Origin of the sequence: Sulfurimonas sp., assembly GCF_029027585.1 — a bacterium.
GTDB lineage: Bacteria > Campylobacterota > Campylobacteria > Campylobacterales > Sulfurimonadaceae > Sulfurimonas.
Genome location: NZ_CP093397.1, coordinates 115,343 through 1,038,088, shown reverse-complemented (window position 1 = coordinate 1,038,088; position 922,746 = coordinate 115,343). Strand labels below are relative to the sequence as shown.

Annotated in this window: 904 protein-coding genes, 30 tRNA genes, 9 rRNA genes, 1 other RNA gene and 28 pseudogenes (2 of these 972 only partly in view); 635 read left to right on the top strand and 337 right to left on the bottom strand. The window is 31.5% G+C overall.

What is annotated here, in order from left to right:
* The 14 genes from MOV50_RS05425 to MOV50_RS05360 all read left to right on the top strand — a co-directional run.
* Nucleotides 1-364: the 3' portion of a hypothetical protein gene (locus MOV50_RS05425; protein WP_321779379.1), read on the top strand. The gene continues 131 nt to the left of window position 1, outside the view; 364 of the gene's 495 nt are visible here — the last part of the coding sequence; the start codon falls outside the window, past its left edge; its stop codon occupies nt 362-364.
* 56 nt (nt 365-420) lie between these two features.
* Nucleotides 421-1,059, top strand: a complete 639-nt coding sequence (locus MOV50_RS05420) for a hypothetical protein (protein WP_321779378.1) — start codon at nt 421-423, stop codon at nt 1,057-1,059.
* A gap of 103 nt (nt 1,060-1,162) precedes the next feature.
* Nucleotides 1,163-1,621, top strand: a complete 459-nt coding sequence (locus tag MOV50_RS05415) for a hypothetical protein (RefSeq protein ID WP_321779377.1) — start codon at nt 1,163-1,165, stop codon at nt 1,619-1,621.
* 154 nt (nt 1,622-1,775) lie between these two features.
* Nucleotides 1,776-2,963, top strand: coding sequence for an exonuclease SbcCD subunit D C-terminal domain-containing protein (locus MOV50_RS05410; RefSeq protein ID WP_321779376.1), 1,188 nt, complete (start codon nt 1,776-1,778; stop codon nt 2,961-2,963).
* Complete coding sequence (locus MOV50_RS05405) at nt 2,960-6,541, top strand: AAA family ATPase (protein WP_321779375.1); 3,582 nt, start codon at nt 2,960-2,962, stop codon at nt 6,539-6,541. The genes MOV50_RS05410 and MOV50_RS05405 overlap by 4 nt, the downstream gene beginning before the upstream one ends.
* A gap of 57 nt (nt 6,542-6,598) precedes the next feature.
* Nucleotides 6,599-8,071 carry a dGTPase gene (gene dgt / locus MOV50_RS05400; RefSeq protein WP_321779374.1) on the top strand — a complete coding sequence of 491 codons (1,473 nt, stop codon included), beginning with the start codon at nt 6,599-6,601 and terminating at the stop codon, nt 8,069-8,071.
* Nucleotides 8,072-8,082: 11 nt separating this feature from the next.
* On the top strand, nt 8,083-8,718 hold the full coding sequence (locus tag MOV50_RS05395; RefSeq protein ID WP_321779373.1) for a hypothetical protein: 636 nt from the start codon (nt 8,083-8,085) through the stop codon (nt 8,716-8,718).
* 49 nt (nt 8,719-8,767) lie between these two features.
* A complete protein-coding gene (locus MOV50_RS05390) occupies nt 8,768-10,255 on the top strand; it encodes a DUF2779 domain-containing protein (RefSeq protein WP_321779372.1) in 1,488 nt (495 codons plus the stop codon).
* Nucleotides 10,248-11,687 carry a dGTPase gene (dgt, locus tag MOV50_RS05385; protein ID WP_321779371.1) on the top strand — a complete coding sequence of 480 codons (1,440 nt, stop codon included), beginning with the start codon at nt 10,248-10,250 and terminating at the stop codon, nt 11,685-11,687. Before MOV50_RS05390 ends, dgt (MOV50_RS05385) begins: the two co-directional genes overlap by 8 nt.
* A 2-nt stretch (nt 11,688-11,689) precedes the next feature.
* The gene (locus MOV50_RS05380; RefSeq protein WP_321779370.1) at nt 11,690-12,619 is read left to right on the top strand and encodes a WYL domain-containing protein; all 930 of its coding nucleotides are present in this window, start codon (nt 11,690-11,692) and stop codon (nt 12,617-12,619) included.
* A 117-nt stretch (nt 12,620-12,736) separates the two neighbouring features.
* Nucleotides 12,737-14,215: a hypothetical protein gene (locus tag MOV50_RS05375; RefSeq protein WP_321779369.1), complete on the top strand. Its 1,479-nt coding sequence runs from the start codon at nt 12,737-12,739 to the stop codon at nt 14,213-14,215.
* Complete coding sequence (locus MOV50_RS05370; protein ID WP_321779368.1) at nt 14,208-14,960, top strand: hypothetical protein; 753 nt, start codon at nt 14,208-14,210, stop codon at nt 14,958-14,960. The genes MOV50_RS05375 and MOV50_RS05370 overlap by 8 nt, the downstream gene beginning before the upstream one ends.
* Nucleotides 14,947-19,308 carry a hypothetical protein gene (locus MOV50_RS05365; RefSeq protein ID WP_321779367.1) on the top strand — a complete coding sequence of 1,454 codons (4,362 nt, stop codon included), beginning with the start codon at nt 14,947-14,949 and terminating at the stop codon, nt 19,306-19,308. Before MOV50_RS05370 ends, MOV50_RS05365 begins: the two co-directional genes overlap by 14 nt.
* A complete protein-coding gene (locus MOV50_RS05360) occupies nt 19,301-20,344 on the top strand; it encodes a Wadjet anti-phage system protein JetD domain-containing protein (RefSeq protein ID WP_321779366.1) in 1,044 nt (347 codons plus the stop codon). The genes MOV50_RS05365 and MOV50_RS05360 overlap by 8 nt, the downstream gene beginning before the upstream one ends.
* Before the next feature lie 131 nt (nt 20,345-20,475).
* On the opposite strand, the gene MOV50_RS05355 is transcribed toward MOV50_RS05360, so the two are convergent.
* The 3 genes from MOV50_RS05355 to MOV50_RS05345 are packed head-to-tail and all read right to left on the bottom strand — an operon-like array spanning nt 20,476 to nt 22,601.
* A complete protein-coding gene (locus MOV50_RS05355) occupies nt 20,476-22,068 on the bottom strand; it encodes a relaxase/mobilization nuclease domain-containing protein (protein WP_321779365.1) in 1,593 nt (530 codons plus the stop codon).
* On the bottom strand, nt 22,062-22,370 hold the full coding sequence (locus MOV50_RS05350) for a hypothetical protein (protein WP_321779364.1): 309 nt from the start codon (nt 22,368-22,370) through the stop codon (nt 22,062-22,064). Before MOV50_RS05350 ends, MOV50_RS05355 begins: the two co-directional genes overlap by 7 nt.
* A gap of 30 nt (nt 22,371-22,400) precedes the next feature.
* Nucleotides 22,401-22,601, bottom strand: coding sequence for a helix-turn-helix domain-containing protein (locus MOV50_RS05345; protein WP_321779363.1), 201 nt, complete (start codon nt 22,599-22,601; stop codon nt 22,401-22,403).
* Between the two features lie 202 nt (nt 22,602-22,803).
* Here MOV50_RS05345 and MOV50_RS05340 point away from each other — a divergent pair, with 202 nt between their 5' ends.
* Nucleotides 22,804-23,211: a hypothetical protein gene (locus tag MOV50_RS05340; protein WP_321779362.1), complete on the top strand. Its 408-nt coding sequence runs from the start codon at nt 22,804-22,806 to the stop codon at nt 23,209-23,211.
* A complete protein-coding gene (locus MOV50_RS05335) occupies nt 23,204-23,533 on the top strand; it encodes a hypothetical protein (protein WP_321779361.1) in 330 nt (109 codons plus the stop codon). The genes MOV50_RS05340 and MOV50_RS05335 overlap by 8 nt, the downstream gene beginning before the upstream one ends.
* Before the next feature lie 13 nt (nt 23,534-23,546).
* Here MOV50_RS05335 and MOV50_RS05330 read toward each other — a convergent pair whose 3' ends face one another.
* Nucleotides 23,547-23,684 (bottom strand): hypothetical protein, encoded by a 138-nt coding sequence (locus tag MOV50_RS05330; protein WP_321779360.1) that lies wholly within the window; start codon nt 23,682-23,684, stop codon nt 23,547-23,549.
* A gap of 2 nt (nt 23,685-23,686) precedes the next feature.
* The gene (locus tag MOV50_RS05325) at nt 23,687-23,833 is read right to left on the bottom strand and encodes a hypothetical protein (protein ID WP_321779359.1); all 147 of its coding nucleotides are present in this window, start codon (nt 23,831-23,833) and stop codon (nt 23,687-23,689) included.
* 91 nt (nt 23,834-23,924) lie between these two features.
* Between MOV50_RS05325 and MOV50_RS05320 the strand changes: the two genes are divergently transcribed.
* Complete coding sequence (locus MOV50_RS05320) at nt 23,925-24,245, top strand: hypothetical protein (RefSeq protein ID WP_321779358.1); 321 nt, start codon at nt 23,925-23,927, stop codon at nt 24,243-24,245.
* Nucleotides 24,246-24,292: 47 nt separating this feature from the next.
* Here MOV50_RS05320 and MOV50_RS05315 read toward each other — a convergent pair whose 3' ends face one another.
* The 5 genes from MOV50_RS05315 to MOV50_RS05295 all read right to left on the bottom strand — a co-directional run bounded on the left by MOV50_RS05315 (nt 24,293) and on the right by MOV50_RS05295 (nt 26,104).
* Complete coding sequence (locus MOV50_RS05315) at nt 24,293-25,501, bottom strand: tyrosine-type recombinase/integrase (RefSeq protein WP_321779357.1); 1,209 nt, start codon at nt 25,499-25,501, stop codon at nt 24,293-24,295.
* 193 nt (nt 25,502-25,694) lie between these two features.
* Nucleotides 25,695-25,783: transfer RNA gene (locus MOV50_RS05310), tRNA-Ser, on the bottom strand.
* A gap of 34 nt (nt 25,784-25,817) precedes the next feature.
* Nucleotides 25,818-25,891: transfer RNA gene (locus tag MOV50_RS05305), tRNA-Cys, on the bottom strand.
* Between the two features lie 18 nt (nt 25,892-25,909).
* A tRNA-Leu gene (locus MOV50_RS05300) sits at nt 25,910-25,996 on the bottom strand.
* Nucleotides 25,997-26,029: 33 nt separating this feature from the next.
* Nucleotides 26,030-26,104 (bottom strand) — tRNA-Gly (locus MOV50_RS05295).
* Nucleotides 26,105-26,304: 200 nt separating this feature from the next.
* Here MOV50_RS05295 and ilvD point away from each other — a divergent pair.
* Genes ilvD through infC form a run of 3 tightly spaced genes read left to right on the top strand, consistent with a single transcriptional unit; the run spans nt 26,305 to nt 30,332 of the window.
* A complete protein-coding gene (gene ilvD / locus MOV50_RS05290) occupies nt 26,305-27,993 on the top strand; it encodes a dihydroxy-acid dehydratase (protein ID WP_321779356.1) in 1,689 nt (562 codons plus the stop codon).
* A gap of 15 nt (nt 27,994-28,008) precedes the next feature.
* On the top strand, nt 28,009-29,817 hold the full coding sequence (gene thrS / locus MOV50_RS05285; RefSeq protein ID WP_415846380.1) for a threonine--tRNA ligase: 1,809 nt from the start codon (nt 28,009-28,011) through the stop codon (nt 29,815-29,817).
* Nucleotides 29,818-29,840: 23 nt separating this feature from the next.
* Complete coding sequence (gene infC / locus MOV50_RS05280) at nt 29,841-30,332, top strand: translation initiation factor IF-3 (protein WP_321779641.1); 492 nt, start codon at nt 29,841-29,843, stop codon at nt 30,330-30,332.
* Nucleotides 30,333-30,348: 16 nt separating this feature from the next.
* Here the strand turns inward: infC and MOV50_RS05275 are convergent, their stop codons facing one another.
* Nucleotides 30,349-30,525 carry a hypothetical protein gene (locus MOV50_RS05275; RefSeq protein ID WP_321779355.1) on the bottom strand — a complete coding sequence of 59 codons (177 nt, stop codon included), beginning with the start codon at nt 30,523-30,525 and terminating at the stop codon, nt 30,349-30,351.
* 61 nt (nt 30,526-30,586) lie between these two features.
* Entirely contained in the window at nt 30,587-31,903 is a 1,317-nt protein-coding gene (locus MOV50_RS05270) for an MFS transporter (RefSeq protein WP_321779354.1), read from the bottom strand.
* 78 nt (nt 31,904-31,981) lie between these two features.
* On the opposite strand from MOV50_RS05270, the gene rdgB reads away from it, so the two are divergent.
* Nucleotides 31,982-32,569 carry an RdgB/HAM1 family non-canonical purine NTP pyrophosphatase gene (gene rdgB / locus MOV50_RS05265; protein ID WP_321779353.1) on the top strand — a complete coding sequence of 196 codons (588 nt, stop codon included), beginning with the start codon at nt 31,982-31,984 and terminating at the stop codon, nt 32,567-32,569.
* Between the two features lie 203 nt (nt 32,570-32,772).
* On the opposite strand, the gene MOV50_RS05260 is transcribed toward rdgB, so the two are convergent.
* Both MOV50_RS05260 and MOV50_RS05255 read right to left on the bottom strand, forming a co-directional pair.
* Nucleotides 32,773-33,546, bottom strand: a complete 774-nt coding sequence (locus MOV50_RS05260; RefSeq protein ID WP_321779352.1) for an undecaprenyl-diphosphate phosphatase — start codon at nt 33,544-33,546, stop codon at nt 32,773-32,775.
* Nucleotides 33,547-33,560: 14 nt separating this feature from the next.
* The gene (locus MOV50_RS05255) at nt 33,561-34,337 is read right to left on the bottom strand and encodes a transposase (protein WP_321779351.1); all 777 of its coding nucleotides are present in this window, start codon (nt 34,335-34,337) and stop codon (nt 33,561-33,563) included.
* A gap of 140 nt (nt 34,338-34,477) precedes the next feature.
* Between MOV50_RS05255 and MOV50_RS05250 the strand changes: the two genes are divergently transcribed.
* The 39 genes from MOV50_RS05250 (at nt 34,478) to MOV50_RS05060 (ending at nt 70,578) form a co-directional block, all read left to right on the top strand.
* On the top strand, nt 34,478-35,605 hold the full coding sequence (locus MOV50_RS05250) for a pyridoxal-phosphate-dependent aminotransferase family protein (RefSeq protein WP_321779350.1): 1,128 nt from the start codon (nt 34,478-34,480) through the stop codon (nt 35,603-35,605).
* Nucleotides 35,606-36,454 carry an ATP phosphoribosyltransferase regulatory subunit gene (locus tag MOV50_RS05245; protein ID WP_321779349.1) on the top strand — a complete coding sequence of 283 codons (849 nt, stop codon included), beginning with the start codon at nt 35,606-35,608 and terminating at the stop codon, nt 36,452-36,454. It begins immediately after the preceding gene.
* Between the two features lie 24 nt (nt 36,455-36,478).
* Nucleotides 36,479-37,735 carry an adenylosuccinate synthase gene (locus tag MOV50_RS05240; protein WP_321779348.1) on the top strand — a complete coding sequence of 419 codons (1,257 nt, stop codon included), beginning with the start codon at nt 36,479-36,481 and terminating at the stop codon, nt 37,733-37,735.
* 18 nt (nt 37,736-37,753) lie between these two features.
* Complete coding sequence (locus tag MOV50_RS05235; RefSeq protein WP_321779347.1) at nt 37,754-38,176, top strand: flagellar export protein FliJ; 423 nt, start codon at nt 37,754-37,756, stop codon at nt 38,174-38,176.
* The gene (locus MOV50_RS05230) at nt 38,173-38,682 is read left to right on the top strand and encodes a MotE family protein (RefSeq protein ID WP_321779346.1); all 510 of its coding nucleotides are present in this window, start codon (nt 38,173-38,175) and stop codon (nt 38,680-38,682) included. Before MOV50_RS05235 ends, MOV50_RS05230 begins: the two co-directional genes overlap by 4 nt.
* A gap of 62 nt (nt 38,683-38,744) precedes the next feature.
* Nucleotides 38,745-39,296 (top strand): DUF507 family protein, encoded by a 552-nt coding sequence (locus tag MOV50_RS05225; RefSeq protein ID WP_321779345.1) that lies wholly within the window; start codon nt 38,745-38,747, stop codon nt 39,294-39,296.
* On the top strand, nt 39,296-40,420 hold the full coding sequence (carA, locus tag MOV50_RS05220) for a glutamine-hydrolyzing carbamoyl-phosphate synthase small subunit (protein WP_415846379.1): 1,125 nt from the start codon (nt 39,296-39,298) through the stop codon (nt 40,418-40,420). The genes MOV50_RS05225 and carA overlap by 1 nt, the downstream gene beginning before the upstream one ends.
* A 214-nt stretch (nt 40,421-40,634) precedes the next feature.
* Complete coding sequence (ccoN, locus tag MOV50_RS05215; RefSeq protein WP_321779344.1) at nt 40,635-42,128, top strand: cytochrome-c oxidase, cbb3-type subunit I; 1,494 nt, start codon at nt 40,635-40,637, stop codon at nt 42,126-42,128.
* A gap of 15 nt (nt 42,129-42,143) precedes the next feature.
* On the top strand, nt 42,144-42,836 hold the full coding sequence (gene ccoO, locus MOV50_RS05210) for a cytochrome-c oxidase, cbb3-type subunit II (RefSeq protein WP_321779343.1): 693 nt from the start codon (nt 42,144-42,146) through the stop codon (nt 42,834-42,836).
* A gap of 12 nt (nt 42,837-42,848) precedes the next feature.
* Nucleotides 42,849-43,052 (top strand): cytochrome c oxidase, cbb3-type, CcoQ subunit, encoded by a 204-nt coding sequence (locus tag MOV50_RS05205; protein WP_321779342.1) that lies wholly within the window; start codon nt 42,849-42,851, stop codon nt 43,050-43,052.
* A gap of 9 nt (nt 43,053-43,061) precedes the next feature.
* Entirely contained in the window at nt 43,062-43,985 is a 924-nt protein-coding gene (locus MOV50_RS05200; protein ID WP_321779341.1) for a c-type cytochrome, read from the top strand.
* Nucleotides 43,986-43,996: 11 nt separating this feature from the next.
* Nucleotides 43,997-44,230, top strand: coding sequence for a DUF4006 family protein (locus MOV50_RS05195; protein ID WP_321779340.1), 234 nt, complete (start codon nt 43,997-43,999; stop codon nt 44,228-44,230).
* A 110-nt stretch (nt 44,231-44,340) separates the two neighbouring features.
* Nucleotides 44,341-45,045, top strand: coding sequence for a 3-dehydroquinate dehydratase (locus MOV50_RS05190; RefSeq protein WP_321779339.1), 705 nt, complete (start codon nt 44,341-44,343; stop codon nt 45,043-45,045).
* Nucleotides 45,032-45,538: a FixH family protein gene (locus tag MOV50_RS05185; RefSeq protein ID WP_321779338.1), complete on the top strand. Its 507-nt coding sequence runs from the start codon at nt 45,032-45,034 to the stop codon at nt 45,536-45,538. The genes MOV50_RS05190 and MOV50_RS05185 overlap by 14 nt, the downstream gene beginning before the upstream one ends.
* Nucleotides 45,539-45,567: 29 nt before the next feature.
* Nucleotides 45,568-47,913 (top strand): PD-(D/E)XK nuclease family protein, encoded by a 2,346-nt coding sequence (locus MOV50_RS05180; protein ID WP_321779337.1) that lies wholly within the window; start codon nt 45,568-45,570, stop codon nt 47,911-47,913.
* An 18-nt stretch (nt 47,914-47,931) separates the two neighbouring features.
* Nucleotides 47,932-48,831, top strand: coding sequence for a DNA damage-inducible protein D (gene dinD, locus MOV50_RS05175; protein ID WP_321779336.1), 900 nt, complete (start codon nt 47,932-47,934; stop codon nt 48,829-48,831).
* A 21-nt stretch (nt 48,832-48,852) separates the two neighbouring features.
* The gene (locus MOV50_RS05170; RefSeq protein WP_321779335.1) at nt 48,853-49,992 is read left to right on the top strand and encodes a 5-methylcytosine restriction system specificity protein McrC; all 1,140 of its coding nucleotides are present in this window, start codon (nt 48,853-48,855) and stop codon (nt 49,990-49,992) included.
* The gene (locus tag MOV50_RS05165; RefSeq protein ID WP_321779334.1) at nt 49,985-51,502 is read left to right on the top strand and encodes an McrB family protein; all 1,518 of its coding nucleotides are present in this window, start codon (nt 49,985-49,987) and stop codon (nt 51,500-51,502) included. Before MOV50_RS05170 ends, MOV50_RS05165 begins: the two co-directional genes overlap by 8 nt.
* Nucleotides 51,495-51,890, top strand: a complete 396-nt coding sequence (locus MOV50_RS05160; protein WP_321779333.1) for a type II toxin-antitoxin system PemK/MazF family toxin — start codon at nt 51,495-51,497, stop codon at nt 51,888-51,890. The genes MOV50_RS05165 and MOV50_RS05160 overlap by 8 nt, the downstream gene beginning before the upstream one ends.
* A 91-nt stretch (nt 51,891-51,981) precedes the next feature.
* Entirely contained in the window at nt 51,982-54,711 is a 2,730-nt protein-coding gene (locus tag MOV50_RS05155; protein ID WP_321779332.1) for a RecB-like helicase, read from the top strand.
* Between the two features lie 2 nt (nt 54,712-54,713).
* The gene (locus tag MOV50_RS05150) at nt 54,714-55,304 is read left to right on the top strand and encodes a LysE family translocator (RefSeq protein WP_321779331.1); all 591 of its coding nucleotides are present in this window, start codon (nt 54,714-54,716) and stop codon (nt 55,302-55,304) included.
* Nucleotides 55,305-55,386: 82 nt separating this feature from the next.
* Nucleotides 55,387-55,809: a 50S ribosomal protein L13 gene (rplM, locus tag MOV50_RS05145; RefSeq protein ID WP_321779330.1), complete on the top strand. Its 423-nt coding sequence runs from the start codon at nt 55,387-55,389 to the stop codon at nt 55,807-55,809.
* Between the two features lie 10 nt (nt 55,810-55,819).
* The gene (rpsI, locus tag MOV50_RS05140; RefSeq protein WP_321779329.1) at nt 55,820-56,212 is read left to right on the top strand and encodes a 30S ribosomal protein S9; all 393 of its coding nucleotides are present in this window, start codon (nt 55,820-55,822) and stop codon (nt 56,210-56,212) included.
* A gap of 138 nt (nt 56,213-56,350) precedes the next feature.
* Nucleotides 56,351-57,706 carry a hypothetical protein gene (locus tag MOV50_RS05135; protein WP_321779328.1) on the top strand — a complete coding sequence of 452 codons (1,356 nt, stop codon included), beginning with the start codon at nt 56,351-56,353 and terminating at the stop codon, nt 57,704-57,706.
* A 10-nt stretch (nt 57,707-57,716) separates the two neighbouring features.
* Nucleotides 57,717-59,225: a peptide-binding protein gene (locus tag MOV50_RS05130; RefSeq protein ID WP_321779327.1), complete on the top strand. Its 1,509-nt coding sequence runs from the start codon at nt 57,717-57,719 to the stop codon at nt 59,223-59,225.
* Nucleotides 59,226-59,263: 38 nt separating this feature from the next.
* The gene (locus tag MOV50_RS05125) at nt 59,264-60,049 is read left to right on the top strand and encodes an MATE family efflux transporter (RefSeq protein ID WP_321779326.1); all 786 of its coding nucleotides are present in this window, start codon (nt 59,264-59,266) and stop codon (nt 60,047-60,049) included.
* A complete protein-coding gene (locus MOV50_RS05120) occupies nt 60,012-60,578 on the top strand; it encodes an MATE family efflux transporter (protein ID WP_321779325.1) in 567 nt (188 codons plus the stop codon). The genes MOV50_RS05125 and MOV50_RS05120 overlap by 38 nt, the downstream gene beginning before the upstream one ends.
* 115 nt (nt 60,579-60,693) lie before the next feature.
* Entirely contained in the window at nt 60,694-61,005 is a 312-nt protein-coding gene (locus MOV50_RS05115; protein ID WP_321779324.1) for a hypothetical protein, read from the top strand.
* A complete protein-coding gene (locus MOV50_RS05110) occupies nt 61,002-63,182 on the top strand; it encodes a hypothetical protein (RefSeq protein ID WP_321779323.1) in 2,181 nt (726 codons plus the stop codon). Before MOV50_RS05115 ends, MOV50_RS05110 begins: the two co-directional genes overlap by 4 nt.
* Nucleotides 63,183-63,193: 11 nt before the next feature.
* On the top strand, nt 63,194-64,474 hold the full coding sequence (locus MOV50_RS05105; protein WP_321779322.1) for a DUF2130 domain-containing protein: 1,281 nt from the start codon (nt 63,194-63,196) through the stop codon (nt 64,472-64,474).
* Nucleotides 64,475-64,486: 12 nt separating this feature from the next.
* Nucleotides 64,487-65,143, top strand: a complete 657-nt coding sequence (locus MOV50_RS05100) for an HAD family hydrolase (RefSeq protein ID WP_321779639.1) — start codon at nt 64,487-64,489, stop codon at nt 65,141-65,143.
* A gap of 68 nt (nt 65,144-65,211) precedes the next feature.
* Entirely contained in the window at nt 65,212-65,769 is a 558-nt protein-coding gene (locus MOV50_RS05095) for a pyruvate flavodoxin oxidoreductase subunit gamma (protein WP_321779321.1), read from the top strand.
* Nucleotides 65,770-65,779: 10 nt separating this feature from the next.
* On the top strand, nt 65,780-66,172 hold the full coding sequence (locus MOV50_RS05090) for a 4Fe-4S dicluster-binding protein (RefSeq protein ID WP_321779320.1): 393 nt from the start codon (nt 65,780-65,782) through the stop codon (nt 66,170-66,172).
* A gap of 2 nt (nt 66,173-66,174) precedes the next feature.
* Nucleotides 66,175-67,398, top strand: a complete 1,224-nt coding sequence (locus MOV50_RS05085; RefSeq protein ID WP_321779319.1) for a 2-oxoacid:ferredoxin oxidoreductase subunit alpha — start codon at nt 66,175-66,177, stop codon at nt 67,396-67,398.
* 10 nt (nt 67,399-67,408) lie between these two features.
* Nucleotides 67,409-68,365: a thiamine pyrophosphate-dependent enzyme gene (locus MOV50_RS05080; RefSeq protein ID WP_321779318.1), complete on the top strand. Its 957-nt coding sequence runs from the start codon at nt 67,409-67,411 to the stop codon at nt 68,363-68,365.
* Nucleotides 68,366-68,567: 202 nt separating this feature from the next.
* Nucleotides 68,568-69,074: an S-ribosylhomocysteine lyase gene (gene luxS, locus MOV50_RS05075; protein ID WP_321779317.1), complete on the top strand. Its 507-nt coding sequence runs from the start codon at nt 68,568-68,570 to the stop codon at nt 69,072-69,074.
* A complete protein-coding gene (locus tag MOV50_RS05070) occupies nt 69,075-69,377 on the top strand; it encodes a hypothetical protein (RefSeq protein ID WP_321779316.1) in 303 nt (100 codons plus the stop codon).
* Between the two features lie 5 nt (nt 69,378-69,382).
* Nucleotides 69,383-69,829 carry a hypothetical protein gene (locus MOV50_RS05065; RefSeq protein WP_321779315.1) on the top strand — a complete coding sequence of 149 codons (447 nt, stop codon included), beginning with the start codon at nt 69,383-69,385 and terminating at the stop codon, nt 69,827-69,829.
* The gene (locus MOV50_RS05060; RefSeq protein ID WP_321779314.1) at nt 69,829-70,578 is read left to right on the top strand and encodes a tRNA (5-methylaminomethyl-2-thiouridine)(34)-methyltransferase MnmD; all 750 of its coding nucleotides are present in this window, start codon (nt 69,829-69,831) and stop codon (nt 70,576-70,578) included. The genes MOV50_RS05065 and MOV50_RS05060 overlap by 1 nt, the downstream gene beginning before the upstream one ends.
* On the opposite strand, the gene ribE is transcribed toward MOV50_RS05060, so the two are convergent.
* Together ribE and MOV50_RS05050 are read right to left on the bottom strand one after the other, a co-directional pair.
* Nucleotides 70,575-71,186 carry a riboflavin synthase gene (gene ribE, locus MOV50_RS05055; protein WP_321779313.1) on the bottom strand — a complete coding sequence of 204 codons (612 nt, stop codon included), beginning with the start codon at nt 71,184-71,186 and terminating at the stop codon, nt 70,575-70,577. The two genes, MOV50_RS05060 and ribE, sit on opposite strands and share 4 nt — an antisense overlap.
* Nucleotides 71,187-71,194: 8 nt before the next feature.
* Nucleotides 71,195-71,878: a tetratricopeptide repeat protein gene (locus tag MOV50_RS05050; protein WP_321779312.1), complete on the bottom strand. Its 684-nt coding sequence runs from the start codon at nt 71,876-71,878 to the stop codon at nt 71,195-71,197.
* Between the two features lie 88 nt (nt 71,879-71,966).
* Between MOV50_RS05050 and mnmG the strand changes: the two genes are divergently transcribed.
* The 5 genes from mnmG to MOV50_RS05025 all read left to right on the top strand — a co-directional run bounded on the left by mnmG (nt 71,967) and on the right by MOV50_RS05025 (nt 77,427).
* Nucleotides 71,967-73,859, top strand: a complete 1,893-nt coding sequence (gene mnmG / locus MOV50_RS05045; protein ID WP_321779311.1) for a tRNA uridine-5-carboxymethylaminomethyl(34) synthesis enzyme MnmG — start codon at nt 71,967-71,969, stop codon at nt 73,857-73,859.
* A complete protein-coding gene (locus MOV50_RS05040; protein ID WP_321779310.1) occupies nt 73,846-74,652 on the top strand; it encodes a hypothetical protein in 807 nt (268 codons plus the stop codon). Before mnmG ends, MOV50_RS05040 begins: the two co-directional genes overlap by 14 nt.
* Nucleotides 74,653-74,713: 61 nt before the next feature.
* A complete protein-coding gene (gene petA, locus MOV50_RS05035; RefSeq protein ID WP_321779309.1) occupies nt 74,714-75,244 on the top strand; it encodes a ubiquinol-cytochrome c reductase iron-sulfur subunit in 531 nt (176 codons plus the stop codon).
* A 14-nt stretch (nt 75,245-75,258) separates the two neighbouring features.
* Nucleotides 75,259-76,473 (top strand): cytochrome bc complex cytochrome b subunit, encoded by a 1,215-nt coding sequence (locus MOV50_RS05030; RefSeq protein WP_321779308.1) that lies wholly within the window; start codon nt 75,259-75,261, stop codon nt 76,471-76,473.
* Nucleotides 76,474-76,482: 9 nt separating this feature from the next.
* Entirely contained in the window at nt 76,483-77,427 is a 945-nt protein-coding gene (locus MOV50_RS05025; protein WP_321779307.1) for a c-type cytochrome, read from the top strand.
* Between the two features lie 202 nt (nt 77,428-77,629).
* On the opposite strand, the gene MOV50_RS05020 is transcribed toward MOV50_RS05025, so the two are convergent.
* On the bottom strand, nt 77,630-78,094 hold the full coding sequence (locus MOV50_RS05020; RefSeq protein ID WP_321779306.1) for an RDD family protein: 465 nt from the start codon (nt 78,092-78,094) through the stop codon (nt 77,630-77,632).
* A gap of 264 nt (nt 78,095-78,358) precedes the next feature.
* Here MOV50_RS05020 and MOV50_RS05015 point away from each other — a divergent pair, with 264 nt between their 5' ends.
* The 5 genes from MOV50_RS05015 to MOV50_RS04995 all read left to right on the top strand — a co-directional run bounded on the left by MOV50_RS05015 (nt 78,359) and on the right by MOV50_RS04995 (nt 83,184).
* Entirely contained in the window at nt 78,359-79,693 is a 1,335-nt protein-coding gene (locus tag MOV50_RS05015) for a hypothetical protein (RefSeq protein ID WP_321779305.1), read from the top strand.
* Nucleotides 79,694-80,182: 489 nt separating this feature from the next.
* Nucleotides 80,183-80,863 (top strand): hypothetical protein, encoded by a 681-nt coding sequence (locus MOV50_RS05010; protein WP_321779304.1) that lies wholly within the window; start codon nt 80,183-80,185, stop codon nt 80,861-80,863.
* A 4-nt stretch (nt 80,864-80,867) separates the two neighbouring features.
* On the top strand, nt 80,868-81,833 hold the full coding sequence (moaA, locus tag MOV50_RS05005) for a GTP 3',8-cyclase MoaA (protein WP_321779303.1): 966 nt from the start codon (nt 80,868-80,870) through the stop codon (nt 81,831-81,833).
* A gap of 3 nt (nt 81,834-81,836) precedes the next feature.
* Nucleotides 81,837-82,598 (top strand): 7-carboxy-7-deazaguanine synthase QueE, encoded by a 762-nt coding sequence (locus tag MOV50_RS05000; RefSeq protein WP_321779302.1) that lies wholly within the window; start codon nt 81,837-81,839, stop codon nt 82,596-82,598.
* Nucleotides 82,599-82,602: 4 nt separating this feature from the next.
* Nucleotides 82,603-83,184 carry a 6-pyruvoyl trahydropterin synthase family protein gene (locus tag MOV50_RS04995; RefSeq protein ID WP_321779301.1) on the top strand — a complete coding sequence of 194 codons (582 nt, stop codon included), beginning with the start codon at nt 82,603-82,605 and terminating at the stop codon, nt 83,182-83,184.
* On the opposite strand, the gene MOV50_RS04990 is transcribed toward MOV50_RS04995, so the two are convergent.
* The gene (locus tag MOV50_RS04990; RefSeq protein ID WP_321779300.1) at nt 83,171-84,394 is read right to left on the bottom strand and encodes a molybdopterin molybdotransferase MoeA; all 1,224 of its coding nucleotides are present in this window, start codon (nt 84,392-84,394) and stop codon (nt 83,171-83,173) included. The two genes, MOV50_RS04995 and MOV50_RS04990, sit on opposite strands and share 14 nt — an antisense overlap.
* 37 nt (nt 84,395-84,431) lie before the next feature.
* Here MOV50_RS04990 and MOV50_RS04985 point away from each other — a divergent pair, with 37 nt between their 5' ends.
* The 12 genes and pseudogenes from MOV50_RS04985 (at nt 84,432) to MOV50_RS04930 (ending at nt 94,402) form a co-directional block, all read left to right on the top strand.
* Complete coding sequence (locus tag MOV50_RS04985; protein ID WP_321779299.1) at nt 84,432-84,839, top strand: hypothetical protein; 408 nt, start codon at nt 84,432-84,434, stop codon at nt 84,837-84,839.
* Complete coding sequence (locus MOV50_RS04980) at nt 84,830-85,507, top strand: 16S rRNA (uracil(1498)-N(3))-methyltransferase (protein ID WP_321779298.1); 678 nt, start codon at nt 84,830-84,832, stop codon at nt 85,505-85,507. The genes MOV50_RS04985 and MOV50_RS04980 overlap by 10 nt, the downstream gene beginning before the upstream one ends.
* Nucleotides 85,508-85,612: 105 nt before the next feature.
* Nucleotides 85,613-85,813 (top strand): 50S ribosomal protein L31, encoded by a 201-nt coding sequence (rpmE, locus tag MOV50_RS04975; RefSeq protein ID WP_321779297.1) that lies wholly within the window; start codon nt 85,613-85,615, stop codon nt 85,811-85,813.
* 12 nt (nt 85,814-85,825) lie between these two features.
* Nucleotides 85,826-86,641 (top strand): 16S rRNA (cytidine(1402)-2'-O)-methyltransferase, encoded by an 816-nt coding sequence (gene rsmI, locus MOV50_RS04970; protein ID WP_321779296.1) that lies wholly within the window; start codon nt 85,826-85,828, stop codon nt 86,639-86,641.
* 29 nt (nt 86,642-86,670) lie between these two features.
* The gene (gene rlmB, locus MOV50_RS04965) at nt 86,671-87,351 is read left to right on the top strand and encodes a 23S rRNA (guanosine(2251)-2'-O)-methyltransferase RlmB (protein WP_321779295.1); all 681 of its coding nucleotides are present in this window, start codon (nt 86,671-86,673) and stop codon (nt 87,349-87,351) included.
* Complete coding sequence (locus MOV50_RS04960) at nt 87,348-88,160, top strand: hypothetical protein (protein WP_321779294.1); 813 nt, start codon at nt 87,348-87,350, stop codon at nt 88,158-88,160. Before rlmB ends, MOV50_RS04960 begins: the two co-directional genes overlap by 4 nt.
* On the top strand, nt 88,154-88,990 hold the full coding sequence (locus MOV50_RS04955; protein ID WP_321779293.1) for a hypothetical protein: 837 nt from the start codon (nt 88,154-88,156) through the stop codon (nt 88,988-88,990). Before MOV50_RS04960 ends, MOV50_RS04955 begins: the two co-directional genes overlap by 7 nt.
* Before the next feature lie 46 nt (nt 88,991-89,036).
* A pseudogene (locus MOV50_RS04950) lies at nt 89,037-90,253 on the top strand (LL-diaminopimelate aminotransferase).
* Nucleotides 90,253-91,512, top strand: a complete 1,260-nt coding sequence (locus tag MOV50_RS04945) for a homoserine dehydrogenase (RefSeq protein ID WP_321779292.1) — start codon at nt 90,253-90,255, stop codon at nt 91,510-91,512. Before MOV50_RS04950 ends, MOV50_RS04945 begins: the two are co-directional and overlap by 1 nt.
* 10 nt (nt 91,513-91,522) lie before the next feature.
* Nucleotides 91,523-93,595, top strand: a complete 2,073-nt coding sequence (locus MOV50_RS04940) for a molybdopterin oxidoreductase family protein (protein ID WP_321779291.1) — start codon at nt 91,523-91,525, stop codon at nt 93,593-93,595.
* Between the two features lie 192 nt (nt 93,596-93,787).
* Nucleotides 93,788-94,066: a type II toxin-antitoxin system RelE/ParE family toxin gene (locus tag MOV50_RS04935; protein ID WP_321779290.1), complete on the top strand. Its 279-nt coding sequence runs from the start codon at nt 93,788-93,790 to the stop codon at nt 94,064-94,066.
* A gap of 36 nt (nt 94,067-94,102) precedes the next feature.
* Complete coding sequence (locus MOV50_RS04930) at nt 94,103-94,402, top strand: HigA family addiction module antitoxin (protein ID WP_321779289.1); 300 nt, start codon at nt 94,103-94,105, stop codon at nt 94,400-94,402.
* 9 nt (nt 94,403-94,411) lie between these two features.
* Here MOV50_RS04930 and MOV50_RS04925 read toward each other — a convergent pair whose 3' ends face one another.
* A complete protein-coding gene (locus MOV50_RS04925) occupies nt 94,412-95,173 on the bottom strand; it encodes a hypothetical protein (protein ID WP_321779288.1) in 762 nt (253 codons plus the stop codon).
* Between the two features lie 294 nt (nt 95,174-95,467).
* On the opposite strand from MOV50_RS04925, the gene MOV50_RS04920 reads away from it, so the two are divergent.
* The 6 genes and pseudogenes from MOV50_RS04920 (at nt 95,468) to MOV50_RS04890 (ending at nt 99,079) form a co-directional block, all read left to right on the top strand.
* A complete protein-coding gene (locus MOV50_RS04920; RefSeq protein WP_321779287.1) occupies nt 95,468-96,157 on the top strand; it encodes an NYN domain-containing protein in 690 nt (229 codons plus the stop codon).
* A gap of 64 nt (nt 96,158-96,221) precedes the next feature.
* Nucleotides 96,222-96,476 carry a hypothetical protein gene (locus tag MOV50_RS04915; RefSeq protein ID WP_321779286.1) on the top strand — a complete coding sequence of 85 codons (255 nt, stop codon included), beginning with the start codon at nt 96,222-96,224 and terminating at the stop codon, nt 96,474-96,476.
* Complete coding sequence (locus MOV50_RS04910; RefSeq protein ID WP_321779285.1) at nt 96,460-96,840, top strand: PIN domain-containing protein; 381 nt, start codon at nt 96,460-96,462, stop codon at nt 96,838-96,840. The genes MOV50_RS04915 and MOV50_RS04910 overlap by 17 nt, the downstream gene beginning before the upstream one ends.
* Nucleotide 96,841: 1 nt before the next feature.
* Nucleotides 96,842-97,171, top strand: a complete 330-nt coding sequence (locus MOV50_RS04905) for a YraN family protein (RefSeq protein WP_321779284.1) — start codon at nt 96,842-96,844, stop codon at nt 97,169-97,171.
* Nucleotides 97,172-97,221: 50 nt separating this feature from the next.
* A pseudogene (locus MOV50_RS04900) lies at nt 97,222-98,638 on the top strand (aldehyde dehydrogenase family protein).
* Complete coding sequence (locus tag MOV50_RS04890; RefSeq protein ID WP_321779281.1) at nt 98,639-99,079, top strand: DUF523 domain-containing protein; 441 nt, start codon at nt 98,639-98,641, stop codon at nt 99,077-99,079. It abuts the pseudogene before it with no gap.
* Here MOV50_RS04890 and MOV50_RS04885 read toward each other — a convergent pair.
* Nucleotides 99,073-99,852, bottom strand: a complete 780-nt coding sequence (locus MOV50_RS04885) for a flagellin (protein ID WP_321779280.1) — start codon at nt 99,850-99,852, stop codon at nt 99,073-99,075. The genes MOV50_RS04890 and MOV50_RS04885 overlap by 7 nt on opposite strands.
* 118 nt (nt 99,853-99,970) lie before the next feature.
* Between MOV50_RS04885 and alaS the strand changes: the two genes are divergently transcribed.
* The 11 genes from alaS to MOV50_RS04830 are packed head-to-tail and all read left to right on the top strand — an operon-like array spanning nt 99,971 to nt 112,916.
* Nucleotides 99,971-102,559 carry an alanine--tRNA ligase gene (gene alaS, locus MOV50_RS04880; RefSeq protein WP_321779279.1) on the top strand — a complete coding sequence of 863 codons (2,589 nt, stop codon included), beginning with the start codon at nt 99,971-99,973 and terminating at the stop codon, nt 102,557-102,559.
* Nucleotides 102,559-103,041 (top strand): hypothetical protein, encoded by a 483-nt coding sequence (locus MOV50_RS04875; RefSeq protein WP_321779278.1) that lies wholly within the window; start codon nt 102,559-102,561, stop codon nt 103,039-103,041. Before alaS ends, MOV50_RS04875 begins: the two co-directional genes overlap by 1 nt.
* 1 nt (nt 103,042) lies before the next feature.
* Nucleotides 103,043-103,588: a septum formation inhibitor Maf gene (gene maf / locus MOV50_RS04870; RefSeq protein ID WP_321779277.1), complete on the top strand. Its 546-nt coding sequence runs from the start codon at nt 103,043-103,045 to the stop codon at nt 103,586-103,588.
* Nucleotides 103,585-104,682 (top strand): aminotransferase class I/II-fold pyridoxal phosphate-dependent enzyme, encoded by a 1,098-nt coding sequence (locus MOV50_RS04865; RefSeq protein WP_321779276.1) that lies wholly within the window; start codon nt 103,585-103,587, stop codon nt 104,680-104,682. The genes maf and MOV50_RS04865 overlap by 4 nt, the downstream gene beginning before the upstream one ends.
* A gap of 25 nt (nt 104,683-104,707) precedes the next feature.
* Complete coding sequence (locus MOV50_RS04860; protein ID WP_321779275.1) at nt 104,708-105,721, top strand: DNA adenine methylase; 1,014 nt, start codon at nt 104,708-104,710, stop codon at nt 105,719-105,721.
* On the top strand, nt 105,718-107,076 hold the full coding sequence (locus MOV50_RS04855) for a hypothetical protein (RefSeq protein ID WP_321779274.1): 1,359 nt from the start codon (nt 105,718-105,720) through the stop codon (nt 107,074-107,076). Before MOV50_RS04860 ends, MOV50_RS04855 begins: the two co-directional genes overlap by 4 nt.
* 3 nt (nt 107,077-107,079) lie before the next feature.
* Nucleotides 107,080-108,834, top strand: a complete 1,755-nt coding sequence (locus tag MOV50_RS04850; protein ID WP_321779273.1) for an AlwI family type II restriction endonuclease — start codon at nt 107,080-107,082, stop codon at nt 108,832-108,834.
* On the top strand, nt 108,831-109,715 hold the full coding sequence (locus MOV50_RS04845; RefSeq protein WP_321779272.1) for a Dam family site-specific DNA-(adenine-N6)-methyltransferase: 885 nt from the start codon (nt 108,831-108,833) through the stop codon (nt 109,713-109,715). Before MOV50_RS04850 ends, MOV50_RS04845 begins: the two co-directional genes overlap by 4 nt.
* Before the next feature lie 23 nt (nt 109,716-109,738).
* Nucleotides 109,739-110,428 carry an ATP-binding cassette domain-containing protein gene (locus MOV50_RS04840; protein ID WP_321779271.1) on the top strand — a complete coding sequence of 230 codons (690 nt, stop codon included), beginning with the start codon at nt 109,739-109,741 and terminating at the stop codon, nt 110,426-110,428.
* Entirely contained in the window at nt 110,425-112,425 is a 2,001-nt protein-coding gene (locus tag MOV50_RS04835) for a penicillin-binding protein 1A (protein WP_415846378.1), read from the top strand. The genes MOV50_RS04840 and MOV50_RS04835 overlap by 4 nt, the downstream gene beginning before the upstream one ends.
* On the top strand, nt 112,422-112,916 hold the full coding sequence (locus tag MOV50_RS04830; RefSeq protein ID WP_321779269.1) for a hypothetical protein: 495 nt from the start codon (nt 112,422-112,424) through the stop codon (nt 112,914-112,916). The genes MOV50_RS04835 and MOV50_RS04830 overlap by 4 nt, the downstream gene beginning before the upstream one ends.
* Here MOV50_RS04830 and MOV50_RS04825 read toward each other — a convergent pair.
* Nucleotides 112,913-113,668: a hypothetical protein gene (locus MOV50_RS04825; RefSeq protein ID WP_321779268.1), complete on the bottom strand. Its 756-nt coding sequence runs from the start codon at nt 113,666-113,668 to the stop codon at nt 112,913-112,915. The two genes, MOV50_RS04830 and MOV50_RS04825, sit on opposite strands and share 4 nt — an antisense overlap.
* A 130-nt stretch (nt 113,669-113,798) precedes the next feature.
* Here MOV50_RS04825 and MOV50_RS04820 point away from each other — a divergent pair, with 130 nt between their 5' ends.
* From MOV50_RS04820 to MOV50_RS04805, 4 genes are read left to right on the top strand one after another with little or no spacing between them, the layout of a single operon-like run.
* Nucleotides 113,799-113,993: a hypothetical protein gene (locus MOV50_RS04820; RefSeq protein WP_321779267.1), complete on the top strand. Its 195-nt coding sequence runs from the start codon at nt 113,799-113,801 to the stop codon at nt 113,991-113,993.
* 19 nt (nt 113,994-114,012) lie between these two features.
* Complete coding sequence (locus tag MOV50_RS04815) at nt 114,013-115,137, top strand: Na/Pi symporter (protein WP_321779266.1); 1,125 nt, start codon at nt 114,013-114,015, stop codon at nt 115,135-115,137.
* A gap of 47 nt (nt 115,138-115,184) precedes the next feature.
* Nucleotides 115,185-115,547, top strand: a complete 363-nt coding sequence (locus MOV50_RS04810) for a hypothetical protein (protein ID WP_321779265.1) — start codon at nt 115,185-115,187, stop codon at nt 115,545-115,547.
* Entirely contained in the window at nt 115,544-115,744 is a 201-nt protein-coding gene (locus MOV50_RS04805) for a hypothetical protein (protein ID WP_321779264.1), read from the top strand. The genes MOV50_RS04810 and MOV50_RS04805 overlap by 4 nt, the downstream gene beginning before the upstream one ends.
* A gap of 15 nt (nt 115,745-115,759) precedes the next feature.
* Here MOV50_RS04805 and MOV50_RS04800 read toward each other — a convergent pair whose 3' ends face one another.
* The 7 genes and pseudogenes from MOV50_RS04800 to MOV50_RS04770 form a co-directional block, all read right to left on the bottom strand.
* Nucleotides 115,760-116,107, bottom strand: a complete 348-nt coding sequence (locus MOV50_RS04800; protein WP_321779263.1) for a sensor histidine kinase — start codon at nt 116,105-116,107, stop codon at nt 115,760-115,762.
* The gene (locus MOV50_RS04795) at nt 116,070-116,453 is read right to left on the bottom strand and encodes a hypothetical protein (protein WP_321779262.1); all 384 of its coding nucleotides are present in this window, start codon (nt 116,451-116,453) and stop codon (nt 116,070-116,072) included. The genes MOV50_RS04800 and MOV50_RS04795 overlap by 38 nt, the downstream gene beginning before the upstream one ends.
* A gap of 77 nt (nt 116,454-116,530) precedes the next feature.
* Nucleotides 116,531-116,686, bottom strand: coding sequence for a hypothetical protein (locus MOV50_RS04790; protein WP_321779261.1), 156 nt, complete (start codon nt 116,684-116,686; stop codon nt 116,531-116,533).
* Nucleotides 116,687-116,697: 11 nt separating this feature from the next.
* Nucleotides 116,698-118,355, bottom strand: a pseudogene (leuA, locus tag MOV50_RS04785) (2-isopropylmalate synthase).
* Nucleotides 118,356-118,683: 328 nt separating this feature from the next.
* Nucleotides 118,684-119,589: a HAMP domain-containing sensor histidine kinase gene (locus MOV50_RS04780; RefSeq protein ID WP_321779260.1), complete on the bottom strand. Its 906-nt coding sequence runs from the start codon at nt 119,587-119,589 to the stop codon at nt 118,684-118,686.
* 56 nt (nt 119,590-119,645) lie between these two features.
* A complete protein-coding gene (glnA, locus tag MOV50_RS04775) occupies nt 119,646-121,076 on the bottom strand; it encodes a type I glutamate--ammonia ligase (protein WP_321779259.1) in 1,431 nt (476 codons plus the stop codon).
* Nucleotides 121,077-121,177: 101 nt separating this feature from the next.
* Nucleotides 121,178-122,086: an AEC family transporter gene (locus MOV50_RS04770; protein ID WP_321779258.1), complete on the bottom strand. Its 909-nt coding sequence runs from the start codon at nt 122,084-122,086 to the stop codon at nt 121,178-121,180.
* 168 nt (nt 122,087-122,254) lie between these two features.
* Here MOV50_RS04770 and MOV50_RS04765 point away from each other — a divergent pair, with 168 nt between their 5' ends.
* The 7 genes from MOV50_RS04765 (at nt 122,255) to MOV50_RS04735 (ending at nt 126,087) form a co-directional block, all read left to right on the top strand.
* On the top strand, nt 122,255-123,022 hold the full coding sequence (locus tag MOV50_RS04765; RefSeq protein ID WP_321779257.1) for an outer membrane protein: 768 nt from the start codon (nt 122,255-122,257) through the stop codon (nt 123,020-123,022).
* Between the two features lie 34 nt (nt 123,023-123,056).
* On the top strand, nt 123,057-123,377 hold the full coding sequence (locus MOV50_RS04760; protein ID WP_321779256.1) for a thioredoxin family protein: 321 nt from the start codon (nt 123,057-123,059) through the stop codon (nt 123,375-123,377).
* Nucleotides 123,374-124,192, top strand: coding sequence for an SDR family NAD(P)-dependent oxidoreductase (locus MOV50_RS04755; RefSeq protein ID WP_321779255.1), 819 nt, complete (start codon nt 123,374-123,376; stop codon nt 124,190-124,192). The genes MOV50_RS04760 and MOV50_RS04755 overlap by 4 nt, the downstream gene beginning before the upstream one ends.
* A gap of 58 nt (nt 124,193-124,250) precedes the next feature.
* Entirely contained in the window at nt 124,251-124,508 is a 258-nt protein-coding gene (locus tag MOV50_RS04750) for a hypothetical protein (protein ID WP_321779254.1), read from the top strand.
* The gene (locus MOV50_RS04745) at nt 124,498-124,791 is read left to right on the top strand and encodes a type II toxin-antitoxin system RelE/ParE family toxin (protein WP_321779253.1); all 294 of its coding nucleotides are present in this window, start codon (nt 124,498-124,500) and stop codon (nt 124,789-124,791) included. Before MOV50_RS04750 ends, MOV50_RS04745 begins: the two co-directional genes overlap by 11 nt.
* 170 nt (nt 124,792-124,961) lie before the next feature.
* Entirely contained in the window at nt 124,962-125,486 is a 525-nt protein-coding gene (locus MOV50_RS04740; RefSeq protein WP_321779252.1) for a hypothetical protein, read from the top strand.
* Between the two features lie 97 nt (nt 125,487-125,583).
* Nucleotides 125,584-126,087, top strand: coding sequence for a YbjQ family protein (locus tag MOV50_RS04735; RefSeq protein ID WP_321779251.1), 504 nt, complete (start codon nt 125,584-125,586; stop codon nt 126,085-126,087).
* A gap of 105 nt (nt 126,088-126,192) precedes the next feature.
* On the opposite strand, the gene MOV50_RS04730 is transcribed toward MOV50_RS04735, so the two are convergent.
* Nucleotides 126,193-126,942 carry an RNA methyltransferase gene (locus MOV50_RS04730; protein WP_321779250.1) on the bottom strand — a complete coding sequence of 250 codons (750 nt, stop codon included), beginning with the start codon at nt 126,940-126,942 and terminating at the stop codon, nt 126,193-126,195.
* 96 nt (nt 126,943-127,038) lie between these two features.
* On the opposite strand from MOV50_RS04730, the gene MOV50_RS04725 reads away from it, so the two are divergent.
* Nucleotides 127,039-127,290 carry a hypothetical protein gene (locus tag MOV50_RS04725; protein ID WP_321779249.1) on the top strand — a complete coding sequence of 84 codons (252 nt, stop codon included), beginning with the start codon at nt 127,039-127,041 and terminating at the stop codon, nt 127,288-127,290.
* Nucleotides 127,291-127,295: 5 nt separating this feature from the next.
* Here the strand turns inward: MOV50_RS04725 and MOV50_RS04720 are convergent, their stop codons facing one another.
* Nucleotides 127,296-128,024 (bottom strand): YaaA family protein, encoded by a 729-nt coding sequence (locus MOV50_RS04720; protein WP_321779248.1) that lies wholly within the window; start codon nt 128,022-128,024, stop codon nt 127,296-127,298.
* A gap of 79 nt (nt 128,025-128,103) precedes the next feature.
* On the opposite strand from MOV50_RS04720, the gene MOV50_RS04715 reads away from it, so the two are divergent.
* The 22 genes and pseudogenes from MOV50_RS04715 (at nt 128,104) to MOV50_RS04610 (ending at nt 151,456) form a co-directional block, all read left to right on the top strand.
* Nucleotides 128,104-128,808: a FecR family protein gene (locus MOV50_RS04715; RefSeq protein WP_321779247.1), complete on the top strand. Its 705-nt coding sequence runs from the start codon at nt 128,104-128,106 to the stop codon at nt 128,806-128,808.
* A gap of 5 nt (nt 128,809-128,813) precedes the next feature.
* Entirely contained in the window at nt 128,814-130,859 is a 2,046-nt protein-coding gene (locus MOV50_RS04710) for an adenylate/guanylate cyclase domain-containing protein (RefSeq protein WP_321779246.1), read from the top strand.
* Nucleotides 130,860-130,871: 12 nt separating this feature from the next.
* Nucleotides 130,872-132,794, top strand: coding sequence for an HD domain-containing phosphohydrolase (locus MOV50_RS04705; protein WP_321779245.1), 1,923 nt, complete (start codon nt 130,872-130,874; stop codon nt 132,792-132,794).
* Nucleotides 132,795-132,850: 56 nt separating this feature from the next.
* Nucleotides 132,851-132,927, top strand: a tRNA-Thr gene (locus MOV50_RS04700).
* A gap of 48 nt (nt 132,928-132,975) precedes the next feature.
* Nucleotides 132,976-133,060: transfer RNA gene (locus tag MOV50_RS04695), tRNA-Tyr, on the top strand.
* Between the two features lie 11 nt (nt 133,061-133,071).
* Nucleotides 133,072-133,147 (top strand) — tRNA-Gly (locus tag MOV50_RS04690).
* A 158-nt stretch (nt 133,148-133,305) separates the two neighbouring features.
* A tRNA-Thr gene (locus MOV50_RS04685) sits at nt 133,306-133,380 on the top strand.
* 178 nt (nt 133,381-133,558) lie between these two features.
* Nucleotides 133,559-134,758, top strand: coding sequence for an elongation factor Tu (gene tuf / locus MOV50_RS04680; protein ID WP_321779244.1), 1,200 nt, complete (start codon nt 133,559-133,561; stop codon nt 134,756-134,758).
* A gap of 61 nt (nt 134,759-134,819) precedes the next feature.
* The gene (gene rpmG / locus MOV50_RS04675; protein ID WP_321779243.1) at nt 134,820-134,972 is read left to right on the top strand and encodes a 50S ribosomal protein L33; all 153 of its coding nucleotides are present in this window, start codon (nt 134,820-134,822) and stop codon (nt 134,970-134,972) included.
* Between the two features lie 37 nt (nt 134,973-135,009).
* Nucleotides 135,010-135,085, top strand: a tRNA-Trp gene (locus tag MOV50_RS04670).
* A 65-nt stretch (nt 135,086-135,150) separates the two neighbouring features.
* The gene (gene secE, locus MOV50_RS04665) at nt 135,151-135,330 is read left to right on the top strand and encodes a preprotein translocase subunit SecE (RefSeq protein ID WP_321779242.1); all 180 of its coding nucleotides are present in this window, start codon (nt 135,151-135,153) and stop codon (nt 135,328-135,330) included.
* Nucleotides 135,331-135,339: 9 nt separating this feature from the next.
* Nucleotides 135,340-135,866, top strand: a pseudogene (gene nusG / locus MOV50_RS04660) (transcription termination/antitermination protein NusG).
* A gap of 86 nt (nt 135,867-135,952) precedes the next feature.
* Nucleotides 135,953-136,378 (top strand): 50S ribosomal protein L11, encoded by a 426-nt coding sequence (rplK, locus tag MOV50_RS04655; protein ID WP_321779241.1) that lies wholly within the window; start codon nt 135,953-135,955, stop codon nt 136,376-136,378.
* 82 nt (nt 136,379-136,460) lie between these two features.
* Nucleotides 136,461-137,159 (top strand): 50S ribosomal protein L1, encoded by a 699-nt coding sequence (rplA, locus tag MOV50_RS04650; protein WP_321779240.1) that lies wholly within the window; start codon nt 136,461-136,463, stop codon nt 137,157-137,159.
* Nucleotides 137,160-137,295: 136 nt separating this feature from the next.
* Nucleotides 137,296-137,781: a 50S ribosomal protein L10 gene (gene rplJ, locus MOV50_RS04645; protein ID WP_321779239.1), complete on the top strand. Its 486-nt coding sequence runs from the start codon at nt 137,296-137,298 to the stop codon at nt 137,779-137,781.
* A 41-nt stretch (nt 137,782-137,822) separates the two neighbouring features.
* Nucleotides 137,823-138,191: a 50S ribosomal protein L7/L12 gene (rplL, locus tag MOV50_RS04640; protein WP_321779238.1), complete on the top strand. Its 369-nt coding sequence runs from the start codon at nt 137,823-137,825 to the stop codon at nt 138,189-138,191.
* A 255-nt stretch (nt 138,192-138,446) separates the two neighbouring features.
* A complete protein-coding gene (rpoB, locus tag MOV50_RS04635; protein ID WP_321779237.1) occupies nt 138,447-142,595 on the top strand; it encodes a DNA-directed RNA polymerase subunit beta in 4,149 nt (1,382 codons plus the stop codon).
* The gene (rpoC, locus tag MOV50_RS04630) at nt 142,588-147,105 is read left to right on the top strand and encodes a DNA-directed RNA polymerase subunit beta' (protein WP_321779236.1); all 4,518 of its coding nucleotides are present in this window, start codon (nt 142,588-142,590) and stop codon (nt 147,103-147,105) included. Before rpoB ends, rpoC begins: the two co-directional genes overlap by 8 nt.
* A gap of 198 nt (nt 147,106-147,303) precedes the next feature.
* A complete protein-coding gene (gene rpsL, locus MOV50_RS04625; RefSeq protein WP_294963212.1) occupies nt 147,304-147,678 on the top strand; it encodes a 30S ribosomal protein S12 in 375 nt (124 codons plus the stop codon).
* 240 nt (nt 147,679-147,918) lie between these two features.
* On the top strand, nt 147,919-148,386 hold the full coding sequence (gene rpsG / locus MOV50_RS04620) for a 30S ribosomal protein S7 (RefSeq protein WP_321779235.1): 468 nt from the start codon (nt 147,919-147,921) through the stop codon (nt 148,384-148,386).
* Between the two features lie 225 nt (nt 148,387-148,611).
* Nucleotides 148,612-150,699, top strand: a complete 2,088-nt coding sequence (gene fusA, locus MOV50_RS04615) for an elongation factor G (RefSeq protein ID WP_321779234.1) — start codon at nt 148,612-148,614, stop codon at nt 150,697-150,699.
* A gap of 91 nt (nt 150,700-150,790) precedes the next feature.
* Complete coding sequence (locus MOV50_RS04610) at nt 150,791-151,456, top strand: hypothetical protein (RefSeq protein ID WP_321779233.1); 666 nt, start codon at nt 150,791-150,793, stop codon at nt 151,454-151,456.
* Here MOV50_RS04610 and MOV50_RS04605 read toward each other — a convergent pair.
* Nucleotides 151,438-152,160, bottom strand: coding sequence for an arginyltransferase (locus tag MOV50_RS04605; RefSeq protein WP_321779232.1), 723 nt, complete (start codon nt 152,158-152,160; stop codon nt 151,438-151,440). The genes MOV50_RS04610 and MOV50_RS04605 overlap by 19 nt on opposite strands.
* Before the next feature lie 42 nt (nt 152,161-152,202).
* On the opposite strand from MOV50_RS04605, the gene MOV50_RS04600 reads away from it, so the two are divergent.
* Complete coding sequence (locus MOV50_RS04600; RefSeq protein ID WP_321779231.1) at nt 152,203-152,529, top strand: hypothetical protein; 327 nt, start codon at nt 152,203-152,205, stop codon at nt 152,527-152,529.
* 33 nt (nt 152,530-152,562) lie between these two features.
* On the opposite strand, the gene prfB is transcribed toward MOV50_RS04600, so the two are convergent.
* Nucleotides 152,563-153,663, bottom strand: coding sequence for a peptide chain release factor 2 (prfB, locus tag MOV50_RS04595; RefSeq protein WP_321779230.1), 1,101 nt, complete (start codon nt 153,661-153,663; stop codon nt 152,563-152,565).
* A 51-nt stretch (nt 153,664-153,714) separates the two neighbouring features.
* On the opposite strand from prfB, the gene panC reads away from it, so the two are divergent.
* On the top strand, nt 153,715-154,536 hold the full coding sequence (gene panC / locus MOV50_RS04590; protein ID WP_321779229.1) for a pantoate--beta-alanine ligase: 822 nt from the start codon (nt 153,715-153,717) through the stop codon (nt 154,534-154,536).
* Here panC and MOV50_RS04585 read toward each other — a convergent pair.
* The 4 genes from MOV50_RS04585 to flgB are packed head-to-tail and all read right to left on the bottom strand — an operon-like array spanning nt 154,513 to nt 157,541.
* The gene (locus MOV50_RS04585; protein ID WP_321779228.1) at nt 154,513-156,273 is read right to left on the bottom strand and encodes a penicillin-binding protein 2; all 1,761 of its coding nucleotides are present in this window, start codon (nt 156,271-156,273) and stop codon (nt 154,513-154,515) included. The genes panC and MOV50_RS04585 overlap by 24 nt on opposite strands.
* 3 nt (nt 156,274-156,276) lie before the next feature.
* Nucleotides 156,277-156,585, bottom strand: coding sequence for a flagellar hook-basal body complex protein FliE (fliE, locus tag MOV50_RS04580; protein WP_321779227.1), 309 nt, complete (start codon nt 156,583-156,585; stop codon nt 156,277-156,279).
* A 14-nt stretch (nt 156,586-156,599) separates the two neighbouring features.
* Complete coding sequence (gene flgC, locus MOV50_RS04575; protein ID WP_321779226.1) at nt 156,600-157,097, bottom strand: flagellar basal body rod protein FlgC; 498 nt, start codon at nt 157,095-157,097, stop codon at nt 156,600-156,602.
* A gap of 15 nt (nt 157,098-157,112) precedes the next feature.
* Nucleotides 157,113-157,541, bottom strand: a complete 429-nt coding sequence (gene flgB, locus MOV50_RS04570; RefSeq protein WP_321779225.1) for a flagellar basal body rod protein FlgB — start codon at nt 157,539-157,541, stop codon at nt 157,113-157,115.
* Between the two features lie 172 nt (nt 157,542-157,713).
* Here flgB and MOV50_RS04565 point away from each other — a divergent pair, with 172 nt between their 5' ends.
* A complete protein-coding gene (locus MOV50_RS04565) occupies nt 157,714-158,127 on the top strand; it encodes a type II secretion system protein (protein ID WP_415846377.1) in 414 nt (137 codons plus the stop codon).
* 77 nt (nt 158,128-158,204) lie between these two features.
* On the opposite strand, the gene MOV50_RS04560 is transcribed toward MOV50_RS04565, so the two are convergent.
* Nucleotides 158,205-159,797 (bottom strand): IS1182 family transposase, encoded by a 1,593-nt coding sequence (locus tag MOV50_RS04560; RefSeq protein ID WP_321779223.1) that lies wholly within the window; start codon nt 159,795-159,797, stop codon nt 158,205-158,207.
* Between the two features lie 228 nt (nt 159,798-160,025).
* On the opposite strand from MOV50_RS04560, the gene MOV50_RS04555 reads away from it, so the two are divergent.
* Together MOV50_RS04555 and MOV50_RS04550 are read left to right on the top strand one after the other, a co-directional pair.
* Nucleotides 160,026-160,469 carry a type II secretion system protein gene (locus tag MOV50_RS04555; RefSeq protein ID WP_321779222.1) on the top strand — a complete coding sequence of 148 codons (444 nt, stop codon included), beginning with the start codon at nt 160,026-160,028 and terminating at the stop codon, nt 160,467-160,469.
* A gap of 16 nt (nt 160,470-160,485) precedes the next feature.
* Nucleotides 160,486-162,351 carry a primosomal protein N' gene (locus tag MOV50_RS04550; RefSeq protein WP_321779221.1) on the top strand — a complete coding sequence of 622 codons (1,866 nt, stop codon included), beginning with the start codon at nt 160,486-160,488 and terminating at the stop codon, nt 162,349-162,351.
* Between the two features lie 5 nt (nt 162,352-162,356).
* Here MOV50_RS04550 and MOV50_RS04545 read toward each other — a convergent pair whose 3' ends face one another.
* A complete protein-coding gene (locus MOV50_RS04545; protein WP_321779220.1) occupies nt 162,357-162,923 on the bottom strand; it encodes an NUDIX hydrolase in 567 nt (188 codons plus the stop codon).
* Nucleotides 162,916-164,100, bottom strand: coding sequence for a peptidoglycan DD-metalloendopeptidase family protein (locus MOV50_RS04540; RefSeq protein ID WP_321779219.1), 1,185 nt, complete (start codon nt 164,098-164,100; stop codon nt 162,916-162,918). The genes MOV50_RS04545 and MOV50_RS04540 overlap by 8 nt, the downstream gene beginning before the upstream one ends.
* Before the next feature lie 113 nt (nt 164,101-164,213).
* Between MOV50_RS04540 and MOV50_RS04535 the strand changes: the two genes are divergently transcribed.
* From MOV50_RS04535 to MOV50_RS04525, 3 genes are read left to right on the top strand one after another with little or no spacing between them, the layout of a single operon-like run.
* Entirely contained in the window at nt 164,214-164,987 is a 774-nt protein-coding gene (locus MOV50_RS04535) for a plasminogen-binding N-terminal domain-containing protein (RefSeq protein WP_321779218.1), read from the top strand.
* Entirely contained in the window at nt 164,984-166,369 is a 1,386-nt protein-coding gene (locus MOV50_RS04530) for an FAD-linked oxidase C-terminal domain-containing protein (RefSeq protein ID WP_321779217.1), read from the top strand. Before MOV50_RS04535 ends, MOV50_RS04530 begins: the two co-directional genes overlap by 4 nt.
* A 9-nt stretch (nt 166,370-166,378) precedes the next feature.
* A complete protein-coding gene (locus MOV50_RS04525; protein WP_321779216.1) occupies nt 166,379-167,212 on the top strand; it encodes a YihY family inner membrane protein in 834 nt (277 codons plus the stop codon).
* Here the strand turns inward: MOV50_RS04525 and MOV50_RS04520 are convergent.
* The 4 genes from MOV50_RS04520 to MOV50_RS04505 are packed head-to-tail and all read right to left on the bottom strand — an operon-like array spanning nt 167,159 to nt 173,991.
* A complete protein-coding gene (locus MOV50_RS04520; RefSeq protein WP_321779215.1) occupies nt 167,159-168,421 on the bottom strand; it encodes a ComEC/Rec2 family competence protein in 1,263 nt (420 codons plus the stop codon). The genes MOV50_RS04525 and MOV50_RS04520 overlap by 54 nt on opposite strands.
* Nucleotides 168,422-170,902, bottom strand: a complete 2,481-nt coding sequence (gene dnaB / locus MOV50_RS04515) for a replicative DNA helicase (RefSeq protein ID WP_321779214.1) — start codon at nt 170,900-170,902, stop codon at nt 168,422-168,424. It abuts the gene before it with no gap.
* Entirely contained in the window at nt 170,902-171,963 is a 1,062-nt protein-coding gene (ispG, locus tag MOV50_RS04510; RefSeq protein ID WP_321779213.1) for a flavodoxin-dependent (E)-4-hydroxy-3-methylbut-2-enyl-diphosphate synthase, read from the bottom strand. The genes dnaB and ispG overlap by 1 nt, the downstream gene beginning before the upstream one ends.
* Before the next feature lie 36 nt (nt 171,964-171,999).
* Nucleotides 172,000-173,991 carry a TonB-dependent receptor gene (locus MOV50_RS04505; protein WP_321779212.1) on the bottom strand — a complete coding sequence of 664 codons (1,992 nt, stop codon included), beginning with the start codon at nt 173,989-173,991 and terminating at the stop codon, nt 172,000-172,002.
* A gap of 82 nt (nt 173,992-174,073) precedes the next feature.
* On the opposite strand from MOV50_RS04505, the gene MOV50_RS04500 reads away from it, so the two are divergent.
* Entirely contained in the window at nt 174,074-174,238 is a 165-nt protein-coding gene (locus MOV50_RS04500; protein WP_321779211.1) for a hypothetical protein, read from the top strand.
* Here MOV50_RS04500 and MOV50_RS04495 read toward each other — a convergent pair.
* Entirely contained in the window at nt 174,188-175,183 is a 996-nt protein-coding gene (locus MOV50_RS04495) for an agmatine deiminase family protein (protein WP_321779210.1), read from the bottom strand. The two genes, MOV50_RS04500 and MOV50_RS04495, sit on opposite strands and share 51 nt — an antisense overlap.
* Nucleotides 175,184-175,199: 16 nt before the next feature.
* Between MOV50_RS04495 and MOV50_RS04490 the strand changes: the two genes are divergently transcribed.
* Nucleotides 175,200-176,201 carry an alanine racemase gene (locus MOV50_RS04490; protein WP_321779209.1) on the top strand — a complete coding sequence of 334 codons (1,002 nt, stop codon included), beginning with the start codon at nt 175,200-175,202 and terminating at the stop codon, nt 176,199-176,201.
* Here MOV50_RS04490 and MOV50_RS04485 read toward each other — a convergent pair.
* Genes MOV50_RS04485 through MOV50_RS04465 form a run of 5 tightly spaced genes read right to left on the bottom strand, consistent with a single transcriptional unit; the run spans nt 176,198 to nt 178,485 of the window.
* Nucleotides 176,198-176,713 carry a C40 family peptidase gene (locus tag MOV50_RS04485; protein ID WP_321779208.1) on the bottom strand — a complete coding sequence of 172 codons (516 nt, stop codon included), beginning with the start codon at nt 176,711-176,713 and terminating at the stop codon, nt 176,198-176,200. The genes MOV50_RS04490 and MOV50_RS04485 overlap by 4 nt on opposite strands.
* Nucleotide 176,714: 1 nt before the next feature.
* On the bottom strand, nt 176,715-177,107 hold the full coding sequence (locus MOV50_RS04480; protein ID WP_321779207.1) for a hypothetical protein: 393 nt from the start codon (nt 177,105-177,107) through the stop codon (nt 176,715-176,717).
* Complete coding sequence (locus tag MOV50_RS04475) at nt 177,107-177,337, bottom strand: PP0621 family protein (protein ID WP_321779206.1); 231 nt, start codon at nt 177,335-177,337, stop codon at nt 177,107-177,109. The genes MOV50_RS04480 and MOV50_RS04475 overlap by 1 nt, the downstream gene beginning before the upstream one ends.
* On the bottom strand, nt 177,337-177,918 hold the full coding sequence (gene rsmG / locus MOV50_RS04470) for a 16S rRNA (guanine(527)-N(7))-methyltransferase RsmG (RefSeq protein WP_321779205.1): 582 nt from the start codon (nt 177,916-177,918) through the stop codon (nt 177,337-177,339). Before rsmG ends, MOV50_RS04475 begins: the two co-directional genes overlap by 1 nt.
* Nucleotides 177,919-177,933: 15 nt before the next feature.
* Nucleotides 177,934-178,485 (bottom strand): PAS domain-containing protein, encoded by a 552-nt coding sequence (locus tag MOV50_RS04465; protein WP_321779204.1) that lies wholly within the window; start codon nt 178,483-178,485, stop codon nt 177,934-177,936.
* Nucleotides 178,486-178,574: 89 nt separating this feature from the next.
* Here MOV50_RS04465 and MOV50_RS04460 point away from each other — a divergent pair, with 89 nt between their 5' ends.
* Nucleotides 178,575-179,018 carry a hypothetical protein gene (locus MOV50_RS04460; protein WP_321779203.1) on the top strand — a complete coding sequence of 148 codons (444 nt, stop codon included), beginning with the start codon at nt 178,575-178,577 and terminating at the stop codon, nt 179,016-179,018.
* Here the strand turns inward: MOV50_RS04460 and ribA are convergent.
* Nucleotides 179,015-179,578 carry a GTP cyclohydrolase II gene (ribA, locus tag MOV50_RS04455; protein ID WP_321779202.1) on the bottom strand — a complete coding sequence of 188 codons (564 nt, stop codon included), beginning with the start codon at nt 179,576-179,578 and terminating at the stop codon, nt 179,015-179,017. The genes MOV50_RS04460 and ribA overlap by 4 nt on opposite strands.
* 109 nt (nt 179,579-179,687) lie before the next feature.
* Here ribA and hemB point away from each other — a divergent pair, with 109 nt between their 5' ends.
* Both hemB and argF read left to right on the top strand, forming a co-directional pair.
* Complete coding sequence (hemB, locus tag MOV50_RS04450; RefSeq protein WP_321779201.1) at nt 179,688-180,659, top strand: porphobilinogen synthase; 972 nt, start codon at nt 179,688-179,690, stop codon at nt 180,657-180,659.
* A 56-nt stretch (nt 180,660-180,715) separates the two neighbouring features.
* Nucleotides 180,716-181,636: an ornithine carbamoyltransferase gene (argF, locus tag MOV50_RS04445; protein WP_321779200.1), complete on the top strand. Its 921-nt coding sequence runs from the start codon at nt 180,716-180,718 to the stop codon at nt 181,634-181,636.
* Between the two features lie 10 nt (nt 181,637-181,646).
* Here the strand turns inward: argF and MOV50_RS04440 are convergent, their stop codons facing one another.
* Nucleotides 181,647-182,501, bottom strand: a complete 855-nt coding sequence (locus tag MOV50_RS04440) for a nitrate- and nitrite sensing domain-containing protein (RefSeq protein ID WP_321779199.1) — start codon at nt 182,499-182,501, stop codon at nt 181,647-181,649.
* Between the two features lie 50 nt (nt 182,502-182,551).
* Nucleotides 182,552-183,520, bottom strand: a complete 969-nt coding sequence (trpS, locus tag MOV50_RS04435) for a tryptophan--tRNA ligase (RefSeq protein WP_321779198.1) — start codon at nt 183,518-183,520, stop codon at nt 182,552-182,554.
* Nucleotides 183,521-183,628: 108 nt separating this feature from the next.
* Here trpS and hpf (MOV50_RS04430) point away from each other — a divergent pair, with 108 nt between their 5' ends.
* The 4 genes from hpf (MOV50_RS04430) to MOV50_RS04415 are packed head-to-tail and all read left to right on the top strand — an operon-like array spanning nt 183,629 to nt 185,104.
* Nucleotides 183,629-183,958: a ribosome hibernation-promoting factor, HPF/YfiA family gene (gene hpf / locus MOV50_RS04430; RefSeq protein WP_321779197.1), complete on the top strand. Its 330-nt coding sequence runs from the start codon at nt 183,629-183,631 to the stop codon at nt 183,956-183,958.
* Between the two features lie 18 nt (nt 183,959-183,976).
* Nucleotides 183,977-184,369, top strand: a complete 393-nt coding sequence (locus MOV50_RS04425; protein ID WP_321779196.1) for a hypothetical protein — start codon at nt 183,977-183,979, stop codon at nt 184,367-184,369.
* Between the two features lie 35 nt (nt 184,370-184,404).
* Nucleotides 184,405-184,575, top strand: a complete 171-nt coding sequence (locus tag MOV50_RS04420) for a hypothetical protein (RefSeq protein ID WP_321779195.1) — start codon at nt 184,405-184,407, stop codon at nt 184,573-184,575.
* A gap of 13 nt (nt 184,576-184,588) precedes the next feature.
* Entirely contained in the window at nt 184,589-185,104 is a 516-nt protein-coding gene (locus tag MOV50_RS04415; RefSeq protein ID WP_321779194.1) for a CopD family protein, read from the top strand.
* Nucleotides 185,105-185,121: 17 nt separating this feature from the next.
* Here MOV50_RS04415 and der read toward each other — a convergent pair.
* The 3 genes and pseudogenes from der to MOV50_RS04400 all read right to left on the bottom strand — a co-directional run bounded on the left by der (nt 185,122) and on the right by MOV50_RS04400 (nt 187,697).
* A pseudogene (gene der / locus MOV50_RS04410) lies at nt 185,122-186,590 on the bottom strand (ribosome biogenesis GTPase Der).
* A 124-nt stretch (nt 186,591-186,714) separates the two neighbouring features.
* Nucleotides 186,715-187,116: a hypothetical protein gene (locus MOV50_RS04405; protein WP_321779193.1), complete on the bottom strand. Its 402-nt coding sequence runs from the start codon at nt 187,114-187,116 to the stop codon at nt 186,715-186,717.
* The gene (locus tag MOV50_RS04400) at nt 187,116-187,697 is read right to left on the bottom strand and encodes an LPP20 family lipoprotein (protein WP_321779192.1); all 582 of its coding nucleotides are present in this window, start codon (nt 187,695-187,697) and stop codon (nt 187,116-187,118) included. The genes MOV50_RS04405 and MOV50_RS04400 overlap by 1 nt, the downstream gene beginning before the upstream one ends.
* 124 nt (nt 187,698-187,821) lie before the next feature.
* Here MOV50_RS04400 and MOV50_RS04395 point away from each other — a divergent pair, with 124 nt between their 5' ends.
* Nucleotides 187,822-188,268: a phosphoribosyltransferase gene (locus MOV50_RS04395; RefSeq protein ID WP_321779191.1), complete on the top strand. Its 447-nt coding sequence runs from the start codon at nt 187,822-187,824 to the stop codon at nt 188,266-188,268.
* 43 nt (nt 188,269-188,311) lie between these two features.
* Here MOV50_RS04395 and MOV50_RS04390 read toward each other — a convergent pair whose 3' ends face one another.
* Together MOV50_RS04390 and MOV50_RS04385 are read right to left on the bottom strand one after the other, a co-directional pair.
* Nucleotides 188,312-188,638, bottom strand: a complete 327-nt coding sequence (locus tag MOV50_RS04390; protein WP_321779190.1) for a cytochrome C — start codon at nt 188,636-188,638, stop codon at nt 188,312-188,314.
* Nucleotides 188,639-188,661: 23 nt separating this feature from the next.
* Nucleotides 188,662-189,414, bottom strand: coding sequence for a TerB family tellurite resistance protein (locus MOV50_RS04385; protein ID WP_321779189.1), 753 nt, complete (start codon nt 189,412-189,414; stop codon nt 188,662-188,664).
* A 56-nt stretch (nt 189,415-189,470) separates the two neighbouring features.
* Here MOV50_RS04385 and MOV50_RS04380 point away from each other — a divergent pair, with 56 nt between their 5' ends.
* From MOV50_RS04380 to recG, 8 genes are all read left to right on the top strand, one after another.
* On the top strand, nt 189,471-190,376 hold the full coding sequence (locus tag MOV50_RS04380) for a DMT family transporter (protein ID WP_321779188.1): 906 nt from the start codon (nt 189,471-189,473) through the stop codon (nt 190,374-190,376).
* Nucleotides 190,377-190,430: 54 nt separating this feature from the next.
* Nucleotides 190,431-191,222, top strand: a complete 792-nt coding sequence (gene kdsA / locus MOV50_RS04375) for a 3-deoxy-8-phosphooctulonate synthase (RefSeq protein ID WP_321779187.1) — start codon at nt 190,431-190,433, stop codon at nt 191,220-191,222.
* A 9-nt stretch (nt 191,223-191,231) separates the two neighbouring features.
* Nucleotides 191,232-191,696, top strand: a complete 465-nt coding sequence (gene ribH / locus MOV50_RS04370; RefSeq protein ID WP_321779186.1) for a 6,7-dimethyl-8-ribityllumazine synthase — start codon at nt 191,232-191,234, stop codon at nt 191,694-191,696.
* Nucleotides 191,696-192,094 (top strand): transcription antitermination factor NusB, encoded by a 399-nt coding sequence (gene nusB, locus MOV50_RS04365; protein WP_321779185.1) that lies wholly within the window; start codon nt 191,696-191,698, stop codon nt 192,092-192,094. The genes ribH and nusB overlap by 1 nt, the downstream gene beginning before the upstream one ends.
* Before the next feature lie 11 nt (nt 192,095-192,105).
* Nucleotides 192,106-192,555, top strand: coding sequence for a DUF302 domain-containing protein (locus MOV50_RS04360; RefSeq protein WP_321779184.1), 450 nt, complete (start codon nt 192,106-192,108; stop codon nt 192,553-192,555).
* A complete protein-coding gene (locus MOV50_RS04355; RefSeq protein ID WP_321779183.1) occupies nt 192,540-193,589 on the top strand; it encodes a dehypoxanthine futalosine cyclase in 1,050 nt (349 codons plus the stop codon). Before MOV50_RS04360 ends, MOV50_RS04355 begins: the two co-directional genes overlap by 16 nt.
* Nucleotides 193,589-194,869: a pitrilysin family protein gene (locus MOV50_RS04350; RefSeq protein WP_321779182.1), complete on the top strand. Its 1,281-nt coding sequence runs from the start codon at nt 193,589-193,591 to the stop codon at nt 194,867-194,869. Before MOV50_RS04355 ends, MOV50_RS04350 begins: the two co-directional genes overlap by 1 nt.
* An 80-nt stretch (nt 194,870-194,949) precedes the next feature.
* The gene (gene recG / locus MOV50_RS04345; RefSeq protein WP_321779181.1) at nt 194,950-196,737 is read left to right on the top strand and encodes an ATP-dependent DNA helicase RecG; all 1,788 of its coding nucleotides are present in this window, start codon (nt 194,950-194,952) and stop codon (nt 196,735-196,737) included.
* On the opposite strand, the gene hpf (MOV50_RS04340) is transcribed toward recG, so the two are convergent.
* From hpf (MOV50_RS04340) to fliW, 8 genes are all read right to left on the bottom strand, one after another.
* Nucleotides 196,729-197,262 (bottom strand): ribosome hibernation-promoting factor, HPF/YfiA family, encoded by a 534-nt coding sequence (gene hpf, locus MOV50_RS04340; protein ID WP_321779180.1) that lies wholly within the window; start codon nt 197,260-197,262, stop codon nt 196,729-196,731. The two genes, recG and hpf (MOV50_RS04340), sit on opposite strands and share 9 nt — an antisense overlap.
* Nucleotides 197,263-197,321: 59 nt before the next feature.
* Nucleotides 197,322-197,804, bottom strand: a complete 483-nt coding sequence (locus MOV50_RS04335; protein WP_321779179.1) for a hypothetical protein — start codon at nt 197,802-197,804, stop codon at nt 197,322-197,324.
* Nucleotides 197,780-198,727, bottom strand: coding sequence for a type II secretion system protein (locus tag MOV50_RS04330; RefSeq protein ID WP_321779178.1), 948 nt, complete (start codon nt 198,725-198,727; stop codon nt 197,780-197,782). The genes MOV50_RS04335 and MOV50_RS04330 overlap by 25 nt, the downstream gene beginning before the upstream one ends.
* Nucleotides 198,727-199,377, bottom strand: coding sequence for a type II secretion system protein (locus tag MOV50_RS04325; protein ID WP_321779177.1), 651 nt, complete (start codon nt 199,375-199,377; stop codon nt 198,727-198,729). Before MOV50_RS04325 ends, MOV50_RS04330 begins: the two co-directional genes overlap by 1 nt.
* Entirely contained in the window at nt 199,371-204,098 is a 4,728-nt protein-coding gene (locus MOV50_RS04320) for a LamG domain-containing protein (protein ID WP_321779176.1), read from the bottom strand. The genes MOV50_RS04325 and MOV50_RS04320 overlap by 7 nt, the downstream gene beginning before the upstream one ends.
* A gap of 363 nt (nt 204,099-204,461) precedes the next feature.
* Nucleotides 204,462-205,613 (bottom strand): type II toxin-antitoxin system HipA family toxin, encoded by a 1,152-nt coding sequence (locus MOV50_RS04315; protein ID WP_321779175.1) that lies wholly within the window; start codon nt 205,611-205,613, stop codon nt 204,462-204,464.
* Entirely contained in the window at nt 205,600-205,845 is a 246-nt protein-coding gene (locus tag MOV50_RS04310; protein ID WP_321779174.1) for a helix-turn-helix transcriptional regulator, read from the bottom strand. Before MOV50_RS04310 ends, MOV50_RS04315 begins: the two co-directional genes overlap by 14 nt.
* A 73-nt stretch (nt 205,846-205,918) precedes the next feature.
* Nucleotides 205,919-206,299: a flagellar assembly protein FliW gene (fliW, locus tag MOV50_RS04305; RefSeq protein WP_321779173.1), complete on the bottom strand. Its 381-nt coding sequence runs from the start codon at nt 206,297-206,299 to the stop codon at nt 205,919-205,921.
* A 122-nt stretch (nt 206,300-206,421) separates the two neighbouring features.
* Here fliW and bamD point away from each other — a divergent pair, with 122 nt between their 5' ends.
* Both bamD and lon read left to right on the top strand, forming a co-directional pair.
* Nucleotides 206,422-207,315 (top strand): outer membrane protein assembly factor BamD, encoded by an 894-nt coding sequence (gene bamD / locus MOV50_RS04300; protein WP_321779172.1) that lies wholly within the window; start codon nt 206,422-206,424, stop codon nt 207,313-207,315.
* 17 nt (nt 207,316-207,332) lie between these two features.
* Complete coding sequence (gene lon, locus MOV50_RS04295; protein ID WP_321779171.1) at nt 207,333-209,756, top strand: endopeptidase La; 2,424 nt, start codon at nt 207,333-207,335, stop codon at nt 209,754-209,756.
* A gap of 5 nt (nt 209,757-209,761) precedes the next feature.
* Here the strand turns inward: lon and MOV50_RS04290 are convergent, their stop codons facing one another.
* The 6 genes and pseudogenes from MOV50_RS04290 to uvrC all read right to left on the bottom strand — a co-directional run bounded on the left by MOV50_RS04290 (nt 209,762) and on the right by uvrC (nt 217,162).
* Complete coding sequence (locus tag MOV50_RS04290; RefSeq protein WP_321779170.1) at nt 209,762-210,139, bottom strand: response regulator; 378 nt, start codon at nt 210,137-210,139, stop codon at nt 209,762-209,764.
* 12 nt (nt 210,140-210,151) lie between these two features.
* Complete coding sequence (locus MOV50_RS04285) at nt 210,152-213,283, bottom strand: response regulator (protein WP_321779169.1); 3,132 nt, start codon at nt 213,281-213,283, stop codon at nt 210,152-210,154.
* Between the two features lie 3 nt (nt 213,284-213,286).
* Nucleotides 213,287-214,225: an Hpt domain-containing protein gene (locus MOV50_RS04280; RefSeq protein ID WP_321779168.1), complete on the bottom strand. Its 939-nt coding sequence runs from the start codon at nt 214,223-214,225 to the stop codon at nt 213,287-213,289.
* Nucleotides 214,176-214,904 (bottom strand): hypothetical protein, encoded by a 729-nt coding sequence (locus MOV50_RS04275; protein ID WP_321779167.1) that lies wholly within the window; start codon nt 214,902-214,904, stop codon nt 214,176-214,178. Before MOV50_RS04275 ends, MOV50_RS04280 begins: the two co-directional genes overlap by 50 nt.
* Nucleotides 214,905-214,913: 9 nt before the next feature.
* Complete coding sequence (locus MOV50_RS04270) at nt 214,914-215,327, bottom strand: PAS domain S-box protein (protein WP_321779166.1); 414 nt, start codon at nt 215,325-215,327, stop codon at nt 214,914-214,916.
* A gap of 57 nt (nt 215,328-215,384) precedes the next feature.
* A pseudogene (gene uvrC / locus MOV50_RS04265) lies at nt 215,385-217,162 on the bottom strand (excinuclease ABC subunit UvrC).
* Nucleotides 217,163-217,249: 87 nt separating this feature from the next.
* Here uvrC and MOV50_RS04260 point away from each other — a divergent pair.
* The 12 genes from MOV50_RS04260 to MOV50_RS04205 all read left to right on the top strand — a co-directional run bounded on the left by MOV50_RS04260 (nt 217,250) and on the right by MOV50_RS04205 (nt 232,153).
* The gene (locus MOV50_RS04260) at nt 217,250-217,396 is read left to right on the top strand and encodes a hypothetical protein (protein ID WP_321779165.1); all 147 of its coding nucleotides are present in this window, start codon (nt 217,250-217,252) and stop codon (nt 217,394-217,396) included.
* Entirely contained in the window at nt 217,396-218,832 is a 1,437-nt protein-coding gene (nadB, locus tag MOV50_RS04255) for an L-aspartate oxidase (RefSeq protein WP_321779164.1), read from the top strand. The genes MOV50_RS04260 and nadB overlap by 1 nt, the downstream gene beginning before the upstream one ends.
* Before the next feature lie 9 nt (nt 218,833-218,841).
* Entirely contained in the window at nt 218,842-220,215 is a 1,374-nt protein-coding gene (gene nhaD, locus MOV50_RS04250) for a sodium:proton antiporter NhaD (RefSeq protein WP_321779163.1), read from the top strand.
* A 138-nt stretch (nt 220,216-220,353) separates the two neighbouring features.
* A complete protein-coding gene (gene guaA / locus MOV50_RS04245; protein ID WP_321779162.1) occupies nt 220,354-221,904 on the top strand; it encodes a glutamine-hydrolyzing GMP synthase in 1,551 nt (516 codons plus the stop codon).
* A gap of 69 nt (nt 221,905-221,973) precedes the next feature.
* Complete coding sequence (locus MOV50_RS04240) at nt 221,974-223,752, top strand: AAA family ATPase (RefSeq protein WP_321779161.1); 1,779 nt, start codon at nt 221,974-221,976, stop codon at nt 223,750-223,752.
* Complete coding sequence (locus tag MOV50_RS04235; RefSeq protein WP_321779160.1) at nt 223,749-224,555, top strand: HNH endonuclease; 807 nt, start codon at nt 223,749-223,751, stop codon at nt 224,553-224,555. Before MOV50_RS04240 ends, MOV50_RS04235 begins: the two co-directional genes overlap by 4 nt.
* Entirely contained in the window at nt 224,545-225,180 is a 636-nt protein-coding gene (locus MOV50_RS04230; protein WP_321779159.1) for a uroporphyrinogen-III synthase, read from the top strand. Before MOV50_RS04235 ends, MOV50_RS04230 begins: the two co-directional genes overlap by 11 nt.
* A gap of 259 nt (nt 225,181-225,439) precedes the next feature.
* Nucleotides 225,440-226,705 (top strand): phosphoribosylamine--glycine ligase, encoded by a 1,266-nt coding sequence (gene purD / locus MOV50_RS04225; protein WP_321779158.1) that lies wholly within the window; start codon nt 225,440-225,442, stop codon nt 226,703-226,705.
* 12 nt (nt 226,706-226,717) lie between these two features.
* On the top strand, nt 226,718-227,167 hold the full coding sequence (locus tag MOV50_RS04220) for an RDD family protein (protein ID WP_321779157.1): 450 nt from the start codon (nt 226,718-226,720) through the stop codon (nt 227,165-227,167).
* Nucleotides 227,160-229,325, top strand: a complete 2,166-nt coding sequence (locus tag MOV50_RS04215) for an LPS-assembly protein LptD (protein WP_321779156.1) — start codon at nt 227,160-227,162, stop codon at nt 229,323-229,325. Before MOV50_RS04220 ends, MOV50_RS04215 begins: the two co-directional genes overlap by 8 nt.
* A 3-nt stretch (nt 229,326-229,328) precedes the next feature.
* Nucleotides 229,329-229,979, top strand: coding sequence for a phosphoribosyltransferase family protein (locus MOV50_RS04210; RefSeq protein WP_321779155.1), 651 nt, complete (start codon nt 229,329-229,331; stop codon nt 229,977-229,979).
* Between the two features lie 2 nt (nt 229,980-229,981).
* Complete coding sequence (locus tag MOV50_RS04205) at nt 229,982-232,153, top strand: polyribonucleotide nucleotidyltransferase (protein ID WP_321779154.1); 2,172 nt, start codon at nt 229,982-229,984, stop codon at nt 232,151-232,153.
* 47 nt (nt 232,154-232,200) lie between these two features.
* Here the strand turns inward: MOV50_RS04205 and MOV50_RS04200 are convergent, their stop codons facing one another.
* Nucleotides 232,201-232,596: a Fur family transcriptional regulator gene (locus MOV50_RS04200; RefSeq protein WP_321779153.1), complete on the bottom strand. Its 396-nt coding sequence runs from the start codon at nt 232,594-232,596 to the stop codon at nt 232,201-232,203.
* Nucleotides 232,597-232,703: 107 nt separating this feature from the next.
* Here MOV50_RS04200 and MOV50_RS04195 point away from each other — a divergent pair, with 107 nt between their 5' ends.
* The 6 genes from MOV50_RS04195 (at nt 232,704) to MOV50_RS04170 (ending at nt 237,139) form a co-directional block, all read left to right on the top strand.
* Entirely contained in the window at nt 232,704-233,564 is an 861-nt protein-coding gene (locus MOV50_RS04195) for a metal ABC transporter solute-binding protein, Zn/Mn family (RefSeq protein WP_321779152.1), read from the top strand.
* 4 nt (nt 233,565-233,568) lie between these two features.
* Nucleotides 233,569-234,303, top strand: coding sequence for an ABC transporter ATP-binding protein (locus MOV50_RS04190; protein ID WP_321779638.1), 735 nt, complete (start codon nt 233,569-233,571; stop codon nt 234,301-234,303).
* Nucleotides 234,297-235,112 carry a metal ABC transporter permease gene (locus MOV50_RS04185; RefSeq protein WP_321779151.1) on the top strand — a complete coding sequence of 272 codons (816 nt, stop codon included), beginning with the start codon at nt 234,297-234,299 and terminating at the stop codon, nt 235,110-235,112. Before MOV50_RS04190 ends, MOV50_RS04185 begins: the two co-directional genes overlap by 7 nt.
* A 53-nt stretch (nt 235,113-235,165) precedes the next feature.
* Nucleotides 235,166-236,515: a DUF1007 family protein gene (locus MOV50_RS04180; RefSeq protein ID WP_321779150.1), complete on the top strand. Its 1,350-nt coding sequence runs from the start codon at nt 235,166-235,168 to the stop codon at nt 236,513-236,515.
* A 152-nt stretch (nt 236,516-236,667) separates the two neighbouring features.
* Complete coding sequence (locus MOV50_RS04175; RefSeq protein ID WP_321779149.1) at nt 236,668-236,982, top strand: F0F1 ATP synthase subunit C; 315 nt, start codon at nt 236,668-236,670, stop codon at nt 236,980-236,982.
* 73 nt (nt 236,983-237,055) lie between these two features.
* Nucleotides 237,056-237,139: transfer RNA gene (locus MOV50_RS04170), tRNA-Leu, on the top strand.
* A 23-nt stretch (nt 237,140-237,162) separates the two neighbouring features.
* Here MOV50_RS04170 and ffh read toward each other — a convergent pair.
* From ffh to MOV50_RS04100, 14 genes are read right to left on the bottom strand one after another with little or no spacing between them, the layout of a single operon-like run.
* Nucleotides 237,163-238,518 (bottom strand): signal recognition particle protein, encoded by a 1,356-nt coding sequence (ffh, locus tag MOV50_RS04165; RefSeq protein WP_321779148.1) that lies wholly within the window; start codon nt 238,516-238,518, stop codon nt 237,163-237,165.
* Nucleotides 238,519-238,566: 48 nt separating this feature from the next.
* Nucleotides 238,567-239,301 carry an RNA pseudouridine synthase gene (locus MOV50_RS04160; protein WP_321779147.1) on the bottom strand — a complete coding sequence of 245 codons (735 nt, stop codon included), beginning with the start codon at nt 239,299-239,301 and terminating at the stop codon, nt 238,567-238,569.
* A gap of 1 nt (nt 239,302) precedes the next feature.
* Entirely contained in the window at nt 239,303-240,469 is a 1,167-nt protein-coding gene (gene waaA, locus MOV50_RS04155) for a lipid IV(A) 3-deoxy-D-manno-octulosonic acid transferase (protein WP_321779146.1), read from the bottom strand.
* A gap of 3 nt (nt 240,470-240,472) precedes the next feature.
* Nucleotides 240,473-241,186 carry a zinc ribbon domain-containing protein gene (locus MOV50_RS04150; RefSeq protein ID WP_321779145.1) on the bottom strand — a complete coding sequence of 238 codons (714 nt, stop codon included), beginning with the start codon at nt 241,184-241,186 and terminating at the stop codon, nt 240,473-240,475.
* A 24-nt stretch (nt 241,187-241,210) separates the two neighbouring features.
* Nucleotides 241,211-241,933 carry a Nif3-like dinuclear metal center hexameric protein gene (locus tag MOV50_RS04145; RefSeq protein WP_321779144.1) on the bottom strand — a complete coding sequence of 241 codons (723 nt, stop codon included), beginning with the start codon at nt 241,931-241,933 and terminating at the stop codon, nt 241,211-241,213.
* Nucleotides 241,933-244,947: a caspase family protein gene (locus tag MOV50_RS04140; protein ID WP_321779143.1), complete on the bottom strand. Its 3,015-nt coding sequence runs from the start codon at nt 244,945-244,947 to the stop codon at nt 241,933-241,935. The genes MOV50_RS04145 and MOV50_RS04140 overlap by 1 nt, the downstream gene beginning before the upstream one ends.
* Nucleotides 244,947-245,540, bottom strand: a complete 594-nt coding sequence (locus MOV50_RS04135) for a tetratricopeptide repeat protein (RefSeq protein ID WP_321779142.1) — start codon at nt 245,538-245,540, stop codon at nt 244,947-244,949. Before MOV50_RS04135 ends, MOV50_RS04140 begins: the two co-directional genes overlap by 1 nt.
* Nucleotides 245,541-245,553: 13 nt before the next feature.
* Nucleotides 245,554-246,408, bottom strand: coding sequence for a M23 family metallopeptidase (locus MOV50_RS04130; RefSeq protein WP_321779141.1), 855 nt, complete (start codon nt 246,406-246,408; stop codon nt 245,554-245,556).
* Nucleotides 246,408-246,860 carry an SsrA-binding protein SmpB gene (gene smpB, locus MOV50_RS04125; RefSeq protein ID WP_321779140.1) on the bottom strand — a complete coding sequence of 151 codons (453 nt, stop codon included), beginning with the start codon at nt 246,858-246,860 and terminating at the stop codon, nt 246,408-246,410. Before smpB ends, MOV50_RS04130 begins: the two co-directional genes overlap by 1 nt.
* 2 nt (nt 246,861-246,862) lie before the next feature.
* Nucleotides 246,863-247,282 (bottom strand): hypothetical protein, encoded by a 420-nt coding sequence (locus MOV50_RS04120; RefSeq protein ID WP_321779139.1) that lies wholly within the window; start codon nt 247,280-247,282, stop codon nt 246,863-246,865.
* 47 nt (nt 247,283-247,329) lie between these two features.
* Nucleotides 247,330-248,100 carry a 4-(cytidine 5'-diphospho)-2-C-methyl-D-erythritol kinase gene (locus MOV50_RS04115; RefSeq protein WP_321779138.1) on the bottom strand — a complete coding sequence of 257 codons (771 nt, stop codon included), beginning with the start codon at nt 248,098-248,100 and terminating at the stop codon, nt 247,330-247,332.
* A gap of 8 nt (nt 248,101-248,108) precedes the next feature.
* Nucleotides 248,109-248,339: a carbon storage regulator CsrA gene (csrA, locus tag MOV50_RS04110; RefSeq protein WP_321779137.1), complete on the bottom strand. Its 231-nt coding sequence runs from the start codon at nt 248,337-248,339 to the stop codon at nt 248,109-248,111.
* Nucleotides 248,333-249,157, bottom strand: coding sequence for a tRNA pseudouridine(55) synthase TruB (truB, locus tag MOV50_RS04105; protein WP_321779136.1), 825 nt, complete (start codon nt 249,155-249,157; stop codon nt 248,333-248,335). The genes csrA and truB overlap by 7 nt, the downstream gene beginning before the upstream one ends.
* Complete coding sequence (locus MOV50_RS04100) at nt 249,154-251,202, bottom strand: ATP-dependent helicase (RefSeq protein ID WP_321779135.1); 2,049 nt, start codon at nt 251,200-251,202, stop codon at nt 249,154-249,156. The genes truB and MOV50_RS04100 overlap by 4 nt, the downstream gene beginning before the upstream one ends.
* Nucleotides 251,203-251,338: 136 nt before the next feature.
* Between MOV50_RS04100 and MOV50_RS04095 the strand changes: the two genes are divergently transcribed.
* The gene (locus MOV50_RS04095) at nt 251,339-252,241 is read left to right on the top strand and encodes a LysR family transcriptional regulator (RefSeq protein WP_321779134.1); all 903 of its coding nucleotides are present in this window, start codon (nt 251,339-251,341) and stop codon (nt 252,239-252,241) included.
* A gap of 7 nt (nt 252,242-252,248) precedes the next feature.
* On the opposite strand, the gene MOV50_RS04090 is transcribed toward MOV50_RS04095, so the two are convergent.
* The gene (locus MOV50_RS04090; protein WP_321779133.1) at nt 252,249-252,704 is read right to left on the bottom strand and encodes a hypothetical protein; all 456 of its coding nucleotides are present in this window, start codon (nt 252,702-252,704) and stop codon (nt 252,249-252,251) included.
* Nucleotides 252,698-253,273 carry an aminotransferase class IV gene (locus MOV50_RS04085; RefSeq protein WP_321779132.1) on the bottom strand — a complete coding sequence of 192 codons (576 nt, stop codon included), beginning with the start codon at nt 253,271-253,273 and terminating at the stop codon, nt 252,698-252,700. Before MOV50_RS04085 ends, MOV50_RS04090 begins: the two co-directional genes overlap by 7 nt.
* Before the next feature lie 83 nt (nt 253,274-253,356).
* Here MOV50_RS04085 and MOV50_RS04080 point away from each other — a divergent pair, with 83 nt between their 5' ends.
* The 13 genes from MOV50_RS04080 (at nt 253,357) to rrf (MOV50_RS04020) (ending at nt 266,691) form a co-directional block, all read left to right on the top strand.
* The gene (locus MOV50_RS04080) at nt 253,357-253,614 is read left to right on the top strand and encodes a hypothetical protein (RefSeq protein ID WP_321779131.1); all 258 of its coding nucleotides are present in this window, start codon (nt 253,357-253,359) and stop codon (nt 253,612-253,614) included.
* A 283-nt stretch (nt 253,615-253,897) separates the two neighbouring features.
* A complete protein-coding gene (rpsP, locus tag MOV50_RS04075) occupies nt 253,898-254,119 on the top strand; it encodes a 30S ribosomal protein S16 (RefSeq protein ID WP_321779130.1) in 222 nt (73 codons plus the stop codon).
* A gap of 1 nt (nt 254,120) precedes the next feature.
* Entirely contained in the window at nt 254,121-254,357 is a 237-nt protein-coding gene (locus MOV50_RS04070; RefSeq protein WP_321779129.1) for a KH domain-containing protein, read from the top strand.
* A complete protein-coding gene (gene rimM, locus MOV50_RS04065) occupies nt 254,341-254,883 on the top strand; it encodes a ribosome maturation factor RimM (protein WP_321779128.1) in 543 nt (180 codons plus the stop codon). The genes MOV50_RS04070 and rimM overlap by 17 nt, the downstream gene beginning before the upstream one ends.
* Entirely contained in the window at nt 254,883-255,602 is a 720-nt protein-coding gene (trmD, locus tag MOV50_RS04060; protein ID WP_321779127.1) for a tRNA (guanosine(37)-N1)-methyltransferase TrmD, read from the top strand. The genes rimM and trmD overlap by 1 nt, the downstream gene beginning before the upstream one ends.
* Nucleotides 255,599-255,958, top strand: coding sequence for a 50S ribosomal protein L19 (gene rplS / locus MOV50_RS04055; RefSeq protein WP_321779126.1), 360 nt, complete (start codon nt 255,599-255,601; stop codon nt 255,956-255,958). Before trmD ends, rplS begins: the two co-directional genes overlap by 4 nt.
* A gap of 81 nt (nt 255,959-256,039) precedes the next feature.
* Nucleotides 256,040-257,152, top strand: a complete 1,113-nt coding sequence (locus tag MOV50_RS04050; protein WP_321779125.1) for a M20 family metallopeptidase — start codon at nt 256,040-256,042, stop codon at nt 257,150-257,152.
* Nucleotides 257,153-258,061, top strand: coding sequence for an ATP-grasp domain-containing protein (locus MOV50_RS04045; protein ID WP_321779124.1), 909 nt, complete (start codon nt 257,153-257,155; stop codon nt 258,059-258,061). It abuts the gene before it with no gap.
* Between the two features lie 15 nt (nt 258,062-258,076).
* Entirely contained in the window at nt 258,077-260,671 is a 2,595-nt protein-coding gene (locus MOV50_RS04040) for a M14 family zinc carboxypeptidase (RefSeq protein ID WP_321779123.1), read from the top strand.
* Nucleotides 260,672-261,196: 525 nt separating this feature from the next.
* Nucleotides 261,197-262,716, top strand: a 16S ribosomal RNA gene (locus MOV50_RS04035).
* 130 nt (nt 262,717-262,846) lie between these two features.
* Nucleotides 262,847-262,922: transfer RNA gene (locus MOV50_RS04030), tRNA-Ala, on the top strand.
* Nucleotides 262,923-263,321: 399 nt separating this feature from the next.
* Nucleotides 263,322-266,227, top strand: a 23S ribosomal RNA gene (locus tag MOV50_RS04025).
* Between the two features lie 348 nt (nt 266,228-266,575).
* Nucleotides 266,576-266,691, top strand: a 5S ribosomal RNA gene (gene rrf / locus MOV50_RS04020).
* Together the 16S, 23S and 5S rRNA genes with 1 tRNA gene alongside form the textbook arrangement of a ribosomal RNA operon.
* A gap of 62 nt (nt 266,692-266,753) precedes the next feature.
* On the opposite strand, the gene aat is transcribed toward rrf (MOV50_RS04020), so the two are convergent.
* From aat to MOV50_RS04000, 4 genes and pseudogenes are all read right to left on the bottom strand, one after another.
* Nucleotides 266,754-267,443, bottom strand: a complete 690-nt coding sequence (aat, locus tag MOV50_RS04015) for a leucyl/phenylalanyl-tRNA--protein transferase (RefSeq protein WP_321779122.1) — start codon at nt 267,441-267,443, stop codon at nt 266,754-266,756.
* A pseudogene (locus MOV50_RS04010) lies at nt 267,424-269,615 on the bottom strand (AAA family ATPase). The gene aat and the pseudogene MOV50_RS04010 overlap by 20 nt, the downstream one beginning before the upstream one ends.
* Nucleotides 269,612-269,911, bottom strand: a complete 300-nt coding sequence (locus MOV50_RS04005; protein WP_321779121.1) for an ATP-dependent Clp protease adaptor ClpS — start codon at nt 269,909-269,911, stop codon at nt 269,612-269,614. Before MOV50_RS04005 ends, MOV50_RS04010 begins: the two are co-directional and overlap by 4 nt.
* A gap of 3 nt (nt 269,912-269,914) precedes the next feature.
* On the bottom strand, nt 269,915-271,156 hold the full coding sequence (locus MOV50_RS04000; protein WP_321779120.1) for an aminotransferase class I/II-fold pyridoxal phosphate-dependent enzyme: 1,242 nt from the start codon (nt 271,154-271,156) through the stop codon (nt 269,915-269,917).
* 83 nt (nt 271,157-271,239) lie between these two features.
* Between MOV50_RS04000 and bioD the strand changes: the two genes are divergently transcribed.
* The 18 genes from bioD (at nt 271,240) to dxs (ending at nt 289,626) form a co-directional block, all read left to right on the top strand.
* The gene (bioD, locus tag MOV50_RS03995) at nt 271,240-271,887 is read left to right on the top strand and encodes a dethiobiotin synthase (RefSeq protein WP_321779119.1); all 648 of its coding nucleotides are present in this window, start codon (nt 271,240-271,242) and stop codon (nt 271,885-271,887) included.
* A gap of 15 nt (nt 271,888-271,902) precedes the next feature.
* A complete protein-coding gene (locus tag MOV50_RS03990) occupies nt 271,903-272,778 on the top strand; it encodes an aspartate carbamoyltransferase catalytic subunit (protein WP_321779118.1) in 876 nt (291 codons plus the stop codon).
* On the top strand, nt 272,768-273,706 hold the full coding sequence (locus tag MOV50_RS03985) for an aminodeoxychorismate synthase component I (RefSeq protein WP_321779117.1): 939 nt from the start codon (nt 272,768-272,770) through the stop codon (nt 273,704-273,706). The genes MOV50_RS03990 and MOV50_RS03985 overlap by 11 nt, the downstream gene beginning before the upstream one ends.
* Before the next feature lie 17 nt (nt 273,707-273,723).
* A complete protein-coding gene (locus tag MOV50_RS03980; protein WP_321779116.1) occupies nt 273,724-275,061 on the top strand; it encodes a HAMP domain-containing sensor histidine kinase in 1,338 nt (445 codons plus the stop codon).
* 400 nt (nt 275,062-275,461) lie between these two features.
* Nucleotides 275,462-276,442, top strand: a complete 981-nt coding sequence (locus MOV50_RS03975; RefSeq protein WP_321779115.1) for a transaldolase — start codon at nt 275,462-275,464, stop codon at nt 276,440-276,442.
* A complete protein-coding gene (locus tag MOV50_RS03970; RefSeq protein WP_321779114.1) occupies nt 276,439-277,626 on the top strand; it encodes a PilT/PilU family type 4a pilus ATPase in 1,188 nt (395 codons plus the stop codon). Before MOV50_RS03975 ends, MOV50_RS03970 begins: the two co-directional genes overlap by 4 nt.
* 53 nt (nt 277,627-277,679) lie before the next feature.
* Nucleotides 277,680-278,216, top strand: a complete 537-nt coding sequence (locus tag MOV50_RS03965) for a 50S ribosomal protein L25/general stress protein Ctc (RefSeq protein ID WP_321779113.1) — start codon at nt 277,680-277,682, stop codon at nt 278,214-278,216.
* Nucleotides 278,217-278,333: 117 nt separating this feature from the next.
* A complete protein-coding gene (gene pth, locus MOV50_RS03960; protein WP_321779112.1) occupies nt 278,334-278,891 on the top strand; it encodes an aminoacyl-tRNA hydrolase in 558 nt (185 codons plus the stop codon).
* A 21-nt stretch (nt 278,892-278,912) separates the two neighbouring features.
* A complete protein-coding gene (locus MOV50_RS03955) occupies nt 278,913-279,983 on the top strand; it encodes an LptF/LptG family permease (protein WP_321779111.1) in 1,071 nt (356 codons plus the stop codon).
* Nucleotides 279,984-280,098: 115 nt separating this feature from the next.
* Nucleotides 280,099-281,307, top strand: coding sequence for a diaminopimelate decarboxylase (gene lysA / locus MOV50_RS03950; protein WP_321779110.1), 1,209 nt, complete (start codon nt 280,099-280,101; stop codon nt 281,305-281,307).
* A 4-nt stretch (nt 281,308-281,311) separates the two neighbouring features.
* Entirely contained in the window at nt 281,312-282,103 is a 792-nt protein-coding gene (locus MOV50_RS03945; RefSeq protein ID WP_321779109.1) for an HAD-IIA family hydrolase, read from the top strand.
* A complete protein-coding gene (pheA, locus tag MOV50_RS03940) occupies nt 282,100-283,191 on the top strand; it encodes a prephenate dehydratase (RefSeq protein ID WP_321779108.1) in 1,092 nt (363 codons plus the stop codon). Before MOV50_RS03945 ends, pheA begins: the two co-directional genes overlap by 4 nt.
* Nucleotides 283,181-284,275, top strand: coding sequence for a histidinol-phosphate transaminase (gene hisC, locus MOV50_RS03935; protein ID WP_321779107.1), 1,095 nt, complete (start codon nt 283,181-283,183; stop codon nt 284,273-284,275). The genes pheA and hisC overlap by 11 nt, the downstream gene beginning before the upstream one ends.
* Nucleotides 284,276-284,293: 18 nt before the next feature.
* A complete protein-coding gene (gene fliF, locus MOV50_RS03930) occupies nt 284,294-285,994 on the top strand; it encodes a flagellar basal-body MS-ring/collar protein FliF (RefSeq protein WP_321779106.1) in 1,701 nt (566 codons plus the stop codon).
* Nucleotides 285,991-287,016: a flagellar motor switch protein FliG gene (gene fliG, locus MOV50_RS03925; RefSeq protein ID WP_321779105.1), complete on the top strand. Its 1,026-nt coding sequence runs from the start codon at nt 285,991-285,993 to the stop codon at nt 287,014-287,016. Before fliF ends, fliG begins: the two co-directional genes overlap by 4 nt.
* 7 nt (nt 287,017-287,023) lie before the next feature.
* A complete protein-coding gene (gene fliH, locus MOV50_RS03920; RefSeq protein ID WP_321779104.1) occupies nt 287,024-287,797 on the top strand; it encodes a flagellar assembly protein FliH in 774 nt (257 codons plus the stop codon).
* A 7-nt stretch (nt 287,798-287,804) separates the two neighbouring features.
* The gene (locus MOV50_RS03915; RefSeq protein WP_321779103.1) at nt 287,805-288,491 is read left to right on the top strand and encodes a 1-deoxy-D-xylulose-5-phosphate synthase N-terminal domain-containing protein; all 687 of its coding nucleotides are present in this window, start codon (nt 287,805-287,807) and stop codon (nt 288,489-288,491) included.
* On the top strand, nt 288,436-289,626 hold the full coding sequence (gene dxs / locus MOV50_RS03910) for a 1-deoxy-D-xylulose-5-phosphate synthase (protein WP_321779102.1): 1,191 nt from the start codon (nt 288,436-288,438) through the stop codon (nt 289,624-289,626). The genes MOV50_RS03915 and dxs overlap by 56 nt, the downstream gene beginning before the upstream one ends.
* Here the strand turns inward: dxs and pgeF are convergent.
* Nucleotides 289,618-290,343 (bottom strand): peptidoglycan editing factor PgeF, encoded by a 726-nt coding sequence (gene pgeF / locus MOV50_RS03905; protein ID WP_321779101.1) that lies wholly within the window; start codon nt 290,341-290,343, stop codon nt 289,618-289,620. The genes dxs and pgeF overlap by 9 nt on opposite strands.
* A gap of 32 nt (nt 290,344-290,375) precedes the next feature.
* Between pgeF and ovoA the strand changes: the two genes are divergently transcribed.
* From ovoA to MOV50_RS03885, 4 genes are read left to right on the top strand one after another with little or no spacing between them, the layout of a single operon-like run.
* On the top strand, nt 290,376-292,475 hold the full coding sequence (ovoA, locus tag MOV50_RS03900; RefSeq protein ID WP_321779100.1) for a 5-histidylcysteine sulfoxide synthase: 2,100 nt from the start codon (nt 290,376-290,378) through the stop codon (nt 292,473-292,475).
* On the top strand, nt 292,472-293,656 hold the full coding sequence (locus MOV50_RS03895) for a PatB family C-S lyase (RefSeq protein WP_321779099.1): 1,185 nt from the start codon (nt 292,472-292,474) through the stop codon (nt 293,654-293,656). The genes ovoA and MOV50_RS03895 overlap by 4 nt, the downstream gene beginning before the upstream one ends.
* 18 nt (nt 293,657-293,674) lie before the next feature.
* Complete coding sequence (locus tag MOV50_RS03890) at nt 293,675-293,893, top strand: hypothetical protein (protein ID WP_321779098.1); 219 nt, start codon at nt 293,675-293,677, stop codon at nt 293,891-293,893.
* 5 nt (nt 293,894-293,898) lie between these two features.
* Nucleotides 293,899-294,318, top strand: coding sequence for a hypothetical protein (locus MOV50_RS03885; RefSeq protein ID WP_321779097.1), 420 nt, complete (start codon nt 293,899-293,901; stop codon nt 294,316-294,318).
* Here MOV50_RS03885 and MOV50_RS03880 read toward each other — a convergent pair.
* Nucleotides 294,299-294,472, bottom strand: coding sequence for a uracil-DNA glycosylase (locus tag MOV50_RS03880; RefSeq protein ID WP_321779096.1), 174 nt, complete (start codon nt 294,470-294,472; stop codon nt 294,299-294,301). The genes MOV50_RS03885 and MOV50_RS03880 overlap by 20 nt on opposite strands.
* 79 nt (nt 294,473-294,551) lie before the next feature.
* Between MOV50_RS03880 and MOV50_RS03875 the strand changes: the two genes are divergently transcribed.
* The 3 genes from MOV50_RS03875 (at nt 294,552) to MOV50_RS03865 (ending at nt 296,200) form a co-directional block, all read left to right on the top strand.
* On the top strand, nt 294,552-295,244 hold the full coding sequence (locus tag MOV50_RS03875) for a dUTP diphosphatase (RefSeq protein WP_321779095.1): 693 nt from the start codon (nt 294,552-294,554) through the stop codon (nt 295,242-295,244).
* 6 nt (nt 295,245-295,250) lie between these two features.
* Nucleotides 295,251-295,820, top strand: coding sequence for an ABC transporter ATP-binding protein (locus MOV50_RS03870; RefSeq protein ID WP_321779094.1), 570 nt, complete (start codon nt 295,251-295,253; stop codon nt 295,818-295,820).
* Between the two features lie 89 nt (nt 295,821-295,909).
* Entirely contained in the window at nt 295,910-296,200 is a 291-nt protein-coding gene (locus MOV50_RS03865) for a hypothetical protein (protein WP_321779093.1), read from the top strand.
* A 162-nt stretch (nt 296,201-296,362) separates the two neighbouring features.
* On the opposite strand, the gene crcB is transcribed toward MOV50_RS03865, so the two are convergent.
* Genes crcB through MOV50_RS03830 form a run of 7 tightly spaced genes read right to left on the bottom strand, consistent with a single transcriptional unit; the run spans nt 296,363 to nt 301,495 of the window.
* A complete protein-coding gene (gene crcB / locus MOV50_RS03860) occupies nt 296,363-296,749 on the bottom strand; it encodes a fluoride efflux transporter CrcB (RefSeq protein WP_321779092.1) in 387 nt (128 codons plus the stop codon).
* Complete coding sequence (locus tag MOV50_RS03855) at nt 296,718-297,416, bottom strand: lysophospholipid acyltransferase family protein (RefSeq protein ID WP_321779091.1); 699 nt, start codon at nt 297,414-297,416, stop codon at nt 296,718-296,720. Before MOV50_RS03855 ends, crcB begins: the two co-directional genes overlap by 32 nt.
* Entirely contained in the window at nt 297,394-298,530 is a 1,137-nt protein-coding gene (locus MOV50_RS03850; protein ID WP_321779090.1) for a hypothetical protein, read from the bottom strand. Before MOV50_RS03850 ends, MOV50_RS03855 begins: the two co-directional genes overlap by 23 nt.
* On the bottom strand, nt 298,527-299,201 hold the full coding sequence (purQ, locus tag MOV50_RS03845) for a phosphoribosylformylglycinamidine synthase subunit PurQ (RefSeq protein WP_321779637.1): 675 nt from the start codon (nt 299,199-299,201) through the stop codon (nt 298,527-298,529). Before purQ ends, MOV50_RS03850 begins: the two co-directional genes overlap by 4 nt.
* Nucleotides 299,202-299,215: 14 nt before the next feature.
* Nucleotides 299,216-299,458 (bottom strand): phosphoribosylformylglycinamidine synthase subunit PurS, encoded by a 243-nt coding sequence (purS, locus tag MOV50_RS03840; protein ID WP_321779089.1) that lies wholly within the window; start codon nt 299,456-299,458, stop codon nt 299,216-299,218.
* 3 nt (nt 299,459-299,461) lie between these two features.
* On the bottom strand, nt 299,462-300,175 hold the full coding sequence (gene purC / locus MOV50_RS03835) for a phosphoribosylaminoimidazolesuccinocarboxamide synthase (protein WP_321779088.1): 714 nt from the start codon (nt 300,173-300,175) through the stop codon (nt 299,462-299,464).
* A gap of 6 nt (nt 300,176-300,181) precedes the next feature.
* Nucleotides 300,182-301,495, bottom strand: a complete 1,314-nt coding sequence (locus tag MOV50_RS03830) for a S41 family peptidase (protein ID WP_321779087.1) — start codon at nt 301,493-301,495, stop codon at nt 300,182-300,184.
* A gap of 134 nt (nt 301,496-301,629) precedes the next feature.
* Here MOV50_RS03830 and MOV50_RS03825 point away from each other — a divergent pair, with 134 nt between their 5' ends.
* The 6 genes from MOV50_RS03825 (at nt 301,630) to hisD (ending at nt 306,103) form a co-directional block, all read left to right on the top strand.
* Nucleotides 301,630-302,034 carry a hypothetical protein gene (locus tag MOV50_RS03825; RefSeq protein ID WP_321779086.1) on the top strand — a complete coding sequence of 135 codons (405 nt, stop codon included), beginning with the start codon at nt 301,630-301,632 and terminating at the stop codon, nt 302,032-302,034.
* 81 nt (nt 302,035-302,115) lie between these two features.
* On the top strand, nt 302,116-302,556 hold the full coding sequence (locus MOV50_RS03820) for a hemerythrin domain-containing protein (RefSeq protein ID WP_321779085.1): 441 nt from the start codon (nt 302,116-302,118) through the stop codon (nt 302,554-302,556).
* Between the two features lie 17 nt (nt 302,557-302,573).
* A complete protein-coding gene (locus tag MOV50_RS03815; protein ID WP_321779084.1) occupies nt 302,574-303,854 on the top strand; it encodes a hypothetical protein in 1,281 nt (426 codons plus the stop codon).
* A gap of 22 nt (nt 303,855-303,876) precedes the next feature.
* Entirely contained in the window at nt 303,877-304,392 is a 516-nt protein-coding gene (locus MOV50_RS03810; protein WP_321779083.1) for a shikimate kinase, read from the top strand.
* On the top strand, nt 304,385-304,810 hold the full coding sequence (locus tag MOV50_RS03805; RefSeq protein ID WP_321779082.1) for a thioredoxin family protein: 426 nt from the start codon (nt 304,385-304,387) through the stop codon (nt 304,808-304,810). Before MOV50_RS03810 ends, MOV50_RS03805 begins: the two co-directional genes overlap by 8 nt.
* Nucleotides 304,811-304,813: 3 nt before the next feature.
* A complete protein-coding gene (hisD, locus tag MOV50_RS03800; protein ID WP_321779081.1) occupies nt 304,814-306,103 on the top strand; it encodes a histidinol dehydrogenase in 1,290 nt (429 codons plus the stop codon).
* A 102-nt stretch (nt 306,104-306,205) separates the two neighbouring features.
* On the opposite strand, the gene MOV50_RS03795 is transcribed toward hisD, so the two are convergent.
* Entirely contained in the window at nt 306,206-306,925 is a 720-nt protein-coding gene (locus MOV50_RS03795; RefSeq protein ID WP_321779080.1) for a response regulator transcription factor, read from the bottom strand.
* 92 nt (nt 306,926-307,017) lie between these two features.
* Between MOV50_RS03795 and MOV50_RS03790 the strand changes: the two genes are divergently transcribed.
* Entirely contained in the window at nt 307,018-307,497 is a 480-nt protein-coding gene (locus MOV50_RS03790; protein ID WP_321779079.1) for a DUF2231 domain-containing protein, read from the top strand.
* On the opposite strand, the gene MOV50_RS03785 is transcribed toward MOV50_RS03790, so the two are convergent.
* From MOV50_RS03785 to MOV50_RS03775, 3 genes are read right to left on the bottom strand one after another with little or no spacing between them, the layout of a single operon-like run.
* Nucleotides 307,498-309,519, bottom strand: a complete 2,022-nt coding sequence (locus MOV50_RS03785) for an ATP-binding protein (protein WP_321779078.1) — start codon at nt 309,517-309,519, stop codon at nt 307,498-307,500.
* The gene (locus tag MOV50_RS03780) at nt 309,512-310,081 is read right to left on the bottom strand and encodes an SCO family protein (RefSeq protein WP_321779077.1); all 570 of its coding nucleotides are present in this window, start codon (nt 310,079-310,081) and stop codon (nt 309,512-309,514) included. Before MOV50_RS03780 ends, MOV50_RS03785 begins: the two co-directional genes overlap by 8 nt.
* On the bottom strand, nt 310,081-311,466 hold the full coding sequence (locus MOV50_RS03775) for an HD domain-containing phosphohydrolase (protein ID WP_321779076.1): 1,386 nt from the start codon (nt 311,464-311,466) through the stop codon (nt 310,081-310,083). Before MOV50_RS03775 ends, MOV50_RS03780 begins: the two co-directional genes overlap by 1 nt.
* 271 nt (nt 311,467-311,737) lie before the next feature.
* Between MOV50_RS03775 and MOV50_RS03770 the strand changes: the two genes are divergently transcribed.
* From MOV50_RS03770 to MOV50_RS03760, 3 genes are read left to right on the top strand one after another with little or no spacing between them, the layout of a single operon-like run.
* Entirely contained in the window at nt 311,738-312,376 is a 639-nt protein-coding gene (locus MOV50_RS03770) for a 4Fe-4S dicluster domain-containing protein (RefSeq protein WP_321779075.1), read from the top strand.
* Nucleotides 312,376-313,281, top strand: a complete 906-nt coding sequence (nrfD, locus tag MOV50_RS03765) for an NrfD/PsrC family molybdoenzyme membrane anchor subunit (protein WP_321779074.1) — start codon at nt 312,376-312,378, stop codon at nt 313,279-313,281. Before MOV50_RS03770 ends, nrfD begins: the two co-directional genes overlap by 1 nt.
* A 10-nt stretch (nt 313,282-313,291) precedes the next feature.
* The gene (locus tag MOV50_RS03760) at nt 313,292-316,729 is read left to right on the top strand and encodes a molybdopterin-dependent oxidoreductase (protein WP_321779073.1); all 3,438 of its coding nucleotides are present in this window, start codon (nt 313,292-313,294) and stop codon (nt 316,727-316,729) included.
* 74 nt (nt 316,730-316,803) lie between these two features.
* On the opposite strand, the gene MOV50_RS03755 is transcribed toward MOV50_RS03760, so the two are convergent.
* Complete coding sequence (locus MOV50_RS03755) at nt 316,804-317,301, bottom strand: redoxin domain-containing protein (protein ID WP_321779072.1); 498 nt, start codon at nt 317,299-317,301, stop codon at nt 316,804-316,806.
* 79 nt (nt 317,302-317,380) lie between these two features.
* On the opposite strand from MOV50_RS03755, the gene MOV50_RS03750 reads away from it, so the two are divergent.
* A complete protein-coding gene (locus MOV50_RS03750; protein ID WP_321779071.1) occupies nt 317,381-317,872 on the top strand; it encodes a nitrous oxide reductase accessory protein NosL in 492 nt (163 codons plus the stop codon).
* 12 nt (nt 317,873-317,884) lie between these two features.
* Here the strand turns inward: MOV50_RS03750 and dnaK are convergent, their stop codons facing one another.
* Nucleotides 317,885-319,774, bottom strand: a complete 1,890-nt coding sequence (gene dnaK / locus MOV50_RS03745; protein ID WP_321779070.1) for a molecular chaperone DnaK — start codon at nt 319,772-319,774, stop codon at nt 317,885-317,887.
* 165 nt (nt 319,775-319,939) lie between these two features.
* A complete protein-coding gene (grpE, locus tag MOV50_RS03740) occupies nt 319,940-320,497 on the bottom strand; it encodes a nucleotide exchange factor GrpE (RefSeq protein ID WP_321779069.1) in 558 nt (185 codons plus the stop codon).
* A gap of 181 nt (nt 320,498-320,678) precedes the next feature.
* Here grpE and MOV50_RS03735 point away from each other — a divergent pair, with 181 nt between their 5' ends.
* On the top strand, nt 320,679-322,676 hold the full coding sequence (locus MOV50_RS03735; RefSeq protein ID WP_321779068.1) for a hypothetical protein: 1,998 nt from the start codon (nt 320,679-320,681) through the stop codon (nt 322,674-322,676).
* Here the strand turns inward: MOV50_RS03735 and MOV50_RS03730 are convergent.
* From MOV50_RS03730 to MOV50_RS03720, 3 genes are all read right to left on the bottom strand, one after another.
* Nucleotides 322,668-323,243, bottom strand: a complete 576-nt coding sequence (locus MOV50_RS03730) for a ComF family protein (protein ID WP_321779067.1) — start codon at nt 323,241-323,243, stop codon at nt 322,668-322,670. The genes MOV50_RS03735 and MOV50_RS03730 overlap by 9 nt on opposite strands.
* A 1-nt stretch (nt 323,244) precedes the next feature.
* Nucleotides 323,245-325,035: a translation elongation factor 4 gene (lepA, locus tag MOV50_RS03725; protein ID WP_321779066.1), complete on the bottom strand. Its 1,791-nt coding sequence runs from the start codon at nt 325,033-325,035 to the stop codon at nt 323,245-323,247.
* 75 nt (nt 325,036-325,110) lie between these two features.
* Nucleotides 325,111-326,760: an arylsulfatase gene (locus MOV50_RS03720; RefSeq protein WP_321779065.1), complete on the bottom strand. Its 1,650-nt coding sequence runs from the start codon at nt 326,758-326,760 to the stop codon at nt 325,111-325,113.
* Nucleotides 326,761-326,863: 103 nt separating this feature from the next.
* Here MOV50_RS03720 and MOV50_RS03715 point away from each other — a divergent pair, with 103 nt between their 5' ends.
* The gene (locus tag MOV50_RS03715; protein WP_321779064.1) at nt 326,864-328,939 is read left to right on the top strand and encodes a multiheme c-type cytochrome; all 2,076 of its coding nucleotides are present in this window, start codon (nt 326,864-326,866) and stop codon (nt 328,937-328,939) included.
* Nucleotides 328,940-328,941: 2 nt separating this feature from the next.
* On the opposite strand, the gene MOV50_RS03710 is transcribed toward MOV50_RS03715, so the two are convergent.
* Together MOV50_RS03710 and MOV50_RS03705 are read right to left on the bottom strand one after the other, a co-directional pair.
* Entirely contained in the window at nt 328,942-329,868 is a 927-nt protein-coding gene (locus MOV50_RS03710) for a ribose-phosphate pyrophosphokinase (protein WP_321779063.1), read from the bottom strand.
* Nucleotides 329,869-329,942: 74 nt separating this feature from the next.
* Entirely contained in the window at nt 329,943-330,344 is a 402-nt protein-coding gene (locus MOV50_RS03705) for a Fur family transcriptional regulator (RefSeq protein ID WP_321779062.1), read from the bottom strand.
* A 116-nt stretch (nt 330,345-330,460) separates the two neighbouring features.
* On the opposite strand from MOV50_RS03705, the gene MOV50_RS03700 reads away from it, so the two are divergent.
* Both MOV50_RS03700 and MOV50_RS03695 read left to right on the top strand, forming a co-directional pair.
* A complete protein-coding gene (locus MOV50_RS03700) occupies nt 330,461-331,120 on the top strand; it encodes a ferritin family protein (RefSeq protein WP_321779061.1) in 660 nt (219 codons plus the stop codon).
* Between the two features lie 72 nt (nt 331,121-331,192).
* On the top strand, nt 331,193-331,570 hold the full coding sequence (locus MOV50_RS03695; protein ID WP_321779060.1) for a hypothetical protein: 378 nt from the start codon (nt 331,193-331,195) through the stop codon (nt 331,568-331,570).
* On the opposite strand, the gene MOV50_RS03690 is transcribed toward MOV50_RS03695, so the two are convergent.
* Nucleotides 331,571-332,800: a DEAD/DEAH box helicase gene (locus tag MOV50_RS03690; protein ID WP_321779059.1), complete on the bottom strand. Its 1,230-nt coding sequence runs from the start codon at nt 332,798-332,800 to the stop codon at nt 331,571-331,573.
* Nucleotides 332,801-333,140: 340 nt separating this feature from the next.
* Here MOV50_RS03690 and MOV50_RS03685 point away from each other — a divergent pair, with 340 nt between their 5' ends.
* On the top strand, nt 333,141-334,838 hold the full coding sequence (locus MOV50_RS03685) for a methyl-accepting chemotaxis protein (protein WP_321779058.1): 1,698 nt from the start codon (nt 333,141-333,143) through the stop codon (nt 334,836-334,838).
* A gap of 262 nt (nt 334,839-335,100) precedes the next feature.
* The gene (locus tag MOV50_RS03680) at nt 335,101-335,709 is read left to right on the top strand and encodes a hypothetical protein (RefSeq protein WP_321779057.1); all 609 of its coding nucleotides are present in this window, start codon (nt 335,101-335,103) and stop codon (nt 335,707-335,709) included.
* A gap of 14 nt (nt 335,710-335,723) precedes the next feature.
* Here the strand turns inward: MOV50_RS03680 and MOV50_RS03675 are convergent, their stop codons facing one another.
* The 3 genes from MOV50_RS03675 to MOV50_RS03665 form a co-directional block, all read right to left on the bottom strand.
* Nucleotides 335,724-336,965 (bottom strand): hypothetical protein, encoded by a 1,242-nt coding sequence (locus tag MOV50_RS03675; protein WP_321779056.1) that lies wholly within the window; start codon nt 336,963-336,965, stop codon nt 335,724-335,726.
* Nucleotides 336,966-337,204: 239 nt separating this feature from the next.
* Nucleotides 337,205-337,606 (bottom strand): hypothetical protein, encoded by a 402-nt coding sequence (locus tag MOV50_RS03670; RefSeq protein WP_321779055.1) that lies wholly within the window; start codon nt 337,604-337,606, stop codon nt 337,205-337,207.
* A 68-nt stretch (nt 337,607-337,674) separates the two neighbouring features.
* Nucleotides 337,675-338,079 carry a hypothetical protein gene (locus MOV50_RS03665; RefSeq protein ID WP_321779054.1) on the bottom strand — a complete coding sequence of 135 codons (405 nt, stop codon included), beginning with the start codon at nt 338,077-338,079 and terminating at the stop codon, nt 337,675-337,677.
* A gap of 438 nt (nt 338,080-338,517) precedes the next feature.
* On the opposite strand from MOV50_RS03665, the gene MOV50_RS03660 reads away from it, so the two are divergent.
* Complete coding sequence (locus tag MOV50_RS03660; RefSeq protein WP_321777146.1) at nt 338,518-339,723, top strand: IS3 family transposase; 1,206 nt, start codon at nt 338,518-338,520, stop codon at nt 339,721-339,723.
* Here the strand turns inward: MOV50_RS03660 and MOV50_RS03655 are convergent.
* The 3 genes from MOV50_RS03655 to MOV50_RS03645 form a co-directional block, all read right to left on the bottom strand.
* Nucleotides 339,663-340,139 carry an integrase arm-type DNA-binding domain-containing protein gene (locus MOV50_RS03655; RefSeq protein ID WP_321779053.1) on the bottom strand — a complete coding sequence of 159 codons (477 nt, stop codon included), beginning with the start codon at nt 340,137-340,139 and terminating at the stop codon, nt 339,663-339,665. The genes MOV50_RS03660 and MOV50_RS03655 overlap by 61 nt on opposite strands.
* Before the next feature lie 185 nt (nt 340,140-340,324).
* Nucleotides 340,325-340,699, bottom strand: a transfer-messenger RNA (tmRNA) gene (ssrA, locus tag MOV50_RS03650).
* A gap of 91 nt (nt 340,700-340,790) precedes the next feature.
* A complete protein-coding gene (locus tag MOV50_RS03645) occupies nt 340,791-342,839 on the bottom strand; it encodes a methyl-accepting chemotaxis protein (RefSeq protein WP_321779052.1) in 2,049 nt (682 codons plus the stop codon).
* A gap of 140 nt (nt 342,840-342,979) precedes the next feature.
* Between MOV50_RS03645 and MOV50_RS03640 the strand changes: the two genes are divergently transcribed.
* The 7 genes and pseudogenes from MOV50_RS03640 to MOV50_RS03610 all read left to right on the top strand — a co-directional run bounded on the left by MOV50_RS03640 (nt 342,980) and on the right by MOV50_RS03610 (nt 351,108).
* Complete coding sequence (locus tag MOV50_RS03640; RefSeq protein WP_321779051.1) at nt 342,980-345,397, top strand: hydrogenase small subunit; 2,418 nt, start codon at nt 342,980-342,982, stop codon at nt 345,395-345,397.
* A complete protein-coding gene (locus MOV50_RS03635; protein WP_321779050.1) occupies nt 345,397-347,052 on the top strand; it encodes a nickel-dependent hydrogenase large subunit in 1,656 nt (551 codons plus the stop codon). The genes MOV50_RS03640 and MOV50_RS03635 overlap by 1 nt, the downstream gene beginning before the upstream one ends.
* A 118-nt stretch (nt 347,053-347,170) precedes the next feature.
* Entirely contained in the window at nt 347,171-347,521 is a 351-nt protein-coding gene (locus tag MOV50_RS03630) for a hypothetical protein (protein ID WP_321779049.1), read from the top strand.
* Nucleotides 347,511-348,743 (top strand): hypothetical protein, encoded by a 1,233-nt coding sequence (locus MOV50_RS03625; RefSeq protein ID WP_321779048.1) that lies wholly within the window; start codon nt 347,511-347,513, stop codon nt 348,741-348,743. Before MOV50_RS03630 ends, MOV50_RS03625 begins: the two co-directional genes overlap by 11 nt.
* A gap of 768 nt (nt 348,744-349,511) precedes the next feature.
* Nucleotides 349,512-350,132 (top strand): annotated as a pseudogene (locus MOV50_RS13485) (HD-GYP domain-containing protein); the annotation flags it as partial.
* Nucleotides 350,133-350,348: 216 nt separating this feature from the next.
* Nucleotides 350,349-350,813 carry a YaiI/YqxD family protein gene (locus MOV50_RS03615; RefSeq protein WP_321779046.1) on the top strand — a complete coding sequence of 155 codons (465 nt, stop codon included), beginning with the start codon at nt 350,349-350,351 and terminating at the stop codon, nt 350,811-350,813.
* A complete protein-coding gene (locus MOV50_RS03610) occupies nt 350,806-351,108 on the top strand; it encodes a hypothetical protein (protein WP_321779045.1) in 303 nt (100 codons plus the stop codon). The genes MOV50_RS03615 and MOV50_RS03610 overlap by 8 nt, the downstream gene beginning before the upstream one ends.
* A gap of 6 nt (nt 351,109-351,114) precedes the next feature.
* On the opposite strand, the gene MOV50_RS03605 is transcribed toward MOV50_RS03610, so the two are convergent.
* The 4 genes from MOV50_RS03605 to mraY form a co-directional block, all read right to left on the bottom strand.
* Nucleotides 351,115-351,190 (bottom strand) — tRNA-Phe (locus MOV50_RS03605).
* Nucleotides 351,191-351,232: 42 nt separating this feature from the next.
* Nucleotides 351,233-351,308 (bottom strand) — tRNA-Phe (locus MOV50_RS03600).
* Between the two features lie 41 nt (nt 351,309-351,349).
* A complete protein-coding gene (murD, locus tag MOV50_RS03595) occupies nt 351,350-352,552 on the bottom strand; it encodes a UDP-N-acetylmuramoyl-L-alanine--D-glutamate ligase (protein WP_321779044.1) in 1,203 nt (400 codons plus the stop codon).
* Nucleotides 352,553-353,614 (bottom strand): phospho-N-acetylmuramoyl-pentapeptide-transferase, encoded by a 1,062-nt coding sequence (gene mraY / locus MOV50_RS03590; protein WP_321779043.1) that lies wholly within the window; start codon nt 353,612-353,614, stop codon nt 352,553-352,555.
* A 229-nt stretch (nt 353,615-353,843) separates the two neighbouring features.
* On the opposite strand from mraY, the gene MOV50_RS03585 reads away from it, so the two are divergent.
* From MOV50_RS03585 to accA, 8 genes are all read left to right on the top strand, one after another.
* On the top strand, nt 353,844-355,262 hold the full coding sequence (locus MOV50_RS03585; protein ID WP_321779042.1) for an FAD-dependent oxidoreductase: 1,419 nt from the start codon (nt 353,844-353,846) through the stop codon (nt 355,260-355,262).
* Nucleotides 355,263-355,310: 48 nt separating this feature from the next.
* Entirely contained in the window at nt 355,311-356,039 is a 729-nt protein-coding gene (locus MOV50_RS03580) for a Rieske 2Fe-2S domain-containing protein (protein WP_321779041.1), read from the top strand.
* A gap of 8 nt (nt 356,040-356,047) precedes the next feature.
* Complete coding sequence (locus tag MOV50_RS03575) at nt 356,048-356,461, top strand: hypothetical protein (RefSeq protein WP_321779040.1); 414 nt, start codon at nt 356,048-356,050, stop codon at nt 356,459-356,461.
* Nucleotides 356,462-356,512: 51 nt separating this feature from the next.
* Nucleotides 356,513-357,988 carry a 2,3-bisphosphoglycerate-independent phosphoglycerate mutase gene (gene gpmI / locus MOV50_RS03570; RefSeq protein WP_321779039.1) on the top strand — a complete coding sequence of 492 codons (1,476 nt, stop codon included), beginning with the start codon at nt 356,513-356,515 and terminating at the stop codon, nt 357,986-357,988.
* Between the two features lie 22 nt (nt 357,989-358,010).
* The gene (fabG, locus tag MOV50_RS03565) at nt 358,011-358,757 is read left to right on the top strand and encodes a 3-oxoacyl-ACP reductase FabG (protein WP_321779038.1); all 747 of its coding nucleotides are present in this window, start codon (nt 358,011-358,013) and stop codon (nt 358,755-358,757) included.
* 71 nt (nt 358,758-358,828) lie between these two features.
* A complete protein-coding gene (acpP, locus tag MOV50_RS03560; RefSeq protein WP_321779037.1) occupies nt 358,829-359,056 on the top strand; it encodes an acyl carrier protein in 228 nt (75 codons plus the stop codon).
* Between the two features lie 93 nt (nt 359,057-359,149).
* Nucleotides 359,150-360,367, top strand: coding sequence for a beta-ketoacyl-ACP synthase II (locus MOV50_RS03555; RefSeq protein WP_321779036.1), 1,218 nt, complete (start codon nt 359,150-359,152; stop codon nt 360,365-360,367).
* Nucleotide 360,368: 1 nt separating this feature from the next.
* Complete coding sequence (gene accA / locus MOV50_RS03550; protein ID WP_321779035.1) at nt 360,369-361,304, top strand: acetyl-CoA carboxylase carboxyl transferase subunit alpha; 936 nt, start codon at nt 360,369-360,371, stop codon at nt 361,302-361,304.
* Here the strand turns inward: accA and MOV50_RS03545 are convergent.
* The 6 genes and pseudogenes from MOV50_RS03545 to MOV50_RS03520 all read right to left on the bottom strand — a co-directional run bounded on the left by MOV50_RS03545 (nt 361,296) and on the right by MOV50_RS03520 (nt 365,648).
* Nucleotides 361,296-362,099, bottom strand: a pseudogene (locus tag MOV50_RS03545) (3'-5' exonuclease). The gene accA and the pseudogene MOV50_RS03545 overlap by 9 nt on opposite strands.
* Nucleotides 362,089-362,673 carry a phosphoribosylanthranilate isomerase gene (locus MOV50_RS03540; protein WP_321779034.1) on the bottom strand — a complete coding sequence of 195 codons (585 nt, stop codon included), beginning with the start codon at nt 362,671-362,673 and terminating at the stop codon, nt 362,089-362,091. Before MOV50_RS03540 ends, MOV50_RS03545 begins: the two are co-directional and overlap by 11 nt.
* Before the next feature lie 89 nt (nt 362,674-362,762).
* Nucleotides 362,763-363,404 (bottom strand): ribulose-phosphate 3-epimerase, encoded by a 642-nt coding sequence (gene rpe, locus MOV50_RS03535; protein WP_321779636.1) that lies wholly within the window; start codon nt 363,402-363,404, stop codon nt 362,763-362,765.
* Between the two features lie 54 nt (nt 363,405-363,458).
* Nucleotides 363,459-364,160, bottom strand: a complete 702-nt coding sequence (locus tag MOV50_RS03530) for a chemotaxis protein CheX (RefSeq protein ID WP_321779033.1) — start codon at nt 364,158-364,160, stop codon at nt 363,459-363,461.
* Nucleotides 364,161-364,233: 73 nt separating this feature from the next.
* On the bottom strand, nt 364,234-364,854 hold the full coding sequence (locus MOV50_RS03525) for a hypothetical protein (RefSeq protein ID WP_321779032.1): 621 nt from the start codon (nt 364,852-364,854) through the stop codon (nt 364,234-364,236).
* The gene (locus MOV50_RS03520) at nt 364,851-365,648 is read right to left on the bottom strand and encodes an HDOD domain-containing protein (RefSeq protein WP_321779031.1); all 798 of its coding nucleotides are present in this window, start codon (nt 365,646-365,648) and stop codon (nt 364,851-364,853) included. The genes MOV50_RS03525 and MOV50_RS03520 overlap by 4 nt, the downstream gene beginning before the upstream one ends.
* A gap of 150 nt (nt 365,649-365,798) precedes the next feature.
* Between MOV50_RS03520 and rpmB the strand changes: the two genes are divergently transcribed.
* The 3 genes from rpmB to argJ are packed head-to-tail and all read left to right on the top strand — an operon-like array spanning nt 365,799 to nt 368,304.
* Nucleotides 365,799-365,987, top strand: coding sequence for a 50S ribosomal protein L28 (rpmB, locus tag MOV50_RS03515; RefSeq protein ID WP_013326380.1), 189 nt, complete (start codon nt 365,799-365,801; stop codon nt 365,985-365,987).
* A gap of 18 nt (nt 365,988-366,005) precedes the next feature.
* Nucleotides 366,006-367,136, top strand: coding sequence for a potassium channel family protein (locus MOV50_RS03510; RefSeq protein ID WP_321779030.1), 1,131 nt, complete (start codon nt 366,006-366,008; stop codon nt 367,134-367,136).
* Nucleotides 367,129-368,304, top strand: a complete 1,176-nt coding sequence (gene argJ / locus MOV50_RS03505) for a bifunctional glutamate N-acetyltransferase/amino-acid acetyltransferase ArgJ (RefSeq protein ID WP_321779029.1) — start codon at nt 367,129-367,131, stop codon at nt 368,302-368,304. Before MOV50_RS03510 ends, argJ begins: the two co-directional genes overlap by 8 nt.
* Before the next feature lie 9 nt (nt 368,305-368,313).
* Here the strand turns inward: argJ and MOV50_RS03500 are convergent, their stop codons facing one another.
* The 5 genes and pseudogenes from MOV50_RS03500 to MOV50_RS03480 form a co-directional block, all read right to left on the bottom strand.
* Complete coding sequence (locus MOV50_RS03500; protein WP_321779028.1) at nt 368,314-368,925, bottom strand: trimeric intracellular cation channel family protein; 612 nt, start codon at nt 368,923-368,925, stop codon at nt 368,314-368,316.
* 10 nt (nt 368,926-368,935) lie between these two features.
* Entirely contained in the window at nt 368,936-369,463 is a 528-nt protein-coding gene (locus MOV50_RS03495) for a gamma carbonic anhydrase family protein (RefSeq protein WP_321779027.1), read from the bottom strand.
* Nucleotides 369,464-369,465: 2 nt separating this feature from the next.
* Nucleotides 369,466-371,567: pseudogene (locus MOV50_RS03490) on the bottom strand (RNA degradosome polyphosphate kinase).
* Nucleotides 371,564-372,217 carry a nitrilase-related carbon-nitrogen hydrolase gene (locus tag MOV50_RS03485; protein ID WP_321779026.1) on the bottom strand — a complete coding sequence of 218 codons (654 nt, stop codon included), beginning with the start codon at nt 372,215-372,217 and terminating at the stop codon, nt 371,564-371,566. Before MOV50_RS03485 ends, MOV50_RS03490 begins: the two are co-directional and overlap by 4 nt.
* Nucleotides 372,174-372,845: a hypothetical protein gene (locus MOV50_RS03480; protein ID WP_321779025.1), complete on the bottom strand. Its 672-nt coding sequence runs from the start codon at nt 372,843-372,845 to the stop codon at nt 372,174-372,176. Before MOV50_RS03480 ends, MOV50_RS03485 begins: the two co-directional genes overlap by 44 nt.
* Before the next feature lie 83 nt (nt 372,846-372,928).
* Here MOV50_RS03480 and yajC point away from each other — a divergent pair, with 83 nt between their 5' ends.
* From yajC to MOV50_RS03410, 14 genes are all read left to right on the top strand, one after another.
* Nucleotides 372,929-373,195 carry a preprotein translocase subunit YajC gene (gene yajC, locus MOV50_RS03475; RefSeq protein ID WP_321779635.1) on the top strand — a complete coding sequence of 89 codons (267 nt, stop codon included), beginning with the start codon at nt 372,929-372,931 and terminating at the stop codon, nt 373,193-373,195.
* Entirely contained in the window at nt 373,185-374,750 is a 1,566-nt protein-coding gene (secD, locus tag MOV50_RS03470; protein WP_321779024.1) for a protein translocase subunit SecD, read from the top strand. The genes yajC and secD overlap by 11 nt, the downstream gene beginning before the upstream one ends.
* A gap of 2 nt (nt 374,751-374,752) precedes the next feature.
* Nucleotides 374,753-375,724 (top strand): protein translocase subunit SecF, encoded by a 972-nt coding sequence (gene secF / locus MOV50_RS03465; protein ID WP_321779023.1) that lies wholly within the window; start codon nt 374,753-374,755, stop codon nt 375,722-375,724.
* A 149-nt stretch (nt 375,725-375,873) separates the two neighbouring features.
* Nucleotides 375,874-377,466, top strand: coding sequence for an IS1182 family transposase (locus MOV50_RS03460; RefSeq protein ID WP_321779022.1), 1,593 nt, complete (start codon nt 375,874-375,876; stop codon nt 377,464-377,466).
* A gap of 152 nt (nt 377,467-377,618) precedes the next feature.
* Complete coding sequence (locus tag MOV50_RS03455) at nt 377,619-377,957, top strand: DUF6394 family protein (RefSeq protein WP_321779021.1); 339 nt, start codon at nt 377,619-377,621, stop codon at nt 377,955-377,957.
* An 8-nt stretch (nt 377,958-377,965) separates the two neighbouring features.
* Complete coding sequence (gene leuS / locus MOV50_RS03450; protein WP_321779020.1) at nt 377,966-380,434, top strand: leucine--tRNA ligase; 2,469 nt, start codon at nt 377,966-377,968, stop codon at nt 380,432-380,434.
* Between the two features lie 2 nt (nt 380,435-380,436).
* Nucleotides 380,437-380,940 carry an LPS assembly lipoprotein LptE gene (gene lptE, locus MOV50_RS03445; RefSeq protein ID WP_321779019.1) on the top strand — a complete coding sequence of 168 codons (504 nt, stop codon included), beginning with the start codon at nt 380,437-380,439 and terminating at the stop codon, nt 380,938-380,940.
* A 15-nt stretch (nt 380,941-380,955) separates the two neighbouring features.
* Complete coding sequence (locus MOV50_RS03440; protein WP_321779018.1) at nt 380,956-381,186, top strand: hypothetical protein; 231 nt, start codon at nt 380,956-380,958, stop codon at nt 381,184-381,186.
* 86 nt (nt 381,187-381,272) lie between these two features.
* Entirely contained in the window at nt 381,273-382,502 is a 1,230-nt protein-coding gene (locus tag MOV50_RS03435) for a diguanylate cyclase (protein WP_321779017.1), read from the top strand.
* A 2-nt stretch (nt 382,503-382,504) separates the two neighbouring features.
* On the top strand, nt 382,505-383,656 hold the full coding sequence (locus tag MOV50_RS03430; protein WP_321779016.1) for a bifunctional folylpolyglutamate synthase/dihydrofolate synthase: 1,152 nt from the start codon (nt 382,505-382,507) through the stop codon (nt 383,654-383,656).
* Between the two features lie 7 nt (nt 383,657-383,663).
* Nucleotides 383,664-384,620 (top strand): M23 family metallopeptidase, encoded by a 957-nt coding sequence (locus MOV50_RS03425; RefSeq protein WP_321779015.1) that lies wholly within the window; start codon nt 383,664-383,666, stop codon nt 384,618-384,620.
* On the top strand, nt 384,617-384,955 hold the full coding sequence (locus MOV50_RS03420; protein WP_321779014.1) for a polymer-forming cytoskeletal protein: 339 nt from the start codon (nt 384,617-384,619) through the stop codon (nt 384,953-384,955). Before MOV50_RS03425 ends, MOV50_RS03420 begins: the two co-directional genes overlap by 4 nt.
* Nucleotides 384,956-385,008: 53 nt before the next feature.
* Nucleotides 385,009-387,999 (top strand): DEAD/DEAH box helicase, encoded by a 2,991-nt coding sequence (locus MOV50_RS03415; protein WP_321779013.1) that lies wholly within the window; start codon nt 385,009-385,011, stop codon nt 387,997-387,999.
* A gap of 89 nt (nt 388,000-388,088) precedes the next feature.
* Nucleotides 388,089-388,898 carry a TIGR00282 family metallophosphoesterase gene (locus tag MOV50_RS03410; RefSeq protein ID WP_321779012.1) on the top strand — a complete coding sequence of 270 codons (810 nt, stop codon included), beginning with the start codon at nt 388,089-388,091 and terminating at the stop codon, nt 388,896-388,898.
* Nucleotides 388,899-389,060: 162 nt separating this feature from the next.
* Here MOV50_RS03410 and MOV50_RS03405 read toward each other — a convergent pair whose 3' ends face one another.
* The gene (locus MOV50_RS03405) at nt 389,061-389,516 is read right to left on the bottom strand and encodes a hypothetical protein (protein ID WP_321779011.1); all 456 of its coding nucleotides are present in this window, start codon (nt 389,514-389,516) and stop codon (nt 389,061-389,063) included.
* Between the two features lie 90 nt (nt 389,517-389,606).
* Between MOV50_RS03405 and MOV50_RS03400 the strand changes: the two genes are divergently transcribed.
* The 9 genes from MOV50_RS03400 to MOV50_RS03360 all read left to right on the top strand — a co-directional run bounded on the left by MOV50_RS03400 (nt 389,607) and on the right by MOV50_RS03360 (nt 406,417).
* Nucleotides 389,607-391,433 carry a transporter substrate-binding domain-containing protein gene (locus MOV50_RS03400; protein ID WP_321779010.1) on the top strand — a complete coding sequence of 609 codons (1,827 nt, stop codon included), beginning with the start codon at nt 389,607-389,609 and terminating at the stop codon, nt 391,431-391,433.
* A complete protein-coding gene (locus MOV50_RS03395) occupies nt 391,414-391,968 on the top strand; it encodes a HAMP domain-containing sensor histidine kinase (RefSeq protein WP_321779009.1) in 555 nt (184 codons plus the stop codon). The genes MOV50_RS03400 and MOV50_RS03395 overlap by 20 nt, the downstream gene beginning before the upstream one ends.
* Nucleotides 391,961-392,647, top strand: a complete 687-nt coding sequence (locus tag MOV50_RS03390; RefSeq protein ID WP_321779008.1) for a response regulator transcription factor — start codon at nt 391,961-391,963, stop codon at nt 392,645-392,647. Before MOV50_RS03395 ends, MOV50_RS03390 begins: the two co-directional genes overlap by 8 nt.
* Nucleotides 392,648-392,739: 92 nt before the next feature.
* Nucleotides 392,740-394,758 carry a TolC family outer membrane protein gene (locus MOV50_RS03385; protein ID WP_321779007.1) on the top strand — a complete coding sequence of 673 codons (2,019 nt, stop codon included), beginning with the start codon at nt 392,740-392,742 and terminating at the stop codon, nt 394,756-394,758.
* Nucleotides 394,758-395,909 (top strand): OmpA family protein, encoded by a 1,152-nt coding sequence (locus MOV50_RS03380; RefSeq protein ID WP_321779006.1) that lies wholly within the window; start codon nt 394,758-394,760, stop codon nt 395,907-395,909. The genes MOV50_RS03385 and MOV50_RS03380 overlap by 1 nt, the downstream gene beginning before the upstream one ends.
* A 21-nt stretch (nt 395,910-395,930) precedes the next feature.
* Nucleotides 395,931-398,093, top strand: a complete 2,163-nt coding sequence (locus MOV50_RS03375) for a type I secretion system permease/ATPase (protein ID WP_321779005.1) — start codon at nt 395,931-395,933, stop codon at nt 398,091-398,093.
* On the top strand, nt 398,086-399,429 hold the full coding sequence (locus tag MOV50_RS03370) for an HlyD family type I secretion periplasmic adaptor subunit (protein WP_321779004.1): 1,344 nt from the start codon (nt 398,086-398,088) through the stop codon (nt 399,427-399,429). Before MOV50_RS03375 ends, MOV50_RS03370 begins: the two co-directional genes overlap by 8 nt.
* 2 nt (nt 399,430-399,431) lie before the next feature.
* The gene (locus MOV50_RS03365) at nt 399,432-400,019 is read left to right on the top strand and encodes a response regulator transcription factor (RefSeq protein ID WP_321779003.1); all 588 of its coding nucleotides are present in this window, start codon (nt 399,432-399,434) and stop codon (nt 400,017-400,019) included.
* A gap of 107 nt (nt 400,020-400,126) precedes the next feature.
* Nucleotides 400,127-406,417: a cadherin-like domain-containing protein gene (locus MOV50_RS03360; protein ID WP_321779002.1), complete on the top strand. Its 6,291-nt coding sequence runs from the start codon at nt 400,127-400,129 to the stop codon at nt 406,415-406,417.
* A gap of 3 nt (nt 406,418-406,420) precedes the next feature.
* On the opposite strand, the gene MOV50_RS03355 is transcribed toward MOV50_RS03360, so the two are convergent.
* Nucleotides 406,421-407,389 (bottom strand): hypothetical protein, encoded by a 969-nt coding sequence (locus MOV50_RS03355; RefSeq protein WP_321779001.1) that lies wholly within the window; start codon nt 407,387-407,389, stop codon nt 406,421-406,423.
* A gap of 126 nt (nt 407,390-407,515) precedes the next feature.
* Here MOV50_RS03355 and MOV50_RS03350 point away from each other — a divergent pair, with 126 nt between their 5' ends.
* The 11 genes from MOV50_RS03350 to MOV50_RS03300 all read left to right on the top strand — a co-directional run bounded on the left by MOV50_RS03350 (nt 407,516) and on the right by MOV50_RS03300 (nt 416,438).
* Nucleotides 407,516-409,423: a propionyl-CoA synthetase gene (locus MOV50_RS03350; RefSeq protein ID WP_321779000.1), complete on the top strand. Its 1,908-nt coding sequence runs from the start codon at nt 407,516-407,518 to the stop codon at nt 409,421-409,423.
* Nucleotides 409,420-410,292 carry a methylisocitrate lyase gene (gene prpB, locus MOV50_RS03345; RefSeq protein WP_321778999.1) on the top strand — a complete coding sequence of 291 codons (873 nt, stop codon included), beginning with the start codon at nt 409,420-409,422 and terminating at the stop codon, nt 410,290-410,292. Before MOV50_RS03350 ends, prpB begins: the two co-directional genes overlap by 4 nt.
* A 23-nt stretch (nt 410,293-410,315) precedes the next feature.
* On the top strand, nt 410,316-411,467 hold the full coding sequence (gene prpC / locus MOV50_RS03340) for a 2-methylcitrate synthase (RefSeq protein ID WP_321778998.1): 1,152 nt from the start codon (nt 410,316-410,318) through the stop codon (nt 411,465-411,467).
* A gap of 17 nt (nt 411,468-411,484) precedes the next feature.
* Complete coding sequence (gene acnD, locus MOV50_RS03335) at nt 411,485-414,073, top strand: Fe/S-dependent 2-methylisocitrate dehydratase AcnD (protein WP_321778997.1); 2,589 nt, start codon at nt 411,485-411,487, stop codon at nt 414,071-414,073.
* A gap of 9 nt (nt 414,074-414,082) precedes the next feature.
* Nucleotides 414,083-415,264, top strand: a complete 1,182-nt coding sequence (gene prpF / locus MOV50_RS03330; RefSeq protein ID WP_321778996.1) for a 2-methylaconitate cis-trans isomerase PrpF — start codon at nt 414,083-414,085, stop codon at nt 415,262-415,264.
* Nucleotides 415,265-415,335: 71 nt separating this feature from the next.
* Entirely contained in the window at nt 415,336-415,563 is a 228-nt protein-coding gene (locus MOV50_RS03325; protein WP_321778995.1) for a hypothetical protein, read from the top strand.
* 5 nt (nt 415,564-415,568) lie between these two features.
* Entirely contained in the window at nt 415,569-415,784 is a 216-nt protein-coding gene (locus MOV50_RS03320; RefSeq protein WP_321778994.1) for a hypothetical protein, read from the top strand.
* 38 nt (nt 415,785-415,822) lie between these two features.
* Nucleotides 415,823-415,899 (top strand) — tRNA-Arg (locus tag MOV50_RS03315).
* An 18-nt stretch (nt 415,900-415,917) separates the two neighbouring features.
* Nucleotides 415,918-415,994: transfer RNA gene (locus MOV50_RS03310), tRNA-Met, on the top strand.
* Nucleotides 415,995-416,161: 167 nt separating this feature from the next.
* The gene (locus MOV50_RS03305) at nt 416,162-416,302 is read left to right on the top strand and encodes a hypothetical protein (protein WP_321778993.1); all 141 of its coding nucleotides are present in this window, start codon (nt 416,162-416,164) and stop codon (nt 416,300-416,302) included.
* 60 nt (nt 416,303-416,362) lie between these two features.
* Nucleotides 416,363-416,438: transfer RNA gene (locus MOV50_RS03300), tRNA-Arg, on the top strand.
* Nucleotides 416,439-416,465: 27 nt separating this feature from the next.
* On the opposite strand, the gene MOV50_RS03295 is transcribed toward MOV50_RS03300, so the two are convergent.
* On the bottom strand, nt 416,466-417,737 hold the full coding sequence (locus MOV50_RS03295; protein ID WP_321778992.1) for a DEAD/DEAH box helicase: 1,272 nt from the start codon (nt 417,735-417,737) through the stop codon (nt 416,466-416,468).
* A gap of 76 nt (nt 417,738-417,813) precedes the next feature.
* Here MOV50_RS03295 and MOV50_RS03290 point away from each other — a divergent pair, with 76 nt between their 5' ends.
* Nucleotides 417,814-419,595, top strand: a complete 1,782-nt coding sequence (locus tag MOV50_RS03290; RefSeq protein WP_321778991.1) for a hypothetical protein — start codon at nt 417,814-417,816, stop codon at nt 419,593-419,595.
* On the opposite strand, the pseudogene trpA reads toward MOV50_RS03290, so the two are convergent.
* Both trpA and MOV50_RS03280 read right to left on the bottom strand, forming a co-directional pair.
* Nucleotides 419,590-420,336: pseudogene (gene trpA / locus MOV50_RS03285) on the bottom strand (tryptophan synthase subunit alpha); the annotation flags it as partial. The gene MOV50_RS03290 and the pseudogene trpA sit on opposite strands and share 6 nt — an antisense overlap.
* A gap of 10 nt (nt 420,337-420,346) precedes the next feature.
* Nucleotides 420,347-420,763, bottom strand: coding sequence for an Hpt domain-containing protein (locus tag MOV50_RS03280; protein WP_321778990.1), 417 nt, complete (start codon nt 420,761-420,763; stop codon nt 420,347-420,349).
* Nucleotides 420,764-420,803: 40 nt separating this feature from the next.
* On the opposite strand from MOV50_RS03280, the gene panB reads away from it, so the two are divergent.
* From panB to MOV50_RS03265, 3 genes are all read left to right on the top strand, one after another.
* Entirely contained in the window at nt 420,804-421,595 is a 792-nt protein-coding gene (panB, locus tag MOV50_RS03275; protein WP_321778989.1) for a 3-methyl-2-oxobutanoate hydroxymethyltransferase, read from the top strand.
* Between the two features lie 13 nt (nt 421,596-421,608).
* On the top strand, nt 421,609-422,622 hold the full coding sequence (gene ruvB / locus MOV50_RS03270; RefSeq protein WP_321778988.1) for a Holliday junction branch migration DNA helicase RuvB: 1,014 nt from the start codon (nt 421,609-421,611) through the stop codon (nt 422,620-422,622).
* 96 nt (nt 422,623-422,718) lie between these two features.
* The gene (locus MOV50_RS03265) at nt 422,719-423,774 is read left to right on the top strand and encodes an AI-2E family transporter (RefSeq protein WP_321778987.1); all 1,056 of its coding nucleotides are present in this window, start codon (nt 422,719-422,721) and stop codon (nt 423,772-423,774) included.
* A gap of 4 nt (nt 423,775-423,778) precedes the next feature.
* Here the strand turns inward: MOV50_RS03265 and MOV50_RS03260 are convergent, their stop codons facing one another.
* From MOV50_RS03260 to MOV50_RS03250, 3 genes are read right to left on the bottom strand one after another with little or no spacing between them, the layout of a single operon-like run.
* Nucleotides 423,779-424,663 carry a lipid A biosynthesis lauroyl acyltransferase gene (locus MOV50_RS03260; protein ID WP_321778986.1) on the bottom strand — a complete coding sequence of 295 codons (885 nt, stop codon included), beginning with the start codon at nt 424,661-424,663 and terminating at the stop codon, nt 423,779-423,781.
* Complete coding sequence (gene waaC / locus MOV50_RS03255; protein WP_321778985.1) at nt 424,653-425,654, bottom strand: lipopolysaccharide heptosyltransferase I; 1,002 nt, start codon at nt 425,652-425,654, stop codon at nt 424,653-424,655. Before waaC ends, MOV50_RS03260 begins: the two co-directional genes overlap by 11 nt.
* 5 nt (nt 425,655-425,659) lie before the next feature.
* The gene (locus tag MOV50_RS03250) at nt 425,660-427,498 is read right to left on the bottom strand and encodes a PilZ domain-containing protein (RefSeq protein ID WP_321778984.1); all 1,839 of its coding nucleotides are present in this window, start codon (nt 427,496-427,498) and stop codon (nt 425,660-425,662) included.
* Nucleotides 427,499-427,559: 61 nt separating this feature from the next.
* Between MOV50_RS03250 and MOV50_RS03245 the strand changes: the two genes are divergently transcribed.
* The 9 genes from MOV50_RS03245 to pssA all read left to right on the top strand — a co-directional run bounded on the left by MOV50_RS03245 (nt 427,560) and on the right by pssA (nt 435,850).
* Nucleotides 427,560-428,945, top strand: a complete 1,386-nt coding sequence (locus MOV50_RS03245) for a FlgO family outer membrane protein (RefSeq protein WP_321778983.1) — start codon at nt 427,560-427,562, stop codon at nt 428,943-428,945.
* Between the two features lie 231 nt (nt 428,946-429,176).
* Nucleotides 429,177-429,656, top strand: a complete 480-nt coding sequence (locus MOV50_RS03240) for a hypothetical protein (RefSeq protein ID WP_321778982.1) — start codon at nt 429,177-429,179, stop codon at nt 429,654-429,656.
* Nucleotides 429,657-429,660: 4 nt separating this feature from the next.
* Nucleotides 429,661-430,578, top strand: coding sequence for a PDC sensor domain-containing protein (locus MOV50_RS03235; RefSeq protein WP_321778981.1), 918 nt, complete (start codon nt 429,661-429,663; stop codon nt 430,576-430,578).
* The gene (gene hisH, locus MOV50_RS03230) at nt 430,562-431,173 is read left to right on the top strand and encodes an imidazole glycerol phosphate synthase subunit HisH (protein WP_321778980.1); all 612 of its coding nucleotides are present in this window, start codon (nt 430,562-430,564) and stop codon (nt 431,171-431,173) included. The genes MOV50_RS03235 and hisH overlap by 17 nt, the downstream gene beginning before the upstream one ends.
* A 4-nt stretch (nt 431,174-431,177) precedes the next feature.
* A complete protein-coding gene (gene hisA, locus MOV50_RS03225) occupies nt 431,178-431,888 on the top strand; it encodes a 1-(5-phosphoribosyl)-5-[(5-phosphoribosylamino)methylideneamino]imidazole-4-carboxamide isomerase (protein ID WP_321778979.1) in 711 nt (236 codons plus the stop codon).
* Between the two features lie 71 nt (nt 431,889-431,959).
* Entirely contained in the window at nt 431,960-432,331 is a 372-nt protein-coding gene (locus MOV50_RS03220) for a chemotaxis response regulator CheY (protein ID WP_321778978.1), read from the top strand.
* A gap of 2 nt (nt 432,332-432,333) precedes the next feature.
* A complete protein-coding gene (locus MOV50_RS03215; RefSeq protein ID WP_321778977.1) occupies nt 432,334-433,161 on the top strand; it encodes a 50S ribosomal protein L11 methyltransferase in 828 nt (275 codons plus the stop codon).
* A 15-nt stretch (nt 433,162-433,176) separates the two neighbouring features.
* Nucleotides 433,177-435,150: an ATP-dependent zinc metalloprotease FtsH gene (gene ftsH / locus MOV50_RS03210; protein ID WP_321778976.1), complete on the top strand. Its 1,974-nt coding sequence runs from the start codon at nt 433,177-433,179 to the stop codon at nt 435,148-435,150.
* Complete coding sequence (gene pssA, locus MOV50_RS03205) at nt 435,131-435,850, top strand: CDP-diacylglycerol--serine O-phosphatidyltransferase (protein WP_321778975.1); 720 nt, start codon at nt 435,131-435,133, stop codon at nt 435,848-435,850. Before ftsH ends, pssA begins: the two co-directional genes overlap by 20 nt.
* A 3-nt stretch (nt 435,851-435,853) precedes the next feature.
* Here the strand turns inward: pssA and MOV50_RS03200 are convergent, their stop codons facing one another.
* From MOV50_RS03200 to MOV50_RS03190, 3 genes are all read right to left on the bottom strand, one after another.
* Nucleotides 435,854-438,190: a hypothetical protein gene (locus MOV50_RS03200; RefSeq protein ID WP_321778974.1), complete on the bottom strand. Its 2,337-nt coding sequence runs from the start codon at nt 438,188-438,190 to the stop codon at nt 435,854-435,856.
* A 71-nt stretch (nt 438,191-438,261) separates the two neighbouring features.
* Nucleotides 438,262-439,512: a serine--tRNA ligase gene (gene serS, locus MOV50_RS03195; protein ID WP_321778973.1), complete on the bottom strand. Its 1,251-nt coding sequence runs from the start codon at nt 439,510-439,512 to the stop codon at nt 438,262-438,264.
* An 11-nt stretch (nt 439,513-439,523) separates the two neighbouring features.
* Nucleotides 439,524-440,435 carry a methylenetetrahydrofolate reductase gene (locus MOV50_RS03190; protein ID WP_321778972.1) on the bottom strand — a complete coding sequence of 304 codons (912 nt, stop codon included), beginning with the start codon at nt 440,433-440,435 and terminating at the stop codon, nt 439,524-439,526.
* A gap of 64 nt (nt 440,436-440,499) precedes the next feature.
* Between MOV50_RS03190 and serB the strand changes: the two genes are divergently transcribed.
* The gene (gene serB, locus MOV50_RS03185; protein ID WP_321778971.1) at nt 440,500-441,138 is read left to right on the top strand and encodes a phosphoserine phosphatase SerB; all 639 of its coding nucleotides are present in this window, start codon (nt 440,500-440,502) and stop codon (nt 441,136-441,138) included.
* Nucleotides 441,139-441,453 carry a hypothetical protein gene (locus MOV50_RS03180; protein ID WP_321778970.1) on the top strand — a complete coding sequence of 105 codons (315 nt, stop codon included), beginning with the start codon at nt 441,139-441,141 and terminating at the stop codon, nt 441,451-441,453.
* Here MOV50_RS03180 and MOV50_RS03175 read toward each other — a convergent pair.
* The 4 genes from MOV50_RS03175 to rpsF form a co-directional block, all read right to left on the bottom strand.
* Nucleotides 441,434-443,143, bottom strand: a complete 1,710-nt coding sequence (locus MOV50_RS03175) for a hypothetical protein (RefSeq protein WP_321778969.1) — start codon at nt 443,141-443,143, stop codon at nt 441,434-441,436. The genes MOV50_RS03180 and MOV50_RS03175 overlap by 20 nt on opposite strands.
* Nucleotides 443,144-443,244: 101 nt before the next feature.
* A complete protein-coding gene (rpsR, locus tag MOV50_RS03170; RefSeq protein WP_321778968.1) occupies nt 443,245-443,508 on the bottom strand; it encodes a 30S ribosomal protein S18 in 264 nt (87 codons plus the stop codon).
* A gap of 57 nt (nt 443,509-443,565) precedes the next feature.
* The gene (locus MOV50_RS03165) at nt 443,566-444,129 is read right to left on the bottom strand and encodes a single-stranded DNA-binding protein (protein ID WP_321778967.1); all 564 of its coding nucleotides are present in this window, start codon (nt 444,127-444,129) and stop codon (nt 443,566-443,568) included.
* A 31-nt stretch (nt 444,130-444,160) separates the two neighbouring features.
* Complete coding sequence (rpsF, locus tag MOV50_RS03160; protein WP_321778966.1) at nt 444,161-444,631, bottom strand: 30S ribosomal protein S6; 471 nt, start codon at nt 444,629-444,631, stop codon at nt 444,161-444,163.
* Nucleotides 444,632-444,857: 226 nt separating this feature from the next.
* On the opposite strand from rpsF, the gene MOV50_RS03155 reads away from it, so the two are divergent.
* Entirely contained in the window at nt 444,858-445,865 is a 1,008-nt protein-coding gene (locus MOV50_RS03155; protein WP_321778965.1) for a divergent polysaccharide deacetylase family protein, read from the top strand.
* Nucleotides 445,865-446,638 carry a DNA-processing protein DprA gene (locus MOV50_RS03150; protein WP_321778964.1) on the top strand — a complete coding sequence of 258 codons (774 nt, stop codon included), beginning with the start codon at nt 445,865-445,867 and terminating at the stop codon, nt 446,636-446,638. The genes MOV50_RS03155 and MOV50_RS03150 overlap by 1 nt, the downstream gene beginning before the upstream one ends.
* 2 nt (nt 446,639-446,640) lie before the next feature.
* Here the strand turns inward: MOV50_RS03150 and queA are convergent, their stop codons facing one another.
* From queA to hemW, 4 genes are read right to left on the bottom strand one after another with little or no spacing between them, the layout of a single operon-like run.
* Entirely contained in the window at nt 446,641-447,672 is a 1,032-nt protein-coding gene (gene queA, locus MOV50_RS03145; protein WP_321778963.1) for a tRNA preQ1(34) S-adenosylmethionine ribosyltransferase-isomerase QueA, read from the bottom strand.
* Nucleotides 447,673-447,707: 35 nt separating this feature from the next.
* Entirely contained in the window at nt 447,708-448,523 is an 816-nt protein-coding gene (tatC, locus tag MOV50_RS03140; RefSeq protein WP_321778962.1) for a twin-arginine translocase subunit TatC, read from the bottom strand.
* Complete coding sequence (gene tatB, locus MOV50_RS03135) at nt 448,516-448,911, bottom strand: Sec-independent protein translocase protein TatB (RefSeq protein ID WP_321778961.1); 396 nt, start codon at nt 448,909-448,911, stop codon at nt 448,516-448,518. The genes tatC and tatB overlap by 8 nt, the downstream gene beginning before the upstream one ends.
* 47 nt (nt 448,912-448,958) lie before the next feature.
* Nucleotides 448,959-450,014: a radical SAM family heme chaperone HemW gene (gene hemW / locus MOV50_RS03130; RefSeq protein ID WP_321778960.1), complete on the bottom strand. Its 1,056-nt coding sequence runs from the start codon at nt 450,012-450,014 to the stop codon at nt 448,959-448,961.
* A 56-nt stretch (nt 450,015-450,070) separates the two neighbouring features.
* Here hemW and MOV50_RS03125 point away from each other — a divergent pair, with 56 nt between their 5' ends.
* The 6 genes from MOV50_RS03125 to folP are packed head-to-tail and all read left to right on the top strand — an operon-like array spanning nt 450,071 to nt 456,645.
* Entirely contained in the window at nt 450,071-452,620 is a 2,550-nt protein-coding gene (locus MOV50_RS03125; RefSeq protein ID WP_321778959.1) for an EAL domain-containing protein, read from the top strand.
* A gap of 45 nt (nt 452,621-452,665) precedes the next feature.
* Nucleotides 452,666-453,136: an RNA pyrophosphohydrolase gene (locus tag MOV50_RS03120; protein WP_321778958.1), complete on the top strand. Its 471-nt coding sequence runs from the start codon at nt 452,666-452,668 to the stop codon at nt 453,134-453,136.
* The gene (locus MOV50_RS03115) at nt 453,137-454,348 is read left to right on the top strand and encodes an aspartate kinase (RefSeq protein WP_321778957.1); all 1,212 of its coding nucleotides are present in this window, start codon (nt 453,137-453,139) and stop codon (nt 454,346-454,348) included.
* 6 nt (nt 454,349-454,354) lie between these two features.
* Nucleotides 454,355-454,909 carry a HobA family DNA replication regulator gene (locus MOV50_RS03110; RefSeq protein WP_321778956.1) on the top strand — a complete coding sequence of 185 codons (555 nt, stop codon included), beginning with the start codon at nt 454,355-454,357 and terminating at the stop codon, nt 454,907-454,909.
* Nucleotides 454,896-455,513: a DNA polymerase III subunit delta' gene (locus MOV50_RS03105; RefSeq protein WP_321778955.1), complete on the top strand. Its 618-nt coding sequence runs from the start codon at nt 454,896-454,898 to the stop codon at nt 455,511-455,513. Before MOV50_RS03110 ends, MOV50_RS03105 begins: the two co-directional genes overlap by 14 nt.
* Complete coding sequence (gene folP / locus MOV50_RS03100) at nt 455,503-456,645, top strand: dihydropteroate synthase (protein ID WP_321778954.1); 1,143 nt, start codon at nt 455,503-455,505, stop codon at nt 456,643-456,645. The genes MOV50_RS03105 and folP overlap by 11 nt, the downstream gene beginning before the upstream one ends.
* On the opposite strand, the gene MOV50_RS03095 is transcribed toward folP, so the two are convergent.
* From MOV50_RS03095 to MOV50_RS03055, 9 genes are all read right to left on the bottom strand, one after another.
* Nucleotides 456,642-458,288 carry an inorganic phosphate transporter gene (locus tag MOV50_RS03095; protein WP_321778953.1) on the bottom strand — a complete coding sequence of 549 codons (1,647 nt, stop codon included), beginning with the start codon at nt 458,286-458,288 and terminating at the stop codon, nt 456,642-456,644. The genes folP and MOV50_RS03095 overlap by 4 nt on opposite strands.
* Before the next feature lie 87 nt (nt 458,289-458,375).
* On the bottom strand, nt 458,376-458,918 hold the full coding sequence (locus MOV50_RS03090) for a peptidylprolyl isomerase (protein WP_321778952.1): 543 nt from the start codon (nt 458,916-458,918) through the stop codon (nt 458,376-458,378).
* The gene (locus MOV50_RS03085) at nt 458,911-460,404 is read right to left on the bottom strand and encodes a hypothetical protein (RefSeq protein ID WP_321778951.1); all 1,494 of its coding nucleotides are present in this window, start codon (nt 460,402-460,404) and stop codon (nt 458,911-458,913) included. The genes MOV50_RS03090 and MOV50_RS03085 overlap by 8 nt, the downstream gene beginning before the upstream one ends.
* A gap of 48 nt (nt 460,405-460,452) precedes the next feature.
* Nucleotides 460,453-460,737 carry an HU family DNA-binding protein gene (locus MOV50_RS03080; protein ID WP_321778950.1) on the bottom strand — a complete coding sequence of 95 codons (285 nt, stop codon included), beginning with the start codon at nt 460,735-460,737 and terminating at the stop codon, nt 460,453-460,455.
* Nucleotides 460,738-460,834: 97 nt separating this feature from the next.
* On the bottom strand, nt 460,835-461,068 hold the full coding sequence (locus tag MOV50_RS03075; protein WP_321778949.1) for a hypothetical protein: 234 nt from the start codon (nt 461,066-461,068) through the stop codon (nt 460,835-460,837).
* Between the two features lie 3 nt (nt 461,069-461,071).
* A complete protein-coding gene (locus tag MOV50_RS03070) occupies nt 461,072-461,314 on the bottom strand; it encodes an XRE family transcriptional regulator (RefSeq protein WP_321778948.1) in 243 nt (80 codons plus the stop codon).
* Between the two features lie 219 nt (nt 461,315-461,533).
* Nucleotides 461,534-463,210: a flagellar assembly protein A gene (locus MOV50_RS03065; protein ID WP_321778947.1), complete on the bottom strand. Its 1,677-nt coding sequence runs from the start codon at nt 463,208-463,210 to the stop codon at nt 461,534-461,536.
* Nucleotides 463,211-463,225: 15 nt separating this feature from the next.
* Nucleotides 463,226-463,867 carry a hypothetical protein gene (locus tag MOV50_RS03060; protein ID WP_321778946.1) on the bottom strand — a complete coding sequence of 214 codons (642 nt, stop codon included), beginning with the start codon at nt 463,865-463,867 and terminating at the stop codon, nt 463,226-463,228.
* Between the two features lie 10 nt (nt 463,868-463,877).
* Entirely contained in the window at nt 463,878-464,531 is a 654-nt protein-coding gene (locus MOV50_RS03055; RefSeq protein WP_321778945.1) for a hypothetical protein, read from the bottom strand.
* Nucleotides 464,532-464,619: 88 nt separating this feature from the next.
* On the opposite strand from MOV50_RS03055, the gene fbaA reads away from it, so the two are divergent.
* Complete coding sequence (fbaA, locus tag MOV50_RS03050; RefSeq protein ID WP_321778944.1) at nt 464,620-465,699, top strand: class II fructose-bisphosphate aldolase; 1,080 nt, start codon at nt 464,620-464,622, stop codon at nt 465,697-465,699.
* Here fbaA and MOV50_RS03045 read toward each other — a convergent pair.
* Entirely contained in the window at nt 465,696-466,013 is a 318-nt protein-coding gene (locus MOV50_RS03045) for a hypothetical protein (protein WP_321778943.1), read from the bottom strand. The genes fbaA and MOV50_RS03045 overlap by 4 nt on opposite strands.
* Nucleotides 466,014-466,083: 70 nt before the next feature.
* On the opposite strand from MOV50_RS03045, the gene cmoA reads away from it, so the two are divergent.
* Nucleotides 466,084-466,791: a carboxy-S-adenosyl-L-methionine synthase CmoA gene (gene cmoA, locus MOV50_RS03040; RefSeq protein ID WP_321778942.1), complete on the top strand. Its 708-nt coding sequence runs from the start codon at nt 466,084-466,086 to the stop codon at nt 466,789-466,791.
* Between the two features lie 6 nt (nt 466,792-466,797).
* On the opposite strand, the gene MOV50_RS03035 is transcribed toward cmoA, so the two are convergent.
* Together MOV50_RS03035 and nth are read right to left on the bottom strand one after the other, a co-directional pair.
* Complete coding sequence (locus MOV50_RS03035; protein WP_321778941.1) at nt 466,798-467,037, bottom strand: hypothetical protein; 240 nt, start codon at nt 467,035-467,037, stop codon at nt 466,798-466,800.
* Between the two features lie 26 nt (nt 467,038-467,063).
* Nucleotides 467,064-467,705: an endonuclease III gene (nth, locus tag MOV50_RS03030; RefSeq protein WP_321778940.1), complete on the bottom strand. Its 642-nt coding sequence runs from the start codon at nt 467,703-467,705 to the stop codon at nt 467,064-467,066.
* A gap of 60 nt (nt 467,706-467,765) precedes the next feature.
* On the opposite strand from nth, the gene MOV50_RS03025 reads away from it, so the two are divergent.
* Genes MOV50_RS03025 through MOV50_RS03015 form a run of 3 tightly spaced genes read left to right on the top strand, consistent with a single transcriptional unit; the run spans nt 467,766 to nt 471,518 of the window.
* Nucleotides 467,766-469,703, top strand: coding sequence for a response regulator (locus MOV50_RS03025; RefSeq protein ID WP_321778939.1), 1,938 nt, complete (start codon nt 467,766-467,768; stop codon nt 469,701-469,703).
* 52 nt (nt 469,704-469,755) lie between these two features.
* Complete coding sequence (locus tag MOV50_RS03020; RefSeq protein WP_321778938.1) at nt 469,756-470,592, top strand: peptidyl-prolyl cis-trans isomerase; 837 nt, start codon at nt 469,756-469,758, stop codon at nt 470,590-470,592.
* 59 nt (nt 470,593-470,651) lie between these two features.
* Entirely contained in the window at nt 470,652-471,518 is an 867-nt protein-coding gene (locus MOV50_RS03015; protein WP_321778937.1) for a 1-aminocyclopropane-1-carboxylate deaminase, read from the top strand.
* On the opposite strand, the gene MOV50_RS03010 is transcribed toward MOV50_RS03015, so the two are convergent.
* Complete coding sequence (locus MOV50_RS03010; RefSeq protein ID WP_321778936.1) at nt 471,508-472,188, bottom strand: nitroreductase; 681 nt, start codon at nt 472,186-472,188, stop codon at nt 471,508-471,510. The genes MOV50_RS03015 and MOV50_RS03010 overlap by 11 nt on opposite strands.
* Nucleotides 472,189-472,340: 152 nt before the next feature.
* On the opposite strand from MOV50_RS03010, the gene MOV50_RS03005 reads away from it, so the two are divergent.
* From MOV50_RS03005 to ruvX, 9 genes are read left to right on the top strand one after another with little or no spacing between them, the layout of a single operon-like run.
* A complete protein-coding gene (locus MOV50_RS03005; RefSeq protein ID WP_321778935.1) occupies nt 472,341-474,860 on the top strand; it encodes an ATP-dependent Clp protease ATP-binding subunit in 2,520 nt (839 codons plus the stop codon).
* A gap of 25 nt (nt 474,861-474,885) precedes the next feature.
* On the top strand, nt 474,886-475,239 hold the full coding sequence (locus tag MOV50_RS03000) for a hypothetical protein (protein WP_321778934.1): 354 nt from the start codon (nt 474,886-474,888) through the stop codon (nt 475,237-475,239).
* Between the two features lie 59 nt (nt 475,240-475,298).
* Entirely contained in the window at nt 475,299-475,433 is a 135-nt protein-coding gene (rpmH, locus tag MOV50_RS02995) for a 50S ribosomal protein L34 (protein ID WP_207561291.1), read from the top strand.
* A complete protein-coding gene (gene rnpA, locus MOV50_RS02990) occupies nt 475,421-475,765 on the top strand; it encodes a ribonuclease P protein component (protein ID WP_321779634.1) in 345 nt (114 codons plus the stop codon). The genes rpmH and rnpA overlap by 13 nt, the downstream gene beginning before the upstream one ends.
* Nucleotides 475,766-476,101, top strand: coding sequence for a membrane protein insertion efficiency factor YidD (gene yidD, locus MOV50_RS02985; RefSeq protein ID WP_321778933.1), 336 nt, complete (start codon nt 475,766-475,768; stop codon nt 476,099-476,101).
* Nucleotides 476,095-477,762: a membrane protein insertase YidC gene (yidC, locus tag MOV50_RS02980; RefSeq protein ID WP_321778932.1), complete on the top strand. Its 1,668-nt coding sequence runs from the start codon at nt 476,095-476,097 to the stop codon at nt 477,760-477,762. The genes yidD and yidC overlap by 7 nt, the downstream gene beginning before the upstream one ends.
* Nucleotides 477,755-478,657 (top strand): Jag N-terminal domain-containing protein, encoded by a 903-nt coding sequence (locus tag MOV50_RS02975; protein ID WP_321778931.1) that lies wholly within the window; start codon nt 477,755-477,757, stop codon nt 478,655-478,657. Before yidC ends, MOV50_RS02975 begins: the two co-directional genes overlap by 8 nt.
* The gene (gene mnmE / locus MOV50_RS02970; RefSeq protein WP_321778930.1) at nt 478,658-479,998 is read left to right on the top strand and encodes a tRNA uridine-5-carboxymethylaminomethyl(34) synthesis GTPase MnmE; all 1,341 of its coding nucleotides are present in this window, start codon (nt 478,658-478,660) and stop codon (nt 479,996-479,998) included.
* Between the two features lie 4 nt (nt 479,999-480,002).
* Complete coding sequence (gene ruvX / locus MOV50_RS02965; RefSeq protein ID WP_321779633.1) at nt 480,003-480,410, top strand: Holliday junction resolvase RuvX; 408 nt, start codon at nt 480,003-480,005, stop codon at nt 480,408-480,410.
* On the opposite strand, the gene MOV50_RS02960 is transcribed toward ruvX, so the two are convergent.
* Nucleotides 480,388-481,008: a hypothetical protein gene (locus MOV50_RS02960; protein ID WP_321778929.1), complete on the bottom strand. Its 621-nt coding sequence runs from the start codon at nt 481,006-481,008 to the stop codon at nt 480,388-480,390. The genes ruvX and MOV50_RS02960 overlap by 23 nt on opposite strands.
* Nucleotides 481,009-481,122: 114 nt before the next feature.
* Between MOV50_RS02960 and ilvC the strand changes: the two genes are divergently transcribed.
* Nucleotides 481,123-482,145, top strand: coding sequence for a ketol-acid reductoisomerase (gene ilvC, locus MOV50_RS02955; RefSeq protein WP_321778928.1), 1,023 nt, complete (start codon nt 481,123-481,125; stop codon nt 482,143-482,145).
* Between the two features lie 266 nt (nt 482,146-482,411).
* Here ilvC and MOV50_RS02950 read toward each other — a convergent pair whose 3' ends face one another.
* Nucleotides 482,412-482,798 (bottom strand): hypothetical protein, encoded by a 387-nt coding sequence (locus MOV50_RS02950; RefSeq protein ID WP_321778927.1) that lies wholly within the window; start codon nt 482,796-482,798, stop codon nt 482,412-482,414.
* Nucleotides 482,799-482,905: 107 nt separating this feature from the next.
* Between MOV50_RS02950 and MOV50_RS02945 the strand changes: the two genes are divergently transcribed.
* Genes MOV50_RS02945 through MOV50_RS02925 form a run of 5 tightly spaced genes read left to right on the top strand, consistent with a single transcriptional unit; the run spans nt 482,906 to nt 487,167 of the window.
* Entirely contained in the window at nt 482,906-483,535 is a 630-nt protein-coding gene (locus tag MOV50_RS02945) for a class I SAM-dependent methyltransferase (protein ID WP_321778926.1), read from the top strand.
* Nucleotides 483,532-484,722, top strand: a complete 1,191-nt coding sequence (locus MOV50_RS02940; protein ID WP_321778925.1) for a hypothetical protein — start codon at nt 483,532-483,534, stop codon at nt 484,720-484,722. Before MOV50_RS02945 ends, MOV50_RS02940 begins: the two co-directional genes overlap by 4 nt.
* Nucleotides 484,709-485,500 carry an ABC transporter permease gene (locus MOV50_RS02935; protein WP_321778924.1) on the top strand — a complete coding sequence of 264 codons (792 nt, stop codon included), beginning with the start codon at nt 484,709-484,711 and terminating at the stop codon, nt 485,498-485,500. The genes MOV50_RS02940 and MOV50_RS02935 overlap by 14 nt, the downstream gene beginning before the upstream one ends.
* A gap of 3 nt (nt 485,501-485,503) precedes the next feature.
* On the top strand, nt 485,504-486,247 hold the full coding sequence (locus MOV50_RS02930) for an ABC transporter ATP-binding protein (protein ID WP_321778923.1): 744 nt from the start codon (nt 485,504-485,506) through the stop codon (nt 486,245-486,247).
* Nucleotides 486,244-487,167, top strand: a complete 924-nt coding sequence (locus tag MOV50_RS02925) for a hypothetical protein (protein WP_321778922.1) — start codon at nt 486,244-486,246, stop codon at nt 487,165-487,167. The genes MOV50_RS02930 and MOV50_RS02925 overlap by 4 nt, the downstream gene beginning before the upstream one ends.
* A gap of 39 nt (nt 487,168-487,206) precedes the next feature.
* Here the strand turns inward: MOV50_RS02925 and holA are convergent, their stop codons facing one another.
* From holA to MOV50_RS02910, 3 genes are read right to left on the bottom strand one after another with little or no spacing between them, the layout of a single operon-like run.
* The gene (gene holA, locus MOV50_RS02920) at nt 487,207-488,175 is read right to left on the bottom strand and encodes a DNA polymerase III subunit delta (RefSeq protein ID WP_321778921.1); all 969 of its coding nucleotides are present in this window, start codon (nt 488,173-488,175) and stop codon (nt 487,207-487,209) included.
* Complete coding sequence (locus MOV50_RS02915) at nt 488,168-490,108, bottom strand: ribonuclease R family protein (RefSeq protein ID WP_321778920.1); 1,941 nt, start codon at nt 490,106-490,108, stop codon at nt 488,168-488,170. Before MOV50_RS02915 ends, holA begins: the two co-directional genes overlap by 8 nt.
* A gap of 7 nt (nt 490,109-490,115) precedes the next feature.
* Nucleotides 490,116-490,916 carry an HDOD domain-containing protein gene (locus tag MOV50_RS02910; RefSeq protein WP_321778919.1) on the bottom strand — a complete coding sequence of 267 codons (801 nt, stop codon included), beginning with the start codon at nt 490,914-490,916 and terminating at the stop codon, nt 490,116-490,118.
* A gap of 120 nt (nt 490,917-491,036) precedes the next feature.
* On the opposite strand from MOV50_RS02910, the gene MOV50_RS02905 reads away from it, so the two are divergent.
* From MOV50_RS02905 to purL, 3 genes are all read left to right on the top strand, one after another.
* Nucleotides 491,037-491,363 (top strand): hypothetical protein, encoded by a 327-nt coding sequence (locus MOV50_RS02905; RefSeq protein WP_321778918.1) that lies wholly within the window; start codon nt 491,037-491,039, stop codon nt 491,361-491,363.
* 11 nt (nt 491,364-491,374) lie between these two features.
* The gene (locus tag MOV50_RS02900; RefSeq protein ID WP_321778917.1) at nt 491,375-491,902 is read left to right on the top strand and encodes a transcription elongation factor GreA; all 528 of its coding nucleotides are present in this window, start codon (nt 491,375-491,377) and stop codon (nt 491,900-491,902) included.
* Between the two features lie 62 nt (nt 491,903-491,964).
* Nucleotides 491,965-494,181: a phosphoribosylformylglycinamidine synthase subunit PurL gene (gene purL, locus MOV50_RS02895; protein WP_321778916.1), complete on the top strand. Its 2,217-nt coding sequence runs from the start codon at nt 491,965-491,967 to the stop codon at nt 494,179-494,181.
* A gap of 8 nt (nt 494,182-494,189) precedes the next feature.
* On the opposite strand, the gene MOV50_RS02890 is transcribed toward purL, so the two are convergent.
* Nucleotides 494,190-494,348, bottom strand: coding sequence for a hypothetical protein (locus MOV50_RS02890; protein WP_321779693.1), 159 nt, complete (start codon nt 494,346-494,348; stop codon nt 494,190-494,192).
* A gap of 27 nt (nt 494,349-494,375) precedes the next feature.
* Nucleotides 494,376-495,094: pseudogene (locus tag MOV50_RS02885) on the bottom strand (6-phosphofructokinase); the annotation flags it as partial.
* A 192-nt stretch (nt 495,095-495,286) separates the two neighbouring features.
* Here MOV50_RS02885 and MOV50_RS02880 point away from each other — a divergent pair.
* Nucleotides 495,287-497,482: a response regulator gene (locus MOV50_RS02880; protein WP_321778915.1), complete on the top strand. Its 2,196-nt coding sequence runs from the start codon at nt 495,287-495,289 to the stop codon at nt 497,480-497,482.
* A 75-nt stretch (nt 497,483-497,557) separates the two neighbouring features.
* Complete coding sequence (gene purH, locus MOV50_RS02875) at nt 497,558-499,096, top strand: bifunctional phosphoribosylaminoimidazolecarboxamide formyltransferase/IMP cyclohydrolase (protein WP_321778914.1); 1,539 nt, start codon at nt 497,558-497,560, stop codon at nt 499,094-499,096.
* On the opposite strand, the gene MOV50_RS02870 is transcribed toward purH, so the two are convergent.
* Nucleotides 499,093-499,971 (bottom strand): GGDEF domain-containing protein, encoded by an 879-nt coding sequence (locus tag MOV50_RS02870; protein WP_321778913.1) that lies wholly within the window; start codon nt 499,969-499,971, stop codon nt 499,093-499,095. The genes purH and MOV50_RS02870 overlap by 4 nt on opposite strands.
* 132 nt (nt 499,972-500,103) lie before the next feature.
* On the opposite strand from MOV50_RS02870, the gene MOV50_RS02865 reads away from it, so the two are divergent.
* The 4 genes from MOV50_RS02865 (at nt 500,104) to MOV50_RS02850 (ending at nt 502,909) form a co-directional block, all read left to right on the top strand.
* Complete coding sequence (locus MOV50_RS02865; RefSeq protein ID WP_321778912.1) at nt 500,104-500,373, top strand: helix-turn-helix transcriptional regulator; 270 nt, start codon at nt 500,104-500,106, stop codon at nt 500,371-500,373.
* 120 nt (nt 500,374-500,493) lie between these two features.
* Nucleotides 500,494-501,564 (top strand): methyl-accepting chemotaxis protein, encoded by a 1,071-nt coding sequence (locus MOV50_RS02860; RefSeq protein ID WP_321778911.1) that lies wholly within the window; start codon nt 500,494-500,496, stop codon nt 501,562-501,564.
* A gap of 94 nt (nt 501,565-501,658) precedes the next feature.
* Nucleotides 501,659-502,519 (top strand): J domain-containing protein, encoded by an 861-nt coding sequence (locus tag MOV50_RS02855; RefSeq protein WP_321778910.1) that lies wholly within the window; start codon nt 501,659-501,661, stop codon nt 502,517-502,519.
* A 12-nt stretch (nt 502,520-502,531) separates the two neighbouring features.
* A complete protein-coding gene (locus MOV50_RS02850; RefSeq protein WP_321778909.1) occupies nt 502,532-502,909 on the top strand; it encodes a heat shock protein transcriptional repressor HspR in 378 nt (125 codons plus the stop codon).
* A 1-nt stretch (nt 502,910) separates the two neighbouring features.
* Here MOV50_RS02850 and murA read toward each other — a convergent pair whose 3' ends face one another.
* Entirely contained in the window at nt 502,911-504,173 is a 1,263-nt protein-coding gene (gene murA, locus MOV50_RS02845; RefSeq protein WP_321778908.1) for a UDP-N-acetylglucosamine 1-carboxyvinyltransferase, read from the bottom strand.
* A gap of 90 nt (nt 504,174-504,263) precedes the next feature.
* Here murA and MOV50_RS02840 point away from each other — a divergent pair, with 90 nt between their 5' ends.
* The 28 genes and pseudogenes from MOV50_RS02840 (at nt 504,264) to ccoS (ending at nt 529,851) form a co-directional block, all read left to right on the top strand.
* Nucleotides 504,264-504,692: a hypothetical protein gene (locus tag MOV50_RS02840; protein WP_321778907.1), complete on the top strand. Its 429-nt coding sequence runs from the start codon at nt 504,264-504,266 to the stop codon at nt 504,690-504,692.
* A complete protein-coding gene (locus MOV50_RS02835; protein ID WP_321778906.1) occupies nt 504,685-505,224 on the top strand; it encodes a hypothetical protein in 540 nt (179 codons plus the stop codon). The genes MOV50_RS02840 and MOV50_RS02835 overlap by 8 nt, the downstream gene beginning before the upstream one ends.
* Nucleotides 505,218-505,913, top strand: a complete 696-nt coding sequence (locus MOV50_RS02830; protein WP_321778905.1) for an exonuclease domain-containing protein — start codon at nt 505,218-505,220, stop codon at nt 505,911-505,913. Before MOV50_RS02835 ends, MOV50_RS02830 begins: the two co-directional genes overlap by 7 nt.
* Nucleotides 505,910-506,278, top strand: a complete 369-nt coding sequence (locus MOV50_RS02825) for a hypothetical protein (RefSeq protein ID WP_321778904.1) — start codon at nt 505,910-505,912, stop codon at nt 506,276-506,278. Before MOV50_RS02830 ends, MOV50_RS02825 begins: the two co-directional genes overlap by 4 nt.
* A complete protein-coding gene (gene rsmD / locus MOV50_RS02820) occupies nt 506,268-506,867 on the top strand; it encodes a 16S rRNA (guanine(966)-N(2))-methyltransferase RsmD (RefSeq protein WP_321778903.1) in 600 nt (199 codons plus the stop codon). Before MOV50_RS02825 ends, rsmD begins: the two co-directional genes overlap by 11 nt.
* Nucleotides 506,868-506,902: 35 nt before the next feature.
* Complete coding sequence (locus tag MOV50_RS02815) at nt 506,903-507,949, top strand: flagellar basal body P-ring protein FlgI (RefSeq protein ID WP_321778902.1); 1,047 nt, start codon at nt 506,903-506,905, stop codon at nt 507,947-507,949.
* Nucleotides 507,950-507,959: 10 nt separating this feature from the next.
* Complete coding sequence (locus MOV50_RS02810) at nt 507,960-508,262, top strand: rod-binding protein (protein WP_321778901.1); 303 nt, start codon at nt 507,960-507,962, stop codon at nt 508,260-508,262.
* Nucleotides 508,263-508,330: 68 nt separating this feature from the next.
* Nucleotides 508,331-508,543, top strand: a complete 213-nt coding sequence (locus MOV50_RS02805; protein ID WP_321778900.1) for a flagellar biosynthesis anti-sigma factor FlgM — start codon at nt 508,331-508,333, stop codon at nt 508,541-508,543.
* Between the two features lie 20 nt (nt 508,544-508,563).
* The gene (locus tag MOV50_RS02800) at nt 508,564-508,992 is read left to right on the top strand and encodes a hypothetical protein (protein ID WP_321778899.1); all 429 of its coding nucleotides are present in this window, start codon (nt 508,564-508,566) and stop codon (nt 508,990-508,992) included.
* A gap of 1 nt (nt 508,993) precedes the next feature.
* Nucleotides 508,994-510,874, top strand: a complete 1,881-nt coding sequence (gene flgK / locus MOV50_RS02795) for a flagellar hook-associated protein FlgK (protein WP_321778898.1) — start codon at nt 508,994-508,996, stop codon at nt 510,872-510,874.
* A gap of 26 nt (nt 510,875-510,900) precedes the next feature.
* Nucleotides 510,901-511,677 (top strand): ABC transporter permease, encoded by a 777-nt coding sequence (locus MOV50_RS02790; RefSeq protein WP_321778897.1) that lies wholly within the window; start codon nt 510,901-510,903, stop codon nt 511,675-511,677.
* Between the two features lie 2 nt (nt 511,678-511,679).
* Entirely contained in the window at nt 511,680-512,699 is a 1,020-nt protein-coding gene (locus MOV50_RS02785; RefSeq protein ID WP_321778896.1) for an AI-2E family transporter, read from the top strand.
* Nucleotides 512,700-512,752: 53 nt separating this feature from the next.
* Nucleotides 512,753-513,596: pseudogene (gene galU, locus MOV50_RS02780) on the top strand (UTP--glucose-1-phosphate uridylyltransferase GalU).
* A gap of 3 nt (nt 513,597-513,599) precedes the next feature.
* Entirely contained in the window at nt 513,600-514,169 is a 570-nt protein-coding gene (locus MOV50_RS02775; protein ID WP_321778895.1) for an aminodeoxychorismate/anthranilate synthase component II, read from the top strand.
* Nucleotides 514,170-514,219: 50 nt separating this feature from the next.
* Nucleotides 514,220-515,359: a hypothetical protein gene (locus MOV50_RS02770; protein ID WP_321778894.1), complete on the top strand. Its 1,140-nt coding sequence runs from the start codon at nt 514,220-514,222 to the stop codon at nt 515,357-515,359.
* 85 nt (nt 515,360-515,444) lie between these two features.
* Nucleotides 515,445-516,170 carry an ATP-grasp domain-containing protein gene (locus MOV50_RS02765; RefSeq protein WP_321778893.1) on the top strand — a complete coding sequence of 242 codons (726 nt, stop codon included), beginning with the start codon at nt 515,445-515,447 and terminating at the stop codon, nt 516,168-516,170.
* Nucleotides 516,167-516,775, top strand: a complete 609-nt coding sequence (locus tag MOV50_RS02760) for an ATP citrate lyase citrate-binding domain-containing protein (RefSeq protein ID WP_321778892.1) — start codon at nt 516,167-516,169, stop codon at nt 516,773-516,775. Before MOV50_RS02765 ends, MOV50_RS02760 begins: the two co-directional genes overlap by 4 nt.
* Before the next feature lie 10 nt (nt 516,776-516,785).
* Nucleotides 516,786-518,600: a citrate/2-methylcitrate synthase gene (locus MOV50_RS02755; protein ID WP_321778891.1), complete on the top strand. Its 1,815-nt coding sequence runs from the start codon at nt 516,786-516,788 to the stop codon at nt 518,598-518,600.
* Nucleotides 518,601-518,673: 73 nt separating this feature from the next.
* Entirely contained in the window at nt 518,674-519,348 is a 675-nt protein-coding gene (locus MOV50_RS02750) for a type II secretion system protein (RefSeq protein WP_321778890.1), read from the top strand.
* A gap of 525 nt (nt 519,349-519,873) precedes the next feature.
* Nucleotides 519,874-521,393: ribosomal RNA gene (locus MOV50_RS02745) — 16S ribosomal RNA — on the top strand.
* Nucleotides 521,394-521,657: 264 nt separating this feature from the next.
* Nucleotides 521,658-521,734: transfer RNA gene (locus MOV50_RS02740), tRNA-Ile, on the top strand.
* Nucleotides 521,735-522,113: 379 nt separating this feature from the next.
* Nucleotides 522,114-525,021, top strand: a 23S ribosomal RNA gene (locus MOV50_RS02735).
* A 348-nt stretch (nt 525,022-525,369) separates the two neighbouring features.
* Nucleotides 525,370-525,485 (top strand): 5S ribosomal RNA (gene rrf, locus MOV50_RS02730).
* 168 nt (nt 525,486-525,653) lie between these two features.
* Nucleotides 525,654-526,241 carry a D-sedoheptulose 7-phosphate isomerase gene (locus tag MOV50_RS02725; protein WP_321778889.1) on the top strand — a complete coding sequence of 196 codons (588 nt, stop codon included), beginning with the start codon at nt 525,654-525,656 and terminating at the stop codon, nt 526,239-526,241.
* A gap of 6 nt (nt 526,242-526,247) precedes the next feature.
* Nucleotides 526,248-526,772 carry a D-glycero-beta-D-manno-heptose 1,7-bisphosphate 7-phosphatase gene (gene gmhB / locus MOV50_RS02720; RefSeq protein ID WP_321778888.1) on the top strand — a complete coding sequence of 175 codons (525 nt, stop codon included), beginning with the start codon at nt 526,248-526,250 and terminating at the stop codon, nt 526,770-526,772.
* The gene (locus MOV50_RS02715; protein ID WP_321778887.1) at nt 526,756-527,241 is read left to right on the top strand and encodes an asparaginase domain-containing protein; all 486 of its coding nucleotides are present in this window, start codon (nt 526,756-526,758) and stop codon (nt 527,239-527,241) included. Before gmhB ends, MOV50_RS02715 begins: the two co-directional genes overlap by 17 nt.
* A gap of 43 nt (nt 527,242-527,284) precedes the next feature.
* Nucleotides 527,285-529,632: pseudogene (locus tag MOV50_RS02710) on the top strand (heavy metal translocating P-type ATPase).
* Nucleotides 529,633-529,635: 3 nt separating this feature from the next.
* Nucleotides 529,636-529,851: a cbb3-type cytochrome oxidase assembly protein CcoS gene (gene ccoS / locus MOV50_RS02705; RefSeq protein WP_321778886.1), complete on the top strand. Its 216-nt coding sequence runs from the start codon at nt 529,636-529,638 to the stop codon at nt 529,849-529,851.
* A gap of 85 nt (nt 529,852-529,936) precedes the next feature.
* Here ccoS and MOV50_RS02700 read toward each other — a convergent pair.
* Both MOV50_RS02700 and MOV50_RS02695 read right to left on the bottom strand, forming a co-directional pair.
* Nucleotides 529,937-530,225 (bottom strand): annotated as a pseudogene (locus MOV50_RS02700) (c-type cytochrome).
* A gap of 208 nt (nt 530,226-530,433) precedes the next feature.
* Nucleotides 530,434-530,721, bottom strand: coding sequence for a cytochrome C (locus tag MOV50_RS02695; RefSeq protein ID WP_321778885.1), 288 nt, complete (start codon nt 530,719-530,721; stop codon nt 530,434-530,436).
* A 111-nt stretch (nt 530,722-530,832) separates the two neighbouring features.
* Here MOV50_RS02695 and rfaD point away from each other — a divergent pair.
* From rfaD to MOV50_RS02680, 3 genes and pseudogenes are all read left to right on the top strand, one after another.
* A pseudogene (gene rfaD, locus MOV50_RS02690) lies at nt 530,833-531,841 on the top strand (ADP-glyceromanno-heptose 6-epimerase).
* Complete coding sequence (rfaE1, locus tag MOV50_RS02685) at nt 531,841-533,265, top strand: D-glycero-beta-D-manno-heptose-7-phosphate kinase (protein ID WP_321778884.1); 1,425 nt, start codon at nt 531,841-531,843, stop codon at nt 533,263-533,265. Before rfaD ends, rfaE1 begins: the two are co-directional and overlap by 1 nt.
* A complete protein-coding gene (locus tag MOV50_RS02680; protein ID WP_321778883.1) occupies nt 533,265-533,864 on the top strand; it encodes a YfaZ family outer membrane protein in 600 nt (199 codons plus the stop codon). Before rfaE1 ends, MOV50_RS02680 begins: the two co-directional genes overlap by 1 nt.
* A gap of 22 nt (nt 533,865-533,886) precedes the next feature.
* Here MOV50_RS02680 and waaF read toward each other — a convergent pair whose 3' ends face one another.
* Genes waaF through MOV50_RS02650 form a run of 6 tightly spaced genes read right to left on the bottom strand, consistent with a single transcriptional unit; the run spans nt 533,887 to nt 538,728 of the window.
* The gene (waaF, locus tag MOV50_RS02675; protein ID WP_415846376.1) at nt 533,887-534,888 is read right to left on the bottom strand and encodes a lipopolysaccharide heptosyltransferase II; all 1,002 of its coding nucleotides are present in this window, start codon (nt 534,886-534,888) and stop codon (nt 533,887-533,889) included.
* Nucleotides 534,885-535,370: a sulfatase-like hydrolase/transferase gene (locus tag MOV50_RS02670; RefSeq protein ID WP_321778882.1), complete on the bottom strand. Its 486-nt coding sequence runs from the start codon at nt 535,368-535,370 to the stop codon at nt 534,885-534,887. Before MOV50_RS02670 ends, waaF begins: the two co-directional genes overlap by 4 nt.
* The gene (locus MOV50_RS02665; protein WP_321778881.1) at nt 535,345-536,799 is read right to left on the bottom strand and encodes an LTA synthase family protein; all 1,455 of its coding nucleotides are present in this window, start codon (nt 536,797-536,799) and stop codon (nt 535,345-535,347) included. The genes MOV50_RS02670 and MOV50_RS02665 overlap by 26 nt, the downstream gene beginning before the upstream one ends.
* Nucleotides 536,799-537,461: a phosphatase PAP2 family protein gene (locus MOV50_RS02660; RefSeq protein ID WP_321778880.1), complete on the bottom strand. Its 663-nt coding sequence runs from the start codon at nt 537,459-537,461 to the stop codon at nt 536,799-536,801. Before MOV50_RS02660 ends, MOV50_RS02665 begins: the two co-directional genes overlap by 1 nt.
* 8 nt (nt 537,462-537,469) lie before the next feature.
* Nucleotides 537,470-538,579 carry a glycosyl hydrolase gene (locus MOV50_RS02655; RefSeq protein WP_321778879.1) on the bottom strand — a complete coding sequence of 370 codons (1,110 nt, stop codon included), beginning with the start codon at nt 538,577-538,579 and terminating at the stop codon, nt 537,470-537,472.
* On the bottom strand, nt 538,576-538,728 hold the full coding sequence (locus MOV50_RS02650; RefSeq protein WP_321778878.1) for a hypothetical protein: 153 nt from the start codon (nt 538,726-538,728) through the stop codon (nt 538,576-538,578). Before MOV50_RS02650 ends, MOV50_RS02655 begins: the two co-directional genes overlap by 4 nt.
* Nucleotides 538,729-538,790: 62 nt before the next feature.
* On the opposite strand from MOV50_RS02650, the pseudogene MOV50_RS02645 reads away from it, so the two are divergent.
* A pseudogene (locus tag MOV50_RS02645) lies at nt 538,791-540,117 on the top strand (UDP-glucose dehydrogenase family protein).
* Nucleotides 540,118-540,120: 3 nt separating this feature from the next.
* Nucleotides 540,121-541,101 carry a glycosyltransferase family 9 protein gene (locus MOV50_RS02640; protein WP_321778877.1) on the top strand — a complete coding sequence of 327 codons (981 nt, stop codon included), beginning with the start codon at nt 540,121-540,123 and terminating at the stop codon, nt 541,099-541,101.
* Here MOV50_RS02640 and MOV50_RS02635 read toward each other — a convergent pair.
* Nucleotides 541,070-541,576 carry a hypothetical protein gene (locus tag MOV50_RS02635; protein WP_321778876.1) on the bottom strand — a complete coding sequence of 169 codons (507 nt, stop codon included), beginning with the start codon at nt 541,574-541,576 and terminating at the stop codon, nt 541,070-541,072. The two genes, MOV50_RS02640 and MOV50_RS02635, sit on opposite strands and share 32 nt — an antisense overlap.
* 98 nt (nt 541,577-541,674) lie before the next feature.
* Nucleotides 541,675-541,815, bottom strand: coding sequence for a hypothetical protein (locus MOV50_RS02630; protein ID WP_321778875.1), 141 nt, complete (start codon nt 541,813-541,815; stop codon nt 541,675-541,677).
* A 55-nt stretch (nt 541,816-541,870) separates the two neighbouring features.
* Between MOV50_RS02630 and MOV50_RS02625 the strand changes: the two genes are divergently transcribed.
* Together MOV50_RS02625 and MOV50_RS02620 are read left to right on the top strand one after the other, a co-directional pair.
* Nucleotides 541,871-542,053, top strand: a complete 183-nt coding sequence (locus MOV50_RS02625) for a hypothetical protein (protein ID WP_321778874.1) — start codon at nt 541,871-541,873, stop codon at nt 542,051-542,053.
* Between the two features lie 288 nt (nt 542,054-542,341).
* Complete coding sequence (locus MOV50_RS02620) at nt 542,342-542,914, top strand: glycosyltransferase (protein ID WP_321778873.1); 573 nt, start codon at nt 542,342-542,344, stop codon at nt 542,912-542,914.
* A gap of 95 nt (nt 542,915-543,009) precedes the next feature.
* Here MOV50_RS02620 and MOV50_RS02615 read toward each other — a convergent pair whose 3' ends face one another.
* Nucleotides 543,010-544,311 (bottom strand): PIG-L family deacetylase, encoded by a 1,302-nt coding sequence (locus MOV50_RS02615; protein ID WP_321778872.1) that lies wholly within the window; start codon nt 544,309-544,311, stop codon nt 543,010-543,012.
* Between the two features lie 51 nt (nt 544,312-544,362).
* Between MOV50_RS02615 and MOV50_RS02610 the strand changes: the two genes are divergently transcribed.
* The 10 genes and pseudogenes from MOV50_RS02610 (at nt 544,363) to MOV50_RS02565 (ending at nt 551,295) form a co-directional block, all read left to right on the top strand.
* Entirely contained in the window at nt 544,363-545,106 is a 744-nt protein-coding gene (locus tag MOV50_RS02610; RefSeq protein ID WP_321778871.1) for a glycosyltransferase family 2 protein, read from the top strand.
* Nucleotides 545,096-545,512: a glycosyltransferase gene (locus MOV50_RS02605; RefSeq protein ID WP_321778870.1), complete on the top strand. Its 417-nt coding sequence runs from the start codon at nt 545,096-545,098 to the stop codon at nt 545,510-545,512. The genes MOV50_RS02610 and MOV50_RS02605 overlap by 11 nt, the downstream gene beginning before the upstream one ends.
* 71 nt (nt 545,513-545,583) lie before the next feature.
* Nucleotides 545,584-546,204: a glycosyltransferase family 4 protein gene (locus MOV50_RS02600; protein ID WP_321778869.1), complete on the top strand. Its 621-nt coding sequence runs from the start codon at nt 545,584-545,586 to the stop codon at nt 546,202-546,204.
* Entirely contained in the window at nt 546,201-547,022 is an 822-nt protein-coding gene (locus tag MOV50_RS02595; protein WP_321778868.1) for a glycosyltransferase, read from the top strand. The genes MOV50_RS02600 and MOV50_RS02595 overlap by 4 nt, the downstream gene beginning before the upstream one ends.
* Nucleotides 547,015-548,256, top strand: coding sequence for an O-antigen ligase family protein (locus MOV50_RS02590; RefSeq protein WP_321778867.1), 1,242 nt, complete (start codon nt 547,015-547,017; stop codon nt 548,254-548,256). Before MOV50_RS02595 ends, MOV50_RS02590 begins: the two co-directional genes overlap by 8 nt.
* Nucleotides 548,257-548,374: 118 nt before the next feature.
* The gene (locus tag MOV50_RS02585) at nt 548,375-549,229 is read left to right on the top strand and encodes a glycosyltransferase (protein WP_321778866.1); all 855 of its coding nucleotides are present in this window, start codon (nt 548,375-548,377) and stop codon (nt 549,227-549,229) included.
* Nucleotides 549,230-549,538: 309 nt separating this feature from the next.
* Entirely contained in the window at nt 549,539-550,534 is a 996-nt protein-coding gene (locus MOV50_RS02580; RefSeq protein ID WP_321779631.1) for a DegT/DnrJ/EryC1/StrS family aminotransferase, read from the top strand.
* Nucleotides 550,531-550,665, top strand: coding sequence for a hypothetical protein (locus tag MOV50_RS02575; RefSeq protein WP_415846375.1), 135 nt, complete (start codon nt 550,531-550,533; stop codon nt 550,663-550,665). The genes MOV50_RS02580 and MOV50_RS02575 overlap by 4 nt, the downstream gene beginning before the upstream one ends.
* Nucleotides 550,635-550,937: pseudogene (locus MOV50_RS02570) on the top strand (GDP-mannose 4,6-dehydratase); the annotation flags it as partial. The gene MOV50_RS02575 and the pseudogene MOV50_RS02570, both read left to right, overlap by 31 nt.
* On the top strand, nt 550,930-551,295 hold the full coding sequence (locus tag MOV50_RS02565) for an FdtA/QdtA family cupin domain-containing protein (RefSeq protein ID WP_321778865.1): 366 nt from the start codon (nt 550,930-550,932) through the stop codon (nt 551,293-551,295). The pseudogene MOV50_RS02570 and the gene MOV50_RS02565, both read left to right, overlap by 8 nt.
* A 20-nt stretch (nt 551,296-551,315) precedes the next feature.
* On the opposite strand, the gene MOV50_RS02560 is transcribed toward MOV50_RS02565, so the two are convergent.
* From MOV50_RS02560 to MOV50_RS02525, 8 genes and pseudogenes are all read right to left on the bottom strand, one after another.
* Nucleotides 551,316-552,197: a glycosyltransferase family 8 protein gene (locus MOV50_RS02560; RefSeq protein ID WP_321778864.1), complete on the bottom strand. Its 882-nt coding sequence runs from the start codon at nt 552,195-552,197 to the stop codon at nt 551,316-551,318.
* Between the two features lie 43 nt (nt 552,198-552,240).
* Nucleotides 552,241-553,293, bottom strand: a complete 1,053-nt coding sequence (locus MOV50_RS02555; RefSeq protein ID WP_321778863.1) for a glycosyltransferase — start codon at nt 553,291-553,293, stop codon at nt 552,241-552,243.
* Nucleotides 553,290-554,296, bottom strand: a pseudogene (rfbB, locus tag MOV50_RS02550) (dTDP-glucose 4,6-dehydratase). Before rfbB ends, MOV50_RS02555 begins: the two are co-directional and overlap by 4 nt.
* Complete coding sequence (locus tag MOV50_RS02545; protein WP_321779630.1) at nt 554,293-554,535, bottom strand: sugar nucleotide-binding protein; 243 nt, start codon at nt 554,533-554,535, stop codon at nt 554,293-554,295. Before MOV50_RS02545 ends, rfbB begins: the two are co-directional and overlap by 4 nt.
* Nucleotides 554,536-554,570: 35 nt before the next feature.
* The gene (gene rfbD / locus MOV50_RS02540) at nt 554,571-555,158 is read right to left on the bottom strand and encodes a dTDP-4-dehydrorhamnose reductase (protein WP_321778862.1); all 588 of its coding nucleotides are present in this window, start codon (nt 555,156-555,158) and stop codon (nt 554,571-554,573) included.
* Entirely contained in the window at nt 555,151-555,726 is a 576-nt protein-coding gene (gene rfbC / locus MOV50_RS02535; RefSeq protein ID WP_321778861.1) for a dTDP-4-dehydrorhamnose 3,5-epimerase, read from the bottom strand. Before rfbC ends, rfbD begins: the two co-directional genes overlap by 8 nt.
* Nucleotides 555,723-556,613 (bottom strand): glucose-1-phosphate thymidylyltransferase RfbA, encoded by an 891-nt coding sequence (rfbA, locus tag MOV50_RS02530; RefSeq protein WP_321778860.1) that lies wholly within the window; start codon nt 556,611-556,613, stop codon nt 555,723-555,725. The genes rfbC and rfbA overlap by 4 nt, the downstream gene beginning before the upstream one ends.
* A gap of 16 nt (nt 556,614-556,629) precedes the next feature.
* A complete protein-coding gene (locus MOV50_RS02525; RefSeq protein WP_321778859.1) occupies nt 556,630-557,496 on the bottom strand; it encodes an NAD-dependent epimerase/dehydratase family protein in 867 nt (288 codons plus the stop codon).
* A gap of 114 nt (nt 557,497-557,610) precedes the next feature.
* Between MOV50_RS02525 and MOV50_RS02520 the strand changes: the two genes are divergently transcribed.
* The 9 genes and pseudogenes from MOV50_RS02520 to lgt all read left to right on the top strand — a co-directional run bounded on the left by MOV50_RS02520 (nt 557,611) and on the right by lgt (nt 570,996).
* A complete protein-coding gene (locus MOV50_RS02520; RefSeq protein WP_321778858.1) occupies nt 557,611-559,545 on the top strand; it encodes an LTA synthase family protein in 1,935 nt (644 codons plus the stop codon).
* A gap of 8 nt (nt 559,546-559,553) precedes the next feature.
* Entirely contained in the window at nt 559,554-561,263 is a 1,710-nt protein-coding gene (locus MOV50_RS02515) for an ABC transporter ATP-binding protein (RefSeq protein WP_321778857.1), read from the top strand.
* Between the two features lie 66 nt (nt 561,264-561,329).
* Nucleotides 561,330-562,697, top strand: a complete 1,368-nt coding sequence (gene hemN / locus MOV50_RS02510; protein ID WP_321778856.1) for an oxygen-independent coproporphyrinogen III oxidase — start codon at nt 561,330-561,332, stop codon at nt 562,695-562,697.
* Nucleotides 562,698-562,700: 3 nt separating this feature from the next.
* Nucleotides 562,701-563,981 (top strand): (Fe-S)-binding protein, encoded by a 1,281-nt coding sequence (locus tag MOV50_RS02505; RefSeq protein WP_321778855.1) that lies wholly within the window; start codon nt 562,701-562,703, stop codon nt 563,979-563,981.
* Between the two features lie 26 nt (nt 563,982-564,007).
* Nucleotides 564,008-567,500: pseudogene (locus MOV50_RS13480) on the top strand (N-6 DNA methylase).
* Complete coding sequence (locus MOV50_RS02480; protein WP_321778851.1) at nt 567,493-568,560, top strand: ATP-binding protein; 1,068 nt, start codon at nt 567,493-567,495, stop codon at nt 568,558-568,560. The pseudogene MOV50_RS13480 and the gene MOV50_RS02480 overlap by 8 nt, the downstream one beginning before the upstream one ends.
* On the top strand, nt 568,554-569,303 hold the full coding sequence (locus tag MOV50_RS02475) for a hypothetical protein (protein ID WP_321778850.1): 750 nt from the start codon (nt 568,554-568,556) through the stop codon (nt 569,301-569,303). Before MOV50_RS02480 ends, MOV50_RS02475 begins: the two co-directional genes overlap by 7 nt.
* The gene (gene rhuM / locus MOV50_RS02470; RefSeq protein WP_321778849.1) at nt 569,296-570,132 is read left to right on the top strand and encodes a RhuM family protein; all 837 of its coding nucleotides are present in this window, start codon (nt 569,296-569,298) and stop codon (nt 570,130-570,132) included. Before MOV50_RS02475 ends, rhuM begins: the two co-directional genes overlap by 8 nt.
* A gap of 33 nt (nt 570,133-570,165) precedes the next feature.
* Nucleotides 570,166-570,996, top strand: a complete 831-nt coding sequence (lgt, locus tag MOV50_RS02465; RefSeq protein ID WP_321778848.1) for a prolipoprotein diacylglyceryl transferase — start codon at nt 570,166-570,168, stop codon at nt 570,994-570,996.
* On the opposite strand, the gene MOV50_RS02460 is transcribed toward lgt, so the two are convergent.
* On the bottom strand, nt 570,993-571,487 hold the full coding sequence (locus tag MOV50_RS02460) for a DUF2062 domain-containing protein (protein ID WP_321778847.1): 495 nt from the start codon (nt 571,485-571,487) through the stop codon (nt 570,993-570,995). The genes lgt and MOV50_RS02460 overlap by 4 nt on opposite strands.
* 78 nt (nt 571,488-571,565) lie before the next feature.
* Here MOV50_RS02460 and MOV50_RS02455 point away from each other — a divergent pair, with 78 nt between their 5' ends.
* Nucleotides 571,566-572,858 carry a DEAD/DEAH box helicase gene (locus tag MOV50_RS02455; protein ID WP_321778846.1) on the top strand — a complete coding sequence of 431 codons (1,293 nt, stop codon included), beginning with the start codon at nt 571,566-571,568 and terminating at the stop codon, nt 572,856-572,858.
* A complete protein-coding gene (gene truC, locus MOV50_RS02450) occupies nt 572,851-573,603 on the top strand; it encodes a tRNA pseudouridine(65) synthase TruC (protein ID WP_321778845.1) in 753 nt (250 codons plus the stop codon). The genes MOV50_RS02455 and truC overlap by 8 nt, the downstream gene beginning before the upstream one ends.
* Here the strand turns inward: truC and MOV50_RS02445 are convergent.
* Together MOV50_RS02445 and MOV50_RS02440 are read right to left on the bottom strand one after the other, a co-directional pair.
* A complete protein-coding gene (locus MOV50_RS02445) occupies nt 573,557-573,835 on the bottom strand; it encodes a heavy-metal-associated domain-containing protein (RefSeq protein WP_321778844.1) in 279 nt (92 codons plus the stop codon). The genes truC and MOV50_RS02445 overlap by 47 nt on opposite strands.
* Nucleotides 573,819-576,323 (bottom strand): hypothetical protein, encoded by a 2,505-nt coding sequence (locus tag MOV50_RS02440; protein ID WP_321778843.1) that lies wholly within the window; start codon nt 576,321-576,323, stop codon nt 573,819-573,821. The genes MOV50_RS02445 and MOV50_RS02440 overlap by 17 nt, the downstream gene beginning before the upstream one ends.
* Before the next feature lie 101 nt (nt 576,324-576,424).
* On the opposite strand from MOV50_RS02440, the gene MOV50_RS02435 reads away from it, so the two are divergent.
* On the top strand, nt 576,425-576,868 hold the full coding sequence (locus MOV50_RS02435; protein WP_321778842.1) for a hypothetical protein: 444 nt from the start codon (nt 576,425-576,427) through the stop codon (nt 576,866-576,868).
* On the opposite strand, the gene MOV50_RS02430 is transcribed toward MOV50_RS02435, so the two are convergent.
* The gene (locus MOV50_RS02430) at nt 576,851-577,144 is read right to left on the bottom strand and encodes a hypothetical protein (RefSeq protein WP_321778841.1); all 294 of its coding nucleotides are present in this window, start codon (nt 577,142-577,144) and stop codon (nt 576,851-576,853) included. The genes MOV50_RS02435 and MOV50_RS02430 overlap by 18 nt on opposite strands.
* 52 nt (nt 577,145-577,196) lie before the next feature.
* Here MOV50_RS02430 and MOV50_RS02425 point away from each other — a divergent pair, with 52 nt between their 5' ends.
* The 6 genes from MOV50_RS02425 (at nt 577,197) to MOV50_RS02400 (ending at nt 582,836) form a co-directional block, all read left to right on the top strand.
* Complete coding sequence (locus MOV50_RS02425; RefSeq protein ID WP_321778840.1) at nt 577,197-578,075, top strand: radical SAM protein; 879 nt, start codon at nt 577,197-577,199, stop codon at nt 578,073-578,075.
* 2 nt (nt 578,076-578,077) lie between these two features.
* The gene (locus tag MOV50_RS02420; RefSeq protein ID WP_321778839.1) at nt 578,078-578,410 is read left to right on the top strand and encodes a YqiA/YcfP family alpha/beta fold hydrolase; all 333 of its coding nucleotides are present in this window, start codon (nt 578,078-578,080) and stop codon (nt 578,408-578,410) included.
* A gap of 418 nt (nt 578,411-578,828) precedes the next feature.
* Nucleotides 578,829-579,917: a site-specific integrase gene (locus MOV50_RS02415; RefSeq protein ID WP_321778838.1), complete on the top strand. Its 1,089-nt coding sequence runs from the start codon at nt 578,829-578,831 to the stop codon at nt 579,915-579,917.
* Between the two features lie 713 nt (nt 579,918-580,630).
* Nucleotides 580,631-580,921 (top strand): hypothetical protein, encoded by a 291-nt coding sequence (locus tag MOV50_RS02410; RefSeq protein WP_321778837.1) that lies wholly within the window; start codon nt 580,631-580,633, stop codon nt 580,919-580,921.
* A gap of 132 nt (nt 580,922-581,053) precedes the next feature.
* Nucleotides 581,054-582,259 (top strand): IS3 family transposase, encoded by a 1,206-nt coding sequence (locus MOV50_RS02405; RefSeq protein WP_321777146.1) that lies wholly within the window; start codon nt 581,054-581,056, stop codon nt 582,257-582,259.
* Nucleotides 582,260-582,470: 211 nt separating this feature from the next.
* Nucleotides 582,471-582,836: a hypothetical protein gene (locus tag MOV50_RS02400; protein WP_321778836.1), complete on the top strand. Its 366-nt coding sequence runs from the start codon at nt 582,471-582,473 to the stop codon at nt 582,834-582,836.
* 41 nt (nt 582,837-582,877) lie between these two features.
* On the opposite strand, the gene MOV50_RS02395 is transcribed toward MOV50_RS02400, so the two are convergent.
* Together MOV50_RS02395 and MOV50_RS02390 are read right to left on the bottom strand one after the other, a co-directional pair.
* The gene (locus MOV50_RS02395; RefSeq protein ID WP_321778835.1) at nt 582,878-583,192 is read right to left on the bottom strand and encodes a hypothetical protein; all 315 of its coding nucleotides are present in this window, start codon (nt 583,190-583,192) and stop codon (nt 582,878-582,880) included.
* A 3-nt stretch (nt 583,193-583,195) separates the two neighbouring features.
* Nucleotides 583,196-583,627: a hypothetical protein gene (locus MOV50_RS02390; RefSeq protein WP_321778834.1), complete on the bottom strand. Its 432-nt coding sequence runs from the start codon at nt 583,625-583,627 to the stop codon at nt 583,196-583,198.
* Between the two features lie 154 nt (nt 583,628-583,781).
* Here MOV50_RS02390 and MOV50_RS02385 point away from each other — a divergent pair, with 154 nt between their 5' ends.
* Nucleotides 583,782-584,459 (top strand): hypothetical protein, encoded by a 678-nt coding sequence (locus tag MOV50_RS02385; RefSeq protein WP_321778833.1) that lies wholly within the window; start codon nt 583,782-583,784, stop codon nt 584,457-584,459.
* On the opposite strand, the pseudogene MOV50_RS02380 reads toward MOV50_RS02385, so the two are convergent.
* Nucleotides 584,399-585,606, bottom strand: a pseudogene (locus tag MOV50_RS02380) (IS3 family transposase). The gene MOV50_RS02385 and the pseudogene MOV50_RS02380 overlap by 61 nt on opposite strands.
* Before the next feature lie 204 nt (nt 585,607-585,810).
* Here MOV50_RS02380 and MOV50_RS02370 point away from each other — a divergent pair.
* The 24 genes from MOV50_RS02370 to MOV50_RS02255 all read left to right on the top strand — a co-directional run bounded on the left by MOV50_RS02370 (nt 585,811) and on the right by MOV50_RS02255 (nt 606,798).
* Nucleotides 585,811-586,266 (top strand): hypothetical protein, encoded by a 456-nt coding sequence (locus tag MOV50_RS02370; RefSeq protein WP_321778831.1) that lies wholly within the window; start codon nt 585,811-585,813, stop codon nt 586,264-586,266.
* Nucleotides 586,267-586,455, top strand: a complete 189-nt coding sequence (locus MOV50_RS02365) for a hypothetical protein (protein WP_321778830.1) — start codon at nt 586,267-586,269, stop codon at nt 586,453-586,455.
* Nucleotides 586,456-586,458: 3 nt separating this feature from the next.
* Nucleotides 586,459-586,677 carry a hypothetical protein gene (locus MOV50_RS02360; RefSeq protein WP_321778829.1) on the top strand — a complete coding sequence of 73 codons (219 nt, stop codon included), beginning with the start codon at nt 586,459-586,461 and terminating at the stop codon, nt 586,675-586,677.
* A 2-nt stretch (nt 586,678-586,679) separates the two neighbouring features.
* Nucleotides 586,680-587,117, top strand: coding sequence for a hypothetical protein (locus tag MOV50_RS02355; protein WP_321778828.1), 438 nt, complete (start codon nt 586,680-586,682; stop codon nt 587,115-587,117).
* Between the two features lie 9 nt (nt 587,118-587,126).
* Nucleotides 587,127-588,404, top strand: a complete 1,278-nt coding sequence (locus tag MOV50_RS02350) for a hypothetical protein (RefSeq protein ID WP_321778827.1) — start codon at nt 587,127-587,129, stop codon at nt 588,402-588,404.
* The gene (locus MOV50_RS02345; RefSeq protein WP_321778826.1) at nt 588,397-588,714 is read left to right on the top strand and encodes a hypothetical protein; all 318 of its coding nucleotides are present in this window, start codon (nt 588,397-588,399) and stop codon (nt 588,712-588,714) included. Before MOV50_RS02350 ends, MOV50_RS02345 begins: the two co-directional genes overlap by 8 nt.
* Before the next feature lie 27 nt (nt 588,715-588,741).
* The gene (locus tag MOV50_RS02340) at nt 588,742-589,131 is read left to right on the top strand and encodes a hypothetical protein (RefSeq protein ID WP_321778825.1); all 390 of its coding nucleotides are present in this window, start codon (nt 588,742-588,744) and stop codon (nt 589,129-589,131) included.
* Nucleotides 589,132-589,407, top strand: coding sequence for a TrbC/VirB2 family protein (locus MOV50_RS02335; RefSeq protein WP_321778824.1), 276 nt, complete (start codon nt 589,132-589,134; stop codon nt 589,405-589,407).
* Nucleotides 589,408-589,410: 3 nt separating this feature from the next.
* Entirely contained in the window at nt 589,411-589,701 is a 291-nt protein-coding gene (locus tag MOV50_RS02330; protein ID WP_321778823.1) for a hypothetical protein, read from the top strand.
* Nucleotides 589,691-592,027 (top strand): hypothetical protein, encoded by a 2,337-nt coding sequence (locus MOV50_RS02325; protein WP_321778822.1) that lies wholly within the window; start codon nt 589,691-589,693, stop codon nt 592,025-592,027. Before MOV50_RS02330 ends, MOV50_RS02325 begins: the two co-directional genes overlap by 11 nt.
* Entirely contained in the window at nt 592,020-592,889 is an 870-nt protein-coding gene (locus MOV50_RS02320) for a hypothetical protein (RefSeq protein WP_321778821.1), read from the top strand. The genes MOV50_RS02325 and MOV50_RS02320 overlap by 8 nt, the downstream gene beginning before the upstream one ends.
* A gap of 151 nt (nt 592,890-593,040) precedes the next feature.
* Nucleotides 593,041-593,958 carry a type IV secretion system protein gene (locus MOV50_RS02315; RefSeq protein WP_321778820.1) on the top strand — a complete coding sequence of 306 codons (918 nt, stop codon included), beginning with the start codon at nt 593,041-593,043 and terminating at the stop codon, nt 593,956-593,958.
* Nucleotides 593,959-593,969: 11 nt separating this feature from the next.
* Complete coding sequence (locus MOV50_RS02310; protein WP_321778819.1) at nt 593,970-594,098, top strand: hypothetical protein; 129 nt, start codon at nt 593,970-593,972, stop codon at nt 594,096-594,098.
* 2 nt (nt 594,099-594,100) lie between these two features.
* Nucleotides 594,101-594,760, top strand: a complete 660-nt coding sequence (locus tag MOV50_RS02305) for a type IV secretion system protein (RefSeq protein ID WP_321778818.1) — start codon at nt 594,101-594,103, stop codon at nt 594,758-594,760.
* Nucleotides 594,757-595,974 carry a TrbG/VirB9 family P-type conjugative transfer protein gene (locus MOV50_RS02300; protein ID WP_321778817.1) on the top strand — a complete coding sequence of 406 codons (1,218 nt, stop codon included), beginning with the start codon at nt 594,757-594,759 and terminating at the stop codon, nt 595,972-595,974. The genes MOV50_RS02305 and MOV50_RS02300 overlap by 4 nt, the downstream gene beginning before the upstream one ends.
* Nucleotides 595,967-597,097, top strand: a complete 1,131-nt coding sequence (locus MOV50_RS02295; RefSeq protein ID WP_321778816.1) for a TrbI/VirB10 family protein — start codon at nt 595,967-595,969, stop codon at nt 597,095-597,097. The genes MOV50_RS02300 and MOV50_RS02295 overlap by 8 nt, the downstream gene beginning before the upstream one ends.
* Nucleotides 597,098-599,293, top strand: coding sequence for a hypothetical protein (locus MOV50_RS02290; RefSeq protein WP_321778815.1), 2,196 nt, complete (start codon nt 597,098-597,100; stop codon nt 599,291-599,293).
* A gap of 5 nt (nt 599,294-599,298) precedes the next feature.
* A complete protein-coding gene (locus MOV50_RS02285) occupies nt 599,299-599,808 on the top strand; it encodes a hypothetical protein (protein WP_321778814.1) in 510 nt (169 codons plus the stop codon).
* Entirely contained in the window at nt 599,786-600,277 is a 492-nt protein-coding gene (locus MOV50_RS02280) for an ATPase, T2SS/T4P/T4SS family (RefSeq protein ID WP_321779628.1), read from the top strand. The genes MOV50_RS02285 and MOV50_RS02280 overlap by 23 nt, the downstream gene beginning before the upstream one ends.
* On the top strand, nt 600,274-601,917 hold the full coding sequence (locus MOV50_RS02275) for a type IV secretory system conjugative DNA transfer family protein (RefSeq protein ID WP_321778813.1): 1,644 nt from the start codon (nt 600,274-600,276) through the stop codon (nt 601,915-601,917). The genes MOV50_RS02280 and MOV50_RS02275 overlap by 4 nt, the downstream gene beginning before the upstream one ends.
* Before the next feature lie 8 nt (nt 601,918-601,925).
* Nucleotides 601,926-605,327, top strand: a complete 3,402-nt coding sequence (locus tag MOV50_RS02270; protein WP_321778812.1) for a relaxase/mobilization nuclease domain-containing protein — start codon at nt 601,926-601,928, stop codon at nt 605,325-605,327.
* A gap of 118 nt (nt 605,328-605,445) precedes the next feature.
* Nucleotides 605,446-606,099 carry a ParA family protein gene (locus MOV50_RS02265; RefSeq protein ID WP_321778811.1) on the top strand — a complete coding sequence of 218 codons (654 nt, stop codon included), beginning with the start codon at nt 605,446-605,448 and terminating at the stop codon, nt 606,097-606,099.
* 1 nt (nt 606,100) lies between these two features.
* Nucleotides 606,101-606,340 (top strand): hypothetical protein, encoded by a 240-nt coding sequence (locus MOV50_RS02260; protein ID WP_321778810.1) that lies wholly within the window; start codon nt 606,101-606,103, stop codon nt 606,338-606,340.
* Between the two features lie 185 nt (nt 606,341-606,525).
* Nucleotides 606,526-606,798 (top strand): hypothetical protein, encoded by a 273-nt coding sequence (locus MOV50_RS02255; RefSeq protein WP_321778809.1) that lies wholly within the window; start codon nt 606,526-606,528, stop codon nt 606,796-606,798.
* Between the two features lie 6 nt (nt 606,799-606,804).
* On the opposite strand, the gene MOV50_RS02250 is transcribed toward MOV50_RS02255, so the two are convergent.
* Together MOV50_RS02250 and MOV50_RS02245 are read right to left on the bottom strand one after the other, a co-directional pair.
* Complete coding sequence (locus MOV50_RS02250) at nt 606,805-607,551, bottom strand: hypothetical protein (protein ID WP_321778808.1); 747 nt, start codon at nt 607,549-607,551, stop codon at nt 606,805-606,807.
* 912 nt (nt 607,552-608,463) lie between these two features.
* A tRNA-Met gene (locus MOV50_RS02245) sits at nt 608,464-608,540 on the bottom strand.
* A 137-nt stretch (nt 608,541-608,677) separates the two neighbouring features.
* On the opposite strand from MOV50_RS02245, the gene groES reads away from it, so the two are divergent.
* The 3 genes from groES to MOV50_RS02230 all read left to right on the top strand — a co-directional run bounded on the left by groES (nt 608,678) and on the right by MOV50_RS02230 (nt 613,167).
* On the top strand, nt 608,678-608,938 hold the full coding sequence (gene groES, locus MOV50_RS02240; protein WP_321778807.1) for a co-chaperone GroES: 261 nt from the start codon (nt 608,678-608,680) through the stop codon (nt 608,936-608,938).
* Between the two features lie 172 nt (nt 608,939-609,110).
* Entirely contained in the window at nt 609,111-610,754 is a 1,644-nt protein-coding gene (gene groL, locus MOV50_RS02235; RefSeq protein WP_321778806.1) for a chaperonin GroEL, read from the top strand.
* Nucleotides 610,755-610,911: 157 nt separating this feature from the next.
* Nucleotides 610,912-613,167: a glutamine--tRNA ligase/YqeY domain fusion protein gene (locus MOV50_RS02230; RefSeq protein ID WP_321778805.1), complete on the top strand. Its 2,256-nt coding sequence runs from the start codon at nt 610,912-610,914 to the stop codon at nt 613,165-613,167.
* Nucleotides 613,168-613,201: 34 nt separating this feature from the next.
* On the opposite strand, the gene MOV50_RS02225 is transcribed toward MOV50_RS02230, so the two are convergent.
* The 11 genes from MOV50_RS02225 to MOV50_RS02175 form a co-directional block, all read right to left on the bottom strand.
* A tRNA-Asn gene (locus tag MOV50_RS02225) sits at nt 613,202-613,276 on the bottom strand.
* Between the two features lie 25 nt (nt 613,277-613,301).
* A tRNA-Asn gene (locus tag MOV50_RS02220) sits at nt 613,302-613,376 on the bottom strand.
* A 56-nt stretch (nt 613,377-613,432) separates the two neighbouring features.
* Nucleotides 613,433-614,365, bottom strand: a complete 933-nt coding sequence (locus tag MOV50_RS02215; protein ID WP_321778804.1) for a radical SAM protein — start codon at nt 614,363-614,365, stop codon at nt 613,433-613,435.
* A complete protein-coding gene (gene hemE / locus MOV50_RS02210; RefSeq protein WP_321778803.1) occupies nt 614,366-615,406 on the bottom strand; it encodes a uroporphyrinogen decarboxylase in 1,041 nt (346 codons plus the stop codon).
* A complete protein-coding gene (locus MOV50_RS02205) occupies nt 615,406-615,918 on the bottom strand; it encodes a YqhA family protein (RefSeq protein ID WP_321778802.1) in 513 nt (170 codons plus the stop codon). The genes hemE and MOV50_RS02205 overlap by 1 nt, the downstream gene beginning before the upstream one ends.
* A gap of 5 nt (nt 615,919-615,923) precedes the next feature.
* A complete protein-coding gene (locus tag MOV50_RS02200) occupies nt 615,924-616,958 on the bottom strand; it encodes an aspartate-semialdehyde dehydrogenase (protein ID WP_321778801.1) in 1,035 nt (344 codons plus the stop codon).
* A gap of 9 nt (nt 616,959-616,967) precedes the next feature.
* Nucleotides 616,968-618,110 carry a sigma-54 dependent transcriptional regulator gene (locus MOV50_RS02195; RefSeq protein WP_321778800.1) on the bottom strand — a complete coding sequence of 381 codons (1,143 nt, stop codon included), beginning with the start codon at nt 618,108-618,110 and terminating at the stop codon, nt 616,968-616,970.
* A gap of 13 nt (nt 618,111-618,123) precedes the next feature.
* On the bottom strand, nt 618,124-618,534 hold the full coding sequence (locus MOV50_RS02190; protein WP_321778799.1) for a hypothetical protein: 411 nt from the start codon (nt 618,532-618,534) through the stop codon (nt 618,124-618,126).
* Nucleotides 618,483-619,070: an LPP20 family lipoprotein gene (locus MOV50_RS02185; RefSeq protein ID WP_321778798.1), complete on the bottom strand. Its 588-nt coding sequence runs from the start codon at nt 619,068-619,070 to the stop codon at nt 618,483-618,485. Before MOV50_RS02185 ends, MOV50_RS02190 begins: the two co-directional genes overlap by 52 nt.
* Nucleotides 619,071-619,111: 41 nt before the next feature.
* Nucleotides 619,112-621,595, bottom strand: coding sequence for a DNA gyrase subunit A (gene gyrA / locus MOV50_RS02180; protein WP_321778797.1), 2,484 nt, complete (start codon nt 621,593-621,595; stop codon nt 619,112-619,114).
* Between the two features lie 57 nt (nt 621,596-621,652).
* A complete protein-coding gene (locus MOV50_RS02175; protein ID WP_321778796.1) occupies nt 621,653-622,234 on the bottom strand; it encodes a DMT family transporter in 582 nt (193 codons plus the stop codon).
* A gap of 358 nt (nt 622,235-622,592) precedes the next feature.
* On the opposite strand from MOV50_RS02175, the gene MOV50_RS02170 reads away from it, so the two are divergent.
* The 5 genes from MOV50_RS02170 (at nt 622,593) to MOV50_RS02150 (ending at nt 626,811) form a co-directional block, all read left to right on the top strand.
* A complete protein-coding gene (locus MOV50_RS02170; protein ID WP_321778795.1) occupies nt 622,593-623,846 on the top strand; it encodes an ammonium transporter in 1,254 nt (417 codons plus the stop codon).
* Between the two features lie 58 nt (nt 623,847-623,904).
* Nucleotides 623,905-624,243: a P-II family nitrogen regulator gene (locus tag MOV50_RS02165; RefSeq protein WP_321778794.1), complete on the top strand. Its 339-nt coding sequence runs from the start codon at nt 623,905-623,907 to the stop codon at nt 624,241-624,243.
* Nucleotides 624,244-624,357: 114 nt separating this feature from the next.
* Complete coding sequence (locus MOV50_RS02160) at nt 624,358-625,533, top strand: ammonium transporter (protein ID WP_321778793.1); 1,176 nt, start codon at nt 624,358-624,360, stop codon at nt 625,531-625,533.
* A gap of 54 nt (nt 625,534-625,587) precedes the next feature.
* Nucleotides 625,588-626,256 (top strand): TonB family protein, encoded by a 669-nt coding sequence (locus MOV50_RS02155; RefSeq protein ID WP_321778792.1) that lies wholly within the window; start codon nt 625,588-625,590, stop codon nt 626,254-626,256.
* A 147-nt stretch (nt 626,257-626,403) separates the two neighbouring features.
* Nucleotides 626,404-626,811, top strand: a complete 408-nt coding sequence (locus tag MOV50_RS02150; RefSeq protein WP_321778791.1) for a cytochrome C — start codon at nt 626,404-626,406, stop codon at nt 626,809-626,811.
* Here the strand turns inward: MOV50_RS02150 and MOV50_RS02145 are convergent, their stop codons facing one another.
* The 3 genes from MOV50_RS02145 to MOV50_RS02135 form a co-directional block, all read right to left on the bottom strand.
* Nucleotides 626,812-627,081, bottom strand: coding sequence for a hypothetical protein (locus MOV50_RS02145; RefSeq protein WP_321778790.1), 270 nt, complete (start codon nt 627,079-627,081; stop codon nt 626,812-626,814).
* 377 nt (nt 627,082-627,458) lie between these two features.
* A tRNA-Glu gene (locus tag MOV50_RS02140) sits at nt 627,459-627,533 on the bottom strand.
* Between the two features lie 20 nt (nt 627,534-627,553).
* Nucleotides 627,554-627,629, bottom strand: a tRNA-Lys gene (locus tag MOV50_RS02135).
* A gap of 44 nt (nt 627,630-627,673) precedes the next feature.
* Between MOV50_RS02135 and MOV50_RS02130 the strand changes: the two genes are divergently transcribed.
* The 13 genes from MOV50_RS02130 to MOV50_RS02070 all read left to right on the top strand — a co-directional run bounded on the left by MOV50_RS02130 (nt 627,674) and on the right by MOV50_RS02070 (nt 641,770).
* Entirely contained in the window at nt 627,674-628,696 is a 1,023-nt protein-coding gene (locus MOV50_RS02130; protein WP_321778789.1) for a VWA domain-containing protein, read from the top strand.
* On the top strand, nt 628,693-630,138 hold the full coding sequence (locus MOV50_RS02125) for a VWA domain-containing protein (RefSeq protein ID WP_321778788.1): 1,446 nt from the start codon (nt 628,693-628,695) through the stop codon (nt 630,136-630,138). The genes MOV50_RS02130 and MOV50_RS02125 overlap by 4 nt, the downstream gene beginning before the upstream one ends.
* Nucleotides 630,119-631,222: a hypothetical protein gene (locus tag MOV50_RS02120; protein WP_321778787.1), complete on the top strand. Its 1,104-nt coding sequence runs from the start codon at nt 630,119-630,121 to the stop codon at nt 631,220-631,222. The genes MOV50_RS02125 and MOV50_RS02120 overlap by 20 nt, the downstream gene beginning before the upstream one ends.
* 55 nt (nt 631,223-631,277) lie before the next feature.
* Nucleotides 631,278-632,219, top strand: a complete 942-nt coding sequence (locus MOV50_RS02115; RefSeq protein WP_321778786.1) for a hypothetical protein — start codon at nt 631,278-631,280, stop codon at nt 632,217-632,219.
* A gap of 15 nt (nt 632,220-632,234) precedes the next feature.
* Entirely contained in the window at nt 632,235-633,575 is a 1,341-nt protein-coding gene (locus MOV50_RS02110; RefSeq protein WP_321778785.1) for a hypothetical protein, read from the top strand.
* An 11-nt stretch (nt 633,576-633,586) separates the two neighbouring features.
* Nucleotides 633,587-634,591 carry an LPP20 family lipoprotein gene (locus tag MOV50_RS02105; RefSeq protein WP_321778784.1) on the top strand — a complete coding sequence of 335 codons (1,005 nt, stop codon included), beginning with the start codon at nt 633,587-633,589 and terminating at the stop codon, nt 634,589-634,591.
* Nucleotides 634,592-634,627: 36 nt separating this feature from the next.
* Complete coding sequence (locus tag MOV50_RS02100; RefSeq protein ID WP_321778783.1) at nt 634,628-635,359, top strand: hypothetical protein; 732 nt, start codon at nt 634,628-634,630, stop codon at nt 635,357-635,359.
* 38 nt (nt 635,360-635,397) lie between these two features.
* Nucleotides 635,398-636,345, top strand: a complete 948-nt coding sequence (locus MOV50_RS02095) for a MoxR family ATPase (RefSeq protein WP_321778782.1) — start codon at nt 635,398-635,400, stop codon at nt 636,343-636,345.
* A gap of 9 nt (nt 636,346-636,354) precedes the next feature.
* Nucleotides 636,355-637,185 carry a DUF58 domain-containing protein gene (locus MOV50_RS02090; RefSeq protein WP_321778781.1) on the top strand — a complete coding sequence of 277 codons (831 nt, stop codon included), beginning with the start codon at nt 636,355-636,357 and terminating at the stop codon, nt 637,183-637,185.
* A complete protein-coding gene (locus MOV50_RS02085) occupies nt 637,186-637,590 on the top strand; it encodes a hypothetical protein (RefSeq protein ID WP_321778780.1) in 405 nt (134 codons plus the stop codon).
* A gap of 73 nt (nt 637,591-637,663) precedes the next feature.
* Nucleotides 637,664-638,512: a VWA domain-containing protein gene (locus MOV50_RS02080; protein WP_321778779.1), complete on the top strand. Its 849-nt coding sequence runs from the start codon at nt 637,664-637,666 to the stop codon at nt 638,510-638,512.
* Nucleotides 638,512-640,365, top strand: a complete 1,854-nt coding sequence (locus MOV50_RS02075; RefSeq protein ID WP_321778778.1) for a VWA domain-containing protein — start codon at nt 638,512-638,514, stop codon at nt 640,363-640,365. The genes MOV50_RS02080 and MOV50_RS02075 overlap by 1 nt, the downstream gene beginning before the upstream one ends.
* Entirely contained in the window at nt 640,343-641,770 is a 1,428-nt protein-coding gene (locus MOV50_RS02070) for a BatD family protein (protein ID WP_321778777.1), read from the top strand. The genes MOV50_RS02075 and MOV50_RS02070 overlap by 23 nt, the downstream gene beginning before the upstream one ends.
* Here MOV50_RS02070 and MOV50_RS02065 read toward each other — a convergent pair.
* Nucleotides 641,767-642,597, bottom strand: a complete 831-nt coding sequence (locus tag MOV50_RS02065) for a prephenate dehydrogenase (RefSeq protein WP_321778776.1) — start codon at nt 642,595-642,597, stop codon at nt 641,767-641,769. The genes MOV50_RS02070 and MOV50_RS02065 overlap by 4 nt on opposite strands.
* Nucleotides 642,598-642,696: 99 nt before the next feature.
* On the opposite strand from MOV50_RS02065, the gene bamA reads away from it, so the two are divergent.
* Nucleotides 642,697-644,940, top strand: coding sequence for an outer membrane protein assembly factor BamA (gene bamA / locus MOV50_RS02060; RefSeq protein WP_321778775.1), 2,244 nt, complete (start codon nt 642,697-642,699; stop codon nt 644,938-644,940).
* Between the two features lie 3 nt (nt 644,941-644,943).
* Here the strand turns inward: bamA and MOV50_RS02055 are convergent, their stop codons facing one another.
* Nucleotides 644,944-646,404 (bottom strand): Ppx/GppA phosphatase family protein, encoded by a 1,461-nt coding sequence (locus MOV50_RS02055; RefSeq protein WP_321778774.1) that lies wholly within the window; start codon nt 646,402-646,404, stop codon nt 644,944-644,946.
* A gap of 11 nt (nt 646,405-646,415) precedes the next feature.
* Entirely contained in the window at nt 646,416-646,667 is a 252-nt protein-coding gene (locus tag MOV50_RS02050) for a YfhL family 4Fe-4S dicluster ferredoxin (RefSeq protein ID WP_321778773.1), read from the bottom strand.
* A 144-nt stretch (nt 646,668-646,811) separates the two neighbouring features.
* On the opposite strand from MOV50_RS02050, the gene MOV50_RS02045 reads away from it, so the two are divergent.
* Genes MOV50_RS02045 through MOV50_RS02035 form a run of 3 tightly spaced genes read left to right on the top strand, consistent with a single transcriptional unit; the run spans nt 646,812 to nt 648,437 of the window.
* The gene (locus tag MOV50_RS02045; protein ID WP_321778772.1) at nt 646,812-647,138 is read left to right on the top strand and encodes a hypothetical protein; all 327 of its coding nucleotides are present in this window, start codon (nt 646,812-646,814) and stop codon (nt 647,136-647,138) included.
* Nucleotides 647,139-647,146: 8 nt separating this feature from the next.
* Nucleotides 647,147-647,497 carry a hypothetical protein gene (locus MOV50_RS02040; RefSeq protein WP_321778771.1) on the top strand — a complete coding sequence of 117 codons (351 nt, stop codon included), beginning with the start codon at nt 647,147-647,149 and terminating at the stop codon, nt 647,495-647,497.
* A gap of 25 nt (nt 647,498-647,522) precedes the next feature.
* Nucleotides 647,523-648,437, top strand: a complete 915-nt coding sequence (locus MOV50_RS02035; protein WP_321778770.1) for a nitrate reductase — start codon at nt 647,523-647,525, stop codon at nt 648,435-648,437.
* On the opposite strand, the gene MOV50_RS02030 is transcribed toward MOV50_RS02035, so the two are convergent.
* Nucleotides 648,419-648,676 (bottom strand): GIY-YIG nuclease family protein, encoded by a 258-nt coding sequence (locus MOV50_RS02030; RefSeq protein ID WP_321778769.1) that lies wholly within the window; start codon nt 648,674-648,676, stop codon nt 648,419-648,421. The genes MOV50_RS02035 and MOV50_RS02030 overlap by 19 nt on opposite strands.
* 38 nt (nt 648,677-648,714) lie before the next feature.
* Between MOV50_RS02030 and MOV50_RS02025 the strand changes: the two genes are divergently transcribed.
* Both MOV50_RS02025 and MOV50_RS02020 read left to right on the top strand, forming a co-directional pair.
* On the top strand, nt 648,715-649,665 hold the full coding sequence (locus MOV50_RS02025) for a 5'-nucleotidase (RefSeq protein WP_321778768.1): 951 nt from the start codon (nt 648,715-648,717) through the stop codon (nt 649,663-649,665).
* Nucleotides 649,666-649,788: 123 nt separating this feature from the next.
* Nucleotides 649,789-650,538, top strand: coding sequence for a response regulator (locus MOV50_RS02020; RefSeq protein ID WP_321778767.1), 750 nt, complete (start codon nt 649,789-649,791; stop codon nt 650,536-650,538).
* Between the two features lie 3 nt (nt 650,539-650,541).
* Here MOV50_RS02020 and MOV50_RS02015 read toward each other — a convergent pair whose 3' ends face one another.
* The 5 genes from MOV50_RS02015 to pepN all read right to left on the bottom strand — a co-directional run bounded on the left by MOV50_RS02015 (nt 650,542) and on the right by pepN (nt 658,110).
* A complete protein-coding gene (locus MOV50_RS02015; RefSeq protein WP_321778766.1) occupies nt 650,542-652,824 on the bottom strand; it encodes a hybrid sensor histidine kinase/response regulator in 2,283 nt (760 codons plus the stop codon).
* 25 nt (nt 652,825-652,849) lie between these two features.
* Entirely contained in the window at nt 652,850-653,653 is an 804-nt protein-coding gene (locus MOV50_RS02010; protein ID WP_321778765.1) for a peptide deformylase, read from the bottom strand.
* A gap of 67 nt (nt 653,654-653,720) precedes the next feature.
* Entirely contained in the window at nt 653,721-653,924 is a 204-nt protein-coding gene (locus tag MOV50_RS02005; RefSeq protein WP_321778764.1) for a hypothetical protein, read from the bottom strand.
* Nucleotides 653,925-653,963: 39 nt separating this feature from the next.
* Nucleotides 653,964-655,430, bottom strand: a complete 1,467-nt coding sequence (locus MOV50_RS02000) for an NAD(P)/FAD-dependent oxidoreductase (protein ID WP_321778763.1) — start codon at nt 655,428-655,430, stop codon at nt 653,964-653,966.
* A 142-nt stretch (nt 655,431-655,572) separates the two neighbouring features.
* Nucleotides 655,573-658,110 carry an aminopeptidase N gene (pepN, locus tag MOV50_RS01995; RefSeq protein ID WP_321778762.1) on the bottom strand — a complete coding sequence of 846 codons (2,538 nt, stop codon included), beginning with the start codon at nt 658,108-658,110 and terminating at the stop codon, nt 655,573-655,575.
* 92 nt (nt 658,111-658,202) lie between these two features.
* Between pepN and MOV50_RS01990 the strand changes: the two genes are divergently transcribed.
* Complete coding sequence (locus tag MOV50_RS01990; RefSeq protein ID WP_321778761.1) at nt 658,203-658,970, top strand: transporter substrate-binding domain-containing protein; 768 nt, start codon at nt 658,203-658,205, stop codon at nt 658,968-658,970.
* Nucleotides 658,971-659,080: 110 nt separating this feature from the next.
* Here MOV50_RS01990 and MOV50_RS01985 read toward each other — a convergent pair.
* Nucleotides 659,081-659,416, bottom strand: a pseudogene (locus MOV50_RS01985) (type II toxin-antitoxin system VapC family toxin); the annotation flags it as partial.
* 81 nt (nt 659,417-659,497) lie between these two features.
* Between MOV50_RS01985 and MOV50_RS01980 the strand changes: the two are divergent.
* Nucleotides 659,498-660,703 (top strand): IS3 family transposase, encoded by a 1,206-nt coding sequence (locus tag MOV50_RS01980; RefSeq protein WP_321777146.1) that lies wholly within the window; start codon nt 659,498-659,500, stop codon nt 660,701-660,703.
* Here the strand turns inward: MOV50_RS01980 and MOV50_RS01975 are convergent.
* Complete coding sequence (locus MOV50_RS01975) at nt 660,643-661,164, bottom strand: hypothetical protein (protein ID WP_321778760.1); 522 nt, start codon at nt 661,162-661,164, stop codon at nt 660,643-660,645. The two genes, MOV50_RS01980 and MOV50_RS01975, sit on opposite strands and share 61 nt — an antisense overlap.
* Before the next feature lie 110 nt (nt 661,165-661,274).
* Here MOV50_RS01975 and MOV50_RS01970 point away from each other — a divergent pair, with 110 nt between their 5' ends.
* From MOV50_RS01970 to exbD, 7 genes are all read left to right on the top strand, one after another.
* Nucleotides 661,275-662,645 carry a phosphomannomutase/phosphoglucomutase gene (locus MOV50_RS01970; protein ID WP_321778759.1) on the top strand — a complete coding sequence of 457 codons (1,371 nt, stop codon included), beginning with the start codon at nt 661,275-661,277 and terminating at the stop codon, nt 662,643-662,645.
* Nucleotides 662,645-663,775 (top strand): hypothetical protein, encoded by a 1,131-nt coding sequence (locus tag MOV50_RS01965; RefSeq protein ID WP_321778758.1) that lies wholly within the window; start codon nt 662,645-662,647, stop codon nt 663,773-663,775. Before MOV50_RS01970 ends, MOV50_RS01965 begins: the two co-directional genes overlap by 1 nt.
* An 86-nt stretch (nt 663,776-663,861) precedes the next feature.
* On the top strand, nt 663,862-664,869 hold the full coding sequence (pyrC, locus tag MOV50_RS01960) for a dihydroorotase (RefSeq protein WP_321778757.1): 1,008 nt from the start codon (nt 663,862-663,864) through the stop codon (nt 664,867-664,869).
* Nucleotides 664,862-665,515: a response regulator transcription factor gene (locus MOV50_RS01955; protein ID WP_321778756.1), complete on the top strand. Its 654-nt coding sequence runs from the start codon at nt 664,862-664,864 to the stop codon at nt 665,513-665,515. The genes pyrC and MOV50_RS01955 overlap by 8 nt, the downstream gene beginning before the upstream one ends.
* The gene (locus MOV50_RS01950) at nt 665,505-666,335 is read left to right on the top strand and encodes a HAMP domain-containing sensor histidine kinase (protein ID WP_321778755.1); all 831 of its coding nucleotides are present in this window, start codon (nt 665,505-665,507) and stop codon (nt 666,333-666,335) included. The genes MOV50_RS01955 and MOV50_RS01950 overlap by 11 nt, the downstream gene beginning before the upstream one ends.
* Nucleotides 666,335-666,784 carry a TonB-system energizer ExbB gene (exbB, locus tag MOV50_RS01945; protein ID WP_321778754.1) on the top strand — a complete coding sequence of 150 codons (450 nt, stop codon included), beginning with the start codon at nt 666,335-666,337 and terminating at the stop codon, nt 666,782-666,784. Before MOV50_RS01950 ends, exbB begins: the two co-directional genes overlap by 1 nt.
* Before the next feature lie 4 nt (nt 666,785-666,788).
* Complete coding sequence (exbD, locus tag MOV50_RS01940; RefSeq protein ID WP_321778753.1) at nt 666,789-667,181, top strand: TonB system transport protein ExbD; 393 nt, start codon at nt 666,789-666,791, stop codon at nt 667,179-667,181.
* On the opposite strand, the gene MOV50_RS01935 is transcribed toward exbD, so the two are convergent.
* The 5 genes from MOV50_RS01935 to plsY all read right to left on the bottom strand — a co-directional run bounded on the left by MOV50_RS01935 (nt 667,182) and on the right by plsY (nt 670,456).
* The gene (locus tag MOV50_RS01935; protein ID WP_321778752.1) at nt 667,182-667,400 is read right to left on the bottom strand and encodes a hypothetical protein; all 219 of its coding nucleotides are present in this window, start codon (nt 667,398-667,400) and stop codon (nt 667,182-667,184) included.
* Entirely contained in the window at nt 667,384-668,700 is a 1,317-nt protein-coding gene (locus tag MOV50_RS01930) for a HAMP domain-containing sensor histidine kinase (RefSeq protein WP_321778751.1), read from the bottom strand. Before MOV50_RS01930 ends, MOV50_RS01935 begins: the two co-directional genes overlap by 17 nt.
* 39 nt (nt 668,701-668,739) lie before the next feature.
* Complete coding sequence (gene hsrA / locus MOV50_RS01925) at nt 668,740-669,414, bottom strand: homeostatic response regulator transcription factor HsrA (RefSeq protein ID WP_321778750.1); 675 nt, start codon at nt 669,412-669,414, stop codon at nt 668,740-668,742.
* A gap of 101 nt (nt 669,415-669,515) precedes the next feature.
* Complete coding sequence (locus tag MOV50_RS01920) at nt 669,516-669,845, bottom strand: dihydroneopterin aldolase (RefSeq protein ID WP_321778749.1); 330 nt, start codon at nt 669,843-669,845, stop codon at nt 669,516-669,518.
* Entirely contained in the window at nt 669,842-670,456 is a 615-nt protein-coding gene (plsY, locus tag MOV50_RS01915; RefSeq protein ID WP_321778748.1) for a glycerol-3-phosphate 1-O-acyltransferase PlsY, read from the bottom strand. The genes MOV50_RS01920 and plsY overlap by 4 nt, the downstream gene beginning before the upstream one ends.
* 97 nt (nt 670,457-670,553) lie before the next feature.
* On the opposite strand from plsY, the gene nadA reads away from it, so the two are divergent.
* The 16 genes from nadA (at nt 670,554) to MOV50_RS01835 (ending at nt 685,073) form a co-directional block, all read left to right on the top strand.
* The gene (nadA, locus tag MOV50_RS01910; protein ID WP_321778747.1) at nt 670,554-671,552 is read left to right on the top strand and encodes a quinolinate synthase NadA; all 999 of its coding nucleotides are present in this window, start codon (nt 670,554-670,556) and stop codon (nt 671,550-671,552) included.
* Nucleotides 671,549-672,364, top strand: coding sequence for a carboxylating nicotinate-nucleotide diphosphorylase (nadC, locus tag MOV50_RS01905; RefSeq protein ID WP_321779627.1), 816 nt, complete (start codon nt 671,549-671,551; stop codon nt 672,362-672,364). The genes nadA and nadC overlap by 4 nt, the downstream gene beginning before the upstream one ends.
* Before the next feature lie 104 nt (nt 672,365-672,468).
* The gene (gene flhB / locus MOV50_RS01900; RefSeq protein WP_321778746.1) at nt 672,469-673,518 is read left to right on the top strand and encodes a flagellar biosynthesis protein FlhB; all 1,050 of its coding nucleotides are present in this window, start codon (nt 672,469-672,471) and stop codon (nt 673,516-673,518) included.
* Between the two features lie 17 nt (nt 673,519-673,535).
* Nucleotides 673,536-674,225, top strand: a complete 690-nt coding sequence (locus MOV50_RS01895; RefSeq protein ID WP_321778745.1) for a phosphoesterase — start codon at nt 673,536-673,538, stop codon at nt 674,223-674,225.
* Nucleotide 674,226: 1 nt separating this feature from the next.
* Nucleotides 674,227-675,597, top strand: a complete 1,371-nt coding sequence (locus tag MOV50_RS01890; RefSeq protein WP_321778744.1) for a M23 family metallopeptidase — start codon at nt 674,227-674,229, stop codon at nt 675,595-675,597.
* A 4-nt stretch (nt 675,598-675,601) separates the two neighbouring features.
* Nucleotides 675,602-676,486, top strand: coding sequence for a UDP-3-O-acyl-N-acetylglucosamine deacetylase (lpxC, locus tag MOV50_RS01885; protein WP_321778743.1), 885 nt, complete (start codon nt 675,602-675,604; stop codon nt 676,484-676,486).
* Nucleotides 676,479-676,940, top strand: coding sequence for a hypothetical protein (locus tag MOV50_RS01880; RefSeq protein ID WP_321778742.1), 462 nt, complete (start codon nt 676,479-676,481; stop codon nt 676,938-676,940). The genes lpxC and MOV50_RS01880 overlap by 8 nt, the downstream gene beginning before the upstream one ends.
* Nucleotides 676,941-676,948: 8 nt before the next feature.
* Nucleotides 676,949-677,830: a homoserine kinase gene (gene thrB / locus MOV50_RS01875; protein ID WP_321778741.1), complete on the top strand. Its 882-nt coding sequence runs from the start codon at nt 676,949-676,951 to the stop codon at nt 677,828-677,830.
* Nucleotides 677,831-677,861: 31 nt separating this feature from the next.
* Nucleotides 677,862-678,125, top strand: coding sequence for a DUF448 domain-containing protein (locus MOV50_RS01870; protein ID WP_321778740.1), 264 nt, complete (start codon nt 677,862-677,864; stop codon nt 678,123-678,125).
* Nucleotides 678,109-680,736 carry a translation initiation factor IF-2 gene (infB, locus tag MOV50_RS01865; RefSeq protein WP_321778739.1) on the top strand — a complete coding sequence of 876 codons (2,628 nt, stop codon included), beginning with the start codon at nt 678,109-678,111 and terminating at the stop codon, nt 680,734-680,736. The genes MOV50_RS01870 and infB overlap by 17 nt, the downstream gene beginning before the upstream one ends.
* 12 nt (nt 680,737-680,748) lie before the next feature.
* Nucleotides 680,749-681,105, top strand: a complete 357-nt coding sequence (gene rbfA / locus MOV50_RS01860) for a 30S ribosome-binding factor RbfA (protein WP_321778738.1) — start codon at nt 680,749-680,751, stop codon at nt 681,103-681,105.
* On the top strand, nt 681,105-681,554 hold the full coding sequence (locus MOV50_RS01855) for a ribosome maturation factor (RefSeq protein WP_321778737.1): 450 nt from the start codon (nt 681,105-681,107) through the stop codon (nt 681,552-681,554). The genes rbfA and MOV50_RS01855 overlap by 1 nt, the downstream gene beginning before the upstream one ends.
* A complete protein-coding gene (gene ribD, locus MOV50_RS01850) occupies nt 681,548-682,558 on the top strand; it encodes a bifunctional diaminohydroxyphosphoribosylaminopyrimidine deaminase/5-amino-6-(5-phosphoribosylamino)uracil reductase RibD (protein WP_321778736.1) in 1,011 nt (336 codons plus the stop codon). Before MOV50_RS01855 ends, ribD begins: the two co-directional genes overlap by 7 nt.
* 3 nt (nt 682,559-682,561) lie before the next feature.
* Nucleotides 682,562-683,281 carry a bifunctional demethylmenaquinone methyltransferase/2-methoxy-6-polyprenyl-1,4-benzoquinol methylase UbiE gene (gene ubiE / locus MOV50_RS01845; RefSeq protein WP_321778735.1) on the top strand — a complete coding sequence of 240 codons (720 nt, stop codon included), beginning with the start codon at nt 682,562-682,564 and terminating at the stop codon, nt 683,279-683,281.
* Nucleotides 683,282-683,292: 11 nt separating this feature from the next.
* Complete coding sequence (gene xseA, locus MOV50_RS01840; RefSeq protein WP_321778734.1) at nt 683,293-684,477, top strand: exodeoxyribonuclease VII large subunit; 1,185 nt, start codon at nt 683,293-683,295, stop codon at nt 684,475-684,477.
* Nucleotides 684,474-685,073, top strand: a complete 600-nt coding sequence (locus tag MOV50_RS01835; RefSeq protein WP_321778733.1) for a hypothetical protein — start codon at nt 684,474-684,476, stop codon at nt 685,071-685,073. The genes xseA and MOV50_RS01835 overlap by 4 nt, the downstream gene beginning before the upstream one ends.
* A 6-nt stretch (nt 685,074-685,079) precedes the next feature.
* Here MOV50_RS01835 and sppA read toward each other — a convergent pair whose 3' ends face one another.
* The gene (gene sppA, locus MOV50_RS01830) at nt 685,080-685,949 is read right to left on the bottom strand and encodes a signal peptide peptidase SppA (RefSeq protein WP_321778732.1); all 870 of its coding nucleotides are present in this window, start codon (nt 685,947-685,949) and stop codon (nt 685,080-685,082) included.
* The gene (locus tag MOV50_RS01825) at nt 685,949-687,169 is read right to left on the bottom strand and encodes a metal-dependent hydrolase (RefSeq protein WP_321778731.1); all 1,221 of its coding nucleotides are present in this window, start codon (nt 687,167-687,169) and stop codon (nt 685,949-685,951) included. Before MOV50_RS01825 ends, sppA begins: the two co-directional genes overlap by 1 nt.
* Before the next feature lie 85 nt (nt 687,170-687,254).
* Here MOV50_RS01825 and aroQ point away from each other — a divergent pair, with 85 nt between their 5' ends.
* From aroQ to MOV50_RS01745, 16 genes and pseudogenes are all read left to right on the top strand, one after another.
* On the top strand, nt 687,255-687,737 hold the full coding sequence (gene aroQ / locus MOV50_RS01820; RefSeq protein WP_321778730.1) for a type II 3-dehydroquinate dehydratase: 483 nt from the start codon (nt 687,255-687,257) through the stop codon (nt 687,735-687,737).
* Between the two features lie 10 nt (nt 687,738-687,747).
* The gene (folK, locus tag MOV50_RS01815; RefSeq protein WP_321778729.1) at nt 687,748-688,233 is read left to right on the top strand and encodes a 2-amino-4-hydroxy-6-hydroxymethyldihydropteridine diphosphokinase; all 486 of its coding nucleotides are present in this window, start codon (nt 687,748-687,750) and stop codon (nt 688,231-688,233) included.
* Nucleotides 688,230-689,501 carry a flagellar biosynthesis protein FlhF gene (gene flhF, locus MOV50_RS01810; protein ID WP_321778728.1) on the top strand — a complete coding sequence of 424 codons (1,272 nt, stop codon included), beginning with the start codon at nt 688,230-688,232 and terminating at the stop codon, nt 689,499-689,501. The genes folK and flhF overlap by 4 nt, the downstream gene beginning before the upstream one ends.
* Nucleotides 689,498-690,382 (top strand): P-loop NTPase, encoded by an 885-nt coding sequence (locus MOV50_RS01805; RefSeq protein WP_321779626.1) that lies wholly within the window; start codon nt 689,498-689,500, stop codon nt 690,380-690,382. Before flhF ends, MOV50_RS01805 begins: the two co-directional genes overlap by 4 nt.
* A gap of 33 nt (nt 690,383-690,415) precedes the next feature.
* A complete protein-coding gene (locus tag MOV50_RS01800) occupies nt 690,416-690,751 on the top strand; it encodes a hypothetical protein (protein ID WP_321778727.1) in 336 nt (111 codons plus the stop codon).
* Nucleotides 690,748-691,431, top strand: coding sequence for an RNA polymerase sigma factor FliA (locus MOV50_RS01795; protein WP_321778726.1), 684 nt, complete (start codon nt 690,748-690,750; stop codon nt 691,429-691,431). Before MOV50_RS01800 ends, MOV50_RS01795 begins: the two co-directional genes overlap by 4 nt.
* Before the next feature lies 1 nt (nt 691,432).
* On the top strand, nt 691,433-692,527 hold the full coding sequence (gene fliM / locus MOV50_RS01790; protein ID WP_321778725.1) for a flagellar motor switch protein FliM: 1,095 nt from the start codon (nt 691,433-691,435) through the stop codon (nt 692,525-692,527).
* A gap of 4 nt (nt 692,528-692,531) precedes the next feature.
* Nucleotides 692,532-693,404, top strand: coding sequence for a flagellar motor switch protein FliY (gene fliY / locus MOV50_RS01785; protein WP_321778724.1), 873 nt, complete (start codon nt 692,532-692,534; stop codon nt 693,402-693,404).
* A gap of 2 nt (nt 693,405-693,406) precedes the next feature.
* A complete protein-coding gene (locus MOV50_RS01780) occupies nt 693,407-694,171 on the top strand; it encodes a TIGR00730 family Rossman fold protein (protein ID WP_321778723.1) in 765 nt (254 codons plus the stop codon).
* A 1-nt stretch (nt 694,172) separates the two neighbouring features.
* Nucleotides 694,173-695,206 (top strand): annotated as a pseudogene (mnmA, locus tag MOV50_RS01775) (tRNA 2-thiouridine(34) synthase MnmA).
* Between the two features lie 542 nt (nt 695,207-695,748).
* Nucleotides 695,749-697,268: ribosomal RNA gene (locus tag MOV50_RS01770) — 16S ribosomal RNA — on the top strand.
* Nucleotides 697,269-697,532: 264 nt separating this feature from the next.
* A tRNA-Ile gene (locus tag MOV50_RS01765) sits at nt 697,533-697,609 on the top strand.
* Between the two features lie 378 nt (nt 697,610-697,987).
* Nucleotides 697,988-700,895 (top strand): 23S ribosomal RNA (locus tag MOV50_RS01760).
* Between the two features lie 348 nt (nt 700,896-701,243).
* Nucleotides 701,244-701,359 (top strand): 5S ribosomal RNA (gene rrf, locus MOV50_RS01755).
* A gap of 184 nt (nt 701,360-701,543) precedes the next feature.
* The gene (locus MOV50_RS01750; protein ID WP_321778722.1) at nt 701,544-703,646 is read left to right on the top strand and encodes a tandem-95 repeat protein; all 2,103 of its coding nucleotides are present in this window, start codon (nt 701,544-701,546) and stop codon (nt 703,644-703,646) included.
* Nucleotides 703,647-703,680: 34 nt separating this feature from the next.
* A complete protein-coding gene (locus MOV50_RS01745) occupies nt 703,681-704,547 on the top strand; it encodes a hypothetical protein (protein WP_321778721.1) in 867 nt (288 codons plus the stop codon).
* On the opposite strand, the gene MOV50_RS01740 is transcribed toward MOV50_RS01745, so the two are convergent.
* The 5 genes and pseudogenes from MOV50_RS01740 to MOV50_RS01720 form a co-directional block, all read right to left on the bottom strand.
* Nucleotides 704,544-705,152, bottom strand: coding sequence for a response regulator transcription factor (locus MOV50_RS01740; protein ID WP_321778720.1), 609 nt, complete (start codon nt 705,150-705,152; stop codon nt 704,544-704,546). The two genes, MOV50_RS01745 and MOV50_RS01740, sit on opposite strands and share 4 nt — an antisense overlap.
* Nucleotide 705,153: 1 nt before the next feature.
* Nucleotides 705,154-706,320 (bottom strand): HlyD family type I secretion periplasmic adaptor subunit, encoded by a 1,167-nt coding sequence (locus MOV50_RS01735; RefSeq protein ID WP_321779692.1) that lies wholly within the window; start codon nt 706,318-706,320, stop codon nt 705,154-705,156.
* A 14-nt stretch (nt 706,321-706,334) separates the two neighbouring features.
* Nucleotides 706,335-706,490 carry a hypothetical protein gene (locus MOV50_RS01730; RefSeq protein WP_321778719.1) on the bottom strand — a complete coding sequence of 52 codons (156 nt, stop codon included), beginning with the start codon at nt 706,488-706,490 and terminating at the stop codon, nt 706,335-706,337.
* A 1-nt stretch (nt 706,491) separates the two neighbouring features.
* Nucleotides 706,492-708,648, bottom strand: coding sequence for a type I secretion system permease/ATPase (locus MOV50_RS01725; RefSeq protein ID WP_321778718.1), 2,157 nt, complete (start codon nt 708,646-708,648; stop codon nt 706,492-706,494).
* Nucleotides 708,649-708,662: 14 nt separating this feature from the next.
* A pseudogene (locus tag MOV50_RS01720) lies at nt 708,663-709,250 on the bottom strand (TolC family protein); the annotation flags it as partial.
* 111 nt (nt 709,251-709,361) lie between these two features.
* Here MOV50_RS01720 and MOV50_RS01715 point away from each other — a divergent pair.
* The gene (locus MOV50_RS01715; protein ID WP_321777475.1) at nt 709,362-710,567 is read left to right on the top strand and encodes an IS3 family transposase; all 1,206 of its coding nucleotides are present in this window, start codon (nt 709,362-709,364) and stop codon (nt 710,565-710,567) included.
* Here MOV50_RS01715 and MOV50_RS01710 read toward each other — a convergent pair.
* Nucleotides 710,507-711,010, bottom strand: a complete 504-nt coding sequence (locus tag MOV50_RS01710) for a TolC family protein (RefSeq protein ID WP_321778717.1) — start codon at nt 711,008-711,010, stop codon at nt 710,507-710,509. The two genes, MOV50_RS01715 and MOV50_RS01710, sit on opposite strands and share 61 nt — an antisense overlap.
* 131 nt (nt 711,011-711,141) lie before the next feature.
* Between MOV50_RS01710 and MOV50_RS01705 the strand changes: the two genes are divergently transcribed.
* Nucleotides 711,142-714,168 (top strand): MutS-related protein, encoded by a 3,027-nt coding sequence (locus MOV50_RS01705; protein ID WP_321778716.1) that lies wholly within the window; start codon nt 711,142-711,144, stop codon nt 714,166-714,168.
* Nucleotides 714,169-714,172: 4 nt separating this feature from the next.
* Nucleotides 714,173-714,487, top strand: coding sequence for a hypothetical protein (locus MOV50_RS01700; protein WP_321778715.1), 315 nt, complete (start codon nt 714,173-714,175; stop codon nt 714,485-714,487).
* Between the two features lie 48 nt (nt 714,488-714,535).
* On the opposite strand, the gene MOV50_RS01695 is transcribed toward MOV50_RS01700, so the two are convergent.
* Genes MOV50_RS01695 through MOV50_RS01685 form a run of 3 tightly spaced genes read right to left on the bottom strand, consistent with a single transcriptional unit; the run spans nt 714,536 to nt 716,425 of the window.
* The gene (locus MOV50_RS01695) at nt 714,536-715,465 is read right to left on the bottom strand and encodes an SPFH domain-containing protein (RefSeq protein ID WP_321778714.1); all 930 of its coding nucleotides are present in this window, start codon (nt 715,463-715,465) and stop codon (nt 714,536-714,538) included.
* A 12-nt stretch (nt 715,466-715,477) separates the two neighbouring features.
* Nucleotides 715,478-715,912: an NfeD family protein gene (locus MOV50_RS01690; protein ID WP_321778713.1), complete on the bottom strand. Its 435-nt coding sequence runs from the start codon at nt 715,910-715,912 to the stop codon at nt 715,478-715,480.
* Nucleotides 715,913-715,915: 3 nt separating this feature from the next.
* A complete protein-coding gene (locus tag MOV50_RS01685; RefSeq protein ID WP_321778712.1) occupies nt 715,916-716,425 on the bottom strand; it encodes a hypothetical protein in 510 nt (169 codons plus the stop codon).
* A 238-nt stretch (nt 716,426-716,663) separates the two neighbouring features.
* Between MOV50_RS01685 and MOV50_RS01680 the strand changes: the two genes are divergently transcribed.
* The 15 genes from MOV50_RS01680 to MOV50_RS01610 all read left to right on the top strand — a co-directional run bounded on the left by MOV50_RS01680 (nt 716,664) and on the right by MOV50_RS01610 (nt 730,842).
* Nucleotides 716,664-718,979 (top strand): hypothetical protein, encoded by a 2,316-nt coding sequence (locus tag MOV50_RS01680; RefSeq protein WP_321778711.1) that lies wholly within the window; start codon nt 716,664-716,666, stop codon nt 718,977-718,979.
* A 127-nt stretch (nt 718,980-719,106) separates the two neighbouring features.
* Nucleotides 719,107-719,454 carry a hypothetical protein gene (locus MOV50_RS01675; protein WP_321778710.1) on the top strand — a complete coding sequence of 116 codons (348 nt, stop codon included), beginning with the start codon at nt 719,107-719,109 and terminating at the stop codon, nt 719,452-719,454.
* Between the two features lie 3 nt (nt 719,455-719,457).
* Nucleotides 719,458-720,552 (top strand): succinyl-diaminopimelate desuccinylase, encoded by a 1,095-nt coding sequence (gene dapE / locus MOV50_RS01670; RefSeq protein WP_321778709.1) that lies wholly within the window; start codon nt 719,458-719,460, stop codon nt 720,550-720,552.
* Nucleotides 720,553-720,930 (top strand): RidA family protein, encoded by a 378-nt coding sequence (locus tag MOV50_RS01665; protein ID WP_321778708.1) that lies wholly within the window; start codon nt 720,553-720,555, stop codon nt 720,928-720,930.
* 149 nt (nt 720,931-721,079) lie between these two features.
* The gene (locus tag MOV50_RS01660) at nt 721,080-721,328 is read left to right on the top strand and encodes a hypothetical protein (protein WP_321778707.1); all 249 of its coding nucleotides are present in this window, start codon (nt 721,080-721,082) and stop codon (nt 721,326-721,328) included.
* A gap of 91 nt (nt 721,329-721,419) precedes the next feature.
* Nucleotides 721,420-722,019 (top strand): TetR/AcrR family transcriptional regulator, encoded by a 600-nt coding sequence (locus MOV50_RS01655; protein WP_321778706.1) that lies wholly within the window; start codon nt 721,420-721,422, stop codon nt 722,017-722,019.
* The gene (locus MOV50_RS01650) at nt 722,013-723,074 is read left to right on the top strand and encodes a TolC family protein (RefSeq protein ID WP_321778705.1); all 1,062 of its coding nucleotides are present in this window, start codon (nt 722,013-722,015) and stop codon (nt 723,072-723,074) included. The genes MOV50_RS01655 and MOV50_RS01650 overlap by 7 nt, the downstream gene beginning before the upstream one ends.
* Nucleotides 723,055-723,240, top strand: a complete 186-nt coding sequence (locus MOV50_RS01645) for a hypothetical protein (protein WP_321778704.1) — start codon at nt 723,055-723,057, stop codon at nt 723,238-723,240. Before MOV50_RS01650 ends, MOV50_RS01645 begins: the two co-directional genes overlap by 20 nt.
* Complete coding sequence (locus MOV50_RS01640; RefSeq protein WP_321778703.1) at nt 723,237-723,989, top strand: efflux RND transporter periplasmic adaptor subunit; 753 nt, start codon at nt 723,237-723,239, stop codon at nt 723,987-723,989. The genes MOV50_RS01645 and MOV50_RS01640 overlap by 4 nt, the downstream gene beginning before the upstream one ends.
* A 5-nt stretch (nt 723,990-723,994) precedes the next feature.
* A complete protein-coding gene (locus MOV50_RS01635; RefSeq protein ID WP_321778702.1) occupies nt 723,995-727,036 on the top strand; it encodes an efflux RND transporter permease subunit in 3,042 nt (1,013 codons plus the stop codon).
* Between the two features lie 13 nt (nt 727,037-727,049).
* A complete protein-coding gene (locus MOV50_RS01630; RefSeq protein ID WP_321778701.1) occupies nt 727,050-728,045 on the top strand; it encodes a lipid A deacylase LpxR family protein in 996 nt (331 codons plus the stop codon).
* A 74-nt stretch (nt 728,046-728,119) separates the two neighbouring features.
* Entirely contained in the window at nt 728,120-728,707 is a 588-nt protein-coding gene (locus MOV50_RS01625; RefSeq protein WP_321778700.1) for a TetR/AcrR family transcriptional regulator, read from the top strand.
* Between the two features lie 5 nt (nt 728,708-728,712).
* Nucleotides 728,713-729,306: a hypothetical protein gene (locus tag MOV50_RS01620; protein WP_321778699.1), complete on the top strand. Its 594-nt coding sequence runs from the start codon at nt 728,713-728,715 to the stop codon at nt 729,304-729,306.
* A gap of 8 nt (nt 729,307-729,314) precedes the next feature.
* The gene (locus MOV50_RS01615) at nt 729,315-729,590 is read left to right on the top strand and encodes a hypothetical protein (protein ID WP_321778698.1); all 276 of its coding nucleotides are present in this window, start codon (nt 729,315-729,317) and stop codon (nt 729,588-729,590) included.
* Nucleotides 729,583-730,842, top strand: coding sequence for a nickel-dependent hydrogenase large subunit (locus MOV50_RS01610; protein WP_321778697.1), 1,260 nt, complete (start codon nt 729,583-729,585; stop codon nt 730,840-730,842). The genes MOV50_RS01615 and MOV50_RS01610 overlap by 8 nt, the downstream gene beginning before the upstream one ends.
* Before the next feature lie 91 nt (nt 730,843-730,933).
* Here MOV50_RS01610 and MOV50_RS01605 read toward each other — a convergent pair whose 3' ends face one another.
* The 3 genes and pseudogenes from MOV50_RS01605 to ileS form a co-directional block, all read right to left on the bottom strand.
* On the bottom strand, nt 730,934-731,737 hold the full coding sequence (locus tag MOV50_RS01605) for a hypothetical protein (RefSeq protein ID WP_321778696.1): 804 nt from the start codon (nt 731,735-731,737) through the stop codon (nt 730,934-730,936).
* A gap of 183 nt (nt 731,738-731,920) precedes the next feature.
* Nucleotides 731,921-733,264 (bottom strand): Asp-tRNA(Asn)/Glu-tRNA(Gln) amidotransferase subunit GatA, encoded by a 1,344-nt coding sequence (gene gatA / locus MOV50_RS01600; protein WP_321778695.1) that lies wholly within the window; start codon nt 733,262-733,264, stop codon nt 731,921-731,923.
* Nucleotides 733,265-733,373: 109 nt separating this feature from the next.
* A pseudogene (ileS, locus tag MOV50_RS01595) lies at nt 733,374-736,134 on the bottom strand (isoleucine--tRNA ligase).
* Between the two features lie 122 nt (nt 736,135-736,256).
* On the opposite strand from ileS, the gene MOV50_RS01590 reads away from it, so the two are divergent.
* The 7 genes from MOV50_RS01590 to MOV50_RS01560 all read left to right on the top strand — a co-directional run bounded on the left by MOV50_RS01590 (nt 736,257) and on the right by MOV50_RS01560 (nt 738,136).
* On the top strand, nt 736,257-737,345 hold the full coding sequence (locus tag MOV50_RS01590) for a CinA family protein (RefSeq protein ID WP_321778694.1): 1,089 nt from the start codon (nt 736,257-736,259) through the stop codon (nt 737,343-737,345).
* 75 nt (nt 737,346-737,420) lie between these two features.
* Nucleotides 737,421-737,496 (top strand) — tRNA-Lys (locus MOV50_RS01585).
* A gap of 14 nt (nt 737,497-737,510) precedes the next feature.
* Nucleotides 737,511-737,587 (top strand) — tRNA-Asp (locus MOV50_RS01580).
* A 186-nt stretch (nt 737,588-737,773) separates the two neighbouring features.
* Nucleotides 737,774-737,849 (top strand) — tRNA-Val (locus MOV50_RS01575).
* A 26-nt stretch (nt 737,850-737,875) separates the two neighbouring features.
* Nucleotides 737,876-737,951, top strand: a tRNA-Glu gene (locus MOV50_RS01570).
* Nucleotides 737,952-737,968: 17 nt separating this feature from the next.
* Nucleotides 737,969-738,044, top strand: a tRNA-Val gene (locus MOV50_RS01565).
* Between the two features lie 15 nt (nt 738,045-738,059).
* Nucleotides 738,060-738,136 (top strand) — tRNA-Asp (locus MOV50_RS01560).
* Nucleotides 738,137-738,225: 89 nt separating this feature from the next.
* On the opposite strand, the gene MOV50_RS01555 is transcribed toward MOV50_RS01560, so the two are convergent.
* On the bottom strand, nt 738,226-739,338 hold the full coding sequence (locus tag MOV50_RS01555; RefSeq protein WP_321779691.1) for an FtsW/RodA/SpoVE family cell cycle protein: 1,113 nt from the start codon (nt 739,336-739,338) through the stop codon (nt 738,226-738,228).
* 48 nt (nt 739,339-739,386) lie between these two features.
* Between MOV50_RS01555 and MOV50_RS01550 the strand changes: the two genes are divergently transcribed.
* The 9 genes from MOV50_RS01550 to MOV50_RS01510 all read left to right on the top strand — a co-directional run bounded on the left by MOV50_RS01550 (nt 739,387) and on the right by MOV50_RS01510 (nt 749,246).
* A complete protein-coding gene (locus MOV50_RS01550; protein WP_321778693.1) occupies nt 739,387-740,364 on the top strand; it encodes an RluA family pseudouridine synthase in 978 nt (325 codons plus the stop codon).
* Nucleotides 740,312-741,658: a hypothetical protein gene (locus tag MOV50_RS01545; protein ID WP_321778692.1), complete on the top strand. Its 1,347-nt coding sequence runs from the start codon at nt 740,312-740,314 to the stop codon at nt 741,656-741,658. Before MOV50_RS01550 ends, MOV50_RS01545 begins: the two co-directional genes overlap by 53 nt.
* A 10-nt stretch (nt 741,659-741,668) precedes the next feature.
* Nucleotides 741,669-742,841 (top strand): tRNA (guanosine(46)-N7)-methyltransferase TrmB, encoded by a 1,173-nt coding sequence (gene trmB, locus MOV50_RS01540; protein WP_321778691.1) that lies wholly within the window; start codon nt 741,669-741,671, stop codon nt 742,839-742,841.
* On the top strand, nt 742,834-743,505 hold the full coding sequence (locus tag MOV50_RS01535) for an ABC transporter ATP-binding protein (protein ID WP_321778690.1): 672 nt from the start codon (nt 742,834-742,836) through the stop codon (nt 743,503-743,505). The genes trmB and MOV50_RS01535 overlap by 8 nt, the downstream gene beginning before the upstream one ends.
* Nucleotides 743,492-744,304 (top strand): FtsX-like permease family protein, encoded by an 813-nt coding sequence (locus MOV50_RS01530; RefSeq protein ID WP_321778689.1) that lies wholly within the window; start codon nt 743,492-743,494, stop codon nt 744,302-744,304. Before MOV50_RS01535 ends, MOV50_RS01530 begins: the two co-directional genes overlap by 14 nt.
* Nucleotides 744,301-745,524, top strand: a complete 1,224-nt coding sequence (locus MOV50_RS01525; protein WP_321778688.1) for a M23 family metallopeptidase — start codon at nt 744,301-744,303, stop codon at nt 745,522-745,524. The genes MOV50_RS01530 and MOV50_RS01525 overlap by 4 nt, the downstream gene beginning before the upstream one ends.
* Nucleotides 745,525-745,606: 82 nt before the next feature.
* A complete protein-coding gene (locus tag MOV50_RS01520; protein ID WP_321778687.1) occupies nt 745,607-745,978 on the top strand; it encodes a hypothetical protein in 372 nt (123 codons plus the stop codon).
* A gap of 35 nt (nt 745,979-746,013) precedes the next feature.
* Nucleotides 746,014-747,483: a threonine synthase gene (gene thrC / locus MOV50_RS01515; protein WP_321778686.1), complete on the top strand. Its 1,470-nt coding sequence runs from the start codon at nt 746,014-746,016 to the stop codon at nt 747,481-747,483.
* A gap of 65 nt (nt 747,484-747,548) precedes the next feature.
* Nucleotides 747,549-749,246 (top strand): methyl-accepting chemotaxis protein, encoded by a 1,698-nt coding sequence (locus tag MOV50_RS01510; RefSeq protein ID WP_321778685.1) that lies wholly within the window; start codon nt 747,549-747,551, stop codon nt 749,244-749,246.
* A gap of 6 nt (nt 749,247-749,252) precedes the next feature.
* On the opposite strand, the gene MOV50_RS01505 is transcribed toward MOV50_RS01510, so the two are convergent.
* Nucleotides 749,253-750,011 carry a pyrroline-5-carboxylate reductase gene (locus MOV50_RS01505; protein WP_321778684.1) on the bottom strand — a complete coding sequence of 253 codons (759 nt, stop codon included), beginning with the start codon at nt 750,009-750,011 and terminating at the stop codon, nt 749,253-749,255.
* A gap of 54 nt (nt 750,012-750,065) precedes the next feature.
* Here MOV50_RS01505 and MOV50_RS01500 point away from each other — a divergent pair, with 54 nt between their 5' ends.
* The 4 genes from MOV50_RS01500 to MOV50_RS01485 all read left to right on the top strand — a co-directional run bounded on the left by MOV50_RS01500 (nt 750,066) and on the right by MOV50_RS01485 (nt 753,384).
* A complete protein-coding gene (locus tag MOV50_RS01500; protein WP_321778683.1) occupies nt 750,066-751,298 on the top strand; it encodes a glutamate-5-semialdehyde dehydrogenase in 1,233 nt (410 codons plus the stop codon).
* A 71-nt stretch (nt 751,299-751,369) separates the two neighbouring features.
* The gene (locus MOV50_RS01495) at nt 751,370-751,708 is read left to right on the top strand and encodes a hypothetical protein (protein ID WP_321778682.1); all 339 of its coding nucleotides are present in this window, start codon (nt 751,370-751,372) and stop codon (nt 751,706-751,708) included.
* Nucleotides 751,709-751,843: 135 nt separating this feature from the next.
* Nucleotides 751,844-752,953, top strand: a complete 1,110-nt coding sequence (locus tag MOV50_RS01490) for a hypothetical protein (protein WP_321778681.1) — start codon at nt 751,844-751,846, stop codon at nt 752,951-752,953.
* A 125-nt stretch (nt 752,954-753,078) separates the two neighbouring features.
* Nucleotides 753,079-753,384 (top strand): metal-sulfur cluster assembly factor, encoded by a 306-nt coding sequence (locus tag MOV50_RS01485; protein WP_321779690.1) that lies wholly within the window; start codon nt 753,079-753,081, stop codon nt 753,382-753,384.
* Here the strand turns inward: MOV50_RS01485 and MOV50_RS01480 are convergent.
* On the bottom strand, nt 753,381-754,481 hold the full coding sequence (locus MOV50_RS01480) for a response regulator (RefSeq protein ID WP_321778680.1): 1,101 nt from the start codon (nt 754,479-754,481) through the stop codon (nt 753,381-753,383). The two genes, MOV50_RS01485 and MOV50_RS01480, sit on opposite strands and share 4 nt — an antisense overlap.
* Nucleotides 754,482-754,602: 121 nt before the next feature.
* Here MOV50_RS01480 and rsmH point away from each other — a divergent pair, with 121 nt between their 5' ends.
* The 28 genes and pseudogenes from rsmH to MOV50_RS01345 all read left to right on the top strand — a co-directional run bounded on the left by rsmH (nt 754,603) and on the right by MOV50_RS01345 (nt 786,355).
* Nucleotides 754,603-755,529, top strand: a complete 927-nt coding sequence (gene rsmH, locus MOV50_RS01475; RefSeq protein WP_321778679.1) for a 16S rRNA (cytosine(1402)-N(4))-methyltransferase RsmH — start codon at nt 754,603-754,605, stop codon at nt 755,527-755,529.
* Nucleotides 755,526-755,804, top strand: coding sequence for a hypothetical protein (locus MOV50_RS01470; RefSeq protein ID WP_321778678.1), 279 nt, complete (start codon nt 755,526-755,528; stop codon nt 755,802-755,804). Before rsmH ends, MOV50_RS01470 begins: the two co-directional genes overlap by 4 nt.
* Nucleotides 755,805-755,813: 9 nt before the next feature.
* Nucleotides 755,814-758,927 (top strand): efflux RND transporter permease subunit, encoded by a 3,114-nt coding sequence (locus MOV50_RS01465; RefSeq protein WP_321778677.1) that lies wholly within the window; start codon nt 755,814-755,816, stop codon nt 758,925-758,927.
* A 67-nt stretch (nt 758,928-758,994) separates the two neighbouring features.
* Nucleotides 758,995-759,071, top strand: a tRNA-Ile gene (locus tag MOV50_RS01460).
* An 823-nt stretch (nt 759,072-759,894) separates the two neighbouring features.
* Nucleotides 759,895-765,234, top strand: a complete 5,340-nt coding sequence (locus tag MOV50_RS01455) for a calcium-binding protein (RefSeq protein WP_321778676.1) — start codon at nt 759,895-759,897, stop codon at nt 765,232-765,234.
* A gap of 117 nt (nt 765,235-765,351) precedes the next feature.
* A complete protein-coding gene (locus MOV50_RS01450; RefSeq protein WP_321777247.1) occupies nt 765,352-766,944 on the top strand; it encodes an IS1182 family transposase in 1,593 nt (530 codons plus the stop codon).
* 10 nt (nt 766,945-766,954) lie between these two features.
* Nucleotides 766,955-772,420, top strand: a complete 5,466-nt coding sequence (locus MOV50_RS01445; RefSeq protein WP_321779689.1) for an Ig-like domain-containing protein — start codon at nt 766,955-766,957, stop codon at nt 772,418-772,420.
* A 159-nt stretch (nt 772,421-772,579) separates the two neighbouring features.
* The gene (locus tag MOV50_RS01440) at nt 772,580-772,732 is read left to right on the top strand and encodes a hypothetical protein (RefSeq protein WP_321778675.1); all 153 of its coding nucleotides are present in this window, start codon (nt 772,580-772,582) and stop codon (nt 772,730-772,732) included.
* Nucleotide 772,733: 1 nt separating this feature from the next.
* Entirely contained in the window at nt 772,734-773,594 is an 861-nt protein-coding gene (locus MOV50_RS01435) for a hypothetical protein (RefSeq protein ID WP_321778674.1), read from the top strand.
* The gene (locus MOV50_RS01430; protein ID WP_321778673.1) at nt 773,563-775,491 is read left to right on the top strand and encodes a hypothetical protein; all 1,929 of its coding nucleotides are present in this window, start codon (nt 773,563-773,565) and stop codon (nt 775,489-775,491) included. The genes MOV50_RS01435 and MOV50_RS01430 overlap by 32 nt, the downstream gene beginning before the upstream one ends.
* Nucleotides 775,436-776,314 carry a hypothetical protein gene (locus tag MOV50_RS01425; protein ID WP_321778672.1) on the top strand — a complete coding sequence of 293 codons (879 nt, stop codon included), beginning with the start codon at nt 775,436-775,438 and terminating at the stop codon, nt 776,312-776,314. The genes MOV50_RS01430 and MOV50_RS01425 overlap by 56 nt, the downstream gene beginning before the upstream one ends.
* 31 nt (nt 776,315-776,345) lie before the next feature.
* Nucleotides 776,346-776,609, top strand: coding sequence for a hypothetical protein (locus MOV50_RS01420; protein WP_321778671.1), 264 nt, complete (start codon nt 776,346-776,348; stop codon nt 776,607-776,609).
* 82 nt (nt 776,610-776,691) lie between these two features.
* Entirely contained in the window at nt 776,692-777,669 is a 978-nt protein-coding gene (locus MOV50_RS01415; RefSeq protein ID WP_321778670.1) for an Ig-like domain-containing protein, read from the top strand.
* The gene (locus MOV50_RS01410) at nt 777,653-779,308 is read left to right on the top strand and encodes an Ig-like domain-containing protein (RefSeq protein ID WP_321778669.1); all 1,656 of its coding nucleotides are present in this window, start codon (nt 777,653-777,655) and stop codon (nt 779,306-779,308) included. Before MOV50_RS01415 ends, MOV50_RS01410 begins: the two co-directional genes overlap by 17 nt.
* A 116-nt stretch (nt 779,309-779,424) precedes the next feature.
* The gene (locus MOV50_RS01405; RefSeq protein WP_321778668.1) at nt 779,425-780,429 is read left to right on the top strand and encodes a calcium-binding protein; all 1,005 of its coding nucleotides are present in this window, start codon (nt 779,425-779,427) and stop codon (nt 780,427-780,429) included.
* A 167-nt stretch (nt 780,430-780,596) separates the two neighbouring features.
* Nucleotides 780,597-780,851, top strand: a complete 255-nt coding sequence (locus tag MOV50_RS01400; protein ID WP_321778667.1) for a calcium-binding protein — start codon at nt 780,597-780,599, stop codon at nt 780,849-780,851.
* Nucleotides 780,839-781,738 carry a TolC family protein gene (locus MOV50_RS01395; protein ID WP_321778666.1) on the top strand — a complete coding sequence of 300 codons (900 nt, stop codon included), beginning with the start codon at nt 780,839-780,841 and terminating at the stop codon, nt 781,736-781,738. Before MOV50_RS01400 ends, MOV50_RS01395 begins: the two co-directional genes overlap by 13 nt.
* Entirely contained in the window at nt 781,645-781,908 is a 264-nt protein-coding gene (locus MOV50_RS13475) for a TolC family protein (protein ID WP_415846392.1), read from the top strand. Before MOV50_RS01395 ends, MOV50_RS13475 begins: the two co-directional genes overlap by 94 nt.
* A 64-nt stretch (nt 781,909-781,972) precedes the next feature.
* Entirely contained in the window at nt 781,973-782,146 is a 174-nt protein-coding gene (locus tag MOV50_RS01390; RefSeq protein WP_321778665.1) for a hypothetical protein, read from the top strand.
* The gene (locus tag MOV50_RS01385; RefSeq protein ID WP_321778664.1) at nt 782,131-782,340 is read left to right on the top strand and encodes a hypothetical protein; all 210 of its coding nucleotides are present in this window, start codon (nt 782,131-782,133) and stop codon (nt 782,338-782,340) included. The genes MOV50_RS01390 and MOV50_RS01385 overlap by 16 nt, the downstream gene beginning before the upstream one ends.
* Before the next feature lie 23 nt (nt 782,341-782,363).
* The gene (locus tag MOV50_RS01380; RefSeq protein WP_321778663.1) at nt 782,364-782,870 is read left to right on the top strand and encodes an ABC transporter transmembrane domain-containing protein; all 507 of its coding nucleotides are present in this window, start codon (nt 782,364-782,366) and stop codon (nt 782,868-782,870) included.
* A pseudogene (locus tag MOV50_RS01375) lies at nt 782,827-783,320 on the top strand (ABC transporter transmembrane domain-containing protein); the annotation flags it as partial. The gene MOV50_RS01380 and the pseudogene MOV50_RS01375, both read left to right, overlap by 44 nt.
* A gap of 30 nt (nt 783,321-783,350) precedes the next feature.
* A complete protein-coding gene (locus MOV50_RS01370; protein ID WP_415846391.1) occupies nt 783,351-784,229 on the top strand; it encodes a peptidase domain-containing ABC transporter in 879 nt (292 codons plus the stop codon).
* A gap of 2 nt (nt 784,230-784,231) precedes the next feature.
* The gene (locus MOV50_RS01365; RefSeq protein ID WP_321778660.1) at nt 784,232-784,471 is read left to right on the top strand and encodes a hypothetical protein; all 240 of its coding nucleotides are present in this window, start codon (nt 784,232-784,234) and stop codon (nt 784,469-784,471) included.
* Nucleotides 784,461-784,781 (top strand): biotin/lipoyl-binding protein, encoded by a 321-nt coding sequence (locus tag MOV50_RS01360; protein ID WP_321778659.1) that lies wholly within the window; start codon nt 784,461-784,463, stop codon nt 784,779-784,781. The genes MOV50_RS01365 and MOV50_RS01360 overlap by 11 nt, the downstream gene beginning before the upstream one ends.
* Nucleotides 784,782-784,794: 13 nt before the next feature.
* Nucleotides 784,795-785,157 carry a hypothetical protein gene (locus MOV50_RS01355; protein ID WP_321778658.1) on the top strand — a complete coding sequence of 121 codons (363 nt, stop codon included), beginning with the start codon at nt 784,795-784,797 and terminating at the stop codon, nt 785,155-785,157.
* A gap of 380 nt (nt 785,158-785,537) precedes the next feature.
* Complete coding sequence (locus MOV50_RS01350; protein WP_321778657.1) at nt 785,538-785,681, top strand: hypothetical protein; 144 nt, start codon at nt 785,538-785,540, stop codon at nt 785,679-785,681.
* A 509-nt stretch (nt 785,682-786,190) separates the two neighbouring features.
* Nucleotides 786,191-786,355: a hypothetical protein gene (locus MOV50_RS01345; protein ID WP_321778656.1), complete on the top strand. Its 165-nt coding sequence runs from the start codon at nt 786,191-786,193 to the stop codon at nt 786,353-786,355.
* 112 nt (nt 786,356-786,467) lie between these two features.
* Here the strand turns inward: MOV50_RS01345 and MOV50_RS01340 are convergent, their stop codons facing one another.
* Genes MOV50_RS01340 through MOV50_RS01330 form a run of 3 tightly spaced genes read right to left on the bottom strand, consistent with a single transcriptional unit; the run spans nt 786,468 to nt 787,219 of the window.
* Nucleotides 786,468-786,617 (bottom strand): hypothetical protein, encoded by a 150-nt coding sequence (locus MOV50_RS01340; protein ID WP_321779688.1) that lies wholly within the window; start codon nt 786,615-786,617, stop codon nt 786,468-786,470.
* Between the two features lie 58 nt (nt 786,618-786,675).
* Nucleotides 786,676-787,077 (bottom strand): response regulator, encoded by a 402-nt coding sequence (locus MOV50_RS01335; protein WP_321778655.1) that lies wholly within the window; start codon nt 787,075-787,077, stop codon nt 786,676-786,678.
* Nucleotides 787,058-787,219, bottom strand: a complete 162-nt coding sequence (locus tag MOV50_RS01330; protein ID WP_321778654.1) for a hypothetical protein — start codon at nt 787,217-787,219, stop codon at nt 787,058-787,060. Before MOV50_RS01330 ends, MOV50_RS01335 begins: the two co-directional genes overlap by 20 nt.
* Before the next feature lie 108 nt (nt 787,220-787,327).
* Between MOV50_RS01330 and thiS the strand changes: the two genes are divergently transcribed.
* Nucleotides 787,328-787,528 carry a sulfur carrier protein ThiS gene (gene thiS / locus MOV50_RS01325; protein WP_321778653.1) on the top strand — a complete coding sequence of 67 codons (201 nt, stop codon included), beginning with the start codon at nt 787,328-787,330 and terminating at the stop codon, nt 787,526-787,528.
* Nucleotides 787,529-787,530: 2 nt separating this feature from the next.
* On the opposite strand, the gene acpS is transcribed toward thiS, so the two are convergent.
* From acpS to MOV50_RS01305, 4 genes are all read right to left on the bottom strand, one after another.
* Nucleotides 787,531-787,887, bottom strand: a complete 357-nt coding sequence (gene acpS / locus MOV50_RS01320; protein ID WP_321778652.1) for a holo-ACP synthase — start codon at nt 787,885-787,887, stop codon at nt 787,531-787,533.
* 196 nt (nt 787,888-788,083) lie between these two features.
* A complete protein-coding gene (locus MOV50_RS01315; protein ID WP_321778651.1) occupies nt 788,084-788,395 on the bottom strand; it encodes a DUF86 domain-containing protein in 312 nt (103 codons plus the stop codon).
* 28 nt (nt 788,396-788,423) lie between these two features.
* The gene (locus MOV50_RS01310) at nt 788,424-788,726 is read right to left on the bottom strand and encodes a nucleotidyltransferase family protein (RefSeq protein ID WP_321778650.1); all 303 of its coding nucleotides are present in this window, start codon (nt 788,724-788,726) and stop codon (nt 788,424-788,426) included.
* Nucleotides 788,727-788,749: 23 nt separating this feature from the next.
* Nucleotides 788,750-789,031 (bottom strand): nucleotidyltransferase family protein, encoded by a 282-nt coding sequence (locus tag MOV50_RS01305; RefSeq protein ID WP_321778649.1) that lies wholly within the window; start codon nt 789,029-789,031, stop codon nt 788,750-788,752.
* A 272-nt stretch (nt 789,032-789,303) separates the two neighbouring features.
* Here MOV50_RS01305 and MOV50_RS01300 point away from each other — a divergent pair.
* A pseudogene (locus tag MOV50_RS01300) lies at nt 789,304-790,488 on the top strand (IS3 family transposase).
* A gap of 12 nt (nt 790,489-790,500) precedes the next feature.
* On the opposite strand, the gene MOV50_RS01295 reads toward MOV50_RS01300, so the two are convergent.
* Genes MOV50_RS01295 through MOV50_RS01285 form a run of 3 tightly spaced genes read right to left on the bottom strand, consistent with a single transcriptional unit; the run spans nt 790,501 to nt 791,389 of the window.
* Entirely contained in the window at nt 790,501-790,932 is a 432-nt protein-coding gene (locus MOV50_RS01295; RefSeq protein ID WP_321778648.1) for a hypothetical protein, read from the bottom strand.
* Nucleotides 790,925-791,128 carry a hypothetical protein gene (locus MOV50_RS01290; protein WP_321778647.1) on the bottom strand — a complete coding sequence of 68 codons (204 nt, stop codon included), beginning with the start codon at nt 791,126-791,128 and terminating at the stop codon, nt 790,925-790,927. The genes MOV50_RS01295 and MOV50_RS01290 overlap by 8 nt, the downstream gene beginning before the upstream one ends.
* 51 nt (nt 791,129-791,179) lie before the next feature.
* Nucleotides 791,180-791,389: a hypothetical protein gene (locus MOV50_RS01285; protein WP_321778646.1), complete on the bottom strand. Its 210-nt coding sequence runs from the start codon at nt 791,387-791,389 to the stop codon at nt 791,180-791,182.
* Between the two features lie 188 nt (nt 791,390-791,577).
* Here MOV50_RS01285 and MOV50_RS01280 point away from each other — a divergent pair, with 188 nt between their 5' ends.
* Genes MOV50_RS01280 through MOV50_RS01270 form a run of 3 tightly spaced genes read left to right on the top strand, consistent with a single transcriptional unit; the run spans nt 791,578 to nt 792,385 of the window.
* Complete coding sequence (locus MOV50_RS01280; RefSeq protein WP_321778645.1) at nt 791,578-791,808, top strand: hypothetical protein; 231 nt, start codon at nt 791,578-791,580, stop codon at nt 791,806-791,808.
* 23 nt (nt 791,809-791,831) lie between these two features.
* Nucleotides 791,832-792,200: a plasmid mobilization relaxosome protein MobC gene (gene mobC, locus MOV50_RS01275; RefSeq protein ID WP_321778644.1), complete on the top strand. Its 369-nt coding sequence runs from the start codon at nt 791,832-791,834 to the stop codon at nt 792,198-792,200.
* A gap of 2 nt (nt 792,201-792,202) precedes the next feature.
* Nucleotides 792,203-792,385, top strand: coding sequence for a hypothetical protein (locus tag MOV50_RS01270; RefSeq protein ID WP_321778643.1), 183 nt, complete (start codon nt 792,203-792,205; stop codon nt 792,383-792,385).
* 58 nt (nt 792,386-792,443) lie between these two features.
* On the opposite strand, the gene MOV50_RS01265 is transcribed toward MOV50_RS01270, so the two are convergent.
* The 8 genes from MOV50_RS01265 to MOV50_RS01230 all read right to left on the bottom strand — a co-directional run bounded on the left by MOV50_RS01265 (nt 792,444) and on the right by MOV50_RS01230 (nt 796,719).
* The gene (locus MOV50_RS01265) at nt 792,444-792,635 is read right to left on the bottom strand and encodes a hypothetical protein (protein ID WP_321778642.1); all 192 of its coding nucleotides are present in this window, start codon (nt 792,633-792,635) and stop codon (nt 792,444-792,446) included.
* Between the two features lie 35 nt (nt 792,636-792,670).
* Nucleotides 792,671-793,351: a metallophosphoesterase gene (locus tag MOV50_RS01260; protein ID WP_321778641.1), complete on the bottom strand. Its 681-nt coding sequence runs from the start codon at nt 793,349-793,351 to the stop codon at nt 792,671-792,673.
* 16 nt (nt 793,352-793,367) lie between these two features.
* Nucleotides 793,368-793,715, bottom strand: coding sequence for a hypothetical protein (locus MOV50_RS01255; RefSeq protein ID WP_321778640.1), 348 nt, complete (start codon nt 793,713-793,715; stop codon nt 793,368-793,370).
* Between the two features lie 86 nt (nt 793,716-793,801).
* A complete protein-coding gene (locus MOV50_RS01250) occupies nt 793,802-794,023 on the bottom strand; it encodes a hypothetical protein (RefSeq protein WP_321778639.1) in 222 nt (73 codons plus the stop codon).
* Between the two features lie 11 nt (nt 794,024-794,034).
* On the bottom strand, nt 794,035-794,367 hold the full coding sequence (locus tag MOV50_RS01245; RefSeq protein WP_321778638.1) for a hypothetical protein: 333 nt from the start codon (nt 794,365-794,367) through the stop codon (nt 794,035-794,037).
* Complete coding sequence (locus tag MOV50_RS01240; RefSeq protein ID WP_321778637.1) at nt 794,368-795,291, bottom strand: hypothetical protein; 924 nt, start codon at nt 795,289-795,291, stop codon at nt 794,368-794,370.
* An 11-nt stretch (nt 795,292-795,302) separates the two neighbouring features.
* A complete protein-coding gene (locus MOV50_RS01235; protein ID WP_321778636.1) occupies nt 795,303-796,367 on the bottom strand; it encodes a DUF6765 family protein in 1,065 nt (354 codons plus the stop codon).
* A 1-nt stretch (nt 796,368) separates the two neighbouring features.
* Nucleotides 796,369-796,719, bottom strand: a complete 351-nt coding sequence (locus MOV50_RS01230; RefSeq protein WP_321778635.1) for a YegP family protein — start codon at nt 796,717-796,719, stop codon at nt 796,369-796,371.
* A 219-nt stretch (nt 796,720-796,938) separates the two neighbouring features.
* On the opposite strand from MOV50_RS01230, the gene MOV50_RS01225 reads away from it, so the two are divergent.
* Together MOV50_RS01225 and MOV50_RS01220 are read left to right on the top strand one after the other, a co-directional pair.
* A complete protein-coding gene (locus MOV50_RS01225; protein WP_321778634.1) occupies nt 796,939-797,988 on the top strand; it encodes a WYL domain-containing protein in 1,050 nt (349 codons plus the stop codon).
* A 137-nt stretch (nt 797,989-798,125) separates the two neighbouring features.
* Complete coding sequence (locus MOV50_RS01220) at nt 798,126-799,331, top strand: IS3 family transposase (protein WP_321777146.1); 1,206 nt, start codon at nt 798,126-798,128, stop codon at nt 799,329-799,331.
* A 58-nt stretch (nt 799,332-799,389) separates the two neighbouring features.
* Here the strand turns inward: MOV50_RS01220 and MOV50_RS01215 are convergent, their stop codons facing one another.
* The 4 genes and pseudogenes from MOV50_RS01215 to MOV50_RS01200 all read right to left on the bottom strand — a co-directional run bounded on the left by MOV50_RS01215 (nt 799,390) and on the right by MOV50_RS01200 (nt 804,323).
* A complete protein-coding gene (locus MOV50_RS01215; protein WP_321778633.1) occupies nt 799,390-801,045 on the bottom strand; it encodes an Eco57I restriction-modification methylase domain-containing protein in 1,656 nt (551 codons plus the stop codon).
* 15 nt (nt 801,046-801,060) lie between these two features.
* Nucleotides 801,061-802,266, bottom strand: a complete 1,206-nt coding sequence (locus MOV50_RS01210) for an IS3 family transposase (RefSeq protein WP_321778632.1) — start codon at nt 802,264-802,266, stop codon at nt 801,061-801,063.
* A gap of 190 nt (nt 802,267-802,456) precedes the next feature.
* Nucleotides 802,457-803,641: pseudogene (locus MOV50_RS01205) on the bottom strand (IS3 family transposase).
* Between the two features lie 184 nt (nt 803,642-803,825).
* Nucleotides 803,826-804,323, bottom strand: coding sequence for a hypothetical protein (locus MOV50_RS01200; RefSeq protein ID WP_321778631.1), 498 nt, complete (start codon nt 804,321-804,323; stop codon nt 803,826-803,828).
* A gap of 480 nt (nt 804,324-804,803) precedes the next feature.
* Here MOV50_RS01200 and MOV50_RS01195 point away from each other — a divergent pair, with 480 nt between their 5' ends.
* The gene (locus MOV50_RS01195; RefSeq protein WP_321778630.1) at nt 804,804-805,067 is read left to right on the top strand and encodes a hypothetical protein; all 264 of its coding nucleotides are present in this window, start codon (nt 804,804-804,806) and stop codon (nt 805,065-805,067) included.
* Nucleotides 805,068-805,113: 46 nt separating this feature from the next.
* Nucleotides 805,114-805,653, top strand: coding sequence for an RsiV family protein (locus tag MOV50_RS01190; protein ID WP_321778629.1), 540 nt, complete (start codon nt 805,114-805,116; stop codon nt 805,651-805,653).
* Nucleotides 805,654-805,954: 301 nt separating this feature from the next.
* Here MOV50_RS01190 and MOV50_RS01185 read toward each other — a convergent pair whose 3' ends face one another.
* The 8 genes from MOV50_RS01185 to MOV50_RS01150 all read right to left on the bottom strand — a co-directional run bounded on the left by MOV50_RS01185 (nt 805,955) and on the right by MOV50_RS01150 (nt 813,895).
* The gene (locus MOV50_RS01185; protein ID WP_321778628.1) at nt 805,955-807,052 is read right to left on the bottom strand and encodes a site-specific integrase; all 1,098 of its coding nucleotides are present in this window, start codon (nt 807,050-807,052) and stop codon (nt 805,955-805,957) included.
* A 143-nt stretch (nt 807,053-807,195) separates the two neighbouring features.
* Nucleotides 807,196-807,756, bottom strand: coding sequence for a flagellar basal body-associated protein FliL (gene fliL / locus MOV50_RS01180; protein ID WP_321778627.1), 561 nt, complete (start codon nt 807,754-807,756; stop codon nt 807,196-807,198).
* 66 nt (nt 807,757-807,822) lie between these two features.
* Nucleotides 807,823-808,473, bottom strand: coding sequence for a carbonic anhydrase (locus MOV50_RS01175; protein ID WP_321778626.1), 651 nt, complete (start codon nt 808,471-808,473; stop codon nt 807,823-807,825).
* Between the two features lie 9 nt (nt 808,474-808,482).
* Nucleotides 808,483-808,743, bottom strand: coding sequence for a hypothetical protein (locus MOV50_RS01170; RefSeq protein WP_321778625.1), 261 nt, complete (start codon nt 808,741-808,743; stop codon nt 808,483-808,485).
* Nucleotides 808,744-808,814: 71 nt separating this feature from the next.
* A complete protein-coding gene (gene radA, locus MOV50_RS01165) occupies nt 808,815-810,161 on the bottom strand; it encodes a DNA repair protein RadA (protein ID WP_321778624.1) in 1,347 nt (448 codons plus the stop codon).
* Nucleotides 810,162-810,241: 80 nt separating this feature from the next.
* Nucleotides 810,242-812,359 (bottom strand): hypothetical protein, encoded by a 2,118-nt coding sequence (locus MOV50_RS01160; RefSeq protein ID WP_321778623.1) that lies wholly within the window; start codon nt 812,357-812,359, stop codon nt 810,242-810,244.
* 92 nt (nt 812,360-812,451) lie between these two features.
* The gene (ftsY, locus tag MOV50_RS01155; protein ID WP_321778622.1) at nt 812,452-813,330 is read right to left on the bottom strand and encodes a signal recognition particle-docking protein FtsY; all 879 of its coding nucleotides are present in this window, start codon (nt 813,328-813,330) and stop codon (nt 812,452-812,454) included.
* 10 nt (nt 813,331-813,340) lie between these two features.
* Nucleotides 813,341-813,895 (bottom strand): TlpA disulfide reductase family protein, encoded by a 555-nt coding sequence (locus MOV50_RS01150; RefSeq protein WP_321778621.1) that lies wholly within the window; start codon nt 813,893-813,895, stop codon nt 813,341-813,343.
* 61 nt (nt 813,896-813,956) lie between these two features.
* Here MOV50_RS01150 and MOV50_RS01145 point away from each other — a divergent pair, with 61 nt between their 5' ends.
* Genes MOV50_RS01145 through MOV50_RS01135 form a run of 3 tightly spaced genes read left to right on the top strand, consistent with a single transcriptional unit; the run spans nt 813,957 to nt 816,408 of the window.
* Nucleotides 813,957-814,532 (top strand): 5-formyltetrahydrofolate cyclo-ligase, encoded by a 576-nt coding sequence (locus MOV50_RS01145; protein WP_321778620.1) that lies wholly within the window; start codon nt 813,957-813,959, stop codon nt 814,530-814,532.
* Between the two features lie 15 nt (nt 814,533-814,547).
* Nucleotides 814,548-816,116: a ribonuclease Y gene (gene rny / locus MOV50_RS01140; protein WP_321778619.1), complete on the top strand. Its 1,569-nt coding sequence runs from the start codon at nt 814,548-814,550 to the stop codon at nt 816,114-816,116.
* 40 nt (nt 816,117-816,156) lie between these two features.
* Nucleotides 816,157-816,408: a hypothetical protein gene (locus MOV50_RS01135; protein ID WP_321778618.1), complete on the top strand. Its 252-nt coding sequence runs from the start codon at nt 816,157-816,159 to the stop codon at nt 816,406-816,408.
* Here MOV50_RS01135 and MOV50_RS01130 read toward each other — a convergent pair.
* Complete coding sequence (locus MOV50_RS01130; RefSeq protein WP_321778617.1) at nt 816,400-817,137, bottom strand: competence/damage-inducible protein A; 738 nt, start codon at nt 817,135-817,137, stop codon at nt 816,400-816,402. The two genes, MOV50_RS01135 and MOV50_RS01130, sit on opposite strands and share 9 nt — an antisense overlap.
* Nucleotides 817,127-818,020: a cation diffusion facilitator family transporter gene (locus MOV50_RS01125; protein WP_321778616.1), complete on the bottom strand. Its 894-nt coding sequence runs from the start codon at nt 818,018-818,020 to the stop codon at nt 817,127-817,129. The genes MOV50_RS01130 and MOV50_RS01125 overlap by 11 nt, the downstream gene beginning before the upstream one ends.
* 76 nt (nt 818,021-818,096) lie before the next feature.
* Between MOV50_RS01125 and cmoB the strand changes: the two genes are divergently transcribed.
* Both cmoB and MOV50_RS01115 read left to right on the top strand, forming a co-directional pair.
* A complete protein-coding gene (gene cmoB, locus MOV50_RS01120; protein ID WP_321778615.1) occupies nt 818,097-818,987 on the top strand; it encodes a tRNA 5-methoxyuridine(34)/uridine 5-oxyacetic acid(34) synthase CmoB in 891 nt (296 codons plus the stop codon).
* Nucleotides 818,984-819,472, top strand: a complete 489-nt coding sequence (locus tag MOV50_RS01115; protein WP_321778614.1) for a PaaI family thioesterase — start codon at nt 818,984-818,986, stop codon at nt 819,470-819,472. The genes cmoB and MOV50_RS01115 overlap by 4 nt, the downstream gene beginning before the upstream one ends.
* On the opposite strand, the gene MOV50_RS01110 is transcribed toward MOV50_RS01115, so the two are convergent.
* Together MOV50_RS01110 and MOV50_RS01105 are read right to left on the bottom strand one after the other, a co-directional pair.
* On the bottom strand, nt 819,373-820,080 hold the full coding sequence (locus tag MOV50_RS01110) for a class I SAM-dependent methyltransferase (RefSeq protein ID WP_321778613.1): 708 nt from the start codon (nt 820,078-820,080) through the stop codon (nt 819,373-819,375). The two genes, MOV50_RS01115 and MOV50_RS01110, sit on opposite strands and share 100 nt — an antisense overlap.
* Entirely contained in the window at nt 820,080-820,673 is a 594-nt protein-coding gene (locus MOV50_RS01105; protein ID WP_321778612.1) for an MBL fold metallo-hydrolase, read from the bottom strand. The genes MOV50_RS01110 and MOV50_RS01105 overlap by 1 nt, the downstream gene beginning before the upstream one ends.
* Nucleotides 820,674-820,789: 116 nt before the next feature.
* Here MOV50_RS01105 and MOV50_RS01100 point away from each other — a divergent pair, with 116 nt between their 5' ends.
* From MOV50_RS01100 to MOV50_RS01075, 6 genes are read left to right on the top strand one after another with little or no spacing between them, the layout of a single operon-like run.
* On the top strand, nt 820,790-821,596 hold the full coding sequence (locus MOV50_RS01100; protein ID WP_321778611.1) for an NAD+ synthase: 807 nt from the start codon (nt 820,790-820,792) through the stop codon (nt 821,594-821,596).
* Between the two features lie 17 nt (nt 821,597-821,613).
* On the top strand, nt 821,614-822,735 hold the full coding sequence (locus MOV50_RS01095; RefSeq protein WP_321778610.1) for a DegT/DnrJ/EryC1/StrS aminotransferase family protein: 1,122 nt from the start codon (nt 821,614-821,616) through the stop codon (nt 822,733-822,735).
* Between the two features lie 5 nt (nt 822,736-822,740).
* Nucleotides 822,741-823,646, top strand: a complete 906-nt coding sequence (locus tag MOV50_RS01090; RefSeq protein WP_321778609.1) for a tetraacyldisaccharide 4'-kinase — start codon at nt 822,741-822,743, stop codon at nt 823,644-823,646.
* Nucleotides 823,646-824,497, top strand: a complete 852-nt coding sequence (gene argB / locus MOV50_RS01085; protein WP_321778608.1) for an acetylglutamate kinase — start codon at nt 823,646-823,648, stop codon at nt 824,495-824,497. Before MOV50_RS01090 ends, argB begins: the two co-directional genes overlap by 1 nt.
* Before the next feature lie 58 nt (nt 824,498-824,555).
* Nucleotides 824,556-824,783 carry a CopG family transcriptional regulator gene (locus MOV50_RS01080; RefSeq protein WP_321778607.1) on the top strand — a complete coding sequence of 76 codons (228 nt, stop codon included), beginning with the start codon at nt 824,556-824,558 and terminating at the stop codon, nt 824,781-824,783.
* Nucleotides 824,783-825,034: a type II toxin-antitoxin system RelE/ParE family toxin gene (locus MOV50_RS01075; protein ID WP_321778606.1), complete on the top strand. Its 252-nt coding sequence runs from the start codon at nt 824,783-824,785 to the stop codon at nt 825,032-825,034. Before MOV50_RS01080 ends, MOV50_RS01075 begins: the two co-directional genes overlap by 1 nt.
* Nucleotides 825,035-825,139: 105 nt before the next feature.
* On the opposite strand, the gene MOV50_RS01070 is transcribed toward MOV50_RS01075, so the two are convergent.
* Nucleotides 825,140-825,604, bottom strand: coding sequence for a DUF6232 family protein (locus MOV50_RS01070; protein WP_321778605.1), 465 nt, complete (start codon nt 825,602-825,604; stop codon nt 825,140-825,142).
* Between the two features lie 206 nt (nt 825,605-825,810).
* Between MOV50_RS01070 and MOV50_RS01065 the strand changes: the two genes are divergently transcribed.
* The 13 genes from MOV50_RS01065 to MOV50_RS01005 all read left to right on the top strand — a co-directional run bounded on the left by MOV50_RS01065 (nt 825,811) and on the right by MOV50_RS01005 (nt 836,738).
* Nucleotides 825,811-826,092: a DUF2018 family protein gene (locus tag MOV50_RS01065; protein ID WP_321778604.1), complete on the top strand. Its 282-nt coding sequence runs from the start codon at nt 825,811-825,813 to the stop codon at nt 826,090-826,092.
* Nucleotides 826,093-826,097: 5 nt separating this feature from the next.
* On the top strand, nt 826,098-826,514 hold the full coding sequence (locus tag MOV50_RS01060) for a hypothetical protein (RefSeq protein WP_321778603.1): 417 nt from the start codon (nt 826,098-826,100) through the stop codon (nt 826,512-826,514).
* Between the two features lie 9 nt (nt 826,515-826,523).
* Entirely contained in the window at nt 826,524-827,411 is an 888-nt protein-coding gene (locus tag MOV50_RS01055; RefSeq protein ID WP_321778602.1) for a polyprenyl synthetase family protein, read from the top strand.
* Complete coding sequence (gene hemA / locus MOV50_RS01050) at nt 827,411-828,718, top strand: glutamyl-tRNA reductase (RefSeq protein ID WP_321778601.1); 1,308 nt, start codon at nt 827,411-827,413, stop codon at nt 828,716-828,718. The genes MOV50_RS01055 and hemA overlap by 1 nt, the downstream gene beginning before the upstream one ends.
* Nucleotides 828,715-830,010 (top strand): proline--tRNA ligase, encoded by a 1,296-nt coding sequence (gene proS, locus MOV50_RS01045; RefSeq protein WP_321778600.1) that lies wholly within the window; start codon nt 828,715-828,717, stop codon nt 830,008-830,010. Before hemA ends, proS begins: the two co-directional genes overlap by 4 nt.
* Before the next feature lies 1 nt (nt 830,011).
* Nucleotides 830,012-830,452, top strand: a complete 441-nt coding sequence (locus MOV50_RS01040) for an FxsA family protein (protein ID WP_321778599.1) — start codon at nt 830,012-830,014, stop codon at nt 830,450-830,452.
* Nucleotides 830,406-831,242 (top strand): DsbA family protein, encoded by an 837-nt coding sequence (locus MOV50_RS01035; protein WP_321778598.1) that lies wholly within the window; start codon nt 830,406-830,408, stop codon nt 831,240-831,242. Before MOV50_RS01040 ends, MOV50_RS01035 begins: the two co-directional genes overlap by 47 nt.
* Nucleotides 831,243-832,202, top strand: coding sequence for a hydroxymethylbilane synthase (gene hemC / locus MOV50_RS01030; RefSeq protein WP_321778597.1), 960 nt, complete (start codon nt 831,243-831,245; stop codon nt 832,200-832,202).
* Between the two features lie 126 nt (nt 832,203-832,328).
* On the top strand, nt 832,329-832,622 hold the full coding sequence (locus MOV50_RS01025) for a nucleotidyltransferase family protein (protein ID WP_321778596.1): 294 nt from the start codon (nt 832,329-832,331) through the stop codon (nt 832,620-832,622).
* The gene (locus tag MOV50_RS01020) at nt 832,612-833,037 is read left to right on the top strand and encodes a DUF86 domain-containing protein (RefSeq protein ID WP_321778595.1); all 426 of its coding nucleotides are present in this window, start codon (nt 832,612-832,614) and stop codon (nt 833,035-833,037) included. Before MOV50_RS01025 ends, MOV50_RS01020 begins: the two co-directional genes overlap by 11 nt.
* Nucleotides 833,038-833,056: 19 nt before the next feature.
* On the top strand, nt 833,057-834,871 hold the full coding sequence (locus tag MOV50_RS01015; RefSeq protein WP_321778594.1) for a menaquinone biosynthesis decarboxylase: 1,815 nt from the start codon (nt 833,057-833,059) through the stop codon (nt 834,869-834,871).
* Nucleotides 834,872-834,888: 17 nt separating this feature from the next.
* Nucleotides 834,889-836,268, top strand: a complete 1,380-nt coding sequence (gene argH / locus MOV50_RS01010) for an argininosuccinate lyase (RefSeq protein WP_321778593.1) — start codon at nt 834,889-834,891, stop codon at nt 836,266-836,268.
* Between the two features lie 5 nt (nt 836,269-836,273).
* Nucleotides 836,274-836,738 (top strand): OsmC family protein, encoded by a 465-nt coding sequence (locus MOV50_RS01005; RefSeq protein ID WP_321778592.1) that lies wholly within the window; start codon nt 836,274-836,276, stop codon nt 836,736-836,738.
* A 207-nt stretch (nt 836,739-836,945) separates the two neighbouring features.
* On the opposite strand, the gene MOV50_RS01000 is transcribed toward MOV50_RS01005, so the two are convergent.
* On the bottom strand, nt 836,946-838,133 hold the full coding sequence (locus MOV50_RS01000; RefSeq protein WP_321778591.1) for a transglycosylase SLT domain-containing protein: 1,188 nt from the start codon (nt 838,131-838,133) through the stop codon (nt 836,946-836,948).
* Nucleotides 838,133-838,489: a histidine triad nucleotide-binding protein gene (locus tag MOV50_RS00995; RefSeq protein WP_321778590.1), complete on the bottom strand. Its 357-nt coding sequence runs from the start codon at nt 838,487-838,489 to the stop codon at nt 838,133-838,135. Before MOV50_RS00995 ends, MOV50_RS01000 begins: the two co-directional genes overlap by 1 nt.
* Before the next feature lie 139 nt (nt 838,490-838,628).
* Here MOV50_RS00995 and pheS point away from each other — a divergent pair, with 139 nt between their 5' ends.
* The 7 genes from pheS to serA all read left to right on the top strand — a co-directional run bounded on the left by pheS (nt 838,629) and on the right by serA (nt 847,936).
* Nucleotides 838,629-839,621, top strand: coding sequence for a phenylalanine--tRNA ligase subunit alpha (pheS, locus tag MOV50_RS00990; protein ID WP_321778589.1), 993 nt, complete (start codon nt 838,629-838,631; stop codon nt 839,619-839,621).
* A complete protein-coding gene (gene pheT / locus MOV50_RS00985) occupies nt 839,618-841,951 on the top strand; it encodes a phenylalanine--tRNA ligase subunit beta (RefSeq protein WP_321778588.1) in 2,334 nt (777 codons plus the stop codon). The genes pheS and pheT overlap by 4 nt, the downstream gene beginning before the upstream one ends.
* On the top strand, nt 841,948-843,228 hold the full coding sequence (gene aroA / locus MOV50_RS00980) for a 3-phosphoshikimate 1-carboxyvinyltransferase (RefSeq protein ID WP_321778587.1): 1,281 nt from the start codon (nt 841,948-841,950) through the stop codon (nt 843,226-843,228). The genes pheT and aroA overlap by 4 nt, the downstream gene beginning before the upstream one ends.
* Before the next feature lie 19 nt (nt 843,229-843,247).
* Complete coding sequence (locus MOV50_RS00975; RefSeq protein ID WP_321778586.1) at nt 843,248-844,084, top strand: 4-hydroxy-3-methylbut-2-enyl diphosphate reductase; 837 nt, start codon at nt 843,248-843,250, stop codon at nt 844,082-844,084.
* Nucleotides 844,085-844,159: 75 nt separating this feature from the next.
* Nucleotides 844,160-845,818 (top strand): 30S ribosomal protein S1, encoded by a 1,659-nt coding sequence (locus MOV50_RS00970; RefSeq protein WP_321778585.1) that lies wholly within the window; start codon nt 844,160-844,162, stop codon nt 845,816-845,818.
* A 1-nt stretch (nt 845,819) separates the two neighbouring features.
* Nucleotides 845,820-846,299: a hypothetical protein gene (locus MOV50_RS00965; protein WP_321778584.1), complete on the top strand. Its 480-nt coding sequence runs from the start codon at nt 845,820-845,822 to the stop codon at nt 846,297-846,299.
* 38 nt (nt 846,300-846,337) lie between these two features.
* Nucleotides 846,338-847,936 (top strand): phosphoglycerate dehydrogenase, encoded by a 1,599-nt coding sequence (gene serA / locus MOV50_RS00960; protein WP_321778583.1) that lies wholly within the window; start codon nt 846,338-846,340, stop codon nt 847,934-847,936.
* A 13-nt stretch (nt 847,937-847,949) separates the two neighbouring features.
* On the opposite strand, the gene MOV50_RS00955 is transcribed toward serA, so the two are convergent.
* From MOV50_RS00955 to MOV50_RS00880, 16 genes are all read right to left on the bottom strand, one after another.
* Nucleotides 847,950-848,729: an ABC transporter permease gene (locus MOV50_RS00955; RefSeq protein WP_321778582.1), complete on the bottom strand. Its 780-nt coding sequence runs from the start codon at nt 848,727-848,729 to the stop codon at nt 847,950-847,952.
* Nucleotides 848,730-848,741: 12 nt separating this feature from the next.
* Nucleotides 848,742-849,341 carry a hypothetical protein gene (locus MOV50_RS00950; RefSeq protein ID WP_321778581.1) on the bottom strand — a complete coding sequence of 200 codons (600 nt, stop codon included), beginning with the start codon at nt 849,339-849,341 and terminating at the stop codon, nt 848,742-848,744.
* Between the two features lie 86 nt (nt 849,342-849,427).
* Complete coding sequence (locus MOV50_RS00945) at nt 849,428-850,222, bottom strand: hypothetical protein (RefSeq protein ID WP_321778580.1); 795 nt, start codon at nt 850,220-850,222, stop codon at nt 849,428-849,430.
* Between the two features lie 52 nt (nt 850,223-850,274).
* On the bottom strand, nt 850,275-851,261 hold the full coding sequence (locus tag MOV50_RS00940; RefSeq protein WP_321778579.1) for an ABC transporter ATP-binding protein: 987 nt from the start codon (nt 851,259-851,261) through the stop codon (nt 850,275-850,277).
* A gap of 1 nt (nt 851,262) precedes the next feature.
* Nucleotides 851,263-852,219 carry a tungstate ABC transporter substrate-binding protein WtpA gene (gene wtpA / locus MOV50_RS00935; RefSeq protein WP_321778578.1) on the bottom strand — a complete coding sequence of 319 codons (957 nt, stop codon included), beginning with the start codon at nt 852,217-852,219 and terminating at the stop codon, nt 851,263-851,265.
* An 11-nt stretch (nt 852,220-852,230) separates the two neighbouring features.
* Nucleotides 852,231-853,460, bottom strand: coding sequence for a molybdopterin molybdotransferase MoeA (locus tag MOV50_RS00930; RefSeq protein WP_321778577.1), 1,230 nt, complete (start codon nt 853,458-853,460; stop codon nt 852,231-852,233).
* The gene (locus tag MOV50_RS00925) at nt 853,453-854,433 is read right to left on the bottom strand and encodes a cysteine desulfurase (RefSeq protein ID WP_321778576.1); all 981 of its coding nucleotides are present in this window, start codon (nt 854,431-854,433) and stop codon (nt 853,453-853,455) included. The genes MOV50_RS00930 and MOV50_RS00925 overlap by 8 nt, the downstream gene beginning before the upstream one ends.
* Entirely contained in the window at nt 854,426-854,800 is a 375-nt protein-coding gene (locus tag MOV50_RS00920) for a winged helix-turn-helix domain-containing protein (protein WP_321778575.1), read from the bottom strand. Before MOV50_RS00920 ends, MOV50_RS00925 begins: the two co-directional genes overlap by 8 nt.
* A gap of 45 nt (nt 854,801-854,845) precedes the next feature.
* Nucleotides 854,846-855,133: a ModE family transcriptional regulator gene (locus tag MOV50_RS00915; protein WP_321778574.1), complete on the bottom strand. Its 288-nt coding sequence runs from the start codon at nt 855,131-855,133 to the stop codon at nt 854,846-854,848.
* The gene (gene fdhD, locus MOV50_RS00910; RefSeq protein ID WP_321778573.1) at nt 855,126-855,914 is read right to left on the bottom strand and encodes a formate dehydrogenase accessory sulfurtransferase FdhD; all 789 of its coding nucleotides are present in this window, start codon (nt 855,912-855,914) and stop codon (nt 855,126-855,128) included. The genes MOV50_RS00915 and fdhD overlap by 8 nt, the downstream gene beginning before the upstream one ends.
* A gap of 86 nt (nt 855,915-856,000) precedes the next feature.
* A complete protein-coding gene (locus MOV50_RS00905; protein ID WP_321778572.1) occupies nt 856,001-856,894 on the bottom strand; it encodes a formate dehydrogenase subunit gamma in 894 nt (297 codons plus the stop codon).
* 8 nt (nt 856,895-856,902) lie between these two features.
* Nucleotides 856,903-857,511 carry a formate dehydrogenase FDH3 subunit beta gene (gene fdh3B / locus MOV50_RS00900; protein ID WP_321778571.1) on the bottom strand — a complete coding sequence of 203 codons (609 nt, stop codon included), beginning with the start codon at nt 857,509-857,511 and terminating at the stop codon, nt 856,903-856,905.
* 9 nt (nt 857,512-857,520) lie between these two features.
* The gene (locus MOV50_RS00895; RefSeq protein WP_321778570.1) at nt 857,521-860,352 is read right to left on the bottom strand and encodes a formate dehydrogenase subunit alpha; all 2,832 of its coding nucleotides are present in this window, start codon (nt 860,350-860,352) and stop codon (nt 857,521-857,523) included.
* A 17-nt stretch (nt 860,353-860,369) separates the two neighbouring features.
* On the bottom strand, nt 860,370-860,573 hold the full coding sequence (locus tag MOV50_RS00890) for a twin-arginine translocation signal domain-containing protein (RefSeq protein ID WP_321778569.1): 204 nt from the start codon (nt 860,571-860,573) through the stop codon (nt 860,370-860,372).
* A 96-nt stretch (nt 860,574-860,669) separates the two neighbouring features.
* The gene (locus MOV50_RS00885) at nt 860,670-861,443 is read right to left on the bottom strand and encodes a molecular chaperone TorD family protein (RefSeq protein ID WP_321778568.1); all 774 of its coding nucleotides are present in this window, start codon (nt 861,441-861,443) and stop codon (nt 860,670-860,672) included.
* A complete protein-coding gene (locus MOV50_RS00880; RefSeq protein WP_321778567.1) occupies nt 861,440-863,140 on the bottom strand; it encodes a 4Fe-4S binding protein in 1,701 nt (566 codons plus the stop codon). The genes MOV50_RS00885 and MOV50_RS00880 overlap by 4 nt, the downstream gene beginning before the upstream one ends.
* 269 nt (nt 863,141-863,409) lie before the next feature.
* On the opposite strand from MOV50_RS00880, the gene MOV50_RS00875 reads away from it, so the two are divergent.
* Genes MOV50_RS00875 through MOV50_RS00860 form a run of 4 tightly spaced genes read left to right on the top strand, consistent with a single transcriptional unit; the run spans nt 863,410 to nt 866,896 of the window.
* On the top strand, nt 863,410-864,417 hold the full coding sequence (locus MOV50_RS00875; protein WP_321778566.1) for an ABC transporter substrate-binding protein: 1,008 nt from the start codon (nt 863,410-863,412) through the stop codon (nt 864,415-864,417).
* Nucleotides 864,414-866,000, top strand: coding sequence for a HAMP domain-containing sensor histidine kinase (locus MOV50_RS00870; RefSeq protein ID WP_321778565.1), 1,587 nt, complete (start codon nt 864,414-864,416; stop codon nt 865,998-866,000). Before MOV50_RS00875 ends, MOV50_RS00870 begins: the two co-directional genes overlap by 4 nt.
* Nucleotides 866,001-866,663 (top strand): response regulator, encoded by a 663-nt coding sequence (locus tag MOV50_RS00865; protein ID WP_321778564.1) that lies wholly within the window; start codon nt 866,001-866,003, stop codon nt 866,661-866,663.
* Between the two features lie 38 nt (nt 866,664-866,701).
* The gene (locus tag MOV50_RS00860; RefSeq protein ID WP_321778563.1) at nt 866,702-866,896 is read left to right on the top strand and encodes a sodium-dependent tyrosine transporter; all 195 of its coding nucleotides are present in this window, start codon (nt 866,702-866,704) and stop codon (nt 866,894-866,896) included.
* Between the two features lie 181 nt (nt 866,897-867,077).
* On the opposite strand, the gene MOV50_RS00855 is transcribed toward MOV50_RS00860, so the two are convergent.
* Nucleotides 867,078-867,299, bottom strand: coding sequence for a CopG family transcriptional regulator (locus MOV50_RS00855; protein WP_321778562.1), 222 nt, complete (start codon nt 867,297-867,299; stop codon nt 867,078-867,080).
* 213 nt (nt 867,300-867,512) lie between these two features.
* On the opposite strand from MOV50_RS00855, the gene MOV50_RS00850 reads away from it, so the two are divergent.
* The gene (locus MOV50_RS00850; RefSeq protein ID WP_321778561.1) at nt 867,513-869,105 is read left to right on the top strand and encodes an IS1182 family transposase; all 1,593 of its coding nucleotides are present in this window, start codon (nt 867,513-867,515) and stop codon (nt 869,103-869,105) included.
* Between the two features lie 76 nt (nt 869,106-869,181).
* Here MOV50_RS00850 and MOV50_RS00845 read toward each other — a convergent pair whose 3' ends face one another.
* Complete coding sequence (locus MOV50_RS00845) at nt 869,182-869,385, bottom strand: hypothetical protein (RefSeq protein WP_321778560.1); 204 nt, start codon at nt 869,383-869,385, stop codon at nt 869,182-869,184.
* Nucleotides 869,386-869,601: 216 nt separating this feature from the next.
* On the opposite strand from MOV50_RS00845, the gene selD reads away from it, so the two are divergent.
* The 3 genes from selD (at nt 869,602) to selB (ending at nt 873,975) form a co-directional block, all read left to right on the top strand.
* Nucleotides 869,602-870,636 carry a selenide, water dikinase SelD gene (selD, locus tag MOV50_RS00840; protein ID WP_321778559.1) on the top strand — a complete coding sequence of 345 codons (1,035 nt, stop codon included), beginning with the start codon at nt 869,602-869,604 and terminating at the stop codon, nt 870,634-870,636.
* Between the two features lie 161 nt (nt 870,637-870,797).
* A complete protein-coding gene (gene selA / locus MOV50_RS00835) occupies nt 870,798-872,147 on the top strand; it encodes an L-seryl-tRNA(Sec) selenium transferase (RefSeq protein ID WP_321778558.1) in 1,350 nt (449 codons plus the stop codon).
* Nucleotides 872,140-873,975 (top strand): selenocysteine-specific translation elongation factor, encoded by a 1,836-nt coding sequence (gene selB / locus MOV50_RS00830; protein WP_321778557.1) that lies wholly within the window; start codon nt 872,140-872,142, stop codon nt 873,973-873,975. Before selA ends, selB begins: the two co-directional genes overlap by 8 nt.
* A gap of 28 nt (nt 873,976-874,003) precedes the next feature.
* Here the strand turns inward: selB and MOV50_RS00825 are convergent, their stop codons facing one another.
* Genes MOV50_RS00825 through MOV50_RS00805 form a run of 5 tightly spaced genes read right to left on the bottom strand, consistent with a single transcriptional unit; the run spans nt 874,004 to nt 879,390 of the window.
* Complete coding sequence (locus MOV50_RS00825; protein WP_321778556.1) at nt 874,004-875,140, bottom strand: efflux RND transporter permease subunit; 1,137 nt, start codon at nt 875,138-875,140, stop codon at nt 874,004-874,006.
* The gene (locus MOV50_RS00820) at nt 875,100-875,684 is read right to left on the bottom strand and encodes a hypothetical protein (RefSeq protein WP_321778555.1); all 585 of its coding nucleotides are present in this window, start codon (nt 875,682-875,684) and stop codon (nt 875,100-875,102) included. Before MOV50_RS00820 ends, MOV50_RS00825 begins: the two co-directional genes overlap by 41 nt.
* On the bottom strand, nt 875,684-877,279 hold the full coding sequence (locus MOV50_RS00815) for an efflux RND transporter permease subunit (protein WP_321778554.1): 1,596 nt from the start codon (nt 877,277-877,279) through the stop codon (nt 875,684-875,686). The genes MOV50_RS00820 and MOV50_RS00815 overlap by 1 nt, the downstream gene beginning before the upstream one ends.
* A gap of 9 nt (nt 877,280-877,288) precedes the next feature.
* The gene (locus tag MOV50_RS00810) at nt 877,289-878,035 is read right to left on the bottom strand and encodes an efflux RND transporter periplasmic adaptor subunit (protein WP_321779687.1); all 747 of its coding nucleotides are present in this window, start codon (nt 878,033-878,035) and stop codon (nt 877,289-877,291) included.
* Nucleotides 878,035-879,390, bottom strand: coding sequence for a TolC family protein (locus MOV50_RS00805; RefSeq protein WP_321778553.1), 1,356 nt, complete (start codon nt 879,388-879,390; stop codon nt 878,035-878,037). The genes MOV50_RS00810 and MOV50_RS00805 overlap by 1 nt, the downstream gene beginning before the upstream one ends.
* Before the next feature lie 338 nt (nt 879,391-879,728).
* Between MOV50_RS00805 and MOV50_RS00800 the strand changes: the two genes are divergently transcribed.
* A complete protein-coding gene (locus tag MOV50_RS00800; RefSeq protein WP_321778552.1) occupies nt 879,729-880,049 on the top strand; it encodes a hypothetical protein in 321 nt (106 codons plus the stop codon).
* Complete coding sequence (locus MOV50_RS00795; RefSeq protein WP_321778551.1) at nt 880,049-880,675, top strand: type III pantothenate kinase; 627 nt, start codon at nt 880,049-880,051, stop codon at nt 880,673-880,675. The genes MOV50_RS00800 and MOV50_RS00795 overlap by 1 nt, the downstream gene beginning before the upstream one ends.
* Here MOV50_RS00795 and MOV50_RS00790 read toward each other — a convergent pair.
* A complete protein-coding gene (locus tag MOV50_RS00790) occupies nt 880,644-881,081 on the bottom strand; it encodes a MarR family winged helix-turn-helix transcriptional regulator (protein ID WP_321778550.1) in 438 nt (145 codons plus the stop codon). The genes MOV50_RS00795 and MOV50_RS00790 overlap by 32 nt on opposite strands.
* A 119-nt stretch (nt 881,082-881,200) precedes the next feature.
* Between MOV50_RS00790 and MOV50_RS00785 the strand changes: the two genes are divergently transcribed.
* Both MOV50_RS00785 and MOV50_RS00780 read left to right on the top strand, forming a co-directional pair.
* Nucleotides 881,201-881,719: a YceI family protein gene (locus MOV50_RS00785; protein ID WP_321778549.1), complete on the top strand. Its 519-nt coding sequence runs from the start codon at nt 881,201-881,203 to the stop codon at nt 881,717-881,719.
* Nucleotides 881,720-881,728: 9 nt separating this feature from the next.
* A complete protein-coding gene (locus MOV50_RS00780) occupies nt 881,729-882,193 on the top strand; it encodes a hypothetical protein (protein WP_321778548.1) in 465 nt (154 codons plus the stop codon).
* A gap of 16 nt (nt 882,194-882,209) precedes the next feature.
* Here the strand turns inward: MOV50_RS00780 and MOV50_RS00775 are convergent, their stop codons facing one another.
* Complete coding sequence (locus MOV50_RS00775) at nt 882,210-882,707, bottom strand: hypothetical protein (protein ID WP_321778547.1); 498 nt, start codon at nt 882,705-882,707, stop codon at nt 882,210-882,212.
* An 84-nt stretch (nt 882,708-882,791) separates the two neighbouring features.
* Here MOV50_RS00775 and hisG point away from each other — a divergent pair, with 84 nt between their 5' ends.
* Genes hisG through MOV50_RS00760 form a run of 3 tightly spaced genes read left to right on the top strand, consistent with a single transcriptional unit; the run spans nt 882,792 to nt 884,441 of the window.
* A complete protein-coding gene (gene hisG, locus MOV50_RS00770) occupies nt 882,792-883,415 on the top strand; it encodes an ATP phosphoribosyltransferase (RefSeq protein WP_321778546.1) in 624 nt (207 codons plus the stop codon).
* Nucleotides 883,408-884,088 (top strand): class I SAM-dependent methyltransferase, encoded by a 681-nt coding sequence (locus MOV50_RS00765; RefSeq protein ID WP_321778545.1) that lies wholly within the window; start codon nt 883,408-883,410, stop codon nt 884,086-884,088. Before hisG ends, MOV50_RS00765 begins: the two co-directional genes overlap by 8 nt.
* Nucleotides 884,089-884,111: 23 nt before the next feature.
* Nucleotides 884,112-884,441: a hypothetical protein gene (locus tag MOV50_RS00760; RefSeq protein WP_321778544.1), complete on the top strand. Its 330-nt coding sequence runs from the start codon at nt 884,112-884,114 to the stop codon at nt 884,439-884,441.
* Between the two features lie 23 nt (nt 884,442-884,464).
* Here the strand turns inward: MOV50_RS00760 and MOV50_RS00755 are convergent, their stop codons facing one another.
* The 4 genes from MOV50_RS00755 to amrB form a co-directional block, all read right to left on the bottom strand.
* Nucleotides 884,465-885,457 carry a hypothetical protein gene (locus MOV50_RS00755; RefSeq protein WP_321778543.1) on the bottom strand — a complete coding sequence of 331 codons (993 nt, stop codon included), beginning with the start codon at nt 885,455-885,457 and terminating at the stop codon, nt 884,465-884,467.
* Nucleotides 885,458-885,523: 66 nt separating this feature from the next.
* Nucleotides 885,524-885,892: a nitrous oxide-stimulated promoter family protein gene (locus MOV50_RS00750; RefSeq protein WP_321778542.1), complete on the bottom strand. Its 369-nt coding sequence runs from the start codon at nt 885,890-885,892 to the stop codon at nt 885,524-885,526.
* Between the two features lie 84 nt (nt 885,893-885,976).
* Nucleotides 885,977-886,237 carry an AMMECR1 domain-containing protein gene (locus MOV50_RS00745; protein WP_321778541.1) on the bottom strand — a complete coding sequence of 87 codons (261 nt, stop codon included), beginning with the start codon at nt 886,235-886,237 and terminating at the stop codon, nt 885,977-885,979.
* Nucleotides 886,173-887,423, bottom strand: coding sequence for an AmmeMemoRadiSam system protein B (amrB, locus tag MOV50_RS00740; protein WP_321778540.1), 1,251 nt, complete (start codon nt 887,421-887,423; stop codon nt 886,173-886,175). Before amrB ends, MOV50_RS00745 begins: the two co-directional genes overlap by 65 nt.
* Before the next feature lie 56 nt (nt 887,424-887,479).
* Here amrB and MOV50_RS00735 point away from each other — a divergent pair, with 56 nt between their 5' ends.
* On the top strand, nt 887,480-888,124 hold the full coding sequence (locus MOV50_RS00735; protein ID WP_321778539.1) for a class I SAM-dependent methyltransferase: 645 nt from the start codon (nt 887,480-887,482) through the stop codon (nt 888,122-888,124).
* Here the strand turns inward: MOV50_RS00735 and MOV50_RS00730 are convergent.
* Nucleotides 888,111-889,223 carry a metallophosphoesterase gene (locus MOV50_RS00730; RefSeq protein ID WP_321778538.1) on the bottom strand — a complete coding sequence of 371 codons (1,113 nt, stop codon included), beginning with the start codon at nt 889,221-889,223 and terminating at the stop codon, nt 888,111-888,113. The genes MOV50_RS00735 and MOV50_RS00730 overlap by 14 nt on opposite strands.
* Before the next feature lie 93 nt (nt 889,224-889,316).
* Here MOV50_RS00730 and MOV50_RS00725 point away from each other — a divergent pair, with 93 nt between their 5' ends.
* Nucleotides 889,317-889,940 carry a YceI family protein gene (locus MOV50_RS00725; RefSeq protein ID WP_321778537.1) on the top strand — a complete coding sequence of 208 codons (624 nt, stop codon included), beginning with the start codon at nt 889,317-889,319 and terminating at the stop codon, nt 889,938-889,940.
* A gap of 34 nt (nt 889,941-889,974) precedes the next feature.
* Here the strand turns inward: MOV50_RS00725 and MOV50_RS00720 are convergent, their stop codons facing one another.
* The 11 genes from MOV50_RS00720 to MOV50_RS00670 all read right to left on the bottom strand — a co-directional run bounded on the left by MOV50_RS00720 (nt 889,975) and on the right by MOV50_RS00670 (nt 901,547).
* On the bottom strand, nt 889,975-890,991 hold the full coding sequence (locus tag MOV50_RS00720) for a cytochrome-c peroxidase (protein ID WP_321778536.1): 1,017 nt from the start codon (nt 890,989-890,991) through the stop codon (nt 889,975-889,977).
* Nucleotides 890,992-891,092: 101 nt separating this feature from the next.
* Nucleotides 891,093-892,028, bottom strand: a complete 936-nt coding sequence (gene pdxA / locus MOV50_RS00715; protein ID WP_321778535.1) for a 4-hydroxythreonine-4-phosphate dehydrogenase — start codon at nt 892,026-892,028, stop codon at nt 891,093-891,095.
* 66 nt (nt 892,029-892,094) lie between these two features.
* The gene (locus MOV50_RS00710; protein ID WP_321778534.1) at nt 892,095-892,919 is read right to left on the bottom strand and encodes a Bro-N domain-containing protein; all 825 of its coding nucleotides are present in this window, start codon (nt 892,917-892,919) and stop codon (nt 892,095-892,097) included.
* Between the two features lie 256 nt (nt 892,920-893,175).
* Nucleotides 893,176-893,682, bottom strand: coding sequence for a hypothetical protein (locus tag MOV50_RS00705; RefSeq protein ID WP_321778533.1), 507 nt, complete (start codon nt 893,680-893,682; stop codon nt 893,176-893,178).
* 80 nt (nt 893,683-893,762) lie between these two features.
* Entirely contained in the window at nt 893,763-897,269 is a 3,507-nt protein-coding gene (locus MOV50_RS00700) for an Eco57I restriction-modification methylase domain-containing protein (protein WP_321778532.1), read from the bottom strand.
* A gap of 5 nt (nt 897,270-897,274) precedes the next feature.
* Nucleotides 897,275-898,060: a pyridoxine 5'-phosphate synthase gene (locus MOV50_RS00695; RefSeq protein WP_321778531.1), complete on the bottom strand. Its 786-nt coding sequence runs from the start codon at nt 898,058-898,060 to the stop codon at nt 897,275-897,277.
* 9 nt (nt 898,061-898,069) lie between these two features.
* Nucleotides 898,070-898,765, bottom strand: a complete 696-nt coding sequence (locus tag MOV50_RS00690) for a lysophospholipid acyltransferase family protein (RefSeq protein WP_321778530.1) — start codon at nt 898,763-898,765, stop codon at nt 898,070-898,072.
* A 126-nt stretch (nt 898,766-898,891) separates the two neighbouring features.
* Nucleotides 898,892-899,596 (bottom strand): hypothetical protein, encoded by a 705-nt coding sequence (locus MOV50_RS00685; protein ID WP_321778529.1) that lies wholly within the window; start codon nt 899,594-899,596, stop codon nt 898,892-898,894.
* Between the two features lie 29 nt (nt 899,597-899,625).
* Nucleotides 899,626-900,027 carry a hypothetical protein gene (locus tag MOV50_RS00680; protein ID WP_321778528.1) on the bottom strand — a complete coding sequence of 134 codons (402 nt, stop codon included), beginning with the start codon at nt 900,025-900,027 and terminating at the stop codon, nt 899,626-899,628.
* Entirely contained in the window at nt 900,008-900,826 is an 819-nt protein-coding gene (locus MOV50_RS00675; protein ID WP_321778527.1) for a thioredoxin domain-containing protein, read from the bottom strand. Before MOV50_RS00675 ends, MOV50_RS00680 begins: the two co-directional genes overlap by 20 nt.
* Nucleotides 900,827-900,974: 148 nt before the next feature.
* A complete protein-coding gene (locus tag MOV50_RS00670; RefSeq protein WP_321778526.1) occupies nt 900,975-901,547 on the bottom strand; it encodes a YceI family protein in 573 nt (190 codons plus the stop codon).
* A gap of 222 nt (nt 901,548-901,769) precedes the next feature.
* On the opposite strand from MOV50_RS00670, the gene MOV50_RS00665 reads away from it, so the two are divergent.
* Nucleotides 901,770-902,339 carry a TetR/AcrR family transcriptional regulator gene (locus MOV50_RS00665; protein WP_321778525.1) on the top strand — a complete coding sequence of 190 codons (570 nt, stop codon included), beginning with the start codon at nt 901,770-901,772 and terminating at the stop codon, nt 902,337-902,339.
* A gap of 122 nt (nt 902,340-902,461) precedes the next feature.
* Entirely contained in the window at nt 902,462-904,237 is a 1,776-nt protein-coding gene (dsbD, locus tag MOV50_RS00660; protein ID WP_321778524.1) for a protein-disulfide reductase DsbD, read from the top strand.
* On the opposite strand, the gene MOV50_RS00655 is transcribed toward dsbD, so the two are convergent.
* The 8 genes from MOV50_RS00655 to MOV50_RS00620 all read right to left on the bottom strand — a co-directional run bounded on the left by MOV50_RS00655 (nt 904,224) and on the right by MOV50_RS00620 (nt 910,210).
* Nucleotides 904,224-905,006, bottom strand: a complete 783-nt coding sequence (locus MOV50_RS00655) for an acyl-ACP--UDP-N- acetylglucosamine O-acyltransferase (RefSeq protein ID WP_321778523.1) — start codon at nt 905,004-905,006, stop codon at nt 904,224-904,226. The genes dsbD and MOV50_RS00655 overlap by 14 nt on opposite strands.
* A gap of 282 nt (nt 905,007-905,288) precedes the next feature.
* Complete coding sequence (locus tag MOV50_RS00650; RefSeq protein WP_321778522.1) at nt 905,289-905,873, bottom strand: Gfo/Idh/MocA family oxidoreductase; 585 nt, start codon at nt 905,871-905,873, stop codon at nt 905,289-905,291.
* A 3-nt stretch (nt 905,874-905,876) separates the two neighbouring features.
* The gene (locus tag MOV50_RS00645; protein ID WP_321778521.1) at nt 905,877-906,968 is read right to left on the bottom strand and encodes a DegT/DnrJ/EryC1/StrS family aminotransferase; all 1,092 of its coding nucleotides are present in this window, start codon (nt 906,966-906,968) and stop codon (nt 905,877-905,879) included.
* Between the two features lie 11 nt (nt 906,969-906,979).
* Entirely contained in the window at nt 906,980-908,026 is a 1,047-nt protein-coding gene (gene lpxB, locus MOV50_RS00640) for a lipid-A-disaccharide synthase (RefSeq protein ID WP_321778520.1), read from the bottom strand.
* Nucleotides 908,023-908,385, bottom strand: coding sequence for a c-type cytochrome (locus MOV50_RS00635; protein ID WP_321778519.1), 363 nt, complete (start codon nt 908,383-908,385; stop codon nt 908,023-908,025). Before MOV50_RS00635 ends, lpxB begins: the two co-directional genes overlap by 4 nt.
* A gap of 25 nt (nt 908,386-908,410) precedes the next feature.
* Nucleotides 908,411-908,926, bottom strand: a complete 516-nt coding sequence (locus MOV50_RS00630; RefSeq protein WP_415846374.1) for a methylated-DNA--[protein]-cysteine S-methyltransferase — start codon at nt 908,924-908,926, stop codon at nt 908,411-908,413.
* The gene (locus MOV50_RS00625; protein WP_321778517.1) at nt 908,923-909,483 is read right to left on the bottom strand and encodes a methyltransferase; all 561 of its coding nucleotides are present in this window, start codon (nt 909,481-909,483) and stop codon (nt 908,923-908,925) included. The genes MOV50_RS00630 and MOV50_RS00625 overlap by 4 nt, the downstream gene beginning before the upstream one ends.
* Nucleotides 909,484-909,628: 145 nt before the next feature.
* Entirely contained in the window at nt 909,629-910,210 is a 582-nt protein-coding gene (locus tag MOV50_RS00620; RefSeq protein ID WP_321778516.1) for an NAD(P)H-dependent oxidoreductase, read from the bottom strand.
* 144 nt (nt 910,211-910,354) lie between these two features.
* On the opposite strand from MOV50_RS00620, the gene MOV50_RS00615 reads away from it, so the two are divergent.
* The 14 genes from MOV50_RS00615 to MOV50_RS00550 all read left to right on the top strand — a co-directional run.
* Nucleotides 910,355-911,572 (top strand): M48 family metallopeptidase, encoded by a 1,218-nt coding sequence (locus MOV50_RS00615; RefSeq protein WP_321778515.1) that lies wholly within the window; start codon nt 910,355-910,357, stop codon nt 911,570-911,572.
* Complete coding sequence (gene prmC / locus MOV50_RS00610; protein ID WP_321778514.1) at nt 911,569-912,399, top strand: peptide chain release factor N(5)-glutamine methyltransferase; 831 nt, start codon at nt 911,569-911,571, stop codon at nt 912,397-912,399. The genes MOV50_RS00615 and prmC overlap by 4 nt, the downstream gene beginning before the upstream one ends.
* Before the next feature lie 9 nt (nt 912,400-912,408).
* The gene (locus MOV50_RS00605; protein WP_321779686.1) at nt 912,409-912,888 is read left to right on the top strand and encodes a DUF4149 domain-containing protein; all 480 of its coding nucleotides are present in this window, start codon (nt 912,409-912,411) and stop codon (nt 912,886-912,888) included.
* Between the two features lie 35 nt (nt 912,889-912,923).
* Nucleotides 912,924-913,601: a nitrous oxide reductase accessory protein NosL gene (locus MOV50_RS00600; RefSeq protein WP_321778513.1), complete on the top strand. Its 678-nt coding sequence runs from the start codon at nt 912,924-912,926 to the stop codon at nt 913,599-913,601.
* Nucleotides 913,594-913,914: a hypothetical protein gene (locus tag MOV50_RS00595; protein ID WP_321778512.1), complete on the top strand. Its 321-nt coding sequence runs from the start codon at nt 913,594-913,596 to the stop codon at nt 913,912-913,914. The genes MOV50_RS00600 and MOV50_RS00595 overlap by 8 nt, the downstream gene beginning before the upstream one ends.
* Nucleotides 913,907-915,088: an ABC transporter permease gene (locus MOV50_RS00590; RefSeq protein WP_321778511.1), complete on the top strand. Its 1,182-nt coding sequence runs from the start codon at nt 913,907-913,909 to the stop codon at nt 915,086-915,088. Before MOV50_RS00595 ends, MOV50_RS00590 begins: the two co-directional genes overlap by 8 nt.
* 46 nt (nt 915,089-915,134) lie before the next feature.
* Nucleotides 915,135-916,409 carry an ATP-binding protein gene (locus tag MOV50_RS00585; RefSeq protein ID WP_321778510.1) on the top strand — a complete coding sequence of 425 codons (1,275 nt, stop codon included), beginning with the start codon at nt 915,135-915,137 and terminating at the stop codon, nt 916,407-916,409.
* On the top strand, nt 916,402-917,607 hold the full coding sequence (locus MOV50_RS00580) for a WD40 repeat domain-containing protein (protein ID WP_321778509.1): 1,206 nt from the start codon (nt 916,402-916,404) through the stop codon (nt 917,605-917,607). Before MOV50_RS00585 ends, MOV50_RS00580 begins: the two co-directional genes overlap by 8 nt.
* A gap of 166 nt (nt 917,608-917,773) precedes the next feature.
* Complete coding sequence (locus MOV50_RS00575; protein WP_321778508.1) at nt 917,774-919,573, top strand: caspase family protein; 1,800 nt, start codon at nt 917,774-917,776, stop codon at nt 919,571-919,573.
* Nucleotides 919,574-919,575: 2 nt separating this feature from the next.
* Nucleotides 919,576-920,244 (top strand): ABC transporter ATP-binding protein, encoded by a 669-nt coding sequence (locus MOV50_RS00570; RefSeq protein ID WP_321778507.1) that lies wholly within the window; start codon nt 919,576-919,578, stop codon nt 920,242-920,244.
* The gene (locus MOV50_RS00565) at nt 920,241-921,200 is read left to right on the top strand and encodes a hypothetical protein (protein WP_321778506.1); all 960 of its coding nucleotides are present in this window, start codon (nt 920,241-920,243) and stop codon (nt 921,198-921,200) included. The genes MOV50_RS00570 and MOV50_RS00565 overlap by 4 nt, the downstream gene beginning before the upstream one ends.
* Nucleotides 921,200-921,640 (top strand): hypothetical protein, encoded by a 441-nt coding sequence (locus tag MOV50_RS00560; RefSeq protein WP_321778505.1) that lies wholly within the window; start codon nt 921,200-921,202, stop codon nt 921,638-921,640. The genes MOV50_RS00565 and MOV50_RS00560 overlap by 1 nt, the downstream gene beginning before the upstream one ends.
* 12 nt (nt 921,641-921,652) lie before the next feature.
* Complete coding sequence (locus MOV50_RS00555) at nt 921,653-922,285, top strand: Crp/Fnr family transcriptional regulator (RefSeq protein WP_321778504.1); 633 nt, start codon at nt 921,653-921,655, stop codon at nt 922,283-922,285.
* A gap of 9 nt (nt 922,286-922,294) precedes the next feature.
* Nucleotides 922,295-922,746, top strand: the start of a protein-coding gene (locus MOV50_RS00550; protein WP_321778503.1) for a dihydroorotase. Its footprint extends 766 nt past the window's final position; the window shows 452 of its 1,218 coding nt (coding positions 1-452); the start codon lies at nt 922,295-922,297; the stop codon falls past the right edge of the window.

The window sequence follows — 922,746 nt, the reverse complement described above, 5'->3', positions numbered from 1 at the left end:
ATATGACAAGGTTACTTATAAGAATGGTACTTTGCTTGGCACAGATAAAGATAACTTTATAATTTCCATTGGAGGACATCAACAAAAATATCTTATTAAGTCTTTGGAATTTATACATTATGGATTTAAAAACTTGACACTCAAATTTAAAGATGAAAAAAAGATAATTATTTTTAAAGGTATTTCTACAGCTGAAGTAATAAAAGAACTAGAACCATTATTTGACCTACTAGATGAAGAAAAAGTAATTGTAACTTTACATGCAACTAATGAAGTAAACGAATGGTTTGAAAAATATCTAAAAGGTGAAACTAAGAAGAAAGTTGCGAAAACATCTATTAAAACGGTAAATAAGCCATATTAATGATTAAAAGGATTATATTAACCCTAATTATTCTTATTACAGTTATCTCTGTTTCTATGGAATATTATAAAGGAGTTCAGAAAAATAAATATTTTAAGAAAATAAAGGAAGAAGAGCATCAGTTAAATATGACAAATCTAAACCAATACGGATTTTACATATCTGAGCATAATAAAATATGTTTTGATGATAGTTGTAAAAATTATGTTAAAAGAGAAATAGGCATAAATAGAGATGCCGTTCCATATGATTACTGGAAACATATTTTTCATGCAGATAAGTCAATTGCACATGGAAGTGATTTTGAAAAAATACTTATATTTTCAGCATCAAAATCAATAAAAGACTTTAAAATATTTGCTGAAGATATTATCCATTCAATAAATAGTAATTGTTTGCTGTCTGATGAAGACTTAGAAGCTATAAAGTCAGTAAAATATTTTTCTAGTATACGATTTAAACAAATAGACAATAGACTTAAACTATTATCAAAAAATATGCATAAAATGAGATATAACAATCGAATTAGTAAGGCTACAATTAAAAATATGAAAGTGAATTTTATAAAGAATAAAAATGAGTATAACAAATTATGGAGATTTATTGATAAAAATAAAGTTAATGATAATGGACTGTGTACAAAACATAGAGCTAGAGAAATAACAAATGCAGAAAGAAGAAAATATGAAATTTGATAGACAGTAGATAAAATATTACATATTGCCATACTTATTAATCTTAGAAATTTTATTTGTTATACTAATTTAATCTTTATAATCAAAGAGGAGTAAAGTACTTATGGATGATAGTAATTTGATGTTGGATTATTTGAAAATATTTGAGTTGCATAATGTAGAAATATTGTATTATGATACATATAATGACTCTGATAATATTAGTACTAAAATAAAACTTGGTCTCTCAACAAAAGTTAAATATGTATCTAAAGAACAATTAATCTCTTTTTTAATATTGAGTAGCTTTTTTGATACATGGTTAGTAAGAGATATAGATATAGTTTATGATGAAATAAAATCAGAGATTTACAGAAAAGGAAGTGATGAACATGCTAATGAAAAAGCTCTTATCAATAGTGTACTATCCCAATATTTTCATAACTATATCAAGGAGTATGAGGTTGAAATATATTGCGAATTAGAAAGAGAGAAATCATCTTTTTATATTTATAAATACAAGGCAGAGAGAGATAATTTAAAATATATTCATCATAATAATTATGTTGTATCAAAAATTTGAAGTAAAAATTCTTTTTGTTAGTGGGACTTGATTAACCTAGCTTATGATGTTAAAAGATAAATTATAGAAGGTACCAAGCAATATTTAATTCTTATAGTGATAGCATTTACAAATATAATTTAAAATATTTAGTTTATCAAGGATTCAACTTAGAATGAAAATTCTTCATACATCAGATTGGCATTTAGGTCAAAGCTTTATGGGTAAAAGTCGCCAAGAGGAACATCAGGTATTTTTAGATTGGTTACTTGTAACTATTGCATCTGAGGAGATTGATACTCTTATTGTTGCAGGTGATATTTTTGATACAGGTACACCACCTAACTATGCACTAGAACTCTACTATAATTTTCTTACAGAACTTTCTTTATCTTCATGTGAAAATATTATTATTACAGCTGGTAATCATGATTCTATTGCTACTTTAAAAGCTCCTAAACAACTGCTTCAAGCACTAAATATTCATGTCATTACAAGTGGTGATGAAAATGAGAATGAAGTAATTGAAATTTTCAATAAAGAGAAACTTGAGGGGATTGTTTGTGCAGTTCCATACTTACGAGATTATGTAGTTCGTCAATCAGTAAGTGCTGAAACTATGAATGATAAAGAGTCCTCATTTACCCAAGGGATAAAAGAGCATTATGATAATGTTTATAAGGAGGCTTTAAAGCTTTCAATCGAAAAAGATATCCCAATCATAGCTACTGGACACTTAACAACTGTGGGTAGTAAAACAAGTGAATCTGAGAGAGAAATATATATAGGTGGTACACTAGATATAGATAGTGATTTTTTAGGTAAACATTTTGATTATGTGGCATTGGGACATCTCCACATTAACCAAAAAGTCGGATGTGAGCATGTGCGATACTGTGGTTCTCCTATACCTTTGAGTTTTAGTGAATCAACATCACAAAAGAAAGTAAATATTGTAAAGTTTGAAAATAAAATCATGACAGTTACTGAGTTAGATATACCACTTTGTAGACCTTTATTAGTTCTTCGTGGAAATGTTACATCCATTTTAAAAGAATTTGAGAGTGTTGAAGATAAAAGCACTTGGATAGAATTACATCTTAATGATGAAAATCCTTTCCATGCGAATCAAGTCATTAGAGATAAGGCAGAAGAGTTAGAGCTTATACTTTTAGCGGTAAAGATAGATAAAACAGAAAAAATACTCCATGCAGAAGACTTTGATGTCATAAGTCTTGATGAGTTAAATCCCTTAGATGTATTTGAACGCCGTATGGAAAAAGATGCCTTAGAAGATGAAGATTTTGTAAAAGAGCTTGTAGTTAACTTTAAACAAATTGTGAGTGAGGTTCAAAACTCATGAAAATACTCTCAATAAAATCTCTCAATATTAACTCTCTAAAAGGTACAACAGAGATTAACTTTGCAGAGCTTACAAAGGATAGTGCTCTTTTTGCTATAACAGGACCAACTGGCTCTGGAAAAAGTACTATACTTGACATCATCTCTTGTGCTTTATATGGACGAACAGCAAGACTAAAAAATCCAAATGACTTAATGTTACGACACTCAGGTGAGGCTTTTTGTGAAGTTAATTTTGAGATAAGAGGTAAAGTATATCGTTCATCATGGACACAAAAAAGAGCACGAAAAAAGCATGATGGTGCATTTCAAACGGCTAAGATGGAACTTGTTGATTTAGAAGAAGATAAAATTTTACCTTTAAAATCAAAAGAAGTACCTAAAAAAATAGAAGAACTATCTGGTTTAGATTTTGGTCGTTTCACTCAGTCTATGCTACTTGCTCAAGGTGGGTTTGATGCCTTTTTAAAAGCAGATGAAAAAGAGCGTTCAGCACTACTTGAAAAGATAACAGGAACACAAATTTATGCAGAAATTTCAAAAGCTATTTTTGAAAAGCATCGCAACTATCAACAAGAGATGGATTCTGACCAAAAAATTTTAGAATCTATAGAACTTTTAGAACCAGAAGTTGTTGAAGTAAAGCAGCAACAACTTAGCAAAAACATTGTCCAAAAAAGAGGGAGCGATGAAGAGCTGAAAAAACTTACAGTAGCACTAAATTGGCTAGAAAAACTCTCAGAACTTACAAAGGAGAGTAAAAAGTATGAAGATGAGTTTAAAGAAGCTACAAAGTCAAAAGAGGAACATAAAAACTTTTTTGAAAAATTGGCTTTAGCAAACAGAGCACTTAATGTCTCTTCTACTTTTACATCTTACACTCAACTTCAAAAGAGTGTTACTACAGATAAGGCTACATCCACAAAACTCACTCAAGAACTCACTCTTCTTGATAAAGAGATAAAAAATAAGGATAAAGAGTACTCTACTTTAAAAAAGGAGTTTGAAAAAGATAATGCTGAATTTGAAGCACAAAATCAGAAGCTAAAAAAAGCTCGTGAGATTCAGACACAAGAGAAAGAGACTCAATTAAACCTTACTAAAGAAGAGAGTTTACTAAAGAGTAAGAAAGATGATTTAACGCAGATAGTAGATACTTTAAATTCAATTGTTAAAGAGTATGACGATATCCAAAAACAAGTAGATATTAAAAAGGCTTATTTATTTGCTAATAATAAAGATGAAAAATTGGTATCGGTTATTGGGATAATAGAACAGAATATCCAAGAGTATAAAAAAGAGAAAAAAAGCTTTACTGATAATCAGAATATGCTGGAAGCTTCTAGTAGTACACTTCTTACTCAAGAGACAAATTATAATCATAAAAAAGAAGAAGTTGATAAGTTATCTGTCATTTTTAAAGATATAGAACTTACATATACAACATTAGAACAAAACACTCTTGATGACTTTAAAATAGAAGAGAGTGCTAAAAAAACTTTAGATGAGACACAAACTCTAGTGAGAACATTAGAGAGTTATACTAAGGTAGTTCAAAATAAAGATGAAGAGTTTAAAGAGTATGAAAAAAATAGTGATTTAGTAAACTCCCTTAGGGAGACTCAAAAAGTGTCCGAGCAACATATAAATGAAATCAAAAAGCATATAGGGACACTTCGAGAAAAACAAGAAAAAGAGCAACTCCTTAAAAAATATGAAGAAGATAGAAATAATCTTGTTGATGGTGAAGCATGCTTACTATGTGGTTCTCTTGAACACCCATTTATAAATGCTTTAGATGAAACTCAGATAGATAAAACTAAAGAGATGATAGTAAGCCAAGTTAAAGAGTTAGACAATCAAGAGAAGGCTCTTAAAGAGTTAGAATTACGAATAGGTGTTGCACAAACAAAACAAGAGACATCAAAACTTGAAATTCAAAAGTTAGAACAAGAGATAGGCACTCTTAAAAATCTCTTTAAAAAATACTCTTTTGAACCTACGAATGATAGTAAAATTGAACTCAAAGAAAAAGAGGAAGAACTTGCTAAAAAACTCGATGTTGTAAAGCAAAACCGTATTAAAAAAGATGAATTTTTAAAACAGAGAGATAGTACTAGTAGAGAGCTTCAAACACAAGAGAAATTACTAAACGAGATAAAAAGTGTTTTAGAGAAACTTAGCAGTGAAAAAGAGCAGTTGATTTTAGCTCTAAAATCTAATGAATTAAAAATTAACGAATTTATAAAAACTTTAGAATTTCATGTAGAAGAGTTTGGACTAAAACTAGATTTAGAAAAAATAGATACTCAGTATGCAGATTTAGTGGATAGAAAAGGGCTTTATGTAGAAACAGTAGAGGCTTTAACAGAATTAGAGTCAGAGTTAAATAGATGCAATGTAAGTAAAAAAGAGAGCGAAACGAAAGTTGCTTTAATAACTAAAGAGATAGAAACAGCAGAATCAAATTTAAAAGAGTTGAAGCTAAACCTTAGTGAGTTGTCTTCTAAGCGAATAGAGATACTTAATGTAGCTGATTTAGATGTTCATGAACAAGAGATTACTGCTAAGTATAAAATGGCTTTAGAGAGAGAACAGCTCTGTAAAAATGCTCTAAATGAATGTAAAGTAAAGAGCGAAGAGCGATTAGCCAATAAAAAAAGTTTAGATATAAAAATAGTAGAAGATGAAAAAAAGCTATATATATTAAAAGCTGAACTAGAAGAACTATACAAGCAAAACAACTTTAAAGACACCAAAGAATTTCAAAATGCAATGCTTGATACAAATGAGAGGGAAGAATTATCTATTGTATGTAAAACAATAGAAGATAGATATAAACAAACGCAAACTCTTAAAACACAAACAATAGAAAAACTGAAAGAACACGAGAAAGAACCTCTAAGTGATAAACCAATAGAAGAACTAGAAATTTTACAAGCATTATTAGGACAAAAAATAGATGCCTTACAAGAGAGTATAGGAAGTGACAAAAAAGAGTTAGAACTTAACCAAGAAAATAGCGATAAACATAAAGAGCGAATAGTATCTCTACAAAAGAAAAGAGAGTCTTTTAAAGTCTGGGTAAAACTAAATGAACTTGTAGGATCAGCAGATGGGACAAAGTTTAAAAAGTTTGCACAAGGCATAACTCTAGACCAACTTATAAACCTAGCAAATCAGCACTTAATACTACTGAGTTCTCGATACACACTAGCTAGAAACCAAGACAAACTTTTAGAACTTGAGATAATAGATGCTTACCAAGGGAATGTAGTTCGCCCTGTAAGTACTTTATCTGGTGGAGAAAGCTTTATAGTAAGTCTTGCATTAGCACTTGGCTTATCAGAACTCGCAAGCCAAAAAATAGCCATAGATTCTCTCTTTTTAGATGAAGGCTTTGGGACACTTGACGAAGAGAGTTTAGAGACAGCACTGAATGCGCTTAACCTCTTACAAAGTGGTGGAAAAATGGTTGGTGTTATCTCACATGTGGAAGCGTTGAAAGAGCGGATACCTTTACAGATAAGGGTTATTCCTAATGGGGATGGGACTAGTTTTGTTGAGATTGATAAATGAAAACTAAAGAGATGTTTGAATGGGTTATAGAATTATAAAATTGAAAGGATGATATGGATGATAGATTATAGTACGAAAATAACATGTGTAAAAAAAGAAAGAAACATTGATACTAATATTGATTGGGCAACGGAAAGTAATCGTGGAAGAATTGTAAATTCACCTGCTATTAGACGACTACAACAAAAGACTCAAGTTTTCCCACTAGAAATAAATGCGGCAGTTAGAAGTAGACTAACTCATTCCCTTGAAGTACAACAAAATGCTAGATACCTTGCTAGAAGTATATTAGGAAAACTTGAAAAAGAAAATAAGATAAATGACTATAAACTAAATGGATTAGAACATGCATTTGTTTCAACATCTGAGATGGCAAGCTTAATGCATGATATCGGTAATCCACCTTTTGGTCATTTTGGGGAATTAGCAATTAATGAATGGATGAAAGAAAATATTGAAAAATGTTTCAATGATTCTGTAGGAAATATTCCAAGAGAACTTACAGAACTAACAGAATTATTGCATAAAGATATTTCAAATTTTGAAGGTAATGCTCAAGGAATTAGAATTGTGCATACTTTACAAGATTTAAATTTGACTTTTTCTCAAACTGCTTCAATTTTGAAATATACACGTGCTGCTTATGAAGATAAACCTGATGAACAAAGTCCTTATAGTTACTTAAAGAAGAAGCCAGGATACTTCTTTAGTGAAGAAGAATTTATAAAAGAATTAATAAATGAATTAAATATTAATGAAGGATGTAGATTTCCATTAACTTATATAATGGAAGCAGCTGATGATATATCTTATGGTATTGCAGATTTAGAAGATGCTGTTGATAAGGGGATTTTATCCTTAAAAAAGTTATATGAAAGTATTATAAATGAAGCCGATAAACTCATAGAAGAAAAAAATGAAGATGGTCAGTATATAAAAGAAATTGCTTATAAAAAGTACAATGAAGCAAAAAAAGAAAAGTACATTAAAGTTAATAAATTTATTGTAAGTTTTAGAGTTACATTGGCAAATGAACTTGTTGATTTTGCTTCAGATGTTTTCATTCAAAACCATAATAAGATATTTAATGGAACTTATAATAAAGCTTTATTAGAGGGTAATAACTCTAAATATGATACAGCATTAAAAGTGCTTAAGAATGTTGCAACCAAATATGTATTTAAAAACTCAGAAGTTGAAGCTTTAGAATTAAAAGGTAAATCAGTGATTAAAGGTTTATTCACATGTTATAGAGAAATATTGTCAATAAAATATGATGATTTTAAGTTGATTCTTAATGATGAAAAAAATGATTTTGCTTCAACTTCTAGATTATTTAGAAGATTATCAAATAAACATATTAATGCATATGTAAAATCTTTAGCGAAATTAGAAGAAAAAAACCTAACACAAATAGAATTTAATATTTATGAATGGTATTACAGAACAAGATTATTGATTGATTTTATAACTGGTATGACAGATGAATATACAATAGCAGAGTATCAATTATTAACAGGAATAAAATAAAAGGGATTAACATGAAGATAGATAATATAAAACTATATGAATTTTTGCATGAAAAAGAGATAACTCATTTTTTTCATGCAAATACTTTAACTACATCTTTAACCTTTATAGAAAATAATGGTTTAATGTCAAGAGGTTTAGTTGAAAAACTTGGATTAAAACAAACGATACAATGTTCAGATGATAAAGATGAAAAATTTGATGTGTGGGAGGATATATTTATTGATACAATGGATTTACATGGATACTTTCCAAGACAAAACCTTTATGGCCCTATTGTATTTAAATTTAATATAGAATTTTTATTAGAAGATAAATTAGACATTTGGATTACTAAGGATAATCCAATTTATTGGACTGATAAATTAACAATGCAAGATAAATATTTTCAAGATATAAATGACCTTAAAGTAAATTGGGATAATTTTGATAGACAGAAAAAAATGTTTACAATAAAAAATACATCAGAAGCAATTTTATTTGATTTTTTAGAAAAAATAATAGTAGATAACCCAAATATTGAGTTGGGTGATGAAACGCACGTATTTAATGAAGTTGTTCGAGAACTAAAAAAAATACTTTTGTTGAAGATAAATATGAAGAAAGAAACTGTTTATCATCATGTTTTTGTCAAAAAAATTATTTAAATGATATTGATGATAAGAATCTTCGTAGATTATTTTTAAGGAACTAATAATGAACTTCTCAAAATCCCTATATACAAAAGCCATCCAATGCCCAAAAGCCTTATGGCTAAAAAAGTACAAAAAAGAAATTTTAACACCCCCTGATGCCACAGCACTCGCAAGGTTTGAAACTGGAAATGTTGTTGGAGAACTAGCTTGTAAGCTTTTTCCAAATGGAAGAGAAGTTATTTATAATCCTGATGACTTTAATAGCATGGTTGAAACAACAAAACAGTGGATGGATGATGGATTAGAATATATCTATGAAGCTACTTTTATTTATGAAGGTATATTAGTTTTAGTAGATGTTTTAAAAATAACACCTAATGGGTTAGAGATATACGAAGTAAAAAGTTCAAGTAGTGTAAAAGATATTTATCTGCATGATGTTTCTATACAGTTGTATGTACTTAAACAGCTTGGACATAGCGTGATTCGTAGTAATGTTGTACATATTGACAACTCTTATGTTCGAGGTGATGAGCTTGATTTAAATGAACTATTTAAGATTGTGGATGTTAGTGATGAAGTAAATGCCTTACAAGTTGAGATTCCTAAAAGACTTGAAGAGTTTGAAATATATCTAGCTGATAGAGATAACGAACCAGATATTGATATTGGAAGTCATTGTAATAAGCCTTATGAGTGTGATGCAAAAGAGTATTGTTGGAGGGTTCAAAGAAAAATACCTGAGTATTCAATGTTCAATATTTTTAATCTTGGCAGTAAGAAACAAATAGAACTTTATGAACAAGGTATAGTTAATATAGAAGATATTTCTGATGATTATCCTGTGACAGCAATACAAAAACAAAAGGTTCAAAACTGGAAAGAACAAGCAACGTATATAGATAAAGAAAAGATAAAAGATTTTCTTGATACTTTGAGTTACCCTATCTATCATCTTGATTTTGAGACCTTTCAGCAAGCGATTCCAGAGTGGAAAGGTATTAGTCCATACCAACAGATACCTTTTCAGTATTCACTTCATATAGAACATGAGGATGGACGGTTGGAGCATAAAGAGTTTTTAGCTATTGATGGTATAGACCTTCGCTTCGAATTGGCAAAAAAACTTGTAAAAGATATCCCTACTGATGTAACAGTCTTAGCTTACTATATGAGTTTTGAAAAAGGTGTTATTGAAAATTTAGCAAAACTTTATGATGAGTTATCAAGTCATTTGCGTGAGATAAATGAGAATGTATGTGATTTAATTGTGCCTTTTAAAAAGCAATATTATATGACACCTCTAATGAAAGGAAGTAATTCAATTAAAGATGTATTACCTGCCTTAGTCCCAGAAATGAAACAAGCTTATAAAGACTTAGTTGGTATTAAAAATGGTGGTGAAGCAATGAATGCTTTTCCAAAACTTTCCAGTATGAGTCCAGACGAAAAAGAAGAAACTCGTAATGCCTTACTTGAATATTGTAAGCTTGATACATTAGCTATGGTGGAAGTTCTTAAAAAATTAAAAGAGGTCGTTAATGATTGATTATAGTAAAAAATTTACATTAGACAGAGAGTTTTATCCTTCAAAATATATAGATGTTTCTATTGAAAGTGATAGAGGACGCATACTATCTGCACCTGCATTTAGAAGATTACAAAAGCGAACACAAGTCTTTGCTTTAGAGTTAAATGCTTCTATTCGTACAAGGCTTACGCACTCTCTAGAAGTTGGACAAACAGCTCGTTTTATAGCTAAAACTATTTTTTCAAAATTAAAAAAAGATGGACTTGAAAAATATAAACTTGAAGAGTTAGAAAATGCTTTTGTATCAACAGCTGAGATGACAAGTCTTCTTCATGATATTGGAAATCCTCCTTTTGGACACTTTGCTGAACAAACGATAAATAAGTGGATGAAAAATAGTGCCCTTCCAATACTAGAAAATTTTGAAACAAGTTCTCAAGAGATGATAGAACTAAAAGAGATGCTTACAAAAGATATATGTAACTATGATGGTAATGCACAAGCGATAAGAGTCATTACTAAATTACAAAGACTTAATCTATCATATACTCAAATACTATCAGTTCTTAAATATACAAGAGGTGCTTTTGAAGATAGAGTTAAAGGTGGTGCTTTAGATTACCTAAGAAAAAAGCCTGGATTTTACTACAGTGAGAAAGACTTTATAGAAAAAATTCAAAAAAAGTTAGATGTAAAAGCAGGTCATAGATTTCCTATAACTTACATTATGGAAGCGGCTGATGATATTTCATATCTTACGGCTGATTTAGAAGATAGTGTTGAAAAAGGAATACTGAGTTTAGATGAAGTTTACAATATGATAAAAAGTGAATGTGAAAAGGAGAACGAAAATTACTTACTTGAAATAATAGACGATAAGTACGAAAAAGCAAAAAAGAATGAAGCTCCATATCAATTTAGTATGTTTTTTACACTTTTTAGAGCTCAACTTGTTACTTCGCTTGTCTATCATGTTGTGGATATTTACATAGATAATCATGAAGCAATCTTTAATGGAGAGTTTAATTCTGCATTACTTGAATACGATAAAGAAAGTAAGTACTATAAAGCTATTGAAATATTACAAAATATTTCAGTTAAATATATTTATCAAAATAAAGATGTGCAAGAGTTGGAGCTACAGGGTTATAGTATTGTGAATGGATTATTAAACATTTATAAACCTCTTATAGAACTTAGTTCAAATGATTTTAGTGCATTATTAGAAGATGAAAGAATAGATTGTTTTTTATCTATGAGACTTATTAAAAGGGTGTCGGCTAAACAGATAGTAGCATATCAAAATGATGTCAAAGGGTTAGATAAAGAAGATAAAGAGAAATATAAAATACTTGAATGGTATTATAGAATACGATTGCTAACTGACTATATAAGTGGTATGACTGATGATTTTGCATTAAAAGAGTTTCAAACTTTATCGGCTATGTAAATATGAAAAAGAATAATTTAGCCTTTCTTCAAATTGAGATGATGCAAAAACTTTTAAATAGTGAGGCTATTAATGTTCAAGTACTTCAAAAACAATATGGAATCCCTGAGCGAACAATTAGAGATAAGATTAATAAAGTAATCAAGCCTCTTTTCCCAGACTTGATATATTCTGAAAAAGGAATTGGTTGGGCTTCAAAAGAAAATTTAAATGAAAAAACTATTTTAAAAGCTGAAGAGCTAATTGCATTACAAACCTTAAAAAATTATGCTGTGGGACTAGATGAAGAAATTGCAATTCCCTCATTAAAACTTTTAGGAAAATTTGAAAAAGGTTTATTCACACATGAAGTCATTCATAGAACAAAAAAAGAAAAACTAGATAAAGAAAATGAAATAGTTATGACTATTTTAATGAACGCAATAAGACAAAAGAAAAAAGTTTCATGTATTTACAATAGTAAGCCACGAATTATTGAACCACTTATGGTCGTTATGCTCGAAGGTTATTGGTATTTACACCTGTTTGATATACAAATTGATACGGAATTTAAAAAAGCAAAAAACTTTCATATAAAATCAATTGAATCAATCTCTTTATTGGATGAGTATTTTCAATATCCAAATATTAGTTTTTTTAAAAAATTAAAAACAAGTATTAATGCTTATTTTGATTCGGAAAGTGATTATATAGCAGTCGAACTCTTAATACATAAAAATATTGTTAAATATTTTAACCGTATTCCAATATCTTCAAAACAAAAAATTTATGGAAATACAAATAGTGAATATATGACTTTAAGTATTGAAGTAACGAACTTGAACGAACTTGTGCCAATTATTCAACAATATTTACCTAATATAAAAGTAGTATATCCACCTGAACTGGATGAATTAATAAGAAAAAATATTTCAACTTATCAAAATGAATAAGCCTAAAAGTATCTATCGGCAAAATTGTATGCCGATAGATACTTTATACTTTTAAAATAGATAAGTATTTATAAAGTAGTAGAAAAATATTATTTTGAGGTAAAGGACTGAAGTACGATGACAAATTTATTTGAAAATCACGATGAATTAGAGCAACTTAGTAATCAAAATAAACTTGGTTTTCGAGAAAAAGACCTTTTGAAACAGATAAGAAATCATCAGCTATTTCGTCCTTTACATGAATTAGAAGCGACAAAAAATAGTTATAATCGTAATGATATTAATATATTAGAGAATATAGATACATTATTTCTTAGTAATTATCTTTTTGACTTAATCTCCGATGGAATGATTTTTGGAGATGGAGTAGAGAGAAATATACTTATTCATGATGCAAGAGTACAAATCAAAACAATGGATTCTAGTTTATCATCTAAAATTACTTCTGAAGTAGTAGAAACAATACTAGATTTTATTAGTAATAAAAAAAATGGATTTAAAATATTTGAGATGTCTTATTTTGATCCTATTGAGAGAAAAAACTCAATTAGAAAATTCCGTTTAATTGCTTTGAAAGAATGTGATGATGGAAGATGGAGATACTACTTAACAAAAGAAGGTTTCACTGTTTATTTGTCTATGTTGGAAATGGATTCAGACATGGAGATTGCATTAAATGATTTTCGTATTCAAAAATTACTAGAACGTGAACGTTTTTCTGAAGCTGTCAGTATTGCTAAGGTAAATAGGAAGAGAACAGTCGAACATAAACAAATGCTACAAATACTAATGCGTAAAATACAACGTGATGTGCGGCAGATTGATTGGAAAGAGGATGTTAAAAGTAAATTAAATAATTCTCAAGAACATATACAAGAACGAATAGATGAAGAATTAAAGATGGCAAAAATAGTTCGGGAACAGATTGAAAATGGAAATCTGTCCAGCGTAAATAGAGAACAGCTATTAATACTTCAAGAAACGGTAAGTGCTTGTCAAACAGCACATCAAGATCTGTTTCAACAACTAATACCTTTTCATGAACAATACCTTGAATTTCATAGTAGAACTTTAAATGTTTCTAGGTCAGTTAGTCAACCAAATTTTGAACAAGATTTATTATATGAATACCTCTCTCTTCCAATTGATAAGCTCAGTTCAGTTAGTTTAAAAATATCGTTATCTTCTACTCTAGCTAAACAAGCAAAAATTTTTGATCCTATGTTATTGATTGAATATATTGATAAGTTATCTATAAAAGAAAAGATGAATACTGAAAAATTATCAGAACCGGAATATGAAGAAGTATTTAAAGTTCCATCAATGTTTTCAAAAAATCTTATGGCAGAGATGAGAAAGTATTTTAAGGAATCAATTACAAAAAAAGAATGCATAGATTTTAACGCATTACTTGATATAGCAAAAAATGAAGGTAAAAATACCAAAGAAATTGCTTATTTATCATTTTTATTAATAGATCAGTTTGAAACTGCCAATAAAAATCAGCTAGTTCTTTTGAAAAAGTCAAATACTAAGCTTAATGATAACCCATATATACAAGGGGATAATTTAATAATGGAGAACCAAAATGGCTAATTATAATCTAAACGATATATATGATGCATCAGCTTTGATTAAAAAAGGACTTTCTAGAAAGTTATCACCTACTTCTGATTTAGAATATAAACGTCTAATTGACAAGATATATTCAGTCGATGAATTCGCTAGATTAGTACGTAAGATAGCAGAAGGTTTATCTTTAGATGTTGTAGAAATAGGCGAGTTTGGAATAGTACTTAGTGTTTTAGATTTAAATAGTTCTTTTTCTATGAAGCTAGATGAGTATCGTAAAGAGTTAGGTGCAGAGGATGATTCTAAACAAGATAGTAGTTCCAAAAGAGCACTTTTATCATTGATATTAATTGCTATACCAGCAACATTTTATCCTACAGCTGAAACGCTAGAAGAAGATGATGGCTCTATTGCAAAGATAGCAACTGTTAAGGAAGTTGTGACTGTTATACGATTATTATCTGAGCAACTTCTTTCAAATCAGACTGTTGAGCTTGTTCAATATTTAAAAGACGGAGCTTCATATGTGAACTCCTTACCTGATAGTATTCCAAGTCAAAAACAAGATACTTTTTCAAGTATGTATGGAGCAACCTCTATTATAATGAAACACTTGACAGAAGAAGGGTTGCTCTATTATCAAGAGGATTTAGATGAAGGTTTTTATAGTATTCGACAAAAGTACAGAGCACTTCTTCAAAATAGATTAGCTAATAGTCTTTTAGAAAGTTTAATGCTACTTAGGGAGAGTGAAAATGTTACCGATTAATACAGTATATTTAGATAACGTTGGTTTTAAAGAGGCTTATTTTTTAGATATAAATCTTGATTTTCACAATCCAAATTCTTCTAATAAAAAATCTTTAGATACATTAATAAGTTTAGAGAATACGGGTGGAAAATCTAGTATGATTAGTTTTATATTAACAATGTTTGTACCGAAAAAAAGCCGTTTTGTACAGCATATTCAAGAAAGTAATCACAAATTTGAGGATTATTTTTATCCGACTCCTGGTCTTATCCTATTAAAGTTAGAGCTACCAGAAGATAAGGGAAGACTACTTATAGATGAAAATAATTATCTAATATTAGGTCAATATGTTACCGTATCACAAAATAAGACTAGTCGTTATTTCTTTTCATTTGAGTCTACACCCTCATTAAAGTTTGAGGATGTTCCATCATTGTCAAAAGAAGGAAAAGACTTTAATGAAGATAACATAACAAAATGGCTTAACGAAGGTCATCAAAAGAACTCTACTTTTTTTCATACTGATACTCATCATAAATGGGTTGATAAACTAAACACTATGGGGATAGATACATGGTTAGCGGAAAAGCAAGTCGAGTTTTGTAGTGCAGAAGGTGGTATAAAGGAATTTGTAAATTTTTCATCTGAAGCCGATTTTTTAAAAGAATTTTTTTACATGGCAATCTCTGAAGATGCTACAGAAAATATCAAAATAAGTTTAAAAGATACATTACAAAAACTAAGTAAAATGCCTCAAAATAAAGAAAAAGTAGAACACCTAAATAAATTGTTAGATAACCTACAGAATTTTAAAAAAGAATCTGATAAATATATCATATCAGCAAATTATTACGAAAATTCACAAGTCAATATTCATATGCATTACAATGCTATTGATGAAAAGAAAATAGAACTTTCAGAAGAAGCAATAGTTTTAGAAGAGGCTACAGAATGTATCAAACAAAGTGTTATTGAATGTCAAGAAAAGATACAAAATAGTGAAAAATATATTGAATCTTTGACACTTCAAAAATATACATATGAAATAGAAGAAAAAAGTGATGACTTAGAGAAGAAAGAAGATGAGTTACGTGAGGGTAAAGTTGAGCTTGGTTCATATAAGGTAGCTCGACCTAAGTTAAAAGTTAATTCTTTATCTAAAATAATTGAAGGTCTTGAGGAAAGCATTTCAAAAGCAAGTGAAGGATTGGAACCTTTACGCGAGATATTGTATCAATATGCATGGGAATATACATGTAAAATAAAATACTTAACTAACTTAGAAAAAAAAGAGCAAAAAGAGTTAGAACAAAATAGTAGTATATTAGATTTAAACATTAAAAAACTCACATCTGAATTAAAAGAACTAAAAGAAAATAATAAGAAACTTATTGAAAATAAATCTACTAAAAAAACTTTAATAGAAAGTCGACAAAATGCATTAGATAAGTTAATAGAGAAAATGTATGTTGAAACCAATGAAACAGTTGAAAATAGGCTAAAAATAAATAGAAAAGAGCTAGAAAGTGTTAAAGGTGTAATAGATACGATAGGACAAGATAAGAAACAAAAAAATAAAAATAAAAATCTATTAAGTGAAAAAATTACTGACATTAGACTAGAACAACAAAAACAAGTAACGAATTGTAGAGATGTTGAAAAAAACATTGAGAAGGAAGAACAATCTCGCTTTAAAATACTAGAAAATGCGTTAATAAAACAGCTAAATGATTATGAAGAAGTTGAAGTTATATCAACGACACTTTTATTAAAAGTAAAGAAGCAGTTGGAAATAAATATAAGTGACCTGAAAACAAATGAGATTTTGCATTCTAAAATTGAAGAAGAGATTCAACTACTTCAAAAAACTGGTTCAAAACTTATTGATGGACAGGTGCAAAAGCTATTAGAACTATTACATGCAAAAGGGATAAGTAATGCAAAGCTTTTTCCACATTATCTTGCAGATATATATAAGGATGATTCACAGAAGATAAAAAATAAAATAGAAAGTAATCCGGGAATATTTTTAGGAATTGCTGTAAATACATTAGATGAATTGAATAAAGCTCAATTATTATCGGGGGAAATTAATTTTTTAAGTAAACCGATTGTAGTCTCATTGACTAGTTGTATAGATAGTCTAAGTGACGCAGAGAGTATTATTATATCTGTGCCTTCTAATAAAATTTATTCTCAAAAAGAGTTACCAGCATATATAGATAAACTTCAAGAACAGGCAGATAAACTTTTTATTACTATTGAAGAAAATGGAAATAAAGTTGATGGTATAGAGAATTTAAAAAGAGATTTAACTGAATATTTCAGTAGTTATGGGAATGGTAGGATTGAACAAATTAAACATAATTTTACACAATTAAATACTCAATTAGAAGAACTAAAAATTAGTTTAAATATAGAAGAAGCAATAGAAATAAAATTACAAGAAACTATGGAGTTATTAGAAGAGAAAGAGGAAAAACAAGGAGAGAAAAAATCTAAAATAAATATATCTATTTCTCAGCTAAAGACATTTTACAATGAACATGATAAAAATCATGAAACAATAAAACAAGAATACCAGATCTATTCTAATGAATTGGATGAAAATATAGAGCTTCTTGATTCAACTGAAATAGAATTAAGCACTGAAGGGCAGAAGAAGATTGATATTGAAAAAAAATTAGATACATCTACAAATACACTTGAAATCTTATCACAAGAGTTGGAAGCTATAACAGCAACATCAGACAATGTTGGAAAAACTATAGATGAGGAAGAGTTAGCATTAAATGATAAATCCAGTTATAAACAAAACTATGAAGATGCTCAAAATATACTAAGAAGAGAAGAAAACAAAGAAGGACTTAGTGATTTAAATAGTAGGCTAGAAATGCTCTCTTCTAATCTAGAAGAAGCAAGGACTGAATTATATCAAGTAGAGAAAGCTAATGATTACAATATAGGTAAAGTTGAAGTATTTGTAAAAGTTGAAGATGAAAAAATCTTACAAAAGATTAAAGAATTTGAGAAAAAAATATCTACTTTAAAAATTAAAATATCTCATTTAGATATGGATAAAAAAGTTTTAATAAAGAGTCAAAAAGAGTACATAAGAAATCTAAAATATCCAGAAAATAGTATTGTACCTATAACTGAAAGTCTAAAAGATGTAGAAACTCAACTAATTAATAAAAATATAGAGTTTGAAAAAAGTAAAAAGAATAAAGAAGTTTTTACTGAAAAACAGAAACAAAATGAATTGAAAAATACTGTACTGTTTAGAGAAGTTGAAAAAATCGATGCTTATATAAAGAGATTAAACGATCATATAGATAATACGATTTTAAAAAATACTTTTGAAGTTACTCTTCCAGATGGAATAGATTTATATGAACCTATAATCGATAAGTTGATATCTGATGTGAAAAATAATAAACAAATTTTTGATACATTAAAAGAACAGATACAAATAATATTTGACAAAGTTACAAAACAAGTCCAAAAAGAAGATTTTAAAAAATTAATGCCAAATGTATCTTATAATATTGCACAAAACAGTGCACTAATAGCGACAAAAAAAGCGGTCGAATTAGTGAAAAAAGTAAGTGAAAATATTGAAATTTTAAATGATGCACTCTCTAAAGATAAGGAAGATTATAATATCTTGTTGAATATGTTATTAGGTCATGTAGAATTAGGGATTTCAAAATTAAAAAGTGCTGTTAAAAATTCAATTTTGCCAGAGTCTTTACCGGCAATCGGTAATAAAGCAGCATTAAAAATGGGATCAAAACTAAATAATAAAAATCAAAAAGAGAGAGAATCTGGATTAAGGATATATATTGATGAGTTACTAGAAGTGAAAACAGATACTAATCACTTTCGAATTCCATCTGTAAATTCTCAATCAAAGGATGAAGTAACCACTGAGTTAGTGTATGCTGTATTAGGTTCCAAAAAAGATAAGGTTGGTATCCAATTGATTAATATTAGTAACCCACAAGACTACTATTCGATTGATAAAGTTCCGGGAAGTGGAGGACAGCGGTTAACTTCTGCATTGTTACTTTATTTAATTATGGCACAGATGCGAGCACAAAGTAAAACTGGAAATCGACAAATTCAATCAGGTGGATTTTTATTGTTAGATAATCCATTTGGAGCAGCAAGCAAGCCTGAACTAGTCGCTTCACAAGTTAAAATGGGAGAAAAACTTGGATTTCAATTAATCTATGCATCTGGGATTCAAGATCATAATGCACAATCATTTTTTAAACATAGAATTAGTTTAAGTCATATGAAAAATGATATAGCTAATAATAGAAAATTAATAGCTATTGAAGAGACCATTAATTATGAATAATCTTGAAAAATTTTATATAGAGTTAAATAAAAGTAAAAGAGTAAAAATAGCATTTAATGATGTATTACACATCTATAATACAGTCTATCCAGAACATAAAAATAGTACTGATAAAAATCAACGTATTCTTATATTACTGAATATTCTAGAAAAAAACAAACAAATTGCGTTTCCTAAAACTAAGTGGAATAAAAGAGTTTTACCTCATATACCTGAGTACATAAACTTACTTGGAAAAGAAACAAATAAACAAAAAATAGATTTACTAAAACAAAATTCATGGGTACCAAAACTATATTTTGCTGTAAAAATTAATAATTTAGAGCAACTTAAAACATTAGAGAAAATTAATGAGTTTTATATTTCAAGAAATTATGAAGAGCTATTAGTAATTCCTATTAGAGAAAGGTCTATGGAAATATTTAATGATGAAAAAAAGCTTGATTCTTTACATAAAAAAAGTCTTCTTTTTGATGGTAAATTAACTTTGAAAGATTTGAAATGTGAAGATATCGCTCCTCCACTTTATTATGAGGTTATGCCTGACTGTATTGGTAAGCCTGCTCTTATTTGTGAAAATAGTAACTCTTTTCATAGTTTTAATAGATGGAATAAGCAAAGTGAAGTTTATGGTGCAATTATTTATGGGAATGGAAATGAATTTCGTAAAACACATCATTGGCTAAATGAGATACAAAAAAACTATCAAATTTCTAAATTTTTTTACTTTGGAGATATTGATCCAATAGGACTAGAAATCCCATATTATGTTAATAGAGACAGAGTAAATGAAAAAATGACATCAATTTTCCCCGCTAAGAAATTATATCTTGCTTTATTAAAGTCACAGAAATCCAATATAATTAGTAAGAAAAATGCAAATAAAAATATTACTAATGATATTTTCAACTGGCTTGAATCAACTGAAATGATAGAAGTAATAAAAAAATTATTTGTAAATAAACTAAGAATTCCTCAAGAAGCAATTAGTTATGAAGATTTAAGTCAATTTAGTTTTTACGACCCCATAAAATAAACTATAGAGAGTGTAAACCAACCTCTTCTCTATTAATTACTCAGTATATCTTTCAGTCAATAATTTTAAAATATACTAAGTACTCTAAAAAAAAAGCTTAGTTCTTGCGGTTTACTTTGTCATTTGATATTCTAAAACGGCTGTCTTCCCCATTCTAGCAATTCATCGACATAATCAAGAGTAGTTACCTCTCTGTGATTGTTACTTTTTACTCCTGTATCACTTGTTTCTTTTGCAATATCTCTGATAATTCTGTTAATTGTTGAGATATTTGTGTTGAATTGTTGTTCAATCTCCTTACATTGCTCTCCAATAGTGTCAATCTTTTTTCTATGTCGCTCTCTATGGACTCTTGCCTCTCCCATTCTTTGCATAGAGAGTTGAGCTTTTCTATATAAAGCCTCTTGTCCTGATTGAGTGAGTCTATGAGTGCTTTCTCGTTCAATTCCTGTTTGTGAATTTTTTTCAGTAATGTTTCTGTTAATTGCTCCATTTAATCCTCCAGTTTGAAGTAATAGTGTTGTGTCTTCTTTAAGTAAGTAAAATCTTTCAAGTGTATAATCATATACTTGCCATCTTTTTGTTCTAGTCTGTATTTGCTTGGAATCAGCCATTTGCTTACTTGATTTTGTGTGTATATCTGATAACTCATCAAAGATATTCCTATTATTGATAATACTATTAGTAGCAAAGTTAGTTTGAGTAGTTGTAACTCTTTTGCTTTGAATAAATTTTTCCTTATGAGCAAGGCTTTTTTTATTTTGTTGTTGAATGTTGTTAAGTCTTGCAAAAGCTCTTTTTCTTGAAGAATTGTACCTTTTCTCAATCTCTCCTGTGCGTTTTTTAAGTGCGATTTTGAGTTCATGTAGTACTCTGTTATACTCATGTTCATTTGACTCGTAGCTTCCTCTATATTGCTTGTTATCAGAGATTTGCTTTCTTCTATTTTCTCTACTATATTTCCAAAATTTTTCATTGTATATATCCCCTTTTAATCTAATCTTTCCAGATTCATTCTTTATTGTTATGTAGTAAAAATCTTTACTGTAGTCATGTCCTTCATTGATTACTTCAAGTTCTAGATTTTCTAGAAACTGCTTGATATCATCTACATTTTCAATGAGTCCTGCTTGATGAAGTTCTTTAACTACATTGTTGATTTCTAATCTGTACTTTTTTCTAGATATTGGTTCAGAAAAATCAATTTTTTCTTTCTTGTGCCGCTCAGACCATGTATCTATATGAAAATCTTGCTCTTCTTTTATAAGTTGCCTATTGTTTTGAGGGCTTTCTAGTTTATATTTCATATCAAGTATATTGCGAATGAAATTAACCCTATAGCGGTCTCTTTTATCTAGGTAAAGCTGTAACTGAGTCCTTGTATACAAGTTGAATTTTGGTATTCGAACATGTATATGAGAATCATCTGTATCGAGATGAAGTACAGCATCAAAATGATACTCATACCTCTCAAATCCATGCATAAATAACTTTTCAAAATCAGATAAGGCTTTATCCATAAATTCTAAATCAGGTTTACCTTTAAAACTTAAAATGATAGAGTAAGCATTTTGTCGATAATTTGGAAAATTTGTTATAATATCTCCAAGTTGAATATCGCCTCTAAGTACTTTAATCTTTTTATGGTCCCTTCGTTTCTTTCTTGTACCATTTATAACATAGTTACCCCATCCATCATTGGTTCCATTAAAACTTATTAACATTTTAGTCTCATCACATGTTGATATATATTCATAAGTATGAAAGTGTTAATTTCAACATCAGATACCATGGTTGCGGCTATTTTATTGAGGCTTATTGAGATTTCATTCAGCTCAAATAATAAACTTGGGTCTACTTTTTGAAAGTTACTAATTGAGCGACTTGGTGGAGGAGCTTCGATAGAAAAATCAAACTTTTGACGAATAAATTCAGCAATTGTAATATTTTTCTTCATTGCATTTTGTTTGATGTGTTCATAATCTTCAAGTGAAAAATTTACTTTAACTTGTTTTAATTCTGACATTTCATACTCCGTTTTGGGACTTTGATTAACCTAGTTATTTCTATCTTTAATGAGTTGGTCTATTTCTATTTTTGAAAAAATTGTAACTTTTTCAGTAAGCTTAATAGGTGTTATAAGTCCATCCTTAGCCATTTTCCAGACACTTGACTTATTTATGGATAAATAACTAGCTAAATCCTTAGCTCGAAAATAGATAATCTCATCCTGAAGTTTTTCAATATTATTTTTCATAATTTTCCTTTGTCTTAATTAAGAAAATTTTATTACATGTTTTTATGGTTTGCCATTAAATTATGTTTACTTTTTAAGGAATTTTTTGCACTTTTTGTGAAAATTGTATAATTTGAGTCTTTTTTAGAAGTTTATGAGGAATATTTTGAAAAATATACTTTTTATATTAGAATAGCAATTAAATAAAAGAGAGCAAAAAAAAATGATAAAAACAGTCTGGAAAATTTATTATTGGTTGATGCTTTTAGCTAGTATATTTATAGTGAGTACTTTTGTATTTATGTCCATCACTGATATAAATGAGATAAAAACTATTTTAGATGGAAACAATATATTTACAAATTTATATGATATTTTCTTCATATTGCTGTTTTTTACATCTGTTTTAGGGCTAAGAGGTTTTATATATGACAGAATATACTTCATAAAAGAATTGTGGAAATTTATATTTTTTATGATTTTAGTTGAGTATATAGGAAATAAAATTTACACATTTAATGATTATGATAAAGTAGAATTTATAATATATACAGTTATGACATTACCAATACTATATGCTTTATATCAATATATATACAAAATGAATGATTTATGGAAAAATAATGACTAAAACTCAAAAAATACTTTCAATACTTTCTACATTAACTATTGGTGCAGTTGGTGGTCATCATATCGATGATATAATTGAAAAATACAATTTAGAAGTAGGTCGCTACCCAATACAAATTGAATACCTAATTACTGATAGTTGTCTATCCATAGATGAAAAACCTATCCCTTATGTTCAGTATGAACGAAAATTAGAAGATTGTACATGTGCCTTGGAAGAAAGTGAATTTCAATATGACTATACAAATTATAAATTAGATGAAAATGAGTTTTTAAAGATATTTAAAAAAAGTTTTAAAGAGTGCAGAACTGTGAGGAGATAATCCTCAACAGTCATTAATCATTTTCATCGATATAATCATCGTTATTAGGGTTATGAGAATCAGCCCAGTCATCCATATCTGAATCATTATTTGGATTGTTAATGTCAGAGTATAAATCTAACTCTTCTTGGTTCATATTTGAAGTGTCCATAATTACTTTACTCCTTTATTCAAATTTTTGTCAGCAGTACTTTGTGCTCTAGCGGGAAAGCTTTTTTTAGATGTGTCAGTACCATTTTTTGCAGCTCCTGATTGAATTCTAGCTATATCAGCCTTGGTCATTGGTGTTTTCTTTGCCATAGTTGGCTCCTTAAAATATTTTTCCTAAACTTTTGTTTAAGATGGTAGAATTATAAAATAATCTTAAGGGACTTTAGGGGACATACTAGAAATGAAAATTAATGATAAACAGAATGAACTTAGAATTTGGATTGATAAAATAGGCTTGAAACAAAAACATTTTGCTGAGTTGTATGCTATGGATTTATACCATGAACCTTCAGAAGATGATATGCGAATTTTTTATGAAAAGTTTAAAGGACACATGAAAAGAGATACAACAAAAATAGCAGTAATAGACAGATACTTAGATTTTTTATTTACTCTCGACGAGTTTAAAGACACAAGTTATGTAAAACCTAAATTTAATTTTAAAAATAAACTTAGTAAAGCTTTTATCCAAAATATGAAAGATATAACAAAAGATACTTAAGTAAATTATTTGGGACTTTGATTAACCTAGCCTATATCATCCTATCTTTAAACTTTATCAAGATAATCACTCCACCATTGCATGAGTTTTGTTCGTTCATCAAGATACTTAGCTCTATTATAAGCTTGGCTAACAGTACTCCCTACACTATGTGCAAGTTGCGTTTCAATAATTTCAGATTTAAAACCACTTTTTTGATGTGCGATAGTTGAAAACATAGCTCTAAAACCATGAGGAGTGAACTCATCTTTTGTATATCCCATTCTTCGGATGGCTCCAAGTAATGCTCCATCGCTCATTGGTGTTGTCTTGCTCTTTACACTTGGAAAAATATAAAGACTATCGCTTGAGTATAAGTGCATATCTTTTAGTAATGTAATCACTGTATCAGTAAGTGGAATTATGAACTCATTTTTAGTTTTCATTTTCTTAGCAGGTATTGTCCATAGTTTAGCTTCAAAATCTATCTCACTCCATAAAGCCAAACGAATATTTATAGACCGTACAAAAGTATAAGCCATCATCATAAGGGCTTGTTTTGTAGAGTACTCTCCATTATAATCATCAATAGAAAGTAATAAGTTTTTAATGCCATTGTCATCTGTGATAGTTGGATAATGATTTTCTTTTGATTTTCCAATAATCTCTACCAAGTCAATATCCATTGCGGGATTTCGTTGTGCTTTAGCATTTGCAACAGCCCATTTAAAAGTTTTGCTGATTGAGTGATAAACTTGCTTTGCACTGTTTCTGATATTTCTCTTCATCATTATCTGTAAAATGCTTATTATATCTTTTGCTAAAACATCATCTATTGGTTTATCTCCTATATAAGGAAATACATCATTTGCTAAACCTCTATAGCTTCTTTTGTAATGGCTTTCACTAATGTCATCTTCAATTTTAGCCAGTCTCTCTAAAGCTATTTTTTTAAATGTGTAGTGATTTTTTAATTCTTCTTGCTCTTGGGATACTTTTTTATTTTTTATTATTTCACTAGGATTAATACTATTTGCAATTTCTGTTTTATATTTTTCTCTTAGTTCTCTAGCTTTTGATAGGGACACACTTGGATAAGCCCCTAAAGATAATTTTTGTTCTTTATTATCAAAGCGATATTTTAGTTTCCAATGCTTACCACCTGCTTTTGTGACTAAGAGGTATAGACCACCACCATCGGATAGCTTGTAGTCTTTATCTTTAGGTTTTGTTGTTTTAATTTTTGTGTCAGTTAGTGGTGTTGTAGTTCGTGCCATAAAAACTCCCTTTTGCAAATTAAAGGGGCTTATTTTATTTGTTAAAGGGCTTTTAAATATTAAGCCCTTAAATTAGCCCTAAAAAGTTGAGATTACTATAGCATACATTGAATTAAGTTAGACTAATAAAAATATAGAAGCTCGTGTTTAAGGGGTTTATTTAGATGTTATTGGATTGTATTAGATTGAGAAGTGGTGGACCCTCAGAGATTCGAACTCTGGGAGGTATAACCCTCGCTGGTTTTCAAGACCAGTGCATTCGACCAACTCTGCCAAAGATCCACTTTTTGTATTTGTAAGTTTTAAAGTATAAAACTGGAGGTGCCACCCAGATTTGAACTGGGGATAGCAGCTTTGCAGGCTGCGGCCTTACCACTTGGCGATGGCACCAGTTATCTTTCATATCAATGGTGCCCGGGGCCGGACTTGAACCGGCACAGTATTGCTACCGGGGGATTTTAAGTCCCCTGCGTCTACCAATTTCGCCACCCGGGCATGTATGAATGAATTCACAGTTTATAATTTAAATGGAGCGGGAAACGAGGTTCGAACTCGCGACCCCGACCTTGGCAAGGTCGTGCTCTACCACTGAGCTATTCCCGCAATTTTTGTCACTTATGTTTTTAAGTGAGCGGAATTATAGCCGTTTTATTTATGTTTGTAAAGAGTTTTTTAACCAAATATAAAAAAAAATGGTATAATCGCGTTTATAATTTAAATATACATATATTTTGGGCTTCCTGCCGAAGGTTGCTATGCCCTTTGGGTAAAAACAAGTGTTCAGAAAAAAATTAAGGATTCTTATGAGAAGTGACATTATCAAAAAAGGTTTTGACAAGGCACCACATCGCTCACTGCTTCGTGCAACAGGTTTAAAAGATGAAGATTTTGACAAACCGTTTATAGGAATTGCCAATAGTTATATTGACATTATTCCTGGGCATTTTTTCTTGCACGAATATGGCGAAATTGTAAAAAAAGCTATTCGTGAAGCTGGTGGTGTTCCATTTGTCTTTAACACGATAGGCGTTGATGATGGTATAGCTATGGGACATGAGGGAATGCTTTATTCTCTTCCATCTCGTGAGATTATTGCTGATTCTATAGAAACAGTTATGAATGCTCACCAGTTAGATGCAATGATATGTATCCCTAACTGTGATAAAATCGTTCCAGGTATGATTATGGGGGCACTTCGTGTAAATGTTCCTACTATTTTTGTTTCAGGCGGTCCTATGGAAGCTGGACATAAAAAAGATGGTACGCCAATCGACCTTGCTACTGCATTTGAAGCAGTTGGTCAACATGCCGAAGGAAAGATGACAGACGAAGAACTTTATGAGATTGAGTGTGAAGCTTGTCCAAGTGGTGGAAGCTGTTCTGGTATGTTCACCGCTAACTCTATGAATACTCTCTGTGAAGCTATGGGCATTGCACTTCCAGGTAATGGAACTATTTTAGCAATGACTCCTGAGCGTATTGAGCTTGTTAAAAAAGCAGCAAGACGCATAGTTGAGTTAGCAAAAATGGAAAATAATTCTGCGTATAATATGAAAAATATTTTAAATGAAAAAGCCATTCATAATGCATTTGTTGTAGATATGGCTATGGGTGGAAGCTCAAATACTGTTCTTCACCTTTTAGCAATTGCTAGAGAATCAGATATAGAATATAAAATAGAAAATATCAATAAAATAGCAGATAAAGTTGCACATATTGCTAAAATATCTCCATCATTAACAACTGTTCATATGGATGATGTTGACAAGGCTGGTGGTGTAAATGCAGTTATGAAAGAAGTAAGTCGTCGTAGTGGACTTCTTCATCTTGATTCTCTTATGATTTCAGGTGAAACTTTAGAAGAAAGAATAGCAGATGCAGTTATTTTAGATGAAAATGTTATTCATACAAATGAAAATGCTTACTCTCAAGTTGGTGGTCTTTCTATTTTATTTGGAAACCTTGCTTTAGAGGGTGCGGTTGTTAAAACGGCAGGAATCGAAGCAAATATGAGACAGTTCAAAGGAACTGCTGTATGTTTTGACTCTCAACCAAAAGCTATTGCTGGGATTATGAGCAAAAAAGTAAAATCTGGTGATGTTGTAGTTATTCGATACGAGGGTCCAAAAGGTGGTCCTGGTATGCAAGAGATGCTAGCTCCAACTGCTCTTATCCAAGGGATGGGACTTGGTTCAAGTGTTGCACTTATCACAGATGGTCGTTTTTCAGGGGCTACAAAAGGTGCATCTATAGGTCATGTTTCTCCTGAAGCCGCTGAAGGTGGAATGATTGCTTTAATACAAGACGGTGATGAGATAGAACTAGATACTGATAAGCACCTATTGCAGTTAAATGTAAGTGAAGATATTTTAGCTAAAAGAAAAGCTGCATGGAAACTTCATAAAAATGAAGTTAAATCCAAGTGGCTTAAGAGATATCAACTACTAGTTTCAAACGCATCTAATGGTGCAGTATTAAAAACTGAACTTTAAAAAGGAAAATAATAAGTGAACGCAATCGCTATAAAACACAATGATCAAATCATTGACTTACAAACTGCTGAAGAACTTGGGTTTGAAGGTGAGCAGATTCATCTTGATAACTCAGAGGACTCTTTAGAAGTTCTTCGTCACTCAACAGCACACTTGATGGCTCAAGCTATTAAGTCACTCTACCCAGATGCTCTCTTTTATGTAGGACCAACTGTAAAAGAAGGTTTTTACTATGACTTTAAAACGGAGTCTGAGATAGGTGAAGGTGACCTTAAAAAGATTGAAAAACAGATGCTCTCTTTTGCTAAGAAAAAGTATAAAATAGAAAAATACTCTATATCTATGGAAGAAGCAAAAGAAAAATTTAAAGATGATCATTTAAAATTGGCTGTAATGGACAGAATTACAGATGATACTGTTAGCATCTATAAACAAGGTGAGTTTGAAGACCTTTGTAGAGGTCCACATCTCCCATCTATTGGACTTATCAGATATTTTAAACTAACTAAAATATCTGGTGCTTATCTTGGTGGAGATTCTAAAAATGAGATGTTAACTCGTATATATGGTATAGCATTCGCAGATAAAGAATCGCTTAAAGCTCATATGACGATGTTAGCAGAAGCTGCAAAGCGTGACCATAGAAAGATTGGTGCAGAGATGAAGCTTTTCACTTTCCGTGAAGAAGTTGGAGCAGGTTTCCCTATTTGGCTTCCTGCTGGTGGAAGACTTCGTGCAAGATTAGAGAGCCTTCTTTATAAGGCACACCGTAAACGCGGTTATGAGCCAGTTCGTGGACCAGAAATGCTAAGAAGTGATTTATGGAAAATTTCAGGTCACTATCAAAACTATGGTGAAAATATGTATTTCACAAAGATTGATGATATAGAGTTTGGGATTAAACCTATGAACTGTGTTGGTCATATAAAAGCTTATGAAGATGAACTTCACTCTTATAGAGATTTACCAATCAAGTATTTTGAATATGGGGTAGTTCATCGCCACGAATTTACGGGTGCTTTACATGGTTTATTTAGAGTTCGTGAATTTACACAAGATGATGCTCATATCTTTTGTACAACAGAGCAGATTGAAGAACAAATCATAGAAGTTGTTGATTTTGTAGATAAAATTATGACTACTTTTGAATTTGAATATAAGATGGTGATTTCAACTAAACCCCAAAAAGCGGTTGGAAGTGATGAAGCTTGGGAAGTATCTACTCAGGCACTTAAAAATGCGATGGATAAAAACTCTTTAGCTTATGAGATTGATGAAGGTGGAGGTGCATTTTATGGTCCCAAAATCGACATTAAAATCACAGATGCCATAGGTCGTGAATGGCAATGTGGAACAATTCAGTTAGATTTTAATCTACCTGAAAGATTTAAACTTGAGTATAATGGCGAAAATAATGATAAAATACAGCCAGTAATGATTCACAGAGCAATTTTAGGTTCTTTTGAGCGTTTTATTGGTATATTAACGGAACATTATGCTGGTGAATTTCCAATGTTTATTGCTCCAACGCAAGTTGCTATTGTACCAATTGCTGATACACACAATGCTTACGCTAAGGAACTATCAGATAAACTTATCGACATAAATGCCGATAGTGAGATATACAACAAAAATGACTCTTTAAATAAGAGAATCAGAATAGCAGAAAAAACGAGAGTTCCTATGCTTGTTATCATAGGTGATGAAGAGATTGAAGGTAAAACTGTTGCGATTCGTGATAGAAGAACTAGAGAACAATACAATCTAAGTGAAGAGGAATTCTTGAAGCTTATACAAACTAAAATAAATGAGGTAAATTTTTGAGTAATAGAAAAGACCGTGTAATAATGAATGACGATATTCGTGCATCTGAGTTAAGATGTAATATAGATGGTGGAGAATCTTTAGGGATTATCTCAACTGATGAAGCAATGGACAAAGCAAATGAATTAAATCTAGATTTAGTTCTCATAGCACCAGAAGCGAAACCACCAGTTGCCAAGATTATGGACTACGGTAAATATAGATACCAAAAAGAAAAACAACTCAAAGAACAAAGAAAAAACCAAGTTAAAATTGTTGTTAAAGAGATTAAATTATCTGTAAAAATTGCTGAAAATGATGTGGCTTATAAAGTTAAACATGCAAGAGAGTTTTTAGAGAAAGGTTTTCATGTTAAGTTTCGCGTATTTTTAAGAGGTCGTGAAATGGCACATCCAGAAGCTGGAAAAGAAGTTCTTTTAAGAGTTTGGCCAATGGTTGAAGATATAGGTGTTATGGAAAAACCACCTAAATTTGAAGGTCGTTACTTTAATATGTATGTTACTCCTCAAAAGTAGTTATTAAAAAGTATCGTTAAATTTTTGTATAATCAACACCCTCTTCGCAAGTAAAGATGAGATTTTGAACAATTTCATCTTCATTTGTTTTTCCTTCACCAAATTCATCTAAAAATTGCATCTCAATTTTTTTATCTTTTTGAGCGGTTATTTCGCCATAATTTAAAAGATATTCAATAGTTAAATCATTCATAATGTATCCCTTTATGAAAAGATACAAAAAAAAAGTGTGAAAAGAGTGTAGAGCTAAAATCTTACTTAGAGATTTTTGCTTTTAACTCATCTTCGTTTATAGCTGAAGTCACATATTTAATAACTACAAGTTTTTCATTTTCATTTATATACCATTCTGCGATATGCTCATGTTCTAGTTCTTCAAGCTTAGTTGCATCTACGCTATCTTGAGATAAGTATAGATGCGAGTGTTTTATTGGGTTTTGTAATTTTAGAGTCCATAGCAACCAAATAGTAGCAGTTACGGCAATAGAGATACCAATAGTTTGTCTATCGCTAATGTCGAGCATCAGACCTGTAAAAGTACCACCTACAAAGGTAGCAAAATAAGCGATAGAGTTAGAAATACCTAAAGCTGCACCTTTTTGATGAACTTTTGCAAATTTTGTTATCATTGATTGAACTAAAGGTTCCATCATATTAAAAGCTATAAAGAACATTGAAACACCAACTATAAACATAGTGCTGTTTGTTGTAAGTCCCATAGTCAAAAAAGCTCCAATGAACAGAACAATAGAGATGAGAAATATCTGTTTTGGTTTGTTGTACTTTTCACCAAATACTGCCGCTGGTCCCATAGCGATAAGACCAAGAACCATAGCAGGAAGATAAGCCATGTATAAATCTGACTTTTCCCAAGCAAAAGCATCACTAGTAAGAATGATGGGAATAAGAACAAAAGCAGCTGTCATAAGACCTTTTTGCATAGCGTTTATGATAATCATATTTAAAAGATTTGGGTCTTTTAAAATATCTGAAGTTTTTACTACACCATGATAAATATGTTTGATTCTTGGTGGTGTTGGAACTTTAGTAAAAAGAATAGCGATAGATAAAATAGATAAAACAGCAGTTATGATAAAAAGAGTATCAACACCATATGAAGCACCTATGATTGGACCAAGTCCCATAGCAAGTGCAAAACTCATAGCGATAGAGCCTCCCATGATAGCCATAGCTTTACCACGAATTTTCTCTTCAACTAAATCTGAAATCATTGCTGTTATAACAGAACCAATAGCACCAGCACCTTGAAGAAATCTACCAAACATTAGAGTGTATATATCAGTTGAATATGCACAGATAAGTGAACCAACAAAAAATATGAGAAGACCAACTAAAATGGTTGGTTTACGACCTATCTTATCACTCATTGTTCCAAAAGGAATTTGAAAAATTGCTTGAGTTAAAGCATATCCACCAACTACAACTCCAACAAGCATAGGAGTTGAGCCTTCAAGTTCAAGCGCATATATAGAAATAACTGGTAAAACTAAAAAAAGACCTAAAAATCTAAGTGATAGTATCGCGGATAGAGGGAAAACTTTTTTAAACATGTGTTGCCTTAGTAAATTTAGTATATAATCATAAGATTATATATAAAAAATTATTACATTTAGTATAAGGAAAAAAAATTGAAATTAGTTTTAGCTACATCTAATAAAGGAAAAGTTAGAGAGATAAAAGCACTATGTGAAGATTATGAAGTAGTGGCATATAGTGAACTTATAGAAGAGTTTGAAATAATCGAAGATGGAGATACTTTTAAAGAAAATGCACTTATAAAAGCAAGAGCAGTATTTAAAACACTTGGGGATGAAGAAGCAATAGTTTTATCTGATGATAGTGGGATTAGTGTTGATGTATTGAATGGGGAACCTGGCATCTATAGTGCTAGACATGCAGGTATAGATGCAAATGATAAAGATAATTTGTATAAACTTATAGATGATATAAAAGCTAAAGGTGTAAAAGAATCATCTGCTCACTATACAGCAGCGATAGCGATTGTTACAAAAGATTATGAATATTGTGTTCATGGTTGGATGTATGGTACGGCACACGCTGAAGCAAAAGGTGATGGTGGTTTTGGATATGACCCTATGTTTATTCCACTTGGATACGATAAAACTTTGGGTGAATTAGATGAAGAAATTAAAAAAAGTTTATCTCATAGAGCTAAAGCTTTAAGTTTGGCAAAAAAGATTCTAAAAACATTATAATAAAACTCCGTCCTTGGAGTTTGTAGCTAATAGTTTATTCCCTTAATAGCTTCACGATTATAAAAACTTTTTACTTAGCGCATAAAAAGAATACTCTAATCTACTTAGAATATTTTGTAAATGGGCGTTATATCCGCTAATTGCTTGCATGATATCTCCTTTAACAATAATATTAAGGAAGACAAAGCAAATACTATTCCAGTCTAATTAAAAACGATTAATAACAGGACTCCAAAAATAATTCGATATATTCCAAAAGCAACAAAGGTAAAGTTTTCTAGAAATTTTAAAAATAGTTTAATAGTTACAAAAGCAACTAAAAATGAAACAACAAAACCAACTGCTAAAACGAGAAGGTTTGCTTCATCAAACTCATGATAATGTTTTAGTAAATCATAAGCAGTAACAGCACTCATAACAGGAAAAGCAAGTAAAAAACTAAACTCTGCACTTGCTTTTCTACTGATGTTAAGAAGTAAAGCCCCGATGATTGTAGAACCAGCTCTACTTGTGCCAGGTATGAGAGCAAATACTTGTGCAAAACCAATTATCATAGCTTGTTTTGTAGTTATCTTTTCTACATCAGTTATCGTTTTAGAGCTATGCTCTTTTATGAAAAATTTCTCAACTATTAAAAAAACAATACCTCCTACTATAAACATAACTGCAACTATATTGATGCTAAAGAGTGCTTTTATTTGTGAAGAAAAAATAAAGCCGACAACGCCAATAGGAATAAAAGCTAAAAAAACTTTACTCCATAAAGAAATTTTACTAAGAGTAAATTTGTCTTTATAGTTGAAAAAGACTGCTAAAATCGCAGAAAACTGAATGATAACCGAAAAGGCTTTTGTAACAGAAGTTTGCTCAATTCCTAAAAATTCACTAGCAACTATTAGATGCCCCGTAGAAGAAATGGGTAAAAACTCCGTAAAGCCTTCGATAATTCCTAAAATAATAGCGTCAAAGATATTCATATTTATCCTTAGGGTCAGGTGTCAAATTTCAAATTTTTAATGTTGAAAGAAACTAAAGAAGAAGTTACTCCAAGCTCTTTAGCAATACTAGTTTGAGAGTATCCATCTAAGTAAGCTTTTTTCATAGCAATATTTCTTTGCATTTTATTCATAGTTACAGAAAAATAGTTTTCTAATTTTTTACTTCGTTCTTGTATTACATCAGTACTATTTTTATTTAACTTTTTACTCTTTTCTTCTTCTAGCGCTTCAATCTCAGCTTCACTTAAAGGCTTGTCTAAAAAATCAGCTAGTTCTTTTACGCTGTATTGCTCAAGCATCACAGAGTTTTTGGCACAAGGTACAATCTCCATCTTAGAGAGTATAGTGCTACCTAGTGCATAAGGGTACTCCCCAATTTCGCTACTCATTTTTGCTTTTATTGGATTATACTCTATATATTTGATAGTTTGGTAAAGGTAGGTGTCTTGGAGTATGTACCAAGATTTAAAGCGTCCTTGCCAGAGATGACCAGTTCGTTTATACTTTTTGTTAAAATAAATTGCATAGTTTGCATTGATTTGTCGCATAAATAAAGAGAGATTTTCTTTAGAGTTTTCTATTAAAAGATGATAGTGATTATCCATCAGACAGTAGTCATGGGTAATAACATCATGTAACTTACACGATTTGCACAAGATTGCCAAAAACATATCTTTATCTTGTGAAGTTGCAAAAATGTTAGTTCTGTTTACACCTCGGTTAACAATATGATGATAACCTGCAAGGTCTATTCTTGGTCGTCTAGCCATTTTTATAACCCTAATTTATTTTAATATGATTATAGCATAATTTGAAATTTGGTTCCTGACCCTATGACCAAATGGGAATTTAAATTTATTTCGATATAATACGAGGTTTTTATAAAAATATAAACTTCGTAGGAATATAAATGTTACTTTTTACGCCTGGACCAACTCCAGTATCTCAGAATGTTCGTAATGCAATGAGTGATGAAACTATGCACCATCGTACACCAGAATTTGAAGCAATTTTTGAGCAAACAAGAAAACATCTTTTTAATCTTTTTGCTACGGATGAAATTGTTATGCTTGCGTCTACTGGTACAGGTGCTATGGAAGCAGCTGTTATAAACCTTTGTCACAAGACTCTTCTTAGTGTAAACTCTGGAAAGTTTGGAGAAAGATTTGGAAAAATCGCTCTTGCTAATGGACTAAAAAATATAGAGATAAAAAATGAGTGGGATACACCTGTAAGTGTAGATGCTATTGTTGAAATACTAAAAACAAATAGCGATATAGATGCTATAGCAGTTCAGATTAGTGAATCAGCAGGAGGGCTTCGTCATCCTGTTGAAGAGTTAGCAAAGGCTGTAAAAGAGATAAATCCTAAGATTATGATTATTGCTGATGGTATTACTGCTGTTGGTGTTGAGAGAATAGATGTGTCAAATATTGACTGTCTTATTGCTGGTAGTCAAAAGGCACTTATGCTTCCTCCTGGTCTTTCAATTTTAGGACTTAGTAATGCTGGAATTGAAAAAATTGGAACAGGAAAAGGTTACTACTTAAACCTTGCATCTGAGATAAAAAAACAACGCCAAAACACAACAGCATATACAGCTGCAACTACTTTAATCATAGGACTTTTAGAAGTTTTACAGACAATAGAAAGGCAGGGTGGTCTTGGAGTTCTTTATTGTAATACTGCAAGACGCGCAAAAGCTACAAGAGCTGCACTTGAAGCGATAGGTTTGCATATCTATCCTTCTACTCCAGCAAAAAGTATGACGACTATTGATGACCCCGATGCTTCAAAAATTCGCTCTAGCTTAAAAGAAGAATATGGTGTAAATGTGGCTGGTGGACAAGACCATCTTAAAGGTAAAATATTTCGTATAAATCAGATGGGATTGATTGAAATATATGAGTCTCTTTGGGTAGTAAATTCCATAGAACTTATATTGCACCGTATGGGGCGATTAGAATATGCAGGAATTGCCTCTAAGGTATATAATGAAACTTATTTTAAGTCTGCATTAGAAAAAAAAGAGATATAAATGATACTAGAGCATGAGATTCCTAATGGAACAAAACTTTACTTTGCAAATAGTGCAAAAGTAAAAAGAAATATAGAAAACATTGCTAGTGAGATTCTTTATGATAATGGATTCCAAGAGATTGTAACTCCTCTTTTTTCATATCATCAGCATCTAAGCATCGCTGATGACAAAGAGTTAGTACGAGTAAATGATGCTCAAAACAACTCTTTATCACTTCGTGCTGATTCTACAATTGATGTTGTAAGAATAATCCAAAAGAGATTAGGTAAAAATACAGAACAAAAGAAATGGTTTTACATTCAACCAGTATTTCGTTTTCCAACTCAAGAACAGTATCAAGTTGGTGCTGAGTTTATGGATGAGAAAAATCTTTCATCTGTTGCAAACTTGGCTGTAAATATTTTTGATAAGTTAGAACTAAAACCTTTAATGCAAGTATCAAATATCAAGATACCAAAACTTTTAGTTGAGATGTTTGATGAGTTAACTCTTGAAGATTTTCGCCATATTAACATAGAGAAGTTTTTAAACTTAAAAGTTGAGTGGTTAAACAAGCTTGTTTATCTTCAGTATGTTGAGAGTATTGATGAAGTGATAGATATAGCACCAGAGTCAATCAAAATAGAGTTGATAAAAATGAAAGAGTTATGCTCCCAGATGTCATACAAAAATAGTGTTTTAGCACCAATGTATTATGCAAAAATGCTTTATTATGATGAGTTGTTTTTTAGATGTATAGAAAAAAATGAAGTATATGCAAGTGGTGGAAGATATAAAAATGAAGATTTAACATCGGTTGGATTTGCTATTTATACAGATGCACTTTGTGAAAATTTAACAAAATAAGATTTAAGAGAAAAAGAGGAAAATATGAAAAGAAATCAAGCAGACTTAATAGTAGGAATCCAGTGGGGCGATGAAGGTAAAGGTAAAATAGTTGATAAACTAGCACAAGAGTACGACATGGTTTGTAGAAGCCAAGGTGGTCACAATGCTGGGCATACTATTTGGGTAGATGGAGTTAAATTTGCACTTCATCTTGTTCCTTCAGGTGTTTTAAATCCTCATGCTATCAATGTTGTTGGTAATGGTGTAGTTTTATCCCCAGAGTCTATCATCAAAGAAATGGTACAGTTTGAAGGTCTTGAAGGTCGTCTTTATATTTCAGATAAAGCTCATCTAAATCTTTATTATCATGCTTTAATAGACCAAGCAAAAGAAAGACTAAGAGGTGACAAAGCTATTGGTACAACTGGAAAGGGAATCGGACCTGCTTATGCAGATAAGATTAACCGTACAGGTTTTAGAGTTGGAGAGCTTTTAAACCCTAGTAAACTTTGTGCATCTATCATTGAGTACTTTGAGCAAAATAGACAAATTTTTGATATTTATGAAATTCCAACACCAAAAGCAGATGAACTGCTTAAAGAGTTAGAAGGATTTAAAGACAAACTTGCTCCTCACATAACAGATACAACTCAGATGGTTTGGAAAGCACTAGATAATAATAAAAAGATTTTATTAGAAGGTGCACAAGGTACACTTCTTGATATTGACCATGGAACTTACCCTTTTGTAACTTCATCAGCGACTGTATCAGCAGGTGCTTGTACGGGTTTAGGTATCAATCCTAAAGACATAGGAAAAGTAACAGGAATCGTAAAAGCTTATTGTACTCGTGTTGGTAATGGACCATTTCCAAGTGAAGACTTTGGCGAAGATGGAAAAAGACTAGGCGTTCAAGGACATGAGTTTGGAACAACAACAGGACGAGCTAGAAGATGTGGTTGGTTTGACGCAATAGCTACAAGATACGCAAGTCGTTTAAATGGTTGTGATGAGTTAGCGCTTATGAAACTTGATGTTTTAGATGGTTTTGATGAAGTAAAAGTATGTATAGCTTATGAATTAGATGGAAAAGAGATAAATTATCTTCCATCAAATCTTGAAGATGTAACACCAATCTATAAAACTTTTAAAGGTTGGGATAACTCAGTTGGTGCTAGAAAGTTTGAAGACCTACCACAATCGGCTCAAGATTATGTTAAAATTATTGAAGAAATTTCACAAACAAAAGTTGGAATTATCTCAACTTCACCAGAAAGAGAAGACACGATAATTCTTTAACAAAAGGAAAGCATTAATATGAAAACTCGCTTTACTCCATTAGTCAAGTTGAAAAAAACTACAATGGAAAAAAGTGAGAGTTTAGTGCAAAAAGCCAATGCTGACTTAAATAGTGCGGCTATGGCATTACAAATTGCTTACAATTCTTTAGATGATATTGAATCTCCTACAAGTGGTTCAATGTCTGACTTCTTAGCATCTAGGAGCTTGCTTTCTAGCGGTAGGGGTTTGATAGAGCACAACAAAGAGTGGGTAAATTTTGCTTCAACCCAAGTTGGTCATGCTAAAGAACAACTCAAACTTGATATGATTGAGTTTGAAAAGTTTAAATATTTAGAACTTCAAGAAATACAAAAAAAGATAAAAAAGATAAAAAAGCAAGAGGCAAAAGATTTAGATGAAGTTGCTTTAATGACATACTCTTACAAGGAAAAACATTGAAATTAGTTATACTTTTTATATTAACCTTTACCTCTCTTATGGCAATTCAAACAAGTGATAGACTCTTTGACTGTACTGAAATCTTTAAAGAAAGAAAGAGTGAACTTTTAGTTGAATTAGAGCGAATAGATGAGCAAAAACAAGCTCTTAGTGCATTGAAAATTGCAACAGAAGAACTACTTTTAAAAAAAGAGGTCAGACTAAAGCAAAAAGAGGAAGTTGTAGATAGAAAATTGAGTGAAGTAACTACAAAAGAGGACTCTATTAAAAAAATGCTCAAAAGAAATGAAGAAGTTTTAAAACAAACAAAAAACATTAAAATGGATAAAATCGCTCAAACTTTTGCAAAAATGAAACCAGCAGCATCTGCAAATATTCTCTCAGATATGGACACCAAAGAAGCGGCTTCTATACTTGCTTCACTTAAACCAAAAACAGTTGGAAAAATTCTTACTAAAATGGATTCAAAAAAAGCCTCAGAACTAACATTGATTTTAGCAAGATAATCAAAAACTAATTATAATTATTGTATCATTTCTAAAAATTATTTAACAATTAGGGTTGCAATATGAAAATTTCTTTAAAAACTATACCGCATATATCAAGCAGAATCGCAATCGATTTAAATAAAAGTGGCGTTGTGACTATGACAAAGGGTCTAGAAGCAGTTGCACACGAGGCAGAAAAAATACTTCTTTTTAGTGTTAAACAAGAGATGGCCCTTGAAGATAAAGCTGATGAGATTTGTGAAGAAAATGAAGAAGAGATAGAGTTTCAGCTTGTAGATGAAAGACAATTATTTTTTATGATTAAGAAAAAATTAGCACCAGAATTTGGAGTGATTCTTAACTATGAAGAGAGATATTCAGATATTTCTCATAAGATTTTGGATGAACTTTATGAAGAAGATTTAATTCATTTTGATGTAACTGAAAATAGAATAAAAAACATCATTTATAGTGCAATAACATCTTTTATAGCAGATGCATCTGAGATGGATGACGCTGTTATGGATAAAATCCGTTCTTACAAAAAAAGATATATCCCTGGAACTGTTGAGTTTGAAATTTTATATGAAAAAATTTATAGAGAAGAGTTAAACAAAAGAGGCATGGAATAATGAAAGCCTATGTTTATCTTGAGAATGGAACTTTTTTAGAGGCAAAAAGTTTTGGAGCTGAGGATACTGTTGTTGGAGAGATAGTATTTAACACATCAATGAGTGGTTATCAAGAAATCATGTCTGACCCATCTTATGCTGGCCAATTTGTTACATTTACAATGCCAGAGATTGGAAATGTTGGTGTAAATGATGAAGATATGGAAAGTTCAAAAGCTCATGCAAAAGGTATGATAGTTAGAAAATATCAAAAAAGATACTCTAACTTTAGAGCAGAAGAATCTTTAGAAGCCTTTTTGGTCAAACACAATGTAATGGGCATTTGTGACATCGATACACGATTTTTAACTAAGATGATAAGAAAAGAGGGTGCTATGATGATGGTAGCATCTACTTCTATTAGTGACAAAGATGAACTTAAAAAGATTTTAGAAAACTCTCCTCGCATACAAGATGTAAATTATATAGAACAGGTTAGTACAAAAAAAGTTTATAAGCATGAATGCTCAACTTACTCAAACCCAGAGTTTAAGTATGAAGAAGCTCCAAGCATTCAAGCAAAAATCGCAGTAATCGACTTTGGTGTTAAACGAAATATTTTAAATGAGATTGTAAGTGCGGGCATTGGTGTTGAGGTTATTCCAAACACATTTAAAGCTGAGGATTTGATAGATAGTTACAAGTCTAAAGAAATAGATGGAGTGTTTTTATCAAATGGACCTGGTGATCCACTTGTTTTAAAAAAAGAGCAAGAGCAGATTAAAAAACTAATAGATGCTAAGATTCCAATGTTTGGCATTTGTTTAGGTCATCAACTTCTTTCTATCTCACATGGTTATGATACTTTTAAATTAAAATTTGGTCATCATGGTGGAAATCATCCTGTGAAAAATGAAAAAACAGGCTTAGTGGAGATTACTGCACAAAATCACAACTACAATGTTCCAAATAATATTATAGAAATAGCAGAAGTAACTCATACAAATCTTTTTGACAATACTATTGAAGGTTTAAAATATAAAGATTCTCCAATCTTTTCAGTTCAACATCATCCAGAAGCTAGTCCTGGACCAAAAGAAAGCCAATATATCTTCAATGAGTTTCTATCTCTAATAAAAAGATAGCATAAATATTTCTTATATTTATGTTATTTTTCCTTCTTTCTTAAACTTAAATAAAATTACCAAAGTAAACAAAAAAACCAATAAACTTTCAAATTTGTCACAAATATGTCATTTTTTAAGATACATTAAACAATTATATTGATATAGTGATAAAGTTAATTGGTTTAGTGATTTTACTAGACTTAATTGCTTTGAATCTTTAAGGAGGCTATATATGGAGAATCGTCCATTAGAGTACGACTATACGGTTGCAAAGATGTTCATGGTTTCAACAATTGTTTTAGGAATTGTTGGCATGCTCGTCGGTGTAATCTTAGCATTTCAACTTGCTTTTCCAGGGTTAAACCTGATGTTAGGTGAGGGACTTGCTGAGTATACAAACTTTAGTCGTCTTCGTCCACTGCACACAGATGCAGTAATTTTTGGTTTTACACTAAGTGGTATTTTTTCTACTTGGTATTATGTTGGTCAGCGTGTTTTAAAAGTGTCAATGGCAGAGTCAAGGCTATTGATGTTTTTAGGAAAATTACACTTTTGGTTATATCTTGTGGGAGTAGCAGCGGTTGTTGTTTCACTATTAATGGGTATTACAACTTCAAAAGAGTATGCTGAATTTGAATGGCCTATTGATATCGCTATCGTTATCGTTTGGGTTATCTTTGGTATGAGTATTTTTGGTCTTATCGGTATTCGCCGTGAAAAATCACTATATATTTCAATTTGGTATTATATTGCTACATTCCTAGGTATAGCTATGCTTTATCTTTTCAACAATATGGAGATTCCTACTATTTTAGGTACATCTGCTGCTGGTGAAACAGGAATTGGTGCATGGTATCATTCAGTATCTATGTATGCTGGTACAAATGACGCTTTAGTAGAATGGTGGTATGGACATAATGCAGTTGCATTTGGTTTTACTGTTCCTATTGTTGCAATGATTTATTACTTTTTACCAAAAGAATCAGGTCAAGCAATTTATTCTTATAAGTTGTCTTTACTTTCATTCTGGGGTTTAATGTTTGTATATTTGTGGGCAGGTGGTCATCACCTTCTATATTCTACGGTTCCTGATTGGTTACAAACAATGGGTTCGATTTTTTCAGTAATTTTGATTCTTCCTTCATGGGGTTCAGCGATTAATATGCTTCTTACAATGAAAGGTGAGTGGCAACAAGTTGCGGCATCTCCATTGATTAAGTTTATGGTTCTTGGTTCTACATTTTATATGTTCTCAACTTTAGAAGGTCCTATTCAAGCAATAAAATCTGTTAATGCAATCGCACACTTTACCGACTGGATTGTTGGGCATGTTCATGATGGTACTCTTGGTTGGGTTGGTTTCATGATTATGGCTGCACTTTACCACATGGCTCCTCGTGTATTTAAGCGTGAGATTTACTCTAAATCGCTTATGGCTACACAATTTTGGATCCAAACTTTAGGTATTGTTTTATACTTTACTTCTATGTGGATTGCTGGTATTACTCAAGGTATGATGTGGAGAGCTCACGATGAATTTGGTAACTTAGCTTACTCTTTCATTGATACGGTTACTATTCTTCATCCTTACTATGCTATTCGTGGTGTTGGTGGATTATTATATCTAGTTGGTTTCTTTATGTTCGCTTATAACATTTATAAAACTATGTCTGCTCGTCCTGTTGAAGAGTCAGAACTTCAATCAGCATCGCCTATGGGCGCTTAATAGAAAGGATTAATTATGTTTCATTGGTTAGAAAAACATCCGTTCTTTTTTGCAGTAGCGGTGTTCTTAACAATTGCGTTTGCAGGTTTAGTTGAAATACTTCCAAACTTTGCTCAAGCTTCTCGTCCGACAATCGGTACTGCACCATACTCTACTTTAGAGTTAGCAGGTCGTCATGTTTATATTAAAAATAGTTGTAATGCTTGTCATTCACAGATGATTCGTCCATTTAAATCAGAAACTGACCGTTATGGTCACTACTCTTTGAGTGGTGAGTATGCTTATGACCGTCCTTTTCTTTGGGGTTCAAAAAGAACTGGTCCAGATTTAATGCGTGTAGGTAACTACCGTACTACTGATTGGCACGAAAATCATATGAAAGATCCAGCTGCTGTTGTGCCAGGTTCAATAATGCCTGCATACCGTTGGATGTTTAGCAATGCTGCTGATATTGATACTGCTTTTGCAGAACAATTAACAATAGCACAGTTCTTTTCAGTTCCTTATAATAAACCAGTTCCTATGAAAGATGGTTCTAGTTTAGTAGTTAAGATGGGTGGTAGTGTTGCAGACGCACATGCTATTGCGTTGGCTGAAGCAAAACTAATTGTTGCAGATATGAAAGATCAAGATGTTAAAGATGCAGTGGCTAATGGTGAGATTCCTGAAATAGTTGCTTTAATTGCATACTTAAATAGTCTTAAATAGTAAAGGTTTGTAATGGATATTGCTCAGCTACAGGCTTATGGTTATTTTGGTTTAGTTGTTTTTTTAGTTATTGCGCTTTATGGTTATATATATCATTTATACAGTGCAAAAAAAGATGTTAACGGGATTGACTATGAAGAGTATAGCAATATGGCATTACACGATGATGTAGATGATACACCAGTATTGTCTTCGTCAAAGACAGAAGAGAAATAGGAGAGATATATGAATAAGCTTTATCTTTGGGGAATTATCATTACAGTAGCAATGCTTGGATTTACTTACATGTCTGTAGGTATGTCTGAGGGCGGTCTTAATGGTGATATAGTAAACATACTAACAGTTGCGGCTGCAGCTGCTCTTGTAATTATTACAGTTTTTGTTGTAATTAAGTATGTTCGTCAAATGCAAACAGATACTGCTGAAGGTCAATTGGCTGATGAGCAGTGGGATGGTATTGGCGAGTATTTAAATGAAGTTCCAAAAGGCTGGGCAATTATGTTCTTGCTTACAATGGTTTGGGGTATGTGGTATTTTACAATAGGTTATCCTGTAAATGCATATTCACAAATAGGTGAGTATAATGAAGATGTTGCAGTACATAATGCTAAGTTTGAAGCGCAGTATAAAGATATTACTGGTGATAGATTAGTAGAAATGGGAGAGTCAGTATTTTTAGCTGAATGTAAAGTATGTCACGGTCTAACGGCTGATGGTATAGATGGTAAGGCTGCAAATCTTAATGTAAGAATTGAAGCTAAAACTGTTAAATTTGCAGTAGAAAATGGTTCAAATAATCAACTACTTGGTATGGAAATGCCAATGCCTGATCGTAATGGACTTTTTAACGCTAATACAGGTGCTCTTATTACAGATGCTGAAATAGATGCAGTTTCTGCGTTCGTTGCAAATGGTATGACTGGTTCAGGTGCTGATACATTTGCTGGAACTTGTGCTGCTTGTCATGGCGAAGATGGTAAAGGTATGGAATATGTTGCTCCTAGTGTAGCTACATTTACTCCAACACTTGTTACTAATATTCTTAGTCATGGTAAAAAAGGCGCTATTGGTAAAATGCCAGCATTTGATAGACTTAATGCTAAGCAAAAAGAAGCAGTTGGTGCATACATCACTAGCTTAAGTAAATAAGGGAGTCAGGTATGAATGAAAATAGAAGCGTATTTGCTCTTGATGGAATTACAGGAATGTTAATTGCAACTGTATTGTTACTAAGTATTTTAGTTGTTCTTACAGTTTTAGGTCTTGGTGTTCAAAGTGCAAATGCAACTAATTATTATGAAATAAAAAATGAAACAAAAATAGGTTCAGGTATAGGTTTTGGTGAAGGTCATACAACATCAAAAGTATCTGATCATATTATTGATGCGAAGTAAGGAGTGTAAAATGGAAAAAATTATTACAGTCGGCCTAATTATTATGGCAGCTTACACAGCATATGTGGTTTTAACACCAAACCATTTATTTATCGGTTAGGAAGATTTCATTGAAATTTTCAAGAGGGCTTGCGGCCCTCACTATTTTTGCAGTTTTTCACACATCATTGCTTGCAGAATATTTATATAAAGATACAGTAATTTTTAACCCAGCTTTTAAAGTAGAGGTTGAAAAATTAGGTTCAGAACTGTATGAAAAAACAGGAATATCTTTAATGCTAGTTATGCTTAAAGAGATACCAAATGAAAAAGGTATAGTCGAGTATGAAAGAGAGTTGTTAAAAACTTTTTCTTCTCCAACTATCTTGCTTACATTTTCAGAGATGAACTCTAAGGTAGATATCTTAGTAAATGACAGCTCTTTATATAAGTATTTTGATAAAAAACAGGTACTAAGTCCTGTCGCTTCTCCTGTTCAAGCCTTTGTTATGGCACTATTTTATAGTGATAGTTTTGCAAGGTTTAAAGATGTGGCATCTAGTCATAGTGGTACGATAATTCCACTACTCGCAGGAAAAGCAAAAAAAGGTGAAGTCTTAGGTAAGTATAGCGCGGCTATGTTTAATGGGTATGCGGATATTGCAGAGCAAATCGCAGACTCTAAAGGTATTGTTTTGCAAAATGCTGTAGGAAATGCAAATCAAAACAGCATACTATTTGTAAAAGTATTATTTTACGGTTTTTTAGTTTATGCTATATTTATGTACATAAAACGAAGAATATTTATAAGAAGGCAAAAAATTGAGCAAAAGTAAGGGAATGATTTGGCCTTATGCCATTGGAATATCTATAGCACTAGTTTTTGGAGCTTGTATAGCAACAATTTTTATAACAAGTCAGCGTCCAGTTGAAAAAAGTGATACTTATATGATGGGTTATCATGAAGCAGATGCCAAAGCAAATGAACTACTTCAAGCTAGAATAGACTTTGATAAAGAGTATAAAGTAGAGTATGTTACTGATGGACTAAACTTAAAAAGTACGATTATAAAATATAAAATTACTAATCTTGATTTAGTAGCGATACAAAACGCAAAAATCCAAGTAGTTGTAACCAGACCAAATAATCATAAACACGACCAAACTTTAACTTCTTCAACGCTAATCGATGGCGTTTATACTTTTGAAGCGATAGAGTTGCCTGTTGAAGGTAGATGGGATATTATGGCAAAAATAAGTGTTGGAGATAAACAAAGATACTTTAATGTTAAGGCCGATACAAGAGCAAAAGAGGCATTTGAGTACTAAGCTAGAGCCTGTTAGGCTATAATGCAAGTATGAATAACACCACAATAGTTTTACCTTCTGCTCGTGCGATTCGCCACGAGCAACTATTAAACACCAAACAAACACTTTTCCTTCCAAATCATATAACAATGCATGAGTTTATATCTAAGTTATGTATAGTTAAAGATTTTAAGATTATAGATGATGATAGTAGAGTTTTACTTTTGCTTGAAGCCTCTGACTTTAACTCTTTTTCAAATCTTAAAATAGAGCGAAACTTTTTTACATTTACTAAAAATTCATCATATATATTTAAATTTTTTCAAGAGTTAGCGCACGAACTCTATGACATAAATACTCTTGATACATCTGATATATATGCCGAATATGAAGAGCATATTAGCATACTTCAAGAACTACATAAAAGGTATGAGCATCTATGCACAAAGAAAAAAATACTAGATAAAATCTTTTTACCAAAACTTTATGAATTTAACAAAGCTTATGCATTAGGACATAAAAATATCCAACTTCATGTAGATGGGCATTTGACAAATTTTGAGTTTGAACTACTTGAGAAATGTTGTGAATTTAGTAGTGTTGAGATAATTTTTAAAACATCAAAGTTTAACACTAAGATGCAAAATAAATTTTTAGAACTAGGCATAGAGTTAGATGCTGGATATGATTATAAAATATCACTAAACGCAAAAGAGATAATCTCTAAAACAAAAATCCACAAAAATAGAAATATTAGTTGTGAGTCTTTTAGTGAGGCGATACTTCAAGTTGCGTACATAAAAAAGAGAGTTTATGACTTTATGCAAAAAGGTTACGAAGCACAAAAAATAGCTGTTATATTACCAGATGAAAAGTTTGCGTATAAACTAAAAATATTTGATGAAAAACATAACTTTAACTTTGCCATGGGAGAGTCTTTTTCAAAAACAAATATATATGAAAAGATAGATGCTACTTGCACTTTAATAGAGCAAATATCTGAGGAAAATAGTGCAAGACTTTTAAGGGTTGGCGATGAGATATATAAAGAGCTATTTCCACATTATCATAAAAAGGTGCATGAAGTAGATGTTCTTAGTTTACTGCAAGGTTTTTTAGAGTTTTGCCAAACTACAAAAGAAGAAAAAAAGATATATAAGGCAGAAGTTTATACTCTTAAAAACATACTTCTAAGTATGAAAGACATGAGTATCAAATCTTTGCTATCACTCTTTTTGCAACGCTTAGCATCTAGGAGTTTAGATGATATTCGTGGTGGAAAAATAACTGTTATGGGAGTTCTTGAAACTCGTTCAGTTTCTTTTGACGCTGTTGTTATAGTAGATTTTTCAGATGCCAATGTTCCAAAAAGAAGTGATAAAGATATGTTTTTAAACACTCAAATAAGAGAGATGGCGAATCTTCCTACTATGAGTGATAGAGAAAATCTTCAAAAACATTACTATGAGATGCTTATAAACTCTTCAAAAGAGGTTTGCATCTCTTATGTCGAGTCTGAGCAAAGTAGTGGCTCTCGGTTTTTAAAGCATCTAGGCATAAAATCTAAAAATAGTTTTGAAAAAGAGTATGCAAAGATACTGTTTGACAAAAGAAAAGATAAAAAGCAAGAAGATATAGAGATACTAAGAGAGTATAGTTTTAAAAATGTAAAACTATCCGCGACCAAACTAAAAACTTTTTTAACATGTAAACGAAAATATTTTTATAAGTATGTTGAGGAGATAAAAGCTCATGATATACCAAAAGATATGCCTGAGGAATGGGAGATAGGAACAGCTGTTCATAATGCTTTAAACACTCTGTATTCCAAAAAACCATTTTATACAGATGCGGATGCTTTAAAAATAGACTTGGATAAAGAACTAGATGCAGTATGTGGGAAAAGTGAGTTAGATATATACCTCATCGAGATGCAAAAAAGAAAGATGATAGAGTTTGCTCATAATGAGATAAAAAGATTTCGTGATGGATATAAAGTAAAATATTGTGAAAAAAATCTGACTTGTAATTTTGCAGGTATGACTCTTAGCGGATTTGTTGATAGGATAGACGCCAAAGATAATGAGTTGTTTGTTCTTGACTACAAAACAGGAAACTACCCAATATACAACGCTAAAAACTTCACAGAAGCAACAGACTTTCAGTTGGAGTTTTACTATCTTCTAGCATCTACTTTAGGTAAGGTTTCATTTTGTGGATATTATGACCTAAAAGATAGCAAGATAGTTCCAGAGGCATTTTTAGAAGAAAAACTAGAAATTTTAAAAGCGATTATAAGTGATTTGTTAAACATAGAAGAAGTAAACTTTGAAAAATGTGAAGATACTAATAGCTGTAAGTTTTGTGAGTATAAGATTATGTGTGGGAGAGAATAGTGTTTAAAATATTACAAAATGACATGCTTTTTAACAAAAGTGCTTTTAAATGCTATGGTACTAAAAGTATCAAGGGTAGATAATATGGATAATATAGAACAAATACATCATCAATCATTTGAAGATATAAAGCAAATAGATAAAGATGGAAATGAGTTTTGGTACGCTAGAGCTTTAGGTAAACTACTTGGATATAGTGATTTTAGAAACTTTGCAAATGTAATTGAAAAAGCAATAGAGGCTTGTAAAAATAGTGGTCAAGACATCTCAGAGCACCTCGTTGAAGTCAACGAGGTGGTTTTTGGTGGTTCTGGTGTATCTAACCCTTATCCATCTTTTGCATTATCAAGATATGCTTGTTACTTAGTAGTTCAAAATGCAGACCCTAGTAAACCAACAGTAGCCAAGGGACAAACTTATTTTGCAATACAAACAAGACGACAGGAACTACAAGATGATGAGGCTTTTTTACAGCTCAAAGAGGATGAAAAAAGACTTTTTTTAAGAAATGAACTCAAAGAGCATAATAAACAACTTGTTGATGTTGCATTTAAATCTGGAGTAGAAACAAGTTTGGATTTTGCGATATTCCAAAATCATGGATATAAAGGTTTGTATGGTGGACTTGATGCAAAAGGCATACATCAAAAGAAGAAACTTAAAAAATCTCATAAGATACTTGACTATATGGGGAGTACAGAGCTAGCCGCTAATCTATTTCGTGCTACACAAGCAGAAGAAAAACTAAAAAAAGATGGTATTAAAGATAAATATAGCGCAAACCAAATACATCATGAGGTAGGAAAAAAAGTAAGACAGACCATTAAAGAGTTAGGTGGAACAATGCCAGAAGATTTGGATGTTCCACAAAAAAGTATCACTAAGATAGAAAAAGAACAAAAAAAGATTGGAAAATAATATTATGTGTGGGAGAGAGTAGTGCAAAATATCATCTATGAATATAGTGAAATTAAAGATGATAAACTTAAAAAACATATAATAGATTCTCCATCTTTACACAAATATTTTAAACCAACTTGGAATAAATTAAAATCTAAACATTATTGTGGAATCTTAAATTTTGAAGGGGAAGATTATTATTTACTTCCAAAGATTTGTAAAAAAGATGCAGAGGCAAATTTAGATATTTTTATCTATATGTTGATGAAGTCTTATGACATAAAACTTGAAAATGAAGATATGGCATCTTGTAAAAACAACTCTCATAATATCTTAGAAGTTTTTATACAAATCTTTGCAAAAAATCTTTTTAAAGAGTTTCAAAGAGGTGTTTATAAAAAGTATACAACCAAACAAGAAAATCTAAAAAAACTTCGTGGAAAATACTTAATAAATGAAAATTTAAAATACAACTTTACAAATGAGAAAATTTATTGTGAATATGATGAATTTAGTGAAGATAATAAGCTAAATAAATTCTTTTTATTTGCCGTAAAAACTTTACTTAGATATACAAAAAATAAAAAACTTTTAAAAGAGTGTGAGCTTATACTCAATGAAGTTGAGTTTAGACAGTTTGATATAACTACCTTAAAAATCAACTTTGACAGACTAAACATAAGATTTAAAGATAGTTATGAGTTTGCGATACTACTTCTTAGTAAGTCTATTCCACTGTTTGCTAAAGATAAAAAAAGTTTTGCATTTTTGTTTGATATGAATAATCTTTTTGAAAACTTTATAGGTAAAATATATGAAGATATAGATGCTTCTACTAAACTACAAACTCAAAAAGATTTTGGAAATCTACGCTTAAAACCTGACATCATAACTTCAACCATGATAATAGATACAAAGTATAAAAAAGTTAAAAACAGAGATGATTTAAACACAGCTGATAAGTATCAAATGTTTACCTATGGAACCAATTTTGAAAAACAAAATACAATGCTTTTATACCCTCAGCATCTAGAGAATGTAAGTGAAGACTTAAAACTAGGAATAGATGATAAAATGGTGGGATTAAAGATGAGAAGTATTGATTTGGAATTTAGTGGTGGGTATGGTGAGTTTTTGAGTGAGATTGGAAAAAGATTGGAGAAAATAAATTATGTATAAATTAAATGGTAAAGATATAAAGTATTTAAACAGATTGGTTTTAGAAACTGTAAAGCAATATATACAAGATAATGAAAAGATAACATACAGTGAACTCAAAGACATATTTAAAGATGATATACAAGGTTCTTATGGTGTTTTGAAAAATGAGACTGACTTAGAAAATTTAAAAAAATATGTAATAGATATTCCAAAACGATTCTTTATGAATGAGGCTGAAGTAATCCATTTAAATAATGCTGAAAAGATTTATGTTTGTAAAGGTTGGGGTGATGATTATACAGATAGTAATGGAAACTATAAAAGAGGAAATAAAAAAGCTTTTATAGAGCTAATTGATAATTTGAATTATGATTTAATAATAGACCAAAAGAATAAAAAAGATGATTCTTCTATAAAAGTTGCAATTGATAAATTTATTAACACTTTAAAGATAAATGAAAGCAATGAGCCTCAAGTTGGTTTAGAGTTACATACTCCAAGTAGAAGTAAAAAATATTATGTATATACGAATAATAATAAAAATATAATTACTAAACCTATAGATGGAAATAAACAATTTACTCAACCAATCCCAGTAATAACTAGATATATTCAAACTGGCAAAATAAATAAAGATAATGATAGTTCTTATGTTATTCCGATTGGTAATTATATTAAAGAAAATTATTTGAATACTCTAGATATAGTTAATAGTAGTAAAAAAGATATAGTTAGAAATATTATCCTATACGGTGCTCCCGGAGTTGGAAAAACTCACAATTATCAAAACTTAATATCTATGATAGAAGATAATAAAAGTCAAAAAGAAATATTTGATACTATCTCACATAATGAAAAAATAGATTTAAACAATGATGTTTTTCAAAAAATAAAAGAAGAAAAAAGAGTAGAGTTTATAACTTTTCATCAAAGCTATTCTTATGAAGATTTTATAGAAGGGTTTCGCCCTAGTGATGATGGTATAAAATTAGAAGATGGAATTTTTAAAAAACTTTGTGAAGAAGCAGGTCATAATAAAGAGCAGAACTTTTATATAGTCATAGACGAAATAAATAGAGGAAATATTTCTAAAATCTTTGGAGAACTAATCACTCTTATAGAAGAAGATAAAAGAGATGTTTATGAAGTAACTTTATCTTACTCTAAACAATCGTTTTCAGTACCTTCAAATCTTTACATCATTGCTACTATGAATTCCACAGATAAATCAATAGCAACAATAGACATAGCACTAAGAAGAAGATTTACATTTTTAAAAATGAAACCAAATTTAGAGTTAGTCACATATCCAGAGGCAAAAGATATGATGCAAAAACTAAATGAGTATATATCTAAAAACTTGAATGAAGATTATCAACTAGGGCATAGTTACTTTATGAAAATTCAAAATAATGATGATTTAGAGTTTGTCAAAGAGTATAAAATAAAACCTCTTTTAGAAGAGTATTTTTATGCTGATGAAAAAAGTGCTGATGAGATTATGTCTGAGGCTTTGAGTGATGGATAAACGATTTGATGAGTGGAATAAAATAAAAAAAGAATTAATTACAAAAGATAAAAATTTAGTATTTAAAACTAGAGAAATTTTTTGGGTAAAAGTTGGTCAAAATGTTGGATATGAAACGGATGGTAAGGGTATAGAGTTTTTGCGTCCTGTTTTAATTTTAAGAAAATTTTCTAAAGATAGTTTTTTAGGAATACCACTTACTACATCACATAAAGAAGATATGTTTCATTATAAGTTTATGCTAAATACTAATAGTAAAATAAATTATGCAGTATTATCGCAGGTGAAGTTATTTGATGCAAGAAGAATATATGTAAAATTAGGGAAAATATCTGTTGATGATTTTGAAAAATTAAAGGTTAAACTAAAAGAATTGATTTTTGAATGATATCCCCTACAAAAAGAGGGGTACTTGCTAGGCAAGTTGGTGTTAACTCTAATTATAACAAAAATAGATAAAAATAACAAATGGTGAGAATATGAGTAACTTTAAAAACAACCTAGCCTACGAAGCGAGTGCTGGAAGTGGTAAGACCTTTATGCTTGTGGTGCGTTATCTTAGTTTGCTGTTTAAAGGTGCTTCGGCATCTAAGATATTGGCTCTTACTTTTACAAATAAAGCGGCTTTTGAGATGAGTGAGAGAATTGTTTTGACTTTAGAAGAGTTGGCGAGTCGTGGTGAGTTGGATGTTATCTCTGAGGTTACGGGATATTCAAGAGAGCATCTGTTGGAGCGTCGTAAAAGTGTTTTAGATGAGTTTTTAAATGCAAATACTAAAATTATGACAATAGATAAATTTTTCTCTCAGATTTTACGAAAGTTTTCACTCTATGCTTCTTTGATGCCAGACTTTACAACCATGAACTCACAGCATGAACTTAAACTGCTTTCACGCTTTTTAAGTGAAATTAGAGATGCTAAGAAAAAAGATATACTCATTACTTTATCACTCCAGTCAAAAAAAAGACTTGGAGATATATTTTCACTTTTAGATGAGTTTTATATAAAACAAGAAGAGTTATCTCACCTAAAATTTAAAAAAGAAGAGTACCAACACTACGAAGCGATAGCTCTAGATGCTCTAGAAGGTTTACAAAATATTGTAAATAATTGTAGCGAGGCATCTGCGAGTTTGAAAAAAGCTGTTTTGGCTGAAGGTTTTGAAGAGTTAAAGGAAAAAACTTGGGTAGCAAAACCAACTTTAGAATACAGGGTTTTTAAAAAATGTTTTTCTCCTGAAATGGACATATATCTGAAAACAATTCAAGAAGCAGTTAAAAATCACACACAAGCAAAAGAGCAGAACTTTTTTTATGCTTTAAATGAGTTAGTTAGCATCTATACAAAAGCGAAAAAATCTTTGTATTGTGAAGATAGTGAACTAAGTTTTAATGATGTGACTGTTTTGGTGCATCATATTTTAAATCATGCTATTGATAGTGAGTTTTTATATTTTAGACTTGATGCAAAAATAGAGCATATTCTTTTAGATGAGTTTCAAGATACAAGTATTTTACAGTATGAAATTTTAAAACCTTTGATAGGTGAGATAGTATCTGGTAATGGGGCAAGTGAAGATGGAAGTTTCTTTTTTGTTGGAGATGTCAAACAGTCTATCTATCGTTTTCGTGGTGGAGTGAGTTCTTTGTTTGGCGAAGTTGTAAAAGAGTGTCGCACTGAAGTTGAGCCATTGCTTGTAAATTATCGTTCTCAAAAAGAGGTCATAAACTTTGTAAATGAAACCTTTAAAGACAAAATAAAAAACTATGCACCCCAAAGTGTACAAGCAGATGCAGATGCTGGTTATGTGGAAGTGCTTTGTAGTGAAGAGATTTTACAAGAGAGTTTAAAGCAAGTAAAGAACTTAATCTCTCTTGGAGCAGATATAAATGAAATCGCCATTCTTTGTGCTACAAATGGAGATGGTGAAAGTATAAAACAGCTTTTACAAGATGAAAAGATTGAGGTAGTAACGGAAACAACTACAAAACTGATAAATCAAAAAAGTGTAAAAGCAGTTTTAGAGTATTTTAAATATTTGTATTTTCAAAAAGATATATATAGACACAACTTTTTTGTCCTGATTGATGAAGAGATTCAGGAGTTAAAAAAGCTTGATTTTTCTAAAAATAAACTATTAGATATTGCAAAAAAAATCATACAAGAGTATAGACTTTTTAGTGATGATTTTCATTTGATTCGTTTTTTAGATGTTTTAGGCAAATACGAAGATATAGAAGCACTACTTTTTGAATACGAAAGGCTAGATGCTAGTGGTGCGGCATCTGATTTGAATGGTGTAAAAGTTTTAACTATTCACAAGTCAAAAGGTTTGGAGTATGAGCATGTTATAGTGATGGATAGATTAAAAAAAGTACCACCTGCAAGAAATAGTATTATTTATGAATATGACGGTATAAAACTACAAAATGTATATCTTCGCTCAAAAGGTAGAGATGCCATAGATACATCTTATGCACTTGTGCTTGAAAAAGAGAAGACTTTGGTAAAAGAGGACTCTTTAAATGCTCTGTATGTTGCCTTTACTAGAGCAAAAAGAAACCTTTTTCTTATTTCTAAAATGAAAAATTCTATTTTTGATATTTTAGAATTTAGTAGTTTTAGCAGTGGAAAACTATCTTTATCAAGTGTTAGTGATAGTGTAGATGCTAAAACAGTACAAAGGGTAGCATCTATGGAGTACAAAGAGTTGTATTACGGAACTCAAAGTGATATCTTAAAACTTCAAGACAATAGTGAAGAAGATTTAAAAGCCATAAACTTTGGTTTAGCACTTCACTATATGCTCGAAATGTTAGGTGATTTTACTCAAAAAAGCATAGCAGATGCTTCTCATATGATGATAAATAAATATGGCTTTTCGTTAGATGCAAACGAGATAAACGATATACAAAATAGAGTGTCAAATTTATTAGCATCTAGTGAGTTTTTATTTTTAGTATCTGGAGAGTGTTACAAAGAAAAAGCCATCAGGTATAAAAATAATCTTCGTTATATTGACCTTTTAGTTAAGAGTAAAGATGGAAGTTGGAATATTGTTGATTATAAAAGTTCTATGAATTTTAAAGAACATCATCTAAAACAAGTTAGGTATTATGTAAGAGCAGTTAAAGAGATAACAGGAGATGAAGTAGAAGGTTATATCTGTTATCTTATTGCAAATGAAGTAAAAATTATTAAGGTTTAAGTGTGATATTATCTTTTTTTGAAGGCTTTTTGTTGGGACTTGGGGCGGCTGTTCCTCTTGGACCTATAAATATACTCATTATGAATGAAGCAATTAAAAAATATAAAAATGGTGTTATGATAGGTCTTGGTGCGATGAGTGCTGATATGACTTATCTTTTTTTGATTGTTTTTGGTCTTATCTCTTATTTTAATCATCCAGAAATTTTAAAATACTTATCTATTTTTGGAGGTCTTTTTTTAATTTACTTAGCTTTGAATATATTTAAAAGTAAAGATAACAAGATTGCTAAGGTAAGTGAAAATATAGCAGATAAAAGTAGTATAAAGTTATACTTTAAAGGTTTTGCATTAACTTTTATAAATCCATATACAATAGGATTTTGGTTAAGTGTGTCAGGACATGCAGCTAGTAAAGAGTTAAGCATCTACGCAACACTTTTGGGAATGATAAGTGCAATTTTACTTTGGATAATTATAATGCCTTATTTTGTTCATAGGTCTAAGCATAAAATTTCTCAAAGAGTTTCGTATTGGATAAGTGTAGTATCTTCAATTATTTTACTAGGCTTTGGTCTATTTATGTTGTTTTAAACCTTAAACAAACCAAAAATTAAGCTAATTATAAGTTTATGAGGTTATACTTCCGTCACTAAATAAAACAAGAGGTTTTTGAATGAAATTTACAAAAATTGCAACTCCTGAACAGATTGACCAGAAATGGGTTCTAATCGATGCTGAGGGTAAAACTTTTGGTCGTATGATGACTGAAGTAGCTACTATTCTTCGTGGTAAGAGAAAAGTTTGTTGGACTCCAAATATTGACTGTGGTGACTATGTTGTTATCATTAACGCATCTAAGGCTCATTTTAACGGTCTTGGTAAAATTAACAATAAAGAGTATTTTTCTCATTCTGGTTACTTCGGTTCAACTAAGAGTGTTAAAATGACTGAACTTTTAGAAAAAAATCCTGAGAAGTTATTTAAATTAGCTGCTCGTGGTATGCTTCCTAAAACAAAACTAGGCGTTAAAATGCTTAAAAAATTAAAAATATATGCAGGTGCTGAACATCCTCACACTGCACAACTTGCTAAGTAAGGATTGATTTATGGCAACAAGAATATATGCAACAGGTAAGCGTAAAGCATCTATAGCAAAAGTATGGTTAACTCCAGGAAGTGGTAAGATTACAGTAAATGGTCTTTCATTAGACGCATGGTTAGGTGGACTTGAAGCTAAGAAGCTTCGTGTTAAACAACCATTAGTTCTTTCAAAACAAGGTGAATCGGTTGATATCGTAGCTACTACTTTAGGTGGTGGTTTTGGTGGTCAAGCAGATGCTCTTCGTCATGGTATCTCAAAAGCTCTTGTAGAGTTTGATCCAGCGATTAAAGCGATCCTTAAACCAGAAGGTATGATGACTCGTGACTCTCGTGTTGTTGAGCGTAAGAAACCAGGTAAGCGTAAAGCTCGTCGTTCTCGTCAGTTCTCAAAACGCTAGTATTTTCTACCCTTTTTTACCGATGCTTTTGCATTGGTAAAATCTTTATCCTTTCATAACAACAAATTAACACTTTTTTTTATATAATACACTTAAATAATTAAAAGGTATATTTATGAAAAAAATTATCATAGCTATTTGTGTAGTTATCGCAACAGTAGCAATCCTCCCCTTGTTGGCAACAAAGTTACTCAAGAAATTTTAACAACTAGAATAGATGTTTTAACTTCTAATGGGCTAGAGCTTAAAAATGCTAAAACAAACTCAACTTATCTCAAAACTAAAAATCATTATGAATTTTTACTCTCAGATGCTCCAAAGTTTATAAACTATTTAAATCAATATTCTGATGTTCAACTTCCTCCTTATGTAGATGCCATGATAGGTGGTGTGCTTGTTGGCGTGGATATTGAGTATAGTAACTTTCCTTTTGGTAGTGATATCTTAGTAGATATTTATCCTCTTTCTTTATCTGCAAATATGCAAAAAGAGATGCAAGAAGAAGATGCAAATTTTTATAAATATATAAAAAATCTTCTTGAGAGTAAGGGTGTTTTATATCATATAAGTTATTCACTTGCAGATAATTCTTTTTCTGGTTTTATCAAAAATATGGATGAAAATTATACTTTTGATAATGATACAAAGATGATTTTTAAACTAAGTGAAGCAACTTACTATGGTAAGGGTCCTCTTATTGCTCCAAAAAGTTTACAATCTCATATTTTAAAAATCAACCTAGAAATTAGTACAAAAAATGAAAAGATAAACTTGTTAATGAAAAATATCGCGTCTTCTTCAACTTTTGCCTCGAGTAGTACTTATGTATCTAGTGCAACTATTGAAACTTTTTCTATGAATATAAACGAGAAAAAAGGTGATATAACAACAATTGAAGTAGATGATGCTAAGTTTAATATTTCATCAAATACTCAAGGAGAAAAAGCAGAGTTTTATGCAAAAAGTTCTTTAAAAGAGTTTGAAATAAAATCAAAAAAAATAAATCTACTTTTATCAAAGCTTAACTACGATGTTGCTTTAACTGGAGTAGATAAAATAGCTTATGAGAAGTTTAGAAAACTAACTCTACACACAAAATCAAGTTATTCTAAAAAGTTTGAAAAAAAGATACAAGAGGCAGTAACAACAATTTTTTCAAAAGGCTTAACGCTCAATATCGCAGATTTTTCAATAAAAAAGTTCTCTTTTGATAATCAAGTTCCTATTGATGGCTTTAGTTTGATGAGTAAACTTGTTGTAAAGCAAGACCAAAATCTTGCAAAAAATATAAATAATTCTCCAGAATCATTAGTGAAAAATATTAAATTTGACTCAACCATAAAATTTTCAAAAGATTTTTTTATATTTATAAATAAAAAAGTACCAGTAACAAGTATGGCTAAATCTTTTGCTAAAGAAGAAGGTAATAATTTTGTTTTTGTAATTAAGTTTATAGATGGGCATCTTAGTGTAAACGATAAGCTAATAAAGTAAAAGCTATATAGTGCGATTTTTATTACTCTTTTTTTTATCTTTAAATATATTTGCTTCTACCTTGCATCTAGCAACATCAGCAAATCCTTCAAGATTAAATCCGCTACTCGCAACGGACTTAAGTTCTTCAGAGATAGCAGGATTTTTGTTTAACGGTTTAGTTAAGTTTGACAAAGATTCTTCTACTATCATCGGTGATTTGGCAAAAGAGTTTTACTATGAAAATGATACGACTCTTATTTTTAAACTACATAAAAATGTACTTTGGCATGATGGAAAAAAATTTAGTGCAAAAGATGTTCTTTTTACATATAAAACTTTAATCTCTCCAAGTGTTGTTTCTCCATACAGTGCAGCTTTTCGTTTTGTAAAAGATGTTCAAGTCATAGATGCTTATACTTTACGAGTGACTTATAAAAAACCATATTTTAAAGCCTTAGAAACTTGGATGATGGGTATTTTACCAGAGCATATTTTAAAAGATGAAAAAAACTTGATGAATTCCAAGTTTAACATAAACCCTATCGGTACAGGTGCCTATAAACTTCACCAACTAGAACATTCAAAAAATATAATTTTAGTAGCTTTTGATGATTATTTTGAAGGTAGAACAAAAATAGACAGAATCTCTTTTCATGTAATAGCAGACCCAATGACTCGCTTTTTGATGCTAAAATCAGGTGCTTTAGATATTGGTGGCATCGAGCCGATGCAGTATGAAAGACAGTTAAATGATGACTTTTTTAATAAGTTTAATATTTATGAAGAGATAAGTCACTCTTACACTTACTTAGGCTTTAATTTAAGAAAAGAAAAATTTAAAAATCCAAAAGTTAGACTTGCTCTATCTTTGGCGATAAATAGAGAGGAGATAGTTGATATCTTGTTCTTTAAACATGCTAAAGTTTGTACAGGACCTTTTCTCCCCGCTACAAAAGCTTTTAATCAAAATGTAAAAGCACCAAAACAAGATATACAAAAAGCAAAACAACTCTTAAAAGAAGCAGGTTATGATGAAAAAAATCCTTTTACTTTTGAGATAGTAACTTCAAATTCTAGTGCCATAAGACCTTACGCTGCACAGATACTTCAGCACCAGTTAAAAAAAGTTGGAGTTGAGGTTACTCTTCGAGTTATGGAATGGCAAGCATTTTTAAATATGGTAGTTTTTCCAAATAAGTTTGATAGTGTACTTCTAGGTTGGGGACTCTCTTCAACTCCAGACCCATATCTTTTTTGGCATAGTGACAATGATAAAAAGGGTGGCTTCAATCTCATAGGATATAAAAATCCAAAAATAGATAAGATGATAGAAGAATCACAAAGCATTATAGACAGAGAAAAACTAGGAAAGCTTTGGCGAGAAATGTTTAAAATTATAGTTAAAGACAACCCATATTTATTTTTATATATTCCAAATTCTATAACAACTGTAAATAAAAATATAAAGAATGTTGAGCCAAGTCTTAGTGGCATCTGGCATAATTATAGAAAATGGGAAAAAGATACTTACAAATAAGTTGCAGACCATAAATTATTTTAATAAAGAAGTGTAAGATGCATATAGACCTAACTCAAGGTGTAATAAAAGATCATATTGTAAAACTGGCAGTGCCGGCTGTTATTGGTTACTTTTTTCATACTATGTTTAATGTTACAGATACCATTTTTGCAGGTATGATATCTACACAGGCTCTTGCCGCATTATCTTTATCTGCGTCTATATTTTTTATGGTTTTGGCAATAGGTATCGGTATGAGTGAAGCCGTAACTTCTATAATAGGAAATGCCTTAGGTAAAAAGGATATAGCTAAAGCTCAACAAGTTCTGCTTAACTCCTTGGTCTTTGCCACTTTACTTTCCATAGTTTTAGCTATTGTGGGTATTTTTAGTGTTCCTTACCTCATAGATGCTCTTGGTGATCCTTCTTACACAAAAGAAACACTTGAGTATATAAATATTATTTTGTATGGCTCTATATTTTTTGTAGGGTCTTTTTTCTTAAATGCTATATTAACTGCTACTGGAGATACAGTTTCTTTTAGAAATATCCTTATTTTCACAGCCTTTTTAAATATTTTTTTAGATTATATTTTTATAAAAGTTTTTAGCATGGGCGTTAGTGCTATTGCTTTAGCAACTATAATTTCAGAAGCTATTACTCTTATTTATCTGTTTTATAAAGTAAGAAAAACTAAACTTTGGTGTGGATTTTCTGAGTTGATATTTGATATAAAACATTATGAAAGAACTCTTAAAACAAGGCTTTCCACCAAGTGTAAATATGTTTATGATGGCATTTGGTATGTACATAATAACCTATTTTGTGGCACCCTTTGGTAAAGAGGCAGTAGCGGCATTTGGTATAGGTATGAGGATAGAACAGATATTTTTAATGCCAGTTATCGGTATAAATATAGCTGCTCTTGCCATCATCTCTCAAAACAATGGTGCTAAATCTTACAGTCGTATTCCTAAGACTGTTAAACTGTCAGTTCGTTATGGATGGATAATCTCAACCATAGGAGTTAGTTCTTTTTTACTATTTGCAAATTATTTTGTTTCGCTGATGACTTCTGATCCACTAGTTATAAAAGAGGCTGCTTTGTACCTTCGTGTAGCTGGTTTTGCTTCTTATGGTTTTGTTGTAATCTTTGTCTATATCGCGATGCTCCAAGGTATAGCAAGACCAGCTATCATCTTTCCTCTAAGTGTTTTTAGGCAACTCATAGCCCCTGTTGTTCTTTTTAGCATCTTAAGTATTTTTAACTTTGGTATCTTTTCTATGTGGCTAGGGCTAGATATAATCATCTTTAGCTCAGCCCTCTTTTTATGGTTTTATGGAGAAAAAAAATTGAAACAGCTTCGCTAGAAGTAAATCTAACGAGTCATTAGACAAAATATATAATTGTTTATTTATGATAAAATATGATGAATGGAATCACCTCTGAACTGAAAAGATAAGTAGTAAAATTAAAGGAAAAAAAATGTTAAATATATTTATTGAGGCGATAAAAGAAAAAAAGTTGATAGAAGTCACTTTTATTGCAAAAAAAGACAATGTGAATAGAACAAGAAAATGCGTACCTTTTGATTATGCTTGTGGTAAACGAGATAAAAATCAGATACAAAAATATCAGCTATATGATTTAGATAGTCCTAACGGAAGACATAATTTGGCACTAGAAGAAAATCAAATAATCAATTTGGTAAAATTAGATGAAATTTTTAATCCAGCTGACTATATCTCTTGGGAAACTAATTGGGAAATAGCTAGAGATTGGGATGAATATTCATGAATGAAATTAAAGTAGAACTTGAAAATTGTTATGGAATTAACAAATTAAGTTATACATTTGATTTTAGGGATAGAAAAATTTATTCTATCTATGCTCCCAATGGGGTGATGAAAACATCATTTGCCAAAACATTTAAAGACCTTAGTCAAAATAAAGATTCACTGGATCTAATGTTTCCTGACAAAACTACAATCAGAAATATAAAAGATGAACTAGGTACAGACATTTTACCTGATAATATATTTGTAATAGAATCATACAAAGAACAATTTTCTGATGGTAAAATATCTACTTTACTTGTAAATGAAGAATTAAAAACTAGATATGATGAGATACATTCTGTAATTGATGAAGCAAAAAAATTATTATTTGTAGAACTTAAAATATTATCAGGTTTAACTAAAACAAGTGATAATATTCAAAAAGAAATTATCAATAGTTTTGATAGTGATTTTTTTGAAACACTTGAAGAGTTAGAGGAAACTATTCTTGCTGGTGAAGCAGAATATAGTACTATTAAATATAATGAAATTTTTAATAGTAAAGTACTTACATTTTTAAAGACTACTGGGGTTAGTGATATTATAGTTGAATATATTGAAAGATATAATGAGTTGTTAAGTGATTCACCATACTTTCAATCTACATTTAATCTATCACATGTAACCAAAGTGCAAAAGCAACTTGAACAAAATCATTTTTTTACTGCGGGGCATTCTGTAAATATGTTCGATGGAGAGAATACTACTACTATACCTAATACTGCCGAACTGGAAGAACTAATTAGAGTAGAAAAAGTAGCAATATTTAGCGATGCGAGATTACAAACTATATATAATAAGATAGACACTAAAATAAAGAACAAAGAACTAGAACAGTTCCGTGACTACCTATTAACTAATAGAGAAATATTAACTGAACTTGTTGATATAGATAGTTTTTCAAAAAAGCTTTGGATTTCTTATTTTATTACCAATGCAGCTTTATATACTGCTCTTTTGGCTAAATACCGTATAGGGAAAGAAGAAATAGCAGAAATAGTACAAAGTGCAAAAGAGCAGGAAACTACTTGGGAAAATGTAATAAAAATATTTAATGAAAGATTTTCCGTTGCATTTTCATTAAAAATAAATAATCAAGATGATGTAATTCTGAAAGATACAACACCTAGTTTAGATTTTATTTTTAAAGACTTATTAACAGGAGAAACAGTAGAAAAAACTAGGAGTGAACTTTTTGAGGTTTTAAGTTTAGGAGAAAGAAGAGCTTTTTATTTGTTAAATATAATTTTTGAAGTTGAAGTTAGAAAGCAGAATCAACAAGAAACTCTTTTTATAGTTGATGATATAGCAGACTCTTTTGATTACAAAAACAAATATGCGATTATTGAATATTTAAAAGATATATCTAAATTTGATTTCTTTTCGCAGATAATACTAACTCATAATTTTGATTTTTACCGAACAATTAGTAGTCGTCTACTTATTTCAGGAAATAAAAAACTAAATGTTTTAAAAACTAATCAAAAAATAGATTTACTCCGAGAAAAATATCAAAACAATCCATTTCTGCATTGGAAAGATAACTTAGAAAAAAATGATATTATGTTAATTGCATCAATCCCTTTCATAAGAAATTTATCTGAATATTGTACTGGTACAAATAGCAATGAATATAATAAATTAACATCATTATTGCATGTCAAAGAAGATACAAAAAATTTAAATATTACTGATTTAGGAGTAATATATAAAAATATATTAATTGATAAAAGTACATTGGTATTAAACAATGGGAATATAAAAGTTATTGATTTAATATATAGTCTTAGTGATGAGATAGTCATAGATACCAGTGAAATAATGGAATTAGAAATTAAAATTGTATTAGCAATTGCCATAAGATTAAAAACAGAAGATTTTATGATATTAAGTATTTCTGATGATACATTTATGACAGAAGTATATTCAAGTGGGAAAGCACAGTTTTATCCAATCTTTACAGAATATCAGAGAAAATTTAGTACAGAAAAAAATTCTATAAAATTAATAGAGCAAGTTAATTTAATGACACCTGAGAATATACACCTAAATGCTTTTATGTATGAACCAATTTTAGATATGTCTAATCATCATCTAAAAAAATTATATACTGATATAAGTGATTTATCAAATTAAGGAAACTTATAATGCCAACTAAAACAACAATAAAATGCCCAAATTGTAACACAGATATAGATGTAAACGATATACTTTATCATCAATTAGAAGATGAACTGAAACAAAAAAATATATCTGAACAAAAAAAACTAAGAGATGAAGTAGAAGCTAAACGAAAAGAGTATAAACAAGCATTTGATACTTTAAAAGTTCAAGAAGAAGCCATCAAAGAACAACAAGAGAAGTTTGATGAAGAGCTCAAAAAAGCGACACAAATACAACTAAAAATTGAAAAACAGAAACTTCAAGAGAGTATAAAAAAAGAGTTAGAAGAAGAACAGAGTGAGTCTATTGCATTACTAAAGAAAGAACTTGATGAGAAGTCAAATCAAGTAAAAGAGTTAAATAAGTCTAAGGCTGAGATAGAGAAGTTAAAAAGAGAAAAAGAAGAGATAACTTCAAAGGTTCAAGCAGAAGCAGAGATAGCTTTAACTCAAAGGCTTCAAGTTGAAAAACAGGCGATTCAAAAAGCTTCAGATGAACAAAATGAACTTAAATTAAAACAAAAAGAAGAACAACTCAAGCAACTTCAAGAGCAGTTACAAATAGCACAAAGAAAAGCTGAACAAGGAAGTATGCAACTCCAAGGTGAAGTTCAAGAGTTGGCGATAGAAGAGTATCTTGCAGATAAGTATCCTTTTGATGTAATTGAGGAGATTAAAAAAGGAGCTAGGGGTGCTGATTGTATTCAAATAGTGCATACTAGAGAAGTTCAAAACTGTGGAAAGATTTATTATGAGAGTAAACGGACTAAGGATTTTCAAAAAACTTGGATAGAAAAGTTTAAAGCAGATATGCGAGAAAAGAGTGTAGATGTTGGCGTTTTAGTAACAGAGGTTTTACCATCTGCTTTGGAGAGAATGGGTTTAGTTGATGGTGTTTGGGTTTGTACTTTTGAAGAGTTTAAAGGTTTATCTTCTGTGTTAAGAGATGGTGTCATCAAAATAAATCACGCTAAAAAAAGTGAAGAAAATAAAACAGATAAGATGAGTCTGCTCTATGGCTATTTAACAAGTACAGAGTTTAGTATGCAGATAGAAGCAATAGTTGAAGGCTTTACAACCATGAAAACTGACTTGGAAACTGAAAAACGCTCAATGGCTAGGATTTGGAAACAAAGAGATAAGCAGATAGAAAAAGTTCTTGACAATACTATTGGTATGTATGGTTCCATAAAAGGTATAGCAGGGAACGCTATAGGTAATGTTAAGGCTTTGGAATTACCTTATAGTGATGAGGAAGATGTATAGATGCAAAAAAAAATGATTATACTTTTTGACTTAGATGGGACACTTATAGATTCTACAGATGCTATAGTTAGTACCTTTCATCACTCTTTTGATGTTCACGAAACCACTCATCCCTCTGATGAAAAGATAATGGCTCTTATTGGTTATCCTCTTGATATTATGTATGCTAAATTAGGAATAAATGAAGAAGAAGTTTGGGATTTTGTTGCTACATATAAAGAAGAGTATAGAAAAATTTCTACCCTAAAAACCACACTTTTAAAAAATGCAAAAGAGGCTGTGAAAGAAGCAAGTGAGTTTGCAACACTTGGAATAGTAACAACAAAAACTGGTAAATATTCTAAAGTTCTGATGGAGTATTTTGACCTGATGCAATACTTTGAAGTTTTGATAGGTAGAGAAGATGTAGAGTTTCCAAAACCAGATGCCCAGCCAATAATAAAAGCTTTAGAAATACTAGATGCAAAGGGCAGAGAAGTCTGGATGATAGGCGATACAAAATTAGACCTCATTTCTGCTAAAAATGCAAATGTAAATTCCATCGGAGTTTTAAGTGGTTATGACAATATAGATGTTTTAAAACAATATACAAATATAATATTTAATGATTCACTTGAAGCTATTAGGCATCTAAAGAATAAGAATATATCAACTTTCAACTACTCTTAAGAGCAACTTCTCTAAAATACGCTACATTAGAACTGAAAATTCTTATACAATAAAAAGAAGGAGAATATATGCTAGAAATTAGATGGCATAGTCGTGCTGGTCAAGGTGCTGTAACAGGTGCAAAAGGTTTAGCAAATGTTATTTCTACAACTGGTAAAGAAGTACAAGCTTTCGCCTTTTACGGGTCTGCTAAGCGTGGAGCTGCGATGACAGCCTATAATCGTGTTGATGATAAAGTTATTATGAATCATGAAAAATATATGGAACCAGATTATGTATTTGTTATTGATCCTGCTTTAGCACTTACTACTGATGTTACTATTAGTGGTAAAGAAAATACAAAATATATTATTACTTCTCACTTAAGTACGGAAGAGTTAATTAAAGCTCAACCAAAACTAGAAGGAAAAGAAGTTTATACTGTTGATTGTATTAAAATTTCTCAAGAAACTATTGGTCGTGCGATTCCAAATACACCAATGCTTGGTGCGTTTATGAAAATTTCTGGGATGTATGATATAGAATTTTTTAAAGAAAGCATGAAAAAAGTTTTAGGTAAATTACCACAGAAAATTATTGATGGTAATATGCTAGCAATTCAACGCGCATATGACGAAGTAAAGTAAAGGAGTTATGATGATGAAAAAAGGATGGGATGAGTTTGAAATCGGAGCAATGCTTCGTACATTCGATGGAAGCATTACGGACATTGCTGCAACTAGTCAAGAAGATCGTTCTTACTCACAAAGTAGTTCATATACAGCAAGTGTTGCTGATTGGCGATTAATTAAGCCAATTTTTAACAAAGATTACTGTATTGACTGTCAATTTTGTTGGATTTATTGTCCAGATGTTTCAATTATATCAAGAGATAAAAAAATGGTTGGTATAGATATGGACCACTGTAAGGGTTGTGGAATTTGTGCTGAGGTTTGTCCAACAAATCCAAAATCACTTATAATGTTCCCAGAACAAGCAGAAGAAGAAGCAGAAATCACTTCGTGGCCTGCAAAAGATGAGGAGAAATAGTAATGGCATTTGATAAAATGGAATTAATCGATATAGAAGTATGGGATGGTAACTTTGCAGCGGCACAAGCACTAAGACAGTGTCAGGTTGATGTTGTTGCGGCTTACCCTATTACTCCATCAACTCCTATTGTTGAGGGTTATGCAAAATTCAAGTCTGATAACTATATTGAGGGTGAATTTGTAATGGTTGAGTCTGAGCATGCTGCAATGTCTGCATGTATTGGTGCTTCTGCGGCTGGTGGTCGTGTTGCAACTGCTACATCTTCTCAAGGTCTTGCTCTTATGGTAGAAACACTTTACCAAGCATCTGGTATGCGTTTACCAATAGTTCTTAACCTTGTAAATCGTGCATTAGCTGCACCACTAAATGTTAATGGTGATCACTCTGACATGTATTTATGTCGTGACGCTGGTTGGATTCAACTTGGTGCCTTTTCTCCACAAGAAGCTTATGACTTAAACTTCGTTGCTTTTAAAGTTTCTGAAGACCATGGTATTAGACTTCCAATAGTTGTAAATCAGGATGGTTTTATGACATCTCATACAGCTCAGGGTGTAAAAACTATGGATGATGACACAGCATTTAATTTTGTTGGTACTTATAAACCAATGAACGATATGCTTGATTTTGAACATCCTGTAACTCATGGAGTACAAACTGAAGAAGATTGGCACTTTGAGCATAAAGCTCGTCAACATAATGACCTTATGACAAAAGTAAGCCCTAAAATTGATGAAGTATTTGCAGATTTTGCAAAGCTAACTGGTCGTCAATATAATCAAGTTGAGTGCTATGATATGGAAGATTCTGATGTTGCAGTATTTTGTTTAGGTACTTCAGTTGAAACAGCTCGTGAAGTTGCAACTGAGATGAGAGCAAAAGGCATTAAAGCTGGTGTTGTAGGTCTTCGTGTAATTCGTCCTTTCCCATTTATGGCAGTTCGAGCAGCACTTGAAAATATAAAAGCAGTAGCAGTTCTTGACCGTTCATCTCCAAATGGTGCGGCAGGAGCAATGTTTAACGAGGTTGCTGGTTCACTTATCAATACTGATTCAAAAGTATTACTTTCTGGATATGTTTATGGTCTAGGTGGTCGTGACTTAACTAAGAAACATTTAGTTGATCTTTATACTGAGCTTCAAGCAAATGCTGACGCTGGTAAATTAACTACTCAACAACAACAGTTTATCGGTGTTCGTGGACCGAAACTAACATACTTATAAGGAGAAGAAAATGAGTGAAATGAAAAAAATTAAAAATTTAAAAGAGTTCTCAACTTCTGCTGATAGATTTGAAGGTGCAAACCTTTTATGTCCAGGTTGTGCTCACTCTATCATTGTTCGTGAAGTTTTAAATGCAACAAATAACGATTTAGTATTAGCTGCTTCAACTGGTTGTCTAGAAGTTTGTACTGCTGTTTATCCATATACATCTTGGGATGCATCTTGGATTCATATCGGTTTTGAAAATAGTTCAACTGCTGTTTCTGGTGCTGAAGCAATGTACAATGCACTTAAAACAAAAGGTCGTCTAAAGCAGCCTGATCGTAAACCTAAGTTTGTAGCTTTTGGTGGAGATGGTTCATCTTATGATATCGGTTTTCAGTGGATTTCTGGCTGTATGGAAAGAAACCACGATATGATGTATGTTGTTCTGGACAATGAAGTATATGCAAACACAGGTGGTCAGCGTTCAAGCTCGACTCCTATTGGTTCATCTGCTACAACTTCACCTGCTGGTTCAATCTCTTATGGTGAAAAAAGAAACAAAAAAGATATGCTAGGTATCATGGCAGCTCATAATATTCCATATGCAGCGCAAGTTGCTCCAAATAAATGGAAAGATATGATTAAGAAAATCCAAAAAGGTTTTGCAACAGAGGGTGCCGTATTTATCAATGCAGTATCTCCATGTACAACTGAGTGGAAATTTGATCCTAAAGATACAATGCTGTTAGCTGATTTATCAACTGATTCATTAGTATTCCCACTTTATGAAGTGATTCAAGGTAAAGAGTGGAATATCACTTACAGACCTAAAAATGTTGTGCCTGTTGAAGAGTATTTAGCAGCACAAGGGCGTTTCAAGCACCTTTTTAAAGATGAGTACAAGTACTTAATCAAAGAGTGGCAAGAAAGAGTAGATGCTAACTGGGCGTATCTACAACGCCGTGAAGAAGCAAAAGTTTAAAAAAAGCTTTTAGCTTAGGCGCATCTTGCGTCTAACTCAGACACGGCAGGCTATTAGCCTAGCCTTAGTCTGAGTTAAACACAATCTGCACCAAATCTAAAACTTTTTAGATTTTCTAAATAATCTTTTAACTTCAATAAATCTAAATCAAAATCTGATACAATACCTTAAATAAATATGAAATAAAATTAAGGAATTATATATGCCATTATTAGACTCTTTTACAGTTGACCATACAATCATGCCAGCTCCTGCTGTTCGTAAAGCTAAAGGAATGAAAACTCCATCTGGAGATGATATAACAGTTTATGATTTGCGTTTTGTAAAGCCAAATGAAGAAGTGCTTTCATCAGAAGGTATTCACACTTTAGAGCATCTGTTTGCTGGTTTTATGAGAGATCATTTAAACTCTAAAAATACTGAAATCATTGACCTATCGCCAATGGGATGCAGAACAGGTTTTTATATGAGTGTGCTTGGTACACCAGATGAAGAAGTAGTCGCAGATGCATGGGAAGCTTCTATGAAAGATATATTAAATGTTAAAGAACAGAAAGATATACCAGAATTAAATATTTATCAATGTGGAACTTACAAAATGCATTCTCTCTCAGATGCAAAAGATATAGCATCTACCATTCTTCGTAAAGACATTGACATAATGGATAACGATGCTCTAGCTTTGGATTTATCAAAAGTAGACCAATAGATGTATATCTTACTGCCTATGGATTCTGAAGAAGTACAAGTTGCTACATTAACAAGACTAGACGATGTGAAAATTTGGACTCAGATACTTGTTGAAGAAGGTGAGTTGGTTGAAGTACTTCACGCAAAAGAAAAAGATGGTTTCCAAAACTTTAGTGAGTGTGTTGTTGTGGTAAATGACAATGAATATGTTTGGCCGTTTATGGAGCTTAACATGATGGTTTTAGTTGCACACACGCAAAGAAGTATAGATGCTATAGTTGAAGCATATCTTTTTAAAGAACTGCACGATTTAGCTTACTAAATATTATGAATTTAGAACAGTTTTCTCAGCTTTTTACTCCTTTACCAGGGAATCATTACTTGGAAGTTTGCACAAAAGAAGATGAAGTGACTAAACTTTTATCTTCTATGATGGATAAAGTAGATGGGGAATTGAGTGTAGTTTTATATGATGAGCAAAACCTAAATTTCTCACAACCCTTTCGTGCGATGCCAAGAGAGCATGATATGGTTATATTAAAAGATGTTTTTTCAAAACATGAAAATCAAAAAATGATTTTAAAACTCTCCTACTTAACACTTGCTAACACAGCGAATGTAATCATTTTAGAAAAAAAAGGCATCTTAGACCTAGAAGCGATTAAAACTCTCTTGGAAGAGATGGAGTTTCGTGCAGCAAATGAGATAGATATTATAGATGGATATGATCTCATTATGGCAAAAAAGATGCATATGTGGGGCAATGGTCTTTAATGTCATTTAATGACAAGTTGCATAGAATAATTTTAAGTGATGATGGAACATATACAGCTTATTCAAAAGAATACGATGAACATTATCACTCAACAAAAGATGGTGCTTTAAACGAGTCACTTTTAAAGCATGTTGAACCAGCATTTAGTATTTTAAAAAATAAAGATGAGATAAATATTTTAGATATTTGTTATGGGCTTGGTTTTAACACTTTAGCTACTCTTTATTATCATAAAAAAAACTCTTTGATTTCTAAAATAAATATTTACTCTCCAGAACTAGATGCCACTCTTTTATCTTCTTTAAATAATTTCACATATCCAAAAGAGTTTGAAAATTTAAAAGAGATTATTTATAAGCTTTGCGAAGATGGTATTTATGATGATGAGTTTTTTCATATAGAAGTTTTTGTAGGAGATGCAAGAGAGTATGTTAGAAAATTCACAAACAAATTTGACATAGTCTATCAAGATGCTTTTTCACCAAGTTCAAATCCGACTCTTTGGACTTTGGAATATTTTGAAGATTTGAAAAAAGCTATGAGAGAAGAGGGTATCTTAACAACTTATTCTATTTCCTTAGCAACTAGACTTGCTCTTTGGCAGAATGGTTTTAATATCTATATAAATAGTTCCAAAAATATAAGAGCTTCAACGGTAGCATCTATACAAAAATTGCAAAATTTCAAAGAAGTAGATATGCCTCATAAAATATCTTGTAATCCAGATGCTAAACCACTAAGAGATTAATATCTAGCGCTTATAGCATCTACATCGTCCCAACTAAGAGCACCTTTCTGATGAGAGATTATGTGTGAAACATATCTTGCAAACATATCTGTTTCTATATTTACTTTTGTTCCTTTTTTATAGTTTTTAAAGAGTGTTTCTCTCATTGTAATGGGGATGATAGTTAGTCTAAAATTATCGATATTTACATCATTAACAGTTAAACTTACTCCATCAATGGTAATAGAACCTTTAGGTACAATATAAGGAATAGATTTTTTATCAACATTTATAAAGACATCAAAAGAATTTCCGCTATTTCTTACTTCTTTTATAGTTCCAATAGCATCTATATGTCCTTGAACTATATGCCCTTCAAATCTATCGCCCATCATCATTGCCGGTTCTATATGAACTTCATTTTTAAAGTTTTCTAAGGCTAGATGCTTTTGTGATTCTGGAGATAGTTCTACACTAAAACCATCAGAAAAAAGTTTTACAACACTTAAGCACGCACCATTTATAGCTATGGAATCACCAAGTTTTGCTTTGTATTTTGACCTTATGCTTAAGTCACTTCCGATGAAGCTTTTAATTGTTGCTATTTCTCTTATTAAACCTGTAAACATACTTTCTCCTAAAAAACTATTTTACCATCATTTTGCAAGTTTTTGATGATTTCTTTGGCTTTAGTGTGACCCTTATAAGCAGCTTTTCTACACAAATCAAGTGCCTTATCATGGTCTTGTTCACAGCCAAAACCTTGATCATAAAGTTGACCTAAATTATATAAACCTTCTCCAATGCCACCATCTGCCGCTTTTTTAAAACATAAAAAGCATCTAGATTCATCTACTTCTACACCATGACCATCTTTATATAGTACACCAAGATTATTAAAAGATTCAAGATGTCCTCTTTTTGCTCCCTCTTCATACCAAAAAGCAGCTTCTGAGTAGTTTTGTAAACACCCAAGACCACGCTCTAACATAAGAGCTACTTCATACATAGCAGGTGGAACTTCTAACTCAGCTGCCTGCATGTGAAGTTCATGAGCCTTAAACTGGTCATGCTCTACGCCACATAAACCATTCATATATAAAATAGCTAAATTAAAAATAGCATAAGGTTGTTTAAGCTCGGCTGCCTTTTCATAGTACTCAACTACTTTTTTATCATCTCTTTGGCAAGCTATAGCATTTTGATACATAAATCCTAGAGATGTCATAGCATCTGCATTTGTAGATGCTAACTCTGTGTAAAGCTCAAATGCTGTTTTAAAGTCTTCTTTGTTATATGCTTCATGTGCTTTTTTTATCATAATTATTTAAATACCTCGAGTAATCTTTATATATTATGCAAATCATACTGAAAAATGATAAAATTCGATTTAAATAAGGAAATTATAAATGAATTATGATGTAATAGTAGTTGGTGGTGGACATGCTGGTATAGAAGCGGCCCTAGCATCTGCGAGAATAGGTAACAAAACTTTAATGATTTCAATGCTGGCAGAAAATGTTGGAGCGACAAGCTGTAATCCTGCTATTGGTGGTTTAGCAAAAGGACATCTAGTTCGTGAGTTAGACGCACTTGGTGGCGAAATGGGCTTACTTACTGATGAAGCAGGGATACAGTTTCGTATATTAAACCAAACTAAAGGTCCAGCAGTTCGTGGAAGTCGTGCGCAAATAGATATGGACAAATACAGAGTAATCGCTAGAAATACTATTTTAAATACTTCAAATTTAGATTTAGTTCAAGAAATGGTTGAAAGTTTAATCATTGAACAAGAAATTGTTAAGGGTGTAAAAACTGACCTACTTAATGAATATAGAGCAAAAAAAGTCATCATAACAAGTGGAACATTTTTAAAAGGCATTATTCATATTGGTGAAGTGCAACAGGTTGGTGGTCGTTTTGGTGAACAGACAAGTGTTGGGCTTAGTGATTCTCTTAGAGATGATTGTTCATTAAATATGGCAAGACTTAAAACAGGAACTTGTGCGAGAATAGATAGTTCAACTATTGATTTTAGTGTTATGGAAGAACAAGGTGGAGATGAATTACCAAGTCCATTTAGTTTTAGAACATCTCGTGAGGAGTTTAGAGCAACAAAAAAGCAACTTCCATGTTTCATAGCTTACACAAATGAAAATACTCATAATATCATAGAATCAAATTTTTATAGAGCACCACTTTTTACAGGTCAAATAGAAGGAAAAAGTCCAAGATATTGCCCAAGTATTGAAGATAAAGTTAGTAAGTTCCGTGATAAAGATAGACATCACCTTTTTATAGAACCACAAACAATGGACAACACAGAGTGCTACATAAATGGTATGAGCACATCTTTACCTCCAGAAGTTCAAAGAGAGATGATTCAATCAATAGAGGGTATGCAAAATGCAAAAATTGTGCGTTATGGCTATGCCATAGAGTATGATTTTGTAGATCCAAGAGAACTTAAACACTCTCTTGAAACTAAAAAAATAAGCGGACTCTATTTAGCTGGACAAATTAATGGAACAACAGGTTATGAAGAAGCAGCCGCACAAGGGCTTATGGCGGGGATAAATGCATCTCTTTCGCTTCAAGGTAAAGAGCCTCTTATACTTAGAAGAGATGAAGCCTATATAGGTGTTTTGATTGATGATTTAGTAACAAAAGGAACAAACGAGCCTTACCGTATGTTTACTTCTCGCGCGGAGTATAGACTTTTACTTCGAGAAGAATCAGCAGATACAAGACTTAGTAAATATGGACATGAACTAGGTCTTTTAAGTGATGAGTTTTATGAGGGTGTTAAACTGAAAAACAAACAAATTAAAGAGGGTGCTTTACTTTTAGAAAATACAAAGTTTACTCCAAATAAAGAGTTTATATCTGTTTTAGAGGAAATGGGAGAGGCACCTATAAAAGATATATCAACTGCACAACAACTAGTTGCAAGAAAATCGTTTGATGTGGCGAAGATGATAAAAATAGTTCCAGAATTAGCGATACATAATGATTATATAAAAGAAGAAATTTTTGTAGAAGGAAAGTATTCTCGTTATGTTGAGAAACAAACTCAAGAGATACAAAGAATGAAAAAGTATTTAAAAATCAAGATTCCAGATGGGTTTGATTTTAAAATAGTAAGTGGTTTATCTAATGAAATAGTAGAAAAACTTGAAACTTTTAATCCTCCAACTCTTCAAGCTGCGATGCAAATAAGTGGTATAACCCCAGCAGCAATAGAGATACTTCATATATATATAAAAATTGCACAAAAAAGAGAGAGAAATGCACAATCCTAAAATATACTACTATGTACACACAGGGCATCGAATAGGTTTAGATAGGTTTAGAAGAGCGTGTACAATACTTAGACTTTTTAAAGATGTTGATATAACACTTCTTTGTTCTGATTTTCGTATAGCGCAAGTTGCTTGTGACTTTGGGATTGAGAAAAGTGTAGGGATTGATGTTGTTAGAAATATTCCCCAAATTGCAAATAATGGGGATAAACTTATTTTTGATTCTGATGAAGCAAACCCAATAATGCTTGAAGATATGAAACAATATTTTTCTTCTTTTTTACATATAAAAAATGAGATGGTAGTAGTAGATGATAAATATTTCGAGAAGGTCGATAAAACTATAGAGATGTCACTTTTTTTTGGTGATGATGATTATGAAAAAGATTTAGAGAAAAATTTTTCTTTTTTTGATGGATTAGATTTAGACTTACAGTTAGGATTTTATTATTTTTTAGATTATGAAGATATGCTAAGAGAAAAATTTCCTAAACATCATGAGTTTGAAGAATATGATGAACTGATTACAAAATCAAAAATTTTAATCACACCATCCCCTCAAGCTGTTTTAGAAAATCTTGCATCTGGAGGAAAACCTATTTATATTCAAAGAGAAGATTATACTGATAAGTATCAAAAAATATTTGATAAACTAAATATTCCTGTTATAAAAGGTTATGATAAAAAAGAACTTGTGATGGTGCTAGAAGATTTACACACTCGTGAGTATTACCAAGTGCAACAAAAGGGCTCTCAAACATATAAATTTATAAAAGAAAACTTAAATTTATGATTACTTAAAAGTAATTTAGTATATAATAAGCCTTTAAAAATTCACACTAAAGTGAGCAGATATGCAAAACAGTAGCCGTAGAGGTTTTATGGGGAAAGCATTTGGTGCCGTTGCGGCAGTAGGTGCAGTAGGTTCATTGGTTGCAATGAAGAGTAGTTGGGATCCACTTCCAAGCGTTAAAGCAGCAGGTTTTACAACTCTTGATATGAGTATATATGAAGAGGGTGTTATGGTTACAGAGAAATGGAGAGGGAAGCCAATCTTTGTACTTAAAAAATCTGCAGCAGTAATGGAAACAGAAAAGGGCAACGAAGCAGCTGAAGCTAGAAACATTAAAATTGGCGATGCTAACTTTATGGTTGCTATTGGTCTTTGTACACACCTAGGCTGTATTCCAGCATTTAGACCAGCAGAAAATGATTTTTTATGTGCATGTCATGGTGGACAATTTTACGCATCTGGTCTAGTAAAAAAAGTACCACCACCACGCGGCTTAGATATACCTCCATTTAAAATTGAGGGAAATACATTGGTTTTAGGTGAAGTTGGTCCAGAGTTCAAAAAGATGAAAGAAACTGGCGTTACGCTATAGAAAGGGGAGAGTAAATGGCACATTTTACAAAGGCAACAAGTGTTAAAGATTGGTTAAACCAACGATTGGCAATTGAAAAAGTTGAAAAAGTTATGGCATCTGAGTATTGGATTCCGAAAAATATAAACTTCTTGTGGGCGATGGGTATGGTTCTTGTAATCACTTTCGTTTTTCTTTTAGTTTCAGGTATATTCTTATTGATGTACTATGTACCAACTGTTGAGGGTGCATTTTACAGTGTAAACTACACTATCATGAGAGAAGTTGGTTTTGGTTGGTTATGGCGACATGTTCATGGTGTTGCGGCATCTGTTGTTTTCTTAATCATGTATATTCACATGTTTACAGGTATCTACTACGGTTCTTATAAAAAAGGTCGTGAGATGATTTGGTTAACGGGAATGTTATTATTTATCGCATTTTCAACTGAAGCATTTTCAGGGTATATGTTACCATGGGGTCAAATGAGTTACTGGGCAGGTATGGTTATTACTAACCTTTTCTCTGGTGGTTCTTTACACGCTGATGGACTTGTTGAGTGGATTCGTGGGGATTATGTTCCTGCTCAAGCATTCTTAGGTCGTTTCTTTATGCTTCATGTACTTCTTGTACCTATAGCGATTATGGGTCTTATTGGTCTTCATTTTGCTGCACTAAGAATTCCTCATGTTAATAATCAAGATGGTGAAGAGATTGATTTTGATGCTGAGTCTAAAAAATATTTAGCTGGCGATAAAGCTGGTAGTAAAGTTATGCGTTTTGCAAATGACTTTATGTCTAAAGATATGATGGTTGTTGGAATTTATTTAATATTCTTCTTCTATCTTGTGTTTTATAACTATGGTTTCGCTATGGACCCTGTAAACTTTGACCCTGCTGATGGACTTAAGACACCAGCACATATTTATCCTGAGTGGTACTTCTTATGGTCGTATGAAATTCTTCGTCCATTCTCTATTGATACAGGTTTAATATTATTTGCTTTTGCACAAGGTATCTTTGTTGGTTTACCATTCTTAGATAGAAGTCCAAATGCTGTTCCTGCAAACCGTCGTGGACTATTTAAAATATGGTTCTGGTTAATGCTGAGTAACATGATTGTTCTTACGGCTATGGGTAAATTACCTCCAGAAGGTATATTTAGTCAAATCGGTTTAGTTTCGGCTATATTATTTGTTGCTATGTGGGTAATTTTACCAATCATTACAACATTTGAAAAAAAGTTATAGGGAGATAAGATGAAAAATAAAGAACCATTAATATTAGCAGTCGTTGTATTCTTTTCGCTTGTAACTTACTATTTGGTTGAGCCTTATGCTCACCATGTAATGCACAAGCATGTAGATTCTCAAAATTTCACATATTCAGATTTACCTGAGATTACAAAAACAGGAAATGCGGTAAATGGGAAAGAATTAGTAACAAATGCAGGTTGTACAGGTTGTCACTCTATAACTAAAGAAGGCATTCATGCTCCTATGGATGCAGTTATGGCAGCTGGAAGTTATGGCGTTAATCCACCAGATTTAAGTAATGTAGGTGTAATTTATGATGCTAAATTTTTAGCTGACTTGATTAAAAATCCTGCACACGCTTTAAATGTTGAACATAAATTCGATGAGGCTAAAGGTCAGATGCACCCAATGGTAGCATTTTATGGAATGGGTGGAGATATAGACCAAGAAATAGCTGATACGGTAGCTTATCTTAAGTCAATCGCTGTTAGTGAATCTGAAGTAACACCTCCTATGGCGTTTGAGAATGCTTGTGGTAGGTGTCATGCAGTCAAGTATGAAAAATGGACTCAAATAGGTACTAAACCTAGATTTAAACATGAAAAAGATTCTTTAGCTTTTGATATTAAAGTATTAGAGTATCAAGATTCACTTAAAGCTTATATGGGTAAATTACCACCAGATTTAAGTATGTACATTCGTTCTCGTTCACAACAGTACATAGAAACTTTTGTTGAAAATCCTCAAAACCATTTAGCAGGAACTTCTATGCCTCGTGTTGGTATAACAGCTGATAGTATGGATAAAATCGTTGAGTATATGTTAGATTCTGGAGATACTAAACGCCATGAAAGAGCGTCGGTTGGAATTAAAGTTATGCTTTATACTTTTATATTCGCAATCTTTGCTTTCTTATGGAAAAAACAAGTTTGGAAAGACTTACATTAATTAAATAGCAAAAGGAACTCGTTCCTTTTGCTTCGCTTCGACCGCTCTGGTCACTGAAGCTTGACTCCTTTGGAGTCAGAAATTTATTTTACTTCCGCTTGAGTTACTTTTGTGTTAAAGCACTTATCTTCGTCATTGCGAGGAACGAAGCAATCTAAACATTTAGACTGCTACGCTCGGAGTGACAATCGATATCAATTTTTTACTTTTTTTCTACAACCACTAAAGTTCCACTTATTAAATCATGTAAACTTCTTCTATCTTTTCTATAAAACGAAACAAGCAAACCTAAAACAGTAGTAGCAGTAAATAAAAATGCTACAAATCTTAACATAGCTCTAAAAAAACTAATGTACTCACCAGTTTTTGCATTAACTACTTTTAAATCATAGGCTTTTTTACCAGGAGTTTGTCCAAGTTTTGTTAAAAATATACTGTATACAATTCCATAAGTAAGAGTTCCAAGAAATGGAGCAAACTCAGATGCTTGAAGTGCATCTTTACCACTTACAATGACATAAGTAACTACAAACATAATTGGCATATAAATCATAAACATATCAGTTATAAAGGCTTTTATTCTATTTACAACTCTAGCATGTGTGTATTTTGGCTTGATTTGGTCAGTATTTTGTTTATTTTTATTTTTAATATTTCTAAATCTCATAAGATGATTATAGCAAATAAGGTGTTTATTTTGTATTAGACTTTTTGTATGATAATATTTGGAAGTTAGTAATATAGCGAAAAACTACAAATAATGAATGACAATTCATGAATAAATAGCGAAATACTCCTAAAAAGTAAACAAATAGCAAATAATACATATAATTTCAACTTAATTTAAAAAATGTCCTTGTATAATAAACCCTAGAAGCTACTATCACTTTTTTATCAAAGTCTTAGTGCTGAATAAAACAGGAGAATTAATATGAAAAAAACTTTAGTTTCTTTAGCGGCAGCGTCGCTAATCGTTACATCTGCAATGGCTGCAGATAAGGGTATAGATATCGTTACAACTGGTCAAGCGGTTGTTTATTATGAGACAGGTTCAGATAATGGAACTGATGGTAAAAAACTTTTCGATAGCTCTACTGATAATGGTGCTTCAACTGGAAATGTTGGTGTTCAGTTGAATTTAGATGCTGACCTTAAAAATAACTTTACTTTTGGTTCTCAACTTACTTACTTAGGTACTATGGGTTTAGAAAAAAATCTTGTAAATGGTGTTAAGCAAGGTGGTGGTGTAACAACTTCAAGTAATGATGCTCAAAACCAAATAGCATTAACAAAAATCTTTGTTGCTAAAAAACTTGGTAAGACTACTGCTAAAATAGGTCGTCAAGAGCTTCCTAAATCACTTTCTCCTTTTGCTTTCTCAGAAGGTTGGAATGTATTTAAAAATACTTTTGATGCTATCTTAGTTGTTAATAGTGATATTCCAGATACTACTTTAGTTGGTGCATATGTAGCAGGTGGTAACAGATCTACAGATATTAACACTCTTGGTAATATTAATGCTAATGCAAATACTGGTACAGTAGGTGGAAATACTACACTTGCTGTTCAAGGTACTGCTTACATGGTTACTGTAGCAAATAAGTCTATTCCTATGACTGCTATTACACTTTCATATTACAACTTAGCTAAAGTAGCTGCTTTAGATCTTGGTAATAATGGTGCAACAGCTCTATGGGCAGATGTAAAAGTAGCTGGAAAAGATTTACCTCTTGGACTTAAGTTTGGTCTTCAAGCTGGACAAATAAGTGGTGGTAAACTATCTTCTGTAGATGTTGCTACAACATCTGCTATGGGTATTAAAGTTGGTTTAAAACCAATGGATTCTTTATCTTTTTGTTTAGCTTATACATCAGTTGATGGTGATGATAATAAAGCAAATCATGTTCTTAAAAATACTGGTGGTATAAAAACTCCTTTATACACTCAAATGGTATATAATCAAGATGCAATTGCTTTAGATGCAAATACTTTTATGGTTAAAGGTGTTTATAACACTGGGGACTACGGTAAAATCATTGCTCAGTATGCTGCTACTTCTGCTGGTAAATCTAATCTTATGAATAATACGGCTGGTAACAAAGAGACTGACTATGGTGAGTTTGATTTAATTTATAAAGTTAAAGCTGGTGGTATTCAATACTTCGCAGCATGGGTTAACCGTGCATGGTCAGAAAAAGCTACTGTAGCAAAGCGTGAGTATGATTCACAAAATAAAATTCGTGTTTGGGCTCGTTACAACTTCTAATAAGCACTTAGCTTAATAGACGCGATTTATCGCAAAACTTTATTCTCACGCTTTGCGTGGGAATACCTTCTTACATTAATTTTACTCAAAACTCTTTATGGTATAATTGTTAAATGGCACAAATAGATGAAATAAGAGAAGAACTCAATTATTTAAAAGTATGGTTAAGCATTATAGTTATCACTACTATTAGTTTAATGCTTGGTTGATTAATAATTATGAAACAGCAACAACTATAAAAGTTGTTAGCGGACTTATCTCTATTATTTCATTGACTATTTCTGTTATTATTATTGACAAAAAAATAAAAAATAAAATAAAAAGCTTAAAGGATTTATAATGGAACTTATTGTTATAGCAACTATTGCTTTTTTTATTGGGACTATAGTTTATATTGGTACAAATGCAGGTGAAATAACTAGCTAAGCTTAATTTTACTCAAAACTCTTTATGATATAATCTATTTTATATTAAACAAAAGAGAAACTTATGAAAATCACAAAAATTTTACTACTGTTAATCACCCTTCTGTTAGTTAGTGCTTGTGGAAATAAAACACCTTTCAAAGAGCAAAAAGTGCTTGAAAAAGCTGCATTAGTTTATATATATGCAAATGTAGAAATAAGATCAGACGATGGAAGTAGTGATCCAGAGTATAGTATTCGTATTAATAATAAACCATATATGCAAAGACTAAAAGAGGGTGAATATATTGTCTTAAACCTAAAACCTCAAGCTATGACTATTTCAGCTACAAAAAAACAGATATCTGAAAAAGTATTAAAAATGAACTTTAAAGAAGGAAAAACATATTATCTTAAAATAAGTTCTTCAGAAGATGGTATTGTTAATTTTGAACAAATAAATAATTCTATTGGTTCAAAAGAGATAACTAAAACAGGGCTTGCAGGTTCTTCGGAAGAATCTAGTGAAAATATCATTACAGAATTTGTAAACCCTAAAGAAAAAGAATCTATGGAAGTTAAAGCTGCTGTAGCACCTGCTGTTGTCCCTGTTACAACTCCACAGAAAGTAACTCTTCCTCCTGCGGTATCTTCTCCTCAAGTTTCAAAAACAGATGAAATTATGAAGGCTTTCGAGATGAAAGAAAAAGGTATAGTTACTGATGAAGAGTTCAAAGCTTTAAAAATAAATATATTAAACAAGTAGATAGATGCTAATAGATTCTTATGACAGAGTAGTTGATTATTTAAGAGTTTCAGTAACAGAACGATGTAACTTTAGATGCCAGTACTGTATGCCAGAAAAACCATTTTCATGGGTTCCTAAAGAGAATCTTCTTAATTTTGAAGAACTTTTTGAGTTTATGAAGATAGCAATAGATGAAGGCGTAAAGAAAATTCGCATAACAGGTGGAGAACCACTTTTACGAGAGGATTTAGATAAGTTTATAAATATGATTTATACTTATAAGCCTAGTATAGACTTAGCAATGACTACAAATGCCTATCTCTTAAAAGGAACTGCACAAAAGTTAAAAGATGCAGGACTCAAACGCATAAATGTAAGCATAGATACACTAAAACCTGAAGTAGCTAAAGATATAGCACAAAAAGATGTTTTAAAAAATGTTTTGCAAGGCGTTGAAGAAGCACTAAAAGTTGGACTAAAAGTTAAAGTAAATATGGTTCCGATGAAAAATGTAAATGCAGATGAAATCATTGATGTTTTAGAGTATTGTAAAGAGCGTTCAATGAGCATAAGGTTTATAGAGTATATGGAAAATTCTTTTGCATCTAAAGAGATAAAAGGTTTAAAATCTGATGAGCTTTTAAATATTTTAAGAACAAAGTATGAGTTTAGTGATGATGGCTTTGATGGCTCTTCCCCTTCGCATTATTTTACTATGAAAGATGGTTATAGATTTGGAATTATAGAGCCTTATGCAGATGATTTTTGTAAACAATGTAACCGCATAAGACTTACCGCAGAAGGTAATCTTATCCCTTGTCTTTACTTTGATGAAGCTATAAGTATATCAAAAGCTATAAAAGCGGGAGATATTAAAGCAGCTGCCCAAGTACTTAGGGAAGTTGTTAGAACAAAGCCTGAAAAGAATCGCTGGGGTGGAGATGACGCGGAAGTTTCTTCTCGCGCTTTTTATGAAACTGGTGGCTAGTAGTTGCTCTATTTAGTAGAACATTTTTACTCCATTCAAGGGGAAGGGCGTTATGTTGGCGCTCCATCTGTCTTTTTTCGCTTTGGTGGATGTAATCTTAAGTGTGAAGGTTTTGGATGCAAAGAAACAGCACCAGATGGAACTTCAATACTTGGTTGCGACACAGTTTATGCAGTAAATAAAGAGCATTTTTCTAAAAACTGGATAGTTATAAATCAAGCACAAGAGCTTTTAAATATTTTAAATCTTTACGATTTGCCTTCACGACCTGTGGATATTGTATTAACAGGAGGAGAGCCTCTTTTAAATCTAAATGATAAAATATTTTTAGAATTTTTGCAAAAACTTCATAAAAAAGGTCATAGAGTTACCTTTGAAACAAATGCTACTATAAATATAAATTTTGAAAAATATCCTATCTATAAAGAGTTTATTTTTGCTTTGTCTGTAAAACTATCTAACTCAAAGGAAGAGCTACAAAAAAGAGTTAAAGGAGATGTTATTTACTCCATAGCATCAAATGCATCAGAGGCTTTTTTTAAGTTTAGCATAGATGCTGAGTCTATAACTTTAGGGCTTGAAGAAGAGATAGAAAATATTTTAATGCACTCAGCATCTACACAAGTTTACTGTATGCCTTTGGGTGGTAATAAAGAAGAAGTAGAGTTAAATACACCTGCACTTATAGAGTTTTGTAAAGCAAAAGGTTATAATTTTTCTGATAGACTTCATATAAGAATATGGGATATAAATAAAGGAGTTTAGATATATGATAATAAGAAAACTTTTTAAATTTGAAAATGCTCATATAGTTCGTGGATGCTCAACTATAAAATGCAGAAGTTCTTTGCATGGTCATTCTTATAGAGTAGAGCTTCTTTTTGAATCAAACTTTTTAGATAATGGTCAAATGGTTTATGATTTTGGACTTATGAAGCAAAATATGAAGGCTTTGATTGAGAGTTTTGATCATAGCATCGCTGTTTGGAGTGGGGATACACAAGAGTATAAAGATGACATGAAGAAACATTCCACTAGATGGGTTGAGCTTCCCGTATCTCCTTCTTGTGAGCAGTTCTCTCGAGTAATTTTTGTGATGATAGATAGACTCCTACAACTTACATCGTGTGTAAATGGCGAAAAAGAAGTTAAGTTAAACAGTATCATAGTACATGAAACACAAACGGGTTATGCTCAAGCTTTTAATCAAGATGCTTATTCAAAAGAGATGGGTTATATACAGCTTGAAGATATAATATTTTCAGATGAAGTTAAAAATGATTGGGTGGATTCTAAGCTGTGGGAGAAGATAAAAAAAGGTGAGAGTTTTTTAAATCCTAAAGAGGTTTAGTTAGTAAATCCACCATTTCTTTAGAAGTAAAACACCATCTAATAGGAATAATTTTTACACTATCTTCAGATGCGATAAAGTCAACACCTTCATCTATCATAATATAAGAGTTTGAAGAAGCCAGAGGACTAACCATTCCAGGGGCGAATTTGTTACACGCTTCAAAACTCACACCATCAAAAAACCCAGGAACTAAAGTTATTCGTCCTTTTTTAAGCTTATAGTTGGTCTTCATTTTTGTTTGAATTGTATTTATATATTTAGCTATGTTACCGCTAAGTGCTAAAATAATACTTTGAGCAAAAAGTTCAAAGTTTAAAGATGCAGCAAGAGGATTTCCAGGAAGATTTAAAACTAAAGTATCATTAATCGTACCAAAAGTCGTAGGTTTACCGGGTTTGATTTGTACTTTATCAAAATATGTTTGCATACCAAACGCACTAAAAGCCTCTTTGGTATAATCTGCATCGCCAACACTAACTCCACCTGAAGTTATGATAAGGTCGCTATTTAAAGCACTCTTGATATGCTCTTTTAAATCCTCTAAAGTGTCTTTTGCCGTTCCTATAAAATCAACCTCACATCCAAGCTCAAGTGAACGAGAAAAAAGTGCAGGTGTGTTTGTGTTGTAAAGTTGATATGCTTCAACGCTCTCAAAGTGCATCTTAAGTTCACTCCCTGAAGCAAATAGAGCGATACGAGGTTTTTTATATACTTTTACATGGCTGATACCCTGAGATGCCAAAAGAGTGATTTGGTGCGCTTGTAGTTTATCTCCACTTTTTAAAAGAATCTCACCGCTTTTAATGTCTTCGCCGCAAAGTCTTATGTGTTTTGAAGGAGTCAAAGTTTGAGGTAATTGCACTCCTCCTTGACACTCTTTTGTATCTTCAATAGGAACGATTAATTCACAGCCCTCAGGAATTTTAGCACCAGTCATAATCTTTATCGCATAATCATTTTTGAGAACTTCACTAGAGTTGTCCCCTGCAAAAATAGTATGTTCAACTTTAACGCATTTACCAGCATCTATGCTTTTTACAGTGTAACCGTCCATTGCAGAGTTATCGTAAGGAGGAAGATTATGAGTAGCTATAATATCTTGAGCTAAGATGCAACCGAGTACCGATTCTATGGGTAATATTTTCAATGATTTTTTCTTAGAATTTTTGTAGATTATTTCAAGTGCTTTTTTTATTGTAACTTCCATAACTCTTCTTTTAGTTGATTTGTTGTAGTATTCCACTATGAATGAAATGTATGATATGAGTATTGTAACACATAACTTTGGTGTTTTTGGAATTTTAGGAATGATTTTTATCCATCTTTTTATGCTCCTTAGAGCAGATGATATAAAAAAATATGCAAGATTTATGTTGCTTTTTATGCCTATTGGCATCACAACGATTGGAACAGTTATCTTTACTGGTGTTATTATGATGGCAGCAAAGCATCTAGACTTTACAATAGAAAATATTATTATGATAATTTTTGCAATAGCTTTAATAGTTTTAGAAAATAAACGCTCAAAAAGTTTGCAAAAATTAGATAAAAGGGATGCTTATTCATTAGAGTATTATAAAGCAGGTGCATATAGAATATTTGCGATGGAGATATTTTTAACCTTGTCTATCTCTATTTGGATGTGGATTTGATATATATCTTAAGTGATGAAGCTTCAAAAAATAGCTTTGTTGTTAAAGGTGAACTTCATAAGTACCTCGTAAAAGTTCGCCGTCATGCTCTTGGAGATAGGCTTGACTTTAGAAATCCAAATGAGATGAAGACTTTATATGCTTATGAGATAGTAGAGCTAGATGCTAAAAGAGTTGTATTAAGTCTAATAAGCTCTAAAGAAAAAGAAGTAAAAGCTAAAAAAAGTCTGCATCTAGCTTGGTGCGTGATAGATGCTAAGTCTATAGAAAAAGTTTTGCCAAGTTTGAGTGAGATTGGAGTAGAAAAAATCTCTTTTATATCTTGTGAGAGAAGTCAAAAAAACTTTAAGTTAGACTTTGCTAGATTTAAAAGAATCCAAGAAGCATCTGTGCAACAATCTGGAAGAAGCAGTTTTATAGAGTTTGACAGATACAAAAGTATAAAAGAGTTTATCGGTGAGTTTCCTGATACAAAAGTTTTTGATTTTTGTGAAAAAACTCTAACAGAAACAAGTGATTTTAAAAGAGTTTTAGTAGGTTGCGAGGGTGGTTTTTCTAAGAATGAGAGAGAGTTTTTAAAAACTCAAGATAGCTTTAGACTTGACACTCCTATGGTTATTCGTTCTGAGAGTGCTGTTGTTGCCGTGGCTAGTAAGATAATATTGTAAACTAAGATAAATTTCGATATAATTCGAGTTCTTAAAATCTGCACCCATACGGATTTAAAAATATATAGATATACGCATACAAATCGTGTATCAAAAGGTAAAAAAATGAAAAAAGATCTTCACCCTAATTTAGTAACTTGTACTGTAACTTGTGCATGTGGAAACAGCTTTGAAAACAAAAGCCAACAAGATATATTGCGTATTGATATTTGCAATGAATGTCACCCATTTTTCACAGGTTCTGAGAGAATGGTAGATACAGCAGGTCGTATTGAGAAATTTAACGCGCGTTACGATAAAAAATAGACAAGATATTTCTTGTTAAAACTAATTCCAACTCCGATTGGAAATATTGGCGATATATCACTTAGAGCTATCGAAGCTTTAAGTGAAGCTGATATACTACTTTGCGAAGATACTCGCGTTACAAAAAAACTCATACACATTTTAAAAGAGCGATACAACACTTCGTTTAAAGAAAATCAACAATTTATCTCTCTTCATTCACACAACGAAAAAGAGTTTTTAGAAAAACTAGAGCCTTCTTTTTTTGATGCAAATGTAGTTTATGCTTCAGATGCTGGGATGCCAGGCATTAGTGACCCAGGGCAACTTTTAGTAAAATATGCACAAGAGAATAATGTTGAGTATGATGTTTTTCCAGGGGCAAATGCACTTCTTACTGCTTTTGTAGCAAGTGGTTTTGTTCAAACAAAAATGTTGTTTTGGGGATTTATACCTCATAAAGGACAAGATAGAATATCTTCACTTCAAGGTGCTTTATATAGTGGTTTTACAACCATACTTTATGAATCCCCACATCGCTTAGAAAAACTTTTGTTAGAGATAAAAAAAGAAGATAATGAAAGAAAAATCTTTTTAGCAAAAGAGTTAACTAAAAAATTTCAAAACTATTTTTATGGAACAGCAGAGGAAATCTTGACTACTCTTGATTCAAACTTTCGTGGAGAGTGGGTTGTTGTTTTAAATGCAGATGCTACTCAAAATAGCAGTGCTGTTTCTCAGGTAGATATACTAGAACTTGACCTTCCTAAAAAAGTTCAAGCTAAACTTATATGTAAAATAACGGGCGAAAATACCAAATCTTGCTATCAAAGACTATTAAAACTTTAAAATAAACACTTTTTTAGCTAAAATAGCTCATGTTAATTTATGCTAAGCAACCAGTCAATTATATAATAAAAAATTATCCAAATAAAATCAAGATTTTGTACCTCGCAAAAGAGATAGAAAAAAAAGAATATTCAAGATTAATGAAGATGAATTTTGAAGTTAAACGCATCCCTTCAGATGCTGCAGGGAAGATGTGTAAAAATGCCATGCATCAAGGAATATTAGCCGAAGTTGATGATTATGTTCCCTTTGACGCAAGTTCTTTTTTAGATAAAAACTTTGTTTTAATATTATCAGGTTTAACTGATGTTGGAAATATTGGTGCTATTGTGAGAACGGCTTATGCTATGGGTGTAGAAGGCATCATAGTTAGTGGGATAAGAAACTTAAATCTTGAGCCTATTCTCAGAACTAGTACGGGAGCACTTTTTGATATGCCTTTAGCAATAGAGCATAATATTCACGATGTTATAAATAACCTAAAAACATCTGGGTTTTGCGTCTATGGTGCTGATATGAATGGAAATGACATAAGAGATGTTAAAGTAAAACAAAAGAGAGCTTTAGTTTTAGGTAGTGAAGGTGAAGGTTTAACTTCGAGAATTATTTCAAAGTTAGATGAAGTTGTTAGTATAAAAATGTCACATGAATTTGATTCTTTAAATGTTAGTGTGGCAGGAGCTATTTTGATGGATAGGATGAGAATATGAGTAATGGATTTGATAAGTTAAAGAGCATTGGCGCACAAAAGATACACGAACAAACGCATATAGCTAGACATAATGCTCAAGCTATTTTACATGAAAATTTTGAAAAAATGACAAAGATTCAAGCTTTAGGCTTTATATCAATCCTTGAGAGAGAGTATGGAGTAGATTTAACTTCTTTAAAAGCAAAAGCAGAAGAGTTTTTTCATGTTGAAGAGAGTGTTGAAGTTCCTGAAGTACAAAAAAATACAAAAGTTTTTGTAGCACCAACAAAGAAAAAAAACTATACTTTAGTTTATGTTGGTATAGCTTTGCTTATTTTTGTAGTAGCAGTTTTTTTCACTCTTGATTTATCATCAACAGCAGCAATCAAAACTTCATCCCACTCTATTGATAATAGCGCGATAGAGAGTGCTAGAGAGAATATCAAAGGTAATATATTTGAAGAAGAAAAAGTTGAAGATAAAAATAATACTTTAGAAGTTGTTGTACTTAAAAAAGACTCAGATGTACTTGAGGTTTTAGAGGTTGAAAAATCTTTTAAAATAATTCCAAAATCTCAACTTTGGATAGGTTATATTGACCTTGAATCTTATACAAAAAAACAAAAATTATTTAAGGGTGAGCTTGATATTGACCCAAATAAAGATTGGATTTTAACACTTGGTCATGGTTATGTTAAAGTAGTTATAAATGGAGAAGTTACAGAGTTTACAGATAAGTTAAATATCAGACTTTTGTATAAAGATTCTAAAATTTCAAAAATCAGTTTTAAAGAGTTTAAGGAGTTAAACAGAGGCAATAAATGGTAAAACTATTTTTGGCTCTTCTTTTGAGTTTATCTGCTCTTGTATCAGATGAGGTAAAAGAAGTAGATGCTCTAACACAAAAGATACAAACTTTTATAGAGCCGCAAGTTTATGAACAAAACAAAGCTTACATCAATATTTTATTTACTCCTTCATCTCAATATTATCTTGGAGAGAGAGTAGATGCTGTCAAAGTTACACAAACCCTAAAAGACAATGGTCTTTTAAATCTATTTTTTAAAAAACCAAGTGAATTAACCTTACATTTTAAAACAAGTGGTTCGCCTCTATTTTTTGTTAAAATCATGGGTGATACACTCAGAAATATAGGTTATTACAGATATGTAACTCAAGAATCAAACCTTGATAATACAGAGTTTACTTGGACAATTTCACTAATATCAGAATATGCAACAGACCCTCGAGTTTTACAAAATGAGTTAGCAAAAAGTGGATGTGTCATAGTAGATATAAATCGAGAAAAACCAACAGAGTGGACTTATGTTATAGATATGAGAAATGGACGGCTAAATGTTGAGCTTCTTGAAGAAGATATAGAGGTAAAACTAAAACGGTCACTTTACGCTAAATGGGTAGATGTTTCAAATATAAAAAAACTTCGTATAACTTCATCACCAAGGAATAGTTGGTACCCATATATCGCTTATTATGACAGTTCTATGCATCTTTTAAAAGTTATAAAAAGAGATAGAAGAAGAAGTAAAATACTTTTAAATATGAAAGAAAATACCTATTATTTAAAAATTTCTGATATCTATACTCTTAAAAATATTAGAGATGATTTAGTTCTTACACCCATTGGCTCAAGGTAAAGTTTTTTTTCGCTAAAATATCATCAATAATTTATAGGAAATAAATATGTTTGATGAAATACAATTTGACAAAATGAAAAGATTACCAAAGTATGTTTTTGCTGAGGTAAATGACCTTAAAATGCAACAAAGAAGAGCCGGTGCTGATGTCATCGACTTTTCAATGGGTAACCCCGATGGCGATACTCCTGAGCATATAAGAGAAAAACTTGTAGAATCTGCTAAAAAAACAAAAACTCATGGTTACTCGACCTCAAAAGGTATCCCTAAACTCTTAAAAGCTATTGCGGATTGGTATGAACGCAGATATGATTGTGTATTAGATCCTTCAACTGAATGTGTTGCAACAATGGGCTCAAAAGAGGGTTATGCACATCTTACTTATGCTATAACAAATCCAGGTGATGTAGCTGTTGTTCCAGACCCAACTTATCCTATTCATGAATATTCTTTTATCTTAGCAGGTGGAAATGTTGTTAAATTTGGTATAGAGTTTGATGAACATTACAGAGTAGATGAAGATAAATTTTTTCAAGACTTAGATCGTGTGTTTAAAGAAAGTTCTCCTAAGCCAAAATATGTATTAGTTAATTTTCCTCACAATCCAACAACAGCAACAGTAACTCAAGAGTTTTATGTTCGTTTAGTTGCTATGGCAAAAGAGAAAAGATTTTATATAATTTCAGATATAGCTTATGGAGATATAACTTTTGATGGTTATGTGACTCCGTCAATTATGAGTGTTGAAGGTGCAAAAGATGTAGCGGTTGAGAGTTTTACTCTTTCAAAGTCATATAATATGGCTGGTTGGAGAGTTGGTTTCTTTGTTGGAAATGAAAAACTTATAGGTGCTTTGCAAAAAATAAAATCGTGGTTAGATTATGGAATGTTTACTCCAATTCAAGTTGCTGCAACTGTTGCACTAAATGGTGACCAACAATGTGTTAGAGATATTACAGCGAAATATAACCATCGCCAAGAAGTGTTGATAGAAGCTTTTGATAGAGTTGGTTGGCATCTAAAGAAAAATGAAGCTAGTATGTTTGTTTGGGCAAAATTACCTAAGTGTGTTGAGCATTTAGGTAGTCTAGAATTTTCAAAAGACTTCTGATGGAAGCAGGTGTTTGTGTTGCTCCGGGGATTGGGTTTGGTGCTTATGGTGAGAATTATGTTCGTATAGCTTTGATTGAAAATGATAACAGAATTCGTCAAGCAGCTAGAAATATAAAAGAATTTTTAAAACAGTTTGAGGACAAAAAATAATGATAAAAGTTGGAATAATCGGTGTTGGAACTGTAGGAACAAGTGTAGTTCAAATACTAAAAGATAATGCTGATATTATTTCTGCTCGTGCAGGACAAGAGATAGTTGTAAAAAGTGGAGTTGTTAAAAACCTAAAAAAAGATAGAGGTTTAGACATAAAACTTACAGATAATGTAGATGATATTTTAAATGACCCAGAAATAGATGTTGTTGTTGAGCTTATGGGTGGGGTTGAAGAGCCATTTGAAATAGTAAAACGAGCATTAAAAAGTGGCAAAGCAGTTGTGACTGCAAACAAAGCACTTTTAGCATATCATCGTTATGAATTACAAGCTATTGCTAAAGATATAGCTTTTGAGTATGAAGCATCTGTTGCGGGTGGTATTCCTATCATCAATGCTCTTAGAGATGGTTTATCTGCAAATCATATAGAGTCAATTGTTGGAATCATGAACGGAACTTGTAACTACATGATGACTAAGATGACAAATGATGGTGTTGATTATGATGCTATTTTACAAGAGGCACAAGATTTAGGGTATGCAGAAGCTGACCCTTCGTTTGATGTTGGTGGTTACGACGCTGCTCATAAACTTCTTATCTTAGCATCTATTGCTTATGGCATAGATGCCAAACCTGAAGATATCTTAATAGAAGGTATCCAAAATGTGAGTCAAGATGACATAGCCTTTGCTAAAGAGTTTGGTTATGCTATAAAACTTTTAGGAATAGCAAAAAAAGATGCTAATGAAGTAGAACTTAGAGTTCATGCTTGTTTGATTAGCAAAGATGAAATGATTGCTAAGATAGATGGAGTTATGAACGCTATAAGTGTTGTTGGCGATAAAGTCGGCGAAACTTTGTATTATGGACCAGGAGCTGGTGGAGATGCAACTGCAAGTGCGGTTGTTGCAAATATTATAGATATAGCAAGAAGTGGAAAATCTACTCCAATGCTAGGCTTTGATAAGGCTCTTGATGGTAAGCTTACTTTAAAAGCAACAGATGATATAAACTCAAAATACTACCTTCGTATAAATGTGTCAGATAAGACAGGAGTGTTAGCAAAAATTACTAAAATATTTGAAGATAATAATATTTCAATAGAAACGATGCTTCAAAGACCAGCTTTAGCGTCTTCTGCAAACTTACTTATTTCTACTCATATTGCATTGGAAAAAGATATTCAAAAAATGATAAAAGATATGGAAAGCTTAGAATTTGTAAACTCAACTCCTGTAATGATTAGAATAGTTTAAAGGAATAAGCATGGATAATATTAAAACAATAGATAGTGTATGTACTTACTGTGGTGTTGGCTGTGATATAGCAGCGAATGTTAATACTGATACTAACAAGATTGAGAAAATATTTGCTCATGCAGATGGAGTTGTTTCTCAAGGTAAGCTTTGTATAAAAGGCAAGTATGGCTATGATTTTGTAGATGCTCCTGATAGACTTAGAATTCCAAGAATTAAAAAAAGTTTTTTAGAGAAAAATCCAGCAATAAAAAATGTAATCGGTTCAAAACTTGTTGATTACAATGATGAATGGTATGAGTGTGATTTAGAATCAGCTACAACGGCAACAACACTCAAACTAAAAGAGATACAAGAGAAATATGGTAGAAAATCTGTTTGTTCTATTGGTGGGGCTAGAACTTCTTGTGAAAGTTCATACCTTTTTCAAAAATTTACTCGCCATACTTTGAACTCTCCTCATGTTGATAACTGTGCAAGAGTTTGTCACTCTCCTTCTCTTAGTGGTATGAGAAGAACTATAGGAGAAGGTGCTGCTACAAATCCTTATAACGATATCTATAACACAGAGTTTATGATTGTTATAGGTTCAAACACAACAGAAGCTCACCCAATCATAGCAAATCGTATCCTTGATGTAGCTAGAAAAGATGATAATTTAGCTGTTTTTGATGTTAGAGAAATCAAGCTTCATAGAACAGCAAAATACAAAGCAATTATCCCTCATGAAGCTAACCTCCTTGTTTTAAATATGTTAGCTTATGTTATTATTGACGAAGAGTTATACAGTGAAGATTTTATAGAAAATAGAACAAATGGTTTTGAAGAGTTTAAAGAAAGTATTATGAATGATCCTTTTGCAAACCCTGAGTATTTTAATGAAATAGAAGGTTATGAATACCTTTGTAAAATGATAAGAAAAGTTGCACGGGAATATGCACTTAAAAAATCAATGATTTTTTGGGGCTTAGGTATTACTGAGCATCTAGACGGTTCTTATGCTGTTATGGCTATCACACATCTTTCCCTGATGACAGGAAATATTGGAAAACAAGGAGCAGGTCTTATGCCTCTTCGTGGTCAAAATAATGTTCAAGGAACCTGTGATATGGGAATGCTTCCTTATTATGCACCTGATTATCAAGAGCCAAAAGAAGTTGGTTTGATGACTCCTCAACTAGTTGATGGGATGCTTCAAGGTAGCATAAAAGCTATTTTAAATATTGGAGAAGATTTAACTCATATACATCCAAATCTAAATAAAATAGATAGAGCTTTAGAAAAAGTAGAACTCATTATGGTTCAAGAACTTTTTATGACAGATGTTGCTAAACGAGCAGATATAGTTATTGGTGTAAAATCAGCTTATGAGAAAACTGGTGTTTATGTAAATGCTATGCGTCGCTTGCATCTAAGCCAACCACTTGTTAAATGTGACCTTCCTGATGACTGGGAAGTTTTACAGATGCTAGATAACAAGATGGGTGGAGCATATAACTACAAAAACTCAAATGAGATTTGGGATGAAGTAAGAGAAGTTGCATATCGTCGTTTTAGTGGTGCTTCATATCTCAGACTAGAGCGACATAGAAAACGAGGTTTACAGTGGCCTGTACATACAGAAGATACACCTATACTTCATCAGTTAGATTTTAGAACAGAAGATGGGCTAGGTCAATTTTTATATAAACAGTATAAACTTCGTGGAATGATACAAGAGATAACTACAAACACGCTAACAGGTTATCACCTAACAACAGGAAGAACACTGGCTCAGTATAATAATGCTTCTCAAAGTTCAAGAACACATAGTTTAAATAAAAGATATAGTGAAGATGTTTTACTTGTAAATGAAGATGATGCAGCTGATTTTACGGCACAAAGAGTTATCTTAAAAACAGAGTTTGGACAAACAACCCCACTAACAATAAAACTAACAAAAAAGATACAACCAAAGACACTATTCGTAACCTTTCACCACGCAAAATCAAAAATAAATGCCCTCTTTGGAGATAAGTGTGATGAACTCATAATGACTGCTGCATTTAAATCTGTTAAGGTTGAGGTTATTAACTGTATATAAATGGTAGTTTTATAGGCTTAACTAGTGTTATTTGCACTAAGCATTATTACTACAGAGTTTATGTGACTTATTAATCAAACTAAGAAAAATTGGTAAAATTTTACTTGAAAATACATACCCATTTATTGAATATTTACAGATAGTTTATAGGAATTAATATTGCATGGTGTGCAATATATGTTATAATATCCTATGATTAAATCATTTATACACAAAGGACTTCAAAAGTTCTATGAAAATGGTATGACAAAAGGCGTTCAGTCTGAGCATATTAAAAAAATTAAGATGCGATTACTTGCTTTAGACACAGCACTAATTATTGAAGATTTAGCATTACCAGGTTTTAATCTTCATAAATTAAAAGGCAATAGAGCAGAAATATATTCTATAAAAGTAAGTGGAAACTGGAGAATTACATTTCGTTTTGAAGATGGAGATGTAGAGATTGTTAATTATGAGGATTATCACTAATGATGAGAACTAAAGTTCAATGCAGGGAGGCACTAAATGCCGAGTCGTAAAATGTATAACCCACCACACCCAGGCAAATTTATAAAAGAGGTCTATTTAGATGAATTGGGTATAAGTGAAAGAGAAGTTGCACTTAAATTAAAAGTTGCACCATCAACTTTAAATCGTTTAATAAAGGGACAAACAAACCTAAGTCCAGAGATGGCATTGCGTTTGTCTATTACTCTTGGAAGAACTCCAGAAAGCTGGCTTTTGATGCAAGATAATTATAGTTTATGGCTCGCAAAAAAAGAACTAAATTTAGATAATGTAGAAAAACTTTTGGTTTGTGCTTAAATAGATGGGTTATAAGCTTAGCCCGTCTTGATATTTTCCTAAAATATCTACAATGACTTTTCTCATTCTTTGCTCATCATTATTAGTGATATAGCTATATTTTTCTATAATTTCTTCATATATTTTAGTAGATTTAATTTCGTTATAACCTTTTCTTGATGATTTTCTATCTTCTTGAGGTAATAAACTATCAAAATAATCTCTTTTTCCTCGTATAGTATTTGGTTTAACATTTAAAACATCTCCTATGGCATCTATAGCTTTAGCGGAACTAAGATGTAATCCAAAAAGGTATTCGTGGTCAAACCTACTTAAATAGTAAGCAATAGTTAATAAGTCTTTATTGGCAATATGAGGTTCTTCATTGTTTTGAAGTATATAAGTAGTTGCAACTCCTAAAACTCCAGCTGCTAACATCCCCATAGGTCCAGCTTTCATTAGCACTCTTGCTCCTGCTGATGCTGATAAACCACCAGCTACGGAATTTAATAATTTATTTTCATCGGTTAAAGATGAGTTTTTTAAATGATTTTCTAAAGCACCAAACATAGAAAAAAGTTCTAGTTTGTCTTCCATCTTAAACCCACCACTCATTAGTGATTTTTTAAGTATATTTTCAATATCGTTAAGTGAAGATGAGAGTTCATCATCATAAGAAAGTGCATTTTTGATAGCACCAAACCTAGATGCTATTTCAAATATATCATTATCAATATTATCTTTTTTAAGTATGTCTTTTAAACTTGTAATATTTTGAATTGTCTCGTTCATATATATAAATCCTTAAAAAAGTATATCAAAAAAGATAAAATAAGTGCAAATATATACTTACTACTTAATTTAAGCAATAGTTAATATTTTATTGTTTATACTTAAGAAGTGAATTCACAAAATATAATTAAAAAGGAGCTAAAAATGGGAAAATCAACATGCACACCACCGAATGGTCCAAGTACAACTGGGAATCCATCTGGTGGCGGTAGAGGTAATTGTCCGTCTAAGTAATTAGATTAATATGCAAGTGTGTTGAGATTACTTCAACACACTTATAAGTAGGAAATAAAAATGACTGCAAACAAAAAAATAGCACTTTTTATAGATTGTGAAAATATAAGTCACAAACATATAGAAGTAATAATAGAAGAGTTGGCTAGTTATGGTGAAGTGAATATTCGTAAAGCTTATGGGGATTGGACAAACCCTTCTTTGAATGGTTGGAATGATAAATTATTTGATTATTCACTCGAGCCTATTCATCAACCTCCATATACAACAACTAAAAATGCATCTGATATTAAAATGACTGTTGATATTATGAAAGTATTGTGTCAAAATAATAGTATAGATTATGTTGCATTAGCTACTAGCGATAGTGACTTTACACCACTTATTACAGAAATAAAATCTCAAGGTATCCAAGTTATTGGGTTTGGAGAGGAAAAAACAAGTAATGTTTTACAAAAGGCTTGTAGTGAATTTATAGAAGTTGGTGTAAAAATAGAAAGTAATAATCTAGAAAAAAATAAGAAGTTGATAAATATACTTCTAAATGCAGTTCGTCATAAAAAAGGGGATGATGATTTTGCCTATGTAGCAGAAGTTGGCACATATCTGAAAAATCAAAATTCTTCTAATGCAAATAAGTATGGTTTTAAAACATGGGGTGAAATTTTTAAAAATCTTAGTAGTGTTTTTGAGATTAATATGCTAGAAAAGAATGGAAAGAGAAGTATAATGGTTGTAAAAATAATATAAATTATTTGACAAGTTTCTTCTATTTATATATAATAAATCTAGTATATATAAAAGGATTTTTATTATGTTAAGTATAGGAATAGGCGAAATACAAAAAAATAGTTCTGTTTTTTCAAACCTAACTGAAGCTATGCAGATAATAGATAAAAGAAAAAAACAAGTTTTAGCAATGGTGTACCCTTTACAAAGTCAAAGTGTAATAGATACTTTAGCGGGAAAATATAAAGACAAGATTCAACCAACAACTTTAACTTTTGAGCAAATCAAAGAATCAGCAATAAAATCAGCAATGGAAGATAAGTATGGTTTATCTTCTTGATACAAATATAATCATAAGATTTTTAGTAGGTGACCATAAAGAGCATCTAGAAAAAAGTATAAAAATTTTTAAAGATATAGAGAAAGCCAAACTTCAAGTTGAAATATTAGATGGCGTTTTGATGGAAGCTTATTTTGTTTTGGTTAAATTTTATAAATTACCAAGAGTTGAAGTAATAAATGATTTAAAAACTATATTAAGTTTGAATGGTGTAGTCAATAGCAATAAAGTCATAATATATGAGGCCTTAAACATCATTGAAAATAAAAATATAGACTTTGTAGATGCTATGATATGTGCAAAAAGTAAATTACAAGGGTTTGGAAAATTGAGTTTTGATAAAGATTTAAAAAAATGCAAATAAAATGAGTAGAGCCAAAGGGAATATAGCAGAAGATAAAGCTTGTAAGTTCCTTGATGAAAATGGTTTTATGATCGTAGAGAGAAATTTCTACTCTCGTTTTGGGGAGATAGATATTATCGCATCTAAAGATGAAGTCCTCCACTTCATCGAAGTAAAAAGTGGACTCGATTATGAGTCTGCCATCCAAAATATCACCCCTTCAAAACTTCGTAAATTTATAAAAACTATTCATGTGTATATGAAAAAAAATACTCTTGATGTTGACTTTAGTGTAGATGCTATAGTCGTAACTCCTAATGATATTGAGTTTGTGCAAAATATAACTTTTTAAACTTCAAAGATAATTAGATATAATTTCTTTATATAATTTGAGGAAATAAAATGAATGCAAAGATATTTTTTGGCTCAACAGAGGCTACTAAAGAAAACTTGAGTGAAAGAAAAAGTCCATTTAGTTCAGAGGTGGTTTCTACCGCTCCTATTTGTAACGAGGCAGATGCTTTAAAAGCTTTAAAAATTGCGCAAATTGCTACAAAAGAAGCTAAAGCATCTACACTCTCTCAAAGATGTTCTTGGCTTTTAGATGTTGCATCTAAACTCAAAGAGAACAAAGAAGATATAGCACAAACTATTACTGATGAAGTTGGTAAACCAATTACTTTTGCTCGTATTGAAGTAGATAGATGCATCGAAACTGTGACTTTATCTGCTGAGACGATGCGTACTATGCATGGCGAAACAATCAATACAGATGCTATGCCCAGTGGTAAAAAAACTATCTCTTATTTTTCTCGTGAGCCTATCGGAGTTGCTGTCGCCATTACTCCTTTTAACTTTCCTCTAAATCTCATAGCACATAAGTTGGCTCCTGCTTTAGTTGCAGGAAACTGTGTAGTTTTAAAACCAACTCCTGAAGCACCGTTAACAGCGTACAAATTTGCAAAATTTTTCATAGATAGTGAGTATGCAGTTAAGGATGCTTTGAGTGTAGTTTATGGAGATGCTGAGGTGGGAAGTGCTTTAATCACAAGTGACATACCTCGTGTTATAAGCTTTACAGGAAGTGTTCCTGTTGGAGAAATCATTGTTAAAAGTGCAGGAATTAAAAAAGTTTCACTTGAACTTGGCGGAAATGCAGCAACTTACATAGATGCTAGTGCGGATTTAACTTTGGCAGCACAGCGTTGTGCTTTAGGTGCATTTGTAAATTCTGGACAAGTTTGCATTTCTCTTCAGCGTATTTATGTTGATGCTAAGGTTTATGATGAATTTGCATTTAAGATGGCAGAAGAAAACAAAAAAACTTGTAGTTGGTTCCCCTTATGAAGATGATACTTTTATGGGTCCTCTCATAGATGAAGAAGCTGCAACTCGCGCAATGAACTGGGTACAAAGTGCCATAGATGAAGGTGCAAGAGCACTTCTCCCGCCTAAGTGTGAAGGAGTTATGTTTGAGCCATGTGTGATGGCAGATGTTAGGGATGATATGGCAATAGTATGTGAAGAAGTTTTTGCACCAATCGTTTCTCTTGTTAAAGTTGATAGTTTTGATGATGCGCTTCCTCGTATGAACAACTCTCCGTATGGGCTGCAGTCTTCTGTATTTACAAATGATTTGAGTTTAACAAAACGGGCAATTAGTGAGCTAGATGCTGGTGGAATTATTATAAATGATATGCCAACTCTTAGGTTTGATATTCAGCCTTATGGTGGTGTAAAACTTAGTGGAGTAGGGCGTGAAGGTCCTAGATTTGCCATCGAAGAATTTACTGAGATAAAGTCAGTAGTGATATGTTAGATGAGTAAAAAAAAAGTAATCATTTCTGCTTGTTTGCTCGGGCATCTGTGTCGTTATGATGGTAGAACAAAAGGCATAGATGCCATAGTAAAAAAGTTTAAAGATTATGAAATCATTCCTTTTTGTCCAGAAGCACAAGTTTTTGGAACTCCAAGAGAGAAGATAAGTGTAGTCAAGCTAGATGCCAAACATAGAATTATTACAGATAATACGAACAAAGATGTAACGCAACTTTTAAAAGATGAAATAAACTCATTTATAAAACTTTATCCAGATGCAGATGCCATAGTTCTAAAATCTAAAAGCCCAAGTTGTGGTTATGCAACTACACCGATAATGAATAAAGAAAAAGAAGTGGTTAATCTTGGCAACGGGATTGCTGCGGAAATCTTTTTAAAAGAATATACAACTATAAAAATAAAAGACGAACTAAACTATTGAAATAGTTTTAAAATATTTGCTTGGACTACATTTTTTTGAGCAAGAGCAAAGACACCAGTTTGATCTAAAATTTTGTTCTTATTAAAATTTGCACTCTCTTGTGCAAAGTCCAAATCTCTGATTTGTGACTCTGCTGAGGCTATGTTTATTCTTGAAACAGATATATTTCTTACATTTGATTCTAAAGCATTTTGCCCAGCACCTAAGTTACTCATGATTAAACCTACAGATTCCAAAGCTTTATCAATATTTTTTAAACTATCTTCTATCTTACTACTATCTAAAACATCTACTGAAGGAAGGATTGAAGAGGCATTGCCAAAGTCTATATGAATTTCTTCTCCAGCATTTGCACCTGTTTGAAATGAAAATTCGCCTTTTTCTTGAAGTATATTTATGCCGTTGTATGATGTTGTATTTACAATATTGTTTGCAGAAGAGAGAAGTTTATCTATCTCATTTTGTATAATACTTCTGTTGCTACGATTCATAATACCATTAGATGCTTTGAGTGTTAATTCTCTTATGTCATTGAGTATATTTGAATACTCTTGCATAGCTCCATCTGCTATTTGAACCATACCTATTGCATTGTTAGTATTTTGTATTGCTTGACCTAAACCACGAACTTGAGCAGACATTTTATCCGCAATAGACATGCCTGAAGCATCATCTGCGGCACTATTTATTCGTGAACCTGAAGATAGTTTAGTTAGGTTTGAGTTAAGGTTTATGCTTGAGTTTGCTAGGGCATTTGTGTTTGAAACATTCATAAAAAATCCTTTGGATTTAGGTTACATTAGTACAGTATACATCTTTTTAACTTAGAAAATATAAAAGATTAAAACTGTTTTAGATATAATCGCTTAATTTTATAAAAGAGAATAATAGATGGACATTAGAGAAGAGTATTTAAAATATTTTGAGTCAAAAAATCATGAACGAGTAGCATCTGCACCTTTAGTGCCAGAAGATGCAACACTTTTGTTTAACAATGCAGGAATGGTACCTTTTAAGTCGATTTTTACAGGTGAAGTTCCACGACCTACAAACCCAAGAGCATCGTCATGTCAAACATGTTTAAGAGCGGGTGGAAAGCATAATGACTTGGAAAATGTTGGGCATACTGCTAGGCATCATACATTTTTTGAGATGCTAGGAAACTTTAGCTTTGGAGATTACTTTAAAGAAGAAGCGATTGACTATGCTTGGGAATTTTTGACTGAGGTTATTAAACTTCCTGTTGATAAGCTTTGGGTAACAGTTCATGAGAGTGATGATGAAGCTGAAAAACTTTGGAAAAAACATGTTCCAGCAGATAAGATTTTAAGACTAGGAGATGCAGATAACTTTTGGTCTATGGGAGATACAGGAGCGTGTGGACCATGTTCTGAGATTTTTTATGATCAAGGTGAAGAACACTTTAATGGCAAAGAAGATTATCTTGGTGGAGAAGGCGATAGATTTTTAGAGATTTGGAATCTTGTTTTTATGCAGTATGATAAATCATCAGATGGCTCAATGACTCCACTTCCAAAACCTTCTATTGACACCGGTATGGGACTTGAAAGAGTTGTTGCCATAAAAGAAGGTAAGCGTTCTAACTATGACTCATCACTTTTTATGCCAATCATAAACAAGGTACAAACTCTTATAGGTAAAGAGTATAAGTACGCAACAGGAGCTTCATATAGAGTTATCGCTGACCATATTAGAACGGCACTTTTTCTTTTAGCTCAAGGAATAAACTTCTCAAATGAAGGTCGTGGTTATGTGCTTCGTCGCATCTTGCGTCGTGCTGTAAGACATGGTTATCTTCTTGGATTTAGAGAAGCTTTTATGTACAAACTTGTTGATAGTGTTGTAGAGATTATGGGTGGAGAGTATGACTACCTAATCACAAAAGCAAATGTAGTAAAAGAACAAATTCAACTTGAAGAAGCTAGATTTTTTAAGACTATTGAGTCAGGAATAGAGCTTTTTGAAGAAGAGTTAAAAAATACAAAAGACAAGGTGAATGTCGAAGACAGAGAGAGTACCCTGGGGTATATTTTTAGTGGTGAGGTTGCTTTTAAACTTTACGATACTTTTGGTTTTCCACTAGACCTAACAGAAGATATGCTTAAGGGTAAAAACCTAGATTTAGATTCTGCAAAATTTGAAGAGTTGATGCTTGAACAAAGAACTCGTGCAAAAGCTGCTTGGAAAGGTAGTGGAGATTCTCAAGCACATGGAGATTTTAAAGAACTTTTAGAAAAATTTGCTGAAAACACTTTTGTTGGTTATGAATTTTTAGCTCATTCTGGAGAAGTATTAGCACTCTTAGATGCACAATTTAAACATGCTGATATACTTCAAGTAGGTGAGAGCGGTTGGGTTCTTTTAGATACAACTCCATTTTATGCAGAGAGTGGTGGACAGATGGGAGATAGCGGAGAGTTAGAAGGTTTTGCTAAAGTAGAAGATACTAGAAAATTTTTCGGCTTAAATCTTTCACAAATCACTCTTAGTAAAACTCTAAAAGTTGGAGATGTAGTTGAAGCAACAGTTGATATTTCAAGAACAGAAATCATTAAACATCACTCAGCGACTCATCTTTTACATGCTATTTTATACGATGTTTTAGGTGAACATATTTCTCAAGCAGGTTCACTTGTAGAAGACAAGAGACTTAGGTTTGACTTTTCTCATCCAAAAGCTTTAACACATGAAGAGTTAGTAGAGATAGAAACAAGAGTAAATCGTGATGTTTTAAGAGCTATCCCTGCAAAAACAGAAGTTATGTGCATAGAAGATGCTAAAAAGTCAGGAGCAAAAGCTCAGTTTGGCGAGAAGTATGGCGATGAAGTTCGTGTTGTAAGTTTCTCAGATGCTTCAGTTGAGTTTTGTGGTGGTGTTCATGTTGATAATAGTGCAAATATTGGTTCATTTATCATTACAAAAGAGAGTGGAGTTTCTGCGGGTGTTAGACGCATAGAGGCTGTTGTTGGTCACGCTGCGTATGAGCATTTTTGTGAGCAAAGAGTTATGATAAAACGCGTTGAGGCTGAAGTAAAAAACCTAGATATTATGGCTGGGATTTCAAGACTAAAGTCAAACATAATAGAGTTAAAAACAGAGCTTAAAGAGTCTTTGGAAAGTGTGAAAGTTGAAATAACTTCAAATGAAGTAAACGGTGTAGCTGTTGTTGTTGAAGAACTTCCATCTGGAGATATAAAAGAAAAGATAGATGAACTTAAAAACCAAAATGAAAAACTTTGTGCAATGCTTTTTCAAGTTAAAGGGGATAAAGTTCTTATAGCTGCTGGTGTTAAAGGTGCAGATGCTAAAGCTGGAGATTGGATTAAAAAAATTGCCCCAATCCTTGGTGGTGGTGGTGGCGGTCGTCCTGACTTTGCACAAGCTGGTGGAAAAGATAAAACTAAACTTCCAGATGCAAAAACACAAGCACTTGCATACATAACAGAGGTACTTTCTTAATGCAGGAAATCTTTGCTGAATACAAAACTTTTATAGTTTTTTTACATGTTATCTCAGCTGTTGTATGGGTTGGTGGTATGATAGCTATGCGTTACGCCGCTCATCCATCATTTATAAAAATAGAATCACCACACAAAAGACTAGAGAGAATAGCAGATGCACTAAAGAGACTCTTTTGCATCGCTGCTCCCTTTGTATTACTTCTCCTTTTTACAGCCATATTTATGATAAAAGGCTACTCAATTTCAGATAGTGAATTCAAACTCTTCGCCTACGCAAAAGAGGGTATTTGGACAATAATGTTTCTTAATCTAGGTCTTATGATTAGACGAAGAAATAAAGCAGAAAAAGCTCTTAATAATGGAGATTTTGTTCTTGCGAAAAACCAATTAGAACTCATAGGTAAATATATGGTACCTCTAAATATTTTGCTTGGTGTAACGGCTATATTTATAGGTTCTTACTTTTCTTCAGTACTTTAAAATGATACGACTTGCCTCTTCCTCATACACTCGTGCGATGCTTTTAAAAAAAGCCGGTATTGAGTTTTTACAAGAATCAAAAGAATTTGATGAAGATTCCATCATCGCATCTAGCCCTAAAAACTTTGTATATCAAGCAACTTTAGGAAAATATGAAGTAAATATAGAAGCTTTTGGAATTGAGGATTATCCTCTTTTAGTGGCAGATACAGTTGTAACTGCAGATAATAAAATACTTAGAAAAGCTAACTCACTTGAAAGTGCAAGAGAGATTTTGATGACTCAAAGCGGAAGTATTACTAGCATCGTAACTTGCATGATTTACCACTCAAAACATAAAAAAATTATAGATATTTCACAAACTGATTATCTTTTTAGTGAGTTTGATAAAGATGATTTAGAGAAGTATTTACGAAATGGAGAGTGGAGAGGAAAAGCTGGTGCTTGTATGGTTGAAGGTTTTTGTAAATCATACATAAAAGAAGTACGAGGCTATGAGAGTACGGCGATGGGATTAAATGTTGAACTACTAAAGGCATTTTTATGAACTACTATGAAAATGAGATAAAAGCACTAAAAAAATCAAGAAGATTTCGTACAAGAGAAGTAGTTGACAATGATATTTTAGATTTTGCATCTAATGACTACCTAGGACTTTCGCATAATAAAGAACTTCATAAACAAACTTGTGAGGCATTATCTAATGAGCCTTTTCACAGTTCAAAAGCCTCTCTTTTAGTAAATGGTTATCATCAAATTCATAAAGATTTTGAAGATGCTCTTTGTGAGGCAAATGGTTTTAAGAGCGGAGTGATTTTAGGGAGTGGATTTAATGCAAATATAGCACTTATTGAGGCTCTTGTAAGAAGTGGCGATGAACTTTTTATGGACGAGTTATATCATGCATCTGGAGTATTGGCATCTAGACTAAATGGCATAAAAGTTCAGTTTTTTAAGCATAACGATATGCAAGATTTAACTCAGATGCTAGAGTCTTCAGATGCTTCGAGGAAAATAGTAGCAGTTGAGGGCATCTACTCAATGGATGGAGATTTAGTAGAGATAGAAGTTTTTGAAATTTGTGATAGTGCAGATGCTATACTCATAGTTGATGAAGCACATAGTAGTGGAGTTGTTGGAGATAGCTTGATGGGAGTTTTTGACCTATATAACATTGAGATAAAACCTAACCATATAAAAATGGGAACTCTTGGAAAAGCTTATGGAAGTTTTGGTGCGTTTATCTTAGCATCTAAGCATATAATAGAGTATCTTATAAACCGTGGGAAACCTATCATCTATGCAACTTCACTTTCTCTTTATGACACTCTACTCGCTCATAATGCTTTAAAATATATACTAAAAAATAAAGAAATTATAAAAGATGAAATCAGACTAAGACAGATGATAGTTTTACAAGAACTAGGTGTTAAAGTTGATGGTTTAATCGTTCCAATAATGATAGGTGACAATGAAAAAGTGATAGAGATAAAAGATGAAATGCTAAAGAGTGGCTATGCAATAGGTGGCATTCGTCAGCCAACAGTAAAGAGTGCAATAGTTAGACTAATCGCAAGACTTGGTCAGAGTGAAGTAGAGCTAATAGCTCTATGTAAAGAACTGACTAAAATAATCAAATAATATGTCAAATTAAAAAGGAAAATTTTTGTACAAAATATCGCAACGAAGATACCTTGGTAACAAAAATTCAATACTTGATTTTATAGATGACATCATAAAAAAAGAAGTTGGAGAGTTTGACTCATTTTGTGATATATTTTCAGGAACGGGTGTAGTTAGTTCATACTTTAACGATAAAAATAAAAAGATAATCTCCAATGACTTACTCTATCAAAACTTTGTATCTCTAAATGCTTTTTTAAATTATGAAGATTTTGATGAGACTAAGTTACAAAGAATCATAAAAGAGTTTAACGCATCTACGACCTCAAGAGAGAACTACTTTTCTAAAAACTTCGGCGGAAGATATTTTTCAAAAAAGATTGCAAAAAAAATCGGTTTTATAAGAGAAGAGATAAAAAGATTTTTTTTAGAAGATGCTATAAACTTAAAAGAAAAACATATACTTTTAACCTCGCTTAACTATTCTATTGACCGCATAGCAAATACTGTTGGGCATTATGATGCTTACATAAAAAAAGAGATACGAGAGCAAAAGTTCGAGATGAAGATGCTAGATATAGATTTGGATAAAAATAGAAGAAATGAAGTTCATAATATAGATGCTAATATGCTCATACGAGATATAGAATGTGATGTGCTTTATTTAGACCCTCCCTATAATTCAAGACAATATTGTGATACTTACCATCTACTTGAAAACTTAACACAATGGAAAAAACCAGAAGTTTTTGGAGTAGCAAAAAAGTTTGACCGTTCCAAAATCAAAAGTGAATACTCACTTAAAAGTGCAGCCGATAGTTTTGATGACTTGATAATAAATGCAAAATGTAAATATATCTTGCTCTCATACAACAACATGGGTGATAGAGGTAACTCTAGAAGTAATGCAAAAATATCTGATGAAGAGATAATAAAATCTATGTCAAGACGAGGGAAAGTAAAAGTTTTTGAGAAAGACTATAAGGCATTTACAACTGGTAAAAGTAAGCATGATGATAATAAAGAGAGAGTATTTTTTGTGAAGGTCGAGCGTTGACTTGCAATCATCATAATTGTGATTACAGCAAATATGAAAATGATTTATGTATATTTCATTGCGATAAGCAAGAATGGGTAAATGAAGACTATGAAATAGATGATACTCTTGAAAAATGGGACAAATATAAAATAGAGTTTTTTTGGGAAAAATTCAATAGTTTAGAAGAAAATCAATTAAATCAGTATATTTTTCCTTATTTCAGTAATGAAGAATATAAAAAGGATGAAGTATCTTTTGAAGAATGTTTATTTTTGGATGATGTAATAATAAAAAATTATGTAAAAAATAAATTAGAGTTTAATAATTGCACATTTAAGTCTTCAACAATAAATATAAAAAATGATATGGAATTCTTTATATTTAATCAAAGTCTTATTGAAAATAATAGTTGTGTTATAGAAATACAAGAATCAAAGATAATTAATAGTGAAATATCAAATTTAAAAAATAAATTTTGCACCTTTATTTTTCAAAATTGTATCTTAGAGAAATGTAAATTTATTAAGTCAGAAACTAAAGTTTTAAATATGAATAATGTAAAACTTGTTGAAAAATCAACATTAATAATAGAGAATATAGTTGTTGAAAAGTTTTATTTGGAAAAAGTATCTCAAAAAGCTGATTATATACAATTCAATAACATTAAAATATTAAAATATTTGAAATTTCATAAAATAGAATTTGCAAATACTTATTTTAATAACTTTAATATTGAAGAGATTACGGGAAGTATTACAATAGACAAGACATCTTTTGATGGTGCAAAATTTAATTTATTTTTATGGGGTAATATTTCGAAAATAAACGCTAGTCGGGATACATTTAGACAATTAAAGTATGTTTTAGATGAGCAAGAAGATTATATACAAGCAAATAACTTTTTTGTTATGGAGATGAAAAAGTATAAGGAAGAATTAAAAACTAAGTCTGGTGTATATTGGCAAGATAAATTAATATTTTCAATTAATGAGCATATATCAGACTTTGGGAGAAATTGGTTTTTAAGTATGTTGTGGTTTTTAGCAATAAGCTTATTTTTATTAAATATATTAAATTTACATTGTAGTAACGATTATAACCATATTTTCCCATATAGTATATCTTTATTTTTAATATACTTAGGGTCAATTAAAAATAAATTATTTAACATAACAGCTATTATGTTAGTCTTTAATTTATACTATTCTTATATGGTTGATTATAATTCATTTAATCAGTTTGCTAATTTTTTAAATTTAAAATTACAGAATGAATTTAAAAATTATAGTTTTTTATGGTTTATGCATAAACTTTTGGCAAGTTTTGTGCTTTATCACTTCGTGATTGCTATACGAAGACAGACAAAAAGGTAAGTTATGAAAAAAATATGGTCAATTTCTACAACACTTAGAAATCCTGAAAGATTAAGAAATTTTCTCATTACACTTAAAGAGATGCAAGGTGAAGTTTGGAATAAAAAAACTCAGTTAGAATTTCAAATCCGTCTAATAAAAAATAGATTTTATGGATTTGGAAATACTCAGTTTTATAATGGATTAACTCAAGAACAAATAGACTTATTAGAAGATATAAACAAAAAAATATCAATGGATGAAGCTAAAGATATTTTTGAATCTAAAAACTATGTTGGTGCAGATATGAGGGGAAGAAACTCATACAAAACTTTAGAGAAAATGGGTTTAGCTGCTATTGTAGATGCTAAAGTTTATATCACATCTTTAGGAGAGTATTTGCTTTCAGACTCGTATGATTTAGGTGAATTGTTTTTTAAAAGTTTTTTAAAATGGCAATATCCAAATCCAGTTGATAGAGAATTTTCTGATAGTTCAATTTATAATATTAAACCATTCATCTTAAGCTTACAACTTATAAATAAAGTTAATGAACTCTGTAAAGAAAATAATTTAAAAGAAAAAGGTGTATCAAGAGAAGAGTTTGAGATATTTGTTCAGACATTAACTAGCTATAAAGAGTTAGAAACACAAGCTAAATATTTAATAGAATTTAGAAAAAAATATGAAAAAATAAAAGAGCATAAAGTAAAAAAAGAGTTTGTTAAAAGCTATAAAGATGACTTTTTACAAGATTTTTCAAATGTAGATAATTTAAAAGATTATGCAGACAATACAATAAGATATTTTAGACTTACAAGACTAATATATATTCGTGGTGGAGGTTACTATATAGACTTAGAACCACGAAGAATGGTTGAAATAAAGGCCTTGTTAAATAGTTATGATGGAAGAGCAGAAGAGTTTTCTAAAGAAAAATATATTAGATACATTTCAGATATTAACTTGCCTGTTTTACCATGGGAAACACAAGAGTCAAAGAAAAAAATATCTGAAATTATAGTTACAGAAATAGATAAACTTCAAGAAGAACTTTCAATTAGCAATAGCCTAGATGCTATGAGTATTAATGAACTTAGAACTTATCGTACCAAGCTACAAAATTTAAAAATAAAAAAAGAGCTTCAAAATATTTCTAAAATAGATGAAACCATAAATAACTTAATAAATATTAGAAATTTAGATTTAAAACCTAGTATTGCTTTAGAAAAATATATCACAATGGCACTAAATATTATAAATGATGCAAAAGAAATAAAAGCAAATTCATTAGTTGGTGATGATAATGAGTTTATATTTACTGCTCCTGCAAACAAGCCAGATATTGAGTGTTATTATGAAAGTTTTAATAGCATCTGTGAAGTTACAATGCTCGCAGGGCGTGACCAATGGCATAATGAAGGTCAGCCTGTTATGAGGCATTTTAGAGATTTTGAAAACAGCTCAGACAATGAAGAAAACTACTGCATCTTTGTAGCACCGAAGATGCATCGCGATACTATAAATACTTTTTGGTTTTCTATAAAGTATGAGTATGAAGGAATAAAACAGAAGATAGTACCTCTAACAATTTCACAAATTATAAAAATATTGGAATTTATAAAAGTTTTAAAACAACAAAATAAACCTTTTTACCATTCTCAATTTCAATCTTTTTTACAAAGTATTGTAAGTTTAAAAGATGAAGTGAATACTTCAGATGAGTTTTTAAGAGCAATTCCAAAAGTATTAGAAGATTTTATAGGTAATATTGCATGAACTATATAAAATCCCCACTAAACTACACAGGCTCAAAGTATAAACTTTTAAAACAAATTGAGCCACTTTTTCCAAAAAATATAGGTACTTTTGTTGATTTATTTGCGGGTGGGTGTAATGTCGCTGTTAACGCAGATGCCAAGAAGGTTATTGCTAATGATATTGATGCAAATATTATAGAATTGTACAGATATTTTAAAGAAAATAAAGCTGATGAAATCATTAAAGATATAGAAAAAATCATTATAAAATATAAGTTATCAAATACTTCAAAATATGGATATGAAAAGTATAATACTAACTCAAGTGTGGGTGTTGGAAAATATAACAAACCCTTTTATGAAAAATTACGAGCCGATTATAATAAAAATCCAACCCCTCTCATGTTTTATATAACGCTAATTTTTGCATTTAATAATCAGATACGCTTTAACTCAAAAGGTGAGTTTAATACTCCTGTAAATAAAAGAGATTTTAACAAAAATATAAAAAGAAATTTGGAATTATTTGTAGATAAGTTAAGTGCTTTGGACATCACTTTTATTTCACAAAATTTCAAGGATATAAAAGTTTCAAAAGATTCATTTGTGTATATTGACCCACCTTACTTAATAACACAAGCCACTTACAATGAAAATGGAGCTTGGAATGAAGAAAAAGAGTTGGAACTTTTAAACTATATGGATACTCTAGATGCTAGAGGTATTAAGTTTGCCCTTTCTAATGTTTTTGAAAATAAGGGAAGAGTAAATGAACTTTTAATCAAGTGGAGTGAAAAGTATAAAGTTCACAAACTAGAACATAATTATCATAACTGCAATTATCAATCAAAAAATAAAAAGATAAATAGCACAATTGAAGTTTTAATCATAAATTATTAGGTATAAATTAGATAAAATAACTTATGAAAATCCAAAAGTTAAAAATTACTATTGATGATAAGAGTTTAGTGGATATAAGTTTTAGTATATCTTCTTCTTTGGCTCTTGTAGGACAGAGTGGAAGTGGTAAAAGTTTAACTCTTAAAGCACTTTTGGGAATGTTACCAAATACAATGAAGTGTGAGTTAGAAGTTCAATCAGAGTTTGAGTTAAAAGTAGGTAGCAATATTTCTTTTGTGCCTCAAAACCCTTTTACAGCTTTATCACCACTTACAAAAATAAAAAAACAGTTTTTTGTAGATGAGAAAAAAATAGAAGAGCTTTTTTCTCAAGTTGGTTTAGATATAGAATTAGCAGATAGATTTGCTCCAGAACTTTCAGGTGGACAACTTCAAAGAGTTGTCCTCGCTATGGCAATAGAACATAATCCAAAGCTTATACTTCTTGATGAGCCGACAACAGCACTTGACCCTCAAACAAGAGTTTTAATCTTAGACTTGTTAAAAGAGTTACAGCAGCTTCATGGCTTTAAGATGCTTTTAGTAACACATGATATAACTTCAGCAAAAGCACTTTGTGAAGATATCTGTGTTTTAAGAGATGGAAAAATTGTAGAAGATGGAAAAATGAACGAAATTTTGTTGAACCCTCAAGAGGCTTATACAAAAACATTAATAAATGCAGGTTTTGCAAATAGGGAATTTAGAAGATGATGAAAATGAAGAATATATTTTTTGGTATTTTACTACTTGGATTTTTATCTCCATTTTTAGTTTTAGGATATTTCTTGATGGCGTATAACTATGATATATCTACTTTAACAAATTATAAGCCAGAAGTAACAACAAGAGTTTATGATAAAAATGGCGATAAAATAGCAAATATTTTCAATAAAAAACACAGATATTATGCAACTTTTTCTCAAATACCACCAAAAATTATTGAAGCACTTGTTGCCATTGAAGATACAACTTTTTTTGAGCATCCCGGGATAAATATAGATGCTATTTTTCGTGCTGCCATAAAAGTTATAAGAGCAGGGAGAGCAGTTGAAGGTGCAAGTACAATTACTCAGCAGTTAGTCAAAAATGTACTTTTAACAAGAGAGAAAAAACTCTCACGAAAGATAAAAGAGGCTATTTTTGCTTTAAAACTTGAAAATGCTTTAAGTAAAGAGCAGATATTAGAGTGCTACTTAAATGAGATATATTATGGTCATGGATATTATGGTATAAAAACAGCAGCAGATGGATATTTTCATAAGAAACTTGATGATTTAACTTTAAAAGAGATGGCTATTTTAGTAGGACTTCCAAAAGCACCAAGTACATATGCTCCTACAAAAAATTATGAAATTTCTATGGGTAGAGCAAATCGTGTGATAACTAGAATGCGTACACTTGGTTGGATAGATGAACTTGCTTATCAAGAGGCTTTAGCTGAATCTCCTGAAGTTTTTAATGATACTCTAACTCAAAACAGAGCACCTTTTATCGTTGACGAAGTTACAAGACGCGCTAGAGCTTTAGGAGTTGATGACATTAAAACAGGTGGTTATGAGATATATACTACTATCGACTTAAGGCTTCAAGACGCAGCAAGAGTAGCACTTAAAAATGCTTATGGTTTGTCACTAGAGCGTATAGAAGCTTATAAGATAAAAGATCAAGAGATACTTCTAAAAGACCCAACATGGGAAATAGCAGGAGATACAAATACTACTCTTTTAAATGGAGCACTTGTTTCACTTGACTCAAAAACAGGAGATATTTTAGCTCTTGTTGGTAGTGTTGATTATAAAGTTTCATCATATAATCGTGCTACTCAAGGGCGAAGACAACCTGGGTCTGCTTTTAAGCCTTTTATCTATCAAGTTGCAGTTGATTTAGGTTATTCTGGAGCGACTAAACTTGTAGATATTGCTAGGACATACAAGTATGAAAAAGATGGCAAAGAGATGAAATGGCAACCAAGAAATTATGAAAAAAACTATAAAGGTCTTATAAGTTTACGAGAAGCTTTGATCCATTCGAGAAATCTAGCAACTATTAACCTTGTAAATGATATAGGTCTTCCTCAGCTTTTAAGAGAGTTTGAGAAATTTGGTATAGAGAACTTACCTCATGACCTTTCTATCTCCCTTGGGACTATCTCTTTATCTCCCTTACAACTTGCAAAATATTACACTTCGTTTGCAAATCATGGATTGCAAGTTCAACCACACCTTATCAACATCATAGATAAAGGTGGACATATTATATATAAAAAACTAGAAGAAACTAAATTTATTACTGAACCAACTCAAGCATATATAATGACAACAATTTTAAGAGATGTAGTTAATCGTGGAACAGGTAGAAGAGCGAGAGCAAGAGGCATAGAACTTGCAGGTAAAACGGGTACAACAAACAACAATGTTGATGGTTGGTTCGCGGGTTACTCTCCTACTGTTGAAACTATTGTATGGTTTGGAAATGATGATAATACTCCGATGCATAGATGGGAAACAGGTGGGAAAATTGCGGGTCCTGCCTTTTCACAATTTTACCAAAGTCTTTTAAAATTATACCCTCAGATACAAAGAAAGTTTATTGCACCTGAGGGAATAATAGAAGTAGAAGTAGATAAAAGAAAAGAATATTTTAGTGATATATCTAAACCACCACGCATAGAAAATGAAGTAAATCCAGAAGAGGAGTTGTTATTTTGATAAAAAACATTATTGTTTCGCTTATTTTATTAAGTAGTATTAGTCATGCAGAGTTATTTGAAAAAGGTAATTTAGGTTTAGGTGTTATAGTTGGGGGAGGTTCAATTAATGTTAATCGTAAAACTCAAAATTACACCATTGCTGGAGTAAGTGCTGAGTATTTTGTTATGAATGATTTATCTGTTGGGTTTGGTTATGTTGGTTGGTTTGGTGCTACACCTTCTTTAAATCAAATTACTTTGCCTGTAAATTATTATGTACCATTAAGTGAAAAGTTTCGACCGTATGTTGGAGCTTTTGTAAGAGAAACTTTTGTTAGTGATGGTTATGATGATTATTTTTCTTATGGTGCTAAAGTTGGTTTGGCATATACAATTTCTAAAAAATCGTATATTGGTGTCGCATGGGTAAATGAGTTCTACGATAATAGTTCTATATTTAAAGACTCAAGCACTTCTTATCCAGAAGTTACTTTCGCCTTTTCATTTTAGTCTTGGTCTTTAGGTTTTTTTAGAGCTTTTATATTGATTTTTCTTCCAACTTTTTTTGGAGGATAACTTGAATCTCTTGCACTTCCATCGTAACGGTGGTTTCTATCTCCACTTTTGCCTGAAAATATAGCTTTTCCATTGTCATCTTTTCCTAAAAATTTATTAGGAGCTTTTTTCTTTTTTTCCCATTGGGTTGCTTTTTCATCATCTTTTTTATAATCTCGTTTAGGTTTGTCACTTTTTGGTTTTGGTGTACCTACTTTTTCATCATAGTTTTTTTTGGCAATCTCTTTGATTCTTTCTTTTGAGAGAGGTTTTCTAGCTTTTGGATCCGTTTCTTTTATCTCTTTTTGAGGGTATTCATAACCGCTAACAATCTCTTGTTTTATAACACGACCTAAAAGAGTTTCTATTGGATAAAGTAGTTTTTGTTCACTTTCATTTAGAAGTAAAACAGCATTTTTTGTTGTATGAGATAATCTAGCTATATATATAACAGCTTTTAATGGAACATCAAAACTGATAAGAAGTGTACAAGTTAAATTTTTATCTTTAATAAGTGTTTTATCATCTATTACTTTGATACCCTTTAGAGTTTCTTCTAGGACTCTTGTATCACCTGAAGTTACTACGATTATATCTTCCTTAGTATTTTGAGCAACTAAGTCATGAGCAAGAGCTAATTTCTTATCATTAGGACATGGGTGAATCTTATGGTTATTCGGTTTAATAGTTGGTTTTGTTGATGACATTTTATATCCTAAAGAAGTATTTATGCAATTATATCCCATACCTACATAAATTATGCTATTTAATTTTTTATAATGGAGATAGTGAGCTTTTGAACCATTATATTAGATGGATATAGTGGTATAATAGAGCATGAAAAAATATTTTTATCCACTCTTTTTACTCCTATTAGCCTATGTCTTATTTTCAAGTGACGATGCAAAACTTATTATTGCAGGTATCGCTGTCTTTTTAATAGGCATGGTTTTTATGGAGGATGGTTTTAAGCTTTTTAGCGGAGGTTTAATGGAAAAAGTTTTGAAAAAAAACAACTTCATCTGTACCTAAAGCTATCGGTGCTGGTTTTGTGGCAACTGCAATAGTGCAGAGTTCTTCTCTTCTTACCATCATAGTCATCTCTTTTTTAAGTGCAGAACTTATTTCGCTAAGTGGTGCTATTGGCGTTATTTTTGGCTCAAACATTGGAACAACAACGACAGCTTGGATAGTATCTTCTTTTGGAGTGAAAATAAAAATAGCACAGTTTGCACTTCCCATGATAATCTTTGGAGTAGTTTTCAGGTTTAACGATTCTAAGTCATATCAAGGATTAGGAACTATTTTAGTTGGACTTGGATTTGTATTTCTAGGTATTGCCTATATGAAAGATGGTTTTGAAGCTTTGAACAATGGTATCAATCTAGCTTCTTATGCAATGGATGGTTATCTTGGTGTTTTAGTTTATGTTCTAATTGGTTCTATCGCAACCGTACTTATTCAATCTAGCAGTGCTACAATGGCTCTTATAATAACAGCTTTAGCTACTGGACAGATTGAGTACTTTAACGCACTTCAACTTGCCATTGGAGCAAATATTGGTACAACAGTCACTGCAATACTTGGTTCTCTCAGCTCAAATGCGAATGGAAAAAGATTAGCCATTGCTCATTTGATATTTAATACAGTAACTGCTTTTGTAGCAATAGTCTTTTTGTATCAACTTGCTTCTTTAGTTGGATTTTTATCAAATGTAGTTGGTATTGCAAGTGATGATTATGCTATGAAATTAGCTCTTTTTCACACTATTTTTAATCTTTTAGGTATATTAATAGTTGCACCATTCACATCTAAACTTGTAAAATTTTTAGAGTCAATTTTTGTAATAGAAGAAAATGTGGATATAGCAAAATACCTTGATGATGTAGTTATAAATGTTCCTGAAGCTGCCATAGAAGTTATAAGAAAAGAGGTGATTCATCTTTATGATAATGCTGTAGAAGTTCTCTCTCATGCTCTCTCTCTTCACAGACATCAATACTTAGGTTGTAAAGACATATCTAGTGTCATAAAGCACTCAGATAAAGATATTCATACAGATATAAATACTTTTTATGATAAAAATATAAAAAAACTCTATGGTCAGATAATTCATTATGCGACTATCGCACAAACAGATATGAGTGAAAATCAAAAAACAAGGTATATGAACTAAAAGTTTCATGTAGAGATATTGTTGAGTCCATAAAATCTGTAAGAGAGTTGCAAAAAAATATAAAAGTTTATTTAAATGGTAATAATGAAATAATGAAAGATGAGTATAATTTTTTGAGAAAAGAGATAGCTGGGACAATAGATGCTATTAATAAAATTAGAAAGCTTGATGATGATTTGGATGTTTTATCTAGCATAGAACTGTTAAAACAAGAAGTTGATAAGTTAGACTTAATCCAAAGTGGTAAAATAGATGAATTAATTAGAAATAATCTAATTAAGAAAAAAATGTCAACTTCACTGATAAATGACAGTTCATTTACCTATGAAATATCTAAAAATTTAATCCACACAGCTTCTATCCTCTGGATAAAAGATAGTGATATACAAAATTTAAGGAGTGCTTCATGAATATAGAAAAATTATTTAGAAAAGCTGAAAAGTTTTTTGTGCTAGATAGTGAGATTCAAGAGGGTAAAGAGAACAAAAGAGAGAAGTTAGAACGCTCATTTTCAAAAAAAATAGCAAATATAAAAAAGAAAATTAAAAAAACAGAAGACTCCACTGAGAAAAAAAAGTTAAAAAAAACAATTAAGTGTTTTCAATGAGTTTCTTGATAAATTTTAATTTTTAATAGTTATTGTAAAAAGTGCGCCATTTTCAGTGTTTGTGACGCTTATAGCACCTTCATGTTTTTTAACTATTTGCAAACTCATATACAGACCTATGCCTGTACCTTTGCCATCAGCTTTAGTTGTGACATTTGGCTTAAATATATCAGCTATAACACTCTGTGGAATTCCAAGGGCGTTGTCTTTAAATTCTATGATATTATTGTCTGCATCTATATATGTTTTTATATCAATCGTTCTAGATTTTATATTATGCGTAGCGGTATCCTTTAGGGCATGTTCATTAAAAGCATCTATACTATTACTTATAAGATTTAAAAAAAAGATGTTTAAATTCATTGATAAGACCATAGATGCTAATATTGTCTTGAATTTCTATATTTAGATTTATATTATTTTTAATTAGTTCATCTTTCATTAGTATCTCAACACTTTGTATGCAATCATCGATAAAAAAATCTGCATTTTCTTTTGAAGGTCTGAAAAAAGTTCTAAACTCATTTAGAGTATTTAGCATGTGAGCTATTTGCATCTGAGTCGTTTGTGTCATATCTTTTATGTAGTCATTATCAACTATTCCATCTTTAAAATCATTTTCTAACATATCATTCATCATGCTTAGAGAGTTTAAAGGCTGCTTCCATTGATGAGCAACAGCATCCATCATCTCTCCCATAGCAGCCATTTTTGATTGTTGAGATAGTAGCTTATCTTTTTTACTACTAGATGCTTGAACAATAACAGAACGCTTATCTATTTGTTTTAGAAAGATAGAGTTATTTTTTTGTATCTTTTGAGTTTTCTTTTTTGATTTTGATAGATTTCTATAAGACGGTGGGTTTGCTCTCTAAGCCTATGGTTAGAGAGCCTTGAAAGAAGAATGATTTCATCAATGAGTTTTTGATTTTCATCTTCCATCTAAGTTTTACTTAACTAAAAGCTCTATTTAATGCACAAAACATAGCTTTTACAGATGCTGTTGCTATGTCATTATCTCTACCAACGCCATAACAAGATAAAGTTTCTTTTGTTTGTATTTCTATATATGCAACGGCTAAAGCTGAACTTTTATCTCCACAGGAGTGTTCAGAGTAAGAGTTTATAGTAAACTCATTTTTATAGTCTTTCATAAGAGCATTTTTACAAGCATCTATGGGACCATTTCCTTCTCCTGATGCTACTATCTGCACTCCATTATAACTGTAAGTAAGCGTACAAGAAGATAGTTTATTATCAGATTTTACTCTAAAATCAACAAACGAAATATGTTCTTTTGCTCTAAAGTAAGTGTCTTTAAATATCTCTAAAATCTCTTTAGCATCTAGCTCTTTACCTTTAGCATCTGTAACACCCTGAACTATCTTTCCTATTTCAGGGTGCATAGCTTTTGGTAGGCTATAAGCAAAGTTTTTCTCTAGTATAAAAGCTACTCCGCCTTTACCAGATTGTGAGTTTATACGAATGATACTCTCGTAACTTCTTCCAACATCCTCCGGGTCTATTGGTAAGTATGGAACTTCCCAAAACTCATCTTCTTTATTTTTTTGATAAGCTAAACCTTTGTTTATCGCATCTTGATGTGAGCCAGAAAATGCAGTGTAAACTAACTCTCCAACATAAGGGTGACGAAAGTGTGTATCTATTTCAGTACATCTCTCAACAACATCTAAAACTTCATTTATATTTGTAAAATCAAGTTTAGAGTTTAAACCTTGAGTTGTCATGTTTAAAGCTAAGGTAATAATATCAACATTTCCTGTTCTCTCTCCATTACTTAAAAGTGTTCCTTCAACTCTATCTGCTCCAGCTAAAAGAGCCAACTCAGTAGCTGCTACAGAAGTTCCTCTGTCGTTATGCGTGTGAGTTGAAATGATGACATTTTCTCTATTTTCTAAGTTATTTGCCATCCACTCTATTTGGTCAGCGTAAATATTTGGAGTTGCCATCTCAACAGTTGCAGGAAGGTTTATGATAACTTTTCTTTGTTCACAAATCCCCCACTCTTTTGTAACTGCATTTGAGATTTCTACTGCAAATTCTAACTCTGTTCCTGTAAAACTTTCAGGTGAGTACTCTAAAAATATCTCTCCATCATGAGTCTTTTCATACTTTTTTACTAATTTCACACCTTCTAATGCTAGTTCAATTATCTCTTTTTGACTCTTGCCAAAAACTATTTTTCTTTGAGCAGTAGAAGTAGAGTTGTATAGATGCAAAGTCGCTTTTTTAACACCCTTAAGTGCATCAAAACTTTTAGCAATCAAATGCTCTCTTGCTTGAACTAAAACTTGAACTGTTACATCATCTGGTATAAGATTATCATCAACCAAACGGCGTAAAAAGTCAATTCTACTTTTGAAGCAGATGGAAAACCAACTTCTATTTCTTTAAATCCAAGTTTTAATAAGAGTGCGAAAAGTTCAAGTTTTTTGTTCATGTCCATAGGGTTGATAAGTGCTTGATTTCCATCTCGTAAATCTACACTACACCATAATGGAGCTGAAGTAATTGTTTTAGTTGGCCAAGAACGATTTGGCAAATCTATTTGTGGGTAAGGCTTGTATTTACCTTGTTTTATCTGACTCATAATTGAATCCTTACTTGAAATTTTGATAGGCACTCTTATAAGTTACAGACCATAAATAACTTCATACTCAATGAGAAGAGAAGCTATAAGATACAAGGCGAAAGTTCGCATGAGCTACTAGTAGCTTAAAGAGCTTTTAACGAAGTAGCTTGTAGCTTCTCTTCTCACCCGAAGGGCAACATTTAAAAGATTCATCTTCTGCGTTAAACTTTCTTTAACGATACTCGTATCGCCAAAAAAAGTTTGTCTTGAACCTAAACCTTTTAAATATTGTTGAGAATGAAGTTATTTATGGTCTGTAACTTTAGCTATCTTAATCGCAATTATATCAAATAAATGGTTGGTGTAAGATTATTGTAAAAAAAGCACCTTCATCAGTGTTGTGAACATTAATAGTGCCATTGTTTTTTGTAACGATTTGAGAACTCATATAAAGACCGATTCCTGTGCCTTTTCCTTCTGCTTTTGTTGTTACATTAGGTCTGAAAATATGGTTGATTATATTTTTTGGAATTCCTCCAGCATTATCTTCAACTTCAATATATATGTTTTTACCTTCTTTGTAGGCTCTGATATTAATTTCTCTTGCAGATATATTTTTTTCATTAAAAGCGTCAATAGAATTATTTATTAGATTAATGAAAAGATGTTTAAACTCATTTTTATTTCCAAAGATACTTATGTCTTCATCTATATCTATTTTTATATGTAGGTTTTGAGTGATTAACTCATCTTTCATAAGAATTTCAACATTTTGTATAACGCTACCTATTTGAAAGTCTTCATTTTTAGTAGAAGGTCTTAAAAAGGTTCTAAATTCACTAAGAGTATTTACCATGTGGTCTATTTGTAAATGTACTGTTGTATCTAAATCATCTATATATGAATCGTTTACATGACCAGTGCTATAATCATCTCGAAGTATATCTACCATCATACTTATGGCATTTAAGGGTTGTTTCCATTGATGTGCGACAGCATCTATCATCTCACCCATAGATGCTAAACGAGATTGTTGTTCCATAAGTTTATCTTTTTTATTATGAGATAATATATTTCTTTTATCCCATTTTTTTAAAAAAAAGTCATTTTCTTTTGTAATTTTATTATTTAGGTTTACTTGTTCGTTGTAGATATTTATAAGGGTTTTTATTTTAGAGTAGAGTTCTTTATCAGCATTTTTAGAGAGTTTAACAATTTCATCGATTAGTTCTTTAGAAATATTTTCTTGCATGATACTCTATTTTTTAGTATATTGTATCAAAAAATGAGGCAAAAGCCTCATTTAATTTAGCATTGGTAAGTAGTTTTAAACTCATAAGCAGTTGGACGACCTTCATCTGGCCATACATCACGCTCAAATCTATAATGTTGATAAGCATCTATAAACTCTTGAGTAAATACAGGTTTTAAGAAGTCATTATCACTGATTAGACCTTCTAATGCTTCACGAAGTGTATGTGGCATCTGAGGAATGTTTTTCTCACGAATCTCATCAAGAGAAAGCTCAAATAAATCTTCATCCATTGGACCAACAGGAACAGTTTCTTTTTTGATACCGTCAAGTCCAGCCATCATCATTACAGCAAATGCTAAGTAAGGACAAGCAGTAGAATCTGGAAATCTCATCTCGATACGAGTAGCCATTTCACCAGCACCATAAGGAATACGACAAGCAGCAGAACGATTTTGAGAAGAGTAAGTCAAGATTGAAGGAGCTTCAAACCCTGGTAAAAGTCTTTTGTATGAGTTAGTAGTTGGATTTGTAAAAGCTGAAACAGAAGCAGCATGTTTAAAGATACCACCAGCATAATTAACAGCCATTTGACTTAAGTTTGCATACTGACCTGGAGCATAAAAAAGATTTTTGCCATCTTTCCAAAGTGATTGGTGAACATGCATACCATTTCCGTTGTCACCATAAAGTGGCTTAGGCATAAATGTAGCAGTTTTACCATTGAGGTGAGCTACCATTTTTACAACATATTTGTATTTTTGAACATTATCAGCAGCACCGATGATGTCAGAGAAAACAATTCCAAGTTCATGTTGACCTTGTGCAACTTCATGGTGACCAAGCATTACTTCAAGACCAACTTGCTCTAAAATTTGCATCATTTCAGCTCTCATATCAACAGCAGAATCCGTCGGTGCTACTGGAAAGTAACCACCTTTAGTTCCTGGTCTATGACCAGTATTGTACATATCTTTATACTCAGTATTAGAGTTCCAGCCACCCTCTTCAGTATCGACTTTATAACCAGCTTGATTGATATTATCAACAAAAGTTACATTGTCAAAGATAAAAAATTCATTTTCAGGTCCAAAGTAAGCAGTATCAGCTATGCCAATCTCTTCAGCATGTTTAAGTGTTGCTTTTGCGATTGAACGAGGGCATCTTTCATAAGCTTGATCTTTGTAAATATCATAAACATCACAAATTACAATAATAGTAGGGTCAGCAGTAAATGGATCTAAGAAGGCAGTTCCAACATCAGGCTTTAATAGCATATCTGATTTGTTTATTGGTTGCCATGCCTCGATTGAAGAACCATCAAATGGTAATCCATTCTCAAGTTGAGTAGCATTAACAGCACTCATTCTATAACTGATATGGTGCCATGCACCTTTAATATCTGTAAATCTAAAGTCTACAAATTGAACATCATTTTCTTCACAAAAAGCAAAAAACTCTTCTGTATTGTTAACAAATTTTCCCATTCATTTTCTCCCGAAATTAAAATTTGATATTAGTATATCTCATTTACATTTAATCAAAAGATAATTTTTGTTTAAATTTTAACCAATAACTAAATAATGTTTCATAAATACTCTAAAGCCTTGACAGCTATAAAAATTACGCCTAAAAATATAATAGATGAAATGAAGACTAAAGCAGTTACAACTTTTGGTTTGCAATCATACAGAGATGCTAAGTTTACATTTGCAACTGCAAGAGGCATCATAAGTTCTATAAAGATTATGCCTTTTATCATAGAATCAAGTTCTAAAAAGTAAAGAACTATGAAGGCTATAAGTGGCAAGAGGATAAACTTGAAAGTAATTACCCAGATTATTAGGCTTTTACTAACTTCTTTTATTTTAGTTCCATAAAGATAGATACCAAATAAAAAGAGTTGCATAGTCATAGATGCGTATGCTCCCATCATTAACATATTTGCTATTGCACCTGATGGTTTGTACCCGTAGATGCTAAGAAGTATAGCAATGATAGATGCCCATAAAATAGGAAGTTTTATGATGTTAAAAAGTGAGGTTTTTATGTCATAAGTGCTACGAGAGTAGTAAAAAACACCAACAGTGTAAACTACAAAAACATTCACAAGGTTTACGACAGTGGTATATGGAATGGACTCTTCTCCAAATATAGCTATGTTTATCGGGATTCCTAAGTTCCCAGTATTACCTATGATGGCTGCAACTGTTGCTATGGAGTACTCTTTTGGTGAAGAGAAGAGTTTTTTTGCAACAAAAATAGATACTAAAAGTAAAATTAGAACGATACCTAGATAAATACTTGGAGCATATAAAAGTGTAATATCGATAGGGCGAATAAGAAGTCCCCAAAAGGTTAAAAAGACTTGTAAAAAATATATATTTATAAGGTTTATGGTTTTATCATCAATTTTTTCTTTAAAACTCAGCTTTGCTATAAAACCGATCACGATGAAGATGTAGATGCTAAGAATAGAAAATATTATTGAACTCATGATAGTATTATAACTATTATATTATAGAATTTGAAAAAGAATTTAACTATCATATTTGCATTGATTATCATAATTTTTTTTAGATAAAAATTAACTAAAGTTATTATATGCTATAATGAAGTATTATAAATATAATAGAAAATAGTTATAAAAGAGTATAGTTAAATATTGAAGTACAAGGTTGAAATAATGGTAAAAAATATTTTAAGAGTTAAAAAATCTTATATGCGTTATCCCTATAAATTATTATTAGCATTAGGTCTTTTTATAAATACAAGCAGCGTATATGCAGAAGATTTTAATCCATATTATGTTGAATTATTTAGTGGACAGGCAGTAAGTATTTATGGTGGTCCTAATTCTGGACCAGATACTTCAGGCGGTTCTTTTAATGGGCGTATGAGTGATATAAATCTTCATGTTAATACAATGAATGGAGTTCGTATTGGTTATAGAGTGTCAAATAATTATCGCTTTGATATTAGCTACTACAAAATAAAGAGTAATTTGGATTGGACAACTAACTTTCCAGGAAATCATCACACTGAATTTATCGCAGATATGGATTCACGATTAATTTTGCTTAGTGCTTATTATGATTTTACTACCATAAATTCTTTTTCACCTTACATCGGAGTAGGCATTGGTCAGTCAAGAAATGAATTTAAATCTGGAGAGGAATTCAGCAACGGTAAGCATCTTACTTATCTAAAGGATAAAACTACAATAGGACTTTCTTATCGCCTAGCAGTAGGCATCGACTATTTATTAAGTCAAAATCTATCATTTACTGCTGATTTATCATTAGTAAATATAGGTGATGCCTCTTCAGGTGATGAAAGAACAGCAGGAAATACAACGCATTCAATCGGAGTTTACAAATTTGAAGATATGTGGATAAGAACGATAAGCATTGGCTTAAAATATCATTTTTAAATTATAATGAGATTATATTTGTTATAATTTCATCATGCAAACAATCCAAAATATTCAAAAATGTATAAATGAAAATATAGCGGTTATGGTTTACTTTTCTGCTCCGACTTGTAATGTCTGTCATGCACTAAAACCTAAACTTTTAGAGGCAATAGATGCTAACTTTAAAGAGTTTAAAATTCAGAGTGTGGATATCTCGTTAAATGAAGAAATAGCTCCTCATTTTGGAGTTTTTAGTATTCCTACTGTTTTAGTTTTTCTTGATTCTAAAGAGTTTTTACGAAAATCTCGTCACATGAGTGTTGATGAGGTTATTCGTGAGATTAAAAGACCTTATGAGATTATGACTTCATGAAAAAAAATATCTTAATAACTGGTTGTTCTAGTGGTATCGGGTATGATACCGCTCATTATTTACATCAAAATGGCTACAAAGTTTACGCAACTGCCAGAAAAGAAGAAGATGTAAAAAGATTAAGAAGTGAAGGTTTAGATGCTTATTTACTTGATGTTACTTCTTCTTCAAACATTAAAAAGATACTAGATTTTATAACTAAAGATAAAGAACTTTATGCAGTTTTTAACAACGCTGGATTTGGGCAACCTGGAGCAGTTGAAGATATAACAACAGATGCACTAAAAGAGCAGTTTGAAACAAACTTTTTCGGACTCCATGAGCTAACAAGACAAAGTCTTAAAATTATGCGAAAACAAGGATATGGAAGAATTTTACAACACTCTTCTGTTTTGGGAATTATCTCTCTTCGTTTTAGAGGAGCTTACAATGCATCTAAGTATGCCATAGAAGGCTTATGTGACACACTTCGTTTGGAACTTATGGATACAGATATATTTGTCTGCACCATAAATACAGGCCCTGTTAGGTCTGACTTTAGACAAAATGCTTTAAAAATGTTTAAAAAAAATGTCATTTCAAAAGGCAGTATTTTTGAGAGAGAGTACAACGAAGAACTACTAGAATCAAAAGAAGAAAAAGAAAATGACCCCTTCACAAAAAACTCTGTCGTTGTTATAAAAAATATAGTTCATGCTCTTGAAGCTAAAAAACCACAAGCAAGATATTATAACACTCTAGCTACTCATATACTAGGTGCGTTGAAAAGAGTTTTGACTACTAGTATGCTTGATAAGATTTTGATAAAAATCTAATTTGAGAACTAGATTTTTTTTGCTATAATAGATAAAATTAAAATATAAGGAGTATATTATGCAAACAATGGCAGTAGAAGTTCAAGATGATTATGTGAATGATTTTATGAATTATGTTAATAATCATAGTGACCGCATAACTATATCAAAGGATAAGAACTTAGAATATGATCCTTATTTTTACGAAAGACAAAAAGAACTACAAAAAGATTTAGAAGATATTGAGAATGGGAAAGCTGAGTTTTTAACTCAAGAACAGTATGATGATGAAATGAATACTTTTTTCAAAGAACTAAAATCAAAATATGACAATTAAGCGTTTAAAAAGATATAAAAACAATCTTTTTCAAATTCTAGACTATATAGCACAAGACAAACTAAGTGCAAGTGAAAATTTTAAAAATGAGTTAGATGAATTAATCAACAACTTACCAAACTTTCCATACAAATTTAGAAAATCAAAATATTTTGGCAATGATAGTATAAGAGATATGATTTACAAAGGATATACAATAGTATATAAAGTAGATTTAGAAAAAAATCTGATTAGGATTATCAGAATATTTAATAAAAATAAGCCTCCTACTAAAATTAAATAGCTCTGATAAATAGGGTAAGTTACATGACCACAAGTATGCTTGAGAAAGATTTAATCACATTAATATTTTATCGTTCCTCTTATTAATGATAGAATTATTTCTTATGTATTTTCGTTGTGACATACAAATGTCAGAATAGATACTATGAAATTTTATATAAGGAATTTTTAATGTTTAAAAGTATATTGATAGTGAGCATTATGCTCATAAGTAGTTTAGTTCAAGCAGATTCAGTAGAACTACAAAAAATGAAACAAATGTTATCTCAAATGGATAATCCACCAGCATCTATGCTTCAGATGGTTAAAGATTTGGAAAAAGCAGAAAAAAGATCAAATAAAGGTAAGCGTGTTAAGAGTAAATCCTTAAGTGAATTTTCTTGTAAAGATAATATAGCTGGTGTATATAAAAGTAGTAATGGCAACCAAATAGTTACAATTAATTCACGAGGAACAGGAAGTTTTGTTCAATATACCTATGATGCAAAGTATAAAGATTATCATGGATACAAGGGCGAAGTTGATTTTGATTGGTCAACAACAAAAACAACAATGAGGTTTAATTATACATCTAAAATGAGAACAACTCAGAAAGAAACCGGTAGAGTTAAAGCTAAGAAAATAAAAAGTGGTACTGTTAGCTGTGAGTTTGCAGGTTCATATATTGATATTGGTGGAGTTATGTATTATCGATAAAATACACTTTAGTCACAAGAAATATAGTAAATTACATCTCATGAGAGATGTAACCAGAAAAAAGAGATAATTGTAAATAAATTGATAAGGAATAAAAATGCCTAAGTGCATAAAATGTAATTATAACTTTCCAGAGAAAGAATTAAATGATGGGTATTGCACGGACTGTGTAAGTCCTGAAGTTATTAGAAAAGAACAAATAGTAGAAGTGATAAGAAGAGAAAAATCAAGAAGAGAGGAAGAATTAAGAAAAGAAAAAATAGATTCCATTTTTGTAACAACGGAAACTTTTATTGATGTGCCAATAGAAAAAAGAATTTGTATCGTTTCTGCACAATGTGTATATGGAATAAATATTATAAAAGATTTATTTAATTTTGTAAGAGATATTGTAGGTGGTAGAATAGGCTCAATTGAATCAGGTTTAAATCAAGCAAATGAAACTATTTTAAAAGAATTAAAAGAAAAAGTAATTTTAAATGGTGGAGATGCAATAATAGGAGTTAAAATAGAACACACTTATAATAATGCTAATGGTGGTTCAATTTTATCTGTATTTGCTACAGGTACAGTTGTGAAATTTAGTTTAATGAAAAATTAAATAATCTTGATAGAGTTATATCGTTCCATCTTTTCAAGATGGAATGCCTACAAATAATGAGATACATCACAGCTCAGGAGAGCTGTGACGAGGAGTAATCCAACCTTATCTCATAAAAGCCAAAAGTGAAGCAGTTACTGCTACATTTAGTGACTCAACGCCTCTTTGCATTGGGATGGAGATGGAGTTGTTACAAAGTTTTTCAACTTCTGGGCTTATCCCATCGCTTTCATTTCCTAAAACGAAGATAGATTTTTTTTCTGCTTTAACATTATAGATGCTATTCTTTGCATGAGAAGAAAGAGCGTAGATACTAGTGTCCTTTAGCTTTGGTAAAATTTCATCAAGTGAGTAACAGTAGTAAATAGGAAGTTTAAAGAGAGTCCCAGCACTAGCTTTGATTACAAGTGGAGAAATTTTTGCAGAACTTTTCTTAGGTAAAATTATTCCATCTACATTTCCAGCAGCACAAGAACGGATAATCATTCCAAGATTTTGTGGATTTTGGATACCATCTAAAGCGATAAGCCTAAAGTTATTAAGGTTTTGTATTTCATTTGCACTCTTATAAGTTTGTGCGATTATATCTATGGCGACACCTTGGTCTTGTTTAGCATTTTTACTTATTCTAGAAAGAGAGTTCTTTTCATGGTAAGTTATCTCTATATTTCTTGTGTTTGCTAGACTTAAAATAGTTTTTATAGCGCCATCTGGTTTATTGCTAGATGCAAGGTGTAGTTTATGCACCTCTATGCTGGAGTCTTGCAAAGCTTCTATAACAACATTCCTTCCATAAAGTGTAATAATCTTTTGGAAATATGCTTTTTTGTCTTTATACTCTTGTGAATCTTCCACAATTAATCCTTCTTTTAGTTATAAACGACATTTTACACTATTTTTACACTTTATTTTTTTATAGTTCTATTATAAATAAAAAGAAGGAGTTTTAAAATGACAACGATTAGCATAATTAACGGAACTATTATAAAAGATGGACGCTTTGTTGTTCCACGAGAGTGTCAAGTTGGCGTTAGAGTTGAGAATGTTTTTGATTACTTTTCTAAAAATGCGATAGATTTAGACTACAAAGTTCATGATGGTTTAGTTAGTGTTTGGACAAACAACTACTACGCAAAACAAAAACTAATCAAAGCTCTTTTAGAAGATAAAATGATACGCCCAAGTCAACTGCTTAGTGCGTAAGTTATTTATTGCACAATATCATAAATAATTTCAGTTTTATTTTTTATAACTTTTATCTCTTTAATGTTTAAACCCTCAATTTCAAGTGACATAAACTCTTCCATAGAATGTATGTCTCGTTTTGCTAATTCTCTTAAAACCAAACCTCTATAAGCTTTTGCCCAGTGACTTACCGACTTACCATTTTTTAAAAATTTTAAAGTTGTATAGGGTTTTGTAACCTTGTAAAATTTCTCATAATATCCAGCACGAAGGTCTAAAATCTCATCTTTACTTAAAAATAAATCTAGCTGATAAGAAAATCTATCTTTATAAAATTTATCAGGAATTATATCTCCAATATCATTACCTTGTTTTACCTTGTAGTTTGCGATAGTATCTCCACCTAAAATAGGACCGTAAAGGTTTGAAAATATTATGGTGTTTAATTTTAAATATTTGTGTGCAGATGCATCTAGAGAGTTATAATCTAAATAATTATAAGCTACACCTTTGTATCTTTGTATGGCACTCATAAGACTAGAGTTGCATACATCGTTCATATAGATTTTACAATCATCAAATTTTTTAAAACCAAATAATTTTTTTATTTGAGTTTCATCAGAGTTTAAAACTATTTTATTGTACTCATCTAAAATATTTTTCCTTGCTTCATTTGAGCCAAGAAGTGCTCTTTTTGACTCACTGCCGCCACTGTTTTTTCCTTCAGAGGGTGAAAATAATATTTTTAGCATTTATAAATCCTTATTTAAGAGAGTCCAATTATATCAATTTAAATGATATAATAGGTAAAAATAATTATAGGGGTTTATTGTGAAAAGATTTTTATTGTCTATTGTTATGGTTTTAGTATGTCTTACAAATTTAGATGCAAGTGTTAGCATTGGAAGTGTAAAAAGTATAGATGGAAATGTTAAAATCAAAAATGAAGGATCATTTAAAAAGAGCAAAGTAAAAGTTGGCTTAGAAATCAAAAAAGGTGATTTGATAACTACTGGTAAAAAAGCGAGTGCTGTCATTAATCTTAGCGATGGCTCTACTTTAGTTCTTGATAAAAGTTCAACTCTGTTTTTTGCATCTGTAAAACTTACTGAACAACTTCAAGGTAGAGTTTACTATAAAATCACTTCTAGAGATTCCAAAAATGCCATTAAAGTTAAAACACCATTTGCAATTATCGGCATCAAAGGAACAACTTTCGTGGTAAGCGTTGGTGAAAAATCTTCTGTAAAATTAAAAGAAGGTTTAGTTGGAATCCAGAGCATAAAAGAGGAGTTTGAGCTTTATAGAAAGGCTATAAGAGCAGAGTATAATAACTATGTTTCTAAGCAACAGAGTGAATATGAAAAGTTTTTAAGTGAACAAAACAAAGGTAAAGCTGAACTAACAAAAGAGTTTGACCTTCAAGCTGGAAATACTATTGTTTTTGATGGGCAAAAAGTTGATGAGAAAACTTTTTCTAAAGATGATGATGCTGAATTTGAATATTTTGAAAAACTTATGGGTTCTATAAAGTAAAATAAATGAAAGAAAAAGCTCTTTATCTTGGTGTTTTAATACCTATATTGATATTAACTCTTTTACTTCAAATATATAAAGTAGAGCCATTTGAGAGTTTTTCTCTTCGTTTTAATGATGTAAATTTCGATCTTCAAGAAAAAAAACCAAATCCAAACATAGTTTTTGTTGCAGTTGATGAACCTAGCGTAAATGAATATGGTAGATGGCCATGGGATAGAGAAAAATTAGCAAAAGGCATAGATGCCTTAGTCCAAGCAGATGTAGTTTTGATGGATATGATTTTTTCAGAACCAACAACATTGGGACAAGACAGCATACTAGGGGAGTCACTTAGTTCTTTAAATGCAAGTGTATGTGGCTTTTTTTTAAGAAATAATGCTACTCAAGATATAACTGATGATGAGCTTGATATCTTGAGTGACTCATCTTTAGACCTGCTTCAATCTCAAATAGCACAATATTCTAAGCCAAATTTTGCTTCAGCTCCTTTTGCAGAGATAAATATTTTGAGTATTTTAGAATCTTGCACAATGTCAGGGAGTTTTTCAACAGTTAGAGCGAGTGATGATAAACTTCGAGCTTATCCAATTTCTATGTATTTTCAAAACCTTTTATATCCATCTTTGGGTGTTCAGGGATTAAGACTAAAACTTAATGAAGATATTCAGAGAGTTGATGATTATCGTGTAAAAATAGGGGAGAAAGAGATTCCACTTAATAGTGAGGGTTTAATTAGATTAAACTTTTATAATGAAGAGCAATATAAAATAGTATCTTTTTTAGATGTGGCTAAGGGCATTATAAAACCAGAATATTTTAAAGGAAAAATCGTTGTACTTGGTATAACAGAAGTTGGTGCGGGTGATGTGGTAAGTACACCTATTGGTTCTATACCAGGACCTTTGCTTCACTATACTTTTATTTCAAATTTTTTAGAAAATCATCTAATTAGAGAGCCGAAAAATGTAACTTTATATCTTATAGTTTTTATGGTTCTACTTCCATTTTTATTGATTTTTGTATTTAAAAAGATTTTACATAGAGCGGCTGTAAATATTAGTGTATATTTACTTTTATATGTTTATATAAGGTATTTATTTGTAGAACAAATGATTTATATCGACCTTTTTTATCCTCTTATTTCCTTATTTTTGAGTTTAGTTGCAGTTGAAGCAGTGGCATTTAATATTCAAGAAAAAAGTTCAAAGTTTATGAGAGGGGCTTTTTCCTCTTATCTGTCTGGTGATTTACTTGACCAACTCATAGCTAACCCAGATGCTTTGAGTTTAGGTGGAGAGAGTAAAGAACTTAGTATCTTATTTAGCGATATTCGTGGGTTTACTACTATCTCAGAGTCTATGGACCCTGTAAGTTTGATTAACCTTTTAAATAGATATTTTACACCAATGACAAATTCTGTTTTAGAAAATGGTGGAATGCTTGATAAATATATAGGAGATGCTGTTATGGCATTTTTCAATGCACCTGTTAATATAAAAAAACACGCAGATGCCTCTTGTACAACTGCTTTAGAAATGATTCAAAGATTAGAGATTTTAAATGTTGAACTAGAAAAAGAAAACATTAACGCTATCAAAATTGGTATCGGTATAAATACAGCAGAGGTGGTTGTAGGAAATATGGGTTCTGATAGTAGATTTAACTATACGGTTATTGGCGATGGAGTCAATCTAGCATCTAGAGTAGAGGGTTTAACAAAAAACTATGGTGTTGATATTTTGATAACTGAGTTTACAGTAGCAAAAATAAGTGAAGAGTTTATATATAGAGAAATAGAACCAGTTAAAGTCAAAGGTAAAGAAGAGGCGGTGCTTCTTTATCAACTGATGAAAAATGATGATGAATCAAAAACTATTAAAGAGTTGTATGATAAAGCATTGAGTGTTTACAAGAGCGATAAGCTTGAAGAAGCACAGATGCTATTTAGTTCTTTGGTTGATAAGTATGATGATAATCCATCAAAGTTTTTTTTAAAGAATATAAAAGATGGACAATTGTGGGGCATCCATAAAATGACTACAAAGTAGGGAGAATAGATTATGAAACATGCAAGAAGTTTGGGTGCAAATGAAATATTACAACTTATATTTACCTATTTGACAGAAGTATCTTCTTTAAGAGAGTACGACGAAATTATAATGGTTTTAGCGAATATGGGTCGAGCTTTGACATCTTCTGATAGATGTACTGTATGGATTGTTGATGAAGAAAAACAAGAAATATGGACAAAAGTAGCGCATGGCATGGATGCTATAAGACTGCCTATGGATTCTGGAATTGTAGGAAGTGCAATCTCAACTCAAAAAAAGATTTTAATAGATGATGTTTATGAAGATGATAGATTTAATCCAGAAATAGATAAAAAAACAGGCTATGTTACAAAAAGCATGATGGTTATTCCTATGTTTGATAATGATGATGAAATCATAGGGGCATTTCAAGTTATAAATCATAAAGGTGCTAAAGGTATTTTTGATGGTAGAGATATGGAACGCCTAATGTTGGCTAGTACTTACGCTGCTGAAACTCTAGTATCTGCAAGATTGACAAATGAGATAGAAGATACACAAAAAGAAGTTGTTTTTACCATGGGAGCGATTGGTGAGAGTCGAAGTAAAGAAACAGGAAATCATGTAAAAAGAGTTGCTGAGTATTCTAAAATTTTAGGTCTTGCATATGGTATGGATGAAAAAGAGGCTGAGCTTTTAAAACAAGCTTCTCCTATGCACGATATTGGAAAAATTGCAATTCCAGATGCAGTTTTAAAAAAACCAGGTAGATTTAATGCGGAGGAGAGAAAAATCATGGATACTCATGCTGAACTTGGCTTTGGCATGATTAAAAATTCAGATAGACCATTACTCAAAGCTGCAGCAATAGTAGCTTATGAACATCATGAAAAATGGAATGGAAAAGGTTATCCAAATGGACTTAAAGGTGAAGAGATTCATCTATATGGACGCATAACAGCCTTAGCAGATGTTTTTGATGCATTAGGTTCAGATAGAGTTTATAAAAAAGCATGGAGTGATGAGAAGATATTTAAACTTTTTAAAGAAGAAAGAGGGGAGCATTTTGACCCTAAACTCATGGACCTATTTTTTACAAACTTAGAAGAGATACTTGCGATAAGAGAACATTTTAAAGATGAGTATCAAGAACAAGTTGTGAAAGAAAATCTGAATGAGAAAAAGATTAAAATTCTTGGAGCATATGGAACAAGAGCTAAAGGTTTTGGAACAAGTTCATTTTATTTAAATGATAAAAATGTCATAGATGCTGGGAATGTACTCGTAACAATGAATGAAGAATCAGCAGATATAGAAAATATTTGGCTGACTCATTCTCATCTTGACCATATTAGTGATATAGCATCTATACTTGATAATTATTACTCTATTAGAGAAAAAACATTAAATATTATGGCTCTTCCTCAAACTATCAAAGCACTAAAGAAACATTTTTTCAATGACTTGATTTGGCCTGATTTTTCAAAAATATCATTAAAAGGCTCAAGTGACGCATCATTAACATACACCGAAATAGAACTAGATAAAGAGTACAGCATAGGAAGTGGTGAGTCGATTAAAGCTTTTAAAACAGATCATACAGTTCCAAGCTGTGGTTATATATATAAAAAAGATGACAGCTCTGTTTTAATAACAGCAGATACTTATGATTTAGATAATGTAATAGAGATTATTCAAAACAATAAAGATATAGCATCTATGGTTATAGAATGTTCTTTCCCTTCAGATATGCCAAAACTTGCATTTGACTCTAAACATTTAACTCCAAAATTACTTTTTGATGCATTAAAAGAGTTAAAAAGAGATGATGTGAACTTATATATAAATCATATTAAACCAACTTTTTTAGATAAAGTTGTTAAAGAAATAGAGCAATATTGTGGTAAATGGAAGCCTATTATTTTAAAAGATGAAGATTTTATAAAATTTTAGTAAATATCTCTTGACATTGAAAATATTTTGCACTATAATTCTGACTCAATTTCGATGCTGACATAGCTCAGTTGGCTAGAGCAGTTGATTTGTAATCAACAGGCCCGGGGTTCAAATCCTCGTGTCAGCACCATTGAAATAGAATATTAGAAACAGTGTTAGACCAGATATAATTACAAATGGTGAGATAGTCAAGTGGCCAACGACGGCAGACTGTAAATCTGCTCCCTATGGGTTCAGAGGTTCGACTCCTCTTCTCACCACCATCAATGAAGCTGCGGGAGTAACTCAGTGGCTAGAGTTCCTGCCTTCCAAGCAGGCTGTCGCGAGTTCGAATCTCGTCTCCCGCTCCATTGAACCAATTATCTTCTGGAAGCTGAAGTACAATTTCAACGAATTAACTTCATATATAGTATATTATATAGATATCTATATAGCTTTAAAACTAATCACAAAAAACTAGTACTGAAATAAAAAATTATGCAATTATTGCTTAGTATTGCGCACAAGAGCTGTCGTGGCTCAGGGGTAGAGCACTTGCTTGGTAAGTAAGAGGCCGTGGGTTCAAATCCCACCGTCAGCACCATTGTTGTAAATAATAAAATGAGCAAAAGACCATTTTATTAGCATGGACTTTAGTCCCTACAACCCCCTAAAGCTACAAAAAGTAAACTTTTTGAGAATACTTTAGGAAAGTTAAGCAATAATTGAATGATTTTTGGGTATAATCCCGTTTCAATTCACAATTAAAGTCGGAGGACACTATGGCAAAAGAAAAGTTTGAGCGTAATAAACCGCATGTAAACATTGGTACTATTGGTCACGTTGATCATGGTAAAACAACATTAACAGCAGCAATTACTGCAGTATTAGCAGTAACAAATGGTGCAGAACTTATGGACTATGATCAAATAGATAATGCTCCAGAAGAAAGAGAGCGTGGTATTACTATCGCTACATCACATGTTGAGTATGAAACTGACATTCGTCACTATGCGCATGTTGATTGTCCAGGTCACGCGGATTATGTTAAGAACATGATTACAGGTGCTGCACAAATGGATGGTGCTATTTTAGTTGTTTCTGCAGCTGATGGTCCTATGCCTCAAACTCGTGAGCATATCCTTCTTTCTAAGCAAGTTGGTGTTCCATATATCGTTGTTTTCATGAACAAAGAAGATATGGTTGATGATGAAGAACTTATGGAACTAGTAGAGATGGAAATCCGTGAACTATTAGATATGTATGACTTCCCAGGTGACGATACTCCAATCGTAGCTGGTTCTGCAACTATGGCTCTTGAAGAAGCTAAAACTGGTACTCTTGGTGAGTGGTCAGCAAAAATTCAAGAACTAATGAAACAAGTTGATGAGTATATTCCTGAACCAGTTCGTGAAACTGATAAAGATTTCTTAATGCCTGTTGAAGATGTTTTTTCAATTTCTGGTCGTGGTACAGTTGTTACTGGGCGTATCGAGCGTGGTACTGTTAAAATCGGTGAAGAAATAGAAATCGTAGGTATTAGAGATACTCAAAAAACTACTGTTACTGGTATTGAAATGTTCCGTAAAGAAATGGATGAGGGCGTTGCAGGTGATAATTGTGGTGTTCTAGTTCGTGGTATAGGTAAAGACGATGTTGAGCGTGGTCAAGTACTTTGTAAGCCAGGTACAATTACTCCTCACACTACATTTACTGCTGAGATTTATGTACTAAGTAAAGATGAAGGTGGAAGACATACTCCATTCTTTAACGGTTACCGTCCTCAGTTTTATGTTCGTACAACTGATGTTACAGGTGCAATCACTTTACCAGAAGGTACAGAAATGGTTATGCCAGGTGATAATGTTAGTATTACTGCTGAACTTATCCACCCAATTGCAATGGAACAAGGTACTAAGTTCGCTATCCGTGAAGGTGGTAGAACAGTTGGTGCTGGTGTTGTTGCAGAGATTATAAAATAATAACATCTATACTATAACCAAAATGGGTGAAGCCCATTTTGGAATTTAAAGGTAAATTAAAATGAGAGAAGCAATTCACTTAGGTTGTGAGAAATGTACTAGAAGAAACTATCACACAACTAAAAATAAAAAAATACATACTGAAAAATTCTCAGTAAAAAAATATTGTAAATTTTGTCGTGAACATACTGTTCACAAAGAGATGAAACTGTAACAAAAGTCTGGAACTTACTGCAAGTAGGTTTCACTTTAGGCGCATAGCTCCAATGGTAGAGCACCGGATTCCAAATCCGGGTGTTGCGGGTTCGAGTCCCCCTGTGCCTGCCATCATTAATTATTAGTAAAGCTACAGAGCTTTATTAATAATTAATGCACTTTATTAGGAATGTTTGATGAATTTAGGTTTACATATAAGAAACGCAAAATCAGAACTAGCGAAGGTAATTTTTCCTACAAAAGGACAAGTTAAACAAGCTTATATTTCTGTTATTATTGTAGTTACTGTAATAGCAGCTTTTTTAGCTTTAGTTGACTTACTAATGTCATCAGTTATGTCAGCGATTTTAGGTTAAGGGATAGATATGGCACATCAATGGTACTCAATCCAGACTTATGGAAACGATAGACTAGTAAGAGATGCAATCTTAAATATGATAGAAGAGATGGGTTTGCAAGACTTTATAGCAGAAGTAATAGTTCCTACTGAAGATGTTATCGAAGTAAAAGATGGTAAAAAAAAGATAACAGAACGCTCTTTATATTCTGGATATGTTTTTGCAAATATTGACCTAAATACTGAAGTTCAACATTTAATCCAATCACTACCAAAAGTTTCAGGTTTTATTGGCGAAGCAAATATTCCAACACCACTTAGTGAGCATGATATTAATGTAATCTTAGATCGTGTAAATAATCGTGCTGCTCCAAAACCAAAGTATTTTTTGATAATGGAGAAACTGTTCGTATTATTGAAGGCCCATTCGCAAACTTTACAGCAACTGTAGATGAGTATGATTTAGAACATGGAACTCTAAAACTAAATGTATCTATTTTTGGAAGAGCAACTCCAGTGGATATTTCTTATACTCAGGTAGAGAAAATTATATAAATATTACTGTGCTAAATTTAGATTTTTTTGAAATTTAAGTTTAGCACAGTCTAAAAACGACAATAAAATAGAACAAGGAAATAAATATGGCAAAGAAAATAACAGGTTACATAAACCTACAAATTGATGCTGGTAAAGCAAATCCTGCTCCACCAGTTGGACCAGCACTAGGTCAACGCGGTGTTAATATCATGGAATTCACTAAAGCATTTAATGAAAAAACAAAAGATTTAATGGGCTTTAAAGTTCCTACTGTAATCACAGTATATTCTGATAGAAGTTTTACATTTATTACAAAGCAACCAACAGCAGCAGCATTAATACTTAAAGCTGCGAACCTTAAAAAAGGTACAGATAACCCTATTAAAAATAAAGTTGGGAAATTAACTCGTGCTCAGTTAATGGAAGTTGTTGAGAGAAAAATTGTTGATTTAAATACTGATGACTTAGAGATGGCAGCAAATACTATTTCAGGTACAGCAAGATCAATGGGTGTAGAAATAGTAGACTAATAGTTGGTGTAAAAACCTTACTATTAATCATAACCACAATGATTTAAAATTTTGTGGAAGAATTTCATAGGAGAATTTGAAAATGAGTAAAAGATATAAACAATTATTAGAAAAATTTGATAATACAAAAGCATACGGTATCGTAGAAGCATCAGAAACGGTAAAAAATTTGAAAAGTGCAAAGTTTGATGAAACTATTGAAATTGCAATGAACTTAAATGTTGATCCTCGTCATGCTGATCAAATGGTTCGTGGTGCTATTGTACTTCCAAATGGAACTGGCAAAACAGTTCGTGTTGCAGTTTTTGCAAAAGGTGTTAAAGCTGATGAAGCTAAAGCAGCAGGTGCTGATATAGTTGGTACTGATGATTTAGTAGCTGATATTAAAGCAGGAATCTTTAACTTTGATGTTGTTGTTGCTGCTCCAGATTGTATGGGACTTGTTGGACAGATTGGTCGTATCCTTGGACCAAAAGGTTTAATGCCGAACCCTAAAACAGGAACTGTAACTCCAGATGTTGCAACTGCTATTAAAAATGTTAAGGGTGGACAAGTTAACTTTAGAGTTGATAAAAAAGGTAATATTCATGCAGGTATTGGAAAAGCAAGTTTTGATTCAGCTCAAATTGCTGAGAATTTAACTTCTTTTCTTGCTGCAATTAATAAACAAAAGCCAGCTTCTGCAAAAGGTCGTTATATCAAAAATGCAGCTCTTAGTTTAACTATGAGTCCAGCTGTTAAACTTGATTTAAACGAAGTTGCTGATATAAAAGCAAAATAAGTAGTTTTTAGTGTCCTATATTTAGGGCACTATAAAGTTACTTCGTTAGTAACTGCATTTTATGGACTAAAGATAACGGGAGTCGTGAGGCTTAATATATCCTGTTTGAAGTGTTGTCTGGAAAGGAGAAAATTCTATGACAAAAACACAAAAAGCTGAAATTATTGAAGTTCTTTCAAGTGAATTCAAAACTGCTCAATCTGTAATCTTTTGTGATTACAAAGGTTTAAGCGTTGTTGAACTTGAAGGTTTAAGAAAGATTGCTCGTGAAAAAGAAGCAAAAGTACAAGTTGTTAAAAACACTTTAGCAGTACTTGCACTGAAAAATGCTGATTTAATAGGAGTTGAATTACAAGATACAAATATTCTTATTTGGGGTGAAGATTCTGTTGCTACTTCTAAAGTAGTTTCTGAATTCGCTAAAGATAATGAAAAATTTGTAATTAAGTCTGCTTATATTGATCGTGAAGTTGCTGACACTGCTAAAGTTGAAGCATTTGCTAAACTTCCAGGCCGTGATGAGCTTCTTGGAATGCTTGCTGCTACTTGGATGGCACCTATTGCAAACTTTACTATCGGACTTAATGCTCTTAAAGAGAAAAAAGAAGAAGAAGCTGCGTAAGCAGTTAACAATATTAATAAAATAAAATTAAGGAATTACACATGGCTGTAACTAAAGAAGACGTATTAGAATTTATTTCTGGACTATCTGTACTTGAGCTTTCTGAGCTTGTAAAAGAATTTGAAGAAAAATTTGGTGTATCTGCACAACCTGTTGCTGTAGCTGGTGGAGCTGTAGCTGGTGAAGCTGCTGCTGAGAAAACTGAATTTGATGTAGTATTAACTAATGTTGGTGCTAAGAAAATCAGTGTTATTAAAGCTGTTCGTGCTTTAACTGGCTTAGGACTTAAAGAAGCAAAAACTGCTTGTGAAGAGTTACCATCTACAATCAAAGAAGGTGTAGATAAAGATACTGCTGCTGAAGCAAAAGCTACTCTAGAAGAAGCTGGTGCAACTGTAGAAGTTAAATAACTAGGTCTAAAGACCTGTCATAGAAAAAGAATTTTTTGCTAAAGCATTATGCCAACTTTCACTAAATGAAAGTTGGTAAACTCTTTTTCTATGTATCCTTTTAAGCGGGCGCTTTTGCGAAGAGATTTCGACCTCTTTGCAAAAGTGCCCTTATGTCGTTTATAAGCACTGTAACTAAATCTATCTAAGGACGCTTAGTATAGATACCCCTCTTAGTCAAAATGATTAAGTTAATTAACAATTCGAGGTACCCTAATGTTAAACACTTTATACTCCGGAAATCGTCTTCGTGTAGACTTCTCAAAAACTCCTCAACAGATAGAAGTACCAAACTTACTACAACTTCAACAAAGTTCATATGATAAGTTTTTAATGCTAAATGCAAAAGATAGATCAGAAAGTGGTATTGAAACAGTATTTCAATCAGTTTTTCCTATTCATGACACTCAAAACAGACTTACTGTTGAGTACCTTGGAAGTGAAATAGCAAATCAGAAATATACTGTTAGAGAATGTATGGAGCGTGGTCTTACTTACGCTGTTAGTTTAAGAATGAAGACTCGCCTTGTACTATGGGATAGAGATGAAAACACTAAAGAAAAACTTGGTGTAAAAGATATCAAAGAACAAAATATTTTTGTTCGTGATATTCCGCTTATGACAGACAGAACATCATTTATTATTAATGGTGTTGAGCGTGTTGTTGTAAACCAACTTCACCGTTCTCCTGGTGTAATTTTTAAAGAAGAACAATCAACAACAGCTGGAAATAAGCTTATATATACTGGACAAATTATTCCAGACCGTGGTTCTTGGTTGTACTTTGAGTATGATCCAAAAGATATTTTATATATGAGAATCAACAAGCGTCGTAAAGTTCCTATTACGATTATGTTTCGTGCTTTAGGTTATTCTAAGCAAGATATATTAAAACTTTTTTATCCTATTCAAACAATTAGTATAGATGAAAATAAATTTTCAATCGATTTCAATCCTAGTGATTTTGCTTCAAGATTGGTTTTTGATTTAGTTGATACAGATGGAAACACTCTTATTACTGCTGGAAAAAGACTCTCAGTTAAAAAAGCCCAAAAGTTTATAGAAGATGGACTTAAATCAGTTGAGTATCCTCTTGAAACTCTTCTTGAGCGTTATCTAGCAGAGCCTATTATAGATCCACAAACTGGTGAAATTCTTTTTGACACGATGACTCATATAGATGAAACAAAACTTAAAAAGATGGCAGAAATTGGCGTAAGTGAATTTAAAATTGCTAATGATTTAGCAAATGGAGTAGATAGTTCTATAATCAATGCCTTTAATGCAGATGCTGATTCTCTTAAACTTCTAAAACAAACTGAAGAAATTGAAGATGAAAATGATTTAGCTGCGATTCGTATATATAAAGTTATGCGTCCAGGTGAACCTGTAACAAAAGAAGCTGCAAAAATCTTTGTAAACCAACTTTTCTTTGATCCAGAAAGATATGACTTAACTAAAGTTGGTCGTATGAAAATGAATCATAAACTTGGGTTAGATATTCCAGAATATGTAACTGTTTTAACTCATGAAGATATTATTAACTCTGTTAAGTATGTTATTAAAGTTAAAAATGGTCAAGGTCATATTGATGATAGAGATCATCTTGGTAATCGACGTATTCGTTCAATTGGTGAGCTTTTAGGTAATGAGTTACATAATGGACTTATTAAAATGCAAAAAGCAATTCGTGATAAACTTTCAACTATGAGTGGAGTTATGTCGGAGTTAATGCCACATGATTTAATAAACTCAAAAATGATTACTTCAACAATTATGGAATTTTTCTCTGGTGGGCAACTTTCTCAGTTTATGGATCAAACAAATCCACTATCTGAAGTTACTCATAAGCGTCGTCTTTCAGCACTAGGAGAAGGTGGTCTGGTTAAAGAAAGAGCTGGGTTTGAAGTTCGTGATGTTCATCCAACTCACTATGGTAGAATTTGTCCAGTTGAAACTCCAGAGGGTCAAAATATTGGTCTTATCAATACGCTTGCTACTTATGCAAAAGTAAATGCACATGGTTTTATTGAAGCTCCTTATAAAGTTATGAAAGATGGAAAAATTACTGATGAAATAATTTATCTTACAGCTACTCAAGAAGAGGGCGTGAAAATTGCTGCTGCTTCAAATAAGCTAGATAAAGATGGTCAGTTTATTAGTAATATAGTTACAGTTAGACAAGATGGTGAAATTTTAAATCGTCCAGCTAGTGAGTGTGAATATGCTGACCTTTCTTCTCATATGGTTGTAGGTGTAGCAGCTTCACTTATTCCATTCTTAGAACATGATGATGCCAATCGTGCTCTGATGGGTTCAAATATGCAGCGTCAAGCAGTGCCACTTTTAAGACCAACTTCACCAATGGTTGGAACAGGTGTTGAAAAACTTGTTGCAAGAGATGCTTGGGAATGTGTAAAAGCTAAAAGAGCTGGTATAGTTGAAAAAGTAGATGGTAAACATATCTATGTTATGGGCGAAGAAGATAGTGAGATATATATAGATTATTATCCATTAACAAAAAATCTTCGTACAAATCAAAATACATCTTTCTCTCAAAAACCAATAGTAAATGTTGGACAAAAAGTTGTAAAAGGTCAAGTTATTGCAGATGGTCCGAATATGGATCAAGGAGAGTTAGCACTTGGTGTTAATGCGATGGTTGCTTTTATGCCTTGGAATGGATTTAACTTTGAAGATGCTATTGTTATCTCAGAGAGGTTAATTCGTAAAGATGCTTTTACATCAGTTCATATTTATGAAAAAGAGCTTGAAGCTAGAGAACTTAAACATGGTGTTGAAGAGATTACTCGTGACATTCCTAATGTTAGAGATGATGAGTTAGTTCATCTTGATGAGAGTGGTATAGTTAAAATTGGTACTGAAGTAAGTGGTGGCATGATTTTAGTTGGTAAAGTTTCTCCAAAAGGTGAAGTTAAACCAACTCCAGAAGAACGATTGCTTCGTGCAATTTTTGGAGAAAAAGCTGGTCATGTTATTAACAAATCACTTTATTGTCCTCCATCTATGGAAGGAATTATAGTTGATGTTAAAATCTTTACTAAAAAAGGTTATGACAAAGATGCAAGAGCATTAGAACTTGAAAAAGAAGAGAGAGATTATTTAGAGCGAGAGCATTATGACCGTCTTCTTATGATAGATAAAGAAGAGATGCTTCGTGTTTCTAAACTTTTAACAAAAGAGGCACTAATTTCCGATATTAAAATTGGTGAAACTGAGTATAAAAACGGAGATATTATAAATGCTGATGATTTAGTTGAAGTAAATCGTTTTGCAATGAACGCTATTGTTAAATCTTTTTCTCAAACGATTCAAGATGAATACAATAAAACTAAAAATTATTTTCAAAAAGAAAAAAGACTTTTTAGAGATGAACATGAAGAAAAACTCAATATCTTAGAAAAAGACGATATTTTAGCAAATGGCGTTGTTAAGTATGTAAAAGTTTATATAGCAACAAAACGCCAACTAAAAGTTGGTGATAAGATGGCTGGACGGCATGGAAATAAAGGTATCGTTTCCATTATAGTTCCTGAAGTTGATATGCCTTATATGGAAGATGGAAGAAGCGTTGATGTTTGTTTAAATCCTCTAGGTGTTCCATCTCGTATGAATATTGGACAAATTTTAGAGATGCATCTAGGTATGGCAGGTCGTGAACTTGGTAACCAAATATTAGAGCAATTTGAAACAAAACAAAAAGATTTTATAGATACTCTTAGAAAAAAAATGATTTCAATTGCTGATGTTGCTGGCATGATGAATGCAGTAAAAGTAATTGGTGATATGAATGATGAGAAATTTTTAGGATACGCTAGAGATTGGGCTAAAGGTGGTGTTAGATTTGCTACTCCAATTTTTGAAGGTGTAAATCAAGCAGAGTTTGATAAGTTGTTTGAACTAGCGCAAATGGATGCTGATGGTAAAACTGTACTTTATAACGGTTTAACAGGTGAGAAGATTAAAGAAAGAGTAAATGTAGGTTATATGTATATTCTTAAACTTCATCACTTAGTTGATGAAAAGATTCATGCTCGTTCAACTGGACCATATTCACTTGTAACTCAACAACCAGTTGGTGGTAAAGCACTATTTGGTGGTCAGAGATTTGGAGAGATGGAAGTATGGGCTCTTGAAGCTTATGGGGCATCTGCAGTTTTAAAAGAGATGTTAACTATTAAATCAGATGATGTTGATGGGCGTGTTCGTGCTTATAAAGCGATTACTAAAGGTGAGTTAATCCCACCTTCTGGTATCCCTGAAACATTATTTGTATTAACAAAAGAGCTTCAAGCATTAGCGCTTGATGTAGAGATTTTTGACGAGGTGGAAGACGATGAGTAAATTAGTACCTATTGAAGTAACAGAAGATAAAAGACCTAAAGATATTAAAAAGCTACAATTTCGTTTAGCTTCTCCCCAGAAGGTAATGTCTTGGAGTCATGGTGAAGTAAAAAAGCCTGAAACTATTAACTATCGTACCCTTAAACCAGAGCGTGATGGACTTTTTTGTGCAAAGATTTTTGGACCAGTACGAGATTATGAGTGTCTTTGTGGTAAATACAAAAAGATGCGCTATAAAGGCGTAGTTTGTGAAAAATGTGGTGTTGAAGTAACAAGTACAAAAGTTCGACGAAACCGTATGGGTCATATCGAACTTGTAACTCCTGTTGCACACATTTGGTATGTTTCTTCTTTACCTTCTCGTATTGGTACTCTTCTTGGTATCAAGATGAAAGACCTTGAGCGCGTACTTTATTATGAAGCATATATTGTTGAGAGTGGTGGCGAAGCATATTATGATGCTGAAGCAAAAACTCCAGTTTTAAAATATGATGTTTTAAACGAAGAACAATATAGAACACTAGTTCAAAGATTTGACGCACTTGGTTTTAAAGCTCGTATGGGTGGAGAAGTTGTTCGTGACTTACTTGATTCTATTGATTTGGTTGATTTATTTACTCAACTTAAAGAAGATATAGAACTTACAAAAAGTGAAGCTAAAAGAAAAACTATCGCAAAAAGACTTAAAGTTATTGAGTCATTTTTAAATAGTGGAAACAATCCAGCATGGATGATGTTAACAGTTTTACCTGTTCTTCCACCAGATTTAAGACCTCTAGTTTCTTTAGATGGTGGTAAATTTGCTGTTTCTGATGTAAATGACCTTTACCGTCGTGTAATAAACCGTAACCAAAGACTTAAACGATTAGTTGAACTTGAAGCTCCAGAAATCATCGTAAGAAATGAAAAAAGAATGCTTCAAGAGTCTGTAGATGCATTATTTGATAATGGTCGTCGTGCTAATGCTGTAAAAGGTGCTAACAAAAGACCACTTAAATCTTTAAGTGAAATCATTAAAGGTAAGCAAGGGCGTTTCCGTCAAAACTTACTTGGAAAAAGAGTTGATTTTTCTGGTCGTTCTGTAATTGTTGTTGGACCATATTTAGCTATGGATGAGTGTGGACTACCTAAAAAAATGGCTCTTGAGCTATTTAAGCCACATCTTATTGCTAAACTTGAAGACAAAGGTTATGCTACAACTGTAAAAGCTGCTAAAAAAATGATAGAAGCTAAAACAAATGAAGTTTGGGAATGTTTAGCTGAGATAGTTGATGGTTATCCTATACTACTTAACCGTGCACCAACACTGCATAAACTTTCTATTCAAGCCTTTCACCCTAAACTAATTGATGGTAAAGCTATTCAGCTTCACCCTTTAGTTTGTGCTGCATTTAATGCCGATTTTGATGGGGATCAAATGGCTGTACATATACCTTTAAGCTCTGCAGCAATTGCTGAAGCTAAAGTTCTTATGTTGGCATCTATGAATATACTTTTACCAGCTTCTGGTAAGGCTATTGCTACTCCTTCACAGGATATGGTTCTTGGAATTTACTATATAACACTAGAGAAAAATGGAGTAAAAGGTTCAAATAAATTATTTGCAAATGTAGATGAAGTTAATATTGCTTTAGAAAATGATGCTCTTGATTTACATGCAAAAGTTAGAACTAGAATTGATGGTAGAATCATTCATACTACTGTTGGGCGTATGTTATTAAAAGCAGTTATTCCTGATTTTGTTCCTATAGAACTTTGGAATAGAGTTATGAAGAAAAAGTATATCAATGAAGTTGTTGATTATGTTCAAAAACATGGTGGTATAGGTATTACTTCTGGATTTTTAGATAAGCTAAAAGATTTAGGTTTTAAACATGCTACTGAAGCTGGTGTTTCTATCTCTATCGATGATATAAGAATTCCTTCTACAAAAGAAGAAAAAATAGCTTCTTCTAAAAATAAAGTTGCAGAGATTCAAAAACAATTTGAAGCTGGTCTTTTAACAGAACAAGAAAGATATAATAAAATTATCGATGTTTGGACAGATACAAATAATACTCTAGCGACTCAGATGATGGAACTTGTTCAAAATGATAAAGAAGGTTTTAACTCAATCCATATGATGGCTGATTCTGGTGCTCGTGGTTCGGCTGCACAGATTCGTCAGTTAGCTGGAATGCGTGGTCTTATGGCTAAACCTTCTGGTGATATTATTGAAACACCAATTATCTCTAACTTTAAAGAGGGACTTAATATTATTGAGTACTTCATTTCAACTCACGGTGCTAGAAAAGGTCTTGCCGATACTGCACTTAAAACAGCAAATGCTGGTTACTTAACTCGTAAACTTGTTGATGTTGCGCAAAATGTTAAGATAGTTGAGCATGACTGTCATACTCACGAAGGTATAGAAATTTCAGATATTTCCGACCAAAATACTTTAATAGAATCTTTAGAAGATAGACTAAATGGTAGAGTTTTAGCTGATGATGTTATTGATCCTATTTCAAATGAGATTTTGTTTGCTGAGGGAACTTTACTAGATGAAGTTAGTGCGAAAATTATAGCAGAAGCTGGTATAAAAACTGCACATATTAGAACTCCTACTACTTGTAAAAGCGAAGGTGGCATTTGTGCTTTATGTTATGGTGTAAATCTTGCAACTGGGCATATTGTTCGTAGAGGTGAAGCAGTTGGAATTATTGCTGCTCAAAGTATTGGTGAACCTGGTACACAGCTTACTCTTAGAACATTCCATGTTGGTGGAACTGCATCTTCTACTGCTCAAGAGCGTCAAGTTGTAGCATCTAGAGAAGGTTTTATCCGTTACTATAATGTTAAAACTTATATCTCTAAAGAGGGTAAAAACATAGTAGCAAACAGAAGAAATGCTGCTGTACTTTTAGTTGAACCAAAAATCAAAGCTCCATTTGCTGGTAAGTTTGAAGTTCAAACTGTACATGATGAAGTAATTGTAAGTATTGTTGGTAAAGATGAAACTGTCCGTTACTCACTTCGTAAAGTTGAAATTGCAAAAGCAAATGAGTTAGCAGGAGTCGCTGGACAGGTTGAAGGTAAATACTATTTTCCTTATGAAAATGGTTCAGAAATTACGGAAGCTGAGTCGATAGTTGAAACAATTAAAGACGCTTGGAATATACCTTCTCGTATTCCTTACGCATCAGAAATTTCAGTTAAAGATGGAGCCCCCGTAACTCAAAAAATACTTTCAAAAGAAGATGGTATAGTTAAGTACTTTTTACTTAAAGGTGATTATCTAGAGAGATTTGAAGGTATGAAAGCTGGATATGAAGTAGTAGAAAAAGGTCTATTTGCAACTGTTGTTGATTCAAACAACCGTGAAGCAATAAGACACTATATCGCTCGTGGTTCTGTTATTGTTGCAGATGATAATTCTGAAGTTGAATCATCTACACTTATAGCAAAACCAAAAAATGATGAATCAACTGTAATAGCAGAGTGGGATCCATACTCAAATCCTGTTATATCTGAGGCAAATGGTGTTGTTAAGTATGAAGATATTATCATCGGAACTACTGCAACAGAACAGATGGATGAACTTACTGGTAAAACGCGTTTAATGATAAATGATCATATATCAGCAGACTATAAACCTTCTATTGTTTTAGCAACAGAAGATGGGGAAGTTTTAAGATATGCTATTGAAGCAAAATCATCTCTATTTATTGAAGATGGACAGAATGTTAAAATCGCAGATTTAATTGCTAAAACACCAAAAGCACTTCAAAAATCATCAGATATAACTGGTGGTCTTCCACGAGTAAGTGAGTTATTTGAAGGTCGTCGTCCAAAAGCGACAGCTCTTATATCAGAAATTGATGGAACAGTTAGTTTTGGAAAACCTCTTCGTGGTAAAGTTCGTATTGTAATAGCATCTGAGAATGGAATTGTTAAAGAATATTTTGTTGATAAATCTCATGAATCAGTTGTTGCTCTTGGTGACTTTGTTCATGCTGGTGAACGATTGACTACTGGTATTATATCTTCACATGAATTACTTCGTATTATGGGTGTTAAAGCACTTTATAACTACCTAGTATCTGAAGTTCAGCAAGTTTATCGTTCTCAAGGTGTTAATATTGCCGATAAGCATATTGAAGTTATTTTTACTCAGATGCTAAGACAAATCAGAATTGTAAAATCTGGTGATACTAAGTTTATTCAAGGTGATTTGATTTCAAAAGCTAAATTTAAAATAGAAAATGACAAAATCATTCGTCTTGGCGGTCGTCCAGCGATTGCTGAGCCATTCTTAGTTGGTATTACAAGAGCGGCAGTTGCAGCAGACAGTATTATCTCAGCAGCGTCATTTCAAGATACAACAAAAGTTTTAACAGAAGCAGCAGTTTCTGCAAAAGTTGATGATTTAAATGACTTAAAAGAAAATGTTATCATTGGTCGTACTATTCCTGTTGGAACAGGTATATATAAAGATCAAGAGATAGTTTTTGATACAGAAGAAGAATAGTTAACTATTAAATCTTCTAGTTTCCAAGCTTTGCTTGGAAACAAATACTTCAATAAATTTCCCATTATAAATATCAAATATTAATCTACACTTAAAATAAGCTAACTTTAATCACTTTTTTTGTATTATTACGCGTTTATAACCCTCTAAGAATAGATGGTTAAATTCTACTGGAAAAATTTAAGTAAAAGGAATTGTATGCCTACAATCAATCAATTGATTCGTAAAGAGCGTAAGCGCGTGATTAAAAAATCAAAATCACCAGCTCTTGTATCGTGTCCACAGCGTCGTGGTGTTTGTACTCGTGTTTACACAACTACACCAAAAAAACCTAACTCGGCTTTAAGAAAAGTTGCAAAAGTTAGATTAACTTCTGGTTTTGAAGTAATTTCATATATCGGTGGTGAGGGTCATAACCTTCAAGAACATTCAATTGTTCTAGTTCGTGGTGGTCGTATTAAAGATTTACCTGGTGTTAAGTATCATATCGTACGTGGTGCATTAGATACTGCTGGTGTTGCTAACCGTATGGTTGCTCGTTCTAAATATGGTACAAAAAGACCTAAAAAGTAATAAATTACTTTTCAGGAACCGCTACTAATTAGATACGCGAAACGAACAAAGTCCGTTTCACTACGTTAACACTGTGTTCTCTTCAGCAGAGGGCTCGCGAAATTAGTTTCGTTTTAAACTATAGTTTGAAAGTGTATAAGAGCTGATAGAAACACATTGAGTATTAGTCTTTGACTAAGAAGAGATGACAGAGAACATATATTCTCTGAGTAAATTTGAAAAACAATTGAAGGAAAAACAATGAGAAGAAGAAAAGCTCCCACTCGTCCAGTTATGCCAGATCCAGTTTATGGAAGCAAAATACTGACGAAATTTATAAATAAAATCATGTTAGATGGTAAAAAATCTAAAGCAGAAAAAATCATTTACAGTGCGATGGATATCATCAGCTCTAGAGGTGAAAAAACTGGTATAGATACATTTAATGATGCTATTGAGAATATTAAACCTATTATAGAAGTAAAAAGTCGCCGTGTTGGTGGTGCTACTTATCAAGTTCCAGTAGAAGTAAGACCAGTTCGTCAACTTTCACTATCAATCAGATGGTTGATAGACTCATCTCGTAAGAGAAATGAAAGAACTATGGCTGAGAGATTAGCGAATGAATTAATGGATGCATCATCTGATAAAGGTAATGCATTTAAGAAAAAAGAAGATACTTACAGAATGGCAGAAGCTAATAAAGCATTTGCTCACTACCGCTGGTAGTAGTTACTATTTTCTAACGACAAGGGAAGGTAACACACTTTGGCTTTTATTCTATGCTTCGAAATGGCATAGAACACATGAGCCACGGTGCTGTCGGGAGCTAGTCCCATAAATTCCCTTGTCTGTGTTAACAATATATATAATTATAAACCTCTTTTATAAGAAAATCAAAGTTTTTTTATAAAAGAGGTAATCTCTACAACAACTTAAATAAGGTATTAAAACATGGCAAGAAGTCACAAATTAAATGATGTAAGAAATATTGGTATTGCTGCACATATTGATGCAGGTAAAACTACAGCAACTGAAAGAATTCTTTTTTATACAGGTGTTGAACATAAAATCGGTGAGGTTCATGATGGCGCTGCTACTATGGACTGGATGGAACAAGAGCAAGAAAGAGGTATTACAATTACTTCTGCTGCTACAACTTGTGAGTGGGAAGGTAAACAGATAAATATTATCGATACTCCTGGGCATGTTGACTTTACTATTGAAGTTGAGCGTTCTATGCGTGTTCTTGATGGTGCTGTTTCAGTATTTTGTGCTGTTGGTGGAGTTCAACCTCAATCAGAAACAGTGTGGAGACAAAGAAACCGTTATAAAGTTCCATCAATTGTTTTTGTTAACAAAATGGACAGAACTGGTGCAGACTTCTTTGAAGTTGAAACTCAAATCCGTGAAAGACTTAAAGGTAACCCTGTGCCTATTCAAGTGCCTATCGGTGCTGAAGCTGAGTTTGATGGTGTTGTTGATTTAGTTAAAATGAAAGCTATCGTTTGGGATAAAGATGCTGCTATGGGTTCTAACTACCATGTTGAAGAGATTCCAGCTAATTTAGTTGATGTTTGTGATGAGTATAGAGAAAAAATGCTTGAGTCTATCTCTGAAGTTGATGGAAATGAAGATTTTGCTGAGAAATTTTTAGAAGGCGAAGAGGTTACTGAAGAAGAGATTAGTGCTGCTATTAAAGCTGCTACATTAAGTATGGCAATTGTTCCTATGACTTGTGGTACTGCATTTAAAAACAAAGGTGTTCAAACTTTACTTGATGCTGTTGTTGCATATATGCCTTCTCCAGTTGAATCAGCTGCTATCAAAGGTACTTTGATGGATGATGAAGAAGTTGAAGTAGAAGTAGAATCAAGTGATGATGGTGATTTCGCCGCTCTAGCTTTTAAAATCATGACTGACCCATTTGTTGGTGTTCTTACTTTTATCCGTGTATATCGTGGAGAGTTAAGTGCTGGTTCATTTGTTCACAACACTACTAAAGATAAAAAAGAAAGAATAGGGCGTATCGTTAAGATGCACGCTATCAAAAGAGAAGAAATTAAAACTATCTATGCTGGTGAAATCGGTGCAGTTGTTGGACTTAAATCAACTACTACTGGTGATACTCTTTGTATTGGCGAGAAAGTTGTTCTTGAAAGAATGGACTTTCCAGAGCCAGTTATCTCTGTTGCTGTTGAGCCAAAAACTAAAGCTGACCAAGAAAAAATGGGTATCGCACTAAGTAAGCTTGCTGCTGAAGATCCTTCTTTTAGAGTTCATACTGATGAAGAAACTGGTCAAACTATTATCTCTGGAATGGGTGAGCTTCACCTTGAAATCCTTGTAGATAGAATGAGAAGAGAATTCTCTGTTGAAGCAGAAGTTGGTGCTCCTCAGGTTTCTTACCGTGAGTCTATTAGAGATGAAGTAGAGCAAGAGTATAAATATGCTAAACAATCTGGTGGTCGTGGTGCATTTGGTCATGTATATCTTAGAATCAAGCCAGGTGCTCCAGATAGTGGATTCGTTTTCAACAATATTATTAAAGGTGGAGCAATTCCAAAAGAATTTATTCCTGCTGTTGAGAAAGGTTGTAAAGAAACTATGGCTACTGGTGTTCTTGCTGGTTATCCTATGGAAGATATTGAAATCACTCTTTATGATGGTTCATATCACGATGTTGATTCAAATGAAATGGCATTTAAACTTGCTGCATCTATGGGTTTCAAAGAGGGTTGTCGTAAAGCTAGACCAGCTATCTTAGAGCCACTTATGAAAGTTGAAGTTGAAGTTCCTGAAGATTATATGGGAGATGTTATCGGTGACCTTAATCGCCGTCGTGGACAAGTTAATAATATGGGTGACCGTTCTGGTAACAAAATTATTGATGCATTTGTACCACTTTCAGAGATGTTTGGTTACTCAACTGACCTTCGTTCTGCTACTCAAGGTAGAGCAACTTATTCTATGGAATTTGATCATTATGAAGAAGTTCCAAGAAATGTATCTGAAGAGATTCAAAAAAAGAGAAACGGTTAGTTCTGGCACTAAACTTTCTTTCTTTTTTAGCTCTTAAGTTTTACTTAAGAGCTAAATTGTCGATATACTTCCAAAATATATAGGTCGATTTATGAAAAAAGCAATACTTTTATTTATACTCTCAACATTTTTATTCGCTCAAAATCCTAATGTTTATTCTGTTTTAGGAGATGTTATCTATGACAATGTTTCCCAAATACAAAAACTAATATATATACAAAAATACTCAAGATTTGAAAATAAAATAAATCAATACATAGTAGATGTCCAAGATGTAAAAGAGATGGGTTTTGCGATAGATATGGGTGATAAAGCTCAAGATAAAACAATTTATCTTAAAAAAATAAGAAAACTTTCAAAAACAAATGATTTTTTCCATAGAGATATTATAAAAACTTACGAAGCATCTATAAAAGATGAAAATAATGAACTTTTTTCACAAGTGATAAACTCAGGTCTATTTGATAGTGATAAAAATAAAGATGAAATAATGCGATATTATTTTACGCATATTGATGAGATAAATACATTTGGTGTGATACAAAAGTATTTAGATGAAGATGAAGAACTAAGAAAACAACAAGTCAAATCAAAAAAGATAGTTTTTACAAAAAAAGAGATTCAAGAAGCAAAAATAAGACGCATTCGTTTAAGAGATAAACAAAAGCAAGAAGAAATACAAAAGAAATTACAAGCAGAACTTATTCAAAAAAAGAGTGATATTCGTAAAGAACAGGTTCAAGAGTTAGCTAAATAAGTAAAATTTTTATCATCATCTGGTCGTCCATCTAATGTTAAAAAAGGCTTATAGTCTGACTTATAAGATAATGATGGACAGTCTTTTACATAATAACCTAAATATATCCAATCTCTTTTAGAATCAATGGCAAATTTTATTTGAAGCAATAGAGATAATTTCCCAAGTCCATATTTCATATAATCAGGGTCATAGTAAAAATATATAGACGAAATTCCATCTTCTAGTATATCGATTAAGTCAATGCCGATTAATTTATCTTCGTCATAGTATAAAACTTCATAACCAAATCCATTATGTCCATCAACAAAGGAACTGTAATAGTTCTGAGGATTTGTTTTAGTGTATTCCCAGCCTTTTTTTTCTTTCATATGTAGATGATATTTTTCAAAAAGATTTAGATGTGCTTGTGTCATGGTAGGCGTTTGAATATAACTTTTTATAAAGGAGGCTTTTTTTATAATTCTTCTATGTGATTTGCTAAATTCAAAATTATTGACATCTATTTTTATACTTTTACATTCATCGCAGTCTGAGCAAATCGGTCTAAAATACATTTTTCCAAATCTTCTATAACCACGCTCAATCAGGTCTTGACATTTTATATTATCACAGCCATCAATAACTTTGTAGTGCATAGTTTGCTCATTATCTTTAAGATAAGAACATTTATCGTTTAGTAAAAACTCTTTAAGTAGATTCATAGTGTGATTTTGACATAATTTGTATTAAAAAAAAGGTAACTATTGGAATTTTTTATAAAACATAAAATTATTATACTTAGAAGTTTAGGTGCTTTTATGCTTTTAGTTGGTTTTGTTGTGCATTTTTGGGTAACACCAAAAGAAGGTTTAACAAAAAATGAGATTGCAGCACGAAATGTTGCTAGAATGGAAGCTAAAGCATCTGGAGGCAGTTCTAGTTCTAAAAAATCCACAAAAAAAGATGATTCTAAATTTTTAAATGAGATGAAAAGTACTCAAGCTAAGCAGATGCGTTACTTGACAATCATCGTAATGATTTTAGGAGTTGGTTCTTTAGGGTATAGTTTTGTGAAGAAGAAGGAAACTTAAAGTTACACCTAGGGAGAGGAGGAGCTAGAGTGTTTATGTACCTCTGTTCATAGAAATGAGGACGCCTTCTATAAGTTTGTCCATATCTCCATCTAAGATGCCAGATATGTTTGATAAAGCTTCATTACTTCTTGTATCTTTGACTTGTTGATATGGTTGCATCACATAAGAACGGATTTGATGTCCCCAGCCTATCTCACTTTTTGCAACTCCGTCTAACTCTGCTTTTTGAGCTTCAAGTTCCAACTCATAAAGACGAGATTTTAGCATCTTCATTGCAGTTGCTTTATTTTTATGCTGACTTCTATCATTTTGACATTGAACAACTACTCCTGTTTGTATATGAGTTAAACGGATAGCAGATTCAGTTTTGTTTACATGTTGTCCACCCGCACCACTTGCTCTATATGTATCTACGCGAATATCTTTATCTTCTATAACTATATTTATATCATCATCAATTTCTGGAGAAACCATAACCGAGCTAAATGAAGTATGTCTTTTTGCATTTGAGTCAAAAGGAGAGATGCGAACAAGTCTATGAATCCCATTTTCTACTTTTAAATATCCATAAGCATTTTCACCTTTGATGATGATAGAAACATCTTTTATACCTGCTTCATCTCCAGCTTGATAGTCCAATACTTCTACACTAAAACCTCGTCTAGCTGCAAACATTTTATACATTCTAAGCAACATTGCTGCCCAGTCTTGAGATTCTGTTCCTCCTGCTCCTGGATGAATAGACAAAATAGCATTATTAGAGTCACTCTCCCCGCTTAGAAGCACTTCTACTTCCATATTGCGTATGAGTTGTTCTAACTGGGATGCCTCATCATAACAAGCCTCTATGGACTCTTCATCTTTTTCTTCTTTTGCCATATCGTATAGTTCGCTTGCATCTACTATGGCATCTTTAGCTAAAAAGTATTTATCTAGTTTTCTTTGAAGTTGAGTCTTTTCTTTTTGAATTTTTGCAGCATAACTAGCATCTAACCAAAAATCTTGTTCATTTTCAAGACTCTTTATAGCATCTAGTCTTGTTTGAATTTTTTGAGGTTCTACAACACCTGTGATATTATCCATTTTGAAATTCAAATTTTTTAAAAGTTCTGTATATTCGTAATTATCCATATTCTTGTCCATATATTGTATAATTGCGATTATATAAAACTTAGGCTTAAAATGAAGATTATATCAACACCGTTAGAACTAAAACGATACTTAAAAACTATAAATAAAACTATTGGCTTTGTTCCAACAATGGGTGCTTTACATGAGGGACACATATCTTTGATAAAAGAGGCAAGAAAGCAAAATGAGCTTGTTGTTGTATCTATTTTTGTAAATCCTACACAATTTTCAAAAGATGAAGACTTAGATAAATATCCTAAAAAAGATGGGGCAGATAAAAAAATATGTGAAATTAGTGGAGTTGATATTTTATTTTTTCCAAATGCAAAAGATATCTATGGCTCTGATGAAGTAAGTCTAATGGCTCCAAAAGTTCGTGGTTTTGTACTAGAGGGTTTAACAAGACCATCACATTTTAATGGAGTCTTAACAGTTGTGATGAAGCTTTTAAACATTGTAAATCCAACTAAGGTATATTTTGGAAAAAAAGATGCTCAACAGCTAAACCTTATAAGTTTAATGGTTAAGCAGTTGTTTATGAGTGTGGAGATAGTCGCAGTTGATACAGTTCGTGAAAGTGATGGTTTGGCACTTAGCAGTAGAAATATTTATCTAAGTAAAGATGAAAGAAAAGAAGCACTAAAAATCTCATCAGCACTTTATTTAGCTAGAAATCTTATCACAAGAAATATTTTAGAAGTAGAGGTTATAAAAGAGCAGATGCTAAACTCTCTTCAACCATTAGAAATTTTTTATGTTGAGATATTAAATCATGATTTTGAGATAATTAAAAAAGTAGAAGTTGGAAGAAGTTTAGTGTTAGTTGAAGTTAGAGTAGGTGAAACCAGATTACTTGACAATATCTGGCTTTAAGTAACCCTCTTCAACCATAATATCGACAATTTTTTTATAAACTGGCACAGCAGTAGCCGCTGCAAACTGACTACTTCTAGGTTGTATAACTATAACGCCCATAGTATATTTGTTTTGTTTGTCATTAGAAAATCCTAGAAAAGCAGTGTTGTATTTGTTTACATACTTTCCTTTTTCAACTATATGCGCAGTTCCAGTTTTACCACCTATGATAAGACCTTTAGTTTTTGTTTTTTTACCTGTTCCTTTATTTACTGTTTTGATTAAAATATCTTTTATTCTTCTTGCAGTTGAGCTTTTTATAACTTGAATTTGCCTCTCTTGCTCAACTGCTATGATATTACCTCTAGCATCTATAAACGAATCTACAATTTTAGGAGTCACCAATCTACCATTATTGTTAAAAGCACTATACGCGCGTATGAGTTGCATAAGATTTGCTCTCATTCCATAACCATAAGAACAAGTGGCTTTATATATTTGGTTGTTAAGTTTTGTCGAACTTGGAATAGAACCTACTTTTTCATAAATCATATCTGGTGTAGATTTTTGTGAAAAGCCAAACTCTTTAAGTCCATCGTGAAACTCTATGCCATTTAATTTTTGAGCTAGTTGAGCGATTCCAATATTTGAAGAGTGAACGATAACATTCTCAGCACTTAACCAATCAAATTTATGCTCATCTGTGATAACTTTATTGCCTATTTTAAAGTGTCCATTATGCCCATTTACTAAATCATAAGGATTTACCAAACCCTTATCTAAAAGCAAGGCAAAAGTAATAGTTTTTATAACACTTCCTGGCTCAAAACTATACTCGGTTACAGCACTATTTAAAGATGGGTAATCACTTCTTTTTATATTTTTTGGTAAAAATCTATTTGAAGATGCCAATGCAATAACTTTTCCATTGCTAGAGTTCATAACTGCTATTATGATTTGGTTTGCATCAAGTTTTTTTTTCATAGAGTCAAGCATTTTTTCTACTCGTATTTGAAAACTTATGGGGATATTTAGTTTAATGTCTAGCCCATTTATACTGTTTTTAGTAAAACTTTCTTTATTTAAAATGATATAGCCATTTACATCTCTTTTGCCTTGACTTATCTCATTTTGTCTAGGACTTAGAGCGTCTTCAAAGCTTTTTTCAATGCCCTTAACACCTTTTATGTAGGTATAACCATTTTCTTCAAGTTTATGTGGGTAACCAATGATGGGAGTTAAAAGATTTCCATAAGGGTATTCTCTACTTTCTCCACTCTCGATGATACTTAAACCGTGAAGAGTTGTTTTTCTTGTGCGAGGATTTTTTCTTTGTACAAACACTTTGTATCTTTTAAGTTCAAAGCGTAGCTTTTTTAAGTACTGTGCTCTTTGCTCGGAGATGTTGTAACTCAAAACAACTACACCTTTTTTTTGTTTAAGTCGTTTTTTTATCTCCGAAGTACTTACACCTGAGTAGATGCTAAAGAGTTGTATAAAAAGTTCTTTTTTTTGTGGGTCGATATAGTAAGTATTTACAATAGCTTTGTAGAGTTTTTTAGTTGTTGCCACATGAAAACCATCTGCACTAATGATGGCACCTCTTTGGGCTTTAGATGAGTTTTTCGTATATAAAGATGGAAGGTTACGAGATTTTACGACATGAACTAGCATGATTGTTAAAAAGATAAAAAAACCAAGCCCAATAAGACCAAAAAGAAGAAATATTTTTTTACTTTTATTTTGATTATCCACTGATTATAACTGTGTTCTTCCTAGTTCTTTGTAAGCATTTAAAGCTTTGTTTCGGATTTCTAGCATAAGTTTCATACTTGTTTCAGCTTTATTAATTGCAAGGGCTGCTTGATGAAGGTCTTTTACTTGTCCTGTTGCCATCTCGCCAATCGCAACTTCACTTTTTTCTTGAATCTCATTTACTTCATTTAATGCAGATTTTAACTGCTCGGCAAAAGCTGCTCCACCAGTGGCTTCAGTCTTGCTTTTTTGTTTTAGTAAGTCGGCTGTTGATGTACCCGATATGCTGTTTATTTTTCCAAATTCACTCACAGTTTATTCCTTCCTTAGCCTATTCTCAATAATGAAATCGCAGAATTTGCCATACTTTTTGAACTCTCAAATGCAGCTACATTTGCTTGATAAGAACGAGTTGCTTCTACTAAATCGGCCATTTCGATAACAGGATTAATATTTGGATACGCAACATAACCATTTGTATCTGCATCTGGGTGAGATGGGTCGAACTTTAGATTTGGTTTCGAATCGTCTCTTGAGATTTTATCAACGATTACACTCATTATAGCAGGATTTACTTTGTTGCCAAAATCGCCTTCATTTAACGGGTCTTCAAACTTAACACTGTTTGTCATGCCACTTATAGCTTTGTTAAATTGCTCACTAAAGTCTATAGCTTTAAAAACAACCTGTTTTCTTCTGTAAGGTCCACCTTCTTCAGTTCTGGTTGTTTGTGCATTTGCGATATTTTGAGAGATGACATTTACACGAACTCTTTGTGCGCTTAAACCGTAACCGCTAATATCAAAACTACTTAAAAAACTCATCTTAGTATCCTTTTACTATGTTTTCTTAGATGCTTCTATAACACTTTTAAAAATATTACTATCTTTTTTATTTGCTGCAACGAGAGCATTAAACATGATAGAATTTTTACTCATTTCTGTTGTTTCTATATCTAAATCAACACTATTCCCATCATTTCTCGCCATATGTCCATCTCTGAAAAAGACTTGAGGTTTAAATGAAGATTTTTCATCTTTAAAAGGAATATGCGCGCCATCTGTTTGAGCAAGTTCTAGTTTATTATTACGCTTATTTAAAAGTTCAGCTTTTTTTGCCGCAAGAGCGTCACCAAAATTCACATCTCTAGGTCTATAAAAAGGAGTATCAACATTTGCAATGTTTGAAGATATAAGCTCTTGACGCATAGCTCTAAAGTCAAGTGCATCTGAGATTAAACTGTGTGTTCTTGAAATTTGAATGCTCACAAGTGACTCCTTTTATACATATAGTATTTGTAAAGCAACTTTAGTTCCATAAAATGCTAGTGATATCTTAAGCAAATTTTAATGTAAAATACTAGATAATGACTACAAGGTTACTAGAGTAACTCATATTTTTTTAATTTAAGGAGTTCTTATGAAAAGAGCTGGTTTTACTATGATCGAATTGATCTTTGTTATCGTTATTTTAGGTATTTTAGCAGCGGTTGCGCTTCCTAAGTTTATTGGTGTTTCTGAGCAAGCTGAAGCTGGAAAGTGTAAGGCTGCTGTTGGTACAATGAACAGAACAGTTGGTCCAGCATTATGGTCTGATTCTTTATTGAATGGTAATAAAGGTTCGTTAAAAGCTGGTAGTACAGCACCATATAATAATACAGCCGGTGCAGCCGGTGCAATAGCTCTACAGTTCGAAATCCCAACTGCGTGTATTACTGCTTCTGGTACTATTCCTTTAACTTGGCTTGCTGATGGTAATGGTACTGGTATTGCAATTGGTGGAAAAACTTATTTTGTAGGTTTTACTGACGGTAATAGTACATCTGCTGCTACTTGGGTATGGCAACAACAGTAAACTCTTTACTCGTTCCACCTCTCCCGAGACTGTGAAATAACAACAGTTTATTTTACGGTCTCCAATGGGATGATTTTTTATCTTAAAATTACAGCTTTTCTACTTTTAAATTTAAGCATAAAGTAAATTCTAAAAAAACAAACTACATATAATAAAGAGTTAGCTATATATTGAGCTATTTCTTCTTTTATGGAACTTATATCTCTATTTTTTAAAGCTATCATCAGTTTTTGAAATAGATTTATACCTATCAAATTTAAAAGTCTTTTAAAGTTATAGCTAAACATGATAAGTGCATTTTCACCTGATACTTTTTCTTTGCCACGAACAAGATAATGATCCCAACCTAAAGTTCTTTTAATTGTTCCAAATGGATGTTTAACTATTGAACCTCTTTTTTTGACTATTACTTTAGATTCTTCAGTTTGCATCTTTTTATTATGTGCTTCTGTTATATACTCATGTTCCCATCTATATATTTGTTTATATGGTGCTTTTGTAGGTATACATTTATCTTTGAGAGGACAAGCTTTACATATTGCACTTGTACCTGTATAAATGAAATTAACTTTATCATTCTTTATTTGTGGTGCAATTCTTTTTTTAAGTTGATAATTATTAGGACATATATAGCAATCATTGTTATCATTGTAAATAAATTCATCTCTTGTAAATTTACCTTTGTCTTTTTGAACTTGTCTCATATTTGCTAAAGGAACAATAGCATTAATATTATCTTCACTACATTTTTTAAATTCTTTAGCACTATAATATCCTGTATCAGCTACTATCTTTAGTTTATCTACTCCTAAATTTTCTTTGGTCTCTTTCGCCATCTTATGCAGTTGTGCTCTATCGCTACCTACTGTTGAAATATCAGTAGCTACTATGAATTTAAATGAATCATCTACAACTATCTGTGAATTATATGCCATAAGGTTATGTGCAGGTTTTTTCATAAGAGAAGCATCTGAATCTGTTTTATTATATTGAGTTTTACCCATCTCTTCTAAAAGTTTTAAGTTTTTAGATAACTCTTCTTGTTGATATTTTAGTTTTCTTAAATCTTTTGGTAGTTTATTAATGATACTTGATGGTTGTTTCTCTTTATCTGCATACTCTAGTGATTTGAGATACTCTTCTATTTCAGTTTCAATTTTAGTTAAATCTTTATCCAGTGTCTTTTTCAATATTAGTTGATTTTTAGAGGCATTCGCTCTTAAAAATGCTCCATCAACAGCTTTTAATCCATCCCCTATTAAATCTATATTTTTACATAAAACTACAAACTCTTTAAATACTTGTTTTAGTGCTTTTGGATTCCTTGCTCTAAACTCTGATATAGTTCTATATGTTGGTTTTAAGTCTTGTGCTAGCCATATTAGTTCTAGGTTTCTTTTACACTCTTTTTCTAATGCTCTTGAACTTCTTATCTTATTTAGATAACCATAAATATATATTTTTAACAGTAGTTTAGGACTATAAGCTTTTTGTCCATCTGCTCTATCACTTTTTCTTGTATTTGAAAACTGCAGTTTAGTTAAGTCTAATAATTCTACATAAGAATCTATTGCTCTTACATTGTTATCTTCATCTACATAATCATCAATACTTGGTGGAAATAATAATTGCTGATTTCTATTTAAACCTTGTTTATATAGTTCACTCATTAGTTGCCTTAAAAGCCTAAATACAGGGCTTTGTTTGGTGTTATTATACTGAAAAATTGATTTTAAATTGCTTGATTGGATGTGTTTATATGAATGAGACTGGAAATAGTAGTTATTTCACAGTCTCTCCCGAGGTGGAATACATATTAAAACAATTCATGAAACACATTAAACAAACCCCCAAAATAATTTAGATATAATCTACTCCAATATAAAATAGGATAAATTATGAAAACAGCTTTCACTATGATAGAACTCATCTTTGTTGTCGTTGTCTTAGGAATTTTATCAGCTATTGCACTCCCAAAATTTGCATCTACAAAAAATCAAGCTGATATAGCTTCTGGACGGGCTGATGTTTCTGTTATTCGTTCTGCTATTGTAAGTGAGCGACAAACCCAACTTGTAAAAGGTGTTAACAGTTACATACCAAAACTAAGCCCAACCGGTGAAACTACAACCTTATTTAAAGGTGATGGGACTAGAAGTCTTTTGTTGTATGGTATTAGCGCTGGAACAGGCTCTGGTGACTGGAGCGTAGTTACTGGTTCAGGTGAAAAACAGTATCGATATCTTGTAAATGGAGTGACAACAACATTTGATTATAACAGTACATCTGGGATATTCGGCTGTGCAGCTGGTACAGGTAAATGTAACGCTTTAGTAAACTAAATTCTAGAGGATTATTTTGTATTTTTATGAAGTGTCAATCCTCTCTTCCCCTCTTAATCCTTTAACTTATCATTTTTCTTTATCTTTAGAAATTGGCACTATTGTAAATGTTGTTCTTAGAAATAAAGAAGTTAAAGCTACTATTATTTCTAAATGTGAAAAACCAGAATTTAAAACTATTGAGATTTTGAGTGAGAGTGAGTTTTTTTATTCACTTAAGCAGATGGCATTGGCTAAGTTTATTTCCACTTATTATGTTTGTTCTTTGGGTGAGGCTCTTGGGGTTATGACTGCGTTTTCTCGTTCCATCTCTCCTGAGATGGAACGCACATACATTAACTCATCTAGTTCCACCTCTCCCGAGGTGGAACTAACTCTTTCTTCAAAACAAACAAAAGCTCTAGACTTTCTAAAACAACATAAAACTTCTTTACTCTTTGGAGATACAGGAAGTGGAAAAACAGAAATATATATGAAATATTTTCAAGAGATAATAGCATCTGGTAAACGATGTATTTTTTTAATGCCTGAGATATCTCTTACTCCTCAAATGAGTCAAAGGTTAGAAGAGCATTTTGGGACAGATGTTATTATGTGGCACTCAAAATTAACTGCTCTTCAAAAGAAAAAAGCTCTTAAAAAAATTTATGATGGAAGTGCAAAAATAGTTGCTGGTCCTCGCTCAACACTTTTTTTACCAATAAATGACTTAGGCTTAATAGTCGTAGATGAAGAACATGATGATAGTTATAAATCATCTTCAAGACCAAGATATAATGCAAAAGATATAGCTATTTATATGGGTAAACTGCATGATATTCCCGTAGTTTTAGGAAGCGCTACACCATCTCTTAACTCCTTTGTTAAATTTCCATATTTTAGACTTAAAGGTGGATTTTTCAGTGCTAAAAAAGAGTTTATTTATGAAAAATCTAGTGAGAGTTTATCGCCTTTAATCATGGAGCATCTAGCCTCAACCATAAAAGCTAAAAACCAAGCGATAGTCTTTGTACCAACAAGAGCAAATTTTAAGTATCTTATTTGTGAGGATTGCGGACATACAGCACAATGTGTTTTTTGTAGTATTGGTATGAGTATACATCAAAAATCACGAGCATTAAAATGTCACTACTGTAACTTCACTCAAGCAATACCTCAAATTTGTAGTGAGTGTAAAGGAGCTTCTCTTATAAGTTCTAGACTTGGAACAGTTGAGGCAATAAAGCTTATACAAGAACAACTCACAGATGCCAAGATAGAGCAGTTTGATAGAGATGCAATTACCACAGCAAACAAACTAAAAAAAGCACTTAAGCGTTTTAATGAGAGAGAAACTGATATGCTTGTAGGAACGCAGATGCTAAGCAAAGGGCATGATTATCATGGAGTTACTTTAGCGGTGGTTCTAGGACTTGACAATATGTTAAATATGAGTGATTACAGAGCAAGAGAAAAGGCTCTGTCTTGTCTTATACAAGTATCAGGAAGAAGTGGTAGAGCAAAAGATGCAAAAGTTTTGATTCAAAGTTTTAATGAAGAGTTTTTTTCTACTTTCATAGATGATTATGAAGCTTTTTTGCAAGAAGAAAAAATCTTTAGAGTAGGGCTTTATCCACCATATAAAAAGCTTTGTCGGGTTTTGTTTAGTCACAAAAATGGAGCAAAAGCACAAGAAGAGATGCGAGAGATGAAAGATGATTTAGTTAAAATTTCAAATATAGAAGTTGTTGGTTTTGGGAAATGTGGAGTTGAGCGGATTGCAAATAAGTACAGATTTGAGATACTCCTTAGAAGTGATAAAAGCACGGATATTATAAAAGCTGTGTCTAGATGCAAGACTGGTTTAGCTGAGATTGATATGGATCCTATTGAATTTGGATAAGGATGTTATTGCGTTAATATATTATCAAAAAACCAGTAAAAAGACATAATCATACTAGGTGTTTTTTGTTTATCTTCATCAAACATAAACTCTTTTGCTTTGTTTATCGGAAGATATATTACTTCTATTTCTTCATCTTCTAAGCCACCACCATTATTTACTTTCATAGTCTCATCACATTCAGCATAAAATAGTGTTTGTTTAGTTCCAGAGATGCCAACACTTGTGTAAAATGAAGTTATTTTTTGTAAATTTTGCACAGGTATATCATAACCACACTCTTCTAAAATCTCTTCTTTTGCGATTTGAACTATTGAAGTGTCTTTATCTATAAGTCCCGCACAAAGTTCATACATCATTCCATCTTTCTCATTTGCATGAAGAACTGGGATGCGGAGTTGTTTTACAAGAACAAAGGCTTTTTTTGTTTTATGATAGATTAAAATTGAAACACAGTCAATCGTTTTAACCGATTCCCACTCTTTCTTTTTGCCATTTTGAGTGTAGTTTATCTTTACAGGTATTACAAATTTTGGATTTTGCAGTTTTGTTATAGAGTCTATTTTATTCACAATATGCTCCATTATAAAAGTAGCAAAAACTTTCTACTTTTTGAGGTTTAGTAAATGATGTTTCATTTGCTAGATGCAAAGCAATGCTCTCATTATAATTTTTCTGAAGCTTCAAAAAGGCTTTTTTCTCTTTTCCTTTTAATTTTTTTGTAGTAACTTGAACAACACGAAGAGGGTTTATAGCTCGACCTCTTTTTCTAAGCTCGAAGTGAAGGTGGGGACCAGTTGAGCGACCAGTGCTTCCAACATAGCCAATAGTATGACCTTTTTTTACATACTTTCCTCGTCTTATTCCTCTACGAAATGATTTTAAGTGAGCGTATCTTGTTTCGTATCCATCAGCATGTCTGATTTTTACAAGTTTTCCATAAGTTCCAAGTCTAGATGCATAGATAATTCTTCCGCTTCCAGCGGCAATAATTGGTGTTCCACGCCTTGCAGCATAGTCGATTCCAAGATGCGCTTTCCATTTATGTAGGATTGGATGCCATCTTCTTTTTGTAAAGTATGAAGAGATTCTTGCCCCTCGAACTGGACGAGCCAGTAAAAAACCTTCAACCTCATGCCCTTTTTCATCATAATATCGACCATCGCCATTTAAGTAGATAAAGTGTTGTTTTTTTCTCATCTCAATCATAGCAGTTTTTAGTATAGGCATCGAAAAAGGACGACCAAGACGATATTTTTGCTCATAAATAAGAACAAGTGTATCGCCAACCCTTAAATCTCTTTTAAAGTTTAGCGAATTTCTAAAATTTGAAACAAAAATTTGTGCAAGTTTTTTTGAACCAGTTGCTTTGATGATGTCATAATATGGAGAATTTTTTATTTTTAGTGTGAAGGCTTCTACTTTAGAACTGCTAATTATAGGAATTGCTTCAAAATGATAAAGATTTTTGTTTTTATAGATATGAATCTGTAGTTCATCATTTAGTGGAAGTAAGACTTGTTCTATCCTTCCCTCACTATCTCTTAATATTTGACAATGAACACCTGTTCGCATCTCTTCTGTTAATCTTTGGTCATCTATATCAAGCTCATAGTATAGTCTTTTAACAGGTAAGTTTTGTTTTTCCAAAAAGATAAGATAAGTTTCGCCTTTTATCCATCTAAAACGCTCAACTTGTGAGCCAAAAAGAGCAGTTGTAAGTAAAAAAAGTATAAAAAATCGTATCATCAAAATCCTAAAATCTTAAATATTAAAAAATAATCTGCAAACTCTAACAAAACTTGGCTTAGTGAGAGGTTTATTTGATATAATCGCATTAATAAATTATAAAAAGAGAGTTAATGAAGCATATAATTTTAATATTGGTTTTTGTATCTAGTTTAATGGCGGGAGTTGTAAAATCTCCACTTGTTAGCATCGACGAGCAAAATAGTTTGGCAACGATAAAAATAAATAAAATTGACATGGGTATGAGTGGTTTTATTTCTCATATTATTGCAGATGGTCATAGTGTAATTTTGAAAAATATAGAAGTAATTTCGTATGATAAACAAAGTAAAATAGCGACACTAAAAATGACACCTTATGATGCTCTAAGAAACAACTCTTTACCAAGTGGTAGATGGAGTGTAAAGGTTGGAGATACTGCAATCTTAGCTTTTGGTTACACAAGAGGTGTTTTAATCGCTCCAAATGATGAGATTTATTATAGAATTACAAAAAGTGTGAAGCACCTACAATGGGTTCATCCTGATATTTTCGCAACTATTTTATCTTTTAATGGTCATCCAACACCACTTCGTGAAGATTTTAAAAAGCTTTCTATTGCAACTTCTGTTGGTTTAGTCTTTTTCTTTTTAGATGAAAAACTTTATACAGTTGACTCTAAAAGTTTTAAGATTTTAAATGTTACAGATGCACATCTAAAGCAAGAGAGTATCAAACTTCCATTTTTCTCAAGAGTTGATAATATAGAAGCAAACTGGTTTGGAGCTGGAAATGATGAGTTAGAAGTGTATGAACCATATTATTTTGGACTTTTGAGTGAAGCAAATCCAGAGAACGAAAAGTTAAAAGAAGCAATTAAAAACTTTAACATGAAGGCTAAAAAATGATAGATGCAAAAGACATAGAACATTTTACTTCAATAGTTTCAAGTGAAAACATCTACATTGATAAAGCACATTTAATCGCTTACTCTTATGATGCAACAAGAGAGCATTTTGAGCCAGATGCTGTTATATTTCCAAGAAACGAAGAAGATATAAGTGCAATTTTAAAACACTGTAATGAAAAAAGAATAGTTATTGTTCCTCGTGGAGCAGGTAGTGGTTTTACAGGTGGTGCCTTGCCAAGTAGTGGTGGGATTGTTTTGGCTTTTGAGAAGCATATGAATAAGATTTTAGAGATAGATATGAAAAATATGGTGGCTATCGTTCAACCTGGGGTTATTAATATGGATTTGCAAAAAGCTGTTGAAGAGGTAGGACTTTTTTATCCACCAGACCCAGCATCTCAAGACTACTCAACAATCGGCGGAAATGTAAGTGAAAATGCTGGTGGTATGAGAGCTGCAAAGTATGGAATTACAAAAGATTATGTAATGGCAACTCGCGCTGTTTTACCAAATGGCGATGTTATTAAAGCAGGAAAAAGAACCATAAAAGATGTAGCAGGTTATAACATTAGCGGAATTTTAATAGCATCTGAAGGTACTTTAGCGGTTTTAAGTGAAATAACTTTAAGACTAATTCCTAAACCAAAGTTAACTAAAACTGCAATGGGAATTTTTGATAGTGTTAGTGAAGCTATGGAAGCAGTTTATAAAACTATGGCAAGTGGAATTACACCTGTTGCAATGGAGTTTTTAGACAACTTAACCATACGAGCGGTTGAGAAAACTTTCAACAAAGGTTTACCAGTAGATGCTGGGGCACTTTTAGTTACAGATGTTGATGGAAACTTAGTAGAAGATTTGGATTTTCAGTTAGCTCAAATAGAGAAAGTTTTTTGTGAAAATGGTTGTAGGGAATTTAAAATTGCTAAAGATAAAAAAGAGGCGGCTGATATTTGGTTTGCAAGAAGAAATGCATCACAGTCTTTAAGTATTTATGGAAGTAAAAAACTAAATGAAGATGTAACAGTTCCTCGTGCGGCTTTACCTGAACTTTTAGAAAAATTTTACGCCATTGCTGATAAGTACAAGATAAATATACCATGTTTTGGTCACACAGGTGATGGAAATGTTCATACAAATGTTATGGTAGATGGAAGTGACCCTGAGCAGGTTAAAATTGCTTACAAGGCGATAGAGGAAGTTTTCCAAGCAACTATTGACTTGGGTGGAACTTTGAGTGGTGAGCATGGTATAGGACTTGCAAAAGCTCCCTATATGAGTATGGCTTTTACAGAGCAAGAGATGAATCTTTTTAAGTCTATAAAAAAAGCTTTTGACCCAAATAATATTTTAAATCCTGCTAAGATGGGACTAAACTAAAGGCTAAATATGAGTGAAAACAGAGAAAAACTAAACTATATTTACAGACATACAAAGTTTTTTCTTAGCACATTTATAGATAAAGAACTAACTCTTTTTGCTGCAAGTCTTAGTTACTATACTATTTTTACTATTATCCCGCTACTTCTTATAATGCTTACACTTTTAACTTCTCTGCCAAGTTTTGCAGAACATTATGAGAGTATAAAAACATTTATATTCTCAAATCTTATGCCTGTAAATTCTGAAGCTGTTATGGGGCATATAGATGGTTTTTTGAAAAACTCTGCAAAGATGGGGGTTATCGGTCTTGTGATGATTTTAGTTGCTTCACTTTTGTTTTTTAAGAACTTTGAGTTTATAGCAAACAAGATTTTTCATGCAAAACAAAGAACACTTTGGGAGTCAGTTACAACTTACTGGACTATGTTAACTCTAACCCCTATTGCATTAGGTGCGTCTTTTTATATAACCGCAAAATTAGCTGTTGTTATAGAGTCAAATGAGATTACATCTGGCATAAATATTCTTCCTCTTGTTCCTTATATTATCATTTGGGCGTTGTTTTTTCTTATTTTTCAAATTGCAGCAAATACAAAGATAAATCCAAGAGCATCTTTGATTAGCTCTTTTATCATTGCTATCGTATTTAGTATTTCAAAAAATGCTTTTATAGAGTATGTTTTTTACAATAAATCATATACAACTATGTATGGTTCGTTTGCTATTATGATGTTTTTATTTTTATGGATTTATGTTTCTTGGATTATTTTCATTTATGGCTTGAAGCTATGTTACATGATAAATCGCGTATATGAAAATAAGCAGAGCAAAACTAAGTAAGAGCCAAATAATACTCTTTTTAAAAATACTTAAAATTGAAATAAATACAAATAAAACAAGATATAAATAGTCAAGTTTTATAGTAGTTTGATTTTGTTGCAAAAGTAAAAAAGAGTTTAACAAGCCATCAAACAAATCTCCAAAGCCAACAAGATGCAAAACAATACTAAGTGGATAAAAAATACTAAAGAGTGTTGTCCATAAAATGGATAGTGGATGATAGATGCTAAAACTTCCAAAGATAGATAGAGATAATGGTAACATCATAAGATACACCCAAAATGGAACTAAGACAAACTGTAAAATTTTGTTTAGATGCTTAAAGTGAATAAGAAATAAAAAGATATAAAATACACCACTTACAGATAGCCAAAAACCGAGTGCGAAAAAAAGTTTTGGTGCAAAAGATAAGATTAAAATAATTGTTAAAGCTAAGGTTTGCATCGAGATTATTTTTATACCTCTGTCATAAAGTATGAAACCAATAAGTAGCATAACAAAAGAGCGAAGTAAAGAGGGTGGCGAATCTAAAAATAAAAGATATGAAAATAAAAAAGAAACGACAAGTAAAAATAGATGAGTTTTTGAGTTTGTATAGGGAAAATATCTATTTTGAAAAAAAGTATAAATAGGGCGAAATAAGAAAAAGAGTAGGGCACTTAAAACTCCTAAATGAAAACCACTTATAGCTAAAAGGTGTGATACTCCAAGAGTTGAAAAAGTAGTTTGTAAGTTTTTACTTAGCGAGGAGGCAGTAAATAAGGCTTGATAAATCTTTGTTATATTTTCATCTTTATGTTTAGATGCTATGAAGGAGTTGAGTTTTTGTTTTAAAGTTTGTTTTTTATCTATGAACAAAACTTTACTAAAGGCATAAAAACTTGTAAGGTATTGGTGAAAATTTAACTCTTTTGGATAGATTTCAAGATGTAGTTTTTTTCCTTTAACTTCTTGAAATTTTTTTCTTGCACTTGTATAAAAAATAGAGCCATGATCAGTTTTGAGTTTTAATATTTGATACTCTTTTTTACCTTTTGTTTTTGAGTATTGCTTTAAAACAGTGGCGTTAACTAGGGCAGAGTCAAAACGAGTTAGTTGTTTATAGTTTTTGTAGTCTATGAGAAGAGAATAGGTGAAAATAAAAAGGCAAAAAAGTAAAAAGGAGAGGAACTCTTTTTTTGTAAAAAGTTCAACTCTCTCTAGACGCATCTAAAGAGGGGGCATTGAAATGGAGTTATTTCCAATATCGATATTTGCAGAACGAGTATCAATATTTTCATAGCTTGTTTCAACTCCTGCTGAGAATTTAGGAGCATCGACAAAGCGAGTAAGTTTTTTCTGAAAAACAAGTTTCACATGTCCTGTTGGACCATTTCTTTGTTTTCCGATGATAATTTCTGCATCTTCTTCATCTTTTTCTATATATTCAGATATAAACTCTTTACCATCATTTTTAGCAGCTTTTTCTCGCTCTTTTTCTTCTTTATAAAGATAAACATCATCACGATAAACAAAAAGAATAATATCTGCATCTTGCTCAATAGAACCAGACTCACGAATATCGCTCAGCATAGGTCGTTTATCATTTCTAGCCTCAAGAGTACGGTTAAGTTGAGAAAGTGCGACTATTGGCATGTCTAACTCACGAGCGAGCATTTTTAAGCCACGAGATATTTCAGAAACTTGTAAATGTCTGTCTTGTGTTCCGACACCACTCATAATTTGTAAATAATCAATGACTGCTATTTCTATTTCTGGGTGCTGATTTTTAAGTTTTCTTAGTTTAGAACGAAGTTGATTTATATTTATACTTCCTTGGTCATCAACAAATAGTTTGGCACTATTCATTTTATCTATCGCACCATGCAGTGAACTCCATTGTTCATCGTTCATATCACCAAGACGCAGTTGGGTAAGAGGTATAGATGTTTGAATACTAAGAAGTCTTAACATAAGTTGTTCTGCTGGCATCTCTAAAGAAAAAAATGCCACACCTTTACCCTGAGTTATAAGAGAATTTACTGTGTTAAGCACAAATGAGGTGTTATGTGTAACTGTCATATCTTCTAGTAAGAAAAGATGGTTTCCATCAATTGTAAATCCGTAATAATCATCTACTTTATCATACTCTACATTTATACCAGTATGTTGAACATCTCTTTTTGCAAGTAGTTTTCTTGCTTTTTTTCTTGAGATTTTTGTTGGAATTTTGTCTAAATCACCAACAATACGAAGACGATAAACATCACATTCATAATTTATTTTTTTGATTCTTGCTTTTTTTGTTTTTAAAGAAACTCGAAAGCCAAGAGAGTCTGCAAGATATTTTATCTGATGCGATAATCGTTCATCTTTTTGAACTATCTCAAATACATTAAATTTAGCATCATAGTAACCATCGCTATCTAGTAAACCTGCTAAAAGTTTAAGTCTATTTTTCTGTGAATTTTGTATATAGTTATGTGGGATATGCTTATTATTTAAAACACCTAAATCTCTTAACTTTTTTTGTAAGGATATATCTTTGTATTTAGATACACCTCTTTGACCTGATGTTATACTGTACATAGGACATTTGTCTTTAGGAGTTTGCTCTGATAGTTGTAAGTTTAGCTCGTTTGCATATTGACTAAGGTACTCAATGATTTCGCTGTCCATTGTTGCAATGGAAACATTTGAACTTGTTCCATCACCAAGCCAAAGACCTAAAAAATAAGGATCGATGTCAAGTTTTTGTTTTTTAAATTCGATGCCAACTTTATAGCCTTTGTAGTTTGTATGAAATTTATTTGACTTTTTGTTGTAATCTTTTATGGATATATTTAATACATCTCCATGTTTATGCTTACCTTCGTTACGACTTCTTTTTAGAGATAATATATGTGATTCATTTACTCTATAGTCTATCCCCTTATTTTGCCGTACCCAGTACATTTTTTCCCGTCCACGAGCAAGTGAAAGTACATTTCTAGGTGTTGAATCATTACCCATTATCTGGTCACCAACTTTTATATCTTCTACATTTTTAAGAGTCCCATCAAACATCACTATTTTTGTTCCAAGACCAAGACATTTCCCCATCGCAGGTCTTGCAGCGATGATAACTAAGTCACCTTTACCAAAACCTGTTGTCATTTTGTTTAGTTCATGAAAGCCTGTATCTACTCCTACAAGAACACTATTTCCTCTATCTTTCATCTCTTGTATGTATGCCATTGTGTCAAATGTCATTTGAGGAGAGTCTTTAAAATCACTTGTTTGGTTGTCTTGAGTTATCTCATAAAGTTTTTTCTCTACAATATCAATAACTTCAGCAGATGGAAGTTCTTCTTCAACGGTAACTCTTTTTATCTCTGTTGTAAGTGTGAGCAGGTGACGCTTTAAAGACTTATCTTTTATCTCATCAACATAAGCTTTTGTGTTTGAGATAGGGTTTGCAGACAAAATCTCAAGCATAACTTGTTCATCAAATTTTTTGATTTTTATGAGTTCTTTTTTTATAAACTCTTCATCAATAGGTTGGTCTTTTTGCATAAGAGCAGTCATGGCTAAAAATATATCTTTATGCGCAGGAAGATAAAAATCTTCTTCATTTAAGGCTACACTTAACTCATCAAACTGCTGAGGTTCAAACACTATTGAGCTTAAAATACTTCTCTCAAATGCTAAGTTATATAGGTTGTCTTGCATTATTCTACTTCCTTAGCCATATTTTCAATTTCACTCACAAATCTATCAACAAGTTCACTTTCATTTAGATTTGCAACAACTTCGCCTTTTACCATGACAAGACCTTTGCCTTTTCCATAAGCTATGGCTACATCAGCGTGAGCGGCTTCTCCGATGGCATTTACTACGCATCCCATTACTGAAACATTTAGTGGTGCTTTTATGTGTGCAGTTCTTTTTTCTATCTCAGCAACAGCACTTACTAAGTCAGCTTCGATTCGACCACAAGTTGGACAAGAAATGATGTTAAGACCATCTGGCATCGCTCCACTATCTTTTAGAATTGCACGAGTTACATTTATTTCTTCTTCAAGTTCCCCTGTGATAGATACTCTCATAGTATCTCCGATGCCATCTAGTAAAAGTGTTCCAAGTCCGATAGCACTTTTTACAGTTGCATGAAAAAGAGTTCCAGCTTCTGTAACTCCAAGATGAAAAGGGTAGTGATTTTTAGGTCTTAGCATTCTGTACGCATCTACTGTTCTTTGTACATCACTAGCTTTTAGTGAGATTTTTATATCGCTAAAACCTAAGTCTTCTAAATATTTGATATTGTACTCAGCAGATGCAACCATGCCTTGGGCTGTTTGTCCATACTTGTTTAAAAATTCTTTTTCTAAACTTCCTGCATTAACACCGATGCGAATTGGAATATTTCTAGCTTGACAAGCTTTTACAACTTCTTTTACTTTTTCTTTTGAGCCAATATTTCCAGGATTTATTCGGATGCAGTCAACAACTTCAGCAGCGATTAGAGCGTATTTATGGTTAAAGTGGATATCTGCAACAAGAGGGAGGTCTATTTGCTCTTTTATACTTTTTAAGGCAAGAGCATCTTCCATGTCAGGAACAGCACAACGAACGATGTCACAACCTGCAAAGTGAAGTCTTTTTATCTGCTCAACCGTAGATGCTATGTCAGCAGTTTTTGAGTAAGTCATAGACTGAGTTGATATTGGGGCATCGCCACCAACACCAACATCACCTACAAATATTTTTTTAGTTTTAACTCTATTTATCATAAAAAGATTTTATCTTTTTTGATATAAGAGAGTGCTTTAGAACTTAAAAGTTAGGTTAGTATATATGTACCTTCCTGGTTCATTAAGAAGCATAATATCTGTTGCTCCGCCAGCTACTAGAGTTAAATCAGCATAAGTATTACTCTGTGCATAAGTTTCATCAAATAGATTATTTACACCAAGAGTAAAATCAAAGTTTTTATTTATAGCATGTTTTATTTTTAAGTTAAGTATCGCCCATGAACCTAACTCTTGCTCACCGTTGTCAGAGTCATAATTACTCCATGTATCAGAAGCTTGTACTTCAACAGTTGCGATTGAGTTGTTTTTATACTCATAATTAAGAGCTATATTTCCTCTAAGTGGTGCCATATCTGATAAGTCTTTATCAGTTTGTCCTGCTAATGCTTTATCTTTTTCACCTCTTTTGTATGATACACCTGCATCTACAGTTACAGAATCAGTCGCATAAACAGAAGCACTTAACTCTGCTCCATAAACTGTTGCATCTATGTTGTTAAAGTTGTTTTTAGTAACTGCTACATTATTTGCTTGTTTTTGGTAGTAGATATAGTCACTAAGCATTGAGTAAAAACCTTTAATTTTTAGTTTAAATGTATCGTTGTCAGTTTCATATCCAAAGTCAACTTCTCTATTTGTTGTCTGTTTTAGCTCAGGAGTACCAACTTGGTTTGGACCTTTTCTAAAGTATAATTCTCTAGCATCTGGAACACGAGAAGCTTGACCAAAACCTATAAATAGTTTATTGTCTTTGTTTAGGTTATATGCAGTAAAAATATTTGCATTTAGTGCTGAGTAGTTTTGAGTATCGCCATTAGCATCATCTGATTTTATCTCAGTTGAGTCATATCTAGCACCAAAAGAAACATTAAAAGCACCATAAGCTTTTTCTACTTTTGCAAAAACTGCCATATTTGTAGTATCAGTCTCCGCGATGCTAGTTCCTTTAGTAGCTCCTGTATTGTTATTAATATAATGACCTTTCCAAGTTCTATTACTTGCATCTAAACCAACTAAAAGCTTATGATTAGCGATGTCAAATGTATTTTTAAGTTTTATACCTTGCATAGTAGTCTTCATATGGTTAGTAGTATTTGTCATACCTCCTAAGCCTGCATTTCTATACTCTGTACTCATTGGATGATCAACATCAGAGTAGTAATATTGTAAATTAATATTCTGATATATATCATTTACTTTATCCACATTGTACTCTACGCTGTATATATTTGAATCATCTCTAATAGCATCCATTGGAGTATTTGGATATAAAACATCGCTACTTCTGTTAGCAGTGTAACTCAGACGAAGTTCTTGATCTTGTGCAGTAGTGATGAAAGCTTTAGACATAATAGAATCTTTTTTATACGCTCTCATATCTTCATATTTAGTTTGATATTTATTTCCATTTACTGAAGCATTCTTTTTAGTCTGTTGTGAAAGAGTATCTCCATTACCATCTTTGTACTGGTCACTTGACTCACTAGAACCGCTCACTAAAACTCTGATAATATCATTTCCTCCACTTATAGTTACACCAACTTTTGTATAGTTAAAACTTCCATAACCAAAGTTTACTTCACCATGAAGTTTTTGTGTAGGAGCTTTTGTTTTTATTTTTATACCACCACTCATAGTACCAAAAGTCTCAACATCATAAGGACCTTCTATGACCTCTATTGTTTCGATTTGATTTGCAAGAACATGAGAAACAGGCGGATCCATTCTGTTTGGACATGCTCCACAAACTTTTGTTCCATCAACTTCAACAGAGATATTATCTCTTTTTTGACCGCGAATATAAACATCATTTGCGATACCACTACGGCGGTTCATATCTATACTTGGTACGCTTGTACTTAGTGCTTGAGCTAAATCTGCTGATACTTGAGCATTTTGGCTAACTTGAGTTATGACAGTTGATTCTATATTTATTGGAGTGAGTTGTACTTCACCTGCATAAATAGAAACAATAGCAACTAATGAAAGAGGTATAATTTTATTCATCTAAAAACCTTAAAATTTAAATTTTGTAATGATATAAAAATAGCGTTACGAAAGTGTTAATTAATTTTTTATACTATTGCGCATGAGTAAAATACAAAAAGTAAAAAGAGTAGTTTTAATAGCCCTAAGTTTTGGTCTTGCGACCTATTTAATAATGAGTGGTTCAGCAATGCTAGATAAAGAAGAAAAAGCTTCTTTAGTTGAGGTGAATGCCACTAGCGAAGTTCATAGTGACGCAGTGAAGTGAACCTCGTTGTTTAATGAGAGTAGAGCAATCAATACCAATGATTTCTCTGTTTTTAAAGGTATTTTTGAAAATCTCTAAAGCATCTGTGTCTTGTTCGACTCCATAAGTAGGAACTAAAACAGCACCATTTATAAAGAGAAAATTTGCATAAGTTGCGGGTAATCTTTTTTTATTTTCATATATTGCATCTGTCATTGGAAGTGCGATTAAGTTAAGTTTGAGTCTAGATGCAAATTCTTTAAGTTCATCTTCCATCTTTTTCAACTCTACAAAGTGTTCATCATTCGCATCTTCACATTTAACATACATAATGGTTCTAGCATCTACAAATCTTGCAAGTGTATCTATATGAGAGTCTGTATCATCTCCTGCTAAATAGCCATGATTTAAGTATAAAATTTCATTTGCTCCAAACTCTTTTTTTAGTTTTTGTGTTATTTCATTTTTGCTTAACTTTGGATTTCTATTTTTGTTTAACATACAAGCAGAAGTTGTAAGAATCAGCTCATCTCCATTACTCTCAATCGCTCCACCTTCTAAAACAAAGTCTATTGTTTGCATCTGAGCTTTGTAATGTTTTTTTAGATAAGAAGTTAAAAGGTCATCTTTTTTATAGTCAAATTTCTCGCCCCAAGCATTAAATGTAAAGTTAAGTAGTTTTATTTCATTAGCATCTATGATAGATATAGCAGAACAATCCCTCGCCCAAGTATCATCGCTTTCATATTCTACAAAATGAAGATTACTGTTTTTACTAAAAAGCTCTTTTACAGCTTTGATATTTTCACAAATAACTAAACATTTTTGGTATTTTATAATTGCGTTGATGATGTTTATAAAAGTGTTTTGCACCTCATCTAAATACTCTAACCAATCAGTTTTTTTATGAGGAAATATTACTTGAATAAAACTTTGTTCTTCAAATTCTGCGATTAGGCGTTTCATAGTGTATAATTCCTTTATGGCTTACATAACTTTAAATAAAAACAATTTTTTTAATAACCTTGATATTATCACAAATCAGACTAAAAGCAAAGATAAAGTAGCGATAGTTTTAAAAGATAACGCTTATGGACATGGACTTCTTGAGATTGCTCTTTTAGCTCAAAAGTATGGCATAAAAAAAGCAGTTGTCCGCTCCGAGATAGAAGCAAAAAAAATAGAGAAGTTTTTTGAGTATATCTTAGTTTTAGCAGATTATCCTTCACGAGCAAATGAAAAAATGAGATATACCATTAACGATATTAATTCAATACAAAAGTTTACAAAAGGGACAAAAGTAGAGTTGAAAGTTGACACAGGAATGCATAGAAATGGCATCGATATGAGTGAACTAAGAGAAGCATTTTTAAAAATCAAAGAGGCAGGGCTTAATTTAGAAGCAATTTTTATGCATCATAGAAGTGCTGATGAGTTAAGTAGTGAATGGTTTTGGCAAAATAGTAACTTTAAAAAGATTAAATATCAGGCAAAAGAGTTAGCTACTGAGTTTGGTTTTGAGCCACTTAGATTTCACTCTGCAAACTCAGCATCTATACTTAGAACTTCAGATTTTGATGAAGATATGGCAAGAGTTGGCATCGCTGCTTATGGTTGTCTAGATGCAAATGAAAAACTATTACCTGTTCTTTCTTTACACGCAGATAAAATATCTTCACGAAATGTAAAAAAAGGTCAAAAAATTGGTTACGGTGGAACTAAAACTGTTCAAAAAGATTGTACCGTTTCAAACTATAACTTTGGTTATGCAGATGGATTTTTTAGAACACTCTCAAACAACTTTACAACTCCAGATGCAAAAGAGTTAGTTGGAAGAATATCGATGGATAACAGTTCATTTATAAGTGAAGATGAAAAACTTTTAATTTTTAATGATGCACGAGTTGTTGCTCCGTTAGTTGGAACTATATCTTATGAAATATTAACATCTCTAAAAGCGGATTTAAAAAGAGAGATAGTTTAAGGTAAAATTCTTCGACTTTGCCAGTATCTACTTTTCCAGTAAGGGTTACTTAAACTAGAGATGCTAACCCCATTTTTTTGTGAAGCGTGCATAAACTTGCCTTTTTCTATAACTATACCAGCGTGTCTTGAGTTATAACCTATTTTAAAAAATACTAAATCTCCCTCTTTTGTAGAATTTTTACTAATTAAATAACCTTTTTTCACTTGGTTTTTTGTAGTTCTAGGTAGTCTTATATTAAAAGCATCTCTGTAAACGATTTGAATAAGAGAAGAACAATCAAGTCCATATTTATTCATACCACCATATTTATAAGGGGTTCGATACCATTTTTTATATTCATGGTAAAGAGCAGTTGTTATCCAATTTTGTTTTTTAGGTTTGTATTTTGGTGGAGCATAATTTTTTTGAGATTTTGAAGAAGTTTCTTGATATGAGTGTTGTCTTAGTGTTCTTGAGGAACAGCCACTAAAAAGAATGAGTATAGATGCTAAAAGTAAAAGATGAAACATCTCAAGAGTTTATTTTAATAATAGCATTTGAAAAGATAACACCATCTACACCAATTATAGCTAATTCTTCAATCTCATTTTCATCTAAGACATGAACTAAAATTTTTGCATCAAAAAGGTAGTTATTTGCAATATTTTGAGCTGTTTTTGCTAACTCTTTGGGTATTACTATAAAACTAGCATCTAAAGATGAAGCATAGATTAGTTGAGTTATATCATTAATGCCTAGTGCTAAAATAATTCCGTTTGTTGTTGCATGATTTATAGTTTCTAAATTATCTTCACTAAAATCAAGATATATGGTTGAGTTTGGAGGTGTTTTAGAAATAGCATCTATGTTTGTAACATGGTAAAACGAATCATTTTGTATAAATCTGTGTCCATATATTAGCATTATGATTTCTCCACACACTCTTTTGAGCAATAGTATTTATTGCTACTTAAAATTGTATCATCAAGTTCACAATAGATGCCACATTCAACACACTCTACCAGCTCATTACTAGGTTTTCTTTCTTTATGTTGAGTACCTTTTTTACTATGAGATACAGCAGGTTTTTTCTTTATAAAAACAAAGTAAACAAAGGCAATAACCCCAACAACAAGTAAAAATTTCAATATCATTATATATCTTCTCCAATTAGTAAATAGTGTCTATTCTTAGTTTTTATGATTTTATGTTTGATACTCTCATCAATCTCATCATAAACTTTTTCTCCCTTATAAAAAAGAAGCTTTGAGTTTTCATCTCTAAAGTTTTTACTCAAATTAAGTAACATTTTTGTGTCAGTTACTGCTCTTGAAGTTACAAGAGAAAAGATTTTACTTGGCATGTCTTGGACTCTTTTTTTAACAACCCTAACATTTTTAAGACCTAAGTCAGCTTTTATAAATTGTAAAAAACTAGCTCTTTTTTTTAAAGGCTCTACTAAGGTGACCTCCGTGTTTGGCATACCAAATGCGAGTATCATACCAGGAAATCCAGCCCCTGTCCCAATGTCTAAAAGAGTTTTTGTTTCTTTTAAAAAACTAAGAGGAAAAATGGCATCGTAGATAAAAGCATCTATGGTTTCTTCATCTTTTGCACCAGTCAAATTATGAATTTTATTCCATTTAAAAAGATGTTCTTTGTATTTTTGAATATTATAAAAAAAGTCATCAGGTAGTTGTATATTGTCTTTTTGTAGAGTTGTTTTTAGATTCAATTTATTGCCTTGAGATTATGAAAACATACTTGATAGTGATTTAAAAAAACCACCTTCTTCAACTAATTCTTTTATAAATTCATCATAGTTTATTTTATTTCTATCTAAAAATCCTAGAAAATATTTTAAAGAATCACTAACACCATCTTTTTTTTCTATTTCAAGAAGTTTTTTATAAATAAGAGTCATTTTGTCTATCGCTTTTTGAGGAGGTACTCTTTGAAACGAGGTATAAGCAATAATATTATTTGTTTTATGGTCTCTTTTTATTTCAAATTCTGCAACAACCCAGTAATAATGTCCATCTTTTGTTAGATTTTTTATAATGCTAGTGATACTTTTACCTTTACTAAGTCTATTCCACATCATTTTAAATATTGCTTTTGGCATATCTGGATGTCTAATGATGTTATGTTCTTGATCTAAAAGTTCAGATTCTTTATAACCAGAAACTTTGCTAAAGTAATCATTAACTTCTATAATGATTCCTTTTTCGTCAGTTTTAGAGATTAAATATTTTTTTGTACTAAAATTTACTTCATTATTCGTGGGTATAGGGCGTTTCAAAACAAGACTCCTGAAAAATTTAGATTATTATATACTTTTTTTAATAAAATTATGTAATAATAAGAATAAAATTAATTAAGTGTGTACATATGGACAAAGTAAAGACAATAGAATCATTTCAAAACGCTAAAAAAGCCTATGAAGAACAGATGGAAAAACTAGAAATTGCTATGGACGGTTCAGACATCAAAATTCCAACAGCAGCTTTGCAAACAGCCTATGTTTTTGGAGAGTGGTTTTATTTAAAAAATGAAAACATAAGATGTATATTGGGCTCACTTTTTTACGATAAGATAGAAACACTTCATGTAAGATGGCATGAAGAATTTGTAAAAACATTTGATATTTTTTTTCAAAAACAAAAGAAAGGTTTTTTTCAAAATGCATTTGGAAGTTCTAAGGTAACAGGAATGGAACTAGAAAAAGCAAAAAGTTACCACAGGGAACTAAAAGGCATTACAAAAGAACTTATAAAGACCATAGATTCTTCTGAGCGAAGACTTAGTGCTTTAGCGGAGTCTAAATTTAGCTAAAGTAGATGCCCAAGTTCATCTTTTTTTACATTTAAATAATCTTCATTATGGGTGTTTGACTCTATAATGATAGGTACTCTTTTTACAATTTCAATATCACTAATTGAACTTATTTTATCTGGATTATTTGTAAGTAGTTTTATCTTTTTTATGCCAAAATGATGTAAAATAAATGTAACCACTTCATAGGTTCTTTCATCAGTACGAAAGCCTAGTTGATGGTTTGCTTCTACTGTATTTAGTCCATCATCTTGAAGAGCATAAGCATTTATTTTGTTTAAGAGACCTATATTTCGTCCTTCTTGACGCAAATAAATAACCATACCGTTTGTTTTATTTGCTAGTTTAAGCGCGAATTGGAGTTGTTCTCCGCAGTCACACTTTAAACTTCCTATGGCATCTCCGGTTAAACACTCTGAATGAACTCTAACTATTGGAACTTCGTCTAAGTTATCTTTGTATATTACAAGATGCTCTTTTTCTCCTTCTTTAAAGGCTTTTACTTTGAAGTTACCAAATTTTGATGGTAGGTTTGCTATCTGTGAAATCTCTATATTCAATTAATGTACCCTAACTTAACATTAAACCCAACTATGAATAGACTTCTTGCATAATCTGGGTTAAAACGATAAAATAAATTTTCAAAATTATAGCTAAAAAAGGTTTATTATGTTTCAAAGATTTCGTAGAACTCGTTTAAATAATCATCTTCGTGCCTTAGTAAGAGAAACAAGTGTTAGTGTAAATGACTTTATTTATCCACTTTTTGTTCGTTCAGGTGAAAATATTAAAACAGAAGTAGCATCTATGCCTGGGGTATTTCAGATGAGTTTAGATGAAATTTTAAAAGAGTGTGGAGAGTTAAAAAAGTTAGGACTCTACTCTATTATTTTATTTGGTATTCCTGATGTAAAAGATTCTATTGGTTCTGATTCTCTTTGTGAACACGGAATCATAGCATCTGCTATTCGTGCCATAAAAAAAGAACATCCTGAAATGTTTGTTGTTACAGACCTTTGTTTTTGTGAATATACAGACCATGGACATTGTGGAATTATAGATGCTAAAAACGAAACAGTAAATAATGACGCAACTTTAGAAATATCAGCACAGCAAGCTCTTATACACGCAAAAGCTGGAGTAGATATGATAGCACCTTCAGGAATGATGGATGGAATTATACAAACACTTAGAGCTGCGCTAGATGCTAATGGTTATGAGAATTTACCAATCATGGCATACTCTACAAAGTTTGCATCTGGATATTACGGACCATTTAGAGATGTTGCAGAATCTACTCCATCTTTTGGTGATAGAGCTTCTTATCAAATGGATCCAGCAAACAGACGAGAAGCTATAAATGAATCCATTTCAGATGAGGCGCAGGGAGCAGATATACTTATGGTTAAACCTGCTCTTGCTTACTTAGACATAGTTCGTGAAATCAAAGACAATACTTCCCTTCCTATGGCAGTTTATAATGTAAGTGGCGAATACGCAATGTTAAAAATCGCAGGTTTAAATGACTTAATAGATTATGAAAGAGTTGTTATGGAAACTATGATTTCTTTTAAAAGAGCAGGAGCAGATATAATTATTTCTTATCATGCAAAAGAAGTTGCTAAAATGCTTCAAAAGTAAAATTAGGGTATAATAAATGCTTTTTTAAATAAAGTATTTTAGTAAAAGGATTTTTATTGCGACATTTTTTAACATTACAAGATTTTACAAAAGAAGAGATATTAGAGATTATCGATATAAGCCTTGAAATAAAACAAAATCTTAAAGAAAAAGTTTATAAAAAAGAGTTAGAGAATCAGACCCTTGCAATGATTTTTGAAAAAAGTTCAACTAGGACTAGAGTTAGTTTTGAAACAGGTATGTCACAGTTAGGCGGTCATGCGCTATTTTTATCAAACCGTGATATTCATTTAGGTCGTGGAGAACCCATTAAAGACACAGCAAGAGTAATAAGCTCTATGTGTGATATGGTAATGATTAGAACTTTTGAGCAATCGATGATAGAAGAGTTTGCAAAATTCTCAAAAGTACCTGTTATAAATGGCTTGACAGACTATTTTCATCCTGTACAACTTTTAGCAGATTATATGACTTTAGTGGAATATGAAGCAAGTGAAAATATTATTTGTGCTTATATTGGCGATGGAAACAATATGACTCACTCTTGGATGATTCTTGCGGCAAAACTTGGCTTTGAGCTTAGAATAGCAACTCCAAAAGGTTATGAAGTTGATGAGGATGTTTTGCAAGTTGCACTTCTTTTAGCAAAAGAAAGTGGAGCTGTTATAAAAACTATGCATAATCCTTGTGAAGCAGTAAAAGGTGCAAGTGTGGTTACAACAGATACTTGGACTTCGATGGGTAAAGAAGAGGAAAAAGAACAACGCATAAAAATATTTAAAGGTTTTATGGTAAATGATAAAATGATGCTTTTAGCTAAAAAAGATGCTAAGTTTTTACACTGTTTACCAGCTTATAGAGGCTTGGAAGTAAGTGAGAAAATCTTTGAAAAACACTCGAAAATTATCTTTGATGAAGCAGAAAATAGACTTCATGCTCAAAAAGGATTAATGGTTTGGTTAGATAGACAAAGATAAAATCTTCTGTCTAAATCCATCCTTTGGAATCTTCTAAAATAACTTTATTGTTAATGTTATAAACTTCAATAAGTAAAGAAATTAAATCCGTACCTTGGTTAAAATATTTGTTGGTATTTAAATTTATCTCTTTTTTTCTTAAAACATTTGTTTTTGTTAAATAAATATAAGCCTTGCTATCTTGTTCAATTTGAGCGAGTTTTATAGAAATGTCTGCTTCAAAATGACTTTTATTTTTAGATATTACAACTTGCATATCTGCTAATAACTTTGAGTTTAAATTTTCTATCTCATGTATTATTGCTAGCATCTGAGCATTTTGCTTTGGAGTAATCTTTCTTTTTGCAACTATACCAGAACCCATACCTCGCATCTGTCCAACATACTCAGTAAAAGGTAAAATAACTTCCATCATAATAGTTGATAGTTCCTTACCTAATAGATTTAAATCTTCAGAACCACGCTTAGAAACACTTTGTGCAAGCATTAAAGTTTGTTCTATTAATTCTGTATATTTGCTAAATACACCAGCAGGCTCTCTATTAAATGCTACTCTATTAAGTGATATTAATGATTGAGATATTGAAGTTGCTCTAGAGTTTATAATAGGGTCAGCAGCTAATGGAAGTGACTCCATTATTCCTATGGCTTTTTTCATATTTTTTCTTGTTCCATAAACTAAAAGCATAGAAGTTGTATTTCCATTGAGGTAATTATTTGTTAAACCTCTTGTTTTTTGAGTTGCTATTACTAAATCTTTAAGAGCACCAATGTACTTTGAATTTTCTTCTTGCCCAGAATTACTAAATAAAGATTTGGCATTTAGGGTAAATATCAAACTCATTATTATAAGAAGTATACGCATTATTTTATCCTTAGTCGTTTAAATGTTTATATTGTATCACTTTTTCTTTATTAGTAACTAATTCCTGTTGCATTTCTTATTTTTTCTATCATTGGAGAGGCTACTTTTTTTGCTTTTTTTGCACCATGCTTTAAAATATCTCTGACTTCATCTTGATTTTTTTCATAGTAAGAGCGTTTTTCTCTAAATTCTGCAAAATATTTCCACATAACTTCAGCTAGATAGAGTTTAAAATGACCATGACCTTCTTTGCCACTTTTGTATCTGTTTTGAAGTTCAATAAGTTCATTTTGATTTAAAAAGAGTTTTGCCATGTTGTAAACATTACAGTTTTTATACTCTTTTGGCTCCTCCATTGCTACATTTTCAGTCACAATCTTTTTGATAGTTTTTAATTGCTTTTTTTGTTCCCCAAAAATATTTACAATATTTCCATAACTCTTTGACATCTTTTGCCCATCAACACCTGGAACAGTTTGTACTTCTTCTTGAACTCTAAACTCAGGAACTGTTAAAATATCTCCATATTTATTGTTAAATTTAATTGCCACATCTCTAGCGATTTCAACATGTTGAATTTGGTCTTTTCCAACAGGGATAATTTCTGAGCCAAAGATTAAAATATCTGCTGCCATAAGAACAGGGTATGAAAATAAAGAGTGATTTGTAGCTTGTCCTCTGGCAGTTTTATCTTTGTAGCTGTGAGCTCGTTCAAGTAAACCCATAGGAGTGTATGAAGATAGAACCCAGTAAAGTTCAAGTACTTCTTTTACATCTGACTGAACCCAAAATGTTGATTTATTTGGGTCGATTCCAAGTGCTAAAAAATCTGTCGCACATTGCATTGTAAGTTCACTTAACTTTTTGCCATCATTGATACTTGTTTGTGCATGATAGTTTGCGATAAAAGCAAAAGTATCACTATCTTTTTGAGCATCTACCATCTGCTTTATGGAGCCAAAATAATTTCCAATATGTAAATCTCCAGATGGTTGAATACCCGTTAAAACTCTCTTCATATTTTAAAATCCTAAATTTATTTCTCGTATTATACCAATCTCAGCTTTATTTTGTTATTATAATCTTCTATATAAAGTGGCAAGAAGCCACTTAACAAAGGATTTATTATGAATGTACAAATTCGCGCAAAAGATATTACACTTCACGCTAAGAACAAAGCTCACATCGAGTCTGCTATACAAGGCTTTTCAAAATACACGCTAGATATAACTACTGTTAATGTCAATGTAAAAGCTGAGAAAAAAGGTGTTTCTATAGAGTTTGATATTCATATCGCTCATGCTTCTCCCGTTGTAATAAACCAAGCTGATGACAATTTAGATACTGCTATTGACTTAGCGATAGACAGAGCTTCAAAAGCACTTCGTCGTTTACATACAAAAGTGATTGACCACTCCAAAGGTTCTATCAAAGATATAAAAACACTTGACGCATAGTCTTAATTAGGAATTTATTTGAAATATTTAGTTTTATTGTTTTTGTTTTTAAGTTTGAGCGCAGATAAGGATTATTCCCTTAGACTTGCTCATGGTAAGGTTACAGATAGTACTTTTGGGGAGGTTCTTTTTTTAGATATTAAATCATATCCGCAAGATTTAAAAGTAACTGCCTTAGATGGCGGATATGTTTTAAAAAAACGGGCTTTTGATTTACCGTTTGATATCTACGGGCGAGCTGGTTTTGCTCAGTTTGATGAGGCAGGTTTGCAAGATAATATATATGAAGGAACTCTTTATATAAAAGCTTATTGGAATATAGATTTTTACAAAAATAGAGTTAGAATAGGTCTAGGTGAGGGAGTTTCTTACACAAGTGGAATTCTTTATGTAGAAAAAAAGAGGCATTAGACAATAATGACAATAATTCTAAAATCTTAAACTATATGGAAGTGAGTGTTGATTTTGATTTAGCAAAACTGATAAGGTATAAGCCTTTAGATGAACTATACTTAGGTTTTACTCTAAAACATCGTTCCGGTGTCTTTGGTTTAATTAATGATGTTGAAAAAGGTGGTTCTAACTATTATACTATTTCAATAGAGAAGAATTTTTAATTAGATGAATATTATGGATTATTATTTATGGATAGTTGTATTTCATATCATGGCAGTCATATCATGGATGGCAATGCTTTTTTATCAACCAAGATTATATGTATATCATACAGAGTATAAAAACAAACCAGAATTTGTGGAAGTTGTAAAGATTCAAGAGTATAAAATGTATAAATACATAGGACTTCCTGCAATGTGGGCAACGGTAATTAGTGGGGCTTGGATGCTGCTACTTAGACCAGATTTATTAGAAAATGATATATGGATGTATGCTAAAATCTTGGTAGTTATTGTGTTGATGGTTTATTCATTTTCTTTAGAATATTACAGAGTCCAACTTGAAAAAGAAAACTATTCTAAAAGTGGAAATTTCTTTAGAGCTTACAATGAAGTGCCAACTGTATTGTCTTTGTTGATTGTAGGGTATGTAATTACTAAAACATTTTCTTTTGCTTTTACTTTTATAACATTGGCAATTGGGGCTTTTGTAATTTATAGAGTTATAAAACAAACACCTAAAGACGCATAGAAGGAACTATTTTCCTTCTACTTCTCACCTTTCTTTTTAGCTTTAAAAAGAACTGGTGTTCCAGTAAAGTTAAAAGCTTCTCGTAATTTATTTGTCAAATATCTTCTATATGTAAAGTGAAGACCACTTGGTTTGTTCATAATAATTGCAATTTTTGGGGGTCTTGTTTCATACTGTGTTGCGTAGTAAATTCTTATAACTTGCCCACTTACACTTGGTAAAGTATGGCGTCTTAAAGCTTTTTCTACAACTTCATTTATTTTTGAAGTGGAGATGCGTTGAGAGTAGTTTTCATTTATCTCTAAAATCATTTCATGTAGTTTATCAACTCTTTGGTGTGAAAGAGCAGATAAAGTGATAATAGGTGCATAAGCTAAAAATTTAAATCTATCTCTAACTTCTTTTAGGATTTTATCATGATCTTCTTTTTTAGAGATATCCCATTTGTTTAAAACGATGATAGATGCTAATCTATTGCTATCAACCAAACCAGCAATTTTTTCATCCAAATCTAAAAATGGTTCACTGGCATCTAAGACAATTAGAGCCATATTCGCACTTTCTAGCATCTCTGTTGTTCTCATAAGAGCATACTTCTCAATACCTAAAATTTTACCTCTTCGTCTTAACCGGCAGTATCAACAAAGGTTATTTGCTTGTCTTTGTAATCTACTGTTTCATCAATAGGGTCAATTGTAGTTCCAGCCACACTACTAACAACAGAGCGTTCTTCACCTAGAAGAGCATTTAAAAGTGAACTTTTCCCAACATTTGTTCGTCCGATAATTGCGATTTTAATGTGGTTTACATCATTTTCATCAAACTGTTTTATTAAGTCATTTTGAGCAAAAATAGAGTTATCTACTTCTTCACTTTCATCCCAATATGTAAAACCATCATCTTCTTCATCTGTATGAGAATATTTAGCAAAAAAATCATCATCACTAATCTCATCTTCTGTGACTTTAGTTAGCTCTTGTTCTTCGCCATCTTCTTTTACGATATCACTATCTGGAACTTTAGAAACTATCCACTCAAGTAGTTCAACTGTGTTTCTGTTGTGCGAAACAGAGATACCAAATATAGCATCTGTACCAAATTCATAATAATCCCAAAGTTTTTCTTTCATTTTATCGTTATCTATTTTGTTAACAACTAAAGCCATATCTTTACCCATAGCTTGAAGTTCATAAAAAAGTTTTTTATCTTCGTCTTCTGGAATTCCTTTTCCATCAACCATGTAAAGTATGATATCCGCTTTGTAAGCGGCTTTTAGTGACATCTCTTTAATCTTATCAAATAACTCACAACCCTTATCTAGTCCACCAGTATCTAGAAGTTCAACTTGTTTATTTATAATAATTGCATTTTTTCTTTTCACATCTCTTGTTGTTCCAGCTTGTTGGGATGTTATAGCATCTCTTTTTTTGATTAGACGATTAAAAAGTGAGCTTTTCCCAACATTTGGACGACCGATAATTGCGATTTTTTTTCATGAGTTAGAACCTTGTAGATAGAAGTAGAAATATTTATGGAAGTATATCTAAAAAGTGAAAGTATGTCATTGTGAACGAAGTGAAGCAATTTATGTAGCGTAAAAAAGCTACAAATTAATCTATAACCATCCACACAAAAAGTTCACCAGAGATTTTATCTTGATAAATCTTTTGTATATGTGCAGTAATCATGTTATTTGTTTGGTAATTAGCACCAACATTTATCCTAGTGTTTCCTTTGCCATTTGTATAACTTTCTTGTTTTGTCATACTCATTTGAACCTTTACTCCTCTTTGGAGTGAAAGTTCATCTAAAGCACGAGTAATAGCGAGTCTTCGTTGGCTTGACATTTTTTGATCATAAGTTCTCATAGAACTTCCAACTGCACCATTCTTACCATCTTGATTTGGATTTAAAATCCAAGTCGGAGTGCCATTAGATGCGCTTGGAGCAGGTTGTGAATTACAACCTACTAGAACAAAAAGCAGTAAAAAAGAACTTAATAACTTAATCATTATTCAGTTGGAAATTCTTTATCTAGACCTTCTAAAGCATTCTTAGATTGAAATTGTTGCCATAGAGCTTGGTCATTTTTAAAACTTGTTTTAATAGCTTTTTTAACTTCACCATTTACTGTAGCTTCAGGAACTGTAACTAACATATATAAAGCACCAGATGGAGCAGTCCAAGCGTCAACAGCTTTTGAACCTTGTAAATCAACTTTTGCAATTTGTTTTGAAACAGCAGTATTTACTTGATCAATAGTTTCTCCTTCACCTACACCAGTTGTGCGAGTAAAAGTTTCTACTTTGTCTTTTACTTGAGATTTGATTTGTTGAGCTAAGTCTGAACGACCATTTGCTAAAGCAATTCTTCTCATATGTCCCATGCCAGCAGCACTTTTTTGAGCTATACCAACACCAGCATAAGCACCTTCAACCATAGGAACACAAGCCCATTTTGGAGCTAATTGTTTCTCTACTCTACAACGATTATCAAACTCTTCTTCTTGTGGTTCCGGGGCACTACCACCACATCCTGTAATTGTTGCAGCTATTAAACCTGCTAATGCGATTGATGATAAAGTTTTGATCATTTTGATCTCCTTTTTTTATTATAATTGATTATACTATTAGTAATCTTAAACAATATTTATTAACTATGAAATTCTTTTAAATTTTCTTTTAAAGACCTCGATTAAATTTCAGTATAATACTTCCATGAAATATTACTCCTATGAAAATTTTAAATGTGACACAAAAAAGTTACTTTTAGATGTAAAAATATTTGAAGCAGAAGTTATTGTTGGCATTGCTAGAGGTGGACTAACCCTATCTCATGCTTTAGCAGAAGGTTTAGATATACGAGAAGTTCAAACTCTACGAACCGAACTTTACGATAAAACTTGCAAAAGAGAGATGCTTAGTATCTTTGGAGATTGTAATTTTAAAAATATTTCTAGAGTATTAGTAGTTGATGATATAGCAGATAGTGGAGATACATTAAAAGCTATTATGGGGTATCTAGAATTAAAACATGCAAAGATAGAGTTTAAATCAGCAACTCTATTTTATAAAAAAACATCTGTTTATGAGCCTGATTTTTGGATAAATGAAGCAGAAGAATGGATAGATTTTTTTTGGGAAAGAGATTTCAAGGTGAATTGAGCCTTAGCTCAAGAGAGAATAGCCTGGGCTGTAAACCTTTACTTCAATGACCCTTATGCTCTTTAGCAAAATCAGTTTCGTAAATATAAGTAGAAATTTCTTTTAAACTTTGTAAATCATAGTGTAGATAAGGCATAAGTTCATACCTTTTTACAGCCTCTAGCATTATAGAAGTTTCTTCTTTGGGATTTTGTACCCACTCTGACATATATGCGACGAAATCTTCTTTTTTAGGAAATGATATTAAATATTTTTCTTTTATTTGCATTATAGAGGGAGCGGACACAGCTTTGGTTTCAATATGGCAAGCTATACAGTTGCCATGAAACAAAAGTGAACCATAATCACTAGCAGATAAATTTAGTGACAATAGAAGTAAAAATAAAAAGTTTTTTATTTTTTGACCTTTTTTATCATCTCATATGCCTGATTTATTTCTTGTGTTTTTGCAGTTGCTTTTTGCATATAATCTTCACCTTTGTTTTGAGATTTTATGATGTCTGGATGATACTTTCTTATGAGTTTTCTGTATGCTTTTTTGATAACACTCATTTCATCACTCTCATTTACACCTAAAAGTTTATAAGCATCTGTGATATTCGCTTTAGGGTGGATGTTTTTCATCATTTTTTCAAATTGGTCAAATATTGCATGGTAAGCATCTGGGTCAAACTCAAAAGCTTGTGCTATTGTTTGTAAAACATCATCTTCACTTTGTGAAACTTCGCCGTCAATGAAGGCTAGTTGGATTAAAAAGCCCATGAACTGTTGTTCTTTCGCTTTATCTCTTCTTATCGCTTGACCTAGAGCTTGAGCCACTTCTTCTAGATTGTCACTTCTATCTTTTTCTTCATCAAAAATCTGTTTTAGTATATCTTTTGTTTTGCTTGGTTCTGGGAAAACTGCAGAAATATCATCAAACATTATGCCAATAAGTTGGGCTTCAAGTGCATCTACTTTTCCATCTGCTTTAGCAACTTTTGCAACTAAAGCTACAAAAAGACCTAAGTCACTTTTTTGTAAAGATTCTTTAGAAATAGAGAAGTTTTTAAAAGCTTCTTGAGAGTAGTTTGTAAAACGAGCGTAACTTTTAAAAACCTTGTATAAAATATATCCAATGATAAATAAAATTATTAAATTTCCCATAATTTTTCCTGTGTAGATTAGTTTATTTTGTGATTATATAAAATGCAAGTTAATAGATGGGTATAATTGCATCTATGAAACTAATAAAAAATTTAAATAATGGCGTAAAGTATATGCTGATGGCATCTTTTACTTTTGCCATAATGGGTGCATTAGCAAAGCTTGCATCTGGACACATGTCTTCACTCGAAGTTGTGTTTTTTAGAAATATATTTGGTGTCGCTCTTATAAGTTATGCAATATATAAAAAGCCAATGACTCATAGCGGAGGGAAACCTTATTTACTTCTTTTTCGTGGAACCATGGGTTTTACTGCACTTCTAGCATACTTTTACAACATAGCAAATATACCGCTTGGAGATGCTGTAACCTTTAGTAAAACTGCTCCAATTTTTACCGCTATTTTTGCTTGGTTTTTTTTAAAAGAAAAACTTTCTACTTCTGCTTGGTTTGCTATATTCATAGGCTTTGGTGGGATAGTTCTTATTACTCAGCCAAGTAGTATGGGTTTTACTAAGTATGATTTACTTGGTATATTTAGCGGAATTGGAGCGGCTTTAGCTTACACTTCAGTTAGAGAACTTAGAAAGTTTTATGACACAAGAGCCATTGTTTTATCTTTTACTCTTGTTGGAACTATTGGACCGATAATCCTTTTTATACTCTCAGAATTTATAACAAATCCAGACTTGGATTTTATGCTTGGTAAGTTTATTATGCCAACTGGCATTGTTTGGTTATATGTTATTGGACTAGGTATTTTAGGAACTTTTTCTCAGTATTTTATGACAAAAGCTTATGGCGAAACTAAGGCAGGAATAGTTGGAGCTGTAAGTTATACAAATATTATTTTTGCTATTTTAGTTGGTATGATGCTAGGTGATTCTTTACCAAATATGACAACAACAATAGGCATAGTTCTCATCGTCTTTGCAGGGATAATGGTGGCTAAGGCTAAGTAACTTTAGATTAATTCCAATATGATATAATCTTCCTTTATTTTTATGGGAGAATATATGACGCTATTAACAGGACCTTGTGTTATTGAGAGTGAAGAAAATATTTTTAAAATAGCTAAATCGTTAGAGAAATATTATAATGATGATACGATTGATTTTTATTTTAAAGCTAGTTTTGATAAGGCAAATAGAACATCTTTAGAGAGTTTTCGTGGGCTTGGAATCCAAGAAGGTTTAAGAATCTTACAAAAAGTAAAAGATGATTTTGGATACAAAATCGTTACTGATGTGCATGAATCTACTCAAGTAAATGCAGTTGCCCAAGTTGCAGATATGTTGCAAATCCCTGCTTTTTTATGTCGTCAAACTGATTTGTTAGTTGCTTGTGCAAAAACAAGCCGTAAAATAAATATTAAAAAAGGGCAGTTTTTAAGCGGAGATGCAATGGAGTATCCAGTTTTAAAAGTACTTCAAACTCGCGGATGCCCAGATGCTACTTATGAAAACTCACTAAAACATGGTGTTTACCTTTGTGAGAGAGGAAACTCTTTTGGTTATGGAAACATGGTTGTAGATATGAGAAACTTAGTAACTATGAGAGAGTTTGCACCCGTAATATTTGACGCAACACACTCAGTTCAGATGCCAACAGCAAAAGATGGTAAAACTGGTGGAGATAGTTCAATGGTTCCATACTTAGCATCTGGAGCAGCAGCGGTTGGGGTAGATGGTTTTTTTATGGAAACGCATTTTGACCCAAGTATCGCTCTAAGTGATGGACCAAATATGGTAAAACTAGAAGAGTTAGAAACTCTAATAACAAGAATTAAAAAAATACAAGAAATTTAAGGAATAAGAATGAAATTAGTTGAAGGTAAATTAAAAGTAATAAACGGCAAAAAAATTGTAATAGTTAGCACAAGATGGAATCATTTTATAGTTGATAGATTAGTTGAAGGTGCTGAAGATGCATTTTTGCGTCATGGTGGAAACGAAGATGAATTAACTCATGTTTTAATCCCAGGAGCATTTGAACTTCCAATGGTTGTTGACCAACTTTTAGCAAGTGGAAAATATGATGCAGTTTGTGCTTTGGGTGCAGTTATCAGAGGGGCGACTCCTCATTTTGATTATGTTGCTGCTGAAGCTACAAAAGGTATAGCTACTATGAGTTTAAAGTATCAAAAACCAGTTTCTTTTGGACTTTTAACAACTGATACGATTGAACAAGCGATAGAAAGAGCTGGAACAAAAGCTGGAAACAAAGGTTTTGAAGCGATGACAACTGTTATTGAGATGCTAGACCTTTATGAGAACATCTAATGGCGACTAGACATCACGCTCGTATGGCTGTTGTAAGCCTACTTTATGCTTATGATTTAGGAAATGGAAATATTGCTGAGCATACAGATGAAATCTTAGAAGAAAAAAAAATTCGTAATAAACAAAGAGATTTTGCACTTGGACTTTTTTCAGGTGTAATGGATAATCTTGAAGCTTGTGATAAGGCGATAATAGAACACTTAAAAGAGTGGGATTTTGATAGATTAGGAAGTATAGAAAGAGCTACTCTTAGACTTGCAACTTTTGAGATTTTGTTTGGCGAGTTAGATTCTGCTGTTGTTATAAATGAAGCTGTAGAAATTACAAAAGCATTTGGAACTGAACAATCTCCAAAATTTATAAATGGTGTTTTGGACGCGATATCAAAAGACACATAAGGATATAAATAATGAAAAAGTTAATCTTAGTATTTGTTTTAGCGATAGTTACAAGCTTAAGTGCAAGTGATATAATTGTAAAACAAAGTAATTGTAGCGTTGATAAAACAGTTAAAAATATAAAAAAAATCGTAAAGAAAAAAGGCTTAAGTGTTTTTGCAACTATCAATCATAAAGGTAATGCAAAAATGGTAGGTATGAAACTTCGTGCTTCAAAAATGGTAATCTTTGGAAATCCTAAACTTGGAACTGCTTTAATGAAGCAAGATATGAGAGTAGGGCTTGACCTACCTCTTAGAATATTAGTTTTTAAAGATAAAAATGGCAAAGTTCAAATGGCATACAGAGATGGTTCTTGGTTGGCTGACAAACATATTATAGATGCTCCTAAAAAAGTTCAAAAAATAAACAAAGGCATGGACAATATAACTACAAAAGCTGGACAATGCAAAAAAGGTTAAGTAAAAAAGAAGCCCTTGATTTAATCAAAAATACCGATTTAAAAACACTTGGAAAAATGGCAAGTGCGAGAAAAAAAGAGCATCATCCAAAGGGTATTACAACATTTGTAATAGATAGAAATATCAACTATACAAATATTTGCTGGGTTGATTGTAAATTTTGTGCTTTTTACAGACATGAAAAAGATGTAGATGCTTATGTCTTAACCTTTGGGGAGATAGATGTTAAGATAGATGAACTTCTAGAAATTGGTGGAACACAAATCTTGTTTCAAGGTGGAGTTCATCCAAAACTCAAAATAGAGTGGTATGAAGATTTAGTCGAGCATATTCATACAAAATACCCAACTATAAATATTCATGGTTTTTCTTCTATTGAGATTGATTTTATAGCCAAGGTTTCTAGAATTAGCGTTGAAGAAGTTTTAGAGCGACTAAAAGTTAAAGGTTTGGCATCTATACCAGGAGCTGGAGCAGAGATACTTAGTGATAAAGTTCGAGATATTATCGCGCCTAAAAAGATAGATAGTGAGGTTTGGATAGATATACATAGAAAAGCTCATAAACTCGACATCATGAGTACTGCAACTATGATGTATGGAACTGTTGAGAGTGATGAAGATATTATAGAGCATTTTGATATGGTTAGAAAACTTCAAGATGAAACAGGTGGTTTTAGAGCTTTTATCATGTGGAGTTTTCAAGGGCAAAATACTGAGCTTTTACGACTTATCCCAGATATGGAGAAACCTACTTCAAATAGATACTTAAGACTTTTAGCTGTTGCTAGATTATACCTTGATAATGTACCTAATATTCAAAGTTCTTGGGTTACTCAAGGTGCATACATCGGTCAAATGGCACTTAGATTTGGAGCAAATGACCTAGGTTCAACTATGATGGAAGAAAATGTTGTAAGTAGTGCAGGCGTTACAAATACAATGGCAAAAGAAGAGATGATAGAGCTTATACGAGATATTGGCGAAACACCAGCTGTAAGAAATACAGCCTACAAAATACTAAAGAAGTTTTAATGAAATACCTTTTAATATTACTAATGACAGGACAGATGATAATGGCAACAACAATACAATATTTGCAAGTAGATGGGTTAAAAATACCTTTGATTTATGAAGAAGATAAAAGACTACCTCTTGCAACAATGCAGTTTATTTTTCAAAATAGTGGAAGCATAACGGATACAAAAAAAGCAGGTTTAGCAAGATTTAGCGCTAGAGTGATGAGTGAGGGAACTAAAAAATTAGGCTCATCTGCTTTTGCAGAAGTTTTAGAGAGCAAGGCTATTCACATATCAGCATCTGCTGGTAAGGAAACCTTTGTTGTTGAAGTTGGATGTTTAAAAGGTGAGTTTACTCAAGGACTTAAATATTTTGACGCTTTACTAAAAGACCCTAACTTTAGTGATGAGGTTATGAGTAAAATCGAAACAACAACCATCGGTTCATTAAGTGCAAAAGCAAATGATTTTGACTATGTAGCATCTAATGAACTCAAGGCTATTTTGTTTAAAGGCACACCTTTAGCAAATCCATCTTCTGGAACTATAAAAAGTGTTGAGAGTATAAATTTAGATGATGTGAAAGGCTTTGTAAAAGAGCATCTAGTGAGTTCTAGACTTATTGTAGTTCTTGGTGGAGATATAGATATAAATAGTGCAAAACTTAAAATCAAAAATATTATTAAAGCTATGCCAAAAGGTGAGATGGAAGCTTTAAAACATTATGAAGTAAGTAAAAAAGCAACTCAAAGCATCTTAAAAAGAGATACTAAGCAAGCTTATGTTTATTTTGGTTCACCTTACAATATGAGAGTTGATTCTGAGGATTATTATAAGGCTAGAGTCGCAACTTTCATACTTGGAACAGGTGGTTTTGGTTCAAGACTTATGGAAGAGATACGAGTTAAAAAAGGTTTGGCATATTCGGCTTATGCAAGAGTAAGTGTTAGTAAATCAAGCTCATATATGACTGGATATTTACAAACAAAACTAGAGTCACTCGAAGATGCTCAAAAAACTGTTAAAGAAGTTGTAGCTAAGTTTGTAAAAGATGGTGTTACAAAAGAAGAGTTAGAACAAACTAAAAAGTTTCTTTTAGGAAGTGAGCCATTAAGAGTTGAAACAATGGGACAAAGACTTAACAGAACTTTTATGGAATTTTATAAAGGTCAAGAGCTGGGACATTCAGCACAAGAACTTAAAAAGATTAAAAAACTAAAACTTAAAGATTTAAATGAATTTATCAAAAGTCATAAAGAGATTTTAGAAATGAGTTTTGCTATAGTTACAAAATAAAATTCAGAAATATTGCAATTTGCAATATTTTACAGAGAGGTTTATAAAAAGAGCTATTATTAGTAACTCAAGGAAATTAAATGAACCTCACAAAAGATATTCAAACAAAATTTTCAAAACTAAAGATAAACTCTTGGTGTGAACTCTCTCTTATGCTTCCACATTCTTATGAAGACTTAACCTTAAAAAATACTATAGATATGGGGAAGGCTCAGCTTATAGATGCTAGTGTTGAGTCAGTTTTTCGCTCACCTAATACAATCCAAATAACTTTTTATGCACACAATCTAGGACATACTATAAATGGTGTTTTATTTCGTCCAAAACCTTATATGATGCATCAGTTTAAAGTTGGAGAAAGGGATTATTTTTATGGTGTTATCGACTGTAAAGTTGGTAACTGTAGTATGAGTATGCCAAGGAAAATCAGCACCATAGGCTCCATAACCCCAAAATATAAATCAACTCTTAGAAGTGATGTTATGCTTCGTTTAGTGCAAAATAACCTTACTTTAGAACTACTAAAATCAGAAGGTTTAAAAGAAGAAGTAGCACAAGAGATTTTAAAACTTCACTTTCCAACAACTATGATAAACTTAAAAGAGTTAGATAAAAAAAGTATAGATGCTTTAAAGTACTTAGAGCTTTTTATCTATATGAAGTTGTTAGCATCTAAGCGAAGATATTTTGAGCCTCTTGTAAGGGTAGATGCAACTTATGATGATTGGACTTCATCATTACCTTTTAAGTTAACCAAAGAGCAGATGCTAACCATAAAAGATATAAAAAATGATTTTGCCAAAGATGTCGCTTCAAAACGAATGATAGTTGGTGATGTTGGTAGTGGAAAAACTATGGTTATCTTAGCATCTGCATATATGATGAGAAAAAGTTATTCAATCTTAATGGCACCAACTACTTTGTTAGCAAATCAACTGTTTGAAGAAGCACAAAAGTACCTTCCAAATATGACTACTATTTTAGTAACCAATAAAACAAAAAAAATAGATTTAAGTGAGTATGATTTTATCATAGGAACTCACGCTCTTTTATATAGAGAATTGCCATCTGCTGGTTTGGTTATGGTAGATGAGCAGCATCGTTTTGGAACACAGCAAAGAAATATGTTAGAAAAACTTGTTAGTTCTAAAGAAAAAAAACCACACTTTTTACAGTTTAGTGCAACACCGATTCCAAGAACACAAGCGATGATTGAAACTGCGCATATAGATGTAAGTTTGATTACTACAACTCCTTTTAAAAAAGATATAACTAGTGAAGTGATTCATAAAAATGATTTTTCTGAGTTACTAGAACGAATAAAAAAAGAGATAGCTAAAAATAATCAAGTTCTTTTAGTTTATCCACTTGTTGAGCAAAGTGAAGTTTTAGAGTATCAAAGTATAGATGAAGCTCGTGGATATTGGGAAAAAAACTTTGATGATGTATATGTGACGCATGGAAAAGATAAACATAAAGAAGAAGTACTTTTAGAGTTTAGAGAAAAAGGAAGTTTACTTATAGCTACAACTGTTGTAGAAGTCGGTATATCACTTCCAAGGCTTTCTACGGTGGTAATTGTAGGTGCTGAGCGTTTAGGTTTATCAACCCTGCATCAACTTAGAGGTAGGGTGAGTAGAACAGGATTAAAAGGGTATTGTTATTTATATACAAATCAAAGTTCATCAGATAGGCTTGATGAATTTGTAAAAACTACTAGCGGTTTTGATATAGCAAATTTGGATTTAAAATTTAGAAAAAGTGGTGATTTGCTTAGAGGAAGTTCTCAAAGTGGAAGTCAGTTTAAGTGGATTGATTTAGCACTAGATGAAGATGTTGTACGAGCGGTAAAAAAGGACTTAATATAGTCCAAATTTACCATCGTTTCTTTTGTAAAGAACACGAGTTTTACCTTCGTTATCTAAGAAGATTTCAAACATTTTGTTACTATCTTTTAGGTCTGTTAAAACATCTTCAACTTCACGAGGTTTATAGAGGTCAAGCTCAACTGGTACGATTTCATCTTCACCAGCCTCTGCTTCTTCTTTGAGGTTTACATTTTCAGCTTTGATTTCATTTAAGCCAACTTTACGATGTCCAACATCTTTGTCATGCATACGACGAATAGCTTTTTGTGCTCTACTTGTTGCCATATCAATAGCAGCATATAAATCATCATCACTCTGTTTTATAATAATAGAGTTTTTATGTGCAAGATTTATAACAAACTCAACACTTGAATGTTCTTTACCTTTTTTTGTTTGAGCAGATGCTACAACATTTACAGAGATAATATCCATATTGTACTTGCTAAGTGTTTCTATAGAAGTTGTCATGTGAGTTTTTATTGGTTCAGTTAGTTCTAGTTGTCTTCCTGTAAGGGAAATATTCATAAAAGAATCCTTTTAATATTTTAATTTTGTGATTATAACATTAAAAGGTTTATGTAAAACTATAATTTTTGAAGGCTTCTTCTAAAATATCGTATAGGTTCTGTTGTCCCAGCTGGATTTGCTGTTACAGTTATGTCCATTAGGACTGTTCCATTAGTATCAGTTGTGTTGATGTCAAAGTATTTTGTTCCTCCAGCTGATATAGGTGGATCGCATGGAGATGGAGTAGTATAAACATAATACAAACTTACATTGATATCATATATACCATCGTGAGTAAAATTTAGATTTGGTGGGGTACATGGAGGATTTTGAGATATCTTAAGCATAATATACTCAGCTGTACTATGAGAAAGTAGTATTGATTGTTCATAAAGATATAAGTCTGTAGTTCTTTTTGATGTTTGGGTTGCAAGGGATAAAGATAGAGCCATTACAGTAGCAATAACAACAAGAACAATTATTGCCATCATCATTGCCATACCATTTTTAGAAGTTTTTGTGTTTTGAGAAGTTCTTAAAAAACAGTTTTTTCTTTGCATATTGAATACTCCTCATTTGTTAATAAGCTTTTTGTACAAACTTGTATTTTTATTAGTGAACCTATAGATCTAAATTGAAATGAACTTACATTTTCCATAATTATGCTATCTCTTCCATGAGTATTGTAAACTTCACCTTCCCAAGGTTGATAGTCATACCAAAGAGTTAAAGTTCCAGTATTACTTGTGTTATTATAATCACGAAGTTCTACAGCATAAGCAGTCCATGCCAATTTATAATACTCCCAAATACCAACTCCTGAAAAATTAATGGCACCACTATCTGGAATAAATTGATTTATTTGTCCAGTTAATGTTATAGGATGCATACTGTGATTTTGGTCTGTTATGTTTACATCATATCCCCAAGCAGTTTCAGGTTGTAAAGGTGTTGTTGTCATGGGAGAAGAGCCAATAAAATAAATTGCACTATTATTTATCCCAGAGTTGCCATCTGATAAGCTATTTATAAGATTATTGATTGCTGTTGTATTTGTCTCTTTTGATACTAATGTAGTTGCATTACTATCATCTAGGTCTATAATTCCACTCCAGTAAGGTAGAGTATCTCCTCTAAAGCCTGCTATATCGGCACTTATCCACTCAAGAACTGTAGCATTTACATCACTAACACTATTTTGAAGAGATTGTGGTGTACCAGGATAGCCAGCTGTTGTATTTCTCATGATGCTAGACTCTTTGATTCGATGTTGAAGTCTTGAGGAAATAAACTCAACTGATGAAGCACTATTAGATTGTAATTCATTATTGATTTTAGAGAAAATAAAATTGTTGTATGCTTGAGCTAAAAACTCTACTCCAAATTTTGCTAAGATTGCCATGATAACTATAACAAATACGAGTTCAATCATTGTGAAAGCTTTACGAAGATGCGTCCTTACTTTTTTTTCTTTAAGATTCATTAGTAAGTCCTAGGTAGTGTATATGCAACTTCACCAATGTTTGCACTATATGTTTTTAAGCGAGTGATAACTGTAACATTGTCATCAGCATCTAAAACTGTTATGATTATCTCTTTCATGTTTGGGTCATTACCTGTTCCATCTTCAAACTCTGCACCAGCTCCTGTTCCTCCATTTGTAACAGTTAAAGTGGAATTGTAAAGTTTTTTGTAACCCTCTGCTGATGTGGTTGCACCAACTATATATACTGATTGAGCTCCATGTGCAGCTTCGTGAAGTGAATCACTATGAAATCCAGTTATATCAGGGCGTAGACTTAAATCTTCTAAGCATCTTCTATGGATATGTCCAACTCTTCTATTTGGTGTACCAAGAGCTGTACACCCACCAATTGCGGTATTTACAACTCTAGCATTATCTGAATCAATCAACTCATCATCCATAGAATTTTCATCCCACCTGTATGTGCTTGCTTCATTTAGACCAGCAACGGATACAAAAATAGCCTCTTGAACAAGACTATCTTCAATTGTTTTAAGAGTAATTTGAGTCATCATCGGCAGTGACATTACCGATATAGAGATAATAACAATAGCAAATATCAGCTCTATCATAGTAAAGGCAAGTTTGTGAGTGTTTTTATTTACCACATTGTTCTCCTATTTGTTATGCCTTTTGCTTTAGTTGTAGTAGTTGTGTTATTTTCAGCTTTACCACTCCAAGCACCAGCTTTACTAAAGTTAACTTGAAATTTATTACTTGTTGCTGAGGCATTATTTTCATCATAAATAAGCCAAGAATCTGGAGTATTTTTCATGTCTGCTAGATATGGGTAAGTTATTCCATTGTACTGTAGATAATACTCAAAATTAAACACACCACCACTTCTGCCTAAACCATTAGTTACAAATCCAGCATCTTCACTAACTGGTCCAATAAGTCCGTCGTTGTTTCCTTCCCTATGCCATGAGTTAGCGAACCATCTTATATCGCCTGTTCCATTATTATTAAAGGCAGGTACTAAAGGAGGGTTATCACTATAGACTTGGTATATAAGTCTTGGGTTATTCGCATCAGGGCTTGCACTCGTAATACATGGACCCGTTACATGACAAATCTTAGTTATAGCCCTTTTAGGACCTTGTGCACGACCATAAAACATGGTAGCATTTACATCAATAATATGAGAAGCATCTGTCCCAATTTGTAAAACTGTTGTTTGATCAGAAACATTTAAATCATTCACATTTACAACAAAAGGATTTTTTGTAGCATTTACATCTCTCTCAAAGTTGAATTTTATTTGAAAGTCTGCACTTCCATTATGATCAGTTGTAAAAACTTGAGTTGGAGGAATAAGAAGACCTCCTTTTAAAAGGCTTGCAGTAGAGTTTACATCAATCGCACCGGTTGTGATAAAGTCTTTATAAATGATTTTGCCAATAGGATTTGGAAGAGTTAAGGTTCCACTTGGAATGGTATAGGCAAAATCAATATTTACATTACTTGCATAACAATCTTTAGAGTAATTGAGAGTAGGAGCATTTAGATGGTTTTGAGCAGTTGCACGAAAATTGAGAGTAACTGCCATATTTGTTAAATCATTAGATAGGTATGTGTAACCTGTTGCACTATTATGATTTATATTAGTTGGAGGTGTTGTAATATTAAAATGATGAGGTTTTATAAGTAAGTTAATAGCATTTGGAGTTATAAATCTATCTATATCTGGAGTATCATCTTTATCAACTAAAGCAAACTCTTGACCATCTACTTCTTGAAGTCTAAAACTATATTCACCAACATCACTAAGAGTATAAGTATGAGAATCTCGCCCATTACTAAAGCTATAAGCAGATTGATTTGTATCACTAAGGTCATCAGTACTACAATTTAAACCAAGATTTATTAGAGTTACATCTGTATCTAAATTATTAAAAGACACATTGTAGTCAGGAGCTATATTACCAGTAAAGTCATTAGCAAGATAGCTTATATTTGAATCTTGAGCTTTAACTATAAGCTTTCCCCCACTCTGAATTCCATCTAAGCTTCCAATTGCAAAATTATTTGGTCTAATCGCAAAATCATTCGATTCTGCTACTTGACATGGGCTATTGGGATTTCCAAGTGCATCATACCCAGTAGTACATGTCGCTTTTGTATTTGTTCCACTACCTGTTATGTTCCAGCAAGTATTCCAAAAGTTATTATAACTGCAATATTTAAATTGAAATACAACCCTTTTGTGTACGCTAGTTACTAATGACAATGCATTGTCAAGGGCTATAACACCTCTTGGATTTCCAGCAAGATTAAAATTATTATTAGTTCCGATTTGTCCATAATATTTTAAATCAGTAACATTAGTGACTGGAAGTCCGTTTATCTCTGATTGTTCTATTTTTGTCAGAAAAATTCCTGCACTTATATTTTGATCATCTACTATTTCTGCTCTGTTTTGACTTAGAAGTAGAATATCAAAGTTTTTTGCTTCATTAAGAATTTTTGTAGTTATATTTAAGTCACTTGGAGTTGTTATAGGATAGCCACTGCTAGTGTCTATTGCAGGATTTGGACGATCTATAATTGTAAATGGACCTTCTGTAAGTCCATAACGACTAACTCCAAGGTAATTATCCCAAGACATACACAGATAATCATAATATGAGTAGAATGCATTATTGTCATCATTATGGTAAACATTACCGTTGCTATCAGAAATAAAGTTAAGCCAAGCATCTTGTGTATAGTTACCATTTGGCTCATAGTAAGGGGCTCTATGTACACTTGTTCCACCCCCTCCAATACCAGGAGCGGTCACACTGAATTCTGGAGTACCATCATTTTGATTTGTTAAGTAGTTACCTGCACCCACATCAGCTATCCACCATTGATTACCATCTGATATAGCTGATAAAGAAGGGTCAGTTGGATTGTTTTCTATCATATCTCGGAGTGTAGTTCTCCATCCCATAATGCCCATAGTTCCATCATCAGGAGTAAGAAGACTATTGGTATAGTCTGTACAAGTAGAAGCGCCTGAAGCTATTCCAGAGTTCATGCATCTTCCAGTCATATTATTATTATTGGACCAAGAAAGTGATCTGCCATCAGCATAATGGTTTCCACTTTGTGGAAAGTAAAGTCCAAATGGTCCATAAGGCCAAATCTCATTATATCCTTCACCCTGAATATAGTATTCTTTTGATGGAGTATTGGTGTATATTTTATATTTTTCACGGATAGTACCTGTATAGTTTATCCATTCAGATTTATTATCAAATAAATATGTTCTTGTTCTTTGAAATGTATCCTTTGTATTTGGAACAAAAAATAAAAGACCAAGTTGAGAACAAGTATCATGATATATATTTGGATGTGTGCGAACTTGTGACATAGTTTTTATATCATTTTTGGAATTAGTTACTTTTGCATCAAGAGCCATAACAAATGTCCAAGCTTGTTTAATATCTTCTTGATATTTACAATATGCTACAAATGGTCTAAATTTTGTTGTGATTAAATCCCCAATAACTCTTCCACCCTTGTCTGGATCTACCCAAAAATAACCGTTTGAGGCACCACCTAATGTTGGCAGATGAGTAGCGTCATCTGGAACCTTTTGAAAAATTTGTCTGCAAGTTTCTTCAAGAATTTCACTATTATAAGCTCCAGTAATTGATCCATTTGTTGTTCCCATAATATCTGAAAATGTTAAATATTTATAGTTTGTTAGTAGTTTAAGTTGCATTTGTTCAACTTTACATCGTCCGTTTGTATAATCAAGTGTATTTATTTTAACAGCTTGATTCCATGCACCTTTACGAAGTTTACCATTATCACAATTTGATAAAGTTGTATTAGTCCAGTCAATGGAAAATGGAGTACCTATAAGATTAATATTACTAAAGTATCCTTGATTACTTGAACCTTCTGCTACTGAACTTGGTATTACTTTAATTGTGCTTCCAGATATAGATATCTGTAAAAAATTAAATGAATTTGCTGCTTCATTTATTCTAGAATTATCCGCTTCAGTATAGTAGTTAGAGGAAGGTAAGTCATCTTTAAATACGAAGTTATTATAGTGATTCTTAAGAGGTAGAGCAATTAAATCTCTAGGTGCTTTAGTACTAGTCCTATCACAATAGATTTCATAAGAATTAGAGTCATCTCCTCCATCAGGATCAACTATATGAAAACCTTCTCCAAGTCCATTTATTCTACAATAACTCGGAACACATGACTGGCAAACTCTTGATTTTAGAAGATAAGTAAATCCAGCTTTTTCATATGTAAATATTTTGTTTACAAATGTGCTGGTAAGAGTAGTGTTGAAGATTTTAATTTCGTCAATGAGACCAGAATAAGATCCATTAGCAAGAAGAAAATCATCGCTGCTAGCATCTTGTAAATTACCAGTGGCATTAACATCATCAGCATATTCAACACCATCAACATATAGCTTTAGTGATGGTGAGGCTGATCCATTGTAAGTAGCAGTTATGAAGTGCCATGAGTTATCTCTAACACTTACCGCTGAGTTAACAGAGATATTTGAAGAAGCTTTAACTGAAAGGTTTAATTTATTATTCGCCAATATTTGTAATTTAAAGTTATCTTTTGTAATAATGATACTTGTACTATTGTCATCACTTGATGGTTTTATCCAAGCACTGACACTGAACTTATCATTTGTTGTTCCAAAAATATCATTAAAATTACTGCCCATAGAGATTGAATCATCAACACCATCAAAAGAAGCACTAGAACATAAAATTAATTCATTTGAGTCTAATGATGTGCCGTTGTAGCTTACCCCATGTATAGATCCTATGGAGTCTGTAACTTCATTGCTCGAACCATCATAATAACATTCATCAAAACGGTATTCCGCATTTAGTATTTCAATGTTGATTTGAACATAATCAAGTTCTACTTGTTCACCAGCACCAGTAGTATTTGGATTAAAAGCTAAAATTATTTTACCTGTCGCATCTGTAGTTGCTGTAAATGATTCTGCATATGTTCCGTCTAGTGGAGAATAACTTTTTACATTAGTGCCATTTACAAGTGTGTTAAAATAATCTTGACTGCCTCCAGAATTCTCCCAGCCACCAGAAGTTCTATATCTTATATTTAAAGTAACAGTTCGGTTAGCATATAAAGTCCCAAAATTATAAGTTTTAGTAGCTGTATTATCCTTTGTAATAACTAACCATCCTCCAGCACTTGCTGAAACACCTGTACCAGTATAACCATCTGTACTACTATTAAATGTATCATTTGACAATTCTAACGCTGAGAGAGGAATAAAAAATAAAGCAAGTAGTAGCAGGAAAGAAAATTTTGTATTAAAAGTTTTCATAATGGTCTCCTTGAAGTAAAGTAAATGAGTGTACCAAAAAATAGGGCTCAACACTAAAATATTTATATATAACTACATTATACTACCATAAAAGAAAAAGAAAGCTTAAAGTAAATTAAGGTATAAGAATAATTTTTTCTATTGTAAGTTTTATTTTTGGTAGGTGTATTCTTAGAACTGTTTCAAGTATCTAATCATCTTTTTGAGATACAAAATACTCTATATCTATGATTGATTATAGTCTATTTTTTATATAGCTATTTGTTCTTCCTTTAAACATATTTGAATTTTTTCTAGTTTTGCAAATGCGTCATCTTTAAAAAAGATAGAATGATTTTTTTTATATTTATTATCAAAGTTCTGTTAAAACTTATCTTTCCAGCATTCTTTTAAAGAAGTTAAAAAATCTATAACTTTTTTGTCTTTACTTTTATAATCATCTATCTCTTTTTTTGTTTTTTTTATAGCATTTTCACATTCGCGTAGTATATTTTCATAATCATTTTTAGATAGCCCACAACTTCCAAAAGCAAATTTTCTATATGTTTTTTCTTTGAACCAAAGCTTAGCATCGCTAAGTTTAAGGGCAGGTATATCTTTTTTTATATAGATAGTTGTTGTTATAACATCGTATATTGGAGCAAGTGTGGCATCTTGGTAATCATTGTTATAAACAACACCATAATTTTTTAAATGTCCATCACCATTTTGTAAAAGATGATTCATGATTATGGCTTTAAAAAATATTTTAATAGAAATTTTTCTTTTTTGTGGAGGGATAATATCTTTTATAACTCTAACACACTCTTCATAACTCCCGTCATATTTTTCATCAGTGCCTCTTGCGGTAAGGACACACATATCTTCAAAGCCAAAGTAACTACCATCATCTTTAACATCAAATCTTTTCATAATAAACATGCTTCTATCATCACTTAAATGAAAATCTGGAGTAGGCAAGTTGGCATTTTGTACAGCTTTCATGCAAAAGTATTCATTAAGAGCCAATTCTGGATAGTTTATTTCAAAAGATTTGACTATGTAATGCTCAAATTTCATTGTTGTTTTGTTATGTGCACTTAGAAGTAGCTTTGGTTGTACCCCTGATATACCAGAGCGTATTGCAAACTTCTGCATTAATTCTTCAAATAGATTTTCTTTATTATTTTTCAAAATGCTATCTAGAGTAAGATTTTCTTCTGTATGAAGTAGGGTGTTAAACTTCACACGCCCTAGCATATATGGACCGATTAGTTTTAAAAAGTTTATATCATCCATCTTTTGTATTTTAGAAAAATGATTTTTGATGACATCTTTTAATGCACCTTCAGGCATGTTCATTTGAAATATTGGATGAAGCTTTTTTGACACCCAACTCTCATTACGGATGGGCATGGTTAATGATACTAATTTTTTTGCTTGGTTATTGTAGTTAAAAATGTATTTTTCATCTTCATAACTTAAGTATCCGCTAGGAGATTTATTTATAAAAACTTTTAAGTTATTTTCTTTCATCTTGAAGTTCTTCTAGTGTTTTTGGACGATTTTTTAAGCGAATACTAAACTCATAACCAAGCAAATCCAATATATTTTCTACTTTTTTAATTCCTACTTCATCAACAAAGCCATTTTCTATTTTAGAGATGGTTCTTTTTGTGATATTTGAAAATTTTTGCATATCATTTTGAGAGTAATTTTGTTCTTTTCGTAATGATTTGATTTTGTTAGATAGCTCAAGAAGTGTCAAAATTTATCCTAAAAAGAGAAGTATAATTCTCATTATATAAATAAATAGCTTAAAAAAGAATTATACTTCTTTTTTATTTATCCAAAAAAGTAGAAATTTTCTCAGCGATTCCATATTGTGTTGATTCTGCTAGTATGATTTGAGCAACTTTATTGTTGTCAGTGTTAAACACTAGAGGACCGATGAAATTTATGACAGAGTTTTCTATTGGAGTTTGTAGGAGTACAATATTTAATATTAAAAGGTTTGATTTTTCATCTATATCTAGTTTTTCTTTTATATGTGTTGGAACTTCAAAATCATATTCTCTTAGAACAAAAGGGTCGATAAGAGTAAAAGAGATATGCTCATCTTCCACTGAACGCATCTTCATAAAAATATCATCTATTTTTTGTAGCTCAACTTGTTTTATATTGTCAAATCCTAAAAGAGGTACACTAATGTCAAATTTCATAAAAAACCTTTTGTAAATATTTATTATTATAGCAGTTTAAAGCATAAAATGTACCTAGTTTAATAAGTGTTATATATCTTTTGGATAAAATACAAACTTATTAATTAGAGGAATATAATTTAATGAAATTTATAAAAAGTTTTTTACTAATCTTAATTGCTACTATATTATTTTTTAGTGGATGTTCAAAAGAGTTAGAAGAGTATAACAAACCAGCAGTTTATTGGTATGGAAAAATTATTGAAAATATTTCAAAAAGAGATTTAGAAAAAGCTGACGAATATTATAGTTCCCTTCAGGGCGAACATATTGGTTCACCACTTCTTCCCGAAGCTACAATGATTTTAGCAATCGCTCATATGCACTATGAAGAGTATCTCCTTAGTGAGCACTTTTTAAATGAGTATGTAAAAAGGTATGCAACAGTTAACGAAAAAGAAGATGCAGATTTTTTAAAAATAAAAGCAAAATATATGGCTTTACCAAACCCAAGGCGTGATCAAGCACTTATAAGTGATGCTATAAAAGAAGCGCAAAAGTTTAAGTATAACTATCCGAACTCTATGTATTACGCGGTAGTTGATACTATGCAAACAAGGCTTTTTATGGCCGAAGCTGCTCTAAATGAAACCATAGCAGACCTTTACGATAGGTTAGATAAACCAAAAAGTGCAGCACATTATAGAGCTATAAAACCACAACCATGGATAAAATGGGATGAAATAGATAGAGCAAATAGTGCTTGGTATAGAGAGTGGTTTGAAGGAGATGGGACTTCTAGTTGGTATGCTTTTATGATACCAGATACAAAAAGTGTTGTTTCAAGAAACTCAGTTCCTGATAGTGGTTTAGAGAAGAAAATTGAGCAAGTACAAAAAGTTCAACCTCAAAAACAAAAACAACAACTTAGTACATTTCAAGAGAGTGAATTAGCAAAAGCAAAAGAGTTAAGAGATAAAGGCATCTTAAGTGATGCAGAATATCAAACATTAAAAGAAAAAATATTAGAACTTTAATAAATTAGGATTTATATATGAAACTAAGTAATTATGGAGATTTTCCAGCAGATATACCTGTTATAGCAGAAGATGAACTTTTTTTATACCCATTTATGATTTCACCGCTTTTTTTAAGTGATGAAAACAATATAAATGCAGCGACAATAGCGATGGAAGATAGCTCTTTAGTAATAGTGTGTCCAAGTAAACCTTCAAAAGAGGGTGAACGCGAATATGACTCACTTTATGACGCTGGTGTTGTTGGATCTATCATGAGAAAAGTTGCCTTACCAGATGGAAGAGTCAAAGTTTTGTTTCAGGGACTTGCTCGTGCAAAAACTCTATATCAAGTACAAGCGACTCCACTAATCGCTAATGTTGCGATACTTGAGGCTGAAAATGTGGAGTCTTTAAAGATAGACGCTATTTTAGAAATAGTTAGAGAAAAGGTTAGAACGCTTTCAGGAGTTAGTAACTACTTCCCACCAGATTTACTTAGAACCATAGAAGAAAACCATGACCATAATCGTATTATAGACTTGATATGTAGCAGTGTTAAGCTAAAAAAAGAACAAGCATATAAACTTTTTGTTGAGGTAGATACTGAAAAAAGATTTTTACTTTTGATAGATTATCTTATAGATGAAATAGAAGCAAATAAACTTCAAAAAGAAATAAGAACGAAAGTTCATACGCATATAGAAAAAGTAAATAAAGAATACTTTTTAAAAGAGCAGTTAAAACAGATTCAAAAAGAGTTAGGAACTGATACAGCAAGAGATGAAGAGATAGAAGAGTATCGAAAGAAGCTAGAGGCTAAAAAATCTAAAATGGGTGAAGACGCTTTTAAAGAGATTTTAAAACAGATAGATAGATATGCAAGGATGCATCCAGACTCTTCAGATGCATCTATGACTCAAACATATTTAGACTGGACTTTAGAGATTCCTTTTGGTGATTTAGCAAAAAAAGCACTAAAAATACAAGATGTAGAAGCACAACTAAATGAGGACCATTTTTCACTAAAAAAACCAAAAGAGCGTATAGTTGAATACTTCGCGGTAAAAGAGTTACTTGAACTTAGAGGTTTAGGTAGTGATAGTGCAGGGGCAATTCTTTGTTTTTCAGGACCTCCTGGAGTTGGTAAAACATCTTTAGCTAACTCAATAGCTGAGGCTTTAAAACGACCACTTGTTCGCATAGCACTTGGTGGACTTGAAGATGTAAATGAGCTTAGAGGACATAGAAGAACTTATGTAGGAGCGATGCCAGGGCGAATAACTCAAGGGCTTATAGATGCTAAAAAAATGAATCCTGTAATTGTTTTAGATGAGATAGATAAAATCGCTCGTACTGGTAGAGGTGACCCAACTGCTGCACTTTTAGAGATTTTGGACCCTGAGCAAAATAAAGAGTTTAGAGATTATTATCTTAACTTTGACATAGATTTGAGTAAAGTTATTTTTATAGCAACGGCAAATGATGTTGGACGAATACCGGCTCCTCTTCGTGATAGAATGGAGTTTATTACAATCAGTTCATACACTCCACAAGAAAAATATGAGATAGCATCTAGGTATCTGCTTCCACAAGAGTTAAAAAAACATGGACTTAAAAAGAGTGAAGTCAGCATCTCAAAACCCGCTTTAAAAGAGTTGATACATAGTTATACTAGAGAAGCAGGAGTTAGAAATCTTCGCAGACGCTTAGCAGATATGAGTAGAAAGATAGCAAGACAGATGCTCGAAGATGCATCTACTCAAAAAGTATCTGTATCTCTTAAAAATTTAAAAGACTTTTTTGATAAAAATATATTTGAAATAGAAAAAACAACTAAGATTCCTATAGTTGGTGTAGTCAATGGACTAGCATGGACTGCTGTTGGTGGAGATGTTTTAAAGATTGAAAGTATTCGTATCAAAGGTAAAGGCACTATGCAACTAACAGGTAGCCTTGGCGATGTTATGAAAGAGAGTGCAAGAATTGCAATGAGTGTTGTTAAAACTCTTATAGATACTAAAAAATTAAAAATCGACTCTAAAAATATTCCACTTACATTTAAAGAAAAAGAAGATAAGATAAAAGTAGATGTGAGCGAAGTATATAGACGCTATGACCTGCATATTCATGTTCCAGATGGAGCAACGCCTAAAGATGGACCAAGTGCAGGGATAGCGATGGTGAGTGTTATATCTTCCATATTAAGTGGAGATAAGATTCGCTCTGAAATAGCAATGACTGGAGAAGTTTCTTTAAGTGGAGATGTTCTTCCTATTGGTGGATTAAAAGAGAAGCTTATAGCTGCTCATAAAGCTGCAATGAGTATAGTTTTAATACCGCAAAAAAATTATGAAAGGGATTTAGAAGATATTCCTAAAGAGGTAAAAGATTCTTTAGAAATCATCGGAGTTAGTAGAGTGGAAGAGGTACTTAAGTACATTTTAGTGAAGGAGTCTTAAGACTCCTAAACGATTACAGTTGAAATTTTCTCAAACAAATCAGCATTTCTAATAGGTTTCATTAAAAAGCTATTTGCTCCAAACTCTAAAGCTTCACTTTTTTTCGTTTCATCTGTTGTAAGGACTATGATAGGAAGTTGTCTTAGATTATCATCCGCGCGAACAACTTTTAGCATTTCAATACCACCCATTACCGGCATGATAATATCTAATAGTATTAAGTCTATATCATCTCGTGATTTTAAAACTCCAATGGCATCTGAACCATTTTTAGCTTCTAAAACTTCTTTTACATTTCCGCTTTTCATCAGCATCGATTTAAGTAGTTTTAGATTTATCATATCATCATCAACAGCTAAGACGATTAGGTTATTTTTTAACATAGTTTATTATCCTTAAATAAATTTTTCAAATATTTGGCGAAGTAAATTTTTGTTTACAACGCTTTTAATTGCTTCATCAACGAATTGCTCAAAATTAGAGTCATCTCCATCACTAATAAGAACTAGGGTAGATGCCAGTTCTTTTTGTTTTACAATACCTGAGAATTTTTCTACTTCTAAGCCTTCTAAATCCTCATCAAAGAGAACAAGTTTATATGAATTTTCTTGCGTTAGTTCATTTAACTCTTGTGCTGAGTGTGCTACTTCATATGAGTAACCTAAAGTTTTTAGAAGTTGAACATAAAGTTTTGACTCAAATTGACTTTCTTTTGCAAGAAGTATGTCTGCTTTATATGCCACTTCACTTACAACTTCTTGCTCAATAACTTCTTTTTCTTCTTCTTGTACCATATCATCAATGATAAAGTCAGATAAAAAGTGATTTAGTAAAGAAATAATTTCTGAACGAACTAGTGGTTTTGTGGTATATTCATCAAGACCAGCTTCTAAGAAGCGCTCTCTATCTCCTTTTAGAGCATTCGCTGTTAATGCAATGATTGGAACATGTGATTGATTGAAATCTTCTTCATATTCTAATATTTCAGCAGTTGCTTCAACGCCATCAAGTATTGGCATCTGAATATCCATAAAGATTAGATCGTAGTTTCCATCTTTTCTTTTTTGAAAAGCCTCAAGTCCATTACTTGCTATATCAATGGTTAGTCCTATATCTTCTAGTGTTCTTTTGATTAGTTTTTGATTGATTATATTATCTTCAGCAATCAAAACATTAGCTTGAAATTTTGAAGTCTTTTTATTGAATTTTTTATGATTTAATTTTTTAGAATCAAAACCTTCAGATGCATAATTTTCAAGCGTCAATTTAACTTTTGAAATATTTAATGGTTCATAAATAGTTTTAAATACATCTATGTTTAGAGAATCCACTTTTCTCATAAAGTATGTTTTTGTAAGTAGTACAAGTGCTTGAGGTAAGTTTGAATACTCTATAAGCTGACTTTCTTTTGTATAATCATAATCAACAAATACTAAGTCATAATTTACCTGTCTTTGAAGTGTTTCAAGTTCATTGATATTTTCAAAAGCAGTATATCTAACACCATAAAAATCAAGATACTCTTTTAAGTAAATCTCTTGTCTTTTTGCTTTGTGAGAATTTTTTAGAACAAGCGCATTTAGATTTGAGTAGATTCCAGCAGAACTTTCATTTAGCGTTTCAACTTTTTCAAAATCTATATTAAAGAAGAATGTTGTTCCATCTCCTGCTTCACTATGAAGGTCAAGTTCCCCACCCATAAGCTCAATAAATCTAGAAGAAATAGTAAGACCGAGTCCTGTACCACCATATTTACGAGTAATTGATGTATCGGCTTGAGAAAAGGCTTCAAAGATTTTAGATTTTTGCTCATTTGTTACACCAATACCACTATCTTGAACTTCAAATCTAACTCTAGTTTGTCCTTCTTGATCGCCTTCGATAACTCTAATGTCAACATTGATAGAACCCGCACTACTTGTGAATTTTACAGCATTAGAAAGTAAGTTAATGATAACTTCTTTAATTTTTGTAGGGTCACCTTTTAGAGGATGTTCAAGTTTAGGGTCGATAAAACAACCAAGATTAATATGCTTTTCACTTGCACGAACGGCATAAACTTCAACAGCACTTTCAAACTCACTAATAGGGTTAAAGACGATATCCTCAATCTCTAGTTTATTACTCTCAATTTTAGATAGGTCAAGAATATTATTGATAATTTCAAGAAGATTTTCAGATGATTTTTCAATGATTTCAACAAACTCTGTTTGCTCTTCACCTAAGTTTGTATCTTTTAAAAGTTCTGTAAATCCAACAATGCCATTTAAAGGAGTTCTAATCTCATGTGACATGTTGGCAAGAAACATTGATTTTGCTTCACTTGCTTCTTGTGCAGATTCTTTATCTTCCCTTGTTTGTTCAATGATTCTCTCGAGTAAGTTGTAGGCTTGAGTAGTTCCATCTGCAGTATGAAGATTTATAATTGTTTTTTCTTCATCTTCGCCAACACTATCTTCTGCAACCCTTTTTAAAACATCTTCAAGGTTTTTGATATTTTTTGTAATCTCATTTGAGAGGAAAAAACCAAGAATACCAAGTATTAATGAGATAAGCCAAACAGCTAAAGTTATACTAAGAAATTGTAAAGCAGTTTCTCTTACGGTGATGGCTCTAACATCCATCTCTTGTAAAATTAAGTCTTCTGCATTTGAGATAATATTTATTTTCTCTGAGTGCATTGCAAACCACTCTTTCGCACTTATCTTATACTTCCTGCTTTTAGTATCATTAATTATTGTTGTTCTCTCATTATTGATTTTTTTATAAAGTTTTATAGATTCTTTATTTTCAAAAAGCTCGTTAAGCTTAGACAATAATTCTGGATTATGAAGTGTTTTATATGAGAGAGCATCTGCTTTACCAATAACTGATACCCACTTGTTTAAATCTTCTTTTGTAGGAGCCAAACCACTAGAGATAATATATGACATAAAACCTCTCTCTCTACCACTAAACTCTTTAGCATCTACCATTTCTATATATATAGTATATAGTTCGTTGATTTCTTGATCTGTTTGATTTTTTATGAGTTTCTCTAGTTGAGTTATAAGTTTTTCTTGAATGTTGCTATATATATTTGTAAATGCTTCATTAAACTTGATGTTTTTGGCATCTACAAGTTTTCTTACATTTATAAGTCTAAAAAGAACATTTTCGATAGAGTGAATATTTTGACAACCAATACAATTCTCTTTACCTTTTTGGTGGTCATGCAAAGCTTTGTTGTAAGTTGAATCTTCTATATAAAGATTGATTTTTGTGTCTACAATGCTTCTTTGAATCTTTAAAGATTGAAGTGTTCCTTTTGATGAATCACCGATATACATAGCAGTCATTCCACGCTCTCTAGCGATATTACCAATAATGTCATTTAGTTGAGTGTTTTCAGATAATTTTTCATGAATAAGTTCCGCACTTTGAAACTTTGTGTATGAATCATAAAGGTAATAACTAGCTAGTGAAAACAAGATAAAAATTGGAAAAAGACTGATTGCCTTTAGTCTGTTTTTTAGTCCGAACTGCATCTGTTAAGCCTCACTTTGAGATAATTTTTCTAATGTAGTACGAACTTTAGAAATAGACTCTTTTACTGCTTCTATATTTTGAGAACCAATAATAGACTCAAGGTTTTTAGATAAAGCGTCTATGCGCATATTTTCACTTATGCTTTTTAATTTCTTAGCAATTTTTTTACATTTTTGTAAATCATTTTGCTCTATCGCTTCTTGTACATTATCGCAGGTTTTATTACCCTCTTGTATATAATCATCAAAAAGAACCTTAAAATCTTCTATATCTATGCCAATTTCATTAGCGGCTAAAGTTTTAGAGTAAGAAGGTTCTGCTAATTCTTGAGAGATTTCTAAATTATTATCAAACTCATCTAGTTCTAAGTCCAAATCTAAATCTAATTTTACTTCTTCTATTTCTATTTTTTCAATAACATCTTTAATAGGTGCTTTAGCTAATTTTGAAATATTAGGTATATCTATCTCTATTTCTTGTTGTTCTTGTATTTTTTCATCTTCATCTTTAAAACTCAAGATTAAATCGTCATCAACTTCTTCTTCCTCTTCCTCTTGGACTGGTGAAGGCTTAGCTTGCTTAAAAGTTTTACCTGAGAGTTTTTCTACGATAAGGTAAAAAGTGTCTATATTTGTTTTTATCTTATCAGTATTATCTGAAGTGTTGATAGTGGTTAAGACTTCAAAAGCATCTTCTATGCGAAGATTTGCAGCAACACCTTTTAGTTTATGAGATAGTATTTTTACTTTGTCTATATCATCACTATTCAATGAATCATATAATGATATTTTAAATTCTTCTGCTTGATTTATAAAGTCTTGAATAAACTCTTCTATCAAATCAACAGGAAGACCAAGTTCTTCAGATGCTAAGTGTGGGTCATACAGATAATCAGAACCAACATCTGAAGCCTGAGAAAAAAACAACTGTTTTCTGTTCATATTCCTCATCTACTTCTTCTATTTCTATTTCTTGATGAGTTTCTTCAATCTCATCTATTTCTAAAAGTTCATCTTCAAAGTCTATTTCTTTATCTTCGTAGATATCATCAACTACCATCGGATTTGTTTCAAGAGTATCGTAAGTTTGAGTAGCACCTACTTCATATGGGTCATGTGTGACTTCTACTTCTTCAAGAACCTCTTGAGTTTGAGTTTCTGGTTTATAAACTTTTTCGTTTTGAGAATTTTCACTAAATTGTGGAGCATTAAAAATAGCAGCTTTTTGTGTAGAAACTCTTGGTGCTGGTTTCTCAAGTACATCGTCAGCAACATGTTCATTTTCTTTATGAGATAAAACTCTTAAATTAACAAGGTTAATAATGTACGCTTTTTGAGAAGGGTCATCAACTAAAAAGATTGTTTTTATATCAAGAGTACATCTAAAGTTTTTTCCATTCACATGTATGATTACTTTTGAATCTTCACTGCCTTCTGCACAAGTAACAAAGTCTATCCAGTGAACATGTTTAAAGTTATGTACAAAACCAGGTGTTTTTACAAAGAGGTCTGCAAAATCAGCCGATTCACTTCTTAGTTGTGCAAAATCTGAGAATCCTAAAGCTTTTAAATCAAGCTCATCAATTCCTAAAAATTCTTTTTGATAGTTATAAATTAACATTAGTTTCCCTTAGTTTTGAGTTTTAAGCATTTTTTTGTAAATTTCTTCACTTTCTTCAATATCTTTTCTTGGAGCACTTTTTCTAGCCGCCATATAACCAGTAACTTCTTCATTGTTATTGTAAATAGGTGTGATTTCCGTATATACCCAATAGTATAAACCATCTTTACGAAGGTTCTTGACTAAACCATTCCATGATTCTCCACCAAGAAGAGTATCCCACATCTTCCCAAAGATAGACTTTGGCATATCAGGATGTCTAATAATATTATGATTGCTTCCAACCAGCTCACTCGTTTTATAACCAGAAACCTCACAAAATTTTCTATTTGCAAAGGTTATGAAGCCCTTTAAATCAGTTTGACTTATAATCGCACTACCTTCGAAAACATACTCTTCATCAACAGGTGTCACTTTATCCATAAACATACCTCTATAATATTTTGATAATAATATATCATAATAGATGCAAATATATACTTATTTATAAATATTTTTTATAATTTTGGCATCTTTTATGTTTAAAATAGAAGCTATTTCTTCAAGAGGGAGTTTTTTGAGAGCTTCAAATGTTGTAAAATGATTTAAAAGTTTTTTTATCTTTGCTTGTGAAATGCCTTTTAGATTTAGAAGTTTGCTCTCTTTGTCTAGTTTTAATTTTGTTTTTTTATGAAAACTTATTGCACTTCTGTGTGCTTCATCTCTTAGATTTTGTACCCATTGAAGTCGTTTGTCTGAGTTTTTTAGTTTAAAACTCTCATTTTTTGTATGTAAAATATCATTTGCTTTACCTTTAGCCCGATGACTTTTTGCATCTATTTTTTCTTTAGATATAGCAATAGCATCTATAAATACTCCAGATGAAGCAATAATCTCAGATGCTAACTTTAAAAGAGTAGAGCCTCCATCAATTATCCATAAGTCAGGAGGAGAATTTTTAGAAAAACTTTCTACTCGTCTAGTTAATGTTTCTCGCATCTGGGCATACTCATCTTTTGCATCTAGATGATATGTTCTGTAACTTTTTTTATCAAATGCTCCATCTTCACATACAATCATTGCGCCAACAGTAGCAATTCCAGACATATGTGAGTTGTCAAAAACTTCTACTCTTTTAGGAATTCTATTTAAACAAAGAAGTTCTTGAAGTTCGTATAGTACTTTTGTGTTAAATGAATTTTTATCTTTTTTAATAATTCTTTTGCATTTAAAATTGCTAAGTCGATGAGTTGTTTTTTCTTACCTTGTTTTGGTACTTTTATAGAAGCAGTTTTTTCAAAAATAGTGCTCAGATAAATCTGTATGGCTTTTAAACCTTCAAATTCTAAAGCAACTAAGATTGGTGCAATAATAGGTGGTTTTTCTTTTGAGTAAAAGTCTAAAATTGCGCGTTGGTAAAGCTCAGATGCATCTATGCCTTCATTTAACTGTATATAATCATGTGTAGATGAGATAATCTTTCCATCTCTCATAAATATTCTAACGATAACTGCTCTTGTATTAGAGTTTTGTAAAACGAAAATATCGTAATTTTCATTTGTTGCAAAGTCTATTTCACTCTTAATCTCAGAACGAGAAATTTTCTCTATTCTATCTCTGAGTTCTCCTGCTTCTTCAAAGCGTAAGTTTAAAGCATAAAACTCCATCTGTTCTTGAAGTTTTTTTATTAAAAATCTTTTGTTTTGTATGAGTTTAACAGCTAAATCTAACTCTATTTTATATCTTTGTTCTGAGATTGGAAGTTCACAAGGACCAAGGCATTTGTCTATTTGATGATAAAGACAAAGTTTTTTTGACTTTAAAGAGCCTTTTTTTTGAACAAGTTTACAAAGTTCATAAATAGAGTTTAAAATATCCCTCGCTCCGATGGAGTAGGGACCAAAATATTTTATATCTTTAGCATCTATGATTTTTCTAGTGATTTCAAACCTTGGATATTTTAAAGAGTTATCTACATATATATATGGGTATGTTTTATCATCACGAAGTAAAATATTGTATTTCGGATTGAGCTGTTTTATGAGTGAGTTTTCAAGTATGAGTGCGTCATGTTCAGAGTTTACTACTATGTAGTTCATAGAAGTAGTTTGACTTATCATCTTTTGTATTCTAAGTGAAAGTTTAGAGTTGAAGTAACTCTTAACTCGTTTTTGTAGGTCTTTTGCTTTACCTATATAGAGTAGATTCCCATCTTTATCAAAGTATTCATAGATGCCAGCAGATGATGGAAGTTGATTTATGGTTTGTTTAAGAGTCATTTAAAGCACTTTTAATGCTTTGTGTATTATCATCGAACTATTATTTAGTTTAAAAAATTGAGGCTTGTTTTGAATAGATTTAAAAATTTGAAGAGTATTTTTCATTTGCTAATTATAGCGATGTTTATGTTTAGTGTAAATGGATGTGGTTATAAAGGAGCACCTTATTATGAAGAAGATGCACCTGTAAGTGATGAAAATGTTAAGTTTATCATCAAAGAGCAAAAGAAATAATGCAGTATGATGTAATAATCATAGGAGCGGGAGTTGCAGGGCTTTATGCGGCTTTACACATTCCAAAATCAAAAAAAGTTCTTATCATTAACAAGAGAGAAACATTTAAATGTAACAGTTTTTATGCTCAAGGTGGTGTTGCTCTTGCAAAAGATAAAGATGATGTTTCCCTTCATATAAAAGATACCCTAGATGCTGGAACGGGGCTTTGTGATAAAGAAGCTGTAAATATTTTAAGTAAAAAATCAAAAATAGTTATAGATGATTTGATAGATGCTGGTTTTGAGTTTGATAAAGATGAAAATGGAGATTTGCTTTATACCAAAGAAGCAGCTCACTCAACAAACAGAATACTTCATGCTGGAGGAGATGCAACAGGTCGGCACATGCACTACTTTTTGTTAAAACAAAATAAACATATTTTACTTAGTGATGCACGAGTTGTTGATTTGCTTATTAGTGGTGGAGTTTGTTATGGGGTAACTGTACTAAAAAATAGAGAAAGTGAAAATATCTATGCAAGAGATGTCATCATAGCTAGTGGTGGAGTTGGTTCACTTTTTGAATATCATACAAATGCCCCTTGTATCAGTGCTGATATGCAAGGTCTTTGCTTGATAAAAGGCATAGAATTAGAGCATATGGAAATGATGCAGTTTCATCCAACAGTTTATGTAAATAGTAACAATGTCCAAAAACAACTTTTAACTGAAGCCCTAAGAGGCGAGGGTGCTACTATCGAAGATGAAGATTCAAAAAGATTTCTGTTTGAGTATGATTCACGGGGAGAGTTAGCATCTAGAGATATTGTTAGTAAATCTATTTATGATTATTGTAAAAAAACAAATAAAAAAATATACTTAAATTTTCAAAATTTTGATTATCACTACTTTATGCAAAGATTTCCAAATATTTATAATAATCTTCAAGACATAGGTTTTGATGTTCCAACTCAAAGAGTACCCATTTCACCTGCATTTCATTATGCTATAGGTGGAATAAAAACAGACTTGAGTGGAAAAGTCCCAAATATTGAAGGACTTTATGCAGTAGGTGAAGTCGCATCTGTAGGTGTTCATGGAGCAAACAGACTTGCATCAAACTCTCTTTTAGAAGCTTTGGTTTTTGCAAAAGAAGCAGTAACTGAAATATTACAAGATACTCAAACAAAAGAGATGTTAAAGTTTGAAGTGAGTGATGAGGTAATGAGTTTAAAAGAAGATAAAGCTAAAAAGAACTTATTGCGTTTTATAATGTGGGAGAAAGTATCAATTGTTAGAACAAAAGAAGGATTAAATGACGCTTTAGAGCAAATTAATGCTCTTTTAAAAGAAAATATTGGTAAACTACTGAAATTTCGTTTACTTACGGCAAAAGAGATTATTCGTTCTAGTTTAGCTAGAGAAGAATCTCTCGGAGTTCACACAATTATTTAAGGAGATGTGATGTTTAAAATTTTGTCGCTATTAGGTTTAACTAGTGTAGCAGCATTTGCAACGACTGCTGCACATGCAGCAGGTCATGCGGTTGATTTGGCAACAGAGCCATTTGGTTGGTTATTGTTAACAATATTTGTAGTTGGGTACTACTTTATTGCAGCAGAAGAAAAGTACAGTATAAATAAGGCTAAACCAGCCCTGTTTACAGGTACTTTTATGTTTATGCTTTTAGGTGCATATTATGCTTATAATGGTTTAAATTTTGCGGCTTTTGATACAGAGATAGCGCATCTTATTTTAGAAATAGCAGAGATTTTCTTCTTCTTATTTGTTGCGATGACTTTCATTGAAGCACTAATAGAAAGAAATGTTTTTGACGCACTTAAAGAGAAGTTACTTGGTGCTGGATATAACTATAAAAAGTTATTTTGGGTAACAGGTATTTTAGCTTTCTTTATCTCCCCAGTTGCTGATAATCTAACAACAGCTTTAATTCTTTCAACTGTTCTTTTAACTATTGAAAAAGACAACAAGGCTTTCCTTATCCCAGCGGCAATAAACATAGTTGTTGCAGCTAATGCTGGTGGTGCTTGGTCACCATTTGGAGATATTACAACTCTTATGGCTTGGTCTGCTGGAAAGGGAACCTTTGTTGATTTCTTATTTTTATTTCCTGCTTCTATTATTGGTTGGGTTGTTACAGCATTTTTACTTTCTCGTTTTGTTCCAGAAGGTCACCCTAAGAAAGTTGAAGGTGCGGAGCCAGTTCATATCCATCGTGGTGGAAAAGTAATTATATTTTTAGGAGTATTTACTATCTTTTCGGCAGTTATGGGTAAACAAATAATGCACTTACCTCCAATGTGGGGAATGTTATTTGGACTTTCACTCTTACAACTGTACGCATATACTCTTAAAAGATATCATGACCATGATATTCAAATATACAAGTCAGTTTCAAAAATTGAAAATGATACTCTACTGTTTTTCTTCGGTATCTTAGCTGCTGTTGGTGCATTGCACTTTGCAGGTTTCTTAGGTCACGCTGTTAAACTTTATGAGATGTTTGATCCAACTTATGTAAATATTGGTGTAGGTTTCCTTTCTGCAATTATTGATAATGTTCCTGTTATGTCAGCTGTACTAAAAGCTTCTCCAGATCTTCCACTTGCTCAATGGATGCTAGTTACTTTAACTGCTGGTGTTGGTGGTAGTCTTATTAGTTTTGGTTCGGCAGCAGGTGTTGGTGTTATGGGTAAACTTCATGGCATCTACACTTTTGGTGCACATATGAAATATTCTTGGACAATTCTAATTGGTTATGTTGTATCTGTTTCAGTTTGGTATTTTCAATATGTAATACTAGGAATAGGTGGTTGATTTAACTAAATCTTTTACTTTTTATTCCCAAGCAAAGCTTGGGAATACCTCATTTTTTTTATCTTCTAAATTCTACATTAACCTAAGTTATTGTATTCTTTCACACTTATTTATCATATTTATTAAAAGGTTTTTTCAATGACAAATGTTAGTATTATAGTTTTAGATTTTGGTTCTCAATACACACAACTTATAGCTCGTCGTCTTCGTGAAGATAAAATTTATTGTGAAATTCTTCCATATCATACTTCAGTTGAAGAGATTAAAGCAAAAAATCCTCAAGGAATCATTTTAAGTGGTGGTCCATCTTCCGTTTATAATGAAGATGCTTACAAAGTAGATAAAGGTGTTTATGAGATGGGTCTTCCAATTTTAGGCATCTGTTACGGAATGCAAAGAATAGCAGTTGATTTTGGTGGGAGTGTAGTTCGCTCAAACCATCACGAGTATGGAAAAGCAGAACTTACCATAAATAATATAGGTAAAAATTGTTCCCCTCTTCTTGAAGATTGTGATGATAACGCTATTGTATGGATGAGTCACTCTGATAAAGTTGATGAATTGCCAGAAGGTTTTAATCCAATCGCAACAAGTGCAAATTCTCCTTATGCAGCAATTGCAAATGAAGAAAAACGAGTTTATGCAATGCAATATCATCCAGAAGTTCAGCATTCCGAAGAAGGTTACTTAATGCTTCGTAATTTTGCAAGAAATATTTGTGGTGTTAGTGTAAAATGGAAAATGGAACATTTCTTAAAAGAACAAATCAAAATGATTCGTGAAAAAGTTGGAACAGGAAAAGTTCTATGTGGCTTAAGTGGCGGAGTTGATAGCTCTGTTGTTGCTGCTATGCTTTATGAAGCAATAGGCGATCAACTTATCCCTGTTTTTGTTGATAACGGATTGCTTAGGAAAGGTGAAAGAGAACAAGTTGAAGAAGTTTTTAAAATAAACCTAAAAACTCCTTTAATTACAGTAGATGCTGTTGATAACTTTTTAGGTAAATTAGAAGGTATCTCAGATCCTGAAACTAAGCGTAAAATTATTGGACATACTTTTATAGAAGAATTTGAAAAAGAAGCTAAAAAACATGATGGAATTAAGTTCTTAGCTCAAGGTACTTTGTATCCTGATGTTATTGAGTCTATCTCTGTAAATGGGCCATCTGAAGTAATTAAGTCTCATCATAATGTTGGTGGTCTTCCTGATTGGATGGACTTTGAACTAATTGAGCCACTTCGTGAACTATTCAAAGATGAAGTTCGTAAAATTGGTTTAGAGCTTGGCCTACCAGAGGGTATGATTAACCGTCATCCATTTCCTGGACCTGGGTTAGCTATACGAATTATGGGTGATGTTAATGTACCTGATTTAACTATTCTTCGTGAAGCAGATGTTATCTTACTAGATGAGTTAAAAGCTAGTGGTTACTATGCTAAAACTTGGCAAGCATTCGCAGTTTTACTAAATGTAAAATCTGTTGGAGTTATGGGTGATAATAGAACTTACGATAATACTGTTTGTGTTAGAGTTGTTGAAGCTGTTGATGGAATGACTGCAACATTTGCTCATCTTCCACATGATTTACTTGAAAGAATCTCAAGAAGAATAATCAATGAAGTTGATGGTATCAATAGAGTTGTTTATGATATATCTTCTAAGCCACCAGCAACTATTGAGTGGGAATAATTTCTTCAATGCCAAGACAAATACTCTCGTTCCATATCTCCTGATATGGAATGTAAATAAAGGTATATAATGACTATAGATAAAGATGAAATAGAAAAATATATATTTGACCCACAAAATCCTCAACAGTGTAAATCATATAAGTTATTGCTAAATATAGCTAAACAGGATAGCCTAGTTTATGTTTCACCAGATTTTGTAGCTTCAGAATATGCGGATTTAATTATCAATAACTCTTTTAAAAGTAAACTTTGGGATATACCAGAAAATTTTAATAATTTAACAATAATTGAAAAAATCAACTTATATAAAAAATCTTTATCTATTAAGGAGTATATAGAGCATATTGACTCTTTACACATTGATTCTAAACAATTTAAATATAATAAAATATTCACTTCATTTATTGATTTACACCCATCTTTATTTATAAAAAAAATGAAAAAATATAATAGTAATTTACTGAGTGATAAATTATATTATGACCAAAATTATAGTTTTGCTGGATATACATCATTTAAAAGTAGTCACAGTTTTGTTCAGAATTATTTTGGACATAAGATATTCTTTACAAATAATATGAATGATTTAGATAGCTATGAGGCTATTATTGATATATCAAGTATTGTAGTAACATCTAATAATTATATATACAATAAGCTAATTAATGATAGTGAAAATATAAAACCAATTTATCTTAAGAAACTAAAAGATATAGACTTACTTTTAGAAGTATTGGAAAATGATTTAAAAAAAGAAAAATCTAAAAATATTAAAAAAGAGGACATATCAACTATTGATAAAATAAAGATAAAAAACTTTTTCAGTATCAAAGATTTACAACTAGACAATCTAAAAGACAAAAAAGAGATTTACATACTCGGTGAAAATGGGGATGGAAAAACTCTACTACTACAAGCGATTGCCATAGCACTAAAAGGTGTTCAAAAAGATGGACAAGAGAGATTTCGTAAGATAAAAGATGAGTTTGAACTAAAAATTACTAATAGTAATAAAAAAATATATAAATCAGATGAAAATATATATAAGAATATGTTTGCGTATGGCTCAAGTAGAAATAATAATTGTCAGATAAAAGATGATGAAGTTGGCTATTTAACTCTCTTTGATGGTAGTTTAGATTTAAAAGACCCTGTTAAGTGGTTGCAACTTCTTGATTATAGTGAAAGTAAAAATGAAAATAATATTATATCAGTTGTTCAAGCTAAAAAGCTTATTCAAGAACTACTAAACAAAGAAGTTGAGATTGATATTAGTCCAACAGATGTTATTTTTACAGAAAAAGGCTCTAAACAAATAGAGTTTGATAGACTCTCAGCAGGATATAAAGGTGTAATAACAATAATATGTGATATGTTAGTTAGATTATCAGAAAATCAACCATATATTATAGATATAAAAGAATATCAAGGAATAGTACTTATAGATGAAGTAGAGTTACATCTGCATCCAATATGGAAATATGATTTTATGAACAAATTAAGAGGACTCTTTCCATTAATACAGTTTATAGTAACAACCCATAGTCCAACTGTTATACTTGGAGCTAGTAAAGAAGCTGTGTTTTATAAGATATATAAAGAAGATGGAGAGGTTTGTATATCAAATCAGATGCTAAATGAAGGCTACACAAACAATAGTCTAATTTCTTCACCACTTTTTGATTTAAAAAATATTACATCAAGGGATTATGATAAAAGAGTCAGCGGTGATGATTATATTTACGATAAAATACATCAAGTTATATCAAAGAAAATAGAAAAAAATATAAATATTGATGAAGAAGAGATACTTAAACTTATAGATGAAGAGTTAGATAAGATATGATTAAAGTTGAAAAAGACTTTAGTGATGTTCCAGAAATTTTAAATAATCAAAAAAGAGAAGATGCTTTCAATAGTAATGTTTCAGATGAAGCATTTAATCATGGCAAAACTTTATATAAACCTCAGGAATTAAAAAATAGACTTCATGTAATTTACAATAAAAAATGTGTCTATTGTGAAGATACTCTTTTAAACTCTCCAAAACATATAGAACATTACAGACCAAAAGATATATATTTTTGGTTGGCTTATAGTTGGGATAACTTACTACTTTGCTGTACAAGTTGTAATGGTTCAAAAGGTGTAAATTTTGAAACAAGAAATCAAAGAGTAACCTATAATAGTGAAATATTTGAAAATATTCATAATCTAGGTAATAGTTATGATGAACTAGAAAAACCAATGCTTATAAATCCTGAAAAAGAGGATATTCAAGCAGATTTGATTTTTAACAGAGATTCTAATATCTCTTCAGAGAATCCTAGAGTAGACTATACTATCGAAACTTGTAATTTAAATAGAGAAGAGCTGAGAGAATTAAGAGAAGAGATAGTTGAAGATTTTATAGGTTTAGTTAATGAATATCATCTATTATTTGATGAAAACAATAATCAAGGTAAAAGAGAATCAGTTAAAGGCTTAATTCTTATCGTGAAGCAATTTATACAAAAATGTAATAAAGAAAAAAAGTTTTACTCGTTAAGATATTTTATCTTAAGTAATATAGATATATTTGTTCAGAATATCGAGATGAAATCAATTGTAAACTCATTGATTGTTAAGTTGAGAACTGATGAAAACTAATATCTATCTTTTTGCTACTTCAAAACATCAAGATGCAATAAGCGTAAAATCTTTAGAAGTTAAGTTTTTAAAACCTTCTATTGATTTTAGTGCTTATGATTACCTCATAATTACCTCAAAACAAACAGTTAAAGCATTAGAACAATATGATAAAAAAGATTTTATAGATATACCCGCTTTGTGTGTATCTAAAAAAACTGCTGCATCTTATGAAAACTTTGGTGGAAATATTTTAGATATTGGCGACGGCTATGGCGATAATCTAGTTAAAAACATAAAAGAAAAGTCTAAAGATAAAAAATGGCTTTATTTAAGAGCAGAGCTTATAGCATCTGACTTTGTGCTTAGATGCCAGGATGATGGATATGATATAGATGAAGAGATATTATATGCAAGTCAGTGCTCACAAGAAGTACTAGATGTTAATATTTGTAAAAATGCTACTCTAATTTTTACTTCTCCTTCTGCTATTACATGTTTTTTAAAAACACATACTATTGATTCGTACGCAAAAGTAGTTGTGCTTGGAAAAACTACTGCAAAATCATTACCTAAAAATATTAAGTATCAAATATCTCAAAAAACATCTATTGAAAGTTGTATGGAACTAGCGATTACACTTTAGCTACAAATCAAGAATTTTTTAGTATAATATATTCATAGTCTGAGTAGTTCGATATATCGTAATTATGAGGGTTCTACATTTTCAATTAGTGAACTAGTAGAGTTATTGTGAGTCGGTGTTATCGTTTGAGATATGTTAACTCTGTCAAGATAATGTGGCCAATAGATTTCTCTCTCTTCACCCAAATTCGGCTTTTAGAACCAAGCCTGTGCGAAACGGCTACTTGGGCTTTTATAACTTTTAACTAGGAAAACAATCAATGAAAATATTAATACTAGGCGCTGGTGGTAGAGAATATTCTATTGCAAGAGCAATTTTAAATGAAAAACAAGAACATGAATTATTTTTTATGCCAGGAAATGGCGCTACAAAAACATTAGGTACAAATTTAGATATTAAAGATTATAACCTTTTAGCAGATTTTGCAAAAGATGAAAAAATAGACTTAACAATTGTTGGTCCTGAAGCTCCATTAGTAGATGGAGTTGTAGATATATTTAAAGCAAAAGATTTAACAATTTTTGGACCAAGTAAAGAAGCTGCTCAACTTGAAGGCTCAAAAGTATATATGAAAAACTTTTTAGCAAAATATGAAATACCAACTGCAGCATATATAGAAACAGATTCTATCGAAGATGCTTTTAAATTTACAGATACTTTATCTACTCCAATTGTTGTAAAAGCAGATGGATTATGTGGTGGTAAAGGTGTTATTATTGCACAGACTCACGATGAAGCAAAAGTTGCAATATCTGAGATGCTAAGTGGAAAAAGTTTTGGAGATGCAGGACTTAAAGTGATAGTTGAAGAGTTTTTAGATGGTTATGAACTTTCAATGTTTGCTATTTGTGATGGTGATGATTATATTTTACTACCTGCTGCACAAGACCATAAAAGACTTTTAGATGGAGATGAAGGACCAAATACTGGTGGAATGGGTGCTTATGCTCCAACACCTTTAGTTGATGAAGAACTTTATCAAAAGGTTAGAGATAGAGTTATCGTGCCAACATTAGATGGAATGAAAAAAGAGGGTGCACCTTTTGAAGGAGTTCTTTTTATAGGTATCATGGTTGTAAATGGCGAGCCAATTACACTAGAGTTTAATGTTCGTTTTGGTGATCCAGAGTGTGAGATACTTATGCCTCTTATGACTTCGAGTGTTAGCGATATGTTTTATAAAGCTGCAACAAATAAACTTAGTGATTTAAAAGTAGAATTTTCATCTCAATATGCAGTCGGTGTAGTTATGGCTAGTGGAAATTATCCTTATGGAAGTTCAACCCCTGCTGAGATTATTTTAGATGAAGTTAAACATCAAGAGATAGAAGATTTTACACACATATCTTATGCTGGAGTAAGTGAGGAAGATGGCAGACTTTATGCTGATGGTGGAAGAGTTTTAGTTTGTGTTGGCTTAGGCGATAGCATAAAACAAGCAAGAGACAGAGCATATCTTAGATGCGGACAAGTACACTATATGGGTAAAAAAATCAGAACAGATATAGCTTATCAAGCTCTTTAGGAGAAAATTTTAGTGAATGAAGAAATAGAGAAAAATCTTTACCGTGAAGGAATCGTTTTAGCACAAAATAAAAAAAGAGCAATGGCATTTTTTGTAGATGAAATGCTACTTTCTTTTTTACTTGTATTTGCTTTATGGGATTCATTTCAAAGTGCGCAAACTATGGAAGAGTTGATAGGTATAACAAATACTTTTGTATTAGAATATATGTTTATGAAGATTGTTTACCAAGCTTTTTTTGTTATGCAATACGGGGCGACTCTTGGAAAAATCCTTATGAAAATAAGAGTCATTGAAGTAAAAAGTATGCAAACGCCAAATGTCATAGTCGCTTTAAATCGTTCTATCTTTCGTGTTATATCGGAGATGATTTTTTATCTTGGTTTTTTATGGGGACTACTTAATCCAGAACGACAAACTTGGCATGATAAAACAGCACGAACCTTGGTTGTAGATGCTTAAACTCCTCGCTTTAGTTGTTTTTTTAACTACTTATCTTTTAGCAGATTCAAAAGTTGAAATATATGCAACAAAAATGGAGTCTTCAAAAAATATTGTTAATGCATCTGGGGGAGTTACCGTTGTATATAAAGATTATTTTTTAAGTGCAGATAGAGCTGTTTACAATAGGGAAAGTGGAGAGTTAGAACTTTTTGAAAATGTTCGTGCAAATCAGGGTAAAGAGTATCAACTTTTAGGAAAGTATGCGAAATTAAATATAGCAAAAAAAGAGAGAATATTTAAACCTTTTTTTATGCTTGATAAAAGTTCACAAGTTTGGATGAGTGCTGATGAGGGTTGCGCAAAAGGCAAAGACTTCAGTATAAAGTCTGGAGTTTTAAGTGGATGTAATCCAAGTGACCCACTTTGGAAGATGCACTTTTCATCTACTTCATATAACTCAGACACTAAGTGGTTGCATATATTTAATGCAAGAATTTTTATTTATGATATACCTGTTTTTTATTCCCCATATTTTGGTTATTCCCTTGATACAAAAAGAAGATCAGGACTTCTTTCTCCTGCTATGGGAATCTCGGATATAGAAGGCTTTTACTATGAACAACCTATCTACATTGCAGAACAAAGTTGGTGGGATTTAGAGTTAAAGCCACAAATCAGAACAAACCGTGGAGCAGGAGGATATTCAGTATTTAGATTTGTTGATTCAAAAGTTTCAAAGGGTGAGTTTAAGACTGGTTATTTTGCAGAAAAAGATGATTATTTTGTACAACAAAATTTAGCACACGACACGCACTATGGATATAACCTTCTTTATAGCAATACAGATGTAATAAACCAATGGTTTGGCACAAGTTTTGAAGGTCAGTCTAGCTTATATATGGATGTAAATGGTATGAATGATGTTGATTATATAAATCTTTCAACAAATGATACAACTGATAATATAACATCAAAACAGGTTCTTTCAAGAATAAATATTTTTTACAATACACAAGATAATTATTTTGGAACCTATTTTAAATACTATCAAGATTTAGCAGAAGTAAATAATGAAGCAACTCTACAGAAGATTCCTACATTCCAGTACCATCGTTATTTAGATACACTTTTTGGGGACCACTTAATATATAATGTTGATATGCAAGCTAATAATATATACAGAGAAGTTGGAAAACATGTAACACAAACAGATTTAAATATCCCCATAACACTTCAAACAGAGTTGTTTGACGAGTATTTAAATGTTTCTTACAAAGCTTATTTTTATGCTCAGTATTCAAAATTTAGTGGAACAGAAGAGGTTGTTAGTGGAGAGTATAATAACGGATATTTTGCTAGAAATTATCATATATTCTCAGCATCTACCCAAGTGAGTCGTGCTTTTGATAGTTTTACACATGTTGCTGGTTTTGGTACAAGATATACGACAGGTGGGGCAGAATCAAGAGATGGTTTTTATGAAGATAACCAAAATTTTTGTTCCGACCCTGCAAATCAAGGCTTAAAAAGATGTGAATTTTATAATATTAGTGATATTGAAGAGCAACTTCAACTTGATTTTACTCAGTATTTTTATGACACAACAGGCTCTCAAATAATTTACCATAGAGTTGCTCAAAGTATCTCTTATGATAAGGCACAAAGTAGTGTTGGAGAACTTGAAAATGAACTAGATTATCAGATCACAAAAAGTATAAAATTTTATAATAACTTTTTTTACAATTACGATGAAAATTCATTTTCAAAAATGTATAATCAAGTTTCTTACAATGGAAATGGATTTAATGTTTCTCTTTCGCATCTTTACAAAGATACATTTTTACAGCCCACTTCAGACACTACTCCATACACAAGTTACATAACATCAAGTGCAACTTATGATTATAATAAACATTATTCGTATAATCTAAGATATAATTATGATTATGAGAGTGGTTTAAAGAAAAGTGCTGAAATCGGGTTTTTATATAAAAAAAGATGTTGGGATTTTGGTTTGAGATATGTTGAAAATAATAGACCTATCTTAAATGAAACTGGTTCAAGTTCCATTTATGATAGATATATCTATTTTACAGTAAATCTGAAACCGATGATGGCATCTGGTGGTGCTCCACTTTTTGACTATAAATTACCACAAACAATGCAAGGACTTTAAGTGATGAAAAAGTACAAACATATACTTAAAAATAGACAAGACGCAGCTAACCAACTAATTGATATACTGCCAATGCAAAAGCTTAAAGAAGAATCATGGAAGATGGTGGCTGTTTCAAGTGGTGGTTTAGAGTTAGCTCACTTTATAAGAAAAAAACTTCCTAATAAGATAGACTTTCTTTTTTCAGAGTCTATAATGGCTCCAAATAATGATACATGTGAAGTTGCTAGAGTAAGTGAAAGAGAAGAGATAGTCATAAACGAGAAGTTAGTAAAAGCATTTGATATAGGCTATGATTATATTTATGGAGAAGCTCATAGAAAGCATGAAGAACAGATTTTAAGTTATGTTTACCAGTATAGAAAAGGAAGACCTTTTTTTAGTGTAAAAAATGAAATTGTTATGCTTATTGATGAAGGAAGTGAATCAGGTTTAAAACTGATGACTGCAATAAAAACTATTTTGGCTATGAAGCCAAAAGCTGTTTATATTGCCGTAGCAGTTTTACCAAAAGATACGCTAGAGTTACTTGAGCCATATGCTGATGAGATATTCTTTTTACATGATATAGGTGATTATGTAGAAACAACTCTTTATTACGAAGAGTTAGAAATTGTTGATGAAGAAAAATTAGAAAAATACTTAGAGGATTAAAAATGAAATATGATGTAAATTTAGAGTTAGAAAATAGAGTAGAAGATTACTCGTTTGGTGATGTTGCAAAACAAGCGAATGGTGCTGTTTGGTTAAAGTCTGGCGATAGTGTTATTTTAGCAACAATTGTTATAAATGAAACAGAGATAGTAAAAGAAGATTTTTTACCTTTAACAGTTCAGTATATTGAAAAAACATATGCAGCTGGAAAGATTCCAGGAGGATTTTTCAAGAGAGAAACAAAACCGAGTGATTTTGAAACTTTAACATCTCGTATAGTTGATCGTTCTCTTCGCCCACTTTTTCCTAAAGGTTTTGGGCATCCAACTCAAATCACTATAATGGTATTTAGTGCAGGTTCAGATGCTGACTTACAAGTCTTAGCATTAAATGCAGCATCTGCTGCTCTTTATATCTCAGATATAGATATCAACACTTCAGTTTGTGCTGTTCGTGCAGCAAAAGTAGATGGAGAGTTAGTTTTAAATCCAACTCTTTCACAGCTTAAAAACTCAACGCTTGACTTGTACTTGTCTGGTACAAAAGATGACCTTTTGATGATTGAGATGCGTTCACTTTCTTCAAATGAAGAGCAAATTCAAGATAACTTTGTAATCGACCCAATGATAGACCCAGTTATGAGTCTGCCAAGTATATCAGTACATACTTCAAATGCATTAGCTGAAGATGAACTTATAAATATTTTTGAAAAAACACAAGAACTTCTTTTTGCAACAAATACTCAATATGAGAATGCATTCGCACCTTACAAAAAAGAAACACCAAAACTTGATTATAAAGCTCACTCACTAAATGAAGAGATGGCTACATATTTAAGAGATAAGCATCTAGGGGATATTGCAGATGCTATGAATCAAATGGCTAAAAGTGAGCGTTCAACTGCACTTAGACAACTTAGAAAAAAAATTATTCTTGTAAAAGATGAGTGGGATGAGTTAGAACTTAAAGATGCGATAGAAAAAGTAAAAAAAGAGCAAGTTCGTTCTCAAATTTTAAATGAAAGAGTCCGTGCAGATGGAAGAAGTTTAACAGAAATTAGACCAATAACCATAGATACAAATATTTTACCAAAAGCTCACTCATCATGTTTATTCACTCGTGGACAAACTCAAGCTTTAGTAGTTTTAACTATGGGTAATTCAAAAGATGCACAAATGTTTGAAAGCCTTACTGACGATGGAACTCAAAATGAAAACTTTATGGTTCATTATAACTTTCCAGGTTTTAGTGTAGGAGAAGCTTCTCCAATCTTGGGTACGAAAAGAAGAGAGTTAGGACATGGAAATCTAGCTAAAAGAGCTTTAGAGCCGATAGTTGATTTAGATGGTCAAACAGTGCGTATGGTTTCTGAAATTTTAGAATCAAATGGTTCATCTTCAATGGCAACAGTTTGTGGCGGTTATATGGCTCTAAAAGCGGCAGATATAGACACAAATGAGATTGTTGCAGGTATTGCTATGGGTATGGTTAGCGATGGTGATAAGTATGCTATTCTTTCGGATATTATGGGACTTGAAGATCATGATGGAGATATGGACTTTAAAGTGACAGGTTCTAAAGATGGAATCACTGCAATGCAGATGGATATTAAACTTGGTGGAATTTCTTTAGATATTTTAAAAGAAGCACTTTATCAAGCAAAAGAGGGTAGAAGCCATATTATTGACATAATGATAGATGCTGAGTCAAAGATAGAATTTAATGACGGAGTTTTACCAAGTACAGACTTTTTTCATATAGACCCAAGTGTGATTGGTGAAGTTATTGGTCAAGCTGGTAAAGTTATTCGTGAAATAATAGAAAAGTTTGAAGTTGCTATAGATATTGATAAAAAAGATGGAAAAGTAAAAGTTACTGGTAAAAATAAAACTGGTGTTTCAGGAGCAAGAGAGCATATTGAAGGAATCGCTAATGCTCCAAAGATTGAGAAAATCAAATACCAAGTAGGCGACAAGTATGAAGGTACTGTTAAAAAGATAGTTGATTTTGGAGCTTTTATAGGTCTTCCTGATGGAACAGATGGACTTCTTCATATCTCTAAAATTTCTGATAAAAGAGTTGAAAAAGTAAGTGATGTTTTAAGTGAAGGTGAAAAAATTACAGTTGAAATATTAGAATTTAAAGGAAATAAAATTTCTTTAGGTCGTGCTTAGAATTTTTTTAAAAGAGTATTTGTCTATGGAAATACTCTTTTCTCCATCTACTTTGTTATAATAATATTTTCTAAATTTGTCTCATTACAACTCCTACATAGACCTTTATAAATAACATCTGAAACACTATACCCTTCAAGTTTTGTGGGTAAGGTATTTTCTAAACATTCTATATGATTACAAGTATTGCAGATAAAATGAGAGTGAGGAGAACCTTGTATTTCGTAGTATCTCTTCTTATCATTTGACTCAAAACTATTAACAATAGAATTACTTTCAAATTTTGAAATATTTCTATAAAATGTTGCTTTGTCCATATTTATTTTATGCTTTATATCTTCAAATGATATAGGTCTTTTTTCTCTGTCAAGTATTTCTAAAAGCTCTTTACGCGCAGATGTGAGTTTTAAGTTTTTTTCTTCAATAATATTTGTGATTTGCATAGTTGTATTTTAGCATTTTAAATCTTTAGTAAATCTAAATGCGACTAAGTTGCATTTAAGTTCTATGCTAGTACAATTTCAGGTAAATTTAATTACAAGGTATCCAGATGAAGAAAATCATATTGTTAGTTTTTATACTTTTTAATGCTATTGCTTTTGCAAAGCCTGCCATAGTTGTTAGTATCCTTCCAGAAAAAACTTTTGTACAAAAAATTGCAAAAGAGATGGTAGATATAACTGTAATGGTAAAACCAGGAAGTTCGCCACACTCTTATGAACCAAAAGCATCACAAATGATAGTGATATCAAAAGCTGATATATACTTTAGCATAGGTGTTAAATTTGAGGAGACTTGGATAGATAGGTTTAAATCACAAAATGCTAATTTAAAAATTGTAAATATTAGCTCTGATGTTCCAAAAATACAAATGAGTGAACATCATCATGACGGCGAGCATCATAACGAAGAAGAAAAACATCATGATGCAACTGACCCGCATACTTGGACTTCACCTAAAAATGTATCTATTATGGCACATACTATTTATAAAGCTTTAGTAGAATTAGACCCTAAAAATAAACAATCTTACAAATCAAATTTGGATGATTTTATTAAAGAGATTGAAGATACAGATAAACAGATAAAACATGCACTAAGAGATATAAAACCAAAGAGTAAGTTTATGGTTTTTCATCCTTCGTGGGGATATTTCGCAAATGATTATAATCTTGTACAGATAGCTGTTGAAGTAGATGGTAAAAAACCAAAAGCAAAAGAGATGATTATGATTATAAAAGAGGCTAAAGAGGAGAATATAAAAGTTATTTTTACTCAGCCTGAATTTTCTGATAAAAGTGCTCAAATAATTGCAAAAGAGGCTAAGGTAAGTGTAGAAAAAATCTCTCCATTAGATGCCAACTGGTCTCTAAATTTAATTAACATGGCAAAAATAATTGCAAAAAAATGAAAATATACCAGTAATAGAGATAAAGAATCTTTCTTTTGCTTATGCTGAAGAATTGGTTTTACAAGAGATAAACCTTAATGTTTATGATAAAGATTTTTTAGTTCTCATTGGTCCAAATGGTGGAGGAAAAAGTACTCTAATGAAACTTATCTTAGGTATAAATAATATCCAAAATGGTTCTATAAACTTTTTAAATAAACCTTCTAATAATATGACTAGTATTGGTTATGTCCCACAAAACACTAATATAAATGTGAACTTCCCAATTAAAGTAATAGAAGTTGTTATGATGGGAGGTGACTCTAAAAAATCTTCTATTTTTGGTTACAGAAAAGAGGAAGTAAATCATGCAATAGTGATACTCAAACAAGTTGGAATGCAAGATTATGCTAATAAAAAAATAGCCTCACTCTCAGGTGGTCAGCGTCAACGAGTAATGATAGCTAGGGCACTTTATTCTAACCCAAAAATTCTTTTACTTGATGAACCAACTTCAAGCATAGATGCCCAAGGTCAAAAGAAAATTTATGAGTTAATAAAAGAGTTAAGTAAAAAAGTTGCCGTTATAGTTATTAGTCATGATTTATCAGTTATTTTAGACTATGCCACTAAAGTTGCACATGTAAATAAAAAACTCTCTTATCATGATTTAAGTTTTTTGAAAAAAGAGTTTAAAACAAGTAATAATCATATCTGCGAAGTGGAACTTTTGCAGATGCTTGGGAGATGTAAATGTTAGAAGCTTTATCTTATGAGTTTATACAAAATGCTTTAATCTCTGGAGTGTTAGTTAGTTTTGCAGCTGGAATAATTGGCTCACTTATCGTAGTAAACAGAATGGTATTTTTAGCTGGTGGAATTGCACATGCCGCTTATGGAGGAATTGGAATAGCTGTTTTTACTGGAATACCTATATTTTTAGGAACAGCTATTTTTGCTATTATTGCAGCACTATTTATGGCCTTTGTAACTATCAATCAAAGAGAAAAAATAGATATATTTATAGGACTTATCTGGGCTGTTGGAATGGCAATAGGGATAATCTTTGTAGACTTAACACCGGGATATAATGTCGACTTAATGAGTTATCTTTTTGGTTCTATTTTAGCAGTAAATAGTGATGATTTATATTTTATGAGCTTCTTGCTTGTCATAATACTTTTTGTTGTTACATTTAAGTATCGTGATATTTTAGCTGTATCTTATGATAGTGAATATGCTGCATTAAGTGGTATAAATGTAAAGTTTTACTATACACTTATACTTATTTTGTCTGCATTGACTATTGTAGTTACCATAAAAATTGTCGGACTTATTTTGGTTATTGCTTTACTTACTATTCCTATATATATAGCTCAAAATTTATCTTCTTCACTTTATTCTATGATGTTGATTTCAGGGTTTATTGCTACTTTCTTTACAATGGTTGGTCTTTGGTTATCATATAGTTATAATTTAACATCTGGTGCATCTATAATTTTGGTGTCGGCATTTTCACTTATTATTTTTATGATTGGATCAAAATTAAAATTAAAAAATTTATATTAAGTTATTTTCTTATTTTTCAAACGCTTCTTTTTGGTTGTGCCACATGTCAGCTAATGATTCCTTCTGCTGAAGTAGATATAGATTTAATTGTAGAAAATAAAAAACTTACAAATATTCATGTAGAGTGGAAATTTTCTGATATTTATTCAAATGAGATTGTAAAGCAATATGACAAAAATAAGAATGCTAAACTTGATAAAGATGAATTAAATAGTGTATTAAAAGCTAAACTTGACTACCTAGTTCCTAAACAGATGCTAACAAAAATCCAGTATGCAAACTATGAAGATAACTATAGCTCAGTTATAAGAGCAGAGTATAAGAATTTTGATATAAAAATGATAGATAATATTCTTTTATTTTCTTATGAAGCATATTTAGATTTAGAGATAAAAGAGAAGATGATGTTATCGTTTTTATTTGAAGATGATGAATCGTTTTTTAACTTTATGACTTCATCTATTGATGTTCATTCAAGTGAACTTTATTATGAAAAGAATTTATATCTTTTTACTGCTTCTATATTTTTTAGCTATTCTTCATTAGATAAAATACAAAAAGAGGTAAAAATAGTAAAGGAGAAGCATAAAGTAAAAATTACGGAACCTTTAAAACAAGAATATAGCAAAATAGAAACTATTCAAGAAAATTTACTCAAAAGTAGTATAAGTAAGATTAAGTCTCTATTTGAATCTATTAAAGATGAAAAAAATCCTTTTACATATACGCTTTTGCTATTTTTTGCTTATATTTATGGAGCTATTCATGCTTTAGGACCAGGTCATGGTAAAACACTTGTTGGAAGCTATTTTTTATCAAATGATCGTTCATATTCTAAAGCTTTGTTTATATCATTAGCTATAGGGATTGTTCATACATTTTCAGCTTTCTTACTTACTCTAGTAATATATTACATTGTAGACACATTTTTGGCTAAGTTTATAGATGAAAGCTTATATTACACAACAAAAATATCAGCACTAGTTATTATTAGTATAGCTCTTTATCTCATATATAATAAATATAAAGCTTATAAGAAAATCCAAAATGCAGCCAAATACAGCTTTAGTGCAAATCCTCATGTCTCAACATGTTCTTGTAGTTCATGTAAAGTGGATAACAATTCAACAGATATGGCTCTCATAATATCCGCTGGAATCATTCCATGTCCTGGAACTGTGACAATTTTTATATTTTCTCTTTCTCTTGGACTTTATTATGCGGGGTTTTTATCTGCATTTGTAATGAGTTTAGGAATGAGCACAATCATATTTTTGTCTGCTCTAATAAGTGTTGCAATTCGTAAGAAAACATCAAACTATAATGATAATTTAAAAAAATATTTAGAATACGCAAGTTTAGGCATAATTCTTTTACTAGGATTATTTTTATTAATCGCATAATATCTTGTTTAAACTCATTTTTATTACTTTTTTAGTATAATTCGCCATCAATTTCTAGTAGGGAAATCGTTGCATTTATGTATCGGTTGCGCCATGTTAAAAATGGCGTTACGCTATCCGAACGATATTGTAATAATTTATTGGAGATTTATATGAAAAAAATTCTTTTTCTTTTAGTAGCACTTTCTGTTGCTGCATTCGCGTCTGATGGTGATGTTGCTAATCAAACACTTAAAGCTTATTCTATGATAGCTGCTGGTCTTGGTCTTGGTCTTGCTGCTCTTGGTGGAGCTATCGGTATGGGTCATACTGCTGCTGCTACTATCGCTGGTACTGCTCGTAACCCAGGTCTTGGTGCTAAACTTATGACTACAATGTTTATTGCTCTTGCAATGATTGAAGCACAAGTTATTTATGCACTAGTAATTGCACTAATCGCACTTTACGCTAACCCATATTTAGGCTAGTCTTAGACTAAACTAAATATACCTCAAGCTTAACTCGTTTTTCGGGTTAAGCTTTTTTTTTACTTATTTTTTTGCGACCGTGGTGGAACGGTAGACACGCAGGCTTGAGGGGCTTGTGCCTAACGGTGTGAGAGTTCAAATCTCTCCGGTCGCACCATTTTCAAATTAACACTAACGATATTATCTAGGAATAGCTCCCATTCCTCCAGGACCACCCATTTGTCCCATCATCGCTTGTAAGTCTTGCATGCCTTTTTTGCCTGAAAACTTTTTAGCCATTTTACCAGCGTTTTTAAACTGTTTAATCATACGGTTTATCTCTGCTTGAGTTAAACCACAACCTGTTGCGATTCTAAGTTTACGAGAGTTATTTAGTAGGTCTGGATTTTCTCTCTCTTTCATTGTCATAGAAGATACCATTGACTTTATATTTTTAAGTTCACTTGAGTTTTCCATATCAAAATCTTTAAGAGCTTTTGACATATTTCCCATACCTGGCATCATTCCTATGATAGACTTCATGCTACCCATTTTTTTCATACTTTCCATCTGTTGTAAAAAGTCATTGAAATTAAACTTACCTTTTTTGATTTTTGCAGTTAGCTTTTTAGCTTGTTTTTCATCTATGATATTTGCAGTTTTTTCAGCTAACCCTTCAATGTCACCAAAGCCCATAAGACGATTTACGATTCGTTCAGGTATAAATACTTCTAAATCTTCCATCTTTTCACCGTTACCGATAAATCTTAGAGGAACTCTTACTTGGGATGAAAGACCAAGAGCTACACCACCTTTAGCATCTCCATCGTATTTAGAAAGTATTACGCCATCGATGCCTATTTTTTCTTTAAAGCTTGTGGCAGTTCTTACTGCATCTTGACCAGTCATTGAATCAGCAACATAAAATATTTCACTTGGATTTGCTGCTTTTTTAACAGCGTCAAGCTCATTCATTAGTTCATCATCTACCGCTAAACGACCTGCTGTATCGATAAGCACAACATCATAGATGCCATCATTTGCTTTTTTAAGAGCAGCTTTTACAACATCAACTGGATTTTTAAGTGTTTCATCTTCAAAAAGTTCTACTTCTATTTGAGTAGTGATTTGGCGAAGTTGTTCAACTGCTGCTAGACGCTGTAAATCGGCGGCAACTATAAGAACCTTTTTTTGTCTATTTTTTAAATAAGTTGCAAGTTTACCAGTTGTAGTCGTTTTACCAGAACCTTGTAGTCCTGTCATAAGTATAACAGTTGGAGGATTTGGAGCAAAGATAAAGCCTTTGTTCCCACCTACTTCTAAGAGTTCATAAAGTGTAGCTCTTAGTGCATCTAAGAACTGGTCTTTTCCGATGCCATTTTCTCTTGTTTGAGATTGAACATCAGTAATTAACTGCTTAACTACTTTATGATTTACATCTGCTTTTAAGAGTGATTTTTTAAGCTCATTTAGTGCTTTTGTTAGTGCCTTATCATCATCAAATGTACGAATTTTTCTGATAGCCGCTGTAAATGAACTTGTTAGTGAGTCAAACATAAAAATACCTTCTTAAATTGGTGTAAATTTTTTTGGATTATAGCAAAACTATTGAAAATCAACAAATATTTTAGGCTCTGGTGCTATAAACTCCATACCTAGTAGCCTAACTTTGTGAGCATGAAGCATAACTCTTTTAGCGCGTCTTCCACCGTATTGCTCATCACCTACTATTGGATGGTCTATATAGCGTAGATGTGTTCTTATTTGGTGTGTTCTACCATTATGAATGATGCATTTAATTTTTGTTTTATTTGCACTTACAATATCTGGAAAAAACTCAGTTCTTGCTGGTTTGCCTTTTCCCGAAACATTTGAGTATGCTTTATTGTTTTTTCTTTGAGTTAGTATTGGTTTATCAACTTCTATTGGCTCACTGATGATACCTTCAACCCACGCGATATACTCTTTATAAACAGTATCTTTTTTAAACTCTTTTATCGCTTTTTGTCTAAAGTCTTCATCTTTTACAAGCATCAAAACGCCACTAGTTTCACGGTCAAGTCTGTGTAGTAATACAGCAGGTTTAAGTTGCCTTTCTATCTCATCGGAGTTTACATAAGCTGGTTTATCTATAACTATAATATCATCATTTTCAAAAATAGGTTTCATTTTTTCTATTTTTTGAACTCTGAAACTAGTTTTAGCATCTAACTCTCCACGAGCGATGATTACCTTTTTGTTTCCAACATAAACTAAACCTCTATCTATCATAGATTTAGCTTGATTATTTGATACGCCTTCTTGTAAGGCTAAGATTTTATATGCTTTTTCATTTGCCATTTTATTTTCCTAGTATTTTATTTATTATTGGTTTTAAATTTATTTTTTCTTCTACCATTGAAGGAGGCAAGTCCTTAGATGCAAAGAGTGCTTCATCTATTTTTTGTGCATCTACATATTGAACATGATGAACATATTTAAAAAGTTCTTTTTGGTCGTGAAAATGCTTTCCTGTAATTATTTTACAGCCAAAAAAAGCAGGTTCTAGTGGATTGTGTCCACCAACATCATTTCTAAAAGCACCACCGAGTATAGCTATGTCACTTATCGCATAGATATTGTTTAACTCGCCCATAGCATCTACTAAAACTAAATCAGAGTCAAAGTTATTTGTATTAGAAAACCTTGATAAACTTAGTGAGTTTTCATCAGCATATTTTTTCATTGTGCTAAAAACGCTTTGGAACCTTTCTGGATGCCTAGGTACTATAATTAGTTTGGCATCTACTTCTTTTTTATACTTTACAAATGATTTTAAAATCGACTCTTCTTCGCCTTCATGTGTACTCCCTGCAACAATGCATTGAACTAAAGGTTTTTTATAATCTTTTGTTTTTATAACTTTTGCGGCTAACTTTATATTACCAATCACTTCAATATTTTTTGCCCCTAAAGCGATAAAACGGTTTTTATCCACTTCACTTTGAGCATAAATAATCTCTACATTAGCTAAAAGCTTTTTATAAAACCAAGTAAATTGCAAGTATTTTTTTACACTTTTATCTGAAATACGAGCATTTAGAAGAATTACTTTAGTTCCTTTAGAAGTTGCTACTACAAAAAGCATATACCAAAACTCAGCCTCTAAGACTATAAGTAATTTTTGCTTTTTTATCCAAAAAGGAAGTAGCATCTCATATGGTAAATACCTAACATCAGCCTTATACTTTTTTACCTCTGTTTGTCCCGTATGTGTTATGGTTGTTATGTTAATCTTTACGCCATTTATAAGCTCAAGTAAAGGTTTTAATGCCTTTGCTTCACCAAGTGAACATACATGAAACCAAACTCCATCTTCATCTTTAAAAGAAGGGTTATTTAAAAGAAAAAAACGAGAAGGGATTGATTCTTTGTATTTTGATTTAAAGGAAAGGTATATTAAAAGTGGAAGTGCTACAACATATAGCACAACACTTAAAATATAGTAAAGTGCTGTAAATGGCTTCAAGCCTTACTCGTTAGATTCTACCACATGAAGAATACGACCACAGTGTGGACAAGTTGTAATGTCTTCAGCTTTTATAACATCTGCATAAATTTTATCATTAATTGTCATATAACAACCCATACAAGCTTGATCTTCAACTGGTACAACAGTAGTGTTTCTAGCCCAACGACGAATCTTTTGGTAAAAAGTAAGACCTTTTTGGTTTATAGAACCTAAAAGTTTTTCTTTTTGTATAAATACTTTTTGTCTATCTTTATTGATTACTTCTAGTTTTTTATCAACTTCAGATTTTACAGTTTCAAGATTTGCATCTATCTCATCAAGAGAAACTTTTGCAACTTCAACTTGTTCTTTTTTAGACTCAATAATTTTTTCTAGTCTTGCTATCTCTTCGTTTGCAAAAGTTACTTGTTCTTTTGCTATTTCTTCTTCAAGTTGAAGAGATTTCATTTCTCTCTCAGTTTTAACTTCACCACTTTTTCTAGAGTTGTCTTCCAATTTTTGTGAAAGTTCTGCTAAGTGAAGTTCATTTTTATGCTTTTTAAGTTGCTCATCTTTGATTTCATTAGTAAGATTTTCAATATCAGTATCGATACTTTTCTTTTTTGCTAATGCAGCTTCATATTTAGAGTTTGCTTCTTCGATTTGTGGCTCAAATGCATCTATCTCTTTATCTACATGAGAGAGGTCTATTAGTTGTTTAAGATGTTGATTCAATCAATCTCCTTTAGGATTTATACTTTATATGTATGTAAATGGGTTCTTTGATGATGCAATTATAGCTTCTAAACCTAAATTTTTCAAATAAGGATGTAAAATTTGTGAAAAAAAGCGTTCACTTTCAAAATGTCCTATATCAATAAGTGACAAATTAATGCTCTTAGCCTCCATAGCATCGTGGTATTTGACATCTCCTGTTAAAAAACAATCTGCTTTTACATTTTTTATCAAAGAGCATCCAGAGCCTGTTGTTAAAGCTACTTTTTTTAAGCTTTTTGCTCCTTTTACACATTTTGCATGAGGAAGACCAAATACTGATGATATTTTTTTTGCAAATTCATCAAACTCTATATCCACATCAAAGTAAGTAATAAATCCATCTTTATTTGAAATTTTATAGCCTAAAATTTCTTTTACTACATAATCATTTAGATGCGTTATATCAAAATTTGTATGCATCGCAATGTTAGAAATATTTTTTTGTATCATTTTTTGAATGAGATTTGCTGGGTATTTATTAAATTCTAGTTGTTTTAATCCACCAAAAATAATAGGATGATGCGTTATTAAAAGAGTGTCGTTGTCCATAGAGTCAATAAGTTCTTCATCAACATCTATGCTTAAAACTATTTTTTTTACTTCTTGATTAAAATCTCCAAGTAATAAACCTGAGTTATCCCAGCTTTCTTGTAGTTCAAACGGAGAGAGTTCATCTAAAAACGAGTATATTTGTGAAATTTTCATTACCTAACTCCAATAGCAAAGTCAGGAACAGACCTAGGCATAATAGTAGTTGGTTTTTGCTTACCATTAGTGAGTTTTTTAACTCTAGTGGTAATATATAAATCTATCTCTTTTATAGTTACTGTTCCATCATTATCATAATCAGCTTTCATTTTATCAAGTCCATCTATAAAACTCTTTGTAAAAGCACCATGTCCCCACTCTTTTTTTTCATAAGAGTATCCACTTCCTGTTGTAGCTGTCATGATAATACTACCACTACCAGAATTAATGATACTCTTAATAGCGCTTGTTATATCTCTTCTAGTTCCTGTAATGTTTCCACTATGACAAGTATCTGCAAGAAGTATAACTTTAGATGGAAGGTTACTTATTGTGTCTTCTATCTCTATCCATTTAACTGCTGTTCTTCTTAGTTTATCTAAGTTTGCATCATGACTTAAAAAGTAGTAAGAACCTTTTTCATCATTTACTCCATGCCCTGCTATAAAGATAATAACAACATCTTTACTTGTTGCCTCTTTATCTATCCAGTCTAGACCATCAAGTATATTATCACTATGAGCTTGTTTGTTTATAAGAGTTTTAACTACAACTTTTTTATATATCTTACCTTCTTGTTTTTTAAACATTTTAGCCATAGCTTTTGCATCTTTATCTGCAACACCTAAGTTATACTCAGGATTTTTATATTTACTTACCCCAATACTTAACATATATAGAGTTGGTTTATATATATTTTTAGTTTTTGAGGTTTTTGTTGCATAGACTAGAACTTCATCACTCATAGCAAATTTATTTCTTGCTTTTATGCTTATGATATTTTCTCCACTATCTAACTCTATTGTTATACTTTTATAGTTATTACTTTGTTTTCTTTTTATTCCTCTTTTACTTAGGCGTTCACCATTATGTAAGATTATGATATCTTTTATTGGTTTGTCACTATCCACACTAAACTTAATGGTTATAGCTTTTTTATTAGTTCTTATATTTGAGTTAGAAAGTAGACTTATAACAGGAGGAAGAGATTCTTGTATATTTATAGTTTTAACTTTTTTAGTTCTACTTGCGTAAGCGATAGCTTTTTTTTCACTACCAGTTTGAATAGCAAGAGAGATTATATCTGGACGATATAGAGTATTAAAGTATTTATCACTTCCTACATATCTTGCTTCTTTATTTGCTCCCTGATTTATATGATAACCTACATATTTATCTCCACCTACTGAGGAGTTAAAGTAACCACTTTTTGTCCATGCTACCCATTCGTTATCTTTGCTTACGAAGATATTTAGGATTGGTTCTAGGATTTTAGTTTTTGCTATTAGTTTCTTAGCATTATTATTATCATTATTTTCTATAAGTTTGTTGTAGAATCTTCTTACATCTCTCTCGTTTTGGAGTTTATAGTTTGGGTAGTTTTTTGATATCCATTTGTGCCATTTAGTGCTAAACCAAGATAACTTTACTAAAGAACCTTTCATCTCATCTAGTTTACTTAAATCCCATAGTTTTATTGTTTGATCTCCACTTCCACTTACTAGTCTATCTCCATCAATAGATATAGACCAAACTGTACTTGTGTGACCTACGAGAGTTGCTACATTTTCACCCTGCTTATTATAAACTCGTAAGTCGCCATTATTTCCACCACTTATGATATAATCTTTATACCAACCATAGCATCTATGTCTAAAACCATTTGTTGAGTTCTTTGTTATAGTTTTTTTTATTTTGCCATTTTTTCTTATTTGTAAAGTTCCACCGTTATAGCCATAATCGCCACCTTTAATATGTTTTAAAGAGTAGCTTCCATTTGTCGTTATATTTCTTTTAAAGTTTCTCGTATCTTTTGATATTTTAAAATTTTTTAGATTTATTGATTTTGTAAATGTAGACATTTTATTTGTTTTTGATATATCAGGTTTTGTTCCCCAAGCAATTTTATTGCCTTTTAAACCAACACTCCAAACTCTTTGTCCAACGCCAGATATTTTTCTTTTTACTTTTCGTGTCTTTATATCCCAAATGTATATTTCACTGTTGTTTCCCCCAGCACTTACAGCAGTTTTGTTGTTTAAAAATGCTACTGCTATAGTTGTATTGTTGTGTTTTTTAAATGAGCTTACTGTGGTGTAATTATTACTCGCGTCATATACTCTTACCACTCTTGGTGATTTACCTGTGCCTGTAATGAGAAATTTACCATCCTTGCTATAAGCGAGTCCTACAGGTTTATTAGTGCTTTTTATAACTTTAATTAGTTCTAAATCAAAATCATATATATATATAGCTTTAGCTTTTCCAGTAAATGCAATATGTCCACCGTTAGCGTTCGTCGTAGCGATATATTTAAGTCTTTTATCAATAGAAATACTATTTATAATTTCTTGCTCCTGTATATCATACAGAGCTATTTTATAATCATATCCTGATGTTATTGCAAAATAAGAACTGCCATTTTTTATAATTTTTACACCTTTTACTGCATCTTTGTGAAAAGTGATTGTATCTTTTAGTGAAAAATTATTTGAAACATCCCAAATTTTTGCTGTGTCATCATCTGAGCCTGATATAAGCAGTTCTCCATCACTTGAAAAGCCCAAATCAAAAACAACACTTTCGTGTGACTTTAATATTTTTATGATTTTACCTGTTTGATAGTCATATATTCTTATTTGTCCATGTTTAAGGTTTGAAGAAGCGTGAGTGTTGTCAAAGTAACCACCAACGGCAAGATACTTATCATAAGGGCTTAGTGCCATTGCAAATATCATACCTTCAGAACCACTTCCTATTTGCCCTAAAATCTTTCTTTTTTCTACTCCAGACACAGCATCCCAGACCCGTATAGTTTTATCATCACTTGCAGTTATGATTTCACTTTCATCTCTAGAAATAATAATGTCTTTTATAAGACCTGTGTGACCTTTTGTATCAAGTTTTAAAATAGCTCCAGTTTGTGAAAATAAGTTTACCCATACAATGATTAAGAATATAATCTTTTTCATTATAATTTTTCTAACTCTTCTTTTGCTTGAGTAAATTCAGGATTAATTTCTAATGCTTTTTCATACATTGCTTTTGCTTCTTCTAAGTGTTTCATCTCAGAAAAAAGATTTCCAAAGTTATAGTAAGTTATTGCATTCTTATCGTCTATCTCTAAAGAAGCGTGTAGATGTAATTTTGCTGATGTGAATTCCCCATTATCTTTGTAGATGCTAGCCATTGAGTTATGAATAAATTCATTTTCTTTATCTACTTCAAGAGCTTTTTTATAATAGTTTAACGCTTCATCATTATCATTTGTTTGATGAAGAATATAGCCCATTTTAAATAAAATCTCTGAATCATGTGGTTTTTTAGAATCGGCTTCATTAAGAAGTGCTAAGGCTCTTTGAAAATCTTTTTCCTCAAAAGCCTCGTCAGCTTTTTGTACTAAAGCTTCTGGGTCAAAAGGTGAGAAAGCATTTGCACTTTTTGTTTCATCTTGAGTATAATTTTCTCCTTCACCTTCTGGGTCTTGAAGTGTTTGTATATGTTCATAAATTTTAAATGCAAAAAAAGCTGAGGCTCCAAGCATTAGAAGTTGAAATACTGACATTGTTTATCCTTGATTAAAATAGATTTTTATTTATTAACTTTATAAGTTGAAGTGGGTCAACCTGCTCTCCACCAACTCTTGCACTAAAATGTAGATGAGGTCCTGTTACTCTTCCGCTAACTCCAGAAAGTCCAATTACTTCTCCTTTTTTTACAAAAGCACCTTTTTTTATGCTAAATTTACTCATATGATAATAGCAAGTGTAGATGCCATGCCCATGATCAATTATAACGCTTCCACCTGAATAAAACCTATCTTTTACTAAAACGATTTTTCCAGAATTACTAGCAATTATGGGAGTTCCTATCTTTGCTCTATAGTCTGTTCCGCTATGATAACCTTTTAAAGTGTTATTATAAACTCTAGCTTTTCCAAATGAGCTTGTTATTTTACTCTGCATCGGAGTGATAAATTTTGAAGAAATATAACTTTTATTTGTTGCGTGATTATAAATACTCATTGCTTCTTTATACTCTATTGAAGCTCTTTTTTTATCTTTTTTATTTAGAGTTACTTTAGATTTTTGTACTTTTATATTTTCTTTTTTATATTGCCCATCTATGACTTTAAAAAAAAAAGTTTTAGTTTTTATGTTTCCGTTTTCTTCATAAAAAACCTTAGCTTTTAAATTTGTGGGTTTTTTATAGTAGTTTATTGGGATTAAAGAATATAGTTTTTTTGCATCTGAGGGATGTTGGTAGATTTTATAATTCTTTTTGGCTAAAACAACTTTAGTATATTGTATGTTTTTTTCTTTTTTAAACTCTAAAACTGTGGTCTTTCCATTTGCTATCTCAGAGGTGTATATATCTATGTTAAAAGGAAAAAGTGTAGATGCTAAAAGTAATAAAAGAAAAAAATATCTCATTAGTAATCCTTCATCGCCCTAGCTATATCCCGTTTCATATCTTTAGCTTTTAAGTCTTGTCTTTTGTCGTGAAGCTGTTTGCCTTTTGCGATGGCAATTTGGATTTTCACAAGATTTCTCGCATTAAAGTATAACTGAAGAGGAACTATGGTGTAACCATCTTTTTCAACTGCAGTTTTCATCTTTTGTAGCTGTTTTTTATGTAAAAGCAGTTTCCTGCTACCTCTTTCTTCATGAGTATAGTAATGATGTGTAGTTTCAAGTCTTCCAATATGAGCATTAAATAAAAATGCTTCACCTTGAACAAAACGAATAAAACTATCTTTGAGATTTACTCTATTTGCTCGAATACCTTTTACTTCACTTCCTTGAAGTACTAAACCAGCTTCAAATTTTTCTTCTAAAAAGTAGTCAAAGTAGGCTTTTTTATTTTTTGCTACTGTTTCACCCATGTTTAGTCACGAACTATGTTATGACAGCGAAAACAAGCATGTTCTATATATGTATATGCTCTTTGAGATTCTTCTCTTCTGATTTGTCCAGATTGGCCATATTTATTGTCTATTGCATCTCTGATGATTTGAACATTATGAGCGATGATTTGTGCACTCATTACAGCTTCTTTAGCCTTGTTTTTTTTATCTTTTGGAAGCATTTTTGCAAAGTTGTCTTTGTTTCCAAGAAGTTCCTCTGCATGTTTAGCAAATTTATCAATGGCTTCTTTTACCCCTTGCTTATCACTTGAAATAAAACCTTGTTGAACATCTCTTAGTTCAGCATTTAAAAGTAACATATTTGATTTTAAGTCGTATGCAGACAAAGAGCTAAGGGAGATAGTTAGAGCAACTAAACTAGTGATTATTATTTTTTTCATTTTTTACCTACTGTTTATAAATTTTATATTTTATTGTAGCGTAATTTTTAGCTTAGTAACTTAAAAAAGCTACTTCCGCTTCCACTGAAAAAATATCCCTGTTTGTAGTGATTTTTTAATTCTTTATATTCTTCAAGAGCAGGTTTAAACAGGTCGTTTGCTTCATCTGCTTTTATCTCATTTAAGACATATAATGAGCTCATGTTTTTTAATTTTTCTATTTCAGTGGCATCTATCGGGGCATAAAAGTTTTCTCTATAACTTTTGTAAACTTTTGGAGTACTGATTTCTACTTTTGGAGTAAAAATTTCAAAATCAAGTATATCTTCTTTATATTGCTCTACTATCTCGCCGATTCCACTAACATTTGCACTTTCATATCCGTAGATAAAAAATGCTACATCAGCTCCAACTTTTGAACCAATAGATGCTAATTCATTTTGGCTAAGTCCTAGATGTAAAACTTCATTACACATGTGAAGGTAAGTAGCAGCGTCACTACTTCCTCCTCCCAAACCAGCAAAAGCAGGAATTTTTTTTTCAACTTTAATGGCGTAGCTTTGCATTAGTTTTTCTAAAGAGTCAGACTTTATGCTTTCTTTTAGGGCTTTGTAGGCTTTATATATGGTGTTTTGCTCTACTGTACAAGAAAAATCTCCAATTATCTCAAAGTCGATTGTAGTTTTTTTTCTAAAAGAGAGTTCATCATAAAGAGAATTTACCTTCATAAATCTTGAGATGATTTCATGGTAATCACCTCTCATTCCTGTTATTTTTAGAAAGATATTGACTTTAGCAAAAGCTTTGTAGATTTTCATAATATGTTTTATTTTTTAATAATTTTACTAAGTAAACTTAAATCATTTTGATTGGGTTTTTTAGATGCTGCAATATTTGAGTCTTTCACATCTTCTAAAAGTTCATTTCTAACTATGGAAATATCTCTTGGAGCATCTATGCCAAGTTTTACTACACCTTTGTCAATAGAGATGATTTTTATGGATATATTGTCGCCAATGCTGATGGATTCATCTAACTTTCTTGCTAATACTAACATACGCTTACCTTGTTTAGTTCATATTTTACTATGTTATTTTGAATGTTTATGATTGAGATATTATCACCATTATCTATCCAATAATATCCATCTTTTTTTATATCTAAATCATCTAAAGCAAGAACTCTTCCATATTTCAAATTATCACTATTTCCTAGATAAAAATTTTGTTTAATGTTAAGAGATTTTTTTATATCAAGAGCTTTTTCTCCATCGTAAGTAAATTGTCCTTCATTAAGTCTTTGTAAAGCACTAAGACTTCCATACTCAACGCCTAGTTTTTTAGCGATAATAAGCCCGAGTGAGCGGATATAAGTACCTTCTGAAACAGTTGTTTGGAAAGTTACAAAAGGGTGTGAATAGTTGATGAGTTTACTTTCATAGATGCTAGAGTTAATCTTGTTAAGTGTAAACTTTTTACCTGCTCTTGCTAAGTCATAAGCTCTTTGTCCCTCTATGCGTTTTGCACTAAAAATAGGAGGTTCGTATATCAAATCACCTTTTAAAGACTCTACAACTTCTTGTATTTTTGCATGATTAAATTCTTTAAGTATTTCAACATGTTCTATCCTCTCTGTATCAAGAGAGTCACTTTTTGCTCCTAACCATAAAGTAGCTCTATATTTTTTTGGTGTTTTATTTAAAAATCTGAAAAGTTTTGTATGAGAGCCAAAGCCAACTATAAGTACACCTTTTGCAAAAGGGTCCAGAGTTCCTGTAAATCCAGCTTTTTTTGTTTTGTATTTTCTTTTTAGGCTTGATAAAAAATGATTAGAACTTATCCCTGTTGGTTTATTTGCAACAAAGAGTCGGTTCATAAGCGCTCAACAAAAGAGGCTAAAATGTCCCTTGAAGTACCTGCGAAGTTTATATTTAGTTTAAACTCTCTTCCGCTTTTACTGATGCCAATAACTCTTCCCGTGCCAAAAATTTTGTGACGAATTAAATCACCTTTTTTAAAGGCTGTGTTTTTTTCAACTTTTAAAGAGCCTTCACAAAGACCAGCTTCATTAAAAAATCTACTTTTTTCTAAATCACTTCTTCTACCTTTGTAAAATCTACTAGATGCATGAGAAAGAGTTAAAGTTGTTTTTGCTCTAGTAAAGGACACATAACCCAAGCGTCTTTCTTCTTCTAAGTCACTGCCATCTCCAACTAGAGGTAAAAAGCCTTCTTCAAGTCCAATGATAAAAATATGCTCAAACTCTAAACCTTTTGAAGCGTGAATACTCATCATATAGATGCTTCTGCCTTCCACTTGGTCTTGTTCACTTTGAAGTGTAAGTTCATTTAAAAACTCGTCAAGACCAGACTCTGGAGATTTTTTTACAAAGTCACGAAACAAGCCATAAAATTCGTCCATATTTAAGATTCTATCTGCCTCATCAGCCATTCCAGCATAGATATCTTTTAAGTGAAATGTTTCTTCTAGTGCATCTATAAACTCATAGGTTGATTCTATTGCAACTTTTGATACTTTTTGAAGGTTTTTTATAAAAGTTTTTAGAGTTTTTGCATTTTTCTTTCTGACTAAAACTTCTAAATCAGTGACAGATGTTTTTTTAACATACTCATAGATAGAACTTTCATTTGCATGAGCCGCTAACTCAATTTTATCTATACTTGCTTTTCCTAAACCTCTTTTTGGTTTGTTTACAACTCTTTTAAATGAAAAATCATCATGGAAATTGGTTATAACTCTAATGTAGCTTATAAGGTCTTTAATCTCTGCTCTATCATAAAATCTGAGTCCACCAACTAGCTTATAAGAGATGCCAGAGCGATTTAAACCATCTTCAATAGAACGACTTAATACATTTACACGATATAAAATAGCTATATCATTTGCATTAACTCCAGAATCTAAAAGTTTAGTAATTTTAGTTGCAATTTTTCTTGATTCTTCATTTTCATCGTGAGAGTTTAAAACAGTAACATCTTCTCCCGCTCCACAAGTAGGTATGAGTTTCTTTCCTAAACGAGAACGATTGTGTTCTATGAGAGCATTCGCAACTTTTAAGATAGGTTCACGAGAACGATAATTTTCTTCAAGTTTAAAAGTATTTGTACCAGCAAAATCTTGGTCAAATTCCATAATATTTCGTATATGCGCTCCACGCCAACCATAGATGCTTTGGTCATCATCTCCAACAACACAAAGATTATTATGAGAGCAACATAATTTTTGTAAAAGTTTTAGTTGTAGCTCATTTGTATCTTGATACTCATCTATCATAATGTAACGATATTTTTGAGATGTTTTTTGAGCTAAGTCAGGATTTTGTTCTAAAAGTTTGTATGTTAGAGCAATCAAATCATCAAAATCTACTAAATTATTTTCTAATAAATATGCTTCATATGCTTCATAAACTTTTGCAATTTGTTGATAGTTGTAAAGTTCTGCTTGTTTGTACGCATCATCTGGAGTTAAAAGAGAGTTTTTATATCTTGAAATTTCACTAGCTATTAAAGGTGTCGGTATTTCTGAATTTATTTTTTTAATTATTCGTTTTTTATCATCTGTATCAATCACAACAAAGTTATTTTCTCTTTTTAAAAGATGAATATTAAACTTTAAAAACAAAAGTCCAAATTTATGAAAAGTACAAAGAAGTGGAGGTGAAGAAACATTACTAATCATAGACAATGCTCTATCTCGCATCTCCTTAGCAGCCTTGTTTGTAAAAGTAAGAGTTAGAGTATTAGATGCAGGAATACCAAGCACCTCAATGAGATAAGCTAAACGAGAAACGATGGTAGTTGTTTTTCCACTACCCGCTCCTGCTAAAATTAGAACAGGACCTTCTGAGTGTTTTACGGCTTTAGTTTGAGATTCGTTAAGTTTGTTAAATATTTTTTCCATTGTCTGCCAACTATTTGTATTATTTATGGTCTATAGCTTAATTATAGCCAAATTGTTATAAATTATAACAATACTATTGCATTAATTATAATTTTGAGTTATAATTTTTATATTATATGAACTTATAGGAATTATTATGTTAAAAGATTTTGCGAAATTACAAACCTTCTTGATGGTTATTAAAGAAAAGAGTTTTTCTAAGGCATCTGCAAAGTTAGGTATTTCACAACCCGCGGTTACTCAGCAGATAAAATTTATTGAAGATTATTTAGATACAAGAATAGTTGAGAGAAAAAAGAATGGTATTTTACTAACTAAAGAGGGTGAAGACCTGTATAGAATAGCAGTTAAACTTGAAAAAGCAATATCTAGTAGTGAAAAAGAACTTTTAAAAATTATAAATAAAGAATTCACTTTTATTATGGGAAGTTCAAATGCAATAGGAAACTATATACTTCCAAATTATTTAGGTGAGATTAAAAAAAGACTTGATAATGAAGTTTATATACAAATAGGACTTTCAGAGGATGTTATAGGACAGCTTGAAGATAAAAAAATTGATCTTGCTTTAATAGAATCTCCAGTTTTTAAAGATGGAATAATATTTAGAGAATGGGTTGAAGATGAGTTAGTTATTTTTTCAAATCAACCACTTAAAAAGCAACTAACAGCAGATGATTTACTTGACTTTGATTGGATTTGTCGTAACGAAGAATCACATACAAGAAAACTAACAGCTGAAGTATTTGAAGAGATAGGTGTTCAGTGTGCTAACTTTAATGTTCTTGCTGTATTAGCATCTCCAACTGCTATAAAAGAGTCTATTTTACATGCAGATAAAAACTCTTCAAGACCGTTGGTTTCTGTAATGTCACGACATGTAATTCAAAGTGATATACAAGATGGAAGACTTTATGAGGCCAGAATTAAAAACTTTAAATTACAAAGACATTTTTATATAGCATATTTAAAAGAGAGAAAACATGACGCTTTTGTTGATAATGTAGTTCATTATCTACTCTCTATAAATAAGGTTTAAAACTCTTTTATTTAACAAACTTAGAGTTTTCTGGGTTTGATAAAAAAGAAGCCATAGAGTTTTGAACTCCTTTTGGACTTGACTCTACCTTCTCTTGAGCTAAAGCCTTATGAGTTGCTAGATTTATAAGTAGCGGTGTTTCATCAACGATGATTTGTAAAACACTCAAAAGAGGAACGCTTACTATACTTCCAAAATTATCAGTTCCAAAACCAGCTTCAAAGATTAGATGCCCATCTTGAATATTTGCACTCTCAAAAGTATAACCTGCTAAAAAAAACAGAGTTAAAGGTCTAAATTCATCTGCTATATTTTTAGGTAATTTAGGTTCGAAATAAACATCTTCGATATTACAAAGAATTCCAAAATTTTGCTCTTTTTGAAAAAAATGAATTATTAGTTCTTCTATATGTTTTTTCATTAATTTTGAAAAATCTATATCGTCTATGGCATTGTCTAACAAATAATATCCTTTAAATTATATTTTTGTATTATATCAAAATCTATCATAGCATTAAGAAGAGCAAGCTTTGTATAATCTTTCAAATCATCAACTTTTATATTTGTTTCTTGTAGTCTTCCTTCATCTAAAAGCCTTTGTCTTGTTGTTCCATTTAAAAGAGGTTTTGATGGAGTAAACCAGATGCCATCTTTAAATAAAGCGATATTCGCGATGCTTGTGTCACAAACAAGATTATTTTTAACTATAAGTATATCGTCACAGTTTTGTTTTTTTTCAAAAAGTTCATTTATGACTTCTCTGGAAGTTGATTTATGAAAATATTCTATTTTATTGTCATATATTAATTTAAGAGATTTGATTTGTTTTTTTATGTAGAGCGTATAAGAAATATCTACTATATTTTCATTATAAATCAAACGACATTTGTAGATGCCATCAGATGGAGGTTTTAAATATTCACATAAATTATGAAAAGTATAGATGCCAAATGATTTTAAAACACTTTCATATCTCTTTTGATGATATCCTAGATGCAATAATCTTCCATCAACTGATTTTATAGTTTCCAAAAAAGTGTTTTTAATGAGAATTTCCTTTTTTAAAAGTTTAGCTTTATATTTTTTATTGTATCGTATTTTCTCAAAGGAGAATAATGTCAGTATATATAAGTGATGGAAAAAAACTCATAGATATTGAGTATGATGATATACCAACAATAAATGATATGGTTGATGGTATGAGAGTTCTCTCAACTGACAAAAGAGCCGAAGATGAAAATGCTTTGTTTATGCTCGAATCAGATGGAAATATATGTTGTTATGTTTTAGATGAAATATTTATAGTTGGTAAGGTTGATGGTTTTGAAAATTTGGTAGATGCCATTAAGGCTTGGAACAATAATGAGATATAAAATGTTATGGACTAATACATAAACTTTACATTTGAAAAATACTTAGCTATAATTCCGCTATCGTTTTGGCTCTCAAAATAATCCCTCTGTGATTGTGAGCTGTACATAACGCCAAATTAGGCGGTAAGAGGCACAATAAAATTACATAATTATTTTTATTCTGCAAAAATACCACCAAACATTTATTAATATTTCGAGAGAAATACCTTTAGTGCCATAGCGGCTAGCGTAGATATCTGAGTTTTACTCAAATATCGTTCAAATAATATATTTAGGAAGACAAATGACAGTAATTAGACTTACTCGTATGGGAAGAAAAAAACAACCATTTTATCGTATCGCGGTAACAGATAGCCGTAAGCGTAGAGACGGTGGTTGGATTGAACTTATTGGACACTATAATCCAATGACAAAAGTATTAGTTGTAGATAACGAGAGAGTTGACTATTGGTTAAGTGTTGGTGCTCAAATGAGTAACAGAGTTAAAAAGATAACTGGTCGCTAAGATGATTAGTGAATTTGTCGCACAATTTGCAAAACTTATAGCAACTTATCCAGATGACATAAAAGTGCAAATTAAACAAAGCGATGAAGTAACTCAAATAGTTCTTTTTGCTAATCAAGCCGATGTTGGTAAACTGATTGGTAAAGAGGGCAAAATGATTGGTGCGATAAAAACTGTTATCTCTGGTTGTAAAGCAAAAGATGGCGTAAGTTACAGAATAAATGTCGAGCCAAATTAAAGAAGTAAGACTTCATATCGCAACTATTGGCAAAACTGTCGGTATAAAAGGCGATATGAAATTTCATATCAAATGTGATTTTCCCGAACAATTTCAAAATAATTCCACATTTTTGACAAATAAAAATACTACAATAACTTTAAGCGAAGTAAACCATAACAAAGCTCAGGTGAAAATTGCAGGTGTTTTTAGTGTTGAAGATGCTAAACAATACACAAATCTAAAACTCTATACAACAAGAGAAGAAACAAGAAAAAATTGCCACTTAGAAAAAGGTGAGTTTTTTTGGTTTGATTTAGAGGATTGTGAAATTTATGAAGATGGTAAATGTATAGGAAAAGTTGATGATGTGGAGCGTATAGCAGTTACAAATTATCTAAATGTTTTTACAAGTGATGAGTTGATAAAAAAAGGCTTACCAAAGAAATTTTTAATCCCTTTTCATAAACCATTTATTTTAAATACAGATATTGATAAAAAAATCATCACGACAGATGGTGCATTGGATATTTTAGAAGCTTCATAATGAAATTTACTTTTGTAACCTTATTTAAAAATCTTGTTAATGGATATTTTTCTGATTCTATACTAAGTAGAGCAATAGAGAAAAATATTATAAATATTGAGTATCTAAATCCAAGAGATTTTAGTGATAATAAACATTTTAAAGTTGATGACACAGCAGTTGGTGGTGGAGCAGGTATGGTTATGAACCCACAACCTCTTTATGATTGTTTAGATTCTTTAAAAAAGAGTGATGAAGATACACATATAATCTTTTTAACCCCAGTTGCAAAGCAATTTACTCAGCGCGATGCAAAAAGATTAGCAAAAAAATCCCATATAGCTTTTGTGAGTGGAAGATATGAAGGGATTGATGAGAGAGTTCTTGAAGAGTATTGTGATGAGGTTTTTTCTATCGGAGATTACATACTTACGGGGGGAGAACTTCCATCTTTAGTTATATGTGATTCAATCTCGAGAAATGTTGCTGGAGTTTTGGGAAATAGTGATTCTTTAAGTGTTGAGAGCTTTGAAACGCCACTTTTAGAAGCACCTTCTTTCTCAAAACCGCAAAATTATAAAAACAATAGTGTCCCTAAAGAATATTTAAAGGGAAATCATAGTAAAATCCGCTCACTAAAATTAGCTCTGTCTGAATGTAAAACTAAGTTTTTCAGACCTGAGCAGTTATTAAAGCATAAAATTGCTTCTAAAATGACAAATAAAGGAACTCAAAGATGAGAAATAAATATATAGAAAACTTTGAAAAAGCACAAGTAGCTGAGAAAACACTTCCCCAATTTCGTGCTGGTGATACTGTTCGTTTGGCAGTAACTATTAAAGAGGGTGATAAATCTCGTGTGCAAAGCTACGAAGGCGTTTGTATTGCAAAAAGAGGTCAAGGTACTGGAAAAACTATAACAGTGCGTAAAATTGGTGCTAATGGTATTGGAATTGAAAGAATTTTCCCAATCTACTCTGATTCAATCAATGAGATAAAAGTTATTCGTCGCGGTCGTGTTCGTCGTGCTAAACTATTTTATCTTCGTGATCTTGCAGGTAAAAAAGCTCGTATTAAAGAACTTAGAAGAAAATAATCTTCTAAGTTTCAACTCTCTTTCTACATAAAATCTAAACTCTTTACAATTTTTAAATAAACATATAGTACAATCTATTATATGAACTACTTAAATGATTTAAAAACAATAATCAATATGAATTCTTATACAAAAAATAAAACTGGTGTGGATAAAGTTGGTGAAATATTTGATGAATGGTTTAAAGATTTAGGTTTTGAACTAAATATTCACAATAGAGGTTCCATAGGTAATCATAGACATTATATTTCTGCCTGCGATAAAAACTCAAAAAAATTACTTCTTCTTGGGCATTTAGACACCGTATTTCCTCCAAATAAATTTGAAGATTATTCTGAAGATAAAGAGTGGATTTATGGACCAGGAGTTTGTGATATGAAAGGTGGAAATATTGTAGTTCTTCAGGCTCTTCGCAATTTAAATAAAAAAAAAATAGATATAAAAAATATAGATGTTTTATTTGTAAGCGATGAAGAAACAGGAAGTGATGATTCAAAATATTTAACAGCAACATTGGCTAAAAAATACGATTATTGTTTTGTATATGAAGCAGCAGGTAAAAATATGGAAGTAGTAACTGCTAGAAAAGGTGTTGGAACTTTTTTTATTGATATACAAGGCAAAGCTGCTCACGCTGGAAATCATTATATAGATGGGCATGATGCAAATTTAGAAGCCACTTATAAACTTCAAAACTTAGTAAAACTTACTAATTTAGAAAAAGGAACAACGGTAAATGTTGGTAAGATAGAAGGAGGCATAGGAGCAAATACTATTTCTCCTCATGCAAATTTAGTTTTTGAGCTAAGATATAAACTTTTAGATGAAAAACAAAGAGTTTTAAAAGAGATTGATAAAATAGTTCAAACATCATTTGTAAAAGGAACTATATCTACTCTAAGTGGTGGCATTCAAAGAGATGTAATGCAAACATCACAAGAATCTTTGGAGTTAATAAAAAACATAAAAAACATTACAAATACTACACTTAAACATGAAGAGAGGGGTGGAGTAAGTGATGCAAATATTGTAAGTTCATGTGGAGTTATTACTCTTGATGGTTTTGGACCATTTGGCGATGGTGATCATACTCTAAAAGAGAGAGCAAATAAAAAAAGTTTTGAATCTAGGATATCCTTAAGTGAAAAGCTTTTTATCTATTTTATAAAAAATTCAGATTTTAAAGGGGCATAGATGAGTAATAGAAAAATTGGAATGTGGCTTTATAGTAATGGTGGTGGTGATAAAATCACTAAAAAAATTGTAAAAAAGTTAAAAGATAGAGATATAGATACTATCGGTGATATTAACTTAAGACATGCAATCGCTAAAAATGGACATATTTTACATAATGATATAAAACTAGATAAACTTAATCTTTTTTTCTCTTATAATGCTGGTGAACAAACGCAGTATCAAATGTATTTATACCAAGCTTTAAACCGGGTCATTTCTACTATTAACTCTTACGATTCTTTCGCGTTAACTGAGGATAAATTTCATACTTCATTTATTTTGAGAAAGGCAGGAATTCAAACAGCAGATTATAAATTATGCCATAGAGATGATGGACATCACTTAAAAAAAATTATCAAAAAATGGGATAAAATGGTTTATAAACCTACTGATGGTTGGGGTGGAGTAGGTTTGACAAAAATAGAAAGTGAAGCAAACTTAGATATGTTAATGCCTTTTTTAAATCAAATGGATTTAAGATATTTTTATGTAGAAAAATTTATAAAATATGATAATACTGATTTTAGAGTTGATATTGTAGATGGTAAATTTGTATCTTGTTATGGTAGAAAAGCAAATGGAACTGACTGGCGAACAAATGTAACTGCTGGTGGTTCTGTATTTATGAGAGAAGCAAATGAAGAGATTAAAAATATAGCTATAAAAGCTTGTGCGGCATGTGATGTAGATATTGGTGGAGTTGATATAATATATGATTTGGAAAAAGAAGAGTATATAGTTTTAGAAGTAAATGGCATACCAGCATTTGCAACACCAGAACAAGAAAAAATGGGCTTAGATTTTAATAATAAAAAAATAGATTTAATAGTAGATTTAATAGATAAAAAAACAAAGAAAAATAAATAATTTTAGGATAACAATTTGAGAGAACAATATAGTTCATATGATGAGTGTGTAGCATTTTTTAAGGATGCACAAAAAAATAATCCAAACCTTTTTCAAGTTCGAACAATTGGTACAACATGGGAAGACCGAGAGATAATAGCTGTGAGTGTTACAAAAAATGTTGATAATCATTTAGATAAACCAGCACTTTTTTTTACGGGAACTGTTCATGCAAGAGAATGGATAGGAATAGAGTTAAGTATAAGTTTTGCTAAATATATAATAGAACATATTGATTATGACCCACAACTAAATGAAATTCTTGATAGAGCAACTTTATATATGGTTCCTTGTGCAAATCCAGATGGATTTGAGTATTCAAGAAATCATTTTTCATTTTGGAGAAAGAATAGAAGAAAAAATGCTGATGGTAGTTTTGGAGTTGATTTAAATAGAAATTTTTCTGTAGGTTTTACACCAAATAAAGATACGAGTTCAAATGTCTATTCTGGACCATCTGCCTTTAGTGAACCTGAAACAACAGCACTTAGAGATTTTGTAATAGAGCATAAGAATATTACTATAGCTCTAGATTATCATTCTCAAGGAAATGTATTCTTTCCTGCACACAACTTTATACACGAAGATGCTATTGATGCTATTGATTTAAATCTTTTAGCAGGTAATATGGCAGAAGAGATTAGAAAAAGGTCTGGTCGTGAATATGGCATTCATATGGGAAAACCTCCAGTTCATCTTATTTCTGGAAGTGGTAGAGAGTTTTATTATTCGCAAGGTGCTCTTAGTCTTGTTGTTGAAGTCGGAACAAGAAACATTAGTGATTATAAAGAACATATGAGTGAAAATATTGATGAAAATCTTCCTGCATTAATGATAGCCTTGTCTGAAGCAAAAAATTATAAAAAAGAAAATGCTCTGCCTAGAGTTGAAAATTTTGTTGCAAGTGAAATTACTTTTAAAGAAGTAGAACTTAGTTGGGATTATGCAGATGATGAAACTGTTTACTTTGAAATATATCGTTCAAAAAAACAAAAAGGTTTTTCTCAAGTGTCAAATAGGATTGGTACAACAAAGTTAAAAACATTTATTGATAAAAATTTGAAATCTTCAAGAAATTATTATTATTATGTAAGAGCAGTTTGTAAAGCAAAATTTATCAAATCTCCATATGCTCAAATTTTAGGTGTTAGAACACAACCAGCAGAAAATATGTTTTCAAAAATTTTATATCCATTAGCAGACAAAGTCGGCTATGTTGGAGAAAAAACAAAAAAAAATACAGATCATTATGGAAATAACTCTATGTTTGTTGGAGTGTCTGAGAGTAAGGGTGAATGTTTTGGAGTTTGTGGATTTTCACTCTCTAGCATACCCAAAAATGCCATCATAACTAGTGCATCTATCTCTTTTTATCCGATGAATAGAGTTTCTGTACAGGTAGAGAGTTTTGGGGAGTGGAGAGTAGGACAGATAGATGAGCGAACAATTGATAATATAAGTAGCTTTGATGAGATAAAAAATGTTAAGTCATTAAGTTATATAGATAGACCAACAGGTTCTGCACAGTTGTCACAAGGCATCTGGAGAACATATACATTTGCATCGCAAGAATTAAGAGTTTTGCAAAAATCTCTTTTACGCTCAGAGGCTCTTTTTAGGTTTGATGGTCCATCTACTCTTCCAATCGATCGTGCTTCTCAGTTAATGCAGTGGGATATAGGGTATGGTAAATTTAGTGGAGGTCTTACTTACAGACCAAAACTAGACATATCTTATACTGTTGATGAAGCTAAAATTGAACTAAAATCATCAAGAGAGTTTACAGCTATTAATGACAAAATATTAGAAAGTAAATTGTTAGCAGGTTATGATGAAAATTGTTTTAAAAAGTATGCTTGCTTAGAGTTTGATTTATCTCAATGGCCTGAAATGGATAATACAATAATATCAAGTGCATATTTAGAAATTGAAGCAATTAAAATAGACTCTAAAAATACTCTGCGTTTTCACATAGAGATGATTGTTCCAAGTGATGGTGTAAATACATATGAGAAAATTCAAAAAAGAGAAATTATTGAGAGAATAGGTTACGATGTAAGTGTTTTAGATGTTAAATCTGAACCAATTCAACGATTTGTCTTTGATACATATGCAATTAATGAAATGGCGGAGAATGTTTCTAAAAATGCAAAAGCATATTTTGTTATCTCTGCTACATCTCAAGTATTTTTGAAAAACCAAGATGTAAAATTTATGGATACTAAAAGAGTTAAAAGACCTTCATTGGTGATTAAGTATATTAAAAAAAGAAGAAATCCTCCGCAACAGGTAGAAAATTTAACTTATTCAATTGAAAGTAATATAATAAAATTAAAATGGGATTTACCAAATGATGATGGGTATAAAGGTGCTATTGTTGTGAAAAACCCTTTTAAAGTACCTTGTACTGCTTATGATGGGCAGAAATTATATGGCGGAATGGATGATTATACATATGATAATTTTGGAGATAAAGATATGCATAAATATTATGCAGTTTTCTCTTATGATGATGTTCCAAACTTCTCTGAGCCTGTTTTTATAGAGATAAATTCTAAGGAAAAAAGTTAATTTTCAATTAACTTTTTCCAAATCCCAAAACAATTTCGAAACATTAAGAACAGACTAAGCAACACTTGTCTATAATTCCCGTCCACAAACACAGACACCTAAAGTTTAGGAGTCAAGAGCCATAAGAGGTTCAGAGATGTTTGAGATCATTGAAAACTAAGCAAGTAATAGACTTAATAATAACTATTAAGTTGGAAATGTTACTTAGAAATAACTAATATAACAACAACCGTCTATTCTATTAGTTACCAGATATAACTTAGGTTATGTTTGGTTCCCAAATAGTAATAGATACTATACAAAAAGTCGTAACTAATACTTTAAGCAGTAGTTAGTTTAGACTATAAAACAATCAAAGCCAATGAATTTTAATTCTTGGGCAAAAGATCAGTAATACTTAGCAATAAGTACTTTACATGATAAAAGTTTCTAAACTCCAAACATCAATTCTCAAACTACTTGTTAGTTTGTAGCTTTAGTGCAAGGAATTGAAACGGGACTTGTTCCGTTTCAAGGAAACAGATAATTATGGAGAGTTTGATCCTGGCTCAGAGTGAACGCTGGCGGCGTGCTTAACACATGCAAGTCGAACGGTAACAGAACTAGCTTGCTAGTTGCTGACGAGTGGCGCACGGGTGAGTAATATATAGTTAATCTGCCTCGAAGATTGGGATAGCCATTGGAAACGATGATTAATACCAAATAGTCCTTCTCTACATAAGTAGAGTTGGTAAACGTTTTTTCGCTTCGAGATGAGACTATATCCCATCAGTTAGTTGGTAGTGTAAGAGACTACCAAGGCAATGACGGGTAGCGGGTTTGAGAGGATGATCCGCCACACTGGTACTGAGACACGGACCAGACTCCTACGGGAGGCAGCAGTGAGGAATATTGCACAATGGGGGAAACCCTGATGCAGCAACGCCGCGTGGAGGATGACGCATTTCGGTGTGTAAACTCCTTTTATATGTCAAGAAAATGACGGTAGCATATGAATAAGCACCGGCTAACTCCGTGCCAGCAGCCGCGGTAATACGGAGGGTGCAAGCGTTACTCGGAATCACTGGGCGTAAAGGACGCGTAGGCGGGTTGGTAAGTCAGATGTGAAATCCTACAGCTTAACTGTAGAACTGCATTTGAAACTACTAACCTAGAGTATGGGAGGGGGAGATGGAATTAGTGGTGTAGGGGTAAAATCCGTAGATATCACTAGGAATACCGAAAGCGAAGGCGATCTCCTGGAACATTACTGACGCTAAGGCGTGAAAGCGTGGGGAGCAAACGGGATTAGATACCCCGGTAGTCCACGCCCTAAACGATGAACACTAGTCGTCGGGATGCTTGTCATCTCGGTGATGCACTTAACAGATTAAGTGTTCCGCCTGGGGAGTACGGTCGCAAGATTAAAACTCAAAGGAATAGACGGGGACCCGCACAAGTGGTGGAGCATGTGGTTTAATTCGAAGATACGCGAAGAACCTTACCTAGCCTTGACATTGATTGAACTCAGTAGAGATACAGAGGTGCCCTTCGGGGAGCATGAAAACAGGTGCTGCACGGCTGTCGTCAGCTCGTGTCGTGAGATGTTGGGTTAAGTCCCGCAACGAGCGCAACCCTCGTCTTTAGTTGCCAGCAGGTTAAGCTGGGCACTCTAAAGAGACTGCCTTCGCAAGGAGGAGGAAGGTGAGGACGACGTCAAGTCATCATGGCCCTTACGGCTAGGGCTACACACGTGCTACAATGGGGCGTACAGAGAGTTGCGATACCGCGAGGTGGAGCTAATCTCTTAAAGCGTCTCTCAGTTCGGATTGGAGTCTGCAACTCGACTCCATGAAGCTGGAATCACTAGTAATCGTAGATCAGCAATGCTACGGTGAATACGTTCCCGGGTCTTGTACTCACCGCCCGTCACACCATGGGAGTTGATTTCACCCGAAATTGGGAAGCTAACCTTCGGGAGGCTACCACTTACGGTGGAATTAGCGACTGGGGTGAAGTCGTAACAAGGTAACCGTAGGAGAACCTGCGGTTGGATCACCTCCTTTCTAGAGTAAAGAGTAAACATTCATTTGTTTATCTTACAAAGAAAATCTCACGAGAGATATGTTGTTATTAATGTTTATTACTTGCTTAGTTTTCAGTGATTTATGGAATTTACTATTATTACATAAAAGTGGGGGATTAGCTCAGCTGGGAGAGCGTCTGCCTTGCACGTAGAAGGTCAACAGTTCGATCCTGTTATTCTCCACCATTTTTGGAAATTCATACTACAAGAAGCTTAATAAAAGAACTAAAGAAATTTAGCTTTTTTATTAGACTTCTATTTATATTAGTCTTGTTCATTAAATTATAATTGTTAAAGTCAACATATAATAATAAGAAACGAATCGTATATTAAATTATAAGATAAGTCAATTATTAATTATAAACTAAATAACTACAATAAACAAATTACTAACTTGATTATTTGTTGAATATATATTTAGCTTTAGTGACCACAGCGGTCCAAGCGAAATTAAGGAACTTGTACCACAAGGGCATAAGCATTTCTTAATGGGAATATAAATGATACATTAACCAAGGTAGTGAACGCAAATTAGAATAACAAAGAGTAAGAGTTAAATCTTATTCAAACATTTTAATATTAATTAAAAAAGATATTAAGGGCCATAGGTGGATGCCTTGGCTAGTAGAGGCGATGAAAGACGTATTAGGCTGCGAAAAGCCTCGGGGAGCTGCCAAAGAGCTTTGATCCGGGGATTTCTGAATGGGGCGACCCAGCATGGAGCGATTCATGTTATCATATTTATATGAGGCGAACTCAGGGAAGTGAAACATCTCAGTACCTGAAGGAAAAGAAATCAAACGAGATTCCGAGAGTAGCGGCGAGCGAAATTGGATTAGGGCACTTAGTGATAATATAGATGTTAGCAGAACACTTTGGAAAGAGTGAGCATAGAGGGTGATACTCCCGTAAGCGAAAGCATTTATATGATACTAGACTAAGGAACGAGTAGGTCGGGACACGTGTTATCTTGACTGAATATGGGGGGACCACCCTCCAACCCTAAATACTACTACTAGACCGATAGCGAACAAGTACCGTGAGGGAAAGGTGAAAAGGACCGCGGTGAGCGGAGTGAAATAGAACCTGAAACCTATGGCTTACAATCATTCGGAGCACTATTGTATTACTTCGGTAATACAAGTGTGACGGACTGCCTTTTGCATAATGAGCCTGCGAGTTGTGGTATCTAGCAAGGTTAACCTAACGGGGAGCCGTAGCGAAAGCGAGTCTTAATAGGGCGACATAGTTAGATGCTGCAGACCCGAAACTAAGTGATCTATCCATGAGCAGGTTGAAGCTGGTGTAAGAGCCAGTGGAGGACCGAACCCGTACAGGTTGAAAACTGTTGGGATGACTTGTGGATAGGGGTGAAAGGCCAATCAAACTTAGTGATAGCTGGTTCTCTCCGAAATATATTTAGGTATAGCCTCGAGCATTAGCATACAGGGGTAGAGCACTGACAGGGCTAGGGCTGCTTACCGCGGTACCAAACCCTATCAAACTCCGAATACTGTATGTGTAACCTCGGGAGTCAGGCGTAGGGTGATAAAATCCTATGTCGAGAGGGGAACAACCCAGACTAACAGCTAAGGTCCCAAAGTTTTATCTAAGTGGAAAAGGATGTGGAGTTGCTGTGACAACCAGGAGGTTGGCTTAGAAGCAGCCATCCTTTAAAGAAAGCGTAACAGCTCACTGGTCTAGCGATTCTGCGCCGAAAATATAACGGGGCTAAGATAAACACCGAAGCTTTAGATTTGGTATAACTACCAAGTGGTAGGAGAGCGTTCCATTCAGCGCTGAAGGTATACCGGTAAGGAGTACTGGAGCGGATGGAAGTGAGCATGCAGGCATGAGTAGCGAGAAAAGGAATGAGAATTTCCTTCGCCGTAAACCCAAGGTTTCCTACGCGATGCTCGTCATCGTAGGGTTAGTCGGGACCTAAGTCGAGTCCGAAAGGGGTAGACGATGGCAAATAGGTTAATATTCCTATACCGACATTACATCATTTGAGTGATGGGGGGACGCATAGAGTTAAACGAGGTCACTGATGGAATAGTGGCTCGAAGGAAGTAGGTTGAGAAGTAGGAAAATCCGCTTCTCATGCAACCGAGATCTTACAGGCAGTTCAATCTCTTCGGAGAGCGAACTGAATCGTTGATACTGTCGTGCCGAGAAAAGCCTCTAAACGAGATGTAATGTTGCCCGTACCGTAAACCAACACAGGTGGGTGAGATGAGTATTCTAAGGCGCGTGGAAGAACCATTGTTAAGGAACTCTGCAAACTAGCACCGTATCTTCGGTATAAGGTGTGCCTTAAGTGTTAGGGAATTTACTTCCCAAAGCATTACAAGGTCGCAGCAAAGTGTCCCTCCCGACTGTTTACCAAAAACACAGCACTCTGCTAACTCGTAAGAGGATGTATAGGGTGTGACGCCTGCCCGGTGCTTGAATGTTAAAAGGATTGCTTAGCTTTGCGAAGGCATGAATTGAAGCACAAGTAAACGGCGGCCGTAACTATAACGGTCCTAAGGTAGCGAAATTCCTTGTCGGTTAAATACCGACCTGCATGAATGGCGTAACGAGATGGGAGCTGTCTCAACAATGGATCCAGTGAAATTGTAGTGGAGGTGAAAATTCCTCCTACCCGCGGAAAGACGGAAAGACCCCGTGCACCTTTACTATAGCTTGACACTGCTATTGGGATATTCATGTGCAGGATAGGTGGGAGCCATTGATTCATAGTCGCCAGATTATGATGAGGCAATCTTGAGATACCACCCTTGAATATTCTGATAGCTAACTCGGTACGATTATCTCGTGCGAGGACAATGTCTGGTGGGTAGTTTGACTGGGGCGGTCGCCTCCTAAAGAGTAACGGAGGCTTACAAAGGTTAGCTCAGAGGGGTTGGAAATCCCTCGTAGAGTATAATGGCATAAGCTAGCCTGACTGTAAGACATACAAGTCGAGCAGAGTCGAAAGACGGTCATAGTGATCCGGTGGTTCTGTGTGGAAGGGCCATCGCTCAAAGGATAAAAGGTACGCCGGGGATAACAGGCTGATCTCCCCCAAGAGCTCACATCGACGGGGAGGTTTGGCACCTCGATGTCGGCTCATCGCATCCTGGGGCTGGAGCAGGTCCCAAGGGTATGGCTGTTCGCCATTTAAAGCGGTACGCGAGCTGGGTTCAGAACGTCGTGAGACAGTTCGGTCCCTATCTTCCGTGGGCGTAGGAGAGTTGAAGAGAGCTGACCCTAGTACGAGAGGACCGGGTTGGACGTACCACTGGTGCACCAGTTGTTCTGCCAAGAGCATCGCTGGGTAGCTACGTACGGATGAGATAACCGCTGAAAGCATCTAAGCGGGAAGCCAACTCTAAGATGAACTCTCCCTGAAGATCGCAGTAAGACTAACTGCTTGATAGGCTGGATGTGTACGCAGAGCAATCTGTTTAGCTGACCAGTACTAATAGATCGTTTGTCTTTTTTATACATTTCTTTAATTAGAAATACAATTCGTTCACTACCTTGTTTAGTGTATTAGCGCTAAAGCGCAGAAGTTATTTAGTTCTTTGAAGATGTAAACTTAATAGGCAGTTTTAACTGTTTGTTTAGCCTTACAGAGGTCACAGCTTTAATATTTCATTGCTTTGCAATAAAATATTCAACCAATGACCCCGATTATCTACTAAGATGGTGTTGTACCCCACTTACGCTTTAGCGACGGGAGTATCGGCTTTTAGAGCCAGACTTTAGCAATTAATATTTAATGAGTACTCACTCATATTGACTCATACAGTCACATATAAAAATACTTAGGTATCTTTATATGTGATTGTCTAGGTGGCTATAGAGAGAGGGAAACGCCTGGTCCCATTCCGAACCCAGAAGCTAAGCCTCTCATCGCTGATAATACTGCAGATTGCATCTGTGGGAATGTAGGTCGCTGCCTAGTTGATCATTTCTTACTTACTTCTTAAACTATTTTTACTAATACCTTCTATTTTTTTTACTTTTTTATTCTATTAAACTTTTATTTATCTCCCAGACATTATCTATTTTATCCATATTTACTTTTAACAATCTATTTAGGAAGTACTCTCTTTTTACTTCTTTGGCACCTAAACTCTTAAGATGCTCAGTTGGCACTTGACAATCTATAAAATCATAACCCCATTCTTTTAAATGTTTTATTAAAACTGCATAAGCAGATTTTGAAGCGTCATTTACACTAGCAAACATTGATTCACCACAAAATACTTTTCCGACTACTACACCATATAAGCCACCAACTAGTTCGCCATCTTTGTAACTTTCTATTGAATGAGCTATACCCATATCGTAAAGTGTTGAGAAAGCTTCTATTATTTCATCACTTATCCATGTACCATACTGGTCATTTCTTGGAGTTGATTTACATTTTTGCATAACTTCTTGAAAGTTTGAATCAAATTTATAATTAAATTTTTTCATACTCTTTTTTAGTGATTTACTTAATTTAAAATCATCTAGTTCCATAATTAGTCTAGGGTTTGGTGACCACCATAATATTGGATCATCTTTAGAGTACCATGGAAATATTCCATTTTGATAAGCTCGAATTAGTCTTGATGGATTTAAGTCACCACCCCAAACTAAAATACCATCTTCATTCGCATCATTTGGATCAGGAAAAGCTAAATCATGCTTATTTAGTTGAGGAATCATCTAGAACTTTGAATTTTAAAATTAGTTTTTTATTAAAACTTACTTGTACTTTACCACCATGCTTCAACTTACCAAATAAAATTTCATCACTTAGTTTATTTGTAATATTATCTTGAATATACCTTTTTAATGGTCTTGCTCCCATCTCTTTAGAATATCCATTTTTAGCAATGAAGTCTATCGCGTTTAGTGAGGCTGATATAGATATCTTTTTCTTTATAAGTTCAAGGTTTAATTCATTAATGAACTTTTGTGCAATACTTTTAACCGTATTTATATCTAATTGCTCAAACTCTACAATAGCGTCTAGTCTATTTCTAAATTCTGGTGTAAAAAATGAGTTTAAATCTTCATCTTTTGATAAAGAGGTGTCTTTATTAAATCCCATTACTGCCCTTGAACTTGAGCCTATATTTGATGTCATGATAAGAATTACATTTTGAAAATTTGCTTTGTATCCATTGTTGTCAGTTAGAGTAGCATTATCCATTATTTGAAGTAAAATATTTACTAAATCTGGATGTGCTTTTTCTATTTCATCAAGAAGTAAAACTGTATATGGATGTTTTTTTATCGCTTCTGTGAGTAAACCACCTTGTTCAAAACCTACATAACCAGGAGGTGCTCCAACTAATCTACTAAGAGCGTGTTTTTCCATATATTCACTCATATCAAAGCGTTCAAAGTTTATGCCAAGAGTATTACTAAGTGATATTGCTAGTTCTGTTTTTCCAACACCAGTAGGACCAGAAAAAAGAAATGAGGCTATTGGTTTATTTGATGGAGTTAGTCCAGCTTTTGAAATTTTAATTGCTTTAGTAACTTCTTTTACTGCATTATCTTGCCCAATAACTAAAGCCATTAAATCTTTTTCCAAGTTTATTAAAGAACTATTTTCATCTTTTGTTATTTTTGAATTTGATATACCAATAATAGAGGTGATAGTTTTTTCTATATCATAGCCTGTGACTTTTTTGCGTTTAATTTTTTTTAAATGAAAACTAGCGGCAGTTTCGTCTATCAAGTCTATCGCGATGTCTGGTAAAAATCTATCTGTTATATATCTTTTTGATAATTCAACTGCATTTTGTAGAGCTTTTGCTGTATATGTGACTCCGTGGTGCTCTTCATATTTACTTTTTAAACCTTTTAAAATTTTAATAGAAGTTTTGATTGAAGGTTCATTTATATCAACTTTAGAAAATCTTCTGCTAAGTGCTTTGTCTTTTTCAAATCCATTTCTGTATTCTGCAAAGGTAGTAGCACCCATGCATCTAAGCTCTCCAGATGCTAGGGCAGGTTTTAGCTGGTTAGCTGCATCCATCGTTCCACTTGTAGCTCCTGCACCTATAAGAGTGTGAATCTCATCTATGAAAAGAATAGCATTTGAGTGTAATTTTAGTTCATCCATTACACCTTTGAGGCGTTTCTCAAAATCACCTCTATATTTAGTTCCTGCTAAAAGAGCACTCAAGTCAAGTGCAAAAAGTTCAGCTTCTTTTATGATTTTTGGAACATTACCACTTGAAATATTTAGAGCTAAACCTTCAGCTATGGCAGTTTTCCCAACTCCTGCTTCTCCGACTAAAATAGGATTATTCTTTTTTCTTCTGCATAAAATTTGAATAACTCTTTTTATTTCATTACTTCTACCAATAACAGGATCGATTTTTCCACTTTTTGCTTTGTTTAATAGGTTTATAGTATATTTATCTAAAAAAGATTCATTATCTTCTTTTTCTTCATCTTTTTCAGTATGTGAGATAATTTCTAAAATATCTAAGCGTGATATTTGATACTCATCTAAAAGCATATAACTAAAAGTATTTTTTTCCTCAAAAAGAGCAGCTAGTAAATCACCAACATCAGCACTATCTTGATTTGCACTTTGTATATGTCTAATCATATTATCAACTAATCTTGAAAGTGCAACACTCTCATAAGGATCTTGTGAAATTTCCTTAGGCAAAGTGTCAATATTTGTGATTATATAATCTCCAAGAACTTCTTTCATCTTAGTTACATCACCACCACATGTTTGTATGATGTTTGAACCATCTTTTGAACTAAGAAGTAAATAAAAACATGTTCTATTGTTAAATATTCATGTCTTAATCCCTTCGCATAAAGAATTGATTTTTGAAATATATCATTTAAATTAGTACTTATCATTCTTGCTCCATTACAGCTTTTAATGGAAATCCATTATCTTTAGCTTTTTGATGAACTTGTATTATTTTTGTTTCTGCGATTTCATGTGTATAAACACCACATAAACCTTTTTCTTTTTTATGAATATCAAGCATAACATTTTGAGCATCTTCATAGTTTTTATAAAAAATAGTTATGAGTATTTCAATTACAAATTCCATAGAAGTATAATCATCATTTAATAAATATACTTTGTACTTTTTAGGATGTTTAATTTTTACTTCATTAAGAAGTTCTATATCTGTATGTGTTGGCATGAGTTAAATCCCTTGTTGTGCGGCTTGAATAAAATCATCAATTATGTCTTGAGGATTTTCTAAGCCTATTGAGATTCGTATTAAACCTTCACTTATACCTAAAAAGTCTTTTGCAGGCTCATCAAAATCTGCATAAATTGTAGATGCCATATGAAGTGCTAAGGTTCTACTGTCTCCAATATTTGCTGTTAAAGTTGCTAGTTTAGTTTTGTTCAAAAAATTAAATGCTTTTTCTTTTGATAGCATATCGATAGTAAAGAGTGTTCCACATCCGTCTTTAAAATCATTTAAATATCTTTTATTGTGTGGATGCTCTTTTAGAGATGGATGATTTATATTTAATTCTGCTTTGTTTAAGGCTAAAACTATTATCTCAACACTATTTGATACTCTTGATAGGCGTAGTGGAAGCGTTTCAAGCCCAAGCATAGTTTGGTATGAAGCATTCGCATTTGCACTCATTCCAAAATCTCTTAATGCTCTTTTTTTTGCATTTGCTATTAGTGCAATTTTGCCAACGCCTTTTATAAATTTGGCTAAAAAAGGGTATCTTGAACTGTTTAATTTATCATTATCTTTTATAGCACGAAACACCGCGCATCCACCAAGAGCAGATGAATTTCCTGAGATAATTTTTGTAGTTGAGTAGATGCTAATATCTGCTCCTAATTTTAAAGGAGATACACATAAAGGAGTAATAGTATTATCAACCATAAATATTACCCCCTTATCGTTTGCTATTTTTGCTATTTGTTTTATGTCAGGTAATCGCATATTTGGATTACCAACGCTTTCTAAAAATATGATTTTTGTTTTATCATTTATTGCTTCTTTTATCTCTTTTATCTCATCAACATCAAAGAAGTTTGTTTTAATTCCAAACCGAGTTAAAGTTTCACTAAAAAGAGCATAAGTTCCACCAAAAAGACCACCAATAGAAATGATTTCATCGCCCATAGAAACAATTGACATAGTCGCTAATGTAATAGCTCCCATGCCAGAACTTGTTGCTACTGCGCCAACTCCTCCATCCATCTCAGCCATGATAGTTTCAAGTTTTGCTGATGTTGGATTTCCCATACGAGAATATAGAGGTTTTTTTACACTACCATCAAATATACCCTCTGCTGTTTGTGCTGTACCATAAGCAAAAGATGCCGAGTTTATTAGTGCTGGACTAACAGCGCCTTCTTTGTTCCCAACTTTTTGAACAAATTTTGTACAAAATTCTTCATAATTCTTCATTTTTTAGATACCTTTTTATAATACTGGATTATAGCGAATAAGGGATAATTAATAGTTAAAGTTAATTGTCATATAATCCCAATATGAAAAAACAAATTTTTGTAACAGCGACAAATACAGATATAGGTAAAACATATACAACAAAACTACTTTTAAAAGAGTATGCATCTAGGGGTTTAAGAGTTGGTGTAATGAAACCTATTGAAACCGGTGTATTGGATGGTTTTTGTCCAGATGGGGAAGAACTATTGAGTTTAGTTAAAGAGTTGAATATTGAGTTTAAAGATATTAGCGTAAATGATATTGTACCAATTCAGTACGAATTAGCAGCAGCACCATTTGTGGCATCTAGAAACACTCCATTAGATTTAAAAAAAATTGATAATACAATACAAAAATTAGAAAATTTATGTGATGTTTTGATAATAGAAGGAGCTGGTGGGCTTTATGTACCAATAGATGAAAATACAATGATAATAGATTTGATAAAATACCTAGATGCGTCTACACTTCTTGTTACTCATTGTTCTCTAGGTTGCATAAATGATACTTTGTTAAGTAAAAAAGCATTAGAGAGTAAAAAAATTAAACATACGATAGCGTTTAATATTCGAGATGATGAAGCTAGTTTTTCAAAAATTTCTCAACCATATTTTCAAAAAAGTGGTTTTAAAGTTATGAAAGTAGGTCAAAATATTGACACGATTTGTGATGTCTTGTATAATCTCTAAATTAAAAGGATTCAGATGCAACACTTGATTCGTACAGATGACTTTAGTATAAAAGAGATAGAAGAGCTTTTTGAAGATGCAAGAAAGTTTAGTGATGGTAAATTTTATAGAATTTTACAAGATAAAATAATAATAACACTTTTTTTTGAAAACTCAACTAGAACTAGAAGCTCTTTTGAAATAGCTGCAAAAAGATTGGGTGCTGAGATGGTGCATCTAGACTTAACAAAAAGTTCAACAAAAAAAGGTGAAACTTTAGTTGATACTGCTATGAATCTAGATGTTATGAATCCTCATGCCATAGTGGTAAGACATCAAAACTCTGGTGTTCCTAAAATTTTATCAAATCATACAAAAGCATCTATCATAAATGCAGGAGATGGTGCACATTCCCATCCAACTCAAGCACTTTTAGACCTCTTTACTTTAAAAGAACATTTTGGTGATGTAAGGGGTAAAAAAATTGCGATAGTTGGTGATATTAAAAATTCAAGAGTTGCAAACTCAAACATTGAACTTCTTTGTAGATTTGGTATGGAAGTTATTCTAGTTGCACCACCTCATTTTTTACCAAAAACCACTCTTAGAACAACACATTTCTTAAATGAAATAGTTGATGAAGTAGATGTTATTATGAGTTTAAGAACTCAAACAGAACGACACTCTTCCCAAAGTTACGCTTCTTTAAAAGATTATGCAAGTGATTTTTGTATAACTACGGAGTTAATAGGAGATAGAGATATTATACTTCTTCACCCTGGGCCTGTTCATAGAAACATAGATATATGCGACGCTCTTTTAGCAGATGAAAGATGTAAAGTCCTGCAACAAGTCACAAATGGTGTATCAATAAGAATGGCGGTACTAAAAAAACTTATACATGACAATTAATGAGTTGAATAGACTAGCAAAAGATAGAGTACCATTTCTTTTTATAAGTGATTTTTTAGCGCAAAATATAAAAGTGATTCCTTTAAATGAACTTTATTTACATGATATAGATTTTTGCATAGATGAAAATTATAAGTATAAAAAGCATAGTGAGTTTTTTGAAAAAGAATCTACAGATTTTAATAGTTATAAAGAAAAATTTGAAAATATTATCCAAGAAATAAAATCTGGAAATACTTATCTTTTAAATTTAACTGCTCCGACTGAGGTCAAATCTGACTTATCACTTAAAGAGATTTACCTTCTTGCAAATGCTCATTATAAACTAAGATATAAAGATAAGTTCGTTTGCTTTTCTCCTGAAAAATTTATACAAATAAAAGATAATAAAATCAATGCATACCCTATGAAAGGGACAATAGATGCTTCTTTAGTAGATGCTAAGCAAAAGATACTTAAAAATGAAAAAGAGATGGCAGAACATATTATGGTTGTAGATTTATTGAGAAATGACCTCTCCATAGTAGCAAATAATGTAAAAGTACAAAAATTTAGATATGTCCAAGAGATTGATTCGGGAGAGAAAAAACTTTTGCAAGTTAGCTCACACATTAGTGGTGACATAGGAGATGATTGGAGAGAAAATCTTGGAAATATTTTAAACTCTTTACTTCCAGCGGGCAGTATAAGTGGAACACCAAAAAAAAGCACTTTAGAGATAATAAAAAAGACAGAAGCATATGATAGAGGTTATTTTAGTGGTATTTTTGGCATTTTTGATGGAGAGAGTTTTGATAGTGGAGTGATGATTCGTTTTGTGCAAAAAACTAAAAATGGATATATTTATAAAAGTGGTGGAGGCATAACTTTAGATAGTGATGCATCTGATGAATATAGTGAATTATTAGATAAAATATATCTGCCATAGATGATAGGAGAGAGAGAATGAAAAGATTTAATTATGATGATTTTTTTACAAGTGGATGGAATTTTAACGATAATCAAAGGGACATGCAATCTAGATATCAAATGGTAAATATTGGTTTAGTTTTATCTTCTGTTGCACTAGCCTACGGAATAGTTGGTAATTTAATTAGAGATATCTCAGGTCTGATTCCGTTAGAGATGTTTTTAATTTTTATGAATCTTATGCTTTTTTTTATATTGAGAAAATATAGAGGCTTATTTGAAGAAGTTGCTTTTGTTTTAACAGCACAGTTTTCTTTTCTTTTTCTTTTCCTTGTATATATCAGTGAACCAAGTGCTTTAAAACATATATGGCTTTTTACATACCCCATAATCCTTTTGTATTTTCAAAATACAAAAAATAGTATTTATTGGTTGAGTGGAATAATAATTTTATTGGTTATTGCCCCATTACAAGGGTTTGTAGAAGTTGAGTATTCTCTTTATCAGGTTACATATATATCATTTGTTTTAATAATATTAAGTATTATTGTTCACTTTTACCAGATTAAGATGGACCAAGCAAAGAAACTCATTTTAAAACAACAAGATATGCTTCGAAGGTTCAATCTTGAACTCGCCGATCAACTAGAAGAGTTAAAAGCAAAAGATAAACTTCTTACAGCTCAGTCAAAACAAGCAGTAATGGGAGAGATGATAAGTATGATAGCTCATCAATGGCGACAACCTTTATCAACAATCACATTACAAATATCAAAATATCAAATAAAACAATTAATCAATGGAGATTCTCAAGATAAAGAAGTAGATAAAACACTTAGTGAAATTAGCGATACTATAATGTACCTCTCAGAAACTGTTGATGATTTTCAAACTTACTTTAGACCAAATAAAGAAGTTTGTAGCATTGATGTAGCCCAACTACTCCAAAAAGCAATCAACTTCTCTACTCTAAGAACAAAAGAAATAGGTGTTGAAATACTCTTAGAAAATATAAATGAAATTAGTATAGATACATATGTAAATGAAGTTGTACAAGTTGTACTTAATATTTTAAATAATGCCATAGATGCACTCATCGAAGCCAAAAGAAAAACCCCACAGATAAGTATAGTTGTTCAAGATGAAAGATATAGTGTAAAAATAAGCATAAAAGATAATGCAAATGGCATAGATATTAAAAATATAGATAAACTTTTTGAACCTTATTTTAGTACCAAAGGAAAAAATGGAACAGGACTTGGTCTTTATATGAGTCAGATGATTATGCAAAAACAATTTGATAGTGATATAGAAGTTAAAACATCTAGTAGAGGTTCAGTGTTTAGTTTTAGACTTCCAAAAACAATAGACTAAATGCTTCTTTTTAAAAATACTATTTTTTTTGCAGTAGCGTTAATATTTCATAATATATTGTTATACTTTTTCTTTGTTGATTTTTATGCTTTGTACTTTATAAGTTTAGTTGTTTTTGGATATTTTTTATATAAATATTATGCTCATTTTTCTTTATTAGTATTTTCTTTTATTAGTATTTTTTGTATAGTCATTATAAATTTAAATATTTATAAAGAGTTTATTTTTGAAGTTACTCTTTATTTTGATTTGATAAAAGAGAGTATCTATGTAAATAGTGAAGTAATGTATATTTTACTACTACTTCATTACTTTCTTTTATTAAATTTAAAAAAATTTGATAATTTTTGAGATATAATAAGTCAGAGAGCAAAAAAATTATATAAAGGTTGGTATTAGTATGTATATTAAAGATTTAAAATTTTCATTATGGGCAGATTTTATAGAGAGAGATTATTTGGACAATGAGTTTAAAGACTTAATAGAAAAAGGCATAATAAATGGTGCAACTTCTAATCCAGCAATTTTTAAAAATGCTATTTTAAACTCATCAGCATATAAAGAACAACTAAAATCTCTTAAAAAGTTAAGTCCAAAAGAGAAGTATGAAGCACTTGCAATTTATGATATAAAAAAAGCAGCAAGTATTTTACAAATACTTTATAATGTTGGAAATGATGGTTATGTAAGCATAGAAGTTGACCCTTTTCTTTGTGATGACGCAGATGCTACAATAGAAGAAGGAAAAAGACTTTTTGCTGAGATAGGTTATAAAAATGTAATGATTAAAGTTCCAGCAACAAGAGCAGGATATGTTGCAATGGAAGCCTTGAGTAGTGAGGGTATTCCAGTAAATGCAACTTTGGTATTTAAAAAATCACAAGCAATATCTTGCGCTGAAGCTTTTGAGCGAGGCAATAAAAAACATGGACAAAAAGTTGATACAGTTATAAGTATTTTTGTAAGTAGAATTGATAGAGCAATAGACCCAATACTAAGAAAAAAAGGTTTAGATGAAGCTCTTGGTGGCATCTATAATAGTGCAAATATCTATGCAACAATACAAGATATGAATGTAACAGGTTGTAGAGCACTTTTTGCAAGTACTGGGGTTAAAGGTGATTCATTACCTCCAGAGTATTATGTAGAAAAGCTATTAGCGTTTAACAGTATAAATACAGCTCCAATAGATACTATACTGGCTTTTGATAGAGATGGAGTAAAAGAAAAAGCTCTACCTATCTCAAATCAAGTAATTAAAGAGTATTTTGATGGAGTTATTAACGCAGGTATTGATTTTGAAGCAGTTCTTGATAAGCAAATTGAAAATGGATTAGAGTCCTTTAAAGGTGCTTTTAGTGAGATTTTGGATTCTTTATGAGTACTGAAGTAGATGTTAGCAAGTTAACCTTTGCACAATTAAATAAAGTTAGAGCCTATTTAAAAAAGATGATAGAGCTTGGGGGAAGTGACCTTCATATAAAAGCAAATTCTGTGATTCGTGCAAGAATTAACGGAAATATTGTTCAATTTGCTGGAGATATTTTTGCTAAAGATGATGCACTTACTTTTGCAAAAGAGTTGCTAAAGGGAAGATTTGGAGAGTTTATAGAAAATAAAGAGATAGATTTAGTTTATCCTTTTGATGAAAGAAATCGTTTTCGTGTAAATGTTTTTTTTCAGATGGATGGAGTGTCTGCTGTCTTTCGTGTTATTCCTGTAAAAATACCTTCGATGGAAGAGTTACACTTTCCTGATATTTTAAAGAGTTTTACACAAAAAGAGAGAGGACTTGTGCTTGTTACTGGAGTAACCGGTAGTGGTAAGTCAACAACTCTAGCATCTCTTATAAATGAGATAAACTTTACAAAAAGAAAACATATTATTACTATTGAAGACCCTATTGAGTTTGTTCACAAAGATAAGGGTTGCATCATAAATCAGCGTTCAGTTGGTCAAGATACACTCTCTTTTGGTGCAGCTTTAAGAGCATCTCTTCGTGAAGACCCTGATATAATCTTAGTTGGGGAGATGCGTGATAGAGAAACGATAAACCTTGCACTTCATGCGGCAGATACAGGGCATCTAGTCTTCTCAACTCTGCATACTATAGATGCTAAAGAAACTATCAACCGTATCATTGCAACCTTTCCAACTGAAGAGCAAAATCGTGTAAGAATGTCACTCGCAGGTGTAATTCAAGGTATAGTTTCTCAAAGACTTATTCCAACCATAGAAGGGGGAAGACGAGCTGCTATGGAAGTTTTAGTCCGAACACCTACTATAGAAAAACTTATTATGGAAAATAGAGATTATGAGATTAGAGATGCTATTGAAAAAGGGAAAGCGCATTATAAATCACAAAGTTTTGATCAACATATTTTAGAACTATATGAAGAAGGTATCATCACAAAAGAAAAAGCCAAAGATTATGCAACAAGTGCATCTGATTTGGAGTTAAGAATGAGTGGTTTGACTTCTGCTAAAACAACTAAACATACATCTTCTGATGAAAAAGGAAATATCGAGATTGATAAAAGTGATGATATTTTTGATTTAAAGTAGAGTTTAAAGCAAAAACAAGTATAATCCCAAACATTTTTTATTAAGGATTTAATATGTTAGAAGGCGTAATTAGAGAGAGTATTGGCAAAAAGGGCACTAAAGCACTTCGTCGTGATGGATATCTAATTGCTAACATTTACGGAAAAGGGCTTGAAAATATCAATGCTGCATTCAAAATGAATGAATATATCCGTAGTGTTCGCAACAAAGATAATTTAGCATTTGCTATCAAGGTAGATGGTAAAGAATTGAGCGTTGTAGTTCAATCATATGAGTCACAAGCAGTAACAGGTAAGCTTTTACATGTTGATTTAATGGTAGCACAAGCAGGTCTCCAAACAACTTATAATGTTCCTGTTGTAGCAGTTGGTGAAGCGGTAGGGCTTAAAAATCAAGGTCTTCTTCATATAGCAAAACCTCGTTTAAGAGTAAAAGCTGCCATTGAAAACCTTCCAAACACAATAGAAATCGATGTTACCAAAATGGATGTAGGTAATTCTAAACTTGTTCGTGATTTAGATGCTATCCCTAATGTTACTATCTTAGATTCAGATCGTGTAGCATTGATAAGTATTATCAAAGCTAAATAAATACATCATGCTAAACACTATAATGAGCGAAGCCCATTATAGTGGCAGGGACAAATGTCCCTACAACCCCCTAAAGCTACAAAAAAAAAGTTTTTTTGAGATTTTAAAGGGCTTTAAATGCTTATAGTCGGTCTAGGTAATCCTGGGGCGACTTATGCACAAAATCGCCATAATATTGGTTTTATGGTTATAAATGAGCTTATTTTAAGACAAAATGCTCAAAAACTATCTTCTTCATCGTTTAATGGTGAACTCTTCAAATTTAAAAATCATTTTTTATTAAAACCACTTACTTTTATGAATCTTTCTGGCAATTCAATACAAGCCGTAAAAAAATTTTATAAGATTGAAGATGTTGTTGTAATACATGATGATTTAGATTTAGAATTTGGGACTTTGCGTTTTAAAAGTGGAGGTGGTCATGGTGGTCATAACGGTTTAAAATCAACAGATGAAAAAATATCCAAAGAGTATAAAAGAGTAAGGTTGGGTATAGGTAAACCAGAGCATAAGGGAGAAGTTTCTTCTTATGTTTTAGGAGATTTTACTATTAAAGAAAAAGAGCATTTAGAGAGTTTAATCACTAGAACTTGTGAAGCAATAGAGAGTCTTTTAGAAAATTCTTTAGAAGATGTGAGTTCTAAATATACAATTAAAAAATTTCAGATAAAATAAGAATATACGAGAAGGAATAATGTGCTAGCATTCAAATATATATCTGTTCATTATCTTAAATATTTCATGATTATTTTGATTGCACTTGTGATGTTTTTAGTCGGTTTTGATTATATGGACAATGCCGATAAACTATCCTCTTCAGCTAACTTAGTGCTGATTTATTTGGTTTACAAGATATTTTTTGCCATCGATATGCTTCTTCCACTAGCTTTAATATTTGCAATGATAACAACTAAAATCTTTCTTATTCGCTCAAATGCTCTTGTGTCTTTTTATTCACTTGGTTACACAAGAGTTGATGTACTAAAGCCTTTTGTTGTTGTATCTACTTCTATCATAGTTCTTTTCATATCTCTGCATGCTCTTCCTAGTTTTTCTCGTGCAGATGAATTTTCAAATAATATTCGTGAAAATGCAGCCTATCTTAGTCCTACAAGGGATCTCTTTTTTACTTATGAAGACAAATATGTATATTTTTCTAAATTATTACCTTTGCAAGAAAAAGCAGAAGGTATAAGAGTTTTTAGTATAAAAGACAATATGTTAAAAGAAGTCATCGTAGCTTCAAGTGCGATGTATAGAGATGGTTATTGGTTTATTAAAGATGCTGACATCATTACAAGACCTGATGATATGAGTTTTGATTCAAAAGGTATGGGAGTAAAGCATCAAACAGGTTTGAAAATCTTAAAAGGATTTAGACCTAAAATACTAGATCAAGTATATGAAGGAAAAGTTAACTTTACCATTACAAATGCAATAGAAGCGCTTGTTTTACTTAAAAATCAAGGCGTTAATACCGACAGCATTAAAGGTGCTCTTTATAAGATTTTTATATATCCATTCTTTGTACCTTGTTTAGTGGTTATTATCTTTTTCTTTGTTCCAATAAGTGTAAGGTTTTTAAATGTTTCACTTTTTAGTTTTGGTGCAATTTTAGCAACACTTCTTGTTTGGGGAATTTTGTTTATGCTTATAGAACTTTCAAATAATAAAACACTCTCGAGTGAAGTAGGAGTGGTAGCACCAGTTGTCTTCTTATTGTTTGTAGCAATACGACAATGGAAAAAATATCGTTTAGCTACTTAGAGGATGTTCAGTTACTTTTGATATAAAGCTTCTCCTTTTGTGAGAGATATTTTTTATAACAAAAATATAAGCACTTTTTAGATAAAATCTCTTAAAAAAGATTTGGAAATTATAAATGAATTTTAAAGAATTGGCATCTAAGTATCAAACTCCATTATATATTTATGATTTTAATTACATGAGTAAACAATATGACGAGTTAAAAGATGCATTTAAAGCAAGAAAATCTATCTTGGCTTACGCAGTTAAAGCAAACTCAAATTTAAGTGTTGTAAAACATTTTGCAAAAATGGGAAGTGGTGCTGACTGTGTTTCTATCGGAGAAGTGCGTCGTGCTTTTTTAGCGGGTATACCAGCATATAAAATCATCTTTTCTGGTGTCGGTAAAAGTGATGATGAGATTCGTGAAGCGATAAAAAAAGATATTTTATATATTAATGTAGAAAGCGAAGCAGAGCTTAAACGAGTAGAGTCTATTGCCAAAGAGTTAAGTAAAGTTTCTCGAATAAGCATTAGAGTAAATCCAAATATTGACCCAAAAACTCATCCATATATTTCAACAGGACTTCACGACAATAAGTTTGGAGTAGAGATAGACACAGCTAAAAGAATGTATATATTTTCAAAAAATTCTGAGTCTTTAGAACCTGTAGGAATTCACTTCCATATCGGTTCACAGCTCACGCATCTAGAGCCTATTTATGAATCAGCAGTTATAGTTGCAGATATGGTTCGTTCATTAGAAACAATCGATATTAAACTAAAGTTTTTTGATGTTGGTGGCGGACTTGGAATTAAGTATGACGATGAAGTCACTATTGAGCCTTATGAATATGTACAAGCAATTTTGGGAACTCTTAAAGGTCTGGACTTGACTGTTATCTGTGAACCTGGAAGATTTTTAACTGCAAATGCAGGATACTTTTTAACAAAAGTTCTTTATGAAAAACAAAATGGCGATAAAAAGTTTGTAGTAGTTGATGGAGCTATGAATGATCTTCTTCGTCCAGCATTATATAGTGCTTATCACAAGATAGAAGCTATTACAGATTCTACTTCTGCTCCAAGAGCAGTTGATATTGTTGGTCCAGTTTGCGAGAGTGGAGATTTTTTCGCTAAAGATTATCTACTTCCTGAGTTAGAACGAAATGACTTAGTAGTTATTCATAGTGCGGGAGCTTATGGTTTTGGAATGGGTAGTAACTATAATACGCGTGGGCGTAGTGCTGAGGTAGCAGTTATTGATGGAGAGTCAAAGCTTATACGAAAAAGAGAAAGCTTTGATGATTTGATAGCTTTAGAAACAGATTATATAAAAGATTAATAATTTGTATTTCATAGATGTTCAAGGTACTCTTATTAGCGATGCAGACAAAACTCCCATAGCTGGTGCTTTAGAGTTTATTCGCAGTTTAAATGAGAAAAAAGTGCCATATATGATAGTTACAAATAACACTAAAAAATCATCATCTGATTTTTATCAATATTTAAAATCTCTTGGTTTTGAGTTTGAACTTTCTTCATATATAGACCCTTTGATGATTTTAGAATCTTGTGTATCTAAACAAAGAGTAGCTGCTTATGGCTCAAAAGCTTTTTTACAAACTATAAAAAATATGAGTTATGTTTTAGACTATGAAAAACCTAAAACGGTTTTAGTCGCTATTAAAGAAGATTTTAAAGCTGATGAATATGCTCAAATGATAGATTTTTTACTTGATGGTGCAGAGTTGATTGGAATGAATGAAACTTCTATTTATGCTCAAAATGCTAAAAGATACCCTGGGGTAGGTGGAATTTTGAAAATGTTGGAATTTGCAACTTCTACCTCATACAAAGTTGTGGGAAAACCAAGTTTAGCTTTTTATGAAGAAGCATTAAAAGGGCTGCAACTTCAAGATGAGGATGCCACTTTTAGTAAAATAACAATGATTAGTGATGATGTTAAAGGTGATTTGGGTGGAGCAAAAGAGATGGGTATGAAAACTATTTTTGTGACAAGTGGAAAGTATAAAACTGCACAAGAAATTATTCCATCTTTAAAGCAAGAACTAAGACCAGACGAAATATTTGCAGATATGCAAGAGATATTAGAACAAAATCAAGGACATAGCAGATGAAAACTTTAGATGATTGTAGAATTGCAATAGACGCTATTGATAATGAAATTTTAAAACTTTTAAATGATAGAATGAAAGTTGTTGGTAAAGTTGGTGAGATTAAGAGTGAATCAGGTGGAACCATTTATAGACCTGAGAGAGAAAAAGCTATCATTGATAGGTTAGAAGGACAAAGTAAAGAAAGTGAAGGCGTTTTAAATAGAAATGCTATTGAAGCGATATTTTTAGAAATATTTGCAGTTTCAAGAAACTTGGAATTACCAGAAAAAATAGCTTACCTTGGACCAGAAGGTACCTTTACTCATCAAGCGGCAGAGAGTCGTTTTGGTGCTATGAGTGACTATATATCACTAGGTTCAATTTACTCTGTTTTTAAAACACTTGAAGCTAAAAGAGCTAAGTTTGGTGTAGTTCCAATAGAAAATTCAAAAGATGGTATAGTTGGAGAAACTCTTGATTTACTAGCAAAAAGTAGTGTAAAAATAGTAGCAGAACTTTATATGCCTATTCATATGTCGTTTGTTACAAAAGCAACTTCAATAGAAAAAATTACAAAAATTTACTCAAAAGACAAAGGTTTTGGACAGTGTAGAGAATTTTTAGCAGAGCATGGTTTAGTTAATGTTGATCAAATTCCTGTTGATTCAACCGCAAAAGCTGCTATTTTAGCATCTGAGGACCCAGATGCTGCAGCGATTTGTAGTCATATAGCTGCAAAACTATATGGTGTGCCAACAATGTTTGAAAATATTGAAGATGCTCATGATAGTAGTACAAGATTTGTAATACTTAGTGATTTTAAAAATGCTAAAAGTGAAGATGACAAAACTTCGATTTTAGTAAGGTTAAAAGATGGTGTAGAAGCTGGTGCATTAGTGCATTTTTTACAAGATTTTGATGAAGAAAATATAAATCTATCAAAAATCGAATCTCGTCCCTCTAAAGATAAAAGTGGGTTTGGATATTGGTTTTATATAGATTTTTATGGGCATATAGATGAGAAAAGAATACAAAGAGTTCTGGATAAACATGGTAGTGAAGTTACATGGTTAGGCAGTTATGTAAATGGAGATAATAATGAAGTTTAATAAACAAATGAAAGATATAAAAACTTATGAAGCTGGAAAGCCAATAGAGTTAGTTGTAAGAGAGTTTGGTATCCAACCACAAGATATTGTGAAACTTGCAAGTAATGAAAATCCTAATGGATGTTCACTCAAAGTTCAAGAAGCAATTGTCAAAATAGTTTCAAAAATGGCACTATATCCAGATGACTCTATGATGAGTTTAAAGCAAGGATTGAGCAAAAGATTTCAAGTGCAAGATGAAAATATTATTATTGGTTCAGGAAGTGACCAAATAATAGAATTTTTAATTCACGCAAAAGCAAATTCAGAGTCTAAAATTTTGATGAACTCTATAACATTTGCAATGTATGAGATTTATGCCAAACATGTTGGAGCAGAGATTTTAAGAACTAGTACGGTTGAACATGATTTAGATGAGTTTTATAAAATTTATAAACAAGAGAAACCTTCCATAATATTTTTATGTACTCCAAATAATCCAACAGGAGATGCTATAGATGCTAAAGCCTTATTTGACTTTATCAAAAAGATAGATGATGATACTTTAGTAGTAGTTGATGGTGCTTATATGGAATACGCTTTAGTTAAAGATACTTCTAAATATGTCCAGCCAAAAGATTTACTTAAAGAGTTTAGTAATACTATATATTTAGGTACTTTTTCAAAAGCTTATGGATTAGGTGGGATGAGAGTTGGTTATGGAGTAGCAGATGCTAAAATCATTAAAGAGCTTTATAAACTTAGACCACCATTTAACATAACAACTTTATCTTTAGAAGCAGCTACAATCGCTTTAGAAGATGAAGAGTTTGTTAAAAATAGTATAGTTGACAACTTTAAAGAGATGAAACGCTATGAAGAGTTTGCAAAAGAGCAAAAAATAGATATAATTGAGAGTTATACAAATTTTGTTACATTGTGTCTAAATTCAAACCAAAAATCTTCACAAATTGCAAGTGAGCTTTTGCAACAGGGAATGATAGTTAGAGATTTAAGTGGTTATGGAATGAATGCGATCAGAGTAACAGTCGGAACAGCGGAGCAAAATAGTAGATTTTTTGCTTTAACTTGCGAAATTTTGTAATTATAAAATGGGAATTTGATGGATTTTAAGGTACTTTTTTCACAGTTAGTTACCCTTTTTGATAAGTTAACTAAACAACAAAGAATTATTATCTCTGCGGCTGTTATAGGTATAGTTGCATTTTTAATTTTTATGGTTGTTTTTACTGCTCAAAAAGATACAAAAGATAAATATGAAATCCTTTTTAGCGCACTTAGTTCTGAGGATGCAGCTAAAGTTGTAGAACAGCTTGAAAAAGACGGTATCGTATATAAACTAGAAGATAATAATGTTATAAAAGTACCTAAAGATGTTGTTTATAAAGAGCGTATTGTAATTGCATCTATGGGTATTCCTAAAAATAAAGGTGTGGGTTTTGAACTGTTTGATACACAAGAATTTGGTGCAACAAAGTTTGACCAAGATGTAAAATATCTTCGTGCATTAGAAGGTGAACTTTCTCGAACAGTAAACTCTCTTGGACCAATAGAATCATCAAGTGTAAGCTTGGCTCTTCCAAAAGACACACTTTTTGTGGCTAAACAAGTTGAGCCTACTGCTTCTGTTATGGTGCAGATTGTGGAAGGTAGAAGGCTCTCATCTAGGCAAATAAGAGGTATAAAAAACCTTATTTCGTCATCTGTACCTAAACTTACATCAGCAAATGTTATGCTTATAAATTCTGATGGTGAAACTTTAGGTGATGAAGATGAGATGGCTCAAATGGGTGAACTCTCAGCGGTTCAACAAAAATTTAAAAATAAAGAAGAGAAAAAAAGACAGAGAAAAATCATAGATGTTATTTCTCCTTTTGTTGGTGGAAAGCAAAAAGTAGTTGCCCAAGTTACTATAGAGTTCGATTTTTCTATTAAAAACTCAACATCAGAAGTATTTGACCCTGAAAATGTGGTAAGAAGTGAGCAAGTCAGTGAAGAGAAAAAAGAGGGTGGTTCATCACAACAAATCGGAGGAGTACCTGGAACTGTAAGTAATATAGGTCCAGTACAAGGTCTAAAGTCTAATAAACCTAGTGAAAAATATGAAAAAAATACTGGAACAACAAATTATGAAGTTGGAAAAACAGTTTCAACTACAAAGTCACAATTTGCTCGCATCAAAAGAATTAGTGCAGCGGTAATAATAGATGGAAAATATAATTATAAAATAGATGATGAAGGTAACCCAACAGAAACTCTTGAGTATGAAAAAATTCAAGAAAGTGATCTAGAAGCTCTTTCTTCTCTCGTTAGTCGCTCTATTGGAATCGATGAGGTAAGAGGTGATATAGTAAGTGTAAAAAATTTACGATTTACAAGAGATATCTCTCCTGTTGAGATTGATGGAGTTTCTAAAGCTGTTAATTTTAGCGAAACTTATTTAGCACCTTTTTCTGGTTTGTTTAAATATCTTTTTGTAATGATATTACTTTTAATACTTTATAAAAAAATCATATCTCCTTTTGCTGCTAAAATGCTTGAAGTATCAAAAGAAGAAGATGAGCAAAGTCGTCCAACTTTGGATATAGAAGATGATGAAGAAGAAGATTTGGTCGAAAAAGTTCAAAAAATGCGTAAAAAAGTTGAAAGTCAGCTTGGTGTTGGAGAAGGTTTTAATGAAGATGAACTCAAACATGAAGTATTACTAGAAAAAATTAGAACTATGGTAGAAGAAGGACCAGAAGAGGTAGCAGCACTATTGCAATCACTTCTTGTTGAAGAAGAAGGAGTTGTAAAACCATGAATTTATCACCAACACAACAAGCAACCTTTGATGAAATGAGTATGGCGGAAAAAGTTGCAATTTTATTAATGCTACTTGGTGAAGAATCTACAGCATCAATTTTTTCCAACTTAAGTGTAATTGCGATAACAGATGTATCAAAATTTATCGCAGGAAATAGAAGTATAGATAAAGCGATAGGAACAGCAATTTTAGAAGAATTTCATGCTATCTTTCAATCTGGTCAGTTTCTTACAACTGGTGGCATGGAGTATGCAAGAGAACTTCTTTATAGAACTCTTGGTGCAGAAGAAGCAAAAAAGGTCTTAGAAAAGCTTTCAAAAAGTATGCAAAATACACAAAATTTCTCATACCTTTCAAAAATCAAGCCTCAGCAACTCTCAGACTTTATTGTCACAGAGCATCCTCAAACAATTGCTCTTATATTAGCGCATATGGATGCAACAGAAGCCGCAGATACTATACAATATTTTCCAGATGATTTGCGTTCTGAAGTTGCTATGAGAATGGCAAAACTTGGAGATATCTCTCCTTCAGTTATTAAAAGAGTTTCTGCAGTTTTAGAGTCTAAACTAGAATCTCTTGCTTCATATAAAGTTGAAGTTGGTGGTCCAAGAGCGGTTGCAGATATTTTCAACCGTCTTGGTGCAAAATCTGCAAAAGCAACTCTTGCTCAAGTTGAACAAGTAGATGAAGAGATGGCAACTTTAATCAAAGAGATGATGTTTACTTTTGAAGATATTGTGACACTTGATAAAAATGCTATAACAGAGATTTTAAAAACGGTAGATAAAAAAGACTTAATGCTAGCTCTTAAATCTTCAGCAGAAGAGTTGAAAGAAAAATTCTTTACTGCTATGAGTGAGAGAGCTAGAGAAGCATTTGAAGAAGAGATGCAATTTCTTGGTGCCGTTAAAATGAAAGATGTTGAGAGTTCTCAAAGAATGATAGTTGAAGCTGTTAATACACTTGCTGAATCTGGTGTTATTCAGATGGGTTCTACTGATGAGATGATAGAGTAGGTATAAGATGGAAAGTGTAATTTCAAATCAAAATATGAATAATCATAGTGTAGATAAGTACAATTTTAAAGTTTTAAATCTTGGAGCTGGTGAAGAAGAGCAAGATGACTCATTTACTAAAGATAAAAATCCTGGTTTAAGAGATAGTGATGTAGATTCAAGCTCTTTAAGTAACTCTTCTAAAGAATCTCTTATCGAATCATTAATGAAAAAGACAGATGAAATGTCATCGAATTTTATAAAGTTACAGATGAAACTAGAAGATATGAGTGAAGAACATAAGGTAGAAATACAAAAGATTAAAGAAGAATCATTTAACGAAGGCATACAAGAAGGTAAAACACAAGCCTTTAAAGATGAAGAAGAAAGTATGGCAAATGGTTTAGCTCAGTTTAGTTCTTCTGTTGCAACACTAGAAAATAGTGCAGCTGAATATGAAAAAGCACTCGAAGGGATAAAAAGTGAACTTATTAGTGCGGCACTTGATATTGCTAAAGAAGTTGTAAATGTTGAGTTGGGCGATAACTCTACAAAAATAGCTCAAATTTTATCAAGTGAATTGATAAAAGAGTTGCAAGGGGCATCTAAGGTAACTCTTAAAGTAAATCCTAAAAATCATGGAGAAATTTCTCAAAGTGTTGGATCATTAGAACATATTGAAGTGATTTCAGATAGTGCTGTAAGCGAGGGTGGTGTCATAGCCATTAGTGATGCAGGAAATATAGACGCTCAAATATCAAAAAGATTTGAGAGAGTTAAAAGAGCAGCCTTAAGTGAATAGAGTATAGATGGATATTAAATCAAAAAATATAGAAGAATTAGAACATCTTTGTGGTGATATAAGAGAAGAAATACTAAGAGTAGTTAGTAAAAATGGTGGTCATTTAAGTTCAACACTTGGTGCAACAGAGCTTATTGTAGCGATGCATAAAGTGTTTGACTCAAAAAAAGACCCTTTCATTTTTGATGTGTCTCATCAAGCTTATGCACATAAACTTCTAACTTCGAGATGGAAAGAGTTTGATACTTTGCGAGAATTTGGTGGTTTATGTGGTTACACAAAACCATGTGAATCTGAGCATGATTATTTTGTAGCAGGGCATAGTTCTACTTCTATATCTTTAGGCGTTGGTGCTGCAAAAGGCATCGCTATTAAAGGTGAAGAGGACTCAAGAATCCCTGTTGTTATGATAGGTGATGGTTCTATGACTGCTGGAATGGTATATGAAGCATTAAATGAGTTAGGCGATAGAAAATACCCTATGATAATCATACTTAATGATAATGAAATGAGTATCGCAAAACCTATTGGAGCATTAAGTAGAATCCTTAGTTCTGCAATGGCTGGTTCTTTTTACCAAAAGTTTAAAAAACATACTGAAAATTTTGTTGATAACTTTGGAGATGGAGCACATTATCTTGCAAAAAAAGATGGAAGAGAGTTTAAAGCTAATAACTCCTGGGATAATGTTTGAAGAGATGGGGATAAACTATATTGGACCCGTTGATGGACATAACCTTAAGCAACTAATATCAATCTTTCAAAAAGCAAAAAAACTAGGTCAGCCTGTAATTATACATGCTCAAACTATTAAAGGTAAGGGTTATGATATCGCTGAGGGTAAAGAGGAAAAATGGCATGGAGTTGGTCCATTTGATTTGAATGATGGAAGCAGTTACAAAAAAAGTTCTGAGAAAAGTGCTACTCAAATTTACACAGAATCATTACTTCATCTAGCAAAAGAAAATGAAAAAATTGTTGGTGCTACTGCTGCGATGCCAAGTGGAACAGGATTGAGTGAACTCTTAGAAATTTATCCAAATAGATTTTGGGATGTAGCAATCGCAGAACAACATGCAGTTACTTCTATGAGTGCTTTAGCAAAAGAGGGTTTTAAACCTTTTTGTACAATCTACTCAACCTTTTTACAGCGAGGTTATGACCAAGTTATTCACGATACCTGTCTTATGGACTTACCTGTTGTTTTTGCACTTGACCGTGCGGGTATAGTTGGTGAAGATGGAGAAACCCATCAAGGTGTTTTTGATATATCTTTTTTAAGAGCAATCCCTAATATGACACTTTTTGCTCCAAGAGATGAGAAGTCATTTCATCAAGCTATGGCTTTTGCATCTAAGTATGAGCATCCATGTTCTTTGAGATATCCAAGAGGCTCATTTATAAAAACAGATTTGACACAATCAAATGAATTTAAGCTTGGAACTTCACAACTTCTAAGTTCTAATGATAGTGATATTCTTTTTATCGGTTATGGTAACGGAGTAGGTCGTGCTTATGAAACATCAAAACTATTAAAAGAAGATGTGAGTATTTTAGACTTAAGATTTGTTAAACCATTAGATAAAGAGATGCTAAGAGATATGGCAAAAAAACATAAAAAATGGTTTATATTTTCTGATAGTTCTAAAATGGGTGGAGTTGGCAGTGCAATTTTAGAATTTTTAGCTCAAGATAAGATTAGAGATATAGAATTAGAGAGTTTTGAATATGAAGATGCGTTTATAACTCATGGAAATACAAAACTTGTTGAAGAATCATTAGGAATTTTACCAAGACAACTAGCAAGAAAGGTTGAAGAGTTACTTTAGCAAGATAACTCCACAAAACCTTCCACTTTTTTTATCTGCTCTATAAGAAAAATACTTTTTGTCTTCACAACAACTGCACTCATTACAAATTTCAATATTTTGCTCTTTAACCCCAGCATCTAGGAGTTGAGTTTTTAAGATTTTACTAATATTTAAGTAGTAATTTTTATCTTTTTTCTCTATGGCATAGTTCAAGTTTAGTTCACAAGATTCTTTATATATTTCATCTCCAACTTCATAACAGCATTTTTTTATACTTGCTCCAATAGACACAATTATATCTTGAGCGTTTGAATTATAATTTTCTTTAAAAGAGTTGATTACATTCTTAATAATATTACTAAATGTACCTTCTCTCCCAGCATGAGCAACAGCGATAATATTTTTTTTAGTATCAAAAAAAAGTAAAGGAGAACAATCAGCAACCATTACCATTAAAGGTGTATTTAGTTTATCTGTTATAAGAGCATCGCAAGTTGGAGGGTTGTCGAAGTTATCTTTTACATCTACAAGGTGTACTATATTTGAGTGAATTTGTTTCATATGAATAAGTGTTTTCTTGTCGTAATTTAATTTCTTAGCTAAGACAGTATGATTTAGTTGCACGACTTTTGGATTGTCATTTACATGAAAGGCTAAATTGCCAGATACTTTAGTTGTAAAAGCATGTGTGATATTTGATACATTATTTAATACTTTACTATGATAGAATTGCATATAATTATTATAGCAGATATAAAGGAATATTTTTGAATAATCTTAGTAGATACCCAGTAACGCTAGATGGGAATGACATACAAAAAAAACGACAAGAAATTAAAGAGTATTTTAACAATACTTGTAATCTTTACGAAAAAGTATTTGAACTCTTAAAAAATGATGATGTGTTTTATAAAAAGTCAGAACTAACTCGTCATCCTATGATATTTTATTTTGGACATACAGCAACTTTTTTTGTAAATAAACTAATAAATATGAAGATAATAAACAAAAGAATAGATGCAGATTTTGAGGCAATATTTGCCGTTGGCGTTGATGAAATGGCTTGGGATGATACAGAGGCTAAAAACTATGCTTGGCCGAGTGTCGATGCGGTTAGAGAGTATAGATGCAAGATAAAAGAGCTTGTAAATGATTTGATAATGAGTATGCCTTTAACTCTCCCTATAAAACAAGATAGTGATATGTGGATAATACTGATGGGCATAGAACATGAAAGAATCCATATAGAAACTTCACTTGTTCTTCATAGACAGATGCCACTAGAGTGTATAAAAGAAGTTAAATGCTTTAGTGAATGTTCTCATAGCGCAGATGCACCAATAAATGAGATGATAAACATAGATGCCCAGCAGATAAAACTAGGTAAAAGTAAGGCACATAATCTTTATGGCTGGGATAATGAGTACGGAGAGTATGAAGAAGAAGTAGGTGAGTTTAAGACTTCAAAGTTTTTAGTATCAAATGAAGAGTATATGAAGTTTGTAGATGCAAAAGGTTATGAAAAAGATGAGTATTGGGATGAAGAAGGTTTAGAGTTTTTAAAAAGCTCAAAAGTTAAATTTCCAGTTTTTTGGATAAAAGAAAATGGAGTTTATAAATATAGAACTTTGAGTAAAGTTATTCAGATGCCGATGAATTTTCCAGTTGAGGTAAATGCACTAGAAGCAAATGCTTTTTGTAGATATAAAAGTTTAGTAGATAATGTTACATATTCCCTTCCAAGTGAAGCGGAATATATGGCAATTTATAATCGTTCAAATTTACAAGATTTACCAGAATTCCATGAGAGTAGAGCAAACTTAAACTTTTATCATTATGGTAGTTCTTGTCCTGTAAATGAGTTTAGTTTTAATGGCATCTATGATGTTGTTGGAAATGTTTGGCAGTGGAGTCGTACCCCAATCTTTGGCTTTGATGGCTTTGAAATTCATGAAGCTTATGATGACTTTTCTATTCCTACTTTTGATGGTAAACACGCACTTATCTTAGGCTCATCATGGGCTAGTAGTGGAAATTTAATAATGAAGCATTCCCGTTATGCTTTTAGAAAACATTTTCCTCAATTTTCTGGATTTAGGTATGTTATTTCAAATAGTGTAGAGTATAAAGAAAAATATATATATGAAAGTGATGAACTTGTATCTCAGTATTGTGAATTTCAATACAGCGATGGGTATTTTGGAGTTAAGAATTTTGCTATTGAGATGGCAAAAATTGCTTCAAAATTTTCGGGTAAAAAAACGAAAGCATTAGATTTGGGTTGTGCAACAGGACGAGCTTCGTTTGAACTTGCAAAGAGTTTTGATAAGGTTGAAGGGATTGACTTTTCGGTTCGTTTTATTCAGGTTGGCTCAAAGCTTAAAGAAAAAGGTTTTGTGGCTTTTCATACAAAACAAGAAGGCGAGTTAGTAGAAAATAAAAAAGTTACAATAAAAGAGTTGGGATATGAAAACCTAAGTCAAAAAGTTTCATTTTGGCAAGGAGATGCTTGTAATTTAAAATCTAATTTTAACTCTTATGACATGGTAATGGCAACAAACCTTATAGATAGACTTTATAACCCAAGACTTTTTTTAGATAGTATTGATGAAAGATTAAATGATGATGGCATTTTAATCATAGCATCTCCATATACTTGGCAAGAAAGTTCTACAAAAAAAGAGCTTTGGCTTGGAGGATACATAGATGCTAATGGTGAAAACATTAAAACCTTAGATAGTTTAAAAGAGATACTTTTAGAAAAGTTTGAACTTATTCACTTACAAGATTTGGAGTTTGTTATAAAAGAAACTAAAAGAAAATACCAACATACAATATCTGAAGTCAGTGTTTGGAAAAAAAGATGAAATATGATTTTACTTCATCAGCATCTAGAGAAAATTCAAATGCAGAAAAATATACTTTAAGAGAAAAATTATTTGGTTCAGATGAGGTCTTGCCTGTTTGGGTGGCAGATATGGATATTGATACACCAGAGTTTGTACTTGAAGCAGTTAAGCAGAGGTTAAAGCATCCAATAGTTGGTTATGAAGAAGTTCCCACAAGTGCATTTGAAGTGCAAATAAAGTGGATGGATGAGAAACATGGGGTAAAGTTTGAGCTTGAAGATTTACTTTACTCTCATTCTGTTGTGGCATCTATGAGTGTTGCCATAGATGCTTTTAGTGAAATTGGCGATAAGGTTATCGTGCAAACTCCAATCTATCCGCCATTTTTTCATAGTGTAAAAGAACATAAAAGAGAACTTTTAATAAATCCTTTAAAACAGATGAGCGATGGAAGATACACCTTTGATATAGATGATTTAAAATCAAAGGTAGATGCCAATACTAAACTTCTGCTTTTATGCTCACCTCATAATCCTGTTGGAAGAGTGTGGTCAAGAGATGAACTAACAGAGATTTTAGAGATTTGTTTAGAAAATAATATAGTTGTTTTTAGTGATGAAATACACTCAGACTTAGTATATGCTCCAAACAAACATATACCTTTTGCATCTATAAGTAAACAAGCAAGAGATATAACTATAACTGCCATTGGTGTTGGAAAAACATTTAATATGGCTGGTTTTGCTATGAGTAGTGTTGCGATTACAAACAAAAAGTTAAGAGAAAAATTTACACAAAGTTATAATCGTGTGCATTTTGCACAGGGAAGTGTTCTTAGTCATGTGGCATTTCAAAGTGCTTATAAAGATGGTTCTCAGTGGCGAGATGAGTTAGTAGAGCATCTAGGTAAAAACTACAAAAGTTTAAATGAACTATGTCAAAAATACAAAGATAAAATAAAACTGATTCCTATTGAAGCAACTTATTTGGCATGGTTAGATTGTCGTGGAATGAACTTATCCGATAGAGATTTAAGAAAGTTTTTTACTCAAAAAGCCAAATTAGGTTTAAATGCAGGTCTGAGTTTTGGTAGAGAAGGAAGTGGTTTTATGAGGCTTAATTTTGCTGTATCAACTTCGCAGATGCTAGAAGTGATTAAGCGATTAGACAAAGCACTTAGGATAAAATACAAAAAATAACTTTATTTAGGGATAAAGATGATAAATATAAACTGGGTAGAATTTAAAGAGTATAAGCAACACGCAATAAAAGAGAATAATTTTGAGATGCTTATAGATTTTTTAAGAAGTTACTACAACATGTCAAATCCGACTGATGTGTATGATACATTAAAAGCGGATGGAACGGGTAGATTAATGTTAGAAAAAAGAGATATCGTAGATGCCGAAGGTTTAGAAAACTTCATGTTTCAATAGTATTTATGGAAGATGATTTAAAAAAAATTATAAATTTTATAGATAAGCATCATGTTTTGAGTCTTGCATCTACAGATGGAAATATTATCAGTGTTTGTAATCTTTTTTATGCCTATGATTCAAAAGAACTTTCTTTTATAGTTGCAAGTAGTGATGACACAACACATATACAAAATATTTTAAAGAATTCAAGAATTGCAGGAAGTATAGTTTTAGAAACTACGATAGTTGGAAAAATTCAAGGTTTACAGTTTAAAGGTGAGTTTTTATCACTTAAGGATAAAAAATTAAAAAAATTATATTTTAAAACTTTTCCTTATGCTTTAGCTTTAAGTCCAAAACTTTGGCAAATAAAAGTAGATTATTTTAAAATGACTGACAATACTTTAGGCTTTGGTAAGAAGATTATTTGGCAAGAGGCTTAGCTCTAAATAAATTACAATCACTCCCGCTACTTTGAAAAACGACAATAGATGGAATCTGTTGTGCTTTAAAACCATAAGCTTTACAGCCATGTGGTTTATCCTTCTCCCAAGTAACAAAATAATGGATACATATTCTACAATTAATTCTTTTCATAAATCTCTTCTTTTTAAGTGTAGAATTCTAGCATATTAGGTAAAATAGAAGATTAAATTTACTAAAAGAGATACTAAACATGGATAAAATATTATTAATGCTTCAGCTCCAAGCACAACTCAATGATTCAACAAATGGAGAACAATGGGTTAAGGGTATCACAAAAAATTCTAAAACGATTAACTGGAAGAGATGCATATATATGGAATGCGCAGAGATGATTGATAGTTTTTCTTGGAAACATTGGAAGAGTATAGATAAAGAAGCAGATTGGGATAATTTACAAATAGAAGTAGTTGATGTTTGGCATTTTATGATGAGTTTAGCGATTGAAAATTATTCAGCAAATCTAAAAGGTGGTATCGAAGATTTAGCCATAAATATTTCAAACCTTGAAGCATTTAGTAAACTAGAAAATAAAAATAAACTTTTTGGTTATCAAGATGATGTAATCATAAAAGTAGAGAGTATTATGCGAACTTCTTTAAGTTTACAAGAGTTAGATTTAGATGTTTTTGTGGAGGACTTTTTTACCCTTGTTACGCTCAGTGGGCTTGACTTAGATACTCTTTACCGTCTTTATGTAGGTAAAAATATTTTAAACCAATTTCGTCAAGATAATGGTTATAAGGAAGGTTCTTACATAAAGATGTGGGACGGAGTAGAAGACAACATTATAATGAAAAAAATCTGGGAAGAAAATAGCAATATTAAACCAGAAGTTCTATATAAAGAACTAACAAAATTATATATTGCATTAAATAAAAGATAAAAATAGTTGTGTAATATTTTAGAAGTTAAAGAACTCTCTTTTGGTTATACAAAAGACTCTTTACTTTTTGACAAGTTAAGCGTTACCCTAAAAAAGGGTGAAATAAAAGCTATAGTTGGAGAAAGTGGTGCTGGAAAAAGTACACTTTTTGAGCTTATACTTGGTAACTTAAAACCACTTCATGGAACTATAAAATGCGAAGAAGCATCTCAAGTTTATCAAGACCCATACAGCTCGTTTCATCCAAGCTACTCTTTAATCAATCAGATACAAGATGTTGCCTCAACGCAAGATATTGATAAATATTTAAAAAGTATGAATCTTGAAGAGGAACTTCTAACAAAACTTCCACATGAACTCTCAGGTGGACAGCTTCAACGCGCATCTATACTAAGAGCTATGCTTATGCGACCCTCTTTACTTTTGCTTGATGAACCGACATCAGCACTTGACAATGTCATACAACTAGAGGTTATGAATATGCTTATGAGTTCTCTTGAAGAGATGGGAATGTTACTTATCACTCACGATTTAGAATTAGCTTCTTGGTGTGCTGATGAAATTATTATGATTTAAATGTAGAAATATTATTTCACTTAACATTATTATTATATATTATTAGGTATTATATTTGTAAATATAATTTAATAGATAGGAAAATAAAAATGAATAATAAGTTGTCTATAATGACATTTTTTACAATTATTATAATAGCGATTTTATCAAGTGGGTGTTCAACAGTACAGGTAGCTAAGGACTCCAAGGGAACAGGAACAAAAAAAATATATACTAAGTCGAAGTTAGAAGTCTGGAGTGCAATGAAAATAGCGGTTGTAAATACAGGTGGTGAAATAGTAGAAGAAGATACTAACAAATGTTCAGTTCTCGCTAAGTATGGTGTTAGTGCTTTTAGTTGGGGTGAAAGAGTAGGGGGTGTTTTGTTATCCAATTTCTAAAAATAAGATTGAAATAGAAGTCGTTTCAAAAGCCGCTGTTTTTACAAATATAACTGCTTCTGATTGGACTAATAAAATATTTACAGAAATGGATTCTCAGTTAAAATAAAATATCATTGTTCAAATAAGTATTTAATATTTCTGTAATTTTTAATTCTAAAGTTACTTCAAAAAATATTTAGCAAGATAAAAACCCCCACCTGCCATAAAAATAGTTCCAAAAGCATTTAGTGAAATATTTGTTAAAGCCAACAAGATGTGACCACCTTCAAGTAGTAAAAAACTCTCAATTGCAAATGTTGAGTAAGTTGTTAAAGCTCCAAGTATTCCTGTTGAGAGGAATGATTTAGCAGGCATAGAAAAGATAGAAGTGTACATAAAGTAAGCGATAAGTAAGCCCATAATAAAGCTACCAACAAGGTTCACTCCAAGTGTTCCAAAAGGAAGATCGTGTGGTAGTTTATGTGAGATTAAACCATTGAAGTAAGCTCTTAATACTGCACCTATAAAACCGCCACTACCTATGGCTAGGATTGTTTGCCAACTCATTGTCGTACACTCCTTGCATCTGAACTCTTAAATCAGTTAACCAGTTTTTATTGCTTTTATCGGCATAAAAAGAGTCTAAAAAAATCACTTTTACTTTCCCAGGTTTATAGTAAAATCTTTTTAAATCATAATATTTGGCAGTTTGCATTAATATGATTGGTTGAACTTTTAGTTTTAACTTATCAGCGATAACTTTAGCTCCTGATTTAAAAGGAAGCATTTTGCCTTTTGTTGAGCGTGTTCCTTCTGGAGCCATTGTTACAACTCTTCCTTTATCTATTCTATCTTTAGCAGCTCTAAGAAGTTTAATAAGTGAAGTTTTACTTTCTCTCTCGACAGGAATATCTTCGTTAAACTTTAAAACTAAACCAAAAAGAGGGACACTAAAGAGTGATTTTTTAGCTACCCAAGATATGTCACTCCGCGTACTTGTTTCAATTACACCAATATCTAAATCACTCTGATGATTAAACAAAAACATTTGAGCATCTAGGTCTTCTTTACCTATTATTTCAGTTGAGTAAAATATACTCAAACGCATAAACCATGAAGAAATTTTTCTAGTATATGGACGAGGTAGTAAGTAGTAAAATATTACTTGAAGAAGTAAAGATGTAAAGATGATAATAGTAGCGTATAGCCAACTAATTTGAGCAAATATCTTCATTTCTCACCCAACCAATTTTTTGATTTTGAAGTTTTACTTTTATAAACTTCTTTACACTTCCTTCTTTTTGTAAACGGTACTCTCGATTTGTGACCTCAAAGACAGTTCCATTTTGCACAGGAAGAAGATAAATTGCAGCACCTACCTTTATGCAGACTTCTTTAGATGGGATTGCTAAATATGCAATATACGCTAAAGGAATGATAACAAATACTAAATAGATATATTTTTTTCTGAAGATAATAAATAGAGTTGCTAAAAGTGCAAAAGCAGCAGCTATTTTCATTTTTAGTATCTCTTTTGATTGGTCTTTTGGCTTTAAATCACTTTGAGTTGTTACACTATCATCACTCACAATTATAGGAATACTTATAAGCGAAAACCCATTTCGTTTAAGATTAAAAAATGAAAAAGAAAAATGTTCTAGTTTTTTGTCAATTATTATATAGTAAAGTAGTTTGGAGTCAAAATATGATTCAGTCATTGACTCAACTCCTTGTTTAAAAACATTTTGGAGTTTAAAAGCGGTTAAGTCACAGTTAGTTGCAATAGCACTAAAGATTATTATATTATGTTGTTGGTCATAAGTAGTCGTTTTGTAGTTTAAAAGTTCAAAAGAATTAGCTACTATATTTGCAAAATCTTTTTTAGGATTTAGTGTAACTACTTCTAATTCGTAAGTTTTTAATATTGTTTTTTTGTAAATTGTTTTGTCGTTGTCATGTAAAGTTGCAGTAAATTCAGGAAGTGATGCAGAGCTACCAAGAACTAGAAAATAAAAAGTATCATAAAAATATTTAGAATCTTTATCTCTATATGGGATAGAGTTAAGCGCTCTTAGTCCATCATGATTTGTAAGTTCATAAGTTATATTTGTAAAGTTTTTTACAGTGGAGAGTGTTTTTAAAGTTAAAGAAAATATCTCACCTTTAATAACTCTAGTAGGTGCTTTTTCTATGTTTAAATATAAAACTTTTTGTAAATTATTTTGGTTTAGAGTTTGGTTTGATTCACTTTCATTATGAGAAGATATTATATCTTGTATAACATCTGTGTTTTCATTAGAGCTTAGAGTTGTTAAAAGCAACAACCCTAAAAAGAATAACCGTATCACGCTTCAGTAAACCCTTGAAGCATTTTGATACCATCATCGCTTCCAAGAAGTAACTCCATTGCACGCTCAGGATGAGGCATAAGTCCAAATACATTTCTTTGCTTGTTGCAAATTCCAGCAATAGACTCAACACTTCCGTTTGGATTTTTGATTTCACCAGATGCATCTGTGTATTTTAAAAGAATTTGATTGTTGTCTTCTAACTCTTTTAATCCAGAAGCTTCAATAAAGTAGTTTCCATCATGATGAGCAATAGGAATATTTACTATCGTCTCATTGTTTAATTTTTCCAGAAAAATATTATCATTATTTATAACTTTTAAGTGATGGTATTTAGATATAAAATGTAGATGTTCATTTCTTTTTAGTGCTCCAGGAAGAAGCCCTGCTTCTGTTAAAACTTGAAAACCATTACAGATGCCAAGAACTTTTCCACCATTATTTGCATAAGTTTCAACTGCTTTCATAACAGGGCTAAATCTTGCAATAGCACCACTTCTTAAGTAATCTCCATAGGAAAATCCACCAGCAACTACTAAAAGGTCAGTATCACTTGGAATAGACTCTGATTTATGCCAGATTAGTTCAGTTGATGCACCTAAAGCTTCAAAAGCATGTTGAGTATCATACTCGCAGTTAGTTCCAGGAAATTGAAGAATAGAAACTTTTATCATTTATATCTCCTTTATACTAGTTCAATATCGTAATCTTCAATTACTGTGTTTGCTAAAAGGTCCTCACACATTTGAGTTACATCTTTGTTGGCTTTTTCTTTGTCATCAGTATCTAGTTTTAAGATAATTTGTTTACCAACACGAACATCATTTACACCATCAAAGTGAAGTGAATCAAGAGCATGATGAACTGCTTTACCTTGAGAGTCTAAAACTCCCGCTTTTAAACTAATATTTACTATTGCTTTTATCATAATCTATTTTCCTAATATTCTATTTAATACTTCTTCATAAGCCACAGTTAAACCACCTAGACCTTGACGAAATCTATCTTTATCCATTTTTTCGCCACTCTCAATATCCCAAAAACGGCAATTATCTGGAGAAATTTCATCAACTAAAAGGATGTTACCTTGAGCATCTTTTCCAAACTCTAGTTTAAAATCAACTAGGTTAAGACCAATACTTGCAAAGTAAGGCTTAAGTATATCATTTACTTGACGAGCCATTCTTCTAAGTTTATCAAGTTCATCTTGGTGCTCAACTAACTCAAGTATAAGACAATGTTGGTCATTTAATTTAGGGTCACCTAAATCGTCATCTTTATAGTCAAATTCAACTAAAGTAAAAGGGAGAACTTTTCCATCTTCTATACCAAGGTTCCTAGTAAGACTTCCTGTTGCAATATTTCTAACGATAACTTCGATTAAAATAACATCAACTTTAGTATGAAGCATATGATTGTCATCTAGCATCTCCACAAAATGAGTTTGTATGCCGTTGTTTTCTAAAAGTTTAAACAGTTCAGTAGAGATTTTATTGTTAAGTGCACCTTTACCAGCAGCACTTGATTTTTTTTCACCATTAAAAGCAGTTAAGTCATCTTTAAATTCAGAAATTACTAGATTTTCATCATCAGTTAAAAAAAGTCTTTTTGCTTTTCCTTCGTATAGTAGTTCTCTCTTTTGCATCTGTTCTTATCCTTTTACAATTATTAGTGCTTTTATGATGTCAACTGATTCTTTTAGCTGAATATCTTTGTATAACATTTTTTTTGTAATTATATCTTTTTTAGCTTTAGCTTTCTTCTTCTTATCTTTCTTTTTACCATCTACTTTTACAAGTTCTTTTTCTAGATGTTTTTTTAAGTCTGCTTCTTTTATAGAAAAAGAATTTTCATGAGTTTTTACTTCACCTGCTTGAACTTCTATGTCTGGTGTAACTCCAACTGCTTGAATAGTTCTGCCACTTGGAAGATAGTATCTTGCTATTGTTAATTTTATAGCCTCTTTGTCTGTTATAGGAAGAACAACTTGTACACTTCCTTTTCCAAAAGTTTTTTGTCCTAGAATTACAGCGCGTTTATGGTCTTGAAGTGCTCCACTTACAATCTCAGATGCACTTGCACTTCCCCCATTTACTAAAACGATTAAAGGTACTTTTGTTAAAGTATTACTAGCAGATGCTTTGTACTCTTGCTTGTTTGATTCTTTACGACCTTTTTGAGAAACGATTTTACCCTTATCTACAAAAATATCAACAAGTCCAACTGCTTGGTCAAGTAGTCCTCCCGGATTGTTTCTTAAATCAAGAATAATCCCTTTTGTTACAGCTTTTTTCTTTTTGATAGCCTTTGCTACATCTTCAACAACTTTTCTATCAAAGCTAGTAACGCGAATATACTGAATATCTTTACCAATAGTTTTTGTATATACTGATTGGATAGTTATAATACCTCTAATAATATGAACAGGAAGAGGTTTCGCTTCCCCTTTTCTTACTATTGTGATGTCGATAGGTTCACCAACTTTTCCTCTCATGATTGAAACAGCTTCATCTATTGTCATGTTCAGAGTTGACTCTTCATTTATTTTTAAAATTATGTCACCAGATTTCAGTCCTGCTTTATCTGCTGGAGTTCCTTCAATTGGTGCGATTACAGTAAGTGCTCCATCTTTTATGCCGACAGTTATACCAAGTCCACCAAATTCACCACTTGTTTGAACTTTAAGTTTTTTATAATCTTTTTGAGTTAAAAAGTTAGAGTGTGCATCTAAGTTGCTCATCATTCCTTGAAGTGCTTTGTCCATTAGTTCTTCGATTGTTATATCATCTACATTGTATTGTTCAACAATACTTATGACTTTTGTAAACTTAGCTAAGGCTTGAAGTCTTGAAGCTTCTTCTTTTGCAGTGTCGGTTGGTTCTGCAAATAAGTTTGCAGAAAAAAGTAGCGAAAATACTACTACTACTGTCGCAAATCCCATAGTTATATATTTTTTATTTTTCATATTTTATTCCTAGTCTGTTTAAAAGAGATATTATAGTAAAAAGCTGTTTAAATAACAAATCTAATTTAGCTACTTAATAACTTAAAATGTATATGGTGTTACAATTATCTTAACTTATATATAAAGGGTGAAAAATGAATTCAATATCATTTCTGATTTTAGTTGGGGTAATCTTATCTTTAGGTGCATTTTTATATTTTGAAGGTTTAGCTATAAAAGCTAACAAAGCTTCGTCTGATGCAAGTGACAGTCTGAGTGAGAGCTTTAAAAAGTATGACACATCTCGATATGTAGCAATGTTTTTTGCTTCTAGTTTTTTTATTACACTGATTTTAGCAACTGTCGGACATAAGCCAGATTATGGACTGATTGAAGCTTTATTATATATCTTTGTTACAACTTTTGCAGGTTCAACACTTATTTTTGTTATGAAATTGCAAAAAAATTTATTGATTAAAGTATTTGCTACTTTTCTTTATGGAGTTCCACACATTGGAGCGTCGGCACTTGCCTTTCTACTAACATATTTAATTTTTTAAACTATTGTATTGATGACTAATAATTAAATATTAAATTTTTTTCAATATAATACAAAAAAATTAATACAATAGGTATAAAAAATGAGTACAATAAAAGAATATTTAACAACTGACCATACCAGATGTGATGAACTTTTTGCTGCAATGGAAGATAGTGCTAGTAAGTTTATAAAAGATGCTAAAGTAGCTTACAAAGCATTTGCAGACTCTAGTGAAAGACACTTCCAAATGGAAGAAAGAGTTATGTTTTTAGAGTTTGAAACAAAGACGGGAATGACTCAAGGTCCAACAGCGATGATGCGTCATGAACATGAACAGATGCGAACTCTTGTTTCGCAAATGGGTGAAGCCATAGAAGATGAAAAAAAAGATAGATTTTTTGGACTTTCAGAAACTTTAATGATTTTAATGCAACAACACAACATGAAAGAAGAACAGATGCTCTACACAATGGCTCAACAACATCTTAGTGCTGATTCAGACAGAATAGTAGATATGATGGAGTCTATGCTTGTTGAGTAGTTTTTTAGGATTTTTTTATGGAACTTAATGGATTATCGATTGATCAAGCTCCTCCCATATCAGCACCAGTAAGATTTTATTTAACAGCACCACTTTTTGCGATATTAGCTGGTTTTTTTATATTTTTTAGTGAAGCAGATTTATTGATGACAAGGTACTCAATAGACTCCATTATAATCACACACTCTTTAACTGTGGGCTTTTTAGGTTTCATAATGCTTGGTTCATTAACTCAGATGCTACCTGTTTTAGCTGGTGTAGTGATTCCAAAAGTTAATATCGTTTCAAAATTTGCACATATATTTTTAGTTTTTGGTTTGATTTTGATGATGCTTGGACTAAGCTTGGAAAATACTACAGCCAATCTTTTTGCTATGGGGCTTCTTGGAAGTGGTTTTGCTATGATGATAAGTGTAATTGTTATGGCAGTTATAAAAGTTAAAAACTTTAACCCAACAGTAAAAGCTATGAGTGTTAGTTTGTTTTTTGCATCTTTTACAGTTTTAATGGGAATTTTCTTGTTATATACTTATGTCAATGATGATATTTCTCAATACAGAAATATGATAGCAAATGTTCATAGTGTTTGGGGTATTTTTGGTTTTGCGAGTATCTTAATTATTGGTGTCACATTTCAAGTTTTGCCGATGTTTTATGTAGCTCCAAAGTTTAAGCAGTTTTGCAAAAGAAAGGTAGTTTGGCTAATCAGTGTAGGTCTTTTTATTTGGTTAATTACTAGTTTAGTTTATGAGCCACTTACTATTATAGGCAAGGCTTGGATTGCAACATTTTTTTGGGCATTTTCCACAACAGTATGGTTAAAATTATCTCGTCGTAAACGACCTATTAGCGATGTTACAGTTTGGTACTGGAGAAGTGCAAGTGTTTTACTTACGCTAGGTGCTTTTCTTTGGATATTTGATGAGTATTTTAGACATGAGTATATAGTTATGGTTAGTATTTTGCTTGGTGGTTTTATACTTTCTATAATGATGGGGATGCTTTATAAAATTATTCCTTTTCTTGTATGGTTTCATCTAAACGCAAAAGGGTATATGACTATACCAACGATGAATGAGATGATAAATAAAACACTCGGAAGAATTCAGTTTATTCTTTTCATCGCTTCATTAGTAGGTTTTGTTGTTACTTTTTATATCCCGATTTTACTAAAAATATCGGCAGTAAGTTTTATAGTTAGTATGATGATTTTACAATATAATGTCATAGCACCAATGCTTATATACAAAAAGATTATAAAAACAAAACCAGATTTTGATATGAGTGCGTTTAAGTAATGGGACATAAATAAGGATATTAGTGGAAAATATTATTTTGATTGGCTTTATGGGAGTTGGGAAGGGTAGTGTGGCTAGAGAAGTTATAAAACATTCTAACTACATGACCCTGGATACAGATGATTTAATAGAAAGCATAGAAAATAAAAAGATAAATAAAATCTTTAGTGAAGATGGTGAATCGCACTTTAGAAATCTTGAAAAAGATGTGGCTATTTGGCTTGAGTCTAGTGTGAAAAATACTCTCATCTCAACAGGAGGCGGTTTTTACAAACAAAAGAATTTAAGAAAGATAGGAATCGTTGTTTTACTTGACTCACCTTTTGACAAGATTATTAAACGCATTAAAAATCACCCAAATGCATTTAAAAAACTAAAAAAAAGACCATTACTACAAGATTTAGAAGAAGCAAAAAAACTATACGATGAGCGTCGTCCTGAGTATCTAGCTTTAGCAGATATAGTTATAGATGTTACAAAAAAAAGTGTAGTAGAATGTTCAAAAGAACTTCTTAAAAAGGTAAAAAATAATGCGTAATTTATTAGTATATTTACTTCTTACATTTGCTTCAACTCTTGTGGCAAGTGAGATTAACTGGGCAAAAGATTTTAAAGCAGGCATAAAAGAAGCATCTAGGTTTAATAAGCCTGTTTTATTTATATCTTCAAGACATACTTGTAGATACTGTGTAATATTAGATAACACAACTTTAAAAAATAAAAAAGTCATAGATTCGCTAAACAAAGACTTTACCTCAATTATCTCATATAGTGATGAAAATGATTATATGCCAAAAGAACTTTACCAACCAGGGACTCCAGCAATTTGGTTTTTACTTCCTTCAGGTGAACCAATGTATCAGCCAATCATGGGGGCTATTGGAGCAAAAGATTTTTTAGAAGCTTTGAGTACAGTAAAAAAAGAGTTCGATGACTCTAAAAAAATAGGAAAATAGATTATGATGTTTATAAATACAAAAGATGAAAAGTTTACAAGCAGTTTTAATGAGCTTCTTTTAAGAGGGAAGATGGATATCGATGAGGTTAGTTCTGTTGTAGGTACTCTCTTAAATGAAATCAAAACTGATAAAAATAAAGCTTTAAAAGAGCATATTACTAAGTTTGATAACTGGACTCCAAAAACCGATGAAGATTTTAAAATCTCACAAGAGTCAATGAGTAAGGCATATAATAGTATAGATGCTAAACTAAAAAGTGCCTTGCATTTAGCATATGACAGAATCAAAATCTACCATGAAAAGCAAAAACCAAAATCTTGGTTTGATACAGAAGAAAATGGAACTATTTTAGGACAAAAAACGACTCCTGTTGATAGTGCTGGTTTATATATCCCTGGCGGAAAAGCTGCTTATCCATCTTCACTTTTGATGAATGTTATTCCTGCGCAAGTTGCTGGAGTTGAAAAAATCATAATTTGTACTCCTGCTCCTAAAAATGAAGTCAATGAGCTTTTACTCGCTGCTTGTCACTTATGTGGAGTAAGTGAAGTTTACAAGGTTGGAGGAGCTAGTGCAATTGGTGCTATGGCCTATGGAACTCAGAGCATTCCTAAAGTTGATGTTATAACAGGTCCAGGAAATATTTTTGTAGCAACTGCTAAAAAAATGGTTTATGGCGATGTAAACATTGATATGATAGCAGGACCTAGTGAGATAGGAATTTTAGCAGATGATAGTGCAAATGCCTCGCATTTAGCAGTTGATTTGTTGTCTCAAGCAGAGCATGACGAGATGGCAAGTTCTATACTGATAACTCCTTGCCAAAAGTTAGCTGATGCGGTAGTTATTGAGATAGAAATCTGGCTTAAAAAACTTCCACGAGAAAAAATAGCTAGAAAATCCATAGAAGATAGAGGTGCTATCATAGTAACTAAAGATATGGATGAGGCTATAAAACTTATGAATGAGATAGCGCCTGAGCACCTTGAAATTGCAACAGATAATGCATTTGAATTTTTACCATTCATAAAGCATGCTGGAGCAATCTTTTTAGGTCATAATACTCCTGAAGCAATCGGAGATTATGTTGCTGGACCAAATCATACTCTTCCAACAGGAGGAACAGCAAAATTTTTCTCTCCTCTTGGAGTTGAGAATTTTATGAAAAAAACTTCAATCATTTCTTTTTCTAAAAAGGGCATAAATGAGATAGGAGAAGCATGTGCACTTATCGCAAATACCGAAGGTTTAACGGCACATGAACAATCTGTAAGGGTTCGATTAACTTAATATTTTAGATAATTCATTTTTCTCTAATGTAGATACTATAATAATGTTTATAGAGTATGATGAGAATGCAGAAGTTGAAGATGAGGGAGATATGGAGTTTTTTTAAAGGTTTATACTATAACCTAGTTCTTGAGTGTTTGAGATGAAATCCTGAGGAGTTTTTTTTCTCAATCGTTTAACCAAGCTTTTGATGGAATCGTTAGAAAATTCTTTGTCTGGTTTTTCATAATACAGGTGGTTAAATATTTCAACAGCACTAAAAGACTGCGTTGGATTTTTTATGAGTAGATGAAGGAGTTTTAGTTCCATAACACTAAGTTCAATTTTTGTACTGTTAAATAAAAGTATGGATTTAGTTATATTATATTTAAAACCTTCACTTAGAACTACGATATTATCATTTTTAAATGAGTTACAAACTTTATGTAGTATTTCTAACAGTTCTTGTGAAGAAAGTGGTTTATGCATAAAACCTTCTACACCGAGATTGATTAAGTCGATTAAATATTCTTTATCATTATATGCTGAAACAACAATAATCTTTTGTTCTTTATGAAGCTTGAATATTTCTTTGCTTAATGATATCCCATCGAGTAGTGGCATCTGTATATCGGTGACAACAATATCATAAAACACATCATTTTTTTTATAATAATCTTGATATAAATTAAGTCCATCTAAGCCATCTGTTGCAGTATCTACTTGTTTAAAAAGATTGTAAAATATATAAGATGTTTTATCTCGTAGTATTTTATCATCTTCTACATATAACAAAGACAGGTCTTGTGATAATTGTTTTAAAATGTTGAAATTTAAAGACATGCAGTATTCTACTCTTTTTATTTTAATTTTTCTTTATAAGCTAATATTTTATAATTTATTTGTAAACTTTATGAATAAAAAAAGGATTTCTTATGATACATCCAGCAACAGCACATTTTGCGATTGTGCTTCCTCTTATATCCTTAGTTATCGGCTTAGCTTACTTGATAAAACCTAGTGAAGCGATGTCTAAACTCTCCACACGCTTTATCTTAGCATCTGCTGTTTTTATAATTATAGCTTTTTTTACAGGAAAGGGTGATGGAAGTGAAGTTTATATGTTTATCTCAGGAGAAGGACAAAAACTTCTTTTAGAGCATAAACAGTTTGGACTATACTTAGCAATAGCTATGGGGATTAGTGCGGTTATAAAATTTTATGGCTGTGCTACTAAAGCTTTTAAAGCAGAACTGTTTGCCATTCTTTTAGTGGCTTTTGTTAGTGGAGGTGTTTTGTACCAAAGTAAAATGGGAGGAGAACTAACTTACACTTATGGCGCACATGTTCTAAAACACTCAGATGGAATGGACTGCCTTGATGACCCAGAGGAGTTTTTAGAAGAAGATGAATAATTAATCTATAAACATAGCTAGTAATAGATCACATTCTTCTATATCAAAACTATCTATTGCTGAAGATAGTTTTGTTGCAATATTTTTAAAATTTTCTACCTTGTCCTTTTTACCATAAGACTCAAGTTCATATGCAAATTTTTGTATCATTTGCATGTCCCCAGCAACTTTGGTGTTTTGGAGTAGTTTAGATAAAGATGGATAATTTTTTAAAGAAATAGCATCTTTTTGTATTTTTATCTGCTTTTGGTTATCTTCTAAAAACTCCGTGTTAGACTTTAAATATTTACTCATTGAGAGTAAAAGAGTGTCTTTTTTTAGAGGTTTATGTATAAAGTCATCAAAAATATCATGTTTTGGATTGTCTAAATTAAAAACAACAGAAGTAGTAATAGCTATAACGGGAATAGTGGAAAAACTTTTTATTTCATTTGTTGCTTCGATGCCATCTTTGTTAGGCATCTTTATATCCATGAGAATCAAATCAGGTTTATCCTCTTTAGCAATTTTTACCGCTTCTTCGCCATCTTTTGCAAGTAGTAATTTTAAAGGGGTGTCTTTTAAATACTCTACTATTAAATATCTGTTTAAATCAATATTATCTGCTATTAAAACAGTTGCTTTAAAAAAAGTAATGATTTGATTTTGTTTTAAGTGTATGGCTGGTATTTGTTTTGTGATTTGTATATCATGCAAGGTTACTATAAAAGTAGAACCTACATCTATTGTACTTTTTAAAGTAATTGTTCCATTCATCAGAGTTACGAGTTGTTTGGTTATTGCTAGTCCAAGACCTGTTCCTCCGTACTGTTTATTGCTTTGGTTTGTATGTTGAGCAAATGCTTCAAATATTCTAATTTGCTCATTTTTATCCATACCTATCCCGCTGTCTTGAACTTCTAAAATAAGATTTATTTTATTGTTATTGTTATTTTTTGAGCAAAATATATTTAAATTTATATAACCTTCAGTAGTGAATTTTATGGCATTGCTAACAAGATTGAGAAGTATTTGTCTTGTTCTTACTTCATCTAAAAGTAAGGTTTGTGGTAGTGAATCTTTTATAGTTACATTTAATTCTAATGCTTTTGACTTTGCTTTATGATAAAAAATATTTTTTATCTCATCTGCAATATCTCTTATATCTGTTGGAACATGCTCAATTTCTAGTTTTCCAGCCTCAACTTTAGAAAGGTCTAAGATATCATTTATTATTGAGAGTAAAATTTTAGAGCTGTCTTTAACAGATTTCATATAACTTCTGTTTTTTGCGTCTTTAAGTCTTTTGTCTAGTAAGTCTGTAAAGCCTATAATAGCGTTCATAGGTGTTCTTATCTCATGGGACATATTAGCTAAAAACTCTGACTTCATGTTGTTAGCTATGTCTGCTTCTTCTTTTGCATCTTGGAGTTCGAGTGTTCTGAGTGAAACAATACTCTCTAGGTTCCTATTTATAGATGACAGGGCTTCTTTAGTTCTAAATAATTCTCTATGTGTTTTATCCATACTTTTTACAATTTTATATAAAATAAACCACTCAAAAATAACAAAGGCAGCATGAAGCAAAGTGATATCTAAACCGCACCCGTAGTTAAATACTACAATAGGTGTATCATAAAAGGTAATATTAAACTCTTGAAGATAGTTGAAAATCAAATGATGAACTATTATAAATATTGAACCAAGAGAGATAACTTTATAATCTTTGTAAATAACTAAAAAAGATAATACTCCAAAAATATGAAAGTGCATCTCTATTCTTCCTAAACTTTGTTGTATCATAATGATAGAAAATGTTAAAAGAACTAAACTAATCACATATCTATAATTTTGTGTGCCTCTAAATAGTTGATAAGAGAGTAAAGTAGCAAGTGACAAAAGCCCCCCACCTATGATACCTAGTGCGTAAGCATTAAATAAAAAACCTGTTATAAATCCAACAATAAACCAGTGAAAAAATACAAGTTTAAGCATAAATAGGTCAGCATCTGAAGACCTACTAGAATTCTCAAAATCACTCATATCTTAACTCCTTTATATCTTGTTTAATTTGTTTGATGTCGTAAGGATAAGCATTATAAATATATCTTATCTCTTTTTTGCCTTTACTTTTTTTAACTAGGTATAGATTTGTTGTATGGTCGTACTCTGTATTTTCTAGTAAGCTTTGTGAAAAGTAAACATTAAAAACTTTTGTATAATCTCTTAGAATAGTTTGATTTAAGTAGATGCCTTTAAATTCTATATTAAAAAATTCAGCAAATCTTTGAGGTAGTTCCTCATCTTTTGGCATAGATATATCAACAAAAATAACACCAACTTTTTGTTTTATGTTTTTTTCTAAAGTATCGTAGAGTTTTTGTATGTCAAAAAGTTTTGGCATGCATATATCTGTACAACCAGAGTAGCCAAAAAATACTAACTCAATATCTTGCTCGTCACTAAGAATCATAGGTAGCGTAAATTCTTTGTTTAGTTTGGTTCTAGAGATTCCTTTTGTAAAAAATATTGGTATAATCATAACAGATATAGATATAGCAACTACAAAACCTATTATCAAAACAGCATAGATTTTTTTTTGCATTATTTTTTGTATTTATTTTTTATTTTTAGTATTTTATCTATATTTTCTAAAAGTAGATTTACAAGTTTTGGCTCAAAAGCTTTTGAACTTTGCTCTTTTATAAAATTTATCGTTTCCTCAATACTCCAAGCTTTTTTATAAACTCTATCATGGCTAAGTGCATCAAAAACATCTGCTATCGCCGTTATTCTTCCAAATATATGAATATCAGTACCACTAATTCCTCTTGGATAACCTGAACCGTCCCATTTTTCATGATGTTCATAAGAGATGAGTGCTGCTGTTTGTAAAAGTTCATGTGTAGATTTACTAAAAATTTCCCAACCAAAAGTTGTGTGATTTTTCATAACTTGCATCTCTTCATCTGTCAATTTGGCAGGTTTTAAAAGTATAGAGTCAGGAATAATAACTTTCCCAATATCATGCATAGGAGATGCCATCTTTAAAAGTGCTGTATCCTCTTCGTTACAACCATAAGCTTTTGCAAGTATTTCAGAAAAAAGTGAAACTCTGTTTACATGGTCACCAGTTTCTTTAGAACGCCATTCTCCAAGTTCACCTAGTGTGTGTAAAACTTCTTCTTGAGTAGCAATGATGTCATTTTTTAATTCTATCTCTTTACTTATATCAGTTCTTATGCTTATGTATTCAGTTATATCATTATTGTAGTTAAGTATAGGAATTATCGTTGCTTCAAAATAATAATAACTTCCATCTTTAGCAACATTTTTAACTAAACCAGTCCAAATATTTTTATTTTTTATTGTATTCCACAAATCTTTATATATTTCATTTCCTACATCAGGGCTTCTGAAGATAGAATGGTTCTTCCCTAGCATCTCTTCTCTTGAGTATTTAGTAAGTTCACAAAATCTATCATTTACATAAGTTATATTTCCATTAAGGTCTGCTTTTGACACAGAGGTACTAGCATCTACTGCAAATTTATACTGTTGTAGCAGTATTTTAGTTTCATTTACTTCGTGTTGCAGTTCTTTTTTTGTATTAAAGAGAGTGACATGAGTTTTAACACGATGAAGAAGTTCCTGTTCATCAAAAGGTTTTGTTATATAGTCTTCTCCACCATACTCAAAACCTTTTCTTATGCTTTCTTTATTAGCATTTGTACTTAAAAATATTATAGGAATCTCTTTTGTTTTTTTATCTTCTTTTATTATTGTAGCTGTTTCATATCCATCTAAAATAGGCATATTTATGTCTAGTAAAATTAGAGAATATTCACGGAGTTTTAGTTGCTCAATGGCATGTTTTCCACTTGTCGCAAAAAAGATATTGTAAAGAGATGTAGATTTTAGTACATTTGCAGCTAATTGAATATTTTTAACATTATCATCAACTATTAAAATGTTATTTTTTATAGACATACCAATATGATATAGCAATAACTATTATAAATTTATTAAACTAAATGTTCAAGTTTAGGTTCATTAAATAAAATAATTTTATAAGGGTTCTTATTTTTTTAAGATAAACTCGAAAATTACTCAAAACAAAATTTTATCAAAATTTTATCACTTTTTAAGAATAGATTTAAGCTTATTTTGGATATTATTTTTATGAATGAGAGGTCTATTTTACTTATAATAAGTGCTTCTTTTAATACATATAATATAAGATAATAAATAAGGAGAATATATGCAATTAGGTTTCCTCGTCGACCTACATCTTTGTATGGGATGTAAAGGTTGTGAAATCGCATGTAAAGTGGAAAATGAAGTTCCACTTAGTACATGGAGGCTTCGTGTTAAGTATGTAGATGTTGGAACTTTCCCAGATACAAGAAGAACATTTACACCCCTTAGATGTAATCACTGTGAAAATGCTCCTTGTGAGAGAATTTGTCCAGTATCGGCACTGCATTATTTAGATAATGGAATTGTAAACATTGATAAAGAGCGCTGTATTGGCTGTGCAGGCTGTGTTATGGCTTGTCCTTATGGAGCAATCTATATAGACCCACAAACGCAAACTGCTGATAAGTGTACTTATTGTGCCCATCGTGTTGCTTCATCAATGATGCCAGCATGTGTTGTCGCATGTCCTGTTCAAGCAAATATTTTTGGTGACTTAGATGATCCAGCTTCAAATATATCTAAATATATTCAAGTTAATCAGAGTAATGTTCAAGTTCGTAAGCCAGAAAAAGGGACAAACCCTCATCACTTCTATACAAATGCAGGTAATGTAAATCTTAATCCTCTCGCATCTAGAAGAGAAGAAGGTTATTCACTCTTTGGTAAAATAACAACACTTCCAGTAGGAGGACACCACTAATGGCAACACATGAAATATTAGCAGCAACAAATGCTGTGGTAACTTTAGATATAGCAATCCCAGGTATAGTATGGCCTTGGCTTGTAACAGTTAATATGTGGGCAAAAAGTATCGGTACTGGTGTGATTTTTATGTTATTTATGCTTGTTAAAAAGTATCCAAATCAAGCTGTTGGACTCAAATTTCCAACTACTGTGGTTTCGATAATTTTTATTCATATCTTTTTACTTTTCACATTGGCAGATTTACATCAGCCATTTAGAATGTGGCATATATTTTTCTATCCTAGTTGGAGTTCAGCTATTACCGTTGGTGCATGGATGGCGACTGCTTTTGTAGGCTTGTTATTTTTACTAGCATATGTAAGTTATGTACAAAAAAACGATGCAAGATTTGATAAAGTTTTAACTTGGGTTGTATTACTTGCGATTCCTGTAACACTTTATACAGCGGGACTTATGTCACAATGTACAGCAAGAGAACTATGGCAGATGCCAACAGAATCAGCTCAAATGATTTTTGCAGCACTTCTTTCAGGTTCAGCATTTATGATTTTACTAGGTGGAAATAAACTAAACTATGAAGCTAAAAGTTCTTTAGCGGTTGTTCTTGGTTTAAGTGCATTGATGTCTTTTATCATGTATATGTCAGAGTATGTGTTTGGACCGATGAAAGCAGAAGAAGTAGCAGCAGTTCTAGAGTATATAAAAGGTGATGGACCTTATACTGTAATGTTCTGGTTAGGTCAGTGGATAGCTTACCTGTTACCAATGTTATTAATAATGTTAAGTAGAGCTTCAAAAAGCGAAAATATTTTAAAACTTGCAGCGATTTTTGCGCTGATAGGTCTGTGGTTAGTTAAACATGTTTGGCTTACAATACCACAGTTATTACCAATGAGTTAGGGAGAAATAGATGTATTTACAAAGTAGAAGAACATTTTTAAAAGGTGCTGCATTTAGTGTTGCTGGTGCTGCTATTGCTAAAGGGGTGTTTACGACAGATGCTCTTGCAGAGTCTATAACTGATAGCAAATTTACAAATACTCCAGACTCATTATCTTTTTATCCTCCGATGGAAGAGTGGGCTGACTTTAAAGAGTTAGATGGAGATGATTGGAAAAGAGGTGGAATAGATCGTAAGGGTGTAAGAAGCGAATCTAACCCAGACGGTATAGAAGTAAATGATTATATGATTATTCCAACAGCATGTTCAAACTGTGAGGCTTCTTGTGGTTTAACTGCTTGGATAGATAAAAAAACATTTACAGTTAAAAAGTATATGGGAAATCCTTTGCATCCAGCTTCTCGTGGTAGAAACTGTGCAAAAGGTTACGCAACTCAAAGTCAAATGTATGATCCCGATAGAATAGCTTTTCCACTAAAAAGAGCGGCTGGTTCTGCTCGTGGTGAAGGTAAATGGGTTCGTACGACTTGGGATGAAGCAATGACTACTATCGGTAAAAAGATGGGTGATACATTAGCTAAAGGTGATGAGTTATCTAAAAAAACTGTAATGTTTCATGTTGGTCGTCCAAATGAAAACGGTTTTACAGGTAAGGTTTGGCATACACTTGGCTGTGATGCTTTTAATTCTCATACAAATATCTGTTCTTCTGGTGGTCGTACACCGACAATTCACTGGGCAAATGATGATAGAAGTTCCCCAGATTGGGCAAATGCAAAGTTAATTTTTCTTAACTCATCTCACGCGGCAGATGCAGGACACTACTTTCAACAATCAGCTTCATTTATTGCAGATGCTAGAAAAAAAGGTGCTAAGCTTGTAGTTATGGACCCTAGACTTTCTAACTCTGCTGGTATGGCTGACTTATGGATAGCTCCATGGCCTGGTAGTGAACCTTTAATCTATCTTTACTTAACGCAAAGAATTTTAAACGAAGGTAAAGTAGATAGAGATTTTGTAAAAAAATGGATGAATTGGGAAGTATTTTTAAGTAATAAAAAATATTTAGACTTTATGGTTGAAAAAGGGTATATTGCTAAAGCACCTACAAAAGTAGAGTTTGATACATTTTTAGATACTTTACAAGAACTTTATACTCCATATACATTAGAAATGGTTGCAAAAGAAACTAGAGTTCCTTCACATAAACTAGAAGAGTTATATGATATGTTCATCTGGGCTGGTACATCAGTTTCTTCATACTTTTGGAGAGCTTCTGCTGCTGGTAATCGTGGTGGTTGGATGAGTGGTAGAACTGGTTTTTTACCTATTGCGCTTCGTGGTGCTATTGGTCCTGAAGGTGGAACATTTTTCCATCACTTCCATGTTATCTCAGTTGCAGGAAAAGGTGGAAGTGCAACAGTTGGTCAAGGAAAACGCGGTTCAAATATTCCTAAAGTTGATGTTTATAATGAGCTTTCTTTCCCACCAGAGTGGCCTCTTTCAACTTATGAGATGTCATTTTTACTTCCTCACTTACTTGCAGATACACAGTGGCAAGAAAAATGGAAAGCAAAAGGATTAACTGTTCCTACTAAACTTTCAGTTTGGATTCCTCGTATGTATAACCCTGTTTGGATTAATCCAGATGGTTTTAGATGGATTGAAACTATTAAAGATGAGAAAAAAATGGAGTTAACATTTAACTTATCTCCTGTTTGGTCTGAAACAAACTGGTATGTTGATTACATCTTGCCAGTTGGTTTAGCTGGAGAGCGACATGACCAACATTCTGAAGCAACGATGCCAGCAAGATGGACATCATTTCGTCAGCCTGTAATGAGAGTTGCACTAGAAAAATCTGGCTGGAAACCTAAAAATCCTGCAAGAGCTACATTAGAAGCGCACATAAAAGCAGGTCTTGGTGAGGTTTGGGAAGAAAATGAGTTTTGGTTTGATATGTGTGTTAATTATATTGACCCAGATGGAAAAATCTTTATTGACGACGCAAAAACAAAATCAATTCGTTCAATGTGGGAGTCTAAGAAAACTCCTGGAACTCCAGTTACTATTGCTGAGTGGTATGACGCGGCATTTGGTGATAATTTACCAAACCTTAAAGCGACTGCAACTTCAGACTCAAGATATAAAAATGAAGAGTTTCCTGTTTATGCATATATGCGTGATCATGGTGCTTGGATGGAAGAAAATAACATCTATTCTGCTCAAGAAAAACCTGTAAAGTATGATGGAAGAACATTGATTTCTCATGGTCATAAATATGATAAGAGAGATTTAACTATTGATAGAAAAACAGGTGTTATATATGTGAAAGACCATAAAAGTGATACAAAATATAAAAATGGTATGAAACCTATTGCTATTGAAGTAGATGGCAAAATGGTTGAAGGTTTTGCAACTTTAGATAAAAAACTTGACTTCTTTTGTGAGTGGTTAGCAGATGATTGGAAATGGCCAGAATATGCAATTCCATTTTATCCAAGAACTCCAAAAGAGAAAAAAGAGATGGTACATATTGTATCTCATGTTGACCATTCTTTTATGACAGAGAAAAATTCTTATGCATTAAATACAGTTTTCCGCTTGCCGTATAATATTCATACTCGTTCTGCTAACTCTAAGCATCTAATGGAAATCTCACAAAATCATGACCCGATTTGGATTTCAACTCCAGACGCTGCAAGACAAGGTTTTAAGCGTGGAGATTCTATTCGTGTAAGAATTACAGATAGTGTTACAGGTTTAGAATCTGGTTATTTTGTAGCGATGGCTGTTCCTACCGAAGGTGTTTTACCCGGAACTTTAGCTTGTTCACATCATGGTGGTAGATGGAAACTTATAAACTCTGTGACTATACCAAATGGTGTTACAGATGGAAGAGTTGACTCACAACCAGTTGTAAGAAATATGAATGACCCTAAATTTATGGCTCATTCTCCTAGTAATGTTGGTAAAGATGGTGCGCAAATAAAAATCGAAGATTATACAGGTAGTTCTGGAATTAACAGTTTTGGTGTTCCAACTGCTGAGCTTCAAATGGATGGTAAAGAGGGTAAACTTAAATATGTTGAAGGTATAAAACCTTTTGCATCTGAGAGATTTGCTGAATATAATCGTGATAGTGGAAATATCTGGTGGGATGGATTAAGTGGTTCATGGCAAAATGCTGTTGCTGCCCCTCATCCAGACCCAATTTCTGGTATGCATTGTTGGCATCAAAAAGTTATCTTAGAACCTGCAAAAGATGGGGATAAGATAGGTGATATCTATGTAAATTATGAAAATAACTTTAAAATTTATCAAGGTTGGAGAGATGATTTAACTCGTGGTTTAGATGAAAACTCAGTTAAACGCCGTCCTCAACATATTAAGCGTCCGTGGGTTCCACTTTCGGATAAAGCATACGCTGTAAATATTTCAAAATAATATTTATAAGATTGCTTCGTCGTACCTCCTCGCAATGACTCAATCAAGTTCCATCTCTCCCGAGATGGAACTAGTTATAGTCCTGCCCACAACATTCTTAACCATAAACCCCAAGTAGATGTATAACCAACTTCACTAAAAACTAAGTTTTTATTTTTATCATATATAAAAGTAGTTGGATAAGCTGCTATTTTAAACTCTTTTGCAAAAAAGCCATCATTGTCATTTAAAACTTTATAGTCTAAGCTATTATCATACATATACTTTCTCAAATCATTGTTATCGCCAGAACTAACAGCGATGCTTAGAACTTCAAAATTCTCAGAAATGGTTTGTATATTTCCTGATTCTATTTTACAAATTGGACACCAAGTAGCCCAAAAGTGAATTAAAATAGGTTTATCTTTTGCAAATGTATATGCTTTGGCATCTATTAGTTTTACATTTATATTTTGCAAAGCTTCTTTGTTTAAATCGCTACTTTTATATAAACTTATAGCGTTCATCAAAACTATCATAAATAAAGAAAAAGTAAGTATTTCTTTTGCATAGTGTGTTAGTTTATTTCGCATAATATTTTCCATAATTTTTTTGTATTTTAACACTTTAGTAACACTTTATGGATAATATAAATAAAAATAGGAGAAAAAAATGTTTAAAATTTACATGTTAGTAGTTTTGGCTTTAGTTTTTGTAGCTTGTGGTGTCGATAATAAACCAAAGGTAAAATCAGGGATGTTTCAATCGGTAAATACTCAAGATGCAACTTTAGTTCAAAGTGGTAAAAATAAACACTCGTGCAATAGATGTGGAATGAATTTAGTTATGTTTTATAAAACATCGCATAAGGCGTTACATAACAACAAACCTATTCAATACTGCTCTATTCATTGTTTAGAAGAACATCTAGGTGAGGAAGTTACTCTTAAAAATCCACAAGTAGTTGATGTAGCTACTTTAAAATTTATTAATGTTGGAGATGCTTACTATGTTGTCGGAAGTAAAAAGAGAGGTACTATGAGTAAAATAAGTAAGTACGCTTTTTTAGATAAAAAAATGGCTAAAAAGTTTCAAGATAAATATGGCGGTAAAATTATGCGTTTTAATGAGGCTTTAGCTGTAGCTAAGAAAGACTTTAGATAGAGAGGGAAATCCCTACTCTATCTCAGCGTCTATAACATCTTCGTCTTTTTTCTTTTTAGCTTCATCTTGGGCAGTTTTTTCACCACCTTGCTCTTTATCTTTGTACATTTGCTCAGCCATTTTATGAGAAGCTTCTGTAAGTGTTTTCACTTTTTCTTCGATTTGCTCTTTAGTAGCAGACTCATCTTTTAAAACTTCTTTTAACTCAGTTACTGCAGTTTCAATTTTAGTTTTTTCCTCTGCGTCTAATTTATCGCCCATTTCTGTAACAGATTTTTCAGTTTGAACTATAAGTGCATCTGCTTGATTTTTCAAATCAACCATTGCTTTTCTCTCTCCATCAGCAGCTTTATTCTCTTCTGCATCTTGAACCATCTTGTTAATCTCTTCTTCACTAAGTCCTGAAGAACCAGAAATCGTGATTGACTGAGATTTACCAGTTCCTTTATCAGTTGAACTAACTGTTAAGATACCATTAGCGTCTATATCAAAAGTTACTTCGATTTGAGGGACACCTCTTGGAGCTGCTGGAATATCTCCAAGCTCAAAAAGACCAAGAGATTTGTTATCTTTAGCAAACTCTCTTTCCCCTTGACCAACAGATATAGAAACAGCTGGTTGATTATCTTCTGCAGTTGAGAAAACTTGAGATTTTTTAACAGGAATCGTAGTTCCTTTTTCAATAATCTTAGTCATAACTCCACCAAGAGTTTCAATTCCAAGAGATAAAGGAGTAACATCTAAAAGAAGAACATCTTTAACATCTCCTCTTAAAACACCACCTTGAATAGCAGCACCAGCGGCAACAACTTCATCAGGATTAACACCTTTATTTACATCTTTACCGCCAAAGTATTTACTTACAGCTTCAGTTGCCATTGGAACACGAGTTGAACCACCAACCATGATGATTTCTTTGATTTCATTGTTATCTAAATCAGATTCTTCCATAGCTACTTTAATGTGATCAATAGTTTCTTCAACTAAATCAGAAATCATACCTTCAAATTTAGCACGAGTAAGTTTTACAACTAGATGCTGAGGTCCAGCTTCTGTCATCGTGATAAATGGTAAGTTTATCTCAGTTTCTGTAGCTGAACTTAACTCTTTTTTAGCATTTTCTGCAGCATCTTTTAATCTTTGAAGAGCCATCTTGTCATTTTTAAGTTCAATTCCATGAGAAGCTTTAAACTCATCATTTAACATATCAACAATTTTGTTATCAAAATCATCTCCACCTAAAAATGCATTACCATCAGTTGCTAAAACTTCAAAAGTACCATCAGATATCTCTAAAACAGTAACATCAAATGTTCCACCACCAAGGTCATAAACAAGTACATTTTCTTCTTTTTTACTATCTAAACCATAAGCTAAAGCAGAAGCAGTTGGCTCATTAATAATTCTAAGAACATTAAGCCCAGCGATAGTACCAGCATCTTTAGTTGCTTTTCTTTGTGCATCATTAAAGTATGCTGGAACTGTAATAACAGCATCTGTTACTGTTGAACCTAAATAAGCTTCTGCATCCTCTTTAAGTTTGCTAAGGATTTTAGCTGAAATTTCTTGAGGTGTGTAGATTTTTCCTGCTACATCAACAGCAGCTGAACCATCTTTATCTACGATATTGTAAGTTACTTTATCGTGAGCTTCTTTAGCATGTTCCTCATTCATCATAAGCCCCATAATTCTCTTAATAGAAGAGATTGTTTTTTCAGGGTTTGTGATTGCTTGACGCTTTGCTGGATCTCCAACTAAAACATCACCTTTATCTGTGAAAGCAACTACTGATGGAGTTGTATTTTTCCCTTCTGCATTAGGGATGATTTTCGCTTCACCACCCTCATAAACTGCTACACACGAATTTGTTGTTCCTAAATCTATACCTATAACTTTGCTCATTATATTTTCCTTTAATTTTTTTTAAAAATTTAAGGGAACCATTTATTCCCTTTTGTTACGCCAAAGGAAGTAATTCCTTTGACTACGCTAACGCTAGGTTTTCCTCGGCGGAAAGCCCACGACACCTTGTGTCTTTTACTTAATTGTTTAGTTTTATATACGAATCTAATTCGCAACAATTACCATTGCTTCACGCAGTGGTCTGTTTTTATACTTGTAACCTGTTTGAAAAGTTTGAACAATTTGTCCAGACTCTACCTCCTCACTATCTACTGTTTGAACAGCGTTGTGAATATTTGGGTCAAATGGCTCATCATGTGAAACCATTGTTACTCCATGCTTTTCTAAAGAAGTTTTAAATTGCTTAAGTGTAAGCTCCATACCTTCTTTTAGCTTTTCAAAATGCTCAACAGGATCAGTTACACTTTCACTAGAAGTGATTGCCATATTTAATGCATCTAAAACAGGAATCATATCTTTAGCAAACTTCTCATTTGAGTATTCTACCGCTGTATATTTTTCGCGTTCAAGTCTTTTTTTGATGTTATCAAAATCAGCATGAACTCTCGCATATTTGTCTTTTAAAGCTATCAGTTCCTCTTGTAGAAGGTCAAACTCATTCTCAACAGCTTCTGCTTCAGCTTCTGCCTCATCACTTGTTATTTCTTCTTCTTGATTTACTTCAAGTTCGTCTTGTAATTCTTCTTCGGATTCTTTTGACATAGTTGTTAAATCACTCCTTATATTAAAAAGATATTACCATTATACACATTGAGTGTAACAATGTCAAGTATATCTTAAATGTTTTTACTTAAGAAAGTTTAGTCTATCTCTATCAAGTACGAAAAATAACTCTTTAAAGTGAATTATTGTAAAATATTAGATTAAAAATATGGAGATTATTATGAAGTATTTAACATGGTTTGGTGGGCTTTTAGCGAGTTTGATTATAGGAATTTATATTTTAGTTTTTACATCTTTTGGAAATTCAATATTTCAACCAATTATAGAGTCAAAGATAAAAGAGCAGACAAAATTAGAAAGTAAACTTAGTAAATTTTCACTTAATATGAGTGAATTTTCCATAGTATTAGAACTTGATAGGGACAATATTATATATGTAAATGGAAATTATTCACTCTTTTCAAAAGCGTTTAATATACTATATAAAATAGAGATGGATAAACTAGCTAGTTTAAAGCCACTAACAAATGCACCATTAAAAGGAAAGTTTCATACAGATGGAAATGTAAAAGGTGACATGTCATACTTTGTGGTAGATGGCAAAAGTGATGTAGCATCTAGTGCTACAACTTATCATGTAGAACTTACAAATCTTAACCCAACTTCAATAATAGCAAATATAAAAGAGTTAAAATTAGCAGCCTTTCTTGAGATGCTAGGAGAGAAACAATATGCAAGTGCTGATGTAAATTTAGATGTAAATTTTAAAAATATTACACCTCATGCTTTAGATGGAGATATCAAACTAGCTACAAAAGATGGAAAAATCAATACTAAAGTTATGAAAAAAGATTTCCATATTGTAGTTCCTCCTACTAATTTTACGATGAACCTAGATGCAAAACTAAAAGGTGATGATGTAAACTATACATATACATTTTTATCAAATCTTTTTAAAGTAAATAGTTCAGGGAAAGTTAGACCAACACCTTTATATATAAATATAAAGTATGCTTTTGATGTAAAAGAGTTAGCTCTACTAAAGCCAATAACTGGTGCTGATGTTAGAGGTGCTTTTAGACTTGATGGTAAAGTAAATGGTTCAAAAAGCAACTTGATAGTAGATGGTAAAAGTGATCTTGCATCTTCAGATACAAATTTTGAAGCAGTATTAAAACAGTTTATATTATCAAAAGTAAAGTTTAGTATGAAAAATCTTAAACTCTCTCGTGTATTATATATGGTTAAACAGCCTCCTTACGCTGAGGGTATTTTTTCTTTAGATGTAGATATTAAAGATGCAAAAAGTGGAAAATTAGATGGGATAATCTTAACAAAAATAAAAAGTGGACGAGTAAATTCTGCATATATGACAAAAGCCTATGAGTTTGAAACTCCGATGCCAAAGACTACATTCACTATGAAAACAGATACAAAACTTCAGGGAAATATGATAAATACTAAGATAGATTTAGATTCTAGCCTTGCAAACCTTAAGATTAAAAAAGCGAGTTTTAATTTAGATGCTAAGTCATTAGTGAGTGATTATGCAATGCAGATTCCAAACCTTGATAAGTTCTTTTTTGCTACAAATCAACATATGAAAGGAAGTATGCTTATAAATGGGGAACTTAAAAAAGCTAAAGATTTGGACTTAAATATACATACCAAAGTAGCAGGTGGTAAGATAGATGCAACTTTGCATAATGATGATTTTCATGCAGATATAAAAAGTGTGCAAACTCTAGATGCTCTACATATGCTTATATATCCAGAGATATTTAAGTCATCTCTAGATGCTAAACTTGATTATAATCTTTTAAGTAAAAAGGGTGACTTTAAAGGATATTTAACAGAGGGCACATTTACTAAAAATCAAGTGTTAACTCTTGTAAAACAATATGCACATGTTGATATGTATGCTCAAAGGTTTAAAGGTGATGTAAGTGCAAAAATAAATAAAGAAAAAATCTTAGCATCTATGCATCTAAAATCAAACACTTCATCTATAAAAACAAAAGATACAAAGTTAAATACGCTAAGAAAAACTATAAACTCTAAGATAGAAATAGTTGCTAATTCTAGTCCTATAACAGTAGAACTAAATGGAAATATATCAAAACCAAAGGTCAAGATAGATGCCAATAAGTTACTAGAAAAAGAAGCCGAAAAAGCTGTAAAAAAAGAAGTTGGTAATTTTCTTAAAGGATTATTTTAAACTTGCATCAGCCAAAGTAAGACAAAACAGAACTTCTTTTTTTGAGTTTTGTATTACCTGTGTAGCTTGAGTTAGTGTTGAGCCCGTTGTTATGATGTCATCTATTAAGATGATGTCATTTAAACTTGAGTTATGAAAGCTAAAATTTCTTGGATTTAAAAGTCTAAACTCTTTACTTTTACCAGAGTAAGATATATCATTTTTTGCTCTAAGTTTGTTGTATTGTGGATTGATGTATTTGTTCTTAAGTGCTTTATTTAAGATTGCAGTATGAGAGTAGCCACTTTTTACATTATCATCAACTGCTATGGAAGTTATGGTATCTGTGTATTGAAACTCTTTAGCGAATTTGACAAATGAGTTTAAAGCTAAAATATTGTAAATATAATATCCTAAGTCTGTATGCTTTGTATGTAGTAAGTCTTTAATATCTTTGTATTTATAAAAAGAGATAACTTCTATGTTGTTTAAGATTTTTCGTTTATAGATGCTAGGAGTTAAAAATGTTTCTTGACAGGAAGTGCAAATATGTGCAAAAGACAATTTTTCGCACAATAAGCATTTCATTTTAGTCCATTTTAAGAACTGACATAAACGCCTCTTGAGGAAGTTGAACTTTACCAATAGACTTCATACGCTTTTTACCAGCTTTTTGTTTTTCAAGCAGTTTTCTCTTACGAGTAATATCTCCACCGTAACATTTTGCAGTAACATTTTTACCCATAGACTTTACAGTTTCTCTAGCAATGATTTGAGAACCTAGAGATGCCTGAACTGCAACTTCAAAAAGTTGTCTTGGAATTTGCTCTTTCATGTTTTTAACTAAAATACGACCACGAGAAAGAGCTTGATTGCGAGGTACTACGATACTTAATGCATCTACAGCTTCTCCAGCTACTTTGATGTCAAGCTTAACTAGGTCACCAACTTTAAATTCAATAGGCTCATAATCAAAGGATGCATAACCTTTTGAGATAGACTTTAAAGTATCGTAAAAATCCATAACTATCTCATTCATAGGTACTTCATACTCAAGCATAACTCTATCTTCATTTAAGTATGTCATCTTAGTTTGAGTCCCACGCTTATTTATAAGTAGTGTTATGATATTTCCTAAATACTCAGCAGGAGTTATTACAGTAGCTCTAACATAAGGCTCTTCAATTCTATCTATACGATTAACTTCTGGTAGTTGTGAAGGATTTTGAACATTTATAAAATCACCATTACTTAGATAAACATTATAAATTACAGATGGGGCAGAAGCGATTAGGTCAAGATTAAACTCTCTTTCAAGACGCTCTTTGATAACTTCCATATGTAACATTCCAAGAAAACCAACACGGAAACCAAAACCAAGCGCTACTGAAGTTTCAGGTTCATAAGAGAGAGAACTGTCATTTAGTTTTAGCTTATCAAGCGCATCTCTTAGGTCTTCAAATTTATCAGTATCTATAGGAAAAATTCCTGCAAATACAAATGGTTTTGCAGGTTCATATTTTCCAACAGGCTCGGCAGTTGGGTTTCTTACATCAGTAATAGTATCACCAACATTGATAACACTTACTTCTTTAAGTCCAAGAACAACTATACCAATCTCACCACACTCAATAGTTTTAGTTTTGATTTTTTTCATAGGATGGGGGTACATTAAGTCAAGAATGTGGTGCTCTTCACCATTACTCATAAGCTTAATATTTTGCCCTTTTTTTACTTGACCATCAAAAACACGAACAAGTGCAAGTGCACCTAAATACTGGTCAAACCAAGAGTCATAAATGATGGCTTTTGTAGTTGCATCAGGGTCACCAACAGGAGCAGGGATTCTATCTACAATAGCATCAATTAACTCACGAATCCCAACACCAGTTTTTGCAGATACTAAACAAGCATCAGTTGCATCAATTCCGATAGAAGTCTCTATCTCTTCGGCAACTTTATCAGGATCAGCGGCAGGAAGGTCTATTTTGTTAATGACAGGAATAAGTTCTAAATCATTATCTAAGGCTAAGTAAACATTTGCAATTGTTTGAGCCTCAACACCTTGCGCGGCATCAACAATAAGTAAAGCGCCATCAGAAGAAGCAAGTGATTTTGCTACTTCGTAAGAGAAGTCAACATGCCCTGGAGTGTCTATGAGATTTAAAATATAATGTTCACCATCTTTAACATAGTTAAGTCTAACACTTTGTGCTTTAATGGTTATACCGCGTTCTTGTTCGATGTCCATTGTGTCCATCATTTGTGTACCCATTTCTCGTTCACTAACGCTTCCACACTCTTGAATGATTCTATCAGCAAGTGTACTTTTTCCGTGGTCGATATGAGCAATAATAGAGAAGTTTCTAATGTTTTTCAAATAATCTATCCTATTTAGAAATAATTACGCGATTATACAAAAATTGTTCTAATAGAGTTGTTAAGTGGTTTTAACTTACTTATTTCCAAATAAACCACCTACAGGAGGGATAACTCCTACTGATTTTGAATACTCATGCCAAGCTTCAATAAGACGCTGTCGTAATTTTGGTTTTTTTATAGATAAGTCATTGCTTTCACCTGGATCAACACTTAGATCGAAGATACGCCATTTACCAGAACCAAAAGGTTTACTAATCCAGATTCCTTTGTAATCACCTATTCTAATCGCCTTAAAATTATTATATTCCCAACCAATAGCTTCATCTGATTTGTGGACAGTAGAACTATTTTTAGATAGTAATGGAATCATTGATTTTCCACGAGGTTGTTTAACAGCTTTACCTTTGTATGTGGCTGGATATTTTGCTCCTGCAAGTTCAAGTAAGGTAGGAGCTAAGTCCATCACATGAGCCATACTATGCATAGTTTCGCCTTTATACTTAACTCCTGCACCGCTCATTATTAGTGGTGAACGAATACCTCCTTCAGCGAGAAAATTTTTATAAAGATAAAAAGGAGTTGAACTGGCTTGTGCCCAGCCTGGACCCTGTGCGATGCGAGAACCTTTTTTGCCCCAGTTAGAAAAACGGTTATCAGAATTTTTTTCTATCCATGCTTTATCTGTATTTGGATAACTATCCATCTCAAAGCCATTTGCACCATTATCTGAAAAGAATATAACAAGAGTATTTTTTTGTTTTCCTGAGTCTTTTAGGTACTTTAACACGCGTCCTATATGATAATCTATATTTTCTATCATTGCAGCATAAATTTCCATTTTACGCATTTGCATCTTTTTTTCGTTAGTAGTGAGTTTGTCCCATTTTTTAACTTTACTTATCCATGGACCCAATGTAGTGCTTTTTGGGATAATGCCAAGTTTTTTCATTTTTGCAAGACGCTTTTTGCGTAGGTTATTATAACCCTTATCGTATTGCCCTTTATATTTGTCAAGCCATTCATCAGGTACATGTAAAGGGTCATGTGGTGCTGTAAATGAGAGATATGCAAAAAATGGTTTGTCATCTTTTTGTTCATCCATGTATTTTATAATTTGCTTCGTATAAAATTCTGTTGAGTAAAAACCTTGTGGAACATGAGTTCGTATGCCATCTTCTCGATAAGTTGGTGTATAGTTTGCATACATCATCCACTCATCATCAAAGTGACTAGTTCCACCTTGAAGCATAGTATAAACTCTTTGAAACCCACGCTTAGAAGGATCCTGACTTGGTTCTTCTCCAAGGTGCCATTTACCTGCCATATAAGTGTGATAACCTGCTTGTTTTAAAAGAGATGCTATTGATACAACACTATCATTTAAGTAACCTTCATATCCAGGTTTTCCAACTTGATTTGGCGTAAGTAACTCGTTCATATTACCAAGTCCAGCAACATGATTATCATTTCCTGAAAATAACATAGAACGAGTAACTGAGCAACTAGGTCCTACATAAAAATTTGTAAATTTAACACCTTGTTGGGCAAGTGAATTGATATTTGGAGTCTTTATTTCACCTCCAAAGGGAGAAATATCAGAATATCCCATATCATCAACAGCAATTAATAAAATATTTGGTCTTTCTTGTACTTTAGTTGATGTTGCAAAACTACTACTTAACGATATAGAAAGTAATGTAAAAATTAAAATTACAGATTTCATTGATGACCTTTGAATGTTTTATTATAATTGATTATATTAGCATAAAGTGAGATAGACTTTGTTTAGTTTTGCTACAATATTCTAAAACTAAAGAGTCTTGAATTTGAAAGTTATATTTTTCGTCATAAGTTTATTTTATTTATCTATACTTTATGCTTCTCCTAAATATATAGGAGATAAAAGTTGTGCAAAATGTCATGCTGATATTTATAAACAATGGAAGGGCTCTCATCATGACTTATCTATGCAAGTTGCTAATGAGAAAACAGTATTAGGTAATTTTAACAATGCATCATTTATTTCAAAATCAAAAATCAAAACAACATTTTTTAAAAAAGATAAAAAGTTTTTTGTAAATACAGATGGAGAAGATGGAAAACTTCATAATTATGAGATAGCTTATGTCTTTGGTGTATATCCTTTACAACAATATATGATTAAATTCCCTAAGGGAAAGATACAAGTACTAGATATTGCATGGGATAGTAGGAATAAAAAAGATGGAGGTCAACATTGGTATCACCTGCATCCGCATGTAGAAATAAAATCTGATGACATACTGCATTGGACTTCACCTAATCTAAACTGGAATTTTATGTGTGCTGATTGTCATAGTACAAATGTAAAAAAGAATTATAATCCTAAAACAAAAACATTTAATACTACTTTTGATGTTATCAATGTCTCTTGTGAGTCTTGTCATGGACCAGCATCAGGACATGAAAAAATGATTAATTCTGGAAAAAAAGGAAAAAATGGCTTAGCTTTTCATCTAAAAAAATCTTCTGAGCTTGATGTATGTGCAAAATGCCATTCCCGTCGTACACCCTTAGATGATGATTTTTCACCAGGAGATAACTTTTTTGATCATTATAAAAATGTAAACCTAAATGAGGGACTATACTTTTCAGATGGTAAGATAAAAGATGAAGTATATGTATACAACTCTTTTAAACAATCCAAAATGTATGAGCAAGGAGTAAGTTGTTCCGACTGTCATAATCCTCACTCACTTGAACATAAGGCAGTAGGTGAGAAAGTTTGTTATCAGTGCCATACTCCAAAAAAATATACTGAAAAAAAACATCACAAACATAAGGTTGCTTCACAAGGAAGTAGTTGTATAAGTTGTCATATGCCATCTCGTGTCTATATGGGTGTAGATGAGAGGAATGATCATAGTTTTAGAGTCCCAAGACCAGATTTATCTGTGGGTTCTGATATACCGAATGCTTGTAATAACTGCCATAAAGATAAGAGTGCTGACTGGGCTACTGAGGCTATGTTAAAATGGTATAAAAAAGTACCAATTGGAAAACAGAATTTTTCTCATGCTTTAGAGGCTTTGCGTAGGAATGATAAAAATGGACAAAAGTATTTGTATGATGTTCTTATGTCAGACGCACCAAATATTGCAAAGGCTACTGTTGTAGAATATCTTGGAAATTACAAATCACTGAAATCTTATAAAAAGATTTTAGAGTTGTTGAAAAGTGATGACCTTGAGATAAGACTAAATGCTCTTCATTCTCTTGAATCTTATCCTATCAAGTATCGATTGGCTCTAACTTTTAATCTATTAGAAGATAAACGAAATATTATTCAGATGGAAGCGACTAGGCAACTTTTAAATTTGCCAAAAAAAACTTTTGATATACACCAGAATAAGATTTTTAATAAGTATATAAAAAAGTATAAAAGGATGCTACTTTTTAATGCAGATAGAGCACAAACTCAAAATAATCTCGCACATTTATATACTAACTTAGAAGAGTTTGATAAAGTAGAAGAATCTTACACAGAAGCTCTTAGAATTGAACCTATGTTTATGCCAACTTACATAAATTATGCTTACTATTTTCAAAAATTAGGAGAAGAGAAGAAGGCTCTTTTTATTTTAGAAAAAGCTTTAGAGATAGAGAATAAAAATGCTGATATATATCATGCTCTTGGATTATGGTATATACGAAATAAAAATAATAATAAGGGATTGCACCTATTGCAAAAAGCTGCAAAACTAAGCCCTACAAATGTAAAATATGTTTATGTGTATGCCATAGCACTAGCAGAGGTAGATAAAAAAGCTGCTATTGTTGTGCTAGAAGATAATATTAAACTCCATACTGGAAATAAAGAGTCTATATTAGCTCTTAAATATTATAAAAGCTTAGCCTTTTAGATTTATTCAAAAAGTCCGTTTACACTTTCGTTATGATAGACTCTACGAATTACCTCTGCAAAGAGTGGTGCAACTGTTAATACTTTTATATTTTTATGGGGTTTTGTTTCTAGCGTATTTGTAATGATTAGCTCGTCAAGCTCACCATGTTCTAAGTTCTCATAAGCTTTTCCACTAAGAACACCATGAGTAGCACATGCCATAACTGAAGTTGCACCTTTGTTTTTAAGTGCAGTTGCTGCTTTAACCATTGTTCCAGCAGTATCAACCATATCATCTATCATAATGATATCTTTACCTTCAACATCACCGATGATATTCATCACTTGTGCATGATTTGCTTTTTCACGGCGTTTATCAACGATAACCATTTCTAAACCCATGCGTTTTGCGAAGTATCTAGCTCTTGCAACTCCACCAATATCAGGAGATGCAATTATAGGATTTTTAAGATTTTTACTTTTTATGTAGTGCTCAAAAGTTATGGAACCATAAAGATTATCAACAGGGATATCAAAGAAACCTTGAATCTGTCCAGCATGAAGGTCGATAGTTATAACTCTGTCAATTCCAGCAGTTTCATAAAGGTTAGCAACAAGTTTAGCTGTAATTGGCACACGAGGTGCAGCTTTTCTGTCTTGTCTAGCATAGCCATAGTAAGGAACAACAGCAGTTATGCTTGAAGCAGAAGACCGCTTTAGAGCATCTGTTATGATTAGCAGTTCCATTAGGTTGTCATTTGATGGAGAACCAGTTGATTGAACTATAAACACATCTCGTCCACGAACACTTTCATCTATTTGAACTGAGATTTCTCCATCGCTAAACTTCTTAATAGTAGCATTTGATAGCGAAATATCAAGAACTTGACAAATTTCTTTTGCAAAATCAACACTAGCACTTCCAGCAAAAATTTTATAACCACGCATAGGATTCCTTATCTTTAAAAATTAATAGTGGATTATATAATAATAGTGCTGAGGAGTTTTTAAAATCTAAAGACTTATCGACATTTTTTGCAAATTCCAGATAATACTAAATCAGTTTTAGATACCAAAAAATCACTTTGTGCCTGAGCTTCATCTAAAACGGTTTGTAGTTCTAAGTCTATATCTGAAACTTCATTACATGTTTGGCAAACTAAATGTGAATGTACTTTTTTTGTTAGTTCATAAACAGATTTATTGTTAGGAATTTTCACTTCTTGAATAAATGAATTTTGAAGCATTAAGTTTATGTTCTTATATATAGTAGCAAGTGAGATAGAGTTAAATTTTTTGAGCATTATAGTATATAGGGCATCTATGTTTATGTGTCTATGTGTAAACATAGCATCTGAGATAGCTAGTCTTTGCGGTGTTGCTTTTAAGTTATGTACTCTTAATTCATCTGTAAAGTTAATCATGTCAAAATTATACACTATATATGTTTAAAGGATAAAAATTATATTTTAAGTTTAATAATAGTATAATTTAACAAAGGATAAAAATTATCCTTTAGAATTTAATTTTGGAGAAAGAAATGAAACAGTATCAGTCATATAGATGTAACAAATGTGGTAATGTAGTAGAGGTTCAAAATGTTGGTGGTGGAGAACTTCACTGCTGTGGCGAAGCTATGGAGATGATTACTCCTAATTTAACTCTTGTTAACTTGATTAAATCTTTTGCAGGTGAATCACAAGCTAGAAATAAGTATGAGTACTTTGCAAAAGCTGCTCAAAAAGAGGGTTATAGAGATATTGCAGAACATTTCCAACGCGCTGCGAACAATGAAAAAACTCACGCTAAAATGGAACTTGCTCTTCATAATAGAATGGTGAGTGATAGTGAAAACAGTTTTGGAAATACTAAAGAAAACCTACAATCAGCGATAGATGGAGAGAGTTATGAAAATGTAACAATGTATCCTGATTTTGCAACTATTGCAAAAGAAGAGGGTTATAAAGAAGCTGCACAACTATTTAAAGGCATCTGTAAGATAGAAGTAGAACATGAAAATATGTTTAAAATGCTTTTAGACAGACTTGAAGCAGATGCAGAGTTTAAGAGTGAAGATGCCCAAGAATCATGGATTTGTGAGATCTGTGGTCATATTCATTATGGGAAAAAAGCGCCAGTAAAATGTCCTATTTGTAAGCATGATGAGAAGTATTTTTCAAGATTAAACTCTAAAAAGTAAGTTTTTAAGGCTATTCAACAATACTAAAGTTCTTGTTTTATATGATACGCCATATAAAACAAGGAACTATCAATGAAAATCATCACACTATCTCTTATTTTTGCAATAAGTTTATTATCAGCTAATGAAACAACTATAAATCTTAAATGTTACCCATACCAATTTACGGTGGGTGGTAAAGTTACAAGAACACTAACAAAACACCAAGCAGAAGAGTCAGGTCTTGCAAATACTATATCTTATAATGAAGAAAATATGAAATTACAAAATGCTAGTACAACTATAGAGCTAAAACATGTTGATACTCAAATAGAAGAAAATATTTCTGTTGAAATATACAAGGATGTAAATAGTAATGTTATGTGTAAAATAAATCCAAAAGATAGAAATACACTAGCGATGGATTGGGGAAGTAGAGTAATAATCAATTATAAATGTGAAGTACAATAGTTACTTTAACAACTTCTCTCTAAGTTTATCTTTTTTACTTTTTTTCTTGCCCTTTATAGGGGCGGGACCTTTTTCTTTTCTCGGTGTTTCTCCAGTAAGTTCAAATCCAGCTATTTGTTCTCTTTTTATTTTTACCTTACATTTTTTTTCTATGATTTTAAAGTGTTCTTGATTCTCGTGCGATACAAATGAAATCCCAAGACCTTCTTTACCTGCTCTAGCAGTTCGCCCAATACGATGAATATAGTCTGTCGGAGAACGAGGTAAATCAAAGTTTATAACACAATCAATATTTTGTATATCTAAACCTCTTGCAGCAATGTCAGTCGCAAAAAGAATATTTATCTTTTTATCTTTAAACTCACGCAGTGTGTAAGTTCTATCTTCTTGAGATAAATCACCATGAAAAGACTCAGCTAAAAAACCATACTTTCTAAACTTATGTGCTATGTTGTCCGTTGCTCTTTTGTTAGCCATAAAGACAAGTACATTTTTTAATTTTTCAGTTTTAATGAGATGTCTTAGTAGAGGACCACGATTTACTTGATCTACCTCTATGACTCTTTGGGTTATAGTATCTACTGTTGGTACAACTTCATCAATACTAACTTGGGTAGCATCTTTTGTTATCTTAGATGCTATGTTTAAAATTTTATCTGGATAGGTTGCTGAGAAAAGAAGATTTTGTCTTTTGCTTGGAATGGCATCTAGAACTAGGTTTAACTCTTCAGAAAATCCAAGAGTTAACATCTTATCTGCTTCATCAAGAACAAAATACTCTAGATGCGAAAGGTTCATCTGTTTTTTACTAAGAACATCTAAAAATCTACCAGAAGTAGCTACTAATATTTCACAACCTTGCTGAATATCGTAAAGTTGATCGCCAATACCTTCTCCACCTATAAGACTAACAATCTTAGGAGCTTTTGTCATAAACTCACAAAAAGTTTCAAATGTTTGAGAGATTTGAAGGGTTAACTCTCTAGTTGGAGTTAAAACAAGGACTTTAATTTTCATCTTGCCTTGAGGTCGATTTTTTTGTAGTTTTTCTAAAATAGGAAGAATATAACTAGCACTTTTACCACTACCTGTTTTTGCTCTTGCCATAATATCTTTGTTATCAAGAATAAGAGGAATAACTTTTTCTTGGATAGGAGTAGGTATTTCAAAGTTATATTTGTTAAGTGCTTGCAGTATGTTCGAAGAGAGTTTGAGTGAAGAAAAAGTCATTTATTGGTTCCTGAAATTATTTTAAATATTTTTAACAATATCTCAATTAAATCTTTATTATAGAGCTTAGTGTAGTTTTTCTTTTAATGAATAATAGTCATATTTATAAGAGTTGTCAAGAGCAAATTCACATTATTTATTTAGTTTTACAAACATAAAAATATTTAAATCACAAGGACTGACAATATTTTATCTTATTCCATATTCTCCTTAGTTGGACTCGTAAAATTTTCAAAAGAGTTTTTGAAAAATATTATTAACAACTGTTTTATGATAAAATAGGTTAAATAAAGTAGTTAATAATTAATATTTTAAGTGATTATTAAAAAAGGATAATATGATGAGTTTAAGAATTGGAATATTTATGATAGCGATGGTTTCTGCTATCATTGTGGCGTTTTGCGTAGGTGCATTGTACTTTTATGGTATAGCTAATGATAAACAACATTATTTATCAGAGCAGCAATATAAATCATATGTGATTGCTAAAGAAGTAGCTGCAGTTTCAGCTAGTTTGACAAATATGGCAAGAACTTATGCGAAGACAGGGAATTCAAAATATTTAGATAAATATAATACTTTTTTAGCATGGCGTAGTGCAAAAATCTCTCGCCCCAATGATGGAGTTGATATATATAAAGGTGAAACTATTTCACAAGATGACATTATGAAAAAATTACAATTTACACAAGAAGAATTTTCACTATTGGCTGAAGCAAGTAAGTTCTCTACTGAGTTGGTTAATATAGAAGTGCAAGCAATGGCTACAATTACAAAGGGAGACTTTGTTGAAGGACCAGCTACTCCTCTTGCAAATGAAACTTATGACGCTTTTGCTGTGCGATTATTGTTCGATGACAATTACCACAATGAGTTAGTTAAAATAGGTACACCAATTAAAAAGTTCTTTATAAAATTAGAAAAAAGAACAACAGCTCAACTTAAAAAGGCGAAAGATAACGCAAACTTTTGGTTAGTAAATATTTATATAGCAATGTTTCTTATTATTTGTTTCATGTTTGTAATCGGTGTATTCATGATGACACGAATCATTAAACCAATCAATAAACTTGAAGCTACTATGGTACAAGTTACCAAGAACAATGACTTAACAATAAGAGCAGAAACAAACGCTCCACAAGAGCTTTCTCATATGGCAACAGTATTCAATGAATTATTAGATCAAGTATTAAGCTTAATAGACAATTCCAAAAAATCATCTACTGAAAATGTTTCTATATCCCATGAGCTATCAACAACAGCAGATCAAGTAGGAAAAAATGTTGAAAATTCTGTAGTATTGGTAGAAAATTCAAATAAGCAAGCGATTAAAGTACAAGAAGAGATATTAAGTGTTATGGAAGACGCAAAAGAAAGTAAAAAAGAGATAGACCAAGCAAACAAAAAACTACAATCTGCAAGAGAAGATATAATAACTCTAGCTAAAAATGTACAAAGTAGTGCAGAGTCGGAAGAAGAGTTAGCAAATAAAATGGAAGAGTTATCTAGTAGTGCAGAAGAAGTTAAAAATGTCTTAGGAGTTATAGAAGATATAGCAGAACAAACAAATTTACTAGCTTTAAATGCTGCTATAGAAGCTGCAAGAGCTGGAGAACACGGGAGAGGATTTGCAGTTGTTGCTGATGAAGTTAGAAAACTAGCAGAGAGAACACAAAAAAGTTTAACAGAGATCAACACTACAATAAGCTTAATAGTTCAATCAATAGTAGATGCTAGTGCACAAATGAGTAGTAACTCTAAAGGGATACAAGAGTTATCAACTATAGCTATAAAAGTTGAGGTAGCGATAAATAGTTCTGTAGATATAGTGGATAAAGCGTCTAAAACAAACGATAGAGCAGTTGTTAGGTTTGAAGAGACAAATAAAAGTATAAATTTAATAGTAACTCAAATGAAAGAGATAAATGAGTTCTCATCAAATAATGCTAGAAATGTTGAAGAGATATCAAGTGCATCTAATCATTTAAATTCATTAACAGATAAGCTCAAATATCAGCTTGATACATTTAAGACTTAATCGGGAGAGCATTAAAAATTATTTTAAAGTTTTGTAATTTAGGGGTTAAGTGAGAAATAAATGGTGGAGCTGTGGTCTACTAGATAACATCCTGTAAATAGCTAATACAAGGGGTTTTAAAAAAAATTACATTTACTAATGTACCTTTTAATGTACCATATTGACAGAGCTTAAGGTAAGTTTATTGTAGTTCTTTTATAATAAATTTTATAGTAAAAAATATGTTAAAATATGACAAAATAAAAAAAGGTGGGGGAGTACAATGAAAGAAGTAAATGATGCACTATTGTATAAATATCCAAACTATACACTGTTACCAAAAAAAGAACTAGTCATAATTGAGGAACTTAGGGAAGTTATTTATAAGGATATGGAAGCGATAAATAATCGTTTCAAATTAAAAAATAGTATTCTAACTTCACTTATATATGTTGTATTTATTGTCCTTCCTCCTGTTGGATGGATTTTAATAGCTGTGATTGAAGTAATGAGACGTATGAGAAAAAACTATCTAAAGAATACAAGAATATGGGAGCCTTCCTTTGAAATAATAGACCCTCTATATCAAAAAGGTCATAATGAGATTTTTGATAAAATAAAAATATTTTCACAAGCACCAGCAAACGAATACACAAATTTAGGAATAGTAAAAACAGAGAATGATACAGAAGAGAGAGCAACTAATACACTTTTATTTAAAGCATATAATATGGGAGCCGATGCAATAATAAATTTTAGTATAAATTCTACATCAACTACCTCCATTTCTTCAATGGACAAACAATTTAAAAGTGATAATTATACAGTGAATACAAATACTGAAGAAAAATATATGGCATATGGAGATGCAATTAAATACCTCAAAAGGTAAATATTAATTTTCTCTTAGGGCCTTGGAGATATTCCCTTCTGTAGTTCACTCGTTTGTTCTTGAGATATTTTTAGGAAAGAGCTGTAAAGCTTGTCATATTCCATTTGTAAAGTTTTATATTCTTTTGAATTTTTAGGGTTAGGTAAAGGTTTATTTTTAAGTACCTCTATTTCTCTTTTTAATTCTTTATTTTCAAATTGTAAATCACTAAGTTGTTTTCTCATTATTTGTCTATCGCTTCCTCTGTAGCTTAGTAGCTCTTGTTTAAATATATTGATAGTTCTTTCTTGTTTTTGTAATTGATAATCTTTTGCTTCAAGCTCTTCTTTTAATTTATTAATTTCTTGTGCTGCTAAATCAGCTAACTTTTTTATTTTGTCATTTTCATTGGTGCTTGATATGTTTTTTTTAGGTGCTTTTAGCTCTTTTTGTAATTGTAATATTGTGAGGTCTTTGTTTTTTATTTTGTCATTTAGCTTTTTATTTAGTGCTTCAAGCTTTGCATAATCAGCTCTTTTAGCTCCCCAAACCTTTAGTTCGGCTCTTAGCTTACTAATCTCTAATTTGAGTTCTTTTTGTTTGGCTTGATGACTTTCAGGTTCTGGAGTAATCCAACTTTTTATATTGGTAATTATATTAGGATAAGGAGATAGCCTTAGCCTTTGTTCTTGTAGTCGTTTGGCTTGTGCCTTGTACTCATAAGTATTAAGCCTCTTCGGGCGAGGTTTACGCTCTCTTGTGTAATTAGTGCCCCTCTGCATGTTTAAAATTTGAGCTGTTTGGTTCTGTAGCTCTGATAAGTAAGATTGTGAGAGTTTACGACGGATAGAATTACCCTGAGAATCTATTCCCATAAACTCAATATGAGCATGATAATTTTTTACAGGTATTCCATCATCCGAAATATGTCCTTCATCTCTATGAATTGAAGCTTGAATGATTCTAGTATCAAGGGATTTTTCTAAATATTCTAGCAATGGTTTTAAATTTTTAGCTTTGTGGTCATGGTTTAAATTTACGATTGCACTTAACTGTGTAATCGTTTTTGAATGTAGTTTTTTACGAGTTGGATGATTTTTTAAATATGATTGAGTGCGTTTTGCAAGTTCATTTTTATATAAAATAATTGCATCTTTTGCACTTTTTGAATGCCAGTTTTTAGCTTCAAAAATAGAATTTTTTGTTGGTCTAGTTCTATCATTATGCCCAAAAAACCCCATTTTTCCAGCTTCGATGTGAATGGATGAAATTGACATTATTTATATTTCCTTAGATAATTTTTTGAGTACTCTTGTGGTCTCACAAAACCCACTTTATTTCCGTTAGGTAATGTGTAGTGGGTACCCACTACACATTAGTATCAACAAGTTGAACTAATGAGTGTGGGAAAATTTATACCACAAGGGTATTAATTTGAATAAATGAACTTGTTCATTTATTCATTTTTTGAGGTATAAAAAAAAGAGTGTTTATTATATGATTTGTTATATGAAAATTACGGTTTTAACTCAATGTTATTTTCTTCAATTTCGTAGTTTTCAAAATGATTTATTTTTTGAAGAGGGCTGATAATATCAAAAATTTTACGACGCTCTTCTTCGTCAAAATTAAAAAAACTAAGTATAAAATTTGATTGAGTTTCAAAAGTTTTTATTATTTCATTTTCATTTTTTTTATCAATTATTTTTCTAAGGTTTCTAATTTTTGATATAGTGTTTTGTTGTTCTAGTTTTGATAAATCAAAAAAATAAGAGATAAAATCTCGAATAGATTCTTCTCCCTTTTTTTTAAAATGTGAGGTTTGAGATTGCATCGTTTTCTTTAAAATATTTAAACTCACATGCTTAATTATTCCTTCAATTTCGCACTCTTCTAAATTGATTTCATTTTCTATCATTTCTTATCCTTGTTTTTGACTTTGTCATTATTATATTTTTGTATTAAGCTTTTTTATTTTGTCACATTTTAAAATGTGACATTTGGTATCTCGTCATTTATGATAAAATTCTCATTCTTTTTTGAGAATGATTCTAATTGTTTTAGTTGTTGCTCTTGCTTTTCTTTTTTTTTCTTTGCAGAAATTTTCCCAGCTATCCGATTTTTTTCAACTTTTTCATCATATGGAATCATCAAATTTATCAACATTGGAGAAAAAAATTGTGTACCGTTTTCATCTTCTTTTATATCAAAATAGTCATAATTTTTAATTATGGTACTCAAAATGGGAAGTGAAATATTAAATTCAATTGCTAATAAATCCAAATCATTTAATGGATATTCATAGTTTGGCTCAGATTTTAGATGTTCTATTAAAATAACAATCGCGCCGTATCCAACACCACCAGGAAAGTCTGACATCGCTCTTTTCATTTGTCTTTGATTCCGTAAATCTTGATGTGGAAAATATGGTACCGGTTTATGAGTCGACATTTAACATCATTTTATCAATTTCGATTTTATCAAATACGGTAATTCGTGTAGAAATTTTTTTGATTTTATTCGTCCATCTTTTACCATTTTCCACAAAGTTGAAATTCCAATTCCCGTGTACGTCGACAAGCTATCAACTCTCATCCATCTAATTTCATTTTGCATCTCTAATTTCCTTTTTAAATCTTATAGAATTTAATAAGATTTATTGAGTTTGTATGAGAGTATTATAAAATTATATAGGCATGGTTTTCCAAAAATTTGGTTCTTTTTTGTCTCTTTTTTTTAGGTATAATGAACCCCTAAAACTGAACCAGTAAAATTTGTTTTCTTATTTCAAAAATGATAAAATTGAAATAGAGAATATAGGAATTAAATATGAGTGCAAAAAGAAAAAGTTATAGTGCAAATTTTAAAGCAAAAGTAGTACTGGAAGTTTTAGAGGGTGAAAAAACTGTTAATGAAATAGCTAGTGGATATGAAGTCCTACCTCTAAGTTTAAGAAATTGGAAAAAACAGTTTCTTGAGAATATGTCATTAGCATTTGATAAAAGTACTGTTGTAAAAGAATACAAAGATGAAATTGATACTCTTAAATATGAAAAAGATGCAATTGCAAAAAAACTTGGAGAGACAATTGTTGAGAAGGATTTTCTTGTGGAAAAGCTAAAAAGCTTGGCCTCATCTAAAGAGAGAAAAACTCTACTTGATGCTAAGCATAAATTATCACAGAATAAGCAGTGTCAATTGCTACAGGTAAGTAAGTCGAGTTTGTACTATACTCCAACTAAACCGTTTAGTAGAGGTAAAGACTTGAAAATATTAGATGCTATAAATAATATATATTCAGACTTTCCATCATATGGAAGTAGAAGAATTCATGCTCAACTTTTAAGAGATGGGTATAGCATAGGGAAAAAGTTCGTTAAGAAAGCTATGAAGTATATGGGTATAGAAGCCTTGTATCCTAAGCCTAAGACCACTACAGCAAACAAAGAACATTATAAGTATCCATATCTCCTAAAAGATTTTAGAGATTATGCTGGACGTGTTGTAATTGAAAAAACTAATCAAGTCTGGAGTACAGATATTACTTATATCAAACTGGAAAAAGGCTTTGTATATTTAGCCGCAATAATAGATTGGCATAGTAAAAAAATACTCTCATGGAAACTTTCTAACACAATGGATATTTCCTTAGTTAAAAGTGTGTTAAATGAAGCACTCGCATTTTATCCTAAACCAGAGATATTTAACACAGACCAGGGAAGTCAATATACTTCAAAAGTTCATGTTGATATTCTCAAAAAACACAACATTAAAATTTCAATGGATGGAAAAGGTAGAGCTACTGATAATATTTGCATCGAAAGATTCTGGCGAAGTATTAAGTATGAAGAAATTTATCTGAATGAATATAAGAATATAAAATCTCTCAATCGAGCAATAAAAATATATATGAACTCTTACAACAAAAAAAGATTACATTCGGCGATTGGATATAAAACTCCAAATGAAGTTTATTATAAAGCTGTCAATAATTTAGATCCTAAAGGAGCAAAACTGTTACCACTGGTATCGTAAAGAGGTAAAATAAGAAAACTTGTTTTACTGGTCTTGAAAAAGGGAACCATTATACTATAAGCAAGTTCTTTCTCTTGTTTTATAAACCACTCGTCAACTACTTTATCAAATATTCCATCTTGGGCAATTTGTAGTTTTATCTTATCTTCTTGTTTTTTATCTATGGGGTCTATTTCTTTAGATATTAGTTCTCTGTAATTTTGTGCTTTTTCTCGTGCCAAGGTTAAAGGTACATCAGGAAATTTTCCAAAAGATGATTTTCTTCTTTTTAATTTTGTTGGACTAGTAAATCTGAATTCCCATAGTTTAGTTCCATCTGTTTTGATGAGTAATGATAAGCCATTACCATCTGCTACTGTGTAGGGCTTGTCTTTAGGTTTTAGTCTGGAGAGTGTAACAGCTTGTAATTTAGACATTTAAAATCCTTTTTGGTACATTTTAGAGAGTGATAAAGAAGTTATTATCGTAATGTACTAAATTATGTACCATTAGCAGGTACATTGTATTGCAGTAGCTTAGACTAACTGAGATTAACAAATGCTTAAAAAGTGTTTACTTTAGGGGTCTATTAGATTATATTGGAGTGTATGAGATTAAATATTGGTGGAGCTGTGGAGAATCGAACTCCAGTCCGAAACCACGCTACTCCTGACCTCTACATGCTTAGAAAAGCCGTTAAAGTTTAATTCTGCTTCACACAACTTGCAAAGCTACACAGAACGAGCCTCAAGGTTCATCTTAAGCTGAGACAGACTTAACATATATCTACATAGGGGTTATACTTCGAATCCGACTTATCTAGAGTCCATCGGTGAAGCAGCCCGTCCTCTAAGAGGGGGTAAAACTTAAGCTACTGCTAAAGCTGGGCGATAATTTGTATTGTTTGCGTTTAAGCAATTTTAAGCCGTGTAACGGAAGTGCTCAGTCCGACATGCAGTCAAAAGCTACTTGATCCCGTCGAAACCAGGTCAGCCCCATATATTCGAAGTATAACATATAGTTTGTAAAAATGACTATTATTTTTTGGATTTGTCCTAGCCCTCGGGTAGAGGTACTAGGACAATCTTTTAAGTATGAAATGTTTCAAGTTTTGAATTTAGCTCATTTGTAAGTGTATTTAAATGTTCAGCTGCCGAGGCAATTTCTTCAACACTTCTAGCATTTGTAGCTGAGAGTTCATTTATTTTCTCTACTTTAGTTACAATTATTTTTACATTTTTACCAGTGCTTTCAAAGTCTTTTACAGTTCTATCACTTGCATCAACTGCTTCATTAACTATAACAACTGTTGAGTTGATTCTGTCTTCAACTGTTTGTGCGATATTTGCAAGCTTTTGTATTTCATTTGAATTTGCACTCATTTGAGTAGAAGCGTCATTGATAGATTGAACAACAACATTTATAGTTGCATTTATCTCTGCTAATGTTTTTTGAGTTCTCTCTGCTAGTTTTCTAACTTCATCAGCAACAACTGCAAACCCTCTACCATGATCGCCTGCTCGAGCTGCTTCTATAGCAGCATTTAAAGCAAGTAAATTAGTTTGATCTGCTATATCGCCTATAATAACTAACACATTTTTAACTTCTTCTGCATCTTTTGAAAGAGTTTCCATATTTTGGGAGAGTTCCGCCTCTGTTTGTGCAGTGTTTTGAACCTTTGATGTTAAAGATATGATGTCATCTCTCGCAGTTCCTAGATTTTCATTCGCTTCAACAATATCATTCTTAGATTTCTGAGCTTCAGAAATGGCATTTATTATTTCATTTTGCACTGATTTTGCTTGGACTGTTGCTTCTTCTATTATATTAACAGAATTTTCAACATTATTTCCAACACTTAGGGCAGTAGTTGAAAGCTCATGAGAAATTGAAGAATTTTCAGTAGAAGAAGTTTTAGAAGTAGCTATTAGTTCTTGTAAAGAGCTAAGTAAGGTATTAAGGCTTTTACCCATATCCATAATCTCTTGTGGAGCGTTTATATCTACTCTTTGCTTTAAATCATGATTAGAAGAGATTTCAAGTATTTTTATTTTAAATGCATTTAATGGTTTAATAACACTTATTGAGATAATAAAAAACGCAATTGCAATGACAATTAGTAAGATAATAAAAGCACCTACAATAAGAGTGTTTCTTATAGCATTTGGAATTATTAAAACTTCTGCTTCATCTATTTCACTTAGTATTGCCCAATTTAAATCTTGACCTACTTTAATTGGAGCATAAGAAGATAATACAGGATTACCATTATAATCGATAACTATTTTTGTGTCTTTTTGACCATTTAAGGCACTTCTACTTGCTTGTGTATCACAACTACCTGTAGTTGGATTGGCGAATGAAGCTTTTAGAGAGTGACCTTTAGGGTCTAAGAAGCTATCGCTTCTCATAAGCTTATCTTGACCAACTAGATAATCTTCTTGAGAATTTCCGTAACCATGTCTAAATTGCATGATTTTATTTATCGTAGCATCTGAAATTTGAAATACTAAAATTCCTTCAAAATGTCCATCTTTATCAATTATAGGAGCACCTAAAAACATAGCTGGAGCACCATTACTTGGGGCATAAGGTTGCATATCTACAAATACAGCTCTTTTAAACTCTTTTACTTTTTTAAATACTTCAGCAAGTCCACTATTTTTTAAACTTCCTGTTATAAGATTTGCACCATAATCAGATTCTTTTGATACTGTATAGATAACATGACCATCTTCTGGATCAATCAAAAATAAATCATAATAACCATACTCTTTTATATATTTATTAAAGAATTCTTCATGTGGAGCTGTTGCTTTTATAACTTCTGGGTTAGTTATCGGAAATGCACCTTTTGGATCTATAAATAGCTTATTATCTAATCCATTTAAACTATTTACTAAAGCTTCTACATTATCACTAGATACAATGATATTAATATCGCTAATTCTTTCTTTAAAGAAATTTTGAATCTGTTCAGCTTTAGAATCTCTCGCTGATGTTAAGCTATTGTAGCTTTTTTCCATTAAAGCATCTTTACTTTTACTAATTGAAGCAAAGGTAAGGATTGCAGACAAAGTAATTAAAGAAATAATTACGAGCGCTAATATCTGTGTCTTTATAGATAAATTTTTCATGTTGTAACCTCCGAATTAAATATTATTTTTTATTATAGCGAATAATACCTTTAAACTTAAATTATTTATATATAACATCGATTCAAGACAGTTTTATTATTTATAGTGTAAGCTTGTTGTAAACAATACTAGGAATTTATATGAGAGTCATAATTGTTGGTGGTGGCATCGCTGCTGTATATTTAGCAAATAACCTAAAAAAACTTGGTTCGCATCTGGAAATCACTATCTTAAGTGATGAAAAGTATATGCCTTATGACAGGATTCATCTTTGTCGTTTAGTTGATGGCTCACAAATAACTTCGGACATCTCTTTAACTCTTGACCCTATGCTAAAGGTAGAGTTAAATCAAAAAATAATTAAAATAGATAAAAAAGCTAAACGAGTATTTTCTCATACTTCCATGTTTACTTATGACAAACTTATCATGGCAACAGGCTCACTTCCTATCTCATTATTTAACAACGAGGGTATTTCAAATGTAGCCATTTTTAGAAGTGCAGACGATTGTACTCTCATAAAAGATGGCATAAAGAGTAGAGAAGTAGTTATAGTTGGTAGTGGTCCGATTTCTCTTGAGCTTTTAGAAACTCTAAGCAAGATGCCAAATGTCTTAAAAATCACGCTACTCATACGAGCTAAGCATCTATACTCTAAGCATCTAAGCATAGATGCTATAAAAATCATACAAGACTGTTATTTAAGTAGTGGAAAAATCAACATATCTTATGAAGATGAGATAGTTGATAAAGTTATAACAAATGGTGAAGTCACACTTCTTAAAACTAAAAAACTAAATATACGAAACCCTTTTATTATATTTGGCATTGGGATTAAACCAAATATACAAGAGTTTAGAGATGAGCTTAGGTGTAACAGAGGTATCTTAACAAACAGGTATATGCAAAGTGAAGATGAAAATATATATGCTGTTGGTGAATGTGCTGAGGTAGAAAAGTTTGGTTTTGTTGCTGGACATGTTAAAGAGTGTACTTCTCAAGCTGATTGTGCGATTTCACATATTTTACAAAGAGAAGTCAAAAAGTTTGAACTTGAAGTTAGTATAGATATGCTAAAAGTTGGAGAGTTCGATTTAGTTGAAGTGAATTCTGCTAAGTTTACAAATGAGTATGAAAAGATACTGATAAGTTCTAAAAAAGACAATAGAATTGATGAATATTTTGTAAATGATGATAAATTAACAAGGTTTATAGGAATAAACTCAAATGTAGATATTGCATATATACAAACTCTTATAGATAGTGGTGAAAAAGTTGATATTAATTATCTTTATGAAAATAGACTAATTGGTGAGAGAGGAAGACTTGTTTGTAGTTGTGAGCATGTATATGTCCAAGATTTAGTAGATATAGTAAAACAAACAGGAATCACCTCCTTTGGAGAGCTTTCGGACTTTAGTGAGGCTGGACGAGTTTGTGGTAGATGTAAAATAATGGTTCAAGATATTATAAAAGAATCTCAACATTTAATAGACCCAACTATGCCACGAAAAACGCCAGAGGATTTAAAAAGAGAAAAAGAGATAGCTAAAGTTCAAAAACGACTAGATAAATTTAATACTCTAAATCCTATAAATAAACTGACTACAAAAAACTTAGAAGCGGCGATGGAGTCTCTTGATATAGCAAAATCGGAAGTAAATAGTTGGGTTTCAATGGTCACAGCAAATATGCAACTTCATCCAAATTTTGAACAGGTTGTAGATGCTGGAGTGACAATGCTAAATAAGATTCCTATTATTTGGTTAGAGTTAAGTGATTGTAGTGGAAATTCAGAAGCATTTATAAAATCAGCAAATCCAAGTATAGAAGATTTAATCTTTGATTATATTTCACTTGATTATCATGAACTACTTATGAGTGCAAGTGGTGAACAAAGTGAAACAATTTTACAAGATATTGTTAAAAATCAAAAAGGTGAATACATCTTAATAGTTGAAGGTGCCGTTCCCTTAGCAATGGATGGAAAATTTCTAAGAATAGGTGCAGATGCTAAAACAGGAATAGAGCTTTTACGAGAGTGTGCAAAAGATGCCGCTTTAGTTTTAGCTGTTGGAAGTTGTGCTTTAGATGGAGGTATCGTAGCAGCAGCACCAAATCCAACAGGGGCAGTGGGAGTCGCTGAAGCATTAAAAAGAGATGATATTATAAACCTTCCAGGATGTCCTGCAAACCCAACAAATATAGTTGGAACACTATTGTCATATATAATGTTTGAAGAGTTGCCAAGTTTAGATAAATTTAATCGACCTTTATGGGCTTATGAAGGTAGAGTTCATGATAATTGTGAGAGAAGAGGTCATTATGAGTTAGGAGAGTTTGTGCAAGAGTGGGGAGACGAAGGTGCTAAAAAAGGATACTGTCTTTTTGAGATGGGATGTAAAGGTCCTTATGCAAATGTTAATTGTCCAACAATGAAGTTTAACCAAGGTACAAGTTGGCCAGTTCAAGCTGGTCATGGTTGTATGGCATGTACAGAAATTGGCTTTGTGGATAAATTTGCAAATGAGCGAGTCTATAAAGAGGATGATAAATAATGAAAAAAATAGTTATAGACCCAATAACAAGAATAGAAGGTCATCTAAGAGCTGAAGTAGAAGTTGATAAAGATGGCGTAGTTCAAGATGCTTTTGTAAGTGGACAACTTTTTCGTGGCATTGAGATTATTTTAAAAAATCGTGACCCTAGAGATGCAGGACTATTAGCAGGAAGGATATGTGGTGTTTGTACAAACTCTCATTTTCGTGCGGCTGTTAGTTGTGTTGAAGATGCTTACTCTTTAAAGCTTCCTAAAAATGCCGAGATTATTCGTGATTTAATGGCGATGGCTCTTTTTATTCAAGACCATGTTGTTCATTTTTATCAACTTCATTCATTAGACTTTGTAGATATAACGACAGCCCTAAAAGCAGATGCAAAACTAACTTCAAAAGAAGCGCGCAAGTATCATGAAAAACCTTTTAGAAATTCGCATTCGCATTATGAGGCTGTTTTAGATAAGTTGGCAAAATTTGTAGAAGCTGGAAAACTTGGACCATTTGCAAATGCGTATTGGGGGCATAGTGCTTATAAACTAACTCCTGAACAAAACCTTATTATGATTTCTCATTATTTTGAAGCTTTAAAATTTCAAACGAAAATCAGTAGGGCAGTAGCTATTTTTGGTGGAAAAACACCACACCCTCAAAGTATTGTTGTTGGAGGGATTACAAGTGTTGCAGATATGTTAAACCCGCAAAGACTTAATGATTATCTATTTATAATTAAAGAAGCTAAGGAGTTTATAGATAGAGCGTATTTACCAGATGCTAAACTTTTAGCTATTGCTTATAGAGATGAGATAAAAGTAGCAGACGGTAGAGCAAATGGTAATTTTTTATCTGTTGGTGGTTATGAATTTGATGATAAAAGTTTATTTTGTTCTGGTGTAATTTATAATCATGATTTTGAAGATATTTCAGAGTTTGATGAAAGTAAGATAAGCGAAGAGATAGACAGAGCTTGGTATAAAAATAAAGCTCTTGACAACGAAGTAGAATATACTGATGTAAATGAAGACGGCTCTTTAAAAACTGCTAAAAATGATGATAAATATTCATGGATAAAAGCTCCTAGATATGACGAGAAAGTAATGGAAACAGGACCTTTGGCAAGAGTAATTATCAGCTATAAAAAAGACAATATTCTTATAAAATCTTTTGTAGATGAGTTTTTAGAATCTACGGACTTAGAACTTATGGATTTGTCTTCTACTGTTGGAAGAAATGCTGCTAGGGCAATTGAGACGACTTATATTTGTGAGTATATTTTTAAATTGGTTTCAAGGTTAATACAAAATATAAAATATTATGACACAGATACTTGGGTGAAGTTTGATTTTGACTCTCTAAAAAAAGAGGCAAAAGGAAGAGCATTTTTTGAAGTGCCAAGAGGTATGCTTAGTCATTTTGTAAATATAAAAGATGCAAAGATAGAAAACTTCTCAGTAATTGCTCCAACAACATGGAACGCAACTCCTAAAAACTTTGATGGAGTTAGAGGAGCTTATGAGGAAGCTTTGGTTGGCTTAAAGATACAAGACACTTCCAAGCCACTAGAGGTTTTAAGAGTTCTTCACTCATTTGACCCATGTTTAGCATGTGCCGTTCATGTTATGAATATAGATACGGATATGCAAGCACATAAAATCTAATATGGAATAGTTGGAATTAATATTTAGTAGTATTAAAGAATCTAATAGTTATACTTGTACAGCTTAACATTAGGTTCTTGGAACTAGTATGAAATTATTTATAAGTATACTTTTTTTAATGTCCACACTATGCTCAGATATGAAAGTGTATGTATCGCATAATAGTGAAATTGATAGTATATCAGTACAAATTTTAAAAGACTTATATTTAAAAAAAACGAAATTATTAAATAATAAACCCGTTGTTGTTTATGATAATGAAGATGAAAAAAGCGAATTTTATCTTAAAATTATAAATAAAACTGATGGTCAACTACATGCCTACTGGATGAAACAGATATTTTCTGGTAAAAATGTACCTCCCAAAAAAATAATACCTTCTGAAATTATTTCAACTTTAAAAAATAATCCATCGGCAATAGTTTACTCAGAAATTGATTTAGACGCAAAGGTGATTTATGAATATTAAACAAATTATTATATTCTTAATTTTTACAACTTCTCTTGTATCAGAGGATCAATTTAATACAAGATTCAATTATTTTGGAAACTTGAGTGCTAGTAAATTAAGTAGTTCTGGATTTTATCTTAATAATTATAGTCATGATAGCGTAAGTAGTGATTTGAGTCTTACTCCGTACTCCAAGGCTGGAGCGCAAATTAGCATAAATAATAATAATTTTACTTTTACAGCACAAGGCTTGATAAGAAAAGAAAATGATAATTATAAAGTAGAACTGACATGGTTAAATTTAAAGTATGATATTGATGATAATTTTGCTATTCGTGGAGGTCGAATTCAAACAAAAATGTTACTTCATTCAGAATCTTTAGATATTGATTATTTACAATTATGGGCTAAGCCACCAGTAGAAGTTTATAATTTGATGCCCATAAGAACATATGATGGTATAGAATTAATATACGATAAAACTTTTAATGATTATACTTTAAGTATATCAGCCGTAGGTTTAGCTTCTTTTAGCGATAATATTAATGGTAGTATAGAAGAAGTAGTTATAGATGTAGATGATTCACACTCTTTTGCATTAGAATTGAGCAGTGATATGTTTAAATATAAAGCTTCATATACAAAATCAAAAGTAAATATCGAAGATGATGCAACAACTAAAACTATTGTAAATGGATTAAGTGCTTATGGAAATGATATGGATAGATTTACTTATGAAAACAGAACTATATCAGTTTATTCATTGGGATTCCAATTCAGAAATAATGATTTTACTTTAGATAGTGAGATAGCCTATTCTCAAACGAATAGTTTACTTGCAAGCTCAATAGGAGCTTATATGATGGTTGGGTATAAAATAAATGATTTTACCCCTTATATTATGTATGCAGAAAATCAAAATGATAAAAGTCATTATGATACAAGTAGCATAAAAACATCAGATGCAACAAGTAAAGCGTTAAAAAGAAAATTGGATGATCTTCTTTATTTGGGTAATTTTTCTCAATCAACAGCTTCTTTGGGTGTGAGGTATGATATTAAAATAGGAATGGCACTGAAGATGCAAATAGATAGAATGTCCTCTACTAACTATGGGAGTATATCGTCTTCTACAGTTCAAAGTGTTGGTTATGAAAAGTTTGGTGTTATATCCCGTGAATCTGGCACAGAGGACAAAGATATATACGCCTTTAATGTCAGTTTTTGTTTTGCTTATTAAATGTCAAATTTAACAATATCCCAAAAGTTATTAGGACTTTTTTTAATAAATATTATTATTATTGTTGTGATTATTGCCAATAGCTATGTGTTTACCAATAATAATGCTTCAAACCTTAAGTCCTTAAAGGAAAAGGCATTACCAGTTTCTTCTTTATATACTAATAATCTTTATCTACTAAAAGCTATTAGAAATGCTTTTTTGGATAGTTCTGTTACGAATGAAAAAGAAATCTTAATGAATACCTTGAAGTTTAAAAAAAAGGTTATAAATAATTTAAAAAAACTAAATAAGTATGATGTTACTACTAAAAAATACGAAGAAGGATTTAACAAGTACTTTGATTATGGGTATAGTTTTTCTTCAAATATATTAGAAGGCAAAGCATTTAATATGTCAGATGCTATGGCTTTACAAGAATATTCAAATGAAATATTTTTATTGTTTGAAGAGGTAGAATATTTTTCAAGAGAAAATATAGTACTCTCTTTAAAAGAGGTTTCAAACAATACAAATTCGTTTTTCAAAAATTCTATTATTATTTCACTTATTGGTTTTATTGTTATGATTTTAGCGGGTTTATATGTACATAGACTTATATATCATAGGTTTAAAAACATCTTAAAGTCAGTTGAAAACTTAACAAAAGAAGATCCTGACTTCACATTAAGAATAGATAGTGAATATAATGATGAAGTTGGACAATTGATAAACTTGTATAACAAACTTTCAGATAAGCTTGAGATTGCTTATCATCAAAATTCACAAAATTTTTTAACAGAGATAGCGGAAACTCAAAAAGAAGTAATCTTTACTATGGGGTCTATTGCTGAGAGTAGGTCAAAAGAAACAGGAGACCATGTTAAGAGAGTCGCTGAATATAGCAAAGTTTTAGCTCTTTATTATGGTTTGAATGAAGATGAAGCCGAAATGTTAAAGCAAGCAAGTCCTATGCATGATATAGGTAAAGTGGCAATACCTGATGAAATTTTAAATAAACCTGGACGCCTTGATGATGAAGAAAAAAAGATAATGGAAGAGCATGTAATCCTTGGGTATGACATGCTTAAACACTCTCATAGAGCACTTCTAAAAACTGCCGCTATTGTTGCCCTAGAACATCATGAAAAATGGGATGGAACAGGATACCCAAATGCTAAAATAGGTGAAGATATCCATATCTATGGTCGTATAACAGCTTTAGCTGATGTATTTGATGCTTTGGGTTCAGATAGAGTATATAAAAAAGCTTGGAATGATGAAAAGATTTTTAAATTATTTAAAGAGGAAAGAGGAAAACATTTTGATCCAAAACTAATGGATATATTTTTTGAGCATATAGATGAATTTCTAATAATTCGAGATAAATTTAAAAAAGATAAAGACTAATAGTCTTAACAAGTATGAGATGCAATTCTTAAAACCATTTATAAAGAAAAAATAGTACAATAATATTAATGGAGTTAGAGGAGCCTATGAGGAAGCTTTGGTTGGCTGAAAGATACAAGACACTTCTTTGACCCATGTTTAGCGTGTGCTGTTCATGTTATGGACTTTGGTAGTGCAAATTTAAATAAGTTTAAGGTTTAGAGTTGGTAATAAAAAATGATTAATATATATGTAGATGGCGATGCTTTCCCAAATCTTTTAAAGCCGATTTTATATCGAGCCATTCAAAGACTAAAAATATATACTTATGTTATAGCTAATAAAAAAATAGATATTGGTAAAAGTGATTTTATAAGTTACCTGATAGTAGATGCAGGAGCTGACGAGGCGGATGATAAAATAGTAGAGATGCTAAAAGTTGGTGATTTAGTAATTACTGCGGATATTCCACTTGCAGATAGAGTTATCACAAAAAATGCTCATGCTATAGACCATAGAGGTGAACTATATAGTATAGACAATATAAAGCAATACCTTGCCATGAGAGATTTGATGGCGCAGATAAGAGATAGTGGAGAGCTTACAAAAGGACCAAAACCATTTAACACAAAAGATGCACAACAGTTTGCAAATCAATTAAACTCTTTTTTAAGCAAATTAAATAAGACTAAACATGAGTGAAGAGATTTTATATTCAATCATAGGGATAATTGGACTGATAGGTATAGTCATTTTTACGCTAAGTAATACTAAATCAACAAAAATTCAAACACCAACACAAACAAAACAGGATATCATTGATAGATATAAACAAGAACTCATAAAAGCATTGACTCCATTAAAAGATGATAAACAAGCAAGAATTTCTAAAAAAAATGAATTGTTAAAAAAGTTTAATCAAGAGTTAGCATTAAATATCTACTTTGATAAAAGTGAAATTAGAGAAGTAATATTAGAATTATTAAAGGATAGTTAATAAAGGTGGTGGCCAATCTCGGAATCGAACCAAGGACACACTGATTTTCAGTCAGTTGCTCTACCGACTGAGCTAATTGGCCACGGTAAATATTGTAAGTTAAAAAAGTAATATCTTTAAAAGGTGGTGGCCAATCTCGGAATCGAACCAAGGACACACTGATTTTCAGTCAGTTGCTCTACCGACTGAGCTAATTGGCCATCTTTTAAAGAGCGAAATTATATCTTGGTCGTACTGAAAGTTAGCTTATATCTTTAACAGCTTGTTTGAACTCATCACCGCGCTGTGCATAAGAGCTAAATTCATCAAGGCTAGAAGCTGCTGGAGAGAGTAGAGCGACTTCATCTATTTTTAAATTTTTATCTATTTTAGATATAGCATCTAGGAGGTTTGAGCATAGTTTTGAGTTAATTTTATATTTGTTGCCAAGAGAGAAAAGTTTATCTTTATTTGAGCCAATAGTATAGATGCAAATATCTATATTTTTTAGATATTCAAAAAGTTCATTAAGCTCAACACCTTTGTCATCTCCACCTAAAATAAGATGAATTGATGAGTTCTTATATCTAGCTAGTGCGGCTATGGTTGCATCTATATTTGTTGCTTTTGTATCATTTATCCATAAGCGATTTTTGGAGTCTTTTAGCTCCTCTTGTCTATGTGGGTCAAGTTCAAAAGAATTTATCTTTGTATAGTTTACTCTATCAAAAAGTATCTTATCGACTGCCATTGCTAGAAGCGCATCTGCTAAAAAAGCACCTTTAAAGTTAACTTTTTTCATATCTATATCAAAATACTGTGCTAAAGAACTTTCATCTTCATAGCTTATGATATGAGCGTTTGTTTGAATGTCTTTATATTTATGTGGAACTATTGCAATTTCGCCTTCTTGCATTGTTAAAAGTGGTTTTAACTTAGCATCTTCGTATTCTTTCATGCTTCCATGCCAACTTAAGTGGTCAGGGTTGATAGGAAGTAAAACATATATATTTGGACTCGCTTCATTTGTGTAGTGCATGGTAAAAGAACTAGTTTCTAATATCCATACTTTAGCATCTAGACTTAACTCAGCTAAAGGAGTTCCAATATTCCCACCTGCTTGTGAACCTTTGTCTTTTAAAAGATGTTGCATCATCTGCGTGGTAGTTGTTTTACCGTTTGTTCCACTTATCCAGATTTTAAGAGGTGGAGTATCTTTAAAGTAGTCATATTCACTTATAAGATTTTTAGCTTTTTGTATAAGTGCGTTTGAAGGAGCAATACCAGGTGAGGGAATTTCAAGTGAAGAGTATTTTGCATTAAACTCACTAGCTGGATTTACTTTAAAACCATTTTCATCACGAAAAGGTTTAGTGCATTTGTCATCATAAAAAACAGCATTTTTTGCTACTTTTGCGATGGCCTTTGTAGTTTTTCCATAGCCAAAGAGAGAGATTTTTTGCATCTAACGAATCTTTAGACTTATGAGAGCTATAAGGTTTGAAAGAATAGATATAATCCAAAATCTTACAATGATTTTATTTTCCGTCCACTTTTTCATCTCAAAGTGGTGATGTATTGGAGCCATTAAAAAGACTCTTTTTTTACGAAGCTTATAACTTCCGACTTGTAAAATTACAGAAACAGTTTCTATCACAAAAATGGAGCCAATAAGAAGTAGTAAAATCTCACTTTTTGATATGATGGCAAGATAACCAAGAAAAGCACCGATAGTAAGAGAACCACTATCTCCCATAAAAACTTCCGCAGGGTGACAGTTATACCATAAAAAGCCAGTTAAAGCTCCCATCAAAGCACTAGCAACTACTGCAACTTCTCCAACATTAAAATGTGGCATCAAAAGATAAGATGAGATAGTTGCATTTCCTGTAATGTAGATAATAATGCTAAAAGAACTGAGTGCCGCTAAAGAAGGAACTGTTGCTAAGCCATCTAGTCCATCTGTTAAATTTACTGCATTTGAAGTTGATATGATTACTAAGGACCAAAAAGCAATAGAGTAGATTCCCATGTCAAGAATAGGCATTTTGATAAAGGGAAGATATAGCTCAGTGTTAAAATCTGAAAAAATACATAAAAAAGATGTAACAATTAGGGACGCTAGTATTTGAAGTGCTAATTTTGTTCTTGCTTTTAGTCCAGCTAGATTTTGGCTTTTTTTAATCTTTGCAAAGTCATCTTGAAAACCAATAAGGGCAAAAAGTATAAGAGTTAAAATGGCTCCAAGTGCATAAGGATTTGAAAATTTAATAGTAAAAAGTGAAGCGACTATAGTAGAGCCAATAAAGACAATACCACCCATAGTTGGAGTCTTTGCTTTTTGTTGATGCGACTCTGGTGCCAACTCGTTAATAGGCTGTACGCTTGAAGTTCTTTGCGCCCATTTTATAAAACGAGGAAGTAAAAAAAGTGTAAAAAACAGAGCAATAAAAAATGAAATTCCTGCTCTAATAGTGATATACCCAAGTATATGAATGTCTAAAATGTCGTGAAGAAAGTATAACAAATTTTGTCCTAATAATATAAATAAATCGTATAATATTTTAAATTAGATATTATAGTATAACTTATTTAAATCTTCGTAAAGTTATCAAAATATAATCACAGCTTATTAATAAAAAAAGATGAGATGTTTAAAATTTATAACTAATTGTTATTTATAAGCTTTATGTTATATAATAAAATATAATATCTTCTCAGGTAAAATCTAAGACTTAAAATATAAAGGGGAAGAAATGAATATGAATCGTAGAGATGCACTAAAGATAGGTGCAGTTAGCGTTGTTGCGGCAGCAACAGCTTTAAGTGTAACAGGATGTGGTAAAGCTGAGGCTGCTCCAGCGGCGGCAAACTCAAATGCAAGTTCTAGTAAAAATATTCTTGGTAAACATCAAGTAGTAGTTATTGGTGGTGGTTTTGGTGGTTTAACAGTTGCCAAAAACTTAAAGAAAAAAGATAAGAATATTGATGTTCTTGTAATAGAAAAAAATGACACATTTATGTCTTGTCCATTTTCAAATACATATTTAGGTGAATTAAAAGATATTAACTTAGGTACTTTTATACATGATTATGCTCAGCCAGTTCAAAAGTATGGTTATAGTATGTTGCGTTCTGAAGTTGTTAGTATAGATGCTAAAGCAAAAGAAGTTACAACTGCACATGGTACAGTTGGGTATGATATCTTAGTTCTTTCTCCTGGTATTGATTACAATTATGAACAACAATTTCCAACATTCTCAAAAGATAAAATCGCTCAAATCCAAAGAACTGCGCCAGGTGCTTTGATTCCAGGTAGTGAACATGTTATTTTAAAAAGAAGTTTATCTGATATGGAAGATGGTAATGTCATTATCACAGTTCCATCAGGAAAATTCCGTTGTCCTCCTGCTCCTTTTGAGAGAGCTTGTATGATAGCTACTTATATGAAAAAAGAAGACATTCAAGGTAAAGTAATTATTCTTAACCCTAGTGCTAAAATAGCAAAAGGTGCTGCATTTAAAGAAGCATGGAATGACTTATATGGTGATAGAATAGTGCATATGGATAATTGTAAAATTGATGATGTTGATGTTGATGGTAAAACTATCTCTTTCACGCAACAAGTTGCAACTGGTAAAAAAGATGAAGATGGACTAGCAATCACTAAAGCTATTAAAAAATCTGAAAAGTATGAAGTTCTTAACCTTATCCCTAACAACAAGTCAAATGCTGTTGTAGCTATGTCAGGTGTGGCAACTACACAAGATTCATTTGGTAAAGTTCTTATGAATGGTTGTTCTTTTAGAACAAAATCAGATGAAAATATTTATGCTGTTGGTGATGTTGTAGGTCATGGTATTCCACCAAGTGGTCAAACTGCTGTATGGGCAGGTAAACAGTGTGCAGATGAAATCGTTCATAGAATTCAGAAAAAATCATTTACTTTAGCTGTTAAATCTAAATCAGTTACTGCTGGTAATGTTTGTTACTCAATGGTAAGTGATAATCCAGAGGAAGCTATTATGGTTACACATGATTTCTCATGGACAGGAAAAATCATTAAAGGTAAAGGTCATGTACCTAAAGCTCCAAGTGGAAAATTCCGTTCAACAGGAACTGCTAAAGCTACTCATGATTGGTACAATGGAGTTATGAGAGATTTATTTAGTTAATCAAATAGAAGAGTTCTAAACTCTTCTGTTTTCAAATAAAGGATTTTTGTGGATAGAAGAAATTTTTTAAAAATAGTAGGTACCACAGGGGTACTTATAGCAGTATCTCCTTCAAGTATTAACTCTACGCTATATGCTAGCGATGGTTCACTTTTTATCACTTATGAAAAAATACAGCTCTTAGATGCCCATGGCAAACCAATTAAAGCTAGTTCACTTAAAAAAGAAACGAATTATGTTTTTAATTATCCTTATGTTTCAACTCCTGTAATTTTATTAAATCTTGATGAAACAACAAAAAAAGATGTAAAGTTAAAAAGTGAAGATGGAGAAGAGTATATTTGGAAGGGTGGAGTTGGTTCAAAAAATACTATCGTTGCTTTTGTGGCAATATGCTCTCATCAATTAGCTCACCCAACACCAGAAGATAGTTTCTTGCAGTATTGTCAAAAAGATAAAAAAACAATGGCTTATAAAGAAGGAGGAGTAATGGTTTGTTCTTCTCATCTTTCGGCATTTGATGTGAAAAGTGGCTGTAAAAATCTTTCAGGACCTGCTGAACAACCGTTAGCTAGTGTAATTATAGAGATAGATGAAGATGATACTCTTTGGGCATCTGCGGTTTTAGGACCAGATAAGTTTCATGAATATTTTAAGGCTTACAAGCCAGAACTAAAAAAATTCTATGGTGGAAAAAGAAAAGGTAAGAAAAAAGTTAAAAATTCAGCAACTCTTTTAGCCTTATCAGATTACACAAAAGAGATAGTTCAATATTAAGGGGTAATATGAAGATAGTTAAATTTTTATTGATTTGGGCTTTGGTGGCAACATCTTTATTCGGTTCAAAACTTGAACAAGCACAATTGAAATCGGATATGAGAACTATGCTGAGTGCAATGGAAGATTTACAAAGGGCAGGTTTTTATAATAACAAAAAAGGTGTTAGAGAATCTGCAAAAAAACTGATTGATAATTTGGATTCTTTGATAACATCAGATGCAAGTGCATATCTTCCAGATGCTGTGGCAGATGCTGGTAAATTTGCTAAAAAAAGAGCAAAAATGATTAAAATGTATGCAAATGATTTAGTTGAATCAACACAAGATGGTGATTATGATGAAGCAATAGAAGATTATGCTCAAATACTTACTCAATGTACATCTTGTCATAGTCGCATTAGAAAGAGAGTTTGGAAATAAATCTAAAATAATTGTATAATCTCAAAAACTTTCTTTTGTAAAGGAACTATATTGAGTAAAAAAGCCATTTTAGTTATAACAGATGGGATAGGTTTTAGTTCTAAAACAAAGCATAATGCTTTTTATAATGCAACTAAACCTACATACGATAAATTATTTGATGAAACACCTCATTCTCTTGTTGATACTTCTGGTTTAAGTGTTGGCTTACCAGAAGGTCAAATGGGCAACTCTGAAGTTGGACATATGAGCATAGGAAGTGGGCGTGTTTTATACCAAGATTTAGTAAAAATTTCATTGGCTATTAGTGAGAATACACTTGAAAAAAATGAAATACTTAAAAATCTTTTAAACTCTTCACAAACACTACATCTTATAGGTCTTATGAGCGATGGTGGAGTTCACTCTCACATAGACCATTTTATGGAAATCGCCAAGATTGCTGAGAAAAATGGAAAAAAAGTTTTTTTGCATCTAATCACAGATGGACGAGATGTTTCTCCAACTTCTGCTCAAAAATACTTACGAATCGTTGAGAAACATTTAAGTGAAAATATTCAAATAGCAACTATGTCTGGTCGTTTTTATGCGATGGATAGAGATAATCGTTGGACAAGACTTCAAAGAGCGTATGAAGCCATTGTAGAAGCAACTCCTAAAACAGACTTTGAGCCAGCTGGTTATATAGGTTCATCATATGCTCTTGGTGAAACTGATGAGTTTGTAGAACCAACTGCTTTTGAAGGGTATGACGGACTTAAAGAAGGGGACAGCGTTTTAACTATTAACTTTAGAAGTGATAGAATGAGAGAGTTAGTTACAGCTTTAGGAAGTGCTAGTTTTTCACATTTTACAAGAAAAATACTAAATATAAATCTAGCAACAATGACAGAGTATGATAAAAGTTTTTCATATCCTGTTTTATTTTTAAAAATTGCTCCTAAAAATACCTTAGCTGAAGTTATCTCAGCAAATGGACTAAAGCAACTTCACACAGCAGAAACAGAAAAATATGCTCATGTAACTTTCTTTTTAAATGGTGGGATTGATGAACCGTATGCAAATGAAACTAGAGTTTTAATACCTTCTCCTGATGTAAAGACTTATGATGAAAAACCACAAATGAGTGCACAAGAAGTGGGGGAAGCTGTTTTAGATGCAATGAATGAAGCTTATGACTTTGTAGTTGTGAATTTTGCAAATGGAGATATGGTAGGTCATACAGGTGATGAAGAAGCGGCAAAAGTAGCTGTTAATACTGTGGATACAGAACTTGGAAAAATCATCCAAAAAGCAAAAGAAAATGATTATGCTGTTGTAATTACCTCTGATCATGGAAATTGTGAAGAGATGAAAGATGATGATGGTAATGTTTTAACAAATCATACAGTTGGAAAAGTTTGGTGTTTTGTAATAGCAGATGGAGTAACAAAGGTAAAAGAAGGCGCTTTAAATAATATCGCACCAACAGTTTTAAAACTGATGGATATAAAAATACCATCTGAAATGGATTCAAGTTTAATATAAATAAAATTAAGGAATTTAGAATATGAAATTTAGTGGAAAAAATGTTTTAGTTACAGGTTCGAGTCGTGGTATTGGTGCAGAGATTGCAAAAACTTTAGCTTCTTTTGGTTTAAAAGTTTGGATAAATTATAGAAGTGGTGCAGTTCAAGCAGATGCAGTAAAAGAAGCGATAGAAAAAGAGGGTGGAAGGGCTGCTGTTATTGGTTTTGATGTAAGCGATGAAAGCGCTTTTACAGATGCTATAAAGACAATAGTATCAAGTGACGGAGAACTCTCTTACCTTGTAAATAATGCTGGAATTACAAACGATAAACTAGCTCTTAGAATGAAAGAAGCAGACTTCATGAGTGTTATAAATGCAAATCTCACTTCTTGTTTTATAGGTTGTAGAGAATCTATGAAGGCGATGAGAAAGAAAAAATTTGGAGCAGTTGTAAACATAGCTTCCATAGTTGGTGAAACAGGTAACGCGGGACAAACAAATTATGCAGCATCTAAGGGTGGAGTAATAGCCATGACTAAAAGTTTTGCAAAAGAAGCAGGGACAAGTGGTATCCGTTACAATACAGTAACTCCAGGTTTTATAGCGACAGAGATGACAGATGCTTTAAGTGATGAGATTAAAGAAAATTTTACTTCAAACATTCCAATGAAACGCTTCGGAAACGCAAGTGAAGTAGCAGAGGCAACAGCTTTTTTACTCTCAGACCATGCAAGTTATATAACAGGTGAAACATTAAAAGTAAATGGTGGATTAAATATGGCATAAACTTTGATATGTAAATATTAAGGTATATATGTTATAATTTCGCGATTTTATACTAAAAAATAGGAGCTATAATGGCACTTTTAGAAGATATTAAAGAAGTAGTAGTTGAGCAATTAAGCGTTAACCCAGATGAAGTAAAAGAAGATGCTAAGTTTGTTGAAGATTTAGGTGCTGATAGCCTTGATGTAGTTGAATTGGTAATGGCTCTTGAAGAGAAATTTGACATTGAAATTCCTGATGATGAAGCAGAAAAAATTCAAACTGTTAAAGATGTTGTTGAGTATATAGAAAATAAATAATCAACAATAGAATATTTTTCAAATTCAGCATTAGCCTTTGTGCTTTGCTGAGTTTTATAAAGTATTTTATAATTTATCATGGAGGTTTTTTAAATGAGAAGAATAGTTGTAACTGGTATGGGCATGATAAATGCGGTTGGAAATGATAAAGAAAGTTCATTTAAAGCTATCTGTGAAGGCGAATGTGGGATAGATATAATCACAGCATTTGATACTGAAAAGTACAGTGCTAAAATTGCAGGTGAAGTAAAAAACTTTGATCCTGCAACTGTTATGGCACCAAAAGAAGTTAAAAAAGCTGATAGATTTATTCATCTTGGTTTAAAAGCAGCTCAAGAAGCTATGTTAGATGCTAATTTACCTGATGATACTGATATGGAGAGATTTGGAATTAGTGCGGGTTCTGGTATTGGTGGTCTTCCTTCAATTGAAAGAAATTCTATTATTTTAGAAAATCGTGGACCTCGTAGAATAAGCCCATTTTTTATTCCTGGAGCGTTAGTAAATATGCTTGGTGGATTTGTTTCTATTGAACATGGGACAAAAGGTCCAAATTTATCAAGCGTTACGGCTTGTGCAGCAGGAACTCACGCAATAAGTGAAGCGTGTAAAACAATTATTTGTGGTGGTGCTGATAAGATGCTTGTTGTTGCAGCAGAATGTGCAATAACTGGTGTAGGTATCGGTGGTTTTGCAGCGATGAAAGCATTATCAACAAACAATGAAAATCCTAAAAATGCATCTCGTCCATTCGATAAAGAACGAGATGGTTTTGTTATGGGTGAAGGTGCAGCTTCTTTAATCTTAGAAGATTATGAAGACGCACTTGCTCGAGGAGCAAACATATATGGTGAGATAATTGGTTTTGGTGAAAGTGGAGATGCTAATCACATAACTACTCCAAGTCTAGATGGTCCTGCTCGTGCTATGAAAGCAGCATATAAAATGGCAGGTGAGCCAAAAATCGACTATGTAAATGCTCACGGAACAAGTACAGCAATAAATGATAAAAATGAAACTGCCGCAGTTAAAGACTTGCTTGGTGGGAAAGAAAACTGTCCTCCAATGAGTTCTATAAAAGGTCAAATAGGACATTGTCTTGGAGCCGCTGGTGGTATAGAAGCCGTAACATGTTTAATGGCAATGAGAGATTCAATTATCCCTCCTACGATTAATTACAATACACCTGATGAAAATTGTGACTTAGATGTTGTTCCTAATGTTTCACGAAAAGCAGAATTAAATGTAGTAATGAGTAACTCTTTTGGTTTCGGTGGAACTAACGGTGTTTTAATTTTTAAAAGGATTTAATTTGGCAACATTTTTAGATTTTGAGAAAAAAATAAAAGTAATTCAAGAAGATATAATTTCTGCTCGTGTTAGACATGATGAAAGTGCAGTAAAAACTCTTGAAGCGGATTTAGATAAAGCAGTATCAAAGATATTTACTACTTTATCTCCATTTCAAAAACTTCAACTTGCTCGACATGTAGATAGACCTTACGCATTAGACTATATAAACTTAATAATGCGAGATAAGTATGAGATTCATGGGGATAGACACTTTCGTGATGATGCTGCTATCCTTTGTTATCTTGGTTATATTGGTAATGAAAAAGTTATGGTTATTGGTGAGCAAAAAGGTCGTGGTACTAAAAATAAAATAAGAAGAAATTTTGGTATGCCACACCCTGAAGGCTATAGAAAAGCTCTTCGTGCTGCAAAAATGGCAGAAAAGTTTAACATACCTGTTTTGATGCTAGTTGACACACCAGGTGCATATCCAGGTCTTGGTGCAGAAGAAAGAAATCAAAGTGAAGCTATTGCTAGAAATCTTTTAGAATTTTCTCAGTTAAATACACAAACAGTAGCTATAGTAATTGGCGAAGGTGGTAGTGGTGGAGCTTTAGCTATAAGCGTTGCCGATAAATTTTCAATGATGCGTTATTCTGTATTTAGTGTTATCTCACCAGAAGGTTGTTCAGCAATTTTATGGAATGACCCTAAGAAAGTTGAAGCTGCTACAAATGCTATGAAAATCACAAGTGAAGATTTAAAAGAGTTAAATCTTATTGATGATATTATTGATGAACCATTAATTGGTGCACACAGAGATAAGCAAAAAGCTGCTGAAGCAATATCTGATTATTTTTTACAAAGTTTAAAATCTTTGAGAGATATGTCGGATGAACAAAGACTAGAAACTAGATATAACAAATTAATAAAAGTAGGGGCTTACTCAGAGTAAGTCTTTTTCTTCAATTTTTAAAGGATCAAATTTTGGTCTTTTAAGCCTTTTAGCCTCTTTAGAGTACCTTATCAAATCTTCTACAAACCTTACACTTTTACCAATATTTTTTAATGACAAGATAAAAAGTTCATATGTTGTTAAAACATCACTCATAGCTCTATGATGTGTGGCATCTGGATGTAAGTTTAATGATTCGTTTAAGTATGACAGAGCATATCGGTATGACTCAATAGTTCTTTCAGCTAAAGCTAGAGAGCAAAGGGAACGATTTAAGAGAGGTTCTTGACCGATTTTTTGCAAACTCAAAGATATGAATTTATAGTCAAATTTAACATCATGTGCTACAAAAAATACTATCACCCAAAAAAACTTTAAAATCATTTAGAACTTTTTTAAAGTTGGAGCATTTTTTGTATCTTTTACTGAGATTCCTGTTATTTTAGTTATATGTTCATTTATCTCTTTACATTTTACAAGTGATTCAAATCTTTGAGTTATTGCACCATTCTTTACTTTTATTGCTGCTATTTCTATGATTTGATGTTTGTCTATTTTTGAACCATTAGTTTCTATATCAACTATGCAAAATTCAGCTTTTTTAAGAGTTATAAACTTTGTCGCAAAGTAAAAACAACCAAGCTCTTTAACTATCTCTAAGCCTTGAGCATGCCAAAGTTCAAGAGATAAGTCTATGTTTTCATTAAGCTGTTTTTTTAAAATATCTAGGGCTAAGCCTTTTGAAGAAAGTTTGTGAATGCTTTTTGCATCTAGATGCAAATCATTACTTAGCATTTAGTATAAAGTCTTTTACTTTTTGTTTGTCTTTAATGCCCTTAGATAACTCAACACCACTACTTACATCAACACCATAAAAACCATACTTTTTAACAGATGCTACATTGGAAGCATCTAGACCACCAGCAAGAATAATTTTAGAACAATCAATATTCTTGAACCACTCTATATTTAGTTTTTTTCCTTCTCCGCCGTAAGATTCACAGTAAGCATCTACGAGTCTATATTCATTTGAGTATTTCAAAATATCTTGTGTGTTTTTTGCTCTGATTACTTTGATAAATGGCACAAAAAGTTGCTCATATACAGAAGTTGGTACATCAAAATGAAGTTGCGCCAAGGTACAGCCTGACTCTTGCATATATGAGTTGATGATTTGAGCATCTACATTTACAAAAAGTCCAACTTTCTCAACAAAGGGAGGAAGTTTCGATATGATTTTTTTCGCATCTAGGGGTGAAATATATCTAGGTGATTTTCCATAAAAAACAAAACCGAGGGCATCTGCTCCAGCATTTATAGCATCTATAGCATCTCCATAAGAGGTAATTCCACAGATTTTAACCTTCATGATTGCGTCTTCTTTTTTAGCAACAAAGTCACTAGAAAATTCCTATCACTAAAGCTACGGCTATCGCCGAGAGGTTATTATATGTCATATTAAATTTGTAAACTCTTTATAGCTTCTTTCTTAGAAGAGTGTTTAAAGACATAGTTTCCAGTTACAACAATATCAACACCAACATCTTTAAGTTGTTGAATATTTTTATCATTTACTCCACCATCAACTTCAATAAGACAGTTTGGATTTATCTTATTTCTCATCTCATTTAGTTTCGCAGCTTTTGGTATTACGCTATTTATAAAACTCTGTCCACCAAATCCTGGATTAACACTCATAAGCAAAACCATATCTAGGTCTTGGAGTAAATACTCAACTGACTCAGGTGGTGTGTGAGGATTTAAAACAATGGCTGGTTTTATTCCAAGTGAGCGAATTTTTTGTATAAGTCTATGAGGATGTTTTTCTTCTTCTATATGAAAAGAGATATATTCGGGTTTTAACGGAGCAAAAAGTTCAACAAAAAAAGTGTTATTTTGAACCATAAGGTGAATATCAAGAGGTTTAGTAGCACATTTAGCAATTGAGGAAACTACAACAGGACCAATAGTTAAGTTTGGAACAAAATGCCCGTCCATTACATCAACATGAACTAAATCACAACCTGAATTACAGATTTCTTCAACATCTCTTTGAAGATTACCAAAGTCTGCCGATAAAACACTAGGAGCTACTTTCATCATTTTCTAAATACCTCTTTATTTTCAATTATGAAATTGTATCAAATTAGACTTTTATCTAGTTAAGAAAAATAAAAATTTATCATTATCAAAGGCTAAATCTACTTGTACGCCTTTTCTTCCCTCAATAACTTCAAGAAGACTATCAACATCATGGTAAGTTCTAGGCAGTGTAATATCAACGCTGATATGTACATCAGCAAGCATAGTTTTAATCTTACCACCTATAATATTTACAAGTTCTGCAAGTGTGTCAAGAATGAGCTCAATATCATCTGTTTTTTCACCAATAAGAAGTTCACAAGCTTTTTTAGCAATCTCTTTTGGAAAGATTAAAATAACCATGCCATCTATATCTCCATAATAACCGATAGAACTTGCAATTTTATTTTCTTTATCATTTATCTCAATATTGTGTATTTCAGCAGATTGTTTTACTGCTTTAGAATTTGTCATCATCTCAATGGTCATAACCGTGGCATCTATAAATTTTGGTAATTCTGTAACTATTTGTTTGTTTATTACTCTTTTGTTTTTAATATTTGCAGCACTACTTGCGCCTAACTCTTTTAAAAGTTCTTTATTTTGTAAAATATCATCCATATGTGCATAAAAAAGAATCCCAGAATCTTCAAGATTTTCTTTAAAAGCATCTTGAGTCTTTTCAAAAGAGAGTCCAACAAAACAGATGGAAGCATTATATTCAGCAGCAGAACTAGCTAGTCTTGAAAAGAAGTTCATTGCGTGAACATTCATACTTATAACTTTATAAGCGTCGAATATAAATAGTCTAAATCCGACATTTAAAGAGTTGTTATGGTATTCAATATTAAATTTTATCCCCTATCTCAGCATCTAAAAAAGATGAAATTGTATAAATTATTGCATTGCCTGTTACTCTTGTTGCAATTTTTTGTCCCATTTGCCCTAAAAAAGTATTGTCAATAATAAAATCATAAGTTTCTTTTTTTTCTGATTTTTCTCTAAACTCTTTTTCACTTTGAGCTATAACGGGATTGTGCCCGTTGTCATGTAACTCTATCGCCATTGCTGAGCGTTGTGATTTATCATCACTAAAAAGTAAAACATTTTTATTCAGATTTTTAAAACTTGAAGAAAATAACATAGCAATTTCTCTAGATTTAAATAAAGAAAAGTTGATTTTATCTTTATAAAACACTTTTATAGCATTGTATTTTTTTTCATCATAATCACAAAAACCAACTGTTGCATGATTAGATTGACGAACTTTTGAAAAAACTTTCATAAAAACATCAAGACCATTTTTGTTAAAAAAGACAACCTTTTTTAAAGAAACCAAAATCATATCAACTTTTAAATCAGCCGTTGCTTGTATATCATCTAAACTTAAAAATGATTCTCCGCTACCACCATCTAAAAAGCCTTGAGGCGTAAATAAGCCAATACCTTCTTTTATAATCGCTCTCATGATACTTCCATTAACGCAGCAAAATCTTCGTATATATCACCAACATAATCAACTTGAAATTCTATAAAGTCATTTAACCCAGCTTCTATAAATATAGGTTTAGATAACTCATAAAAAAGTAGTAAATGCATCCATTTGCCTAGCGTATTTATCTGTTCGTCTTCGGCTGCTTTTATCCCAGAAGATGCTTGAATGATTTGTGCAATATTTTGTGGCATCTCCCATTTCTCAGCAATTTGTTCACAAATATCAAAAATTCCAACGCCACTTAAACGAGTCAATATAGTGTTATAGTCGAGTTCTTTGGCACTTCGTAGGAGAGTTACATCTTGAATCTTTTCACAAAATAGAGCCTCTGTAATAATGACACTCGCTGGAAGTAAGGTAATGGAAGCACTAATATCTTTATCTTTGATATTTAGATGCTCTAAAATAATTTCCCAATTTTTAGACAATCTTGCTTGAAGTTCATGAAAGACTCTGGCATTTAGTTTAAAAAGTACCCATTTTGCAGGACTAAGAAGTGTGGTCATATAGTTGTAAACACTTTGTTGGGAACCTGAAACACCTAGTATCCCAAAGATTTGAGAAGTGTCACTTACTTCATTTGCAAAGCCATAGATTGGTTTGTTTACTAAATCTTTTAGATAAGTTGAAAGAGCAGGATCGCTTTTGGCAACGATGGCAGCTTTAGATAATTCGCCATTATTTAAAAAAGTTAGTGTGTCTTTTAATGCCTTAGGTCTTGGTGGAATCTTGTCTATGTAAGAATCGATTTTATCTTTTGTTATCATATGTACATTTTATCTTGAAAATAATAAAATAACAATTAAACATAAGTTATATGTCATAAATATATAAATTGCAAAAATATCTTTAAGCTGAAGTTTTGCTTGCGTTTGGTATAATTCGCAACTTTAAATATATACACAAGGAAGCTAATTATGGCAAGAAGATGTGCTATTAGTGGCAAAGGCCCTATGAGCGGAAACAATGTTTCTCATGCAAAAAACAGAACAAAGCGTCGTTTTTTATTAAACCTAAGAACAGTGCGTATCACATTAGAAGATGGTACTACGAAAAAAATTAAAATCTCTGCAAGAGAGTTACGCACACTTAAGAAGAACTCGTAAAGAGAATAGGAAATTAAGTTGAATCTTTTACAAAGGATTCGTACCTTCCTACATTGGGAGTCCGCTCCCAAACCTGATGTAAATCTCCTTCCAGAAATTTACTCTCACCTCAAAGCATTTCGTCTACCCCTAATTTTAACAGTACTAATCATGTTAGCTGGAACAATCGGCTATGTAATTATAGATGGTTTTACTCTTATGGATGCTATCTACCAAACTGGTATTACCTTTACTACTGTTGGATTTGGAGAGATTGCTCCGATTTCAAATATAGGTAGAATTTTTACAATTACTTTAGTTATTTCGGGGTTTGCAATATTTTCTAGTGCTATTGGTATTTTGGTAGCGGAGTTAAATAGAGGAACAATAGTTGCCATTTTAAAGGAGCGAAGAATGTTATATGAAATAGCAAGGTTGAAACAGCATTTTGTTGTCTGTTATCATAATGCTTATACTCTTGAAGTTACAAAACAGTTAAAAGCTAATCATATTCCTTTTGTTGTTGTTGATCCAAGACCTGAGATTCATGAGTGGGCGATTGAGCATAATTATCCTCAATACTTAAAAGCAGAACCACATGCTGAACTCTCAATGTTAAAAGCTCACTTAGCATCTGCAAAAGGTCTTATAACTCTTTCAGATTCAATAGCAGATAATATTGCTCTAATAGCATCAGTAAGACTTTTTGAAAAAGAGCATTTTTTACCAAGACCGTATTATGTGATTTCAGCAGCAGAGTCTATGAGTGATGTTGAAAAACTTAAAAAACTAGGAGCTGATACTGTTGTTTCTCCAACAAAACTTACTGCTCAAAGAGTAAGTGCAGTTGCAGCAAGACCAGATATGCAAAATCTTTTAGAAGAGTTTTTATATAAAAGTGATAACCCTCTTGATATGGAAGAGATAGAAGTTCCAAAGTATAGTTGGGCAGTGCTTAAAAAATTAAAAGAAACGCATATTCGTCAGATTACAAATACTTCTGTGATTGGCATAACAAAAAAAGATGGAAAGTTTTTAACTATGCCAAAAGGCGATGTTCTTATAACAAGTGAGTGTAAGTTGCTAATCATTGGGACACAAAGTGATATAAATACAACTAAAGAGTTATTAAGAAGAAGAGAGAAGCCTAAGGAGCTAAGATTTGTATAAAATTGTTCAAACAAATGCTGGAGTTTGTGCTCCAGATGGCTTTTTTGCAGATGGGGTAAGTGCAGGATTAAAACCAGAAAATGCACTTGATATGGCATTTATATATAGTGATAAAGAATGTGAAGTAGCATCTGTATTTACTACAAACAAAATGTATGCTGCTCCGATAAAACACTTTAGAGCAAAAAAAGATTTTAAAACAAATTTTGTACTTATTAACTCTAAAAATGCGAATGCGATGACAGGACAAGCTGGGTTTGATGATATTGATGAGATACTGAGCCATTGTTGTGATATGACTAATCCTATCATGAGTTCAACTGGTGTAATAGGGGTTAGACTTCCAAAGCAAAAAATCACTGATGGAATGAAACTTTTTGATTACACAAAAAAAGAATCAAGCAAAGCATCTAGAGCCATAATGACAACAGACGCATTTGCAAAAGAGATAGCTTTAAAAGTTGAGCTTGATGACGGTAGTTCTTTTTCTATTGGAGCGATTGCAAAAGGTGCTGGTATGATTAACCCAGCAATGGCGACTATGTTATGTTTTATAACCACAGATGCTAATATCCCAAAAATACAGATGCAAGAGATATTAGATGAAGTTACAAAAACAACTTTTAATGCGATAAGTGTAGATGGAGATACTTCCACTAATGATACAGTTTTACTTTTAAGTAATGCAAAGAGTACAGCTTTTGACGCAGACGCATTTAAAGAAGCACTCTTTAAAGTGATGCATTTTTTAGCTCTTGAAATGGTTCGAGATGGCGAAGGTGCGACTAAACTTGTTACATACAAGGTAAGCGGTGCAAAAGATGATAAAGAGGCGGAGATAGTAGCTAAGACACTTTCAGATTCACTGCTTGTAAAAACTGCTCTTTATGGTGAAGACCCAAACTGGGGAAGAATAGCATCTACTGTCGGAGCAAGTGGAGTTGAAGCTTATGAAGAAAAACTAAAAATTTCTTTTGATAATCATTGTGTTTATGACAAAGGACAACTTTATTTTGATGAAGAGATGGAGAAAAAATGTGCCATAGTTATGGGGCATAAAAAATTTACAATCTCTTGTGACTTAGGTGTAGGTGAAGGAAGTTTTAAAACTTATGGTTGTGACTTAGGTCATGAATATGTAAAAATAAATGCGGATTATAGAACTTAGTAAACTTCTTTAACTAAGTTTTGGAAGTTGCCAGTGTCTTTTAAATGCAAGTAGTCTTAAGAGTATAGAAAAAATGGCTACGACTAAGATAGTCATTTCATTTAGGTAACCAACTATTTCTAAAGTAGCTAAGGTGAAAGCAACTATAACTGCGATTGAACCGTAAAAGTCACTTATAAGAACTGTTGGAACTTGATTTATCATTATATCTCTTGTAACACCCCCACCGACTGCAGTAATAAAACTTAAAACTATGATGCCAAAGAAGTTGTAGTCTGCATTTATGGCTAAAAGAGCACCTGTGATACTAAATGCAACAAGACCGATAGTATCACTTACAACAAATATCCACTTTTGATCTAATGATGGTTTCTTATATATCTTAAATATGTAGGCAATAAAAATTGTTGAGGTGAGTGTTATGGCAGGATAGATGGAAGTAAAAGCAAAAGGAGTTGAGCTTAAAATAGAATCTCTAATGATTCCACCACCAAGAGCTGTAAGAGCAGCAGCTATAAAGATACCTAAAATATCTAACTTATTTTTAACACCAATTAAAAAACCACTTGTTGCAAAGGCGATTATTCCAATAATATCTGCAAATATAAAAAAATCAGGCATCTATAAAATCTTACTCAATATACCCATTTTTAAATTCCACATATCTTGAAGCTGAAGCATAAAGTTCTTTAACTTCTTCATCAGTTAATTCTCTTACAAGTTTAGCAGGACTTCCCATGATAAGAGAACGAGGTGGAAAAACTTTATTTTTAGTTACAAGAGAACTAGCTCCAACAATACTCTCTTTACCAATGACAGCACCATCAAGTATAGTGGCGCTCATACCTATAAGGCAAGCGTCCTCAATGGTACATCCGTGAAGCATAACCCTATGCCCAACTGTTACATCATTTCCGATTATAGTTGGATTTCCATCGCTTCTATCTTCTTTTTTGTAGTGAGTTACATGCACCATACTAAGGTCTTGGATACTTACTCTGTCACCGATTTTTATATAATGTACATCGCCTCTTACTACGCATCCAAACCAGATAGAACAATCACTTCCACAAGTTACATCTCCGATGACATCTGCAGACGGTGCAATCCATGTTTTTTCCCCTAGTTTAGGACTTGTATTTTTGTAATTTAGTATCATTTTCAACTCTCCATAAATAGTTTTGATGTGATTTGTGAAACACTTCTTTGAGTTTCTTTTTTGCTTGCTTTTGAAATTTTGTTTACATACTCTTCTAAAAGTTTATGATTATTTATTATTTTTTCATCTTCGTGAGCTTTGACTTTTATGTATGAGCCATCACTTTGAAGTTCGTGCGCTAAAACATTGTCTGAGCATTGAAGTTTTAGTATTTGAATGATTTGGTTTTGAGATTCTTCATCTTTTATGGCAGTTAAAAGCTCTATGCGTCTAACTAGATTTCTTGGCATCCAGTCAGCAGAAGAGATATAAATCTTAGCACTATCATTTTTAAAGTAAAAAACTCGAGGGTGTTCTAAATATTTTCCTAAGATAGAAATAACTCTAATATTTTCACTCACACCTTCGATACCTGTTTTTAAACAGCAGATGCCACGAACAATTAAGTCGATTTTTACTCCTGCTTGACTTGCTTTATACAACGCTCTGATAACATCTTCATCAACTAAAGAGTTTACTTTTGCAATGATTTGTCCATCTATGCCTTTTCTTGTTTCGTTATGAATTAGTGAAAGTATTTTTGGTTTTATTTGTGCAGGTGACATATAAAGCTCATCAAGTTTACCTTTTTTACTAAAACCTGTTAAAAAAATGGAAAAATCTTGTTAAGTCATTTGTGATTTCATCTTTTGAGGTCATATAGCTTATATCTGTGTAGATTTTTGCAGTTGAAGGGTTATAGTTCCCTGTTCCTAAATGAGCGTATTGTTTTAATTTGCCATTTTTTCTTCTTGTAACAAGTGCTGCTTTTGCGTGAACTTTAAATCCACGGATTCCGTAGATAACATGCGCTCCAGCTTTTTCAAGTGCCTTTGCCCAAACAAGATTTGTTTCTTCATCAAACCTAGCTTTAAGCTCAACCATAACTGTAACTTGTTTTCCACTCTCTGCTGCACTTATGAGTGCTTGGACTATTGGTGAGTTTGTACCTGAACGATATAGAGTCATTTTAATAGAAACAACATCAGGGTCTTTTGAAGCAGTTTGAATCAGTCTTATCACAGGCTCAAAACTATGATATGGATGATACAAAGTAACATCTTGTTTTTCTAAAGTTAAGAAAATGTTTTCTGTAATATCCATTGGTGGTATATTTTTTGGCTTAAAAGGAGGTAATAATAGATGAGCAAAAGATATATTTCCAACTATCTGCCAAAGACTAGAGAGGTTTAAAAAGGTATGAAATTTATAAATATCATTTTTGTAAACATTTGCATGACGATTAAAGAAGTTAATAATCTCTTCATCGGTATCACTCCCAACTTCAAGTCTTACCATCTCTCCTTTACGGCGAAGCTTTAAACCCTCTTCTAAAATCTCCATAAAGTCATCGGCTTCCTCTTCTTCTATCTCCATGTCTGCATTTCTTGTAACTCTAAAAGATGCATATTTTAAAAGAGTATAACCAGGAAAAAGATCATCTACATGTTGTGCGATTAAAGATTCAATAGGAACATAAGTATCATGATTAAGTTCAACAAATCTACTTAAAACTCTTGGAACTCTAACGATTCCAAATCTTTCAATAGAGTTGTCATCAATATCACTCAGTTTTACAATAAGTCCAAAACTAAGGTTATTTAAATTTGGAAAAGGGTGTGTGGCATCTATGGCAATAGGAACTATAACAGGGTAAATATTTTCTTTAAAATATCTATCTAAAGTATGCTTTTCGCGTTGATTTACATCAGCGTATGATTTTACACTTATTCCTTCATCTTCAAGTTTTTTTAAAATGCCAACAAGACAATGCTCTAAAACTTGTTGTTCTTGATGAAGGTATTTTCTTATTTCACGAAGTTGTTGCAAGGGAGTTAGTTTATCTGCTCCAGAAACTATAATTCCAGCGGCAAATAGTTTTTTTTAGACCTGCTATGCGAATCATATAAAATTCATCTAAGTTTGTTCCATAAATTGCTAAAAATTTTAATCGTTCTAAAAGTGGAAGTGATTCATCTTGGGCTTGTTTTAAAACTCTTGTATTAAACTGTAACCATGAAAGTTCGCGGTTATTATAAAGGTCTGGATTTTTTAAATTTATCATAAGATAACCTGTAAATTTTTTTTTATTATTATATCTAAGATATGATTATCTAATAATTCCAGTACCTTTGTAGTTGGCTGAATGGTAGATAGTGACATCATTTTTTCTTGCATAGTATCGCATAAGAAGTTTTGCAAAGTAGGTTCTATTGATGGAGAAAACCAAGCATTATTACTTGTTGCTATGACAAAATCAACTTCTCCTTCGTAAATTTCTTGGCATGTAGCTTCGTAGCAAATAGCATTTCTAAACTTTACTCCTTTGATTTTAAAGTCTGTTGGTGAAGTAGCTCTCACAAAGTCAGATGCACCAGAGAAAAAAGTATCATTTATGATTTTTTTTGCAAATTTTGGGAGTGGTATATATTCGCCAAATGGAACTAATACAAGTTTTTTAGCCATTGAATACTTTTCGTTTTCAAATAGGTAAGTAACATTATAACTTTTAGAATTTTCCTTATAAAGTGCACCAGCAACAATGCTTATATCTTTTGAAAGAATTAAAAGTTGGTTGATTAGTTTTGGATTTTTATTCATATACAAAGGAAATACAGATTCTGGAAAAACTATAACTTCATAACCTTCATTTATCGCAGTTTGAATCTCTTTATAGATGAGTAAAACAGTAGGTTTTAACTTTCTCGTAACCACTTTTTTCTTGTTTTATATCTGTTGTAACAAGTTTTATTTTAAGTTCTGTGAGTTTTTGATTTGCTGGATTAAAGTTTATTGCTAAGAGTAGTAAAACAAAAGAGGCATATTTGTAAGGCTTTTTGATGTAATATATAAGTGATAGTGCTAATAGTATAGATGCTAATTGGTACTTATAGATGCCAATATAACTATCTACAAAAATTAACTCTATTTGTAGCCAGTTCCAATCAAAAGGCTCAAAAAAACAAAGTGCAAATAGTAATATTGCTCTAATATAAACTTTATTTGTAAGTGCTAAAACACCAAAAAATAGCATATAAATTATACCAAAAGCAAAGGTAATGATTGGTGTCATATATGCAACACCTTGATACTCAAAACTATAACCTATCCAGTAAAACCAAAGAAGCCCAATAGCAAATCCTGCGACAAAAATTGATTTTTTTGGAATGTACAAAAAGAGGGTCAAAGCACTAAGACCAAAGAAGGTATTTAAGATTTTAATAGTAAAACCGAAATGTTCTAAATATATAAAAGCACTAAATAAAGATGCTGTTAATACTCCTAAAATAAGTTCATAAAATAGATTATTATTTTTTTGTAAATTTTTAATTTTTTTTAGCATGTCTAATTATAGTCAATTTTCAGTCACCCCTTATAATATTTTATGTATAATCGCCCAAATTTAATTAAAGGATTTCCATGCCAATGGATATAATAACTCAATTAGCACCGTTCATATTTTTAATAGCAATCATGTATTTCGTGATTATTCGCCCACAACAAAAAGAGGCAAAAAAAAGAAAAGCGATGTTAGCCGCTTTAGCAAAAGGGGATAAAGTTTACACAAATGGTGGCTTTATTGTAGTGATTCATAAAATTGATGAAGATATTATAAGCGTTAAAATGAATGACGATGTAATCGTTAAAATGTCAAAAGATGCAATCTCTAAAAAGTACGAGGATGAAGCTTAATTACCGTATAGTCGTTTTCGCTTTAGCAATAATTTTTGGTCTGTTTTTCTCAGCACCATCTCTACTTCAACTCCAAGATGGCAAAAAAGTCACTTTAGGACTTGATTTACAAGGTGGTTTGCATATGCTTCTTGGTGTAAAAACTGAGGAGGCTACAAAATCTCGTATAAAATCAATCGCAGCAAGTATAAAACACTTTAGTGATAGAAATGATATTTTAGTAGATGAGTTAAAATTTGATGAATCTTCTATATCGTTTTCACTTCTAGATAGTGATGATGTAAAGCAGATGCAAGAATTTTTAAGTGAAATAGATGGCTCAAATATTTCTGTTAGTGCTGAGGCATTTTCTCTAAGTTTAACGCCTGAAGAAATTGTAAGAACTGAAAAACTAGCAATAGATCAAGCGATAGAAACGATAAGAAATAGACTTGACCAATTTGGTTTAGCTGAACCTGTTGTAGCAAGACAAGGTGAAGAGAAAATTTTAGTTCAGTTAGCAGGTATTAAAACTCAAGAAGAAGAACAACGAGCAAGAGAGCTTATCTCCCGCGCTGCAAAGTTAGAGCTTATGGCAGTTGATGAAGATAGGAATGCGCGAGTTGGTGTTATGAGTGATTCAGATGCTGCTGAGTATGGCGATATTATTTTATCAGATGTTAAAGACCCAAATAGAAAGTATTTAGTTCGTGAAATTCCTATCTTAGATGGAAGTATGCTTACAGATGCATCTATGGGATTTGATCAAAGTAACAGACCTCTTATTAACTTTAAGTTAAATGCAGAAGGTGCTGAAATATTTGGTGATTTTACAGGTAGAAGTGTTGGAAAAAGATTAGCAGTTGTGCTAGATGGCAAAGTTTATTCTGCTCCAAATATTAACGAACGAATTGGTGGAGGAAGTGGTCAAATTTCTGGAAACTACACAGTTATGGAAGCAAAAGATTTAGCTATTGCTCTTCGCTCTGGTGCTCTATTAGCTCCTATTTATCTTATGGAAAAACGCTCTGTTGGTCCAAGTTTGGGTGCAGATAGTATTAAGGCTAGTATGATTGCTTTGATTGGTGGTTTTGTTTTAGTAATCATTTTTATGATGGCTTACTATCGCATGGCAGGCGTTATAGCAAATATTGCATTAATTGCAAACTTGTTTATAATTTTAGCTGTTATGAGTCTTTTTGGCGCAACTTTAACTCTTCCTGGTATGGCAGGTATCGTTCTGACTGTTGGTATGGCAGTAGATTCCAATGTTATTATTTCTGAGAGGATAAGGGAACTTATTTATCAAGGTAAGTCAATTCATAAAGCTATAGAAGAAGGTTATGCAAATGCAATGAGAGCTATCTTAGATGCAAATATAACAACTCTTATAGCAGCAGTTGTTCTGTATGCTTATGGAACGGGTGCTATTAAAGGTTTTGCTATAACTATTAGTATCGGTATTTTAGCGTCTATGCTTACTGCGATATTAGGAACTCATGGCATCTATGAAATGCTTGAGAGTAAAATACAAAAATCAAAAAATAACCGTTTTTGGTTTGGAATTAAGGGTTAATTATGGAATTTTTTAGATATACAAGAACCTTTAATTTTATGGGTAAGTCTAAAATTGCGATGATTCTTTCAGTGATTTTAGTTTTAGCTTCTTACGCACTTTTGGCAACAAAAGGTCTAAACTACGGTGTTGATTTCGCTGGTGGAACTATCGTTCAAGTTAAGTATGATACAGTCGCTCCAATTAAAGAGATGCGAGAGAAATTAAAGGGTAATGAAATCTTTAGGGGAGCATCTATTACAGAATTTGGCTCTCCAGATGAAGTTGTTATCCGTATGAAGAGTACAAGCGGAAGTGTTACGGTAGATATTGGTGATATGACAAGAGAAGCACTAAAAGGTAGTGGAAATTTTGAAATTCGCCGTGTAGATATTGTAGGTCCCACAGTTGGAGCAGAGTTAAAAGAAAAAGGAATGATGTCTTTAGTATTAGCAATGTTTGGCATCTTGGTTTATGTAGCATTTAGATTTGAGTGGCGTTTTGCTGTTGCATCTATCTTCGCGCTAATACATGATATTTCTTTAGCTTTAGGTGCTATAACACTTGTTGGGTTAGATGTAAACCTTGATGTTTTAGCCGCACTTCTTACGATTTTGGGTTATTCACTTAACGATACTATTATTGTCTTTGACCGTATTCGTGAAGGTGTTACAAGTTCAAAAAATACAGACTTGACTGAGATTATTAATGAATCAGTTACAAGAACCTTGGCAAGAACAACGCTAACTTCACTTACAACTTTCTTTGTTGTATTTACGCTATTTATGTTTGGTGGTGAGATTATCCATGCCTTTGCATTTACACTTCTTGTGGGTATTATAGTTGGTACATACTCATCTGTTTTTGTAGCATCTCCTATACTTCTTTGGTTTGGTTTTGATGTTAAAGGTTACCATATTAAACTGGCATCCAAAGCAAAAAGAGAAGTAGAAAAACAACGCATGCGTGACCAGTACGAATCTGGAGTAATGTAAGTTTTTTAGTTCCCTCTCTTGGGAGACTGTGAAATAACTACTATTTCCAGTCTCATTCATATAAACACATCCAATCAAGCAATTTAAAATCAATTTTTCAGTATAATAACACCAAACAAAGCCCTGTATTTAGGCTTTTAAGGCAACTAATGAGTGAACTATATAAACAAGGTTTAAATAGAAATCAGCAATTATTATTTCCACCAAGTATTGATGATTATGTAGATGAAGATAACAATGTAAGAGCAATAGATTCTTATGTAGAATTATTAGACTTAACTAAACTGCAGTTTTCAAATACAAGAAAAAGTGATAGAGCAGATGGACAGAAAGCATATAGTCCTAAAATGCTTCTAAAAATATATATCTATGGCTACCTCAATAAGATAAGAAGTTCAAGAGCATTAGAAAAAGAGTGTAAAAGAAACCTAGAACTAATATGGCTAGCACAAGACTTAAAACCAACATATAGGACTATATCAGAGTTTAGAGCAAGGAATCCAAAAGCACTAAAACAAGTATTTAAAGAGTTTGTAGTTTTATGTAAAAATATAGATTTAATAGGGGATGGATTAAAAGCTGTTGATGGAGCATTTTTAAGAGCGAATGCCTCTAAAAATCAACTAATATTGAAAAAGACACTGGATAAAGATTTAACTAAAATTGAAACTGAAATAGAAGAGTATCTCAAATCACTAGAGTATGCAGATAAAGAGAAACAACCATCAAGTATCATTAATAAACTACCAAAAGATTTAAGAAAACTAAAATATCAACAAGAAGAGTTATCTAAAAACTTAAAACTTTTAGAAGAGATGGGTAAAACTCAATATAATAAAACAGATTCAGATGCTTCTCTTATGAAAAAACCTGCACATAACCTTATGGCATATAATTCACAGATAGTTGTAGATGATTCATTTAAATTCATAGTAGCTACTGATATTTCAACAGTAGGTAGCGATAGAGCACAACTGCATAAGATGGCAAAAGAGACTAAAGAAAATTTAGGAGTAGATAAACTAAAGATAGTAGCTGATACAGGATATTATAGTGCTAAAGAATTTAAAAAATGTAGTGAAGATAATATTAATGCTATTGTTCCTTTAGCAAATATGAGACAAGTTCAAAAAGACAAAGGTAAATTTACAAGAGATGAATTTATTTACAATGATAACAATGATTGCTATATATGTCCTAATAATTATCAACTAAAAAAAAGAATTGCACCACAAATAAAGAATGATAAAGTTAATTTCATTTATACAGGTACAAGTGCAATATGTAAAGCTTGTCCTCTCAAAGATAAATGTATACCTACAAAAGCACCATATAAACAAATATATAGATGGGAACATGAGTATATAACAGAAGCACATAATAAAAAGATGCAAACTGAAGAATCTAAAGTAATAGTCAAAAAAAGAGGTTCAATAGTTGAACATCCATTTGGAACAATTAAAAGAACTTTAGGTTGGGATCATTATCTTGTTCGTGGCAAAGAAAAAGTATCAGGTGAAAATGCACTTATCATGTTTAGCTATAACTTTAAAAGACTTTTAAATTTGATAGGTATAAATCTATTTCAAAAACTGATGATAGCTTTAAAAGATAGAGATATAAGTTCCATAAAAGAAGAAATAGCTCAATATATAGCTAACTCTTTATTATATGTAGTTTGTTTTTTTAGAATTTACTTTATGCTTAAATTTAAAAGTAGAAAAGCTATAATTTTAAGATAAAAAATCATCCCATTGGAGACCGTAAAATAAACTGTTGTTATTTCACAGTCTCTCCCGAGATGGAACTAGATTTTCTATCCACATAATTTTCCTTTCAGTCACCCCTTAAGATACTTTTTGTATAATTACTTCAATAAAATTAAGGAATTGTGATGGATTGGGGCAAAGTTATTTATGTGTTTTTCTCTTTAATGAGTTTAACATCAATCGCGGGATTTTTATATGAGCATAGTGCAGTTGCACTTTTTGTAGCAGGTAGTTTAAACTTAGTTTCAACGGTTTTAAAAATAGGTGTAAGAAATTTACTCTCAGCTGAACTTTTAGCATCATCTTTAGTTGCAGATTTACACTTAATTCCAGCATTTATATATTTGGAAGTTATTGGAAACTTAGAGTGGGCAATTGCTTTAACGATAGGGGCTTTAATAGCTAACCTATTTTCAGTAGGACTTATTTATATCGAGAGTTCAAAAATTCACGATGAGTATTAGGAGTAAAGTTGGAATATAACTCACAACTTATAGAAAAAAAATGGCAAAATTATTGGGCAGAACATAAAAGTTTTGAGCCTAGTGAAGACTTTACAAAAGAGAAAAAATATATACTAAGTATGTTTCCCTTCCCAAGTGGAAGACTCCATATGGGACATGTTAGAAACTATTCTATAAGTGATGCTTTTGCGCGTTTTCATCGTCAACTTGGGAAAAATGTACTTCACCCTATAGGCTTTGATAGTTTTGGTATGCCAGCTGAAAATGCTGCTATTAAAAATAATGCAAATCCAAAAACTTGGACTTATGACAATATTGACTATATGAAAGGTGAGTTTAAATCACTAGGTTTTTCTTTTTCAAAAACAAGAGAACTTGCAACTAGTGATGAGCTTTATACTAAGTTTGAGCAAGGTTTTATTATCGATATGTTTGAGAATGGACTTTTATATCGTGAGAAAGGTTTACTAAATTGGTGTCCACATGATAAAACTGTTTTAGCAAATGAACAAGTTGTAGATGGATGTTGCTGGAGATGCGATACACCAATAGTCAAAAAAGATATGAATCAGTACTATTTTAAAATAACAAAGTATGCAGATGAACTTCTTGACTCGTTAAAAAAGCTAGATGGTGGTTGGCCAAAACAAGTTTTAACTATGCAAGAAAACTGGATAGGAAAATCAAATGGTTTAGAATTTGACCTATTCTTTGATGAGAATTCACTATCTATTTTGGATAATGAATTTAAAAGCTTTGATGTATTTACAACTCGTCCTGATACTATTTATGGTGTTTCATATACTGCACTTGCACCTGAACATCCAATAGTTAATTATATGATTGATAACAATCTTTTAAATCATGATGGAAAAGGGCTTGATAGAATTTTTCAAATTAGAAAAATGAAAGATACATCTTCTATTGATCGACAAAAAGTGAAAGTGGGCGTTCCTCTTGGACTTGATGTTATTCATCCCCTTACAGGTAAAAAAGTACCAGTTTGGATAGCTAACTTTGTTCTTATGGATTATGGTTCAGGAGCTGTTATGGCTGTTCCTGCCCATGATGATAGAGATTTTGATTTTGCAAAAAAATATAACTTAGAGATAAATGCCGTTATCAATCCTAAAGAGGGTGAACATGATTTTACAACATCTGCGTTTACAGATGCTGGAGTACTTTTTAACTCAGCTGAATTTGATGGACTTAATTCTAAAAAATCTCAATACAACATCATAAAGTATTTTGAAGAAAATAAAATAGGTCAAAAAACTACAAATTATAAACTAAAAGATTGGGGTGTTTCTCGTCAGAGATATTGGGGTGCTCCTATTCCTTTTGTTCATTGTGATTCTTGTGGTTTAGTGATGGAGAAAAAAGAAAATCTTCCTATTGCACTTCCAGCACATGTTGAGATAACAGGAGAAGGAAATCCTCTTGATAAGCATCCAACTTGGAAATATTGTAAATGTCCAAAATGTGGTATAGATGCTATAAGAGAAACAGATACGATGGATACTTTTGTTGAGTCTTCTTGGTACTTTTTGCGTTTTTGTGCGTCAGAGGTAAATTGGGAAAAAGAGGCATTTTCAAAAGAGCAGATAAAGTATTGGATGGGTGTTGACCAGTATATTGGTGGCATTGAACATGCTATCTTGCATCTACTCTATGCTAGATTTTTTACTAAAGTTTTTCGTGATTTAGGTTATATTGATTTTGATGAGCCGTTTGACAACTTATTAACTCAAGGTATGGTTTTAAAAGATGGTGCTAAGATGAGTAAGTCAAAAGGAAATACAGTTGACCCAGATGCTATCATACAAAAATATGGGGCTGATACTGCAAGACTTTTTATACTTTTTGCTGCTCCTCCAACGCAAGAGTTAGAGTGGAATGATAATGCTGTTGAGGGTGCTTACAAATTTATAAAACGATTTAACGATAGAAGTTCAAATATTGTTAAAACAGACACAATACCTTTAATCGAACATACTACGCTTAGTAAAGATGAAAAATATGCTAGAAAAAAAGTTTATGAAGCCTTAGTAAGAGCAAATGAAGTGTATAATGAAAAATATACTTTTAATACTTTAATAGCTGGGTCTATGGAAGCGATGAACGCACTTAACTCTCAAAATAATTCAGATGTATGGAGTGAAGGTTTTTGGATTTTAAGCTCGATTTTAGAGCCTATTATTCCACATGTTTGTTGGGAGATAAGCAGTGAAAATTTTTCTTTAAATAATTTAAGCTCTCAAAAAGTTTTAGATGAAGTTTTTGTTGAAGACTCGATTACTTTAGGTGTTTCAATAAACGGAAAAAGAAGATGTGAAATAGAGGTAGCGGTTGATGAGTCAAAAGAAAATATCATATCACTTGCTAAAGAAAAAGCCGGGAAATGGCTAGAAGGAAAAGAGATAATTAAAGAAATTTTTGTCCCTAAAAAGCTTGTAAACTTGGTTGTTAAAGGTTAAATATGAAATTTTTATTGACTCTTTTGATACTTATATCCTTTGCATCTTGTGGGTATAAACCAAGCTCAAAACTCTCTCGCGAGGTAATGGGAGAAAAGATAAGTACAAGTATTATTATTTCTGCTCAGGATCCTGAAAATACTGTAATAATTAAAGATGCAGTAGATGAAGCAGTTATAAAAGTATTTCATGCCTCTTTGCGTAAAAAGTCAAACTCTGATACTCACTTAGATTTAAGTATAGCTTCTCCATCATACACGCCTATTGTTTATGATACAGATGGTTTTGTTATTGGTTATAGAATGAGTGTAAGTTTGAGTATAATTAGGTATCATAGTGGTCTAAATAAAAAATATACTGCTTCTGGAACATATGATTTTTCAGTAGAAAAAAATGCGGTTGTAACAGATCAGCAAAGATTTGATGCAATTAGGTTTAGTGCCGCAAAAGCGATTCGTTCATTTGTTGCTCAAGTTTCGGCAGAAGGTGCAAGAGCAAAAAAGTAAAATAAGGGGTTAGTTATGACAATTCAAAGTATTATAAAAAAGGCTGTAAAAAGACTTGAGTTAGAGAGTAAGTTACTAACGCCAGATTTTTATGCTGAGGCATTTTGTAAAGAAGCAAAAAAAGCTGGAATGCAAAGTGAAGATTGTAATCATATAGAAAAATTATCTAAAACCTTAAATAAAGATATTCAAAAAGAGTTAAAAAATTATCGCATACAAACAATGGGTGAATTATCTCGTTTTTAATTTCCAAACTAAATAGAACAAATCCTACAATATGCTCAGAGTTATTAGAATCTCAAATTATTTTAACAAAAAGAATACTGCAAGTTGTGGAAGTTTTACATAATGAACAAGCAAGTGAATTGGCAAAACAGAGTATTAAACTTATTAGCTCAAACCCTACAACAATAGAGCTTGAACAATTCAGACAACATTGGGTTAATTTTATAACAACATATGATGATAATTTTTTAAATAAACTGAGCGGTTTTGGAAAAATTGATAGTTCAAATTTAAAAAAGACTATTGAAAATTTAAATACAAATATTTCAACTTCAAATGAAAGTGAAAATAGTAATGAACTTGTAAGAATTGCTTCTCTTTTAGTTTCTTCTTTTGTGCCTTCAATAGCTTCAAGTGTAAATGATAAAATAGCAATGCTTAGTCAAAAAATAAAATCAAACCCAACTCTTTTAGATAGTGTAAGTATAGAAGAAGAGGTTAGAATGATTATATCTCTTAGAATAGCTCTTGACAAAGAGAGTGTAAAAGAGATGGTAGAGTCTATCGATGGGGTTTTAGATAAATTATCTCTAAGGCTAATAGAGATGATAGAGCGTTCTGATGATTCAACCATAGAAATTCAAAAGATTAAATTTGATTTAGAAAATTATAATGATGATAGCAGTAAGAATTTTAAACTCTCACATAAAAAACTTTTAGGAATAGCAACTGCCTTAGAAGAAACTACTCAAACCTTGAGTAAAGATTTGAAAAATCATAGCACTGAAGTAAATGCACTAAGTGTAAAAGTGAAAAAACTTGAACAAGAACTTGAAAGTGCTAAACAAGCTTCAAAAGAAGATTTTTTAACAAAACTTTACAACAAAAGAGCCTTAGATGAGTTTATGAATGTTAAGGAAGCAGAGTTTACAAGATATGCACATAATTTTAGTGTAGTAATGTTTGACTTAGATAAGTTTAAAGATGTAAATGATAACTATGGACATGAAGCAGGGGATGCTGTTCTTTCTGCTTTTGCAAAGATACTTAAAAAAGAAGCAAGAAGTGTAGATATTGTAGGTAGATTTGGTGGAGAAGAATTTATGGCACTTCTTAGTGAAACTGGGACAAATGGTGGCGTTATCTTTGCTGAGAAAGTAAGAAAACATGTAGAAAAAGCTCGTTTTATGTACAAGGGCACGAGAATTAGAGTAACGGTTAGTTGTGGAGTTAGTGAGAGAAAACGAACTGCTTCACTACAAAATGTTATAACTGCAGCAGATAAAAACTTATTTAAAGCAAAAAAAGCTGGTCGTAATCAGGTGGCATATAAGTAAGCATGTTACTAGAAGATTTTTTATTCACTAAGCCTCTTTACTATGAAAGAATAGATTATACTCGAATGCCTAGAGTTTATAGTAGAGTTAAAACATTTTTAAATATTCCAAAAATCATACATCTTGTTGGAACAAACGGTAAGGGAACAACAGGGCGGTTTTTAGCTACTGCTTTATATGCATTGGGCTTTAAAACTATGCATTATACCTCTCCTCATATTTTAAAGTTTAATGAAAGGATTTGGATAAATGGAAGAGATGCTGATGATAAACTACTCCAAGATGCACATTTAAACTTACAAAATATTTTAACCCCATCTGAGTCAAATGAACTTTCGTACTTTGAATATACAACGCTACTTTGTTTAGTAGCTTATCAAGAGTGTGAATATCTTGTTATGGAAGCTGGTTTAGGTGGAGAATACGATGCAACTGCAGTTTTTGATAAGATTTTAACACTTGTTACACCTATCTCTTTTGACCATGAAGCTTTTTTAGGCTCAAGCATAAAAGAGATAGCATCAACAAAATTAAATTCCATACAAAACAATGCAATTTTGGCAAAACAAATAGAAGAAGAAGTTTATGAAGTTGCAACGCTTATAGCAAAAGAGAAAAATCTTAATATTAAAAATTATAATGAACTACTCTATGATAATGATAAAGAAAAAATAAACAAGATTGCAAAATCATTAAAACTTGAAAACTACTTGATAGAAAATTTATCACTTTGTATTAGTGCTTTGAATTTTTTAAACATAAAATACAGAGAAAGTAATTTTTTAAATTCTAAACTTTTTGGACGATTTACCTATGTTAAAGAGAATGTGATTGTTGATGTTGGACACAACCCTTTAGCTGCAAAAGCCATAAAAGATGCATTAATACCAGATAAATTTATTTTGGTATATAATAGCTACAAAGATAAAGATTATAAGAAAATACTCCAAATTTTAAAACCAATCATCAAAAGTGTGCAAATTATTGCTATAAATGAGCAAAGAGTGGCATCAAATGAGCAACTTAAAAAAACTTTAAAAGATTTAGAGATACAATATTGTTCATTTGAAGAAATAACACAAGATGAAAAGTATTTAGTATTTGGTTCTTTTAGTGTTGTAGAAGCATTTATGAATATAAACAAGAGAGCGTAGCTAATATATGAATGATCATTTTACTATTACCATAAACGATGACAATGGTGTAAAACAGTATAACTTGCATCATATAGTAAAAAAAGCAATTCTTTATGCCGTTTCTTTTTTGGGTTTTATAGGCTTGATTGCAGTAGGAACTATTTTATATTTAAACTACTCAGTAGATGAGATAGAAATAAAACGCCAAAATACACAAAATGCTTATGATAGATTAAAAATTAAAAATGATAAACTTGATAAAAGTATTAAAGATACACAGCTAGCCTTAATCGCAAAAAAACGAGAATTGAGTGCGGTTTCTGACTCTTTGTCGGAGATTGAAATTTTGATTGGTCTTTCTCCAGTTGCAGATATGTCACTTCAGCAAAGAGTAAACTTAACAAAAGTAAACTCTCAACAGATGGCTACTTTGATGCAGTTCATACCAAGTGGTTCGCCAATTAACTATAGAGGGGTAACTAGCAAGTTTGGTTATAGAACACATCCTACTTTAAATAGAAAAGAGTTTCATCGTGGTTTAGATATGAGAGCGAAGATGAACACACCCGTTTATGCAACAGCAGATGGTATAGTAGAATGGGCAGGAACTCATAAAAGAAGTGGTTTTGGTAAGCTAGTTATCTTACAGCACAATTATGGTTTTAGAGCATACTTTGGTCATTTAAACAAGATTGTGATAAAATCAGGTAAATTTGTAAAAAAAGGCGATTTAATCGCATATACAGGTAATTCAGGCATGAGTAGCGGACCGCATTTACATTATGAACTAAGATTTATTCAACGCGCAGTAAATCCTTTTTATTTTGTAAAATGGAATGTAAAAAACTATAAAGAGATATTTGAAAAGGAGAAAAAAATACCATGGCAATCTTTAATAACGGCGACAGCACACATCAAGGTACCAAACCCGACACAAACACTACCATTATCACAGCTGGCTCTACAATTAAAGGGGAGATGAATCTCTCTTGTAATTTATATGTAGATGGCGAATTTGAAGGTATAATTCACTCTAAAAAAGAGGTGAATATCGGAAAAAATGGTCACATAAAAGGTGATGTAACAACAAAAAGACTTGTAGTTCAAGGCTATATAGAAGGTAGCGTTAATGCTGGTAGAGTAGAGATTAAAGCTGCTGGACGAGTTAATGGAACGATAGAGTCTTCTGAACTTGTCATTGAGGCAAAAGGTATTTTTGAAGGAAATAGTGTTGTTAAAGGTGCATCTCCTGTTCCAACACCAGAAGCATTACAAGTTACACAAGAACCAACTCTAAAACAAACTTCAGCAAAATAAACTTCTTCCTATGCTTTGCATAGGAATCAATTCATAAACCCTCTAGGAAAAAAATGTCACAAAACATACTATTTGAATATTTTAAAGAAAATAAGAACGATGATATAGAAGTTTTAATATGTGAAGATTTTAAAGAGGCTCAAAACTTACAAAGCGTAGCAAATTTTTTTAACAAAGAAGTTGTTGTTTTTCCAGATTTTAGACCGAGTTATGGAGATGATTTGCGTGTTTACACACAAGAACTTCATCAACTTTTCTCAGCATTAAAATTATATAACACATATAAAAAAAAGCCCTTAATCATTTCTCCGTTAAAAACATTACTGTTTAATCTTCCACATGAATCTTTACTTCAACAAATAACAATAGAATTTGGCTCAAGTATTAATCTAAAATCATTTAAAGAACAGATGCTGTTTTGGGGTTATAGTTTTGTTGATATGGTTCAAGTTGAAGGGGAAATATCTTTTCGTGGAGATATTATAGATATATACACTCCAAATTCAAAAATGCCTATACGAATATCTCTTTTTGATGAAGAGATAGAACAGATAAAACAGTTTGAATTAGAATCACAAAGAACGCTAAAAGAAGAACTAGATACTCTCGTTATTGCTCCAGCTTTTTATTCTTTAAATGAAGATGAATTTAATGCAATAGATGAAAAAGTAAAAGAAAGTGAGTTTGACTCTTTAGTAAAAGATGTTGCATCTTTGGGTTTTTGGTATTTAGAGGATAAGGCTTCAAATTTTGTACATAACAAAAAAGTAAAACTAATCAGAAACTTAGATACTTTACTTGTAGATGCATATGCATTAAATAATCCTATTGTTCCAAGGGATAGTTTTAATGTAGAAATTTTGACAAGTAGCGATAATTATAAAGAATTGATTGTTACAAATGTCCTTACTCTTATCAAAGTTCATAAAGATAAAAAGATAACAATTATCGCGGCAAATGAAGCTCTTATGAAACAAGTTGGGCTTTTTAATTTAAATAATATAAAAGAGATATATGCACCATATATTTTAAACATTCTTACTAAAGATGAACTAATAATCTCTTTAAATAAAGCAGATAAAATAAGGCGAAGAAGAAAAAGTTCCATAATGCTTGATGATTTAAAAACTGGTGATTATGTTGTGCATGAAGATTATGGTGTTGGAATATTTGAAAAGATAGAGCAAACAGAAATTTTAGGTGGGATAAAAGATTTTATAGTTATCAAGTATGTTGGTGATGATAAAATACTTTTACCTGTTGAGAACTTAGACTTTATAGACCGCTACATTGCATCTGGCGGTTCTACACCTATGCTTGATAGACTTGGTAAAGGAAGCTTTGGTAAGTTAAAAGAAAAAGTCAAAAAACGACTTATGGAGATAGCTGGTCAGATTGTAAATACAGCAGCAGCAAGAGAACTTATAAAAGCACCAAAAATGAGTATTGCAAAATCTCACCTGAAAGATTTTCAAAAACTTGCAGGTTTTGTTTATACGGATGATCAGAGTAAATCGGTTGAGGAGATAATATCTCAGATGTCTAGTGGTCATATAATGGATAGACTTTTAAGTGGTGATGTTGGTTTTGGTAAAACCGAAGTTGCATTAAATGTGATATTTACAGCTTTTAAATCAGGTTTTCAATCAGCTTTAATAGTTCCAACAACTCTTCTTTCAGCTCAACATTATCGCTCTTTAGATGAGCGTTTCGCTGATTTGGGACTTCGCTATGCAAAACTAGATAGATTTGTAAGTACAAAAGATAAAAAGAATGTTATTAAAGGTCTGGCATCTGGGGAGATTGATGTTGTAGTTGGGACACACTCGCTGTTTGGTTTAACTTTTAAAAATTTGGGTGTAGTGATTATAGATGAAGAGCATAAGTTTGGAGTTAAACAAAAAGAAAAAATCAAAGAGATTTATCATAATGTGCATCTATTATCTATGAGTGCGACACCAATACCTCGCTCATTAAATCAAGCACTAAGCTCTATTAAAACGATGAGTCAGCTTTTAACTCCACCAAGTGAGCGACAAGGTGTGCGAACTTTTGTAAAAGAGTATAATGAAAAACTTATAAAAGAAGTTATACTCAGAGAGTTAAGACGCGGTGGACAGATTTTTTATGTTCATAACTCTATAGACCATATGCCTATAAAACTTGGTGAACTTAAGGCAATTTTACCAGATTTGAGAATCGTAATGTTGCACTCAAAAATCTCTGCCATTCAAACCGAAAAAGAGCTTTTAAAGTTTGAAGCTGGGGAGTATGACTTGATGATTGCCACTTCCATTATAGAATCAGGTATTCATATGCCAAAAGTAAATACTATGATTATAGATGGTGCAGATAGATTTGGGATTGCCGACCTTCATCAGCTTCGTGGTCGAGTAGGGCGTGGTCATGTTGAAGGCTTTGCCTATTTTATAGTCCAAGATAAACAAAACATTACAGATGAAGCAAAAAAAAGACTTTTAGCCTTGGAGTCAAACTCATTTTTGGGGAGTGGTTCAGTTTTAGCATATCACGATTTAGAGATTCGCGGTGGTGGAAACTTAGTAGGAGATGCTCAAAGTGGACACATAAAAAATATAGGGTATTCTCTTTATCTTAGAATGTTAGAAGATGCTATAAAACTACTTAGTAATACGATGGAGAGCGAGAGAGCAAAGGTTGATATAAAACTTAGTATTTCTGCATATATCTCTGATGAAGTAGTAAAAGAAGATAGACTTCGTTTAGATATATATAGAAGACTCTCTCAGTGTGAAGAATCTGTTGAAATTTATGAGATAGAAGAAGAAATAATAGATAGATTTGGAGAGTTAGACAATCCAACAAAACAATTTTTTGAACTAATGGTTATAAAACTTTTAAGTTTAGAGAAAAAGATAAAAAGCATTATGAACTATGGACAAAATATTACTATTTCATATACAAATAACTCAAAAGAGAGCATAAAATCAAATTCTAAAGATGATGATGACATCATAAAAGCAGTGCTTTTTTATCTTAGAAACAATAAACCAAAGGTGTTATAAATGAAACAAAATGTTTCTCTTGCCAAAGGCAAAGCTTTAGTGATAGGAATTTGTTTGTGGACTTGTTCGCAAACAAAGGAGATAGATAGATGAGAGTTGTGTTTATAGGCGATATAGTTGGTCGCCCTGGAAGAGATATGCTAAAAGAGCATCTGAAGAAAATAAGAGAAGAATATAAAGTTGATTTTGTAATAGCAAACTATGAAAATGCATCTCATGGTTTTGGAGTGACTTCTAAAAATGCTAATGAACTTCTTTCTTATGGAGTTGACTGTATGACAGGAGGTAATCACTCTTGGGATAAAAAAGATGTAGAGGTACTTTTTGATACACATGAAATACTAAGACCGCATAACTATCCTGATGAAGTTGGCGGAACTGGCTGTAAAGTTTATGAAATTGCGGGAGAAAAGCTAGGTGTTTTAAATTTAATGGGACACTACTCAATGCCACTTGTTGATAATGCTTTTAGAAAGGCTAAACAGAGTGTAAAAGAATTAAAAGAGCAGGGTGTTGAAAATATCTTTGTAGATTTTCATGCAGAAGCGACAAGTGAGAAACGAGCAATGATGATTTTACTTCAAGGTAAAGTGAGTGGTATCATCGGTACTCATACTCATGTAAGTACAGATGATTTTCAAATAGCTAATGGAACAGCTTATTTAAGTGATATTGGTTTAACTGGTTGTAGAGATAATGTTATAGGAATGGATTCCAAAGTTCCACTAAAGCAGTTCTTAACCGGCTTGAGAGGACATTTTGATGTGCCAAAAAAATGTAAAAAAATACTTCAAATAGCTATTATGGATTTTAGTAATGGCAAATGTTCTAATGCTTTTAAATTAAAATATTTTTGTGATGGTAGAGTTATAAAAACGCAAGCTTGGATAGAAGAATAATTTTAGACTAAACACAAATAGTATAAAAAATAGTTCTAATAGTGATAAGTATGTTTATCTTAGTGAATGTGTCTGATTATTCTCGCTCAAATGCAGCAGCTAAAGATGTGTTTAAAGACCTCGATTGTGATTTTGGAGATTGTTGTCAAGGGCGGAGTTAAATTAGGCAGTAATTTGGTAGTATTTATCGTTTGATATGTAGGTGTTTACCATTTTATGACGCATCTTTTGTTCTTGTAGCATCTGAATATTATTTGGAAGAGTTGTATTTAGCATAGGTGTTTGGTTTTGCGTCATTTTTGGTTCAAGTAAAAATGAAAATATCTTTGAGTTATCTGCATAAGCATCTTGTGCATTTTTTACAGCTTTGTTTTTGTTATATTTATCTTTTATTTTATTTTCAAAAGAATCTTCTAATTTTTGTTTATTGCTAAAAGTTTTATAGTTTGAGATGTAATTTATCGGAAATTTTTTAGTGTTTGAAGATTCTAAAACTGTATTTTGAAGAAGTTTAGATTCAAAAGAGATTTTAGGAGTATTTTGACTCTCACTTTTATCAGTAGAAGTTTTTTGTATGTTATTTGTACTAATATATGTGCTGTACGAAGATACAAACATAACATCACTCCTGACTTTTATCTGCTAGTATTATAAATCAAAATTGCTTATATATATCTAAAGCAAAGTTTTAAAAGATATAATTAACTTATGAATAAACTAAAGTTAATTTTATTTTTTCTCTCAATCTTTCTTTATGCAGATGCAACTACTACTAAATTATTAAACCTAACTCAAAAAGAAAAAGCATTTATAAAAAAACATCCAAAGATAACGCTTGGAACTGATAAAAGGTGGGAACCTTATGTCATAGTCGATAAAAACGGCGTTATCAGTGGTTATGATGTTGATGTGTTAAATCTTATCAATGAAGTAAGTGGAGCAAACTTTTCTCTTATCATTGGAGATTGGGCACAGATGCAACAAATGGCGAAAAACAAAGAAATAGATGGCTTAAGTACGGGAGGCATCCATAAAGAGCGAAATAGGTATCTGAATTTTTCAGATATTTATATCAAGATGCAAAAGATGCTTATAGTATCTTCGGCAAACCCCAACAATATTCACACCGTAGATGACCTTGAAGATAAAATTATTGCTATACATAAAAGTAATTTAGTAGATGAAAAAATAAGTCGTAAGTTTAAAAACTCTCAAGTTTTAAGCTTCGAGGAACTTGAAGATGTGATAAGTAGTGTTGTTACTGCTAAGGCAGATGTCATGTTTGGAGATGGCTCAACCTTTTACTTAGCAAATAAAATGGGTTTACCGTATTTAAAAAGAGAAGGGACCTTAAATGAAAGCCTGAAACTATCTTTTGGTGTTAGAAAAGATTGGCCAGAGGCTATAATGATTATAAATAAATCTTTAAAGGTTATAGGAGAACATAAATTATTAGAAATAAAAAATAGATGGTTTTTTGATAGAAATGATAAAAAAGAAAAAGAATTATCAAAAGCTGAACAAAAATATCTAAAAGATAAAGTAAATCTTAATATTTGTGTTGATCCGAACTGGATGCCAATAGAAGCAATTATAAATAATAAATATGTTGGTATCGGTGCTGATTTTATAAGATACTTTAAAAAAGAGCTTGATATAGATATAAGAGTTGTAAAAACACAGACATGGAGTGAGTCTATAAAGATGATGCAAGAGAGGAAGTGTGATGTTTTACCTTTGGCATCTTCACTAAATACAAAGTTAAAAAACTTAAATTTTACATCTTCATATCTTCAAGTTCCTTTGGTCATAGTAACAAAAAAAAGCACGCAGAGTATTATCGATATTAGTTTTATAAAAAAGCAAAAAATAGCAATTATTAAAGATTATGCGATTGGGGATATTATAAAAAATGCTTATCCAAATTTAGAACATATTGAAGTGAGTAGTATGAAAGAGGGCTTAGAAAAAGTTAAAAATAATGAGGTTTTTGCGTTTGGAGGCAATTCTTTAACAATGCAGTATTATTTTAAAGATAATGATGATGAAGAACTAAAAATAAATACATATTTTGATGAGAAGCTTTTGCTTAGTTTTGCTACAAGTAAAGAAGATATAATCTTACATACAATTTTACAAAAAATCATAGTAAAAATAACAAATGAACAAAAAGAAAGTATTATGAAAAAATGGTTTTTATTTGAGAATGAAAAAGAGTTTGATTACGCTCTTTTTTATAAGCTAATGGTAGTGTTTTTTGTCATTTTTGTTGTTCTTATGTTTAGAAGTTATAATATAAAAAAGTTAAATACAGAGTTGACAAAAAGAGTAGAAGAGGAACTACAAAAATCAAGAGATAAAGATAAAATGCTCTTTCATCAAAATAAACTAGCATCTATGGGTGAGATGCTAGAAAATATTGCTCATCAGTGGAGGCAACCACTCTCTCAAATAAACTCTTCTGTACTATTGATTGATACTGCTTTGAGTGAAAAAAACGGTTTAAAACCCAGAGGTGGAAGAAAGACTTCTTGAGATAGAGTCTTTAACTAAATACTTGTCAAATACAATAGATGATTTTAAAGACTTTTTTAGTGATGATAAAGATAAGAAAACCTTTTCTCTTAAAAGTATGATAGAGAAGTCTGTTTATATAGTTAAAGGTGGATTTACAAAACATGAGATAGAGATAGAAGTAGATGTTCACAACGATTTTATGTGCCATAGTTATGAAAATGAATTGCAACAAGTTTTAGTGGTAATTTTAAATAATGCCAAAGATGCCCTTGTAAATAGAAATAGTTATCAAGCTCTAATCTCTGTAACAGTTAGAATTGAAGGAGAGTTTTATATAATTGAGCTTTGTGATAATGCTGGTGGAATTTCAAAAGAGATAAGAGATAAAATATTTGAACCATACTTTACTACAAAACATAAATCTCAAGGAACGGGACTAGGACTATATATGGCAAAAAAGATAATTGGGGAGAGTTTAGGTGGAGAATTGAGTGTGAGTAACAGAGAATTTGGAACATGTTTTGAGATAAAAATAAAGGTTGGAGTTGAATAATACAAAAGAGAATTACTCGATTTTATATATTGAAGATGAAAAAGAGATTCGGGAAAATTATGTAAGGTATTTGAAAAATCATTTTATAAATGTTTATGAGGCTGGAGATGGAGAAGAGGCTTATGAAATATACAAGAGTAAAAAACCTCAAATAATGATAATAGATATAAATATACCTAAGCTAAATGGGATAGACCTTCTTAAAAAGATACGAGAAAATGACTACACCACAAAGGCAATAATTTTGAGTGCACATACAGAGTTAAACTATCTTCTAGATGCTACTGGGCTTGGTTTGACAAAGTACCTCGTAAAGCCTGTTACTAGAAAAGAGTTAAAAGACGCACTAAGTTTTGTCATAGAAGAGTTAACCAAATATAGCATATTTTCAAAAAAAGTTTTAATATTAAAAGATGGATATAGATGGGACTTTGAAAAAGAAGAACTACGCACAAATGAAACGATACTCTTAACAGATAAAGAAAGACAAATCTTATCTTTGCTTTTCTCAAACATAAATATTACTTATAGTTATGATGATATCATAGGAAATGTTTGGGATAGTTATGATGATGATAGAGTTGCTGCACTAAAGACAATTATAAAGAATCTAAGAAAAAAGTTACCAAAAGAAACTATAAAAAATGTGTTTGGAGTAGGTTATACCATAGAAATTTAATAAAAAACATCAAACTAGCCACAAACTCACTACTTCCTCACTTTTGTTAGTTAGAATACCGCTGATATAGCAAATAATAAGGGGAATCTAGAATGTTAAAAAAATCTTTTATCATCTTTAGTGTAGCAAGTTTTATATTTTCATCATCACTTTTTGGCTTAAGTCTTAAAGAAAGTGTTGTTGAGGTTTTAAATACAAATCCAGTTATTCAAGAGAGATTGAAAAACTTTAGGGCTACGCAACAAGATTTAAATATAGCAAATTCTGAGTATTATCCACAGCTTGATTTTAGAGCAGTTGTTGGATTTAACAAAGCGGGAGCATTAAAAAATGGAGATAATTCAGATTATAGTCATAATATAGTTGAGCAAGATTATGGAAATTATGAAACATCTTTGACTTTTACTCAAAATCTTTTTGATGGTTTTGGTACTACTCATAAAGTAAATTATGAAGAAGCTAGAATCTTAGCATCTGCGTATAACTACATAGAAAAATCAAATGATATAGCTTTTAAAATGATAGATGCTTATGTAAATGTTATGCGTTCACATGAACTTACTCAAACAGCTAGAGAAAATGTACAGATAAATGAAAATATTTATAAAAAAGTTAAAGATTTGTTTGAGTCAGGATTGACAACTGATTCTGAAGTTAAAAAAATCCAATCTTCACTTTCACTAGCTCGTTCAAACCTGACAGTACAAAAAAACAACGCAAGAGATGCAGAGTACTCTTTTAGAAGAGTTTTAGGTCGTATGCCTTTAGTTCACGAGATGCAAAGACCAGAGTTTAATGTTGGGATGCCAGAGAGTATCCAAAGAGCTGCGATGTATTCTGTTGAACATAACCCTTCACTTTTAGTTAGTAGATATAATATCAAAGGTGCTCAGGAATTATACAAACAACACAAAAAAGATTACTATCCAAAAATTGATTTTGAAATGAGCCAGTTTTATAATGATGTTGAAAAAAGAAATGCATTTGATTCCCCAGATGATAGATTTCGTGCTCGTTTAGTGCTTAACTATAATATTTTTCGTGGTGGAGCAGATAAAGCAAATATCCAAAAGCATCTAAGTAAAATAAACCAAGAGATAGAGATAAAAAGAGATTTAAAAAGACAAGTGATAGAAGGTTTAAATCTTTCTTGGAATGCTTATCAGATGATTGGTGAACAGCTAAAAGATTTAAGAGATTATAGTTCATTCTCAGAGAGTACGCTTAGCCTATATGAAGAAGAATATGATTTAGGTCGTCGTTCTTTACTTGACCTTTTAGCATCTCAAAACGATGTGATAAACTCTAGAAGTCAAATCATTAAAGCTGAGTATGACCAACTTTTTGCAAAGTATCGTATCTTAGACGCTATGGGACTTTTAGTAACTGCAGTAACTGGCGATGTTAATAAACATGCTGCAAAAGTAAACCTTTATAGTGGTTCTGAAGCCTTAGAAATCTTAGATACTCTTCCTGTAAAACTAGATTCAGACAATGATGAGATTCCTGATAATATAGATCTTTGTGACAACTCTTTAAAAGCTAACAATATTATGCCTTATGGTTGTAAAAAAATGATGAGAGATAGTGATTCTGATGGTGTTATAGATGCCAAAGATTCTTGTCCTCTTACTCCAATAAATGCGAAAGTTTCTCCAGATGGTTGTGCACTTGACAGTGACTTTGATGGTGTAAAAGATTATGCGGACAAATGTCCTAAAACACCAATTGGATATACGGTTGATGAAAAAGGATGCACAATATCATTGAGTTTAAGAGTTAATTTTTCAGCAAGTAGTTCTAATATTCCAAGTGATTCAAAAACAGAAATAGATGTATTGGCGGGATTTTTAAAAGCAAATTTAGATTATAATGTACATATAATAGGGCATACAAACAACATAGGTGATGCTAGCGCAAATCTTAAACTTTCAGATAGTAGATCTAAAGCTATAAAAAAAGCTTTACAAAATCAAGGTGTTAATACACAAAGACTCAGTAGTGAAGGTCGTGGAGAAGAAGAACCAATAGCAAGTAATGAAACAGCCGAAGGCTTAAACTTAAATCGTCGTGTTGACATTGAGTTAAGCAAAACAAGTGAGGAGATATAATGAAATACTTACTAATATTAATCTTTGCATACTCTTTGTTCGGGGGAACTTATGATTATGACTATAAAATAGAGCAAGAGTCTAATGTTTCTAAAATGAAACTAGATGCTTTAATGTATGGTGATTTTAAAGAAATTATCAGATTTGAGCCTTTAATTTTTGATGAAGATGATTTAGAAGATGAGATGAATGAAGATACAAATACTACACAACTTCAAGATATAACAAATACTCTTAAAAAGTATATTGTAAGTGGGGAGAGTGTTCGTATTAGCATTATAGGACATACTCCAGAAGCACAAACTATCATTTCAAGTTATGAGAGAGTAGAAGTTGACACTAAACAAACAATGGATCTTAGTAGAAAAAATGCTAAATTTATTCAAGATGCTTTAGTGAAAAATGAAATCAATGAAGAACTTATGATTTTATCTTATCGTGGTGGTAAAGATATGGCTTTTAGTGATGCATTGACACAAGGAAAAGAGCTTTCAAATCGCGTAATGGTTACTTTATATGTAATGTTCCCTGAAGATATTGATAGTGATAAAGATGGTGTTTTTGATAGTGTGGATAGATGCCCAGCGACGCCAAGGGGAGCAACTGTAGATAGTTATGGTTGCCCTGTTGATAGTGATAAAGATGGGGTTATTGATTATAAGGATGAATGTCCTAAAACACCTATTGGTGTGGAAGTAGATAAAAAAGGATGCCCGTTAGATAGTGATGGCGATGGGGTTGTTGATTATAAAGACAGATGTCCAGATACACCAAAAGGCGTTAGTGTTGATCCAACAGGATGTGCTCTAAGTAAAGAGTTAGCAATAACATTTAAACCAAATTCAGATAAGATACTAAAATCTTCTTATGAGAAGGTAGTTGCCTTTGCTGTTTTCTTAAAACAAAATCCTGTGTTTAATGCCAAAATCATTGGTCATACAGATAGTACTGGTAAAGCAGAACTCAATATGAGGTTATCTCAAAGAAGAGCAGCTGCAGCAAAATCTGCACTAATATATGAGGGTGTTGAAGCATCTAGACTTACTTCTAAAGGTAGAGGTGAGCTGGATCCAGTTCAAAGCAATAGAACAAAAGAGGGTAGAGCAATTAATCGTCGTATAGAGGTTAAGCTTTCTTATAGCGCACAATAATAAAAAAACGAAGGTAGAGTAATGAATGAAAGAGTTGGAATATCAGTTAAAGAAGATTCATTACTTGACTCTCTTGTTTTATATACAAAACTCTTTCATAAGCCTTTTAGCGCAGAAGCTTTACTCGCGGGGCTTCCTGTTTATGCAAAAGATGGAAACTCAAAACTTTTTTCAATCGGAACAAAATCAAAATCACTTTTTTCAAGAGTTGCTACAAGGGCAGGTTTAAAATCAACTCTTATAAAAAGAGAAATCCCTGCAATGCTTCAACTCCATCTACCGATGATTATTCTCTTAAGCAATGATAATTCTTGTATATTAGAGAAGTTTTCTGAAGATAGAAGCGAAGTTAAAATTATATATCCAGATGGAGAAGGCTCACAAGAGTGGGTAAAAGTATCAGAATTAGAAAAAGAGTATTTGGGTTATGGATTTTTACTTAAAAAAAGGTTTGAGTATGATTCTAAAAAATCTCGCACTTTAAATGTAAAATCTAAACACTGGTTTTGGAGTACGCTTAATCTTTCTCGTACTATATACAGAGATGTTTTATGGGCGTCACTTCTTATAAATGTTTTTGTTTTAGCAACTCCACTTTTTACCATGAATGTTTATGATAGAGTTATCCCAAACAATGCTCAAGAAACTTTGATGGTCTTTACTATAGGCATAGTTTTTGTTTATGTTTTAGATTTTTTCTTAAAAATCACTCGTGGATATATGCTTGAGTTGGCTGGAAAAAAGAGTGACATCATTATGTCAAGTATAATTTTTGAGAAAGTTCTAAATTTAAAAATGGCAGTTCACCCTCAGTCAGTTGGCTCTTTTGCAAATAATATGAAAGATTTTGAGTCAGTTCGTTCATTTTTTACAACTGCTACTATGACGGCTATAATTGACCTGCCTTTTGCGATAATCTTTTTAATGGTTATTTACTATATAGGTGGTTTTCTGGTTTTTGTTCCAATGACTACTATGTTTCTTATCTTAGCTTACGCTCTTCTTATTAGAAAACCATTAAGAGAGTCAATAGAAAGTTCACATGAAGCAAGTGCAAAGAAAAATGGTATCTTGATTGAAACTCTTCAAAATATAGAAACTGTAAAGTCTATGAGTATGACAGGTAAACAGCAGTGGGAATGGGAAGAAACAACAGGGGAGATAGCAGAAAAAAATCTTAAATCTCGTATATTATCTTCTTCTATTCCAAATGTCACAAACTTGTTTATTCAGCTAAATACTGTTTTCGTAGTTGTTTTTGGAGTATATCTTATTCAAGAGTTTGAGCTAACTATGGGTGGACTTATTGCAGTTGTGATTTTAACTTCAAGAACAGTTGCTCCTATGGGTCAAGCTGCTGGTTTGATTTCAAACTACTCAGATGCTAGAAGTTCTTATGATACTTTAAATAATATAATCTCTCAAGATATGGAGAGAGAAGAGGGCGAAGAGTTTGTTGAACGACCGAGTTTTAGTGGAAAAATAGAATTTAAAGATGTGACTTTTACATATCCAGATGCAGAGATGCCAGCAATACAAAATGTAAGTTTTGTAATAAATGCAGGTGAAAAAGTTGCAATTATTGGTCGCATAGGTTCTGGAAAATCAACAATTGCCAAACTAATACTTAAGCTTTATGACCCAGATAGCGGAACTATACTTATTGATGATATTGATATCTCTCAAATTGACCCAGCAGATTTACGCCGTTTTATTGGTTATGTTCCTCAAGATGTAAATCTTTTTAGAGGTACTATAAAAGATAACATAGTATCTTCTGATTTACATCCTGATATAGGAGATGTTATCTATGCTTCACAAATAAGTGGAGTTGATGATTTTGTTAGAACACATCCAAGAGGATATGAGATGCAAATAGGTGAAAGAGGTGCAGGTCTTTCAGGTGGACAAAGACAAAGTGTAGGTGTTGCTCGAGCTTTAATGCAAAACAGTTCTATCATGCTTATGGACGAACCTACAAACTCTATGGACCAAACAACTGAAAATGGCATAATGAAAAGGTTTAATGTTGAGTTTAAAAAAGAAACTTTAATTCTTGTTACTCAAAAATTAGGACTTTTAGCTTTAGTAGATAGAGTTATAGTGATGCATCATTCAAAGGTTCTTTTAGATGGACCAAAAGATGAAGTTACTGCGCAATTAGGGGGTGGAAAAAATGTTTAAGAAAAATGAAGTTGAAAAAAACTTATCCGCTCAGGATTATGAGTTTATGCACTCTTTAAGTGCTGCTGTTATTCAAGTTACCCCTGCTACTCTTAGAGTTGTATTATATTTTTGGATTGTGGCTATTGCTATATTTTTAGCCTGGGCAAATTTTGCTCTTATTGATGAAATTGCTAGGGGAGATGGTGAGATTATTCCAAGTGGAGAGAATCAAATGATTCAAAATCTTGAAGGTGGAATAGTTGAAGATATCTTAGTGAGAAAAGGACAAAATGTAAAAAAAGGACAAATCCTTTTAAAAATTAACAATGAAAAATCTCGTTCATCATTTAGCTCAAACGCGATTAAAGCAGATGCTATTGAAGCTAGGATTCATAGATTAACAGCAGAATCAAGTGGAGAAAAATTTAAAGTAGATAAAGAGTTAAAAGAAAGAATACCTATTTTTGTAAATAATGAAGAGAGTTTATACAACATTAACAAAAGACAACTAAACTCAAAACTAAATGCATTAAGAGAACAACTTGTTCAAAAAAGACAAGAACTCTCAGAAGCAAAAACTCAAGAAAAACATCTTAAATCATCAACAGAGTTAGTTACAAAAGAAGTAAGAATGACAAGTCCTATGGTTGCTCGAGGGGTTAGTTCAAAAAGAGATTTTTTAAAACTACAAAGAGAAGCTAATGAGATAGAAGCTAGATATAGTGCAACAAAAAAATCTATTCCAAGGTTAAAATCAGCTATAAAAGAAGTTAAAAGTAGGATTAATGAAACAAAGTTAGTTTATAAAAGTGAAGCAAAAGTAAAACTAAATGAAGCAGTTGCTGAGTTAAGAGGTTTAAGAGCGAACTCGACTGCGCTCAAAGACCAAGTAAGTCGTACCATAGTTCGCTCACCTATGAAAGGAATAGTTCAAGAATTATTTGTTCATACTATTGGTGGTGTTATCAAACCAGGGGCAGATATAATCGAAATAGTTCCAAGTGATGATGCCTTGTTAGTTGAGGTGAAAATTAAACCTTCAGATATAGCTTTTATATATTTTGGACAAAAAGCAATAGTTAAATTTTCTGCTTATGATTTTTCTATTTATGGTGGTTTAGATGGAGAGGTTGTTTTAATTAGTGCGGATACTGTAACAGACCAAAAAGATAATGTTTTTTATACAGTTAGGATTAAAACAGATAAAAATTTTATTGGTGATGTATCTAAGCAGCTTAAAATAATCCCTGGAATGACAGTAAGTGTTGATATTATAACAGGACAAAAAAGTGTGCTTGATTATATACTCAAACCTATTTTAAAAACAAAACAATACACATTTACGGAGAGATAAGCATGGATATTATACTTTATAGTGATGATATAAATTTACTTGAGTATTGGGAAAAAGCTATAAAAAAAGACTATGTAGTTTTTGATGAATTATCAGAGTTGCAAAACTCTTTTGGGAATATTGTAATTGTTAACTATTCAGCTTTTAATTCTAAGGGAAAAGAGATGATTATACAATTGAGTAAAAATGATAATCTTGTTTTAGTTTTACATCGTGTACCAGATATTAAAGTTGCAAGAGAGGTTCTAGCTCTTGGTGCAAAGGCTTATGGAAATGCACTTATGCAAGAACATTTTATACTTTCTGCAATCCAAACGATGAAAGAAGGTATGATTTGGTTGCATCCAGAGTTTACATCTCTACTTATAAATCAAATACCAGTTCAAGAATCAAGAGATGTTTCTTTTATACTTGTAAAACTAAGTGAGAGAGAAAAAGAAGTAGCATTGCTTCTTAAAGATGGTGATACATACAAAAATGTTGCTCAAAAATTAGAAATCACTCCAAGAACAGTTAAAGCACATGCTCAAAGCATCTATAAAAAACTTTATGTAAAAGATAGACTAGCTTTAGCTCTACTTCTAAAATAAACTACACCTCTAAGCTTTCTTTATTGTCCATAGGGACAATATCAATATATATATTTTTGTAATATACTTGTTATAGTAAGTAATAATCTATAGTTAGGAGAATTATTATGTCAGCAAAAATATTAATGATAAACGGTTCACAAAGTAAGTTTTTTACAAAAGATGCACAAGGAAATATTACAGAATTAAAAGAGGGCGATACAATAGATGAAAATGCCATAGTATATGGAGATAAAAGTAATCCTTCAAGTGCAAGTATAGAAATAGCTATGAATAATGGTGCAGGAAATGTTGTTTTAAGTGGTGCTCAAGAACAACTATTTGATAAATCTATGACAGATGAGCCTAGCATGGAAGGTGGTTTAGCAGACAAAAGTTTAAAAGAGTTAGATGATGAACTTTATGCAAAAGATGAAGAGTCTGATACAAAAGAAGAAGATTTAGGTATTTTAGATGAAACTGCTGCTGGAGAAGAACAAGCCAAACAAAATGAAGGTGGAGAGAGTGTTTTTGAGTATAGAGATGCCAACTCAACTCGTGCAGCTTCAGGACTTCGTGATGCTTCTTTTGGTGCTGATGCAAATGAGAAAAATCCAGATGGTAATGAACAAAAACCACCTTTAAATACTGAGATAAGCATAGAGGGCACAACTTTAGTTGCTGAAGGTAATAGTGCTACATATACTTTAAATGTTACAGATGCTCCATTAACTGACCTTTTTGTAAGTGTAAGAATTTCTCATATTGATACAAATAGTAATGATATTGTAAGTGAAGTGGTTATTGTTAAGATAGATGCCAATACAACAAGTGGAACTTTCACGATAGATAATTTTGATAGCCTTTTAGCTGAGAGTGATGAAGATTATAGTGTTACAATTATAAGTGCAACAGGTGGTGGCTATGACTCCTTAACTGTTGGAAATGACAAAGTAATAACTACAATAACTGATGATGATGTGGCTATACAAGCTAGTAATGATAGTGCTAGTGCCGCAGAAACTGGACATGAATTTATTAATGCTGAAGATGAAGCCAATGATACAAGAGAGGCATCTGGAAATGTTCTAGCAAATGACACAAGCAATAATGCTACAACTATTACGCAGATTAGTTTTGGTGGGGTTGTTGTAGATATTCCAACAGATGGAACTGATATTAGTATAGATGGTGAATATGGAACATTAACTATCAATAACAATGGAGTATTTACCTTTGTAGTAGATGACAGTGACTCAGCAGTAGATGCTTTAAATATTGGGGATAATGTAACAGATGGTTTTGTTTATACGATTAGTGACGCACAAAATCCTGACATAAGTGCTAACATAGAGATTAAAATAGATGGGATGGATGATGCTCCTGTTATAAATTCTATTAGTGCAAACAATCAGCCCTTACATATTGTTGATGGACTTTTAGACATTAATGATGATGGCATAGCAGATGTTATCTCTCCTGAGGATTTAGTATCAAGAGATAAAGGACTTCTGTTTAATGAGAGTAATGGAAACATAACTATCGATATGGGAACTGGTGATTCTTCTTTAGCAGTTGATTATCATGGTGGAACTGCTGGATATAAAAATATTTTAGGTTTTTATGAAAAAGATGCAGATGGAAATATAGTAGATGTTAAAGTTATTTATGTTGATAAAGGAGATGATGATGGTCAAGGTGGTAATTTTGATGCTTTCTTAGGAAATGATTCTCTTAGTCTTGGTACTTTAAATAACCTAAGTGGAGAAGTTGGTTTTTTTATCATTCCAAATGGATATTCAAATGCAAGTATAAAAAATGCAATAGATAATGGATTTGAAGTTTCTATAGACCCAACAACCTTTCAAGTTATTTTTACAAATCCTAATGATTCAACAGATACTGCTAGTTTAAACAAAGCTTACTATACAGATAATGACATGAGTACAGATGGACGCGACCATGCGATTATTACTAAAAATCCTGATGGTGGTTTAACTATCGGTATGGAAGATTTACCACAAGGTGGAACTGACCAAGATTATGATGATGTTGTTTTTACTATTAAACCTTGTGCAACACTTCATAGTCCTACTCAAACTACACTATTTAGTGAAGGTTTTGAAGGGGTAAATCAAGGTGCTGGTGATACAAATGGTAGAGCTTGGTATGTTGAGCATGGAACAGATGGAGATAATGTTTTAGTTAGTAATAGTGGACATGAGTGGAGAATGAATGACGCAGGATTAGAAATGCGTACAGATGATGGAATTCATGGTTTAGATACAGCAGATGGTTCAGGCACTTATGTTGAACTTGATACACATTCACAAAATTCAAATAGTTCAATTACAACAGATGTTAATTTAGGACAAGGCAACGATACTTTTACTTTATCATTTAATTTTATGCCTAGACCAGGACAAGCTGATACAAGTGATATGAAGTTTTCATTAGACGGCAAAGAAGTAGCTATAAATGTAGATGCTCAGGGAAACATAACTTATGAAGCACCAAGTGGTGTTGAAGTTAAGATTACGCCAGTTGATGGCTCATCATGGTTTAAGATAAGTGCTACTTTTAGTGGGATTGAAACTTCAAGTGCAGAATTAAATTTTCAAGCAGCAGGGAATGAAGATTCTCTTGGTGCATATATAGATAATATTGAGCTAGTAGGAACTGATTATAGTACAGCAAACACAATCTTAACAGATGTATCTCTTAGTGATGTTGATGATGCTAACTTAGAAAGTGCTGTATTGACCCTTACTAACTTTAAAGTTGGAGATGTGATAGATGCAGACAATCTTCCAAGTGGCATAACTGCAACGGTAGTTGGCGGAGTTGTAACTCTTAGTGGAAGTGCTAGTGTATCAGACTATGAGTTGGCACTAGAATCACTTACTTTTGGAACTACAAGTGAAGATAGAGAAGTAAGAGAGTTTGAAATAGTAGTATTTGATGGAGATAAACATAGTAATACGATGAATGTATCTCTTGATATTGGTGGATGTAGTTTAAATACAGGAGAGTATTTAAATACAACTACTGCAGTTGATAATTATGGTTTTCAAAATTCAGAACAAGGTGAGTTTGAAGTGACTTCTTTTGGAGATGCTGATCAATCAGAACCAGATATTACAGCACTTAGTGATGGTGGTTTCGTTGTAGCATGGACCGAAGTAAGTGGAACAACTTATAACGGTGCTGAGTCAAATGACTTAAACAATGATGGTGATGTTAAAGACAGTGGTGAAACAGTTTGGACAAGAGGAACTGTAAATCATGATGTATTTATCCAAAGATATGATGCAGATGGAGAAAAAGTAGGAGACGCTACTAGAGTAAATACTTTTGTAGAAAACACAAATGAAGAGGGTGGTAGAAGTCAGCATGATGTAAATGTAGTTGGACTTGAAAATGGAAGTTATTTAGTGACTTGGACTTCTGATGACCATAATATAAATGTAGATAATTGGGACAATGGCTCAAGATATATACAAGGTCAAATCTACGATGTAAATGGTAGCCCTATTTGTGAAGAGTTTACAGTAGCACGAGCAGAGTATGACCCAATTATAGGTTTACCAGATGGTGGGTTTATAGTTACATACTCAGCAGATGCAAGACTAGATAATACAGACCATGGTCGTATTGATAATCCGATTTTTAGTGATACTCATGATGGAAGTGGTTTTGCAGTAGTTGCACAGCGTTTTGATGCACTAGGTAATAAAGTTGGAGATAGTATTGTTGTAAATCAAACAATATTAAATGACCAAATAGATTCAGACATAGTGATGCTTTCAGACACTTCAGCAATCATGACTTGGCAATCAGAAGGTACAGATGGAGATGGTTATGGTGTTTATGCGCAAAGACTAGAACTTACTAATGATGGTTTAGTTTTAGTTGGGCAAGAAATAGCTGTAAATCATACAACTAATGGTAATCAAACAGATCCAGAAGTAACAGCCTTAGATAATGGAAAAGCAGTTATTACTTGGGAGTCAGAAGGTCAAGGAATAGTTGCTCAGATTTTAGATACGGATGGAAGTAAAGTAGGAAATGAAACTATTATCTCAGATAATGGGATAAATCCTGTTATCACAGCTTTGCAAAATGCAGTAATAGTAGTTTATGAAGATAATGGAGCAATTTACTCTAAAACATTTGATGAAAATACAACTACAATGCCAGATGCTGTACTTATAAGTGATAGTGTAAGCGGACAGTCTGAGCCAAGTATTACAACTTTAGAAGATGGTGGTTATGTTATCTCATGGCAAAATGGAGATGGCATCTCTGCTCATAGATTTACGGCAAATGGAAAAGAGTTTATTCAGAGTGATTTTGATATGAATGAAGATAGTTCTATAACTATCGATGTAGCGACATTACTTGTAAATGATTCCGACATAGAAGGTCATTCTTTTAGTTTAACTTCAGTACAAAATGCAGTTCATGGAAGTGTAGTTTTAAGTGCAGATGGATTAAGTGTTACCTTTACTCCAGATGAAGACTACAACGGTAAAGCAACATTTGATTATACGATTACTGATGAGTTAGGTGCAACAGATAATGCAACTGTTCATTTAGATGTAAAACCTATGGGTGAACCAACTGTTTTTGTTGGAACTTTATGTAGTTCAGATATTCATAGCAGTAATGTAACTGTAAATGAAGGTGAAGATTTAATCTTTGGTGTTAGACTTAGTGGAGTTGAGGCTTCAAGCATACTTACTCTTGCTTTGGCTGATGGATCTGCTATAGATGCTGATTATAATGAATCAACATACAAATATAGTTTTGATGGACAAACTTGGAATGATGTACCAGCAAATGGAGAGATAGCAGTTAACGCAGATACTAAAGGTGTAATGGTTAAGATTGATAGTGTTACCGATAGTCTTATTGAAAATAGTGAAAGTTTTACATTAAGTGCGACATTAAGTGGCGGTGAAACAGCAGTAGGAACAGGTACTATCTTAGATGTTCAAACTCCTCCAACTGCTGATGAGGTCACAACAACTTCAAATCTAAACTCTGATGATACAGCTTTAAGAGATTTTTCAAATGATACTAATACGCCAGATATAAATGATATAGCATTTTTCAAAAAGTTTGATGTTGGTGGAGGTTTAGATGGTAGTGGAGCTGAAAATGATTTAGCAGACCCTGCTGATTTAGGTGGCGGAGATGCTCAAAGTTTAGAGAGTTCTTTAAGTTATGAGATAACTCAACTAGCATCTGAGAATTCTTATGGTGACCTTTACTTAGAAGCAAATGGTTCATTTACAAAAATCACAGATGCCAATATGCAAACCATGACTTTTGGTAATGGAGATAATGTATATTGGGTTGCAACACATGAACAGGTTCCAACAGATGGAGATGTTATATCTCTTGGTGGGGCAGATGATTTTGGAAGCGTACAAAGTGTAACTGATAGCTGGTCAAGTGTTAGTCTAAAAGCAATTGGATTAGATGGAGAAGAATCAGTAGTTACCTATAATTCAAGAGATGGAGTTGGTGTACAAGGTGTAGCAGGTGGAACAAATAATCAGATAGGTTATGATGCAAGAAGTGAAAATACAGAAACAATGATAGTTGATTTTGCATCTACTGTGACAAGTGCAAAAATAGGAATTACACATTTATATAATAACGGTAGTGAATCAGAAGTTGGTGTTGTAGATGCTTACCTTGATGGGAATAAAGTTGGCTCTTTTACATTTTCAAATAATGCAGGAGATAATAATTTTACTCCTGATTTTGTTTTAAGTACACAAAATATTGGCTCTGGAAATAGCGGAACTTCTCAAGCTGGTTATTTTAATATAGAAGGTTTAGCTTTTGACCAGTTACAATTTAGTGCAAACCCTTATGTAAATCAAAATGGCGTTGGAGATTCTAGTGACTATTTCTTAGCAAGTATTGATGTAAATGAAGTGGCAGATGCTCAGTATCAGTATAAAGTAACGGATGAATCAGGTTTAGAATCAGATGTTGTTGATGTTGTAATAGATGTAGAAACTAGTACGCCAATGCATCTAAATGAAGTTCAAACAGTAAATAATTTTGATACCGTCATCTTAGAAGATGGGATTAAACTTGATTTTTCAGATGATAACTTAGAAAGAATTGAAAATATTGAAGAGATTCAAATGAATGGCAATGCAGAGATTATCCATCTTTCACTTGAAGATATTCTTGACATGACAGAACCTTCAAATAGTTTAATTATTACAGGTAATGATACTGATAGTTTTGATGCAAGTAACCTAAATGAAAGTGGTGATTGGACGCAAACATCAATGGTTGATAATGGAGATAATACAACTTATAGTTACTCTCATTCAGATGGATACAGTGTAGAACTTACTATTGATGAAGAGATTATAACAACAGGCATGTAAAACTTAACTTACTCTTTGTCCCTCTCTTGGGTCAGAGAGTTTTTCTTGCATAGATAAACTCATATTATTTTTAAAAAGACCACCATAAAAAGTTTGTCTATTTATTTCTTCGTAAGCTTGACTAAGTGATAGATTTGACTTTATAGCATCTCTTAATATTCGTAGTATATTAGTTACATCGTTTGGATTAACATGAGTCGGTGCTTCGCTTCCAAAAGTAAAATGTTTGTGAATTCTCTCTATTAGTTTTTTATTGCTAACTTCTATAAAAACAGAGTTAAGTGGAGATTTGAAAAACATCACTTGCTTTTTAATATTAATAGAGATATACATACTATTAAAACCATATATCTTTCTAGAAAAAGAATCAAAAAGGTATAGGTGCTTGTTATAGTTGTCATTGAAACTATCATGCATCAGGTCTAAAATGTGTATTTTTTGTTCTCTTGTATAAAAATTACCTATTTGTGAAAAACAAAAGTTCAAAAGAGATTCTATGGAGTACCACTCCGTTGTTTCAAAAGAATAAGCGAGCATTTTAGTGATTCTCTCTTTTTTAAAGTTTTCTACTTCTAAACTGTTTTGCGTTCTGTAAACTTTTGTAATAGTCGTATCTCTATACATTGGACCAGGAAATTGTGGGTGAATGACAAATCTTTCTTTATCTTCACTTGCTAAGATATATTTCAATCCACCCAAATAACCCTCATCAATAATCTTTAATTCTTCTTTTGGAATCTTAGAAATCATATCTAAAAAATCACCTTCTTGTGTTTCTTCTTCCCAAATATTATCTGGATATCTGAAAAATGAAGATATGTTGTCTAAAACTTCTGAACTTGGCTCTTTTTGTGAGATTTTATCTATCCAAGAGGTTACAGTTCTTCTATCTTTTTTAATAATTGAAGCAAATTTTGAGATGCTAAGTTGAGAGCGATTATAAATTTGTATGATTTTTTCTACTGTTTTCATAGTATATTGTACAATTTTTGTACAAATATTGCAAATTGTACAAAAATTGTATTTTGTCCATAAATCTTGTACAAACATAAATCATATATAAGAGGTATAATTTTTCTAAATTAAAAGGAGATAGTTATGGGAGCAATTTACGACAAAATGTACAAAGAATCACTGAGCGATCCTGAGAAGTTTTGGGCAGAGGCAGCAACAAAAGTTCATTGGTATCATCAGTGGGATAAAGTACTAGATGTAGTAAACGGACATTACAGATGGTTTGTTGGTGGCTGTATGAATACTTGTTACAATGCACTTGATTTACATGTTGACAATGGAAGAGGTGACCAAGCAGCACTTATATATGATTCTCCAGTAACGGACACTAAGAAAACTTATACATATGCACAACTTCGTGATAGAGTAGCAAAAACTGCTGGTATTCTTGTAAATAAAGGTGTTGTTAAAGGCGATAGAGTTGTTATCTATATGCCAATGATTCCAGAAGCTGTTATAGCGATGCTTGCATGTGCTAGAATCGGTGCTATTCACTCTGTTGTTTTTGGTGGTTTTGCTGCACATGAACTTGCAACTAGAATCGATGATGCAAAACCTAAAGTTATTATGAGTGCTAGTTGTGGTATTGAGGTAAGTCGTGTGATTCACTATAAACCTCTTTTAGATGAAGCAATCAAAAGATCAACTCACAAACCAACATGTTGTATTATCCATCAAAGACCTCAAGAAATAGCGAATATGCTTCCTTGGAGAGATGTGGATTGGGCTGAGGAAGAAGAAAAAACTGCTGCAGTTGATTGTGTTCCATTAGATGCTATTGACCCACTTTATATTCTTTATACATCAGGAACTACTGGTAAACCAAAAGGTGTTATTAGAAGTAATGGTGGACATGCTGTTGCTATGAAATGGTCTATGGATAATGTTTACAATGCTAAAGCAGGTGATGTTTTTTGGGCAGCTAGTGATGTTGGTTGGGTTGTTGGACATTCATATATAGTTTACGCTCCATTAATGAATGGTTGTACAACTATTGTTTATGAAGGTAAACCTGTTAGAACACCAAATCCAGGAGCATTTTGGAGAGTCTGTGAAGAACATAAAGTAAATATACTTTTTTCAGCACCAACTGCTTTTAGAGCAATTAGAAAAGAAGATCCAAACGGTGAATGGGTTAAAAAATATGACCTTAGCAGTGTAAAAGGTCTTTTTGTAGCTGGTGAAAGATGTGATTCTCCAACTTTAGAGTGGATGAAAAAAGTAACAGGTAAAGAAGTGACTGATCACTGGTGGCAAACTGAAACAGGTTGGGCAATCGCTGCAAATCCAATGGGCTTAGACCCTATGAAAGTAAAACCTGGAAGTCCTACAAAACCAATGCCAGGATTTAATCTTCAAGCATTAGATGCTGATGGTAAGCAATGCAAACCAGGAGTATTAGGAAATCTTGTACTTAAATTACCACTACCACCAAGTTGTCTTATGGGAGTTTGGGAAGATGACGCAAGATATAAACGCTCATACTTAGACTTTTATCCAGGATATTATTTAACTGGAGATTCTGGATATATCGATAAAGATGGATATGTTTGGGTTATGGGTCGTATGGACGGAGTTATCAATGTTGCTGGACATAGACTCTCAACTGGTGAAATGGAAGAGATAGTAGCAAAACATCCTGATGTAGCAGAGTGTGCTGTAATCGGTGTTGATGATGCCTTAAAAGGTGAAGTTCCTATGGGCTTTGCAGTTTTAAAAGAAGGTATAGAAAGAGATAATCAATCTTTATGCGAAGGAATTGTTCAACTTGTTCGTGATGAAATTGGAGCAGTTGCTAGTTTTAGAATTGTAACTATTGTTTCAAGACTACCAAAAACAAGAAGTGGAAAAATTCTTCGTGGAACTATGCGAAGTATGGCAGATGGAAAAGAGTGGAATATGCCTTCAACTATTGAAGATGAAGATGTATTACCAGAGATACAAGAAGCTATAAAAGCTCTTGGATACCCAAAAAAGAAGGAAGAAGCATGAGTGCAGGAAAAAAATTTAGAGAAGCGTTAAAAGATCAAAGTCCATTACAAATATTAGGTGTTATAAATGCATATAGTGCTATTCAAGCAGAGCGTGCAGGAGCAAAAGCTATGTATCTTTCAGGTGCTGGTGTTGCAAATGCTAGTTATGGTTTACCAGATCTTGGTATGACAATGCTAGAAGATGTATGTATTGATATTAGAAGAATTACAGGTAGATGTGATGTGCCACTTTTAGTAGATGCAGATACTGGTTGGGGTGGAGCTTTTAACATTTCTAGAACAGTAAGAGAGATGACAAAAGCAGGTGCAGCAGGATGTCATATAGAAGACCAAGTTGCTCAAAAAAGATGTGGACATAGACCAAATAAAGAGTTAGTTAGCATTGATGAGATGTGTGATCGTATTAGAGCGGCAGTAGATGGAAAAACTGACCCTGATTTTGTAATCATGGCTAGAACAGATGCACATGCTAGTGAAGGTCAAGAAGAAGCACTAAAAAGAGCTAAAGCTTATGTAGAAGCTGGTGCAGATATGATTTTTGCTGAAGCAATCCATACACTTAAAGAGTATGAAGATTTTACAAATGTTATTAAAGTTCCAGTTTTAGCAAATATTACAGAATTTGGTGCAACTCCAATGTTTACAGTTGAAGAGTTGGCAAGTGTTGGTATAAGCATGGTTCTTTACCCACTTTCAGGATTTCGTGCTATGAATAAAGCAGCTCTTAGTGTTTTTGAAGCTATCTTAAACAAAGGTACTCAAAGTTCAGTAGTTGATATTATGCAAACTAGGATAGAACTTTACGATATGTTAGATTATCATGCTTATGAAGATAAACTAGACGCACTTTTTTCACAGAATAAATAAGAATAAACTATAAAGGATAAATTATGAGTACAACTACAACAGGATTTAAACCTAAAAAATCTGTTGCCTTATCTGGTACAACTGCAGGTAATACTGCAATCTGTACAGTTGGTATAACAGGAAATGATTTACATTACCGTGGATATGATATATTAGAATTCGCAACACAAGCTGAATTTGAAGAAATTGCATACTTAATAGTTCATGAAAAATTGCCAAATATTGCAGAACTTGCAGCATATAAAACAAAACTAAAATCTCTTCGTAATATTCCAGATGCAGTAAAAGTTATTTTAGAGCAACTTCCAAAATCAACACACCCTATGGATGTAATGAGAACAGGTTGTTCAGCTTTAGGTTGTATAGAACCTGAAGCCTTAGACCATAACAAAGAAGAAGCCCAAGGTTTAGTGGATAAGTTAATGGCATCTTTTGGTTCAATGCTTCTTTATTGGTACCACTTTAGCCATAACAACAAAAAAATTGAGTTAGAAACTGATGATGATACTATCGCCGCTCATTTTTTACACCTACTTCATGGAGAAGTGCCTAAAGAATCATGGGTAAAAGCTATGCATATCTCTCTTATCCTTTATGCAGAACATGAGTTTAATGCATCTACTTTTGCAGGGCGTGTTATAGCAGGAACATCATCTGATATGTATTCAGCAATAACTGGTGCTATTGGTGCTCTTAGAGGACCAAAACATGGTGGAGCGAATGAAGAAGCTTTTAGAATCCAACAACGATATGCTTCAGCAGATGCGGCAGAGAAAGATATAAAAGAGAGAATGGCAAGAAAAGAAATCGTTATCGGGTTTGGACATCCTGTATATACAACAAGTGATCCAAGAAATGTTGTTATTAAAGAAGTTGCAAAAACACTTTCAGAAGAAAACAATGATATGCTAATGTATGAGGTAGCCGAGAGAATAGAAACTGTTATGTGGAATGAGAAAAAAATGTTCCCTAACTTAGACTGGTTTTCAGCAGTTTCATATAATCAAATGGGAATTCCAACAGATATGTTTACTCCTATATTTGTTATTGCTCGTGCATCTGGATGGGGAGCACATGTTGTTGAACAACGAGAAGATGGAAAAATTATTCGTCCTTCTGCACAATATATAGGTCTTGAGGACTTGAAATATGTTCCATTGGATGAGCGAAAATAAAAAGGAAACTATAAATTATGAGTAATAATTATCTAAAAAAATTAAATGGTACAGATTTAAAATATTATGATGTCAAAGAAGCTGTTGAAGAGATTCAAGCAGGTTCTTTTGAGAAGCTAAACTACACTTCGAGAGTTCTAGTTGAAAATCTACTAAGAAAGTGCCCAAGTGAAGATTTAAAAGATTCACTTATACAAATTATTGAGAAAAGAACTGACAAAGATTTTCCTTGGTACCCAAGTCGTGTTGTAACGCATGATATTTTAGGGCTTACTGCTTTGGTTGATTTAGCGGGTCTTAGAGAAGCTATTGCAAAAGAGGGTGGGGATCCAACTTTAGTTAATCCTGTTGTTCCTACTCAGCTTATTGTTGATCACTCTTTAGCAGTTGAATGTGGTGGATTTGATCCCCAAGCATTTGATAAAAATAGAGCAATTGAAGATAGAAGAAATGCAGATAGATTTCACTTTATTAACTGGACAAAAATCGCATTTGATAATGTAGATGTTATCCCTCCAGGTAATGGAATCATGCATCAAATAAATCTAGAAAAAATGTCACCTGTTATCCACGCGATAGATGGTATCGCATATCCAGATACACTTGTTGGAACAGATAGTCATACTCCTCATGTAGATGCACTTGGTGTAATGGCAATCGGTGTTGGTGGGCTTGAAGCTGAAAATGTTATGCTTGGAAATCCATCATTTATGAGAGTTCCTGAAATCGTTGGTGTAAATATCGTAGGAAAAAGAGCAGAGGGTATTACAGCAACTGATATTGCTTTAGCTATGACTTGTTTCTTAAGAGAAAATGATGTTATCTCTTCTTTTTTAGAGTTTTATGGAGAGGGTTTAAGCTATTTAACTTTAGGTGATCGTGCTACTATCTCAAATATGACACCAGAGTATGGAGCGAGTGCGGCAATGTTTGCTATTGATAATCAAACTCTTGATTATTTAAAACTTACAGGTCGAGAAGCTAAGCAAGTTGAGTTAGTTGAAATCTACGCTAAAGCAAATGGACTTTGGGCAGACTCATTGGTAAATGCCGAGTATGTAAGAAGATTAGAATTTGATTTATCAACTGTTTCAAGAAGTTTAGCTGGACCTTCAAAACCACATAAACTTGTACCAACTTCAACTCTAGAAGCTGAAGGAATTACAAAAAAAATTGAAATAACTGAAGATGAGATGCCTGATGGTGCGGTACTAATCGCGGCTATCACATCTTGTACAAACACAAGCAATCCTAGAAATGTTATTGCAGCGGGGCTATTAGCCAGAAATGCTAACAAACTAGGACTTACAAGAAAACCATGGGTTAAATCATCTTTAGCTCCGGGTTCTAAAGTGGTTGAATCCTACTTAAAAGACTCAAATCTTTTAGGAGAACTTGAGCAGTTAGGTTTTGGTATAGTTGGTTTTGCATGTACAACTTGTAATGGAATGTCAGGTGCACTTGATCCTAAAATCCAAAAAGAAGCAGTTGATAATGATATTTATACAACAGCTGTTTTATCTGGAAATAGAAACTTTGATGGAAGAATTCACCCATATGTGAAAGAAGCATTTTTAGCATCTCCTCCGCTAGTTATCGCTTACGCCCTTGCTGGGTCTATTAGATTTGATATAGAAAAAGACTCACTAGGTAAAGATGCTAATGGTAACGATATTTCGCTAAATGATATTTGGCCAAGTGATGAAGAGATTGATGAAGTTGTAAAAGCATCTGTAAGACCAGAAATGTTTAGTGAGATTTATGACCCAATGTTTGCTAAAGATGTAATGGAAGATGTAAAAGTAGATCCTTTTTATAACTGGAATAAAAAAAGTACATATATAAACAAACCTCCTTATTGGGATGAAGAATTTATGGGTAAACCAGCGCTTAAAAATATGCGTCCTTTAGGAGTTTTTCCTGATAATATTACAACCGACCACTTATCTCCTTCAAATGCTATCTTACCAAATAGTGCAGCGGGTGAATACTGTGCAAAAATGGGACTTCCTGCAATAGACTTTAACTCTTATGCAACTCATAGAGGGGATCATAATACAGCACAAAGAGCAACATTAGCAAACCCTAAACTCTTTAATGAGATGGTAAAAGATGAAAATGGTGAAGTTATACAAGGCTCACTGGCTAAGATAATGCCTGAAGGTTTAGTAACTAGAATGTGGGAAGCGATAGAAACTTACATGGACAGAAAACAACCTCTTATTATCATAGCAGGGATTAATTACGGTCAAGGAAGTTCAAGAGATTGGGCTGCTAAAGGTGTAAGACTTGCAGGTGTTGAAGTTCTTGTAGCTGAGAGTATCGAGAGAATCCATAGAACAAATCTTGTTGGTATGGGTGTGTTACCTCTGCAGTTTAAAGATGGAGATACTAGACATACTTATAATATAGATGGAACTGAAACTTATGAAGTTCAAGGTGATATAAGTCCACGAACAACATTAGAAGTGATTATGACAAGAGCAAATGGAGAAGTAGTAAATATTCCTGTGACTTGTAGACTAGATACTAGTGCTGAAGTTGAAGTATATAACGCAGGCGGAATCCTTCAAAAATTTGCTAAAGATTTTGTTAAAAACAAATAAGGAAAAAAGATGAGTGATGCACCACAAATAAAAATACCTGCCACATATATGCGTGGTGGTACAAGTAAGGGAACATTTTTTAAAGTTTCTGACTTGCCAAAACTAGCACAAGAAAACCAAGAAGCAAAAGACAAACTTCTTTTAAGGGTTGTTGGTTCTCCTGATCCTTATGCCAAACAAATAGATGGAATGGGTGGTGCGACTTCAAGTACTTCTAAAACTGTTCTGGTTGCAAAAAGTACAAAGCAAGACCACGATGTAGATTATACTTTTGGTCAAGTTGCAATTGATAGACCTTTTGTTGATTGGAGTGGAAACTGTGGAAACCTTTCAGGTGCAGTTGGCTCTTTTGCTATTAAAAGTGGACTTGTAGATGAAGATAGACTTGTTGAAAATGGTATAGCTGTTATTCGCATCTGGCAAGTAAATATTAAAAAAACTATTATCGCCTATGTTCCTATGAAAAATTCTGTAGTCCAAGAGATGGGTGATTTTGAACTTGATGGTGTTTCTTTTCCAGCTGCTGAGGTTAAGATAGAGTTTTTACAACCAGTTGATTCAACAGAAAAACTATTTCCTACCGGAAACCTCATAGATGACCTTGAAGTTCCTGGCATCGGAACATTTAAAGCTACTATGATTAGTGCAGGGATTCCTACCATCTTTTTAAATGCTGAGGATATTGGCTACAAAGGTACTGAACTTCAAGGAGATATAAACTTTGATAAAGAAGCACTTAAAAGATTTGAAACTATTAGAGCCTATGGTGCTATAAAAATGGGACTTATTACAGATATAAAAGAGGCCGAAACTAGACAACATACTCCAAAAATTGCTTTTGTTTCAAAGCCTCAAAACTATGTAGCATCTAGTGGTAAAAAGATAGATGCTAGTATGATAGAGTTAAATGTACGGGCTTTGTCTATGGGATTACTTCACCACGCTATGATGGGAACAGCATCTGTGGCTATTGGTGTTGCTGCTTGTGTTCCTGGAACTTTAGTCAGCATCGCTGCTGGTAATGGTGAGAGAGATAGTGTAACTTTTGGACACCCTTCTGGGACTTTAAAAGTTGGTGCGGTTATCAATAAAGTAGATAATGCATATGATATACAAAAAGTAAGCATGAGTAGAAGTGCTAGGATTATCATGGAAGGAAATGTTCATGTTCCTGCCGATACCATGAACTAAACTTTAGTTTTTTTGATTTTCTTAGAGTTTTTGTGCTAAAATTGTATTTATATAAATAGCTAGGAAATTTTATGCAAAATCAAACAAATTTAGAAAAACTAAACCAAAAAGTAACAGATATTTTACAAAATTACAACTCTTTAAAAGAAGAAAATAAAAGTATAAGAATGGAACTTTTAACTTTAAAAGCTGAGAGTGAAATCAAAGATACTGAGATAGAAAAACTAAGAGATGAAACAGTAATGAAAGACTTAGAAATCGAAGAAATAGTTGAAAAAATCGAAAGTATGTTAGGCTAAAACTTATGAGTAAAAAGATAAGTTTACATGTGAATGGTCGCCGTTTTGATGTTGATGTAGAAGATGAGTTTGCACCATTTTTACAAGCAGAAATGGCAAAAGATTTTAATGTAGAAGGAAATAACGACCTAAAAAAAGTTCTTCATGCTTATGTGAAAAAAACACATGAATTATACCTGCAAGAAAAAGAAATACAAAAGATTTATACTACTATAAGCTAAAAGTGATATAATTTCAGCCTCTTAAAAAGAGATGGTGTGCGCTCGTAGCTCAGCTGGATAGAGCATCGGTTTGCGGTACCGAAGGTCACAGGTTCGACTCCTGTCGGGCGCACCATAAAATAACTACAAATGTCGCGGAATAGAGCAGTTCGGTAGCTCGTCGGGCTCATAACCCGAAGGTCGCAAGTTCAAATCTTGCTTCCGCAACCAAAACTAAATCCTTTATTTATAGGTTTTATAACAACAATTTTTTAAACATTTTTAACTACACTTATATCTTCGTATCAATAAGCTATATTAAACACTTTTAGAACCACTCAATTTGTTATCTCCCTATTGTTAAAAGATTTAAACAAAATAAAAACAAAGGAAAATAAATGCCAAGAAAAAATATTAATCAGACAGAAAAAGTAAAAGTACTTTTAAGATTATTAGACAATCAAGAAAATATTGAAATTGCTTGTAGTAAAGCAGGACTAAATGTAGAAATAGCAAAAAAGATCTTATCTTTAAACTAAGAATAGGTTAAATTAATGACACTCACGGCATTAATTTATTGTTGTATAATTACAAAATTACTCCTTATCGCTTAACTGGATAAAGCAGTCCCCTCCTAAGGGATAGCTCATGGTTCGAGTCCATGTAGGGAGACCAATATATAAAAAACATGATTTAAAAGTATTATCTACTTCTAGAGCGACTTGAATTTCGTGAAGAGTTAGAGTTTCTTCCACCGTTTCTATTCCCGCCACGAGGTTTATTTCTAGCTCCACGATTACCACCCATATTTATAGGTTCAGCTTTTATTGATGGGTCTGGTTTAAAGCCTTTTTCCCAAATTTTTGGAATATCTTTATTTATAAGTTTTTCAATATTTACTAAATATTCATTTTCATCTACACAAACAAGTGAGATTGCTTCACCTTCATTACCTGCACGACCAGTACGCCCTATACGGTGTACATAGTCTTCACTTACATTTGGAAGTTCATAGTTTACAACATGAGGAAGTTGGTCTATATCTATGCCTCGTGCTGCGATATCTGTTGCCACAAGAACTCTGATTTTTCCCGCTTTAAAGTCTGCTAGAGCTTTTGTTCTTGCATTTTGGCTTTTATTTCCATGAATTGCAACTGAGCTAATCTCATCTTTTTCAAGTTGCCCACTTAATCGATTTGCACCATGTTTAGTTCTTGTAAAAACTAAAACTTGTTTCCAGTTTTCTTTGTTTATAAGATGAGTTAAAAGTTCACGCTTGCGTTCTTTATCTACAGGATATACAGCTTGTTTTACTATCTCACTTGAAGTGTTTCTTCTTGCTACTTCTATAAGTGCTGGGGAGCGTAAAAATTTTTGAGAAAGTTTTTTTATCTCATCTGAGTATGTTGCTGAGAAAAGAAGAGTTTGGCGTTCTTTTGGTAAAACTGCTATAACTTTTTTGATGTCATTTACAAAACCCATATCTAGCATCCTATCTGCTTCATCAAGGATGAGAAAATCTACTTTTGATAGGTTAATTGTTTGTTGAGACATATGGTCAAGTAGGCGTCCTGGTGTTGCTACAACTATTTCTACTCCGCGACGAAGAGCAACGATTTGAGGGTTTATTTTAACTCCACCAAATATTACTGTTGATTTAAATGGAAGATGTTTTCCGTAAACTCTTACACTTTCTTCTACTTGGGATGCTAACTCTCGTGTAGGAGTTAAAATAAGTACTTTAACATGATGAGCTTTTTTACCTTTAGAGGGTTTAGCACGAGATAGTAACTCTAACATAGGAAGAGTAAAACCTGCCGTTTTACCTGTCCCTGTTTGTGCTCCTGCTAAAATATCTTGTTTTTTTAAAATGATTGGTATTGCTTGAGTTTGAATAGGTGTTGGTTTATCGTAACCTTGTTCTTTGATAGCTTTGAGTAATGGAGCTGAGAGTCCAAGTGAAGTAAATGACATAAAAATCCTAATATAAATATATTTCGGATATTAGCATAATCCTCTTAATTTTTAGCCAATTATGCTAAACTTTGTTATGTTTAAAAGTCTTTTAATATTTTTATTTTTATATCTTTGGACAATTATCAGTGAATCTGCCTCGTGTTTAGTTTTTATATTTTTCATTTTAGGTTTTAGTACGCTTTTAACTATGGCACTCTTAGAGATGCACATAATAAAAAAGTATGTTATAGCAGATACTATTTTTCATCAAAATACTTCTTTGTTTAGCTTAGTAAAGAGTGTTTGGTTTACTCTTGTTGTATCTATTTTTATCGCTTTTTTCTCCTCTGTTGTACTTTTAGTAGTTAGCATCTATCTTGACTCATTTTTGTTTGTGATTTTAGGTCTTGATGTTTTAGTTGTTTGGTTTATTTTTAACACTACTAAAAAAAGTTTATCTTTAAGAGTTAAAGATGATTTCTTAGATAGTATAGCTAGAAGGTGGACTGCATGGATAAATGCTGTTTTTCTTCTTTTTATCTTTGTTATTTATCAGTTTTTTACGACACCATCTTATGAAACAAAAGAATTTAGCTGTCAAATACTTAACTTTTTAGCACAATCTTTACACTATAAAGAACTTCTTGAGTTTAGACTTATGAGCATATCTGCTAGTGAGCTAGAAAACAGTTCTAGCATCTTTGTTTGGTTTGTTTACTTGTTCTTTTCTCAAGGTTTGTTTGTTTGGAGTTATTCAAAGTTATTACTTAGTTTTTCCATACCAGCATCTATCATCATAAAAGAAAAAGAGCAAAATAAAAACTATTTTCTTATAGGTTTTATTGCAACTATTTTACTTCTTTTTCTCATAAGTATGAGCATAAATCATCTTTATCAAAGACATTATATAAACAAAGTTAAAGAGATATATATAGAGGTAGATGCAAAAATAAATAAGCATCTAGACGCAAATGAGCAAAAATTAATAGATAATATAGATGAAGTAATAGACATAGAAGTAGATAAAGCTTTTGAAGAAGTATATAAATCTATACCAAAATTATCTGCTTATTATTATTCAGTAAAGGGTGAATATAGTAGAATAATTTTAAAAGGTTATAGTTTATACTGTGGATATAAAAATAGTTATTTAGCACCTTTTTATAATCAATATTTACCAAATGGCTTAAAACTAAAAAGATGTAATGCAAATATGCTAAATGATGAAATTCAAGCTAAAATAAATTTCTTTCTTTTTGAGCAAAATGATTTTTATTTAAAATCTAAAGAAGCATCTATACTTATAGATGAAAAGATAAATAACTCTATGAATATTTTTAAAAATACACTTAATGAAGATTTAAACACTATAAAGCTTAAGCATAAAGTAGAACTAAACTCACTTGAACTTAGCTTAAATAATGTTTTTGAAGCCTCTTCAAGAGATTTGGCAAAAAAAGGTTTCAGTGCGACAGGAACTCTACTTATAAGCGGTGCAATCACAAAAAGTATAATGTCTAAGATGCTTATAAAGTTTGGAGCAAAAGGAGTAGCAAAAGCCACAACATTTTTAGGAGGTAGTGTTAGCGGACTTAGCATCTGCGCACCAACTGGTCCTTGGGCTTTAGTGTGTGGAGTTATTACTGGAACTGCTACTTGGGTAGGAGTAGATGCAGCAATGACAGAAGTTGATCAAGCATTTAATGAAGATGATTTTCAACTTAGTGTAAAAAAGATGATAGATGCTCAAAAAAATACACTAAAAAACTTGATGAAAGATTCTTATGCTCAGTGGTTAGATGAGATTTTAACCAATCTTAAAAAAGAATCAAAGATGTTAAAATCTCCATATGAGCAACTAAAAAATAAACTATGAGTTGATTTTATCTTTTATGATTTTTGAGAGTTCACAACATTGAGTGATTTTTTGCGAGTAACTTAAAGAGTCTTTTAAAAGTATATCTATAAAAGCACTTCCAACTATTACACCATCGGCTCCTTTTACTTTCTCTTTTGCTGTTTTTTCATTTACACCAAAGCCTACATAAACAGGAGTAGTGGAATATTTTTTTATAGAGCTTAAAAATGGTTGCAAATCTTCTGCTTTTCCTGAGCCTGTTATTCCAGTATATGCAACCATATAGATAAACTTTTGAGCATCACTAACTACTTCTTTTATCCTCTGCTCACTATCAGTTGGAGCAACAAAACTTATGTTACTTATGTTGTTGTTTTTAAACAAATCAGAGTAAGTTAATGCTTCTTCATGTGGTAAGTCTGGAATGATAAAGCCGTTTACTCCAAGTTTAGATGCTAAAGGAATGAGTTTATCCATATCTTGTTGATAAAAACTGTTAAAATATCCCATCCAAAGAGTATCAAGTTTAGGTGCTACTACTTTTGAGATTTCAAGTAAATGTTTAAACTTGAAGCCTAGTTCTAGTGCTTTATGGTTCGCTTTTTCTATAAGAGGTCCATCTGCAACAGGGTCAGAAAAAGGAACACCAAGTTCAAGTGTATCTACTCCATTTTCACCAAGTTCAAGGCTTAAGTCTATGCTAAATGATTTTTCTGGGTAAGCAGAAGTTATATATGCTACAAGTTTTTTCAAGTTTTTTCTTTTTAAGTTATTTTGTTAGTTCTGGTATTTTTAATAAAGAATATTTTATATGGCTCAAATCGTTATCAAGTTTTAAATCATCTTGCCATTGAGCAAACATATCGCTTATTTCAAGTAGCCAAGTGATTATGTCATCATTTGCTAAAGCATCTGTTGTTCTAAGTTCTTCTAAGGCATCTTCCACAAAGGCTGCTAGTTTTGCCATAGGTATCATTTTTAGATAGCCTGAAGCTGATTTTATATTATGAAAAACACGAAAAAGCTCTTCAATACTTCTTGAATATTCAGTTGGCTTATTGAGGTCTAATATCATCACTTCCATACTTTCAATCATCATAGAATAATGATCGAAAAATTCGTCAACAATTTCAAAATCAAAGTTAGCATCTAAGATAGTTCTTATACCCATTAAATAATTCTCCAATATTGTTAAAATTATAGCAATTTTTAGTTAAAATACTTGTATGAATAAAAAAATGACTATAAATTCTATACAAAAAAGTAAAGGTAACAGACCTTTAGTGATGATAACAGCCTATGATGCTCTTTTTGCAAAGCTTTTTGAGTCGAGTGCTGACATGATTTTAGTAGGTGATAGCTTAAATATGAGTTTTGCTGGAAGAAAAGATACTCTTAGTGCAACAATGGAGCAGATGATTTACCATACTAAAGCAGTTTGTACTGGTGCTAAAAATAGTTTTGTGATATGTGATATGCCTTTTGGAACTTACACAAACAAAGAAGATGCACTAAAAAACTCTACGCGTGTTTTTCAAGAAACAGATGCTGACTGTGTAAAGATAGAAGGTGGACAAGATAGAGCTACCACAATAAAACATTTAGTAGATAATGGCATCGCTGTTTGTGGACATATCGGACTTTTACCTCAATCTGTAAGAAGTGAGGGTGGTTACAAAGTTAAAGGCAAAACTGAAGAAGAAAAAATCAACTTACTCAAAGATGCCAAAGCGGTAGAAGATGCAGGAGCCTTTTGTATGGTCATAGAAGGTGCAAAAGCAGATGTGGCAAAAGCAGTTGCAAGTAGTGTTAGTATTCCTGTAATTGGCATCGGTGCTGGTGTTGATGTAGATGGACAAGTTTTAGTTTTCTCAGACATGCTTGGACTATTTGAAGAATTCACTCCAAAATTTGTAAAAAAATACTTAGATGGAGCATCTCTTGTTAGAGAAGCTGTTAAAACTTACTCAGATGAAGTTGTAAATAAATCATTTCCTAAAGTAGAGCATACATACTAATGAGAAATAGCTGATGGATAGATTAGTAGAGATAGAAACCTTTTGTACAGAAGAAGAGAGCGTAGAATTTACTTTGCGTCCAGATGCTTGGAGTGAGTATATAGGTCAAGAGCAGATTAAAAAAAATCTTGGTGTTTTTATAGAGGCAAGTAAACTTAGAGATGAAGCCCTAGACCATGTTTTGTTTTATGGACCACCGGGGCTTGGAAAAACTACACTAGCTCTAATAATTGCAAATGAGATGAACGCAAATATAAAAGTAACAGCCGCTCCCATGATAGAAAAAAGTGGAGATTTAGCTGCAATACTCACAAACTTAGAAGAAGGTGATATACTTTTCATAGACGAGATTCATCGTCTTTCACCTGCTGTTGAAGAGATTTTATACTCATCAATGGAAGATTTTCGTATAGATATTATTATAGGAAGTGGACCAGCTGCTCAGACTGTTAAAATTGATTTACCTCGTTTTACACTCATTGGGGCAACAACAAGAGCAGGAATGTTATCAAATCCACTTAGAGATAGATTTGGTATGAGTTTTAGAATGCAGTTTTATAGTGCTGAGGAGTTAGCAAAAATCATATCTCAAGCTTCAAGTAAATTAGAAAAAGAGATAATCCATAAAGCGTCTGTTGAGATAGCAAAAAGAAGTAGAGGAACTCCTCGTATTGCTCTTAGACTTTTGCGTCGTGTTAGAGATTTTGCTGAGGTGGCTAATGAGTCAGATATTAATCATTCTCGAACAACATACGCTCTTGATGAACTTGGCATTAACTCTCATGGTTTTGATGAGATGGATATAAGACTTTTAAATCTTTTGATATCAGCACAAGGAAGAGCGATGGGATTAAGTACTATTGCAGCGGCTCTTAGTGAAGATGAAGGAACAGTTGAAGATGTGCTTGAACCATACCTCATAGCAAATGGCTACCTAGAGCGAACAGCAAAGGGGCGAAAAGCTACAAGAAGCACTTATGAAATTTTAGATAAACCATTTCCAACTTTGCAAGGAAGTTTAATTTGAAAATTTTAATTTTAAAATTATCTCTTGCCGATAGGCATAGCTTTAGTGATAGGAATTTTTCAAGGAATTTACTTCCTTGGAAAAGGAGATAAAATAATGAAACCACAATTTTTTGTAACAATTTTATTTGCTACATCATTGTACTGGATGTATTTACTTTATGCTCCTTTTGTTCTTGCTATTACAATTGCAGCTCTTTTGGCAATTTCAACTGCCAATATTCAAACATATTTTGAAAGTATTTTCAAAAATAAACTTTTTTCAGCTATGGCTTCAAGTTTGTTATTAGCAGTTTTGTTTTTCGCTCCATTAGGTTATTTCTTGGCAACGCTTACTTTGCAACTAAATTCACTTGAAACACAAACATATTTACAAATGGAAACCTATGTAAGAGCGTTTATAGAAACTCCTCCAGAGTATTTACTGTTTTTAAAACCCTATGCGCTAGATGCTATAAAAGAGATGGATATTAATAACTTCACAACAAATGTTCTTTCAATCACTGGTAAGATAGGTTCTTTTAGTGCAGGTTTTTTAAAGAACGCTTTTTTAATCATAATCTTTTACTTTTTCGCTCAATACAATGGTGAAAACATAGTTAAGTTTTTAAAACGAGTTGTTCATATGTCCATAGAAGAAACAACTCTGCTTTCTAAAGAGTTAGCATCTGTAATGAGTGTTGTTTTTTACTCAATCATTGCAACAGCGATGTTTGAAGGAGTTCTTTTTGGAGTAGCGATTTCATTTCTAGGTTATAACGGTCTTTTATTTGGAATCATGTATGGGTTTGCATCTCTTGTTCCCGTTATTGGCGGGATTATGATGTGGTTACCATTTATGATTTATGAGTTTGCAGTTGGTAACAATGGCAATGCAATTTTTATAGCCTCTTATTCTATAGTTGTTATTTCTATAATCGCAGACACTTTTATAAAACCACTAATCATTAAAGGGATAAATCAAAGGCTTTTAAAAGAAGATGATGCAAAGATAAATGAACTTGTGATTTTCTTTGCTATTATCGCGGGACTTGCAACATTTGGGTTTTGGGGTATGATTTTAGGACCTGCTATTACAGCATTTTTCTTAACTATCTTAAAACTTTTTGAGGCGAGAACTCAAGAGTGTGAAAATAATAGTTTCGATATATGAAAGATTATTTTTCATAAATCTCAGGGTGGTCATTTTTCCATCTACGATGTAACCAAAACCAAAATTTTGGTTCATTAGTTATGAGTTTTGTTAGCCAATCAGCTTGAAGTTGTGTAGCCTTTTGTATATCTGCTTGAATATCATCAGTTTTTTCTACTGGTATCTCATCAAAAAGCATAAGTGTATAGTTCTCTTCATCATCAGTTCTTATGGTTACAGGAATTATGGCTGCATTAAATTTTCGTCCTAGATAAGCTGGAGTAGAAGTTTGACGGATGCTTTTACCCATAAACTCTACCATTAAGCCTTCTTTTGGGTTTATGTTTGTATCTATTAAAAGACCACAAGCTACACCTTTTTTTAGGTTTCTAACAAGAGGTTTTACAACATTTGTTTTCTCCATTGAGATGTTTCCAAAAGAATCTCTTGCATCTAAAAGCCACTCTTGATATTCTTGATTTTTCATTCTTTTATAAACTGCTATTAGAGGTTCTATAAAAGCTCCGATGCTAGCTCCTCCGAGCTCCCATGAACTGTAATGAGTTGTTACATATATAACTGCTCGTCCTTCTTTGTGAACTTTATTAACTGCTTGGATATTTTGTATAGTGATTTTCTTTTTTAAATCTTCTTTACTCATGTGTCGAAGTTCCATAGCATGAAGAAAGTTATATATTAAATTTTTAAAAGCATACTTAGTTATCTCATCTTTTTCTTTTTCACTTTTTTGATTATTAAAAGCAAAGTCAAGATTTTGATGTGCAACTTTTCTATATCTTGCAGATGCTTTATATGCAAGAATTCCGAGAAAAGTAAAAAAACCTTTTCTCCATGTTTTAGGAAGTAGCATCAAAAATTTCTCTAGTAGTAAAAAAAGTTTAAATCTCATAGTTTAATAGCTCCTTAGCTTTTGAAACAATTTCTTTAACTTCTATATCTTGTATAGAAAAATCATTTTTATTTATTTTTAAAATATCTACTTTTGAGCTTGATTTTATCCCAATATTTTTAGGTGTTTCATAAATCATTCTACTTGTTGTAGGACCAAAAAGAGTTATAGATGCAATATTTTGAGCCCATGCCATGTGTGTAGGTCCCGTATCGTTTCCTATGACTAAATTAACACTTGAAATCAAAGATAAAAGTTCTATTAATGGAAGCTTTGGAGCAATAGATGCATAAGAAGAATGTTTACAAATAAATTCTGCATCTTTTTTTTCATCTTCATCTCCCCAAACTATAATAGAATTTTCTTTTAGCTCATTACATAGTTGGATAATTTTTTCTTTAGGGTATTTTTTAGATAGCCAAGAAGCACCGATGATAAAAGCTATATTTATTTTACTAGCATCTATGAAATCTATTTTTTTTATTTCAAAAATAGGTTTTTTATTTAAAATCATCTCATCACTTAGTTCAAAGCCTAAAGCATCTGAGCTTAAAAAACAGTTTCTTTTAACGATGCTTTCCTCGTATGCAATTTTAGAAGTTGTTTTGTAAAACAGAGAACTAAGACCTTCTCTTGAGGACTCTTTATCAAAACCATGAGTATTTTTACTAATGAACCTTGAAACTATGGCAGATTTTAAAAGTCCTTGCATATCTATAACAATATCAAACTCTCCTAAAGAGCGAAGATAAGAGATGTTTTTTTTCAAAAGTAAGAAGTTCTTTTCTTTTTTGATTTTTTTTAGATTAATTATGTGAACATTGTGGATTAGATGATGGCTTTTAAGCAAAGGAGAAAAAACTTCTTCTGTTATCCAATCTATTTGCGCATTTGGAAATTTTTTATGTATAAATTGTAAAACAACAGCACTATTTATTATATCCCCAAGTGCAGATAAGCGAACAATAGCTATTTTTTTATATTCTTTCATTCTTATTATTGTAGCATAGCCGTTTGTTTTTTTAACTCAACTATTATCTCTTTTTGTCTTGCATAGACATATTCCATTAAAACAGCTTCACTTGATTGGTCTTCGTATAGGTTTAGTACAACTTTACAAAACTCATCATCACAAAGGGTAAAAACTACTTTAGCATTTAGTGAAAGTTGCATATAACCAAACTCAGTATCTTTTATAGGAAGAGTAAAGTTTAAAACAATTTTACTAAGTTTTAAAGTATTTATATTTTTTGAAAACCTTGTTTTAATAGCTATAGAGTTAAGAGATATATCTAAAATCTCTCCGTTTAAGGTACCTTTATCGTGAGTTATAGATATAGGTACTCTAAGTGCACAAGTAACACGAGAGTACTTTCTAGAGTTCGCACTTCCTTGAACAAATCTAAAGTTTTTGAGTTGAGCTATACTTTTTTTAGGGTCAACATATTTTACATCAGCAATTATATCTTTTGGAAAATTTGATGATTGTAAGACAGTTTCTTTTTCTAGATGCATGACTGTACCTTGAAGATGTTCATATCTTACATATATCTCTTGATCTATTTTTTTTACGATTAATGAAGAAGTGTTTATGCATAAACCTTTATAAATATTCATCAGTTTTATAGCGGTTTTATTTGTAAAAGATGCTTGTAAAAGTATATCTATAATTTTTTCTTCATCTAAAGTGTCATCAATATTTATAATTCTATAAAGGCTTTGTGATTCTATATCTTTTGGAGATAGTTCTTCTTTTGAAATATTTGAAATGATTTGTAAAATTTGATTTAACTCTAAATTATGTATATCAAAAGCATAAAGCCCTATAAGCGGTTTTATCTTTTGTTTGTCTGAGTACTCATTTATATGTGACTGTATTTTAGAAGCTTTTTGTTTTAATGCTTCAAAATCTAAATCTTGGAAAAGGGTTACATAAAGTCCACTATCATATTGAGCTAAGATAGTGTGAGATTCTATTTCTAACTCTACTTGAAGAAGAATATCGCGTATGGACATCTCTATCTCATACTCACTCCAATCATTTCTAAGGTTTGCAATGTTTTCTATATGAATACTTATAACACCAAGCATTCCAGCAGAGATGCTAACTTCTAAAACTTTTTCTTTTAAAGTTTCTATGAAGTAAATGCGATTTTTTATAAAGTCAATACCACGAACATCATAATGATTGTCTTCAGGCATATTTTCTATATAGATAAATTTTTCTTGATTTAAATCTGAAGTGCTACTTTTGATATTGTACAATTCTTGACTTACGCCAAATTTAAAAACATTTTGGATAGAAGAGTCTTCTTTTAGCAGAGCGTCTAAGTTAAACTGCGAACAAATTTTTGACTTTACATCTTCTAGGTCTATGCAGTTAAAGTCTTTATATATTTTTGAAGAAGCAAATTTTAGTTTGTTGTTTTCAAAAATCATAAAATGGTGGTCATGCATAATAGTTTGGGCAATTTGATGTTCTTGTTGTATGGTTTGGTGTTCTTTTATCTCTTTTTGGATGTCAACTAGTATCTTAGAAGCGATATTTTTTTTTGTAAATATATTTTTTACTTCCAACAAAGAAGCAAGTTGGAAAAGCATTAAACTATGAGAATCATTTATAAAAAAGTAAATCAAACTTTTCTTTTTGTTTTTAAGAAGTTCTTTGATTTTTAACAAAAGAGTTTTTTTTATTTTATCTATTTCAACAAAATATATAAAATCATCATCAATACCCGTACATCTATTTATATCAATACTCTTATACCCTTTAAAAGCTTTTACTACCTCTTTTAACTGTGATGATGAAATAGTGTTATTGTATAAGTGAATCATTATATAAATTATAGCATAATAAGGCAAAGATATTTAAGGTTGATTTATGAGGTTTTTTAAAGTGAAAAATATATGGATGCTTACACTTTGTTTGGCATCTATGCTAAGTGCAGATATAAGTGGGGTAGGTTATGCTCAAACAAATAAAGAAGCAAAAAAAGAGGCTCTTGGGGATTTGAGTCAGGTTATAAAAAGTGAGGTTCGTTCCAACTTTGAATCAAAGTCTTTCGTAAAAGGAGATAAAGGAAACTCAAGTTCTTCATCAAACATAAAAATAAGCTCAAACTTACCAATATTAGGTGCTGATTTTACTTTTATAGATAGAGCTATGGAAGTTGAAGCAAGAGTAGAGTTATCCCCACATAAAGTAAAAGCACTCTATACTAAAAAACTACAAAATATAAAAAAAGAGTTAGATAGTATAAGCTCAGAAATAGGTAACACTTCATCTTCATCTTCTACTTTGAAACTACAACTTTACAGCGATGCTTATTCACTTTTAAAAGAGTATGACAGATATGAAAGTGTAGCGATGATTTTAGGCTCAAAACTACCAAATCGTCCAACTTTAACCAAGGCAAAAGTAAAACTAGAACTAGCAAAACTTGACTCAAATATAGACTCACTAGATATGGCAAGTAGAGTTTTAGCAAAAAGTTTTAAAAACAAAAATATTTTTGTTTATCCGCCACTTATGCAATCAAACACAACAGTTGCTCAATTTGGTGCTGTTTTTGTAAAAAAGCTAAAAGCTAAAGTAAAGAGTGTAAAAAGTCCTAAAAATGCTTCTTATCTGTTAGTAGGAGAGTATGTAGTTACAAAAAAAATGATGGTTTTAAACTATGAACTCTTAAGTATAAAAACAAATGAGATAGTTGCTTCAAAAACAATAAACATAAATAAAAAAGCTTACAAAAACATACAAGTAAAACCAAAAAATATAGACTTTGACGCTTTACTTAACTCAGGAGTGATAAGTTCTAGTTCTTTAAAGGTTTCTCTAAACTCAAACAGAGGAAGTGAAAACTTACTTTTTAACAAGGGTGAAGATATAGAGCTTTTTGTAAAACTAAACAAGATGGGTTATATCTATATAGTCGGTTATACACAAACAAAAGAAGGAAGTTTTTCTTATCTTTTAGAGTTAAGTGAAGGTAATGGAAACAGTAGATTTGTTAAGTTTATAAATGCAGATGATGCATCTAGATGGATAAGTTTAGGAGAGTTCACAGTTGAACCACCTTTTGGAGTAGAGAGCATCCAAGTCATAGCATCTAACCGTAAAATAAATTCTCTTCCATCTGTAAGTTATGATGAAAAAAGTGGCTATTATATCATTTCAAAAGACATAAAAAAAGCTCTTGTAAAAACAAGAGGTATCAAAAAGAAAAAGAGCAAAAAAACAGAACTTAGCGAAGATGTTATGAGTTTTACAACTATTAGATAAAAATTGAAATAACACTATATTTACATTTTAATTCTTTATACTTTAGGTATCAAAAGTAAAGGATATAAGATGTTTGAAAGCATGACAATAGTGCCAATATATATAATGTTAATAGGTGGTGGATTTTTCTTTTTTTTAGCATCTATAATAGGATTATTAGCAGATCCATTTTTAAGTAAAACTAAGTAGATTATATTTTTTGGTATAATCAGGTTGATAAAAGGAGATTTTATGGAATTGAGCACTTTAGGAATATTATTAATACTTGCAAGTTTTGTTGTTGGTTATTTTTTAAGTTATATAAAATCCAGATTTGAAATAAGAGTACATAAACGAGAATTAAAAGAGTATAAAGAACATTTAAATAGACAGATGAAAATAACAGATTTAGGTAATAAAAATTTAGAAAAAGATTTAGAAAAATATAAAAAAGAAAATGAGAATTTAAGAATTTCAGTAAAAACATTAGGACAAAAACCTGGTCGTGCAGAACTTAGACTTTTAAATATTTATGATGGGGCATTAAGAAAAATGATGTTAAAAGCTCCTGGATTTTCATCAGCGTGGGAAGTAGCCCTTCAAGAAGCAGAACGCGAATATGAAGAAAATGAAAAAGGTTTTAAATCAATCATCAAAAAAGTATTTGGACCAAGTATTACTCACCGTCCACAAATAACAGATATTCCAAGTTCTAAAGAAGGATTTAACTAGATAAATGGTTGCTTCAGATATTCAAAATTTTGCAGAAGGTAGAACGAAGGTAAGAGCTTACTTTTGTTATCTCTTTTCTAAAAACATTCCAAATAGACTTCCCTCCCTCTCAGTAGAGATGATAATGCCTCGTATGCTAAAGATAAAAGCAGATTTAGAAAACTGTGAAGGTGTATATCTGCTTGACCATAGAGGTGTTCAGATAACACCAACATATACTGCAAATGCACAAATAGATGACGATACAGGGAAAATCAGAGCAGATAGAGCCTACTATTATAGAGCAGTTAGAGAGGGCAGATGTAGTATTACAGACCCTTACCCATCTCTAATTACACAAGAGTTGACAGTTACAGCATCTCAACCAATCTACTCTGAAAGTGGAGTGTTGAAATATGTGGCATGTTTAGATATGCCTCTTGATGAAGTTTTAAAAATTGCGCATTTAAATAAATCAGATGCCTTCTTTTCTAAGTTTTTTAAATTTTCTTATGCTATGTATTCTTTTGCTCTTATTGCTGTTGCAATCTTTTTATTTGCACATGGTGTTAAGAGCTTTTTTGTGGAAGAAGTAGCAGGTACTAATCTGATAATAGATGATATGTTTATGGCAACTATTCTCCTTACTTTATCTTTGGCCATTTTTGATTTAGCTAAGACTCTTATTGAAGAAGAGATTTTGGGTAGGCATAAAGAACAAAATATTTCAGGTCCACATAAAACCATGGTTAAATTTTTAGGTTCTATAATTATAGCTTTGTCTATTGAAGCTTTGATGTTGGTGTTTAAGTTTGCTATAACAGACCCAGAAAAACTTATATATGCAACATATATTATTGGTGGAGTGGCTGTCTTGATATTAAGTCTAGCAGTATATATAAAATTTACAAAAGTGAGAAATAGTAGTGATAGCGATAGTTGATTATAACATGGGGAACTTAGCAAGTGTACAAAATGCATTTGCTTTGTTGGGAGAAAAAACGGTTGTTGAGAGTGATCCAAGTAAGTTTAAAAATTATGATAAGTTAATTTTACCAGGAGTTGGTGCTTTTGGCGATGCTATGGAGCATCTAAGAGATAGAGATATGATAGATGCTATAAAAGAGTATGCAAAAAGTGGGAAGTATATGCTTGGAATCTGTCTTGGTATGCAACTTCTTTTTGAATCAAGTGAAGAGTTTGGAGAACATGAAGGTCTAGGACTCATCAAAGGTAATGTAAAAGCTTTTGATACTTCTAAGTTTGAAGAAAAACTAAAAGTACCTCATATGGGTTGGAACAGAATGTTTACAACTTCTCATCCTCTTTTTGAAAACTTAGATGAAGAACATTATCTTTATTTTGTGCATACTTATCATGTTAATTGTACAAACGAAGAAGATATTATCGGTAGAACAAATTATGGTTATGAGTTTACATCGGCAGTAGCTCACGGAAATATTTTTGGCATCCAGCCTCACCCGGAAAAAAGCCATGACAATGGTCTTGCGATATTAAAAAACTTTATAGGATTATAAAAAAATGACACTTTACCCAGCAATAGATTTAAAAGATGGAAAAGCAGTTCGCCTTACAAAAGGCTTGATGGACAGTGCAAAGATTTACTCAGATGAGCCTTGGTCTTTAGTGAAAAAGTTTGAAGAGATGGGTGCAGAGTGGGTGCATTTAGTTGATTTAAATGGAGCTTTTGCAGGTGAGCCAAAAAACTTAGAACAGATAATAAAAATCAGACAAAACTCTAATGTTAAACTAGAACTTGGCGGTGGCATCCGTGATGAAGAAACTATCAAAAAGATGCTAGAAATTGGGATAGATAGAATCATCTTAGGTTCTATTGCAGTGACAAATCCTCAGTTTGTTAAAGATATGGCTAGTAAATATCCAATAGCAGTAGGTATAGATGCCATAGATGGTTTTGTTGCAGTAGAAGGTTGGGCAGATGTTAGCACTATGAAGGCAACTGATTTGGCTAAAGAGTATGCATCTGCTGGTGTTGAAGCTATTATCTGTACAGATGTTAGCAAAGATGGGACTTTAGCAGGAGTTAATGTTGATTTCACATTAGATATTGCGCGAGCAAGTGGTGTAAGCACTATTGCAAGTGGTGGTGTAAAAGACGAAAGTGACATAGAAGCTTTGATAGCAACAAATGAAGTTGATGGTGTAATAATTGGAAAAGCTTACTATGAAGGTAAATTAGATTTGCCAAAGATGTTTAAACTTCTAAATTAATTGAAAAACAATAAAAATTTTGCTATTATTAGAGTATAAATTTTACAAATATATTTTTAAAAGGATTTCAATTGAAATTACTTGTGGTTGATGATAGTTCTACAATGCGCCGTATTATAAAAAATACTTTGGCTCGTTTAGGTTATAAAGACATACTTGAAGGTGCTGATGGCGTTGAAGGTTGGGCTCAAATGGATTCTAATCCTGATATTGATATGTTAATTACTGATTGGAATATGCCAGAAATGAATGGATTAGAACTTGTGAAAAAAGTTCGTGCTGATGATAGATTTGTAGATACACCGATTATTATGGTAACTACAGAAGGTGGTAAATCAGAAGTGATTACTGCACTTAAAGCAGGTGTAAATAACTATATAGTTAAACCTTTTACTCCTCAGGTATTAAAAGAAAAGCTTGGTGCTGTAATGGGTGTTTCTTAGTAATGCAAGAGTACTACTACGAGTTAGTAGTTAATGTTTCCTCTCACAAGGAGTTATTTGCAGATTTTTTAGCCGATACGATTCCTGTTGGTTTTGAAGAAACTAAAATGGGTTTCATCGTAAGAAGTGAAGATGAACTTGAAACTATAGCTTGGGGATTAGAGCAATTTTGTGAAGCTCTTACAAAAGCTTTAGGACAAAATATAGATTTAGAAACTAGTCATAAAAAACTTAAAAACAGCGACTGGGTTGAACTTTATCAAAAGAGTATAACACCACTTTGTATAGATAAATTTTATATTCATACAACTTGGAATAAACCCAATTCACAACTTATAAATATACAAATAGATCCAGCTTTAGCTTTTGGAACAGGTCATCATCCAACAACTGCTTCAGCACTAAGAGCTATTTCTAAGTATGTAAAAGAAGGTAGTTGTATCCTTGATGTGGGTTGTGGAAGCGGGATACTTGGTATCGCAGCTATGAAGTTAAATGCAGTAGTAGATGCTTGTGATACTGACCCAGTATCAGTGCAAAATAGTATAGATAATGCAAAACTTAATGATCTTGAATTTGCAAAAATTTGGGAAGGTTCATGTTCTTTAAGTTCTAAAAAGTATGATGTAGTTGTTGCAAATATTGTAGCAGATGTACTTACTTTTATAGCAAAAGATTTAAAAAATGCTTTAAATGAAGATGGTATTTTAATCATATCTGGTATTTTAGATAAATATGAAAAGAAAGTTTTAACTTTTTACAAAGATTGTGAAGTAGTCCAAAAGATACAAGAAGATGAATGGTTAACCTTCATTTTAAAAAGAAAATAAAAAAAGAGATAAAAAATGTCAAAACAAAATTCAAATAAAAACGATAACAATAATAATTTTTTCAATAAAAACCCTCTAATAACTTTTGCAATTTTTTCAGTTGTAATAATTTTATTGTTTAAAGGTCTTGTTGGTGATGGTTCAGCCTTTGATGCAGGAAATGGCACAACAAGTAGAAAAACAAAACAAGTAAGTTACTCAGAGTTTAAAGGTCTTATAGAGTCTAAAAGTTTAGCAAAAGTAGAGATAGGACAGACTTATATAAAAGCGAAATCAACAGATGGCATGATTTACGCAACTAGACTTATTCCAGGAGATGGCAATCTTGTATCATTATTGGATAAACAAGGCATCGATTATTCTGGTTTCAGTGAAACAAATTGGTTTACAGAGATGTTTGGTTGGTTATTCCCATTTTTACTCATTATTGGTGTATGGATGTTTTTTGCAGGACGAATGCAAAAGAGTATGGGTGGTGGCATTCTTGGCATGGGTAACTCAAAAAAGATGATAAACTCAGAAAAACCAGATACAAAATTTGATGATGTTGCTGGTGTTGAAGAAGCAAAAGAAGAAGTTCAAGAAATTGTTGATTTTTTAAAATATCCCGCTCGTTATGTTGAAATAGGTGCAAAAATTCCAAAGGGTGTGTTACTTGTAGGCTCCCCTGGTACAGGTAAAACACTTTTAGCTAAAGCAGTTGCTGGTGAAGCTGATGTTCCATTTTTCTCGGTAAACGGTTCTAGTTTTATAGAGATGTTTGTTGGTGTTGGAGCAGCAAGAGTTCGTGATTTATTTGAACAGGCTAAAAAAGATGCTCCAAGTATTATTTTCATAGATGAGATAGATGCTATTGGTAAAAGTCGTGCTGCTGGTGGTATGATGGGTGGAAATGATGAGAGAGAACAAACTCTAAATCAACTCTTAGCAGAGATGGATGGTTTTGGTACTGATACTCCTGTAATTATTTTAGCTGCTACAAACAGACCTGAGGTTTTAGATGCTGCACTTTTAAGACCAGGGCGTTTTGATAGACAAGTTTTAGTTGATAAGCCAGACTTTGCAGGTCGTGTTAAAATCTTAAAAGTACACATGAAAAGTGTAAAAATGGATGATGATGTAGAGATAGATGAAATAGCAAGACTTACAGCAGGACTTGCAGGTGCAGATTTGGCAAATATCATTAATGAGGCAGCATTACTTGCTGGTAGAAAAAGTCAAAAGACTGTTACACAGAGTGATTTATTTGAATCAGTTGAGAGAGCGATAGCAGGTCTTGCTAAAAAATCTCGTCGTATAAATCCAAAAGAGAAAAAAATAGTTGCTTATCACGAAAGTGGACATGCTCTTTTAGCAGAAACTACATATGGAGCAAAGAAAGTTTCTAAAGTTTCTATAGTACCTCGTGGTCTTGCTGCTTTAGGATATACACTAAATAAACCAGAAGAAGATAGGTTTATGATGCAACGCTTTGAAATGTGGGCAGAAGTGGATGTTTTACTTGGTGGTAGAGCTGCTGAAGAAGTATTTATAAAAGAGATTTCTACGGGTGCAGGAAATGATTTAGAACGAGCAACAGATATTATAAAATCAATGGTTCAGACCTATGGTATGAGTGATGTTGCGGGGTTAATGGTTTTAGAGAAAAGCAGACAATCTTTCATTGGTGGTCAACAAGCTACTCGTGAATACAGTGATAAGATGGCTGAACAAATGGATACATTCATTAAAACATCGTTAGAAGAGCATTATAAGGGTGTTGTAAATAGGCTCAAAGAGTATGGAGGTGCAATTGAAGGTATGGTTGCACTTTTATATAAAAAAGAGAATATTACAGGTGATGAAGTTAGAGAGATAATCATTAACTTTGAAAAAGAGAATAATATGAAATCTAAGGTTTCTGAGTCTGTTGATGAGATTAAAGAAGAGTTAAGAGAAGATGCAAAGATGGTAAAAAAAGATGAAAAAGATGAAGAGCAAACAAGCTAATTTAATATATATACTGCCAAATCTTTTTACGGCAGCTTCAATTTTTTCTGGTGTATTTAGTATCATTAGTGCAGTAAATGGTGAGTTTGACAAAGCTGCTTGGCTAATCATGTTATCTTTAATTCTTGATGGCATAGATGGAAGAGTTGCAAGACTTACAAATACTTGCTCAAAGTTTGGTGTTGAGTTTGATTCGTTAGCTGATATGGTAGCTTTTGGTGTAGCTCCTTCACTTTTAATGTACTTATTTATAGGTCATGAGTTTGGGCGCTTTGGTGTGGTGGCATCTGCCCTCTTTGTAATCTTTGGGGCTATTAGATTAGCTAGATTTAATGTTATGACAGTAAGTAGTGAACCTAGTGTTTTTATAGGTGTACCTATTCCTATAGCAGCTGTTTTTGTTTCTCTTCTTGTGTTACTTTTTGATAAATATGGACTTCATGATAATTACGGAATAGTTATAATGTTTTTATCTATGTTAGTATCAGTATTAATGGTTAGTAATATTCGCTACCCTAGCTTTAAGACAGTAGATTTATCTCCAAAACATGCAATGAAATCTTTTGTTTTTATCTTGTCTGCTTTGCTTTTTGTTTTTATGTACCCTATTGAGGGTTTTGCGTTATTGGCAGTTATATATATACTTTATGGAGTTGTTAGAACCATTGTACTTATGCCAAAAACATTTATAAAAAAGTAAAAGCTATTTTTGCTCTTTTTCAAAAAGTAGCTTTTCTAAGTCTATCTTAAAATCAAAATAACTAGAGTTAAAACCAGAATCTCCAACTCTTGCAAATTGAATTGCAGCACCTTCATTATTTTTAACTTCTAAGTAAAGTAAACCAAGAGCATAACGACTCTCTACAAATGTGTTATCTTTCATTTTGGCCAACTCTAATAAGGCAATAGCGTTTGCATGATGAGAAGCAGCAGTAGATGCAACTGCTCCGAGAAAAATAGTATAAGCATCTCTAACTTTTAAATCATCTATTAAGTGGTTAAATAGAGTATATGATTCTTCATAGGCTTTATCATAAAGCGATGCTAGAGCTAAAGCATTAGCTATCTCATGAGTTTGAGTATCTGTACTCTCAAGAACATCTCTAAGTTGTTTTCTTAAGAAATATAATCTACCTATTATTAGATTTTGTTGAATGTAAAGGTATCTTGTAATGTATGGACCATAATACAAATCATCAAAAGTCAACTTTTGTAATTTTAAATAATTTAATACTTTTTTCGCATACACCTTAGGTTTGAAATCTTTAAAGTGTGCATCTATGTACATAATATGCGAAAGTATCTCATTTGGCAGTAAGAGAGTTAGTTTATGAGAAGCTTTTTTAGCAATCTTATCATTTCCTAATTCTAAAGCTATGATAGTATCAAGAGCTAAGTATAAAGGTTTTTGCTTAAAGTCATTATCAAGCCAATCAGCGCTTGATAAAATGTTGTTATCGCTAATATTTAAAAGTGTTTTATAAAGATATGTTTTTTCACTTTCTTCTTCTAATGAAATAGAGTCTTTTACAATTACTGTTAGGTTTGTTGCATCCTTATGGATAAGTTGACTAGTCATAATAGCAAAAATACCAGCTAAATAATTTTTAGAGTCTAAATGAAAAGACAATATAAAATGCTTATTTGCTGCGTTAATGTCTCCCATTTGAGCATAAGTTAAAGCTAGGTTATACTGAAGAACTGAATGCTTAGGTTGGATGTTTGCTAGTCTTTTTAGCTCGGTATTTGCCTTTCTTAGTTTAAAAATAAGAGCATTTTGTATAGCTTTAACTATACCTTTGTTAACATTTGAAGATGAAGCACTTCTTCTTAAATATTGTTTAGCTGATGATGTATTGTTTATATAAATATTTGCATTTCCTTTTTGTATATAACTTATAGTCTTATCAGCATTAAAAATTTTATATGGAGCATAATAAAATATTTTTTGATAATTAAACAATTGTGAATTATTGATTTGTTTTCTATATCTAAGTTGTGCTTTTAGTGGGTCAAAAAGAGAATCTTTAAGTTTTACTTTTATAGGATAAGGCTTATAGACTTGCTCTGGAAACATATCTGTTACATTCTTTAGTTGTTTACTAGCTGTTGTAACTTGACCAGCTTTTAGATTTATAAATGCTTGAGCAATAGCTGCTTTAACAGGCTGTACATTTTTAATGATGGACTCTTTTAAATGTTTTTGAGCAAGTGTAATATCTCCAATCCTTGCATACAAAAGAGCAATATTAAAAGAATCATCAGTGTCAAAATCTTTCTCCATAGCTTCAATAGCTTTATAGTTATTTGAAAAAAGAGCATTTATTTTAGCTTTTAGATGTTTTTGGAATCTTGGGTATTCATCACTCGTTGGGTTTTTTAAGGCACTTAATGCCGCGTGATAATTCTGGTTATAGTAGCTTATAAGAGTGTAGTAGTAAGAGTATAAAGGAGAATCTTGTTCTTTGTATAAATATGAATGTGCCAAGTCTATATAGTATCTAAATTTTTTTTCATCTCCTAGATGCAAAGAACAAACAGCAGCATTTATGGCACTTACACATCTTTTTTCATCATTTAATATGGCTTTTTTAAAGGTTGTTAAAGCTAAAGCATAATCAGCATCTTTGAGTTGAGCTACACCCAAGTTATAAACAGAAATAGCTTCACTATATTGAGCAATTTTTTCATATAAAAAAAGTGCTTCATTTTTTGAACCAGTTGAGTAAAGATAGTTCGCTTTTGCTATCATATTTTCTAGTTTACTTGGTTCGACATGTACCTGTGTTTTTTCACTTAATTTATCTTCTATGAAGTTCATAGAAGTATTTTGCATCTGTACATCAGGTGATTTAAAAATAAAAAATAGTGCAATAACGATGATAAGTATAAGAACTATACCGCCAATAGCAAAAAGTAGTATTTTTTTCTTTTTTGAAGAACCTTCTGCTTGGCTTTGCTCTTCTTGGGGAGTTGTCTCAGGACCAGCAGCATCACTCTCTTCGATGATAATTATTTCTTCTGCTTCTTCTTCAGCCATCATATACCTTAGTTAGTGTTGTCTTTTGTAAGCAATAAAGGTGCCATTATTTTAGGTATTTAAAATTGAATTTACATCTCTAAATAAGGTTTCAGCACTTCAGGGATATCTATACTTCCATCTTCATTTTGATAATTTTCCATAATAGCTACAAGTGTACGACCAACAGCTAAAGAACTACCATTTAAGGTATTTACAAATCTGTTTTTCTTTCCATCTTTGTAGCGGATTTTTGCTCGTCTTGCTTGAAAATCTCTTGTGTTTGAGATAGAGCTTATTTCACGATACTGGTCTTGACCTGGTAACCAAACTTCAATATCTACTGTTTTAGCAGCTGAAAAACCTAAATCACCAGTACAGAGTTGAACAAGTCTGTGAGGTAATTCTAACGCTGTTAATATATCAGAAGCACAGTCAATCATCTCGTTAAATACAATATCGCTTCTCTCTTCTTTAGTGATACAAATTAACTCAACTTTGTGAAATTGATGTTGTCTTATCATACCTCGTGTATCTCTTCCTGCTGCCCCTGCTTCTTTTCTGTAACATGAGGTGTAGCCTGTCATTTTTATAGGAAGTACATCATAAGGTAGGATTTCACCTTGAAAAAGGTTTGTTAGAGGGACTTCAGCGGTTGGTATCATAAACATCTCTTGCCCTTCTATTTTGTATAAGTCATTTTCAAATTTTGGAAGTTGTCCTGTTCCTTCAAGTGCAGTTCTGTTTACCATATGAGGTACACTGACTTCTCTAAAACCTCTGCTACCATTAAAGTTAAGCATATAATTTATAAGAGCTCTTTCAAGTTTTGCACCCATGTCATAAGACACACTAAAACGACTACCTGAAAGTTTAGCTCCTCTCTCAAAATCTATCCACTCGTTTTGTTCTGCTAATTCCCAATGTTCTTTTGGAGTAAAACTAAACTTTTTTGGAGTTAAAATTTTTCTTATTTCAATATTGTCATCTTCATTTTTTCCATCTGGAACTTCATCATCTGGAATATTTGGAACTGCCATAGCGATATTTTCTAGTTCTTCTTGTTTAATTCTTTGAATATCTAGTGCTTGTGTTATCACAATCTTGTTAGCATCGACTCTTTGTTTTAACTCACTTATATCTTTACCTTCTCTTTTGTAAGCACCAAATTCTTTGCTCATAGAATTTTGTAAGGCTTGAAGTGTTTCAAAGTTTACTTTTGCTTTTTTTAGTTCTTCACTTTTGAGTTTTAAACTCTCAATAAGTTCTATTTCTACACCTTTTCTTTGTAGTTTTTTACTTACACTTTCAAAATCTTTTTGTAGTAGTTTTAAGTCAATCATAATTTTCCTGTTTATTTTAATATATCGTGAGCCAATTTAAATTGGTTTGCTGTCATTAAGTGAATTTTTGGATGATACTCTTTAAGCGAATCAAAAAGATTTTTACTAAGTTCAAATCCAACTTTGTACTCTTCTTCTTCGCCCTTCTTATTTGCAACTCGTAGGGCTTCTATCCAAGAGTTTGGAACATTAATTCCCGGTACATGAGCAGATAAAAACTGAGCGGTTCTTAGTTTTGTGATGGGGAAGATGCCAAAAATCAACTCTGAGTGTTTGTTGTATTTTTGAGATTCTTTATTTGCACTTGCATGTATGTCTAAGAGTTTTTTTGCATTTTCTAAACTATATAAAGGTTGAGATATTATGCCTTTTGCTCCATGTCGTATCTTTTTTTGCATCTTTTTTTGAAGTGTTTTAGGATTTTTGGCATAAGAATTTACAACAGCAAAAGGGTAAATATATTTTGGTTTATGAACAAAAGGCTTTCCAGCATAACTAAGTCCGCTATTAAAAGAGGCTATTATATCTAGCAAAAGTGTGCTATCTGCTTCAAAAACACCCTTGGCATGAGGTTGGTCTGAGATTGTAGCAGGGTCACCAGTCAGTGCTAAAATTGCTCGTATATCTACTTCATTTGAACCAAGTAAATCAGACTGCAAGGCTATTTTATTTCTATCTCTCATGCTCATTGTTGCGATTACAGGCTTATTAAACTTGTCTTGTAACATTTTAGCAGCAAAAAGAGAGTTGTACTTTAGTTTTGCTAAAGGATTGTCTGTTGTTGTAAAAGCATCTACATAATTTTGCAGTCCTAAAGCTTCGATTTTCTCAATTATTGGAGCAAAAGTAGGTGAGTGAGCTGGTGTAGTTTCAAGGGTAATATATGTGCTGTTTTGCAATTTATTCATAAGTATATCAAACAAAAAAAATCCTAAATCTATATAATTGGCTATAATTGCGACATTATAACAAAAGTGAGTGATATAAATGCTAAAACTAGCTGTATTTGATTTTGATTCTACCCTGATGGACGGTGAAACGATAGACTTTTTTGCTGAAGAATTAGGAATTGGTGAAGAAGTTTCTCGTATAACAGAAGAAGCAATGAGTGGAAGACTTGATTTTTTTGAATCTTTACAACAACGCGTGGGACTTTTAAAAGGTTTAGACTTATCAATAGTTGAAAAAATAAGCCATAATTTACCATATATGAATGGTGCAGTTGAGTTAATACAAGAGCTAAAAAAACGAGGTATAAAAGTAGTTTGTTTTAGTGGTGGTTTTAGAACTGCCACAGGTTTTGCGAAAGACATCTTAGGCTATGACGCTGATTTTGCAAATGTGCTTCATCATAAAGATGGCAAACTTACAGGGCTTGTTGGCGGAGATATGATGTTTAACTTTTCAAAAGGTGATATGCTAGTAAGACTTCAAAACATACTTGGCATTACACAAGAAGAAACATTAGTTTGTGGTGATGGAGCAAATGACTTGAGTATGTTCGCTCATGCTGGGACAAGAGTAGCTTTTTGTGCTAGAGAGGTTCTAGAAAAAGAAGCAAATATCATTATAAAAGAAAAAGATTTAACAAAAATATTAGAAGAAATTAATAATAGGAATATATAGATGCTAGAAAATTCAGTTTGGAAACAGTATAACGATGAGAATAACTTTAGACAGATGCTTGCAAGATTTTGCAAGATGGACATTGAAAGTTTTATAGAGGATGATAAGATTTTATATGGTGTATTAAAATCTAAACTTACAAAAAAAGAGTTAAAACTATTTGCAATGGATAGTGCTCAAATGGAAGTAAAAGAACTAATAGATGTTATGTCTATTAATGAAGAAGAGTTAGAAAAAGCAAAATATAAACTATATAAAAAACTAAAACAAGATAAAGTTCGTTTAAGTTTTAGAGCTAGTTCAATAGTATCTTAAAAGATACTCTTCTGGACTTGTCTTTGTCCTCATATTTTCCTTGCATAACATTTTTGGAATAGCTAAAACCACTACCTTTGAGTATATTTGTTAGCCATTTTTGTGTTTTCAGGTTTTGATTTTTAAATATATAACTAAGAGTTGAATATGAACGACTCATAGATAATTTTTCATTTTTTAAGTATCTAGAAGTAAACTTTGCTCCACCCCATTCACTAGAAGTATGACCATTTATTTCTAGGACTTCTATATATGATTGGTATTTTTTAAGAAATGGTATGAGTTTATTTGAAAAATTATTCAAATAATTTTTTTGCTGAGTAGTAAGTTCAAATTTAGAAACTTTAAAATATAAATTATGGTCTATAAACTCAATACTTAAATCTTTTTTTATCACTATTTTATAAGATGCTATCTCTTGTTTAAATAACTCTATAAGTTCTTCGTAAATGTTTATAACTTTTGTTGATTTTTGGGCTATTGTTGCATCTCTATTTAACTTTACAACCCACATATTTGAGCTTTGAGAATCTTTATGCGTGTTTATCCCTGCCGCGGCTGCTTGAGAGTTTCTTAGAATTGTAACTGCGTTAAAAATATCATAGTTCTCATCACCAAAATGTTCTTGGTGTAACATACCTAAACTAGAGTCAAATAGCATTACTAAGGCATCTGTATTGTAAGCATCTCTTACATAACCTACCCCTATGAGTGAGCCATCAGAGTACTCTTTTATATCCTTTAAACCACTAGCGTAAGTGGTAGAAATCGTTGTGTCAATAAGAACATTTTTTTGAAGGTCAAATTTTATAAGTCTAATCTGATCTTTGTTCATATCATCTTTATGTGAGAGTGATAGTAAAAAGTTGTTATCTCTAAGTTTTATGATTTTATGAGGAGTGATAACACCATCAGTTTTGTAATGTTTCAACCAAATCTTATTTCCATTTTCTGTTATGCGCATAAGTGTTATATTTTTATTTTTCTCATAACTAGTTGTGCTAAGAACTAAGATAGAACCATCAAAAGCTTCAACAGCATCTATACCTCTGTCATCATACATAGTTCCGTATTTTTTGCTCCAAAGTTTTCTACCATCTTTGCTAAATCTAGTTAAGTAAATATCATTTAAACCAAGTCCAGTTTCAAAGAGAGAATCATGGCTAGAACGAGATGTTATAGAACTACCAATAGCTAAAACACCGCCATCACGAAGTCGTATAAGATTACTCATCCTGTCATAATTTTTTGTGCCAAACATTTTAGTAAAAATAGGAGTACCACTTGAGTCAAGTTTTAAAATTAGGAGTGAACCATCTAGTGTATAACCACCAACAAAGTAACCATTTGATGGAGTTTTAACTAAGGCGATAGCCTCACTGAATTTAGACATTTTAGAAGATTTATTTATGGTTAAGTTTGCGTAATTATCAATTTTAAGTAGATGCATCTGTGAGCCGAAAGCATCTGATACGCTAGAAAGATATTCGAAAGCATTTGTATAAGTCTTACTTTTTATTTTTGACTCTTTATAGTTTCTTGATATTCCAACAGCACTTATCTGCCCGTCATAATCCTGAGTAACATCAAAAAGAGCATCATTAAATGGCTCATTTACAATAACTGAAAAATCAGAACTTTTTGAGTAAAGCGAAGTTAAAATAAATAGGAAGAGAAGAATTTTATGCATTTGAGTACTTTTTTACTTTTTATATAGCAAAAAATATTCCTAAATTATTTGGTTGAGTAGTAATTCCTATGCAAAGCATAGGAATTTGAAGGGTTGAAAACCTATCTTAAGTTTTCAAACGGTTGAGTTATAACTTGTTTGCGAGTAACTGTATATGGAACTAGTGCTGCTGCTCTAGCTCTTTTGATTACTGCTGAGATCATGTCTTGGTGTCTTTTACAGTTTCCTGTTAAACGACGAGGCATAATTTTATAACGCTCAGAAAGTGAGAAACGCAAAGTTCCTACTTCTTTGTAGTCCATAAAATCAACTTTTGATTCACAATATTTACAAAATCTTTTTTTGTATTTTCTTTTTTCTGCCATGGTATTTCCTTTATATATTATTTCACCCCAAGGGCACTTGTCCTTTTAGTCGGGCGTCTAAAATGGAATTTCATCTTCATCGATGTCAATCACAGGAACATCATTGCTACTAGGCATCTGACGACTTTGCGCATTTGCATTTTGCTGATAGCTTTGTTGTTGAGTTTGTTGCGCTTTAGGCTCATTGTTCCCATAGCTTGGTTCTTGCTTCTGGTAACTTTGGTTTTGTTGAGGAGGAGGGTTATAGCTTTGCGCATTCTGCCCAGCAGGAGCTTGGTATCCACCACCTTGATTATCACCTTTAGAGTCTAGCATTTGCATAGTTTCAACAACTACACCATGTTTAGAGCGTTTTTGTCCATTTTGATCGGTCCATTGGTCAAATTGAAGTCTTCCTTCTACTAGGATTTTACTTCCTTTACGAAGGTATTGGTTAGCGATTTCGGCACTTCTAGCAAAAAAAGTTATATCTACAAAACATACTTCTTCTTTTTTCTCACCATTGCTAGTGAATTTACGACTAGTAGCAATAGCAGTTTTTGCTATCCCCATACCACTTTGAGAGTATCTTAGTTCGATATCTCTAGTTAAGTTTCCAACTAATATGACTTTATTAAACATGAACTTTCCTTAATCTATTTAGCTTAACTGATTACTCAGCTTTTGCTACTTCTTCTGTTGCTGCTGGAGTTTCTTCAACCACTGGAGCTTCTGTTACTACTGCTGGAGTTTCTTCAACCACTGGAGTTTCCTCTTTAGGTGCTTCTTCTTTAGCAGGTATTGCAGCTTTTTTCTCAGCTTTTTGAACTAGTTGATTCCATGCTGTAATCTCACGATTTGAATCGTACTTGATAGTTATAAAACGAAGAAGGTCTTCGTTGATACGGAAGCGTCTTTCGATTTCAGTAATTGCAGATGGAGCAATAGAATAATATATAACATGGTAATAACCACGCTCATTTTTATCAATAGGGTATGCTAATTTTCTCATTCCCATAGAGTCTGTAGTAGCGATTTCGCCACCGTTAGAAGTAATTATTTCTTCGATAGCTTTGATGCTAGCTTGGATTTCTTCAGCTGTAAATGTCGGTTTAACGATAACTAAGTTTTCGTATTTTCTCATAGAGTATAATCTCCTTTTGGTATTTGCCGTATTGGCATTGTTTCTACTTTCGGATATGAATATATCATCATAAATAATGATACAAATAGAAAGGAACTCGCGATTATACATAAAAGACACTTAAAAGTACATCTAAGATATAGATACTTTTCATTTTGCCATATTAGGGTTATTATTTTTACTTTTTTTGGTATAGTTATAAAAAATTTGGAGATATTTACTTAAAATGGCAAAAAGAAGAAAGAAAAAAACTACTAACAATTTTTTAACATACTTAGCATGGTTTTTAGCGATCATTGCGATTATATTAAGTTCACTAGTTGCTGGATATTATTTTGGATATGAAGACGCAAAAGAAGAGATGGCATCTAAAACAAAATATGAAAAGAACAAAAGACTTTCAGTTCTAAAAAAGCTAGAAAAAATAAGTTCTAAAAAAACTAGAACTACTGTAAATGAAAAACTTAAAAAAGTTCTAAAGCAAGAGAGTAAAGCTTTTGCTGGAGCATCCCATGAGTATGGAGATATATCACTTCCTCAAGCTCCAAAACCGCCTTTAAGAATTAAAAGAGAAGTCAAAAGAGTATCAACAAAGCCAAAATTAGCAATCATCATAGATGATGTTAGTGTTCTCTCTCATGTTAATGCCATCAAAAGTTTAGGTATTCCTTTAACAATGTCATTTTTACCACCTAGCTCATTTCGTCCAAATTCTGCACAGTTGGCATCTAAAGAAAAAATATATATGGTGCATCTACCTTTAGAAGCACAAAATTTTAGTGCCGAAGAGCCTTTAACTTTAAGAATAAGTGATTCAGATGCTAAAATCTCTCAAAGAATCTTAAAAATAAAACAAATGTTTCCTCGAGTAGCATATCTAAATAATCACACAGGAAGTAAGTTTACAGCAAATGAGTTAGCTATGAATCGTCTTTTGTACGCACTTAAATCTCAAAATATAAACTTTATAGACAGTAGAACAACTGCCCAAACAAAAGCACCTAAAGTTATGAAAAATCTTGGTTTAAACTATGTAGCAAGAGATGTTTTTTTAGACCATGACATGGACAAAGTGTCTATAAAACTGCAGATAAAAAGAGCGATAAAAATCGCAAAACTACATGGAACAGCCATAGCTATTGGGCATCCACATGCAAACACACTTTTAGCTTTACATGAGTCAAAAGCTTTGTTTAAAGATGTTGAGTTGGTTTATATAAATAGGCTTTACTGATGAACTTAGTTCAAGAAAAAATAGTTGAATTGGAGTCCATGAAAAACTATCCGAAACAACTTTTTTTTAGTGGAAACCTTGAACTGTTAAAAAAAACAAAAATCTCAATAGTTGGAAGTAGAAAACCCTCGAAATATTCTCGTTTGCTTACACACAAGATAGCTTCAACTTTATCAAAAAATGGTGTCTGTGTTGTTAGTGGTGGAGCAATGGGCATAGATGCTATTGCTCATAAAAGCGCTGGAGAAGAGAATACAATTTCGGTTCTTCCATGTGGCATAAATATCAAATACCCTTCAATCAACAAAAACTTGTTAGAAGGTATTGAAAAATCAGGATTATTACTTAGCCAGTTTGAAAAAGATTTCAGAGCAACTCCATGGAGTTTTGTAGTTAGAAATGAAGTTGTTGTAGCTCTTGGAGATGTTTTAGTGGTTATAGAAGCGGAGTTAAAGAGTGGAAGTATGAGAAGTATAGAAATTGCTTTAAAAATGGGTAAAGAAATTTTTGTAATTCCTCATAGGGTAGGGGAAAGTGAAGGGACAAATGAGCTTTTAAAATTAGGTAAAGCTAAGGCTATTTACGATGTTGATGAGTTTGTTTCTAGATTTGCGTCTAGTGAAGTTTTAGAAAAAAAAGTTGATGATTTTATAGAGTTTTGTCAAACAAATCCTACTTATGATGAAGCTTTAAAAATCTTCCCTCAAAGAGTTTTTGAGGCTGAGTTAAATGGTGATATAAATATTCAAAATGGTAGAGTTCTTCCTAGTTGATTTTATAGTATCAACATTGCATCGCCGTATGAGTAAAAACGGTACTCATTTTTTATAGCCTCTGCATAAAGTTCTTGTGTTTTATCTACTCCAACAAAAGAAGCAACTAGCATTAAAAGAGTTGATTTTGGAAGGTGAAAGTTTGTGAGTAAATGATTTACTCTTGAAGGTTTGTTGTTTGGATGCAAAAATAGATTTGCCTCGCCTCTTTGAATTTTGCCATGTTTTTCATAAAACTCTATGGTTCTTGTTGATGTTGTTCCTATGCTAAGGATTGAAGTGTTTGAGTCTAAAAGTTTTTTTGCTTTGTCTGAGATGTCATAATATTCAGAGTGCATCGGATGGTCTGTGATTGTTTTTACTTCAACAGGTTTAAAAGTCCCACTTCCTACATGAAGCGTGATAAAAGCATGAGTGTAATTATCGCATATCCTTTTGTGTTGTTCTTGCGTGAAATGTAAAGAAGCTGTTGGTGCTGCAACTGCACCTTCTTCTTTTGCAAAAACGCTTTGATACTCAGAAACATCTTGCGTAGTATCTTCTCTTTGTATGTATGGAGGTAGTGGAATATGCCCTATTTTATCTATTATGGGAAGTAAATCTTCAAATCTTAAAAGCTTAGTTTTAATGTAAAAGTTTACAACTCTACTGCCATCATCTTTAATCTCTTTTACAACTGCTATTAAATTTGCATCAAAGTAAATCTTAGTATTTGGTTTTACTTTACCCCGTATATATACATTTATATTGTTAGCATCTAGAGGTCTGTTTATGAGGAGTTCTATCTTGCCGCCACTTGATTTTTTACCAAATATTCTAGCTTTTATAACCTTTGTGTCATTAAAGATTAAAGCACAGTTCTTTGGGATAAATTTTTCAAAATCATAAAAATATGTATGCGTTACTTCATTAGTTTTACGGTTATAAACTAAAAGTTTTGCATTATCTCTTGGACTTGCTGGGTGAGTTGCTATGAGTTTTGAAGGAAGGGTAAAGTCATAGCTAGAAGTTAGGAGTTCTTTTTTAGTGTTCATATATTTGCCTCGATTAATACTATTTTAATCGAAAATTATTCGCTCTTTTTCTCTATGGCAGTAATCTCTTTTTCCTCATCTTCATCTTCATCATCTTCGTCCTCATCTTCAAGTGGAGGAGCTGGATTTACCATTCTAACTATAATAATAGAAATACCGTAAAGTATGATAAGTGGTCCTGCCATGAGTAGTTGAGTTAGAACATCTGGTGGAGTCAAAAGTGCAGCAACGACAAAAATAATTATAAGTGCATACTTAAAAAATGCTATCATCATTCTATCATCTATGAGTCCTAAGAGTGCTAAAAAGTAGGCAAAAACAGGAAGCTCAAAAGCTAAACCAAAACCAAACATGATTTTTGTAAAAAAGCCAACATAGTCTTCTATATTTATGAGTGGCGTAAACTTGAAACTACCAAAGGTTATGAGAAAGTCAAAACCAAAAGGTGTAACTATATAGTAGGCAAACAAAACACCAACTAAAAACATTACCGTTCCACCAACTATAAAAGGTATAAGCATCTTTTTTTCATTTGCATAAAGTCCAGGAGCAATGAAAAGCCAGATTTGAGAAAGTATAATAGGTAAAGCCGCGACAATAGCAGCAAAAAACGAAACTTTTAGTGCAACAAAAAATGCTCCACCTACTTGAGAAGTAGTAACCATTCCCTCAGCAGCGTGAACAGACTTTTTACCAACTTCTGTGAGTGCCATGTTTAAAGGCTCAACCATCCATTCTAGTATTGGTTCGTGAAAGTAAAACATTACAAAAAACATAGTAACTAGGCTTACTGCTGAAATACCAAGCCTTTTTCTTAGTTCTATGAGGTGAGGTTTTAAATCATCAAACATCTTTTGTATCTTCTTTATTTATAGTTTTTTTCTTAAATGTTACTTTTTCTTCTTTAGGACTTTCTTTTTTCTTTTTAGGTTCTATTAAATCATCTAAAAAGTCATCATTTAGATTTGTTAGAGATGGAGCTATCGAGCTGATATCAGTAGCTTGTTTTATCTCATTTGTAGCTTTTAGCAACTCTTTTTTATAGGCAAGTGCTTCTTCTTTTATATCTGCAACATTCATTTCTTGTTCTATAGAGTCTTTAACAGTTCCTATGGTTTTCTTAAGACCTCTAAAAAATTTAGCAATTTCAACCATAGCTGTTGGAAGTTTATCTGGACCTAAAAAAAGGATAGCAAGAACAGCAATAAAAAGTATTTCAGTAAAACCCATACCAAACATATTAAACCTTCAAAATTTTTAATTTATGGATTTTAGCAAAACTATCCTTAAGAGGATAAAAATAGAGCGAGTTCATCTGCTAAAAGATACTCAAAATTGTATAAAATGTTGTTTTTTAAAGAAAGTTTTTTTTCTTGAACTAAAATATTTGCTCGTATTTGTTCATGTTTATTAAGTATATTCATCTTTACCCCAACACAAGAACGAAAACCTAAAAATATTTTTTCCATTTTCATATCTTCTTGGCTTAACTCTTCCTCTTTAGCTTCAAGTGGACTTTTTATGTAATCTTCTAAAATAACACAAGGATAAAATCTTTTATTAGCCAGTTTACCAACTGCTCCACTTCCAAGACCAATATAATCTTCATAGTTCCAATAGCCAAGATTATGTGTGCTTTGGTAAGAGCCAAAATTACTAATTTCATATTGCTTAAATTTATGTGATTTTATTTCATCAAAAAGCCATGAAGTAAGTTTTAAATTTTCTTTTGACATTTGTGGTTTTGACTCAAAAGGTGTTCCCTCTTCTATGGTTAGGGCATAAGCACTTAGATGATTTATGGGAAGAGAAAAAGCAGTTTTTAAATCCTCTTTTAACAACTCTTTAGTATCTCCAAAAGTAGCATAAATCAAATCAAGTGAGATATTTTTAATACCAACTTTTTTTGCGTTAGTTATGGCATTTATAGCATCTGTCTTGTTGTGAGCACGATTTAGTAGTTTTAGTTTTTCATCATTAAAACTTTGCACGCCAAAACTTATGCGATTTACACCAAGTTTACGCATCCCTTTTAGCCACGCAAAAGTAGCACTATTTGGATTTGCTTCACTTGTTATTTCTATATTTGCATCTAGGTATGGAGTAAGTAAGTCAAATAAAGATTTATAAAGTTTTGGCTCAACAGTAGAAGGAGTCCCTCCACCAATAAATATGGTTTTGATACTTTTTCTTTTTGCGTGAAACCTGTTTAACTCGTGTTTTAGTTGTTTTGCTAAAGCTTGCATATAAGATATTTTTAGGTGAAATTTATCAACATAAGAGTTAAAAGCGCAGTAAGAACACTTAGAATCGCAAAAAGGGATATGAATATAAAGTAACATAGTGCAAGTATAACAGATTTTAATATCTATAAAAGCATATAACAATATAATTGTACATGAAAGATGTTGTACTCTTAAAAAATATAAAACTTCTCTATGTTGAAGATAATGATGATGTCCGAGAATCAACATTAGATATTCTCAGGTTATATTTTAATGATATTGTTGTTGCTAAAGATGGAGAAGAGGGTTTAGCTATATACAAAGAACATAACGCATCTATTTCAACATGTTTTAAACTTATTATTAGTGATATTTCAATGCCAAATATGGATGGTGTTGAGATGAGTAAAGCTATAAAAAAGATAAACCCAAGTCAGTCAATTATACTACTTACTGCACATAAAACTGAAAATTATATTATAGATGCCATAGATGCTGGAGTAGATAAATTTATTATCAAACCAATTTTAAGCATTGATAAATTCATATCTCCCATCTTAGAGTTAAGCAAAAAGATAGAGTGTGTACAAAAATTCAAAGAAAAAGAGTTTTACTTAAAACAAAAAAATCAAATTATTGATGAAAATGTTCTTATGACCATAACTGATTTAGATGGATACATACTAGAAATTTCTAATGCATACTTGGACTTTACTGGTTTTAAGCTAGATGAAGTTATTGGTAAAACACATAGGCTCTTTAGAAGCGAAGATGCTGATGATGAGATTGTAAAAAATCTTTGGGAAACGATACTAGAAGATAAAAAGTGGACAGGTAAACTAAAAAATAACAAATATAGTGGAGAAGAGTACTGGATAAAACAGAAAATTTCTCCTCTTTTTGATATAAATAATGAAAAAATTGGCTATACAGCAATCTCAAGAAATATAACAAATACTACAAAACTACAAGAAATATCCATTACCGATGCCTTAACAGATATACATAATAGACGCTATTTTGACTACTCTTTAAAAAGAGAGTTTAAAAGTTCGGCGTGGAGAAAAGAAAACTTTGCTCTTTTAGTTATTGATGTTGATTATTTTAAAAACTATAATGAGTTATATGGTCATTCCCAAGGTGATAAAATTTTAAAAACGATTGCCACGCAGATGAAAGGTTATATAAACTATACTATCCAAGATGTTTTTAGAATTGGTGGGGAAGAGTTTGCTATATTTATAACAGATTGCAGTAATGAAGAAGTTAAAAAGATATCTTTAGAAATAGTAAAAAAGGTAGAGTCACTTAAACAAGAACATAAAAAAAGTAAAATATCAGACTATATAACAATCTCAATAGGTGCAGTTAATATAGATGGGTTTAATCACAAAATTAGTAATGATGATATTTACAATTTAGCAGATAATAATCTTTATAAAGCAAAACAACAAGGAAGAAATAGAGTTGTATTTAATGAAGATATCAAAAATGCCAACTTGTTTAAAGATTTAGATGTTGTAACAAAACTACCAAATAGACAATCTCTTATCCATAATTTAGAACTTCTTCAAGAAGAAACTATGTTAATTTTACTTCATGTAAATCAAATCAATACCATAAAAGATTTATACGGTATGGAAATAGTTTCAAATATGATATTTAAAAAAGCGCAATGCTTAAGTGAGATAATAATTGATGATAATGTTACTTTATATAGTTTAAATATGCATGAATTTGCAATCTTGATTAGTTCAAAAAATATATTTAAAAAGTATTTGGAACTTTTGAAATACACGATATTAATCAACCATGAAGAAAATAGTTATACCGATGAGGAAGAATTCCTTGTGTCAGACTTCACAGCAGGTGTAGCTTATGGTATAGATGATTTGTTTAATCATGCAGATGTGAGTTTACAAGAAGCTATAATGGCTAGAAAAAGTTTAGTGATTTACAACAAAAATCAAACAACCATAGAGCTTCAAAAATCAATTATTAACAGAATTAGAGTTTATAAAAAAGCACTTCACAGTGGTAATATAGTTCCTTATTTTCAGCCAATTATAGATATCAAAGACAATAGTGTCTTAAAGTATGAAGCACTTGCTAGACTAATAACTGAAGATGGAGAAATAGTTTCTCCATATTATTTTTTAGATTCTGCAAAATATGATAATACCTTTGAGTTTTTTACAAGACAGATGATGCAAAAAGTATTTGCAGTTTATGCAAATAAAAAAGCGAATATTTCTATTAATATCACTTATGAAAATATCACTTCACCAACAATGGTAGAGTATATAAAAAATAGACTTGAAAAGTATGGTGGAGAGGGCATAACTTTTGAGATTGTAGAGTCTGAAGATATTGAAAACTATGAACTAATAGAAGAGTTTATCTTGATGTTAAAAGAGTACGGTTGTAAAGTTTCTATTGATGATTTTGGTTCAGGATATTCTAACTTTACACACATTATAAAACTAAACATTGACTATATTAAACTCGATGGTAGCTTAATAGAGAAGCTTTTGGTTGATAAAACGGTTGAGTATATGGTTGAAGCTCTTTTAGTCTTTGCAAGGAATGCAAATATCAAAACAATAGCAGAGTTTGTTAGTACAAAAGAGATAGATGCTAAGGTTAGAGAGATGGGTGTTGATTATATTCAGGGTTATTATTATGGTAAGCCAAAACCACCGCAGAGTTATAGCTTAATTTAATAGCATCTTTAGTATAATCGCGATTATAAAAAATCAGGTGTGTTAATGAGTAAAAAAAAATTATATCGTCCTAATGTTGCGATGATTGTAGTGTCAAATAATTACCCACAAAAAAAAGAAATTTTTATAGCACAAAGAAATGATTTTGATGAGATATGGCAATTTCCTCAAGGTGGCATAGATGCTGGAGAAGAAGTTAAAGAGGCTATGTTTCGCGAACTTGAAGAAGAGATAGGCACAAAAAAAGTAAAAATAATTGCCGAGTATCCAGAGTGGATTTCATACGATTTCCCTTTAAAAATAGCTAAAAAAATGAAACCTTATAAAGGTCAAACGCAAAAATATTTTTTAGTTAAACTAAAAAAAAGTGCTAAAATAGATATAAATACTTCTCATCCAGAATTTAGTGATTTTAAATTTGTGAGTGTTGATGAAGCCTTAGGTATGAGTGCTTCTTTTAAACAAGAAGTTTACAAAATAGTGATTAAACATTTCAAAAAAGAAGGTTACCTTTAGATGTTAATAGTACAAAAATTTGGTGGAACAAGTGTCGGTGATTTAGATCGTATAGCAAATGTGGCTGCTCGTGTAGCGCAAACAAAAAAAGATGGCAATGATGTTGTTGTTGTTGTTTCTGCTATGAGTGGAGAAACGAATAAGCTAGTAGGATATGCTGAACATTTTTCATCTAATCCAGCTAGAGCAGAGATGGATATGTTACTTAGTTCTGGTGAGCGAGTAACAGCATCTCTACTTTCTATCGCTTTAAATGAGATGGGATATGAAGCTACTTCAATGACAGGAAGAAAAGCAGGAATCTTAACGGACAACCTACATACAAAAGCGCGTATAGAAGAGATTAACCCAAGTGTTATGAAAAAAGCTCTAAAAGAGGGTAAGATTATTGTAGTTGCTGGTTTTCAGGGTGTAAATGAAAATGGTGATGTTACAACTCTTGGTCGTGGTGGAAGTGACCTTTCTGCCGTTGCAATAGCAGGAGCATTAGAAGCTGACCTATGTGAGATATATACAGATGTTAGTGGTATCTACACAACTGACCCACGCATAGAGCCAAAAGCTAAAAAACTTGATAGAATTTCTTATGATGAGATGCTTGAGTTAGCATCTCTTGGAGCAAAAGTACTTCAAAACCGTTCTGTTGAGTTGGCAAAAAAGTTAAATGTAAATTTAGTAACAAGAACAAGTTTCTCAGATGAAGAGGGAACATTAATAACAAAGGAAGAAAATATCATGGAAAAACCTGTAGTTAGCGGAATAGCATTAGATAAAAATCAAGCTCGTATATCTTTAATGGGTGTGGCTGACAGACCTGGTATAGCGTCAGACATTTTTACAAAATTGGCAAATAGTGATATAAATGTAGATATGATTATCCAAAACAAAGCACATGATGGAACTACAAATATAGACTTTACGGTTCCTATGGGTGATTTAAATGCTGCAAAAGAAGTTGTTTCTGTATTTCTTAAAAATAATGACATAGAAGCTGAATCATATAACGATAAAATATGTAAGGTTTCTATAGTTGGTGTAGGTATGAAATCTCACACAGGTGTGGCTGCAAAAGCTTTTTCAACACTTGCGGGAGAGAATATAAACATAAACATGATTTCAACATCAGAGATAAAACTTTCAATGATTATAGATGATAAATATGCTGAACTTGCTGTAAGAAGTCTGCATAACGCCTATGAGTTAGATAAGTAAAAAATTATGAATTCATCAGATTTCGCACAATGGAGTTTAGATGTTATAAGAGAAGAGGGTGCAAGTCTTAGTTGGCTTGAAGAACAGCGCTTTGACTGGACAAATCCTCTCTCTTTAGCCTTAGAACAAATTTTAAACTCAAAAACAGTTATTTTAATAACTGATGAAAAACGAAAATGGTTTGAGAGTTACATATTAACTTCTATTAACACTTTAAAGCTTGATAGACCACTCCTACCCATTGTAAGCATAGATAGTTTGTATCAACATTACTCTTATATAAATGGTGGAGAAATGATTGATGTTGTTGAAGATATGATTTCACTTTCTTATAAAGATGATTATATTTTTTGGTATGTTGGCAAGGGTGATGATAAACGAGCAGATATAGCAAAAAGACAAGATAGTAGTTATTTTTGGATATTTGATGAAGAATTTCATAATGGTTTTACTTTAAAATCTCATGATAAGATGCTTGATATAAAACTTTTACAACTTTACAAACTTTTTGACGCATCTCTAAGTGCTGCGATGTTTGGAGAAGTTGATGTCAGTTCATGAGGTTGTAAGAGGGCATATCTTAATTGCTAGTGATGTAGAAGCTCAGTTTCATAAACTTCAAGAATCTTTAAAACCACATAGAGTAGTTGGCTTTATTGAGGATAAATTTTTAATTGAACATGCAAAGGCAGTTATAGCTGAGGCATACATAAGTGAATCAAGTATAAAGTATATAGTCTTAGGTGCTTTAGAGTTTCATGTAGTTTCTCAAAACTCACTTTTAAAAGTTTTTGAAGAACCTCCTAGAAATATAGAGTTTATTATCATAACTCCAACTAAATCAAACCTTCTTCCTACTGTTCGCTCAAGACTTCCAATCAAAAAAACTAAAAATATTAGTAAAATTTATGAATGCGAATTAAACTTTTCAAAACTTAGTTATGAAGATGTTTTTACCTTTTTAAAGAAACATGCTTGGACAAGTAGAAACGAAGCCAAAGAGTTACTAGAATCTCTTTATCACAGAGCAACAGTTGTTGACATGTTGATACTATCTCAAAAACAGCTAGATAATTTTGACAAGGCATATAGACTCTTAGAGCTAAACTCAAAACCACAAAATATTTTAACGCTAGTTCTTATGGGTTTTATAGATGCAAATTAATAAACTATCAAATAGTATAGATGCTAAAGAGTATTTAAAAAGACTTGGAGTTGATGGTGGTGGAGTTGATATACTAGCTTCTAAGATGGCTTATCATGTCATATATATAAAAGATTTACATGTAGGTGGGGCAAATATTTTAAAGCAAGATGCCCTTTCTATCGGAGCAGATTTAGCTGTGCCTCGTGGAACTGTTTTAGCCATTACACCTTTAGTAGATTGTATATTAATTGCCACCTCAAAACAGTTAAAAATTCTAAGTAAAAAAGAACTCTCACAACCCTTTGGACTTAAAGAACTTGCAAAAAAACTTTCTTTTATAAACAAAGTAAAAAAGCCAAAGTGTGTAGAAATTATGGGTGTTATAAATGCAAATAATGATAGTTTTTTTAGCGGAAGTAGATTTGTAGATGCCAAGGCAATAGATGCAATTATAAAAATGATACAAGATGGTGCAAATATTATAGATATTGGTGCTGTGTCCTCCTCTCCAAATAGTTTAAGTGTAAGCGTTGAAGAAGAGTTAAATAGAGTTAAGCCAATCATAGATGCTATAAAAAAAGAAAACCTTTATGAAAAAGCCAAATTTTCCATTGATAGTTATGAGCCAAAAGTTATAGAGTATGCACTTGATAATGGTTTTAAAATACTTAATGATATAACAGGTTTAGCCAACGATGAGCTTTGTAAACTTTGTGCTAGTTATGATGCGACAGCGATTATCATGCATATGCAAGGAACTCCTTTAACTATGCAAAAAGAGCCAAAATATGAAAGTGTTTTAAGTGATATTTATAAATTTTTTGAGCAAAGAATACAAAAAGCGCAAAGTTTTGGAGTTAATGATATAGTTTTAGATATAGGAATAGGGTTTGGAAAAACACTAGAGCATAATCTTATGTTAATAAAACATTTAGAGAACTTTTTAACTCTTGATAAACCACTATTAGTGGGAGCTTCTAGAAAATCAATGATAGATAAGATATCTTCATCTTTAGTACAAGATAGGCTAGCAGGAACGCTAACTCTTCATCTAGAGGCTATTAAAAATGGAGCTTCTATGATTAGAGTTCATGATGTTTATGAACATACACAAGCTATAAAGGTACAAGAGGCTTTAAATAAAACCTAAGCCATAATACCTTTAATCATAAAAAATAATAAACCTGCTAAAACAGCTGCTGCTGGAACTGTAACAACCCAAGCAGTAATGATTTTTTTGATAGCATCTCTTTTAACATACTCTACTTTTTTAGTTTGTTTTATATGCTTTTTTGTGGCTTTTATGAGTTTTTCTTCAACTGCCATAAATTTATACAGCTCAACTATTCTCTCATAATCATTTTGATTTTTATTATCTTTATCCTCTAATGTAAGGCGTTCTGCATGGTAAGCATTTAGATTTTTCTTTTCATCTTTTATGGTCAGTTTATCATCAGCAATAGTAGGTCTGTTATCAGTTAGGTGTAACCATTCTCTTAAGAAACCAACTCCAAAAACACCACCGATAGCAATATGAGTAGAACTCACAGGAAGTCCTAGCTGAGAAGCGATTATAACTGTAATAGAAGCCGCCATTGCTACGGAGAAGGCTCTTATTTGGTCAAGGTCTGTGATTTCAGAGCCAACAGTTTTTATGAGTTTAGGTCCATAAAGTGCTAAACCAAGAGCGATACCTAAGGCTCCAACTCCCATAACCCAAATAGGTATAGATGCTTTAGTAGAGATGCCTCCATTTATAACTGCGTCATTTATCGCAGCTAAGGGTCCTATGGCATTTGCTACATCATTTGCACCATGAGCAAAACTAAGCAGGGCTGCTGCAAAAATCAAAGGGATAGTGAAAAGAGAATTTACAGATGCTCTGTTGTTCTCAAGCATCGTTGAGTTTGACTTTAGTCTTATTTTTACAAGAAAGTAAACCACTATGGCAACTATAAAACCTAAAATAAGAGCAGTCATAAGAGTTGGTTTTTCTGTCGTCTCAATAGACACTAAAGGTACAAAATTTAATATTTCAACTATTTGTGGCCATATTTTTTTTAGCCCTTTTAGTGTTAAGTAAGTTATAAAAGCCCATGACATAGTGGCAACAAAAACAGGAACCCATGTTTTGGCAGCACTTATTTTATCATCTTTAAATACGATAGACTTTTTTATGGAGTATAAAAATAAAGCGGCAATAACACCACCTAAAATAGGTGAAATTATCCAAGAAGCAGCAATTTTTGCCATTGTACCCCAAGATACTATTGAAAAACCAGAAGCTGCAATGCCCGCACCCATCACTCCACCAACTATTGAGTGGGTAGTTGAAACAGGAGCGCGAACCATTGTCGCAAAGTTAAGCCATAAAGCCGCTGCTAAAAGAGCTGCCATCATAGCCCAGATAAAAGGGTCACTATTTCCACCAAAAGCAGAAATATCAATGATACCTTTTTTGATGGTTTTAACAACTTCCCCACCAGCTATAAGGGCACCAGCAGCTTCAAATACGGCAGCAATGATTATGGCAGTTGTAAGAGTAAGTGCTTTTGAACCAACAGCAGGTCCAACATTATTTGCAACATCATTTGCACCTATGTTCATCGCCATATAAGCACCGATTAGTGCAGCGATAGCTAAAAACATATTGTTTGGAATTCCACCATTACTTAAAAAGCTAAAAGTTAAAACACCAATCATAAAAAATAGTGCTAACCCTAGTTTTGTAAAGTCAGGACTACTCTTTTTTAATGCCTCTTTTTCAAGCTTTTTCATAGTTTGTATTTCCATGATTTTTCCCCTCGTAACCATTATGTAACTGTTATGTTGTAATATTTGAAATTATATCAGCAAAAAGGTTATAAGAGTATTACAAATTTATTTTTTGATATATGCTTTTATGATTTCTTGTCGTTCAAGTGGTTTATCCCCACCATTTCTCCCAAGAGTAGCAACGCTATTTAGTTTCATTATTGTACTCATAGATGCTGGAGTAATTTCACCAAATATAGTGTGCCTTCCATTTAACCAAGGTGTTTTAGCTGTTGTTATGAAAAATTGGCTTCCATTTGTGTGAGGACCAGTATTTGCCATGGCTAAAATGCCAACTTTATTAAAGGTTTTATTTTTAAACTCATCTTTAAAAGGTTTTCCCCAGATGCTTTCACCACCAAAACCACTCTCACTTGGATCGCCCCCTTGAATCATAAAATCTTTTATAATTCTATGAAAAGCTATACCATTAAAATATCCATTTTTAACATGAGTTGTAAAATTTTGCACCGTTAAAGGTGCAATATCTTTAAAAAGGATAAGTTCAATCTTTCCTTGTGTTGTTTGTAGTATAACGCGTGGATTATTTTCATTTGCTTGTAAGTGGATTGATAACATTAATAAAAATGTAAACAATATTTTAAACATTTTTTTCCTTTAGTATTTGTATATTTTCACTTTCACTTTCATAAAGTACATAAGCCGTGTCATTGGCTAGATGCAAGGCATATTTAAGCTCATTTAGAGACGCTTCTTCAACATCTAGAAGTAAAACAAATTTAGTATTTAAAGAGCTTATCTGTGCGTAAGAACAAAGTATAAGATTTTCTAAATCTTGATTTTGTAAATTTATACTACTGTCTAACAAAATTGCATTGTCTTTTATAAAAAATTCTAAATCTTCACTTAGATTATTTTTAGTAACATTATTGCTAACTATTAAAATTTCTTCTGCTTTATTTTTTTGAAGTAGTTTTGATACTATTTGAAGTGCTTTTGCATGTTGATTGGCTTCTTTAAAAATTATTTCTACATTTTTTTCTACAAAGTTATTTTTAAAAATAAACTCAGCATCTTCATCGTAATATTCATTAACCAAAATAAGAGCTGATTTCTTTTGAATATGTTTAAGATACTCAATAAACTCAAATGAAAGAAGATTTGCATCGTCACAAATAATAAAGTCTGCAACTTTGTTTTTATTTTTCATAAGTTTTTCATCTATATGTAAGATAACTTCTAAGTGAGGTTTTTTTAGTTTACTTAGATGCTTATTGACAAAAGCGATAGGAGTTATAATCTCAATAGAGTCAATATTTATCTCAATTATTGCATATTCTATGATGTTAAGAAGTCTTTGTTTTAATAAATCACAAGCTAATACAGTTGGTTCAAGTATGATAATTTTTAAATCAGGAGAACGAAGACTTTCTAGGATAGCTTTTAAAAGTATAGAAGAAGTTTTTCCTGAGTTTGTAGATCCACTTAGTGTTTTTGTCCCTTCAATTTTACTATCTATAAAGTTTACTTGTTCTTTTGAGGCTAGATGCTTAGTGTTGTCTTTAGAAAAGATAAGATATTGAACAAGAAGATTACCTATGATTTCTACTTCACTTGGCATCTTCGTATCTGGCTGTGGAGTATTATGAATTTTTTGTAAAATTTCATCTTCTGTTGAATTATTAAACATGATTTTATTAAACGGCAGTAACTCTTTAAAAGATTCATCTAAATGTACATATTCATCACTATTTATATTTTGCATAAGTAAATAGTTATAAATAGGAACGCCATCATTATGTGTTAGTTCATTAAACTTTTGTTTTATAAATTGATGTGTTTTTTCAAAGGCTAGATTTTTACTACTTGAGTCTTGGTTTGATGCTTTAGAAATTGTTGCATTTTTAAGATCATCATATGACCATTCTTTGTATTCAAATAGATAAAGACCCTTGTTAGGATTTAAAATAAGTAAAGGAATAAAATAACTTTGTGTATGATGATAAATAGTTATATCTTCATAGATGCTAAGAGAGTTCTCTTTACAAACAGTTTTTAGTTTTTTTATTAAAAGTGAGTCTGGAAGTGTCAGTTGTTGTTTTTTCTTTTTAAAAAGAGATGAAAATATATTCATGAAAGAGAAAAAACTCACAGCATAAAGAAGCTATGAGTTTTAAAAGTTCTATTTACCAGCTGCAACGCGGTCTTTAAGACCTTTACCAGCTTTAAACTTAGGAACCATTTTGTCTTGAGTAGTATAAGTTTTATCTGTACCTGGAACTTTACCACTTTTACCTTTTTGAAGGTTAGCAGTAAAACTACCAAAACCAACTAAAGAAACATCTTCTTTTTTAACTAAAGCAGTTGTTACTGCTTGTGTAAAAGCTTTAATAGCAGCTTCTGCTTCAACTTTAGTTTTGTATTCACCACTTGCTTGTACTAATTCAACGAATTGAGCTTTATTCATATATATACCCTTGGATTCATAAAGATTTCCGAAATTATTTCAAAAAGACACCGCTAAGCCCTTTGTGAAAATAATTCAGCTGAAGATACTTTATAATTTATTTGCTTAAATTTTTCTTCTTTTTGATAAAAAGTGTGATAAATTGCGATAATTTAGACTCTTTGAGTCCTAATTTAGCTACTTTTAAAAATTTTGATGCATTAAAGCTTATGGTTGTTGATACTAATAAAGATGAAATTTCTTTGATTTTTGTGTATTTTGTTCTATCGGTGTGAATAGATAAAAATATATCTTCGAGTCCATCTCTCTCTTGTTTAGTCAGTGTGCTCATCTACTATGCCTCTTCAAGTTTGTTGATTTTTCTAACAGTTCTTATAATCTCATCATCATCTAATTGTCCCAACATTTTCATAACTATAGATGCTGCCTGAGGTTTAGCTCGACCTAGCTTCCAGTCTTGATATGTGCGCATTGAAACACCAAATGAATTAGCCATATCTTTGAGTGATATCTTTTTTCCATTATTTTTGTATTCCAATGAGTTATGGAGGATATTAAATAAATCATCAATTTTCATAAGTAGTATTATACGGATTATATACTTAAATATACATTTAATTTAATATAAATAATGGTATTAATACTTAAATACACAATATAAATGATATTAAATAAATTTATATTTATATAATACAGTATATATTGTATTATATATACGATAAACCGTATAAAATTTATACTTAAATATCCTTTTTAAATTAAGATATTTTAGTTTATATAAAATTTAGAGGATTTTTTAATTAAGAGAGATAGATTTTTTAACAGGTTCTAAAGTGATTTTATCTTCACTAACTTTTAGATAAAATGGTTTATAGCTTTGTGCTTGTGTTTTGTACATTATTTCATCTTCATTATAAAGAGTAAAGACAATTCTATTTAAGCCAATAAATGGTTTTTCAATACTTATTTTAGCCCTTAAAGTTGATTCTTGAATGTATTGGAGTTCATTTTTGAAGTTAAGTATATTTTTTTCAATCTCAGGTATTTTAGATTGATTGTGTCTTTGTGCTTCTTCAAGGTCATCTTTTAAGTTGATAATATCTTCATTTATCAAATCAACTTTAGAATTTAAAATGGGTATATCTTTATAATTTATTTTAAAAAGGTTATCCTCACCACTTACCAAATTAATTGTAATTGATTCAGATGCATATACTTTCAAGTTACTTTTAACATGTCCAATAGTTACATTCTGCGCATAAATAGTACCACCCAATGAAGCTTCTACTTCAATCGTAGTTGCATGAACAGTTCCTCCTTCAAGAAGTGAGATTTTTGCTTCTTTGCATCTAAGTGTGCCTTTATGTCTGTTTATCTTAGCAGTTTTAGCAAATTGTATAGAATTTTTATGTGTCGCTCCATCAATACGCAAGTTAACGGCTTCTAAGATGCTGTTTGCACCAATATGTCCATTAACATGGATAGTTTCACTAACTAACTCCACTCCCTCTCCAATACTGTCTTTTGTAGTGTCATTTTGAGAGATGTGTACTTCTATATTGTTATCTTCTTCTTTTGCTATAGAGTCCTCTACTCTTGAGATTTTTGAGATTTTTACTTTGTTATCAATAGCTAATAATCTTGTAGTAAATTTTACAAAACCTTTTACCTTGCTCTTATATAGTTTTTTATCATCATTTTCTTCTATATATATTGTTGCTGCATCTATTGGTGTTCTAAGGTCATCAGCATTAGTTGAGTATGAAGCACCTAGATGTTTTCCCTCTGCACTAAAACCACTTTTTCCATAGATGGGTTTTTTATACTCAACTAAAACTTCATCTTTTTCAACCTCAATGATTTGATGCTTATCATCATTCTCTTTATTTTTAAACCAAAGGATTAGTTTACCAGCTCGTGTTATTTTCGGTTCAATTCCTTCAAAAAGAGAAAATTTTATATTTTTTTTAAATTTTCCGCTATAAAGATGTTTTGTAAATGCTTTTAGTTTATTTAGCATACTTTCATCAAAAAGATTGATTAAGATGGTATTTCTTACTTTTATTTTGTTAAATTCTTTTACTAAAAGAGCATATGTTTCTTTTGGCTTTAACTTTTTGTATGGAATGATTGAGTCAGGTTTTAAGATTAGAATCGGCATACATTTATGTTTACCAAGTTCTAAGATATAGCTTAGTTTAATAGAAGGTTCTTTTGCTTTAGCAAGTGTAAGAATGTAGAGTTGATGAAACTCTACATGTTGATTTACTAATTCATTTTTATCTTTGTAATGTTCTGCTACATTTTCATTAAATAGTTTAAAATCATCATCTAAGCTTGTTTTCATATATGTTGCTGTTTTTCTTATGGTAAAATCACAAATATCTATAGATATCTCATTTTGTGATGCAAAACGAGCAATAGATTTTTTAACATTTTTAGTTTTAACTGTTGTACTTTGAATCTCCCTCATTGATTATTCGTCCAATTAAATAGCAAGTAAGTCATTGTATTCATGTTTTGAAAATTCAAGATAAAGTTTGCCATCTTTTTGCAATATTCTTTCATCAGTATCATAAGCGGCTATAAATCTTCTCTTGATTATTTTTCTTTGATATGATTTTAGGTTTAAAGTTTTTAGATGTTCTTTTAGTTCTACAAGCTCTAAACTTATTTTTTTTTGTTCTAAATGTTCAACTTCATGAACAGTTTCATTTGGTAGTTCTACCATCATTTTAGTATTTATAAGTTCTAGTATACTTTTTAGTTGTTTGTCTTTATTTGAGTAAAGTTGTTCTATCTTATCGCGTTCATCACGAAGCATCTGTTCTTTATCATCTATGAGTTTATCTACCTTTAATTCAAGTTGCATGATTTTTTCTTTTAGTTGAGTGTTTTCTCTTTGATAAAGCGCTATGACAGTTGCAACAGTTGTCTTTGGTCTTACTGGCAATGCTTTTTCAACAAGAACTTCAGTTTTTACTTCTTGTTTTATTGGAGCATCTGGTACTATTATGTAAGTTGTAGAATCTTCGATAATATAGTTTATTCTTTTAGATTTTATTTTTGAATTAATTATCTCTTTTGACATTTTAAATTGTTTTGAATATTCGTTTATTGTTAACTTCACATAAAGTCCTTTAAAGCATTGAATTAAAATTTATATCTGGTGGTGTAATTATACCAGCCTTTCTTAGCCAAACAAGGCGTCCTTCTTTTTTACTTCCATGTTTATCATGAAAAATATATGGCGATGAGTATTTAAACTCACTCTTAAGTAACAGAGTATTAAATTTTTGATTTTTATCTAGAAAAATCTTTAAATTATCATAAGCAATATTTGAAACCATTATGGTTGAGATAGTATAGTCTTTTATTTCTAAATATCTAGCACAATCGTTTAGCCCATCTCCAATATAATTTTTATGTCCCAAAATATCGATAAATTCATATATTTCACCAGTATGTATAGCTATCCTAAGACCTTCAAAGTAGGAAAATTTTTTTCCTATATGCTCTGAAAAATAGTTAAAACTTAAGCCTAAAATAGTTCCATACCCTTTTAGTTTAGGGTTCAATATGCAGTAAAATCCATCACCTGTTGAAATATATCCAAGGATAAGATTACTTAGTTGCATATTAGAATTTTTCAACATTTTTTTTATCATTTTTTTGTAGCTAAGTGTTAGAAAATTTATAATTTCCAACTGCGATGCTACTTTTAATTTTGAAAAATTAATGATGTCTATTAGAATAATGTCTGTAGTCCATTCGTTAGTATGTTTATTAGGCATATAGGAATTTTATCATAAAAAGTTTATAACAAAGTTATTTCAAATAAAGCTTATAATATAATGACCCAATTAAAACTTAGGAAGTATTATGAGCAAAGGCGTATTTGATATTGTAAAAGCAGGTGTTCTTTTTGGAGATGATGTTCAAAATGTGTATGACATGGCTAAAGAGCAAGGTTTTGCTATACCTGCTGTAAACGTAATCTCAACTGATTCTATCAATGGGATTTTAGAAGCTGCAAAGAAAGTAAACTCTCCTGTAATAATTCAGTTTAGTAATGGTGGAGCATCTTATTTTGCTGGAAAAGGTTTAAGTAATGAAGGTGAAAGAGCAGCTATAGTTGGTGCTATCGCTGGTGCTAAATATGTCCATCAAATGGCAGTTGCTTATGGTGTTGCTGTTATCCTTCATACAGACCATGCAGCAAAAAAACTTCTTCCTTGGATAGATGCTTTGCTAGATGCTGGTGAAAAACATTTTAATCATACGGGAAAAGCTTTGTATTCATCTCATATGCTAGACCTTTCAGAAGAGCCTTTAGAAGAAAATATTAGCACTTGTAAAAAATATTTAGAGCGAATGAGCAAAATAGATATGAGCATAGAGATAGAGCTAGGTTGTACTGGTGGTGAAGAAGATGGAGTAGATAATACAAATATTGACAATTCACTTTTATATACTCAACCAGAAGATGTAGCATTTGCTTACAAAGAATTAAATGAAGTATCTCCTCATTTTACAATAGCCGCTTCATTTGGTAATGTTCATGGTGTTTATAAACCAGGAAATGTATCATTAACTCCAAGCATCTTAGATAATTCTCAAAAATATATATCAGAAAAATTTGCTACAGATGCTAAACCTGTAAACTTTGTGTTTCACGGTGGTTCAGGTTCTCTTCCTTCAGAGATTAGCGAAGCTATTGGTTATGGTGTCATAAAGATGAATATCGACACAGATACTCAATGGGCAACTTGGGTAGGAACTAAAGAGTATGTAGAAAAAAATAATGCTTATCTTCAAGGTCAAATCGGAAACCCTGATGGCGAAGATAAACCAAACAAAAAATATTACGACCCAAGAAAATGGTTGAGAGCTGGACAACTTAGTTTAGTATCTCGTGTTGAAGTTGCTTTTAAAGACTTGAATGCGATGGATAGAAATTAAATAGTTTTATAAATATCTTCTATGCTAAAAACATCTGGATTTTCTAAATAGTGTTGATTTAGAAGTTGGTTTAATCTGTTTTGATTAAATCTCCAGAAATGTTTTTCATCAAAATCTTTATCACTACGCATTTTTTTATATAAATCATTTGCTTTTAAGTTGGCATCTGAACTTTTTATAACTTTTAGCATTAATATTTTCAGCTCTTCTTGGGAAGCCTCAGTTGTGTCATCATCCGCTAACTCTTTGTTAGGTAAAAAAGCGTATATTTTCCACATACTCGCTACTAAAGAAATTATAAAAAAAATCATCATCCATGTTGATATATCTAGGTTCATTATCTTCTCGATTTTATTTTTTTGACATTTTAGCTAAAATACATTTATGAATGATAAAGTTTTTACAAAACCAATAAAAAAACAATTTGAGTTTGATGAAGAAGTAGCAGCAGTTTTTGATGATATGCTTGAGCGAAGTGTTCCTTTTTATAAAGAGAGTCAAAAGATTACAGAATTTTTTGCACTTAAGCATTTAAAAGATGGCTCTATTCTTTACGACTTAGGCTCATCAACTGCATCTTTACTTTTAAACATTAATAGAAAGCTTGAGTGCAAAGCAACTTTAGTTGGACTTGATAACTCTGAAGCGATGCTAGAACAAGCTAAAAAAAAGTGCCAGGCTCTTGGTGCTAAAATAGAACTTAAAAATGCTGATATATTAGAGTATGACTATAAAGAAGCCGATGTATTTGTAAGTAACTATACTCTACAATTTATTCGTCCATTAGTACGAGAAGAACTTGTAAAAAAGATAGCATCTACACTAAAGAAAGGAGGAATCTTTATTTTTAGTGAAAAGGTTATTTCTCATCACTCTAAACTCAACATTGACCTTATTGAGTGTTACTATGACTTTAAAAAAGAGAAAGGGTATTCAGAGTATGAAATCATGCAAAAAAGAGAAGCCTTGGAAAATGTTTTAGTTCCATATAGTGAAGAAGAAAATATAAAAATGGCAAAAAATTGTGGTTTTTCTCATTGTGAAGTGGTTTTTAGGTGGGCAAATTTCGCAACTTTTATAGCTATAAAGTAAGTTTTATTACCAAACATTACCTTTAGGTTTTTCTTTTTTTCCTGTCCATATATCTACAACTTTTCCAGCAGTTTCGCCAATCGCTTTATAAGTAACTATATCATCTTCTCCACACTCTTTATGGTAGTAGCCTTGAAGGTCATAGTACTCTTTACATTCGCTGTAGTATTTTGCAGAAATACCATGTTTATTTACACACCCAGTTAGAAAAATTGCTATAAGAGTAAGTAGTAATGTTTTAATCATACTTAAGTTCTAGCAATTCTTATTCCCTAAACCTTAAAAGTTTTTGTTGTTTTACAAAATTCTGTTAAAAAGCATTCTTCGCATTTTGGATTTTTAGCAGTACAAATGTAACGACCAAAAAGAACCATACCTTGATGAAGAGCATGAAGATTATTTTTAAATTTTTTTACTAAAGTTGCCTCTGTTGCAGTGGCTGTTTTATCATCACTTAGTCCAAGTCTGTGTGAAACACGAAAGACATGAGTGTCAACTGCCATTAAATTCGCTCCTGTGTATTCTATCATCACAACATTTGCAGTTTTTTGACCAACTCCACCAAGAGTTATTAACTCTTTTGCATCCATTGGAATTTCGCCATTGTAAACTTCTTCAACTCGTTTTGCCATTGCAATAATATTTTTTGCTTTATTGTTAAAAAAAGAACAAGTATTTATGAGAGCTTTTACATCAGCTATGTTAGCGTTTGCTAGTTCATGTGTGTTTGGGTATTTTTCAAATAGTTTAGGAGTTAGTATATTTACTCGCTTATCTGTGCATTGTGCTGAGAGTGAAACTGCTATAACTAACTCATAAGCATTTTTATATTCTAACTCAGTTACAGCGTCACTATATTTATCTATGAAGAGTTGGTGTATTTCTAAAATCTCTTTCTTTGTTGCTTTTTTCATAATCGTAGTTTATCAAAGTTATATGTTATAATCAATATTATTAATTTAAAGGTTATTACAATGGGTATTTTTTCATTTTTTCAAAAACAAAAGCCTCAAGTTAAAGAGTTAAATCATTATAGTAGTTATTTTACAAAAGAATTGATTTGGGAGATAGTTGACTCAAACAGTTCAATGATGCTTTTTTTTACAAAAGAGGCTGGCTGGATAGGAGCAAATAAACTTTTTTTTAATACATTTGGACTTACAGATATAGAAGATTTTCGTTCAAAATATGAAAGTGTAAGAGAATTATTTTTAAATGAAAGTGAAGAAATTTTTACACAAGATGATAAAAGTTGGCTAGATTATATAAAAAAATACAAAAAAGATGGTTACCACATAACTATTTTAAATACAGATAATGAGATATTAACAATAAATGCAAAATGTCATAGTTTAGAAAGTTCAAGAGAATTTTATATAGTAGAGTTAGAAGATATTACTAAACTTGAACTTTCAAAACTAAAAATTAAAGAAGTTGAAAAATTAAAGTCAAGATTTTTATCAAACATAGGTCATGAATTTAGAACTCCAATGAACGGAATACTTGGTTTTATTGAGCTCTTTGAGCAAACAAATCTTAACAAAACACAAACTGAATATTTGAATATGATAAACCGTTCTTCACGAAACTTAATGTCAAATATAGAAACACTTTTAGACCTTTCTCAGATGCAAGGAGGTAGGTTGAAGTTAAATCCATCTGTTTTTAATATTTCTGTAGAGATGGAAAAAATAGCTTACAACTACTCATCTTTTGCTAAAGATAAGGGTATAAACCTTTTTGCTTTTATAGACCCTAAACTTCCAACGGAGTTAAAGGCTGATTTTGGAAAAATAAAACAAGTTATGAATTCTCTTATTCAAAATGCTATTAAATTCACTTCAAAAGGTGGAAGAATTATAGTTGAAGTTAAGTTACTAAAAAAACATCTTAAAGGCGGATGTAGTATAGGTTTCAGTGTGAAGGACAATGGAAAAGGTATAGCAAATGAGCACATAGCACTTATAACTGAACCTTTTAATGCTGGAACACAAGCTGATGAGAGATTAGGAATAGGGCTTAGTTTGTCACATGGTTTGGTGAATTTACTTGGTTCTGAGCTTAAAATTCAAAGTGAAGAAGGTTATGGAAGTTATTTTAATTTTACATTAAATTTTAAAGATGCTAAAGGTCAAGCATATAAAATGATGAGTAAAAAAAGAGTTAAAATTTTACTACTTGACCCTAAAAGAGTTGATGAAGCCAACTTTTTAACTATATATCTTCGCTCTTTTGCTATTGATGTTGTAAAATCAAATATTTTAGATGAAAAAGTATATGATGGCATCCAAACACTTTATGTAATTGCAAATAAAAAAGATTCTACATGGATGCTTGAGTTAGGTGCATACTCTAAAAAAACTGCTGTTATTTTATTTTTAGAAGAAGATGAAAAACTACAAACAAAATTTACACATATTGTAGATGAAGTTTTTAGAAAACCACTTTTAGCAAGTGTTGTTGCGAAACAACTAAATTTAATTTACAAAGAAGATAAAGTAGTAAAAATTCAAACTAAAAATATTATGCAAAAAAATATTAATGCATTGGTTGTTGAAGATAACTTTATAAATCAAAAATTAATGAACATACTTCTTAAAGAGTATGATGTAAAAGTTTTTACTGCATCTAATGGAAATGAAGCTGTAGATATGTGTGAAAAAAAGAATTTTGATATTATATTTATGGATATTGATATGCCAGAAAAAAATGGTATTATTGCGACAAAAGAGATAAAACAAAAGATAAACAAAAATGAAAAAACACCAATAATCGCGCTAACGGCAATGGCTATGCAGGGAGATAAAGAGATGCTATTATTTGAAGGTTTAGATGACTATATGGCGAAGCCTTTAAACAGAGCAATATTGGAAAATATGCTTCATAAATACCTTAGAGTTTCATCTGTTTAATAATGGTTAATATAAAGCTATTAGAATTTTGAATCTAAAAGGAATATATATTATGAAAATGACAAAAATAACTAAAATTTTTACTGCATTATTATTTGCTTCTACACTTGTTAGTGCAAACACTATTGTTACTGTTAATGGAACAAAAATTACACAAAAAGATGTTTATGAAGGTTTGATGAATGCTACAAAAGGTGGATTCAACCAAGTTCCAGCAGAAAAACAAGCTAAATTAGGACAACAATTTTTACAAGAGTTAATAGCAAAAGAATTGATTTATGGTGATGCTAAAAAAACAGGGGTAATGAAATCTAAAAAATTTAAAGATGAGTATAAAAAAGTTCAAGAAAATATAAAAAAACAATTAGCAATCAAAATTTGGCAAGAAAATCTTCATGACAGTATAAAAGTTTCAAATAAAGAGTTGAAAAGTTATTATGATAAAAATAAAGAAGAGTTTTATGAAAAAGAGAGTGTTCATGCTCGTCATGTTTTAGTAAAAACAAAATCAGAAGCAGAGGCAGTTATAAAAGAGCTTAAATCTTTTAAGGGAGCTGAACTAAAAGCTAAGTTTATAGAAGTGGCAAAATCAAAATCAATAGGACCAAGTGGACCTAGAGGGGGAGATTTAAACTATTTCGCTCGCGGTAGAATGTTTCCAGCATTTAACGATGCAGCATTTAGCATGAGAGTAGGAACTATGTCAAAAGAGCCTGTGCAAACACAAGCAGGATTTCATGTAATTTATATAGAAGATAAAAAAGCTAAAAAAATCTTAGCTTTTACAGAAGTAAAGTCTTTTATAGAAAAAAGGCTAAAAGCTGAAAAATTCAAATCTGTAATGCAAAGCAAAATGCAAAAGTTAGAAAAAAAGGCAACAATCAAATAAACTACATGGTTGATAATTAGGTTGGTTTAAAAAACACACAATGATTAAGGAGTTTAGCAATGAAAAATTCTCCGATATCTGAACTAAGTGTAGATGCAAGAAAATTTCTTGTTAAAAGAGATGACTTAATAGACCCATATCTCGCGGGAAACAAATATAGAAAACTTTATACTCTTTTAAAAACTACACCTGATAAAATAGATAAAATAATCTCTTATGGTGGAACTCAGTCAAATGCAATGCTCGCTATTGCTGCAATGTGTAAAGAAAAGGCTTGGGAGTTTATTTACTACTCAAAACCAATAAGTAAAACTCAAAAACTCTCATCAGTAGGAAACTATTTTAATTCTATCACTTTAGGTATGAAGCATATTGAGATAGAGCATAGTTTATATCGAGATTTTATATCTTCTTTGAGAGTTAGTATAGATGCTAAAACATTTATCATAGAACAAGGTGGAGCAGTTCAAGAAGCAAAAAAAGGTTTAGAAGTTTTAGCACAAGAGATAAGAGCTGCGAACTTATCTGTAAAATCACTAGCAACACCATCAGGAACAGGTACTACGGCTCTTTTTTTGGCTCTTTCTTTACCTGAGTATAAAGTATATACAACACCTTGTGTTGGAGATGTAGGGTATTTAAAAACTCAGATGCAAGCTTTAGAAGAAATACCAAAAAATTTAATTATTTTAGAGCCTAAGAAAAAGTATCATTTTGCAAAGCCATATCCAGAATTTTATGTAATATATAAAAAACTACTAGATGCAGGTATAGAGTTTGATTTACTTTATGCACCAGCTATGTGGGAGGCTCTTTTGAGTCAAACTAAAGAAGAAATATTATATATTCATAGCGGTGGAGTAAGTGGAAATGGAAGTATGTTACAAAGATATCTAGCCATAGATGCTAGAAAGTCTAATCTATAAAAGTAACACTATCTTCTAGTGCAACTCTTTTGGGTTGATAAGAGTTGATTTTAGCATCTTCATCTGCATAACCGATAACAACACTATATAAAAGAGCTAAATTATCAGGCGTTTTTAACACATTAGCGATTACTTTGCCAAACTCAGTAGTTGAACCTTGTGGACAAGTGTCAAGTCCGAACTCTTTAGCAGCGAGTAAAATGCTTTGCATATATGCTCCACAATCAAGAATCGCTCCCTGTGCTTCATCTATGTTAACCTTATCTGTAAAAATAAAAAATACTGTTTGAGCACCAAACCATCTAAAGTTGTCATGCCATAATTTTGTTCTTTTTTCTATGTCTTTTCTACCAACTTCCATAAGCGTATAAAGCCCAACACCCGTTTCAATGCGACGCTTTTTATATGGGTTTATCCATGTTTTTGGATAGTATTGTATAAATTGGTCATGCTCAACACCAGAATTCATTTTTTGGATAATTGCATCTCCAATATTTTGTAAAACCTTTTGATTACTTACAGCATATACTATCCAAGGTTGCATATTTGCTCCACTTGGTGACATCCCTGCAGCTTTAAGTATTTTTTCTTGAATCTCTTTAGAAACTGGTTTTGGAAGAAAAGCTCGTTTTGAAGAACGGCTATTAATGGCTTCAAGTATTGTTGGCATAAATTATCCCTAAAAAATTAATTTCTATCATTTTATAACAGTTTTACTAATAAATAGATAAAACTATATATAATGCAGTATGACTAAACTAACTTGACATGGATAGACTCAATGTGATATAATTATTACATAAAATACAAAAAGGACAATTTATGAATAACATATTTGAGAAATTAACACATAATATGACTGAAGCTATAGAATCTTCAATTTCTTTGGCTTTACATAATAAAAATCAAGAAGTTGTGAGCATACATTTTTTATGGGCACTTTTAACAAATTCTAATTCTGTTTTAAATCAAATGTTTAATAAAATGAACATTGATAAAATTGCAATGGAGTTAGATGTAAAAAGTTTAAGTGAAAAACTACCAAAGTCTTCAACTGTTTCAAAAGAGAGCATAAAACTTTCTAAAGATTTTGTACAAACCTTAGAAAATGGTGCTGGACTTATGACAAAAAATGGGGACTCATTCTTAGCAGTAGATACTTTTATCTTAGCAAATTTAAAAAAAGAACCATATTCAACTATTTTAAAAAAATATATAGATGTTTCAGAATTGGCAAAAAACTTAGAAAGTTCTAGGGGTGGAGTTAAAATCGACTCTCAAAGTTCTGATGAAACTTTAGAATCTTTAGCAAAATATGGCATAGACTTAACAACAGAGGCTAGTGAAGGTAAACTTTCTCCTGTAATAGGGCGAGATGAAGAGATAACTAGAATGATGCAAATTTTAATTCGTAAAACTAAAAACAATCCTATGCTTTTAGGTGAACCAGGAGTTGGTAAAACAGCTTTAGTTGAAGGTTTAGCACAAAGAATAAGTGATGGAAAAGTTCCAACTTCTTTACAAAATAAAAGATTAATTGCTCTTGATATGAGCGCTTTAATCGCTGGTGCAAAGTATCGTGGAGAGTTTGAAGATAGACTTAAATCTGTTATAGATGAAGTTAAAAAGAGTGGTAATATAATTCTTTTTATAGATGAAATACATACTATAGTTGGAGCAGGGGCAAGTGAAGGCAGTATGGATGCGGCAAATATCTTAAAACCAGCTCTTGCTCGTGGAGAACTTCACACAATAGGTGCTACAACTTTAAAAGAATATAGGAAGTTTTTTGAAAAAGATATGGCACTACAAAGAAGATTTTTACCGATTACTCTTGATGAACCAACTGTAAATCAATCTCTACAAATACTAAGAGGGATAAAAGAGCGTTTAGAAACGCATCATAATGTAACTATTACTGATAGCGCTTTAGTCGCAGCTGCAAAACTCTCAGACAGATATATAGCAGATAGATTTTTACCAGATAAAGCGATAGACTTAATCGATGAAGCGGCAGCTGAACTTAAAATGCAAATAGAGTCAGAGCCAAATGTTTTAAGTACAGCAAAGAGAAAAAGTTCAGAGTTACATGTAGAACAAGAAGCTCTAAAGATGGAAAAAACTCCAGCGAATGAAAAAAGACTTTTAGAAATAACAAAAGAGTTAGCAGATATTGAGGAAAATGTTAGAACATTAGAGGTGCAATTTGCTAGTGAAAAAGAGGTTTTTGAAAGAATTTCAGGTATAAAAAATGAGATAGAATCAAAAAGAAAAGAAGCTACAAATGCTAAAAATACCGCAGACTTTAACCGCGCAGCAGAGATAGAATATGGAGAAATCCCAGCTTTGCTCGAAGAAGAAAAAAATATAAACAAATCGTGGGAGAAACTTCAAGAAGCAGGGACACTTTTAAAAAATAGTGTTGATGAAGAGGCAATAGCATCTATCATTTCAAGATGGACAAATATACCTGTAAATAAAATGCTTCAAAAAGATAAAGATAAAATACTAAATGTTGAAGCGGAATTAAATAGTGAAGTAGTAGGTCAAGAAAAAGCTATCCATGCTGTTTCTCGTGCTATAAAAAGAAACAAAGCTGGACTCTCAGATGCAAACACGCCAATAGGTAGTTTTTTATTTTTAGGACCAACTGGAGTTGGTAAAACTCAAACTGCTAAAACTTTGGCTAAGTTTTTGTTTGATAGCCAAGATGCGATGATACGGCTAGATATGAGTGAGTATATGGAAAAACATTCCGTTTCTCGTTTAATAGGTGCAGCACCTGGATATGTTGGTTATGAAGAGGGTGGTCAGCTTACAGAAGCAGTTAGAAGAAAACCATACAGTGTGATTTTATTTGATGAGGTTGAAAAAGCACATCCTGATGTTTTTAATATGTTGCTTCAAGTTTTAGATGATGGACGATTAACTGATAACAAAGGTGTTACAGTAGATTTTAGTAACACTATCATAATCTTAACTTCAAATGTAAAAGAGTTAAAACAATATTTTAAACCAGAATTTTTAAATAGACTCGATGACATAATAGAGTTTAATTCTCTTGGTCGTGGAGAGATTTTAAAAATTGTAGATATATTTTTTGATGAGATAAGAAAAAAAGTCCAACAAAGAGGTATAGAACTAAGCATTACAGATGAAGCAAAAGCATATATAGCAGAGGCTGGGTTTGATGAAGATTATGGAGCTAGACCACTTAAGAGAGCTTTATATGAGGTAGTTGAGGATAAACTTGCCGACCTTATATTAGAGGGAAAAGTTGATGAAGGTTCTAAGGTAGAATTTTTTATGCTTGAGGGAGAAATAAAAGTTAGTGTGAAGTAAATAAAAGAGAGGATATAATTTTATTATGAAATATTTTATATTAATCTTATTATTTACATTATCTTTATTTGCTTGTACTGGTGATTGTTTAACCTGTCACCCTAAACTTATACCTACAATAAATGAAGATTTAAGACATAAGCCTATGCTAACTTGTATTAAGTGTCACTCTGCTGAACCAAATACTATGGCAGAGTGCGGAGATGATTGTTTTTCTTGTCACCCAATGTCAAAAATAAATAAAGCAAATGTAAGAGAGCATGATGTGATTCAAGCTTGTAGAGATTGTCATGTTGGAGAAGATGAAAAAATATTTGACACTTCTTCACCATTTAAACAATCTAAAAAAGAATCTTTAAAAGATTTTTTAAACTATTAACCACACTTTAAGTAATTTTTATGTAACATTGCGGACTTAATTTTAAATAAGGATATGTCGTGAAAAGAACATACCAACCACATAGTACACCTAGAAAAAGAACTCATGGCTTCAGAGCTAGAATGGCAACAAAAAATGGTCGTAGAGTTTTAAACCGTCGTCGCGCTAAAGGTCGTAAAAGATTGTCAGTTTAGGCGGATTTGATACGCTCAAACTCAACAAAGAGTTTCAGTATATTTATAAAAAAGGAAAAAACATACACTCTTCGAGTGTTGTGCTTTTCCACCTACAAAAAGAGCTAACTAGCAAAGTTGGTTTTACAGCAACAAAAAAAATTGGAAATGCTGTTAAAAGAAATAGAGCAAAAAGAAGACTTAGGGCTTTGTTTTGTGCCTACTCTCAAAAATTAAAAGATGGAACATACATCTTTGTAGCAAAACAAGCAATCAATGAAATCTCTCATCAACAACTTCAAAATGATTTTAAAAAAGTTTTAAATCGCTCAAAAGTATTTAAGGAAACATAGATGCTAAGAGTCTTTTTATTAAAATTATTATGGGTATATCAAAAGTTTTTTACTCTTATAGGCTTTGGAAGTTGTAGATATTACCCATCTTGTAGTGAATTTGCACGAATTAACTTCCAAAACAACTCAATTTTAAGTGCTTTTTACCATAGTTTGACTAGAATACTTCGTTGTAATCAATTATTTGACGGTGGCATAGAGTATCCACTCCTTGATAAACTGTCTATAAAGCCCAAAAATTTAGGGTTAGATTCTATAAAATATTGGTTGGTTCCAAATAAAAAAAACCGTTTTTATATAATAAAAAATTTTTCATACAAAGGGAAGCAGTGTTAGATAAACTTTCAGCAAATCAGAGATTAATGTTAGCAGTAGCATTATCAGTAATTTTTTTCGTGGGATATACAGCGATAGTTCCACCAATAGAACCAGAAAAAAAAGTTCTAGATGCTCAGGCAATTCAAAAAACTTTGTCTTCAACGCAAACAAATATAAACATGCAAGATGTTGTAGGTCATGAGATATCATCAGAAGAAAAGTATGGTGCAGAGGACAAAAGTGTAATTTTAACAGTTACAAACAAAGATTATATCCTTAAAGTAGATACTTTAGGTCGTATTAGTTCAAAAGAACTTCTTCAAAATAAGTTTAAAACAAAAGACGACCAACATGCTCAGTTGATTTCAAAAACAGGAATGAAGCCACTTTTCCTTAGATTTTTAGATGAAGCACTTAATAATGAAGCTATGAATGTTGCTTATACGGCAAATATTAGAGAATCGACTCTTGATGGAGTAGCAAAAAAAGTAGTGTTAACTCAAAAGTTATCAACTTTAACCGTTACAAAAGAACTTACTTTTTATGATGATGGACATTATGATGCAAAAGTTTCACTATCTCAAGATAAAAGATATTTTGTCTATTTAGGTCAAAGACCAAGAGTAAATGAAACTGAACAGATGATGACTGTTGTTGGTGCTATGATTTATACTGATGATGATATAGCTACAATCATTACAGATGGAGATGCTGAAGGAAGAAAAACATTTAGCGGTGTTGAATTGATTTCAGCATTTGACCAATATTCAACGACTTTAATGTATGGTTTTTCTAAAAATACAAATATCATAGTTGAAAGAGATAGGGATGATAATCCAGTTATATATTTTGATGCTTTACAAACTATGGTATTTCATGGTTATGTTGGACAAAAAGAGTATAAAGTTCTTAAAAACATTAAACCTGTTTTAACAAATGCAATAGAATATGGTTGGTTCACTTTTGCTTCAAGACCACTTTTTCAACTTCTTTCTTGGTTACATGGAATTTTTGGAAACTGGGGTTGGTCAATCATTGCATTAACTCTTATGATAAGAACACTTCTTTACCCATTGACATATAAAGGTATGATGTCAATGCAAAAAATTAAGGCAATTTCACCACAGATTAAAGAAATTCAGAAAAAATACAAAAGTGATCCACAACGAATGAATAAAGCAGTTATGGATATGTATAAAAAACATAAAGCAAATCCACTTGGTGGTTGTTTACCAATGATTTTACAAATCCCTGTATTTTTTGCGATTTATCGTGTACTTTTAAATGCAGTTGAACTACAAGGTGCTCCGTGGATTATGTGGGTAACAGACCTTTCTCGTATGGATGAATTTTATGTTCTACCTATCTTGATGGGTGCTTCAATGTTTTACCAACAAAGACTTACGCCAACAAACTTTACAGACCCTATACAAGAAAAAGTATTCAAATACTTACCTGTGATATTTACATTTTTCTTCTTAACATTTCCATCTGGTTTAGTTCTTTACTGGTTTGTAAATAATCTTTTTTCAATTGGGCAACAGTTTATTGTAAATACTCAGTTTAAAAATGCCCAAGATGCAGAGATAGCTCTTAGTAAACATGCTATAAAAGAAGAACATAAAGAAGAAGTAAAAGCAAAACAGATAGAAAAAAAGTCTGGAAAGAACAATGATTAAAATAGAATCTACAACATTAGAAGAAGCATATCAAGATGCTTCTTCTTCGTTGGAATGTTCTGTTACGCAACTTAAAATAGAAGTTGTACAATATCCAAGCAGTGGTTTTTTAGGTTTGTTTAAAAAAACGGCAATAATTGTTGCGGCAAAAGAAGTGAACACCGAGAATACAAACAAAGAAGAAAAAGTTACAGGCAAAAGTGAGCTAAAAGAAGTTCAAAATAAAAAACCAAAGCCAAAAGAAAAACCAAAAAAATCCACTTTAAAAACAGAACTCAAAAAAGAACAAAATAAAAAATCTCATACAATTTTAAATGATACAATTATGCCAGAATCATTTGTAAGCACTCAAGATGAAGAAGATGAAGAAGACAGTGATGCGTCCTCTTTCTTAGCTGATTATGATGATGAGTATGATAATGTAGATTCTGATGATATACGAGAAACGGCAAAAGTTGTACAAAAAGAGATAAACAATCTTTTTTCATCAATTTGTTTTGAGATAGAAAAAATTGAAGTTAGTGTATATGATGAAAATACACTTTTAGTAGAGTTTAAAGGTGAAGATGCTGCGCTTTTAATTGGTAAAGAAGGTTATAGATATAAAGCCCTTTCGTATATGATTTTTAATTGGATAAATACAAAATATCAACTGCAACTTCGTCTTGAAATTGCAGAATTTTTGAAAAATCAAGAAGAATCTGTTTCAAGATATTTGAGCGGTGTGAAAGAAAATGTTGATAGAGATGGAAGAGCGCAAACTAAGATTTTAGATGGTGTTCTTGTTCAGATTGCTTTGCGAGAACTTCGTGATATGTACCCAGATAAATATGTGGCGATTCGTTCAACTAGAGATGGTTTAAAGTATATCATCATAAATGATTACCATTCATAAATGGAAAATGATACAATTTCAGCCATAGCAACTGCTAATGGCATAGGCTCTATCGCAATTATTCGCATTAGCGGAGATAGAGCTTTAGAAATTTTAAAAAAACTCTCCCCTAAAAAAGATTTCCCCCCAAGATACGCTAGTTTAACTACAATACACAACTCTAAAAAAGACTTAATAGATGAGGCTATTGTTATTTACTTCAAGGCTCCTTTTTCTTTTACAGCAGAAGATGTAGTAGAGATTCAGTGTCATGGTGGTTTCATAGTTGCTCAAAGTATTTTAAAGGCTACTCTTGAAGCTGGAGCAAGACTTGCAACAGCTGGTGAGTTTTCAAAAAGAGCTTTTTTTAATGGTCGAATTGATTTGAGTGAAGCAGAAGCAATAGCACAACTTATAGAAGCAAAAAGTGAAGATGCGGCTAAGATTTTAGCACAACAAATGAAAGGCTCACTCAAAGATTATATAGAACAGATTAGAGATGAGATAATTCATATATTGGCTTATTCTGAAGTTACTATTGACTATGCCCAAGAAGATTTACCACAAGATTTAGTAAATCAGATAGAAGAAAAACTTTCACAACTAACTCTTTCTTTAGAATCAACTCTTGTAGCTTCAAAGCAGAGAGAAGGTTTGATGCAAGGTTTTAAAGTAGCGATAGTTGGAAAACCAAATGTTGGCAAAAGCTCACTTTTAAATGCACTTTTAAATTTTAACAGAGCCATAGTTAGTGAGATAGCAGGAACAACTAGAGATACGATAGAAGAACAAGTAAAGATTGGTAGTCATTTGATTCGTATAGTTGATACAGCAGGCATAAGAGAAGCAAATGATGAGATAGAACGCATAGGTATAGAACGAAGCTTAGAAGCGATAAAAGAAAGTGATATAGTAGTGGTTTTATTTGATAGCGGTCGTGAGATGGATAATGAAGATGAAGAAATTTTAAAGCTGTTGGAAAAAAATAAAGAAAATAAAAATTTAATATATATAAAAAATAAAATAGATTTAAAACAAAAGTTTAAAAATGAAAATATAAAATTTGATTTAGAGTTAAACTCTAAAGATAATGTTATCTCACTTATAAAACTTTTAGAAAATATTATGGATAGAACTAATTTTTCAGATGAAATAATGTTGATTTCTCAAAGGCAAATATTAGCTGTGCAAAACACACTTACAAACATTCAAGAAGCACTCTCTCCACTTGAGACCCAAGAACTAGAAATATTTTCTTTTCACCTAAATGAAGCAGTAAAAGAGATGGCATCTATAACTAGACCTTTTGAAAATGATGAGATGCTAGACAAGATGTTTGGCTCGTTTTGTTTGGGTAAATAAAAAAATGAAATATATTGCAATAGATTTAGGTCTTAAACGCATAGGACTAGCTTACTCCGCTCACAAAGACATAGTAACTCCACTTAAAGCAGTGATAAGAAAAAATCGAAACCAAGCATCTACTGAAGTAAAAAAAATTATTGATGAGTGGGAAGTAGATGCTGTTGTTGTTGGAGTTCCTCTTGGTGGAAGTAGTGAAGATGAGATGAAAAGACGAATCGCTCACTTTATGAATCTAGTTGATTTTAAAGGTGAAGTGTTTTTTCAAGATGAAGCAGGAAGTTCTAAAGAAGCAGAAGCTTTGATAAAAGGCGAGATAAAGCAGATAAGAGATGGAAGAATTGATTCCATCTCAGCTATGATTATTTTACAAAGATATTTGAGAAAAATCAAACAATCCCAAAAAACTTAGCGGCATCTTCTTCATCATCAGTTAAACCATCTATGGAAAAATCAGGGTCATTTTCTGTTTTGTCTTTTACTATAGCTTTGCAATAATCAAAAAGAACTTCTTTAGCATGTTTGTTATCGCTCAAATATCCAAGTCCGCTAAACTGATAAGGTTCAACTTGCTCTATACATAAAACAGTGCCTTCACATTTTTCTTCTAAGAGCTCAACTAAAGTTCTATAATCAACGCTAAACTCTGCAATATGCCAACCAATATCTTCTAAACTTTTGTCCGCAAACTCACCAACTCCATCCGCTGTTGTATCATCATAAGATGAGTTGGGAGTGTTTATACCTATAAGTTCTTGCCAGTTTGAAAAAGCTTTTATAAGAACTCTGTCGCCATCTTCAACAAGTTGATAGTTACGACCCAATACTTTTTTAAAATCTTCAACTATTTCTGGTTGCCCTTTGTAGATAAATATCTCATTATCTGCAAAAGGTTCATAGATTATATTTCCCTCAATACAGATGCCAAAAAGCTTCTTTGAGTTTATGGCAGTTAGCAATTTTTGCTTATTTGTTATTATTATTTCATTAAAAAGATTAAACTTTTTCATACTTTCTCCTAATTTGTTTTGACATTATAAAAGTTTTTGCTTTAATTGAGTATAATGCAACAAATTTACTAGGCGATTAAGCCTATATTTATCTAAATAATCCAAGGAAATACGATGGCATTAAATGTTTATTATGACAAAGACACTAGTTTAGACCTAATCAAAAGCAAAACGGTTGCAATGATAGGTTTTGGTTCTCAGGGACACGCACACGCAGAAAACTTAAGAGATAGCGGTGTTAATGTTATTGTTGGTCTTCGTAAAAGTGGTTCTTCATGGGCTAAAGCTGAAGCTAAAAACTTTGATGTTTTTACAGTAGCAGAGGCAACTGCAAAAGCTGATATGGTTATGATTCTTCTTCCAGATGAAAATCAATCAGAAATTTATAGCAACGAAATAGCTCCAAATTTACAAGATGGTGCAACTATCGCATTTGGTCATGGTTTTAATATTCACTATGGTCGTATTAGCCCAGCTAGTAATATCAATGTAACAATGATTGCTCCAAAAGCTCCAGGACACACGGTTCGTTCAGAGTTTGTTCGTGGTGGTGGTATTCCAGATTTAATCGCTGTTGGTCAAGATCCAAGTGGTAACACTAAAGATTTAGCACTTTCTTATGCATCTGCTATTGGTGGCGGTAGAACTGCTATTATCGAAACTACTTTTAAAGATGAAACTGAAACTGACCTTTTTGGAGAACAAGCTGTTCTTTGTGGTGGTACAGTTGCTCTAGTTCAAGCTGGTTTTGAAACTTTAACAGAAGCTGGTTATGCTCCTGAACTTGCATACTTTGAGTGTTTACACGAACTTAAACTAATCGTTGATTTAATGTTTGAAGGTGGAATTGCTGATATGAGATATTCTATCTCTAATACTGCTGAATATGGTGATTATGTTTCTGGTAATCGCGTTATAAATGCTGAGTCTAAACAAGCTATGAAAGATATCTTAACAGAGATTCAAGATGGTAGATTTGCAAAAGACTTCATCTTAGAAGGTCAATCAGGTTATCCTCGTATGAATGCTGAGCGTGCAAATGACAAAGAAAAACTTATCACTAAAACTGGTAATAAACTTCGTGAAATGATGCCTTGGATTGGTTCTAATAAAATCGTTAATAAAGAAACAAACTAATTATTTATACAATTATGGTATAATTAGGCTGTATTAGAAACACAACATGCTTTTTCTGTTGAGTTGATTACTTAACATACGGCACTGAAGCCCAACTACTTTTTAGTAGTTGGGCTTTTTTTTTGCAAAAAAAATCGTGGGTAGTGTTGGGTGGGAGTGCCATAATAGGACAGAGCATGTTCGTTAAGTTTCTAGTAGTAATGCTGATTATTGGGTATTTAACTCAACTTAGTTAGTATTATAGAAGGGTCTAATCAACCCTTTTATTAAGATATATCAAACCCTTCTTTACATAATTTTTTATACTCCTCTAGTTTTAATTTCAAATTTTTAATAGCTGTAGTCGGAAGATACTCCAGTAGTTTTACAATCTCTCTTACTTCTTTTGACTGAGCATAGTTATACTCAGCTAAATACTCAATGTTAAATTCAAAAAGTTCTTGTTCCTTAACTTCTAAAGTTTCAGCAATATATGGAATAAGTTCTACTTTTATCTCCCTTTTTCCTGTTAAATAGCTATATATACTAGCTAAACCAGGGGCTTCGCCTGTCGTTCTAAGCTTAGGTTCTAAAGATAAAAATTTATTTGCAAATTCTTTTTTATTCATCCCTTTTTCATTTATAAGATAATTAATTTTTTCAAATAACTCCATTATTATTTCCTTGACTATTAGTGTGATATTTTACTAATAGTAAGTAGTAGTTAAGAACTAATAGTCTATAATTCACTAATAGTATATTTTATGGAGAATTAAAGAAAATGTTAAATAATTATAAACTAGATTCCAATGGTGTAATTAAACAAATAAAGATTAATAAAATATCTTATGATGAGCGTTATATAAATAATAGATATAATACTTATAACAGTGGGGAAAATATGTCTTTCTCACGACTTGGATATTTGTTAGGTGTTTTAAAAGATGAAAAGATTTCATCTATTTTAGATGTTGGCTATGGTAATGGTGATTTTTTAAAAACTGCTTCGAAGTACATTGAAAAATGTGTTGGTTCAGATATACCACCTATGTATCCATTACCTAAACATATAAAAACTGTTGAAAGTATTTATGATGATAACTATGATGTTATTTGTTTTTTTGACTCACTAGAACATTTTGATGATATTTATGAAATAAAAAATCTAAATACAAAGTATGTTTATATCTCTGTTCCTTGGTGTCATAATTTGTCAGCAGAATGGTTTGATAATTGGAAACATAGAAGAGAGGATGAGCATTTATGGCATTTTAACTTACCATCTCTTACGAAGTTTTTTGCGAGTATCGGGTATGAGCTTGTAGGTAATTCTAATATAGAAGATATTATTCGTACTCCCTATGATGAAAATTTACCAAATATTTTAAGTGCAGTATTTAAGAAAATATGATTAATTTTATTAAGAGATTATTATTTAACGGAATATCTGAAAAACAATATGATATTTATGTGTATTTAAAATATAAATATGTATATAAATATAAAAAATTAGTTCATTTCTATAAGCCATATACTCTTAATTATGAAAAAGATTTTATTCTTACTATTTATTGTGGAATAGGCGATTTTTTATATGGCATACCTGCTTTTATGGACATAAAAAAACAACTAAAACTTAAAAATAAAAAGTTTATTGTATATATTGGTAGTGCTAACAACAACTACAATAATGCAAATCTTGTATATATAGCAAAACAACTCAATATTTTTGATGAAATCCATACTTTTCATTCTCCTAGACCAGTATATTGGAAATGCTTAGACTTAGGGGATATTGACTATGATAAAAATAAAGCAGATATTTACCATTTTGTATATTGCGTAAATGGTTATAATAAACTATCTCGTATTCAAGCTGTATGTAAACAGTTTGGCTTGAAAAACAATAATGGATTAGAAAAATCATTGGAAATTATTAATCTTAAAGATTCTAATTTGCAAAATGTAATAGATAGTCAAAAAGATAAAAAATGCGTATTTCTACATTTAGATACAAGAAGTGGTGAGTATGTATATCCTTATATATTACAGTTAGTAGATTATTTACTAGTAGATGGATTTAGCGTTGTTTTATTTACCAAGATGAAAGATATAATTAATCAACAAAATAAACTTAGATATGACACCAAAAGGATAATTAATAAAACTATAGAAAATAATCGCCAAATAAAAGAACTAGAAAATAACCAAATTTTATTAGAAAAAATTACTCAACATAAGTTGTTTAGTAATGTAATACCAAATAACATTAATGATACCCTAAAATTATTGAAAGAGATAAACCCTTATGTAATCGCAGTAAATTCAATATTTTGGCCTTTAACAAATATTACAGAAACAAAAATATTGGCACTTCATTATATAAACTCTAATGACGGTCATCAATTTTTTCACAAAAATATGTTATTTGTTACTACAAATAAGTGCTCATATAAAAGAGTGAAAAAGATAAATATTAATAAATATGTTTTTTCTAAAATAGATTATGATATAGATAAAAAATATGGATACATAAACTATCATCCAGAATATATTATGTTTTTACTAAATGGACTTATTACTAATGAAACAAAATAATTTCTTAAACGAAGAGATATTTTTACTTTTTAAAAGGTATCCACTGTGGATTAATTTAGCATGGAAAGATATAACTTCTAAATATAAAAGAACTTTTTTAGGTCCATTTTGGATATCACTTGCTATTATTATATTCATAAGTTCAATATCTCTAGTATATTCAAAACTATTATCTGTCGATATTCACACATATATTCCATATCTAGCATTTGGGATTATTACTTGGATATTTATAACTTCAACAGTTTTAGAATCTTGTGGTTGTTTTATAGATTATGGTGGATATATAACACAAATAAAAGTACCTTATTTAGCTTTTATATTTAGAATTGTTGTCAGGAATAATATTATTTTTTTACATAATATTCCAATTGCAATTTTAACTATTTTCATTTTTGATATAGATTTCAATTTTTACTCTTTATTGTTTTTTATCTTTAACTTGTTTATATTGAACCTGAATCTGATATGGATTTCTATCCTTTTATCGATTGTTTCACTTAGATTTAGAGATGTACAACAATTTATATCAACTATGATACAACCTATCTTTTTTGTAACACCAGTTATTTGGACTGCAAATAGCATTGGTAATTCAAGATTTATTATTGATTATAATTTATTTTATTATTTTGTGGAACTCATAAGAGGTGTTTTTATACCTGCTGAAAATATGGAGAAAATTGTACTTGTGTCTAGTATAACAGGTGTTGTTGGTTTAAGCATTTCTTTGTATATTTTCAAGAAATTTCATAAAAAAATTTCGTTATGGATTTAAAGAATGAGTTATATTAAATTAAGTAAGCTGTCGTTAGATTATATTGTCTTATCAAATCATTCAAGATCTTTTAAATCAACAATTATTAATAATGGCATACGAGGTAAAATTATTAGTAATGAGCATTTATATGTAAGAGCATTAAATAGTATAACTTGTGATTTTAACTCTGGAGATAGAGTGGGTATTGTAGGTTTGAATGGCTCTGGAAAAAGTACTTTATTAAAAGTTCTTTCAGGTATTTATAGTCCAAGTGAAGGTATTTTACAAATAAAAGGTAGTATCGCTCCTATGCTTGATATCAGCCTAGGCATAGATGAAAGTGCTACTGGAATAGAAAATATTTTTTTAAGAGGTTATTATTTAGGACTAGATAAAAAAACAATCAATTCTAAAATCGAAGATATTATTGAATTTTCAGAATTAGGAACTTTTATTGATATGCCACTTTCAACTTATTCATCAGGTATGAGACTTAGACTGATGTTTAGTATAGCAACTTCTTTTAATTTTAATATTTTGATAATGGATGAGATGATACTAACGGGAGATAAAAACTTTATAGTAAAATCTAAGCAACGACTTGATGAATATTTAGATAAGTCAGATATTCTATTTTTAGCTTCACATTCTGATGCTATTATTAAAGAATACTGTAATAAGGCTATATGGTTAGAATCTGGTGAAGTAAAATTTATAGGTGCTGTTGATAGTTGTTTAGAAAAATATCAAGACTCTTTATTATGAATAACTATATCCTAAGAAGATTTTTTAATAAATTCCAAATATTTTTTTTGAAAGAGAAAATAAAAGATGGTTTATACATAAAAAATAAGAATAAAAATAAGAATAGAAAAATCTTATTTTATTTCAATGATTATCAAATTATGCATTTTGGAGATATATTATTTTTTGAACCAGCTATACAAGAGTTAATAAAATATGGATTTGAAGTGGAGGCAAGCCTTCCTGATAATGCTATAAAATATGCTAAGTTTAATAATATAAATTTTTTTGATAATGTTAACTTTGATAAATTTGATTTAATTATCACTAAAGTAGAATTTATATCATTTTTCAACAAATCAACAAATCAAATACTATTTGTAGACACAACTTATAATAAAATTATAGAACCATTATGTATTAGTCTCGTAAATAGAATTAACAATTTTTTAAAAATAACCAATAGTCGTGTAATTGGCAAACCAAGTGATTTTATAATAAAAAATAGTAATTTAGATTCTTTGTTAAAAGAGGGAGAACGATATATATTATTCAATAATTATGTTCATTCTGGAAAATTTAGGATTTTTGCAAATCAACGAAAACGGCTTATTAATTATGCTGAGGAATTAAAAAAAACAGGTTTTAAAATAATCCATATAGGGACTCAAAAAGACAAAGACAATGATAAAAATGATTATGAGCTGGTAGATTTGGATTTACGAGGCAAAACAAGTCTTAGTGATTTATTTTATTTAGTTTCAAAAAATAATGTCATTAATAGTGTTTCATTTGATACAATGCAAATGCTTATTTTCAATTTAAATAACAAAAAATCATTTGTTGTTAGTAGACAAAGAGTATTAAAAAGTAATATGCTATTTCATAAAAAATATGTTCATAGATGCTTTAACAGTGATGATTTAATAATTTACATTTAAACAAAGTTTTTAAGCAAAAAAATTCTTGCATGCGTAGGATTAGATGAGTGTTTGAACTCGTATAAGAGTTGAGAGTAAAATCGCACCTTTATCTACATTTGAACTTTTCATTTTTAATTCACTCTCTAAAAGAACATTTTGTATTTTATAGTATGTTGCAGGTTTAAATTTTAAACAAAGTGCAGCTTTTTCATCTACAATATTTTTTGGAGGTCTGTACCCCAAAATCTCTATTGCATTTGGTGCACCATTTACTCTAATGTAAATATTGAACATATAAAGTTGAGTTATATATGAAGTTAATGCTGTAACGACTCTTATTTCGTCTTCTCCATGGTCGATTATATTTAGTAAGTCTTTAGTAAATTCTTTTTTATTTAGTATATTTTTTATAAAATCTTCCATACTCACTTCAGCTAAACCTGATACTAGATGCTCTATATCTTTCGTGGTTATTTTTTTATCATAGATGCTAAGTTTATCTATTTCATTACAAGCAAGAGCAACATCACCGTTGTGAATATTTAAAAGGTGACTTATAGAATAAGCATCCATATTTACTTTTTTTGCATTTACAACATTTTGTACAATGCTAACTGACTCATGATGGTTTGGATGAAAAAATCGTACAACGATAGTATTTTGTTTTGCTAAAAATGTTTTTGCAGTATAAGTTTGATGTTTATCTCCATAGTAAGCATAAATCAGCATATTATCTTTGTTTTTTTCACATAAGCTTATAAACTCATCAAGCTCTTTTTTTTGAATTTTTTTATCACTTTTTATGATTAAAATATTTACTCCACCAAAAAGTGAAGATTGACTAAGATGTGCTTTTGCACTTTTAAAGTCATATTCATCATGGTAGAAACTAAGTATAGAAGCGTCTTGTATGTTACTTATCATTTTTGTGTAAGCATCTATAAGAAAAGAACTTTCACCAAAAAATACAAAACTATTTGGTATTTTACCACTTTGAATTAGCTTATCAAAAGCTGCTTTATACATCATCGCTCTTTAAAACATGAGCAAAAATTTTAGCTTTTGCAATATCAACTTTGTTTATGCAGATAGTTACATCTTCAAAAAGTACAGCATTCTCAGATGCTGTTATATTTATTCTCGCACCACTTATTTCACCGTTAATTTCGGCCTTGTACTCTGGCTCAGTTGATGTTATACGAGCTTTAAACTCTTTGTTTAAGTTATTTTGCGCCCATCTAGCAAACTTTCTTTGGGTAAATTCTATTTCTATACTACTAGCTTCTCTTTCTTTTTCACTTATTGTCATACTAAGTGCTTCAATATTTCTCAAAACATAAGAGCCTTCTTCTTTGTCATTATTGTTTATGGCTTTTAAAAGTCTATGTACTATTAAATCGCTATATCTTCTAATGGGAGAAGTAAAATGAGTATATGCCTCAAAACCAAGTCCAAAATGTCCTGCATTTAAAGGAGCATACTTTGCTTGCATCTGTGAACGAATGATTAAAGTATCAACTTCTGTTTCTAAGTCCATATCTTTAGCTTGAGTTTGTATATCTGTTATGGTTTCTTTCATAGAGTTTTTAATATCTATATTCATTCCTATACCTGCTAACTCTTGGTAAAGTATTTGAATTTTAGACTGAGTTGGTTCTTCGTGAATTCTAAAGATGCCTCTAGTGTATTTAGATGCTGCTTCTTTGTTTGCTAAAAGCATACAGTCTTCAATGAGCGAATGCGATGGAGTTTCTTTTGCAAAAGTCGTAGATACGATATTTGATTTTTCATCAATTTTCATTTCTAATTCGTTTGAGCGAAAGTCATAACCAACTTTTAATCGTTTTTCTTTTAGTTTATCTGTAATAATGCGTAATTTTTTAATCCAAGAAAATATTTTTACTTCTGAATCATTTTTTGGTTTTAATTTGCCATCAAAAAAATCATCTATCTCTTCATAATTGAATCTTCTTTTGGAGTGGATGATAGCTTCATAAACTTTAGACTTTGTAACTTCAAGAGTATTAACATCAAGTTTCATTTCAAAAACATAAGCTAATCTATCAACATTGGGTTGAAGTGAACAAAGAGTTTCACTAAGTTGTCTTGGTAACATAGGGATAGAACGATGTGGTAAGTAGATAGAAAAACTTCTATATATAGCTTCATTATCAATAGTTCCAAAAGGAGTCACATACTCACTTACATCTGCGATAGCTACAAATAGAGTGGTTTTTTTATCGTCCCAATAGATGGCATCATCATAATCTTTTGCTGTTACAGGGTCGATAGTACAAAAAGTTAAATCTCTTAAATCAACTCTATTTTTATATTTAGATGCATCTACATTTTTAAATGATGTAGCAATTTTTAAAACTTCGGCGTCAAATTCATCATGTTTGTTGTACTGTGCTAAAACTATTCTTTCATCAACAAGAGGGTCTTTTAAGTTCCCAAGTTTTTGTATTATGGAGTTTTCTTGATTGTTGATTTTAAAAACATCACCTATATCATAGGCATCTAGAGTCTCTTGGGCAAGTTCAACTCCAGTGGGATAGTCAGTTTTTAAATTTACTAAAGATTTATGTTCATCTTTTGAAATTATATATGCAACACTATATGAAAGTGCTCGACCTACTATCTGTGCAATTTTTGCACGAGGAGTTCCTCTAATGCCAAGAAGTCTTTGAGCGATAATAAGGTCACCCTCTTTAGCATCTCCTAAATCACCTTCAGCTATAAATAAATCACGAATATTTTCGCCAATGACATTTAAGTAGGCTGTGTCTTTTTGAATAAGCCCTAAAGTTCCAGCACGGTATTTTGAGTTGAATTTATATATATTGTCTTTTTTAGTTATATATTTTTTGGCTAAAAAATCTGTTATATGAGAGCGTTCGTCTGAGATGATATCTTGCTCACTCAAACCAAGAGTGAGCCGAATTAGTAGAGATTTCAAATTTATCTTATCTAGCGTTTTCTATTGCTTTATCAAAGCTTTCCATATCAAGGTCGTATTTTGTTAAGAGTACTTTTGCTGCATCTATACTAGCATCTGTTATTGCACCATTTATAGGAACACAAGTACGAACAACATGAAGAATTTGTGCAGGTCTTTTGTCCTCAGGTTCTGCTTTATCTGGACTTTGACAGTTAGCGATAACATCAACTAAACCTTCTTCAAATCTCCAGTGCTTAAATACAGTTGCACTAACTTCAGGTGTATCTACTCCTAAAATCTTTCGCTCAGCAGCTTCAACATCACCTAGCTCGGCTAAAGCATCTCTAAAAGCGTCTTGTTTGTTCTCTGAGATGATTTGTTGAGCTATAAGAACTTTACCAATTTCAACAAGAAAAGCTGCTGGAGATAAAACACCTAGAAGTTTATTTTCTTTTCTCATGCACCATGAAGTCATAAGTCCATGTTGTTTTTTAGAAAGTGCTGAGAACATATCGTTGTCTATTCCATAAGGAGATAAGTCAAGAGTAAAACTTTTTTTAACAATACTTGCAAGTGCAAAACCACGAACAGTTCCCATACCAAATAGACCAACTGCTTGGCTGATTGCATTTATCTCACGAGAAAAACCATAAAGAGGAGAGTTTGCAGCTTTTAAAATATCTGCTGTTAAAAGAGGATCTTTTTCTAAAATCTTAACCATGTCGTTAAAACTGCTATTTGGATCTTGATAAACCGCTTCTATCTGCATTGCAGACTCTGGTAAAGGTGGAAGTTGTTTAATCTTTTTTAAAATGTCATCAGTCATGGTACTCTCTTTAAATTATTTTATTTGTTTATATCATTATAGTATATGCAAATAAATTAATACTGAATATTTACAAATAACTGTTATTATTTTAAAAATAAATAAACTTTAGGGGTAAAAATGCAAAGAGATGCAATGTTAACACAATTAGGTTATGCACCAAATAGTGCTTTGTTGAGTCAATTAGAAAGAATAGAGAACAATACTGCTGGATATGAAAAGATAAGAAAGCATATTATGGATTTACATGACCATCTAAAAATAGATGGTTCTTATGTAGCTATGTCAAATACAAACGATTGTTTTAAGATAAAAATAGAAGCACCTTCAAGTGAAATTGCACAAGAAGCGCATGAAAAAGTTAAACATTTTAGTGACAAATTTAAAATAACAGTAAATAAATTAGATAATAAAGAAACTTACTACATAGTTGGTTTTAACCATTAAAAAAGTTACTTATGAATAAAGAACCGATGACTATAGAAGGTTATGACCTTTTAGTAGAAGAGTTTAAATTTTTACTAGAGGTCGAAAAACCAAAAACTGCTGAGGAAAAACTTGTAGCTGCTGCTCAGGGTGATAGAAGTGAAAATGCTGATTATCACGCTGCAAAAGAGAAGCTTCGTTTTATAGATAGAAGACTTTTCCTTCTTAACTCGATGATTGAAAAATCGCAAATTATCGATCCATCTTCATTTAAACACAAAAAAGTAAGCTTTGGAAGCACTGTAAATATACTAAATCTTGATACAGATGAAGAAGAAACCTATACTCTATGTGGTGTTTTAGAAAGTGAGCCTGAAAATGGACTAATATCTGTTCACTCTCCACTTGCTAAATCTATGATAGGTAAAGAAGTAGAAGATGAGTTTGTTCTAAAGTTACCAAAAACTAAAAAAGAGTATGAAATATTAAAAATAGAGTATATAAATATCTTCTCACTAAAGAAAAATATCCGCAAAAAAATTGACTTTTCTTTTCATTAAAACAACTTTTACTTTCCTTTAGATATAATCCACATTTAAAAACCAATTTTTAGGATTCCATTGTGAGCCAACAACTAGAAAATATAGAACAAGTATTAGCAGACCATAAGTTAAGTCAAGATGATTATGTACATATGAAAGAGATTTTAGGTCGTGAGCCAAATATCGTTGAGTTGGGTATATTTTCAGCTATGTGGAGTGAGCATTGTTCTTACAAATCTTCAAAAGTTCACTTAAAAGGTTTTCCTACTTCTGCTCCATGGGTTATTCAAGGTCCTGGTGAAAATGCTGGTGTTATAGATATTGGTGATGGTTATGCGGCTGTATTTAAGATGGAGTCACATAATCACCCTTCGTTTATTGAACCTTTTCAAGGTGCAGCAACTGGTGTTGGTGGAATCATGCGTGATGTATTTACTATGGGTGCTCGTCCTATTGCAAATTTAAACGCACTTAGATTTGGTAATGTTATGAATGATGACAAAATATCAGCTCATCAACGCTTTTTGGTTCGCGGTGTTGTAGATGGTATCGGCTCTTATGGTAACTGTATGGGTGTTCCAACTATTGGTGGTGAAACAAGTTTTGATGAGTGTTATAATGGCAATATCTTAGTAAACGCTTTTACTCTTGGTCTTGCAAAAAGTGATGAGATTTTTTATGGTAAAGCAGAAGGTATCGGAAATCCTGTAATGTATGTTGGTGCAAAAACAGGTAGAGATGGGCTTGGTGGAGCTGTTATGAGTTCTGATAGTTTTACAGAAGAGTCAAAATCTCTTCGTCCTACTGTTCAAGTTGGGGATCCTTTTACTGAAAAACTTTTACTTGAAGCTTGTTTAGAACTTTTTAAAACTGACTATGTTGTTGGTATTCAAGATATGGGTGCTGCTGGACTTACTTCATCTGCCTTTGAAATGGCAGGAAGAAGTGGCTCTGGAATGATAATGCATCTAGACCGTGTTCCCGCTCGTGAAGAAAATATGACTCCTTATGATTTTATGCTTAGTGAATCTCAAGAAAGAATGCTTCTATGTGCTAAAAAAGGTTCAGAACAAGCGATTATAGATATATTTGAAAAGTGGGATTTAGATGCCGCTGTTGTTGGTGAAGTTACCGCAACTGGAAATATGGAACTTTTTTGGCATGGAGAAAAGTGTGCTGATGTTCCTGTTGACCCTGTAAGTGAAGAAGCACCAGAACTTAATCGTCCAATGACTAAACCAACTTACTTAGATGCTTTGGCATCTGTAACTATTAATGATTTTAATAAAGTTTCAAATCAAGATGCTTTTGAAACTTTAATCAAGTCTATGGAAGTTGTAGATAAATCTTGGATATATACTCAGTATGATTCTATGGTGCAAACAAATACTATCAAGAATGGTGGTATGTTAGATGCCTCTGTTGTTCGTATAAAAGAAAATGGCAAGGCACTTGCCATGAGTGCTGATTGCAATGTTCGTTATTGTTACATAGACCCTAGAGGTGGAGCTGCTGCCGCTGTCATAGAAAGTGGTAGAAATGTTGCAATGAGTGGTGCAAGACCTTTGGCAATTACAGACTGTTTAAACTATGGTAACCCTGAAAACCCAGAAGTTATGTGGCAATTTGGTCAGGGCTGTTTAGGTATTAAAGAAGCTTGTTCAGAACTTACAACTCCTGTAATTGGTGGTAATGTTTCACTTTATAATGAAACAAATGGTGTTTCAGTTTTCCCAACTCCATCTATCGCAACTGTTGGTGTAAATGATGATCAAAACAATGTTTTAATGTCTTCATTTCAAGCGCAAGGTAATTCACTTTATTTAGTTGGTGAGAGTAAAAGCGAGTTTGGTGGTTCACTTTATATGAAAGAGATTTGTCATACTGTCGCAGGTGTTTTACCTGAGATAAACTACAAAAATGAACTTGCTCTTTGGGACTTAGTTATAGAAGCTAACAAAAAGAACTTACTAGAGTGTGCTAAAGATGCAAGTTCTGGTGGTGTAGCTATTGCATTAGCAAAGATGTCAGCAACTTCTGGTTTTGGTTGTGATGTTGAGATGAGTATTTCTGATGAAAGAGATATATTTGCTGAGTCTATGAGTCGTGCTATCATAGAAGTAAAATCTGAAAATTGTGAAGCTTTTGAAGCTATGTTAGATGAACAATCAAGTGTTGAAAAAATCGGAACAGTTGGTGGTGACTTCATAAAAGTAAACGATGTTACTTTAAGCATGAAAAACTTAAAAGACAGTTATTTTAAAACATTCCAAAGAGTTATAGAGAGAGATATTTAATCTCTTTTTTACAATAAATTCAATAGGTTAGGGTCCAATTTTTTTGGACTACTAACAACCTCTTGTATACTTTTATAAACAAAACCTTTTTTAGTATAACAGATGACACTATTTGTTTTTTGCTCTAGTAGTCCATCTATAGCATGAGTTATAAACTTATATGCCATAAGTCTATCATAGATGCTAGGATTTCCACCTCTTTGAATATGTCCTAAAACACTAACTCTTGCTTCTATACCTATTTTTTTCTCAAACCATTGTGCTATCTCTTGTGAATCTTGTTTTATACCTTCTGAAACGATTGCTATAAAGTATTTTCTTCCATTTTTTATTTGATTTTTGAATTTTTCTTCATAAGACTTAAGGTCATATTCTACTTCAGGAATTAAGCAAAGTTCAGAACCTGAAGTGAGATGCGAAACAAGTGCTAAATAACCACAATCTCTTCCATAGTTTCAATAACAAAGGCTCTTTTAAAGGATGAAGCGGTATCTCGCAAAGCATCTATAGATGTTTTTATGATGTTAAGTGCTGTGTCAACACCCAAACAGTAATCTGTTCCGTTGATGTCATTGTCAATAGTAGAAGGAACACCACAAAATATAACTCCATGTTCTTTGTGAAAAATATCAAGACCAACAAAGGAGCCATCTCCCCCTAAAACAATAAGCATGTTAATGTTTAGAGCATCTAAGTTATTTTTTGCGATTTGTCTATACCTTTTTTGCATAAATCTTTCGCTTCTTGAAGTTCTTATTTTAGTTCCACCACGAGTGATAATTCCTGACACATCACAGTAAGTAACTTTTTTTATGCTGTTGTCAATCAAGCCTTCATAACCATCATAAATAAAATAAGGAATAAGATTTTTTTGAAGTGAATATTCAACAAAATGTTTTAGTGCTGGATTCATTCCAGACACATCTCCACCAGAACATAAAATAGCAATTTTTCGCATATTGAGCCTCATGTAAATTTATTTAAATATAGTAATAAAAAATATCTTTGAGAAAGTTTAAATTTAAGAAAGTTTAATTTTAAAAATCATTTTTTAATATTTTTTATAGTATGCTTGTTTATTAAGTCTTTTAAAGGTTATAAATAAATGTTATATTGTGATAAGTATGAGCAGAATATTGAAAATTCATTATATAAAATTTTGATTGTAGAAGACTCTGAATTTGTAAATAATTCTATTAATAAGATATTAGTAGATAAGGGTTATATATGTAAGCAGGTATTTGATTATGCAACCGCTTCTTATAATCTTGTAAATACGAAATATGATTTTATTATTTTAGATCTTAACCTTCCCGATGCCTATGGTGAAGAGCTTGTACTAGAAGTTAAGCGTTTGAGTAAAGCAAAGATTATTATACTTACCGCGGAAACAGATATCCAGACAAGAGAGAACCTTTTTAAGAATGGTATTTTAGACTATCTAGTTAAAGATAAGTATTTTAATAACTCTATAGTTGCTATAGACCAGGTTATACACTCTATAGAAAGAAATCATAATAGTAATATTTTAGTTGTAGATGATTCTAAACTAATTAGAAAATATATAGAGTCAATACTTAATGTAAGAAACTATAATATTGTAGAGGCTGAAGATGCAGAGCAGGCTTTGGAACAATTAAAAGTTAGTAGGATAAACCTTATACTCCTTGATATGGAACTCCCTGGTAAGCATGGTCTAGATGTTATTAGAGAGATCAAGTCTATTCCTGAGAAATGTCCAATTCCTGTTATAGTTATTTCTGGAAAAAGTGATCCTGAACTGGTAAGAAGTTCATTAAAACTAGGTGCTTATGATTTTATAAAAAAACCATTTAATATTGAAGAATTTGTACTCAAAGTTGATGCAGCTATTGAGTCAAACCGTAAAAGTAGAGAAATTTTATGTAAACAACAATTACTAAACGAATACAAAGATGCGGTTGATAGAAGTACAATAGTATCTAAGACAGATTTGAAAGGTAATATTACCTATGTAAATGATAGATTTTGTGAACTTTCGGGATATAGAGAGAGTGAACTAATAGGTAAATCACATAATTTAATACGGCATAAGGATATGTCATCAGAAGTATTTAAAGAGCTATGGAAGACTATTAAAAATAAAGAGTCATGGTTTGGAATAGTTAAAAACCGTAAAAAAAATGGAGAAGCTTATTATGTAGATACTGTAATAAGCCCTATAGTGGACTATTATGGAAATATTATTGAGTATATAGGTATTAGAATTGACATAACAGCTATTGAGACGATGAAAGAGCATCTTGAAAATGAACTAAATATCTCAGAGGGTAATTTCCAAGAGATGTATAAACGCTCCTCAGAGTATGAAAAAGCAATTGATGTAAGTAATATTTTATCTCGTTTAAAAGTAGATGGGACAATAACATATGTAAATCAAGCTTTTTGTGATATATCTGGATATACAGAAAAAGAACTTATAGGTAATTCACATGTTATGCTACGCCATCCTGAAAATGCACCAAGTTTGTATAAAAATATATGGAACACAATACTAGGCGGTGATAGATGGACTGGAGAAATAAGACATATTGCAAAAGATGCAAGTTCTTATTATGTGCATAGTACTATTATCCCTATTAAAGATGCAGATGATAATATCATAGAATATATGTCTATTAGCCATAATATGACAGAGTTCGTAAAACTTCATACTGAACTTGAGGAGACTCAAAAAGAGATTATATATCGTATGGGTGAGGTTGGTGAGACACGCTCAAAAGAAACAGGTTTTCATGTTAAGAGAGTTGCTGAGTATTCAAAGTTATTAGCTCTGTTATCTGGACTTAGTGATAAAAATGCAGAGTTGATATATAGTGCATCTCCTATGCATGATATCGGTAAAGTTGGTATTCCAGATAAGATACTCTTAAAACCGGGAAGGCTAGATGAGGAAGAATGGAAAATCATGCAAACTCATAGTGAACTCGGTTATAATATTTTGAAAAAATCAAAAAGACGCATACTAAAAGCAGCAGCAATCGTCGCTTATACTCATCATGAAAAATGGGATGGAAATGGATATCCAAATAAGATAGTCGGTGAAAAAATTCATATTTTTGGAAGAATCACGGCTATTGCAGATGTTTTTGATGCTTTAGGAAGTGATAGAAGCTATAAAAAAGCGTGGGAATTAGATAAAATTTTAGAGCTTTTTAAAGAAGAAAGAGGAAAACATTTTGACCCAAAACTTTTAGACATCTTTTTAGAAAATATTGAAGAATTCTTAAAAATTCGTGATAAATTTAAAGATAATGTTTAATACTATTGCTCTTCATTTTCATAAAACCATAATCTTATTTTAGATAAAATTCCATAATAATAAAAAGGATAATTTTTGGCAAAAAGAGCATTAGTTAGTGTTAGTGATAAAAATGGCGTTGTAGAGTTTTGTACATCTTTAGTAAAAAATGGTTATGAGATTATTTCAACTGGTGGAACTTATAAAAAGTTAGTTGATTCTGGCATCAAAGCTATTGAGATTGATGAGGTTACAAAATTTCCTGAGTGTTTTGAAGGGCGTGTTAAAACTTTAAATCCTTTCGTTCATGGTGGTATTTTACATCGTCGTGACAAACAATCACATATTGACCAAGCAAAAGAGTTAGGTGTTGAGTCTATTGATTTGGTCTGTGTAAATCTGTATCCTTTTAAAGAAACTATCGAAAGAACTGACGATTTTGATGATATTATAGAAAACATAGATATTGGCGGACCTGCTATGGTTCGTTCTGCTGCAAAAAACTTTGATGCTGTTATTGTCGTTACAAATGTAGAGGACTATAGTGAAGTTATAGATGCGATAGAAAATGAAAAAAATACTAAAGAATTTCGTCGTGGTTACATGATAAAAGCGTATGAACATACAGCGGCTTACGATAGCATGATAGCAAATTATATGAATGAACGATTTAATGAAGGTTTTGGTGAGAAACAGTTTATAGTTGGAAACAAAGTAATGGCTACAAGATATGGTGAGAATCCTCATCAACAAGGTGCCTTATATGAGTTTGATAAGCACTTCAAAAACAACTTCACAACATTAAAAGGTGAGGCAAGTTTTAACAATCTTAACGATTTAAATGGTGCTGTGAAGATAGCATCTGCTTTTGGAGAGGATAATGCTGTTTGTATCTCTAAGCATGGAAATCCTTGTGGTTTTGCTATAAAAGACAACTTACTAGATGCGTATATAGAAGCTTTAAAATGTGACCCAGTTTCTGCTTTTGGTGGTGTTGTTGCAGTAAATGGAACGGTTAACAAAGAGTTGGCTGAGAAAATGAATGAAATATTTTTGGAAGTTGTAATTGCTGGTTATATTACCCAAGAAGCTCAAGAAGTGTTCGCAAAGAAAAAGCGTATAAAACTTTTTGAGATGGGAAGTGATAAATTAATACTTGCAAATGATAAAAAAGATTTTAAACATATTGATGGTGGTTTTGTTTATCAAGATGCTGATAAAGTTGGAGCTGATGAAGTTAAAAATGCAAAACTAGTATCTAAAAATGCAGCATCTGAGCAAGACATGAAAGATTTAGAGATAGCGTATAAAGTTGCATCTCTCACAAAATCAAACTGTGTTGTATATGTTAAAAACTCTGCCATGGTAGCAGTTGGTATGGGTATGACAAGTCGTGTAGATGCTGCTCAATGTGCTTTGAAAAAAGCAAAAGATATGGGACTTGATGTAAGTGGTGCGGCTCTCGCATCTGAAGCATTTTTTCCATTTAGAGATTCTATTGATGCAGCAGCACAAGCTGGTGTAAAAAATATAATTGAACCAGGTGGAAGTATCAGAGATCAAGAGATTATAGATGCTGCCAATGAATTTGGTATGAGTTTATATTTCTCAGAAATTCGCCACTTTTTACATTAAAAGTGTGAACTAAAGCAGAAAGTATTTTTCCCATTTAGTTTAGCTTTATACATCGCAATGTCAGCATGTTCCATAAGCTCAACTATAGAAAAATCATCATTATTGAAGAACTTTATTCCAATACTTGCACTAATACGGAGGTCATTTTTAATGACGCCGTATGCTGATTTTACACTATAAAGTATTTTTTCTGTTATAGCTATTAGTTTTTCCTCAATAAGTTTTATATTTTTTTCATTTATATCTATTAAAACAACAAATTCATCGCCACCTATTCTTCCAACAATATCATTTTCTCGAACAGAGTTTTTAATCCTTTGAGCAACTTCTACAAGTACTTTATCTCCAATAGTATGACCTAAAGTATCATTTATAATTTTAAAATTATCTAAGTCTATAAAAAGTAGTGCATTATATTCAGATGTTCTACCACTTCTTTTCATAGCTCTTTGTAAATACTCTTTAAATAAAACTCTATTTGGTAATTTTGTTAATTCATCATAATGTGCAAGTTCTAAAATTTTTTCTTCAATTTTTTTTTGTTTTGTTATATCTATAGCTGTTTTTAATTGAACTTTTTTATTATTTTCCCATAAAATAATCCGATCTTTAAAAAGATAATGCTTGTTATTTAAAGAATTTTTATTTTCCCATTCGAATATTGTTTCTAAAAGATACTCTAATGGGTTCTCTATTTCAGCTAAAGGGCAAAACTCACATAGGCATTCTTTATCTTTTTGTAGAACTTTATAACATGTCTTTCCAATTACATTACCGAACTCTTCTATGCATTTAGTATTAGCATATATAATTTCATTATTTTCTAAATCAATCACATAAATTAATGCTTCCGTTGTATTTAAAATTAATTTCATTGCATCAAAAATAGACTCTACCTTTATTAGTCTATGAGCTAATAGCTTATAGATAATTGTCTTATAGATTGTAACTACATATAATTTAAAATATTATTAATTTAATTACAAATTAATATTAAGGAATAAATATTGAGTATATTTGAAAATTTATGTGTAGCTGAGGATAAGGAAGTTCAAGATTTTATTAAACTTGTTGCTTCAAACATTAAAAAGGCTAGACAGGATAAGGGCGTGACACAATTAGAATTAGCTCTTATGATAGGACAGAAATCATCTGCCTTTTATGCAAATGCAGAAAACTATGCCAAAGGTAGACGCTTTAATTTAGAGCATATTTATAAAATAGCAAAAGCTTTAGATATTAATGTGATTGACTTGTTAAAAGAAAAAAATCAATAATAAATTTTAAAGTCGTTTTTATCACGGTTGATGCATGTTAAGGAATAAAAAGTGCTTTTTAAGACAACATTTATATTTGTCTAAGTTGTAAAGTATTAGAATAAGTAAAAGGAATAATAAATGTTTGGAACATCAGCAAAAATAGCAGAAATAACCGTTAAATATGAAAAAAAGTTTTTAGAGTTAGAGTCTGAAAACTCAGCTTTAGTACAAAAAATAAATGAACTTGAAGCATTAAAAAATGAGGGTTTAGAAGTAGATAATAATTCTGAAATTGTTGAAATTTTGCTTAAAAGTTATGAGAGTGGAGTTGGTTTTTTACAAGGCACCATAGAAGATAATATTGCAGATTTAGAAGAAATCAACGAATTAAATGAAAAAACAACCGAAAGAATGATCAGTGTTGAGTCTGAAACAGTTAATATTGCAAATAATATTGAGATTATACAAGTTCATTCTAATACTCTTTCCGATGATGCAAACTCTTTGAATGATAGTGTTAACTCTATTTCAGATATAATTAGTCTGATTAAGGATATTTCTGATCAAACAAATTTACTCGCATTAAATGCAGCTATAGAAGCAGCTCGTGCTGGAGAACATGGCAGAGGTTTTGCTGTTGTTGCAGATGAAGTGAGAAAATTGGCTGAGAGAACTCAAAAAGCGACACAAGAAATTGAAATAAATATCAATGGTTTAAAACAAAACTCTAATTCAATGATGGAAATATCTAAAGATTTTTTAAATGAATCATCTTCTGTTATGAAAATACTTTCTTCTTTTAATGAAAATATTGCTGAAGTAAATGTCAATAGCATAACTATTAAAAATAAAACTAATGTAGTAACAAATGAGCTTCATGTAAGTAATGGTAAAATTGACCATATTTTACTAAAGTTATCTGTATATGAAGCATTGATAAATGATTCTTCTGTAACAATAACAGATGAGAATAGTTGTAGGTTTGCTCAATGGTTTACAGTAGCATCGAATGGATTTCTTCAAGGAAATTCATTATTAAATAGTATTGTTAAACATCATACTAATGTTCATAAAGGTTTACAAGAGACTTTAAAATATAGTCTTAATCATGAACGAAATAAAGTATCTGATAGATTAAAAGATGTTGAAATGTCAAGTGACATAGGCTTTAAAGAACTTTTAACTGCAGTAAAGAGTACGAGAGATTAATTCTCGTACTTGATTGACATCCACTCAACCCTTATGATATAATCACACTTAAATATACAAATACATTTTAATATAAATTTAGGACAAAATAATAATGGCAAAATCATTATACAAGACACTTGAAATCAATGAAGGTGCAAGTGAATCGGAAATAAAAAAAGCTTATAGAAAACTAGCAAGACAATATCACCCTGATGTAAATAAAGATAAAGGTGCAGAAGATAAGTTCAAAGAGATAAACTCTGCATATGAAATCTTAAGTGATAAAGAGAAAAAACAACAGTACGACATGCATGGTGACAGTATGTTCGGTGGTCAAAATTTCCATGATTTTTCTCGTTCACATGGTCGTGGCGGACAAGGTGATTTAGATGACATACTAAGACAAATGTTCGCTGGCGGTGGCGGCGGTGGTGGATTTGGCGGTTTTGGTGGAGGTTTCCAACAACAAGCAAACTTAGATATTGAAACAAGTGTTACTATTCCTTTTAGTGTATCTATTTTAGGTGGTTCCCATTCTGTATCTGTAAATGGTGAGAGATTTGACATTAAAATCCCTGCTGGAGTTAAGAGTGGAGAGAAGATGCGGGTTAAAGGAAAAGGTCATGCTCAAGGTGGAAGAGCAGGGGATTTATTTTTAAAGATTCAAGTTGCATCTAACCCTGAGTACATCAGAGAAGATGATGATTTAATCAAATCTTTTGATGTACCTTTGTACGCTGCACTTTTTGGCGATAAAATTGCAATAAAAACATTAGAAAAAGAGATAAAACTAAAAGTTCCTCAAAATACTAAAAATGGACAACGCTTTCGCGTAAAAGAGATGGGAGCTATGAATAGAAAAACAAAAGTTCGTGGTAATTTATATCTTGAAGCAAACATTATCTTACCAGTTATTGATGAACTTGATAAAAAGTTAGTAGATATAATGAAAGAAAAATTACCTAAAGAGTAAGAGGAGTTTATAATGATACATAAATATGACGAACCAGTTTATCTCATAAGTATCGTAGCAAAAATTTTAGAAATACACCCTCAAACTCTTAGACAGTATGAGCGTGAAAATTTGGTATGTCCATCTCGTTCAAATGGTCGCATAAGATTGTATTCACAAAGAGATATTGATAGAATAAAACTCATACTAAGACTTACTCGTGAACTGGGTGTTAATTTGGCGGGTGTTGATATCATACTTAGACTAAAAGAAAATGTAGATGGCATGGAAACAGAGATAGCAGAGCTTCGTCATGAAGTTTCACTCGCTCAAAACACACACTCTGTATCTCCAGATAAGGCTTTAGTTACAAAAAAATCAATTTATGAGATGATAATCTTTGAAGAGTAAACTACTCTTTAAGTCTTTTAACATTTGCTCCAACAGCTTCAAGCTTTTTCTCTAGAGCATCATATCCACGGTCAAGATGATAGATGCGATGCACATTTGTGACTCCATCTGCAACAAGAGCAGCAAGAACAAGAGCGCTAGATGCTCTTAAGTCAGTTGCCATTACATCGGTTCCACTTAGTTTTGTCCCACCATTAATAGTAGCAACATGTCCATTTAAAGATATATCCGCTCCCATTCTTTGAAGCTCACTTACATGCATAAATCTGTTTTCAAATAGTCTTTCTTCAATAATCGAAGTGCCATCAGCTTGAGTTGCAAGTGCTAAAAATTGAGCTTGCATATCTGTTGGAAAAGCAGGGTACTCTTGAGTTACTATTTTTACGGGTTTTATTATTTTAGAAGGGTGGATAGTTATCGTGTCTTTTGTGATTGTAAAACTGCTTCCCATCTCTTCAAGTTTTGATAAGACAGCGCCTAGATGCTTGGCATTTACACTTGTTAAAGTTAACTCATCTCTACTTATTGCTCCCGCACAAAGGTAAGTTCCAGCTTCTATACGGTCAGGGATAACTGAAAATTCTTTAATATTTAGTAATTTAGAGTTACTTCCATGGATAGTTAAAATAGCAGTTCCAATTCCTTCTATTTCTACTCCACTGTTATTTAAAACTTCACAAAGTTGAACAACCTCAGGTTCTCTTGCTGCGTTTGTTAGGGTTGTTTTGCCCTGTGCTAAAGCAGCAGCCATAATAATGTTTGCAGTTCCTGTAACAGTAATTTTATCAAAAATGATATCACAGCCTTTTAAGCCATTTGGAGCAGTTGCTTCAATGTAACCAGATTTTATGTCAATTATTGCACCCATTTGCTCTAGAGCTTTTAAGTGCAAGTCAACAGGTCTTTGTCCTATGGCACAGCCACCAGGTAAAGAAACTTCACAATGACCAAAACGAGTTAAGATAGGTCCTAAAACTAAGATAGATGCTCTCATGGTTTTTACAATGTCATAAGTTGCTTTTGTTTGTGTTAGTGTAGATGTGTCCACAACAACTTTGTCATCATGAAAGTCACAATTAGCACCAAGATTTGAGAGAAGTTTTAAAAGTGTTTTTATATCAGCAACTTTTGGTAAGTTTTTTATATGAACACTATTTTTTGCAAGAATAGTCATTGCAATCAAAGGAAGAGAGGCATTTTTAGCACCAGATATTTTGATATTTCCACTTAAAGATTCAACTTTTTTTATCCGTAAATAATCCATATAACTCTCTTGTGTTTTAATTAATGAAATTATAGCTAAAAGAAACCTTTTTTGATATACTTCTAAGTATATATAAGCAGGAGAAACATTATGAGTTCGGCACTTGAGAGATTAAAAAAATTAACAAACAAGATTTCTTCTTATGAAACTACAAGACAAGAAAATATGAAGATTTTACAAGCTTTATATGAAAAACTTTACCTTGATGAAAAGTTAGAAAATTTTTCTGATTTGTTTAATTTTAAAGCAATAAATCTCTCTGGTGCCTCACTTTTAGATGAAAATTTAGGTGAGATAAAAAAAGGAAAATATCTTCAAATCTTAGCAATAAGTTATGATAAAAATGCAAGTAAAAAAAGTACAAATATATCTTTGGGTTATTTTGGAAAGGCCCAAAATGTTGAAGTTGGCTTAAAAAATAACATAGTTGAGTTTATCATAAGATATAGATTTGAGAAAAGTTTTATGAGTTTAGAAAATTACTATGGTATGTTAGGCAAATTTAAAAAAGATGCATAAATTTTACTTTTTTTTATGGCTTAGATGGCTTGTACGTGTAAGTTTATGCAGTATTATTTTAGCATCTACACTTTCTTTTATCATAACTATATATACTTACCTGAGCCAAGATTTACCAACTTTAAACAGTGAAGTTTATTTGGCACTTAAAAATGTTTTTATATTTTGGTTTCCAATCTCTTGGAGTTTAACTCTTCTTATAGCACTGTTTAGGGCTTTAAAGTATATATTTAATACAAAAATCGCAGGGTATGAACTTAAACTTTACTCATGTGACATGAAAGATGTTCTTGAAGATATTGGATATGGGGATATAGTTAAAGTATGGAGAAAGTGGTTTATGCTGATGATATGGTTAGTTGGTTCATTGATGATTTTATCTTTAGTATATACATATATCTTTACATCACTTCACAGCGTGTTTTCATGGTTTAGCATCTACTGGTTATTTGCTTTTATTTTAATAAGTGGATACTTTTCTTTTATGATTATGTCGCATAGATGCAAAAGAGTTAAGATAGTTAAATGTTGATTTTTATTGATGTTCAAACAACAGGTTTAGAAGTAAAAGATAAAATAATCTCTATGGGTTTAGTCGCTGTTGAAGATGAACAAATAACAACTATGTTTGAGTTAGTAAATGAAGGAAAAAAAGTACCTTCAATTGCCTCGAGTATCAACCATATCACAACCGAAATGCTAAAAAATAAAGTGAACCTCAAGGACAGTGAAACATATAAATTTCTTTTAAAACATAACAGAGCATCTAGCATTATTATAGGGCATAATGTAAAATTTGATTTAAGTATGCTCCAAAATGCTGGTTTTAGTTTTTTAGGAGAAGTTATAGATACTCTAAGAGTTACTAAGCATCTAGTTCCCGAATGTGAAATGTTTTCATTACAGTTTTTAAGATATGAGTTAAAACTATATAAAAAAGAGGAAAAAAGTCTAGATGCTTATAATGCTTTAGACAATGCTAAAGTAGTAAAAAATCTTTATGAATATCTCAAAGAAATGGATACTAAAAGAGATTTTACTAAACTGAGTTTTCAAAAAGTATTGCTTGAAAAATTTGAATTTGGAAAATATAGTGGGCGTTATATAGAAGAGATTTCTATGTGTGACCGAGGTTACTTAGAGTGGATGCTAAGTTATGTTGTAGATTTAGATGAAGATTTAAGATATAGTATTGAGTATCATTTAGGGAGTATTTTATGAAAGTAGCAGTTGAGTGTAAGTCACCATTATTACAAAAGTCATTAGAACTATTTTTAGCTTCTCATCTTAGTTCTATAAAACAGTGTGACATTGTTGTTAGGGATTTTAAAGTTGCTGATGATGAGAGAAGTTTTTACATTGGAAAAGAAAAAGATGCAGATTTAATCAAGCCATTTTCAAAGTCTGCTCTTATTTTAGCACTTGAAAATAGATATGAAAGTATATCTCCAAAGCAAGTGCAAGAACAAAAGTTTGAACCTCAAGGAAATGCTAACTTTCATATTTTAGAAAAAAGAATAGACTTGTTAACTAAAGAATACCAGCAAAATATAATAAAAGCAGTAAAAGCATTTTATGAAAAGTAATAAACAACTTACAAAAAAAATAGTTTCTGGTAAATTTAAAAATACAGTTTTAAAACTTCCATCAAAAATAACTACTCGTTCTTCAAAATCCATAGTTCTTGAATCTTTTTTTAATACTATTCAGTTTGATATCATAGATGCTACCTTTGTGGAAGTTTTTTCAGGAAGTGGCTCGATAGGACTTGAAGCCCTTAGTCGAGGAGCTAACAACATCATTTTTATGGAAAAAGACAAAGATGTCATAAAGGTTTTAAAAGAAAATATCTCAAAAACGGATGCATCTGCTTGTGAAATTTTTAGTGGAGATAGTTTTGAGAATATTAAAGCTGTGATTTCGACTTTAAAGAAAAATAATCAAATAGCATATTTTTACATCGACCCACCTTTTAGCATCCGAGAAGGTATGGAAGATATTTATGACAAAATGCTTTTACTTATAAAGTCTATTCCAACTGAGTTGTCAAACCTAATAATCATAGAACACATGACAGGTTTAGAAATACCACAAAACATAGGCAACTACAAAAAGAAAAAATCTAAAAAGTTTGGAAATACAACTCTTACCTATTTAGATGCTAATGTGGAATAGGAGTTGCTAACTATTAGCTAGTTAAAGGACTAGCTATGAAAACGATTATTTTACTACTACTTGCAATGACTACTGTTTTTGCTACAAAAATTACTGATGTTGCTAATGTTGTCGGAGTTCGTGATAATCAAATCATAGGTTACTCTTTGGTTGTTGGTCTTAAAAAAACTGGTGATGGTACAACATCTAAGTTTACTCTTCAGTCTATCTCAAACATGTTAAAAGCTATGAATATTGATATGAATCCAATCGATATAAAATCAAAAAATGTTGCGGCTGTTGTTGTAACTGGAAGCCTTGGAGCATTTGCTCGTCAAGGTGATAAGTTTGATATAACAGTTTCTTCTATTGGAGATGCAAAGTCTTTAGAAGGTGGAACACTTTTAATGACACCTTTAAAAGGGGTTGATGGTAAGATCTATGCACTTGCTCAAGGTTCTGTAAGTATTGGTGGTAAAAATTCTAGAGGTGCAGGAAGTGAATCTCATCCAACATCTGGCATCGTTTTTGAAGGTGGCTATGTAGAGCGTGAGATACATATTGACCTATACCATCAGGAGTATGTGACTTTATCTTTAAAAGAGCATAACTTTAGAAATAGTGTAGCAATTCAAAAAGCCATCAATAATGTTTATAACACTCAAGTTGCTGTTGCAATGGACCCTAGAACCATTAGGCTTAAAAGACCTAAAAACAAAAGTATGATAGAGTTTTTAGCAGAGATTCAAGATATAGATATGGTTTATACTCCAAAGAGTAGAATCATTATAAATGAGAGAACAGGAACAATTATAGCTGGAGTAGATATAGAAGTTAAACCAGTTGTTTTGACTCACGGAGATATAACTATAAAAATCATTGCTCAAGATACAGTTTCACAGCCTGAGGGCTCAATGGTTGTTGATAAAGATTTGGTTATTGGATTAAATCAAAATGAGATTTATACAAAAACAGGGACAACAACTGTGGCAAATGTAGTTCGTTCACTTCAAAAATTAGGAGCTACTCCTAAAGACATAATATCTATTTTAGAAGCTATGAAAGTTGCTGGTAGTATCGCAGCAGAATTAAAAGTAATATAAGGAGGAGATGATGTACGGAACTAACTCAATTAATATGCAAGCTAAGTTAATGACACAAAACTTAGCAATTCCAAAAATTGATTCCAATTTAGAAGATGCAAAATTAAAGGAGCAAACAGATGCATTTGAGTCAATAATTATCAAAATGCTTATGGATAATGCGATGAAAGATGAGAAAAATCTTTTTTCAGAACAAAACGATCCAGGTGATAAAATATATAAGTCAATGTACAGAGATGAACTAGCAAAAGCAAGTGCTGGAAGCTTCGGGTTTTCTGAGATGTTGTACGATTTTTTATCTAGAAAAAATTGAAGTTTTTTATCTATTTGTCGATATAGCTGTATAATATAAAGTTTATATGGACAAAAGAAGGATAAATTATGATTTCGCAACTAAATAGTTCAGCGGTTCGTAGTGCTTATGCTAGTAACTTTGGAGAATCCAAAGAAACTGACAAAACTCAGACGAATATTTCAAAACAAGGTGATACAAGCAAGGTGGAGAGAATTAAAGAAGCTCTTGATTCTGGTGAGTATAAGATTAACCTAGAAGCTCTTTCGCAAAAGATAGCCGAAGAGTTACTACAGGTTTAAAGTTAAGATAGAGGTTTAAGATGTTGTCGCACCATTTACAAAGTGCCCTAAAAGATTTACGGGACTTAATTAAAATTACAGAGTCTGATATAGATGATATAAAAGAGGCTAAAAATGATCCTCAATTTGATAGATTATCACTTAAAGAAGAAAAACTAAAAAGTTTTGAGACTAAAAAAGCGATGATTGACCATGAAATATCATCCTTAATGACACAAAATCCTGATATGGATTTACCAAAACTCCTTAGCGAAGAACAACATCTACTGCTTGATGATTTAAAAGTAGAACTAAATAATCTAAGAGATGTAAATAAGCATTATGCAAGATTGGTTTTAGTTGTAAGCAATTTATATAATAATTTTTTAGAAAAAATTGTTCCTACTGAAATGCAAGGTTATCAAAAAGTAGCATCTAAGAACTCAGCTATCTTGGAAGTGAGAGTGTAATATGGCTTCGATATTTAATGCACTTCATATTGGTTACTCTGGTTTAAATTTAGCTCAAAATGGAATCAATACAACAGGACACAATATATCAAATGCTGAAACAGAGGGATATACAAGACAAAGAGTTGTAACAGCAGCTGCAACACCTCTTAATTCAGCTCCAGGTAATGTTGGGAATGGTGCAACTGTTATGGATATCAAAAGAGTTTTTGATAATTTTGTTTTTGATAGATACACCTCTGTTTCTTCAGACAAAGAGTATAGTGATTTTGAGAAAAAAACTTTGGAAGAACTTTCAACATATTTTCCAGAGATTGATGGTGTTGGAGTAAAGGCTGATTTAACAAAGTATTATAATATGTGGCAAACTTTTGCAGATAACCCAGACAATGATGCTATTAAATTAGCACTAGCAACTCAAACAAATACACTAACAAAGCATATTGCATATACTCAAGATCAAGTTAAAAAATTACAAACAAGATTAAATGATCAACTAGCAGTGAATATAAATGAAGTTAATGCAATAGCAAAAGAACTTGCAGGACTAAATAAATCAATAGAAAATGCAGAAGCAGGAAAAACTTATACAGCGAATGATTTAAGAGATAAAAGAAATGTATTGGAAAGAAGTTTATCAAGACTAATAGGTGCTGTAACAAACTCAGGACAATTAGAATCAAATATTCAAATCGATAGTTCTTCAAATACTAAAACAGGAAGTTATACAATAAATGTCAATGGATTTAACATAGTAGATGGAAGTTCGTACCATCCAATTCATATAGACAATAAAAATAGTGAAAAAGGTTTTTATGAAGTTTCATATGAAAGACAAGATGGAAAACTTATACCAATGGCAGAAAAAATATCTGGTGGTGTTATTGGTTCTATTTTAAATCTTCGTGGTGCTTCATTAGATTCAACGAGTGGAATGCCGACAAATGGGGTGATCCAAAGTGTTATTTCAGAGTTAGACGCTTTTGCAAAGAGTATGATTGAGTCAACAAATAATATATATGCAAGAAGTGCTACTAAAAAAATGGAATCAAATACTTTAACTTTGAATCCATCAAATTCTTTGACTAATTCATCTTATAATGTAAACGAAGGAGAATTTAGTCTTATTGTATATGATATTGATGGAAAAATTGTAGCAAGAAGAATTATTAAAATTGATGTAGCAACTACAATGACGGGAGTAGCTGGTTCAAACTCAATACAGGCGCAAATTGAAGCACAGATAGACGATAATGGTGATGGAAATGCAAATAACGATATAGATGATTATATTATATTTAATTGGGCTACTTATGCAAGTGGTGAAAATGCACTTGAATTTGAACTTGACGCACTTAAACAATCACTTGGTTATACATTTTCAATAGAAGATACTTTAAAAGATGCATCTTATGATTCAGGAACTAATTTTGCAGGTGCTTTTGGAATGAGTAGATATTTTGATGGAAATGATGCTCAAAGTATTAGCCTCAATGCAAATATAAAAAATAATCCAACTCTTATATCTGCTGGAGCAACACCATTAGCAGGGGACAATGTAATTGCACTTAGCATGGTTCAGCATCAATATGAAAAGTTTGATTTTAAAGTTGGTGGGATAACATATAATGAAACTGCTTATTCAATGTTTGATATTATTGCCACTGATGTTGGAACTCAAACAAATGCTGCAATACTTAGAAATGAAACAATTTCTACTCAGTTTAATGCAATACAGTTAGAATATTATTCAGTTTCAAAAGTTAGTCTAGATGAAGAGATGACAAATCTTATAAAATACCAAACTTCATATGGTGCGGCTGCAAAAATTATAACAACAATAGACCAAATGATGCAAACACTTTTAGGAATAAAAGCATAAATAAATTACCAAAAATAAGCATAATTTTGTTGGTCTTAGTTTTTTCATTTTCATTTTTAGGCTCTTTTTTTTATAGGATAGATGCCTATTCCTTAGATAGTGTATCTATACTATTATCTCCCTCTTTTGAACATTTACTCGGTACTGATAGATTAGGTAGAGATATTTTGGCTAGACTCATTGAAGGTGGAAAAGTATCTTTAATCATCGGTGTTGGAAGCGCTTTTATATCATCAATAATTGGACTTGTTTTAGGTTCAATGGCTGGTTATTTTAGAGGTAATGTTGATAAAGCATTTATAATCACAGTTGATTTATTTTTAACTTTTCCAACATTCTTTTTACTTCTAGCACTAGTAAGTTATGTAAATGCATCTGCCTTAGTTTTGATAGTTATTATTTCTATAACAGGTTGGATGACAACAGCAAGACTAATCCGTTCTGAGAGTTTTAAAGTTACAACTCAACCATATATCAAAATACTAAATATTGCTAAAGTAAGTAAGATGAAGATATTATTTAAATATTATGCTCCTATCTTAGCCCCTATATACTTTGTTAGTTTTACTTTTGGAGTTGGTGGTGCTATACTTGCAGAATCAGGACTTAGTTTTTTAGGTCTTGGGATTGTCGCTCCACAAATGAGTTGGGGAACAATTTTAAGTGGGGGAAAAGAAGTTATTGAGATTGCTTGGTGGGTTAGCTTTTTCCCAGGTTTGATGATATTTTTGGTTACTTTTTCACTTATAAACATTTCAAATTATCTTCAACAGATAACAAATCAAAAAGAGATACAAGGCTAAATATGGGATATTTTTTTATTGTTTTTGCAAGTGTTATTATTGTTTTAGCAGGAATTAAAACTGCTTCAGCGATTGTTGTTCCATTTTTACTTTCTTTATTTATTGCTATTATCCTTTCCCCATTGTATGCATTTATAAACAAAAAGGGAGTTCCAAGCATTATATCTTTGATAATAGTTATAGGCTTATTTTTAATTTTTTTAATTTCAGTAGCAAAACTTATAGGAAACTCAGCACAAGAGTTTAGCGCAAACATAGGCTTTTATGAACAACAACTATCAGTTGTATTTCATCAATTTGTGGAGTTAACAACAAAATACGGTATAGAAATACCAGAAGCTGAAATATCTAGTCTTGTTAACACAAAACAAATTATGCAATTTTCAAGCACTATCATTCAAAGTATTGGCTCAATATTTACAAATGGGTTTGTTATTCTTTTAAGCGTTATTTTTATGCTTTTAGAATCTCAAAATTTTGTTAGTAAAATTCTATCTATATCAAAAGATAGTGCTCTTATAAACAATATACAAGAAATCACAAATAAAATAAAAAGTTATATGGTTTTAAAAGCTCTTATCTCACTTTTTACAGGTTTTATAATTTGGTTATCACTTTATATTGTAGGTACTGATTATGCATTTCTTTGGGCAGTTTTAGCTTTTATGTTAAATTTCATTCCAAATATTGGTTCTATTATTGCAGCTGTTCCAGCAGTTTTACTGACACTCATTCAGCTAGGTTCACTAAGTGCAATTATTGTTAGTGGTATTTATGTTGGAGTAAATATTATTATAGGTTCTGTGATTGAGCCGAAAATGATGGGTAAAGGTTTAGGTCTTTCCACTTTAGTGGTATTTTTATCGTTACTATTTTGGGGTTGGTTACTTGGAATGGTAGGAATGTTACTTTCTATTCCACTAACAATAATGATGAAAATAATTTTAGATGAAAAAGAAAATACAAGATGGATAGCTGTACTTTTAGGTAGTGGAGATAACCTTAAAGTAGATAATAAGTAAAATAAAAGAGCAAAAAAGATATACTCATCTTTTAGAATTTAACAAGGTTTATAATGTCAAATAATATGAAAATAAGAAAATGCCTTTTTCCAGCAGCTGGATATGGAACAAGATTTTTACCTGCAACAAAAGCTATACCAAAAGAGATGCTACCTGTTTTAAACTAAGCCACTACTTCAGTATGGTGTAGAAGAAGCTCTTGGTGCTGATATAGACACTATGGCAATCGTAACAGGTCGTGGGAAGAGAGCTATTGAAGACCATTTTGATATATCATATGAACTTGAACATCAAATCAAAGGCACATCAAAAGAGCATTACTTAACAGAGATTCGTGATGTAATAACAAACTGTACTTTTTCATATACAAGACAAATAGCGATGAAAGGTTTAGGTCATGCTATCGCTTGTGGTGAAACACTTATTGGAGATGAGCCATTTGCTGTGATATTAGCAGATGATTTATGTGATAACGAAGATGGCGAATCAGTTTTAAGTCAAATGATTAAATTATATGAAATATATAAATGTAGTATAGTCGCAGTTGAAGAAATTCCTCCTCAAGACTCAAACAAATATGGGGTTATTGCGGGAGAATTTTTAGAAGATAATATAATCAGAGTTGGTGACATGGTAGAAAAACCAGAACCCCAAGATGCTCCATCAAACTTAGCAATTATAGGAAGATATATACTGACACCTGATATTTTTGAAATATTAAAAGATACAAAAGCTGGTCGTGGTGGAGAGATACAAATAACAGATGCACTTCTTACACAAGCAAAACAAGGTAATGTTATTGCTTATAAATTTAAAGGTAAAAGATTTGATTGTGGTAGTGTAGATGGTTTTGTAGAAGCTACAAACTATTTTTATAAAAAAAGTGCTAACGGATAAAGTATGATTTTAATGATAGATAATTATGATAGTTTTACCTATAATATAGTTCAATATTGTAGAGAATTAGGTGCTGATTTGAAAATAATAAGAAATGATGAAATGAGTGTGAAAGAGATTGAAAAACTTGCTCCTGAGAAAATCATAATTTCTCCTGGTCCGGCATCTCCAAATGAAGCGGGTGTTACATTAGAAGTTATTGATTATTTTAAAGATAAATTGCCAATTCTTGGGATTTGTTTAGGACATCAAAGTATTGCTCAAGTTTTTGGTGGAGATGTTGTTCGTGCTACAAATATGATGCATGGTAAAACATCAACTATGAATATAGTTAGTGAGTGTGAAATTTTTAAAGGTTTACCAAAAAATTTTACAGCAACAAGATACCACTCTCTTATTGTAGATAAAAAATCTCTTCCAAGTCAAATAGAGCCAACAGTATATAGCGAAGATGACAATGAAATAATGGCAATAAAAATAAAAGATAAAGAAATATATGGCGTACAGTTTCATCCAGAGTCAATTATGAGTGAGTACGGTCATGAAATAATAGGAAATTTTTTAAAGTTATGAGCTATAGATACATCTTATTCTTAATATTAGGAATAGATGCATTAATCCTTTTGTCACAAACATCTTCTCTTTCAATTTCATATAATGAATCTATGATTTTATATGGAGATCTCTCCTTTTTACAGTTTATGATTAAATCTTCCATTGAACTTTTTGGTCAAAATGATTTTGCTTTAAGACTTCCAATGATAATGTTGCATATTGCTAGTGCATTTCTTTTATATGAAATATCAAACAAGTATTTAAAAGATGAAAGAAGTAAGTTGTGGTTAGTTTTGATTTTTGTTCTTCTTCCTGGAGTTATTAGTTCAGCTATTATCGTAGATGGAGCAGGGCTAGTTATTTTTGGATTATTATTTTTTGTATATGCGTATGAACATTTTTCTAAAACATGCATCTATATCATACTTGGCATCTATGCAATAATTGATGGAGGATTTTTATATCTATTCTTATCCTTAGCTATTTACGCTATATATACTTCACAAAAGAAATTTTTTCTATTTAATATAATGGCGCTTTTTATATCTATTGGTATATATGGAGTTGAAGCAAAAGGTGTAGCACAAGGACACTTTTTAGATTCTATAGCTGTATATGCTGCCATCTTCACACCTATAATATTTGTATATATTTTTTATGTCTTATATAGAAGGTATTTGACAAAAGAGATTGATATACTATGGTTTATATCTTCTATCGCTTTTATTATTTCACTTTTACTCTCCTTTAGACAAAGAATGGAGTTAGAACACTTTGCTCCATATTTGATATTGGCATTACCTTTAGTCGCGCAAACATTTTACCATTCATATAAAGTTAGATTGAAAATATTTAGAACAAAGTATAAAATTGCTTTTGTTGTATCACTTATCTTGTTGACATTAAATTCTTTAGTTGTATTTTTCAATAAAGAATTGTATATAGTTCTAGAAAAACCCCAACAACATTTTGCATATAATATGCATATTGCAAAAGAATTAGCACTTGAATTAAAAGAGAAAAATATAGAGTGTATCTCCATAGATAAAAAAATGCAAAATAGATTACGGTTTTATAATGTAACTTATTGTAACAAGTATAAATTTATTAGAAATAGAAATAAAAATAATTTATATAATAATGTAACGATAAGTTACAAAAATATAATAGTTTATGAAGGATATGTTACAAAAGGTAACCATGATTAAACTAGAACAAACTTTACTCCCATAAATTATAATTGTTTATCAATATGTGATAAAATTGTTATAAATATAAAAAGAGGGAGTTCAAATGGCTCAAAAAGCGATACGCGAATATGATGGTAAAGCACTTTTTTCCAAACAATGGGAAAATTATTTTAGTGGTTTCCATTATGGATTTAAATCAGTTTTAGTTTCTAGTGGAGCAGACCTACTTGCAAAATCTGAAGAACATGGTTTTGAATGGCTTAAACAAGAAACTTTAGTAGCAAAGCCAGATATGCTCTTTGGAAAAAGAGGTAAAAATGATTTAGTTCTGTTTAAAGATAAAAAAGTTGGTGATGTAACTTTAGAAGTAGCTGCTGCGTGGATTGATGAAAAAATATCACATACTACTACACTTTTAACAGGTCAACATGGAACTCTTACTCACTTTATTGTGGAACCATTTGTTCCTCATACACAAGAACAAGAATACTATATTTGCGCAACTTGTGTAGATGAAGATGATGTTTTATATATGTCAGCTGAAGGTGGTATGGAAGTTGAAGATGGTTGGGATGATAAAGTAAATCAAGTAATTATTCCGATTGATATGAGTGACGCGGATATGGAACATGCTGTTAAAGCAAACATTCCATCTGAAATCCCTTCAAATTCTAAAGATTGTTTTACAGCTTTCGCTATTTCATTTTTTAACTTTTATAGAGATATGAATTTTGCTTATTTGGAAATAAATCCAATAGTAATGTTAAAAGATAATAATACCGCAATCCTTGACTTAGTTTCAAAACTTGATGATACTGCAGGTTTATGATGAAAGATGCTTGGGGAGATATTGAATATCCAACCCCATTTGGTATGGAAGACCAAACAGTAGAAGAAAAAGCTATTGCGATGGCAGACAGTAAATCAGGAGCTTCATTAAAGCTTACTATTTTAAATCCTATGGGTAGAGTTTGGACTATGGTCGCTGGTGGTGGAGCGTCTGTTGTTTATGCAGATACTATCGCTGATTTTGCAGAGGCAAATGGCGGAAGTGTTGCAGATTTAGCCAATTATGGTGAGTATTCTGGTGGACCAACAACTAGTGAGACAAAATTTTATGCTGATACTGTTATTGATTTAATGACTAGACATAAAGATCCACAAGGGCAAGATAAGATTTTAATTATTGGTGGAGCAATAGCTAACTTTACAGATGTTGCAAAAACTTTCACAGGTATTATTCAATCTTTTGAAGAAAATCACGAAAAAATAAAAGAACATAATACAAAAATATATGTCCGTCGTGGAGGACCAAACTATGAGATAGGTCTTAAAAATATTAAAGAAGCAGCGGATAGATTAGGTTTAAACATAGAAGTTTATGGACCACAAACACATGTTACTGACATTGTTAGAATGGCATTAGAGAAGTAGGAGGATTAAGATGACACAATTATTTACTAAAGACACACAAGCAATATTTTGGAATAATAATAAAACAGCAATACAAAGAATGCTAGATTATGATTACACAATCAACAGAAAAACCCCATCAGTTGCAGCGATAGTAGCACCAACAAGTAATAACAAGTTTGAGAGATTCTTTATGGGTACAGATGAAGTTATGATTCCTCTTTTTAAAACAACAGCAGATGCTAAAAGTACTCATCCAAGTGCAGATGTACTTTTAAATTTTGGTTCTTTTAGAACTGCGTATGATGTGACAATGGAGGCTATGGATATTGGTGGCTTTTCAACTATTATGGTTACAGCAGAAGGGATACCTGAAAGACTTGCAAGAAAAATGAACAATAGAGCAAGAACACAAGGTGTTAATGTAATAGGACCAGCAACAGTTGGTGCGATTTCTCCGGGTGCATTTAAAATTGCAAATATTGGCGGAACTATTGAAAATATCATAAATTCAAAACTGCATCGTGCAGGTTCTTGTGGATTAGTGACTCGTTCAGGCGGTTTGTTTAATGAGTTAGGTAATATCATTAGTATTAATGCCGATGGAATTGCAGAAGGTGTTGCTATTGGTGGAGATAGATTTGTTGGTTCTGTTTTTATAGACAACTTACTAAGAATGGAAAAAAATCCAGAAGTTAAATATATGGTTCTTTTAGGCGAAGTTGGTGGTACTGAAGAGTATAAAATCATAGATGCTATGAAATCAGGAGAAATTACAAAGCCTATTATAGGTTGGTGTATTGGAACTATCGCTAAACATTTTAGTAGTGATGTGCAGTTCGGTCATGCAGGTGCTAGTGCAAATGCAGATGCAGAAACAGCAGCTACCAAAAATAAAGCGATGGCAGATGCTGGTATGTATGTTCCTAAGTCATTTAATGATTTACCAGCAATGATTAAAAAAGTTTATGAAGAGCTAAAAGCTAAAGGTGAAATAGAAGAGATTATTGAGAAAGAATTAAAAACAATTCCAAAAGTTCGTAGAACTAAAGAATTTATTTGTACTATCTCTGATGATAGAGGAGATGAATGTACTTATGCAGGTTTCCCAATATCTAGTGTTGCTACTCCAGAAACGGGCAAAGGTATAGGTGATGTTATTTCACTTTTATGGTTTAAAAAACAGTATCCAAAATGGGCAACTCAGTTTATAGAAACGGTTATGAAAACTGTTGCTGATCATGGTCCTGCAGTTTCAGGTGCACATAATGCAAAAGTTACAGCAAGAGCTGGAAAGTCAGTTGTTGAAGCATTGGTAACTGGATTATTAACAATTGGTCCTAGATTTGGTGGAGCGATAGATGGAGCAGCTAAGTATTTTAAATATGCTGATGACAATAATCTTACACCTGCTGAATTTTTAAACTATATGAAAAAAGAAGGAGTTCCAATTCCTGGAATTGGACATAGAATTAAATCTCTTAAAAATCCAGATTTAAGAGTTGAAGGCTTGAAGAAGTTTGCAAAAGAGTATTTTCCTTCTACTCCGTTGTTGGATTATGCATTAACAGTTGAGCAATTAACAACATCAAAAAAAGAGAATTTAATTCTTAATGTTGATGGAACTATAGGGATATTAATGGTTGATATGTGGAGAGCATTAAATTATCCAGAATTTGAAATAGATGAGTTTGTAGAATCAGGTACATTAAATTCATTCTTTATAGTAGGAAGAAGTATAGGATTTATTGGACATATATTAGATGAAAAAAGACTTGCAATGCCAATGTATAGACATCCAATGGATGATATTTTTTATGATGTTCAAGAAGCAGAAGAAGTATAAAATAGCATAAAAGTTCTATTATTGAACTTTTTTTGTTATACTTTAGAAATAATAATATTTTTTGGAGTTTACTGTGAAAAAAGCGTTTACAATGTTAGAGTTAGTTTTCGTACTGATAGTAATAGGTATTTTAGCAGCAGTAATATCCCCACAAATGAGATCTACTAAACTTAGAGAAGCAGCTATACAAGTTGTTTCTCATATCAGATACACTCAGCATCTTGCTATGGTTGATGATAGATATGGAGATAATACAGCTGGAGTGAATGATTGGTATAAGAAACGATGGCAACTTTTATTTGGAAGTTCTGCTAGTACAAATGGAAATATTGCATATTCTATTTTTTCAGATGATGGCTCAGATTTAACAGATTATTCAAAACCAAATTTAAATGAACTTGCTTTGAGCCCAATTAGTGGGGATAAGTATCTAAGTGGAGGATATTCTGGTATATTAGATACAGATGATGCAAGAGCTAGTAAAAAAATGAATATTGGAGAAGCATATAATATAAGTGGAGTTTTGTTTACTGGTGGGTGTGCTTCAGCAACCGTTAAGCGTCTTTCTTTTGACCATTTAGGACGACCACTAAGGGGAACATTTAACACATACACTCAGTCATATAGGAATACAGCCACGATTGGTCTAATTCAAACAACTTGCAATATAATTTTAATAAATTCAGAAGGTAATGTTACAATAGCAATAGAGCCAGAAACAGGCTATGCACATATAGTTAATAGTTAATTTTCAATTAACTTTTTCCAAATCCCAAAACAATTTCGAAACATTAAGAACAGACTAAGCAACACTTGTCTATAATTCCCGTCCACAAACACAGACACCTAAAGTTTAGGAGTCAAGAGCCATAAGAGGTTCAGAGATGTTTGAGATCATTGAAAACTAAGCAAGTAATAGACTTAATAATAACTATTAAGTTGGAAATGTTACTTAGAAATAACTAATATAACAACAACCGTCTATTCTATTAGTTACCAGATATAACTTAGGTTATGTTTGGTTCCCAAATAGTAATAGATACTATACAAAAAGTCGTAACTAATACTTTAAGCAGTAGTTAGTTTAGACTATAAAACAATCAAAGCCAATGAATTTTAATTCTTGGGCAAAAGATCAGTAATACTTAGCAATAAGTACTTTACATGATAAAAGTTTCTAAACTCCAAACATCAATTCTCAAACTACTTGTTAGTTTGTAGCTTTAGTGCAAGGAATTGAAACGGGACTTGTTCCGTTTCAAGGAAACAGATAATTATGGAGAGTTTGATCCTGGCTCAGAGTGAACGCTGGCGGCGTGCTTAACACATGCAAGTCGAACGGTAACAGAACTAGCTTGCTAGTTGCTGACGAGTGGCGCACGGGTGAGTAATATATAGTTAATCTGCCTCGAAGATTGGGATAGCCATTGGAAACGATGATTAATACCAAATAGTCCTTCTCTACATAAGTAGAGTTGGTAAATGTTTTTTCGCTTCGAGATGAGACTATATCCCATCAGTTAGTTGGTAGTGTAAGAGACTACCAAGACAATGACGGGTAGCGGGTTTGAGAGGATGATCCGCCACACTGGTACTGAGACACGGACCAGACTCCTACGGGAGGCAGCAGTGAGGAATATTGCACAATGGGGGAAACCCTGATGCAGCAACGCCGCGTGGAGGATGACGCATTTCGGTGTGTAAACTCCTTTTATATGTCAAGAAAATGACGGTAGCATATGAATAAGCACCGGCTAACTCCGTGCCAGCAGCCGCGGTAATACGGAGGGTGCAAGCGTTACTCGGAATCACTGGGCGTAAAGGACGCGTAGGCGGGTTGGTAAGTCAGATGTGAAATCCTACAGCTTAACTGTAGAACTGCATTTGAAACTACTAACCTAGAGTATGGGAGGGGGAGATGGAATTAGTGGTGTAGGGGTAAAATCCGTAGATATCACTAGGAATACCGAAAGCGAAGGCGATCTCCTGGAACATTACTGACGCTAAGGCGTGAAAGCGTGGGGAGCAAACGGGATTAGATACCCCGGTAGTCCACGCCCTAAACGATGAACACTAGTCGTCGGGATGCTTGTCATCTCGGTGATGCACTTAACAGATTAAGTGTTCCGCCTGGGGAGTACGGTCGCAAGATTAAAACTCAAAGGAATAGACGGGGACCCGCACAAGTGGTGGAGCATGTGGTTTAATTCGAAGATACGCGAAGAACCTTACCTAGCCTTGACATTGATTGAACTCAGTAGAGATACAGAGGTGCCCTTCGGGGAGCATGAAAACAGGTGCTGCACGGCTGTCGTCAGCTCGTGTCGTGAGATGTTGGGTTAAGTCCCGCAACGAGCGCAACCCTCGTCTTTAGTTGCCAGCAGGTTAAGCTGGGCACTCTAAAGAGACTGCCTTCGCAAGGAGGAGGAAGGTGAGGACGACGTCAAGTCATCATGGCCCTTACGGCTAGGGCTACACACGTGCTACAATGGGGCGTACAGAGAGTTGCGATACCGCGAGGTGGAGCTAATCTCTTAAAGCGTCTCTCAGTTCGGATTGGAGTCTGCAACTCGACTCCATGAAGCTGGAATCACTAGTAATCGTAGATCAGCAATGCTACGGTGAATACGTTCCCGGGTCTTGTACTCACCGCCCGTCACACCATGGGAGTTGATTTCACCCGAAATTGGGAAGCTAACCTTCGGGAGGCTACCACTTACGGTGGAATTAGCGACTGGGGTGAAGTCGTAACAAGGTAACCGTAGGAGAACCTGCGGTTGGATCACCTCCTTTCTAGAGTAAAGAGTAAACATTCATTTGTTTATCTTACAAAGAAAATCTCATAAGGCGTAAAAGCCAATGCAGAAAAGAACTAAATTCTTTTCTGTCGAAGATATTAGTTATTATTAGTCTTTACTTGCTTAGTTTTCAGTGATCAGAATTCATTTGAATTATGAATTGATACTCTAACTCGAAAGAGTTTAGCTTTAGTGACCACAGCGGTCCAAGCGAGAGAAAGGGACTAGTTCCTTTGTCGGAATATCAGTAGACACTTTAGGGCCTATAGCTCAGCTGGTTAGAGTGCACCCCTGATAAGGGTGAGGTCCCAGGTTCAAGTCCTGGTAGGCCCACCATTTTTGTAAGAAATCAAATCCAAATACTTAAAATAAGTATTTGGATTTGGTTTTTTAAACCAAAAAGTTCATTAAATTATAATTGTTAAAGTCAACATATAATAATAAGAAACGAATCGTATATTAAATTATAAGATAAGTCAATTATTAATTATAAACTAAATAACTACAATAAACAAATTACTAACTTGATTATTTGTTGAATATATATTTAGCTTTAGTGACCACAGCGGTCCAAGCGAAATTAAGGAACTTGTACCACAAGGGCATAAGCATTTCTTAATGGGAATATAAATGATACATTAACCAAGGTAGTGAACGCAAATTAGAATAACAAAGAGTAAGAGTTAAATCTTATTCAAACATTTTAATATTAATTAAAAAAGATATTAAGGGCCATAGGTGGATGCCTTGGCTAGTAGAGGCGATGAAAGACGTATTAGGCTGCGAAAAGCCTCGGGGAGCTGCCAAAGAGCTTTGATCCGGGGATTTCTGAATGGGGCGACCCAGCATGGAGCGATTCATGTTATCTATATTTATATAGAGGCGAACTCAGGGAAGTGAAACATCTCAGTACCTGAAGGAAAAGAAATCAAACGAGATTCCGAGAGTAGCGGCGAGCGAAATTGGATTAGGGCACTTAGTGATAATATAGATGTTAGCAGAACACTTTGGAAAGAGTGAGCATAGAGGGTGATACTCCCGTAAGCGAAAGCATTTATATGATACTAGACTAAGGAACGAGTAGGTCGGGACACGTGTTATCTTGACTGAATATGGGGGGACCACCCTCCAACCCTAAATACTACTACTAGACCGATAGCGAACAAGTACCGTGAGGGAAAGGTGAAAAGGACCGCGGTGAGCGGAGTGAAATAGAACCTGAAACCTATGGCTTACAATCATTCGGAGCACTATTGTATTACTTCGGTAATACAAGTGTGACGGACTGCCTTTTGCATAATGAGCCTGCGAGTTGTGGTATCTAGCAAGGTTAACCTAACGGGGAGCCGTAGCGAAAGCGAGTCTTAATAGGGCGACATAGTTAGATGCTGCAGACCCGAAACTAAGTGATCTATCCATGAGCAGGTTGAAGCTGGTGTAAGAGCCAGTGGAGGACCGAACCCGTACAGGTTGAAAACTGTTGGGATGACTTGTGGATAGGGGTGAAAGGCCAATCAAACTTAGTGATAGCTGGTTCTCTCCGAAATATATTTAGGTATAGCCTCGAGCATTAGCATACAGGGGTAGAGCACTGACAGGGCTAGGGCTGCTTACCGCGGTACCAAACCCTATCAAACTCCGAATACTGTATGTGTAACCTCGGGAGTCAGGCGTAGGGTGATAAAATCCTATGTCGAGAGGGGAACAACCCAGACTAACAGCTAAGGTCCCAAAGTTTTATCTAAGTGGAAAAGGATGTGGAGTTGCTGTGACAACCAGGAGGTTGGCTTAGAAGCAGCCATCCTTTAAAGAAAGCGTAACAGCTCACTGGTCTAGCGATTCTGCGCCGAAAATATAACGGGGCTAAGATAAACACCGAAGCTTTAGATTTGGTATAACTACCAAGTGGTAGGAGAGCGTTCCATTCAGCGCTGAAGGTATACCGGTAAGGAGTACTGGAGCGGATGGAAGTGAGCATGCAGGCATGAGTAGCGAGAAAAGGAATGAGAATTTCCTTCGCCGTAAACCCAAGGTTTCCTACGCGATGCTCGTCATCGTAGGGTTAGTCGGGACCTAAGTCGAGTCCGAAAGGGGTAGACGATGGCAAATAGGTTAATATTCCTATACCGACATTACATCATTTGAGTGATGGGGGGACGCATAGAGTTAAACGAGGTCACTGATGGAATAGTGGCTCGAAGGAAGTAGGTTGAGAAGTAGGAAAATCCGCTTCTCATGCAACCGAGATCTTACAGGCAGTTCAATCTCTTCGGAGAGCGAACTGAATCGTTGATACTGTCGTGCCGAGAAAAGCCTCTAAACGAGATGTAATGTTGCCCGTACCGTAAACCAACACAGGTGGGTGAGATGAGTATTCTAAGGCGCGTGGAAGAACCATTGTTAAGGAACTCTGCAAACTAGCACCGTATCTTCGGTATAAGGTGTGCCTTAAGTGTTAGGGAATTTACTTCCCAAAGCATTACAAGGTCGCAGCAAAGTGTCCCTCCCGACTGTTTACCAAAAACACAGCACTCTGCTAACTCGTAAGAGGATGTATAGGGTGTGACGCCTGCCCGGTGCTTGAATGTTAAAAGGATTGCTTAGCTTTGCGAAGGCATGAATTGAAGCACAAGTAAACGGCGGCCGTAACTATAACGGTCCTAAGGTAGCGAAATTCCTTGTCGGTTAAATACCGACCTGCATGAATGGCGTAACGAGATGGGAGCTGTCTCAACAATGGATCCAGTGAAATTGTAGTGGAGGTGAAAATTCCTCCTACCCGCGGAAAGACGGAAAGACCCCGTGCACCTTTACTATAGCTTGACACTGCTATTGGGATATTCATGTGCAGGATAGGTGGGAGCCATTGATTCATAGTCGCCAGATTATGATGAGGCAATCTTGAGATACCACCCTTGAATATTCTGATAGCTAACTCGGTACGATTATCTCGTGCGAGGACAATGTCTGGTGGGTAGTTTGACTGGGGCGGTCGCCTCCTAAAGAGTAACGGAGGCTTACAAAGGTTAGCTCAGAGGGGTTGGAAATCCCTCGTAGAGTATAATGGCATAAGCTAGCCTGACTGTAAGACATACAAGTCGAGCAGAGTCGAAAGACGGTCATAGTGATCCGGTGGTTCTGTGTGGAAGGGCCATCGCTCAAAGGATAAAAGGTACGCCGGGGATAACAGGCTGATCTCCCCCAAGAGCTCACATCGACGGGGAGGTTTGGCACCTCGATGTCGGCTCATCGCATCCTGGGGCTGGAGCAGGTCCCAAGGGTATGGCTGTTCGCCATTTAAAGCGGTACGCGAGCTGGGTTCAGAACGTCGTGAGACAGTTCGGTCCCTATCTTCCGTGGGCGTAGGAGAGTTGAAGAGAGCTGACCCTAGTACGAGAGGACCGGGTTGGACGTACCACTGGTGCACCAGTTGTTCTGCCAAGAGCATCGCTGGGTAGCTACGTACGGATGAGATAACCGCTGAAAGCATCTAAGCGGGAAGCCAACTCTAAGATGAACTCTCCCTGAAGATCGCAGTAAGACTAACTGCTTGATAGGCTGGATGTGTACGCAGAGCAATCTGTTTAGCTGACCAGTACTAATAGATCGTTTGTCTTTTTTATACATTTCTTTAATTAGAAATACAATTCGTTCACTACCTTGTTTAGTGTATTAGCGCTAAAGCGCAGAAGTTATTTAGTTCTTTGAAGATGTAAACTTAATAGGCAGTTTTAACTGTTTGTTTAGCCTTACAGAGGTCACAGCTTTAATATTTCATTGCTTTGCAATAAAATATTCAACCAATGACCCCGATTATCTACTAAGATGATGTTGTACCCCACTTACGCTTTAGCGACGGGAGTATCGGCTTTTAGAGCCAGACTTTAGCAATTAATATTTAATGAGTACTCACTCATATTGACTCATACAGTCACATATAAAAATACTTAGGTATCTTTATATGTGATTGTCTAGGTGGCTATAGAGAGAGGGAAACGCCTGGTCCCATTCCGAACCCAGAAGCTAAGCCTCTCATCGCTGATAATACTGCAGATTGCATCTGTGGGAATGTAGGTCGCTGCCTAGTTGATCATTTCTTATATATAATCAATTCTTTACAATTACTTTCGTTGACTTTTTCTTTTATTTGCTTTATCAATCTTATATTCTCTTTTTCCTGAATTCTTTTATTTATTCTGACGCATTATTATGTAATTATTATGGTATTATTTTGTATATTATTTTAGGTGTACTTATGAAAAATTATATTCAAAATCAAATTAAAAAATCTTACGAAACTAAGCTTGCTATTTATAAAAACGAAGAATTAATAAATAAAATTGAAGAAGTTTCAAAACTGTGTGTTGAACTATATAAAGGTTCTAACAAAACTATATTGGCTGGTAATGGTGGAAGTGCTGCAGATGCACAGCATATAGCGGCTGAAATGGTTGGTAGGTATGGATTTGATAGACCTTCACTTCCTTCTCTAGCACTAACAACAGATACTTCTTGTTTAACTGCTATTGGCAATGATTATGGCTATGATAAAGTTTTTTCTCGCCAATTAGAAGGTATGGGACAAAGTGGGGATATTTTTATAGGTATTTCAACTTCTGGTAACTCTTTAAATCTCATTAATGCTTTTAAAGTTGCTAAAGATAAAAATATAATTACTGTTGCTTTAACTGGAAGAGATGGAGGTGAGATGGCAAAGATGGCAGATTATTCAATAATTATTCCATCTGATTCTACTCCTCGTATTCAAGAATCTCATATATTAATAGGGCATATAATCTGTGATATTATTGAAAAAGAGATATTCGGTGATGGCGTTAGTTGAGTAGATATGAATAAAGCTCTTTTTCTTGACCGCGATGGTGTTATAAATATTGAAAAAGATTATTTATATAAAATAGAAGATTTTGAATTTATATGTGGTATTTTTGAACTTTGCAAGTATTATCAAAATCTAGGTTATATTATTATAGTTGTAACAAATCAATCCGGAATAGCTAGAGAATATTATGATAAAAATGATTTTAATAGATTGACTTCTTGGATGATAGATGAATTTTTAAAAAAAGATATAAAAATAAAAAAAGTTTATTATTGCCCTCATCATCCAAATATATCTGGAACTTGTGATTGTAGAAAGCCAAAATCTGGAATGCTTATAGAAGCAAAAAATGATTTTGATATTGACTTGAAAAATTCAATTTTGATTGGCGATAAAGAAAGGGATATTGAAGCTGGTTTAAATGCTGGTTTATTAACTACTTATCTTTTTGATGAATATTCTTCTATAAGTGTTTCAAAAGCAACAAAAATAATTAATAAATTTGAGGAAATATATAATGCTAATCTTAAATAGTGGTGGTACTCTTAACAAAAGATATAATTTTATCAATGGTGAATTAGAAGTTCCAATGGACAATAATGCTATTGATAAGATATTGCAAAATGTTGAGTTCAAGTATGATATTGCAGGTATTATTTTTAAAGATAGTTTACAAATGGATATAAATGACAGAAAAATGTTGGCAAATATTATTATGCAGTCAAAAGATGATACTTTTATAATAATACATGGCACAGATACTATGAATAAGAGTGCAGAATTTTTATCTGAAATATTTAATGACAGAAAAATTATTTTAACAGGTGCAATGAAGCCTTTTGAGATTGACAATATAGAATCAAGTTTAAATCTTGGTATGGCGATTGGTTTTGCTAAAGCAATACACAGCAATGGTATTTATATTTGCATGAATGGCAATATTGAACTTCATAACAAAATAACAAAAAATACAAATTTAGGAAAATTTGAACTTGTCAAATAATATTGCTTGTAGTCATTGTCATCTAAAATTTGATAAATCTATTATGATAATACAAGGAAATAATTTCTTTTGCTGTAATGGTTGCAAGGGAGTATTTAATCTTTTAAATGATGAAGGCTTAGAAACTTTTTATGAAAAAAGTGGTAACATTGTTCTAACACCACCTTCTATTCAATATGATGATTCATCGAATTTTGATACAGATATTTTTAGAGATTCTTTTGTAAAAGTTGATAGTGATGGCTTTAATACAGTATCATTAATTATAGAAGGAATTCATTGTTCAGCATGTGTTTGGTTAAATGAAAAAGCTTTACATAAAATGGACGGAGTTATAGAAGCAAATATTAATTTTACGAACAATAAAGCAAAAATAGTATGGGCTGATGATGTTGTGAAATTATCTCAAATTATAGATATGATTCGCTCCATTGGTTATAATGCTTTTGCTTATGACGCATCTATACAAGAGGCTCATGCAAACAAAGAAAGAAAATCATACTATTTAAAAATGGCTGTTGCAATTTTTGCATCTATGAATATTATGTGGATAGCTGTTGCTCAGTATGCAGGATATTTCACAGGTATAACACAAGAAATTAAAACAATACTAAATATTGCAGAGGGCATTTTAGCTACGCCTGTATTATTTTTTAGTGGTTGGGTATTTTTTAGAGGAGCATATTACGGACTAAAAAATAAAGTTGTAAATATGGACTTGTTAGTAGCAACGGGAGCACTTTTTACTTATCTTTACTCTATTTATATTACAATTATGCAAAATGGAGAAGCATACTTTGACTCTGTAAGTATGATAATTACTTTTGTTCTAATAGGTAAGTTCTTGGAAATTTTGAGTAAAAAAAGTGTGGCAGATACTCTTGATATTATTGGTAAACATATTCCAAGTGAAGTGAACATAATCATTAATGATAAAATAATAAGCACAAAGCTAGAAGAAGTAAAGGTAGGGAGTGTTATTGTTATTGCATCTGGAGAAAAAATTTTATTGGATGGTGAAATAATAAAAGGACATGGTTCCTTTGATGAATCAAATTTAACAGGAGAGAATAAGCCAGTAGAAAAAAAAGTTGGAGATTTAATAACAAGTGGAACAACGAGTATAGATGCTGATATACATTTTATTGCAACAAAAGATTTTAAGCATTCTACATTGTCTAATCTTGTTTCACTTTTAGAAGAGGCTATAAATACAAAACCAAAAATTCAACAAATGGCAAATAGGCTTTCTGAGCATTTTTCTTCTGCAATATTAGCTCTTTCTTTTATGACTTTTTTTATTTGGTTATATCTAGGTAATGGCTTTGAACTTTCTTTTATGGTTGGAATTTCTGTTATCGTAATAGCATGTCCTTGTGCCTTAGCCTTGGCAACTCCTGTTGCTACACTTGTTGGATTAAGTATAGCAACTAAAAAGGGGATATTGTTTAAACAAGCTTCGCAATTAGAAATAATGGCAAAGGCTGATACTTTAGTTTTAGATAAAACAGGAACAATCACAGTAGGAAAGCCAGAAGTAATTAATGTACATCTGTATGAGCAATTTGATAAAACACTTTTATACTCTCTATGTAAATTATCAAAACATCCTGTTGCATCTGGTATAGCAAAGTATTTAGAAGAAAAGGACGAAAATATTCAAGAGATAATTTTTGATGAATTATCTCAAATTCCTTCATTAGGAATAAAAGCAAAGTATAAAGAAATACAAATATTAGGTGGAAATTTAAAATTATTAAAGCAAAATAATATTGAGATAAATTTTAGTACTGATAATACAGTTTTTTACTATGCTGTTGATAAAAAAATAGTTGCAATTTACGAGTTGAGTGATAAGGTAAAGGAAGAAGCTTTGGAACTTGTAGAAAGTTTAAAGAAGATAAATATCAAAACTATAATGTTAACAGGTGATAATGAATTTAGTGCTAAGAAAATTGCTAAAGAAGTTGGGATTAGTGATTTTAAATATGAACAGAGTCCAGAAGAAAAATCTAAATTATAAGTGACTTACATAAAAATAATAAAAAAGTTATAATGGTTGGAGATGGAGTAAATGATATATTAGCTTTAGCAAAAGCTGACATAGGAATTGCGATGGGAAGCGGAAGTGATATAGCAGTAGAAATAGGAGATGTTGTTTTATTAAATAATTCACTAAAATCGCTTCATGATGCTTTTAGAATAAGTCGTACAACTTTTGGATTGATTAAACAAAATTTATTTATATCTTTAGCATATAATGCTATTACAATCCCATTGGCTATGGCTGGTTTCGTTATTCCTTTAGTTGCGGCTATTTCTATGTCTGTTAGCTCACTGCTTGTTGTAGGCAATTCTATGAGAATAAAATATAAATATAAAAAGGTTTGATAAATGGATAGTTGGATAATAGCAATGATGCTAGGAGTTTCTCTGTTTTTAGGAGCAATTGCATTATTTGGATTTTTATGGGCTGTAAAAAATGGTCAGTTTGATGATGAAAAAAAATTTTTAAATGCTACAAAATTTGATGGTGAAGAAGAGTTAAATGATGCTAAAAAACAAGAAGAAAAAAGAGAAAGATTAAAAAAGAATTATAGACCAGAATAAATTGCCATAAAAGGTCACTCCACTTGCGCTTTTACCCTCAAGGGGCATCGAGAAGCGACGGAGTGTCGGCATTTAGTGCCAGAAATTACTTACCAATAGTTTGTGCAAAAGCTTCTAAATCAGCGTCAGAGTATCTTGCTACTTGACCTTTCATTACAGCTTTCATAGGTCCACCAAAAGTACCAGCTTTGTAGCCTTTAAGTGCAGTTGCAATCACTGCATGAGATAAATTTGCAACAATTTTAGACTTTCCTAAAGCTTTTTTTTTCAAAGTTTTTACCATGACAAGCTGCACAGGCCGCTCCATTTACGGCTGCTATTGAAGCAGTTGAAAGAGCTAAAGTAGCTACTGTTGCGATTAATATTTTTTTCATTTAATTTCCTTGAATATTTTGATAAGTGATTATAGTAATAAGGTGCTTTAGAATTTGTTAAGTATTTTGATGTAAGTGATGATTAAGTTTAGTTATAAGTTAAAAATATAAATCGCCCTAAAAAGGACAATTTAGTGGCACCTCACTTACGCTTTTACCTCAAGGGGCATCGAAAAGCGACGGGGGTGTCGGCATTTAGTGCCAGAAATTATTTACCGATAGTTGCAGAGAAAGCGTCTAAGTCAGCATCAGAGTATTTTGCAACTTGACCTTTCATAAGACCTTTCATTGGTCCACCGTAAGTACCAGCTTTGTAACCTTTTAACGCATCTGCTATTTCAGTATGAGTCATAGCAGCAACATTTTTAGATTTACCTAGAGCTTTTTTACTCCAGTCTGCACCGTGACAAGAAGTACATGCTTTTGCATTTACTGCTGCCATTGAAGCTGTTGCTAGTGCTAATGTTGCTATTGTTGCGATTACGATTTTTTTCATTTATGTTCCTTAAGATTAATTTTCGTCCCAATTATAGTGATTTGAGTCTTAAATACATGTTAATGAATTATAGTGTATGATATTATTAAATAAAAAATACTAGGATTTATTATGAAATATATAGAAGATGATTTAAAAGGCAAAACAATTTTAATAACAGGTGGAGCAGGATTTATAGGTTCAAACCTAGCCTTTTACTTCCAAAATAATCATCCTTTTGCAAAAGTAGTAATTTTAGATAGATTTAGAAGTGGTGAAACACTTTCAAATGGAAACCTAAAAAGTTTTGGACATTTTAAAAATCTTATTGGATTTCGTGGTGAAATAATAAGTGGAGATATTAATGATAAAGATTTACTTCTTGATTTAGAAATAAACTATAAATTTGATTATATCTTTCATGAAGCAGCGATTTCAGATACTACAGCACAAGAACAAGACTTAATGATAAAAACAAATGTAAATGCATATAAAGATTTACTAGAAATAGCTCTAAGACATGGTGCAAATATGATTTATGCATCTTCTGCTGCAACTTATGGAAATGCAAAATCACCTCAAAGAGTTGGAAGAGAATCTCCGCAAAATGTATATGGTTTTTCTAAGTTGAGTATGGATAATATAAGTAGAGAATACATAAAGACTAGTGAAATTTCAATAGTTGGTCTTAGGTATTTTAATGTTTACGGAAGTGGAGAATACTTTAAAAACACAACAGCATCTATGGTTTTACAATTTGGACACCAGTTATTAGCAGGTAAAAATCCTCGTCTTTTTGTTGATAGCGATAAAATTCTAAGAGATTTTATATATATTGAAGATGTTATACAAGCAAATGTAAAAGCAATGAATCCAACAGAAAGTGGTGTTTATAATATTGGAACTGGTAAAGCTAGAAGTTTTCAAGACATAGTAGATATTTTACAGCGTGAACTAGGTACAACTTTAGAGTGTGAGTATATAAAAAAATCCTTTTGTTGGTAGTTATCAGTTTCATACACAAGCAGATATATCTACTACAAAAGAAGCCCTTGGTTATAAGCCAGAGTTTGAAATGGAAGATGCTATTAAAGATTATGCAGATGAGATTAAAAGGTTATATGAAGAAGAAGTTAAATAATGAAGGTTTTGAAAAACTTTATACCAAATATATTGGTTATTGGTGATTTAATGATTGACCATTATTTGTGGGGAAGTTGTGAAAGAATTTCTCCTGAAGCACCTGTACAAGTTGTAGATATATCCAAAGAAACAACAGTTCTAGGTGGGGCAGGAAATGTTATAAACAATCTTAAAGCCTTAGGTGCAAAAGTAAGTGTAAGCAGTGTTATAGGTGATGATAGTAACGGCTTAGAACTTGCCCAAATGCTAAACGAGATTAATGTAGATAGTAAAAATTTAATAATTCAAAATGATAGAAAAACATCGAAAAAAAGTCGTATTATAGCTGTGAGTCAGCAAATTTTAAGATATGATAGAGAAAGTAAAAATGAAATTACAAAAGACTCTGTAGAAAAAATATTAAACTCTATTTCTAAAAATATATCTTCTTATGACGCCATAATACTTTCTGACTATGGAAAAGGTGTATTAACTACAGAGTTATGCCAAGGTGTAATATCTCTTGCTAAAAGAGATAAGATTAAAGTTTTAGTTGACCCAAAGGGCAGTAATTTTTCAAAATATAAGGGTGCATATCTGTTAACACCAAATAAAAGAGAGGCAATACTTGCAACAAATATAAATATTAACGATGAAGATTCTTTAAAAGAAGCACTACTTAAATTAAAAAAAGAGATAGAATTAGATATCTCTCTTATTACCCTTTCAGAAGATGGAATTGCTACTTATGATACTAAAGTTAAAAAATTTCCAACAGTTGCAAAAGAGGTTTTTGATGTAACTGGGGCAGGGGATACTGTTATAGCATCTATAGCTTTTTCGCTTAGTGCTGGTAAAAATATAGAAGAAACAGCTTCCTTCGCAAACTTAGCTGCTGGTGTTGTTGTTGGAAAAATTGGTTCAGCAACAGTAACACTTGACGAGATAGAAGAATATGAAGCAAGCTTACATAAAAGCACCTCAGATGCACATATAAAAAGTTTTAAAGATATACAAGAGATAGTAAATCGTTCTAAGAAAAATGGGAAAAAAATAGTTTTTACAAATGGTTGTTTTGATATTTTACATGTTGGACATGTTAAGTATTTACAAGAGGCAAAAAGTTTTGGAGATATCCTTATTGTTGGACTAAACTCTGATGAGTCTGTTTCAAGACTAAAAGGACCGACTCGCCCCATAAATATGGTTCAAGATAGAGCATATTTATTGGCGGCTTTAGAAGCTGTGGATTTTGTTGTACCTTTTGAACAAGATACTCCTTATGAACTTATAAAGATGATAGCTCCAGACACCCTAGTTAAGGGTGGGGATTATAAAGGAAAAGATGTTGTTGGAACTAAGTTTGCTAGTGAATTGAAACTTGTTGATTTTGTCAATGGCAAAAGTACAACAAAAACAATTCAAAAAATACAAGGACAGTAATGCTTAAAAAAATTGGATTATTGGCACTTTGTGGTGTATCAGCTTTTGCTATGCACTCAGTAGAGCTTAATATAAATGACAAAGATTTAGAATTTGGTGTGAAAGTTGATATGGGACAGTTTAATGAGGCAACTGATCCAGATACAGTTTTTCTTGGAGCAAAATTACTTCATGGTAGTAAAGATCATAGTGATGCTAAAAGTAGTAGTGATTTAAATGATTACTATGAAGTTAATTTTTTAATGCAAAGAAAAGTTAAATCAACAGACCTTGTTATTGGTCTTGGCGTTAAATTAAATGGCACAAAAAACTACAATACTTTCCCATTAGGGGCTGAAGCTAGCTATAAACTTCCTTTTGGAGACACAATGCCTCTGTTTGTAAACGGTAGTATTTATTTTGCACCCGAGGTTTTGTCAATGCAAGATGCAAAAAACTTTTTAGAATATCGTGTTGGTCTTGATTTAGAAGTTATAAAAAATGGTAGTGTTACTCTTGGGTATAGATCTCTTGACACAAACTATATATCAGGTAAAGGTTATAGTGATGATTTTAACTATAATAAATCAGTTTATATCGGATTTAAATTCGCGTTTTAACACAAGTTACCCCACTTAGGCTTTAGCCCACGGGAGTATCGGCATTTAGTGCCAGATTTACAGCTTCTATAACTTCAGAAGCTGTAATACTTTTCATGCACTCATGATGTTCTAGCGGACATTCTCTTCTCATGCATGGTGAGCAATCCATTTCATGTCTTACGATATTGCTTTTCTCATTCATCCATTGTGAAGTTTCTTTATACTTTGTTGGTCCAAAGATTGATACGGTTGGAACTTGATAAGCAGCGGCTACATGCATGGGTCCACTGTCATTTGTAATAAATAAAGAACATCCACCTATATTTGCACAAAGTTCTTTTATATTTGTTTTTCCTGCTAGATTTATGTAATTACCAATGTTTAATAGTTTTAAATTTTCTTCTATCTCAGATGCCATTTCAACTTCATTTGGTCCACCAAAAATAATAATGTCATATTTGTTTGCAAACTCTTTTGCAACTTTAGCAAACCTTTGTGGATACCATCTTTTTGCACTTCCGTAGGTTGCACCTGCGTTGATACCAATCATAGGTTTATTAAACTTTTTAGGCTCTATATATAATTTTAACTTAGGTATGTCACCATTAAATGTGTCTGAGTCAATCATTGCAAGTTTAGCGTACTGTTTTACTAAATGTTGTTTTGAGCTTATTTTAGGCGTGTGAGAGAGTAAAAATCTTGAGTGCCATGACTCTTTCGCTATGCAGATAACAGTTGATGTAAATCTTAAAAGCAAAGAAGAGTGAAGTTGATTTCGAAAACTTATTGCTAAGTTAAACTCTCCTAATTCACGCGCAAGTTTATATGTATTTATATATCTGTTTCCAGATTCTTTTGTTTTATCTACTATTGCCCTTTTGCAAAGAGGGTGATGCTTAAGTGCTTGGATGCTAACATAACTTCCAACAAATGTGAACTCAACATTGTGATAATACTTACTTAGAAGTTCGATAGCAGGAGTTGCCATAATAGCATCTCCTAACCAATTTGGTAATATTACCAATATCTTGCAAGACATCATTTCGTCCACCTATTCTTTTGAAATAGTTGTGCCTCAGCAGTATCTACGCAAAAAAGAAGTTTTTTCATCTTTTTTGTTTGTGTATCATTTGAAGATGTTTCTACTATGTTTTTAAAATTGTATTTTATATATCCTTCATCTGTTATAAGACCAATGAGATTACCTGCATAAAAATATACAAATCTTTTACCTATATCTTTATCAAATAAAGAACTTCCCATTGTAGTTATATTAGCTTTAAAGCCTAGTATATCTACTATTGTAGGAAATATATCATTATGTGAACCTAATGTTTTAATCTCTTTTGCTTTAAAAATTTTAGGAGCATATATGATAAGAGGAATTCTAAAGTGTTCAATCGAAGGAAGTGCTATATCATCAGGTCTGTACTTTCTTGCGATAGGATTTAAAGCATTTCCACTCCCATGATCAGATGTAAATATAAAGATTGTTCTATCAAACCAAGGTTCTTTTTTTAACACTTTGCATGAATCTACGGATAGAGTCATCAGCATATATAAAAGCATTTAAAGAACCATTGTAGTTTTTTAAGTCATGAGGATATCTTTCAAATTTTTTACTTGGTAGATGAAAGTCTGAGTGAGTTGAAGATGTAAAAGCAAAACCTAAAAAAGGCTCTTTCATTTTATTTAGCTTTTTATGATAAAAATCAAGCATATTAAAATCATAAGTGCCGGTCAATGGTTTTCTACCTTTATCAACTGTTTCGACATTTGGCATATCCTGTGCGCCATAATACTCATCAAATCCAGCTAAAGCACTTACAGCATCTACTCTGTAAGAACGTCTGTTTCCTGCTTGCATAGAGATAGTAGAATATCCATTTTCTTTAGCGACACCACCAAGGTAGCTTAAGTTTGATAACTCTAAACCTTTTCCTAGGTATTGCGCTCCTGCTGGTATAGTAACACCTGTGAAAATGGAAGTTATTCCAAAAATAGAACGATATCCATTTGAATAAAAAGAGGTAAATTTTAAACCTTCATTACTAAGTTTTTTAAAATAAGGTGTAATATTTAACTCTTTATAATGTGTAAATCCATCTATGTGTTCAGCACCAAATGATTCTAAAAGTACAATTACAACATTATATTTTTCCTTGTTTCTTAATGAATATTGTCGCATTAAAGGGTACTTGGCATCTATAAATGGAGCATTTTGAGTTTTGAGTAGTTTTTGTGTTGTTTTTATAGCTTCATCAAAATCAATTAAGTCATGCTTCATAGTTTTTTTCGCAGTTCTATAAATTGTAAAAAAGCCATTTAAAGCAAGATTTCCACTACTCACTTTATTTACAGCATATGCGTCACTACTTCCAAAACTTTTCCCACCAAAGTTATTTCTAATGCCAATAAATAGGATTAAAATAGTTAATACAGTTAATATTAGAAGATATTTACCAGAAATAAAACTAGTTAACTTTGCTGAAAATAGTTTAAATACTAAATATAAGAATAAGATGCTTATGAGAGTTGCACCTAAAGTATACGGTAACATAGAACCAAATGCCATGCCGATTATTATATCTATATCATCGCCAAGATTAAAAATTTCATTTGAAATATGCCTATGAATATAATCATAATATAAAACATCACTAAAGCTGATAACAAAAATTGTGTTTAATACAAAAGCCCAAAGAAGTGCAATTTTAGCTCTTACTTTAGAGCTTTTAAGAAAAATAAGAATTAAAATAAAGATAGAAGAAAAAGTAAAAATTGTAATCATATCTACCCGAAAGCCCATCAAAAGTGAAGCGAAAAATTCACTTGTTGAAAGGTCACTAAAATCATCTATATAAAAGTTATAAAGGGTAAATCGTATAGCCATTAAAACTATAAAACTAAATAATACTAAGGTAATTATTTGAGTAAACTGATTTTTATTCACTAAATAGAATCCTCTTTAAAAACCAATTTATAAATAATATGAGTTGAGATATAGACTATAAAAAAAGAAGTTACAACATCACTAAAAAAGTGTCCACCTGCTGACATCCGCGCGATGCTAACTAAAATACCGTAGCTAATTGCTAAAGCTATCCACATTTTTTTTCGTCTTTGTGCTAATAAAGCAAACCCAATCAAACTAAAAGCAGCAGCCGAGTGACCAGAAGAAAAAGAGTAGCCATCTTGATTACTCATGATAAATGCAGGAGTAAATTCTTTTTTCCCTCCAAAGTTAATAGTTTGTGCTGGTCTTGCTCTACCCCAGTTTTCTTTTAGCGTAGTGTTTACTATGAGAACAGGAGCAATTGTTAAAACTAAAACAAGATATAAAAGAACTTTATTATTAATGTTAAAAAGATTTTTTTTCTTAAAATAATTATGGGAGAAAATACCAATAGTAGTTAAAACGAAAAATATAATGATAGGTTTAACAGAATAGTAAAACAACTCTTCAAGAAAAATTCCATTCATGAAAAATGATTTACCATCATAAAATAGAGATGCTATAAATAAGTCAATTTGTGGGAAAAAGATAAAATTTAATGCTGAGATTAAAAAAGAAATCCAGATATAGATGCTGACATTTAAATATTTTTTATTCATAAATAAAATTATACTCCGTCTTTTATGTAGATATATAAAGGAGATGAACCAATTTGCAAAGTTTTTTCATTTATGGAATTTCCTGTACTTGAACAAACTGTAAAAAAATCTTCATTTTTAAGTGTTGTTGGTTTGAGTGACCAGTGAATTTGTAGAAGTTTGTCATCTACTAAAAACTGTAAAATGTAATAGCCTCTTTTTATATCTAGTCTTAAAAATTGAGCTTTTTGCAAAGTTTGTAACATATACTTATATGCATAAAATGCTGAACGCTTTTTAATAGTGTCAATATTATCCACAAGTCCATAACCCCTAGCAATTAGCTGATGCCATGATACAGAGTCAACCTGCTGAGAAGCAAAAGATAAAAAATAATACCTAAGCATAAAGTCTTCGTATAAAGCTTCACTAACACACTCATGTTCACTTGTAGGAGCATACGGTGCAGTTTCACTAAGTGGCCAGTTTGTTTCAGTAATGTGTAAGATATTTTTTGTTTTCGGACTTATCCAAATCATAGTGCTTAAGAGTGCAATTTTATCTGAGAGAGAAAATCCAATTTGCATATTTTCAGGAGCACCTCGTCTATCTACATAGAGTAAAGATGCTATTCCATCATATTTATATTTGAAAAAATTAAACAGTGTGTGCGCTGTAAAATGGTATTCAAAATCTATGACTCCACTTCCTATTAAAGTTATATTTTTAAAGTCTGTTTTTTTCAAATTATACGCAACATTATAAAATTTAGAATATTCATTAACAGAAAAGAAGCCCCATTTTGCTCTGTTATTAGTTGAGCCAATTTCATAAATATCTATTAGTTCATCTAAACTTATAAATATAGTTTTTAAATCTCTTTCTAAGAGTTCTAAGTTTTCAACATGTTCTCTGTCTTGAAGTATCTTAAGTATTATCTTTCTATTTTTATTTTTTAATATAAAGGCTTTTAGTTCATCTAACTCATTCATTTCCAAAGTTTTAAAACGAATTAGTATTCTTTTTACATTTAGTTCTTCTAATAGTTCAAGAGTAAGTTTCTCTTCTCTTTTGTAGTCTACACCAAGAGAGAAAAAGTTTTTAGAATCAACTTCTTTTCTTTTGACAAAAGGCATCATAACAAGTGAAACAGGTAAAATAAGAAGGCTAGTAAAATTGTTTTTAAAATTGAAACAGACTCTTTTTTTCGCATACCGTCTTTATAGTTTTTATCTTTTAGTTGTGCTGGTTGGTCGGAATATTCATCCCATTTAAATGGTTCTTTCATAAGGCGAATTATATCCTTTTTAAGATAAAATAATTAAATTATATTTTTTGAGGAATTATTTAATGAAAATATCAGTCATTGGAACAGGATATGTAGGTTTAGTTGCTGGAGTTTGTTTTGCCCAAATGGGGAATAGCGTAACTTGTATAGATATAGATGAAAAAAAGATTGAAGATTTAAAAAAGGGAATTATTCCTATTTATGAACCTGGTTTAGAAGATATGACTTTAGAAAATTATAAAATAAATACACTTTTTTTTACAACTAAAGCACAAGAAGCAATCGAGAATTCTTCGATATCTTTTATAGCTGTTGGTACTCCAATGGGAGAAAATGGAAGTGCAGATTTACAGTATGTTCTCTCCGTAGCAAAAGTTATTGGTCAATCTATGAAAAACTATATGGTAGTTGTAGATAAGTCTACTGTACCTGTTGGGACTGCTGATAAGGTTAGAACTACTATTCAAGCTGAGTTAGACAAAAGAGGTGCTGATATAAAATTTGATATTGTTTCAAATCCAGAGTTTTTAAAAGAGGGTGCAGCAATTCAAGATTTTTTACATCCTGATCGTGTAGTAATCGGAGCCGATAGTTCAAAAGCAATGGATATTATGAGAGAGTTATATTCTCCGTTTATGAAGCACCATGATAGATTTATAGCTATGGATATTAAAAGTGCAGAGATGACAAAATATGCAGCAAACTCTATGCTTGCTACTAAAATATCTTTTATGAATGAGATGAGTCAAATTTGTGAAAGAGTTGGAGCAGATATAAATAAAGTCAGAAATGGAATCGGAAGTGATAGTCGTATAGGTTACAGTTTTATCTATCCAGGTTGTGGTTATGGTGGAAGTTGCTTTCCTAAAGATGTTCAAGCCTTAGCAAAAACAGCAAAAGATTTTGGATATAACCCTAGAATCTTAGATGCGGTTGAAGCAGTTAATTATGATCAAAAATATGTAATGAGTAACAAAGTAATTGCAAGATTTGGTGAAAACCTAGATGGAAAAACTTTTGCAATATGGGGACTTAGTTTTAAACCTGAAACTGATGATATGAGAGAAGCTAGCTCTATTACGATTATAAATGAGTTAACAAAAAAAGGTGCTAAAATTTTAGCTTATGACCCTAAAGCTAGTCACGAGGCAGAGAGCTATTACCTAAAAGGCAACGATAAAGTTTCTTATGTAGATAGTAAATATGACGCTCTAAAAGGTTGCAGATGCTGTTATTCTTGTTACAGAGTGGAAAGAATTTCGTGCTCCTGATTTTGATGAGATGAAGAAGCTTTTGAAAAATTCTATTTTCTTTGATGGAAGAAATCAGTTTGAGAAAGAAAAAATGAACGAGTATGGTTTTGAATATTTTCAAATTGGTGCAAACTAAAAGTTGAATATTCTTGTATGTCGCACAGATAAGCTTGGTGATTTTATAACTGCACTTCCAACAATGTATGTTTTGAAGCATCATAATCCTAATAATAGGATTATAGCTTGTGTGGCACCACTTAACAAAACTCTAGCTGAGTCTTGTGATTTTATAGATGAGGTTATCGTTGATAGCGGACAAAGTATCTTGGCTTTTGCTTCAGAGATTCGTAAGTTAAAGATAGATGCTTCAATAACTCTCTTTTCAAATACCCGAATAGCATTAGCTCAATTTTTAGCACGAATTTCAAAACGAATCGCTCCAGCTACAAAAATTGCACAAATTTTTTATACAAATAGAATAAAACAGAGAAGAAGTGAAGTTAAAATGGCTGAGTTTGAGTACAATCTTGAGCTAACAAAAGAGTTATTTAAAGATATGAAATTTAACTATCCAAAACCACTTTTAAGTTTTGATGATTCTACTCAAGTCTATGATATATTTTGTTTAAATCATGGAGTTGATAGAGAAATCATAGCTTTTCATCTAGGATTTGGTGGATCTTCAGATGCTAACTGGAATTTAGATGAATATGAAGTATTAATAAAAGAAGTGCTAGATGCTAATAAGTATCAAGTAGTTTTAACTTTTGGACCAGATGAATTAGATCTTTATAAAGAGATGCAAGATAGATTAATGCAATATAATATAATATATTACTACTCTCAAGAAAGCATACTCTATTTTGCTAAACTCATCAGTAAGTTTAAGCTTTTTGTATCAACATCAACTGGAACTTATCACTTAGCATCTATGGTGGGAACCCCAACTATGACATTTTTTGCTAACTCACTTTTTGCAAGTTCAAAGAGGTGGAAAGGTATAGGGAATGAAGAATTACAAAGTAACTTTATGATTCCTCATGAAAAGAGAGAAAAAAGAAAAACTTTTTATAGAAATAAAAGAGAGATTATTTTCCCTTTAATTTTCTTTTTAAATTAACTTTTGCTTCTAGAGATTTTGCTTCATTCACTACTATTTCTATCGCTTTATCTTCACTTACCTTTGCCAGAGAAGCATACTCGATTGCAATGGTATTTAAATCATTATCATCTTTTGCCCAGAACTTGTTGAAATTTTTTAAACCATCAAGAGCTAAAATATTCTTAAATTCCATTCTGTTAATGTCAACTAAAGAAAATCTGTATGAATTGTCTTTATTTTTAGTAATAAGAATATTTCCAAGAGAATAATCAACATGCCATACCCCTTTTTGATGTATCTCATATGTAAATTTTACAAACTCTTTTAAAATTTTTGTATAATTTTCTACTTTATGATGAAAAACCTCTCGAATAGTAATGTCATAAGGCTCATATATAGATATAAAATAACTCTCACTTAATAAACCATTATTAAAGAACTCTATGATGCCAATCGGTTCAGGAGTATTAACTTCTAATTTTATAAGTTTCACTGCATTTAGGTATGACTTCTTTGCCTTGCCGTCTCGAAAGAAGGTATAAGCAATTCTATTTACAATATGAGGGATTTTAAATGATTTAACTACACACTTTATCCGTTTAATTCAATGATTTTAAGCTCATTTCTTGCTTTGTGTATGCTCTCATCTGAAGAGTTAAATATATCTTTAATATTTAATAGAGTTTCTTCAAAAGTATTGAATTTTGGATTTAAAATAAGTTTATGTGACAAAAGTGTTCTCTTTATATTGGATATGTTATTATACCATTATATAAAAGAGGTATTGATGAGAGTAGCAGTTGTAGTAAGAAGTTTAAAAATAGGCGGCATGGAACGCTCAGCTATAAATATCTCTCAATCGTTTGCAAATGAAGGGCATGAAAGTCATTTAATATATTTTAAATCAAAAAACGCAGGACTTAAACCAGAAAAGAATGTTCATCTTCATCATTTTAACCTTGAAAAATAGCGCGTCTGAGTATTTTTGGTTTTTTTTTGGGAGATATTCTCAAGAATAATGAATTTAATTATTAGGCAAAGTTATTTCTTTTGGAGTGGAGTTCTTTTTTCTGAAATATTTAAATATAAATTGATAAATTTAGAAAAAAACATGGAAGATTTGACCTAATTATAGTTAGAGGGCAGGGAACATTTGAATATATATGGACAATTAAAGACGATAGAATAAAACAAGTTTCGGTAAGTATATTTATTTCAACTGGCTCTAAAATACGAAACTTTTTTTTAAGATGTTTATATGATAAAAAGCATATTGTTTGCATCTCTAAAGGTGTTAAAACAAAAAATATTAGAGGCTGCAAATATTGCAAAGTTTAAGCCAAAAAGTATAAATATAATCTACAATCCTATGGATGTAGGATTGGTTCAAAAAAGAGCTTTAGAATATAAAATAGATATAAATGAAGAATATATTGTATATTTTGGAAGAATAACACCAAATAAAAATGTATCATTGTGTGTATCTGCTTTTAATTATGCAAAACAAAATCTTGGACTAGATAAAAAATTTATTATTATTGGAAATGGGGCAGAGTATAACAATATACAAGAACAAATAAATAGTTTAAACCTTAAAGATTCTGTTAAAATGTTAGGTTCATTAGATAATCCATATCCTTGGGTCAAAAATGCGGAACTTTTTATATTTACTTCCAAAGCAGAAGGACTAGGCAATGTACTTTTAGAGTCTTTAGCTTGCAATACTCCAATAGTTTCAGCCAAAACTGAAGGCGGAGCAAAAGATATTATGAAAAATGAATTAGCTGAGTTTCGTGTTGATTTTAATGAAGAAGTTTTAGCAAAAAAATAATGCAAACTTTAACTGAAAAAATATACATAAATTTTGACAAACATCTAGAAGAATTTACTCCCTCTTATATAGTTGATAAGTATATAAATACCTACTCACTTTAACTTATCAATATTCTCATTCTTAACTACAAAAAACAGTTCATTCGCTCTAATAGCTCTTTTATAGTAGCTTTTGTCTTTACCTGTGACTTGTCTTTTAAACATTTTGTTTAAGTGTTTAAATGCTTTTTTAGTAGAGATATATATAAGGGAATCCCGTAAGTCATGCATAGCTTCTAGGGCAAAAAATTTATCAATTTGTAGGTTTGAGTTAAGTGTAAAAGAGTAAATTGAATCATAATAAAACTCTTTTGTATTAGGTGGAATAGATACAGCAGAGTGCATCCCCCCTAGAGGGTAGCTTTCACTAAGTTCAAGGTGGTTTGTATAAAGAAGTAACTTAGAAATAGCTTTTGTATTCTTCATAGCTTCTATGGTAATTTGTGTTGTATATTTATGATCTTCATGGCTATCTATTGCAGGGTGAGGAGTTATAATTATATCTGGTTTTACCTGTTTTAAAATTTCTTCTAAATCATTTAAGAAGGAGGAATATATTGGTTTTGTTTCTAAATCTAGTTTAATATTTGAGTGCGATACTTTACGAAATAGATTCATATTATCTATCCCAGATATATTTGAAGTGGCTTCTTTGTCTCTATTTTTATTCATCCATTTAAGACTTCCTCCAAAGTATCCTAGTGTGATAGAATTTTCATAATTAACATTACCTAATAGTGGAATTGTTGTAGCATCTAAAACTCTTAATTCGGCCTTTTTTAGTGAATTAGCAGTTCTATCATTATTATATAAATCAGAATAGTTACAAGAACCTTGTTCCCCGGCTGTAGTTGTTACTATTGTTATATCTTTGGCAGTTTTATAAAGTCCAAATGCAGCTATTTCAGCATCATCAGCATGTGGTGCTAAAATAAGTATTTTTTGCGATAAGTTTATATTATTTTTATAACCATATATAGAAAGTGAATTGTTGTTTAAAGATAGATTTTTTAAAATTAGTTCATTAGATTTTTCTTTAAGATATGATATATTTAAATACCTTACTCCTCTTGCTCCATATTCAAAAAAATGTTTTGTATCCTTTATTTTTATAAAAGGTTTAAAAAAATATGAATTTATGTTAAATGATAGATTTATTTTTAAAAATAGTGAGTCGAAATCTTTATAGTTATCTTCTAAAATAAAAGTTTTATTAGTTGTTTTCAATTCGTATATTAAGTGTTTATCTAAATTATAAACATAGTCTTTTGATGTGTCATATTTGTATTTCTTAGCTCTTTTATAAACTATAAATAGATAAATTAGTAAAGCTGTAAATAGTAAAATAAATATCATTAAAACTCCTGATAAAATTGTATCGAAAGTTTACTGTGGTAAAATAAGATTATGAAAATAACCGCGAATATCATTACTCTAAATGAAGAAAAAAATATAAAAGATGTTATAAAATCAGTTCAAGAAGTTTGTGATGAAGTCTTAATTATTGATTCTTTGAGCAGTGATAAAACTTGTGAAATAGCGGAGTCTTTAGGTGCTAAAGTTGTAAAACAAGCGTACTTAGGTGATGGTGGACAGAAAGCTTTTGGAGCACCTTTGGCTAAAAACAAATGGGTACTTAGTATAGATGCTGATGAGAGACTAGATGCTAATGCTATAGAAGCAATAAAAAACATTAATCTTGATGAAACTCCTTATGAAGCTTTTTCCTTCGCTAGAAAAACATTTGTGGGTAAAAACTTTATAAAACTTTGGTATCCAGATAGAGTAACAAGACTCTATAATCGTGATATATGTTCTTACTCAACTGTTGGTGGACATGCAAAAGTTGAGAGTAAAAATATAAAAGCATTAGATGCTGATATGCTGCACTATTCATATGATGATTACTCACACATGATTAAGACTACGCATAAGTTTATAACTCGTGGTGCTAGAATATCTTACGAAGATGGAAAAAAAGCTTCTGCACTTGACCCGTTTGTACATGGAGTTGGAGCCTTATTTAAAGCACTTGTATTAAAAGGTGGAGCTTTTCATGGTGTGCATGGCTGGAATGTTGCAGTTATTTCTGCTTTTAGTTCATATATGAAGTATGCTTTGATGCTGGAGATGCAAGAAAATGAATCGTAAAACAGTTATTGAACTTTGCATGTCACCTGATTTAGGTGGACTTGAACTTTATATGGTAAGAGCTGCAAAAGCTTTGAGTGATGACTTTCATGCCATTAGTATTATTAACGAAGACTCGAAATTAGAACAATATTATGATGAAAATTATAAATATATAAAAATTAAAAAAACATCTAACCTTTTTATGTTTGGTGCTGCAAAAAAATTAGCTAAAATAATTGATGAAGAAAAGGTAGATGCTATTCATATGCATTGGACAAAAGATATCCCTTTTGTAGTATTATCGAAACTATTATCTAAAAGAAAGCCTAAAATAATACAAACAAGAAATATGACCATGACTAGATTTAAAAATGACTTTTATCATAGACTAATGTATAAAAATATGGATTTGTTACTACGGTAACTTATCAGGTTAAAGGTCAATTAGAGAAATTTATACCTCAAGATATAAGACCAAAAGTTGAAGTTTTGTATATGGGTTCAGATAAACCTGAGATGCTAGATGCTGATGAAGTAGATAAGTTAAAGTTAGAACTAAATTTCAATGATAATAGTTTTAACCTTGGAATGGTTGGCCGTATAAATGAGGCTAAAGGACAGCATCTACTAATAGAATCTGTTGATGTTTTAGTTAAACAAGGTATGAATGTCCATGCTTATTTTGTTGGTCATGCTATGGAGGAATCTTACTTGGAGATGCTAAAGAAAGATACTAGAGAAAGAAAACTAGAAAATAATATACATTTTTTAGGTTTTATGAAGAATCCACATCATTTTTATCAAATATGTGACGCTGTTGTACTTGCATCTAAGAAAGAAACTTTTGGACTTGTACTTATAGAGGCTATGCAGGTTGGTACTGCTGTTATTGGTGCAAACAGCGGTGGGGTTGTTGAGATAATAGATGATGAAAAAACAGGTTTACTATTTGAGAATCAAAATTATGAGAGCTTAGCATCTTCGATTGAGAAACTAATAAATAATCAAGAATTAGCATTAAATATTGCAAAATCTGGACAAGATAAGTGTAATGAGAAATTTTCAAATGAGTTACAGTTTGAGAAATTAAAAAATATTTTAAAAGAGTTAATGTGAAAGTTAGTATTGTAATAGCAGTATATAAAGATATAGAGTCTTTGGATTTAATAATTAGGGCGTTAAAAAAACAGACTTATAAAAACTTTGAAGTTATTGTAGCAGAGGATAACAACTCAATAGAGATGAAAAACTATGTAGCATCTATAGCAGGACTAGATGTTAAACATACTTTTCAAGAAGATAATGGTGTAAGAAAATCAAGATCTCAAAATAATGGTATTTTAAAAGCGAGCGGAGAGTATCTTATATTTTTAGATGGAGATATTATTCCTTACTCTACTTTTGTACAAGGACATGTTTCTTTAGCTCAAAAGGATAGAGTACTTGCGGGAAGAAGGGTGAATTTAAATGCAGAATTGACTAAAAAGTTTCGAGATAAATCACTTTCTTCATATACTCTGGAAAAATTCTATTTTTTACTTGGATTTACTTTAATGTTTGACCGAAATGCTAGGTTTGAGCAGGGTGTTCATGTAGATGCAGACTCTTTTATTTATAAAGGTATCATGTCAAAACGAAAACGAAACACTAGCTTGATAGGTTGTAATTTTTCTTGTTACAAAGAAGCGATGATAGCTATAAATGGATTTGATGAAAGTTATGGAGAATCATCACTGCCTGATGATGTTGATTTAGATTGGAGATTTCAAGCTTATGGATTGAAGTTGGTTTCATGTAAAAATATCGCAAATACATTTCATTTGTATCATAAAAAACAAAATAATCCTACATCTTTAGAGCAAAGGGAAAGATTTAATAAAAACAAAAAAAATAAAAAGTATGTTTGTAATCAAGGATTAGATAAACATGAATAGTTTTGTTAATATTATTTCAGAAAAAAAAGTTTATATAGATAAGGTACTTATATTTCTTTTGCATATATTCATTCTTGTAATTCCATTTTCTACTGCTTTATCTAGAACATCGTCCATTTTAGTATTTTTATTTTGGCTGTTTAGCTCTTATTATATTAATTTTAAAACAATTATAGAAGAATTCCCAATTTTTAAATATATTATTGTTTTTATAACTTATATATTGATTTCTCTGTTTTGGAGTGATAGTGTCAATGCTGGAATTAAAGAAATTGAAGATTATATATATTGGATAGTTCTAGTGCCTTTTGCAACTATTGTGACAAAATATAATTATAAATATTTTTTATATTCTTTCATCTTTGCATCTTTTATTTCTCTTTTTATTTCATATGGGTTGCAGTTTAATATTATACATCCTATAAATAAATTTCCAATTTACTGGTTTTTAGATTCTATAGATTACAGTATATATCTATGTTTATCTTCGCTTTCATTGTTCTATTTAATATTGACTTTAAAGTCTAGTACAACTAGTAAAATTATATTAATAGCGATATTTCTTATTACTGTTAATATGCTTTTAGAATCAAATGGACGAACGGGGCAATATTCATTTTTTATTGGAATGTTATACTTTTTATTTCAATATTTCGATGTCAATAAAAAAATTAAAATAATTTCAAGTGTTATGTTTGTTTTACTAGTATTTGGTGCTTATGCATTTAATGATTCTGCTCAAAAAAGATTTTTATCTGCAATTAATGATATTAAGATTCTAATAAATAAAGATAACTATAATAGTAGCCTTGGAATTAGGTATGTTACAGCAAAAATTGCTTTAGATAGTAGTTCACAGAAGCCACTTTTTGGACATGGTATTGGAGATGACTATCAAGAATATATTACATTAATTCAGACAAAGTACAAAAAATATAATGAATTTTTAATGACGGATGAGAAATTAATTAAATACAGACCTCATTCTCAGTATGCTTTTGTGTCTTATAGGCTTGGTTTAGTAGGATTTGTTTTATTTTTGTTGTTACTATATAAGATGTATAATTTAAATATTTTAGAGACAGAATACAATAAATTGTTTACATCAATAATGCTGGTACTTACTTTTAGTATGTTATTTAATAATGTTTTAAAATCAACACTTACAACGGCAATGTTTTTAGTTTTTATAGGAATAGCGATAGGACTTTCAAGAAAAAATATTCATAGCTAAAGTTATATTTAGATATAATTTTTTTAAAGGATTTGCAATTAAAATTTTATTTATAAATAGTCATTCAGCAGATTATGTTCAAGATTTGACATACAGTGGACTAGTTAAAAAACTGGGTGTGCAAAATGTTGTAGATGTTAAGTGGAATAAAAAATTTCATATTAATTATAAAAAATATCCAAAAAATTTAGGACATATAAAAAATTCACTATTTTCGTCATTTTTTAATCGCTTAAATAGTAATTATGACGCAGTAATTGTAGGTGCTTCTAAGGTAGATTGTTTTGAAGAGTATATAAAAATAATTCCACATATTGATAAAAATATTCCTGTTATTTTTATTGATGGTGGAGATGGTTATGAAGTTGGGTCCGATCTAGGTGGTTTTGGTCGTCCAGAACTCTATGAACAGTCACAAAAAATTCGTCCGTTTGATTACATATTCAAAAGAGAATATCTTATAGATGCTACACATGATAATAATATATTTCCTTTGCAAATTTCGTTTAGACTTGATAGCCTTCCTAAATTACCAAGTGAAAAAATTTATGATGTCTCTTTCTGGGCAGTAGAAACAGGAGGTGAAATTCGTACTAAAGTTTTAAAACTCTTAGAAAACAAATTTGACTGTAGTGCTAATGGCACAAAACGAAATCAAAAATTCAGTAAATATTCTCGTAAAGGTTCTTTTTATTTGGAAGAATTAAAACGATGTAAAATAGTTATAAATTTTAGAGGTGGTGGTTGGGATACAATGCGTTATTGGGAAGTCCCAGCTGTTGGAAGTCTAATGATAACTCAAAAACCACAGTTAAATATTCCTAATAACTTTGAAGACAAGAAGCATGTGGTATATTGTAAAGATGATTTGAGTGATTTAGAAGAGTTGTGTCAATATTATTTGGATAATGAAGAGGAACGAGAAAAAATAGCACTTGCAGGAAAAAAAACATTTAGAAGAATTCCATACTGATATAAAACGTGCTGAATATATTTTAGAAAAAGCTAAATTACTCAGTTGATAATTTAACTTTACTAAGATTTTTTATGCTTCTTTGGGTAGTAATGTTTGTAATAACACTTATAAACAGAGATAGAAAAACAATTTTATCTATACCTTTAATAGTTGGTATTGGTATTTTTTTTAATGTTTTTAGCTTATTTAACCAATTATTATAAGGAGAAGAATAGTGATAGAATTTGAGAATTTAAAAAAGTAAATGAAAAACTTTTTGACAAATATGAAAATTATTTTAGTAAATTTTTAAAAAGTGGATGGTATATACTTGGAGATAGTGTTACAAAGTTTGAAAAAGAGTTTGCCGAGTTTTGTGATGTAAAATATTGCTCAGGCGTAGCCTCTGGTTTAGATGCCTTAATTTTGGCGATAGATGCCTTTGATTTTCCTAAAAACAGTGAGATAATAGTTCCATCAAATACCTATATTGCTACTATTATGGCAATTGTAAGAAATGGTTTTAAGCCAATATTAGTTGAACCTGATATTAAGACATATAATATAGACGCTGCCAAGATAGAAGAAAAAATCACATCTAATACAAAAGCTATTCTTGTCGTGCATCTGTACGGAAAAGCTTGTGAGATGGATAAAATAACAAAAATAGCAAGTCAATATGAATTAGAAATTATAGAAGATTGTGCTCAAGCACATGGAGCTGAATTTAAAGGACAAAAAGTTGGTAGTTTTGGTGTAGGATGTTTCAGTTTTTATCCAACTAAAAATTTAGGTGCGTTAGGTGATGGTGGTGCGATTACTTGCAATAATGAAAACTATAACAATAAGTTAAAATCATTAAGGAATTATGGTAGTAGTGAAAAATACTATAATAATTATTTAGGATACAACTCAAGACTTGATGAAATTCAAGCTGGATTTTTATCTATAAAACTTAATATATTAGATGATATAACAAAACAAAAAAGAGCACTAGCAAAGTTATATCTTGAAAATTTGGATGATAAATTTATTAAACCAGTAGTTGAAGAAAGTTATTATGATGTATATCATATATTTAATATTAGACATGCACAAAGAGATGAGTTAAAAAAATATTTATTTGAAAACAATATAAAAACTGAAATTCACTATCCTAAATCTCCACATCAACAAAAATCAATGCAAGGTATATTGGAAAATGAAAACTATTCAATTAGTCAAGAAATTCATGATACTACTTTAAGCTTACCCTTATCATATAGTCATACAAAAGAAGAAATAATGAAAGTTATAGATGTATTAAATGGGTGGGTAGAATGAAAGGAATTATGTTAGCAGACATAAATGAGATACTGATAATTTCTACTCTACAATATATTGGTAATTTTGAAGAGTTGTTAGGTGATGGTAGTGACTTTGGTATTCTGCTTCTAAAGCTAGTTCTGATATGATAGTTAGATCTTATCAAGAGACTTTTGGTCTTAACACTGTAATAACTAATTGCTCAAACAACAATGGACCTAAACAGCATGATGAAAAAGTTCCAAAAGATTCAAGCTATAAAGAACTTATAACATTTGTAGAAGATAGAGCAGGACACGATAGAAGATATGCTATAGATGCAACTAAACTTGAAAGTGAACTTGGCTGGAGAGCTAATGAAAACTTTAAGAGTGGAATTATAAAAACTATTGAATGGCACTTGGAGAAATATAATGGCTAAAATAATTAATCTTCCAACAATGAATGATGATAGAGGCTGTCTTAGTGTAGTGGAAAATATCACTGATTTTGATATAAAAAGAGTTTATTATATATATAATACTGATGGAAAACAGAGGGGTGGACACAGGCATAAAAAAACAAAACAGTTGCTAATGTCTACAAGTGGTAGCTGTAATGTTTTTTGTGAAAATGAAAAAAAAGAAACAGAAACATTTCTTTTAGATAGCCCTTCAAAATGTTTATTGGTAGAGGCTAAAGACTGGCATACAATGCAAAATTTTTCTAAAGATTGCGTATTACTTGTTATAGCTTCAGAATATTATGATAAAAATGATTATATCGATGATAGATACTAGTCAAGCAGTTTAACTCTATTTTATTTAAAATATTTTTTTGAGAAAGTGGTAATATTTTTCTTTATAATATTTAAAGCTGTTCTATCTGGCTCTATGTAATCTTTAAAAGGAGTAAGAGCAAGATATTTCCAGTAAAGATATCTGAATTTATTTCTGCTTTTATAGTGCCATGGCTTACGTCCACCTGTATAGTGAACTACTACAGGATTATTGTATGCTTCTAGAATCTCTTCTTTTTTAAAATATGTATTTTCTAAAAAACTCTCTCTAACATACGAGCTAATTGCATTATACTTTAGGGGAGCTACTTTCCATTTACCATCAATTACTGCGTTGATAACATCTTGATCTAAGAAAATAAGTTCATCAATTGTGTTTATACATTTAATATATTTGTCATATAAATTATCATCTATAATCTTTCTTAAGTTTAGTAACATTGAGCCATTATTGAGATATTTTGATGTGAGTTTCATTTTTAATGTTTCATGTCTATTAAAAAGTTTCCAATCCTCAACTCCAACAGCATAATTGTCTTCAAAATCCTGTTCATAAAACTCTTGTATGGAACCATTTACTACTAAATCAACATCAAGATAATAGACTCTGGATTCATTAATTAACTTTGGAATTAGTAGGTTGTAGTAAACAACTTTTGTTTGTCTTCCTTTAGTTTGAACATTATCAAACATATGATCTTCAACTTCTTTAAAAACAAGAGTACAATCATAAGATGATACTAAGTTATTCATTAATAAAATATCATTTGAATTAAGGCCATCATAAATAATATAGATTTTAAATTTTAAATTTTTGTTATTTTCCAGTAAAGACATTACTGTTACGCATGCATGCTGTAGATAAAGTTTGTTAAATGCGATAGCTATATTGTATGTATTCAAATGATTATCCTATTATTTAAGAAGTTCTATATATTCCATGGCTTCACGCTCTGGAGAAAAAAACAATTTTTGCTTTTTCAATATTTTTATAAGCTAATTGTTTTTCTTCTTTTAAATTTTGTGCAATATATAGTAGTTTTTCTTTTAAAGCATTTAAGGATTTGTCTTCTACTAGATGTATATGAAAACCCATCTCTCCAAAATTACTAATTGCTGTATTGTCAAATGCTAAAACAATTATTCCGTGAGAGATAGACTCCATCATAACATTTCCATATCCCTCATCTGGAGTTGGAAAGATGAAAACATCATGTTTCATATACTCATCATAAATTTTATCCGTAAACCCATTTATATTGATATTTTTTTTATAATCTATACTCTCAAGTAATGCTTCAAGTTGTTGGCTGTATTTTGAATCTGCTGGTCCAAAGTTATCAAACTTGAAATCTATATTATTTTTATCTAAAATATCACAGGCTTCTATTGCCTTGTCAATTCCTTTACCTGAAGTAACTCTACCTGCATGAAGCAGTCTGAATGTTTCAGAGTTAGTTGGTTCTAGTGTTGAAAGTTTATTTGCTAAAGATGGGACAATAACTTTTAAGTTTGTTTTTTTGCCAAAAGGAATAATATATTTTACATTTCCTGACATATATTTTGATATGGCAACATGAGTTGATACATTTGAATAAATAAGAGTGTGAAAAAAACTTTTTTTAGGGTGAGATTTAATGGTTCCATGTCTTAGTATTAAGTTAATATTTAGTCCTAAAAATGCAAAATATAATGATTTCATCTCAGAAGCACCAACAAAAATAACATTTTTAATATGATTCTTTTTTACAATATCTCTAACTGAAAAAATAATAGATGGGCTCATAATGGTAGTTCTAAAATTAATAGTTTCAAACTTTACAAATTCGTAGTCTGGGTTTTCATCACACTCTTTATGAATAAATGTATTTTGTTTTACTATGTAGGTAAGGTCAACATAGTTGCTCAAAACCTTAGCTAATTTTGTTGCTGCTAATTCCATCCCACCTATATGGTGAGATAGACAAATTAGTGCAGTTGGTTCTTTTGTTGTTTTCATATATTCTCCAAATACCATTGAACAGTCTTAACAATTCCACTATCAAAATCTTCATCAGCTTTCCAGCCAAGTTCGTTCTCTAGTTTAGTAGCATCTATGGCATATCTTCTGTCGTGACCAGCTCTGTCTTTTACAAATGCTATAAGTTCTTTATAGCTTGATTTTTTTGGAACTTTTTCATCTAATATTGAACAGATAGCATCCACTATTTGAAGGTTTGTTCTTTCATTCCTTCCACCAATATTATAAACATTAGCTTCTTTACCAGTATGATAGACTAAGTCTATTCCTTTGCAGTGGTCAAGTACATAAAGCCAATCTCTTATATTTTTACCATCTCCGTAGATTGGTATATTTTCATCGTTAAGTGCTTTTCGTATAATAGTAGGAATAAGCTTCTCATCATGTTGTTTTGGACCGTAATTATTTGAACAGTTAGTTATAACTGTGTTAAGACCAAAGGTTTCTTGGTAACTTCTAACTATCATATCTGAACTTGCTTTGGATGCACTGTATGGTGAATTTGGCGCATAAGGAGTCTCTTCTGTAAAAAGGTCTGTTTCGTTTAGTGTTCCATATACTTCATCTGTTGAGATATGATGGAATCTACAATTTTCATATTTATCTTTATAGTTAAAAGGAGAATCCATCCAGTAGTTTTTGGCAACATCAACTAGAGTATAAGTTCCGTTTACATTTGTTTGGATAAATACACCTGGATTTTTAATAGAATTGTCAACATGAGACTCTGCAGCGAAATGAATTACACCATTTATATCATATTCGTTAAATATAAACTCTACAAGTTCACGGTTGCAAATATCACCTTTAATAAACTTATATTTAGGATTATCTTCACACTCTTTTAGGTTTTGTAAATTTCCAGCATAAGTAAGTAGGTCAAGATTTATAATATTGTACTCAGGATATTTTTCTAAAAATAAGGAACAAAATTACTTCCTATAAAACCTGCGCATCCTGTAACTAATATATTGTGTTTCATTTTTTTTCTCCTAAAACTTTTAGACATGCATCTAGACTATCTTTCCAAAAAGGAATTTCTATATTGAATTTTTGTTTTATTTTAGACTTATTTAGTAAAGAATAGTGTGGTCTAGATGCTGGTGTTGGATACTCTTTTGTTTCTATTGGATTTATTTTACAATCTTTTTTTGCCATCCTCATAATCTCTTTTGCAAAGTCATACCAAGAGAGAACACCTTCATTTGAGTAGTTGTAAATTTCTATTTCATTGTTTGTTATCTTTGGTAATATATCTAAATAGTTCTTGCTAAATCTTTTGCATAAGTAGGAGTGCCGACTTGGTCAAATATAACTCCAAGTTCTTCCCTCTCACTTCCAAGTCTAAGCATGGTTTTAACAAAATTACTTCCAAATGATGAGTAAATCCAAGATGTTCTAATGATAATAGAATTTTTTGGATTTATGTCTTGTAGTGCTTTTTCACCATCGAGTTTACTCTTGCCGTAGATATTGCTAGGAGCTGTAAAATCACTTTCAATATATGGCTTATAATTTTTGCCATTAAATACATAATCAGTTGAGATATGAATAAGTTTTATATTTTTTTCTTTTGATATTTGTGCTAAATATTTAACTGATTGATGATTTATAGCATCTGCTTGTTTTTTGTCAGATTCAGCTTTATCAACTGCTGTATAGGCTGCGCAGTTTATTATAATGTCTATGTTATTCATATCTATAAAGTTTCTAATACTCTGTTTATTAGTTATGTCAAGAGAGTTTCTATCTGTAAAGAGAAAATTATATTGGTACTCAGATGCTAATTCGTTAAGTTCATTACCAACTTGCCCTTTTGAACCAGTTACTAAAACACTATTCATAATAATTTATTCCGTACTCAAATAAATCATTTGTTTCTTTTAGTTTTGGTTGTGTTTTATCTTTTGCAGAGAGATTAAGAGAAGATGCATCTACTTGCCAGTTGATTCCTAAATCTGAATCATTAAAAGCAATACCTCTATCATTTTCAGGACTATAATAGTTATCAACTTTGTAAGCAAAGATTGTGTCATCTTCTAAAACAACAAAAGCATGAGCGAATCCACGAGGCACTAAAAGTTGTTTTTTATTTTCACTTGTAAGTTCTACTGCTACATACTTACCAAATGTAGGACTTCCTACTCTAATATCAACCGCAACATCTAAAACTTTTCCTTGGATTACGCGAACAAGTTTTGTCTGAGCAGAGGGAACTAACTGATAGTGAAGACCACGAAGAACGCCTCTAGAACTTTTAGATTCATTGTCTTGGCAAAAGTTTATTTTAAATCCCAAAAAATCTTCAAGTTTATCTTGGCGGAATGTCTCAACGAAATAGCCACGAGTATCCCCATGAACTTTAGGTTCACAGATAACAACATCAGGAATTTCTGTTCTTATAAAGTTCATCGTTTTATAACACCTTCCTCAGCTCTTCTAATAAGATATTGTCCATATTGATTTTTCTTTAGAGGCTCTGCTAATTCAAGAAGTTTTTCTTTAGAAATATATCCCATTTCATAAGCTATTTCTTCAATACAAGCAACTTTTAAAGATTGACGATTTTCAATAGTTTGTATAAATTGAGATGCTTCTAGAAGACTTTCATGTGTACCAGTATCAAGCCAAGCATAACCTCTACCCATAAGTTCAACCTTAAGTCTCTCATCATTGAGATAATCTTGGTTAAGAGTAGTTATTTCTAACTCACCTCTCTCACTTGGTTTTACATCTTTAGCTTTTTTAATTACATCATTTGGATAAAAATATAGACCAATAACTGCATAGTTAGACTTAGGTTTAGTAGGTTTTTCTTCAATACTTGTCACATCACCGTTTTCATTAAACTCAGCAACACCATATCTCTCAGGATCTTTTACATAGTAACCAAAGACTGTTGCTTTATTTTCTTGTTCTGCGTGTTTAACACTTTGAGTGAGAAGGTCAGTTAAGCCATGTCCGTAGAATATATTATCACCAAGGACTAAACAAACATTATCAGCACCTATAAACTCTTCACCCAGTATAAAAGCTTGTGCAAGTCCATCAGGGGAAGGTTGCTCTTTATAGCTAAAGTTCATCCCGATGGCAGAGCCATCACCAAGTAGTTCTTCAAATCTTGGCAAATCCTTAGGAGTAGAAATAATTAAAACTTCAGTAATTCCACAAAGCATTAAAACTGAAAGTGGATAGTAAATCATAGGCTTATCGTAGATGGGAACAAGCTGCTTGCTAACACCTTTTGTTATAGGATAAAGTCTTGTACCAGACCCTCCTGCTAAAATAATTCCTTTCATTTAGTTCCTTTAATTCTTATTGCCAATTGTTATTTCTTAGTTCTTCAATATATTTTTTAATTGTTCTAGTCGGTTTCCAGCCCAAAGCTTCAGTCTTAGCTGTCATTACATCAGCAGTCATTCTGTTACCTTTTCTCTCTGGTAGCATCTGAATTTCACCTTCATACATTTGTGCAATTTCTTTTATACTAAAAGCTTCTGGACTTCCGATGCCAAACTCATCTCCATAACCGTTCTCACCTACAAGAATTAAACCATTTATGATGTCATCTATGTGAGTGAAGTTTCTTTTTTGTGTACCTGGGCTAACGATAGTAAGAGGTTCATTATTTTTCATTTTTTCTTTAAAGAGGGCTATAAGTGTTGCATATTTTCCTGTTTGAATCTCTCTATTTCCATAAACATTGTAAAAATAAGTAATTGCATAAGGAATATTAAACCATGCTCCATAGTTCATTACAAGCTCAGTATTTGTTGCCTTTGTCCAAGCATAGGGACTAGCACTTCTTCCAAGTCCTCCATCTCCAAACTTTGTACTACTTCCAGCATATAGTATTTTACATCCATGTTTTCTAACAAATTGTAGTACTGCAAAAATACCATCTTTGTTAAATTGCCAAACTTTCTCTATGTCATCAAAACTTTGCTCAACTCTTGAGTATTCTCCAAGATGATAGACCATATCTGGTGAAAAATTCACTAAATCTTCAATATCTGAAGTAGAACCTTCAATATAAGTTACATGGGCTACATGGTTTTCTTTAGAGCCTGTAAAATAATTATCTAGACTATATACTTCATTATTTTTGTTTTGTGCTAGGCACTCACATAGATTACTACCAATAAATCCTGCACCACCAGTCACTAAAATACATTTTTTCATTTTTTGCCTTGATTAAAAGTTTGTTATTTTACTAAAAAGATGATTAAAACTGTATAATTGCAAATGCAAAAATATCAACATTTCAATTTTTTAATCAATTTACTATATTCAATTATGAAATTATCTTTAGTAATCCTTTTATTAATGACACTCTCAAGGATTTATTTATTTTTAAACTATGGTGCAACAAATGATTATTCTTATATAGAATTACTTGATGCTTTCTTTTTAGGCTTTAGATTAGATGCAAGTATGATGGCTTACATAAATGCAGTTGGAGTATTATTAATATTTGTTATATGGATATTAAGGATTAAGTTTATTCAAAAATACCTCTATACTTTTTATAGACTATATTTCATCTTATTTTTAACTTTTTTAGCATCTCTTACTTTTGCTGATTTAACATATTTTTCTTTTTTTGGAGAGCACTCTACACTCATGATATTTGGCGTTTTTGATGATGATACAAGTGCACTAGTTAATACGGCTTTGCAAAACTATAATGTTCCATTAGTAGGCTTGTTAATAATCGGATTTTTTACTTTTTTATATTTTATAATTTTAAAAATTATAAAAGTTCATAATAAATTCGAGTTTAGTATTAGATGGTTCAACCAACTAGCTATTTTTCTTTTTATTATTGTAGGAGTAGCATTATTGGGTAGAGGTTCAGTAGGTATTTTTCCCTTGGCATACAGCATCTCAGATGTCAGTCAAGATCCACTTGTTAACAGACTACCACAAACTCCAAGCTTTGCTATTTTTGATTCATATAACCAATACACTAAGAGTAAGACCGGAAATTATAACCTAATAAAAACTGTTGGATATAGAGGCAAGATGCCAAAAGCCTTTGAAGTCTTTAAACAGACTAAAGATATTGATAGAAAGAACCTTTTAAATAATTTAGTTCAACAAACATCAAAAAATAAACAACTAAAAGGTAGGCTGCCTCATGTTGTAGTTATAATGGTTGAAAGTTTTGGAATGCCTCTTTTTGATTACCAAAGTGACAGTTTCAATATCATGGGAAAACTAAAAAAACATTTTGAAGAAGATATATTATTTACATCTTTTATCTCAAGTTCTAATGGAACAATAGTTTCTCTTGAACCCTTGCTTTTAAATATTACAGCTCGCCCAAAATCTACATCATTTGCCCAAAGTTCATATTTAAACACTCATTTTACACAAGCAAGTGCAAAGGTCTATGCAGATGCAGGATATGAAACAAGCTTCGTATATGGTGGAGATTTGTTTTGGAGAAATGTTGGTAGTTTTATGTCAAGACAGGGCTTTGAGCATACAAGAGGAAAAGGTGCGATAGCAATATCCTTAGATAAAAATATTGATTCTATCTCTCACGACTGGGGTGTCTTTGATGAGTACTTATACAGCTATGTTTATAAAATGTTAGAGAATGCTATCAAACCACAGTTTATATTTGTATTGACAACTAATAACCACCCTCCATACACTATTCCAACTCATTATAAATCAAATTCTTTAGAAATATCAAAAGATTTAAAAGAACACATAAGTGGAGATTTAGATTTATTAAAGAGAAGATTCAAAGATTATGCTTATGCTGTTGATAGTGCAGGTGAGTTTTTAGACAAGATAAAAAGTTCATCATTAGCAAAAAATAGTGTGGTAGCAATTACTGCTGATAATAATACAGTTGAAGGTGTAATGAAATATGATGATTACTATACTCAAACAAAAAGAGTCCCCTTTTATATATATTTACCAGATGATATGAAGCAAAAAGAAGCTATTGATACAACTGTAGCATCCTCTCATAAAGATATATTCCCAACACTTTATAACTTAACTCTTTATAATAAAAAATATACAGCTATAGGAACTAACCTACTCGATAAAAATATTTTACATTGTGGTTTTAATGATGCAGGTGTTATAATGTTGAAAAATGGTGGGTTTAAAGCTACTAAAGCTATATCGGATGAGCAAAAAGAGTGTTCTGAGTATTACAAAGCCTCATTGGCAGTAACTGAATACCTAATCAAGTCACATAAGAAATAGGAAAGTATTTGAAAAAAGTTTTAAAGCGTTTTTGGCCATATATAAAAGAGTATAGATTACAGTATCTTTTAGTTTTATTTGGAATTATCTTAACGGTTGCTGCAACAACTGCTACTGCTCATATTATGAAGCCACTGATGGATGATATGTTTATAGATAGAAAAGAAGAGATGCTTTATCTTATCCCGATTGGACTTACTGGTATTTATTTTGTAAAAGCAATTGGTCGTTATATACAATCAGTTTATATGAATTATATTGGACAGCATATAATGTCAAGGTTTAGAGAGATTTTACTTTCTAAAATAATAAGTTTAGATATGAGCTTTTTATATAAAAATAGAAGTGGTGAACTTATTTCTAGGGTAATAAATGATATTGGCCGTATAGAATATTTTGTCTCAAATATGCTTCCGGAACTTTTTCGTGAAAGTATAACGATAGTTGCACTTCTAGCATATGTTATATATTTAAATCCTTTACTTGCTTTTTATTCATTAATACTTGTCCCAGTTGTTATTTATCCACTGATTTTAATAGCGAGAAAATTAAAAAAGTATTCACATCGTTCTCAAGAGAAAAGCGCGGATGTGGTTACTCGTTTAACAGAAGTTTTTAATAACAGTGAAATTATCAAAGCAAATGCAACTCAAAATTATGAAATGGACCGTTTTAGCATAGAAAACTGGAAATTTTTTAAGATAAATATGAAGTCCGTTTATGTTGGTGAGATAGTTTCTCCAATGATGGAAATAATAGGTGCTTCAGGACTTGCTATGGTTATCTTTGTTGGTGGTAAAGAAGTTTACAATGAAAGTATGACAGTTGGAGAGTTTACAGCATTTTTAACTGCTGTAGGGCTTGTTTTTCAACCTATCCGTAGAATAAGTTCAATCTATAGGAAGATTCAAGATGCTGTAGCAGCAAGTGAGAGAGTTTTTGAAGTACTTGATACTAAAAATAAAATTGTCGATGGAAAAGAACTTTTAATAGAAGATATTAGAGAAATAAAATTTAATAATGTTGTTTTAAAATATGATGATACTTATGCATTAAATGATGTGAGTTTAGATATAAAACAGGGTGAAAATATCGCTCTGGTTGGAGATAGTGGTGGAGGGAAAAGTACTTTTATAAATATGCTACTTCGATTTTATGACCCAAATTCAGGAAATATTTTAGTTAATTCTAAAGATATAAAAGTCTATACACAAGACTCTTTAAAACACCATATTTCACTTGTTACTCAAAGAATATATATATTTCAAGATTCACTTGCAGCAAATGTTGCTTATGGTCAAGATATAGATGAATTAAGAGTAAGTGAAGCTCTAAAATTAGCAGATGCCTCAGGTTTTGTTGAGTCTTTAGAAAATGGCATCCATACTCAAATGGAAGAGTTTGGAGCTAACCTTTCTGGTGGTCAGCGTCAAAGAGTTGCCATAGCAAGAGCCATATATAAACATTCATCACTTTTACTTTTTGATGAAGCAACTTCAGCGCTTGATAATGAGAGTGAAAAAAGAATTCAAGAAGCTCTTGATGAATATACAAAAGATAAAATCACTATTACTATTGCCCATAGACTTAGCACTATAAAACACGCTGATAAAATTTTAGTTATTCAACAAGGTTGCATAGTTGCATCTGGAACTCATGATGAACTTTTGGCAAACTCAGAGATTTATCAAAGATTAGCTGGAAAGTTTGACGAGTAGGATTAATAGACTTATTAGCAAAATTTAGAGATAATCGCGGTAATTAATAAAATATGGATTATCAATATGCTCGATTTTGCAAAATTTACAAAATATTCAAAACCTGGACCAAGATATACAAGTTACCCAACTGCACTAGAATTTAGTGATGCTTATGGTTATAATGAATATATAACAAAACTTCAAACTCAAGATTCTTCTAGACCTTTAAGTCTTTACTTCCACTTGCCTTTTTGCAGAAATGCTTGTTATTTTTGTGGCTGTAATGTTGTTTTTACCTCAAAAGAAGACAAAATGCTTCGTTATATGGACTACTTAAAAAGAGAATTAGAAATACTCTCACAGCATCTAGACTGTAAACGAAATGTTATACAGATGCACTTTGGTGGTGGAACTCCAACTTTTTTTACAGCTTCTCAATTAAAAGAAATTATAGAGAATATAAAATCATACTTTCCAAATTTTGTAGATGGTGCAGAAATAAGTTGTGAAATAGACCCTAGACATATCGATGAAGACCAGATGCGTGTGATGAGTGAAGCAGGTTTCAATCGTGTAAGTTTTGGTATTCAAGATTTTAATGAAAAAGTTCAAGTTGCAGTTCATAGGGTTCAGCCTTATGCGATAACTAAAGATGCAATGGATTTAGCTAGAAAATACAATATGCACTCGGTAAATACTGACCTTATTTATGGACTTCCATATCAAACACTAGAAACTTTTAAAGAAACTTTATCTCTTGCTTTAACACTTGACCCAGATAGATTTGCAGTTTTTAACTATGCTCATGTTCCTTGGATGAAAAAAACAATGAGAAAGATTGATGAAACAACTCTTCCTCTACCAGATGAAAAATTACAAATCATGCAATATACAATAGACTTTTTAACTTCTCATGGTTATAAAATGATTGGAATGGATCACTTTGCTAAACCAGAAGATGAACTTTTTAAGGCTATAAAAAAAGGCGAACTTCATAGAAATTTTCAAGGTTATACAACAAAAGGTGGAGCTGACTTAATAGGGGTTGGATTAACTTCTATCGGTGAAGGTGTTGACTCATATAATCAAAACTTCAAAGATATGAAAGAGTATGAAAAAGCCATAGATGCTGGAAAGTTACCATTTGAAAGGGGAGTTGTTTTAAATGAAGATGACCAAATAAGACAATTTGTAATTATGGAGTTGATGAGTAACTTTAAACTTGATATTAAAAGGTTTGATAAGTTATTTAATGTAGAGTTTAAAACATATTTTGCAGATGCGATAGAAGCACTTAAACCATTTGTCGAAGATGAACTTTTAACTATGGATGAAGAGCATATAGAGTGTAGTGAAACTGGAACTTTGCTTATTAGAAATATTGCGATGCCTTTTGATGCTTATATGAAAAAACATGCAGCAAACTCTAAGACATTTTCAAAAACGGTGTAGATATTGAGTAAAACAACAGAGGAAATTTTCAATTATATAGATATAACTGATGACTGTATTAAATGTGCAAAGTGTGTTCCTGTTTGTACTATTTACAGAGTAAATCCAGATGAGGTAACTTCTCCTCGTGGTTTTTTAGACCTTTTAGGGGCGTATCAAAGAGGAAACCTAGACTTAGATGAAAATGTAAAAGAGATTTTTGAGAGTTGTTTTTTATGTACTGCTTGTGTTGAGGTTTGTCCAAAATCACTTCCAACAGATATGGTAATAGAGCAAGTCCGTTCAGACATAGCAAAAAAGTTTGGTATTGCTTGGTATAAAAGAGCTTTTTTTCTCTTGCTTCGTCATAGATGGATGAATGATTTAGCTTTTAAGTTAGGTTGGGTTTTTCAAACTTGTGGATTTAAGATAAAAGCTGACATAGACTCTATGAACTCTCGTTTTTCATTTCCAATGTTAAAAGCAGATAGACTTCTTCCAAGTCTTACAAAAACATCATTTTTAAATTCTCACCCTGAAAATATAAATAATGGTGGAAAAAGAAAAGTAGCAATTTTTATAGGCTGTTTAGGAAATTACAATTACAAAGATGTTGGAGAAGGACTTTTAGAGATACTAAAACATTTAGAAATAGATGCTTTTTTAGCAAAGAGTCAAAAATGTTGTTCTGCTCCTGCTTATTTTACGGGCGATTTTGATACAGTTGATTATAACGCTAAGTTTAATATAGAGTATTTTGAGAGTTTTAGTAGTGATGTTGAGGCTATTATAGTCCCAGAAGCAACCTGTTCTGCAATGCTTAAAATTGATTACGAACACTACTTTCATGACCAACCTGAGTGGAAGGCTAGGGCAACAGCGATTAAAGATAAAATTTTTATGGCTACAGAATGGCTCCAACATCATACGCATCTAGAAGAACTTTTAGCAACAAGAAAAAAAGATACTAAAATAGTTACATACCATGATCCTTGTCATGCAAAAAAGATGCAAGGTATTCATGAAGAACCAAGAAACTTGATAAGTAAAAATTACAATATTGTAGAGATGAGTGACCCAAATTCTTGTTGTGGATTTGGTGGGGTGACTATGCAGAGTGAGAAATATCACTTTGCAAAAGCTGCTGGACTTCCAAAAGCAGCTATGATAAAAAATACAAAAGCAGATATCGTAAGTGCTGAGTGTAGTGCTTGTCGTATGCAGATAAATGACTCTATGGGTAATGAATCAACAACCATATTTAAAAACCCTATTGAGCTTATTGCTGAAGCTTTGAGGAAATAACACATTTACAAATTAGAGGTTAAACTATGAAAATAAGTGAAATACTAAAAGATACTAACTATAAACTAACACAGTTTACAACAGAGCAAATCCAAGAGATAGAATCATTGATTTTCCAAAAAGAATTAAGAGGGAAAGAAGTTAATTTTATAAAATGTTTAGTAAGAAAAAAAGATATTCAAGTGAAGCCTGAAGAGTTAGTACGACAATTATTTTTATTATCACTTCATAAAGATTATGATTATCCTTATAGTCGTATGAAAATAGAATATGCAGTACATTTTGGAAGAGAAGTAAAACGGGCTGATATAGTTATCATGGACAAGATACAGCCTACTGTTCCTTATATCGTCATAGAAGTTAAAAAGCCAAAATTAAAAGATGGAAAAGAGCAGTTAAAGAGTTATTGTAACTCTACGGGTGCAACTATTGCTATATGGAGTAATGGTGAACAAACTATTTATTATCATAGAAAAGACCCTAATTATTTTGAACCTATTCCTGATATTCCAAAAGCAAAACAAATCATTAAGAGATGTTTTACAAGAAAAATTTACTATACAAGATTTAATCAAAAAAGATATTTTAAAAACTCAAAAAAGAAGTCTTAAAAGTATCGTTTTAGATATGGAAGATGAAGTTTTAGCAAATGCAGGAGTAGATGTTTTTGAAGAGGTATTTAAACTTATATTTATAAAATTATTTGATGAGCTTCAAAATACAAGAGGATTAACTGAAAATCTTGAGTTTAGGAACTATGGTGAAAGTGATGGAGAATTAAAAGAGAAAATTGAGGATATATTTTTACAAGCAAGAAAATATTGGAATGGTATATTTAAAGATGATGAGACTATAGAACTTACACCATCACATTTATCTGTATGTGTTAGTTCACTTCAAGATATAAAATTATTTAACTCAAATCTTGATGTTATAGATGATGCCTTTGAGTATTTGGTAAATAAAAATGCAAAAGGTGAAAAAGGTCAATACTTCACTCCAAGATATGTAATAGATATGTGTGTAAAAATAATGAATCCACAAGAAAATGAATATATGATGGATACAGCATCTGGAAGTTGTGGTTTTCCTATTCATACCGTTTTTGAAGTATGGAAAAAGATATATAAAAGATTAGGTATACCATCATCTGATTTATTAACCGCAGAAGCAAAACATCCTATAGCTTTAGAGTATGTAAAAGAAAAAGTATTTGGTATTGATTTTGATAAAAAGACTGTACGAGTTGCTAGAATGTTAAATATCATAGCTGGAGATGGTCATACAAATGTTTTAAATATGAACTCATTGGACTTTGAGCGATGGGACGAAAATACAAAAGATGAAGCTTGGCAAGATACTTATTTTGAGGGTTGGAAAAGACTTAAAAAGTTAAGAAGTATAAAAAATGAAAACAAAGAGTTTGAGTTTGACATAGTAATGGCAAATCCACCTTTTGCAGGGGATATAAAAGAAAGCCGTATTATACATCGATATGATTTAGGTAAAAAAATGGTAAAACGAGCAGGAGCATCCATTAATGAAGAATCAATACATAAAGGATGGCATAGTAAAATTTCCAGAGATATACTTTTTATAGAAAGAAATCTTGATATGCTTAAAAGTGGTGGTCGTATGGCTGTTGTTTTGCCACAAGGAAGATTTAATAACTCTAGTGATAAATTTGTAAGAAATTTTATTGCTGATAAATGTAGAATTTTAGCCGTTGTTGGACTTCATGGAAATGTATTTAAACCTCATACAGGAACTAAAACAAGTGTTTTGATAGTGCAAAAATGGGATGATAGACTTTGCCCTAAAAAAGATGATTATAATATCTTCTTTGCAACCATGCAAGAATCATCAAAAGATAATAGTGGCGAAAAAATATATGTTAAAAATGAAGATGGTACAAATAGACTTGATGACCATGACCACTTAATAGTAAAGCATGACTTATTTAATCATGATGGTGTTACACAAGACGGAATAGCAGAAGCTTTTAACGAGTTTGCTAAAAAGGAGAATTTGAGTTTTTCGGGAAAGTAGATAGCCCATTTGATAAAGTAAAATATAATGCTTTGTTAGATGGGCTTGAAGCTATTGAACTTAAACTTAGTGAAACTATAAATAAAAATATTTTTAGAATAGATGCAGAGCATTATAGATTAATATATTTGAGTATAAAACAAACTTTAGAAAAGCATAAATTAATGGATTTATCAAGTTTAGTAACTCAGAATATATCAACTGGACATACTCCATCAATGAGTAAAGAAGCTTTTTATGGAGGTACAATTAAATTTATAAAAACTAATAATTTAAGAGACAACTATATTAAACCACATTTTGATCATTATTTATCACAACTAGGTCATGATGATATAAAAAGAACACAATTAAAAAAAGATGATATTATTGTTACCATTATAGGTGCAACTCAAAAAATAGTAGGTCGTGCTACAAAAATATCTGAAAATATTTTACCTGCTAATATAAATCAAAATATTGCACTTATTAGAGTTGATAGAAATAAAATTAATCCTGATTTTATAAATATTTATTTAAACTCATACTATGGAAAACAATATCTTTATTATTTATCGAGACAGACTGAACAAGTTAATTTAAATTGTGAAGAAGTAGGAAGGGTACAAGTTCCTATTTTTTCTAATATATTTCAAACAAAAATTGAAGAATTAGTAATATCATCACATCAAAAACTAGAAGAAAGCAAAAAACTTTATAAACAATCAGAAGAACTACTTTTAAAAGAACTTGATTTATTAGATTTTGAACCATCAAAAGAAAAAATAGCTATAAAAACATTTAGTGAAAGTTTCGGAGATAGTGGGCGACTTGATAGTGAATATTATCAGCCTAAGTACAACCAAATAGTAGAAAGTATCAAAAAAATCAATTATGATAGTTTAGATAATATTGTAAATATAAATAAATCTATAGAGCCAGGAAGTGAAGCTTATCAAACAACTGGTATACCATTTATAAGAGTTTCAAATCTTACAAAACTTGGCTTGTCTGAACCTGATATTCACTTATCAGAGAATTTATTTGATAAAGAAATATTAAAAAAATTACAACCAAAAATAGATACTATTTTATTATCAAAAGATGGAACGGTAGGAATAGCTTATAATATTAAAAAAGATACAAATATCATAACTTCTGGTGCTATGCTTCATCTAACTATAAAAAAATGATAAAGTATTACCTGAATACTTAACACTTGTATTAAATAGTTTAGTAGTACAAATGCAAAGCCAAAGAGATGCAGGTGGTTCTATAATCAAACATTGGAAACCATCTGAAATAGGAGAAGTTTTAATACCTATTCTTAATGATACAATCCAAACAAAAATAGAAGAAAAAATAAAAGAATCTTTTAAATTAAAAGAGGCATCAAAACAACTTTTAGAAGTAGCAAAAAGAGCTGTTGAGATTGCTATAGAAGATGGGGAAGATTTGGCTATGGAATTTATAGGAGAAAGTTATGAGTAGTGGAAAAGTAGATACAAATATTGAAAGTATTGTGAATGATTTAAAAACTATTTCTTGGCAACAAGTTTTAAATGAAGCTATAACGAACTCTTTACAAGCAAATGCAACAAAGATAAAAATAAAATTCATGCAAGGTGCGTTAGATTTAAATGATACAAAAAAATATATTGATTCTATAGTTGTAGAAGATAATGGAGATGGATTTAATGATATAAATACCAAATCATTTAAAGAATACAAAACGCAACATAAAAAAGAATTTGGATGTAAAGGGATAGGTAGGTTCTTCTATTTAAAAGTTTTTGATAAAGTTGATATTGAAAGTCTAGATAAAAAAATTAATTTTATTATTAGTCAAGATATTAATATTCAAGATAATTTAAAAAAAGTAGATATTACAACCGTAAATTTTAAAGAACCAAAAGTTAAATTTGTAGTTGATTATGATAAGTATAAAGATGAATTGAATGACCATTTTTTAGCTTATTTTAAATTATTAAAAGATAAAAAATTATCTATAACAATAGATGTATATGAAAACTCAATAAAACAGTTTGATATTAAAAGTGATGATATTCCAAAATTTGAAACTAATAAATTTAAAATAGGCACATATGATTTTACTTTAGATTATATTATAAATGATGATAATATAAAGAATTATGATGGTTTTTATTGTGCTGGTGGTAGGGTTGTTATAAAAAATAGTTATTTAGATAGTAGTAAAAAATTTAAGTTTTTTAAAAAAGTTAATATATTATTTCTTTTATCCTCTAATTATTTTGATAATAATGTAAATGAAACAAGAGATGATTTTTCAATATATCGCAAACAAAGAAATGATGATATATTTCATAATTTATCTTGGACAGAAATACAGACTGAACTAAAAACTCAAATTAAACAAATTGCAAAAGATAATGATATAGATATAGATAAATTATCAAAAGAAAGCCGTAAAAAAGCTTTAGATGATGTTCCGTTTTTAGCATATTATTTACAAAATAATGATAATTATGAGGACTATGAAACATTAAAAGAAATGCTAAAAAAATGTTAGAAGATGATAAAATTTTTATCAGAGATAGCAAAAATAATGTGGATGCTGATTATCAAGAAAAGTTGTCAATAATAACACAAGCAGAATTAGCAGAGTATATTTTTGATAGACAAGTGACTATTGATAGGTTAAAAGCACTTACAGATAAAAAAGTAATTGAAAAAGAGATTCATAACCTTTTTATGAAACAATATACTAAAGATGAAGAAGGCAATTATAAAAGTAATAACCTATGGCTTTTTGATGATAGATTTATGAGTTATGATAAAGTATTTAGTGAAGCTAGGCTAAAAGTGATTTTTCCAAAGTTAAGTGAAAACTTACTTAAACCAGATATATTAAGTATAGTATCAAATACTTATGAAAAAGAAGAAATTACAGATATTGTAATTATAGAACTTAAAAGACCAGATGAAAAAATAACTCCAGCAGAAGCACAAAGACAATTGAGAAGTTATGCAGATTACATAAATCATAGTAGAGAATTTAATAATAAAATTAGAATATGGGCTTATGCTTTTTTAAGTTTTAATCCAGATACTGAACGAGATTTAAGACTGGATGAATATAATACAATTCCTACTAATAGTAAGTATCCCATCTATTATAAATATAGTCATGCTACAAATATAATAATAAATTTTTTGGATTATACATCTATTGCATTTGATGCTGACAATAGAAATAAAACATTTATGAAAATATTAAGTGGTGATACAATAAAGAACAATACTAATGACTAATGACTTAATAACATACAACGATGGTGAACTAGAATTAAATGTATCCATAGAAAAAGAAACAGTGTGGCTAACACAAAAGCAATTAGGGGAACTTTTTAGTGTAGAATCTCATAATATAACTTATCATATAAAAAATATCTATAAGCAAAAAGAACTAGATAAAAATCCAACTACTCAAAGAATTAGAGTAGTTCAAAAAGAGGGAAACAGAGAGGTTCAAAGAGAAGTAGAGCATTATAATCTTGATATGATTATCTCTATTGGCTATAGAGTAAACTCGATTACTGCTACAAAATTTAGACAGTGGGCTACATCTGTATTGAAAAACTATATTCAAAATGGTTATGCTATAAATAGAGAAAAGATAACCCAACAAAGGTTACAATCATTAGAGAATGATATGACTCTTTTAAAATCACATATTAAAAATAATACAATAGAAATAAAGCAAGGGATATTTTTCCAAGGAGAAATATTTGATGCTTATCTATTTGTATCTGAGATAATTAAAAATGCTAAAAAATCAGTTGTATTAATAGATAATTACATTGATGAATCAGTATTGACATTATTGTCTAAAAATCAGAATATACATATAATCATCTATACTCAATCAATATCAAAACAGTTAAAGCTAGATGTACAAAAATACAATAAACAATACAATAATCTACATGTAAAGATTACTAAAAACTTCCATGATAGATTTATGATAATAGATGACAATGAAGTTTATCATATTGGGGCTAGTTTGAAGGACTTAGGCAATAAAGTTTTTGCATTTAGTAAGATTGATATTGACAGTATTAATATTATAAAAACACTGTAGTATAAAAGAAAATAAGAAATAGGAAAACAAATAATGAATAACTGGAATTATATATACGATACCTTTGACCCAATAGCTTTTTACATATTTTCTTTTCCTGTACATTGGTATGGAATCATGTATGTCTTAGCCCTTGTGAGTGCTTTCTTTATAGGTAAAGCATTTATTAAAAAAGATAAACTTGATTTTAAAAGTAAAGATTTAGATAACTATTTTATATATGTAGAGATTGGGGTTATTTTAGGCGCGAGATTGGGTTATATTCTTTTTTATGATACTCAAACAATGTATTATATTACTCATCCTTGGGAAATTTTTAACCCATTTCAAAATGGTGAATTTGTAGGTATCCGTGGCATGAGTTACCATGGTGCAGTTATAGGTTTTTTACTTAGCACTTATATTTATTCCATAAAACATAAAATTGCTTTTGGAAAGATTATGGATTTAGTTGCTCTTTCTATTCCTTTAGCTTTTGTTTTTGGAAGAATTGGAAACTTTTTAAATCAAGAACTTATAGGTCGTGAAACTGATGTTAGTTGGGGTATATTAGTTGATGGTGTTCTTCGTCATCCATCTCAACTTTATGAAGCTGTTCTTGAAGGCTTTGGGGTTTTTCTTGTAGTATTTATCTATAAAAAATATCAAAAATTTAGTGGAGAACTAATTTTAATCTATGCTATTAGTTATGGAATTCTGAGAGCTATTGCAGAGATATATCGTGCTCCTGATGTGCAAATTGGATATGTTTGTTGCAACATGATAACTCAAGGTCAAGTTATGAGCCTAGGTATGAGTTTTGTAGGTATTTTAGCTTGGTTTTATTATAAACATAATAGTAGAGATATAGTTAATCGTTATTAAGTTTTTCTATGATGACGATGAAGTTTTTTATCTCTATGCACCGAGCCTTTCCAAAAATGATTTACTAGCCAATAACCACTGAATGAACCAACTATTGCATAAATCAAAGTTCCAAAATACAAGTCTATAAAAATATCATCAAGATGTTCGCTAAACCACTCTAAAGTCATCTCAACACAAAGTGGTTCACTCCCTAAAATATAGGAGCCTGTAAGGTACTCGATATAGTACATTGGAGGCATTGTAAAAGGGTTACTTAACCAACACATAGCAAGAGCGATGGGAACATTAAACTTAAAAAAAGGCATCATGGCTAATACTAAAACCATCTGCATAGGCATCGGTATGAAAGCTATAAAAAGACCTATGAAAACTGCTTTTGAAACCATTTTACGATTTGTTGAGAGGTACTCAGGCGGAACTTTATATTTTTTTATAAACTTTTTTAGTTTTTCACTTTTACTTATTTTTTTAAGATTTCTTCTGACCATAATTTACCATTATATTTTAATTGTCGTGATTATATCGATAATATGCTAAAATTCGACAATTAAAAATAAAGAGTATACATGTCATTTGAAAAATTGGGTTTAATAAAGCCTTTACTTAGTGCTATAAAAGAGTTGGGTTATGAGCATCCAACATTAATACAAAAAAGAGCTATACCTTTGGTTATGGCAAAGAGTGATATTTTTGCAACGGCTCAAACAGGAACAGGAAAAACGGCGGCTTTTGCCTTGCCCATACTTCAAAAACTTCGTAAAACAAGTAATGATGAAAACCGACTTATTAAAGTTGTGATTTTATCTCCAACTCGTGAACTTTCTATTCAGATAGAAGATGATATACAAAAATTCTCTAAACATATGAGCGTTAAAAGTACGATTTTAGTAGGTGGAAAAGATATAACAGCTCAACAACGCATACTTAAAAAAGGTGTAGATATAGTTATCGCAACACCTGGTAGATTTATGGAACACATAGAAAATGGTTTAAAAATCTCTGATATTTCAATATTTGTAGTAGATGAAGCAGATAGAATGTTAGATATGGGATTTTCAAAAGAGATAAGAAAAATCCACTTGATGCTTCCTAAAAGACATCAAACTTTACTTTTTTCAGCAACTTATAGCGATAAAGTAAGAAAACTCTCAAAACAGATACTTACTAAACCAGCCTTTATAGAAACAGCAAAGAAAAACACAACAGTAGATACAATAAATCAAGTTGCATATATGGTTGATACTGCTAGAAAAGCTGAACTTTTAGCTTACTTAATAGGCTCAAGAAATTTTCCTCAAGTTTTAGTTTTTACAAGAACAAAAGTAAGTGCTGATGAGTTATTTTTAGAACTTCAAAAAGATGGACTTAAGTGTGGAATTATTCATGGAGATAAAACACAAGCACATAGACTTAAAACATTAAATCAATTTAAAGAAGGTAAAGTTAGAGTCCTTGTCGCTACTGACATAGCATCTAGAGGTTTAGATATAGAAGAACTTCCATATGTTATAAACTATGAGCTTCCTTCTATCCCTGAAGACTATGTACATCGTGTTGGAAGAACTGGAAGAGCAGGGCGAAATGGAGAGGCTATCACACTTTTAGATATATATGAAAAGTATGATGTTAGAGATATAGAAAGACTTATAGGTCAAAAGATTCCACAAGAAGTAGTAGAAGGCTTTGAACCTGATCCAAGCATAAGAAGAAAAGATCAAGATGAACTAAAGCTAAAGAGTGAACATAAAAAGCCAGAAGCAAAGAGAGTTAGAAAACCTGCAAAAAAAAGCTTTTGTAAAACCTGTTTCAAAGAAAAAAAGAAAAACTACAAAAAGAGATTGATTTTAGAATTTGTTTGAAAATTATCATCTTGAGATACTTTATAAAGATGAGTATTTAGTAGCCATTAATAAACCAAGCGGACTTTTAGTTCATAAGTCCATGATAGATAGACATGAGATTTATTTTGCTATGAAGATACTTCGTGATCAACTAGGTCAATGGGTTTATCCGATTCATCGTTTAGATAAACCAACTTCAGGAGTGCTTCTTTTTGCTCTTGATAAACATACTGCTAAACTAATGTCAGAGCAGTTTATGAGCCATACTATTAAAAAAACATATCTTTGTATTGTTCGTGGGTTTACAGATGCTAAAGGTCTAGTAGAGCATGCACTAAAAGAAAAACTTGACAAGATTGCAGATAGAGATGTAAAAAAAGAAAAAGAGGCTCAAGAAGCTATAACGGAGTATGAAACCTTAGCATCTGTACAACTTGACTTTGCAGTTGGAAGATATGATAAAGTTAGATATTCACTGGTAAAGGTACTTCCAAAAACAGGTAGAAAACATCAGATTAGAAGACATATGAAGCATATATCTCATCATATTTTAGGTGATACAAAATATGGAAGAGGAGAGCATAACAAGTTAATAAGAAAAGAGTTTAATTGTCATAGACTTTTGCTTCATGCTTCTTCGCTAGAGATTATGCATCCATATACAAAAAAGCATTTAAAATTGGAAGCAGGGTTAGATGAGATTTTTTCTTTTATGCTTAACTCATTTTTCCAATGGCACATGAAACAAAACTTTTTGCTTTAAGACCTGTCGCAGTAAATGTTCCAAGTTCTTCATCATCCATAGGATAACCTAAACCACGCATCTTTTTACGAAAAAGTTTCTCATGTTCTTCATCTTTTATATCAACGCTTACAACTCTTGGCTCTTGTTCTAAATCAACTTCAACTTCACCAAAGTCTTTTTTTAAGGCGTCACTAACTGTTTTTGCACAACCACCACATTTTATATTTAGTGCTTTAAAACTTTTTTTCATAACTTTCTCCTTCTTTTATTTTTGGATGTTTAATCACTCCATCATAAATAACTTTGCAATCTTTAGGCAGAATAACATTAGATGTAAAACTCATCAAAGATGAGCTTTTTGAGATAACATCAGATGTTAAAGAAATTTCTTTTTCAGTTCTTAAAACTTTTTGTACGCCAAAAGAAGCAACTCCATCAATTGTGTTAGTACCAAAATCAAGAATTTTTCTACCAGTTCCTAAAATAGAACTAGGGATTGATTGAGCTATGTTAACAATAGTTGTTGTGGTTTTTGCTGTTTTAGGATTTTTAATATTTCCATTTAAGCCTTGGGTTATGATAGCACAGCCATTTTTATCAACTATACTGATATTTAGCTTATTTATATCTCCATTATCTTTTAATTCACCAAGAGCAACGATGCGAAACTTGTTTGTTTTAAGGGCTACATCATCAAGATTTACTATTTCATCTTTTAGCGATATATTAAACTGTAATTGTTTTATATCTGTTTTACTTTTATGTGTATTTCTTATATTTGATATTAAAGATTTAGAGATGCTAATAACATTTAGTCCTAAAGCATCGTTAAGAGTTGAAAGAGTTTTATCTATATCTATGCCCTTTATGAGAATATTATTGACCGATATATCGCTTTTGGCTGTTTTTGTTAAAAGATTGTAAGAAGTTGTTGCATCTATATGACCATGCTCAATGAGTTTATTTTTATCTAAAAGAAGGGCAACCTTATCAACTGAAATATTTTTAAGCTCTATATTTACGAGTTTATCATTAAGTGTAAACTTTGCAACTCCTCCTAAAGAGTTCGTACTTATCCTCAGCATATCGGTATAACTACCTTTAATTTTCATAGCATTATAAAGTTTTATGGATGTTAAACTTCTGTATTTATATAGGTCTTGGATATCAATAAAAAAATCACCTTTAATATGTTTATTTTCATAAGAAAAAGAGTTTATTACGAATTTATCATTTGCATATAAAAATGAGCCTTTTGAGTTGTATGGAGCATCTAGATGTATAGATGCCATCATCTGTATAGGTATTTTTTCTTTTTTATAATGTAGGGTAAAGTTATCTTTTAGAGTTAAAAGTTTTGGTGTGTAGTTTCCTGATATATTGAGAGAAATTGAGTCGTTTATTTTACCAAGTAACATATTGTTTTTTATGTAATGGCTTTTTATTTTAAAGTCTATGTTTTTTAAAGTTCCTTTGGCTTTAAAATCTAGATGCCCAAAGATTGTATTTTTATACTCTAGGGCATTTGATAATTTCATGAGGTCTATATCTTGTATTGAAAAATCAAAATTTTCTTTGTCAATTTTTAAAATACTTAAAGAGTCAAAGCTTGAACTATTGGCATCTATGCTTAGATGCTTATCAAACTTTAGGTTTGCATCTACTTCTAATATCTCATTATTTAGAGGGATAGTAATATTTATTTTGCTATTAAGGGAATTTGTTTTTATTTTGTAAGTAGCACTTGATTTTATATTTATGATTTGTTCATCTATATGTACATCACTTTTTATATCTAAATCAATCTTGTTAAAATCTCCATTACCTTCTATAGATAATTTTCCAGATGCTAAGGTTTTTTTAGAAGAAAATTTAAGTAATTCTTTGATGTCTAGATGCTTAAGAGAAAAAGTGAATTTTTCATTTTTTAAGTTAAATGTATTAGTTCCAGAAAAGTTTTTGTTAGTTGCATTAAAGATTAGGTATTTATGATAATTCGCATCTCCGTAAAAAGATATGTTTTTATTTAAAATTTCTGAATTAAAAGTATAGTTTATATCTAAATTTTCATCTTTGTAAGTTAGTTTTGATACAAAAAGTTTTATATTTTTTATATTTTGTGTTGGAGTAAAAATCTTTGGAGAGTCTAAAATGAAGCTGGCATCTAGTGTTTTAGTATCTAATGTACCGTTTAAGTTTATATATCCTTTTGCTAAAGGTTTTTGTTTTGCAAATCTTAAAAGTTTAGATAGATGCAAATCTTTAGCCATATACTCTAAGCGTTCATTGATTAAATGTAAGTTTAGATGTCCTCCAAAATGTGAAGTGTAAATTTTCAAGTCAATAGAATTATTGGCATCTAGATATAGTTTAGTGGTGAAACTTAACTGTTGTTTTATCAAAGAAACATTGGCATCTAGGTACAGTTCATCATCATAAGTTATATTTGCCTGTGTTTTTATTTTTGCTTGAAGTGGTTGGTAAACTTTAAAAGCATTAATGTCCCCTGTGTAATCAACTAAAGCCTTTAATGGAAAAAGATTAATGATTTGAACTTTTACATTGTTGTTTTCTTTTTCTATATAAGCTTGAATTATTAAAGAAGTAAGCTCAAATGATGTGACCTTAACATCTTTTTTGAGTAAAGAAGAAGTATATTGTTCGATGGAAAAAATAGTAATTTCTTTTATAAAGATAGCGATTGTTATAATTAGAGCAGAAAATATGACTTTAAACAATACTATCCTTTTTTTTAACACATTTTACAATATTGAACTTTGTCAATGTTTAATTAATACACTTTATGTATAATCGCAAAAAATTAATACAGGAGTGAAAAATGGAGGCTGTTTATCCATATGCACATATTATACACCTTATCTTAGCAATTATATTTTTAGGTTATGTTTTTACTGATTTAGCTGTTATATCAACACTAAAAAATAAGTTTTCTAAAGATACACAAAAAGAGATAAATCAAACAATGGGAGCAAGAAGTTTTAAAATTTTCCCAATTTCACTTTTAGCTTTAGTTCTAACTGGTGGAATGATGCTCTCAAAATACATGAACTCAGATGCTGGGTTTATTCAAACTGATTTACAAAAAATATTGCTTTTTAAAATACTTCTTGTTTTAGTTATAGTAGCAGGGGTTTTAAGTAACTTATATGTAAGATTTACAAAGGGAACAAAAAGTAAATTTATGCAAAATGATTTTCATAAATTAGTGATTGTTTTGGGATTTTTTATAGTTGTTTCTGCTAAATTAATGTTTATTATTTAGCTTAAACTTTTTATTATGAAATTTATACCATTTACATCGTTTTTTATTTTTAATTGAGTAGATATTATAAGGAAATTTTCTTCCACATTCTTGACACTCAAATGTAGCTCTATTTTTAAACTTGTTATATCTTACAAATAAGAAGTTACCAACTTGATCGCCTGTTTTATAAACAATCTTTTCATTTTTAGAATATGCTTTTTCTGCAAGAAGAGCGTCTTCTCTTTGTTTTACTAGCCAAGTTGGTTCTATGTCCTCTTCAAATTCATAATCCATATCAGATTATACCCTTTATAGATAGTTCTGATATAATTCAAATAAAAAGATAATGATAGAATATAACTACCCACTCTTTAGACCACCAGCAGAAGCAAACAATATAATCATTCGAGTGACTTACGGATGTAGTTACAATAACTGTTCATTTTGTTCTATGTATAAAACAAAAAGTTTTGAAGTAAGAGTAATTGAAGATGTTTTTAAAGATATAGATACTCTTGCCAACTCATATCCAGATGCAAGAAGAGTTTTTTTAGCTGATGGAGATGCTCTTACCCTTGATACTGAGTATCTTTTAAAGCTACTCTCTTACTTAAAACAAGCATTTATAAAACTAGGACGCATCTCCCTCTACGCATCTGCACAAAATATACTAAACAAATCAAGTCAAGAATTAAAACACTTAAGAGAAAATGGCTTAAATCTTATCTACTACGGAGTAGAAACGGGTAGTGATATAGTTCTAAAGAAGATAACAAAAGGTGTAACGCAAAATGAGATTATTGAGTCACTAAATAAAGCCTCAGATGCAGGACTCAAAATATCTGCAACGATTATACTTGGTATGGGTGGAACAAAGTATTCAAATGAACATATCAGTCAGAGTGCTTTGGTTATAAACTCTACAAGGGTAAACTACTTAGCAACTCTACAACTAGGGCTTGAAGAAGACTCAAAAGAAAATTTTTACAAACACTTTAGTGACTTTGAGATGCCTACTGATGCACAGCTACTTCAAGAACAAAAAAAGTTTTTAGAACTTTTAAACCCAACTAATAAAATAATCTTCCGCTCCAATCATGCATCTAATGCCTTGCATCTAGCAGGAAACTTACCAAAAGATAAAAGTAGATTAGTAGAAGAACTAGATTTAGCATTAGAAATAGGGCAAGATGCATTTGTACCTAATAAGTTTAGAGGATTTTAGATATGATTATTTACATTTTAAAAACAGTATTGTTAAATTCCTCGATATTTTCATATAAAACTCTTAAAAATTATATGGGTAATGCACCAAGTTTTTATGATAATAGTAGTTTTACTTGTAATATAAATCATATCAATATGTTAGAAAATTATATACAAGAGGGTATCAATAAAAGTAAGTTTATGCTTCTTGTTCAAAAAGGCGACGAACTATTAAATACACAAGAAGCGATAGATAAATTTAGAGATGCAACTCTTATAGCAGAGGAGGGTGGTAATCATGGGTTTGAAGGGATTGAATTATACTTTGAGAGAATAAGAAAATTTATTAAATGAGGCTAGTATGATATTGGCATTTGGAGATAGTCTTACGCCAATTTGTCATGAGTGTAGTTACTGGTGGATTATTAATGAATATTTGACTGGTAACTGTATAGTTACTACTTAGTAATTGAAAAATTAATGATTGGTTGGTTAAAAAGTTATGGGGTAATTGTGTAGTTACTACTTGAGGTTAATATGAAAAAGTATGACCTACAAAGTTAAAGTATCTTAATAAGATGGTGTCAGAGGGGGGACTCGAACCCCCGACCCCCGGCTTATGAGATAGAAGGTCTAAATATACAAATTGATACAGAGGGGCTATTTCACGACATTGAGCCTGATTGTTAAGTTTGTATGCGGTAATATTCCGAATATAATTACATATCTTTACAATATTAAGTATGACCTAAAGTATGACCCAAGGATTTAAATGGCTTTTCCAAAGTTAACCGCAACACAACATAAAGGAATCTATACATACAAGCATCCAATTAAAGGAACTGTATTTGTAGGCTCATTTAAAATAGGTAAAGATCAATATAAAAGAACAGTAGGTTATAGTAACGACGATTATAAGACAAATGCCAGAATGGCATTTATAAATAAAGAAACTCTTAGAGCTAAATATAAAAATCAAGACTCTCAAGAGATTAAAAAAATCTATACATTTGAAAAACTTTTTGATGAATATATAGAATCAGTTAAACAAGTGCAAACTCCGGCAACAATAGAAACGAAAGAGTACTACTTTAAAAAGCATATAAAAAATAAAATAGGTAATAAGCTAATAAATAATATTGTTCCAGGTGAAATCCAAAAAATTATAAATGAAATGTTAAAAAATGGTTATGCTCCTCAAACTGCAAAACATTTAAATAATATAATAAAAGCAATATTGAACTATGCTATTAGAATGAAATATATAAATTTTAATGCTTCTAATCATGTAGAACTTCCAAAGTTTGATAACACCGTTGAATATACGCTTACAAATGATGAAGCAAAAAAGCTCTTTTCTACAATTTTAAATTTTAATGAGTTAGTATATAGAGGTATATTTGCTTTTTTACTTCATGGACATCGAAAATCAGAGATTTTAAATCTTAAGTGGGATTATATAGATTTAAATAATAGAGTTTATGAAATACCGGCAAAGATAAATAAAGCAAAGAAAAATAAAAAACATCCGATTACAGATATTTTATTTGAGATTCTTTTAAACATAGATGATAAAAGTGAATATATTTTTAAGTCTCCAGTAACTGGAACTAAGTTTAAAGATATTAGAAAAGCATGGGTAAGGATAAAAAAAGAAGCAAAAATTACTAAATCATTTCGCATACATGATATAAGACATTTAATAGGGAACACAACTATAAATGAGTTGGGACTTAGTTCAAATGTTGCAGCAGCAATCTTAGGACATTCAACTACTAAAATGGTAGAAGAGCGGTATAGTGATGTGAGAGTAGACACTATATCAAAAGGTCTTAATTTAATATTTGATTATTTGAAATAAGAACAGTTAGTAGTTAATTAAAAGAGATTATTCACAAATAACTTGTTTAAATATTGGTAAAAACACAATATATTTGGGATATAGTCACAAAAACATGTTATAATCATCGCATGGATACTTATTTGTGTCCATATATACGTTCTAATCCAATTTCAAATAGGATTATTAATTAGCGCAACTTATTAATTATGAACACTTGTTTTAGCTTAACTACCTAAAACTTCACATTAGAAAAAATAAGCTCTCTTACTTTTATTAGTAGGAGGGCTTTTTTTTTGCCTGTATTTTAGGGATGCTAAATACACCTGTTTCCATTCCGAACACAGAAGTTAAAGAGTGTCTTCACCGATAATACTGCATCTTTCAGGTGTGGAAATGTAGGCTATGCAACGGCTATGATGTGAACAAATCCAACACTAAGGTGGATTTTAAAGTGATAATATTTTTAATTATTTGCGCTAAAATATTTTTAGTCCTAAAGCACTTGTTGGCTGCTTACGCAGCTTATCAAAGCTTACTCGTTTTTATTAGCTAATAAAAACAATGCAGGAAGTAGGAGGTTAGTTACCTAAACTTTCTGCAACTACTTATCAACTAAAACTTATTAACATTTGTTTGTACAATTGAAATTCCACATAAATTTATAATAATTGTCAATTAGCTTATTATATAAAATTAAAGTATAGTGTTGAAATAATTATAAAAGGAATAACATGAAAAAAATAATATTAGTTGGGTTGCTTGTTATGGCAACTTCAGTATTAGCGAATGACGACAAAAAAGGAATAGCAATAGATTGTTCTAATATGGGTTGTACATTAGTATGTGGAGGTTTTGTAAATATAAGTAGGATTGGTAATATAAAGATTGAACCAGTAGCAGACAGCTTTAAATATACAATTTTTAAACATAATAAATATGATCAGATTTTAATGCTTGACAATAGAACTTTTTGTGAAATAACCAATAGTCAAAGACAATATTATTATAAAATAAAGAAGTAATAAAATGAAAAAAATAAGTTTAATATTATCCGTATTGGCATTAATATAATGAACCCCTAAAACTGAACCAGTAAAATTTGTTTTCTTATTTCAAAAATGATAAAATTGAAATAGAGAATATAGGAATTAAATATGAGTGCAAAAAGAAAAAGTTATAGTGCAAATTTTAAAGCAAAAGTAGTACTGGAAGTTTTAGAGGGTGAAAAAACTGTTAATGAAATAGCTAGTGGATATGAAGTCCTACCTCTAAGTTTAAGAAATTGGAAAAAACAGTTTCTTGAGAATATGTCATTAGCATTTGATAAAAGTACTGTTGTAAAAGAATACAAAGATGAAATTGATACTCTTAAATATGAAAAAGATGCAATTGCAAAAAAACTTGGAGAGACAATTGTTGAGAAGGATTTTCTTGTGGAAAAGCTAAAAAGCTTGGCCTCATCTAAAGAGAGAAAAACTCTACTTGATGCTAAGCATAAATTATCACAGAATAAGCAGTGTCAATTGCTACAGGTAAGTAAGTCGAGTTTGTACTATACTCCAACTAAACCGTTTAGTAGAGGTAAAGACTTGAAAATATTAGATGCTATAAATAATATATATTCAGACTTTCCATCATATGGAAGTAGAAGAATTCATGCTCAACTTTTAAGAGATGGGTATAGCATAGGGAAAAAGTTCGTTAAGAAAGCTATGAAGTATATGGGTATAGAAGCCTTGTATCCTAAGCCTAAGACCACTACAGCAAACAAAGAACATTATAAGTATCCATATCTCCTAAAAGATTTTAGAGATTATGCTGGACGTGTTGTAATTGAAAAAACTAATCAAGTCTGGAGTACAGATATTACTTATATCAAACTGGAAAAAGGCTTTGTATATTTAGCCGCAATAATAGATTGGCATAGTAAAAAAATACTCTCATGGAAACTTTCTAACACAATGGATATTTCCTTAGTTAAAAGTGTGTTAAATGAAGCACTCGCATTTTATCCTAAACCAGAGATATTTAACACAGACCAGGGAAGTCAATATACTTCAAAAGTTCATGTTGATATTCTCAAAAAACACAACATTAAAATTTCAATGGATGGAAAAGGTAGAGCTACTGATAATATTTGCATCGAAAGATTCTGGCGAAGTATTAAGTATGAAGAAATTTATCTGAATGAATATAAGAATATAAAATCTCTCAATCGAGCAATAAAAATATATATGAACTCTTACAACAAAAAAAGATTACATTCGGCGATTGGATATAAAACTCCAAATGAAGTTTATTATAAAGCTGTCAATAATTTAGATCCTAAAGGAGCAAAACTGTTACCACTGGTATCGTAAAGAGGTAAAATAAGAAAACTTGTTTTACTGGTCTTGAAAAGGGAACCATTATATAACAATTTTTTATGGTTGTTCTTCTAATCTCAAAGAAGCGAACAATGAAAATTTTACAAAAGCTATAAATCAGTATCTTTCTAGTAGTAAACAGAAGTTAAACTGTTTTAATATTGGAAAAGGTTTTCCAAAAGAAGCTTTTTTAAATGCACGAAATATGAAAGAGTATGAAAATACAGGGCTTTTAAAATCAAAAACTACTAAGATAGAAACACAAGCTAGTAAATTCTTTATAAAAGAAAAAAGCAGGAAAGAATATAAAGATGCACTAGTTTATGATATAACAGATGCTGCTAAAGCATTTTATAAAAATGGTAGAGTTTGTGTAGGTAAAGTGAAAGTAGCTGAAATAATAAACTTTACAGTTCCATCTGAGCTAATGGGTCAAGAAGTTAGTACTGTAAAATACAAATATACAATTTCTGATTTGCCAGTTTGGTTAAAGAAAGCTCCAGAGCAGAAAGTTAAAAAAGATGTATTGATTTTAAGTGGTAAAGGATGGATTCACAGTAAATTGTTTTAATTTATATGATCTCTTATTAGTTAAAAAAGGAAGAGGGTATGTTACTCACTCTTTTTTAACTCTTCATCTTGTGATTTTAAAAAATCATCAAGATCTTCATATTCGTTATCTAACCCATATTCTTGTCTAAATAATTCTTCTTGATAGTCTGCCATGATTTTTTCATCAGCCTCCCATTCTTCTCTATTTGTATATATATGTTCCGGTGCAATTATATGATCAGGTTCTGAGTTAAGGATGTTTTGAAAAAAATCTTCTGATTCTTGTATGTTTGAGCTCTGGCTCTTTTTGTGTCGTTTAGTTAAAACATATACCAGTATAATAATTGCAATAAAAAAGATAGATACTACTGACATTACTTAAAATTCTTCTGTATCTTGTTTGACTTTTTGCAATTTTTCTACAAATTTATCAAGTAGTGGCTTACTGGCATATTTGAGTAAATCTAATATTTCTTTGATTTCATCATTATCTGCGTAGTCTTTTGTGTTTATGGTAATTGTCCCGTTTACGGCAACATTACCACTATGATTAGTTACATTTACGCCATTACAGTCCTGAACAAACATATCGCCATGACCTGTTGCTATCCAATGAATATTTATATTTTCATCTGAACATAATTTTGAAAAAATATCTGTAATAGTCTTTTGATTATTTAAAAATTTTGACATTAAGCTAGTTGATAAATAATCATATTTTTTGACTAAATCTTTTTGTTTTAAGTTTTTCGCTTCTAAAGCACTTTTTAATCTCACACTATAGCTAATGATTTGTTGATTTAATTCCATGATTTATTTATTATCCTTGACATAACTCAATGATTCATGTATAATTATACATATCGTTGATATTTATACATATTCTTACAATTTAATCTTTTAGGATACCAAAAATCCCTTTAAAAGAGTGAATTGTAATGAAATGTATTATAAAGGGACTAAAATGAGTATTCAAAAAGATAATAGCTGGTTTGCTGAAGCAATGGAAGAATCAAGAATCAGAACTTTAAAAAATAATCTTGTAAAGTTTGAAACTGTAGATGCGTTTGTTGAACAAAATATAAAAACATATTTAACTTCACTTTCTTGTGATTTAAAACAAAATTATAAATCAATGTTGGTTGATCTTAATAATCTTGATGTTGCAGATGATACAAAATTTAAAGATTATGAATATTTTAAAGACTATTGTTTACAACTAAAAAAAGATTTTAAAAGTAATTATAGATTCACTGTCGTTCAAGAACCAACAGATGATAATTTTGGACAAATAATTATCAATATAGAAATAATAACATCTACTAAAAATTACAATATAGAACTAATGAACTATAGTAGTGACAGAGGACTTTGGTTTGGTATAAATAATAAAGATTATTATTTAAGTCATACGGAAGTTGGCACAATCCTCTCTTTAAATAAACTTTTTAATCTTACCAAGATTATTAAACAAATAATCAATCAAAACAAAGAAAATAAAATCTATAAACTTGATTTAAGATCTAATATAATGGTTCCCTTTTTCAAGACCAGTAAAACAAGTTTTCTTATTTTACCTCTTTACGATACCAGTGGTAACAGTTTTGCTCCTTTAGGATCTAAATTATTGACAGCTTTATAATAAACTTCATTTGGAGTTTTATATCCAATCGCCGAATGTAATCTTTTTTTGTTGTAAGAGTTCATATATATTTTTATTGCTCGATTGAGAGATTTTATATTCTTATATTCATTCAGATAAATTTCTTCATACTTAATACTTCGCCAGAATCTTTCGATGCAAATATTATCAGTAGCTCTACCTTTTCCATCCATTGAAATTTTAATGTTGTGTTTTTTGAGAATATCAACATGAACTTTTGAAGTATATTGACTTCCCTGGTCTGTGTTAAATATCTCTGGTTTAGGATAAAATGCGAGTGCTTCATTTAACACACTTTTAACTAAGGAAATATCCATTGTGTTAGAAAGTTTCCATGAGAGTATTTTTTTACTATGCCAATCTATTATTGCGGCTAAATATACAAAGCCTTTTTCCAGTTTGATATAAGTAATATCTGTACTCCAGACTTGATTAGTTTTTTCAATTACAACACGTCCAGCATAATCTCTAAAATCTTTTAGGAGATATGGATACTTATAATGTTCTTTGTTTGCTGTAGTGGTCTTAGGCTTAGGATACAAGGCTTCTATACCCATATACTTCATAGCTTTCTTAACGAACTTTTTCCCTATGCTATACCCATCTCTTAAAAGTTGAGCATGAATTCTTCTACTTCCATATGATGGAAAGTCTGAATATATATTATTTATAGCATCTAATATTTTCAAGTCTTTACCTCTACTAAACGGTTTAGTTGGAGTATAGTACAAACTCGACTTACTTACCTGTAGCAATTGACACTGCTTATTCTGTGATAATTTATGCTTAGCATCAAGTAGAGTTTTTCTCTCTTTAGATGAGGCCAAGCTTTTTAGCTTTTCCACAAGAAAATCCTTCTCAACAATTGTCTCTCCAAGTTTTTTTTGCAATTGCATCTTTTTCATATTTAAGAGTATCAATTTCATCTTTGTATTCTTTTACAACAGTACTTTTATCAAATGCTAATGACATATTCTCAAGAAACTGTTTTTTTCCAATTTCTTAAACTTAGAGGTAGGACTTCATATCCACTAGCTATTTCATTAACAGTTTTTTCACCCTCTAAAACTTCCAGTACTACTTTTGCTTTAAAATTTGCACTATAACTTTTTCTTTTTGCACTCATATTTAATTCCTATATTCTCTATTTCAATTTTATCATTTTTGAAATAAGAAAACAAATTTTACTGGTTCAGTTTTAGGGGTTCATTATACTAATGCAAAAAAGTTTTTACTTTCTAAGCAACCTAAAGAGCTTATAAATGAAAAGGCTCAGATAACAGTCAAAAAAATAGAAGATGTTAAAAAATCAAACTTTGATAAAGAAGATATGGATGTCTTTTGGCGTAGTTACATATCTGATGATAGAAATTTTTGTGATGTTATATTAGTTCTTGCCGAATATGAAGTATGGAATGATAATACTAACTTCTATCAGGAGTTAAAAAAAACTACTAAAGCATTGAATCTTCCAATATCTCAATTAACACCCTTCTTTCTTAAATATTTGATTCTATGGACGGAAGAACACAAAGGATTTAATAGACATTTAGAACGATTATCTCAATTAATTATAAACGATGAGCTTGAAGAAAAAACAAATATAAAAGATGTCACACAAGGTAAAGCCAAATCAAATAAAAATAGATTTTGTTTAAGTGATGGGATGAAAAATTTGATTGATGAAAATTTAAAAGAATTAGCTATTTCAGATGATACAAATTATATTAAGTTTCTTAGTGAACTTAGAAACACTTTATCTAATAGTATTCAAAAGGCAGCATAAATGACTACAGAAAATAAAGAAGATATTGCATTGAAAGAATTACTAAACTCGTTAGATTATGTCTATCAAGTGTTTTCAGATAATGAATATTTTCAACTTTCTAGTGAACAAGAAGAAGAGTTAGAAAATACACATAAGCAGATATCTAAGAGTGGGTATGTGCTTTATTATAGAAAGAAGGAGATATAAAAAATGAGTAATCAAAACAAATTAATTAAAATAGAAGAACTTGTAGTTTTGCTAAATGAACATTTCAGTTCTAGTTTTTCAACTGGAACAATTGTTAAGTTAAGAAATTCTAGAACAATACCGGCAGTTGATGTACGAACACCAGGAACTAAAATAGCAAGATGGAAATATAACTTTGAAGATGTTAAAAAAGCTTTAGAAACTTCTAAACAAAAAGGTTAAGTATGAAATTTGCAAATGAAAATCAAGTAGAATTAAAAACACACCTTCAAATATTTAAACTTCCTGAAACTCTTATAGATAAAATTGTTTTACATGCAGATGATAATTGGATAGAACAACTTATCTTAAATCTTGAAAGTGCTACTAATCCACAAGAAGCTTTATCAAACACTTTAGAACTTTTTTTATTAAAGATTTTTTCAACGACTCCAGCATATATATCAAAAAAAGACATTGTTAAAAAATTTCCAATATCAATGAGAAGATTTGAAGAGCTAATAAGAGCTAGATTAGTTCCATTTATTGAAGTTACTAAAAAGAATAGAGTTTTTAACATAGATGAAATATATGATCATCTTCAAAATTATAAAGTTGATTCGATTGTTTATAAAGTTGACCCTGTTGCCTTACAAAGTGCTATTAGCAGATTGGTAAGTTAGAGTCCAAAGTTGCTAAACAAAGAATATTTAAAAATATTAAAGCCTAAAACTAGACCTGTTCAGCTTGAACCTTGGTTTTTTAGATACTTAAATGCAGGACAGCTAAAAGTTTTAAGTGCGATTGTTGCACATGCCGATTATGCAACACGCTCTAAAGATAGTTTTGCTTCAAATAAAACTATTGCTTTTTATGGTGGTTTCGGTCTTATAAATAGTGATACTAAAGATTATGAGTTTTTTCAGACATTAACAACAGATGAAAAAATAGCTTACAAAAAAAAGAAAATTAAAAATGCAATTCAGACAGTTAAAAATATCAAAAGACAATTAGAAGAATTGGGAGTAATTAAAAGAGAAATTATAAATACTAAATCGTATGCAGTAGTAGATTTGGAGTGGGGAAAAGAGCGATATCTAAAAGAGTTTGATGAATACTTTAATGATGACACTCAAGATGCAGAACTAACAGAAAATGAAATCAATAAAGAGCTATCACTAATCACAAAACTTGCGAATGAAGGAAACATATCAAAAGATAATTTAGCAACACAACTAGAGAGCTTAACAAGTAAATTGAAAGTTGAGATAAAAGATGAAAATCCAAATGCAACAATACCAGTAGAAGATATTGATAAAACTGTCGAATGGATTATGAACACTAAAAAGATAAAAACTAAAATTGCAGAAGGTAAAATTAAAAATGTTGGTGGATATAAAAACTCGATAAAAAAACAGATACAAAATAATACATTTAATGGTATAGACCTACTGTATGTTGGTCTAGTAGAAAGTGAAAGAGAAAAAATAGAGGCAAATTTATATGCAACACTTGAGCCAATCGAAAGAAAAGATGAAAAATATTTTCCTGAAAGCGTGATATTTGACAATGATAAAAGAGTTATATATGCTCTTTATAAAAATAAAGCACAAACTGAACAAATATATATTTCAATTTCCCCATCTCTTATAAATAATATATTCAATCCAAAAAACTACACAACGAGAACACAAAACTATATACAAAACTATATACAGAACTATAAAAAAATAGAAACAGAACAAGTACCTAAACAACAAAATATTTCTACTGATTTAATAGATGTAAAAACTCCTTCGAATGCTATTGATATTTTTATAAAAAGTTATAAAGCAACAAATAGAATTGATTACGCATTTTTAGATGCTAGTAAGGGATTGAGTTATAAAGAACAAGAAATTCTTGATAAATTTAAAGAAGAGTTTGAAACTACAATTATTTGGGATTCAATAAGGAAGAAAAATGAATGAAATATATAGTGTGAATGTAAAAATATATCCTGAATTGTTAAAGTATAAAGATGATTTTGGAAATGCTATTAAAATTTATTATGACAAGGTTATGGTAGATGAAAATTATGAAAATTATGTTTCAGAAAGTAGAAAAGTGTCTTGCAGACTTAAGTGTGTATATTCACCAGATTACTATAAAAATATGATTGATACAGTAAAAAATATGATTCAATCTATGAATAAAGGAGAGAAAAAAACAACAATTAGTGACTCAGTTATTATGAATAATGTACTAGCGAGTTTAAAAGATATAAGTTGCTTTAATTAAAAAGTAATTAAATAAAAGGTAAAAATGATGAGAGAAGAGATTAGTAATGAGCAAGGTAATGAGCAAAAGAAAGCATATAATTGTCCAGTTTGTGGTGCTGGTGTAAAATTTATTACAGACCCAGCAACAAAAAAGTTAAAAGCAATCAAATGTGCAACGAATATATATGATCAACAACAAAAACAAAATGTCGGTTGTGATTTTATTGTTTACTCAAATCAAAAACTCTTAGAACCAAAATTACTGCTTAAAGATGAATTAAAAGCACTTGTTGCTGGAGACACTCTACGCATAAATAATTTAACGGTATTTGTAGATGCAAAGAATCCAACTGTAGGTAAAAATAAAAAGAAGGAAGAAGTTAGATATTACTTAAAAATTGAAAGAGATGAAGATATTGAAGAAGAGGTGATTTAAATGTTAAAAATTTATTTTTTATTCATGACGCTTGTAGGCAAAATATATGCTAAAGGGATTATTGATATTACAAAAGCCATTGAGCCTACAGAATCTATAACAGTAGCTTTAACGGGTAAATTTGTCGCAATTGTGATGACATTAGCTCTTGTCTTTGTTGGTTATAGCTACATGTTTGGTCAAAACGATGAAAAGCAGAAAGAAAGATTGATTCAAATAATGAAAGGTGGTGTGTTAATCCTCGTTGCTAGTTCTATCGCTGCCATATTTGGATAAACAATGAAAAACTATAGAATAATTACTGCACCTAATATACTTAACGGCATTAGTATATTAGGTTGGATTGTTATTGCAGCTGTTTCATTAGTATTATTTGATATCACGCTTATATTTTCAAATGTTATTATAGCTATAGCAGTGACTCTCCCTACTGTTTTAGTTTTATATGGAATCATACTTTCAAAGTCAAAAAAAAACCCAGATTTCATAATGATTAAACTCATACTATTTATTAAAATAAAATCAACGATAAATGCAGGAAATTTTAAAGGAAATTGCTATGTCTCGTAATATAATATCTACAGTAATTAAATTATTGACTACTAAAATTCAAGCTCAAACTACTTGGGAAAAAATGAATCCATTTTTAGAACTTGATAGAGAAGAAGACAGTTTAATATTAACAAAAAATAGTAACTTTGTAAGAGTTTTAAAATTAAGAGGCAAAGAATATAGCGGATTAGACATAACAAAAATAGAAGAGTATTTCAATATAAGAACTGAACTATTGCAAATGATTGATGATGACATTAATGTAACGACTCATTCTGTCAGAGAAGTAGATGTTAACAACAATTACATAAATAATTCTAAAAAATATCAAGACATTATTACAAAAAAATGGAATGAAAATTTTAAAAAAAGTTATAAAACATATCATTATATAGTTATTTCAAATTCTTCACTTCTTGATTTATCAATAATGACACAACTATCTCAAAATTTATCAACGAACCAAAAAATCAAAAAATCAAAAGTATTGGACAATAGTAAAAAAATAGAGGCACAACTTAGTGATTTTGAACCATACATATTAAAGAATGAAGAATTGGTTTCATTTTTTTCTAGTTACATAAACGGAAAAAGCACAAATCAAAAAATTCCACAAAATAAAAGTTTAACAAATATACTACCTGGCATGACATTGAAATTCCCAAAAGATAAAGATTATATGATCTACGAAAATAATATAAATATTTATAGCAAATGGGTCTCTATACAACTTTTTGATAATGAAAAATTTGATGAACTTTTAATAGAAGAACTTATGAGCTATAAAGCTGTATTTACAATATATCAATCTTTTCAAAAATTTCCAAAAGATAAAGCACTTGCTGTTATTCAAAAAAAATTAAATATTTTACAAAACAATACTGACTCATCAAATTCTCTAGCTTATGATGAAATAGATGATATCAGACAAGCGATAGAGCGAAGTGTTATCGCTTTGTTTAATTATTCATTTTCAATACAAATAAAAAATAGTGATTTAAATAGATTAGAATATGATGTTGAAAATATTAAGAATATTATAGATGGGTATGGATATCGCTCTTTTATAGAAACTGAAAATATTGAACCACTATATTGGTCTTCTCTTCCTGATTATGCAGGATACAACGCAACAAAAAGACATCTTATATCTACAAACATCAGTTCAATGATAACTTTTACAACTGTTGCTCAAGGTGATGATAGATGCAGTTGGGGAAATGAGAGCTTAACAAAATTTTTAACTTCTCAAAGTACAAACTATGATTTTATTTTTCATGAGAGTACAAACGCTCAAGCTCTTGGCAATACTGTTGTCATTGGTGGTTCATCATCTGGTAAGACTACACTTATAACTTTTTTGTGCATGATGGCATTAAAATATCCAAATATGAAACAATTATATTTTGACAAGTTACAAGGTATGAAAGTTTTTACAGAGTTCATGGACGGAAGTTATGCAAAGTTTGAAGGAGATATCTCTCTTAATCCTCTGCAACTAGAAGACAATGATATCAATAGAGAATTTTTAAACTCATTTTTTCAAATTATGAGTGGAAAGAATAGTGCAAAAGATATAAAAGATATTGATGATGCATTAAGTCAAGTTTATGAGCATCTACCAAAAGCACAAAGAAATTTAAAAGAGTTTGTAAATGCAATACCAGGAACTAATGAAGATGATAGTTTAAAAGCAAACTTAGAGATATGGTCAACTGGAGCAAATAAAAGATTTTTCAGTGCTACAAAAGATAGTTTAGACTTTTCAACACAAATCTCAGCCTTTAATATGGATAGTGTATTTCATAATAAAAAAGCTCCCACACTCATTAGTTATTACATATTTCATAGATTAAAAATGATTGTATCTGAAACTGCTTCACCATCGATTGTGGTAATAGATGAAATACCTGACTATCTTTCAAATGTAGATTTTGGTAAAAAAGTTGTAGAGATAATTTTAGAAATAAGAAAAAAAGATGGCATTGCTATTTTAATGGGACAAAGCTTGAGTCTATTTTTGGATACTGAAGCCGGAAGAAAAATAATAGGTTCATCGATAGCTAACTTAATATTGTTTCCTGACACCTCAATAAAAGAAGAGACTAAAAAAATACTCAATCTTACAAGTGAAGAATTTAACTATATAAAAACTCAAACAAATAAGAGGAAACCACTCTTAAAAAGAGTAAATACCGGTGGTTCTGTGCAACTAAATGTAGATTTGTCATCGTTAGGAAAATACTTAAATATATTCAACAGTTCAACAGTTGCTGTTTTAAAACTAGATAGATTAAAGAAGAAATTCCCAACAGACTGGAAAGAGAGGTATTTAAATGATTAAGAAAAGTATAGCACTTACAATTTTATTAAATATAAATTTGTTTGGAGTGGGCGGAGTTGGGGATATAGTTTCTGATCCTGGTTCTTACGCTTATTATATGCAACAAATAGCACAAGTTACAAAAACCATTGATTTGATTACTACGCAAATTAGAACATTAGGTGGAATAAGAACGGTGATAGATGAAACAAAAAGAAATATATACAATGCTAAAGATAATTTAGAAAATGTAATGGGTAATATGTTGCAGAGTATGGAAACTTTAACTGATACAATGCGTAACACCGAAATCAAATCGTTATGGTCTATTAAAAGAAGTTCAATAGGAGGTGGGACTGGTGGCTTAATGTATGATGATATTTCTGAAAAAATAAAAGCTTATTTTGCTGTTGCTGATGATCAAATAATTGAGAGAATGGGTGGAAAACAAAAACTTAAAGAGTTAGAGATTAAATTATATACTTTTAGAAAAGCTTTAGACAAAACAAATCTTAATGATTTTAAAGCGATGATGGCTACAAAAGTAGATGATAAAAAAATAAATCAAAGTCTATTAATATCTAAATATTTAGAAAAGTTAGAAAGACAAACAAAAGATGATATTAAACAAGATTCTTTTGCTAATGTGCAAGAAAATTATAATAATTTTTTTCATCCTACTGCTCAACAAAAATATAAAAGAGAAAAGAATATAAAAAGATTAGAATCTTTTACTAAGTATATAGAAAGCAGTGATGATTTAATGCAGCAGACGCAAACATCTAATTTAATATTGCTTGAGATATTAAATATCCTCAATAAAGAATATAAATCTGCTCTTAGATACAGAAATGCAATTGCAACTCTTCATATTAAAATATAAATAATCCTGCATATTTAGCACGATTAGTTGACAATCAAAAAAAGATACAAGAGGATTTGAAAAACATTCCTTACAAAAAAGACACATCAAAATACAATAGTTTGAAAAGAGCTAATGCATTGGGTGTTGGCTTTAGGTTCTAGGATTTAATATGATTGAGAAGTTATCATATTTGTTCCAAGAGGCGTTGAGATTAATTAGTAATGCTATATATGGTGTGTTTCAAGACACATTAACACCTTTTGTTATCCCAGTAATAAATCTATATCTTGTTGTTATAGGCATAAAAATAATTCTTGGTGAAGAAGAAACAAGTAAAAAAAATCTTATCAGATTATTTCTGATTTTCCCAATTATAATGATGATTGTAATGGATTACGGTATGTATAGAGATTATATAATGAATCCAATCATGATCATAAGAGATTTTACTGTAACTTATATTACAGCAATTGCCAATGAAGGAAGCACTAATAATATTATTGCCCTAGACACAATCTTTTTAAGTATGAAAGATACAGTTTATAATGGATTTGAATTTAGTTGGACAGATTGGAATATTGTAGATTTAATATTGTCAGTCGCAACTTTATTAGAGCTAGGATTATTATATTTAGCAATAGGAACATTTCATATTATTTCATTTGTAGTCCCTGGTTTATTTTTAACAGCCGGTCCTATCCCTCTCGCACTTTTTGCATTTGACAAAACAAAACATATATTTAGTAGTTGGCTACGCTCTACTATCACTTATGCTCTCTACGGACCAATATCGGCGATAATGATGATATTTATTTACTATGTAACTAAAGTATCAGCAGCATCTATTAGCACCGATTTTGATGGGATGTTTTTTGTGATTCTAGCTTTGGCGGTACTACTATTTTTAACTCGTATGATACCAGAGTTTGCGAATGGAATTATGTCATCACTAACAAGTGATGGTGGTGGTATGGGAAGTCAAATAACTCCAGGGATGAATATGGGAAGAGGACTTAAAAGTGGTGCGATGAATTCAGTAAATGCAGCCAAAAAATCAAATGAATTGTATTCAAAATTTAGAAAATAAGGAAATAGAAAATGAGAAAAGTAATTTTAATAATTTTAGTTTTAACAATAGTTATTTTTAGTGGATGTGCTTCCAAAGCTATACAACTTGAAGAGTCGCCTTGTGCAATAAACAATGTCACATATTTAATAAGGGTATAAATATGCAAGAAAAATCAGAAGGCTTAGAATCGCAAAAGGCACTGCAAGATTTACCAGTGATTTTAATGAAAGTAGTCTTTGCTCTTATAATTGTCATAATAATTGAGGCTATCTCAATAGCAACACTGTTTCCGCTAAAAGAAAAAGAAGTTTTTTTTGTAGAATTTAAATCATCTCAAGAAAATTTTGTTGTAGTAAAAAAAGCCAATGCAACAATTTTAAGCAACAAAGCTTTACTTCATAATGAAATTGAAGGCTACATAATTGCACGAGAAAATATCAATCAGATAGATGAAGTTAGAAGATATACGCAGATAGTTAGGTTAAAAAGCAACGATAGCATTTATAAGACTTTTTTAAATAGTTATCAAGCTAATAAAGGATTGTGGAAACTAGAAGGTTTTAAAAGAAAATGCAAAATCAAATCTATTTCTGATGTTCTTTTTGAGCCACAAGCAAATGAGTACATAGCTATAGCAGAATATAGTCTTACTGATGAGTATGCAGATGGAGCAGCTTCACTAAAGAGATGGTTTAAAGTGACTGTTAGATACAACTTTATAAATCAAAAAATTAGCACTGAAAACTTAACTTTAAATCCATTGGGTACTAATATTATTGGCTACGCAATCACTACATTAGATCAAGGAATTAAAAAATGAAAAAAATCTTTTTAATCATAGTAATATCAATAAATATTTTAGCCTTTGAAGATTTTATATCTAAACAAACTATACAAGTTGAAGATATAAGTTCTGAAATAATGCAAAGCTCCATCGGAAATATCATAGATTTAGATAGCTTACAAAAAGTATATTTAACTAAGCCAACCATTGAGGCAATAATTTCATATAAATATAGTCCAAAAAATCTAATGAAAATTAGAACAAGAATTTTAGGACAAACAACCGTAATATTACCAAAGGGTGAAATACCTGTAAGTAAAAAAAATGGTAATCCGGCAGCATTTAAGATTGAGTTTTCAAAAGGTATAGACTTCAAATACAACATAAATAATACTTTTACTATTACAGCTGGATATATTGGTACAGATACAACATTAACAATTTTCGGTCAAAGTGGAAGAGTATATAATTTTTATCTTTATTCTATTGGCACTGATAGTGCCAAAATTCCAAACAGCACAGTATATATAACTAAAGATGGAAAGATACCAACTGCAAATTATTTAGATGATTTTGATGTAAAAGATCAAAAGATATCAAAACTCCGTAAGGAGATAAAAAAGTATAAACAAAAATTAAATCTTATTAAAGAGAAAAAAACAAAAAATTTAAAAAATTTTAATATAACTAAAATCCAATTTGATTATAAATTTAAAAAAGATTTTCATCTTCAATCCATATTTAATGACAAAGAATACACATATTTCAAATTTGATAAAGAGTTTAATATTCCTAAGTTTTTTACAGTTGATACTTTGCATGACAAAGTAAATATGAATTTTACAATGTTTGAAAATATTATTAAAATTCATAAGTTGTCAAAAAAATGGCAACTAGAACTAGATGGTTCATACATTACAATTGAAAAGACTGGAGCGTTTAAAGCAAATTTTTCTCTTAAAAAAATATATGTGGATATGACAGAAACTGAATTTGATTTAAAAAGTATTTCTGGAGCTAAAGAGCTTAAGCCGGAAACAATATTTAGAGATAAAGAATTTACATATTTCAAATTTGATATAAGTGATGGATTTAAGAAATTCCCTGCAATCTACAAAGTAATTGATGGCTATGATAATCCTGCAATTTTTGAAATCATTGATGATTTTATTGTTGTGAAATCTCTAAACAAAAAATTTACTCTTCGATTAGGCGAAAAGCATAACTGCATAAGGCTTGAAGATGACTAAAGAAAATAAATATTTTACAATCTTTGGTGCAATTTTAACGGTAGTTACCTTAGGAATAATACTTGTTCCTAAATATTTTAATTCAAGTGATGAAGATGCAGCAATTAAATTTATGGACTTTAATCTGAGTCTACCAGCTGATTATTTCCCTCATCAAAAACCTATTGTCAAGTTTGAACCTACACCAAAAAAATATTATAAACCTAAACAAGCTACAAAACCTAAACAAATAGCACCAGAGCCAAATATAGATTATTCTACTTTTCTTAAAAGGGATATAGAGACTGAAGCTCAGAAAAAAAGAAAAGAAATTCTTGCAAAATTGATGATAGCAAGTTTTAAAAATAAGATACAAATCGTTACTAAAAAAGATGATGTTTTACATAGTAATCTCAAGGTAGATGAAAAAGATAAAAAAGACCCTTACCTAAGAGCATCTGATTATGGTAAAAATAAAAATCTTGCCTCTTTATATATTAATTTAGAAAGAACTATAGAGCTAAATACAATGATAAGTGCGATACTTCTTCCTACCGTAAACTCTACTTTAGATGGTCCAGTCATGGCAATGATTGAAGATAATATATATGCTTCCCATGGGAGAAATATTTTAATACCAAAAGGGAGCAAAGCATATGGTAGATATATCCCACTTAAAAAAATCGGTGATGAAAGATTAGCTATTACCTGGACAAAAATAAGAACTCCACAAGGTGTAAATATAAATCTTTTTGCATCAAGTGCTGATGTAATGGGTAGAAGCGGTGCAATAGGTGAACTAGATAATCATTGGTTCATGAGGTTTGGTTTAGCTATTACTTTATCAACGGTATCAAATGCTGTAGGTTATCTTGCAACAGATGGAACAAAAACAACTACTATTGGCTCGGTAACAACAACTGATGCTAGAGATGACATTATTAGAGATTATAAAAATGACATTTCTTCTATCACAAATCAAATTATAAAGGAGCAAAAAGTTGAGCCAACGCTTGAGATACCTGCCGGTACTCGTATTTATATAGTACCTATAGATGACATTTGGTTTTCTCAAGCTGAAAATAACAAAGTAGATGTTCGATTGGTAAATAAGATTGAATCTAATAAAAAAGGAGAAAATTAGATGAAAGTAATTATAAAAACAGTAATAATATTACTAAGTTTGTTTATATCTTTAAATGCTAAAGATGTAATAAAAGTTGAGTCAATAGATAGTATGTCTATTAAAAATAAGAATGGTAAAGTAACAGCAAAAATTTTATTTGATAAAAATTTTAAAGGTACTTACGAAATAAAAGGAGTTTACAAACCCACAAAATTATTAAGTGGAAAAAATAAAATTGATGTTTTATGGACAGAAATACAAAAAGGTGAAGCTACAATTAGAATTAAAAAACCACTTAATTCAATTTTAATAACTTCTACAAATATAGAAGCTAACTCTATTTTTAAGGCTCAGGGAGATATTAAAAGTTTAAATAATGATTTAAACACTGTTTCAAAGATGCCAAATAGTAATAAATCAAATTCTAATAAAAAGGATAAAGTAGATAAATCAAATTCTAAGAATAAAGATGAAGATAGTAAAAATAAAAGAGATGAGTACCAAAGTGATTATTCTCCGGCAAATGGTGTAGCAGGTACATTAGCTACAAGTTCAGGTACTAGACAACCATCTTCATCCTCATCCCCATACCGCAAAGATGATAAACCTAGAACAATAAACTCTCCAGCATCTAAAAAAGAAAAAACTGCCACTGGTTGTGACAACATCATTGATGGTAATACTATTCAATTCAAAATGCTTGTAGGAGATACTTGTATAAATAAGGGTGATGCAGTTCCCATAGAAATTACAACTAAAAAGTGTAATCCTATTATAGATTATAAAACTAAAGAAGTATTTGTATCTTCAAGAAAAGTTGCTTTTAAAGATGGTGGAGAATTTTTAGTTAAAGATTGTACAGTTGCTTATAAAACTCCTGTAAAACTTCAATCAAAAACTGTTGGTTGTGACATAGTTTTTAGAAAAGACTTGCTTAAGCAAGTACAACAGGAACAGCTATTTTATATATTTAATACAAAAGACATACTTATTGGTAGTTGTGTAGATAGTGATATAACATTTGATGTGTCTACTTTTATTGAGACAAATAAAGAATGTTCTCCCCTAATTAACTACAAAACTAAAAAGGTACAATTTGGTTATCGAACTGTTGCCAATGTAGAAGGGTCTATAAAAGAGATAAAGCCTTGTGCGTATGAAAAAAATACTAATGAACTTATCTCTACTTATGAAGATTGTCAGATTAGAGATGATTTTACAAATAAAATAAGTGTTCAGCAAGAAAAATTCTATTATATGTTTGAAAATAAAAAAGTTTTTGCTGGAGAGTGTCAAGATTCAAGTGTAGATTTTAGACATTATATCACTGATGACACATGCACTCCTAAACAAATTGGAGATGATAAGGTAGTATTTGAAAAAAGAGTAGCTTATAGAGATGTAAATAATATAGTTAAGTATCTTACTAAATGTCAACCTTCAACAGATGGAGCATTAAAATTATATGAAGAGTTTTGTGGATACGAGCATGACTTTGATAACCATCAATCTTACCCAAAAACTAGAAAATGGTTTAATGACCCAGACACAGATAACAAAAGATATCTCACTAAGTGTTTAAAGCAACCTTTTAATTTCCCTCATAAGCAAGAGCTTATTAGATGGGAGAATGATGATAAAAGATTAATCGGAACTAAGCATGTAAAACTATTTTTTACTGATAATCAGTTTGAAAATAAAGAAGTTTATATAAGTGATGATGGTAGTGATGATGTAACATTGCCTCCTCAACCTTATATCAAGAGTGTACAAAATTTAGAATTTGTAGAACAATTAGGATATCAAAGACTTGATAAAGTTGGTAATGACTATATATTTTATGGCGATGGTGAAAAAGTTATAGATTTTGGTGGTGGCTTGTACCCAACTTATAATGACGATGTTATTAATATTACTACAACTTTATTTGTTGATGAATATATTGACCGCCTACTTGTCACATATTCCAGTTGTGTGGGAGGCGATATAATTAGTTCAACTAAAACATTCAATAAATATATTGGACAATGTGTTCCGGTTGGTGAAGAGACTGAAGTAGATTGTTATTTTACAAAATCATATACTCACAAAGATTGTAGAAAATGGAATTACTATGAAAAAATAGATAAATATAATCTTATAACAGATTTTTTAAGACCTGATAGCTCTATTTTTCATCAAAGCACTAAAGAAATTTTAAGAGTTAATAGGTAGCTAATATGCCTCATAGCTCTTCACAAATATTAAAGAACATGTTAAGCGATATCAGTCCTATACTAAAGAGGACTGATATAAATGAGATTATTTTAGATGAGCCAGGTATAGCTAAACTTGACTTAGGTAATGAGACATGGGAGTACTTAAGTAGCAAAGTAATTACTCAGGCTTTTTTAGAAAATTTTCCAAAACAGCTCGCTACCTGGTCAAAACAAAAGTTTGATGAAAAGACTATAAACTTAAGTACTGCTATTCCTGGTACATACAATCGTGTAAATGTGATTCATAAATCTATACTTCGCTCAATCTATGACTGTAACACTATAAACATTCGTATTCAAAAACCTACAAAGTTTCATCTTGAGAGTTTTTTAAAATCTGAAATACCAGACTCATATAAAGAAGCAAGTAATCCAACTTATAATAAAAATGATAGTTTTGAGATAAAAATAAAAGCTATTATGGACAGAGAAGAAAATGTTTTAATATCTGGAGGAACTAATAGCGGTTAAAACATCACTGTTTAATGCTTTAATAGAGTTTATAAATATAAATTATAGAGTTGTAACTATTGAAGATTCTCCAGAGCTGAATATACCTCATAGAAATAAAACACAACTTCTAATCTCAAAAAGTGGTTCAAATATTTCTCAAACTACATATAAAGAGGCTACAGATATTTCCACGAGAATAAGGCCAACAGTTTTACTTGTTGGTGAACTTGACACCAACAACACATCAACATTCTTAAGACTAGGTAACACAGGTCACAAAGGAATGATAGCTACATTACATGCGAATACACCATTAGATGCAATAACTGCACTAGAGTCAAATTTAGGACATACAAAGAATCCTATTTCACTAAAAGCGATGCACAATCTTATGCGAAGTGGTGTTGATCATATTATTCAAATGTATCACCACCAAATAGTAGAAATTATGCCTATGAAAGAATTATTAAAGGAGAACCAACTATGAAAATTCTACATAGATTTTATTTATTTTTATTTTTACTATCTACTTTCACACCTATATTATACTTATATAGCATACATCTTATATTTCAAATAGATCCACTTAAGTTACACCTTTGGCAACATGTTGAAGCTCTTGAGAGTATAGTAAATAAAACAGCACAACCAATATTTAGACTATCTACTATTGTTGCTTTTGTATTTCCTTTTTTAGCCTTTTTACCAAAAAAAGGGGTAAAAGGCGAACATGGTAGTGCAAGTTTTGCAACTGCTTCACAAATAAAAAAAATGAAATTGTTTGAAAAATCAGGTGTTGTTTTAGGTAAATTTGGAAATAAACTATTGAGATATAATGAAAAATTAGCTGTTTTGGTATTGGCTCCTCCAGGAGAAGGAAAAACAGCCGGTATTGCTATACCAAATTTACTGACTCATGAGGGTTCTGCTTTTGTGCTTGATGTAAAAGGAGAGCTTTATAATAAAACAAATGAATATAGAAAAAAAGAGTTTGGATCTAAAATTTATAAATTCAATCCCGCATCTTTAGAAACGATGAAATTTAATCCATTTGATAAATCAATTTTTCAATATTTACAATGGCATGAAAAAGAAGAGATTATAGACCAAATTGGATATTTAATTTATCAACAAAAAGAACACCATGATCATTGGATGGAAGAAGGTAGAAGTATGTTTGTAATGTTTGTCTTATATTTAACTTTCAAAAATGGATTTACTTCAATACCAGATGTTAGAGAGTTGATAATATCTGATTTTAGTAAGTTATATGGTGAAGAGTATCAATTTGAAGATGAAACAGAAGCTATGTTGTATTTTATTAGAGAAGACATGCTAAAAGACGAAGCCCTACCTTTAAGAATAAGAGAAGAAGCTGTATCACTTTTAAGGAAAGTTGATAAAGAGCTCTCCGGTGTAATATCATCATGTAAATCACCACTTAATATATTTGCTACTACAACGGTTAGAGAATGTTTTAGAGCAAATGATTTAATTATTGAAGATTTTAGACAAGAATCATCAACTCTTTATATTACAATAGCTGAAAAAGATTTGGAAAGATTAGCGACTGTTAATAGGATTTTCATTGACTTTAATTTAAGAAAATTATTATCAAAAGAACCTAAAAAGAGTGATTTAGATATTTTAGGCATGTTTGACGAGTTCCCTCGTTTTGGTAAAATTCCTTATTTAGTGGATTTGCCGGAACTAGGTCGTAGTTATAAAATAATATCATTTCTAATAGCACAAGATTATGGTCAGATAGAGTTACTATATGGTAAAGCATATATTAGTAAAATAAACACTTCTACTGCATATAAAGTTATCTTCCCACAAACAAATGCAGAAACAGCTGAAATGACAAGTAAGTATATTGGTGATTTTACAAGAGAAACGAGAAGTGAAAGTAGATCAGCTGGAGCTAATGGTCATACAAACAAAAGTTTATCTACTCAACTCTCAGGACAAGCCCTGATATCAAAGCAAGATATCTTAAATATGAATGATGGTCAAATTTATATACTTGTTAAGAACTATTACAAACATCCAATTAAAGCAAAACCATATTTATATTTTGAAGATAGAAAATTAAAAAAACTTGTTCCCCATGATGAAGATAAATAAATATGTCTATGAGTTTAGCACAGGAATATGAAGAGTATGATAGAGCAGGTAAAAAAGCCAAAGCTTCTAGAAGTAAAATCATGTATTTTAAATCATTAGCACAATCTCAAATATCTTACTATGATGGTGTACCTACACCGGTGGTTTTTAAAATAATAAAAAGTGTAGATAAAGCAACTGGTAAAACAAATAGAAATGTAGGCTACTCAACGATGAAAGCTCTTGATTATTTAGCTCGTGATGTAGACGAACTTAATGAAGATGAAGCACTTGATAAAATAGAACAGATGGAACAAGATAGACCAGACTTTTTAGATAAAAATTTGGTTTTAGAATGTGATGATGGTAGAAAACTTGAATCAAAACAAGACAGGTTAATCTTATATAACGAATGGAAAGAAACTTTTACAAATAGAAAAAATGGTAAGGATTTTGAACATATTTTACTATCAACTAAAGAAACACCAGGTACTCATGATAAAGAAATTCTAGATGCAGCACGACAAACTTTATCTAAACAATTTGCAAAAGATGGTTATAACTATATATTTGTTTTACATAGAGATACAGAACATACCCATGTACATGCTATCGTCAGAGTACACAATGCTATGGAAGATAAGAGATTAGATATAAAAAAAGATGACATAAATAAGGTAAAAGATACATTTGCCAGTGAACTTCGTTCAAGAGGATTAAATTACGAGAATTTTATAAATTTTAATAAAATTTTAGGCATTAATAGCCAACTCAAATATCTACAACATAATGATTTAAGTTGGTTTCAATCAAACATGAAAAAGTTTGAAAATGAAAACATCGATGGACTACTTAAAACTATCAAAAGTATAGACAAAAATTTGGAAATTTTAATAAAACAAAAAGAAAATATAAAACTTTCAAGAAAAGATAAAAAAGTTATAAGTGATAATATAAGTCATTTATATGCAGATAAAAGAGCTATTATCCACAAGCTAAATGGCTTAGAGTATGATTTGCAACAGGCAACAAAGAATTATACGAGCTTGATAAAAAAAAGAGATAGCATAGAGTGGTATTTAAAACAAACAGGTGCTTATAAAGAAATAGATAAAAGAACTAATGAAGCTCAAGAGCTAGTTATTCAAAAGAAGCTTGAGCTAAATAAAGCTCAACTTTATATTGAAACTACAAAAGGTAAACTTACATTTAGCAGTAAGATAAAAAAAGATACTTTGTATTATTTAAATGACTATTTAAAGGATGATTCAAAAAAAGATATAAATAGTTTATTATATAGACTTAACACATTAGAAACAAAGATGCCAAAATCAAAACTAGTAAAAGAAATAAAACAACTAAAAAAAGATTTGCAAGGAGATAAATATAAAGAGACAGTCAAAGCAGATTTTATTAAGGTCTTACATGAAATTAATATTAAAAACAAAGATATCGTACTTATAGATAAAAAAATAAATACACTAATAAAAAAAATTAACAATGACAAAGATGTATTTGTTAACGAAATAAAAAATATAGGATTTAATATAAATGATTTTGAGACTTTTAGCAAAGTCTATAAAGTTGATCATATAAAAAATACTCCAGCTAATTTAAAAGAGTTTGAAAAATTTAAAGATTTAATTGATGATATAACTTATCAAAACTTAACTCAAAAGATAATAGAGAATAGATTAACAAATAAAAGTTTTGAATATACTCTGCAAAAAGCAAAAATAACATCACTCCCAATTGACATGAAATTATCACTAGAACTAGATAAAAAAAATATTGAAGTTCAAATTTTAAATATTGAAAGCTTTCATAAATATCTAAATAATAATATTGAAGAGTTTAGTAGCATAAATGAAAATATTAATTTAGATTCATTTTCCAAAGAAGCATATAAGATTATTGAAAATCAAAACTATAAAGAAGTTTTTACTGAAATAGAAAATATGAAATTTGAAAATTTATCTATGGAAAAGAATAAAAATGACTTTTATAAACTATTTGCTGTAATCTCAAATGCAAAAGATGCTAAAGATATTGATACACTGGTTGAAGCCTACAAATTAGATAGCCTTAGCGACAAAAGCCAAATGATAAAGGATTTTGGAAAAGCATTAAATGTAAATCCGCAAAATATTAAAAAAAATATTTGGTATAACAATACTAAACAACCACCGCCAGAAGTTTGGGATAAAACAAATGATTTTGTTTTAGAAACTATGGTGCATGATTATAAAGAACAGTTTATAGAAGAATATGTAAATGAAATTTCTATGGAGTACCTTTTATTTATGTCCGAAAAAAGCGATATGTCTGAAGAGCTTATTCAAAAAAATATAGACCAGTTTAACAAAGGATTAGAAGATTTTAAAGAAGAATACTTTTTAAATGAAGAATATCAAAAAAATATAGAATCAGTAAAAGAACACTTAAAATATGGAGAGTTCAAATCGGCTAGAGAAGTTATAGAAAATTCAAATCTTGGTGAGGTTGATATAAAGATTTTAGATGGCTATTATGAAGAGCATATTGATATGTTTGCTAATGATTTAGAGTTAGCAGCATCACATATTAATAAAGAAAATGAACTTGAACAGAAAACATATCTTTTAAAAGATTTTGTTGAAAATGATAAATATAAATATCCACCTAAGAAAGAACAAGAATTCATTAAGCCTAAAGAAATTGCAAAAGAGCTTGAGACTGATTTAACTCCGCTAGTGACAATACCAACAGGAACTAAAGAGCAACTAGAGCCGATTGATCCTACAAAGTATGACAAACTAAAAGTGCAATATGTTAATAAAGAAAAAGAGTTTATAAACAAACTCATCGTAACGCTCGATAAATCACTAAATGAGCAAAAGGTACATGATTATAAAGACATGATATTTAAAGCTTCTAAAACACTCTCCAGTGAACTCAAAAGAAATGTAAACCAAATTGAAGATATCAAGAGAGTATTAGAAGAGATGCCAAAAAATTACAAAGTCGAAAAGAAGTGTTTAGAAGAAAATTTAAATGATTTCTTTTCTAAAGCTAATAAAACTAATGATGCAGTAAAACAATATATAGAAACAATAGATAAAAGTGATTTAGATAATAAATCTAAACTAGAGTATAAATTAGGTTTATATGATGAGTTAGCTAAATACAGATATAGCGAACGAATAACAAATGTTGTACCAAGTATTAAAAATGAGATGCTAGATAGAGGGATAGAGCATTTTAAACTAATAAACAAGCAGTTGGAAACTCCAAAGATTGATAAAGAAACTAAATTAGAACTATTGGATAAATCATCACAACTATTAAAAGACTTTAATAAATTAAACCCTACTTGGAAGCAAGAACGAACTATTACTAAGTTACATAAAGAACAAGTAAAAAACCTAAAACAAAGAGATATGGAAAGATAAAAAATCAATATTGTATAAATATTTATATAGCATTGTTTAGATATTTATACAATATTGGTTTAATATCTATTTAAAGTTAATTATACTATCATTTTAATATAAGTATTAAAGGATATCTATGAATAAACTACTTGAGAAGTTATTAAGTAAGTTACCTTATGTAATTTTCTTCGCTCATCAAAAAGGGGGTAGTGGAAAAAGTACAACTTGTATGAATGTTTCTACTGAGTTATCTAAAAAATTTACAACTACATTCATAGACTTTGACAATTTACAGCAAATGACAAAGTATAACAATAATAGAGAAGAACCTATGAATAGTGTTGTAATTAAGGATGAAAAAGAACTAGAGCAGTTCTTGCGTAATGATAAAGGTCTTACGATAATCGATTCAGGTGGTTACGACAGTGATCTTTCTAGAGTTATACTACTACTTGCTGATATGATTATTATACCCATGTCAGATAGTGATAATGATATAGATGGTTTCGGAGAATTTGCTCATCTAATAGAAAAAACTTTTGAGATTAGAACAGATTCCAAAGCATTTGTTTTAATTAATCGTATTCATCACGCTGATAAATCAACACATAGAGACTTAACAAAATATGTAGAAAATACTATAATCAATGTATTTGATACTGTAGTTAGAGATAACAAGTTGCATAAAAGATTATTATCAACTGGGCAAAATGTTGTAGAAAAACAATTTTTTAGTAAACCATCTAAAGAGATTCAATCTTTAGTTCAAGAAATTATAGAAAAGGCATAATGTGGCAAAAAATAAATTTGATTTATTGAAAACTGTTAAAGTAAAAAACTTGAAAAAAGATAGTCACTTAAAAGAGACTATCTTAACAGTTCCGATAAAAAAAAAGATAGATCGAATGGTCTATGGCATATCTGTAGAATTACAAGATGCTGCGGAAGCATCTGGAGAAAGTTTGAGCGGTTTTTTGAAAAGAGCTGGGCTAAAACTTGCTAAAGAAGAAGGACTAATAATAAAAAATTAAATTTATAAAGGAGGTAAAAAAGTATGAGTTATCAAAAAATGATAGCCTTGCAAAGTTTGGCGACAGTACAAGGCATTGTATTAAAAACAATTAGCGACCTTGCTAAATTTGTCTTAACAGAGAAATTATAGCATAAACAAAATGATGAGCTTAATTGCTCATCTAAATTACAACAAGGATACAAAATGAAAAAAATAGTTTTAATTGCCTCGATTCTTGGCTTACTTCTTACAGGTTGTGTAGAAACTACAACTCACTGGGATACATCTGTAACTAACGATACAGTGTTTAGAGAAGATTTAAATAAGTGTGTATATGAAGCAAATTTAAATACTCAAAAAGGCATGATTAGCGAATACGCTGCCAATGAACGAGTTAAAAAACTTAGAGATATGTGTCTTAAAGCTAAAGGCTATAAAATAATATCCAAGGAAACAAAGAATACTGGTAAATTTTAAATTCTCCTAAAACTCTTTTAAACTCTCTTGATGAAGTTTATTAACTAAAAGGTAAGTATCTCCTAGATACTTATCAAAACTATTCAAAACACCCTTAATATCATTTATATCCACTTCTTTTTCAACATTAAAATAAAATGCTATTTGATTAATGTCATTAGATGCAGCATCTACTTGAGAAGCATTTTTCATAAGCTCACGAGCCAAAACTATTTTTTTATCTGATATAACAAAATATTTTTTATCTAAATAGTATTTCAACGAGGTTCTTATGAATTTACTTCTATCAAAATTTATAAATGAGTACTCCTCAATTTTAGACATAATTTGGGAGTAGACATTAGACTCAATTCTTAGAGTTATTATATTGTCTTTTATATTTAGATCATTAAATGGTTTTAATAATTGGACAAGAAAATTAATATCTAATATTTGCTTTTTAACATCTTGCTGCATAAGTTCTAAAGAATTGACTAGCTCACTAGAACTTGTAAACTTTTTTATATGTTCTTGTATTTGACTGAAGTTTGAGATAACTCCAGATAAATCAAGTTTAAGTTCATTTAAAACTTTAATAATTATATTTGTATTCTGCACATAAGCAAATAAATCCTTATTGAAAAAGCTTTCAATAGATGCTCTTATTAATTTACTTATGTCGTAACTGCTAAATTTTTTTAACGCCAGTTTACGGTTGATTTTAAGCAAAAGTCTATCATCAATTCTAGTTAATACTCTCTTATTCTTTGTCAATATAAGCACCTAACAATTAGTTTAATTAGCAACTAATTGTATCTAAAAAGAAAGAAAAATCATAGTCGGTTTTGGGAATTTGTCATACAAATTCCCTATCCTGCCAACCTAAATAAATTAATTTATTTAGGTTGAAAAGAAAAATCTCGTATATTTTAGTGCTTTTGTTAGTTTTGAAGTGTGTCAGCATCATTTTTGGCTGTGTCGATGAAATATTACACTGTGTCGTTTATAATAATGTGTGTGTCATATGAGTATATGCTTGTGTTTATAGAAATCAATACTGTTTATCACCTAGAAATGCTTTAGAGAGCAAATTTGAAAATGAGCGTAGCGAATAGAGAGCGTTAGCTCGTAACACTAATACGCTACTGCTTGGAAGTTCATCAAACAGAGTTCAAGTAATGCTTATTGTCACTAGCCTGAGGAACGAAGTTACTCGCCTAAATACACTCTCTTAAAAGAGCGATAGCGAAAAGGTAAAAAGCGATTATCGACCTTAGGAGAAAATCAAGAGACCTTTTAGAGTTCGTAGAACTCCAGACAATCAAATAGAAAGATTGACTGATGGAATCAGGCGATTTTCCTTTTAGAGGTTCCGGCATCAAAATTTCAAATGCACTGTAGTGTAAAAGATATATGTAAAAAGATAATGTTACTAGTATATGTAGCAAAAATTCTAATTTGTACTCCTCTATAAGGCACTTTAAAGAGGCATAAGGTAATTGTACAGTTACTAGTGAGTAATTAATGCATATACAATAGGTAACTGTACAGTTACTAGGTGGTAATTGATTAATGAATGATTGGTTGGTTAAAAAGTTATGGGGTAATTGTGTAGTTACTACTTGAGGTTAATATGGAAAAGTATGACCTAAAGTATGACCTACAAAGTAAAGTATCTTAATAAGATGGTGTCAGAGGGGGGACTCGAACCCCCGACCCCCGGCTTATGAGACCAGTGCTCTAACCAGCTGAGCTACCCTGACATCCGTTTGTAGGACGGAATTATAACCATGCAAAGCTTTATATAATCTTTATTGATTTAAATAAAAGACTACTATTTATCAAACATTTACCTATAATTAGATATTATCTCGATTATAATAATAAATGAAGGATATAAATGAACTTTCAACCCTTAGGAAAAAGAGTTTTAGTAAAAAGAGTAGAAGAAGCAACTACAACTGCTTCAGGAATAATCATACCAGATAGTGCAACAGAAAAGCCTTCTCAAGCAGAAGTTGTAGCAGTTAGCAAAGAAGTTAGTGAGATAAAAAATGGTGACATTGTTTTATTTGGCAAGTATTCAGGTAATGAAGTAACTTTAAAAAATGAAAAATATTTAGTAATAGATACAGATGATATTTTTGGCATTATTGGCTAAAAGACACTAGTGTCTTGGGCTTTCTGCCGAAGATTGCTATGCCCTTTGGGTGAAACTTAGTGTTAGCGTAAGTAGAGGAATCGAGGTGCCCCTTGTGGGTATACTTCCGATACTGTTATAAATAAATGAAGGGTTACCTTCATTTTATGAAATAAAATTAAGGAATATATTTATGGCAAAAGAAATAATATTTTCAGATGATGCAAGAAATTCACTTGCTCGTGGTGTTGCAAAACTTACAGATGCAGTAAAAGTAACTATGGGACCAAGAGGTCGTAATGTTTTGATTCAAAAAAGTTATGGCGCTCCTATAATCACTAAAGATGGTGTTTCAGTAGCAAGAGAGATAGAACTTAAAGATAAGTTGGAAGATATGGGTGCTCAACTTGTAAAAGAAGTAGCATCTAACACTGCTGATGAAGCCGGAGATGGAACAACAACAGCAACTATTTTAGCAAATGCTATATTTAGTGAAGGACTTAGAAACATAACTGCTGGAGCAAACCCTGTTGAAGTAAAACGAGGAATGGATAAAGCTTGTACTGCTATTTTAGAAAATCTAAAAGCATCTTCAAGAACAGTTAGCGGTAAAAAAGATATAGCCCAAGTAGCTACTATTTCTGCAAATTCTGATCATGATATTGGTAATATGATTGCTGACGCGATGGAAAAAGTTGGTCAAGATGGTGTTATTACTGTTGAAGAAGCTAAGGGTATTTCTGATGAGCTTGATGTTGTTGAAGGTATGCAGTTTGACCGTGGTTACTTAAGCCCATACTTCATTACAAACACTGAAAAAATGACAGCTGAGATAGAAAATCCTTGGATTTTACTAGCAGATAGCAAAATTTCTTCACTTAAAGATTTACTTCCAGTTTTAGAACAAGTTCAAAAAACTTCTCGTCCACTTCTAATCATCGCTGAAGATGTAGAAGGCGAAGCACTCTCAACTTTAGTTGTAAATAAACTTCGTGGTGTATTAAATATCTCTGCTGTTAAAGCTCCAGGTTTTGGCGATAGAAGAAAAGCTATGCTTCAAGATATAGCAACACTTACAGCGGGAACTGTTATCTCTGAAGAAACAGGGCATACTATTGAAGGTGCTGACATAGCACTTCTTGGTCAAGCTGCTCGTGTTGTAATCGACAAAGACAATACTGTTATAGTAGATGGAGCAGGGACACAAGACGCTGTTAAAGCTAGAATATCTGAAATCAAAACTCAACTAGAAGCAACAACAAGTGAGTATGACAAAGAAAAACTTCAAGAGCGTTTAGCAAAACTTTCAGGTGGTGTGGCAGTTATTAAAGTTGGTGCTGCAACTGAAACTGAAATGAAAGAGAAAAAAGACAGAGTTGATGATGCCCTTAGTGCAACAAAAGCTGCTGTTGAAGAAGGTATTATTATTGGTGGTGGAGCGGCACTTGTTCACGCTGCGTCAAAAGTTTCATTGAGTCTTGAAGGTGACCAACTCATAGGATGTGAAATCATTCTTCGCGCTGTAAAAGCACCAATCAAACAAATAGCTGAAAATGCTGGTTATGACACAGGTGTTGTTGTTAATGCAGTTGATAATGCTAAAGACAAAAACACAGGTTTTAATGCTGCTACTGGTGAGTATGTTGATATGTTTAAAGAAGGAATCATAGACCCACTAAAAGTTGCTCGTGTAGCACTTTTAAACGCAACATCAGTTTCATCTTTACTTCTTACAACAGAAGCTGCAATATTTGAAATACCAGAAAATAACCCAGCCCCAGACATGGGTGGTGGAATGCCTCCACAAATGGGTGGAATGCCTGGCATGGGAATGTAATCCAGTTAAACACTTTGGACATCCTACCTTATGGGTGTCCAATCCTAAAGAATCTTTAAGTACTTCATCAAAACTTCTAATAATATTTTACCTATAAGCTCTAATTTGATAAAATACCATTCTTATAAAAGTTTCAAAGTCAAAAGGTTTAAAAATAATGAATGAGAGCAAAAATTTTTTAAGTACAATAGTTGAAGAGGACTTAAAGTCTGGTAAGTATAAAGAGATTGTCACAAGATTTCCTCCAGAGCCTAATGGATTCCCCCATATTGGACATGCTAAGTCTATTTTTATAAATTTTGGTATTGCTAGTGATTATAATGGTCACTGTAACCTTAGAATGGATGATACTAATCCAACTAAAGAAGACACAAAATATGTTGAGGCTCTTTCAAGTGCTGTAGAGTGGCTTGGATTTGACTGGGGTGCTAATGTATATTTTACTTCTGATTACTTCCATAAACTATATGATTACGCTGTACAACTTATTAAAATGGATAAAGCATATGTTGATTCACTTAATGAAGAAGAGATTCGCGAATATCGTGGTACTGTTACAGACTCAGGAAAACGCAGTAAATATGCCATGCGTAGTGTTGAGGAAAATTTAGACCTTTTTGAGAGAATGAAAAAGGGTGAATTTAAAGATGGTGAACATGTACTAAGAGCTAAGATTGATATGAGTGCTGCTAATATGAAAATGAGAGATCCTCTTTTATATCGCATACGACACGCACATCATTTTAGAGCAGGGAATGAGTGGTCTATTTATCCAATGTATGACTTTGCTCATTGCTTATCTGATTATATTGAAGGTATTTCTCACTCTATTTGTACACTAGAGTTTGAAAATAACCGTGATATATATAATTGGGTACTTGATACTCTTGGGCTTGAGTTGCCACGCCCTTATCAGCATGAGTTTGCACGATTGAATATTAACTATACGGTTATGAGTAAAAGAAAACTTTTAGAACTAGTAAAAGGTGGACAAGTTAGTGGCTGGGATGACCCTCGTTTACCTACAATTGCTGGATATAGAAGAAGAGGTTATACTCCTGAGTCTATTTTAAACTTTTGCAATCAAATAGGTATAGCAAAAGCAAACTCAATGGTTGATGTTGCACAACTTGAATTTTGTATAAGAGATGATTTAAATAAAAAAGTACCACGCGTGATGTGTGTGCTAGACCCACTAAAAGTAACTATCGAAAATTATGAGGGTAGTGAAGAGATTGAAGCTCCATATTATCCGCATGATGTACCAAAAGAGGGTACAAGAGCGATACCTTTTTCTCGTGAGATTTATATTGAACGCGATGATTTTAATGAGAACCCTCCAAAAGATTATTTTCGTCTTACTCCTACGCAGTCTGTACGACTTAGACACGGATTTATCATCTCTTGTAAGGAAGTGATTAAAGATGATAATGGAAATATTATAGAGATAAAAGTAGAGTATTATCCTGACTCTAAAAGTGGTTCAGACACTAGTGGTATCAAAGTAAAAAGTGCTATTCAATGGGTAGATGCAAAGACTTCTAAAACAGTAGAGGTAAGACTTTATGACAGACTGTATTCTTGTGAAGCTCCTGAAGGTATTGAAGATTTAAATCCAGATTCTTTACAAGTTATAAAAAATGCTCTTGTTGAACCTGCTGTGATAATTGAAAAACCAGATGAGAGATTTCAGTTTGAAAGACAGGGTTATTTTTATGCAGATCCTATTGATTACACTGATGAAAAACCTGTATTTAATAAAATTGTATCTCTTAAAGATTCTTGGGCTAAAAAGACAAAAGTGACAAAACCTGCATCTAAGCCTCAAGATAAAAAAGTACAAGTAGTTGGTGAAGAAGTAGCTATGAGTGAAGAGCAGAAAATATTATTTGATAAGTACACTAACGAACTTGGACTAAATAGTGAAGTATCTAATATTTTAGCTCGTGATGAAGAACTTTCTTCGTATTATGAAATCACTCTATCTATTCTTAACAGCCCTATAAGTCTAGCTAATATTGTGACAAATGAGGTAGCTAGAGAGCTAAAGGAGATTCTTACATATCAGTTAATGTTTAGTCCTAAACAGATAGCCGACCTTGTTAAAATGATTGATGATGGAATTATTTCAAATAAAATCGCAAAACAAGTATTTGAAGAGATGGTCGAAAGTGGAAAAAATCCAAGCGTAATAGTTGAAGATAAAGGACTTGTTCAGATAAGTGACCCCTCTAAAATCTTGCCTATTATTGATGAAGTAATTAAAAATAATCCAGAAAATGTGGCTAAGTTTAAAGCAGGAAACACTAAACTTTTAGGATTTTTTGTCGGACAAGTCCTAAAAAGTACTGGTGGAAAAGCGAACCCAAAAATTGTGAATGAACTTGTTGCACAGAAGTTAAAATTTAATTAGTTTATAATATATTTTTGATTGTTTAAAAAGTGTATGGCTCCGGATGCTGGATTCGAACCAGCGACCAAGTGATTAACAGTCACCTACTCTACCGCTGAGCTAATCCGGAACATATAAAAAGTATTTTCGATAAATGGCTCCGGATGCTGGATTCGAACCAGCGACCAAGTGATTAACAGTCACCTACTCTACCGCTGAGCTAATCCGGATTATTTATTGAGCCGAAATTATACTTTAGAGGAGCGTAAAAGTCAAGGTTTTTGGGTTACTTTTGGAGTTTTCTTTTAAGATTTGTATCTGGCACTAAAAACTCTAAATTCCCAACTACTTTTTTTAGTATTTTTGAGCTTTTTATAAGTAGATTTAGTCGTTTTTTACTTGAGTCATCAAAGAGTAAGTTTATATCGTCCATCGTAAGAGGTCTTTTATCTAAAGTATTGAGTATTTCTTCATTACTGTACTCACTGTTATTAGGTTGGGCATGAACTCTAGAAGCTATATGTATAGGAATGGAGCTATCAAATAGTAAAGAAGCCTCATGTAGTTCTTTGTAGCTTATACCCACAACAGGATAAGCAGGAGGTCTATCTATTGTCCCCAAGTCAACTCTAGATGCATCGATATCCAATAAAACATCATTTAGTTTTTGTATCTCTTCTTTTGTATCGTTTAATCCATGTACAAAAAGTATCTCAATAAAAAGCTTACCAGTAAATACTTTACTAAACTCTTGCACTTTTTGTATAACATCTTTTATATCTATTTTTGCATGAGGTCTATCTATTTTTTTAAAAATATCATCACTTATGGCATCTAAAGATAGTTTTACTTGGTCGAGTTTTAAAAGTGTTGTAAAAACTTTATCATTTACTAGCGTTGCACTATTTGTAAGTATGAGTGTTTGAGTTTTATTTTTTATAGCATCTATTGCATCTATCAGTTCATCTAGGTTTGGGTATAGAGTTGGTTCACCATTGGCTGTAAGAGTTATAACATCTATTTTAGCGTCTAGATGTTGTTTTAAATCATTTATGATTTGTGAAACTAAAACTGTATGACTTTGAGCATCTACCGTAGCCGTTGGTGCAAGTTCACAGTAAAGACAGTCAAAATTACATTGCTTAAGGGCAGGGGAGAGGTCTATACCCAAAGAAGAACCAAATCTTCTTGAGTTTATAGGACCGAAAATTGTATTCATTTATTTCTTACTAACTCTTTGGCACTCTTTAACAAAGTGGATTGCGTTTTCTACTGGAACATCTGGAAGGATTCCATGTCCAAGGTTAAAGATATGTCTTGAAGTACCCATGATATCTTGAATATCTTGCACACTTTGTGTAGTCATCTCTTTTGAGTATAGTCTGCATGGTTCCATATTTCCCTGAAGAACATATTTGCTTCCAAGTTTTTCTTTTGCTAATTCCATTGGAGTTGACCAATCCACACCAAATACATCAAAATTCCCATATACTTTATCTAAAAATGAAGGGATGCCTTTTGGAAACATGATAACAGGAATATGAGGATATTTTTCTTTTAAATACTCTGCTATTTCTACCATATATTTCCAAGAAAATTCATCATATTTTGAAGGTTCTATCGCTGCTGCCCACGAGTCAAAAATCTGAACAACATCTATACCAGCTTGGATTTGTTTTTCCATATAAAGCTTTACAACCTCAGTTACTTTCGCAAGTATCTTATGTAAAAGTTTAGGGTTTGAGTACATCATTTTTTTACAAACATTGTAAGTTTTTGTACCTTCACCTTCTATCATATATGTTGCTAAAGTCCAAGGTGCACCAGTAAAACCTATGAGTGCTATCTCGCCACCGCGTTTATCTAAATCTTGTTTGATAAGTTTAATAGTATCAAAAACATAAGTAAGTTTACTAGCCGCTTCATCTCCACCGATAAGTCTGTCAATATCAGCTTCAGTTTTGATAGGGTCGCTAAATTTTGGACCTTCACCTTTTACAAAACTCAAATCCATCCCCATCTCATCAGGAATAACAAGAATATCGCTAAATAATATAGCAGCATCTACACCTACAATATCTAAAGGTTGAAGTGTAACTTCACAAGCTTTTTTAGGATTATGACATAGGTTTAAAAAGTTTCCAGCCTCAGCTCTTACAGCCATATACTCTGGTAAATAACGACCTGCTTGCCTCATCATCCAAACTGGAGTATATGGAGTTTCTTTGCCTAAACAGGCATCTACAAATATTTTATTCATTATTTCTTACCTACTTTTCCTAAAAAATATAAACCAACTGCTATGGCAGTTATAGATAGCGCGAAGTATAGCATATCTAGTGGATTATTATATTGCGTATGACCGACTTTTTGAAAAAAGCCAACAACTAAAACCATCACAATTACTTTGGATATCTTGTCTTTTAGTTGGTCTAGTGAGTGAATAGCTAAGATTTTATTTTCTTGACCATCTTCACTTTTTGCTGCATCTATTTCAGATATAAACAGTTCATAAAGTCCAAAAGAAAACAGAAGCATCACAACACCGATGAGATACAAATCAACTGCCCCAATTATCCCACCAACAACATCTTCATGAAAGTTTTCTGGGTGAGCATGTGTTATATAAGTATTTAATACAAATTTTGCCGTTTCATATATATCAAATGAAGCAACTATAAAAAGGATAACTGCTCCTAGTAGTCCAAAAACAACAGCAGTTATAACCATAAACCTTGATGCCCAGAGGGTACTCTCGAATATTTTTTCCATACTGGTTATTTTTCGCCTTCCATTTCTACCCATTTTTGAGCGATTCTTACAGCATTTGTAGCTGCTCCTACTCTTAGGTTATCTGCAACTATGAACATATGAAGCATATTTTTTCTATATGGGTCATTTCTAATACGACCTACAAAAGTTTCATTCATTTCCTGACAAGTTGCAGGCATAGGGTAAAGACTCTCAGCAGGATTATCAAGTATAACAATGTTTGGAGCTTTTGCTAAAACTTCTCTTGCTTCATTAGCATCTATATCTGAGCCAAAAGTAAGTGTTAAAGATTCAGCATGACCACGAAGTGTTGGAACACGAACACAAGTTGCACTTACTTCTATATCTTTATGCATTATTTTACTTGTTTCATTAATCATTTTCATCTCTTCTTTTGTATAACCATTTTCCATAAATACATCAATTTGAGGGATAACATTTAGAGCTATTTGATGAGGAAATGCTTTGTGTTCAGAATCTTCTAGTTTAAACTCAAAGAGGTCTTTCATCTGAGTTAATAACTCTTCCATTGCAGGTTTTCCACCACCAGAAGTTGCTTGATAAGTACTAGCATCTACTCTTATCAAGTCATAAGCTTCATCTAATGGTTTTAATACTTGAACCATCTGTATAGTTGAACAGTTTGGATTTGAAATGATACCAGCTTCTCTCCATAAAGCAATATCTTGTGGATTAACTTCAGGAACTACTAGAGGAACATTTTTATCCATTCTAAAGTGTGAAGTATTGTCAATAACAACTGTCCCAGCTTTAACTGCCGCAGGAGCATAAGCTGCTGTTACACTTCCACCAGCACTAAAAAGTGCTATATCAATATTTTCATCAGCAAAAATTTCGTTTGTTAGTTCTTTTATAACTATGTCTTTACCATGAAATGAAACTTTATTTCCAGCACTTCTTTTACTAGCAAGAGGGATTAAGTTGCTTAATGGAAAATCTATTTCTTCTAAAACTCTTAAAATTTCTTCACCAACTGCACCGTTGGCACCTACTACTGCTAAATTATATTTTTTTGACATATTTTTTCCTTATTGTATTTTGTTTTGTAAAAAAAGTTCTTCAACTGTTATCTCTTGGTTTTCACTTAAAATGACAGCTCTCTCAACTACCGAGATTAACTCTCGAATATTTCCTGGCCAGCTGTATGATAAGAGTTGTTCTTTTGCTTCATCACTAAAAGTTTTTAAATCAAAACCATACTTTTTACAGTTAATCTCACTCATCGCATTTGCAATTTGTAAGATTTCATCTTTTCTATCTTTTAGAGGAGGAATGACTAGTGGGATTGTATTTAAACGATAATACAAATCTTCTCTAAACTCTCCATTTTTAATCTTCTCTAAAATATTTGCATTTGTTGCAGATACAACTCTTATATCTATTTTTATATTTTTAGATGAACCTAATCTTCGTATTTCTTTTTCTTGTAAAGCACGAAGAAGTTTTGCTTGAACCCCATAAGGCATCTCTGCTATTTCATCTAAAAAAAGTGTTCCACCATTAGCAAGTTCAAACTGTCCTGCTTTTGCTTCACTTGCGTCTGTAAAAGCACCTTTTTCAAAACCAAAAAGTTCACTCTCGATGAGATTCTCAGGAATAGCTGCCATGTTAATTGCTATAAATGGTTTTTTAGCTCTTGGTGAATTTTTATGGATGTAAGAAGCAAAAACTTCTTTTCCTACTCCACTTTGACCTAAAAGAAGTATGCTAGCGTCCGTTTTACATGCTTTGTCTGCAATATTTATGACTTTAGTAAGTGCTTCTGATGTTCCTAAAAATCTATCTGTTTTTTTAGAGTTTTTAACAACAGATTTTTGTACTTTTTGTACTTTATCTTCTCTTCTTATTGCAGATATTAAATCATCAACATCAAAAGGTTTTAGTAAAAAGTCTTTAACTCCAAGTTGGATAGATTCTATTGCACGAGTAAGTGTTGCATTTCCTGTCATTATGATGACTTCAAACTTTCCATCTAACTCTTTTACAAACTCTATACCATCCATTTTTGGCATATTTATATCTGTAATTATCAAATCGAAAGAATCATCAAGTTTTTTTAATGCATCTATGGGATTTTTAAATGTTAGGATTTCAAACTCTTTGTAGTCGCTCATAGCTATTTCAAGAGATTTTCTCATGTTAATATCATCTTCAACTATTGCAATTTTCACGACTCTTTTTTCCTTATTTTAAAGGTGCAATTTTAGCAGAATTTTCATTAAAATCGACTTTGAAGCAAGTTGTTTTTAAAGTGAGTATTGTTGTAGATTTATTTTGTGCATTTTGAGTTACTTCATTGTGTTGGACATGAAGACCAAGTTTGTGTATAAAATTTAAAAAAGCTTCAGAGTTTTTTTCTATGGTGAGTTTAATGTTATCATCTCCAAAACTTGAAATTACAAGGCTTTTGTGAGAGTTACCAGAACATTTTTTCATAGCGGGAGATATAGATAGTGTTTCATTATAAAGAGTAGCGTCTTTTACCATATAGCGGTAAGAGATAAGAAACTCTTTAGCATCTAGAGCTAAAGAGTTAAGTAATATTAGTGAGCAAATTGCGCGTGTGATAGAACGATTTCCATCTCTACTTCGCATAAACCATCTTTAAAAGTTGTTTCAACAACATTTGCATTTCTAACCATTGCTTTTACAGAAGTACGAACAGTTGATCTTTTAACCATCATATTTTTGATTAAGTCTTGACCATCAATACGAACGCCCTTAACTTTTTCAGCTATTAGTCTATAAGCATCTGCAGTTGCAGCGCGCTTAGCAAGTGCATAAGCTTGAGCTGGAGAAGAAGTATTCATCGGTGCAACACCTTGTCCCGTTACGCTGATTCTAACATCAGAAGCTTCACTTAAAGTTTGTTCTGATTCTTCTTTAGCTGTTTTTGCATTTTCTTTAACTTGTTCTAATTTTGTTTCTAAAGAAGCAAGCTTATCTTCAACATCACTAACCTTTGTGTCGATGCCAGTTACTTTTGTATTCATTCCTGAAACTTTAGTATCTATATCCACTAACTGAACATCAATAGAGTCCATTCTATCATAGCTCTCAATAGTTTTTGCTGGAGCAGCTACTAACGAGGAAGCACTAATAAGTGCTATTAGAAGTAGAGTGTATTTCATAGTCAATCCCTTATTGTTTATATTTAAGCTAAAAGCAAATACTATGCCAAATCAAGTGAAGTTGATGGATTTTCATCCTCTTCATCTTCCTTAGGCTGTTTAGGACAACGAGAAACACTTGCAACATCATCACCTTTTACTATATATACACCAGAAGTATTTCTACTTGATTTAGAGATAGTTTGCATATCTACTCGTATCATTTTTCCAGCTTTTGTAAGAGCCATCATATCCATACCTTCATCTACCATTAGACAACCAACGATATTTTTACCAGTTTTAGCAGTCATTTTCATAGCTATAACACCAGAACCACCACGGTTAGTTAAGCGATACTCACCAGCATCTGTTCTTTTTCCGATACCTTTCTCTGCAATGATTAAAATCTCTTGTTCATCATTTTCTATGATGTTAGCATCTATAACTACATCGTTGTCATGTTTAAACTTGATACCTCTAACACCACGAGTGCTACGACCTTGCTCTCTTGTTTTTTCTATCTCAAACTTGATACATTGAGCTAGTTTTGTAACGATAAACAGGTATTTAACATTTTGATTTGCTATTTTTGCTGTAATTAGAGTGTCATTATCATCAAGAACGATTGCTCTTACTCCGTTACTTCTTATGTTTGAAAATTCACTTAGATTTGTTCTTTTTACAACTCCTCTTTGAGTGAAAAATACAAGACCTTTATCTTCACTAAAATCTGTAGTTGGTATAACAGAACATATTTTTTCATCTGCTACTAGATTTATAAGATTTACAACTGCTTTTCCTTTTGCGATTCTGCTTCCTTCAGGAATACGGTAAACTTTTAACCAGTGAAGTTGACCACGGTCTGTAACAAAAAGTAGAGTATCGTGAGTGTTACAAGTAAAGAAGTTTTCTATAAAGTCATCTTCATAAGTTGTAACAGCAGTTTTACCTTTACCGCCTCGTTTTTGTTTTTCGTAAGATGCTAGAGGTACGCGTTTGATGTAACCTCTATGTGTAATAGTAACAACCATTGGCTCATTTGGGATAAGGTCTTCTATATCTATATCATCATAATCATCTTCTATATCAGTTCTTCTTTCATTACCACCATAAGTTGCGAGAACTTCATCAAACTCTTCATTTATGATACCATGAAGAATCTCTTCACTTTTTAAGATAGATTCTAGATACTCTATAAGTTTTACTAACTCAGCTAATTCTTCTTCGATTTTTTTGATTTGTAGACCAGTTAAACGACCTAATCTCATTGCAACAATGCTAGATGCTTGAATCTCAGAAAAATCATACTCAGTCACAAGATTATTTTTAGCATCTTCTTCATCTTCTGACCCACGAATAGTTTTAATAATTTTGTCTATAATATCTATCGCTTTTTTCAGACCTTCTAAGATATGTGCTCTTGATTTTGCTTTTTCTAAATCAAAAATAGTACGACGGATTATGATTGTTTTACGGTGATTAATAAAGTGTTTTAAGATTTCTATGATTCCAAAGATTCTAGGTTCTTGATTTAATATAGAAAGCATGATGATACCAAATGTCGTTTGCATACTTGTTTGTTTAAAAAGATTGTTAAGAACTATTTCACTCATAGTATCTTTTTTTAGTTCTATAACGACTCTCATTCCATCTCTGTCTGATTCGTCACGAACTTCAGAAACACCATCTATCATCTTGTCTTTTACTAGGTTTGCAATATTTTCAATAAGACGAGCTTTATTTACTTGGTAAGGAAGTTCATCTATTACGATTACTTCTCTTTTACCTTTTTGCTCTATGTGAGTTTTAGCACGAACTTTTATGCGACCACGACCGCATTCATAAGCATCCATGATTCCTTTTTTACCAAAGATGATACCACCGGTTGGAAAGTCAGGTGCTTTTATATGCTCCATAATTTCAACTAAAGATATATCTGGATTTGTTAAAAGTGCTTTTAAGCCATTCATAATTTCTCTAGGATTATGTGGAGGAATATTTGTAGCCATACCAACGGCAATTCCTGATGAACCATTTATAAGTAAGTTTGGAACACGAGTAGGCATAACTTCTGGCTCTTGTGTAGTACCATCGTAGTTATCTGTCATGTTTACAGTGTTTTTCTCTAAATCTTTTAGAAGTTCACCAGCATACTTTGTCATTCGTGCTTCTGTATATCTCATAGCAGCTGCACTATCTCCATCAACAGAACCAAAGTTTCCTTGACCGTCAACAAGTTGCATACGCATAGAAAAATCTTGAGCCATACGAACAAGAGCATCATAAACAGAGTTGTCCCCATGTGGATGGTACTGACCAATAACATCACCAACTATACGAGCTGATTTTTTGAATTTTGCACCATGAGAAAGACTTAGTTTGTCCATCGCATATAAAATTCTTCTGTGAACTGGTTTAAGTCCATCACGAACATCTGGTAGGGCACGACCCACGATTACACTCATAGAATAATCAAGATAACTATTTTGAAGAGTTTCTTCTATATTTATAGTTTGAATGTCGTCATTGTTTAGCAAATCACTCATTAATACACCTAGTAAATTAATTTTGCTGATAATATCTTAATATCGTTGAGTGTTACCTTAATTTGGGCTAGGTTTTGTAAGTAAGTATCCACCTATGATAATAGGCAAGATGCCGATAATTTGTTGCATCTGAGGTACTTCATTTAGATAAATATATGCAAAAAAGAGAGTCATCATAGGAACAAGCCCCATCATCGCTGAAACTTTAGTTATAGAGATTCTATGTAGTGCTTCAATCCACATAATTTTAGAAACTACATAGATTACAATTCCTATAAAAAGTAAGTAGGGAAGTGCTAAAATGAAGTTTTCATAACTTATACTTGGCTCAAAATAAATAGCTAGAAAAGCTATAAAGGGAAGACCAATTACTGTTCTAAAACCTAAAATAGTTTCAGCGGAACAAAATTTTCTAGCTCTTTTTTGGTAAAAATTTGCAAATGGAGCAATCATAGCACCAACTAAGATGAGTAAGTCACCTTTATTAAAACTAAGTTCATCAGGAAGAAGGATAACTAAAGCACCTACTAGATGCAAGGAATTCATCTTTTCTTTGCCTAAAATATTGAAGTACAGATAAGAAAACAGAAGTTGTAAAAAAATTAAGACAGCCATGTTCCCAGCGCTTGTGTATTGCATACCTATAAAAACAAAGGTAAAGAGTAGAGTTATAAAAAGAGTCGTAAGAAGTAAATCTATTTCTTTTATAAATAATAAGAATAAAAAAAACTAAAGCTATAAGAAGAGAATACATATATGTATGTAATGCACCAATATATTTCATAGCAGAAATAGATAGAATAGGAAACCAACTCTCTAAAATAGCAAGTCCTATCATAAATAATTCGCCTTGTCTTTCTTTGTTCATCAGTATTCTCAATTTAGTTTTTTCAAAATTATAGCCAAAACAAAACTGATTAAAAATTAATCAGTTTATTGATTATATAGTGGTAAATAATTTGTATAATTTTATCAGTTAAATTATTAAGGATAAATGATGAAGAGATATTTACTTGCTTTATTTGCGTTACCTACATTGGTATTTGCAGAAGATTCGTTAAACAGTGGTGATACCGCTTGGATGTTAGTGGCTACGGCATTTGTAATGTTGATGACTCCCGCGGGACTTGCACTTTTTTATGGTGGTCTTACAAGAAGTAAAAATGTACTTAATACTATTGGTATGAGTTTAGGTGCTTACGCTGTTGGTACTTTAGTATGGGTTTTAGTTGGTTACTCAATCGCGTTTGGTGATGGTGACTTAATAGGAACAGGGAAAGTTATGTTGTCAGGGATTACTTCTGGTACTTTAAGTGGAACTATTCCAGAGTTACTTTTTGTTGCATTTCAAGGAACATTTGCTGCAATAGCTGTTGCAATCGCTAGTGGTTCTATGATTGAGAGAGTTAAATTCTCAACTTATATGGTATTTGCAGCTTTATGGATAGTAGCTGTTTATGCACCTATAACACACTGGGCTTGGGGTGGTGGTGAGACACTTAACTTTGGAGAGATGGACTTTGCCGGTGGTACAGTTGTTCACTTAAATGCTGGTGTTGCTGGTTTTGTTGTAGCTATGATACTTGGAAGAAGAAAAGATTATGGAAAAGTTGCTATTAAACCTTTCTCTCCTATCTTAGTTGTTCTTGGTGCTGCTTTACTATGGTTCGGTTGGTTCGGTTTTAATGCTGGGTCTGAAGTTGCTGCTGATGGTGTTGCTGCATCTGCATTTCTTGTAACTAATGTTGCTGCTTCACTTGGTGTGATTGGTTGGATACTTGTAGAGTGGTTAGTGTATAAGAAAGCTACTTTAGTTGGTGGTGCTTCGGGTGCTGTTGCTGGATTAGTTGCTATTACTCCTGCATCTGGTTCTGCTGGTGTTGAAGGTGCTATTATTATTGGTCTAGTTGGTGGTGCCCTTGGTTTTTATGGTGTTTCTAAACTAAAAACAATCTTTAAAGTTGATGATTCTTTAGATGCATTTTGGATTCATGGTCTTGTTGGTATCTGGGGTTCAATCGCAACTGCAATATTTATAGCTGATTATGCAATGGCAGAGGATTATAATATGATAACTCAATTAGGAGCTCAGTTTTCTGCGATTGGTTTAACTATTGTTTATTCAGGTATAGTTACGGCAATCGTATTTTACATAGCTTCAGCACTTACAGGTGGTGGAAGAGTTGATGAAGAAACAGAATCGCGTGGACTTGATGAAACAGTTCATGGTGAAAAGGCACTTAATCTATAAAAGTTGATTTTAGCCACAAATGTGGCTAAAATGTTAAAATTAAATTTGGAGAAATATTATGAAAAAAGTAGAAGCAATAATAAAACCGTTTAAACTAGAAGATGTTAAAGATGCATTAGCAGAAATCGGAATAGAAGGAATGACTGTTAGTGAAGTTAAAGGTTATGGTCGTCAAAAAGGGCATAGTGAACTTTATCGTGGTGCTGAGTATGTCGTAGACTTTTTACCAAAAATAAAAATGGACATTGTTGTAAATGATGAGATGGTTGATAGTGTAACAAGCACAATCGTTGAAGCTGCTAGAACTGGTAAGATAGGTGATGGTAAGATATTTGTTAGTGATATTGAGAAAATTATTCGTATAAGAACAGGTGAAACTGATAACGAGGCTGTTTAAGTAGCAGGTTAAATGAGCAAACGCTCAACTGCTTAAATTTTAAGCAGTTTATAAAAATATTGCACTTTTTTTAAGCTACAATGCCCCTTTAATACAAAAAAAGGGGTTCCCTCCATGCTAGAAGCTGATTTTAAATACATCATCGACACTTTTTTCGCACTATTTTCAATGGTGCTTATAATCTTCATGGTACCAGGTTTTGCTATGCTAGAAGCAGGACTTGTTCGTACCAAAAATGTCACTTCTGTTTTAACTATAAATGTTATGATTTATACTGTCGCATCAATATCTTTTTTACTTATCGGTTATACGCTTGCTTTTGGTTCTTGGGAAAATGATAGCATGAGCATCTGGGCTGCATTTATGTTTCAAATGGCCTTTGTTGGTAAAACTATAAATATAATGAGTGGTGGTGTTAGTGAGAGAGTTCGTATCTTTCCTTTAGCTTTGTTTGCCGTTATTATGGGTGCTTTTATCTACCCAACAGTTGTGAATATTAGCTGGGGTGCAGATATGATAGCAGGAACTTTGTTTGATTTAGATATGTATGATTTAGCAGGTTCTACTGTTATCCATTCTACTGGTGGGTGGGCACTTTTGGCATCTATCCTCATTATGGGTTCTCGTAAAGGTCGTTATTCAAACGGCAAGATTAGAGTTATTCCAGCTTCAAATATCCCTCTTGTTGTTCTAGGTGCTTTTTTACTTTGGATAGGTTGGTTTGGTTTTAATGGCGGAAGTGTTGGTTCAATCTCAAGTGTTGAAAATGCCAACTTAGTTGCTAAAACCATTATGAATACTAACACAGCGGGTTTAGCAGGTGCTTTAATTGCTGGAATATTAATGTATGTTAGATATAAACTTTTTGATATTACGATGATTTTAAATGGTGCTCTAGGTGGCTTAGTTGCAGTTACTGCTGGACCTGATTTATATGATATGTATACTCCTATCTTAATAGGTTTAGTTGGTGGTACCTTAGTTGTTTTTGCTGTTCCTATCTTTGATAAGTTAAAATTAGATGATCCAGTTGGTGCTTTATCTGTGCATCTTGTAAATGGAATTTGGGGAACACTTGCAGTTGGTATTTTTGTAGATAGTGTTTCTTTTATGGCTCAACTTAAAGGTGTGGTAGTTGTTGCAGTTTTTGTTTTTAGTGTTTCTTTTACAGTTTTATATCTTATCAATAAAGTTTCTAAGTTTAGAGCAGATGATGATGCTCAACAAGAGGGAATGGATGTTAATGAGTGTGGTGTGGAAGCATATCCAGAATTTAGAAGGGCAATATAATATTTTTTAGGATTTTAACATTTATGTAACATATAATTTGTTATTATCCTGCTTATGATTAGGCACAGCAGTTCATTTTTCTTATCGATTATCTTTCATATTATCTTGCTTGTGTCTGCTTTTTTTATTTGGAAGAGTATTCCATCTGTTAAAAAAATTGAGTGCAATGATAAGATTTGCATTAAACTTTGTGATGTAGTAAGTCAAAAACAAATCATAAAACCACCTTCAAAACCAAAGCCAAAACAAATACCAAAAGCTAAAAAAATAACAAAACCTAAACTTGATCCAATTCCTGTACAAAAAGTTATCAAAGAAGAGTTTATAAAAGAGCCTGAAGTTGTTGAGGAAAAAGAAGAAGTTTTACAAACTATGGAAGTGATTATAGCAAAGAGTGTTGCAGTAGAAAATACAATGACTAAACAAAAAAAAGTTGAAGATGATTATTTGCAAAAACATATAGCACACATACAAAGACTTTTGCAAGAAAACCTATACTATCCAAGAAGAGCAAGAGAAAGAGGAATAGTTGGAGAAGTGAGAATCGAGTTTACACTATCTACAGATGCTAAAGCACACTCCATTAGAGTAATCTCATCAAATAGCGAAATCCTTAGTAGAGCAGCTGTAAAAACTATTGAAGATTTATCTGGTGAATTTCCAAAACCAAAAGAAGAGCTTACTATTACTGTTCCTATGACTTACTCATTGATAATAAATTAAAATATACTAATTTATAAGTCACCAATTACATTAAGTTGCAAAACTGAATGAATATTCATTTTCTTGTAAAAAATCATTAAAATCATTAGATATTTTCGTTATACTGCCTTTTATATATAGTAAAAATATTTATTTAAAAGGTAAAATATGAAAATAATTGCATTGTTAATATTATCTAGTATAGTAATATTTGCTAGTATTTACACAAAAGCAGATAGAATTAAAGATATGCAAATTATGGAAAAAGCAATGTCAACAATATCTACTGGAATTTTATATAATAATATTGATATAGTTAAAGATGGTGCAATGTTACTTTCAGATACGATTAGAAAAGTTAAACCACCCATTGAAGTAGAAGTGGAAAAAGACCCAATGGCTAGATATATAAATAATAGGGTAATTTTTAGTAATAAAATAGTTAGGAATATAGACAGAAAAGTAAAAACTATTTTAGAAAGATTTAGGGATGGTGACTCAAGAGCAGCTTCTCAAGCTCATGCAAAAATAATGAAACAATGTATTCAGTGTCATTATGAAGTTCTAGACTGGTAGTTAAATTTCAGAATCTATATCAGCCCTTATAGTTTTTTTTCTTTTTTTATAGATGATATAAACTAAAGCAATTAAAAGCAATACTCCTAAAGCTATTTCTAACATATAGTTACTTTTATCTTCTTCAAGTATTGTCTTTTTAATGATTTTTTTCTTGATAACTACTACTTCTTCTTCTCGCTTTGGACTTTCTAAAATTACTTTGGCTATTTCAACTTCTTTTTCTTTATAAGTTTCAACTTCAATAGGTAAAGGTTTTTCTTCAAACATGGAAGTTTTAAGCGGATAATCTAAAACATAAGCATCATCGTAGTATCTCTCAAGACATTTTAATATTCTGAGTAATTGTACATAATTATCGATTGGTGAAATAGCAACTACATGATATTTACCTATGGTGTTGAATTCTGCTTGTAAAGAGTTTATGTTTATAAGTTTTTTTAATTTTGTGTCATTAGAGATATATTTTTCAAGTTTTTTTAAATCATTTAAAGCATTGTTAAGATTTAAGAAACTCCCAACTATAATTTGTTTTTGTGCTGAAAATAATAAGGTTGAAAATAGGATCGTTAATAGTAAATGTTTTATGGTTATTCCTTAAAATAATAATGTTTTGATTATATCATAGATGAAATTATTTTAAGTAGTGGTGACCCCGAGGAGAATTGAACTCCTGTAACATGGATGAAAACCATGGATCCTAACCGCTAGACGACGGGGCCACTCTTGTTGTAAAATGTAATGGTGTCCTGTGATGGATTCGAACCATCGGCCACATCATTAAAAGTGACGTGCTCTACCAGCTGAGCTAACAAGACATAAACTCAAACATTTCTGTTTGTGAGCCGAAATTATAGACAAATTGCTTTTTGTTGTCAAGATATTTCATGCTAAATTAGAAGATATTTCAAAATTTGTTGCGATTTGGTATAAAAATGGTTTTTTAGATAAAATATCTATAATGAATTATTATAGTTTTGAATATCCTTATCTTATATTTTTACTTATTCCAATAATATATTGCCTTTATAGATGCAAAGAGTATATGAAGCCAATATATTTTGTGCATTTACAGTTTTTATCTGCAAAAAAGAACTTTTTAAAACTAGAGTGGATTGTAAAAATTCTTATATTTATTCTGCTTTGTATCTCTTTAGCATCTCCTATCATTGTAGATAAATTAAATCCTTACAATAGAGATGGAAAAGATATAGTTTTAGCCATAGATGCAAGTGGCTCAATGAACTCTTCTGGTTTTGACTTTGAAGATGAATTTAGTGAAGGTAAAAGATTATCAAGGTTTGAAATAACAAAAATTATAGCAACTGAGTTTATACAAAAAAGAGTTAGTGATAATGTTGGTGTGGTTTTGTATGGAGATTTTGCTTTTATAGCTTCACCGATTACTTATGAAAAAGAGATAGTGAGTAAAATGATTGCCTATTTGACCCAAGGTATGGCAGGACAAAATACTGCTATTGGTGAAGCGATTGTTATGAGTGTTAGAGCTTTTAAACACTCTAGTGCTAAAACAAAAATCATCATACTTTTAAGTGATGGCGAACATAACAGCGGAAGTGTCTCTCCCAAAGATGCCATAAAACTAGCAACTGATAAGAAGATTAAAGTATATACGATTGCGATGGGCAACAAGGGTGAAGCTGACGCAGCACTTTTAGAACATATAGCAAAGCAAAGTAATGGAGAGTTTTTTAGTGCTACCTCTGCAAAAGAGTTGAGAAGAGTTTACAGTGAGATAGATAAACTAGAATCATCAAAGATAAAAAGTAGAGAGTATCTTCTTAAAGATTATTTCTATCAAATATTTTTACTTTTAGCATCTGGACTACTTCTTTTTCTTTTATATAGGGAAGTGCGAAAATGACTTTTCTAAATCCTGAGTATTTTTGGCTTTTTTTATTTTTAATAGCTGGTTTTATAAAAAAAGATTTTAAAGAGTTACGCATAACTTCTTTTGGTTATATACTTACTTTAGTTTTTATCATATTAGCTTTAACTCGCCCTGTTATTGAGCAAGAACCTATACAAAGTGAGCAAATTTTAAGTGATGTTGTTATAGCGGTGGATTTATCATACTCCATGCAAGCAAGAGATATAAAACCTACAAGGTTACACAAAGCAAAAGAGATTTTAAACACTTTGGTTAAAGTACAATACAAGAGTAGGTTTGGTGTTCTTGGCTTCACTACAAATGCCATAATTTTATCACCAATGACACAAGACTCAGAACTTTTAAAGCATCTGTTTAATTCTCTTGATGATAAACTAATCATAACAAAAGGTAGTTCTATCATAGAAGCTTTAAAGTTATCTACAAAGATGTCGGAGTCTAAGCATCTAAGCCTTGTTATTTTAAGTGATGGTACAGATGCTACAAGCTTTGAAGATGAAGTTAGATTTGTAAAAGAGAACTTCATGGTAGTAAACATTTTTATGTTAGCTACAAAACAAGGTAGCACTTTAAGTCTTGCAAATGGAGAACTTTTAAAAGATGAAAATTCTGATATTGTAGTTAGTAGAGAAAATACAAATATAAAAGTATTAAGTAGTGCGACGGGTGGAGTTTACACAAAAGATTTGGGCGAATTATTGGATGCTTTAAATGAACAAAAAACACAAGATGAAAAATCAAAAACTATAATTATTAAAAATTTTGAATTATTTTACTATTTGATAGTTTTAGCGATTATTACATTTTTACTAAGTGTTACCAGTCTAAAAAAATACTTATTAGCTTTTTTTCTTCTTTTTGGAGTGAGTCTAGATGCTAATGTTTTAGATATGTTTAAAGATAAAAATATCTTAGAGTTTAAGCAAGCGAGTAGTTATTATAAAGAAGGTAAGTATGAAAAAGCGTTTGAGTCTTATAAAACTGTAAAGTCTTCAGATGCGGAGTTTAAGTCAATAGTTTATTATAATACAGCAAATTCTTTAGTTCGTTTGAAAAAGTTTAAAGAGGCAAGAGAGGCTTATAAAAAATCGCTTACTCTTTTTTACTCAAAAGAGGCGTATGAAAACTTACTTTATATCATAGATGTAAAAGAACAAAAGCAGATGAATACAGGGCAACAAAAAAGTTCTAAAAAATCTTCTATTGCTAAAAAAAAGAAGTCAAATAAAAAAACAAAAGAGGGTGGTAGCTCAAACATGAAAGTAAGTGCGAGTGCAAATAGTGGCGCAAATGATAAGGGTAAGAAAACTTCAACAGAGGTAAATATAAATTTAAATGCATCTAAAGCAAAACTAAGCTCAAAGCAGTATGAGTTAATAAATAAAAGGGGAGTTGATGAAAAACAACCTTGGTAAAGTATTTTTAATAATATTAATATTTTTCAACATAAATCTCGCAGCATCTACATATAAGTGGAGTGCTGAGGTAAATAAAAGTGAAGTTATGACAAATGAGGCTATTTACTTAAAGTATGTTTGCATGTTTAGTGATAAAAGTGAGCTTTATACGATTGATTTTAATCCTGTTGGAGATTATGAGAACTATACTATTGAACTTTTGGCAGAACAAGAGAAGATAGTTGATGGTAAAAGAGTAAATAGTTTTGAATATATAGCTTATGCAAAGCATGCTGGTAAGTTAACATTTGATTTTGATATAGTTATGAAAAAAACAACACAAGAGTCCATAGATGCTACTATTGGTGGAAGAGATAATGATAGAGATAAAGAATCATTTACAAACAAATATTTAAAACAAAAAAGTTTAGTCGTAGATGTGAAAGATAGTGGTTGCATCTTGGTAGGAGAATTTACTTTAAAGGTGAAAAAGACCAACTTATATCTTAAATCTTACGAGCCTTATCATCTTGAAATAATTATAGAAGGTATTGGAAATTTTGAAGCGTTAAAACCTATAAACTTTAAGATAGAAGATGTAAAAATATTTTCACAAAAAGTTATAAAAAATCTGAAACTAACAAAAGAGGGTTTTAAAGGAAGTTGGAGTCAAAAGCTTGCTTTTGTAAGTGATGAGAGTTTTGTTATTCCTCACTTTAGTATACCTTACTATGATTTAAAAGAAAAAAAGATAAAAAGTTTGACAAATAAAGAGATAAAAGTAGAAGTACAAAGAGCATATATAAAAGAAAAGCTATTAGATAAAAAAGAAGAAGACTTTATCTTTGATTTTGATTTTATATATTATGGTTTAACATTTATAGCAGGTTTTATTTTAGCAAAGATAAGTTTAAAAAAAAAGAATAAAAAAGAGATAAAAGAAAACTCTTTTGAAGCCAAAATTCAAAATTCAAAATCATTGCAAGAGTTGATGATACTTTTAGCCTTAGAAAATTCCAAAAAATATACCAGATTGATTTTAGATATAGAAAACAAAAAAATAACAAATTTGAATAAATGCAAGAAAATAGCACTAAATTAATATAAAGTTAAATATTTTTTAACTAAAATTGATGATTATTTTTAAGGGGATAAAAATGAAACAAATAATTTCTTTGATTATTTTATCAATGATAATTTTCATCTTTACAGGTTGTGTCGGTGGTGGTGCTAAAATAGTTATACCATCATATACTGCACCAAAAGAAGCAGCAAAATTATCTAAGATTCAAACAAAAGATGAGTTTATATCTGATGGAGCATATTTAGCTGTATGGTTAAATCCTATGGTAAAAGGTGCTGCAGAGGCTAATTTAAAGCTACAAGACATGCTTATATACAATGTTAAGCAAAGACTTACTGAAACTAACTTTGTAACACTAGACCCAATGGGGAGCAACAGTGATGTAGCTTTGGGCATGAAAATACTAAGTTACGAGTACAAGCCAAATGGCAATAAAGTATCTCTTTTTTTAGAAGTAAGTTTTACGCTTTCTCGTGGTAGTGATGAGTTTTTAGTTAAAACTTATCGTGCTAGAAAAAATCGTCAATCTCGTGATGCAAGTAAGTTGCCAAGTGAAAACGAGCTAGCTTCTTCGGCTGTTAGTAAAGTAGTAAAATATTTTATCTCAGATATATCACCACTAAAGACAAATCAACTTCGTGAGTTTAAATCTTTACCACAAGAGATAACACATGTTATAACTTATGCAAAAAGAAAGAACTACAAAGGTGCTATAAAAATTATGGAGAAATATAAAGGTAAAAAAGACATGAATTACTTTTATGATTTAGCTATTTTGTATGAAGCAGAGGCTAGTAATACTGAAGATATGAAACTTTTAAATAGAGCTGCTGATTATTATGAAAAAGCTTTAAGTCTAGGTGGAATTAATGATGAGATAGTTGTAAGTGCAAGTGCAAGATTTGATAGTTTTTACAATCTTTTAAACAAAACAAAAGAACAAGACAAATCAAATCAAGAACTTAGAAATGATAGAAACTCTATGACGGGAAGTAGTGATAGTGAATATAAATGATATTAAGGGAAATGAGTGAGAAATATAAAAAAATTAGTTATTAATGCTGTTGTAGTTAGTTTAACAGCTTTAGTAATGACAGGCTGTAGCTCAATGATGGAAGGACTTCAGTCACAGATGGAAGTCCCAACTTTAGAAAATCAAGCAAATCGTGTTGCTATTGGTATGACAATAGTTCGTGAAAACAATATAATGGCATTTAAAATGCCAATTTCAGCAGATGCTCAGTGGCCTGCCTTAGTTGCGTCAGATATAAATGAAACACAAGATAAGTTTATAATTGATTTTTTGATGGATGGTCCATATTTTTCAACTGTTCATTATAGTGATGCTATTCAAAGACGGATGTTAGGAAGCAGTTCTAGTATGAGTATGTTTGGGAATTATGCTAATCTTGCTTCATCAATTTTAAATCAAAAAGTAAAACCTTTAACAAAAAGAGCAATACAAAAAATCATTATTTTTTATGGTGAAGATGAAGAAAACTGGCCAAATATATTTAACTTTGACAGTACACTTGATAACTTTTTAGAGTTTAAAGATGGAAATATTAAAGATATAGAGGCAGTAACTGGTGATGTATATGAAACTCTTGGTGAAGCAGTTATTTCACTAACTCCTGTAAACCTACAAAAAGACTTAAGCGTTGCTAGAGGTGAAATGTTAGATGAGTATGTTGAAGTTGCATCTATAAAATCTGAAAAAGGTTATTTTCAAACTAAACTTAAAGCTGACGAAGCAAGAACACAAGAACAAAAAGATGAAGATAATGACTATACTCCATTAACTACTCAAGAAAAACTTGATATAGAAAAAGAAATTATTTTAGTAGAAACAAGAATAAAGGCGGCTGAATCTGTTGCAGATGAAAAAGAAGCTATTTATTTTGAACTTCTTGATGAAGCAGTTGTAGCGTTAGAGAGTGATATAAATATAGATGATGAAAACTATGTAAAACTTGCAAAAAATGTAAATATCGTTTCAAATGAGATTCAAACTGGTGCGATACAAGCATATACTTCTTTTTCGTTAGCATCTGCAAATATTATATCTGGTGATATTGTTTTTAAGTTTCCAAGAGAGTTAGAAAGTTTAGCTATTGCTAAAGCTAATGTACCAATTTATTTACAAGCAAATTATGATGAAAGATTGCTACGGTTAGTTAAAAATGCTGTATACTTGCTACCAAATATATTAATCGGTACTTACTATGCTAATAAGCAGTCAAGCTTAGCTGGGAAGTATGAGAGCGTAACTAATATAATTTTACTGGCTCATCAGGCTAAAGTAGAACAAGAACTTGCGGCTAAAGAAGCGGCTGAGGAAGCTGAAGAAGAGCAGAAGTCAGATAAATAACAAGGATATTTATGCAAATAAAAACACTATTTTTATTACTTACAATTACTTTTTTTAGTGCATGTGGAGTTTCGGCTTCACCATCAGTAAATAGTGCAGCTCTTAGTTGGTTAAACAATCCACCTTCAGACACAAGTAGATACTTTTATGCTGTTGGGTATGGAGATACTCAAAAAGATGCTAAAAGTGACGCTCTAGGTGTTATAAGTGCTAAGATTTCTGTTGATGTTGCGTCTAATTTTTCAAACTCATTGACAGCTAGTCGTCAAGATGGTAACGAAGATATTTTACAAACTACAAAGAATGAAGTGGTAAGTAAAAGTAAAAATATTGAGTATAGTGATGTTAAAGTACAAGAAAGTTTAAATGAGGGTGCAAAGTGGACTCTTTTAGTTCAAGTTGATAGAAATATTTTAACTGCTACTTATGAGAGAAAACTTCAAAAAGTAGATGACAAGATAAAGGTAGAATGGGAAATATACCAAGATGCTGGTTATTTTGAAAAACTAAAACTTTCTTCTGTTATAAATAAATACCTAAAACAAACAGATACTTTTTTTCCTCTTTTACATGCTTTAAATACAAGTTATGATGACTCAAAATATACTTCTAGATATTTAACATATACTAAAGAGATGCGAAAAGCAAAAAGTGAGTTAGTATTTAAGATAAAGTCTGATAAAAATTCAGAGTCTTTAGCTTCACTTATTCGTTCAGAACTAAGTGCGCAGAATGCTACTTTTAATAATACAAACTATAATGTTCTTATAAAAATCACAACAAAAGCAAAAATGAGAAAAGTTAATTCTACAAATGAAGAGTTTAAAAAAATTACAATTGCTCTTAGAAAAACAGTAATTAAAGCGACTGATAGAAAAGGAAATGTAGTTTCAAATGTTATGTATAAAACAAAAGCAGGTTCTTCAGATGGTTTTGCAGATGCAATCGCTAGAGTTGCAAAATATGAAGCTATGATAGAGAAAAAAGGTATCATTTCTTTTATAACAGGTAATTAATCCTTCTTTGGATTAATTTACCACCTATAAGCATCTATGTTTTCTCAGCCTCAAATATACAATATTTCACTACAAAAACTTCAAGATAAAGTTTTTTTTGAATATATCTGCGAAGATATTAAAAATAACTATTATTGGAGTGAAGACTGGAGTGAAGAGTTTTATATAGAACTTGCACGCGCTGGTTTTATAAGTACAACTTACGATGCTAAAGAAGGTTTAGTTTTACTCCCTGAACTTCAATTTGATTATGCTATTTTAGACTTTAAAAATCTTCATATTTCACAAAAAGTTAAAAAGATTATAGATAAAAAAGCTTATAAATTTTGTATAAATACAAGGTTTGATGAGGTTTTAAAAAGTATAGATGCTAAGCATAAATACAGTTGGTTGAAAAACGACTATATGCAACTTCTAAAAAAACTTCATAAGAGTAATACAGAGCAAAAGAACTTTAAAATCCTCTCAGTTGAAGTTATATGTAAAGATACAAATGAGTTAATTTCTGGAGAGTTAGGCTACATCATAGGTAAAACATATACGAGTTTAAGTGGTTTTAGTTCTATGGATAAAAAATATAGTAACTATGGAACCTTACAACTTGTTTTACTCTCAAAGTATTTAGAGCAAAATGGTTTTAGCTTTTGGAATTTAGGTCACCCTCACATGGAATATAAAAAGCGACTTGGTTGTGAGGTCTATACAAGAAAAAAGTTTTTAGATAGATGGAAAGAAGCAGTTGTTTTACCAATGATTAACCCCTCTTAGATATAATTTTATTACATTAAATATAAGGTCACTTGAGTATGATTTCTAAAATACAAACAATCAAAGAAGAAGTAGCTAAAGTAGTTGTTGGACAAGATAAAATGATAGATGGGCTTTTGATAGCTTTACTTTGTGAGGGACATATACTTATAGAAGGTGTTCCGGGACTTGCAAAAACTACAACCGTAAATGCACTTTCAAAATCCTTGGGCTTAAATTTTAAACGAGCGCAATTTACACCAGATTTACTTCCTTCTGACATACTTGGTGCAGAGATTTATGACCCTCAAAACAACAGTTTTAAAATCAAAAAAGGCCCGATATTTACAAACTTACTTTTAGCAGATGAGATCAACCGTGCTCCTGCAAAAGTACAATCTGCCTTGCTTGAAGTTATGCAAGAAAAACAGATAACACTTGGCGATACAACTTTTAAACTAGACCCACCATTTTTTGTAATGGCTACTCAAAATCCAGTTGAACAAGAGGGTGTATATCAACTTCCAGAGGCTCAACTAGATAGATTTATGCTAAAAATAGTAGTTGATTATAATACCAAAGAAGAAGAACTTGAAATTGCAAAACGAATTTCTAGTGGAAATGCTGAAGAAATACAAGCAGTTGTAACACATGAAGAACTTCAAGAGTTAAAAGAAGAAATAAAAGCTATTCACATAGATGAAGAAGTTCAAAAGTACATCATAGAACTTGTAAGTGCAACAAGAAACCCTAGTGAGTACGGTCTTGATGAGTTAAAAAATTATATACAATTTGGAGCATCCCCTCGTGTTAGTATAGATATGTTTAAAGCTGTAAAAGCGATGGCATACTTAAGAGGAAAAGATTTTGTAACTCCTGTTGATGTGGCTTTTATAGTAAAAGATATAATGCGTCATCGTATAATATTGACATACGAAGCAGAAGCAGAGGGTATTACAACTGACGAGATAATACAAAAAGTTTTAGAGACAGTTGCGATTCCATAGGTTATTGTTTTGAGTAAATTACAAAAGATTTTAGTTCGTGCAAGACGCCAAGTTTTTAGTGAAATGGTTGGAAATAACCCATCTATTTTTCAAGGTGAAGGTTATGATTTTATAGAATTGCGTGAGTATATGGCAGGAGATGATATTCGTCATATTGACTGGAATATCACAGCTAAGATGCAAAAACCATTTATAAAAATATTTCGTGAAGAAAGGGAACTGAATGTTGTTTTAGTTTCTGTCTTAAACGGAAGTGTACATTTTGGTTCTAAAAAATTTAAACAAGAAAGCATCGCTGAAATATCAGCACTTTTAAGTTTTTCAACGCTAAAAAATGGAGATTTGCTAAGTTCGTATATATTTACAGATGAAATGATTTCAAATACTAAACCAAGTAAAAAACTTCATCAAATTCAAAAAAATGTATCTGAGATTTTAGACTTTGATGCAATAAACAAAAAAGTTGATTTTAAAGTTATCGCCGATACACTTTATAAACGCTTAAAAAGAAAATCTTTAATCATCATAGTTGGAGATTTTTTTGAAATACCAGACTTTAGACTTTTAGCTAAAAAACATGAAGTTATATCTATAATAGTTAGAGATACTTTAGAAGAAAAACCGCCTGAGATGGGATTTTCTTCTTTAGTTGACCCCGAGAGTGGAGCGACACTAGAAGGTGACTTTAATGCTTCAAGTGTAAAAGCTTATGCAAAAAAAGTACAGATGCATGACCATAATCTATATGAAACTTTTAGAAAATATCAGGTCAGGTTTACAAAAATATATACTCACTCTTTAGCAAGTGTAGAACTTAGACGATTATTTGAGGGTAGGTAGATGGCAGAGAAAAGTTTTGATATTCCACTACATGATATAAAACCTCTTTTAGAAGTACAAGAGTATTCTCTTTATTATTTTTCAGCTCTTATTTTTATTGCAATAATAGTGTTAATTGTACTATCTTATGTACTTTATAGATGGATGAAAACGAGAAATGCCTTTAATCAAAGAAAAGAGAATTTAAAATCCATAAATGTACTTAGTTTAAAAGATACAAAAAAATCAGCTTATCAGATTACTTCTTTAGGCTTAATATTTAAAGATGATAGCCCAAAACACAAAGAGATATATGAGAACTTAGTTCAAAGACTAGAAATATATAAATATAAACAAGAGGTAGATGAGTTTGATAGTAAAGTTTTAGATTATATAGAACTTTACAAAGGTATGCTTAATGTTTGATGGACTTTATTTTGAGTTCCCTCTATTTTCATTGATTATTTTGCTTTTTATACTTTGCGCGAAATATTGCAAAATGAAACTTCCTTCTTTGTATTTTCCACATACTCGTCAATTTATGAACTCTTCTGTATCAGCATCTAAGCTTTTGTTTTTTTTAAAATGGCTTGGAATTGTAATGCTTATCATTTCTTTGATGTCGCCTGTAAAAGATGAGCCTTATGAGTTAGAACCAAGAGATGGATATGAAATAGTACTTATACTAGATGCATCTCAGTCCATGAAAGCTCAAGGTTTTGATGTTGTTAACCCTCAACTATCAAGATTTGATGTTGTTAAAGATATAGTAGGTAAATTCATTAAAGCTAGACAAAATGACAACATAGGTTTAGTTGTTTTTGGAGCCTACTCTTTTATAGCATCTCCTCTAACTTATGATGCAAATATTTTAAACAAGATTCTTTCTCAACTCTACATTGGAATGGCTGGAAAATACACAGCACTTCATACCTCTTTAGCTCAAGGGGTAAACCTTTTAAAGATGAGTGAGTCCAAAAGTAAGGTTGCTATCTTACTTACAGATGGATACTCAACACCAAACATAGACAAAATACCTCTTGAAGTAGCTCTTGAAATGGCTATAAAAGAGGATATAAAAGTTTATCCTATAGGCATAGGAATGCCACATGAGTACAACAGAGCAGTATTGTTAAACATTGCTGAGAAAACGGGTGGTAAAGCTTTTGGAGCTGCAAGTGCGATGGAGTTAGAAGAAGTTTATGCGATGATTGATAAGCTTGAAAAGTCAAAGATTCAAGCTCAAACTTTTTCATATATTAAATACTACTATAAATACCCTCTTCTTTTATCATTACTTTGTTTAATGGGGTATATTTATTTGAGAAACAAAAGAGGGAGAGCATAGTGAGTTTTTTACATCCTGAATTTTTATACTATTTGTTGCCTCCGCTATTTATACTCTTTGGACTTTTACTTACACAAAAGGAGAGTGAGGCTCATTTTTTTAGCAAAGAGGTTATGGATAAACTTAGAGTTAGTGCAAATACTTTAACTACTCGTGCAAGAAATGCACTCTTTTTTCTTATGGGATTTTTTATTATAGTTGCTTTAGGAGAGCCTGTTATAGATGATGGAAAAGTTTTAGTAAAGGCTAAAAGTTCAGATATTATGATAGCTTTTGATATTTCTGATTCTATGCTTGCACAGGATGTTTATCCTAATCGTTTAGATTTAGCAAAACAAAAAGCACTTACACTACTTAAGCATTCCACAAATCAAAGAGTAGGTTTAATGGCATTTGCAAAAAACTCTTACCTTGTTTCTCCTCTTAGTTTTGATGCAAAAGCAGTTTCTTTTTTACTAACTCAACTAGACACAACTTCCATAACAGAAAAAGGAACAGACTTTTTTTCCATCTTGGAGTCGTTTGCTCTTTCATCAAAAACTAAAACTCAAAAGTATCTTTTAATTCTTAGTGATGGAGGAGATGCCAAAGATTTTTCAGATGAAATATCTTTTGCTAAAGAGAACAATATAGTAGTTTTTGTCTTGGCAATAGGTACAAGTAAAGGTGCTCCCATAAAACTAAAAAATGGAAACTTTATAAAACACAAGGGCAAGATTTTAGTATCAAGACTAAATGAAAATATAGCAGATTTAGCTGTTAAGACAGGTGGAGTTTATATACAAAGCACAACTTCAAATAGTGATATATTAGCAATGCTAAAAGAGATAAAAAGTACAAGCAACACAAAAGAGTTAAAAAGTGAAGAGATACACAAGTATATACCTTTGTTTTACTATCCTTTAGCAATGGCACTTTTGTTATTGCTTATTGCGACTAGTTCTATGAGTAGAGTATTTAAGAATTCATCTGCTAGTGTCTTGTTTTTATCTGTTTTAGTCTTGGCATCTATAGATGCTAAAGCAGGAGTTTTAGATTTTATGCAACTTAGAGAGGCAAAAGTTGCTTATGAAAAGGGAGACTATAAAAAGTCTGCATCTATATATGAGTTGTATGGTGAAAAAAATAAAAATGGCGAGAGTCATTTTAATGCAGGGAACTCTTTATATAAACAAAAAAAATACAAAGAAGCTATAAAATCTTATGAAAAAGCAACTTTTGATACTAAAGATAACAGAGCAAAAAATTTCTCAAATCTTGGAAATGCTCAGGCTTTAAACAAAAATCTTCAAAAGGCAGTTGAATCTTATGAAAAATCTTTAAAGATAAAAGAAGACAAAGATACTAGAGAAAATTTAGAGGAAGTTAAAAAACTTATAAAAAAACAAAAAGATAAAGGTAAATCAAAAGATAGTAAAAATAAAGATAAAAATGACAAAGATAAAAAATCTAAAGATTCCAAAGATGCAGATAAAGACTCTAAAGAAAAAGAAAAAGATAAAAATAAAAAAGATAAAGATAGCTCTAAATCAAAAGAGTCAAAAGATAAAAAACAAAAATCTGATGATATGAAGAGTAAAGAAGAAAAAGATTCTCAAAAAGAACAAAAGGATAAAGCGAAAAAAGAAGAACAAGAAAAACAAGAAAAACAAAAACTTGAAAAGTTAGAAAAAAATAAAGATAAAAAAAATGATAAATCGGCGAATAAGGCTCAAAATATGCAAAAGTCAAAAATGAGTGATGCAGAAGAAGCAAAATGGCTAAATGAAATAAATCTTGAGAAAAATACATATATGTATAAACTAAATAAAGAAAAACCTAAAGAGGCAAATGACAATGAAAAACCTTGGTAAAATAATATTAATACTCTTAATGACTCCATTAGTAATATTTGCTAGTGTTAGAGCAAGTGTAGATGCTAAAAATGTTGAGATTGGAGAGATGGTAACATACTATTTACATCTGTCAGGTTCTGATATTACAAGACCTATTATCAACTCTCTTTGTGGTGTTGATGTGATTTCTACGGCATCCCAAACTTCTATTGAGATGATAAATGGAAGTATCTCGCGAAGTAATATTTTGAGCTATAAGTTTATCCCTCAAAAAAGTTGTGTTATAGAAGCGATTGAAGTTGAAATAGATGGAAAAACACATAAGAGTAATAAGGTTGAAGTAAATGTTCAAAAAGTTGTAGCAAATAAAGATGCTGATTTTATTTTGGTTTTAGAGAGTTCTAAAAAAGAAGTTTTCGTTGGAGAAGCTTTTGAAGTAAACTTACTTTTTAAACAAAAAAGAAATGCTGAGGCAGTTGATAGTAAATTTGTAGCTCCAAAACTAAAAGGGTTTTGGATAAAAAGTGAATCAGAACCTACAAGAAGCCAAGATGGACAATACTCAATAACAAAAATAACATACCAAATGGCAGCGCAAAGAGTAGGAAGATTAAAGATAACTTCAGCACAGATGCGAATAGCGTCTAGAGCGCATGTTCGTGATAGTTGGGGTTCTTGGATACCAAAAATAAAATGGAAAACTTACTTTTCTAATGAGTTAAATATAGAAGTAAAAGAACTTCCAAAAGGTGTGCATTTAGTTGGAGAATTTACTATAACTGCAACTTCTGATAAGAGGGAGATAAATGTAAATGAAGCGATAAATCTAACTATAAAAGTGCAAGGAAATGGAAACCTAGAAGATATAAAAAGTTTTAAACCATATATAGATGGCGTAAATATTTTTGATGAAAAGATAGTTTTAAAAGGTGATTCTTTAACTCAAAAGATAGTTTTTGTTGGGGAGAGTGACTTTAGTATAAAACCTTTTACTCTTAAATATTTTAATCCTTTAACAAAAGAGATAAAAACAATTTCAACAGATGCCATAAACATAAAAGTAAAAAACTCAAAACCTAAAGTTGAGTTAATTATAAAAAAAGAAAAAGTAAAAGAAAAAGAAAAAGTAATTCTAAGTCAAAACAGTGGAATTTCAGAGTATTGGTTTGTTCTTATTTTTACTCTAGGTTTAGCATCTGGGGTTTTGATAATGTTTTTAAAATCATACAAGTTTAAAACTAAAAAACAAGAAGTTTGCATAAAAGAGCCAAAGATACTTTTAGTAAAACTACTTCCATATAAAAATGATGAAGATGTTAAAAATATAATGGATATTTTGGAAAAAAATATTTATGAAAATGCTAAGATAGAAGTAGATAAAAAACTTTTAAAAGACATAATTCAAAAACACGATATTTCTTAGTCTAAAATATCGTGTAGTTTATTTCCGTCAGTCATATTTTTATTGACATTTTCCCATTCATCATTTTGGATTGATTTTTTTAGACCTGTTAACTCTGCTTCAAAAAGAGTTATTGCTTCAAGTAAATCTTTTTTATTTTGTCTGAAAATATCTTCCCACATATTTGGAGAACTCTTAGCAAGCCTACTCATAGAACGAAATCCACCTGCTGCAAGAGCTAAGATATTATTTTTATTTTCTTGTTTCATAACGGTGTTGGCAATAGAATAAGAGATAGCATGAGGCATATGTGAAATAAAAGCGGCGTGGCGATCATGTTCATCAGCTTTCATAAAATGCTTTTTCATTCCAAGTGCTTTAAAGATTTTTTTGCTAACTTTTTGCTGATGCTCTCCACTGTCTTCTAAACCACAAAGAACAACAACTTGACCTGCATATAAGCCATCAACAGCAGCTGAAGGACCAAAATATTCTGTTCCTGTCATAGGGTGAGCAGCGACAAAGTTTTTTCGTATAGATGCTGGAATACAAGAGATGATTTTTGATTTTGTACTACCTAAATCTATAATAGTGACATTTGCATCTACATCTTTTAAATCATTTAGTGCAGAGATGACGCCATCAACAGGAATAGCTAGAAAAATAACATCATAGTTTTTTACATCTTCAAACTCTACGAGTTTACTAACTAAACTTAATTTTAAAGCTTCTTTTTTATGCTCTTCATTATGGTCACTTCCAACAATTTCATCTACAAAATCTAATTTTTTCAGACTAAGAGCAAGTGAGCCGCCCATAAGTCCAAGTCCAACAATAGCTATATTCATAATTCTTCTTATATTTAATTGACAAATTATACAAGATTTACTTGATATTAACCTCATTAAAGGTAAAATCTTTTTTTATTTTACAATTATGGAATTTTAATGAGAAACTTTTTAGCACTTTTGCTAATATTACTAAGTGTAAATCTATCAGCAATCACAATTAAGTCTATAAAATACGAAGGCATGGTACATATATCTAAGCCTGTTGCATTAAGAATGTTGGACTTTGAAGTAAATGACAATATTAATGAGAAAATTTTAGATAAAGCAATTAAAAAATACTTTAAACAAGGTTATTTTAGTGATGTTTGGGCTGAGTTTGATGATGGAAATTTAACTTTTCATTTTAAAGAAAAAGCAATTATTTCTAAGATTGAGTTAAAGGGTTGGAAAGAGAACGATAAAGATATCATGGATAGTGTTATCCAGATTAAAAGAGGTTCTTTATACGATAAAAAGAAATTACTAGCAGCTAAAAAAAGAATTATAGAAGCAATAAGTCAAGATGGAAAGATTGATAGCGTTGTGGAGATAGAAGAAGAACACCTTGATAATGGAAGTATAAAAGTAACATTTATCGCAAATGAAGGTGAAGAGATTATCATCCAAAGTCTTGATTATAGCGGTGTTAAGAAATTAGATACAGATCTCTTTGATGAAGTTATCGCCAATAAAGAACATCAGTTTATGGGTTGGTTTTGGGGACGAAATAGTGGAGATATGAAGCTATCTGATTTAGCATATGACCCACTTAGAATTCGTGATATGTATATGCAACATGGTTATTTAGATGCTAAAGTAGATGAGCCTTTTGTTAGAGTAAACTTTGATGATTATACAGCCCAAATGAGTTACCAGATAGAAGAAGGTGAAGTTTATAAGATAAGAAAAATTTCTCTTCATCAAGTAGATAAAGTTATAGATGATGCAAAAATACGAGAAATTATAGAGTTAGAAGAAGGTGAACCTTTTAATATTAAAACATTTCGTGAAGATGCCCAAAAAATAAAAACTCTTATAGCTGATTTGAGTTATGCCTTTGTTCAAGTGACGCCAGATTTAAGAAAAAATAAAAAAGACCAAACTGTTGAAGTTGTTTTTAAAATCACACCTGGACAGAGAGTAAAAATAAGAAATGTTGTGATTTCTGGTAATACAAGAACTCTTGATAGAATTGTAAGAAGAGAGTTATACTTAGGACCAGGGGATATGTACTCGCTTACAGATTTAAAAGACTCGCGAAATTCTCTTGGAAGACTTGGATTTTTTGATGGAAATACCATAGAAGAAAAAAGAATAGATAACTCTACGATGGACTTAGTGGTAAAACTAAAAGAGGCACCAACAGGTAATATACAAATCGGTGGTGGATATGGAAGTTATGGTGGTCTTTTAGTAACTTTAGCTGTAAATGACAGAAATATTTGGGGTTCAGGTATAAATATGGGTGTAAAGGTAGAACGCTCGGGGAAGACAAAAAACTACTCTTTTAATATTTCAAATCCACGCTTAAACGATAGCGATTTTAGCGGTAACTTCTCTGTCTATATGTCAGATATTGAGTATAACGATTATGATGTTAGTACTATTGGTGCTGGTGTTGGAACAGGTCATAGATTTTCTAGAAATATTAGTGGATATGTAGGCTATAACTATTCAAAAAATGATTATAATTTACATGATGTTCTTGGTGTAGATGAAAATAATGAAACTGTAAATTATTATTTTGAAAGTTATTCAAAAAGTGCTATTACAATTAGTGCTAGTTTTGATAATACAGATGATTATTATCTTCCTAGAGAAGGTTTAACTTTTAGGCAGAGTTTTGAAAAATCTGGTTTGGGTGGAGAAGCAAATTTCTTTAAAACAAGAACAAATTTTGGAAAATATTATGGGCTTGAAGATCATATAGGTTTTGATGCTATTTTTAGATATAAAGCTAGGTTTTATTTTGCCGCAGATACTGGTTACTTACCAGTTGCAGAAAGATTTTATATGGGTGGACTTGGAAGCGTTAGGGGTTATGAGTCTTACTCTATCTCTCCAAGTGTTAAAGAAAAAGATGGTACAGAAAGGCTTATTGGTGGTACTCAGACATTTTCAAATAGTGTTGAACTTTCTTTACCACTTGTTCCAAAAGCTAAGATGCGAATGGTTGTCTTTGTTGACTGGGGTTTTATCGGTGATGATTCTTTAAGTGAATTTTCTCGTGGTGGTTATGGACTTGGACTAGAGTGGTTTTCACCTGTTGGACCAGTTCAATTGATGTTTGCAAGACCACTTAATAACCAACCAAATGATAGAACTTCAAGTTTTGAATTTACCATGGGACAGAGATTTTAAGTTTTAAAATTCTGTCTTTAAATTCTCTATAACTTCTAGTTTTTCTACTGCTTCTTTACTAAGACAAAGATTTTTACTAGATTTTATTTTTAATATTCCCTCGCAAAAAACTAATTCAAAGTCAATATTTCTAGGTCTATGAACAAGTAAAGAGATACTAAGAGAGAGTAGATAACTAAGTGCATTTGTAGTATTTGTATCTGGAAGAAGTAAAGCATACTTTTGTAGATGCGAAGAAGATGGAAGTTTCTTTTTAGCATATTTACATAAAGTAGCAATAAGAGTAATTTGATTGTGAGTTACCCCATACTCTAATGCACTTTGAACTAGATAATAACTATGCTTGTTTTTGGAGTAAAAATGTACATCTCCACCACTAGGGTATAGTTTTGCTGCCATTGCTAAGTCTTTGCGATATTTTTTATCTATGCCTAGATGCTTATGCGTTAAATCAAAGATTTTTTTAGCAAGAGAGTTTAGTAAATTTGCAAATTTTTTCTCACTTACATGAGCATCTAATAGATATCGCATAGATGTATTGTAATGAGTTGGAAATTTGTCTTTTGAACCTCTTAATAAGTCACTTAAAAAAACACCCTCTCTAACTCCAACACCACTTGTTATGATTTTTTTAATTAAAAGTTTTTTAAGAACTCTTTGTAAGATTAAAGCTCCTGGTTTGATGATGTCAAATCTATCACTTCTTATTCCAAGACTTAGAAGTTCTTTCTCGTTTGCATCTAAAACAGATACTAAAAACTCTCTGAGTTCATTTTCCTTATAAGAAAAAGCATGTATTTTATGTAGTGGGTATTTTGTATTTTTAAGTATCGCCGTTGAGATGGCTCTAAAAGTTCCTCCAACTCCAACAAGTGTATCAACATCTAAGTTATCTATCATTTGAAGTTTTGAGTCAATATAGGCTATAGCTTCATCTGTATTCTTTGAATCTAAAAAGAGTTCTTTAATTCTAATAGTACCTAAATTGATGGAGAGTGTTTTTGAAATATTTTTATCGTTTATAAGAGCTAACTCAGTTGAACCACCACCTATATCAATACTAAGTGCATTATGTTGTGTTGGAAGTAAGTTAGCACAAGCAATACCACCGAGATATGCTTCTCTTTGCCCATCTATGACTTTAATATTGAGTTTTAACTCTTCTCTCACTCTAAGTATAAACTCTTGCTTATTCGGTGCTTCTCTGAGTGCTGATGTGGCAACACACAAAGTTTTTCTTGCTTTATATGAAGATATGATAGTTAAAAAATCTTTTAGAGAGTCTATTGTTCTTTGCATAGCTTCTTCTTGAAGATTATTGTTATTTTGGTAAGCGTTTTGAGAGAGTCTAACTCTACTTTTTGATTCGTTTAATAGATGAAAGGCAAATCGAGAAGTTTTTTCATAAACAGCTAGTCTTATTGAACTAGAGCCTATGTCAATAACTGCTACTCGTTTTGCCATTGGAAGTTTAGTTATTCTTCTGTTTTTAAATTTTTAAATTTAAACTGAAGTTCTGCTATTGATTCTACATTGTCTTTATCTAAGACAATACAATCAACGGGACATACTGATATACAAGCTGGTTCGTCATAGATGCTAACACACTCTATGCATCTGTCAGGGTCTATATAGTAAACTGGATCACCTTCTTCTATTGCTATTGTTGGACACTCTTCACGACATGCATCACATGCAATACATTGATCATTTATTAGTAAAGCCATTAAAAAAAACCTTAAATATTTTTATGTCAAAGTTTATATCCAATATAAGCTTTAAAATATTTTAAACTATCTGTTTTTTATTTAAATTTGTGAAATTTATCATCTATATTGGTTATAATGCCAACTTGAAATTAAGGAAAAAAAATGAATACAGAAGGTATCGATCCAAAAACATTAGAAGGTATCTACAATGAAGCTATTTTATTTGTTATAGTTTTTACAACAATGTCAATAATATCTTGGTTTTGGTCTAGAAGAAATGCTAAAAAATATGAGATAGATAATCCACTAGAGCAAAGACGAGCAGCAAAAAAAGCAGTCCAAGAGAAAGAAATAAGAATAATTAGCACAAAAGGTAAAGAGTTTAAAGATAGAAGACAAAAAGAATTGCTCAATATGTTTAGAGATGATATACTATACAAAGATGAATTTGAACTACTGAAAAAGAATCTAGAAGATAAAGAAGACTAAAAATGGATATGTTAATCGAAAATGCTTTAAATATTGGAACTGATGAATTTTATAGAGCATTGAGATATAGACTTTGCCTCACAGTGATGCTAATAAACACAGAGGACAAAGAAGCTTTTAATGTACTAGAAAAACTTATTCGTCAATCAGATGTGCTTCAGCAGATAGATGCAGATACCATAATCGTATTTTTATCTCATACCACTAAAAATGAATCTACCCTTTTTATTGATAAAATAAAAGATAAGTTTAATTTTTCATATACTGTGTCAGAATATGATGGAGCAAAAAAACAACAAAATGAATTCAAATTTTTAGAAAGTCTTTTTTTGAAAAATGGAGATAAGTATTTTTATTAAATATATTTTGTTTATTTGTTTAGTTTTGACAAATATATATGCAAAAGATATCTCCCCTACATTTAAACTTAAATCCGTCGGTTTTGTGAACGATTTTGTCATACATCAAAACTATCTATATGCCGCAAATGATTTGGGTGTAGTTGATGTTTTTGATATAAAAAAAAGAAAAATTATTAAACAAATTATCCTTCCAACTATCATTAACGATATGGACAAACTGATAACTCCAAATATTTTAAGTGTTGACTATATAGATGGAAAAATTCTTATGGTTAGCATGGGGAAAAAGGCATATTCAAATGTATGGATTTATGAAAATAATGAGCTTAAAAATATTATAAATGAAGAAAAAAAACTAGCGATAAAAGAAGCTCGTTTTATAGATGGCACTAAGATTGTCTTTGGAACACTTGGTTCAGAAGTCATTTTAAGAGATACTACTGAAAATTATAATATTTATAAAACCCATATATCATATAGTGCTTTGGGTGATATGCTCTTAAGTAGTGATAAAAAAGAGATGATAATAGTTGATGAAGGTGGCGAAGTAAAACTCATAGATGCTATAAGCTCAAAAGTTAAAAAAATTTATAAAGGACAAAATGTTGATAATATTTTTCATGTAGCATATAAAAATGGTGTTATTTTAACCGCAGGGCAAGATAGACGAATGGCAGTATATATTAAAAATCAAAAACCTTATTATATAAAAAATGATTTTTTAGTTTACTGTGTTGGCTTAAGTCCAAGTGCTAAAGTAGGTGTTTTTTCTAGTGGTGAAGAAAATTATTTACAATTATTTAATCCAGAAACAAAAGAATTCAAGGATCGTTTAGTTGGACATAAAACACCACCAAATAACATAGTTTTTATAAACGAAAAAGAGCTTTTTAGCTCAGATGCTAGAAGAGAGATTTTTTACTGGAGGCTTGATTGATTTATGAGTTGAAGTTTTTTATCTCGTGAGAGTTTTTTTATAAAATATTCTCTTTTTGAAGCACTACTTCTGTCAGCTTGAACTTCGCTATATACAAGTTTAACAGGACGGCGAACTTTTGTATATTTTGCGCCTTTATCTGCGTTGTTATGCTCATCTAAGCGTCTTGTAACATCAGTAGCGATACCAGTGTAAAGAGTGTTGTCATAACATTTAACTATATAAACAAAGTAAGACATAAAAGAATTTTACTATAATAAGCATTAAAGGATATATCTTGGCACTAAACTTACAAAACACTCTTGTTGTTGGCATCTCTGCTACTGCTTTATTTGATTTGTCTGAGGCAGATAAACTTTATAAAAAAGAATATGCCTTGCATCCTGATAAAGCCATAGAAGTTTATAGAGCTTATATGCTTAAAAATGAAGAAGTAACACTAGACAAAGGGGTTGGATTTCCTCTGATAAAAGCACTTTTAAACTTAAATAGATTTCAAAAAAAAGATGAAACTCCTTTAGTTGAAGTAGTTGTAATGTCAAGAAATTCGCCAGATACTGGAGTTAGAGTTTTAAATACCATAAGAGAGATAGACCTGAATATAACTCGTTCTGCCTTTACTGCAGGAGAGTCTAGTGCTGATTATCTTGAAGCTTTTAATGTTGATTTGTTTCTTAGAACAAATGAGGTAGATGCCCAAGTAGTGATAGACAATAGAGTTTGTGCTTCAGCAGTCTTGTCAGTTTCTCCTGAGTATAAATGTGATATTAGTGATGAGCAAGTTAGAATTGCCTTTGATGGGGATGCTGTACTTTTTGATGAAGAGAGTGAGATAGTTTATAAAGAAAAAGGTATAGAAGCCTTTCATGAAAATGAAAAAAATGCACAAAATACTCCAATGAAAGAAGGACCATTTGCATCTTTTTTGAAAAAGTTAGCATCTTTACAAGAAAGACTTCCTATGAAGATGGAATTTTCTCCAGTTAGAATTGCACTTGTTACAGCAAGAAATGCACCGTCAGATATAAGAGTCATAAAAACATTAAGACATTGGGGTGTTTATGTTGATGAAGCATTTTTCTTAGGTGGTATCGAAAAAAGTAAAATATTACAAGCCTTTAGAGCACATATATTTTTTGATGACCAAGATGTACACCTAGAGAACTCTTCTTTAGTTGTACCATGTGGAAAAGTGTTGTATCCTAGTGAGTGTAAGCTCAATAATTAGCTAGATTTGTGTTATTTAGTAACACACTATTCATATAATCTTTATAGTATTGTAAATAGCACAAAGTTATATTATAATATCACAGAATAATCACATTTTTAAAAATTAAAAGGGGGAATTTTAATGGTTGAAAATAGTATAATTATTGTAGAAGATGATGAAATTACAGCATTAAATCTTAATCTATCTCTGCAAAAGCATGGATATGATGTTATTGCAGTATGCGATAATGCCATAGATGCAAAAGTTAAAATTGAGGAGTTGGAACCAGATATAGTAATCATAGATATATCTCTTGATGAAAGCAATGACGGAATAGAACTAGGTGACATAGTTAGACGGGAATATCACATTCCTTTTATATATCTTACCTCTTATAGCGATGACAATATTATCGCTCAAGCAAAACTTACTGAGCCTTATGGTTACATTGTTAAACCATTTGACCCTTCATCACTTCATGCAACTCTTCAAATGGCTATTTTTAAGTATGAAGTTGAAAATGCAAGAAAAATTAATACTGTGATTTCTGGTATTGATATCTTAAATGTAGAAAAGTTACTTCTTACAAAACAAGAATCTGATAAACCAATAGTTTATTTTGGAGGCGAATATTATATAGATATTAAAATTAGTGAAACATTTTATAAAGATAAAAAAATTAAACTTACAAAAAAAGAAAATGCATTTTTGCGTCTTTTAGTCGCTCAGCTTGGAAGTGTTGTGACATTTGAACAAGCTATGGATTATGTTTGGCAGGAAAGCGGAGCAACAGCAAATAGTGTTAGAACACTCGTTTGGAGATTAAGAAATAAGCTACCAAAAGAAATTATTAAAAATGCTTCTGGTATTGGTTACTGCATAGAAGAGTAATATTTAAGAGATTTCTATCTCTTGAATTCTTTGCTTTATACTTTTTAAACACTTCTCATAGTCATAAGTATCATTTTCATCTTTAGACATTGCTTCCATTTCACCAGCGTCATGTTGAACTGACTCTATTCTAAAGTTTCCACTAGAACCTTTTATACTATGTGCATTAAGTGCAATTTTTTTGTAATCTCTGTTTTTTATAGCATCTGTTAATTGTGGCAGTTGTGTTTTCATCTTTTTCATAAACAACCTTAAAAGCATAAGTAACTCATCTTGATCTAGCATAAGTTCTTCTTTTAGTTTAGTCGCATCTAATCCAATTATGGCATCTTTGGAGTTTTTTATTTCTACTTTATTTTCTTGGCTAAGGTCGATTTTCAAGTAAAGAGTAAAAACTTCTTCTACATCTTTTAAGATAATTGGCTTACCTAAAAATGAATCAAAGCCACTACTTAATCGTTTTTCTTTCGCCCCTTTGATTACATTTGCTGTAAGTGCTGAAACAGGGGTATGTCCAAGTCCTTTGCTTATTTCATATTCTAAAATTTCTTTAACCGCTTGTGTACCATCCATGATTGGCATCTGCTCGTCCATAAGGATTAAATCATAATGATTTTGTTTATAAAGATTTACTGCCTCTAAACCATTGTGAGCAAGATCAAAACTAAGTCCATATTTTGTAAGTATGATTTTTATAAGCTCTTGGTTAGCTTCATTGTCTTCTGCAATAAGTATATGACCAATAAATTTTGCAGCTATATTTTTCTTATGCGGGGAATAAGCATCTGGATTAAAAATTTCACTAAAAGTATCTTTAATTTTTGAGCAATAAAAAGGAAAAGATATAAAAGCAATGTTGTCATATTTATCATATTCATCACTTGGTTTATTAACCATTGCTATAAATTTTTTATCTGAGTTTATTAGTTGTGCTTTGAAATCTGCACTAGCGTCTTCATTTAAAAAAAATGCTATATCAAAATTAGTATCTAAATTATCGACAACTTCTACATTCATATCAAATACTTTTGCATATTTTAAAAAAGAGTCTGCTTTATAAAAATCCTTTTTATTTTCTGAATAAATAACAATTTTTAAAGATTGAAAATTTAACAAATTTTCATAAATAGGGCATAGTTCACTTTGAGAAGATGCTGGAATACTTATGGAAAAAGTGCTTCCCTCTTTGAAAGTTGATTTAACATCAATTTCCCCTCCCATTCTTTGTACAAGTTGATGGCAGATTGAGAGTCCTAAACCTGTTCCATCTAGGTCTTTTAGTTGGTCATAGTTTGCTTGAACAAAAGCAGTAAAAATACTGTCTAAATCATGTTTTTTTATTCCTACCCCATTGTCTTTTACACTAAGTATAAGATGTTGTTTTTTATAAGATGCTTCTACGCAAATATGTCCACTACTTGGGGTGAATTTTATGGCATTACTTAAAAAATTTGATAAAATTTGTTTCATTCTTAGAGAATCTGCATATAACTCTTTTGGGATGTAAGGGTCTATAAAAGATGTGATGGTTATGTTTTTTTCATTTGCACTTGCTACAAAAAGTTCCATTGTTTGGCTGATTTCATCATGTGGTAAGAAGTTTTTTGCTTCGATAGTAAACTCACCACTACGAAGTTTTGAGAAATCTAAGATATCATTTATAATGCTTAAAAGATTTTCTCCACTATTAAAGATAATGTTTAGATAGTTTCTATGTTTTTTTGAAATACTCTCATCCATAAGAAGATTTACAAAACCCAAGATTGCATTAAGCGGTGTTCTTATCTCGTGAGACATATTTGATAAAAAATACTCTTTTGCATGTGAGGCAGAATCTGCTGTTTGTCTGGCATCTGTTAGTTTTTGAAAAACTGTTTCTGTATGAAACTTTAAAACACCTCTAAAGTTTTTATCAAAAATAAAAGATATTTCATTTGTCATATCTTTTGAATCAAGGTTTTTATCATAAGAAAAGTCAATCATAGAACGACGAAAATGATTACATATTTCAAATAATTCATCAGCACTCATCTCTTTGTTTTTTAAGTAAAGTAAGAACTCATTCATAACAGGACATTGCCCTATTTTAACACTTCCTTGGATTACATTCATAAAGTAATCAAAAACACCACCAGCATATTTTGATAAAAAAAACTCTTTATCTATGTTATATTGTTTTAATATTTTTTGGGGAGAAGTATAAGATAACCAGTTTATTACTATCTCATGTTTAGAGTCAATAAAAATATTTCTATGTTTAACTAAGTTTGGTAATTCTTCATACATCTACAACTCCTTAATCAGAAAAAACTCAATTTATTAATAAAAGAGATACTAGCATAATCATAGTTAATCTAAAAAACCCCATTGCAACAACACCAAAGATGCTCATATTATAACAATTTGTGCAGATGCTAAACTTTTTATTTTCATAGTATGAATACAGAGCATAAAAAATATTTATGCCCAAAACAGTAAATGAAAGAAATAGCTGATAATTCCACATATCATCTAGTATATCTTTTTGACTTATAAAAAATGATGATATAAGTAGTAAAAGCATCGCAACTAAAATAAAGTTTGAAGCTTTTATGAAATAATCTCGACTAAATGTTGAAGGAGTTGTTGGACAACTTGCCCCGTTTGCATTTAAACTAGTTTCAAAATTTTCTTTATCTTTTCCTTTTAGTTGTGTTAAAAAATTTGCTCCAAAAAGATAGTCAATCTTTCTTTGAAGGAGTATAGAAAAATCTCCATCGGCTTTTAGTGAATGAGAATCTCCATTTCTATCTTCATAAACTAGGCTTATGGATTCATATCTTTGCATTTTAGCACTTGTATTTGGAAAGTAAGAAGTTGTTTCATTTGAAGTTACTTTTCCTGATTTACGAAGAATTCTTGGATTTATAAGCTCTAAAAATTCTTCATCTTTTTTAACTATTACTACATTATAATAACTTCCAACTTGAGTTGCAGCAAGTCCCTCAAGCTTGTTAGCCTCAGCAGTTTCTTTTAAATCATCAATAAAAATAAATAGTTGCTCATCAAAAACTCTAATGTCAGGAGCATATTCCACACCTGTAGGCGTTGGGTATGTGATTATATTTTTAATCATAATTTAACCTTGTAAAATTGAAATGATTTTTTTCTTCGTTCCTTCAAAATTGAAGGAACGAGAAATATTAGTGGTGACTCTTAATAATTAATATAGTCATTTTTATATTTATAGCAATAAATCTAAATAGTTGCCAAATCACACAAGTTCTCATGAACTTTTGAGTACCGCTTGGTATCATGGTACCAAATTGAGGTGTATATGGTTCTACATGCTGTACATGCTCATGTTCTTTATCAGCAACAACTTTTTCTTTTTTTTCTTCGCTCATAGTATCTCCTGAGTTATTATTTCTAGCACTAAATGCTGATTATTCTGGTATTAAAGTCCAGCCTGGTTTAAGTTGAGCTTTCCACATAAATAAATGGTGAAGTAAATGTTTCACCCAGTGTGCTGCAAGACCAACTTCACCTGTTGTACCATTGATATCACGACCAGTTCCTGGATATTTTTTAAAGTCTGGAACAATTGGAAAAACAGTCATTGCTGCAGCAGTTCCACTAAAGAATCCTTTCCCAGCAGAAGCAACACAAGCTGCTCCCATCTCTGCCATAGATGATGTATGTGTAGGCTCGCTAGCTCCATTTATCATATCAACAATACTTTGAGTAACAGCTTTACCCATCATTGCAGAAGGCATACCCGTTCTTGGTGGAGTTGGTACGATTGGAGTTCCATTTGGTGTTTTCATAGGTTTTGAAATCGGATGTGGAGGTGCAAAAGCAATACCAGCAGCAAAAATATTCTTATATACAGGAGATTGAAGAGTTTTTGGCCAATCTTTTGGTTCCCAATCAGCATACGAAGTTTTTGTATAATCAGCATCAACTTTCATCATTCCATTTGGAGCAAAAACTGTATCTGTAATATCACTGCCATCTTTGCTATAAGCTTTCATACCAACACCAGCAAATGGTGGGATAAGCATAGCAAAATCAAATGCTTGAGTATCAATACTTCCATCAAGTGATTCATAAGTAACCATACCTGATTCAACTTTATTAACATGTGCTCCTATAATCCAATCCATACCGCGTTCAGCATATAGAGATTCAGCAAATACTTTAGATGAAGTAATAAAACCACCCATTTTAAAATGCAAACCGCCCATACCAAAGTCACCTAAGAAAGATTCGTTTGAAATCCATGTGATGTCAGCCATATCTCTAACACCCTTCTCTTGAAGTTTGTGTTCAATGTTGAAGATATACTCAAATGCTGCACCTTGACAAGTACACATTCCATGTCCAGTTCCAATTAGGAATTTTTGTTTTTGCCCAGCTTTCATTTTATCAATACATTCATTTAATTTATGAGATGCATGAACAGCATGGTCAGCAGTACAAACAGAAACAGTATGCTCCCCTAGGTTAGTACCTTCACCAAGTCCTGGAGTTGCACCAAAGTTTAGTTTTGGTCCTGTTGCGTTGATAAGATAATCATATTCAACTTCTTCAGTAGTACCAATTTTGTCTTGTCCTGTATATTCGATAGTTACAAAAGACTTGTCAATTGCTTCACTACCCTCAGGATTTATAGAAACCGCTTTTGCTTGTTTGTAAGTTGCCCCTGCTTTTTCATACACAGGCGCTAAGTCAAAAGTAACTTCTTCTTTACTCATCTCTCCAACACCTACCCAGATGTTTGAAGGAATCCAGTTCCATTTTGCATTTGGAGTAACTACTACTACCTCATGCTCCTTTCCAAGCCATTTTGCAGCAAAAGATGCCGCCGTATGACCTGCTACACCAGCACCAAGAATAACTAATCTTGCCATATTCGTCCCCTATAATTTAGTTTTTTTAATAATTTCATAATAATTGTATCATAAATTTATCACAAAATAATTATAAAAAAATAAATAATTATTATAAATTTAAATTATAGTTTCTTTAGAAGCCTTATTTTAGGTAGTTAATTTAATCTTTTAAGATTTTACTAACGATTTCATAAGAATTTTTAGAAAGACTCTGTGTAGAAATGATACGCTCTAGCTCAATTTTCATCACATTTTTATTAGATTTGTTCAATCTATCATAAATTCTAAATGAAGAACAGAGTCCTGAAGCCATTTGAGCATTTATTTTATCTATTTCAATAATTTTATCTGCTATAAATTTATATCCATCTCCATCTTTAGAGTGAAAATATTTGTAGTTTCTTGTAAATGTACCAATTAAAGAACGCACTAAATTTGGAATTTTTTTATCATAGGATTTGTCGTCTTGTAAATCAATAACTCGTTTTAAAACACCTTCTCTTGAAGATGAGGCTAAAATCCCAAAGTATTTGTTCATAACTAAAGTATCATCTTTATAGATGCCATAAAAATGTTTTAATGCTTCGTTAGATTCTTCTTTTGATATATCTTCAAGGATTATTAAAGCAGCCATTTTATCAGTCATAGTTAAAGATTCTTCATATTGCTTTTTTGCCAAGATTATAATTTCTTCACTCTCTAATGCTGATAATATATTTAAAACTCTATTTTTTATAGCTCTTTTTCCAATACTTAAAGAATCTAAGTCTTTGTAAATTTTTAATAGTTTTTCTTTATGTATAGATGCTAACTCTTTAAGTAGTCTGTTTTTCGCAAAATATAAAGGCTCAACATCAACTTCTTTTTGTCTTTGCATTAGAGTAGAAATAGATGGTAGTTCTAAAAGCAAAGCTTTGTAAGAAAGCTCAATATCTAGGTCAAGTAGATAACCAAATGAGTCTATATATTCATTATCTATCAAGCCATTGGAGATGATTTGCTCTATTGTATCGATGCCAAAAGATTGTGTTGATTCATACCTTATAAAACTATTTGTGTCATGTTTCATTAAAAATGAGTACTCTTTTACATCTTGATCAATTATTATTGGTGCTGAAAAATCACGATTTATAGATAAGTAAGGCTTAGATGCTAACCCTTCAAATATAAAATCTTCTTTTTCTTTTGAAATGATTAAAATTTGTTCCAATATTTCATTTCCATCTAAACCAATAAGTCCTACTTTTAACGGATAATAATAAGGCTTTTGTTCTTTAGCATCTACACTTTTAGGGATTACTTGCGTTAAGCTAAGAGTATAGATGCCATTTTCAAACTTTTGAGATACTTGAAGTTTTGGAGTTCCAGACTGATGATACCAAAGCTCAAATGCTTTTAAATCAACACCACTAGCCTCGCTCATAGCCCACAAGAAGTCAGTTGTTGTAACTGCCCTAGCATCAAATGTTTTAAAATATAAATCTGTTGCATCTCTGTATTTTTTTTCACCCAAAAGAGTATGAATCATTCTAATGACTTCAGCACCTTTTTCATAAACTGTGGCAGTATAAAAATTGTTCATAGATATGTATGATTTTGGCTGAATAGGGTGAGTTGTTGGTGAAGCGTCTTCTACAAATTGACGCTCTCTTAATGATTTTACATCTTCTATTCGTTGTACTTCACTAGAGTTTAAATCAGCAGAGAAGCATTGGTCACGAAAAACAGTTAGTCCTTCTTTTAGAGTAAGTTGAAACCAGTCACGACAAGTTATGCGATTGCCTGTCCAATTGTGAAAATATTCATGAGCGATAACACTCTGTATGCCCATAAAATTAGCATCTGTTGCTTTTGTTTCATCGGCTAAAACATAGTGAGAATTAAAAATATTTAAGCCTTTGTTTTCCATCGCTCCCATGTTAAAACTATCAACAGCAACTATGTTATAAATCTCTAAATCATACTCCCGTCCATATTTTTCTTCGTCCCAAACCATAGCTTCTTTTAAAGACTTCATAGCATGCGAACACTCTGATTCATTTCCTTTGTCGCAGTATATATTTAACTCTACTTCTTCACCAGATGCAGTTGTAAACTCATCACTAACGATACCTAAGTCACCAGCAACTAAAGCAAAAAGGTACGATGGTTTTGGATGAGGGTCATGCCAAGTAGTTCCATGTCTGCCATTTAAAAAATCATGACAGTTTTTTTTGTTTCCATTACTCAAAAGAGTAGGGTACTTATCTTGATCTGCAATGATTGTTGTTGTATAGATGCTCATAACATCTGGTCGATCTAGAAATGGTGTGATTTTTCTAAAACCTTCAGGCTCATTTTGAGTACAAAATATAGAACCAGATTTGTAAAGTCCCTCAAGTTCTGTATTTTTATGCGGATAAATCTTATTGATGATTTTTAAACTAAATTCTGATGGAACATTTAAAATAGTTAAACTCTCTTTATCTATAATATATCTACTATCATTTAATTTTAAATCATTTAACCAAATATCTAAAAGTTCCAAGTCGATACTATCTAGTTTTATATCTTTTATTGTGGCATCTAGCTTTTTAATTTTCATAGTATTTGTAACTACTGTATGTTCTTGGAATAGTTCAAAAATTAGTTGAGTCTTTTGAATATCAAACTCTGGCTTTTTGTAATCTTTTAAGTAAATAGTTTTAATCTTTTTCATATTAATCTTTTATATTTATTTTGCATTATTGTATCACTAATAACTTAAGAAATTTAGTGTAAAATACTGCCATAAAATTTAATGGAGATAAGATGAAACATATTTTAAAGGTAATGTTAATAGCAATTCTTGCATTGACAACGCTAAATGCTGATACAAGACTACAAAAGATAGTAAAAAAAGGTGAACTTGTTTTAGGTACATCTGGAAATATGACACCAATGACTCGTTCCATAAATGGCGGAAAAGATGCAGTTGGTTTTGATATAGATTTGGCAAAAACTATGGCAGATACTATGGGAGTTGAACTTGTTATAAAGGTAATAGCATTTGATAAACTAATCCCTGCATTAAAAAGTGGAAAAGTGGATATAGTTATCTCAAACATGACAATCACGCCAAGAAGAAACACTCAGGTTGCTTTTGTTGGACCATATTTAACATCTGGAAAATGTCTTATAACAAAAAAACCATCTTTAGCATCCGCACAAAAAGAAGAACTTAACAAAGCATTTAATAAAATGGTTGTTATAAAGGGCTCTACAAGTGAAGAGTTTATAAAAATCGGTATGCCAAAAGTTCAAGCTATAACAGTTGAGTCAGAAGAAGAAGCGATAAATATGGTACGAGAATCAAAAGTAGCTGCAATGCTTACAGATTACCCAGTATGTTTATCAGTTGTGGCAAATAATCCAAAAGATAATTTTATACCTATTCCATCTACTTTATCTTACGAGCCGATAGGAATTGCTATCGCACCACAAAATACTCATCTATTAAACTGGATTCAAAACTTTTCAGTTAGAGCAAACAAAATGGGACTCTTTGAAGTTCTAGGTAAGAAGTGGCTAGGTAAATAAATATATGAGTATTTACTTTAAATCAAATCTACTAAGAATTAGTCAATTTATTTTGAGAACCAAGCGAGGCTTTTAGATAGAGTTCGATAGAAAAACTATTTGATAAAATTTTATTTTGTCCAATTTTCATATTTTAAATTTGGTGAGGTTTGGGCTATCTTGCTAAAAATTGTATCATTACTAATTAGTACAGCATTATGATTTATTGCGGTTGCAAGTATCAAAAAATCTAAGTCATTTTTTTTGATTGCTATTTTAGGTATTCCTGTAGATTCTTTATATCCAGATTTTAAAATACCAAAAATATCTACTTCTCCAATATCTAAAGAATATATATCAAGGTACTCTCTAATAAACATTAGAGCATCCTCAAAAATATATTTATTTTCACTAGCACCATCAAATGTATTTAACCCATATGATAGTTCATATAAAGTAATATAATGAACCCCTAAAACTGAACCAGTAAAATTTGTTTTCTTATTTCAAAAATGATAAAATTGAAATAGAGAATATAGGAATTAAATATGAGTGCAAAAAGAAAAAGTTATAGTGCAAATTTTAAAGCAAAAGTAGTACTGGAAGTTTTAGAGGGTGAAAAAACTGTTAATGAAATAGCTAGTGGATATGAAGTCCTACCTCTAAGTTTAAGAAATTGGAAAAAACAGTTTCTTGAGAATATGTCATTAGCATTTGATAAAAGTACTGTTGTAAAAGAATACAAAGATGAAATTGATACTCTTAAATATGAAAAAGATGCAATTGCAAAAAAACTTGGAGAGACAATTGTTGAGAAGGATTTTCTTGTGGAAAAGCTAAAAAGCTTGGCCTCATCTAAAGAGAGAAAAACTCTACTTGATGCTAAGCATAAATTATCACAGAATAAGCAGTGTCAATTGCTACAGGTAAGTAAGTCGAGTTTGTACTATACTCCAACTAAACCGTTTAGTAGAGGTAAAGACTTGAAAATATTAGATGCTATAAATAATATATATTCAGACTTTCCATCATATGGAAGTAGAAGAATTCATGCTCAACTTTTAAGAGATGGGTATAGCATAGGGAAAAAGTTCGTTAAGAAAGCTATGAAGTATATGGGTATAGAAGCCTTGTATCCTAAGCCTAAGACCACTACAGCAAACAAAGAACATTATAAGTATCCATATCTCCTAAAAGATTTTAGAGATTATGCTGGACGTGTTGTAATTGAAAAAACTAATCAAGTCTGGAGTACAGATATTACTTATATCAAACTGGAAAAAGGCTTTGTATATTTAGCCGCAATAATAGATTGGCATAGTAAAAAAATACTCTCATGGAAACTTTCTAACACAATGGATATTTCCTTAGTTAAAAGTGTGTTAAATGAAGCACTCGCATTTTATCCTAAACCAGAGATATTTAACACAGACCAGGGAAGTCAATATACTTCAAAAGTTCATGTTGATATTCTCAAAAAACACAACATTAAAATTTCAATGGATGGAAAAGGTAGAGCTACTGATAATATTTGCATCGAAAGATTCTGGCGAAGTATTAAGTATGAAGAAATTTATCTGAATGAATATAAGAATATAAAATCTCTCAATCGAGCAATAAAAATATATATGAACTCTTACAACAAAAAAAGATTACATTCGGCGATTGGATATAAAACTCCAAATGAAGTTTATTATAAAGCTGTCAATAATTTAGATCCTAAAGGAGCAAAACTGTTACCACTGGTATCGTAAAGAGGTAAAATAAGAAAACTTGTTTTACTGGTCTTGAAAAAGGGAACCATTATAAAATCTTCAAGAGTTATATTATCTATTCTCTTTTTTCCTAGGTTATTTTCAAAATGAATATTAAATCTATTTTCTAACCTATCTATATCTTTTGCTTTTGAGGAATTAAAATACTCTTTAGCTATATCGTTTAAAGTTAACTGGCTTTTTATTTTTGTTAAATGTGGGGCATCATTTCCTAATGTAACTGCACTAATCGTATTATTTCTAAGTGCTATACAAGTTGTAATTCTTACACCTTGTGAATGTTTGCCAACAGTTTTAAGTTTTGTTCTTCCATCGTTATCTATCCATCTGATTAAATAAACTTTATCAACCTCTTTTTCTTCATCGTTTACAATGGACTTATAAAAGACTCCTTGCGACCTTGTTGCTGTTCTTTTTTTTAATGTTTTTAACTGTATCATTTCATTTGATAAATATAAAATTTATTTTTAGTTCAAATTTAGTCCCTTGAGAGTTCCTCAAATATGAATAAATTTGACAGAGAGATTAGACAAGGTTTGAGGAGATTTAAATGAGCATTTACAGAGAGTACGACATCCGTGGCATCTATGAAAAAGAGTTAAATGAGCAGAGTGTTGTTCGTATTGGTTTTGCTTTGGCATCTAAGATAGATGGCGAGTATGTGTCTGTTGGTTATGACGCTAGAAGTCACTCACCTATACTTTTTGAATATTTAGTTCATGGACTAAATGCAGGTGGGAAAAAAGTTCTTGACATGGGAATGGTTCCTACTCCTGTAAACTACTTTACAAATTACCAAGAATGGGATGGAGTTACTCCAAGTGCTTCTATCATGATAACAGGTTCACATAATCCAAGTGAGTACAATGGGTTTAAAATCACAATAGACAAAGCACCATTTTTTAGTGATGATATTTATGCTCTTGGAGATGAGTGTTCTAAGATGGAGTTTCCTGCAAAAGTTGGGAGAGAAGTTACGAAGATAGATGCTGTTAGTCGTTATGTGGATTTTTTAGTATCTGAATTCCAACATTTAAAAGCGATGGATACAAAGATAGTTTATGATTGTGGAAATGGTGTTGCTGGCATTGTTACAGAGGATATATTTTCTCGCTTAGAGCTAAAAACAAAAGGTTTATATATAGAGCCAGATGGTGAGTTTCCAAATCATCACCCTGATCCATCTGAAGAAAAAAATCTAGAAGATGTTAAAAAGCTTTTGGCATCTGATGGTGATATTGCATTTGCTTATGATGGAGATGCTGACCGTATAGCAGTTTTAACTCATAAGAACAATATTAAGGGCGATATGATGGCTCTTTTGTACTCTATGAAAATGGACAAACCAACAGTTGTTGGCGAAGTGAAATGTTCGCAAGTTATGTATGATGAACTTAGAAGACGAGGGTGCAAGGCAGTAATGTATAAAACAGGACACTCAAACCTCAAAGTAAAAATGAAAGAGATAGATGCAGATTTAGCTTGTGAAGTAAGTGGACATGTCTTTTTTAAGAATCGTTACTTTGGTTATGATGACGCAATCTACGCAACTTTAAGAATGTTAGAGTTAGTGTATGATGGCATAGACCTAGATGCTGAGTTAGAAAAGCTACCAAAAGTTTTTTCAACAGAGGAGATTAAAGTAGAAACAAGCGAAGAAGAAAAGTTTAAAATCATAGATGCTATTAAAGTTTTACTTAAAAATCCACCTTTATCATTTCCAAAGATAAAAGATATTATAGAGGTAGATGGCGTTCGCATAAACTTTGAGAATGGATGGGGTTTAGTAAGAGCAAGTAATACAACTCCTGTTTTAGTGACTCGTTTTGAGTCGACTTCACAACAAGAGGCTTTAGTTTATGAAAAAGCCATAAATGACTTAATTTTAGATGCACAAAAAACTTTACTTATAAATAATTAATGCAAATTAAAGAGTTTACATCTGCTATTAGTACACCACTAGCTTCGATATTTGGTAGTGGTTTTTTAGTTATGATACCTATATTGGTTAGTGCAGTTGGACAATACGCTCTATATGCAATGATGGCAATAATAATTTTAGCTTACAATGTTGGTAATGTAATTCGTTTTAATATAAAAAACATAGAGCCATTGTTGGAGTTTGGTGCATCAAAAATAACTCTTAAGCTTGAAAAAGCATCTGATTTTTCCTTAGTTCTTGCCTATATAGTTTCAATCAGCCTTTATCTTCACATAATGTCTGTCTTTGTATTAACTGGGCTTAACTTAGATAGTAATTTTAATGAAGATATCTTAACCACAGTAGTTATTGTTACAATCACATTTATTGGAGTAACTAAAGGACTTAAACCTTTAGAAATATTGGAAGAATACGCACTATTTGTTACCTTAATGATAGTTGTGATTTTAATAATATCTTTTGGGATATATGATTTTAATATATATAAATCTTCTAAAGATTTTATAATGCCAATAGCATCTAAGCACAGTCTATGGGAAATTATAACTATTTTAGCAGGTATGTTAATAGTTATTCAGGGGTTTGAAACTAGCAGATATTTAGGCTCGAGTTATAGTATGGAAACTAGGATATTAACATCAAAATATTCTCAAATAATCTCTTCAGTTGTTTATATGACTTTTATAACCTTAGCCATTCCAATAGTACATAAATTAAATGGTGTTTATGATGATAACTCGCTTATTGTTTTAGTTGGTTTTGTTTCTGCCATTCTTGTTGCTCCTTTAATTATAATTGCAGCACTTTCTCAGTTTTCAGCTGCTATTGCTGATACACTTGCAGCAACTGGTAATATTCAAGAGTTTACGAGAAAAAAAATAAGTTTAAACACAAGTTATCTATTAGTTGGAATAGTCGCAATAGTTATTACATGGAGCATGCATACTTTAGAAATTTTAGCATTAGCTTCTCGTGCTTTTGCACTTTATTATCTACTGCAAACCTTAGTAGCTATTAGTATTTCAAAAAATTTGATACAAATTTTTTTCATGCTTATATTGGCACTTATTTTAGCTTTTATTACTATTTTTGCTGTACCTGCTGGTTAGTTTTAATAAGTTTAATCAGAATAAAATTTAATATATATTTAGATATAATTATTTTTATATATTAAAGTTATAATCCAAGGACAAAAATGCAAACTCATACTCTTTTAATGCCACTAGATATGCACCTTCATCTTAGAGATGGAGTAATGCTTGAAAATGTTGCACCTCTTAGTGCGTACAGCTTTAGCGGTGCTATTGTTATGCCAAATCTTGTTCCACCTGTTGCTTCATTACAAGATTTACAAGATTATAGAGCACGAATCATGGCTGCAGTGCCAAATGATTATTTTGAGCCATATATGACACTGTTTTATAAAAACTATAATAGAGCATTTTTGCAAAGTGTGTCAGATGAGATAACAGCTATAAAACTTTATCCTGCGGGGATTACTACAAACTCTGAAGGTGGAGTTTCATCTTTTGACATAGAAGAGATGCGAGAAACTTTAGATGCTATGAGCGAGTTGGAGATTCCTCTTTGTGTTCATGGTGAAACTGATGGTTTTGTTATGGATAGAGAAGCTGAGTTTATGAGTATCTATGAACTTCTTGCAACTAATTTTCCAAAGTTAAAAATTATTATGGAGCATATTACAACAAAAGCGGCAGTTGATATGTTAGACAAATATGAGAATCTTTATGCAACTATAACAGTTCATCATCTTCTTTTAACTCTTGATGATGTTGTTGGTGGAATGATGATGCCACACAACTTCTGTAAACCTATTGCAAAACGACCTGAGGATTTGGACGCACTTCTTAGCGTGGCACTTAATGCTCACCCTAAAGTTATGTTCGGTTCAGATTCAGCACCTCACCCTCAAGATAAAAAAGAGAGTTGTGGTTGTGCGGCAGGAGTTTTTACAGCACCAATCGCACTTCAACTTTTATGTGAGATATTTGAACAATATGGAAAACTTGATAATCTTCAAGCTTTTGTAAGTGATAATGCACAAAGCATCTATGGCATTTGCCCAGAATTTAAAGAAATTGTATTAGAAAAAAGAACTTTTGTTATACCTGAAAAATATGCTTCTGTTGTACCTATGTATGCAGGTCAAGCAATTAACTGGGCAATAAAGAGCGTTGAGTAAGATTTTATTTTTAGAAGACGATTTACTTTTTGGTGAGAGTCTTGTTGATTTACTAGAAGAAAATAGTTTTGAAGTTTTGCATCTAAGAAATGGACAAGATGCTTTAGACGCTTGTTTTGAGCAAAAATTTGACTTATATTTGTTGGATATAAATGTTCCTCTTATTGATGGAGTTACTCTTTTAAAAGAACTTAGAGAAGCAGATGACAAAACACCAGCGATTTTTTTAACATCTCATAAAGATAAAGAGATGTTAAAAAATGGTTTTCAAAGCGGAGCTGATGATTATATCTCTAAACCATTTGATAATGAAGAGTTACTTTTACGCATAAATGCTCTACTAAAAAGGACTAGTTATTTAAGTTCAAAATGCGAAAAACTACTATGTCATGATGAAATTCATAAACGCATTTTATACGATGAGAAAGAACTTGAACTATCTAATAAAGAGTATACTCTTTTGGTTCTTTTGATGAGTCATGCAAATCATACAGTACCAAAAGAGTTGATTAGTGATGAGTTGTGGAGTGCTTCACAAATGGGAAGTGATGGAGCGATAAGAGTTTATATTAACCGTATCAAACAACTGCTTCCTCAGATGCAAATTGAAAATATTCGTGGAATAGGTTACAAACTTGTTTCGTAATTTTCGTATAAATATATTTATATATTATTTTTTAACCGTAAACGCTTTTTTAGCAATTTTACACTATTTTTTAGCTGTTATAGAAGTAGAAAATATTTTTATTTTAGCTGTTGTTTTGATATGTTTTAGTATTCTCGGTGGAGTTATGATTTCTAAACTTGCCATTGACCCTTTACAAGAGTATATAGAATCTTTACAGAACCTTTCAAAAGAAACCTTGCATGAGTTAAATCTTCCAATATCTACAATCATAACAAATTCACAAATGCTACAAAAAAATATACAAAATGAAAAAGATTTAAAAAGACTCTCACGAATACAAAGTGCTTGTGGTATGCTTAGTGAGCGTTATAATGAACTAGACTATATGATAAAAAAACAGACTTCATCAAAGATAAAAGAAAGTTTTTCACTTGATGATTTAGTACAAAAAAGAGTTAATTTTTTAAAAAGTATATATCCGCAAATTGAGTTTGTTTTAGAACTTGAAAAAACACAAATTTTTAACGATTCTAAAGGTTTGTCAAAAGTCATTGACAATATTATAGATAATGGTGTAAAATACGCGCCAAATAGTAATAAATATGATATAAAATTAAAAGATAACACTCTTCATTTCCAAGATTATGGTTGTGGGATGGATGAGTTAGAACTTATACAGATTTTTGATAATTATTACCAATCTGATAAAAATATGCAAGGTTTTGGAATAGGTTTAAGTATGGTTAAAAGATTTTGTGACACACAAGATATAGAACTAAACTTCAAGTCTAAACCAGAGTATGGAACAACAGTATTATTAAAATTTAAGGATAATTAATGGAAGGAAGTTTTTTAGCTTACGCAGAAGAAGCACTTGACTATGGTGTAATGGGTATTTTAATACTTATGAGTATAGTAACGCTATGGTTATTTATAGAAAGAATGATGTTTTACAAAAGCGTACGATTTGATGATTATAATCATAGAGATGTATTAGAGATGGACTTAACTGACAATCTTGGAGTCATTAGTGCTATTGGTACTAATGCTCCTTATGTTGGACTTCTTGGAACAGTTGTAGGTATTATGATAACTTTTTATACTATGGGTGATGTTGGTGCAGTAGATGCTAAAAAAATCATGATGGGTTTAGCTTTGGCATTAAAAGCAACGGCAATGGGACTTATAGTAGCAATGCCAGCCATTGTTGCTTACACAATCACTTTGCGTAAAGTTGAGAAAATCTTAACAGCTTATGATGTAATACAAGACTCTAAAGATAATTAATAAAATGAGAAGATGTAAAAAAGTACCAAAAAAGTTTGATCAAATAAATGTAATTCCGTTTATAGATATCATGCTTGTTCTTTTAGTTATGGTTTTAACAACAGCTACTTTTATAAAGCAGGGTGTTATTCCAGTAGAACTTCCAACTGCAAAAGCTACAAAAAAAGAGGACTTAAAAAAAGAGATAAGCATCTATGTAAATGTAAAAGGTGAACTCTTTTATGAAAAAGATAAAGTTACAGCGCAAGAACTTGAAGCAAAACTATCTCAAATACCAAAAGAGCAAACAGTTGTTCTTAGAAGTGATAAAGATTCAAAATTTCAAGATTTTGTAACAGTTATGGATATTCTTAAACGCTTAAAACATGAGCAACTTTATATAGTAACAAAAGAGTAACTAATAGGCTTTATTAAGAAGTTTAAACTTTACCTCTTTTTTAACTTTTTTTTTATTTGTTAAAGTAGAAGCTTTTTCTGCTTTAAAAACTTTTTTTTCTATATCTTTTGCCTCTCTAAATAGTGTAGCTGTAATGAAAAATAAAATCATGATAACAACTATACCAACATAAAAAAGTATATAATTTCTTATATGACCTGATTCAAATGGATTTTGCATTAAAACTCTTTGCTATTTTACAAGAGGGTTTTGATTTTATTTCTAGTGAAGCAATAGTTCCATAAACCCCATCTTCTCTATTTTTAATTTTTATATCAGCTCCTAAAGCATCTGCAGCACTTTTAGCTAAAAATAGTCCTAATCCAACACCAGATTTATTTCCTTGTCTTTTGAATGGTGCAAAAAGGTCAACACTATCATCAATTCCGCAACCTTCATCAATAACTTCTATAAGTATGCCAGTTTCACATATTGAGCTCTTTAGTTTAACTGATTTTTCTTTTGGAGTAAATTTAAGAGCATTTTGCAAAAAGTTTTGTACTATTTGGTTTAAAAGGGAAACTTGAAGTGTTGTCATAAAACTATCTGGTTTAAAATCCATTTCTAGAGTTTTACCTTCATGTTCTGCTAAAAGTTTAAAGTCATTAGCTTTAGTTTTTAGTATGTTTATGAGGTCAACTTCTGTTGGTTTTTCAAGTTGTGCACCTTCTTGACGACCAATATTTAAAATATTTGAAACAATTATATTCATCTCATCAATAGTCTTTATAGTAACTTTTAGAGCATCTATATATTCTTGGGGCTCTCTTTTTTTAAGTAAAGTAACTTGACTTTTTAGTTTTATAACAGCAAGAGGAGTTTTAAGCTCATGAGCAGTTCCTATGAAAAGCTCTTTTTGGTATTTTACAAAATTTTGGATTCTTGCGATTAGATGATTTATAGTGCTACCAAGTGGTTCAAATTCTTCTGGTAACTCTTCAACTTTTATAGGTTTCATTAGATGCTCATTCATATTTGAAAGTCTTGCACTAATAGTTTGAATTGGTACAATTAACATTTTTGAAAGAGTGATAGCGTAAAGTATAACAAGTACAAAACCAACAATGTTTATGATAAATATATAGCGAAGTATTTTGTCGAGTAGTTTTTTTGTATGTGTTACTTCTTTTGTGATTTTAAGATAGCTTAGTTCTTCAAAATTAAAAGGATAAACAAGCGTTAAAAATGTACGACCATTTCTATTGCTTTCATATAAATCAATATCAAGGTTTAGTTTTTTGATTTGAATTATCTCTATTTCTATACCCAGTAAAGCATCTGAAGAGTCAGCATCTACATGAAGTAAAGATTGGTTTGTTGTAATATTTTTAGCTAACTCAAGGAGTTCTTGATGTTTTTCATCATAGATAGAGTTTTCGATATAGTAGTATAAAAATGAAGAAAAGATAAAGATAAGTGAAGCAGAAGCGATGATGAGTTGAAAAAGAAAATTTCTTCTGATACTTTTTTTTGTGAGCATTTTTTGCTTAGCTAGTCAGCCCAAGAAGGCTGATTTAAACTAACTAATCTCTTTTGGAAAGCAGAAACGGTAACCACGACGACGAACAGTTTCGATAGTTGTGATTCCTAATGGTTTATCCATCTTTTGTCGAATTTGATTAATAGCAACTTCGATTACATTTGGAGTAACTAACTCTGGTTCTTCCCAGATAGCATCTAGAAGTTGTTCTTTTGAAACGATTTGGTCACGATGACGAGCTAAGTGAGTAAGAACTTCAAAAGGTTTACCTTTAAGTTCAATGTCTTGCTCTTTGTAAGTGATTTTTTCTTCTTCAGGGTTGATAACTAAATCTTCAATTTCAATGATGTTGCTTCCACCAAAACGAAGACGAGCTTCAATACGAGCTATTAAAACATCAAAGTCAAAAGGTTTTCTGATATAGTCATCAGCACCACTTCTAAGAGCTTCTATTTCGCTTTCATTATCATCTCTTGCTGATAAAACAACAACAACTGTTTTTGGTGTATTTGTTTTAATATCACCAATAATATCAATAGAGTTTCCATCTGGAAGCATCCAATCCATTAGAACTAAATCATAGTTACGAATGTCTAAGTAGTATTCTCCATCTTTAAGAGTTTCTACAACATCACTTTGGTAACCAAATTCTTTTAGTCCCTCAGCAAGCATTTTGTTTAATGTTACTTCATCTTCTATAATAAGAATACGCATTAATTTTGTCCTATATGTGAATATTTTGGCGGAATGATAACATAATTTTAGCTTACTTTAAAGAAAAATTCAATTCTTTTTAATATGTTTTTAACTTAACTTTAAGATTTGTATTTATAGATATTGCTCACACTGACCTTACACTCGGGCAAAATTGATGGTTTTGTTATCTTTATTTTGAGCCTTTTTATAGAAGAAAATTCTTTAACTAACTTTAAATTTAGCTCTTTTATAGCGTCTTCGATGAGTAAAAACTCATTTTTTATCATAAATTTCTTAGTTATTTTAACAATTTGGGCGTAATTTATGAAATTCTTTTTATATTTATACTTGATTTTTAGATTGATAATAATATCTTGTGGAGTTACTCTTTCAAAATTTAAAATTCCAAGGATACATTGAAATTTTAAATCTTGGATGTGTATAGTCATACTCTTTTTTCTTCACCATTAAATAAACGGATAATATTTGGAATATGCTTATAAAAAAGAATAAAACAGATGAAAATTACAGGAGCATGAGCCATTTGAGGGTGGATAAAAAAGCTTGAAATTGCTAAAACTAAAACACCGCTTAGTGAAGAGATAGAAGATATCTTAATAGTTTTAGCTAAAACCACCCAAACAACGAGAGCAATAGCAGTTTCAATTGGTAGCATAAAAGCCATTACTCCCATTCCTGTTGCTATGCCTTTCCCGCCTTCAAATCCAAGATATGGACTAAAACAGTGACCGATTACTGCTAAAGTTGCGATACCCCAAAGTGTTGAGTCACTAAGATTAAAAATAAAAGTAGCAATAAGTAAAATAAAAATACCTTTAAAAGCGTCAAGAGCTAAGGTAATTGCACCTAGTTTTTTCGCCAAAGCTGGGTTTTGCTCTTTTACAACTCTGAGAACATTTGTAGCACCAATACTTCCGCTACCACTTTTCTTTACATCAACTCCAGCAAATTTTTTAGCAAGTAATAGACCAAAAGGAATACCACCAACTAGATATGCTGCGATAAAAAATTGTACATTTGTGTTAAATAAAAAATCCATATATATCCTAAAAAATAATTACGACATTTTACTATAAAATAGTTATAAATAAATAAAATTTGATATAATGGCGAAACTATAAATTAAAGGTTCGTTGTTGCAGTTTACAAATGAAGAATTAAAAGAAAAAATTAATAAATTAAAAGAAAAACTGAGCGTAACTCTTGTGGCGCATTTTTACCAAAGAGATGAAGTTTTTGATGTTGCGGACATAACTGGTGATTCGTTAGAGTTAGCTATAAGAACTAGAGATGATGACGCAGAATTTGTTGTTTTTAGTGGTGTTGGTTTTATGGGACAAAGTGTAAAAGTTTTATCTCCACATAAAAGAGTTGTCATGCCAAAAGCAGCTTGTTGTGCAATGGCTAAAATGATAGATAGCATCTACTATGATGAGTCTGTTAAGTTTATGCAAGATAATGGAATAAGCAAAGAAAATATTTTACCTATTACATATATAAACTCTAATGCTGAAGTGAAAGCGCAAGTTGGCGAGATGGGCGGTATGGTTTGTACAAGTTCAAATGCAAAAACTATAATAACAACAGCACTAAAAGAAGGTAAAAAAATCCTTTTTGTTCCAGATAGATGCTTAGGACAAAATATAGCTAATCAGATGGGATTAAAATCTTGTGTGATTGGAGATGGAACAAATCCTAGTGAAGTAGATATCGTTTGTTACAATGGTTTTTGTTCTGTTCATCAGCTCTTTACCCTCGATGATATAGTTTTTTATCGTAAAAAATATCCAGGAATTTTGATAGCAGTTCACCCTGAATGTGATCCTAGCATCTGTGATGCTTCTGATTTTGTTGGTTCAACTTCTCAGCTAATAAAATACATAACAGAGCTTCCTGAAGACCAAAAAGTTGCAGTTGGAACAGAGTTTAATATGGTAAATCGTTTAAGAGATAAAAATACTTTCGTACTTTCTTCTACAAAACCAGAGTGTCCAACTATGAATGAAACAACTTTAGAAGATGTTTATTTAACTTTAAAGTCTATCGATGATGGTGAGCCTTTAAATGAGATATTTGTAGATGCAAAAACTCAAAAATGGGCAAAAATAGCTTTAGAGAGAATGTTAGCATTATGATAGAAAAATTTGTAAAAGCGACTTTAGCAGAAGATGTTGGTCGTGGAGATTTATATGCTTTGGTGGAGCCAAGTATAGATGCTAGTGCTAAAATCATCGCAAAAAGTAGCGGGGTTATTGCTGGAGTCAAATATATAGATGTTTTAGCAAAAGTGGAAAATTTTGAGATAAATTGGCTTAAAAATGATTCTGATATTTTTGAAAAAGGTGAGGTTATTGCAACACTTGTTGGAAATTCGCATACTCTTTTAAAAGTTGAAAGAACGCTTTTAAATATGCTTTTACACGCAAGTTCCATAGCAACTCTGACAAGAAAATATGTAGATATTTTAAAGCCGTATGATGTTAAACTTTTAGATACTAGAAAAACAAGACCACAACTTAGAGTTTTTGAAAAGTATGCTACAAAAGTTGGTGGATGCATTAATCATCGTATGGGTTTAGATGATTCTTTAATGATAAAAGACACTCATCTAAAAACAATAAAAGATTTAAAAAGCTATATAAGTAAAGCAAAAAAACAGATACCATTTACAACAACAGTAGAAGTAGAAGCAGAAACTTTAGAATTAGCAAAAGAAGCGATGGACGCAAAAGCAGATATAGTGATGTGTGATAATATGACACCAGAGTTAATAAAAGAAGTAGTTAAGTTTAGAGATGAAAATTTTTCTCATATACTTTTAGAAGCGAGTGGAAATATATCACTAGATACAATAGAGTCTTATGCAAAAAGTGGAGTAGATGCCATAAGTAGTGGTTCACTAATTCATCAAGCAAATTGGATAGATTTGTCTATGAAGATGGACTAGACTTTTTGAACGAAAAAGGAACAAGTCCCTTTTCCTACGCTAACCGCTATGGTACTAAAGAAAAATCTAAAATAGATTTTTGTGTGTTAATCTAGGATATTTAAATGGCTGATGATCAAGAAAAGACAGAAGAACCCACCCCCAAAAAGATAGAGGATGCCAGAAAAGAAGGGAATGTTCCAAAATCACAAGATGCATCTGGAGTTATTACTCTTTTTATAGCTATTTTAGCTGTTTTAATGCTATTTCCATATATGGCTAATCGTGTTTTGCAATTATTTAAATATTATTTTTCACTCATTGGAACTCCATTAGATAAGCTTTTTATGATTGATATAGCAATAGTAACAGTTAGTGAGCTATTGCTTATAATTATGCCTTTAGCTATTTCAGTAGCTGTTGCTGGTATTATAGCCGCTGTGGCTCAGTTTGGTTTTCTGTTTTCTCCAGATGCAATACAACCAAAATTTAGTAAATTAGATCCGATTAAAGGTATGAAAAACTTAGTTTCTATGAAAAAAATGATAGAAGGAATAAAAATTACCTTTAAATCTTTTACAACTTTGGGAATTGGTTTTTTATTTTTCTTTATCTTTATTATGGAACTTCCTACTGTTGCTCTTTTTAGTCTAGGTGATCAGTTGGACTGGTTAAAAGATAAGGCAATTATTTTAGCATTTGTGATGCTCTTTATCATTTTCATCTTTGCATTAATTGACATTATTATTGTTAGAAAACAGTATTTTGATGGTTTGAAAATGAGTAAACAAGAAATAAAAGATGAGATGAAAAATATGGAAGGAGATCCATTAATAAAAGGTAAAATTCGACAAAAACAGATGGAACTTTCAAGACAAAGAATGATGGCAGAAGTTCCTAATGCTGATGTTATTATAACAAATCCAACTCACTATGCAGTGGCTTTAAAATATGAGGAAAGTAAACGGGCTCCAACTGTTGTAGCCAAAGGTATGGACAATATAGCACAACAGATAAAAAAAGTTGCAAGAGAGAATGGTGTTCATATAGTTCAAAATCCTCCATTAGCAAGAAGTTTATACTCTGAGGTAGATATAGATAAACCAATTCCTGAAGAGTTATTCGCGGCAGTAGCAGAAGTATTGGCTTATGTTTATAAGATGAATCAAAAATAGTGTACAATCACAAAATAATGAATGATATATTAAAAAAAATAGTTGAAGCTAAACATATAGTCATTTTATCAAATATAGATAATATTGCTGGTGCTAGTGCTTTATATACGCATATAATAAGACTACACAAAAAAGTATCACTTGTTTGTAGAGAGAAAAATTGTAATAAAGAGTTTAATTTAAAGTACTCATTTTTACCTTGGTTTGATAAAATAAAAGATTTTAAACCAGCATCTGCTGATTGTGTAATCGAGTTTGATAATAGTTGTGTGTCCTTGTATGAGTATTTTCAAAAAAGTAATATGAAGATAAACTCTAAAATGGCGACAGCCCTTTACTCAGGGCTTTTACAAGAGAGTGAGAGCTTTACAAACAAGATAGTAAATGGCACAATTTTTGCTATGGCTAAAGAGTTGATAGAGTGTGGTGCCCAGATAGAAATATGCAGTAAATACATGCTAAAAACAAGCACCTTATCTTCTCTTAGATTAAAGTCTAAAATGCTAGGAGAGTTTCTTTTAGAAGATGAAGCAAAAGTAGCTGTATTTAGTTTAAGTAGTGAAGATTTAAAAGCAAGTGGAGCAAGAGTTCAGGATTGTGATGAGGTTTTAAAAGAGTCTTTAAAACTTCCAACTGTTGAGATGGCTGTTCTTTTAGATATAGATAACAAGTATGAAATGATAAAAATAATAAGTAAGGAAATATAGTTTGAGAAGAAAAAAAGGTAATTCATCAGTATCAAGTATTGCGATACTAGTGTTGTTGATAGTAGGTGCAGTATTTGTTTATACATCTGAGATGTTTGAGAGAGAAGTTCCAAAAATAAGTTTAAATTCTAATGGATATTGGAATCTTAAAAAACCGCTTCAAGTTGATATTAGTGATTTAAGTGGTATTAAGTCTTATAGTATAGTTTTAAAAAGTACGAGTGGTGAAAATATATTGCATAACGAGAAGTTTATTGATATTAAGTCTTCACTCTTAGTAAACATAAATCCACCAAGAAGTGCTTATGCTATGAAAGATAAAACTATAAAAATTATAGTTAAAGTAACAGATGCAAGTAAATGGAACTTTTTAAAAGGTAATACTGTAACAAAAGAGTTTACTCTTAAAATAGATAAAAAAAGACCAAAATTAGAAATAATTTCTCATTCTTATAAAATTAAAAAAGGTGGAGCGGCACTTGTTATTTTTAAAGTAAGTGATGATAATTTAAAAGAATTTTATATTAAAACAAATTTTGGTAAAAAGTTTAAGGCACAACCATTTTACAAAGATGGATATTATATCTCCCTTTTAGCGTGGCCAGTAACTAGTAAAAACTTTAAAGCAACTATCATAGCAAATGATTATGCGAATAACAATGCGAAAATGTATATACCACTTTTTCTAAAACAGAAAAAGTATAAAGTATCGAAGATTAAACTTAGTGATAGTTTTTTAAAAGGCAAAATTGCTGAACTTGGAGAGGAGTTTTCCGAAACTCAAGGAGTAGAAAATCTTTTAGAACAATTTAAGATTATAAATGAACAAATTAGAGCTAAAAATGAAAAACTAATCCATGACATTACTTCTAAAGTTTCTGATGACATGATAAGTAATTTTAAAATAAATAAAATGTATCCACTAAAAAATGCAGCAATAGTTGCTTCATTTGGAGATCACAGAAAGTATTCTTATAATGGATCTTATGTTAGTGAATCATACCACCTAGGTTTGGATATGGCAAGTAATGCTCAGGCGCAAATAAAACCACAAAATGGTGGAGAAGTTGTGTATTCTGATTATAATGGAATCTATGGGAATATGCCTATAATAGATCATGGATTAGGACTTTATACTTTATATGGACATTGTTCAGCTGTTCAAATTACATTAGGTGATGAAGTGATTGATGAAGAACATATAGCAAATACAGGTAAAAGTGGTTACGCTATGGGAGATCATTTGCATTTTGGTGTTTTAATACAAGGCATTGAAGTTCGTCCAGCAGAGTGGATGGATGAAACATGGATGCAGTTAAATATAAATGACATTATAAAAAATGCAAAAAATATTATAGATTCAGGAGAATAATAATATGTATCAAACTACTATAAAAAAAGCTGTTGAATTAGTGGGTATTGGATTACATAAAGGTATTCCTGTTCGTTTAAGACTTGAACCATTAGAATCAAATAGTGGTATAGTTTTTTATAGAAGTGATATTGATGTTGCTATACCTTTAATACCCCAAAATGTTGTAGATACAAAAATGGCAACAGTAATTGGTAAAAATGGTACAGTCATCTCTACTATTGAGCATCTTTTATCAGCAGTATATGCTTATGGAATTGATAATTTAAAAGTAATTGTAGACGCTGATGAGGTTCCTGTTATGGATGGAAGCAGTGCTAGTTACTGTATGCTTTTAGATGAAGCTGGAATCGCAGAGTTAGATAAACCTAAAAAAGTGATGAAAATTAAAAAAGAAGTTATCGTTCAAGAGGGAGAAAAGTATGTGAAACTTTCTCCTTCTCCTGATTTAAACTATAGATTTACTATTAAATTTCCTCACCCTGTAATAAATAAACAAGAGTATGCGTTACATTTAACAAAAGAAAATTATAAAAATGAAATCGCAAGAGCAAGAACTTTTGGTTTTTTACATGAAGTTCAATATTTGCGTTCAAAAGGTTTAGCTCTTGGTGGCTCTTTAGAAAATGCAATAGTCCTTGATGATAAAAAGATTTTAAATCCTGAAGGACTTAGGTTTCCTGATGAATTTGTAAGACATAAAATCCTAGATGCTATTGGTGATATGTCTTTAATAGGTATGAATTTTGTAGGAAATTATGAAGCCATGGCAGGAAGTCATGATTTAAACCATAAACTAACTCTTGAACTTTTAAAAAGTCCTGAGAATTACGAAGTAGTAGAGCTTGTTGGTGAAAAAACTCAGGAGTTAGAAAAAGCATATGCTTAAAGAAGTAGAAGTTGTTTTAGTTGCTTTATCTTCACCGATACAAATAGGCATATATGAAAACTCTAAACTTATCAAACTAATCAAAAGTGATGAAAAAAGTTCAGAAGTTTTACCAACACTATATAGAGAAATGTTTAATAGTTATAATGTGAAAACTCTTTTTTATGCTAATGGACCAGGTAGTTTTATGGCAATAAAAATTTCATATATATTTTTAAAATCACTTAGTATTTTAAAAAATATACCACTTTTCGCAACAGATGCTTTTTATTTTAATAATAATCAACCAATAAAAGCGATTGGAAAGCTATTTTTTGTTAAAATTTCTTCAGAAATAAAAACTTTAAAATTAGAAATGGCACCAAGTATGGAATTTAAGCTTCCTGATGTGCTTGATTATAATGAGTTTAGCACAACAAGCACTCCTGCTTACAATATAGGAGCTGTTGGATAGGAATATAATTGACAATAAGTGTACCAGCAACAAGCGCAAATCTAGGTCCGGGTTTTGATTCTTTAGGTTTAGCAGTAGATATGAGAAATAAAGTTGAATTTCATCCATCGAAATTTTTTAGTGTAAATATTAAAGGTGAGGGTGAAAATAACCCAAGACTTAAGGGCAATAACCTTTTTGTAAGTATCTTCAATGACCATTATGCAAGATTGACTCAAAAAAAACAAAATTTTAAGTTTACTTTTTATAACCAAATTCCAATCTCAAGAGGACTTGGAAGTTCATCTGCGGTAATAGTAAGTGCTATAGCAAGTGCTCATGAAGCGGCTGGTATTAGAGTTAGTAAAAGAAGAATTTTAAACCATGCATTAGTTTATGAATCGCATCCTGATAATATAACTCCAGCTGTTATGGGTGGTTTTAATGCTGCAACGGTTGAGAAAAATAAAGTATTTTCACAAAGAAAACACCTTCCATCATATTTAAAGGCGATAGTTGCGATACCAAATAAGCCAATAAACACTTCAAAAGCAAGGACTCTTTTACCTAAATCATATTCTAAAGAAAATGCAATTTACAATTTATCTCACACCGCTTTAACTGTTGGAACTTTTTTCAATGAAGATTGGGAGATGTTAAAGTTGGCCGCTCAAGATAGATTTCACCAAAAAGCAAGAATGAAAGTTTTACCAGAACTATTTTCAGTTCAAAAAATTGCATATGAGGCGGGAGCTTTAATGAGTACGCTTTCAGGGAGTGGTTCAACCTTTTTTTCCATGAGTTATGATGAAGATTCAGCAGCAATTGCAAACAAATTAAAGCAAAAATTTCCAGATTTTGAAGTGAAAATTTTAGACTTTGATAATAATGGGTTAATTATAGAGCGCTAAGCTCTATTAAATCAAGTAAGTTTTAGATATAATGGCGAAAAATTTTAAACAACCTCTTCGAATGTGTATTTCTTGTAGAGAGAGAGAAGAACAAAGTAAGCTACTAAGACTTCAATGTATTGAAGGTTCATTAGAGTTACATTCTGGCATTGGAAGAAGTTTTTATTTATGCGAAAACTGCATTTTGAATGAAAAAAAAGTTTTAAAAGCACTTATGCGTCAATGCAAAAGTGGAGATAGAAATAAATTTACGACCAAACTAAAGGAGATCATCACTGATGATAGAAAAAGTTAAAGTACACGAAATTGCAAAAGAGCTAGGTATAGCTTCTAAAGATGTTCTAAAAAAAGCCACAGATATGGGTCTTGAAGTAAAATCTGCACAAAGTACAGTTACTATGGAACAAGCTGAAGGATTGGCAAACTTTATTATGAATGGTGAAGTGCCTTCTGCGCCAACAAAGCCTGCTGCAAAAGTCAAAAGTGATACTCCTAAAAAAGAAGAACCTAAGCAAGAAGAGGTGATACAGGAAACTGTCCAAGAGAAACCTGTTAAAGAAAAAGAAGAAGTTGTTAAGGAAGAAAAAGTTACTCAAGAAGTTTCAAAAAAAGAAGAAACTAAAGAGCCTGAAGCTACAGACAAAGATGTTAAAGTAGAAGTTAAAAAAGAAGTAGTAGAGAAAAAAAGCTCTATTAGAATAATCTCTCCATTGGCTCATGGTAAGATTAAACGATCTGGATTAAAGATTGTAAAAAAGAAAAGACCTAAGGTAGAAGAAAACTATAATCTTCCTCAAAAACAAACAACAGTATCTTCTTATGGAAAAATGAGTGATGAAGTTTTAAAAGAATTAGCTCAAAAGAAAAAATCAAGACAGGGTTCAAGTTCTAATGCTAAAAAGCAAGAACAAGGTAGAAGAATGGATATCTTTGGTGGTGCAATGAATGATGTATCTATGGATATGGATGATCAAGTAACTCTTCTTGATTTAAACTCAACTGAAAGAGCACCTCTTCCTGTAGAAGAACCAAGAAGACCTAGACAACCAAGACCAGCTGGTAGAAATGCTAACAAAAAGCAAGCTCCTCGTGGTAGAAGAGTTTCTCGTGATAAAAGAAAAAAATATGCAAAAGTAACACAAGTAGATGAAGTTGTAACTCATGTGGAAATTCCTGAAGATATTCGTGTTTATGAATTTGCAGAAGCTTTAAATAGACCAATATCAGACATCATAAAAGTTCTTTTTGACCTTGGTATGATGATGACTAAAAATAATTTTTTAGGAAATGATGAAATTGAAATTTTAAGTGAAGAGTTTGAAGTTGAAGTGACAATCATTGATCCTAAAGATGAGTTTACTCAAGAAGTTGAAGATATTGAGAATGATCCAGATGCAACTCCAAGAGCTCCAATCATTACAATCATGGGTCATGTTGATCATGGTAAAACTTCACTCCTAGATGCTATTCGTGAAGCAAAAGTAACAGAGGGCGAAGCTGGTGGAATAACTCAGCATATTGGTGCTTATACTGTTCATCAAAAAGGTCAAGCAATAACATTTATAGATACCCCAGGTCACGCAGCTTTTGGTTCTATGCGTAAAAGAGGTACAGCGATTACAGATATTATTGTTATAGTTGTTGCAGCTGATGATGGTGTTAAACCACAAACTCTTGAAGTTATTAAATTGGCTCAAGATTCAGGTTCTCCGATTATAGTTGCACTAAATAAGATGGATAAAGAAACAGCTCAACCAGATATGGTCAAAGGTCAGATGGCTGAACATGGCATCAACCCTGTTGACTGGGGTGGAGATGTTGAGTTTATTCCTGTATCTGCTAAAAGTGGTTTAGGTATAAATGATTTACTTGAAAACATTATTACAACTGCTGAAATTTTAGAGTTAAAAGCAAATGAAAATGCACTAGCAAAAGCTGCTGTTGTTGAATCTTCGTTAGAAAAAGGTCGTGGTCCAGTTGCAACGGTAATCGTTCAAAATGGTACACTTAAAGTTGGTGATTATGTTGTCTGTGGTGCTGCGTATGGTCGTATAAAAGCACTTATTGATGAAAATAACAAACAAATCAAAACTCTTAAACCAAGTCATACTGCTGTTGTTGCTGGACTAAATATTGTTCCAGCTGCTGGAGAGATTATGACTGCAATGGAGTCTGAAAAAGAAGCTAAAGCATATGCATTAAAAAGACATGAGTATGATAGACATAAAGAACTTTCAATAAGCACTAAATCTTCACTAGAAGATATGACAGCAATGATTGCAGAGGGCAAACTTAAGTCACTTAAAATTGTTCTTAAAACTGATGTTCATGGTACACTTGAAGCTATTAAATCATCTTTAACGGAACTTAGAAATGATGAAGTTAAGGTTAATATTATCTCTGCAGGAGTTGGTGGAATTACAGAAAATGATGTTGAATTAGTTAATAATTCTGAAAACTGTGTTCTTCTTGGTTTTAATGTTCGTCCAACAGGTGTTGTAAAAGCATCTGCAAAACAAAAAAGTGTTGAGATTAAGACTTACTCAATTATTTATCAACTGATTGATGATATTACTGGAATGCTTACAGGAATGATGGCTCCAAAATATACTGAAGAAAATACAGGTCAAGCTGAAGTTAGAGAAGTATTTAAAATTCCTAAAGGTGTTGTCGCTGGTTCTGTTGTTGTTGATGGAAGACTTATCCGTGGTGGAATGGTTCGTGTTATTCGTGATGGTGTTGTTCATTATGAAGGTGAACTTACTTCACTTAAACGCTTTAAAGATGATGTTGAAGAGATTGGTAATGGTTATGAATGTGGTGTTGTTATTAGTGGATATGATGATGTTATACCAGGCGATATTCTTGAAACATTCAGAAAAGTTGAACAAACAGTATCGTTATAAGGGAGAAATTCATTGAATAACGAAGCTGAAATAAAAATAAAAAGAACAGAGTCTATTCTTTTAGAGTTGATTCCAGAAGCACTAGGTCAGTTAAATGACAATAGGCTTCATGACTTAGATATAGTTGAAGTAAAATGTTCTCGTGGTAGAAGTGATGCAAAAGTTTATATAAATCCGTCTTCATATAGTGAATCTGATAAAAATACTTACCTTAGACAACTTAGAAAAGCTTCTCCAATAGTTGAAAATTTTTGTTTAAAAGATCAAGGTTGGTATAGATGCCCAAAACTGACTTTTGAGTTTGATAAACAGTTTGCAAAGTCACAAAATATAGAAGAATTATTTAAAAAAATTGCAAAGGATTCATAATGAGTTTAGAAAGTGATATTAAATCGTTAGTTATTTCAGTAGATTTAGAACTATATGATACTGCAGTAGTTAGTGAAAATGATGAAACTATTTTTCGTGTAAGCGTGATGTCTAGTGAAATAACAGATGGTAAAAGAGTAGGGGTAAGTTTAGATACTTGTGTAGAACTTACGCATCTTATCTCTCCACTACTTGATGTTACTCCTCCAGTTTCTGGTGATTATAGACTTGAAGTAGGGACTGCTGGGATTGAAAGAAAACTCTCTTCATTAAACAATTTTAAAAAATCTATTGGTGAGAAAGTATCAATTTATACTACGAAAAAAGAAAAAGTAAGAGGTCTTTTAGCTAAGGTTGAAAGCTCTAAAATATTTGTTGAAGTAGAAAATGAAACAGTAGAGTTAGAGTTTAACGATATCTCTAAAGCTAAAACTTACTTTGAATGGTAATAGACTCTAACTTTTTTATGAGTCTTGCTCTTAAAGAGGCTTGGAAATATCAAGGTTTAACTTATCCTAATCCTGCTGTTGGTTGTACGATAGTTGGGAAAAATAACGAACTTTTAGCAATACAAGCACACCAAAAATCAGGTTTCCCACATGCTGAAGTTATGGCTTTAAGAGATGCCTATATAAATCTAACTAATGATGATAAAATTTCAAATATTACTTCATCAAAAGAAATCCATACTTATCTTTTAAGTAATCATAAAAACTGCTTTAAAAATATAAGTTTATATACTACCCTAGAGCCATGCTCCCATATTGGAAAAACACCATCTTGTGCATCTTTAATTTCTAGTCTTGGTATAAAGAAAGTATATGTAGGCTTTAACGATATTAACAAAGAAGCATCTGGTGGTAATGATATTTTGCAAAAAAATGGAGTTGAAGTCGTAACTTCTATAATGCAAAAAGAATGTGAAGAATTGATTCAACCTTTTAATAAATGGCAAAAAGAAAATTTTGTATTTTTTAAATGGGCACAAAGACTAGATGCTTCAATGGATGGCGGTCAAATTAGTTGTGAAAAATCTAGAATTAATGTACATGCGATGAGAAATGTATGTGATTTACTTGTTATTGGCGGTAATACTGTTAGGATGGATAGACCTCGTTTAGATGCTAGACTCGTAAATGGAAAAGCACCAGATATATTAATAATTTCAAGAGAAAAAGAATTTGATAAAACTATTCCTTTATTTGATGTAGGAAAAAGAAAAGTAACAATAGCAGATAACTTTTCACTTTTAAAACAATACAAAAATATTATGATAGAAGGTAGCTCAAATATGCTTGAACTATGTAAAGAAGAGGTTGATTATCATTTATGTTATATATCTCCCACTATGAGTAGTAATTCAAGCTTTAATAGTAATGAGTATAAATTTAAAATTTTAAATCTATGTCAAGTTGAGAAAGATATAATTATGTGGATGAAAAGGGAATCATAAAATATGCAAAAAGAAGAAAAACAAAGTAAAATTGTATCGATGTTTGATGACATCGCCCCAACTTATGACAGGGCAAATCGTGTAATGAGCATGGGAGTAGATAAGTCTTGGAGAAGAAAAGCATGTGATTTATCATATGAATTTTATGCAAAAGATTCACTTGATAAAATTGTAGATATCGCTTGTGGAACTGGTGATATGATGGATTTTTGGAGAAGTAGAGCTGAAGTAAATGGCATCGCAATTGGTGAAATTATTGGTGTTGACCCATCTGTTGGTATGCTTGATGTAGCAAAGAAAAAATATCCTAAATTTAATTACCATATTGCACAAGCCACTAAAATTCCACTCCAAGATGCTAGTGCAGATATTTTAAGCATAACTTACGGTATAAGAAATGTGGTTCAAAGAGAAGAAGCTTTAATAGAGTTTAACAGAGTTTTAAAGAAAGATGGACTTGTAGTAATATTAGAATTTATGAAAAATGAAAATCCTTCAACACTTGGCAAAGTTAGAGATTTTTATATGAATAAAGTTTTACCAAAAGTAGGTGGGGCAATAAGTAAAAATTTAGAAGCTTATGAATACTTACCAAATTCAATAGAAGATTTTTCAACAGTAGAAAATATGCAAAAAGAACTAGAAAATACAGGTTTTGAGATGCTTTATACAAAAAGTTTTTCTATGGATATCTCAACTCTTCTTATTGCTAGAAAAAAATAGGAACTAAGACTTTGTACACACTTAGTGTATCTTCTTTAAATGAGCAGATTAAAGCACTTTTAGAGAGTAGTTTTACTCGTGTTTATGTTGAGGGGGAATTATCTCGTATAACTTTTCACAGTAGCGGACATATATATTTTACTTTAAAAGATTCTTCATCATCTCTAAGTGGGGTAATGTTTAGAGGAAATGCTTCTAAGCTCAAGTTTAACTTAGAAGAGGGTATGAAAGTTGTACTTGATGGAGCTATAACACTTTATAAGCCTCGTGGAACTTACCAAATCAATTGTTTTGATATACAGCCCTCAGGTCAAGGTGCTTTAGCCTTAGCCTATGAGCAGTTAAAGAAAAAACTTTTTGCCCAAGGTTATTTTGAGCAAAGCATAAAAAAACAAATTCCAAAATTTCCTTCAAAAATAGCACTTATAACATCAGCATCTGGAGCAGCACTTCAAGATATGTTACGAATAGCAAATCAAAGATATCGAGCTTTGGAGATAGATATTTATGATGTATTAGTTCAAGGAGATGGTGCTTGTAAAGCAATATCAGATGCTATTATTATTGCTGATACTAAAAAATATGATTTTATCGTTATAGGTCGTGGTGGTGGGAGCATAGAGGATTTGTGGGCATTTAATGAAGAGATTGTAGCAGATGCAATTTTTAAAGCCACAACACCAATAGTTTCAGCAGTTGGACATGAAATAGATAATCTTATAAGTGATGATGTTGCAGATTTAAGAGCGCCTACCCCTAGTGCTGCCATGCAGATGTGTTTGCCAGATACAAATGAACTTCTACAAAATTTAGATTCTATTTCATCTCAATATTCACAAGTGATTTCTCAAAAAATATCAAATTCAAAAGCTGAAATTTCACATCTATTTGAGTTATATGCTGGACATTCAATGGAAAAAAAACTAGAGTATAAGATGCAAGAAATAAAAGTCTTAAAAAACTCTTTTTCTCATGCTATTGATATGAGAATAAATATTGCTCAAAATCAACTAAAGAGTCTTGAAACTATGTTAAAATCCAACCATCCAAAATTCAAAAATAAAAAAGGTTTTGCACAAGTATCAAAAAATTCAAAAATTATTGATATAGCTACTCTTGAACTTGGAGATGATTTTGAAGTTCAGAGTGATGAAATATTTTTAAGTGCAAAAGTAATAAAAAAGGAAAAGATATGAGTTACCCAAAGTTTTATGATGAAGTTCAAAGTATCAAAGTTAAAGACCCTCTGTCAGCGGTTTTAGGTGCATTTTCAGGTGGAGAATATGAGTTTAATTATATAGATGCTGTAAAATCAGCTGGACATAGTTGCCCGACTGTTGCAGGTGCTTATCTTATCACTGCTGAGGCATTAAAGACACTTTATAGCGGAGAAACTGTAATCCGTGGAAATATCAAAGTAGAGTTTAAAGAGGACTTAGAAGATGGTGTTGCTGGTGTAATTAGTAATGTTGTTTCTCAAATCACAGGAGCAACTGATAAAAGTGGTTTTAAAGGATTAGCAGGAAAATTTGCTAGACACTCTTTGATGGACTTTAAATCAAATATTAGCTCTAGTGCTAGATTTACAAGAATAGATAATGGTAAAAGCGTAGATGTTTTTTATGACCCATCTTCTGTAATGCCAAGCCCAGATATGCAACCCTTAATGCAAAAAATGATGTCGGGGAATGCTAATCCTTTAGAGATAAAAGAGTTTGGAGAATTATGGCAAGATAGAGTTGCGAGAATTTTTAAAAATACAAATAATGTTATAAAAATAGTAGAGTTATAATCTCTACTATTTTAAGATTAAACTAGGAAAATAAGTATGAAGTGTCACTGCTGTTTGAGCAGATAGTTTCTTCATTATTTTATCAAACTTATCTTCTTTGTTCCAAATTGGATTTGTTACTCCACTAAGATTTATAAGTTTTATCTTTGCGTCATACTTTACACCTAGTGCATCAATTAAACCTACTTCTTTGGCTTGAGATGCTGTAAAAATATGAGCGTTTGCAAACTGTTCTCTTTTTTTGATGTCAAGTCCTCTTGCATCTGCAACATCTTTTGTAAACATGTCATAAGTTCCTTGAATAACTTTGTTTAATTCGTTTACTTCATAAGGTTTCCACTCTCTGTTTGGAGTTCCTATTTGTTTATATTTTCCAGCTTGAACACTTTGGGAAGATATACCAATCTTTCTCATTAGTTCACTAACATCAGCACCTTGCATAATGACACCGATGCTCCCAACCATAGACCCTGGATTTACAACAATTTCATCTGCCCAGATGCTAGCATAGTAACTCCCACTTGCAATAGTTCCCGCAGCATAAACAACAACAGGTTTTTTCTCTTTTAATCTTTTTATGGCGTATGCGATTTCAATAGAAGGCGCAACTGCTCCACCAGGAGAATCTACTACAAGTAAAACCCCTTTTATATCTTTGTTTATAGTTGCGTCATCTATCTGTTGTAAAACCTCTGAAACTTCCATTATTGGACCAACTAGATTGATTTGCTGTAAGTTATGTGTTGTAAAATTTTCATCACTTGAAGGAGCAAAGATTAAAAATAGTATGAGTATAAATATCATAGCCTTGAAATGATTTTGAATAAAACTCATTGTTGCTGTTATTGGTGAGAATAATTTTTTAATAAATTGCATTAGTTGCCTTTTTCTAGTTTTCCATTTATGAAAACTTTTGAGATATTATAACTATTAAGTATTAAATGAATGGCTAACTCGTCAGTTGGTTTTTCTTCTAAGTCAACTATAAGCATATCAGCATTTTTCCCCTCTTTTATCTCACCTGTGTTTAATCCAAGAGCATCTGCTGCATCTTTTGTTACTCCGTTTATTAGTGCCTTTGCAAAACTTAAAAGAGGCGCATCACTATGCATAAAAAGAGATATTTTCATCTCTTCAAAAAGGTCTAGTTTATAGTTTGAACTCAGTCCATCAGTTGCAACAATCCATCTAATTTTTTTATCGTTTAATTCTTTTATATTTAAAGTGCCATTACCTAAAAGTCTATTAGAGATTGGACAGTGAATAATTGTATGTCCATTTGAAGCGATACTATTTAACTCTTCTTCATTTGCTTTTATAACATGAGTGAACAAAGTATTTTTTGAGTTGAAGTATTCTAAAAATTCTTTTGAATCACTGACAGAATTATGCTGATTTAGAAGTTCTTTAAAAAACTTTTTAAAGTCGCCATCACTCTTATCAAGCCAATTTCTCTCAGCGTCACTTTCCATAAAATGAGCAGTTAATTTTAGGTTTTCTTCTTTTGCAATTTTAAGAGCTTTTTGTATTAAAATAGGGTGAACAGAGTAAGGAGAATGAATGGCAATAGCAGGATAAAAACCATCTTTATTTACAGCCTTAGAAGCATCTAATCTAGTGCTGAAATCTGTAAAAAGTGCATCTGCCATGTTTGCTTGAGAGCCTATAAGTTCATTAAAAAAGATAACATTTTGCTTAGCGTCTATACAACCTTGTAAGTCCATTCCATAAGAACTTATCGCTCCAAAAGTTGTGATTCCTGAGTTAAGCATAGCATCTATTGCTTTTGTCATACACTTTGTATCACAGTTATTTACAAGCTCTTCTCTATTTTCAATAACGCTATAAAGCCAAGTCATAAAATCACCATATCTAAGGTTAGTTCTATTGGCACTAAACTCTAGATGCACATGAGCATTTATAAGCCCTGGCATTAAAAGAGAGTTCTTTTTTAAAGTTGTTACTTTTGCATCTGGATATTCTTTTTTTAACTGATCAAGTGGAGCAATTCTATGTATTGTTTTGTCAAAAGCTACTGAGAGATTTTGAAGTAAAGCATCTGGGCTTAATATGTAGTTTGGAGTTATAATTTGCATATTGTAATCTTTTATCTGAAATTTAAAATAGATTATGCTATTTTTAGATAAAATAACTCCTTAAAAGATTTAAAAAAGGTAATAAATGAAAATAGCTGTTATACAAGGTCCAAACTTAAATATGTTAGGTGTTCGTGAGCAACAAATTTATGGTCCAATGAAATTGGAACAAATTCATTCACAAATGAAAGATTTTGCTGGTCAAAATAATTTGGAAGTAGAATTTTTTCAAAGTAATCTTGAAGGTGAAATAGTAGATAGAATTCAAGAATGTTATGGTGAGGTAGATGGTATAATTATCAATGCAGCTGCATATACACATACTTCTATCGCAATAAGAGATGCTATTTCTGCTGTTGGAATTCCAGCGATTGAAGTGCATATCAGTAATATTCACCGTCGTGAAGATTTTAGAAAAGAAAATATGATTGCACCTGTTTGTACATCATCAATCATAGGTTTTGGTCCTTTTGGTTATCACCTAGCAATGATGGGAATGTTGCAAATTATGAGTGAGATGAAAGCTGCTCAAGAGATGCAATCACAAACTCCACAAACAGCAGAGTAATCTGCGTAGTATGGATATAAAGCGTAGGCTAAATGAAAATTTAACAATTTTTAAAAGTTTGCGTTTTCCATTTAAATGTAAGAAGAAAAGTTTTAACAGATATAAAGTGACTGTTGGAATAGGTGGTAATGTTGGAGATGTTAAACGAAGGTTTGAACATCTTTTTGTAAATTTAAAAAAAGATAAAAGAATTGAACTCTTACAAACATCATTGATTTTGAAAAATCCTCCTTTTGGTTTTGAAGCCCAAGATGATTTTTTTAATTCAATAATTGTGTTACAAGTTAATATGCAACCTTTAGTTTTTTTAAGATATTTGCATAGTATAGAGAATAAATTTGCTCGCAAAAGAAGTTTTGCTAATGCTCCAAGGACTTTAGATTTGGATATTATATTTTTTGACAACAGAATTGTTAAAACCAATAGATTGGTAATTCCTCATGCACAATGGGCAAAAAGAGATAGCGTAGTTATTCCCCTAGAAGGTTTAAAATGAAAATACTTACATTTACTGGTTCTTCTCCCTCCGAAGCTTTAAAAAAAGCAAAATTGGAGATAGGGGATGAAGGTTTACTAATAGAAACACGAGAAATCAGAAAAAAGGCCTTAGGAAAACCAGCTCTATTTGAGATCGTAATTGGTATAGATGGAAATGATATAAAGGCTACATATACAAACAGAGCCAAACCTCTACAAGAACAAAGACCACTAAAGCAAGAGAGTGAAGATATTTTGTTTGATATATCTAATGCTGCAACTCAAATATCAAAAATAGCAAATGTAACTGACCCTCTTTATGAATATAATCCTGTTAAACCAACTCCGAGATTAAGTGAACCAAAAGAACTTAAAGAGATAAAAGCTGAAATAAATAAACTAGGCGATAAAGTAAAAATCATTCAAAATATGTTTTGGGATGAAAAATCACCAGATTTAGAGAGTCAAATACCTTCAGAGTTTGCTGAGATATATAGATTGGCATCTAAGAGTGGTATGGACAGAGAACATCTAGACGATATAATGAAAATAACATTAGAGCATATGCCATTAAAAATGAGAGAAAATTCTAGTACAGTTAAGAGATATTTTCAAACACTTCTTAGAAAAATGATACCAATAAGAAGAGAGAGTACGCCAAGCGTTGGCTCTAAAAAGGTAATCATGCTAGTTGGACCGACAGGAGTTGGGAAAACAACTTCTATCGCAAAATTGGCAGCGAGATATTCGTACTTGTTGGAAAAAAACTACAAGGTTGGACTTGTTGTATTAGATACTTATCGTATTGGTGCGGTTGAACAGTTAATGCAGTATGCAAGAATGATGAAGCTAGGAATTGAAACAGTTGTTGATCCTCCAGAATTTTCAACTGCTCTAAATTCTCTTAGATATTGTGATTACATTCTCATAGATACTATGGGTTCAAGTCCTTATGATAAAGGCAAAATAGAAAAAATATATGAATGTCTAGATGCCAATGACACAGAGTATGAAGTTGATGTAGTTTTAGTAATGCCGAGTTCCATTAAATATGAAGATTTAAAAGTCACATATGAAAACTTTTCTAGTTTAAATATCGATACTATTATATTTACTAAGCTTGATGAAACAACAGGTTTTGGAAATATTTTTTCACTTGTGTATGAAACAAGAAAACCGATAAGTTATTTTTCAGTTGGACAAGAAGTACCAGAAGATTTAGTAAATGCAAGTAGCGATTTTTTAGTGGATTGTCTTCTAAATGGTTTTAACAGGAGCAAAGCATAATGGGACATCAAGCCGAAAAACTCGAAGAACTTGTAGCATCTAAGGCTAAAAAGGTAAATAAAAAAGCAAAAAAAACTAGATTTATTGCTATAACTAGTGGCAAAGGTGGGGTTGGGAAAAGTACAATTAGTTCTAATCTTGCTTATGTCTTGGCTCAAAGTGGACTAAATGTTGGAATCTTTGATGCCGATATTGGTTTAGCAAATTTAGATGTAATGTTTAATGTTAAAATCAAAAAAAATATTTTACATGTTCTTAAAGGCGAAGCAACAGTATCAGACATATTGATTCCTATAACAAGAAATCTTATTCTCATACCAGGTGAGAGTGGTGATGAAATCATTAAATATGCAGATGCTGCACTTTTTAAAAGGTTTATGGAAGAAGCACAAGTTCTTGATAAGCTTGATGTTATGATAATAGATACAGGAGCAGGAATAGGTGAGCATATTCAGATGTTTTTAAATGCTGCTGATGATGTTATAGTTGTTACAGTACCAGACCCAGCAGCCATCACAGATGCTTATGCAACTATAAAAACAGTTGCAACACTTAGAAATGATATTGGTTTAATAATGAATCAAGTCAAAAATGAGAAAGAAGCAAATGCAGTTTTTGATAAAATAAGTAAGGTCGCTTTGGCAAATATTGGAGAAAATTTAAACCTTCAACTCATTGGTAAAATAAATAGTGATGTTAAAATATCATCATCAGTCAAGCGACGAGAACTTTTTTGTGTTACGCATCCTTCGTCGATTTCTTTTACAGACATAACAAAGATTGCAAATAAGATAATAAGTAAATTGGAACGAAATGTGCTAGTAACTCCTAATGAAAGTGGGTTGACAGGGCTTTTTAAACGCCTAATGGAGCATTTTTAATAATTGTGAATAGTTATATTTTGGGGTACATGGATGTTAGGTGAAAACTTTGTATATTTTTTTACAGTTCAAGGCTTTTTTGTCGGAATAATATTTGGCATATTAAAATCATTTGATGCTGAAGGTCTACTCGTATATACTTTTTTTATAACAACTTTTTTCTATCTTTTTGCTCATATTATAGTTGCCTTTTATTTTAGAACAATCACAGCAAAAGCATATTTTTTCCCAAAAGATGAGCATGAATTAGACTTGGATATATTTGTAAAAGAGATAAACAAAAGAGAAAAGTTAATCGATTCAGTATGTAAAATAACAAAGGCTGCTGTAAAAATTAATGCACAAGAAATGCCAGGACAAAAATCATGATAGCGGCTTATACTCAAGATATAAAACATAAAGAAGATGAGTTGGCTTTACAATATTTACCTGCAGTAAAAGCAATGGCGTTTAGGTTAAAAGAACGACTTCCTAGTTCTATAGACTATATGGATTTATCAGCTATTGGGACTGAAGAACTTATAAAATTGGCAAGAAGATATGATGAAAAGTTAAATGATTCTTTTTGGGGATATGCTAAAAAAAGAGTTTACGGTGCGATGCTTGACTATCTAAGAAGTTTAGATATTTTATCTCGTGCTAGTAGAAAACTTGTAAAAGCGATTGACTATGCTGTTGAAGAATATAGACTTACCAATGAAGATGAGCCAACAGATGCCCAGCTTGCTGTTATCTTAGAAGAGAGTGAAGAAAAAGTTCATGATGCTAGGATAGCATCTACGATTTATACAGTCATGCCACTGCATGACCAACTTCAAGTTGGGGATGAAGGGGCTGCTTTAGCTCTTATTGAAAAAGAAGAGTTGGTAGCTGTAATTAAAAATATTTTGATTAAATATCCTCAAAGAGAACAATTAATCATTCAGTTTTATTATTTTGAAGAGTTGACGCTTAGAGAGATTAGTGAAATATTAGATATAACAGAGTCAAGAATCTCCCAAATTCATAAGTCAGTTATTCATAAAATCAAAGAAAGTGTAGAGGCGTAAAATGGCAGATATACTTTCCCAAGAAGAGATTGACGCATTACTCGATGTTGTAGAAGATGAAGGTGAAGATGTCTTTGAAAGTGGAGAAGATAGCCTTCTTCCTCAAAGACAAGTAACTCTATATGACTTTAAAAGACCAAATAGAGTATCAAAAGAACAGCTCCGTGCTTTTCGTGGTGTTCATGATAAAATGGCAAGAAGTTTAGCCTCTCAAATATCATCTATAATGCGCTCTATTGTTGAGATTCAACTTCATTCAGTTGATCAAATGACTTATGGTGAATTTTTAATGTCACTTCCAAACCCTACAAGTTTTAATGTGTTTTCGGTTAAACCGCTAGAAGGTAGTGGTGTTATTGAGATTAACCCTTCCATAGCATTTCCGATGCTCGATCGTCTTTTAGGTGGAAAAGGTGAACCTTTTGACGCTAGTAGAGAGTTTTCAGATATAGAATTAAGTCTTTTTGAAACTATTTTACGCGTTATGATGAGTACACTAAAAGAGGCTTGGGGACCAGTAATGGAAGTTTATCCTAATGTTGAGTCTAAAGAGTCAAGTCCAAATGTTGTTCAAATTGTTGCACAAAACGAAATTGTTGTTATGGTTGTCATGGAGATTATAATTGGACATAGTTCAGGCATGATGAATATATGCTACCCTGTTATTTCACTTGAACCAATATTACCAAAATTAGCAAGTAGAGATTTGATGCTAAATGAAACAAGCTCTAAAAAAAGTAGAAATACAGAACTACAAGTTTTGCTTGGTGGCGCAAAAGTTACAGTAGAAGCTAATCTTGGAAATGCAGAGTTTACTATGAAAGATGTACTTGAGTTGCAAATTGGTGATGTTGTTAAACTTTCAAATGCTGCTGATGATATTGTAAGTTTGAGTATAGATGGTAAAGCTAGATTTAATGGAAAGATAGGACTTAGAAGATTTAGAAAATCAATACAAATAACACAAGTAATAGATACAGAAAAAGATGCAGTTAAAAGAGCATTGGAAAATTTTGAAGATATAAGACATGATAAAATATCTGGAGTAAGAAAGATAATAAATGATGAAGATATTAATAAAGCAGAGAAGGAGTAAATAGATGAATGATTTTATGAAGTTATTTCAAGATGAAACGACAGGAACCATTGAGGCTCTTATAGGACAAGCACCGACTTTAGAGTTAAAAGAAGAACAAGTTTTAACAATAATATCAAATATAATACCTCCTATCGTTCTTGCTAAAGTAACTGTAAGTGGTGCAGTAGATGCAACGGCGATGATTGCTCTTACTCCTAATCTTTCTGCATCTTTGTCTGATATGATGATGGGTGAAGAAGCTAGTGACCGAGAAGATGTTAGCGAAGATGATATAGATGCTACTAAAGAGATAATATCCAATATTTTTGGAGCTATTGGAAATTCTCTCTCAGCACAAAAAACTATACCTGTGCTTTCCTTTAAAATAGACACGATAGAGTTAGTTGGCGATGACGCAGAAGTTACGCTTGAAGATTACTCTAAAATGTTTGTTTATACATTTAAGATTGGAGAGTTAAGTTCGTTGTTTATGTTTATCATAGATGATAAACTAAGTAATATGATTAATGGCGAAGAAAAAGTAGAAGCTCCTACTCAAAATTCAGAATCTGGTGTTGAAGCTATGTCTGAATCATCATCAGTAGCAAATGTAAAATTAAATAATGATGAAATGAATAATATCTCTCTTATTATGGATGTTAAACTTCCTGTAAGAGTTAGGATAGGTAAGAAAAAAATGCTTTTAAAAGATGTACTAAATATGGATATAGGTTCAGTTATCGAGTTAAATCAATTAGCAAATGACCCTTTAGAAATATTAGTAGATAATCATGTTATTGCTCAAGGTGAAGTTGTTATTGTTGATGGAAACTTTGGTGTTCAAATTACTTCAATCGGAACTAAAAGAGAAAGATTAACACAGTTAAAGACATAGCTATGAATGCAAAAAAAGATGAAATAGTTAAAAAATATATAAAAGATATAAAGTCTGCTGATGTTTGGAGTGTTTTTAAAATATTGGCAGATTTTGTAAAAGGTTTTGATGAACTCGGTGATTTAGGTCCAACAGTTACAATTTTTGGAAGTGCTAGAACTAAAAAGAGTAACCCTTACTACAAAAAGGCTCATAAATTATCATCAATGCTAGGTAAAATTGGTTTTAATGTTATGACTGGTGGTGGACCAGGAGTTATGGAAGCAGCTAACAGAGGCGCGCATGAGCATAAAGATATAGAGTCTATTGGTTTAAATATTGATTTGCCATTTGAACAAGCCGTAAATCCCTACACAACAAAAGAATTAAGTTTTGATTACTTTTTTTCAAGAAAAGTAATGTTAGTTAAATACTCTATTGCTTATGTCATCTTTCCAGGTGGATATGGAACTTTAGATGAACTGTTTGAAGCTTTAACTCTTATTCAAACAAGAAAAATTATAGGTGTTAAGGTTTTTGTAGTTGGTGTTGATTTTTATAGTCCTTTAATTGGATTTATAAAAGATAAACTAGTAAAAGATGGCATGATTGATGAAGATGATTTTCATATGATTACTTTAACAGATGACTTGAAGTTAGTTGTAAATGAAATTGAAGAATCACTTTTAGAACAAATTAAAATATTAAAAGAAGTTGGTTTAGAAGATACAAAATATTATAAGGGACTTTTAGAGTTCTCTTTAAATAAAAATTTAAAAAGTAGATAATATGGGTACAAAAAAGAAAGTTTTAATAGGAATGAGTGGAGGAGTTGACTCAACAGTATCAGCTTTATTGCTTAAAGAAGAAGGTTACGAGTGTGAAGGCATATACATGAAGCTTCATTCAAAACCTGGTTATCATGAAATTCATCAAGTAAGAGCGCAAAAAGCTGCTGACTATGTAGGTATAAAATTACATGTCCTAGACTTACAAGAAACATTTAATGAAAAAGTTTTTCAACCATTTATAGATACTTATGCTGAAGGAAAAACACCAAATCCATGTGCTTTATGCAATAGAAACTTGAAATTTGGAGAAATGGTAAAGTTTGCAGAGAGTGTTGGTGCAGATTTTGTAGCAACAGGTCATTATATAAAAACAGATGGAAAGTATTTTTATCAAGCAGATGATGATACAAAAGATCAAAGTTATTTTCTTTTTTATGTGCAAAAAGACATTTTACCAAAACTTATTTTCCCTTTAGGCAGAAGAAAAAAAGTTGATATTAAAAAAATGGCTGCTTCTATAAAAGGTTTAGAATCTTATGCAAGTCAAGCTGAATCAAGTGAAATTTGTTTTGTTGAAACAACTTATACAGATTTATTAAAAGACTATGTAGATGTGGATAATGTTGGTGATGTTTTGAATAAAAATGGTGATATAGTTGGTGAGCATAAAGGTTATATGCATTATACAATAGGAAAAAGAAAAGGCTTTACAGTTAAAGGTGCGCATGAACCTCACTATGTATTGAGTATAGATGCTGGAAATAATACTATAACGGTAGGAAAAAAGAAGAACTATCATGTTTTGATATTAAACTAGAACATCTTAATATGTTTAACGATTCAAAAGAATTTGATACTACAATAAAAGTTAGGTACAGAACACAAGCTGTAGCTTGTCATGTGAAAATCATAGAAAATGATAAAGCAATTGTAACACTAAAAGAGAGTGTATTTGGTGTTGCAACGGGTCAAGCAGCTGTTTTTTATGATGATGATAAACTAATCGGTGGTGGTTGGATTTGTGCTGTTTAAGTACAATCCAAACATTGCAAAAAATCAAAAAATAATAAATCCCAAAACAATTTCGAAACATTAAGAACAGACTAAGCAACACTTGTCTATAATTCCCGTCCACAAACACAGACACCTAAAGTTTAGGAGTCAAGAGCCATAAGAGGTTCAGAGATGTTTGAGATCATTGAAAACTAAGCAAGTAATAGACTTAATAATAACTATTAAGTTGGAAATGTTACTTAGAAATAACTAATATAACAACAACCGTCTATTCTATTAGTTACCAGATATAACTTAGGTTATGTTTGGTTCCCAAATAGTAATAGATACTATACAAAAAGTCGTAACTAATACTTTAAGCAGTAGTTAGTTTAGACTATAAAACAATCAAAGCCAATGAATTTTAATTCTTGGGCAAAAGATCAGTAATACTTAGCAATAAGTACTTTACATGATAAAAGTTTCTAAACTCCAAACATCAATTCTCAAACTACTTGTTAGTTTGTAGCTTTAGTGCAAGGAATTGAAACGGGACTTGTTCCGTTTCAAGGAAACAGATAATTATGGAGAGTTTGATCCTGGCTCAGAGTGAACGCTGGCGGCGTGCTTAACACATGCAAGTCGAACGGTAACAGAACTAGCTTGCTAGTTGCTGACGAGTGGCGCACGGGTGAGTAATATATAGTTAATCTGCCTCGAAGATTGGGATAGCCATTGGAAACGATGATTAATACCAAATAGTCCTTCTCTACATAAGTAGAGTTGGTAAATGTTTTTTCGCTTCGAGATGAGACTATATCCCATCAGTTAGTTGGTAGTGTAAGAGACTACCAAGACAATGACGGGTAGCGGGTTTGAGAGGATGATCCGCCACACTGGTACTGAGACACGGACCAGACTCCTACGGGAGGCAGCAGTGAGGAATATTGCACAATGGGGGAAACCCTGATGCAGCAACGCCGCGTGGAGGATGACGCATTTCGGTGTGTAAACTCCTTTTATATGTCAAGAAAATGACGGTAGCATATGAATAAGCACCGGCTAACTCCGTGCCAGCAGCCGCGGTAATACGGAGGGTGCAAGCGTTACTCGGAATCACTGGGCGTAAAGGACGCGTAGGCGGGTTGGTAAGTCAGATGTGAAATCCTACAGCTTAACTGTAGAACTGCATTTGAAACTACTAACCTAGAGTATGGGAGGGGGAGATGGAATTAGTGGTGTAGGGGTAAAATCCGTAGATATCACTAGGAATACCGAAAGCGAAGGCGATCTCCTGGAACATTACTGACGCTAAGGCGTGAAAGCGTGGGGAGCAAACGGGATTAGATACCCCGGTAGTCCACGCCCTAAACGATGAACACTAGTCGTCGGGATGCTTGTCATCTCGGTGATGCACTTAACAGATTAAGTGTTCCGCCTGGGGAGTACGGTCGCAAGATTAAAACTCAAAGGAATAGACGGGGACCCGCACAAGTGGTGGAGCATGTGGTTTAATTCGAAGATACGCGAAGAACCTTACCTAGCCTTGACATTGATTGAACTCAGTAGAGATACAGAGGTGCCCTTCGGGGAGCATGAAAACAGGTGCTGCACGGCTGTCGTCAGCTCGTGTCGTGAGATGTTGGGTTAAGTCCCGCAACGAGCGCAACCCTCGTCTTTAGTTGCCAGCAGGTTAAGCTGGGCACTCTAAAGAGACTGCCTTCGCAAGGAGGAGGAAGGTGAGGACGACGTCAAGTCATCATGGCCCTTACGGCTAGGGCTACACACGTGCTACAATGGGGCGTACAGAGAGTTGCGATACCGCGAGGTGGAGCTAATCTCTTAAAGCGTCTCTCAGTTCGGATTGGAGTCTGCAACTCGACTCCATGAAGCTGGAATCACTAGTAATCGTAGATCAGCAATGCTACGGTGAATACGTTCCCGGGTCTTGTACTCACCGCCCGTCACACCATGGGAGTTGATTTCACCCGAAATTGGGAAGCTAACCTTCGGGAGGCTACCACTTACGGTGGAATTAGCGACTGGGGTGAAGTCGTAACAAGGTAACCGTAGGAGAACCTGCGGTTGGATCACCTCCTTTCTAGAGTAAAGAGTAAACATTCATTTGTTTATCTTACAAAGAAAATCTCATAAGGCGTAAAAGCCAATGCAGAAAAGAACTAAATTCTTTTCTGTCGAAGATATTAGTTATTATTAGTCTTTACTTGCTTAGTTTTCAGTGATCAGAATTCATTTGAATTATGAATTGATACTCTAACTCGAAAGAGTTTAGCTTTAGTGACCACAGCGGTCCAAGCGAGAGAAAGGGACTAGTTCCTTTGTCGGAATATCAGTAGACACTTTAGGGCCTATAGCTCAGCTGGTTAGAGTGCACCCCTGATAAGGGTGAGGTCCCAGGTTCAAGTCCTGGTAGGCCCACCATTTTTGTAAGAAATCAAATCCAAATACTTAAAATAAGTATTTGGATTTGGTTTTTAAACCAAAAAGTTCATTAAATTATAATTGTTAAAGTCAACATATAATAATAAGAAACGAATCGTATATTAAATTATAAGATAAGTCAATTATTAATTATAAACTAAATAACTACAATAAACAAATTACTAACTTGATTATTTGTTGAATATATATTTAGCTTTAGTGACCACAGCGGTCCAAGCGAAATTAAGGAACTTGTACCACAAGGGCATAAGCATTTCTTAATGGGAATATAAATGATACATTAACCAAGGTAGTGAACGCAAATTAGAATAACAAAGAGTAAGAGTTAAATCTTATTCAAACATTTTAATATTAATTAAAAAAGATATTAAGGGCCATAGGTGGATGCCTTGGCTAGTAGAGGCGATGAAAGACGTATTAGGCTGCGAAAAGCCTCGGGGAGCTGCCAAAGAGCTTTGATCCGGGGATTTCTGAATGGGGCGACCCAGCATGGAGCGATTCATGTTATCTATATTTATATAGAGGCGAACTCAGGGAAGTGAAACATCTCAGTACCTGAAGGAAAAGAAATCAAACGAGATTCCGAGAGTAGCGGCGAGCGAAATTGGATTAGGGCACTTAGTGATAATATAGATGTTAGCAGAACACTTTGGAAAGAGTGAGCATAGAGGGTGATACTCCCGTAAGCGAAAGCATTTATATGATACTAGACTAAGGAACGAGTAGGTCGGGACACGTGTTATCTTGACTGAATATGGGGGGACCACCCTCCAACCCTAAATACTACTACTAGACCGATAGCGAACAAGTACCGTGAGGGAAAGGTGAAAAGGACCGCGGTGAGCGGAGTGAAATAGAACCTGAAACCTATGGCTTACAATCATTCGGAGCACTATTGTATTACTTCGGTAATACAAGTGTGACGGACTGCCTTTTGCATAATGAGCCTGCGAGTTGTGGTATCTAGCAAGGTTAACCTAACGGGGAGCCGTAGCGAAAGCGAGTCTTAATAGGGCGACATAGTTAGATGCTGCAGACCCGAAACTAAGTGATCTATCCATGAGCAGGTTGAAGCTGGTGTAAGAGCCAGTGGAGGACCGAACCCGTACAGGTTGAAAACTGTTGGGATGACTTGTGGATAGGGGTGAAAGGCCAATCAAACTTAGTGATAGCTGGTTCTCTCCGAAATATATTTAGGTATAGCCTCGAGCATTAGCATACAGGGGTAGAGCACTGACAGGGCTAGGGCTGCTTACCGCGGTACCAAACCCTATCAAACTCCGAATACTGTATGTGTAACCTCGGGAGTCAGGCGTAGGGTGATAAAATCCTATGTCGAGAGGGGAACAACCCAGACTAACAGCTAAGGTCCCAAAGTTTTATCTAAGTGGAAAAGGATGTGGAGTTGCTGTGACAACCAGGAGGTTGGCTTAGAAGCAGCCATCCTTTAAAGAAAGCGTAACAGCTCACTGGTCTAGCGATTCTGCGCCGAAAATATAACGGGGCTAAGATAAACACCGAAGCTTTAGATTTGGTATAACTACCAAGTGGTAGGAGAGCGTTCCATTCAGCGCTGAAGGTATACCGGTAAGGAGTACTGGAGCGGATGGAAGTGAGCATGCAGGCATGAGTAGCGAGAAAAGGAATGAGAATTTCCTTCGCCGTAAACCCAAGGTTTCCTACGCGATGCTCGTCATCGTAGGGTTAGTCGGGACCTAAGTCGAGTCCGAAAGGGGTAGACGATGGCAAATAGGTTAATATTCCTATACCGACATTACATCATTTGAGTGATGGGGGGACGCATAGAGTTAAACGAGGTCACTGATGGAATAGTGGCTCGAAGGAAGTAGGTTGAGAAGTAGGAAAATCCGCTTCTCATGCAACCGAGATCTTACAGGCAGTTCAATCTCTTCGGAGAGCGAACTGAATCGTTGATACTGTCGTGCCGAGAAAAGCCTCTAAACGAGATGTAATGTTGCCCGTACCGTAAACCAACACAGGTGGGTGAGATGAGTATTCTAAGGCGCGTGGAAGAACCATTGTTAAGGAACTCTGCAAACTAGCACCGTATCTTCGGTATAAGGTGTGCCTTAAGTGTTAGGGAATTTACTTCCCAAAGCATTACAAGGTCGCAGCAAAGTGTCCCTCCCGACTGTTTACCAAAAACACAGCACTCTGCTAACTCGTAAGAGGATGTATAGGGTGTGACGCCTGCCCGGTGCTTGAATGTTAAAAGGATTGCTTAGCTTTGCGAAGGCATGAATTGAAGCACAAGTAAACGGCGGCCGTAACTATAACGGTCCTAAGGTAGCGAAATTCCTTGTCGGTTAAATACCGACCTGCATGAATGGCGTAACGAGATGGGAGCTGTCTCAACAATGGATCCAGTGAAATTGTAGTGGAGGTGAAAATTCCTCCTACCCGCGGAAAGACGGAAAGACCCCGTGCACCTTTACTATAGCTTGACACTGCTATTGGGATATTCATGTGCAGGATAGGTGGGAGCCATTGATTCATAGTCGCCAGATTATGATGAGGCAATCTTGAGATACCACCCTTGAATATTCTGATAGCTAACTCGGTACGATTATCTCGTGCGAGGACAATGTCTGGTGGGTAGTTTGACTGGGGCGGTCGCCTCCTAAAGAGTAACGGAGGCTTACAAAGGTTAGCTCAGAGGGGTTGGAAATCCCTCGTAGAGTATAATGGCATAAGCTAGCCTGACTGTAAGACATACAAGTCGAGCAGAGTCGAAAGACGGTCATAGTGATCCGGTGGTTCTGTGTGGAAGGGCCATCGCTCAAAGGATAAAAGGTACGCCGGGGATAACAGGCTGATCTCCCCCAAGAGCTCACATCGACGGGGAGGTTTGGCACCTCGATGTCGGCTCATCGCATCCTGGGGCTGGAGCAGGTCCCAAGGGTATGGCTGTTCGCCATTTAAAGCGGTACGCGAGCTGGGTTCAGAACGTCGTGAGACAGTTCGGTCCCTATCTTCCGTGGGCGTAGGAGAGTTGAAGAGAGCTGACCCTAGTACGAGAGGACCGGGTTGGACGTACCACTGGTGCACCAGTTGTTCTGCCAAGAGCATCGCTGGGTAGCTACGTACGGATGAGATAACCGCTGAAAGCATCTAAGCGGGAAGCCAACTCTAAGATGAACTCTCCCTGAAGATCGCAGTAAGACTAACTGCTTGATAGGCTGGATGTGTACGCAGAGCAATCTGTTTAGCTGACCAGTACTAATAGATCGTTTGTCTTTTTTATACATTTCTTTAATTAGAAATACAATTCGTTCACTACCTTGTTTAGTGTATTAGCGCTAAAGCGCAGAAGTTATTTAGTTCTTTGAAGATGTAAACTTAATAGGCAGTTTTAACTGTTTGTTTAGCCTTACAGAGGTCACAGCTTTAATATTTAATTGCTTTGCAACAAAATATTCAACCAATGACCCCGATTATCTACTAAGATGATGTTGTACCCCACTTACGCTTTAGCGACGGGAGTATCGGCTTTTAGAGCCAGACTTTAGCAATTAATATTTAATGAGTACTCACTCATATTGACTCATACAGTCACATATAAAAATACTTAGGTATCTTTATATGTGATTGTCTAGGTGGCTATAGAGAGAGGGAAACGCCTGGTCCCATTCCGAACCCAGAAGCTAAGCCTCTCATCGCTGATAATACTGCAGATTGCATCTGTGGGAATGTAGGTCGCTGCCTAGTTGATCATTTCTTACTTACTTCTTCAACTATTTTTACTAATACCTTTATTTATTCTGATACCTTCTACTTTTTTTACTTTTTACTTTTTACTTTTTCCTTTTTTAGTATTGTACAATTGTACAATATACAACTTTTTAAATATAGTATATCATTACATAAATTAACTATATTTATGGAGATTAAAATGTCAAAAATAATTGGAAAAATAGATAGTATAGATGGTGTATTTTATGTTAAACAAGCTAATGGTGAGCTCAATAAAATTTTAAAAGACTCTAAAATACATGAAGGTGATATTATTATTGGAGATTCTTCTAATAAGAATATTGATAGTTTAAGTGTAAGTATGGCAGATGGATATGAAGATGTTATAGTTATGAGTAATCACTCTCAATTGTTTGATTCATCTTTAGTTTCACAAGAATACTCTGAGCATGATACTGTGACAGAAAAAGAGACAATAGAATCAATTAGGGAAGATTTATACAATGATGTTAATATAGATGAAATTGATACAGCATCTGGTGTTGAATCTATTGCCTCATCGGAGGGTGGGGAAGCTGTATTTGCTGAAGCTAATAATGATAGTGTTAATATTAATGTAGAAGTGGCCAAAAGTAAACAAGATATTTTAGAAAAGACAAATGATAGCAATAAAGTAGATGATGAAGTAGTTCAAGTTTATAATGATGATAAATCAAACTCTATTGTAGAAAATGTAAATGATGCTCCTGTGGCTATTGATGATAATAACTCGGATTATACAGTTACTTTAACAGACACAATAACTTCAAATATTACAATAGATAACTCAGATAGTATAAGCTTAAAAGGAAAAGAGAATTTTCAATTAGATATATCTGTAACCCCTGATGGAGAACAAGGAAACTACGATATTATTTTCAATAAAGAAAATACAGTAGAGCTTGCATTTACAAATGATGGACACTTACAGTTTGCAATGAGAACTGATGATGAAGCATGGGTATGGCATAAAACTGATGTAGAATATACTCCAAATGAGATAAATAATATTACCTTTAGTTACGATGGAGAGAATGTAACCATCACAAATACAGATGCTAATGGGATAACAGATAGTTATTCAAAGAGTTATACTGGTGGTATAGTTGATTATGGTAACGATATGATGATAGGTAATCGTCCATACGGTGGAGGTAGATACTCCATGGATGGTGAAGTGGATGATATCTCAATGAGTATAGATGGAGTAGAAGTAGTACATTTAGATTTTGAAGGTATAAACCCATTAACAGATAGTTCTGGAAATGGAAATGACGCAACTCTTAGTTCCGGAGCTGGTTTAGTTGTAAATAATAGTATAGAAACAAATGAAGATACTTCTATAACTATTTATTCATCTGAAATATTGACAAATGATACAGATATAGATGGTGATAGACTCAGTATAATTAATGTTGATGCTAATGTAGATACTCATGGTACTATAAGCTTAGATGCCCAAGGAAATGTACTCTTTACTCCAGAGCCAAATTACAATGGCGAGGCTTCATTCAGTTACACTATCAGTGATGGACAAGGTGGTACTGATACAGCAATAGTTACCCTTAATGTAAACAGTGTTAATGATATGCCAACATTAGATGTACAGTCAACCGCTTCGATGGATGAAGATGGAAGTATAACTATTTCTTACAATGCTTCAGACATAGATAGTGTTAGTCTGGAAGTGACAGCTTCTTCTGATCATGGGGAGGTACATATTAATGATAATGGGACTTTGACTTTTACACCAAATGACAACTATAATGGTGATGCAAATATTACTTTACAAGCAGTAGACAGTAATGGCGCCATGAAAACTAAAAATGTATCTGTAAATATAAATGCACTAGAAGATTCACCAGATGCAGTTGATGATGGTTCAAGCAGTTCTATCATACTTACAGACACAATAACTTCAAATATTACAATAGATAACTCAGATAGTATAAGCTTAAAAGGAAAAGAGAATTTTCAATTAGATATATCTGTAACCCCTGATGGAGAACAAGGAAACTACGATATTATTTTCAATAAAGAAAATACAGTAGAGCTTGCATTTACAAATGATGGACACTTACAGTTTGCAATGAGAACTGATGATGAAGCATGGGTATGGCATAAAACTGATGTAGAATATACTCCAAATGAGATAAATAATATTACCTTTAGTTACGATGGAGAGAATGTAACCATCACAAATACAGATGCTAATGGGATAACAGATAGTTATTCAAAGAGTTATACTGGATGTTGTATTTGAATATACAGTTAGTGATGGAAATGGTGGAACTAACATGGGAAGCGTAACTGTGAATGTAACAGGTACAGATGAAGGTCAAGATTTACAATATAGAAATATTAATGATGGACATGAAAGTCGTAATGATTATACAGGGGATACGCTCACAACAGGTAATGGTAATGATATAATTAGAGTAGATGATGATGTGGAAGATGGTAAAGTTATTAATACTGGAGCAGGAGATGATATATTTATTCTGGGTGATGATTTAGATGAAGGTTCATTAAATACTGGTAGTGGTAATGATACTGTAAATATTCATGGTGATTTAGGTGATTATAGTGGAGAAGTTGGACATATTAATACAGGTGATGGAGATGATACCATAGAGGTAGGAAAAATAAAAGTTGATTCTACTATTGATACTGGTGCTGGAGATGATAGTGTAACCCTTCATGATGTAAGTTCTACTTTTGATGATGGAAGTGTTAAGCTAGGAAGTGGAAATGATACACTAACAATTGAAGATAACTTATCTGGAACAAATGCTGAATTAGATGGAGGAGAAGGACTTGACACTTTAGTTATGCAAGGAGATATGAATATTGACTTTAGAGGATTATCTGATAATATCTCAAATTTTGAGACTATTGATTTAGGAATAGGTGAGCAAAATATAACTTCATTAAGTGTTGATGATGTTTTAACAATGACAGATGATAATAATATTCTTCGTATAGATGGAGATACTTCTGATAGTATAAATCTTGATATATCAGGTGCAGATGCCGAGTGGAAATTGGGTGATTTTAAAACAGATACTGAAACAGGTGCAACTTTTCAAGAATATACAAGTGGAGAAGGTGATAGTACAGTTTCACTAGAAATAAGTACAGACATAGAAATTATAGAGAGTTAATTATTTAAAAGTAAAACTAAGGCTACTTTATCATTTACATGAAGTTTGGAAAAGATTGAACTTGTGTGAGCTTTTACCGTTCTTGGTGTTATTGACATTATTTTGGCAATAGCATCATTTGTTAAACCTTCTAAGATATGGTAGAGAGTTTCTATCTCTTTTTGTGTAAGTCTTTTTTCTAAAAAACCTCTTACTTCTTCACTTAAAGGTCTGTTTTCCTTTTTTGCTAAAGATGCTGTTAATTCTGGATAAGTCCAAATTAGATTCTTTTTAAGAGTTTGTATCATTTGCATATAGTGATGTTTTAACATTCTTGAATTTCCATAAGCTTTAACACCATGAGATATAAGCATTTTGCCAGTTGTAATTTCTGGTACTCTTTCTAAAACTACTACATTTTTTGGCAGAGTGTTTGATGAAATAAGTTTATTTACTTCATTTGCCAAGCTGTCATAGTCAGTTATTAAAACAAAAGAGCTTAGATTTGTTTCTTCTATCATACTTTTTAGTAAGTTTATATTATCAAATACTAAAGGTTTTGTTTCACTTTTTTTCTTCCATTCATCTATGAGGTTTAAATCAGAACTAAAAAGTATGATATGCATCTTATCTCTCCGAAAATACATATTGTTTAGACTTTAAAATAGGTTTTAAAATATACTGCATTATGGTTTTTTGCCCTGTTACAATATCAACGCTAGCAGTCATACCTGGTATGATTTGAAGTGGATTATCATCTGTACCTAAATGATTCTTAGTTGTTACAACATGAATTATATAAAAAGTATTTTCCTTTTTATCTGTTATAGTATCAGGAGATATATTTAAAACTTTTCCTTCAAGCCCACCATGGATAGCAAAATCATAAGCGGATATTTTTACTTTAGCAGCTGCTCCTGGATGCAAAAATGCTATATCACTTGGTTTTATTTTAATCTCTAAATACAGTTTTTCATTTGTTGGAACTATCTCAACTAAATCGGCCCCTGGCTTTACCACTCCACCTACAGTATGAATAAAAAGTTTTTGAACGATGCCATCAACAGGAGATCTAACCATAGTTCTCTCCACTTGGTCACTAAAAGCGATTTGTTGAGTTTTTAGTCTTGATATTTCTGCTGTTACTTCATTTAACTCTTTTTTTGCACTGTTTATAAAAATTTGTTTTGATTCTAGTCGCTTATGTCTATACTCTGATATAGCAGAAGAAAGACGAGGTAGAGAAAGTTTAGCAGCTATAATATTGTTCTCTATTTCATTTGCTTCTCTTTTTAATTTTAAAAAATCTACTTTAGATTTTATACCTTCTCTTACCATTGGTACTGTCATTTTAATCTCTTCGCTAACATATCTAAGGGATTTTTCAAAAGATGTAACTCTAGCTTTTGCTTCTTTATATTCTTGTTTTCTTTGTTGAATTTGTTCTATTAAAGCATTGTCTTTTGCATTAAATTCTAGTTTATCAGATTCATAAAGATTTTTTGCCAATATTATTTGTTTTTTTAACTCTAAGTCTGTTGTTTCTAAGTTTTGAAAATTAAGTTGATTTGCTTCTGCAAATAGCCTTAGTTTTTTTGCCTCTAGTTCTTGAAATTTCATTTTATTTGTTTTTGAAGATGAAAGTGATTTTGCATTATTTATTTTTAAAATCACCTCTCCTTTTTTTACAAGTTGTCCTTCAGAGATTAAAATTTCTTCAACTATACCACCTTCTAAGTTTTGTATAATTTGATTTTGACCATAGGGTATTACATCACCACTACCTCTTGTTATTTCATCTATCTCAGCTAGCGATGCCCAGATAATAAAAAGAAAATTGTTAATAACCAGATTTTTATAACTCTGCTAACCTTGGTTGGAGATTGAACTAAAATAGCCGAACTTAAACTATTCATAAAATCATAATCTTTTTCTGTAAATTCTAAATTTTTATTTTGTTTCATTTTATTTACCTCCACCTTGGAGTTGTTTTAGTGCTTCTTGTTTTGGAGCGTCTATAAAAACTTTACCATCATTTATAACTATAACTCTCTCTACTATTTTTAAAAGAGTCATCTTCTGTGTTACAAGTAAAGATGTAGTTCCTTTTAGACTCTTTTGTAAATTTTTGAGTAGATTTGCTTCTGTAATTTGATCCATAGCATTACTTGGTTCATCCATAAGCATTATAGGAGCACTTAGTAAAAATGCTCTAGCAATTCCTATGCTTTGTCTTTGTCCACCAGATAGACCTTGACCTCTTTCACCAATAGGCATCTCATAACCCTTAGGATGCTTTTTAATAAACTCTGAAGCACCACTAACATTTGCTGCTCTAATCATTGCTGAGTCATTTACATGAGTTGCTCTATAAATAATGTTTTCTTTTACAGTTCCACGAAATAGCATAATATCTTGAGAAACATAACCCATGTTTTTTCTCAAATCTGCTGGATCGATTTGTTGTATATCTATGCCATCTATTAGTATCTGACCAGAATCAGCCTCATAAAGACCCAAAATTAATTTTTGAACAGTACTTTTACCAGAACCTATGCGACCTATGATAGCTACATGCTCTCCTGATTTTATTTCAAACGATACATTTCTTAAAGCTGGAACTTCAGTATTTGGATATGTAAATGTTACATTAACAAACTCAATATGCCCAGTAAAGTTAGGTCGTTCAACAAACTTTTTACCATCAGGTCTTTCACTTGGTTGAGAGATAATATCATTTAGTGTTTCATAGGAAGTTTTTGTATCTTCATAGTTTGTAAGAAGTGCAGCAACTTGTCCCATCGGCGCTAGAGTTCTTGAAGTAAGAATTACAATAGCGATTAAACCACCCATAGAAAGTTCAAAACCCTGAATTAGATAAACTCCATATACTATAATCATTACAGTATTTAACTGTATGAGAAGCTGAGTTATAGTTGGTATAGATGCTGAGAGTAAACGAGATTTTAAACTTTTACTAGCTATTTCTCCCGTTGATTCTTCCCATTTATATTGTACTTGATTTAGAGTTCCTAATGTTTTTAAGGTTTCTATATTGTTGAGAGTTTCTATAAGTATAGAGCTTTTTTTCGCACTTGCTTCATGTGTGCTTTGGATACTTTGTCGTAAAGGTTTTTTAATTATGATGGCATAAGATAAAATTAAAAGCATAGTAAGCATAGGAATTATAACAATACTTCCTCCAATATAAGCAATAACAGCTAAAAATATTACAGCAAAAGGAAGATCAATAATAGCAGCCATAGTAGCATTTGTTAAAAAACTTCGTATAGAATCAAAATCTTTGAGATTGCTAGAAAATGAACCAACAGATGCTGGGTGATTTGCCATTTTGAGATTTAGTACTTTTTCAAAGATGATAGAAGACATGATTATATCACTCTTTTTTGCGGCATTTTCAAGTAAGTAAGTTCTTGTAAACTTTAAAAAGGTATCTAGTATATAGATAACACTTACCCCAAGAGCAAAAACCCAAAGAGTTTCAATAGCGTTATTTGGTACAACTCTGTCATAAACATTCATAGTAAAAAGTGGAGATGCTAAAACAAAAAGGTTTATAAGAAGTGAAGCATATAAAACATCTTTATAGATGCCAGAAGATAGTTTAATAGTACTCCAAAACCAATGTTTTTGATTTAAGTTAAGTGTTCTAGAATTTTCATCAGCATATTCAAAAGCTTTTTTAACCATAAAACCAAAACCAATATACTCATCTTCAAGTACATCAGCATCTACCCATTGTTCTATTGCTTCTTCTGCAGGCATAATTATTTTTATCTGTTTTGAATCATCGCTAAATCTATCTAATATACAAGCACTCTGATTTGAAAGAAGTATAATCATAGGTAGTTGTAATGGAGATATCTGAGATAGAGGTCTTTTAATAAGACTTGATTTTAAACCTGCTTTTCCTGCAGCGCGAGAAAAAAGCCCTTTAGCGTTGTTAATAGAGAAAAGTTCAGGTGCTTCTGCTCCTGGTTCTATTGGAAGACCAGCTGTTAGAGCCTCAGCAGAAAACGGCTTGTGATAAAGTTTTGTAAAAAGAACCAAACAATCAAGCAAGGCGTCCATTCTTAAGTTGTCAGCATTAGTAATTAGCATATATAACCTTTAAGTTATTTTGATAAATCAACATTTGAATAAACAATACTGTTATCATCAACAACAGCACCAACTAAAGTTCCCATGGCATCTAAGATTCTGTACTTTGCAAAAAGCATACTGTACTCTGTATTTATAAGTTGTGCTTTAGAACCTATAAAGTCATTTTGAGCAGATAAAAGGTCTAAAAGTGAACGGCGCCCTAAATCATATTCTTTTGAGTAAAGAGTGAGAGTTTTAAGTGAAAATTTTTTGTAATCTTTTAGATGAACTAGTTGTTCGTCCAATTTTTTATTTGCTGCCCATGAAAGATTTAAGCCTTCAACTACTTGTCTTTTTAAAATATTTTTACTTTCTTGTTCTTGGTACATATTACTTAAGCTTTTTTGTAAAGAGGCGTGATCTGCAAAACCATTAAAAAAGTTATATTTTAGATATGCCATCGCACGAAACTTGTCATTTTCACCTTGAATTCCACTTAAGTTTTTATTCATTGATTGAGATACTTCTATATCGATTGATGGATAAAAAGGTGCTTTTTTTTCTTTGTAAGTTGCTTTTGCAAACTCTATATTATATTTACTAACTAAAAGAGATGGGTTGTTTTGAAGTGCAAACTCTTTAGTATAATGAACCCCTAAAACTGAACCAGTAAAATTTGTTTTCTTATTTCAAAAATGATAAAATTGAAATAGAGAATATAGGAATTAAATATGAATGCAAAAAGAAAAAGTTATAGTGCAAATTTTAAAGCAAAAGTAGTACTGGAAGTTTTAGAGGGTGAAAAAACTGTTAATGAAATAGCTAGTGGATATGAAGTCCTACCTCTAAGTTTAAGAAATTGGAAAAAACAGTTTCTTGAGAATATGTCATTAGCATTTGATAAAAGTACTGTTGTAAAAGAATACAAAGATGAAATTGATACTCTTAAATATGAAAAAGATGCAATTGCAAAAAAACTTGGAGAGACAATTGTTGAGAAGGATTTTCTTGTGGAAAAGCTAAAAAGCTTGGCCTCATCTAAAGAGAGAAAAACTCTACTTGATGCTAAGCATAAATTATCACAGAATAAGCAGTGTCAATTGCTACAGGTAAGTAAGTCGAGTTTGTACTATACTCCAACTAAACCGTTTAGTAGAGGTAAAGACTTGAAAATATTAGATGCTATAAATAATATATATTCAGACTTTCCATCATATGGAAGTAGAAGAATTCATGCTCAACTTTTAAGAGATGGGTATAGCATAGGGAAAAAGTTCGTTAAGAAAGCTATGAAGTATATGGGTATAGAAGCCTTGTATCCTAAGCCTAAGACCACTACAGCAAACAAAGAACATTATAAGTATCCATATCTCCTAAAAGATTTTAGAGATTATGCTGGACGTGTTGTAATTGAAAAAACTAATCAAGTCTGGAGTACAGATATTACTTATATCAAACTGGAAAAAGGCTTTGTATATTTAGCCGCAATAATAGATTGGCATAGTAAAAAAATACTCTCATGGAAACTTTCTAACACAATGGATATTTCCTTAGTTAAAAGTGTGTTAAATGAAGCACTCGCATTTTATCCTAAACCAGAGATATTTAACACAGACCAGGGAAGTCAATATACTTCAAAAGTTCATGTTGATATTCTCAAAAAACACAACATTAAAATTTCAATGGATGGAAAAGGTAGAGCTACTGATAATATTTGCATCGAAAGATTCTGGCGAAGTATTAAGTATGAAGAAATTTATCTGAATGAATATAAGAATATAAAATCTCTCAATCGAGCAATAAAAATATATATGAACTCTTACAACAAAAAAAGATTACATTCGGCGATTGGATATAAAACTCCAAATGAAGTTTATTATAAAGCTGTCAATAATTTAGATCCTAAAGGAGCAAAACTGTTACCACTGGTATCGTAAAGAGGTAAAATAAGAAAACTTGTTTTACTGGTCTTGAAAAAGGGAACCATTATACTATATGCTGCTGATAAAGTTCTTTGTTCTTGTGCTTTTACTTGGTATGAAGTTTCAAATCCTTTAAAAAGATTTTGTGTGTAAGTTAAGGAATTTTGATAAACACTTAGGCTTAAAGAATCAACAGGATTGTTGTTTTTATCTCTAAGTGTTGTGATTGCATTTACATCTTTTTTCTCATTTTTCTCTATCCCTCCGCCGAGAGATAACTCTAGTTTTGGATAGTAACCAGACTTTGCACTTGTAATATCTTCTTTTGTGGAGTTATAGTTTTTTAGTCTTTCTAAGATGATAGGGTTAGTGGATAAAACTTCATTTATAGTTGTTTTTAAGTCTTGTGCATTAAGTGAGCAGATGAGTAAGGTGCTTAAAAGTAGTTTTAATTTCATATTAAATTGCCTTATTAATGATATTTTATAAGAACAATTGTACACTATCTAAATAAAAAAAGAACATAAGTATCAAAAAAATCTTAACTATGTTATAATCTAAATCAATTCAAGACAGTGGAAAATGATATATGCTCTCATCAGATGTAAGTTCTATTTTAAATAACAAAGATAGACTATTGACTCAAACTTATTTTGATTTGCAAAAATATTTTGAAGAAAAATATGGAACCAATACCGTAGTATTTATGGAGATAGGAACTTTTTTTGAAGTATATGAAGTAAACAATGATGAAGAGCAAGTTGGAAAAGCCAAAGAGATAGCAGAGCTTTTGAACATTCAACTAACTAAAAAAAATAAAAGCATTATAGAAAATTCAGATAAAAACCCTCTTTTAGCAGGTGTTCCTGCTGTTTCTTTTGAACGATACTTAAGTCGTTTAATAGGTGAGCAAAAATATACCATAGTTGTTGTAAAACAAAAAGGTAATCCACCAAAAATAACTAGACACATAGCACAAATAATTTCCCCTGGTACAAACTTTGAGCATATTGTAGATAATGATGACAATTATATAGTTTCTATTTTAGTTGATAAACACAAAGGCATCTACACTGTAGGTTATTCTGCCATAGATGTGACTACTGGTAAGACTTGGCTTTATGAAACTCATGGAACAAGTGAAGATCCATCTTATGCTTTAGATGAAGTTTTTAATCTTTTAAACATATATAGAACTGCAGAAGTGGTTTTGAGTTTTTTAGATGGTGTTGATGATCAACGACATGTCTTGCAATACCTTGAAATTCCTGAACATTATCACTACTCTGTAAATAACCAAAGACCTAAGATTGATTTTCAAAACAAGTTATTTAAAGAAGTTTACCAAATCCAATCTCTTCTTTCTCCAATAGAGCATCTAGACCTAGAACGCTCTCCTATGATTAGTGAATCTTTAGCGGTTTTAATCCACTTTGTCATAGAACATGATATGCATATAGTTCAGAAGCTAAATATGCCACGCCTTATAGACAATCGTCGTTTTATGTATTTAGGAAATAATGCGCTTGAACAAGTTGGCATAATCTCTAAAGATAGGAACGAGTTTACACTTTTAAAACTTATGGACAAAAGTTCTACTGCTATTGGTCGCAGACTATTAAAAGAGAGACTGCTTAACCCAATAATGGAAAAAGATGAACTTGAAAGAAGATATAACCTCATAGAAAAAGTATCTTCACATACAAGATTTTTAGATGAAACAATGCGTGGCATCTATGACCTTGAAAGACTATCTCGTAGATTAAACCTAGGGCGACTTCATCCTTTTGAGATGAACCATGTTTATGAGTCTATGATAAGCGTTAAAGACTTAATGAACTATGTTAAAAAGTATAAAATTCAACGCACTCCCTTTAATGAAAGTGAAGTTGATGAGTTCTTAAGAGATATATCTAAAAGTATAGACCTTGATGTATCAAGACGCTTTACTTCAAATACTATTGATGAGAATTTTTTAAAGAGTGGTGTCGATGAATCAGTAGATATTTTGGTTGAAGAAAACTCTACAATTTTAATTGCCTTTGAAGACATAATGGAAAAGATTCAACAGATGCTAGAATCTGTAAACTCAAACAGCTCAAAAGGTTTAGTTTCTCTTGGCATCTTAGAAAAAGAGGGTTATTATATATCTCTAAGTAAAAACCGCTTTTCTATGATAGAAAAAGAGTTTAACGCTCATGAGGATTTTAAAGATTTTGTAGTAAAAAAACTTACAAATAGTGTAAAAATTACATCTTCTTTTACAGATGTACTGTCTGATAAAATCATGAAAAACCGTAGAAAAATCGTTGTTTTAGTAAAAGATAGATTTGTTAATCTTCAGGGCATCTATGAAAGACGATACTCTTTACTCTTTGATAGAGTCATCTCTTATGTATCAGACTTAGATGTTGGTGTTAGTTCATCAAAAGTAGCACAGCAGTACAAACACTCAAGACCTATGATAGTTGATGTAGAAGGTGATGAAAATTTTATGCAAATCATGCAACTTAGACATCCTCTCATCGAGATTCAAGAGAGAGGTGGCATCTATGTTCCAAATGATGTAGTTATGGGAAATCGTAATTATATGGATTTACCACACCCAAAAACAGTTATGCTTGAAGTTGATGTTCATGATGGACATGACATAAATGGTGTTCTTTTATATGGCATAAACTCAAGTGGAAAAAGTTCTTTGATGAAGAGTATTGGTATCGCAACTCTTATGGCTCAGTCTGGGTTTTTTGTGAGTGCTGCTGTTATGAAATTTTCTATTTTTGATTCTCTTTTTACTAGAATAGTTTCAAAAGATAATCTTGCCAAGGGTCTTTCGACTTTTGCAGTAGAGATGCTTGAACTTAAAAATATTTTCAATCGTGCAACAGTTCGCTCTCTTGTTTTGGGTGATGAGATAAGTCATGGAACAGAAACACTCTCTGGTGTTGCCATAGTTTCTAGTGCGATTATTAAACTTGCAAAATTACGCTCACTTTTTCTTTTTGCAACCCACCTTCACCAACTCTCTACAATGAAAGAAATTACAATGCTTGATAATGTTGTTAATTTACATTTGAGCGTTGAGTATGATGAGAGTAAAGATTTACTACTTTTTAATAGAATTTTACAAGGTGGAAGTGGTAGTAGCATCTATGGTTTAGAGTTTGCAAAATCACTTCATATGGATAGTGAATTTTTAGAAATAGCAAATAAGATAAGAAAAAGACTTGCAAATGATTTTGATGAGTTAGAACTTTTAGTTAAAAAGAAAAAGAGCAAGTACAATAAAGAACTATATGTGACAAAATGTGTAATTTGTGGAGCGATGGCAGAAGATGTTCACCATATATCTCAGCGTTCTCTGGCTGATAAGGCTGGTTTTATAGGACATTTTCATAAAGATAATAAGCATAATCTTGTTCCGCTTTGTAAAGAACATCACAATGACATACATAGCGGTAAACTTAAAGTAGATGGTTTTATGATGACATCTAATGGTCTTGAACTTCAGTTTGAAGAACAGATGCGTAAACCTGCAAAAGTAGAAGTTATAGAACCTGAAATAAATGAAAAAAAAGATGATGAGCCAAAAGAGTTTGTATTAGATGACTGGTAAAAGGATGAAAATATATATAAGTATTAGTTTATTATTAATGTCATTTTTTATAAGTGGCTGTAGTATTTTAAAAGAAGGTTTAGCATCTACTATGGAAGTTCCAACAGTTAGAGAAAATAATTTAATGCTCAAACACATGGAAATATCTTCAGATGTCACTTGGCCAAAAAAGATAAGTGAACCAATAAGTAGCGAGCAAAAAGTAAAACTTACTAAACTTCTTATGTATGACCCATACTATGCAACTGTAAGCCATACTGATATTATTCAAAGAGATGCTTTAGGTTTTTCAGATGTTGTTATAAATATATTTCATTAATGACGAACCTAAAATAGCTATATTAATATTTCTTCTTTTTATTTTAGTTTATTCTTTGTCACTAATTGCTGATCCCAAATATCCAAGAGAACCAACTACACCAGCTAGACTTTTTTGCCAGTCTGCTGGCATAAATACGACTTTAGAATTATCAGATTCTGATAGTTCTTTCACACCGTCAATATATCGTTGTGCTAGTAAATAGTTTGGTGCCATTTCTCCTGAAGCTAATCCTTGATTTACAATTAACATAGCTTTACGGTCTCCATCTGCTAGTTCAACTTTTGCTTGTGCTTCAAGTTTTGCAGCTGCTAGTCTTCCTTGTGCTTCTAAAATTGTAGCTTCTTTTTGACCTTGGGCTTTAGCAATTGATGCTTGTCTATCTCCATCTGCTATTAATATTGTAGCTTCTCTATCTCTATCAGCTGCTGCTTGTCTTTCCATCGCCTCTTGTAGGTTATCACTAGGGCGGATATCTTGAACTTCTAAGTTTCCAAGTGTAAGACCCCATCCCGTTAGTGAATCTCTAATTTTTTCTGCAACTTGTGCTTTAATTTGGTCGCGTTGAGAAAGTGATTCATTTAATGTCATACCACCAATTACTGCACGGAGTGTTGTTGTTGTCATATTAGCTACAGCTTTCTCAAAATTACTTATAGAATAAGACGCTTTTCCTGGGTCTGTAACACGATAAAAAACTACGGCACTAATGATTACTACAGCATTGTCTTTTGTGATTACTTCTTGGTCTCTAGTTTGTTGAATAAGCTCTTTTGTTATGATTTTATAAGCTACACTATCAACAATAGGAATAAGTAAGCTTAATCCAGGCAATAAAATTTTGCTGTATTTTCCTAATCTTTCAATAACCCATTCTTCACCTTGTGGCACAATACGCACCATTTTAGATAGGGTAAATATTACTCCGACAACTAGTACAAGTGAAAAAATAACACTAATATCTACAGGTTCATACATTATAACTTCCTTTTATTTTTTTTCAACAACGAGGGTATTTCCACGGAGTTCAACAATTTTAATTTCACTACCAGCTTCCATTGCACCATTGATACAAACTGCTGGCCAACTACGAGTTCCAAGAATAGGTTCTAATAATTCAACTTCTCCCTCTTTATTATCACAAAGAGATGTAATGATGACCCCGTAGTTACCAATAAATTCATTATGTGTACCAACACGAGAAGAGGGGGAATCTGCTATGCGATTTTTTTTAAAAATCACAACACCAATAAACATAAAGATAGATGCAACAATAAATTGCCAAAAGAGAGATTCAGGTGATAAGTATGCCACAAGTGCAGAGAATAAAAAACCTATTCCCGCAAAAAGAGCAAAAAAAGTGGGAATGTTCATTTCGACAATAAACGCTAAAATGCTCAATATTAACCATATATAGTATGACATTCTTTATCCTTGTATAAAAGTAGAAGCATGTTTTAGAGAAAGCTGATTTAGTTCTTGTAAACGAGGACCATTTATAAGTTTTATAAACACGCTAATAGAAATAATAACTAAAGGAATCATGATCTTTCCACTTACTAAAAAAAGTACAATCCCACCAACAGTAATGACTTCAATCAAAGACCATATAATAAAAAGTGACGAAAGGTAATTACTTATAAATGCAGGCTCATCTGTTTTTTCTTCAGTAGTTTCTTTTTTCTTGAAAATAGAATTAGATGCAAGTATTTTATTACGAGTTATATTCACAATAATAATTAAAACTGCCAGAACAGCTATTGATGAGTATTCAATTGTAGTTAGCATGTCTAAATCTGTTAAAATTGGTGTAATAGGAGAATACTCATATATATAGATAATAAGTAAACCATATATAATATCTCCCATTACTAACATTAAATGTACAATTCTAAACGATTTCATCTTTTTACTAATCAACTCATTTACTTCTGCCATTATTATCCTTGATTTAATATTACTAAGAGTATATAGTATAAATGCTTAATGATAAACAATTTTTATAGATATTTTTATGATGGTGAACAAGTTAAGCAAAAAAATGGGGATTCAATTACTGGGCTGTAAGTGTATGCTCTGAGGTGTATATTAAGGGATTAAAAAATAGTTATTAAAAAGAAACCAGAAATGATATAAATTATGATAAAATGTGTTTTAAATAATGAAAAGTAGTATGATGATAGATAAACAAAATGTATTGAAAGCACGCATGTATATAGAAAATTATTATATTTTAGATGTAAAACACATTGGCAGGAATGTCATTATTTATCTTGCTGAAGATATGAAATCTAATCTTGAAGTATGGTTACACGAGTATTTCCCAGAGTCTATAGCGAAACGTTATCATAAAAGTAATGGACAATCTACAGTATATGTTCATCCGACACAGAGTGAATTATTTCATATAGGAAAGATAGAATTTCAAAATCTATATAATAACCTGAAAATGGTGAATCATCCTTCTATTCCAGCTGTCCATGAACTCTTAGAATCTAATGGGACAATATATGTATCAACAAAATATAATGCAAATACAACAACACTTCGGCACCACTTAAACAATTCTGCAAAAATATTTTTAGAACAAGAGATTGGTACTCTTGCACTTAGTATCAGTAGAGCTTTTGTTCTTTTACAACAACGCAAATTGCAGGTGTGTTTATTAAATCCAGAGACTTTTCTGATTGATAATAAAACACAAGAACCCATAGTAGCTTATGCAGAATACATTAATTTTGATGAGCAGACGATACAGAGTTCAATTTATGAGCTTGGAAGGTTACTATATGAGATGATTGACAAAGAAAATTTTACAAATAGTGAACTTTTACAACCGTTGAAACCAAATAAAGTTTATTCAGCAGGATTATGTGGATTGGTTAATCGTATTATTTTGGATAATTCATCTAAATCTTTTAAAACATTTCAAGAGTTGCAAACTTTATTACAAAGTTACCAAGTTACTTCATCACTATCTGAACCAATTGGAGAAGAAAAAATAGAGAGTAAATTTTCATCATATCTTAGTCTAGCAAGTATTATCTTTACAGTTATTTTTATATATCATATATTTACTCAAGCAGATGTTGATGCTAAAAAATTAACTTGGTTTGATTCTATACGATATCATCTTGTTGCGTACTTTGGCAATGTGAAAGGACAAAGTGCATTGGGACAAATGTATGAAAAAGGTTATTATGTTGATGTAGATATGAAAGAGGCGATAGTTTGGTATAAAAAAGCTGCAAAACAAGCTGATGTTGATTCACAGTTAAGTTTGGCAAATATATATAAAAATGTTGAGTTGGTTAAAGATGATAAAGCAGCTTTGGAAATTCTTTCACAATTGGCAAGGACAGGTAATCTTTATGCGCAAAAAATACTTGCTTATAGCTATATGGAGGGGGAAGGTGCACCACAAGATTATAGACAAGCTATGTACTGGTCCAAAAAAGCTCAAGAGCAGGGTGACGCATACTCATGTGGAGCTATCGGATGGATGTACGGATCTGGACATGGAGTTGCAAAAGATCTGACAAAAGCACTTGGTTGGTTTAAAAAAGGGATTGATAGAAACGACACATATTCCAAACAAGAGTTTGTTAAGTTAGAAAAAGAAATAAAAAAGTTAGCTGAACTATCTTTGCATCAAAAAGGTGCACAAGAGTATAGTTTGGGATATCAATATGAAAAAGGTAGCACAAGACAAAAAAACCACAAGAGGGCACTTGAACATTATATGATATCGGCAAAACTTGGCAATGTAGATGCAGAGTTTAGATTAGCTCAGCTTTATGAACGCAGTGAGCAGATTCCCAGAGATTATTATTCTGCACTTTATTGGTATAAAAAAGCTGCAGAACATGGAGAAGCATTGGCATATTACCGTGTGAGTAAATTGTATCGTGCGGGTCATGGTGTAAAAAAAGATGACAAGTTAGCTCTCAAGTGGTGTAAAGAAGCTGCCCAACGTGGACTGGGTGTAGCACAGGGCATAATGGGTTCTTGTTATGAGTTTGGTTGGGGAACGCATGTCAGTTATACTAAAGCTCGCTATTGGTATCAACTAGCCATAGAAAGTGGCTATGAAAATGCTGTAGGAAGACTTGAAAAGCTAAACAAAAAAGTGCAGGCGAAAAATAAACTTGTTATTATTAGAAAAAAAGAACAAGCTCAACAAAAAAGACAGAAATATTTAGTAAAACAACAAGCTCAGCAAAAAAGACAGCAATACTCAAGACCAAATAATTATACTACTGGCCCTGTTAATATTCGTAAGTGTCTTGCTTGTCACGGTCAACACTTTGAAAGACATGCTCTGGGTAAATCTGCGATAGTAGCAAATATGAGCAGTAGAAATATTGCAATAGCTTTAAAAGGTTATAAGAGTGGAACATATGGTGGTCCCATGAAAGCTTTAATGAAAGGACAAGTGGCAAGATACTCAGACACTGCTTTAGAAGCTTTTTCAAAAACTATAGGTCGCTAGAAAGTAGCTCCTCACTCTTGAAAAAATCTGAGACAAGATAGTCATAATACATCACCTATAAATATAAGAAAAAGCATTTTTAACCAAAAAAGTGTATAATTACTTTTTTTAAGATAAGGAATAAAATATGAAAAAATTAATACTATTATCAACAGTTGCATTGGCACTTATGTTTAGTGGATGTACACAAGAAACACAAAATAAGATAGGCAGAAGTATCCAAAATTGGACAGGAACTAATGGAGTCTTGGATATTTATATGGGTGAAAAACTTGTGAAAAGATTTATAAACATAGATAAATTATCAACCGCAGAAGCAACACAAGGTGGAGCATCTAGAACTTACAGATATGGTTATGGCATCTTAGATGAAAACCAAAATCTTAAAGCAGATGCAGGTGAGAAAAAGCTTTATTTTGAGATAAGTGATTATGCAACTTCTTATATATTTTATGAAAATCCACAAGCAAAATAATACATGAACACCTTAGAACTTTTCAAATATATGGTTTCAAAAAAAAGTGAAACACCTGATGATGGTGGACTTTTAGAGTTTATTCAAATATATTTACCAGATTTTAAAGCCATACGAGTAGATATAGAAGATGTGAAAAATCTTTTTATTTATAAGAAGTTCTCAGAAGGTGAGCATCTGTGCTTTGCGGGACATGTTGATGTTGTTCCTGCTGGAGAAGGGTGGAATACAAATCCTTATGAAGCTACACAACTAGATGGATATATCTATGGTCGTGGCACTCAAGATATGAAAAGTGGTGTGGCTGCATTTACTCAGGCTGTAAAAGAGGTAAAAGATTTTAATGGAACTCTTTCACTTCTTTTAACTTCTGATGAAGAGGGCGATGCTACTTATGGAACTGTGAAAATGCTAGAGTATTTAGAAAAAAATTCTATGCTCCCAGATGTTGTTGTTGTTGCTGAACCAACTTGTGAAGAACGATTTGGAGATGCTATAAAGGTAGGAAGAAGAGGTTCTATAAATGGTTATATAACTTTAAAAGGGAAACAAGGTCACGCAGCTTACCCAGAAAAAGCTATAAACCCTATACACAATATAGCATCTAGACTTTTTGATATGGCAGGGATTAATTTAGATGATGGAGATGAGTTTTTCTCTCCTAGTAAATTTGTTATAACAGATATTCGTTCAGGTATGCAAGTAACAAATGTAACACCAAATCATCTCGACATGATGTTTAATGTCAGAAACACAACTCTTACAACGGGGAAAGAAGTTAGAGCATTTGTAGAAAAAAACTTAGAAGGTTTAGACTTTGAGTTAAAACTCACACAAGGCTCATACCCTTTCAAAACAGATACAGATACGAAAATAGTTAAACACATAGATGCAGCCATAGAAAGTGTAACAGGTATAAAACCTAAACACTCAACAGCAGGTGGTACTTCAGATGCTAGATTTATGGCACCACTTGGCATAGATGTTATAGAGTTTGGAGTTATAAATGACACCATTCATGCTGTAAATGAAAGAACGACATCAAAAGAAGTTGTAGAACTTTATGAAGTATTTAAAAAATTAATCAAGGATTACTAGATGAAATTTGTTCAAACTAAAAAAGCACCATCAGCCATAGGACCATACTCACAAGCAGTTGTAGCAAATGGCATGGTTTATACTTCTGGTCAAATCGCACTTACTCCAGAGGGTGTTATGCTAGAAGATGATGTGGTGATTCAAACTAAACAAGTTTTAAATAATTTACAAGCTGTTTTAGAAGAAGCTGGTAGTTCTATGAGTCAGGTAGTAAAAACTACTATCTTTATAGCATCTATGGATGACTTCAGTGTTATAAATGAAATATATGAAGAAGCATTTGGTTCACATAAACCAGCTCGCGCAACAGTTGCTGTAAAAACACTCCCAAAAAATGCTCTTGTTGAGATAGATGCAGTAGCACTAATAAATAACTAATACAATGAAGCAAAAATCAGTATCATTAATACTTGTATAAAATAGAGTCAATTTCAGGCTGTTCAATAGGGGCTTTAATAGGTGGTTTTTATGCCGCTGGGAAATTAGATATATATATATAATGACTTGAGAATATCGATACCTTTGATATGTTAAAGCTTTTAGATTTTAAAGGTTCTGGTGGACTTGTTTCAGGCGATAAACTTATGGGTACGCTAGAAGAGATGATTGGTGATAATGATATTGAAAATTTACCAATAAAGTTTACAGCAGTAGCTACTGCTATAGAGAATGAAAAAGAAGTATGGATAAACAAAGGTTCTCTTTTTAGTGCTATAAGAGCCTCTATATCTTTACCTGATTCTATACAATCAATTCCTATATCCAAAAGTGAATAAAAATACTGTAGATTTTATTATTATTTAAGCATTAAAAATATACAATTCTTTTCAATGACCGACAGTCAGTCATTTATATTTAAGGACAAGTATGGCAATTATAGTAGACAAAGTACAAAAACGAAGAGATATAGCACTTTCTTGTAAAGAACTTTTTTTCACTCAGGGTATTAAAAATCTAACAATTTCTCAAATTGCTAAAACAGCAGGTGTTGGTAAAGGCACTCTTTATGATTATTTTAAAAATAAAGAAGATATTGTTTTTGAAATTGTAAACATAATGATACATGAGCGAAATATTTTGGTAGAAAAAAGAATCTCGCAAACGACAATAACAAAAGAAAAAATTAAACTCTTTAATACATTTTTTTATAGTGAGGAAGATATGGAACTTAGAGGACTATATAAAGAGTTTATTTCTATCTCTTTGAGTTCTCCTGATGAAAAAATGATTGAGTTTCAAACTCAATGTTTTGATGGGTATTATGCGTGGTTTGAAAAAATTATTGAAGATGGTATAGAAAATGGTGAGTTAATTCCTCAAGCTAGAAAACTAGTAAAAGGGATATTTGTAACATCAGAAGGTTTATTTATTTCAGATGCTGCAACAAACTCTATAAATAATCTTCAAGAAGAGTTAGAAAATTACATAGATGCTATATTTGAGTTAATAGAGGTGAAACAATGCTAAGATTTTTAATATTTTTAGTCCCAATTTTTTTATATGGAGATAGTTTAAAATCACTTTTAGAATTTGCTAGTACAAACAGTGATTTAGTTGTGTCGAAAACTTACTCTAAAGAGTCAAAAAAGAGTTTAGTAGATGCAAGAAAAAGTGCTTACTATCCAACCTTAGATGTTGGTGCATTTTATCAAAATTTAAATGAAAGAACACCTATGCAAGCAGGTGACATATACAGTGGATATGCGAAACTCTCGTTTGATATATATGATGGTGGAAACAAATCTAACTTACTTTCTCAAAGTAAAAATGAACATAAAGCTTCAGAGTTTGATTTAGCATCTACGAAAAAGAGTTTAGGTTTAAAAATAACAGAGAATTTTTTTAATATAAAAAGTTTACAAGCGACCTTAGCATCTAGAGATGAAGCTAAAAAATCTTTACAAGAACAGTTAACTAGAATGAAAAGATTTTTCACTGCAAAACTCGCAACAAGTGATGATGTAGATAGACTACAAGCAGCTTATGATACAAATATTTTTGAGATGGAATCGATTCGTTTGCAAATACTTACAATTCATAAAGCACTAGAACTTAATGTTGGCAAAAAAATCATATCTTTAGATAAATCTAGTTTTAAAGAATATGCCCAGTCAGATATGCAACTAATAGATAGTACAAAATCTTTAATGGCTCAAAAGGATGCACTAGTTGATGGAGCAAAATCAATAGACAGTGTTTACTATCCAAATATAAAAGTAGAAGATACTTATAGTGCTTATGGGTACAATAATACAGATGCTCTTCATCCAAAAGGTTTGGACAATCAAAATAAAATCATGCTCTCTTTAAATATGCGACTTTTTGATATGGGGACAGTATCTAAAAACAAAGAGGCGTTAATGATTAACTCTCAAGTTGTAAGTACGCAAGTAGCATACGCACATAAAGAACAGCAGATGCAATATGAATTGGCAATTATAAGAATAAATATAAGTAATATTAAAATAAAAAGTGCAAAAAGTGCTTTAAAATCTGCGAATAGTGCATTTTTTAACAATTAGTAAAAAATATGATGCAGGGATAGTTGATAATGTTGTTTACCTAGATGCTTTAAGCTCTCAAACAACTGCTAAAGCCTTATATGAAACATCGTTAAATGACTTGGAAGTCGCTTTTGCAACTTACTATTACTATGCAGGAAAAAATATAGAGGAGTTTATAAGATGACAAGAATAATTTTAAGTTTAATGGTGTTAATGGCGAGTTTAAATGCCGCAGAAATATATGCAACATTTAGCATAGAGGCAAAAAAAAGTGCAAATTTAGCTTTTTACTCTAGTGGAATTGTAAATAAAGTTTTTGTTGATGTTTCAAGTAGAGTAAAAAAAGGTCAAAAATTAGTAGAGTTGCAAAATGATGATCTAAAAGCTTCTCTTCAAATAGCAAAAGCTTCACTTAAAGATGCTGAGGTTACACTAAAATATGCTAAAAAAGACTATGAAAGACAGCTTTTAATAAAAGACTTAATAGATGAAGCAAAATTTGATAAATATCTATTAACATATGAAAAAGCAAAAGTTGCTATTGTACGAGCTGAAGCAAATCTTGCTTATCAGCAATCACTCTTAGATAGAACACTTATAAAAGCTCCTTTTGATGGTGTGATATTTGAAAAAAGTGTAGAAGTTGGTGATGTTGTAAGTGGGATGATGCTCCGTACTGTTTTTAAGATTCAAAGTCAAATAGATAGAAAATTGATTTTAGAGTTTGATCAGAAGTATTGGAAAAAGGTTAGAATTGGCAACAGTGTAAAATACACCGTTAATGGGGATAAAAAAGTATATACTGGAAAAATATCGAAAGTTTATCCATATGCTAACTCAGAAAACAGAAAAATCAAAGCAGAAGTAAAAGTTAAAAATTTTATAGTTGGTTTGTTTGGAGATGGGTATATTTTAGTACCTGATGATAAGTAATTTTTATGTATAAATATGCAATTAATAAACCAATAACAACTCTCATGTATGTTATTACCTTAGTTATATTTGGAATGATGAGTTATAAATCTATGCCTTCATCTTTATTTCCAAATGTTGACTTCCCTATCGTTACAATCAAAACGATTTACCCAGGAGCTGAAGCTAGTACTATTGAATCTCAAGTTACAGATAAGATAGAAGAAGCAGTATCTAGCATCGGTGGGGTTGATAGTATTATATCAAGCAGTAGTGAAGGTATAAGTGTAGTTACTATTAAGTTCTTTCTTGAAAGAGAGATAAATGAAGCTACAAATGATGTTAGAGATAAAGTTTCAGCAGTTATTCTTCCTAGAGATGCGAAAACTCCACTTGTAAGTAAGCTTGATATTGGTGGGGCATCTATAGTAAATATTTTTGTTACTGCTAAATCTAATACAGTTGAAAACCTAATGGTTTTTGCAGATGAAAAAGTAAAACCAAAACTGCAAAAAATTAATGGAGTTGGTGGTGTAAATATTATAGGTTATCAAGAAAGAGAGATTAAAATATTTCCAAATCCTAGACTATTAAACAAGTTTGGTATAACTATTCGTGAATTAAATGAAATTGTAAAAAATGAAAATGTAAAAATTGGTGGTGGAAAACTAATAACTTCAACGCAAGAGTTTATTTTAAAAACAAAGTCAGATGCTTTAAGTGTGGAAGAACTTGAAAATATTAAAATTAAAGATGACATTAAATTAAAAGATATAGCAGTAGTTGAAGATACTCTTAGTGATGCTAAAAGTTATGCCTCTTATGATGGTGTTGAGGGTGTAATGCTTGAAGTACAAAAAATATCAGGTACAAATACTATAGATATAGTAAAGCGCGTAAGAGCAGTTGTCCCTGAGTTGCAAATATTATCTGGTGAAAAGTATGAAGTCAAAGTTTTAAACGATACAGCACCATTTATTGTTAACTCATTAAAGGATGTTGAGTTTGACCTTATTTATGGGGCGATTTTAGCTGCAATTATAGTCTTTGTATTTTTAAGAAACTTAACTATAACTCTTGTGTCAGCTCTTTCTATTCCAGCATCTATCATGGGTACTTTTGCTTTGATGGATTATATGGGATTTGATTTAAATAAGATGACTTTAATTGGGTTGACTTTAGCTATTGGTATTATAATTGATGATGCTATTGTTGTGATTGAGAATGTTTATAAAAAGATGGAAGAAGGCATGGGAAAACTCGAAGCAGCAGTTGAAGGAACAAAAGAGATGGCTTTTACCATTTTAGCAATCTCAGCGATGCTTTTAGCTGTTTTTATTCCTGTGTCTATGATGAGTGGTATAGTTGGAAAGTTTTTTGAGTCATTTGCCATGACAGTTAGTTTTGCGATTATTATTTCTTACACAATTGCTCTTAGCTTCATACCTAGTATTAGTGCGAGAGTTTTAAAAAAGGGTGAGAGTAAGTTTTATGATAAAACTGAAGTTATCTTTGTTGCGATAGAGAAGATTTATGAAAAAATTCTAAAGTTTGTGTTGAGATTTAAAGTAAGTACACTTATTTTTGTTTTTATTGTTTTCTTTGCATCTCTGAGTTTATTTCCAAAAATAGGCATGGACTTTATACCAAAAGAGGATAAATCAGAGTTGGAGATAAAGATAAAGGCTGTTTCAGATATATCTTTAAAAGAGATGATTAGACAATCAAAAATAGTTGAAAATGCAGTTAAAGAGAATAAAAATGTAGTTTATACAACTCTTAATATTGGATATACAACTGCACAAGAAAAACATAAAGCCATTATATATGTTAAGTTGCTAGAAAAAGACACTAGAGTATTGACTCAAGAAGAGATAACTCAAAATTTTAGAAAGATGTTAAAACAGTTTTCAGAAAAGATGTTTATAACAGCTGCTGCTATTCCAAATATAAAAGGTGCTGGTGCATCTGTCCCTTATCAGATAGTTTTAAAATCTGACTCTTTTGATAAATTGAAAATAGCAAAAAAGAACTTAACTGAGTATATGGCACAAAAAGAAGGTTTTGTTGATATAGATACTAATCTTGATGATATGAAACCTCAAATAGATATAAATATACTTAGACACAATGCAAATAGATATGGTATCTCTGCATCTAAGATTGCTCAAGCAATATCGACAGCATTTTCAAGTGATATAGAGATTTCTTACTTTGAAGAATATGGAAAACAGTATAACATTACGCTGAGGTTTAATGATGAAAATAGAGTTGGAATTGAGGATATTAAAAAGATTCAGCTTCGTGGAGTAAATGGAGAAATGATATATTTAGACGGGCTTGTTACCTTAACTTCAAGTGAGGCTATGGCATCTATAAATCACTTTGATAGACAAAGACAAATTACAGTATTCTCTGACCTCTTTGGTCTTGATTTAGGTGGAGCAGTTTCATATACTAGAGCTAAAATTGATGAATTATTACCAGAAGGTGTTACTTATAGATTTACAGGCTTTGCAGAAGAGATGGAAAAAACAGGTAAAGCTTTTGGTGTCGCTATCGGTCTTTCTGTGATTTTAATGTATATTATTTTAGCTATTTTATATGAGTCCCTTATTCAGCCTATTATAATTATGATGGCACTTCCTCTTAGTATTATAGGTGTTTTGTTGGCTCTTTATATTTCAGGCTTACAATTTAGTCTTTTTGTTATGATTGGGTTTATGTTGCTTATGGGAATGGTTGGGAAAAATGCAGTACTTCTTGTGGATTTTGCAAATGGCGCTATGGCTAGAGGAAAAAATGCGGATGAGGCACTCATAGAAGCTGGTGAGAAGAGATTAAGACCGATACTAATGACAACTGTAGCTATGGTATTTGCAATGCTTCCACTAGCTATTGGAGATGGTCTTGGAAGTGAAACTAAAGCACCAATGTCTATTTCTATCATTGGAGGATTAATCAGTTCTATGGTTTTAACTTTGCTTGTTGTCCCTGTAATGTATAAACTTATAAATCCCGTAGATAGATTTTTGAAAAAGTTTTATGAAGTAAAAAAAATTAAATAATAAGAATAATCTTATGAAATATATAAAAAAATTATTGCTCTTAGTGCTTGTATCTACACTAAATGCTGATCAGTTTTCATTTCAATTTAACAATGATTTTTTTGCAGGAACTGATCAACACTTTACAAATGGGGTGGCGATAAGCTGGCTTGATGATACATTTAATCGAGATGATAATTGTACTGAAGAAAATTATTTATCTTTAATACTAAGTATCGCTGATAAAAATCCTCTTAAAATTAGTGAGATAAATTCTCATTATAATCTTGGTATAAGTATTTCTCAGATAATAATAACACCTATGGATACAACAATCTCGATCCCTCAATATGATGATATTCCTTATGCTGGATATTTAGCACTCTCTGCTTATCTCTTTGAGTGGAATACAAATAGTTTTAACGAGTTTAGAATTGAGGTTGGTGTTGTCGGAGAAGAAGCTCTTGGAGAGCAAGTCCAAAATGGATTCCATACTCTTATTGGAAATGAAAAATTAAAGGGTTGGGATACACAACTAGGGACACAATATACAGTAAATGCTTTATTTAGACATGGTGATATAAGTTGGAAATCACATAAAAATGAAGGCTTAAGTATGGACTGGTTTAACCACTATGGTCTTAATATTGGTAATTTTATAGCAGATGTTTTTGTTGGAACTATGTTTCGTGTAGGCGAGAACTATGTAGAAAATTTTAATGTACATTATCCATACTTAAGAGAAGAAGCATCTCTTCTTCAACTTGCAAAGCAGAATCGTGGTTTTGGATGGGCATTAAGTGCAGGACTAAATGGAGAACTATTAGCATATTCATATATTTTAGATAAAGCAAAAGATGAAGGATATGAAACTAGTAAAAGAGTTTTTAATGCCTCTTTATATATCGGTATAGATTTATTATACAATGTTCATAAAATTACATATTTTTACCAATCTCAATCAGCATATACATACAAACAAGGTAGCCCTGATACATTTGGTGGATTTATGTACTCCTACCAATTTTAAGTAATAACACTTAGCAAGTTTATAGTATACTTTCAATAGTGGTTATCAAAAAAACTACTACTAGGAGAAAGTATTTGTCAACTAAAAAAGAGCAAAGAAGAGAGCAGATTATGCAAAGTGCATTGGAACTTTTTGCCTTAAAAGGTTTTTACAATACAACTATTCCTGATATTGCATCTTCATTGAAGATGAGTGTTGGAAATATGTACAACTATTTTAAATCAAAAGATGTTTTAGCAAAAGAAATTATTAGATATATATCTGTTTATCTTGGTGGAAAAATTAGAGAAGTAAATGAACTTGATATTTCAACAGAGCAAAAGACAAGAAAAATCATAGAAGTTTACTTTAAAACAGCTTCTCTTAGACCTGAAATGATTGATTATTTTTTAAGAATTTATCTTTCAAATCGTGAAGTTTTTAAAGATGGATGTGAAGGTATGCTTTGTGTAAATGAGTTTGTTACAGAGATAATGATTTACTTTGAAGAGGGCGTTAAATGTGGAGATTTGAGAGATCAAGATTTTTTCAGTGCCTTTGGTCTTTTTATGGGTTATCTCGGTGGAATGGTGTTTTTAAAAGGTGAAGATATTTTACCTAGAGAACTAAATGAGTATGTAGATGATATATCTTTAAATATTTACAGAGCCTTAAAAGTATAGATGCTATGAGTAAAACAAGAGTATTATGGCTAAGTGCAATAGCATGTAATGGTAATACTCACTCTTTTTTAAACTACCCCTTTTTAGAACAATTTTTAAATGATTTTGAGTTTATATATCATCCTGTAATTGATTCAGAGTATTCACTCCAAGAGATTGTTAAAAATGATATAGCTTGTGATATTTTACTTATTGAAGGCTCTATCACTTCTGAGTTTAAACGGGCAGATGTTCCAGTTACTAAAATAATTCAAAAATATTCAAAAATTGTTAAAAAAATCGTAACAGTTGGAACCTGTGCAACCTTTGGTGGAATTTTTAAAGATAGTGAGTATAAAGATGTGTCAGGTTTGCATTTTGATGAAGAAAAATTAAGTGATAGATTTAAGCATCTACGCTCTAAAAGTATCTCAATTTCAGGTTGTCCAATCCACCCAGAAGTTTTGGTAAATACTTTGTACTCCATAAAAAAAGATGTTGAGTTACAACTAGATGCTTATTTTAGACCAAAAGAGTATTTTGCATATACAGTTCATAATGGCTGTGTTAGAAATGAATACTTTGAGTATAAAATTGATGAACATAAATTTGGGAGTTAGAAGGTTGTATGTTTTATGACCATGGATGTCAAGCTCCATTTACTCATGGAAGTTGTAACAAAATACTATGGAATGAAGTAAACTCAAAAACAAGAGCAGGACTTCCATGCATGGGTTGTACAGAACCTACCTTTCCAAAACAAAACCTTTTTAAAACAAAAAAAAATATGGGAATTCCTGAAAACCTTCCTTTAGGAGTTAGTAAAAGAGCCTACTTAACATTAGCTGGAATAAGTAAAGCTTTTAAAATAAATAGATTACAGAAGAAGTTATTTGATGATTAAATTAATAGAAAAAATAGAAGGTGAAGCGAAACTAAACTTTAAATTTAAAAATAAAAAGATTGACTTTATAGATATCGAGTTTATGTCAACAAGAAGTATAGAGAAAATTTTAGAAGGGAAACCTGCCCAAGATGCTCTTGTTATAAACCCTAGAGTTTGTGGCATCTGTGGACATGCTCACTTAATAGCTACGGTTAAGGCTCTTGAAGCTTGCTATGATGATTTAAAAATTTCAAAAAAAGCTGAAATTTTAAGAGAATTAACACTAAACTTTGAGTTAATTCAAAATCATTTTAAATGGTTCTACTTAACTATGCGACCTCTTTTTGGAGAAAAACAAGAACTTTTAAAAGCTACCTATCCAGCACAACTTATGGCGAAAGCTATTGCTATTTTTGGAGGACAATACCCTCATACCTCTTATGCTATTATTGGTGGAGTAGTTTGTGATATAACAGAGATGGATATTATAAAAATCACTCATTATTTAGATGAAACTGTAAAGTTTTTTAAAGACAATGTTATAGATGGGGAAGATGATAATCTTTTAGCATGTACAAATGTTGATAAAGTTTTAAATAAAAAAGGTGATCTCGCAGATATTTTAAAAGAGATAAAAAAAAGAGAATGGATGAATCTTGGAAAGAGTTATGACAGATTTATAGTTTTTGGGCAAAATAGTTACTTTAATAGCGGTAAATCAGTAAAAACTAGACTAATGCAAAATCTATCATATAGCTATGTAAAAGAGGAGCAAAGTAATAACTCTTTTGCAAAAAATGTAAGTTATAAAGATAAATACTTCGAAGTTGGACCATTGGCTCGTGCTATGGTAAATAAGGTTCCTCTCATTAAAGATGCACATAGAAAATATGCTGATAGTATATTTACAAGAATTTTAGCTAGAGTTTGTGAAACTGCACAACTCTTAGCACACTCTAAAAAACTTTTAAAAGAGTTAGATTTAAGTGAGCCTTCTTATATAAAACCATCAGTTGATATATCAAAAATAAATGGAATAGGTCAAGGAAGTGTAGAAGCAGCGAGAGGCTCTTTAATACACAAAGTAGAGTTAGAAAATGGAATTATTAAAAATTATGAGATAATTACTCCAACACAGTGGAACTTGAGTGGTGGAACTAAAAAAAAACAAGGAGTATCACAAAAAGCAATGATAGGCTTAAGTGATGTAAAAGTAGCAGAATTGGTTTTTAAAACTTTTGATGTTTGTTCTGTTTGTACTACTCACTGATAAATAATGTTAGTTTTAAATATTATCTACATAATCTGAGAATAGGCTGTGTTATTTATTTGCTTAGATTTTAAAAGTTTGGAGTGGAGATTCATTCTCTGGAGTGTATTTTTTTATCTATAACAGAATATGTCATTTTATGAGAAATATATCTTCTTGCCCCTTGTTCTATTCCATATATACCATTATAATTATTAGGCCAAGGCTTTATCTTTGATAATGGGTCAGAATAATCATCAGGATATTCTAAAAAATCATAAATAGCTATTACAGAACTTTCAGAAAGTCCACCTGCTTTTGGTTCTGGTAACACTTTGTCTATTTCAACTGAATAAGCAATAATTGGAGATTTTGAATCAATTGCTGCTTCATTTAAAGACATTTTACAATCACGCCAATTATCAATACCATAAAAAAATTGAGGAGGTAGTGAAACTTTATCAGATTGGTCTGGATTTTCAGGATCAGTTTGTAATAGTCTATAAAGTTGATTTCTTAATCTTTCTTCTGAAACTTCAAATGATTTTAGAAATTGAGGAAGTTTTATATCTTTTTTTAGTTCTAACGATTTATATAGTATCCTTGCAGCACGAATCCAAGTTACTCTATCGTTATTTAAGTCTTTTAAAAGAGTATAAGTCTCATCAAATCCATCTTTAGCAATCAACAAATTAATTTCATCACTTTCTTTTTGCCTATCAGATAACTGATTTTTGTTGTTGCTTATATATGTTATTGAAGCGATTAAAACACCTGAACTAATAGCTATTGCTGGTAAAGTTCTCATTTTTTCTGGATCAATACAGTCCTCTGGAATAAGCCCAAATATATTTGCCATAGCTACTATTAAAGTAATTACAACAATAAAAATTAGAAATTTAACAACTTTATCCATGACCTTGCCTTCTTCTATATAATAATTATTTTGTTAAGATTATACACAAGAAATAGAGTATATGAAACTTTTATGTCAATATGAGATATTTTAATAAATTTGGAATTATAGTTTTTGATTTTTGAAGGTATGAAGAAGGTGGAAGAAGTCTAAAATAGTCACTTTTTAGACTTCTGAAAATTATTAAGAGTTATAGTTTATTTGTTTCTCTAAAGAAAGAGAGCCATCAAAAAGTGTTTGCTCATCATAAGCTTTAGCAATTAGTTGAAGTCCAACAGGCATACCATCTGCATTTTTAGATATTGGAAGTGCAAGAGCAGGTAGTCCAGCAAGATTTACAGAGATTGTGTAAATATCACTTAGGTACATATCCATAGGATTTTTTAATTCTCCAAATTTGTTAGCAGTTGTAGGTGCAACAGGAGATAAAATCAAATCAACTTCTTCAAATATTTTTGCATAGTTATCTTTTATAATATGTCTTGTTTTTTGTGCTTTTACATAATAAGCTTCATAGTATCCACTAGAAAGTACAAAGTTACCAAGTAAGATACGACGCTTAACTTCATCTCCAAAACCATTGCTACGAGTTTTTATAAAAGTATCTTCAAGGTTTGAGCCTGTTATACGATTTCCATAACGGATACCATCATATCTAGCTAAGTTTGTTGTAGCTTCTGCAGTTGCTGTGATGTAGTAAGCAGATATATCAAACTTAGCATCCATCATCTCTTTTTCAACTATTTCATGTCCAGCAGATTTTAAAGCATCTATGGCTTTTTCATAAGCATCTTTAACATCTTGACTTGCTTGAGCTAAATATTTTGGAAGTATTGCAATTCTTAGTTTTCTATTTGGATTTAAATTTGGAGTTACTTTATCGTCCATCTTTGCATTAGTTGAGTCTTTGTCATCAGAGCCACTTATGATGTCGTAAAGAATTGCCGCATCTTCAACATTTTGTGTCATAGGACCTATCTGGTCAAGGCTAGATGCATAAGCACCAAGACCATAACGACTAACTCTTCCATAAGTTGGTTTCATTCCTACAATCCCACAAAAAGCAGCAGGTTGACGGATAGAACCACCTGTATCACTTCCTAAAGCTGCTATAGCCAAACCAGCACCAACAGCAGCCGCACTTCCACCAGAACTTCCACCTGGAACACAATCAGAGTTATGAGGATTTAAAGTTTTTCCATAAAAACTTGATTCAGTAGTTGAGCCCATAGCAAATTCATCCATGTTTGTTCTACCAAATGGTGACAATCCAGCCTCTGCCATTTTTTCAATTACAGTAGCATTATATGGAGAGATGTAACCTTGAAGAATATTAGACCCAGAAGTAACAGTCCAGTCTTTTACTTGAATATTGTCTTTTATAGCGATAGGAATACCATCACCTTTTTCATTTACATCTATATAAGCATTTAATTCAGAATTTTCTTTTATCTTTATTTTTAAATCTTTTTTAAATTTATTTAATGCATCTTTATCTAATTTTAGAGCTTCTTTTAATGTAATCACTAGATTGCCTTATTTGAATTTTTTAACAGCATAGATGCCAATACCAACCATAACAAAGATTAGAATAATACTAATGCCTATAAATGTTAAAGAGGTTGGTTCTGAAAAATTAAGCACTTACAACTCTTGTACATCTTTGACAAGTTGTATCTTCACTTTGTGCTTGATATTTCCAGCATCTCGGGCATTTTGCTTGAGTTGCTTTATATATAACAAAAGTATCATCTTCTACTTTAAAACTACCTAGTTCTTCTTTAGCTTTTGTATCTGTTAGTGCAGAAACAACAAACCAATCCTCAGCATCTATAGAGTCCATTTTAAGGGCAATAGTAGAATCAGTTGAAATGGCTAACTCTAAAGTATTTTTAATGATTTTTTCTTTTTTAAGAGAGTCAACTATAGTTCCAAAACCAACTCTCGCTTTAGTCATATACTCAGCATTAAAGCTAGACTCACCAGTTTGGATAGCTTCATAAGTCATATCAAAAATAGTCTGGGCATCGCCTCTTACAATAGCTGGAGCATTTTCTACAATCTCATCAGCAGTGTAAGTTAAAATAGGAGCCATGATAAGAAGAAGTGATTTTGTGATGATAGCCATAGCACTTTGACTTGCCATTCTTCTTTGGTCATTTTTAGCGTTACAGTAAAGAGAATCTTTTGTCATATCAATGTACATACCACTTAGTTCATTTACAACAAAATTATTTAAGATACTCATACCATTAACAAAGTTATACTCTGCAAAAGACTTATGAACATCTCCAAGTACACTTTGTGCAACATCAAGTATCCACTTATCTAATTCACCCATATCTTCATAACTTGTAAGATTTTCTAAGTCATTTATGTTTGCAAGCATAATTCTAAAAGTATTTCTAAGTTTTCTATAGTTTTCAGAAGTCTGTTTTAAAATTCCTTGAGAAATTTTTAAGTCACTTTGGTAGTCACTAGATGCTACCCAAAGGCGAAGGATTTCACTTCCGTATTCTTTTAAAACTTTCTCCGGAGCGATAACATTACCTTTTGACTTAGACATTTTTTTCGCCCTTGTCATCAACAGTAAAACCGTGAGTTACAACACCTTTATATGGTGCTCTATGCTCAACCGCACAAGATAAAAATAGAGATGATTGGAACCAACCACGATGTTGGTCTGAACCTTCTACATATAAATCTGCTTGATATTTACCAGCGTCATAATTACGAGATTTTAAAACACTATTCCAAGTTGAACCACTATCAAACCAAACATCTAAAATATCAGTTACTTTTTCTAGTTCATCAGCTTTATAGCCACTTCCTGGATATAAAAGACTCGCTATGTCCATTGAGTACCAAGCGTCACTTCCTTGCATCTCAAAAATCATAGCTACATAGTTTAAAACTTTTTCATCAAAAATTACTTCACCAGTTGCTTTAACTCTAAAAAATGCGATTGGAACACCCCAATCTCTTTGACGACTTATACACCAATCAGGACGATTTTCAACCATAGAAGTTAGTCTCTTTTTACCACCTTCAGGTATAAAAAGAGTTTTTTCAATTTCATCTAAAGCGATATTTCTAAGAGTTTTATCTTGTCCCTCTGGTTTTTGATCAACAGAGATAAACCACTGTCTTGTCGCTCTAAAGATAAGAGGAGTATGACTTCTCCAACAGTGTGGATATGAGTGAGTGAATTTAGACTCATTAAGAAGTGCATCACCTAAAAGCTCTAAGATTCTGTCGTTACATTTGAAGATAAGTTTACCAAGAAACTCTTCTGGGTTTGGAAGTAGTTTTTCTTTAACAATAGTCTCATCAAAACAACCAGTCTCATCAACAGGCATGATAACTTCTAAATCATACTTAAGTCCAACACGGTAATCGTCTTCACCATGACCTGGAGCTGTATGAACGCCACCTGTACCACTGTCCATAAGTACATGATCACCTAAAACAATTTTTGAAGTTCTACCATTTAGTGGGTTTATTGCAACTTCATTTTCAAATAGTTTAGAATCTATCTCTTGTTGGATTTCGCCTTTTACAACACCTAGTTCAAGTAAAGACTCAAAAAGAGCTTTAGCAACTATGTATCCATCTGTTGTAAGAACATATTTTTCTTCTGGATGCAAAGAAATACCTGTGTTTGATGGAAGTGTCCATGGAGTTGTAGTCCAAATAACAAGAGATGCTTTTGTAGCTATCTGTGCTTTAGCTTTTGCCTCGTCACTTAGCTCAAATGCCACATAAATTGAATGGGACTCTTTGTCTTCATACTCTACTTCAGCTTCTGCTAGTGCAGTTCTTTCCGCCCATGACCAGTAAACAGGTTTACTACGCTCGATAAGAAGACCTTTTTTAGCAACACCACAAAGAGTTCTATAAATATTTGCTTCAAATTTATAGTCCATTGTTACATAAGGATTTTCCCAGTCAGCTAAAATACCAAGTGTTTTAAATTCTTCTTTTTGAATGTCAACAAACTTCGCAGCGTGAGCACGACAAAGTTCTCTTACTTTTGAAACTTCTAAAAGCTCTTTTTTCTTTTTTCCACCAAGTTTTTTCTCAACTTGTTGTTCGATTGGTAGTCCATGACAATCCCAACCTGGAGTAAAACGAACAGACTTTCCATCAAAATAATTATGTTTAACAATAATATCTTTTAAGACCTTGTTGAGAGCATGACCTATATGAATATGACCATTTGCATAAGGAGGTCCATCGTGAAGAGTAAAACTTGGAGCATCTTTACGATTTGTTTTCATCTTGTCGTATATTTTATCTTTATCCCAAGCAGCATAACGCTTTGGTTCATTGTTTATTAGATTGCCTCTCATGGCAAAATTTGTAGTAGGTAAAAGTAGTGTATCTTTGTAGTCCATCTGTACCTCAAAAGTGTTTAAAATTTTTGGATTATACTTATAATGTGTTTAAAAGCTTCTTTAAAGTAGTTTTATAGTGCTATAATACTTTTGATAAATTTACTTTTTGGGTAGGCATAAACATGAAATTACACCTTTTATTTATAGGAAACAAATTTATATATAATGCATCTTTACATGAATATATAATGCGAAAAATCAAAGAAAAAGTTGATTTTATTGATTCCATAACTTACTTTAAAGAGAGTGATAATTCACTTTTTTTATACTTAGAAGAAGAGTTGAACTCATCTAATAAACTTATGATTATTACTTCAAAAAAACATTTCTCTACTATTGGAAAACTTATATGTACAGTTACTAGTGATAATCAAATTGTAAATGAAAATATGTTGATTCCATCAAATTCTTCCATTTTTGAAGATGCTAGTTATCTCCTAGAATATAGAGATTCTATAACAAATGTACTTCATATTGACGAGATGCAAAAGATGCCAGAAATACTTCTGCACTTAGAAGAAAGTAAAGCAGTGATTCATATATTTGAAAAAACTAAAGAAGAAGTAGCAGAATCCATTGCTCAAATAGCACAAACTTTTGATGTTAATATCAATATTATTCTTATCATAGATGGATGGTTGAGAATTGACATAATAAGTAAAAAATATGGAAATATATCAGAGTTCATAAAAGCAGCAAAAGAATCATTACCTCAAAATCTTATTCCTTCTTCAAATATCGTTGCTTTTATTATAGAAAAACTATCAAATGCAAATAAAAAAATAACTTTTGCAGAAAGTTGTAGTGGTGGTTTGTTAAGTTACTACTTTACAAAAGAAAATGGAGCTTCTAAAATTTTAGATGGAGCACTTGTTACATACTCAAACGAACTAAAAGAAAATTGGTTGGCAGTTGGACATGATACTTTAGAAAAGTATGGAGCAGTAAGTGAAGAAGTTGTAGGAGAAATGTGCGAAGGTGCTTTAAATGTGAGTAATGCTGATTATGCGTTATCTATTAGTGGAATTGCTGGAGATGGAGGCGGAACTGAATTAAAACCTGTTGGTACTGCATATATTGGAGTTAGTAGTTCAACTCATCATGCCAATTTGCATCTAAACTTAGATGGAGATAGAAACTATGTGCAACGACAAAGCGTGCTATTTGCTGTAAAAATGCTTATTTTAATTGATAAAGAGATGTTTTTTTAAATTTAAGCGAAAATTCATTGACATATAAAACCTATTTGCCTATAATTTCGTCCTCTTAATGATTTAGGAGAAAATGTCTTGTTAGCTCAGCTGGTAGAGCACGTCACTTTTAATGATGTGGCCGATGGTTCGAATCCATCACAGGACACCATTTTATTTACGGTTGCGGTGGTAGTTCAGTTGGTTAGAATACCTGCCTGTCACGCAGGGGGTCGCGAGTTCGAATCTCGTCCACCGCGCCATTTTTTTTGTTTATTTGCACTTCAGTGTTTAGCTCATGTACTTAAAGTACACTTCGCTAAAAACTTCAGCACAACTAATTCAAAAAAACAAGTTTATTTAATTTTTTGTTTAGACAAGGCGAGACTGATTGAGGAATAGTTTACTATCCGAAAGAGGGAACAACGAAGTATAAACTAAAAAGCAGAGGGCGTTTAGCTCAGTTGGTAGAGCGCTACCCTTACAAGGTAGATGTCACAAGTTCGAGTCTTGTAATGCCCACCATTAATAAACCTTTTGTTTATGAAAGTGACCCTTTCGTCTAGTGGCCAAGGACACTATCACTTCATGGTAGGGACAGAGGTTCAAATCCTTTAGGGGTCGCCATTTTGGTGTATACTAGAGGGCGTTTAGCTCAGTTGGTAGAGCGCTACCCTTACAAGGTAGATGTCACAAGTTCGAGTCTTGTAATGCCCACCATAATAATTTTAGAGTGCGGTGGTAGTTCAGCTGGTTAGAATATCTGCCTGTCACGCAGAGGGTCGCGAGTTCGAATCTCGTCCACCGCGCCATTTTTTTGTTTATTTGCACTTCAGTGTTTAGCTCATGTACTTAAAGTACACTTCGCTAAAAACTTCAGCACAACATCAATCTTTCTTTTTTACATAAAACTCTTAGTTCCTCTAACATCATACATATCTTTATATCTAAATGTAATCAGATTTTGCATAATCGCAAAAAGAATCATAAAGTTTAAAAAACTACTTCCTCCATAACTAAACATGGGTAGCGGAACGCCAACAACTGGTGCATATCCAATAGTCATAGAAATATTTACACCCATATAGATAAAAATCATAAAAGAGATGGAGATAGTGACTACTTTTATGTAATAATCAGTATTGTAGATGCTTAAACTCATTAGATGCAAAATGAGTGTAACATAAACTAAAATAATTGCTAAAGCTCCTAAAAAACCACTTCTTTCAACTAAAAAAGCAAAGATAAAATCACTTGTAGCGATAGGTAGAAACTTCATTTGAGTTTGTGTGGCTTCTTCTTTGGACTTTCCTGTTAAACCTCCAGAACCTATGGCAATGATGGATTGTTGTACATGATAAGAAGGTTTTTCACTTAAAAAATCTATTATTCTTACTTTTTGGTATTCATGTAAACCAAATTTATAAACAAGTGGAGATGCTAATAAAATAGTAACAAAAATAGCTGCCCATATTTTCCAATGAACACCTATGAAAAATAAAACTCCATATCCAAGAAGAAGTAAAACAAGAGCTGTCCCTAAATCAGGTTCTTTAGCTATGAGAATAAATGGTAAAAGTATGTAAAAACTAATTGTTAAAAAGTCTTTTACTCTATAGCCATTTTCAGGTGGTGGTTTTCTTTGAATAAGATAAGCCAACATCAATATTAAAGCAGGTTTTACAAATTCAGAAGGTTGTATAGTTGCATTGATAAAAGGAATATCAATCCATCTTTGAGCTCCAAGTCGTGAATGTCCAAAAAACTCTACGGCAAACAAAAGACCGATATTTGCCCAGTATATTATTGGAATCAACCAATTCATTCTACGAATAGGGAGTAAAAAAACAAAAAGAAAAGTAATTGCGGCAACGCCAACATAAGCAGTTTGTTTTTGAGCTAAAACAGGAACAGCTTCGCTAATAAGCCAGTTTGAAGTTACCACTAAAGGGATAATTAAGATAATAGAAAAAAAATCAAATTGTGCTAAAATACGCTTATCAAATTTCCACAAGGTTAATAACTCCAAATTTTTTTAAAATTGTAGCACAAAAGGGGCGTAATGAGTGATATAAAAAATTATATATGTGATAATGAACAAAGGTTAGATGCTTTTTTAACATCAAAAATAGGACAGACTCGTTCACAAGTAGCGATGCTTGTAAAGAATGGAGCTGTCTTTATTGAAGATAAAAAAGTGACTCGTCCAGGTGTTAAGTTAAAACTTGATCAACAAATAAGAGTTGAGTTTCCACAAGCAAAAGAAACACCAGCATTAGATATTGATTTTGATGTAGAGATTTTATATGAGGATGAAGATGTCTTGGTTATCAATAAACCAAGTGGTCTTACGGTGCATCCTGCTCCAAGTGTAAAAGAAGCAACTTTAGTTGATTGGCTTAAACATAAAGGTATTAGACTCTCAACTATTAGTGGTGAAGAGCGTCATGGAATAGTTCACAGACTAGACAAAGGTACAAGTGGAACGATGGTTGTTGCAAAAAACAATGAAGCACATGAATTTTTATCATCTCAACTTCAAGATAAAAGTATGGGAAGATACTATTTAGCAGTAATAAATCCGCCTTTAAAAGATGATTTTACTACTATTGAACAAAATATAAGTAGAAGTTCACATAACAGACTAAAAATGGCATGTGCTCAAGGTTCTAAATCAAAATATGCAAAAACAACATTTAAAGTTTTATCTCTCTCAAATGATGAAAAATATCAGTTTATCGCGTGTAAACTTTTTACAGGTCGTACGCATCAGATTCGTGTGCATCTAGAGAGTTTAAATCGTCATATTATTGGTGACCATATTTACGCTTTAAGCCCTAAAATAGAGAAATCGGAACGAATTTTGCTTCACGCTTATATGATATATTTTTATCATCCAACTAGTAAAGAAAAAGTATCTTTTGTCGCACCATTAGATGATGTGATGAAAACTTATATAGATAAAAAATTTGATATGGAGCAAATAAATGAAGTTATGGACACTGATAACATCATCAGCAGTTTTTCTGCTAATACTTAGTGGTTGTGGTTCATCACCAAAACCAGCATCTGAGTTTAAAATAGATGCAACACTTCCTGTTATAGAATTAACACAAAGAGGAACTTTTGTAGATATGAATGCAATAGCATTTGAATGGAAGGCTATTAAAGATGAAAGAGTAAAAGGCATCTATATTTTCAAGCAAAGTATGGGTGAAGATGCTGGAGAGCTTAATCATTATAAAACAATTGATAATCGTTTTACAACACACTTTTTAGATAAAAATATTAAGCCAGATTCAGCATATACTTATAGTTTTAAAACTTTTTCAAAAGAAGCTGAATCTAGAATGAGTGAGGCAAAAATTCTTAATTCTTTACCAGTTTTACAGTCTGTTTCATGGATAAAAAGCGTTCAAAACATGCCAAGAACTGCAAAAATTATTTGGCGACCTCATACAAATCAAAAAGTTAAATCTTATATCATTCAAAGAAGAACTTTAGAAGATGAAAAATGGGGAAATATAGCTACGATAGAGGGTAGGTTAAATGCAGAGTTTATAGATAAAGAACTAAAAGATGATTTTGTGTATAAATATAGAGTTCGTGTTGTAACTTATGATGATATCATTTCATCTCCTAGTGAGATAGTTCAAGTAGTTACAAAAGCATTACCGATAAGCATAAAAAATATCATAACTACTACAAACTTACCAAAAAAGATACAAATCGATTGGGAGAAATCAACAACTGAAGATTTTGCTCGTTATTATTTATACAAATCTGAGGAATCAGACGGTTCTTATGAACTAATAGCAAAACTTTACAATAACACATTTATAGATGCGGTTGAAGAAGATGGAAAAGAATTTTTTTATAGAGTTAGTGCAGTTGAGAAAAATGACTTAGAAAGTATTCATGATAAACTTTCTATTCAAGGGATTACACTCTCAAAGCCGACGACACCTTCTCTTTTAGAAGCAACATTAGTTAATAATAAAATCCAAATTAAATGGAGATTAAAAGATTCAAGAGTAAAAAGTTTTATAGTAATAAAAAAGGCTAAAGCTGGTTGGTTTGATGCAAAAGAGGAAGAGTTTGTTGATATAAAAGGCAACAAATTTGTAGATGGTGAAATTGGTCCAAATGTTAGTTACTATTATCAAGTTTTCTCAGTTGATGAGTTTTTGATAAAATCAGAACCAAGTATTGAGATAATTTTAAAAACACCAAATACTATACAAGACAATAGAAAAAAAGAAAAAGTAGAGCAAAAAGAAAACTCTAAAATCAAAGATAAAGAGTTAATCGTACCAAATAAAGATTTTAGTTAAACGGGGAAAAATGCCACACTTACATATAGCAGAGTTTAAAGAGATTGACTTCCCTCAAAGCCATGAAGATATTTCATTTAACTTCATGGCAAAGAACGCTAAACACAAAGATGAAATTCTTATCAGTGTTAGTGTTGAGGGAGATGATTTTTTCTTACTTGTAAAACAAGAAGAAAATAAAAATCTACTAAAATCAGATAAATTAACAAGACCAGCATCTATACATAGCGTGCATAAGGCACTCTTAGCTTATGCAAGTTTAGCAAAGTTAAATATCATATCTTCAAATGTTCCACAAAAAGAAAAAAATGAACATCTTGTACAATCAACTGCTTTAAAACCGATAAGTTATTTTGTTGATAACTTTCCTAATGTATCTGAGATAAGGATAGAAGTTGGTTTTGGCTCAGGTCGACATCTTCTTCATCAAGCTAAAGAAAATCCAGAGATTTTATTTGTAGGTATTGAGATTCATAGGGCTTCCATAGAACAAGTTTTAAAACAGATTAGTATCCAAAAGTTAGATAACTTACTCTTACTTGATTATGATGCAAGACTTTTTATGGAGTTAGTCCCATCTAATCTTGTTTCAAAGATTTATGTACACTTTCCTGTTCCTTGGGACAAAAAACCACATCGTAGAGTTATTTCAACTTCTTTCATAAAAGAATCAAGAAGGATTTTAAAAGTTGAAGGAAAACTAGAACTAAGAACCGATAGTGAAAATTATTATGCTTACTCATACGAAACCTTTATAAATTTCAACAAAACAGTACTACATATAAATAAAAATAAAGATATTGCTATAAGTTCAAAGTATGAAGATAGATGGAAAAAAATGGAGAAAAATATTTATGATGTAACTATGATAAATGAAGAAAATTCTCCAACTTTAAGTATAGATGGAACTTTTGATTTTGACAAACCTAAACTTACTTTTTTAGAGTTGATTGAATTACATGGAGTAACTAAAAAATTTGAAGGTGGATTTATTCACTTTGAGAGAGTTTATGAACTTGTAGATGGAGTTATGTTACGCATATCTATGGGAAGTTTTGATAGACCTGAGCATCTATATGTGATAGTAGATACTTCGTCAATTTCTTATCATCCAAACCTTCCTCTAAAATCAAAAAGTAACTTAAGTGCACATAAATTTTTAGATGGAGTTTTTCATGGATAAGGTAATAATTGCTCAAAATATTTCACTTGCATATTCAAACAATGAAACAATTATAAATAAAGCAAATTTATCTATAAACTCAGGTGCTTTTATTTTTATAACTGGTGCTAGTGGTAGTGGAAAATCAACTCTACTAAAGTCACTTTATGGAGCTTTAAAACCAATGCAGGGAAGTCTTGTTGTTGGTGGAGTAGAACTTAGTGGAGTTAGTAGTTCAAAACTAAACTTTTTAAGAAAACATATTGGTATAGTTTTTCAAGATTATAAGCTTGTAAAAGAGTGGACTATTGAGAAAAATATAATGTTGCCTCTACTGATAAATGGTTATGAAAAAGATGTTACACAAAATCAAGTAGATTCTCTTTTAAAGCATGTTAGGCTTAAGCATCAAGCTGGAAAATATCCATTAGAACTTAGTGGTGGAGAACAACAAAGAGTAGCAATGGCGAGAGCTTTAGCACATAACCCTATCTTAATACTTGCGGATGAGCCAACAGGTAATCTTGATGATTATTCATCACAGCTTATTTGGAATCTTTTAGAAGGTGCAAATGAGCAATTAAAAACTACTGTTATTGTGGTTACTCACCATATACCTCCAACTATGAATATTGACTATAAGCATTATCATATAGAATATGGGAGTATTAATGAAGTCCTTTAAAAATCACCTTTCTTTAGTTATAGCATTACTCAGCATACTCTTTTCAATGCAAATATTTATAGTTGTTGATAGGTCAATAGAAGCGTATAAAGTAAATTTAGCAAATAAGTACTCTGTAATAATTGTCAGTCAAAAAAACCTAGATGCAAAGACAATTTTAAGTATAAACAATATGATTTCAAGTAGTAAAAAAATATCTGCTGATAATGTTATAAAAAGATTAAACACAGGCATGAATGAAAAAAATATAAAACTTTTAAAGTTAACTCTTCCAAAATTTTATAAATTAAATTTATCTCAGTACCCTGATCCAAAACAGATTCAAAAACTAAAAAAAGATTTGTATAAAAATAAAAATATAACTAAGGTTGAAGATTTCTCTCATAGTCATGATACAACATATAAACTTTTGTTACTTTTTAAAAATGTTGTGTTTTTGTTTTCAGTTGTTGTTTTCATAGTTACTTCACTTCTTATTTTTAAAGAGCTTCGTATTTGGCAGTTTAAACATAGTGAACGAATGAGTATTATGCGACTGTTTGGTGCTCCTGTATGGCTTCGTTCTGCTGTTTTGTTTCGTTTAGCTATCGTAGATGCCATAATAGCAAGTGTTTTATCATTTGGACTTTTTACCTATATATCCTCTCTTTCACTAGTAAAGGAGCACTTTTTAAATATAGGTATTAATGTAGTTGTATTTGACATAGTTAATGACGGTGCTTTATTATTTGCATCTGCTATTACGCTTTCTGTTATTTTAGCTTCACTTATAGTTTTAGGTCATAAAGAAGAGGTATGATTCGTTTATTAATCATTTTTACATTATTACCATTGTTCTTGTTTTCAAATACAAGTATAGATGCAAATATAAAAAAAACAAATACCAAACTTAGCTCTTTTTCTAAAAACTACTCTATTATTAACAATAAAATGGCAAAAACTGCAAAGGCTATTTTAAAACAAAAAAGAGAAATATTAAGACAACAAAGAGATTTAGATGCTCTAAAAAAAGAGTTAAAAGAAAAAGAGAGTAGTTATAAGGTAAATACAAAAGAGCTAAAAACTATGAAAAAAGCTCAAACAAATTTAAAAACTTCTCAAGGAAAACTAGAAGAAAAACTTTTGTTTACCATCGCTCAGAGTGTTTCTTTATCTGTTATACTTGAAGAAGAAGTAAGTGCTTCTAAAGAGTCGTTAATAGAGTTTGAAGTTTTAAAAGTTATGCTCAAAAACTCTAAGAAAAAGGTAAAACTTTTAAATAAAAAGTTTTATACAAACTCAAAAAATATAGATACTTTAAATATTCATGCAAGTTCTTTAGAGGTAGCAATAGCTAGTATTGATACAAAAAGGAAAAGATTATTATCCATTCAGAAAAAGAATAAAAAGTCATTAAAAAAGCTTAGGATTTCAAAATCATCATATAAAAAAGAGTTGAAAAAACTTCTAAATAAACAAGATTTACTAAAGAAAACATTAGCAAAATTAAATATCATTAAAGTAGATGAAATCAAAAAGGCTAGAGAAGAAAAAGATAGAAAAAAAGCTTTTGAATCTAAGCGAATATTATCAAATAACAACCTTCCAACTGTTAAAAAACATGGCAGTAGTTATCAAAAAATAAAAACAAAAAAATATTATGGGAACAAAACCATAGCACCTTTTTCTCCATATAAAATAACTAAAAGATATGGAACTTATACTGATCCAATATATGGTATAAAAGTATTTAATGAATCAATATCGTTAAAACCAAGTAAAAAAAATACAAAAGTTAAAACAGTATTTAATGGAAAAGTTATATATGCTGATAAAACATCTGTGTTAAACAATATAGTTATTATTGAGCACAAAAATGGTTTACACACAATTTATGCAAACCTTTCCCAAATTTCACCAAATATAAAAAAAGGTAAAAAGATTAAAAAAGGCTATACTATTGGTCGTGTTAGTGAAGAGTTGATTTTTGAAGTTACACAAAAATCTTTTCATATTAATCCTATCAGACTTTTTAAATAAAAATATAAAATAACAAATTAAATACACTTTAATTATTTTTTTGTTATTATTGTAGAAATAATTTAGTGAAGGGGATATGTTTATGGAATTTGATAGAGAAGAACATAATATGGTTTACTACAACCAAATCCTTCGTTCAGATAAAAAAAAGAAGATTAAAAAGAAGAAAAAAGCTCAAAGTTTTGCCAAGCAAGAGGTGAATTTTAAAGATTATCTTTATATCCCAAATGGTTGGGAACCTATCTTATATACTGTATATTTTGTGCTAATACCCTATGTTACAGGGGCAGTTTTTCTTTTTTTAACTATTGCTGGTGCTGATTTTGCAAACTTTAAGTTACTTAATATGGCAGCATTTTTTATAGTCTGGATAATTGGTTATGAGATAGTAGCAACTATTATGTTAATAGGAATACTTATAATGTTTCTTAAGTATGATGACGAGGACGATTAGATATAATTTTATAAAAATCAAATAGAGAAAAAAAAATGAAATTTATTCAGACTCGCGGATGCGATGAAAACAGACCTCAAAGTGTAACATTTTCACAAGCAATTTTAAGCCCAATAGCTTCTTTTGGTGGTTTATATATACCGCAAAATTTACCAAAACTTGGTATAGGCTTTTTAAATAAGCATCTAAACTCATCATATAAAGAATTAGCATCTGATATGTTAAGTAGATTTGAGATAGATATTGAAAAAAGTGTAGTTGATGAAGCATTATCTCTTTATGATAATTTTGATGATTCTAAAAACCCTGTTCCTGTTATAAAAATAAAAGAGAATTTATTTGTAAGTGAGTTATACCATGGTCCTACTCGTGCTTTTAAAGATATGGCACTTCAACCTTTTGGGCATATTTTGTCTAGTATTGCTCAAAAAAGAGATGAAAATTATCTTATCTTAGTAGCAACGAGTGGTGATACAGGACCAGCTGCTCTTGAAACTTTTAAAAATAAAAAGAATATTCAAGTAGTTTGTATGTACCCTGCAAATGGAACTTCTGATGTTCAAAGACTTCAAATGGTTACAGAAGACGCGCCTAATTTAAAAGTAATAGGAATAAAAGGTAATTTTGATGATGCTCAGTCTGCACTTAAAAATCTTTTATCATCAAAGAGTTTTGAGAAAACCTTAAAAGAAAAAAATATTTCACTCTCAGCTGCAAACTCAGTAAATTTTGGACGAATTATTTTTCAAATCATTTATCATATTCATAATTATCTTGAACTTGTTAGACAAGGTTCGACAAAAATGGGTGATAATGCTTATATAAATGTGCCAAGTGGAAACTTTGGAAATGTCTTGGGTGCTTATTATGCTATGAAAATGGGACTTCCTGTTGAAAAATTAATAATAGCATCAAATGAAAATAATATTTTAACACGCTTGATACAAACAGGCATCTATGATATGCGTAAAACAGAGTTGATTTTAACAACTTCTCCAGCTATGGATATTTTAAAATCATCAAATGTTGAAAGAATACTTTTTGATTTATATGGAGCCAGAAGAACAAAAGAGCTAATGCATGATTTAGATACAAAAAAAGTATATAAATTGACTTCTCAAGAACTTTTAAAACTTCAAGAAATATTTGTGGCTGATTATTCAAGTGATGAAGAAGGTAAAGAGTATATAAAAAATAATTTTAAAGATGGATATTTGATGGATCCACATACTGCAACTTGTTTTAAAGCTTACAAAACATGTGCTAGTAAAAATATAGATACTATTATTTACTCAACAGCAGAATGGACAAAATTTTCTCCTGTTATAGCAAGTGCTTTAACGGGTGAAAAAAATGCTCAAGATATAGTAGCCTTAGAAACTATCTCAAAAGAAGCAAAGGTAGAGATTCCTTTTATGATTAAAGAATTATTTAGCAAAACAATAATTCATGAGGATGTTGTAGAAAAAAATACAATAGAAAAAGAAATATTAGACTTCTTGTAAAAATTAAATTTTTTCTTGTAATTTAATTAAAAATAGATATAATAACAACTAATAGAGGAGAATACATGAAAACTGTACTTGTACCATTTTATGCAAAGGCTATTATAGGACCTACTGTTATTATGTCCGGAGTTGCATATGCTATGACTCTTGTTTTTGGTTTTAGTATTGGATTACCGTCAATTTTAATATTTTCATTTTTTGGTTCACTTATTACTGTCGCTGGTTTTCATATACTCATGTTTCGACCCATTATAGAAAGTGCTGATGTTTTAGATAAGTTTAATACAAGAGATTTTGAAAAACAAAAAGCATATAAAAAAGAATTTGTAAGACTAGAAGGCAAAACAGTATTTGTTCGTGCCTTTTACAATAAAATATATCAAACTTTAGACCTACTTATGAATATGGCAGAGATATTATCAGTAGATGCTGGTAAAAACTCTATCTATACAGCAGACCTCTCAGGCTCAATAGATAAACTTTCAGGCAAATTAGATGAACAAGCTCAAACAGTAGAAATTATCTCAAATACTACAAACAAAGTTATGTTAAATATTTCAAATGTTACTAAAAATGCCGAAGAAGCTGCAACTTTCACAACTAAGACTATGAAAGGAAGTATTCAAAGTCAAAAAGATTTAAAAGATATTATAGACAGTATGCAAAATATAAATGAAGTTGTTTTAAGTGCTTCGGAGAAAGTTTCAGAGTTAAGTAAAAAATCTGTTGATATTAAAAGAGTTACGGATGTTATTGATGATATTGCAGAAGGAACAAACCTTTTAGCATTAAATGCTGCTATTGAAGCTGCTCGAGCTGGTGAGCATGGTCGCGGATTTGCTGTTGTTGCCGAAGAAGTTAGAAACTTGGCTGAAAAAACTGTAGATGCAACTCGTGAAGTTGATATGTCTATAAGTCAGATGCAAGCAGATACAGAAGATGTAACAAAAGAGATAAAAATACTTTCAGAGCAAATCGGTATAGGAGTTGGTAGAATAGAAGAGGTTGCTTTACAGATAAATGAATTTTTAGAACAATCAAAATACATAGAAGAAAAGATAAATGAAATTGCAAGTAATGCTTCATCTAATAATGCTGATTTAAATGAGATAGCAACATCTATAAAAGAGTTTAGTGTAGGTCTGCAAGAAGGCACTGTTGAGATGAAGAAAATTTCTGAGTCTACGCATGAGTTGATTTATGCAGCAGAAAGTTCTTATGAGTCTGTTAGTGAATTTGCTCTTGATAAATACCATGAAAATATTTATAAGCTAGGTTCAAAAGCTGCTACTCAGATAGAAAAACTATTTGAAAATGCTATCAACAAAGGAGAGCTAAGTGAAAGTAGTTTGTTTGATAAAAATTATAAACAGATAGAAAATACTAGCCCTCAAAAGTTCTCAACTGCTTATGATAAGTTTTGTGATACAAATCTACCTGCAATACAAGAAAAAATACTTTTAGATAAAACTGTTGGCTATGCGATTTTAACAGATATAAAAGGTTATGTTCCAACACATAACAATAAATTTGCTCAGCCTCTAACTGGAAATTACGATAAAGATTTAATCGGAAACAGAAGTAAAAGAATTTATGATGATAGAACAGGTTCAAGATGTGGAAGTCATACTAAACGACTTCTTCTACAAACTTATTTAAGAGATACAGGTGAAACGATGCATGATTTATCTGTTCCAATATATATCAATGGAAAACATTGGGGTGGATTTAGAATAGGTTACTTACCAAACAAAAGTTAAAGAGTTTTATAACTCTTTAGTTTTTTTATATGCTTCTTTTACTGCGTTCATACATGCACTTCTAACTTTAGCATCTTCTAAAGCTCCATAACCTGCAGCTGTTGTTCCTCCTGGGCTCATTACTCCATCTTTTAATATAGCAGGGTGAATATCTTGTATCAAATCACCAAAACCACTAAATAAACCTCTCATAATAGCCATAGCGTCATCTCTTTTTAGTCCTTGCTGTACGGCTCCATCGGCTAGAGCTTCAGCGATTAAAGCTAGATATGCTGGACCACTTCCAGCTAAAGCAGTTGCGATGTCTATTTCTTTTTCACTTTGTAACCATCTTGTAGTTCCAATGGTTCCTAAGAGTTCTAAAGCTTCTTCTTTAAACTCTTCATCACCAGTAAGTGTTGTCATAGATTTGTTTACACTTGCTGCTAGGTTTGGCATAGTTCTTACTACAGCTAATGGATTTAAGTTTTGTCTGATTTTTGCTAATGTTGTTCCTGCTAAAACTGAAAAAATCACTCTTGCCTTACCTTTTAGTCTTGTAGAAATTTCTTCAACATTGGCAGGTTTAACACATAAAAGTATAGTTTTATCATTCATATCAAAATCATCAAGTAAAGCTTTTTGAATTTTAACTCCAAGTTTATCTTCAAACTTATCAAGTTTTTCAAAACTTCTTCCAACTACTTGGATTTGGTAGTTTGCTTTTAAGCCTTTTGCAATACTTAACGCCATATTTCCATTTCCAATAAAAGTGATAGTTTTCATAATGTTCCTTGAATTTTTATGGTAGTATAGCATTATAAAAATTAAGGCAAAAAAATGGAACAGTTTTTACAAGAAGCAAAAAATGCAAGTAGAATATTATCTGGAATTAGTGGAGCTCAAAAGAAGATAATTTTAAATGAAATGGCAACAGCCATAAGAGAAAATACAAAAAATCTACTTGTGGCAAATGCTCTTGATATGGAAGATGGAAAAAAGAATAATCTATCTCCCGCTTTAATGGATAGACTTTTTTTAGATGAAGGTCGTATAGATGCTATGGCTGTGGCAATAGAAGAGATTTCTGCACTTAAAGAGCCTGTTGGAAGAATTTTAGATGGTTGGGTTACAGATGATGGACTTAAAATAGAAAAAGTAACTATTCCTATTGGTGTTATTGGAATCATATATGAGTCACGCCCTAATGTAACCAGTGATACAGCAGCTTTATGTTTTAAAAGTTCTAATGTTTGTGTTTTAAAAGGTGGTAAAGAAGCCGAACATTCAAACAGAGCAATAGCAAAAGTTCTTCAAGATGTTTTAGGTAAAAATGATTTACCAACTGCATTAATCTCTCTTTTAGAAGATTCTTCAAGAGAGGGAGTTGCTAAACTTATAAAGATGGATAAGTATGTTGATTTAATTATTCCTCGTGGCGGAGCAGGGCTTATCAAATATGTAAGTGCAAATGCAACGGTAAGTGTTGTTAAGCATGATAAAGGGCAGTGTCATACTTACATAGATAAAGATGCAAAACTAGATGATGCAATTGCGATATCATTAAACGCAAAAGTTCAACGACCTGGAGTTTGTAATGCAATGGAAACGCTGTTAGTTGATAAGGTAATTGCAAACACAGCACTGATAGAGTTAAAAAAAGCATTTGATAAAGAAGGAACACAACTAAAAGGTTGTGTAAATACTCAAGCAATTATAGAAGTGCAAAATGCAACTGATAAAGATTATAATACTGAATATTTAGATAATATTTTAAATATAAAAGTCGTAGATGGAGTTGAGGGTGCGATTGAACATATAGTTAGATTTGGTTCTGGTCATTCTGAGGCTATAATAACACAAGACTTAACAACTGCAGAGAAGTTTTTAAATGCAATAGATGCTGCCGCTGTTTATCTTAATGCATCTACTCGTTTTACAGATGGAGGAGCTTTTGGTTTTGGAGCAGAAGTAGGTATAAGTACAAATAAACTTCATGCTCGTGGACCAATGGGAATAGAGGGACTTACAACTTATAAATTTAAAATTTATGGAAGTGGACAAATTAGATAAAGTTGATACAAATCAATGCAAAATAAATAAATCTTGACTAAAATTAGCATAACAAAAAAAAGGATAATTTTATGTCATTAATTCCAAATGAAGCCGTTAAAATAGAAGTAAATGGAGCAACTGTTGATTTCTTTGAATTAACAAAAGATGGTGTTAGTACTTACTATTTTGATACATCAAAATGTGGACCACCAGACCCAATGGTAAATGCAATGAGTGGTTTAAGACTTATAAAAAATACTAATAATACTTTAGTAATGATTAATCATAAAGCTCCAGGTGGACTTTTTGCTAAACTTGAAGCTGATATAGCTCACAGTGTTGAAGAGGTAAATGGTTTTATGAAAATTACTTTTTCAAGTGTAAACGCAGGTGTTGATTCTGATTTAACTCAAATAGCTTGTCACTAAAAGAGTAAAATGTTCTCTATTTCGCAAGATTTTGCACCTCCATTTAAACTTATCTCCCCATTTTTTATTCTGGGGAGTCTATTTTATTTATTAACTTCTTTGTATATATTTTCTTTTTCATCAGATAATCTTTTTATGTTAGATACAAAAGTTTTAAGTTTAGTACATCTGTATTTACTAGGTTTTATAATTATGGTTATTTTTGGAGCTATGGCGCAGTTGGTACCTGTTGTTCTTGAAGTTGGTCACGCGGCAATTGAACTTTTTTATGCGATATGGCCTCTTCTTGGCATCGGTGTTATTTTGATGGTTTTAGGATTTATAGCCTTTCCTGCGCTTTTGCCTTATGGTGGAACAGTTGTTTTGATATCAATGATGATATTTGTCATGGAAATATTTGCAACAACGAGAAAAGTAAAAGAGTTAAATGTAGTTATGAGTAGTATTTTAATCTCAAATACATTTTTATTTTTTGGTATCATTTTTGGTCTTGTCATGGCTCTTGGTTATTCTGGAAGCATAGAAATTGATATTATAGCTTTACTTCGTTCTCATGTTTATTTGGTAATTGGTGGCTACATAACTATAACCCTTATGGGACTATCTGTTGTCTTGTTACCAATGTTTGGGCTATCTCATGGCTTTTCAATGAAACCTCTCCATATATCTATCACTTTGATGAGTGTTTCAGTTATACTGGTTGTAGTTTCATCTTTTTTAGAATATATCATAATAGAATATATTGCATATACTCTGGCAGTAGCATCTATGCTTATTTACTTTTATTTAGCTTACACTATTTTTAAAACAAGGGCAAGAAAAGAGATAGATATTTATGTGATGTCACTTATGTATGCTTATTTTTCTATGATAGTGTCTTTAATTTTTGGTGTTGCATATCTATTCTTGTCACATGAAGTTTTGTTACTTGCTAGTGCTTGGCTTTTGTTCTTTGGTTTTTTTGGTTTTGCAATTACTGGACATATATATAAAATAGTTCCATTCCTTGTTTGGTTTGAGCGTTTTTCTCCTCTTGTTGGAAAGCAAAAAGTACCAATGTTAGCAGATATGTTACCAAAAAGAAGCTCTCATGCACAGTTTGTCTTTTGTGCTATCGGAGTAACTATAATAACCTTAGCAATTTTAATGAAAGATGATACACTAATTAAAGCAGGTGCTTCATTTTTAGTCGTTGGTGCAATGGCACTTGTTAGAAATGTTTTCTATATGATAAACTATAAGTAAAGCACTAGTGTTTTGGGCTTTCTGCCGAAGAAAATAAAGCGTTAGCGTAGGTATCGGAATCGAGGTGCCCCTTGAGGGTATACTTCCGATGCCGTATAAAAAAGATGAAGGAACAAAAAAATATGATGTATTCAAAAGAAGAATTATTTTTAGCTATCTCAACAGTAATTGATCCAGAGGTTGGGTTTAACCTTGTTGAGATGGGACTTATATATGATGCCCAGTGTGATGATGAGGGAAATGCAAATGTAACGATGACTCTCTCTACAAAAGCTTGTCCTATGCATCAAATGATACAACAGTGGGTAAAAGAATCTGTTGAAAAAATGGCAAATATTAATGAGGTTGTTGTAGAAGTTGTTTGGGAGCCAGTATGGAATATTACAATGGCTGATGATAATGTAAAAAAAGCTCTAGGTGGTGGAGCCTAAGACTTATATGTTTCAATTTCTTGTAAAAGAATATTAAGAGATTGAACATAATTTTTAAATAGTTCAACATATCTTCCATCTTTTGGAGTAGTTATAGCTAGTTTTAAATCTAGGACTATTTTACTAATATTATTTGCTCCAATATTTGCAGTTATACCACTTAAATCTAGTAAATATTTATCTGCTTCATTCATCTTTTTATTGTTTAAAAGAGTTTGAAGTTTTTCTGTGGATTTTGCATAAGTATTAATAAATTCATTTAAAATTTCAAAGTAAAAATCTTTATCTTCACCGCAAATATTTAAACCACTTTGTGTATCAAGTTCTTGCATTTTTGTTTGCTTTGAAGAGTCTTTTGTATAAGTATATAGTATTTTGTAAAGTGCTTCAATTCTCAATGGTTTTTCTAGGTGCTCTTCCATTCCAGCATCTGTCATTTTTCTTATATCATCTGTTGCTACATCTCCACTTAGAGATATAATTATGATATGGTTGTATTTTGAATCTTTTCTTATTTTTTTACTCGCTTCAAAACCACTTACCCTAGGCATATGTACATCCATTAAGATAAAGTTATAATTGGAGTCTTTTTCTAAAATATCAAGTGCAAATTGTCCATCATCAGCTATGGTGATCTCTATTCCAGAGTCAGCAAAAAGTCCTGTAATTACTTTTTGATTTATTATATTATCTTCAGCGACTAAAATTCTTTGACCTGCAAACTCTTTGAAATTTTCTTTAGTAATTTTGCCAATATTTCGAACAGCTCTTTTTTCTCTGTTTAGTGTATTTGATGAAGTGTCCTTTTTAGCATCTATAACTTCTGGTTCATCTAAAAATTCTTCTTTATTTTGCTCTTCAAAGCTTCCTTCTTCTTCTCCATCGAGAGAGTCTTGAATCTCTTGCATTTCTTCATTGACTTCTTCTTCATTAGCATCTGCACTTTGCATATTAAAATCATCTACAATAAAATAATCTTCTATAATTTCAACTTGTTGCTTTTTCTTTTGTTGTGATTTTTTAATGATTATATATATAACTGTTATTAGTAAAATTGCGATAGTTGCAATTATTTCATTGAAGTAAGTTTCCAACATTCTTTATTCCCTTGACATTTTTAATAATTTATAATTGATACTATATCTTTTTTTTCCTTTAAATAGGAAGTGAATTAATAAAAATACTGTATAATTACTTAAAAATAAATTAGAGGTATTTTTGCAAAATATTCCACATATTCCAGTTTTATATAGAGAAATAATTACTACTTTTGAATCTATACAAGATGGTGTAATAATAGATTGTACCATGGGTTATGGTGGACATTCTTCAATGATACTTGAAGCAAATCCAAATATAAAACTAATAGCAATAGACCAAGACCAAACAGCTATAGATTTTTCACAAAAACGACTAAAATCTTTTGGAGATAGAGTAAGCATAAGAAAAGGTCGTTTCTCATTAGTCATAAAAGAAATCATAAAAGAAGTGGGAATCCAAAATATTAGAGGTATTTTAGCTGATATTGGTGTGTCTTCTCTTCAACTTGATGAAAAAGATAGAGGTTTTTCTTTTGATAGTAAAACACTTGATATGAGAATGGATATCGATGCTCCTTTGAGTGCTTTAAATGTTGTAAATGAATACTCATTTAAAGAATTACAAAAGGTACTATTGGAGTATGGAGAACTTAGAAACTGCAAAAAAATAGCTTCGGCAATCGTAGATGCTAGACCGTTTACTTGTGCAAAAGAACTAAGCGATGCAACTTTGCATCTACTGCCACGAGGTAAAAAAATACATCCTGCTACACTTTTAATGCAAGCAATTCGTATAGAAGTAAATGATGAGTTAGGAGAGTTGAAATCTCTTTTACAGAGTTTAGAAGAAGCTAGTTTTACTGATGCGGTCATAGCGATAATCTCTTTTCATTCTTTAGAAGACAGAATAGTTAAACAAACATATACTAGGTGGAGTAAGAACTGCATCTGTCCAGCAGAAGCTATGCGATGCAGTTGTTCTAAAGATAACGCTCTTGGAAAAATTTTAACAAAAAAACCTTTAACAGCACAAGAAGATGAACTTAAAAATAATGTTAGAAGTAGAAGTGCAAAGTTACGGATTTTTAAAATGGGTAAAAAATGAGTGAGAAGAATGAACTCTTAGAAGAAGTTGATTTAGTTTTAAATGCGAAAAAAAGAGTTGATTTTGGATATCTTGTTTTTATTTTGTTAATGATGAGTTTTGTAAGTCTTGCCCTTTTTCCAAAAATATATATTCAACAAAGAATCTACTTTAAAAGTAGAGATATTTATAAGCTAAAAAGTGAGTATGATACTTTGATAGAAGAAAATAAACTCATAAATACATCTGTTGAGTCCATAAGATATAAAAACCAAATACTAGATACACTTTTTTAAAGGTTAATAATGATTCGTCGCTTTTTAGAATTTGCCATTGATAAACCACTTTTAAACCATATACTTTTAACATTTATAATGTTACTTTCTATTTTTGCTTATATAAATATACCAAAAGAAATTTTCCCTCCTATGAATATGGATAAAATAACTATTAGCGGTGGTTATGCTGGAACATCCGCTGATATTCTTGATAAGATGGTCGTAAAAAACATAGAAGATGACCTTCAAAATATTGATGAGTTAGATAGTATAAAAACAACTATAAAAAATGGCTTTTTTTCAATAGTAAGTGATATAAAGAGTGGCTCAGATAATACAACAGTTTTAAGTGATGTAAAAGATATAGTTAATGGAGTTAGAAAAGATTTACCCGCAGATATGGCTGAACCAATTGCCAAGATAAAACTACACAGTTTTCCGCTTGTTTTAATAGCCTTAGCGGGAAATAAAAGCAAAAAAGAGTTACTTCTCTTAGCCGAAGACTTAAAGAGTGATTTAAGTAGATTTAAAGACCTTAGCGACATAACAATTCGTGGAGATGCTGATGATGAAGTTGTTATAACTTTAAATGAGCAAAAACTTATGGCATTTGGTTTAAAACCATCTCAAGCTGTTGCATCATTAAGAAACATAAGTTCAATATTTCCTATAGGAACCATTAAAGAAAAGGGTAAGCATCTATACATATCTACTTTTAATGGAGAAAAATCAAAACATGCCATAGAAAGTACTATCATAAGTGTTGGTGATGTTAGAGTTCGTGTTGGTGATATAGCAGATGTTGAGTTCAAACTAAGTGATGAATCTGAGTTATCGCACTATAACGGAGCAAGAAATGTTTCTATTAATGTTACAAAATCTAAAGATGGTAATGCTATTGCTCTTGTAAAACAGATACGAGAGTTGTTAAAAAAGTATTCCGTTAAAGATGAAATGGTAAAGTATGAGATTTACACAGATACTTCGATTTGGATTAAAAACCGTTTAAATACTGTTTTTGCAAATATAAGCTTTGGTCTTATGCTTGTATTTATTGCAATGTTGATTTTCATAAATCGTGGAATTGCTATGGTTGTAGCTATCGGTATTCCTGTTAGTTTTATGATAGGTTTAATCGTTACAGAGTTAATGGGTGATAGTTTAAATATGCTCTCTTTGCTTGGTGCTTTAATAGCTCTTGGTATGTTGGTAGATGAGGCGATTGTGGTCGCTGAAAATATTTACAGGCATCTAGAAGAGGGTATGGAGAAAAGAGAGGCGGCCATAGTTGGTGCATCTGAAATGTTTCCTGCCGTTTTAACTGCTACTCTTACAACAGTTTTTGCCTTTTTACCGATGCTACTACTAACAGGGGAGATGGGAATGTTTATAAAAATCATTCCTATTATGATAACTGTACTTTTACTCTCATCTTTATTTGAAGCATTCTATTTTTTACCACTTCACGCACATGACTTTTTAAAAGTTTCACATGATGACAGTTTTACTAAAAGAATTTGGAAAAAGCTAGGTTCAATACATAGTAAAGCTCTGCATTTTGTGTTTAAGCGTAAATGGGTATCTCTCATAGTAATGGTAACAACAATACTCCTTTTGACCTTTGTCTTAATCAAAAACTCAAAATTTCAACTTTTCCCTGATTTTGATAATACTCAAATATATGTTTATGGAAAAGTGAATATAAATAGTGAACTTGAAGATACAGAAAAAATAGTAACTGTTTTGGAAAAAGTACTTCTTGCAAATACTAATGAAAATGATTTTTCTTCCATAACTTCTGTAATTGGCTTTAAGATGGATGCTAAAAATATGGTAGAAACAGGGGATAATCTTTTTCATATTTTCATAGATTTAAAAGAGAGAGCACCCACTAATTTATTTGATACATATATAAGTCCTTATTTATCCATAGAGTATGATGCGAGTGTATTAAGCAGGCTTAATGATGCAGAAAAAATAGCAACAGAAATAGAGAAACTTATAGAACCATTTAGAGTTTTAAAAGAAAATAAAAACTTGGTTTATGAAGAACTTGTTGTTAAAGTTCCAGGGGCAGGTGTTGTGGCATCTGATATTGAGATAAGTCTTAGTGGAAAAAGTGAAGAGGATATTTTACAAGGAGTGAAGTACTTAAGAGGTGCACTAGAAGCGATAGAAGGAGTAAGTAATGTTTCAGACGATGCTAACCCAGGGGAAAAAGAGTTAAAACTCCGTGTAAATGAATATGGACAGCAATTGGGCTTCAATGAAGAACTTATATCTAATGAACTGAGATCATATTACTTAAAAGGTGAATATGCAAAAATGTTTAATGATGAAGGTCTTGTTCGTATAAGAATAGAGAGTGGCATAAATAAAAAAATTGAATCTATAGATAGAATCGAAGTTCAAGTTCCATCAAGTAATAGATTTGTAGCTTTAAGTGATGTTTGTGATTTTATAATGATACAAGGTTTTGTAGCACTTAAAAAAGAAGATGGAGTTAGAATAAGAACAGTTTTAGCAACTTTAAATAAAAAGATTATAACTTCTGCAGAAGCTATGAAAAAGCTATCCCCCGCATTTGATAAACTTAAAAGTGAAGGTTATAAGATAGACATAAAAGGTGAAGAACAAGAAAATGCTAAAAATAAAAGAGAGATGATGCAATCAGCGGTTATTGCAATATTTCTTATTTTTATAACTTTAGTTTGGCTTTTTGACTCTATAAAAAAACCTTTGATTGTGATAAGTACAATTCCCTTGGTTTTGCTTGGCGTATATTTCGGTCATATGGTAATGGGTATAAATATTACTATGCCTGGAATGATAGGAATAGTAGGTCTTGCTGGTGTTGTTGTTAATGACGGGCTGATAGTTGTTAACTTTATAAAAGATGCAAAAGACACAGAAGAGTTGATGAAAAAAGCTGGCACAAGACTAAGACCTATCTTGCTTACATCATTAACAACAGTTCTTGGACTCTCTACGCTGATTTTCTTCGCATCTGGACAAGCTATGATACTTCAACCAATGGCAATTTCTCTGGGCTTTGGGATAGCTTGGGCAACAGTTCTTAACTTGATTTATGTACCACTACTTTACGCAGTTGTTTTTAAAATAAAAGACAGAGTCATATAAAAGAAAAACATAAGGAAATTTTGACTATAATTTCGCCCTACAAAGCATTTGCTTATTTAGAAATAGTGGGTCTTTAGCTCAGTTGGTTAGAGCCCTCCGCTCATAACGGAGTGGTCATGTGTTCGAGTCACATAGGACCCACCACCCACAAACCTCATAAACACCGATACTTCAAAGAATTTTAAAAATCAATTTATTGTTTAAGTTTTCATTAGGTAACCACTTGGGTGACCACCTTACATCTATTTTTCTACTAAATGCAACTTCAAACTTTTACTAAGACCACGATGTAAACTAATCATATTTCATAATGTTACTTAACTAAACACAGACATTTAGTATTAATTTTTTTTAAACAATAAACACCTATCTTAAATTATTTATTATATTTCGTAATTAAGATTGTATAAATAAAAAAACAAGGCTTAATGAAAAATACGGGGGTCTAAATAATCATTTTTTCTTATAACTGACTAGATAGTCATCAACCATTTTCAACTTCAAACTTTTAGTAAATCCATTATGTATTTTAAGTAGCTTTTTCATCGGAGAAAATGCTCTACCATCTATAGCATTTGTAGTGTTGTGAATCTTAATATTTTTCTCATTCTTGTAAGTAAAAAGAGCGCGAAGCCTGCCCTTGGGGTACAGCCATTTATAAATTAACCTTTGTTTAGTACCAATATAGCATACTTTTAAGTACTTTTAGACCTCCCCGTATTTTTCATTAAGCCAACAACAATGATATTCAAAATAATGCTGACTTTATGAATATAGTTAGCTCCGCTTGGAATACTTAAAAAACCAACAAAACTACAAAACCACACTAAAAGACACATTTTTATACGATGTGCCTTTTTTTATAAGAAATCATTTACTTAAAAGATTAAAAAAGATAATATTAATAAATATTTAAAAATACTTAGTAGTTTGAATTTTAAGATAGATATAAAAAGAGGTAAGACAAATGAAAAAAATGATGGAAAAGAACTTTGAACAGTTTACTGAAAATATAGAGATGAGATATAATATTTCCATTTTTAAAAATAAAGAAATAGTTGTAAGAAATAATTATTTTCTGAAGAATAATACTATAAACAAAAACTTAAATTCCAAAAATAAAAATGTAGCTTATAACTTAAATGATAACTTTAGAGCATTAGCTTTAGAAATGAAAGCAGATGTCACTAAAGTTGCAAATAACTTCCAAGAGTATATGGATGGCTGGTCAGGTTACACTCAGATGCTTTCAGACTTACAAGAGAAATATGAACTAAGTGATACACCTAAACTCTCAGACCTAGACAGAAAAGTATGGACTTATGAACACTTCATGGGAACAGGTCAGTTTAGCGCAGGAATCGAAGACCGTTTAGAAGCTACAGCAAAAGCTATGATGTCAGGAGGTTCAGAGACAGCTGCATCTGGAAGATATAACGGAGCAGTAGTAAATAGTGTATATGCAGACTTCACAAACCGTAATAAAGCATTTTTCTCACTAAAAGCTTTCTACCCTGATGTACTCTCAGATGCACAGTACCAAAGAGGAGTAGATGAGTATGTTATAACAGACCAAGATTCACTAAATACTAAAATATCAGAATATATAAATAACCCAGATAACTCACTAGAAGAAAAACTATATCTTGTTTCTCAGATGAATACACTCCAAGAAACATTCTTAGACTTTAATGCAGATGCTATAACTTCAAATATAACTGACACACTTGTTAAAAATTTAGTAGCTGCTATATATAACGATACTCTTAATGTAGATATATATAACACTGATGGCAACTACTCAAATAACTCACTGATACTTGGTAATGATACAGATGAAGTTATAGAAGTAAACTCTTCAAACTCTACAATCTTAGCAGGTAAAGGTGATGATAAGATAATAGGTTCTACTAGTAATGATACTTATATTTATAGAGCAGGAGATGGAGCAGATACCATAGCAGATAGAGGTGGTAATGATACTCTGAACTTTAGTGATATCTCACTAAATGAGGTAATCATAAAATCAGATGGTAATGACCTGATAATCGCAGTGAAAGAAGATGGAAAAACATTTGATGAACTTACTAACAAGGTAACAATCTCTAACTGGATAGATGCAGATAACCGTATAGAAAATATTACATTTGCAGATGGTGCAACTCCAAACTTCTCGGAGATTATAAACACTCACTTTATCAGTGAAGCTAATGACAACATAGACCTTACAAACTCAAATGACACAGTAAATATGCTTAGTGGTGATGATATAGTTAGCGCTCTAGCTGGTGATGACACTATAGATGCAGGAGCAGGTAATGACACTATCAACGCAGGAAGCGGTAATGATACTCTTATAGGTTCTATAGGAGATGACACACTTTATGGTGGAAGTGGTAATGATACTTATATCTTTAATCTTGGTGATGGAACTGATACTATACTAGACTCATCAGGTAATGATACTCTAAAATTTGGTAATGGAATAACAAGCGATAATTTAGCAGCAAAAATAGATGGTACAAATCTAATTATAGCTATAAAAGAAGATGGAAAAACATTTGATGAACTAACAGATAAAATAACTATTAACAACTATACAAATAACAATAATAAAATAGAAATAATATCTTTAGCTAATGGAGACATAGTAAATCTAGACTCCATACAAGCTACAACGGCAGGGGATGATGTTTTAGTATATGGAGATAATGGAGTAACTGTAGATGCAGGCGCGGGTAATGACACCGTAACAACAGGAAGTGGAGCCGATAATATAGCTGGTGGAGAAGGTAATGATATTTTAAACTCTGGAGCAGGGGATGACACTATAGATGCAGGTGCTGGAGATGACTATGTAAATGCAGGTAGTGGTAATGATACTATAACTGGAGCAACTGGAGCAGATACACTTGTTGGTGGTTTAGGAAATGATACTTATATCTTTAATCTAGGAGATGGTAAAGATACAATTATAGACTCTTACACTTACGGTTATAAAAACTCATCTTCTAAAGATGCAGGTAATGATACAATTATCTTTGGAGATGGAATAACTAAAGAAGATATCAAGGTAACACTAGTAGGCTCAGATATAGTTGTTTCTATAAATGAGAATGATTCAATAACTATAAAAAATGCTACTCACTCAAACTTCGCAGTTGAAAATATACAACTCTCAGATGGAACAATCTTAAAAATAGAAGATATGCAAGAAGCTACAGAGGGTAATGATTCTTTAGTGTTTGGTAACTCTGATATAACACTAGATGCTTTAGGTGGAGATGATAATATTACTACAGGTAGTGGAGATGATACTATAGATGGTGGTAGTGGAAATGATGTTATCAGCAGTGGAGATGGTGATGATAACATACTTGGTGGTCTTGACGCGGATACTCTTATAGCTGGTAGAGGTAATGATACTTTAACAGGAGGAAAGGGTAATGATAATCTTCAAGGTGGGCTTGGAAATGACACTTATGTTTTTAACCGTGGAGATGGACAAGATACTATTACGGATAGTTACCGTTATGGAAGTGCAGGTAATGACACTCTGAAATTTGGAGAAGGCATAAGTAAAGATGACCTTATAGCAGTTGCAAGTGGCAATGATATGATAATAGCCCTAAGAGAAGATGGTAAAACATTTAGTGAACTTAGTGATAAAGTCACTGTGAAAAATTGGTTAAATGTAAACAACAGAGTTGAAAACATACAACTAAGCGATGGTTCATCTGTAAGTTTTACAGAGATACAAGGTGCTACAGATGCAAATGACTACCTAACATTTGGCGATGAAGGTGTAAGTGTAGATGCACTTGGTGGAGATGATGTTGTAATCACAGGAAGCGGAGCAGATACAATAAATGCTGGAAGCGGAAATGACTCTATAACTTCAAATGCAGGAAATGACACTATAAATGGTGGTGAAGGAAACGACACTTTAAACAGTGGAGCTGGTAATGACACACTATATGGAGATGCAGGAAATGACACACTAAAAGCTGGTGCTGGAGATGATACTCTAAGTGGTGGCAGTGGAGTTGACAGACTAGAAGGATCAAGTGGTAATGATACATATGTGTTTGGTAGAGGAGATGGACTAGATAGCGTAATAGATACTAGTGGAAACGATACTCTACAACTTGGTGATGGCTTATCTCAAACAGACCTTATCATAAAAGCACAAGGTAATGATCTTGTAGTAGCCCTAAAAGAAGATGGAGTAGACTTCAATGACCTCAGTGATAAAATAACTTTAACTAATTGGTTAAGTCTAAACACTAGAGTTGAAAATATACTACTAAATGATGGCACAGCAATAAACCTAGCAGATATCCAAAAAGGTACAAATGCAGATGATTACCTTATATTTGGAGATGAGGGAGTAAATGTTACTCTTTTAGATGGTGATGACATAGTTATAAGTGGAAGCGGTAATGACACAATAGACGGTGGAACAGGTAATGATACTATCAACTCTAACGGTGGAAATGACACTTTAAATGCAGGTAGCGGAGATGATATAGTAAATAGCGGAAACGGACATGACATCATAGATGCAGGAGATGGAGCAGATAGTGTAGATGCAGGACTTGGTAATGACACTATCACAGGTGGTACAGGTGCAGATACTCTAAAAGGTGGACTTGGAGATGATACTTATATCTTCAACATCGGAGATGGAGTAGACACTATCACAGATATAGGTGGAAGTGATGTACTTAGGTTTGGAGAAGGAGTGACTAAGGATGATATATCAGCCAGAAGAGATGGGCTAGATCTAATCGTAGCGATAAATGATAGTGATAAAATAACTTTAAATGATTGGTTTAAATCAAGTAATAATATAGAAACATTTGAGTTTAGTGATAACTCTACCTGGTCAAAGAGTGAAATAGCAGAGATGTTTGTAGAAGAGGGACTGCCTGGAGTTCTCTATAGTAGACTTGGTGCCATCATGAGTGGTGGCTCCGGTGATGATACTTATGTTTATAATAAAGGTGATTACGCAGTTGCAATAAATGATAGTTACTTCCAAGGAGATATAGAACTACAAGCAGGAAATGATACCTTGCAACTAAGCGGTGGTATAAATAGAACTGATGTTACATTTGGAACACACGGAAATGATTTAATCATAAAGATAGAAGGTGAACACAATACTTATGATGAGTTAAAAGATTATGTAGTTATAAGAGATTGGAAAAATGAAAAAAGAGGAATAGAGACAATCATCTTTAGTGATGGTGAAGAACTAAAAATCAATAAAGATGAAGCGTTTGAACCAATAAACTTCAGTGATAGCTGGATAAAAGGAAACTACCTGCTAGATGGTGATGACGGTGATACACTAAGTGGAAACTCAAATGATAATCTAATAGAAGGAAATGGTGGAGATGACACCATCTACGGCAACGCAGGAGCAGACACCATAAAAGGTGGAGCAGGAGATGATACAATTATTGCAGATTCAGAAACAAATCCATATGGTACCAACGCTCCATACAACGATATCTTAGAAGGTGGAACAGGAAACGACACACTCCAAGGCGGAGCAGGAGATGATACCTACATCTTTAACAGAGGAGATGGAGTAGATACGATTCATGATTATGATTCATATCGTTCTACTACTACAAGCTACAACGCAGGAAATGACACACTTCAGTTTGGAGAAGGGATTAGTGCAACAGACTTAGTATTTACAACGGAAGGTAATAATCTTATAGTTGGAATAAAAGAAGAAGGTGTTGCATTTTCAGATTTAGCAGACAAGATAACTATCACAAACTGGTACAACACAAACAATAAAATAGAGAACTTTAAGTTTAGAGATGGGACAGAGTTAGGTACAGAGAATATTATTATGCTTGGTTCACAAGGTGATGACTCAATTACTGGAATTAATTATGGAGATAATACTATTACTGCAGGAGCTGGTAATGATACAGTTTCAGGAAGTGCTAATAATGATATTATTTATGGTGGTGCAGATAATGACACAATCAGTGGTAATGGCGGAAATGACATAATAGATGGTGGTACAGGAAATGATACACTTTATGGCAACGCAGGAGCAGACACCATAAAAGGTGGAGCAGGAGATGATACAATTATTGCAGATTCAGAAACAAATCCATATGGTACCAACGCTCCATACAACGATATCTTAGAAGGTGGAACAGGAAACGACACACTCCAAGGCGGAGCAGGAGATGATACCTACATCTTTAACAGAGGAGATGGAGTAGATACGATTCATGATTATGATTCATATCGTTCTACTACTACGAGACTGTGAAATAACTACTATTTCCAGTCTCATTCATATAAACACATCCAATCAAGCAATTTAAAATCAATTTTTCAGTATAATAACACCAAACAAAGCCCTGTATTTAGGCTTTTAAGGCAACTAATGAGTGAACTATATAAACAAGGTTTAAATAGAAATCAGCAATTATTATTTCCACCAAGTATTGATGATTATGTAGATGAAGATAACAATGTAAGAGCAATAGATTCTTATGTAGAATTATTAGACTTAACTAAACTGCAGTTTTCAAATACAAGAAAAAGTGATAGAGCAGATGGACAAAAAGCTTATAGTCCTAAACTACTGTTAAAAATATATATTTATGGTTATCTAAATAAGATAAGAAGTTCAAGAGCATTAGAAAAAGAGTGTAAAAGAAACCTAGAACTAATATGGCTAGCACAAGACTTAAAACCAACATATAGAACTATATCAGAGTTTAGAGCAAGGAATCCAAAAGCACTAAAACAAGTATTTAAAGAGTTTGTAGTTTTATGTAAAAATATAGATTTAATAGGGGATGGATTAAAAGCTGTTGATGGAGCATTTTTAAGAGCGAATGCCTCTAAAAATCAACTAATATTGAAAAAGACACTGGATAAAGATTTAACTAAAATTGAAACTGAAATAGAAGAGTATCTCAAATCACTAGAGTATGCAGATAAAGAGAAACAACCATCAAGTATCATTAATAAACTACCAAAAGATTTAAGAAAACTAAAATATCAACAAGAAGAGTTATCTAAAAACTTAAAACTTTTAGAAGAGATGGGTAAAACTCAATATAATAAAACAGATTCAGATGCTTCTCTTATGAAAAAACCTGCACATAACCTTATGGCATATAATTCACAGATAGTTGTAGATGATTCATTTAAATTCATAGTAGCTACTGATATTTCAACAGTAGGTAGCGATAGAGCACAACTGCATAAGATGGCAAAAGAGACTAAAGAAAATTTAGGAGTAGATAAACTAAAGATAGTAGCTGATACAGGATATTATAGTGCTAAAGAATTTAAAAAATGTAGTGAAGATAATATTAATGCTATTGTTCCTTTAGCAAATATGAGACAAGTTCAAAAAGACAAAGGTAAATTTACAAGAGATGAATTTATTTACAATGATAACAATGATTGCTATATATGTCCTAATAATTATCAACTAAAAAAAAGAATTGCACCACAAATAAAGAATGATAAAGTTAATTTCATTTATACAGGTACAAGTGCAATATGTAAAGCTTGTCCTCTCAAAGATAAATGTATACCTACAAAAGCACCATATAAACAAATATATAGATGGGAACATGAGTATATAACAGAAGCACATAATAAAAAGATGCAAACTGAAGAATCTAAAGTAATAGTCAAAAAAAGAGGTTCAATAGTTGAACATCCATTTGGAACAATTAAAAGAACTTTAGGTTGGGATCATTATCTTGTTCGTGGCAAAGAAAAAGTATCAGGTGAAAATGCACTTATCATGTTTAGCTATAACTTTAAAAGACTTTTAAATTTGATAGGTATAAATCTATTTCAAAAACTGATGATAGCTTTAAAAGATAGAGATATAAGTTCCATAAAAGAAGAAATAGCTCAATATATAGCTAACTCTTTATTATATGTAGTTTGTTTTTTTAGAATTTACTTTATGCTTAAATTTAAAAGTAGAAAAGCTATAATTTTAAGATAAAAATCATCCCATTGGAGACCGTAAAATAAACTGTTGTTATTTCACAGTCTCTACAAGCTACAACGCAGGAAATGACACACTTCAGTTTGGAGAAGGGATTAGTGCAGATGATTTAATTCTAATCTCAAATGGAAATGACCTGATAGTAGGAATTAGAGAAGAGGGTGTAACATCATGGGCAGACCTTACAGATAGAATCACAATTACAAACTGGTACAACACAAACAATAAAATAGAGAACTTTAAATTTATTGATTATCCTGAAGATGGATTTAATGATGTTGTTTTTTATGGAACAGATGGTGATGATACTATTACTGGAGTAGGTAATGATAATGTTATGACAGGAGAAGCTGGTAATGACATAATCACAGGTAGTGGCGGAAATGACATAATAGATGGTGGTACAGGAAATGATACACTTTATGGCAACGCAGGAGCAGACACCATAAAAGGTGGAGCAGGAGATGATACAATTATTGCAGATTCAGAAACAAATCCATATGGTACCAACGCTCCATACAACGATATCTTAGAAGGTGGAACAGGAAACGACACACTCCAAGGCGGAGCAGGAGATGATACCTACATCTTTAACAGAGGAGATGGAGTAGATACGATTCATGATTATGATTCATATCGTTCTACTACTACAAGCTACAACGCAGGAAATGACACACTTCAGTTTGGAGAAGGGATTAGTGCAGATGATTTAATTCTAATCTCAAATGGAAATGACCTGATAGTAGGAATTAGAGAAGAGGGTGTAACATCATGGGCAGACCTTACAGATAGAATCACAATTACAAACTGGTACAACACAAACAATAAAATAGAGAACTTTAAGTTTAGAGATGGTTCAAGTATGACTTCTACCCAAATAGCAGATGCTGCTGCAAATAGTGGAGAGTTCTCAGCTCCACTAGTCTTAGACCTAAACCACAATGATTCAACATCAACTTCATTAGAAACCTCAAACGCATATTTCGATTATGATGGAGATGGAGATAGAGAACATACAGCTTGGATGGAATCAGGTGATGGAATTCTAGCAATGGATATAAACAATGATGGAGCCATAAGCAATGGTAGTGAACTATTTGGTGATTTCACTAAATTAGCAGACGGAACTTTAGCAAAAGATGGCTACGAAGCACTTGCTCAGTATGATAGTAATGGTGATAATATTATAGATAAAAATGACAGTAAGTTTAATGATTTACTTCTTTGGAAAGACTCTAATGGAGATGGAAAAAGCACTAAAGATGAACTAATTAGTTTGCAGTTAAGTTCAGTCACTGCTATTCACCTTAGTCGTGAGAATGGTATCACATTTGAAGAGTTTACAGAGAACGGAAATATTATAACTAATGAAACAACATTTGATGGACACAGTACAACTGGTACAGTAAGAGATGTATGGTTTAAGTATGACAGCAATGATTCAGTATCTGGTAATGATGATATATATCGCTTTAACCTAGGTGATGGTAAAAATATTATTGATGATAATGATTTAAGCGGTGCAGGTGTAGATAAACTTATCTTAGGTTCTGGGATTGTTGCAGAGCAAGTTCTTATGAAATGGGATAGAGGTACAGATGACCTTATCATTGGTATTCGTGAACATTCAGAAGACAACATAGCACTAAATTCATTAGATGATCAAATCCGCATTAAAGACTGGTTCAAAGATAGTGGTTTAATAGAAACTATCGAGTTATCAGATGGAACAACTCTAGATAGAGATGCAATATACAATCAATTACTATCAGCTCGTGAAAACGGTGAACTGACTTTAAGAGTATTAGATGAAGGAAATGAACTAAACGGTGCAGACTACAATGATGTACTATATGGTGCATCTGGGGATGAGTCGTTATCTGGTAAAAATGGAGATGACTACCTAAAAGGACAAGAGGGTGATGACTTACTAAATGGTGGAAAAGGTGATGACACTATAAATGGTGGTAGTGGAGACGATACTCTTGTTGGTGAGAGTGGAGATGATTTCTATATTTATGAAAAAGGTGATGGTAGAGACACTGTTATAGACTCTAATGGTGTAGACTCAATCGTATTTGGAGAAGGAATATCTAGAAAAGATGTATTATTTAGAGTGAGTGGTGATGATATGATTCTTACATTTGAATATGATTCTGATTTAGCAGAGGAAGATAGAGACAGCATCTTAATCACAAACTTTGAACAATCAGAATTTGAGATAGAGAATCTTGAATTTTCTAGTGGAGAGAGTTATAGTATCGCTGAACTTATAGAGAAAAATACAAACCATGCCCCTACAACTTTATTTGCAGAGTCATCTTACACTTTAAGTGATGTGAGTTTACAAACAGGAATAGTCTTAGCTAGAGATATTGATGGTGATACATTAAACTATACTGTTTCTACTTCACCAGAACATGGGGAAGTAAGTATAAATACATTTGGTATATGGACATATAAAACCAATGATAAATACAGAGGCTTAGATAGTGCAACAATTACAATAGATGATGGTAATGGACTTTCAACTACTAAAATATTAAACTTTGAAGTAGTAGTTACAAATGTTGACCCAATAGTAATAGAAGCAGAATCTAATGTACTTCTTCAAGATGTAAGAGAGCAAAGTGGAGATATTGGTGCTACAGATGAAGATGGAGATACTCTTACTTATACAGTATCAACAGATGTACAACACGGAACTCTTAGCATAGATGAGAATGGCACTTGGACATATAATGTTGAAGGTACTTATATGGGAGAAGACACAGCAATCATTACAGTAGATGATGGCAATGGTGGAAGTGTTACTAAAACATTAAACTTTGACTCTAAAGTATCAACTCCAACACTCTCAGATTCTACAAATGAATTACTAGAAGATAACAGTTCAAATGGAATATTTAATGTAGTTAATCCAGTTGGAGGAGTACTTACTTATGAAGTAGTAAACCAAACAACAAATGGAGCATTTAGTGTTGAATCTGATGGCACATACAACTACAACCCAAGCCAAGACTACAACGGTACAGATGCAGTAACAATCAAAGTTACAAATCAGTATGGCTTAAGTACAACAAGTACACTGACATTTGATATAGAAGCAGTAAATGACGCACCAACAGTACAAAGCATAGATACAACTAATCTACTAGAAGACAGCATATTAATCACTGGTCAAATCAATGCGAATGATGTAGATAATAATTCTGTACTTAGTTATACAGCAGCAACAATTGCAGGCTTTACACTAAATGATGATGGAAGCTATAGCTTTGACGCAAGTAATGAAGCATATCAACACTTAGCAGATGGTGCACTAGAAACAGTTACAATCCCAGTAACAATCACAGATGAGCATAGTGCTTCTGTAACAACAGATATAGTATTTGAAATTACAGGCACAAATGATAAACCTCTGATAGCAGATATTACAGCTATAAACACAGCTGAAGATGCAAGCCTAGTTACAGGAAATATCACATCAACAGATGTAGATGATAATTCAACAGCTACTTATAGCATTACAGATTCAGTAGCAGGATTTATATTAAACATTGATGGAAGCTACAGTTTTAACCCAGCAGATGAAGCATATCAATCACTTGCAAAAGATGAAATCCAAGAGATTACAATTGCTGTAACAGTTACAGATGATAAAGATGCAACAGATACTAAAGATTTAGTTATTAGAGTTGTTGGTACTAACGATGCACCAACAGTACTAAATGCAAACGAATCATTCACACTTCAAAACATCCGTAACATAGATGGACAAGTAGAGGCAAGTGATATAGATGGAGATACTCTAAACTATAGTGTATTAACAGATGCACAAAACGGAATAGTAACCGTGGATGAAAACGGTAACTGGCACTATAAAGCAGATGCTTCTTTTAACGGTAATGACACTGCTACTATCTTAGTTGATGATGGAAATGGTGGAAGTGTCACTTCAATACTTAACTTCACAGTAGATGGCTATATCTATAAAGGTGGAGATTTAGTTATAGATGAAGCAAGCGGTAATGATACTCTCTCAATGAGTAATATCAATAAAGATTCTCTCAGCTTTACTCGAACCTCAGATGATTTGCAAATCACTGTTATAGATGAAGGAATAATTACTATAAAGAATTACTTCATTAATACACAAGCAGGTGTTGAATCTCTTCAAACGGCACAAGGAGATATCAACCTATCAAGAGATGTCATAAATGATGTAACAAGTGGATGGTGGTGTAGTAGCTTTATAGTAAGAGATACACAAGATAATCTTATCAGTGGAACTGAGTCTAGTGATTACATAAGAGGTAATAGCGGAGATGACATAATCTTTGGTAACTCTAGATATGACTATATCTCAGGTAGAGATGGTAATGACCTTCTTGTTGGTGGAAGTGAAAGAGATTATCTCTTTGGTGGTAGAGGTGATGATAATCTCTATGGTGACTCAGGTAATGACCGTCTATTTGGTGGTAGAGGTAATGATGCTCTAATCGGTGCTACAGGTAATGATAGACTATATGGCGGTAAAGGTGATGACCTTCTCTTTGGTGGAGAAGGTAATGATATCTTAGAAGGTGAAACAGGAAGTGATACTTACTACTTCAATATAGGTGATGGTCAAGATACTATAGATGATTACTCTAAAAAAGATAGCACAGATGTAGATAAAATTATCTTTGGTAAAGATATAACTCTAGAAAACATAAGTATGACAAGAGATAAATATGACTTAATTCTTCAAGTAAATGAGAGTGATTCTATAAAAGTTAAATATTGGTTTGGAAGTGATAATAGAAATAAGATAGAACAAATAGAGTTTGCAGATCATACAACACTTTCAATTGATGATGTAAAATCTATGATTGTACTAGAAGGAACAGATGGTAATAATACTCTTAAAGGTTTAGATAGCTTAGATGACATAATATATGCATTTGGAGGAAAAGACAGACTTTATGGATATGAAGGAGATGACTTCTTAAGTGGTGGTTCAGGTAAAGACAAACTCTACGGTGCTCAGGGTGATGATACTCTTGTAGGCGGAGAGGGAGATGATAAACTGGATGGTTATAAAGGAAGTGATACTTACATCTTTAATCAAGGTGATGGTAATGATACTATAACTGACTACTCTAAAAAATATAGCGATGATATAGATAAAATAGTATTTGGTGAAGATATCACTAAAGATGATATTAGCTTTATTATGAAAAGAGGAGACCTCCTTATCCAATACGGTGACAATGATACTATAAAAGTTAAAGACCAAGATAGTACAAGAAACCAAATAGAACTAATAGAACTCTCAGATGGAAACTACCTTACAAATGATGATATAGACTTAGTTATCCAACAGATAAACTCTTATGGTCAGGACAATGGAATGTACCATATAAACAACAATGACATTCAGAACAACCAAGACCTTATGAATATAGTGAGTAGTGCTTGGAATACTTAAAAAAACCAACAAAACCACACCAAAAGACACATTTTTATACGATATGCCTTTTTTTATAAGAAATCATTTACTTAAAAGATTAAAAAAGATAATATTAATAAATATTTAAAAATACTTAGTAGTTTGAATTTTAAGATAGATATAAAAGAGGTAAGATAAATGAAAAAGATTATAAAAACAGTAATACTGGTTGCTGAGGAACAAGCAACTTATACAATCACAAGAAAGAAAGACCAACTAGATGACACGCTGATAGTTGGTAGTGTGACACAAATTAAACATAATGAAATAATTAAAAGAGAGGTGGCTTAAGATGATAGGAATTTTATTTTTTGGAGTAATCATTGGTTATATATTTTTAGTAAAGTTTGCTGTAACTAAAATATATGAATACACAGGAGAAAAGATTGTTAGGAATATAGCACTTGCTATATTTTTATTAATTCCTACATGGGACATAATAATTGGTTATCCAATATATAAAGTTCTATGTTGGACAAATGCAGGAGTGCATATATATAAAACTGTTGATGATGTTGAAGGGTTTTATGTTGGAAAGAGAGATAGTAAATTTGAACCACATGAACCTTATGAAGGATATAAATATATAGATTATAAAGAGATGAATCATTATAAACCAACAGGAAAATATTATAGAAGTTATTGGATAAATAGTAATACCTCTAAAGATTGTGTAAAACCAAGGTATCCAGATAGTCCTAATAGAAAATACACAAAAGCTTTTAAGAGTGGTAAGTGTATTGTTAAAAAAGAGATTAGTGTGAGTGAACTTAGTCAATGGGAATATGATTTAAGTAAAAATATTAATAAAAATGTTGTTCCGATAGTTGGTATAAGCATGTATATAGTTGTTATTAAAGATAAAATAAATAATAAAATTATTGCTAAAAATATAAGCTATAGACTAAGTAATAATTGGTTTTTAGGATTTCTAAGAAATATAACAATTTCAAAAGGAAAGTGGGCATCATGTGGTGGAAAAAAAAGTATGTTAAATGAAACATTAAAAATTAAAAAGAGGAAAGATAAGATGGCAATGATTAAAGAGTATTTAGATTATGCGGAGTTAGCACAAGCAAGTTATGTTGATGGATTAAAAGTTGGGATGTTTGGTAGTGGCTATGTTGTTGATGGTAAAAAATATTTTTGTTAAAGAAGATGAATTTTCACTAAAACAAGCTGAAAATTTTGCAGATCGCTATGAAGTAAAAGCAGTGGCTGACTCTTTAGTGACAGGGCTAGATGCAGTGTTGTTTTATGATACAATTGATAGTAAATATGTACTATCAATCCGTGGAAGCACTTCTTATGCAGATTATGTATCTGATGTCATTTTGGCAACAACAGGTGTTGCTTATGGACAGCTCATGGCTCTCAATGATTTTTATAGTGAATGGGTGTTAGATGGAACTATACCAATCGGAGCCAAACTAGATGTAACAGGTCACTCTCTCGGTGGTGCATTAGCTCAAATGTTTAGTGCTATTCATCCAAATGGAGTGGAAAATACATATTCTTATAATGCTCCAGGCATTGGAGGATTGACAACAGATGCATATAATATTTTAGGAATTGACCCTCAAAATGCTTTATTTCTAAATATTACAAATATTTACGCAAAAGAGGGTCCAGAAGCAACAGCAGGATTAGGAACAATGCTAGGTTCTGTAGTACCAGTCTCTATAGATGAAGATTGGGCACTAGGTAATCATAGAATGGGACATTTAACAGAATCACTATACATGCATAACATGCTCTCAGAAATAACAGGAGAACAAAACCTTAACTCATTAACATCAATCTTAGAAAAAGTAAGCAATGAAAGAGTAATACAAATAGTTGATGATGTGTTTCTTGACCAACAAAGTGCTCTTGGTATCATCGACCAAGCAATAGCTCTAACAGATAACAATCAAGGAAAAGCAACAGGTTTAACAAATCTTACTAATAAATCAGCATCAGAGTTAAACTCAAGAGAAAAATCAAACCTCTACGCTCTTCTTAACTCAAACCCATTCGCAATCCAAGGAAATCTCCCAGCCTATACAGATATAAACCCATCAGACTACTCAGATATGTATATGAGTGATAGAGCAGATTACCTTTATTACATTTTAGATAAAGATGCAAGATATGGAGATGGTAGTGGTAAAGACAGCTATAAAGCTTTTGACTCGTATGGTACAAGCTTAAGTGGTAAAACAGGAAACCAAGTCATCTTTGGAACTGACAATTATAATAATGATATTCAAATGAGTGGTGATATAGGAAATGACCGCATCTATGGACTAGGGGGAGATGATGAGTTAGTTGGGAAGGAAGGTAATGATATCCTTGACGCTGGAACAGGCAACGACACCCTAATAGGAGGAATAGATAAGGAATCAAGTGATGATGAAACAGATATATTAATAGGCGGAGAAGGAGATGACACTTACTACGCAGGAAACGGTGATATCATAGAAGATAGCGATGCTACAGGAGAGATATATTTTCACAATGAAAGCCTAAAAGATATAATAGCTACAAACACTACAGAAAATCCAAATGTATATAAATCAGTTAACTACACTTTCACAAAATCAGGAGATGATCTTATAGTAGTAGATGAGACAATTAATAAAGAGTTTATTATTAAAAACTTTTTGTTAAATGGAAAACAAGATGAAAGTAGTTACTCAGCTATAGGTATAACCCTAGAAGATGATACAGTAAATGAGATTGGTAAAAAGTATAAAGAAGTAAGTACACAAGAGGATTATGACAAGTATATAGCATTAGGTTATGAAGTTAAATGGAGCGGTGATAATACATTTAATGCTACAGACAGAGATGATTCTATCAATGTTGGGGTAGGTAATGATACAGCCTATGGTGGAGCTGGAGATGACTTCTTTAGTTCTACTGATGGAAATGACTATTTTTATGGTGAAGATGGTAAAGACATTATAAAAGTAGCAGGTAATAATAACTACATAGATGGTGGAGCACATAGTGATACTATATCTACAGGTAATAATTCAACAGTTTTTTGGTGGAAGTGGTGCTGACCATATAACTGTACTTAACAACTCAACAGTAGATGCTGGAGATGGTGCAGATACTATAGTCGCTGGTAATGATGCAGTTATAGATGCAGGAGCACATAGAGATAATATAACAGCAGGGAATAATGCTAATATAAACTCAGGGAGCGGTTCAGATAATGTAATAGCAGGTGATAATGCAACAATCATTAATATAAGTGGGAATGATATTATTAAAGCTGGAGACTATACAACATTTATAGGTAGTGACTGGAGCGAATCAATAGAAGTAGCAAACTTTTCTTTACTTGAGAACCTTGGTGGTGGTAACGATACAGTTATTGCAAAAGATCATAATACTATAGTGGTTGATTCTGGTGATAATAATATAAGTATAGGTTCAAGCAATGAGCTTTTATTATCTGGTGGGTCTAATGTTGCAGAGTTAAGTAATGGTTACGCTTCTTCAAATAATAAGATAACTGCTAGTGGTACTACACAAGTCTATGTTTCAGCTTATGCTGCAAATAGTAATAATATACAGACAGGGGCATCTGATGATACTTTTGAGATAAACACTTATTCTATCCACTCTTTTAGTAGTAATATTGTAAACCTCGGAGATGGAAATAATACAATCATCTCTAGTTCTACAACAGCTTTTAATAATAATAGTTTTATAACAGGTTCTGGGGATGATGTTGTGAATCTTGGTAATAGCAGTGTAACACATATAAATGATAGTAGTAAAAATAACTATTTTAATTTTGGAGATGGGAATAATAATGTTACATTAGGTTTTAATAAAACTTCTGGAAATAAAATTATTACTGGTTCTGGAAAATGACATACTTCATGTCAAATTATTCAATGATAAAATGCGTAGCTATGTCCCAGTTGATGAAAGAGATGTCACAGATACAGGAGCAGGTAATGATACTATAGTATTTGATTCAATCTACGGTATTTTACATGCAGGAGCAGGAGATGATACGATAAGTGTTAGAAATACTTCAAATGTCATCTATGCTGGTGCTGGTAATGATACAATAGAATTTTTAGATTCTACAGCTGTTGAAGTTATAACAATAGTTATAATTATTTATATTATGGTGTTGGTGACGGTAAAGATACGGTTGTAGACCATACCGGTTTTAACCGTATTGTATTTCAAGGATTAACAACAAAAGATTTAATTGTTCAAAAGCTACAGATAGAAAGTTTATGATAGGTTTACGTGAAGAAGGAAAGGAGTTTTCTGAGCTAAGTAATACACTTTCTTATGATTATTCTACTACAGAACCTGGACATGGAGCTTCTCTTTTCTTATCTACAGGAAATCAATTAGAACAAGGTTTAAGTAGCGTAGGTTATGAAATTGCTACTAGAGCATTTGCTACAGTAACTGCAAAGGATGATAATATTGTTGTTTATAGAAATAATTCAACAATTCTTAACCCTTTGTCAAATGATATTGATGGAGCTGGCTCATATGGAGATGGTTTTTCTATTAAAATAACATCGGAACCAATGTATGGACAAGTGATTGTTAATGATGATAATACATTGACATATATTCCAAATGAAAATCAATTTGGTGTTGATACTATCATTTATGTAGCGACAAATCTTGATGGTAGAGAAGATACAGGCACAATAACATTAGATCATATAGATAATGCTGCACCAATAACATCTGATGATAATATAGCCACTTCTAGTAATAAAGCTGTAATAATAGATGTACTCGCAAATGATACAGATCAAGATGGAGATCAATTAAGTATCTCTATTACATCTTCTCCTAGATATGGAACAGTTACAGTTACAAAAGACAATCAGGTTGTTTACACACCATATGATAATTATTTCGGAGAAGATAGCTTTTCTTATATTGCTTTAGATGATAAAGAAGGTGTTTCAAATGAAGCAACGGTGGCTATTATTGTTAATAATTCTTTAGCAGCTGCTGTAATAGATTCATCTGAAGGAAGTTTTATTAATCCATCAATTTCAAGAGTTAATGATAATTTATTTGTCACCACTTGGTCATCATATTCAGAAGAAGCCGTGAAAGTACAACTTTTTAATGGACAAGGAGAGAAGATAGGAGAACCTTTTATTGCTAATACCACTAAAGATGCTTTTTATGATTTAAAATCATATGTTATTCCTCTAAGTAATGGTGAGTTTTATTGTTAAGTATTTTGTAGAGGGTGGAGCTGGAGAATTTATTGGACAACAAAGATTCAATTCAAATGGGGAAAAGATTGGAGAGGAAGAAATTTTATGCGATCAGTTCGGAGATGATGTTGAATATTTTTTAGAAGAAAAAGCTACTTTTAATACAATTCAAAAATCAATTACTTTTGATGATGGAAGTAATATAGAAATATATATTGCTAATGATAAAGTTTTAGCTCAAAGATATGATGTTAATCTCAATAAAGTAGATTTTATTCAATCAGAGGTCATTATTAATCAAGTTCCTATAGTAATAGAAGCAGAATCTAATGTACTTCTTCAAGATGTAAGAGAGCAAAGTGGAGATATTGGTGCTACAGATGAAGATGGAGATACTCTTACTTATACAGTATCAACAGATGTACAACACGGAACTCTTAGCATAGATGAGAATGGCACTTGGACATATAATGTTGAAGGTACTTATATGGGAGAAGACACAGCAATCATTACAGTAGATGATGGCAATGGTGGAAGTGTTACTAAAACATTAAACTTTGACTCTAAAGTATCAACTCCAACACTCTCAGATTCTACAAATGAATTACTAGAAGATAACAGTTCAAATGGAATATTTAATGTAGTTAATCCAGTTGGAGGAGTACTTACTTATGAAGTAGTAAACCAAACAACAAATGGAGCATTTAGTGTTGAATCTGATGGCACATACAACTACAACCCAAGCCAAGACTACAACGGTACAGATGCAGTAACAATCAAAGTTACAAATCAGTATGGCTTAAGTACAACAAGTACACTGACATTTGATATAGAAGCAGTAAATGACGCACCAACAGTACAAAGCATAGATACAACTAATCTACTAGAAGACAGCATATTAATCACTGGTCAAATCAATGCGAATGATGTAGATAATAATTCTGTACTTAGTTATACAGCAGCAACAATTGCAGGCTTTACACTAAATGATGATGGAAGCTATAGCTTTGACGCAAGTAATGAAGCATATCAACACTTAGCAGATGGTGCACTAGAAACAGTTACAATCCCAGTAACAATCACAGATGAGCATAGTGCTTCTGTAACAACAGATATAGTATTTGAAATTACAGGCACAAATGATAAACCTCTGATAGCAGATATTACAGCTATAAACACAGCTGAAGATGCAAGCCTAGTTACAGGAAATATCACATCAACAGATGTAGATGATAATTCAACAGCTACTTATAGCATTACAGATTCAGTAGCAGGATTTATATTAAACATTGATGGAAGCTACAGTTTTAACCCAGCAGATGAAGCATATCAATCACTTGCAAAAGATGAAATCCAAGAGATTACAATTGCTGTAACAGTTACAGATGATAAAGATGCAACAGATACTAAAGATTTAGTTATTAGAGTTGTTGGTACTAACGATGCACCAACAGTACTAAATGCAAACGAATCATTCACACTTCAAAACATCCGTAACATAGATGGACAAGTAGAGGCAAGTGATATAGATGGAGATACTCTAAACTATAGTGTATTAACAGATGCACAAAACGGAATAGTAACCGTGGATGAAAACGGTAACTGGCACTATAAAGCAGATGCTTCTTTTAACGGTAATGACACGCTACTATCTTAGTTGATGATGGAAATGGTGGAAGTGTCACTTCAATACTTAACTTCACAGTAGATGGCTATATCTATAAAGGTGGAGATTTAGTTATAGATGAAGCAAGCGGTAATGATACTCTCTCAATGAGTAATATCAATAAAGATTCTCTCAGCTTTACTCGAACCTCAGATGATTTGCAAATCACTGTTATAGATGAAGGAATAATTACTATAAAGAATTACTTCATTAATACACAAGCAGGTGTTGAATCTCTTCAAACGGCACAAGGAGATATCAACCTATCAAGAGATGTCATAAATGATGTAACAAGTGGATGGTGGTGTAGTAGCTTTATAGTAAGAGATACACAAGATAATCTTATCAGTGGAACTGAGTCTAGTGATTACATAAGAGGTAATAGCGGAGATGACATAATCTTTGGTAACTCTAGATATGACTATATCTCAGGTAGAGATGGTAATGACCTTCTTGTTGGTGGAAGTGAAAGAGATTATCTCTTTGGTGGTAGAGGTGATGATAATCTCTATGGTGACTCAGGTAATGACCGTCTATTTGGTGGTAGAGGTAATGATGCTCTAATCGGTGCTACAGGTAATGATAGACTATATGGCGGTAAAGGTGATGACCTTCTCTTTGGTGGAGACGGTAATGATATCTTAGAAGGTGAAACAGGAAGTGATACTTACTACTTCAATATAGGTGATGGTCAAGATACTATAGATGATTACTCTAAAAAAGATAGCACAGATGTAGATAAAATTATCTTTGGTAAAGATATAACTCTAGAAAACATAAGTATGACAAGAGATAAATATGACTTAATTCTTCAAGTAAATGAGAGTGATTCTATAAAAGTTAAATATTGGTTTGGAAGTGATAATAGAAATAAGATAGAACAAATAGAGTTTGCAGATCATACAACACTTTCAATTGATGATGTAAAATCTATGATTGTACTAGAAGGAACAGATGGTAATAATACTCTTAAAGGTTTAGATAGCTTAGATGACATAATATATGCATTTGGAGGAAAAGACAGACTTTATGGATATGAAGGAGATGACTTCTTAAGTGGTGGTTCAGGTAAGACAAACTCTACGGTGCTCAGGGTGATGATACTCTTGTAGGCGGAGAGGGAGATGATAAACTGGATGGTTATAAAGGAAGTGATACTTACATCTTTAATCAAGGTGATGGTAATGATACTATAACTGACTACTCTAAAAAATATAGCGATGATATAGATAAAATAGTATTTGGTGAAGATACCACTAAAGATGATATTAGCTTTATTATGAAAAGAGGAGACCTCCTTATCCAATACGGTGACAATGATACTATAAAAGTTAAAGACCAAGATAGTACAAGAAACCAAATAGAACTAATAGAACTTTCAGATGGTAACTACCTTACAAATGATGATATAGACTTAGTTATCCAACAGATAAACTCTTATGGTCAGGACAATGGAATGCACCATATAAACAACAATGATATTCAAAACAATGCTGACCTTATGAATATAGTGAGTAGTGCTTGGAATACTTAAAAATATATACTCTCTTCTCTCTACTTCTTAGCCCATCTTTATGGGCTGAGTCTATAAGTCTACAAGAGCTATTAAATTATACGACAGAGAATTCAGTTATCTTGAAAATAAAACAAACAGATGTTTTGATTGAATCAAAGAATGTTCAAAGTGCAGAGGCTGCTTATTATCCAAGTTTGAATGTCTCTTACAATGCTGAATATAATCAAGCACAAGATGGTATTCCTTTTGGTAGTGAGTCTGTTGGAGGAGTTACTATCACTAATGGGACTAGATACCAAAGTTCTTTAGCTTTTCAGCTAAATCATGACCTATATCACTTTGGAACAACTAGTATGAGAGTTGATATAGCATCTAGTGAGTTAGATATAAAAAAGATGGAGTGGTGTTCGCAAGAGAAGCAACTTCATCAGCAGATTCTTCAGTATTACGCTAGTGCATGTAAAAGAACTACAGAGATAGACTACAGAACCAAGATGCTAGACCTGCGTAAGAAGTTATATGATATGAAATCAAGGTTATACAGAGCTGGTAAATACTCCAAAGTTGATTTAGGAGATGAAGCTATATATATCATGACTATTCAAAGAGATATTGAAAATATATCAATGCAGTACCAAGAAGATATTATAAGACTATCTCAGTTAAGTCATAAAAATCTTAACAAAGATGTAACACTTCTTCCTCTTAATATACATTTAGAAAATAGTTCTATTGAAGTATATGACAAAACTACAGAAGGTGTAATATTAAATAAGAAGATATCTCAGAAAAAAGATGAAATTTCCTTACAATTCGTGAGCAACTTCCATCAGTTGGATTTTATAGTAGTTATTACTATTACGGCTCACATCCAACAGAGTATGATTATACAATTACACATATAAATAAAAAGAGTTGGAATGTTGGACTTGCGCTAAAGTACAATATTTTTGAAGGTTTTAAACACAGTTCACATGAACAAAGGTTGAAGCTAGAACTACATAGGTTAAAACAAGAACTAGAAGATGCTAGGCATAATTATGCTTATGATCAAAATCAAAAACGACAAGAATAGATGAACTAAGCATGTTAAAAGAGCATGAACAACATTTGTTAAATGAAAATTATAAAAGAGAGATATGTTAAAAAGATTGCATAAACTTAAAAAAATAGATAGTATTACTAAAATAAATGCAGAGTATGAACTTTTAGAGAGAACTTTAAATATTGAGACAAGAGATATTGATGCTGCATTTGAGAGTGCTTCATTAAATATACTACATAGAGGAACTAATGAATGCAGTCCGCATTAACAGCTCTGGAAATCGCCGGAAAGCTTAATCGTATCCCGATAGATACAAGAGTCATTATAAAAGAGTACGCACTAAGTGAGAGTGAACCCTCCATAGAAGAGCTAACCCGCATCGCAAAACATCAAGGCTTTCGCAGCAGTATTAAAAAACTTCCAATTGAGAAAATTTTAAAGAACTATCCATTGCTGCTATAGTCTTAAAAGAAGATGGTACTTTTATGAGTATTATACAAGTTAACGAAGAGAAAAAAGAGATTTTAGTATTTGATACAACTTCTAAAGAGCCATATATTATGAGTAATGAGGAGTGTGAAAACATTAGTAGCGGGAGAACTATAGTCTTAAAACATAAGATGCTCTCTCAGCAAGTAAAATTTGGATTTGGCTGGTTTTATGCCCAGATGCTTAACTATAAAAAGATTATAGGCGAGGTACTGATAGCTTCTTTTATTTTACAACTTTTTGGACTGGTCACTCCACTCTTTACACAAGTTATTTTAGATAAGGTTTTAGTTCACAGATCAATGACTACTCTAGATGTGTTAGCTGTAGCATTTGTTGCAGTGGCTTTATTTGATTTTATAATTAATCTTATACGAAACTATATGTTTGTTCATACTACATCTAAGATAGACGCCAAGTTAGGAGCTAAACTTTTTAAGCATCTTTTAGATTTGCCTATTGCTTACTTTGAAAAAACGAAAAGTCGGAAATATAATCGCTAGAGTTCGTGAGCTCGATACCATCCGTGAATTTATAGCAAATAAATCAATAAGTGTAATACTAGATGTACTTTTTTCATTTGTGTTTGTGGCAGTGATGCTTCTTTATAGTGTTAAGTTAACTATGCTTGTACTTGCATTTGTAACAGTGATAGGACTTATATACTTTTTTATAACTCCACAGTTGCGTAAGCGTCTAGAAGATAAGTTTCAGATGGGCGCACAATCAAATGCTTACTTGGTTGAGTCAGTTACAGGAGTGCAAACTGTTAAGTCTTTGGCGCTAGAGGGTTCGATGCAACGCAAATGGGAAGACTATTTGGCTAAGTATGTTAACGCTAGTTTTCATTTGAATAATCTCTCTAACATATTGGGTGGACTCTCTGGTATGCTACAAAACTAATGACTATTTCAATGCTGTACGTAGGAGTAACATTAGTACTCGAGGGTAAACTGAGTGTTGGACAACTCATAGCATTTCAGATGTTTGCAAATCAGTTTAGCGGACCGGTGCTGCGTCTGGTAAATCTCTGGAATGAGTTCCAGCAAACACTTCTTTCAGTTGATAGAATAGGTGATATTCTAAATACTCCGACAGAGCAGACGAACGATAAAGCGATTACACTACCAAGAATTGAAGGAAGTGTAAAGTTTGATAATATAGGCTTCTCATATTCACCAGATATGCCTAATGTCATCAATGGGGTAAGTGCTGAGTTTAAAGCCGGACAGAGTATAGGTTTAGTTGGAAGAAGTGGTAGTGGCAAGAGTACAATTACTAAACTGATTCAAAGACTCTATATCCCAAATAGCGGAACTATATATATTGATGGGGTAGATATTAGACATATGAACCCTAAATGGCTTCGTAATAATATAGGTGTTGTTCTGCAAGAGAACTATCTATTTAGTGGAACTATTCAAGATAACATATCTCTTTCTCGTCCAGATGCTCCAATGGAACAAATCATTCAAGCTGCTAAAATGGCAGGAGCACATGAGTTTATATCAGAATTGCCAGAGGGGTATGATACTCAAGTGGGAGAGAGAGGTGGAGCACTCTCTGGGGGTCAGAAACAAAGAGTTGCTATCGCAAGAGCCCTTATTATAAATCCGAGAATCTTGATATTTGACGAGGCAACATCAGCACTAGATTATGAATCTGAAAAGATTATTCAGGATAATATGAATACAATTAAAGATGGAAGAACAATGTTTATAGTGGCACATAGATTAACAACAGTTAAGAAGTGTGACATTATTTTAGTGCTAGATAGAGGTAGTATAGTTGAGAGAGGAACACATGATGAGCTCATGGAACTCAAAGGCTATTATCATAGACTTTATACACAACAGGATTAATAATGGGACTTTTTCATACAAAAGACAAACATGAGTTTAAACCACTACTTGTTGAGATAGAAGATCGTCCATTAAATCCACTAGGACGAATGCTTCTTTGGACTATCATAGCCTTTATGACTCTGGGCAGTTTGTGGTTATACATAGGAAAGATAGATATAGTTGTAAGTGCTAGAGGAAAAATAATTCCTCTTGGTGAGATTAAAGTACTTCAGCCAATAGAAAACAGGTGTGATAAGTAAGCTTTTAGTAAAAGAGGGGGAGTTAGTTCATAAAGGACAAGTTTTAGTTGAAATAGATCCATCAGTAACTGAGACAAATTTAAAGTCTAAAGAAAAAAATCTAGAGTTATTAGAAATAGAGACAACACGATTAATGGCTCTTATTGAGAATAAAAAATTTATTCCTCCTTCAATATGCAAAGATTCAGCTGTTCTAGCAACCCAAGTACTTATTTATAAGACAAGTAAACTAGGATATGAACAACAACATTTGTTGATTGAAAAAACAGATTTTACAAATACAGCAACAAATAGAATCAGTATATACTGATAAAAGTCGTTTAATGCAGCATTTAGAAAATGTTAAAAATCAAGAAGCACGCTTACAAGAAGTGATAGATATTATTGCAAGAAGTGAATATGACGATATACATAAAGAAGTTATAGAATACGAAAAACAGGTTAGAATGAAAGACCATGATGTTATTCAACTTAATGAAAAACTAAATGGATTGACTGAACAGAAAATTTTAGTAACTCAAGATTACCAAAACAAACTACTTGAAGAACTTACTCAAAAACGCAAAGAGGCTACACTACTTAAAGTAGAAATAGACTCAATAGAGTTTAGAAAAGCAAAACAAAGAATTACTTCTCCTGTTGATGGTTTGTTTCTAAACTCATGGTTCATACTATTGGTGGTGTAGTTACACCAGCAGAAAAATTAATTTATATTGTTCCAAGTAATTGTCCCCCTAGTGATAAAGCAACTGTACTTAATCAAGATATAGGGTTTATAAAAAAAGGAATGGATGCCGTTATTAAGGTGGATACATTTAACTTTCAAAGTATGGGCTTATTCCTGCCATAGTTAGCCATGTCTCAGATGATTCTATAGATGATGAAAAAACTAGGTCCAGTATTATGAGATTTACTTAGAACCAAAAAAAGAATTTCTTGTAGTTAAGGGTGAAAAAAGTATATTTGACCTCAGGTATGAGTGTAACAGCAGAGCTTAAAGTTGGAAAACGGCGTGTTATTGAGTTCTTTATTTATCCATTGATTAAATATTTAGATGAAGGAATGAGTGTACGATGAGAATAGCAGTTCTTATTTTATTTTTATTATTAGTTCTTTAGTTGCATCTGATGATGGCGTAACAGTTAAAGCCAGAAAATCTGGAGAGTATGTTCTAGTAGATGGGATGAGAATAATAATCCATTTAGTGTAACAGTAGCTTACAATGCAAACTATACAAACTTAAAAAGTGAAAAAAAATTACCAATACTCTTTGTTTTAAAAGCATATAGTAAACAAGAAGTGTTACGACTTCATATAGAGAGAAAAAACTTTTCATTTAAAGCTCATTATGATTTGGACCCTTGGCTCGAAAGATGCAAAACATAAATAAAAATTATATCTATAGACTGCCATATAAACTAGGTACGAAACAGATGGTGTCTCAAGGTTTTAAACGGTAAATTTAGTCATTACGGAAAAAGTCAATATGCTGTTGATTTTAATATGAAAGATGGCACTGGCATTTATGCCGCGAGAGAAGGAATAGTCGTAAAAAAACAAAGTCTGATTCTAATCTTGGTGGAGCAAGTCGTACATTTGAAAAACATGCAAATTTTATTATTATTGAACATAGTGATGGAACACTTGGTTCTTATGCGCATTTAAAACAAACGGTGTAGTTGTAAAAGTTGGAGAGATGGTTAAAAAAAGGAAAACTTATTGGCTACAGTGGTTAAAACAGGTTTTACTAGAGGGGCACACTTACACTTTATAGTTTACAAAGCTGTTGATGGAAAAAGTAGAAAATCATTTCCTGTTAAGTTTATGAGTTCTATAGGTGTATTTAATAAGCCTATTAAGGGAAAGTTTTATGAAGCTAAATAAGTTCACTTTATATATGTACTCTATAGATTATACGAAGGATAAGAATGACTAAAAGACATAAAGTATTTATAAGTTATCATTATGATAATGACTGTAAGTCTTCCCCGTAATATTAGACTTCTATTGAGGGTATTATTCTGTAACCTATTCCATAAATACTCTCAAGAGCATTTTCTGGTAATTTTTTCCTAAATTTTGAAACAAGTTTTCTAATATTTTGAATATCAAGATGTTCATCTAATGAATCAAAATGTTCCGATATAGCTTCATTTGAGTATATCTTTCCAACATTATTGCTTAGCAGTTGTATAAAAATGATTTCATATTTTTGTCAAGTAAATCATCTGGGAATTATTAAAAAGAGAACTATTAGCCTTATCAAAAAAGATGCTTTCACTGAAATAAAGTTTATTTGATGTGGTGCGGACTTGTTGAGTTGAGTTGGATATAATCTTTTTAGAACTATTAAGTAATGCTCTAAGTAGTTCTTGGTAGTCTATTGGTTTTTTTATAAATTGTTCAATACCTAAATTTATAAGTGGCATTAGATATTTTGAATCATCATGAGCAGACAAAATTATAAGAAGTTGAGATGGATTTATATTATAAAGTTTTGATGTTAATTCAACTCCATTCAGATTAGGCATTTGAATATCACTTAAAACTATATCATAGTGGCTAGAGTTGTCATTATAATAATTTTTATATTTTTTTAAGTGCAATTATTCCATCTTCAGCTGAATCAACTACATTAAAAAAACTTTTTAATATTTCTGTGGTGTTTTCTCTTAGTTCAGCATGATCTTCAACAAATAAAATTGAAAGATTTTTTGTGTATTGTAATATTTCTTTAGAGTTTAGCATTTATTTTTCTTTTTAAAGTTTATTTATAAGGGGATTAGTATATCAATAATTTATAGTTATTTCAATTAAAATCGGTACAATACATAAATTTTTTTAAAAAGAGCTAAAATGAATATAATTATAAATGGTGAAATAAAACAATTTGATGAAAATATAACTTTAAACAGAGTATTGCAAGAGTTGTCTTTAGAAGGTAAGGTAATGGCTGCCGCTGTAAATATGGATATTGTAAAGCAGAGTGAATGGAACACATATATTCTTCAAAATTCTGATAAGTTAGAATTACTTGATTTTGTTGGTGGTGGTTGATTTTAAGTAATATGAAGTTCTATTGCAACAACTGCGATAGCATAATCACCATCGTGAGTTATAGATAAAGATATATCTTTAATATGAAAGTTTGTGTTTAATTTTTCAGATAGTTTTAGTTTTGGAGCACCTTTATCGGTTTTGTATATGGTTATATCTTCAAAAGAGCAATCTTTTCCTATACCCACTCCAAGAGCTTTAGAAGTGGCTTCTTTGGCTGCCCAAAATCCAGATGCTGTTTTAGGATTTTTAACGAGCATTATTTCTAGTGGAGAAAGAAATCTAAGAAGTGCCTTCTCTCCAAATCTCTCAATTAAGCGACTCATTCGAGAGATTTTTATAAGGTCTATACCAATCATTTACTGAATAACAAATTCTGAGTATTTTGGTAACATAAACTTGCTCTCCTATCCTGTAGTACATTGTTTTGAGTGTTTTTTATCTTCATCAAAAAAACACCAAGTCCGCTAAAAGTCCGCTTAATTTAGGTACTTGATATGCTGATAATATTTAGTTGATAAAAATTCTTTAAGAAGTTCTTTTGATGGATTTATTTTATCTACCATTTCTACTAATGCAGTTTTTTAACTTTTTTAAATCTTTATGTATCACAATCCATAAAATATCTGCGTCAACACCTCTGTAATCATGTGAGATTTTATCTCGTATTCCTGCTATATCATTCCATGAAAAATCACATTTAACTGACTCTTTTAGTGATTGTTCAATTTTTTTTGACTCTTCCCCAATAGCTATAAAAAGTGAAATAGTAGCATTTAATTCGATTTGTTCATTTGACCATATTAAGTCACTAGGATTACTAAAGCTTTTGGTGTAAATCCAAGTTTTTTCAATACATTCAAGCATAGTGAAAATATAAATTAAATTTTTTTCACTATACATATATAAAGTCTTTTTTTGCATAGTGCTTTATAATAGGGTTCATAAATGCAAGAGAAACAAAATCAACTTTCGACACATGCAAATCATCTGCAAGTTGCTTATTAATATTCATAAATTCAAGCCCACTATCTAGTTCAAAATTACTATCTCTTTCATAAAATATATCTATGTCACTTTTATCAGTCGCTTCATCTCTAGCATAACTTCCATATAAGCCCAAAGACACAATTCCATATTTTTTATGTAGTTCTTCTTTTTTGTTTTTTAAATAATTTAGAATAATATTTTTAGTCATAGGAAGAATCCTTAGTAGTTTTTTTATAAATATATTGATTCTTTCTCAATTCTACTTTTTAAATAAGGGTTCATTCTCTCTCTTATCCTTACTATATCTATAGAATTAGAAAAAAGTTTTTGGAGTTCATCTTTAATATGCACTAGAGCAAACATATCAGGAGTTTTTGTTTTAATACAAATATCAACATCACTATTTGAAGAAGCTTGATTTCTAGCAACTGACCCAAATAAACCAAGTTCCACAATATCATATTTTTTGATATTGTTTTTAAGTATATTCAGTATTTCATCACGATTAATCATAGCTTCTCCTTCTTTATAAATAGCATTATTATATCATATTTATTACTCACTGCGAAAGCTTACGAAATGCAATGAAGTAAGTCGTGGATGAGTCAGCAAACGAAGTGCGGTAGGTTCTAATATTCTACTACATAGGATATGTAAGCCTCGTATTTTAAATTAAGTCTAAAATACAATTAGGAGAAATATAATGCCCCTAAAATCTAAGACACAAATTCAGTAAGATTTATTTTCAAAAAAGCTAAAATAAGTAAGAAATATGGAGATAAATTATGAGTAGAAAAAAAGGGCAAACTTATACTGCCGAACAAAAAACAAAAATAGTCTTAGAAATGTTAAAAGAAGAGATGACAACAAGTCAGATTGCAACTAAGTATAAAATCACTTCTCAGTCTTTGGGGAAATGGAAAACTCAATTTTTAGAAAATGCATCTTTAGCATTTGATGTAGCTGGAGCAACTAAAGCATATAGAGATGAGATAGAAGAACTGAAAACTGAAAATGATGGACTAGCTAAAGCACTTGGAAAAGCAACTATCAAAGCGGAGTGGGCAACGGGAAAGTTAAAGAGCTTGGACTTTGATAATAAAAAGTCTCTAATAGAGTCTAAGCATAATAAAATATCTGTGTTAGAGCAGTGTGAAAGTCTTGGTATCAGTAGAAGTAGTTACTACTATCAACCAGTGCCAATGAGTCAAGAGAAGATAAAGTTACTTCATAGGATTGATGAAGTAGCTACTGAGAATTCTGAGTATGGTTATAGATTTATTTATGAATAACTGAAAGAAGATGGCTATGCCATCGGTAGAAATAGAGTGTTAAAATATATGGGTATCCTTGGCATACAGGCGATATATCCAATGAAGAGGAAACTCACTAGCCTCAAAAATCAAGCACATCCAATTTATGCATATCTACTCAAACAATATTGGACTAAAATTGGAAGACGAAAAACTGTATATGTACCAACTCCAAACGAAGTGTGGAGTGGCGATATTACTTATATTCGTATCAATGGTGGCTTCATGTACTTAGCTGCTGTTATAGACTGGCACTCTAAAGCTATCTTGTCCTATAAAATTTCAAACTCTATGGATACGACATTAGCAACTGATGTTCTTGAAGATGCACTTGCTAAATATCCTAAACCAAAAATATTTAACACCGATCAAGGGAGTCAATATACAAGTTATGAGCATACTCAGGTACTTAAGAATCATGACATAAAAATATCTATGAATGGCAAAGGCAGAAGTATAGATAATATTGTAATTGAAAGATTTTTTAGAACTCTCAAGCATGGCAATATTTACATCAACGATTATGAGACAATTCGAGATTTAAAAGAAGGAGTAAAATCATATATTTACAAATACAATTTTAAGAGATTTCATTCAAGTTTAGATTATAGAAAACCTATGAATGTCTATCTTGATTATTTAAAAAGTGTAGGATAAAGTAGCAGTTGCTTATGAAATTAAATCTTTAGAAATGTTGTCTTGATTTTTAGGGGCATTATAAACATCTAGATTAAGACCTTTTTTACTTATTTTCTTATTCATATATTGAATATATTTTTCTTCAAAATTTTGTTTTGTATCAATATATTCTTTAATAATTAATTCAATTCTGAAATTTTTATATTTTGCTAATTCTGTAGAAGTTGGAAATTGGCTCTGTAGTTTTTGAAAATCTTCAAGCGGTATATTTTCTTTTTTATTACCGCCTATATACACATCTTGATTTGATGATGTTATATCATAAAATCCTTTAAAAATTGAGATATTATATGAACCCTTTGCAACAAAAAAGTATTGATCTATTTCTATAGTTTCATGAATGAATAATGTAAAATCTATATCAAGAATATCACTATCAAACTTATAATATCCATTATCCATTATCTAATGTCGCTATATGAAAACTTATACTTTCTGTAGTAGTTAGACTTTGATATACATTGTTTTTTACAAAATAAAAGCTCTTTTTTAGTTTGAACTGACCATCCTTTAAATATTCATGAACAAATTCAACATCACTCCTATCAGGTGTATACTTTAATATTAAAAAATTATTTTCTTTTAGTAGTTTTATCATCTTTATCTTTCCTAAGTATATAAAAGTGAGATTATATTAATAGTCTATTAATTATCTAACATTTGCAAACTCTTCTCTAACATTCTGCATACCTCTATCCATAAAAAATAAAATAGTAGCTGTAAGAGTAGCTTGATTTAGAAGCACCTGCATTTTCTTTAATTCTTCATATCTCTTAGTTGTAAAGGACAACATCACTTTTTTATCTTGTTTCTCTGAATCATCTTTTAATGGTGGACGACCTGCTTTTCTATCTGACATAGTAAACCCTTTTCTTATGTTAATTACTTTTATTATATATTACTAAGTATTAATCTTTATTGAAAGTATAGCTATTCATATCTAATCAAGTCACTTTTTCTCTATATATTCTAATTAATACTTAGTATTATTATATTATTTTAAGTTAATTTAGTTTAAACTTACTTAAATCATACGAAGGAGTTATTATGTCTGATGAAGAAAAAGTTTTATTTGATACCTTTTATAGTAAACATAAAAAGGTAGCACTCTCAAAAAAAGAGATGAGTCGTGAGACTGGTGTTAGTATTTCTAGTCTTGATAGACTAAGAAGAAGTGGTTTAGGATGTTCCTATTTAAAGCAAGGTCAAGGAGATGTATTTTATACATTAATTGAACTCGCTAAATATTATTGTCAAACAACAATAAAAACATTGTAATTTATATTTTAAGTGAATTTGTTATGAATAAAAATGATTATCAAAAGACTTATAAACAAGGTTACAAACAGATAAATAAATTTGTAACCTTTCCAGTAAAAAATATCTTCTATGAAGAACTGCGTAAAAGAAGCTTTTTGCATGATTTAAGCGTAAATGCTTATGCAAAAACTATAGTAACAAACTTTCTTAGTACAGAGAGAATATTAGTTTTTACTAAAGAAGAAACAGAGTATATAAATCAATATATTAGAATCTCTAGAGGTATAGCTACAAACATAAACCAAATAGCTCATAAAACCAATATTGGAGAATATATTGATACAAATATTCTTCTAAATTCTCTTCAACGACTTGAAGTTGAGTTTAAAAAGTTTATTTCTAAAAACTAACTATGATTATGAAATCTATGAGTAGGTCTGATAGTAGTTTTAATCAACTACTAGACTATCTTGAAAAAGAAGAGACCCTTGATAGGCATTCGTGGAATATGTATGCTGATAGAGAGAACTCTAATGATTTAGAAAATGAGTTTATGCATAATTCAGCGATATTATGTAGCAAACGCACAAAATAAAAACTCTGTTCAGAACTCCTAAAATACGATAGTTTTGTATATAATTACACTACCCACTTCAATTTTTTACCATTATTGATAATTTTAAATTTTCATTCTCAGCTGTTAACCTTTCAACTTCTTTTTCAAGTTTTTGTTTTTCAAAATGTGCAACAGTACAAAGACTTAGCAATTCTTCATAGTTGTTATTCCTTAACTCAAATTTTACATCATTTATATTTGAATTTTCATAGGCTTGTTTAAAGTTCATTGCATCTCTCTTATTGATTTTGGCTTAGATAAATTTTATTCATAAATACTCACAACGTCCAAACTAGGGTAATGAATAGCACTCAATCGTCCTAAGTCTTTGTTATTAATATAAGTGGCTCCAGTATCAATCATAGCAAGTGTTTCAGTTATTAAAGGCTCTTTTACTGGAGAATGACCGAACACATTAAAAATATTGTTTTGAAGCTCTTTATCTGCTTGAAATAGCTTTTTATCATACATGTGTCGCCATAGTATATCGTGTCCATCATATTCGCAGTATGGATGATCTTTATTAATCCAAACATGATGAATATAGGAGTGTGACACAACTAAGGGCTTATAACCATCAAATTCGAAATATAAAAAGTATGGAAGTGAACTTAAGTACTCAATATGTGAAGCCCAAACTTCGTCACTTAGCTCTTCGTATGATATTAGTGTTTTGTTACCACCATATTGTTGCCATAAAATATTGTCACTATCTTCATTCATAGATTTAAGCATCATAAGCTCATGATTTCCGAGTACACTGAGCCAATTTTTATTTAAAACTAATTCGATTACTTTAGAAGAGTTGTCTCCTCGATCTACGAGATCACCAGTAAGACAAATATTAGCATTTTTTGGAAGTTTATTTGCTAGAGAGATTAATTTATCAGACTCTCCATGAACATCACCTATAACCCATATACCATTATTGTTAATATCATTCATCTATGATTCTCTCATTTTAAATAATACATGGTGCAAAATCGTATGCAGTATATTTTCTTTTTATGGTGTTATTAACGATTGCAATATTTATTTTACATGCTCTCTCATGTTCGTTTGTACTTCTTCTAAGTATCTTAAGGACTCTTTTCTTCCCAAATAGCATAACAAGGGCTTTCATATTTTTAGTACTTAAATATTGGGAGTAGATGAATATTATTGAATCAATTGGAAGCTTTTTTCCATCTCTAACACTCCAGAACAAATCAAACTCAAAAACACTTTTATCTAGTTTTATCCCAACAGCATTAAGAGGTACTGCATTATTAAAATGTTTTTTTCTTCTTTTTAATTTTGTTTGTTTCACTATCATGTACCTCAAGCTTTCGTTTTATTGATATACAGTAACACATTATTTAGAATTTATACTTTAAATAAGTATTTTATATCAGGTTATATTAACGCCCATATAACACCAAAGTGTATTACTACTGATAGAGAGACCAGTCCTGCACCAGAAGATTCCATTTTATTTATTTCTCTATTTGTAGTACCTATAAAATGAGCGTATTTAAGCAATAAAACACCAACTATAAAAAGTCCAATCCATATAAACCAACTTTGTATATATTGGTTTAGAATAATCTCTGAAAAATTAATTTTATTAAATAACATCACCACTCCCTTTATACGAGTATATCAGTGATTTTAGACAATATTTTATCTAATCCACTAACAACTTTAGCAGCAGTAGCAATATAATCTATTACATCATTTAATTCTTCAACTACTTTATCAGCAGCTTCTTTAATGTCTTTAAATTTTTCATGTAACTCATTTAAATTATTTGACTGCTCTTCAATCGCTTGAATATCCAATCTATCTAATATATCAGCTAGTTCTTCATGTTTTAATATCATAGCAGAGTGTTCTGCTCCAAATTGATTATTATCAAAAAACTCTTGTATTTTGTTATATGCATTCTCTACTGAATCATATACTGTATTATCTGTAGGCATTTACTGCTCCTTCTTTATACTATCTCTAAACTCTTTTATAGAATCTACATGCTCTTTTAAATCATAAAATATCTTACTCAACTCTTCTTTGTTAATCTCATCTCGTTTGAGCGATATGATTACATTCTTATGTAGCTTTGACATTGTGATTATCGAATTTGATAATGATTCAAACTCTTTATCAAGATTGTCAAGACGTTTTTGTAATAATGCAATATCTTCGTACATATCTACTTTTGTTTTAAAAGTCTCAGCTAAAGGAATACATTTCTTTGTCGCATCTTTTATTTGGCAATATGTATGCGGTTTATTAAGAATCATAATCTTGATATTCTTCTGCTTATAAAGAGAACGCTTAAGAATCTTTTTCCAGTGGTTTAAATCTTTATCTAGACTATTAATTGATGGTTGTACCCATTTATCAGCGACTAATATAAGTTCTTTAAGCTTCTTTGCCCTGATATATTCACTGTAGCCCCTAAATGCACCATTCACTAATGTTGCAAACAGTTGAAGATCTTCATTTGACACATTATGAGAGACAGCTTTGTTTTCAGAAAGATTTTTAGCACTCTCATATAATTTTGCAGAGTTTTCATCTATCTTATTATTGAAACTATCCCCTGTTATAGCTATCATAGATTCAGAGAATGAAACAAGATCATTTAATGTTTTTATCTGACCAGAATAATCAATCTTAACTGACTGCAAATCTTTAACTGTAGCACCATCTCTAACTGCTTTATAATACTTTGCTTTTTGTGAGTTCTCTAAAGTATCTTCATATGTAAAGATGATGTTTCTTTGAGCTTCTGTTGAAGCTATCGCATACTTAGAAAGTAATTGTTTAGTATCCTTGGAGACACAGCCAGTAAATCCGAATATTAATACCCATGTAATGAGTAATGTTTTAATATATATCATACTAATCTTCCTTATGAAACACAAATGCCATATTTTGGCAATACATCATGAATGATTGTAAGTCTATGCTCTTGTAAAGCATCGTGAAATAATTTCCAATCACTATCTAAAAAACTATCCCGATAATTAAATCTATCATTAAAACTATCAAAAAATGATTTCTGCTCAATTGCATCATATTTCCATGAACCTTCACCCTTGGCAACATATGATAACTCTTGCTCACCAAAACTAAATTCACCCTTTGCAATTGATTCTATCCACATTTCATGTCTATTATCACCCTTTGGATCAGTAAAGGTTTTAAAGTTAGATTCAATTTGCTTCAAGTCTTCATCTAGTAATGCAGGTACATCAATTGAATCATCTAATTCATATCGGTATCGACATAATTCAGCATGTAAGGTATTAACAGCATGCATAAAATCTTCTGTATTATCCCTTGATATTATCTCTCCTAAAGCATTTTTATAAGACCATCTTAAGTACGGTTTATCAGGACACTCTAAAGCTGCTCCATGCCCCATAGGAAATCTCTCTGTTAATCCTTTAGATTTTTTCTCATCTAGATAAGACAAATCTTCATTTTCTAACTTTAGGTCATATACTTTATTTACTTCATGAATTTTTCCAGCAAATCCTTTGTGTGCAAAAGTATCTGCATATACATGCATTGTAATTCCTAGTCTATGTAGTGCATAATTCTTATATGCATCTCTTACACACATATCTAACATTTCTCTAGCTACAGGGCTATCTGGTCTGCAAACTAATTTGTTTATAAATTTGCCCGTTGTAGCTTCTTCGGATGTTTTTCCGTCATTACCAGGTAAAAAATGAAAAGGAACCCAAACTAGGTGATTTTCATGTTGATTAACATGATGATGCAAATCATATGTTCCATGAGCTGAGCTAATACGAGAATACATTGCTCCATTCTTAAATTGTACCGTTCCCGAATTTGTTGCATCATCTACATATTGGGCAGAGTATGCTATTGTATTAGAGTCATTATGCTCAAATCCTGCAAGTCTTGAAAGCACATATGTTACGGTATGGTGAAAATCTTTTTGCATACTATACTCCTTTCACAATTGCATCTGATGCATATTTAATTACTGCATCAATTCCATGCTTACACATTTCCATTGAGGAGTAAGTTTCAGATGTAGCAATAATTTTATTATTTTGTGCAATCAGAACAAAATATGGTTCATCATTCTTAGCCTCTCTAATTTCAAAATTCTCTTTATCTTGAGAATTAACTTTTACAGATTCAATTCCATTGAGAGCAGAATCTTTTGTTGTATAATTTTCACTATTTAAAATAGTTTCATGGTTTGATGCCTTAAGCACGAAATGATATGGTTGTTTAGCCTCTACGTTTTTTGTTAGGACGTAATACCCATTGTTTTTGTTCTCAGTCATTTTGACTCCTTTTAAATTGAACATTATTATTTACACTTTTTTGTGTACTTCTATACTTTGTGAACTTACTATTTCACACTTAAAATCTTATATCATGCATAGCCGAATATTTTCGGTCACTATCCTTCAGTATAAAATAAAGCAATTTATAATGACATAGATATTTATATAAGTTAAAAAGTATTACAATATGCAAAGTTTTTATACAAAGTAGTTTGAATGAATAAAAAATATCGAGCGGAAGAGGTTCTTCCATATATAATACGAAAAATCTCTAACGGTGAAGCAATATCAACTAAGGATATTGTTAAGCGTTTTAATCTGAAAAAATCAACTCTTACAGATCACATCAAAGAAGTTCGTGAACAATTTTATGAAAATGACTTCAAATATGATGATAGTACTTATAAATGGATTCGTACAGAACCAGAGTTTCTAAAAAAATCTTTATTAAGTCCAGAAGAAGCAGTTGTTTTAACTGGAATTTTAAGAAATAAAAGTAAATTTGGAGATAAACTAGTTTCATCTGTAGAAAAAGTAGTACATAACTATGTGAAACGAACTAAAACATCAATATTTAAGCAAGATATTTTGGAAAGGATTGATGAGAATTTTGAAATAATTTTTGCTCAATTAAAGTATGCCATAGAGAAAAAAAAGAAAATTAAATTTACATTTTATGGAACGCATAGAATTTTTTATCCATATAAAATTATTAACCTTGAATATTATTGGTACTTATTAGGTTATGAGGAGTACTCTGAATACAACAACAGAGAAACTAAAAAAATCAAAACGTATACTATTGATAAAATAAGGGATTTAGAAATACTCAAGGAATCATTTAAATATGACTTTACTGAAACAGAAGATGAATTAAAAAATGCTATGAATGCTTTTTTTAGTGTTGGTGAAAAAACTAAAACAATTGAAGTTTTAGTTGTAAAATGGCTTGTTGAATATATCAAGAGAGCACCATATTTTAGCGGTTGGCATAATACTAATATAATGGAAACAATAGATAGCATACAATACGCAGTCTTTGAAATTAAATCTAGCAATAAATATTACAAAGATATTATTCCAACAATTTTAAAATATATTCCCAATATTAGGATTAGGGATGATATAGATGTGGTCGAGAAAATATTTCAAGATATTGATACCTACGCATCCTTTCATAGTAAAACATTAAATGATACTAGCAATACAACTGACAATAGATCAAATATTCTCTCTTATATTAATACACATGTGAAATATAAATAGTAATATCTGTTTGTTTGTTTTTAATCTAAATTTTGAATACTACAGATATTATAATGAACCCCTAAAACTGAACCAGTAAAATTTGTTTTCTTATTTCAAAAATGATAAAATTGAAATAGAGAATATAGGAATTAAATATGAGTGCAAAAAGAAAAAGTTATAGTGCAAATTTTAAAGCAAAAGTAGTACTGGAAGTTTTAGAGGGTGAAAAAACTGTTAATGAAATAGCTAGTGGATATGAAGTCCTACCTCTAAGTTTAAGAAATTGGAAAAAACAGTTTCTTGAGAATATGTCATTAGCATTTGATAAAAGTACTGTTGTAAAAGAATACAAAGATGAAATTGATACTCTTAAATATGAAAAAGATGCAATTGCAAAAAAACTTGGAGAGACAATTGTTGAGAAGGATTTTCTTGTGGAAAAGCTAAAAAGCTTGGCCTCATCTAAAGAGAGAAAAACTCTACTTGATGCTAAGCATAAATTATCACAGAATAAGCAGTGTCAATTGCTACAGGTAAGTAAGTCGAGTTTGTACTATACTCCAACTAAACCGTTTAGTAGAGGTAAAGACTTGAAAATATTAGATGCTATAAATAATATATATTCAGACTTTCCATCATATGGAAGTAGAAGAATTCATGCTCAACTTTTAAGAGATGGGTATAGCATAGGGAAAAAGTTCGTTAAGAAAGCTATGAAGTATATGGGTATAGAAGCCTTGTATCCTAAGCCTAAGACCACTACAGCAAACAAAGAACATTATAAGTATCCATATCTCCTAAAAGATTTTAGAGATTATGCTGGACGTGTTGTAATTGAAAAAACTAATCAAGTCTGGAGTACAGATATTACTTATATCAAACTGGAAAAAGGCTTTGTATATTTAGCCGCAATAATAGATTGGCATAGTAAAAAAATACTCTCATGGAAACTTTCTAACACAATGGATATTTCCTTAGTTAAAAGTGTGTTAAATGAAGCACTCGCATTTTATCCTAAACCAGAGATATTTAACACAGACCAGGGAAGTCAATATACTTCAAAAGTTCATGTTGATATTCTCAAAAAACACAACATTAAAATTTCAATGGATGGAAAAGGTAGAGCTACTGATAATATTTGCATCGAAAGATTCTGGCGAAGTATTAAGTATGAAGAAATTTATCTGAATGAATATAAGAATATAAAATCTCTCAATCGAGCAATAAAAATATATATGAACTCTTACAACAAAAAAAGATTACATTCGGCGATTGGATATAAAACTCCAAATGAAGTTTATTATAAAGCTGTCAATAATTTAGATCCTAAAGGAGCAAAACTGTTACCACTGGTATCGTAAAGAGGTAAAATAAGAAAACTTGTTTTACTGGTCTTGAAAAAGGGAACCATTATAGTTTTCATATTTCAAGCTTTTGTTGTTTGGGCTTTTTACTACGAAGTTTGCTCTTTTTTAATTCTTCTGTAATAAAAGATGAACTTTCTATTATATTTTTTTCTACTTCCGTTAAACTATATAGATCGTAAACTATTTGATTTATCTCATTTTCTATCTCAATATCTTTTTGCCCTGCATTTAATAGTTTGTCCACTAAAACTGTTAGTATTTTGAACTTTTCATTACTTGTTTCAGCGATAGGCAGTTGAAGCAATTTGTATTTTTTCCATCGATTAGTACCCATACCAGTTGTAGTAGCTATTTTACTAAAATACCACTTTGATAGGTTAGAGTTTAAAATTGCAAGTATGTACTTTAGATTTTTTCCAGTCATACAAAAAGCAGTTGCTTCTACATACATCCCACTTTCATCATAAGCAAATTTAGGTTTGTCTGATATCTCACCCCATATGATTTTTGGTTTCTTGAAGTTATCTTCATATGCACAATTTCTTAAATTATATGGAGTGATACCTTTATCCGTTCTCTTTTCAATTCTATCTACATATTGATTGAGATGCTTTTTTATAGCTGGATAATGATCAATATTAACTCTATTCTCCCTTTCTTTAGTTTTTTTATTTAATGTACCGTTGAAAGTGTTAATTAGGAATTTTCCATTAAAGTTTACTTGATATTTTTGGATATCTTTACCTCTAAGAAGTGGTATTATTACTTCAGATGATTTAGCATGTTGTTCAATTAATTCATCTTCCTTAATTCCGTCTATTATAAATGCATCATTACATCCTGTTAAAATACCTCTAAATATTTCAATATCACAATTTTCAAGTAGCGTTCCATTGTTGAGTATCTTGTTTTGTAAACGATTTTCTTCTTTATAATTGTTTTGTTGATCATGGAGCATGTCAAGAAATTTAGAGTATTTTATTTTTTTTGTATTAAATTTATCAATATCTATAATAGAGATAGGAGAATCTTTTTTCTTTGAAACTTCAACTATACAAGTTTCTACCGTAGCACCTTCAAACAATTGCATACTTTTAAAGTTTAAAACCTTTGTATTCATAGAGTTAAGTAATTCTCTTAAAGTATTTCCGTATTTAGCTTGAACCCAACTATTTGAAACAATAAAAGATAAATATCCATTTGTTTTAATCATCGGTAACATCTTCTCAAAAAACAACACATAAATATCAGTATTTTTTTCATAGGTACTAAATTCATATTGACTGTAATCTACTTCTTTGATATTTGACAGCGAGATATATGGAGGATTTCCAATCACTACATCAAAACCCAAAAAATTACCATCTTCATCTAATACCTCTGGAAACTCATATCTCCACTCAAATTTATTTACATTATCAAATTTTGAGTTGAATTGACATTTAATCTCATCTATTTGGTATGATAATTCAATTCTATTGTTATTTGGATTTTTATATTTAGATATTAAGCTTTTATACCTATCAAAAATATCATGTTCGAATAAATTATCAAATTTATAATCTATTTTGTAATCAGATATTAGTGAGTTACCTTGCTTGATATTTATATCTATATTTGGTAGTAAAACTAATTTATTTGCATTAGTAAAATGCGTATTATAATGGCCTGAAAAATCAAGACAACTTTTCAGCTTGGTTAATTTCAACCTCTACATGTTACTTTACCCTACATTTTTTAAATATTCAAGATACATATTCATTGGTTTTTGATAACCGATAGCTGAATGAAATCTCTTAAAATTATATTTATGCATGTAAGCTTTTACACCTTCTTTGAGCTCCTTAATTGATTGATAATCGCTGATATAAATATTGCCATGTTTAAGAGTTCTAAAAAATCTCTCAATTACAATATTATCAATTGATCTACCTTTTCCATTCATGGAAATTTGAATATCATGTTGTTTTAAAGTTTGAGTATGTTCATAGCTTGTGTACTGGCTGCCTTGGTCTGAGTTAAATATCTTTGGTTTTGGATATTTAGAAAGCGCTTCTTTTAGTACATCAGTTGCGAGTGTTGCATCCATAGAATTGGATATTTTATATGCCAAGATAGCTTTACTATGCCAGTCTATGACTGCAGCTAAATACATAAATCCACCGTTAGTTCTGATATATGTGATATCACCACTCCAAACTTCGTTTGGAGTTGGAACATATATATGCTTAGTTCTACCAGTGCGTGTCCAGTACTCTTTTAGCATATACTCATAAATTTTATGCTCTGGATTGCCGATACTTGTCAGTCGCTTTTTAGTTGGATAAATCGCTTGAATACCCATAAACTGCATATATTTAAGGACTCTGTCTTTACCTATACTGTATCCATCTTCAAGCAGTTGTTGATGGATGAATCTGTATCCGTATTCTGAATTGTCTGTTGCTATCTCGTCGATAGTGTGCATTATCCTCAAATTTAGTTTACTCATTGGCACTGGCTTATAGTAGTGCGCTGCACGACTGATACCTAATAATTTGCATTGTGCTGATTTGGTTAGTTTAAGCCCGTTCTCGATGAGAGTTTTTCTCTCTTTAGATGAGACCGAGCTCTCTAGCTTTTTTGCTAGCCATTCCTTTTCAACAACAGATTTACCAAGTTGTTTTTGAAGTTCTTCTATCTCTTCATCTTTTGACTTTATCTCATTCTTGAATTCTTGCACTGCTTTAGCTGGTTCAAATGCAAGTGAAGCATTCTCTAGAAATTGCTTTTTCCACTTTGTAATGGATTGGGAAGTAATTTTATATCTAGTTGCTATTTGTGCAATAGTCTCTTCTTCTTTGAGTAATTCTAGCACTATTTTAGTCTTCTGTTGGGCACTGTAAGTTTGACCTTTTTTTCGACTCATATCTTGCTCCATTAATTTCATAATATTTTAACTGTTTTAGAAATTAACTTCGCTGAATTTATGTCTTAAATATTCAGGCCATTATAAACTTCGTGTATTAAACTAGTTTCTTTTTTGAGATTTTTGAAATAATTTTCAATACTTAAATTATAATGCCCCTAAAAATCAAGACAACATTTCTAAAGATTTAATTTCATAAGCAACTGCTACTTTATCCTACACTTTTTAAATAATCAAGATAGACATTCATAGGTTTTCTATAATCTAAACTTGAATGAAATCTCTTAAAATTGTATTTGTAAATATATGATTTTACTCCTTCTTTTAAATCTCGAATTGTCTCATAATCGTTGATGTAAATATTGCCATGCTTGAGAGTTCTAAAAAATCTTTCAATTACAATATTATCTATACTTCTGCCTTTGCCATTCATAGATATTTTTATGTCATGATTCTTAAGTACCTGAGTATGCTCATAACTTGTATATTGACTCCCTTGATCGGTGTTAAATATTTTTGGTTTAGGATATTTAGCAAGTGCATCTTCAAGAACATCAGTTGCTAATGTCGTATCCATAGAGTTTGAAATTTTATAGGACAAGATAGCTTTAGAGTGCCAGTCTATAACAGCAGCTAAGTACATGAAGCCACCATTGATACGAATATAAGTAATATCGCCACTCCACACTTCGTTTGGAGTTGGTACATATACAGTTTTTCGTCTTCCAATTTTAGTCCAATATTGTTTGAGTAGATATGCATAAATTGGATGTGCTTGATTTTTGAGGCTAGTGAGTTTCCTCTTCATTGGATATATCGCCTGTATGCCAAGGATACCCATATATTTTAACACTCTATTTCTACCGATGGCATAGCCATCTTCTTTCAGTTATTCATAAATAAATCTATAACCATACTCAGAATTCTCAGTAGCTACTTCATCAATCCTATGAAGTAACTTTATCTTCTCTTGACTCATTGGCACTGGTTGATAGTAGTAACTACTTCTACTGATACCAAGACTTTCACACTGCTCTAACACAGATATTTTATTATGCTTAGACTCTATTAGAGACTTTTTATTATCAAAGTCCAAGCTCTTTAACTTTCCCGTTGCCCACTCCGCTTTGATAGTTGCTTTTCCAAGTGCTTTAGCTAGTCCATCATTTTCAGTTTTCAGTTCTTCTATCTCATCTCTATATGCTTTAGTTGCTCCAGCTACATCAAATGCTAAAGATGCATTTTCTAAAAATTGAGTTTTCCATTTCCCCAAAGACTGAGAAGTGATTTTATACTTAGTTGCAATCTGACTTGTTGTCATCTCTTCTTTTAACATTTCTAAGACTATTTTTGTTTTTTGTTCGGCAGTATAAGTTTGCCCTTTTTTTCTACTCATAATTTATCTCCATATTTCTTACTTATTTTAGCTTTTTTGAAAATAAATCTTACTGAATTTGTGTCTTAGATTTTAGGGGCATTATAATGCTTGATATTGTAGAAAAGTGTATGAGTACACCAACTCATAGTGAATGGACAGGTTATTGGCAAGGCAATAAACGAGTTGCCGAGAGATTAGTAGCTTAGTCTCTTATTTTCCAAAGAATAGCTAAACCATCTTTTCCAACTGCTTTAACTAAATTTTTCTTTTCAAGTTCTCGTAAAGTTAAAACAACTATCTTCTGGATAGCTTTATTTGTGACAATATCATCACTAGCTAGATTCTTAGCACTTTGACATAATAAGGATACTTCACTTGTTTGTAAAGGTGAATCAGCAGTTCTAAGAGCTGTTAAAATAAGTTTTCTTACTTCGCTCCTCTCAAAGTAGCTATTTCGCTTTTTTACACCACTATGAGAAGTTTTATTGTTTATTTTACTAATTGTTTCTTCACAATCATCATCAAAAAGGCAAATAGTAGATTTCAGAGATAGTAAGTCAAGTTTAATTTTTGAGATTTTTTTACTATATTCTTTTTGAAGCTGTTTAAGTTCCATCTGTTTATCAGCTAGTGCATAAAGAACATGAGATTTATTGTTTTTTTGAAGTCCTGTTGTGTTGTAGAGTGTATGCTTACTCATAATATACCTACCTTGTTGATTTGATAGTGTAATTATATCTTTAAAGTGGCTATTTTAAGGGTTTCGAGTGGGTTAGTTTGCTACATAAGAGCGATACTTTAACTATTCCGTGACTTGATTTAAGTGTAAAGAACATAGATATAAAAAACTGAAACTTTTGAGAGAGTGGAGCTTTTATTGATAAAGAAGCTTGAATAAATATTCAATCAAAAAGGAACATTTTAAAGTTTATGAATAAGATGTTAACTTGAAGTATAAAAGAGCCTTTATCAGTCGATGGTATTTCTAGTTGAACCTCTGTAGCTGACCCCAATTTCTTAAAAGGTAAATTTTTAGAAGCTGATATTGTTGGTGGTATGTGATGGAAGTATAATACAATTCTAGAAAATTTAAAAAAAGATGTTTAGAAAGCATGACAATATGTCATACTTTTTATTGATTTTCAATATTTTCAATATAGTTTAAAAAAAGGAGCTAACTATGCTTAAACGTTTTATACCTAATACACGTCAATTTTCAAAATGGAACTTACCGAATAAAGTAACTTATATAAGTGGTGTTGTAGGTCTTATAAGTTTTTCAATAGGTATTATTTCATCTTCACTTCTAGGAGTTGAAAAATATATTGATGATTATATATTTTCTTCACTATCTATTGAGAAGAAATATTATGAAAATAATTTGACTAAAAAATATGATGGTCACGAAAGAGAAATCGACAAGATATTCTACCCCCCCAATTAGTTATCCTTTATTTGAAAATAATTTTTTAGAATATATTAATGAAACATTGAAATCTAATGTATTAGATGAAATGAATGAAAATTTGGTTCAGTACAATTCTGAATTAGAAGAAGGAATTATATCTCCTTATTTAGTAAGTTTAAAAATGAATCAATACACATTTCACATGCCATCACTAAATGGAAACAACTCAAGTTTCGCAATAAATATAAACCCTATAACTAATGAAGACTATGATTTTTTTGATATATTTGATGCAAAAAGAAATGCACTTGAAGAGATAAAAGTGATTATCAAAAGAAGAAGTGATTGTGATTTTTTTGAGAGGTTTGATAAGGCAAGTTTTATACCAAGGTTTTTTATCAAAAATGACGGTATAGAATTTATCTTTAGTGAATATGAAGTTAGTTCAGGAATGTGTGGAAACATAGTTGTATTTATGTATTATCATGAATTAGTAGAATTTTTAAAACCTAATGGACCATTAGGCTTTTTTGTAACTCCATCTCGTACATGGAATGCTGATTTTCATTGGTATAAAGCAGTATTTGGAACATTAGAATTGGAGAAAGGATTAAATAACTAATAGCTATTTATTTCAATTTTATATAAACTAAGTGAATATTGTTTAGTTTAAGTTTAAAAAAAATATTCTTAATAATGTTAATTTTTTTAACTTTTGAAAGGGGCAATTTTGGAAAAGTAAAAAAGAATTTTGAAATTTATAAATCATAATCTAAATTATGGTTACTAATAGGTTACTAAAGCGATTTTTCTCTAAACTTAAAGTGATTCTAAAAAGTGCTTGAAAGTTCGTATTTTAGGGGTTTAAAGATGGCTCTGGATGCTGGATTCGAACCAGCGACCAAGTGATTAACAGTCTCTTGTTATCTATATAACCCTTTAACCTGAACTTGTCCCTGATTAGGAGCAAGTTTCGCATATCTTTCCGTCATTTCAATAGTTTTATGGTTCATTAGTTCCTTAATTGTATATATAGGACAGCCATTTATAGCTAAATGACTTGCAAAGGTATGTCTTAGAGTGTGTATAACCACTTTTTGGTAATCATCTATTACATCTTCGTTAAAGAGCTTCTTCATCAATCCTCGTATCTTGTATGATACATAGCTTCGACCTACCGAAAATAATTTTTGTCCTCGTTTTAATGATTTACAATGTAAGTTTAAAATCTCTAGTGTGCTACTATTTAAATATCCAGTATATTTATCACTTGTTTTGAAGTTTTTAATCTTAATACTCTCGTTTCTAAAATCAATATCTGATTTTGTCATTTCCATAATTGAACCAAGTCTAGCACCTGTACTAAGTCCTATCTCTATAAACAAAAGTAACTCTAGTTCATGTGAAACAGCCTCTATAAGTTGCTTTACTTCTTCGGTAGTTAAATACCTGTCTCGTTCATTGTTAAATTTGATAGACTTAAGACCTGCACAAGGATTTTCAGACTTAATAAGTTTATCTTGTATAGCGAACTGATAAATACCAGAAACCATAGTTATGAAGTGCTGAGTAGTGGAGGGTGCATAACCCATATCTTGAAGTGTAGCTTGTAGGTTTATAATGTCTTGTTTTTTGAGATGTTCAGCTATCTCAGAGCCTATAAGTTTTTTAAGAGTTGCATTATATCTTTGCAGTTCTCCCTCATAAGTTTTATTCGCTTTTTTTAGGTCTAGCCATTTTATAGCCAAGTCATGAACTGTATATTTAGATTTTTTTGCAGTGACTTTTGGTAGGTTTTCCCCAAGTCTTAACTTTACCATTGTTTGGTCTCGTATTGTTTTACAATATCCAATTCTAATACCTTGAGAATACTTACCTATTGTTTTGAGTTTATCTCTTCCTATCTCATCTTTATATCTAATAAGAAATACTTTATCAACTACTATTTTGTCATTATTTATTATCTCTTTATAGAAAATTCCAGTTGTAGAAGTGGGGATTTTTTTGTTTAAAAGTGTCATATAACTACCTCTCAAGTCCGCTATAAGTCCGCTCATTTTGCTCAAATGGGGGTATTTTAGCTTAAATTTGATTATAGTGTATCATGAAGAAACCCCTATGTAAAGGGGCTTGAAGAGGTTTTATGAGATTTGCTTAAATTAGCCTACTGAATAACAAATTCCGTAAAGTAGATACCTTGAATAGTTCCATCTGAAATCATAGCATTTAGTGTGTCCATTATTTGATCACTAACTTTTTGCTTTCCTTTTTTAGAAGAAATTTCTTCTAGTGATTTAGATGTTAAAATTCTAATGATTCTATCTCTTAGTACGGGAGCTTTACTGTCTAGTTCTAGACTTAATTCCTCACCTTGTAATTCTAAAGACATAGTAACTTTTAAGTAGCGACGACCAGCATCACTTTTTAAGTTTACTGTAAATGTATCAAGTGGGTATAAAATACCAATTTCACTTAATTTTCTTGAGTTACTGTAATCTCCAGAACTTTTTCTTGTCTTTTTAGCACTTCTTTCATTTGCTTGTGGTGCGGAAGTTTGCGCCATTATTTCTTCATCATCACCCATTAGTAAAAAAGTAACTATTCCACCACCAACAATAATTAGTAACAATACAACAATGATTATTATCATTAGCATCTTGCTAGATTTTTTTTCGGTTGAAGCGTCTTCCTCTGTTGTTTCTTTTTTATTTTCTTCTTTTGCCATGTTAGATTCCCTTAGTAATTCTTAAATTATTTTATATTATATCGGAATTTATAAAATTTTTATAAATTATGTTGTTGATTTGCTTAAGTCTGTTAATGGTAAAAACTCATAACTTTGTGCGTTATAGTAGTCAATATTTCCAGTTTCGATATCATAATACCAACCATGAATAGATAAATCACCATCTTCAAATCGTTTTTTTACGACAGGGTAAGTTAATATATTGTCTATTTGTTTCATTACAGATAGTTTTTCTGTTAATCTTAGTAGATCTTCCATTGGAGCATTTGCACCAAGACTAAGAATAGCCGATGTTTTTGCACTTTTACCAAGTTCTAGCCACTTTTTTGTGTGAATGAGTGATGAGTCATTTATATCTTCATATAAAGATTTACAAGCACCACAGTGAGTATGTCCGCAAATTATTATCTCTTTAATCTTTAAGATACTAACTGCATACTCAATTCCAGATGCTGTTGCATGAAAGTCTTCATCTGGTTTATATGGAGGAACAAAATTTCCTACATTTCGTATAACAAACAAATCCCCTGGGTCAGATTGAATCATCAAATCTGGAATAACTCGAGAGTCAGAACACCCAATAAATAATGATTTTGGACTTTGCCCACTACTTACAAGTTCTAATAGAGCTTCTTTGTTTTCTTTGAAATAAGTTCTAAATAGTTTGTTGCCCTTGGCATATGCTTTTAAATTCAAAACAAAGCCTTAACAACACTCTTTAATTTCTAAAACTTTTAATATTTTTTCAAAAATATCACCAGCTTTTCTATCTATATCATCATGGTATTCAATCACTAAAACTTCTCTACCTTTAGAGATGCTTGTTGTGTATGTTTCAGGTTTGATTGAATGTTTAGAAATAATTTTATCTATACATTTTACTACTTGTTGTTTTTCTTCTTCACCTTCATAAGCTAGTGATAATCTTGAAAATCTTTCTTCACTTCTAAACTCAGCATCTATCAACTTGATATCCTTCCTTTGTTATATTTGACGATTATACATTTTTTATAGTAAAGGTTATATTAAAGACCTGTTTAATACCACTCTAAAAGCTTTGAAACTTCATCAACTAAGTAGGTCTTTAAAGTTGTTTTTACCAATGGTTTTTTTGACAAAAGTACTTTTGTGATATTTTGCATCTTAGCTTCTTTTAGTCTTACATCAAGTCCAAAAACTTCCCTTACATCGCCAACTAACGAAACTTCCCCTATAAAAATAGTTTTTTTTGAAATGGCACGATTTCTAAAACTACTGAGTATTGCAGCTAAAACTGCTAAGTCTGCACTTGTTTCTGTGATTTTAATACCACCAGTTATATTTATAAATACATCATATCCAGAGAGTGGAATTTCTAGTTTTCTTTCTAGTAAAGCAAGAAGCATATTTAGTCTATTGTTATCAAACCCAGTAGCTTGTCTTTTAGAGTTTGGAGTATGTGATTCTGAAACAAGTGCTTGAACTTCTAGAATTATAGGGCGAGAGCCTTCCATTATGACTGTTAGTGCAGAACCAGCTTGTGTAGAATCTCTGTTAAAAAAACGGGATGCTATATTTGTAGCAGATACTAAACCTTCACTTCTCATCTCAAAAACACCTATCTCACTAGTCGGTCCAAAACGATTTTTAAAACCTCTTAGTATTCGTAATTCTTGAGAACTATCCCCTTCAAAATATAAAACAGTATCTACCATGTGCTCTAGTACCCTTGGACCAGCGATTGAACCTTCTTTTGTGATGTGACCGATTATAAAGATTGCAATATTTTTCTCTTTTGCTAAACGCATAAGCTCAAAAGTTATCTGTCTAACTTGAGTGACTGAACCAGGTGCTGATGTGATATTTTCTGTGTACATAGTTTGAATAGAATCTATGATTAAAAATTTATAATCTCTGTGTTCTAACTCTACTAAAATTTGTTCTAGTCTGATTTCGCTTAAAAGGTATAAATTATCAACATTTGAGTTAAGTCGATTTGCTCTAAGTTTAATCTGTCCACTTGATTCTTCTCCCGTTATATACAAAACATTTTTATCAGTAGATGCAATGTTTGAAGCTACTTTTAAAAGCAGAGTTGATTTACCAACTCCAGGGCTTCCCCCGATTAAGGTTAGTGAACCAGGAACGATTCCACCACCAAGAACACCATCTAGTTCTTTATCAAGTGAGCTAAATCTATAAACTTCACTTTCTTGTATATCATTTATACTTATGGCTTTTGAACTTATTTTTGATGAAGTTTTTGTTTGTTTTACTACTTCTTGTTGATGCTCATTTAGTTCTATAAAAGAGTCCCAACCACCACAGTTTGTACATTTGCCCATCCATTTTGGAGTAGTAAATCCACAATGCTGACACTCAAAAAGAACTTTTTTCTTAGCCATGATAAACCTTAATTTTTAAATTAGTAGATTATAGTATTTTAAAAATAAAAATAGAAAAAGTATGACAATTTGTCATATATTTAGTTGAGGATAACAACTCTATCAAAAAAGTCTTTTATGTTAAAGCTTGTTCTATCTTCTTTTACATCTGGAAGAAGTTGTGTAAATTGCAGTTTTTCAGAGAGTTTTTGTAGTTCAGCATCTACACCAAATATAAGAGCATATCGTTCAAGAGTCAATCTAATGTCAATATTATCAGGGTTGTTTTGTATCGCCAATTCTATTTCAACAAGATACGATAGTTTAAAAGTTGCAGTTATAGTATTTAGGAGGTAGTCTATACCTAGGTAAGGAGTAAATATTTCTTGAACCTTAGGAGTATTCCCTTCATTCGCATATTTAGTAGCTTGTTCTTTTTGCATCTCAAATTTTTTGTGGTAATCACTAAATATACTAGAGAGTTCTAAAAAGTCTAGCTCTGAAATGATTTCATAAACGGCGTGAATATTATCTTCTTCAATTAACTCTTGGAGTTCTAGTTTAGCATCTATAGTATCTTCAACTTCAATAACTTTGTCATAAAATGGAGTAAAATCTATAAGGTAGTCTGCTACTTGTAGGGCTTTATCGTAATGACCTTCGTGTTCTATTTTTAAAAGTTGTGAGTATGTTTGATTTCCAATTTCTACAACTTTTGTATATAGTGCCTCTTCGGTTAAAAATTGATTTTTCTGTACAAGATTAAAATATACTTTAAAATTTCTAACTTTTATGAGTTTTGAAGAACGAACAAATACTTTATGGTGTTGTAAAAGATTGTTGATCATGCTTTTTTTTGATTCTACTGCTAAATATGGAGAGATAGTTTCTTTAGCATGTTGTATAGCTTCTGGTGTGTCTTTTGCAAACATCCCTTTTGCAAGTTGAAAAACTTTATAAAAATCCTTATCTAGTTCTTTGTAACTTTTTGTAGTTTTTAGGTACTCTTTTTCATCAGCAAACTTAAGTGCTACTATCTTGCTACCTCTTTGTACTAAATCTTCAAAGTGTTTATAGTTTGCAACATTGGCATTTAAAAATATAAACTCCTCTTTTTTCTTAGTATCCCAGAAAAATGGTTTAGCTAATTTTTCTGCTCTCTCTAAATCTTTTGCCGCAATAATATCTTTTGCCATATCTAAAACTTGAGGCCAGACTTTGTCATAGTTTTTAACGATTTCACTTGTCATTAAAAATATATTAGATTTCATCAAAGATGTTGCTTTTGCAAATTTATTGCTTTTTAGGTTTAGTTCAAACTCTTTATATAAAAAATCCATATCTACGATTTTTAGTTCACCATTTGAATATCCGATATATAAAGTTCTACAGTTAACTTTCAATGTTGTAACACCAAAGTTATCAACTCTGAATTTTCTTAAAAGTATTAAATCATCAATCTTGAAGATATATAAGATATCTCCTTTTGTACCAACTAAAACATGATTAAAACCAACTCTAACCATTGAAGTTGGCCACTCATTAAATACTGTGTCGCCAAAGATAAGTTCGTCATTTTTTATGGAGTAAGAAAATATCCTTCTATCTCTTGTTATCCCTACCACACCGCTGTCATCATCAAAAAAGATAATATCTTCAACCGTATCACTTACTTCAACTTTTGAAATAAGTGTGTGTTTATCAATGTTTTGAATCTCTATGGCTTTATCATACGCACCGATACATACAAGTTTTGTGTTATGTGAAAAAGTTGCACAGCTAATAAAGTCAGCTCTTGGCTCTAGTGAAAACTGAGATCTTTTTGAGTCTGGGTCATAAAAATAGACAATTCCATCTTCTCCACCTATAAGGAGTGTTTTTGCGTCTGGAGAAAATTTAGCATAAGAAACATTTCTCTTGTTTAGTTCAATAGGTAAACTTTGTGATAATTCATGGTTGTTAATGGTAAAAATAGAACCACTACTGCTTTTAAAAAAAGATTCATATACATCTAGATTTTTAGAAATACAAAGTGATTTTTCATAGATGTGTTTGTCTTCTTGGGAGTCAAGTAAAACATAGTTGTCCACTAGGGTATAGGTTTCGATGGAGTAGATAAATAGCCTATATTTATTATCGAGAATACAGATATTATTATTTATTATTTCTATACTTAAAATTGCACCTGGTATTTTTAATTTTCCAACTTCATTTAACATGATTAAATTATAACTAAATTATATTCACAAAGAAAGGCTACAATTTGATATAATATCTTTATGAAAAAAAATCAAGACCTTTTTGAGATTACCTAAGATACTTCTTCAAAAATAGCATCAAGTAAACCATCTACAAACTCATACTTGTCAAATGGAACTAAATCCTCAGGTTGTTCTCCTGTTCCTACATAAAGGATAGGAAGTTCAAGAGCATAAGCGATAGAAAATACAGAACCACCTTTTGCAGTTCCATCTAGTTTTGTGATGATAATTCCATCTATACCTATCATCTCATTAAAAGCTTTTGCCTGAGCTATTGCTGAGTTTCCTTGTGTTCCATCGATGATTAGAATAGTTCTATGTGGTGCTCCCTTATGTGCTTTATCACAGATGCGGTTTATTTTTTTGAGCTCATTTGTGAGGTTTGTTTGAGTGTGAAGTCTTCCTGCTGTATCTATGATAACATTGTCAAAACCTTTTGACTTTGCGGAGTTTATAGTATCATAAGCAACGGCTGATGAGTCATGTCCTTGAGAAGAAGCAACTATGGGAATATCAAGTTTTTTTGACCAAAGTGTGAGTTGTTCTATGGCTGCTGCTCGAAAGGTGTCTCCTGCCCCAAGTATTACTTTTTTGCCTTCATTTTTATATCTTTGAGCAAGTTTAGAAATGGTTGTTGTTTTTCCTGCTCCATTTACACCAACAATGAGTTCTACAAAAGGAGCTTGATATTTTGGTTCTTTGTAAGTTGTGTAAGCTAGAGTTGCTAAAAGCTTAGAGCGTAAAACATCTCTAGTGATTTTGCTCTGATAAGTTTGCTCAATGATGATTTCAACTAAGTCATATTCAACATCAGCTTCTAGTAAAATATCTTCAAGCTCATCTTTTGTAAAAGAGATTTTCTTTTTAGGTGCAACACTTTTTATAGCCTCTGCTGTTTTAGATAAAGATTTTTTTATAAAACCAAACATATTTTAAAACCTACTTTTCTAAAGCTAGTTTTATATCATTTTCTATAAGTTCTTCTTCGATAGCACCTATAAAATGATTTATATATTTTCCATCTTTATATAACGCCATGATAGGAATAGGATATCTCTCTCCCAGTTTTAACTCATTTACTATTGTGTCTGCTAAACGACGATTTGTTTCAGAGTTTACAAGAGTATAAGTAGCGTTATATTTTTCTCTAAAGTCTTGTAGTTTTGAGTCTAATATTTTATCTTCGATGCTAATACCGATAATAATTAAATCGTCTTTGTATTTTTCTTGAAGAGAGCTAAGATGAGTTGCTGCTCCACGACAAGGAGGACACCAAGTTGCAAAAATATCAAATATAATAACTTTTCCTTCAGCACCTTTTAGTAAAAATCCAGAACCCTCTTTTTTTACAATATATTGTTTTTTATCAAGTGCTGTAAGAACATATTCATTTGCTGAAACCATATTGTTCGCATTTTTATTATCATCGCTACTACAACCTAAAAATAGTAATGTGGAGGTTAAAATAAGTGTAAGTGTAATTTTTTTAAACATAAAAGACCTTTGTTTTATTTTTTATTGTAAAATATGTGAAATTATAACGGAAAGTTTTTATATGCCTCTTACAAAATCGATATTTAGAAAAAATTGTATAAAAAAAATAAAAAATGCTCCTAAAGAGAGTAGATATTATCGTAACGCAATGATAAACAGACGACTGATGTCTGAACTTAAAAATGTTAAAAATGCAAAAATACTGTTTTACTATCCTCTTTCATTTGAAGCAGACATAAGAAAAACACTTAACAAAATGCGTAAAAATTGTGAAATATTGATACCATTTATGCAAGATTCAAGTTTTAAGATAGTACCATTTAGATTACCGCTCAAAAGAAAGAATTTTGGAATTTATGAAGCGGGAAATACTATAAGAAATATAAATAAAATTGATATAGCCATAGTACCTGCGGTTGGAATAGCAACTGGGATAGATGGTAGATTACAAAGAGTAGGATTTGGAAAAGGAATGTATGATCGTTTCTTTGCAAAGTTAAAAAAAAGACCATACACAATTTTTATACAACCAGAAATTTGTTTTACTAAAGAAGATATTTGCGATTCATATGATATCGCGTGTGATTTACTATTGACACCCAAAATTGCTATAAGGCCCAGAAGGTATGTTGGTTAGAGAATAGGAAAAAAAATGATAAATGAAGTTCTACTAAGTGGTGCAATATCCACAGTAAGTGGGCTTGTTGGATTTTTCATCTCTAAAAAAATTACTAATGCTAATTTTGATATTTATGTAGATAAAGCAAAAGCAAAAGCAAGTGCAATAGAAAATGAGGCACAGCATCTTTTGCATAAAGCAAGCCTCAAATCAAAAGAAATAGAGCTTGAAGCTACAAAACATTATGAGAGTGCGAAAGATAGAGCAAAGGCAGATTTACATCAACGAGAAGATGATGTAATCAGAAAAGAAAATAGTTTTAAACGCTATAAACAAAATGAAGATAGAAGAATAAATAACGATGCAAGAGCGATAGAAACGAGAAAAATTGATTTACAAAGAAATGAGAAATCAGTAAAATCTTTAAAAGATAAATATGAGATAAAAATCGATGAAGCACTGCATACGATAGAGCATAGTGCAGGAATGACACAAGATGAAGCGAAAGATGTTTTACTTAAGAAGATAGAAGAAAAATCACGCGCTGATATAGCTCATATAGTTAGACGATATGAAAATGAAGCAAAAAAAGAAGCAAAGAAAAAAGCAAACTATATACTCGCAGTTGCGACAAGTCGTTTTGCTGGAGATTTTGCATCTGAGAGATTAACTTCACTTGTGCATCTAGACAATGATGAGTTAAAAGGTAGAATCATTGGTAAAGAGGGTAGAAATATTAAAGCCCTTGAAACCTTGATGGGTGTTGATATTATCATAGATGACACTCCAAATGCCATACTAGTAAGTAGTTTTAACCTGTATAGACGGGCAATAGCGACTAAGACTCTAGAACTTCTAATAGAAGATGGTCGAATCCAACCTGCTAGAATAGAAGATATTTTTTCTAAAGTAAATGATGAGTTTGAAGCTGGCATACTTAATGAAGGTGAAGAGATAGTTGCAAGCATGGATATCGGAGTAATGAATCCAGAGCTAATGAAGCTTATAGGAAAACTTAGATACCGCGCAAGTTATGGTCAAAATGCTTTGGCTCATACACTTGAAGTAGCGCATTTGGCTGGATTGATGGCAGCAGAAATGGGCGGAGATACGAGGTTGGCTAAAAGAGCAGGTTTACTCCATGATATAGGAAAGTCTTTAACACATGACCATGATGGGAATCATGTAGATTTAGGTGCAGACTTATGCAACCGTTACAATGAAAACGAGATTGTTATAAATGCTATATACGCTCATCATGGGCATGAAGATATACACTCTATTGAGTGTGCGGCTGTTTGTGCTGCAGATGCACTTTCTGCTGCAAGACCAGGAGCAAGACGAGAAGTTTTAGAGAGTTTCTTAAAAAGAGTAACTCAAATAGAAGAGATAGCATCTGGACATAGTGGAGTTAGACAAGCTTACGCTATAAATGCAGGCAGAGAAGTAAGAGTTATTGTTAATGCTACTCTAATCAATGATGATGAGTCAGTTTTAATGTCAAGAGAGATAGCAAAAGAGATAGAAGATAAAGTTCAGTACCCAGGTGAAATAAAAGTAAATGTAATACGCGAGAGCAGAGCAGTTGAGTACGCTAAATAGTTTTAAATCTTTGGTATAATGCCAAAAACAAGGAAATAAATTGTCAAAAAGAAAACCAGCAAATAATGTCGAAAAACCAAAAAAAAGCACAAAATCTGTAGATACTATGGTCGATTTTATGATTATTGTAGGAGTTAGTTTAACACTTTTTTACGGTGCAAATCTTTTAGGTGCTCCAACTTGGTTAAGCTTAGGTATAGTTGCCATTTGGGGTGGTTTTACAGGCTACAAGCCAAAAATAGTAAGAATTCCTTTTAGTTTTATGTATAAGAGAGAGGAAGATTCAAAGTAGTTTGTAGCCTACTTTGAGTTTTTGAAGTTCATTTTTAAACAGTTCAAAATATTCTCTAACTTCTTTTTCTTCATAACCACTAAGGGATAGTTCAACTTGAGGTTTTTTATTTATAAAAATAGGTAGAGATGACAACTCAACACTTGGTGGTAAAAGTTTCATTTGCTCAATGAGTGTATCTTCACTTGTGTTAGCAAGTAGGGTAAACCTAAACTTTTTTTTACTTTGTGAACATAAACTTTTGATGACATCTTTTATCATTGGATGTGCCATTTCTGGAAATCCAGGAGTGAAGAAAAATCTATCTTCTAAACAAAATCCTGACATATTGTTCACTTCATTAAAAAGTAACTTGGCATCTTGAGGTAAATCTGACATATGAATTCTATTTGGATATGCTTTTTTTTTAAACCTATCTATAATATCTTGTTCAAACTTTTTATGGCGCACTAAAGGCTTTTGTGTAAATATTTCAGATGCTATCTCTCTTGTTAAATCATCAGGAGTTGAGCCGATACCACCAAACGAAAAAAGTACAGAGTTCTCATCAGACTTTATAAGAGAAAAACTTTTTTTCATAAGCTCTTTATCATCTTTTACAATAAACGAGGCAAAAAGTTCTTCATCATATTTTTGTAGTTCATCACGAACAAATTTAAAATGCTTGTCTTCTCGTCTAGCATTTAAAATTTCAGTACCGATGATCAGAGCGTAAAAATTAATACTCATCTTCCATCTCATTTATTTCTGAATCATCGTACGGGTCCATATGAATGATAGTATGAACCATTTTATCTTCAAAAAGATTTTTAATTTTTAACTCTATTTTGTCTGCGATTGTATGTGCATCATATAAAGAGATGCTAACATTAAAAACAGCGTGAACAGAGATGAAAATATGTGAACCAGACTCCCTTGTTTGGAGAAAATGATAATCATTAATATCTGTTTGCTTTGCTAATATATTCTCTATTTTTTCTATGTCTTCTTGAGGTAGGGCAGCATCTAAGAGCATTAAAATTCCTTCTTTAATGATAGGAATAGAAGAGTAAATCATAAATATCGCGATACCAATACCTAAAATAGGGTCTATTAATTGTTCTCCTGTCATTGAAATAAGAGCTAATGCCATTAGAACTGCACCGTTTGAGAAAAGGTCAATTTTGTAATGTAGTGCGTCTGCTTTTATAACCATATTTTTTGTTTTTTTTGCAACATAGTTTAAAAACATTACTAAAAAGAAAGTAATGATAAGTGAAACTAACATTACCCAGATGCTACTTTGCATAAATGTCATTTCTCTTGGATGAAATATTTTAACGAGAGCTTCATAAAGTATGAAAAGAGCAGATAGAGAGATAACTGTTCCCTCTATTACAGCGGCAAGTGGTTCAATCTTATTTCTTCCAAAGTTAAACTGCTCATCAGCATTTTTTTCTGCAGTATTAAGAGCAAAATAGTTAAATAGTGAAATAGTAAGGTCAAGTAAACTATCAATTGCAGATGCTAATACAGCGATAGAACCACTTAAGATGCCAACTGTCATTTTCATCAAGACAAGAACTCCAGCAACAGAGGTTGATACAAGGGTGGCTTTTTTTTCTAAACGCATTAAAATTCCTATGAGTAATTATGGTCTGTATCTTTTAGCTATAATTATACAAAAATTTACTTAGATAAAGAATAAAATGAACTTAAAAGATTTAAGAATAGACAGAGAAAAATGGATGACTTGGAAAAATATAAAACCACTTCGTGAAGCATTGGAATCATTATGCGATGGCTCATTTAAAGTTGAGCTTGGTGATGTTATAAAGATAAGCGGTGCAAATGAATATGAAGTGAAAAATATCGCAAAAATGATGATGCCTTGGAGAAAAGGACCATTTGAGATTTTTGATACTTATATAGATGCAGAATGGAAAAGTAATATAAAATATAAGCTCTTGAGAAAACATTTTAATTTAAAAGATAAAAAAGTTGCCGATATAGGGTGTAATAATGGTTACTATCTTTTTCGTATGCAAGAAGACAAACCAAAACTTTTAGTTGGTTTTGACCCATCTCCTTTGTATAAAACGCAGTTTGATTTTATAAACCATTTTGTAAAAAGCGAGATAGTTTATGAGTTGCTTGGTGTTGAGCATCTAGAGCTTTATGATGAGAAGTTTGATATTATCTTTTGTTTGGGAGTTCTTTATCATAGAAGTGACCCCGTAGCGATGTTAAAATCACTTTTTAAGGGTTTAGAAAATAAAGGTGAAGTTATATTAGATACTTTTTATATAGATGCAAAAGAAGAGATGTGCTTATGCCCAGAGTCATCTTACTCAAAAATACCAAATATATATTTTGTACCTACTATACCAGCCCTGCAAAACTGGTGTTTAAGAGCAGGTTTTAGTAGTTTTGAAGTTTTAGAAACTTCCACTACAGATGCTTCGGAGCAGAGAAAAACATCTTGGATAGAGGGGCAGTCTTTAGAAGACTTTTTAGATGCGAATGATAAATCAAAAACGGTAGAAGGCTATCCAGCTCCAAAAAGAGTATATGTAAAACTGATTAAGGATAAAAAATGAGTGATAATAAAAAAGAAGTAGTAAATGATGATGAGTTAGAGCTTGATGATTATAGAGAAGATGAAGAAAACTTAGTTGAAATACACACACATGAATCTATAAATCGTGACTTGACAGGTGAAGTTATAAGACTAGAAAAAGGTTATGTAGAAACAAGACTTACAACAATTTCTGAGATGGTTGCTGATGATGAAGGTTTGATTCATGGAGGTTTTGTATTTAGTGCTGCTGATTATGCAGCAATGCTTGCTGTAAATGAGAGAAATGTAGTTTTAGTTGGAAGTGAATGTCAGTTTTTATCTCCTGTAAAGTTTAATGATGAAGTGAATTTTGTAGCAAGAGTTAGACATAAAGAGGGTAGAAAGAGAAATGTTCATGTGGAAGCTCATGTCTTAGATATAAAAGTTTTCGAGGGAGAATTTAAAACTGTTATAACTGAAAGACATGTTTTAAAATTAAAGCTTCTAGATAATGAAGACGAGTAAATTTTTAGTTTTTTTTTAGCAGTTAATAAAAATACTCCGAAATCTTTATGCGGTTTACTTATGGTGTTGATATCTTCAAACTTTACCTGAGTAAAACCCGCTTTTTCTATAATATCTGACAGTTCTTTTTCATTAAAACCAAAGTGAAAAACACCTGCATTATCAGAGTGAAAACTTCCATCTTCACTTTGTAAGTCAGCGATAGCTATGAAACCATTATCTTTTAAATTTTTGTAAATAGTTTTAAAAAATAGTTCTAAATTTTTAACATGATGAAGAGTCATAGAACTAACTAAACCATCAAATTTTTGATTTAGTGGCTCTTTTACAATGTCTTGGCAAAAAGTTTGTATGTTTAACTCAGGAGTATTTTTAGCTTTTAGTTTTTCAAGCATACTTGCAGAAGTATCTACTCCATAAACTTGTCTTACATTCTTTGCGATTTCAAAACCAAGGAGTCCTGTTCCTACTCCAAAATCTAAGATATCCATATTAGATGTTAAGTTCATATTTTTAGAAATAGCATCTGCGATTTTTTTTGCACCATTTGTTCTTCTTGTTTCTTGGTCCCAATCACTCGCTCTATTTTCAAAATGGTCTTTGATCATTAAAGTTGTCCTATCCAGTAGTCTGCTAATTGTTGTTCTTGTTTTATGGTTGTTGTACCACCATGTCCAGGGTAGAGAGTTTTGTCAAAGTCAAACTTTTTAAATCTTTGTAAACTATCTTTCATATCAGAAGTAGAAGAGTAAGGAAAATCAGTTCGCCCGATTGAACGCTCAAAAAGAAAATCTCCACTAAACATAGCATCTCCTATCTCTATCATAGAACAGCCTGGGCAATGCCCTGGAAAATGATGAAACTTAATCTTAACTCCTTGCAAGTTTAACTCTTCATTTGGCTCAACTTCAACATCTGGAGTAGAGGGGGGTAGGTCTGGCATCCAGCTACTCTCTTTAAGTAACATTACATCACCCTTTGGAGTGTAAAGTTTTACATTTAGTTTTTTTTGCAACTCGTCATTTGACCAAACATGATCAAAATGTCCATGAGTATTTAAAATAGCAACAGGATTTGTCACATTTTTTACAACCCACTCAGTCGCATTTACTCCTGGGTCAATTATAAAATCTTTCTCATCTACTGTGATAATGTAACAGTTTGTTTGGTAAATACCCATTGCTTGGACTTTTATCTGCATAAGTTTTCCTAAATTTTTTGTGATTGTAACAAAATTATACAAACAGTAGAACTAAAATGTTACTAAATTTAGATATAATGTTCTTTCTTAAAGAAATTTAAAGGTTTCAAAAAAACATGAGTAAATATTCGCAAATTTCAGATTATTTAGAACGGTTTTTAGACAATGAAGTTCGTAAAACTTCAATAAATAAAGTTGTGATTGGTCTTAGTGGTGGGTTGGATTCTGCTGTTGTGGCAGTTTTAGCACATAAAGCTTTTAAAGATGATTTACTTTGCGTGAAAATGCCTTCTCATTACTCCTCTAAAAACTCTTTAGATGATGCAGATGCTCTTTGTAAAGATTTTGGTATGAGAAGTGAAGAAGCATCTATTGAACCTATGTTAAAAGCATATGAAGAGTTAAATCCAAATATGGACAATTTAAGAAAAGGTAACTTTTCATCTCGTATGAGAATGTCAACAATTTTTGATATTTCGGCAAGAGAAAATGCTTTAGTTTTAGGAACTAGTAACAAGAGTGAGCTTATGTTAGGTTACGGGACACTTTTTGGTGACTTGTCAAGTGCCATAAACCCCATCGGCGACCTTTATAAAAGTGAAGTTTATGAACTAGCAAAATATTTAGGTGTAACACAAAGCATAATTGAAAAAGCTCCTTCTGCTGATTTATGGGACGGACAGAGTGATGAAGAAGACTTGGGTTACACTTATGCTCAGTTAGATGAAGCGATGAAGCTTTATGTTGAAGACAGATTAACAAAAGAAGAGATAGTTAAAAAAGGTATAGATGCCAAGATGCTAGATATGATAATCCGAAGAATTTTCGGTAATCACTTTAAGAGAAAGATGCCAATAATCGCAAAACTAACATCAAGAACGATAAACCATGACTTTAACTATCCAAGAGATATAACTTTATAAAATTAAGGAAGATTAAGATGAGAATACCATTTAATAGATATGAAAGCGGACGAGAAGAACATGGTAATGTAGCAGATGTTTTAGAAGCAGAAGATTTAAACCAAGTAGTTCAACTTGAAGATGAGTTTGCTTCTTATGTTGGAGTTGAATATGCTCTTGCTACATCTCATGGAACATCAGCCTTGCATCTTGCTATGTTAGCACTTGATTTAAAACGAGGGGATAAAGTTGTTTGTAGTGTAAATGCACATCCAAGTTTACCTGAGGTTGTTCGTCATTTTGATGCAGAACCTATTTTTATAGACATAGAGCCACAAAGTTATAATATTAATCTAGACTCTTTAGAAACTTACCTAGAAGATAACCAATCTAAAAAACTAAAAGCTGTGATTGTTACTCATGTTGGTGGGTTGAGTGTTGATTTGGAGAGACTTTACTCAATAGCTAAAATTTATAATGTAAAGATAGTTGAAGATGCTAGTGAAGCCTTAGGTGCAACTTGTAATGGTAAAAAGATTGGTTCTACTGGTGCAGATATTACCTGTTTTAATTTTTCTTCACATTTAAAGAAAAACATATGTAATGGCGGTATGCTTGTAACTAATGATGATGAGATAATGGAGCGAGCAAAACTTTTAAGAAACCATGCCATAGAGCGTGACGAGGATTCATTGGAGTATATTTATGATGTTGTAGATATTGGTAATAACTACTCAATGAGTGAGTTAGAAGCAGCATATATAAGAGCGCAAATAAAAAAACAAGATAAAAATATACAAAGACAACAAGAGATAGCAAGTATGTATGCTAAAGCACTTGAAGGAACTCCTCATATCACTTTACCAGATATGTCAAATGACGAACATCCTTTTTCTTTGTACATTATAAAAGTTGATAAAAATCGTGACTCTTTTGCACTAGAGCTTAAAAAAGTTGGTATTGAGTGTGGACTTCACTATATTCCACTTCATCTTTTAACTTACTATAAAGCAAAGTATTCATTAAAAATTAACAATTTTCCAAAAGCCCTACAAAGTTATCAGCAAGTTTTATCTATTCCCATATATGGAAGTATGAGCGATAAAGAGGTAAAATATGTTTGTGATAAAATAAAACAAATAGCTAAAACTAGAGTTTAAAAGGTTTGAAAAAAAGTTTAGTTTTTTGGGTTGAGCAGTATTTTTATAATCCTACTTTACTCCAAAAGCTACTCTCTACTTTACTACTTCCCCTAAGTTGGATTTACTGTTTTGGTATGTTTATCCGATTTAAAACTTCAAAACAAATAGATTTTGGTATAGATATTGTTAGTATTGGAAACTTAAGTGTTGGAGGAAGTGGAAAAACTCCACTCGTAACTGCTCTTGCTTTAAAATATGAAAATGTTTGTGTTATTCTTCGTGGATATGGAAGAGATAGTGAAGGTCTGCAAGTTGTCAAAGATAGAGATAAAATCTTGTGTGAGGTAAGTGTTAGTGGCGATGAAGCTATGATATACGCACATAAACTTCCAAGTGCAATAGTTATAGTTAGTGAAGATAGAAAAAAAGCGATACTTAAAGCTAAAGAGATGGGAGCAAAGATAGTTTTTTTAGATGATGCCTACTCAAAGCATGATATAAAAAAACTAGACTTTATTATTGATGTAAAGACAGATAACAAAAGTTGCCTTCCTTCAGGTGCTTTTAGAGAGAAACTTTGGAATGAAAAAGAGGCTTTTGTACTAAAAGAAAATAAAGATTTTACAAGGCTAGTAGAACTTAAAAATAAAAGTGCTAAAATGTCACTAGTAACAGCCATAGCAAGACCATCACGATTGGATGAGTTTTTGCCTGAAGTTGTAAGTAAGAATTATTTTGAGGACCATTACAGTTACAAAAAAGAAGAGTTAGAAGAGATTTTGAAAAAAGATAAGTCAGACAGCCTTTTAGTAACTTACAAAGATTATGTAAAGATTCAAGCTTTTGAATTACCAATATCTTTACTTGATTTGGAAGTAAAAGTCGAACAAGAAATATTTGATATAATAGACCAATATAGGAAGAAATAGTGCAAAAAAAGATAGAAACAGTAAAAACCCTACTTGAGGCATTGCCTTTTATAAAAGAGTTTAGAAATGAGATAGTTGTTATTAAGTATGGTGGTTCAGCACAAACATCTGCAAAATTAAAAGAAAAATTTGCTGAAGATATTTTACTTATGTATCTTGTTGGGATTAAGCCTGTTATAGTTCATGGTGGTGGAAGTAAAATTACTGAGATGCTAGATGCACTAAATATTGAAACAAAGTTTATAGATGGACAAAGAGTTACAACTAAAGAAGTTATGAGAATAGCAGAGATGATTTTAAGTGGTGAGATAAATAAAGAGATAGTTTCACTTCTAAACTCTCATGGAGCAAAAGCCATAGGTATAAGTGGTAAAGATGCTCACTTTATAACTGCTAAAGCAAAAGATTTTGCTAAGTGGGGACTAACTGGAAATATCAACGCTGTTAAACCAATAGTTCTCTCAAAACTCATCGCTGATAAGTTTGTACCTGTAATCGCTCCAATAGCAGCAGGAGAAGAGATGGGACACCCTGGCTTTAACATAAATGCAGACCTTTGTGCATCTCATGTAGCAAAAGCAATAGGAGCAAATAAAATCATCTTTTTAACAGATACAGCAGGTGTTTTAAACAAAGACAAAGAACTCATAGCTACTCTAACAAAAGCTGAGGTAGAAGCACTTAAAGCAGATGGAACTATAAATGGTGGAATGGTACCAAAGGTAGATGCTTGTTTAGAAGCCATAAATGGAGGAGTAAAAAAAGCTCACATAATTGATGGAAGATTAGAGCATTCGATGATACTGGAACTTTTTACATCTGAGGGTGTTGGAACTGAGATAGTTCAGTAAAACTTTTATTGAAATAGATAAACAATTGTAGTATAATGTAGATACAGAAGGATACATTATGAAAAAAGCAATTAATATTCGTATGGACGAAACACTACTTACGGACTTAGACGCTTATGCTCATGAGTTAGAGCGTTCAAGAACTTTCATCATTGAAAAAGCAGTTAGCATGTACTTTGATACTTTAGATGAAATGATTTCAGACAAAAGAATAGACGAACTAAAAGCAGGAAAAACTGAAGTTTATTCTCTCAAAGAGGTAGCTAAGCGTTTAGGTCTTAATTAATGTTTAAAGTAATCATTCCAAAAGCTACTTTTAAAGAATTACAAAAGATAGATGCAGAGAATCAAAAACTTGTATTTTACAAAATTAAAGACTTAGAATTAGGTATTTTCGCATCAGATAAAGCCTTAAAAGGGAAACACAAAGGTAAATTTAGAAAAAGGGCTGGAAACTACAGAATAATTTATTTAAAAGAAAATGATATTTTAGTAATAACACTTATCAGAATAGCTCACAGAAAAGAAGTATATTAAAAGTCTAAAGCCTTTATGTCAATGAAATGTTATAAATGAGAATGTATCGTATTTCTATATAGGCATTCCACCTTGAGAAAGGTGGAACTAGGAATTAGTTAACTATTAATTTTTATATTCTATTGCTTTATTGATAGCTTCAACTATACCAACAATAGCTTCCTTATTCTTGTCTGTAAGAGCTTTTACTTCTCCACTATTTGTTGAAACTATAACTGTATATTTTTTAGATGAACTTATAAATATAATAATTGCTAGAATGATTAGTCCTATTCCAAGTTCCGTAATAAAAGATAAAGAAAAGAGTCCTCCAATGAAAATTATTATTGAAACTATAATACCAATAGAACTTTCAGAACCTATTTTAACAGAGCTTATATTAGATATAGAATAAGTACTATTTTCGACAATAAATCTATTACTTGTAACTTTTATTCCATCAGCAGTACAAAAAACTTTTTCTTTATCTATCTTTATTTCTTTCAATTCTGTTTCATTAAGCATACTTCCACAATGTTTACATTTTATTGCACCTTCTTTGATATCTTCTTTACAATATGGACATTCCATTCTTTAACACCTTTTTGAAATAATTTTAGAGTACATTTTACTATAGTTAGACTTAATATTAATTATATGTACTATTCCAGAAGCAAGTGCTATGGGTAAGAAATAAAATTAGATTGAGCCTATAAAAGTTCTAACTAAAAAAAGTTAAGCTGTTATTATCATTGTGATGATATAATCGCAAATAAATAATATAATTAAGGTTTGAAATGTACGGATTATTTGAAGATGAAAATGATATATTTATGGGTTCTCCTGAGAGTAAGTTGATGGACATAATGTTCAATGCGAACAATGATGTTGTTAGGTTTGATTTAACAAATTTTATAAGAAGAAGAGCTGCTATGGAACTTGTTCTAGAAAAGCAACTTGGTGAAGATTACGATGATAAAATCTCAAGATTTATGGGAAGTGATCGTGATGAAGTTGAAACTAAAATGAAAAGTTTATGTATAGAATTGATGGGTGAAATAGTTTCAAAAAGTGAGTAGATAGGGTGAAGTTTTTTTTAAGGATTTTTCTTTTTTTAGCACTTAGTTTAAGTGCTCTTCATGCAGATGAGTTTAGAGATATTTCTAGTGTATCTTTGAAAAAGGATGAAGTAAAGAAAATTCTTGTAAAATATGGTTCAGTTTCTAAACTATTTAAGTTCAGATGGACACTATATAAAAATGATGGTTTGATTATTCATCGTTCTTACGACAGAGTAGTAGCACAAAATATTCTTTATCTTAGATATAAAAATGAAAGTTTTAGAGTTGTATTAAAACCTAAAGGTGCTGATTATTACAAAGTTCCTTATTTATTAGTACAGTTTAAAAAATTTGATTTTGAAAAAAATGAAGCAATATTTGAGTTATTATTATCTGATAAAAGTATGTCAGTAAATTTAAAACATTTGAATAACAACTAAAGAGGTGTGATGCAAAGAGTAGAGCATGAAATACAAAGATTGATAAAAGAGATTGATTATGACGAGGTTACTCGTCTTTTTGATATGCTTAGTGGTGGTAAAAGATTACGAGCAAAACTTATTTTAAAAATTGCACCAGAGCAAAAAAATGCTCCTCTCTTAGCTGCAATAGTTGAGCTTATTCATGGTGCAAGTTTGCTTCATGATGATGTGATAGATGAAGCACTTACAAGAAGAGGTGTAGCATCTGTAAATGCAACAGATGGAAGTAAAACTGCTGTAATGCTAGGAGATGTTCTTTACTCAAAAGCTTTTAGTGAGTTAGTACAGTTTGATAAAGAGATAGCTAAGAGTATCGCTTCTTCTGTTACTTCTCTTTCTTGTGGAGAGATGCAAGATGTAAAAATGGCAGAAGAGTTTAATGAAGATGAAGATAAATATCTTAAAATGCTTTATCTTAAAACTGCTACGCTTATAGAAGCAGCAGCTTACGCATCTGCACTTTTAGCAGGGAAAAATGCACACTCTTATGGCATCTATGGTAAAAATCTTGGTCTATCTTTTCAGATAATTGATGATATTTTAGATATTACTTCAGACTCCACAACACTTGGAAAACCTGCTATGAATGACTTTGTAGAGGGAAAGTGTACTCTTCCTTACATCCATTTATATAAAGAATTAAATAAAGAAGATAAGCAAAGGTTGAAAAATTCACATGCTAAAAGCATAAGTGAAGAAGAGGTTCTTTGGATAAAAGCAAAAATGAAAGAGCATAAAAGTATTGAAAAATCATATGAACTTGCTCAAACACTATCAAATGAAGCGATGCTTGCTGTAAAAGATGATGTAGAGTTGATAGAAATCCTTAAAACAATGATAAAAAGAAGTTATTAATGCATTATTTAAATATAAGTTTTTCACACAAAAATTCTCCTCAAGAGATACGAGAAAAGTTATCTTACCCAGATAAAGAACATCTAAACGGATGTTTAACCAAACTAAATGAAAGTCCAGCAATAAATGAAAGCATCTTAATTTCAACCTGTAACAGAATGGAAATATTTTGTAGCTGTAATGATATAGTTGCTGCTACACAACATATCTTTGAGAAGTTAACCGCAAGAGTTGGTATAAGTATAGAAGAGTTAGAAGGTCGTGCTGATATTTATGATGATAGTAGTGCTATTCATCATCTATTTATGGTTGCATCTTCACTTGATTCTATGGTTGTTGGCGAAACACAAATCGCAGGACAACTCAAAGATGCTTTTAGATTTTCTTATGATAATGGTTTTTGTGGTCAAAAATTAGCTCGTGCTATGCATAATGCTTTTAAATGTGCTGCAAAAGTTAGAAATGCAACAGAGATTTCTTCAAAGCCTGTTTCCATCGCGAGTGTAGCAGTAGCAAAATTAAAATCTGTTTTAGATAGCGTAGAGGGTAAAAAAACTCTTATCATTGGTGTTGGTGAGATGTCACAAATCACAGCTAAACACATGATTTCTAATGGTGCTGATGTTTATATTATGAATAGAACAAAAGAAAAAGCATTTGTTTTAGCAGAAGAATGTGGAGCAAAAGTTTTAGACTTTGATCAACTTCATACTGTTGTAAATGAGTATGAAATAATTTTTACAGCTACTTCTTCACCAGTTCCTATTATTACAGATGAAATTATAAAACCGTGTGATTTTGATAGGTATTGGTTTGACTTAGCACTTCCTAGAGATATTAACTATCATAAAGGTGAACGAATTAATCTTTACCAGGTAGATGATTTAAAAACTATTGTTGATGAAAACAAAGGTTTAAGAGAAGAAGAAGCTAGAAAAGCACATACGATTATTGGAAGAAGTACAGTTGCATTTTTTGAGTGGCTTGATACTCTAAACATAGAACCAATGATAAAAGAAATATATGCAAAAGCATTTGAAGCCGCAAAGTTAGAGAGTGAGCGAGTTTTAAACAATGGATATATTCCAAAAGAGTATGAAGAAGAAGTTCATAAAATGGCACAGCAAGTTGTTAAACGCTTTTTACATGATATGACTTCAAAGATGAGAAGTGTATCTGAGGAGTCAAAGTCAGATATGATAACAGGAGCTTTACAATTTTTGATAAATAAAGATAAAGAAGTAGAGATGCCAGATAAATACAAATGTGGACATGCATTAAATGTAATTCAAGGATCAAGTAAATGAGAAGAAGTAAAGCCTTTATACCAACAACAAAAGAGGTACCATCAGATGCCTCACTCCCATCTCACCAGTTTTTAGTTCGTGGTGGTTTTATAAACCAACAAGGTGCTGGACTTTATAACTATATGCCACTTGGTAAAATAGTTTTAGACAAGATTAGAACTATTGTAAAAGAAGAGTTAGATAAATCAGGTTGCATAGAAGTTCAACTTAGTTTTGTTACTCCTATGGCTTTATGGGATAAAAGTGGTCGAGCAGATGCTATGGGCAAAGAGATGCTTCGCATACAAGACAGACATCAAAACTCGTTTGTCTTAAGTCCTACAAATGAAGAAGCTATGGTTGAGTTGGTTAAAAATAGAGTAAAAAGTTATAAAGATTTACCTCTAAACTTATACCAAATTAATACAAAATTTCGTGATGAAGCTAGACCTAGATATGGCTTGTTAAGAGGTCGTGAATTTTTGATGAAAGATGGTTACTCTTTTCATGCATCTACAAAGGATATGGTTAGAGAGTTTGACCTGATGGAACAAACTTACAAAAACATTTTTACTAGACTTGGTCTTGATTTTAGAGTAGTTCAAGCTGACAGTGGTGCTATTGGTGGAAGCGGAAGTAAAGAGTTTCATGTTTTAGCAGATAGTGGTGAAGATACTATTGTCATCTGTGACAGTTGTGCTTATGGTGCAAATATTGAAACAATTGACAGCATAGATGATGAATATAATGAATTTACTTATGAAGAACTACAAACAAAAAACATAGAAGAAAAATGTTCTTGTGGTGGAGGGCTTAGTTTTAAAAAGGGCATAGAAGTTGGACATATTTTTCAACTTGGAACTAAATACTCTACGGCACTAGAGGCTACTTTTAATGATGAAAATGGAAAACCAAGACCATTTGAAATGGCAACTTTTGGCATAGGGGTAAGTCGCCTAATAGCATCTGTGATAGAGCAAAATCATGATGAAAATGGTTGCATCTGGACAAAATCAACAGCACCATATATGGTGAATGTAATGGTATCAAATATTAAAGAAGCACCCCAAATGGAGTTGGGCGAAGAGTTATACTCCAGACTCGTAGAGTCTGGAGTCGAAACTATGATTGATGATAGAAAAGAGAGATTTGGTTTTAAAATGAAAGATGCTGAACTCATTGGTTTTCCTTTCACAGTTATAATAGGCAAAGAGTTAGCTAACGGTCTCGTGCAAATTTATGATAGAAAAACAAAAGAGAAAACCTCTGTAAATAAAGATGAAATTTTTGATAAAATAATGGAACTTATATAAGATGAAATATTTTGTAATTTATCTCTTTTTAGAAGTATTGATTTCGGTTAATGTATCATCTGCCATAGGTGGACTGGTTACATTTTTTGAAATTATACTAACGGCTACAATAGGAATCTATCTTCTTATGAACTTTAGAGAAACATTACTTCAAAACATAACTGCGGTTTCTTATCATGCTATTGACTTACGAGAGTTTAAAAGGTTAAATCTGTTTACAATTATAGGAGCAATATTACTTATAATACCAGGTTTTTTAACAGATGCCATAGGTGCTTTAATGCAGTTTAGCGTTTTTACGAGCATGTTGGTAACAAGATACAATGTTAATGCTGGTAATTATGAAGCACAAAAGCAAGAAGAACATATACAAAAAAATATAAAAAAGGATTCAGATGTCATTGATGTTGAAATTATTAGCGACGACACTTCTACTAAGTAGTTTATTAAATGCGACTATATTAAATAAAGATATAGAAAATTTTCTAAAAAAATCGTTTAAAGGCAATCCAAATATTGTTGCACTAAAGGTAAAAGTTGAGCATAGAGTTCCTGTGGAAAAATTAAAAGGCTGGGAAGCTTTTGTTGTAAGTGTAGATGCTACTTTAAAAGCAAAACCTAAAAATAGAAATGTAAAGCAAAAGATGATTTGGTTTAGTAACGGTGAAATAATGACACAAGATTTTGTAGATATGAAATCAGGTATTAGTTTAAAAGAATTAGTTTCTCCATCTTTTAAGCCAGAGTATTATAAAAAAGCAAATCTTATCTATGGTAATGAAAATGCAAAACATAAAGTAGCTATATTTTCAGACCCTTTATGTCCATTTTGTAGAAACTATGTACCAGAAGCTATAAACTATATGAAAAAGCAACCAACTAAATTTGCTATTTATTACTATCATTTTCCACTTCCATCTTTACACCCTGCCGCAGTTGAGTTAGTTAAAGCAGCAATAGTTGCCGAGCTTCAAGGTAAAAAAGATGTTATTTTAAAACTTTACAAAGTGAATGTAGATGCGAAAGAAAGAGATGTTAAAAAAATACTAGCCGCTTTTAACAAAGAGATGAAAACAAATATTAAACCATTAGATTTAAATTCAGATGCTGTAAAAAAATATATTTTACATGATTTAACTGTTGCAGATGCAGTTATGGTTGGGGGAACACCTACTATATTTTTTGATGGAAAGTTAGATAAAACAAAGAGAAAATTTCGAGAGGTTAGATAGATGGAGAAGTTAGTCATTGCAACAAGAGTTTCTCAGTTAGCACTTTGGCAAGCATATCACATAAAAGAGAGAGTTGAAGCATCGTTTCCAGAGATAAAAGTCCAACTAAATGAGATTGTAAGTAATGGCGATAAAGTTTTAGATAAACCTTTAGCTTTGATTGGTGGGAAAGGGCATTTTACAAAAGAGCTTGAAGATGAAATGTTGGCAGGAAATGCTGATATGGCAGTTCATAGTTTAAAAGATGTTCCTACATATATACCTGAAGGCTTAGAGTTGGTTGCTGTTACACAAAGACAAGACCAAAGTGATGTTTTTCTTTCACACAACTTTGCAACTCTTGAAGATTTACCAAAAGGTGCAACAGTTGGAACAACTAGCCTTAGAAGAAGAATGCAACTTTTACAAAAGCGTCCAGATTTAAGAGTAAAAGACTTAAGAGGAAATGTAAATACTAGGCTTAGAAAGTTAGAAGAAGGTCAATATGATGCAATTATCTTAGCATGGATAGGTCTTAAAAGATTAGACTTACTAAAAGATATACCTTTTACACAAAAACTCTCTCTTGATATGATGATACCTCCAATGGGACAAGCTGCACTTGGTATAGAGATAGTTTGTGATAATGAAAAAGTAAGAAAGATTGCCGAGAGTTTAAAAGATGAAAACACTTTTATTTGTACACAAATAGAAAGAGATTTTATATCTAAAATTGGAGCAGGGTGTTCCGCTCCTGTTGCTTGTAATGCTGTAATGAAAGATGATGTTATTACATTTAGAATAATGTTAGGTTTCTCAGATGGAACAAATATAATGCAAGAAAAAGTAGTTGTAAATGTTAGTGAGTCAAAAGATTTAGGCTCTAAACTCGCTAAAAAAATGATAGATAATGGTGCTTTAGATTTGTTGAAAAATGCACAAAAAGTAGCATTTAAAGAAGAGATGCCACAAAGATTGTAAAATACATGGAATATTAAATGAAGAAGGTGTTAGATAAGGTCACTTCTAAACTTTTAGGTAGTGTTCAAGAATCTGTATCATAAGTTTAAAGCTTAGTAATTAAACATGTTATGATATAATATCTCTATGACAAAGCAAGAAATATTAGTATCATTAAAGAAAAATACTCCAGTATTAAGTGAGAAATTTGGCATTAAACAGTTAGCATTATTTGGTAGTTATGCTAAGAATGAACAAACTGAAAATAGTGATATAGATATTTTAGTTGTTAAAATGGAACAAAAAAATATGCTTACACTTTTAAAAGCTAAAAGATTTTTATCAGACTTGTTTGACAAAGAAGTGGATATAGGTCTTTTTGATTCACTTAGACCTTTTATAAAAAATAGAGTACAAAATGAAATGATTTATGTCAAATAGAGTTTATGAACTTTTTTTATTTGATATTTATATCGCGATATTAAAGATAGAACATGTAAGTTCTAAATTTTCTGATTCGGAATCACTAAAACATGATTTTGTGTCATGGGATAGTGTGATACGAGAGTTTGAAATAGTTGGTGAAGCAACTAGCACTCTTATCAAGAATGAAGTTTTATCTAAAGAAAATCAAATAATTGTAGATTTTAGAAATTTACTAATACATCATTATTTTGGTATAGATTCTGAAGAAATATGGAATGTAATAAAGAACGATTTACTTATTTATAAAAATCTTATAATTTTAAAAATACAAAATATTGAGAATAATTTAAAAAACGAGTTATTAACTTCACTAAAAGATGAAAATAAACATTTAAATTTTATTTTACATGAATTAAGCAATATAAAGTAATTATAGGAAAATAAAATATATGAAAAAAACAATAGAACTCCTAAAACAAAATAATGAATTAACAGTTATAGATGCCCAGCTAGATATATATCTTGAAATCCCGCATCTAGCATATGCAGAAGTAAAGAAAAAAGATGGTGGGAAGGCTCTACTTTTTACAAATGTTGTAGATAACAAAAGTGGCACAAAATTTAGTGAAGATGTTTTTATGAATGTTTTTGGTTCATATAAACGATGTGAACTACTTTTTGGTCGCACTATTGAGTCTGTTGCCGATGAGATAACAAACCTTCTTCATATGAAACCACCAGAAGGATTTATGAATAAAATATCAATGGCTAAAGAGCTTTTTTCATTAAAAAATATTTTTCCAAAACGCTTAAAAGGCAGAGGTGCTTGTCAAGATAAAATATATTTGAATGAAGATATTGACCTTTATAAACTTCCAGTATTAACAACATGGGAGCAAGATGGCGGTCCATTTATTACAATGGGACAAGTTTATACTCAATCTCTTGATGGAGAACTTGTAAATCTTGGAATGTATAGACTTCAAGTTTATGATAAAGAGCATTTAGGAATGCATTGGCAGATTCATAAAGATAGTTCTCACTTTTTTGACCAGTACCAAAAAGCTGGTAAAAAGATGCCTGTAACTGTTGCTATTGGTGGTGACCCACTTTATACTTGGTGCGCAACAGCACCTCTTCCTTATGGTGTAAATGAACTTCTTATGTATGGGTTAATTACAAAAAAACCGGTTCAGCTAGTTAAATCATTAACAACACCTCTTTATATTCCTAAAGATGTTGATTATGTGATAGAAGGATGGGTTGATACACAAGAGATGCGAATTGAAGGTCCTTTTGGTGACCATACAGGTTATTACACCTTAGAAGAACCATACCCAGTTATGCAAGTAAGTGCAATAACTACAAAAAATACACCAACATTTTTAGCAACAGTTGTAGGAAAACCACCTCTAGAAGATAAGTACATGGGTTGGGCTACTGGTAAGATTTTTTTTCCACTTTTAAAAACTACTGTTCCTGATTTGCTTGATTATCACATGCCAGAAAATGCGGGTTTTCATAATCTAATATTAGCAAAGATGCAACCACATTATAAGGGACATGCTAAGCAGTTTATGCACGCTTTTTGGGGTGCAGGGCAGATGAGTTTTGTTAAACATGCAATATTTTTAGATGAAAACTCTCCAAAACTGAATAATTATGAATCTTTAAGTACTTATATTTTAAATAGATTTACGCCTAAAACATTGTTTATTTCTGAAGGAATTTTAGACGCACTTGATCACTCTTCTCCAGAAACATTAGTTGGAGGAAAGTTAGGTATAGATGCAACAGCTGCACATAATGTAGAAGCTCCTCAGCTTTTAGGTGACGAAGAACTATTAGAGAAGATTCAAGAGATTGTTCCAGATGCTACTGGCGTACATCAGTATATGAGACATACAAAAAATCCTGTAACTGTGATTAGTGTAGATAAGAGTAAAAATGCAAAAGAGTATTTTGAAGCACTTGTAAGTCTTAGTACAAATATTAGAATAGTTGTTTTTGTTGATGAAGCTAAAAATGATTTGCTAAATCCATATATGCTTATTTGGCGTGTTACAAATAATATGGATGCTCTAAGAGATATTTTCATATCTGGTTTAATGGTTGGAATAGACGGAACAAATAAAAGCAGCGTAGATGGCTTTACTCGTGAGTGGCCTGATGATGTTGATTGCACTAAAGAAATAGTAGATGCTTTAAAAGAAAAAGGTTTATGGGATCTAGATGAAGAAATATACAAAAAATATCAATTATAAAAATATGAGGAAATAATATGGATAAAATGTGGTCAGGTCGTTTTTCGGCTAGTGCATCTTCTCTTTTAGATGAGTTTAATGCATCTATAATGTATGATAGAAAGCTTTATAAAGAAGATATAGAAGGCTCTCTTGCTCATGCAGCGATGCTTGCAAAACAAGAGATTTTAACAACAGAGGAACTTCGTCAAATTACAGATGGACTAAATCAAGTTATGGCTGAGATAGAGTCAGATAAATTTGAATGGAATATTTCTGATGAAGATTTACATATGGCAATAGAGAAGCGATTGACAGTTTTAATAGGTGACGCTGGTAAAAAACTTCATACTGCAAGAAGTAGAAATGACCAAGTTGCTGTTGACTTTCGTAGATGGGTTTTAAAAAGAAATATTGATGTAGTAGATGCACTTAAACTTTTAATGAAAGAGATTTTAGTTGTAGCCCAGCTACACACAACTACACTTATCCCTGGTATGACTCATCTTCAACATGCTCAACCTACTAACTTTGGTTTTCATCTTGGAGCATATCTCTCAATGTTTAAAAGAGATATTGCAAGGTTTGAAGACTCGTATAAAAGAAACAATGTATCTCCTCTAGGTTGTGCAGCACTTGCGGGGACTCCTCATAATATAGATAGAGATATGACAGCTCAACTTTTAGGATTTGATAGTGTTAGTGTAAATTGTTTAGATACAGTAAGTGATAGAGATTTTGCACTAGAAATTTTGTTTAACATATCTACCATGATGATGCATATTTCAAGACTTTCTGAAGAACTTGTAATGTGGTCAAGTTATGAGTTTGGTTTTGTTGAGCTTAGTGATGAATACTCAACAGGTAGTTCAATCATGCCACAAAAGAAAAATCCAGATGTTCCTGAACTTTTACGCGGTAAAACAGGTAGAGTTTATGGTTCGCTTATGGGACTTTTAACTGTTATGAAAGGTCTTCCTCTTGCTTATAATAAAGATACTCAAGAAGATAAAGAAGGTGTTTTTGATTCGGTTGAAACAGCTTTAATATCTTTAGAAATTTTAAAAGAAGCTATAAAAACTATGGAAGTAAAAGCTCATAATATGCGAAGTGCTTGTAGTGTAGGGCATCTAGCCGCAACAGATTTAGCTGATTATCTAGTTGAGAAGTGTGATATACCATTTCGTGAGGCACACTTTATTACAGGTCATGCAGTTGCAAAAAGTGAAGAGCTAAAGATAGATTTGAGTGATATAGAACTCTGTGAACTTCAAAAGATAGACGATAGAATTGCTGAAGATGTATTAGAATATTTAGTTTTAAAAAATTCTATGAATGCAAGAACTTCAGCAGGTGGAACAGCGACCATAAGAACACAAGAACAACTAGAAGAGTTTAAAAACTTTTTAGAAGGCTAATAAAAATGAAAGTAAGTATAACACATAAGGAAGCTATGAAATTTGAGGCAAAAACTTCAAAAAGTAGTTTTATAATTGATTGTCCTGTAATCTCTCCTATTGAGTATTTTTTATCTGGGATTATTACATGTAGTGCAACAGATATTATTTTAATACCAAAAAATCAAGGTAACAAGGTAACAGACTTAAGGGTAGATGGTGAAGTTGTTAGAAATGAAGATCATCCATGTAAATTTAATACTCTTCATCTTACTTATGACTTTAATTCAGATGCAGAGGATACCGTTGCTGCTCGTTGGGTAATGGCTTCTCTTGAAACATATTGTTCAACTATAAATACTATTAGAGATACAACGGCTATCTCATACTCAATTACTCATAATGGAAATCTTATCAAAGAAAATGAACAGATGATATCTGGTGGAGGTTCTAAAATTGATATGGGAGATATTCAAGGATGCCCTTCGTAAATAGATAAACGACATTTTATTCACATTTTTTAACTCTATACTTCTTTTATAAAAAATAAGGAGTACATTATGTTGGAAATGGCAACAGTTTTAGTAGCAACAGGAATATTAATGATTATAGCATATGAGTTTTCATTTGCGATGCAAAAAAAAGAGTGGGGAGAAAACACTAAAAATCTTTTTTAGAGTTTTCTCTGACAAAATCACTCAGCTTCCATAAAGTTTATAATAAGAACTCATTCTTTTAGTAACCTTTTTTAAATAGTGTTTAGGTTCTTCATATTTTAAATCTTTTAACAACTTGTTATAAACCTCTTTAGGTGATTTAGTATTTATATATGGAGATGCTATTTTCATGTTGTGCGTTTTTGTAAATGCCCAAGCTATATTACCTGCACCTGTATTGTAAGCTGCAATAGTACAGTAAAGTCTAGCATCTAGGTTTTTAATGTCTTTTAGATATCTATAAAATAGTATATGCAAATAGGCACTTCCCATTCTAATATTATTTGTACTATTATATAGATAACTTCCAGAAACTAACTTTTTCTTTTTGTAAAGATATTTATAGGTATCAATTCCAGCTGTCCTTGGTACAATTTGCATTAAACCGAAAGCAGGAATATGTGATCTAGCCCTTGGATTAAAACTACTTTCTGTATGCATAATAGCAAAGATAAGAGCCATTGGAAGTCGTTGTTTATCTGCATGTTTTCTAACTTGTTTGTAGTAGATTTTTGAGCGTTTAATCATTGTGTCTTCTGGCAATTTTACATTTAAACTGTAAATTTTTGCATGTCTTACTTTTTTAGAATTAACAATTTTAATGTTTTGCATCTTTACATAGCTTCCTACATAAGTCTTTACATCATCTCTTGTTGGTTTATTTTCAAATATTATGGTTGATAAAATTGGATCTGCTTTTACTTTCGCATCTTTTACATTAAATGGCTTTTTAATTTTAGAAAGTTTTATTTCTAAAGGGTCCGTTTCTTGAACAGTTTTGGTATCTATGGTTACTGCTCGTGCAAGTGCTAAGCGAAGATTTTTTTTAGCTTCTTTTTGGGAAGTTGCTATTGTTTGTAAAGTGATAGTTTGATTTTTAAAATCTATATCAGTTTTTGTTTTTTTATCTTTTGTGTAAGAAACCCATTCTGTATTGGTTGAGAGTTTTGGTTCTTCCCAAAAAATACCAAGTTCTTTTTTATAAGCTTTATAGGCTTTATTTTGTGCTTTTTGATAAGCATCAAACTCTTGTTCTTGAGTTTTTTTATAAACGCCAAACTGTTTTTTTTCTTGGTTAAAACCTTGCATCTGTTGGTCTTTAAACTTTTGTGCAGTTTGTGCCAGAAGAGAAGAGGTTAAACATGCAATAAATAATATTTTTTTATACATTAAAAGTGACCTTTTGGATCAGCATCACTTAAATGTCCCCACTTTAGTTTTGCTCCACCTAATATATGAAAGTGTAGATGCCCAACTTCTTGTCCTCCATCTGAGCCAATATTCGTAATAATTCTGTAACCACTCTCTTGTATGTTGACTTCAGTAGCAACTTTTTGAATAAAGCTAGTCATCCCAGCCATAGTTTCAGAAGTTACTTTATTAAAGCTATCTACATGGTTTTTTGGAATAGCTAAAATATGTACAGGAGCTTTTGGATTTATATCGTGAAAAGCGATAAAATCATCATCTTCTAATATAACATTTGCTGGTATTTCTTTATTTATAATTTTACAAAATAGGCACATTGTTTTTTCCTTTTATGTTGAGCTTTGTACCTAAATTATAGCACATAAATTGATAAATGAAGCTATATGTAAATTATATTTGACTATAATCTCTTTTAAAATTTAAGAGGTTCTAACCTCGCAATTATGGGTGATTCTATTGAAAGAATGGTATGACAAAATAAAAGAAGCACAAAGCGTAGAAAATCTTGAAGATATTCGCATCTCTGTGTTTGGAAAAAAAGGTGTTTTAGCAGTTGAGTTTGCTAAAATGAAAACAGCACCAAATGAAGAAAAATCAAAAATAGCTAAAGAGTTAAATACACATAAAAGTTCACTTATGAATGAGCTTACAGCAAGAAAGATTACTCTTCAAACATTAGAACTTCAAGCTGCAATGAAAGCAGAGGCTATTGATGTTTCTATGTTTAGTGTTGGCTCTGAGGCTGGAGCTTTACACCCAGTAATGGAAACAATGGACAAAATTGTAGAGTATTTTTCTGCTATGAATTTTGCTGTTAAGACTGGAAATATGGTAGAAGATGACTTTAATAACTTTGAAGCTCTAAACCTTCCAAAGTATCATCCTGCAAGAGATATGCAAGATACTTTTTACTTTAAAGATGAGATGCTTCTTCGTACTCATACTTCTCCTGTTCAGATAAGAACTATGATGAATACAAAGCCTCCTATTCGTATGATAGCACCGGGGGCTGTTTTTCGTCGTGATTATGATTTGACTCATACACCAATGTTTCATCAAGTTGAAGGCTTACTCGTAGACTCCGAAGGTAAAGTTTCTTTTGCTAATTTAAAGTATATTTTAGAAGATTTTTTAAAGTATATGTTTGGTGAGGTAGAAGTTCGTTTTCGACCTTCATTTTTCCCTTTTACAGAACCATCAGCAGAGGTAGATATATCTTGTGTTTTTTGTAAAGGTAAAGGTTGTAGAGTTTGTTCAAAAACAGGTTGGCTTGAAGTTTTAGGCTGTGGTATAGTTGATCCAAATGTTTTTGAAGCTGTAAAGTATGAAAATGTAAGTGGTTATGCTTTTGGTTTAGGTGTTGAAAGATTTGCGATGTTGATTCATCATATAGGAGATCTTCGTTCTTTATTTGAAGGGGATATTAAATTGTTGGAGCAGTTTCAGTGATAGTAACTAGAAGTTGGATAAATGAGTGGATTGACTTAGATGGTATTACTACTGAGGATTTAGCAAAAACATTTAATGCTATTGGTTTGGAAGTTGATCGCATAAAAAGTTATGAAATTCCTAAAAAGATAATCGTAGGAAAAGTTTTAGAGTGTGAAAAACATCCAGATGCTGATAAACTAAATGTTTGTAAGGTAGATATTGGAACAAGTATCAGGCAGATAGTTTGTGGTGCTTCAAATGTTAGAGTTGGACTAGATGTAGCAGTAGCGACCATTGGCGCTGTGATGCCAAATGAAATGGTAATCAAACCTGTAAAGCTTCGTGGTGTTGAATCTGAGGGAATGATTTGTAGTGCTACTGAAATAGGACTAGAAGATTGTCAAGATGGAATTATTGAGTTAGATGAGAGCATTGGTAAATATAAACTTGGACAAGAACTTAGAACAATTTTAACACTAAATGATGATTTAATTGAGATAGAACTTACTGCAAATCGTGGAGATTGTTTAAGTATTAGAGGTGTTGCTAGAGATTTAAGTGCTGCCTATGACAGGTCTTTAAGAGAATCTGATATTAATGAAGATGAAGATAAAAGAGTTGGAATAGGGCGTATTTTAAATCTTTCACATGATGGTAATTTAAATGTAAATCTTCGTTATAAGGCGGTTGATTTAAAAGACTTAAAGTTACCATTTATAGTTAAACTTAGATTGGCTCAAATAGAAGAAACAAGAGAAACGGATATAGAATCTCTTATGCTTTATGTAACTCAAAGTAGTGGTGTAATTTTAAGAGCGTATGAGCATGGTTTTTTCTCTAAAAAAGATGAAACAATGGCAAAAATAGAGCTAAAAAAAGATAAAAAAGGCTATGCATCTATAATGTCTAAAAACAAAGCTTCTACTGTTGGAATAATACAAGAAGATATTTCTAAAGTTAGCTTTGATGAAGGGACTGTTTTAATAGAAGCTAGTTATGTTCCACCCGATATTATTTCTAAAAAAATGCAAGAGTCTAAGATGGATGCAGGTCCAATGTACTATAGAACTTCAAGAGGAAGTGAACCAGAATTAAATCAAGGTTTAAATTTTTGTTTAAATCTGATAGAGGCTAATTCTTCTTCAAGTGTGTATGGTGGAAGTATTGACCTTTGCGATAGTTATGAAGATAAAATCGTTAGTATTTCAAAACAAGAGATAGATAATTTTATTGGTGCAAATATAGATAAAGTTGTTATAACAAAAATTTTAAGAAACTTAGGTTTTAATACATCAAAATCATCATCAGACAATTTTGTTATTTCTGTCCCTAGATACCGTCATGATATAAGCCATAAGCAAGATATAGTAGAAGAGATAGTGCGAATGGTAGGTATTGATAATATAGCATCAAAGCCTTTTATTTTTGCAGAAGAATCTAAACTACAAGATGATTATTTTGCTTATAAAAAAAGAAGTATATATAGACACAAAGCAGCTGGGAGTGGTTTTTTTGAAACAATATCTTTTGTTTTTGATGAAAAAAAAGTTTTAGAATCTTTTGATTTCCAAACAATAGATGACAAACTAGAAGTCTTAAACCCGATAGTTAATACACTAGATACTTTAAGAACAACGCTAATGACAGGGCTTTTAAAAGCGGCTTCATTAAATGTTAAAAATGGGGTTTCTTCTGTTAGACTTTTTGAAGTAGGTTCTATTTTTAACTCTAAAAGAGAAGAATCTTTAAAAATGTCAATGCTATTTAGTGGAGATGCTAGACAAGAAAGTCTTGTCAATACTGGAAAATCGCAAAAAATTGACTTTGCTCTTTTTACTCAAAAAATCACTGATATTATTGGTGAGTTTGAACTTCGTGAGTATAAAACAAAACATAAACTTTCACACACTTACCAAAGTGCTCAAATTTTGCAAAATGGCGAAGTGATTGGAGAGTTATTTCGTGTTCACCCTAATGTAGAAGATAGCTACGGGTTAGAAGCAACATTTATGTGTGAGTTAGACTTTACAAAACTATCATATGGTTTGAAAATTGCTAAAAAAATATCAAAATATCAAGCTTCTTTTAGAGATTTAAGCATTATCATGCCTAAAGATTTGAATTATGAAAAAGTTAAAAATGTTATAGAAAAATCAGCAACAAAAGAACTTATTAGATTTTATCCTGTTGATAAATATAGTGATGAAGAATTAGGTTCAAATATGAGCCTGTCACTAAGATTTGTACTTCAATCAGATGAAAAAACTTTAGAAGAAGACGATATAACTCTAGCAATGGATTCAATTTTATTAGCATTAAAAGATGAACTGAATATTGGACTTAGATGAGTAGCGTAGTAGTTCAAAAAGCACAAAAATTCTCTTTAAAGCTAGACTCTATCGCATCAGATAAGTCTATCTCTCATCGTAGTGCAATGTTTGCAATGCTTGCAGAGGGAACAAGTGAAATAACAAACTTTTTAAGAGCAGAAGATACATTAAACTCTTTAGAGATTGTAAAAAATCTTGGTGCTAAAGTTAGTGATGACGGGACTACTATTTATATATCTTCAGATGGCATAAAAGAGAGTTTTGAGATACTTGATTGTGGTAATTCAGGAACAGGTATCAGACTTTTTTGTGGGCTTTTAAGTTCTGCAAATGGTCATTTTGTTTTAACTGGAGATGAATATTTGCGTCGTCGCCCTATGAAAAGAGTAACTTCTCCTCTTCGCGATATTGGAGCTGTTCTTGATGGTCGAGATGATAGTAATTTAGCACCTCTTAGTATTAGAGGAAGTTCACTTAAAGCTTTTAACTATGAGAGTAAAATAGCATCTGCACAAGTAAAAAGTTGTATGATATTAGCAGCTCTTCGTGCTGATGGTGTGTGTACATATACTGAGCCTGAACTATCTCGTGACCATACAGAAAGAATGTTAAAAGGTATGGGTGCTGATGTAGTTGTAGATGGACTAAAAACTACAATAACACCTATGAAAAAACTTCTTTCTCCTCTTATTATTCGTGTTCCATCTGATCCTTCAAGTTCATTTTTCTTTGGTGTTGCTGCCGCAATTACACCAGATTCCAATGTTTTGTTAGAAGGTGTTACTCTTAATCCAACTCGTATAGAAGCTTTTAAAGCTTTAGAGAGAATGGGTGCAGATATAAGTTATGAGATAACTGACAATAAATATGAGCCCATTGGTAACATACATGTCAAATACGCTCCTCTTCATGGCATCCTTGTAGAAGATAATATTTCGTGGCTCATAGATGAACTTCCAGCACTTTCAATCGCCTTTGCTTGTGCTAAAGGTGAAAGTATTGTAAAAAATGCAGAGGAACTTCGCGTAAAAGAGAGCGATAGAATTTCAACTGTTGTTGAAGGTCTTCGTGCAAGTGGTATTGAAGTACATGAGTATAAAGATGGATACAAAGTTATTGGTGGAGAACTTAAGAGTGCTAAGGTTGATAGTGATGGAGATCATAGAATTGCTATGAGTTTTATAATTGCAGGTCTTAGATGCGGTATGGAAGTAATAGATTTAGATTGTATAAATACTTCATTTCCAAACTTTTTTGAATTACTACAAAAAATTACACAAGTAGAATTTAAATAAATTCTCGGAGATATATAAAATGAAGATTGAGTTGGCTGAGAATTATGGATTTTGTTTTGGTGTAAAAAGAGCTATTAAAATTGCTGAAGAAAATAAAGAAGCATCTACTTATGGTGCTTTGATTCATAATTCTAAAGAAATTGAGCGACTTGAAAAAGACTTTAAAGTTGGTCTAACAGATGATCATAAAAGTTTTAAAGCTGGTGAAACAGCAATAGTCCGTACTCATGGAATCCCAAAAAATGAACTTCAAGAATTAAAAGATACAAAAGTGGATGTTGTAGATGCAACTTGTCCTTATGTAACTAAACCACAACAAATTTGCCAAGAGATGAGTGAAGAGGGTTATGACATAGTTATCTTTGGTGATGAAGCCCATCCAGAGATAAAAGGCGTTAAAAGTTACGCAACACATGGTGCCATTGTTGTAACTTGTTCTGCAGATTTACATGATTTAAAACTTAAAGAAAAAGTAGCACTTGTTGCACAAACAACTAGAAAAGTTGAAGATTATATGGAGGTAGCTAACTATCTCATACCAAGACATAAAGAAGTTAGAGTTTTTAACACAATCTGTAACGCAACTTTTGAAAATCAAGAAGCTGTAAAAAAGATATCTAAAAGAGCTGATGTTATGATAGTGATTGGTGGTAAAAATTCATCAAATACAAAGCAGTTATTTAGCATTTCACATGATGAAACAAAAGACAGCTACCATATAGAAGATGAAAATGATTTAGACTACTCTTGGTTTAAAAATAAAAAGTTTTGTGGCATAAGTGCAGGGGCATCTACACCAGATTGGATTATTCAAAATGTAGTCAATTCTATTCAAAAACATATAAATAATTTATAATTCATTTTAAATTAATAGCAAAGTAATCATTATTTAGATATAATCACGCAATTTTTATGTAACAGAGGATAGGTAATGGCGTTCGATAACGAATTAGTTGAAGAAGAAGAAAATTTTGCAGAGATGTTTGCTGCAAGTGAAAAAAAGCAAGAGTCAAGTCGCATCGTAGAAGGTGAGATTGTTGAGATTCAAGCAGATGAAAACAGAGCATTAGTTGGTGTTGGCGATAAGCTAGAAGGTATTGTAAATCTTGATGAAATCCGTGGTGAAGATGGTGAGTTGATGTTTAGTACTGGCGATAAGATTAAAGTAATGGTTATGGGATACTACAATGAGCGTCCTAAAATTTCTTATAAAAAAGTTTTAGAGCAACAAAAGACTATTGACTTTATTGATGCACACAAAGAAGACTTTGAAGAAGTAGTTATTGAAGGTATTATCACTAAGAAAAATCGTGGTGGTTTCGTAGTAGAAGCTGATGATGTTTCTTTCTTTATGCCTCGTTCATTAGCAGCTTTTAAAGAAGGTGATGATGTTGTTGGTCGTAAAATCAAAGCTCAAGTTGTTAAAGTTGATGCTGAGCAAAACTCTATTGTAGTTTCTCGTCGTAAACTTTTTAACGAAGAGCGTAAGAAGAAAAAAGAAATCATTGACAAGTTAATGGAAGATGATGTTATCGTTGCAGGTATAATCAAAAAAATTACTAGCTACGGAATGTTTGTAGATGTTGGTGGTGTTGATGGTTTAGTTCACTATAATGAAATCAGCTACAAAGGTCCAGTTAACCCATCTAAACTTTATAAAGAGGGTGATGAAGTAACTGTTAAAGCTATCTCTTATGACAAAGATAAAAGACATCTTTCTCTATCTATTAAAGCTGTTTTACCAGACCCTTGGGCTGAAGTTGAAAGTGAATTAGATGAAGGAGATACTATTACAGTAACTGTTTCAAATATTGAAGCTTATGGTGTTTTTGTTGATTTAGGAAATGATATAGAAGGTTTCTTACATATTTCAGAAATTACTTGGAGCAAAAATGTTAAAAATCCTAACGATTATTTAACAGTTGGTGAAGAGATTGATGTTGAAGTTATTGAGATTAATCCAGATACGCATAAACTAAGAGTATCTCTAAAAAGACTTTTACCAAAACCATTTGATGAGTTTGTAAGAAACTATAATGAAGGTGATGTTGTAACTGGGATTGTTACATCTTTAACTGATTTTGGTGCATTTGTTCGTATCGGTTCAGTTGAAGGTTTACTTCATAATCAAGATATCTCTTGGGATAAAAACACTAAATGCAAAGATGTTTTAAAATCAGGTGAAGAAGTTGAAGTTAAAATTGCTAAAATCAACAATGAAGATCAAAAAATATCTTTAAACCGTAAAACTCTTTTAGAATCACCAATAGATAAATTTGCTACAACACATAAAGTAAATACACCTATTAGTGGAACTATCCGGGATATTAAAGACTTTGGTGTTTTTGTATCTTTAGAAGATGGTGTTGACGCTTTGATTCGTGATGAAGATTTATCTCCACTTATAAAAGAAGAGTTAGAAGCTGGTCAAGAGATAGAAGCTGCTATCGCTGTTATTGATACTCGTAGAGATCGTATCCGTTTATCTGTTAAAAAATTAGACTATATTAAAAATCAAGCACTTTTAGAAGAGATTAATGATAACACATCAAACTCTTTAGGTGATTTGATAAAAGATAAATTCCAATAAAATGCAAAAAATTTTAAAGTGGTTTACTCCAGTCTTAGCACTTGGAGTAGCCGTCTTTATTATCTTTTTTCTAATTTCTATAAACCCTTCACAAGAACAAGGTTATGTTGAGCCGCTAGAGCATAAAAGTGAAGTAACTCAAAAAAAATCTCAAAAAGTATGGCTAAATCATTTTTCTGCATCTCAAAGATTAGGATATTTTTATCCTGTTAATGAAGCTTTTATAGAGATAGATTTAGTAGAAAAAATAATTAGTAAAACAATTTATAAATTATCTGCTTCTTTATTAGACCCTTATCAATTGTTCTGTTTAAGAGAAGAGTTAAAGCAGCATGAATTAAAGTACTATCTAAAAAAAGATAAAAATAGTGTAGAATTACTTATCTACTCAAAAAATATTGAAAAATTAAACTCTTTAGTTAGAGTATTGAAAAACTATCAAATTTCAGCCAAAGTTGAGCTGTACAAAGAGGATATATAAAATGATGAGAATTAAAATTCAATGCAGGGAGGCACTAAATGCCGACTCGTAAAAAATATACTGTTGTAGTTTGTGACCATATACATGAAGCTGGATTAAAAATGCTTCAAGATGATAAAAATATAAACTTTGTTATGGCCGCAGATGTTGATAAAAAAGAATTAGTTCAAAAGATTATTCCAACTGCTGATGTAGCAATAACAAGAAGTTCAACAGATGTAGATGCGGCTTTTATAGCAGCTGCTACAAATATGAAAGCGATTGTTCGTGCAGGTGTTGGTGTTGATAATGTAGATATTGAAGGTTGTTCTAAAGAAGGAATAATCGTAATGAATGTTCCAACAGCAAATACAATCGCAGCGGTGGAACTTACCATGACACATATGCTTTCATGTATGAGAATGTTCCCATACTCACATGACCATCTTAAAAACCAAAGAGTTTGGAAAAGAGAAAAATGGTATGGGCATGAGATGAAAGGTAAAAAACTAGGTGTTATCGGTTTTGGTAATATCGGTTCTCGTGTTGCAAAACGAGCTGCTTCTTTTGAGATGGATATTATCGCCTATGATCCATACATTCACCCATCAAAAGTTACTGATTGTGATATGACATATACTAAAAACTTTGAAGATATTTTAGCCTGTGATATGATTACAATTCATACTCCTAAAAATCAAGAAACTTTAAATATGATTGATGAAAAAGAGATTGCTAAAATGAAAGATGGTGTAGTTTTAATCAACTGTGCTAGAGGTGGTCTTTATAATGAAAAAGCATTATATAATGGTTTGAAATCTAAAAAGATTCGTTTTGCGGGTATAGATGTGTTTAGCAAAGAACCAGCAACAGACCACCCACTTTTAGAACTTGATAACATCTGTGTTTCTCCTCACCTAGGTGCAAATACATTTGAATCTCAGTATAACATTGGAACTCAAGCAGCAGCTAATGCGATAGAGGCTGCTAAAGGTATCTCTTTCGCTCATGCGATGAATTTACCAATAGATGAGAGTAAAATACCTTCTTTTGTAAAACCATTTTTAGAAATGGGACAAAAAATAGGTTTTCTTGAATCACAAATGAACAAATCTCAAATAATTGCGATAAAAGTTAGTGGACAAGGAGAGATTGCAAATTTTGTTGAATCCCTTTCTACATTTGTAGCAGTTGGAGCGATGAGTCAAAATAGTGGAGATACTATCAACTATGTAAATGCTGAGTTTGTTGCAAAAGAAAAAGGCATTAAAATAGAGTCAGAGGCTCTTGGCGATTCTTCAGTATATAAAAATTTAATTACTATAAAACTTACAACAGCAGAAGGTACAACTACGATTAGTTCTACTATCTTTGATGATGGAGTCCAGAGAATCGTTGCAATAGATGGTTTTGATATAGAAGTTGCACTTAAAGGAGATATGATTTTATTTAAAAATAGTGATGTTCCTGGTGTTATAGGAAGTATAGGCTCTACTTTAGCAAAGCACAATGTAAATATCGCAGATTTTTCTCTTGCAAGAAATGATAACGCAGAAGCTTTAGCTGTAATACTTGTAGATAATACAGTTAACGATGAAACGATTGAAGAGTTAGCATCTCTAGATGCTTGTTTAAGTGTAAATTACGCAAGACTTTAGTAATAATTGAGGTTTATAAACGATTTGTAATAAACCTCACAATCAAAAATACAAACATACTAAATCCTATGATTACTGCGGCTAATGGCGCACTATAGCTAAGTCCATAACTATTAAATCTATCAAAGATTAAAATAGGTGTTGTCATTGGATGATAAACTAATATAATAATAGCACCAAATTCTCCAAGACCACGACTCCACATCATTAAAGCACCGTTAATAATATCTTTTTTTGCATTAGGAAGAGTAATCCTAAAAAATACATTTACAGGACTTGCTCCTAGAGTTCTAGCTGTTTTTTCAAGTTTAACATCAACTTTTCTAAACCCATCTTTGGCACTATTTATCAAAAATGGAGCAGATAAAAACATCATTGCTATCATGATTCCGTACTCAGTTCCTATAAATTCTATACCAAAAATTCTAAAAAAATCTCCAATCTCAGTATCTCCAAAAGTTGTAAGAAGTGCGATTCCAGCTGCAGTATGCGGAATCATAACAGGAATATCTATAAGTGTTTCAACTGCACTTTTACCATAAAAATCATATCTTGCAATAACATAAGCAAGTGGTAAGCCTGTAAATAGAACAAATATCATTGCCCATGCTGAAACTTTCATAGTTAAGATGATAGAGTCAATAGCTTCACCATCTTTTATAGTTTCAAATATTTTTTCACTTCCTACACCTATAAATATTTTTATAATAGGAACACTAAGAAAAAACACTAAAATTAGTGCTAAAACAATTAGTGTAATTGTAAAAGGGTCATTTTTATTTATTGTTTTCATATTACTCTTTTTTTAAAATAGGTAGTTTAACTCAAAACGACCATCAAGATTATTGTACTTACTTTCATCAGAATCAAGATATTGAGTATAGCCAAGTCTTAATCTCCATTGTAAATTTACAATACTTGGTACATTTTGTACAAAACCAATATAATAGTACATCTCATCAAGCACATGTGCACCTTTTTTTTGCTCATCAGCATCTGTGTAAAGTATAGATGCTTGAATATATATATCTTTGTAGATGCCTTTTGAATTTCCATTTCTAATCATCTCTATTCGATAACTTTGTGTATTAGCTCTCCAGTTGTATCTTGCCATTGAACGAGTATATCCTGAAGTAGGGAAAGCTCTCCACGGAGTTATTAAATCTGCTTCATCATATATTTTTGAATAGCCTAAATTTATTTTATAGTTATCAATTTTTGTGACAACTCTAGCTGCAATCATTTGTGAATCTAGTGAATTTGGATTTTTGTATCCAGTTGTGTTGTTTTGATATGAAGCACCACCTACTTCACCAGCACCACTATCAATCTGCTTAATATAACGAGCTCCTGGAGTAATAGAAAATTTATTTCCAAGCTTAAAAGTATAGTTTACTTCTCCCATAACCTGAGATAAGAGTTCAGGTACTATATAAAAAGAAGCGTCAAGTTTTAAATTTTTAATAGATTTATTGTGAATATCACCTACAATTAAAGCGGCATCTGTTGGTTTACCTGCATTTTTAAAGCTGTATATGTTAAACCTTTATGCATCGCTGTGTCATCATTTTGACTCCATTGAGGTAAAATTGATGATGATGAATTTGAATCTCCATACATTAATACAGAATGCTCTTGTGTGTGGTCACGAAGTTTTTGTTTATATAGATAAGCTAATTTAATTGCTGTTTTATCAAGAGCTTTAGTTCCTACTACAAGACCATCAAAAGTATTTGGAATCATTTTTGTGTCATTAGATTTAGTATAAAATGTTTCTACCATTTGGCGACCTAGTAAAATTTCAGTTTTTGTAATTCCTTTATATCTTAAATAAGCTTGTCCCAATACACCCATAGATTTGTCACCAGTATTTACATAGTGGAAACGACTTAAAGTATCTTTTCCTGGTTTGATAGCATTTATTGGGTCATTTGATTCTTCAAAAAAAGATTTTGAATAGTATAGTCCAGCTGTAAAATCAAAGTTTTTATAAGTTGCACTTTTATATACAACTGAACCACCTATACCGCTTGCTAAGTGTGTTTTTTTTGTTGTACTTTCATTTTCCCATCTAAAGTAAAAAGTATTTGAGCGAATTCTTCCATAAAATTTACCTTCACTAAACAGCTCTGATAAATTTTGTACAGAACTTGGGAGGGTATTATATACTTCTTGATAGTTAGATTTTATAGTACGCTTTGAAAGTTCTTCCTCGGCATAAGTATTTGTTGATATTGCTATTAGTGCAGTTGTAATTATACTTATTTTTATTAATTTATTATTCAATTTTTTCCCTTATTTTTTCTAAGACATTAGATGCCCCAATTGTTTGGACTTTTTATATAAAACTTACATCATTTTTATTAAATCCTATTTTTATAATTTTTTCTCTATCCATATAGCAACCCTCATAATCTCTTTTTAGGATTTTTATAAAAAAGCTGTATTGGTTAACTTTTACAAATAATTTGTAATGATCAACTATGCCCATACACTCTTCTACTTTTCCTTCAAAAATATAATCAGTATTCAAATCACCATCGGTACAAACTTTAATAATATTTGGATCAACTGAAAAAACTTTGTTAGAAGAGGTATATCCAAGGAAAGTTGTTGGAAATATATTTTTAAATCCTAAAAACTTTGCAACCTTTATGTTAGTTGGATGGTTTAGTACTTCTTTCGCAACTCCAACTTGTTGAATCTTACCGTTCATGATGATAGCTATTTTATCCGCGAGATAAGAAGCTTCTCTAAAGTTATGAGTCACATGAATAGTTATCACATCATATCGTCTGTGAATCTCTTTTAAACTTTTCATAATTGAGTTTCTTAAAGTCGGGTCGATGGCACTTAAAGGTTCATCTAAAAGTAAGATTTTTGGTTTAGAAAAGATAGCTCTTGCTATTGCAACACGCTGCTTTTCTCCACCACTTAATGTAGTTGTATCTCTAGTTAAAAGCTCTTTTAATTGTAAAAATTTCACAATATCAGCAAATAAAACATCTGCATCTGTGATTTTTTTATATCTTGAAGAAAATCTAATATTTTGCTCAACATTAAGGTTTGGAAAAAGTGCAAAGTCTTGATATACAAAACCTATATCTCTTTTTTGTGTAGCTAAAATAGAAATATCTTTATCTTTATAATAGATTTTACCTTCACAAGGGTTAAGTCCAGCGATAGTTTCTAAAAGCATTGTCTTTCCACTTCCACTCTGTCCTAACAAAACAAAGTATTCATTTTTTTCAATGTTTAAATTGATATTATCAAGAGTAAAATTATTAAAATTACTAGATAAGTTTTCTATTTTCAAGCCATTCATATTATCTTCCAATTATGGAAGCATCTCCAGAAATTATAGTAGGATTTATTACTCCCTGACCATTTTGAGTCATGATTTTTTGACCTTGAGCTGAGAGTACAAAGTTTACAAATGTTACAGCACCTTTTTCATTTACAGGTGATTTTTTATTTTGTGCAATTGTGATTCCATAAACCATAGGGGCACCTTTTTTAGTTATAAACTCTCCAGGTTTTTTGCCATTTATTTTAAAACTTACTGTTTTGTAAAAATCCTTAAATTCGTTATCTTTAAGGGATATTTCTTTTGGTAGTGAGATATATTTTAAACCATGTTGCTGTGCAACAGACTTATAGATATATAGATAATCATAAGCATTAACCTCTATTAAACCAAGTAAATCAGTTTCTTTTGGTCTAATTATTACTTTTTTATGATTTTCTTCTCCTACTTTATACGATTCACCATAACCGAATAATTTTTCAAATAAGTTTTCACTTTTGTAGTATTTTTCAGCTAGTTTAGTTACGAGCATTGATCTATATCCGCAAGGGTCCATATTTGGATTTGAGTGACCAACTTTTACTCCATCTCTTAAAAAAATTTCAGTCCAGTTGTTGGAGTTGATTTCATCAGAATATTTTGCCTTTGAAGTGTAGGCTAGTACCATTTCATTTGTTGCAAATTGTGCATTAAATTTTGCATGACGCGGTATAAGTAAGTTATCTATAACCTTGTAGTCAGCACTCGCCATAACATCAGCTTTACGGTGAATATCAGAGATTTTTCTAGCTGCTGCTCTACTACCACTCGCTTCTCTTTGCACATCATACTGTGGATATTTTTTCTCAAACTCTTTTTCAATTTGTGCAAAAGGAACTGCCAAACTTCCTGCATGAAACACTACTATTTTTTCTTTTGCCATTAAACTAGAAGTTAAAATTACACTTAGCCCTATTATTAATATATTCTTCTTCATTTCTTTCCTTGTTAATTAAATAAATCTATTTTATTATTTGTATAAAGACAATTAAACTTAACTATTTTAACGCTTGAGTGTTCTTGTATTTGTGAACAATCATCTGCTGTAACTAAAATACAGTTACTTTCATTTAACATACTTATCATTCCCGAACCATATCTATTATCTCTAATTACGGTGTATTCACCTTTTTTATAGTTCCCAAGTACAACATTTACTCGACCAGATTTTGTTTTAAAGTTTTGGATATTTGTTGCTATATCTATATCGTGATAAATGGCATTATTACCTTGTAGTTTTTGTAAAACAGGTAGGACAAATAGATGCATATTTACTATTGCAGTTAGTGGATTTCCGGGTAAACACATAACAAAAGTATTGTCCATTTTTCCCATCATAATAGGGCGACCAGGTTTTATGTTTACTCCATGAAAAGCGATATCTAAACCATTTGCTTCAAATGCTTCTGCCATAAAGTCAGCATCTCCCATAGAGATGCCACCAGTTGTTATGATGACATCATAGTTTTTAAGTCCATTTACAAAACTCATAGATGCATCTAGGGAATCAGGAACTACACCTATGTAAGTTGCCTCATATCTTTTTTCATTAAGAAGTGAGATGATTGCATAAGAGTTACAGTTATAAATCTCATCTTCATTTGCAACTTCCCATGGTTCTTTGAGTTCATTACCCGTTGAAACAACAGCGATTTGAAGTTTTTTAAATACACTAATCATTGTAATTCCTTGAGATGCTAAGATAGCAATCATTCCTGAAGTAACAACATTACCTTTGTTAAAGAGTTTATCTCCTTGTACTTTTTCTTCACCTTTAAAACGCAATGATGAGTTCTTGATAACATTTTGTTTTATAGTCACTTCATCGTTTTTATAATTAAGTACATTTTCTATGGGTATGATAGTGTCTGCATCATCAGGTACTTTAGCACCTGTCATTATTTTATAACATTCATTATCTTTTAAGCATGACTCACTTGTTTGCCCTGCTAAAATAGTTTTTATTACCTTTAGTTTTTCCCCAGCATCTATGGCTCTAATGGCAAAACCATCCATAGCAGAGTTGTTAAAAGAAGGAAGGTTTTTAACACAAAAAATATCTTGAGCTAAAACAGCTCCAAGAGAACCTTCTAAATTACAAATCTCTTGAAGCTTTGTTGGTTGAGCAATTTCTAGTGAGATAGATACCGCTTCTTTAAAATCTAAATACTTATCCATTTAAAGCCTTTATTTGTCTATATGATTTTGAAATTTTTGAAACTATAAAAGATGTTTGTTCTTCATTGAAGTTTTGACAAAAAGATAAAGAAAAGGCTTGTCTGCTGTCTATTTCACAATACCCCATCTCTTGAAGTATGCGAGAAGGTTTTGATAATCCAAGAGAACAACCTTCTCCATTTGTAACAAAAATATTAGCAAGACTTAAATTTCTTATAACTTGTCTTGCTTTTATGCCTTTAAGTCCAAAATGGACAACATTTGTTAGAGTTAAGTTATTATCAACAAAAAAGAAAATATCATCTTTTAAAGATTTTCTTAACTCTTTTATAAAGCTATTTTTATAAGTAATAGTTTCTTTTTCTTTAGCTGTTTCATTGCAGATGATTTTTAAGCCGATAGCATCTATACTTGAGATGTTTTGCTCTTCAAATACATCGTTATGAAGTAAAACTGAATGTGTAAAATAACCACTTAGTTTATAAATATCAAAGTAAGCTATGTTACAAAATGAGGCATCTAGGGTTGGGGAAATATTAGAAATTATTTTTCCATTAAAATTATTTTTTACCTTTTTTAAATCTATTTTTACAAAAGTATCTATAATATATGCAGAGATAAACATATATGCATTTGAGCAAGATTTTATAGTATCATAGTTTATATTCCCATCTTTTAAAATATCTATATAACTTACCCCAAAACCAAGTTTTTCATACTCTTTTGCTGCTTCTATGATAGCTTCACTTTCTCCCAAACTAACAGCTATATCTTCTCGTATCTCAAGCATTAAACCTAAAAAACCACTTTTACAAAAAGAAAAACTATGAATACTAGAAAAATTAAATCTATTTTTTAGTTCTGTTTTAAGTTTATCTAACTCAATATTTGAGCTTAAAGTTTGGATGCTAAGGTCTTTAGAAATATTTAACGAACTTGCTTGTGCATAATTTAAAGAATTTAGCTTATACATTTTGTTCCTCATTTGTACAGTTTACGATATAACCTTGTGATTTAAAGATTTCTTTAAATCTCTGTTGTGAATAATTTTTTACATCATTTTGCAAAAGTTTATAATTAGCTATAAGTTCTTTTGCTTTTGGTGTAAGTGTTGTTCCCCCAGAGCCTCTACCTTTGTTTACTATGACAAGTTCATCTTCTATAAATTCTTGAAGTATTTTTATGTGTGTCCAAGCTTTTTTATAGTTCATACCAACTCTTTTAGAAGCTTCTGATATAGAACCTGTTTCATCTATAAGTTCTAAGATTTGTGTTTTACCACCACCAAATATTAAATCTTTATTATCATTTTCTATCCAAGTTTTAACTTTTACTACCATGATGTACCCTTTTCCTAAAACATCCAAGTTGACAATCGATAATTTCTATATCACTTTTTTTGTTGTTGAACCAACCTTATTTAGAGAATAATTTTGTGCGAGTTTCCAAGCATCTAAGCAAGGAACTCTATTTTTATCATCTGCTATATTTAAAAGTTGATTATAAATTTCTTCATTTTTTTCACTGAATTTATGAGTGCCAAATACACCCAATTCACAATTGTCAATTTTGATATTTTCTTTTTTACAAATATCGGCTATCTCCATAGGGTTTACATTTAGCTTTTTTGCCAATTTAAACCCATCTAAGCAACTTATAGATGAGTTAGCCATGGATTCTACCTTGATGAGTATATATATTCATCCTTTTACCTCTTGCAAAACCTATAAGAGTTATACCATGAATATTTGCAGTTTGAACTCCAAGATATGTTGGAGCAGTTCTTGATACTATAATAGGAATTCTATGCATTACAGCTTTTACAACCATTTCAGAACTAAGTCTTCCACTTACAAATAAAACAGATTTTGTAGTATCAAGTTTACATATTTTACACTTACCAACTACTTTGTCGATAGCATTATGTCTTCCTATATCTTCTGCCGTCACAACACTTTTATCTTCTAAAAATAACATCGCTTTATGAACACAACCTGTGAGTTTGTATAGTTCACTATCTGCATAAAACTTTTTTACCTCACTACTGATAGTTTGAGGACTAATCACAAAACTAGTCTGGTTAAATGGTATTTCTAAATCTCCAGCAACATTGCCAGTAATTCCTCCACCACAACCACTTACTAGAGTTTTTTCTTTATATAGGTTTTGTAAAGAGTCTGTATCAACTGCTGCTTGAATATCAACTCTTAACCCATCTTCACTTAGCTTTATATCTTGAATGTCATCAACATTAGAGATTACATTTTCGCTCATTAAAAAACCAATAGTATGTGCTATTTGGTCTTTTGGTATACACATCATAGAGATGATTTTTTCATCATTTAAGTAAACAGTAAGTCTAGCTTCTTCGATGGTTACATCTTCTACTTCTGTAATTTCATCGCCATTTACTCTGTCAATGATAATAGTTTTTAAATACTTAGAATTAGGCATTTTACCTCTTTTTTAATATGCAATTTTTGCATATTATATTATTTTAAAAAGTAGCCTCACAAAATAGTGAGGCTACTAGTAGTTTACTATATTTCGTTGTTGTCTTTTAGCTCTTTGTAAAAAGTGCTATGTAAAATTTCAACTTCTTCCTCTTCTTTATAACCATCTATCATACTGTTCATTGCACCTTTAATGGCAAATACTGACATATAGATATGAGTTATAAATAAAGCTAATATAGCTACACCTAAACCATTATGAATAATAGCACTAGCTCTTAAAAAGTCAATTTGTGACATAAATGAAGCGATGATTTCAAGTCTAAAGTCTTGAAAGTACATTGCTGCCCCAGTTGCTATCATAACAAATCCACCCAAAGTTGCTAACCAAAACCAAGTCTTCTGACCTGCATTAAATCTACCAGCAGGAACAGGTTTTTTGTCTTTGTTTAAATATCCACCAACAATCATTAACCACTTTATATCGTCAAAGCTGATAATCATCCATCTTACCCACATTAGAAACATAGGAACAATACTAACTATAAATAGTAGTGTTGAGATAGCATGAATTTCTCTCATTGTTCTTACAAATTCTCCACCACCAAAAGTACTAGCAAACATCATAATTAATCCTGTTGGAATAATTAAAATGAATGAAATAGCGGCAATAGCATGAACAACTCTGTTGAACAATGTAAATATATATATTTTCTTTCTATCATGAGAGAAGACCATAGGTCCTATAACCATGTAGTGAAGAATAAATACAAAAGGCACTCCTACTAAAACCCCAAAAAACAAAGGTTTAAAGTAGGTACTTTGTAAAACAGTAAATGTTTTACCTAGATGCAAAGAGCCTTCTTTATCGTAGCCTAAGATATTAGTAATTAAATCTTTGCCCCAAATAGCACTATCACTAGCACCATAAGCTAGTGAAGAGAGTAATAAAAGAGCAAATAAAATATATTTACTTTTCATAACTCTACCTATACTTTAGAGTTATATGCTGTACTCCAGCCATAAGGAGATGATTGAACTCCATGACCAGCAGATAATACTCTTTGTCTAAAGATGTCTGAAACTTCACTTGAGTCACCAACTAGAAGTGCCTTAGTTGAACACATAGCAGCACAAACAGGAACTTTACCTTCTGCGATTCTATTTTGTCCATAAAGTTCTCTTTCTTTATGTGAGTTAGTTTCTTCTGGTCCACCTGCACACATAGTACATTTGTCCATAACACCTTTTGTTCCAAAAGCCCCGTCTTGTGGGAATTGTGGAGCGCCAAAAGGACAAGCATATAAACAATATGCACACCCTATACATTTTTTCTTGTCATGTAAAACAATTCCATCTTCTCTGATGTAAAAACAATCAGTTGGACATACTTGCTCACAAGGTGCATCTGTACAATGCATACATGAGATAGATAAAGAGTATTCTAAACCTTGAACACCTTCGTTTAATGTAATTACTTTTCTTCTGTTGATTCCTGCTGGTAACTCATGTGCTTCAGCACAAGCTACAGAACAGCCATCACAGTGTATACATCTATGCTCATCACAATAAAATTTTAATCTTGCATTTTCACTCATAACCCACTCCTACGCAAATTCTATGCGGCAAAGTCCGCCTTTAGTTTCAGGAATTTGAGTAATAATGTCATAACCGTAGTTAGTAACAGTATTAGCACTTTCTCCCGTAGCATAAGGTTTTGTACCGCTTGGATATTTGTGAGATAAATCCTCACCTTGGAAATGACCTGCGAAATGGAATGGAATGAAAATTCTATCTTCAGTAACAGAATAAGAATACTTAGCTTTCACTTTAATCTTAGTACCTTCTGGTGAATGAATCCACATCATTGAACCATCTCTAATCCCATGTTTTCCAGCTAAATCTGGGTTGATAGAACAAAACATTTCAGGCGATAATGCAGCTAGGTATTTACTAGCTCTATTTTCCATTCCTGCACCATTTAGATTTACAAGTCTTCCTGTAACTAAGTTAATAGGGAACTCTTTAGACCAGTTCTCTTCAGTCTGTTTACTAATATACTTAGTATCAACTCTATAATGATTAGCTTTATCAGCATAAGAAGGATACTCCTTAACTAAATCTGCTCTTGGAGAGTGTAAAGGCTCTCTATGCATAGGAATTTTATCTGGGAATGTCCAAACATTAGCTCTTGCTTTTGCATTTCCATAAGGAGCCATTCCTCTTTCCATACATTTCTCAGCAATAATATTTGAAGTATCAACTTTCCAGTTTTTACCAATGCGTTTTTTCTCATCAGCTGTAAGTTTAATACCAAGAACTTCTTCAATATTTTTAGCAGTTATTTCAGGATATCCATCTTTATTTGCAGAACCTTTAGGTGCGCTTCCTTTACCTGCAAGTAAATCAACGCCTTCATGTTCTAAACCAAATCTATTTCTAAATCCCATACCACCTTCAGAAACACTTCTGTTGATGTTGTAAAGAATAGGTGAACCAGAGTGAGTTTCAGTCCATACAGGCCATGGTAGACCGTAGTATTCACCTTTCATCTCACCATATCCTCTTCCAGATATCTGGTCGAACATATGCCAGTTTTCACTATGCTTTTTAAGTCTTTTAGCCGTCCAACCAGTTAAACCGATAGTTTTAATGATTCTTGCAATTTCATCAGTTGCATCTTCTGGCCATTGGAAATCTTTTTTATTTTCTTTTATCTTCATTCCAGCAGTAAGCTCATCATAAAACCCAAGTCTTTTTGCTAACTCAAACATAATATCATGGTCAGTTTTTGACTCGTACATTGGTTCAACAACTTTATTTCTCCACTGAGCTGAACGATTTGTAGCCGTTACAGATCCTGAAGTTTCAAATTGAGTAGCAGCTGGTAAAATAAATACATCATCTTGCTTGTCAGTAAGAATAGCAGCTTCATTAACAAATGGGTCACATAAAACTAGCATTTCTAAATTATCTAGCCCTTCTTTAACTTTAGCTTGTTGCGCGATAGAAGTGATTCCATTACCCATAACAATAAGATTTTTAAGATTAGTTCCACCGTTATGAATTTTATCATTACCGTTTTTACCATCTAATACACCAGCCCACCAACGAGATAGCGTGAAACCTTTTTTATTCATCCATTCTTTTTCGTTAAATCTTCCTTTTAACCATTCATAATCAACACCCCAGCTTTTTGCGAAGTATTTCCATGAACCATCACTTAAACCATAGTACCCTGGTAATGTATGCGATAAACAACACATATCAGTAGCACCCTGAACATTATCATGACCTCTAAGAATATTAGTTCCACCACCTTCAACACCCATGTTTCCAAGAGCAAGTTGTAAGATTGGAGCAAGTCTTGTATTTGAAGAACCAATTGAATGTTGTGTTAAACCCATTGCCCAGATTAAAGTACCTGGTGTTGATTTAGCATACAGTCGTGTAATCTGAATTAGTTGATCTGCAGGTACACCTGTAACATCTTCAACTTTTTTCGGATTCCATTTTTTAGCTTCTTCTATTACAAGGTCCATTCCATAGACTCTGTCACTGATAAATTTTTTATCATGCCAACCATTTTTGAATATTAGGTGTAACATTCCATACATAAATGGAATATCTGTACCTGGTCTTACTCTACAATAGTGGTCTGCTTTAGCAGCAGTTTTAGTAAATACAGGATCAACTACAATAATTTTTGCATTATTTCTTTCTTTTGCTTTAAGGAAATGCCCAAATCCAACTGGGTGATTAACCGCAGGATTAGCTCCAAAAATAATAATTGCTTTTGCATTTTGTATATCTCCAAGTGAATTGGTCATAGCGCCATAACCCCATGTATTCGCCACACCGGCGACTGTTGCACTATGTCAAATTCTAGCTTGGTGATCTATATTGTTTGTCCCATACATTGCAGCAAATTTTCTAAAATAATATGCTTGTTCTGTACTCATTTTTGCTGAGCCTAAAAACATTGCTGAATCTGCCCCAACTTTTTCGTGTGCAGTTTTAAGTTTATTTGCGATTCTGTCTAATGCATCATCCCAAGATAATCTTTTCCACTTTCCACCTTCTTTTACCATTGGATGTTTAAGTCTAACTTCAGACCTAACCATATCAATCATATCAGCACCCTTACAGCAATGTCCACCTAATGAAATAGGATGGTCTTGTGCAACCTCTTGTCTTACCCAAACACCGTTTTGTACTTCCGCTATAATACCGCATCCAACAGAACATGCAGTACAGATAGTTTTAACATTTTTAGAACCAGGAAAAGGGTTTTTAACTTCCTCTTTTGTCGCAGCTCTTGTTACTCCATCATTAGCAAAGGCACTAGTAACACTTGCGGCAGTTGCAACAGCAGCCATTTTCATAAATGAGCGTCTACCGATTTGTGCTTTAAGTGTTTCGTATGTATCTTTAAACATACTTTACTCCTTTAATGCTATAAAGCTTGTTTATAAAATTCTTCCCAAGCTTGTGTTTTTTTGTATAGAATCTCTTTTTTATTTGAGTTTCCTACAACAACTCCATTCGAATCAACCTCAGTAGATGACCCTTGACTAGCAGCTAACGCTGTGGCACTTACAGCAGCAGTACCAACAACTATCGCACTTTTTCTCAGAAAATTTCTTCTTGATTCTTGCATAGTTGTCTCCTTGTTTTGTGATTAGTCCCCAACGATATGAGACTCAAATAAAATAAACATATTTATTTTATTTGAATCTCGTATCAGATGAAAGAACTAAAAGTCTTCTTCTACTTCATAACTAGGGTTTAATTCACAAGAGCCACTTTCTTGTTTTTTCGGACCTTGTGCACGAAGTAGTTTGTTTTTCGCTCTTCGCTCTCTTTCTTCGTCTGAAAGTTCTTCTTTTATTTCTGATAAAACTGGTTTAGCTTTTAAAACTGGTGTATTAACTTCTAAATAAACTCTTTCAAATTCTATAAAAGATTTTAGTAAAATAACTATATTTTTAAATATTTTTGCACTTTCATGTTCGTATAGTTCTCTTGAAAATTCATCAATAAATTCATTTAAAATTTGTTCAAAAATACAGTGGGCTGTATTTTTATATTCAGTTTGTCCATCTGCAATTAAATTTGATAGTTCACTCATAACTGCAAAGATAAAACCTATATGGTCTTCATAATCGCTATAAGTTTTTTCATCTCTTCTTATTTTTGTTTTAGCTAAAAAGTTTTGCATCTCTATTCTTTTTTTACCGCTTTCTATGTTTTCATCATAGTATGAAGCAGTAACCCTTACAGTTTGAGTCTCAGGAGAGTGAAATATTTCATCAAACTCAAGCATAAAGTCAACATTTGAATCAGATTTAACAAGTTCTTTTAGAGTTGCAAAAGCTTCTGCTGAAGGCTTGTCTAAAGGATTTTGACTAAGTGTGTCTAAGTAACCAGTTAGCTCAAAATATCTAGAATTATCTGTTGTAAAAACAAAACATCTTGAAAACATCCCATAGTATAAAGCTCTAGCTTTATTTAAATTTTCTTCATTCATATAGTTTTTCCTTGTGTGTTGTAAGCTTCTTTATTTTGCATATAACTTTGCATCATTATTTTAGGTTTGCAATCTTCACAGCAGTAAAGAGTTCGCTCTTTAATTGGGTCTTTAGAAAATAGAGGTGCCATCATAGAAGCGATTTTTTCTACCGCTTTGGTAGTTGCATATTCTTTTCCACACTCTACACAAGCAAAAAGAGTATCTTTTGCAAGAACTTCTTCTTTAAACCAAGAAGGAGTTAGTTTAATCACATCTTGCTCGATTGTTAAACAATCTTTTTCAGGACAGGATATTTCACAGTACCCACAAGCTGTACAAAGACTAGGATTTATTCTGAGAGTATTGTCATCTATATTTGCTACAAGAGCATCTACATTACATGCACCAACGCATACTAAACATAAGGTACAGTTGACTTCTTTGACATTAACTTTTGCATAGTGTAGATGCTCTCCTGTTATAACTTCACCTAAGTCATTATCACCTACAATGTTTTTAAGTCTATTTGAAAAAATCTCTCTTTTTCTCATGTTGATTTCATTTGTAGTAAAGCTAGAATCTTGTACAAAACTAACTTCTTTTAAGGCTAGTTCTAACTCTTCTTTTGTCATTGCAATGATGATAGCATCTATGCCGTACTTCTTTTGATATACTTGATTTAGTATAGAGATAGAATCTTTTGTTCCTTTTGATAAAAAGTCAGAATAAAAAATAACCTGAGAGCCCGATTCTTGTAAGAGTGTAAGCAAAGTTCCTTCATGTAAGAATTTCTCACCTTCAATTGCAAAGGGTAATACATCTTCTTTTATCTCAATATCAAGATTTTTTATATTCATTTTTTGTGGAATAACTAAAGGAATATGTCCCTTGTAGTATCTTGCCATATCAAAAAAAGCTTCTCTGTTTAGTGGTGCATAATCAAGTGCGCCTGACGGACAAACTGAGATACAGCCCCCACAGCCATGACAATCGATTTGAGAAAATTCTAAGTGTTTTTGTTCATCATGTTTGATGATGGCAACAGTTGGACAAACTTCTTCACATTTTGAACATATTTCTTCTCTTCTTTCATGGTACTGACAGATATTTTTGTCATATACAGTAAACTTTTTATATTCATAGTTTGCTATGTTATTTCTAATAGTTGCTATAACATCATCGATAGAACTTTCATTTGGATCAAATGAACCACTTTGTGTTTTGGCAATCTCTTCTTCATCAAACCATACTATTTGGGAAACATTTAACGAGGTATCTTTAAAGTTGTTGTTTACAAGAACACTTAAGTTCCCAATATGACCAGAGATTGATTTTACAACATCTGGGAGTACATGAAAAAGATTAAACTCATCAGGAAGGCTAGATTTTAAAAAGAGTTCTTTTTGCTCATTTGTAGCAACAAGTAAAACTTCATTTGAAACTTTTTGAGAGTAACTAATATCTTGTGCCATATCAAAACGAATAGCGTTTACTTCATAAAGTTTTTCAACATTTTTAATTTTGCTTGCTAAAGAGTCTTTTGAGTTATTTATATAGAAGTCTATTTCATCTGCGGTAATTTGTGCATATACATTTTTTGAGTTAGAAACAATAAAGCTTTGACTTGGGCTAGTAGATAGTTGTGAAGTTATTTTGATGTTTTGACTTAGAGGAAAGTCGAGTCCTTTGGTGCTATAGTACACAAATTCTTGCATTCTAAACCTTTTTTATAAAAATTCAATAACAATATATTAACTACAATAAACTTATACAATACTTAAAAGGTTAAATTTTTTTTACCAATTTTCATTAACTCAGGTGTGTATTTATGCTATAATTAAATAAAAAGAGCTTATATGGTTAAGTATATTGTACTTATAATTATTTTAATTTTTACAATATATTATAACTTTAAAGATGAGTATTTTGATGAAAAAGTCCTAAAATTAGGTATTTCAATTCCTAAGAGTGGAATCATGAAAGCATGGGGAAAGCTGTATATAGTGGTGCAAATGCGCATTTCCTAGAAGTAAATAAAAATAGTTTATTAAAAGATACAAAAATACAATTAATAGTATATGATGATAAATATGAACCTGAACTTACAATAGAAAATACAAAAAAGCTCATAAAAGAAGATATATTTGCTTTTTTTGGTTTTGTTGGAACACCAACAGTAAAAAAAATATTACCTATACTTGAGTCACATGACATACCTTTTATTGCACCTTTTACGGGAGCTCCATTTTTAAGAAAAACAAATGAGAAAAATTATGTTAATTTTAGAAGTTCTTATCAAGAAGAGATAAGCCATATTGTTAAATATTTACATAAAAAGAAAAAAATTACAAAATTTGCTGTTTTTTATCAAAATGATGATTATGGTGAAGTTGGTTTCGTGTCACTTCTTCATGCATTAGATAATGAAGGCTTAACACTAGCAGGGGAAGGTGCATATAAAAGAAATACACTTTCTATTCGACATGCTTTTTATGAGATAAAAAGTGTAAAACCACAAGCTGTTTTAATGGTAGGTGCTTATAAAGCAAATGCTTTATTTATTAAAACTGCAAAATCAAATCCTGTTTTTAAAGATACAATTTTTTGTAATCTCTCTTTTGGAGATGCTGATGAGATGATAAAAGAGTTAAACTATGAAACAAATAACCTTCTTTTTTCTCAAGTAGTGCCATATTTTAATGATGATTCAAAAGCTGTAATTTTAGAGTATAAAAAAATGATGAATAAGTACTATCCAAAACAAGAGTTAGGATTTGTATCATTAGAAGCATTCTTAGCTGCAAAAACTCTAACAATGGCATTGAACAATATTAAAGGAAGAGTTAGTAGAGATAAGTTCTTAAAAGAGATTAAAAATTTACCTAAGAATAGCTTAGATGGAATTATGATAGATTTTAAAAATTCTGAACTGCATAATGAAGTTTATCTGTTTGAATATAAAAATTCTAAGTTTATAGAAGTTAAACAATGAAATTTCAAAAACTATTTTTAATTATTAGTAAGATACCGTTTAGTTATAAAACTTCAATATTACTATTTATTATTACAGGTGGAATGGTATCTATAATATTTTTATCTCAAGTATCTATATATACATTAAAGCATGATTTTGATGTTTTGTTTGAAAAGAGAACAAAATCAATTATAAAGCTTGAAACAATAAAAGACGCTTATGTTATAAATATTCACGAAACACTAGTTGATTTACAAAATGGGTATATCTCTCTTGAACAATCTTTAGACGTTATAGAATTAGGTGAACATCTTATAGAGAAGAACTGGGAAAAATATCTAGAAATAACCTTTTCAACTGAGTATGAAACTTCTCTAATTACAAATATCATAAACCATTTTTTAGCAAAAGAAAAAAGAAATACAATCTTACAAAATAGCGTTGTTACAAATATAAATATAAAGCATATAAAAATTAAAAAAATTGTTTCTAAGATTTTACAAGAGTTAAAACAAGAAAATTTTGAGGAGGCATCTATACTTCTAAAAGATGTATATTTTGAGATAAATGCTATGTCAGTATATATTACCAATCTAACTAGCTATGATTTAGATATGGCTGTGAGTGAAAAAAATGATACTCAAAATGTTTTTAATACACTTTCAATGATTTTAAATATAGCAGTAGTTTTTGTTTTCCTTTTTTCTATCTTGTTATCAATAGTAATAATTAGACACTTTAAAGACTTGCACTTTAATTTAGAAGATGTAGTAGATGAAAAAACAAAAGCTTTACAAGTTTTAAATGAATCACTAGAGCAAAAAATTAAAATAGAAGTTGCGAACTCAAGAAAAAAAGATTTAATTATGCTTCAGCAGGCGAGACTAGCAAGTTTAGGTGAGATGATAGCAAATATTGCACATCAATGGCGCCAACCTCTAGGCTCTATAATGATGATAGTTCAAGGTTTTCAAACAAAGATGGAATTAGGAAAGTTAAGTAAAGAGGTAGTTGATGAAAAGGTAGAAGATGCTATGCAACTTGGAAACAGCATGTCTAAAACTTTACAAGATTTTCAAGATTTCTTTAATCCAAATAGAGCAAAAGAGAGATTTTGTTTAAAGCAATGCATAGAGTACTCATTTGATTTATCAAAATATATACTAGATAAAGAGAAGATAGAATTTAGTTTAGATATTAATGAGGATATTTTTATATATGGTTTTTACAATGAGTTTTCTCAGGTTTTTTTAAATATAATATCAAACGCTCAAGACGCACTAAGTTCACAGAGTGATAAAAAGCTCATAGAAGTAGTGGCGACTTCATCTAAAAATAAGATTAGAATTAATATAGTTGATAATGGGAGCGGAATAGAGGAAGATATTTTACCTCATATTTTTGAGCCTTACTATACAACTAAGTACAAAAGTGCTGGAACAGGAATAGGACTATACATGTCACAACAGATTATACAAAAACATATGCACGGTACTATCAGTTGTAAAAATATCAACTATAAAATGCACAATCAAGACTTTGAACATTGTACTTTGTTTACGATAACTATACCTATAAATAATACTCATGAGGATACATAAATGGTAGAAAGAAACTTAAACATAATAAATGAATTTAATATACTCTATCTTGAAGATGATGATTCTTTGTTAAAACAAACAAGAGATATGCTTAGTGATTTTGTTCAAAATGTTTTCGCAGTAAAATCATCACAAGAAGCGATGATAATTTTAAAATCTAAAAAAGTAGATATTATAATTTCAGATATATTACTTGAAAATGAAAATGGCATAGACTTTTTAAAAGCTTTAAAAGATGAAGGTATAAAAGTACCTACTATTTTAACAACAGCACATACAGATACAAAGTATCTTCTAGACGCTATAAAGTTGAAAGTTGAAAACTACATCATAAAGCCGATTAATTTAAAAGAGTTACTAAATACTATTCATGATATTGTATTACCACTCATTCAAGAAAAAGAGATAAGTAAAAATTCAAATATAATAAAAACAATTTCAGCAATAACTGATTCTAAACAAGTAGAAGTGATTAGATATATACTAGATAGATTAAACGATAAAAACGAGTTAGTAGCCTCTTATACAGATATAATGCAAGAAGTTTCTATTTCAAAACCAACTCTTATAAAACTGTTTAAAGAGCTTTCAGAAAAAAAGATTTTAGTAAAATCAGCACATAAAACATATAAATTTAATGAGAAAGAATTGGATAAGATTTAAGTGATACAATAAAAGTATAAAAACATAAGGAGATATAAATGTTTGTAAAACTAAATGAGAGAGTTTCTTTAAACCTAACTAAAATTACAAGAACAAAAATAGACCATGTAGAAGATGGGATTAGAGTTAGATTTTATGAAGGTCAAATCCAAGTTGCCAAATCTCAAAGATTTGAAAAAGTAAAAGATGCACAAAAATGGCTTGATAAATTGTTTAAGCAATTAGCTAAGTAAAATAAAAATAGGGGAATCTAACGGTTGAACTGAGTTAATTTGTTATGTGTTTAAAATCTACAACGGCTATAATGAGTTTTCTCTAAGTTGAGGATAAACAAAGTTTTTTATCTTAGAATATAATTTTTTATCTATCTTTTTTTTAACTTTTTCAAAAGTTTTAGTTTCAGCAATTTGATACCTAAACAATTGTATAGTCGCCTTTTTTGAAATCTTCTAATCCATTCATTAGATTTTCAACAAGCTCTTTATCTTCTAAAATTTCAGTCATTTCATCTTTTTCTACAAATTGCGATGAAGTTAAGTACTGCATTGTTGCAAACTCTATGAAATTTGAAAGATTTCTTCTTTGACCTTGGGCTGCGAGCTTAATCATATCATAGACAGAATCGTCAATTCTCATTGTAACTGTTTTTATAATATATTCCTTTTGTCAAAAATTTTAATTAATTGATGTAATATTTTGTGTATAAACATTCCATCTCGGGAGAGACTGTGAAATAACTACTATTTCCAGTCTCATTCATATAAACACATCCAATCAAGCAATTTAAAATCAATTTTTCAGTATAATAACACCAAACAAAGCCCTGTATTTAGGCTTTTAAGGCAACTAATGAGTGAACTATATAAACAAGGTTTAAATAGAAATCAGCAATTATTATTTCCACCAAGTATTGATGATTATGTAGATGAAGATAACAATGTAAGAGCAATAGATTCTTATGTAGAATTATTAGACTTAACTAAACTGCAGTTTTCAAATACAAGAAAAAGTGATAGAGCAGATGGACAGAAAGCATATAGTCCTAAAATGCTTCTAAAAATATATATCTATGGCTACCTCAATAAGATAAGAAGTTCAAGAGCATTAGAAAAAGAGTGTAAAAGAAACCTAGAACTAATATGGCTAGCACAAGACTTAAAACCAACATATAGGACTATATCAGAGTTTAGAGCAAGGAATCCAAAAGCACTAAAACAAGTATTTAAAGAGTTTGTAGTTTTATGTAAAAATATAGATTTAATAGGGGATGGATTAAAAGCTGTTGATGGAGCATTTTTAAGAGCGAATGCCTCTAAAAATCAACTAATATTGAAAAAGACACTGGATAAAGATTTAACTAAAATTGAAACTGAAATAGAAGAGTATCTCAAATCACTAGAGTATGCAGATAAAGAGAAACAACCATCAAGTATCATTAATAAACTACCAAAAGATTTAAGAAAACTAAAATATCAACAAGAAGAGTTATCTAAAAACTTAAAACTTTTAGAAGAGATGGGTAAAACTCAATATAATAAAACAGATTCAGATGCTTCTCTTATGAAAAAACCTGCACATAACCTTATGGCATATAATTCACAGATAGTTGTAGATGATTCATTTAAATTCATAGTAGCTACTGATATTTCAACAGTAGGTAGCGATAGAGCACAACTGCATAAGATGGCGAAAGAGACCAAAGAAAATCTAGGAGTAGATAAACTAAAGATAGTAGCTGATACAGGATATTATAGTGCTAAAGAATTTAAAAAATGTAGTGAAGATAATATTAATGCTATTGTTCCTTTAGCAAATATGAGACAAGTTCAAAAAGACAAAGGTAAATTTACAAGAGATGAATTTATTTACAATGATAACAATGATTGCTATATATGTCCTAATAATTATCAACTAAAAAAAAGAATTGCACCACAAATAAAGAATGATAAAGTTAATTTCATTTATACAGGTACAAGTGCAATATGTAAAGCTTGTCCTCTCAAAGATAAATGTATACCTACAAAAGCACCATATAAACAAATATATAGATGGGAACATGAGTATATAACAGAAGCACATAATAAAAAGATGCAAACTGAAGAATCTAAAGTAATAGTCAAAAAAAGAGGTTCAATAGTTGAACATCCATTTGGAACAATTAAAAGAACTTTAGGTTGGGATCATTATCTTGTTCGTGGCAAAGAAAAAGTATCAGGTGAAAATGCACTTATCATGTTTAGCTATAACTTTAAAAGACTTTTAAATTTGATAGGTATAAATCTATTTCAAAAACTGATGATAGCTTTAAAAGATAGAGATATAAGTTCCATAAAAGAAGAAATAGCTCAATATATAGCTAACTCTTTATTATATGTAGTTTGTTTTTTTAGAATTTACTTTATGCTTAAATTTAAAAGTAGAAAAGCTGTAATTTTAAGATAAAAAATCATCCCATTGGAGACCGTAAAATAAACTGTTGTTATTTCACAGTCTCGGGAGAGATGGAACGAGATAGTAATCATTCTTCGTGAATAATGCCAACTATTGTATGTCTTGCAAGTGGGTCAACATTTTCATCTTTCCAGTCCCATCTATCAGGCATACTGCTTTTGTAATTAGTTAATAGTTTGTCTTCATCTTTTGTTATCTTTACTTTTTTAGGTCTATTTTTATAAAAGGGCATGTTTGTCATGCAAGCAAGGTCTTTCATTATTAAATACATTTTGTATAAAATAACCTTAAATATCATTTGTGTATTAAGAAAATATTTTTTAAATACAACTTAAAAAGTAAAATATTTTTTACTATGTTAATGATACTTTAATTTTAAAATCAGTAAAATACAAAACATTACCTATGGATTGGGTGTACATAAATGTGATTCTTTTACTGCACTTTTACACTCCCCCCATATAATAAAATCATTTAAGGCTAATATATGAATAACGAAGCTAAGTTAACAAAGTTCGTTCAAGCAGCTGGTTGAGCAGCAAAGATGGGTCCGGGAGATCTAAAACATACAATTTGCTCACTTGTTCCAGATGACGAAAACTTGCTTGTAGGATTTGAAAATTCTGAAGATGCTTCAGTTTATAAAATAAATGAAAATGAAGCTTTAGTTCAAACAGTTGACTTTATTACACCTGTTGTTGATGACCCTTTTATATATGGGAAGATTGCTGCTGCAAACTCACTTTCAGATATATTTGCGATGGGAGCAGAGGTGAGAACTGCTTTAAATATCGTGGGGTTTGACAAGATAAATCATAACTATGAAGTTTTAAGTGAGATACTTAAAGGTGGAAATGAAAAGATAAAAGAGTGTGGTGGTATTTTAGTTGGTGGTCATACTATCGAAACACCTGAAATGTACTATGGCTTAAGCGTTACAGGAATGATACATCCAAGTAAGGTTTTAAGAAACAATACTCCAAAGATTGGGCATGTTTTAGTCTTAACTAAGCCCATTGGTATGGGTATTTTAACGACAGCGATTAAAAGAGATATGTTAAGTGAACAAACAATGCTAGAAACTATTAAAATCTTAGAAACTCTTAACTATCTTCCATCTAAGTTATTAGCTGAGTATGAAGTAAGTGCTTGTACTGATGTAACAGGTTTTGGTCTTTTAGGTCATGCACTAGAATCAACAAACGAGAGCGTAACACTATCCATAGATGCTAGTAGTGTTCCTGTAATGGTAGATGCATTTGAGTTAGCGGACAAAGATGTAGTTCCAGGTGGAAGTAAAAGAAATATGAAGTACTTAGAAGACAAGGTTACTTATGTCGGAGAGGCTTCAAAATATAAACTTATGTTTTGTGATGCACAAACATCGGGAGGACTTTTGATTTCTATGAAAGAAAGTGATGCCAAAGAGTATATAAAAAGAGTAGAAAATTTTACTTATGGTTATGCGTGTATTATAGGAAATATTATTCCTCGTGAAGATAGACCGTTAATAGTGTATTAGAGTTTGGCGAGAAGGCGAAGGAATCGAACCTCCCGAGGGTTTGTCAGCAAAACCTCCAGTCAGGGTTGAAACCTGTGGTGCCCACCAGGGTCACATGCCCCCAAATCTTGTACAACGAAAGTTTACAATAGAGTATATAAAAAACATCTAAAAGGGTAAAAATGTTTTTACTAAAATCAATTCCTAAAGTTGATAAGTTTGTTTTACATGAAGATTTTAAAGAATATTCAACTGCGTTAATAACAAGTTTAACGAAAGAAGTTTTACAAAATTTAAGAGAAAATATTTTAAATGAAAATATAACAGAGTTTAAAAAAGAAGATTTAATCTTAGAAGTTTTACAAAAATATAAAAAGATAACAACACCATCTTTAAAAAAACTTATCAATGCAACGGGTGTTATAGTTCATACAAATTTAGGTAGAAGTCTGATAGATGAGAAGGTGTTTGAGAAAATCAAAACTCTGGCTTCTAGTTACAACAACTTAGAATATGATTTAGACAAAGGTAAAAGAGGGGAGAGATACTCTCATATTTCAGATGTAATATGTAGAGTTCTTGGTTGTGAAGATGTTTTAATAGTGAACAATAATGCAAGTGCTGTTTTTTTGATACTTAATACTTTTGCTAAAAGAAAAGAAGTAATAGTAAGTCGTGGAGAACTTGTAGAAATTGGTGGAAGTTTTAGAATCCCTGATGTTATGAGAGATAGTGGTGCTAAACTTGTTGAAGTTGGTGCTACAAATAAAACACATCTACACGATTATGAAGATGCCATAACTCAAAAAACATCAATGCTTATGAAAGTACATAAATCAAACTATTCCATAGAAGGGTTTAGTAGTGAAGTAAAGTTTAAAGAGTTAGTTGAGTTAGCATCTAGGCATGATGTAATTGACTACTATGACATGGGAAGTGGACATCTGTTTGACTTGCCTTACGGTCTAGATGCTTATGAACCATCAGTTTTGGAGTATATGAAACTAAACCCATCTTTACTTAGTTTTTCAGGAGATAAGCTTTTAGGTAGTGTTCAAGCAGGAATCATCGTTGGAAAAAAAGAGTATATATCAAAGTTAAAGAAAAATCAGTTACTAAGAATGTTAAGAGTTGATAAGATTACTTTAGCAATTTTAGAAGAAAATATAACTTCGGTTTTACTTGGTAAGTTAGAAGATATTCCAACACTTAAAATGCTTTTTAGTAGCGTTGATGAGTTAAAACAAAATGCCAAAAAATTCCAAAATGGAATCTCTGATATAGCAGAGTGTCAAATCATTGAAACTAAAACTGTTATAGGTGGTGGAACTACGCCAAACAGAACTATACCAACCATCGCTTTGAGTATAAAAGTTAAAAATTTTAAACCAAATAAGATGGAAAAATTATTTAGAGCCAAAAGAATTATAGGTCGCATAGAAAATGAAAGATTTTTAATAGATTTTAGAGCAATACAAGAAAAAGAAATTCAAGAGCTTATAAATGCAACAAAAGAGATAGTAAATGACTAACTTTATCATAGGTACTTGTGGTCATATAGACCATGGAAAAACAGCACTCATTAAAGCTTTGAATGGTTTTGAAGGTGATAGTACAAAAGAAGAACAAGAGCGTGGTATAACCATAGACCTTAGTTTCTCAAACATAAAAAAAGATGATAAAAACATAGCTTTCATTGATGTCCCTGGGCATGAAAAACTTGTAAAAAACATGATAGCTGGAGCATTTTCTTTTGACTGTGTTCTTATAGTCGTTAGTGCGGTTGAAGGTATCAAACCACAAACCATAGAGCATCTAGACATTTTAAATCTCTTAGGTGTTAAAAATGCAGTATTAGTGATTAGCAAAAAAGACTTAGTGAGTGAAGATGAGTTAAAAACAAAACTCAGAGATATACAACTGTTTATATCTGCTTATGATTTTGATGTTAAGTTTTGCATGGGTGTTTCTATTTATGATGAGAAAAGCATTGAAGATTTAAAAGAGAAATTATTTTGTCTAGATGCTAGTTCAAGAGTAGAAGAAAATTTCTTTAGATGCTATGTTGATAGAGCTTTTAGTATTAAAGGGGCTGGAACTGTTGTAACTGGAACTGTTTTAGGTCAAGCTTTACATAATAATGACAAAGTTTTTATCTGTGATATGAAAAAAGAGAGTAAGGTTAAAAATATTCAAGTACACGACATAGATGTAGATGTAGCAAATATTTCAAATAGAGTTGCAATAAACTTAGCGAACATAGATGCTAAGAGCATAAAAAGAGGTTTTCTCCTTAGTAAAAAAGGATATATTAGAGGGTTTCATTCGGTTGATATATCTTTTAAAACACTCAGTAAAAAGTATTTACATCACAACAGAAACTACTCTATATATATAGGTTCAAAAAAGATTGATGCAAAAATTTTACTTTTTAATTCTGAATCATCTCTGACGCAAGGTTTTGCAACTATAAAAAGTAATGAAGATATATTTAGCATCTATAATGAAAAAATAATTATCAGAGATAGCGGAGTAAGTGTGGCTGGTGGAGTTATACTAAACCCTGTAAGTGAGCCTATGAAAAAAACTCAAAAATTAGACTTACTAAAGGCACTAGAAGCTAAAGATATTCAAAAAGCCTACTCCATACTTTTAAAGGCACATAAAAAAGGTTTAGGTTTAATCTCCTCTGCTCAAAGATTTTCGCTCTCTCATCAAGAGGCCTTAAATTATGCTAAAAAATTGGAAAGTTGTTTTGTAGATGAAAAAGAGTTAATAATCTATCCTAGTACAACACAAGAAATTATCTATCAAAATATAAAAGATATATATACAAAAAATCAATATGCACTTTTATCTAACTCATCTATAAAACTTAGATTAAAGTGGGCAAGTGAAGCTTTTATAGAAGTTGTGTTAAAAGAACTTTTAGAAGAAGAGTTTTTAGTTAAAGATGGCAACTTATATCAAAATGCAAACATAAAAGAAGATTTTAAAAGTTCACTAGAAGGTGTTGTTTTAAAACGCTTAGAAGAAGAGGGCTTTGCTCCTACTGCTCCGTATAATATCTATGATGAGTTAGATTTAGATAGAAAAATGGGTGATACAATACTAAAATCATTAACTTCAAAAAAACAAATCATAAGACTTCAACACAATTTGTTTATCCATGCAAGCTCTTTAAGTAAGCTTGTCTTTGATATGAAAGAAATTATAAAAAAAGAGGGTTATATAGATATAGCAAATTTTAAAAAAGCACACCCTCTTAGTAGAAAGTATATCATTACTTATTTAGAGTATTTAGATAATTTTTCACAGATAAAAAAAGAGGGCAATAAAAGAGTTTTTGAGGTTATCTAGTTGTAAAAACTTACAACTAGATATATATTTATATATTAAAATGCTTCTTTAAATCAGTGTTAAACATCAACACAGGAACAACAAGAAGTGAAGCTACAACTGCTGCTATTGTTCCAAAGATTAGAGCAACTCCAAGACCGCCAAATACAGCATCTCCAGCTAAAAGCGTAGATGCTAAGATAATTGCTGCAGCTGTTAAGAAAATAGGCTTAGCACGAGTAGATGCAGCGTGAGCTATAGCTTCATCTTTTTTCATATTTTTATCTCTCATAAGTGACTTAGTAAAGTCTATAAGAAGAAGAGAGTTTCTTGAACTAATACCAATAAGAGCAATAAAGCCTATAAGTGAAGTTGCAGTTAGGAAAAAAGTATCTGGCGTAAATACATCCATAATCCAGTGACCTACAATTACTCCAATAATGGAGAGAAAAGATCCTAAAAGAATGATCCCACTAATAGCATAACTTTTATAGTAAATTACCATAAGTAAAAAGATTAGTATAAGTGCGGCGATAAAAGCAGCACCAAGCTCAACAAAAGTATCTAGTGTTACTTCCATCTCTCCATCCCATAATAATTTATAAACACTTTTTGTTTTTTTATCTGTAAGTTGAAGGTTGAATATTCCAATCTTTTGGATTTCATATTCATCTTTAAATGTGTCTAGTATAGTGTTTCTTGCTTCCATTAAAGGATAAACTTGAGATACCATATCTGTTTCAGCCACTACATTCGTCATTTGGTGAAGATTTTTACTCATTATAAACGGGTTAGACTTTTTAGGCACGATTGTCACAATCTCTATTAGAGGTATCATCATGCCCATTTTATTCATTAGTTTTAATGAACCTAGTTTTGCTTTTACTGAGTTAATATCTTTAGAAGTGAATTTTTTAGACTCTTGAGATAATGATAAATAGATAGGAATCTGGTCATTATAAACATCAGAGTTTTTAACAGCTATTTGCATACCTTCAAATGCAAGGTAAAGGATTTCATTTAACTGTTTTATACTTACACCAGAACGAGCAATTTTAGTGCTATTTACTTGCACTTCATAAGTATCATAAATCTCATCTTGCATGATATCAATATCTACTAAGGTAGCAGTATTTTTAAAAACATCAGATACCTTTAAAGCTAGTTTTTCTAATTCCTTTAGCATCGCTTCCATATATTTCAGCAACTATAGCAGCAAGTACAGGAGGTCCAGCAGGTGGCTCTACAAAAGAGATAATAGTATCTTCATAAATTTTTTCGCAGTTTTTTACGATAACAGGACGCATGCGTTGAACCATTAAAAATGAAGGTTCATCTCTATGATGTTTTTTTGTTAAGTTTAAAACAACCTCTGCAACATTTTCAGAGTTTTTAAAGTGAGAGCCTTTGATAAGACCAGCAAAATCAAGAGGAGAACCCATACCTAAAAATACTTCTATATCAACAACTTCATGTTCTTTTTGAACATAAGCAACTATACAGTCTGTTACTTCTTTTGTTTGTTGTATTGAACTTCCAGTAGCAAGTGTTGCATAGATATTAAAAGTGTCATTATTTTTTCCAGGTAGCATTTTTGCTAAAACCATTTTAGATGGAGCAATCATTAAAATAGAAAGTATAAAAGCAACAAGAGTTACAATTAAAACAATTTTTCTTTTAGATGCACTTTGAATAATACTTAAGATGATTTTTTCAAATTTATCAAACATTAGTGAGCTCCTTTTTTGCTAAAATCTGGACGCTTTAACATCCGTACAGCTAAGTAAGGTGTAAATATATAAGCTATAAATAAAGAAGCTATAAGAGAAACAGGAACATTTGCAGGGATAGGTTGCATAAATTGACCCATCATTTGACCAACAAATGCCATCGGTACCATTGTCATTATGATTGCTAAGGTTGCAATATTTGTTGGAGGTCCAATTTCATCAGTTGCTCTAATCATTAAATCATCTTTATTACAATGTGCAGAAGCCTCATCGTGATAATGTCTATGTATATTTTCTATAACAATAATTGCGGCATCTACTAATAGTCCAAGAGAGAGTAAAAATGCAAAAAGGGTGATTCGATTTATAGTTTGACCTGTTAAGTAGGCTACAAAAAGTGTTATCGCTAAGATGGCAGGAACTGTAAATGTCACTATAAGTGATTCTCTCCAGCCAAGAACAAGAGCAAGTAAAATAGCGATAATGACGATAGATAAAACTAAGTGATATACAAGTTCATTAACTGCTTCATTTGCTCTTTGCCCATCATTTCTTGTTATAACAAAACTTATACCATTTTCATGTAAAAATGCTTTAAAATTTTCTAGCTCATCTCTAACCGCATCTGCGATTAAAACAGCATTTGTACCTTGAAGTTTTGAAACTGTAAGGGTCACCTGGTCTTGAAGAGGAGAAAACTTGCCGTTTTCATCTTTAACACTTATTTGAACTGATTTAAAATTTTGAATGTCATAAGATTTTTCTACTTTAGCAACTTGATTGAGGTAGATTGGAGAACCCATATATTGTGCAACTATGATACTGCCAATATCTTTTTCATTCTCAATAGCATTTTTTACTCCAACCATAACGATTTTGTTGTCTTTAGTTCTGTTCTTAACTGAAGGAACACTATATGAAAGTGATTGAACTGCTTTAACGATTTGTCCCATTGAAAGGTTAAAACCGGAGAGTTTATGTAAATCTACTTCTATATTAAACTGAGTTTTATTTCCACCTTTGATTTCTGTTACAGCAACATTATTTAAACCATTTAAATGATGTTGTACTTTTTTTACTTTGTCATAAAGTTCAGTTTTGCTCATATTTGGATTATTTGAGAAAAATGCAACAGAAACAATAGGAATATCAATATCTATATCCAAAGGTTTTACAATAGGATTCATAGCACCTTTGGGAAAAATATCATAATTTTGCATAATTTTATCATATACTTTTAGGTTTGAATCTTCTTTAGCTTCACCTATAAAAAAGGCAGCATTTACGATTCCTACATTATCCATTGCAGTTCCATAAATATGTTCAACACCTTTTATCTCTTTCATTTTTCTCTCAAGAGGTTTAACTATAACTCTTTGTATCTCAGCAGCACTTGCTCCTGGAAGAGCAACGATTACCGTTGAGCCACTAACTACCATTTGTGGATTTTCTTCACGAGGCATAATCATAAGTGAGAGATAACCGATAGCTAGTAAAAAGATACCAAGTACAACAGTTAAAGGATTTCTTAAAAATGCTTTGGCTAATTTACCTGCCGAGTCAGTTGGTATATAAGGTTTTATATCTTTATTCATATTTTCGCCTTAGTTTATATCTATTGTTGCATACATACCAGGATAGACTGATTTGTTATTTGTTTTAAAAGATATTTTTATTTTGAAAGTGTGTGTCATTGGGTTTGAACTAGGTATAATGGCACTTACTTTACCGATGCTTTTTAAGTTTAATGAAGGAATTTTTACAATAACTTTTGTTCCATGTTTTATACGATTTAAATTACTCTCAGCTATTTCAGCACTTATTTTTAAATCACTTAAATCAGAAAGAATGATAGCTGGCATTCCTGGCATTGCCATCTCTCCAACTTTGATATTTTTAGCAACTACAACGCCATCATTTGGAGCTTTTACATTTAAGTATCTGTACTGGTTAAGAACTTCTTGAAGTCTTGCCTTAGCGATTGAAATCATATCTTGAAGATTTAAAGAAGCAAGTTCTAGGTTTTCAACTTCATATTTAGAAACCATATCTTTTGCAAGTAGTCTTTTGTATCTATCTAGGTTTAGTTTTATATTTGTGTATTGATTTTGATACATTTGAAGGCTCAGTTCTGATTGTCTTTTTGCAGAATCTATCTCTCTCGAATCGATACTATAAAGGATTTGATTTTTACTTACTTTTTCACCCTCGCTAACATTTACCTGTGTAACAAAACCCATAAAACGACTTGTAATCATCTTCTGGTTATCTGAAATTACACTTCCTGAGAGAGTGATAGTTTCAGCTAGTAGTGAAGCTCCAAGTGCGATTAATATTAAGACTTTTTTTATCATTTATTTTCTCCGTTTGCTAGTTTTTCAAGAGCAAATATTCGCTCATTTCTTTTGTTTTGTACCATCTGTAGTTCTAGTATTTTTTGAATTTGTTGCGATTGTTTTATGATTACATCACTCATAGAAGATAATTTTTCTCTATATCTACCTTCATAGTTTTTATAAATAGTATCTGCTAGTTTTAACTCTTTTTCTAAAGAACTTATTTGAGAGTTATAAGTTTTAATCTCTGTTCTTATTTTAGATATTTTAAGAGCGATGCCTTTTTTTGCCAGAAGAACTTGAGTTTTTGTTTTCATTTGCTCTATTCTTGATTTCTCTACTTTAGCACCGTCGATGCCACCGTTAAAGATATTCCAAGTTAGTCTTGCTCCAACAGTGTAGGCTTTGTGATCGTTTGCATTTCCTAAAAAACTATCATCAGCAGTAGAAACTTCTCCAAATGCTCCTATCATAGGATAATAAGATGATTTTGAAACATCAAGCATACTTTTTCGAACTTCTAAACCTGTTGTTGCTTTTTGTATATCAAGGTTGTTACTTAAAACTTCTTCATCACTAAAAGTTGGCATAACAACATCAGTATCTGGAGTTGAGATACTTGTTACTTTTTCATTTAGTAAAAAACTTATATAGTGATAAAGTAGTTTTTGATTTGACTCCATTTGAAGAACTAATCTTTTAACATTTCCTTTTTTAGCTTGAACTTCTAAAAGGTCAACTTTTTTAGCATAACCAACTTCTATCATCTGTTGTGTCATATCTTCTAGCGTAGCGATATTTGTAAGTATTGTATTTAAGTGTTTAGTAGAGGCACGAAGAAGAGCCATATCATAAAAGCTTTTTCTCATCTGATATGTTTTTTCATTTATAACTTGAGTTTTTTCAAGTTTTTTCATTTTTGTCATAGAATCCATAATGTCAACATAGCTAGATATTTGAAATCCTGTAAAAAGAGGAACTTCATACTTAAGTTTACTTTGAAAAAAGTTTCTAGCATCTGGATAGTTTAAATCTTGTGGTGGAGTATCGTTTGAAATCTTACCAAAGTCAGCAAAACCAAAGTCATTAAATGTTGCTTCTCTTGAAGTTAGTTTAAAACCAAAAACATTTCCAGCGTCATCAGAGTTTGCAAACTCTTGAATAAAATCTAGTTTACCCCAGTGCGCACCACTCACACTATCAGCTTGAGCTTTTGCAGCATCTACATCTAAAGAAGCTGTCTTTATTTCTAGATTTTTTGATTTTAGAATTTCTAGTGCTTCATCTAATGTAAGAGATTTTGAATAAATTGCATTAGAAGCATTTAGCACTAAAGCAGAAAAAAGAAGTATGCTAACTAGTCTTTTCATTAATTCTCCTTTGTTTTTTTATTTATATTTAAATTAAGTTGAGATTATACCTTTTATCACATTAAAATCACATTATAATATTTTAGATATAATTATTTGTATGAAACTAGTTATTATACTATTAATTTTTTTTATATATCTAGATGCAAGTCAACATCAAAATAGTTTGTCAAAAGAAACATCTCCATATTTCTTTATAGTGCAAGTGACGCTGACATAAATCACAATGAGGGAAAATATTTGGTTTGCACTCTTAGAAGTTGTTTCGCATCTACATCAAACTTTTATGAAATAAAAGATAAAATACAGGCATACAATATAAAGGTGCACAAATAGATATGCAAATGATGGTGGACTCTCTTAGACAAAAAGGGAAAATTTATAAAAAAATGCAAGAGGTTAGCCCTAAAGAGTTGGCTATTCGTAATAAAATAAAAATATATAAAGCAACAGATACAAGAGGTTATTTTTGGGCGATTTTTGCAATAAGTCAAAAGAGCAGACTTCTTATGAAAGATGTTCATAAGTTTGAAGAAATTTTTGCAAAACTTGTTGTTTATTTTGGGCATGACTTTAAACATAAACTTATCTTTATAGATGCACCACTTTGTTCTAAAGCAAAAGAAGCTTTTAAAACACAAGGCTGGAAAATTCAGTAATGTTTCTTTGTGATATAGGAAATACTTCATATCATTTTTTAAGAGATGAAAAAGATTTTAAAGAAGATGTCAGCTCATTTGACCCAGCACTAATAAAAGAAAAAATTTACTATATTTGTGTAAATAAAAAAATCAAATATATTTTAAAAGACTTAGAAAACTGGATAGACCTCTCAAAAAAAATAGATATGAGCAAATATTATGAAACAATGGGCATAGACAGGATAGTAGCATCTAGGGCTGTGACAGATGGAGTTATCGTAGATGCAGGTAGTGCAATAACTGTTGATGTAGTTAAAAATGGCAAGTTTATTGGTGGTTTTATCTATCCTGGACAAAGAGCGATGAGTAAAACTTATAAAGATATATCTCCTGCTCTGGATTATGAGTTTAACTTTGATATAGACTTAAATACTTTACCAAAAAATTCCATAGATGCTATAAGTTATGGTTTTTTAAAAACACTACACAATGAAGTTATATCTTACAATATGCCAATAGTCTTAACAGGCGGAGATGCAAAAGAATTTCAAAAGATTTTTATAGATGCTAGAGTGGATGAAAACTTGATTTTTTGTGGGATGAAAAATATTATCACTTTGTTTGAGAAGAAACTAGCTTTGTAAGTAAGCTAAAAAGAGTAGTTTTTTCTTCTTGGTTTAGAGCAGATGTTAAACTTTCATTAATTGCTTTTGCAAAGGGTAATAGTTCATTTAAAAGTTTTTCTCCACTATTTGTAAGTGATACTAGGCGTTTTCTTTTATCTTTTTTATCGACTACTCTTTTTATACAACCTTTTTCTTCAAGCCTATTCATTAATCTTGCAGTAGCAGGTTCATCACCATTCGTTTGATTTGCAATATCTTTTTGGGTTAAGTTCTTTTTCTTAAATATTATTAGTAGTATTCCAAATTGATGAACTGTTACCTTTTTGTCTTTTAGTGCAGCGTCTAGTTTTTGTTTCATCTCAAGGCTTAAAACATTTATGAGATATCCAAGTGAGTCATTTAAATTATAATTTTTTGCTTCCATAGAGGAATTTTAACATATATTAAATTTACTTGTCCTTAACAAGTATTTAAGTTTAAATTATATATACTTGTAAATGACAACTAATTGGAGCTACTAGTTCTAAATAAAAAGGATTTAAAATGTTAAAAAAAATAACATTTGTTATATTAAGTAGCATGCTACTTTTGGCGGGAGAATTTAGTTTAGATACATCAAAATCACAGGTGTATTATGAAGCAAAAAAAGATCAGTTCTTTAGTACTTATACTATACTTGGAACAAATAAAGGTCTTAAAGGAACTTTGGAAAAAGCAGATTATGGGTATAAAGGTGAACTTAGTATAGATGTTCTCTCATTTGATAGTGATGATGAAAGAAGAGACAAAAATGTAGAAGAGTATTTGAATGCTAAAAAGCATAAGTTAATGACTTTCATCTATGAAATTAACAACAATCAAGCAATGGGGACTATGACCATTAATGGTGTAAGTAAGGAGATGGTTTTTCCTGTAAATATAAAAGAGGATGATAGTAGCTTAGCAATTGATGGAAATATTACTATTAAATATACAGATTTTAATGTAGAAACTCCATCAAACTTTATATTGAGTGCACATGAAGATTTAACCATTGGTGCAAAACTATATTTTAGTAAATAAGGAAATAAAATGAAATCATTTATGAACTTTTTACAAGAAATAGGTAGCATTATGTATGTTGGGGGAATTCTCTCCCACATAATTATAGGGGCAAATTTCGGTCATTTAGACCCACAAACTGCATATACAGTTGCGATGTATAAGGAGATTAGTGCATATATATTAATATTGCCAGGCTTAGGTTTAAAAATATTTTCAGATATATACTTGTACTACAGCTATGATGTAAAACCCAATTATATGAAAGTAAAGTTTGTGTTGATTACATTTTTAAGTATAAATGCTTTTTTCTTTTTAGTACCAATGATGCCAGAACTTGTTACTTTAGCTAAAGAGTCGGTAGAAGCTGGAGAGTTTACACAAACATTTTTAGATAGGTCACATACAGAAGGTTTGATAGGTATGTCAAATGCTATACCATTAGTCTTAGAGATAATATTGACTTCATTTAAACCAAAAATATTTGGAAAATAAAGAATTTAGGAATTGCTTACTTTTTAATCTTTTTAAAAGTCATATTAAAAGGTGGGGTGTGGCAACTTCCTATAAACTTTAAAATAACACCATCTTTATATTTATTTTTTGGCTCTGTAAAAATAACAGAGATGGCGGACTCTTTAGGTTTTCTTTTTGAAAGTACATCTTTAAAAACCCAAACTTCATAATAAACATTATCTTCATGGGAAACTAAACGAGTTTCAAGTAAGTCTTTTTCATTAAAATTACAATGTTTTTTAAATACATTTAAAATGTACTTATAGTTTCCTTTTTCAAAAGCGATACTTTTACCTTTTTTCCCTGCCCATATATTGCTGTAATAGTCAGCTTTTTCAGTGGATTTAACTTTGTTATATCTAGTAGGATGCATTGACATCTCTAAGTTTTTGTTCTGTTGTGTAGCTTGGTCTTGCACCATTGTAGAACATCCACTAAAAAATATGAAAGTTATAAATGTTGTGATAAGTAAAGTAAAAGATTCTTTTTTCATAGAATAGATTATACCTTATCATAAAACTTTGAGCAATATTTAGGTAAAATACTAAAAATATAAATATATATAAGGTCGTTATAAATGCTTACAGTAGCACTTCCAAAAGGTCGTATAGCCAAAGAAACTTTAGAAATTTTTGAAACTATTTTTGGTGATAGTTTTAAATTTGATGACAGAAAGCTTATCTTAGATACTCCAGAGTTTCGTTTTTTACTTGTTAGAAATCAAGATGTAGCGACTTATGTTTTTCATCAAGCTGCTGATATTGGTGTAGTTGGGCTTGATACTTTAGAAGAACAAGGCTTAGATGTTATTCGTCTTCTTGATTTAAAGCGTGGGATTTGTAAAGTTTCTATTGGTATGAAAAAGGGTGAAAAACTTGACCTGAATAAGCCAGATATAAAAGTTGCTTCAAAGATGGTAAACATTACTAAACGCTACTTTGAAGATAGAGCAGTTTCTGTTGATATTATTAAACTTTATGGTTCTATTGAACTTGCTCCTATTATTGGTCTTGCTGATATGATAGTTGATGTTGTTGAAACAGGTGCAACTATGAAGCAAAATGGTTTAGAAGTAGTTGAGGATATTATGACTTCTTCAACATATTTGATTGCAAATAAAAATAGTTACATCGCTAAAAAAGATGAAGTTTTAGATATTTATGAAAAAATAAACGAAGTTATTAAAGCAGAAAATGACTAACTTAGACCTCTATGCAAAAGCTGAGCATCTACTAGGTATAGAAGAGGCAACAGAAGCACTATATGACCTTTATCGCTCAGAACTTGATGAGTATAAAGTTAAGACTCTTTTAGATGTTGGCTGTGGTCGTGGTGGTTTTATGAAACGAATGATTAGCGATGGAGTTGAGTGCAAAGGTATTGACTTAAGTTTGGTTATGGTTGATGAGTGTAAAGCACAAGGCTTAGATGCTAAGTGTATAGATGCTAAAGATGCAAGTGGAAAATATGATGCTATTGTTTGTATATTTGATGTGTTAAACTTTATGAACAAAAATTCTTTACTAGAGTTCTTAGATGCTATTTCAAATAGACTAAATGATGATGGAGTTTTTATAGCTGATATAAATACTTTGTATGGTTTTAGTGATGTTGCAGAAGGAACTATGAGTAGTGAAAATGAGAGTGAATTTTTAGTTGTAGATGCCAAGTTTACAAATGATGAACTTCACACAAAATTTACCCTATTTGAGAAGAATGATTTTGAATATAAAAAGTATCAAGATACTATTGTTCAGTATTTCCATAAAATAAAAACTTTTCAAAAACTTGCATCTTTAAAACTAATAGATAAGCAAATATTTTCTCTTTATGATACTGAGGATAAGACACTTCTTATTTTTAAAAAGAAATAATAATAGATAAAAAGGAACTTGTTATGAATGGCAATATAGTCGTAACCTATAAAATACTGTGTGATTCAGATTTGAACATGAATGTTACACTTCAAAAACTACTTTTGAATGAGAAAGTATCTAAAGCAATTAAAAGTGAATTTGCAAAAGGTCTTAGAAATATTGAACTAAATACAGATGCTAAAGAAGCATCCCTTAGAGTAGAAACTACTAAAGAGTTATATACTTTTGAAGTATTTAAAGATGATTTCGCAGATATACTTGTTTTAGCTGAGGAAGATGCAACTTCAAGAAAGTTATTTAAAAAAGATTGTAGTCGTGTGGAATTAGTTGATATTGAGACTCTAATTTAAAGAAAGAATTTCATCAAGAAATATTAAAACATATAATTAAGCCTTAATCCATATACTAAACTAGATTGCTCATCATTTGAGAGTGATAGTACACCACCAGCTGGGTCAGTTGGGCCAGAACCATAGCTTACTTGAGTGACATTGGAAAGATAGTTATAGTCTGCATATATAGATACATAAGTCTGCTTAGCAAACTTATAGCCTAGCTGTATATCTAAATCAACCCCTTTCGAATTTTGTGTATCACTCAATTTTCTATTAACAGAAGTAGAAAATGGAAAAGAGTAGCGTGTGTATGCCCCTGTGTATGTTGCAAATTTACGATATTGAGAAATTGCAAAATCCATATTTAGTAACCATTTATTTTTAAATTTAAGATTATAATTTATACCAAGTTTAGCTCCAAACAAGTTTTCAGATATTTTATCTTTTAAGTGAACAGTTATACTTCCACCTATGATATTACCCTTAATATCAGTATCTTGATTGTTTGATCTATATGATGGCCCCGTAAATATACTCAATGAAGCATCATCTCCTAGTGCATACTCAAAAGATAATAATATGTCAGCACCCCAATGTCTAAGTTTTTGCTCAATATTAGTGTTTAATGTATTTCCTGTATTTGTCCTAAAACCATTTGAGTTATCAAGCTCTACCCATCCATATTTTTTTCCTACTCCATTGTCCTTAAAATTTTTAGTATTTGATGCTTGGGCAGTTATATGCCATACTTTAGAATAAATTTTTATGCTATTGGCACCTGCAAAAGTAATAGGAAGATGAGTTCCAAAGGTAATAGCTACAGAGTTTCCTTTTGCATTATTAGAATCAGTATCTAAGTTTTTTTTTCTTTTAAATGGTAGATTCTCTCCACGGAGAGCAAAAAAATGATTTTTTGCAAATGCTATATTTGCTAAGCCTAATTCTAAAGAAGCATAAAATTTTGAATTTTCTTGGGCAGATAATAGAGTTGAGATTAGAGTAATAATAAAAATAATTCTTTTGATATTCATTTGTTTATCCTTATACTTATTATAAGATAATACAAAATAGTGTCTTAATGGTTTATTAATTTAATATTAAGCACTCTTTTTAAAACGACGAAATAATTTATTTTTAATTTTTAAGATACCTAGTCTGAGTCCGCTATACCTCATGATTTTTGCTAAATGTTTCCACTCTGCTTTGTCATAACATGGTTTTGGACATTTTCTACAGCTTGGTTTGTCATCGTGAATGCATTCTTGAAGTTTAACATATGAGTAATTAAGAGTTTTTTTACACTTTTTACACAAGAGATAATCTATCTTTTTGTTTAGATTTTTATCATTGTAGTTGAGTTGGATAGAGTTTTTACTTTTTTTAGTTTTAATATGCTCACTTTCGCAGTAGAGTTGAATAAACTTTAAAACAGTTTTACAGTCATGTATGAATTTTTCTTCTGTCATTTGAGAAAGTGTATCTAAAATGTCTGTTACAAATCTTGATGTATATGGATTAAATTATGACTATAAGCTTGAACATACTTTTTATTATTGGAGTTTTTTTTCATCAAAAACAATAGCTTTATATATAAAAAGCTCTGCATCTTTGTAGCCATTAAAACCAATACCTACTTTTTCTTCTGAACAGTTACCTACAAACTCTTCTACATTCCACTTCATTTGTGTAGCAACATGAGGCAGAAATGTACCTGTTTTAGAGCCTTTTTTTATGTAGATGCCATGTTTACCTATGACTATCTCTTTTAGTGAAGATATTTTTTTTCTTGGTGTAAGAAACTGATATCTCAATGTCAATATTTTTAAGTTCATCGGGACTGACCTTTTTAAACCTGCTGTCACTTAGTGCAGATGCAATAGTCATATCAACAATGACCTTGTAAAGTGGTTTATCAGGTTCAAATGTACCGATGCAACCTCTCAGTTTGTTGTCTTTATGTAGAGTCACAAAAGCCCCTAAAGGCTTCTTTAGTTTAGGAGATATTTTACTTTCATCAATGACTAAGCGTTTATTGTTTTTTATAGCTTGATAAAGAGATAGGTTAGCAATATTTAGTAGTTCTTGTTTTTCTTTAGAAGTGAGAAAAAACTCATTATTTTTATAAACTCTCATAGCTCCATAACCGACAACTCTTTTTTTATCTCCATATTTACTATGTGCTGAGTTTTTATAATCTAGTATCTCATACTGATAAGGTTTGTCTTGTGTCATATATAGAAGTGTTAAAAGTGAACTCCATCCACACGCTGAGGTTTGCAGTTCTTCTATTTTTGCATCTTCATTTTTAGCTAAAGCATCTATAAACTTCTGTGGGTTATTTTTTGTAAGTGAATCCAGTATGTTCTTATCTACGATATTTGCATCTTTAAAAGTAGGGTAGTGAGATAAGTCTGTGCTGATTATAAAAAGGTTCTCATCATTAAAGTAGGGCGATAAACTCTTTGCTATTGACTTAATGGTTTTAATGTTTGAAGTTGCTAAGATGATAGGGATTATGTTTATATTGTCACCATAGATAGTTTGTAAAAAAGGAAGTTGAACTTCAAGTGAATGCTCTTTTTTATGTGCATCTGAATTAAAAGTAAAGTATTTAGAATTTTTAATGAGCTTAGATGCCAGAGTCTTATTTACTCTTACATTTCCAAGTGGTGTTTGATAATCTCCAATGTTGTATGTAGATGCACCGTTAAAACTGACATAGTGACTAGAACCAATCAAAAAGATATTTTTATATTTTTTATTTAGAGTTTTGTAGCCGATAGATGCTACATTTGCCGAGAAAACATAACCAGCATGAGGGACTATGAGAGCGTTTATGCTTTTTTCATCAAATTCTTTAGCATTTTTTAGATATGTTTTTATTTCTGTTTGAAGTTCATTTTTGTTATCTGAATAAAATGACCCAGCTACTACAGCAGGTCGCAGTGCATAGAGATTTCCAGAAAGAAAAAAGAGCAATATTAGTAACTCTTTCATAAAAAAAAATCCTTTTTTTGATGTTAAATTATAACAAAAGAAGATAAAATTAGCTTATGAAAAAATGTAAATTATGTAATTGCGATACAACTATAATTTGTGATGTTAATACAAATAAAGATTATTATAGATGCTTAGAATGTGATTATATATTTGTGGATGAAAAGTACTACTTAGATGCTCAATCTCAAAAGAAGCATTATGATAATCATGACAACAATTTAGAATCACTTGGTTATGTAGAGATGTTTGAAAAACTTATAGAAGAGTTTATTACCCCAGATGCAAAAGATATAAATACAGCACTTGATTTTGGTTGTGGAGAGGGTGCAGTTTTACCCATACTACTGGAGCGAAACAATATAAAATGTGATAGATATGACCTGTTTTATTTTCCAGAGAAAGTATATAAAAATAAAAAATATGACCTTATATGTTCTACTGAAGTTTTAGAGCATCTAGCTAATCCGTTAGATATTATAAAAGAATTGCTTTTGCATTTAAATAAAAATGGATATTTACTTTTTATGACATACTTTCACCCAAGTGATGATGAGAAGTTTTTGAAATGGTTTTATATAAAAGACATTACACATATAGGTTTTTTTAGTAAAAAAACATTTGAATTTATAGCAGCTGAATTTAATTTGAAAATGGTGAGAGCAAATGATAAAAATACCATTATTTTTAAGATAAATTAATCAGAGTTATTTCACTACTAGCACCTAATCGCATAGGTGGACCCCAAAAACCTGTTCCTTTGTTTACATAAATTTGTAGTTCTTTGTTATGTTGATGAAGACCGCTAATATAGGGCTGAATAATTTTTACTAAAAATTTAAACGGGTAGAGTTGTCCTCCATGAGTGTGACCGCTTAAGATTAAATCCACGCTATCGTTTACTTCTTCTATATATCTAGGTTGATGCGCTAAAAGTATGGTTGGAGAATCTTTAAGATGTTTTAGTGCTTTGTTAATATCTGGTATATGGGTTTTAACTTTATAACCAAAAATATCATAAACTCCAGCAAGGTTAAAACCTTCATTTTCATTTCCTATATATACATTTTCATTTTCAAGTACTCTTATCCCTAAGGCTTTTACAACTTTTATGATTTCTGTTATATTGTGAAAATATTCATGGTTTCCAACTATGAAAAAGGTTCCATATTTTGAGTTTAGTGATTTTAATTCATCTAGGGTAGTTTGTGCATGTTTTATATTTATATCTACTAAATCACCTGTTATTACAACTAAATCAGGGTCTAGTATATTTACTCTATTAACTATATTTTTTACAAATTCTTTATCTATAAGTCCACCTATATGAATGTCACTAAGTTGAACTATCTTATATGGTTTTTTTAGATTTTTTATCTTTATATTTACTCGTTCAAGGTTTACATGTTTAGCCTCATAAATAGACCTTGCACTAAGTGAAGTTGCTACAACAAATGATGAAATATCCAAAGAGCGTTTAAAAAAATTTCTTCTTTTTTGTGAAATGGGAGAGTGGTGTAAAAATACGCAAGAAATATCATAAATAATAGCCGTACAAAAAAGTAAAAAAAGTATGCCAATAGGAAGTGAAACAAGAAAATAGAGCCAATTTGGAAAGTCTATATAGTAGCGTCCGAGCATATAAGCAACGATGCCAAAAAAGTTTACAATCAAAAAGATACGGAGGTATCGTTTGTAAGTTGGTTTGATGTCGAGCTTAGTGATAAGTCTTTTTGAAATGTACATATTTAGTAAAATAAAAACACCACAGAAGGCTGCGAAAAATAATATGGGATTCATCTAAAGAGTATAACTAAGAAAACTAAACCCTTAAGTTTAATTAGGATTTACCTTACGAAGCTATACTTTTAGTAATTCAAAAGGAGAATCATTATGATTAAATTTTTTATATCTCTGTTTTTAGTTGCCACATTGGCTAGTGCAGAAGAAATGGGGACAAAAGGTGGCTCTTGCATCTTGAGTCAAGATGGACCGGTAAGTGTAAGTTGGAAAGCTTATAAAACTCCAGCAAAGTTAGGTGTTGGTGGAACTTTTGATAGTGTAAAATATACAGCAAATGCTCCAAAAGGAAATAACTTTCGTGAAATACTTGTAGGTTCAAGCGTAGTCATTGACACAGCAAGTGTAAATTCTAAAAATAGCGGTAGAGATGTTAAGTTAGTTAAATTCTTCTTTGAAAAGATGAAGTCTAAAAATATAACAGCTAAAATAGTAAATATTAAATCAGACAAACGCATCCGTGGTAAACCAAAAACTGGTGTTATGAGTGTTGCGGTAACTATGAATGGTGTGACTAAAAATGTACCTATGAAGTATGTCTTTAATAATGGTGATTTCAATGCAATAGGTAGTATTGACCTTTTAGACTTTAGTGCCTCTAAAGCTCTTAGTTCTATCAATAAGGCCTGTTTTGATCTTCACAAAGGTAAGACTTGGAGTGATGTAACTATTGGTTTTCAAACTAATATTAAGTTTGAACTTTGCAACACTAAGTAATGTTTATATATAGCAACAAAAAGTTGCTATATATTTAGTTCATATTCGGTTTAGGTGTAGTAGCTGTTGAAGCTGGAAGCATTGGGTAAATAAGTGGAGCTTTTCTACCTTCAAGTGCTTTTAAAAACTCTTCAATAGAGTTTATCTGTTTTGTTGATAGATTTGTTCCAAGTTGGATTTTACCCATCTCTTTGATAGCCTCTTTTAAACTCCAGATTTTACCATTGTGGTAATAAGGTGCAGTTTGAGTGATGTTTCTAAGTGTTGGAACTCTAACCATACCGTTTTTATCACCTTTAAAATCACCTACATTTTGATATTTATATGTTCCTGTTACATTAAAAGCGTTCATTGCTCCACCAAGACCAATACCTGTATGACAAGATGCACAACCAACTTTTATAAAAGTTTTAAGACCAGTTTTTTGTTTAGAAGTAAGGGCATCTTTATCGCCATTTAAAAAGTCATCAAATACAGATGGAGTAACTAAAGTTCTCTCATAAAGACCGATGGTATCAGTAATCTTTTCAAAAGATATTTTTACATTTTCACCATAAGCCTTTTTAAACTCAGTTACATAAGCAGGCATTGAGTTTATAACACGCTCAACATGCTCTGTTGTAGAAGCCATCTCAGGGTGAGCTTGCATTGGACCTTGTGCTTGTTCTTCTAAATCTTTTGCACGACCATCCCAAAACTGAATATCGTTAAATACAGCATTATAAACAGTTGGAGCGTTTACATGGTGCGGGTTTGCTGTCCATTTATGACCTATAGAAGCTTCAACACCGTCATCCCCACCTTCGCCTAAATTATGACAAAAGTTACAGCTGATAATACCACTCTTAGAGAGTCTTGGGTCAAAAAATAGTTTTTTACCAAGTTCAACTTTCGCATTTGTTATTGGGTTTTTAGGGTTGTCTATGATTTTCATTAGCTCTAATGTAGAAGTAGGAATAGCTTGGAGACCAGCATTTTTAGCATCTGTTTGAAGAGATGCAGACATAAGAATGGATGAAGTAGCTATAGTAGCTATGATTATGTTTTTCATGGTTTACCTTAATAAAATTTATTAAAAGATAATATTTATCTTTTATAAACATAAGTTTAGCCATTATTATCTTAAAGGAAAATTATTATCGTTTAAACTTATTAATGTTGATTGGGAGTTATAAATGAAATAGCACTCTTAACAGCATTGATATAACTTAAAGTTTTTGCTTCGCCTTTATATGCGATGTCAAAGGCAGTTCCATGGTCAACAGATGTTCTAATGATTGGTAAGTTTAAAGATATGTTTATACTCTCATCAAAATAAAGTGCTTTTAGAGGTGCTAAACCTTGGTCATGATACATTGCTACAAAGTAGTTGTAGTTCTTTCTAAAGTGTGGAGTAAAAGCTACATCTGGAACTATTGGACCTGCAAACTGCTCAAAGCCTATTTTTTTATTTGCACTTTTTATGGCTTTAGATATTCTAAGCTCTTCATTTCCTAAGACTCCATTATCCCCAGCATGTGGGTTTAGACCAAGAACTGCTACTTTAGCATCTCCTATCGAGTTATGTAAGTCTATAAAAAATTGTTTTAGTTTTACATACTGTATAGACGCAGCTACTTCTTTAAGTGGAATATGTTCAGTAAAAAGAGCTACAAACATTTCTTCGCATCCAAGCATCATAATAGCATCTTGGTTAAAATGTTTTCGGAGTAGGTCGGTATGACCTTTGTAGTCTAGTCCTGCCATCATCCACGCTTCTTTATGAATAGGCATTGTCACAACTGCATCTGCTTTTGAATCCTCACAAAGTTCTATAGCACTCATAAAAGAGTTATAAGAATAAAGCCCAGATTCTTTTGTTGTTTTACCTATTTCTATATTAAACTCTCCATCAACTTGATGAAGTTGCATGTTTTTTGGAAATTTTAAATTTAGAAGTGTTGTAGCTTGCCTTAGCATAGAAGTGTTTATACAGTACAAAGGATTACAAAGTTTACTAACCTCTTCATGAGCTATCAAAGCTATCTCAATACCAACCCCGTTTAAATCACCTATGCTAATCGCAATATTTTGTTTACGACTCGGCATTTAGTGCCTCTCTGTACTGAACTTTTAGAAGTGCTAACCATTGGCACTTTTCACTTTGAGTTCTTGTCATCTTTTATTTTCCAATATTTTTTTAGCATTAAAATTAGTCACAACCTTTTTGCCAGTTTTTGCTTCTAGTGATTCCTTTGCTACTTTTGCAACATCTCCACCTTGCCTTGCCACTATTTTGCTTTCATTTAAATCTTTAGGATTAGTTGCTTGTGATATATCTTTCGTAGATGCTTCTGCTAACATATTTAAAATTAGTTCTGTATTTGTCATATTATCTCGTAAGTTTTCTTTTTTTAGACCTTTTAATATTTTATATTCTTTAGTTGTTTTATCTGCCCATGTTTTTGTAATAATATCAGTTAAAGTTGCAAACTCAAAGCCTTCTTTTAAACCTTTGTCTTTCCACTCATCTGTAAGTTCTTTTCTTATCTCAATACTTTTTAGTCTTTGGTTTATCCAGTTTTGTGAATATCCTAACTCTAAATATTGTTTTAATGCTCTGTCGATGCTAATTTCAGGGTCTTGCATCTCATCAAGTCTATCTTTTGCTAAAGTTGCTAACCAAAGTTTAAACGGCTCTGCTTTTGGCGATGGAATAGACTGTATAAGTCTAAAAAGTTGTTCTGTACTAGCTACATCTGTAAGCCTCATCTTTCCATCAGATGCTTTCATTTTCAAACCGTGACAATTTGTCACGGTTTCATTTCCTTCCTCTTTTAGTCTTTGTTTAAGTTTTCTCCAATAAGCTTGAGGATTTTTACTATTAGTTAAAATCTCAATCACATCAACAATAGAAATATACCATTCCTCTTTATCCTCATCCCACAAAGTTCGTACCTGTTTTTCTTCAAATATTTTTATAGCATCTTGTGATTTCATTTTTTGTGTCCTAATAGCATTTTTATGTCCCAACTGAACAGGATTATTTTATTAAACTTCTTGCATAACCATATTTTAGATTACTTCACTTCGTTCGTAATGACGGTCATTGCGAGGAAGTATGACGAAGTAATCTAAGTTATGCAAGAAGTCTATTATTTTTTTCTATTTTTCTTAAAAGCATGACATTTTGTCATATAATTTAATCAAATTAACTTATCCCACTACACCTTTAAAAGATGTAACGAGTAAAAAATTAAAGTAGTCCAAATAAAGCAGTTGCACTTGCTCCCACTAAACTAGCAACTGTATTATTCTTTAGTAATGATTTTAATATAGATTTTGCTTCATCATCATTACTCTTTGCAATATGTTCAACAAGTTGTTGCATATTAATATTTACAATTTGAGAGTTATCATTCCCAACTTGAATTTGTTCTCCATTTATTGATCCAATACTGATACTTGGATTATTGTTAGTAACTATATGAGGTTTTGCAGTAATATTTTCCACTATTAATGTAAGTTTATGAGGATGATTAGTACTCACTTCCAAAGAACCATCCTTTAGAAAAGAAGTATCAAGAACTTTTAATTGAATTTTTCTTTTTCCTGATTTTTGTATGATTATGTCACCAATACTAACATCTGGTTCTTTTGTATAAGGAATAAATAATTGTCCCTTTAACATATTCCTTTTACCTTTGTACTCTATTCCTGCAATGGTCACTATCTCTGGATAAGCTAACTTTTCAAAGTCCATCTTATACTCCTTGTATTTCTGATTATTGTAACAAAATTTAAAAGGTTCTTGTAAAAATATGACAAATTGAAATATTATTTTTAGATTTTCTCTACAATTTTTATTTCATCATCACTAAGCCCGTAAAGTTTATAGACCATGACATCTATATCTTTATCTGTTGCATTTATTTGTGATTTTAAATCTAATGCTATTTTAGCATCGTTTTCAAAGAGTGCTTTCCAATCGTTTTTAAAATTTCTCTCTTCGAGTTTATCGGCAAATTTTAGTTTTTTTGCTTTTTTGTACTCTTTTACAAAATCATCAAAAGTTAAGTCTTCAAAGTTTTGTAGCTTTTTTGGTATCTTTTCAAGTTCTAGTTCGTTGATGAAGTTTTGTTTTGCTTCTTGTAGGTTTTTATTTAATTGAAGCATTAAATCAGCTTTTTGTATAAATGGTTCTTGCTTAAAATCTTTATCTATATTTTTAATTGGAAGTCTTTTTAAATTAACTGCTTTTACCTCTGCAAATACTCTTCCCTCTTCTGGAACTAAAAATTTATAATAAAAGTCCATAAGCTTTGAATTTAATATACAAGTAAGAGTTTCATACTTTAAAATATCATTTTTAATCACGATATTATGAACATTATTTAAAGATAATAATCCTTGATAATCAACTGCTGATATTATCCTATCACTTGTTTGTCTAACCATTATTTTAGTCTGAAAAAAATTTAAACTTTGTCTTGGTTCAGCTAAAAATTTCCCATACTTTAACCAATTAGTAGATGAGGGATTAATACTAAATTTACTTATACTACCGCCTACAATATAGTTTTTATATGTTTGGTCTATTTTGTAGTCCGCATCATATATTCTATTTTTAACATTGTCCTTTGTTTGTTTTGGAGTTCCTTTATTTGTTTGATAAGGCTTTATTCCAACGGTTACATTAGCAATATTTTCTAATTCAACTGTATCTTCAATTATTTTATTTATTATTTTTAATTTATTTCCACCAAAAAGTAAATTAAAACCTAATTCATAACTATTTAACCAGTCATTTTGTGAAATAGTTTTGTTTTGCTTAGTTTCCAACTCATCTGTATTATCAAAATAATTTATTAGTATATTTTCATTTAGTATTTTATTTTTTGATAGAGTAATTATAGAAGTTTCAGCAGTTACATCTTCAAAAACTTGATACCTAAACAGTAATACATTTTCAAAACAACTATTTTCAATTAGATATTTTCGTAAATTTTTAAAATAAAACATTGTTAGCCAAGTAGATGGAACAATATAACCCAACTTTCCATTTGAATGTAAAAGTTTATAAGCTTTCTCCATAAACAAAGTATAAGTATCTAATTGATATTCAACTGTTTTAAAATTCTCATTAAAATAGTCTTTATCTGATTTTGATAATTTTGCTCCATAAGGAGGGTTTCCAATAATAATATCAAAACCAACCGAAAAATAATCTTTTTTATAATATTCCATAAATTCTTTCGGGGTTAGTATTTTAACTCCAGTTAACTGTTCCAACCTTTGCCTAGTGTCATCTTTTTTTATAAAATCTTTTGTATTGTTTGTAATAAAAAATTTAATATTATTTTTCATAGCAGATTGTAAAATATCAGTATCATTAATTGGATTTTTACGAGTTATAATATTATAAATCTTATTAGAATAGTCTATATCTTTTTCACTAGCAAAAATATCATTAGCATCCCAACTTGAAACATCCCAACGAAATAATGATCCTTTTACATCTAAAATATCTAGATATCTTAATTTTTCGTTATTATATTTATTATCTGGTATTTCAGGTATTGTTCTTGAGGATATACAGAATTTTAAATTACCATTATCTAATAATTTAAGTATTTCTTTACTCTGAGTTTTGTCATTAGTATCATATCCATGAATTATAATATTTGTATCCAACATGATTTTATGTTGCTCAAAAACTTCTGAAAACTCTTCTTCCCATACAAAAGCATTATCAACTACACTTTTATCATCTATAAGACTATTCCCGCATTTTATTTTATCCGCCAACTTAGTAAGTTCTCTACCCTTAGATGCCGTCCTCAACCACAAAGAAAGTTTAGCTATCTCAATTGCATCTTCATTTATATCTACACCATAAAGATTATTTTCTAGTATGCTTTTTTCTATCTCATAGTATGCTGTTATATCTCCCATAACTACTAAGTCTCTTTGTAAAGAGTTGTGTTCAGATATTAAAAAATCTAAGGCTTGATTTAAAAATGCCCCACTTCCACAAGCTGGGTCTAAAATTTTTAAGTTCAATAACCAACCTCTATACTCTTCTAAATTATCTTTTAGTATCTGTTCTTTTTTTGTTGGTTTTTTAGGATTTTTTGGCGAGACTAAAGTCTCACTTCCGATGCTTAGTTCTTCTCTTTTGTCATTACAGAGTTTTCCTAGAGTATTGTCTACTATATATTTTGTGATGTATTCAGGTGTATAAAATACACCATCTTTTTTTCTTTTTGATTTTTTACTATCAAATTCTACATCATTGATTGAAGCATTGATTTCTTCTAAGTCAGTCAAAGACTGCTCAAATATATGTCCTAAAATATTAACAGATATATCACTCATAAAGTCATAGTTGCTTAATGCTTGTGCTTCTAAGTCAAGTATATTATCATCTATGATTAAACTATCAAGAGTTTCATCTACTGCAAATAAACCACCATTATATTTAGGAATATTTAATCTCTCGTTCCCTTTATTTATAGCATCAAAATAGAGTTTAAAGTAATCATACATACTTCTATCGCCAAAACCATCACTTTGATGTCTTTGGCGTATCTCTTTGATTGTATTAGCTGTTAATAGCCCTCTATCCTCTGCAAATAGTATAAATATAATTCTATCGCATAACTTTTGAGTAAGTCTAAGAAGTAAGGCTTTATCTAAGGAGTTATTTTTTACTAAGTTCTCAAAAAGGTGTGTTCTAAATGCTGAAAAATCTTTGTATAGACTTTTAGATATATCTTGCTCAAATGAAGCTGATTTATCTTTTAGTTTTTGTGGAATATTATCTTTGATGCTTTCATATGATAATAGTAAGTGAAGTTTTTTAAATTCTTTATAGTTAAGATTAAAAAGTGAAAACTTTTCATAAGCTGTTTTCTTATCAATATATAATCTTAATTCATCAAAGTTAGAGATAATTATATATTTTGAGTTTGAATGTGAGTTATGATAGTTAAATGCTTGTGATTCTATCTTGTCAAGGTTTTTAGTATCTTGTGCTTTAAGTTCTATTATGCCGATAACTTCATTATTTACATATATGACGGCATCTGCTTTTTTGGCGTCTGTTTCGTTCTTCTTTTCTCTTTCAAGGTTAAAATTATCAGGGTTGGTGCTGTCAAGTCTGTAACCTAAACAGTTCTCAAAAACATCTTTTAAAAATCCATCTTGATATTTTTCTTCTTTAACAGTTTTTATAAAATCTATCTTAGATAAATACTTTTGATATTCTGCCCATCTTAGAGCAACTAAACTTTCATCTTGATTTACCTCAAGGGCACTCAGTAAAACAGATTTTTGAAATATAGCCATTTTTATTATTTTCTAGTAGTAAGTTTTTTCATTTCTTTTACAGCATCTGCTAAACCGCTAAAAATACTTCTTGCTATGATACTTTGCCCGATGTTTAGTTCTATGATTTCTTTTATATCCATCATATATGAAACATTATGGTAGTTTAGTCCATGTCCAGCAGCTACTCCAAGACCTAGTTTTTTAGCATGAGTGGCAGCATCTTTAAGCTCTTGTATGGATTTTTCTAGTCTGCTTTGTAGCTCATATCTTGGAAGTTCAAGTTCTTTTATAGAGTGGTTTGAGTGAGGTAATGAAGAGTTTAACATCGCAAATATATTTGCAAATGAACCAGTATGAAGCTCTACCATCTCAGCACCTAAATCTTTTGAGGCTTCCATTGCTTCTATCGTAGGATCAACAAAAAGTGAAACAGGAATGATAGAATCATGAAGTTGCTCGATAGCATAAGCTATCTCATCTTTATATGTAAAAACATCTAAACCGCCTTCTGTTGTCACCTCTTCTCTTTTTTCAGGAACTAGTGTTGCACGATGTGGTTTTAACTCACTTATTATGTCTAAAATCTCTCTATTTATTGAACATTCTAAGTTTACTGGAAGTTGTGAGAGTTGCATTATATTTTTAGCATCTATATCTTTTATGTGTCTTCTATCTTCTCTTAGGTGGATAGTTATTTGGTCAGCACCATTGGCACATGCTACATAAAGAGCATTTAGTATATCTGGGTCATTGACTTTTCTGGCTTCTCTTAAAACTGCTACATGGTCTATATTTACGCCTAACTTCATACTCAAGTTTTATCCTTTTGCTTCGTTCATAAAAGCTATATAATCATTTTCTAAATTATCATGTTTTGTTAAGTTCCCAACATGGACTTTAACTATTTTTGTTTCTTTATAGGGAGCATTTTTAAATATATTTTCAAGATTGTCATCTATAAAAACTGGAGCAACTGCTAATTTATTAGATTTTGCAATTTTTTGAGCTCCACTTTGAAACTTCAGGATTCCGCCTTCTTTGCTCCTTTCACCTTCTGGAAATATGTAAATGTTGAAATCATCTATTTTAGTTAATGTTTTTTTTACTTCTTTGAAAAATTTTAAAAGACCTTTGCCTGTTTCTAAATCAACACTTATGCAACCACTATATTTAAAAAAGTTACCATAAAATGCGTCAAAAAGTTCTTTTTTTGCTATCCAAGTTCCATTTTTATTGCCTTTTGAAAAGACACTTTCCATTACTATGATATCAAGTAAAGAGCGGTGGTTTATTGCGTACAATACTTTGTTTTGTTTTGGTAACTCACCAACAAGTTCAATTTCTATATTTAAAAATTTTAAGACAGCGTTTGAGTAGGTTTGTCTATCATCGGAGAGTTGTTTGTAAGCTGGTCTAAAAGTTATAAAGGGATGAAAATATGTCTTTTTAAATATCTTTATATATTTATAGCCAAGTTCAGCCATAAATATAATTTTGCCTAATTCTTTAAACATTAATGCTTATCTTGAACGATGAAGTGGATGTTGATAATCATTTCTTTCACAAGCACTAAACATGCTCATAATTCCAAGAGCAAGGACAATACTTAATATTATTTTTTTCATTAATCGACCTTTGTATTAAAAACTATTCTTTATTATATCATCTATTACTATGATTTTATCAGTATTAGCAAAACAACTCGTATCTCCACATACTAAATAGTCTGTGTTTTTTGTGACTTTTTTATGTATAAAAGGATACTGTAATTTGCTTAGTTCAAGGGCATTATTGCTTAGATTATATGCATTTGACTTTATAATTCTATCCCCTTTTAAATGTCTTAACATCTCTTTAAGCATACATGGATAAATGATAGGTCTTCTTCCTAGTTCGTGAGAGTTATACTCTAGTGTTAAAAAAGCAAAATGTGAATATTTTTCATCTTCAAGTAAAATAGCTAAAGAGTTAAGAACATCAACCATTATGCTTACTGAACTTGTATAGGTGTTGTCCGCTATGTCTGCTTTTGTTTGGAACTCTCCATCACTAAAATTCCAACTCCCTTTACGAAAAAATCTTTCAAGTGCGATGTTAGCAAAGCGTTGTGCTTGAATGAGGTAAAGTTCATCGCCTGTTGCGTTGTATCCACTTATGAGTGCTTGTGCTAAAAAAGCATAGTCTTCTAAAAAAGCTTCTATTTTTACTTGCTTATGTATGAGTGTTGTATGATAAAGTTTGCCATCAATATACATTGTTTTTAGTAAAGCATCTGTGTATAAGATGGCTCTTTGTTTGTACTTAGTATCTATATCTCCAAGAATAAAAAGTGCTTTTATCATCATAGCTGACCATGAAGTTTGAATTTTTTTGTCTATGAAAGGGTACTCTCTTGAAGCTCTTCGTTGTTGTAGTAAAATTTTAATATCTGCAAAGTTTTTAGGTGCCTTGCCATTTCAAAACGAATAATATTTTTACCTTCAAAATTTCCAGTTTTTGTTACATCCATTTGTTGTAAAATAGACTCTATATCTTCATAGTTATTTTGCTCTAAAATGTCGTAAATTTCATCATAAGTATATATAAAATAAGTTCCTTCTTCACCTTCACTATCAGCATCACTAGCGCTATATAAAAGACTGTCTTCACTCATAAAGTTATGCCAAAAATCTGCAATTTCTTTTGCAATATGGAGATAATTTTCATCATTATAAGCTAGATATGTTCTTGCATAAAGTTCGCAAAGTAGGGCGTTATCATAAAGCATCTTTTTCAAAATGAGGTACTTTCCATTCGCTGTCAACCGAGTAACGAGAAAAGCCACCATCTACTAAATCATAGATGCCACCTTTTTTCATAGAGTTTAGAGTATGAGTTAACATAGCTTTTGCAGCTTTGTCATCATAGAGTTTATCTAAAACTAAAAGAGTAGATAGTGTAGATGCCTGAGGAAATTTTGGAGAAGTGGAAAAACCGCCATTTTTTGTTTCATAGTTATTTTTTACTTGAAGTATAAAGTTTTTTCTAAAGTCTTCACTTAAAACTGTTGCTTCTTTTGGGTGTTCTTGTTTGTTTAAAAAATCTTGAATCTCAGTAGCATTTTTATATAATTGCTCATTATTTTGTGAAACCTTAGAGCCTATAAGTTTTGTAAGCTCTATGAAACCCATACCTTCTATGGAGCCTTCTCTTGACTCTGGCGGTATGTAAGTTCCTGCAAAAAATGGCTTATTTTGTGGAGTACAAAAAATAGAAGTTGGCCAACCACCTGAGCGACGATTTAATAAGCTGTGCACTTCTTGGTAATGCTTGTCAATGTCAGGGCGTTCTTCTCTATCTACCTTTATACAAACAAAACTTTCATTTAAAATATCTGCACACTCTCTATTTTCAAAAACAGTTTCTTCCATAACATGACACCAATGACAAGATGAGTAACCTATACTTATAAAAATTGCTTTGTTTTCAGCTTCTGCCTTAGCAAATGCTTCTTCACCCCAAGGAAACCAATCAACAGGGTTGTTTTTGTGTTGTTGTAAGTAAGGAGAATCTTCTTTTTCTAATCTGTTTGACATAATAATATTCTTTACTTTTGATTTAATAGCTGTAGAGTAGAGAAATAATGATGATAAATTGCTTAAGAGCTCAGTTAGTGCTGATATTTTATCTCAAAATAACATCAAATTTAATTGCTAAGTGAAAACGACTCTTACTTTTCTTCAATTACTTAGTTTGAATTCCTTCTAAAATAATATCAAATTTTACTGTATCACCAACAATCAGACCACCAGTTTCTAGTAGTTGATTAAAGTTAATATTAAAATCTTTACGATTTATCTTTCCGTGAAGTTCAAAGGCTAGTCTTGTGTTGCCCCATGGATCTTTTATAGTACCGCTAATCTCTTCAACATCAAGAGTTACCACTTTTGTTACATCTTTTATAGTAAGTTCAAATGTTGCCTTGTTAGCACTATGCTTAAGAAGTTTTAAGTGCATTTGTGGGTATTTTACTGCATCGAAAAAGTCTGCACTTTTAAGATGCTTGTCTCTTTTAGCATCTTTTGTAGTTAAACTTGAAACTTCAAGAGTACCATTTACAGCAGATAAGTGTTTTGTTTTCTCATCTATGCTGAAGGTACCGCTAAACTTTTCAAAGCTTCCTTTAACATTACTAATCATCATATGCTTTACTTTAAATCCTACATTTGAATGGCTTACATCAACATTATAATTTGCTGCATTTAAAAGACTTAACCCTACTACAGCGCTAAGCGCTAAACTTTGAAGTAATTTCATTTTTTCTTTCCTTTTGTTTTTTTCTACACTTTTAAGATATAGTGTAATTACACTAAAATTATATGTTAATAAAAATACAATGTCAAGTGCAATTACTCTAATAGCTACAATTACATCCATAAAATAGTAGATAATCATAGCAAGCAAGGCTATTTATGTATAGTGTAAATTTAATTGACCTATTAGAGTGATTACACTATAATTTCAATATAAGGAACAAATATGTCAAGAAAAGAAGATATATTAGAGATGGCTCGTATACTTTTTAACGAAACAGGTACACAATCTTCTACAACAAATCATATTGCAAAAGCGATGAGAATGAGCCCTGGTAATTTGCACTATCACTATAATAACCGTGAGGAAATAGTACGGTTGCTGTATATAAAGATGCGCAAAGAGATGACACTATCTGTCGATGAGCTTCCAAAATGCATTGCTACTTTACACAAACATGAGAAGTTACTTACAGAAATACAGTGGAAATATCGCTTTTTCTTTAAAGAGATTCTTTCACTTTTTTCACGAGACTCTGAGTTAGAAGATTTATACATAAAAGACAATATTGCACACCGTAGGCGCATAACACAAGTTATAAACAACCTTATACTAAATGAAGAACTCGTTATTGCCGATGAGGAGGATATAGACTTTATTGTAGATTCAATCTCTCTATCGTGGCAGTTTTACAGTTCATTTTTGCATACAAAAGGTCAAGAGGTAAATGCTGAGTCAGTTCAAAAGGTTATAAAATATACGACTGCGGCTATGAAACCATACCTAAAAAAATAAGTTTCAATTTAGTTTTATGTAACCTCAGTCACAGACATAAAGAATAAAATTTGTTATAGTTTCTGTATGTTAAATGTTTATTTGTATAATAGCGAAAAACAAATCTATATAAAAAGAGTCTTATGAAAAAAATTGTTTTACTTTTACTTTCTACTATTTTAATGTTAAATGGAGCTTCCAAATTTTTGATGCCAGATGAGGCTTTTAAACCTGAAGCTAAGTTCAACTCTAAGATGCAAATAGAGGCTAGTGTTAAAATAGCTAAAGATATTTATCTTTATGCAGATAAGTTAAAAGTAGAAGTTAAAGATGGCGATGGTGTAAGTATTTTAAATATTGATAAGCCTAAAAGTGTTAAACATGATGAAGAGATGGTTTATCTGAAATCTCCAACTGTTATAGTGACTTTGCAAAAAAACTCAGAACTTAGTGGTATGAAAACTATTGAGTTTATCTTGCATTATCAGGGTTGTTCAGAACAAGGTTTGTGTTATGAGCCGATGAGTGAGTCTTACTCTTTAGAGGTAGATACTTCAAAACTTCAAGATTCCCTAAAAAGATTAGAGTTAAAAGTAAAAAAAATAATTAAAATAGAAAAAAAAGTAGAACAAAAAGAGGAAGTATCACAGAGTGATGCTATTGCAGACACTATTAAATCAGGAAATATTTTTGTAATTCTTTTAACATTTTTAGGCTTTGGACTTCTTTTGGCTATGACTCCTTGTGTGTTTCCTATGATTCCTATTATTTCAGGTGTCATCATCTCTCAGGGTGAAGGTTTAAGTACGAAAAAAGCTTTTGCCTTGTCTATTGTTTATGTTCTTGCTATGGCAGTTGCATACACCATCGCAGGTATCTTGGCAGGTCTGTTTGGAGCAAATCTTCAAGCAGCACTTCAAACACCTTGGGTTATCTACTCATTTTCAGCAGTTTTTGTTGCTTTAGCTTTTAGCATGTTTGGTTTTTATGAACTAAAACTTCCAGATGCTTTAGTAGCAAAAGTAAGCTCAAAAGGTGAGGGTGGCGGTTATATAGGTGTTGCAATTATGGGCTTTTTATCGGCTTTGATTGTTGGTCCTTGTGTTGCTGCTCCTCTTGCGGGTGCTTTAGTTTATATCGGTCAAACTGGAGATGCTCTTCTAGGTGGAATGGCTCTTTTTTCTATGAGTATTGGTATGGGTATTCCTCTTATCGCAGTTGGTGTTAGTGCTGGTAAATTTATGCCAAAACCTGGTGAATGGATGACGCTTGTTAGTGCCACTTTTGGTGTAGTGATGTTAAGTGTTGCTATTTGGATGTTAGAGCGTATAGTAGATGCTTATATAACTATGCTTTTATATGCAATATTAGGAATTGCTTTTGGAATTTATCTAGGTGCATTAGAAAAAGGTGGACATTTACTTAAAAGAACTATCGCTATTTTGATGTTTGTTTATTCTTTAGCACTTTTGATGGGTGTTTTAGGAGGTTCAACAAGTATGGCTAGACCATTGGAGTTTTTTAAACCTCAAGTTGTAAACTCTTTGATTAAAACCGAGATTGCTCATGCTAAATTTATAAAAATTACTTCCATTGATGAGTTAGATGAAGTACTTGCGAAAAACAAAGGTAAAAAAATTATGCTTGATTTTTATGCTGATTGGTGTACTTCATGTAAAGAACTTGAAGAGGTTACTTTTGTAGATGTTAGAGTAAAGGCTAAAATGGCAGAGTTTGTTTTGATAAAAGCAGATATTACACAAAATAGCCAAGAAAATAAAGAACTTAGTAAAAAGTATGGAGTTTTTGGTCCGCCAGCAATTTTATTTTTTAGTGAAGATTCAAAAGTAAAAAGAGCTAAAACTATCATCGGTTTTATGGGACCAGATGAGTTTTTAACTCATCTTAACTCGCTTTAACTTTTATATTATTATTTGCTATAAATGAGGCGAATTGTTTAGCATATTCATTTTCATGCTCTGTCGCTAGTTTAGATGCTAACTCTTTGTCAACACCATCTCCTAGAATTCTTTTAAAAATAGATTTTATTTTTTCTATATCTGCTTTATTTTCTAGTCTTCTTCTCAAACCAACTACATTTAGACCTTTTACAGAAGCTCTATTGCCTTCTGTGAGAGTAAATGGAGGTATATCATGATCAACACAAGAAGCACCACCTATCATTACGCCAGTACCAATAGTTATGCCAGATTCAACAGTAGTAAGTCCACCGATGATAACTCTTTGCTCACAAATTACATCTTCATAAAGTCTTACAGCATTTGTTAAGATGCAGTAATCTCCCATATTAACACCATTTAAAATCTGAACATAAGCCATTAAAAAACTATGAGCACCAATAGTTATTTTTTTATAATTTTTTTCTTCTAAAGGCTCTTGAGTTCCGATTTGTGTAAATTCTCTTATGTGAGTTTTTTCACCTACTTCTATATTTGAATTTTTGTTTCCCATAGCGGTATAACTGAAAATTCTCACATCATTAGCAATCTTTATTTTGCCCATCAAAACAATGTTTGACTCCAAGATAACTCCAGATGCTATCTCAACATCTTTACCAATGTTACAAAATGGACCTATCTTAACTCCATCAGCTATTTTAGCGCCATCTTCAATGACTACACTCTCATGAATCATTTGCAATCTCCAAGGTAATGATGCTATCTTCAACACTAGAAAGAGAACCTTTCTCACCTGTTTCAAGGTAGTTTAAAAAAGCTATAAGTTCATCAGCAAGTGCATTACTTCTACCAACAAAACAGTTTCTTGTAATGTGTGAAGATGGATTTATATTTACTCTTTCTTTTAAAGTTTGAGATAGTAAATCAGCTTCAAAATATTTTATTTTTGACTCAGCATCTACTCTACAAGCAACGGCTATACTTCTTTTTCTATATGGAGTTAGCCAGTTTGTAGTTATATCTCCAACAACTTCACCTTCTAGCTCAAAAGCTAAGATAGCATTGTCTTCATGTGTTTTATGAATCTTTGAGATTTAAAAACAGCGCTTTTAACTATGTTTTTCTTAGTGATAAATCTTATTAAATCACTATCATGAACTGATAAATCAGTTAAAATCCCAACATCTGCGATGCGTTCAGGAAAAGCACCACTACGAGTTATGGAGATAGATAATATTTCATGATCTTCAATCTCACTTATAAGTGCTTTAACAACAGGGTTATATCTTTCTATGTGACCTATGCAACTTTTAAGATTTTTAGCTTTTATAGCTTCTGCCATCTCTTTTGCATCTGCTACACTCGAAGCAGCAGGTTTTTCTATAAAAACATTTACACCATGTTTGGCACATAAAAGTGTTGCTTCTTTATGAAGAGATGTTGGAGTAACGATTATAAGTGCATCTGGTTTTACTTCCAGAAGCATCTGTTCCAAGTCCGTAAAAAAAGGCTCTTCATAATCGTCTTTTTTATTTACATCACAAAGACCAACAATATTGGCTTCTTTGATGTTTTTAAGAGTATTGTAGTGGTTTTTACCCATGCTACCTAAACCAGTAATTGCTATGTTTTTCATTAGTTACCCTTTAATCGCTTCGACTATATAATCTTGTTCTTCTTGTGTTAAATATGAACTCATTGGAAGTGACATGATTTGAGTAGATATTTTTTCACTTATAGGAAAATCTCCCTCTTTATAGCCAAGGTTTGAAAAACATTCTTGAAGATGAAGCGGCACTGGGTAGTGAACAGCAGTAGGAATCTCTTTAGCACTAAGTTTTGCAACCATCGCTTCTCTATCTTCTACTCTTATTGAGTACTGTGCAAATACACTTGTATTTCCTTGGGATATTTTTGGAGTTATAACATTTGCATCTTCAAGAAGGTCATTATATCTTGTACCTATTTCATCACGAGTTTTTACTTCTTTTTCAAAGTGTTTTAGTTTAACACCAAGTATAGCGGCTTGAACAGCATCTAAACGACCATTTATACCAATAAACTTATGTTTATATCTTTCATTTTGACCATGATTTAAAAGCATTCTTATTTTTTCTTCTAGCTCTTTGTCATTAGTAAAAACTGCTCCTCCATCTCCATACGCTCCAAGAGGTTTAGATGGAAAAAAACTTGTGCAACCAATAGTTGAAAGGTTACACGATTTTTTACCATTATAAGTAGCACCAAAACTCTGACAAGCATCTTCGATTACAGGAAGGTCATGTTTTTTAGCGATTTCATTTATAGCATCCATGTTTGCACATTGTCCATATAGAGAAACAGGCATGATAGCTTTAGTTTTTTCAGTAATAACAGCTTCTATTTTAGTTGGGTCTATGTTGTAGCTATTTTCTTCGATGTCAACAAAAACAGACTTAGCACCTAAAAAAGCAATAACTTCAGCAGTTGCAATAAATGTAAAAGGAGTTGTAATAACTTCATCACCACGACCAATATCCAAAGCCATAAGAGAAAGTAAAAGAGCATCTGTCCCACTACTACATCCAATAACATGATCAACACCTGTGTAGTCTGCTAAATTTTTCTCCAAAGAGTTTAACTTTTCTCCACCAATAAACTGAGCCGTACTAAATACTTGGGCTACTTCGCTATCTATCTCTGCTTTGTAATCTGCATACTGCGCTTTTAAGTCTATAAAATTGATTTTCATGTTTTTCCTATTTAGATTTTTTGTATAATTTTTGCTACTGTTTTTGAACTACCGTGTTTTAAGTAAGCTCTTAGATGTTTTGAATCATCTAAAAATGTACTTCTATCATACTCTTTAAACGCTTTTAAAAGGTTTTTGACTGTTACATCTTCTTGAATAAACTCTGGATGTAAATCTCTTTTATTAAACTGAGTAAACATAATGTTACTAAGACCAATATGCCTTAACTTTACAAGCCTAGATGCTATGAAATAATCAAGCGGTTTAGCGATGTAGCTTAACACAAAAGGAGTTCCTATAAGTGCTGCTTCAAGTGTTGCCGTTCCACTACATATAAAAGCAAAATCTGCCTCATAAAGAGTCTTGTGCGCATCATGAGCTATTTTAAAACCCGATAGGTTACCATAAAGCTCTTTTATCTCTTCTTTAGTGAAGTGTTTTGGGATGATAATAGTTGCATTTAGTTTCAGTTTAACTATAAGTTCTTCAAATACAGGCATAAGTTTTTTAATCTCGCCTTTTCTACTTCCGGGCATAAAAGCAACTTCTTTCACCTCTGTGTTTAGCTCTTGCTTAAACTCTTTTATGATGTCAAGAAGTGGATGCCCAACATAAGTTATGGGAGCATTTTTTGAGTAGTAATCTTTTTCAAAAGGAAGTATAGATGCTAAGTGAGTTATGGTCTTTTCTAAGACAGGAATACGCTTTTTTTTCCATGCCCACGCTTGAGGTAAAATATAGTAAATTATCTCTTTTTGTGGGTATCGCTTTTTAATTTTTTTAGCTAGTGGAAGGTTGAAACCAGAAGAGTCTATGAGTAAAACTTTGTCTGCTTCTTCGGCTAAATCTACCATTTGAGCATTTAGTTTAAAAAAGTAACGAAGTTTTTTTAGAGCATCTACAAATCCCATGATTGCTAAACTTCTCAAATCAACTATGGAGTTACCTAAGTCAGAATCAAAAATACCAATAAACTCAACATCATCACTTAACTCTTTTTTTAAAGAGTGTAGATGCACATTTGCCGAATGCTCTAACGCGCTAACTAAAAGTTTCATGAACCACCATCTCCGTGTGTTTGATAACTATCATCATAACTCTCTCCACTCGCTTCATCTTTAAACTCACTCATAAAAGTTGTTAGATTTTCTATGTCTTCATCACTTAAACCAATAGCATAAGCTATCATCATCTCTTGTTGTTGGTTATCTGAGAGTTTATCACGGAATTTTTTAAGCTTATAAGTTAAAAAACCTTTTGCACGATTTGCAAGTCGAGGGTACAGATGCAAGCCCTCTGCCTTCATACCATGACAAGAAAAACAAGCCTTTTGCATATAAAGCTTCTTCCCCATTTCATAGGAAGTCGAGGATAAAAGAGATGAGAAAATCAAAAAGGTTAAAATTATTATTCGCATTGTGTGATTATATCGAAACTTTTTCTTAGCATAAAAACAAATTTTGTTCTAATTTTAATAATCTTTTTTTAAGAGGTAATCCACCACCATACCCTGTAAGTTCTCCGTTTGTTCCAATTATGCGATGGCAAGGTATTATTATCCCTAGTGAGTTTGCACCATTAGCATTAGCTACTGCTCTTACAGCTTTTTCATTATCAATATCTTTAGCTAGTTGTAGATATGTTGATGTAGTACCGTAAGGCACTTTAAGTAAAGCTTCCCAAACAGATTTTTGAAAGTCTGTACCAACTGTTATAGTAGGTATATCAAACTCTTTTCTTGTCATATTAAAATACTCATCAAGTTGTTTCCTTGTTTGTCTTAATATCTCATCATCTTGTTCTACAAATACAGCATCTAGACCTTTTTTCAATCTGTTATCAACACTTGTTCGCATTTTTCTATATCTAAAATCCAATAAGCAAAGTTTGTCCTCAAATGATCCTAAAATAAAATGAGCATATTTTGTTTTGTAGTATTGTATGTTTATTTGATTCATGATTGAAGTTTCCCATATATAGTTTCCATGTCTGGTTGTTCAGTAGTGTAGTAATGTACCCAAATATAAGCGTGATTAAAAAAAGCAACAAGTAATGCAGCTTCTGATAGTAATAATAACCCTGGTATATATAATACTGTTAGTCCAATAACATACATTCCGTTGTTGGTATATTTGAAGATGCCTTGTTTAACATAAGGCTCATTATAGTTTTTATCAAAATGATCAATGCCATAAGCTCTCTCAATAGTAAAATATTTTTTTACAGAATAAAAAAGATATATAATAAATGGGGCAATAAAACAAACTATTGCATATGTATAAAGTGGATCTATATCTATCGTATAACTATTACTAAAAGCTAAAAATATGATAGAAAGAAGTCTAAACATAAAAAGTATAGAAAAACCAGCAGAGTATGTTTTAAAAGCTTTTTCAAAGCCATACTTTGTAGTAAAAGTTTTTTCATATAGTTCGTATCTCCAAACAATAGCTACATATAACTGGTGGACAATAGGCGCTAAAATAGATATCCATAACCATATGGAAGTTTTCACACCAAATAATGAACCTTGTGTAAGATCCGAAATACTTGTAGCTAAGTAATTAAAAAAGAACAGGGACATAATAATGGCAAATATATGCCAAATTTGATATTCAAATATTTTTTGTTTCAAGTTTTTCCTTTAAAATCAAAGTTTATTAAAAAGTAATTTTAATTTTTTTAACAAAATTATTAACTTTTTCTTTGGTAAGACTTTCACTATTATAAAGTGAGAGCATTTGAAACTTACAATTTTTTGTACATGCACCAAGTAAAGCAAATTTTAAAACTTTATTAACAGGTTTTCTAAGTACAAAAAAATCAACCCACCAAGGTGCTCCAAGTGTTGTTACTACTTTTACTTCTTTTAGATTTAAAAGGCATGGCGTAATTGCACCTAAATCCGAAGCATGATTATATGCATATCCTGGTGCCCATACTCTATCAAACCAACCTTTCAATATTGCTGGAAAACTAAACCACCAAGTAGGAAATATCAATACTAATGATTGGGCTTCTTGTAATTGAATAATATCATCTTTTAATTTAGATAAATCAAATCGTTTTTCATAGTAACTATTTCTTTCCTCTTTTGTTAATACAGGATTAAAATTTTCTTTGTAAAGATCTTTAATGATTACTTGATAACCTTTATTTTCCATGTGCTTTATTGTTTCTTCTGCTAAATGGCAAGATAAACTATTATTAAGTGGGTGAGCTAATACTACTAAACATTTCAATGATATTTTCCTTTTTATTTCTTATTGTAAACTTCGTATCAGCAGTAAGCTTAATAGTACTGTTTTTTTCATATTTACTCCTGAAATTTATGTAAGTATAACAGATTATTTTGCTACAATTGCGAAAAAATTTAAGGTCTTTAAATGTTAATGACAGTTATCACTATTTATACACTATTTGTTCTAGTTTCAATCTATACAAGTGTAATGCAAATCGGCTTTGTAAATGATGCAAAAAGAAAAGAGGCTGTACTTCTTGGTGCAGCAGACTTTTTAAAAGCGGGAAATTATACAGTTGCTAAAGAAAAACTTTCTATTGTAAGTTCTTTTGTTGATTATTTTATGTTTATAGCTTGGATGGGATTTGGTATTTCTTATTTAGCAAATAATGTATTTTTTGAAAATGAAGCTTTTTTAAACATAGCAGTTGTTCTTAGTTTTGTAGTAATAAACTCTATTTTATCATTACCGTTTGGATACTATGAAAAGTTTGTATTGGATGAAAAATATGGCTTTAACAAATCAAGCATGGGTCAATGGATAAAAGATACTCTTATCTCTTTTGCGATGACTCTAGTTCTTGGCTCTTTAGTTATTTGGGGCATCTATCTAATCATCACTAACTTTTCTCTTTGGTGGTTATGGAGTTTTGTATTTATCTTCGCAGTAGTTATTCTTATTAACATGCTTTATCCAGCCTTTCGTGCGATGTTTTTTGACAAACTTACACCACTTAAAGATGAAGAGTTAGATGGTGAGATAAAAACTCTTATGGACAAAACAGGTTTTGTAAGTTCTGGTGTTTTCATAAGTGATGCAAGTAAAAGAGATGCAAGACTAAATGCTTACTTTGGTGGTTTTGGAAAAGCAAAAAGAGTTGTGCTTTTTGATACACTCATAGAAAAACTAACAACAAAAGAACTTCTAGCAGTTTTAGGACATGAACTAGGTCACTTTGCACATGGCGATATATATAAAAATATAGCTTTAGTTGGTGCTATGCTATTTGCAATGTTTGGTATCTTTGGAAATTTACCTGATTCACTTTACTTAGAGATGAGTATAAGTCAAGAGCCTTATTTACTGATGATACTTTTAATGTTATTTATGCCGATTTTAGGTTTTGTAATGATGCCAATCATGGGTATAGTAAGTCGTCATAATGAGTATGAAGCAGATAAGATGGGAAGTGAGTTAGGCGGAGCAGGTGGCGCGGTAGAACTTGCCAATGCACTTACTAAGTTAGTGACAGAGAACAAAAGTTTTCCACTCTCTCACCCTTTATATATTTTCTTTCATTACACGCATCCACCTGTATTAGAACGACTAAAAGAGTTAGGTGTTGATATAAAAACTACATGAAAGACACATATATAGTAAAAGATGTTTTAGTAGAAATAACAAAGACTCTTAAACCTTTCATAGAACGACCAGCAAAAGAGGCTCAACTTATGCTTATGGCATTTTTAAAGGTTGATGAGCTTTGGCTTCTTACAAATCAACGCAGTGAGATAACAGATATACAAAAGCTTTTTAAATGGGTAGATGCTAGAGTAAAAAATGTACCTTTAGAGTATATAACTAATAGTGTAAGTTTTTATAGCCAAGAATTTTATATAGCCGAGGGTGCTTTGATTCCTCGTCCTGAAACAGAACTTCTTATAGATGAAGTTTTAAAAAATGTAAAAAGTCTAGATGCTAAGATGACTTTTGTAGAAGTTGGTGTTGGTAGTGGGATAATCTCTATAGTTTTAGCACAGCATTTTAAAAATGCTAAATTTATAGCTGTTGATATATCTCAAGAAGCTCTCTGTATTGCAAAAGTGAATATACAAAAGTTTGGTATGGGAGATAGGATAGAATTACGACTAGGTTCACTTTTAGAGCCAATAGATGAAGATATAGATTATCTTGTATCAAATCCTCCATATATTGCAGATAAAACACCACTAGAGTCAAACCTTTCTTATGAACCTCAAAATGCACTTTTTGGAGGAGTTGTCGGAGATGAAATCATTAAAGAACTCCTTGTTGAAGTCTTAAAGCGAAAGATTAACTTTTTTACATGTGAGATGGGTTATGAGCAAAAAGGTAAGATACAAACATATTTATCAAATCAAGCATTTGAGCAGTTAGACTTCTACAAAGATTATAGTAATTTTGATAGAGGTTTTACGCTTAAGCTATAAGGCAAACCCATTAGTAAAAGAATTTATATAGACTTTAGTTATCTAATCATTTTAGCAGCTTCATTTGGAGCAGTAATAGTTCTAGGTGCAGTAGTTGCTCCTGTTATTTTTAACCCAAACAAACACTTAGTAGATATAACTCTAGATCACTATAATGCTGGTATTTTGATGGGTGAAATCTTTCATAGGTTTAGTTACTGGGTTTACTTTCTTGCTGGTGCTGTTATGCTGTATGAAACATATATGTATAAGACATCAAAACGAGACTCTATAGTTTTAGCTAGTAGCGTTACAGTTGTCTTTTCTTCTTTGATGTTTAGTAATGTTTATGCACCTAAGATTTTAGCGATGCAGGCTATGGGCGTAGAAGCAACCCAAAGCACAACCTTTGAAAATATTCACACAGCAAGTGAGTTAGACTTTAAAATTTTAGCTGTTGGATTAATTGTCTTATTTGTACGAAGATTGATGTTACTTAGAACAACTTAACGATTTTGTAATACTTCTTAAGGTATATTTTTATTATGAAAACTTACCTAAACCTTTTCTTTCTTATCTCACTGTTTTTTATAACAACATTATTTGCAGATGCATCTATCTCTTTAGCACAAAAAGAGAAGAAGATTTATCCTATGGGTAAAAAAATATTTTTAAAAAAGTGTGATTTAGAGATAGACTTAAGTCAGTACAAAAGTATAGATGCTTTGAGTAAAGATATAAAAGAAAACAAACTTTGTAAACCGCTAAATCCAAAATACTTCAATGCCCTTTGCCTATACCTTTTTGAAGTAAAACGACTTGAAGATAACAGCGAAGTAATTTTAGAGATAAAAGTAACCAAAGATGAAAAGTGCCCTATCTGTGGAATGTATGTGTATAAGTACCCAAAGTGGATTACACAAATTTTTTATGATGATAAACGGTTCTCTTTTGATGGAGTTAAAGATATGATGAAGTATTATTATAAACATCAAAAAGGTATATCTAAAATTTTAGTGAGAGATTATTACTCTCTAAAAGTATTAGATGCTAGAGATGCTTACTTCGTAATAGGCAGTGATGTATATGGACCTATGGGTGATGAACTTATCTCATTTGAGAAATACGATGAGGCTAAGACATTTAGTATGGATCATAAGGGTATAAAAGTTATGAAGTTTGAAGATATAAAAAAAGAAGAAGTTAATAAACTTGATGAATGAAAATAGATACACTCCAAAAACACCTAAACTGATTTTATTTGTAGGTATTATTATGCTTGTGTTTGTACTTGAAGCTTATTATCTAAGTATGTATAAATCTGACTCTAAAGAGATGCTAGTTAAGAAAAAAAATTTTGTAGCACTTGTTGGTCTTGGAGATTTAGCTATCTCAACAGAAGCAACTTATATTAGACATAGAAGTCTGAGTAATGTGTTTAGCATCTACAAAGATGATGGAAGTTTAAGAGAGTACTTCCCTTCAACTTTCACCTACTCTCACTCGCACATAATCAATAGGCTAGATAATGAATAAAATAAATTTTTACCTTATAGAGTACGCCATAAACTCCATACTAAGACAAAAGTATAAAAGCTTTTTTATTACAACAGTGTTGACTCTTTTGATTTTTCTTTTAACAAGCGTTTTTTTTATAACTAACTCCATCAAATCAGAGTTAAACTCAACCGTAGATGCTCTTCCTCAAATAATCGTTCAAAAGATAAAAGCAGGAAGACACTATGACATAGATGTGAGTAGTTCAGATGCTATCTTAGAAATCACAGGAGTTGTAGATGCCACTGCTCGTGTTTGGGGATACTACTATTTTGAGAATGCTGGAGTAAACTTTAGTGTTGTTGGAATTGATGAGTTTGAAGAGCAATATAAAAAGTCACTCTCTATTATAGTTGATAATGCAAAACTTGACTTTAACGATAATGCATCTATGTTGGTTGGAAGTGGAGTAAAAAAAACGATGTTAAAAAACTACTACAAAGAGTATTTTAACTTCATAAAACCAAATGGAGAACTAAAAAAAATATATTTAAAAGGTGTGTTTGATGGAGATACTCAACTAGAATCAAATGATATGATAGTTATGACAAAGGCAAGTGCGAGAGAGATTTTTGACATAGATGAGTCAAAGGCTACGGACATAGTTGTAAAGGTTTCAAATCTTGATGAGGTTGTAACTGTTGCATCTAAGATAAAGCTTCTTTTTCCAGATGCCAGAGTGATAACAAAAAATGATTTAAAGATTAGTTATCAGAATATATTTGATTACAAAAGTGGGATATTTTTAGCACTTTTCATCATCTCACTATTTACATTTTTTATAATCATCTATGACAAGGCAAGTGGACTTAGTAGTGAAGAAAAAAGAGAAATAGGAATACTTAAAGCCATAGGTTGGAGGGTGGATGATGTTCTTAAAGAGAAGTTTTATGAAGGTTTTATCATCTCTTTTATCGCTTATCTTTTTGGTGTTATTTTGGCATTTCTTTTTGTGTATATTTTACAAGCACCACTTTTGCAAAATATATTTACAGGTTACTCACAACTAAAAACATCTTTTGAACTTCCTTTTATATTTGATACTCAAACACTTTTTTTAGTCTTTTTTCTAAGTGTACCTATCTATATATCAGCGACTATCATCCCATCATGGAAGATAGCGACTTTAGATGCTGATGAGGTTGTTAGATAATTTTATGTTATAATCAGGAATACATTCCTTTAAAGGTATATAAAAAATGAAATCAATTCTTTTGGAAGATAATAATCATTGGATAAATAGTGAGGCTTATAATCATTTTATAAGTAGAGATGTTTTGGAAAAAGCTCTTGCATATATTGATACAAAAGAGGTCTTAGCCCTTATTGGAGCCAGAAGAGTTGGTAAGAGTACTATTGCCAAATTACTTATAAAAGAACTTTTGAAGAATGTTGAAGCAAAAAATATATTTTTTATAAATCTTGAAAAACCAGAATTTATACCTTATAAAAATGATGCTAGTTATTTAAATACTATTTTTGATGAATACATGAAAATTGCCAATCCTAATAAAGATGAAAAAATATACTTTTTTATAGATGAAGTTCAAATATTTGAAAACTGGGAAGTATTTGTAAAATCAAAGTATGAAAATAGTAATATAAAGTTTATTATTACAGGCTCAAATTCATCACTACTTACATCAAATTATGCAACTGTACTAACAGGTAGAGTTTTAAAACTTCAAATATATAGCTTTAGTTTCCAAGAGTTTTTGCAGTTTAAAAATATATCTTACACAAGTGTTCTACAAAGAACAGCAAATAAGATAGAAATAAGTAGAGCAAAAGATGAATATCTTAAATGGGGTGGATATTATTCTGTTATTTCAAACGAAAATGAAATGATAAAAAAAGAGCAGTTGAAAAATATTGCAGAAGATATAATACTTAAAGATATTGTTCCAAGATACAAGATAAAAAATAGCCAAGCTATAAAAGACCTTTTTTACTATGTGATTTCAAATGCCACAACAGAACTTAACTACTCAAGTTTGGCAAAAAAGATAAGTATAGATGCAAAGATGATAAAAGAATATATAACTTACTTTGAAGATAATTTTTTAGTAAATACCATACCTGCTTTTCATTCAAAATTTACACAGCAAATAAAGTCAGTAAAAAAACTTTACATCAGTGACAATGGTTTTTTAAATTTAGGAATAAACAGAACTAAAAATAAAGGCATAGCTTTGGAAAATCTAGTTTTTAATATTTTATATAAAAATGATGAAAAACTGACATACTTAAAAGATAAGTATGAGGTTGATTTTTACTCAAATAATATACTGTACCAAGTAGCTTTTGATATAGAAGAGGAAAGCACTAAAAAGAGAGAATTTAGAAGTTTTAAGCAGTTTAAAAAAGATGGTGATATTTGTAGATTGATAACATATAGTAAAAATGCTAGTGTTGATGATGTAGAGATAATTAGTTTGGATGAGTTTATTCTTAAGGGAGATAAAAATGTATAGACATTTAGTTTTAATTGTATTTTTGTTAGTTGGTTGTGGTTCATCAAGTAGTAAAATTAAAGTTGCAAAACCTGAAAATATTATATATACAGATAAAAACTTTAAGATGACTAAACCTTTTGTTGAGTACGGTCATGATCGAGGAGTGAGCAAACTTGTTTTTACAAAAGATGGTAAACATTTACTTTCAAGTTCAGGTGATAAAACTGTTAAACTATGGCAAATAAATAATGGAAAAGAGATTAGAACCTTTAGTGGTCATACAGGTGAAGTTCACTCAGTGGCACTAACAAATGACGGTAAATTTGTATTGTCGGCAAGCATGGATAAGACAATTATGTTATGGAATTTAGTAACAGGAGAGCATGTGAAAACTTTTAAAGGTCATACTCTGGGGGTGTCATCATTGGCAATAGATACCAATAGCAATAGATTTGTAACGGCAAGTTATGATGGAACGCTAAAGCTTTGGGATATAAATAAAGACAAGTCTATAAAAACTTTTAAAGGGCATGATGGAGGTTATGCTTACTCTGTCGCATTTAGTCCTGATAGTAAGTTGATTGTATCTGGTGGTAGAGATCAAATGGTTAGACTTTGGGATGCAAAGAGTGCTGAAGAGGTATATGTATTTAGCGGACATAAAGATGGGGTATATTCTGTTGCTTTTAGTCCAGATGGACAAAATATAGCTTCTTCTTCAGGTTCTTATGAAGACATCAAAGAACATGTAATAAAAATATGGAATATAGATGATAAAAAAGAGTTAAAAACTCTTCATGGACATAAAGATTGGGTTTATAGTGTTAGCTATAGTCCTGATGGTAAATATTTAGCTTCTAACAGTATTGATAAAACTGTTAAAATATGGAAGATGGACGATATGACTCTATATAAAACATTGCAAGGGCATAAATTTTGGACATTTTATTCAGCCTTTAGTCCTACTGGAAAATATTTAGCTTCAGCTGATAGACAAGGGATTAAACTTTGGGATATGAAATCTTGGAAAAATATCAAAGATTTTAGAAAGCATTTTATTTCTCCAAAAAAAATTATTGCTTGTCCAGATAAAAAAAACTTTGCAGTTTTGTATGAAAAAAATATAATAAGTACTTATGAAATTAATTCAGGAACAAGGAGGGATATTTTTACTGTAAATAGTAAAGAAAAAAATAATAGATTTTCGGATAACTAATAATAAAAAATATATAGTTTTAAAGACAAAAAAGAAATTACTATTTTTAGATTTTAAAAGTAAAAAAACATTATCAAGTTTTGATATAGATGACAAATCAATAGTTATTATGGATTTGTTTTTAGATGATAAAACATTTAGTCTTAAAACAGTGAAAAACAAAATAATGAAAATACCTGATAGTTTAAAACTTGAAGAATTTATTTATAGTTCAGATGGTAGATATATAGCGTATCATAAGAATGAAAATATAATATTGTTTGATTTAAAATCAAATAAGGAAGTTAAAAGTATAAAGTATAATAACTATATAGATTTTAATGTATTTACTTTTTCTAAAGATAATAAATCACTGCTTATTTCTATATCAGAATATCAAAATTATTTAAAAAAGGATTATTATAAATTAGATATAGAAACATCAACTAAATTTATAAAAATAACGCAAAATGAGAATAAGAAATTAATAAATAATGGCAAAGAATTATTATCAATAGATGGAGATTATAGTTATAAAGTTGGTAGATATAGTATTAACCTTTGGGACAATAAAAATAATAAAAATCTTTTAGATATTGTAGCTTTTGATGATAATGAATGGTTATCTATTACATCCGAGGGGTATTTTAATTCGTCAGCAAAAGCTCCAAAATATCTTAATGTTTTAACAACTCCAATGGATGTATCAAGTATAGATCAATACTTTGAAACCTTTTATCGTCCTGATATTATGAAATTATCTTTGTCTGATGTAAAACCGTCAAACTTTTTAGCAGGACAAGATAAAATTGTTAATACAGAACTAAAAATAGTTAAGAAGAAAGTCCATAAAATAAAAAAAGTTAAAAAAATAATAGTTATACCAACTCTAAAACTATCAGATGTAAAGCCAGCCCCACAAGTAGCTATAATAGATACTAAAACATCTATAAAAAAAGAAGAGTTAAAAGTAACTCTTCGCATTACTCCAAGTTCAGGTGGTATAGGACAAATAAGACTTTATCTTGATGGAGTTCTTATTAAGACAGATGGAGATAGAGGACTTAAAAAGAAACAGAATAAAAATATAGTTCTTAAAACATACACCATCAAACTTCCAAAAGGAAAACACACATTAAAAGCTATAGTTTACAATGAAGCTAACACTATGGCATCTAGAGAAGACACTTTAGCTGTAACATCAACTTATAACCCAATAGTTAAACCAAACATCTATGCAGTAATAGTTGGAATAAATGAATATAAGAATCCAACAATAGCTTTAAAATACGCAGTAGCAGATGCAAAGCTTTTCGCAAAAACTATAAAGAAAAGAACTAAAGGGTTATATGGTGATGTAAACATAAAATTACTAATATCAAAAGAGCAAACTTCAAAAGAACACATCACTAAAACTTTAAAAAATTTAGAAAATATATCTTCAAATGATTTGTTTATATTTTTTGTAGCAAGTCATGGGATGATAGAAGATGCTAAGTATCATATGATTACTTCAAATGTTGGAGCATTATCAAGTAGAGGAATAAAAAGAGAAGCTATAGGCCAAAATGCACTTAGAGATATGATAGCAAATATTCCAACAACTAAAAAATTTATCATACTAGATACTTGTAATTCAGGAGCATTAGGTCAAGCTATAGAAGTTGCATTACTTACAAGAGGACTAACTGAAACAACTGCTATGAAGGTTTTAAGTAGAGCAGTAGGTTCTACTATCATTTCTGCATCTTCATCAAGCCAAGAAGCACTAGAAGGTTATAAAGGTCATGGTCTTCTTACTTATGTATTAACAGATGGACTAAATGGTAAAGCAGATAGTGATAGAGATGGATATATAAAAACATTAGAGATCGCAAACTTCGTAGAAGACATGGTTCCAGAGATTGCAGAGCGTGAGTTTAAGCGTGCACAGTACCCGTTTATATCTCCGTTGGGACAAGGATTTCCTTTGGTAAAGGTAAAGTAAATATGATAGAACTAAAAAATGTAACAAAAACATACGAGATAAATAAAAACAATATTGTTGTAGCACTTAAAGATATAAACCTTAAAATTAATGAGGGTGAGTTGATTGTTTTGAAGGGGGCTAGTGGTAGTGGTAAGAGTAGTGTTTTATCGCTCATTGCTGCCTTATCTAAACCAACAAGTGGGGAAGTTATAGTAGATGCTAAACAAATCTCAAAACTGCCTGATAGCTTTGCATCTGAGTATAGACGGGATAACATAGGTTTTATCTTTCAAAAATACAACCTTATCCCAAGTCTTAGTGTAAAAGAAAATATTTTACTTCCTTTAGTTCCTTTAAATCCAGATGCAAAAGTAGTAGATGCAAAGTTGCAAAGAGTTATGAAAATGTTTCATATAGAGCATAAAAAAGATGCGATTGTTAAAAATCTATCTGGTGGAGAGCAACAACGAGTAGCAATTGCAAGAGCAAATGTAAATGAGCCTAAAATTATCTTAGCAGATGAGCCAACAGCAAATCTTGATGAAAAACTTTCACTTCATTTTATAGAGATGCTTCGTGAGTTAAAAGCTCTTGGAAAGACCATAGTTGTAGCAACTCATGACCCACTTTTTTTCAACCTTGATTTTGTTGATAAAGAGATACAGATGCATAATGGCTCTTTAGTTTGATACTCACACCAGAAGTTTTAACTATTTTTATTCTTAATGCACTTTTTGCATTTTTTGGAATTATTGTTTTTATTTTAAGTATAAATATTTATAGAAAATGGGATAGAAATTCTGTAAGTCAGTTGCAGTACAAACTAGAAAAACAAAGTTACCTTGCTTCAACTATTATAAAATTTATTTTTATCATAAAAGTACCATTATTTCTGTTTTTTGTCTTTACACTAGATAAAATATCTAATGTCTTGACAGGTGCAATGTGTGGGGCGGGAGTCGTAGATGCTACTGTCTATGGAACACCTCTTTTTATCTTAAAAATCATAAATCTATATATATTTGCTTATTGGATAGTTTTACACAATGAAGATATAAAGCATGAAAATCAACCCTTTGTAAAACAAAAATTCGCTCTTTACTTAGTTGCTTTTTTTCTTTTTATGGCTGAGTTGATTTTAGAAGGAGTTATGTTTAGTTCTATTGAAATAGATAAAATGGTTAGTTGTTGTGGCACGCTTTACTCAAGTACATCAGCATCTGCGATTTCTTCTATTTTTACTCTTAACACGACTACACTTTTAACTCTTTTTTATGCAAATTTTTTACTGTTACTTGTATTTTATTTTTTAAAAAACAAGTATCTGTTTGCACTAAGTAACCTCTTCTTTGTACTGATTTCTTTAGTTTCTTTGATTGTGTTCTTTGGAACATATATTTATGAACTTCCCTCTCATCATTGTCCATTTTGTTTTTTACAGAGTGAATATTATTTTATAGGTTACCCAATTTATATACTTTTATTTTTAGGAACTTTTTATGGTTTTGTAGTTGCTTTTTTAGATGTAAATGAAAGTATAAGAAAGATAAGTTATCAAAAATCTATCATAATTAACACTCTTTATGTTATATTACTTACTTCATTTGTAATGATGTATTATATAAAAAATGGAGTTTGGCTGTGATGAGAAAATATATAAATATTTTACTACTTTTAGTGATTTCTATGATGTTTTTAGCTTGTGAAAAAAAGGTACAAACAGATTTATCAACTGTTCATTGGGACAGAGATATGTGTAGTAGATGCGTTATGGTTGTAAGTGATAGAAAACATGCCGTTCAAGTAAAAGACCCACAAACTGGAAAGTCATATATGTTTGATGATATTGGTTGTGTGGCACTTTGGTTTAAAGAAGAACAAATCTCATGGAAAGATAAAGCCGTTATTTGGATTACAGATGCATCTACACAAAAGTTTATAGATGCTAGAAGTGCTTTTTACGATACAGACAACATTACACCTATGAGTTTTGGTTTTTGGGCACATAAAACAAAAGATACTATACCAGATGAAAAAGATATCTTAAGTTATGATGAAGTTATCTCCAAAATACTTAGTGAATAAGGATATCTTTTAATGAAATTAAAATTAAAAAATATTGATATGTTTAGTGATTTAGATGAAGCAACAATCGATAGTATTGAATCTTTTACAACAAAGTTTACCATTCCTAAAGATAATATAGTTTTTTATGAAGGAGATGAGACAAAGTATCTCTATCTTTTAGCAAAAGGCGTCATAAAACTTTATAAAACTTCATCAAATCATAAAGAGATAGTTCTAAAATACTTTCACGAAAATGAGTTAATAGGTGAAGTTGCAAATTTTGAACAGATTCCTTATCCTGCGACTGCCAAGGCATATACTGAAGTTGAAATCATGAAAATTGACTTTAAAAAGTTCAAAAAAATTATATATTCAAATCCTGAACTTTCTTTTTTGATTCAAACTTCTTTAATAAAAAAGATTAAAAATCTTGAAGCTATCATATCTACAAATCTTGTATTAGACTCAAAAGAGAGAGTAGCAAAATATATTTATCAGCATTCAGATAGTTTTTTTACAACTAAAAACATAATAATTGCCGAAATTTTAAGTGTATCACCAGAAACACTTTCAAGAATTTTGAAGTTCTTTAAAGACCATGATATTATAGATATAAAAACAAAAAAGATAAATAGAGATGCCTTGTTGCAGTATTTTGAGTAAGGAGTAAAAGTGGTTATATTAAATACAATAGTATGTGACGCTGAGAAAGAGTATGAAGCAGATATTCGCATTGAAAATGGAGTTATATCGGAGATAGCAAAAGATTTAAAAGACACTCAAAGCATAGATGCTAAAGGCGCATACTTTATGCCACTTATGATAGATACAAATGTTAGACTTCTTGACTCTACCTTAAACTCAAAAAATCTTAAAAATCTTTCAGATGAAGCACTAAAGGGTGGAGTAGGACATCTAGTCTTAAATGCTGATAGCGAGCCTGTCATAGATAACGAAGTAGTTTTGGAATTTGCACAAAATGGACTTCGTGATTTAGATGGTTCAAAAATTGACCTTATGTTAAATAGCCTAAAAGAAGATAGCACACTTAGCAATATCGCCATACTTTTAAAAAGTGGAGCAAAAGTTCCTTTTATGAGTACAATCGCAAAAAATGATGTAGC

Coding starts and splice junctions, on each gene's coding strand:
- dnaK (WP_321779070.1), bottom strand. CDS start 319,774: ATGAGCAAAGTTATAGGTATAGATTTAGGAACAACAAATTCGTGTGTA.
- MOV50_RS01650 (WP_321778705.1), top strand. CDS start 722,013: ATGCTAAGATTTTTAATATTTTTAGTCCCAATTTTTTTATATGGAGAT.
- ilvD (WP_321779356.1), top strand. CDS start 26,305: ATGAGAAGTGACATTATCAAAAAAGGTTTTGACAAGGCACCACATCGC.
- MOV50_RS02760 (WP_321778892.1), top strand. CDS start 516,167: ATGATGAAAGATGCTTGGGGAGATATTGAATATCCAACCCCATTTGGT.
- MOV50_RS00760 (WP_321778544.1), top strand. CDS start 884,112: ATGAATGGCAATATAGTCGTAACCTATAAAATACTGTGTGATTCAGAT.
- MOV50_RS04290 (WP_321779170.1), bottom strand. CDS start 210,139: ATGTTAAAAAATAACCTAATCGTCTTAGCTGTTGATGATGATATGATA.
- MOV50_RS01055 (WP_321778602.1), top strand. CDS start 826,524: ATGCAAAGAGTAGAGCATGAAATACAAAGATTGATAAAAGAGATTGAT.
- MOV50_RS02930 (WP_321778923.1), top strand. CDS start 485,504: ATGAGTTATATTAAATTAAGTAAGCTGTCGTTAGATTATATTGTCTTA.
- MOV50_RS02590 (WP_321778867.1), top strand. CDS start 547,015: ATGAATAGTTTTGTTAATATTATTTCAGAAAAAAAAGTTTATATAGAT.
- MOV50_RS01895 (WP_321778745.1), top strand. CDS start 673,536: ATGAATGATATATTAAAAAAAATAGTTGAAGCTAAACATATAGTCATT.
- MOV50_RS01490 (WP_321778681.1), top strand. CDS start 751,844: ATGTTAGATACAAAAGTTTTAAGTTTAGTACATCTGTATTTACTAGGT.
- MOV50_RS01025 (WP_321778596.1), top strand. CDS start 832,329: ATGACAAAGCAAGAAATATTAGTATCATTAAAGAAAAATACTCCAGTA.
- MOV50_RS05095 (WP_321779321.1), top strand. CDS start 65,212: ATGCTAGAAATTAGATGGCATAGTCGTGCTGGTCAAGGTGCTGTAACA.
- flhF (WP_321778728.1), top strand. CDS start 688,230: ATGAAAATACTTACATTTACTGGTTCTTCTCCCTCCGAAGCTTTAAAA.
- MOV50_RS03365 (WP_321779003.1), top strand. CDS start 399,432: ATGGATATTATACTTTATAGTGATGATATAAATTTACTTGAGTATTGG.
- MOV50_RS02695 (WP_321778885.1), bottom strand. CDS start 530,721: ATGAAAAAAATCGTAATCGCAACAATAGCAACATTAGCACTAGCAACA.
- ilvC (WP_321778928.1), top strand. CDS start 481,123: ATGGCATTAAATGTTTATTATGACAAAGACACTAGTTTAGACCTAATC.
- MOV50_RS04120 (WP_321779139.1), bottom strand. CDS start 247,282: ATGAAAAAAATAATAATCACTAGTTTAGTTGCTCTAACTATCTCCCTT.
- MOV50_RS02655 (WP_321778879.1), bottom strand. CDS start 538,579: ATGATGCCTTTTGTCAAAAGAAAAGAAGTTGATTCTAAAAACTTTTTC.
- MOV50_RS01835 (WP_321778733.1), top strand. CDS start 684,474: ATGAGTTACCCAAAGTTTTATGATGAAGTTCAAAGTATCAAAGTTAAA.
- MOV50_RS02335 (WP_321778824.1), top strand. CDS start 589,132: ATGTTAAAAATTTATTTTTTATTCATGACGCTTGTAGGCAAAATATAT.
- MOV50_RS01800 (WP_321778727.1), top strand. CDS start 690,416: ATGTTAGGTGAAAACTTTGTATATTTTTTTACAGTTCAAGGCTTTTTT.
- MOV50_RS00695 (WP_321778531.1), bottom strand. CDS start 898,060: ATGAAGTTAGGCGTAAATATAGACCATGTAGCAGTTTTAAGAGAAGCC.
- MOV50_RS04475 (WP_321779206.1), bottom strand. CDS start 177,337: ATGATATTGAAATTTTTACTTGTTGTTGGGGTTATTGCCTTTGTTTAC.
- MOV50_RS03825 (WP_321779086.1), top strand. CDS start 301,630: ATGAATTCAATATCATTTCTGATTTTAGTTGGGGTAATCTTATCTTTA.
- MOV50_RS01680 (WP_321778711.1), top strand. CDS start 716,664: ATGATAGATAAACAAAATGTATTGAAAGCACGCATGTATATAGAAAAT.
- alaS (WP_321779279.1), top strand. CDS start 99,971: ATGGACATTAGAGAAGAGTATTTAAAATATTTTGAGTCAAAAAATCAT.
- pdxA (WP_321778535.1), bottom strand. CDS start 892,028: ATGCCGAGTCGTAAACAAAATATTGCGATTAGCATAGGTGATTTAAAC.
- MOV50_RS04535 (WP_321779218.1), top strand. CDS start 164,214: ATGAAGCATATAATTTTAATATTGGTTTTTGTATCTAGTTTAATGGCG.
- bioD (WP_321779119.1), top strand. CDS start 271,240: ATGAAAAAACAAATTTTTGTAACAGCGACAAATACAGATATAGGTAAA.
- MOV50_RS02365 (WP_321778830.1), top strand. CDS start 586,267: ATGACTACAGAAAATAAAGAAGATATTGCATTGAAAGAATTACTAAAC.
- MOV50_RS04740 (WP_321779252.1), top strand. CDS start 124,962: ATGTTTAAAAGTATATTGATAGTGAGCATTATGCTCATAAGTAGTTTA.
- MOV50_RS02170 (WP_321778795.1), top strand. CDS start 622,593: ATGAAGAGATATTTACTTGCTTTATTTGCGTTACCTACATTGGTATTT.
- cmoB (WP_321778615.1), top strand. CDS start 818,097: ATGAACTTAAAAGATTTAAGAATAGACAGAGAAAAATGGATGACTTGG.
- queA (WP_321778963.1), bottom strand. CDS start 447,672: ATGAACACTAAAAAAGAACTCCTAACTTCTAGCTATGACTTTACCCTT.
- MOV50_RS00785 (WP_321778549.1), top strand. CDS start 881,201: ATGTTAAAAAAAATAACATTTGTTATATTAAGTAGCATGCTACTTTTG.
- MOV50_RS01525 (WP_321778688.1), top strand. CDS start 744,301: ATGATTCGTTTATTAATCATTTTTACATTATTACCATTGTTCTTGTTT.
- MOV50_RS01510 (WP_321778685.1), top strand. CDS start 747,549: ATGAAAACTGTACTTGTACCATTTTATGCAAAGGCTATTATAGGACCT.
- MOV50_RS01270 (WP_321778643.1), top strand. CDS start 792,203: ATGATTATGAAATCTATGAGTAGGTCTGATAGTAGTTTTAATCAACTA.
- MOV50_RS02095 (WP_321778782.1), top strand. CDS start 635,398: ATGATTTCTAAAATACAAACAATCAAAGAAGAAGTAGCTAAAGTAGTT.
- rpmE (WP_321779297.1), top strand. CDS start 85,613: ATGAAAAAAGATCTTCACCCTAATTTAGTAACTTGTACTGTAACTTGT.
- MOV50_RS04955 (WP_321779293.1), top strand. CDS start 88,154: ATGGTAAAACTATTTTTGGCTCTTCTTTTGAGTTTATCTGCTCTTGTA.
- yajC (WP_321779635.1), top strand. CDS start 372,929: ATGGATATAATAACTCAATTAGCACCGTTCATATTTTTAATAGCAATC.
- MOV50_RS01640 (WP_321778703.1), top strand. CDS start 723,237: ATGACAAGAATAATTTTAAGTTTAATGGTGTTAATGGCGAGTTTAAAT.
- MOV50_RS02660 (WP_321778880.1), bottom strand. CDS start 537,461: ATGAATAAAAAATATTTAAATGTCAGCATCTATATCTGGATTTCTTTT.
- MOV50_RS03760 (WP_321779073.1), top strand. CDS start 313,292: ATGTATTTACAAAGTAGAAGAACATTTTTAAAAGGTGCTGCATTTAGT.
- crcB (WP_321779092.1), bottom strand. CDS start 296,749: ATGAGTTGGCAAACAATCCTAGCCATAGGTAGTGGCGGTTTTATAGGT.
- MOV50_RS01495 (WP_321778682.1), top strand. CDS start 751,370: ATGTCATTAATTCCAAATGAAGCCGTTAAAATAGAAGTAAATGGAGCA.
- folP (WP_321778954.1), top strand. CDS start 455,503: ATGCAAATTAATAAACTATCAAATAGTATAGATGCTAAAGAGTATTTA.
- MOV50_RS00950 (WP_321778581.1), bottom strand. CDS start 849,341: ATGGGAGAAGTAAACTATACTTTTAAGCTTGGAAATAAATTTTCTATT.
- MOV50_RS05315 (WP_321779357.1), bottom strand. CDS start 25,501: ATGGCACGAACTACAACACCACTAACTGACACAAAAATTAAAACAACA.
- MOV50_RS01070 (WP_321778605.1), bottom strand. CDS start 825,604: ATGGAATGTCCATATTGTAAAGAAGATATCAAAGAAGGTGCAATAAAA.
- MOV50_RS02185 (WP_321778798.1), bottom strand. CDS start 619,070: ATGAAATACACTCTACTTCTAATAGCACTTATTAGTGCTTCCTCGTTA.
- MOV50_RS05330 (WP_321779360.1), bottom strand. CDS start 23,684: ATGGACACTTCAAATATGAACCAAGAAGAGTTAGATTTATACTCTGAC.
- rny (WP_321778619.1), top strand. CDS start 814,548: ATGATAAATGAAGTTCTACTAAGTGGTGCAATATCCACAGTAAGTGGG.
- MOV50_RS02785 (WP_321778896.1), top strand. CDS start 511,680: ATGGGATATTTTTTTATTGTTTTTGCAAGTGTTATTATTGTTTTAGCA.
- MOV50_RS02165 (WP_321778794.1), top strand. CDS start 623,905: ATGAAAAAAGTAGAAGCAATAATAAAACCGTTTAAACTAGAAGATGTT.
- MOV50_RS00665 (WP_321778525.1), top strand. CDS start 901,770: ATGTCAAGAAAAGAAGATATATTAGAGATGGCTCGTATACTTTTTAAC.
- MOV50_RS03820 (WP_321779085.1), top strand. CDS start 302,116: ATGAGTACAATAAAAGAATATTTAACAACTGACCATACCAGATGTGAT.
- hisG (WP_321778546.1), top strand. CDS start 882,792: ATGCTTACAGTAGCACTTCCAAAAGGTCGTATAGCCAAAGAAACTTTA.
- MOV50_RS03645 (WP_321779052.1), bottom strand. CDS start 342,839: ATGAAAAATTTATCTATAAAGACACAGATATTAGCGCTCGTAATTATT.
- MOV50_RS04745 (WP_321779253.1), top strand. CDS start 124,498: ATGACAATTAAGCGTTTAAAAAGATATAAAAACAATCTTTTTCAAATT.
- lgt (WP_321778848.1), top strand. CDS start 570,166: ATGAATAACTGGAATTATATATACGATACCTTTGACCCAATAGCTTTT.
- rpsR (WP_321778968.1), bottom strand. CDS start 443,508: ATGGCAGAAAAAAGAAAATACAAAAAAAGATTTTGTAAATATTGTGAA.
- groES (WP_321778807.1), top strand. CDS start 608,678: ATGAACTTTCAACCCTTAGGAAAAAGAGTTTTAGTAAAAAGAGTAGAA.
- rhuM (WP_321778849.1), top strand. CDS start 569,296: ATGACTAATGACTTAATAACATACAACGATGGTGAACTAGAATTAAAT.
- hisD (WP_321779081.1), top strand. CDS start 304,814: ATGATGTTTATAAATACAAAAGATGAAAAGTTTACAAGCAGTTTTAAT.
- MOV50_RS03320 (WP_321778994.1), top strand. CDS start 415,569: ATGAGTAAAAAGATAAGTTTACATGTGAATGGTCGCCGTTTTGATGTT.
- MOV50_RS03500 (WP_321779028.1), bottom strand. CDS start 368,925: ATGCCTGATTTTTTTATATTTGCAGATATTATTGGAATAATCGCCTTT.
- MOV50_RS01415 (WP_321778670.1), top strand. CDS start 776,692: ATGATAGGTTTACGTGAAGAAGGAAAGGAGTTTTCTGAGCTAAGTAAT.
- MOV50_RS01620 (WP_321778699.1), top strand. CDS start 728,713: ATGAGTAAAACAAGAGTATTATGGCTAAGTGCAATAGCATGTAATGGT.
- MOV50_RS04885 (WP_321779280.1), bottom strand. CDS start 99,852: ATGAATGTTTCAAACACAAATGCCCTAGCAAACTCAAGCATAAACCTT.
- MOV50_RS02265 (WP_321778811.1), top strand. CDS start 605,446: ATGAATAAACTACTTGAGAAGTTATTAAGTAAGTTACCTTATGTAATT.
- MOV50_RS01285 (WP_321778646.1), bottom strand. CDS start 791,389: ATGTCAGATAGAAAAGCAGGTCGTCCACCATTAAAAGATGATTCAGAG.
- lpxC (WP_321778743.1), top strand. CDS start 675,602: ATGTATCAAACTACTATAAAAAAAGCTGTTGAATTAGTGGGTATTGGA.
- MOV50_RS03010 (WP_321778936.1), bottom strand. CDS start 472,188: ATGCCAACAATACTTGAAGCCATTAATAGCCGTTCTTCAAAACGAGCT.
- MOV50_RS02910 (WP_321778919.1), bottom strand. CDS start 490,916: ATGACTGATGACATTTTAAAAAAGATTAAACAACTTCCACCTTTACCA.
- rpoB (WP_321779237.1), top strand. CDS start 138,447: ATGTTAAACACTTTATACTCCGGAAATCGTCTTCGTGTAGACTTCTCA.
- lysA (WP_321779110.1), top strand. CDS start 280,099: ATGAATTTTAAAGAATTGGCATCTAAGTATCAAACTCCATTATATATT.
- hpf (WP_321779180.1), bottom strand. CDS start 197,262: ATGAATATTTCCCTTACAGGAAGACAACTAGAACTAACTGAACCAATA.
- MOV50_RS02370 (WP_321778831.1), top strand. CDS start 585,811: ATGGATGTCTTTTGGCGTAGTTACATATCTGATGATAGAAATTTTTGT.
- flhB (WP_321778746.1), top strand. CDS start 672,469: ATGGCTGATGATCAAGAAAAGACAGAAGAACCCACCCCCAAAAAGATA.
- ccoS (WP_321778886.1), top strand. CDS start 529,636: ATGGATAGTTGGATAATAGCAATGATGCTAGGAGTTTCTCTGTTTTTA.
- MOV50_RS02900 (WP_321778917.1), top strand. CDS start 491,375: ATGAATAAAGAACCGATGACTATAGAAGGTTATGACCTTTTAGTAGAA.
- MOV50_RS03045 (WP_321778943.1), bottom strand. CDS start 466,013: ATGATGATTTTTTTTATAATTTCTTTAGTAGCGAGTATGTGGAAAATA.
- MOV50_RS02145 (WP_321778790.1), bottom strand. CDS start 627,081: ATGTTTGAAGAAAAACCTTTACCTATTGAAGTTGAAACTTATAAAGAA.
- MOV50_RS02960 (WP_321778929.1), bottom strand. CDS start 481,008: ATGAAAAAGTTTAATCTTTTTAATGAAATAATAATAACAAATAAGCAA.
- MOV50_RS04080 (WP_321779131.1), top strand. CDS start 253,357: ATGTCAGTATATATAAGTGATGGAAAAAAACTCATAGATATTGAGTAT.
- MOV50_RS03885 (WP_321779097.1), top strand. CDS start 293,899: ATGGAAGATGATTTAAAAAAAATTATAAATTTTATAGATAAGCATCAT.
- MOV50_RS03795 (WP_321779080.1), bottom strand. CDS start 306,925: ATGTCTTTAAATTTCAACATTTTAAAACAATTATCACAAGACCTGTCT.
- MOV50_RS02860 (WP_321778911.1), top strand. CDS start 500,494: ATGTTTGGAACATCAGCAAAAATAGCAGAAATAACCGTTAAATATGAA.
- MOV50_RS02425 (WP_321778840.1), top strand. CDS start 577,197: ATGATAGAATATAACTACCCACTCTTTAGACCACCAGCAGAAGCAAAC.
- MOV50_RS05275 (WP_321779355.1), bottom strand. CDS start 30,525: ATGAATGATTTAACTATTGAATATCTTTTAAATTATGGCGAAATAACC.
- MOV50_RS03690 (WP_321779059.1), bottom strand. CDS start 332,800: ATGACTTTTTCTTCACTCAAACTCTCTTCGAACATACTGCAAGCACTT.
- MOV50_RS01740 (WP_321778720.1), bottom strand. CDS start 705,152: ATGCATATCATACTTTTTAGTTCTGATTTAAACCTCATAGATGAATGG.
- MOV50_RS04405 (WP_321779193.1), bottom strand. CDS start 187,116: ATGATTAAGTTATTAAGTTCTTTTTTACTGCTTTTTGTTCTAGTAGGT.
- MOV50_RS02525 (WP_321778859.1), bottom strand. CDS start 557,496: ATGAAAAAATGTATTTTAGTGACTGGTGGTGCAGGATTTATTGGTAGT.
- MOV50_RS01935 (WP_321778752.1), bottom strand. CDS start 667,400: ATGCAAAATCCATTTGAATCAGGTCATATAAGAAATTATATACTTTTT.
- MOV50_RS02815 (WP_321778902.1), top strand. CDS start 506,903: ATGAAAACGATTATTTTACTACTACTTGCAATGACTACTGTTTTTGCT.
- secE (WP_321779242.1), top strand. CDS start 135,151: ATGAATTTAGGTTTACATATAAGAAACGCAAAATCAGAACTAGCGAAG.
- MOV50_RS01200 (WP_321778631.1), bottom strand. CDS start 804,323: ATGAGTAAGCATACACTCTACAACACAACAGGACTTCAAAAAAACAAT.
- MOV50_RS02400 (WP_321778836.1), top strand. CDS start 582,471: ATGAAAGAGTATGAAAATACAGGGCTTTTAAAATCAAAAACTACTAAG.
- MOV50_RS02000 (WP_321778763.1), bottom strand. CDS start 655,430: ATGGCAAGATTAGTTATTCTTGGTGCTGGTGTAGCAGGTCATACGGCG.
- MOV50_RS05380 (WP_321779370.1), top strand. CDS start 11,690: ATGAAAAAGAATAATTTAGCCTTTCTTCAAATTGAGATGATGCAAAAA.
- MOV50_RS03155 (WP_321778965.1), top strand. CDS start 444,858: ATGGCAAAAAGAAGAAAGAAAAAAACTACTAACAATTTTTTAACATAC.
- MOV50_RS00885 (WP_321778568.1), bottom strand. CDS start 861,443: ATGAATGAAGAAAATTTAAATAAAGCTAGAGCTTTATACTATGGGATG.
- MOV50_RS04315 (WP_321779175.1), bottom strand. CDS start 205,613: ATGAAAGAAAATAACTTAAAAGTTTTTATAAATAAATCTCCTAGCGGA.
- MOV50_RS03180 (WP_321778970.1), top strand. CDS start 441,139: ATGCTAGAAAATTCAGTTTGGAAACAGTATAACGATGAGAATAACTTT.
- bamA (WP_321778775.1), top strand. CDS start 642,697: ATGAGAAACTTTTTAGCACTTTTGCTAATATTACTAAGTGTAAATCTA.
- MOV50_RS03175 (WP_321778969.1), bottom strand. CDS start 443,143: ATGCATAAAATTCTTCTCTTCCTATTTATTTTAACTTCGCTTTACTCA.
- MOV50_RS02345 (WP_321778826.1), top strand. CDS start 588,397: ATGAATGAAATATATAGTGTGAATGTAAAAATATATCCTGAATTGTTA.
- MOV50_RS02300 (WP_321778817.1), top strand. CDS start 594,757: ATGAAAAAAATCTTTTTAATCATAGTAATATCAATAAATATTTTAGCC.
- MOV50_RS02160 (WP_321778793.1), top strand. CDS start 624,358: ATGCTAGAAGCTGATTTTAAATACATCATCGACACTTTTTTCGCACTA.
- MOV50_RS05040 (WP_321779310.1), top strand. CDS start 73,846: ATGCACAATCCTAAAATATACTACTATGTACACACAGGGCATCGAATA.
- MOV50_RS02445 (WP_321778844.1), bottom strand. CDS start 573,835: ATGAAAAAAAGTTTTAAAGCACTAAATATAAAATGTGGTGGTTGTGCA.
- MOV50_RS03115 (WP_321778957.1), top strand. CDS start 453,137: ATGTTAATAGTACAAAAATTTGGTGGAACAAGTGTCGGTGATTTAGAT.
- MOV50_RS02015 (WP_321778766.1), bottom strand. CDS start 652,824: ATGTATGAAGAATTACCAAACTTAGTTAAACATAGAAATATTTTTATT.
- MOV50_RS03775 (WP_321779076.1), bottom strand. CDS start 311,466: ATGTCTATAAAAAATAACATTTTAATAGTTGATGATAATGTTAAAAAT.
- MOV50_RS03460 (WP_321779022.1), top strand. CDS start 375,874: ATGAGTGAACTATATAAACAAGGTTTAAATAGAAATCAGCAATTATTA.
- MOV50_RS00590 (WP_321778511.1), top strand. CDS start 913,907: ATGAATAAAATAAATTTTTACCTTATAGAGTACGCCATAAACTCCATA.
- MOV50_RS03110 (WP_321778956.1), top strand. CDS start 454,355: ATGAATTCATCAGATTTCGCACAATGGAGTTTAGATGTTATAAGAGAA.
- MOV50_RS04240 (WP_321779161.1), top strand. CDS start 221,974: ATGACTATAGATAAAGATGAAATAGAAAAATATATATTTGACCCACAA.
- MOV50_RS04330 (WP_321779178.1), bottom strand. CDS start 198,727: ATGAATCTTAAAGAAAAAAAAGTAAGGACGCATCTTCGTAAAGCTTTC.
- plsY (WP_321778748.1), bottom strand. CDS start 670,456: ATGGATTTTTTATTTAACACAAATGTACAATTTTTTATCGCAGCATAT.
- MOV50_RS01220 (WP_321777146.1), top strand. CDS start 798,126: ATGAGTGCAAAAAGAAAAAGTTATAGTGCAAATTTTAAAGCAAAAGTA.
- purC (WP_321779088.1), bottom strand. CDS start 300,175: ATGCAAAAGAGAGAACTACTATACGAAGGAAAAGCAAAAAGACTTTTT.
- MOV50_RS02950 (WP_321778927.1), bottom strand. CDS start 482,798: ATGGAGTTATTTGAAAAAATTAATTATCTTATAAATGAAAAAGGGATG.
- prmC (WP_321778514.1), top strand. CDS start 911,569: ATGAAAGACACATATATAGTAAAAGATGTTTTAGTAGAAATAACAAAG.
- MOV50_RS05350 (WP_321779364.1), bottom strand. CDS start 22,370: ATGTCAGAATTAAAACAAGTTAAAGTAAATTTTTCACTTGAAGATTAT.
- murA (WP_321778908.1), bottom strand. CDS start 504,173: ATGGATTATTTACGGATAAAAAAAGTTGAATCTTTAAGTGGAAATATC.
- MOV50_RS00870 (WP_321778565.1), top strand. CDS start 864,414: ATGAAATTTCAAAAACTATTTTTAATTATTAGTAAGATACCGTTTAGT.
- MOV50_RS04415 (WP_321779194.1), top strand. CDS start 184,589: ATGGATTATTATTTATGGATAGTTGTATTTCATATCATGGCAGTCATA.
- ribD (WP_321778736.1), top strand. CDS start 681,548: ATGGTAATAGACTCTAACTTTTTTATGAGTCTTGCTCTTAAAGAGGCT.
- MOV50_RS04175 (WP_321779149.1), top strand. CDS start 236,668: ATGAAAAAAATTCTTTTTCTTTTAGTAGCACTTTCTGTTGCTGCATTC.
- MOV50_RS02420 (WP_321778839.1), top strand. CDS start 578,078: ATGATTATTTACATTTTAAAAACAGTATTGTTAAATTCCTCGATATTT.
- MOV50_RS04215 (WP_321779156.1), top strand. CDS start 227,160: ATGCTTAAACTCCTCGCTTTAGTTGTTTTTTTAACTACTTATCTTTTA.
- rplK (WP_321779241.1), top strand. CDS start 135,953: ATGGCAAAGAAAATAACAGGTTACATAAACCTACAAATTGATGCTGGT.
- MOV50_RS04525 (WP_321779216.1), top strand. CDS start 166,379: ATGAGTGAAAACAGAGAAAAACTAAACTATATTTACAGACATACAAAG.
- MOV50_RS05205 (WP_321779342.1), top strand. CDS start 42,849: ATGGATATTGCTCAGCTACAGGCTTATGGTTATTTTGGTTTAGTTGTT.
- serB (WP_321778971.1), top strand. CDS start 440,500: ATGCTAAAACTAGCTGTATTTGATTTTGATTCTACCCTGATGGACGGT.
- MOV50_RS02945 (WP_321778926.1), top strand. CDS start 482,906: ATGTTAAATAATTATAAACTAGATTCCAATGGTGTAATTAAACAAATA.
- MOV50_RS03020 (WP_321778938.1), top strand. CDS start 469,756: ATGAAAATGACAAAAATAACTAAAATTTTTACTGCATTATTATTTGCT.
- MOV50_RS03750 (WP_321779071.1), top strand. CDS start 317,381: ATGTTTAAAATTTACATGTTAGTAGTTTTGGCTTTAGTTTTTGTAGCT.
- MOV50_RS02800 (WP_321778899.1), top strand. CDS start 508,564: ATGTTGTCGCACCATTTACAAAGTGCCCTAAAAGATTTACGGGACTTA.
- MOV50_RS01260 (WP_321778641.1), bottom strand. CDS start 793,351: ATGAATGATATTAACAATAATGGTATATGGGTTATAGGTGATGTTCAT.
- MOV50_RS04565 (WP_415846377.1), top strand. CDS start 157,714: ATGATCGAATTGATCTTTGTTATCGTTATTTTAGGTATTTTAGCAGCG.
- MOV50_RS03480 (WP_321779025.1), bottom strand. CDS start 372,845: ATGCTAAAAAAAATTAAAAATTTACAAAAAAATAATAATCTATTTTAT.
- nadB (WP_321779164.1), top strand. CDS start 217,396: ATGCAGTATGATGTAATAATCATAGGAGCGGGAGTTGCAGGGCTTTAT.
- MOV50_RS02975 (WP_321778931.1), top strand. CDS start 477,755: ATGATTAAAATAGAATCTACAACATTAGAAGAAGCATATCAAGATGCT.
- MOV50_RS02200 (WP_321778801.1), bottom strand. CDS start 616,958: ATGTCAAAAAAATATAATTTAGCAGTAGTAGGTGCCAACGGTGCAGTT.
- MOV50_RS04000 (WP_321779120.1), bottom strand. CDS start 271,156: ATGAAGAATTATGAAGAATTTTGTACAAAATTTGTTCAAAAAGTTGGG.
- MOV50_RS04135 (WP_321779142.1), bottom strand. CDS start 245,540: ATGTCAGTATTTCAACTTCTAATGCTTGGAGCCTCAGCTTTTTTTGCA.
- MOV50_RS02825 (WP_321778904.1), top strand. CDS start 505,910: ATGAAAGTAGCAGTTGAGTGTAAGTCACCATTATTACAAAAGTCATTA.
- MOV50_RS01115 (WP_321778614.1), top strand. CDS start 818,984: ATGAGTGATAATAAAAAAGAAGTAGTAAATGATGATGAGTTAGAGCTT.
- MOV50_RS01535 (WP_321778690.1), top strand. CDS start 742,834: ATGGATAAGGTAATAATTGCTCAAAATATTTCACTTGCATATTCAAAC.
- ispG (WP_321779213.1), bottom strand. CDS start 171,963: ATGATAAATAGAGTTAAAACTAAAAAAATATTTGTAGGTGATGTTGGT.
- MOV50_RS01665 (WP_321778708.1), top strand. CDS start 720,553: ATGAAATTTGTTCAAACTAAAAAAGCACCATCAGCCATAGGACCATAC.
- MOV50_RS03615 (WP_321779046.1), top strand. CDS start 350,349: ATGATTAATATATATGTAGATGGCGATGCTTTCCCAAATCTTTTAAAG.
- MOV50_RS04825 (WP_321779268.1), bottom strand. CDS start 113,668: ATGTCATCAACAAAACCAACTATTAAACCGAATAACCATAAGATTCAC.
- MOV50_RS02320 (WP_321778821.1), top strand. CDS start 592,020: ATGATTAAGAAAAGTATAGCACTTACAATTTTATTAAATATAAATTTG.
- MOV50_RS02565 (WP_321778865.1), top strand. CDS start 550,930: ATGGCTAAAATAATTAATCTTCCAACAATGAATGATGATAGAGGCTGT.
- MOV50_RS01440 (WP_321778675.1), top strand. CDS start 772,580: ATGAAAAAGATTATAAAAACAGTAATACTGGTTGCTGAGGAACAAGCA.
- ribE (WP_321779313.1), bottom strand. CDS start 71,186: ATGTTTACAGGTTTAATAAGAGAAATAGCAACAATTAAAAGCTTCATC.
- nusB (WP_321779185.1), top strand. CDS start 191,696: ATGGCGACTAGACATCACGCTCGTATGGCTGTTGTAAGCCTACTTTAT.
- MOV50_RS00920 (WP_321778575.1), bottom strand. CDS start 854,800: ATGGTAGTAAAAGTTAAAACTTGGATAGAAAATGATAATAAAGATTTA.
- nth (WP_321778940.1), bottom strand. CDS start 467,705: ATGAAAAAAGCAACAAAGAAAGAGATTTTAGAAATACACCAACTCTTC.
- MOV50_RS04440 (WP_321779199.1), bottom strand. CDS start 182,501: ATGCGTATACTTCTTATAATAATGAGTTTGATATTTACCCTAAATGCC.
- MOV50_RS02290 (WP_321778815.1), top strand. CDS start 597,098: ATGAAAGTAATTATAAAAACAGTAATAATATTACTAAGTTTGTTTATA.
- hemE (WP_321778803.1), bottom strand. CDS start 615,406: ATGAATAAAATATTTGTAGATGCCTGTTTAGGCAAAGAAACTCCATAT.
- dgt (WP_321779374.1), top strand. CDS start 6,599: ATGATAGATTATAGTACGAAAATAACATGTGTAAAAAAAGAAAGAAAC.
- MOV50_RS03235 (WP_321778981.1), top strand. CDS start 429,661: ATGGTTGCTTCAGATATTCAAAATTTTGCAGAAGGTAGAACGAAGGTA.
- rfbC (WP_321778861.1), bottom strand. CDS start 555,726: ATGAACTTTATAAGAACAGAAATTCCTGATGTTGTTATCTGTGAACCT.
- MOV50_RS02480 (WP_321778851.1), top strand. CDS start 567,493: ATGAGTAGTGGAAAAGTAGATACAAATATTGAAAGTATTGTGAATGAT.
- waaF (WP_415846376.1), bottom strand. CDS start 534,888: ATGATGTCTTGCAAGATATTGGTAATATTACCAAATTGGTTAGGAGAT.
- MOV50_RS04185 (WP_321779151.1), top strand. CDS start 234,297: ATGTTAGAAGCTTTATCTTATGAGTTTATACAAAATGCTTTAATCTCT.
- MOV50_RS01505 (WP_321778684.1), bottom strand. CDS start 750,011: ATGAAAACTATCACTTTTATTGGAAATGGAAATATGGCGTTAAGTATT.
- ftsH (WP_321778976.1), top strand. CDS start 433,177: ATGTCAAAACAAAATTCAAATAAAAACGATAACAATAATAATTTTTTC.
- rpsP (WP_321779130.1), top strand. CDS start 253,898: ATGACAGTAATTAGACTTACTCGTATGGGAAGAAAAAAACAACCATTT.
- MOV50_RS00735 (WP_321778539.1), top strand. CDS start 887,480: ATGAAAAAATGTAAATTATGTAATTGCGATACAACTATAATTTGTGAT.
- fdh3B (WP_321778571.1), bottom strand. CDS start 857,511: ATGAGTGAAAATGCAAGATTAAAATTTTATTGTGATGAGCATAGATGT.
- MOV50_RS04755 (WP_321779255.1), top strand. CDS start 123,374: ATGAAAAAAAATATCTTAATAACTGGTTGTTCTAGTGGTATCGGGTAT.
- MOV50_RS00630 (WP_415846374.1), bottom strand. CDS start 908,926: ATGAATCAAATAAACATACAATACTACAAAACAAAATATGCTCATTTT.
- tuf (WP_321779244.1), top strand. CDS start 133,559: ATGGCAAAAGAAAAGTTTGAGCGTAATAAACCGCATGTAAACATTGGT.
- MOV50_RS04385 (WP_321779189.1), bottom strand. CDS start 189,414: ATGGGAAATTTAATAATTTTATTTATCATTGGATATATTTTATACAAG.
- MOV50_RS01290 (WP_321778647.1), bottom strand. CDS start 791,128: ATGATAAAACTACTAAAAGAAAATAATTTTTTAATATTAAAGTATACA.
- MOV50_RS05100 (WP_321779639.1), top strand. CDS start 64,487: ATGATTATACTTTTTGACTTAGATGGGACACTTATAGATTCTACAGAT.
- MOV50_RS04460 (WP_321779203.1), top strand. CDS start 178,575: ATGGACAAAGTAAAGACAATAGAATCATTTCAAAACGCTAAAAAAGCC.
- MOV50_RS03430 (WP_321779016.1), top strand. CDS start 382,505: ATGTTACTAGAAGATTTTTTATTCACTAAGCCTCTTTACTATGAAAGA.
- MOV50_RS05325 (WP_321779359.1), bottom strand. CDS start 23,833: ATGGCAAAGAAAACACCAATGACCAAGGCTGATATAGCTAGAATTCAA.
- acnD (WP_321778997.1), top strand. CDS start 411,485: ATGAGTAATAATTATCTAAAAAAATTAAATGGTACAGATTTAAAATAT.
- MOV50_RS01105 (WP_321778612.1), bottom strand. CDS start 820,673: ATGCAGATAAAAGTCCAAGCAATGGGTATTTACCAAACAAACTGTTAC.
- MOV50_RS05115 (WP_321779324.1), top strand. CDS start 60,694: ATGTTAAATATATTTATTGAGGCGATAAAAGAAAAAAAGTTGATAGAA.
- MOV50_RS02835 (WP_321778906.1), top strand. CDS start 504,685: ATGCATAAATTTTACTTTTTTTTATGGCTTAGATGGCTTGTACGTGTA.
- MOV50_RS01675 (WP_321778710.1), top strand. CDS start 719,107: ATGAAAAAATTAATACTATTATCAACAGTTGCATTGGCACTTATGTTT.
- MOV50_RS02840 (WP_321778907.1), top strand. CDS start 504,264: ATGAGTTCGGCACTTGAGAGATTAAAAAAATTAACAAACAAGATTTCT.
- MOV50_RS05165 (WP_321779334.1), top strand. CDS start 49,985: ATGTATAAATTAAATGGTAAAGATATAAAGTATTTAAACAGATTGGTT.
- kdsA (WP_321779187.1), top strand. CDS start 190,431: ATGACGCTATTAACAGGACCTTGTGTTATTGAGAGTGAAGAAAATATT.
- MOV50_RS00905 (WP_321778572.1), bottom strand. CDS start 856,894: ATGAAAAGTAAATATATTTTATTTGCTCTTTTATTACTCTCTTCACTA.
- flgK (WP_321778898.1), top strand. CDS start 508,994: ATGGCTTCGATATTTAATGCACTTCATATTGGTTACTCTGGTTTAAAT.
- MOV50_RS05415 (WP_321779377.1), top strand. CDS start 1,163: ATGGATGATAGTAATTTGATGTTGGATTATTTGAAAATATTTGAGTTG.
- MOV50_RS03555 (WP_321779036.1), top strand. CDS start 359,150: ATGAGAAGAATAGTTGTAACTGGTATGGGCATGATAAATGCGGTTGGA.
- MOV50_RS03295 (WP_321778992.1), bottom strand. CDS start 417,737: ATGTCATTTACTTCACTTGGACTCTCAGCTCCATTACTCAAAGCTATC.
- trmD (WP_321779127.1), top strand. CDS start 254,883: ATGAAATTTACTTTTGTAACCTTATTTAAAAATCTTGTTAATGGATAT.
- MOV50_RS00700 (WP_321778532.1), bottom strand. CDS start 897,269: ATGGCTATATTTCAAAAATCTGTTTTACTGAGTGCCCTTGAGGTAAAT.
- acpP (WP_321779037.1), top strand. CDS start 358,829: ATGGCACTTTTAGAAGATATTAAAGAAGTAGTAGTTGAGCAATTAAGC.
- MOV50_RS05345 (WP_321779363.1), bottom strand. CDS start 22,601: ATGAAAAATAATATTGAAAAACTTCAGGATGAGATTATCTATTTTCGA.
- MOV50_RS05015 (WP_321779305.1), top strand. CDS start 78,359: ATGAAAAAAACTTTAGTTTCTTTAGCGGCAGCGTCGCTAATCGTTACA.
- ruvB (WP_321778988.1), top strand. CDS start 421,609: ATGGATAGATTAGTAGAGATAGAAACCTTTTGTACAGAAGAAGAGAGC.
- MOV50_RS03830 (WP_321779087.1), bottom strand. CDS start 301,495: ATGAAAAATAAAAAATATATAACTATGGGATTTGCGACAGTAGTAGTA.
- MOV50_RS00750 (WP_321778542.1), bottom strand. CDS start 885,892: ATGACAGAAGAAAAATTCATACATGACTGTAAAACTGTTTTAAAGTTT.
- MOV50_RS03585 (WP_321779042.1), top strand. CDS start 353,844: ATGAATATGAATCGTAGAGATGCACTAAAGATAGGTGCAGTTAGCGTT.
- MOV50_RS02125 (WP_321778788.1), top strand. CDS start 628,693: ATGACTTTTCTAAATCCTGAGTATTTTTGGCTTTTTTTATTTTTAATA.
- MOV50_RS02050 (WP_321778773.1), bottom strand. CDS start 646,667: ATGGCTTTACTAATAAATGATCAATGTATTGCATGTGATGCATGTCGT.
- MOV50_RS02855 (WP_321778910.1), top strand. CDS start 501,659: ATGGCAAAATCATTATACAAGACACTTGAAATCAATGAAGGTGCAAGT.
- MOV50_RS00790 (WP_321778550.1), bottom strand. CDS start 881,081: ATGGAAGCAAAAAATTATAATTTAAATGACTCACTTGGATATCTCATA.
- hemW (WP_321778960.1), bottom strand. CDS start 450,014: ATGTTACTTTATATTCATATCCCTTTTTGCGATTCTAAGTGTTCTTAC.
- MOV50_RS04945 (WP_321779292.1), top strand. CDS start 90,253: ATGATAAAAGTTGGAATAATCGGTGTTGGAACTGTAGGAACAAGTGTA.
- MOV50_RS03355 (WP_321779001.1), bottom strand. CDS start 407,389: ATGAAAACAGTAGAAAAAATCATACAAATTTATAATCGCTCTCAACTT.
- MOV50_RS01550 (WP_321778693.1), top strand. CDS start 739,387: ATGAGTGATATAAAAAATTATATATGTGATAATGAACAAAGGTTAGAT.
- MOV50_RS03865 (WP_321779093.1), top strand. CDS start 295,910: ATGAATAATAAGTTGTCTATAATGACATTTTTTACAATTATTATAATA.
- MOV50_RS03150 (WP_321778964.1), top strand. CDS start 445,865: ATGAACTTAGTTCAAGAAAAAATAGTTGAATTGGAGTCCATGAAAAAC.
- MOV50_RS05070 (WP_321779316.1), top strand. CDS start 69,075: ATGTATATCTTACTGCCTATGGATTCTGAAGAAGTACAAGTTGCTACA.
- MOV50_RS04320 (WP_321779176.1), bottom strand. CDS start 204,098: ATGAAAACTTTTAATACAAAATTTTCTTTCCTGCTACTACTTGCTTTA.
- pgeF (WP_321779101.1), bottom strand. CDS start 290,343: ATGCAATTCTATCATAGTAAAGTATTAAATAATGTATCAAATATCACA.
- MOV50_RS02325 (WP_321778822.1), top strand. CDS start 589,691: ATGTCTCGTAATATAATATCTACAGTAATTAAATTATTGACTACTAAA.
- MOV50_RS01795 (WP_321778726.1), top strand. CDS start 690,748: ATGATAGCGGCTTATACTCAAGATATAAAACATAAAGAAGATGAGTTG.
- MOV50_RS00600 (WP_321778513.1), top strand. CDS start 912,924: ATGAAAACTTACCTAAACCTTTTCTTTCTTATCTCACTGTTTTTTATA.
- MOV50_RS01455 (WP_321778676.1), top strand. CDS start 759,895: ATGAAAAAAATGATGGAAAAGAACTTTGAACAGTTTACTGAAAATATA.
- MOV50_RS02355 (WP_321778828.1), top strand. CDS start 586,680: ATGAAATTTGCAAATGAAAATCAAGTAGAATTAAAAACACACCTTCAA.
- MOV50_RS03440 (WP_321779018.1), top strand. CDS start 380,956: ATGACAATTCAAAGTATTATAAAAAAGGCTGTAAAAAGACTTGAGTTA.
- grpE (WP_321779069.1), bottom strand. CDS start 320,497: ATGTCAAAAGAATCCGAAGAAGAATTACAAGACGAACTTGAAGTAAAT.
- sppA (WP_321778732.1), bottom strand. CDS start 685,949: ATGCAATTTATTAAAAAATTATTCTCACCAATAACAGCAACAATGAGT.
- MOV50_RS01880 (WP_321778742.1), top strand. CDS start 676,479: ATGCTTAAAGAAGTAGAAGTTGTTTTAGTTGCTTTATCTTCACCGATA.
- MOV50_RS03710 (WP_321779063.1), bottom strand. CDS start 329,868: ATGCGTGGTTATAAAATTTTTGCTGGAAGTGCTAGTGTTGATTTTGCA.
- MOV50_RS01975 (WP_321778760.1), bottom strand. CDS start 661,164: ATGATACAGTTAAAAACATTAAAAAAAAGAACAGCAACAAGGTCGCAA.
- MOV50_RS02215 (WP_321778804.1), bottom strand. CDS start 614,365: ATGAATACAATTTTCGGTCCTATAAACTCAAGAAGATTTGGTTCTTCT.
- MOV50_RS01330 (WP_321778654.1), bottom strand. CDS start 787,219: ATGCTAAACTCTAAAGAAATATTACAATACACAAAAAATCTTTCAATT.
- MOV50_RS01465 (WP_321778677.1), top strand. CDS start 755,814: ATGATTCGTCGCTTTTTAGAATTTGCCATTGATAAACCACTTTTAAAC.
- MOV50_RS02650 (WP_321778878.1), bottom strand. CDS start 538,728: ATGAAAGAACCATTTAAATGGGATGAATATTCCGACCAACCAGCACAA.
- MOV50_RS03375 (WP_321779005.1), top strand. CDS start 395,931: ATGAATGAAAGAGTTGGAATATCAGTTAAAGAAGATTCATTACTTGAC.
- MOV50_RS04495 (WP_321779210.1), bottom strand. CDS start 175,183: ATGAAACGCCTAATCGCAGAATTTGAAGAACAAAGTTTTATTCAAGTA.
- MOV50_RS05245 (WP_321779349.1), top strand. CDS start 35,606: ATGATACTAGAGCATGAGATTCCTAATGGAACAAAACTTTACTTTGCA.
- MOV50_RS03965 (WP_321779113.1), top strand. CDS start 277,680: ATGTTAGAAGGCGTAATTAGAGAGAGTATTGGCAAAAAGGGCACTAAA.
- hemB (WP_321779201.1), top strand. CDS start 179,688: ATGTTTCAAAGATTTCGTAGAACTCGTTTAAATAATCATCTTCGTGCC.
- MOV50_RS01250 (WP_321778639.1), bottom strand. CDS start 794,023: ATGTTATTTAATAAAATTAATTTTTCAGAGATTATTCTAAACCAATAT.
- MOV50_RS00570 (WP_321778507.1), top strand. CDS start 919,576: ATGATAGAACTAAAAAATGTAACAAAAACATACGAGATAAATAAAAAC.
- MOV50_RS02230 (WP_321778805.1), top strand. CDS start 610,912: ATGAATGAGAGCAAAAATTTTTTAAGTACAATAGTTGAAGAGGACTTA.
- MOV50_RS03705 (WP_321779062.1), bottom strand. CDS start 330,344: ATGATTAACTTTACAGATGAATTAAGAGTACATAACTTAAAAGCAACA.
- MOV50_RS03125 (WP_321778959.1), top strand. CDS start 450,071: ATGAAAGATGTTGTACTCTTAAAAAATATAAAACTTCTCTATGTTGAA.
- MOV50_RS03735 (WP_321779068.1), top strand. CDS start 320,679: ATGAAGTATTTAACATGGTTTGGTGGGCTTTTAGCGAGTTTGATTATA.
- MOV50_RS03755 (WP_321779072.1), bottom strand. CDS start 317,301: ATGCGAAATAAACTAACACACTATGCAAAAGAAATACTTACTTTTTCT.
- MOV50_RS02120 (WP_321778787.1), top strand. CDS start 630,119: ATGAAAAACAACCTTGGTAAAGTATTTTTAATAATATTAATATTTTTC.
- waaC (WP_321778985.1), bottom strand. CDS start 425,654: ATGAAAGAATATAAAAAAATAGCTATTGTTCGCTTATCTGCACTTGGG.
- MOV50_RS03400 (WP_321779010.1), top strand. CDS start 389,607: ATGAATAAACTAAAGTTAATTTTATTTTTTCTCTCAATCTTTCTTTAT.
- fdhD (WP_321778573.1), bottom strand. CDS start 855,914: ATGCCTAATTCTAAGTATTTAAAAACTATTATCATTGACAGAGTAAAT.
- MOV50_RS03035 (WP_321778941.1), bottom strand. CDS start 467,037: ATGATTAAAACATTACTACTTACTCTTATAGCAATTTTTCTAACTGGG.
- MOV50_RS01730 (WP_321778719.1), bottom strand. CDS start 706,490: ATGAAACAAAATAAAAATTTAGAATTTACAGAAAAAGATTATGATTTT.
- ribH (WP_321779186.1), top strand. CDS start 191,232: ATGAAATTAGTTGAAGGTAAATTAAAAGTAATAAACGGCAAAAAAATT.
- MOV50_RS04910 (WP_321779285.1), top strand. CDS start 96,460: ATGGTTTATCTTCTTGATACAAATATAATCATAAGATTTTTAGTAGGT.
- MOV50_RS01160 (WP_321778623.1), bottom strand. CDS start 812,359: ATGTTAAATGAAGTTGGAAAATTAAAAATACCAGGTGCAATTTTAAGT.
- MOV50_RS01185 (WP_321778628.1), bottom strand. CDS start 807,052: ATGACACTTTTAAACAAAAAAATCCCCACTTCTACAACTGGAATTTTC.
- MOV50_RS00930 (WP_321778577.1), bottom strand. CDS start 853,460: ATGGATAAGTATTTAGATTTTAAAGAAGCGGTATCTATCTCACTAGAA.
- MOV50_RS04820 (WP_321779267.1), top strand. CDS start 113,799: ATGAAAAAATATTTTTATCCACTCTTTTTACTCCTATTAGCCTATGTC.
- MOV50_RS01690 (WP_321778713.1), bottom strand. CDS start 715,912: ATGTCATACTATATATGGTTAATATTGAGCATTTTAGCGTTTATTGTC.
- MOV50_RS03495 (WP_321779027.1), bottom strand. CDS start 369,463: ATGATACTAAATTACAAAAATACAAGTCCTAAACTAGGGGAAAAAACA.
- MOV50_RS02270 (WP_321778812.1), top strand. CDS start 601,926: ATGAGTTTAGCACAGGAATATGAAGAGTATGATAGAGCAGGTAAAAAA.
- MOV50_RS01315 (WP_321778651.1), bottom strand. CDS start 788,395: ATGCTTGAATGTATTGAAAAAACTTGGATTTACACCAAAAGCTTTAGT.
- MOV50_RS05030 (WP_321779308.1), top strand. CDS start 75,259: ATGGCACATTTTACAAAGGCAACAAGTGTTAAAGATTGGTTAAACCAA.
- MOV50_RS03095 (WP_321778953.1), bottom strand. CDS start 458,288: ATGGAAATACAAACTATGAAAAAGCTTGAAAAAGAGGCATTAAAAAAG.
- MOV50_RS04140 (WP_321779143.1), bottom strand. CDS start 244,947: ATGAAAAAGATTATATTCTTAATCATTGTATGGGTAAACTTATTTTCA.
- MOV50_RS05375 (WP_321779369.1), top strand. CDS start 12,737: ATGACAAATTTATTTGAAAATCACGATGAATTAGAGCAACTTAGTAAT.
- MOV50_RS04230 (WP_321779159.1), top strand. CDS start 224,545: ATGAAAACTAATATCTATCTTTTTGCTACTTCAAAACATCAAGATGCA.
- pepN (WP_321778762.1), bottom strand. CDS start 658,110: ATGAAAAAGATTAAAACTATTTACTTAAAAGATTACAAAAAGCCAGAG.
- MOV50_RS02725 (WP_321778889.1), top strand. CDS start 525,654: ATGAAAAATTATATTCAAAATCAAATTAAAAAATCTTACGAAACTAAG.
- MOV50_RS04705 (WP_321779245.1), top strand. CDS start 130,872: ATGAAACATGCAAGAAGTTTGGGTGCAAATGAAATATTACAACTTATA.
- MOV50_RS03770 (WP_321779075.1), top strand. CDS start 311,738: ATGCAATTAGGTTTCCTCGTCGACCTACATCTTTGTATGGGATGTAAA.
- smpB (WP_321779140.1), bottom strand. CDS start 246,860: ATGGGTGAAACAGTAGCAAAAAATAAAAAAGCCTACTTTGACTACTTT.
- MOV50_RS03455 (WP_321779021.1), top strand. CDS start 377,619: ATGGATTGGGGCAAAGTTATTTATGTGTTTTTCTCTTTAATGAGTTTA.
- MOV50_RS03385 (WP_321779007.1), top strand. CDS start 392,740: ATGTTAAAAAAATCTTTTATCATCTTTAGTGTAGCAAGTTTTATATTT.
- fliW (WP_321779173.1), bottom strand. CDS start 206,299: ATGAAATTTGACATTAGTGTACCTCTTTTAGGATTTGACAATATAAAA.
- glnA (WP_321779259.1), bottom strand. CDS start 121,076: ATGGGAAAATTTGTTAACAATACAGAAGAGTTTTTTGCTTTTTGTGAA.
- nrfD (WP_321779074.1), top strand. CDS start 312,376: ATGGCAACACATGAAATATTAGCAGCAACAAATGCTGTGGTAACTTTA.
- MOV50_RS01450 (WP_321777247.1), top strand. CDS start 765,352: ATGAGTGAACTATATAAACAAGGTTTAAATAGAAATCAGCAATTATTA.
- MOV50_RS02625 (WP_321778874.1), top strand. CDS start 541,871: ATGAGAGTAGCAGTTGTAGTAAGAAGTTTAAAAATAGGCGGCATGGAA.
- MOV50_RS02205 (WP_321778802.1), bottom strand. CDS start 615,918: ATGGAAAAAATATTCGAGAGTACCCTCTGGGCATCAAGGTTTATGGTT.
- rfaE1 (WP_321778884.1), top strand. CDS start 531,841: ATGAAGGTTTTGAAAAACTTTATACCAAATATATTGGTTATTGGTGAT.
- MOV50_RS04930 (WP_321779289.1), top strand. CDS start 94,103: ATGCCGAGTCGTAAAATGTATAACCCACCACACCCAGGCAAATTTATA.
- MOV50_RS02045 (WP_321778772.1), top strand. CDS start 646,812: ATGAATACAGAAGGTATCGATCCAAAAACATTAGAAGGTATCTACAAT.
- MOV50_RS04920 (WP_321779287.1), top strand. CDS start 95,468: ATGACTGCAAACAAAAAAATAGCACTTTTTATAGATTGTGAAAATATA.
- radA (WP_321778624.1), bottom strand. CDS start 810,161: ATGGCTAAGAAAAAAGTTCTTTTTGAGTGTCAGCATTGTGGATTTACT.
- MOV50_RS05370 (WP_321779368.1), top strand. CDS start 14,208: ATGGCTAATTATAATCTAAACGATATATATGATGCATCAGCTTTGATT.
- MOV50_RS00705 (WP_321778533.1), bottom strand. CDS start 893,682: ATGGACTTTGAAAAGTTAGCTTATCCAGAGATAGTGACCATTGCAGGA.
- MOV50_RS01110 (WP_321778613.1), bottom strand. CDS start 820,080: ATGATCAAAGACCATTTTGAAAATAGAGCGAGTGATTGGGACCAAGAA.
- MOV50_RS04400 (WP_321779192.1), bottom strand. CDS start 187,697: ATGATCAAAACTTTATCATCAATCGCATTAGCAGGTTTAATAGCTGCA.
- MOV50_RS03250 (WP_321778984.1), bottom strand. CDS start 427,498: ATGATTCACTTATACAATAACACTATTTCATCATCACAGTTAAAAGAG.
- MOV50_RS04750 (WP_321779254.1), top strand. CDS start 124,251: ATGCAAACAATGGCAGTAGAAGTTCAAGATGATTATGTGAATGATTTT.
- MOV50_RS03370 (WP_321779004.1), top strand. CDS start 398,086: ATGTTTAAGAAAAATGAAGTTGAAAAAAACTTATCCGCTCAGGATTAT.
- MOV50_RS04800 (WP_321779263.1), bottom strand. CDS start 116,107: ATGAATTTAAACATCTTTTTTTTAAATCTTATAAGTAATAGTATAGAT.
- MOV50_RS03805 (WP_321779082.1), top strand. CDS start 304,385: ATGCGTAATTTATTAGTATATTTACTTCTTACATTTGCTTCAACTCTT.
- MOV50_RS04530 (WP_321779217.1), top strand. CDS start 164,984: ATGATAGATGCAAAAGACATAGAACATTTTACTTCAATAGTTTCAAGT.
- MOV50_RS04235 (WP_321779160.1), top strand. CDS start 223,749: ATGATTAAAGTTGAAAAAGACTTTAGTGATGTTCCAGAAATTTTAAAT.
- MOV50_RS05125 (WP_321779326.1), top strand. CDS start 59,264: ATGCATATAGACCTAACTCAAGGTGTAATAAAAGATCATATTGTAAAA.
- MOV50_RS00585 (WP_321778510.1), top strand. CDS start 915,135: ATGAAATCAATTCTTTTGGAAGATAATAATCATTGGATAAATAGTGAG.
- MOV50_RS03265 (WP_321778987.1), top strand. CDS start 422,719: ATGAAACCACAATTTTTTGTAACAATTTTATTTGCTACATCATTGTAC.
- dnaB (WP_321779214.1), bottom strand. CDS start 170,902: ATGCAAGACAACCTATATAACTTAGCATTTGAGAGAAGTATTTTAAGC.
- MOV50_RS00965 (WP_321778584.1), top strand. CDS start 845,820: ATGCAAAAAATTTTAAAGTGGTTTACTCCAGTCTTAGCACTTGGAGTA.
- MOV50_RS01615 (WP_321778698.1), top strand. CDS start 729,315: ATGTTTTATGACCATGGATGTCAAGCTCCATTTACTCATGGAAGTTGT.
- mnmE (WP_321778930.1), top strand. CDS start 478,658: ATGGAAAATGATACAATTTCAGCCATAGCAACTGCTAATGGCATAGGC.
- MOV50_RS00805 (WP_321778553.1), bottom strand. CDS start 879,390: ATGAAAAGACTAGTTAGCATACTTCTTTTTTCTGCTTTAGTGCTAAAT.
- MOV50_RS03425 (WP_321779015.1), top strand. CDS start 383,664: ATGAATGATCATTTTACTATTACCATAAACGATGACAATGGTGTAAAA.
- rplA (WP_321779240.1), top strand. CDS start 136,461: ATGAGTAAAAGATATAAACAATTATTAGAAAAATTTGATAATACAAAA.
- MOV50_RS03625 (WP_321779048.1), top strand. CDS start 347,511: ATGAATATTAAACAAATTATTATATTCTTAATTTTTACAACTTCTCTT.
- MOV50_RS01695 (WP_321778714.1), bottom strand. CDS start 715,465: ATGTATGAACCTGTAGATATTAGTGTTATTTTTTCACTTGTACTAGTT.
- MOV50_RS03240 (WP_321778982.1), top strand. CDS start 429,177: ATGGAATTGAGCACTTTAGGAATATTATTAATACTTGCAAGTTTTGTT.
- MOV50_RS02615 (WP_321778872.1), bottom strand. CDS start 544,311: ATGATATTTATTTTACTATTTACAGCTTTACTAATTTATCTATTTATA.
- MOV50_RS01400 (WP_321778667.1), top strand. CDS start 780,597: ATGAAAAGAGGAGACCTCCTTATCCAATACGGTGACAATGATACTATA.
- MOV50_RS01700 (WP_321778715.1), top strand. CDS start 714,173: ATGAAAATATATATAAGTATTAGTTTATTATTAATGTCATTTTTTATA.
- MOV50_RS05390 (WP_321779372.1), top strand. CDS start 8,768: ATGAACTTCTCAAAATCCCTATATACAAAAGCCATCCAATGCCCAAAA.
- MOV50_RS04610 (WP_321779233.1), top strand. CDS start 150,791: ATGAAAAAAGCAATACTTTTATTTATACTCTCAACATTTTTATTCGCT.
- lpxB (WP_321778520.1), bottom strand. CDS start 908,026: ATGAAACTTTTAGTTAGCGCGTTAGAGCATTCGGCAAATGTGCATCTA.
- MOV50_RS03405 (WP_321779011.1), bottom strand. CDS start 389,516: ATGTTTGTATCTTCGTACAGCACATATATTAGTACAAATAACATACAA.
- ruvX (WP_321779633.1), top strand. CDS start 480,003: ATGAAATATATTGCAATAGATTTAGGTCTTAAACGCATAGGACTAGCT.
- rplM (WP_321779330.1), top strand. CDS start 55,387: ATGAAATTTACAAAAATTGCAACTCCTGAACAGATTGACCAGAAATGG.
- MOV50_RS02010 (WP_321778765.1), bottom strand. CDS start 653,653: ATGATTAAAAATATAATCACATACCCAACGCCTACAGGTGTGGAATAT.
- MOV50_RS03610 (WP_321779045.1), top strand. CDS start 350,806: ATGAGTGAAGAGATTTTATATTCAATCATAGGGATAATTGGACTGATA.
- MOV50_RS03890 (WP_321779098.1), top strand. CDS start 293,675: ATGATAAATATAAACTGGGTAGAATTTAAAGAGTATAAGCAACACGCA.
- MOV50_RS04360 (WP_321779184.1), top strand. CDS start 192,106: ATGAAAAAGTTAATCTTAGTATTTGTTTTAGCGATAGTTACAAGCTTA.
- MOV50_RS03080 (WP_321778950.1), bottom strand. CDS start 460,737: ATGAATAAAGCTCAATTCGTTGAATTAGTACAAGCAAGTGGTGAATAC.
- MOV50_RS03685 (WP_321779058.1), top strand. CDS start 333,141: ATGAGTTTAAGAATTGGAATATTTATGATAGCGATGGTTTCTGCTATC.
- MOV50_RS04875 (WP_321779278.1), top strand. CDS start 102,559: ATGCAGGAAATCTTTGCTGAATACAAAACTTTTATAGTTTTTTTACAT.
- MOV50_RS02755 (WP_321778891.1), top strand. CDS start 516,786: ATGACACAATTATTTACTAAAGACACACAAGCAATATTTTGGAATAAT.
- MOV50_RS02905 (WP_321778918.1), top strand. CDS start 491,037: ATGCAAAGAGATGCAATGTTAACACAATTAGGTTATGCACCAAATAGT.
- rpsF (WP_321778966.1), bottom strand. CDS start 444,631: ATGAGAAAATACGAAAACTTAGTTATCGTTAAACCGACATTTACAGCT.
- MOV50_RS01745 (WP_321778721.1), top strand. CDS start 703,681: ATGGGAAGCGTAACTGTGAATGTAACAGGTACAGATGAAGGTCAAGAT.
- fliG (WP_321779105.1), top strand. CDS start 285,991: ATGAATTTATCACCAACACAACAAGCAACCTTTGATGAAATGAGTATG.
- MOV50_RS02430 (WP_321778841.1), bottom strand. CDS start 577,144: ATGGATTATGAATTTGAAGAGGACATAGAACCAACTTGGCTAGTAAAA.
- MOV50_RS03880 (WP_321779096.1), bottom strand. CDS start 294,472: ATGAAAAGAATTAATTGTAGAATATGTATCCATTATTTTGTTACTTGG.
- MOV50_RS03700 (WP_321779061.1), top strand. CDS start 330,461: ATGAAACAGTATCAGTCATATAGATGTAACAAATGTGGTAATGTAGTA.
- MOV50_RS01390 (WP_321778665.1), top strand. CDS start 781,973: ATGTTAAAAAGATTGCATAAACTTAAAAAAATAGATAGTATTACTAAA.
- MOV50_RS01245 (WP_321778638.1), bottom strand. CDS start 794,367: ATGCCTACAGATAATACAGTATATGATTCAGTAGAGAATGCATATAAC.
- MOV50_RS02115 (WP_321778786.1), top strand. CDS start 631,278: ATGAAACAAATAATTTCTTTGATTATTTTATCAATGATAATTTTCATC.
- MOV50_RS04070 (WP_321779129.1), top strand. CDS start 254,121: ATGATTAGTGAATTTGTCGCACAATTTGCAAAACTTATAGCAACTTAT.
- MOV50_RS02410 (WP_321778837.1), top strand. CDS start 580,631: ATGAAAAAAATAATATTAGTTGGGTTGCTTGTTATGGCAACTTCAGTA.
- MOV50_RS04935 (WP_321779290.1), top strand. CDS start 93,788: ATGATTAAATCATTTATACACAAAGGACTTCAAAAGTTCTATGAAAAT.
- MOV50_RS03085 (WP_321778951.1), bottom strand. CDS start 460,404: ATGAATATATTTTCATCTCTTTTTAAAAAGAAAAAACAACAACTGACA.
- MOV50_RS03875 (WP_321779095.1), top strand. CDS start 294,552: ATGGATAAAATATTATTAATGCTTCAGCTCCAAGCACAACTCAATGAT.
- MOV50_RS02600 (WP_321778869.1), top strand. CDS start 545,584: ATGGGTTCAGATAAACCTGAGATGCTAGATGCTGATGAAGTAGATAAG.
- MOV50_RS01195 (WP_321778630.1), top strand. CDS start 804,804: ATGCTTAAACGTTTTATACCTAATACACGTCAATTTTCAAAATGGAAC.
- fliF (WP_321779106.1), top strand. CDS start 284,294: ATGGATTTTAAGGTACTTTTTTCACAGTTAGTTACCCTTTTTGATAAG.
- MOV50_RS00635 (WP_321778519.1), bottom strand. CDS start 908,385: ATGCGAATAATAATTTTAACCTTTTTGATTTTCTCATCTCTTTTATCC.
- MOV50_RS02340 (WP_321778825.1), top strand. CDS start 588,742: ATGAGAGAAGAGATTAGTAATGAGCAAGGTAATGAGCAAAAGAAAGCA.
- MOV50_RS03975 (WP_321779115.1), top strand. CDS start 275,462: ATGTATATTAAAGATTTAAAATTTTCATTATGGGCAGATTTTATAGAG.
- MOV50_RS01005 (WP_321778592.1), top strand. CDS start 836,274: ATGAAAGTAAGTATAACACATAAGGAAGCTATGAAATTTGAGGCAAAA.
- maf (WP_321779277.1), top strand. CDS start 103,043: ATGATACGACTTGCCTCTTCCTCATACACTCGTGCGATGCTTTTAAAA.
- MOV50_RS01235 (WP_321778636.1), bottom strand. CDS start 796,367: ATGCAAAAAGATTTTCACCATACCGTAACATATGTGCTTTCAAGACTT.
- MOV50_RS03720 (WP_321779065.1), bottom strand. CDS start 326,760: ATGAAATCTGTAATTTTAATTTTTACATTACTTTCTATATCGTTAAGT.
- rpsG (WP_321779235.1), top strand. CDS start 147,919: ATGAGAAGAAGAAAAGCTCCCACTCGTCCAGTTATGCCAGATCCAGTT.
- MOV50_RS03260 (WP_321778986.1), bottom strand. CDS start 424,663: ATGAGATTTAAACTTTTTTTACTACTAGAGAAATTTTTGATGCTACTT.
- MOV50_RS01080 (WP_321778607.1), top strand. CDS start 824,556: ATGAAAAAAGCAATTAATATTCGTATGGACGAAACACTACTTACGGAC.
- MOV50_RS05320 (WP_321779358.1), top strand. CDS start 23,925: ATGAAAATTAATGATAAACAGAATGAACTTAGAATTTGGATTGATAAA.
- MOV50_RS02415 (WP_321778838.1), top strand. CDS start 578,829: ATGGCTTTTCCAAAGTTAACCGCAACACAACATAAAGGAATCTATACA.
- MOV50_RS01100 (WP_321778611.1), top strand. CDS start 820,790: ATGAGTAAATATTCGCAAATTTCAGATTATTTAGAACGGTTTTTAGAC.
- MOV50_RS05335 (WP_321779361.1), top strand. CDS start 23,204: ATGACTAAAACTCAAAAAATACTTTCAATACTTTCTACATTAACTATT.
- infB (WP_321778739.1), top strand. CDS start 678,109: ATGATAGAAAAAGTTAAAGTACACGAAATTGCAAAAGAGCTAGGTATA.
- MOV50_RS02005 (WP_321778764.1), bottom strand. CDS start 653,924: ATGAGCGAAGAAAAAAAAGAAAAAGTTGTTGCTGATAAAGAACATGAG.
- MOV50_RS01545 (WP_321778692.1), top strand. CDS start 740,312: ATGAAGTTATGGACACTGATAACATCATCAGCAGTTTTTCTGCTAATA.
- MOV50_RS03525 (WP_321779032.1), bottom strand. CDS start 364,854: ATGAGAGCGATTATAAAAGAAGGTATTGGCTTATTTACGCCTCAAGGC.
- MOV50_RS04480 (WP_321779207.1), bottom strand. CDS start 177,107: ATGCTAATATATGGACACAGATTTATACAAAATGATTCGTTTTACCAT.
- MOV50_RS00800 (WP_321778552.1), top strand. CDS start 879,729: ATGCAAATGATGGTGGACTCTCTTAGACAAAAAGGGAAAATTTATAAA.
- hisC (WP_321779107.1), top strand. CDS start 283,181: ATGAAGTTTAATAAACAAATGAAAGATATAAAAACTTATGAAGCTGGA.
- aat (WP_321779122.1), bottom strand. CDS start 267,443: ATGATTCCTCAACTAAATAAGCATGATTTAGCTTTTCCTGATCCAAAT.
- MOV50_RS04005 (WP_321779121.1), bottom strand. CDS start 269,911: ATGCCAACACATACAGATATAGAACTTCTTAATGAAGTAAAAATTAAA.
- MOV50_RS02475 (WP_321778850.1), top strand. CDS start 568,554: ATGTTAGAAGATGATAAAATTTTTATCAGAGATAGCAAAAATAATGTG.
- MOV50_RS00815 (WP_321778554.1), bottom strand. CDS start 877,279: ATGAATAAAGATATAAAACCTTATATACCAACTGACTCGGCAGGTAAA.
- MOV50_RS05250 (WP_321779350.1), top strand. CDS start 34,478: ATGTTACTTTTTACGCCTGGACCAACTCCAGTATCTCAGAATGTTCGT.
- MOV50_RS04805 (WP_321779264.1), top strand. CDS start 115,544: ATGAATATAGAAAAATTATTTAGAAAAGCTGAAAAGTTTTTTGTGCTA.
- MOV50_RS02330 (WP_321778823.1), top strand. CDS start 589,411: ATGAAAAACTATAGAATAATTACTGCACCTAATATACTTAACGGCATT.
- nadC (WP_321779627.1), top strand. CDS start 671,549: ATGATAGAAAAATTTGTAAAAGCGACTTTAGCAGAAGATGTTGGTCGT.
- MOV50_RS05160 (WP_321779333.1), top strand. CDS start 51,495: ATGGATAAACGATTTGATGAGTGGAATAAAATAAAAAAAGAATTAATT.
- MOV50_RS00875 (WP_321778566.1), top strand. CDS start 863,410: ATGGGGAAAGCTGTATATAGTGGTGCAAATGCGCATTTCCTAGAAGTA.
- MOV50_RS01520 (WP_321778687.1), top strand. CDS start 745,607: ATGGAATTTGATAGAGAAGAACATAATATGGTTTACTACAACCAAATC.
- MOV50_RS01990 (WP_321778761.1), top strand. CDS start 658,203: ATGAAACATATTTTAAAGGTAATGTTAATAGCAATTCTTGCATTGACA.
- MOV50_RS01750 (WP_321778722.1), top strand. CDS start 701,544: ATGTCAAAAATAATTGGAAAAATAGATAGTATAGATGGTGTATTTTAT.
- MOV50_RS02040 (WP_321778771.1), top strand. CDS start 647,147: ATGTTAATCGAAAATGCTTTAAATATTGGAACTGATGAATTTTATAGA.
- hisA (WP_321778979.1), top strand. CDS start 431,178: ATGACACTTTACCCAGCAATAGATTTAAAAGATGGAAAAGCAGTTCGC.
- MOV50_RS04940 (WP_321779291.1), top strand. CDS start 91,523: ATGGATAATATTAAAACAATAGATAGTGTATGTACTTACTGTGGTGTT.
- MOV50_RS03065 (WP_321778947.1), bottom strand. CDS start 463,210: ATGAGGGAGATTCAAAGTACAACAGTTAAAACTAAAAATGTTAAAAAA.
- MOV50_RS03660 (WP_321777146.1), top strand. CDS start 338,518: ATGAGTGCAAAAAGAAAAAGTTATAGTGCAAATTTTAAAGCAAAAGTA.
- dsbD (WP_321778524.1), top strand. CDS start 902,462: ATGAAAAAAATTGTTTTACTTTTACTTTCTACTATTTTAATGTTAAAT.
- secD (WP_321779024.1), top strand. CDS start 373,185: ATGAAGCTTAATTACCGTATAGTCGTTTTCGCTTTAGCAATAATTTTT.
- MOV50_RS04210 (WP_321779155.1), top strand. CDS start 229,329: ATGAAAAAGTACAAACATATACTTAAAAATAGACAAGACGCAGCTAAC.
- MOV50_RS02155 (WP_321778792.1), top strand. CDS start 625,588: ATGATTAGGCACAGCAGTTCATTTTTCTTATCGATTATCTTTCATATT.
- MOV50_RS02360 (WP_321778829.1), top strand. CDS start 586,459: ATGAGTAATCAAAACAAATTAATTAAAATAGAAGAACTTGTAGTTTTG.
- argH (WP_321778593.1), top strand. CDS start 834,889: ATGGATAAAATGTGGTCAGGTCGTTTTTCGGCTAGTGCATCTTCTCTT.
- MOV50_RS03005 (WP_321778935.1), top strand. CDS start 472,341: ATGAATAACATATTTGAGAAATTAACACATAATATGACTGAAGCTATA.
- serS (WP_321778973.1), bottom strand. CDS start 439,512: ATGATTGACTTAAAACTACTACAAAAAGATTTTGAAAGTGTAAGTAAA.
- MOV50_RS01230 (WP_321778635.1), bottom strand. CDS start 796,719: ATGACTGAGAACAAAAACAATGGGTATTACGTCCTAACAAAAAACGTA.
- wtpA (WP_321778578.1), bottom strand. CDS start 852,219: ATGAAGAAGAATATATTAATAATAGGGCTAAGTGTAATTTTAACTTCT.
- MOV50_RS02285 (WP_321778814.1), top strand. CDS start 599,299: ATGCCTCATAGCTCTTCACAAATATTAAAGAACATGTTAAGCGATATC.
- MOV50_RS02455 (WP_321778846.1), top strand. CDS start 571,566: ATGTCATTTGAAAAATTGGGTTTAATAAAGCCTTTACTTAGTGCTATA.
- aroQ (WP_321778730.1), top strand. CDS start 687,255: ATGAAAATAGCTGTTATACAAGGTCCAAACTTAAATATGTTAGGTGTT.
- MOV50_RS04045 (WP_321779124.1), top strand. CDS start 257,153: ATGAGTAATAGAAAAATTGGAATGTGGCTTTATAGTAATGGTGGTGGT.
- MOV50_RS02175 (WP_321778796.1), bottom strand. CDS start 622,234: ATGCAATACACAAGCGCTGGGAACATGGCTGTCTTAATTTTTTTACAA.
- MOV50_RS01125 (WP_321778616.1), bottom strand. CDS start 818,020: ATGCGTTTAGAAAAAAAAGCCACCCTTGTATCAACCTCTGTTGCTGGA.
- MOV50_RS01035 (WP_321778598.1), top strand. CDS start 830,406: ATGTCATTGATGTTGAAATTATTAGCGACGACACTTCTACTAAGTAGT.
- panB (WP_321778989.1), top strand. CDS start 420,804: ATGAATAAAAAAATGACTATAAATTCTATACAAAAAAGTAAAGGTAAC.
- carA (WP_415846379.1), top strand. CDS start 39,296: ATGAAAGCCTATGTTTATCTTGAGAATGGAACTTTTTTAGAGGCAAAA.
- MOV50_RS00940 (WP_321778579.1), bottom strand. CDS start 851,261: ATGAATGGCTTGAAAATAGAAAACTTATCTAGTAATTTTAATAATTTT.
- rfbA (WP_321778860.1), bottom strand. CDS start 556,613: ATGAAAGGAATTATTTTAGCAGGAGGGTCTGGTACAAGACTTTATCCT.
- MOV50_RS05110 (WP_321779323.1), top strand. CDS start 61,002: ATGAATGAAATTAAAGTAGAACTTGAAAATTGTTATGGAATTAACAAA.
- MOV50_RS00580 (WP_321778509.1), top strand. CDS start 916,402: ATGTATAGACATTTAGTTTTAATTGTATTTTTGTTAGTTGGTTGTGGT.
- MOV50_RS02055 (WP_321778774.1), bottom strand. CDS start 646,404: ATGGCAAAACGAGTAGCAGTTATTGACATAGGCTCTAGTTCAATAAGA.
- MOV50_RS00975 (WP_321778586.1), top strand. CDS start 843,248: ATGAAGATTGAGTTGGCTGAGAATTATGGATTTTGTTTTGGTGTAAAA.
- MOV50_RS04770 (WP_321779258.1), bottom strand. CDS start 122,086: ATGAGTTCAATAATATTTTCTATTCTTAGCATCTACATCTTCATCGTG.
- MOV50_RS04735 (WP_321779251.1), top strand. CDS start 125,584: ATGCCTAAGTGCATAAAATGTAATTATAACTTTCCAGAGAAAGAATTA.
- serA (WP_321778583.1), top strand. CDS start 846,338: ATGCCGACTCGTAAAAAATATACTGTTGTAGTTTGTGACCATATACAT.
- MOV50_RS01725 (WP_321778718.1), bottom strand. CDS start 708,648: ATGCTAATTACTAATGCTGACAACTTAAGAATGGACGCCTTGCTTGAT.
- MOV50_RS01355 (WP_321778658.1), top strand. CDS start 784,795: ATGCAGCATTTAGAAAATGTTAAAAATCAAGAAGCACGCTTACAAGAA.
- ffh (WP_321779148.1), bottom strand. CDS start 238,518: ATGTTTGACTCACTAACAAGTTCATTTACAGCGGCTATCAGAAAAATT.
- rplL (WP_321779238.1), top strand. CDS start 137,823: ATGGCTGTAACTAAAGAAGACGTATTAGAATTTATTTCTGGACTATCT.
- rpsL (WP_294963212.1), top strand. CDS start 147,304: ATGCCTACAATCAATCAATTGATTCGTAAAGAGCGTAAGCGCGTGATT.
- MOV50_RS02880 (WP_321778915.1), top strand. CDS start 495,287: ATGTTATATTGTGATAAGTATGAGCAGAATATTGAAAATTCATTATAT.
- MOV50_RS01240 (WP_321778637.1), bottom strand. CDS start 795,291: ATGATATATATTAAAACATTACTCATTACATGGGTATTAATATTCGGA.
- MOV50_RS00730 (WP_321778538.1), bottom strand. CDS start 889,223: ATGAATCCCATATTATTTTTCGCAGCCTTCTGTGGTGTTTTTATTTTA.
- MOV50_RS05225 (WP_321779345.1), top strand. CDS start 38,745: ATGAAAATTTCTTTAAAAACTATACCGCATATATCAAGCAGAATCGCA.
- MOV50_RS05065 (WP_321779315.1), top strand. CDS start 69,383: ATGAATTTAGAACAGTTTTCTCAGCTTTTTACTCCTTTACCAGGGAAT.
- MOV50_RS05180 (WP_321779337.1), top strand. CDS start 45,568: ATGAATAACACCACAATAGTTTTACCTTCTGCTCGTGCGATTCGCCAC.
- fabG (WP_321779038.1), top strand. CDS start 358,011: ATGAAATTTAGTGGAAAAAATGTTTTAGTTACAGGTTCGAGTCGTGGT.
- MOV50_RS05155 (WP_321779332.1), top strand. CDS start 51,982: ATGAGTAACTTTAAAAACAACCTAGCCTACGAAGCGAGTGCTGGAAGT.
- lptE (WP_321779019.1), top strand. CDS start 380,437: ATGAAATTTTTATTGACTCTTTTGATACTTATATCCTTTGCATCTTGT.
- amrB (WP_321778540.1), bottom strand. CDS start 887,423: ATGAAAGAGTTACTAATATTGCTCTTTTTTCTTTCTGGAAATCTCTAT.
- MOV50_RS01920 (WP_321778749.1), bottom strand. CDS start 669,845: ATGACTATACACATCCAAGATTTAAAATTTCAATGTATCCTTGGAATT.
- MOV50_RS03165 (WP_321778967.1), bottom strand. CDS start 444,129: ATGTTTAATAAAGTCATATTAGTTGGAAACTTAACTAGAGATATCGAA.
- MOV50_RS05195 (WP_321779340.1), top strand. CDS start 43,997: ATGAATGAAAATAGAAGCGTATTTGCTCTTGATGGAATTACAGGAATG.
- MOV50_RS00670 (WP_321778526.1), bottom strand. CDS start 901,547: ATGAAATTACTTCAAAGTTTAGCGCTTAGCGCTGTAGTAGGGTTAAGT.
- MOV50_RS01310 (WP_321778650.1), bottom strand. CDS start 788,726: ATGACTAAAAATATTATTCTAAATTATTTAAAAAACAAAAAAGAAGAA.
- MOV50_RS05355 (WP_321779365.1), bottom strand. CDS start 22,068: ATGTTAATAAGTTTTAATGGAACCAATGATGGATGGGGTAACTATGTT.
- MOV50_RS02030 (WP_321778769.1), bottom strand. CDS start 648,676: ATGTCTTACTTTGTTTATATAGTTAAATGTTATGACAACACTCTTTAC.
- MOV50_RS05270 (WP_321779354.1), bottom strand. CDS start 31,903: ATGTTTAAAAAAGTTTTCCCTCTATCCGCGATACTATCACTTAGATTT.
- MOV50_RS02275 (WP_321778813.1), top strand. CDS start 600,274: ATGAAAATTCTACATAGATTTTATTTATTTTTATTTTTACTATCTACT.
- MOV50_RS04725 (WP_321779249.1), top strand. CDS start 127,039: ATGACAACGATTAGCATAATTAACGGAACTATTATAAAAGATGGACGC.
- purS (WP_321779089.1), bottom strand. CDS start 299,458: ATGATAAAAGCAATAGTAAATATTAGTTTAAAAGCGGGAGTTTTAGAC.
- MOV50_RS04355 (WP_321779183.1), top strand. CDS start 192,540: ATGCAAAAAAGGTTAAGTAAAAAAGAAGCCCTTGATTTAATCAAAAAT.
- MOV50_RS03520 (WP_321779031.1), bottom strand. CDS start 365,648: ATGATAACAAAAGATAAAATCGATTCTTACATAGACAAGATTCCACCA.
- MOV50_RS02150 (WP_321778791.1), top strand. CDS start 626,404: ATGAAAATAATTGCATTGTTAATATTATCTAGTATAGTAATATTTGCT.
- MOV50_RS01655 (WP_321778706.1), top strand. CDS start 721,420: ATGGCAATTATAGTAGACAAAGTACAAAAACGAAGAGATATAGCACTT.
- trmB (WP_321778691.1), top strand. CDS start 741,669: ATGCCACACTTACATATAGCAGAGTTTAAAGAGATTGACTTCCCTCAA.
- MOV50_RS02830 (WP_321778905.1), top strand. CDS start 505,218: ATGTTGATTTTTATTGATGTTCAAACAACAGGTTTAGAAGTAAAAGAT.
- MOV50_RS00595 (WP_321778512.1), top strand. CDS start 913,594: ATGAATGAAAATAGATACACTCCAAAAACACCTAAACTGATTTTATTT.
- secF (WP_321779023.1), top strand. CDS start 374,753: ATGGAATTTTTTAGATATACAAGAACCTTTAATTTTATGGGTAAGTCT.
- gyrA (WP_321778797.1), bottom strand. CDS start 621,595: ATGAGTGATTTGCTAAACAATGACGACATTCAAACTATAAATATAGAA.
- ccoN (WP_321779344.1), top strand. CDS start 40,635: ATGGAGAATCGTCCATTAGAGTACGACTATACGGTTGCAAAGATGTTC.
- MOV50_RS03985 (WP_321779117.1), top strand. CDS start 272,768: ATGACAATTAATGAGTTGAATAGACTAGCAAAAGATAGAGTACCATTT.
- MOV50_RS04505 (WP_321779212.1), bottom strand. CDS start 173,991: ATGAATAAAATTATACCTCTTTCATTAGTTGCTATTGTTTCTATTTAT.
- mnmG (WP_321779311.1), top strand. CDS start 71,967: ATGAATTATGATGTAATAGTAGTTGGTGGTGGACATGCTGGTATAGAA.
- MOV50_RS04985 (WP_321779299.1), top strand. CDS start 84,432: ATGAATGAAATGTATGATATGAGTATTGTAACACATAACTTTGGTGTT.
- MOV50_RS03970 (WP_321779114.1), top strand. CDS start 276,439: ATGAGTACTGAAGTAGATGTTAGCAAGTTAACCTTTGCACAATTAAAT.
- MOV50_RS03790 (WP_321779079.1), top strand. CDS start 307,018: ATGATACATCCAGCAACAGCACATTTTGCGATTGTGCTTCCTCTTATA.
- thiS (WP_321778653.1), top strand. CDS start 787,328: ATGAATATAATTATAAATGGTGAAATAAAACAATTTGATGAAAATATA.
- MOV50_RS02610 (WP_321778871.1), top strand. CDS start 544,363: ATGAAAATAACCGCGAATATCATTACTCTAAATGAAGAAAAAAATATA.
- MOV50_RS01420 (WP_321778671.1), top strand. CDS start 776,346: ATGCGTAGCTATGTCCCAGTTGATGAAAGAGATGTCACAGATACAGGA.
- MOV50_RS02810 (WP_321778901.1), top strand. CDS start 507,960: ATGTACGGAACTAACTCAATTAATATGCAAGCTAAGTTAATGACACAA.
- MOV50_RS04490 (WP_321779209.1), top strand. CDS start 175,200: ATGGCTTACATAACTTTAAATAAAAACAATTTTTTTAATAACCTTGAT.
- MOV50_RS04275 (WP_321779167.1), bottom strand. CDS start 214,904: ATGTTAATTTATAACTATCAAAAAGAATTTTTAGGAATTGATGAGCTT.
- MOV50_RS02715 (WP_321778887.1), top strand. CDS start 526,756: ATGCTAATCTTAAATAGTGGTGGTACTCTTAACAAAAGATATAATTTT.
- rfbD (WP_321778862.1), bottom strand. CDS start 555,158: ATGAATAGTGTTTTAGTAACTGGTTCAAAAGGGCAAGTTGGTAATGAA.
- MOV50_RS03360 (WP_321779002.1), top strand. CDS start 400,127: ATGTCAGCAAAAATATTAATGATAAACGGTTCACAAAGTAAGTTTTTT.
- panC (WP_321779229.1), top strand. CDS start 153,715: ATGAAGATTATATCAACACCGTTAGAACTAAAACGATACTTAAAAACT.
- dgt (WP_321779371.1), top strand. CDS start 10,248: ATGATTGATTATAGTAAAAAATTTACATTAGACAGAGAGTTTTATCCT.
- MOV50_RS00855 (WP_321778562.1), bottom strand. CDS start 867,299: ATGAGAATTGACGATTCTGTCTATGATATGATTAAGCTCGCAGCCCAA.
- hpf (WP_321779197.1), top strand. CDS start 183,629: ATGAATGTACAAATTCGCGCAAAAGATATTACACTTCACGCTAAGAAC.
- MOV50_RS00710 (WP_321778534.1), bottom strand. CDS start 892,919: ATGAAATCACAAGATGCTATAAAAATATTTGAAGAAAAACAGGTACGA.
- MOV50_RS01605 (WP_321778696.1), bottom strand. CDS start 731,737: ATGGATAAAGTTGTTAAATTTCTAATTTTTATTGTTGTAATTACTTTA.
- MOV50_RS05200 (WP_321779341.1), top strand. CDS start 43,062: ATGAATAAGCTTTATCTTTGGGGAATTATCATTACAGTAGCAATGCTT.
- MOV50_RS03540 (WP_321779034.1), bottom strand. CDS start 362,673: ATGAAGGTTAAAATCTGTGGAATTACCTCTTATGGAGATGCTATAGAT.
- fliH (WP_321779104.1), top strand. CDS start 287,024: ATGGAAAGTGTAATTTCAAATCAAAATATGAATAATCATAGTGTAGAT.
- MOV50_RS01530 (WP_321778689.1), top strand. CDS start 743,492: ATGAAGTCCTTTAAAAATCACCTTTCTTTAGTTATAGCATTACTCAGC.
- MOV50_RS00615 (WP_321778515.1), top strand. CDS start 910,355: ATGTTAATGACAGTTATCACTATTTATACACTATTTGTTCTAGTTTCA.
- MOV50_RS02575 (WP_415846375.1), top strand. CDS start 550,531: ATGAAAGGAATTATGTTAGCAGACATAAATGAGATACTGATAATTTCT.
- MOV50_RS04420 (WP_321779195.1), top strand. CDS start 184,405: ATGGAAGTGAGTGTTGATTTTGATTTAGCAAAACTGATAAGGTATAAG.
- MOV50_RS03075 (WP_321778949.1), bottom strand. CDS start 461,068: ATGAGCACACTGACTAAACAAGAGAGAGATGGACTCGAAGATATATTT.
- MOV50_RS02940 (WP_321778925.1), top strand. CDS start 483,532: ATGATTAATTTTATTAAGAGATTATTATTTAACGGAATATCTGAAAAA.
- MOV50_RS04835 (WP_415846378.1), top strand. CDS start 110,425: ATGATGAAAATGAAGAATATATTTTTTGGTATTTTACTACTTGGATTT.
- nhaD (WP_321779163.1), top strand. CDS start 218,842: ATGTTTAAAATTTTGTCGCTATTAGGTTTAACTAGTGTAGCAGCATTT.
- MOV50_RS00690 (WP_321778530.1), bottom strand. CDS start 898,765: ATGTTTAAAGAATTAGGCAAAATTATATTTATGGCTGAACTTGGCTAT.
- MOV50_RS00820 (WP_321778555.1), bottom strand. CDS start 875,684: ATGTTTGATAAATTTGAAAAAATCATCTTAAGTATTATTCAAAGTGCA.
- MOV50_RS04850 (WP_321779273.1), top strand. CDS start 107,080: ATGAAAAAAATATGGTCAATTTCTACAACACTTAGAAATCCTGAAAGA.
- MOV50_RS02305 (WP_321778818.1), top strand. CDS start 594,101: ATGCAAGAAAAATCAGAAGGCTTAGAATCGCAAAAGGCACTGCAAGAT.
- MOV50_RS04145 (WP_321779144.1), bottom strand. CDS start 241,933: ATGAAAATTTCACAAATATACTCGTTTTTAGATGAACTCTCTCCGTTT.
- MOV50_RS01630 (WP_321778701.1), top strand. CDS start 727,050: ATGAAATATATAAAAAAATTATTGCTCTTAGTGCTTGTATCTACACTA.
- MOV50_RS00755 (WP_321778543.1), bottom strand. CDS start 885,457: ATGAATATCAAAAGAATTATTTTTATTATTACTCTAATCTCAACTCTA.
- MOV50_RS01685 (WP_321778712.1), bottom strand. CDS start 716,425: ATGGCAGAAGTAAATGAGTTGATTAGTAAAAAGATGAAATCGTTTAGA.
- MOV50_RS01305 (WP_321778649.1), bottom strand. CDS start 789,031: ATGATTAATCGTGATGAAATACTGAATATACTTAAAAACAATATCAAA.
- ubiE (WP_321778735.1), top strand. CDS start 682,562: ATGCAAAAAGAAGAAAAACAAAGTAAAATTGTATCGATGTTTGATGAC.
- MOV50_RS01590 (WP_321778694.1), top strand. CDS start 736,257: ATGAAATTACACCTTTTATTTATAGGAAACAAATTTATATATAATGCA.
- MOV50_RS00685 (WP_321778529.1), bottom strand. CDS start 899,596: ATGATGATAAAAGCACTTTTTATTCTTGGAGATATAGATACTAAGTAC.
- MOV50_RS02310 (WP_321778819.1), top strand. CDS start 593,970: ATGAGAAAAGTAATTTTAATAATTTTAGTTTTAACAATAGTTATTTTT.
- MOV50_RS03895 (WP_321779099.1), top strand. CDS start 292,472: ATGAAATATGATTTTACTTCATCAGCATCTAGAGAAAATTCAAATGCA.
- exbB (WP_321778754.1), top strand. CDS start 666,335: ATGGAAGGAAGTTTTTTAGCTTACGCAGAAGAAGCACTTGACTATGGT.
- aroA (WP_321778587.1), top strand. CDS start 841,948: ATGAGTAGCGTAGTAGTTCAAAAAGCACAAAAATTCTCTTTAAAGCTA.
- MOV50_RS00650 (WP_321778522.1), bottom strand. CDS start 905,873: ATGAAAAACATAGCAATTACTGGTTTAGGTAGCATGGGTAAAAACCAC.
- MOV50_RS01970 (WP_321778759.1), top strand. CDS start 661,275: ATGAGCATTTACAGAGAGTACGACATCCGTGGCATCTATGAAAAAGAG.
- MOV50_RS02100 (WP_321778783.1), top strand. CDS start 634,628: ATGTTTTCTCAGCCTCAAATATACAATATTTCACTACAAAAACTTCAA.
- infC (WP_321779641.1), top strand. CDS start 29,841: ATGAATGACGATATTCGTGCATCTGAGTTAAGATGTAATATAGATGGT.
- rplJ (WP_321779239.1), top strand. CDS start 137,296: ATGACAAAAACACAAAAAGCTGAAATTATTGAAGTTCTTTCAAGTGAA.
- MOV50_RS03305 (WP_321778993.1), top strand. CDS start 416,162: ATGCCAAGAAAAAATATTAATCAGACAGAAAAAGTAAAAGTACTTTTA.
- MOV50_RS02620 (WP_321778873.1), top strand. CDS start 542,342: ATGATAAAAAGCATATTGTTTGCATCTCTAAAGGTGTTAAAACAAAAA.
- MOV50_RS03415 (WP_321779013.1), top strand. CDS start 385,009: ATGTCACAAAACATACTATTTGAATATTTTAAAGAAAATAAGAACGAT.
- MOV50_RS02390 (WP_321778834.1), bottom strand. CDS start 583,627: ATGGAATTAAATCAACAAATCATTAGCTATAGTGTGAGATTAAAAAGT.
- MOV50_RS05010 (WP_321779304.1), top strand. CDS start 80,183: ATGAAAATCACAAAAATTTTACTACTGTTAATCACCCTTCTGTTAGTT.
- MOV50_RS03655 (WP_321779053.1), bottom strand. CDS start 340,139: ATGTCTAAATTACAAGCTGTTACACTCTCCAGACTAAAACCTAAAGAC.
- MOV50_RS05340 (WP_321779362.1), top strand. CDS start 22,804: ATGATAAAAACAGTCTGGAAAATTTATTATTGGTTGATGCTTTTAGCT.
- MOV50_RS02520 (WP_321778858.1), top strand. CDS start 557,611: ATGAAATTATCTTTAGTAATCCTTTTATTAATGACACTCTCAAGGATT.
- MOV50_RS04960 (WP_321779294.1), top strand. CDS start 87,348: ATGAGTAATGGATTTGATAAGTTAAAGAGCATTGGCGCACAAAAGATA.
- lon (WP_321779171.1), top strand. CDS start 207,333: ATGAAACTAAGTAATTATGGAGATTTTCCAGCAGATATACCTGTTATA.
- MOV50_RS05365 (WP_321779367.1), top strand. CDS start 14,947: ATGTTACCGATTAATACAGTATATTTAGATAACGTTGGTTTTAAAGAG.
- MOV50_RS04100 (WP_321779135.1), bottom strand. CDS start 251,202: ATGGAAAAAATATTTAACAAACTTAACGAATCTCAAACTAAAGCCGTA.
- MOV50_RS05260 (WP_321779352.1), bottom strand. CDS start 33,546: ATGAATATCTTTGACGCTATTATTTTAGGAATTATCGAAGGCTTTACG.
- MOV50_RS02080 (WP_321778779.1), top strand. CDS start 637,664: ATGAAACTTCCTTCTTTGTATTTTCCACATACTCGTCAATTTATGAAC.
- MOV50_RS05420 (WP_321779378.1), top strand. CDS start 421: ATGGAATATTATAAAGGAGTTCAGAAAAATAAATATTTTAAGAAAATA.
- MOV50_RS02085 (WP_321778780.1), top strand. CDS start 637,186: ATGGCAGAGAAAAGTTTTGATATTCCACTACATGATATAAAACCTCTT.
- MOV50_RS00645 (WP_321778521.1), bottom strand. CDS start 906,968: ATGAAAATCAATTTTATAGACTTAAAAGCGCAGTATGCAGATTACAAA.
- MOV50_RS02020 (WP_321778767.1), top strand. CDS start 649,789: ATGGTTGAAAATAGTATAATTATTGTAGAAGATGATGAAATTACAGCA.
- MOV50_RS04790 (WP_321779261.1), bottom strand. CDS start 116,686: ATGGAAGATGAAAATCAAAAACTCATTGATGAAATCATTCTTCTTTCA.
- MOV50_RS05020 (WP_321779306.1), bottom strand. CDS start 78,094: ATGAGATTTAGAAATATTAAAAATAAAAATAAACAAAATACTGACCAA.
- MOV50_RS04845 (WP_321779272.1), top strand. CDS start 108,831: ATGAACTATATAAAATCCCCACTAAACTACACAGGCTCAAAGTATAAA.
- MOV50_RS05120 (WP_321779325.1), top strand. CDS start 60,012: ATGTACATAATAACCTATTTTGTGGCACCCTTTGGTAAAGAGGCAGTA.
- MOV50_RS00725 (WP_321778537.1), top strand. CDS start 889,317: ATGATTAAATTTTTTATATCTCTGTTTTTAGTTGCCACATTGGCTAGT.
- MOV50_RS00795 (WP_321778551.1), top strand. CDS start 880,049: ATGTTTCTTTGTGATATAGGAAATACTTCATATCATTTTTTAAGAGAT.
- MOV50_RS00575 (WP_321778508.1), top strand. CDS start 917,774: ATGAAAATACCTGATAGTTTAAAACTTGAAGAATTTATTTATAGTTCA.
- MOV50_RS02775 (WP_321778895.1), top strand. CDS start 513,600: ATGATTTTAATGATAGATAATTATGATAGTTTTACCTATAATATAGTT.
- MOV50_RS03025 (WP_321778939.1), top strand. CDS start 467,766: ATGGGTATTTTTTCATTTTTTCAAAAACAAAAGCCTCAAGTTAAAGAG.
- MOV50_RS00720 (WP_321778536.1), bottom strand. CDS start 890,991: ATGAAAAACATAATCATAGCTACTATAGCTACTTCATCCATTCTTATG.
- prpC (WP_321778998.1), top strand. CDS start 410,316: ATGAGTACAACTACAACAGGATTTAAACCTAAAAAATCTGTTGCCTTA.
- MOV50_RS02065 (WP_321778776.1), bottom strand. CDS start 642,597: ATGAATATAGCTATTGTTGGACTTGGACTTATGGGCGGCTCACTTGCT.
- truB (WP_321779136.1), bottom strand. CDS start 249,157: ATGAACCGACTCTTTGTTGCAAATAAACCAACAGGGATAAGTTCTAAT.
- MOV50_RS00850 (WP_321778561.1), top strand. CDS start 867,513: ATGAGTGAACTATATAAACAAGGTTTAAATAGAAATCAGCAATTATTA.
- MOV50_RS04280 (WP_321779168.1), bottom strand. CDS start 214,225: ATGAACAGAAAACAGTTGTTTTTTTCTCAGGCTTCAGATGTTGGTTCT.
- MOV50_RS04335 (WP_321779179.1), bottom strand. CDS start 197,804: ATGCAAAGAAAAAACTGTTTTTTAAGAACTTCTCAAAACACAAAAACT.
- cmoA (WP_321778942.1), top strand. CDS start 466,084: ATGAATGATAAAGTTTTTACAAAACCAATAAAAAAACAATTTGAGTTT.
- ftsY (WP_321778622.1), bottom strand. CDS start 813,330: ATGTTTGGTTTTATAAAAAAATCTTTATCTAAAACAGCAGAGGCTATA.
- MOV50_RS03000 (WP_321778934.1), top strand. CDS start 474,886: ATGAAATATTTTATATTAATCTTATTATTTACATTATCTTTATTTGCT.
- rsmD (WP_321778903.1), top strand. CDS start 506,268: ATGAAAAGTAATAAACAACTTACAAAAAAAATAGTTTCTGGTAAATTT.
- MOV50_RS01040 (WP_321778599.1), top strand. CDS start 830,012: ATGAAATATTTTGTAATTTATCTCTTTTTAGAAGTATTGATTTCGGTT.
- fliM (WP_321778725.1), top strand. CDS start 691,433: ATGGCAGATATACTTTCCCAAGAAGAGATTGACGCATTACTCGATGTT.
- MOV50_RS03630 (WP_321779049.1), top strand. CDS start 347,171: ATGTCCACACTATGCTCAGATATGAAAGTGTATGTATCGCATAATAGT.
- MOV50_RS04285 (WP_321779169.1), bottom strand. CDS start 213,283: ATGCAGTTCGGACTAAAAAACAGACTAAAGGCAATCAGTCTTTTTCCA.
- prpB (WP_321778999.1), top strand. CDS start 409,420: ATGAGTGCAGGAAAAAAATTTAGAGAAGCGTTAAAAGATCAAAGTCCA.
- prpF (WP_321778996.1), top strand. CDS start 414,083: ATGAGTGATGCACCACAAATAAAAATACCTGCCACATATATGCGTGGT.
- MOV50_RS04995 (WP_321779301.1), top strand. CDS start 82,603: ATGATAATAAGAAAACTTTTTAAATTTGAAAATGCTCATATAGTTCGT.
- MOV50_RS05060 (WP_321779314.1), top strand. CDS start 69,829: ATGTCATTTAATGACAAGTTGCATAGAATAATTTTAAGTGATGATGGA.
- MOV50_RS01365 (WP_321778660.1), top strand. CDS start 784,232: ATGGGACTTTTTCATACAAAAGACAAACATGAGTTTAAACCACTACTT.
- MOV50_RS03215 (WP_321778977.1), top strand. CDS start 432,334: ATGCAAGAGTACTACTACGAGTTAGTAGTTAATGTTTCCTCTCACAAG.
- MOV50_RS05255 (WP_321779351.1), bottom strand. CDS start 34,337: ATGGCTAGACGACCAAGAATAGACCTTGCAGGTTATCATCATATTGTT.
- MOV50_RS01870 (WP_321778740.1), top strand. CDS start 677,862: ATGGCGAAAAATTTTAAACAACCTCTTCGAATGTGTATTTCTTGTAGA.
- proS (WP_321778600.1), top strand. CDS start 828,715: ATGAGAAGAAGTAAAGCCTTTATACCAACAACAAAAGAGGTACCATCA.
- MOV50_RS01855 (WP_321778737.1), top strand. CDS start 681,105: ATGAGTTTAGAAAGTGATATTAAATCGTTAGTTATTTCAGTAGATTTA.
- MOV50_RS03680 (WP_321779057.1), top strand. CDS start 335,101: ATGAAAGAAGTAAATGATGCACTATTGTATAAATATCCAAACTATACA.
- MOV50_RS04555 (WP_321779222.1), top strand. CDS start 160,026: ATGAAAACAGCTTTCACTATGATAGAACTCATCTTTGTTGTCGTTGTC.
- MOV50_RS03640 (WP_321779051.1), top strand. CDS start 342,980: ATGAGAGTCATAATTGTTGGTGGTGGCATCGCTGCTGTATATTTAGCA.
- MOV50_RS01480 (WP_321778680.1), bottom strand. CDS start 754,481: ATGTTGGAAACTTACTTCAATGAAATAATTGCAACTATCGCAATTTTA.
- MOV50_RS05090 (WP_321779320.1), top strand. CDS start 65,780: ATGATGAAAAAAGGATGGGATGAGTTTGAAATCGGAGCAATGCTTCGT.
- MOV50_RS02295 (WP_321778816.1), top strand. CDS start 595,967: ATGACTAAAGAAAATAAATATTTTACAATCTTTGGTGCAATTTTAACG.
- MOV50_RS03325 (WP_321778995.1), top strand. CDS start 415,336: ATGCAAAATCAAACAAATTTAGAAAAACTAAACCAAAAAGTAACAGAT.
- MOV50_RS04380 (WP_321779188.1), top strand. CDS start 189,471: ATGGGTATAATTGCATCTATGAAACTAATAAAAAATTTAAATAATGGC.
- MOV50_RS02805 (WP_321778900.1), top strand. CDS start 508,331: ATGATTTCGCAACTAAATAGTTCAGCGGTTCGTAGTGCTTATGCTAGT.
- MOV50_RS01485 (WP_321779690.1), top strand. CDS start 753,079: ATGTATTCAAAAGAAGAATTATTTTTAGCTATCTCAACAGTAATTGAT.
- dapE (WP_321778709.1), top strand. CDS start 719,458: ATGAACACCTTAGAACTTTTCAAATATATGGTTTCAAAAAAAAGTGAA.
- MOV50_RS04520 (WP_321779215.1), bottom strand. CDS start 168,421: ATGCGTCTAGAGAGAGTTGAACTTTTTACAAAAAAAGAGTTCCTCTCC.
- pheA (WP_321779108.1), top strand. CDS start 282,100: ATGAAAACTTTAGATGATTGTAGAATTGCAATAGACGCTATTGATAAT.
- tatC (WP_321778962.1), bottom strand. CDS start 448,523: ATGTTTGATGATTTAAAACCTCACCTCATAGAACTAAGAAAAAGGCTT.
- MOV50_RS01930 (WP_321778751.1), bottom strand. CDS start 668,700: ATGCTCACAAAAAAAAGTATCAGAAGAAATTTTCTTTTTCAACTCATC.
- rpmB (WP_013326380.1), top strand. CDS start 365,799: ATGGCAAGAAGATGTGCTATTAGTGGCAAAGGCCCTATGAGCGGAAAC.
- MOV50_RS05050 (WP_321779312.1), bottom strand. CDS start 71,878: ATGATAAAAAAAGCACATGAAGCATATAACAAAGAAGACTTTAAAACA.
- flgC (WP_321779226.1), bottom strand. CDS start 157,097: ATGAGTTTTTTAAGTAGTTTTGATATTAGCGGTTACGGTTTAAGCGCA.
- MOV50_RS02255 (WP_321778809.1), top strand. CDS start 606,526: ATGAAAAAAATAGTTTTAATTGCCTCGATTCTTGGCTTACTTCTTACA.
- hemN (WP_321778856.1), top strand. CDS start 561,330: ATGCTCGATTTTGCAAAATTTACAAAATATTCAAAACCTGGACCAAGA.
- MOV50_RS02190 (WP_321778799.1), bottom strand. CDS start 618,534: ATGCGAAGTAGAGATGGAAATCGTTCTATCACACGCGCAATTTGCTCA.
- rpoC (WP_321779236.1), top strand. CDS start 142,588: ATGAGTAAATTAGTACCTATTGAAGTAACAGAAGATAAAAGACCTAAA.
- MOV50_RS04710 (WP_321779246.1), top strand. CDS start 128,814: ATGAAAGAAAAAGCTCTTTATCTTGGTGTTTTAATACCTATATTGATA.
- MOV50_RS01015 (WP_321778594.1), top strand. CDS start 833,057: ATGAAAAAAACAATAGAACTCCTAAAACAAAATAATGAATTAACAGTT.
- rpe (WP_321779636.1), bottom strand. CDS start 363,404: ATGAAAGTAGCTCCTAGTGTTTTATCGGCAGACTTTGGTAATCTTCAA.
- MOV50_RS03635 (WP_321779050.1), top strand. CDS start 345,397: ATGAAAAAAATAGTTATAGACCCAATAACAAGAATAGAAGGTCATCTA.
- purD (WP_321779158.1), top strand. CDS start 225,440: ATGAAAATATTAATACTAGGCGCTGGTGGTAGAGAATATTCTATTGCA.
- MOV50_RS03915 (WP_321779103.1), top strand. CDS start 287,805: ATGGATATTAAATCAAAAAATATAGAAGAATTAGAACATCTTTGTGGT.
- MOV50_RS00775 (WP_321778547.1), bottom strand. CDS start 882,707: ATGAAAAAAGAATCTTTTACTTTACTTATCACAACATTTATAACTTTC.
- trpS (WP_321779198.1), bottom strand. CDS start 183,520: ATGAAGAGAGTTTTAACGGGTATTCAACCATCTGGAGATTTACATATT.
- MOV50_RS03785 (WP_321779078.1), bottom strand. CDS start 309,519: ATGAGTGATTTTGAGAATTCTAGTAGGTCTTCAGATGCTGACCTATTT.
- MOV50_RS02385 (WP_321778833.1), top strand. CDS start 583,782: ATGAGTATTCAAAAAGATAATAGCTGGTTTGCTGAAGCAATGGAAGAA.
- hsrA (WP_321778750.1), bottom strand. CDS start 669,414: ATGCGTATTCTTATTATAGAAGATGAAGTAACATTAAACAAAATGCTT.
- MOV50_RS04865 (WP_321779276.1), top strand. CDS start 103,585: ATGAACTACTATGAAAATGAGATAAAAGCACTAAAAAAATCAAGAAGA.
- pth (WP_321779112.1), top strand. CDS start 278,334: ATGCTTATAGTCGGTCTAGGTAATCCTGGGGCGACTTATGCACAAAAT.
- rplS (WP_321779126.1), top strand. CDS start 255,599: ATGAGAAATAAATATATAGAAAACTTTGAAAAAGCACAAGTAGCTGAG.
- csrA (WP_321779137.1), bottom strand. CDS start 248,339: ATGTTAGTATTAGCAAGAAAGTTAGATGAATCCATCAGCATTGGCGAC.
- MOV50_RS01610 (WP_321778697.1), top strand. CDS start 729,583: ATGATTAAATTAATAGAAAAAATAGAAGGTGAAGCGAAACTAAACTTT.
- MOV50_RS02680 (WP_321778883.1), top strand. CDS start 533,265: ATGCTTAAAAAAATTGGATTATTGGCACTTTGTGGTGTATCAGCTTTT.
- MOV50_RS01710 (WP_321778717.1), bottom strand. CDS start 711,010: ATGAAATTAAAACTACTTTTAAGCACCTTACTCATCTGCTCACTTAAT.
- MOV50_RS00845 (WP_321778560.1), bottom strand. CDS start 869,385: ATGTATTTAATAATGAAAGACCTTGCTTGCATGACAAACATGCCCTTT.
- MOV50_RS03420 (WP_321779014.1), top strand. CDS start 384,617: ATGAATCTCTCTTGTAATTTATATGTAGATGGCGAATTTGAAGGTATA.
- bamD (WP_321779172.1), top strand. CDS start 206,422: ATGAAATTTATAAAAAGTTTTTTACTAATCTTAATTGCTACTATATTA.
- MOV50_RS01385 (WP_321778664.1), top strand. CDS start 782,131: ATGCAGTCCGCATTAACAGCTCTGGAAATCGCCGGAAAGCTTAATCGT.
- MOV50_RS01470 (WP_321778678.1), top strand. CDS start 755,526: ATGAGTGAGAAGAATGAACTCTTAGAAGAAGTTGATTTAGTTTTAAAT.
- MOV50_RS03350 (WP_321779000.1), top strand. CDS start 407,516: ATGGGAGCAATTTACGACAAAATGTACAAAGAATCACTGAGCGATCCT.
- MOV50_RS03120 (WP_321778958.1), top strand. CDS start 452,666: ATGAGTAAAAAAAAATTATATCGTCCTAATGTTGCGATGATTGTAGTG.
- MOV50_RS04485 (WP_321779208.1), bottom strand. CDS start 176,713: ATGTTTCATCTTTTACTTTTAGCATCTATACTCATTCTTTTTAGTGGC.
- exbD (WP_321778753.1), top strand. CDS start 666,789: ATGAGAAGATGTAAAAAAGTACCAAAAAAGTTTGATCAAATAAATGTA.
- MOV50_RS05235 (WP_321779347.1), top strand. CDS start 37,754: ATGAAAACTCGCTTTACTCCATTAGTCAAGTTGAAAAAAACTACAATG.
- MOV50_RS00780 (WP_321778548.1), top strand. CDS start 881,729: ATGAAATCATTTATGAACTTTTTACAAGAAATAGGTAGCATTATGTAT.
- MOV50_RS01130 (WP_321778617.1), bottom strand. CDS start 817,137: ATGAGTATTAATTTTTACGCTCTGATCATCGGTACTGAAATTTTAAAT.
- MOV50_RS01980 (WP_321777146.1), top strand. CDS start 659,498: ATGAGTGCAAAAAGAAAAAGTTATAGTGCAAATTTTAAAGCAAAAGTA.
- MOV50_RS04395 (WP_321779191.1), top strand. CDS start 187,822: ATGAAATATTACTCCTATGAAAATTTTAAATGTGACACAAAAAAGTTA.
- yidD (WP_321778933.1), top strand. CDS start 475,766: ATGCTAAGAGTCTTTTTATTAAAATTATTATGGGTATATCAAAAGTTT.
- MOV50_RS02460 (WP_321778847.1), bottom strand. CDS start 571,487: ATGGTCAGAAGAAATCTTAAAAAAATAAGTAAAAGTGAAAAACTAAAA.
- MOV50_RS02395 (WP_321778835.1), bottom strand. CDS start 583,192: ATGTCAGTAGTATCTATCTTTTTTATTGCAATTATTATACTGGTATAT.
- guaA (WP_321779162.1), top strand. CDS start 220,354: ATGACAAATGTTAGTATTATAGTTTTAGATTTTGGTTCTCAATACACA.
- acpS (WP_321778652.1), bottom strand. CDS start 787,887: ATGATTGGTATAGACCTTATAAAAATCTCTCGAATGAGTCGCTTAATT.
- MOV50_RS04560 (WP_321779223.1), bottom strand. CDS start 159,797: ATGAGTGAACTATATAAACAAGGTTTAAATAGAAATCAGCAATTATTA.
- MOV50_RS01265 (WP_321778642.1), bottom strand. CDS start 792,635: ATGAACTTTAAACAAGCCTATGAAAATTCAAATATAAATGATGTAAAA.
- MOV50_RS04500 (WP_321779211.1), top strand. CDS start 174,074: ATGAGTAAAATACAAAAAGTAAAAAGAGTAGTTTTAATAGCCCTAAGT.
- MOV50_RS03410 (WP_321779012.1), top strand. CDS start 388,089: ATGAGAGTTGTGTTTATAGGCGATATAGTTGGTCGCCCTGGAAGAGAT.
- MOV50_RS01370 (WP_415846391.1), top strand. CDS start 783,351: ATGTTTGCAAATCAGTTTAGCGGACCGGTGCTGCGTCTGGTAAATCTC.
- MOV50_RS03780 (WP_321779077.1), bottom strand. CDS start 310,081: ATGCAAAAAAAAATCTATGCTGTTTTGATAATAGGTTTTGTAGTTGCT.
- MOV50_RS05080 (WP_321779318.1), top strand. CDS start 67,409: ATGAGTGAAATGAAAAAAATTAAAAATTTAAAAGAGTTCTCAACTTCT.
- MOV50_RS00970 (WP_321778585.1), top strand. CDS start 844,160: ATGGCGTTCGATAACGAATTAGTTGAAGAAGAAGAAAATTTTGCAGAG.
- fliY (WP_321778724.1), top strand. CDS start 692,532: ATGAATGATTTTATGAAGTTATTTCAAGATGAAACGACAGGAACCATT.
- MOV50_RS01430 (WP_321778673.1), top strand. CDS start 773,563: ATGTTGTTGATGGTAAAAAATATTTTTGTTAAAGAAGATGAATTTTCA.
- MOV50_RS03530 (WP_321779033.1), bottom strand. CDS start 364,160: ATGAATGTTCACGCAATGAACTTCTTTTCAAGACTAGCTAGTTCTGCT.
- MOV50_RS01075 (WP_321778606.1), top strand. CDS start 824,783: ATGTTTAAAGTAATCATTCCAAAAGCTACTTTTAAAGAATTACAAAAG.
- MOV50_RS04795 (WP_321779262.1), bottom strand. CDS start 116,453: ATGGCTGCTATGGGAGAGATGATGGATGCTGTTGCTCATCAATGGAAG.
- MOV50_RS05360 (WP_321779366.1), top strand. CDS start 19,301: ATGAATAATCTTGAAAAATTTTATATAGAGTTAAATAAAAGTAAAAGA.
- MOV50_RS03670 (WP_321779055.1), bottom strand. CDS start 337,606: ATGATAGAAAATGAAATCAATTTAGAAGAGTGCGAAATTGAAGGAATA.
- MOV50_RS04905 (WP_321779284.1), top strand. CDS start 96,842: ATGAGTAGAGCCAAAGGGAATATAGCAGAAGATAAAGCTTGTAAGTTC.
- MOV50_RS01095 (WP_321778610.1), top strand. CDS start 821,614: ATGAGAATACCATTTAATAGATATGAAAGCGGACGAGAAGAACATGGT.
- MOV50_RS03675 (WP_321779056.1), bottom strand. CDS start 336,965: ATGTCAATTTCATCCATTCACATCGAAGCTGGAAAAATGGGGTTTTTT.
- groL (WP_321778806.1), top strand. CDS start 609,111: ATGGCAAAAGAAATAATATTTTCAGATGATGCAAGAAATTCACTTGCT.
- fliL (WP_321778627.1), bottom strand. CDS start 807,756: ATGGCAAAAGAAGAAAATAAAAAAGAAACAACAGAGGAAGACGCTTCA.
- murD (WP_321779044.1), bottom strand. CDS start 352,552: ATGCAAAAAATCTCTCTCTTTGGCTATGGAAAAACTACAAAGGCCATC.
- MOV50_RS04195 (WP_321779152.1), top strand. CDS start 232,704: ATGAAGAAAATCATATTGTTAGTTTTTATACTTTTTAATGCTATTGCT.
- MOV50_RS03090 (WP_321778952.1), bottom strand. CDS start 458,918: ATGTTTAAAATATTGTTTACATTTTTATTAATGTTATCAATCCACTTA.
- MOV50_RS03105 (WP_321778955.1), top strand. CDS start 454,896: ATGTCAGTTCATGAGGTTGTAAGAGGGCATATCTTAATTGCTAGTGAT.
- MOV50_RS01660 (WP_321778707.1), top strand. CDS start 721,080: ATGTTAAAGCTTTTAGATTTTAAAGGTTCTGGTGGACTTGTTTCAGGC.
- MOV50_RS05240 (WP_321779348.1), top strand. CDS start 36,479: ATGAAAAGAAATCAAGCAGACTTAATAGTAGGAATCCAGTGGGGCGAT.
- MOV50_RS04050 (WP_321779125.1), top strand. CDS start 256,040: ATGAACTACTTAAATGATTTAAAAACAATAATCAATATGAATTCTTAT.
- MOV50_RS02070 (WP_321778777.1), top strand. CDS start 640,343: ATGACAATGAAAAACCTTGGTAAAATAATATTAATACTCTTAATGACT.
- MOV50_RS03575 (WP_321779040.1), top strand. CDS start 356,048: ATGAAGATAGTTAAATTTTTATTGATTTGGGCTTTGGTGGCAACATCT.
- MOV50_RS01780 (WP_321778723.1), top strand. CDS start 693,407: ATGAATGCAAAAAAAGATGAAATAGTTAAAAAATATATAAAAGATATA.
- MOV50_RS04925 (WP_321779288.1), bottom strand. CDS start 95,173: ATGAACGAGACAATTCAAAATATTACAAGTTTAAAAGACATACTTAAA.
- MOV50_RS01500 (WP_321778683.1), top strand. CDS start 750,066: ATGGAACAGTTTTTACAAGAAGCAAAAAATGCAAGTAGAATATTATCT.
- MOV50_RS04890 (WP_321779281.1), top strand. CDS start 98,639: ATGAGTAAAAAAAAAGTAATCATTTCTGCTTGTTTGCTCGGGCATCTG.
- MOV50_RS00925 (WP_321778576.1), bottom strand. CDS start 854,433: ATGTATAAGCTAAATTCTTTAAATTATGCACAAGCAAGTTCGTTAAAT.
- MOV50_RS04350 (WP_321779182.1), top strand. CDS start 193,589: ATGAAATACCTTTTAATATTACTAATGACAGGACAGATGATAATGGCA.
- MOV50_RS02105 (WP_321778784.1), top strand. CDS start 633,587: ATGCAAATAAAAACACTATTTTTATTACTTACAATTACTTTTTTTAGT.
- luxS (WP_321779317.1), top strand. CDS start 68,568: ATGCCATTATTAGACTCTTTTACAGTTGACCATACAATCATGCCAGCT.
- MOV50_RS01405 (WP_321778668.1), top strand. CDS start 779,425: ATGAGTAATATCAATAAAGATTCTCTCAGCTTTACTCGAACCTCAGAT.
- MOV50_RS02850 (WP_321778909.1), top strand. CDS start 502,532: ATGATACATAAATATGACGAACCAGTTTATCTCATAAGTATCGTAGCA.
- MOV50_RS04130 (WP_321779141.1), bottom strand. CDS start 246,408: ATGAGATATTTTTTTCTTTTATTACTTTTAGCATCTACACTTTTTCCT.
- thrC (WP_321778686.1), top strand. CDS start 746,014: ATGAAATTTATTCAGACTCGCGGATGCGATGAAAACAGACCTCAAAGT.
- MOV50_RS03200 (WP_321778974.1), bottom strand. CDS start 438,190: ATGGCTGAAGAAGAAGCAGAAGAAATAATTATCATCGAAGAGAGTGAT.
- MOV50_RS05025 (WP_321779307.1), top strand. CDS start 76,483: ATGAAAAATAAAGAACCATTAATATTAGCAGTCGTTGTATTCTTTTCG.
- MOV50_RS00890 (WP_321778569.1), bottom strand. CDS start 860,573: ATGCAAGAATCAAGAAGAAATTTTCTGAGAAAAAGTGCGATAGTTGTT.
- prfB (WP_321779230.1), bottom strand. CDS start 153,663: ATGGATAATTACGAATATACAGAACTTTTAAAAAATTTGAATTTCAAA.
- MOV50_RS03980 (WP_321779116.1), top strand. CDS start 273,724: ATGAAAAGATTTAATTATGATGATTTTTTTACAAGTGGATGGAATTTT.
- MOV50_RS01380 (WP_321778663.1), top strand. CDS start 782,364: ATGAGTATTATACAAGTTAACGAAGAGAAAAAAGAGATTTTAGTATTT.
- mobC (WP_321778644.1), top strand. CDS start 791,832: ATGAATAAAAATGATTATCAAAAGACTTATAAACAAGGTTACAAACAG.
- fbaA (WP_321778944.1), top strand. CDS start 464,620: ATGAGCAAAGGCGTATTTGATATTGTAAAAGCAGGTGTTCTTTTTGGA.
- MOV50_RS02890 (WP_321779693.1), bottom strand. CDS start 494,348: ATGGCATATAAGTTTATAACTCATGCTATAGATGGACTACTAGAGCAA.
- MOV50_RS05405 (WP_321779375.1), top strand. CDS start 2,960: ATGAAAATACTCTCAATAAAATCTCTCAATATTAACTCTCTAAAAGGT.
- MOV50_RS00955 (WP_321778582.1), bottom strand. CDS start 848,729: ATGAAAACAATAAATAAAAATGACCCTTTTACAATTACACTAATTGTT.
- hemC (WP_321778597.1), top strand. CDS start 831,243: ATGGAGAAGTTAGTCATTGCAACAAGAGTTTCTCAGTTAGCACTTTGG.
- MOV50_RS03695 (WP_321779060.1), top strand. CDS start 331,193: ATGAAAATCATCACACTATCTCTTATTTTTGCAATAAGTTTATTATCA.
- MOV50_RS04990 (WP_321779300.1), bottom strand. CDS start 84,394: ATGGAAGTTACAATAAAAAAAGCACTTGAAATAATCTACAAAAATTCT.
- MOV50_RS01295 (WP_321778648.1), bottom strand. CDS start 790,932: ATGGATAATGGATATTATAAGTTTGATAGTGATATTCTTGATATAGAT.
- MOV50_RS05105 (WP_321779322.1), top strand. CDS start 63,194: ATGCCAACTAAAACAACAATAAAATGCCCAAATTGTAACACAGATATA.
- MOV50_RS04605 (WP_321779232.1), bottom strand. CDS start 152,160: ATGAATCTACTTAAAGAGTTTTTACTAAACGATAAATGTTCTTATCTT.
- MOV50_RS03665 (WP_321779054.1), bottom strand. CDS start 338,079: ATGAAAAGAGCGATGTCAGACTTTCCTGGTGGTGTTGGATACGGCGCG.
- MOV50_RS04540 (WP_321779219.1), bottom strand. CDS start 164,100: ATGATACGATTTTTTATACTTTTTTTACTTACAACTGCTCTTTTTGGC.
- MOV50_RS01965 (WP_321778758.1), top strand. CDS start 662,645: ATGCAAATTAAAGAGTTTACATCTGCTATTAGTACACCACTAGCTTCG.
- rpsI (WP_321779329.1), top strand. CDS start 55,820: ATGGCAACAAGAATATATGCAACAGGTAAGCGTAAAGCATCTATAGCA.
- MOV50_RS04270 (WP_321779166.1), bottom strand. CDS start 215,327: ATGGATAAAGTGACACCTGTTGATGAAGAGTATGTTTTCGAAGGTAGT.
- MOV50_RS01225 (WP_321778634.1), top strand. CDS start 796,939: ATGAATAAAAAATATCGAGCGGAAGAGGTTCTTCCATATATAATACGA.
- pyrC (WP_321778757.1), top strand. CDS start 663,862: ATGCAAACTCATACTCTTTTAATGCCACTAGATATGCACCTTCATCTT.
- MOV50_RS03015 (WP_321778937.1), top strand. CDS start 470,652: ATGAAAAATTCTCCGATATCTGAACTAAGTGTAGATGCAAGAAAATTT.
- MOV50_RS04095 (WP_321779134.1), top strand. CDS start 251,339: ATGTTAAAAGATTTTGCGAAATTACAAACCTTCTTGATGGTTATTAAA.
- MOV50_RS01715 (WP_321777475.1), top strand. CDS start 709,362: ATGAATGCAAAAAGAAAAAGTTATAGTGCAAATTTTAAAGCAAAAGTA.
- MOV50_RS04915 (WP_321779286.1), top strand. CDS start 96,222: ATGTTAAGTATAGGAATAGGCGAAATACAAAAAAATAGTTCTGTTTTT.
- MOV50_RS03990 (WP_321779118.1), top strand. CDS start 271,903: ATGCAACACTTGATTCGTACAGATGACTTTAGTATAAAAGAGATAGAA.
- MOV50_RS03380 (WP_321779006.1), top strand. CDS start 394,758: ATGAAATACTTACTAATATTAATCTTTGCATACTCTTTGTTCGGGGGA.
- MOV50_RS00825 (WP_321778556.1), bottom strand. CDS start 875,140: ATGCTAAAGGAATTAGAAAAACTAGCTTTAAAGGTATCTGATGTTTTT.
- ccoO (WP_321779343.1), top strand. CDS start 42,144: ATGTTTCATTGGTTAGAAAAACATCCGTTCTTTTTTGCAGTAGCGGTG.
- MOV50_RS05410 (WP_321779376.1), top strand. CDS start 1,776: ATGAAAATTCTTCATACATCAGATTGGCATTTAGGTCAAAGCTTTATG.
- MOV50_RS01635 (WP_321778702.1), top strand. CDS start 723,995: ATGTATAAATATGCAATTAATAAACCAATAACAACTCTCATGTATGTT.
- MOV50_RS02315 (WP_321778820.1), top strand. CDS start 593,041: ATGATTGAGAAGTTATCATATTTGTTCCAAGAGGCGTTGAGATTAATT.
- MOV50_RS00555 (WP_321778504.1), top strand. CDS start 921,653: ATGAAATTAAAATTAAAAAATATTGATATGTTTAGTGATTTAGATGAA.
- fusA (WP_321779234.1), top strand. CDS start 148,612: ATGGCAAGAAGTCACAAATTAAATGATGTAAGAAATATTGGTATTGCT.
- MOV50_RS03290 (WP_321778991.1), top strand. CDS start 417,814: ATGTTTAAAAGTCTTTTAATATTTTTATTTTTATATCTTTGGACAATT.
- MOV50_RS04780 (WP_321779260.1), bottom strand. CDS start 119,589: ATGCAAGAAAATATTTCTAAAGAACTAATCGATGAAATTGTTAAACTC.
- hemA (WP_321778601.1), top strand. CDS start 827,411: ATGCATTATTTAAATATAAGTTTTTCACACAAAAATTCTCCTCAAGAG.
- pssA (WP_321778975.1), top strand. CDS start 435,131: ATGAAGAGCAAACAAGCTAATTTAATATATATACTGCCAAATCTTTTT.
- MOV50_RS00560 (WP_321778505.1), top strand. CDS start 921,200: ATGAGAAAATATATAAATATTTTACTACTTTTAGTGATTTCTATGATG.
- MOV50_RS04840 (WP_321779271.1), top strand. CDS start 109,739: ATGAAAATCCAAAAGTTAAAAATTACTATTGATGATAAGAGTTTAGTG.
- MOV50_RS05395 (WP_321779373.1), top strand. CDS start 8,083: ATGAAGATAGATAATATAAAACTATATGAATTTTTGCATGAAAAAGAG.
- MOV50_RS04205 (WP_321779154.1), top strand. CDS start 229,982: ATGAAATATGATGTAAATTTAGAGTTAGAAAATAGAGTAGAAGATTAC.
- holA (WP_321778921.1), bottom strand. CDS start 488,175: ATGTATAAAGCAGCTTTTGATAAGCTAATTCAAAGTGGTAAAATACCA.
- MOV50_RS02935 (WP_321778924.1), top strand. CDS start 484,709: ATGAAACAAAATAATTTCTTAAACGAAGAGATATTTTTACTTTTTAAA.
- petA (WP_321779309.1), top strand. CDS start 74,714: ATGCAAAACAGTAGCCGTAGAGGTTTTATGGGGAAAGCATTTGGTGCC.
- recG (WP_321779181.1), top strand. CDS start 194,950: ATGAACCTCACAAAAGATATTCAAACAAAATTTTCAAAACTAAAGATA.
- MOV50_RS00880 (WP_321778567.1), bottom strand. CDS start 863,140: ATGCAAGAATTTGTGTACTATAGCACCAAAGGACTCGACTTTCCTCTA.
- MOV50_RS03055 (WP_321778945.1), bottom strand. CDS start 464,531: ATGCCTAATAAACATACTAACGAATGGACTACAGACATTATTCTAATA.
- MOV50_RS01435 (WP_321778674.1), top strand. CDS start 772,734: ATGATAGGAATTTTATTTTTTGGAGTAATCATTGGTTATATATTTTTA.
- MOV50_RS00675 (WP_321778527.1), bottom strand. CDS start 900,826: ATGTCAAACAGATTAGAAAAAGAAGATTCTCCTTACTTACAACAACAC.
- MOV50_RS04160 (WP_321779147.1), bottom strand. CDS start 239,301: ATGGCAAATGAAAAAGCATATAAAATCTTAGCCTTACAAGAAGGCGTA.
- MOV50_RS02405 (WP_321777146.1), top strand. CDS start 581,054: ATGAGTGCAAAAAGAAAAAGTTATAGTGCAAATTTTAAAGCAAAAGTA.
- MOV50_RS00865 (WP_321778564.1), top strand. CDS start 866,001: ATGGTAGAAAGAAACTTAAACATAATAAATGAATTTAATATACTCTAT.
- MOV50_RS04115 (WP_321779138.1), bottom strand. CDS start 248,100: ATGAAAATCTACAAAGCTTTTGCTAAAGTCAATATCTTTCTAAAAATA.
- dinD (WP_321779336.1), top strand. CDS start 47,932: ATGACATGCTTTTTAACAAAAGTGCTTTTAAATGCTATGGTACTAAAA.
- MOV50_RS02605 (WP_321778870.1), top strand. CDS start 545,096: ATGAATCGTAAAACAGTTATTGAACTTTGCATGTCACCTGATTTAGGT.
- tatB (WP_321778961.1), bottom strand. CDS start 448,911: ATGTTTGGTATGGGTTTTACTGAAATACTTTTTATTGCTGTTCTTGCT.
- MOV50_RS04200 (WP_321779153.1), bottom strand. CDS start 232,596: ATGCAAATCACAAATATTATTGAAGAAAAAAACTTAAAACTCACATCT.
- MOV50_RS03815 (WP_321779084.1), top strand. CDS start 302,574: ATGGAACTTAATGGATTATCGATTGATCAAGCTCCTCCCATATCAGCA.
- selB (WP_321778557.1), top strand. CDS start 872,140: ATGACTAACTTTATCATAGGTACTTGTGGTCATATAGACCATGGAAAA.
- gmhB (WP_321778888.1), top strand. CDS start 526,248: ATGAATAAAGCTCTTTTTCTTGACCGCGATGGTGTTATAAATATTGAA.
- MOV50_RS04720 (WP_321779248.1), bottom strand. CDS start 128,024: ATGCTAAAAATATTATTTTCACCCTCTGAAGGAAAAAACAGTGGCGGC.
- MOV50_RS01210 (WP_321778632.1), bottom strand. CDS start 802,266: ATGAAATTAATGGAGCAAGATATGAGTCGAAAAAAAGGTCAAACTTAC.
- MOV50_RS00860 (WP_321778563.1), top strand. CDS start 866,702: ATGTTTGTAAAACTAAATGAGAGAGTTTCTTTAAACCTAACTAAAATT.
- MOV50_RS02435 (WP_321778842.1), top strand. CDS start 576,425: ATGGAGGCTGTTTATCCATATGCACATATTATACACCTTATCTTAGCA.
- folK (WP_321778729.1), top strand. CDS start 687,748: ATGGATATAAAGCGTAGGCTAAATGAAAATTTAACAATTTTTAAAAGT.
- MOV50_RS00915 (WP_321778574.1), bottom strand. CDS start 855,133: ATGGCTAACTCATCTATAAGTTGCTTAGATGGGTTTAAATTGGCAAAA.
- MOV50_RS03855 (WP_321779091.1), bottom strand. CDS start 297,416: ATGAAGATATTTGCTCAAATTAGTTGGCTATACGCTACTATTATCATC.
- MOV50_RS02765 (WP_321778893.1), top strand. CDS start 515,445: ATGGCTCAAAAAGCGATACGCGAATATGATGGTAAAGCACTTTTTTCC.
- MOV50_RS01000 (WP_321778591.1), bottom strand. CDS start 838,133: ATGTATAAAAAAATATTATTTATTGCATGTTTAACCTCTTCTCTTCTG.
- MOV50_RS03730 (WP_321779067.1), bottom strand. CDS start 323,243: ATGAAATGCTTATTGTGCGAAAAATTGTCTTTTGCACATATTTGCACT.
- MOV50_RS02925 (WP_321778922.1), top strand. CDS start 486,244: ATGAATAACTATATCCTAAGAAGATTTTTTAATAAATTCCAAATATTT.
- MOV50_RS01145 (WP_321778620.1), top strand. CDS start 813,957: ATGCCTCTTACAAAATCGATATTTAGAAAAAATTGTATAAAAAAAATA.
- MOV50_RS01705 (WP_321778716.1), top strand. CDS start 711,142: ATGCTCTCATCAGATGTAAGTTCTATTTTAAATAACAAAGATAGACTA.
- MOV50_RS04760 (WP_321779256.1), top strand. CDS start 123,057: ATGCAAACAATCCAAAATATTCAAAAATGTATAAATGAAAATATAGCG.
- MOV50_RS01150 (WP_321778621.1), bottom strand. CDS start 813,895: ATGTTTAAAAAAATTACACTTACACTTATTTTAACCTCCACATTACTA.
- MOV50_RS01825 (WP_321778731.1), bottom strand. CDS start 687,169: ATGCAAATTATAACTCCAAACTACATATTAAGCCCAGATGCTTTACTT.
- rpmG (WP_321779243.1), top strand. CDS start 134,820: ATGAGAGAAGCAATTCACTTAGGTTGTGAGAAATGTACTAGAAGAAAC.
- MOV50_RS03070 (WP_321778948.1), bottom strand. CDS start 461,314: ATGAAAATTGATGATTTATTTAATATCCTCCATAACTCATTGGAATAC.
- selA (WP_321778558.1), top strand. CDS start 870,798: ATGTTTTTACTAAAATCAATTCCTAAAGTTGATAAGTTTGTTTTACAT.
- MOV50_RS00995 (WP_321778590.1), bottom strand. CDS start 838,489: ATGTGCCTATTTTGTAAAATTATAAATAAAGAAATACCAGCAAATGTT.
- moaA (WP_321779303.1), top strand. CDS start 80,868: ATGCTAATAGATTCTTATGACAGAGTAGTTGATTATTTAAGAGTTTCA.
- MOV50_RS01020 (WP_321778595.1), top strand. CDS start 832,612: ATGTCAAATAGAGTTTATGAACTTTTTTTATTTGATATTTATATCGCG.
- MOV50_RS00765 (WP_321778545.1), top strand. CDS start 883,408: ATGACTAACTTAGACCTCTATGCAAAAGCTGAGCATCTACTAGGTATA.
- MOV50_RS04180 (WP_321779150.1), top strand. CDS start 235,166: ATGATTCCTTCTGCTGAAGTAGATATAGATTTAATTGTAGAAAATAAA.
- MOV50_RS05085 (WP_321779319.1), top strand. CDS start 66,175: ATGGCATTTGATAAAATGGAATTAATCGATATAGAAGTATGGGATGGT.
- MOV50_RS01280 (WP_321778645.1), top strand. CDS start 791,578: ATGTCTGATGAAGAAAAAGTTTTATTTGATACCTTTTATAGTAAACAT.
- rlmB (WP_321779295.1), top strand. CDS start 86,671: ATGTTAATTTATGCTAAGCAACCAGTCAATTATATAATAAAAAATTAT.
- MOV50_RS01065 (WP_321778604.1), top strand. CDS start 825,811: ATGTACGGATTATTTGAAGATGAAAATGATATATTTATGGGTTCTCCT.
- rimM (WP_321779128.1), top strand. CDS start 254,341: ATGTCGAGCCAAATTAAAGAAGTAAGACTTCATATCGCAACTATTGGC.
- MOV50_RS02870 (WP_321778913.1), bottom strand. CDS start 499,971: ATGAAATTAATTTTAAATACAACGGAAGCATTAATTTATGTGATTGAT.
- MOV50_RS02555 (WP_321778863.1), bottom strand. CDS start 553,293: ATGAAAACAACAAAAGAACCAACTGCACTAATTTGTCTATCTCACCAT.